The organism is Pedobacter sp., from assembly GCF_965227205.1.
In the GTDB taxonomy this organism is placed as follows: Bacteria; Bacteroidota; Bacteroidia; order Sphingobacteriales; family Sphingobacteriaceae; genus Pedobacter.
This window is the reverse complement of the sequence record NZ_OZ245727.1, coordinates 576,717-1,499,462: the sequence shown is the minus strand read 5'-3', so window position 1 is coordinate 1,499,462 and position 922,746 is coordinate 576,717. Positions and strand designations below refer to the sequence as shown.

At 36.3% G+C, this 922,746-nt stretch carries 819 protein-coding genes, 10 tRNA genes, 2 other RNA genes, 2 pseudogenes and 2 riboswitches (2 of these 835 running past the window's edge); of the genes and pseudogenes, 423 read left to right on the top strand and 410 right to left on the bottom strand.

The features are described from left to right. From istA (ACO05K_RS06440) to ACO05K_RS06430, 3 genes are all read left to right on the top strand, one after another. Positions 1-1,217 carry the 3' portion of an IS21 family transposase gene (istA, locus tag ACO05K_RS06440; RefSeq protein WP_238414701.1) on the top strand. It extends 313 nt beyond the left edge of the window, so only the last 1,217 of its 1,530 coding nucleotides appear in the window; its start codon lies beyond the left edge, outside the window; its stop codon occupies positions 1,215-1,217. Positions 1,218-1,235: 18 nt separating this feature from the next. Continuing rightward, a complete protein-coding gene (istB, locus tag ACO05K_RS06435) occupies positions 1,236-1,985 on the top strand; it encodes an IS21-like element helper ATPase IstB (RefSeq protein ID WP_238414369.1) in 750 nt (249 codons plus the stop codon). A 121-nt stretch (positions 1,986-2,106) separates the two neighbouring features. Next, entirely contained in the window at positions 2,107-2,793 is a 687-nt protein-coding gene (locus ACO05K_RS06430; RefSeq protein WP_421943627.1) for a quinone oxidoreductase family protein, read from the top strand. 232 nt (positions 2,794-3,025) lie between these two features. Here the strand turns inward: ACO05K_RS06430 and ACO05K_RS06425 are convergent, their stop codons facing one another. After that, entirely contained in the window at positions 3,026-3,367 is a 342-nt protein-coding gene (locus ACO05K_RS06425) for a hypothetical protein (RefSeq protein WP_421943626.1), read from the bottom strand. A 135-nt stretch (positions 3,368-3,502) separates the two neighbouring features. Here ACO05K_RS06425 and tnpA point away from each other — a divergent pair, with 135 nt between their 5' ends. Continuing rightward, positions 3,503-3,781: an IS66 family insertion sequence element accessory protein TnpA gene (tnpA, locus tag ACO05K_RS06420; protein ID WP_421943625.1), complete on the top strand. Its 279-nt coding sequence runs from the start codon at positions 3,503-3,505 to the stop codon at positions 3,779-3,781. A gap of 2 nt (positions 3,782-3,783) precedes the next feature. After that, a pseudogene (tnpB, locus tag ACO05K_RS06415) lies at positions 3,784-3,975 on the top strand (IS66 family insertion sequence element accessory protein TnpB); the annotation flags it as partial. A gap of 8 nt (positions 3,976-3,983) precedes the next feature. On the opposite strand, the gene ACO05K_RS06410 reads toward tnpB, so the two are convergent. The 12 genes from ACO05K_RS06410 to ACO05K_RS06355 all read right to left on the bottom strand — a co-directional run bounded on the left by ACO05K_RS06410 (position 3,984) and on the right by ACO05K_RS06355 (position 11,832). Next, a complete protein-coding gene (locus tag ACO05K_RS06410) occupies positions 3,984-4,175 on the bottom strand; it encodes a YWFCY domain-containing protein (protein WP_421943624.1) in 192 nt (63 codons plus the stop codon). A 38-nt stretch (positions 4,176-4,213) separates the two neighbouring features. Further along, positions 4,214-5,092 carry a hypothetical protein gene (locus tag ACO05K_RS06405; RefSeq protein ID WP_421943623.1) on the bottom strand — a complete coding sequence of 293 codons (879 nt, stop codon included), beginning with the start codon at positions 5,090-5,092 and terminating at the stop codon, positions 4,214-4,216. Then, positions 5,089-5,442, bottom strand: coding sequence for a relaxase/mobilization nuclease domain-containing protein (locus ACO05K_RS06400; protein ID WP_421943622.1), 354 nt, complete (start codon positions 5,440-5,442; stop codon positions 5,089-5,091). The genes ACO05K_RS06405 and ACO05K_RS06400 overlap by 4 nt, the downstream gene beginning before the upstream one ends. Next, complete coding sequence (gene mobC, locus ACO05K_RS06395; RefSeq protein ID WP_421943621.1) at positions 5,427-5,837, bottom strand: plasmid mobilization relaxosome protein MobC; 411 nt, start codon at positions 5,835-5,837, stop codon at positions 5,427-5,429. The genes ACO05K_RS06400 and mobC overlap by 16 nt, the downstream gene beginning before the upstream one ends. A gap of 235 nt (positions 5,838-6,072) precedes the next feature. Further along, positions 6,073-6,357, bottom strand: coding sequence for a helix-turn-helix domain-containing protein (locus ACO05K_RS06390; RefSeq protein ID WP_316805304.1), 285 nt, complete (start codon positions 6,355-6,357; stop codon positions 6,073-6,075). Between the two features lie 231 nt (positions 6,358-6,588). Next, the gene (locus ACO05K_RS06385) at positions 6,589-7,956 is read right to left on the bottom strand and encodes a pyridoxal phosphate-dependent decarboxylase family protein (RefSeq protein ID WP_421943620.1); all 1,368 of its coding nucleotides are present in this window, start codon (positions 7,954-7,956) and stop codon (positions 6,589-6,591) included. A gap of 28 nt (positions 7,957-7,984) precedes the next feature. Next, positions 7,985-8,395, bottom strand: coding sequence for a PaaI family thioesterase (locus ACO05K_RS06380; RefSeq protein WP_421943619.1), 411 nt, complete (start codon positions 8,393-8,395; stop codon positions 7,985-7,987). Between the two features lie 14 nt (positions 8,396-8,409). Beyond that, positions 8,410-8,739, bottom strand: a complete 330-nt coding sequence (locus ACO05K_RS06375) for a cupin domain-containing protein (protein WP_421943618.1) — start codon at positions 8,737-8,739, stop codon at positions 8,410-8,412. After that, positions 8,739-9,698, bottom strand: coding sequence for a bifunctional helix-turn-helix transcriptional regulator/GNAT family N-acetyltransferase (locus ACO05K_RS06370; protein ID WP_421943617.1), 960 nt, complete (start codon positions 9,696-9,698; stop codon positions 8,739-8,741). Before ACO05K_RS06370 ends, ACO05K_RS06375 begins: the two co-directional genes overlap by 1 nt. Position 9,699: 1 nt before the next feature. After that, the gene (locus tag ACO05K_RS06365) at positions 9,700-10,080 is read right to left on the bottom strand and encodes a hypothetical protein (protein ID WP_421943616.1); all 381 of its coding nucleotides are present in this window, start codon (positions 10,078-10,080) and stop codon (positions 9,700-9,702) included. A 46-nt stretch (positions 10,081-10,126) separates the two neighbouring features. Continuing rightward, positions 10,127-10,945 carry a 3-methyl-2-oxobutanoate hydroxymethyltransferase gene (gene panB, locus ACO05K_RS06360; RefSeq protein ID WP_421946282.1) on the bottom strand — a complete coding sequence of 273 codons (819 nt, stop codon included), beginning with the start codon at positions 10,943-10,945 and terminating at the stop codon, positions 10,127-10,129. A 188-nt stretch (positions 10,946-11,133) separates the two neighbouring features. Then, positions 11,134-11,832 (bottom strand): SDR family oxidoreductase, encoded by a 699-nt coding sequence (locus ACO05K_RS06355; protein ID WP_421943615.1) that lies wholly within the window; start codon positions 11,830-11,832, stop codon positions 11,134-11,136. Between the two features lie 99 nt (positions 11,833-11,931). On the opposite strand from ACO05K_RS06355, the gene ACO05K_RS06350 reads away from it, so the two are divergent. From ACO05K_RS06350 to ACO05K_RS06325, 6 genes are all read left to right on the top strand, one after another. After that, a complete protein-coding gene (locus tag ACO05K_RS06350; RefSeq protein ID WP_421943614.1) occupies positions 11,932-12,306 on the top strand; it encodes a winged helix-turn-helix transcriptional regulator in 375 nt (124 codons plus the stop codon). A gap of 570 nt (positions 12,307-12,876) precedes the next feature. Next, entirely contained in the window at positions 12,877-14,235 is a 1,359-nt protein-coding gene (locus ACO05K_RS06345) for an alpha/beta fold hydrolase (protein ID WP_421943613.1), read from the top strand. A gap of 181 nt (positions 14,236-14,416) precedes the next feature. Next, on the top strand, positions 14,417-15,568 hold the full coding sequence (gene nhaA, locus ACO05K_RS06340) for a Na+/H+ antiporter NhaA (RefSeq protein WP_421943612.1): 1,152 nt from the start codon (positions 14,417-14,419) through the stop codon (positions 15,566-15,568). 145 nt (positions 15,569-15,713) lie between these two features. Next, positions 15,714-16,718, top strand: a complete 1,005-nt coding sequence (locus ACO05K_RS06335) for an aldo/keto reductase (protein ID WP_421943611.1) — start codon at positions 15,714-15,716, stop codon at positions 16,716-16,718. 18 nt (positions 16,719-16,736) lie between these two features. Continuing rightward, on the top strand, positions 16,737-17,633 hold the full coding sequence (locus ACO05K_RS06330; RefSeq protein ID WP_421943610.1) for a helix-turn-helix domain-containing protein: 897 nt from the start codon (positions 16,737-16,739) through the stop codon (positions 17,631-17,633). A gap of 72 nt (positions 17,634-17,705) precedes the next feature. Next, a complete protein-coding gene (locus ACO05K_RS06325) occupies positions 17,706-18,020 on the top strand; it encodes an HPF/RaiA family ribosome-associated protein (protein WP_421943609.1) in 315 nt (104 codons plus the stop codon). A 137-nt stretch (positions 18,021-18,157) separates the two neighbouring features. On the opposite strand, the gene ACO05K_RS06320 is transcribed toward ACO05K_RS06325, so the two are convergent. The 4 genes from ACO05K_RS06320 to ACO05K_RS06305 form a co-directional block, all read right to left on the bottom strand. After that, positions 18,158-18,898, bottom strand: coding sequence for a menaquinone biosynthetic enzyme MqnA/MqnD family protein (locus tag ACO05K_RS06320; protein ID WP_421943608.1), 741 nt, complete (start codon positions 18,896-18,898; stop codon positions 18,158-18,160). A gap of 295 nt (positions 18,899-19,193) precedes the next feature. Then, positions 19,194-19,817, bottom strand: coding sequence for a histidine phosphatase family protein (locus ACO05K_RS06315; protein ID WP_421943607.1), 624 nt, complete (start codon positions 19,815-19,817; stop codon positions 19,194-19,196). Positions 19,818-19,921: 104 nt separating this feature from the next. Then, positions 19,922-21,115 carry an aminofutalosine synthase MqnE gene (gene mqnE, locus ACO05K_RS06310; RefSeq protein ID WP_421943606.1) on the bottom strand — a complete coding sequence of 398 codons (1,194 nt, stop codon included), beginning with the start codon at positions 21,113-21,115 and terminating at the stop codon, positions 19,922-19,924. A 401-nt stretch (positions 21,116-21,516) separates the two neighbouring features. After that, a complete protein-coding gene (locus ACO05K_RS06305; protein WP_421943605.1) occupies positions 21,517-22,011 on the bottom strand; it encodes a hypothetical protein in 495 nt (164 codons plus the stop codon). Positions 22,012-22,133: 122 nt separating this feature from the next. Here ACO05K_RS06305 and ACO05K_RS06300 point away from each other — a divergent pair, with 122 nt between their 5' ends. Beyond that, positions 22,134-23,249 carry a trans-sulfuration enzyme family protein gene (locus tag ACO05K_RS06300; protein WP_421943604.1) on the top strand — a complete coding sequence of 372 codons (1,116 nt, stop codon included), beginning with the start codon at positions 22,134-22,136 and terminating at the stop codon, positions 23,247-23,249. A 159-nt stretch (positions 23,250-23,408) separates the two neighbouring features. Here the strand turns inward: ACO05K_RS06300 and ACO05K_RS06295 are convergent, their stop codons facing one another. The 3 genes from ACO05K_RS06295 to gatB all read right to left on the bottom strand — a co-directional run bounded on the left by ACO05K_RS06295 (position 23,409) and on the right by gatB (position 26,772). Beyond that, positions 23,409-24,098 carry a response regulator transcription factor gene (locus ACO05K_RS06295; protein ID WP_421943603.1) on the bottom strand — a complete coding sequence of 230 codons (690 nt, stop codon included), beginning with the start codon at positions 24,096-24,098 and terminating at the stop codon, positions 23,409-23,411. Between the two features lie 104 nt (positions 24,099-24,202). After that, positions 24,203-25,315 (bottom strand): redoxin domain-containing protein, encoded by a 1,113-nt coding sequence (locus ACO05K_RS06290; RefSeq protein ID WP_421943602.1) that lies wholly within the window; start codon positions 25,313-25,315, stop codon positions 24,203-24,205. Continuing rightward, positions 25,315-26,772 (bottom strand): Asp-tRNA(Asn)/Glu-tRNA(Gln) amidotransferase subunit GatB, encoded by a 1,458-nt coding sequence (gatB, locus tag ACO05K_RS06285; RefSeq protein ID WP_421943601.1) that lies wholly within the window; start codon positions 26,770-26,772, stop codon positions 25,315-25,317. Before gatB ends, ACO05K_RS06290 begins: the two co-directional genes overlap by 1 nt. Before the next feature lie 141 nt (positions 26,773-26,913). On the opposite strand from gatB, the gene ACO05K_RS06280 reads away from it, so the two are divergent. Together ACO05K_RS06280 and ACO05K_RS06275 are read left to right on the top strand one after the other, a co-directional pair. Next, on the top strand, positions 26,914-27,507 hold the full coding sequence (locus ACO05K_RS06280; RefSeq protein WP_421943600.1) for a hypothetical protein: 594 nt from the start codon (positions 26,914-26,916) through the stop codon (positions 27,505-27,507). A 120-nt stretch (positions 27,508-27,627) separates the two neighbouring features. Beyond that, positions 27,628-28,131: a hypothetical protein gene (locus ACO05K_RS06275; protein WP_421943599.1), complete on the top strand. Its 504-nt coding sequence runs from the start codon at positions 27,628-27,630 to the stop codon at positions 28,129-28,131. 36 nt (positions 28,132-28,167) lie between these two features. Here ACO05K_RS06275 and ACO05K_RS06270 read toward each other — a convergent pair whose 3' ends face one another. Continuing rightward, positions 28,168-28,731 (bottom strand): hypothetical protein, encoded by a 564-nt coding sequence (locus tag ACO05K_RS06270; RefSeq protein ID WP_421943598.1) that lies wholly within the window; start codon positions 28,729-28,731, stop codon positions 28,168-28,170. Between the two features lie 317 nt (positions 28,732-29,048). Next, on the bottom strand, positions 29,049-31,664 hold the full coding sequence (gene alaS / locus ACO05K_RS06265; protein ID WP_421943597.1) for an alanine--tRNA ligase: 2,616 nt from the start codon (positions 31,662-31,664) through the stop codon (positions 29,049-29,051). 118 nt (positions 31,665-31,782) lie between these two features. Between alaS and ACO05K_RS06260 the strand changes: the two genes are divergently transcribed. The 8 genes from ACO05K_RS06260 (at position 31,783) to ACO05K_RS06225 (ending at position 40,966) form a co-directional block, all read left to right on the top strand. Beyond that, on the top strand, positions 31,783-32,118 hold the full coding sequence (locus tag ACO05K_RS06260) for a MerR family transcriptional regulator (RefSeq protein ID WP_121950206.1): 336 nt from the start codon (positions 31,783-31,785) through the stop codon (positions 32,116-32,118). A 209-nt stretch (positions 32,119-32,327) separates the two neighbouring features. Continuing rightward, positions 32,328-33,128 (top strand): hypothetical protein, encoded by an 801-nt coding sequence (locus tag ACO05K_RS06255; RefSeq protein WP_421943596.1) that lies wholly within the window; start codon positions 32,328-32,330, stop codon positions 33,126-33,128. Positions 33,129-33,150: 22 nt separating this feature from the next. After that, positions 33,151-33,948 (top strand): ComEA family DNA-binding protein, encoded by a 798-nt coding sequence (locus ACO05K_RS06250; RefSeq protein ID WP_421943595.1) that lies wholly within the window; start codon positions 33,151-33,153, stop codon positions 33,946-33,948. Next, positions 33,866-35,149, top strand: coding sequence for a hypothetical protein (locus ACO05K_RS06245; RefSeq protein WP_421943594.1), 1,284 nt, complete (start codon positions 33,866-33,868; stop codon positions 35,147-35,149). The genes ACO05K_RS06250 and ACO05K_RS06245 overlap by 83 nt, the downstream gene beginning before the upstream one ends. Positions 35,150-35,153: 4 nt before the next feature. Further along, positions 35,154-37,241: a ComEC/Rec2 family competence protein gene (locus ACO05K_RS06240; protein WP_421943593.1), complete on the top strand. Its 2,088-nt coding sequence runs from the start codon at positions 35,154-35,156 to the stop codon at positions 37,239-37,241. Between the two features lies 1 nt (position 37,242). After that, the gene (locus ACO05K_RS06235) at positions 37,243-38,019 is read left to right on the top strand and encodes an enoyl-CoA hydratase/isomerase family protein (protein ID WP_421943592.1); all 777 of its coding nucleotides are present in this window, start codon (positions 37,243-37,245) and stop codon (positions 38,017-38,019) included. 22 nt (positions 38,020-38,041) lie between these two features. Further along, a complete protein-coding gene (locus ACO05K_RS06230) occupies positions 38,042-38,692 on the top strand; it encodes a hypothetical protein (RefSeq protein ID WP_421943591.1) in 651 nt (216 codons plus the stop codon). Positions 38,693-38,794: 102 nt separating this feature from the next. Next, entirely contained in the window at positions 38,795-40,966 is a 2,172-nt protein-coding gene (locus ACO05K_RS06225; RefSeq protein ID WP_421943590.1) for a S9 family peptidase, read from the top strand. 269 nt (positions 40,967-41,235) lie between these two features. Here ACO05K_RS06225 and ACO05K_RS06220 read toward each other — a convergent pair whose 3' ends face one another. After that, positions 41,236-41,946: a DUF3307 domain-containing protein gene (locus ACO05K_RS06220; protein WP_421943589.1), complete on the bottom strand. Its 711-nt coding sequence runs from the start codon at positions 41,944-41,946 to the stop codon at positions 41,236-41,238. Further along, the gene (locus ACO05K_RS06215) at positions 41,946-42,557 is read right to left on the bottom strand and encodes a SatD family protein (protein WP_421943588.1); all 612 of its coding nucleotides are present in this window, start codon (positions 42,555-42,557) and stop codon (positions 41,946-41,948) included. Before ACO05K_RS06215 ends, ACO05K_RS06220 begins: the two co-directional genes overlap by 1 nt. 155 nt (positions 42,558-42,712) lie before the next feature. Here ACO05K_RS06215 and ACO05K_RS06210 point away from each other — a divergent pair, with 155 nt between their 5' ends. The 4 genes from ACO05K_RS06210 (at position 42,713) to pdeM (ending at position 49,026) form a co-directional block, all read left to right on the top strand. Then, positions 42,713-43,768, top strand: coding sequence for a ligase-associated DNA damage response exonuclease (locus ACO05K_RS06210; protein ID WP_421943587.1), 1,056 nt, complete (start codon positions 42,713-42,715; stop codon positions 43,766-43,768). Further along, positions 43,765-45,363, top strand: a complete 1,599-nt coding sequence (locus ACO05K_RS06205) for an ATP-dependent DNA ligase (protein WP_421943586.1) — start codon at positions 43,765-43,767, stop codon at positions 45,361-45,363. Before ACO05K_RS06210 ends, ACO05K_RS06205 begins: the two co-directional genes overlap by 4 nt. Before the next feature lie 445 nt (positions 45,364-45,808). Next, positions 45,809-48,286, top strand: a complete 2,478-nt coding sequence (locus ACO05K_RS06200) for a ligase-associated DNA damage response DEXH box helicase (RefSeq protein WP_421943585.1) — start codon at positions 45,809-45,811, stop codon at positions 48,284-48,286. A gap of 101 nt (positions 48,287-48,387) precedes the next feature. Then, a complete protein-coding gene (gene pdeM / locus ACO05K_RS06195; RefSeq protein WP_421943584.1) occupies positions 48,388-49,026 on the top strand; it encodes a ligase-associated DNA damage response endonuclease PdeM in 639 nt (212 codons plus the stop codon). 143 nt (positions 49,027-49,169) lie between these two features. Here pdeM and trxA read toward each other — a convergent pair whose 3' ends face one another. From trxA to ACO05K_RS06175, 4 genes are all read right to left on the bottom strand, one after another. Further along, positions 49,170-49,466 (bottom strand): thioredoxin, encoded by a 297-nt coding sequence (gene trxA, locus ACO05K_RS06190; RefSeq protein WP_421943583.1) that lies wholly within the window; start codon positions 49,464-49,466, stop codon positions 49,170-49,172. 176 nt (positions 49,467-49,642) lie between these two features. Continuing rightward, complete coding sequence (locus tag ACO05K_RS06185; RefSeq protein WP_421943582.1) at positions 49,643-50,983, bottom strand: dihydrolipoamide acetyltransferase family protein; 1,341 nt, start codon at positions 50,981-50,983, stop codon at positions 49,643-49,645. 47 nt (positions 50,984-51,030) lie between these two features. After that, positions 51,031-52,284, bottom strand: coding sequence for a competence/damage-inducible protein A (locus ACO05K_RS06180; protein ID WP_421943581.1), 1,254 nt, complete (start codon positions 52,282-52,284; stop codon positions 51,031-51,033). A 3-nt stretch (positions 52,285-52,287) separates the two neighbouring features. Beyond that, positions 52,288-54,945 (bottom strand): putative LPS assembly protein LptD, encoded by a 2,658-nt coding sequence (locus tag ACO05K_RS06175; protein ID WP_421943580.1) that lies wholly within the window; start codon positions 54,943-54,945, stop codon positions 52,288-52,290. Positions 54,946-55,019: 74 nt separating this feature from the next. On the opposite strand from ACO05K_RS06175, the gene ACO05K_RS06170 reads away from it, so the two are divergent. The 3 genes from ACO05K_RS06170 (at position 55,020) to ACO05K_RS06160 (ending at position 57,801) form a co-directional block, all read left to right on the top strand. After that, complete coding sequence (locus ACO05K_RS06170) at positions 55,020-55,883, top strand: N-acetylmuramoyl-L-alanine amidase family protein (RefSeq protein WP_421946281.1); 864 nt, start codon at positions 55,020-55,022, stop codon at positions 55,881-55,883. 9 nt (positions 55,884-55,892) lie between these two features. Next, the gene (locus tag ACO05K_RS06165) at positions 55,893-56,672 is read left to right on the top strand and encodes an N-acetylmuramoyl-L-alanine amidase family protein (RefSeq protein ID WP_421943579.1); all 780 of its coding nucleotides are present in this window, start codon (positions 55,893-55,895) and stop codon (positions 56,670-56,672) included. A 175-nt stretch (positions 56,673-56,847) separates the two neighbouring features. Then, positions 56,848-57,801, top strand: coding sequence for an MlaD family protein (locus ACO05K_RS06160; RefSeq protein ID WP_421943578.1), 954 nt, complete (start codon positions 56,848-56,850; stop codon positions 57,799-57,801). A 106-nt stretch (positions 57,802-57,907) separates the two neighbouring features. Here ACO05K_RS06160 and ACO05K_RS06155 read toward each other — a convergent pair whose 3' ends face one another. The 5 genes from ACO05K_RS06155 to ACO05K_RS06135 form a co-directional block, all read right to left on the bottom strand. Next, complete coding sequence (locus ACO05K_RS06155) at positions 57,908-58,813, bottom strand: ribonuclease Z (protein ID WP_421943577.1); 906 nt, start codon at positions 58,811-58,813, stop codon at positions 57,908-57,910. A 71-nt stretch (positions 58,814-58,884) separates the two neighbouring features. Continuing rightward, positions 58,885-59,262, bottom strand: coding sequence for an STAS domain-containing protein (locus ACO05K_RS06150; RefSeq protein WP_421943576.1), 378 nt, complete (start codon positions 59,260-59,262; stop codon positions 58,885-58,887). Between the two features lie 35 nt (positions 59,263-59,297). Continuing rightward, positions 59,298-60,242, bottom strand: a complete 945-nt coding sequence (locus tag ACO05K_RS06145; RefSeq protein ID WP_421943575.1) for a phosphoribosylaminoimidazolesuccinocarboxamide synthase — start codon at positions 60,240-60,242, stop codon at positions 59,298-59,300. 111 nt (positions 60,243-60,353) lie between these two features. After that, positions 60,354-60,632, bottom strand: a complete 279-nt coding sequence (locus tag ACO05K_RS06140) for a hypothetical protein (RefSeq protein ID WP_421943574.1) — start codon at positions 60,630-60,632, stop codon at positions 60,354-60,356. 119 nt (positions 60,633-60,751) lie between these two features. After that, on the bottom strand, positions 60,752-61,711 hold the full coding sequence (locus ACO05K_RS06135) for a PhoH family protein (RefSeq protein WP_421943573.1): 960 nt from the start codon (positions 61,709-61,711) through the stop codon (positions 60,752-60,754). Between the two features lie 103 nt (positions 61,712-61,814). On the opposite strand from ACO05K_RS06135, the gene ACO05K_RS06130 reads away from it, so the two are divergent. The 3 genes from ACO05K_RS06130 to ACO05K_RS06120 all read left to right on the top strand — a co-directional run bounded on the left by ACO05K_RS06130 (position 61,815) and on the right by ACO05K_RS06120 (position 63,462). Beyond that, a complete protein-coding gene (locus ACO05K_RS06130; RefSeq protein WP_421943572.1) occupies positions 61,815-62,594 on the top strand; it encodes an SAM hydrolase/SAM-dependent halogenase family protein in 780 nt (259 codons plus the stop codon). 126 nt (positions 62,595-62,720) lie between these two features. Continuing rightward, entirely contained in the window at positions 62,721-63,335 is a 615-nt protein-coding gene (locus tag ACO05K_RS06125; RefSeq protein WP_421943571.1) for a hypothetical protein, read from the top strand. Beyond that, complete coding sequence (locus ACO05K_RS06120; protein WP_421943570.1) at positions 63,316-63,462, top strand: hypothetical protein; 147 nt, start codon at positions 63,316-63,318, stop codon at positions 63,460-63,462. Before ACO05K_RS06125 ends, ACO05K_RS06120 begins: the two co-directional genes overlap by 20 nt. A gap of 65 nt (positions 63,463-63,527) precedes the next feature. Here the strand turns inward: ACO05K_RS06120 and ACO05K_RS06115 are convergent, their stop codons facing one another. Together ACO05K_RS06115 and serC are read right to left on the bottom strand one after the other, a co-directional pair. Beyond that, positions 63,528-64,478 carry a D-2-hydroxyacid dehydrogenase gene (locus ACO05K_RS06115; RefSeq protein ID WP_421943569.1) on the bottom strand — a complete coding sequence of 317 codons (951 nt, stop codon included), beginning with the start codon at positions 64,476-64,478 and terminating at the stop codon, positions 63,528-63,530. Positions 64,479-64,546: 68 nt separating this feature from the next. Next, positions 64,547-65,620, bottom strand: coding sequence for a 3-phosphoserine/phosphohydroxythreonine transaminase (gene serC, locus ACO05K_RS06110; RefSeq protein ID WP_421943568.1), 1,074 nt, complete (start codon positions 65,618-65,620; stop codon positions 64,547-64,549). Between the two features lie 337 nt (positions 65,621-65,957). On the opposite strand from serC, the gene ACO05K_RS06105 reads away from it, so the two are divergent. The 6 genes from ACO05K_RS06105 (at position 65,958) to ACO05K_RS06080 (ending at position 71,301) form a co-directional block, all read left to right on the top strand. Further along, the gene (locus tag ACO05K_RS06105; protein WP_421943567.1) at positions 65,958-67,103 is read left to right on the top strand and encodes a methionine aminotransferase; all 1,146 of its coding nucleotides are present in this window, start codon (positions 65,958-65,960) and stop codon (positions 67,101-67,103) included. Between the two features lie 21 nt (positions 67,104-67,124). Beyond that, positions 67,125-67,931, top strand: a complete 807-nt coding sequence (locus tag ACO05K_RS06100; RefSeq protein WP_421943566.1) for a nitrilase family protein — start codon at positions 67,125-67,127, stop codon at positions 67,929-67,931. Positions 67,932-67,985: 54 nt separating this feature from the next. Beyond that, the gene (locus tag ACO05K_RS06095) at positions 67,986-69,023 is read left to right on the top strand and encodes a N(4)-(beta-N-acetylglucosaminyl)-L-asparaginase (RefSeq protein WP_421943565.1); all 1,038 of its coding nucleotides are present in this window, start codon (positions 67,986-67,988) and stop codon (positions 69,021-69,023) included. 47 nt (positions 69,024-69,070) lie between these two features. Then, positions 69,071-69,946 (top strand): YegJ family protein, encoded by an 876-nt coding sequence (locus ACO05K_RS06090; protein ID WP_421943564.1) that lies wholly within the window; start codon positions 69,071-69,073, stop codon positions 69,944-69,946. Between the two features lie 3 nt (positions 69,947-69,949). Then, positions 69,950-70,702 (top strand): copper homeostasis protein CutC, encoded by a 753-nt coding sequence (locus ACO05K_RS06085; protein WP_421943563.1) that lies wholly within the window; start codon positions 69,950-69,952, stop codon positions 70,700-70,702. A gap of 74 nt (positions 70,703-70,776) precedes the next feature. Beyond that, the gene (locus ACO05K_RS06080; RefSeq protein WP_421943562.1) at positions 70,777-71,301 is read left to right on the top strand and encodes a hypothetical protein; all 525 of its coding nucleotides are present in this window, start codon (positions 70,777-70,779) and stop codon (positions 71,299-71,301) included. Between the two features lie 37 nt (positions 71,302-71,338). Here the strand turns inward: ACO05K_RS06080 and ACO05K_RS06075 are convergent, their stop codons facing one another. The 3 genes from ACO05K_RS06075 to ACO05K_RS06065 form a co-directional block, all read right to left on the bottom strand. Beyond that, entirely contained in the window at positions 71,339-71,740 is a 402-nt protein-coding gene (locus ACO05K_RS06075) for a DUF983 domain-containing protein (RefSeq protein ID WP_421943561.1), read from the bottom strand. Positions 71,741-71,825: 85 nt separating this feature from the next. Continuing rightward, positions 71,826-72,407 carry a Crp/Fnr family transcriptional regulator gene (locus ACO05K_RS06070; protein WP_421943560.1) on the bottom strand — a complete coding sequence of 194 codons (582 nt, stop codon included), beginning with the start codon at positions 72,405-72,407 and terminating at the stop codon, positions 71,826-71,828. Positions 72,408-72,417: 10 nt separating this feature from the next. Further along, complete coding sequence (locus ACO05K_RS06065) at positions 72,418-73,407, bottom strand: D-alanine--D-alanine ligase (protein ID WP_421943559.1); 990 nt, start codon at positions 73,405-73,407, stop codon at positions 72,418-72,420. Positions 73,408-73,607: 200 nt separating this feature from the next. Here ACO05K_RS06065 and ACO05K_RS06060 point away from each other — a divergent pair, with 200 nt between their 5' ends. From ACO05K_RS06060 to ACO05K_RS06025, 8 genes are all read left to right on the top strand, one after another. Next, positions 73,608-74,378 (top strand): PASTA domain-containing protein, encoded by a 771-nt coding sequence (locus ACO05K_RS06060; protein WP_421943558.1) that lies wholly within the window; start codon positions 73,608-73,610, stop codon positions 74,376-74,378. Between the two features lie 19 nt (positions 74,379-74,397). Beyond that, positions 74,398-75,453, top strand: coding sequence for an endolytic transglycosylase MltG (gene mltG / locus ACO05K_RS06055; RefSeq protein WP_421943557.1), 1,056 nt, complete (start codon positions 74,398-74,400; stop codon positions 75,451-75,453). Next, the gene (locus ACO05K_RS06050) at positions 75,453-75,863 is read left to right on the top strand and encodes an acyl-CoA thioesterase (protein WP_421943556.1); all 411 of its coding nucleotides are present in this window, start codon (positions 75,453-75,455) and stop codon (positions 75,861-75,863) included. Before mltG ends, ACO05K_RS06050 begins: the two co-directional genes overlap by 1 nt. 8 nt (positions 75,864-75,871) lie before the next feature. Beyond that, positions 75,872-76,861: a YihY/virulence factor BrkB family protein gene (locus ACO05K_RS06045; RefSeq protein WP_421943555.1), complete on the top strand. Its 990-nt coding sequence runs from the start codon at positions 75,872-75,874 to the stop codon at positions 76,859-76,861. A 96-nt stretch (positions 76,862-76,957) separates the two neighbouring features. Next, positions 76,958-77,042 (top strand) — tRNA-Ser (locus tag ACO05K_RS06040). A 193-nt stretch (positions 77,043-77,235) separates the two neighbouring features. Next, positions 77,236-79,326 (top strand): phosphate acetyltransferase, encoded by a 2,091-nt coding sequence (gene pta / locus ACO05K_RS06035; RefSeq protein WP_421943554.1) that lies wholly within the window; start codon positions 77,236-77,238, stop codon positions 79,324-79,326. Between the two features lie 2 nt (positions 79,327-79,328). Then, positions 79,329-80,525 carry an acetate/propionate family kinase gene (locus ACO05K_RS06030; RefSeq protein WP_421943553.1) on the top strand — a complete coding sequence of 399 codons (1,197 nt, stop codon included), beginning with the start codon at positions 79,329-79,331 and terminating at the stop codon, positions 80,523-80,525. 86 nt (positions 80,526-80,611) lie between these two features. After that, positions 80,612-80,947, top strand: a complete 336-nt coding sequence (locus ACO05K_RS06025; protein WP_421943552.1) for a hypothetical protein — start codon at positions 80,612-80,614, stop codon at positions 80,945-80,947. A gap of 55 nt (positions 80,948-81,002) precedes the next feature. Here the strand turns inward: ACO05K_RS06025 and ACO05K_RS06020 are convergent, their stop codons facing one another. Further along, positions 81,003-81,395 carry a response regulator transcription factor gene (locus ACO05K_RS06020; protein ID WP_421943551.1) on the bottom strand — a complete coding sequence of 131 codons (393 nt, stop codon included), beginning with the start codon at positions 81,393-81,395 and terminating at the stop codon, positions 81,003-81,005. Between the two features lie 39 nt (positions 81,396-81,434). After that, entirely contained in the window at positions 81,435-82,199 is a 765-nt protein-coding gene (locus ACO05K_RS06015; RefSeq protein WP_421943550.1) for a DeoR/GlpR family DNA-binding transcription regulator, read from the bottom strand. A 154-nt stretch (positions 82,200-82,353) separates the two neighbouring features. Between ACO05K_RS06015 and ACO05K_RS06010 the strand changes: the two genes are divergently transcribed. The 4 genes from ACO05K_RS06010 to ACO05K_RS05995 all read left to right on the top strand — a co-directional run bounded on the left by ACO05K_RS06010 (position 82,354) and on the right by ACO05K_RS05995 (position 86,899). Next, positions 82,354-83,943 carry a glycerol-3-phosphate dehydrogenase/oxidase gene (locus ACO05K_RS06010; protein ID WP_421943549.1) on the top strand — a complete coding sequence of 530 codons (1,590 nt, stop codon included), beginning with the start codon at positions 82,354-82,356 and terminating at the stop codon, positions 83,941-83,943. A 21-nt stretch (positions 83,944-83,964) separates the two neighbouring features. Further along, positions 83,965-85,455, top strand: a complete 1,491-nt coding sequence (gene glpK, locus ACO05K_RS06005) for a glycerol kinase GlpK (RefSeq protein ID WP_421943548.1) — start codon at positions 83,965-83,967, stop codon at positions 85,453-85,455. 34 nt (positions 85,456-85,489) lie between these two features. Further along, positions 85,490-86,227 carry an MIP/aquaporin family protein gene (locus tag ACO05K_RS06000; RefSeq protein WP_421943547.1) on the top strand — a complete coding sequence of 246 codons (738 nt, stop codon included), beginning with the start codon at positions 85,490-85,492 and terminating at the stop codon, positions 86,225-86,227. Positions 86,228-86,461: 234 nt separating this feature from the next. Continuing rightward, a complete protein-coding gene (locus ACO05K_RS05995) occupies positions 86,462-86,899 on the top strand; it encodes a DoxX family protein (protein ID WP_421943546.1) in 438 nt (145 codons plus the stop codon). 1 nt (position 86,900) lies between these two features. Here ACO05K_RS05995 and ligD read toward each other — a convergent pair whose 3' ends face one another. Next, complete coding sequence (ligD, locus tag ACO05K_RS05990; protein WP_421943545.1) at positions 86,901-89,594, bottom strand: DNA ligase D; 2,694 nt, start codon at positions 89,592-89,594, stop codon at positions 86,901-86,903. Positions 89,595-89,734: 140 nt separating this feature from the next. Here ligD and ACO05K_RS05985 point away from each other — a divergent pair, with 140 nt between their 5' ends. Beyond that, on the top strand, positions 89,735-89,986 hold the full coding sequence (locus ACO05K_RS05985) for a hypothetical protein (protein WP_421943544.1): 252 nt from the start codon (positions 89,735-89,737) through the stop codon (positions 89,984-89,986). Between the two features lie 99 nt (positions 89,987-90,085). Further along, on the top strand, positions 90,086-90,448 hold the full coding sequence (locus ACO05K_RS05980) for a response regulator transcription factor (protein ID WP_421943543.1): 363 nt from the start codon (positions 90,086-90,088) through the stop codon (positions 90,446-90,448). Positions 90,449-90,505: 57 nt separating this feature from the next. Here the strand turns inward: ACO05K_RS05980 and ACO05K_RS05975 are convergent, their stop codons facing one another. From ACO05K_RS05975 to ACO05K_RS05965, 3 genes are all read right to left on the bottom strand, one after another. Next, positions 90,506-92,347, bottom strand: coding sequence for a glycoside hydrolase family 2 protein (locus tag ACO05K_RS05975; protein ID WP_421943542.1), 1,842 nt, complete (start codon positions 92,345-92,347; stop codon positions 90,506-90,508). A 207-nt stretch (positions 92,348-92,554) separates the two neighbouring features. After that, the gene (locus ACO05K_RS05970) at positions 92,555-94,090 is read right to left on the bottom strand and encodes a SulP family inorganic anion transporter (RefSeq protein ID WP_421943541.1); all 1,536 of its coding nucleotides are present in this window, start codon (positions 94,088-94,090) and stop codon (positions 92,555-92,557) included. Between the two features lie 76 nt (positions 94,091-94,166). Continuing rightward, a complete protein-coding gene (locus tag ACO05K_RS05965) occupies positions 94,167-95,168 on the bottom strand; it encodes an LLM class flavin-dependent oxidoreductase (RefSeq protein WP_421943540.1) in 1,002 nt (333 codons plus the stop codon). A gap of 137 nt (positions 95,169-95,305) precedes the next feature. Here ACO05K_RS05965 and ACO05K_RS05960 point away from each other — a divergent pair, with 137 nt between their 5' ends. After that, a complete protein-coding gene (locus ACO05K_RS05960; RefSeq protein ID WP_421943539.1) occupies positions 95,306-95,785 on the top strand; it encodes a hypothetical protein in 480 nt (159 codons plus the stop codon). Between the two features lie 6 nt (positions 95,786-95,791). Further along, positions 95,792-96,022 (top strand): hypothetical protein, encoded by a 231-nt coding sequence (locus ACO05K_RS05955; RefSeq protein WP_421943538.1) that lies wholly within the window; start codon positions 95,792-95,794, stop codon positions 96,020-96,022. Here ACO05K_RS05955 and ACO05K_RS05950 read toward each other — a convergent pair. Further along, a complete protein-coding gene (locus ACO05K_RS05950) occupies positions 96,019-96,702 on the bottom strand; it encodes a competence protein (RefSeq protein ID WP_421943537.1) in 684 nt (227 codons plus the stop codon). The genes ACO05K_RS05955 and ACO05K_RS05950 overlap by 4 nt on opposite strands. Beyond that, positions 96,695-97,009, bottom strand: a complete 315-nt coding sequence (locus ACO05K_RS05945; protein ID WP_290243617.1) for a hypothetical protein — start codon at positions 97,007-97,009, stop codon at positions 96,695-96,697. The genes ACO05K_RS05950 and ACO05K_RS05945 overlap by 8 nt, the downstream gene beginning before the upstream one ends. 479 nt (positions 97,010-97,488) lie before the next feature. On the opposite strand from ACO05K_RS05945, the gene ACO05K_RS05940 reads away from it, so the two are divergent. Then, positions 97,489-98,619 (top strand): hypothetical protein, encoded by a 1,131-nt coding sequence (locus ACO05K_RS05940; protein WP_421943536.1) that lies wholly within the window; start codon positions 97,489-97,491, stop codon positions 98,617-98,619. Here ACO05K_RS05940 and ACO05K_RS05935 read toward each other — a convergent pair. The 4 genes from ACO05K_RS05935 to ACO05K_RS05920 all read right to left on the bottom strand — a co-directional run bounded on the left by ACO05K_RS05935 (position 98,596) and on the right by ACO05K_RS05920 (position 101,915). Continuing rightward, positions 98,596-98,952, bottom strand: a complete 357-nt coding sequence (locus ACO05K_RS05935) for a hypothetical protein (protein ID WP_421943535.1) — start codon at positions 98,950-98,952, stop codon at positions 98,596-98,598. The two genes, ACO05K_RS05940 and ACO05K_RS05935, sit on opposite strands and share 24 nt — an antisense overlap. 95 nt (positions 98,953-99,047) lie before the next feature. Next, positions 99,048-99,452, bottom strand: coding sequence for a DUF805 domain-containing protein (locus ACO05K_RS05930; RefSeq protein ID WP_421943534.1), 405 nt, complete (start codon positions 99,450-99,452; stop codon positions 99,048-99,050). 26 nt (positions 99,453-99,478) lie between these two features. Next, positions 99,479-100,321, bottom strand: a complete 843-nt coding sequence (locus tag ACO05K_RS05925; RefSeq protein WP_421943533.1) for an alpha/beta hydrolase — start codon at positions 100,319-100,321, stop codon at positions 99,479-99,481. An 82-nt stretch (positions 100,322-100,403) separates the two neighbouring features. Further along, positions 100,404-101,915 (bottom strand): glycoside hydrolase family 43 protein, encoded by a 1,512-nt coding sequence (locus ACO05K_RS05920; protein WP_421943532.1) that lies wholly within the window; start codon positions 101,913-101,915, stop codon positions 100,404-100,406. A gap of 466 nt (positions 101,916-102,381) precedes the next feature. Between ACO05K_RS05920 and ACO05K_RS05915 the strand changes: the two genes are divergently transcribed. Then, a complete protein-coding gene (locus tag ACO05K_RS05915) occupies positions 102,382-103,401 on the top strand; it encodes an IS110 family transposase (RefSeq protein WP_421943531.1) in 1,020 nt (339 codons plus the stop codon). Positions 103,402-103,512: 111 nt separating this feature from the next. On the opposite strand, the gene ACO05K_RS05910 is transcribed toward ACO05K_RS05915, so the two are convergent. Further along, positions 103,513-104,946, bottom strand: coding sequence for a SusD/RagB family nutrient-binding outer membrane lipoprotein (locus ACO05K_RS05910; RefSeq protein ID WP_421943530.1), 1,434 nt, complete (start codon positions 104,944-104,946; stop codon positions 103,513-103,515). Positions 104,947-104,953: 7 nt separating this feature from the next. After that, positions 104,954-108,127 carry a SusC/RagA family TonB-linked outer membrane protein gene (locus ACO05K_RS05905; RefSeq protein WP_421943529.1) on the bottom strand — a complete coding sequence of 1,058 codons (3,174 nt, stop codon included), beginning with the start codon at positions 108,125-108,127 and terminating at the stop codon, positions 104,954-104,956. Positions 108,128-108,479: 352 nt separating this feature from the next. Further along, positions 108,480-108,581: riboswitch (SAM riboswitch) on the bottom strand. 130 nt (positions 108,582-108,711) lie between these two features. On the opposite strand from ACO05K_RS05905, the gene ACO05K_RS05900 reads away from it, so the two are divergent. Continuing rightward, on the top strand, positions 108,712-109,950 hold the full coding sequence (locus tag ACO05K_RS05900) for a peroxiredoxin family protein (RefSeq protein WP_421943528.1): 1,239 nt from the start codon (positions 108,712-108,714) through the stop codon (positions 109,948-109,950). Positions 109,951-110,018: 68 nt separating this feature from the next. On the opposite strand, the gene ACO05K_RS05895 is transcribed toward ACO05K_RS05900, so the two are convergent. From ACO05K_RS05895 to ACO05K_RS05860, 8 genes are all read right to left on the bottom strand, one after another. Continuing rightward, positions 110,019-112,424, bottom strand: coding sequence for an outer membrane beta-barrel family protein (locus ACO05K_RS05895; protein WP_421943527.1), 2,406 nt, complete (start codon positions 112,422-112,424; stop codon positions 110,019-110,021). A 197-nt stretch (positions 112,425-112,621) separates the two neighbouring features. After that, the gene (locus ACO05K_RS05890) at positions 112,622-113,347 is read right to left on the bottom strand and encodes a hypothetical protein (RefSeq protein WP_421943526.1); all 726 of its coding nucleotides are present in this window, start codon (positions 113,345-113,347) and stop codon (positions 112,622-112,624) included. Positions 113,348-113,416: 69 nt separating this feature from the next. Next, positions 113,417-114,340, bottom strand: a complete 924-nt coding sequence (locus ACO05K_RS05885; protein ID WP_421943525.1) for a DUF4097 family beta strand repeat-containing protein — start codon at positions 114,338-114,340, stop codon at positions 113,417-113,419. Positions 114,341-114,364: 24 nt separating this feature from the next. Beyond that, complete coding sequence (locus tag ACO05K_RS05880) at positions 114,365-115,144, bottom strand: hypothetical protein (protein ID WP_421943524.1); 780 nt, start codon at positions 115,142-115,144, stop codon at positions 114,365-114,367. Next, positions 115,137-115,694 carry an RNA polymerase sigma factor gene (locus ACO05K_RS05875; RefSeq protein ID WP_421943523.1) on the bottom strand — a complete coding sequence of 186 codons (558 nt, stop codon included), beginning with the start codon at positions 115,692-115,694 and terminating at the stop codon, positions 115,137-115,139. Before ACO05K_RS05875 ends, ACO05K_RS05880 begins: the two co-directional genes overlap by 8 nt. 401 nt (positions 115,695-116,095) lie before the next feature. Continuing rightward, a complete protein-coding gene (locus ACO05K_RS05870) occupies positions 116,096-117,766 on the bottom strand; it encodes a RagB/SusD family nutrient uptake outer membrane protein (RefSeq protein WP_421943522.1) in 1,671 nt (556 codons plus the stop codon). 11 nt (positions 117,767-117,777) lie between these two features. Continuing rightward, on the bottom strand, positions 117,778-120,861 hold the full coding sequence (locus tag ACO05K_RS05865) for a SusC/RagA family TonB-linked outer membrane protein (RefSeq protein WP_421943521.1): 3,084 nt from the start codon (positions 120,859-120,861) through the stop codon (positions 117,778-117,780). A gap of 209 nt (positions 120,862-121,070) precedes the next feature. Beyond that, positions 121,071-122,099 (bottom strand): family 43 glycosylhydrolase, encoded by a 1,029-nt coding sequence (locus ACO05K_RS05860; protein ID WP_421943520.1) that lies wholly within the window; start codon positions 122,097-122,099, stop codon positions 121,071-121,073. Positions 122,100-122,425: 326 nt separating this feature from the next. On the opposite strand from ACO05K_RS05860, the gene ACO05K_RS05855 reads away from it, so the two are divergent. The 7 genes from ACO05K_RS05855 (at position 122,426) to ACO05K_RS05825 (ending at position 132,090) form a co-directional block, all read left to right on the top strand. After that, positions 122,426-125,596, top strand: coding sequence for a ligand-binding sensor domain-containing protein (locus ACO05K_RS05855; RefSeq protein ID WP_421943519.1), 3,171 nt, complete (start codon positions 122,426-122,428; stop codon positions 125,594-125,596). Then, positions 125,578-126,387, top strand: coding sequence for a response regulator transcription factor (locus ACO05K_RS05850; RefSeq protein ID WP_421943518.1), 810 nt, complete (start codon positions 125,578-125,580; stop codon positions 126,385-126,387). The genes ACO05K_RS05855 and ACO05K_RS05850 overlap by 19 nt, the downstream gene beginning before the upstream one ends. A gap of 168 nt (positions 126,388-126,555) precedes the next feature. Next, a complete protein-coding gene (locus ACO05K_RS05845) occupies positions 126,556-128,076 on the top strand; it encodes a PAS domain S-box protein (protein WP_421943517.1) in 1,521 nt (506 codons plus the stop codon). A 94-nt stretch (positions 128,077-128,170) separates the two neighbouring features. Continuing rightward, the gene (locus ACO05K_RS05840) at positions 128,171-128,794 is read left to right on the top strand and encodes a TetR/AcrR family transcriptional regulator (protein WP_421943516.1); all 624 of its coding nucleotides are present in this window, start codon (positions 128,171-128,173) and stop codon (positions 128,792-128,794) included. Between the two features lie 115 nt (positions 128,795-128,909). After that, complete coding sequence (locus tag ACO05K_RS05835) at positions 128,910-130,328, top strand: SDR family oxidoreductase (protein ID WP_421943515.1); 1,419 nt, start codon at positions 128,910-128,912, stop codon at positions 130,326-130,328. Positions 130,329-130,469: 141 nt separating this feature from the next. Then, the gene (locus tag ACO05K_RS05830; RefSeq protein WP_421943514.1) at positions 130,470-131,843 is read left to right on the top strand and encodes a phosphatase PAP2 family protein; all 1,374 of its coding nucleotides are present in this window, start codon (positions 130,470-130,472) and stop codon (positions 131,841-131,843) included. Between the two features lie 58 nt (positions 131,844-131,901). Then, positions 131,902-132,090 carry a hypothetical protein gene (locus ACO05K_RS05825; RefSeq protein WP_421943513.1) on the top strand — a complete coding sequence of 63 codons (189 nt, stop codon included), beginning with the start codon at positions 131,902-131,904 and terminating at the stop codon, positions 132,088-132,090. A gap of 9 nt (positions 132,091-132,099) precedes the next feature. Here ACO05K_RS05825 and ACO05K_RS05820 read toward each other — a convergent pair whose 3' ends face one another. Further along, complete coding sequence (locus tag ACO05K_RS05820) at positions 132,100-133,416, bottom strand: nicotinamide mononucleotide adenylyltransferase (protein ID WP_421943512.1); 1,317 nt, start codon at positions 133,414-133,416, stop codon at positions 132,100-132,102. Positions 133,417-133,599: 183 nt separating this feature from the next. Next, the gene (locus ACO05K_RS05815) at positions 133,600-134,034 is read right to left on the bottom strand and encodes an Hsp20/alpha crystallin family protein (RefSeq protein ID WP_421943511.1); all 435 of its coding nucleotides are present in this window, start codon (positions 134,032-134,034) and stop codon (positions 133,600-133,602) included. Between the two features lie 67 nt (positions 134,035-134,101). On the opposite strand from ACO05K_RS05815, the gene ACO05K_RS05810 reads away from it, so the two are divergent. Further along, positions 134,102-134,584, top strand: a complete 483-nt coding sequence (locus ACO05K_RS05810) for an acyl-CoA thioesterase (RefSeq protein WP_421943510.1) — start codon at positions 134,102-134,104, stop codon at positions 134,582-134,584. A gap of 460 nt (positions 134,585-135,044) precedes the next feature. Here ACO05K_RS05810 and ACO05K_RS05805 read toward each other — a convergent pair whose 3' ends face one another. Together ACO05K_RS05805 and folB are read right to left on the bottom strand one after the other, a co-directional pair. Beyond that, positions 135,045-136,460, bottom strand: coding sequence for an FAD-binding oxidoreductase (locus ACO05K_RS05805; protein WP_421943509.1), 1,416 nt, complete (start codon positions 136,458-136,460; stop codon positions 135,045-135,047). A gap of 2 nt (positions 136,461-136,462) precedes the next feature. Next, a complete protein-coding gene (gene folB, locus ACO05K_RS05800; protein WP_421943508.1) occupies positions 136,463-136,831 on the bottom strand; it encodes a dihydroneopterin aldolase in 369 nt (122 codons plus the stop codon). A 111-nt stretch (positions 136,832-136,942) separates the two neighbouring features. Between folB and ACO05K_RS05795 the strand changes: the two genes are divergently transcribed. The 3 genes from ACO05K_RS05795 to ACO05K_RS05785 are packed head-to-tail and all read left to right on the top strand — an operon-like array spanning position 136,943 to position 138,817. Further along, positions 136,943-138,133, top strand: a complete 1,191-nt coding sequence (locus ACO05K_RS05795) for an acyl-CoA dehydrogenase family protein (protein WP_421943507.1) — start codon at positions 136,943-136,945, stop codon at positions 138,131-138,133. 42 nt (positions 138,134-138,175) lie between these two features. Next, positions 138,176-138,556 (top strand): SRPBCC domain-containing protein, encoded by a 381-nt coding sequence (locus ACO05K_RS05790; RefSeq protein WP_421943506.1) that lies wholly within the window; start codon positions 138,176-138,178, stop codon positions 138,554-138,556. 48 nt (positions 138,557-138,604) lie between these two features. Next, the gene (locus tag ACO05K_RS05785) at positions 138,605-138,817 is read left to right on the top strand and encodes a hypothetical protein (RefSeq protein ID WP_421943505.1); all 213 of its coding nucleotides are present in this window, start codon (positions 138,605-138,607) and stop codon (positions 138,815-138,817) included. A gap of 67 nt (positions 138,818-138,884) precedes the next feature. Here ACO05K_RS05785 and lysA read toward each other — a convergent pair whose 3' ends face one another. Next, positions 138,885-140,039 (bottom strand): diaminopimelate decarboxylase, encoded by a 1,155-nt coding sequence (lysA, locus tag ACO05K_RS05780; protein WP_421943504.1) that lies wholly within the window; start codon positions 140,037-140,039, stop codon positions 138,885-138,887. A 318-nt stretch (positions 140,040-140,357) separates the two neighbouring features. After that, entirely contained in the window at positions 140,358-141,671 is a 1,314-nt protein-coding gene (locus tag ACO05K_RS05775) for an aspartate kinase (protein WP_421943503.1), read from the bottom strand. A 343-nt stretch (positions 141,672-142,014) separates the two neighbouring features. On the opposite strand from ACO05K_RS05775, the gene ACO05K_RS05770 reads away from it, so the two are divergent. From ACO05K_RS05770 to ACO05K_RS05725, 10 genes are all read left to right on the top strand, one after another. Continuing rightward, positions 142,015-143,751, top strand: coding sequence for a phospho-sugar mutase (locus ACO05K_RS05770; protein WP_421943502.1), 1,737 nt, complete (start codon positions 142,015-142,017; stop codon positions 143,749-143,751). 267 nt (positions 143,752-144,018) lie between these two features. Beyond that, positions 144,019-144,333, top strand: a complete 315-nt coding sequence (locus ACO05K_RS05765) for a hypothetical protein (protein WP_421943501.1) — start codon at positions 144,019-144,021, stop codon at positions 144,331-144,333. A gap of 338 nt (positions 144,334-144,671) precedes the next feature. Beyond that, on the top strand, positions 144,672-145,442 hold the full coding sequence (locus ACO05K_RS05760) for an MbnP family protein (RefSeq protein ID WP_421943500.1): 771 nt from the start codon (positions 144,672-144,674) through the stop codon (positions 145,440-145,442). 28 nt (positions 145,443-145,470) lie between these two features. Next, the gene (locus ACO05K_RS05755) at positions 145,471-146,481 is read left to right on the top strand and encodes a cytochrome-c peroxidase (protein ID WP_421943499.1); all 1,011 of its coding nucleotides are present in this window, start codon (positions 145,471-145,473) and stop codon (positions 146,479-146,481) included. After that, entirely contained in the window at positions 146,444-147,421 is a 978-nt protein-coding gene (locus ACO05K_RS05750) for a hypothetical protein (RefSeq protein ID WP_421943498.1), read from the top strand. The genes ACO05K_RS05755 and ACO05K_RS05750 overlap by 38 nt, the downstream gene beginning before the upstream one ends. 4 nt (positions 147,422-147,425) lie before the next feature. Then, positions 147,426-147,881 carry a hypothetical protein gene (locus ACO05K_RS05745; RefSeq protein WP_421943497.1) on the top strand — a complete coding sequence of 152 codons (456 nt, stop codon included), beginning with the start codon at positions 147,426-147,428 and terminating at the stop codon, positions 147,879-147,881. A 164-nt stretch (positions 147,882-148,045) separates the two neighbouring features. After that, entirely contained in the window at positions 148,046-148,696 is a 651-nt protein-coding gene (locus ACO05K_RS05740) for an SCO family protein (protein WP_421943496.1), read from the top strand. A gap of 114 nt (positions 148,697-148,810) precedes the next feature. Continuing rightward, entirely contained in the window at positions 148,811-149,233 is a 423-nt protein-coding gene (locus ACO05K_RS05735) for a c-type cytochrome (protein ID WP_421943495.1), read from the top strand. Between the two features lie 59 nt (positions 149,234-149,292). Further along, an RNA gene (gene rnpB / locus ACO05K_RS05730) (RNase P RNA component class A) lies at positions 149,293-149,671 on the top strand. 521 nt (positions 149,672-150,192) lie between these two features. Then, complete coding sequence (locus ACO05K_RS05725; RefSeq protein WP_421943494.1) at positions 150,193-151,599, top strand: sigma-54-dependent transcriptional regulator; 1,407 nt, start codon at positions 150,193-150,195, stop codon at positions 151,597-151,599. A 143-nt stretch (positions 151,600-151,742) separates the two neighbouring features. Here the strand turns inward: ACO05K_RS05725 and ACO05K_RS05720 are convergent, their stop codons facing one another. Next, a complete protein-coding gene (locus ACO05K_RS05720) occupies positions 151,743-153,533 on the bottom strand; it encodes a chloride channel protein (protein ID WP_421943493.1) in 1,791 nt (596 codons plus the stop codon). Between the two features lie 77 nt (positions 153,534-153,610). Beyond that, positions 153,611-154,333: an RluA family pseudouridine synthase gene (locus ACO05K_RS05715; RefSeq protein ID WP_421943492.1), complete on the bottom strand. Its 723-nt coding sequence runs from the start codon at positions 154,331-154,333 to the stop codon at positions 153,611-153,613. A gap of 249 nt (positions 154,334-154,582) precedes the next feature. Between ACO05K_RS05715 and topA the strand changes: the two genes are divergently transcribed. After that, positions 154,583-157,147, top strand: coding sequence for a type I DNA topoisomerase (gene topA / locus ACO05K_RS05710; RefSeq protein ID WP_421943491.1), 2,565 nt, complete (start codon positions 154,583-154,585; stop codon positions 157,145-157,147). Between the two features lie 245 nt (positions 157,148-157,392). After that, entirely contained in the window at positions 157,393-157,797 is a 405-nt protein-coding gene (locus ACO05K_RS05705) for a hypothetical protein (RefSeq protein ID WP_421943490.1), read from the top strand. A gap of 115 nt (positions 157,798-157,912) precedes the next feature. Here the strand turns inward: ACO05K_RS05705 and ACO05K_RS05700 are convergent, their stop codons facing one another. Beyond that, positions 157,913-158,335 (bottom strand): nuclear transport factor 2 family protein, encoded by a 423-nt coding sequence (locus ACO05K_RS05700; protein WP_421943489.1) that lies wholly within the window; start codon positions 158,333-158,335, stop codon positions 157,913-157,915. 294 nt (positions 158,336-158,629) lie between these two features. On the opposite strand from ACO05K_RS05700, the gene ACO05K_RS05695 reads away from it, so the two are divergent. Both ACO05K_RS05695 and pbpC read left to right on the top strand, forming a co-directional pair. Next, positions 158,630-164,224 carry an alpha-2-macroglobulin family protein gene (locus ACO05K_RS05695; protein WP_421943488.1) on the top strand — a complete coding sequence of 1,865 codons (5,595 nt, stop codon included), beginning with the start codon at positions 158,630-158,632 and terminating at the stop codon, positions 164,222-164,224. 218 nt (positions 164,225-164,442) lie between these two features. After that, complete coding sequence (pbpC, locus tag ACO05K_RS05690; protein ID WP_421943487.1) at positions 164,443-166,821, top strand: penicillin-binding protein 1C; 2,379 nt, start codon at positions 164,443-164,445, stop codon at positions 166,819-166,821. 575 nt (positions 166,822-167,396) lie between these two features. Here the strand turns inward: pbpC and ACO05K_RS05685 are convergent. Further along, on the bottom strand, positions 167,397-168,089 hold the full coding sequence (locus ACO05K_RS05685) for a lysoplasmalogenase (protein ID WP_421943486.1): 693 nt from the start codon (positions 168,087-168,089) through the stop codon (positions 167,397-167,399). Further along, entirely contained in the window at positions 168,079-169,296 is a 1,218-nt protein-coding gene (locus tag ACO05K_RS05680) for a sterol desaturase family protein (protein WP_421943485.1), read from the bottom strand. The genes ACO05K_RS05685 and ACO05K_RS05680 overlap by 11 nt, the downstream gene beginning before the upstream one ends. A 154-nt stretch (positions 169,297-169,450) precedes the next feature. Here ACO05K_RS05680 and ACO05K_RS05675 point away from each other — a divergent pair, with 154 nt between their 5' ends. Next, positions 169,451-169,807: a nuclear transport factor 2 family protein gene (locus ACO05K_RS05675; RefSeq protein WP_421943484.1), complete on the top strand. Its 357-nt coding sequence runs from the start codon at positions 169,451-169,453 to the stop codon at positions 169,805-169,807. A 4-nt stretch (positions 169,808-169,811) separates the two neighbouring features. On the opposite strand, the gene ACO05K_RS05670 is transcribed toward ACO05K_RS05675, so the two are convergent. Beyond that, entirely contained in the window at positions 169,812-170,438 is a 627-nt protein-coding gene (locus ACO05K_RS05670; RefSeq protein WP_421943483.1) for a DUF421 domain-containing protein, read from the bottom strand. Positions 170,439-170,629: 191 nt separating this feature from the next. Here ACO05K_RS05670 and ACO05K_RS05665 point away from each other — a divergent pair, with 191 nt between their 5' ends. From ACO05K_RS05665 to ACO05K_RS05640, 6 genes are all read left to right on the top strand, one after another. Beyond that, a complete protein-coding gene (locus ACO05K_RS05665) occupies positions 170,630-170,992 on the top strand; it encodes a response regulator transcription factor (protein WP_421943482.1) in 363 nt (120 codons plus the stop codon). Between the two features lie 5 nt (positions 170,993-170,997). Beyond that, positions 170,998-171,636 carry a hypothetical protein gene (locus ACO05K_RS05660; protein ID WP_421943481.1) on the top strand — a complete coding sequence of 213 codons (639 nt, stop codon included), beginning with the start codon at positions 170,998-171,000 and terminating at the stop codon, positions 171,634-171,636. Between the two features lie 147 nt (positions 171,637-171,783). Next, positions 171,784-173,157 (top strand): exonuclease domain-containing protein, encoded by a 1,374-nt coding sequence (locus tag ACO05K_RS05655; RefSeq protein ID WP_421943480.1) that lies wholly within the window; start codon positions 171,784-171,786, stop codon positions 173,155-173,157. 129 nt (positions 173,158-173,286) lie between these two features. Beyond that, complete coding sequence (locus ACO05K_RS05650; protein ID WP_421943479.1) at positions 173,287-173,703, top strand: VOC family protein; 417 nt, start codon at positions 173,287-173,289, stop codon at positions 173,701-173,703. Between the two features lie 76 nt (positions 173,704-173,779). Next, complete coding sequence (locus ACO05K_RS05645) at positions 173,780-173,983, top strand: SRPBCC family protein (RefSeq protein WP_421943478.1); 204 nt, start codon at positions 173,780-173,782, stop codon at positions 173,981-173,983. Beyond that, positions 173,971-174,213: an SRPBCC family protein gene (locus tag ACO05K_RS05640; protein ID WP_421946280.1), complete on the top strand. Its 243-nt coding sequence runs from the start codon at positions 173,971-173,973 to the stop codon at positions 174,211-174,213. The genes ACO05K_RS05645 and ACO05K_RS05640 overlap by 13 nt, the downstream gene beginning before the upstream one ends. Before the next feature lie 40 nt (positions 174,214-174,253). Here the strand turns inward: ACO05K_RS05640 and ACO05K_RS05635 are convergent, their stop codons facing one another. Further along, positions 174,254-174,697 carry an NUDIX domain-containing protein gene (locus ACO05K_RS05635; protein WP_421943477.1) on the bottom strand — a complete coding sequence of 148 codons (444 nt, stop codon included), beginning with the start codon at positions 174,695-174,697 and terminating at the stop codon, positions 174,254-174,256. After that, the gene (locus ACO05K_RS05630) at positions 174,684-175,670 is read right to left on the bottom strand and encodes a cation diffusion facilitator family transporter (RefSeq protein WP_421943476.1); all 987 of its coding nucleotides are present in this window, start codon (positions 175,668-175,670) and stop codon (positions 174,684-174,686) included. The genes ACO05K_RS05635 and ACO05K_RS05630 overlap by 14 nt, the downstream gene beginning before the upstream one ends. 112 nt (positions 175,671-175,782) lie before the next feature. On the opposite strand from ACO05K_RS05630, the gene ACO05K_RS05625 reads away from it, so the two are divergent. Then, positions 175,783-176,979 (top strand): pyridoxal phosphate-dependent aminotransferase, encoded by a 1,197-nt coding sequence (locus ACO05K_RS05625; protein ID WP_421943475.1) that lies wholly within the window; start codon positions 175,783-175,785, stop codon positions 176,977-176,979. Between the two features lie 154 nt (positions 176,980-177,133). On the opposite strand, the gene ACO05K_RS05620 is transcribed toward ACO05K_RS05625, so the two are convergent. Both ACO05K_RS05620 and ACO05K_RS05615 read right to left on the bottom strand, forming a co-directional pair. Beyond that, entirely contained in the window at positions 177,134-177,481 is a 348-nt protein-coding gene (locus tag ACO05K_RS05620; RefSeq protein ID WP_421943474.1) for a Dabb family protein, read from the bottom strand. Positions 177,482-177,582: 101 nt separating this feature from the next. Further along, complete coding sequence (locus ACO05K_RS05615) at positions 177,583-178,884, bottom strand: DEAD/DEAH box helicase (RefSeq protein WP_421943473.1); 1,302 nt, start codon at positions 178,882-178,884, stop codon at positions 177,583-177,585. Positions 178,885-179,208: 324 nt separating this feature from the next. Between ACO05K_RS05615 and ACO05K_RS05610 the strand changes: the two genes are divergently transcribed. From ACO05K_RS05610 to ACO05K_RS05600, 3 genes are all read left to right on the top strand, one after another. Next, positions 179,209-179,370, top strand: a complete 162-nt coding sequence (locus ACO05K_RS05610; protein ID WP_421943472.1) for a hypothetical protein — start codon at positions 179,209-179,211, stop codon at positions 179,368-179,370. Between the two features lie 8 nt (positions 179,371-179,378). Then, positions 179,379-179,450 (top strand) — tRNA-Met (locus ACO05K_RS05605). Between the two features lie 354 nt (positions 179,451-179,804). Continuing rightward, positions 179,805-180,824 carry a S66 peptidase family protein gene (locus ACO05K_RS05600; protein ID WP_421943471.1) on the top strand — a complete coding sequence of 340 codons (1,020 nt, stop codon included), beginning with the start codon at positions 179,805-179,807 and terminating at the stop codon, positions 180,822-180,824. Positions 180,825-180,826: 2 nt separating this feature from the next. Here ACO05K_RS05600 and ACO05K_RS05595 read toward each other — a convergent pair whose 3' ends face one another. The 4 genes from ACO05K_RS05595 to ACO05K_RS05580 all read right to left on the bottom strand — a co-directional run bounded on the left by ACO05K_RS05595 (position 180,827) and on the right by ACO05K_RS05580 (position 184,249). Further along, the gene (locus tag ACO05K_RS05595; protein WP_421943470.1) at positions 180,827-181,114 is read right to left on the bottom strand and encodes a hypothetical protein; all 288 of its coding nucleotides are present in this window, start codon (positions 181,112-181,114) and stop codon (positions 180,827-180,829) included. Positions 181,115-181,287: 173 nt separating this feature from the next. Beyond that, positions 181,288-182,400 carry an acyltransferase family protein gene (locus tag ACO05K_RS05590; RefSeq protein ID WP_421943469.1) on the bottom strand — a complete coding sequence of 371 codons (1,113 nt, stop codon included), beginning with the start codon at positions 182,398-182,400 and terminating at the stop codon, positions 181,288-181,290. 362 nt (positions 182,401-182,762) lie between these two features. After that, positions 182,763-183,611 (bottom strand): helix-turn-helix domain-containing protein, encoded by an 849-nt coding sequence (locus ACO05K_RS05585; RefSeq protein ID WP_421943468.1) that lies wholly within the window; start codon positions 183,609-183,611, stop codon positions 182,763-182,765. A 113-nt stretch (positions 183,612-183,724) separates the two neighbouring features. Then, complete coding sequence (locus ACO05K_RS05580) at positions 183,725-184,249, bottom strand: hypothetical protein (protein WP_421943467.1); 525 nt, start codon at positions 184,247-184,249, stop codon at positions 183,725-183,727. A 286-nt stretch (positions 184,250-184,535) separates the two neighbouring features. Here ACO05K_RS05580 and ACO05K_RS05575 point away from each other — a divergent pair, with 286 nt between their 5' ends. From ACO05K_RS05575 to ACO05K_RS05565, 3 genes are all read left to right on the top strand, one after another. Next, positions 184,536-185,897, top strand: coding sequence for a hypothetical protein (locus ACO05K_RS05575; RefSeq protein WP_421943466.1), 1,362 nt, complete (start codon positions 184,536-184,538; stop codon positions 185,895-185,897). A 92-nt stretch (positions 185,898-185,989) separates the two neighbouring features. After that, positions 185,990-186,922, top strand: a complete 933-nt coding sequence (locus ACO05K_RS05570) for a helix-turn-helix domain-containing protein (protein ID WP_421943465.1) — start codon at positions 185,990-185,992, stop codon at positions 186,920-186,922. Between the two features lie 501 nt (positions 186,923-187,423). Beyond that, positions 187,424-187,780 (top strand): hypothetical protein, encoded by a 357-nt coding sequence (locus ACO05K_RS05565; protein ID WP_421943464.1) that lies wholly within the window; start codon positions 187,424-187,426, stop codon positions 187,778-187,780. A gap of 491 nt (positions 187,781-188,271) precedes the next feature. Here the strand turns inward: ACO05K_RS05565 and mnmE are convergent, their stop codons facing one another. Further along, the gene (mnmE, locus tag ACO05K_RS05560; RefSeq protein WP_421943463.1) at positions 188,272-189,630 is read right to left on the bottom strand and encodes a tRNA uridine-5-carboxymethylaminomethyl(34) synthesis GTPase MnmE; all 1,359 of its coding nucleotides are present in this window, start codon (positions 189,628-189,630) and stop codon (positions 188,272-188,274) included. 701 nt (positions 189,631-190,331) lie between these two features. Between mnmE and ACO05K_RS05555 the strand changes: the two genes are divergently transcribed. Further along, positions 190,332-191,456 (top strand): AI-2E family transporter, encoded by a 1,125-nt coding sequence (locus ACO05K_RS05555; protein WP_421943462.1) that lies wholly within the window; start codon positions 190,332-190,334, stop codon positions 191,454-191,456. Positions 191,457-191,747: 291 nt separating this feature from the next. On the opposite strand, the gene ACO05K_RS05550 is transcribed toward ACO05K_RS05555, so the two are convergent. Genes ACO05K_RS05550 through argS form a run of 3 tightly spaced genes read right to left on the bottom strand, consistent with a single transcriptional unit; the run spans position 191,748 to position 195,002 of the window. Next, complete coding sequence (locus ACO05K_RS05550; protein ID WP_421943461.1) at positions 191,748-192,521, bottom strand: sulfite exporter TauE/SafE family protein; 774 nt, start codon at positions 192,519-192,521, stop codon at positions 191,748-191,750. A 20-nt stretch (positions 192,522-192,541) separates the two neighbouring features. Continuing rightward, the gene (locus ACO05K_RS05545; protein WP_421943460.1) at positions 192,542-193,198 is read right to left on the bottom strand and encodes a hypothetical protein; all 657 of its coding nucleotides are present in this window, start codon (positions 193,196-193,198) and stop codon (positions 192,542-192,544) included. Positions 193,199-193,229: 31 nt separating this feature from the next. Further along, on the bottom strand, positions 193,230-195,002 hold the full coding sequence (gene argS, locus ACO05K_RS05540) for an arginine--tRNA ligase (RefSeq protein ID WP_421943459.1): 1,773 nt from the start codon (positions 195,000-195,002) through the stop codon (positions 193,230-193,232). 554 nt (positions 195,003-195,556) lie between these two features. On the opposite strand from argS, the gene ACO05K_RS05535 reads away from it, so the two are divergent. The 3 genes from ACO05K_RS05535 to ACO05K_RS05525 all read left to right on the top strand — a co-directional run bounded on the left by ACO05K_RS05535 (position 195,557) and on the right by ACO05K_RS05525 (position 198,825). After that, positions 195,557-197,005 (top strand): arginine deiminase family protein, encoded by a 1,449-nt coding sequence (locus ACO05K_RS05535; protein ID WP_421943458.1) that lies wholly within the window; start codon positions 195,557-195,559, stop codon positions 197,003-197,005. Positions 197,006-197,077: 72 nt separating this feature from the next. Next, a complete protein-coding gene (ctlX, locus tag ACO05K_RS05530; protein ID WP_421943457.1) occupies positions 197,078-197,989 on the top strand; it encodes a citrulline utilization hydrolase CtlX in 912 nt (303 codons plus the stop codon). A 257-nt stretch (positions 197,990-198,246) separates the two neighbouring features. After that, on the top strand, positions 198,247-198,825 hold the full coding sequence (locus tag ACO05K_RS05525; protein ID WP_421943456.1) for a PhnA domain-containing protein: 579 nt from the start codon (positions 198,247-198,249) through the stop codon (positions 198,823-198,825). Between the two features lie 89 nt (positions 198,826-198,914). Here ACO05K_RS05525 and ACO05K_RS05520 read toward each other — a convergent pair whose 3' ends face one another. After that, a complete protein-coding gene (locus ACO05K_RS05520) occupies positions 198,915-199,148 on the bottom strand; it encodes a hypothetical protein (protein ID WP_421943455.1) in 234 nt (77 codons plus the stop codon). Positions 199,149-199,629: 481 nt separating this feature from the next. Here ACO05K_RS05520 and ACO05K_RS05515 point away from each other — a divergent pair, with 481 nt between their 5' ends. The 4 genes from ACO05K_RS05515 (at position 199,630) to ACO05K_RS05500 (ending at position 202,615) form a co-directional block, all read left to right on the top strand. Further along, positions 199,630-201,018, top strand: coding sequence for an arginine decarboxylase (locus tag ACO05K_RS05515; RefSeq protein ID WP_421943454.1), 1,389 nt, complete (start codon positions 199,630-199,632; stop codon positions 201,016-201,018). Positions 201,019-201,130: 112 nt separating this feature from the next. Further along, positions 201,131-201,367 (top strand): DUF433 domain-containing protein, encoded by a 237-nt coding sequence (locus ACO05K_RS05510; protein ID WP_421943453.1) that lies wholly within the window; start codon positions 201,131-201,133, stop codon positions 201,365-201,367. After that, positions 201,348-201,707, top strand: coding sequence for a DUF5615 family PIN-like protein (locus ACO05K_RS05505; RefSeq protein WP_421943452.1), 360 nt, complete (start codon positions 201,348-201,350; stop codon positions 201,705-201,707). Before ACO05K_RS05510 ends, ACO05K_RS05505 begins: the two co-directional genes overlap by 20 nt. 8 nt (positions 201,708-201,715) lie before the next feature. Next, entirely contained in the window at positions 201,716-202,615 is a 900-nt protein-coding gene (locus tag ACO05K_RS05500; protein WP_421943451.1) for a DUF72 domain-containing protein, read from the top strand. A gap of 78 nt (positions 202,616-202,693) precedes the next feature. Here ACO05K_RS05500 and ACO05K_RS05495 read toward each other — a convergent pair whose 3' ends face one another. Beyond that, positions 202,694-203,191, bottom strand: coding sequence for a DUF1579 domain-containing protein (locus ACO05K_RS05495; protein ID WP_421943450.1), 498 nt, complete (start codon positions 203,189-203,191; stop codon positions 202,694-202,696). A gap of 82 nt (positions 203,192-203,273) precedes the next feature. Between ACO05K_RS05495 and ACO05K_RS05490 the strand changes: the two genes are divergently transcribed. From ACO05K_RS05490 to ACO05K_RS05470, 5 genes are all read left to right on the top strand, one after another. Beyond that, positions 203,274-203,987, top strand: coding sequence for a 3'-5' exonuclease (locus ACO05K_RS05490; RefSeq protein WP_421943449.1), 714 nt, complete (start codon positions 203,274-203,276; stop codon positions 203,985-203,987). After that, positions 203,987-205,690: an ABC transporter ATP-binding protein gene (locus ACO05K_RS05485; protein WP_421943448.1), complete on the top strand. Its 1,704-nt coding sequence runs from the start codon at positions 203,987-203,989 to the stop codon at positions 205,688-205,690. Before ACO05K_RS05490 ends, ACO05K_RS05485 begins: the two co-directional genes overlap by 1 nt. Continuing rightward, the gene (locus tag ACO05K_RS05480) at positions 205,671-206,726 is read left to right on the top strand and encodes a sialidase family protein (RefSeq protein ID WP_421943447.1); all 1,056 of its coding nucleotides are present in this window, start codon (positions 205,671-205,673) and stop codon (positions 206,724-206,726) included. The genes ACO05K_RS05485 and ACO05K_RS05480 overlap by 20 nt, the downstream gene beginning before the upstream one ends. A 91-nt stretch (positions 206,727-206,817) precedes the next feature. Beyond that, positions 206,818-208,950 carry a ribonuclease R gene (gene rnr / locus ACO05K_RS05475; RefSeq protein WP_421943446.1) on the top strand — a complete coding sequence of 711 codons (2,133 nt, stop codon included), beginning with the start codon at positions 206,818-206,820 and terminating at the stop codon, positions 208,948-208,950. A gap of 50 nt (positions 208,951-209,000) precedes the next feature. Then, entirely contained in the window at positions 209,001-209,975 is a 975-nt protein-coding gene (locus tag ACO05K_RS05470; RefSeq protein ID WP_421943445.1) for a polyprenyl synthetase family protein, read from the top strand. 125 nt (positions 209,976-210,100) lie between these two features. On the opposite strand, the gene rpmA is transcribed toward ACO05K_RS05470, so the two are convergent. Next, positions 210,101-210,511: a 50S ribosomal protein L27 gene (gene rpmA, locus ACO05K_RS05465; RefSeq protein ID WP_421943444.1), complete on the bottom strand. Its 411-nt coding sequence runs from the start codon at positions 210,509-210,511 to the stop codon at positions 210,101-210,103. Between the two features lie 51 nt (positions 210,512-210,562). After that, positions 210,563-210,874 carry a 50S ribosomal protein L21 gene (rplU, locus tag ACO05K_RS05460; RefSeq protein WP_010601215.1) on the bottom strand — a complete coding sequence of 104 codons (312 nt, stop codon included), beginning with the start codon at positions 210,872-210,874 and terminating at the stop codon, positions 210,563-210,565. A gap of 629 nt (positions 210,875-211,503) precedes the next feature. Here rplU and ACO05K_RS05455 point away from each other — a divergent pair. The 3 genes from ACO05K_RS05455 to ACO05K_RS05445 all read left to right on the top strand — a co-directional run bounded on the left by ACO05K_RS05455 (position 211,504) and on the right by ACO05K_RS05445 (position 216,064). Next, positions 211,504-212,367 (top strand): GLPGLI family protein, encoded by an 864-nt coding sequence (locus tag ACO05K_RS05455; RefSeq protein ID WP_421943443.1) that lies wholly within the window; start codon positions 211,504-211,506, stop codon positions 212,365-212,367. Positions 212,368-212,442: 75 nt separating this feature from the next. Beyond that, positions 212,443-213,414: a GLPGLI family protein gene (locus ACO05K_RS05450; RefSeq protein WP_421943442.1), complete on the top strand. Its 972-nt coding sequence runs from the start codon at positions 212,443-212,445 to the stop codon at positions 213,412-213,414. Continuing rightward, positions 213,404-216,064, top strand: a complete 2,661-nt coding sequence (locus ACO05K_RS05445; RefSeq protein ID WP_421943441.1) for a carboxypeptidase regulatory-like domain-containing protein — start codon at positions 213,404-213,406, stop codon at positions 216,062-216,064. Before ACO05K_RS05450 ends, ACO05K_RS05445 begins: the two co-directional genes overlap by 11 nt. A 52-nt stretch (positions 216,065-216,116) precedes the next feature. Here ACO05K_RS05445 and ACO05K_RS05440 read toward each other — a convergent pair whose 3' ends face one another. From ACO05K_RS05440 to ACO05K_RS05425, 4 genes are all read right to left on the bottom strand, one after another. Next, positions 216,117-217,553 carry a M56 family metallopeptidase gene (locus tag ACO05K_RS05440; RefSeq protein WP_421943440.1) on the bottom strand — a complete coding sequence of 479 codons (1,437 nt, stop codon included), beginning with the start codon at positions 217,551-217,553 and terminating at the stop codon, positions 216,117-216,119. Then, a complete protein-coding gene (locus ACO05K_RS05435) occupies positions 217,534-217,896 on the bottom strand; it encodes a BlaI/MecI/CopY family transcriptional regulator (RefSeq protein ID WP_421943439.1) in 363 nt (120 codons plus the stop codon). The genes ACO05K_RS05440 and ACO05K_RS05435 overlap by 20 nt, the downstream gene beginning before the upstream one ends. A gap of 108 nt (positions 217,897-218,004) precedes the next feature. Beyond that, positions 218,005-218,454 (bottom strand): hypothetical protein, encoded by a 450-nt coding sequence (locus tag ACO05K_RS05430; RefSeq protein WP_421943438.1) that lies wholly within the window; start codon positions 218,452-218,454, stop codon positions 218,005-218,007. A 112-nt stretch (positions 218,455-218,566) separates the two neighbouring features. After that, positions 218,567-219,943 carry a dicarboxylate/amino acid:cation symporter gene (locus ACO05K_RS05425; RefSeq protein ID WP_421943437.1) on the bottom strand — a complete coding sequence of 459 codons (1,377 nt, stop codon included), beginning with the start codon at positions 219,941-219,943 and terminating at the stop codon, positions 218,567-218,569. A gap of 160 nt (positions 219,944-220,103) precedes the next feature. Here ACO05K_RS05425 and ACO05K_RS05420 point away from each other — a divergent pair, with 160 nt between their 5' ends. Genes ACO05K_RS05420 through ACO05K_RS05410 form a run of 3 tightly spaced genes read left to right on the top strand, consistent with a single transcriptional unit; the run spans position 220,104 to position 221,785 of the window. After that, complete coding sequence (locus ACO05K_RS05420) at positions 220,104-220,601, top strand: RNA polymerase sigma factor (RefSeq protein WP_138821654.1); 498 nt, start codon at positions 220,104-220,106, stop codon at positions 220,599-220,601. Beyond that, positions 220,588-221,181, top strand: coding sequence for a hypothetical protein (locus ACO05K_RS05415; protein ID WP_421943436.1), 594 nt, complete (start codon positions 220,588-220,590; stop codon positions 221,179-221,181). Before ACO05K_RS05420 ends, ACO05K_RS05415 begins: the two co-directional genes overlap by 14 nt. A gap of 37 nt (positions 221,182-221,218) precedes the next feature. After that, entirely contained in the window at positions 221,219-221,785 is a 567-nt protein-coding gene (locus tag ACO05K_RS05410; RefSeq protein ID WP_421943435.1) for a DUF922 domain-containing protein, read from the top strand. Here the strand turns inward: ACO05K_RS05410 and ACO05K_RS05405 are convergent. The 6 genes from ACO05K_RS05405 to ACO05K_RS05380 form a co-directional block, all read right to left on the bottom strand. Then, positions 221,774-222,145: a diacylglycerol kinase family protein gene (locus ACO05K_RS05405; protein WP_421943434.1), complete on the bottom strand. Its 372-nt coding sequence runs from the start codon at positions 222,143-222,145 to the stop codon at positions 221,774-221,776. The genes ACO05K_RS05410 and ACO05K_RS05405 overlap by 12 nt on opposite strands. A 2-nt stretch (positions 222,146-222,147) precedes the next feature. After that, positions 222,148-222,753, bottom strand: a complete 606-nt coding sequence (locus tag ACO05K_RS05400) for a hypothetical protein (protein ID WP_421943433.1) — start codon at positions 222,751-222,753, stop codon at positions 222,148-222,150. A gap of 63 nt (positions 222,754-222,816) precedes the next feature. After that, positions 222,817-224,727: a beta-N-acetylhexosaminidase gene (locus tag ACO05K_RS05395; protein ID WP_421943432.1), complete on the bottom strand. Its 1,911-nt coding sequence runs from the start codon at positions 224,725-224,727 to the stop codon at positions 222,817-222,819. 189 nt (positions 224,728-224,916) lie between these two features. Continuing rightward, positions 224,917-225,873 carry a thioredoxin-disulfide reductase gene (gene trxB, locus ACO05K_RS05390; protein WP_421943431.1) on the bottom strand — a complete coding sequence of 319 codons (957 nt, stop codon included), beginning with the start codon at positions 225,871-225,873 and terminating at the stop codon, positions 224,917-224,919. Between the two features lie 346 nt (positions 225,874-226,219). Continuing rightward, entirely contained in the window at positions 226,220-227,374 is a 1,155-nt protein-coding gene (locus tag ACO05K_RS05385) for a dipeptidase (protein WP_421943430.1), read from the bottom strand. Positions 227,375-227,434: 60 nt separating this feature from the next. Next, positions 227,435-229,063, bottom strand: a complete 1,629-nt coding sequence (locus ACO05K_RS05380; RefSeq protein WP_421943429.1) for an acyl-CoA carboxylase subunit beta — start codon at positions 229,061-229,063, stop codon at positions 227,435-227,437. Between the two features lie 321 nt (positions 229,064-229,384). Between ACO05K_RS05380 and ACO05K_RS05375 the strand changes: the two genes are divergently transcribed. After that, positions 229,385-229,828, top strand: coding sequence for a DUF2721 domain-containing protein (locus tag ACO05K_RS05375; RefSeq protein WP_421943428.1), 444 nt, complete (start codon positions 229,385-229,387; stop codon positions 229,826-229,828). Positions 229,829-229,873: 45 nt separating this feature from the next. Here the strand turns inward: ACO05K_RS05375 and ACO05K_RS05370 are convergent, their stop codons facing one another. From ACO05K_RS05370 to guaB, 4 genes are all read right to left on the bottom strand, one after another. Then, complete coding sequence (locus tag ACO05K_RS05370) at positions 229,874-230,338, bottom strand: MaoC family dehydratase (RefSeq protein ID WP_421943427.1); 465 nt, start codon at positions 230,336-230,338, stop codon at positions 229,874-229,876. A 55-nt stretch (positions 230,339-230,393) separates the two neighbouring features. Continuing rightward, on the bottom strand, positions 230,394-230,987 hold the full coding sequence (locus ACO05K_RS05365; protein ID WP_421943426.1) for a TIGR00730 family Rossman fold protein: 594 nt from the start codon (positions 230,985-230,987) through the stop codon (positions 230,394-230,396). A gap of 182 nt (positions 230,988-231,169) precedes the next feature. Then, positions 231,170-233,746 (bottom strand): TonB-dependent receptor, encoded by a 2,577-nt coding sequence (locus ACO05K_RS05360; protein WP_421943425.1) that lies wholly within the window; start codon positions 233,744-233,746, stop codon positions 231,170-231,172. Positions 233,747-234,656: 910 nt separating this feature from the next. After that, positions 234,657-236,126, bottom strand: coding sequence for an IMP dehydrogenase (gene guaB, locus ACO05K_RS05355; RefSeq protein WP_421943424.1), 1,470 nt, complete (start codon positions 236,124-236,126; stop codon positions 234,657-234,659). A 181-nt stretch (positions 236,127-236,307) separates the two neighbouring features. Here guaB and ACO05K_RS05350 point away from each other — a divergent pair, with 181 nt between their 5' ends. After that, complete coding sequence (locus ACO05K_RS05350) at positions 236,308-236,589, top strand: pyrimidine/purine nucleoside phosphorylase (protein ID WP_421943423.1); 282 nt, start codon at positions 236,308-236,310, stop codon at positions 236,587-236,589. A 90-nt stretch (positions 236,590-236,679) separates the two neighbouring features. Here the strand turns inward: ACO05K_RS05350 and ACO05K_RS05345 are convergent, their stop codons facing one another. Next, the gene (locus ACO05K_RS05345) at positions 236,680-237,951 is read right to left on the bottom strand and encodes a M16 family metallopeptidase (protein ID WP_421943422.1); all 1,272 of its coding nucleotides are present in this window, start codon (positions 237,949-237,951) and stop codon (positions 236,680-236,682) included. Further along, positions 237,944-239,188 (bottom strand): M16 family metallopeptidase, encoded by a 1,245-nt coding sequence (locus tag ACO05K_RS05340; RefSeq protein ID WP_421943421.1) that lies wholly within the window; start codon positions 239,186-239,188, stop codon positions 237,944-237,946. The genes ACO05K_RS05345 and ACO05K_RS05340 overlap by 8 nt, the downstream gene beginning before the upstream one ends. 187 nt (positions 239,189-239,375) lie before the next feature. Between ACO05K_RS05340 and ACO05K_RS05335 the strand changes: the two genes are divergently transcribed. Both ACO05K_RS05335 and ACO05K_RS05330 read left to right on the top strand, forming a co-directional pair. Then, a complete protein-coding gene (locus ACO05K_RS05335) occupies positions 239,376-240,500 on the top strand; it encodes a CofH family radical SAM protein (protein ID WP_421943420.1) in 1,125 nt (374 codons plus the stop codon). A 1-nt stretch (position 240,501) separates the two neighbouring features. Further along, entirely contained in the window at positions 240,502-241,005 is a 504-nt protein-coding gene (locus tag ACO05K_RS05330) for a hypothetical protein (protein ID WP_421943419.1), read from the top strand. Between the two features lie 313 nt (positions 241,006-241,318). Here ACO05K_RS05330 and ACO05K_RS05325 read toward each other — a convergent pair whose 3' ends face one another. Together ACO05K_RS05325 and ACO05K_RS05320 are read right to left on the bottom strand one after the other, a co-directional pair. Next, on the bottom strand, positions 241,319-242,176 hold the full coding sequence (locus ACO05K_RS05325; RefSeq protein ID WP_421943418.1) for a ferritin-like domain-containing protein: 858 nt from the start codon (positions 242,174-242,176) through the stop codon (positions 241,319-241,321). Between the two features lie 19 nt (positions 242,177-242,195). Then, positions 242,196-242,912, bottom strand: a complete 717-nt coding sequence (locus ACO05K_RS05320; RefSeq protein WP_421943417.1) for a ferritin-like domain-containing protein — start codon at positions 242,910-242,912, stop codon at positions 242,196-242,198. Between the two features lie 128 nt (positions 242,913-243,040). On the opposite strand from ACO05K_RS05320, the gene ACO05K_RS05315 reads away from it, so the two are divergent. The 5 genes from ACO05K_RS05315 (at position 243,041) to ACO05K_RS05295 (ending at position 249,085) form a co-directional block, all read left to right on the top strand. Then, positions 243,041-243,826 carry a LytR/AlgR family response regulator transcription factor gene (locus tag ACO05K_RS05315; RefSeq protein ID WP_421943416.1) on the top strand — a complete coding sequence of 262 codons (786 nt, stop codon included), beginning with the start codon at positions 243,041-243,043 and terminating at the stop codon, positions 243,824-243,826. Then, positions 243,813-246,794, top strand: coding sequence for a two-component regulator propeller domain-containing protein (locus ACO05K_RS05310; RefSeq protein WP_421943415.1), 2,982 nt, complete (start codon positions 243,813-243,815; stop codon positions 246,792-246,794). The genes ACO05K_RS05315 and ACO05K_RS05310 overlap by 14 nt, the downstream gene beginning before the upstream one ends. A gap of 251 nt (positions 246,795-247,045) precedes the next feature. Next, positions 247,046-247,612, top strand: a complete 567-nt coding sequence (gene scpB, locus ACO05K_RS05305) for an SMC-Scp complex subunit ScpB (RefSeq protein WP_421943414.1) — start codon at positions 247,046-247,048, stop codon at positions 247,610-247,612. 89 nt (positions 247,613-247,701) lie between these two features. Next, entirely contained in the window at positions 247,702-247,893 is a 192-nt protein-coding gene (locus tag ACO05K_RS05300) for a hypothetical protein (protein WP_316737593.1), read from the top strand. A 73-nt stretch (positions 247,894-247,966) separates the two neighbouring features. Further along, positions 247,967-249,085, top strand: coding sequence for a GNAT family N-acetyltransferase (locus ACO05K_RS05295; protein WP_421943413.1), 1,119 nt, complete (start codon positions 247,967-247,969; stop codon positions 249,083-249,085). Between the two features lie 98 nt (positions 249,086-249,183). Here the strand turns inward: ACO05K_RS05295 and ACO05K_RS05290 are convergent, their stop codons facing one another. The 11 genes from ACO05K_RS05290 to mce form a co-directional block, all read right to left on the bottom strand. Further along, positions 249,184-249,504 carry a helix-turn-helix domain-containing protein gene (locus ACO05K_RS05290; RefSeq protein ID WP_421943412.1) on the bottom strand — a complete coding sequence of 107 codons (321 nt, stop codon included), beginning with the start codon at positions 249,502-249,504 and terminating at the stop codon, positions 249,184-249,186. Continuing rightward, entirely contained in the window at positions 249,504-250,856 is a 1,353-nt protein-coding gene (locus tag ACO05K_RS05285; protein ID WP_421943411.1) for a UDP-N-acetylmuramate--L-alanine ligase, read from the bottom strand. The genes ACO05K_RS05290 and ACO05K_RS05285 overlap by 1 nt, the downstream gene beginning before the upstream one ends. A 90-nt stretch (positions 250,857-250,946) precedes the next feature. Beyond that, positions 250,947-251,786: a 50S ribosomal protein L11 methyltransferase gene (prmA, locus tag ACO05K_RS05280; RefSeq protein WP_421943410.1), complete on the bottom strand. Its 840-nt coding sequence runs from the start codon at positions 251,784-251,786 to the stop codon at positions 250,947-250,949. Then, a complete protein-coding gene (gene tpiA / locus ACO05K_RS05275; protein ID WP_421943409.1) occupies positions 251,787-252,548 on the bottom strand; it encodes a triose-phosphate isomerase in 762 nt (253 codons plus the stop codon). Between the two features lie 40 nt (positions 252,549-252,588). Then, positions 252,589-253,761, bottom strand: coding sequence for a putative sugar nucleotidyl transferase (locus tag ACO05K_RS05270; protein WP_421943408.1), 1,173 nt, complete (start codon positions 253,759-253,761; stop codon positions 252,589-252,591). A gap of 72 nt (positions 253,762-253,833) precedes the next feature. After that, positions 253,834-254,082, bottom strand: coding sequence for a type B 50S ribosomal protein L31 (locus ACO05K_RS05265; RefSeq protein WP_025142617.1), 249 nt, complete (start codon positions 254,080-254,082; stop codon positions 253,834-253,836). Between the two features lie 176 nt (positions 254,083-254,258). Further along, positions 254,259-254,960 (bottom strand): hypothetical protein, encoded by a 702-nt coding sequence (locus tag ACO05K_RS05260; protein ID WP_421943407.1) that lies wholly within the window; start codon positions 254,958-254,960, stop codon positions 254,259-254,261. 210 nt (positions 254,961-255,170) lie between these two features. Then, positions 255,171-255,818 (bottom strand): response regulator, encoded by a 648-nt coding sequence (locus ACO05K_RS05255; RefSeq protein WP_421943406.1) that lies wholly within the window; start codon positions 255,816-255,818, stop codon positions 255,171-255,173. A 53-nt stretch (positions 255,819-255,871) separates the two neighbouring features. Continuing rightward, positions 255,872-257,626 carry a tetratricopeptide repeat-containing sensor histidine kinase gene (locus tag ACO05K_RS05250; protein WP_421943405.1) on the bottom strand — a complete coding sequence of 585 codons (1,755 nt, stop codon included), beginning with the start codon at positions 257,624-257,626 and terminating at the stop codon, positions 255,872-255,874. Positions 257,627-257,664: 38 nt separating this feature from the next. Continuing rightward, a complete protein-coding gene (locus ACO05K_RS05245; protein WP_421943404.1) occupies positions 257,665-257,955 on the bottom strand; it encodes a hypothetical protein in 291 nt (96 codons plus the stop codon). A 323-nt stretch (positions 257,956-258,278) separates the two neighbouring features. Next, entirely contained in the window at positions 258,279-258,686 is a 408-nt protein-coding gene (mce, locus tag ACO05K_RS05240; protein WP_421943403.1) for a methylmalonyl-CoA epimerase, read from the bottom strand. Positions 258,687-258,805: 119 nt separating this feature from the next. On the opposite strand from mce, the gene ACO05K_RS05235 reads away from it, so the two are divergent. The 7 genes from ACO05K_RS05235 to ACO05K_RS05205 all read left to right on the top strand — a co-directional run bounded on the left by ACO05K_RS05235 (position 258,806) and on the right by ACO05K_RS05205 (position 266,262). Continuing rightward, complete coding sequence (locus tag ACO05K_RS05235; protein WP_421943402.1) at positions 258,806-260,017, top strand: IscS subfamily cysteine desulfurase; 1,212 nt, start codon at positions 258,806-258,808, stop codon at positions 260,015-260,017. A gap of 150 nt (positions 260,018-260,167) precedes the next feature. Next, positions 260,168-260,581: a Fe-S cluster assembly scaffold IscU gene (gene iscU / locus ACO05K_RS05230; RefSeq protein ID WP_421943401.1), complete on the top strand. Its 414-nt coding sequence runs from the start codon at positions 260,168-260,170 to the stop codon at positions 260,579-260,581. 86 nt (positions 260,582-260,667) lie between these two features. Next, positions 260,668-260,994, top strand: a complete 327-nt coding sequence (locus ACO05K_RS05225; RefSeq protein WP_421943400.1) for a HesB/IscA family protein — start codon at positions 260,668-260,670, stop codon at positions 260,992-260,994. A 283-nt stretch (positions 260,995-261,277) separates the two neighbouring features. Then, positions 261,278-263,194 carry an AMP-dependent synthetase/ligase gene (locus ACO05K_RS05220; RefSeq protein ID WP_421943399.1) on the top strand — a complete coding sequence of 639 codons (1,917 nt, stop codon included), beginning with the start codon at positions 261,278-261,280 and terminating at the stop codon, positions 263,192-263,194. A gap of 161 nt (positions 263,195-263,355) precedes the next feature. After that, complete coding sequence (locus ACO05K_RS05215) at positions 263,356-263,814, top strand: MaoC family dehydratase (protein WP_421943398.1); 459 nt, start codon at positions 263,356-263,358, stop codon at positions 263,812-263,814. 417 nt (positions 263,815-264,231) lie between these two features. Then, complete coding sequence (lysS, locus tag ACO05K_RS05210) at positions 264,232-265,941, top strand: lysine--tRNA ligase (RefSeq protein WP_421943397.1); 1,710 nt, start codon at positions 264,232-264,234, stop codon at positions 265,939-265,941. Between the two features lie 108 nt (positions 265,942-266,049). After that, a complete protein-coding gene (locus ACO05K_RS05205; protein ID WP_421943396.1) occupies positions 266,050-266,262 on the top strand; it encodes a hypothetical protein in 213 nt (70 codons plus the stop codon). Positions 266,263-266,307: 45 nt separating this feature from the next. On the opposite strand, the gene ACO05K_RS05200 is transcribed toward ACO05K_RS05205, so the two are convergent. Together ACO05K_RS05200 and ACO05K_RS05195 are read right to left on the bottom strand one after the other, a co-directional pair. Then, the gene (locus ACO05K_RS05200; RefSeq protein WP_421943395.1) at positions 266,308-266,862 is read right to left on the bottom strand and encodes a pyridoxamine 5'-phosphate oxidase family protein; all 555 of its coding nucleotides are present in this window, start codon (positions 266,860-266,862) and stop codon (positions 266,308-266,310) included. 623 nt (positions 266,863-267,485) lie between these two features. Beyond that, the gene (locus tag ACO05K_RS05195) at positions 267,486-268,025 is read right to left on the bottom strand and encodes a DUF2892 domain-containing protein (RefSeq protein WP_421943394.1); all 540 of its coding nucleotides are present in this window, start codon (positions 268,023-268,025) and stop codon (positions 267,486-267,488) included. A 115-nt stretch (positions 268,026-268,140) separates the two neighbouring features. On the opposite strand from ACO05K_RS05195, the gene ACO05K_RS05190 reads away from it, so the two are divergent. Genes ACO05K_RS05190 through ACO05K_RS05180 form a run of 3 tightly spaced genes read left to right on the top strand, consistent with a single transcriptional unit; the run spans position 268,141 to position 270,016 of the window. Continuing rightward, positions 268,141-268,659 (top strand): thioredoxin family protein, encoded by a 519-nt coding sequence (locus tag ACO05K_RS05190; protein ID WP_421943393.1) that lies wholly within the window; start codon positions 268,141-268,143, stop codon positions 268,657-268,659. Between the two features lie 26 nt (positions 268,660-268,685). Next, on the top strand, positions 268,686-269,366 hold the full coding sequence (gene ung / locus ACO05K_RS05185) for a uracil-DNA glycosylase (RefSeq protein ID WP_421943392.1): 681 nt from the start codon (positions 268,686-268,688) through the stop codon (positions 269,364-269,366). Then, the gene (locus ACO05K_RS05180; RefSeq protein ID WP_421943391.1) at positions 269,348-270,016 is read left to right on the top strand and encodes an alpha/beta fold hydrolase; all 669 of its coding nucleotides are present in this window, start codon (positions 269,348-269,350) and stop codon (positions 270,014-270,016) included. The genes ung and ACO05K_RS05180 overlap by 19 nt, the downstream gene beginning before the upstream one ends. 66 nt (positions 270,017-270,082) lie before the next feature. On the opposite strand, the gene ACO05K_RS05175 is transcribed toward ACO05K_RS05180, so the two are convergent. Further along, positions 270,083-270,553 (bottom strand): Lrp/AsnC family transcriptional regulator, encoded by a 471-nt coding sequence (locus ACO05K_RS05175; RefSeq protein ID WP_090883791.1) that lies wholly within the window; start codon positions 270,551-270,553, stop codon positions 270,083-270,085. A gap of 125 nt (positions 270,554-270,678) precedes the next feature. Here ACO05K_RS05175 and ACO05K_RS05170 point away from each other — a divergent pair, with 125 nt between their 5' ends. Both ACO05K_RS05170 and ACO05K_RS05165 read left to right on the top strand, forming a co-directional pair. After that, positions 270,679-271,341, top strand: a complete 663-nt coding sequence (locus tag ACO05K_RS05170) for a metal-dependent transcriptional regulator (RefSeq protein ID WP_421943390.1) — start codon at positions 270,679-270,681, stop codon at positions 271,339-271,341. Further along, a complete protein-coding gene (locus ACO05K_RS05165; protein WP_421943389.1) occupies positions 271,328-273,190 on the top strand; it encodes an Nramp family divalent metal transporter in 1,863 nt (620 codons plus the stop codon). Before ACO05K_RS05170 ends, ACO05K_RS05165 begins: the two co-directional genes overlap by 14 nt. On the opposite strand, the gene ACO05K_RS05160 is transcribed toward ACO05K_RS05165, so the two are convergent. Next, positions 273,180-273,656 (bottom strand): TlpA family protein disulfide reductase, encoded by a 477-nt coding sequence (locus ACO05K_RS05160; protein ID WP_421943388.1) that lies wholly within the window; start codon positions 273,654-273,656, stop codon positions 273,180-273,182. The genes ACO05K_RS05165 and ACO05K_RS05160 overlap by 11 nt on opposite strands. A 194-nt stretch (positions 273,657-273,850) precedes the next feature. Between ACO05K_RS05160 and smpB the strand changes: the two genes are divergently transcribed. Next, on the top strand, positions 273,851-274,300 hold the full coding sequence (smpB, locus tag ACO05K_RS05155; protein ID WP_421943387.1) for an SsrA-binding protein: 450 nt from the start codon (positions 273,851-273,853) through the stop codon (positions 274,298-274,300). A 37-nt stretch (positions 274,301-274,337) separates the two neighbouring features. On the opposite strand, the gene ACO05K_RS05150 is transcribed toward smpB, so the two are convergent. After that, positions 274,338-274,994, bottom strand: coding sequence for a protein-L-isoaspartate(D-aspartate) O-methyltransferase (locus ACO05K_RS05150; protein ID WP_421943386.1), 657 nt, complete (start codon positions 274,992-274,994; stop codon positions 274,338-274,340). Between the two features lie 213 nt (positions 274,995-275,207). On the opposite strand from ACO05K_RS05150, the gene ACO05K_RS05145 reads away from it, so the two are divergent. Continuing rightward, positions 275,208-275,888: a hypothetical protein gene (locus ACO05K_RS05145; RefSeq protein ID WP_421943385.1), complete on the top strand. Its 681-nt coding sequence runs from the start codon at positions 275,208-275,210 to the stop codon at positions 275,886-275,888. Here the strand turns inward: ACO05K_RS05145 and priA are convergent. Both priA and ACO05K_RS05135 read right to left on the bottom strand, forming a co-directional pair. Beyond that, the gene (gene priA / locus ACO05K_RS05140) at positions 275,885-278,365 is read right to left on the bottom strand and encodes a replication restart helicase PriA (RefSeq protein ID WP_421943384.1); all 2,481 of its coding nucleotides are present in this window, start codon (positions 278,363-278,365) and stop codon (positions 275,885-275,887) included. The genes ACO05K_RS05145 and priA overlap by 4 nt on opposite strands. Continuing rightward, positions 278,365-278,751, bottom strand: a complete 387-nt coding sequence (locus ACO05K_RS05135) for a DUF423 domain-containing protein (RefSeq protein ID WP_421943383.1) — start codon at positions 278,749-278,751, stop codon at positions 278,365-278,367. The genes priA and ACO05K_RS05135 overlap by 1 nt, the downstream gene beginning before the upstream one ends. A 93-nt stretch (positions 278,752-278,844) precedes the next feature. On the opposite strand from ACO05K_RS05135, the gene ACO05K_RS05130 reads away from it, so the two are divergent. Continuing rightward, a complete protein-coding gene (locus ACO05K_RS05130; protein ID WP_421943382.1) occupies positions 278,845-280,413 on the top strand; it encodes a hypothetical protein in 1,569 nt (522 codons plus the stop codon). Between the two features lie 26 nt (positions 280,414-280,439). Beyond that, positions 280,440-281,846 (top strand): DUF5723 family protein, encoded by a 1,407-nt coding sequence (locus ACO05K_RS05125; RefSeq protein ID WP_421943381.1) that lies wholly within the window; start codon positions 280,440-280,442, stop codon positions 281,844-281,846. Positions 281,847-281,851: 5 nt separating this feature from the next. Here ACO05K_RS05125 and tsaB read toward each other — a convergent pair whose 3' ends face one another. From tsaB to ACO05K_RS05090, 7 genes are all read right to left on the bottom strand, one after another. Then, positions 281,852-282,538: a tRNA (adenosine(37)-N6)-threonylcarbamoyltransferase complex dimerization subunit type 1 TsaB gene (gene tsaB / locus ACO05K_RS05120; protein WP_421943380.1), complete on the bottom strand. Its 687-nt coding sequence runs from the start codon at positions 282,536-282,538 to the stop codon at positions 281,852-281,854. Positions 282,539-282,599: 61 nt separating this feature from the next. Beyond that, on the bottom strand, positions 282,600-282,830 hold the full coding sequence (gene yidD / locus ACO05K_RS05115) for a membrane protein insertion efficiency factor YidD (protein ID WP_421943379.1): 231 nt from the start codon (positions 282,828-282,830) through the stop codon (positions 282,600-282,602). Next, positions 282,814-283,212: a ribonuclease P protein component gene (locus ACO05K_RS05110; RefSeq protein ID WP_421943378.1), complete on the bottom strand. Its 399-nt coding sequence runs from the start codon at positions 283,210-283,212 to the stop codon at positions 282,814-282,816. The genes yidD and ACO05K_RS05110 overlap by 17 nt, the downstream gene beginning before the upstream one ends. 66 nt (positions 283,213-283,278) lie before the next feature. Next, positions 283,279-283,437 (bottom strand): 50S ribosomal protein L34, encoded by a 159-nt coding sequence (gene rpmH, locus ACO05K_RS05105; RefSeq protein ID WP_010601723.1) that lies wholly within the window; start codon positions 283,435-283,437, stop codon positions 283,279-283,281. Positions 283,438-283,595: 158 nt separating this feature from the next. Beyond that, positions 283,596-284,330, bottom strand: a complete 735-nt coding sequence (locus tag ACO05K_RS05100; RefSeq protein WP_421943377.1) for a LytR/AlgR family response regulator transcription factor — start codon at positions 284,328-284,330, stop codon at positions 283,596-283,598. Then, entirely contained in the window at positions 284,308-285,369 is a 1,062-nt protein-coding gene (locus tag ACO05K_RS05095; RefSeq protein WP_421943376.1) for a sensor histidine kinase, read from the bottom strand. The genes ACO05K_RS05100 and ACO05K_RS05095 overlap by 23 nt, the downstream gene beginning before the upstream one ends. A 78-nt stretch (positions 285,370-285,447) precedes the next feature. Continuing rightward, the gene (locus ACO05K_RS05090; protein ID WP_421943375.1) at positions 285,448-286,200 is read right to left on the bottom strand and encodes a LiaF transmembrane domain-containing protein; all 753 of its coding nucleotides are present in this window, start codon (positions 286,198-286,200) and stop codon (positions 285,448-285,450) included. Between the two features lie 130 nt (positions 286,201-286,330). Between ACO05K_RS05090 and ACO05K_RS05085 the strand changes: the two genes are divergently transcribed. Then, a complete protein-coding gene (locus ACO05K_RS05085; protein WP_421943374.1) occupies positions 286,331-287,203 on the top strand; it encodes a ChaN family lipoprotein in 873 nt (290 codons plus the stop codon). A 39-nt stretch (positions 287,204-287,242) separates the two neighbouring features. Here the strand turns inward: ACO05K_RS05085 and mscL are convergent, their stop codons facing one another. Continuing rightward, on the bottom strand, positions 287,243-287,632 hold the full coding sequence (mscL, locus tag ACO05K_RS05080; RefSeq protein WP_421943373.1) for a large-conductance mechanosensitive channel protein MscL: 390 nt from the start codon (positions 287,630-287,632) through the stop codon (positions 287,243-287,245). A gap of 179 nt (positions 287,633-287,811) precedes the next feature. On the opposite strand from mscL, the gene rpoN reads away from it, so the two are divergent. After that, the gene (gene rpoN, locus ACO05K_RS05075; protein WP_421943372.1) at positions 287,812-289,284 is read left to right on the top strand and encodes an RNA polymerase factor sigma-54; all 1,473 of its coding nucleotides are present in this window, start codon (positions 287,812-287,814) and stop codon (positions 289,282-289,284) included. 110 nt (positions 289,285-289,394) lie between these two features. Here rpoN and ACO05K_RS05070 read toward each other — a convergent pair whose 3' ends face one another. Together ACO05K_RS05070 and ACO05K_RS05065 are read right to left on the bottom strand one after the other, a co-directional pair. Further along, entirely contained in the window at positions 289,395-290,408 is a 1,014-nt protein-coding gene (locus tag ACO05K_RS05070; protein WP_421943371.1) for a type IX secretion system membrane protein PorP/SprF, read from the bottom strand. 2 nt (positions 290,409-290,410) lie between these two features. Then, positions 290,411-293,932, bottom strand: coding sequence for a PKD domain-containing protein (locus ACO05K_RS05065; RefSeq protein ID WP_421943370.1), 3,522 nt, complete (start codon positions 293,930-293,932; stop codon positions 290,411-290,413). A gap of 290 nt (positions 293,933-294,222) precedes the next feature. On the opposite strand from ACO05K_RS05065, the gene ACO05K_RS05060 reads away from it, so the two are divergent. Beyond that, on the top strand, positions 294,223-294,633 hold the full coding sequence (locus ACO05K_RS05060; RefSeq protein ID WP_421943369.1) for a hypothetical protein: 411 nt from the start codon (positions 294,223-294,225) through the stop codon (positions 294,631-294,633). A 6-nt stretch (positions 294,634-294,639) separates the two neighbouring features. Here the strand turns inward: ACO05K_RS05060 and ACO05K_RS05055 are convergent, their stop codons facing one another. The 3 genes from ACO05K_RS05055 to ACO05K_RS05045 are packed head-to-tail and all read right to left on the bottom strand — an operon-like array spanning position 294,640 to position 295,906. Then, positions 294,640-294,813, bottom strand: a complete 174-nt coding sequence (locus tag ACO05K_RS05055; RefSeq protein ID WP_421943368.1) for a hypothetical protein — start codon at positions 294,811-294,813, stop codon at positions 294,640-294,642. A gap of 47 nt (positions 294,814-294,860) precedes the next feature. After that, positions 294,861-295,001: a twin-arginine translocase TatA/TatE family subunit gene (gene tatA / locus ACO05K_RS05050; RefSeq protein WP_421943367.1), complete on the bottom strand. Its 141-nt coding sequence runs from the start codon at positions 294,999-295,001 to the stop codon at positions 294,861-294,863. Between the two features lie 50 nt (positions 295,002-295,051). Continuing rightward, complete coding sequence (locus ACO05K_RS05045; protein WP_421943366.1) at positions 295,052-295,906, bottom strand: HD domain-containing protein; 855 nt, start codon at positions 295,904-295,906, stop codon at positions 295,052-295,054. Between the two features lie 205 nt (positions 295,907-296,111). Between ACO05K_RS05045 and ACO05K_RS05040 the strand changes: the two genes are divergently transcribed. Continuing rightward, positions 296,112-296,765 (top strand): TetR/AcrR family transcriptional regulator, encoded by a 654-nt coding sequence (locus ACO05K_RS05040; RefSeq protein ID WP_421943365.1) that lies wholly within the window; start codon positions 296,112-296,114, stop codon positions 296,763-296,765. A gap of 7 nt (positions 296,766-296,772) precedes the next feature. Then, on the top strand, positions 296,773-298,074 hold the full coding sequence (locus ACO05K_RS05035; RefSeq protein WP_421943364.1) for an ABC1 kinase family protein: 1,302 nt from the start codon (positions 296,773-296,775) through the stop codon (positions 298,072-298,074). Here the strand turns inward: ACO05K_RS05035 and ACO05K_RS05030 are convergent. Next, entirely contained in the window at positions 298,071-298,427 is a 357-nt protein-coding gene (locus tag ACO05K_RS05030; RefSeq protein ID WP_421943363.1) for a response regulator, read from the bottom strand. The two genes, ACO05K_RS05035 and ACO05K_RS05030, sit on opposite strands and share 4 nt — an antisense overlap. Before the next feature lie 254 nt (positions 298,428-298,681). Here ACO05K_RS05030 and ACO05K_RS05025 point away from each other — a divergent pair, with 254 nt between their 5' ends. Beyond that, positions 298,682-299,287: a GIN domain-containing protein gene (locus ACO05K_RS05025; RefSeq protein ID WP_421943362.1), complete on the top strand. Its 606-nt coding sequence runs from the start codon at positions 298,682-298,684 to the stop codon at positions 299,285-299,287. Between the two features lie 54 nt (positions 299,288-299,341). Here ACO05K_RS05025 and ACO05K_RS05020 read toward each other — a convergent pair whose 3' ends face one another. From ACO05K_RS05020 to ACO05K_RS05000, 5 genes are all read right to left on the bottom strand, one after another. Beyond that, complete coding sequence (locus ACO05K_RS05020; protein WP_421943361.1) at positions 299,342-301,735, bottom strand: GAF domain-containing protein; 2,394 nt, start codon at positions 301,733-301,735, stop codon at positions 299,342-299,344. Positions 301,736-302,300: 565 nt separating this feature from the next. Continuing rightward, positions 302,301-305,906 (bottom strand): BamA/TamA family outer membrane protein, encoded by a 3,606-nt coding sequence (locus ACO05K_RS05015; protein WP_421943360.1) that lies wholly within the window; start codon positions 305,904-305,906, stop codon positions 302,301-302,303. A gap of 72 nt (positions 305,907-305,978) precedes the next feature. Next, positions 305,979-306,872: an SdiA-regulated domain-containing protein gene (locus tag ACO05K_RS05010; protein WP_421943359.1), complete on the bottom strand. Its 894-nt coding sequence runs from the start codon at positions 306,870-306,872 to the stop codon at positions 305,979-305,981. A 10-nt stretch (positions 306,873-306,882) separates the two neighbouring features. Further along, positions 306,883-308,925 (bottom strand): polyphosphate kinase 1, encoded by a 2,043-nt coding sequence (gene ppk1, locus ACO05K_RS05005; RefSeq protein WP_421943358.1) that lies wholly within the window; start codon positions 308,923-308,925, stop codon positions 306,883-306,885. Next, entirely contained in the window at positions 308,925-310,151 is a 1,227-nt protein-coding gene (locus ACO05K_RS05000; RefSeq protein ID WP_421943357.1) for a Pycsar system effector family protein, read from the bottom strand. Before ACO05K_RS05000 ends, ppk1 begins: the two co-directional genes overlap by 1 nt. A gap of 300 nt (positions 310,152-310,451) precedes the next feature. On the opposite strand from ACO05K_RS05000, the gene ACO05K_RS04995 reads away from it, so the two are divergent. After that, positions 310,452-310,525 (top strand) — tRNA-Ile (locus ACO05K_RS04995). A gap of 215 nt (positions 310,526-310,740) precedes the next feature. Continuing rightward, on the top strand, positions 310,741-311,442 hold the full coding sequence (locus tag ACO05K_RS04990) for a phage integrase SAM-like domain-containing protein (protein ID WP_421943356.1): 702 nt from the start codon (positions 310,741-310,743) through the stop codon (positions 311,440-311,442). A gap of 92 nt (positions 311,443-311,534) precedes the next feature. On the opposite strand, the gene istB (ACO05K_RS04985) is transcribed toward ACO05K_RS04990, so the two are convergent. Continuing rightward, on the bottom strand, positions 311,535-312,284 hold the full coding sequence (istB, locus tag ACO05K_RS04985) for an IS21-like element helper ATPase IstB (protein ID WP_238414369.1): 750 nt from the start codon (positions 312,282-312,284) through the stop codon (positions 311,535-311,537). A gap of 18 nt (positions 312,285-312,302) precedes the next feature. Beyond that, a complete protein-coding gene (gene istA, locus ACO05K_RS04980; protein WP_238414701.1) occupies positions 312,303-313,832 on the bottom strand; it encodes an IS21 family transposase in 1,530 nt (509 codons plus the stop codon). A gap of 342 nt (positions 313,833-314,174) precedes the next feature. Between istA (ACO05K_RS04980) and ACO05K_RS04975 the strand changes: the two genes are divergently transcribed. Beyond that, positions 314,175-314,621: a hypothetical protein gene (locus tag ACO05K_RS04975; protein ID WP_421943355.1), complete on the top strand. Its 447-nt coding sequence runs from the start codon at positions 314,175-314,177 to the stop codon at positions 314,619-314,621. A 749-nt stretch (positions 314,622-315,370) separates the two neighbouring features. Here ACO05K_RS04975 and ACO05K_RS04970 read toward each other — a convergent pair. From ACO05K_RS04970 to ACO05K_RS04925, 10 genes are all read right to left on the bottom strand, one after another. Further along, positions 315,371-318,499 (bottom strand): hypothetical protein, encoded by a 3,129-nt coding sequence (locus tag ACO05K_RS04970; RefSeq protein ID WP_421943354.1) that lies wholly within the window; start codon positions 318,497-318,499, stop codon positions 315,371-315,373. Next, a complete protein-coding gene (locus tag ACO05K_RS04965; protein WP_421943353.1) occupies positions 318,496-319,569 on the bottom strand; it encodes an SIR2 family protein in 1,074 nt (357 codons plus the stop codon). The genes ACO05K_RS04970 and ACO05K_RS04965 overlap by 4 nt, the downstream gene beginning before the upstream one ends. A 2-nt stretch (positions 319,570-319,571) precedes the next feature. Further along, positions 319,572-320,552, bottom strand: coding sequence for a trypsin-like peptidase domain-containing protein (locus tag ACO05K_RS04960; protein ID WP_421943352.1), 981 nt, complete (start codon positions 320,550-320,552; stop codon positions 319,572-319,574). Between the two features lie 7 nt (positions 320,553-320,559). Next, positions 320,560-322,452, bottom strand: coding sequence for a DNA/RNA non-specific endonuclease (locus ACO05K_RS04955; protein WP_421943351.1), 1,893 nt, complete (start codon positions 322,450-322,452; stop codon positions 320,560-320,562). A 17-nt stretch (positions 322,453-322,469) separates the two neighbouring features. After that, on the bottom strand, positions 322,470-322,913 hold the full coding sequence (locus ACO05K_RS04950; RefSeq protein WP_421943350.1) for a hypothetical protein: 444 nt from the start codon (positions 322,911-322,913) through the stop codon (positions 322,470-322,472). 61 nt (positions 322,914-322,974) lie between these two features. Continuing rightward, complete coding sequence (locus ACO05K_RS04945) at positions 322,975-324,195, bottom strand: hypothetical protein (protein WP_421943349.1); 1,221 nt, start codon at positions 324,193-324,195, stop codon at positions 322,975-322,977. Positions 324,196-324,236: 41 nt separating this feature from the next. Further along, positions 324,237-325,106 (bottom strand): S1 family peptidase, encoded by an 870-nt coding sequence (locus ACO05K_RS04940; protein WP_421943348.1) that lies wholly within the window; start codon positions 325,104-325,106, stop codon positions 324,237-324,239. Positions 325,107-325,455: 349 nt separating this feature from the next. Then, entirely contained in the window at positions 325,456-325,647 is a 192-nt protein-coding gene (locus tag ACO05K_RS04935) for a hypothetical protein (protein WP_421943347.1), read from the bottom strand. Continuing rightward, complete coding sequence (locus ACO05K_RS04930; protein ID WP_421943346.1) at positions 325,644-326,084, bottom strand: hypothetical protein; 441 nt, start codon at positions 326,082-326,084, stop codon at positions 325,644-325,646. The genes ACO05K_RS04935 and ACO05K_RS04930 overlap by 4 nt, the downstream gene beginning before the upstream one ends. A 12-nt stretch (positions 326,085-326,096) precedes the next feature. Further along, a complete protein-coding gene (locus tag ACO05K_RS04925) occupies positions 326,097-326,501 on the bottom strand; it encodes a single-stranded DNA-binding protein (protein WP_421943345.1) in 405 nt (134 codons plus the stop codon). Positions 326,502-326,945: 444 nt separating this feature from the next. On the opposite strand from ACO05K_RS04925, the gene ACO05K_RS04920 reads away from it, so the two are divergent. Together ACO05K_RS04920 and ACO05K_RS04915 are read left to right on the top strand one after the other, a co-directional pair. Continuing rightward, positions 326,946-327,227 carry a DUF6922 domain-containing protein gene (locus ACO05K_RS04920; RefSeq protein ID WP_421943344.1) on the top strand — a complete coding sequence of 94 codons (282 nt, stop codon included), beginning with the start codon at positions 326,946-326,948 and terminating at the stop codon, positions 327,225-327,227. Continuing rightward, positions 327,227-327,988, top strand: a complete 762-nt coding sequence (locus ACO05K_RS04915; RefSeq protein ID WP_421943343.1) for a nucleotidyl transferase AbiEii/AbiGii toxin family protein — start codon at positions 327,227-327,229, stop codon at positions 327,986-327,988. The genes ACO05K_RS04920 and ACO05K_RS04915 overlap by 1 nt, the downstream gene beginning before the upstream one ends. Before the next feature lie 101 nt (positions 327,989-328,089). Here the strand turns inward: ACO05K_RS04915 and ACO05K_RS04910 are convergent, their stop codons facing one another. The 3 genes from ACO05K_RS04910 to ACO05K_RS04900 form a co-directional block, all read right to left on the bottom strand. Beyond that, positions 328,090-328,575, bottom strand: coding sequence for a hypothetical protein (locus ACO05K_RS04910; protein ID WP_421943342.1), 486 nt, complete (start codon positions 328,573-328,575; stop codon positions 328,090-328,092). 380 nt (positions 328,576-328,955) lie between these two features. Further along, the gene (locus ACO05K_RS04905; protein WP_421943341.1) at positions 328,956-329,186 is read right to left on the bottom strand and encodes a DUF1348 family protein; all 231 of its coding nucleotides are present in this window, start codon (positions 329,184-329,186) and stop codon (positions 328,956-328,958) included. A gap of 135 nt (positions 329,187-329,321) precedes the next feature. Next, the gene (locus ACO05K_RS04900) at positions 329,322-330,290 is read right to left on the bottom strand and encodes an alpha/beta fold hydrolase (RefSeq protein ID WP_421943340.1); all 969 of its coding nucleotides are present in this window, start codon (positions 330,288-330,290) and stop codon (positions 329,322-329,324) included. 80 nt (positions 330,291-330,370) lie between these two features. On the opposite strand from ACO05K_RS04900, the gene ACO05K_RS04895 reads away from it, so the two are divergent. After that, positions 330,371-331,246: a LysR family transcriptional regulator gene (locus ACO05K_RS04895; RefSeq protein WP_421943339.1), complete on the top strand. Its 876-nt coding sequence runs from the start codon at positions 330,371-330,373 to the stop codon at positions 331,244-331,246. Positions 331,247-331,468: 222 nt separating this feature from the next. Here ACO05K_RS04895 and ACO05K_RS04890 read toward each other — a convergent pair whose 3' ends face one another. Beyond that, positions 331,469-331,723, bottom strand: a complete 255-nt coding sequence (locus tag ACO05K_RS04890; protein WP_421943338.1) for a DUF3276 family protein — start codon at positions 331,721-331,723, stop codon at positions 331,469-331,471. A gap of 31 nt (positions 331,724-331,754) precedes the next feature. Further along, positions 331,755-332,030 (bottom strand): helix-turn-helix transcriptional regulator, encoded by a 276-nt coding sequence (locus ACO05K_RS04885; RefSeq protein WP_421943337.1) that lies wholly within the window; start codon positions 332,028-332,030, stop codon positions 331,755-331,757. A 268-nt stretch (positions 332,031-332,298) separates the two neighbouring features. Between ACO05K_RS04885 and ACO05K_RS04880 the strand changes: the two genes are divergently transcribed. The 4 genes from ACO05K_RS04880 (at position 332,299) to ACO05K_RS04865 (ending at position 335,477) form a co-directional block, all read left to right on the top strand. After that, positions 332,299-333,459: a hypothetical protein gene (locus ACO05K_RS04880; RefSeq protein WP_421943336.1), complete on the top strand. Its 1,161-nt coding sequence runs from the start codon at positions 332,299-332,301 to the stop codon at positions 333,457-333,459. A gap of 411 nt (positions 333,460-333,870) precedes the next feature. Next, positions 333,871-334,455 (top strand): Crp/Fnr family transcriptional regulator, encoded by a 585-nt coding sequence (locus ACO05K_RS04875; RefSeq protein WP_421943335.1) that lies wholly within the window; start codon positions 333,871-333,873, stop codon positions 334,453-334,455. Positions 334,456-334,604: 149 nt separating this feature from the next. Continuing rightward, complete coding sequence (locus ACO05K_RS04870) at positions 334,605-335,051, top strand: MauE/DoxX family redox-associated membrane protein (protein WP_421943334.1); 447 nt, start codon at positions 334,605-334,607, stop codon at positions 335,049-335,051. 108 nt (positions 335,052-335,159) lie between these two features. Then, entirely contained in the window at positions 335,160-335,477 is a 318-nt protein-coding gene (locus ACO05K_RS04865; protein ID WP_421943333.1) for a hypothetical protein, read from the top strand. 38 nt (positions 335,478-335,515) lie between these two features. Here the strand turns inward: ACO05K_RS04865 and ACO05K_RS04860 are convergent, their stop codons facing one another. From ACO05K_RS04860 to ACO05K_RS04850, 3 genes are read right to left on the bottom strand one after another with little or no spacing between them, the layout of a single operon-like run. Beyond that, a complete protein-coding gene (locus ACO05K_RS04860) occupies positions 335,516-336,874 on the bottom strand; it encodes a RagB/SusD family nutrient uptake outer membrane protein (protein WP_421943332.1) in 1,359 nt (452 codons plus the stop codon). Positions 336,875-336,876: 2 nt separating this feature from the next. Continuing rightward, entirely contained in the window at positions 336,877-340,062 is a 3,186-nt protein-coding gene (locus tag ACO05K_RS04855; protein ID WP_421943331.1) for a SusC/RagA family TonB-linked outer membrane protein, read from the bottom strand. Continuing rightward, a complete protein-coding gene (locus tag ACO05K_RS04850; RefSeq protein ID WP_421943330.1) occupies positions 340,059-341,387 on the bottom strand; it encodes a TlpA family protein disulfide reductase in 1,329 nt (442 codons plus the stop codon). The genes ACO05K_RS04855 and ACO05K_RS04850 overlap by 4 nt, the downstream gene beginning before the upstream one ends. 736 nt (positions 341,388-342,123) lie before the next feature. Between ACO05K_RS04850 and ACO05K_RS04845 the strand changes: the two genes are divergently transcribed. After that, the gene (locus ACO05K_RS04845) at positions 342,124-342,372 is read left to right on the top strand and encodes a helix-turn-helix domain-containing protein (protein WP_421943329.1); all 249 of its coding nucleotides are present in this window, start codon (positions 342,124-342,126) and stop codon (positions 342,370-342,372) included. 220 nt (positions 342,373-342,592) lie between these two features. On the opposite strand, the gene ACO05K_RS04840 is transcribed toward ACO05K_RS04845, so the two are convergent. Then, the gene (locus tag ACO05K_RS04840) at positions 342,593-343,441 is read right to left on the bottom strand and encodes a hypothetical protein (protein ID WP_421943328.1); all 849 of its coding nucleotides are present in this window, start codon (positions 343,439-343,441) and stop codon (positions 342,593-342,595) included. A gap of 112 nt (positions 343,442-343,553) precedes the next feature. Next, the gene (locus ACO05K_RS04835; protein WP_421943327.1) at positions 343,554-344,978 is read right to left on the bottom strand and encodes a hypothetical protein; all 1,425 of its coding nucleotides are present in this window, start codon (positions 344,976-344,978) and stop codon (positions 343,554-343,556) included. A 572-nt stretch (positions 344,979-345,550) separates the two neighbouring features. Between ACO05K_RS04835 and ACO05K_RS04830 the strand changes: the two genes are divergently transcribed. The 3 genes from ACO05K_RS04830 to ACO05K_RS04820 all read left to right on the top strand — a co-directional run bounded on the left by ACO05K_RS04830 (position 345,551) and on the right by ACO05K_RS04820 (position 348,905). Then, the gene (locus ACO05K_RS04830; protein ID WP_421943326.1) at positions 345,551-346,279 is read left to right on the top strand and encodes a LytR/AlgR family response regulator transcription factor; all 729 of its coding nucleotides are present in this window, start codon (positions 345,551-345,553) and stop codon (positions 346,277-346,279) included. A gap of 211 nt (positions 346,280-346,490) precedes the next feature. Continuing rightward, positions 346,491-347,609, top strand: a complete 1,119-nt coding sequence (locus tag ACO05K_RS04825; protein ID WP_421943325.1) for a sensor histidine kinase — start codon at positions 346,491-346,493, stop codon at positions 347,607-347,609. A gap of 156 nt (positions 347,610-347,765) precedes the next feature. Further along, positions 347,766-348,905, top strand: a complete 1,140-nt coding sequence (locus tag ACO05K_RS04820) for an AbiH family protein (RefSeq protein WP_421943324.1) — start codon at positions 347,766-347,768, stop codon at positions 348,903-348,905. Between the two features lie 8 nt (positions 348,906-348,913). Here ACO05K_RS04820 and ACO05K_RS04815 read toward each other — a convergent pair whose 3' ends face one another. From ACO05K_RS04815 to ACO05K_RS04770, 10 genes are all read right to left on the bottom strand, one after another. After that, the gene (locus ACO05K_RS04815) at positions 348,914-350,473 is read right to left on the bottom strand and encodes a P-loop NTPase fold protein (protein WP_421943323.1); all 1,560 of its coding nucleotides are present in this window, start codon (positions 350,471-350,473) and stop codon (positions 348,914-348,916) included. A 153-nt stretch (positions 350,474-350,626) separates the two neighbouring features. After that, complete coding sequence (locus tag ACO05K_RS04810; RefSeq protein WP_421943322.1) at positions 350,627-350,884, bottom strand: hypothetical protein; 258 nt, start codon at positions 350,882-350,884, stop codon at positions 350,627-350,629. 211 nt (positions 350,885-351,095) lie between these two features. Then, a complete protein-coding gene (locus ACO05K_RS04805; RefSeq protein WP_421943321.1) occupies positions 351,096-354,359 on the bottom strand; it encodes a P-loop NTPase fold protein in 3,264 nt (1,087 codons plus the stop codon). Positions 354,360-354,415: 56 nt separating this feature from the next. After that, the gene (locus ACO05K_RS04800; protein WP_421943320.1) at positions 354,416-355,447 is read right to left on the bottom strand and encodes a TIR domain-containing protein; all 1,032 of its coding nucleotides are present in this window, start codon (positions 355,445-355,447) and stop codon (positions 354,416-354,418) included. 12 nt (positions 355,448-355,459) lie between these two features. Then, positions 355,460-358,159, bottom strand: coding sequence for a hypothetical protein (locus tag ACO05K_RS04795; protein WP_421943319.1), 2,700 nt, complete (start codon positions 358,157-358,159; stop codon positions 355,460-355,462). Between the two features lie 58 nt (positions 358,160-358,217). Continuing rightward, the gene (locus ACO05K_RS04790; RefSeq protein WP_421943318.1) at positions 358,218-359,327 is read right to left on the bottom strand and encodes a hypothetical protein; all 1,110 of its coding nucleotides are present in this window, start codon (positions 359,325-359,327) and stop codon (positions 358,218-358,220) included. Positions 359,328-359,802: 475 nt separating this feature from the next. After that, on the bottom strand, positions 359,803-361,377 hold the full coding sequence (locus ACO05K_RS04785; protein WP_421943317.1) for a family 43 glycosylhydrolase: 1,575 nt from the start codon (positions 361,375-361,377) through the stop codon (positions 359,803-359,805). 112 nt (positions 361,378-361,489) lie between these two features. Then, positions 361,490-363,343 (bottom strand): RagB/SusD family nutrient uptake outer membrane protein, encoded by a 1,854-nt coding sequence (locus tag ACO05K_RS04780; RefSeq protein WP_421943316.1) that lies wholly within the window; start codon positions 363,341-363,343, stop codon positions 361,490-361,492. 10 nt (positions 363,344-363,353) lie between these two features. Then, positions 363,354-366,539, bottom strand: a complete 3,186-nt coding sequence (locus ACO05K_RS04775; RefSeq protein WP_421943315.1) for a SusC/RagA family TonB-linked outer membrane protein — start codon at positions 366,537-366,539, stop codon at positions 363,354-363,356. A gap of 1,013 nt (positions 366,540-367,552) precedes the next feature. Continuing rightward, a complete protein-coding gene (locus ACO05K_RS04770) occupies positions 367,553-368,461 on the bottom strand; it encodes a cation:proton antiporter (protein ID WP_421946279.1) in 909 nt (302 codons plus the stop codon). Positions 368,462-368,951: 490 nt separating this feature from the next. Here ACO05K_RS04770 and ACO05K_RS04765 point away from each other — a divergent pair, with 490 nt between their 5' ends. From ACO05K_RS04765 to ACO05K_RS04740, 6 genes are all read left to right on the top strand, one after another. Continuing rightward, entirely contained in the window at positions 368,952-369,239 is a 288-nt protein-coding gene (locus ACO05K_RS04765) for a cupin domain-containing protein (RefSeq protein ID WP_421943314.1), read from the top strand. Positions 369,240-370,257: 1,018 nt separating this feature from the next. Further along, positions 370,258-370,827, top strand: coding sequence for an RNA polymerase sigma-70 factor (locus ACO05K_RS04760; RefSeq protein ID WP_421943313.1), 570 nt, complete (start codon positions 370,258-370,260; stop codon positions 370,825-370,827). Between the two features lie 89 nt (positions 370,828-370,916). Then, a complete protein-coding gene (locus ACO05K_RS04755; protein WP_421943312.1) occupies positions 370,917-371,903 on the top strand; it encodes a FecR family protein in 987 nt (328 codons plus the stop codon). Between the two features lie 221 nt (positions 371,904-372,124). Continuing rightward, the gene (locus tag ACO05K_RS04750; RefSeq protein ID WP_421943311.1) at positions 372,125-375,559 is read left to right on the top strand and encodes a SusC/RagA family TonB-linked outer membrane protein; all 3,435 of its coding nucleotides are present in this window, start codon (positions 372,125-372,127) and stop codon (positions 375,557-375,559) included. Positions 375,560-375,581: 22 nt separating this feature from the next. Further along, on the top strand, positions 375,582-377,033 hold the full coding sequence (locus ACO05K_RS04745; protein WP_421943310.1) for a RagB/SusD family nutrient uptake outer membrane protein: 1,452 nt from the start codon (positions 375,582-375,584) through the stop codon (positions 377,031-377,033). A 29-nt stretch (positions 377,034-377,062) separates the two neighbouring features. Continuing rightward, the gene (locus ACO05K_RS04740; RefSeq protein ID WP_421943309.1) at positions 377,063-379,792 is read left to right on the top strand and encodes an MGH1-like glycoside hydrolase domain-containing protein; all 2,730 of its coding nucleotides are present in this window, start codon (positions 377,063-377,065) and stop codon (positions 379,790-379,792) included. A 765-nt stretch (positions 379,793-380,557) separates the two neighbouring features. Here ACO05K_RS04740 and ACO05K_RS04735 read toward each other — a convergent pair. Together ACO05K_RS04735 and ACO05K_RS04730 are read right to left on the bottom strand one after the other, a co-directional pair. Beyond that, on the bottom strand, positions 380,558-381,418 hold the full coding sequence (locus ACO05K_RS04735) for an AraC family transcriptional regulator (protein WP_421943308.1): 861 nt from the start codon (positions 381,416-381,418) through the stop codon (positions 380,558-380,560). 279 nt (positions 381,419-381,697) lie between these two features. Then, entirely contained in the window at positions 381,698-386,065 is a 4,368-nt protein-coding gene (locus ACO05K_RS04730) for a two-component regulator propeller domain-containing protein (RefSeq protein WP_421943307.1), read from the bottom strand. A gap of 1,357 nt (positions 386,066-387,422) precedes the next feature. Between ACO05K_RS04730 and ACO05K_RS04725 the strand changes: the two genes are divergently transcribed. From ACO05K_RS04725 to ACO05K_RS04710, 4 genes are all read left to right on the top strand, one after another. Continuing rightward, positions 387,423-390,641, top strand: a complete 3,219-nt coding sequence (locus ACO05K_RS04725) for a SusC/RagA family TonB-linked outer membrane protein (protein ID WP_421943306.1) — start codon at positions 387,423-387,425, stop codon at positions 390,639-390,641. Between the two features lie 12 nt (positions 390,642-390,653). Continuing rightward, positions 390,654-392,489, top strand: a complete 1,836-nt coding sequence (locus ACO05K_RS04720) for a RagB/SusD family nutrient uptake outer membrane protein (protein WP_421943305.1) — start codon at positions 390,654-390,656, stop codon at positions 392,487-392,489. A gap of 187 nt (positions 392,490-392,676) precedes the next feature. Continuing rightward, positions 392,677-393,348: a DUF3826 domain-containing protein gene (locus tag ACO05K_RS04715; RefSeq protein WP_421943304.1), complete on the top strand. Its 672-nt coding sequence runs from the start codon at positions 392,677-392,679 to the stop codon at positions 393,346-393,348. A gap of 111 nt (positions 393,349-393,459) precedes the next feature. Continuing rightward, positions 393,460-395,067, top strand: coding sequence for a polysaccharide lyase (locus ACO05K_RS04710; RefSeq protein ID WP_421943303.1), 1,608 nt, complete (start codon positions 393,460-393,462; stop codon positions 395,065-395,067). A 444-nt stretch (positions 395,068-395,511) separates the two neighbouring features. On the opposite strand, the gene ACO05K_RS04705 is transcribed toward ACO05K_RS04710, so the two are convergent. The 3 genes from ACO05K_RS04705 to ACO05K_RS04695 all read right to left on the bottom strand — a co-directional run bounded on the left by ACO05K_RS04705 (position 395,512) and on the right by ACO05K_RS04695 (position 400,748). Then, on the bottom strand, positions 395,512-396,465 hold the full coding sequence (locus tag ACO05K_RS04705; protein ID WP_421943302.1) for a hypothetical protein: 954 nt from the start codon (positions 396,463-396,465) through the stop codon (positions 395,512-395,514). A gap of 1,592 nt (positions 396,466-398,057) precedes the next feature. Then, positions 398,058-399,977 carry a glucosamine-6-phosphate deaminase gene (locus tag ACO05K_RS04700; RefSeq protein ID WP_421943301.1) on the bottom strand — a complete coding sequence of 640 codons (1,920 nt, stop codon included), beginning with the start codon at positions 399,975-399,977 and terminating at the stop codon, positions 398,058-398,060. A gap of 12 nt (positions 399,978-399,989) precedes the next feature. Then, a complete protein-coding gene (locus tag ACO05K_RS04695; RefSeq protein ID WP_421943300.1) occupies positions 399,990-400,748 on the bottom strand; it encodes a glucosamine-6-phosphate deaminase in 759 nt (252 codons plus the stop codon). A 191-nt stretch (positions 400,749-400,939) separates the two neighbouring features. Here ACO05K_RS04695 and ACO05K_RS04690 point away from each other — a divergent pair, with 191 nt between their 5' ends. Continuing rightward, positions 400,940-402,127 carry an acyltransferase family protein gene (locus ACO05K_RS04690; protein ID WP_421943299.1) on the top strand — a complete coding sequence of 396 codons (1,188 nt, stop codon included), beginning with the start codon at positions 400,940-400,942 and terminating at the stop codon, positions 402,125-402,127. A 43-nt stretch (positions 402,128-402,170) separates the two neighbouring features. Further along, positions 402,171-404,693, top strand: coding sequence for a family 20 glycosylhydrolase (locus tag ACO05K_RS04685; RefSeq protein ID WP_421943298.1), 2,523 nt, complete (start codon positions 402,171-402,173; stop codon positions 404,691-404,693). A 93-nt stretch (positions 404,694-404,786) separates the two neighbouring features. On the opposite strand, the gene ACO05K_RS04680 is transcribed toward ACO05K_RS04685, so the two are convergent. The 14 genes from ACO05K_RS04680 to ACO05K_RS04615 all read right to left on the bottom strand — a co-directional run bounded on the left by ACO05K_RS04680 (position 404,787) and on the right by ACO05K_RS04615 (position 422,683). Next, entirely contained in the window at positions 404,787-405,428 is a 642-nt protein-coding gene (locus ACO05K_RS04680) for a carbohydrate-binding family 9-like protein (protein ID WP_421943297.1), read from the bottom strand. Positions 405,429-405,459: 31 nt separating this feature from the next. Then, on the bottom strand, positions 405,460-406,662 hold the full coding sequence (gene nagA / locus ACO05K_RS04675; RefSeq protein ID WP_421943296.1) for an N-acetylglucosamine-6-phosphate deacetylase: 1,203 nt from the start codon (positions 406,660-406,662) through the stop codon (positions 405,460-405,462). A 4-nt stretch (positions 406,663-406,666) separates the two neighbouring features. After that, the gene (locus ACO05K_RS04670) at positions 406,667-407,995 is read right to left on the bottom strand and encodes a sugar MFS transporter (RefSeq protein ID WP_421943295.1); all 1,329 of its coding nucleotides are present in this window, start codon (positions 407,993-407,995) and stop codon (positions 406,667-406,669) included. Position 407,996: 1 nt separating this feature from the next. After that, on the bottom strand, positions 407,997-409,568 hold the full coding sequence (locus ACO05K_RS04665) for a beta-N-acetylhexosaminidase (RefSeq protein ID WP_421943294.1): 1,572 nt from the start codon (positions 409,566-409,568) through the stop codon (positions 407,997-407,999). A gap of 150 nt (positions 409,569-409,718) precedes the next feature. Next, on the bottom strand, positions 409,719-410,759 hold the full coding sequence (locus tag ACO05K_RS04660) for a glycoside hydrolase family 5 protein (protein WP_421943293.1): 1,041 nt from the start codon (positions 410,757-410,759) through the stop codon (positions 409,719-409,721). A 12-nt stretch (positions 410,760-410,771) separates the two neighbouring features. Further along, positions 410,772-411,770 (bottom strand): glycosyl hydrolase family 18 protein, encoded by a 999-nt coding sequence (locus tag ACO05K_RS04655; RefSeq protein ID WP_421943292.1) that lies wholly within the window; start codon positions 411,768-411,770, stop codon positions 410,772-410,774. 147 nt (positions 411,771-411,917) lie between these two features. Then, positions 411,918-413,303: a SusD/RagB family nutrient-binding outer membrane lipoprotein gene (locus tag ACO05K_RS04650; protein WP_421946278.1), complete on the bottom strand. Its 1,386-nt coding sequence runs from the start codon at positions 413,301-413,303 to the stop codon at positions 411,918-411,920. Positions 413,304-413,516: 213 nt separating this feature from the next. Continuing rightward, positions 413,517-416,753, bottom strand: a complete 3,237-nt coding sequence (locus tag ACO05K_RS04645) for a SusC/RagA family TonB-linked outer membrane protein (protein WP_421943291.1) — start codon at positions 416,751-416,753, stop codon at positions 413,517-413,519. Positions 416,754-417,035: 282 nt separating this feature from the next. Beyond that, the gene (locus tag ACO05K_RS04640; RefSeq protein WP_421943290.1) at positions 417,036-418,091 is read right to left on the bottom strand and encodes a LacI family DNA-binding transcriptional regulator; all 1,056 of its coding nucleotides are present in this window, start codon (positions 418,089-418,091) and stop codon (positions 417,036-417,038) included. 798 nt (positions 418,092-418,889) lie between these two features. Then, positions 418,890-419,648, bottom strand: coding sequence for a family 43 glycosylhydrolase (locus tag ACO05K_RS04635; protein WP_421943289.1), 759 nt, complete (start codon positions 419,646-419,648; stop codon positions 418,890-418,892). A gap of 21 nt (positions 419,649-419,669) precedes the next feature. Further along, a complete protein-coding gene (locus tag ACO05K_RS04630; RefSeq protein WP_421943288.1) occupies positions 419,670-420,440 on the bottom strand; it encodes a RagB/SusD family nutrient uptake outer membrane protein in 771 nt (256 codons plus the stop codon). 10 nt (positions 420,441-420,450) lie between these two features. Then, entirely contained in the window at positions 420,451-421,506 is a 1,056-nt protein-coding gene (locus tag ACO05K_RS04625; RefSeq protein ID WP_421943287.1) for a hypothetical protein, read from the bottom strand. After that, entirely contained in the window at positions 421,475-421,816 is a 342-nt protein-coding gene (locus ACO05K_RS04620; protein ID WP_421943286.1) for a hypothetical protein, read from the bottom strand. Before ACO05K_RS04620 ends, ACO05K_RS04625 begins: the two co-directional genes overlap by 32 nt. Positions 421,817-422,353: 537 nt before the next feature. Then, positions 422,354-422,683 carry an Atu4866 domain-containing protein gene (locus tag ACO05K_RS04615; RefSeq protein WP_421943285.1) on the bottom strand — a complete coding sequence of 110 codons (330 nt, stop codon included), beginning with the start codon at positions 422,681-422,683 and terminating at the stop codon, positions 422,354-422,356. A 1,034-nt stretch (positions 422,684-423,717) separates the two neighbouring features. Between ACO05K_RS04615 and ACO05K_RS04610 the strand changes: the two genes are divergently transcribed. After that, entirely contained in the window at positions 423,718-424,359 is a 642-nt protein-coding gene (locus tag ACO05K_RS04610; protein WP_421943284.1) for a Crp/Fnr family transcriptional regulator, read from the top strand. A 36-nt stretch (positions 424,360-424,395) separates the two neighbouring features. Beyond that, complete coding sequence (locus tag ACO05K_RS04605; protein ID WP_421943283.1) at positions 424,396-425,112, top strand: N-acyl homoserine lactonase family protein; 717 nt, start codon at positions 424,396-424,398, stop codon at positions 425,110-425,112. A gap of 693 nt (positions 425,113-425,805) precedes the next feature. Here the strand turns inward: ACO05K_RS04605 and ACO05K_RS04600 are convergent. After that, a complete protein-coding gene (locus ACO05K_RS04600) occupies positions 425,806-426,579 on the bottom strand; it encodes an SDR family oxidoreductase (RefSeq protein ID WP_124913784.1) in 774 nt (257 codons plus the stop codon). A 113-nt stretch (positions 426,580-426,692) separates the two neighbouring features. On the opposite strand from ACO05K_RS04600, the gene ACO05K_RS04595 reads away from it, so the two are divergent. The 3 genes from ACO05K_RS04595 (at position 426,693) to ACO05K_RS04585 (ending at position 428,946) form a co-directional block, all read left to right on the top strand. Then, complete coding sequence (locus ACO05K_RS04595) at positions 426,693-427,019, top strand: winged helix-turn-helix transcriptional regulator (protein WP_124913783.1); 327 nt, start codon at positions 426,693-426,695, stop codon at positions 427,017-427,019. 965 nt (positions 427,020-427,984) lie between these two features. Next, a complete protein-coding gene (locus ACO05K_RS04590; protein ID WP_124913782.1) occupies positions 427,985-428,353 on the top strand; it encodes a hypothetical protein in 369 nt (122 codons plus the stop codon). 17 nt (positions 428,354-428,370) lie between these two features. After that, complete coding sequence (locus ACO05K_RS04585) at positions 428,371-428,946, top strand: Crp/Fnr family transcriptional regulator (protein WP_421943282.1); 576 nt, start codon at positions 428,371-428,373, stop codon at positions 428,944-428,946. Between the two features lie 124 nt (positions 428,947-429,070). Here ACO05K_RS04585 and map read toward each other — a convergent pair whose 3' ends face one another. Next, positions 429,071-429,832 carry a type I methionyl aminopeptidase gene (gene map / locus ACO05K_RS04580; RefSeq protein WP_421943281.1) on the bottom strand — a complete coding sequence of 254 codons (762 nt, stop codon included), beginning with the start codon at positions 429,830-429,832 and terminating at the stop codon, positions 429,071-429,073. Positions 429,833-429,937: 105 nt separating this feature from the next. On the opposite strand from map, the gene ACO05K_RS04575 reads away from it, so the two are divergent. The 14 genes from ACO05K_RS04575 to ACO05K_RS04510 all read left to right on the top strand — a co-directional run bounded on the left by ACO05K_RS04575 (position 429,938) and on the right by ACO05K_RS04510 (position 448,472). Continuing rightward, complete coding sequence (locus ACO05K_RS04575; RefSeq protein ID WP_421943280.1) at positions 429,938-430,768, top strand: helix-turn-helix domain-containing protein; 831 nt, start codon at positions 429,938-429,940, stop codon at positions 430,766-430,768. A gap of 605 nt (positions 430,769-431,373) precedes the next feature. Continuing rightward, entirely contained in the window at positions 431,374-432,282 is a 909-nt protein-coding gene (locus ACO05K_RS04570; RefSeq protein ID WP_124913778.1) for an EamA family transporter, read from the top strand. 513 nt (positions 432,283-432,795) lie between these two features. Beyond that, positions 432,796-433,035, top strand: coding sequence for a hypothetical protein (locus ACO05K_RS04565; protein WP_421943279.1), 240 nt, complete (start codon positions 432,796-432,798; stop codon positions 433,033-433,035). A gap of 923 nt (positions 433,036-433,958) precedes the next feature. Next, the gene (locus ACO05K_RS04560) at positions 433,959-434,564 is read left to right on the top strand and encodes a 2Fe-2S iron-sulfur cluster-binding protein (RefSeq protein ID WP_421946277.1); all 606 of its coding nucleotides are present in this window, start codon (positions 433,959-433,961) and stop codon (positions 434,562-434,564) included. A gap of 31 nt (positions 434,565-434,595) precedes the next feature. Continuing rightward, entirely contained in the window at positions 434,596-435,612 is a 1,017-nt protein-coding gene (locus tag ACO05K_RS04555) for an FAD binding domain-containing protein (RefSeq protein WP_421943278.1), read from the top strand. A 10-nt stretch (positions 435,613-435,622) separates the two neighbouring features. Beyond that, complete coding sequence (locus ACO05K_RS04550; RefSeq protein ID WP_421943277.1) at positions 435,623-437,911, top strand: xanthine dehydrogenase family protein molybdopterin-binding subunit; 2,289 nt, start codon at positions 435,623-435,625, stop codon at positions 437,909-437,911. A 218-nt stretch (positions 437,912-438,129) separates the two neighbouring features. After that, positions 438,130-439,035, top strand: coding sequence for an AraC family transcriptional regulator (locus ACO05K_RS04545; RefSeq protein WP_421943276.1), 906 nt, complete (start codon positions 438,130-438,132; stop codon positions 439,033-439,035). Between the two features lie 173 nt (positions 439,036-439,208). After that, positions 439,209-439,640 carry a nuclear transport factor 2 family protein gene (locus ACO05K_RS04540; RefSeq protein ID WP_421943275.1) on the top strand — a complete coding sequence of 144 codons (432 nt, stop codon included), beginning with the start codon at positions 439,209-439,211 and terminating at the stop codon, positions 439,638-439,640. Between the two features lie 223 nt (positions 439,641-439,863). Further along, positions 439,864-440,949 carry an ankyrin repeat domain-containing protein gene (locus ACO05K_RS04535; protein WP_421943274.1) on the top strand — a complete coding sequence of 362 codons (1,086 nt, stop codon included), beginning with the start codon at positions 439,864-439,866 and terminating at the stop codon, positions 440,947-440,949. Positions 440,950-441,015: 66 nt separating this feature from the next. Then, positions 441,016-442,155, top strand: coding sequence for an epoxide hydrolase family protein (locus tag ACO05K_RS04530; protein ID WP_421943273.1), 1,140 nt, complete (start codon positions 441,016-441,018; stop codon positions 442,153-442,155). A 430-nt stretch (positions 442,156-442,585) separates the two neighbouring features. Further along, positions 442,586-444,460 carry a M1 family metallopeptidase gene (locus ACO05K_RS04525; protein ID WP_421943272.1) on the top strand — a complete coding sequence of 625 codons (1,875 nt, stop codon included), beginning with the start codon at positions 442,586-442,588 and terminating at the stop codon, positions 444,458-444,460. Between the two features lie 260 nt (positions 444,461-444,720). Further along, positions 444,721-445,725 (top strand): hypothetical protein, encoded by a 1,005-nt coding sequence (locus ACO05K_RS04520; protein WP_421943271.1) that lies wholly within the window; start codon positions 444,721-444,723, stop codon positions 445,723-445,725. 225 nt (positions 445,726-445,950) lie between these two features. Further along, positions 445,951-446,448 (top strand): cupin domain-containing protein, encoded by a 498-nt coding sequence (locus ACO05K_RS04515; RefSeq protein ID WP_421943270.1) that lies wholly within the window; start codon positions 445,951-445,953, stop codon positions 446,446-446,448. Positions 446,449-446,654: 206 nt separating this feature from the next. Then, the gene (locus ACO05K_RS04510) at positions 446,655-448,472 is read left to right on the top strand and encodes a glycoside hydrolase family 15 protein (RefSeq protein ID WP_421943269.1); all 1,818 of its coding nucleotides are present in this window, start codon (positions 446,655-446,657) and stop codon (positions 448,470-448,472) included. 69 nt (positions 448,473-448,541) lie between these two features. Here the strand turns inward: ACO05K_RS04510 and ACO05K_RS04505 are convergent, their stop codons facing one another. The 5 genes from ACO05K_RS04505 to ACO05K_RS04485 all read right to left on the bottom strand — a co-directional run bounded on the left by ACO05K_RS04505 (position 448,542) and on the right by ACO05K_RS04485 (position 453,661). After that, positions 448,542-449,657: an FAD-dependent monooxygenase gene (locus ACO05K_RS04505; protein WP_421943268.1), complete on the bottom strand. Its 1,116-nt coding sequence runs from the start codon at positions 449,655-449,657 to the stop codon at positions 448,542-448,544. A 79-nt stretch (positions 449,658-449,736) separates the two neighbouring features. Continuing rightward, the gene (locus ACO05K_RS04500; protein WP_421943267.1) at positions 449,737-450,564 is read right to left on the bottom strand and encodes an AraC family transcriptional regulator; all 828 of its coding nucleotides are present in this window, start codon (positions 450,562-450,564) and stop codon (positions 449,737-449,739) included. A gap of 669 nt (positions 450,565-451,233) precedes the next feature. Beyond that, positions 451,234-452,046: an SDR family oxidoreductase gene (locus ACO05K_RS04495; RefSeq protein WP_421943266.1), complete on the bottom strand. Its 813-nt coding sequence runs from the start codon at positions 452,044-452,046 to the stop codon at positions 451,234-451,236. Next, the gene (locus ACO05K_RS04490; RefSeq protein WP_421943265.1) at positions 452,043-452,624 is read right to left on the bottom strand and encodes a Crp/Fnr family transcriptional regulator; all 582 of its coding nucleotides are present in this window, start codon (positions 452,622-452,624) and stop codon (positions 452,043-452,045) included. The genes ACO05K_RS04495 and ACO05K_RS04490 overlap by 4 nt, the downstream gene beginning before the upstream one ends. Further along, entirely contained in the window at positions 452,612-453,661 is a 1,050-nt protein-coding gene (locus tag ACO05K_RS04485; RefSeq protein WP_421943264.1) for an NAD-dependent epimerase/dehydratase family protein, read from the bottom strand. The genes ACO05K_RS04490 and ACO05K_RS04485 overlap by 13 nt, the downstream gene beginning before the upstream one ends. 191 nt (positions 453,662-453,852) lie before the next feature. On the opposite strand from ACO05K_RS04485, the gene ACO05K_RS04480 reads away from it, so the two are divergent. After that, positions 453,853-454,629, top strand: coding sequence for a M16 family metallopeptidase (locus ACO05K_RS04480; RefSeq protein WP_421943263.1), 777 nt, complete (start codon positions 453,853-453,855; stop codon positions 454,627-454,629). A 444-nt stretch (positions 454,630-455,073) separates the two neighbouring features. On the opposite strand, the gene ACO05K_RS04475 is transcribed toward ACO05K_RS04480, so the two are convergent. The 5 genes from ACO05K_RS04475 to ACO05K_RS04455 all read right to left on the bottom strand — a co-directional run bounded on the left by ACO05K_RS04475 (position 455,074) and on the right by ACO05K_RS04455 (position 459,069). Then, positions 455,074-455,646, bottom strand: coding sequence for an ester cyclase (locus ACO05K_RS04475; protein WP_421943262.1), 573 nt, complete (start codon positions 455,644-455,646; stop codon positions 455,074-455,076). Between the two features lie 143 nt (positions 455,647-455,789). Further along, positions 455,790-456,542 (bottom strand): SDR family oxidoreductase, encoded by a 753-nt coding sequence (locus tag ACO05K_RS04470; protein ID WP_421943261.1) that lies wholly within the window; start codon positions 456,540-456,542, stop codon positions 455,790-455,792. A 134-nt stretch (positions 456,543-456,676) separates the two neighbouring features. Beyond that, entirely contained in the window at positions 456,677-456,934 is a 258-nt protein-coding gene (locus ACO05K_RS04465; RefSeq protein WP_421943260.1) for an Atu4866 domain-containing protein, read from the bottom strand. A gap of 921 nt (positions 456,935-457,855) precedes the next feature. Further along, positions 457,856-458,278: a nuclear transport factor 2 family protein gene (locus ACO05K_RS04460; protein ID WP_421943259.1), complete on the bottom strand. Its 423-nt coding sequence runs from the start codon at positions 458,276-458,278 to the stop codon at positions 457,856-457,858. A gap of 32 nt (positions 458,279-458,310) precedes the next feature. Next, positions 458,311-459,069, bottom strand: a complete 759-nt coding sequence (locus tag ACO05K_RS04455; protein WP_421943258.1) for an SDR family NAD(P)-dependent oxidoreductase — start codon at positions 459,067-459,069, stop codon at positions 458,311-458,313. Positions 459,070-460,037: 968 nt separating this feature from the next. On the opposite strand from ACO05K_RS04455, the gene ACO05K_RS04450 reads away from it, so the two are divergent. Beyond that, entirely contained in the window at positions 460,038-460,640 is a 603-nt protein-coding gene (locus ACO05K_RS04450; RefSeq protein WP_421943257.1) for a Crp/Fnr family transcriptional regulator, read from the top strand. 1,256 nt (positions 460,641-461,896) lie between these two features. Here the strand turns inward: ACO05K_RS04450 and ACO05K_RS04445 are convergent. The 5 genes from ACO05K_RS04445 to ACO05K_RS04425 all read right to left on the bottom strand — a co-directional run bounded on the left by ACO05K_RS04445 (position 461,897) and on the right by ACO05K_RS04425 (position 466,741). After that, positions 461,897-462,949, bottom strand: a complete 1,053-nt coding sequence (locus ACO05K_RS04445) for an aldo/keto reductase (RefSeq protein WP_124913755.1) — start codon at positions 462,947-462,949, stop codon at positions 461,897-461,899. 279 nt (positions 462,950-463,228) lie between these two features. After that, a complete protein-coding gene (locus ACO05K_RS04440; RefSeq protein ID WP_421943256.1) occupies positions 463,229-463,969 on the bottom strand; it encodes an SDR family oxidoreductase in 741 nt (246 codons plus the stop codon). Between the two features lie 205 nt (positions 463,970-464,174). After that, positions 464,175-464,966 (bottom strand): Atu4866 domain-containing protein, encoded by a 792-nt coding sequence (locus ACO05K_RS04435; protein WP_421943255.1) that lies wholly within the window; start codon positions 464,964-464,966, stop codon positions 464,175-464,177. 43 nt (positions 464,967-465,009) lie between these two features. After that, positions 465,010-465,912, bottom strand: coding sequence for an SDR family NAD(P)-dependent oxidoreductase (locus ACO05K_RS04430; RefSeq protein WP_421943254.1), 903 nt, complete (start codon positions 465,910-465,912; stop codon positions 465,010-465,012). Positions 465,913-465,991: 79 nt separating this feature from the next. Next, entirely contained in the window at positions 465,992-466,741 is a 750-nt protein-coding gene (locus ACO05K_RS04425) for an SDR family oxidoreductase (protein ID WP_421943253.1), read from the bottom strand. 507 nt (positions 466,742-467,248) lie between these two features. On the opposite strand from ACO05K_RS04425, the gene ACO05K_RS04420 reads away from it, so the two are divergent. Both ACO05K_RS04420 and ACO05K_RS04415 read left to right on the top strand, forming a co-directional pair. Continuing rightward, positions 467,249-467,995: a Crp/Fnr family transcriptional regulator gene (locus ACO05K_RS04420; protein WP_421943252.1), complete on the top strand. Its 747-nt coding sequence runs from the start codon at positions 467,249-467,251 to the stop codon at positions 467,993-467,995. A gap of 84 nt (positions 467,996-468,079) precedes the next feature. Continuing rightward, positions 468,080-468,550, top strand: coding sequence for a RidA family protein (locus ACO05K_RS04415; protein ID WP_421943251.1), 471 nt, complete (start codon positions 468,080-468,082; stop codon positions 468,548-468,550). A 367-nt stretch (positions 468,551-468,917) separates the two neighbouring features. On the opposite strand, the gene ACO05K_RS04410 is transcribed toward ACO05K_RS04415, so the two are convergent. From ACO05K_RS04410 to ACO05K_RS04395, 4 genes are all read right to left on the bottom strand, one after another. Continuing rightward, positions 468,918-469,802, bottom strand: coding sequence for a helix-turn-helix domain-containing protein (locus ACO05K_RS04410; protein WP_421943250.1), 885 nt, complete (start codon positions 469,800-469,802; stop codon positions 468,918-468,920). A gap of 73 nt (positions 469,803-469,875) precedes the next feature. Beyond that, complete coding sequence (locus ACO05K_RS04405) at positions 469,876-470,697, bottom strand: SDR family NAD(P)-dependent oxidoreductase (RefSeq protein ID WP_421943249.1); 822 nt, start codon at positions 470,695-470,697, stop codon at positions 469,876-469,878. Positions 470,698-471,354: 657 nt separating this feature from the next. Beyond that, positions 471,355-472,254: a helix-turn-helix domain-containing protein gene (locus ACO05K_RS04400; protein WP_421943248.1), complete on the bottom strand. Its 900-nt coding sequence runs from the start codon at positions 472,252-472,254 to the stop codon at positions 471,355-471,357. A gap of 11 nt (positions 472,255-472,265) precedes the next feature. Further along, positions 472,266-472,967 carry an SDR family oxidoreductase gene (locus ACO05K_RS04395; protein WP_421943247.1) on the bottom strand — a complete coding sequence of 234 codons (702 nt, stop codon included), beginning with the start codon at positions 472,965-472,967 and terminating at the stop codon, positions 472,266-472,268. A 467-nt stretch (positions 472,968-473,434) separates the two neighbouring features. Between ACO05K_RS04395 and ACO05K_RS04390 the strand changes: the two genes are divergently transcribed. The 5 genes from ACO05K_RS04390 to ACO05K_RS04370 all read left to right on the top strand — a co-directional run bounded on the left by ACO05K_RS04390 (position 473,435) and on the right by ACO05K_RS04370 (position 480,748). Then, positions 473,435-473,950 (top strand): NAD(P)H-dependent oxidoreductase, encoded by a 516-nt coding sequence (locus ACO05K_RS04390; RefSeq protein WP_421943246.1) that lies wholly within the window; start codon positions 473,435-473,437, stop codon positions 473,948-473,950. A gap of 516 nt (positions 473,951-474,466) precedes the next feature. After that, the gene (locus ACO05K_RS04385; RefSeq protein WP_421943245.1) at positions 474,467-476,851 is read left to right on the top strand and encodes a TonB-dependent receptor domain-containing protein; all 2,385 of its coding nucleotides are present in this window, start codon (positions 474,467-474,469) and stop codon (positions 476,849-476,851) included. Between the two features lie 100 nt (positions 476,852-476,951). Continuing rightward, positions 476,952-477,602, top strand: coding sequence for a Crp/Fnr family transcriptional regulator (locus ACO05K_RS04380; protein ID WP_421943244.1), 651 nt, complete (start codon positions 476,952-476,954; stop codon positions 477,600-477,602). Between the two features lie 648 nt (positions 477,603-478,250). After that, positions 478,251-479,384, top strand: coding sequence for an NADH-dependent flavin oxidoreductase (locus ACO05K_RS04375; protein WP_421943243.1), 1,134 nt, complete (start codon positions 478,251-478,253; stop codon positions 479,382-479,384). Between the two features lie 731 nt (positions 479,385-480,115). Next, positions 480,116-480,748: a DJ-1/PfpI family protein gene (locus ACO05K_RS04370; protein ID WP_421943242.1), complete on the top strand. Its 633-nt coding sequence runs from the start codon at positions 480,116-480,118 to the stop codon at positions 480,746-480,748. A gap of 10 nt (positions 480,749-480,758) precedes the next feature. On the opposite strand, the gene ACO05K_RS04365 is transcribed toward ACO05K_RS04370, so the two are convergent. Then, positions 480,759-480,992, bottom strand: a complete 234-nt coding sequence (locus ACO05K_RS04365) for a hypothetical protein (protein ID WP_421943241.1) — start codon at positions 480,990-480,992, stop codon at positions 480,759-480,761. Positions 480,993-481,017: 25 nt separating this feature from the next. Here ACO05K_RS04365 and ACO05K_RS04360 point away from each other — a divergent pair, with 25 nt between their 5' ends. Beyond that, on the top strand, positions 481,018-481,872 hold the full coding sequence (locus tag ACO05K_RS04360) for a helix-turn-helix domain-containing protein (protein WP_421943240.1): 855 nt from the start codon (positions 481,018-481,020) through the stop codon (positions 481,870-481,872). Positions 481,873-481,909: 37 nt separating this feature from the next. Then, positions 481,910-482,431, top strand: a complete 522-nt coding sequence (locus tag ACO05K_RS04355) for a DinB family protein (RefSeq protein WP_421943239.1) — start codon at positions 481,910-481,912, stop codon at positions 482,429-482,431. Between the two features lie 235 nt (positions 482,432-482,666). Here the strand turns inward: ACO05K_RS04355 and ACO05K_RS04350 are convergent, their stop codons facing one another. Then, positions 482,667-483,131: a response regulator gene (locus tag ACO05K_RS04350; RefSeq protein WP_421946276.1), complete on the bottom strand. Its 465-nt coding sequence runs from the start codon at positions 483,129-483,131 to the stop codon at positions 482,667-482,669. A gap of 327 nt (positions 483,132-483,458) precedes the next feature. On the opposite strand from ACO05K_RS04350, the gene ACO05K_RS04345 reads away from it, so the two are divergent. Then, a complete protein-coding gene (locus ACO05K_RS04345) occupies positions 483,459-484,910 on the top strand; it encodes an IS1182 family transposase (protein WP_421943238.1) in 1,452 nt (483 codons plus the stop codon). A gap of 371 nt (positions 484,911-485,281) precedes the next feature. Here the strand turns inward: ACO05K_RS04345 and ACO05K_RS04340 are convergent, their stop codons facing one another. The 7 genes from ACO05K_RS04340 to ACO05K_RS04310 form a co-directional block, all read right to left on the bottom strand. Next, a complete protein-coding gene (locus ACO05K_RS04340; RefSeq protein WP_421943237.1) occupies positions 485,282-485,737 on the bottom strand; it encodes a JAB domain-containing protein in 456 nt (151 codons plus the stop codon). 194 nt (positions 485,738-485,931) lie between these two features. After that, positions 485,932-486,411, bottom strand: coding sequence for a hypothetical protein (locus tag ACO05K_RS04335; RefSeq protein ID WP_421943236.1), 480 nt, complete (start codon positions 486,409-486,411; stop codon positions 485,932-485,934). Between the two features lie 86 nt (positions 486,412-486,497). Beyond that, on the bottom strand, positions 486,498-488,336 hold the full coding sequence (locus ACO05K_RS04330) for a glycoside hydrolase family 13 protein (RefSeq protein ID WP_421943235.1): 1,839 nt from the start codon (positions 488,334-488,336) through the stop codon (positions 486,498-486,500). 31 nt (positions 488,337-488,367) lie between these two features. Then, positions 488,368-489,723, bottom strand: coding sequence for an alpha-amylase family glycosyl hydrolase (locus ACO05K_RS04325; protein ID WP_421943234.1), 1,356 nt, complete (start codon positions 489,721-489,723; stop codon positions 488,368-488,370). A 68-nt stretch (positions 489,724-489,791) separates the two neighbouring features. Beyond that, positions 489,792-491,264, bottom strand: a complete 1,473-nt coding sequence (locus ACO05K_RS04320; protein ID WP_421943233.1) for a RagB/SusD family nutrient uptake outer membrane protein — start codon at positions 491,262-491,264, stop codon at positions 489,792-489,794. 6 nt (positions 491,265-491,270) lie between these two features. Continuing rightward, positions 491,271-494,219, bottom strand: coding sequence for a SusC/RagA family TonB-linked outer membrane protein (locus ACO05K_RS04315; RefSeq protein WP_421943232.1), 2,949 nt, complete (start codon positions 494,217-494,219; stop codon positions 491,271-491,273). A 379-nt stretch (positions 494,220-494,598) separates the two neighbouring features. Next, the gene (locus tag ACO05K_RS04310; protein WP_421943231.1) at positions 494,599-496,341 is read right to left on the bottom strand and encodes a DUF6377 domain-containing protein; all 1,743 of its coding nucleotides are present in this window, start codon (positions 496,339-496,341) and stop codon (positions 494,599-494,601) included. Positions 496,342-496,731: 390 nt separating this feature from the next. On the opposite strand from ACO05K_RS04310, the gene ACO05K_RS04305 reads away from it, so the two are divergent. Genes ACO05K_RS04305 through ACO05K_RS04285 form a run of 5 tightly spaced genes read left to right on the top strand, consistent with a single transcriptional unit; the run spans position 496,732 to position 501,747 of the window. Next, positions 496,732-497,121: a hypothetical protein gene (locus tag ACO05K_RS04305; protein WP_421943230.1), complete on the top strand. Its 390-nt coding sequence runs from the start codon at positions 496,732-496,734 to the stop codon at positions 497,119-497,121. After that, the gene (locus ACO05K_RS04300) at positions 497,118-497,987 is read left to right on the top strand and encodes a hypothetical protein (protein ID WP_421943229.1); all 870 of its coding nucleotides are present in this window, start codon (positions 497,118-497,120) and stop codon (positions 497,985-497,987) included. Before ACO05K_RS04305 ends, ACO05K_RS04300 begins: the two co-directional genes overlap by 4 nt. 17 nt (positions 497,988-498,004) lie before the next feature. Beyond that, the gene (locus tag ACO05K_RS04295) at positions 498,005-498,580 is read left to right on the top strand and encodes a hypothetical protein (protein ID WP_421943228.1); all 576 of its coding nucleotides are present in this window, start codon (positions 498,005-498,007) and stop codon (positions 498,578-498,580) included. Between the two features lie 25 nt (positions 498,581-498,605). Continuing rightward, positions 498,606-499,664, top strand: coding sequence for an endonuclease/exonuclease/phosphatase family protein (locus ACO05K_RS04290; protein ID WP_421943227.1), 1,059 nt, complete (start codon positions 498,606-498,608; stop codon positions 499,662-499,664). 22 nt (positions 499,665-499,686) lie between these two features. Continuing rightward, complete coding sequence (locus ACO05K_RS04285; RefSeq protein WP_421943226.1) at positions 499,687-501,747, top strand: hypothetical protein; 2,061 nt, start codon at positions 499,687-499,689, stop codon at positions 501,745-501,747. Positions 501,748-501,781: 34 nt separating this feature from the next. On the opposite strand, the gene ACO05K_RS04280 is transcribed toward ACO05K_RS04285, so the two are convergent. From ACO05K_RS04280 to ACO05K_RS04250, 7 genes are all read right to left on the bottom strand, one after another. Further along, positions 501,782-503,158 (bottom strand): YeiH family protein, encoded by a 1,377-nt coding sequence (locus tag ACO05K_RS04280; RefSeq protein ID WP_421943225.1) that lies wholly within the window; start codon positions 503,156-503,158, stop codon positions 501,782-501,784. A 194-nt stretch (positions 503,159-503,352) separates the two neighbouring features. Continuing rightward, entirely contained in the window at positions 503,353-504,021 is a 669-nt protein-coding gene (locus tag ACO05K_RS04275) for a hypothetical protein (RefSeq protein WP_421943224.1), read from the bottom strand. Between the two features lie 41 nt (positions 504,022-504,062). Next, complete coding sequence (locus tag ACO05K_RS04270) at positions 504,063-504,494, bottom strand: hypothetical protein (protein ID WP_421943223.1); 432 nt, start codon at positions 504,492-504,494, stop codon at positions 504,063-504,065. Positions 504,495-504,504: 10 nt separating this feature from the next. Beyond that, on the bottom strand, positions 504,505-505,953 hold the full coding sequence (locus tag ACO05K_RS04265) for a RagB/SusD family nutrient uptake outer membrane protein (RefSeq protein ID WP_421943222.1): 1,449 nt from the start codon (positions 505,951-505,953) through the stop codon (positions 504,505-504,507). 11 nt (positions 505,954-505,964) lie between these two features. Continuing rightward, complete coding sequence (locus ACO05K_RS04260; protein WP_421943221.1) at positions 505,965-508,955, bottom strand: SusC/RagA family TonB-linked outer membrane protein; 2,991 nt, start codon at positions 508,953-508,955, stop codon at positions 505,965-505,967. 395 nt (positions 508,956-509,350) lie between these two features. After that, complete coding sequence (locus tag ACO05K_RS04255) at positions 509,351-510,478, bottom strand: redoxin domain-containing protein (protein WP_421943220.1); 1,128 nt, start codon at positions 510,476-510,478, stop codon at positions 509,351-509,353. A gap of 25 nt (positions 510,479-510,503) precedes the next feature. After that, entirely contained in the window at positions 510,504-511,658 is a 1,155-nt protein-coding gene (locus ACO05K_RS04250; protein WP_421943219.1) for a cysteine desulfurase family protein, read from the bottom strand. A gap of 52 nt (positions 511,659-511,710) precedes the next feature. Continuing rightward, positions 511,711-511,810: riboswitch (SAM riboswitch) on the bottom strand. A 122-nt stretch (positions 511,811-511,932) separates the two neighbouring features. Between ACO05K_RS04250 and ACO05K_RS04245 the strand changes: the two genes are divergently transcribed. The 9 genes from ACO05K_RS04245 to ACO05K_RS04205 all read left to right on the top strand — a co-directional run bounded on the left by ACO05K_RS04245 (position 511,933) and on the right by ACO05K_RS04205 (position 518,188). Next, positions 511,933-512,003: transfer RNA gene (locus ACO05K_RS04245), tRNA-Cys, on the top strand. Between the two features lie 66 nt (positions 512,004-512,069). After that, positions 512,070-512,240, top strand: a complete 171-nt coding sequence (locus ACO05K_RS04240) for a hypothetical protein (protein WP_421943218.1) — start codon at positions 512,070-512,072, stop codon at positions 512,238-512,240. A 153-nt stretch (positions 512,241-512,393) separates the two neighbouring features. Then, on the top strand, positions 512,394-513,179 hold the full coding sequence (locus tag ACO05K_RS04235; protein ID WP_421943217.1) for an SDR family NAD(P)-dependent oxidoreductase: 786 nt from the start codon (positions 512,394-512,396) through the stop codon (positions 513,177-513,179). Between the two features lie 213 nt (positions 513,180-513,392). Next, a complete protein-coding gene (locus ACO05K_RS04230) occupies positions 513,393-514,199 on the top strand; it encodes a phytanoyl-CoA dioxygenase family protein (protein ID WP_421943216.1) in 807 nt (268 codons plus the stop codon). 168 nt (positions 514,200-514,367) lie between these two features. Next, the gene (locus ACO05K_RS04225; RefSeq protein WP_421943215.1) at positions 514,368-515,045 is read left to right on the top strand and encodes a CDP-alcohol phosphatidyltransferase family protein; all 678 of its coding nucleotides are present in this window, start codon (positions 514,368-514,370) and stop codon (positions 515,043-515,045) included. After that, positions 515,023-515,508, top strand: a complete 486-nt coding sequence (locus ACO05K_RS04220; protein WP_421943214.1) for a GtrA family protein — start codon at positions 515,023-515,025, stop codon at positions 515,506-515,508. The genes ACO05K_RS04225 and ACO05K_RS04220 overlap by 23 nt, the downstream gene beginning before the upstream one ends. Continuing rightward, positions 515,498-516,079, top strand: a complete 582-nt coding sequence (locus tag ACO05K_RS04215) for a DUF4833 domain-containing protein (protein ID WP_421943213.1) — start codon at positions 515,498-515,500, stop codon at positions 516,077-516,079. Before ACO05K_RS04220 ends, ACO05K_RS04215 begins: the two co-directional genes overlap by 11 nt. Before the next feature lie 54 nt (positions 516,080-516,133). Beyond that, a complete protein-coding gene (locus ACO05K_RS04210; RefSeq protein ID WP_421943212.1) occupies positions 516,134-516,403 on the top strand; it encodes a hypothetical protein in 270 nt (89 codons plus the stop codon). Positions 516,404-516,511: 108 nt separating this feature from the next. Next, positions 516,512-518,188, top strand: a complete 1,677-nt coding sequence (locus ACO05K_RS04205) for a carboxylesterase/lipase family protein (protein ID WP_421943211.1) — start codon at positions 516,512-516,514, stop codon at positions 518,186-518,188. Position 518,189: 1 nt separating this feature from the next. On the opposite strand, the gene ACO05K_RS04200 is transcribed toward ACO05K_RS04205, so the two are convergent. The 6 genes from ACO05K_RS04200 to ACO05K_RS04175 all read right to left on the bottom strand — a co-directional run bounded on the left by ACO05K_RS04200 (position 518,190) and on the right by ACO05K_RS04175 (position 526,462). Further along, on the bottom strand, positions 518,190-520,295 hold the full coding sequence (locus tag ACO05K_RS04200; protein ID WP_421943210.1) for an FUSC family membrane protein: 2,106 nt from the start codon (positions 520,293-520,295) through the stop codon (positions 518,190-518,192). Positions 520,296-520,911: 616 nt separating this feature from the next. Next, on the bottom strand, positions 520,912-522,150 hold the full coding sequence (locus ACO05K_RS04195; RefSeq protein ID WP_421943209.1) for a hypothetical protein: 1,239 nt from the start codon (positions 522,148-522,150) through the stop codon (positions 520,912-520,914). Between the two features lie 29 nt (positions 522,151-522,179). Beyond that, positions 522,180-522,650, bottom strand: coding sequence for a DUF4625 domain-containing protein (locus ACO05K_RS04190; RefSeq protein WP_421943208.1), 471 nt, complete (start codon positions 522,648-522,650; stop codon positions 522,180-522,182). A gap of 55 nt (positions 522,651-522,705) precedes the next feature. Further along, a complete protein-coding gene (locus ACO05K_RS04185; protein WP_421943207.1) occupies positions 522,706-523,632 on the bottom strand; it encodes a DUF4625 domain-containing protein in 927 nt (308 codons plus the stop codon). Positions 523,633-523,653: 21 nt separating this feature from the next. Then, positions 523,654-526,068 carry a TonB-dependent receptor gene (locus ACO05K_RS04180; protein ID WP_421943206.1) on the bottom strand — a complete coding sequence of 805 codons (2,415 nt, stop codon included), beginning with the start codon at positions 526,066-526,068 and terminating at the stop codon, positions 523,654-523,656. Between the two features lie 103 nt (positions 526,069-526,171). Then, the gene (locus ACO05K_RS04175) at positions 526,172-526,462 is read right to left on the bottom strand and encodes a hypothetical protein (RefSeq protein WP_421943205.1); all 291 of its coding nucleotides are present in this window, start codon (positions 526,460-526,462) and stop codon (positions 526,172-526,174) included. A 257-nt stretch (positions 526,463-526,719) separates the two neighbouring features. On the opposite strand from ACO05K_RS04175, the gene ACO05K_RS04170 reads away from it, so the two are divergent. After that, positions 526,720-526,950 carry a hypothetical protein gene (locus tag ACO05K_RS04170; protein ID WP_421943204.1) on the top strand — a complete coding sequence of 77 codons (231 nt, stop codon included), beginning with the start codon at positions 526,720-526,722 and terminating at the stop codon, positions 526,948-526,950. On the opposite strand, the gene ACO05K_RS04165 is transcribed toward ACO05K_RS04170, so the two are convergent. The 5 genes from ACO05K_RS04165 to ACO05K_RS04145 form a co-directional block, all read right to left on the bottom strand. Then, positions 526,947-527,192 (bottom strand): hypothetical protein, encoded by a 246-nt coding sequence (locus ACO05K_RS04165; protein WP_421943203.1) that lies wholly within the window; start codon positions 527,190-527,192, stop codon positions 526,947-526,949. The two genes, ACO05K_RS04170 and ACO05K_RS04165, sit on opposite strands and share 4 nt — an antisense overlap. Before the next feature lie 96 nt (positions 527,193-527,288). After that, on the bottom strand, positions 527,289-528,035 hold the full coding sequence (locus tag ACO05K_RS04160; protein WP_421943202.1) for a LytR/AlgR family response regulator transcription factor: 747 nt from the start codon (positions 528,033-528,035) through the stop codon (positions 527,289-527,291). A 10-nt stretch (positions 528,036-528,045) separates the two neighbouring features. Then, positions 528,046-529,830 (bottom strand): histidine kinase, encoded by a 1,785-nt coding sequence (locus ACO05K_RS04155; RefSeq protein WP_421943201.1) that lies wholly within the window; start codon positions 529,828-529,830, stop codon positions 528,046-528,048. A gap of 485 nt (positions 529,831-530,315) precedes the next feature. Continuing rightward, complete coding sequence (locus ACO05K_RS04150; protein WP_421943200.1) at positions 530,316-530,705, bottom strand: LytR/AlgR family response regulator transcription factor; 390 nt, start codon at positions 530,703-530,705, stop codon at positions 530,316-530,318. 96 nt (positions 530,706-530,801) lie between these two features. Continuing rightward, positions 530,802-531,569, bottom strand: a complete 768-nt coding sequence (locus ACO05K_RS04145; RefSeq protein WP_421943199.1) for an SDR family NAD(P)-dependent oxidoreductase — start codon at positions 531,567-531,569, stop codon at positions 530,802-530,804. Between the two features lie 163 nt (positions 531,570-531,732). Between ACO05K_RS04145 and ACO05K_RS04140 the strand changes: the two genes are divergently transcribed. From ACO05K_RS04140 to ACO05K_RS04080, 13 genes are all read left to right on the top strand, one after another. Next, positions 531,733-533,556, top strand: a complete 1,824-nt coding sequence (locus ACO05K_RS04140) for a hypothetical protein (protein WP_421943198.1) — start codon at positions 531,733-531,735, stop codon at positions 533,554-533,556. A gap of 25 nt (positions 533,557-533,581) precedes the next feature. Further along, positions 533,582-534,775: a PAS domain S-box protein gene (locus ACO05K_RS04135; protein WP_421943197.1), complete on the top strand. Its 1,194-nt coding sequence runs from the start codon at positions 533,582-533,584 to the stop codon at positions 534,773-534,775. A 15-nt stretch (positions 534,776-534,790) separates the two neighbouring features. Further along, positions 534,791-535,822, top strand: coding sequence for a response regulator (locus tag ACO05K_RS04130; protein ID WP_421943196.1), 1,032 nt, complete (start codon positions 534,791-534,793; stop codon positions 535,820-535,822). A 110-nt stretch (positions 535,823-535,932) separates the two neighbouring features. Beyond that, positions 535,933-536,364, top strand: coding sequence for a lactate dehydrogenase (locus ACO05K_RS04125; protein ID WP_421943195.1), 432 nt, complete (start codon positions 535,933-535,935; stop codon positions 536,362-536,364). Continuing rightward, positions 536,364-537,710 carry an oxygen-independent coproporphyrinogen III oxidase gene (hemN, locus tag ACO05K_RS04120; protein ID WP_421946275.1) on the top strand — a complete coding sequence of 449 codons (1,347 nt, stop codon included), beginning with the start codon at positions 536,364-536,366 and terminating at the stop codon, positions 537,708-537,710. Before ACO05K_RS04125 ends, hemN begins: the two co-directional genes overlap by 1 nt. A 34-nt stretch (positions 537,711-537,744) precedes the next feature. Continuing rightward, positions 537,745-540,129: a heavy metal translocating P-type ATPase gene (locus ACO05K_RS04115; protein ID WP_421943194.1), complete on the top strand. Its 2,385-nt coding sequence runs from the start codon at positions 537,745-537,747 to the stop codon at positions 540,127-540,129. Next, positions 540,126-540,308, top strand: coding sequence for a cbb3-type cytochrome oxidase assembly protein CcoS (gene ccoS, locus ACO05K_RS04110; protein WP_421943193.1), 183 nt, complete (start codon positions 540,126-540,128; stop codon positions 540,306-540,308). Before ACO05K_RS04115 ends, ccoS begins: the two co-directional genes overlap by 4 nt. Positions 540,309-540,369: 61 nt before the next feature. Beyond that, the gene (gene ccoN / locus ACO05K_RS04105) at positions 540,370-542,511 is read left to right on the top strand and encodes a cytochrome-c oxidase, cbb3-type subunit I (protein WP_421943192.1); all 2,142 of its coding nucleotides are present in this window, start codon (positions 540,370-540,372) and stop codon (positions 542,509-542,511) included. 5 nt (positions 542,512-542,516) lie between these two features. Then, positions 542,517-542,696 carry a hypothetical protein gene (locus tag ACO05K_RS04100; protein ID WP_421943191.1) on the top strand — a complete coding sequence of 60 codons (180 nt, stop codon included), beginning with the start codon at positions 542,517-542,519 and terminating at the stop codon, positions 542,694-542,696. Next, positions 542,683-543,630 carry a cbb3-type cytochrome c oxidase N-terminal domain-containing protein gene (locus tag ACO05K_RS04095; RefSeq protein WP_421943190.1) on the top strand — a complete coding sequence of 316 codons (948 nt, stop codon included), beginning with the start codon at positions 542,683-542,685 and terminating at the stop codon, positions 543,628-543,630. The genes ACO05K_RS04100 and ACO05K_RS04095 overlap by 14 nt, the downstream gene beginning before the upstream one ends. Further along, positions 543,614-544,978, top strand: a complete 1,365-nt coding sequence (gene ccoG / locus ACO05K_RS04090) for a cytochrome c oxidase accessory protein CcoG (protein ID WP_421943189.1) — start codon at positions 543,614-543,616, stop codon at positions 544,976-544,978. Before ACO05K_RS04095 ends, ccoG begins: the two co-directional genes overlap by 17 nt. A gap of 1 nt (position 544,979) precedes the next feature. Beyond that, positions 544,980-545,408, top strand: coding sequence for a FixH family protein (locus ACO05K_RS04085; RefSeq protein ID WP_421943188.1), 429 nt, complete (start codon positions 544,980-544,982; stop codon positions 545,406-545,408). A 26-nt stretch (positions 545,409-545,434) separates the two neighbouring features. Next, positions 545,435-546,106 carry a sulfite exporter TauE/SafE family protein gene (locus ACO05K_RS04080; protein ID WP_421946274.1) on the top strand — a complete coding sequence of 224 codons (672 nt, stop codon included), beginning with the start codon at positions 545,435-545,437 and terminating at the stop codon, positions 546,104-546,106. Between the two features lie 49 nt (positions 546,107-546,155). Here the strand turns inward: ACO05K_RS04080 and ACO05K_RS04075 are convergent, their stop codons facing one another. The 5 genes from ACO05K_RS04075 to ACO05K_RS04055 all read right to left on the bottom strand — a co-directional run bounded on the left by ACO05K_RS04075 (position 546,156) and on the right by ACO05K_RS04055 (position 550,880). Then, positions 546,156-546,749, bottom strand: a complete 594-nt coding sequence (locus ACO05K_RS04075; protein WP_421943187.1) for a DUF4142 domain-containing protein — start codon at positions 546,747-546,749, stop codon at positions 546,156-546,158. A gap of 82 nt (positions 546,750-546,831) precedes the next feature. Next, complete coding sequence (locus ACO05K_RS04070) at positions 546,832-549,048, bottom strand: peptidase domain-containing ABC transporter (RefSeq protein ID WP_421943186.1); 2,217 nt, start codon at positions 549,046-549,048, stop codon at positions 546,832-546,834. Further along, a complete protein-coding gene (locus tag ACO05K_RS04065) occupies positions 549,045-550,250 on the bottom strand; it encodes an HlyD family secretion protein (protein WP_421943185.1) in 1,206 nt (401 codons plus the stop codon). The genes ACO05K_RS04070 and ACO05K_RS04065 overlap by 4 nt, the downstream gene beginning before the upstream one ends. A 98-nt stretch (positions 550,251-550,348) precedes the next feature. Further along, a complete protein-coding gene (locus tag ACO05K_RS04060) occupies positions 550,349-550,555 on the bottom strand; it encodes a hypothetical protein (RefSeq protein WP_421943184.1) in 207 nt (68 codons plus the stop codon). Between the two features lie 91 nt (positions 550,556-550,646). Then, positions 550,647-550,880, bottom strand: coding sequence for a hypothetical protein (locus ACO05K_RS04055; protein WP_290244540.1), 234 nt, complete (start codon positions 550,878-550,880; stop codon positions 550,647-550,649). A 263-nt stretch (positions 550,881-551,143) separates the two neighbouring features. Between ACO05K_RS04055 and ACO05K_RS04050 the strand changes: the two genes are divergently transcribed. After that, positions 551,144-553,276 (top strand): HRDC domain-containing protein, encoded by a 2,133-nt coding sequence (locus ACO05K_RS04050; protein WP_421943183.1) that lies wholly within the window; start codon positions 551,144-551,146, stop codon positions 553,274-553,276. 359 nt (positions 553,277-553,635) lie between these two features. Here the strand turns inward: ACO05K_RS04050 and ACO05K_RS04045 are convergent, their stop codons facing one another. Together ACO05K_RS04045 and recR are read right to left on the bottom strand one after the other, a co-directional pair. Continuing rightward, entirely contained in the window at positions 553,636-554,448 is an 813-nt protein-coding gene (locus tag ACO05K_RS04045; protein WP_421943182.1) for an SDR family oxidoreductase, read from the bottom strand. 118 nt (positions 554,449-554,566) lie between these two features. Continuing rightward, positions 554,567-555,184, bottom strand: coding sequence for a recombination mediator RecR (gene recR / locus ACO05K_RS04040; RefSeq protein ID WP_421943181.1), 618 nt, complete (start codon positions 555,182-555,184; stop codon positions 554,567-554,569). A gap of 141 nt (positions 555,185-555,325) precedes the next feature. Between recR and ACO05K_RS04035 the strand changes: the two genes are divergently transcribed. The 3 genes from ACO05K_RS04035 to ACO05K_RS04025 all read left to right on the top strand — a co-directional run bounded on the left by ACO05K_RS04035 (position 555,326) and on the right by ACO05K_RS04025 (position 558,295). Then, positions 555,326-556,834: a sodium:solute symporter gene (locus ACO05K_RS04035; RefSeq protein ID WP_421943180.1), complete on the top strand. Its 1,509-nt coding sequence runs from the start codon at positions 555,326-555,328 to the stop codon at positions 556,832-556,834. Positions 556,835-556,852: 18 nt separating this feature from the next. Beyond that, the gene (locus tag ACO05K_RS04030; protein ID WP_421943179.1) at positions 556,853-557,560 is read left to right on the top strand and encodes a TIGR00730 family Rossman fold protein; all 708 of its coding nucleotides are present in this window, start codon (positions 556,853-556,855) and stop codon (positions 557,558-557,560) included. A 240-nt stretch (positions 557,561-557,800) separates the two neighbouring features. Beyond that, the gene (locus tag ACO05K_RS04025; protein WP_421943178.1) at positions 557,801-558,295 is read left to right on the top strand and encodes a hypothetical protein; all 495 of its coding nucleotides are present in this window, start codon (positions 557,801-557,803) and stop codon (positions 558,293-558,295) included. 257 nt (positions 558,296-558,552) lie between these two features. On the opposite strand, the gene arsC is transcribed toward ACO05K_RS04025, so the two are convergent. The 3 genes from arsC to ACO05K_RS04010 form a co-directional block, all read right to left on the bottom strand. Beyond that, positions 558,553-558,897 carry an arsenate reductase (glutaredoxin) gene (gene arsC / locus ACO05K_RS04020; RefSeq protein WP_421943177.1) on the bottom strand — a complete coding sequence of 115 codons (345 nt, stop codon included), beginning with the start codon at positions 558,895-558,897 and terminating at the stop codon, positions 558,553-558,555. A gap of 7 nt (positions 558,898-558,904) precedes the next feature. After that, the gene (locus ACO05K_RS04015) at positions 558,905-559,495 is read right to left on the bottom strand and encodes a DUF502 domain-containing protein (RefSeq protein WP_421943176.1); all 591 of its coding nucleotides are present in this window, start codon (positions 559,493-559,495) and stop codon (positions 558,905-558,907) included. Between the two features lie 307 nt (positions 559,496-559,802). Then, the gene (locus ACO05K_RS04010; RefSeq protein ID WP_421943175.1) at positions 559,803-562,262 is read right to left on the bottom strand and encodes a bifunctional UDP-N-acetylmuramoyl-tripeptide:D-alanyl-D-alanine ligase/alanine racemase; all 2,460 of its coding nucleotides are present in this window, start codon (positions 562,260-562,262) and stop codon (positions 559,803-559,805) included. Positions 562,263-562,323: 61 nt separating this feature from the next. Between ACO05K_RS04010 and ACO05K_RS04005 the strand changes: the two genes are divergently transcribed. From ACO05K_RS04005 to ACO05K_RS03995, 3 genes are all read left to right on the top strand, one after another. Next, the gene (locus ACO05K_RS04005; protein WP_421943174.1) at positions 562,324-562,812 is read left to right on the top strand and encodes a regulatory protein RecX; all 489 of its coding nucleotides are present in this window, start codon (positions 562,324-562,326) and stop codon (positions 562,810-562,812) included. A 93-nt stretch (positions 562,813-562,905) separates the two neighbouring features. Next, positions 562,906-562,978 (top strand) — tRNA-Gly (locus tag ACO05K_RS04000). 49 nt (positions 562,979-563,027) lie between these two features. Further along, positions 563,028-563,111: transfer RNA gene (locus ACO05K_RS03995), tRNA-Leu, on the top strand. A gap of 114 nt (positions 563,112-563,225) precedes the next feature. Here ACO05K_RS03995 and ACO05K_RS03990 read toward each other — a convergent pair. Beyond that, entirely contained in the window at positions 563,226-564,137 is a 912-nt protein-coding gene (locus tag ACO05K_RS03990; protein ID WP_421943173.1) for an alpha/beta fold hydrolase, read from the bottom strand. Positions 564,138-564,385: 248 nt separating this feature from the next. Here ACO05K_RS03990 and ACO05K_RS03985 point away from each other — a divergent pair. From ACO05K_RS03985 to ACO05K_RS03935, 11 genes are all read left to right on the top strand, one after another. Continuing rightward, positions 564,386-564,458: transfer RNA gene (locus ACO05K_RS03985), tRNA-Gly, on the top strand. 49 nt (positions 564,459-564,507) lie between these two features. Continuing rightward, positions 564,508-564,591 (top strand) — tRNA-Leu (locus ACO05K_RS03980). 171 nt (positions 564,592-564,762) lie between these two features. Then, positions 564,763-565,515: an SDR family NAD(P)-dependent oxidoreductase gene (locus ACO05K_RS03975; protein WP_421943172.1), complete on the top strand. Its 753-nt coding sequence runs from the start codon at positions 564,763-564,765 to the stop codon at positions 565,513-565,515. A 159-nt stretch (positions 565,516-565,674) separates the two neighbouring features. Then, positions 565,675-568,257, top strand: coding sequence for a PAS domain S-box protein (locus ACO05K_RS03970; protein ID WP_421943171.1), 2,583 nt, complete (start codon positions 565,675-565,677; stop codon positions 568,255-568,257). A gap of 101 nt (positions 568,258-568,358) precedes the next feature. Next, the gene (locus ACO05K_RS03965; RefSeq protein WP_421943170.1) at positions 568,359-568,769 is read left to right on the top strand and encodes an SRPBCC family protein; all 411 of its coding nucleotides are present in this window, start codon (positions 568,359-568,361) and stop codon (positions 568,767-568,769) included. A 170-nt stretch (positions 568,770-568,939) separates the two neighbouring features. After that, positions 568,940-570,325, top strand: a complete 1,386-nt coding sequence (locus tag ACO05K_RS03960; RefSeq protein WP_421943169.1) for a TolC family protein — start codon at positions 568,940-568,942, stop codon at positions 570,323-570,325. A 12-nt stretch (positions 570,326-570,337) separates the two neighbouring features. Beyond that, complete coding sequence (locus ACO05K_RS03955) at positions 570,338-573,610, top strand: efflux RND transporter permease subunit (protein ID WP_421943168.1); 3,273 nt, start codon at positions 570,338-570,340, stop codon at positions 573,608-573,610. A gap of 10 nt (positions 573,611-573,620) precedes the next feature. Next, positions 573,621-574,718 carry an efflux RND transporter periplasmic adaptor subunit gene (locus ACO05K_RS03950; protein WP_421943167.1) on the top strand — a complete coding sequence of 366 codons (1,098 nt, stop codon included), beginning with the start codon at positions 573,621-573,623 and terminating at the stop codon, positions 574,716-574,718. 57 nt (positions 574,719-574,775) lie between these two features. Continuing rightward, positions 574,776-575,780 (top strand): phosphotransferase enzyme family protein, encoded by a 1,005-nt coding sequence (locus ACO05K_RS03945; RefSeq protein ID WP_421943166.1) that lies wholly within the window; start codon positions 574,776-574,778, stop codon positions 575,778-575,780. Positions 575,781-575,854: 74 nt separating this feature from the next. Next, the gene (locus ACO05K_RS03940; RefSeq protein WP_421943165.1) at positions 575,855-576,706 is read left to right on the top strand and encodes a dienelactone hydrolase family protein; all 852 of its coding nucleotides are present in this window, start codon (positions 575,855-575,857) and stop codon (positions 576,704-576,706) included. Positions 576,707-576,717: 11 nt separating this feature from the next. Then, on the top strand, positions 576,718-578,292 hold the full coding sequence (locus tag ACO05K_RS03935) for a hypothetical protein (RefSeq protein WP_421943164.1): 1,575 nt from the start codon (positions 576,718-576,720) through the stop codon (positions 578,290-578,292). A gap of 3 nt (positions 578,293-578,295) precedes the next feature. Here ACO05K_RS03935 and ACO05K_RS03930 read toward each other — a convergent pair whose 3' ends face one another. From ACO05K_RS03930 to ACO05K_RS03910, 5 genes are all read right to left on the bottom strand, one after another. Continuing rightward, positions 578,296-579,312 carry a WD40/YVTN/BNR-like repeat-containing protein gene (locus tag ACO05K_RS03930; protein ID WP_421943163.1) on the bottom strand — a complete coding sequence of 339 codons (1,017 nt, stop codon included), beginning with the start codon at positions 579,310-579,312 and terminating at the stop codon, positions 578,296-578,298. A gap of 7 nt (positions 579,313-579,319) precedes the next feature. Beyond that, on the bottom strand, positions 579,320-579,751 hold the full coding sequence (locus tag ACO05K_RS03925; protein WP_421943162.1) for a DUF2147 domain-containing protein: 432 nt from the start codon (positions 579,749-579,751) through the stop codon (positions 579,320-579,322). A 100-nt stretch (positions 579,752-579,851) separates the two neighbouring features. After that, entirely contained in the window at positions 579,852-580,229 is a 378-nt protein-coding gene (locus ACO05K_RS03920; protein ID WP_421943161.1) for a DoxX family membrane protein, read from the bottom strand. Between the two features lie 66 nt (positions 580,230-580,295). Then, positions 580,296-580,697: a hypothetical protein gene (locus tag ACO05K_RS03915; RefSeq protein ID WP_421943160.1), complete on the bottom strand. Its 402-nt coding sequence runs from the start codon at positions 580,695-580,697 to the stop codon at positions 580,296-580,298. 65 nt (positions 580,698-580,762) lie between these two features. Beyond that, positions 580,763-581,257 carry a DinB family protein gene (locus ACO05K_RS03910; RefSeq protein WP_421943159.1) on the bottom strand — a complete coding sequence of 165 codons (495 nt, stop codon included), beginning with the start codon at positions 581,255-581,257 and terminating at the stop codon, positions 580,763-580,765. A gap of 133 nt (positions 581,258-581,390) precedes the next feature. Here ACO05K_RS03910 and ACO05K_RS03905 point away from each other — a divergent pair, with 133 nt between their 5' ends. Next, the gene (locus ACO05K_RS03905) at positions 581,391-582,353 is read left to right on the top strand and encodes a GlxA family transcriptional regulator (RefSeq protein ID WP_421943158.1); all 963 of its coding nucleotides are present in this window, start codon (positions 581,391-581,393) and stop codon (positions 582,351-582,353) included. Positions 582,354-582,680: 327 nt separating this feature from the next. On the opposite strand, the gene ACO05K_RS03900 is transcribed toward ACO05K_RS03905, so the two are convergent. From ACO05K_RS03900 to ACO05K_RS03885, 4 genes are all read right to left on the bottom strand, one after another. After that, on the bottom strand, positions 582,681-582,860 hold the full coding sequence (locus ACO05K_RS03900) for a hypothetical protein (RefSeq protein WP_421943157.1): 180 nt from the start codon (positions 582,858-582,860) through the stop codon (positions 582,681-582,683). Positions 582,861-583,125: 265 nt separating this feature from the next. After that, positions 583,126-584,556 (bottom strand): TolC family protein, encoded by a 1,431-nt coding sequence (locus tag ACO05K_RS03895; RefSeq protein ID WP_421943156.1) that lies wholly within the window; start codon positions 584,554-584,556, stop codon positions 583,126-583,128. Further along, positions 584,546-587,719 carry an efflux RND transporter permease subunit gene (locus tag ACO05K_RS03890; RefSeq protein WP_421943155.1) on the bottom strand — a complete coding sequence of 1,058 codons (3,174 nt, stop codon included), beginning with the start codon at positions 587,717-587,719 and terminating at the stop codon, positions 584,546-584,548. Before ACO05K_RS03890 ends, ACO05K_RS03895 begins: the two co-directional genes overlap by 11 nt. A gap of 20 nt (positions 587,720-587,739) precedes the next feature. Beyond that, positions 587,740-588,822, bottom strand: coding sequence for an efflux RND transporter periplasmic adaptor subunit (locus tag ACO05K_RS03885; RefSeq protein ID WP_421943154.1), 1,083 nt, complete (start codon positions 588,820-588,822; stop codon positions 587,740-587,742). 360 nt (positions 588,823-589,182) lie between these two features. On the opposite strand from ACO05K_RS03885, the gene katG reads away from it, so the two are divergent. Next, positions 589,183-591,459 carry a catalase/peroxidase HPI gene (gene katG / locus ACO05K_RS03880; RefSeq protein WP_421943153.1) on the top strand — a complete coding sequence of 759 codons (2,277 nt, stop codon included), beginning with the start codon at positions 589,183-589,185 and terminating at the stop codon, positions 591,457-591,459. Between the two features lie 63 nt (positions 591,460-591,522). On the opposite strand, the gene ACO05K_RS03875 is transcribed toward katG, so the two are convergent. Both ACO05K_RS03875 and ACO05K_RS03870 read right to left on the bottom strand, forming a co-directional pair. Then, positions 591,523-592,140, bottom strand: a complete 618-nt coding sequence (locus ACO05K_RS03875; RefSeq protein WP_421943152.1) for a response regulator — start codon at positions 592,138-592,140, stop codon at positions 591,523-591,525. Beyond that, positions 592,137-594,086: a tetratricopeptide repeat-containing sensor histidine kinase gene (locus tag ACO05K_RS03870; RefSeq protein ID WP_421943151.1), complete on the bottom strand. Its 1,950-nt coding sequence runs from the start codon at positions 594,084-594,086 to the stop codon at positions 592,137-592,139. The genes ACO05K_RS03875 and ACO05K_RS03870 overlap by 4 nt, the downstream gene beginning before the upstream one ends. Positions 594,087-594,318: 232 nt before the next feature. Here ACO05K_RS03870 and ACO05K_RS03865 point away from each other — a divergent pair, with 232 nt between their 5' ends. From ACO05K_RS03865 to ACO05K_RS03825, 9 genes are all read left to right on the top strand, one after another. Then, positions 594,319-595,392 carry a hypothetical protein gene (locus ACO05K_RS03865; RefSeq protein WP_421943150.1) on the top strand — a complete coding sequence of 358 codons (1,074 nt, stop codon included), beginning with the start codon at positions 594,319-594,321 and terminating at the stop codon, positions 595,390-595,392. Between the two features lie 333 nt (positions 595,393-595,725). Further along, entirely contained in the window at positions 595,726-596,685 is a 960-nt protein-coding gene (locus ACO05K_RS03860) for a hypothetical protein (protein WP_421943149.1), read from the top strand. A 51-nt stretch (positions 596,686-596,736) separates the two neighbouring features. Beyond that, positions 596,737-598,263 (top strand): WD40 repeat domain-containing protein, encoded by a 1,527-nt coding sequence (locus ACO05K_RS03855; protein ID WP_421943148.1) that lies wholly within the window; start codon positions 596,737-596,739, stop codon positions 598,261-598,263. A 20-nt stretch (positions 598,264-598,283) separates the two neighbouring features. Beyond that, entirely contained in the window at positions 598,284-598,829 is a 546-nt protein-coding gene (locus ACO05K_RS03850) for a hypothetical protein (RefSeq protein ID WP_421943147.1), read from the top strand. 30 nt (positions 598,830-598,859) lie between these two features. Further along, positions 598,860-600,236, top strand: a complete 1,377-nt coding sequence (locus ACO05K_RS03845; RefSeq protein ID WP_421943146.1) for a hypothetical protein — start codon at positions 598,860-598,862, stop codon at positions 600,234-600,236. A gap of 348 nt (positions 600,237-600,584) precedes the next feature. Continuing rightward, positions 600,585-601,085: a hypothetical protein gene (locus tag ACO05K_RS03840; RefSeq protein WP_421943145.1), complete on the top strand. Its 501-nt coding sequence runs from the start codon at positions 600,585-600,587 to the stop codon at positions 601,083-601,085. A gap of 26 nt (positions 601,086-601,111) precedes the next feature. Beyond that, positions 601,112-601,684, top strand: coding sequence for a hypothetical protein (locus ACO05K_RS03835; protein WP_421943144.1), 573 nt, complete (start codon positions 601,112-601,114; stop codon positions 601,682-601,684). Further along, on the top strand, positions 601,663-602,145 hold the full coding sequence (locus ACO05K_RS03830) for a hypothetical protein (protein ID WP_421943143.1): 483 nt from the start codon (positions 601,663-601,665) through the stop codon (positions 602,143-602,145). Before ACO05K_RS03835 ends, ACO05K_RS03830 begins: the two co-directional genes overlap by 22 nt. Positions 602,146-602,190: 45 nt before the next feature. After that, a complete protein-coding gene (locus tag ACO05K_RS03825) occupies positions 602,191-603,207 on the top strand; it encodes a hypothetical protein (RefSeq protein WP_421943142.1) in 1,017 nt (338 codons plus the stop codon). A gap of 55 nt (positions 603,208-603,262) precedes the next feature. Here the strand turns inward: ACO05K_RS03825 and ACO05K_RS03820 are convergent, their stop codons facing one another. The 8 genes from ACO05K_RS03820 to ACO05K_RS03785 form a co-directional block, all read right to left on the bottom strand. Then, positions 603,263-604,723: a TolC family protein gene (locus ACO05K_RS03820; RefSeq protein WP_421943141.1), complete on the bottom strand. Its 1,461-nt coding sequence runs from the start codon at positions 604,721-604,723 to the stop codon at positions 603,263-603,265. Between the two features lie 22 nt (positions 604,724-604,745). After that, on the bottom strand, positions 604,746-606,107 hold the full coding sequence (locus ACO05K_RS03815; RefSeq protein ID WP_421943140.1) for an HlyD family secretion protein: 1,362 nt from the start codon (positions 606,105-606,107) through the stop codon (positions 604,746-604,748). Continuing rightward, a complete protein-coding gene (locus ACO05K_RS03810; protein WP_421943139.1) occupies positions 606,100-607,104 on the bottom strand; it encodes an ABC transporter transmembrane domain-containing protein in 1,005 nt (334 codons plus the stop codon). The genes ACO05K_RS03815 and ACO05K_RS03810 overlap by 8 nt, the downstream gene beginning before the upstream one ends. Positions 607,105-607,295: 191 nt before the next feature. Then, complete coding sequence (locus ACO05K_RS03805) at positions 607,296-607,634, bottom strand: hypothetical protein (RefSeq protein ID WP_421943138.1); 339 nt, start codon at positions 607,632-607,634, stop codon at positions 607,296-607,298. A 186-nt stretch (positions 607,635-607,820) separates the two neighbouring features. Continuing rightward, positions 607,821-608,948 (bottom strand): efflux RND transporter periplasmic adaptor subunit, encoded by a 1,128-nt coding sequence (locus ACO05K_RS03800; protein WP_421943137.1) that lies wholly within the window; start codon positions 608,946-608,948, stop codon positions 607,821-607,823. 1 nt (position 608,949) lies between these two features. After that, complete coding sequence (locus ACO05K_RS03795) at positions 608,950-613,281, bottom strand: CusA/CzcA family heavy metal efflux RND transporter (RefSeq protein ID WP_421943136.1); 4,332 nt, start codon at positions 613,279-613,281, stop codon at positions 608,950-608,952. A 141-nt stretch (positions 613,282-613,422) separates the two neighbouring features. Then, entirely contained in the window at positions 613,423-613,821 is a 399-nt protein-coding gene (locus ACO05K_RS03790; protein ID WP_421943135.1) for a hypothetical protein, read from the bottom strand. Between the two features lie 60 nt (positions 613,822-613,881). Further along, positions 613,882-614,742, bottom strand: a complete 861-nt coding sequence (locus ACO05K_RS03785; protein ID WP_421943134.1) for a LysR family transcriptional regulator — start codon at positions 614,740-614,742, stop codon at positions 613,882-613,884. 72 nt (positions 614,743-614,814) lie between these two features. On the opposite strand from ACO05K_RS03785, the gene ACO05K_RS03780 reads away from it, so the two are divergent. Both ACO05K_RS03780 and ACO05K_RS03775 read left to right on the top strand, forming a co-directional pair. Beyond that, positions 614,815-615,360 carry a GNAT family N-acetyltransferase gene (locus tag ACO05K_RS03780; protein WP_421943133.1) on the top strand — a complete coding sequence of 182 codons (546 nt, stop codon included), beginning with the start codon at positions 614,815-614,817 and terminating at the stop codon, positions 615,358-615,360. Further along, positions 615,360-616,256 carry a DMT family transporter gene (locus ACO05K_RS03775; RefSeq protein WP_421943132.1) on the top strand — a complete coding sequence of 299 codons (897 nt, stop codon included), beginning with the start codon at positions 615,360-615,362 and terminating at the stop codon, positions 616,254-616,256. Before ACO05K_RS03780 ends, ACO05K_RS03775 begins: the two co-directional genes overlap by 1 nt. A 136-nt stretch (positions 616,257-616,392) precedes the next feature. Here ACO05K_RS03775 and ACO05K_RS03770 read toward each other — a convergent pair whose 3' ends face one another. Continuing rightward, positions 616,393-617,259 (bottom strand): PRC-barrel domain-containing protein, encoded by an 867-nt coding sequence (locus ACO05K_RS03770; protein ID WP_421943131.1) that lies wholly within the window; start codon positions 617,257-617,259, stop codon positions 616,393-616,395. A 260-nt stretch (positions 617,260-617,519) separates the two neighbouring features. Here ACO05K_RS03770 and ACO05K_RS03765 point away from each other — a divergent pair, with 260 nt between their 5' ends. Next, on the top strand, positions 617,520-618,080 hold the full coding sequence (locus ACO05K_RS03765; RefSeq protein ID WP_421943130.1) for a hypothetical protein: 561 nt from the start codon (positions 617,520-617,522) through the stop codon (positions 618,078-618,080). A 1,113-nt stretch (positions 618,081-619,193) separates the two neighbouring features. Here ACO05K_RS03765 and ACO05K_RS03760 read toward each other — a convergent pair. From ACO05K_RS03760 to ACO05K_RS03740, 5 genes are all read right to left on the bottom strand, one after another. Then, positions 619,194-619,904: a DUF2490 domain-containing protein gene (locus tag ACO05K_RS03760; protein WP_421943129.1), complete on the bottom strand. Its 711-nt coding sequence runs from the start codon at positions 619,902-619,904 to the stop codon at positions 619,194-619,196. Next, entirely contained in the window at positions 619,904-620,131 is a 228-nt protein-coding gene (locus ACO05K_RS03755) for a hypothetical protein (protein ID WP_421943128.1), read from the bottom strand. The genes ACO05K_RS03760 and ACO05K_RS03755 overlap by 1 nt, the downstream gene beginning before the upstream one ends. A 242-nt stretch (positions 620,132-620,373) precedes the next feature. Further along, positions 620,374-621,132, bottom strand: a complete 759-nt coding sequence (locus ACO05K_RS03750; RefSeq protein WP_421943127.1) for an SDR family NAD(P)-dependent oxidoreductase — start codon at positions 621,130-621,132, stop codon at positions 620,374-620,376. 55 nt (positions 621,133-621,187) lie between these two features. Then, a complete protein-coding gene (locus ACO05K_RS03745) occupies positions 621,188-621,940 on the bottom strand; it encodes an SDR family NAD(P)-dependent oxidoreductase (RefSeq protein ID WP_421943126.1) in 753 nt (250 codons plus the stop codon). 94 nt (positions 621,941-622,034) lie between these two features. Then, the gene (locus ACO05K_RS03740; protein ID WP_421943125.1) at positions 622,035-622,541 is read right to left on the bottom strand and encodes a Crp/Fnr family transcriptional regulator; all 507 of its coding nucleotides are present in this window, start codon (positions 622,539-622,541) and stop codon (positions 622,035-622,037) included. Between the two features lie 446 nt (positions 622,542-622,987). Here ACO05K_RS03740 and ACO05K_RS03735 point away from each other — a divergent pair, with 446 nt between their 5' ends. Further along, positions 622,988-623,434, top strand: coding sequence for a DUF1572 family protein (locus ACO05K_RS03735; RefSeq protein WP_421943124.1), 447 nt, complete (start codon positions 622,988-622,990; stop codon positions 623,432-623,434). Between the two features lie 391 nt (positions 623,435-623,825). Here the strand turns inward: ACO05K_RS03735 and ACO05K_RS03730 are convergent, their stop codons facing one another. After that, positions 623,826-624,809 (bottom strand): SDR family oxidoreductase, encoded by a 984-nt coding sequence (locus tag ACO05K_RS03730; RefSeq protein ID WP_421943123.1) that lies wholly within the window; start codon positions 624,807-624,809, stop codon positions 623,826-623,828. Positions 624,810-625,129: 320 nt separating this feature from the next. Here ACO05K_RS03730 and ACO05K_RS03725 point away from each other — a divergent pair, with 320 nt between their 5' ends. From ACO05K_RS03725 to ACO05K_RS03715, 3 genes are all read left to right on the top strand, one after another. Continuing rightward, positions 625,130-625,360, top strand: a complete 231-nt coding sequence (locus tag ACO05K_RS03725; protein WP_421943122.1) for a hypothetical protein — start codon at positions 625,130-625,132, stop codon at positions 625,358-625,360. 338 nt (positions 625,361-625,698) lie between these two features. Next, entirely contained in the window at positions 625,699-626,058 is a 360-nt protein-coding gene (locus ACO05K_RS03720; RefSeq protein WP_421943121.1) for a response regulator transcription factor, read from the top strand. 94 nt (positions 626,059-626,152) lie between these two features. Next, positions 626,153-626,458, top strand: a complete 306-nt coding sequence (locus tag ACO05K_RS03715) for a hypothetical protein (RefSeq protein WP_421943120.1) — start codon at positions 626,153-626,155, stop codon at positions 626,456-626,458. Positions 626,459-627,004: 546 nt separating this feature from the next. Here the strand turns inward: ACO05K_RS03715 and ACO05K_RS03710 are convergent. The 4 genes from ACO05K_RS03710 to ACO05K_RS03695 all read right to left on the bottom strand — a co-directional run bounded on the left by ACO05K_RS03710 (position 627,005) and on the right by ACO05K_RS03695 (position 630,760). Continuing rightward, positions 627,005-628,027 (bottom strand): LLM class flavin-dependent oxidoreductase, encoded by a 1,023-nt coding sequence (locus ACO05K_RS03710; RefSeq protein ID WP_421943119.1) that lies wholly within the window; start codon positions 628,025-628,027, stop codon positions 627,005-627,007. A 294-nt stretch (positions 628,028-628,321) separates the two neighbouring features. Beyond that, positions 628,322-629,509: a GAF domain-containing sensor histidine kinase gene (locus tag ACO05K_RS03705; RefSeq protein ID WP_421943118.1), complete on the bottom strand. Its 1,188-nt coding sequence runs from the start codon at positions 629,507-629,509 to the stop codon at positions 628,322-628,324. Between the two features lie 162 nt (positions 629,510-629,671). Next, positions 629,672-630,346, bottom strand: a complete 675-nt coding sequence (locus tag ACO05K_RS03700) for a hypothetical protein (protein ID WP_421943117.1) — start codon at positions 630,344-630,346, stop codon at positions 629,672-629,674. A 183-nt stretch (positions 630,347-630,529) separates the two neighbouring features. Next, entirely contained in the window at positions 630,530-630,760 is a 231-nt protein-coding gene (locus ACO05K_RS03695; protein WP_421943116.1) for a DUF3253 domain-containing protein, read from the bottom strand. 169 nt (positions 630,761-630,929) lie between these two features. Here ACO05K_RS03695 and ACO05K_RS03690 point away from each other — a divergent pair, with 169 nt between their 5' ends. The 6 genes from ACO05K_RS03690 (at position 630,930) to ACO05K_RS03665 (ending at position 634,577) form a co-directional block, all read left to right on the top strand. Next, the gene (locus ACO05K_RS03690) at positions 630,930-631,274 is read left to right on the top strand and encodes a hypothetical protein (protein ID WP_421943115.1); all 345 of its coding nucleotides are present in this window, start codon (positions 630,930-630,932) and stop codon (positions 631,272-631,274) included. Positions 631,275-631,277: 3 nt separating this feature from the next. Then, positions 631,278-631,559, top strand: a complete 282-nt coding sequence (locus ACO05K_RS03685) for a hypothetical protein (protein ID WP_421943114.1) — start codon at positions 631,278-631,280, stop codon at positions 631,557-631,559. A 105-nt stretch (positions 631,560-631,664) separates the two neighbouring features. Continuing rightward, positions 631,665-632,027 carry a hypothetical protein gene (locus ACO05K_RS03680; RefSeq protein WP_421943113.1) on the top strand — a complete coding sequence of 121 codons (363 nt, stop codon included), beginning with the start codon at positions 631,665-631,667 and terminating at the stop codon, positions 632,025-632,027. Beyond that, positions 632,018-632,818 (top strand): MlaE family ABC transporter permease, encoded by an 801-nt coding sequence (locus ACO05K_RS03675; RefSeq protein WP_421943112.1) that lies wholly within the window; start codon positions 632,018-632,020, stop codon positions 632,816-632,818. The genes ACO05K_RS03680 and ACO05K_RS03675 overlap by 10 nt, the downstream gene beginning before the upstream one ends. Before the next feature lie 5 nt (positions 632,819-632,823). After that, positions 632,824-633,597: an ABC transporter ATP-binding protein gene (locus ACO05K_RS03670; RefSeq protein WP_421943111.1), complete on the top strand. Its 774-nt coding sequence runs from the start codon at positions 632,824-632,826 to the stop codon at positions 633,595-633,597. Between the two features lie 2 nt (positions 633,598-633,599). Then, entirely contained in the window at positions 633,600-634,577 is a 978-nt protein-coding gene (locus ACO05K_RS03665; protein ID WP_421943110.1) for an MlaD family protein, read from the top strand. A gap of 121 nt (positions 634,578-634,698) precedes the next feature. On the opposite strand, the gene ACO05K_RS03660 is transcribed toward ACO05K_RS03665, so the two are convergent. Continuing rightward, positions 634,699-634,914 carry a hypothetical protein gene (locus tag ACO05K_RS03660; RefSeq protein ID WP_421943109.1) on the bottom strand — a complete coding sequence of 72 codons (216 nt, stop codon included), beginning with the start codon at positions 634,912-634,914 and terminating at the stop codon, positions 634,699-634,701. Positions 634,915-635,108: 194 nt separating this feature from the next. Between ACO05K_RS03660 and ACO05K_RS03655 the strand changes: the two genes are divergently transcribed. Next, positions 635,109-635,537, top strand: coding sequence for a hypothetical protein (locus ACO05K_RS03655; RefSeq protein WP_421943108.1), 429 nt, complete (start codon positions 635,109-635,111; stop codon positions 635,535-635,537). Positions 635,538-635,549: 12 nt separating this feature from the next. Here the strand turns inward: ACO05K_RS03655 and treY are convergent, their stop codons facing one another. Genes treY through ACO05K_RS03635 form a run of 4 tightly spaced genes read right to left on the bottom strand, consistent with a single transcriptional unit; the run spans position 635,550 to position 643,444 of the window. Continuing rightward, positions 635,550-639,581 carry a malto-oligosyltrehalose synthase gene (treY, locus tag ACO05K_RS03650; RefSeq protein WP_421943107.1) on the bottom strand — a complete coding sequence of 1,344 codons (4,032 nt, stop codon included), beginning with the start codon at positions 639,579-639,581 and terminating at the stop codon, positions 635,550-635,552. Further along, a complete protein-coding gene (treZ, locus tag ACO05K_RS03645) occupies positions 639,574-641,463 on the bottom strand; it encodes a malto-oligosyltrehalose trehalohydrolase (protein WP_421943106.1) in 1,890 nt (629 codons plus the stop codon). The genes treY and treZ overlap by 8 nt, the downstream gene beginning before the upstream one ends. Further along, on the bottom strand, positions 641,463-642,536 hold the full coding sequence (locus tag ACO05K_RS03640) for an AI-2E family transporter (protein ID WP_421943105.1): 1,074 nt from the start codon (positions 642,534-642,536) through the stop codon (positions 641,463-641,465). The genes treZ and ACO05K_RS03640 overlap by 1 nt, the downstream gene beginning before the upstream one ends. Positions 642,537-642,589: 53 nt before the next feature. Beyond that, positions 642,590-643,444, bottom strand: coding sequence for an SDR family oxidoreductase (locus ACO05K_RS03635; protein WP_421943104.1), 855 nt, complete (start codon positions 643,442-643,444; stop codon positions 642,590-642,592). A gap of 173 nt (positions 643,445-643,617) precedes the next feature. Here ACO05K_RS03635 and ACO05K_RS03630 point away from each other — a divergent pair, with 173 nt between their 5' ends. The 3 genes from ACO05K_RS03630 to ACO05K_RS03620 all read left to right on the top strand — a co-directional run bounded on the left by ACO05K_RS03630 (position 643,618) and on the right by ACO05K_RS03620 (position 645,267). Further along, the gene (locus tag ACO05K_RS03630; protein WP_421943103.1) at positions 643,618-643,818 is read left to right on the top strand and encodes a hypothetical protein; all 201 of its coding nucleotides are present in this window, start codon (positions 643,618-643,620) and stop codon (positions 643,816-643,818) included. 136 nt (positions 643,819-643,954) lie between these two features. Then, complete coding sequence (locus tag ACO05K_RS03625) at positions 643,955-644,128, top strand: hypothetical protein (RefSeq protein WP_421943102.1); 174 nt, start codon at positions 643,955-643,957, stop codon at positions 644,126-644,128. Positions 644,129-644,262: 134 nt separating this feature from the next. Further along, positions 644,263-645,267 carry an SDR family oxidoreductase gene (locus ACO05K_RS03620; RefSeq protein ID WP_421943101.1) on the top strand — a complete coding sequence of 335 codons (1,005 nt, stop codon included), beginning with the start codon at positions 644,263-644,265 and terminating at the stop codon, positions 645,265-645,267. Between the two features lie 81 nt (positions 645,268-645,348). Here the strand turns inward: ACO05K_RS03620 and ACO05K_RS03615 are convergent, their stop codons facing one another. From ACO05K_RS03615 to ACO05K_RS03600, 4 genes are all read right to left on the bottom strand, one after another. After that, a complete protein-coding gene (locus ACO05K_RS03615) occupies positions 645,349-646,119 on the bottom strand; it encodes an alpha/beta hydrolase (RefSeq protein WP_421943100.1) in 771 nt (256 codons plus the stop codon). A gap of 113 nt (positions 646,120-646,232) precedes the next feature. Continuing rightward, positions 646,233-646,751 carry a DUF421 domain-containing protein gene (locus tag ACO05K_RS03610; protein ID WP_421943099.1) on the bottom strand — a complete coding sequence of 173 codons (519 nt, stop codon included), beginning with the start codon at positions 646,749-646,751 and terminating at the stop codon, positions 646,233-646,235. A gap of 183 nt (positions 646,752-646,934) precedes the next feature. Further along, positions 646,935-647,375, bottom strand: coding sequence for a hypothetical protein (locus ACO05K_RS03605; RefSeq protein ID WP_421943098.1), 441 nt, complete (start codon positions 647,373-647,375; stop codon positions 646,935-646,937). Positions 647,376-647,526: 151 nt separating this feature from the next. Next, positions 647,527-647,760: a hypothetical protein gene (locus tag ACO05K_RS03600; protein ID WP_421943097.1), complete on the bottom strand. Its 234-nt coding sequence runs from the start codon at positions 647,758-647,760 to the stop codon at positions 647,527-647,529. A 316-nt stretch (positions 647,761-648,076) separates the two neighbouring features. On the opposite strand from ACO05K_RS03600, the gene ACO05K_RS03595 reads away from it, so the two are divergent. Continuing rightward, positions 648,077-648,658 carry a ferritin-like domain-containing protein gene (locus tag ACO05K_RS03595; protein ID WP_421943096.1) on the top strand — a complete coding sequence of 194 codons (582 nt, stop codon included), beginning with the start codon at positions 648,077-648,079 and terminating at the stop codon, positions 648,656-648,658. Positions 648,659-648,780: 122 nt separating this feature from the next. On the opposite strand, the gene ACO05K_RS03590 is transcribed toward ACO05K_RS03595, so the two are convergent. Beyond that, positions 648,781-649,938 (bottom strand): zinc-dependent alcohol dehydrogenase, encoded by a 1,158-nt coding sequence (locus tag ACO05K_RS03590; protein ID WP_421943095.1) that lies wholly within the window; start codon positions 649,936-649,938, stop codon positions 648,781-648,783. A gap of 279 nt (positions 649,939-650,217) precedes the next feature. Here ACO05K_RS03590 and ACO05K_RS03585 point away from each other — a divergent pair, with 279 nt between their 5' ends. Continuing rightward, the gene (locus tag ACO05K_RS03585) at positions 650,218-650,712 is read left to right on the top strand and encodes an ankyrin repeat domain-containing protein (protein WP_421943094.1); all 495 of its coding nucleotides are present in this window, start codon (positions 650,218-650,220) and stop codon (positions 650,710-650,712) included. Here the strand turns inward: ACO05K_RS03585 and ACO05K_RS03580 are convergent. From ACO05K_RS03580 to ACO05K_RS03570, 3 genes are read right to left on the bottom strand one after another with little or no spacing between them, the layout of a single operon-like run. Continuing rightward, a complete protein-coding gene (locus ACO05K_RS03580; protein ID WP_421943093.1) occupies positions 650,701-651,309 on the bottom strand; it encodes a hypothetical protein in 609 nt (202 codons plus the stop codon). The genes ACO05K_RS03585 and ACO05K_RS03580 overlap by 12 nt on opposite strands. Before the next feature lie 48 nt (positions 651,310-651,357). Next, complete coding sequence (locus ACO05K_RS03575) at positions 651,358-653,547, bottom strand: catalase (protein ID WP_421943092.1); 2,190 nt, start codon at positions 653,545-653,547, stop codon at positions 651,358-651,360. A 4-nt stretch (positions 653,548-653,551) separates the two neighbouring features. Next, positions 653,552-654,112 (bottom strand): ferritin-like domain-containing protein, encoded by a 561-nt coding sequence (locus ACO05K_RS03570; RefSeq protein ID WP_421943091.1) that lies wholly within the window; start codon positions 654,110-654,112, stop codon positions 653,552-653,554. 233 nt (positions 654,113-654,345) lie between these two features. Here ACO05K_RS03570 and ACO05K_RS03565 point away from each other — a divergent pair, with 233 nt between their 5' ends. The 3 genes from ACO05K_RS03565 (at position 654,346) to ACO05K_RS03555 (ending at position 656,231) form a co-directional block, all read left to right on the top strand. Further along, positions 654,346-654,579 carry a hypothetical protein gene (locus tag ACO05K_RS03565; RefSeq protein WP_421943090.1) on the top strand — a complete coding sequence of 78 codons (234 nt, stop codon included), beginning with the start codon at positions 654,346-654,348 and terminating at the stop codon, positions 654,577-654,579. Positions 654,580-654,997: 418 nt separating this feature from the next. Next, entirely contained in the window at positions 654,998-655,426 is a 429-nt protein-coding gene (locus tag ACO05K_RS03560; protein WP_421943089.1) for an EamA family transporter, read from the top strand. 298 nt (positions 655,427-655,724) lie between these two features. Then, positions 655,725-656,231 (top strand): RNA polymerase sigma factor, encoded by a 507-nt coding sequence (locus ACO05K_RS03555; RefSeq protein WP_421943088.1) that lies wholly within the window; start codon positions 655,725-655,727, stop codon positions 656,229-656,231. Positions 656,232-656,404: 173 nt separating this feature from the next. Here the strand turns inward: ACO05K_RS03555 and ACO05K_RS03550 are convergent. The 5 genes from ACO05K_RS03550 to ACO05K_RS03530 all read right to left on the bottom strand — a co-directional run bounded on the left by ACO05K_RS03550 (position 656,405) and on the right by ACO05K_RS03530 (position 661,266). Next, positions 656,405-656,488: transfer RNA gene (locus ACO05K_RS03550), tRNA-Leu, on the bottom strand. A gap of 45 nt (positions 656,489-656,533) precedes the next feature. Further along, positions 656,534-657,298: an MBL fold metallo-hydrolase gene (locus ACO05K_RS03545; RefSeq protein ID WP_421946273.1), complete on the bottom strand. Its 765-nt coding sequence runs from the start codon at positions 657,296-657,298 to the stop codon at positions 656,534-656,536. A 49-nt stretch (positions 657,299-657,347) separates the two neighbouring features. Next, positions 657,348-657,620: a hypothetical protein gene (locus tag ACO05K_RS03540; RefSeq protein ID WP_421943087.1), complete on the bottom strand. Its 273-nt coding sequence runs from the start codon at positions 657,618-657,620 to the stop codon at positions 657,348-657,350. A gap of 344 nt (positions 657,621-657,964) precedes the next feature. Beyond that, positions 657,965-658,615, bottom strand: coding sequence for a LolA family protein (locus ACO05K_RS03535; protein WP_421943086.1), 651 nt, complete (start codon positions 658,613-658,615; stop codon positions 657,965-657,967). A 59-nt stretch (positions 658,616-658,674) separates the two neighbouring features. Beyond that, positions 658,675-661,266, bottom strand: a complete 2,592-nt coding sequence (locus tag ACO05K_RS03530; RefSeq protein ID WP_421943085.1) for a DNA translocase FtsK 4TM domain-containing protein — start codon at positions 661,264-661,266, stop codon at positions 658,675-658,677. Between the two features lie 521 nt (positions 661,267-661,787). Between ACO05K_RS03530 and ACO05K_RS03525 the strand changes: the two genes are divergently transcribed. Beyond that, positions 661,788-662,441: an ankyrin repeat domain-containing protein gene (locus tag ACO05K_RS03525; protein ID WP_421943084.1), complete on the top strand. Its 654-nt coding sequence runs from the start codon at positions 661,788-661,790 to the stop codon at positions 662,439-662,441. Positions 662,442-662,507: 66 nt separating this feature from the next. Here ACO05K_RS03525 and ACO05K_RS03520 read toward each other — a convergent pair whose 3' ends face one another. From ACO05K_RS03520 to pyrF, 7 genes are all read right to left on the bottom strand, one after another. Next, positions 662,508-662,726, bottom strand: a complete 219-nt coding sequence (locus ACO05K_RS03520) for a PspC domain-containing protein (RefSeq protein ID WP_316738951.1) — start codon at positions 662,724-662,726, stop codon at positions 662,508-662,510. A 64-nt stretch (positions 662,727-662,790) separates the two neighbouring features. Continuing rightward, positions 662,791-663,006, bottom strand: coding sequence for a hypothetical protein (locus ACO05K_RS03515; RefSeq protein WP_421943083.1), 216 nt, complete (start codon positions 663,004-663,006; stop codon positions 662,791-662,793). A 48-nt stretch (positions 663,007-663,054) separates the two neighbouring features. Continuing rightward, positions 663,055-663,228 (bottom strand): hypothetical protein, encoded by a 174-nt coding sequence (locus tag ACO05K_RS03510; protein ID WP_421943082.1) that lies wholly within the window; start codon positions 663,226-663,228, stop codon positions 663,055-663,057. Between the two features lie 12 nt (positions 663,229-663,240). Beyond that, positions 663,241-664,338, bottom strand: coding sequence for a DUF2851 family protein (locus ACO05K_RS03505; protein ID WP_421943081.1), 1,098 nt, complete (start codon positions 664,336-664,338; stop codon positions 663,241-663,243). A 343-nt stretch (positions 664,339-664,681) separates the two neighbouring features. Then, complete coding sequence (locus tag ACO05K_RS03500; protein WP_421943080.1) at positions 664,682-664,936, bottom strand: hypothetical protein; 255 nt, start codon at positions 664,934-664,936, stop codon at positions 664,682-664,684. Between the two features lie 32 nt (positions 664,937-664,968). Further along, entirely contained in the window at positions 664,969-665,871 is a 903-nt protein-coding gene (locus tag ACO05K_RS03495; protein WP_421943079.1) for a DMT family transporter, read from the bottom strand. A gap of 154 nt (positions 665,872-666,025) precedes the next feature. Next, the gene (gene pyrF / locus ACO05K_RS03490) at positions 666,026-666,856 is read right to left on the bottom strand and encodes an orotidine-5'-phosphate decarboxylase (RefSeq protein ID WP_421943078.1); all 831 of its coding nucleotides are present in this window, start codon (positions 666,854-666,856) and stop codon (positions 666,026-666,028) included. A 425-nt stretch (positions 666,857-667,281) separates the two neighbouring features. On the opposite strand from pyrF, the gene rho reads away from it, so the two are divergent. Beyond that, positions 667,282-669,009: a transcription termination factor Rho gene (gene rho / locus ACO05K_RS03485; protein ID WP_421943077.1), complete on the top strand. Its 1,728-nt coding sequence runs from the start codon at positions 667,282-667,284 to the stop codon at positions 669,007-669,009. A 75-nt stretch (positions 669,010-669,084) separates the two neighbouring features. Continuing rightward, a complete protein-coding gene (gene pssA, locus ACO05K_RS03480; RefSeq protein ID WP_421943076.1) occupies positions 669,085-669,765 on the top strand; it encodes a CDP-diacylglycerol--serine O-phosphatidyltransferase in 681 nt (226 codons plus the stop codon). A 10-nt stretch (positions 669,766-669,775) separates the two neighbouring features. Here pssA and ACO05K_RS03475 read toward each other — a convergent pair whose 3' ends face one another. Together ACO05K_RS03475 and folK are read right to left on the bottom strand one after the other, a co-directional pair. Further along, positions 669,776-670,159, bottom strand: coding sequence for an Hpt domain-containing protein (locus ACO05K_RS03475; protein WP_421943075.1), 384 nt, complete (start codon positions 670,157-670,159; stop codon positions 669,776-669,778). 17 nt (positions 670,160-670,176) lie between these two features. After that, on the bottom strand, positions 670,177-670,671 hold the full coding sequence (folK, locus tag ACO05K_RS03470; protein ID WP_421943074.1) for a 2-amino-4-hydroxy-6-hydroxymethyldihydropteridine diphosphokinase: 495 nt from the start codon (positions 670,669-670,671) through the stop codon (positions 670,177-670,179). A 50-nt stretch (positions 670,672-670,721) separates the two neighbouring features. On the opposite strand from folK, the gene sppA reads away from it, so the two are divergent. From sppA to murA, 7 genes are all read left to right on the top strand, one after another. Next, positions 670,722-672,488, top strand: a complete 1,767-nt coding sequence (gene sppA / locus ACO05K_RS03465) for a signal peptide peptidase SppA (protein WP_421943073.1) — start codon at positions 670,722-670,724, stop codon at positions 672,486-672,488. A 100-nt stretch (positions 672,489-672,588) separates the two neighbouring features. Continuing rightward, on the top strand, positions 672,589-674,274 hold the full coding sequence (locus tag ACO05K_RS03460; protein ID WP_421943072.1) for a helix-hairpin-helix domain-containing protein: 1,686 nt from the start codon (positions 672,589-672,591) through the stop codon (positions 674,272-674,274). A 97-nt stretch (positions 674,275-674,371) separates the two neighbouring features. Continuing rightward, on the top strand, positions 674,372-674,974 hold the full coding sequence (locus ACO05K_RS03455) for a DUF4254 domain-containing protein (RefSeq protein WP_421943071.1): 603 nt from the start codon (positions 674,372-674,374) through the stop codon (positions 674,972-674,974). Positions 674,975-675,080: 106 nt separating this feature from the next. Next, complete coding sequence (locus ACO05K_RS03450; RefSeq protein ID WP_421943070.1) at positions 675,081-676,109, top strand: glycosyltransferase family 9 protein; 1,029 nt, start codon at positions 675,081-675,083, stop codon at positions 676,107-676,109. Further along, the gene (locus ACO05K_RS03445; RefSeq protein WP_421943069.1) at positions 676,102-676,599 is read left to right on the top strand and encodes a SixA phosphatase family protein; all 498 of its coding nucleotides are present in this window, start codon (positions 676,102-676,104) and stop codon (positions 676,597-676,599) included. Before ACO05K_RS03450 ends, ACO05K_RS03445 begins: the two co-directional genes overlap by 8 nt. Before the next feature lie 521 nt (positions 676,600-677,120). Continuing rightward, positions 677,121-677,813, top strand: coding sequence for a DUF4290 domain-containing protein (locus ACO05K_RS03440; protein ID WP_421943068.1), 693 nt, complete (start codon positions 677,121-677,123; stop codon positions 677,811-677,813). A gap of 94 nt (positions 677,814-677,907) precedes the next feature. After that, the gene (murA, locus tag ACO05K_RS03435; RefSeq protein WP_421946272.1) at positions 677,908-679,233 is read left to right on the top strand and encodes a UDP-N-acetylglucosamine 1-carboxyvinyltransferase; all 1,326 of its coding nucleotides are present in this window, start codon (positions 677,908-677,910) and stop codon (positions 679,231-679,233) included. 361 nt (positions 679,234-679,594) lie between these two features. Here murA and ACO05K_RS03430 read toward each other — a convergent pair whose 3' ends face one another. The 7 genes from ACO05K_RS03430 to ACO05K_RS03400 form a co-directional block, all read right to left on the bottom strand. Then, entirely contained in the window at positions 679,595-680,956 is a 1,362-nt protein-coding gene (locus ACO05K_RS03430) for a pyridoxal-phosphate dependent enzyme (RefSeq protein WP_421943067.1), read from the bottom strand. 281 nt (positions 680,957-681,237) lie between these two features. After that, a complete protein-coding gene (gene dprA / locus ACO05K_RS03425) occupies positions 681,238-682,332 on the bottom strand; it encodes a DNA-processing protein DprA (RefSeq protein ID WP_421943066.1) in 1,095 nt (364 codons plus the stop codon). A 56-nt stretch (positions 682,333-682,388) separates the two neighbouring features. Beyond that, positions 682,389-682,655 carry a hypothetical protein gene (locus ACO05K_RS03420; RefSeq protein ID WP_421943065.1) on the bottom strand — a complete coding sequence of 89 codons (267 nt, stop codon included), beginning with the start codon at positions 682,653-682,655 and terminating at the stop codon, positions 682,389-682,391. Positions 682,656-682,801: 146 nt separating this feature from the next. After that, entirely contained in the window at positions 682,802-684,307 is a 1,506-nt protein-coding gene (locus ACO05K_RS03415; RefSeq protein WP_421943064.1) for a S41 family peptidase, read from the bottom strand. Between the two features lie 3 nt (positions 684,308-684,310). Beyond that, positions 684,311-684,922 carry an HAD hydrolase-like protein gene (locus ACO05K_RS03410; protein ID WP_421943063.1) on the bottom strand — a complete coding sequence of 204 codons (612 nt, stop codon included), beginning with the start codon at positions 684,920-684,922 and terminating at the stop codon, positions 684,311-684,313. Next, positions 684,919-685,398, bottom strand: coding sequence for a hypothetical protein (locus tag ACO05K_RS03405; protein ID WP_421943062.1), 480 nt, complete (start codon positions 685,396-685,398; stop codon positions 684,919-684,921). Before ACO05K_RS03405 ends, ACO05K_RS03410 begins: the two co-directional genes overlap by 4 nt. A gap of 66 nt (positions 685,399-685,464) precedes the next feature. Then, entirely contained in the window at positions 685,465-686,115 is a 651-nt protein-coding gene (locus ACO05K_RS03400) for an ABC transporter ATP-binding protein (protein WP_421943061.1), read from the bottom strand. Positions 686,116-686,343: 228 nt separating this feature from the next. On the opposite strand from ACO05K_RS03400, the gene ACO05K_RS03395 reads away from it, so the two are divergent. The 6 genes from ACO05K_RS03395 (at position 686,344) to sucC (ending at position 691,450) form a co-directional block, all read left to right on the top strand. Next, entirely contained in the window at positions 686,344-686,979 is a 636-nt protein-coding gene (locus tag ACO05K_RS03395; RefSeq protein WP_421943060.1) for a hypothetical protein, read from the top strand. A gap of 1 nt (position 686,980) precedes the next feature. Continuing rightward, positions 686,981-687,277, top strand: a complete 297-nt coding sequence (locus ACO05K_RS03390; RefSeq protein ID WP_421943059.1) for a winged helix-turn-helix domain-containing protein — start codon at positions 686,981-686,983, stop codon at positions 687,275-687,277. Positions 687,278-687,332: 55 nt separating this feature from the next. Then, positions 687,333-688,916 carry a DUF4173 domain-containing protein gene (locus tag ACO05K_RS03385; protein ID WP_421943058.1) on the top strand — a complete coding sequence of 528 codons (1,584 nt, stop codon included), beginning with the start codon at positions 687,333-687,335 and terminating at the stop codon, positions 688,914-688,916. A gap of 43 nt (positions 688,917-688,959) precedes the next feature. Continuing rightward, positions 688,960-689,268 carry a hypothetical protein gene (locus ACO05K_RS03380; RefSeq protein WP_421943057.1) on the top strand — a complete coding sequence of 103 codons (309 nt, stop codon included), beginning with the start codon at positions 688,960-688,962 and terminating at the stop codon, positions 689,266-689,268. A gap of 42 nt (positions 689,269-689,310) precedes the next feature. Then, a complete protein-coding gene (locus ACO05K_RS03375) occupies positions 689,311-690,009 on the top strand; it encodes a hypothetical protein (protein WP_421943056.1) in 699 nt (232 codons plus the stop codon). A 241-nt stretch (positions 690,010-690,250) separates the two neighbouring features. Continuing rightward, positions 690,251-691,450 (top strand): ADP-forming succinate--CoA ligase subunit beta, encoded by a 1,200-nt coding sequence (gene sucC / locus ACO05K_RS03370; protein ID WP_421943055.1) that lies wholly within the window; start codon positions 690,251-690,253, stop codon positions 691,448-691,450. A gap of 273 nt (positions 691,451-691,723) precedes the next feature. Here the strand turns inward: sucC and ACO05K_RS03365 are convergent, their stop codons facing one another. From ACO05K_RS03365 to ACO05K_RS03355, 3 genes are all read right to left on the bottom strand, one after another. Further along, entirely contained in the window at positions 691,724-693,175 is a 1,452-nt protein-coding gene (locus ACO05K_RS03365) for an IS1182 family transposase (protein WP_421943054.1), read from the bottom strand. A 481-nt stretch (positions 693,176-693,656) separates the two neighbouring features. Continuing rightward, on the bottom strand, positions 693,657-693,866 hold the full coding sequence (locus tag ACO05K_RS03360) for a helix-turn-helix domain-containing protein (protein ID WP_421943053.1): 210 nt from the start codon (positions 693,864-693,866) through the stop codon (positions 693,657-693,659). A gap of 14 nt (positions 693,867-693,880) precedes the next feature. Beyond that, complete coding sequence (locus tag ACO05K_RS03355) at positions 693,881-694,687, bottom strand: DUF2975 domain-containing protein (protein ID WP_421943052.1); 807 nt, start codon at positions 694,685-694,687, stop codon at positions 693,881-693,883. Positions 694,688-695,478: 791 nt separating this feature from the next. On the opposite strand from ACO05K_RS03355, the gene ACO05K_RS03350 reads away from it, so the two are divergent. After that, a complete protein-coding gene (locus ACO05K_RS03350) occupies positions 695,479-696,339 on the top strand; it encodes a sigma-70 family RNA polymerase sigma factor (RefSeq protein WP_010601359.1) in 861 nt (286 codons plus the stop codon). A 404-nt stretch (positions 696,340-696,743) separates the two neighbouring features. Next, positions 696,744-697,403, top strand: a complete 660-nt coding sequence (locus ACO05K_RS03345; protein ID WP_421943051.1) for an ATP-binding cassette domain-containing protein — start codon at positions 696,744-696,746, stop codon at positions 697,401-697,403. An 85-nt stretch (positions 697,404-697,488) separates the two neighbouring features. Here the strand turns inward: ACO05K_RS03345 and ACO05K_RS03340 are convergent, their stop codons facing one another. The 14 genes from ACO05K_RS03340 to ACO05K_RS03275 all read right to left on the bottom strand — a co-directional run bounded on the left by ACO05K_RS03340 (position 697,489) and on the right by ACO05K_RS03275 (position 716,472). Then, positions 697,489-698,352: an AMP nucleosidase gene (locus ACO05K_RS03340; protein ID WP_421943050.1), complete on the bottom strand. Its 864-nt coding sequence runs from the start codon at positions 698,350-698,352 to the stop codon at positions 697,489-697,491. 150 nt (positions 698,353-698,502) lie between these two features. After that, the gene (gene clpX / locus ACO05K_RS03335) at positions 698,503-699,771 is read right to left on the bottom strand and encodes an ATP-dependent Clp protease ATP-binding subunit ClpX (protein WP_421943049.1); all 1,269 of its coding nucleotides are present in this window, start codon (positions 699,769-699,771) and stop codon (positions 698,503-698,505) included. Next, the gene (clpP, locus tag ACO05K_RS03330; RefSeq protein WP_421943048.1) at positions 699,725-700,432 is read right to left on the bottom strand and encodes an ATP-dependent Clp endopeptidase proteolytic subunit ClpP; all 708 of its coding nucleotides are present in this window, start codon (positions 700,430-700,432) and stop codon (positions 699,725-699,727) included. The genes clpX and clpP overlap by 47 nt, the downstream gene beginning before the upstream one ends. Positions 700,433-700,776: 344 nt before the next feature. After that, complete coding sequence (gene tig / locus ACO05K_RS03325) at positions 700,777-702,126, bottom strand: trigger factor (protein WP_421943047.1); 1,350 nt, start codon at positions 702,124-702,126, stop codon at positions 700,777-700,779. A gap of 71 nt (positions 702,127-702,197) precedes the next feature. Beyond that, positions 702,198-702,279: transfer RNA gene (locus ACO05K_RS03320), tRNA-Leu, on the bottom strand. Between the two features lie 126 nt (positions 702,280-702,405). Continuing rightward, a complete protein-coding gene (locus tag ACO05K_RS03315) occupies positions 702,406-702,708 on the bottom strand; it encodes a hypothetical protein (protein WP_421943046.1) in 303 nt (100 codons plus the stop codon). Between the two features lie 60 nt (positions 702,709-702,768). Continuing rightward, positions 702,769-703,566 carry a helical backbone metal receptor gene (locus ACO05K_RS03310; protein ID WP_421943045.1) on the bottom strand — a complete coding sequence of 266 codons (798 nt, stop codon included), beginning with the start codon at positions 703,564-703,566 and terminating at the stop codon, positions 702,769-702,771. A gap of 68 nt (positions 703,567-703,634) precedes the next feature. Continuing rightward, positions 703,635-704,318 carry an ABC transporter ATP-binding protein gene (locus ACO05K_RS03305; RefSeq protein WP_421943044.1) on the bottom strand — a complete coding sequence of 228 codons (684 nt, stop codon included), beginning with the start codon at positions 704,316-704,318 and terminating at the stop codon, positions 703,635-703,637. A gap of 74 nt (positions 704,319-704,392) precedes the next feature. Next, the gene (locus tag ACO05K_RS03300; RefSeq protein ID WP_421943043.1) at positions 704,393-706,783 is read right to left on the bottom strand and encodes an ABC transporter permease; all 2,391 of its coding nucleotides are present in this window, start codon (positions 706,781-706,783) and stop codon (positions 704,393-704,395) included. A 76-nt stretch (positions 706,784-706,859) separates the two neighbouring features. After that, positions 706,860-709,238 carry an ABC transporter permease gene (locus tag ACO05K_RS03295; protein ID WP_421943042.1) on the bottom strand — a complete coding sequence of 793 codons (2,379 nt, stop codon included), beginning with the start codon at positions 709,236-709,238 and terminating at the stop codon, positions 706,860-706,862. A gap of 78 nt (positions 709,239-709,316) precedes the next feature. Then, positions 709,317-711,707, bottom strand: a complete 2,391-nt coding sequence (locus ACO05K_RS03290) for an ABC transporter permease (protein ID WP_421943041.1) — start codon at positions 711,705-711,707, stop codon at positions 709,317-709,319. Between the two features lie 78 nt (positions 711,708-711,785). Next, positions 711,786-714,155: an ABC transporter permease gene (locus ACO05K_RS03285; protein WP_421943040.1), complete on the bottom strand. Its 2,370-nt coding sequence runs from the start codon at positions 714,153-714,155 to the stop codon at positions 711,786-711,788. A gap of 213 nt (positions 714,156-714,368) precedes the next feature. Beyond that, positions 714,369-715,067: an ABC transporter ATP-binding protein gene (locus ACO05K_RS03280; protein ID WP_421943039.1), complete on the bottom strand. Its 699-nt coding sequence runs from the start codon at positions 715,065-715,067 to the stop codon at positions 714,369-714,371. 160 nt (positions 715,068-715,227) lie between these two features. Further along, positions 715,228-716,472 carry an efflux RND transporter periplasmic adaptor subunit gene (locus ACO05K_RS03275; RefSeq protein ID WP_421943038.1) on the bottom strand — a complete coding sequence of 415 codons (1,245 nt, stop codon included), beginning with the start codon at positions 716,470-716,472 and terminating at the stop codon, positions 715,228-715,230. A 305-nt stretch (positions 716,473-716,777) separates the two neighbouring features. On the opposite strand from ACO05K_RS03275, the gene ACO05K_RS03270 reads away from it, so the two are divergent. The 3 genes from ACO05K_RS03270 to ACO05K_RS03260 all read left to right on the top strand — a co-directional run bounded on the left by ACO05K_RS03270 (position 716,778) and on the right by ACO05K_RS03260 (position 720,259). Beyond that, positions 716,778-717,155 (top strand): endonuclease domain-containing protein, encoded by a 378-nt coding sequence (locus ACO05K_RS03270; RefSeq protein WP_421943037.1) that lies wholly within the window; start codon positions 716,778-716,780, stop codon positions 717,153-717,155. 308 nt (positions 717,156-717,463) lie between these two features. Continuing rightward, on the top strand, positions 717,464-718,834 hold the full coding sequence (locus tag ACO05K_RS03265; RefSeq protein WP_421943036.1) for a sigma-54-dependent transcriptional regulator: 1,371 nt from the start codon (positions 717,464-717,466) through the stop codon (positions 718,832-718,834). 66 nt (positions 718,835-718,900) lie between these two features. Further along, complete coding sequence (locus ACO05K_RS03260; protein ID WP_421943035.1) at positions 718,901-720,259, top strand: sensor histidine kinase; 1,359 nt, start codon at positions 718,901-718,903, stop codon at positions 720,257-720,259. Between the two features lie 207 nt (positions 720,260-720,466). Here the strand turns inward: ACO05K_RS03260 and ACO05K_RS03255 are convergent, their stop codons facing one another. After that, positions 720,467-721,066: a CDP-alcohol phosphatidyltransferase family protein gene (locus ACO05K_RS03255; protein WP_421943034.1), complete on the bottom strand. Its 600-nt coding sequence runs from the start codon at positions 721,064-721,066 to the stop codon at positions 720,467-720,469. A 132-nt stretch (positions 721,067-721,198) separates the two neighbouring features. Here ACO05K_RS03255 and ACO05K_RS03250 point away from each other — a divergent pair, with 132 nt between their 5' ends. After that, positions 721,199-723,388 (top strand): bifunctional alpha,alpha-trehalose-phosphate synthase (UDP-forming)/trehalose-phosphatase, encoded by a 2,190-nt coding sequence (locus ACO05K_RS03250; RefSeq protein ID WP_421943033.1) that lies wholly within the window; start codon positions 721,199-721,201, stop codon positions 723,386-723,388. Positions 723,389-723,603: 215 nt separating this feature from the next. On the opposite strand, the gene ACO05K_RS03245 is transcribed toward ACO05K_RS03250, so the two are convergent. The 3 genes from ACO05K_RS03245 to ACO05K_RS03235 all read right to left on the bottom strand — a co-directional run bounded on the left by ACO05K_RS03245 (position 723,604) and on the right by ACO05K_RS03235 (position 729,012). Continuing rightward, positions 723,604-725,388: a glycoside hydrolase family 15 protein gene (locus ACO05K_RS03245; protein ID WP_421943032.1), complete on the bottom strand. Its 1,785-nt coding sequence runs from the start codon at positions 725,386-725,388 to the stop codon at positions 723,604-723,606. A 934-nt stretch (positions 725,389-726,322) separates the two neighbouring features. Next, positions 726,323-727,591, bottom strand: a complete 1,269-nt coding sequence (locus tag ACO05K_RS03240) for a glucose-1-phosphate adenylyltransferase (RefSeq protein ID WP_421943031.1) — start codon at positions 727,589-727,591, stop codon at positions 726,323-726,325. An 8-nt stretch (positions 727,592-727,599) separates the two neighbouring features. Continuing rightward, a complete protein-coding gene (locus ACO05K_RS03235) occupies positions 727,600-729,012 on the bottom strand; it encodes a glycogen synthase (RefSeq protein ID WP_421943030.1) in 1,413 nt (470 codons plus the stop codon). 164 nt (positions 729,013-729,176) lie between these two features. On the opposite strand from ACO05K_RS03235, the gene ACO05K_RS03230 reads away from it, so the two are divergent. Genes ACO05K_RS03230 through ACO05K_RS03195 form a run of 8 tightly spaced genes read left to right on the top strand, consistent with a single transcriptional unit; the run spans position 729,177 to position 734,734 of the window. Further along, entirely contained in the window at positions 729,177-729,899 is a 723-nt protein-coding gene (locus ACO05K_RS03230) for an SDR family oxidoreductase (protein ID WP_421943029.1), read from the top strand. Then, positions 729,899-730,465, top strand: coding sequence for a hypothetical protein (locus ACO05K_RS03225; protein ID WP_421943028.1), 567 nt, complete (start codon positions 729,899-729,901; stop codon positions 730,463-730,465). The genes ACO05K_RS03230 and ACO05K_RS03225 overlap by 1 nt, the downstream gene beginning before the upstream one ends. Beyond that, on the top strand, positions 730,458-730,718 hold the full coding sequence (locus ACO05K_RS03220; protein ID WP_421943027.1) for an acyl carrier protein: 261 nt from the start codon (positions 730,458-730,460) through the stop codon (positions 730,716-730,718). The genes ACO05K_RS03225 and ACO05K_RS03220 overlap by 8 nt, the downstream gene beginning before the upstream one ends. After that, the gene (locus tag ACO05K_RS03215) at positions 730,718-732,067 is read left to right on the top strand and encodes a beta-ketoacyl-[acyl-carrier-protein] synthase family protein (RefSeq protein WP_421943026.1); all 1,350 of its coding nucleotides are present in this window, start codon (positions 730,718-730,720) and stop codon (positions 732,065-732,067) included. Before ACO05K_RS03220 ends, ACO05K_RS03215 begins: the two co-directional genes overlap by 1 nt. Then, positions 732,068-732,880, top strand: a complete 813-nt coding sequence (locus ACO05K_RS03210; RefSeq protein ID WP_421943025.1) for an enoyl-ACP reductase FabI — start codon at positions 732,068-732,070, stop codon at positions 732,878-732,880. Beyond that, positions 732,870-733,262, top strand: a complete 393-nt coding sequence (locus tag ACO05K_RS03205; protein WP_421943024.1) for a holo-ACP synthase — start codon at positions 732,870-732,872, stop codon at positions 733,260-733,262. The genes ACO05K_RS03210 and ACO05K_RS03205 overlap by 11 nt, the downstream gene beginning before the upstream one ends. A gap of 3 nt (positions 733,263-733,265) precedes the next feature. Next, positions 733,266-734,090 carry an alpha/beta fold hydrolase gene (locus ACO05K_RS03200; RefSeq protein WP_421943023.1) on the top strand — a complete coding sequence of 275 codons (825 nt, stop codon included), beginning with the start codon at positions 733,266-733,268 and terminating at the stop codon, positions 734,088-734,090. Continuing rightward, the gene (locus ACO05K_RS03195; protein ID WP_421943022.1) at positions 734,087-734,734 is read left to right on the top strand and encodes a 1-acyl-sn-glycerol-3-phosphate acyltransferase; all 648 of its coding nucleotides are present in this window, start codon (positions 734,087-734,089) and stop codon (positions 734,732-734,734) included. Before ACO05K_RS03200 ends, ACO05K_RS03195 begins: the two co-directional genes overlap by 4 nt. 65 nt (positions 734,735-734,799) lie before the next feature. On the opposite strand, the gene cobA is transcribed toward ACO05K_RS03195, so the two are convergent. The 4 genes from cobA to ACO05K_RS03175 form a co-directional block, all read right to left on the bottom strand. After that, entirely contained in the window at positions 734,800-735,594 is a 795-nt protein-coding gene (gene cobA, locus ACO05K_RS03190; protein ID WP_421943021.1) for a uroporphyrinogen-III C-methyltransferase, read from the bottom strand. Between the two features lie 224 nt (positions 735,595-735,818). After that, positions 735,819-736,283, bottom strand: a complete 465-nt coding sequence (locus ACO05K_RS03185; RefSeq protein WP_421943020.1) for a hypothetical protein — start codon at positions 736,281-736,283, stop codon at positions 735,819-735,821. An 80-nt stretch (positions 736,284-736,363) separates the two neighbouring features. Further along, positions 736,364-737,374 (bottom strand): bestrophin family protein, encoded by a 1,011-nt coding sequence (locus ACO05K_RS03180; protein ID WP_421943019.1) that lies wholly within the window; start codon positions 737,372-737,374, stop codon positions 736,364-736,366. Positions 737,375-737,537: 163 nt separating this feature from the next. Continuing rightward, positions 737,538-737,927, bottom strand: coding sequence for a DoxX family protein (locus ACO05K_RS03175; protein WP_421943018.1), 390 nt, complete (start codon positions 737,925-737,927; stop codon positions 737,538-737,540). A gap of 112 nt (positions 737,928-738,039) precedes the next feature. On the opposite strand from ACO05K_RS03175, the gene ACO05K_RS03170 reads away from it, so the two are divergent. Next, positions 738,040-738,405, top strand: a complete 366-nt coding sequence (locus ACO05K_RS03170; protein ID WP_421943017.1) for a winged helix-turn-helix transcriptional regulator — start codon at positions 738,040-738,042, stop codon at positions 738,403-738,405. A 60-nt stretch (positions 738,406-738,465) separates the two neighbouring features. Here the strand turns inward: ACO05K_RS03170 and ssrA are convergent. From ssrA to ACO05K_RS03150, 4 genes are all read right to left on the bottom strand, one after another. Next, positions 738,466-738,834: a transfer-messenger RNA gene (gene ssrA, locus ACO05K_RS03165) on the bottom strand. A gap of 103 nt (positions 738,835-738,937) precedes the next feature. Further along, positions 738,938-739,297, bottom strand: a complete 360-nt coding sequence (locus ACO05K_RS03160; protein WP_421943016.1) for a response regulator transcription factor — start codon at positions 739,295-739,297, stop codon at positions 738,938-738,940. A 92-nt stretch (positions 739,298-739,389) separates the two neighbouring features. Beyond that, the gene (locus tag ACO05K_RS03155) at positions 739,390-740,163 is read right to left on the bottom strand and encodes an NIPSNAP family protein (RefSeq protein ID WP_421943015.1); all 774 of its coding nucleotides are present in this window, start codon (positions 740,161-740,163) and stop codon (positions 739,390-739,392) included. 23 nt (positions 740,164-740,186) lie between these two features. Next, positions 740,187-740,843, bottom strand: coding sequence for a DUF4159 domain-containing protein (locus tag ACO05K_RS03150; RefSeq protein WP_421943014.1), 657 nt, complete (start codon positions 740,841-740,843; stop codon positions 740,187-740,189). A gap of 124 nt (positions 740,844-740,967) precedes the next feature. Between ACO05K_RS03150 and ACO05K_RS03145 the strand changes: the two genes are divergently transcribed. The 8 genes from ACO05K_RS03145 to ACO05K_RS03110 all read left to right on the top strand — a co-directional run bounded on the left by ACO05K_RS03145 (position 740,968) and on the right by ACO05K_RS03110 (position 753,006). Then, the gene (locus ACO05K_RS03145; RefSeq protein ID WP_421943013.1) at positions 740,968-741,966 is read left to right on the top strand and encodes an AAA family ATPase; all 999 of its coding nucleotides are present in this window, start codon (positions 740,968-740,970) and stop codon (positions 741,964-741,966) included. After that, positions 741,966-742,853, top strand: a complete 888-nt coding sequence (locus ACO05K_RS03140) for a DUF58 domain-containing protein (RefSeq protein ID WP_421943012.1) — start codon at positions 741,966-741,968, stop codon at positions 742,851-742,853. The genes ACO05K_RS03145 and ACO05K_RS03140 overlap by 1 nt, the downstream gene beginning before the upstream one ends. Further along, positions 742,853-744,223, top strand: coding sequence for a BatA domain-containing protein (locus tag ACO05K_RS03135; RefSeq protein ID WP_421943011.1), 1,371 nt, complete (start codon positions 742,853-742,855; stop codon positions 744,221-744,223). Before ACO05K_RS03140 ends, ACO05K_RS03135 begins: the two co-directional genes overlap by 1 nt. Next, entirely contained in the window at positions 744,210-746,333 is a 2,124-nt protein-coding gene (locus tag ACO05K_RS03130) for a hypothetical protein (RefSeq protein ID WP_421943010.1), read from the top strand. Before ACO05K_RS03135 ends, ACO05K_RS03130 begins: the two co-directional genes overlap by 14 nt. A 2-nt stretch (positions 746,334-746,335) precedes the next feature. Continuing rightward, positions 746,336-748,126: a hypothetical protein gene (locus tag ACO05K_RS03125; RefSeq protein ID WP_421943009.1), complete on the top strand. Its 1,791-nt coding sequence runs from the start codon at positions 746,336-746,338 to the stop codon at positions 748,124-748,126. A gap of 88 nt (positions 748,127-748,214) precedes the next feature. Further along, positions 748,215-749,849: a TldD/PmbA family protein gene (locus ACO05K_RS03120; RefSeq protein ID WP_421943008.1), complete on the top strand. Its 1,635-nt coding sequence runs from the start codon at positions 748,215-748,217 to the stop codon at positions 749,847-749,849. A gap of 2 nt (positions 749,850-749,851) precedes the next feature. Next, a complete protein-coding gene (locus tag ACO05K_RS03115; protein WP_421943007.1) occupies positions 749,852-751,168 on the top strand; it encodes a TldD/PmbA family protein in 1,317 nt (438 codons plus the stop codon). 197 nt (positions 751,169-751,365) lie between these two features. Further along, a complete protein-coding gene (locus ACO05K_RS03110; protein WP_421943006.1) occupies positions 751,366-753,006 on the top strand; it encodes a TldD/PmbA family protein in 1,641 nt (546 codons plus the stop codon). A gap of 43 nt (positions 753,007-753,049) precedes the next feature. Here the strand turns inward: ACO05K_RS03110 and ACO05K_RS03105 are convergent, their stop codons facing one another. Further along, on the bottom strand, positions 753,050-753,946 hold the full coding sequence (locus ACO05K_RS03105) for a LysR family transcriptional regulator (RefSeq protein WP_421943005.1): 897 nt from the start codon (positions 753,944-753,946) through the stop codon (positions 753,050-753,052). A gap of 99 nt (positions 753,947-754,045) precedes the next feature. Here ACO05K_RS03105 and ACO05K_RS03100 point away from each other — a divergent pair, with 99 nt between their 5' ends. From ACO05K_RS03100 to ACO05K_RS03085, 4 genes are all read left to right on the top strand, one after another. Then, positions 754,046-754,684, top strand: a complete 639-nt coding sequence (locus ACO05K_RS03100) for an NAD(P)H-dependent oxidoreductase (protein ID WP_421943004.1) — start codon at positions 754,046-754,048, stop codon at positions 754,682-754,684. Next, on the top strand, positions 754,650-754,937 hold the full coding sequence (locus ACO05K_RS03095) for a putative quinol monooxygenase (RefSeq protein ID WP_421943003.1): 288 nt from the start codon (positions 754,650-754,652) through the stop codon (positions 754,935-754,937). Before ACO05K_RS03100 ends, ACO05K_RS03095 begins: the two co-directional genes overlap by 35 nt. Before the next feature lie 590 nt (positions 754,938-755,527). Then, positions 755,528-755,797 carry a hypothetical protein gene (locus ACO05K_RS03090; protein WP_421943002.1) on the top strand — a complete coding sequence of 90 codons (270 nt, stop codon included), beginning with the start codon at positions 755,528-755,530 and terminating at the stop codon, positions 755,795-755,797. Between the two features lie 76 nt (positions 755,798-755,873). Then, positions 755,874-757,127: a sensor histidine kinase gene (locus ACO05K_RS03085; RefSeq protein ID WP_421943001.1), complete on the top strand. Its 1,254-nt coding sequence runs from the start codon at positions 755,874-755,876 to the stop codon at positions 757,125-757,127. Between the two features lie 4 nt (positions 757,128-757,131). Here ACO05K_RS03085 and ACO05K_RS03080 read toward each other — a convergent pair whose 3' ends face one another. The 3 genes from ACO05K_RS03080 to ACO05K_RS03070 all read right to left on the bottom strand — a co-directional run bounded on the left by ACO05K_RS03080 (position 757,132) and on the right by ACO05K_RS03070 (position 761,575). After that, positions 757,132-758,022 (bottom strand): SMP-30/gluconolactonase/LRE family protein, encoded by an 891-nt coding sequence (locus ACO05K_RS03080; RefSeq protein WP_421943000.1) that lies wholly within the window; start codon positions 758,020-758,022, stop codon positions 757,132-757,134. A gap of 72 nt (positions 758,023-758,094) precedes the next feature. Then, positions 758,095-759,855 carry an ABC transporter ATP-binding protein gene (locus ACO05K_RS03075; RefSeq protein ID WP_421942999.1) on the bottom strand — a complete coding sequence of 587 codons (1,761 nt, stop codon included), beginning with the start codon at positions 759,853-759,855 and terminating at the stop codon, positions 758,095-758,097. Next, positions 759,839-761,575 (bottom strand): ABC transporter ATP-binding protein, encoded by a 1,737-nt coding sequence (locus ACO05K_RS03070; RefSeq protein ID WP_421942998.1) that lies wholly within the window; start codon positions 761,573-761,575, stop codon positions 759,839-759,841. The genes ACO05K_RS03075 and ACO05K_RS03070 overlap by 17 nt, the downstream gene beginning before the upstream one ends. A 344-nt stretch (positions 761,576-761,919) precedes the next feature. Between ACO05K_RS03070 and ACO05K_RS03065 the strand changes: the two genes are divergently transcribed. After that, a complete protein-coding gene (locus tag ACO05K_RS03065; RefSeq protein ID WP_421942997.1) occupies positions 761,920-762,807 on the top strand; it encodes a S1 RNA-binding domain-containing protein in 888 nt (295 codons plus the stop codon). Positions 762,808-762,848: 41 nt separating this feature from the next. Here the strand turns inward: ACO05K_RS03065 and ACO05K_RS03060 are convergent, their stop codons facing one another. The 4 genes from ACO05K_RS03060 to ACO05K_RS03045 all read right to left on the bottom strand — a co-directional run bounded on the left by ACO05K_RS03060 (position 762,849) and on the right by ACO05K_RS03045 (position 768,267). Then, complete coding sequence (locus ACO05K_RS03060) at positions 762,849-764,417, bottom strand: carbohydrate-binding domain-containing protein (RefSeq protein WP_421942996.1); 1,569 nt, start codon at positions 764,415-764,417, stop codon at positions 762,849-762,851. 99 nt (positions 764,418-764,516) lie between these two features. After that, positions 764,517-765,182, bottom strand: a complete 666-nt coding sequence (locus ACO05K_RS03055; RefSeq protein WP_421942995.1) for an MCP four helix bundle domain-containing protein — start codon at positions 765,180-765,182, stop codon at positions 764,517-764,519. A 240-nt stretch (positions 765,183-765,422) separates the two neighbouring features. After that, a complete protein-coding gene (locus ACO05K_RS03050) occupies positions 765,423-766,856 on the bottom strand; it encodes an ATP-dependent DNA helicase (RefSeq protein ID WP_421942994.1) in 1,434 nt (477 codons plus the stop codon). Between the two features lie 265 nt (positions 766,857-767,121). Beyond that, positions 767,122-768,267, bottom strand: coding sequence for a putative sensor domain DACNV-containing protein (locus tag ACO05K_RS03045; protein ID WP_421942993.1), 1,146 nt, complete (start codon positions 768,265-768,267; stop codon positions 767,122-767,124). Positions 768,268-768,834: 567 nt separating this feature from the next. Here ACO05K_RS03045 and ACO05K_RS03040 point away from each other — a divergent pair. The 5 genes from ACO05K_RS03040 to ACO05K_RS03020 all read left to right on the top strand — a co-directional run bounded on the left by ACO05K_RS03040 (position 768,835) and on the right by ACO05K_RS03020 (position 772,082). Next, the gene (locus ACO05K_RS03040; RefSeq protein WP_421942992.1) at positions 768,835-769,638 is read left to right on the top strand and encodes a DUF3822 family protein; all 804 of its coding nucleotides are present in this window, start codon (positions 768,835-768,837) and stop codon (positions 769,636-769,638) included. Next, positions 769,629-770,165, top strand: coding sequence for a 16S rRNA (guanine(966)-N(2))-methyltransferase RsmD (gene rsmD, locus ACO05K_RS03035; RefSeq protein ID WP_421942991.1), 537 nt, complete (start codon positions 769,629-769,631; stop codon positions 770,163-770,165). The genes ACO05K_RS03040 and rsmD overlap by 10 nt, the downstream gene beginning before the upstream one ends. Positions 770,166-770,356: 191 nt before the next feature. Further along, complete coding sequence (gene coaD, locus ACO05K_RS03030; RefSeq protein ID WP_421942990.1) at positions 770,357-770,818, top strand: pantetheine-phosphate adenylyltransferase; 462 nt, start codon at positions 770,357-770,359, stop codon at positions 770,816-770,818. Between the two features lie 162 nt (positions 770,819-770,980). After that, entirely contained in the window at positions 770,981-771,484 is a 504-nt protein-coding gene (locus ACO05K_RS03025) for an RNA polymerase sigma factor (RefSeq protein ID WP_421942989.1), read from the top strand. Next, positions 771,474-772,082, top strand: coding sequence for a hypothetical protein (locus ACO05K_RS03020; protein ID WP_421942988.1), 609 nt, complete (start codon positions 771,474-771,476; stop codon positions 772,080-772,082). Before ACO05K_RS03025 ends, ACO05K_RS03020 begins: the two co-directional genes overlap by 11 nt. 392 nt (positions 772,083-772,474) lie before the next feature. Here the strand turns inward: ACO05K_RS03020 and ACO05K_RS03015 are convergent, their stop codons facing one another. Beyond that, positions 772,475-773,086 (bottom strand): NUDIX hydrolase, encoded by a 612-nt coding sequence (locus tag ACO05K_RS03015; RefSeq protein WP_421942987.1) that lies wholly within the window; start codon positions 773,084-773,086, stop codon positions 772,475-772,477. Between ACO05K_RS03015 and pyrE the strand changes: the two genes are divergently transcribed. From pyrE to ACO05K_RS02970, 9 genes are all read left to right on the top strand, one after another. Then, on the top strand, positions 773,085-773,750 hold the full coding sequence (gene pyrE / locus ACO05K_RS03010) for an orotate phosphoribosyltransferase (protein ID WP_421942986.1): 666 nt from the start codon (positions 773,085-773,087) through the stop codon (positions 773,748-773,750). The genes ACO05K_RS03015 and pyrE overlap by 2 nt on opposite strands. A gap of 28 nt (positions 773,751-773,778) precedes the next feature. Next, on the top strand, positions 773,779-774,177 hold the full coding sequence (locus ACO05K_RS03005; protein ID WP_421942985.1) for an SRPBCC family protein: 399 nt from the start codon (positions 773,779-773,781) through the stop codon (positions 774,175-774,177). A gap of 428 nt (positions 774,178-774,605) precedes the next feature. Further along, the gene (gene clpB, locus ACO05K_RS03000; RefSeq protein WP_421942984.1) at positions 774,606-777,203 is read left to right on the top strand and encodes an ATP-dependent chaperone ClpB; all 2,598 of its coding nucleotides are present in this window, start codon (positions 774,606-774,608) and stop codon (positions 777,201-777,203) included. Between the two features lie 100 nt (positions 777,204-777,303). Further along, positions 777,304-779,838 carry a hypothetical protein gene (locus ACO05K_RS02995; RefSeq protein ID WP_421942983.1) on the top strand — a complete coding sequence of 845 codons (2,535 nt, stop codon included), beginning with the start codon at positions 777,304-777,306 and terminating at the stop codon, positions 779,836-779,838. 146 nt (positions 779,839-779,984) lie between these two features. Further along, positions 779,985-782,477, top strand: a complete 2,493-nt coding sequence (locus ACO05K_RS02990; protein WP_421942982.1) for a hypothetical protein — start codon at positions 779,985-779,987, stop codon at positions 782,475-782,477. Between the two features lie 87 nt (positions 782,478-782,564). Then, entirely contained in the window at positions 782,565-783,845 is a 1,281-nt protein-coding gene (locus tag ACO05K_RS02985) for a hypothetical protein (RefSeq protein WP_421942981.1), read from the top strand. After that, positions 783,805-785,094 (top strand): hypothetical protein, encoded by a 1,290-nt coding sequence (locus ACO05K_RS02980; RefSeq protein ID WP_421942980.1) that lies wholly within the window; start codon positions 783,805-783,807, stop codon positions 785,092-785,094. Before ACO05K_RS02985 ends, ACO05K_RS02980 begins: the two co-directional genes overlap by 41 nt. Positions 785,095-785,184: 90 nt before the next feature. After that, a complete protein-coding gene (locus ACO05K_RS02975; RefSeq protein ID WP_421942979.1) occupies positions 785,185-785,823 on the top strand; it encodes a hypothetical protein in 639 nt (212 codons plus the stop codon). Between the two features lie 157 nt (positions 785,824-785,980). Continuing rightward, positions 785,981-786,496, top strand: a complete 516-nt coding sequence (locus tag ACO05K_RS02970; RefSeq protein ID WP_421942978.1) for a DUF6646 family protein — start codon at positions 785,981-785,983, stop codon at positions 786,494-786,496. A gap of 22 nt (positions 786,497-786,518) precedes the next feature. Here ACO05K_RS02970 and ACO05K_RS02965 read toward each other — a convergent pair whose 3' ends face one another. Continuing rightward, a complete protein-coding gene (locus tag ACO05K_RS02965) occupies positions 786,519-787,721 on the bottom strand; it encodes an MFS transporter (protein WP_421942977.1) in 1,203 nt (400 codons plus the stop codon). A 91-nt stretch (positions 787,722-787,812) separates the two neighbouring features. Between ACO05K_RS02965 and ACO05K_RS02960 the strand changes: the two genes are divergently transcribed. Beyond that, positions 787,813-788,370: an NADPH-dependent FMN reductase gene (locus ACO05K_RS02960; RefSeq protein WP_421942976.1), complete on the top strand. Its 558-nt coding sequence runs from the start codon at positions 787,813-787,815 to the stop codon at positions 788,368-788,370. Between the two features lie 311 nt (positions 788,371-788,681). Further along, positions 788,682-789,284: an outer membrane beta-barrel protein gene (locus ACO05K_RS02955; protein WP_421942975.1), complete on the top strand. Its 603-nt coding sequence runs from the start codon at positions 788,682-788,684 to the stop codon at positions 789,282-789,284. Positions 789,285-789,530: 246 nt separating this feature from the next. On the opposite strand, the gene ACO05K_RS02950 is transcribed toward ACO05K_RS02955, so the two are convergent. Then, positions 789,531-791,183, bottom strand: a complete 1,653-nt coding sequence (locus tag ACO05K_RS02950; protein ID WP_421942974.1) for a M28 family metallopeptidase — start codon at positions 791,181-791,183, stop codon at positions 789,531-789,533. 453 nt (positions 791,184-791,636) lie between these two features. On the opposite strand from ACO05K_RS02950, the gene ACO05K_RS02945 reads away from it, so the two are divergent. The 3 genes and pseudogenes from ACO05K_RS02945 (at position 791,637) to ACO05K_RS02935 (ending at position 793,064) form a co-directional block, all read left to right on the top strand. After that, on the top strand, positions 791,637-791,948 hold the full coding sequence (locus tag ACO05K_RS02945) for a hypothetical protein (protein WP_421942973.1): 312 nt from the start codon (positions 791,637-791,639) through the stop codon (positions 791,946-791,948). Between the two features lie 585 nt (positions 791,949-792,533). Then, a pseudogene (locus ACO05K_RS02940) lies at positions 792,534-792,665 on the top strand (IS3 family transposase); the annotation flags it as partial. 153 nt (positions 792,666-792,818) lie between these two features. Then, positions 792,819-793,064 carry a hypothetical protein gene (locus ACO05K_RS02935; protein ID WP_421942972.1) on the top strand — a complete coding sequence of 82 codons (246 nt, stop codon included), beginning with the start codon at positions 792,819-792,821 and terminating at the stop codon, positions 793,062-793,064. A 5-nt stretch (positions 793,065-793,069) separates the two neighbouring features. Here ACO05K_RS02935 and ACO05K_RS02930 read toward each other — a convergent pair whose 3' ends face one another. Beyond that, positions 793,070-793,441, bottom strand: a complete 372-nt coding sequence (locus ACO05K_RS02930; RefSeq protein WP_421942971.1) for a winged helix-turn-helix transcriptional regulator — start codon at positions 793,439-793,441, stop codon at positions 793,070-793,072. 93 nt (positions 793,442-793,534) lie between these two features. Between ACO05K_RS02930 and ACO05K_RS02925 the strand changes: the two genes are divergently transcribed. From ACO05K_RS02925 to ACO05K_RS02775, 31 genes are all read left to right on the top strand, one after another. Then, positions 793,535-794,362 (top strand): SDR family oxidoreductase, encoded by an 828-nt coding sequence (locus ACO05K_RS02925; RefSeq protein ID WP_421942970.1) that lies wholly within the window; start codon positions 793,535-793,537, stop codon positions 794,360-794,362. Positions 794,363-794,383: 21 nt separating this feature from the next. Then, positions 794,384-794,740, top strand: coding sequence for a nuclear transport factor 2 family protein (locus ACO05K_RS02920; protein WP_421942969.1), 357 nt, complete (start codon positions 794,384-794,386; stop codon positions 794,738-794,740). 97 nt (positions 794,741-794,837) lie between these two features. Continuing rightward, on the top strand, positions 794,838-795,620 hold the full coding sequence (locus ACO05K_RS02915; RefSeq protein ID WP_421942968.1) for an SDR family oxidoreductase: 783 nt from the start codon (positions 794,838-794,840) through the stop codon (positions 795,618-795,620). 2 nt (positions 795,621-795,622) lie between these two features. Next, positions 795,623-795,901, top strand: a complete 279-nt coding sequence (locus tag ACO05K_RS02910) for a hypothetical protein (RefSeq protein WP_421942967.1) — start codon at positions 795,623-795,625, stop codon at positions 795,899-795,901. Further along, the gene (locus tag ACO05K_RS02905; RefSeq protein ID WP_421942966.1) at positions 795,898-796,065 is read left to right on the top strand and encodes a DUF2147 domain-containing protein; all 168 of its coding nucleotides are present in this window, start codon (positions 795,898-795,900) and stop codon (positions 796,063-796,065) included. The genes ACO05K_RS02910 and ACO05K_RS02905 overlap by 4 nt, the downstream gene beginning before the upstream one ends. A 29-nt stretch (positions 796,066-796,094) precedes the next feature. Beyond that, positions 796,095-796,457, top strand: coding sequence for a hypothetical protein (locus tag ACO05K_RS02900; protein WP_421942965.1), 363 nt, complete (start codon positions 796,095-796,097; stop codon positions 796,455-796,457). A 100-nt stretch (positions 796,458-796,557) separates the two neighbouring features. Continuing rightward, positions 796,558-797,271, top strand: a complete 714-nt coding sequence (locus ACO05K_RS02895; RefSeq protein WP_421942964.1) for a helix-turn-helix domain-containing protein — start codon at positions 796,558-796,560, stop codon at positions 797,269-797,271. After that, a complete protein-coding gene (locus tag ACO05K_RS02890; protein WP_421946271.1) occupies positions 797,256-797,360 on the top strand; it encodes an AraC family transcriptional regulator in 105 nt (34 codons plus the stop codon). Before ACO05K_RS02895 ends, ACO05K_RS02890 begins: the two co-directional genes overlap by 16 nt. 121 nt (positions 797,361-797,481) lie before the next feature. Beyond that, complete coding sequence (locus ACO05K_RS02885) at positions 797,482-797,853, top strand: VOC family protein (RefSeq protein ID WP_421942963.1); 372 nt, start codon at positions 797,482-797,484, stop codon at positions 797,851-797,853. A 1-nt stretch (position 797,854) separates the two neighbouring features. Next, complete coding sequence (locus tag ACO05K_RS02880; protein ID WP_421942962.1) at positions 797,855-798,295, top strand: EVE domain-containing protein; 441 nt, start codon at positions 797,855-797,857, stop codon at positions 798,293-798,295. Beyond that, positions 798,288-798,749 (top strand): MarR family winged helix-turn-helix transcriptional regulator, encoded by a 462-nt coding sequence (locus ACO05K_RS02875; protein ID WP_421942961.1) that lies wholly within the window; start codon positions 798,288-798,290, stop codon positions 798,747-798,749. The genes ACO05K_RS02880 and ACO05K_RS02875 overlap by 8 nt, the downstream gene beginning before the upstream one ends. Positions 798,750-798,833: 84 nt before the next feature. After that, the gene (locus ACO05K_RS02870; protein ID WP_421942960.1) at positions 798,834-799,262 is read left to right on the top strand and encodes a hypothetical protein; all 429 of its coding nucleotides are present in this window, start codon (positions 798,834-798,836) and stop codon (positions 799,260-799,262) included. A gap of 77 nt (positions 799,263-799,339) precedes the next feature. Then, positions 799,340-800,407: an NAD(P)H-dependent flavin oxidoreductase gene (locus ACO05K_RS02865; protein WP_421942959.1), complete on the top strand. Its 1,068-nt coding sequence runs from the start codon at positions 799,340-799,342 to the stop codon at positions 800,405-800,407. A 206-nt stretch (positions 800,408-800,613) separates the two neighbouring features. After that, positions 800,614-800,997 carry a DoxX-like family protein gene (locus ACO05K_RS02860; RefSeq protein WP_421942958.1) on the top strand — a complete coding sequence of 128 codons (384 nt, stop codon included), beginning with the start codon at positions 800,614-800,616 and terminating at the stop codon, positions 800,995-800,997. A gap of 4 nt (positions 800,998-801,001) precedes the next feature. Continuing rightward, positions 801,002-801,739 carry a DUF2071 domain-containing protein gene (locus tag ACO05K_RS02855; RefSeq protein ID WP_421942957.1) on the top strand — a complete coding sequence of 246 codons (738 nt, stop codon included), beginning with the start codon at positions 801,002-801,004 and terminating at the stop codon, positions 801,737-801,739. Next, a complete protein-coding gene (locus ACO05K_RS02850) occupies positions 801,730-802,197 on the top strand; it encodes a hypothetical protein (protein ID WP_421942956.1) in 468 nt (155 codons plus the stop codon). The genes ACO05K_RS02855 and ACO05K_RS02850 overlap by 10 nt, the downstream gene beginning before the upstream one ends. Then, entirely contained in the window at positions 802,173-802,487 is a 315-nt protein-coding gene (locus tag ACO05K_RS02845; RefSeq protein WP_421946270.1) for a class I SAM-dependent methyltransferase, read from the top strand. Before ACO05K_RS02850 ends, ACO05K_RS02845 begins: the two co-directional genes overlap by 25 nt. Before the next feature lie 565 nt (positions 802,488-803,052). Beyond that, positions 803,053-803,532, top strand: coding sequence for a DUF2975 domain-containing protein (locus tag ACO05K_RS02840; protein WP_421942955.1), 480 nt, complete (start codon positions 803,053-803,055; stop codon positions 803,530-803,532). Between the two features lie 3 nt (positions 803,533-803,535). Then, the gene (locus ACO05K_RS02835) at positions 803,536-803,745 is read left to right on the top strand and encodes a helix-turn-helix domain-containing protein (RefSeq protein ID WP_421942954.1); all 210 of its coding nucleotides are present in this window, start codon (positions 803,536-803,538) and stop codon (positions 803,743-803,745) included. Positions 803,746-804,148: 403 nt separating this feature from the next. After that, positions 804,149-804,997 carry a bifunctional helix-turn-helix domain-containing protein/methylated-DNA--[protein]-cysteine S-methyltransferase gene (locus tag ACO05K_RS02830; RefSeq protein WP_421942953.1) on the top strand — a complete coding sequence of 283 codons (849 nt, stop codon included), beginning with the start codon at positions 804,149-804,151 and terminating at the stop codon, positions 804,995-804,997. A gap of 12 nt (positions 804,998-805,009) precedes the next feature. Further along, the gene (locus ACO05K_RS02825; RefSeq protein WP_421942952.1) at positions 805,010-805,255 is read left to right on the top strand and encodes an Ada metal-binding domain-containing protein; all 246 of its coding nucleotides are present in this window, start codon (positions 805,010-805,012) and stop codon (positions 805,253-805,255) included. Continuing rightward, the gene (locus ACO05K_RS02820; RefSeq protein WP_421942951.1) at positions 805,242-805,850 is read left to right on the top strand and encodes an alpha-ketoglutarate-dependent dioxygenase AlkB family protein; all 609 of its coding nucleotides are present in this window, start codon (positions 805,242-805,244) and stop codon (positions 805,848-805,850) included. The genes ACO05K_RS02825 and ACO05K_RS02820 overlap by 14 nt, the downstream gene beginning before the upstream one ends. Before the next feature lie 87 nt (positions 805,851-805,937). Further along, positions 805,938-806,114 carry an SDR family NAD(P)-dependent oxidoreductase gene (locus ACO05K_RS02815; protein WP_421942950.1) on the top strand — a complete coding sequence of 59 codons (177 nt, stop codon included), beginning with the start codon at positions 805,938-805,940 and terminating at the stop codon, positions 806,112-806,114. Between the two features lie 7 nt (positions 806,115-806,121). Further along, a complete protein-coding gene (locus tag ACO05K_RS02810) occupies positions 806,122-806,739 on the top strand; it encodes an SDR family NAD(P)-dependent oxidoreductase (protein WP_421942949.1) in 618 nt (205 codons plus the stop codon). A 4-nt stretch (positions 806,740-806,743) separates the two neighbouring features. Then, on the top strand, positions 806,744-807,313 hold the full coding sequence (locus ACO05K_RS02805) for a Crp/Fnr family transcriptional regulator (protein WP_421942948.1): 570 nt from the start codon (positions 806,744-806,746) through the stop codon (positions 807,311-807,313). 94 nt (positions 807,314-807,407) lie between these two features. Continuing rightward, positions 807,408-808,052: an NAD-dependent epimerase/dehydratase family protein gene (locus tag ACO05K_RS02800; protein ID WP_421942947.1), complete on the top strand. Its 645-nt coding sequence runs from the start codon at positions 807,408-807,410 to the stop codon at positions 808,050-808,052. Between the two features lie 46 nt (positions 808,053-808,098). After that, entirely contained in the window at positions 808,099-808,419 is a 321-nt protein-coding gene (locus ACO05K_RS02795; RefSeq protein ID WP_421942946.1) for a MazG-like protein, read from the top strand. A 3-nt stretch (positions 808,420-808,422) separates the two neighbouring features. Then, positions 808,423-808,758: a nuclear transport factor 2 family protein gene (locus tag ACO05K_RS02790; protein ID WP_421942945.1), complete on the top strand. Its 336-nt coding sequence runs from the start codon at positions 808,423-808,425 to the stop codon at positions 808,756-808,758. Between the two features lie 19 nt (positions 808,759-808,777). After that, on the top strand, positions 808,778-809,470 hold the full coding sequence (locus tag ACO05K_RS02785) for a helix-turn-helix transcriptional regulator (protein ID WP_421942944.1): 693 nt from the start codon (positions 808,778-808,780) through the stop codon (positions 809,468-809,470). Between the two features lie 75 nt (positions 809,471-809,545). Further along, positions 809,546-809,962 carry a DUF1761 domain-containing protein gene (locus ACO05K_RS02780; RefSeq protein WP_421942943.1) on the top strand — a complete coding sequence of 139 codons (417 nt, stop codon included), beginning with the start codon at positions 809,546-809,548 and terminating at the stop codon, positions 809,960-809,962. 7 nt (positions 809,963-809,969) lie between these two features. Further along, entirely contained in the window at positions 809,970-810,548 is a 579-nt protein-coding gene (locus tag ACO05K_RS02775) for a YdeI/OmpD-associated family protein (protein WP_421942942.1), read from the top strand. 684 nt (positions 810,549-811,232) lie between these two features. Here ACO05K_RS02775 and ACO05K_RS02770 read toward each other — a convergent pair. Then, a complete protein-coding gene (locus ACO05K_RS02770) occupies positions 811,233-813,740 on the bottom strand; it encodes a DPP IV N-terminal domain-containing protein (protein ID WP_421942941.1) in 2,508 nt (835 codons plus the stop codon). A 171-nt stretch (positions 813,741-813,911) separates the two neighbouring features. Here ACO05K_RS02770 and ACO05K_RS02765 point away from each other — a divergent pair, with 171 nt between their 5' ends. Genes ACO05K_RS02765 through ACO05K_RS02750 form a run of 4 tightly spaced genes read left to right on the top strand, consistent with a single transcriptional unit; the run spans position 813,912 to position 818,301 of the window. Continuing rightward, complete coding sequence (locus tag ACO05K_RS02765; RefSeq protein ID WP_421942940.1) at positions 813,912-814,790, top strand: polysaccharide deacetylase family protein; 879 nt, start codon at positions 813,912-813,914, stop codon at positions 814,788-814,790. A gap of 46 nt (positions 814,791-814,836) precedes the next feature. Then, positions 814,837-816,198: a M1 family aminopeptidase gene (locus tag ACO05K_RS02760; protein WP_421942939.1), complete on the top strand. Its 1,362-nt coding sequence runs from the start codon at positions 814,837-814,839 to the stop codon at positions 816,196-816,198. Between the two features lie 12 nt (positions 816,199-816,210). After that, the gene (locus ACO05K_RS02755; protein ID WP_421942938.1) at positions 816,211-817,098 is read left to right on the top strand and encodes a polysaccharide deacetylase family protein; all 888 of its coding nucleotides are present in this window, start codon (positions 816,211-816,213) and stop codon (positions 817,096-817,098) included. Between the two features lie 36 nt (positions 817,099-817,134). Continuing rightward, the gene (locus ACO05K_RS02750) at positions 817,135-818,301 is read left to right on the top strand and encodes a DUF3298 domain-containing protein (protein WP_421942937.1); all 1,167 of its coding nucleotides are present in this window, start codon (positions 817,135-817,137) and stop codon (positions 818,299-818,301) included. Between the two features lie 108 nt (positions 818,302-818,409). Here the strand turns inward: ACO05K_RS02750 and ACO05K_RS02745 are convergent, their stop codons facing one another. The 5 genes from ACO05K_RS02745 to ACO05K_RS02725 form a co-directional block, all read right to left on the bottom strand. Then, positions 818,410-818,862, bottom strand: a complete 453-nt coding sequence (locus ACO05K_RS02745) for a 3-oxoacyl-ACP synthase (RefSeq protein ID WP_421942936.1) — start codon at positions 818,860-818,862, stop codon at positions 818,410-818,412. Positions 818,863-818,897: 35 nt separating this feature from the next. Continuing rightward, on the bottom strand, positions 818,898-819,242 hold the full coding sequence (locus ACO05K_RS02740) for a DUF1801 domain-containing protein (RefSeq protein WP_421942935.1): 345 nt from the start codon (positions 819,240-819,242) through the stop codon (positions 818,898-818,900). A 105-nt stretch (positions 819,243-819,347) separates the two neighbouring features. Next, a complete protein-coding gene (locus ACO05K_RS02735; protein ID WP_421942934.1) occupies positions 819,348-819,920 on the bottom strand; it encodes a nitroreductase family protein in 573 nt (190 codons plus the stop codon). Positions 819,921-820,032: 112 nt separating this feature from the next. Continuing rightward, positions 820,033-820,572 carry a hypothetical protein gene (locus tag ACO05K_RS02730; RefSeq protein ID WP_421942933.1) on the bottom strand — a complete coding sequence of 180 codons (540 nt, stop codon included), beginning with the start codon at positions 820,570-820,572 and terminating at the stop codon, positions 820,033-820,035. A gap of 97 nt (positions 820,573-820,669) precedes the next feature. Next, on the bottom strand, positions 820,670-821,359 hold the full coding sequence (locus ACO05K_RS02725) for a hypothetical protein (RefSeq protein ID WP_421942932.1): 690 nt from the start codon (positions 821,357-821,359) through the stop codon (positions 820,670-820,672). A gap of 445 nt (positions 821,360-821,804) precedes the next feature. Between ACO05K_RS02725 and ACO05K_RS02720 the strand changes: the two genes are divergently transcribed. From ACO05K_RS02720 to ACO05K_RS02695, 6 genes are all read left to right on the top strand, one after another. Then, complete coding sequence (locus ACO05K_RS02720; RefSeq protein ID WP_421942931.1) at positions 821,805-823,427, top strand: ABC-F family ATP-binding cassette domain-containing protein; 1,623 nt, start codon at positions 821,805-821,807, stop codon at positions 823,425-823,427. 78 nt (positions 823,428-823,505) lie between these two features. Next, positions 823,506-824,162, top strand: a complete 657-nt coding sequence (locus ACO05K_RS02715; RefSeq protein WP_421942930.1) for a hypothetical protein — start codon at positions 823,506-823,508, stop codon at positions 824,160-824,162. Positions 824,163-824,198: 36 nt separating this feature from the next. Next, a complete protein-coding gene (locus ACO05K_RS02710) occupies positions 824,199-824,873 on the top strand; it encodes a hypothetical protein (protein ID WP_421942929.1) in 675 nt (224 codons plus the stop codon). Between the two features lie 96 nt (positions 824,874-824,969). Further along, positions 824,970-825,674, top strand: coding sequence for a DUF4397 domain-containing protein (locus ACO05K_RS02705; protein ID WP_421942928.1), 705 nt, complete (start codon positions 824,970-824,972; stop codon positions 825,672-825,674). A 106-nt stretch (positions 825,675-825,780) separates the two neighbouring features. Next, positions 825,781-826,365: an RNA polymerase sigma factor gene (locus ACO05K_RS02700; RefSeq protein WP_421942927.1), complete on the top strand. Its 585-nt coding sequence runs from the start codon at positions 825,781-825,783 to the stop codon at positions 826,363-826,365. Next, positions 826,358-827,677, top strand: coding sequence for a hypothetical protein (locus tag ACO05K_RS02695; protein WP_421942926.1), 1,320 nt, complete (start codon positions 826,358-826,360; stop codon positions 827,675-827,677). Before ACO05K_RS02700 ends, ACO05K_RS02695 begins: the two co-directional genes overlap by 8 nt. On the opposite strand, the gene ACO05K_RS02690 is transcribed toward ACO05K_RS02695, so the two are convergent. The 4 genes from ACO05K_RS02690 to ACO05K_RS02675 all read right to left on the bottom strand — a co-directional run bounded on the left by ACO05K_RS02690 (position 827,674) and on the right by ACO05K_RS02675 (position 831,858). Next, complete coding sequence (locus ACO05K_RS02690) at positions 827,674-828,252, bottom strand: peroxiredoxin family protein (protein WP_421942925.1); 579 nt, start codon at positions 828,250-828,252, stop codon at positions 827,674-827,676. The two genes, ACO05K_RS02695 and ACO05K_RS02690, sit on opposite strands and share 4 nt — an antisense overlap. Before the next feature lie 135 nt (positions 828,253-828,387). After that, the gene (locus ACO05K_RS02685; RefSeq protein ID WP_421942924.1) at positions 828,388-828,894 is read right to left on the bottom strand and encodes an FKBP-type peptidyl-prolyl cis-trans isomerase; all 507 of its coding nucleotides are present in this window, start codon (positions 828,892-828,894) and stop codon (positions 828,388-828,390) included. A 224-nt stretch (positions 828,895-829,118) separates the two neighbouring features. Next, positions 829,119-829,748: a porin family protein gene (locus ACO05K_RS02680; RefSeq protein WP_421942923.1), complete on the bottom strand. Its 630-nt coding sequence runs from the start codon at positions 829,746-829,748 to the stop codon at positions 829,119-829,121. Between the two features lie 88 nt (positions 829,749-829,836). Beyond that, positions 829,837-831,858 carry a thioredoxin domain-containing protein gene (locus ACO05K_RS02675; RefSeq protein ID WP_421942922.1) on the bottom strand — a complete coding sequence of 674 codons (2,022 nt, stop codon included), beginning with the start codon at positions 831,856-831,858 and terminating at the stop codon, positions 829,837-829,839. A 103-nt stretch (positions 831,859-831,961) separates the two neighbouring features. Here ACO05K_RS02675 and ACO05K_RS02670 point away from each other — a divergent pair, with 103 nt between their 5' ends. Both ACO05K_RS02670 and ACO05K_RS02665 read left to right on the top strand, forming a co-directional pair. Next, positions 831,962-832,285: a DUF1016 N-terminal domain-containing protein gene (locus tag ACO05K_RS02670; protein ID WP_421942921.1), complete on the top strand. Its 324-nt coding sequence runs from the start codon at positions 831,962-831,964 to the stop codon at positions 832,283-832,285. A 253-nt stretch (positions 832,286-832,538) separates the two neighbouring features. Next, the gene (locus tag ACO05K_RS02665; RefSeq protein WP_421942920.1) at positions 832,539-833,636 is read left to right on the top strand and encodes a mandelate racemase/muconate lactonizing enzyme family protein; all 1,098 of its coding nucleotides are present in this window, start codon (positions 832,539-832,541) and stop codon (positions 833,634-833,636) included. A gap of 331 nt (positions 833,637-833,967) precedes the next feature. Here the strand turns inward: ACO05K_RS02665 and ACO05K_RS02660 are convergent, their stop codons facing one another. Next, complete coding sequence (locus tag ACO05K_RS02660; protein ID WP_421942919.1) at positions 833,968-834,834, bottom strand: glycoside hydrolase family 25 protein; 867 nt, start codon at positions 834,832-834,834, stop codon at positions 833,968-833,970. Between the two features lie 200 nt (positions 834,835-835,034). Further along, entirely contained in the window at positions 835,035-836,315 is a 1,281-nt protein-coding gene (locus ACO05K_RS02655; protein ID WP_421942918.1) for an erythromycin esterase family protein, read from the bottom strand. 1,157 nt (positions 836,316-837,472) lie between these two features. Here ACO05K_RS02655 and ACO05K_RS02650 point away from each other — a divergent pair. Further along, positions 837,473-838,699 carry an MFS transporter gene (locus ACO05K_RS02650; protein WP_421942917.1) on the top strand — a complete coding sequence of 409 codons (1,227 nt, stop codon included), beginning with the start codon at positions 837,473-837,475 and terminating at the stop codon, positions 838,697-838,699. A gap of 40 nt (positions 838,700-838,739) precedes the next feature. On the opposite strand, the gene ACO05K_RS02645 is transcribed toward ACO05K_RS02650, so the two are convergent. Then, the gene (locus ACO05K_RS02645) at positions 838,740-839,720 is read right to left on the bottom strand and encodes a glycoside hydrolase family 43 protein (RefSeq protein WP_421942916.1); all 981 of its coding nucleotides are present in this window, start codon (positions 839,718-839,720) and stop codon (positions 838,740-838,742) included. A 368-nt stretch (positions 839,721-840,088) separates the two neighbouring features. On the opposite strand from ACO05K_RS02645, the gene ACO05K_RS02640 reads away from it, so the two are divergent. Further along, positions 840,089-840,355 carry a hypothetical protein gene (locus ACO05K_RS02640; RefSeq protein WP_421942915.1) on the top strand — a complete coding sequence of 89 codons (267 nt, stop codon included), beginning with the start codon at positions 840,089-840,091 and terminating at the stop codon, positions 840,353-840,355. Positions 840,356-840,795: 440 nt separating this feature from the next. Here ACO05K_RS02640 and ACO05K_RS02635 read toward each other — a convergent pair whose 3' ends face one another. Continuing rightward, complete coding sequence (locus ACO05K_RS02635) at positions 840,796-842,166, bottom strand: dipeptidase (protein ID WP_421942914.1); 1,371 nt, start codon at positions 842,164-842,166, stop codon at positions 840,796-840,798. 284 nt (positions 842,167-842,450) lie between these two features. On the opposite strand from ACO05K_RS02635, the gene ACO05K_RS02630 reads away from it, so the two are divergent. Together ACO05K_RS02630 and ACO05K_RS02625 are read left to right on the top strand one after the other, a co-directional pair. Further along, complete coding sequence (locus ACO05K_RS02630; protein ID WP_421942913.1) at positions 842,451-842,753, top strand: hypothetical protein; 303 nt, start codon at positions 842,451-842,453, stop codon at positions 842,751-842,753. A gap of 72 nt (positions 842,754-842,825) precedes the next feature. Continuing rightward, positions 842,826-843,797: a GDSL-type esterase/lipase family protein gene (locus tag ACO05K_RS02625; protein WP_421942912.1), complete on the top strand. Its 972-nt coding sequence runs from the start codon at positions 842,826-842,828 to the stop codon at positions 843,795-843,797. 21 nt (positions 843,798-843,818) lie between these two features. Here ACO05K_RS02625 and ACO05K_RS02620 read toward each other — a convergent pair whose 3' ends face one another. Both ACO05K_RS02620 and ACO05K_RS02615 read right to left on the bottom strand, forming a co-directional pair. Continuing rightward, positions 843,819-844,142, bottom strand: a complete 324-nt coding sequence (locus ACO05K_RS02620; RefSeq protein ID WP_421942911.1) for a DUF493 domain-containing protein — start codon at positions 844,140-844,142, stop codon at positions 843,819-843,821. Positions 844,143-844,285: 143 nt separating this feature from the next. Continuing rightward, entirely contained in the window at positions 844,286-845,170 is an 885-nt protein-coding gene (locus tag ACO05K_RS02615) for an NAD(P)H-binding protein (protein ID WP_421942910.1), read from the bottom strand. 81 nt (positions 845,171-845,251) lie between these two features. On the opposite strand from ACO05K_RS02615, the gene ACO05K_RS02610 reads away from it, so the two are divergent. The 6 genes from ACO05K_RS02610 (at position 845,252) to ACO05K_RS02585 (ending at position 855,801) form a co-directional block, all read left to right on the top strand. Beyond that, positions 845,252-845,599 (top strand): winged helix-turn-helix transcriptional regulator, encoded by a 348-nt coding sequence (locus tag ACO05K_RS02610; RefSeq protein ID WP_421942909.1) that lies wholly within the window; start codon positions 845,252-845,254, stop codon positions 845,597-845,599. Positions 845,600-845,903: 304 nt separating this feature from the next. Then, positions 845,904-848,207: an ATP-dependent helicase gene (locus tag ACO05K_RS02605; protein ID WP_421942908.1), complete on the top strand. Its 2,304-nt coding sequence runs from the start codon at positions 845,904-845,906 to the stop codon at positions 848,205-848,207. 941 nt (positions 848,208-849,148) lie between these two features. Beyond that, positions 849,149-852,682: a chromosome segregation protein SMC gene (gene smc / locus ACO05K_RS02600; RefSeq protein ID WP_421942907.1), complete on the top strand. Its 3,534-nt coding sequence runs from the start codon at positions 849,149-849,151 to the stop codon at positions 852,680-852,682. 371 nt (positions 852,683-853,053) lie between these two features. Then, positions 853,054-854,028, top strand: coding sequence for a M28 family peptidase (locus ACO05K_RS02595; RefSeq protein ID WP_421942906.1), 975 nt, complete (start codon positions 853,054-853,056; stop codon positions 854,026-854,028). 178 nt (positions 854,029-854,206) lie between these two features. After that, positions 854,207-854,578: a BlaI/MecI/CopY family transcriptional regulator gene (locus tag ACO05K_RS02590; protein ID WP_421942905.1), complete on the top strand. Its 372-nt coding sequence runs from the start codon at positions 854,207-854,209 to the stop codon at positions 854,576-854,578. Beyond that, positions 854,578-855,801, top strand: a complete 1,224-nt coding sequence (locus tag ACO05K_RS02585) for a M56 family metallopeptidase (RefSeq protein ID WP_421942904.1) — start codon at positions 854,578-854,580, stop codon at positions 855,799-855,801. The genes ACO05K_RS02590 and ACO05K_RS02585 overlap by 1 nt, the downstream gene beginning before the upstream one ends. A gap of 18 nt (positions 855,802-855,819) precedes the next feature. Here ACO05K_RS02585 and rsmG read toward each other — a convergent pair whose 3' ends face one another. From rsmG to ACO05K_RS02570, 3 genes are all read right to left on the bottom strand, one after another. Continuing rightward, positions 855,820-856,455 (bottom strand): 16S rRNA (guanine(527)-N(7))-methyltransferase RsmG, encoded by a 636-nt coding sequence (gene rsmG, locus ACO05K_RS02580; RefSeq protein WP_421942903.1) that lies wholly within the window; start codon positions 856,453-856,455, stop codon positions 855,820-855,822. 21 nt (positions 856,456-856,476) lie between these two features. Next, on the bottom strand, positions 856,477-857,532 hold the full coding sequence (locus ACO05K_RS02575; protein ID WP_421942902.1) for a glycosyltransferase: 1,056 nt from the start codon (positions 857,530-857,532) through the stop codon (positions 856,477-856,479). 150 nt (positions 857,533-857,682) lie between these two features. Beyond that, a complete protein-coding gene (locus tag ACO05K_RS02570; RefSeq protein ID WP_421942901.1) occupies positions 857,683-858,369 on the bottom strand; it encodes a hypothetical protein in 687 nt (228 codons plus the stop codon). A 116-nt stretch (positions 858,370-858,485) separates the two neighbouring features. Here ACO05K_RS02570 and tgt point away from each other — a divergent pair, with 116 nt between their 5' ends. The 5 genes from tgt to ACO05K_RS02545 all read left to right on the top strand — a co-directional run bounded on the left by tgt (position 858,486) and on the right by ACO05K_RS02545 (position 865,888). Further along, positions 858,486-859,616: a tRNA guanosine(34) transglycosylase Tgt gene (gene tgt / locus ACO05K_RS02565; RefSeq protein ID WP_421942900.1), complete on the top strand. Its 1,131-nt coding sequence runs from the start codon at positions 858,486-858,488 to the stop codon at positions 859,614-859,616. Position 859,617: 1 nt separating this feature from the next. Further along, a complete protein-coding gene (locus ACO05K_RS02560; protein WP_421942899.1) occupies positions 859,618-860,715 on the top strand; it encodes an LptF/LptG family permease in 1,098 nt (365 codons plus the stop codon). Position 860,716: 1 nt separating this feature from the next. Then, entirely contained in the window at positions 860,717-861,595 is an 879-nt protein-coding gene (locus tag ACO05K_RS02555; protein ID WP_421942898.1) for a DMT family transporter, read from the top strand. 1,202 nt (positions 861,596-862,797) lie between these two features. Then, the gene (locus ACO05K_RS02550) at positions 862,798-865,602 is read left to right on the top strand and encodes a TolB family protein (RefSeq protein WP_421942897.1); all 2,805 of its coding nucleotides are present in this window, start codon (positions 862,798-862,800) and stop codon (positions 865,600-865,602) included. Positions 865,603-865,606: 4 nt separating this feature from the next. Beyond that, entirely contained in the window at positions 865,607-865,888 is a 282-nt protein-coding gene (locus ACO05K_RS02545) for a hypothetical protein (protein ID WP_421942896.1), read from the top strand. 304 nt (positions 865,889-866,192) lie between these two features. Here ACO05K_RS02545 and ACO05K_RS02540 read toward each other — a convergent pair whose 3' ends face one another. From ACO05K_RS02540 to ispE, 5 genes are all read right to left on the bottom strand, one after another. Beyond that, on the bottom strand, positions 866,193-866,489 hold the full coding sequence (locus ACO05K_RS02540; RefSeq protein ID WP_421942895.1) for a hypothetical protein: 297 nt from the start codon (positions 866,487-866,489) through the stop codon (positions 866,193-866,195). Between the two features lie 95 nt (positions 866,490-866,584). Then, a complete protein-coding gene (locus tag ACO05K_RS02535) occupies positions 866,585-867,307 on the bottom strand; it encodes a pirin family protein (protein ID WP_421942894.1) in 723 nt (240 codons plus the stop codon). A gap of 263 nt (positions 867,308-867,570) precedes the next feature. Beyond that, the gene (locus tag ACO05K_RS02530; protein ID WP_421942893.1) at positions 867,571-868,737 is read right to left on the bottom strand and encodes a trans-sulfuration enzyme family protein; all 1,167 of its coding nucleotides are present in this window, start codon (positions 868,735-868,737) and stop codon (positions 867,571-867,573) included. Between the two features lie 80 nt (positions 868,738-868,817). Then, positions 868,818-869,240: an OsmC family protein gene (locus tag ACO05K_RS02525; protein ID WP_421942892.1), complete on the bottom strand. Its 423-nt coding sequence runs from the start codon at positions 869,238-869,240 to the stop codon at positions 868,818-868,820. Positions 869,241-869,324: 84 nt separating this feature from the next. After that, the gene (gene ispE / locus ACO05K_RS02520) at positions 869,325-870,128 is read right to left on the bottom strand and encodes a 4-(cytidine 5'-diphospho)-2-C-methyl-D-erythritol kinase (protein WP_421942891.1); all 804 of its coding nucleotides are present in this window, start codon (positions 870,126-870,128) and stop codon (positions 869,325-869,327) included. A gap of 205 nt (positions 870,129-870,333) precedes the next feature. Between ispE and ACO05K_RS02515 the strand changes: the two genes are divergently transcribed. From ACO05K_RS02515 to ACO05K_RS02490, 6 genes are all read left to right on the top strand, one after another. Then, positions 870,334-871,128 (top strand): thymidylate synthase, encoded by a 795-nt coding sequence (locus ACO05K_RS02515; protein WP_421942890.1) that lies wholly within the window; start codon positions 870,334-870,336, stop codon positions 871,126-871,128. Between the two features lie 229 nt (positions 871,129-871,357). Further along, a complete protein-coding gene (locus ACO05K_RS02510) occupies positions 871,358-871,618 on the top strand; it encodes a four helix bundle protein (protein WP_421946269.1) in 261 nt (86 codons plus the stop codon). A gap of 29 nt (positions 871,619-871,647) precedes the next feature. Then, positions 871,648-872,151: a dihydrofolate reductase gene (locus ACO05K_RS02505; RefSeq protein WP_421942889.1), complete on the top strand. Its 504-nt coding sequence runs from the start codon at positions 871,648-871,650 to the stop codon at positions 872,149-872,151. A 384-nt stretch (positions 872,152-872,535) separates the two neighbouring features. Continuing rightward, positions 872,536-875,511 (top strand): protein translocase subunit SecDF, encoded by a 2,976-nt coding sequence (secDF, locus tag ACO05K_RS02500; protein WP_421942888.1) that lies wholly within the window; start codon positions 872,536-872,538, stop codon positions 875,509-875,511. A gap of 422 nt (positions 875,512-875,933) precedes the next feature. After that, entirely contained in the window at positions 875,934-877,250 is a 1,317-nt protein-coding gene (locus tag ACO05K_RS02495) for an NAD(P)/FAD-dependent oxidoreductase (protein ID WP_421942887.1), read from the top strand. A gap of 143 nt (positions 877,251-877,393) precedes the next feature. After that, positions 877,394-878,251 carry a hydroxymethylglutaryl-CoA lyase gene (locus ACO05K_RS02490; protein ID WP_421942886.1) on the top strand — a complete coding sequence of 286 codons (858 nt, stop codon included), beginning with the start codon at positions 877,394-877,396 and terminating at the stop codon, positions 878,249-878,251. A 6-nt stretch (positions 878,252-878,257) separates the two neighbouring features. On the opposite strand, the gene ACO05K_RS02485 is transcribed toward ACO05K_RS02490, so the two are convergent. From ACO05K_RS02485 to fbaA, 4 genes are all read right to left on the bottom strand, one after another. Continuing rightward, positions 878,258-878,938 carry a TonB family protein gene (locus ACO05K_RS02485; RefSeq protein ID WP_421942885.1) on the bottom strand — a complete coding sequence of 227 codons (681 nt, stop codon included), beginning with the start codon at positions 878,936-878,938 and terminating at the stop codon, positions 878,258-878,260. Positions 878,939-879,014: 76 nt separating this feature from the next. Further along, complete coding sequence (locus tag ACO05K_RS02480) at positions 879,015-879,437, bottom strand: GNAT family N-acetyltransferase (protein WP_421942884.1); 423 nt, start codon at positions 879,435-879,437, stop codon at positions 879,015-879,017. Next, the gene (locus ACO05K_RS02475; RefSeq protein ID WP_421942883.1) at positions 879,437-879,919 is read right to left on the bottom strand and encodes a low affinity iron permease family protein; all 483 of its coding nucleotides are present in this window, start codon (positions 879,917-879,919) and stop codon (positions 879,437-879,439) included. The genes ACO05K_RS02480 and ACO05K_RS02475 overlap by 1 nt, the downstream gene beginning before the upstream one ends. Before the next feature lie 145 nt (positions 879,920-880,064). After that, on the bottom strand, positions 880,065-881,144 hold the full coding sequence (gene fbaA / locus ACO05K_RS02470) for a class II fructose-bisphosphate aldolase (protein ID WP_421942882.1): 1,080 nt from the start codon (positions 881,142-881,144) through the stop codon (positions 880,065-880,067). 312 nt (positions 881,145-881,456) lie between these two features. On the opposite strand from fbaA, the gene accD reads away from it, so the two are divergent. The 5 genes from accD to ACO05K_RS02445 all read left to right on the top strand — a co-directional run bounded on the left by accD (position 881,457) and on the right by ACO05K_RS02445 (position 885,536). After that, a complete protein-coding gene (accD, locus tag ACO05K_RS02465; RefSeq protein ID WP_421942881.1) occupies positions 881,457-882,302 on the top strand; it encodes an acetyl-CoA carboxylase, carboxyltransferase subunit beta in 846 nt (281 codons plus the stop codon). Positions 882,303-882,474: 172 nt separating this feature from the next. After that, positions 882,475-882,921, top strand: a complete 447-nt coding sequence (locus ACO05K_RS02460; RefSeq protein ID WP_421942880.1) for a nuclear transport factor 2 family protein — start codon at positions 882,475-882,477, stop codon at positions 882,919-882,921. A gap of 10 nt (positions 882,922-882,931) precedes the next feature. Next, on the top strand, positions 882,932-883,387 hold the full coding sequence (locus ACO05K_RS02455) for a YciI family protein (protein WP_421942879.1): 456 nt from the start codon (positions 882,932-882,934) through the stop codon (positions 883,385-883,387). 143 nt (positions 883,388-883,530) lie between these two features. Next, positions 883,531-885,078, top strand: coding sequence for a M20/M25/M40 family metallo-hydrolase (locus ACO05K_RS02450; protein ID WP_421942878.1), 1,548 nt, complete (start codon positions 883,531-883,533; stop codon positions 885,076-885,078). 86 nt (positions 885,079-885,164) lie between these two features. Beyond that, positions 885,165-885,536, top strand: coding sequence for a hypothetical protein (locus ACO05K_RS02445; protein WP_421942877.1), 372 nt, complete (start codon positions 885,165-885,167; stop codon positions 885,534-885,536). A 568-nt stretch (positions 885,537-886,104) separates the two neighbouring features. Here ACO05K_RS02445 and ACO05K_RS02440 read toward each other — a convergent pair. The 8 genes from ACO05K_RS02440 to glmM form a co-directional block, all read right to left on the bottom strand. Further along, the gene (locus ACO05K_RS02440; RefSeq protein ID WP_421942443.1) at positions 886,105-887,124 is read right to left on the bottom strand and encodes an IS110 family transposase; all 1,020 of its coding nucleotides are present in this window, start codon (positions 887,122-887,124) and stop codon (positions 886,105-886,107) included. A gap of 245 nt (positions 887,125-887,369) precedes the next feature. After that, positions 887,370-888,374, bottom strand: coding sequence for a cytochrome d ubiquinol oxidase subunit II (locus ACO05K_RS02435; protein WP_421942876.1), 1,005 nt, complete (start codon positions 888,372-888,374; stop codon positions 887,370-887,372). Between the two features lie 28 nt (positions 888,375-888,402). Continuing rightward, complete coding sequence (locus ACO05K_RS02430) at positions 888,403-889,725, bottom strand: cytochrome ubiquinol oxidase subunit I (RefSeq protein ID WP_421942875.1); 1,323 nt, start codon at positions 889,723-889,725, stop codon at positions 888,403-888,405. 502 nt (positions 889,726-890,227) lie between these two features. Continuing rightward, the gene (locus tag ACO05K_RS02425) at positions 890,228-891,127 is read right to left on the bottom strand and encodes an MBL fold metallo-hydrolase (protein ID WP_421942874.1); all 900 of its coding nucleotides are present in this window, start codon (positions 891,125-891,127) and stop codon (positions 890,228-890,230) included. A gap of 76 nt (positions 891,128-891,203) precedes the next feature. Further along, complete coding sequence (locus ACO05K_RS02420) at positions 891,204-891,407, bottom strand: hypothetical protein (RefSeq protein ID WP_421942873.1); 204 nt, start codon at positions 891,405-891,407, stop codon at positions 891,204-891,206. A gap of 135 nt (positions 891,408-891,542) precedes the next feature. Beyond that, entirely contained in the window at positions 891,543-891,746 is a 204-nt protein-coding gene (locus ACO05K_RS02415) for a hypothetical protein (protein WP_421942872.1), read from the bottom strand. A gap of 758 nt (positions 891,747-892,504) precedes the next feature. Continuing rightward, positions 892,505-893,653 carry a cysteine desulfurase family protein gene (locus ACO05K_RS02410; RefSeq protein ID WP_421942871.1) on the bottom strand — a complete coding sequence of 383 codons (1,149 nt, stop codon included), beginning with the start codon at positions 893,651-893,653 and terminating at the stop codon, positions 892,505-892,507. 3 nt (positions 893,654-893,656) lie between these two features. Continuing rightward, positions 893,657-895,045, bottom strand: a complete 1,389-nt coding sequence (glmM, locus tag ACO05K_RS02405) for a phosphoglucosamine mutase (protein WP_421942870.1) — start codon at positions 895,043-895,045, stop codon at positions 893,657-893,659. 404 nt (positions 895,046-895,449) lie between these two features. On the opposite strand from glmM, the gene ACO05K_RS02400 reads away from it, so the two are divergent. Genes ACO05K_RS02400 through ACO05K_RS02390 form a run of 3 tightly spaced genes read left to right on the top strand, consistent with a single transcriptional unit; the run spans position 895,450 to position 897,464 of the window. Next, positions 895,450-896,181 (top strand): class I SAM-dependent methyltransferase, encoded by a 732-nt coding sequence (locus ACO05K_RS02400; RefSeq protein WP_421942869.1) that lies wholly within the window; start codon positions 895,450-895,452, stop codon positions 896,179-896,181. Next, positions 896,178-896,741, top strand: coding sequence for a phosphatase PAP2 family protein (locus ACO05K_RS02395; RefSeq protein ID WP_421942868.1), 564 nt, complete (start codon positions 896,178-896,180; stop codon positions 896,739-896,741). The genes ACO05K_RS02400 and ACO05K_RS02395 overlap by 4 nt, the downstream gene beginning before the upstream one ends. Before the next feature lie 3 nt (positions 896,742-896,744). Further along, positions 896,745-897,464 (top strand): ZIP family metal transporter, encoded by a 720-nt coding sequence (locus ACO05K_RS02390; protein ID WP_421942867.1) that lies wholly within the window; start codon positions 896,745-896,747, stop codon positions 897,462-897,464. 31 nt (positions 897,465-897,495) lie between these two features. Here ACO05K_RS02390 and ACO05K_RS02385 read toward each other — a convergent pair whose 3' ends face one another. From ACO05K_RS02385 to ACO05K_RS02350, 8 genes are all read right to left on the bottom strand, one after another. Beyond that, positions 897,496-897,639 carry a DUF5522 domain-containing protein gene (locus ACO05K_RS02385; protein ID WP_421942866.1) on the bottom strand — a complete coding sequence of 48 codons (144 nt, stop codon included), beginning with the start codon at positions 897,637-897,639 and terminating at the stop codon, positions 897,496-897,498. Positions 897,640-897,781: 142 nt separating this feature from the next. Next, positions 897,782-898,723 (bottom strand): exonuclease, encoded by a 942-nt coding sequence (locus tag ACO05K_RS02380; protein WP_421942865.1) that lies wholly within the window; start codon positions 898,721-898,723, stop codon positions 897,782-897,784. A gap of 93 nt (positions 898,724-898,816) precedes the next feature. Beyond that, entirely contained in the window at positions 898,817-899,422 is a 606-nt protein-coding gene (gene coaE, locus ACO05K_RS02375; protein WP_421942864.1) for a dephospho-CoA kinase, read from the bottom strand. Continuing rightward, positions 899,422-900,369, bottom strand: coding sequence for a YbbR-like domain-containing protein (locus ACO05K_RS02370; protein WP_421942863.1), 948 nt, complete (start codon positions 900,367-900,369; stop codon positions 899,422-899,424). Before ACO05K_RS02370 ends, coaE begins: the two co-directional genes overlap by 1 nt. 107 nt (positions 900,370-900,476) lie before the next feature. Next, positions 900,477-900,791: a preprotein translocase subunit YajC gene (gene yajC, locus ACO05K_RS02365; RefSeq protein WP_421942862.1), complete on the bottom strand. Its 315-nt coding sequence runs from the start codon at positions 900,789-900,791 to the stop codon at positions 900,477-900,479. Between the two features lie 87 nt (positions 900,792-900,878). After that, on the bottom strand, positions 900,879-901,322 hold the full coding sequence (locus tag ACO05K_RS02360) for a DUF1573 domain-containing protein (RefSeq protein WP_421942861.1): 444 nt from the start codon (positions 901,320-901,322) through the stop codon (positions 900,879-900,881). Positions 901,323-901,324: 2 nt separating this feature from the next. After that, complete coding sequence (gene nusB, locus ACO05K_RS02355) at positions 901,325-902,275, bottom strand: transcription antitermination factor NusB (protein ID WP_421942860.1); 951 nt, start codon at positions 902,273-902,275, stop codon at positions 901,325-901,327. A 45-nt stretch (positions 902,276-902,320) separates the two neighbouring features. Next, a complete protein-coding gene (locus tag ACO05K_RS02350) occupies positions 902,321-903,409 on the bottom strand; it encodes a Glu/Leu/Phe/Val family dehydrogenase (RefSeq protein WP_421942859.1) in 1,089 nt (362 codons plus the stop codon). 812 nt (positions 903,410-904,221) lie between these two features. Here ACO05K_RS02350 and ACO05K_RS02345 point away from each other — a divergent pair. Beyond that, positions 904,222-906,012, top strand: a complete 1,791-nt coding sequence (locus tag ACO05K_RS02345; RefSeq protein ID WP_421942858.1) for an ABC transporter ATP-binding protein — start codon at positions 904,222-904,224, stop codon at positions 906,010-906,012. A gap of 78 nt (positions 906,013-906,090) precedes the next feature. Further along, positions 906,091-906,414, top strand: coding sequence for a DUF3276 family protein (locus tag ACO05K_RS02340; RefSeq protein ID WP_290243437.1), 324 nt, complete (start codon positions 906,091-906,093; stop codon positions 906,412-906,414). A gap of 65 nt (positions 906,415-906,479) precedes the next feature. Here ACO05K_RS02340 and ACO05K_RS02335 read toward each other — a convergent pair whose 3' ends face one another. After that, the gene (locus ACO05K_RS02335) at positions 906,480-906,932 is read right to left on the bottom strand and encodes a DUF5362 family protein (RefSeq protein ID WP_421942857.1); all 453 of its coding nucleotides are present in this window, start codon (positions 906,930-906,932) and stop codon (positions 906,480-906,482) included. 204 nt (positions 906,933-907,136) lie between these two features. On the opposite strand from ACO05K_RS02335, the gene ychF reads away from it, so the two are divergent. Further along, positions 907,137-908,237, top strand: a complete 1,101-nt coding sequence (ychF, locus tag ACO05K_RS02330) for a redox-regulated ATPase YchF (RefSeq protein WP_421942856.1) — start codon at positions 907,137-907,139, stop codon at positions 908,235-908,237. A 131-nt stretch (positions 908,238-908,368) separates the two neighbouring features. Here ychF and ACO05K_RS02325 read toward each other — a convergent pair whose 3' ends face one another. The 4 genes from ACO05K_RS02325 to ACO05K_RS02310 form a co-directional block, all read right to left on the bottom strand. Continuing rightward, complete coding sequence (locus ACO05K_RS02325) at positions 908,369-908,983, bottom strand: HAD hydrolase-like protein (RefSeq protein WP_421942855.1); 615 nt, start codon at positions 908,981-908,983, stop codon at positions 908,369-908,371. 9 nt (positions 908,984-908,992) lie between these two features. Next, positions 908,993-910,366, bottom strand: coding sequence for a magnesium transporter (mgtE, locus tag ACO05K_RS02320; protein ID WP_421942854.1), 1,374 nt, complete (start codon positions 910,364-910,366; stop codon positions 908,993-908,995). Positions 910,367-910,527: 161 nt separating this feature from the next. Further along, positions 910,528-910,899, bottom strand: a complete 372-nt coding sequence (locus tag ACO05K_RS02315; protein ID WP_421942853.1) for a response regulator — start codon at positions 910,897-910,899, stop codon at positions 910,528-910,530. Between the two features lie 212 nt (positions 910,900-911,111). Continuing rightward, positions 911,112-912,824: a glycoside hydrolase family 32 protein gene (locus ACO05K_RS02310; protein WP_421942852.1), complete on the bottom strand. Its 1,713-nt coding sequence runs from the start codon at positions 912,822-912,824 to the stop codon at positions 911,112-911,114. 469 nt (positions 912,825-913,293) lie between these two features. On the opposite strand from ACO05K_RS02310, the gene ACO05K_RS02305 reads away from it, so the two are divergent. The 3 genes from ACO05K_RS02305 to ACO05K_RS02295 are packed head-to-tail and all read left to right on the top strand — an operon-like array spanning position 913,294 to position 919,265. Continuing rightward, on the top strand, positions 913,294-916,602 hold the full coding sequence (locus ACO05K_RS02305; protein WP_421942851.1) for a SusC/RagA family TonB-linked outer membrane protein: 3,309 nt from the start codon (positions 913,294-913,296) through the stop codon (positions 916,600-916,602). Between the two features lie 27 nt (positions 916,603-916,629). Beyond that, complete coding sequence (locus ACO05K_RS02300) at positions 916,630-918,408, top strand: RagB/SusD family nutrient uptake outer membrane protein (protein WP_421942850.1); 1,779 nt, start codon at positions 916,630-916,632, stop codon at positions 918,406-918,408. 17 nt (positions 918,409-918,425) lie between these two features. Beyond that, positions 918,426-919,265: an endonuclease/exonuclease/phosphatase family protein gene (locus tag ACO05K_RS02295; RefSeq protein ID WP_421942849.1), complete on the top strand. Its 840-nt coding sequence runs from the start codon at positions 918,426-918,428 to the stop codon at positions 919,263-919,265. A gap of 58 nt (positions 919,266-919,323) precedes the next feature. Here the strand turns inward: ACO05K_RS02295 and ACO05K_RS02290 are convergent, their stop codons facing one another. The 3 genes from ACO05K_RS02290 to ACO05K_RS02280 all read right to left on the bottom strand — a co-directional run. Then, complete coding sequence (locus ACO05K_RS02290) at positions 919,324-920,226, bottom strand: metallophosphoesterase family protein (RefSeq protein WP_421942848.1); 903 nt, start codon at positions 920,224-920,226, stop codon at positions 919,324-919,326. A 5-nt stretch (positions 920,227-920,231) separates the two neighbouring features. Further along, complete coding sequence (locus ACO05K_RS02285) at positions 920,232-922,076, bottom strand: alkaline phosphatase (RefSeq protein ID WP_421942847.1); 1,845 nt, start codon at positions 922,074-922,076, stop codon at positions 920,232-920,234. Between the two features lie 134 nt (positions 922,077-922,210). Next, on the bottom strand, positions 922,211-922,746 hold the 3' end of the coding sequence (locus ACO05K_RS02280) for an amidohydrolase (protein ID WP_421942846.1). The gene runs 790 nt beyond the window's last position; only the last 536 of its 1,326 coding nucleotides appear in the window; its start codon lies beyond the right edge, outside the window; it ends in the stop codon at positions 922,211-922,213.

Here is a 922,746-nt window from a genome sequence, read left to right as displayed (position 1 = left end):
CCAATGGCTTTCATTACACGCAGTTCTGCTTCTATTATAACCAGTGGAAGTCCCGTGTGAACCCGGTGATGCACCTTGACCACAAGGCGGGCGATAAACTCTTTGTTGATTTTGCCGGACAGAAACTCTCCATTGTTGACCAGGAAACCGGTGAGGTGATTGATGTCGAGGTGTTCGTTGCCATCCTTGGTGCCAGCCAGCTTACCTATGTGGAGGCCGTACTCACACAACAGAAAGAAGACTTTATATCTGCGTGCGAGAATACATTCCATTATATTGGTGGGGTCTCAGCGGCCATTGTTCCCGATAACCTCAAGGCAGCGGTAACCAAGAGCAACAAATACGAGCCTACCCTGAACGAGACCTTTGCGGATTTTGCCGACCATTACGGAACAACTATTCTGCCTGCACGGGCATACCGCCCAAGGGACAAGGCGCTTGTAGAAGGGGCTGTCAAGATCGCCTATAGCCGGATCTATGCGCCGTTGAGAAAACATGTCTTCCACTCCCTTACAGAATTGAACGCCGCGATACTTGTGGCGCTTGAGGTGCACAATAGCCAGCCACTTAAGGGAAGAAACTATAGCAGGCGCCTCCAGTTCGAGGAAATTGAGCGGGAGGCACTCAATCCCTTGCCAGTACTGAAATACGAGTTCAAGAAACAGCACCATGCAACGGTGATGAAGAACGGACACGTCAATCTTGGTCCCGACAAGCATTATTATAGCGTCCCTTTTCGTTTTATAGGTAAAAAGGTCAAGATACTCTACTCCCGGTCAAATGTGGAGATCTTCTATCACTATGAGCGCATAGCGATGCATAAGCGGATTAAAAGCCCCTATAGTTACACCACCGATAAGGACCATATGGCCACTACCCATAAGTTCGTGACGGACTGGACACCGGACCGTTTTCTGGAGTGGGCATCCAGCATAGATGAGGATGTCAGGCTTTATATCCTCAAGATACTCGACAGAAAACAGCATCCTGAGCAGGCTTATAAATCATGCGTGGGCATATTAAGCTTTGCGAAGAAGGCTGGGAACCAGCGGCTGATCAATGCCTGCAGACGGGCCCTTGGCTTTGGGATATACAGTTATAAAACCATACAGACCATACTTGAGCGCAACCTTGACCAGTATGAGGAAAGCCTGTTCGCCGATGAACTGCCAATGCCATCCCATGACAACATCCGTGGGGGCGATTACTACAAATAACCTTAAAACCATATAAAGATGAATACGAATACACTTGACAAAATGCGAAGGCTGAAGTTCTACGGAATGTTCCATGCCTTCAAGAGCAGTATTGAAACCGGGCAGACCACAGAGTATACCGCTGATGAGCTGTTGGCCCATCTAATAGAGGCTGAATGGGATGACAGGCAAAACCGAAAGATTGAACGCCAGATCCTTTATGCCAGGTTCCGTTACAAGGCATCTATCGAGGATCTGCATTATCATGTAGAAAGAAGTATTGACAGGAACCAGATTATGAGATTGGCGGACTGTACCTTCATCGACAGGTTTGAAAACCTGCTCATAACAGGAAGTACTGGGATAGGAAAAAGTTATCTTGCCTCAGCAATCGGTTATCAGGCATGTATGCTCGGTTACAGGGTTCTGTATGGAAGTACACCAAAGCTGTTCGCAAAGTTAAAGATGGCAAAGGCTGACGGATCTTATATCAAAGAGGTCTCACGTATTGAAAAACAACAGCTTCTGATACTGGACGATTTCGGGATACAGCCATTTGACTCACAAAGTAGGGCTGCCCTTATGGAGATCATTGAGGATAGGCATGGTAAGACATCTCTTATTATAACATCACAGCTGCCGGTAAGTAAATGGCATGAGGTAATTGGAGAAAAAACGATTGCAGATGCAATCTTGGACAGGATTGTTCACGATGCCCACAGGATAGAACTCAAGGGCGAATCGATGCGCAAGAAAAGAACCGTTGCTCCCGAAAATACCTATCTGTAAAAATTACTTTTAAATCATTACTTTTGACATCATACCTATAGCATCTGCTGCACTCGTTCGCCAGCAATTCAGGTGGTCAGTTTGCCACGGAATCACATGGTCAGTTTCTCCGAAATATACATTGTCCACGCTGGGTGGTTATGCCGAGCAGGTTGTCGTATCCGAATCTGCATTAGTGCCAGTTCCTGACAGTTTATCCAGTATCCAGGCAGTAAGCATAGGTATTAATTCCTTGGTAGCCCACTATTCCTTACAACGTGCCCGATTATCTGTCGGAGATAGAATTCTCGTGCGGGGCGCAGGTGGAGGAATCGGTTCAATGGTTGTCCAATTGGCATTAGCCGCACAGTATGATATTACTGTTACAGATACGACAGCCCATAAGCGAAAAGAATTGGAAAATATTGGGGTTCGAAATTTTATAACCTTAACTGAACCAAATGCCAATGATAAAAATTTCAATGCTGTAGTTGATCCGGTGGGTGGTCCCGACTTAGAAAAATATGTATCTCTTTTAACAGAAAACGGAGTTTATGTTCTGAATGGAGCTGCTGGCGGATTTCCCGGCAATGATTTTGGGATGAGCTGGTTAAGCAGATTTCAACGTTCTTTAACATTAGCCTGCTTCAGCCTAAATTCTATACCAGCTGCTGATATTAAATCAAGCCTGTCTCAACTGTTCCAATCGGCGATTGACGGTAAGATTATACCGTTTGTCTCTGAAGTCTTTCCGTTGGAAGATGCGGGAGAGGCTCACCGATTATTGGAAACAGGATCAGTCTTTGGAAAGATTGTTCTAGAAATATAGGGATTGAGGCAATAATTCAGCATTGCTAACAGCAGTTTCTTTGCTAATTTTCTTTTTATCAGACGGCAATAATTAAATAAAAAACGGCGATTTTCGAGTCGAAAATTGCCGTTTTTTATTTCCTTTTGATTCTTGATAGAGGGCGTTCAAAATTAAATTCTGTTTATAAATTTTGATTTTGACTTATGATACAGCCCATAGTTTCTGAGTACTAAATTCCACTGACGTTGATTTAGAATGTCAGCAATGACAAGCCAATATTGACATAAGGAGCACCTTTATTCTCGCTTCTTAGGGAGGCGTTGTTATAGTTTTCTCCGTCTTTAAAAACCTTAGATGATAAATAGCTGTTATATCCACCGCCAATACTCAGCATAATATTTTTTGCAAACAGATATTCAAACGCTGCACCGTTTTTCAGCTCAATTGTATTGTAGCTTACTTTTCCATCTAAGAAAGCATTGTGATAATCATAGAAAGTCGTGTAAGAATGCTGATTGGAACCTATTGTAATCCATGCTTTTTCTCCCAGTTTCTTTTTTAAATTTACTCCATTGGGAAGATCTACTATCAATTCAATCTGGGATGAATTAAATTTATGATAATAGTTTACAATCGGCTCAACGGGTATCGGTGAAGAAGTAAGCAGCCTATGAAGTCCATCTTTTAATTGATCTATCTGATGTTTTTCTTTGTAAAAAGATAAATTATGAAAACATCAGAAGAAAAAATGCTAGCCGTTGAGGCTTGGCGCACCAGTGGGCTTAGCCAGAATGAATATTGCAAGACTCTTGGGGTCAAACGTACCACTTTTGCCAACTGGGTATCGCGCAACAAACGAAAAAAGGCTGTTTCGAACTTTATCAGGGTTCCCGCCACACCTGTTATCATTCCAAAACTTATCGATGTTCTCTATCCAAACGGGGTAATTATTAAGGCATCTAGTGATGATCTTAAAACGCTCTCCAATCTGATAAGACTGTATTAGCTATGTTCTCTTTAAGTTCCTCCCATATCTATCACCTCTACAAGCCGGGGTGTGACATGCGCAAAAGTTTTGACGGTCTCTGCGGGCTGGTCAGCTCCAAGCTGGGCGGCTCCCCTACAAGTGGGGAAGTGTTCATTTTTCTTAATAAAAGTGGCACACGCATCAAACTTCTCCACTGGGAGCATGGAGGTTTTGTACTGTATTATAAAAGACTTGAAAGTGGTACTTTTCGCCGTCCCACAAAAGATGGTGATCTTATCTCCGCTGTCAAGCCCCATGAATCAAAAACCTCATAACAATAGCTGTAAAAATGAATGCCTAAAATTACAACGCTGATAAAGCGGGTAAAATCAACAATCTTTCTGAGTCCTTGTGCATCTTCTCCTGTGTTCATGGTCGCTCACTTTAAATTAACTAAAATCAGTATTTTCCTTAACGCGAAAAACCTCTGTACTTTTTCCTTTTCTTTTTTCTTTGCCCAACAGTTGGCACCGGATCAGTATTACTGATTTCCATCAATTGTTTCAGATAATTGGTTGAGTTAATGGGCTTGAGATAAGATTTTGTTTGCTCACTAGTTTTAAGGTACGTTTTCGGCCTATCCATATTACCGCAACGATCTAGAAAAGCTTTGGCACCGTATTCCCTGCCCAAGTCACTGCCTTTAAAAACTGATTTGCTTTTGTGATCAATAAATATTGCACCATAAACCAGCCCTTGATCGTTCTGTCTAAGTATTAAAGCAATTCCCTGATTCTTAAGCTCCGCAACCAAGGTTGATTTTGTTATGGTCTCGTATCTTGAAAACACCTGTTCAATGCGTTTTATAAGCCCTTCTTTGTAAGGCTTTCGCTTTTGAGCATTCCGCTCAAACTTTTTTTCTACGCTATCCAACGTGGGTCTGGTTGCCAAATCACTCGCCTTGAACGGAATACCAACCCTATTGCCATTTTTATCAGTGATGGAGTAAACCAGCCCACGTTTTTCGAACATCAACGTATCTTCCTTACCACGGTCTGCAACAACATTAAACTGTTTCAAAACAACATTGTATTCTGCAAAGGAAGTAAACTTATAACTTCGCATTACTTCAGCTACAACACTGTAGATTGCTTTTTTCGTCGGCACCTTTCCGTAGTTTGCGGTTTCTATCGAAACCGCTGTAATCGATATTGCCTCACTCCTATTCCTACCTTCAGCTTTGATAAGACCATGCTCAATCTCCAAGTCCTTTCTTGCCGTTTCAGACAACGTTCGTCCAAGCCCATGAATATCAATCCGTTTGCCATCTGCTTGTATATTGGTCGTCACGATGTGAATATGGGGATGACTGACACATCTTTGTGCTGATATACCAAAAACGGTTGTTCACCCAGGCCGATACGGTCCATGTAGGAAGATGCAATCTGCTGAAACAATCCAATAGTAACCTTATCGCTCCTATCAAAATTGAGCATAATGTGCAAGGCGTTGGTCTTAACTTTAATATTTCGTTTAATTAGGTGCTCAAAACGGTTAAGTTTATTATTGAAGTCTAGCCTCTCAATATCAGTTCCGAAACGGTTTGCCAGAATTAAAGTTGCTTCACCACTGTTGACCTTTCCTTCATTGTAGTTGAGCAATCCCCTTATACTTTTACCACTAATTATCCTTGCAACCATTTTTCGGTGAGTTTCGTAATAAGCACCAATAGTCTATCAACTTTTTCATCCACTTTTTTGTAGAGGTCTGCTACCTTCAGTACATAGTAGGCCCTGCTATTTTCAGAAGTCTTTTCCTGATTGAAGGTTCTGGTAATCTGGTTAATATTAATGCCAATGGCCTTCAATTCCTTTCTGATACTGACCAATTCTTCCATGGGCGCATTCATACTTACATCTGTATAGAAGCAATTGATCCTCTTGCCAGAAAGAATCCTGCGTACAATTTCAGCCACCGTTTGGCAATTGCTTTCTAACCGCAGTTTTTCAAGCTTATTAAACTGTCGTTCACTTACCCTAACAATCAAATTATGACTGAGTATGTCGTCTTCGTTTTTAAGCTTTTTCCTTGGCATGCCTATCACTTTAAAAAAGTTCCAAGATTTGCGAGTTCCGAGCAAATCCCCGACCTCAAGGGCGGCAAGATTTTTTCGCGCATGCGAAAATACATCTTGCCAAACACAAGGGTGTTTACACTTAGCCCATAGAATATTGGTTTCGGAACTTAAAAAGTTAAAATTTAATGGTTCGTTTCTATATTAATTTCCGTGAACAAGGTTCTCATTTTTAGGAAATTAATTGGTTGTAGATTCAGGGCTTTGAAATTATTTTCTTACCCTCTACCAGAGCAATGACATCGTCGTACTTATAGAACATCAATCCTCCAACCTTATTAAATTTGAGTTTACCAGTATCTCGAAGTCCTTGCAAAGTGCCAGGCGATATGCTTAATAGCTTGCGAACTTCATAGCTTTTCAGCCACTCTTTCTGTTCGCTGATTTTATGTAGCCTTTGCCCAGGGCGCCTTAGCTCAGAAAACAGTTCCTGTTTAAACTGATCAAGATCCTCTTTTGTTATAAATTCAATTGTTGCCATAACATGTGTATTAATGTATTATGACAAATTTGGGAAGGATATTTTAGAAGAGTTCGGTACTAGATGGGTAGTACCTAGAGAAAATTATAAATTTCACTCGGCTTTTTAGATTCCAAATGGCTGAGTTTTGGTAGCCTACTTTGTCAGCACACTACGGCTTACAATAAATAGTTAATTGATTTTTTATAATCAAAATTTAAGGGGAAGTCCAATATCGGACTTCCCCTTAACCTATTTCATAACTGTTTTTAATTCATCCATAAGTATTTCCAGATGAGATATTTCTGTTTTGAAACTTGATATACATACCCTTAATACACTTTGGCCGTTAAAATCAACTTTTGAAAGCCATACTTTTTTTCTGTCCAGAACAGCTTGTAAAATCTTTTCAATATTTTGCTCGTGATCGGAGTGTGTAAAACAGATTACCGGTAAAGGAGAACTTCCGACAATAGTCCAACCATTATCAACCAAAAGTTTTCTGAAATGATTGCCCATTTGCACTTGATGGGTTAACAGTTTAGATAGGTTCTCACTTCCGGACTCCGCCAGTAGCATAAATATCTTCAGACCGGTGAACCTTCTCGACCATGAAAAGCTGACCTTATAGGAATCGACACTTCCTTCTATTTCATCCGGCACATAACTTGCATTCACAGAAAATGTCTGCTTCATCACCTCTCTATGTTTTGTTAGGAAGAAGCCTGCACCCGTTGGGATAGGCAAAGTCTTGTGCGGATCCCATGTGATTGAATCAGCTTGTTCAATACCCTTAAGGTAAGACTTTGCTTCATCAGAAATAACGAATCCCCCACCCCAGGCTGCATCAACATGAAGCCAAAGATTTTCAGTTTTGTTCAATTCGATGATCTCTTCAACAGGGTCGATAATCCCATAGGAAGTTGTGCCTACAGTGGCCACAATCATAAAAGGTTCACGGCCCTGCAATTTATCTGCCTGAAGCTGCACTTTCAACTTTTGCATATCCATTTTCCGCTCGCTATCCACCGGGATACGAACAACCGCATTTCTGCCCAGTCCAGTTTGATGTGCAACCCTGATCATCGAATCATGTGCGTCTTGTGAGGCATATATTATTGGCTGTTTTTCTAGCGCATGAGCACCATTTTCACGATATTCTGGAAAACGATGTGTTAGAGCAGTTATGACCGCTGTATAGTTTGATTCCGAACCACCCGAAGTAAACGACGCAAATGTAGTATCTGGATCATACCCAAATTTCAATTTCAGAAAGCTCAGGGTATGTCTTTCAATTTCGTTGGCTGCAGGGGAAAACCACCACGTAGCCATTTGAGGATTATAAAGTGCTACCAACGCATCTGCCACTACGCCAGAACTGGTGATACTTGGCTGGAATAATCCAAAATGTAAGGGATGGTTTGTTTGAAGGTTCCACTTTCCCAATGCGAATTGCACATCGTCAATGATCTCACCTAGAGGTTTTGGTTCGTTGAAATCATATTTCACTAATTGTTTCCTTATCTCATCTACCGAGATCTCACTAATTGCATCTTCTTTTGAAAAGTCGTCAAATATCTCTTCTGAACGTTTCGCTATTGCTAACAACTCATTTTTCATTGTATTGTATTTAAATGTTTCTATAAATCTATTCTATTGAATGTTGTACGGTTATTATTGTTGCCGTCATTTTGGCAATCAGTTTCTGCTCGCTACAATCGTAAACGTAACCCTCGCAAACCGTAAGTGTCCTACCAGATTGCAGCACCTTTCCAATGACAATGAGTTTCTCCGTTTTTGCAGGTTTTATAAAATTGACTTTAAACTCAACGCTTAATACCTCGGCATTCTCGGGCATCATTGTCAAAGCCGCATAACCGCAGGCACTATCTGCAATGCTAGTGGCAACCCCTGCATGAAAAAATCCGTGTTGTTGTGTTAAGGATTCGGAAAATTCACAGCTCATTTTTACCTGTCCCTCTTCCACCTCCACCAATTGGGCTTTTAAAGTTTTCATCAATCCCTGCTTCTCAAAGCTTTGTTTTATTCTATCGTACATTTTATATTGTTGTATTATAAATAGTCCTGTCTTATCGGGCTGAAAACATCGATAACTTCGCCTGCTGTTATAATTTCAATAGAGTGTTCAACATTGGCTGGAATTGAATAGGTGTCACCCTCCGACAATAGATATTCCTCCCCACCAAACTTTAGCTTATAAGTTCCCGAGATGACGTAAGCACTCTGCTCATTGGGATGCTGATGGAAGGGCACAAAATCGCTTGCTTTATACAGCATTTTTGCCACCATTGTATCTTTACCTATGGAAAGCACCACAAAATCAACCCCTAAAAATTGTCTTGGAACTCCATTTTCTTTTTTCACTACATTTTTCATCTCCATTAGTGTTTTAGTATTAATTGCATTTGAATATTGCTTCGTTTATAAGGTGTGGGATGTCCTGTTATTTTTTCAAATCCCATTTTAGCATATAACTTGATAGCAGGTTTCAGGATCATGTTGCTTTCCAGATATATTTTCGAAGCGCCCATTTCTTTGGCGGCATTGATTACTTCCTGACCTAATAACCAGCCGACATTTTTACCCTGCGCTTTGGGTGATACTGCCATTTTTGCCATTTCAAAATCGAACTGGGAATTTTCTAATTTAATTAAGGCGCAAACCCCTATTGGTTGGTTATCATGAAGGCCTACAAATATTTTCCCGCCCTTATCCAATATGTATTCCTGGGGATTATCCAGTACTTTATAATCGTTTTCCTCCATTTCAAAATAGGTGGTAATCCATTCTTCGTTAAGCGAGCGGAAAGCAGATTGGTATTGCGGTTGGTAGTTTACAATCTGTACATCTTTACTTTCACGCAGTTTCTTTTGCTCCTGTACCCGTTTGAAGATTGATTTCTGTTCCAATAAAAACTCCCATTCCGCAATGGCTTCCCAAAGGTTATGTGTGGCTTCTGCAATTATTCCGTTAATGGCAGCATCTATATCAGCACATTGGACCTTGATCATTTTTTCGGCAACGGTTTTTCCTTTTTCAGTCAGTCCCACTACGTTCCTGCGTTTGTCGGCTGTTTTGAGATTGTCCTTGACCAAGCCCACTTTTGCCATTTCCTTAATGATTTTTGTAACCGACGGCTGTGAGTGACCTATTTCGGTAGCAATTTCGGTGATCGTCCTTTCCCCATCTTCGGAAAGGACAAAGAATACAGGAAACCACTTTGGAACAAATTCTACATTGTACAGTTCGTAAATCCTGGCAGCATCTTCGGTTACTTTTGCAGTTAACAAACGCAGTCTGCTACCTAAAGCCATTTTGCCTGTTTTTTCGAATATTTCCATTTTATTTCTTTATTTGATTAACTAAATCCCTACTAACTACCGTATCGTATATTATCTTCAATGACACAATCTTATGCTCATCGTCAAACACAATGACATCCACAACATCAAACACAACAATTTTACCGGATATTAAGGTCCATGTATATTCAAAATATAGGGCAATGCTATTCAAATTGCTATCTTCAAATATTCCTTTCAGTTTCAATGCCGAGCTAGTGGTATCATCAATGAGTTCTTTATAAAATAAGCTAGCTTTTTTCTCTCCATAGATCGGTGAGCTCACTATCGCATCAAAAGTGAAAAGACTTATGATCTCCTCAACCTTACCCGTAGAAAGAAGTGCTATGTATTTCTCGGCTATTTCTCTTTTTGTTTTCATTAGCTTATTATTTTAAGTTCGATATCATTTTCTTCAACGGGTAATATCAATAACTTTCGTCTTCATTTGGGAAACTTCCTGCCTTTACATCCGAAATATAGCTTTGTGTGGCTCCAGTCATTATGGTATGTAGATCTGCATAACGCCTCAAAAATTTTGGTGAAAAATCTTTGTTCATCCCCATCACATCCTGTATAACCAATACTTGTCCGTCTGTTGCCGAACCCGCACCGATACCAATTGTAGGAATACTAATTTTTGCCGAAATCTGCGCAGCGAGACTTGCGGGAATTTTCTCAAGCAGGATTCCAAACACACCAAGTTCTTCCATTAAAAGACAATCCTCCATTAACTTTTTGGCTTCTTCTTTGTCTTTCCCCCTCACCCCATAGGTCCCGTATTTATTAATAGACTGCGGCATTAAGCCCAAATGTGCCATTATTGGTATGCCAGCGTCAATTATCTTTTTTATGTCTTCTCTAATCTCGGCTCCGCCCTCAACTTTTATGGCATCAGCTCCTGTTTCCTGCATCATACGAATGGCAGCATCAAGTGATTTCAGGGGATTTCCACAAACGGTGCCAAATGGCATATCCGCGATAACCAAAGCTCTTTTAGTTCCGTTCACTACAGCCTTTGCATAATGTATCATCTGTTCGAGTGTGATTGACAAGGTGGTCGGATTGCCAATCATTGTGTTCGAGGCAGAATCTCCTACTATCACTACCTCTATACCCGCGCCATCGATTATCCTAGCTGTAGTATAGTCGTAAGCTGTTAGTACACATATCTTTTCTCCATTGTCCTTCATCTTTTTTAGATGGACCGTGGTAATCTTTGTTTTATCTGCTGTATGAACCGACATTCCGAGTGAATTAAAATAACCAATTACATAATCAGTTATGCAAATGTATAAATTATTTATCAACTGCCAAATTTTAGTTAAAAAACTGCGCCAATTCGGCTATTAGGCATGGTGTTGATCAAAGCGAATGCTTCTTTAAACCATCTAAATAGAAAATTACAGATTAAATGCTCGTGAATTAATCCGGCTTATTGGAGATCGCCCGATACCGGTTTTACGGTCAACTCCTCTACCAGCGCATGTTCGCTCAAATTTAATGTGGCACTAACAAGCTTTCCGATATCGGCTGGAACAATATATTTATTCTCTGGTAGGTTGATGCCGTTCCATTGATCGGTTAACGTTACCCCGGGATGGATTAGCGTGACGCCAATATTATCCTTCATTAGCTCTTGTCTTAATGTTAACGAATATCCACGCAGACTCCATTTTGACAAGCCATATAATGGATAGGATGGGTAGGCCTCATAACTTGCTGTTGAACCTATGATATAAATCCTAGCCCTGTTCGACTGTTTCAATATTGGATAATAACGTTTTACGGCGTGATAAACTTGATATACATTCAGATCCATCACTGCCTTTAGGTCTTCAAAAGAAGATTCAGTTAACGAACCAACACGTGCAGATCCGGCATCAAAAACAAGGACATCTGGCTTAAAGTCAATACTTTCAGAGTACGACAACAATTTGTCGATTTCGCTTTCCTGGCTCAGATCACACTCAAAAATTTCGGTACGTAAATTTTGATCTGGCATTTCATTTTTAGCATTTTCAAGGTTATTAAAAGTTTTTGCAACCAACAATAGGTTATGTCCAGCCCTGTTGAGTTCCAACGCAATGCCTTTTCCAATCCCTCTGCTCCCTCCTGTAATGAGTATGTTCATTTTAAATTCTGTTTAAGGTTAAAGCTGTAAAACTATCTCATTTTGTTTACTTTTGTCACCAAACTGATAGAATTCTGGGTGACAAAAAGGTAACCAAAAATGATGACAGAAATTGAAAAGGAAATCTACGACTGTAAAAGGTTTATCATGGGAATCCATGATTCAATGGATATGTTAGGTGGAAAATGGAAAGTATACATTATCGCTTCCTTATATCGGGATTCCAAAAGATATTCAGAAATCCTAAATGACCTTAAGGGAATTTCAGGAAAAATGCTTAGCAGACAATTAAAGGAAATGGAAATTGACCAGCTTATTGTAAAAAAGGCAAAGTCTGACCCACCTTCATCCATGTTTTATGAACTTACCTCATACGGACAGACCTTAAAACCTGTGATCCATGTTCTGGCAGACTGGGGAATTGATCATCGAGAAAAAATTTTTCCAGCACATGTTGAACCATGTAAAGAATAAACCGCCTCCCTGCACCATTTTACTTACCTCATTACATCTTGGTAATTAACCTTTTTACCCACATCGAAATCAAGCGGCTTTCCTTTTTCCGCCCGCACAGTGTCACTATGGTAATCATATTAGAATAGTAGACAGACGAATGTAATAATTAATTATACTTAGTTATATTATTAAAAAAAATATCGCTATATTTAGTCAACAATGAATTGTTCTTGCAAACTAGTCAAATCATATCAAAATAACTGGTGCCCAATTTGGTGCCCTCTTTGAGGTGACGACAATATATTTTTCATAACTTACTCATTTAGTACCAATTGGATTAATAAGTCATTATCCCAGCGGGATCACGAAAAGCTTCACAGAAATGTGGAGCTTTTTTTATTTAAGATGAGTTCTAATTTTTTAAGGATATTGCAAAATCTCAATTAAAAAGAAAATATTGAAATCTTCTTATCGAGAGAAAACTGCTCTAATGGTGATCATATTCTAATGATGATTTTGTTAAAGAGTGTTAATAAAAAAGGAGTCTTTTATTTTATAAGTACCTTCAATTAACACCAATCATCCTTCATGAAAAATCTTCTTATTGCCATGCTTTTTGCTTGTAGCCCTTTTTGTGGTTTCAGTCAAAGTTATTCACCTGAATTGCATAACGATACAAATAAGTTTAACCTTGATTTCGAGAAAGGTTTTTATGTATGGAAATCTCCTGACGATTGGCAAATTGGCATTACGAAAAGTGGATATAAGGTTTCAATAGATTCTAATCAAAAACATTCCGGAAAATATTCGCTTCTTATAGAGAACATCGAAAAAGATGATGATGCAATTTCTGGCATGTCTAATCTCATTATTCCAGCAAAATTTGAAGGTAAAGAGGTAGAAATAAAATTTTATCTGAAATTGCAAAATGTTAAGGGTTATGTAAATTTCACTTTTAGAATAGATGATGAGGATAATGATAAATTGCATGTCGCTAATTTATTATCAAAAAGAATTTACGGTACAAAAGATTGGCAGCAATATAGCCTCAAACTGCCTCTTCAAAAAGAAGCTGCAACTTTCAACCTGTTTCCGCTTTTAGGTGGTTCAGGCAAAATGTGGATTGATGATGTTCGCGTACTAGTTGATGGCGTAGATATTAGCCATGCAAAAATAAAGGCAGATTATAATCCTGGCAAAAACAAGCCAATTAATTATGGCAACAATATGGCTTCCTCTGGAAAAGTGAAGGTTAGAGAGGCCGAATTATATTATGAAACCTATGGAGAAGGAGAACCACTGTTGTTATTGCATGGTAACAGTCAATCTATAAATGCTTTTAAGAAACAAATTAAAGAATTTTCTAAAACCTACAAGGTAATTGCAGTGGATACACGTGGCCAAGGAAAAAGTACAGATAATGTTTCTGAATCACTCACGTATGATTTGTACGCTGAAGATATGAAAACACTTCTTGATTCTTTACATATTATCAAAGCAAATATTTTAGGTTGGAGCGATGGTGGAAATACCGGATTGATTATGGCTTCAAAATATCCTGATTATGTAAATAGGCTGGCTGTAACCGGAGCCTGTACAAATCCAAATGAAGCTGTTTCTATCAAAACGATAAAGGAAGTTGAGCTGGCGATTAAAAAGCTGAAATCCAAAACAGATGAAAAATCAATTTATCAAACTAAGCTATTTAAAATGCTTTTAACTGAACCTCATATCTCACTTGAAGATTTACAGAGAATTAAGTTACCTGTTTTAGTAATGGCAGGCGACAAGGATATGATTTTGGAGAAACACACCAAATACATTTCAGCTAATATCAGCAATTCAGAACTTTACATTTTCAAAGATGCAACACATTATGTGCCTGTTGAAAAAATCTCAGAATTTAATAAGAAGGTCTTAGATTTTTTTCACCAAACATCACAATAATCGCTGTCACCTCCATAGATGAAGCATAGATCAAGTAGGGATCAAGTATAGATAGAGTACTGTGATAGTACTAAATTGTAATTTCGGATTTGGAGCAATTAGTTTGCAATAAATTACTGGTGTCAAATTTAAAATCCTATTAGGTAAATGAACATGATTCCATTTTGTTATTTTTACAACAATGGCCAAAATCATCAACCTGAATATATTTAAACAGTTTTTCAAGTCATCACAATCTGGCGGAATTATTCTGCTGATTTGTGTGTGTGTATCTCTCCTTATTGCAAATTCATCTGCTAGAGCTGGTTTTGAAAACTTCCTGGCAACGAAAGTTGGATTTGAAATTGCGAACTACAGCATACTTACATGGATTAACGATGCTTTGATGACAATCTTCTTTTTATTGGTCGGACTGGAAATTAAACGCGAATTAGTAGAGGGAGAACTATCCTCAATAAAAAATGCAGCTTTACCAGTAATTGCAGCACTTGGTGGGATGCTTGTACCAGCGATAATCTACTTTGCTTTTAACAGCGGAACTGAAGCGGCAAAAGGTTGGGGAATCCCGATGGCTACCGACATTGCATTTGCTTTGGCAATAATTGCGATGCTTGGAAAAAATGTGCCGGCAAGTTTAAAGATATTTTTAGCCGCACTTGCCATTGTAGATGATTTAGGTGCTATAATCGTTATCGCAATCTTTTACACCAATCAAATACATTTCGAATATTTAGGATTGGCAGCCATAGTTGTGATATTACTTTCCCTGATGAACTACTTTGGCGTCAAAAATCTTGTATTTTACTTAATCCCAGGAATATTCCTTTGGTATTTTGTCCACCACTCTGGTATTCATGCAACAATTGCCGGAGTATTGCTGGCATTTACGATTCCAACAAATGCAACATTAACAGAATCTCCTCTGGAAAGATTAGAACACGCATTAACTATACCAGTGAATTATCTAATAATGCCAATTTTTGCATTGGCAAACACGAACATAACCTTTCAAAAGCAAATGTTTGGTGCTTTGGTTTCTCCATTAGGATTAGGCATTATTATAGGTTTGTTCATTGGCAAAACCATTGGCGTAACCTGCTTTAGCTTTATTGCTGTAAAATTAAAATGGGCATCTTTACCAACAAGCACAAACTGGAAACATATTTTCGGCTTAGCCATGCTAGCTGGTATCGGTTTTACCATGTCGATATTTATTGCACTGCAATCTTTTAATAACCCAATACATATCGCTGAAGCAAAATTTGCCATTTTAACTGCATCAATTCTATCAGGTGTTGTTGGCTATTTGTATTTAAAAAACCTGAAATCTTAAATATTGAAGTAGCTCAACATAATTTATTTCAATCTCCTATTATTTTGAATAATATTTAAAATCCTTGATTTACCTACAACAATCAGGGCTTTGCATACAACGCTAATATTCAATCAAAATACCTTTGAGGTATAAATATTAAATCATGGAAATACAGAAAATAAAATTAGGAAGTCAGGGTTTAGAAGTTCCTGCTATAGGCTTAGGTTGTATGGGAATGACGGGTTTTCAAGATGGAAATATGTATGGCAAGGCCGATGAAAAAGAAGCAGTTGCAACCATACATCGCTCATTAGAGTTGGGAGGTAATTTTTTAGACACAGCAGATCTTTACGGCCCTTTTAAAAATGAGCAACTAATTGCAAAGGCAATTAATGGCGACAGAGATAAATACATTATCGCTACAAAGTTTGGTTGGGAAATTGATGATAGTGATAATGTAACCTGGGCAATTAACGGTAAAAAGGAATATGTGAAAAAGTCAGTAGAACGTTCGCTAAAAAACCTGAATACCGATTATATCGATTTGTATTACATGCACAGGTTAGACAAAAACACACCTATTGAAGAAACAGTTGAAGCGATGGCTGATTTAGTTAAAGAAGGAAAAGTTGGTTACATCGGATTATCGGAAGTTTCTTCAGAAACAGTAAAAAGAGCAAATGCCATCCACCCAATTACCGCCGTACAAAGCGAGTATTCTTTATTTGAGCGAACAGTAGAAGAACGAGGCGTTTTGGATACGCTTAACCAGCTTGGAATTGGTTTTGTAGCTTATTCACCACTTGGCAGAGGTTTTTTATCTGGTGAAATTAGAAGCATAGACGATTTACCTGCCGATGATTTCCGTAGAGCAATACCTCGTTTTCAGGAACAATACTTTTATAAAAATATAGAACTGGTAAAAGCAATTGAATCACTGGCGGCAGATAAGAATGTTACATCCTCTCAATTAGCTTTGGCATGGATTATAAGCAAAGGTATTCTGCCAATCCCGGGTACCAAAAGAAGAAAATATCTTGAACAAAATATTGATGCTGTAAACATTCATTTAACTGAAAGTGAGTTAACGAAAATCGATAATATTGTTCCTTTAGGTACAGATACAGGAAATCCTTATGACGAGTTTAGCATGGGTTTAATTGATTAGAATTTTTAAATTAGTAAGATGAACGCAATAAAATCAGTTTCAGAATTTCACAGGTTGTTATCATTACCAGAACCACTGCACCCTTTAGTAAGTGTTATAAACTTAGGGGAAAGTGTTTTTCTTGAAGACGACGTGTGGAAAGGTTTTGTAAATCGATTTTATTGCGTGGCTTTAAAAAGAGAAGCAACCGGAAAGATACGCTACGGACAGCAACATTATGATTATGACAAAGGCGTATTGAGTTTTACAGCACCTAATCAGGTACAATATTTAGATTTGCAAACTATTGAATGTGGCGAAGGTTCTTTACTAATTTTCCACCCTGATTTTCTGCTCAAACATCCACTGGCTACAGCAATAAGCAACTATGGCTTTTTTGACTATGCGGTTAATGAAGCACTTCACCTTTCTGCAGATGAAGAAGATAACCTCATCAACATCTTAAATAAAATCAATAACGAATGCAGGCATATCGACCGCCATACGCAGGAAATTATTCTTTCTCAAATAGAATTGCTGCTTAACTATTCAAACCGGTTTTACGAGCGACAGTTTATCACCAGAAAAAATAACAACCACCAAATATTGGTAAAATTCGAACAGTTTGTTGATGGCTACTTCACAAATAACCAAAAGACAAATCAAGGTTTACTGACGGTGAAAATGATTGCAGAACACATGAATTTATCGCCAAATTATCTGAGTGATTTACTTCGGGTACACACCGGCCAAAACACACAGCAACATATCCATGAAAAATTGATAGAAAAGGCAAAAGAGAAACTATCAACTACAAATTTATCGGTTAGTGAAATTGCTTACGATTTAGGTTTTGAGCATGCGCAATCTTTTAGTACACTCTTTAAAAAGAAAACGGAAATGTCACCAGGTGAGTTTAGACAATCGTTCAATTAAAAACAATCAATTTCAAAACGTTTAAGGTTTTCATCTGTTGTAATAATATTATTTAACCTTAAATTTTATATTATGACTATTCAACTGAATACAGACAAGAACTTAACGATACACCAGGAGTACGAAGACAAAATACAAGCACAGATAACCGAATCTTTGAGTCGTTTTAGTGATTTAATAACCAGATTGGAAGTTCATCTTTCTGACGAAAATGGAAGCAAAGATGGCCTGGAAGATAAACGTTGTTTATTGGAAGCCAGAATTTCGGGCAAAGAACCCATTGCCGTAACAAACCTTGGCAATAATTATGATTTAGCCATTAGTGGTGCTTTAAATAAATTGAAAAGCAAATTAGAAACAATAGCAGGTAAGCTAAAGACTCATTAAAAAGAAAGAGGTTGTATCATAAATAAGTCTTCTTAAGATGTTGTCACGTTGAGCTTGTCGAAACGCCTATTGAAATTAACTTAAAGTCCTTCGACAAGCTCAGGATAACAATCAGAATCTATGATACAGCCTCTTTTTTATACACTCTCTTTTTCCAATTCCTCAATATACCCAAGAAATAATTTCATAGCCTTTTTTCTATCCTCAGTAACATCAAACTGAAGTTTATTGTACAAATAATCTTCCAAATCGAAATTATTGATTTGAGGTAATTCTCTTAAAACTTTGTTTCGATGTGATAATCCAAGCTTTAAAGCCGCATTAAATTCATCTTTAAACGCTTGCGGAATTTCTTTATTAGCTACCCATGCTGCGTACATAAACGGTAAACCTGTAAAGTTTTTCCACTCCGCTCCCATGTCGTAAGCAAATGCGTAATCATCTTTCTTGCCAAATGTTCTATCTCCGATTAAGACGATGGCATCAGTTTCCTGGTTAATATCCGTCGTAAATTCAACATCTTGTTTCCAACAAAACTTAAGTAGCACTTTAGCAAGATTATTTGAAGTTTTGGAGTGGGCATCCAATCTTAAGGTTTTAATTTCGTTAATTGGTACGCTACTGAAAATAAATACCGAATTAACAGCGCCATCGCTGCCTATGCAATAATCAGCAACGATATTTGCATTTGGCACCATCGGAATTGCAGCTACAGGCATTAAACCTATATCCACCTGTCCGCTAATTACTTTCGCTGCACATTCAGAAGGGATATCTAAACTTAAATCTATTTTATTAATAATATCAGAATGTTCTATTCCGTATATAAATGCTTTGGTGTTGGTGTAAGCAACAGCCGATATTTTTATTTTATTCAATGTTCTTATTATTACCGTCATTGCGAGGAACGAAGCAATCTCTACGAAAGTCATAATCGCTTTAAGATTGCTTCGTTCCTCGCAATGACGAATTTTTTAATTGCGATGGTTTATGTCTTCATAAACCATAATTCATAGCGTTGTTATTAATAAGTTTCGTTATGCTGAATTTATTTCAGCACCTCTCTTTAAGATTCTGAAACTGGTTCAGAATGACGTAATGTTTTGCCATGGTTTGTGTCCTCACAAACCATATCTCTTTCGTTTCGTGAAGACACGAACCGAAGCCTAGTTGCTACCCAATCACCAGTCCATCCAAATGAATGGCGTTATTAAATTCTAAAACTGTAAACTTTCCATCCTCAAAACCCATTTTATACAAAACTGTATTCTGATGAGGAAATTCTGTCATTTCGCTTAATGGTTTATCTAATAATAAGCAAAGAAAAACCCGCATCGCTCTTCCATGCATACATAGTAAAACATTTTCTTCCTCAGGTCTTGTTGATAAAACCTCCATTGGATGTTTTAAACGTTCATAAACATCTTGCACACTCTCTCCACCTTCAAAATGAGCTGTATAATCGCCATGCTCCCATGCCTGTAACATTTCACGGAAAGCATCTCTAGAATCTTCTGTATTTGCTTTACCTTCCCAAACACCCCAGGCTAACTCATCTAAACCCGAAAGTTTTTCCCAAGGAAGTTCAGAATCAATAAATTTTTGAACCGTTTGCCAGGTGCGTTTTAAATCAGAAGTATAAATTTTATCAAATGGAACATCCTTATATTTTTGATAAAAGGCTTCAGCTTGTGCCCTACCCGTATCATTTAAATCAGAATTTATACCTCTACCTTGTACTATTCCTTGTCTGTTAAGTTCTGTTTCGCCATGGCGGATGATATAAATGTGCTTCATTTCTTAAATTATTGGATGATTGAGTTTTGGATTAGAGAATTAATGAATGATTGAATGATATAAGCGTTTTGTAAGAATTCACTCAATCTATCATTCATTCAAAATTAATTAACTACAGGTAATTTATAATATTGCGGTTTCTTCTCTTCCTCAAAAACAACGTTTTCAAAATCAGTTACCACGTTATATAGAGTATCGCGTTCTATTGCTTGTCTGCCAACTTGTTTTATCAGGTTTACCAATTCTTTGGTACTCATTGCAGGCGTTTGCTCTTCAGCACCAGCCATAGAATAAATTTTTGTTGTATCGTCTAAAGTTCCATCAATATCGTCAACACCATAGTTTAAAGATAACTGAGCGGTCTCACGACTAATCATTGCCCAATAAGCTTTAATATGGTCGAAGTTATCCATGTAGATACGGGCAATAGCATAGTTTCTTAAATCTTCAATTACAGAAACCTCAGCAACATTGCTCATTTGGTTATGCTGGTTCCTGAACTTTAAAGGAATAAAGGTTTGAAAGCCTCCTGTTTTATCTTGCAAATCACGTAGTTTTTCCATGTGATCGACTCTGTGCTCGTATTTTTCGATATGACCATAAAGCATCGTAGCATTACTTCTCATACCTAGTTTATGCCATTCCTCGTGTATTGCCAACCATTGTTCGCCTGTACATTTATCTTTGGCAATTTGTTCTCTTATTTCCGGATGAAAAATTTCTGCACCACCACCCGGCATTGATTGTAAACCGGAATCTTTCATTAATTTCATTCCGGTAGCGTAGTCTACCTTCGCTTTTTTGAAAATATAATGGTATTCAACTGGTGTTAATGCTTTAACATGTAAATCAGGACGATGGGCACGAATTGCAGAAAATAATGCAGCGTAAAAAGCCATATCGTATTGTGGTAATACACCTCCAACAATATGAACTTCGGTTACAGGCTCATTATCATATTTCTTAACAATGTCTAACATTTGCTCCATTGTTAATGCCCAGCCTTCTTCTTTTTGTTTAATTAAGCGGGAGTAAGAGCAAAATTTACAATCGTAAACACAAAGGTTTGTAGGCTCTAAATGAAAATTTCTGTTAAAATATGTTTTATCTCCATGTTTAGCTTCCCTTATGAAGTTAGCCAAAACGCCTAAATAACCTAATTCTGCGTGTTCGTATAAATAAACACCTTCATCAAAAGTGATACGTTGTTTATGGAGTACTTTGTATGCTATGTTTTGTAATTCAGTTGATAATGATGTATCAGCTAATATTTTTTCAACTTGCTCAGTTGTATTCATTCCTGATTTATTTTGAACAAAAATACAATATTGAGGTGATTTGAACATCATTTTCTTGTAACAAACGGCGGGTTGGCCACAGATTAATAGATTTTTGGATTTTATTCCTAAGTGTCGAAATGCTTAAAATAAAAGTAGCCAAGAAAAATTTAGTTTCACTTAAATTAGTTAGCCACAGATTAACAGATTTTTGATTTAAACATTGAAACTTAATATAAAAGTTGCCACGGAAACACAGAAGGCACGGAAAATTTAGTTTAATTTAAATTCCGTGTAAATCCGTTCTTCCGTGGCAAAGAATCTTTTAATAATAATCTGTAAATCTGTGGCGAAAAACTCCATAACAAAAAAAGCACCTCTTTTCAGAAGTGCTTTATAATTATGTTTTTCGTAGGTAGATATTAGTTTACAGCAGGAGAAAAAGTCAATACGATATTCGCTGTTTTACCACCAAACTCGATTGGAGATTTCATTACCATGCTTCCTTTAGAAAGTTGAGTCAGAACTAAACGGTAACCTTCTGTAACGTTTTTAGCTTTATCACCTTCGTAAATTTTCTTAAACTGGAATGTTTCTTCAGATGGAGTAGCCGACCAAAAAATGGTTTGCATAACAGCACCACAAGCGCTAGAAGTAGGTAAAGTATAAGAACCATTACCGCTATTTGTTAATCTCCATGTACTACCTTGGAAACATTTATAAGATTTTTCTCCAAATAAACCTTGTACAGCCTGATCCGGTAAACCTTCTAAAGTAATATTGTTTAATACCCATGTACCTGTTATTGTGCCTCTGCCACCATTAATACCAGTTGTTGCATTTTTTGTTGATGAACAACTTTGTAACATTACTAAGGTAGAACATGCTATCGCGATAGCTATAAATAATCTTTTCATTTTGTTTAATTTAATTTCTGCCAAACTGAATACATAAATCTTGCCAAAACAATTACGAACGTTAATTTTGCTTCAAATTATTAACTTGCGTTGCGATTAATTGCTTACAAATAAAAATCATCATGAAACCCGAAACCCTTGCTATTCACGCATCTAATCTTGTCAAAAGCGCAACCGGAGATGTTACGCCTCCAATAAATTTATCGACCACTTTTTTTAGAGACGAGCATGGTGGCTATCCGGGCGGGCATATGTATAGTCGCGTGAGTAACCCAAACAGGTCTGCTTTAGAAAACACTGTAGCAAAACTGGAATTTGGAGAAGACGCTGCAGCGTTTGCTTCGGGTAATAATTGTGGGTTAAGTTTGTTTCAGGCTTTTAAACCCGGCAGCCATATTATTGCGCCTGATGACATGTATTGGGGAATAAAAAAGCAATTGCTTACCATTTTTAATGAAATTTTAGAATTCGATTTTATCGACCAGACAGATTTAGAACTGATAAAAGCTACAATAAAACCTAATACAAAACTGATTTGGATAGAAACACCTTCTAACCCATTATTAAAGATTACCGATATTGAAGAAATTTCTAAGATTGCAAAAGCTCATCAAATAACTTTAGCGTGCGATAGTACGTTTGCGTCGCCGATTTTACAGAATCCAATTTTATTGGGTGCTGATATTGTAATGCACAGCAGTACTAAATACTTAGGCGGCCATAGTGATGTTTTAGGAGGCATCTTAGTTACAGCTAAAAAGGATGAACTTTGGGAGAAAATTAAAAATATTCAGCAAACTGGTGGTGCCGTTCCATCTCCATTTGATTGCTTTTTACTATGCAGAAGCATAAAAACTTTAGCTTACCGTATGAAAGGCCATTGTGAAAATGGGAAAAAGGTTGCTCAGTATCTGGTAAATCATTCAAAAGTTGAGGCCGTTTTTTACCCAGGTTTGGCAACTCATCCTCAACACGAAATTGCAATAAAGCAAATGAGTGATTTTGGAGGAATGATGTCTTTCTTAGTAAAGGGTGATGCCGATGAAACAAACAGAGTTGTAAATAAAGTGAGGTTATTTGCTCAGGCAACAAGCCTTGGTGGTGTAGAAAGCTTAATTGAGCATCGCTATTCAGTTGAAGGTCCAGATAGTAAAACACCTAAAAATTTGCTTAGAATTTCGGTAGGATTAGAACACGTTGATGATATTATTGCAGATTTAGAACAAGCTTTAAGTTAGCTAATCCATAAAAAAGCTGCATCATAAATTGTTTGTCATTCTGAGCTTGTCGAAGAACTTTCTAAAACATCCTAGGAGGCGTTTCGACAAGCTCAACGTGACATGATTCAAAAGACTATCTAATTTATAATACAGCCTCTTTATTTTTTGACGTTTATCTTAAGAAAGCTCAAATTTATAACCAACACCTTTAACGGTTGACACATAAGTTTCGCCTAATTTTTCACGAAGTTTACGAATGTGCACATCTATTGTACGATTGGTAACTACAACAGAATCTTCCCAAATATTTTTCAGAATAGATTCACGAGTGTAAACTTTACCAGGCTTAGAAGCTAAAAGATACAATAATTCAAATTCCTTTTTAGCTAATACAACCTTATTACCATCCTGAAAAACTAAATAAGCTTCGCGGTCGATTACTAAATCCCCAATTTCTAATTTGTTCTCAGAGACTTCTTCCGTACCAGAATTTCTTCTCAAAATTGCATTAATTCGGCTAACCAAGGCTCTTGGTTTAATTGGTTTAGCAATATAGTCATCAGCACCAACGTTAAAACCTGCAATTTCAGAGTATTCTTCGCTTCTGGCAGTAAGAAATACCATGAATGTATTTTTGAATTCAGGAATTGCCCGCATTAGTCTACAAGCTTCTATCCCATCCATCTTTGGCATCATTATATCCAAAATAATTAAATCTGGATGAACCTTCTTGGCTACAGTAATTCCTTCCTGGCCATTAGATGCTGTAAAAACCTGGTAACCTTCTTTTTTAAGATTATATTCAATCAGTTCCAGGATATCTGGTTCATCATCAACAATTAGTATTTTCTGACCTACGTTGTTCATTAGTTAAATATTTGTTACGAAAGTAGTGTCTATGATGCAATTTTCAGTTAACCCTAAGTTAAGAAATTGTTAATAACTTAAATTAGTTTAACATTGAGTTTGTTTTAACGTAACGTTTTTGCTAAAAAGGCTTCAAGCTCATTACCTCGAAGGTTTTTTGCAGCAATTTTTCCATCTGGCGCAATTATATAAGAAGTTGGAATTGCCTGAACCTGATATTTCCGGACCGTTTCTCCATTGAAATCTTTCAGTTCTGATACATGAGTCCAAGTTAAACCATCTGCCTTAATTGCATTTAACCAGGCGGCTTTATCTGTATCTAATGAAATACCTAAAATATCGAAGTTTTTAGTTTTGTATTGATTATAAACTTTAACAACATTAGGATTTTCCTGACGGCAAGGTTGACACCAAGAAGCCCAAAAATCAACCAAAACATATTTTCCTTTATAATCTGATAAGCTTACAGGTTTTCCGTCAACATTATTTACTGTAAATGCCGGAGCAACTTGCCCAACCTGAACAGATTTTAATAAAGCCATTTGTTTAATGAAAGTATCTACAGTTGCATTGCCCTTAATTTCTTCTTTAATATCATCTGCAAATTTTACCAACTCAGCCTCATACTCTTGCGGACTTAAAGTATTCATGGCATAAAAACTTGCCAATGTACCTTTATTATCCTTCGCAAATTTTAAGATAGAGCCGTTTAACTGATTTGTGTAAGATTCGTACTGAGGTTTTAACTGTTCTAAAATTGTTGCTCTATTTGATGGTTGCTGAGCAACTTTCGCTTCGAAATCTTTCTGTAAGTTTTCTACCTGTTTAGCATACGCATTTCTTAAATTATTAACCTCCGAAAGTTTCTCAACCTCGTTAGCCCCAGAAATTTTGTAAGCCATCGTTTTATCAGCTAAATCAGCTTCAAGTTTTATATCATCGCCATTTTTAGCAATTAACATAAATTCGTGGTTACCTATTGAAACCCTGAAGAAATCAACAGAAGGGGTTTTACGGATAAACTTAAACTCTCCTTTTTCTGATAAGTTTGTAGAATCGATAGCCACCATCTGGCTGCTTTGCATTCCATAAAGAAAAACTTTCTTTTCCGTTCCCGGATTTTGAAAAGTTCCATCAATATTAAAACTATCTTTTGGCTTACAAGCCGTAAAAGCAATCGCAATTAATACGATTAAACTCAGGTTTTTCAATTTCATTATTTTAGTTTTTCAAGTATTAGTTCATTTAATTTCTTGGCATCGGCTTTTCCTTTTGCAAGTTTCATAACATCACCTACAAATAAACCCAAAACACCTTTTTTACCTTTTTTGTAAGCCTCAACTTGCTGAGGATATTTGCTTAAAACATCATCAATAAAGCCACCTAGTTCATCGGTATTTTCTGTAATCAATAAATTTAAAGATTGTGCTAAATCAGCAACATTTACACCTGCATTTTGTTCTACCGCTGGTAATAATTGTTGAATTGCAATTTGTTGGGTAATCTTTTTATCATCAACCAAATTGATAGCTTCTGCTAATTGCTCTGGTTTAATTTTATAAGCAGCTATCGAAATATTTTTCTCTGTCAAAACTGCTCTAATCGGACCTATCAACCAATTAATCAAGGTTTTTTTAGTCTTAACGATTGGCAAGGCCTGATTGAAGTAATTTAAAAGTTCTAAATCTTCAGCAAATAATGTTGCATCAGCTTTGCTGATTCCAAATTCTGAAATCATTTGCTTTGAAATTTCATTAGGCAAAGCAGGCATAGCTGATGTAATTTCGGCCAACCAATCATTAGAAATAAAAATCGGCTGCAAATCCGGGTCAGAAAAGTAGCGATAATCGTTCGCTTCTTCTTTAGTACGCATTGGCGATGTTGTGCCATTATCAGCATCAAAATTCAGCGTACTTTGAATAATTTTTCCTCCGTTTGAAATTACTTCCACTTGTCTGCCAAATTCAAAATCCATTGCTCTACGTACGTTACGCATAGAGTTTAGGTTTTTCACCTCGCAACGCGTTCCAAATTCAGTAGAGCCATACTCACGAATAGAGATATTTGCATCGCAACGCAAACTACCTTCTTCCATGTTGCCATCACTCACATTTAAATGGCGCACCAACTTTCTAATTTCACTCAGCAAAGCTGATGCTTCTTCAGCACTGCGGATATCAGGTTCGGTAACAATTTCAATTAATGGAACGCCTGCACGGTTTAAATCAACTAAAGAATAATTATCATCCTGATCGTGAATGCTCTTTCCAGCATCCTCTTCTAAATGGATTCTATTGATGCCGATTTTCTTTGTTGAACCATCGGATAATTCAACCTCAAGAAATCCATTAATACAAATTGGCTGATTATCCTGAGTAATTTGATATCCCTTTGGTAAATCGGCATAGAAATAATTCTTTCTATCGAAATGGTTGATTTGATTAATGGTACAATTTAAAGCAAGACCGATTCTAACGGCTTTTGCAACAACTTCTTTATTAAGTTTTGGTAACGCACCCGGCAAAGCCAGCGATACGGTAGAAATATTTTGATTAGGCGAGGCTCCAAAAGAAGCGCTATCTGCTGAGAATATTTTTGTATTGGTATTTAACTGAACATGAATTTCCAGTCCTGAAACGAGTTCGTAATTGCTTTGGTTTGTACCTAAACCCATATTAAAATTGTGCCTTTAATGTATTGCTTTGGCAAATATAGTTAAAGAATGTTAAAACGAATTGCCACAATTAAACTACTGTGTAATGGCTATGTCTATTTCAATAATTAACACACAAAAGAAACCTTAAATTAAAAAGTTATGAAAAAGTTAGTATTATTTGCTGCAGTTCTGATGGTTTCATTATTCAGCATAAACAATGCAAAAGCGCAAGTTAGTTTAAACATAAATATTGGCTCGCAGCCAGTTTGGGGCCCAACTGGTTACAATCATGTAGATTATTATTATTTCCCTGATATAGATGCTTATTATTATGTTCCATCCGGTCAATATATTTACTCAAATGGTGGTCGATGGGTTTGGGCAAGCAATCTTCCTGTACAATATAGAAACTTTGATGTTTATCGCTCTTATAAAGTAGTGGTTAACGAACCAAGACCATATTTACGAAATAGTGTTTATGTAAGCAGGTACGCTAAATTTAAAAACTACGGTGGGCGACAATCAATAATCAGAGATAGCCGAGATACTAAATATTATGTTGTAAAAGGTCATCCAAACTACAATTCTAATAAAACTGTAGTTATAAATAACAGCCGTCCTAATCGTACACAAAAAACTGTTGTTAAAGTAAATAATAACACACAAGTTAATAGAAACCGCGATAAAGAACATGGAAACAAAAATAATCGCCCAGAAAGAAATAGCAACCAAAGAGGAAATAGCAGAGGATAATAAGTATTAGTTGTGATGAGGGAGTTTTCGAAAGAAGCTCCCTTTTTTTATATCTCTGTTACAATAGAAGTTTTGGCACAGCGTTTGAAAATGTAATTGCATACACAAATAGAAACGATTATGAAAAAGTTATTAATCATCTCCGCGATTGTTGGTATCGTGGCTTTAACATCAAATCAATCTAACGCTCAAGTAAGTTTAAATGTAAACATTGGTACTCAACCAGCGTGGGTTCCTGTTGGTTACCAAAACGTTAACTACTATTATTTGCCAGAAGTACAATCTTATTATTCTGTTCCGCAAAGGCAGTTTGTTTATTTAAGCGGAAACCGATGGGTTAGAACCAGAAGTTTACCTGCAAGGTACAGAGGCTACGATTTGCACAGAGGAAGAAAAGTAGTTGTTTACGGAAATAACCCTTATAACAGTTACAGTACACACAGAGTGAGGTATGCAAATCACACAAATTATTATCGCAGTTCTTACGGAGGCGGTGGAAACCGAGTTAGATATAGCGCACCAAGAAGAACATATAAATCTGTAAAATATATTAACAGAGGTCACGATGACTTTCGTGGAAGAGGCAAAGGCCACCATGATAGAGGGCACAGAGGTAGACACTAAAATTAAAAAGAGGCTTTCGAGCCTCTTTTTTTATTATTAAAATCTTTTACCTAAAGTAATTCCAATTCTTGGATAAGCTTCTATCGAACGATTATTACCTAAGAAACGGCCAACCCCGCCATAAACCTCACCGGTAAATCCATTTCTTGTTAAAAATTTGGCTCCAACTGCTGCCCCTAAACCAAAATTCGTTTTGGCATTGTCAACAGTACTTGTTAAATAACTATTTGAAGCAGCACTGTAATACATAAAATACCTTTCTTTTACAGAACCTATCGCCGCGTTTCCTTCAATAAAAAAACCTCCTGCTCTTTTCTTTCCAAAGTATAGTCTGTAATGCGGAATTGCAAGAAATCGATATTCCGAAAAATCATCATCATCTCCTATCCCGGCAGCTAAAGAAAGTCCGACCCCCATGTTGTCTTCAAGAATACGTTCATAGCTAATTTCTGGCAAGGCAAAAATCGAAGTAAGTAAGTTTACTTTTAATTCGTTCTTTCCTGTTTCGTTGCTGTTGTTTTCTTTTTTTGTTGAATTATTCTGAGCATTAGCTAAAATGGCACCGCTCAATAAAAATGTAGTTAAGAGTATTTTCTTCATTTGGTTAAATTTCCCGAAACTAATGAATTAGTTTTTAATTCAAAATTATTTTTTATGTAAAGCAAAGACAGTAATTTTTGGGTGCTTCGATACTCAACGTTGAGTTTTACGTTTCGTCTTTGCGAAATCGATTTTTCATCGATTGAAGCAATCTCATTAGAGTTATTTAATTGAAGAGATTGCTTCGTACCTCGCAATGACGACCATTTCAGAAATATAACCTATAATTAAACTTTCTATAAAAAAAAATGGAGAAATCCATTTGCCTAAAAAACAGACAACAGATTTCTCCACTAAATTATAACCTAAATAAGATTTTATACGGCAATAAAGCTTTCAGCCTTACTTAACACATTTGGTAAGCCTGCTGAATTTTTACCCCCAGCTGTAGCGTAAAACGGCTGACCACCGCCTCCACCCTGAATTTCTTTCCCTAACTCGCGAACAATGTTTGAAGCATTCATTCCTTTCTTAATTAAATCGTCAGAAAGCATTACCGTAATTCCGGGCTTGCCATCAATTTCAGTTGTAAATACCAGAAACAAATTATCAATCATGTCTTTTAATGAAAAAGCAAGATTTTTAACCGCATCAGCACTTTGTAAATCTATATGTTTAGCAATTAAGTTTACACCATTTATGCCACGAACGTGATGAACAATTTCGTGTTTTAGGTTACTAACACGTTCTAAAGTAGATTTTTCAATCTCTTTCTTTAGTTTAGCATTTTCATCAAGCAAAGCCTGAACAGAAGCCGACAAATCTTTAGAGCCATTTAATAACGTTTTTAAATGACCTAATTCTTTTCGTTGGTCTAAGAAATATTGTTCTGCTTTGTCTGCTGTAATTGCTTCAATTCTACGAACACCAGCTGCAACCGCACTTTCAGAAATAATTTTGAAAGAACCAATTTGACCAGTTGCTTTTACGTGTGTACCACCACAAAGCTCTTTCGAGAAATGATCATCAAAAGTTATCATGCGAACAAAATCGCCGTACTTTTCTCCAAATAGCGCCGTTACACCACTTTCAATCGCATCCTGATAAGGAACATTTCTTTGTTCTTTCAACTTGATGTTTTGTCTGATTTTCTGATTTACAATTACCTCAATCTGAGCCAATTCTTCATCAGTTACTTTAGCAAAGTGAGAAAAATCGAAACGTAAATAATCAGCATTCACCAACGAACCTTTTTGGTTTACATGACTGCCTAAAACTTGTTTCATTGCGGCATGCAGCAAATGCGTAGCCGAGTGATTATCTTCTGTTAAAGTACGTTTATCTTCATCAACAACAGCCCAAAACTTACCTTCTAAATTATCAGGAAGAATATCAGCGAAATGAACAGTTAAACCATTTTCCTTTTTAGTATCCGTAATATCAACCCAAAACTGACGGCTATGGTCTTCTAAACGGCCGGTATCTCCTACCTGACCACCACTTTCAGCGTAAAAAGGTGTATGGCGTAAAACGATTTGATATTGCTCTTTTCCCTTAGCTTTAACCTTACGATATTTTAAAATTTCAGTTTCAATTTCCAAATCATCGTAGCCAACAAATTCACTTTGGTCGTCTGCATTAACAACAACCCAATCGCCTGTATCAATAGCAGTAGCAGCACGACTATCGTCTTTTTGTTTTTTAAGCGCTTGTTCATAAGCTTCTAAATCAACCGTCCAACCTTTTTCACGAGCCATTAATTCCGTTAAATCGATAGGAAAACCGAAAGTATCGGATAATTCAAAAGCAAAATTCCCTTCTACTGTATTATTTGTTGCCTGGTATTTTTCGAAACGTTGAATTCCAGTAGATAAAGTTCTCAAAAACGAAACCTCTTCTTCTAAAACCACTTTTTGAACGAAATCTTGTTGAGAAATCAACTCATCAAAAACACCTTTAAATTGCTCAGCCAATAAAGGAACGAGCTGATTTAAAAATGGCTCTTTGAAGTTTAAGAAAGTATAAGCGTAACGCACAGCACGACGTAAAATTCTACGAATTACATAACCAGCTTTATTGTTTGATGGCAATTGTCCATCGGCAATTACGAAAGAGATGGCACGAATATGGTCGGCCATAACACGCATAGCGATATCAGTTTTCTCATCAGCACCATATTTAATTCCAGATTTTTCAGCAATAAACTGAATCATTGGCTGGAAAACATCCGTATCGTAATTTGAGCTTTTCTCTTGTAAAACACGCACTAAACGCTCAAAACCCATTCCCGTATCAACGTGTTTAGCTGGTAAGCTTTGCAGCGAACCATCTTTTAAACGGTTAAATTGCATAAATACGTTATTCCAGATCTCAATAACCTGAGGATGGTCGGCGTTTACCAAAGTAGCGCCATTAACTAATGCTTTTTCTTCATCGGTACGGCAATCTACATGAATTTCAGAGCAAGGTCCACATGGTCCGGTGTCGCCCATTTCCCAGAAATTATCTTTTTTGTTTCCAGGTAAAATGTGGCTTTCATCAACATATTGTTTCCAAAGGTCGTAAGCTTCCTGGTCTTTTTCTAAACATTCTTTTTCGTCGCCTTCAAAATAAGTAACGTATAATTTTTCCTTCGGAATTTTGTAAACTTCAGTTAATAATTCCCAGCTCCATGCAATCGCATCTTTCTTGAAATAATCGCCAAAACTCCAATTACCAAGCATTTCGAACATTGTATGATGATAGGTATCGATACCAACTTCTTCCAAATCGTTATGCTTGCCAGAAACACGTAAGCAGCGCTGAGTATCTGCAACACGGGCATATTTAATCGCGGCTTCGCCTAAAAACAAATCTTTAAATTGATTCATACCAGCATTGGTAAACATCAAAGTTGGGTCGTTTTTAACTACAATTGGTGCCGATGGAACAACATGATGTTGTTTCGATTCAAAAAAACTAAGGAATGCCTGTCTAATCTCTTTTGCTGTCATTACATTTTATTAATTGGAGGAACAAAATTAAAATTTTATTGCGTTAATAAGGAAAAATCGAGCTACATTTGAATACTTTAATTAAACGATGTAAAACCCTCATAATCAAGCACGAAATATGCCATATAAAGAAAGAGACATTAATAAAATGTATTATACCATGGGCGAAGTGACTGAAATGTTTAATGTTAATGCATCTCAAATCCGTTTTTACGAAAAGGAATTCGACATACTTCAACCTAAGAAAAACAAAAAAGGCAATCGGTTATTTACACCTGAAGACATCGAAAATCTAAAAATAATTTTCAACCTGGTTGATGAAAAAGGCTTCACGCTTAAAGGTGCAAAAGAGCATTTAAAAAACAACAAAGGTGATGTAAAAGAGAATCAAAAAATTATCGATTCTTTAGAAAAACTTAAAGGCTTTTTAGTGAATTTAGCACAGGAGTTGTAGAACTTACATTAAATTTCTCGCAACATTCGCCACCCTGAATTCGTTTCAGGGTCTTATATACAAAATAGATAGTTTAAATTTTGTCATTGAATTTTTTAAGTAACCGGATTATATTTTTCCTTCTTTATTATTTCAAAATAATTTTTCTACATTAGGATAACCAAACAACAATCCTCCCTATTTTTTATTTATTGGTTTAACGCCCTCAAATGAAGATATGGAATACATTGTTAATCTCCCTTACACCTTTTTATTTATTTGCTCAAAACAATTTGGGCCCACGCTTAACAGCTATGGGCAACAATGGTGCAGCTGTAACCGATATCTGGAGTTTGCAGGCCAATCCATCTGCAATTATAAGTATTGAAAAACCTGCTGTTTCTTTAAACTACATCAAGCATCTGTTTAGTAATGAAGTTAGCACGCAAGCTTTTGTTGCGGTAGTTCCCTTTAAAAATAACTTTTTCGGCGCAAGCTTTCAACGATATGGCTTTTCAGAGTATTTTGAAAGCAAGGCTGGCTTTGCTTATGCTAAAAGATTTGGAGATAAACTTTCGATAGGTATAAATGGCAATTATCATCAAATAAGGATAAACAATTATGGTGCTTCGAATGGGTTTTCTATTGATGTTGGTGCTTTATATCAATTTAATAAGGAATTTACGGTTGGTGCATTTGTAAGTAATCCATCAAAACAAAAGTTTAGCAGTAATCAAATTTTAATAGAAATACCTACTTCTTTTAATGTTGGAGCAAGTTATTTTGCATCAGATAAGGTTTTAATCGCAACATCGATTTCCAAAAACCTCAGCCATTCGATAGATGTAAGTTTAGGCATCGATTATAAGATTATTGAATTATTGAGTTTGCGTGGAGGTTTAAGTGCAAAGCCATTTAAGCAATATGCATGCTTCGGTTTAAATTATAAAAAACTTCTGGTAGATATTGCAACAACTTATGATGCCAATCTTGGCTACGCACCTCAAATTGCAATTGGTTATGCCTTTTAGGCTTTTAACAATTGTATTTGTGATGATAGGATATATTGCAAATGCACAAACTGCCGAACAAGAAACTGCTATAAATGATATAATTGAAAGTGTTGCAGAAAACCTTCCAGACGATTATGATATGACAGAATTAATTGAGGTTTTAACCCGATTAAGAAAACATCCGATTAATTTAAATAAAAGAACCCCTGAAGAATTAAAGACTTTGATTTTTCTATCGCCACTGCAAATCAGCAACTTTTTTGCTTACCTAAAAGAAAACGGAAATTTGGCTAATGTTTTAGAGTTGCAAACGATAGATGGTTTTGATGTTAAAACTGTCCAAAATTTAATTCCCTTCGTAACTTTAAACAGTGCAACCGAATACGAGAAATTTAATTTCAAGAATCTTTTATCGCTAGGAGAAAATGATTTAGTAATGCGTTTTGCACAAACCTTGCAAAAACAAAAGGGTTTTACCGATTTGCCGGGTAATCGTTATTTAGGTTCTCCGGAAAGATTTCAAACCCGATACCGCTATCATTACGGAAATATTATTTCTGCTTCTTTAACATTAGATAAGGATGCTGGCGAAAAATTTATCGGTAAACCGTTTGATTTTTTCTCTGGAAACATCGCATTATTTAAATTGGGTCGTGTTAAAAAATTAGTTGTTGGAGATTACACTTTGCAATTTGGACAGGGTTTAACCATGTGGTCTGGTTTTGCATTTGGCAAAGGACCTGATGTAACAAGCGTTGCAAAAAAAAGATTTGGGGCTTCGTCCTTACACTTCAGCAAACGAGTATTCATTTTTAAGAGGCGCTTCAGCTACGATTAATCTTTTCAAAAATATCGACCTCACTCCTTTTGTTTCTTTTAGAAGTATAGATGCTAGTCAGGATCTAGATATTGATGGAAACCTTGTTCAATCGACAATTAACCAAACCGGTTTACACCGAACGCCAACTGAGATTGCGAACAAAAATTCCTCAAATCAGCAGGTTTATGGTGCAGTACTTCAATACACTAAAAACGAATTAGCGTTTGGAGCAATTGCCTATCAAAGCAAATACAGTAACAGTTTCATTCCGCAAACTGCAATTTACGATAGATTTAGTTTTACAGGGAAATCGCTTACCAATCTTGGAGCATACTATAACTACACTTATAAAAACATTTACTTTTTTGGTGAGGTTGGCAAGAGTTTAAATAGTGGTTCTGCACTTGTAAATGGAGCATTAATAAGTCTTTCGCCAATAGTTTCTGCGGCAATAACATACCGTAATTATGCTAATAACTATCATAATTTTTTTAACCAAGGATTAGCTGAAGCTAGTGAGGCTGTAAATGAAAAGGGTTTGTACAGTGGGTTAAACATTACACCTAATAAAAGATGGACTTTTTCTATTTATGGAGATTATTTCAAATTTCCCTGGCTGAAATTCCGTGTTGATGCTCCATCGAAAGGTTACGAAATTTTAAGTCAGGCAATTTATACACCATCAAAAACTTTTAAAATATTAGCGAGATTCAAAACAGAAAATAAACAGCAAAATACAGATTTAGAAGTTCCAATTAACTTTTTGGATGATGTTAAAAAAGAAAACTATCGTTTTGAGGTAAATTGGCAATTGAACAAAAAATGGAGTTTTCAAAATCGAGCCGAAGTTTCTCAATACAAAAAAGGTGATGCAAACCGAGAATTTGGTTATCTGATTTATCATGATGTAGATTACTCGCCAATGTTTTCTAAGATAACCGGAAACTTAAGAATCGCGTATTTTAATACCGCAAGTTACAATAGTAGAATTTATGCTTATGAAGATGATGTATTGTACAGTTTCGCATTTGGCATGTACAATGGAAAGGGTTTCAGAACCTATTTAAATCTTAAATATAACTTGGCCAAAAAATTAAACATTTGGGCACGATATGCAATGTTTCTGTATAAAGATGTTGAAACCGTTGGAACATATCTTGATGAGATACAAGGAAATAAGAAATCGGAGATGAAAATTCAGTTAAGGTATCAGTTTTAAGATCATGTTTAAAGCCGAATATATTTTTGTTAGAATCTTATTTCCAGTAATACTTGGAATTATTGTGTTTTATTTCTTTCCAACTGAAAATACAAAATCCATATTAGCAATTATTTCAGTTTTAGTATTTGTATCGATTTTCTGTATCAACATAACCTATAAAAAATTCAACGCTTATAAGTTTAAAGGTTTTACAGGTATTTTATTCTTTGTATTCTTTTTCACCTTCGGTGGATTACTTTGTCTACTTAACAATGAAAAACTCAAATCGGATTATTTTGCAAATGGAGAGTTTAGATACTTAAAAGTTTGGGTAAACGACGAGCCCGAACAAACAAATGATATCCTGAGATTTAAATCAAGAGTTATCTCAGGTTATAATGATCAAAAACAAATTAAACAGAGTGGTCAGCTACTTTTAGCTTTGAAAGTGGATAGCATCAATCCCATTCAACTAAAATATGGTGATGAACTAATTATTTCCGCAAAGCATTTGGAAGTTGAACCGCCGTATAATCCTGCAGAATTTGATTTTAAAAGATGGTTGGCAAGCCAGAATATCTATGAACAAACCTTTATCAATCAAAACCAGATATTAAAAACTAACCAAAACGTAGGAAATCCGATAATTCGGTTTGCCTTAAAGTTAAGAGCGGCACAGGTTAATAAATATCGTAAGCTTATTAAAAATGATGAAGCTTTTGCAGTAGCATCAACATTAATATTAGGTTATCGGGCAGATTTAAGTAAAGAAACGCTTGCCGCATATTCTAAAACCGGAACCATTCATGCACTTTCAGTTTCTGGTAGTCACGTTGCAATTATTTTCTTTATACTCGATTTTCTTCTGGTTTTTCTAAACAAGAAAAGGTTTCTCCGAGTGTTAAAGTTCATTATAATTTGTAGTTTAATCTGGACTTACGCTTTAATTACTGGTTTATCTCCTTCGGTTTTAAGGTCGGCAATTATGATTACAATATTCATATTTGCTAAAACCTTTGCCAAAAACAGAAATGGCTACAACACGCTAGCTTTTGCCGCTTTTTGTCAACTCATTTATAACCCATTCTTGGTTTGGGATGTCGGTTTCCAACTCTCCTATATTTCAGTTTTTGGATTAATCTACCTTCAGCCTAAAATTTATAAGTGGGTTTATGTCAAAAATAAATGGCTCAATAAAATTTGGGAACTCATTGCGCTTTCGTTGGCTGCACAGTTGGTTACCTTCCCGCTTTGCATTTATTATTTCCACCAGTTTCCTGTTTATTTTTTGTTGGGAAATCTTTTTATTTCAATTCCATTGATATTAATTATGGTTTTAGGAATTGTTGCGCTAATTCCATTTGTAGATAAAATTTCACCAGTTTTCGAATGGATTATTGTTTCTACAAACCAGGTTTTAAAATGGATTGCTGATTTACCTTTTTCTACTGTTTCATCGGTTTGGATAAATTTACCAGAGTTAATTTTATTGAGTTTAGCCATTGGAATATTCATTTATGCATTGGTAAATTATAATAAAAAGCTTCTTTATCTATCGTTGCTTATTTACATATCTTATTCTGCATTGATTTTAATTGATGATTGGAACGCCAGGAATCAAAAGAAAATTATCTTTTTTACCTTGAGGAAAAACTATGCGGCAGCTTTTATAAATGGTATAGAAACAATTTTGCTAACCGATTTAAATTCAAGTGATAAAAACTTTCAGTTTTTTGTAAAACCTGCTTTAGAGCAATCTCAAATTAATAAAATTCATTTTGTAAGCTTAAAAACCGACACGTTAATCCATCATTTCATTAAGAAAGACAAGCAAGTCATTTTCAATAATTATAAGATATTGGTTATTGATGAATCGTTAAATTATAAAAACTTAAATGCTATTGGTACTTTTTCAAGTGTTTGGTTAACAGGGAATACTAAATTCAAACTTGAAAACCTTCCTCAGGAAGTTAAATATCAAAACATCATTGTTGATGCAACAAATAAAGATTATAAAATTACCGCATTTAAAAATTTTGCTGATAATAATAAGATTCCGGCTCATATATTAAAGAAAAATCCCGCATATTTGGTTTACCTAACCCAATAATATGGAACAACTGGTTTTATATAATGTGGCTGATAGAATCGCTACCATCACCATTAACCGACCTGAAAAACGAAATGCCTTAAATCCGGAATTGATTGCTGAATTAACAGAAACATTTATTCGTGCATCAGAAGATGAGGATGTTAAAATTGTTGTTTTAAATGCGAATGGCGGAACATTTAGTGCAGGAGCCGATTTAGAATATTTGCAACAATTACAAAACAACACTTTCGAAGAAAATGTTGCCGATTCTAATAATTTAAAAAGGTTATTTACAACAATATATTACTTACCGAAAGTTGTAATCGCACAAGTTGAAGGCCATGCCATTGCGGGCGGTTGTGGTTTAGCAACCATTTGCGATATTGTTTTTGCTACACCAGAAAGTAATTTTGGATACACAGAGGTTAAAATTGGTTTCGTTCCGGCCATTGTTTCCTGCTTTTTAGTTCAAAAAGTGAACGAAACGATAGCTAAAGAAATTTTATTGACCGGAAAAACCTTTAATGCAGAACAGGCACTGGCATATAAATTGATAAACTTTGTAACAAATTCATCTGAAATTCATCTAAAGGTTAAAGAATTTGCATTAAGTTTGTGTAGAGAAAGTTCAGTGAATTCGTTAATGATTACTAAACAGCTCATTAGCCAAACCACAAATCCTTTACTCGAAAAAACTTTAGAAACCGCAGTACAAATTAACGCCCGAGTTAGAGAAAGCGAAGATTTTAAAAAAGGTATTGCATCGTTTTTAAACAAAGAAAAAATTAACTGGTAAATAACTAAACTGAAATAAAAACATGTTAAAATCAATCAAAACAAGTGTTGTAGCTTTAATTTTAGTAAGCGCAGCAATTATTGCTCATGCACAAAAGAAAATAACCGAAGGTACTATAGTTTATGGTATTAAATATAAAATTGATGCTCCTGGTGCACCAGAACAACAAAAAATTAAATTTAATGGTGATATTTCAAAGTTAGAATTATCATTTGGTCCAGCTGCAGTTGGCGTTCTTCTTGATATTAAAAGTGGCGCAGGGTTAACTTTAGTTGATATTCCTGTAGCTCAGAAGCAACTGGCAGCTAAAATGTCAAAAGCAGATATGGACGAATCAAAAAACAGCAGACCACAATATTCTGATTTTAAAGCTACTGGAGAAAAGAAAACAATTGGAGGTTATAATGCTGAAAAATATACATTTAAAGATAGCAAAGGTGGTGCAGGCGAGCTTTGGGCAACAACAGATGTTGATGTTCCTCTTAATATTGCCACTGCAGATTTTAAAGACGTTAAAGGTTTTGTTGTTTTAATTGATACACCAGAAGCAACACTCACTTTAAAATCATTAACAGAAGGTAAAGTAGGCGAATTATCGATAACTAAAATTCCATCAGGATACGATGAAATTACTTATGCAGATTTAAAAGCAATGCAAGGTGGTGGCGAATAATTAACCACTTCAAATATTCAAATACTTAAGGGCTTTTTAACCGCCGGCTTTTTATTTAAATTAGCCCAAAAGTTAAAAAGCTTTTTTTATGACTAATTTTTTATGATAAAAAACCTACTCTTTAAATTATCAATTACTTGCATTGCTATTCTTGCAATTATTGATGTTAAAGCCCAAAGTATCAATTGGGCAAAGGATGGAAATTCCTATTACCAAATCGCTGGTGGAGAAATTATTAGTGTCACATTGCCTAAAAGCGATAAAAAGACTGTCATTTCTAGAGCACTTTTAACGCCTGCCGGAAAAGGCGCACCAATTGCTGTACGTAGTTTTCAGTTATCTACTGATGGAACCAAAGCCTTAATTTACACCAATAGCAAAAAAGTTTGGCGTTACGATACCCGTGGCGATTACTGGCTGGCTGATTTAACCGCAAATAAAATCACTCAGATAGGAAAAGATAAACCTGCTTCATCGCTTATGTTCGCAAAACTATCTCCTGATGGAAGCAAAGTTGCCTATGTAAGCAAACATAATTTATATGTAGAAAACATTGATGGCTCGAATTCAAAAGCCTTAACAACCGATGGAACTGACCGAATGATTAACGGAACTTTTGATTGGGTTTATGAAGAAGAATTTGATTGCAGAGATGGTTTTAGATGGAGCCCTGATGGAAAATCGATTGCTTATTGGCAAATTGACGCTACCAAAATCAAGAACTTTTTGATGATTAATAACACCGATTCGATTTATCCTTACACCATCCCTGTTGAGTATCCAAAAGTTGGTGAAAATCCATCGGCGTGTAAAGTTGGTATTGTTGATGTTGCAACTGCAAAAACAAACTGGTTAAATGTACCTGGCGATAACATTCAGCATTACATTCCACGGATGCAATGGGTTCCAAACAGTAACGAAGTTATTTTACAACAGCTTAACCGTGAGCAAAACGAAAGCATTGTTTTTATTTGCGATGCGACAAGTGGTGCTGCAAAAGCCATCTATACTGAAAAAGCAAAGGCCTGGATAGATGCTCAGGATGAATGGAAATGGTTAAATAACAATCAGGAATTTACCATAACGTCCGATAAAGATGGCTGGAATCACTTATATAGAATCAGTCGCGACGGTAAAAAACAAACTTTGGTTACTAGAGGAAATTACGATGCGATTGACATAAAACTAATCGATGATAAAAGCAATTACGTTTACTTTACGGCATCGCCAACAAATGCAACGCAGAAATATCTGTACAAAACCAAGTTAGATGGAAAAGGCAAACTAGAACAAGTAACCCCATCTATCCTACTTCCAGGCACACACAATTATGATATCTCTCCAAATGCAGCTTTTGCCCGCCATTCTTACAACAGCTCAACCGTAAGGCCGGTTACCGAATGGATGAACTTTACAACGGGTAACCCTTTCACAATGGATGGTAGCATTACCACGCAGTTATCAAAACAAGAATCACCAAAAAATAAAGTAGAGTTTTTTAAAGTAACTACTGAAGATGGTGTTGAATTGGATGGCTGGATGAAAAAACCAGATAACTTTAATCCTGACAAAAAATATCCGGTTGTATTTTATGTGTATGGCGAGCCTGCTTCTGCAACGGCTTTAGATACCTACGGAGCAGGCAGAAATTTCCTTTATGCAGGCGATATGGCCAAAGATGGTTACATCTACATTTCAATGGATAACCGTGGCGCTCCTGTTCCAAAAGGAGCAGCTTGGCGTAAAGGCATTTATAAAAATATCGGCGTAACCAACGTTCGCGACCAGGCAATGGCAGCGAAAAAGTTATTGGCTACAAACGCTTTTATGGATAAAGACCGCGTGGCTGTTTGGGGCTGGAGTGGTGGCGGTTCATCAACCCTTAATTTGATGTTCCAATACCCTGAAATTTATAAAACAGGCATTTCCATTGCAGCAGTTGGTAATCAATTAACTTACGATAATATTTACCAAGAGCGTTATATGGGCACACCTTTCCCAAGTAAAGAGGCTTATGTAAAAGGTTCGCCGATTACCTATGCAAAAAATCTAAAAGGCAATCTGCTTTATATTCATGGCACTGGCGATGATAACGTACATTACCAAAACGCAGAAATGTTGATTAATGAATTGATTAAGAACAAGAAGGTTTTTCAATTAATGAGTTATCCAAATCGCACACACAGCATATCTGAGGGCGAAGGCACAAGCGAGCATTTATCGCTTACTTATACCAAGTTTTTGAAAGATAATTGTCCTCCGGGAGCGAGATAATTTTTTAAATATTTGAAAAGCAATTTAGCGGGGAATCGGTTTCGATAGCCCCGCTTTTCATTTCAATCTTTTAAAAACAACTTCTGTCATTCTGAGGAACGAAGAATCTCTTTCATCGGTTGCAGATGGTTCGTGCCTCACCATGACAGTATATTCAAGGTTGCTGCTATTTTAGAAGTATTTCCATTTCAATCGGGTTTAAAATGCAAGGTTCTTCGCTCCTTTTAAAGTTTGCTTAGCAAAATTCCGATTGCAAATCGCATTAAAAACTATTTAACCAGGCCTGCAACCATTAAAGAAACCACTATTGCAATCCCAAAACTCAATAGCGTTCCAATCAACACATATTCGGTTAATTTAAGGTCGTGTGCTTCTTTTAAATCGCCAAAGCGGAATATAGATTTTGCTGCCAATAAAAAACCAACCGCCTCGAAATGATTGGTGAGTATAAAAACAAAAATTAAAACCCGTTCTAAAATCCCGATGTATTTCCCTGCATTCTGTAAAGATTTCGGACTTTCATCATCGTTCTCAGGTAACCATTTTGCAATAATCACTTTCATAATTATTGATGTTGGCATGGTTAGAAACAATACACCAACAAGCAGAACCCAGGTTTTCACATCACTTAAATAACTAATATCTAAATAGCCTTTGTAAAAAACATGCCAAACCAAAACAACTGAACTAAAATGCAAAACCTGGTCGGCGAAGAACAATACTCTTGCGTTCTTTTTGGTTTGAAATAGCGATTTTAAGGCATCAATGATTAAATGTAGTGCACCAATTGATAAAGCTATTTTCCAAACATTAAGGCTTAAGAAAATAACAAATATCAAAGCCACATGAACCAAAACGTGTAAATACAGCTTCCCCGATTTAAGCTTCTTTCTTTCCTTATCCTTAACCCAAGATGTAGGTTGAAGAAAAAAATCTCCAATTAAATGTGCTAGGATGAGTTTGATTAAAATGATATCCATTATTTAGAAAGAATTTGATTCAGTTTTTTACGATATAGTTTATCCATTTCCATGATTTCGGAATAACGAGCCCGTTTTAATGCCTCACTAACAGATGATTGCGTTCTCCCTGAAATAACTGCCAATTCACTTTGAACAACATTCTCATTTTCCAAAGCCAGCTTAACCATTTCAGCAGCAACAATACCCCAACTGTCCATTGCAATTAAAGATAACTTAATTAAAACATTCATCTCTTCATCAAAATCAGGATTTTCAGTTTTAATAGCAAGGTTTACTTTAGCTTGTTTTAAACTATCAAAAGCGGCTCCAGAGTTAACAAAAGCATCTCCGCTAGATTCAGAAAGCTTCTTACGTTTAGTTTTTACTTCACCAATACCAATCCCCATTCTTACATCTGCAGGCTTATTTATTCTAATACAGGCTTTTAAATACGCAGCTGTTCTAATGGCATTTTCCGATTCCACTTCTACCTGAAAACTATCTCCACGATAAATCTCCCACTTATTATTCTGCCCTGAAACCACTTTTAAAGCACTCTTTAAGCTTAGTAACCAGCTATCTTTTATCTTCCTTGAACCAACAATATCTCCTGTTATAATGCAAATCATATCACTAATATAGGTTTTTCAATTTACGATTCAAAAATTATCGGCTAATTACCCGATATTTCAAATTATCGGCTAATTACCCGATATTTCCATTTATCGGCTAATTACCCGATATTAACTTAAAACTTATATCAACATTTATTGTTTAAAGAGTTATGGCATTAATCGAATTTACAAAAAGAGGCATTTACTGTAAGCAAGGCGATTTTTACGTAGACCCTTGGTGGCCTGTAGATTATGCCGTAACCACTCATGGGCACAGCGACCATGTACGCTTTGGCAACAAACATTACCTCTGCCATACGCTAACAAAGCCAATAATCAAACGCAGAATTAGCGAAGATTTAGATGTAGAAACCCTTAATTATGGCGAAAGTATTGTTCGAAATGGCGTAAATATTTCGTTTTTTCCTGCCGGGCATATCATTGGTTCAGCGCAAGTTAGGTTAGAATACAAAGGCGAAATCTGTGTGATTTCTGGCGATTATAAAACAGAAGATGATGGCATTAGCGATGTTTTTGAACCTGTAAAATGCCATTCATTTGTTTCAGAAAGCACTTTTGGTTTACCAGTTTACAAATGGCAAAAACAAGATATCGTATTTGATAAAATAAAAAGTTGGGTTGGCGACAATATTCCTCAACAAAAAACAAGTGTATTAATTGCATATAGTTTAGGCAAAGCACAGCGTTTGATTAAAAACCTGGCGGGCGATGTCCCGATTTACGTTCATAACAGCATTGCAAACCTAAACGAAGTGATTATAAATGCAGGTGTAAATTTACCAGAAACGATTAGGATTACACCAGAAACCACCAAAGATGAATTACAGAAAGGCATTGTAATTGTACCACCAGCAATGCGTGATAGCCGTTGGATTAAAAATTTATCACATCCGGTTACGGGCATTTGTTCGGGTTGGATGCAAGTACGGGCACATCGTCGCTGGCAAAGTGCCGATGCGGGTTTTGCACTTAGCGACCATGCCGATTGGCCAGGCTTAATGGATGCGATTACAGCGACCGGAGCTGAGAAAGTTTATGTTACGCATGGTTTTACAGCTGCATTCAGTAGGTTTTTAAATGATGAGGGAATTGAATCGGAAGAAGTAATGACCAAGTTCGGGCAGGAAGATGATGAAGAAAACAAAGTTGATTTAGCAGAAGCAGAAAATCAGAATTCTGAAACCAATAAGCAGATATCAGAATGAAAAAGTTTGCTAAATTGATACAAAAGCTCGAACAGAGCAATAAAACCAATGATAAAATCGCGGCATTGGTAGATTATTTTAATTATGCTGATGACAAAGATAAAGTTTGGGTAATTGCATTGTTTACAGGCAAAAAACCTAAACGTCCAATAAAATCTGCCCTCATTAAATATTGGGCAATTGATATTACCCAAACGCCAGAATGGCTATTTTCTGAAAGTTATTCGAACGTTGGCGATTTAAGTGAAACCATTGCCCTGCTCCTGCCGCCTGCCGAAAACACTTCTGATTTTCAATTACATAAATGGATTGAAGATTTACATGATTTAGAAGGAAAGGATGATGAAACGAAAAAGAACTTCATCTTAAATGCCTGGAATACACTCGAAACACAAGAACGTTTTATTTTCAATAAACTCATTTCCGGAAATTTCAGAATCGGGGTTTCCAATAAAATGCTGGTGAACGCATTGGCAAAACAAAGTAGTTTAGATAGTGCACAAATTATGCACAGCATTATGGGTAAATGGAACCCATACGAAATCACTTTTGCCGAATTGATTAACGGAACGCATGTAAATACCGATAATTCATGGCCTTACCCCTTTTGCCTGGCTTATGCGTTAGAACAAGAAACCGAAAAACTTGGCGATATTTCAGAATGGCAGGCCGAATGGAAATGGGACGGTATTCGCGGACAAATTGTAAAGCGTAATGGCGAATTATTTATCTGGAGCCGCGGAGAGGAATTGGTTACCGAACAGTTCCCAGAATTACATTTCTTAATTGATATTTTACCTGATGGTGTGGTTTTAGATGGCGAAATATTAGCCGTTCAGGATAAACAGGTTTTATCATTTAGTACTTTGCAGCAACGTTTAAATCGTAAAACGATAAATAAAAAACAACTTGAAGATGCACCGATTGGTTTCTTCGTTTACGATATTTTAGAGTTCGAAACCAACGATTTTCGGGAGCAACCACTTAGCGAAAGACGAAAAATATTAGAGCAACTCATTGGTAATTTAGAGGAAAGTGTCGTTATCCTTTCGCCTGTTATTCATTGCAAAACCTGGGAAGAATTGGCAGAATTAAGACAAACCTCACGCTCCATTAACAGCGAGGGTATTATGCTTAAAAAACTAAGTTCCCATTATCATAGTGGCCGTAAACGTGGCGATTGGTGGAAATGGAAAATTAATCCTTACACTGTTGATGCCGTAATGATTTATGCTCAAAAAGGTAGTGGCCGTAGGGCAAACTTCTTTACCGATTATACTTTTGCAGTTCGCGATGGTGAAAATTTAGTAACGATTGCGAAGGCGTATTCGGGATTAACAGATAAAGAAATTAAAGAAGTAAATTCATTCGTAACCAGAAATTCGATTGAAAAATTTGGCCCGGTGCGTACAGTAAAACCTGAACTGGTTTTTGAAATTGCTTTTGAAGGCATTGCTGAAAGTAAGCGACATAAAGCTGGTTTAGCATTACGGTTTCCACGTATTTTGCGTTGGCGAAAGGATAAAAAAGCCTCAGAAATTAATACTCTTGAGGATTTGAGACAGTTGCTGGCATCAACGTTTATAAATGAGTAGTTTTTTTTGCGATTAGCATTCCCCTCTTTTAGAGGGGTGCCCGCAGGGCGGGGTGTTTATTTGTCTTAGCCAGACAGGCATTTTTCTTTTGAAAATTGCATAAAATTAATATGATTGACGTTGTTTTCAGGCGGTCGTCATTGCGAGGCACGAAGCAATCTTAATGCGATAAATTAGCTAAAGTTGTAGGATTGCTTCGTGCCTCGCAATGACGTAGAACTGACTAGATTTATTTTACTTAGGTTTACTTTGCTATTTAAACCCGACAGAAGCGATATACTTTTTAAAAGCAGAAGCTGCGAATAAACTGTATCTGCAACAGATGAAACAGAAGCTTCGTTCATCAACATTACAGAAGTTGTTTAAAAAGATATAGCGAATGGCGGGACTGATTTAACAGAAGAACCACTAAAATTGCTTTTCAAATAAAGATATTAGAAATTAAATGGACCAAACCAAAACCAAAGGTTATAAAAAGATAAAAACGTGGCTTAAAGCCAATAAGCGCAAGCCTTTTCAGTTTCAGGAAGATGCCTGGCAATATTATCTTGATGGTTATAGCGGTTTGGTTAATGCGCCTACAGGCTTCGGAAAAACATTTTCTTTGTTTTTGGCAGTGGTTATTGAGGCATTGAATGCTTCGGAGGCGAGCAATAAAAAAGCCAAAGACCGATTGCAATTAATCTGGATTACTCCTTTACGCTCTTTGGCGAAAGATTTGGCCAGGGCCATGCGAGAAACGTTGCTTGAGTTGGAGTTAGACTGGCATGTGGGCGTTCGGAATGGCGATACTTCGCAGGCAGAGAAACTGCAGCAAAAGAAATCGATGCCTGAAATTTTATTGATTACACCCGAAAGTCTGCATCTTTTATTAGCTCAGAAAGGCTCATCAACTTTATTTAAAAACTTAAAATGCGTTGTTGCCGATGAGTGGCATGAACTTTTAGGCAGCAAACGAGGTGTTTTGGTAGAACTTGCCGTTTCCAGAATAAAAGGCTTACAAAAGTTAGAGAAAGAACAATTCTTACGAGTTTGGGGAATTTCGGCAACCATTGGTAATATTGAAGAAGCTTTAGATGTTTTAGAACCCAACGAAGAAGCCAAAAGAATTATTGTTAAGGCTGATTTAGAAAAGAAAATCATCATTAAATCCATCTTGCCAGATGATATCGAAACCTTGCCATGGGCTGGTCATTTGGGTTTAAAATTGGCTTACAAACTGCTGCCTATTATTGAGAAAAGCAAAACTACCTTAATTTTCATCAACACCCGTGGACAATCGGAAATGTGGTATCAGCATTTGCTGAACATTGAACCAGATTTAGCCGGGAGAATTGCCATCCATCATGGCTCTATAGATTTCGAGTTGCGAAACTGGATAGAAGATGCGCTGCACACTGGTCAGTTAAAGGCGGTTATTGCGACCTCATCGTTAGATTTAGGTGTAGATTTTAAACCTGTAGATACGGTTGTGCAAGTGGGTTCGCCAAAAGGTGTGGCCAGGTTTTTACAACGGGCGGGTCGTTCGGGGCACTCACCTCACGAGGTTTCAAAAATTTATTTCTTGCCTACTCATGCTTTGGAGTTGGTAGAGGCTGCCGCTATTAAGGAAGCCGCAAAAACGAATAACATCGAAAGCCGGGAACCTTTCATTATGGTTTTCGATTTGCTTGTTCAGTATTTGGTTACGCTTGCCATTGGCGATGGTTTTGATGATAAAATCATCTACGAAGAAATTAAAAACACCCATGCTTTTAAACTGATTTTGCCAGAAGAATGGACATGGGTGATGCAATTTATTACTTCAGGTGGCGATAGTTTAGGCGCTTATAATGAGTTTAAAAAGGTAACAAAAGATGAAGATGGACTTTGGAAAGTGAAAAGCCGGCAGTTGGCCATGCGCCACCGTTTGCATATCGGCACAATTGTAAGCGATGCCATGCTGAAAGTTAAATTTCTTTCTGGCGGTTACATTGGTATGGTTGAAGAATATTTCGTTACCCGCTTAAAAGCTGGCGATAATTTCCGTTTGGCCGGCAGGGTTTTAGAGTTTATCCATGTAAAGGATATGACGGTTATTGTGCGTGTGAGTAAACAATCAAACGCCATTTCGCCAAGTTGGAATGGTGGCCGATTGCCGCTATCATCTAATCTAGGTTCAGTTTTGCGCAAAAAATATAACGAAGCGTTGGATAAAACCCATCAGGATGAGGAGTTAGATGTGGTTTATCCATTGTTTTTATTGCAACAGCAACGCTCCCATGTTCCAAGAAACGACGAGTTATTAATTGAATTGATTAACAATAAAGAGGGTTTTCATTTATTCGCTTATCCTTTTGAGGGAAGATTGGTGCATGAGGTTTTGGCCGCTTTAGTGGCTTATCGATTGAGTAAATTGTTGCCGATTAGTTTCTCTATCGCCATGAACGATTACGGTTTTGAACTACTTAGCGATATCGAAATTCCAATGGACGAATCGATTGCTTATGAAGTTTTTTCACCCAAAAACCTAACAGAGGATATTACTTTGAGTATCAACTCTACTGAAATGGCAAGACGGAAATTCCGTGATATTGCCTGTATTTCTGGTTTGGTTTTTCAAGGTTATCCCGGAAAATATGTGGCGAATAAACACCTCCAGTCATCCGCAGGTTTATTTTTTAATGTTTTTAGCGATTACGACAAACATAATTTACTTTTGCGCCAGGCGTACGATGAAGTTTTTTATCAGCAATTGGAAGAACCAAGATTAGCCGCTGCTTTAGAGCGAATTCAAAACGGAGCGGTTGTAATTACCAATCCTAAAAGTTTTACGCCGCTATCTTTCCCAATTAAAGTTGATAGCTTGCGGGAAAATATGAGTTCGGAAGAATTGGAACAGCGAATTGCAAGAATGAAAGCGGAATCGGAGAAATTTAAATAGCAGTTTTTAACCATATAAGGCGTTTAAGAAAATATAAGATAAAGCACACAACTTAGATGTACTTATATTCCTTAGATGGTAAATTTTACAAAGAATAATTAATGACCATTACAAGCCACGGAGAAGAACTGATTTTAGATAAAGAAAGGGCTTTATACTTACCACAGCATCAACTTTTAGCCATCAGCGATTTGCATTTGGGCAAATCTGCGCACTTTCGTTCGGCTGGCGTTCAGGTGCCATCAACAATTGCACAGAACGATTTGCATCGCTTGGGGCTACTCATCAAAAAATACAATCCTAAAACTTTATTAATTAATGGCGACATGTTTCATCATGGCTTAAACACCGATATTGATGAATTTTCGGAGTGGAGAACCCGTTATGCAGAACTTCAATTTTTATTGGTTAAAGGCAATCACGATAGGTTGGCGAATGCCGATTACGCATCCATGCAGATTGATATCCACGAACCGAGTTATTGCCTCGGTCCTTTCTGTTTCATTCACGATGCGCCAAAATGCACTGAAGAAGAACTGTATCCAATTAGCGGGCACATACATCCCGGCGTTACCATTGTTGGAAAAGCTAAGCAGCGTTTAAAGTTTCCCTGCTTTTATTTCGGAAAAGAATATGCGGTTTTGCCGGCATTTAGCACGTTTACGGGCCTGTATAATATCTACCCAAAAACAAATGAACAGATATTTGCCGTTACACCAAATAGCGTTTTAGAAGTTTAATTTTATTTGAAGAGCAAGTTAGAAGCATCAATTACCGTTACTCCTGCTTTCACTTCAAGTCCGCCCGATACACAAATCCCCCACAATCGGGCTTTCCGTTCAATCAGGTCTATTTAACTTCTGTCTGATTAAATTGGTCAAAATCAAGCGAACGAATCAATAATTTGCTTTAACTGTGAAGCTTGTAAAACACCACTTTGTCGCCAAACTTGTTTGCCTTGTTTAAATATCATTAAAGTTGGAACGCTTTGTACATTATAAGCAGATGCAGCAGCCTGGTTTTTATCAATATCAACCTTGATAATCGAAACTGAATCGCCAACCTGCGATTTCAATTGCTCCAGAATGGGTTTCATCATTTTGCAAGGACCACACCATTCGGCAAAGAAATCTACCAAAACCGGTTTATCGCCATTAATTAATTCTGAAAACTTAGCCATGTCTTTAGTCTTTAGTCTTTAGTCAAAAAACAGATAACAAGCAATTTGGTTTTTGAAAAATCAAGTGCTTCTAATTTCAATAATTACCATTAAACGTTGTCACGTTGAGCTTGTCGAAACGCATTTAATCATTTTTACAAGTCCTTCTACAAGCTCAGGATGACACTATCTTAAATTTAAATCTCTCTATTAAAATCCCAATTTTCTAAATAATCAGCTACACGTCTAACAAACATTCCACCTAAAGAACCATCAACAACTCTATGGTCGTATGATAAAGAAAGAAACATCATATGGCGAATGGCAATCACATCACCATGTTCGGTTTCTAAAACAGCAGGTTTCTTTTTAATGGCACCAACAGCTAAAATAGCTACCTGAGGTTGATTGATAATTGGCGTACCCATTACGTTTCCAAAAGAACCAACGTTGGTTAATGTGAATGTTCCGCCTTGGGTTTCATCTGGTTTAAGCTTCAAATTTCTAGCTCTTCCAGCCAAATCATTTACAGCTTTAGTCAAACCTACTAGATTTAACTGGTCGGCATTTTTAATTACCGGAACAATTAAATTCCCGCTTGGCAAAGCAGCAGCCATACCGATATTAATATTACTTTTCTTAATAATTTGAGTTCCGTTAACCGAAACGTTAATCATCGGAAAATCTTTAATTGCTTTTGCAACGGCTTCAACAAAAATCGGTGTGAAAGTGATTTTCTCATTTTCACGTTTTTCGAAACTGTTTTTTACTTTGTTGCGCCATAAAACCAAATTGGTTACATCGGCTTCCACAAAAGAAGTTACATGCGGAGAAGTGCTTTTACTCATTACCATATGGTCGGCAATAAGTTTGCGCATTCTATCCATTTCAATAATTTCATCGCCACCAGAAACTGATGTTGTTGAAGTTTTGCTTACTGTTGGAGTTGGTGCCGGAGTAGAAACAGGTTTAGCCTCAACAATTGGTTCAACCCTTTCTTGTGGAGTACTAACTGGATTACCTCCTGTTTTATTCGAAATATAATTTAATAAATCATCCTTATTTAAACGGCCATCAGCTCCAGAACCTTTTATAGAATCAAGTTCGGATAATGAAATATTTTCTTGTGCAGCAATACTTTTTACCAATGGAGAATAAAAACGTTCAGAAGACGAAAAATCAGCTTGCACAACAGGTTTTTCTTCAGGAAGCTGTTCAATACCTGGAATAGTTTCAGGTTTCTCCTCTACAACGGGAGCAGAAACTGGTGTTTCCTCTTTTACAACTTCACTTCCACCTTCAGTTTCAATTATCGCAATTACATCGCCAACCTGTGCAACATCATTTTCCTGAAACAATTGTTTAATTAATTTACCAGCAACCGGAGATGGAACTTCAGAATCAACTTTATCAGTTGCAATTTCCAATATGGTATCATCTAAGTCGATTGAATCTCCTGGTTGTTTTACCCATTTAATTACCGTTGCTTCTGCAACGCTCTCTCCCATTTTTGGTAACAATAATTCGTATTGAGCCATATTAAATTACAGTATATTATATTGGTATTGCGACAAAAATACAGATTTTATTTGTTCAACTCTTCTTCCTTAAGTAGATTTAATAGCATTGTTAATGCTGATGCTGCCGAACGCTCTATGTTTTGAAGACGTTTGTTACTGAAAGTAAACACTTTAGCTACCGTTTTATTTTTTGATGAAATGGCAATCCAAACTGTTCCAACAGGTTTATCTTCAGTTCCACCATCTGGTCCGGCAATTCCACTAACTGCAATTGCATAATCTGTTTTAAAGTGATTAAGCGCACCTTCGGCCATTTCGACTATTGTTTCTTCGCTTACTGCACCAAACGTAGTTAAAGTACTTTCCTTAACACCTAAAATAGATTCTTTTAATTCATAAGCGTATGCAACTGCTCCGCCCCGATAAACCGAAGAACAACCCGGATGTTGCGTAATTAAGTGCGCTATATAACCACCTGTACAACTTTCTGCTGTAGATAAAGTTAACTTACGTTCCTTCATCATATTCAGAATTGCTTTTTCTAGCGGAATATCTTCATCAATCACAACAAACTTTTCAACCTTAACAATAATTTGTTTAGCGTAAATTTCTACCTCAGTTTTTAAAGCATTTTCATCATCGCCTTTGGCAGATAAACGCAAACGCACCTGACCAAGTTTTGGTAAATAAGCCAGTTTGATGTGTGGAGGCAAACTATCTTCAATTTCCTCAATTTCTTTAGCCAGAAATGATTCGCCAATATTTACAGTAAGGATTGTTTTATGAACAATTGATGGAAGTTTAAACCTGGATTTTATTCTTGGAAGAATTTCATCATCCATCAAATACATCATTTCATAAGGAACACCTGGCATCGATATAAAAATCCTATCGTTCTGTTCAAACCACATACAAGGCGCTGTTCCGTTTCGATTTACAATCACTTCGCAACCATCAGGTACATCAGCTTGCTGAATATTAATATCTAGTAACGGTCGATTAAATTTCTTAAAAATAGAAGCCACCATATCCAGTGCACCTTCATCTCTACGAAAACCCATTCCAAAATATTTTGCCAGTGTTTTCTTGGTGATGTCATCTTTAGTTGGGCCTAAACCGCCAGTAATCAAAATGATGTCAGCACGTTTTTCAGCATCTGCCAAAGCTGATAAAATATGTTGTTCGTCATCAGAAACTGAAGTAATTTGTTTAACAGAAACACCAATCAAATTAAGTTCCTTCGCCATCCAGGCCGAATTGGTATCCACAATCTGGCCGATTAAAATTTCATCCCCAATGGTAATAATCTCTGCTAACATAATTTATTGGTAGGTATTGTAGAAACCTGATCTTTTGCTCAGTTTTAAATCTTGAAGAATAGATGCTTTAACCCTGATATTTACAGAATAACTTTTATAAGCGCCATAAGGAACCCAAGATATATTCATATCCCAGCAATGCAAATCTCTGTAAATGGCAAGTTGCATTGGTGCTAAACCTTTGTTTTTAAAATCGTAACCAGAATTAAAGGTAAACTTCCATTTTGGTGTTAGATTAAAATCTCCATTAAAATTTAAAGTATTAGTTATTGTAGTTTGTCCAAGAATGTTTGAATAATCAAATCGATATTGAAATCCAAAATTCCATGGAATATTGAAATCGACAAATGCATTTGGATCGCGGTTAAGCGCATTTAACTGCTCCGATTGCAAAGGTGTCATCCCTTGTTTCTCAATTTGGTTTTTAGTTGCATCGTAAGCTTCATTCTTACGCTTAAATGCATCAGGATTCAAACTATAATCAAACGAAAATCCAATGTTCTCTAATCTTGGAAAATATTTACCGCCTTGCCAAAAATATCTTCTATCTTCTAATATTATCCTACTACCATCTCCACCAATCGAATCGCGAAGCAAGTATGGATTAAACCTACCATTATAAGTTATACCCAACTTATCGGTAAACTGAGAACGGCCACTAAAACTTATATCAGATAGTTTTCTGGTTGTTGCAAGAAAGTTATAAGAACCATTAAAAGTTAAACCTTGAATAATTGGTATTTTCTTCTCTCCTGAACCAGTTGTATCTTTTTTTGAACGAACCTTTAGTTCAGTAGTATTATCTAAGATAAACCCAATTGCGGCCTGCCTGCCGGAAAATGAACCCGGAAATGCGCTATTTTCAAATACAGAGTATGTTAGTCTTCTCCCAGTATTTGGGTCTGTAATAAAACTTCCGTTCTGGTTAATTGCTTCTTTGTATATACCTCTAGATGGATCTGTAAAATCTGGTGAATACGTAAAGCTAACTGAAGGTGTCATTACATGGCGTAATTGCTTCAAATTACCTAAATTTTTAAACTCTTTAGTTTTACCGTAAATTTTGGTTGTTAAACTGGTTGATAAATTATAACTCCCACCACGTTTAAATCCTGTAATTGTATCTTGCCTTGATGTGTAAGTGCCGTCTGAAAAAGTTGTATATCTTTTATTAATTGTTTGAAAGTTCCAAACCTCGTTATAAGTACCGCCTAACGTAAAATTTAAATACTTTAAGGCTGTAAAGTTCATACTAATCGGGATGTTATGACTTAAACCACTTTTTAATGCCCTTAAACCTTTTGGAGTAAATAATACACTATCATTTGTTGTGATGTTATTATTACCCTGTAAACTATAACCAACTGTAATTTTCTGATACCATTTTTGCTCTCCACTTCTATTCTTTGAATCGAACGGACTAATGGTTGACATGTTTAAGTTAAAAGTTGGCAATTGCAAAGCTATTTCACCAGAACTGAATGTTTGCTGTGCATTTAAAGCTGTACTAAAATTAAACAAACCGCCTGCCAAAACCTTTGAATATGCAATACTGCTGTTTGAACTATTATTTGCAATAGCACCCAAATCATAAGTTTGGTTTGCTGCAGTTGATTTATAATATGTACTCGAGCTTAAATTTACACTTGCACTAAAGGTACTGCCGGGACTGGCATTTGGATTCTGACTGTGTGACCAACCAATCCGGAAATCTTTACCTATGTTTTCTTGTCCCTGAATACCATTCCTGGTACTGGCATAATGCGTAGTAATGCTTCCGTTATATTTGTAGCGTTTAATGTAATTTGTATTTAAGGAAGCTTCATAGGAACCATTTGTGTAAATAGAGCCCATTATTTTGGCATCCCAATAATCACTCAAACCAATATAATAACCAGCATTTTGAAGAAAAAACCCACGGGTTGCATCTTCACCTGGCGTAGGTAACATAATGCCAGATGTACGCTTGTTTTGCTTCGGGAAAAATGCAAATGGCAACGCAAAAGGTGTTGGTACATCCTCAATTATCATATAAGTTGGCCCGGTGATGATTTGTTTTTCTGTCGCAATACCCTTACTAATCATTAATCCAAAATGTGGATGTGGGAGATTACAAGTGCTGTACATCATATTTTTGATGTGCAATTCATTATCAGGCTGCTTTTTACTTTGCCCTCCTGAGAAAAAACCATCATCTTGCTGAGAGAAAACGCCAAATACTTTTGCTTTAGTTGTTGCAGAGTTATAATAAAGCGAATCGGCAATTGCAGAACCGTCAGTACCGGATTTAAAAATTGGGCGACCTACATACCTTTTCGTTTTCGGATTCGTACTTCCTCTGGCAAAAATTAAATTATTCTTTTGGTCGTAACGGATGTAATCTGCATCCAGTTCAAAATCGCCATAAATTACTCTGGCGTTTCCGTACATATAAATAATACTTTCGTCTTTGCTAAACCTAACTGAATCGTCTGCTTTATATTCAATTTTTTGATCGAGATCGCTATTATTTTTTGTTTTTACTTTTGATGTATCACGCTTTGAAGTATCTTGTTGAACCACCTGTTGCAATGAAAAAGCGGAATATGCGTTAGCTTTATTAACGGTTAGTGTTAATAAAATGACAGAAATTAGTAAAATAGAGTTGCTAAGGAGTTTCAAATTCGTATTTGAATGTTATTTTTGCACAAATGTTTAATCAAAAACGTTCAAAATTAGTGAAAAATATACCATTGATGTATCTTAAAAACCTTTTAACATTTATTATTTGCTTAACAGTATTCAATTCGATTGATAATCAAGCATTTGCGCAAGAATATAAAATTAAAACAATTGTAATTGATGCCGGACACGGAGGCAAAGATGGAGCAACACATGGCATTTATTCTAAAGAAAAAGATGTTGCTTTAAAAACTGCTTTAAACCTGGGCAAAGCTTTGCAAGACAGTATTAAAGATATTAAAGTTATTTACACCCGAGAAACCGATGTATTCATTCCACTTTATGAGCGAATAAATATTGCTAACAATGCTAAAGCAGATTTATTTATCTCAATCCACTTAAATGATATGCCGGTACGAGTTTCCAGAGTTGTTGACTACTACAAAAAAGTTAAAGGCAGAAAAGTTCCTGTTTATCGTACAATAACTTCTAAAAGTACATCAACAAGAGGAACAGAAACTTTTGTATCTGGTACAGGTAGATTAAGTGAGCAAGATGAAGTTATAAAACGTGAGAATGCATCTATGTTTTTGGAAGATAACTATCAAAAAAACTATGAAGGTTTTATTGCGAACACTCCAGAAAACGATATAATGTTATCATTAATGAAACAAACTAACCGTGATAGGAGTTTAAAGTTTGCTTCTATGATTCAACAAGAGTATGTTGCTGCAGGTAGAATTAATCGTGGTGTACAGGAAAAAAGCCTTGCGGTTTTAGCAAGAGCAGCAATGCCTGCTGTTTTAACAGAAATTGGTTTTGTTAGTAATCCTGATGAAGAAGACTACATGAATTCGCCTGAAGGGCAGGCAGAAATTGTAAACGGAATAATAAAAGCAATTAAAAATTATAAACGTTTAGCCGAAACATCGTTTTAACAAAGTAAAATGAGGATAAAACTTCTACTATTAATCTGCTTATTTAGTTCTGTTACTCAGCTTCAAGAAGTTTTTGCTCAGGGATATAAAATAAAAACTATAGTTATCGATCCTGGTCACGGTGGCAGAAAACCTGGTGCATCTGGAAAGGTATCTAAAGAAAAAGATATTGCGTTAAAAGTTGCGTTAAAATTGGGTGCAAAACTTAAAGAGGATTTGCCTGATATTAAAGTGATTTTTACCCGAAAAACTGATATAGATGTTGATTTATATCGTAGAGCAGAAATTGCTAATGAAGCAAATGCTGATTTATTTATCTCTATACATTGTAATTCCATGCCGCCCGGCAATAAACACATTAAGGGAGTAGAAACATTAGTTGCAGGTTCACATCGATTAAAAGAACAGGATGCAGCCATTAGGGAAAATGCTGATATAAAACTTGAAAAGAATTATAAAAGCAAATACGACGGTTACGACCCGAACAATCCAGGTACATTTATCCTGATGTCTTTATTAAAAAATACCTTCCGTGATAAAAGCATTAAATTTGCAAAACTTATACAAAACAGCTACATAAGCAGAGATGAACGAGCAAGCAGAGGTGTAAAAGAACAAGGATTATTAGTTTTGCAACGTTGTGGAATGCCGGCGGTATTAACGGAAGTTGGATTTATATCTAACACAGAAGAAGAAAAATACATTAACTCTTCAAATGGACAGGATGAAATTGCAAGTTCTATTTTTGCCGCAATAAAAACATACAAGAAAAATATTGAAGTGAAATAATTGGCACAAAAAATGGTAGTTAATTATTAAATAACAAATAAAATAACATATTCCAAACAAAAACATTAGTGCAAACATTATGTATTATAAATACCTTTGCATTAAATTATAAATATAGCGCTCTGTCAAATTTTAATAATGGATATTAACTTTTGCAGCCCCTAAATAAGAACACATGAAAATTAAGAACGAAACCAAAGTAGGTATTTTAGCTGCATTTGCCATTGCTTTACTAATTATTGGATATAACTTTTTAAAAGGAAACTCAATTTTTTCTAGCGAGACTACTCTATTTGCAAGATATACCAGAGTTGATGGTTTAACAGTTTCTAAACCTGTTTTAATTAATGGTTATCAAATTGGTCGCGTCGCTAAGCTTCAGCTAGAGCAAGGTGGAACAATCTTAGCTACATTAAGCATAAATAGTAAGTATGATATTCCGGAAAACAGTATTGCTCGTTTAGAAGGTACTGATTTATTAGGTAGCAAAGCAATTGTAATGTCGTTAGGTGATTCTAAAAAAATGGCTGAAGATGGTTTTACGCTTAATGCGAATGTAGAGAAAGGCTTAATGGAACAAGTTCAGCCGGTTCAAAAAAAGGCAGAACTTATCATCGGAAAAATGGATTCAATTTTAAGCAGTGTAAATTCAATTCTAAATCCAAATTTTCAAAAGAATGTTGATAAAAGCTTTAGCAGCATCGCTGGCACATTGGCATCGTTAGAAACAACATCTAAAAAAGTTGATGGTTTAGTTGGTTCTGAAAGCGCCCGTATTGAAGCTATTTTTAAAAATGTTGAAGGTATAACAGCCAACTTAAATAACAATAACAAGAAAATCAGCGACATTCTAACCAACATCAATACGGTTACGGATAAGTTCGCAGCAGCTAATTTTAAACAAACTTTAGATAATGCAAATAATGCTATTGCTGATTTACAGAGCGTAATCTCTGGCATTAAAGATGGAAAAGGTAGCTTAGGTTTATTATTGAATGATGATAAAATGTACAACAACCTAAATAATGCATCTAAAAACTTAGATGAGTTAATGATTGATTTAAAAGCTAACCCGAAACGTTACGTACACTTCTCAGTATTTGGTGGTGGCAACAAAAAAGACAAGTAATAATTAATTTGACATATAAGAAAAGCCTTGTTATTATTAATAGCAAGGCTTTTTTATTGCCACAACTTTTTAAAAACTTGTAGCAAGATTTATATATTTTTAAAATTTACAGTTGAAAAGTTTTGCCTTCAACAGCAAGTTCAGTGTTTTCAAAAACTGATTGCGTTTCTTCTAAAAGCATTTGTAGAGTTTTGTAACGAGAAGAAAAATGACCTATAATTAGTTTTTTAGCCCCGTTAATTTTAGCAACTTCGCCAGCTTGTAAAGCCGTTGTGTGATGTGTTTCGTTTGCTCTATCTAAAAGATCGTGAGTAAAAGTTGCTTCGTGGTAAAGGGTATCGCAGTTTTTTATCGATTCAAAATACCTTTCATCGTAAAGCGTATCAGAACAATATGCATAGCAACGTGGGTCATCAGCAGCAGTTGTATAGTCTTCGCTCTTAACGATATCACCATTTGGAAGTTCAACATCAATTCCTTTTTTTAAGGCTGTGTAATAAGCCATTGGAATTTCTTCTGCTTTATCTTTAATTAATTTCCGCTGACGTTGTTTTTGCTGAAACACAAAACCTGTAGTTGGAATCCGATGATTTAAAATGATAGTTTTTACTATCAAATCACTGTTTTCGAAAATCTGTGTCGGTTGGTCAGTATCTATTGGAAAAAATTCAATTGGATATCTTAAAGTAGTATCAGAGTATTTGAACTGAATTTCTAAAATTTCTAAAAGAGGCTTAGGTCCGAATATTTGCATTGGCTTAATACGACCATTTAAATGCAAGCTAGAGAGCAAACCAATTAATCCGAAATAATGGTCGCCATGTAAATGACTGATAAATATATGGTCAATTCTAGCTGCTTTTAAATTGAATTTAATGAGCTGTTGCTGGGTTCCTTCGCCACAATCTATTAAATAAAATTTTTCGTTACAATTTAAAAGCTGTGCCGATGGATTCCTGTTAAAAACCGGTGTTGCCGAACTGCTTCCAAGAATTGTAACTTCAAATTTCATAATTTTAAGATATAAAAAACCTCGTAGGTTATAGAAACTACGAGGCCCACTTTTTTTAATAAATATGTCGCTTATTTAGCGCCTCTAAATTCTTTTTCCAACTCATCCATGAAGATGAAATCAGTTGCTTCTTCTAATGTATTAACAAACGTTACTGATTGAAATATGTTTGACAATTCGATAATTGGCGCAATTTCATCATTAATTCCTGTAACGATAAATAATCCACCAGCAGACTTGCAAAGTCTATCACCTACTAAAAGGCTACTTAAATCTTGTGCATCATTACACTCTTTGATGTAGCTTAAATCAACTATAATATTCTTAAAACCTTCTGCATTAAGCAAATACAATTCTGATTTTAATCCTGGTGCATTATCGTTTGTAAACTTAGGTTCTTTCAACTTTAAGGTTACATATTTCTCGTGTTTATCTACCGAAAATTTCATCTCTTCTAATCTTTATTGCACTAATGTATAAAAATTTAAAGGGTTTCCAAAGCCTTTAAAACATTACTTTCGATACGATTAGAAATTGCATCAGCATCAGCTTTAATAAATTTTTCGCCAACAATCTTTTCGTATAACTCTATATATCGCTCAGATATTGAATTCACAATTTCTGGTGTCATTTCTGGAATAACCTGTCCATCCTTACCTTGAAAACCGTTTTCAATTAACCACTTTCTTACAAATTCTTTCGATAGTTGCTTTTGTGGCTCATCTGCATTTTGGCGTTCTTCGTAACCTTCAGCATAAAAATAGCGTGATGAATCTGGTGTATGAATTTCATCAATCAGGTAAATTACACCGTCGGCTTTGCCAAATTCGTATTTTGTATCAACTAAAATTAAACCACTTTTGGCGGCAATTTCAGTTCCACGCTGATATAAAGCAAATGTATATTCTTCTAATTTTTCGTAATCTGTTAAAGAAACAATTCCTTTCGCTAAGATATCTTCTTTTGAAATATCCTCGTCATGCCCAACTGATGCTTTTGTTGTCGGTGTGATGATTGGTTGAGGTAATTTATCGTTTTCTTTCAAACCATCAGGCAAAGAAACGCCACAAACAGAACGTTTACCTGCACTATATTCACGCCACGCATGACCAGCCAAATAACCTCTAATTACCATTTCGACTTTAAATGGTTCGCAAATACGACCAATGGTAACCATCGGGTCTGGAACATCTAAAACCCAGTTTGGAACGATATCCTGCGTAGCAGATAAAAATTTTGCAGCAATTTGATTTAAAACCTGTCCTTTAAATGGGATAGCTTCTGGTAAAACTACATCAAACGCAGAAATACGATCTGATACAACCATTACCATTAATTTATCGGCAATTGTGTAAACATCACGTACTTTACCTTTGTAAAAATTGCTCTGGTTTGGAAAATTGAAATTGGTTTCTTTTTGTGCTTTCATGAGGGCATAAAAATAGAAAAAAAAGTCGGAAAGTCCGAAGAAGGTTGACTGATGTTGGTAGGTTAAATAGGTAAATAAAAAACCTCGCAGTTTGTATCTACGAGGTTTAAATTAATGTAATTTGTTTAAAGCCTTTTTAAAAACTTCATGTGAAACTGTTCCAATGAATTCTTTTTTAACTTGAATATCTATTTTACCATCACTTTTGAATAGTTGAAGCCTGCCTTTAAAAAGATGTTCTTTATTATCTTCAGTAAATGAAAGTAGGTTTTTGAGCGTTTCCTTACCACAAACACATTCTTCATCATTCTTTAAAATAATTACCCTAATGGTATGAGGTAATTTCTCAAAAGAGAGCTTGAAATTATTATTTAATGAAATGTGGTTCATAAAAACCGTAACTCAATAACTAACTTGTTCGTCATGCTGAATTTATTTCAGCATCTTCATAGCTACTAAGACTCTGAAATGAATTCAGGGTGACGACCGTTTTTGCTTAATTTCTCTAACTATTGTATATCGCCATACGCTTTTAAGATATCTTTAACCAATTTATGGCGAACAACATCTTCTCCACTTAAGTAAATAATATCAATGCCTTTGATGTCTTCCAAAATCCTTAAACCGTTAAATAAGCCAGACATTTGTTTTTTAGGCAAATCGATTTGAGTAACATCGCCAGTAACAATAAATTTTGCTGTTGGTCCCATCCGTGTTAAAAACATTTTCAACTGCATATCAGTGGCGTTTTGTGCTTCATCTAAAATTACGAAGCAATTATCCAAAGTACGTCCACGCATAAAAGCTAAAGGAGCAATTTCGATGGTTCTGTTTTCGATGTAAAACTTCAACTTCTCAGCCGGAATCATATCATCCAAAGCGTCATAGAGCGGACGCAAGTATGGGTCGATTTTTTCTTTTAAATCACCAGGTAGAAAACCCAGGTTCTCTCCTGCTTCAACCGCAGGACGTGTTAATATGATGCGCTTTATTTCTTTGTTCTTTAAAGCTCGAACTGCCAAAGCTACTGCGGTGTAGGTTTTTCCAGTTCCGGCAGGGCCAATGGCAAAAAGAATATCGTTTTTAGCAATACTGCTTACCATTTTTCTTTGATTAGCTGTTCTTGCCTTTACCAATAATCCATTAGTACCGAAAACAATTACTTCGCCGCCGCCGCCAGTTGGTTGTTCAACATCTTTTTTTGCAACACCTGTAGCCTTTGCACCTAAAATAGATTCAACATCATTATTGGTTAAAGAACTGTATTTTTCTAAGTGCGCAACAAGCTGACTAAACTTTGCTTCGAATGCCTTAAGTTCCTGTTCATCACCGAGAACCTTTACCTCGCTCCCTCTCGCAACTAGTTTTAACTTCGCGAAAGCACCTTTAATCATTTCGTAATTCTCGTTATTTGCTCCCCAAAAGTGAGCCGGATTTACGGTATCCAGAGTTAATTTTAATTCGTTCAAACTAGAGTATTTTAAAAAGTTATCGGGGTATATTAATTAAAATTTGAATATTTGCAGACGCTTATGTCTTTACACAAGAATAAGCAATATTAATGAATTTTTAATGGGGATAATTACTTTAACAACAGATTTAGGTTCGAAAGATTTTTACCAGAGCGCCCTTAAAGGTAGTCTGTTAAGTCTTATGCCTAATGTTAATTTAGTGGATATTACCCATGAGGTTCCATCGTTTAATATTTCGTACGCTGCATTCGTTTTAAAAAACGCATACCCATACTTTCCAAAGAACACCGTTCACTTAATCGGTATTGATTCAGTTTATAGCGAAAACACGAAATACATTGCAGTTAAACATCGCGACCATTATTTTGTTGGTGCCGATAATGGTATTTTTTCTTTGTTATTTGATGATTTACCAGAGGATGTTGTGGAATTAAACATCATGCAAGATTTAAAATATCTTCACTTTCCTTTAGTTGATATTTTTGTGAAAGCAGCAACACATTTAGCAAAAGGTGGTAGATTAAAAGACATCGGATTACCTGTAGCAGAGATTGAACAAAAGATGCTTTTACACCCTGTTATCGAGCGAGATATCATCCGTGGAAGTGTGGTTTATATTGATACTTTTTGCAATGTAATTACCAACATTACTAAAGACCTTTTTACCCGAATTCAAAAAAATCGTGACTTTACTTTATACTTTAGAAAAAGTGAAACCATTACCCAATTAAGCTGGCATTACAATGAAGTTTCTGAAGGAGAAAAACTTTGTCTCTTTGGAATTAGTAACCATTTGGAGATTGCAATTAATAAAGGGAAAGCTAGTGGTTTATTGGGTTTGCACTTGGGTGATATTGTTAGGGTTGAGTTTCATCCTTAGGTGAGCTTAAAGACTAAAGCAGAAAGTTGAAAGCATAACGCTAGAAATTAACACCGTACTTACAATCAATCTAACGAGCCATGCATAGACGGTCGTCATTGCGAGGCACGAAGCAATCTTACAATTATGGGTTTAAATAGCGAAAGCTTTAAGATTGCTTCGTGCCTCGCAATGACGGATAGTAAAACAAAACAACTTCTATCCTTTCTACGTTTATATCAAATGAAGAAATATTTATACGCTCTTTCTATACTTTTCTCAAGTTTTTATGCTTCTGCACAGCAAGACACAATGGCTTATGCAGCTCAGAGAGTTAAGGTTAACACATTACTTGCTGAACGCAGTCAAAAATTTGGTCAGTATGATGAAAGTTTAAACCAGCGCACTGGGATTTTTGGCTGGCAAACAAAAAAAGACATTAAAAATTCTAATGAAATTCTCCGTCAGGTTGTTTTAACCGATAATAATATTTTTAAAGAGTTAAAAGTTTTGATGGATTATAAAGATTTGCAAAACGAACAAAAAGTAGCAGTAGCTGATAATTCTGAAGAAAAAATACAGAATTACATGCTTTCGATAAAAAAACTTCAAGACCAGAATGAGGATTTAAAAAGTGAAATAGCAAAGAAAAATAACGGTGGTTTATCAACCTATATTATTGTGTTTTTGCTCTTGGTTATGGCAGGCGGTTTTTACTTCTTCAATAAGAAATTAAAAAATTATGAAAAAAGGATTGTTTAAGATTTTGGCGAAGATAAATAAGGTTATTCTGCCAAGTTTATATAAAAAAGACCCAAGTAAGTTAACCAATATTCAAAAAGCAATTTTGGGTTATCGTTATTGGGTAACAACTAATGCTTTGGATTGATAAAGATGTCATGTTGAGCCTGTCGAAACACAGTTGTTCTTCGACAAGCTCAGAATGACAAATTGCTATTTCTTAAAATGCTCAATAATCAAAGTCGCTAATTCTGTACCAATACGTTCTTGAGCTTCGTTAGTTGATGCACCAATATGAGGTGTTAAAGAAATTTTTGGATGCGTTAAAATTTCTGCCAAAGGTGTAGGTTCATTGTTAAAAACATCTAAACCTGCAAAAGCAACCTTACCAGAATCCAATGCTTCAATTAAAGCTGGCTCATCAATAGTTCCACCACGAGAACAGTTAACAATACCAACACCATTTTTCATCTTTGCAAATTCTTCAGCACCTAAAATAGGCTTATCAGCAAAAGGCGTATGTAAACTAAGGAAATCACTTCCAGAAATTACCTCATCTAAAGAAACTGTTTTAATTGGAATACTTACAGATTTTCCACCTTGGAATTCTAAAGTAATTTCAGATTCTGATGGATGTAAATCATAAGCTAAAACGTTCATGCCTAAACCTAATGCAACTTTAGCCGTTGCACGACCAATGCGGCCGAAACCGATAATACCAATGGTTTTACCACTTAACTCAGTTCCTTTTGCGTAAGCTTTTTTAAGGTTATTAAATTGCGTAGAACCGTCTACAGGCATTTTACGATTTGCATCTTGCAAAAATCTAATACCGGTAAATAAGTGAGAGAAAACCAGTTCTGCTACAGATAATGATGATGCAGCTGGCGTATTCACTACAGCAACACCTTGACTTCTAGCGTATTCAACATCAATATTATCCATACCAACGCCACCTCTACCAATTAATTTAATATTCGGCACAGCGTCGATCAATTCTTTTCTAACTTTTGTTGCACTACGAACAGTAATTGCATCGTAGTTTTTTAAGGCCTCTGCCAATTGGTCTTGAGGAATGGTTTCCGTATCAACCTGGAAACCTGCTTTTTCTAGTAATTCTTTTCCGATAGGGTCTATTCCATCGTTTGCTAATATTTTAATCATAATATGATTCAGGGATTAAATTGATTACACAGATTTAAATGAGAATCAATTATCTTTTAAAGTTTAAATTAGTTTGCTTTTGCCTGGTTTTCCTCGAATGATTGCATTGCATCAATTAGCGCATGTACACTTGTAATTGGTAGTGCGTTGTACATAGATGCACGGAAGCCACCAACACTTCTATGGCCTTTAATACCAACAATACCTTGGTCTTCAGCAAATTTTAAAAATGGTTTTTCCAATTCAGAATTTTCCATTACAAAACAAATATTCATTTTAGAGCGGTCTTCAACAGCGCATGTACCTTTAAATAACGGATTGCGGTCAATCTCTCTGTAAAGTGCTTCAGCTTTTTGTTTATTTTCTTTTTCAATTTCAGCAACACCGCCTTTTGATTTTAACCAACGAAGATTTAATAAAGACACATAAACTGAAAATACTGGTGGCGTATTATACATCGAACCATTATCGATATGAGATTGATAATTTAACATCGATGGAATTTTTCGGTCAATTTTTCCTAAAATTTCATCTTTAATAATCACAATCGTTAAACCTGCAGGACCCACATTTTTTTGTGCACCAGCATAAATTAAATCGAATTTTGAAACATCAATCACGCGGCTCATAATGTCTGATGACATATCGCAAACGATAGGCACACTTGTTTCAGGTACATCAAATAGTTCTGTCCCGTAAATTGTATTGTTCGAGGTATAATGAAAATATGCACTATCAGCAGGAATTTCAAAATCTTTCGGGATGAAAGTATAATTTGCATCTTTAGATGATGCAACAACATTAACATTACCTACAAATTTAGCTTCTTTTAGTGCTTTGGTTGCCCAAACACCAGAATCTAAATAACTTGCTGTTTGTCCATCGCCCAATAAATTCATCGGAACCATAGCAAATTGCAAGCTTGCACCACCTTGTAAAAATAAAACGGAATAACCCGATGGCACATTTAATAACTCTTTTACCAATTTATCAGCTTCAGCAACAACTGCCTCAAATTCGGTTGTTCTGTGCGAAATTTCTAAAATTGATAATCCATCGTTAAAATCTAAAACTGCCTGTGCAGCTTGTTTAAACACTTCTTGAGGTAAAATACAAGGGCCTGCGCCGAAATTATGCTTCATCTTATTATATAATGTTTTATGGCGGTAAATGTAAAATTTTTAAAGCAGTTATGACTATAAAATCGTATCATAAAAAATTAAATTTTGTTAAAAATTTAGCCGAAATCGATTGTTTTATTGCAGTTTTTATAATTAAAACGTTTAACTAACGATTAAAAACTTTCTTATCTTTTTTACAATAAAATTTGATGATTTTGGAATATCCATTTCAGTAACGCAAATTCACAAACTCAATTTCAAATGGCTTAAAAACAAAACTGCATCAATCTTTTCTTAAAATTTTGCATTTGCTACCATTTTTAATCTTTTGGGCTTTTTTTGCTATTTTCGCTTATACATGTTAAATATACAATCGAAACTTCCGGGTGTAAGCACTACCATCTTCTCGGTAATGTCTAAACTCGCGGCAGAAAATAATGCAATAAATTTATCTCAGGGTTTCCCTGATTATCCTTGCGACCCAAAACTTACCGAATTGGTTGAAAAAGCTATGAGAGATGGCTACAACCAATACGCACCAATGCCTGGTAATAATTTTTTAAAAGAAACCATCGCCCAAAAAGTAGAAAACTTATATAACGTAAAGTATAATCCCGATACAGAAATTACAGTTACAGCTGGTGGAACACAAGCAATTTTTACCGCCTTAACTACCATAATAAATCCCGGTGATGAAGTTATAATTTTTGAACCCGCTTATGATAGCTATGCACCAACCATTAAACTTTTAGGTGGTTTGGTAAAAACTTACGAACTCGCACCTCCTAATTATGCAATTGATTGGGATATGGTTAAAAAGCTTTTCACCTCAAGCACGAGGATGATTATTTTAAATTCTCCTCAAAACCCAACGGGTAGCATTTTGTCAGAAGATGATATGAAATCGTTAATTAAATTGGTTAGCGGAACAGATATTTTAATTCTGAGTGATGAAGTTTACGAACATTTAATTTACGATGAGCAGAAACATAAAAGTGTGATGCTTTTTCCCGAATTGAGAGAAAGAAGTTTTGTTATTGCATCATTTGGAAAGCTTTTACATGCTACTGGATGGAAACTTGGTTATTGCTTAGCACCAGAAAAATTAACTAAAGAGTTTAGAAAAGTACACCAATTTAATGTTTTCAGCGTTAATAGTCCGATGCAGCAAGCAATTGCGGAATATATTAAAGAGCCAAACAATTATAACGGTATAGCAACCTTTTTTGAAAAAAAACGCGACTATTTCAGAAAACTTTTAGCAGAAAGCCGATTTGATTTATTGCCTTGTAGAGGTTCATATTTTCAGTGTGCAAGCTACAGCAAAATAAGTGATGAAAAAGATACAGATTTCAGCATTAGGCTGATAAAAGAATTTGGAGTTGCCACCATCCCTGTTTCGGCATTCTACCAAAAAGCAACCGATTATAAAATTATCCGTTTTTGTTTTGCCAAAGAAAACTCAACATTAGCTTTGGCGGCCGAAAAATTAAAAAATGTTTAACATCCCTCAAAATAAACATACATGGAAAAACCTGTTTACACGCAAATAGAAAATCTGAAAATAACAATTTTTCAGGCCTATCTTTTTTGGGAAAACATAGAGAAAAACCTACAGAATCTTGGCCTCAGATTATCATCAGGAGTTAGAGAGAAAACCGATTTAATTATACTGCCAGAAATGTTTAATAGTGGCTTTAGCATGAATTCTAAAGGTTTGGCAGAAGAAATGGGCGGTTTCACCATGCAATGGATGCAAAAAATAGCGCACCAATACAATTGCGTAGTCACTGGTAGCTTAATTATTAAAGAGAACGGAAATTACTACAATCGTTTAATTTGGATGGACCAAAATGGAGACTACCAATATTACGATAAACGCCACTTATTTGGCATGGGTGATGAAGATAAAAACTTTAGTGCCGGTAAAGACAAGTTAATTGTAGAATTAAAAGGTTGGAAAATTAGATTAGCCATTTGCTACGATTTGCGTTTCCCGGTTTGGCTGAGAAATATTGATGAAGAATACGATATTCTACTATTAATTGCCAGTTGGCCTGATAAACGTTCGTCTCATTGGCGGGCATTAATTCCTGCTCGTGCAATCGAAAATCAAAGCTACGTTATTGGTGTAAACCGTGTTGGGCATGATGGAAATCAGGTTTATCACGGCGGCCATTCGATGGTTATCGACCCATACGGAAGTACAGTTTATTATAAGCCTGAAGATGAAGACATGTACACGGTTACCATTAACTACGAAGAACTTGTAAAAATCAGGCGTCAGTTTCCGTTTTTAAAAGATGCTGATAAATTTAACATTATTGACTAGTAATTACTTTACAATTAACCAATCATACAATTAATCGCTTAACCATTTAGGTAAATGTTCAATCGTCGTAAATTTATAAAAGCTTCTGCCCTTTCTGCGGGATTGCTTGCAATTGATAAGAAAAGTATCGCCAATGCAATTCCTCACCAAAAAAATAATGTTGTTGCAAACTTACCAATCGTAATTTCCACATGGGATTTTGGTATCGCAGCAAATGCTGATGCATGGAAAGTATTATCAAAAGGTGGTAGAGCACTAGATGCAGTTGAACAAGGTGTTTGGGTACCAGAAGCCGATGAAAAAAATCAAACTGTTGGTTATGGAGGCTTACCCGATAGAGATGGAAAAGTTACTTTAGATGCCTGCATTATGGATGAAAACGGTAACTGTGGTGCAGTTTTGGCTTTAGAGCATATTAAACATCCCATTTCTGTTGCCCGAAAAGTAATGGAGAAAACACCACACGTAATGCTTGCAGGAGATGGAGCACTACAATTTGCTTTAGAACAAGGTTTCAAGAAAGAAAATTTGCTTACTCCTGCTAGTGAAAAAGCATGGAAAGAATGGTTAATAACGGCTAAATATGAGCCTGTAATGAATATTGAGAATAAGCAATATGATAAAGCCGCTCCTCAAAAATTACCTGGAAACCAATACAACCATGATACGATTGGTATGTTGGCGATAGATGCCAAAGGGAATATTTCTGGCGCATGTACAACCAGCGGAATGGCATACAAACTTCATGGTAGAATTGGCGATAGCCCTATTATCGGCGCAGGTTTATATGTTGATAATGAAGTTGGCGGCGCAACATCAACAGGTGTTGGCGAAGAAGTTGTTCGAAACGTTGGTTCATTTTTAGTTGTCGAGCTTATGCGACAAGGTTATACGCCTGAGGCAGCTTGTAAAGAAGCTGTGATGCGTATTATTAAAAAGAAACCCGAAACGGCTAAAAATATTCAGGTTGGATTTCTTGCCATCAATAAAAAAGGCGAATACGGTGCGTATGCCATTCAACAAGGCTTTAGCTACGCGGTTTGCAACGCTGAAAAACAAGACTCATTAATCAAAGGAAAAAGTTATTACTAAATCATAAAGTCATCCCACATCAAATTATTAACCTTAAAAATTAAAAAATGGGATTATTATCTAAAATCTTCGGCAAAAAAAATGTTGAAGAGCGCAAAGGTGAACCAGACATGGTTTACGTTCCGAATGAAGATGAACTTATGAATTGGGCAATTGAGAAAGCCAAATTAACCCTTTGGTACTTCGAAGAAAGCCTTTCAAACCCTCAACCTCATCAGGTTTATTTTTCTGTTAAAGTTCACATAATTGATGGTGAAAATGGAGAACACATTTGGTTAACTGAGCCACATTTTGACGATGAAGGAAATCTTTTCGGAACAGTTGGTAACGAACCTGTAAATGTTACTACAGTAAAACTGAATCAGAAAATTGGCATCGAGAGAGATTTAATTTCTGACTGGATGACTATCGAAAATGGAAAATTAATTGGCGGATACACGATTAGAGCCATTAGAGATGGCGTTCCGGATAAAGAAAAAGCAGCATTCGACAATAGTATTGGTTTATATATTGACGAAGGCATTGACCATTTCAAAACCAATCTTAATACGCCAGAAGGTGCAATTCTTTCTCTGGAAAAAGCATATAATGAAAAAAAATTAGATGCTGCAATTGCATGTAAAGATTTTTATGAAGAGGCAAAAATGATGGTTTCTGGATTCAATACCGAATTAGATGATGAAACGATAAGAGGTACAGCCGAAGTTTTAGAACTCTCATTTATCAAAAACATCGAAGAATACGGTTTTCCCAACTTCGCAGACTTGCAAAATGCCTTCGAGAGGGAAAAAGTAACTGATAACCATTATATCATTACCGAAATCTGCTGGTTTCCAGATGGAGGAAAATCAATCCAAAAACTAAATACTTTCAAATCTGATACTGGCTGGAAAGTTTTAGGACCAATAAACGATAAAGAATAATTAATGAAAGGGATTTTAGAGGTTTGTGCAAATGGTTATGAATCTGCATTAGCTGCACAAAATGGTGGTGCAAAACGTGTTGAATTTTGCGATAACTTAGCTGAAGGCGGAACTACGCCGAGTTACGGTCAAATAGCTTTTGCAAAGAAGAATTTATCTATTGAGGTTTGGCCAATTATTCGCCCACGGGGTGGTGATTTTTTGTATTCTGATATAGAATTCGAGTTAATGAAAGAGGATATAAAAAGCTTTAAATCATTAAATTGTGAAGGAATAGTTATAGGAATACTTAAAACTGATGGAAGCGTTGACAAAGAAAGAACAGCTGAATTAATTGAGCTTGCTAAACCTATGAAAGTAGCATTTCATAGAGCTTTTGATATGAGCAATGATATGGAAAAAGCTTTAGAGGATTTGATTGATTTGGGAATTGTTCGTGTGCTTACTTCTGGTGGGGCTTCTTCGGCAATTGGCGGAGCTGAAAACTTAGGTAAACTTGTAGAACAAGCAAACGGAAGAATTGAGATTATGCCTGGTGCAGGTGTAAATAAAGATAATCTAAAAACACTTATCTCTAAAACTGGGGCGGTTAATTATCATGCCTCAGCGAAGCAATTTGTTAAAAGTAAAATGCTTTACAGAAATACAGATACAAAAATGGGAAGTATTGATGATGAATATCAATATGAATTAACATCAACTGATGTTGTTATGGAACTTGTTGGTATAATTAATAAAGAGATAAATAACATTTAGTTTTTTCATAAAAACAGCACATAACTTACTGATAATTAGTATATTTAATATATTCTTAAATTAAACTAATTCTCATGAAAAAATTATTAACTCCTTTAGCAGCTGTATTGCTGCTTGCGGCATGTCAAAATCATGACCCAAAAATTGTTAGTCCTTCATCATCAGACACAACCAAGTACCCTTTCCAAATAAAAAAAGTTCATAATTGGGAAATGAATTCTGATAGCAAGAATTTAGTTGTTGCAATGACTTTGCTCAAAACATTTGAAAATTTAGATACAGCCGGCATGCAAAAGGTTTTGGCTGATAGCGTTTGGTTTACTTTAGATGGTTATAAGTTTAAAGGAACGAAACCCGAATTTCTAAAGCAAATACAAGGTGAGTTTGCTAAAATGAGCAGTTTTAAGATTGACATTGAAGATGCAGAATCAGTTATCAATAAAGATAAAAGTGAAGAATGGGTAAGTTTATGGTACAATCAAATTTCAGTAATGAAAGATGGAAAAGCAGATACCATAAACTTATTTAATGATATTAAACTTAAAGACGGAAAGGTTTTAGGGCTTTCGGAATATGTTCAACATCCTATGAAAAAATAAATAAGAAACGCCTCAATTTTAATTGAGGCGTTTCTTATTAAGATTTATGCTCCTGTATTTCCGGAACGTAACTCAATCCAGGTGTTAGCCAGTGCAATAAAATCACTCTGGAATATCTATAGTTAATTGGTGATAGTAGAAATACACCAACCAATATTAATGCAACATAATACCATAAGTTTTCGTAAATTAATGGTAAGCCTAAAACATAAGATGCAACTCCAATCGTTATAATCTCTGCAACATTCATAGCGTAACTAACAAACATAGCAACATAAAAAAAGCCCGGTTCGCGTTCAAATTTCAGATTACAGTACGGGCAGTTTATGTTAGTTTTTTGAAGTTTAAATGCATACGCGTTGCCTGTAAAAATATCTCCTTTTCTACATCTTGGGCATTTACATTGTATTACTGCCTGAAATTTTGTTAGCTCGGCCATAGTTATTTTTTTAATACAGCAAAAGTAAATTCTATAAAATTGATAAATTATGACCTACATCATATTTTAAAGCAATCTCTCAATTTTACGTTTTATAAATCTTTCCTCGTTTAACAATAATGAGATTTTTATCAGCCATATTTTTAACTTCTCTGATAACTGTTTCTACCCTCAAACCAGTTAAATCTGCCAAATCCTGTCGGGTAACACTTAAGCTTTCTCCATTAGGATTATCGTTAAAAAGGTAATTTATAATTGTTAATAACCGATGTTCTGCTTTTTCATTCGCAAGTTCTTCAAGCATCATCGATTTATAAAACAACCGATTACTTAAAACCTTAATTAAGCTCATGCTATATTCAGCATCAGTTTTTATTAAGTTAATAAAATTCTTTTTGCTTACTGTTACAATTTCCGAAGGCTTGCTTACAATAGTAAAAGCTAAGTAAGGCTTATCTACCAATAAAGCTGGCTCGCCAAAATACTGCCCGGTTTTAAAAATACCTTGAATAAATTCCTTGCCATCATCATTTACAGTAACCATTCTAACCTCTCCTGTTTTAACAAAAAAAATATTTTTAGGTTGCGAACCAGGTTCGTAAACAATAGAATCTTTAGGATATTTCCGAACAGGACATCCCATCTCAATCAGCTTTTGGATATCCATTACGAACGAATTAACCCTTCAATGTTTCTTTCATTAAACGAGTATAAAACTCCTTTAACGAAATGCCCATCGCGGCAACTTGTTGCGGTATAAAACTAGTTGCCGTTTGGCCGGGAATGGTATTGATTTCTATAAAGTAAAAATTACTGGTTTCATGCTCAAGAAAATAATCTATGCGAACCACTCCCCTGCAATTTAATTTTTTATAAACATCAGTAACGATACGATTAACCCTGATTACTTCTTCATCACTCATTCTGCCAGGTGTAATTTCTTCAGTTGCTCCAGGCGTATATTTTGCTTCAAAATCGAAAAATTCATTGGCTGGTATCACTTCAGTTGTTGGCAATACAATTACCTTTCCTTCAGCACCGAAAACTCCGATAGAAAATTCTCTGCCACTTACAAATTCCTCAATTAAAACCTGTGTATCTTCTTTAAAAGCTTTATTAACAGCCTCATCCAAATCATCAGCATGTTTTACCTTGCTCATACCAATACTGCTTCCTCCACTATTTGGTTTTACAAAAAATGGCAATTTCAAATCCTGCTTTATTTGATTTATATTATAACTTCCATTTTTGAAAATCTGTACGGATTTTGCAACATTTAAATCATCAATACCGTTAACAATGGCTTTGGTGTATCCTTTATTCATTGTTATAGATGAAGTTAAAGCATCGCAAGTAGTATATGGAATGTTTAGCATATCGAAATAACCTTGCAATTTTCCGTCTTCACCTGGAGAACCATGAATAGCGATAAAAACACCATCAAATTTTATTTTTCTACCGTCTATATTTAACGAGAAATCATTTTTATCAACCTCTATTTTAACAGAATCTGCAGGCTCATAAAACCAACCTTTATCATTAAGCATAATTTTATATACATCATATAAATCAGCATCAATATTATGCGCAATTGTTGCCGCACTTTTTACTGAAACAACCCATTCGCCTGTGGTTCCGCCTGTTAATAAGGCTATAGTTTTTTTCATCTGGAAAATCCTTTAATAATTAGAAATTGATGTAAATATATCCTCAAAAATATAAATATCTTTGTGCAAAGTTTAATTTTGATTTATAGAATTATCGTAGTTGGTAAGCTTATTGCTTAAAGGCTTATTACTCATCAAAGCTATAATTAAAATTTGCCTACATTTGAGTTTACAGGCTTAACCACAGAATTTGATAATTGATGTCTAAATTTATAGAGTACTTAAAAACAAAATCGTTTAGAAAAACCCTCATTGCTGCTGTAATAACAGTTTTCGTTTTACTTTTAGTTGCATTTTTTAGCTTACGGTTTTACACCAAACACGGACAAGGACTAAACGTTCCGCTAGTTAAAGGTTTATCTTTTGCTGATGCCGTTGTTAAATTGGAAGAAGCGGGTTTAAAGTATGAAGTAGATTCTGTTTATATAATGGATCAACCAGCCGGTTTAGTTATAGACCAAGACCCTGATCCAAATACATTTGTTAAAGACAATCGTACAGTTTACTTAACGATAAATACTGCGAATACGCCAAATACTAAGTTCCCTGATATCGCTTTTAAAACGCTCAGAGAAGCACAAGCAATTATTGAAAGTTCTCGTTTAAAACTTGGTGACACAACTTACAAGGCAGATGTTAGTCGTGATGTAGTGTTGGAAGCAAGCTTTGGCGGACAACCCATAGAAGCGGGTCAAACTATACCAGTTGGCTCTAGAATTAATTTAGTTCTTGGTGATGGACGAGGAAGTGAAGAAGTTGATATTCCGCAATTAATAGGTTTAACAATTGATGAAGCCAAGTTTAGCTTAAAAGGTTCGGCACTAACTTTAGGAAATATAATTTACGAAGGTTTAATTACGGATAGTGCAAACGCAGTAATTACTAAACAAGATCCAACACCTGTTGATTCACTTACTAAAGTTGCTATCGGTACAAAAATTAACATCACAATATCTAATAAACAACAATAATCTTTTACGCATTACACAAATGAGCGAGATTGAAAAAAAGAGTATGACTACCGGAAAAAAAATTGCTTTAACTATAGTGGTATTGGCCGTTTTAATCGGCGGATACTTCGCATTAAATGTTTACAAACTTTATTTTGCACCAAACGTAACCGAAAACCAGAAGTTTCTTTACATTAAAACAAATTCTAGTTATGATGATTTGGTTAATACTTTAAGAACAAAAGATATTTTGAAAAGCACTTCATCTTTTGCTAGTGCTGCTGGCAAAATGAACCTTCCAACCAATGTTAAGCCTGGTCGTTATCGTTTAACAAAGGGAATGACAAACCGTACTTTAATTAACATGATTAAAGCCGGAAACCAGGAACCCGTTAAACTTAAATTCCAAAACATACGTAAAAAGGAAAATTTCGCAGCGTATTTGGCTAGTAATTTAGAGGCTGATTCTTTGAGTTTCATAAGCTTATTAGATTCTACAGCTTTCATTAGTAAATATGGTTTAAATCAGGATAATGTTTATACCATGTTTATCCCAAATACCTATGAAATGTATTGGAATGTATCGCCAGTTGATTTCTTTGAACGTATGCACAAAGAATACGATAAATTCTGGACTGCAGAACGAAAACAAAAAGCAGCAAGTTTAAATTTAACTACTGCACAGGTTTATACGCTTGCATCAATTGTAGATGCCGAAGCTTTATATGATAAAGAAATGCCAATTATTGCAGGTTTATATCTTAACCGCTTAAATAAGGGCATTTTATTACAGGCAGACCCAACTGTAATTTTTGCAAATAACGATTTTACAGTAAAGAGAGTAACTAATAAATTGTTGCAGGTTCAATCTTTATACAATACTTATAAATATGCTGGTTTGCCTCCAGGACCGATTATGATGCCAAGTATAAATGCTATTGATGCAGTTTTAAACTACAACAAGAACAATTATATTTATATGTGTGCCAAAGAAGATTTTTCAGGTTACCATAATTTTGCAGAAACTAAAGCAGAGCATGAAATTAATGCGAAGAAATATCGCGATGCTTTAAACAAAAGAAACATTTTTAAATAATGTTTGTACACGAAACAAAGGTTAAGGTTCGCTATGCAGAAACCGACCAAATGGGCGTTGTTCACCATGGAAACTATGCATTATACTATGAAATAGCCAGAACTGAATGTTTTGAAGCTTGCTCTGGTATAACTTACGAATCAATGGAAGCTGAAGGCGTTATGTTACCGCTATTAGAATTGCAATCTAAGTTTTTAAAACCTGCACTTTATAACCAGGTCTTAACAGTTAAATCGATTGTAAAGGAGTTACCAACCGTTAGGCTTAATGTTGAATATGAAATCTACAACGAAAAAGAAGAGTTAATTAATATTGGCAAAACGGTTTTGGTTTTTGTAGATAAAACAACCAGAAGACCATGTCATCCGCCTAAAAACTTTATGGCTGGCGTTACACCTCATTTTGTATAAAATAATTAATGGAATGGTTACACAGGCAATTATTAAATTTTCGGTTCTACACTAAATTTATAGAGTGGACTAAAATTTGCGTGCTGCCTGGTTTCAGCCCTTTACCCCTGTTTACAGTTGCAACTTTCTTTTTTAGAGAGATAAAGAAAGAATCGCTGGTAAACAAATCATCATCATTGGCTTACAGCTTTATGCTTGCCATATTTCCTAGTATCATCTTTTTATTTACACTAATCCCTTTTATACCAATTTCTGGCTTTCAGGATAAACTTTTAAGCCTTATTGAGCTGATTTTACCTCACAACGCTTTCGAAGCATTTGAAACCACTCTAAAAGATATTATCAAGAACCAGAACAGAGGATTACTATCATTTGGTTTTTTATCGGCCATATTTTTTGCCACCAACGGCGTTCAAAACCTGATGAAAGCATTTAATAAAGCATCATTAGTAATCGAAACCAGAGGTTGGTTAAAACAACGGATGATTGCATTAATATTAACGATGATAATTTTCATCTCGATTGTAATTTGTATTAGTGCAATGGCAATTGGAGAGTTGCTTTTAAATTATATCAAAACAGAACTTCACATTAAAGATAGTTTGGCTGTTTATGCCATACAGCTTACACGATGGACACTACTAGCAGCCCTTTATTTCATAACAATTTCTATTCTTTATCGCTATGGCCCATCGCATGCAAAAAAGTGGAAATTGTTTAGTGCGGGTTCTTGGTTGGCTACAATTTTAGCTTTTTTAACCATCTGGGGGTTTTCGTTCTACATCAACAACTTTGGTTCTTACAACAAAGTTTATGGCTCTATCGGGACTTTAATTGTTGTAATGATTTGGCTTTATCTTAATTCGCTCATTTTATTAATCGGTTTTGAGTTAAATGCGAGCGTTGACGTGAGCAAAAGAAGTGTTAAAATTATTCGTCCGAAGTTCAACTTATTCAAAAAAACTGCTCCAATTGAGGAAAATATCACTAAGAAATAATTTTTTTCTTCCTCTGTGTTAAGCAATTATCAATTTTATATAAAAAAAAGTTAATCAGAGTTTGCAGATTTAAGCAGAGTTTGTACTTTTGCCTCCGGAAAGCTGGCAGAGTGGTCGAATGCGGCAGTCTTGAAAACTGTTGACTGTCATAGGTCCGGGGGTTCGAATCCCTCGCTTTCCGCTTCGAAAAGCTAAGAAAACCTGAATTATTGATTCAGGTTTTTTTTTGTTTATATCCACCCGGAATTTATCAATTATTCTAAAGCTAATTGTTTAGAACAATTCTAAATAAAATTGCAATAAACAAATCACATTTTAAAATTTTCCAACTATCTTGCCGATAATTGGTTTATCTATAAAATTTACTCTTCGCTATGACTAAGAATATCTTCATCGCTTCTGCAGAACCGTATACCGGAAAATCGGTTATTGCTTTTGGAATGATTAACATGCTGCTTGCTAAAACACAAAAGGTAGGCTATTTCAAGCCAATTATCGCACAAGATGATGCCAATCAAAAAGATAAGCACGTAGAAGCTATGCTCGATTATTTTTCGCTACCTGTTAAGTATGAAGATGCGTTTGCTTTTACAAGGCAAGATATGTTGCACGAGCATCAAAATAGCGGTGATATCATCAATACAATTATCACCAAATACAAAAAATTAGAAGATAATTATGATTTTACAGTAATTGAAGGAAGTGATTTTCTTGGAGAAGGAATGGCTTTTGAATTTGAATCAAACGCTTTAGTTGCCAAAAATCTTGGTGCTCCTGTTCTAATAGTTGTCTCTGGCAAGAACAAAACTGCTAGTCAGCTTTTTAAATCAGCAATAAACATCTATAGAAATTTCTTGCTGAGAGATGTTCAGGTTTTAGGCGTTGTAGCAAATATGGTAAACCCTGAAGAGGCTGAACGTATTAAACAAGCTTTAACAAATCAGTTACCGTCAGAGCTGTTAATTGCTGTTATCCCGATAGAAAGTGGCCTTCAAAGCCCGACCATGAGAGAGATTACTGATACTTTAGGTGCAGAAGTGCTATTTGGAGAAGATTTAATGGAAAATCAGGTAGATAATTTTGTTACCGGAGCCATGATGTTGCCAAATTTTTTAAGGCACATTAAAGATAATTTACTCATTGTTACTCCAGGTGATAGAGGCGATATCATCATCGGCTCGCTGCAGGCAAATTTATCGGCAAACTACCCTAAAATTGCCGGCATTGTATTAACTGCCGGAAGTTTACCTGATGAGCCTATGATAAAATTAATCGAAGGACTGCAAACCATAATTCCGATAATCTCTGTACAAAAAGGCACTTTTGAAACAACAACCGCTATCGGTTCTATTCATTCAAAAATTACAATAGATAATAAAAAGAAAATTGCTGTAGCAATAGAACTTTTTGAGAAATATGTAGACATTAAAGCGCTTGACGATAAAATCATCACTTTTAGTTACGAGGGAATTACGCCACATATGTTTCAATACAATTTGGTAAAGTGGGCTAAAAGAGAAAAAAAACATATTGTGTTACCCGAAGGTAATGATGAAAGAATATTAAAAGCGGTAGAAAAATTAATCACCCAGGATATTGTAAACATCACATTATTGGGCGACCCAATTGAGATTGGAACATCAATTAAAAGACTGGGATTAAACCTAGATGTTAATGCCATAAATATACACAATCCCGCTCAATCAACTCAATACGATGATTATGTAGAAACATTGTACGAGTTACGCAAAAACAAGAATGTAAATATGGAGATGGCCAGAGATATGATGACAGATGTATCGTATTTCGGCACTATGATGGTTTACAAAGGTGATGCAGATGGAATGGTTTCTGGCGCAGTTCATACCACTCAACACACCATCAGGCCAGCTTTACAATTCGTTAAAACTAAGCCGGGTGTTTCTGTTGTTTCATCAATATTTTTCATGTGTTTGCCGGAACGTGTAGCCATTTTTGGCGATTGTGCAGTTAACCCTAATCCAACAGCACAACAATTGGCAGAAATTGCCATTTCATCAGCAGAAAGCAGTTCTAAATTTGGTATTGAGCCAAGAATTGCAATGCTCTCCTATTCATCAGGAAGCTCGGGCGAAGGCGAAGATGTGGAACGTGTACGCGAAGCAACTGCAATTGTAAAAGCCAAACATCCGGAATTGAAAATTGAAGGTCCGATACAATACGATGCGGCTGTAGACCCACTTGTTGGTCAGCAAAAATTACCAGGGTCTGAAGTTGCCGGAAGAGCCAGCGTATTAATTTTTCCTGATTTAAACACCGGAAATAACACATACAAAGCTGTTCAAAGAGAAACTGGCGCATTAGCAATCGGACCAATGTTGCAAGGATTAAACAAACCTATAAACGATTTAAGTAGGGGTTGTACTGTAGATGATATTTTTAACACAGTTGTCATCACAGCAATTCAATGTCAGGATATAATATAATTATGAATATTTTAGTTATCAATTCAGGAAGTAGTTCCATTAAATATCAATTATTTAAAATGCCTAATCCAAAACCTGTTTGTAGTGGTTTGGTAGAGCGTATCGGCATAGAAGGTTCTTTTGTAAAGCATTCTGTTTTTCCTAACGGAGAAAAAATCACTATTGAAAAAGATGGTTTTATTTCGAATCATGGAGAAGGTTTAAAGCAGGTCTTAAGCTTGCTATCAGAAGGAGAAAATGCAGTAATTGCAAGTCCTGAGGATATTGTGGCGGTTGGCCATCGTGTTGTGCATGGTGGAGAGCATTTTACAGGTGCAACAATTATTGATGATGAAGTAAAACATCAAATTAAAAAGCTATTTTCACTTGCTCCATTGCACAATCCGGTAAATTATAAATGTATTGAAGTTGCAGAGCAAACTTTTCCATCGGCAAAGCAAATAGCAGTTTTTGATACGGCATTTCATCAAACTATTCCGCAGAAAGCTTATCGCTATGCAATTCCTGAATGGTATTACAAAGAGCATGGAATTAGAGTTTATGGTTTCCATGGCACAAGCCATAAATATGTAAGTGAGCAAGCCATAAAACATCTCAACAAAGTAGATTCGAAGATTATCAGCGTTCATTTAGGTAATGGTTGTAGTATTACTGCAATCAAAAATGGAAAATCTATCGATACCAGTATGGGTTTTGGCCCTTTAAGTGGTTTAATGATGGGAACCAGATCTGGCGATATAGATCCATCTGTAATTTTTCATTTGATGGAACATTCTGGTTACACGCTTGAACAATTAAGCACTTTACTAAATAAACAATCGGGTTTAGTTGGCGTTGGTGGATCTAGCGATATGCGTGACATTAATAAATTAGTTAGTGAAGGAAATGAAGCTGCTAAACTTGCTTTAGAAATTTACGCTTATAGAATTAAAAAATTTATTGGAGCCTATGCTGCTATTTTAAACGGAGTTGATGCTTTAGTATTTACAGCTGGTGTTGGAGAAAACGATGCTGAAATGAGATGTTCAGTATGTAAAAACCTGGATTATTTAGGCATAAACATTAAAGATGACAAAAATAAGAACTATAAAGGTGAACTATTGAACATCAGTAACGAAGAAGCAAAGGTTCAGGTTTTGATAATTCCTACAAATGAAGAGTTTGAAATCGCTAATCAGTGTTTTAATCTTTTAAACTAACACCCTAAAATTCAAGTTTAAACTTATCTTTTTAAGAATAGGTTGAAAGATAGTTTTTATTATTTTTGCATCCGTTATTAAATTTTATGAAAAAATTAATTATCGGCATTATACTATTATTAACATTTAATGCTTGTAAAAAAACTGTTCCAGCTGCAGATGCCATTAAACTTAACGTTTACACCACAAGAATATTAAACGTAAATACAAACGAACCCGAAACTTTGTATTGGTATGTTAGATTTATAGAAACGGGCGGTTTATACTACTACACCTCTACACAGAAATTAACTGATTTTAGAGGGTTGAAATTTATATTTAGTGTAGAGACACCAACGGAATTGAAGACAGCAAATAAAATTAATGATATTGTTGTCCTCCTGAGTAATTTAGAAGGTGATGTTGTTAAAGACCTTAAATAAAAAATGGGATTTGCCAGAAGCAAATCCCATTTTTTATTTTCAATATATGTAAATATTAAGCTTTAGCTTCTTTACTAGCTCTTGCTTTATCAATCTGTTTATTTATACGTTCCAAAACATCATAAATATCAAATGGCTTGCTTATATAATCGTCAGCAAGTGCGTCTATGGCTTTTTGCTCACTATTGTTCTGTGCAGACATTACTATAATTGGGATGTGTTTAGTAAAAATGTCTGTTTTTAAATCTTCGCAGATTTCAGCTCCATTTCCATCAGGTAACATTACATCAAGCAAAAACAAATCAGGCATTGCATCCTTAATGTTTTTTTTAAGCTCTGAAAATGTTGATGAAAGCTGAAGTTCAAATCCCTCCTCTTTTAAAAGAATTTCAATTACATTTCTGATTTCCTGATCGTCTTCTAAAATGTGTATGCGTTTTTTTGACATGGTTCAAATTATTGTTTTGGTTTAAATATCGAAATTATTTTATACGATAGTAACAGTAACACCTAAACCTTCTAAATGTTTTACAATTTGTTCAGAAATTCCTTTATCTGTTATAATATGATCAATTTCTTCTAATCCGCAGATTTTACCGAAGCCTCTTTTGCCAAATTTTGTAGAATCGGCAAGCACAATCGTTTTCTGTGAAACATTAATCATTTTCCTATTTAAATGTGCTTCCATTGCATTGGTTGTTGTCAGTCCGAAATCTAAATCGATACCATCAACTCCTAAAAACAGCTTATTAAAATAAAAATCTCCTAAAACCTGTTCTGCATAACTACCCATAACAGATGAGGAACTTTTCCTGAGCAAGCCACCCAATTGTATAACTTCTATACTACTTTCCCTCATTAACTCTAAGGCAACATTCAATGCAGAAGTTACCACGGTTAAATTAGCTCCTGCCGGAATATTCTTCGCAAAATATAATACTGTAGTACCAGAAGCAATTACAATTGATTCATTTTCATTGAGCAGCTGTGCAGCAGCAACACCAATTTTATTTTTTTCAGATGATTGAAGTTTTTCTTTCTCGTTAACAGGTCTGTCTACCGTGTAAGGATTATTCATGGTGGCACCCCCATGTGTTCTAAATAAAAGATTTTTATCTTCGAGCAGTTTTAAATCCTTTCTTATCGTAACGGAAGATACTTTCAGTTCCTTACATAAATCAACAACGTTAATATACTGATCTCTTTGTAAACGACTTAAAATTAACTGGTGCCTTTCAGCTAAATTCATCATAATATTAAGATGTGTTTTTAAAACGCCACAAATTAGCGATTTGAAAAATCATTTATATAAATAAAATAATAATTTTTTAACCTGAATATTATATTATTTCGATTATGATTACTTATAATTGCGTATTGTTTCGTTTTATTACATTTTGTTTTTAATGAAGAGAATACACAATCCACATATTGAAGATAATACATCATGGGACATTATAATTATCGGTGGTGGCGCAACTGGTTTAGGAACAGCTTTGGATGCAACAACTCGTGGATTAAAAACACTTCTTGTTGAGCAATCTGACTTTGCGAAAGGAACATCTAGCAGAAGTACAAAACTGGTTCATGGTGGCGTACGTTATTTGGCACAAGGTGATATTAATTTAGTAAAACATGCGTTAGAAGAAAGAGGTTTACTTCAACAAAATGCAGCTCATTTAGTTAATAAAGAAGAATTTATAATTCCGTGTTACAGTTGGTTTTCAATCATTAAATACTTAAGCGGATTAACCATATACGATTGGCTATCAGGAAAATATAGTTTTGGTAAATCTAAATTTTTATCAAAGAGCGAAACTTTAAAGTTGATGCCTGAGATTAAATCGAAAGGTTTAAAAGGCGCAATACGTTATTTCGATGGAAAATTTGATGATGCAAGATTAGCAATAAACATTGCGCAGACTGCTATAAAACATGGGGCTACCCTATTAAACTATACAAAAGTAATTGCACTTAAAAAGCAAGATGAGACTGTAACTGGTATCGAAACTGAAAATGTTTTAACTGGAAAGGAAAATACTTTCACAGGAAAAGTAGTTATAAATGCTACTGGCGTTTTCGTTGATGACATTTTAAAAATGAATAATCCTGCATCAAAGAATATGGTTCGTCCAAGTCAAGGTGTTCACATTGTTTTAGATAAAAGTTTCTTGAATACGGAATCAGCATTGATGATTCCAAAAACATCAGATGGCAGGGTACTTTTTGCCGTACCATGGCACAAGCATTTATTGGTTGGTACAACAGATACGCCAATAAACGAGCATAGTTTGGAACCTAAAGCTTTGAAGGAGGAAGTTGATTTTATATTGGCGACCGCATCATCATACTTCAACAGAAAACCAACTGAAAACGACATTTTAAGTGTTTTCTCTGGATTAAGACCGCTTGCTGCTCCGACTAACAATGATGGCAATAGCACAAAAGAAATTAGCCGCGACCATAAGCTACTAATATCTGCCAAAGGATTAATTACGATTACTGGTGGAAAATGGACAACATATCGCCGCATGGCAGAAGAAACCGTTGATTTAGCCATTAATCACGCTCACCTAGTCGCAAAAGATTGTATTACGAGAACTTTAAAAATTAATGGATGCACTGATTTTAGAGATGGAAGTTACTTAGATATTTACGGTTCTGACAAAGAGAAAATTGAGGAGTTAATGCGCACCGAAGCAGATTTATGTGAGAAATTACATCCTGATTTCCCATACAATAAAGCGGAAGTTGTTTGGGCGATTAAAAATGAAATGGCCGAAACCATTGAAGATATTTTGAGCCGACGTTTAAGGGTTTTATTTATTGATGCGAAGGCCGCAATGGAAATGGCTCCGGTTGTGGCTGCAATTTTAGCAAAAGCGTTACACACAGATAAAGATTGGGAACAGCAGCAAGTAGAAATTTTTAATAATTTGGCATCGAATTATATTCACACCAATAGTAAACAAAAGCAAGCAATTCTAACCGAATAGCACCTAACCTAATATTGAATTATGAGCAAGTTTATCTTGTCTATCGACCAGGGAACCACCAGTTCGAGGGCAATTATTTTCAACCACGATGGCGGAATTGTTGCCATTGCACAAAAAGAATTTACACAGATATATCCACAAGCAGGTTGGGTAGAACATGATCCGATGGAAATATGGTCTACACAACTATCTGTTGTTGCAGAAGTTATTGTAAAAGCAGGATTATCTGTTAAGGATATAAATTCAATCGGCATTACAAATCAACGGGAAACTACGGTAGTTTGGGATAAGGAAACAGGCATTCCGGTTTATAATGCCATAGTTTGGCAAGATAGACGAACATCTGCATATTGCGATGAAATAAAAGCGAAAGGTTTATCTAAGAAAATTCAGGAAAAAACCGGGCTAATTATTGATTCATATTTCTCGGCTACTAAAGCCAAATGGATTTTAGAAAATGTTGATGGCGCAATGGAAAAAGCAAAAGCCGGGAAACTTGCATTTGGTACAATTGATACCTGGTTAATCTGGAAATTAACTACAGGAGTTACACATGTTACCGATGTTTCAAATGCATCGCGTACAATGCTATACAACATTCATACGCTAGAATGGGATAACGAATTACTTGAATTATTTGGTATTCCAAAACAGATGCTTCCTGAGGTAAAATCATCTAGCGAAGTTTATGGCGAAACTGCAGGTAAAATATTAGCAGCAAAATTACCAATTGCAGGTATTGCAGGCGATCAACAATCGGCACTGTTCGGACAAATGTGCACAGAAGTTGGAATGGTAAAAAACACGTATGGAACAGGCTGTTTTATGCTGATGAATATTGGAAAAGAAGCAAAAATTTCAGCAAATAATCTGCTTACCACAATCGCATGGAAAATTAGCAACGAAGTTCATTATGCTTTAGAAGGCAGTATTTTTATAGGTGGTGCTGTAGTTCAATGGCTTAGAGATGAAATGGGTTTAATTTCAAAATCTGCTGATGTTGAAACACTTGCCAAAAAAGTTCCTGATACGCAAGGTGTATACATCGTTCCCGCCTTTGCCGGTTTAGGTGCACCGCATTGGGATCAACATGCTCGCGGTACAATTACAGGCTTAACTCGTGGTACTAACAAATCGCACATTGCCAGAGCAGCGTTAGAAAGTATTGCTTACCAAACAATGGATGTCTTAAAAGCAATGGAAGCCGATGCAGGCGTAAATATTGCAGAATTAAGAGTTGATGGCGGTGCAACAGCAAATGATTTACTGATGCAGTTTCAAGCTGATTTATTGAACAGTACAGTTGTAAGGCCAGAGGTAACTGAAGTAACTGCTATTGGTGCGGCGTATTTAGCTGGTTTAGCAACAGGCTTTTGGGATAGTGTTGAGCAAATACGCTCTCAATGGAAAATTAACCGAACCTTCACTGCAACCGAAGGAATAGATAATACGGAAAGAATTAAGGGATGGAATCGGGCGATTAAAGCTGCCAGAGTTTGCGCAGAAGATTAAAAAAATTACTAAATTGAATTAACCAAATATAGAGATGACAGAATTTGTTGCAGAATTTATTGGCACTGCGCTAATTATTCTTCTAGGAAATGGAGTTGTTGCCAACGTTGTTTTAAAAGATACAAAAGGCAATAATAGCGGTTGGATGGTGATTACAACCGCTTGGGCACTCGCAGTATTCGTTGGTGTTGTAATCGCTGCTCCGTATAGTGGTGCGCATTTAAACCCCGCAGTAACAATTGCTTTGGCCATAACCCAGAAATTCGCTTGGATTAAAGTACCATATTACATTTTAGCTCAGCTATGCGGTGCAATGTTAGGCTCTATTTTAGTCTGGCTGATTTATAAAGACCATTTTGATGCTACTGATGATAAAGGATTGAAGGCCGCTCCATTTGCTACTGCACCCGCCATTAGAAACTTAAAATCGAATCTCCTTTCCGAAATCATTGGAACTTTCGTTTTAATATTTGTGATATTTTATTTCACAAATGCCGAAATGGGAACGGATAAAACACCAATTGGTTTGGGTTCTATCGGTGCCATTCCGGTTGCATTTTTAGTTTGGGTTATTGGTTTGGCTTTAGGCGGAACAACTGGTTACGCCATAAATCCTGCACGAGATTTAGGCCCAAGAATCATTCACAGCATCATTCCGATGAAAGGAAAAGGAAGTAGCGATTGGGCGTATGCATGGGTACCAATTGTAGGACCAATCTGTGGTGCTACATTAGCCGCTTTACTTTATTTCGCTTTAAATTTTAAGTATTAATACGATTTAGTGATAACTGTAACAAAGAATTAACAAGCTTTTTCCCATAAGAAATATCGCATTAAAATCAAATAATTAATACCTTTGTGTAATTCATTCATGTTTGAGCGCATGTTTGGGTTTAGATATAGGATAGGCCGGGTGCCTATCCTTTTTTGTTTTTTAAATTTCTTAAACCAGATTAAGTTTTTTTATTTAAATCAATTTTATCTTTGAAGATATCCAAATCTACAGATGAAAAATAATTACGCTTACGCTCAAATATTTTTAAGACTCGCATTAGGCATAGCCTTTATTTACGCCATTGTAGATAGAGTTGGCTGGCTTGGTGTGGCTGATGGTAAAAACATTGCATGGGGAAACTGGGATGCATTTTTAGATTACACTCACATTTTGCTTCCTGTTCTGAATAGAACGATATCTGATATTTTCGGTTGGATTGCAACCATTGCAGAAGTTGCATTTGGCATTTTATTGATTATTGGATACAAAACAAGATTTGCTGCCTTAGGCAGTTTTGCTTTACTTTTAGGTTTTGGCGTTTGCATGGCAATTTCTTTAGGATTAAAAGCACCATTTAACTATTCAGTATTTTCTGCAAGCGCAGGAGCTTTATTACTTTCTTGCTTATCTGATTATAAATGGAGTATTGATAATTTGCTTGATAAATAAATTAACCAAATGTATCTTTTGCCTTAGCAATTGCTTTTTTCAAATCAATTCCTTTACCTAAAACGCCTTTAAATAAATCCCCTTCGATTTTTAATCTATCTAAGGTATTATGAATATTAAAATCCGTCATTTTTAATCCAGGCTTTACCTCGGTCCAGTCTAAAGGCATAGAAACGGTTGCACCGGGTTTTGGTCGTAAAGAATATGGTCCTGCGATGGTTGCTCCCGGTCTGTTTTGTAAAAAATCTAAGTACATTTTCCCTTTTCTGGCAGAAACCATTCTTTCCAATGTGGTAAAATCCGGAATTTGTTTATTCACCAGACTCACCACAATTTTTGCAAACATCTGGCTCTGGTCATAACTGTATTTCGTACCCAATGGAATATAAATATGAATACCTGTTGAACCAGACGTTTTAGGAAAAGATGGTACATCAAGCGCATCTAAAACTTTTTTGGTTTCGTTTGCGGCCTCAATCACCTGGTCGAAGGTATGTTTATCAGGATCTAAATCAATCACACAATAATCCGGATTATCTGGTTTTTGTACTCTGCTAAACCATGGATTCACTTCAATACAACCTAAAGATGCCATCCAAAGCAAGCTATCAACTCCCGTTCCAACCAGATATTCTTTATGCTCTCCTTCCCCATTTTCATAAGGAAAAGTTTCTGCCCATTCTGGCGCTTTGCCTTTCACATCCTTTTGATAAAAACTTTTACCATTTATCCCGCCAGGAAAGCGATTTAGAGATTGAGGTCTATCTTTTAAGTAAGGCAAAATATAATCGGCAACCTGATAATAGTAATTAAACATATCTCTTTTGCTAATTTTATCTTTTGGCCAGTAAAGCTTACTCAAATGGGTAAATTTCAACTCATGGCCTTTAACTTTCCGAACCTGAGTTTCATCTTTAGGATTTAACAACGTTTTCGGTTCCTGAGATTTTGGCGGTTTTAAAGCTTTAGAATGATTATCTTCTGTTTTATCATCAACAACCTTCTCTGTCGATGTTTCTTTTTCCCGATTTACATCTTTTGCTTTTTTATCTTCTCGCATTCCTTGAAAGGAAGGATGACGAAAAACACCATCGTCCGTAACTTCAGTAAAGGAAACTTCGCAAACCAACTCAGGTTTTAACCAGGTTACTTTCGCCTTCGGCGGATTTGGCCTAAATCTCGATGGCTTATTTACATCAGGCACTTCATCGAAAGGAACTTTATCGGTAACTAATGGCTCAAAAGCCATAAGTAATTCTTTCTGTAGTTTATCAGAAAAACCTGTCCCGACCTTTCCAACATAATGAAGTTTTTTACCTTCATAAACACCCAACAAAAGCGAACTAAAGGATTTTGATGTATCATCATTTTTGGTGTATCCGACAATTACAACTTCCTGCCTTTTATTAACTTTTATTTTTAACCATTCCTTCGATCTTTTATCAGAAGTATAAGTGCTATCAGATTTTTTTGCGATGATTCCCTCTAAACCCATTCTTGTTGCAGCATCAAAAAAATCTATTCCACTGGCTTTAAAAACCTTACTCAACCTTATTCTATCATCATCAACAGGTAAAACATCAGCAAGAATTGCTTGCCGTTCTTCTAATGTTAAATCCATCAGGTTTTTGTTATTATACCAAAGCAAATCAAAAACATAAAAAATCAGTTCACCATCAGCTTCGCTTCTCCAGTTTTGCAAGGCGCCAAAATTCGAAATTCCTTTCTCATTCAGCACTAAAATTTCTCCATCAAAAACAGCGCTTATTTTTTGCTTTTCGAGTAAATTGTAAATCGGGTAAAATTTATCATTAAAAGATTTATTGTTTCTGGAAAGCAAATCAACTTTTCCTTTATTTACAAATGCCAAAGCCCGATAACCATCCCATTTCACCTCGTATTGCCAATCGTCATTATCAAATGGTTCATCAACTAAGGTTGCTAACATAGGTTTTATATGCTCAGGCATTTTACTTTTTGGTGCCTTGGCAAGTAACTTTTTAACATCGAAATCCTTTTCTACATCTTCTGGTTTTATTTTTTTTTCAAGCTTATCCTGAAGAGTTTTTTTAGGCGATTTGATTTTCTCTTCATGTCCATCTTTCCAAATCATCTCAGATGTTTTTTCCATTGTTTTAATATTCTTACCAGAAAGAACAGATTTATCGTCTTTAGTAATGTCTTTTATAGATGAATAATCATCCTTATGCTTTATCAACAGCCATCCATTCTCACCCATTCCATTTGTTTTTACTAATGCAAACTCTCCCTTTAGCTTTTTGCCATGTAGATTTATTTTTAACGAACCTTCTTTAAGCTGTTTCAGTAAATGTTTTTCCTGTGCTTGCTTACCTTTTATCTTATCGATTGGCTCATAAGTTCCTTCATCCCAAACAATTACTGTACCCCCGCCGTATTCTCCTTTTGGGATAATACCTTCAAAATTGCGGTAATCAAAGGGATGGTCTTCAACCATCATTGCTAAACGTTTATTTTTAGGATCTGTTGATGGACCTTTTGGAACTGCCCAACTTTTTAAAACACCATCCATTTCAAGTCTAAAATCATAATGTAACCGAGATGCATAATGTTTTTGAATAACAAACATCAATTTTGTTTTACTTAAGCTTTTGCCCGCTTTAGGTTCTGACGTTTTAGAAAAATCTCGCTTCGATTTATATTTAGCTAAACTCATAGTGATTGTTTTGATATAAAACCAAACAGCATAGCAAAGGTTTGATTTTTATCAATATATAAAACTCATACTTTACTGAACATCAATGTATTTATGAAACATTTACTAAACATTTCTGTTACATTCTTAAAGCATTGATTATGAGAGTAAAGGGCACCGTGGTTATAACTTTAAAAACAGGAGAAAAGGCCCTGATTTTATTAACCGAGAATAAAACAGAACAAACTAAACTTTATCATCATTTGGCTATCGATGCTTATCAGTTTAAAACTGAATTATCTGAAGAAGAGCCCAATATTAAATACATTTCTGCCGGTTTTAAAAGCGATGATGATGAAATTATCTGGGATGATGATTACATAGCTGTACCTAACTGGTACGATAAAAACTAAGCTAAAACTTGAAGTATAAGTTGATAAGTATATGATTGTGAATAACTAGCGTAAACAACAAATTTAGTTTTGAGTTATTACATCATAGAACTTAAGCTTATGAAAAAGTGTATCTATGTAGTTGAGGATAATCCTAATATCAGAGAAATTATAGAATTTCTACTCACAGAAGAACTTTACGAAGTTAAAGGCTGCAAGGATTCAAAAGCCTTTTGGCAACAAATGCAACAGCATGAACCAGATATGATAATTTTGGATATTATGCTCCCCGATGGAAATGGAATTGACATTTGTACAGCATTGAAAGGTAATATTAAAACACACAATATTCCTGTGATGATGATGTCGGCAAATAACCATTTAGCCCAGGTAAAATCAAAATGTACAGCAGAAGATTTTATTAATAAACCATTTGACTTAAATGATTTTGCTGAAAGGGTTGGAAAATATGCGCCAAACTAATAAAAAAGGGAGATTAATATTTTAATCTCCCTTTTGTTCGTTTTTACAAGTTTCAATTTATTTCACTAAAGAAGCATCATATAATCTAGTATGCAATTTTAGCAATTCTGCTGATGGCATTTTGATAACTTTTCTATCATAAGTCATGTAGCCATTTATTTCACCTTCAACATCGGTAGTTTGAGTGTAAACCGCTGCTGATAAACCTGCTGGAATTAATTCAATCATTCTATCCGTAAAGGTTTTGTATTTAGCTAACATCTCATCTGCGGTTTTAAAACTTTGGTAACCCCAATTATTTTTATTTTGCCAGGTATGTCCTGTTACTGGTAAGCCTAAACCACCAAATTCACCTAAAACCAAAATGCTGTTCTTTCCAAACAAATCTGGCCTTGGCATTGCTGGTTGCGGATAATGATGTAAATCGACAAAATGACCAGTATTGAAAAAGTTTCCTCCACTTGCGCTATTTACCAAACGTGACGGGTCTTTTTTCATCGTCCACTCGGTAATTTCTACCGTTTTAAATTGTCCCCAGGCTTCATTAAAAGGTGTCCAAACAACGATGCAAGGATAGTTATGCAAAGCATCCATAATTGCTGTCCATTCTTTACGATAATATCCTTCTGATTCTGGAGTTCTTTTCTGCTCAGTTCCTCTGCCAATAATACCTGGATTTGGTTCCCATCCATTGCCTAAATCTCCACTCGGCATATCTTGCCAAAGTAACATTCCAATCTTATCGCAATAGTTGTAATATCTTGCAGATTCTACTTTGATATGCTTTCTTATCATATTGAATCCCATTTTTTTAAGTTCATCAATATCAAATTTCATTGCGGCTTCTGTAGGTGGCGTATATAATCCATCTGGCCAAAAACCTTGGTCTAACGGGCCATATTGAAACAGAAACTTATTATTCAAAAACATTCTTTTTATGCCATTAGCATCTGTTCCTGCAGAAATTTTTCGCATTGCGAAGTAACTTTTAACCTCATCAACAACTTTACCTTGTCTTACCACACTAATCTTTAAATCGTAAAGAAAAGGACTATCAGGCGACCAAAGTTTTGGATTATTAACCGGAACTACTGCAGTAGCACCCGGCTTAATCTGATTTTGAGACAGGACTTTACCTCCTTCTAAAACTTCAATTTTAACCAAATCTGCAGCTTGTGCCGATGCAAGATTAGCTATAACCGAAATTGTTTTCGCATCAATATCTGGCGTTTGCTTCGTATTAATGATGTGAGTTTTTGCAACACCTTCTATCCAAACCGTTTGCCAGATTCCTGTAACAGGCGTGTACCAAATCCCTTCTGGTTTCTTTACCTGTTTTCCTCTTGGTTGAGGTCCATCATCGGTTGGGTCCCAAACTTTTACTTTAATTTCCTGGGTATTTCCACTTTTTAATAAGGCAGTTATGTTAAAACTAAAAGGGTCGAAACCTCCTTCATGTTTGCCTGCAAGCTTTCCGTTTACATAAACTTCAGTTTGCCAATCCACCGCACCAAAATGCAATAAAACATCTTTATTTTTTAATGATGAAGGAATGGTAATGTTATTTTTATACCACAAAACACTATCCTTTCCAACTGTTTTACCTACGCCAGAAAGTGCAGATTCAACCGCAAAAGGAACAAGAATTTTTCCATCATATTTTGAAGGCTCATTATTTGATTTCGGAATAATTGCATACTCCCACAAACCATTTAAATTTTTCCAATTGTTTTCTCTTGATAATTGTGGTCGTGGATATTCTGGCAATACCGCACTTGGATTTACCTGCGAAGCAAAATCGGTAACAATTTTATCTTTTTTAAATGTCCAATTAGTTTGTGCATGAACGCCAATGCTAATAAATAAGCTTAAGGGAATGAGTAATTTATTGAATTTCATTATATATGTGGTTAAAGAGTAAATATAGTAAAACCTTTTACCTGCATCTTTTTACAACAAATTATTTACTTAAACCGCATTTAAAAAGAAAGCCCTTGATTGCAAATGCAATAAGGGCTACTTAAAACTTAATCAATCCTCTCATTATGAACTGACTAAATTCTTACAACGATATAACAACCATAAAAGCTAATGGTTTTACGGAAGCTACTTTTTTGTAACAACTGAATAATTTGGATCATCAATAATGTTAATTTCTATAACAGCTTCTGCATTTTTCAATAGAGTTCTGCAATCGGCACTCAAAGCCTTTAAATGTAGTGTTTTACCAGCTTCTGCATAACGTTGAGTTAGCTTATGAAGTGCATCAATTCCACTCATATCTGCAATTCTACTTTCAGAAAAATCAATTACAACTTTCTCTGGGTCGTTTACTACATCAAATTTCTCGTTAAAGGCAGAAACAGAAGCGAAAAACAATGGTCCGTATATTTCATAATACTTCACACCAAGCTCGTCAATATACTTTTTAGCTCTGATTCGCTTTGCGCTTTCCCAGGCAAAAACCAAAGCTGAAATGATAACGCCAACCAAAACAGCTAAAGCCAAATTATGTAGGAGAATGGTGATTAGCGCTACGGTTATCCCAATAAAAATATCCTGCTTCGGCATTTTATTGATAATTCGGAAACTAGCCCATTCAAATGTACCAACTGCAACCATAATCATTACTCCGGTTAGTGCCGCCATCGGAACCTTTTCTATTATCGGAGCACCAAAAAGTATAATCACAAGGATAGTTAAAGATGCTATAATACCAGACAATCTTGCCCTTGAACCTGATGATAGATTCACCAAAGTCTGCGCTATCATCGGACAACCACCCATGCCAAAGAAAAATCCATTTGCAATGTTTGCTGTGCCTTGCGCTAAACATTCTCTGTTGCCATTTCCTTTTGTAGCCGTAATTTCATCAACTAAATTAAGGGTTAACAATCCTTCGGTTAAGCCAACGCAAGCCATTATCAACGCATAAGGAAAAATTATTTTTAGGGTTTCAAATTCAAAAGGAATTTTAGGAATATGAAATGGTGGAAAACCACCGCTCACCGAAGCAATATCTTTAACTGTTTTGGTATCAATATTAAAAACTAAAACTAAAGTAAACACTACAATAATTGCCAACAAGGACGGCGGAAAGGCTTTAGTTAACTTCGGTGTGATTACAACGATTGCAATGGTTAACAAAACCAAACCCGCCATTAAATACAGTGCATTACCAGAAAGCCAAACCAACTCTCCGTTTACCAATGTTTTAAATTGTTCTAACTGAGCAAGGAAGATAATTACTGCTAACCCATTAACAAAACCATACATTACCGGCTGAGGAACCAGCCTGATAAACTTTCCGAGTTTAAATAAGCCAATAAGGATTTGAATAACCCCTCCTAAAATTACTGCTGCAAATACGTATTCAATTCCGTTCGATTTCATTAAGGCGATGAGCACTATAACTGTTGCACCTGCCCCACCCGAAATCAACCCTGGTCTGCCACCTAATACAGAAGTAATCAAACCCATTATAAAGGCAGCATACAATCCAACCAGTGGCGGAAACCCTGCCAGAATTGCAAATGATAGCGACTCGGGCATCATGGTCATTGCCACAGTGAGTCCTGCTAAAATTTCATTTCTGTAATTAACTTTTTGTTTAAAGTCGAATAGGTTTAAGTACGATTTCATATTTGATTCAAAGGTAAATTAATTTAAAATCTTAAATCAGTTTTAAATTAATTTACCCTCCAAATCAAACCAAATTTTATTGAAATAACCCTGCGAATAGCTTGTTGGAATGCAATTTTGCTGATTGATCGTAAATGTGTGAGGTGCTCATGATTTCATTTACGCCATATTTAGTAACAAAGGCATCTAAATTTTTCTTGATAGAAGCAGCACTACCAATAAAAGAATAGTAAAGCATTTGTTCTACAGCATCTTTTTCCATCGCATCCCAAATGGCATTTATGTTTTGTACAGGTGGTTTTAATTTCTCTCTTTTACCTGTAATAACGCCTAAAAACATTCTTTTAACAGAGTTTGATAAAAAATCAGCTTCTTCATTTGTGTCTGCCGCTACAACATTAACACAGGCCATAACATACGGCGATTGCAAAAATTCTGATGGCTGAAATTCTTCTCTGTAAATCGCAATTGCTTGCTCGAAATACGCGGGCGCAAAATGGCTTGCAAATGCGTAAGGTAAACCTTTAGCTGCTGCTAACCTGGCGCTATCTGTACTGGAACCTAAAATCCAGATTGGAACATCTAAACCTTCACCAGGTATTGCCCTTACATTTGAATTCCGGTTATCAGCAGAAAATAATTGTTGTAATTTTTCTACATCTTTAGGAAAGCTATGCGCAGCATGAATGTTTTGACCTCTGATTGCCATCGCTGTAACCTGATCGGTTCCAGGTGCTCTGCCTAAACCTAAATCAATTCGATTTGGATATAAAGAAGCGAGTGTACCAAATTGCTCAGCAACAATTAGCGGTGAATGATTTGGTAACATAATCCCACCAGAACCTACCCTAATTGTTTTTGTTCCTCCGGCTACATAACCTATTAAAATTGCCGTAGCAGAACTTGCCACACCTGCCATATTGTGATGTTCTGCAAACCAATAGCGATTATATCCTAAATCTTCTGATTGTTGAGCCAATTCTAAACTGGTTTTAAATGTATCTGCAGCGGTGTGCCCTTCTAAAACAGTTGCAAGATCTAATACGGAATAAGGTATATTTTTTAACAGGTTATCCATTTAACGAAAGTATTTTACAGTTATAGAGACAAAAATATCTTTAAAAAATTCAAAGCTGGTGCAAGTTTTTACAAATGACCTTTATCAAACAGTTTATTTACCTGAAACATACAGTAGCCAAAATATGTTAAGGAATAATGAAAATATTGCTACTTATCGCCCTGCTTATTTCTTCCGTTTTTACTTATGCACAATTTAGCGACAGCACTAATTATCACATTGTAGCATCATCAGCAGGTTCTATTAATAAAACCAACAACGAGCGGGCTTATCTTTTAAATAACAACATTAATTTCGGGCTTAAGAAAAAAAGCATTGTATTTAACAGCACTTCGAGTTGGCTTTATGGCAAGCAAAACAATGCGCTTAGTAATAACGATTTTTCTACAACAATGAACTTTAACCTTTACAAAACCTTCCCTAATTTTTATTACTGGGGTTTAATAAACTACAATACGAGTTATTCTCTCAAACTTAAAAACCAACTTTTAGCAGGTGCAGGTATTGCTTACAGTTTTATTGATACCACAAATGCATATATAAATTTAAGTAATGGCGTGTTATTCGATCAGAGTAGTCTTGTGGAATTAGCGGATTATAATACGTTCAGAAATTAGCTTCGGTTGCAATATCATTTCCTTATAAAAAACATTATTACTATTGATGGAAGCCATTTTCTTCAAAATTCATATTCACGCAAGGGAGATTACATTATTAGGTCGAGCACAACGTTAGGCTTAAAAATTAGAAAATGGATAAGCTTTACAACTGCCTTAAACTATAATAGATTAAACGTTACACAACGTGAAAACCTGAATTTAACTTATGGTTTAAGTATCGATAAATACTTTTAATTGTTATCATCAATATTTAAAAAATCTTCGATAAACTTTTTACGACTTATCATTTCTAAATAAGGATAATCTCCTGATTGCTGTTTTCTTATTTTTAGATGATAGAGAAACAATCCACCTAAATCGACAAAAATAGGCGCTTTTGCAGCATACCAAACTGCATGTGGCTGTTTCCAACAGAAATGGTAAAAATTGGAAGTAATTTTTATGCCTTTTAACTCAGGATGATAGAAATTTAATACTTTGGGCTTAATTAACTCGGTTGATAATTCTGATTTACGAATTACAGACAGATGATCGGTATTGCAAAATTCAAAGTCTTCGAGTTTTGAATCATAGGGATTAGGCAGATTTTTTAAAACTTTAAAACCTTTGAATTTTTTGCCATTCAATACCCATATCATTTTAGGATAAAAAGCCTCGCGACTTTGCATTTCCAAAAGTGTTATTGGCGAATTCTGAAATTCGATAGCTGTACCACAATTTGTATAAACATCGGCTCTGTGTAATTCGCCACTTTCCTGACAGCAAAAAACCTTTTCTCTATACTCAATTGGGAATGCTTTTTTCCAGTTTTTATGCCATATACTTTCCCTATGGTATTTTTCGAAAGGATCGTTTGGGTAAGCTGATAAATCTCCATTAAAATATTTTAGAAGATTATCGTCAACCTTATCCATTTCCTTTAAAAACGTTTAACACGCTTGTTTTCCATTTAATATAGCCAAGATTACCGCAAACATAACCTACAAAGTTTTCTACATCTTCGGTTACATCATTTACCACTCTAAATCTTATTTTATATTTTGGATTATAGCTAATGTAAACCACTAAATCATCTTTTCTTTCGCCAACCGAAAGCAGTGGCTGTAAATGAATATCCTGAAGTTCGGCTGCTGCCTGCTTCAAGCGCTCATTCATTATTTTTCCCAGTGATGCATCGGGCACAAAATCTGTTTCTGTTATTGCAAGTACCGTAATTGTCATAAAGTATCTTCCTAATTATCTTCTTCTGCTCTATTATTTATTCGTAAATAATAATAGAATGCAGCAAATTTATACTAATATTTTTAGCAAGCAAATATTCAGCCATAATTTTTAACGGCTGTTGTATAATTAACTGTAGATAAGGAAAATAAAATTCTATGGGTAATTAGTGTAAAATTTTAAACTCGGGAAAATTAATTTGTATTATAATTCCAAATATTACAGATTGGTTTAAAAAAATTATATTTTGGTACTGTAAAATTTTCCCTCATCCCATCCCTAAATTACATCTCTAAATGGATTCGAACATTCATAACAAAGGTTATCTCAGCTTCATTGGACCTTTTCGAACTAACTTAACTATTAGTAGCCAAGAGCTTATATATAATGATTATTACAATTTTCAACAGGCGATTTGCAACAAGCTAAATAATAATGAGGAATTTGGAAACTGGCGCTTTACGTCAAATAACAATAGATTGAATAAATTAAGTTTTGATGTTGACACCTATGAGGGAGAAATACTTACTCCAAAGTATTTGTTAGAATTTGATTATTCGATAAGCAATGAGATTAAGGATGATATCAACTTGCTTGTTATAGCATTATCTACAGATATACTTCTGGAAATAGAAAATATCACATTAAAGTACATGAATTCAGGAAGTGGAACAATTAGTTTCAGGACAAGTTACAAGCTGGAAAAGCAAAAATCTGCAGAAGAAATAAAGTTATTTCATGAAAAATTAAGTTCTGATTTATCACACATCGCCAATAAGTTAATTGAATATTGTACTGGAAAATTAAAAAAGGAATTAACTAAGCCCTACATATTAAGATGTGATGAAGATAGCAAGCCTTCGCTTGCTTGGATGCATAGGATATTCTATGTTCAGATGCAAGAAGATGAATTGAGAAATATTGATAACATCGATTATTCATTTATCATTAAGCAGAATCAAATTTTACCCATTAATGCCTCGATTACAGAAAATTTGAATTTTTATCCAAGTATTGGAAATTCGCAAGTCATTTTTGTTAACCATGAACAAGCTGAGAGTAGAGAATTCAGAGCACTTGAAAACGTAATTGAATACATCAACTGCAATTGGCTGAGTATGATAGAAATGGACAAAAAATTGTTTTATCAAATTAATGAACTCGGACGGAATAATGACCAGTTAAAACTAAAAGATTTAGAAATAAAATATAATTTGATTTCAGATCTTTGCGAGGAGATAACACTTTTCAAATCGATATTATTTAATCACAAAATAAATCTTTCGCCTCAAGAACACAAAATATGGGAATGTGTTGCAGAAATTTGGCATCTGGATGAATTAATTAACTCTGTTACAACAAAATCTGAAACATTGAAGGAAATGAATAAGGGAATACTTGATAGATTGCAAAATAAACAAAATAATAAATTAAATTATCTGGTTTTTGTATTTACAACAATATCATTTCTAACAATTATCCTTCAGGCTATAGATTTCGTACAACAAAGTGTTAATGTTCCAAATATTCTTAGAACGCTAACAATGTTATTTTTAACTATTACAGTGGTTTTTTCAGTAAGAAAATTAAGAAACTGGCTTTTTGGATAACGGACCATTTTCTGCAACATTGTTCTTTTCGGAAGAAGAAATTACGAGTAAACCAACGATTGCCAAACTGATTAAAGTTGCCTGAAAAACCAGATGTTTCTTTTTCTTTTGTATGCCGGTGTAAAGATTATAAGCAGCAATTACACCTGCGGCACCAAACTCAATATTGCGTTGAATACTGTAAGGCGTTGAGCCTTTTTTGGTGAAATTTGCCCGCATCAAACTATTAATTACAGAGAAGCCCGGCTCAATGGTTTTCTTTACCGTTCGGGATTTTGCCAGTGTATTTACTAAATGATTTACGGGAGTTTTTGTAGTTGTTTTTTCTTTCATAGTTAAAAAGACAACCCCCATAAAAGAAATTAAGTTTTGAAAAATTTAAAATAACCTGCAATAAACTGATTTCCAATCATCAATTATGAGTTAAATTATTCTTCATTTATAGTCAAAGTAGTTGAAGAATTTCCTTGAATGTTATTAAAATCATTATTATTTCGATTATAATATCCAAATGGATCGTCGACAACATTACCTTCTCCTTTTGGATTATCGCCATATTCATTTGGCCCATAATCTCCGGCACCAAAAACCATAATTATGAAATAAAAAGGGATAAGCATGTACCAACCCGAATTACCCCTATCATGACAACGTTTTGCACCTTGCGAAATAAGCAGATAAACGGGCAGTAAAATAAAAACACCTACCCAATCTTGCTTTGTTGTTTCTACAATGATAGAGGTGCCCAAAAGTACCAGGATGTAGAAAATATAAGTTAATGCGTACTCTGTACGGCGTATTCTACCGTAAAAGGAAAAGATATCTTTAAACATAAGAGCGGTTTATTTTGATAATATAATTACTGGTTTTTATTTGCTTTTTCGAAATACCTGCTGAAGTAAAGCGTTTGATATACTACTGCATTACCCCAGTATTCCATGTTATGCACACCTGGCCTAATAATAAAATCGTGAGGAATATTTCTATCCACCAGCTTATCGTGCAAGGCTACGTTAACTTTGTAGAAAAAATCGCCTGTTCCACAATCGATTATAATAGCAAGTTTATTTGGCGTTAATAAATGAGTTAAATTAATAACTGTATTATTTTCCCATCTTTCTGGATATTCGCTGTATTTGCCGAGTCTTTTAGCTAAATCCCAATTCTCAGGGAATGGTCTGATGTCTACACCACCGCTCATACTTCCACAAGCACCATAAACATCCTGGTGGCGAAAACCAAGATATAACCCACCGTGTCCGCCCATACTTAATCCGGTTATCGCCCGCCCCGTTCTATCTTTTATTGTAGAATAATGGCTATCGATATAGCTAACCAATTCTGTTGCAACATAGGTTTCGTAGCGATATGTTGGGTCTTGAGGACTATCGAAATACCAGCTTGTAACACCACCATCTGGGCAAACCACAATTATTTGATGCGTATCAGATAATTTCTTAACCGTTGCCTTATCTGGCGTATTATTCACCCAATCAGAAAATTTTCCTCCTGCCCCATGTAACAGATACAAAACAGGATATTTTTTATCTTTTGAGTAGTTGTCGGGTTTTACTACCGCAGCTTTAATGTCCTTTTTCATTGCATTACTGCGAGTCAAAACGGTATCAACACTTGCCGAATATGCACTATTTGCAAAAACGATTAAAGTAAGGAAGGTGAAAAAATATTGTTTAATTTTCATAAAATTTTGGAACGAGTTGAACGTAAATATAATTTTTTGATAAGCAAATTATCAGAAATGTTTAAGATAATTTTAGCTTGATTTAGGGAGTATATTTTAAATTAAAATCCGAAAACGAAGCAACCTCTTCAGGTTTACCATTAAAATTCAACCCAATTCGTGGACTTCTATCCCATTGTGGTAAAAAATTAACATCAACTTTGGTTTCTGAGTTCAGCGCTTTCCAATCATCTTGCCCTTGTTTGTAAAATGTAGTAACTTCTAAATTAGATGCTACCTTAAATTTTAGCTGTACATTTCCTGTTCCATTAATGGTTTGTGAAGCTAAAACTGTTTTTTGCTTATTCTGAATTTTCCAAAACTGAACCTGGTTGCCCGTTACGCCAACACCAACCGCAGCACTTGCATCTCCATAATAACTGATGCCTTTTATTGCGGTGTTAGAATTAATAACAGTAGTTGTTGCTTCAAAAATCGCACTTACCGGACGAACAGTTAAAGCAATTCCGGTTAAATTTGAGGCCGCAACAGCTCCAGACAAGTTAAGCTTACCATTTCCTTGTGAAATTTTAGGCGTAGAATTTCGAAAATCCCATTGCCAGCTTTTACTTAAAGTTTTATCAGTAAAATTAAAAGACAAATCTTTTGACGTATTTGGACCAGATACTTCCTTAAACTTTGGCCATCCATTTTTTTCAGGCCATGTTAGCTCGGCTAACATACCTTGTCGCCCTGCAAAAACTGTAGTTTGCTTGTTATAAGCATGATATAGATAGTAATATTTTCCTTGCTCAGTTTTAACAAATGTACCATGACCGGAACATTTCCAAGCTTCATTTTCTGACAGTATTGGATTTTGAGCATATTTCTCATACGGTCCTCTAAAAGATTTTGAACGGGCAACCCCAACATTATAGTCACATTGTATTCCGCAGCAAGCTCCGGCAGAGTAAAACATATAATAGTAATCGCCCACCTTCATAAAACTTTGCCCTTCTAAACCTTTACCAGCATCATCTTTCATCATAGAAAACGTTTCGCCTTCTACTTTTAAGCCATCGTTAGAAAGCTTAACACCCAAAATTTCGATTGGTCTTTTATCAAGTCCATAAGCTTTGTAAGTAATATACCTTACGCCATTATCAACAAAAACGAAACCATCAATGGCTTCTTTTCCATGTTCGATTATTACACCATGATCTACAAATCCTTCATCAGGAGATTTTGATGTAGCAACACCAATACAAGAAATACCATCACTTTTACGCCTTGCTGTATAATAAATGAAGTAGGTACCATTATTATAGTCGTATTCAGGAGCCCAGAAAGAACCAGAAGTCCACTCGGGTGCTTTATCAAAAACATACCCGGTTTGTTCCCAGTTCATCAAATCTTTCGATGTGTAAACCGGGAAATGTGGTGCCCACTCAGATGATGTTCCAATTGCGTAATAAGTATCCTTCGCTTTAATAATTGATGGATCTGCATAATCACCGGAAATTACAGGTTTAACAGCATTTTGCGCAAATGCGGTATTAATGAAAAGTGTTGAAGTAATTGCAAGAACAAGCGATAGATATTTGGATAGATTCATTTAACTAAATTAATTTTAATTATGAATAATACTGAAGTATCAATCTATATTTTACAATAAAGAGTGATGTGCAGATATCTACTGGTTGGTGTCTCACCAACCACAGATTAAATTTAAGGGATTCTTATCGTGAATTATCTTGATTATTTCTGTTGGTGAGACACTAACAGATAGATTAATCACTAATTAACCACCCCTTGCCCCCAATGTCATTAACTTAAAAAAAGCCGTTGTCCTTTAGATTTGCACTAATCTAAATAATTGATTTGATTTATATTTAACAAATTACCTAAATCGGTAGCGGCTCATTAAGCGTTGTCAAGGTTAGATACCTATAGACTGATCTAATCCGCTACCGATTTTTCCCTTAGTGACCAGATAACAATTAGGGCATTACCCATTATTAAGGACTTGGATCGATGGGGTAAAACTTAGGTAATTGCTACAAATTTAAAGAATAAATAATATGATTAATACAAATTTCTTTATTGGGATTGATGTATCAAAGCCCTACTTTGATGCTTCTTTAATGACTGTTATCAGTCATGTAAAACAAGCTATCCAAAGCGCCCGGTTTGAGAATACAGCTTCTGGGATAAAGACATTTGAGAAATGGCTTAAATTTCATAAGGTCACCTTTAATCCAGACACTCTGGTGGTGATTGAAAATACAGGGATCTATCACCGTTTGATCTGGGCTTTCTGCAGTAACAAACACGTACCAATTCATATTGGTAATGCAGCCCATATTAAATGGAGTTTTGGGATAGCTAGAGGAAAGAATGATAAGATAGATAGTATCCGTTTATGCAAGTATGCCTTTAAGGAAGCTGATACATTAAAGGCCACAGAGGCCTTAGATCCACAGTTATTGCATTTAAAAGATTTCATATCTGCCAGAACAAAATTACTCAAGCAGGCTACAGGACTTAGCCTTTCAATTAAAGAGCTAGGTAATGTAAATGAAAAATCACATCAGAAACTAATTGAGAAAGCACTTAAATCTGCGATTGATGGAATAGCAAAATCGATTAAAAATATTGAAGAACAAATCCGCAAAATTATCAAAGAAAACAGCGCCTTTCAACGAAACTATAACCTGTTGACCGGTATACCAGGGATCGGACACGTCACCGCGGTTTACCTGATTGGTTGTACAGCGAATTTTGCCAGCAACCCAAGTGGAAAGCAATTGGCATGCTATGCAGGAGTCGCTCCGTTCGAGCACTCGAGCGGGATTAGTGTAAAAGGTAAAACCAGGGTACATAGGATGGCAAACAAAGACCTTAAAAAACTACTACATCTATGCGCATTATCAGTTATCCAACATAATATGGAATTCAAGAACTACTACCAAAGGAAAAAGGATGAAGGTAAGCATAGCATGAGTATACTTAATGCAGTGAGAAATAAAATAACGCTAAGAATAGCAGCTGTAATTAAAACACAACAACCTTATAAAAGCAATTATAATATAGCAGCCTAATTTGCAAAAGTCATAACAATCAGTCTGAGCTTGTCGAAGACTTTTGAACTAATAAAAAAAGCAGCTCTTTTCAGAACTGCTTTTAAGTAATATTGCTAATATTTAAAAATCCTAATTTGCGTCAAACCACAATTTAGTTGTTAGCAAATCTGCACCTTGACTTGCAACTGCGTTTCTATAGCTTTGTCCGTTTAAAGATTGCTCTGTACCCGGATAAATAAAACGAACAGGGATTTGTCCGTTAAGAACTGTATTTACAGAAGCTGTTAGTTGAGGAAAATCAAGTCTTCTTTGCTCTGCCCAGGCTTCTAACCCTTGTCCAAATAATGCAATCCATTTCTGCTCGCCAATTGATTTTTTATAATTAGTTGCATCATATTGCACAGAAGTTTGCGCCAAATATGATGCAATCGCAGCATCGCCAACAGAAAACTGTTTTAATGATGCCGTAACACCTTGTTTAAATAAATCTGCTGCATTTTCTGTCGTTAACCCCCTTGCAGCAGCTTCAGCTCTGTCAAACAATAATTCAGCATAACTAAAAATGACTGCTGGTGATTGTGGCGTAAGGAAATAAGCTCCAGGTTTTGATGTTCTGGCAAAACCAAGGTTACTAGCTTCTGAATTTGTTAATCCATTCGGTAAACCAACATATTCCTGAGGCGTAGCAGTTTGAGTTTTACTCGCATATATAGCCAAACGCGGATCGTTCAAAGCAAATAATTTATCTACAATCGTTTTACTGATGCGATAATCGTCTCTGGTATCAAATTGTGCACTTACCGGATTTTGTTGTGGCGATATTTGATAAATCAGCTGTGCGATATCTGTATTATCACTGATAAATAAATCTCCATCTGCCTTTATATCGTCTAAAACCTGTTTAGCTTTTGCAGGCTCTTTATCTGCAATCCGCAAAGCGATTCTTAACCTAAGCGAATTTGCAAATTTTTTCCACTTTGTGATGTTACCACTATAAATAATATCGCCAGCGATAGCTTTACCATTCGGATCTAATGCAGTTTTTGCTGCTTTTAAATCATCCAGTAATCCAAAATAAACATCTTTTTGTTTATCATAGACCGGAGTAATGTATTCATTTAACTTTCCCGCCTGACTGTAAGGTATATCGCCATAAGCATCCGTTAAGAGCAAAAAAGACCAGGATCTTAAGGTAAGCGCAACGCCTCTGTAGTTGGGATTACTTGTCGAATTACCAATCTCAATAATTTTATTAAACCCAGTTATACTTTGAGCATAAAGTGTTGACCAAAGAGACGTAAAACTACTGTTTGAGTAAATAAACCTATCTTCTTCAGTGTATTGAACTTTTGCCCAATGTTGTGAAAACAATAAGCTAGAATTCATATTATTTGTAGTTCCCCAATACGCATCGGTTGTATTTTTAATCGCTGCCGTTAACAGATAATCAGGTTGTGCATTTTCTGTAGCATTTGGGTTAATGTTAACCTCATCTAACTCTTTACTGCAAGATGAAAGCAAAATTGATAAGGAAATAAGGCTATATATAATATTCTTTTTCATGGTGATTTTAGAATTTGATGTTAAGATTTATACCATAGGTACGAGTGGTTGGGTTCGAAAGGCTTTCTAAACCTTGACCGTTTCCGGTGTTAAATGCAACTTCCGGGTCGATATCGGTAACATTACGATGAAGAATTGCAAGATTTCTACCTACAAGTGCAACAGAAACACCTTGTAAACTTAATGGCTTTAACCATTTTGCCGGAAGGTTGTAGCTTAACCTTACTTCACGAAGTTTTACATAAGAAGCATCGAAAATGTTTGCTTCATCTATCGTACGGAAAGATTTGTAATACTGCTGCGCAGGAAGAATTTTCTCATTCTTTTTTCCATCGGCAGTTACACCATCGAATATCATACCATCATCATAAACAGTAACACCTGCTGGAGCCGCGTTACTTGCAGTTACGATTACTGTTCCGTTTGCTTTTAAGTTACCTGGATAGTAATAAGAAATACCACCAAACTCTGCTCCACGACCTGGTAAAGTTGAAGCTAAAACACCTGTATAAGTTCCGGTTGCGTATGTTCCGTTATAAATTGAACCACCAAAACTTGCATCGATTAAAACGCCTAAGCTTACACCTTTATAGGTAAAAGTATTCGAAATTCCTCCTATCCAATCTGGAGTGTATTTACCTAAAACCCTTTTGGTTGGATCGGTTTGTGGGGCACCTGTAGCATTTACTACAATATTTCCACTACCATCTCTTAAAAAAGCGTTACCAAAAAGTGTTCCGTATGGCTGACCAACAGCTGCAATTACTTGTGCTGAATTAGTTGCAACTACATAATTTTGCAGTAAACCTGCTTTATCAAGCTCAATTACTTTACTGCGGTTAGCGGCATAGTTTACATCAACATCCCAAACAAAAGCTTTTTTAACTGGCGTGATACCTAGCTGAACTTCAATCCCTTTGTTATTGATTTTTCCAGCGTTAAGCAGTTTCGATCTGAATCCCGTACTCGGACTCACATCAACACTTAAAATTTGGTCGTAACTATTAGTATTGTATAAACTAATATCGAAACGTAAGCGTCTTTTAAAGAAAACCGCCTCGGCACCAAATTCTGATGATGTTGTGGTTTCTGGTTTTAAATCCGGATTAAGATCTGTAGTAGATGCTGTAAGTTGTGGATTGCTGCCAAATGGCGCACCGAAACCATAAGTATTAATTAAGCGATAAGGATCTGCATCTTTACCCACTTTAGACCATCCACCTCTTAGCTTAGCATAATCAAGCACATCGCTCTTAATATCAAATGCTTCGGTTAATACAAAACTTCCGTTAAATGATGGATAGAAATAAGATCTGTTTTGAGCAGGAAGCGTAGACGACCAATCGTTACGAGCAGTAATGTTAGCAAAAAGGTAATTTCTGAAACCAATTTGTGCCGACGCATAACCACTGTAAGATTTCAACTTGCTGTAATTATTTGATGATGTTAACGGGTCTCTTGAATTGCTTAGTGTGTATAAACCCGCAACCGCTAACCTTGGTGCGCTCTGGTCATTTTGCTCAATATACCGAGAACGAATGTTTGTACCTAATAATGCCTCTAAGCTAAAATCATCATTAAGTTGTTTGGTATAATTTAAGGTTGCGTCAGTATTGTTTTCGTTAACAGTGAAAGCACTTTCAGTATAAGAACCAAATGGCGTACCGTTTGTACCGTAGGCAATTCTAATTTTACGTCGGTCGTTATAATAATCAGTTCCGGTACGGAAGTTAAAATTCAGACCCTCGATAATCTTATAATTTAAGCCGATGCTACCAATTATTCGGTTTCTGTTTTGAGAAACTGTATTTTCATACGCTACCCAATATGGATTGCTGTAATAGCTATTGTTCCAGTTAAAGGTATTCCCGTTTTCATCAATATAGTTTTTCAGACGATTAATATCTACTTGTCTACCGAACCAGGTAAACTGAAGCATTGTACTGGTAGAACGAGAGCCGCCTGTTCCGGGTAAATTATCAGAACCGAGCTTGCTATAATTTGCATTAGCTGTTAAACTTAATTTTGGATTAATTCTTAAAGTTGTATTTAAAGCGAAGGAGTTTTTTCCTTGTCCGGAGTTTGGAACAACACCAACCTGTTTTAAATTATTATAAGATAATCGGTAATCAAATTTTTCGCTGGCATCTTCAATGGCTACACCATTTGTTAAAGCATAACCGGTTTCAAAAAAATCTCGAACATTATCTGGATGTGCCTCAAATGGAACAGCTACGCCTTTTGAATAAAACTGAGGTATAAGCTGTCCGTTCATTCTTGGGCCCCAACTTTCGTCTACCCCATCATTTACTCCTGCACCTTTTCCATCAACATAACTAAATTTCCCTTCAGATCCTTGTCCGAAAACGTTTTGATATTTTGGAAGTGTAAGTAAGCCTTCAATCACCGCATTAGAGTTGAAAGTTACGCCTAAGCCTTTCTTTGTTTTACCAGATTTGGTTTTAATAATGATTACACCTGCAGCAGCACGAGAACCATATAAAGCCGCAGCATTTGGTCCTTTTAAAACACTCATCGATTCAATATCGTTCGGATTGATATCTGAAATAGTATTGGCGTAATCCCTTGCCCCGGCTGAATTAAGCTGAGAGTTATCTACCGGAATACCATCGATAACAAAAAGTGGTTGGTTGTTACCAGAAATTGAAGTTTCTCCACGAATTACAATTCTTGAAGAACCCATATCGCCTTGACTATTTGTTACCCTTACACCTGCTACCTTACCTGCAAGTGCATTTACCAGGTTCGTTTCCTTAGCTTCAGCTAAATTTTCGCCCTTTAGTTCCTGCACAGCATAACCCAGTGATTTTTTCTGTCTGGATATACCTAAAGCAGTAACAACAACTTCATCAAGTGCGTTATTGGCATCACTTAAAACAACAGATAATGCTGGGGAACTTCCAGAAACTTCTACTTCTTTAGTGGTGTATCCTATATAAGAGAAAACAAGTGTAGCTTTTCCGCTTACACCGATTGTAAAAACACCTTCATTATTAGTGATTACAGCTTGTTTTGTGCCTTTAACAAATACAGAAACGCCCGGTAAAGCCTCGCCTGTAGCATCTTTAACAGTTCCGGAAATAGTAACATTTTGTGCATAAGCAAGTGTAGATAGCAAAAGCAAAAATAGTATTGCCGAATGCCTAACTTTTTTAAACATGATTAATTAATTAGTGATGATTAGTTAAATTTTTAATTTTTGGACAAAGCAATGCCACTTCGCTGCAACGGCGATTTTTTGAATGACATTAAATTTGATTTTAGATTTTGGCTTAGCGTCAGAAATTATGAACTACAACACAGCTCGTTGCACATTCGAATGGTTTTACAGCTTTTTAAAACTGCTGCAGTTTTGGATTTTTGCTCGTTAGATTTTTTCATTTATACATTATTTAACAGCATTTAAAATGCAAATCGGTTTAATACTTAGAAATACTTTTACAAAAAAAGCACTTCCGAAAAATCAGAAGTGCTCTCATATATTGACATCAATATTCTTTTAGCATCAAACTGACTTAACTACCCCCATTAAGGGTTGGAATTAGCACCATACTTAAAATAAGCTGGTTGCTAAGGTTTCAAAGGGCCATTCCCTCCACCTTTCTCGATAAGCATTTGTAAATAACTGGTGCAAATATAGTATAAAAATTTAATAGTCTATAAATTCTATAGATTTTATTGAAAATATTATTTCTTCCGGCAAACGATGCTTACCTTTGATGCCGATATAATAAATCACCCTACATGAATATTAAGTATACATTGTTAGCAATAAGCTTAGGCTTTAGCATAACAACAGCAATAGCACAAAACAAAGCATCCACAGCAAAAGTAAAAACTCCTGTTAATGCGAATGGTAATTATCGAGGTGTTTTCAAAATAAAACCAGGATTTGAAGTTCCTTTTAATTTCGAGATTGATAAAGACAAAATAACGTTCCTTAATGCTGAAGAAAGATTTGACGGAGGGAAAGTTTACCAAACAGGCGATTCTGTTAAAATAAAAATAGATCAGTTTGATAATGAACTTGCATTTAAAATTAATGGTGACTCTTTAATAGGCACACTAAGGAAACAAGATAACTCCGGAAAACCAATTGCTGTTGTGGCAAAAAAAGGCGAAAACTTCAGGTTTAAGCCATCAGGAGCAAAACCAGCTGCTGATTTTTCTGGAACGTATGATGTGGTTTTTAAAAGCCCAAGTGGAACTGACGAAAAAACAGTTGGTGTATTTCAGCAAACCGGAAGTAAATTAACAGGTACTTTTTTAAGAATAACTGGCGATTCACGTTATTTAGAAGGTGTAGTTGAAGGAAATAATTTTTACTTATCTAGCTTTATTGGCTCCACTCCTTCCTATTATAAAGGTACATTTTCGAATAATAAGGAAATTGTAGGTGAATCGGTAAACGCTCGGGGAAGCATTGCATTTAATGGTATTCAAAACCAAAATGCAGAATTACCAGATGCTTATAAACTCACCTATCTTAAAGAAGGTTACAAAACTTTAGATTTTTCATTTCCGGATGTAAACGGTAAAAAAATCTCTCTGAAAGATGAAAAGTATAAAGGTAAGCCGGTAATTTTAACCATAACTGGAACCTGGTGCCCTAACTGTGTAGATGAGGCTTCGTTTATAGCACCTTGGTACAAAGAAAATCGCAAAAGAGGTATTGAGGTTATAGCCATTCATTACGAAAGACAATTAGACTCGGCTTATGTAAAAAAAGCGTTGAACGGCTTTCGTGAAAAGTTCGGCATTGAATACGACCAGGTTGTAGCCGGAAAACCTGATAAAAAACTGGTGGCGGAATCGCTTCCTGCATTAAATAATTTCTTATCATTTCCCACAACCATTTTTATAAATAAAAAAGGTGAAGTTGCTAAAATCCATACAGGATATAGCGGTCCGGCAACAGGGAAATTCTATACCGCCTTTGTTGAAGAATTTAACAAGGAAGTGGATAGCTTGATTAATAAATAAGCTTTTAATATTATTATTTGAATTCAAGCAACAAAAGCCCTAAAAAGGGCTTTTGTTGTTATTGAGAATTAACTTCCAGATTTGCTTCCGCTAGATTTCACATCATCATTGCTTATACTACGCTGGTTTTTCTTAATCGAATCTTTTAACTTTCCAAACTTCCAGTTCAAACTCATGTTAAAAGAACGGTTGTAGTTTTCGCCGCGATAACGCTGGGTAAAATTTGGTCCTTCAGTTAAGGTTTCATAAATCCTGTATTTTATAAATGGATTATTCACACCTGCAGATATTGTAAGTTTATCTTTTATAATTTCTTTACTTCCACTAAACGACATATAGTAATACTCTCCAGAACGTCCTTGCAAAAGCACATCTGCAGAACTATAATTAAAACTAGCGTTTGCACGCCATTCCTTTTCAAATTTATAGCCCGTATTCATATAAAAATAGCCATTCAAGCCATCATTTTTAGTTATAACACCATTAATCGCACCTTCTAACCAAACGTAACCAACATTTCCGCTAAGGCTTAAATTCCATTTTTTTGTTAGAGGATAATTAATATTAATGTTCGTGTTTAAGTTTTTATTTCTACCAATGTTGGCAAAAGTTGTACGGGTAATTTTATCAGCATCATTATAAATTGAAATATTTTGAATGGTATTGTTTGCAAAACTATAGCCCAAGCCAACATTTATTGAGCCCGTTTTAAACCTGCTGTAGGTCAATTCAAAATTATTACTTAAAACCGCTTCCAAATCCGGATTACCTGTTGATTCGTAATTTGGTATAGATCTATCTACAAAAGGATTCAGATTATCAATTCCCGGACGCTCTATACGCTGTGTAAAACCAAAATTTAAATTACTTTGATTTTTAAACTTGCGGTTTACAGAGAATGATGGAATAATATTGAAATAATCGGTATTTACATTTGATGCATTACTAATAAAATCAGCCTTTACAAAAGTTTCTTCAATACGTACACCAGCTTTAAAACCCCAATTGGTTAAGTTGTAAGAGTAAGAGTTATATGCACCAATTACATCTTGGTTATTATCGAAAATATTAGTTCTTGATGGTAGAATCTGATACTCTCCTGTAGCATTATTAAACTGTCTGTATTCGAAATTACTGTTATTATCTCTTAAAATTCCTTTTAAACCACCTTCAATATTTAATTTCCCAACAGGATGAACATAATCTAATTGAATGGTTTGTTCTTTTGAACGGCTGTCGTTCTCCTGAATGTAATTTGGTTCTGTGTAATTCTGACGATTTGAAAAGGTTAAATCATTTTTCTGTGGACTTCCTCCATTATTATACTTGTATGAAAAAGTTAATAAGCGTTCTTTGTTACTTTTAAATCCAAGTTGATAGTTTAAAGTCATATCCAATCCGTTCCAATCGAATCGGTTTCGACTTAATAAATCGTACGCTGTAACCTGTGTAGGAGAACTCAATCTGAAAATCTGATTATTGGTCGATTTATTATATCCGCTGTATGGATTTATTTCGGCTGTTACTAAATTTAAAGTATCAATTTCAAAACTCAGTTCTGCACCACCGTAACGATAATTGTTATCAAATTTTCTTCTTCCGATATTAGATAATTCTGATGGACTACTTCCAGAAGTTATCCTCGTATTTACATTTTCTGTTTCTGGCGAAGAATAAAAACCAGTACCTCCGTAAGCGGTGATTCCGAATTTACCCTGCTTAACGGTTACAAAACCCCCAATACCAGGACCACCAACAGGAAATTGGTGACGAAGATTTAAACTTCCATTGTAACCATTATCTATTTTTTTGTTTGTGATGATGTTGATAATACCAGATAAACCTTCACTATCGTATTTAGCTGGTGGTGTGGTAATAACCTCTATTTTTTGGATAGATGATGCAGGCATACTGCGTAATACATCTTTCGGACTACGAGCAACCATACTCGATGGTTTTCCGTTTATCAGGATTTTGTAGTTTCCACTGCCCTTTAGCTTAATGTTATCATCAGCATCTAAAGATAATAATGGAACTTTACGCATCATATCTAAAGCAGTTAAAACTTTGCTTTCCGGGTCGGCTTGTATGTCGTAGCTAATTCTATCAACTTCCTGTTTTATAACAGGTCGCATGGCGCTTACTGAAACCTCACTTAGATTATTTACTTGTGATGGGATACTGATTTTACCAGCATCGAAAGTGTTTTTAGCTTCGTTTAATTCGAAGTTTAAAGTTTTACTGTTGTAACCGACAGCAATTGCCGTTAAAGTATATTTTCCAGCAGCAATGTTGCTGAATTCGAATAAACCTTTTTCAGATGTTACAGTGGTTTTAATTACAGTACCATCCTTTTTTATGGCTAGCGTAATAAATTCAATCGGCTTTTTGGAAGCGGAGTCAATAACTTCGCCTTTTACATTTACTGAAGTTTGACCGAAAGTTTTGTTGAAGAATAGAGAGATAAGTAACAAAAGACAGATTTGAAAACATCTCTTGTTGAGCGTTGGTAATTTAGGATTTCGCATGTAATGGTTAGGGTAGATATTAAACAATAAGGGATTAGCGCAAGTACAATTTAATAGAAGACGCTCGAATAATTAAAACGTTGCATCAACTTAAAATTTATTTCAATTGTACTAGTGCTAATCCACAAAAATAGATTAAAAACTTAAGGATTCCTTAAATAAATATTACCATAAGATGAATTCAAATCGTAGCTTGAACCTTGTCCGGGAGTAGCATTTATTGCGGTATAAAAGCGCTCTTCCCTAATTTCATTTTGTTTTAAAGTTAAATTGGTATATATTTTCCCAAAGCGATTGGTCATTTTTAGTTTGCCAATTAATTGCTGGTTTAGCTTAGCGTCAATTCCGCCATAAGTAGCTTCAACTTTTATCGGTCCTTTAAAATCCTGCAATTCTACCACTCCATAAACTGAAGTAACTTCGGTATTAATATTTGCAGGTACTTTAACATCAATAATAATTTCTATGTCTTTTGTCTGATAGTTTGATTTAACCTTGCCGTTTTGCTCTTTCATAAACAAATCCATATCGGCTTTTTTTGTAAAACGATGTTTAATCCCATCAACACTTACAAAATAGCTGTAAGGTATTTTATCCATATCGATGGTGTTTTTTATCATAAGTTTACCGTCAGATTCACTTTTTTCGATGGTAAAAACATTGTTTTCTTCAACCCCATCTATTTTTACAGATGCTTCTACCGAAACCTCGTTTTTATCCCAGGTACTAAAACGTATTGTTTTCGGATAATCGAAATGAAAAGCTACAGTTTGTCCTTTGCTAACCTGATAATTTTTATTGATTTTACTTTGAGAAAAGGCAATACAAGGCACTAAGGCTGTAAACAGCCAACATAATATTGGTTTCATAATTAAAATTGTTTAGTGGCTCAGCGTTTTGCAGAGATGCAATAAAGAGCCTTTAGAATTGAACAGAAACTATTTTACGCGTAGGTAAACATTATCGTAGCTAGATTTTAAAACCAGATTGCTTCCGCCACCGTTAATTGTTCCTTTAATATCTTCAGAACTACGGCCACCATAAGCAGCTAAACCCAAGCCAGAAATTGTTGTAGCACCAGAACTATTTTTTCCAGTTAATAAGGTAGTAACACCCTCACTTATTTTAACACCATTCACAGTGTTTCTTATACCTGTTGCAAATGCACTAGATTCTGTTTGCGCTTTTTCGATTCTTTCAGTTCTATCAATTGCAATTTTAAGTTCTTCAGCAGCATATAACTTACCATAACCCGATGAAAGTTCTACATTTGCTTTTACGCTAGTAGGTAAAAGAACATCTACGTGGCCATAAACTGAAACGATTGAAACAGGGCCTTTGATTTCATTTTGGAATGTTGCATCAATATCTCCAAATAGTGATTTAATGCTCATTGGGCCACTATTATTTTCAAGCTTGATTTTATTGTAGCTTGTAGAAATTTCGATTTCATTTTTAAGGTTTTTCAATATCAAATCGCTATGATACATGTTGCTTTGATTTGAAAATTTAACTTTAATATTTTGAGGAACTTTAATGGTTAAAATGCCCTCAAGATTTTTATCAACTGTATTTACTGCAATTTCCGAGCCTTTTTCGGCTACATCAATCCCTAAACCTGTATTATCTACAAAGCCAGAACCTGTAATTACCCTTAATCCTTTAGCTCTCTCATCTACCACTTCAGTCTTACGTGTAGGTATTGAAAAAACGATTTCATTTCCATTGTAACCTTCTATTATAGCTCCCGATACATTAATATTTAATTGGCCTGTTGATTTACTTAATTTGTATTCTTTCTGTGCTGATGCAGATAATGTTACGGCAAGCAAAGAAAAAAGAACGATAAATTGCTTTTTCATAATTTCTATTTGTTTTAATAATTTTTATAATTTGTCTTGATTTAAAAGTATTTTATTGGCTTCGTCCCTTACGGCTACAAATGTTTCCGGATTATTTGCAAGAGCGTAAAGTTTTTCATCAATATTTACATTTTTCATTTTTCCAAGCTGACTGATTAACCCAAGCTGAACAACTGGGTCGCTTTGTTTATCTAAAGATTTTACCAATAATGAAGATGCGTGACCATCAAAGCTGTATTTCTGTAAAACAGTTAAAGCAGCAAGTCTTACATTTGTATTCCCATCATGGTTTAAGGTTTGAGCAAGCATATCGAGCACTTTATTATTCATCTTGTCAGATTTTTCAATCTCCATAATGGTTAATAACCTCATACTGGCAGAAGTACTGTCTCTTAAGCCTTTATAATCATCAGCACTGTTTGATATTGCTGTTGGTTTTTGCTGTGGTGTTTTATCCAAACTAACAAAAGCAATATTTTCAGTAGGTTTTTCCTTTGGTGCTACTTCATTTTCAATTGCCTCAGGAAGTGTATTATTACTTTTCTTTTCTACTGGTTTTGTTTTTGTGTAAACAACTTCAGTTTCTTTATCCTGTTGATACACAAACCAGCTTGTAGCAACTACAACTAATACACAAGCTGCTGCCAACCATTTCGGCGACTTGTAAAATGGCAACTTTTTAATTATCGCTTCTTCCTTTTTAGGAAGTGTTTTCTTAAAACGAGCTAAATCAAAAGCCGGAGCATCAAGATGATCAAACTCCGCCCTATTTCTTTCTACAAAATCTTTTATCTCATCACTCATAATAACATTTATCTTTTAATGATAACAAAATCTTCTTTTTTGCTCTGTGGTACTGCGTTCTTACGTTAGTAGACGTTAAATCGAGCATTACGGCAATTTCCTCGTGTGTAAGCTTTTCAAAAATGTGAAGGTTAACGATAGTTTTGTATCCTTCTGGTAGCTCTTCAATACTTTTTTTAACATCTTCCACCTTCGAATCAAAAATATCTGCTTTTACATTATCTTCAACTTCATCTGGCAAATCCATTTCACCTAAATCAGAGAAAGTTATCTTTCTTCTTCTGATGTGAGAGATAGAACGATTTATAGCTAATCTCCTCACCCATGCTTCCACACTAGAAACATTTGCTAATTTGCCTACTTCGCTAAATACTGCACAAAAAGTATCTTGCAAAATATCTTCTGCCTCGCCACTATGGCTAACAATTCTGCTAATGGAGTTATACACCTGCCTTGCGTAGCGGTTGTATAAGCCAGTATAGCCTTCATCACGCCCATTGAGGCATAATTCTATTAAATACTCATCTGATATCGTTTCTAAAGGTGGCAATGCAAGAGCTTTAATGTTTCAATATTTAATATGTTTCTATACTCTAGTCGCAACTTATTAAAAAGTGTTACACTTAATTGTATCTTTTTTAAAATAAATTAATTTAATGGGATATAAGCAACTGATTTACAGACATTATTATACCGTTTTATTTTATCTGACTTTTGATAAAAGCTAATATGAGTGTAGTGAAAGAGAGCTTTCTAACGTCCAAAAAGTCGAAGCGCAAACTTTGGTGGTTTTGCTTTTAGGCCAAACTTACGAAGTCTCCTGAGCACCGTTTCATTAGACTTCGTAAGTTTAATTGGGCGATAAACAAAAACCACCTAAAACATTCAATAAAAGTTATAATCCTTTCATCAAATGCTTTAGATGGTTATAGCAATAAGGCTAGAAAACAGTTAATATCCTGGATTTTGCTCTAGCTTTACACCATTGTTGCGTTCAATTTCTGATGCGGGTATTGGCCAAACATTATAAGTTGGTAAAATGTCGGTATAGTATGGATTAAATCTTTTGACCCTATCGAATACTAAACCTAACCTCATTAATGTTATTCTTCTTTTTTCTTCTGAACCTAATTCACGCATACGCTCATCTAAAATATAATCGATGTTAACATTTGCAGGCAAAACATCTGATGCGTTTGAACGACTTCTAACTGCATTAATATCTGCCGCTGCGTTTGCCAGTTGGGAAAGACCAAGGTATGCTTCAGCTCTTAACAAGTAGGTTTCAGCTAATCTGAACATATATTGATCTGCATAAGTTGCGCCTGCACTGGCTTTTAGCAGTAAAGTTGCCTTGTTTTCGAACATACCATCCGGATGATCTCCGGGCGTAGTTACTTTCGATTGGAAAGCATAAAAATCTCTTCTTGGCACAGTAATTCCCGCTGGTGGTGTTATTGTTGAAATGGTTTGACCAAATCTTGGGTGTGCAGGATTTGTTACCTTAAACTCTCTAACAAAATTAAACGGTGCATTTCTTAAATCGTTATTGAAATCGCTTGCCCAAATTACATCAGAAAAATATTTTGTTGGAATTGCCCAGCCAATACCTCTTCCGCCTGTATAATCGCTAATTGGATATAAAAATGGTTGTACGCTGCTTCCTGCTAATCTAAAATTTAAAAACTGCGGTGCAAAATGGCGTTCGAATTGATAAGAACCACCAATACCTGTAGAAACTGTACCTCCACCCGGAACATCAGTTTCAAACTGAACTACCCAAAGACCTTCGCGATTGGTTCCGTTTTTTCTGTTTTGGTTGCCTTGTTGAAATAAATCCCAATAAACGTTTTTAGTCGCATCAGATTGTTTTACGCCAAACCTGGTTCTCATTAAACCAACATTCGGATTGCTAATAACTGAAGTTGCTGCATCTACCGCATTTTGAAACTGTCCGGCTGCTAAATATACTTCAGATAGTAAGTGAAAAGCAGCAAGATTATTTATTTGTCCATCTTGTACAGCATTAATTGCAGGTAAGTTGGTTGATGCAAATTTTAAATCCGTAATAACCTGATCAAGTACAGCAGCTTTTGTTGCTCTTGCATAATCTGTTTTTGGAGATAAAACTTCGCTCGTATTTAAAGGCACACCTCCATAAAGATATGCGAGTGTACGATAAGCCATGCCTCTAAAAAATCTAGCTCTGGCTTCCATTAAGGTTTTATCTGTTGCAGACATTGCCGAAGATGGAATTCTATCTAAAATGGTATTTGATTCTGCTATAATTTTGTAAAGAGAAGTCCAGTGAATTAGCGGAATTTCCGTGCTTAATGGCGAATAAGCGGCAACCATATTTGTATGTCTAGTTGCAGCGGGCTGTCCATCAAAAACTAAATCTGTACCAAATACATAATCAAATGGGCGTTGTTCTCCACTGCTGTAAAACTCAAGTCTAACCCTCGAATATAAATTATTAACTGCTGCATTGAAATCGCTAGTACTGGTATAAGCATTTGTCGTACTCAGGAAATCGAGTGGTTTCTCATCTAAAAAGGTTTTCTTACAAGAAAAACTGATGCTTGTTAAAACACAAACTACTGCTATAAAAATCTTTTTCATGTCGTTTTAAATTAAAATGTAACGTTAAGTCCAACTGAGTAGCCTTTAAACACAGGTCTTCCATCGTTAGTCAATCCTTGTGTTCTTCCGTCAATTGTTGTTTCAGGGTCCCATCCTTCCCAATCTGTCCAGGTTGCTAAATTTCTTCCGCTTACAAAAACATTAAGATTTTGCAATTTCATGCGTTCGATAAATTTGCCTGTAAACTTGTACGAAAGCGATACATCTTGTAATCTGATAAAACTTCTATTTTGATATAATGATGGCTGCAAAGTTGCTGCGACAATAGAACGTGGATATTTTCCATTAGGATTATCTGGCGACCAGAAATCTACCCCGCTTAAATAATTATCGCGAATGGCATTATCATCTCTAATTCTACGTGGCGTATTGCCTGCCAAATAAGATTTGCTTCCACCTTGAATTGAATTTAAAAACACGGTTAAAGTGAAGTTTTTATACTGGAAGTTATTTAACATACTTATTCTGTATGCAGGTGCAGAACTACCTAAAATGAATCGGTCGTTAGCATTAATCAAACCATCGCCATTTTGATCAAGAATTCTGTAAGTTCCAGGAGAATAACCTGCCGGAATTTGCTCGCCGACATTCCAGATACCGTTAACCTGGTAATCAAATATCACGGCAGTTGGCTGACCGATAAACAATCCACTTTGCGGAAGATCATCTTCTATACCATCGCCATTTTTATCGCCTAAAAGTTTAACAATTTTATTTGTGTTTCTAGAAAAGTTTAAAGTTGTTGTCCAAAGGAAATCATTAGAAGAAATATTTCTCGAGTTTAAAGATACCTCTATACCTTGATTATCTAACTGACCGATATTGGTTAAAATGCTACCAAAACCTGTAACTACAGGTATGTTAACAGAATATAATAAATCAGTTGTTTCAGTTTTGTAGTAATCAACTCTACCAGTTAATCTGTTTTTGAACAAACCAAAATCTAAAGCAAGGTTTAAACCACCAGTACGCTCCCATCTTAAATCAGGGTTTGAAAGTGAATTAACCTGAGAGCCAAACTGCGTTGAACCACCATCACCAAAAACGTACGCAGCACTAGAACCAACTCTTGCTAAAGATGAGTATCTCGTTGTTTGATTTCCTGCAACACCATAACCAGCGGTTAATCTTAAATTATCAACCCAATTAACTTTGAAGAATGATTCTTTTGAAATATCCCAACCAAATGAGGCAGATGGAAAAACACCATATTTATTATTTTCGGCAAAACCAGAGAAACCATCTCTTCTAATTGTTCCTGTGAAAAGGTATTTACTGTCGAAATTATAATTCAAACGAAACATTTGATAGTTCAAAGATTCATTCCAAGCGCTTGAGATAGCAAACCTGTTTGTACCCTGTTCTAAATTATTATAACCTAAGGTTCCGTTAGAAAAACCTGTAGAATAAGCCCTTGTATAACTATTTTCTCGTTCTATTGCACCATAAAGTAAGGTACCAGTGAAATTATGTTTACCAATAGTTTTGTTATAAGTAAGGATATTATCAAATGTATAGTCGTAATAAATGTTGTTCTCTTTGGATGCCTGACCAGTTAAATTAGCATCGTATCTGTTAAAGATATTTTTGAGTTCTACACGATAATTATTACCGAAATTAACTTTATAGCTTAGGCCTTTAATAGGTAATTGTACAACGGCATAAACATTAGCAAAAAAGTAGTTTTTACGGTCAAAATCATCAGCTTGGTAGCTTAAGAAAGGATTTGTTAAATTGGTATTGTAAGGATTAATTCTGTAATTTCCACTTGCGTCATAAGGTGTAATTAAAGGCGACATGGCGTTAATTTGCGCAAAATTTGGCTCAACGCCATCTTCATTAATAAAACTCCCGAACGATTGCAAACCAACAGTAAGCCAATCGGTCGCTTTAGTTTCTATGTTTGCTCTAATGCCTTTACTCTTGAATAAATCGTTATTAATAAATCCTTGATTTTTAACCAGATTACCAGAAAGTAAATAAGTAATTTTATCAGAGCCGCCAGATACGCTCAATTTGTTATCTAAAATATTTCCTGTACGTGTAGCTTCATCGTACCAGCTGAAATCATTAGGTAAAAGGTTTCCTTGCGAATCTTTCATTGATGCATCAACTTTCGAAATTAAATCGAATGCCGGGTTTGGCTGGGTGAATGTTGGCGCCAAAAATGCTTGCTCGTAGTGTAAATATTTTATATTGTTCAAATATTCTTCTCTGCCCATCGGTTTTAAATCGATATTTGGTTTTTGCGTAGCGTATTGCGAAGAAAACGAGATCTTTGTTCTTCCGGCAACACCTTTTCTACTTGTAATTAAAATTACACCATTTGCAGCCTGTGCACCATAAACTGCTGTAGCACTGGCATCTTTTAAAACATCAATAGTCGAAATATCATCTGGATTAATTGAAGTTAGAGATCCGTTATATTGTACTCCATCCAAAACAATTAATACGTTTTGGTTTCCACCTAAAGTATTTTGTCCCCTGATGCTGATTCCAGGCGTAGCACCTGCACGGTTTACCTGCCCAACATTTAAACCCGGAACAGTTCCTTGTAAAAGGTTAGCCACGTTAGTTGTTGGCGAATTTCTGAAATCGTCTAGATTTGCTCTTGCAACAGAACCAGTTACATCCGCTTTCTTCTGCGTACCGTAACCAACAACAATTACCTCATCTAAATCTGATTGTGAGGATACTAAATACATGTTTATGGTTTTCAAATCACCAACAAGTTTTTCTTGCGACTCAAATCCTACGTAAGAAAAAACAAGAACAGCCTGCTCATTTGGTACAGTTATCTTGTAATTACCATTTTCATCAGTTATTGCAGATGTTGTGCTGTTTTTAACTTTAATGGTTGCTCCTGATATCGGGTTGTTTGTTTTTTGATCGACAATTTTACCTGTTATCGTAACATCAAATTTATTTTTTGATGCTTTCGACTTTAGGTTATTTTTAAGATTTTTTCGTTCTTCAGCATTATTCGCCTTTGATACTGTGTAAAAGCCGGCAGATATAATGAACTGCAAAAATAATATCGCTATAAATTTTAGTAGTAAAGCTTTATATTTCATATTTGGTCAGTTATTGGTTTAGGTTTGATTAATTAGATAGCAAATCGATAAAAAGCTTTAGTTAAAACTTTGTACAGAGTTGCCCAGATAGTTAAAACATCCTGTTAACTACCTTCAATCTTCACTTATATCATTGGTTTTCTCATAATTTTATTTTTAATATTTGGTTAGTTCTTTTAGCTAAAAATAGTCTTCAGAATTATTTTAGATTATTTACCTGACGGAGCTTTTATGGCTACGCCTGTTTTTACAGGAATACCAAAATTTGGTGTTCCGTCTTTGTTCCAGGTAAATTTTTGTGCTCTTGGCGAACGAAATCCGCCACAACCTTGGCCTGGTTTATCATTTGCGTGGTACAAAATCCAATCTTCTTTTCCATCGGGAGATTTGAAAAAAGAATTATGTCCCGGTGCGTAAACGCTATTTTCTTCTGATTTTACAAAAAGAGGTTTTGAATGTTTAACCCATGATTTTGGATTTAGAAAATCAGTGCTCACATCAGCAGATAACATTCCAAGCGCATAAAAGTCAGTCCAGCAACCACTTGCCGAATAAATGATGTGTATTTTGTTTCCACGAACCAGAAATTGTGGTCCTTCGTTAACATCTACATGTGGTGGATTATCAGCAGAATTTAAATCGCCATGTTTTTCCCAATCGTAAGCTGGCGATGAAATTTTAACCCGTTCTGATTCTACAGTCCAAGGGTTTTTTAGCCTTGCAATGTAAATTTCCTGTTTTCCATTCGTATCGCCTTCCCAACCAGACCAAACCATGTATAGTTTGTCTTTAATGGCGATTACATCACCATCAATTGCCCATTTATTGGTTTTATCAGTAATCTGTCCTTTAAAAACCCATTCTCCAAGCATTGGGTCGGCAGATGCATTTTCCAGAACATACATTCTGTGGTTTGCATTTTTGCCATCATCAGCAGCAAAATAAGCGTACCATTTGCCTTGTAAAAACATTACTTCTGGTGCCCAAATTTCTTTTGAATAAGGTCCGGTTGCAGGTGCTTTCCAAATGGTTTTATGAGGCGCATCCTTCAATCCTTCTAAAGTTTTGCTTTTCCAAAGTTCGATTCGGTTACCAGTAGTATGAGTATAATAGAAAAATCCATCTTTATAATAGCTATAAGGATCGGCACCTGCAGGAAGCAAAGGATTTATAAAGGTTTGCGCACTTAAACTTTTTACCGTTAGAAAAAATAGTGCACAAAGTAAAAATTTACTCATAATATTTGGTTTGTTCTGATTTTAATAAATCGGGAAATTAATTCCCTTTCTATTTATCAATTTGGTTAGCACATTATTTACTGCATTTATCCAGCTTAATAATATTATCCAAATATGAAAGATTTTATAATGTTCATTATCTCATTATATTTCAATAATTACACATTTTGATTCTATTTTTTATAACCAAACCTGATAGGAATATATTAAACATGGCTTAGTTCATCAGTTTCTGAATTTAGCTCAACACATAAAGTCACAATGTAAAGCAATAGATTAACTATCATCTATCGATATTAATATATTTGAAAAAGAATTTAACCAAATTGAAAAAGTCGACCCTGATAATTCTTTTCTTATTTATTGCAATGGTTTCCGTTGCGCAACCCTATTATTTCAGGCATTATCAGGTAGAGAATGGATTATCAAACAATTCTGTTTTTTGCAGTGCACAGGATAATGAAGGTTTTATGTGGTTTGGTACAAAAGACGGTTTAAATCGTTTTGATGGATATCAATTCAAAACATACAGACATAATGCCGAACAGCCCGGAAGTTTAGGGAACGACCTTGTTTATGCTTTACATCAAGATAATGCCAATCGCCTGTGGATTGGAACCAATCGTGGCGTTTACCTGTACTTTTCTAAAACAGAAAAATTTGAATTAATTAAAGGAACGGCAAGCCTAAGAATAAACGAATTAACAACTGACGATAATGAAAATTTATGGATCATTTCCATCAGGCGAACCTACGTTTACAACATCAACCAAAAAAAATTAAATGCGCTTGAAAAGAAAGCAAATTTCGATGCTACATCTGTTTCAAAAATGGATGATGGTAGTATTTGGATTACAACTTTAAATGGTACAATAGAACAATATGATGCAAAATTAAACCGCTTCAATTCTCATTACGTAATGAGTAAAGCTAATCCGAAAGAGAATAGCTGGGTTACAAAAACCATTGATATGGGCAATGGCAACATACTTATTGGAACGGCAAATCAGGGAATTAAAAGCTTTAATCGAAAAACAGGTTTAATTAAAGAAATACTAACATTTAACTCGAATAAAACCTCCATTTATGTGAGGGATATGATTAAAGCATCAGAAAATGAATTTTGGATTGCATCAGAATCTGGTATTTACATTTACAATAATGATAAAATCGTTCAACTCACAAAGCAATATTCAAACCTATATTCTTTATCTGATAATGCAATTTATACACTTCATAAAGACAAGGAAAACGGCATTTGGTCAGGAACTTATTTCGGTGGAATAAATTATTGTTCAAGCCAGTATTCTGTTTTCACAAAGTATTTTCCTCAAAAAGGTATAAATTCTATTAGCGGTAGCGATGTTAGGGAAATCCATAAAGATGGTAATGGAAACTTTTGGATAGGAACTGAAGATGCTGGTTTAAGCATGCTAAATCCCAAAACCGGATTATTTACAAATTTCTTCCCGGATGGGAAACCATCAAGCATTTCATACTCAAACATTCATGGCTTATTGGTTGATGGAAATAAATTATGGATTGGAACTTTTGAGCATGGAATTGATGTAATGGATATCACCACAAAAAAAGTGATTAAGCATTACACGCCTGGAAAAGGAAACTCATTATTAAATGGCTTTATCCTCACCTTTTGTAAAACAAAAAGTGGCGATATTTATTTGGCAACCATTGTAGGTTTATATCGGTACAATAGAGAAAAAGATGATTTTGACTTGGTTGAAGGATTACCTCTGATTTTTTATGCAATTATTACCGAAGATAGTAATGGTAATATTTGGGCAGGATCATTCAACCATGGTATTGTTGTATTCACCCCGGACAAAAAAGGCTTTGTTCAATACGAAAACGATCCAAAAAAACCTAAAAGTGTATCTCATAATACGATTAATGGCATTTATGAAGACAGCAATAAAAACATCTGGGTTTCTACCGATGGCGGAGGATTAAATAAGTTTAACCAGAAAAATAAAAATTTCGACAGAATTACAGTTAAAGATGGTTTGCCAAGCAATTTTCTCTTTAAAATTATAGAAGATTCGGAAAAGAAATTATGGATTGGAAGCAGCAGAGGTTTAGTACATTTTAATCCTCCAAACAAAGCAATTAAAGTTTATTCGAGTTCGAATGGTTTACTTACCGACCAGTTTAATTACAATTCTGGTTTTAAAGATACCGATGGACGCATTTATTTTGGAAGCGTAAGAGGTATGATAAGCTTTAATCCCAAAGATTTAAATACAGTAAGTAAGCAGCCACCACTAAAAATTACTGGTTTTCAAATAAATAACCAGGAAATAGATGTCCTCGGCAAATCTGTCTTATCAGAGTCTATTATAAATACAGCTAAGATTGTATTGAATGATGCTCAATCCTCTTTCAGTCTTGATTTTGCTGCAATTAGCTTTCTTTCACCTGAAATGACACAATATGCTTACCGAATGAAAGGGATTAGTGATGAATGGAATTATTTAAAAACCAATAGGAAGGTATATTTCACTAAGCTATCGGCGGGCGATTATGTTTTCGAAATTAAAGCACTTGCAAATGGAAACACTACGTGGACAAAAAATAACCCACAGTTATTGATAACGGTTTTGCCGCCGTTTTACAAAAGCAACCTGGCTTATTTGTGTTACACAGTTTTATTGGGATTAATTATTTTCTATTCCTTCAGGGCATACCACATCCGCATGGAAAATAGGAATAAGCGTAGAATGGAACGTTTTGAAAACAAAAAGGAAAAGGAAATCTATCAGGCCAAAATAGAATTTTTCACCAACATAGCCCATGAAATCAGAACACCATTAACCCTTATAAAAGGTCCGATGGGAGATTTATTAAAACAGGCAGCAGAAGTGCCCTACATGGAAAAGAAGTTGAAGATAATGGAGCGCAACACCGATAGGCTTTTCAAATTAACCAACCAGCTGCTCGATTTCAGGAAAACAGAAGTAAATGGCTTCTCGCTTAATTTCGTTAAGGCTGATATTTCTGAAATTTTAACAGATATATTTAGTTTTTTTCAAACCATAACCGAACAAAAAAACCTGAGCTATAAACTTGTTCTACCTGAACAAAAATTAGAAGCCTACATTGATACAGAAGCCTTTTACAAAATATTAAGTAACCTGATTGATAACGCGATAAAATACAGCGATTCGCTTATAGAAATCAGCTTAAAAATTCCTGAGGAAGCTTCAGAACATTTTCAAATTACGGTTTTAAATGATGGAAGAACGATTCCGGAAGAATTGCATCAAAAAATATTTGAGCCTTTTTTTAGAGCCACAGAAACCCAGATTAAACAAGGAACAGGAATTGGGCTTTCTTTATCAAAATCTCTCACTGAATTGCATGGCGGGAATTTGAAGGTGATAAATGATGAAACGGGAAACAATCTTTTTGTTTTGGAACTACCAATACATCAATTAATAGAATTTAATTTAAAGGGAAAATGGAAGAAAAGATTATGATAGAAGCGATTACGCAAGAAAACCTGAAGAACAAATTTGTTATTTTATTGGTTGATGATGAAGAAGATATTTTAGAATATGTTGCCGATGTTTTAAGCGAAAAATATAATGTTTTAACAGCAAGCAATGGCTTAGAAGCACTCGAAATCTTAAATCAGGAGATTATTCAACTCGTAATTAGTGATGTAATGATGCCCGAAATGGATGGATTTCAGCTATGCGAAAAAATCAAATCGAATTTTGAGTACAGCCATATTCCTGTTATTTTACTCACCGCAAGAATCGGCTTACAGGCAACTATAGAAGGCTTAGAAGTTGGCGCAGACGCTTATGTAGAAAAACCCTTTAATACAGATTTTTTACAAGTTCAAGTTTCATCGTTACTTAAAAACAGAGATAAAATAAAAGCCTATTTTGCCAGTTCGCCTCTTATACACATTAAAAGCATGGCACACTCAAAAGGCGATGAATTGTTTCTGGAAAAACTTCAGAATTTAATAAATGATAGAATTGATGATGCCGAACTTGGTGTAGATTATCTGGCCGATAATATGAACATGAGCAGGCCAACACTCTATCGTAAAATAAAATCCATTTCAAACCTAAGTGGAAATGAGCTTATTAATATTACCAGATTAAAAAAAGCAGCAGAATTATTAAATGATGGAACGCTTAAAATTTACGAAATTTCGCAGATGGTAGGTTATAATTCTCATAAGCATTTTAGCAGAAGCTTCTCAAAACAATTTGGCATGTCTCCTACCGAATATATCCAATCAAAGCAGAGATAGTTAAGAATAAACATTTTTAAAAGCATTACTTTGCTGCAATAATATATACTACTTGATTTTAAGCAATTAAATACTTGATATTTTACTTTCTATATAATAGTTACCAAAGATTTGCTTAAATTATACCTGATATAATTATATTTCGGTATTGTTTGATAGTATTGAGTGATGAACGAAAGTAAAGAGATAATTAACAAAATAAAGGAATATCAGCAGCAAGAAATTGAACTGAGATTAAGTAATACTGAGATCAAAAGATTAAATGATGCACTTAAAAAAGCAGAAGAAAAAAGCGCTATTCTTAACTCAATTATCGATTCAACAGATGATGGAATAATAAGCAAAAATTTAGATAGCATAATAACCAGCTGGAACAATTCCGCCACTCGTATTTTTGGATATTCAGAAAAAGAAATGATTGGTGCATCGATTTTAAAACTCATACCCGAACATTTACAGAATCAGGAATCGAAATTTTTAGAGCAATTAAAAAAAGGAAATCGCATAGAGCATTTTCAAACCCAGCGTTTACGTAAAGATGGTACTTTAGTTGATGTTTCTTTAGCCATTTCTCCAGTTTATAATCAAGATGGCGCTCTTATTGGCTTATCCAAAATTGTACGAGATATTACCAAAGAAAAAGTAGCAGAATCCATCGGTCAACGTTTGGCTGCAATTGTTGAATCTTCTGATGATGCAATCATCAGCAAAGATTTTAATAGTATAATTACAAGTTGGAACGAGGCCGCAACTCGTATTTTCGGCTACACTGCCTCAGAAATGATTGGAGAATCGATTCTCAAACTCATTCCTACTGATAGACTTGAAGAAGAACCGAAAATTCTCGCTCAACTTAAGAAAGGTATTCGTGTTGAACATTTTGAAACCGAAAGGCTTCGCAAAGACGGAACTTTAATTAGTGTATCGTTAACCATTTCTCCGGTAAAAGATTTGAATGGAAATATTATCGGGCTTTCAAAAATCGCCCGTGACATTACAGAAAAAAGCCTAATAGAAAAGAAGAAAAATGAGTTTGTTAGTTTCGTAAGTCACGAACTTAAAACACCTTTAACGTCTTTAAAATCCTATCTTCAGATGGCTTTGCTAAAACCACAAGATGCTGATTTTATACTCAAAGCTTTAACAAAGGCCGAAACCCAAACCAAAAAAATGGAGCATTTAATCCGCGATTTTTTGAACGTTTCTCGTTTTGAAGAAGGCCATATAACCATAAAGCAAACACCATTTGATATTGTAAAACTTGTTTCAGATTGCATTGAAGATGCAGCAATTGCAAGTCACAAACATAAAGTTGTTTACGAAGGTACTACTTCGATAATTGTACAAGGTGATGAAGAAAAAATTACACTTGTACTAACCAACTTAATTAGCAATGCGCAAAAGTATTCGCCAGACGGAGGAGAAATTAAGGTTTCTTGTGCGTTAATTGAGCATAAAGTTGTGGTTAGCATAAAAGATAACGGAATTGGTATTTCCTTAAACGACCAGAGAAACATGTTTCAGAAATTTTTTAGGGTTGAGAATGAACAAACAAAATTTATTCCTGGCTTCGGAATTGGATTATACCTTTCTTCAACGATTTTAAAACTACACAAATCCAAATTACAGGTAGAAAGCGAGATTGGAAAGGGTTCAGTATTTTATTTTTCACTTCCATTAAACGAATAAAACTTCTAAATTATAATTTAACCCTAATAGCGATTTCAATCACAATTTTATATCCCGGTAATAATTGCGAAATTGCAAGATTAATCAACTTTAAATGGCAAAAAGAATTGTTAAGGGTCCTATTCGCAACAAAGAAAAAACTAAAGAAAAATTATTATCCGCTGTTGGCGAAATACTCAAAACTAAAGGTTACAAAGCGCTAAAGGTAAATGACATCGCTGCTGTATCTGGAGTTAATAAAAGATTAATTTACGAGTATTTTGGTGGGGTTAATGAACTTGCTGATGCCTACATCAAACAACAAGATTATTGGGAAGTATTAAAGAAACTTGAATTACCAATAAACGCAACCAGTAGTGAAGATTTGGTAAAAGATATATTAAAAGGTCAGTTTGATGAATTACACAGCAATCAGGAACTACGTAAAATAATGCTTTGGGAATTATCAGAAAAGAGAGAAATATTAACAGAGCAAGTAAACGAAAGGGAACTTAACGGAGAAAAAATTTTCCAAAGCCTACTCGACCCACATTTTGGCGAAAATGCAAATCGTTTCAGGGCGATTACAGCATTAATAATTGCCGGTACTTATTACCTAAATCTGGTACAAGAAACAAACGGAACAACATTCTGTGGTTTAGATATAAAATCTGATGAGGGTAGAAATGAAATTAAAAATGCTATTGATTTCATTGTAAAAAAGAGTTTCGAGGGTTAAAAACATCGCCGTTGTTTTTTAAGCGACTTCTTTAAAAAAGCATATCTATTAACCACTACTTCCTTATCTGCTTTTAGTTAGCCTAACAAATGCACTAAAAATTTGTTAATCAACTATGAAAATCTTGCTAACTGGTGCTACTGGATATATTGGAAAAAGGCTTTTACCTGCATTAATTGAATTAGGGCACGAAGTAGTTTGTCTCGTTCGAGACAAAGCAAGAATTGATATCAGCGCCTACAAAGATGCCAAAATAGATATTGTTGAAGCAAATCTTGTTAAAAGTGATACAATGCAATTTTTACCGAAAGATATTGATGTTGCATATTACTTGGTTCATTCTATGAGCACTCAGGGCGATTTTAGTGAAATTGAGCTCAAATCTGCCGATAATTTCACTAAATATTTAGATACAACATCAGCAAAACAACTAATCTATTTATCTGGCATTATTAACGAAAAAGAACTCAGCACGCACCTTAAAAGTAGAAAAGCAGTTGAAGAAAGGTTAAGGAAAGGAAAAGTTGCTACAACGGTGCTTCGAGCAGGAATTATTATTGGCTCAGGTAGTGCTTCCTTTGAAATTATAAGAGACTTGGTTGAAAAACTACCGATAATGGTTGCTCCAAAATGGCTTAAAACCAGATGCCAACCCATAGCCATTAGAAACGTTATCGAGTTTCTTACAGGAGTACTCGAAAAAGCAGAAACTTATAATAAGCATTTCGATATTTATGGTCCTGATTTATTGAGTTACAAACAAATGCTCGAACAATTTGCCAAGGTGAGAAAGCTTAAAAGGAAAATTATCATCGTTCCGGTTTTTACACCAAAACTATCTTCATATTGGCTTTACTTTGTAACTTCTACCTCATACGATTTAGCTAAAAACTTAGTCGATAGTATGAAAATTGATGTAATTCCTGAGGAAAATGATTTGTCTCAAAAACTCAATATTCAACTAATTCCATACGTACAGGCTATCGATATGGCATTTGAAAAAATTGAGCAAAATTTAGTCTTATCAAGCTGGAATGATTCTTCAGGAAATAGCATTTTCCGAAATGGTTTATCTAAACATATCGAAATACCAAAATTTGGCGTGCTAACGGATAAACAAGAAATGAAAACTAACAATCCCGAAGAAGCGCTTAAAAGAATATTTTCTATTGGAGGAAAAAATGGTTGGTATTATGGAGATTGGCTTTGGGGCTTTAGAGGATTTCTCGATAAACTATTTGGTGGTGTTGGGTTAAGACGAGGACGTAAAAATGCTCAGCAAACTTCACCCGGAGATGCGCTTGATTTTTGGCGTGTGATTTTATCATCAAAAGAACAAAAAAGACTTTTACTTTATGCCGAAATGAAACTTCCCGGCGAAGCATGGCTGGAGTTTTGTATCGATAAAAAAGGGATAGTTCATCAAACCGCTACATTTCGCCCGTTAGGAATTGCGGGTAGATTATATTGGATAGCCATGCTACCGTTTCACTACTTTATTTTCCGGGGCATGCTTAAGAGGATAGTTCAATAATACGGAGAAGACATTAATAGTTTAGATTTTCAAATTGCTTAAAGCTAAATTTGGAAATTCAAATGGTGAAAGTTAGATTTGGCAAACTGACCAAATTCATAACTGTTTAAAAATCTCCTAATTACCATCCCTCAAGCTTAAATGATTAAAGTTTTATCCCTGATATTATTTATCTTTTTATTCCCTGTTCGTAGTATTTGCCAAATAAGCCCAGTCGACACTGCGTCAGTTGTCCAAGAATATCCTGAATCTTCAAATCATTTTTCAAAAGTTGCAATTCCATCTTTAGTTCTTTTTTCGGCTAGTGCCGTTAGCTGGAAAAATAGAGAAGATATTAGAAAATTCAGAAACCGGTACATACCAAACTTTCGCAATCGTTTTGATGATTATCTTCAATATGTACCAGCTTTAAGCGTATACGGTTTAAATGCTGCCGGAGTAAAAGGTAAACACTCAGTACAACGAAGCACTGTTTCTTATCTGTTTTCTGCTGCAAGCATGGCTCTTGTAGTAAATACCTTAAAGCATTCTGCAAGAGTTGAACGTCCTGACGGTAGCGCATTTAATTCTTTTCCCTCCGGACATACTGCAAACTCTTTTATGAATGCCGCATTTTTAGATAAGGAATATGGTCAATATCGCCATCCATTATATGGAATTGGTGCTTATGCTATGGCAAGTGCAACAGCCGTTGGCCGACAAATGAACAATAGACATTGGGTTTCTGATGTTTTAGCTGGTGCCGGAATTGGATTGCTCTCAACAGAACTGGGCTATTTTATTACCGATAAAATTTACAAAGGAAATGGCATCAGTGAAAGTTTTGCGAAAAAATATATGCCACGAAGCGAAAAACCCAGTTTTATCGGTATAAATCTTGGAATTGCAAGAGCTGTTACACAAGATTTGAATAATCCGAATGGAAGCATTAATGCCGAACACGGTTTCGGAATGGAACTAAGTGGAGCTTGGTTTTTTAAACGAAACTTCGGTATTGGTGGAAAGTTTGCCTTTTCCAGTTTCCCCATTATAAATGATAATTACAGGTATTCTGACCCAGATATCCCTAAAATTTCTGATGACATCTACACGCAGCCTACAGGGGTGAGATACTTTCACTTTGGCCCCTATTTCTCATTTCCTTTAAAAAAGGGATTCTCATTAAATGCTAATATTTTAGGTGGGAAATCAATTGGTGCAGAAGGGAATATTATTTTAGATTTAAAGGAAGAATATCAATCTATATTTAATACGGTAGAACTACCTTACTTTAAATACAAGCCAAAATTAGCCGGAAGTTGGTCCTCGGGCTTTTCGGTTCAAAAATTATTAAACAGAAACCTTGGTGTAAAGGCTTTTGCTAACTACTTTAACTCCAAACATATATTCAAAGTAGATTATTTGAGCAGTATAGATCCTGATGGAAAATATATTTACAGCCCTAAAAATGAAGTTTCAATTCGATATAACCATATTGTTTATGGCTTAGGTGTTTCTGCACTTCTTTGGAATTAAAAAAATCAAAACAATACTCAGTTTAAATGCTTACTTAATAGAGATAAAATTTAAACTTATGAAAAAGCCACTTTTAATATTATCAGTTCTTGCTGTAGTAGCCATTGGATGTAATAGCAATAAAGCAGATGAGAAAAATGCTGACAGCATGTACAAATACACCGATACAACTAAGGTTATCGATTCATTGTCAACAGATACCACCGCAGATTCTTTAACGAATGCACCAGCAGATGCAAGTCATTAATAAATTTGCTTACACAGTTTTTACTTCATCATTTGCATAATCTTCAATATCGGTTATGTAACCATTTACTAAAAGAAAATCAAATAACGGTTTTGCTTCTGGCGTAACAGGCATATTAGCAGTTGTAATTACTTCGTTCGTTTTTTTATCTAAAAAAGGATATGCAAACAACCTAACATTGGTGTTAAACATATCGTTAACGTAGCTTAACAGCTGACCAGAGTAGTTTTCTCCTTTAAAATTTGTAGAGTTAAACACAAATTTAAGGTTATTGATATTGGTTGCTAAACCAACGCTTTTAGGTTTACAACGGGCTAAATATTTTGCCAATCGATTATGGCGGGTAAAGTTTGATACGATTACAATGTTTCCGGTATCGCACATTTCCTGGGCACGTTTTGCAACTGATTCTAAATCGATATCGTCAGGCGTTTCTTGTTCATCAGTTAAAACATTGGTTAGCAAAACCTCAATCATAACCGCAATGTTGCCATCATCAACTTTGTTGGTACGCTTAAATTGATCAGTTGCTTTATTAAATAAATTAAAGTTTGGTAATGATTTTTGACCGTACTTGGTTCTCAAAATCATGATGTCTTTTTTGTATAATAAATCTTTTGCCTGGCGAGGATGTGCATCTGCATCGAAAATTGCAGCAGCAGAGAAATCCTTCATAATCATATAAAGATTAAGTAGAATATTGTCAACATCAGGAAAAGCCGGGCCTTTAACAGAAATTAAATCGATTTCTACTGAACCAATTGTTAGGTTATCAGCCAAAGATTCAACCATTATTTTAGGTTCGTGGTGATGGTAAAATGCAGCATAAACTAAATTCACACCAATAATACCCAAAACCCTTTGTTGCATGTTTACATCCGTATCAAGCAACCGAACATGAAAAAATATTTCATTAGGTAAACCTCCTGGTTCATTCTGGAAACGGATTCCAATCCAACCATGCGGCTCGTTTGTACGTTTGTAATTTAAAGTCGTAACGGTATCTGCAAAGGCGAAAAATGTTCTGCTTTCATACTTCTCTCCAGATAATCTTTCATTCAATAAACCAAACTCATGGTCTAGCATTTGAATTAAACGATTTTGAGAAACATAGCGACCATTAGTTTCTGCTCCATAAATGGCATCACTAAAAGTCATATCGTAAGCCGACATCGTTTTGGCTACTGTTCCAGATGCTGCGCCAGCGTTAAAAAAGTTTCTCGAAACTTCCTGTCCTGCTCCTATCTCGGCAAATGTGCCATAAATTCTAGGGTCAAGGTTTATTTTTAATGCTTTACGTTTAGTATCCAGAATTTCTCTTACCATGCCGCAAAAGTACAAAAATGGTTCATTAGTTCATTTGGAAATTAGTTTAACTTTTTAACACCAATGAACCGATGACAAATGAACCGATTCACTAAAAACAAAATAAGGTTAGCACCATCCAGTGCTAACCTTATAAAACCTAAACTTAAACTATTATGAAATCCTCTCTCGAGAAACTCTTTATTAAGACACTACAATTTCTTTGTGTTGCGATTTTGTATCGTCTTTTTTATTGATGGTGATATTTAAAATACCATCTTTATATTCTGCAGTAATTTTTTCAGCATCTGCTGTATCTGGTAAATTAAACGATCTTGCAAACGAGCTGTAATCGAATTCTTTACGTGTAAAATCTTTAGCTATCTGGGCTTCGTCTTTTTTAACTTCTGCCCACACAGAAAGCGTGTCTTTTTTTAAGTTGATTTGAAAATCTTCTTTCTTTAAACCCGGTGCTGCTAACTCGATATTATAAGCAGTTTCATTTTCGTAAATATTTACGTTTGGCGATTTATCAACCATTTTATTTTTAGTTACGGCATCGCTAAACAATGAATCAAAAACATTGTTAAAGTAAGGAGCTGTGTTGCGGGTTCTGTTGTTAAAATTTACAAGTGTCATATCTCTAATTTTTATTTTTTTAATTGATACAAACCAATATTCAACTTACATACCAAACCAAAAATTTATGATTTTTAAGACATTATGGCAAAATATTTCTAAATCAAAAGACAAATTGTCAGAAAATAAGATTATTTCAGACAAATTCAACTACAAAACCAATATTCATTTAAGATTTATTGATTTTGATTTGATGGGGCACGTTAACAATTCAGTATATTTTACTTACCTGGAAATAGCCAGAGCAAAATATTGGGAAGAAATTGTAAAATGGGATTGGAAGAAAACCGGAATTGTAATTGCCCATGCAGAATTAGACTATATTTTACCTATTGTAATGAACGATAAAATTGCGGTCCATGTAAAAACATCAAGAATTGGCAACACCAGTTTTGATTTAGATTACCAAATTGTAAAAATTGTTGGCAACGAAGAAGTGGTTTGTAGCAAGGGCAAAACCGTTTGCATTGCTGTAGATTATACCACCAGCCGACCAACAGCCATTCCAGAAGCTCAAAAACAAAAAATGCTTGGTTTTGAGCAGTTGTAACTTACGAGGTCTACTGGCAAAGAAGTTTATTAGACTTCGTAAGTTTAGCCTATAGCGACCAAATAGGATATCAAAAACTCGAAAGCAAAAAAGTTTAAATTATGCTTTCGAAGAATTTGAAAAGCAAATTACTACAACTATTATTGTTAGTCGGGCTTTACGCTAAATCTTTTTGGCTTGAAAAGAAACTTACGAAGTCTACTGATACAGATGCTTAGGGAGACTTCGTAAGTTTAGCCTGAAGCAGCCAAAAAGTATATCGCTTCAATCCCGTTTAGGTGGCTCGGCAACAACAAATATTTGTAGTTGCAAAACGTTCTTGAACCTTCCGTTAATTTTAAACCCGACAGTAGCGGCAGCCCCGAGTTTTTTCAACGAGGGCTACAGCGAATGGCGGGACTACAATTGCCACGATTCACTGAGCATACATTTCCAAAACTTAATTACAAATACAAGAAATTTAAAAATATATTTTATCAGGCATAATTTTCCCAGGATTTAAAATCCCATTCGGGTCGAAAACCTGTTTTATGCCACGCATTAAATTCAAGTGAATTTCAGAATATTTAATCGGCATAAATTCCTTTTGAACCAAACCAATTCCATGCTCACCAGATAAAGTACCGCCCAAAGCAGTGGTTAATTCGAATATTTCGGCAATACCAAACTTCAGTTTATCTTTCCAATCGGCATCGCTCATTCCGGCTTTTATAATATTTACATGTAAATTTCCATCGCCTGCATGGCCATAACAAACACTTTCAAAACCATATTTTGCACCAATTTCTTTAATACCATTAACCAGTTTAGGCAAAGCGGCACGAGGCACAACGGTATCTTCTTCTTTGTAAACAGAATTAGATTTTACAGATTCGGCCATTGTTCTACGCATTCGCCAAAGTTCCTCTTTCTGCGAAGCCGTATCAGCAAACAACACTTCGGTACAATTATGTTCTTCTAAAACGATATTGGTTTTTTCGCAATTCTTAAAGATATCGTCTAAATCATCGCCGTCAAATTCTATCATTAATAAAGCGGCAACATCATCTTTCAAATCGAATTTTATATCATCGAATTTAATTACCCACTCCACTCCTTTTCGCTCCATAAATTCTAAAGCAGATGGTGTTACACCTGCCCTAAAAATTGCCGAAACTGCAGCACAAGCATCTTCATTAGTGGCAAATGACCCCATCATTAAAACTGACTGACTTGGTTTTGGCAAAAGCTTAGTTACAATTTTCGTAACCACACCTAATGTTCCCTCCGAACCAATCATTAACTGCGTTAAATTATAACCCGATGCATATTTTAAGGTATTAGCACCCGTCCAAATGATATCGCCATTTGGCAAAACGACTTCAAGATTTAAAATATACTCACGAATAGTACCATATTTTACCACTCTTGGTCCACCAGAACCATGCGCAACATTACCACCAATAAAACAAGAACCTTTGCTGCTTGGGTCAACAGGGTAAAGCAATCCTTTTTCTGAAACAGCATTAATAAACTCTTCGGTAATTACGCCAGGTTCAACCGTGGCTTGCAAATTCTCCGTATCAATATCGATAATTGATTTAAATTTCTCCATTGATAAAGAAACGCCGCCATAGATTGGCAAGGCTGCGCCGCTTAAACCCGTACCGCCGCCACGAGGCGTTACCGGAATATGATGTGCGTTGCAAATTTTCAAAAGCGCAGATACATCTTGGGTAGTTGTTGGTTTTACCACAATTTCTGGTTGGTAGCGCAAATCCTCTGTTTCATCATGACTATAACTATCCAAACTTTCGGCGTCAGTAAAAACTTTTTCAGCCCCGATAGCAGCTTTTATTTCTTCTAAAATCTCGGCGTTTATTTTGGTAAAATTCATTTTTATTTGGCTGTGGTGTAAGATAATTTAACAAAAGAATGCCCAATTTGTCCGGGCATTGGTGGGTTTAGCTTTTTTATGCTAACATTAACGGTTTCTACAAATGGATAAAGCTTAATAACTTTGGTAATGATGTTATTCAAAACGGTTTCTAAAAGCTTTTGAGTGTTTTTCATTTCTTCTAAAATGATGCTATTTAGATCTTCGTAATTTACGGTTTGATTTAATTCATCATCGAAACCAAGAGGCAAAAACTCGGTTTCCAAATCAACAATAAAATGATTACCAATTAGTTGCTCTTCAGGATAAAAGCCATGTAGTGCGAAACATTTAACATCTTTTAGCGCTACCGTTTGTTTTATGTGATTCATTAATGTTTTGTATGCATCAAAAATAATTTTTATTTACGAATATTACGCCCATTGCCGCAAATTGTTACCTTTGAAATGAACGCTTTTGATTAACCAAATTAGAATACAACAATGAGCAAATCAACAAAAAAAGACTTGTACGAAGCACCAGACTATTATTTATTGGATGAGTTATTAACTGACGAACATAAACTAATTCGCTCTACAGCAAGAGATTGGGTAAAAAAGGAAGTTAGTCCAGTTATCGAAGATTATGCTCAAAAAGCAGAATTTCCGAAACATTTAATAAAAGGTTTGGCAGATATTGGGGCTTTTGGACCAACAATTCCCGTTGAGTATGGCGGTGCTGGCTTAGATTATACTGCTTATGGAATTTTAATGCAGGAAATTGAACGTGGCGATTCTGGAATTCGTTCTACGGCATCTGTTCAAGGCTCATTAGTAATGTATCCAATTTATGCATACGGAACTGAAGAACAACGTAAAAAATATTTACCAAAATTAGCCAGCGGCGAAATGATGGGCTGTTTTGGCTTAACAGAGCCAGACCATGGTTCAAATCCTGGTGGAATGGTTACCAATATTAAAGATGCAGGTTCTCATTACATTTTAAATGGTGCTAAAATGTGGATTAGCAATGCGCCATTTGCAGATATTGCTGTTGTTTGGGCTAAAGATGAAGCCGGTAAAATACGTGGAATGGTTGTAGAACGTGGAATGGAGGGTTTTTCTACACCAAAAACACATAATAAATGGAGCTTAAGAGCATCAGCAACGGGCGAATTGGTTTTTGATAATGTTCAGATTCCAAAAGAAAATGTTTTCCCGGAAATTAGCGGATTAAAAGGACCTTTAGGTTGTTTAAACCAAGCTCGTTACGGAATTGCCTGGGGCGCTTTAGGTGCTGCAATGGATTGCTATGATACTGCACTTCGTTATTCGAAAGAAAGAGTTCAGTTCGGAAGGCCAATTGGTGGTTTCCAATTACAACAGAAGAAATTAGCCGAAATGGTTACTGAAATAACTAAAGGTCAATTATTAGTTTGGCGTTTAGGTGTTTTAAAAAGCGAAAACCGTGCAACTGCTGAACAAATATCAATGGCAAAAAGAAACAGTGTAGAAATTGCTTTAGATATTGCAAGAAATGCCCGCCAAATGTTGGGCGGAATGGGAATTACCGGAGAGTATTCAATTATGCGCCACATGATGAACCTTGAATCGGTAGTTACTTATGAAGGTACACACGACATCCATTTATTGATAACTGGAATGGATGTGACTGGTTTGAACGCATTTAAATAGTTTCAGGATTTTCAAGATTTAAGGATTTTAAGATTAATAGTGATGAGAGATTATAAAAAATACACCTACATACCTGCTACCCCAGAAGAAGTTTATTTAGCACTTACAAAAGACATTAGCATTAAGCTTTGGACTGGTGCTGAAGTAGAATTTGAAGAAAAACCAGACACAGAATTTTCTTTTTGGGATGGCGATATTGTTGGTAAAAATTTAGAGTTTGAAACCAATAAAAAAATTGTTCAACAATGGTATTTTGGTGAAGATGGAGAACCATCAATTGTAACCATTAAACTTCATGCAGAAAAATCTGGAACATCTTTAGAATTTAAACAAACCAATATTCCAGAGGAAGATTTTACTGATTTTACCGAAGGAATTGAAGAATATTTTATTGGAGGGTTGGTCGATTTCTTCGACGAATAAAACATAAAGCTAGTCTTACTGTTTTGATTCTAATCAATATATAAAATCATGAACAAAACCGTAGGACTTATATTAATTTTAGTAGGAATAGCAATGCTTGTTTGGACAGGCTTTTCTTACACCAGGAAAGAGAAAATTGTTGATGCCGGTCCGATACAAATCTCAGCAGATAAAGAAAAATCGGTTAACTGGCCACCTTATGTTGGAGGTATAGTTTTGGTTGCAGGCGTATTTGTATTTGTGGCCTCGAAAAGGAAATAGAAGGTTTGTCATTCTGAGCTTGTCGAAGAACAATAATGCATTTCGACAAGCTCAATGTGACAAGAGCCTAAATCTCCGTACTATAAACCGTTCTTATTGCATCTCTTAAATTATATTTCGAAGCCATTACTTCTCCATAAGCACCAGCACTACGGATGGCGAAAATATCTCCTCTAAAAGATTCTGGTTGCTCCACTTCTTTACCAAAGCAATCTGTGCTTTCGCAAATTGGACCAACAATATCATATTTTACGGCTGTGCCTGTTCCACGACTTAAATTTTCAATTTTATGGTAAGCTTGATATAAAGCCGGACGCATTAATTCCGTCATACCAGCATCTAGAACCACGAAGTTTTTCTTTTTACCGTTTTTAATATATAAAGCTCTGGTTATCAAAGAAGCTGATTGCCCAACTAAAGCTCTACCTAACTCAAAATGCACTTCCTGATTGGGTTTAATTTCCAGAAAATCTTTAAAAATTTTGAAGTAAGATTTAAAATCAGGCACTTGGTTGTCAGGATTGTAATAATCGATACCTAAACCTCCGCCTACGTTTAAAACTTCAATTCTAAAACCTTTATCTTCAAACCAGGCTGCAAATTCGTTTACACGTACACAAAGGTTTTTATAAACATCCAAATTTGTAATTTGAGAACCAATGTGGAAGTGAATTCCAATGAATTTCAAGTTTGCAGATGCTTTTAAAGTTTCAGCACATTCGGGCAAATCCCATGAATTTACACCAAATTTATTTTCATCCAAACCTGTTGTAATGTTGTGGTGCGTATGAGCATCAACATTTGGGTTAATGCGAATAGCCACTTGCGCAATTTTTCCTTTTGCAGCAGCCAATTCATTTAAAACTTCTAGTTCCTGAATAGATTCTACATTAAAGCAGAAAATATCCAAATCCAAAGCTTCATTTATTTCTTTATCAGATTTACCAACTCCGGCAAAAACGATTTTTTTGTGGTCAAAACCAACTTCAACTGCTCTTCTCACCTCTCCTGCGCTCACACAATCTGCACCAAAACCAATGGTTTTAACTTGCTCGAGCAAAACTGAATTAAAGTTCGCCTTTAGCGCATAATGTATGTGAAACTGATAAGGTGCTGCTGCTTCCGAACAGGCGTTCAATGTTTTCTGCAACAACTCTGTATCGTAGTAGTAAAATGGTGTTTCAATATTGTTAAACTTTGATATATCTTTATCGCCGAACATGTTCAAATTCCTTATTATAATTTTAATTTTATTCTTTGGGCTTATTTATTGGGGCAATTACCTCGATTTAAAGCATGGAAGAATTACCCAAAAACAATACAACGGTAAAATCCGATTCACAATCGTGCTACTTTTGATTGTCTTATTCCTTATTTTTATACGAAAATGAAGATAGTAGCAGCCATTTTTATCATTCTTATCATCACGTTAGGTTTATTTAATTCCTACAAAAAACATAAAAATAATTTATTACCAGCAAGCTTTTTAGCTTTTCACTTTATTATTGGCTTACTGGTAATTCTTGGCGCTTTTTATCTTCTATTCGAATAATCTGTTGTGAAGACTTCTTAAAGCTTCAGTTTTATACTCGCTTAAAATCAATAACGAAACGTTATAATTACTTCCACCGTAAGAAATCATACGAATCGGAATGTGTTTTAAACCTTCTAAAACTCTGCTTGCAAAGCCATGTTTTTCCGAACCGAAATCGCCTACAACACAAACAATACTGTGGTCGGTATCTACCTCAACCGTTCCAAAGCTTTCCAACTCCTCGATAATTTTTGGAAGATTTCCAATTTCATCAATGGTTAACGAAACTGCAACCTCTGATGTAGTAATCATATCGATTGGCGTTTTATAACGCTCAAAAACCTCAAAAACACGACGTAAAAAACCATAAGCTAATAACATTCGGCTCGATTGAATACGAATTGCAGTAATTCCATCTTTCGCAGCGATTGATTTAATCTTTCCCTTTTCGCTATCGTGAGTAATTAAAGTACCGGCAGCACTAGGCTCCATAGTATTTAACAAACGAACTGGAATTTTGTATTTCTGTGCCGGAAAAACAGATTGTGGATGCAAAATTTTTGCTCCAAAATAAGCCAACTCAGCCGCCTCATCAAAAGATAATTGAGCAATCGGCTTGGTTCCTTTAACAATACGAGGGTCGTTGTTGTGCATTCCATCAATATCTGTCCAAATTTGAACTTCTTCTGCAAGAATTGCCGCACCCAATAAAGATGCCGTGTAATCACTACCTCCACGACGTAAGTTATCAACTTCACCAAAGCTATTGCGACAAATAAAACCTTGTGTAATGAATAATTTATTGCCTTTATGTTGTTCTAATAATGGTGTTAAGTGTTTTGTTGTGAAAGGAATATCTGGCTCATTATCCTCATCCGTTTTCATAAAATCTAATGCTGGCAGTAAAACAGATTCTACACCGATTGATTTTAAATAGATATGGTATAATGTTGTAGACAATAATTCGCCTTGCGCTAAAACAACTTTCTCTTCAATTGGAGTAAAAATATCATTGGTTAAAACGGCTAAAAAGCTAAAATGGTAATCGATTACTTCATTTCCCATTTCCTGAAAATCAGCAGCGGGCAAAAGTTCAATTACAAAATCCTTATATTTTTGATATAAATTTTCAACGCACTCGCTTCCCTTCTTCTTATCTCCAGCTAAAAAATAATTAGAAATTTCCACTAAGCTATTTGTGGTACCAGACACAGCTGATAACACTACAATTTGCTCTTCATTTGGATTAATGATATCCAACAACTTCGTCATGCGCTCGGGACTACCAACTGAAGTACCCCCAAATTTTAAAATTTTCATCGAGTTATAGTTTGTTTTCACTTGTGATGAAGCCATTCGCTTTTTATCACACTACGTGATTAAAAACCAAAGTGGTTTCATCTAATTAATTATTATTTTTAGCTGTAATAAAAAGAACACAATTTTACATCGTGCTAACCAGATATAAAAAAATGTGGTTGCATCATTTTTAATACTGGATTTTCTTTATTATTGTATCGGGGCGTGAAAATAAGCAAAACAAGCTTAAAAGCAACATCCTCAACAAAATAAAATTTGGAATTGGTTAAATATTTCCTTTACAACCAAACTTCCAAGCATAAAAATTTGTTCAACACCAGATATTAAATTAAAATATAGCTCAATGCAATCAATTGACCAATCAACCCAAGCCACAATTAATCAGTGGTTAAGCGGAAATTACGACGAAAAAACCAAGTCAGAAATCCAAGCGCTTGTAGACAAAGACGCAACTACAGAACTTATAGATTCATTTTATAAAAGTTTAGAATTTGGTACTGGCGGTTTACGTGGAATTATGGGCGCTGGCTCTAATCGCATCAATAAATACACTATAGGAACTGCTACTCAAGGTTTAGCAAATTACTTAAACAACAAATATCCAGGCGAAAAAATAAGTGTAGCCATTGCTCACGATAGTAGAAATAATTCTGATTATTTTGCAAAAATAACGGCTGATGTTTTCTCGGCAAACGGCATTCACGTTTACTTTTTCGAGGCATTAAGACCAACACCTGAGTTATCTTTCGCTGTTCGTCATTTTAACTGCAAAAGTGGTGTAATGTTAACGGCATCGCACAATCCAAAAGAGTATAATGGTTATAAGGCTTATGGTGCTGATGGCGGTCAGTTTACTTCTCCAGATGATAAATTGGTTATCGATGAAGTAAATAAAATTCAAAGTATTGATGAAGTTAAATTCGATAGAATTGATGCTAATGTTGAACTGATTGGCGAAGCTGTAGATAAATTATATTTAGATGGAATTACTGCGCTTTCAATTTCTTCTGATGCAATTAAAAGACAGCACGACCTGAAAATTGTGTACTCTCCTATTCACGGTACAGGAATTACTTTAGTTCCAAAAGCGCTTGAACAATTTGGTTTCACTAATGTAACAGTTGTTGAAGAACAAAGTAAACCAGATGGTAATTTCCCGACGGTTGTTTACCCAAATCCCGAGGAAAAAGATGCTTTAACTTTAGCAATGAACAAAGCAAAGGAAATTGATGCGGATTTAGTTTTAGCAACCGACCCAGATGCTGACCGTGTTGGTATTGCAGTTAAAGATAATAATGGCGAATGGGTTTTACTAAACGGTAATCAAACGGGCAGTTTATTAATTAATTACATTGTTTCGGCTTGGGAAGAAAAAGGCAAACTTACAGGTAAGGAATATGTGGTTTCTACCATTGTTACAACCAGCTTAATTAAAGCAATTTGTGATGCTAAAAACGTGGAATACTTTAATACCTTAACTGGTTTTAAATGGATTGGACAAATTATTACCAAACTTCAAGGCGAAAAAACATTTATCGCAGGTGGTGAAGAAAGTTATGGTTATTTGGTTGGCGAATTAGTTCGCGATAAAGATGCCGTTGTTTCTGCTGCATTTATTTCTGAAATGACTGCTTACTATAAAGATAAAGGTGCAAGTTTATACAATGCACTTTTAGATATGTATGTAGATTATGGCTTGTACAAAGAAGATTTAGTTTCGCTTACTAAAAAAGGTAAAACTGGTGCGGAAGAAATTAAAGCTATGATGGAAAAATTCAGAAACAATCCGCCAGTATCATTAGGTGGTTCTAAAGTTTCTGTTTTGAAAGATTACGAATTAAGCCAGGAAACTGATTTAGCAACAGGAAAGGTGACAAAATTGGATTATCCGGCTTCTGATGTATTACAATTCATTACTGAAGATGGGAGTATTGTTTCTGCCCGTCCGAGTGGTACAGAACCAAAAATTAAGTTTTATTGCAGCGTAAATGCGCCTTTGGCAGATAGAGCTGATTTTGCAAAAGTAAACCAGGAATTGGGTGATAAGATTAGTGCGGTAATGGCAGATTTGCAGGCATAGGTTTTAGTTAGCCACAGATTTACAGATTAGATAACATGAATCCAGATGCAGTTAGCATCTGGATTTTTTGTTTAATTGCACATTCCTACACAAAAACAGTTTGTAAAACAAGGATGTTATGAAAGGTACCTTCCTAAAATATAAATCTGTGGCTATATTATTTTTCTTTGCTGCAATCAATTTCGTTTGTACATTTGCAGCTAAATACAAATGTTAAAACGAGCCCTAATATTTCTTTTAGTAATCTGCACAATCTCTAATTGCTACATGCAATTAATTGTTTATTCGGGTTATAAAGTAAATAAAGAATACATTACCTCAGTATTTTGTATCAACAAAGCGCACCCAGAATTACATTGTGATGGGCAATGTTTCTTAGCCAAAAAATTGAAAGATTTGGATGGCAAAAACAAACAAACTCAAGATAATTTAAAAAGAGTAATTGAAGCTGAACCAGAATTTAAACTGGTAAGTTTAAATCATCAAATACCTTATTTCATCATTAAATCAGAAAGTGGTTATCTAGAAAAACCAATTAAAGACCTTTCTATTTCTATTTTTCATCCACCGAAAACGGTTTAATTAAAATTTATTTTTTTAAAGTAACGGCTTTGCTGTTGATTGTTTTGGCTATTTGTCATACTGAGGGTTATTTTATTTCATAAAAATCAATATAAATAAACTTTCTAAGACGGTCGTCATTGCGAGGCACGAAGCAATCTCATAGCAAATAGATTGCTTCGTGCCTCGCAATGACGACTAGAGGTAAAAAACATCAACGGTAGTACAGCGAAGCATCATTACTAAAAACCACTATTCTGTTTTTCGCTGTAACGTTAATTTCTACTGAAGTGTTAGAGATTCTTCATTGCATTCAGAATGACAGAAGACTATAAATTCACTTATTCAATTTTCAAAAAATGAAATTATCACAATACTTATTGGCATTGTTATGCCCTATTATACTTTTATCATCTTGCAAAAAAGATGCTGATGAAATCTCAACAGACACAAAATCAAGTTTTACTTTAGAATTTGAACATCAGGTTAACGGTGCTGCTTTGGCTTTAAATACTTCAACATATAAAAATGCCAAAGGCGAAGATTACAAAATAAATGTGTTTAAATATTATGTGAGCAATATTAAACTCAGCAAAGCTGATGGAACAACCTATTTAATTCCAGAAAGTTATTTTTTAGTTGATGAATCTAAACCTGCATCCAAACTTGTGACGATTAGCGATGTTCCGACAGGAGATTATACCAAAATCGAATACACCATTGGCGTAGATTATGCCCGTAATTTCGCAGGTGCACAAACAGGGGCTTTAGACCCAGTAAATGGCATGTTCTGGACTTGGAACAGTGGCTACATATTTGTAAAACTAGAAGGAACCTCGCCACAATCAACAGCAGCTAATAATGCCTTAACTTTTCATATTGGTGGTGTTTTAGACCCGAACAATACCATCAGAACGTATTCTACAGAAATTAATGCTGCCAACCCACTAAGAATAAGAACAGATGCGAAACCCGACATGCATTTCATTGTAAATGCAGCAGCACTATTTACTGGCACAACAGATATCAGTTTTGCTTCCTTAAATTTTACAATGGGTGGCGCTAACTCGGTAATTGTGGCCAATAATTATGCTAAAGGTTTATTCCGTTTAGACCATATTCATAATTAATATGCTGCAAAAATTAACAGTCTTTGCAATGCTTTTTTTAAGCATTGCATTGATGTATGCTTGCAGTAAAAATGAAGATGGAATTACGCCTGAGGAAAAGAAAATATCTTTTCAAGTTCCGTCTAATTTCCCTGCTCCAACATACAATTTCGAAGAAAATAAATTAACCGATGCAGGTTTTGCTTTAGGAAAAAAACTCTTTTACAATGCCCGTTTATCGGCAGATAAAAGTGTTTCTTGCGGAAGCTGCCACCAGCAATTTGCAGCATTTGCAAATCTCGACCACAAGGTAAGTCACGGCGTAGATAATTGCCAGGGAAAACGCAATGCTCCACCTCTTTTTAATTTGGCTTGGCAAAAAGCTTTCTTTTGGGATGGCGGCGTAAAAAACATCGAAACCTCTCCTTTAAACGCCCTAACTGATGTTTGCGAAATGAAAACGGATATCGAAACCGTTGTTACTTTTTTGAAAGGTACAGCACCATATCCAGAAATGTTTAAACAGGCTTTTGGTTCTTCTGAAATCAATTCACAAACTGTTTTAAAGTCCATCACGCAATTTATGGGCATTTTAGTATCGGGAAACTCTAAGTACGATAAGGTCATGCGTAAGGAAAATGGAATTTCTTTCACTTCGGATGAACAGTTTGGTTATAATTTATTTAAACAAAAATGTGCTTCGTGCCATTCTGAACCCTTTTTTACTGACTTCTCTTACAGAAGCAATGGTTTAGATTTAGTAAGTGTTGACGAAGGCCGTTCTCATATTACTGGCCTGCAAAGCGATTTTGGAAAATTCCGTATTCCAAGTTTGCGCAACATCGAATATACCGGTCCCTACATGCACGATGGACGTTTTTACAATTTAGATGAAGTTTTAGAGCATTACAATTCGGGCGTTAAGGCTTCCGAAAATTTGGATTCATCACTAAAAAATGGCATCCAGTTAAGCAGCTCAGAAAGGGCACAAATCAAAGCATTTTTAAAAACACTAACCGACAATGAGTTTATCAAAAATAAATTATATAGCGAATCGTAAATTATTAATAATCGCATTTCTTTTAATCGGCAGTAACGTTTTTGCCTGCGATATTTGCGGTTGTTTTATGGGAATTACGCCTTACTATAACAGAAACAGTATCAGTTTGCTGTACCGTTATCGCTCGTTTAATGGTTACAATGGGCAATCACATTCCTTATTCCCTAACGGAGGAAAATTCTTTATCCCTGCTAATAGCCAGAATTCGCCAATAACTGGTCACGCTGGAAATCCTGATGATTATGAATTATACCGTTCCATGGAAATTAGAGGTAAATATTTCATCAATAGCAAATTAGAAATTAACGCAATTCTGCCTTATGTTTCAAATAGCGAGCGTTACAATGGTTATACTTCTACAATTGGAGGCATTGGCGATATAAACCTTTATGGTGGTTATCACCTTGTGCAAAAATTAGAAGATAATTTTAAGCAGCAACTTATCGCAGGTGCAGGAATTAAACTCCCGACAGGAAAAAATGATTTCAAAAACACGGCAGGTATTCGTTATTCGTCGTTACAACAAGCTGGAACAGGTAGTACGGATGGTTTTATTTACTTAAACTATATGGTTGGTTTGGGCAAGTTTGGCGCAAGTTTAAATACCTCCTACAAGGTAAACGGCACCAATAATCGCGATGAGGGAATTGCAAATAGCACAACCAGTTTCCTGAATATTTTCTACACACAACGCATTGGTAGAGATGTACAAGTAATGCCCTCGCTTCAGTTTTTCTATGAATATTCTGGCGGAGAAAAATATAAAGGAACGAAAACCGGGGAACATGTAATGAATAATTTAATGGGTGGTGCTGGTGCAGATATCTTCTACAAAAACATTGCACTTAATGTTGGGATGCAGAAAAATATGTGGGAGGCAAAAACAGACCATCCCATGAGTGCAGGTAAAGTTTATATTGGTTTAACCTATAATTTTTAAAGAAATGAAAAATAAAATAACAGTAATAGCTACGGCATTAATCTTAATTTTTGGCGCTTGTAAAACAGAGCCTAAAGCAAACGACATTAAAAAAGAAGTCTTAAACATCCATGATAAATTAATGATTGATGGAGAAAAAGTGATTAAAAATAGAATGGCCTTAGATTCAGTTTTGAAATCTGAACAGATAAAATCCACTCAAGATTCATTACATGTTGCTGATTTAATTATTCGTTTAAACAAAGCGGATGAAAATATGATGGATTGGATGCACTTTTTTAAAGACGATTTTAAAGGAAAAGATGAGCAGGAAGATTTAGAATATTACAAAACGCAGATGATAAAAATTCGGGCGGTTGAAGATAGTTACATCAAAGTAACTAAAGAATCAGATTCTGTTTTGAAAACTTACAACATCAAGCCAGCTGATAAAATGGAAATGACGCACCATAAACATTAGTTCACATATTTATCCCGCTGATTTCGCAGATTTCCGCAGGTTAATATTAAAAATCAGCGAAAATCTGTGTAATCTGCGTGAACCAAATTTAATCAAAATAATAATAGCACTAGAATTGCCTTCTCCAAAACAGAGGTTGTATATTTACACTTTAATAAAATACCATGAATAAAATTATTTCTTCGATAGCCATTTGCTTGCTATCCGTTTCCATACTTTCGTCTTGTCAGCAAGAAAAAAAACTACCCATTTACGGCGAACGCCATGCCGAAACCAAAAGAGATGCTGCTGGAGTTGAAAAGATTGATACTGTTTATCAAACCATTCCAAATTGGGCTTTTTTGAATCAAGACAGCATTTTAACTACAAATAAAATTACCGATGGAAAAATCTACGTTACAGATTTCTTTTTCACGTCGTGTACCACCATTTGCCCAACCATGCACCGCAATTTAATGATGGTTTACAACGATTTTAAAACCAATCCCGATGTGATGTTTGTATCGCACACCATTGATTTTAAATACGATAAGCCATCAGTGTTGAAAAAATATGCACAAAAGTTAGGCGTTGATAATGCAAAATGGCAATTTCTTTACGGCAGCAAAGACAGCGTTTATACCTTAGCAGAGAAAAATTATTTAGTAGCTGTAGGCGAAGATAGTACAGCTAAAGATGGTTATATCCATCAGGGTTATTTGGTTTTAGTAGATAAAGATAAGCGCATTCGCGGTGCTTACGATGGCACTAAAGAAGAGCAGGTAGCACAATTGAAAAAGGATATTCCGGTTTTATTGGCAGAGTACAAGAAATAAACTAATTAATATCGTCATTTCGACCGAAATGGAGAAATCTTTGAACCAACTAAAAAAATTTCTCGGCTCCATTTTATTCCGCTCGAAATGACGATACTTTAATGCAAAACATCCATGCGCAAATACATCATCAATTCTATTTTCCTGCTTTCAGTTATAGCTGTAATCATCTCTTGTCAAAACCAGGAAACTATTGATTTACAAAACTATATGTCGAACGGAAAGGACATTTACAAAGCTAAATGCCAGAATTGCCATGGCGAAAACGGCGAAGGTTTAGGTCAGCTGGCGCCACCTTTAACCGATTCTGTTTTCTTGAAAACCAATAAAAACAATTTAGCTTGCATCATTAAAAACGGAACCAGCGGTAAAATTGTAATTCACGGTAAAGAATATCAGGAAAAAATGCCTGGTTTCCCCGAATTAGCCGATATTGATGTAGCTCAGGTAATGGTTTACGTTACCAACTCGTTTGGCAATAATCAGGGTTTTGTACCTTATTCAAAGGTTTCAACTCAACTACAAAACTGCAAGTAAGCAGAAAAAATCTCCATGTTTTTGTGTCTTTGTGGTTAAAAAAATCCATATTTGCGCAAAATGCAGGTTGTTCTATCGCTGTTTCGGGTAAAACCGAGAGAGAGGAAAGTCCGGGCAACATAGGGCATCTCGCTTTCTAACGGAAAGGGATTTAGGAATGAAAACCTGAATTACGGATTAGTGCAACAGAAAATATACCGCCCAACGCAAGTTTGGTAAGGATGAAAACGTGCGGTAAGAGCGCACGAGCATTGCAGGCGACTGCCGTGTTTGTAAACCCCGAGCGTTGAAAGACCAAATAGGCTAACGCATGTAGGGCTGCCCGTCCGATGTTAGTGGGTAGGTCGTTAGAGGTAAATGGCAACATTTACAGTGGATTAATGATAGAAATTCTAAGTAATTAGAAAACAGAACCCGGCTTATAGACCTGCATTTTTATTATTTCTTGGAAAGGTAAAACAGTAATTCTTGGGTTATTTCAGCCCTGCTTTTCATTACAATCTTTTTGGGCTTCTTCATTAGCGCTCTGAGCGTCATTGCGAGGAGGAACAACGTGGCAATCTTTTTAGTTTATACAACAAAAAGTATTTTCATTTCAATCAGGTTTATTTTACAAAAACCTGTAACATCGAACTTAAAACCTACCTCAAGTTTTAATTGTCGTTTAATGTTTTGCCACGGAAACACTGAAGGCACGGAAAAGACTTATGCATTCCAAATGATGTTTCCTACACAAAATTGAGTTAAATAAACCTGATGGAAATGGCATCCCGAATTTCTCGGGATAAAATGTACAGCAGGACTGAATAATCCGATGGAAATCTATCCGTTGCTTTTCTAATTAAAAAATAAAACCTTTTTAACTATTTCCCGTTTATAGCCTAAATCATTGTATAAAAAACTATACATTAATTTAAAAATAATATATTCGCATATCAATTAGAATAAACAAATACTAAATGGCCAAACTATTAATTATTGATGATGAGCGGGCGATAAGAAGCACTTTACGCGAAATCTTAGAATACGAAAACTATGATGTAGAAGATATCGACAATGGTATCGATGGGCTTGAAATGATTAAAAAAGGTAATTTCGACCTCGTACTTTGCGATATTAAGATGAATAAAATGGATGGTTTGGAAGTGCTTGAGCAAGCACAAATTATCAAGCCTGATTTACCTTTCATTATGATTTCTGGTCACGGAACGGTTGAAACCGCAATCGAGGCCAGCAAAAAAGGAGCATTCGATTTTATCTCAAAACCACCAGATTTAAACCGCTTATTAATTACTGTTCGTAATGGTTTAGACCGTGGAACACTTGTTACTGAAACCAAGGTTTTAAAACGAAAAGTTAGCAAAACAAGAGAGATTTTAGGCGAATCGGAAAGTATTTCTAAAATAAAAGAAACCATTGAACGTGTTGCCCCTACTGAAGCTCGTGTATTAATAACTGGTGCAAATGGTAGTGGTAAAGAATTGGTAGCCCGTTGGTTACACGAAAAATCAAATCGTGCTGATAGCCCTTTAATTGAAGTAAATTGTGCTGCAATTCCGTCAGAATTAATTGAAAGTGAATTATTCGGTCACGAAAAAGGTTCATTTACTTCGGCAGTAAAGCAACGAATTGGTAAATTCGAATTGGCCAATGGCGGAACGTTATTTTTGGATGAAATTGGTGATATGAGCCTTTCTGCCCAAGCAAAGGTTTTGCGTGCTTTACAAGAGCATAAAATTTCTCGTGTAGGCGGTGAAAAAGAAATTGATGTAAACGTTCGCGTTTTAGCGGCAACAAATAAAGATTTATTAAAAGAGATTGAAGATGGTAATTTCCGTATGGATTTGTACCACCGATTAAATGTAATTAACATTCACGTTCCGCATTTAACCGAGCGTACAGATGATATTCCTGTTATTGCACAAAACTTTTTAGATAGCATTTGTAATGATTACGGAATGCCTGTTAAAAAGATTAATGATAGTGGTATGGCTGCTTTACAAGCTTTACCCTGGACAGGTAACGTTCGTGAACTGCACAACATGATTGAGCGTTTGATTATTTTAAGCGATAAAGTAATTACTGAAAATGATGTTCGTGCTTTCGCAAACCCCGGTGGTGGAACAAATATCGGGGCGGCTACAAGTGCACAAATTGCAGGCTCTGCAAATGGCTCGGGCATGTCTTCATCTTTCGATAGCTTTAGTAATTTCCAGGATTACAAAGACCACGCAGAAAAAGAATTTATCAAATTTAAACTTGAAAAAAATAACTGGAACGTTTCAAAAACTGCTGATGAAATTGACATTCAAAGAAGTCATTTATACAGCAAGATTGAGAAGTTTGGCTTGAAGAGGGCGGAGTAGCATTCTGTTAAAATAGAAAAAATGGAATATTGAGCCTACTCGATATTCCATTTTTTTTATCGAAGCCTGTCATGTTGAGCTTGTCGAAACACAATTTTTATAAAAGTTCTTCGACAAGCTCAGAATGACAATAGTAAAAAGGGTTACCCCATATAATCATTCTGCCTCATCAACAAAGCCCTGTATTTGTTAAAAATGGCTGTTTTCGATACAAAACCTTTGTAGCGATTAGCTTCATCAACCACAGGCAAAATCCACACATTATCTTCTTCCATTTTTCTTAGTACAACTTTCAAATCATCAGTTTCCATAATTGTATTTGGTGCATTATGAACCAAGTTTGTAGCCTGAAGATTTTCTTTATCAGGATTATTAACCATTTCGTTAAACAATTCTTCAATGTAAATGATGCCTTTGAAATCGCCAACTTCATCCGTTACAGCACAAATGTTCTTACGAGATTGTACTATTTCATTCATCTTTAGTGAAACCAAATCATTCATATATAGTTGAGGATAAGATTTCTCTACTAAATACTTCAATTTCATTTGACTTAAAACTGTCGAATCTTTATCCTCGTGAGATAACAATTCACCTTTATCGGCAAGAACCTTAGTGTAAATAGAGTGTTTTTGTGAACTGCGATTTATAGCGTAAGATATTGCCGTAGTAATCATCAAGGGAACCATTAAAATGTAACCACCTGTAATTTCTGCAATTAGGAAGATACCTGTTAACGGAGCATGCATAATCGAACCTAAAGCAGCGGCCATTCCTGCAACGATAAAATTAGAAACATTCAAATGTGCAATACCCGAAAGATTTACGGTATAAGCGAAAATAAATCCAATTAATCCGCCCATAATTAAACTTGGCGCAAAAGTACCACCATTACCGCCCGCACCCAAAGTAATTAGCGTAGCCAGTGATTTCATAAAAATTGTTACCACTGTAAACAATACTACCAAGGCTGGAATAGTATTATAATCTTGAAAAATACTATTGTTAATTACAGTTAAATAATCTCCTCTTAATAAATTTTTCATAGTAATATAGCCTTCTCCATACAGTGTTGGAAAGAGAAATACTAAAAAGCCAAGCATTAAACCACCAACTACAACTTTCGTGTAAGGATGCTTTATTTTATAAAACAAACCCTTAACAGCGTAATTCGCTTTGGTAAAATAGATGGAAAACAAACCTATCAAACCTGCCAAAAGCACATAATAGAATAACGCATTAATCTGCCAGCCTTCTGTTACCAGGAAAAATAATTGCTGCGTGTAAAATAATCTTGCAACAACAGCAGCAGTTGCAGCTGATAATAAAAGTGGAATAAATGCTGGAATGGTAAATTCTGGTAATAAAATTTCAATCGCAAAAACAATTCCTGCAACCGGACTATTAAAAGCACCGGCGATACCTGCAGCGGCACCACAAGCAACGAGCATCGTAATTTCACGATAAGATAAACCTAAAAACCGACCTAAATTTGAACCAATAGCTGAACCGCTTGTAACAATTGGTGCTTCTAACCCTGTGGAGCCACCAAAACCAACTGTAATGGCTGCTGTAATAATTTGAGAATAAATATTATGTGGCTCTACCCTGCTCGATTTCTTCGAAATAGCGTAAAGCAAAGGGGTTAATCCTGTTTCGAATTTACTTTTTCTGATGAAATACTTAATGTATAAAACCGTTAGAAAAATACCAATCATTGGAAAAATGAAATACAGGTAGTATTTGTATTTCCAATGCCAGTCTGATTGCAGAAATTCTTCTATGTGATGGGTTAAACTTTTTAATGCCGCTGCTGCCAAACCGGCTAAAACACCAACAATTACAGCGAGTATAATTAGAAAATTACGATTTGAGATTTTTGATTTACGGTAATGATTAATCTTGTCAAGGTAATTTACAAAACGGATATACATTCTATTGGGATTTAATAGAGAGCGAAGAATCCAAATGTAAGAAAAACTGTAAAACGAGGCAATTTTAGTACATGAAACTATACATCAAACTTATCCAGCAGTTTAATAAGTGTTGCATAATCTTTAGGATATGGTGCATCAATTACAATATCTTTATCATCTAAACCTTTAAAAACTAAGTGTCTGGCGTGCAAAGCAAAACGTTTCATAATTGGCTGTTCTTCTTCACCTTTGGTTAATTTATATCCTCTTTTAATTGATGAAAGAAAAACGGGTTTACCTTTATACATATCATCACCAACAATTGCAGCTCTTTGCGTAGCCAGGTGGATACGAATCTGGTGCATTCTTCCGGTAATCGGTTTACACTCAACTAATGTATAGTGTTTGTAGTATTTTAAAGAGTTAAAAATTGTTTCCGCTCTTTTTCCTTCAGCCCTATCAATGGTTACATTCTTGTTTCCATCATTAAGGATTGGCAAATCAACCAGTAAATCATCAAAAATTAAATGTCCATCTACTACAGCGTGATAAGTTTTATCAACTTTCCTACGCTCAAATTGCATAGATGCATGGCGATAGCCTTCCGGATTTTTGGCAATGATTAAAGCACCCGAAGTTTCCTTATCTAAACGGTGACAAACCTGTGCATCATCACTATATTGTTTAGCTAAACGCAATACATTTGTCTCACCAGAACCACCTCTTTCATCTAGCGAAGCTAAAAATGGTGGTTTATTGATTACGATAAAATCGTTGTCTTCGAAAAGAATTAGGTCTTTAAAATTTGGGTACTTCAAACTATGTTACAATTTATGAATTACAAAAATACAGATTTTATTTTCAAAGCATGGCTTAAAGTAGCTTTATCTAATCTAGGATACACTAAATCAATAGAGTAAAATATAATCCATGCAGGTTTATCGGATAGATAAAAAGTCGAAAAATCAGATTTTATTCTGTTTTTTTCAAAATTAAATTGTATAAAATTAGTGTTGAGTTTGGATTTATAGCTTAATTATAGCTTTATTTGCACAAAAACGTATTTCATGGCTAAGAATTTATTAATCGTCGAGTCTCCTGCAAAGGCTAAAACCATAGAAGGCTATTTAGGAAAAGATTTCCTTGTGAAATCTAGCTATGGCCATATTCGGGATTTAGCGAAAGGCGATATGGCTATCGACATTAAGAATAATTTTGCCCAAACTTACGAGGTGCCTGCCGATAAGAAAAGTATGGTTGCCGAATTAAAAAAACTAGCTAAGGAAGCCGAAATGGTATGGCTAGCATCCGATGAAGACCGCGAGGGAGAAGCAATTTCCTGGCATTTATTTGAAACATTAGGACTTAAAGCTGAAAAAACAAAACGTATTGTATTCCATGAAATTACAAAGCCAGCGATTTTAAAAGCCATTGAAAGTCCAAGAAATATAGATTATAATTTAGTAAATGCACAACAGGCTCGTCGTGTTTTAGATAGATTGGTTGGTTTCGAACTTTCTCCTGTTTTATGGAAAAAAGTGAAGCCATCGCTTTCTGCAGGTCGTGTACAATCGGTTGCAGTGCGTTTAATTGTTGATAGAGAAAGAGAGGTACAAAACTTTAATGCTGCTGCTGCATATAAAATTACGGCTCAGTTTTCTACTGGTAAAGGGAAGGAAATTGTAAAAGCAGAATTGCCACAACGTTTCGAAAGCGAAGCTGACGCAGAAAAATTCCTTCAGGATTGTGCTACAGCCAAATTTGACATTACGAGTTTAGAAACTAAACCTGCGAAACGTAATCCTGCTGCTCCATTTACCACATCAACTTTGCAACAAGAAGCTTCTCGAAAATTGGGTTTTTCAGTTGCCAGAACCATGCAGGTTGCACAAAGATTGTACGAAGCAGGTAAGATTACGTATATGAGAACGGATTCGGTAAACTTATCGGATACGGCTTTGGCGGCTGCAGAACAAGAAATTAAATCGGCTTATGGTAATCAGTATCATCAGCCAAGAAAATATAAAACCAAATCTGCTGGTGCGCAAGAGGCTCACGAAGCCATTCGCCCAACTTATTTCGATAGACATACGGTTGATGGTGATATTTCGGAAAAACGCTTATACGATTTAATCTGGAAACGTTCTATCGCATCACAAATGAGCGAAGCTTTGTTTGAAAAAACTACGGCTCAAATCACCGCATCAACCAGAAAAGAACATTTAGTTGCCGAAGGCGAAGTTTTAAAATTTGATGGTTTCTTAAAAGTTTATTTAGAATCCACAGATGATGAAGAAGCTGAAGAAAAAGAAGGTGGCTCAATTCTACCTCCATTAGCAAAAGGACAAGAATTATTTTTAAAAGAAATGCAAGCTACGGAACGTTATTCTCGTCCGCCGGCTAGATATACAGAAGCAAGTTTAGTTAAGAAATTAGAGGAATTAGGCATTGGCCGCCCGTCTACTTATGCGCCAACAATTTCTACGGTACAAAACCGTGGTTACGTGGTTAAGGAAGACAGAGATGGTAAGCAGCGCAAATTTACAGCTATAATTTTAGCCGATGGAAAAGTAACTAAGGACACAAAATCGGAAATTACTGGAGCTGAAAAACAGAAGCTCTTCCCTACTGATATTGGTGAAGTGGTTAATGACTTCCTGGTTGAGCATTTTAAAGGTATTGTAGATTTTAACTTTACGGCGAGTGTAGAAAAGGAATTTGATGAGATTGCACAAGGTTTACAGGAGTGGACTAAAATGCTGCATTCTTTCTATAATCCTTTCCATTTAGAGGTTGAAAACACTTTAGAAACTGCTGAACGTGCTACTGGAGAACGCTTATTAGGTTTAGACCCTGCAAGTGGCAAAAACGTTTACACCAAGGTTGGTAAATTTGGTCCGTTGGTGCAAATTGGCGAACTTGACGAAGAAGAAAAACCACGTTACGCTAGTTTAATGCGTAGCCAATCTGTGGCAACCATTACTTTAGACGATGCTTTGGAATTGTTCAAACTTCCATTCTCGCTACCAGATTTTGAAGGTAAGGAGGTTATGATTGGTGTTGGTCGTTTTGGTCCTTATTTGAAATGGGGCGAAAGCTTTATTTCATTGCCTAAAAACGAAGAACCTTTGTCAGTTACTTTTGAAAGAGCTGTAGAAATTATCAAACAGAAAATGGATGATGATGCACCAATTGCACATTACAAAGGTTTGGGCGTTACTAAAGGTAAAGGTCGTTTCGGTCCGTTTATTAAATGGAACGATTTGTTTATCAATATTCCGGCTAAAGGTTATGATTTTGATAATTTATCTCAAGAAGATATTGAAACCTTAATTGGCAAAAAAGTAGAAAAAGAAGCTAACCGCTTTATTAAAGTTTGGGAAGCAGAGAAAATCTCAATAGAAAACGGACGTTGGGGACCGTTCATCCGTTTCGGAAAGCTGATGTTGAAATTGAGAAATAATGAGGCAACCAAACAAAAATATACTGCTGAAGAATTAGCCGATGTTGATTTAGAGGTAATTAAAAAAATGATTGTTGAGCAAGTGCCAAATGCTTTCGAAACCAAGAAAAAAGCACCTGCAAAAAAGAAAGCACCAGCAGCTAAAAAGGCTGTAGCGAAGAAGAAATAGACTAGGATTAAAGGATTTTAGGATTTCTACGATAATGGGGATAAGCTTGAAATTTAATGATTTAAGGCGGTCGTCATTGCGAGGCACGAAGCAATCTCTTTTATTAATAATATAAAAGAAGGGAAATAAAAATGTCATTCTGAGCTTGTCGAAGAATTTATGTCGATAAATTATATTATAAATCGGTTAGTTGTTCTCCAAACAATTAACCGATTTATTCAGTTTAAACCATTAAACAATTTACAGTGAAAGCCGATTTACCAGAAAATACAGTTGAAGATATCGCAATGGCGGTTGTGCTCATGGGTGAAACTCCAGAGGTAAAAAACTGGACTGTTTATCTAGTTAATTTGAAAAACGAAGCCATTAGCAATGTTTTAATCAGTTCTAAAGGTTATGGTGAAAAAGATGGCAAACAAGTTAAAACTTCGGTTTTAAGACACTTCATCGGCGATATGAATGCAAATGACTTTAAAGGTGTGGAAGCAATCGACCCAGAAGTTTTCGGTTTAACAAATGAATATTGGCTAAGTTATTACATCGGCTCTACCATCTACGATAAGAAATTTATCTTCCTGCCAGAAAGTATTGTTGATTCAAATTTGATTAAAATACCACTGGTTAACAGACCTGGGGTGATGATAAAATAAGTTATACGTTGTAAGTTTTACGTAATAAGTTTTGAAAGACATACAACTTTAAAACACAGCATCCGCCCAAACTTAATACTTCTAACGTAAAACGTACTACTTAATACGTACAACTCTAAAGCACCTTAACCGATTGCCTTGCAAGTAATTTCCATCCAGCCTTCTCCTTGCTCCAAACAAGTACAATATTTAACTTAATATTACCCGGAACGTTTCTATCGTTAGTTTTTCCACTTAAAACATGACGAACAATAGCTGTTTTGTTTTGAATCACAATACTTTGTTCAGCTAAATTGATATCTAGAAAATCAGAATTTCCAGACATTAGAGAATGTATAAACTGCTGCTTTGTTTCAACTTTTCCGTTGGAATGTCCGTAGCTCAAATTCCCTAAAATTAATTTATCCAAAGCCGAGCTATCAGGATTAATCATCAATTTGGTTAAATTGGCAACAGCTTTTTCTACTTCGTTATCTTGTGCAAACGAGAAATTAGCAATCAAAATTAAACTCGCAAAAATCAATAATTTCTTAATCATATCTGGCTAAATTGGGTTGATGTTGTAAACTTATCTAAATGATTTTTAAGGAACAAATGGAAAACATTTAAAACCCAAAGAATTGCGCTAACACAGGCAAATAATAATTAGAAACCATCAAAAGATATTAAATTTCTTACGGATTTAAATTACTTCAAAATACAAGAAATAAAATTGATAGTTTTAAACTATAAATAAGTTTAGCAAAAAAAATCCCTAAAACGCTAATTTTCAACATAATTTATTTTGAACTGAATTTTAGCTAATTTCCTCCATCTAATTAAAATTTCAAAAATGGAACAACCATCTACCTACCAATCTTCCTCCAAAAAGAAATTTATTTTTATAGGCTTACTTGCAGTTTCAATTGCCGCAATCGCATTTGTTTTTTTTAATCGAAAGAAAAAAACAAATGAAGATAATCAAGCCTATGCAAAATATATCGAAGCTTACACTTCCGGAACCATATCAAAAAAGAGTTTTATTCGGCTTCATTTGGCCAACGCAGCAACAGGAATGCAGGATTTAGGCAAAGCCGATTCACGGGATTTATTCGATTTTTCGCCATCTATTTCTGGAAAAACGTATTGGATTGACCCACAAACTGTAGAATTCCGTCCAGATGAAAACCTAAAGCCAGGTAAAGAATACGAGGCTACTTTTAAGTTATCAGAAGTTTCTGCAACAGAAAAAGGATTAGAGGATTTCGATTTTGAGTTTAAGGTAATTACACCGGGTGTAATGCTCTCGCAAAACGGCTTGGTTTCTCAGAATAATACTTCATTAGATTATATGAAGTTAACTGGTGAAGTTGCTACGGCCGATGCTGAAGAAACTTCAAAAATCGAAAAAATTATTGAACTTGATTTCGACCAGAAACTGAAAGTTAAGTGGCAACATGACCCCGCCAAAAATATTTCAAAATTTACGATTGATAGCATCAAGAAAAAAGGTACAGACCAAACTTTAAAAGTTAAATGGGATGGCGATGCAATTGATGCAGACCAAAAAGGAGAAGAAGAAATTAGAATTCCAGCTTTAAATAAGTTTGAGATTTTGGATATGAAAGCCATTCAGGGCGAAGAAGATTATGCTTTAGTTCAATTTTCAGAACCTATTGGTGTTGGTCAGGATTTGACAGGTATGATAACGCTTGGCAATTTAGGCGATTTACGCTTTACGATTGATGCAAGTCAGATAAAAGTTTATGCTGCTGAAGAATTGAAAGGCGATTACACGCTAAGTGTTAATAATGGTGTAGAAAACATCAATGCTAAAACCTTATCAGGAGGCAAAACGGCCAATTTAACTTTTGAGGATAAATTACCGGCCGTTACTATAGGGGGTGCAGGAACGATTTTACCAAATTCAGGCAAGCTTGTTTTACCTTTCGAAGCCATCAATTTAAAAGCAGTTGATGTAACGGTAATTAAGATTTATGAAAATAATATCCCTCAGTTTTTCCAAACCAATAGCTATAAAGATGGAAATGAATTGCGTCGCGTAGCAAAACCGATTCTCCAGAAAACAGTTCGTTTGGATGAAGATAAAGCTTTAAACCTCCATAAAAAGAATCGTTTTACTTTAGATTTAGATAAAATGATACGTACCGAACCTGGTGCAATGTATCGGGTTACCATAGCGTTCAGACAAGAATATAATGCATACAATTGCAAGGAAAATGCTGGTTCAACAGAAGAAAACGATGGAGAAGGATATTATGATGAAGAAGGCGGTAATTATGGTGAAAAAATTGATGAAGATGATGATTTCTGGCAACGCTACAATAATTATTACCCACAAAATTACCGTTGGAACGATAAAAATAATCCTTGCACACCATCGTTTTATACTAATGAGCGTTGGGCAAGTCGCAACCTGATTGCTTCAAATATTGGTTTGGTTGCAAAACGAGGAAACGATAATAGTATGCTTATCGTTGCTACCGATTTATTGACTGCAAAGCCATTAAGCGGAGTAAGTTTAGAATTATTGGATTACCAGCGACAAACCATTTTCACCACCAAAACCGATGGTGATGGCTTTGCCAGATTTGATTTGAAACGCCAGCCATTTTTATTGATTGCCAAAAATGGTTCAGAACGTGGTTATTTAAAATTAGACTATGGAAGTTCGCTCCCGCTAAGTCGTTTTGATGTTGGCGGTGATGTTGTACAAAGCGGTTTAAAAGGCTTTATTTATGGCGAACGTGGTGTTTGGCGACCAGGAGATAGTTTGTTTGTTTCCTTTGTTTTGGAAGATAAATTGAAGAAAATTCCTGCCAATTATCCGGTTACGATGGAGTTTTATAATCCGAAAGGACAGCTTTATAAACGATTGATTAACGGAAAACCTGTAAACGGATTTTATACTTTTAAAACCGCAACCGAAAGTACTGCACCAACAGGGAACTGGATGGCAAAAGTTAAAGCAGGTGGCGCAACTTTTACCAAAACTTTGAAGATAGAAACGGTAATGCCAAACCGATTAAAAATTGATTTCAATGTTGGCAACAGAACTTATTTAACCGCAGGAACATCTGCTTCTACCCTATCTGCAAAATGGTTATTCGGTACCCCTGCTCAAAATTTGAAAGCAAAGGTTGATGTTAATTTGAATACTACTGAAACCAAATTTAAAGGTTTTGATGGCTTTAGTTTCGATAACCCAACGGTGAATTTCGAATCGCAGGTAAAAACTATTTTCGAGGGCACATTAAATGCTGCCGGAACAGCTCAGATTAATACAAATTTGAATGAAAACAATACAGCTCCTGGAGTTTTAAGGGCAAATTTCACCACTAAGGTTTTCGAACCTGGAGGCAATTTCAGCATCGATAATTTTAGTATTCCTTACCATGTTTACAGCAGTTATTTAGGCGTTCGTCCGGAAAAAGGCGATAAATTGAGTGGCATGTTGGTGACTGGAAAAGACCATAAAATTGAAATTGTAAACGTAAATACCGATGGAAAGCTTCTAAGCGGAAGCAAAACCGTACAGGTTGAACTTTACAAAACGCAATGGCGTTGGTGGTGGGAACAAGACAATCAATATACCTACGCAAATTTCACGCAAAATCAATACAACAAACTAGTAGAAACGCATCAAGTTAGCTTATCGAACGGAAAGGGAAGCTGGAATCTACGCATTGATGAGCCAGAATGGGGACGCTATTTAATCCTGGTTCGCGATTTAAATGGCGGTCACGTTACCGGAAAGTCAGTTTATGTAGATTGGCCAGGTTGGGCACAGCGTGAGCAAGGCGCAAATCCAACCGAGGCATCGATGTTATCTTTCACCGCAAATAAAGAGAAATTTACTGTCGGCGAAGATATTACGCTAACCATTCCAACAGCTAAAGATGGCAGAGCTTTAATTTCTATCGAAAACGGAAGCAGGGTTTTAAAAACTTTCTGGATTGATACCAAAGCCGGACAAACGCAATACAAATTTAAGGCTGAGAAAGAAATGGCTCCGAATGTTTTTGCCAACATTACGCTATTACAACCTCATGCACAAACGGTTAACGATTTGCCAATTAGGATGTATGGTGCCATTCCACTTTCGGTTGAAGACCCGCAAACAATTTTAAAACCAACCATTAAAATGTTGGATAAAATTAAACCAGAAACTGAAAATACCATAACAGTTGGCGAACAAAACGGCAAAGCCATGACTTATACCATCGCTTTGGTGGATGAAGGATTATTGGATTTAACGCGTTTCAAAACGCCAGATCCACATGGTGCATTTTATGCCCGGGAAGGTTTAGGTGTTAAAACCTGGGATTTATTCGATTACGTTTTAGGTGCATGGGGTGGAAATTTAGAACGAATTTTAAGCATTGGTGGTGATGGAAGTATCAACAAAAACTTAAATCCTGCAAAAGCAAACCGCTTTAAAGCTGTAGTTAAATTTATGGGTCCATTTACAGTTGGTAAGGGCGAAAGTAAAACCCACAAATTCAAATTGCCACAATACATCGGTGCTGTGAGGGCAATGGTTGTAGCTGGTCAGGATGCGGCTTACGGTTTTGCAGAAAAATCTGTTCAGGTTAAAAAGCCATTGATGGTTTTGGCAACTTTACCCCGTGTTATCGGTCCGGGTGAAACATTTACCCTACCTGTTACGGTTTTTGCAACAGAAAATAACCTGAAGAATGTTTCTGTTCAGCTTCAAGCCAATAATTTGATTGTTCAGGGAACGAATAAACAGCAGCTCTACTATGCAAAAACTGGCGAGCAAATGGCTTACTTTGAAGTGAAGGCGCCTAACACCGTTGGTATTGCAAAGGTTAAAGTAATTGCCCAAAGCGGTAAAGAAAGAACCGATTACGATGTAGAGATGGATATCAGAAATCCAAATCCTTACATTACAAATGTGGTTTCGGCTACAGTACAACCTGGTCAAAAATGGGCGGTAAATTATTTACCTATCGGGATGACGGGAACAAACTCGGGAACTTTAGAAGTTTCATCAATTCCGGCGATTAACCTGAAAAAACGTTTGAGCTATCTAATTCAATATCCTCACGGATGTATCGAGCAAACCACTTCAGGTATTTTCCCTCAATTGTATTTAGATAGATTGAGTCCGTTGAATGAACAACAAAAGGCGATGACAGAGAAAAATATCAAAGCCGGAATTACAAGACTTAAAGGTTTCCAAACCACTGATGGTGGCTTATCTTACTGGCCTGGAGAAGGAAGTTCTGATGAATGGGGAAGCAATTATGCAGGGCATTTCTTAGTTGAAGCACAGAATGCAGGTTATACCTTGCCTGTTGGCTTGCTTGATGAATTGCTCCGTTATCAAAAAACAAAAGCGGCAAACTGGGCACCAAATAGCAATAATTTTTATGGCGGCGACCTAGCTCAAGCCTATCGTTTGTATGTTTTGGCTTTAGGTAAAAAACCAGAAATGGCAGCAATGAACAGACTTAAAGCATTTGAATATTTATCGGTAGCTGCAAAATGGAGACTGGCTGCAGCCTACAAACTGGCAGGACAAAATAGTGTTGCGCAAAATATGATTAGCGGTTTAGATACATCGATTCAGCCTTACAAACAGTTGGGCGGGACTTATGGCTCTGATGTTCGCGATGAAGCCATGATTTTAGAAACGTTAACGCTTTTAGGTCAGAAAGCTAAAGCTGCGAGTTTATTACAACCATTGGCTGCAAAGCTTGGCGAAAATACGTGGTATAGTACACAAACAACGGCTTATAGTTTATTGGCAATCGCGAAGTTCTGTGGCTCAAATCAATCATCTAATAAATTGCAATATCAATATGTTTTAGATGGAAAAACTGCGCCGGTAAGTTCTAATCAATACATCAACAGCACAGCGGTAAACTTTAAAGGCAATACTGCATCTATTATCAATAAAGGAAGTAATGTATTGTTCGTTCGTTTAGTTTTAGAAGGACAACCAGTTGCTGGGCAGAATAACTTCTTGCCAAACCGACCTGATGTTTTAGATATGAACGTGGCTTACAAACGCTTGAACGGTACACCTTTGGACCCCACAACTTTAAAACAAGGAACTGATTTTTATGCAGAAGTTACGGTTAAAAACCCTGGCAGAATGGGTTATTACGAGCAAATGGCACTAACGCAAATTTTTCCTTCAGGATGGGAAATCATTAACACTAGAGTAAATGATAACCAAAGTATGTTAGCATCCTCTCCTTTCACTTATCAGGATATTAGGGACGACCGTGTTTTCACCTATTTCAATATCCGTGAAAATGAGAGTTTGGTTTATAAGGTTCTGCTGAATGCTTCCTATACTGGCAAGTATTACTTATCAGCAGTACAATGTGAAGCGATGTATAACAATGATATTTCTGCTACGCAGGATGGAAAATGGGTTCAGGTGGTGAAGTAAGATGTAAACCCTGCAAAGTTTTAAGGCAAAAGGCTGGATAGACTTCGTAAGCTTTATTTCGGCATCTGACCAGTCCTGAAATAAGCATAGATTGCTTCGTTCCTCGCAATGACGTATATGGCGGTCGTCATTGCGAGGAACGAGGCAGTCTTAAAGTGAACAGTATGAACTTTAGTTGCGAAAGCCTAGAGAAAACACAAGTTTGAGTATAAAAATCAATGAACAAAACACCTAAAGCATTCCTCCTTTCAGATATTTCTTGTGTTATTTTGCTTTTGGTATTTTTACTTTTACTCCCTGCAAAACTTTTTAAATCGCCAACTTCATTTGTAATCGAAGCGAATAATGGGAATTTACTAAGTGCCGCTATTGCAAGTGATGGCCAGTGGCGATTTCCTGTTGCAGATTCTGTTCCTATAAAATTTAAGGATTGTATTATCGCCTTTGAAGATAAAAGATTCTATAAACACTTCGGCGTTGATTTCCTGGCCATGAGTAGAGCAATGCGCCAAAATTTTAAAGCCAAAAGCGTGGTAAGTGGTGGAAGTACATTAACTATGCAAGTTATTAGGCTTTCGAGAAAGCAAGACCGAACCATCTGGCAAAAACTTTACGAAATCATCCTCGCTTTTAGACTGGAACTAAAATATTCAAAAGAAGAAATCATTGGTTTATATGCTGCCAATGCACCTTTTGGAAGTAATGTAGTTGGTTTGGAAGCAGCAAGTTGGAGATATTATGGTAGAGATGCAAAAACACTTTCGTGGGGCGAGATGGCCACTTTGGCGGTTCTACCAAATAGTCCTTCACTGGTACATCCAGGTAAAAACTCAACTCAATTAATTAAAAAACGAAACGATTTACTGGATAAACTTGCCAAGTTAAAATACATCGACCAATCTACTGCAAACCTTTCTAAACTTGAGCCAGTGCCGGGTAAGCCATTGCCCCTACCTCAAAATGCGCCACATTTATTAAATCGCTTTAAAGTAGAAAGAGCGAATCTGGAAATCAATTCAACAAGAATTACCTCAACATTGAATGAAGATATTCAACTTAAAGTAAATTCAATTTTAAAGCGTTATAATAATCGTTATCGGGCAAATGACATCAATAACATTTCGGCTTTGATATTAGATGCAAAAACTGGTAACGTGGTGAGTTATGTAGGGAATATTTATCAACCAGAAAATGCAGATTTGCAAAGTCATGTTGATATGATTAAAGCACCCCGTAGTCCTGGGAGCACACTAAAACCGCTGCTTTATGCTAGTATGCTAAACGATGGCTTTATTTTACCACATACTTTAATTCCTGATGTACCCACTCAAATTGCAGGTTATTCGCCTCAAAATTACGATTTGGGTTACGATGGTGCCATCGCTGCAGACAAAGCTTTGAGTCGTTCTTTAAACATTCCAGCTGTTAAAATGCTGCAGCAATATAAGTATGAACGCTTCTACGATAAACTTAAAAAGCTTGGAATTGGCACCTTAAATCAACCTGCCGACCATTATGGCTTATCATTAATTTTGGGTGGTAGTGAGGTTACCATGTGGGATTTAGCAAACACCTACATGGGTATGGTTAGAACACTTAATCATTTTAATACCTACAAAGGTTTATACAATCCCGATGACTATAAACAAGCCACTTATTTCAGCACTGATAAAAATGAAAACAAGGATTATGAGCGCAATTCGTTTCTAGACCATGGTGCAATTTGGGCCACTTTTAATGCCATGGAAGAAGTTATGCGACCAGGCGATGAAGGTTTATGGGAACAGTTCTCCTCATCGCAAAGAGTGGCCTGGAAAACAGGAACAAGTTTTGGTTTTCGCGATGCATGGGCTGTTGGTTTAACACCAAATTATGTGGTTTGTGTTTGGGTAGGCAATGACGATGGTGAAGGTAGGCCAGGTTTGGTAGGTATTGAAGCAGCGGCGCCGGTGCTATTTGATATTTTTAAATTATTACCCAATGGAAAATGGTTTGAAACGCCTACCACTAAACTGAAGAAAATTAAGGTTTGTAAACAAAGTGGTTATAAAGCTGGCGAATACTGCGATAATATAATTGAAGAACTGATTCCAACCGCCGGAGAGAAAACAGCGATTTGTCCGTTTCATAAATTGATTCATTTGGATAAAACAGGCAATTACCGAGTGACCGACCAATGTGAAAGCGTTACAAACATGCAACATAGAAACTGGTTTATTTTGCCTCCAGCGATGGAATATTACTACAAAATAAAAAACAGCGATTACAAAAGCTTACCCCCTTTTATGAATGGTTGTGATATTTCTGGTGGAAACACCGTAATGGAGTTGATTTATCCAAAAAACGGTGCGACAGTTTACATTCCCTTGGAGATTGATGGAACCCGAGGAAAAATTGTTTTGAATGCGGCTCATCGCAGTCAAAGCTCCAAAATTTATTGGCACCTGGATAACGAATATGTAGCTACCACAACTAATTTTCATCAGCTTGCGATTAGTCCGCCACCAGGAAAACATACCTTAACACTTGTTGATGAAACTGGTGAGCGATTGGTGCAGGTTTTCACGGTTTTGGATAAGGAGCGAAAGAAGAATTAGTGGCGTTGCTACTCTGCGATGTGTTAGTTTTTTTAAAAAAATTGACATTATGAGCTTAGTTTCTACGATTCGTATTCCCCTCTTTTAGAGGGGTGCCCACAGGGCGGGGTGTTTATTTGTCTTGGCCAGACAGGCTTTTTTCTTTTGACAACAAAAGAAACAAAATTGCCGGCTGAAAATTTTTGTATTAAAGTTACTGGTTTGGCTTTGAAAGTGCATACCCAATCCCGTACTTACGGGATTTTAAGCCGGTTTAATGTAAAAGGTAGAAATAGTGCTTAGGCTTAATTAGGCGGAAGTTCCAAATTCTATACAATGAGTCGGTTGAAACCGACGGCAATGAAATGCAAATTTTATAAACAGCAGTGTTTTATAAAAAAATAGTATCAATAATGAGTAGCCAACTCGCTATTCATTGCCGTTGACTTTAGTCAACGGTAAGCGATTTAGCTTTAAATTTCTTGCATTTCCTGAGTTAAATAAACCTGATAGAGTGAATCCCGATTCTTCATCGGGAGCAACGATAGCAGGACTATCGCAACCGATTACCACAGAACAGTGCTTTCCAAAAAAAACTAAATCTCTGTTTTTGTAACGATTAATTTCCGTTCTACCGTACCATAAACAATTAAATATTGTGCAATCATATAAGTGGCCATAATTAAAACGCCGCTTTGTGGAATTGGAAAAGCAAATTTGTTAACCGCTAATGCGCTATCTGACAAGAGGAAAAATAAAGCTCCACTTAAAATTAGTTTGTAACTGAAAATATTAACCTTTCCGTATCGATTAACTGCCATAATTGCCATGAATGTGATGATGATGGCGTAAAATAAAACGGCGAATTGCGTGGCGCCAAGAAACGGTTGCAAATAGAAAAACAAGCCAACACAGAATATTATTAGTGCGCCAACAGCCCATAAAAAGAATGGGATTTTATAGTTCGGATTTGATTTATGGTCCAGTGTGAAAGCCCTGATATAGAAGATATGGCAAAGTAAAAAGGCAATTAAACCATAGATAAAAAAGCTGGTTCTACCATCTTGAAGCATAAGTAAAACATCGCCGGCAAAGGCAAAAATTAAACCTGTAAATATGCGTTTGTGAAACTTGCCGCGAAGTTTTGTTGCACTATAAAGCCACATTAAAAGCGTAATAACAATCAGTGGTTTTGAAAAATTGCGAAGCGGAATATTTCCTGAGGTTTCAGCAAACAATTGTATAATATAAACAATTGCGAAAATAAACGAGTATAACTTAGTTTTCATCAACATTAGGGTTTGCTTTTTGCAAATTGAAGAACCAAATTACGGATATTAACTGTATGCCTGCAAATATTACCTGATATCCGATTGGAAATTTTAAAAACACCACGAGTAAAAACCCTACAGCTAATCTTAAATATTCGAATTTTACAAGCCATTGTTTTTGCTCGAGTAAAGCGCCGCAGGCAATTAAAGTACTGAGGATAAAAAGTGTACCGCAAATTAATGGTAAACTTTCCATTTTGCTATAAGAAAATAGTATTATCGAACCAGCCGCCAAGGCGATTATAAATTGAACTAAAACATAACCGGTAATCTTAGATTGATACTCGGGATTGTATTTGCGATAGTTTACTACATCAATTTCAGGGGCTTGCTGAAACCCTCCCAAATGTGCCGGAAACCAACCCGGAGGTTTTAAAAAGGTATTAATTTTATCGCTAATTTTTGGAGATTTTCTTGCCGTTTTTATCAAATCATCCCAATAATGCAGGTTGGCCCAAACCGGATTCCAACTGGCCAATGGCTTGGTAATGCCGTAATAAACTTCTTCTTCTTCCTTTTGAAAAGTACCGAAAATCCTATCCCAGATTATTAATGTACCTGCATGATTTTTATCTATGTATTTAGGATTTGAACCATGGTGAACACGGTGGTGAGAAGGTGTATTCAAGATATATTCTAAAAATCCCATCGATTTTATGGCTCTGGTATGAATCCAGAATTGGTACAAAGTATTAAAAGAGCTTAGCGTTAAAAACATAATCGGGTCGAAACCTGCAAATGCTAAAGGCAAATAAAAAACCCAGCTAAACCAACCTTGAAACCAACTCTGGCGCAAGGCCACAGTTAAATTATATTCTTCTGATTGATGATGAACAATATGAGCAGCCCAAAGCGCATTAACCTGGTGGCTCATTCTATGAAACCAATAGTAGAAAAAATCTACACCGATAAAAAGGATTATCCAAACCCAAATGGTTTTGGGCATTTCAAAAAATCGCCAGTGCTCGAAAATGTATTTGTAGCCAAAAAACAATGCCGTTTTCATGAAAATTCCGGTAAGCTGCTGCCCTATTCCCTGACTTAAATTTGAAATGCTATCGTTGAGTCGGTAATAATTGAGTTTTTTATAGAAATTGTAGCCAAGTTCAATACCTATCAGAATAAAAAATATAGGCACAGACAACGCAATGTAATCCACTTTCATAAGGAAGAAAATATATTTGGTTAGAAATATTAGTTTACAATTTATGAATTATTGATAACATTTGATAATAAGATAGCAGATATTTTACCACTGGTATTTTATAGATTCTGGTTGAAACAAAAAACTACTCATAGCAGTTTTAATAAAAAAGTGAATGATGAAAACAACAGAAGAACAGTTAACAGAGCATAATAATAAAGTTGTTGTAAACGATTTTATAAATGCTTTAAATAAAGAAGATTTCGACACAGCAAGACAACAGCTTGCGGATGATGTGACTTTTAAAGGCGTAATGGGTGAGCGAAATGGTGCCGATGTTTACATAGAAGACATGAGAAAAATGAAATTTAAATACGACGTTAAAAAATCATTTGTAAATGGACAAGATGTTTGTTTATGGTATGACATTAACATGGGCGAAAAAACAATCTTTTCTGCGGGTTGGTATAAACTGGAAGCCGATAAAATTAAAAGTTTTGAAGTTTTATTTGATCCTAGACCACTCTTGTAAAGATTTAGGTCACCCTGGTTTCATTCAAAGATTTTACCCATTTGGTTTTATCACATTCTTCGCAAATCAGCTTTCGGGTTGGTTTTGTTTTAACGGTGTTACCGCAAAAACTACAAGAGTAGTATCCCTCCTCTGCAATTTCCTCTGTTCTTTTTTCAAAATCATCTGGTAAAATTGGCAAACCATATTTCACATCTTCATCTTTAAAATAAAAAATACTTAACTCTCCAGACGTCTCGATTATAGTTAATTTTACCTGCCCTAAATGAGTAATATTCTTTTGCCTCAATTCTGAGAAAAATTCATCTTGGGCTAAAGGTTCTTTCTTGAAATTATCTATCGAAAACTTTCCTTCCCGAATTAAATAAGTTGAACTTCCCTCTACAATTTTCTCTATTTTTTTGCTTTTCCCGACTAAGTAAGCGGTTATTTTATAAGCACCAACTACAACTGCAAACACAAATATGGCAGAGCCTAAACCTACTTCTTTATAAAACATTGGATCACCCGCTGCAGAGCCTAAACTGATAATTACAACCAACTCAAATATCGAAAGTTGCTTTACCCCTCGTTTACCCAATAAACGCAAGCTGAATAAAATAATCAGATACATTAATAATGTTCTAATCATTATTTCTGGAATAAAGGTCCAATGTTCGTCACCAAACAACATTTTTTCGAAATCGGGCATAGCTTAAATCATTTTCTATATAAACCTTTAAATGGTAGTAATGTTTAAATCTTATCAAAATACAGTATTGCTAAAACATTATCATTAAAACATTGTATTAGCATTGTATTTACCTTAAATTTTTATTCCCATTGAAAAGAGTACTTGTTGTAGATGACGATCCTGATATATTAGAAGTTTTTCAGCTTGCTCTAGAGGCTGAACATTATAGCGTTTTTCCACTGTTATCGCCGCGTTACATTTTTAAAACTGTTAGAGATTTTAACCCCGATTTAATCATTTTGGATATTATGTTGAATGGAATGGATGGAAGAGCAGTTTTTAAACAATTAAAAGCAAATCCTGAAACCGAGAATATTCCGGTTATAATGGCTTCTGCAAGATATGATGAAAACTATATCGTATCGCAAAAATATCATCCTGATGATTATCTGGAGAAACCGTTTAATATGAACACCATGCTAAAAAAGGTAAATGCCTTAACTCAAAATTAAAAACTATGAAATATAAAATCCCGGGCCTGATTGCTATAGCATTATTGGCTGTTTCGATAAATGTTAAGGCACAAACTGGCCGACCAGATAAGCTTTATTCAATGAGTGGGCTTGGTTTTGCTTTCCCTATGGGAGAAACCGCCGACTATTTAAAACCAAAATTTTCAACTTCGTTAGGATTAAATCTTGGCTTAGGAGATGGTGGTTTATTTCTATACCCAAAAGTGAGTTTACATGCTTTTACATTCAACCAAATTACGCCTGATGCAGGCTTTAACTATACTTCACAAAAAGGCCGTGCCACAACATACCTTTTAAATGTTGCTTTAGGCTACCGTAAAATAGTTGATAAATGGGCATTTTATGGTTTCGCTGGTGGCGGTGGCGGTATTATTTTAACACCACAAGCCGCTGTTAATGCACAAAGTTTACAGGTTACCATGAGCAATAAATCTAACGGTATGGGAATTATAGAAGCTGGTGGTGGTGTAGAATATAATGTAGGTGGCGCAGTTTTATTTGCTGAAGCAAGTTATATGTATGGAACCGGAAAAATACAAAATCGTACTTTTAATACTGTTCCAATTGCAGTTGGTATAAAGCCAAATCTTAGTAAATTGTTAAATAAAATAAGTAAATTATAAGCCAATACATACAAAGTATTGTAGCGACTGCGTTAATACGTAGTCGCTTTTTTTATTTACCCACTTTTAAAATCACTAAAAATATTATCTGAAAAATAAATTTTATTACTAATTATTTTAGTATAAATTTGTACTCAAATCAATTCAATGTTATACGCAATAGTCGATATCGAAACAACAGGAGGTCACGCATCAGCTAATGGTATAACTGAGGTTGCAATTAACATACATGATGGAAATCAGATTGTTGAATCATTTTCTACTTTAATCAATCCAAAACAACACATTCCAGATTACATTACGGCGCTAACTGGTATTGATAATGAAATGATTGCTAATGCGCCTACTTTTGAAGATGTTGCCTTACAGATTTATCAACTGCTTAATGATAAAGTATTTGTAGCACATAACGTAAATTTCGATTATTCGTTTCTGAAACATCATTTAAATTTTGCAGGTTACGATTTACAATGTAAAAAACTTTGTACCGTTAGGCTAAGCAGAAAACTTATTCCCGGCAAACCGTCATACAGTTTAGGTAAGCTGTGTAGCAGTTTGCAAATTCCAATCGAAAACCGACATCGTGCTGCCGGAGATGCAAACGCAACCAGCATTTTATTTAACCTATTATTAGCGGCAGATGGTGAAGGTGTTATTGCAGAAATGCTCAAAAAAGCTTCTAAGGAACAGGTTTTACCACCAAATCTCGATAAAGCTTCAATTGTTAAACTACCGAACAAACCTGGTGTTTATTATTTTAAGGATAGCAAAGGAAAAATTATTTACGTTGGAAAAGCGAAAGATTTAAAGAAACGCGTTAACAGTCATTTTACAGGTAACCGTCCAAATAAACAGCGTCAGGATTTCTTAAAAAGTATTTATCACGTCGATTATGTAATCTGTGGTACCGAGCTTATGGCGCTTATTCTTGAAGCGAACGAAATTAAACGCTTGTGGCCTGAAAATAATCGGGCTATGAAACGTTACGAACACAAATACGATTTATACATTTTCGAAGACCAAAATGGTTATTTACGCCTGGCGATTGATAAGCACAAGAAAAACAATAACCCTCTGCAAAGTTTTAATAACCTGCTGGAAGGTTACAATTTCTTAAATTTTTTGGTTGAAAAATACCAGCTCTGTGCTAAACTTTGTTACTTGCAAAAAACAACAACTAAATGTGTAGCACATGAAAACGGGCAATGTTTCGGTGCATGCAGTGGAATAGAAACAGTTGCCGTTTACAACAAAAGATTAAATAAAGCGCTGGAAGAAATTCAAAATTTACAACCAACTTTTGCTTTGGTTGATGAAGGTAGAAAAGATGATGAATACAGCTGTTTAGTTGTTGAAAAAGGCAAATTCTTTGGAATGGGCTATTTTACTGAAAAAAATTATCTGGAAGATGGTTTGGCTACGCTAAAGGATAACCTTTCTGTCTATCAATCCAATAGCTATATTTTAAATCTTATTTTGAGCCATGCGGAGCTGCACCCACAAAAATTATATAAGCTTTAATTGATTAATTTTTTCTTTAAACAATTATTTCTTTTAAATATTATTGGCTCAAATGCCCTTTTATATTGCTCTTTTTCCTATTTTAATGAAATGGACTAGTACCTATTTTTATAACCAAAATAAAAAATTATGATAAAGTCAATCTGGATAAATCTTCCCGTAAAAAATGTAAACAAATCAAAGGATTTTTTTACTAAACTTGGATTTACTCAAAATCTGCAATATGGTGTACGTGAAGATTCGGCATCTTTTTTTGTTGGCGATAACAATCTCGTTTTAATGCTTTTTGAGAAATCGTTATACGAGACTTTCACCGACAGCAAGGTTTCTGAAAATCTTTCAGGTAATGAGGTTTTGTTTTCTTTTGATGCTGAAAGTCCTGAAGAAGTAGATGAACTGGCTCAAAAAGTTTTAGATGCAGGAGGCACGCTTTATGCCAAACCAGGCTATAAAGATGGTTGGATGTATGGTTGCGGCTTTGTTGATGTAGATGGACAACACTGGAATATTCTGTTTATGGATATCAGTAAAATGCCTTTGGGATAATCCCCTCTAATATTTTTTAAAACAAAATGGCTTTAAGGTTGCTTATTTTATTAAGCGAAATCAAAAATTTATTACGATGGATAAGAAACCCTTAATTGTAGAAAGAGTGTATAATGTACCCGCTGATAAAGTTTGGGCAGCATTAACCAACATTGATGAGATTAAAAAATGGTATTTTCAAATAGAAGAGTTTAATCCTAAAGTTGGATTTAAGTTCGATTTGTTGGCGGACCAGAAGAAGGCCCTCATTACCTACATCTTTGTGAAATTACGCAGGTAGAAGATGGTAAAAAATTAGCTTACACGTGGAGATACGACAACTATCCCGGAAACTCCGAAATTACCTGGGAAATATTTGATAATGGCGATAAAACCAGGGTAACATTAACACATACCGATTTAGAAAGCTTCGAAGAAAACGGAAAGGATTTCAGTAAAGATAGCTTTAAAGGCGGCTGGACTTATTTCTTGAACGATGCTTTAAAAGGATATTTAGAGCCAAATACGTAAAATAGAGCGGTGCTAATTAATTTTAGCACCGCTTTTTGTTTTATACTTTAAGCTTTTTCAAAAGCACAGCAACGGTTTTATCAGTTCTGAAAGTGATTTCTTCGATATTTAAGTCTTCAATTTTAACCCAACGGAAAGCTTGTAAAACTTCTCCCTCAGTATCAAAATCATAAATTTTGGTTTTAAATACCAGTTGTAGTGGTGCTTGCTCTTTTACTAAATAATAAATGCTAATCACCTGACTATCGTTAAACGATGATTTTTCGAAAAAATCTGTTGTGTAGAAATGAGAAATAACATCAATTTCTGCATTGCATTCCTCTACAAATTCTCGTTTCAATCCATCAATAAGTCCTTCTCCAAATTCTAATCCGCCACCCGGAAACTTACTAAAACGAAAGCCATATTCTTCTTCGTCACTAACTAAAACTTCATTATTATGGTTAATTAATAAACCATAAACCCTAACATTAAAGTAACTCATTTTCGAAGTGCTTTTTGTTTTTAATCACAATCTCGGGCGTCCACACAATTTCTTTATTAAATGCTTCTTTTCTAACCGGGCACTCACTCATGTGGCAATAATGGCAACATTCTGGCAAACATGGGTCGGCATGGATAAAAAGCTCGGCTTTTCTAAAACCGCTTTTGTTAATCAGTTCATCAATTTGAGAAATCTCTCTATGAACCTGATTTAAATCGAAATAATATGGCAAGGTAACATGGCAATCAATATGAAATTCTGGTCCGTATTGCTGTGTGCGTAAATTATGAACGTCAATCCATGGGTTGTGCCTGTTTTTTTGCAAAATCTCCACCACTTCTTCTACCAGTGTAAAATCACTTTCATCCATCAATCCGCCAACCGAACCACGGGTAAGTTTGTAGCCAGAATAAACAATGTAAAACCCAACTAAAACAGAAAGTAAGCTATCTAACCAAATTATATTTGTTATCTGAATAAGGATTAAGCCAACAACAATCGCTGCACTCGTATAAGTATCTGTAAGCAAATGCTTTCCATCAGCCTGAAGTGTTACTGAATGCTCTTCTTTACCAACATTAATTAAGTACAAACCAACTATCATATTAATTAAGCCTGTAATCCCGATAATTAATGTACCCTGCAATAACTGCCCAACAGGGTGCGGATAAATCAAATTGTAAGAAGACTTAAAAATGATAACCACCCCGGCAATCAGGATTAAAATCCCTTCAACAAAAGCAGAGAAAAATTCAACTTTTCCATGTCCGTATGGATGGTTTTCATCACGCGGTTGCGTACTCAAATATATGCTATAGAACGCAAAACTGCCCGCTATAACGTTTACAATGCTTTCTGCTGCATCAGTTAAAATTGAGTTTGAACCCGTTATAAAATATGCTACAAATTTGGCAAGCATTAATACAACACTCACTACCAGAGATAAAACTATGGCCTTCTTTTTAACCGTCACAGAGATTTTTTTTCAAAAATACGGTTAATGGAATAAATTAATTGATAAAAATTGCTGTTTTTTAGTGCAGAATAATATTTGGTTTATATATTTGCGCACAAAGTAATTATCCATGAGCATCTTATCAAATAGAATCAACAGTTTATCAGAATCTGCAACGCTTAAAATGACCAAGCTTGGTCGCGAACTTGCATCTAAGGGTGTAAATGTTATAAGTTTAAGCGTTGGCGAACCCGATTTTAATACACCAGACCACGTTAAAAATGCTGCAAAAACAGCGTTAGATGAAAATTACACACGTTATTCTCCGGTACCGGGATACCCTGATTTACGTCAGGCGATTGTGAATAAGCTCAAAACAGAAAACAATTTAGATTACGATGTTTCGCAAATTGTAGTTTCTACAGGTGCAAAGCAATCTCTGTCAAATGTTATTTTAACCTTAATTAATCCGGGCGACCAGGTAATTATTCCTACGCCTTATTGGGTATCATATTCTGAGATGGTAACCTTGGCAGAAGGCGAATCTGTTTTCATCGATACGGATATTGAAAGCAATTTCAAAATTACAGCTGAGCAACTAGAAGCGGCTATCACACCAAAAACTAAGCTTTTCATGTTTTCTTCGCCGTGTAACCCAACAGGTTCGGTGTACAACAAGGCAGAACTTGAAGCATTGGTTAAAGTTTTTGAGAAGTATCCAAATATTTTTATCCTATCGGATGAAATTTACGAACACATAAACTTTGTTGATAAACACGAATCCATCGCTCAGTTTGATAGCATTAAAGACCGTGTAATTATTGTTAATGGTTTCTCTAAGGCATTTGCAATGACGGGTTGGAGATTAGGTTACATAGCTGCAAATAAAGAAATTGCAGCAGCAAACGATAAATTACAAGGTCAAACTACCTCTGGAACTTGTTCTATTGCTCAAAGAGCAGGTATTGTTGCTTACGAGCAAGGTTTAGAAAGTGTTTTGTTGATGAAAGAAGCATTTCTTCGTCGTAGAGAATTAGTTTATAATTTATTAAACGAAATACCAGGTGTTAAAACTAATTTACCAGATGGCGCATTTTATTTCTTTCCTGAGATAAGTTCTTTCTTTGGAAAAAAAGATGCTGATGGAAATGTAATTAAAGATTCATCGGATTTAGCACTTTACTTATTAAATGTTGGTCACGTAGCTACCGTTGGTGGCGATTCTTTTGGCAATAACAATTACATTCGTTTATCTTATGCTGCATCAGATGAGAGTTTGGTAGAAGCATTAAGAAGAATTAAAGAAGCATTGGGAAAATTAAGCTAGTCAGCTTTTCTTTCTATAACAAAGGCTGTATCATAAATAATAATGTCATCCTGAGCTTGTCGAAGGACTTGTAAATTTGCTTCAAAAGCCGTTTCGACAAGCTCAACGTGACAATGTAAAAAGGATAAATTGATTATGATACAGCCATATTTCCTTACCCGTAGTTGGCAGAAACAATCGTATCATGAACCACTACTCTATACCAGTTTTTAGAAAATTTCTCAACTGCATCTAAATGAGTTCTATCATCCTGATAAGCATTATGATCTTCTATGTTATCAAAAGTAATCGTTAGAGAATACTTAAAAGAATTATCAGTTACAGGCCTGATTGGCGTATTCGCAGCTAAACCGTAGTTTAGTGTTTTAATGTACTTTATCGACTTTAAACTTTCGAAAAAGTTTGCAAAATCTAATATCTCGGCTTTTGTAAGCTGTGGCTTTAACCAAAACATTACAAAATGCTGAATCTGGCCTTTCTTAGCGTAACTGTTTTCTATCATAACTTATTAATTGATTTAAATATATTATGATTTTCCCAAATTAAAAGTAAAAAGCAGCCTGATTAGAAATTGTTGCAAATCATAAACAAACCAAAAGTCAATTAAGATAAACCTTTCTTGTTCTTATAAGTCATTTTAGCTTTAGTACCGGCGCTGTAATTATAGTTTTTTACATTACTGGCTTTCTTATCATGAAATGCAGCACCGCGTTCTGATGTATCTTCTTCCTCGTCTTTTTTCTTCTTCTTTGGCTTTGCAGTTGATGCATCTACAATTTTCAAATCTTCCGGTAAATCAATAACGTCCATTCGTTGCCCAATGGCTTGTTCAATTTTCTTTACCTCAATCAATTCAATATCTGTTGAAAAAGTTATGGCAACCACTTCATCCTCCTCATGTTTAACAATACGCTGAATTAAAGTTTCCTTTTGTTCAGGCAATTCAAAATGAAGGATAAATGGAATACCTTGAATATCTAAACCTCCAAGATTTTCATTTGCAACGATTAAAACTCTAGCTTCCGGATTTGATTTAAAATCTTCGATATCATCGAAACCATCATCATCAAAAAATAACGAACGATAAATACTGATTTCTCCTTCCTTCGGATTATTGAAATTTTTATAAACCGTTTGAGCCGTTAAGCGAGTATTTACGAAAACAACAACCTTGTCGAAAAATTCAGAATCGTTCAGTAATAAGGTTAAAAGGTTAAGTTTTGTACGGAAGTTTGGAACCTGATAAAGCAGTTGCGGATAAACCTCTGCCTGTTTTTCTCCAATCTCATCAACTTCTATTGTGGCGGTAGAATCTTTCATGAAAGGCGAAATCATATGATTCAACTTCTCATGCAAAACTTCAGTAAAAACAACGTGTTGAGATTTATAAGCGCTATTTGCAAGTTCTACAACAGGAAGCTGCAAACCTTTTTTCACAATTAATTCGGCATTATCTACAATAAACAATTGGATTTTATTTGTGTTTAATGCCAGTTTCAAATACAATGCTCTCGCTCTATCTGGAACAGCCACAATAATATCGCAACCATCAGTAATTTCATTCATTTGGGTTTCTACCACACCGCGGCTATCAATACCCAAAATTCTGAATGTGTTATTACGATTCAATAATTTGAATTGCTCTAGAACATGATCCACATGTTCTGCATCAGGAACTAAAATTAATGCTCTTGGTGCTTCTTCAAAAGCGTATTTCAGCTTCATTAAAGTTGCTAAAACATAAGTTGTTGTTTTTCCGGCCCCCTCTGGTCCTACTGCTATAACATCCTGACCACCTAAAATACGCGACATGGTTTTAATCTGGATTTCCTTTGGAGTTAAAAATCCGGCATCCGTCATAGCCGCAACAAGTGGTTTACTAAGTTTTAATTTATCTAATGACACCCTTTATCGTTTTTAATATTTAATGTGCAAATATCCTCAAAATAATTAGCTTTTTAGAAATTGAATTAAAGCTTTGAATTTGATTGAAAAAATACCATAAAAACAGCAGGCTTTTCATCATTTATCAGACCATATAATCAGTGATTTAAGCTTGTATTTTGAATTACAAAACTTAAAATAAAAAATTAATTAACTGATAATAAACAACTTAATACAAAATCATAAATAAAGACTACTAAATTGATAGATATTATATAGTAATTTATATATTTGTGGAACATTAATCAGATAACAAAGAATATTAAACAGTTAGTTTAAAAAAATATGTCAGTCTATTTTCAATACCCGGCGATTATTGATTACCCTAATTTAATAAAGGACGTAAAATATCAGGAAATTAAATTAATGAATATTGAGGATGAATATAGCGCAAAAGTTGAAGAAATGATAGAGCTGAAAGATTTTTTGAATTTAAAACCTGTTTAATAAAAAATGGCCAGTTGACCGAAGGGAAGGTCGGAGTTTCATAAACTTTAGCACAATGGTTCGAATCCATTACTAGGCCGCAAAGTGTTTCTCATATGCACTTATCCTGGTTCTGCTCAATCAGGTAAGATTTGGTTATCTTATATTTGTTTTGTTGTTAGCAAAGGCTATCCGCGATGGATAGCCTTAACTTTTTATCGGCTTTTTTTACTCTATCGCTTCATATTAAACTATCCTATTCAAATAATTTATTTTAAAATCTCAAAACATTTTAATCCAATCTTGGTTATCTATATAATTCACATTATACTAATCTTTTACAGATTAATTTGTTTGGTTTAAAAAAGGGATTTATGGATATAAATCCCTTTTCTCTTATGCAGTATTTTTAAAATCTTATATTCGCTCTTAACAAGACCTAACACAAAACTTAAATGAACCGAAAACATTTCCTTTCTTCATTTTTAGCTGCTGCAACAGTACTTCCAGCCTTTAAAGGTTTAGCAAAATCAGTTGAAAGCGAAAGTTCATCCTTTAAAATTCCTCCATATTTAAAACAAGGTGATACGATTGGCATTACAAGTCCGGCGGGTTATGTTACGCTTGATGAAATTCAGCCATCGGTTTTACAAATGCAAAGCTGGGGTTTCAACATCAAAATTGGAGATAGTATTGGAAAACGTGATTTTACCTACGGCGGAACAGACGAGGAAAGATTAAACGATTTTCAAAAAATGTTAGATGATCCAAACATCAAGGCGATAATGTGTGCCCGTGGTGGTTATGGTTTTGTCAGGATTATAGATAAACTTGATTTTTCTTCCTTCAAAAAAAATCCAAAATGGATAATTGGTTTTAGCGACATCACCGTTTTGCATTGCCATTTGGCAAAAAACTATGGCATAGCATCCATTCACTCTAAAATGTGTAATAGTTTTCCGGATGATTGGGCAAAAGCAGAACCGATTCAAATTGACACAATTTTATCGATTAGAAATGCCTTATCAGGAGCACAAACGAATTACAATGCTCCGGCTAATTTAAATAACCGAACAGGCAAAGCCGAAGGAATTTTAGTTGGTGGAAATTTAAGTATTATAGAAACCTTAGCCGGAAGTGATTCTGATTTAGATACAAAAGGCAAAATTCTTTTTATTGAAGATACAGGCGAATACCTTTATAGTATTGATAGAATGCTTTGGAACTTGAAGCGCAGTAATAAATTGAAAAATTTAAAAGGATTAATTATCGGCGGCTTTAAAGTGAAGCCTGACGATGCCGGAGAAGAATTTGGAAAAACAATTTACGATATCGTTTTAGAAAAAGTTAAGGAATACAGCTACCCTATTGCTTTTGATTTCCCGGTTGGGCATCAAAAAAATAATTTTGCTCTGAAATGTGGGGCAAACCATGTTCTAACGGTTAATGAAAGCGGTTCTACACTTCAAAGCTAAATTTACAAAAATCGCTTAACCAATGTTTCCCATTCTTCGTCTAAAGTAACATCCGGACGAGAAGATTTAGCCCGGCTGTACCAATAATCAGCATTCCAGATATCTCCTTCTTTACGATGTAAATAAGCATGAATCAAAGCCGAAGATGAATCATTCAGATGATCAACAAGTGCATGTGCTTGGTGCCAATCTCCTTTTCCATCATACCATAATGCCTTAAGCTGAACAGATATACCGTTCGGTAGCGCATTCGCTTCAATACTTTCTATAAATGTTTTTAACGTGCTCATTGGTTGTTTAGTTGTTTGGCTGGTTAGTTGTTTAGGGATTAGGGGTTAATTGGTTAACTGGTTAATTGCTTGTCATTGCTCCTTCATTTGATTATTGCTGAATTGAACATTGGTCATTGCTCCTTTATCCTTGCTCCATTCCCCATCTTCCATCCTCCCTCTTCCACTCCCCATCACCCCCATTTCTTCCTAAGCCACTTCCGAACAGGCTCATCGTACCATTTCAAACTAAAGTAAGCCAAGACAATAGAACCAAGCAAAATAGCGACAGCAACAGGCAAAGCTTCAGTAAACGTAATGCCTTTATTATTGCTAATCCAGGCTACGTAAAAATATACAATTGGGTAATGCACCAGATAAAGTGGATACGATATATCACCCAAAAACTTGCACAATTTATTTCCGGTTGCCGTTTTCAAAATACCGCTTGCGCCAATGTAAACAATCAAAGGAAAAACAAGTATGATGCTAATCGATTCATAAATTCCATTCATCCATAGGTAATCGGCACCGCCAATCCTGGGCATATAAAGTATAACAGCCAAGAGTAAACTGCACCATAAAAATGCGTTTTTAATATGGGTGGGTTTAGCTACCCGAGATAAAAGTAAACCAGCAAAAAAAGGAAATATGGTTCGGGTAATACCAATGCGTCCTTGCTCCCAGTTTAAAGTCCAGCCGCCTGCAACATCTCCATTAGCACTAGTGATTGCCAAATGCGCCAATGCGACCGCAGCAAGAAAAACAAAAACACTTAAAGCTTTATTAGAAAACTTACGGATGCCAATGGCGTAAAAAATATTAGCGATGTATTCGAAGAATAAAGACCAGCCCACACTATTTAAAGGATGCATTTCTTCCCAACCTCTAATATCTAACGACAATGGAACGGGTAAAACAGTATAGCCAATGAGCATAACCAGCAGCATTTTCCACAAAGGAATGGTATGAATTAGCGGCCAGATTGTAGAATCTGTAAAATAAAAACCGATGGCTCCAAGCGTCATACCCAGAATAACTAAGGGCTGCAACCGTATAATTCGTCGTTTTAAGAAACCACCAACCGTCATTTTATGCCACCTGTCATCGTATGCATAACCCATTACAAAACCAGAAAGTAAGAAAAAGAAATCGACAGCTAAATAACCGTGGTTAACCAGATTATCCAAATGCCCTGTAGCCAATGGTTCGGTTAAATGAAAAGTAACAACAATAATTGCAGCAACGCCACGTAAGCCATCAAGTATCGGATAATGCGGTTTCGTCGCCAGACTTTTTTCGCCCATTGTTTCGGTTTGTTAGTTGTTTAGTTTGTTGGTTGCTTAGCAGAGTGTAGTTTTCAATGACCAATTCATCAATGACCAATCATCAATTTTCAATTATCAATGACCAATTTTTCAATGACCAATTTCCAATTATCAATTAACCCCTAATCACTAAGTCACTCATCCAGTCATTCTCTAATTCAATTACTCAATCATAAACTAATCAACCAATGAACTAATGACCAATCAACCAACTTGCAAATTATCAAACATTCTTATTTCTTTTCCCAGATAAAGGCATTGTTACAAATCCCAAAAACTAAAAAGAACTTAAAACGCTAATCCTAAGCAACTTTATAAAATCAGCTATCCAATAACTTAAGTTATTTTTGCGACTGGCGATACACTGATGGGCTAATATTATATTTTTCTTTGAAGCTTTTATTGAAATTAGCAACATCATTAAAACCACACTGAAAAGCGATTTCTTTAATCCGCTGGCTGGAAACAATCAATAATTCCGCTGCCTTTTGCACCCTTTTATTTTTAATGTAATTGGCTGGCGTATCGTTATAGTTTTTAAAAAATTCTCGTTTGAAAGAAGAGATACTGAGGTTATGTTGTGCAGCTAATTCATCAATATTAAATTGCGAAAAAATATTTGCCTCGATGATTTTCTTAAAAGTGTAAGTAATTGGCGAAAACAACTGATTAAATATGGTTTGCACCGCAGGAGCGTTAGCACTTTGGGAGAGCAGCAAAATAATTTCTTTAAGCTTTAAAACCAGAATATCATCATTTACTAAAGTTGGATGTTGAAAGTAAAAGAGTAAACCATCTATGTATTTCTCGATTAAAATATCACTATTAATGTGTTCGATAGATTGATTTGAAATGGGAACATTTAAATTCTGAAGTAAAACAGGTACCTCCCTCGAATAGATTTGCTTCAAAATATCAGGATGAAAATTAATAACCATAATTTCTTTGGTTTCTCCTGGCTGCAAACTACTAATGGTTTTACTGGAATGAATGCAATTCAAAAACAAGGAATGTTTCTGCGGAAGTATTGCCTGCCTGTCGCTATACTTATATTTCATATCACCATCAATCATGTACAAAAAACAAGCATGATCTGTTATCGGAAAATCAAAACTGAAAGGAGCCTTTATTTTTAAGCGTTGTAAAATCGGCTTTCCGAAGAGTTCATAGGTCTTATGGTCGAGTATCATAATATCAGATAAAAATACAAAAAGGAATTTGTTTACAACAACAAACAAGCCTCGCACCTACTCAGAATACTGAATAAAGCCAGGCTTGTTTTGATGCTAAAATTTGCTAAATGCTATTTTACCTGAATAAGCTTTCGTTGCTTGTAAAACTGATAAACCGAGCCTGCTATAAAAAATACTAAAAGCAAACCTAAAGTTTTACCAATTACCGGGGCTGTTGGGCCCGCAGCCAGCGGGTGACCGATTGGAACTCTGGTAAAAGTTTCATTAACCGTTGGAATAAGAGAAAGAAAAAAACTAAAAGAAAGTAAAAAATTCTCCAGATACCTAAATTTATTATGCCCGGTCTTTTTGTGATTAAGCCAAAACGCTATAAGCACAATGATGAAAATAAATACAGAGAAAACATGCCCTGCATTGAAACCGCCATGCTTGGATAATCCTAAAGCAGTAAGCGCAGTAATAACGGTGGTATAGAAGTATAGTTTACCGGTTGAGTGTGAAAGCTCTATTTTGCCAAACCTGATAAATGAAGTTATTGCAGCAAAGATGGCGATAACGCCAATAATGGTGTGAAAGATGCCTAAGCCAGAAAGTCCCATAATTTTTATGTTTTTGTTTGAATCAAAGGTGGGCATCCTGGCAAATTTCGAATTGGTAGATATGTTCAATTTGTTGGCAATTTAGTTCAGTTTAGGAAAGTACAAATCCATCTGCTTATTGTACTTAGTACAAAACTTACCACAATACTAATCTCCATCAACATATTAAGTTTTTCTTATACAAAATCCTCAGGTAACTTAAAAATTCGATTATATCTAAATAATTAACTATTAAAATATTTAAAATTTGCACTTTTTCGTTTAATTATTATAATAATGTTGAATTAAAATAGAGTGACATTTGCGGGCTATAAAAAACCTTATGAAAAATATATTTATTACATTTTTTTTATTTATCCCCTGTTTTGCAATTGCACAAACTGGTATTGGAACAAAAACCCCACAGGCAACTTTAGATATTGTATCAAAACCAGCAGATTTATCGGCTGTAGATGGCGTTCTTCCGCCACGCTTAACTGGCAATGAATTAAAAAGTAAAGACAACTTATACGGAAATAACCAAAACGGAACTCTTGTATTTGCAACATCACCAGCATCTCCAACTACTGCGAAAACAATTGAGGTAGTTAAATCAGGATACTATTACTATGATGCCACAGCCGCGAAATGGCTTGCTTTTAAAAGTTCAGCAGATAGTCAAACAACCACAAACCTGATTACCAACCCAATTAATACGATAACATCAACAGTTAATGGAATCTCTTCAACTACGAACGCTGTAAATTCAGTTAGTAACACTTCTGCTGATAATAGTTTAACCACTACGGTAAATGGTGTAACTGGAGCAAGTGTAAACTTGGTAAAATCAGTAAGTAATGCTGTTTCTGAATCAAATTTTTTGACAACTACAGTCAATGGAATTAGCGGAACACCAGTTGCGATTAAAAATATTTATAATAGTGATGGCACTTTAACGAATGAACGTTCTGTAACAATGGCAGGAAACAGACTCTTTTTTAGAGGTACTACGGGATTTACAAGATTTTCTAATAGTGTAAGTGGTGCTGCAACAATGAATTCTACTGATGTAGGTACGTCTAGTTTCATGGCAAGAGCTGGCACAAGCGACGTTGAAATGTATGTAGACCCCAATGCTGCAGCACAAATAGCCGCAAGTGGAACATCAACAGCTTTGTCCATTGGAACAACTAGCACAACTATTGCCGCACCGATTACTTTTTTTACCTCTACCGGTGGAGGAGCGAGTGGGCAAGACAGAGCAGAAATTGCAGGAAATGGGAAATTTAATATCATGCAAACGCTAAGTGTTGGGTATTCTGCGCAACAAAATTTCACAGGTTCTCAAAAATTAAAAGTTAATGGAAGTATCGTAACTACCTCTAATACCTACCCAGATTATGTTTTTGAGAAATACTTTACAGGAAAGTCAGCTGTAAACCCAAAATATGATTTTAAAAAAATAGGTGAAATCAAGACATTTATACAAGAAAACCATCATCTTCCTGGTATCATTTCAATTAAAGATATACAAAAAACAAACAATGAATATGATGTTGACTTAACAAAGTTAACCATATCACAACTAGAAAAAATCGAGGAATTATATCTCCATGTTATTGAACAAGAAGATTTAATAAAAAAACAGCAAGGTCAAATCCAAAGGTTAACCATCAGATTAAAAAATATTGAGAAGAAACTTTAAAGAAATAATTCATTTTCTTTCCTTAAAATATACATAACATCTTATTTTTCAATTCATTAAAATATTTGTAAATTTATTAAAAGCTATTACTAATGGAAAATGATGTCCCCTTTTTCGAGAATTTTGAGGATTTTTTTAGGGCTCTAAACATTTCGCCATCAAAATTTGAAGGTATTTATGTCGATAAATTGGATAAATTATGGACTTATCCATCATTTGAAGTACCTCCATTTAAACATAATTTTTACGGCATTAAACTTCTTATCAAAGGAGAAGGTGTTATGAGGATTGGAAAATGGAAACAAACCTTAGTGAGTCCGGCTGTGTACACATCTCCACCCAATCAGGTTGTATCATGCCTAATGAAAGATGATAATATTTTAGAATATGCATTGGCGATTTCAGTTAAATTTGTTGAAAATCACTTAAAATTAAAAAACTTTATTTCTGTTTTTGATTATTTTCAAGCGGATAAGTCCGCACCTTTTGTTGTTGAATTAACCGAATTGCAAGACCTGATGAATGTTTTTGATTATATTTATGATGAATATAATTCGGATGACAGAACAGGTTCTGTAGAAATTATGGCTTCTGCAATTTTGATTTTGTTTATGAAGATAAAAAGATTGCATTTGAAATATGTCGTTAATAATAATATTTTAGAAGATGCCAATTCATTAAGTAAAGTTGATACACTTAGCAATCGGTTCCTTAAATTGCTGCAAGAAGATAATCAAAATGAGAGCTCGGAGACAATAGAATACAATATTGCCTATTTTGCCTCTAAACTTGCCGTACATCAAAATTATTTGAGTTCAAAATTAAAATCCGAAACAGGGAAATCGGCAAAAGAGCATTTGGATGCCAAAATAATTCACAATGCTAAAACTTTGCTACTACAAACAGATTTGCCAATTAAAAAAATTGCTTCTAACTTAAATTTTAAAGAGTCCTCCCACTTCAATAACTTTTTCAAAAAACAAACTTTACTAACACCAAAACAGTTTAGAAAAGAAGTTTACTAAACATAAACTTTATTCTTGAGCCACTACTAACAATCTCTGTATAGGGCTATGCTCACTGGTAATAATGTGCTTTAAATCCTGAATGTTTACTTTTCAAGTAAAAAATCTGTACGGATTGATAAACGGAAAATAGATATAATTTCCAATGGGCCATAATCATTATCGATCACTTAACGTAAAGTTTCTCAAGTTATTTTATAAGATAACAGACATCTAATTGCCTAGTTATACAATTGATAATTAAGCAATTGTATAACTAGGCAATTTCACCTCGCTGAAACATTTCTTCAGCGCTCGATAATTAGAAAATCTTAGTTGGGTTATACCTCCTTTAATTTGTGTCTACCTAACACCTAATACTTTTTTTGTATTTACTTACGACGGAAAATCGTGTCGAATTCATGATTTAAATTCACAATTTTTTAGTAAAAAAAAATAAACAAAATTTGTTTATTTTGTATTATTAATTAGTTATATTAGTTCAACTTTAATAACATCTATATGAAAAAACATGTATTAATTATTGAAGAATATCGCTCTAATGTAGAATTGATTGACATATTACTCGATTCAGGTTTTGAGATATCATTACTAAATAATGTATCTAAATTTTTGGTCAATGTTACTCAGCTTAAGCCCAATTTAATTATTATGAATATGGGTCCTTCAGTAGCTAACGAGCGGAATTTATTCAATATACCCTGGCCGGAACTGGCCTCGGCAAATATTCCGATTATTATCGTTTCTAATTTATCCGAATCCACTTTTATAAGCTTTCCTTATCAAATACAGGCATGTATTATTAATCCACCTGATTTTGATATCGTTAGAGATAAAGCATTAGAAATTATCAATTAAGTTAGGTGATTCCTTTCCTGGATTTTTAAGACAAATTAATAAGGAGTATACTTGTTCACATCATGCTCAAATTAACTTGTCTTCTTCGGGATTTGTTCGGGAAAGCATCGTGCCTGCTTCGGGAAGTGTTCGGGAAGCCTTCGGGAAAGGTTCTACTCTATCACGAATAAATACCGAAGCATATGGCACCCCTTTGTAATTGCTTCATCACCTCAACCTTACGCTCAACCTTAAATGAAGGCGTTAGCAGCATAGATAGAGTACTGTAATAGTACTAAATTGTAATTTCACATTTTTGAGAATGGAGGCAATCGGGAAATTGTACCTGTTTTAATTTTCTGGCATGTCCTAACGCTATCAAAAGCCACCTCCTATCCCATTGCATACCCATCCCAGTCCTAAGGCATGATGATCGCATTTTAAAGCATGTAATTAAAATCCGAAAATTTTATCCAAAAAGAAGCGCAAATACGCTTGTAGATTAGGGAATCTTATTTACCGATACAAAACTTAGTAAAAATATTCTCGAGCAAATCATCAGTAGTTACTGTACCTGTAATTTCGCCAAGATAATGCAAGGCTTGCTTAATATCCATCGCCAGGAAATCAGATGTAACCGGGTTATCAACATTATCCAGCACCCTTTGCAAAGCATTTTCGGTTTGTTTTAAGGCTTCAACATGGCGGATATTGGTCACCAAAGTTTCGCTGGTATTGATGTGATGCAAATTCACTTGCTCTAACAAGGTAGTTTTAAGGTCTTCAATGCCTTGCTTTTCCTTTGCCGAGATAAACACTACATCTAAACTTTCAAAAGCTTTACGTTGCGCTTCAGCAATTAAATCAGCTTTGTTAACCAAAACTAAGTATGGGATGCCCAGTTGCGCCAACCCTCTGATTTGCTCTTCCAGCTCTGCAACACTTTGGCTTGCATCAGCCATATAAATAATCAGCTTGGCCTGCTTCATCTTTTCCAGCGTACGCTCTACACCTAAGGCCTCAATAATATCTGCCGTATCACGAATGCCTGCCGTATCAATAAAGCGAAAAACCACACCACCTATCGTCAATTCATCTTCAATAGTATCTCTGGTGGTTCCGGCAATGTCAGAAACAATGGCTCGTTCCTCATTTAACAGGGCATTTAACAAGGTCGATTTACCTACATTTGGTTTACCTGCAATTACAATGGGTACTCCATTTTTAATCACATTCCCCATTTCAAAAGAAGAAATCAATCGGCCTAAAACCTGATTAATTTTTGTCACCAATTCACGCAGTTGTTCGCGGTTCGCAAATTCTACATCTTCTTCTGCAAAATCAAGTTCAAGCTCAATCATCGAAGCAAAGTGAATCAATCGCTCACGTAAAGCTTTTAATTCATTAGCAAAACCACCACGCATTTGCTGCATGGCAACATCATGCGAAGCTTTAGAGTTAGAAGCAATTAAATCTGCAACCGCCTCTGCCTGACTTAAATCAAAAGCGCCATTTAAAAAAGCCCTTAAGGTAAATTCGCCCGGCTTTGCTGCCCTTGCACCCTTACTAATCAGTAGATTAATAATTTGCTGAATAATGTAATTAGAACCATGGCAGGAAATCTCTACGACGTTTTCTTTTGTATAAGATTTTGGAGCAACATACAAACCTGCAACCACCTCATCAACAATACTTTCACCATCTTTAATTAAACCGAAATGTAAAGTATGACTTTCCTGTTTACCTAAATTTTTTCCGGCAAAAACAGAATCGGTTAAACTTATGGCATCCGGCCCGGATAAACGTATAACGCCAATAGCCCCCGAACCCGGTGGAGTTGATAATGCAATAATGGTATCCTGATTGTCCATGTTCTTTTAATACAAGCGGCAAAATTAATTTAATATGTGGGGAATTGTATGAGCATAAGGTAATTTTTTTGGAAGAAAAGAAGATGAGGGATGGAAGATGGATGATGGGAAATGGATAATGGGAAATAGGGAATGGCCAATGTAGCAGTTTCCTGTTATCAGTTACCAGTTGGGGATTTAACAACATGTCTCATAGTTGTTGTCCGTCTGAGCGAAGTCGAAGACAAATAAACAATTATATAATGAACAGCCAATAATCAATTAACCAAATAACAAATCGACCTCTAAACCCTAAACAACTAACCATCTAAAAAACCAAAGAACCAATTAAACAATTCCACAGTTAAGCAATTAACCAAATAAAGGAATAATGAACAAGGATAAAGGAGCAATTTAGCAGTTTTCTGTATCAGTTACCAGTTGCGGGGTTAATGATATATCTGATAGTTGTTGTCAGTCTGGAGCGGAGTCGAAGACAATTAACCAATTATATAATGAACAGCCAATAATCAATTAACCAAATAACAAATCGACCTCTAAACAACTAACCATCTAAAAAACCAAAGAACCAATTAACCAATTCCACAGTTAACCAATTAACCAGCAACCAAACAACGAAAAAACTAAAAAACCAACCAACAAATTATCACTATCTTAAAACATTTATAAACGAATCATGTTTAACTGAAAACCTAAAAACTATGACGAATAATATGCCTCTAACTGTCAAGCGTTCAATCGAATTATTGGGGCTGATTGCGTTTGTTGCGGTGATGGTAGTCGGTCGCGACATCATAATGCCAATTTTAATGGCCTTTTTCATTAGCATCATGCTTTTGCCAGTATATCGTTTTTTAAAAAAGAAAAAGTTTCCCGAAAGCCTGGCCATCATACTACCCATTTTGCTTGTTGCACTTTTTGTAGCATTAATCGTTTGGTTTTTCTCCAACCAGATTGGCATTTTAGCGAAGGATTTTCCGCAGATTAAAGCAAATGTTAACCAGCACATTCAGTCACTTAGCGATTGGATAAGCCGAATTTCAAAGTACGATACAAATCAGCAAAAGGCTTTCATTCAGGATAAGAGCGATGATTTAATGAATATGGGTACTTCCGTAGCTGGTGGGGCAGCTGTTACTTTGAGTGGCGTTTTTGTATTTATTGGTTTATTACCGATTTACATATACCTGATGCTTTTTTATAAAGATATTCTATTAAGATTTATCTTCATGTGGTTTCAAACAGAGCATCATCCAAAGGTTAAAGACGCCATTTACGAAACTGAATCAATTATTAAAAGTTACTTGATTGGTTTGCTTATACAGATTACCTACATGACGATTCTATTGGGCGGAATCCTGATGCTGATTGGCATTAAACACGCTTTACTAATTGGTGTAATCTTCGCAATATTAAACCTGATTCCTTATGTGGGTGCATTAATTGGTAATGTAATTGGCGTATTGCTTACGCTTACCTCTTCGCAGGAATTATGGCCGGTACTAACGGTTTTAGGTGTAATTGCCTTTGTTCAGTTCTTAGATAATAACATCCTGATGCCACGTATTGTAGGTTCGAAAGTTAAAATAAATGCATTGTTTGCAATCCTCGGTGTATTTATCGGTGGCAGCATTGCAGGCGTCTCCGGGATGTTCCTCGCCTTACCGATAGTCGCGGTATTGAAAATCATCTTCGACCGTACCGAAATGTTTAAACAATGGGGTGCTTTATTGGGAGATGAAAGACCAGCCAAAAGCCCGATGAGCTTCCCAACTTTCAGAAAGAAAAAACCAGTACCAGTTAAATCAGGAATTGAAAAAGATTAGGTGAGGACTTGGTTAATTGTAGAATTGAGAAATTGTTGAATCGTTGAAGGACGAACTGGAATTTATGATTGTTAAGCCTTATTGGTTAAGTGTAAAATTGATAAATTGTTGAATCGCTGAATGGCGAACTTGAATTTGTAATCGTTAAACCTTAGTGGTTAGGTGGTTAAGTGTAAAATTGATAAATTGTTAAATCGAACTGTTCAAACGAAAAACGACCAACGAATAACGTTTTATTTAGAATTACTCATTTGATTTTATTTATCGATGCTTGAACAGGTAACCGACAACTCAAAACCGATAACTCGAAAAAACATCATAAGCAAACCTCAAAATCGTACCGAAAACAACGATAAGAAAGAATATACGGATAAACTTATTCCCTTTTAACAAAGCGAGTTTAGTACCGAAATAAGCACCGCCAATATTAAAAATTGCCATTGGAATGGCGTATTGAAAAAGAATATGTCCGGTTGAACTAAAGTATAATATTGCAGCTAAATTGGTTGCAATATTTACAACCTTCGCATGTGCACTTGCGGAAACAAAATCAAAACCTAAAACAGCAATAAATACCAATATCAAAAAGGAGCCTGTTCCTGGTCCGATCAAACCATCATAGAAACCGATAACTAACCCAAAAAGCGAAGCCATTAGAACCTGCTTTTTCACAGAATGAGCTTTCTCCTGATGGATGCCAAATTGTTTATTGAAGTATGTGTAAACGGCAACCAATATCAGCACAACAAGTATCACAGGTTTAATAACTGAATTATCAATCCGGCTAACCAGAAATGCACCAGCTAAAGCTGAAAAGAAAGCAACAATAGCACAGGCTGCTAATATTTTATAATTGAATTTTATGTGTTTAGAGTATTTGAAAGCGGCCAGAGTGGTGCCTGCAATCGAAGGGATTTTAGTTGTTCCCAATAATGTTGCGACAGGGTAATGTGGTAGAATAAGTAAAGTGGCGGGCGTTTGCAATAAACCTCCGCCACCAACAATAGCATCTATAAAACCTGCTGAAAAAGCAGCCAGGCATAATAAAAGGAGCTCGTTAATCATTTAATATCTAATTAGCCAAACTATTGTCCAATAACAATATTATCTAATTCCCAACTACTCTGTATGCACTGCTGAAACCCTATTTCACTTCCAACCTGTGGCTTTACTAATAATTTGTAAACAAGTTTATTATTTATTTTAACCATCAAAACTTCATCTTGCTGAATGATTTCAAACTTATTGAAAACATTTCTCTGAATATCGAAATTAGTTAAGCTTGAATCTCTCAAATCGGTTGACCATTGAAAATATTCCCATCCTTTACCAAGCTGAAATTTACCTAAACGAACACGATTTAATCGAAAATCTAAATTATAGAGGTCAAGTTTTCTTACGCCATCAAATTGCTGCATCCTCCCCCAGCTAAAATCAAAACAGCCCAAATTAAATTCAGAACTTATACTTTTTCCATCAAAACTAATGGAAAAATTTTTATCAGCATTAAATCCGGTAATAGTTTTCCTATACCATAAACACCCATTACTAATCTCATTTTTAGTTGCTTTATTTATGTATAATTTCCCAGAATCTTGTCTAACTGTAAATTCTTTCTGGTCGACAATCAGCCAATTGTACTCATAGCTTTCAAAATCCTCTTTAAAAATTGTTTTTCTTTGAGCCAAACAGTTAGAAGAGTACAAAGATGTTATAAGAAAAATTATAACAAAAATTTTCATAATAATTGAGATTTCATTTGATTGTTAAAGATTACATCCTCTCCGGAGAAGTAATGCCCAAAATCAACATACCTTTAAAAATAATATCGGCTGTTTTCTTGCTTAGGTTAAGTCTGAATTGTTTTGTATCACCTTCTTCAGTTTTTACTATCGGTGGTATTTCGTGGTAAAACTTATTAAACAACTTAGCCAGTTCGTATAAATAATTAGCCAAACTCGCCGGACTATGTGCTTTAGCCGCAGTTTCAATCTCCGCAGGATATTTAGCCAACTGTAAAATCATTTCCAACTCTACAGGCAACAAATCTCCGGCCTTCGGACTTCCAACTTCCGCTTTATAATCAGCTTTGCTTAATAAAGATTTAATCCTTGCATGCGTATATTGAATAAAAGGCCCTGTATTACCTTGAAAATCAATGCTTTCATTCGGGTCGAAAAGCAAACGCTTTTTAGGTTCAACTTTTAGTAAGAAATATTTTAAAGCACCTAAACCAATGTTTCTGTAAAGTTCATTCTTATATTCCTCAGAAAAATCGTTGATTTTACCCAGCTCTTCAGTTTTTTCCTGAGCCGTTGCAATCATATCTGCGATTAATTCATCTGCATCAACTACTGTTCCTTCTCGGCTTTTCATCTTACCGTTGGGCAAATCGACCATACCGTAAGATAAGTGATACAATCCTTTAGCCCAATTTTTGCCTAGTTTTTCAAGGATTAGGAATAAAACCTTAAAGTGATAATCCTGCTCATTTCCAACCACATAAATCGACTCATCCATTTTGAAATCATCGTATTTCATTGCAGCTGTACCTAAATCCTGTGTAATGTAAACAGATGTTCCATCAGCACGTAAAACCAGTTTTTGGTCAAGTCCATCAGCAGTTAAATCAATCCAAACAGAACCATCTTCCTTTTTAAAGAACACGCCTTTTTCCAAACCTTCATCAACCGTATCTTTCCCTAATAAATAAGTATTGCTTTCATAGTAAAATTTATCAAAATCAACACCAAGGTTTTTATAAGTAACGTTAAAACCTGCGTAAACCCATTCGTTCATCGTTTTCCAAAGCGAAACTACAGCTTCATCGCCTTGCTCCCATTTCAAAAGCATTTGTTGCGCTTCTTTAATTAATGGTGCATTTTTCTTTGCTTCTTCCTCAGTTTGTCCTTCAGCTTTTAGCGCATCAATCTCTTTTTTATACTCTTTATCAAAAATCACATAGTATTTTCCAACCAAATGATCACCTTTTAAACCAGAGCTTTCCGGTGTTTCACCATCGCCCCATTTTTGCCAGGCAAGCATCGATTTACAAATATGAATGCCTCTATCATTTACCAGATTAACTTTTACAACATCATAACCGTAAGCTTTTAATAACTCTGAAACAGAATAACCCAATAAATTATTTCTAACATGCCCAAGGTGAAGCGGTTTATTCGTATTTGGAGAAGAATATTCTACCATTACCTTTTTTCCGTTCGGCTCAAAAGAACCAAAATCATCGGTTAAAATGTCTTCGTTAAACTGCTTAAGAAAATAACTTTCAGAAATACTAAGGTTTAAAAATCCTTTAACAACATTAAAGGCCGTTACATCGGCAACGTTTTCAACTAAATATTCGCCAATGGCTTGAGCCGTTTGCTCTGGCGATTTCTTCGAGATTTTAGTAATTGGAAAAACGACAATCGTAACCTGTCCTTCAAACTCTTTTCTGGTTTCCTGTATATTGATAACACTTTCTGCTACTTCTTCGTTATAAAGTTCTTTAATAGCATCAAGCGTTGCGGTAATAATAAAATTCATGTCGCAAAAATAGACATTAAAGCGGAAAGCTGAAAGACCAAAGCATGAAGCAAAATTAAAAAGGATCTGGAAAGGTATTGCAGTGTGTTTTCGGTTGCTGTAGTCCTCCTTTTCGCTTTAGTCCCGATTAATTTCAATGAAAAATCGAAAATCGGGAGCTGCCGCTTCAATGAGGTTTAATTAACTTTGGCGTGTGCAATAAACAAACAACATGATGCCAAGGCTCAACGAAACGGTTCGTGAAGACACGAACCATGGCACTATGTTAAGTTATTCAATCACCATATGCTTCGGTCTGTGTCTCCACAGAGACCGAAACTATTCATGAATGCAATGAAATAGTCCGTGAAGACGCGAACCATGGCAATAAATTTAGGCCTTTTAATAAGTACACAATTATTAATACTTACTCTTTCGCTATTGTTCTTTGATAATTGGTGATTGCAACTTGTCTTTGGTCATTGCTCTTTGTTCATTATTCCTTATCTCCGACTTCGGACTCCAAACATCGGACTTTTAAAAAATTCTAATAGCTTTGCAATAACTTAATATTCATGAGCGGAGCAAACCAAAACTTTAAAGTAAACGTAAAAACCGAAATCGGCAGGTTACGTAAGTTGTTAATTCATAGTCCTGATAGCGGTTTAGGTAAGGTTGTACCATCAAAGGCGCAAGATTGGCTTTTTGAAGATATTGTACACCTCGACACCATCCGTAAAGGAGAATATGATTACTATGTAAAATTGTTAATGTATTTCCTCGACCCTGAAAAAATTAAGGGAAAATTAGCGCAAATAGATTCGGAAGAAGCCAACCGAAACTTTTACAAACCTAACCATCCCGATTTTCACAGTTCAAAATCGGTTATCGAGATTCAGAATTTATTAAGCGAAATGCTTGAAAGCGAATCTATAAGAAAAAAACTAGTGGCTGCAGTTTGTGCAATTGAGGGTGTAACGTATAAGGTCCAATTAGAATTAATAGATACCGACCCAAAACAACTGGCAGAAATCTTTATTTCGGGAACATTAGGTAACGACACCATGATTTTCGCTCCCATCCCGAACTTAATCTTTACCCGTGATGTTGGAACGACCATAAACAATTACATTTTATTAAATAAGCCTGCAAAAAAAGCCCGTGTTCGCGAAACGCTTTTAATGCGCTATATATTTTTCAACCATCCGTTATTTGCAGAGTATAGAAATCACATTCTCGAAATACCAGATGTAACGATGCACTTTTTACGCCCTGGAGATGAACCGGCTTTTAGCACCACGCTTGAAGGTGGCGATGTAATGATGGTAAGTAAAAATCATGTACTGATTGGTTGCAGTGAAAGAACGTCAGAACATGGTGCAAATGAAGCCATTAAACTCCTTTTCGAAAACAATGTTGTAGAGAAAGTTACAGTTGTAAAAATTCCGAGTAAACGAGATTATATGCACTTGGATACAGTTTTCACACAAGTTAACAGAAATACCTGGGTAATTTTGAATTCAATTGCGCATTCACCAAAGTACAATCCGCACGAGCCTATTAACTTTTTAAAAGAACCAGAACAGCTGGAAGCAACAACTGCTATTCAGTTTACAAAAACTAATCCCGGCGAACCAAAAGTTTTTGAACACGTAGAAGCTTTGTTAAACGATATTAGTCAGAATGATTTGAAAAGCGATAAGCCTACAAAAATCATTTACAGCGGTAATAACACTTTCCCTTATGATTCACGAGAACAGTGGACAGATTCTTGTAATCTTCTAGCCATTAAAGAAGGCGTAGTTTTAGGTTACGACAGGAATGATAAAACCGTAGAAGCCTTTAAAGCCGCAGGGTTCAATGTTGTTGATGTTAAGGATTTAATTCAGGATTTGGAAAGCGGAAAAGTAGATACTGAAACCATTACCGATACTTTAATTTTAATGCCATCAGCAGAATTATCTCGTGCAAGAGGTGGTTTTCACTGCATGAGTTTACCAATTTTGAGAGACGAATTAAGTTAGAAGTTTTAAGTAATACGTGATACGTTTAGAACACACGACTTAAAACATATAACCTAAAACTTACAACCTAAGATGCAAACAACCAACCACATTTTAATGATTCGCCCGGTTGATTTCAAATTCAACGAACAAACGGCAGACAACAATAAATTTCAGGTAGCCTCCACAGAAAGTGATGTACAAACGCAGGCTTTAAAAGAGTTTGATGGATTTGTTTCATTACTGAGGCAGAATGATGTTGATGTTACAGTTATCGATGATACATTGGAACCTGAAACACCAGATTCTATTTTCCCAAATAACTGGGTTTCATTTCACGAGGACGGATCTGTTTTTCTATATCCAATGTTTTCTGAGAATCGCAGGTTAGAGCGTAGAAGAGAAATATTAGATGAGCTTGCAGAAAAATTTGAGTTAAATTATATTAGCGATTTAAGCTTTTACGAAACTGCAGATATTTTCCTAGAGGGTACTGGCAGCATGGTTTTGGATAGAATAAACAAAATTGCTTATGCATGTTTAAGCATCCGTACTGAAGCAGAAGCATTTAATAATTTTTGTCAGTTAGCTGGATATAAATCTGTTATATTTAATGCGGTTGATGCCAGTGGTTTTCCGATATATCATACTAATGTGATGATGTGTATTGGTGATCGTTTTGCCGTAATTTGTTTTGATTCAATCCCAAATCTGCACCAGCGTGATTTCGTAAGAAAAGTACTCTCATCAACTGGCAAAGAAATCATCACAATAAGCTTAGACCAAATGAATCATTTTGCGGGGAATATGCTTCAGATTTCTAATCGCAAAGAAGAAAGTTTACTGGTCATGTCTGAGCAAGCTTTTCTATCACTTAACGAAAAGCAAATCAATACGCTTGAAAGTTTTAGCAAAATAATTCACGCACCACTTTACACTATCGAAAAAAATGGCGGTGGTAGTGCAAGATGCATGTTAGCAGAAATTCATTTGCCAGAAAAATAATCATATTGTAAGTTATCCTACTAAATCGCTGGCCCGAACGTCATTGCGAGGTACGAAGCAATCCTAAAGCGTTCGCTAATAAACCTAATGTTTTAAGATTGCTTCGTACCTCGCAATGACGAGTTGCTTAAAAAGCCTAATTTAATATCTTACTTTTTTCTCTATCGGCTGGTGTCCCACCTGCCGAAATAAATCTGATTTACGTCACAATCCATTCCAAATAGTTTTATTACTTTCGCCGAAAATCTAATATCTAAATGTCACTATTACAACAATTACAATCACGTTCGGGCAACAAATGCGAATTATGTACCTCAGAAAATGATTTATATATCTATGAAGTACCAACAACAAGCAATGCCAATATTGACAATAGCATTTTAGTTTGCAAAACCTGCTTAGATCAAATTGAAAAGACCGAACAACTTGATGCAAACCATTGGAGAATATTAACAGAAACCATGTGGTCTGAATTTCCGGCTGTGCAAGTTGTAGCCTGGAGAATGTTGAGCAGATTAAGAAGTGAAGGTTGGGCAGCTGATAGTTTAGATATTTTGTATCTGGAAGATGAAAATTTGGAATGGGCTAAGAAAACCGGAGATCATGAATTAGATGGCACGGTAGAATTCCATCAAGATAGCAACGGAACGCGTTTATATGAAGGTGATGCTGTCGTTTTAGTTAAAACCTTGGATGTTAAAGGTTCTACTTTAAGTGCCAAATTAGGTACCGTTGTTAAAAACATTCGTTTAGTACATGATAATACTGAACAAATTGAAGGTAAAGTTGAAGGTCAAACCATTGTTATTTTAACGAAGTATTTAAGGAAAGGGTAAATACTATTTACGTCATTGCGAGGCAAGAAGCAATCTCTAGTAAAATTTATTAATAGATTGCTTCGTGCCTCGCAATGACGATCATTACCCTACCAAACCGGTGGTGCGTAAAAATTCTGCAAATTCTCGCAGTTATAACCAAACTTAGTAAGAAGGGAAACAGCATCGCCAATTTTATCAACGCTTGAATCTATTCTTAGAATTTTATCGCAATCGGCTAAATCTATACTCCATGCAGCACCCGATAATAAATTATTTAAGTGTTGTGCAATTTGTTTTAATTCAATTCCTGATTGAATATTGGTTTTAAATATCGAAATCATAATAGGGATATTTATTGATGTATTGTTAAGGTTTTTAATGAAGACGATTAACAATCAGAATTACTTTAAAAAAAATTAAAATATTTTCAAAAAACTATAGCACAGGGCATTAAAATATATACACCACGCATTTCAACTTAAATAGTTGCACTGAATTTGTAATTTAAACCTGATTGTAGTGAGCACGATTCCCGATTTTTTCTATCGGGATGAGTAAAACGGAAAGCAGGACTAACATTAATTGAAAATGAGGTTTTGCTTTCCTAATCAGCAATTTCTCCTTCAAAAAAACATTCGAAATCTTGTCAATCTACGTCAAGAAATTTTAACAACTAAAACACATTCTGCCAATTACTGTTTAGAAATGTAACGTAAGCTCAATCTGTGTAAAACTATTGCGTTTCTATACAGTAAAAATATTTTTAATAAAGATTAATTCTCGATTTAAAATTACATTTTTGCAAAAATTATTTAAAAGTAAATGCAGAGTTACTCAGAATTTCTTGATCTAAGTGTTGGCTTTCCGCAAGAGGGCTTTGATGTTATAGATGATGAATTATATTTTCAGGATTTAAACCTGATGGAAATGATTGAAACTTATGGTACTCCCCTACGTTTCACCTATTTACCTTTGGTAAGTAAGAAAATTCAGCAAGCGAAAATTCTTTTCCAGACTGCCATTTTAAAGAACAACTACCGTGGTGATTACAAGTACTGCTATTGTACTAAAAGTTCGCACTTTAAGCATATTGTAGAAGAAGCGCTGAAGAACAACATCCACCTGGAAACTTCTTCGGCTTTTGATATGCCGATGGTTGATGCTTTGGAGAAAAAAGGTCATTTAACAAAGGATACAACGATTATTTGCAACGGCTTTAAAACCTATCAATACAAGCAATATATTATTGATATGTTGCACGATGGTTATAAAAACATTATTCCGGTATTGGATAACAAAGAAGAATTTAACCTTTTTGATGATGAAGTTGATATTGATACGCCTTGTAATTTAGGTATTCGTATTGCGGCTGAGGAACAACCAGATTCGCAATTCTATACTTCTCGTTTAGGTGTGCGTATGGAAGATATTATTGAGTTTTACAACAATAAAATCGTTCATAACCCTAATTTCCGCGTTAAGTTATTGCACTTTTTTATCAACTCTGGCATTACCGATTCGCCTTATTATTGGAACGAATTAGAGAAATATGTAACGCTTTACTGTAAGTTCAAAAAGATTAACCCTGATTTAGATACTTTGGATATTGGTGGTGGTATGCCATTTAAAGATTCGTTGGTTTTCGATTTCGATTACGAGTACATGGTAAACGAAATTGTAAAAAGGATTAAAGAAATTTGTGCTATACACGATGTAATGGAACCTGATATCATTACCGAATTTGGTAAATATACGGTTGCTGAAGCTTCTGGTATTTTATACAAGGTTTTAGGCAGAAAACAACAAAACGACCGTGAGCGTTGGTTAATGTTAGATGGTTCTTTCATTACTAACTTACCTGATGTTTGGGCTTTAAACCAAAAATATATCTTATTACCGATTAACAATTGGGATGCAGAATATGAACGTGTGAACTTGGGTGGCATAACTTGCGATGGGCAAGATTATTACAATCAGGAAGCGCATATGAACAGTGTATTTATGCCAAAAACGCGTAAAGTACAGTATTTAGGTTTCTTCCATACTGGTGCGTACCAGGAGGTTTTAAGTGGTTATGGAGGTATTCACCATTGTTTATTGCCTAGTCCGAAGCATGTTTTAATTCGCAGAAACCGCGATGAAAGTTTCAACTTTGAGGTTTTCGGTGAGGAACAGAATAGTAAACAGGTTTTGAAGATTCTGGGTTATTAATTGTGTTGCCTGTTTCCAGTTATAGGTTACGGGCTCTAAATTTATAAAAGCTAAAAGCGCTGAGATGATACTTGGCGCTTTTTTTGTTTATTAATATTTGTTATATTTAGATATGAAAAGTCAGGAAAGTAAATTATTAGAAAGAATTACATTCATCCCTGGACTAATGGGCGGTAAGCCAACAATTAGAGGTAATCGTTTTACCGTAATTGATATTATGGAACTTCTGTCATCAGGAATGACACACCAACAAATTTTAGAGGAGCATCCCATCCTCGAGGCTGATGATATAAAGGCTGCTTTAGTCTTTAGCACAGAACAACTTAGGGATGAATACATTTACGAATGATTGGGAATTTTGGTTAGATGAAAATATCTCACCTATCATAGCTAAATGGCTAATGGACGAAATCAATATTAAATGTATTTCGTTTCACTTCTTAAAATTGAATAAAACATCGGATATTGAAGTTTACAATCTTGCTCGAAGCAAAGCAAATGTTATTATCATATCAAAAGATTCTGACTTCCCTGAACTTGTTGCTTGGAAAGGAACTCCACCAAAGTTAATTTTCCTGAGATTTGGTAATTGTTCAAACAAACAGTTTTTCGAAAAATTAAAAACTCAAATTTATGATGCTATGGAAGAACTTATCTATGGAGATTTGGATATATTTGAAATAAAATAAAGACTAACATGCAATTCGGTAAAGTAGACGACCCATCGATTATAGATTTCAAACTTCCTGCAGATGCTCCTCAAACGGAAGAAATTTTAAAAGCCAATAAGCCTAAACAGGTATTTGAAGCTTATGTTGGCTGCGCAAAATGGAATAAGGCAGATTTAAAGGGTTTCTATCCAAAGGGGACAAAAGATGAGTTAACGTATTATTCTACTCAATTTAATTCTATAGAACTTAATGCTACGTTTTATGGAATGCCAAGTAGCGAACAGGTAGTAACATGGACTCAGAAAACACCAGCAGATTTTAAATTCTTCCCCAAGCTAACCAATACAATTAGTCATTTTAAAAGATTGATTAATGTAAAAGAGCCAGTTGAACAGTATTGTGATGCCATCAGTAATTTTGAAGACAAATTAGGAATGGCTTTTCTGCAACTACATGATAATTTTAAACCAAAAGATTTCGACCGTTTGAAAACCGTTATCAAGGAATTTCCAAAGGTGATTCCATTAGGAGTAGAAGTTAGAAATGAAGAATGGTTTTCAAATCCAACTGTAGCAAATGAGTTTGCAGAGTTGTTTCGGAAAAATGGTATTGCAAATATAATTGTAGATACAGCCGGGAGAAGAGACATGTTACATATGCGCCTCACAACGCCAACTGCCTTTGTTCGTTATGTAGGTGCTAACCACGAAAGTGATTACAGTAGATTGGATGAATGGGTTGAACGTATTGCTGAATGGAAAGCGCAAGGATTGCAGAACCTTTATTTCTTTGTGCATCAAAACGTAGAATTGGCTTCGCCTCTATTATCGGCATATTTTATAGAAAAACTTAACAAAGCTATTGGTACGGATTTAAAAATCCCTGTTATGGGAAATGGTTTATCACCGGCACCTACTTTGTTTTAGATAATTGTTGTCTTTCTGAGCTTGTTGAAGAATCAATTATTTGTATTTCGACAAGCTCAATAGGACAAGCCTCAAAACTTAACTTCGCTTCAATATGGTTTCTGTTGCCTTTGCTTCTTCACCTTCTGGTGAAACGTTATAAGCCGTAAGTACAATTTCATCTTTGCCGAATATCTCTAATTCAGTTCTCCAACCCCATAACTTGTCTCCATATTCTGGACTACCATAAGTTCCTAAAATAGAGAAACCTTTTTCGGTTGCGTCTCCACTTGAAAGCATAATTTGCGTACCCATGTGAAAACTGTCTATCCAGCTTGCTGTAAACTTTTGGTAAGGAATGTCGAAGCCAATTATCATTTTGCCAAAGAAAGCTTTTCCATCCAGACTTCCTTCATAATCGTAAGAAATAAATCTATCTCCTAGCAATGAAGTTATTTTCCCACTTGTGAGAGATTCATCTGCAAGAACATCTTTTTCAAACCAGGTTTTAGTTTGTCCTTGCCATTCGCCTATTAAATTTTTTAAGGTGTTATGGTCGCCTTCTTCAAGCGATATTTCAAATTTACTTTTAGCCATAAATCAAACCTAAATAAATAATATTTCAGTTTTGAAAATTGATAATTGTTTTTTGATAATTATTATTTCACTATCTTGTTATATGCTAAAAACACTGGATCTCAATCAGGTAATGGTTATTGATATTGAAACCGTACCGCAATATGCTACCTTTAGTGATGTACCTCAGCATTTGCAAGACCTTTGGGAACAGAAAACGCATTACCAACGTTCGGCAGAGCAAAGTGCTGAAGATTTTTACGAAAAAGCCGGAATTATGGCAGAGTTTGGAAAGATTGTTTGTGTGAGTTTAGGCATATTTTATGCTCAGGACAAACAACCACACTTGCGGATTAAATCCATATATGGGGATGACGAGATTAACATATTAAAAGATTTTTCAGAGTTACTTTCAAAGCAACCTGCTTCACAATTATTTTGTGCACACAATGGTAAAGAGTTTGATTTCCCATACTTATGCAGAAGGTTTTTGATTAACGGAATCGAGATTCCAAAACAACTTGAACTCTCTGGCAAAAAACCTTGGGAGGTTGGCCATATTGATACGATGGAACTTTGGAAATTTGGCGATTATAAGCACTATACATCTTTAAATCTTTTGGCAGCAATTTTAAACGTACCAACCCCAAAAGATGATATTGATGGCAGTATGGTAAGGCAGGTTTATTATGAGGAACAAAATTTACCTAGGATTGTAACTTATTGCCAAAAAGATGTAATTACCACAGCTCAGGTACTTTTAAAATTAAAAGGATTAGATATAATTTCAGCAGAAAACATTACAATTGTAACCTGATGCTGAACGTAAGTAATTTAAAAATTGATTTCTATAACAGAGATGAAAAATCGTGGTTTAATGCTGTAAAAACAATAAGCTTCAATGTTAAAGAAGGAACTGTATTAGGAATTGTCGGAGAATCTGGCTCAGGCAAATCTGTCACTTCCTTTTCAATTATGCGTTTACATGATGAACGCTCTGCAAAAATATCCGGTGAAATTGATTTTGAAGACATAAGTTTACTCAATTTAAGTTCAAACGAAATCCGTCAAATCAGAGGAAATCAGATTTCGATGATATTTCAGGAACCAATGACTTCCTTAAATCCGGTTTTTACCTGTGGTGAACAGGTTGCAGAAGCCATTATTTTACATCAAAAAACAGATAAGAAAACTGCAAAAGAACGTACAATTGCACTTTTTAACGAAGTTCAATTACCACGACCTGAAAAAATATTTGACAGCTATCCTCATCAAATTTCTGGCGGACAAAAACAGCGAGTGATGATTGCAATGGCATTAAGTTGTAATCCAAAGCTTTTAATTGCCGATGAACCAACTACTGCTTTAGATGTTACGGTTCAAAAAACAATTCTTGAGCTCCTTTTAAAACTTAAGGAAGAAAGAAATATGGCGATGATATTTATTTCACATGATTTAGGTGTGATTAATGAAATTGCCGATGAAGTCGCGGTGATGTACAAGGGCAAAATTGTTGAGCAAGGTCCATCCAAAGTAATTTTCAATAATCCAACACATCCATATACTAAAGGATTACTTGCTTGCCGCCCCTCGCCTGCTTTGAAGCTTAAAAGACTTCCAGTAGTCGCTGATTTTTTAACTGGAAAAATTGAGGATGCAAATGCGCATTTAAATGATAAAAATCAGATTACAGAGCAGGAAATTACTACACGAAGAAATGGTTTATATTCTAAATCTTCATTATTAAAAGTTAGCGAGCTTTGTACTTGGTATCCCATTAAAAATGGATTTTTCTCCAAAGCAAAAGATTATGTAAAAGCTGTTGATTCTATCAGTTTTGAAGTTTTCCCGGGTGAAACTTTAGGTTTAGTGGGTGAATCTGGTTGCGGTAAAACAACCTTGGGCAGAACAATTTTACGCTTAATTCAACCTACTTCAGGCAATATTTATTTTGATGGAAATGACATTACAAATATTGACAAAACCGCACTGAGAAAACTTAGAAAAGATATTCAGATCATTTTTCAAGATCCTTATGCATCACTAAACCCAAAACTAACCATAGGCCAATCTATTTTAGAGCCGCTAATCGTACATAATCTCTTTAATAATGATGTTGAGCGGAAACAAAACGTTTTAGAATTATTGCTTAAAGTTGGTTTAAAAGAAGAACATTATAACAGGTATCCACATGAGTTTAGCGGCGGACAAAGACAGCGTGTAGTTATTGCCCGTGCTTTAGCTTTAAAACCAAAATTTATCATTTGTGATGAATCTGTATCTGCTTTAGATGTTTCTGTACAGGCACAAGTTTTAAATTTGCTAAAGGATTTACAAAGTGAGTTTGGTTTAACTTATATCTTTATTTCTCACGATTTAGCTGTTGTAAAACATATTTCAGACCGCATTTTGGTAATGAACAAAGGTAAAATTGAAGAGGAAGGTTCTCCAGAAGATATTTTTTATGCTCCAAAAGCAGCTTACACTAAAAAATTAATCGATGCTATCCCAGGTAGTTAAAAATTTAAAGTTTGTAATTATATTATTGTGTTCATTTATTTGGCTTCAATCGAGTGCACAGAAAAATGATGTTAAAATTATTGCTTCGAACTACATTTTTGAACATGCGCCATTTGAAGCCTGTCATGCATCCACAATAGTAGAGTTAGATAGAAATTCCATTATGAGCGCATGGTTTGGCGGAAAGCATGAAGGTAGCAAAGATGTTTCAATATGGACATCAATTAATCAAAACGGCAAATGGAGTTTGCCAATAGAAGTAGCGAACGGGATTCAAAACGATACTTTGCGTTTGCCATGTTGGAACCCGGTTTTATTTAAGGCTAAAAACGGAGTGCTTTATCTACATTATAAAGTCGGACCAAATCCCAGAGAATGGTGGGCTGAATATAAAACCTCAAATAACAATGGTAAAACTTGGTCGGATGCAAAAAAATTAGCCGAAGGATTTTTAGGTCCGATAAAAAACAAGCCAATTCAAATCAAAAATGGAGAAATTTTATATCCATCAAGTACAGAAAGTTTGGATGAGAAAAAGTGGATTATTCATATCGAAAAATCTGATGCTAAAGGTAAAAACTGGAGAAAAATAAATATTGATTGTGATACATTTGGTGTTATCCAACCATCAATATTAACTTATCCTAATGGTAAACTCCAACTGTTATGCAGAAGCAGACAAAATGTAATTATAGAAAGTTGGTCTGTAGATAATGGCGAAACCTGGACAAAGTTAAAACCAACTACATTACCAAATCCAAATTCTGGTAGCGATGCGGTGACTTTAAAAGATGGAAGACAACTGCTAATCTATAATCCTCTTGAAGCAGGAAAAAACTGGTGGGAAGGGCGTTCAGTTCTGAAACTAGCCATTTCAAACGATGTTAAAAATTGGAAAAACATTTACACTTTAGAAGAACATCTCAAAGGAGAATACAGTTATCCGGCAATTATTCAAACAAAAGACGGCGCTGTTCATCTTAGCTATACATCGCTTAGAAAAAAAATAAAATATGTAAAACTGAGGTTGGATTAACCATTTTCAAGCATCATCAATCTGACATTTTACATCAATAAACAGCCTTTTTTGCATCTTTTCTGTATCTTCGGTAAAATACAATTACCATATGGCAAAGAAAAAATCTGCAAATATAAAATTAGTTCTGAATCAACTGGTTAGTGATGTTTTCGAAAAAAACAGCAATCAAGCGCTTAACTACAAACAGGTTTCTGCCAAACTGAACCTTACCGATCAAGAATCAAGAGAAACCATTCTCGAAATTTTAAAAGAAGGCAAAAGTGCCGGTATTTATTTAGAGCCTGAGAAAGGTAAATTCAAGCTTAAAGAACTTCAAAGTTTTATTATCGGAACTGTTGATATGACAGCCGATGGCTCTGCATATATTGTACCCCAAGATGAATTTGAGAAAGATGTTTTCGTTGCGCCACGTAAATTAAAAAATGCGCTACATGGCGATACCGTTAAAGCTTACGTTTTTGCAAAGAAAAACGGCAGAAAAAATGAAGGTGAAGTAATAGAAATTATCAAAAGAGCAAAATCTGATTTTACCGGGGTAATAAAAGTTTCGGATAGATTTGCCTTTGTTATTGCTGATGATAAAAAAATGCTTCATGATATTTTTGTTCCGCTTAGCGATATTTTAGGTGCGAAAAATGGTCAAAGGGTTTTGGTAAGTTTAACTGATTGGCCAGAAGGCGCAAAAAATCCGATAGGAACAGTTAAGCATGTTTTAGGAGACCAAGGCGAGAATAATACGGAAATGAATGCCATTCTTGCTCAATATGGTTTTCCATTATCATTTCCACCTCAGGTAGAAAAAGAAGCTAATGCAATTCCCGAAGAAATACCTTCAGCAGAAATTTCAAAAAGAAAAGACTATAGAAATATATTAACCTTCACCATTGACCCGGCTGATGCGAAAGATTTTGATGATGCAATTTCTTATCAAAAACTCCCGAATGGAAACTATGAAATCGGCGTACACATTGCCGATGTTTCTTATTATGTTGAGCAAGGAAGCGAGCTAGATAAAGAGGCATACAGCAGAGCAACTTCGGTGTATTTGGTTGATAGAGTTATCCCAATGCTACCGGAAAGATTAAGTAACGGTGTTTGCTCTTTACGCCCGAATGAAGATAAACTTTGTTTTGCTGCAATTTTTGAGTTAGATGAACAGGCAAACATCAAATCTGAATGGTATGGCAGAACAGTAATCCACTCGGATAGAAGATTCAGTTACGAAGAAGCACAAGAAGTTATTGAAAATAAATCTGGTGATTTTGCCAATGAAATCTTAAAACTAAACGAACTGGCTTACATTTTAAGAGATAGAAAATTTAAGGAAGGTGCCATCAGTTTTGAAAGTACCGAAGTTAAATTCAAACTCGATGAAAGTGGCAAGCCAATCGGTGTTTATGTAAAAGAGCGAAAAGATGCCCATAAATTAATTGAAGATTATATGCTTCTGGCAAACCGAAAAGTAGCAGAATTTATCGCTAAAAAAGCCAAAGGTAAAAACAAACTCACGTTTGTGTATCGTGTCCACGATTCGCCAAACATGGAAACATTAAATACTTTTGCAACTTTCGCTTCAAGATTTGGATATAAAATCAACACAAAATCTGATAAGGAAATTGCTAAATCATTAAACCATTTAATGGCTGATGTTGAAGGTAAAAAAGAGCAGAATATTTTAACATCTTTAGCAATTCGCTCAATGGCAAAAGCCATTTATACCACTAAAAAAACAAGTCACTACGGTTTAGCTTTCGAATATTATACGCATTTCACTTCCCCAATCCGTAGATATCCTGATGTTATGGTGCATCGCTTATTGCAAACTTATTTAGATGAAGGAAAATCTGCAGAGGTTGAATTTTATGAAGTTGCAAGCGCACATTCATCAGCTATGGAAAAAAGAGCTGCTGAAGCAGAACGAGCTTCAATAAAATATAAGCAGGCAGAATATTTGGAAGAAAATATTGGTACTGCTTATAAAGGCATCATTTCTGGTGTTACAGAGTGGGGAATGTACGTTGAAATTGAAGAAAACAAATGCGAAGGCATGATTCGTTTACGCGATATATCTGATGATTTTTATGTGTTAGATGAAAAAAATTACTGCATAATCGGTCAGCGTAAAAAGAAAAAATATCAATTAGGAGATGAAGTAATGATTAGAGTAAAAAAAGTAGATTTATCGAAACGACAAATTGATTTCACTTTAATTCAGGATTAAAAGGTTAAGTAAAATTAGTAAACATTAAAAACTTCCGTTAGTAGAATAAAATGCGCAATACAGTAGAATTACAGCAAATTTTAGAAGATGCAATTCAAAACCTAAAATTCCCTGAAAATCCTAAACAGCTTTATGAACCAATAACTTACATTATTAATTTAGGCGGCAAAAGAATCCGTCCGTTGTTAGTTTTAATGGCGACAGAATTATTTGGAGAAGATGCGAACAAGTCCATTCATGCGGCAATGGCTGTAGAGGTTTTCCATAATTTTACGCTTGTACACGATGATATAATGGATAATGCTCCTTTACGCAGAGGCAAAGCAACAGTTCATGAAAAGTGGAGTACAAACATTGCTATTTTAAGTGGTGATGTAATGATGGTTGAAGCCAACAAAAATTTAGCAAAAGTTAACCCCATATTCCTTAAAGATGTTCTAGATACTTTTAATACGACTGCTCAAGGCGTTTGCGAAGGCCAGACTTTAGACATGGAATTTGAAAATCGTGATAATGTAACCATTGATGAATACATTAACATGATTAGATTAAAAACGGCAGTTTTACTTGGTGGGGCATTAAAACTGGGTGCAATAATCGCCAACGCATCAGAAAAAGATGCTGAGCTGATTTACAATTTCGGAGAAAACATTGGTATTGCTTTTCAATTACAAGATGATATTTTAGACGTTTATGCCGACCCGGAAAAATTTGGAAAACAAGTAGGCGGCGATATCATTGCAAATAAGAAAACGTTTTTGTTGCTAAAAGCTCTAGAATTAGCTGATGAAGAAAAGCTAAACACCCTAAAATATTGGATTGCTTCGGACGATTTTGATACCAAAGAAAAAGTGGAAGCCGTTACAAATATTTATAATTCGTTAAACATTCCTGATATAGCAAAACAAGCTATGGAAGCATATTTAAACAGAGCACTTGATTATATGAATCAAATTGATGTTGAAGAAAGTGCTAAAGAAACCATTTTAAGCTTAACCATGAATTTAATGGCAAGGCAATATTAGAATCACAATTAAGATTTTAAATCGCTGCAATAATTGTGGCGATTTTTTTGTTTCAAAAATCGCTGTAAAACAAAAAAGCTTCCGAATAATTTCGGAAGCTTTTCTATAAATATGATTTTTACTAATTATTCTGCAGTTGCAGCTTCTTCAGTAGCCTCGTCTTTTTTAGCAGCTTTTTTTGCTGGTGCTTTTTTAGCTGGTGCTTCAGCAACAACTTCAATAGCAACCGCTTCTTTCTTTACAGCTGTTTTCTTAGCAATTGCAGCGTCGATTTCAGCATCAGTAATAGGAAGAATAGATACGTAAGATTTGTTATCTTGTTTCTTTTTGAAAACTACAGTACCATCAACTAAAGCAAATAAAGTGTGGTCTTTTCCTAAACCAACATTTTTATCTGGATGGTGTTTTGTTCCGCGTTGACGTACTAAAATGTTTCCAGCGATAGCTAACTGACCACCGAAAATTTTAATACCTAAACGCTTACTATGCGATTCACGTCCGTTTTTCGAACTACCGGCTCCTTTTTTGTGTGCCATTTTCTTATATTTTGTAACTCGCTAAAAGCGAATTATTAGGTTAACAATTAATTATAGAGTGATGTCAGAAATCTGAATCTTGGTGAAGAATTGGCGGTGACCATTTTTCTTTTTGTAACCTTTTCTACGTTTCTTGTGGAAAACGATTACTTTATCACCTTTTAAATGAGATACGATAGTTGCTGAAACTTTAGCACCTTTAACTGCAGGAGCTCCTACAGTGATTGCACCACCATTATCAACCAACAATACATTATCAAATTCAATACTAGCGCCTTCATCTCCTTGCAATCTGTGTACAAAAAGGTGCTGGTCTTTAGCAACTTTAAATTGCTGTCCTGCTATATTTACTATTGCGTACATTGTTTAAATATTAGTTTTATAATTTTTATTTAACGAGGTGCAAATATAGAACAAATTCAATTAACACACAAACACATATCAAAAATATTTTTCAATTAATCTTTCGGGGGTATGATTTACAGGATTTAATGATATAAAATTGGTTTGCCTAAACTATATAAAGGTATTTGAAAAGCAGAGTACACTAATACTTCAGCTCCTTCTGCCCTGCCATCCGCTTTACTTGCCTCTTAAAAAAAATCGGCTGCGTGTTCGCTCCTGTCAGGTTTAATTTACGCAGGCTGGTATTTCTATTATTGTTAGCACCAAGCAAATTGCAATGGGTTGGTGCTGCCTTTGTTTCTAAACCCGATTGAACAAAAATACTTTTTGTAGCACAGTCATCCTGAGCTTGTCGAAGGATTAGGTTCATACTTGAAGGCGCCTCGATAAACTCAGCGTGACAATATTAATTACTAACATAGACAAAAAGATTTCAGTGAAAGCGGGACTGAATACCTCCACTAATTACTGAACATTCATTTTCAAATTAAAAATCCTTTGGCTAAAAATTATCATTAGTTAAAAAATGTTAAATCAATTTAATATTACGAATATTTCGTAGTTTTACGAAACATAAATAATAGGATATGAAAAAATACACACTTTTAATTGTCTTGGGTATAGCTTATACAAGCAGTGTATATGCTCAAAAGCCAGATAAAGTATTAGCCAGAGTGAGATATACATATACTAATGTACTCGACACAATGAATACAGGTAAAACAAGAAGAGAAAATATGCTGCTCTTTTTAGGAAAAAACACTTCGCTTTATACTAGTTACGATAAGCTAAACCATGAAATTCAAAGCGATATGAGATTTAGAGCTTCGATAGCAAATAAGGTTGGAAATGGCAGACCGCAAGCTATTGTAATGGATACTAAATCTTCTGAATGGATGACCACCTCATCTAACCTATATTTTATAAACGAAGATAAGTTTTTTGTAAAGGAGGTTATTGCGCTCCAAAGCTATTTATACGAAGAAAATACACCAAAAATTGCTTGGAAAATAATGAAAGATACGCTAACCTTTTCGGGATTAGCTTGTAAAAAAGCTACTGCAATGTATGATGGAAAAAACTGGACGGCTTGGTTTGCAACAGAAATTCCTTTTCAATCTGGTCCGTGGAAATTAATTGGTTTGCCTGGTTTAGTTGTTGAAGCCTATGATGAAAATAAACAAATACATTTTCAGTTTGCAGGATTAGAAAACGCTAAAGATGGAGAACACCAACGCATTGATGATGTAACCAAATGGCCTACTGCAAAGCCTGGAGATTACAACCCTATTGACCAATTAGTTGGAAGAGATGTTGGTCCTGCATATTTTGAAGGAATAATTCAACTCCCTCCCAATGCAGTTAAAACAGATAAAAAGAATTTCGATAAACTAAAAGCAGCTTTCAAAAAAGACCCGAAAGGCTTTGTGAAAAGTATGTACAACCATTAATAACAATTAACAAACATATAAACACGTGTTTAATTACGAAAAAATCGTAATTCTACGAAACTAAAAAACTACATTATGAAAAGAATTTGCACAACATTATTGGCATTAGCAATTGGCTTAACTGCATTTGCACAAAAACCAGACAAAGCTTTATCAAAAGTGAGCTATAATTTTATCCATGTACAGGATACAAACCAAAGAGATAAGCCTTATACCGAAAATATGATTTTGGTAATTGGTAAAAATGCATCGGCCTACACCAGTTTAGATAAGATAACCCAAGCTGCCGTAAGAAGAAAAAGAATTGAAGAAGCAGTGAAGGCACAATCAGAAAGTAGTACAAACACACTAAAATTAGACGGAAGTGGAATTAAAAAAACATCAAATATTGATTATTACAATTTCATTAGCGAATCTAAATTTTTCACAAAAGAAAGATTGGTTAATAATTATTTAGTTGAAGAGCCAACGCCAAAGTTAAACTGGAAAATAAGTAAAGATACCTTAAGCATTTCTGGCATTCATTGCCAAAAGGCCACAGCTTATTTTAAAGGCAGAAATTGGATTGCCTGGTTTGCAACAGAATTACCATTTCAAAGCGGTCCGTGGAAGTTAAATGGATTACCTGGTTTAATTGTAGAAGCTTACGATGACAAAAAAGAGGTTCAATTTCTTTTTGCCGGGATGGAAAAAATTGAGCCAATAATTGAAGTGGTGAAAACCAATGAAGACAAAGAGCCAAAAATCATCACATCTGGTGGAAATATAAGTGTTATAAATATAGTTGGTTTGGGTGAAGCAGAAAATCAAAGTCTATTAAATGGCGACATCAGTTTACCTGCGGATGCAATCAGAACCAGTAAAAAAGATTTAGATAAACTAAAAGATGCCGCAAAAAAAGATCCGATTGGTTTTATGAATGCGCAAATGGCAGGCCGAGCTTCTGGAGTTTCGTTTAAAGCTACTTCAAGTGTTTCAACACAATCAACCGCACAAAAAACTATAGTTAATAACCCTATCGAATTGCCAGAGAAAAATGAAAATTAAACTGACAATTATCTTCTGCTTTTTTGCCGGAATATTCTCTGCTTATGCTCAAAAACAAATTAAGGGCACAGTTAAAGATGCAACTGGTGCAGTTATCTCTTCGGCTAATGTTAATTTAAAAGATGCTGATGGAAACATTTTAAGTTATACCAGAACCAACGACAAAGGAGAATTTACAATTAATCATAATGCTGATGAGAGTGATGTTAGCGTAGAAGCTACATCAATTGGCTACGAAAAGCAAATGGTAAAACTTACTGAATTTCGAAAAAACCATCAAATTATTATGAAGGAAAGTAATATCAGCCTGAAAACGGTTGTGGTAAAGAATCGACCTGCATTAACTTTAAATGGCGATACGCTTGATTACAAAACTTCTGATTTTGCTGATAAGCAAGACCGCTCAATTGGTGATGTAATTAAGAAAATGCCAGGAATTACTGTTGAGGAAAATGGTAAGGTTAAGTATAATGATAAGCCGATTTCTGCCCTTTACATTGATGGAGATAACGTTTTGGACGATAAATACGCTATTGGAACTAAAAGTATTCCGCATGGTGCTGTAGATAAAGTGCAAGTTATTGAGAAAGACCAACCGATTAAAATGCTGAGAGAAAACAATATGAGTGAGGATGTGGCTCTTAATCTGGTTATTAAGGATGATGCAAAACTGAAAGTTATGGGAGATTTTAAAGTTGGTTTAGGTACTCCAGATAGATTTGATGTAAATGCCAATGCTATGATGTTTAAAAAGAAAATCAAATTTATTAATAACCTAAAAGGAAATAATATTGGTATCGACCCTGGGATAGACTTAACCTCTTTTAATTTAGAAGATTATTTGAAACGCCTTGAAAATGATAAACCTGCAGGATTTCTTTCTGCAGGGGCGGCCGGAGTTCCTACCCTACCGCAATCGAGAACTTTATTTAATAAAGCCGGATTGATTAATCTAAACAACCTTTATAAGATAAATAATGATTTACAAGCGAAAGTAAATATTGCTTATTTATACGATGTTAGAACTCAAGAGTATGATAAACTATCTGAGACTTATTTATCCGGACAAACCATTAGATATACTGAACAGCAATTAAATTCTATTAAGCCTCAAAAGCTACAATCAAAGTTTAATTTATTAGCAAATGCAGATAAATATTATTTCAACAATACTTTGATGATGAATTATAGTCCGACAAATGTGACTTCGAAAGTAATTACGAATGGAATTGAGGCACAGCAAGCATTACGCCAGGCAACTTTCGATTTATCGAATGAACTTAATTATAGAAAGAAGCTAAAATCGAAAAATACATTTAACTTTTATTCGTATTTAAATAGAACTACTCAACCAGAAAGATTAAATATTAGCCCGGGGCTGAATGAAGATATTTTAAATAATGGTAATCCTTTTGCAGGCTTAACACAATATATTAAGTTGCCAACCTGGTACACAAACAATTACACCTCATTTGGCTTGGTAAAAAATGCTCTTACTCAAACTTATAAAATTGGCATTAACATTCAGCAGCAAGAATTAAATTCAGAGTTATACCGCATTCAAAATAATAGCAATGTAGAACTTGTTTCTGAAACGATGACGAACAATTTAGATTGGTTGAAAACAAAAATTTACACCGATGCAACCTATGATTATAATGCTGGAAATTTTAAAGCAACACTTAATTTACCAATCAGTTATAACTTTATAAATTATAGTGATGATGAGAAAGCCCTAAGTAATAGTTTAAGCAAGTTTTTTGTAAATCCTGCTTTGAATATTAAATATCAAACCGGAATTGAAAATTACATTACGGCAAGCTATAGCTTTAAAAATGATTTAGGTGGAATTGATGATGTTTATCGGGGAACAATTTTAAGAAACTACCGTTCTCTCTTTTCTAACAATGCTCCAATCTCTGAACGTAGAACGCAATCTGCCAGCTTAAGTTTCAATTATAAAAAAGCAATACAAATGATATTTTTTAATGCTAGTTTAGGTTATACAAACTCTACAAGAAATACTATTTCTGCTTATACATTAACAAATAATATTCAGCAGCGTATTGTTTTACCTCTAATTAATGATGTTAAAAGCCTTAATGCAAGCATATCCGGAAGTAAGTATCTCTTTGCTTTAAGAACAACGGTTAACGCAGGCATAAGTTACAACGATAGCAAGTTTGACCAATTGCAAAACAATGAATTGTTACCTTTCACTTCTCAAAACATTTTATACAAGGGTGGTTTCGATGCGAAAGTAACAAATTATCTAAACTGGGCTTACAACGCTTCATACAATGTTAATACGAGTAAATCTGAAGCTGTAGAAGCCTTAGAAACAGAGAATAAACAACTAAGGCATCAGTCAGCGATTACCGCAACCCTTTTCAAAAGTTTGTTCATGACATTATCTGCTGAACATATTTTTACCAGACAGGTTGCACAACCAGACTTGAATTACGTTTTTGCTGATTTAAATTTGAGATATAAATTTATCAAGCTTAAAACGGATTTAGAATTTAGCTTAACAAATATTGCTAACATCAAAATATTCGAGGCCAACTTTATCTCTGTAAATTCATTTACATCGGGCACTTATTATATACCCGGAAGAGTTGCAATGGTAAAGGCAACATTTAGCTTTTAATGAAAAAGGCACTTTAGTTATTAAAGTGCCTTTTTTATTTCAAAATGAAAATTTATTTAATTCTAGGCCGACCCACAACAGTAATTGTTTTAATCGTATTTGGGTCAATCGAGTTCAATTTCTCTCTATCGACAATTTCTCCATTTATAATAAATGAGCCATCAGTACTCCTTTTAATACTATCTGCAGGAACGCCCCTAAATCGAATAATTTTGCTTTGACTTATACTCTTAAGTCCGTAACCAATTACAGTAACATCTACAGGTTTATTATACTTATCATCTTTTGAAGTATCATCCGAACTAAGAAAAATACCAGCAAAACTCCAATGGCTTTTAGCTTCATCTATTTCCTTTTGAACAATAACATCAACCTTTTTGTGGTTATCAGTAGAAACAAGCTGTATAGAATCGCCAAAAGTTGAGGGTGCACGAAGAATATTAACGACGGTTAAACTCCTATCCTTTTTTATCTTTTGTTTTTGATTAGCTGTTGCTAATTGAGCTTTTTTTAATTTTGAAACCGATGGTTCCAAAGCAACTGTATTATTTATCGTTTCATTTTCGTTTAATACATTTTTAACAGAAATAATTCTCTCTTCAATATCCTTTTTATCGATAGTAAAAGCCAAACTAACGCATAATATTACGGGCAAAACGAACATATATCTGGTTAAATTAACTTTAGAAGAACGCTTCACATTCATCATTTTAATTCGTTTTTTTAAATCAGATAGGTTGAAGTTATTAATGATTTTAACTGGATTTTGAAGTGTACCAACATCAAGCAAGCTGTATTGATATGCTTTTCTGTCTACTCCCTTTTTTAGAATCTTAGCATCTGTTATAAATTCGATATTTTCTTTGACGGCTTTTTTCATCAACCAAACACCAGGATTAAACCAGTAAAAAACCAGACTAATCTCTGCAAGAATAATATCTAATGTATGTAATTCTTCAACGTGTATTTTTTCATGCTCGATGATGTTATTCAAGTCTTGAACTTTATGCAACTCAGGGTTTACATAAATATTTTTCCAAAAAGAAAACGGACTAATTTTCTCATTCAAAATTCTAACCTTATAGTTATCTATCATTCCCGGATTAGACTTTCTATGAACTCGATTTAAGGAGATAAATTGAATAGCTAACCTTAATGCCATAAATAAAGTACCTAAATAAAAAACAACTGTTAAAATTTGCCACATCAACGAAACAGACTCTAATTGAACAAGCTGACCAACATTTTCCTTTAAGCCTGGAACAAAGGCTGGTAATCCATCGTGCTTGTAAAATATTTCTGTTAAATTGATAAATGGGTAAACCGTAGAAAAAACGATTCCAAACAGTAGAAAAATTCTATTTAGAAAGTAAAATGTTAATTTACGTAAAACGAGATAATATGTGAGTGCGAATAGTGTAAGCACTAAATTTATCTTCAATAAAGCTACAAACATTAAAGGCATAATATTATTTTCCAGGGTTTTCAATCAAGTTGATTATCTCTTTTAACTCCTCGGCACTAATCTTTTTATCTTTAGCAAAAAAGGCTACAAGTTCTTTGTAAGAACTTTTGAAATAAGAATCTACAAAACCACTCATAAACCGCTTTTTATAATCCGCTTCTTTAACTTTTGCTCTATATTGATTTGCATTAGCAAATCTTTCGCTCGCTAAAAATCCTTTACGCTCAAGATTTTTTATTGTTGATGCTAGCGTAGTATATGGTGGTTTTGGTTCTGGCAAAACATCCATAAAATCTTTTATGAACCCTTTACCCAACTGCCAAACCGCAAGCATTGCTTCTTCTTCCTGTATTGTTAATTTCTCCATTTTTATTACGAAATAATCGTAAATATACGAAATAGTATTAAACCAAAAAAGCCTAAATAAAATAACTAATTGTATTTTACTTAGGCTTTTAAATAGCATAAGAAAGGTTTATTTTCCGCTGCGTCTTTCTGCTTGATTGATGGTTTCTTCTAAAATCTTTCTCATTTGCATAGCTGCATCTAATAGTTTTGGATTACCATCAAAATCTCCATAAATTACAACGTGCTTATCTTTTTCTTTATACTTTAAAAACATGTCGTAACGCGGAACTGAAATAGATTTTGTACTCTTCTTGCCAATTGTATCCGGGAAATTCCATAATCCTAATTCGTTTGCTTTACTGTGAATGTAAAGAATATCGTCACTTTTTAATCCAACTTTTTTAACAATAATAGAATCGCGACTGTTTACGTAACGATAAGAACTGTCGGCTGAATTATACTCGTTTTCTAAAGTATCTTTTATCCCCCATTTATAATCCAAAGAAACAAAATCCTTCTTTCTGAATGGAGCATTTTTAATTATCGGTTTATAATATATGTAACAGTAAATTATCATTGGTACAATGATGGTTAACGCTAAGAATATCTTTTTTGCTCTACTTGACACTTTTATTAATTATTGAATGAATGAATTTTTGATGATTGAATTTTAATTATTAAGAGCAAAATTACGCGTCTTTTAGTTCACCCTCCCACTTGCTTACTACAGCAGTAGCGATACTGTTACCAACAACATTGGTAGCAGAACGGCCCATATCCAACAATGGATCAATACCGATTAACAATGCTAAACCAGCCTCTGGAATATTAAAACTAGCAATTGTTCCTGCAATTACCACTAATGATGCTCTTGGTACACCAGCAATACCTTTACTGGTTAACATTAAGATTAACAACATTGAAATTTGCTGTTCAAAACCTAAGTGTATGCCATAAGCCTGTGCAATAAATAGCGATGCAAACGTCATATACATCATTGAGCCATCCAGATTAAACGAATAACCTAATGGCAAAACGAAACTCACAATTTTATCTTTACAACCAAAACGCTCCAAAAGCATCATCGTTTTTGGATAAGCTGCTTCGCTACTTGCCGTACTAAATGCTAAAATCGCAGGTTCTTTCATATCATTTACAAGCTTAAACACTCGTTTTTTGAGAATCAGAAAACCTAAGAAAATCAGCATACCCCATAAAATAACTAAACCGAGATAAAACTCCCCTATAAATATTGCGTATGTGTTTAGTACAGATAATCCTTGTTTGGCTACAATAGCAGTCATGGCCCCAAAAACGGCCAATGGTGCGAAATTCATTACGTATCCAGTCATTTTTAAAATAACATGAGCAATGGCATCAAAAGCTTTAATTACTACCTGACCTAAGTCGCCTATTGCAGCAGTTGCAACGCCGAAAAATAAAGAGAATACAACAATTTGAAGGATTTCGTTAGTTGCCATTGATTCGGCAATACTTTTAGGAAACACATGAGCAATGAAATCTTTAACGCTCATTGCTGTTTTCTGAATTCCGGTGTTAACCAACTGATCTGGAAGTGTTAGTTTCATATGTTTTCCAGGTTCAAAAATGTTTACCAAAATTAAACCTAAGACAAGCGACATGAGCGACATTGCAACAAACCAACCCAATGTTTTACCTCCAATTCGGCCTACTGCTTTAATATCACCGACTTTAGCAACACCAACAACTAGTGTGGTAAATACTAGTGGCGCTACAATCATTTTTATTAATCTTAAAAAGATATCGCTCAAAAGCGTAAAATACTCTAGTTTTTTCTCTCGTATTTCTTCGTTTTCTTTTTTGATTTTAGCATTTATCTTTCTGTCGGCTTTTAATTGTGTAAAAGCAGCGGTTGTTGTATCAGTAGTTTTTTTAATACTAACTTCAATGCTTTTAACTTTAGCATCTGCGTTTAGAATATTCTGGTTGTAAACATCAATCGAGTTTACATTTAAAATATATCCTAAAGCAATACCCGCTATCAGCGCAACGAAAATAAAAATAGTGAGTTTGTTTTTCTTCATAAATAATAAAGTTGTGGCTTTGTTAATTTGGTAAAACTACGATATTTACCTCGTGTAACAAACTTTGATTTTTCAACGCTGTTGAAACCGTAGAATTTTTACATTGAGGCTGTAACAAAAAATACAATCAGCCATCTAAAAAGCAATTACATCCTACTAAATGGAACAAAAAGACAAGTTATTTAAGCAGATCTTCGATTCGAATTCCAAAAAAATATTCCATTTATGTTATGGTTACACAGGCGATACCGATGCTGCTAACGATCTCTTACAGGAAACATTTTTGAAAGTTTGGCAAAATCTAGATAAATTCAGAAACAAATCATTAATATCTACCTGGATATACAGAATTGCTGTTAATACCTGCTTAACGTATTTACGCTCAGAAAAAAGGCAGGCAAAAGACGAACTCACAGACAACATTATTGAAAATAAAATCGAAGAATTTTCTGAAAAGAACGAGCAGGTAGCACTTTTATACACTTGCATTTCGAAGCTCGAAGAAAACGATCGTTTGATTATAACTATGGTATTAGATGAATTACCATACCACGAAATAGCAGATATTTCGGGCATTAGTGAAGGCAATTTAAGAGTAAAAATTCATCGTATTAAACAGAAATTAACAGAATTATACAATCAATATGCAAGCGTTTGATCAAATACAGGAGTTGTGGCAAAAGCATGATGTAGAACTTAAAGTTTCTGCAGATGAAATGTTGCAACAGGCAAAGAAAGAAGTGAATGGATTGAAGCTAAAATCTGCTTTAAATATTTTGGGTATGCTTGCATCTTTTATTGCAATTGCAGCGCTCTGGATATTTTTCCACTTCGAATCATGGACTACACATGTTGGAATAAGCATCACAATAGTTTCAATTGGTGTTTATACTTTAATTCTTTATCGCGATTATAGATTGATTTCTAAAACAGATTTTACCGTACATCCAAATCAATATTTAAACAACTTAAAAACCTATCAATTAAATCGTTACAAGCTATACAATTCTCTTTATTGGTTTTATACTGTAGCATTATCATTGGGTATTTTATTCTACTTTATAGAAATTTTAACTTACTTAAATACCATTCAAAAAATAATCGCAATTGCATTAACAACAATGTGGATTGTCTTTTGCTCTACCATTCTAAGAAAGGCTGTAATAAAACGAGAAAAAGAAAGAATTTCATTATTGATAGAAAAATTTGAGCGAATTAGCATGCAAATTTCAGAATAGAAATAATTAGGCACGGTTTTTTCATTTAGTTTTTAATATGAAAAATCTTGCCTTATTTATTTTAATTGCCATATCCTTACCGTTAATTTCGTTTAAGCAGGATTTTGCAGAACCTGTGCAGTTGAACTTCGAAACTTACTTTAAAGGTAAGCCTGGTGAAAACTCTCCATACTTTGCACTTACTGTACTGACATGGAAATACAGCTACGAATCAACAACATATCGTAATCGAGTAGTAATAAATTTAAAAAATGAAATTTCTATTGACAAAAGCCGTTCGTGGGTTAAATGGGATAAAATAAAGAATGAAGAGATTAAAGCTAACTTATTACATCACGAACAAGGCCATGTAAACATTCATTATATCCTTCAGTTAGAATCTGATAGAGTATTAAAAAACAGAAACTACTCCGTAAAAAATTTCAAGAATCAAATTTCAGATTTAGCCAACCAAATCAGCAAATATTATGATACCATGCAACGGAATTATGATGAAGAGACTGAACATGGAAGTAATCATAAAATGCAAGCACGCTGGGATAAAATAATTGAGGATAAAATTACAGAAGCCAAAGCAGCCACTTTAGCGGATTCAAGGAAATAACCTTGGATAAAAGATAATTACACCAACTATTACAGCAAATAAAGCAGTAAGTAAAACTGCTCCTGCTGCTAAATCTTTAACAATTTTTATTTTAGGATTGATCTCTGGAGATACTACATCAGCAAGTTTTTCTATTGATGAATTAAAAATCTCAGCAATAAAAACTAAAAAAATTACACCAATAATTGCTATCCATTCTGATGGAGATATTTTCAGCCAAAATGAAAAACCTAGGGCTAAAATTGCTGCTAACAAATGTATTCTTGCGTTGTGTTCTGTGTAGAAAAACAACTTCAATCCGTTAAAAGCGTACCCAAAACTCTTAATTCTATCTTTTAATGAAAACTTTTTATCACTCAAAATTATTCAGGTTTAACTTCATCTGTAGAAAAACTATTTCCTCTTAGTTTATATTGATAAGTTTTGGTAAGTGTCTTAGTGCTATCTTCAACATCTTTAGCTGGAAATGAGCGATACAATTCTCCATTTTTTATAAAAAATTTATCGTTGCCGTTATATCCTTTTTTTTGATTTGAAGTTAACAAAGGGAAATTAATTTTATTAAAACTACCTCCAGAATATTCAAATACATTCAAATCTAAAACTGTTTTTTTACTCAGCAGCTGAATGTAAAGTTCGGGATTACCATCGTTATCTAAATCCATATTCCATGCATCATTTAAAATTCCATTTCGTTTTACTGATGTTGAACGATAAATGTTTTTTACAGAATCAGACATTAAGATTTGGTAACCACCAATTGAATCTTTACCCTTTCCCCAACTAAAAACTTCAAAATTTAATCCGGGTTTAACTTCAATATCCGTATAAAACGGGAATGGATTTTTTCTTACAACTGGAGTTTCTAGTTTAACCTCTTTTGCTTCTTCAGTTTCGGTGCATGCTAAACAAAACAGCATCCCTGCCAAAAGCAAAAGATGCTGTTTTGTTAAAGTTCTTATTTTCATTTCTTTGGGACGTTTGTTCTATCCACCAAATTAAGAAAATTAGATTTTTTATACAAGCTATTTTTATTTCTTGGCTTCAGTTTTAGTTACTGGAGCGCCATTATCTAATATCGTTTCCGTTGTTACGCTTCTTTTTCCACTTGGCGCTATTACAATCGTTTTTAAAGTTCTTTTTTCACCTTGTGGAACTTTTACAGAGATTGGTTTTGTATATAAAAATGCATTTTCCGAAGGTCGAGATTCATCAAGCGAATAATAAATTTTGCCCCCTTTTACCGGCACTTTTAAATCAATTGTAAAATCACTTCCTGTTAAAGGTTTTTCACTTTGTCCAATTGGTGTAGGCACCCATAAATTCCAGCCTTTTTTATCTAATTGCGCCAAATGTGTTGGTAAACGTTCTTCGCTAAAATTCTTTAAATCTTTACGTTCAACCGGTGACCAAGCAATTTCAGACAATGCAAGTAAGCGTGGAAACGCATGATTTTCTGCCTTCTCAGGAGTTTTAATATACTCGCTCCACATATTAGCCTGAACACCTTTTATGTATTTTCTTTGGTCTGCAGTTAATACTTTTGGAATTGGGTCATAAGCATATATTTTTTGATATGGAGCGTAACCACCAATCGTTACCGGCTCATCAGGAGAATTTGATTGTTTATGGTCGATGTATAAACCCATAGAACCAGGTGTCATAATTACATCGTGATTTTGCTGAGCCGCAGCAATTCCACCATCCTCACCTCTCCAACTCATTACAGTTGCGTTTGGAGCTAAACCACCTTCTAAAATTTCATCCCAACCAATAATAGAACGACCTTTACCATTCACGTGTTTTTCAATAGTTTGAATGAAATAACTTTGTAATTCGTGCTCATCTTTTAAACCTTTCTGTTTCATCAATTGCTGACAAAACGGAGATTCTTTCCAATAAGTTTTTGGTGCTTCATCACCTCCAATGTGGATATATTTTGAAGGAAAAATAGCGATTACTTCATCCAATACATTATTTAAGAACGTGAACGTATTTTCAGATGGAACAAAAATATCATCAAAAACGCCCCAAGTTTGTTGTACTTGTTTGCCTTTTCTGCTTCCAGACCAAGGCGTTTTATCACTAACGAAAGTATCTCTATCAGGGAAACAACTCAATTCAGGATAAGCAGCAATTGCTGCTGATGCATGTCCAGGTAATTCTATTTCTGGAATAACAGTAATGAACTTTTCTGCCGCATAACGAACAATTTCTTTAGCTTCTTCCTGAGTATAAAATCCTTTAACCTCTGTTAAATAATTTCCGTTACCAGGATAGCGACCAATTACAGATCCGTTTCTGATTGAGCCAACTGAAGTTAATTTTGGATATTTTTTAATTTCCAATCTCCAACCCTGATCATCAGTTAAATGCCAATGGAAGGTATTAATTTTATAATACGCCAACTGATCGATATATCTTTTAATAAATGATATTGGGAAATAGTGACGGCAAACATCAAGCATGGTTCCACGGTAACTGAAGCGAGGATAATCGTTAATGGTTACCGCAGGAATATTAACTGAGCCAGAAGTTTTAGCCGGCAACATTTGCATAAAAGATTGTACAGCATAGAATAGCCCTGCTCCTTTACCTACCAATTTAATTTGATTTGGTGTTACAATAATGTTATATCCCTCAGCTGGCAATTTATCTGCACCAACAGAAGTTAATAATATTGATTTTTGATTTGGCTGAGAAACTTTAACTTCTCTTAAAGCAAAACCAGCATTAGTTACAATAAACGCATTAAGTAAATCGGCTGATTTAGCACCATCAATACTTTGATTGATTAAAACTGCTGTTTTATCTAAAGTAAAATTACCACTGCTTTTTGTAATTGAAACAGGGGCAGGAATTATACCCAAGTTTGGATCTGACTGGGCCAAAACAGATGTACTGATTAACACGCCAATGAAAATCGAAAATACTTTGTTCATAATAGAGATTTGGTTTTTGTTATGTTACACCAAGATATAGATTATGTAAAGATTATAAATAACACATTTTTGTTACAATCAATATCAAACGTTTGACAAATTATTTAAAGGATGAAAATAAAAATCTGAGGTATAAAAAAAGAGAAACCATTTCTGATTTCTCCTTTATAAATTTATTATAAAATGTTGTTAAGCTTCTACAGGATGCTCTTTTGCAGCCAGATATCTTTCGGCATCTAAAGCAGCCATACAACCAGAACCCGCAGCTGTTACCGCTTGTCTGTAGTACATATCCTGCACATCGCCACAAGCAAAAACACCTTCGATATTGGTTAATGTAGAACCAGGTTTAGTGCTTAAATAACCAGTATCATCCATATCTAACTGACCTTTGAAAATATCAGTATTTGGTTTGTGTCCAATCGCCACGAAGAAACCTTCAACAGGAATTTCAGAAGTAATATTGGTTTGGTTATTAACCACTTTAACGGCTGTTACATTTTTACCATTCCCCAAAATCTCTTCAGTTTCGGTATTATAATGAACAATGATATTTGGCGTTGCTAAAACACGGCTAACCATTGCTTTAGAAGCTCTGAACTCATCTCTACGAACCAATAAATGAACTGTTTTACAAAGTTTTGCTAAATAAGTTGCTTCTTCTGCTGCAGTATCTCCTGCCCCAACAATGGCAACGTCTTGTCCTTTAAAAAAGAAACCATCGCAAACTGCACAAGCGGAAACACCAAAACCATTGTATTGTTGCTCACTTGGCAAGCCTAACCATTTTGCGGTTGCGCCAGTTGCAATAATTACGGTATCAGCGGTAATTGTTTTAATTTCATCAACAACAACTTTATGCGGTGTAGAAGAAAAATCAACAGAACTTACATAACCAAAACGAATATCAGTACCAAAACGTTCTGCTTGTTTACGGAAATCTTCCATCATTTCCGGCCCCATAATACCTTGAGGATATCCCGGGAAATTTTCTACATCAGTTGTTTGTGTTAACTGACCACCAGCCTGCATACCAGTGTACATAATTGGCTTTAAATCTGCTCTGGCTGCGTAAATTGCAGCAGTATATCCTGCCGGACCAGAACCAATAATTAAACACTGAACGTGTTCGTTTTCTTGTGACATTATATTGTGTGTTTGAAATTCAATAATTGTGATACAAATTTAATGCTTTAAATAATTGTTAACAAGTATGCATTGTCAACATAGTTTACTTATTAACAACTGATTTTCTAACTAACAGATACTACAAGCAAAAATCCTTGGTTAAAAAAAAAATCGTTTAAAATGATATCACTTTTTCTTTATTGTAATGATACTTTTGCTCTTCAATTCTGAAGCTTGCTCTCGCATTTGTTCCAAGGAAATTTTACATTTTTTAGAATTAACCTTTTTTGCGAATTTATCTAATGCCGAAAAAGATATTTTGTATTCCATCTTTGAAACTCTTTACTTTAAAGTTTTCCTAACTTCATCTATTCTCCCTTATCAACCTGATAACATTTTCACCAAGAATTTTCTTAATCTCAGCTTCTGAATACCCATTTTTTATAAGTTCAGTAGTAATCTTCGGATAATCGGCAACGCTATTCATTCCTAAAGGAAAAGATTCTGCACCATCGAAATCTGCACCTAAACCAACATGGTTAACCCCAATCAATTTTACTATATAGTTAATGTGTTTAATTAATAGCGAAATGGGTGGACGAATTTCATCGGCTTCTTTTTTATGATTTGAAATTACAGTATCAATAGCAGCGCTTCTTCCATATTTTGATGTAAGTGTTTTGAGCTCAGCATCGTATTTAGTTAAGAAGTTTCTCTGTTTTCCTCTGTAAGTAGAATCTAAAAAACCACTATAAAAATTAACACAAATTACACCGCCGTTTTTACCAACTGCTTTAATTTGATTATCACTTAAATTACGTGGAGCAGGATTTATATTGTAAACACAACTGTGCGAAACAATTACTGGTTTTGAAGTTATAGCTAAAGCATCGTAAAAAGTTTTTTCTCCAACATGAGATAAATCAACCATTACACCTAATTTGTTCAAACGTTGAACAACTTGTTTCCCAAAGTCATTTAGTCCGGCATTTTCCGGCTTTACCTTCCCAGATTTTTCTTCGGCAGCGGAGCTAGACCAGGATGTACTATTGTTCCAGGTTAGTGTAAGATAACTCATTCCGCGTTTCGCCAAACTATCGATATAATCTAGTTGATCATTTATCATGTGACCGCCTTCAACGCCAATCAATGCAGCCATTTTTTTCTCTTTAACCGTTTTCTCTAAATCGCTTGCCGTTCTTACTAATTTTATCCTATCGGGATATCTGTTAATCAAACTGTAAAGAGAATCAATTTGTCGGTTTGCGAGTTTGTAATCTCCGGTTTCATCACACCAAACAGAAAAGAACTGAACATCTAAGCCGCCTTTTTTTGCCCTCACTAAATCAAAATTCCCAGAAGATTGAAGTTTTCCAACATCAATTCCTGACGAAATCTGGTTAAATAAAATATCGCCATGCGTATCAATCACTATAGCATTTTGATGAATATTACTTGCGTTTTGAGCAAATAAATTAATTTGAAAAGATAGGAATAAAGCAACCAGAAAGATTTTCATGCATTAAAGATAGATGTTTGAAATCAGAAGCAATATTTTAAACTCATTGATATAAAATAATTAGGTTTGAATTATACCAACATTAAATCTTTTCTTAATCGGCGATTGATTGGCGGCCTCAATGCCCATCGAAATTACCTTTCTCGTTTCCATTGGGTCGATAATCCCATCTACCCAAAGTCTTGATGCTGCATAATATGGCGTAGTCTGACTATCATACTTATCGGTAATTTCTTTTAACAATTCTGCCTCTTTTTCGGGGGTGATAACCTCTCCTTTTGCTTTTAAAGATGCTTCTTGAATTTGCAGTAAAGTTTTTGCCGCCTGTGCACCACCCATTACCGCGATTTTTGCAGTTGGCCACGCATAAATTAACCGTGGATCGTAAGCTTTACCGCACATTGCATAATTGCCAGCACCATAAGAATTACCGATAACAATTGTAAATTTTGGCACTACAGAATTTGCGACCGCGTTTACCATTTTGGCTCCGTCCTTAATAATTCCGCCATGTTCTGAACGACTTCCAACCATAAAACCGGTTACATCTTGTAGAAAAACCAAGGGAATTTTCTTTTGGTTACAGTTCATAATGAAACGTGAGGCTTTATCTGCACTATCAGAATAGATAACGCCGCCAAACTGTAGCTCTCCTTTTTTAGATTTTACAACTTTCCTTTGGTTCGCCACAATTCCAACTGCCCAACCATCAATTCTACCCAAACCGCAAACAATACTTTGACCGTAACCTTTTTTATATTCTTCAAATTCCGAATCATCAACCAAATGGTTAATAATATCCATTATTTCATATTGTTTATCCCTGTTTTCAGGAATAACACCATAAAGTTCTTCTTCGTTTATCTTGGGCTTTGCTGACTTAATTCTATCGAAACCAGCATTTTCGGGGGCACCTAACTTGCTCATTATATTGCGAATACTATCCAAACAAGCTTCATCGTTTGGGTGCTTGTAATCGGTAACGCCAGAAATTTCGCAATGGGTTGTTGCACCACCTAAAGTTTCATTATCCACTTCTTCGCCTATGGCTGATTTTACCAAATAAGAACCCGCTAAAAATACAGAACCTGTTTTGTCAACAATCATTGCTTCATCGCTCATAATTGGCAAATAAGCTCCACCTGCAACACATGCACCCATTATTGCAGAAATTTGAACAATTCCTTCTGAAGACATAATTGCATTATTGCGAAACATTCTCCCGAAATGTTCTTTATCAGGAAAAATCTCATCTTGCATTGGCAAATAAACGCCTGCACTATCTACAAGATAAATTACCGGCAATCGGTTTTCCATTGCAATTTCTTGGGCCCGTAAATTTTTCTTGGCAGTCATTGGAAACCATGCTCCTGCTTTAACTGTTGCATCGTTCGCTACAATCATACATTGTCTTCCGCTTACATAGCCTATGCCGCAAACAACGCCAGCAGAAGGACAGCCACCTTGTTCTTTGTACATTCCATCGGCAGTAAATGCGCCAACTTCTAAAAACTCTGAATTTTTATCTATTAAATATTTTATGCGTTCTCTTGCAAGTAGTTTTCCTTTTTCCTTTTGTTTAGCAGCATTTTTTTCACCACCACCCTCGTAGATTTTTTTTAGTTTAACTTTTAACTCGTAAACCAATTGCTTGTTTACATCTTCGTTCTTGTTAAATTCGATATTCATGGCAGCAATTTAAATTTAATTTTATAAAAAGCGTTGCGACTGATTTGGTTTCTGGTCTACCTCGAGCTTTAACCGCAAAGTAAGCAAAGGAATAACGCGAAGTGCGCAAAGTATTTTTAACCACAGAGCACACAAAGAAAAGAGCACAAAGAGTAAGGTTTGAATCATACAACAAAGAAATAATCTTCTTCACTTTGTACTACATGAAAACTTCGTGTACTTTGTGGTAATTAAAAAACTTAAGCACCCAACTTTGTGTTCTTTGCGCTTAAAACAACTCGATATCCTTTTAAAATAATATTTTTGAATAAATCTCGCTAAATGGAGTTAACAATAAATATACCTGCACTATTATTCCCGGCAATAAGTTTAATTATGCTGGCCTACACTAATCGTTTTTTAGCATTAGCAAGTTTGGTAAGAAGTTTAAAATCGAAATATGAAAGTGAGGATAAAAATATTGCAGTACATAAGCAAATCGGAAATCTTCGTTATCGCTTAAAGCTGATAAAAAATATGCAAGCTTTTGGTGTTCTCAGCTTTGCAAGCTGCTTATTTTGTATGTTTTTTATCTATTTGAAATGGAATATCCTTGCAGAAGTGCTTTTTGCTTTGAGTTTGATATTCTTTATGATTTCGCTGGTAATTTCGCTAATTGAAATTCAGATAAGTACGAAAGCTTTAGAATTGGAACTTAGCGGATTGGAAGAGCTAGAGGAAGAATCCCTCAGCGGATTTATTAAAAAGAAATTTAATAAAGATTAGAAATTACCACACAATAATAAATGTGTGGTAATTATCTAAAAACTCTTATTCTGTAATAAAATGATATAAGAAAACAACTTCTCCAGTAAAGGCAGGCTTCTTTTGGTCTTCAATTTCCATTTCGATACCCATGTGTACTTTTGTTACGCCACGAAGATTTACAATTGATGCCAGTTTTGCTTTTAATCTGATTTTACTATCAACAATTACGGGTTGTGCGAAACGTAAGCTTTCAATACCATAATTAATTTCCATTTTTAAATTACGAATTTCAACAATTTCTTTCCATAGATAAGGGATTAAAGCAAGTGTTAAATAACCGTGTGCAATGGTTGCCTTAAACGGCCCTTCATTTTTTGCTCTTTCTTCATCGGTATGTATCCATTGATGATCTAAAGTGGCATCAGCAAAATTATTAATTTGTTGCTGTGTAATTTGATGCCATGAAGATACGCCTAACTCTTTACCTAAATGTTGTTCAAATTCTGCGTGTGATGAAATGATTTGCATTTTTATATATTTTGTGATGCTTTTAATTCAAAAAGCAAATTATAATTTACTGTATTTATATTAAGTTTCGCTCTCTAAACCAAACCTCATCTGGCGTAGCCGAGAAATTATCCATTTTATCAATTAATGATTTTGCGCTTTCTTCGTTAAACACCAAATCGCGATTTGCAGGTTTGAGAAATTTGTGCTGAACCATTACATCCATCTGTGCAAATAACGGATCGTAAAAACCGTTAACATTTAAAACACCAATTGGTTTATTGTGTAAACCTAACTGCAACCAAGTTAACACTTCAAAAAACTCTTCTAAAGTCCCAAAACCTCCTGGTAATATTACAAAACCATCGCTCAAATCGGCCATTTTTTGTTTACGTTGATGCATGTTTTCAGTCAAAATCATCTCCGTAACACCTTTATGCCCAACTTCTTTATCCATTAAAAATTGAGGAATTACACCAGTAACTTCACCGCCAAGTTCAAGAACATCATTCGCTAAAACGCCCATCACACCAACACTTCCACCACCATAAACTAATCTGATCTGCTGTTCTACTAGACTTTGAGCTAATTCCTTAATTGCAGTTCTTAACTTTTCATCGCCATTAAAATTTGAGCCACAATAAACACAAACGGCTTTTAATTTATTCATTTATCAAAAATTTACCGAAGTTAAGATTTTCTTATTGCCCAATAAATTTTAATTCTGCACAAAACTGTTACAGTTACATTTTTTATGGTTTTGAACACAATTACGATAGTTTATTCTCACTAAAACAAAAAGCGCCGATAAATCGACGCCTTTTAACCAAATATAAGAGAGAAAAAGATTTACTAAAAATTGAAGCGTAATGTTGCCCCATAAGTTCTTGGGTCACCAAGTACGCCTGCATATAAGCCAGAGTTACCTGCCGCTGCCTGTAATTGTTCGTAATAATTTTTGTTACCGATATTTCTACTCCAAACAAAAAACGAAAACTTATCAGATCTGAATCCTAAACGAGCATTAAACAGCGAATAGCCTGCAACATTTAAAACACTAGAAGGTGTTGCGTTAGATGAATAATCTGAACGGTAACTCACATCACCTGCAACAAAATATCTCCCGGCTTGAGTTGTTAAATTACCAGCCGTACTTAATTCTGCACCTCCTGAAACATTCCATTTAGAAATACCTGGTAATCTACCACCAGAAGCATCTTTAAAAGCTACTTGAGTTGAAACACCATTTATAACTTCTGTATGTCCGGTTTCTTCTAAAGGAAGTGGCGCATTTGTAAATGTTTTGTACTTGCCATCTAAGTATGATAATGCAGCATTTAACGATAAAAATCTTTCTAATTGATAAGTTCCATCAATTTCCAAACCTTTAACATTTACTTTTTCTGCATTAGCTAAATAACCTCTGTTTACACCCAATTGTGGCGATTGAACATTGGTTTGGTAATCTTTAATATCAGTATTAAAAGCTGTCACATTAAGTATTGCACCTTTAAATGGTTTTGTTTTAACACCTAATTCGTAATGCTCAACATATTCTGGTTTAACTACTGCCAAACTTAAATCTGCCTGACCATTTGCTGTAGTTGGTAATCCACCAACATTAACACCAACTGGTTTGTAAGCCGTTGAAAAAGTTCCGTAAATGTTTAATCTGGTTGTTGGGCGGTAAGAAACCGTAATATTACCAGATAAATTATTGTTCTGTGTACTGGTGTTAAATTGTTGGTTGCTGTAAACAGCTGCTTTCAATGCTAATAAAGCAGCATCTGTTGTTTGCAAACCACCATAAGTATTTCTATCGTAATCAACATCTTTCTTATCATACGTAAACCTTAAACCTGGTAAAACGTGTAAATGCTCTAAAACTTCCCAATCTACCTGACCAAAAACTGCAGCACTTAAAGATTTAATTGTAGAGTTTGTTCTGATACCAAAGCCATCCAATAAACCCGGTGTAGAATATAAAGCCTGAGCACCAGTATTTGCTGTTTGAACAAATCTCCATTGGTCTTTCCCTGTTTCTTCCGTTTGCCCTAAGCCTTGCAAGTTTTGCCCTAATGCAAATACACCAATTACACCACTTAATTTATCTGTTATGTTTCCAGCATATCTGATTTCTTGCGAGTATTGATCGTGGCGAGAATTACCCTGAGATTTTGTAAGCGCAGAAACTTCTGAGAAATCTCTATCATTTGTTGGGTCCCAGTTCCAAAATCTCCAGGCAGTTGTTGAGGTTAAAGTTCCGCCACCAATTTTGTAATCAACATTTACCGATAAACCACCTATTGATTGATTGTGTCTCCAAGGTGTATTAGTATTAATTTCTCTCGAAAAAGGATTGATTTTAGGCTGTTGATATCCTAAATCAGAAATAATTCGGGCGTATTGGCGATAAGCACTTCGCTCTGTTTGCGTTACACCAGCAATAACTAAAGGGTAACCAGCCGGATGTTGAATGCTTACATCGCCACTTAATAAAACTTGTAATTTATCTGATGGTGTGAAATATAACTGACCTTTAAAACCAAGGTTGTTTTGTCCACTATACCTGCGTTCTTCACGTGTATTCCAGATTGTACCATCGCGTTGCGTACCTGAAATTGATAATTTAGCTGAAAGATTTTTAGTCAAACCACCAGTGATAGATGCTTTGGCTTGTATGAAGTTATAATTACCGACACTTAATTCTGCCTTCGCAGATGGAGTTTGACTTGGTTTTGTGGTTGTGATGTTAAATGCACCTGCCGTTGTATTTTTACCAAACAAAGTTCCCTGTGGACCACGGATAACCTCTATCCTTTCGATATCAAGAAAATCTGTTGAAGTAGCCGCCGGACGAGCGTGGTAAACGCCATCTACATAAAAACCAACTCCAGGGTCAATACCATCATTTGTTAAGCCGAATGTAGAGCCTAAACCGCGAATATTTAATGTTGTATTACGAGCATTTGAAGCATATAATTGTACTGAAGGCACCAATTCTTTCAAGCGGTTAACATTGAATGCTCCGGCATTTTCAGCTGCTTGTCCGCCAATTACTGTAATCGGAATCGGTACATCTTGCAAAACTTCCGAACGTCTTCTTGATGTAACCACAATTTCATCTAATTGTGTGTCTTCCACCAAAACCAGTTCTACAGTATCCTGAATTTTTAAAATCTGAAAATCCTGAGGTTTGTACCCAACAGAACTTACCTGAATATAAAACGGTGGCTCTTGCCTTGCATCGATGGTAAAAATACCTTGCTCATTTGCCTTTGCCGTAAAATTTGTACCTCTTACTTTAATTGTTGCGTTTGGAATTATTGAACCGCTTGGTCCTTTTATTTTACCTGTTATTGGATTTTGAGCAAAAGAATAACTCGCATAAAGTATTATTGAAAAGAATATTAATAAACTTTTTTTCATGATTAGTTTAATGTGTTTGGGTTAGATATTTTTTGTTGATTACTGCTCCGTTCGGAATTCTTTGATATTTTTCGCAATGCAGAAACAACAACAATAAGTGTGGAGGTTTTGAAAGTTTTTCATTATTATATAAAATCTATGGATTTAGTCGACAAATATATTAAAAAAACACAATTGCCAAATTTTATTTTGTATTAAATATTATTGATTGTGGTAAACTGAATTTAATTTGCTATTGAAACGCGGAATTGATTTTGTTTTGCCACAGATTGGCAGATTTTTAACTTAGCATTTGTTGAAAACTTATTTTGCCACGGAAACACAGATTGACACGGAATTATTTTGCTTTTTGCTACAGATTTGTAGATTTAGAACTTAGCTTTTATCGATAAAAAGGAAATTAGATTTTTTCAAAATTTAGAAAAGCAATGACCAAGGTGAAATTTAAGTTAATCGGGCTTTACGCTAAATCTTTTTGGCTTGAGAAGAAACTTACGAAGTCTAATGAAACGATGGATATTAGACTTCGTAAGTTTAACCTGTACTCGCCAAAAAGGATATCGCTACAATCCCGTTTAGATGGCACGGTAATTACAACTATTTGCATTTGCAGGGCGTTCTTAAACAATCCTTTAATTTTAAACCTGACAGCAGCGGCAGCCCCGAGTTTTTCTACGAGGGCTACAGCGAATGGCAGGACTGCTCAAACCGATAATGTAGGGCGCTCATTTTCAAAAAATAAAATTTAACCGTAAAATAAAAAACGAGGCTATAGTTACCTATGCCTCGTTCTATTATTTTTAAAGCTGATTTAAAAGATTTAGCTATGCTGAGCACTTCGTAGTTCTCCACTGCAATCGAAATGACGAACTGACAGAAAGCTTTCTGCTTTAAGCTTTTACCTTAAAGCTTATCTTGTATAATTCGGTGCTTCTTTAGTAATTGTAATATCGTGTGGATGACTTTCACGCATACCTGCAGCAGTAATTTGAACGAATTGCGCTTCTTGTAAAGCTTCGATATTTCCTGCTCCGCAATACCCCATACTTGCACGTAAACCGCCAATGTATTGGTACATTACTTCGGCCAAAGTTCCTTTAAATGGTACGCGACCAACAATTCCTTCCGGAACTAATTTTTTAATATCATCTTCCACATCCTGGAAATAACGGTCTTTTGAACCTTGTTCCATTGCTTCGATTGAACCCATACCACGATAAGATTTAAACTTACGTCCTTCGTAAATAATAGTTTCACCTGGTGATTCTTCTACACCTGCAAATAACGAGCCTGCCATTACTGTACTTGCTCCAGAAGCGATTGCTTTTGCGATATCTCCGGTATGTTTAATTCCACCATCTGCAATAACTGGAACACCAGTACCTTTTAATGCCTTTGCGCACTCGTAAACAGCGTACAATTGCGGAACGCCAACACCTGCAATAATTCTGGTGGTACAAATAGAACCCGGACCAATACCAACTTTAACAGCATCAGCACCTGCATCGGCTAAAAATTTTGCTGCTGCACCGGTTGCTATATTTCCAACGATTACCTGTAAATCAGGATATTTAGCTTTAACTTCTTTTAATTTATCAACAACTCCTTTTGAATGTCCGTGAGCAGTATCAATCGTAATTACGTCCACTCCTGCATTTACTAAAGCATCAACTCTTTGAATGGTATCGGCTGTTACACCAACTGCCGCACCAACACGTAAACGGCCACGCTCATCTTTACAAGCAGCAGGATAGTTTTTAACTTTCGAAATATCTTTGAATGTGATTAAGCCACTTAAAAAACCATCTTTAGTTACTACCGGAAGTTTCTCGATTTTATGATTTTGAAGAATTTCTTCTGCCTGAACAAGATTTGTACCTTCTGGAGCAGTAATCAAATTATCCTTTGTCATTACTTCTGCAATTGGTCTTGCCATGTTTTTCTGGAAGCGCAAATCGCGGTTAGTAATAATACCAACTAATTTATTATCGCTGCTTACCACCGGTATACCACCAATTTTATGCTCTTTCATAATTTTGAAAGCATCTGCAACAACAGCGGTTTCTAATAAAGTTACCGGATCTTGAATCATTCCACTTTCCGAACGCTTAACCTTGCGAACTTCATTTGCTTGTCTTTCGATGGTCATGTTTTTATGCAACATACCTATACCACCATTTTGCGCAATTGCAATAGCCAGTTCAGCTTCTGTTACTGTATCCATGGCTGCAGAAATTAATGGAACGTTAAGCTTAATTTTTTTTGTTAAAAAAGTGGCTGTATTTACATCGCGGGGCAGAATTTCAGAATATGCGGGTACTAAAAGTACGTCGTCATAAGTTAAACCTGTAGCAATAAATTTTGTGGAATCGAGTTGCATAAAAAATAAATTAGGATTTATTATATGCGGGGCAAAGATAGGAAAAATAGGCGAAAATAAAAGTGCAAAAATTAATTTACTTAAATATTAAGCTGTGCTGACAAATGAAATTCTACAAATCAATTCGTGTTTTACGTAAAGCTTAATTATAATTGCCTTATCTAAAAACGATTAATTAATTATGATAACTGAAAATCAATATTTCGAAGGGAATGTAAAGTCTTTAGGCTTCCAAACTTCTGACGGTAAAGTAACTGTTGGTGTTATAAATCCTGGCGAATACGAATTTGGAACCGCACAAAAGGAAATAATGAATGTAATTGAAGGTGAATTATCAGCTTTGCTACCAAACGAAAATGATTGGAAAGTTTACCTAGCTGGAACTAGTTTTGAAGTTGAAGCAAATACTTCATTTAAGGTTAAAACCGATATTCAAACGGCTTATCTTTGCCAGTATAAATAAATTTATGTCATCTTGAGCTTGTCGAAAGATTTATAAAGCGTTTCGACAAGCTCAACGTGACAGATTATAAGTGATTGTTAGACCACTTCCCTACTTCTTCCCTACTACAATTTCGGTCAAGTTTTCTGTGTTTAAATATTTATTAGCCAAAGCCAACAACTCATCAGCAGTAATTGATTTAACTTTTGAAATGTAGTTTTCGTAATAACTATAATCTAAACCAGAGAAATAAATATTCTTGAATTTGTCGGCATGAGAGAAAACATTCTCTAAACTTCCAAGCATTGAGCCAAGCATATAATTTTTAACCAGGCTTAATTCTTCATCACCAATTACTTCAGTTTTTAACAACTCGATTTCTTTGTAAATTTCGTTTAGCGCATCTGAGCAAACGTCAGCGCCAACTTCTGTACCGATAAAGAAATAACCTGCATTGTGAAGTGATACAATTCCAGAGCCAATTCCATAAGTATAACCTTTATCTTCACGGATATTTGTCATTAAACGCGAACCAAAATAACCTCCTAAAACAGTATTTAAAATCTGTAATCCGGCAAAGTCTTCATGTTTTCTATTAATAGATAACTGCCCAATTCTAATTGCAGACTGTAAAGATTCAGCTTTCTCTTTGTAAACTGTTTTCTTCTCTGGAGATTGAAAGCTGAAACTATTTTTTACAGCATTTCCATTAGCCCAGTTTTGCCCAAATTCTTTATTTAAAAGTTCAAAACCTTTATCATCAAACTTTCCGGAAACAACTATTGTACAGTTATTTGGAGCATAGGCATTTTTAAAATACTCTACTAAATCTTCTTGCCTAACCGCATCGTAATGTTTTAGTTGGATATCAACGCCATAAGCTGTATCGCCAAATAATGCGTTAGAAAATTCCTTTCTTGATAACACATCATTTTTTTGAAGATTAACCTGAAGTTTTTGCTTTTGATTCTGAATGTAAATATCTAGTTCCTTTTGCGGAAACTGACTTTCAGATAAAACATCTTTAACTATTGGCAATACAGAATGAAGATGTTTATTTAAAGTGTAAAGCGTTACCGAAGATTGATCCTGATTATATTCGGTTTGAAAAAAAGCACCGTAGAAATCTATTTTTTCGGCAATTTCTTTTGCAGAAAGTTTGTTTGTTCCATTATTAAGCAATGCATTTACAGCAATGGCTTGCAAAGGTTTTTCTGGATTCCAGTTTACGTTATTGAAAAGAAATTCGATGCGAACTAAATCCTGTTCTCCAGAAAAAATGGTAAAAACAGGAACATCATTAGCTAAGACACGCTTTTCTGGATGAATAAATTCAATATGATTTACCTGTTTAAAATCAGGCGCTTGAGTACGATTAAGCATGTTCTTCTGTTAAATAATATAGTGTTGATGATTGCTCTTTGCTAAAAGTTTCGTTAGATATTCTTTTAATATCTTCTGCCTGAACTTCCAGGTATTTAGATGCTTCCTGATTTAGAATATCTGCATCGCCAAGCAATTCGTAATAAGCAAGATTCATGGCTTTATCCAGCAAGCTCATTTCTGAAAATACTAAAACCGATTCCACCTTATTTTTAACTTTTGTTAATTCATCCTTAGTAACTAATTCGGTTTTGATTTTTTCTAGCTCTGCCCAAATTGCAGCTTCTGCCCTTTCTACAGAAACGCCTTCTACAAGTTTTCCTTCAACAATGAACAAACCCGGATCTAAACTACTGGAAATGTAAGCGTTTATGTCGCTAAAAAGCTGCTGTTCTTTTAACAAACTATTGTGCAATCGAGATGATTTTCCGCCTGAAAGAATATCAGAAAGTAAATCAAAAGCATAATAATCTTTATCTAGCCTTCCAGGCATTTTAAACGCAACATAAATTGCATTTAATGGTACTGCAGCTTTAATAGTTTCTGCTCTTTCTTCTGTTTGTTTATCTTCCTGAATTAAATTGCGTTCATATTTTTCGCCAGATGCAATTGGTTCAAACCATTTTTCGGCTAATTTCTTTACATCATCGGTTTTAACATTACCACCAACAACAAGAATTGCATTTTTTGGATTGTAATGTTTGTTGAAAAATGCTTTTACATCGTCCATTTTTGCATTTTCGATATGAGCAAGTTCCTTACCAATTGTTGCCCAACGATATGAATGTTTTTTATATGCCAGCGGACGCAATTTCAACCAAACATCGCCATAAGGCTGATTTAAATAACGCTGTTTAAACTCCTCACTAACCACGTTAATTTGAGTTTCTAAACTTTTATCTGAGAAGGCTAAACTTAGCATTCTATCACTCTCCAACCAAAAAGCAGTTTCGATGTTTTCTGCTGGTAAAGTGATGTAATAGTTTGTAATATCGTTACTTGTGAAAGCGTTATTCTCGCCACCAACTCTTTGTAAAGGCTCATCGTAACTTGGGATATTAACCGAGCCACCAAACATTAAATGTTCAAATAAATGCGCAAAACCGGTTTGTTCAGGGCTTTCATCACGAGCACCCACATCATATAAAATATTTAAAACTGCCATTGGAGTTGTTGGATCTTCATGTACCAAAACTTTTAATCCGTTGGCTAGTGTAAAACGATTAAAATCTACCATTATCTAATTTTAGGATTGTAAAGATATTATTTTTGGTTGGTTAGTTTTTTCGATTATTGGTTTTTTGGGAAATTTACAAATCCTAAACAACAAGGTAACCAAATGCCTTTATCAGTAATAACCCAATTTGACATCTAAAAAACCAAAACATAAAAAAAGCAAACAACCATTTCTTTATCTTTGTAGTATGAATACAGCCGATTTACTACAGAGGGCATTACATTTTGATTTTTTAAGTCTTGAAGAAGGTGTACACTTATATCACCATGCCGATACAGCATCGTTAATGTTTGTGGCGAATGAATTGAGAAAAATTCAGGTACCGAGTGGAAAAGTGACCTGGCAAATCGACAGAAATGTAAATACTACCAATGTATGTATTGCGAACTGTAAATTCTGTAATTTTTTCCGTCGCCCGGGCCATGATGAAAGTTACATTACTGATATAGAAACCTATAAATTAAAAATTGAAGAAACTTTCCGTTTAGGTGGGGACCAGCTTTTATTACAAGGCGGACACCATCCTGATTTAGGACTGGCTTTTTATGCTGATTTATTTAAAAAATTAAAAGAATTATATCCTGATTTAAAGCTACACGCTTTAGGTCCACCGGAAATTGCGCATGTGGCAAAACTTGAAGGCATTTCGCATACCGAAGTTTTACAAGTTTTAAAAGATGCAGGAATGGATTCGCTTCCAGGTGCGGGTGCAGAAATTTTAAACGATAGAGTAAGAAGGTTAATATCAAAAGGAAAATGTGGCGGGCAAGAATGGCTTGATGTAATGCGTGCTTGCCATCAATTAGATATTACAACATCTGCAACGATGATGTTTGGACACGTAGAAACTATTGAAGAACGTTTCGAACACTTAGTCTGGATTCGTCAGGTTCAAAGTGAAAAACCAGCCGATGCAAACGGATTTTTAGCATTTATTCCATGGCCTTTCCAAGATGATGGAACTTTATTAAAACGTTTGCGTGGTATTAGCAATAATGTTACTGCTGATGAATATATCCGCATGATTGCTTTGAGCCGAATTATGTTGCCAAACATTAAAAATATCCAAGCAAGTTGGTTAACCGTTGGAAAAACTACGGCACAACTTTGTTTACATGCAGGTGCAAATGATTTTGGTTCGATTATGATTGAGGAAAATGTGGTTTCTGCTGCCGGAGCACCACATCGTTTTACTGCAAATGGAATTCAGCAATCCATTAAAGCTGCAGGTTTTGAGCCTCAGTTGCGTGGACAAAAATATAATTACCGCGATTTACCTGAACATTTAGAAGAACAGGTAATTACTTATTAAGATGCAAAAAATTGGTTTATTGTTTTTGATACTATTTGCTACATTAAAAATTAATGCACAAAGTTTCAATTACAAACTACGGTTAACTGATAATGTTGCTGTTTCTTTTCCACTTCGTCCCACTAAAGGCTCTGGAGGTTCTTATGGCTGTAAAGATAGTACTGGTGTTGTATTCGCAGTTAGTGTATCAGATATAGCTAAAGCCATAAACTTCAATAAATCGACATTTGATAGCGTTGTAGTTGAAAAAGAATTTGCTAACGACTTTCTAGATGGCTTTACACCTTCAATGCCAAGTTATAAATTCAAACCAGTTTCAGTATCAACTTTAACCGGAAGAGTTACCTACCAAATTGAAGGAAGAGATGAAGAGAATAAAAGTAATATTTACTATATAGCCATATTCATAAATGGCAAAGCTTATAATTTTATCTGCATATTACCTGATGGAAAAAGTGTAAGAGATAAAAATCTATTTTTCAAAGGAATTACGATAGGTAAATAAAAAATGAGTATTTAACATAGGCTAAATGTTTTTTGCTTTCTTGTAGATGCCTTTGTACCTAAACCTGATTGCAGTGAAAATACTTTTTTCTGTGATCCTGAGCGTAGTCGAAGGACACATAAAAAAGATTGTAGCGGAAAGCAGGACGAACATAAATTGAAAAACAGAACCCTGCTTTTCCAATTAAAAAAGAGATAAACTCTAATCTTAAAATCCTTAAATCCTGGTCAAAAAATAAAGGGAAACAGAACCCAGTTCTGCCTCCCTACCTTAAACTAAACATTACCTAATTCAATAATGTAAATTTTCTCTTTTACGATAATTTGAAACCAGTTCTGATAAATAGGTTCGCAATATTTTTAACCGCTGCTCCTGTTAAAAATTCATCGAAAGATTCTGCTGCTGCTGCTCTTGTAACACCAGTTGCAATACCTGTAATTTCAATATTTGCCTGAATTGTATTGTTTTCACCTGCGTAAACTGCATCAACTGCTGTAATACCAGTATCGTTTGAAACACCACCAGCACCTAAGCTAATCCAAGGTTTTAAAGCAACACCTAGAGAAGCAGCCGTCATTTGACGTAAGTGGGAAGCGTGACGTGCTTCAACTGCGTGAATTTGTAAAGCTGTTGTTAGAACCGGCATTCCTTTTAACACTGGCGCCTGACCTTTGTATGCTCTAACACCTGTATCTTCAAAAGCTGTAGCAACTTTTAAGAAAGTTTGATAGTTTGTAAAAACATCAGCAAAACCACCACCAGCTGTAAAATCGAAATTTGCTTCAACTAAATTAATTGGTGTTGCGTTTGCCGCTGTAATTGCACCTTTTAATAAGTTAACGTGAGCAAGCTCGTGTGTACGGATGGTTGTAATAGCTGCAGTTGGTAAACCTGCGGGAATTAAACCTGGTGATAATAGAGCACGGTTGTAAAAATTGTATTCTAAATGTTCTAAAGCAAGTGCAAAGTTTAATACTTCTACAACACTTGCCGGGTTAGATTGGCCATATGCTTTTTGAAACATTGAGCCTAAAGCTAATGGTAAAGCTGCCAGTGATATTTTTTTGCTGGCATTGAAAAAACTTTTCATTGCAGCTCTGCGAGGATTTAATCTTTCATAGATCTCTCCATCAACTTTTTCAATTTCGTCTAATATATTTAAGATATTCATGATTTCTGAGTTTTAAAGATTAAAGGTTAGTAACGTTAATTTTAGTTTTAATAAATGGACCAGCCAATGCTAAAACTTTATCTGGAGTTAATGCTCCATCTAAACCGTTTGCATCACTTGCACCAAAAGCAGTAAGTGTTCCTAAATCTGCGAAAGATCCGTAAGAAATCTGGTCTCTAACATAAGCAGCGTGACGAGCTTCTACTGAAACGATTTGTCCTGCTAAAACTAAGTACGTTGTATTTGTTAATCTAACACCAGCACCATTATATGCTGCAACGCCTAAATCCTCAAAAGTTTTTGCTGTAGCTAAAACACTTGCACCGCTATTAAAATCTACTGATGAGAAGTTTACTTCTAAACTTCCAATAGCTGCTGTACCTAATGCTTTTTTCAAAAACTCTCTGTGTGCGATTTCATGAAATTGTACATCCTGGAAATATGCTTTCTGAGTTGCAGTAAATCCTGATGGATTTGAATTGGCAACCTGAATATAAAATGCAGCTTCCAATTGCTCTAAAGCATATGCATAATTTAATACTCCAAAATCATCTTTAAAATCAAGTGTTGCGCCTTCTATAACAAAGTTGCGGTCTTTTTTGCAACCTGCTGCAACTAAAGCTATACCAGCTGCACTTGCACCAGCATATTGTAGAAAAGACCTACGGCCCACTCTACTTTGTAATAAACTTTCTTCCTGAAGTTCATCTCTTGTTTCTAGTTCATTGTTTTTCATATTCTTATGAGTTTAGGGGTTTAATATGTTCCAGTTTGGTGATACATACGTGACATTTCTATCTACGGTTTTTTGATTTTACATTTTTTTTTATTAAGCGATTTTAATACATTCACAAACCTATAAATATGACTATACTAAAAGCCATTATTGTTGATGATGAGGAGTTTGCCCGTTCATCTCTTTTTTTTCTATTGCAACAAAATTGTCCTGAAATAGAAATTACAGGGATTGCCCGTTCTGTAGCCGAAGCCAAAGAAATTCTTGCGCATCATTCTATCGATTTAATCTTTCTGGATATAGCAATGCCTGGTGGAAATGGCTTTGAGTTAATACCCGATGCTCAATTGCATAATGTGGCCGTAATCTTTACAACAGCTTACGATCAGTATGCTTTAAAAGCAATAAAGGCTAATGCACTAGATTATTTATTAAAGCCGATAGATATTGATGAACTTAAAATAGCAGTTGAGAAGGTTAGCTTATACACAAAACTTCATCAGGCTAATGAGCATAAGGATGAGCGAATTACGAATCTTGCTTCAAGCTTATCAAACCGCTCTGAAATTAGAAAGCTTACCTTACCCTACGGTCAGGGTTTTAAAATGATTGATATTGATGACATCATTTATATAGAAGCTGATAGTAATTATTCTGTTTTTCACTTAAATAATCATGATAAAATAACGGTATCGAAAGTTTTAAGAGAGTTTGAAGAATTACTTCCTTCCGATCAATTTGTGCGTATTCATAAATCTAGCATTATTAACCTTAATCATTTAAAAGAATATAACTCTAAGAATGGATTGCAGGTTCATCTTAAAAATGGAGAAAGCATAAATGTCTCTCGCCGCCGGGCAAGTGATTTTTTCGAAAAAATTAAACATTTTATAAAATCTAATGGAGAACATTAGTAAAAACATATCGGTTATATTTAGAAGAAATATTTTTCAAACAGTATTGCTCTCACTTTGTGCCATTATAATTTTGGCATCCCCGTTAAAATTATTTGCTCAAACTACTTACTTACCCCGTTATACATCCAAAAATGGTTTAGCCAGTAATAATTGCTATTACATCCATCAGGATAAAAAAGGTTTTATTTGGATTGCTACAGATGCTGGTTTAAGTAGATTTGATGGAACAAATTTTCAGAACTTTACCATTGAGGATGGATTACCAGACACACAAATATTACAGATTAAAGAAGATAGTAAAGGAAAATTATGGTTCTTGGCTTTAAATGGACAGCTTAGTTATTTAAAGGATGGAAAATTTTACAATCGAAATAATAGTACACTTTTAAATAAACTAAACTTTAATACGGTTATTGTTTCTTTTCTGGAAGATAAGAAAGGTAGAATCTGGCTTGGAACAAACTCTAACCTTATTGTTTTATGGGATGGAAAATCAATTAAAAAGTTTGTATCACCTAGTAAAAAACAACAGTTTACTAATGCATTCTTGCATGAAGATGAGGCCGGAGATATTTATTCGTACAGCGATGAAAGTACCCAAAAATTTAGCGGCAATTCTTTTTCAATAATTAATAATAATGTTAATCCGCTGTCGTACATGACAGCCTTTAATGCACCAAATCGTTCTCTTTATTATTTAAATGAATCTGGTTTAAATCAATACCAAAATGGCAAAATAAGTTCTATTATCAGAATCCCCGACAACTTGCTGAAAAATATGTCGGGTTATTTCTACTATGATGTTGCAGAAAATGAGGTTTGGTTAGCAAGCAGTAATGGTGCTTTGGTTTTAAACAAAAGCGGCAAAACAGTAATGTATTTGCAGGGCATTACGGTTAATCAATCTATAAAAGATAACAGTAATAATATGTGGTTTGCTACAAACCAGGGAATTTACATGTTACCAAATGTCAATTCAAGATTATCGATTATCGACGCAGAATCCGGTTTAAGTAGCAATGTAATTAAAAGCATTACTAAAGATTCGAAAAACAGATTGTGGCTTGGAACAGATGATGCCGTTATTGACATATTAAACATTAACAACTTCGAAATTGATGAGGTTGGAATGGATGATTACAAAAAATATAAAACCATTAAGCAAATAACTTATGACCCTAAAAATGATGCTGTATATTTCGCTTCTGATTATGGCTTAGGCGTTTTCAATAACATTTACAAAACCAAAGATGATGTAAAATACCTGAAAGAAACCAACAACTCTATGTTTGTTATTAAACATTTCAGTTTGTGCAATCAGGATAATCATTTAGCCATCGCATTATCTTCTGGAGTTGTATTTTTAGCTGATAGAATAAATCAGCTCGAGTTTAATTCACTAAAATATAAAGAGAAGGAAGATTTTTTCAAAAACCGTTCTTACCATGTTTTTTACGATAAATCTGGTAGTTTATGGTTTTCTAACATCAACGGCTTATTCGAATTTAATAAAGGAGCTTTAATCCATCATTACAAAAACAACCCACTTTTAACAAAAAGGATTAACGACATACAACAATTAGCGGATGGAACTTTGGTTTTAGCAACTGATGGTTATGGAATACTTTTCTACAGAAATAACAAAATTGTTAAGCAACTAACTATAAAAGATGGCTTAACAAATGATATATGTACAAAGCTTTTTATCAAAAACAATGAGATTTGGGCATTAACAAACAAAGGTGTAAACAAAATCTCTGATTATGAAAAATCGAGCGTTACCAATTTTGATTATGGTAAAGATTTATTAACCGAAGATGTAAATAACCTATATATTGATGATAGCACAGCATATTTTGCCACAAACAAAGGGCTGATTCTATTTAAATACAACAACCAAAATTTACCAAAAACGCTTCCTAAGGTTTACATTACATCAATTATAAAAGATAAAGAGCGTTTATCAATTGATAAAGATAATTTCATATTTGAAAGTGGTAACAACACAATACTGTTTACATTTGGAGCTGTAGATTTTACTACAAGTGATATTACTTATCGGTATCGATTAAACGAAAACTCAACCTGGGTTGAAACGCGTACCCGAAGGCTCGATTTTTCTGCACTGCAACCTGGTGAATATCATTTTGAAGTAAGTGCAAAATCACAAAATAATGCCTGGGGTCCATCGGCGAAGATATCATTTACTATAAAAGCACATTTCTGGCAAAGTTTCTGGTTTTTATCCTTAGTAATTTTACTTGTTGGCTATGTATTTTACCGATTGGCTGTATATATCACCCGCAGGCAAAAGGATAAAGAACAAGAGCAACTTTTGCTTAAAAACAGAATATTAATGCTTGAGCAGCAGGCTTTACAAGCCATGATGAATCCTCACTTTGTGTTTAATGTGATGAATTCAATCCAACACTTTATCAATACACAAAACACAACTTCAGCAAATAAAATTTTGACGGGTTTTGCAAGGCTCATTCGTAAAAACTTAGAGATTTGTACAAAAAGTTATATCACAATTGATGAAGAATTAGAATATCTCAACTTATACCTAAAACTGGAAAAAAACAGATTTGGAGATAAACTAAAGTATGTAATTAACGTTGATGATAATATTGATAAGGACGAAACGCTTATACCTTCGATGTTGTTACAACCTTATGTAGAAAATGCAATATGGCACGGAATAATGCCTAAAGATAGTGGTGGAGAAATTCAAATCAATATAAAAACGGAAAACAATAACTTGAACATCGAAATTATTGATGATGGTGTTGGTATTGAAAATTCGTTAAAAGCTAAAAAGGATAAACATATTAGCAAAGGGATGCAACTAACTAAAGAAAGATTGAATCTTTTAGGACAAATTGAAGCAAAACCTATACAACTAAACGTTTATCAAAACACAACAAGTGGTACTTCTGTATTCATTTCTATACCGTTAAAATAAAAATTTACCGTTTACTCAATTATTAATACCACTCACTAAATAAGAATAACATTAGATGTGGTTTAGCCTTAAACTTGTATTAGAAATAAACGATAGTGTTTATCAAAGACGTTCTTATAGAATTGATATAGATATTTAATAACCTAACCTAAAACTATATCTTAATTCAGGTTTCATTTGTGTGTTAAAAGCGGTCTTGTTTTTTAAAAAGCGAGACCGCTTTTTTTTGTCCAAAAATTCTATTTTTGTTTATGCCCCAAAATGATATCGCTCACCATATAGAAGCACTTATCTTTTCTTCCATTCAAAGTATAAGCATACAGGAAATAGTTTTTGCTTTAAATAGCGTATTCAATGAAGAATTTCCTGAAAAATTAATTCATCAGGAAATTAAAGCTATAGAAGAAAAGTACAACAAAAAAGATATGGTAATGGAATTGGTAAGCTTAAACAACGGCTATCAGTTTCTGACAAAAAAGCATTACCACGAAACAGTAAATCAACTTCAATTACATCGCTCCAAAAAGAAATTAAGTCAGGCGGCTATGGAAACCCTGGCTATAATTGCATATCGCCAACCTATAACCAAATTAGAAATAGAGCAAATTCGTGGCGTAAATTCCGATTATTCTGTACAACGATTATTAGAAAAAGAATTAATTAGTATAGACGGCAAAGCCGAAACACCCGGAAGGCCAATTTTGTACAGAACAAGCGGATTATTCATGGATTATTTTGGATTAAATAACCTATCTCAGTTGCCACAATTGAAAGATATTAGTAAGGAAGAAAATGCCATTGGCGAGCCTTTAGAATAAAGAATTTTTATTTTGTTTAAAAACAGCTTGTTATAAAAAAAAGTTTTTTTGTATTTTTAAACTATAAAAGCAATTTTTATTTTTGTGTTATGAAAGCGCCAAAGAAACTCCCTACTAAGCCAACTACCAAAAAACAGGTAGACGAAGATGATGATCTTGAAGATGACGATATTCAAACTACGAAAAAGAAGTCGCAGGATGAAGATGAAGACGATTTTGATATGCCACTAGATGACATTGATAATTTCGATAGTTTTGATGATGACGATGACGATTATTAATATTTAAAAAATTATATATTTGAAGGAGCATCCTACCGCTTGGTTGGATGCTTTTTATTTTTAAAACCACCTCATGCAAATAATATCCGTAAACAATTCATCGCTCGAACAAGATTTTTTAAAAGTTCCTAAAATCTTATACAAAGAAGATAAAAATTGGATTTGCCCTTTAGATACAGAAGTTGAAAATGTTTTTAACCCTAAAAAAAATAACTTCTTTAATCATGGTAAATGTACAAGGTGGATTTTAAAAGATGATTCAGGCAAGCTTATTGGCAGGATTGCTGCTTTTATTAACGATAAAAAAGCACACAATTACGAACAGCCAACCGGCGGAATAGGTTTTTTTGAATCAATTGATAATCAGGATGCGGCTTTTTTACTTTTCGATACTGCTAAAAACTGGCTTGTAGAAAATGGAATGAGTGCCATGGATGGACCAATTAATTTTGGAGAGAACGATTCTTTCTGGGGCTTGCTTGTAGAAGGTTTTACGCCCCCTTCTTTCGGCATGAATTACAATTTCCCATACTACCAGAAGTTTTTTGATAATTATGGTTTTAAAACCGAATATGAGCAATTAACCAATCACATAAATTTAACAATTCCTTTTCCAGAGCGTTTTACAAAAATTGCAAACTGGGTGCGTAATAAGCCAGGCTATACATTTGAATATTTCAGCAAAGCAAATTCAGAAAAATACATAAACGACCTGATGGAAATTTACAATGATGGATGGCAGGATTTTGAAAACTTTGTTCCGATAAAGAAGGAAACTTTACAAGAGAGTTTTAAAAGTATGGAACCAATCATGGATGAGCATTTAATTCAATTTGCTTATTTTAACGGAGAACCAGCATCGTTTGTTGTACTTATTCCTGATGCAAACCAAATGATTAAAGGTTTTGATGGAAAACTTGGATTAATCGAAAAATTGAAGTTTGCTTATCGTAGATGGGTTGGCGTAACAAGAATGAGAGCCATTGTAATGGGTACAAAACCAAAGTTCCAGAAACATGGTTTGGAATCGGTTCTTTTTATCAGACTGGGAGAATACGTTTTACCGAAAAACCAATATAAAGAATTAGAATTAAGCTGGGTTGGTGATTTTAATGATCAAATGATCGCCATACATAAAGCAACTGGTGCTACATTTGGCAAGAAACATTTAACAATGAGAAAGGTGTTTTAATGGGATAAAAGAATAAAGAGCAAAGAATAAAGATTTAAAGACCAAACAAGTTAGCTATCTATTCATTGCTCTTTTCTCCTTGTTCTTTATTTTTATCTCTACATCCCCAATTTATCATAAAGCTCAATAACCTTTTTTCGAAGTTTATTGAGCTCTTCATCTTTATCTAAAAGTTGTTGTTTTAAACCTGATAAATCTTCAGATGATTCAGTTTCAATTACAATTCCTGAAATTAATGCTGAAGGTGAAATTTTAAATAATTTAGAGATCTGGATTAATCTTGAAATATTTAAATCGGTTTGGCCAGTTTCTATTTTACAAAATGCCGGAGTGGAAATTTTAAGAAGTTTCGCTACATCAGCCTGGCTTAAACCTGCTTCTACCCTACACTTCTTAATATTATCTCCAATACTTTTCATTATTTACTTAAAGATGCTGCCAATTCTGGTAAATCAAAACCTGCATAATTGCCAGAACTCATCATTAATAAATTCGTATTCTGATAATTCAAGCTTAATAAATATGCTTTTAATTTAGATGCATCGTTAAAGAATTTTAAGTTTGGATTTGCAAATGCATCACGAACATCAGCTTCTGAAAAAGGCTCCATTCTTTTTTGTTCAAAGCTTTTCAAATCGATAAAAACTATTGCATCGTCGGCTTTATCCATAGAACCTGAATATTCTTTCAGGAAATCTTTATTTAAGCTACTAAAAGTATGTAACTCAATACAAGCAGTCAGCTTTCTATCTGTAAATTGAGATTTAACAGCATCAATTGTGGCCTTCAATTTTGAAGGAGAATGTGCGAAATCTTTATAAACATTTGTCGATTCATCAGCGGAAATAACCTCTAAACGTTTTGCCGCTCCCGTAAATGATGAAATAGCCTCATTAAATTCAGATTCGCTAATATTAAGTTCTTTACAAACTAATTTCGCGGCGTTTAAATTCATCAAATTATGATCGCCAAAAACTTTTAAGGCAGTATGCTCTGGCAATAAATAAGTAATTCCATTAACAATTTCATGCGCTGGAATTGCGTAAGGAATCTTACTTACTTTCGCTGTTGATTGCTGAACAATTTCATTTAAATCGTTGTCGGCTTCGCAATAAATTAATGAACCACCATCAACAATGGTATTTATAAACTTGTCAAATTGTGAAGTGTAATCTGCGTAAGTTGGGAAAACATTAATATGATCCCAAGCGATGCCGCTAATTACCGCAACATTTGCTTTATAAAGGTGAAATTTTGGTCTTCTATCAATTGGAGAAGAAAGGTATTCATCTCCTTCGATTATCATTACCGGAGCTTCTTCAGTTACTTTAACCATGGTTTCAAAACCAGCAAGTTGTGCACCAACTAAATAATCAAAATCACGATTGTAATGGTTTAAAACATGCAAAATCATGCTTGTAATAGTCGTTTTGCCATGACTACCACCAATAACAACTCTTAATTTATTTTTGCTCTGCTCGTAAATGTATTCAGGATATGAGTAAATCTTTACACCAAGTTCTTGCGCTTTTAATAGTTCAGGATTATCAATTCTTGCATGCATACCCAAAATAACCGCATCCAAATCTTTTGTAATTCGTTCAGCATTCCAGCCCATTTCTGCAGGCAATAAACCATATTTGTCTAGTCTGGATTTAGCTGGTTCGAAAATTACATCATCAGAACCAGTAATTTGGTAACCCTTTTTATGTAAGGCAATGGCTAAATTGTGCATGGCACTGCCGCCGATTGCAATAAAATGTATGCGCATATTTATTTTTGATGAAAGAATAATGAGTAAGGATTAAAGATTTTATCTTCGCTTACACCATTATTCGTTGTTCCTTACTCTTTAATCTTCTTATTTCTTTTCAAACTGAGCTGCAACCCAATCTCCATTCTGTTTATGATTAACGTATTTTATGCCGTATTTAGCACATTCAGCTGTAATCATACTCAAATCAGGATCTAGGTAGAAACCGCTAAAGAATATTTTGCCTTGAGGTTTCAAAACTTCGGCATATCTTCCAATCTGGTCTAAAAGAATATTCCTATTTATGTTGGCTAAAATAATATCGTAACTATCATCGGGAATAACTTCTTTACTACCACAAAGTGCAGTTAAGTTATTAACCTGATTTAAGCCGGCATTTTCAATCGTACTTAAATAACAAATATCATCGTAATCGATAGCCGTTAATTTATCAGCACCTAATTTTGCAGCCAAAATTGCAAGAATTGCAGTACCGCAGCCCATATCCAGTACATTTTTATCTTTAACATCGGTTGCTAAGATATATTGCATCATCATTGTAGTAGTTTGATGATGACCTGTACCAAATGACATTTTGGGGTCGATAATTATCTCGTAAGGATACGAAGGCTGTGGTTCGTGAAATGTTGCCCTTACATAGCAAACATCATCAATAATTAACGGACTGAAATTCTTTTCCCATTCTGCATTCCAGTTTTCATCCGCAACATCTTCTAAACTATATTCAGTTTCGAAATCTGAGTTGCAATTATCGAGCAGATGTTTTAATTCCTGCTCGATAAAATTTTCTTTAATTACAAAAGCGGTAAATCCGGCCTCACTATCTTCAAAAGTATCGAAACCTAAATCTGCCAAATCGCTGATTAGCAAATCTTGTTGATAATCTTCTATGCTTTTGAATTTAAAAATTGCTTTAATGTATTGCATCTAGCTATTTAATGCTTTAATAATATCTGTAAAATCGCGTGATTTTAGTGATGCACCACCGATTAAACCACCATCAATATCTTTTTGAGAGAATAAACTTGCAGCATTACCTGGGTTACAGCTACCACCATATAAAATTGTAGTATCATCGGCAATGTTAAAGCCATAGTTTTCTTCAATTTCTGAACGGATAAATGCATGAATATCCTGAGCTTGCTCTGGAGATGCAGTTAAACCCGTACCAATCGCCCAAACCGGCTCGTAAGCAATAACAATTTTAGAGAAATCTGCATCGCTTAAGCTAAAGACACCCTCTACTAATTGTTTCTTTAAAACTTCAAAATAACTTCCGTTGTTACGCTCATCTAATGTTTCGCCAATACAAAAAATTGGAGTTAAACCATTCGCCAATGCAACTTTAGTTTTTTCAGCAAGCAGCTCATTGCTTTCTGCAAAATATTGTCTGCGTTCTGAGTGACCTAAAATAACATATTCAGCACCAACTGATTTTACCATTTTAGCAGAAGTTTCTCCTGTAAATGCACCGCTTTCTTTATCGCTGATGTTTTGAGCACCGATTTTAACATCATTACCACCTAATTTTACCAAAGAGTTTAAATGAATAAATGGAGAACAAATAATGGCTAGCTGATTGCCTTTACGCTCATCTTTAACCATATTTACAATCTCACTAAATAACGAAACACCTTCGTTATAATCTAAATTCATTTTCCAGTTTCCTGCTACAATTTGTTTTCTCATTATATTTTAGTTTTGATTTTTTTTAAAGATCACAGTTATATTAAAAATTTCTATGAGCTGCTGTCAACTCATAAACTTTAGTTAAAATTTCTTTTTCTGTATCGCCAAAGATTACGTTTTTCCTTCCGAAAACTTTCTCCGTCGTTTCGAACATTTTATTCAGCTTATAGTTTTCGAAACCATCGGCTCCTCCCCAACTGAAATCTGCAATATGGTTTGGAGGTAATCCTCCACCAAAAATATTTGCACTTACACCAACAATTGTACCTGTGTTAAACATGGTGTTGATACCAGATTTAGCATGATCGGCCATGATTAAACCACAAAATTGCAAATTGGTATTTCGCATGCTTTTGCTTTGGTAATCATAAAGCTTCACCTCTGCATAGTTATTTTTTAAGTTGGAGTTATTAGTATCTGCACCAATATTACACCATTCGCCTAATACCGAATTACCTAAATATCCATCGTGCCCTTTGGCCGAATTGCCCCAAATTACTGAATTATTAATTTCGCCACCTGCACGACTATTTGGACCAATAGTAGTACCTGAATATATTTTAGCACCCATTTTAATAGATGAATTTTCGCAAAGCGCAAAAGAACCTCTAATTAAACTTCCTTCCCAAATCTCGGCATTTTTACCTACATAAATAGGTCCGTAGCCACTATTTAAAACACTACATTCTGCTTTGGCTCCTTCTTCAAAAAAGATATCGTTACCTAATAATTGGTTTGTACTGCTTATTTTAGCTGACGTACGTCCTTTAGTTAAAAGTTCAAAATCCTTTCTTATTTCAGCAGGATTATTTGCAAAAATTTCTTCAGGAAAAGTAATCTTAACAACTTTCGAAGTGTAACTAACAGGTTTTAACTGTTGTTTAGCTTGCTCAAAAGTTAAAAAGTTATCGCAATTAAAAGCTAAAATATGATCTCTAGCCTGAAGAAATTCTCCAGATTTAAGCCCTGAAACGGCATTAAGTAAATCGTAATCTGGACAAACTGAACCATTTATAAAAAGCGTAGCGCCATTTTTACTAGGATATTTTGTAGAAAGATAATCTTGGGTAATGAATCCGAAATCGGCTTTTAAATATTTCGCCCATTTCTCTGCTATTGTTAAAATACCGATACGCAAATCGGCAACTGGTCTTGTAAAAGTAAGAGGACGTAATGAATCCCAGCTGGAATCATCAAAAAGATTGATTATCATAAGCTACAAAAATAAAAAAAGTCCCGATGCTTTTGGCAAAGGGACTTCAAAAAATGCTTTTTAAAGCTAAAATTATTTCTTAGCGTAACGGTTTTTGAATTTATCGATACGTCCTGCTGTATCAACCAATTTCATTTTACCAGTATAAAAAGGGTGTGAAGTGTGAGAAATCTCTAATTTATAAAGAGGATATTCGTTACCATCTTCCCATTTAATAGTTTCTTTAGTATCTACGCAAGATTTTGTTAAGAAAGCATATTCGTTAGACATGTCTTTGAAAACAACTGGTCTGTAGCTAGTAGGGTGCAAATCTTTTTTCATTTGAATATTATTTTAGTTATCTGTGTGAAACCTTCAGGAACACTTTTTGCAATTTGCTGGCAAAAACGCTTATGTCAATTTCTATTACTCTTTTTTATCTCTATTTTAGAGGTTGCAAATATCCTAATTTTATTTCTGATAAACAAGAGTATGAAATAAATATTTTAATATTCATATTAATACACCAAAACTTGTTTTGTAGTTCCAGATGAGCTAAGTATTTGCTTATCTTGGGTTATTGCCAGAAATTCTTGTTGTGTAATCGTTGTTGAAAGCACATCACTCTCATAAACTACTCTACCTTGCCCCTCTTTAATAAATGTATTATCAGTAGCTGTATTCTTATTTGAGATACAGATTAAACCATATTTAAAGTTCTTAAAAGTTTTATTCTCGAGTTTAGCTGTTAATATAATTGCAAACTCTGCAACTTTACCTGCTTTATAAGATTTTACCTTACCATAAATAGTAATATCGTTACCTGTTCCAGAAATAGCAGTAACAATACTCGTATCTCTTTCTGCCAGAAAATTTTTCCCTAATAAATAAATATTAAAATCAGCATCTTGTTTTGATAGATTAAGACGAGCATCATTAAATCTATAACCAATTTTAAAATCATTAGGAATATTTGTAGCTTCTAATAATAATGGATTAATTGCATAACTACCTTCAACATTTGCTGGCGTAATTCCTGTATTTACTACAAGCCCGAGTTTCTTTAAAGAGTCCAGGTATTTATCAGGGATAATTTGCTGGATTTGTTTTTTCTGAATCTCTGTTTTGTTAATTTCATCTACTAATGCACTGTCTTTTTTACAGGCAGAAATGAATAATCCGATGCTAATAGTTAGCATATAAATAATACGTGTTTTCATGTTTAAGGTTTTTAATTTAGATTTTAGTTTATAAGAGCGTTAATTTGATTCCGATTAATTATAAACCAAAAATAGTTAGCTGCTAACAAGCTATAAATACCACATCGGGTGATATTTCAATTAAATAGAATCTTAAAAACTAACCACTTACAACAAAAAAGCATCATAACGTTTCTGTTATGATGCCTTGAAATATATTTGAGAGCCATGCTATAGTAACCCCTGCTGTCTTGCTTTAAGAATTGCTTCTGAACGACAAGCGACATGGAGTTTTTTGTAAATATGTTTTATGTGTGTGCGAACAGTCTCATAGCTGATGAAAGCTTTTTCGGCTATTTTTCTGTAGTTGTCGCCTTCTATCATTAAACTTAGTATTTCTTTTTCTCGATTACTCAGCTCAAAATCAATCTCATTTGGCTGAACTAAGATTACGTTCTGGCGAACAAAAAACTGCATAACTTTGTGCGCAATAGCCGATGACATTGATGCACCTCCGTTGTAAACTTCTTCGAGTGCCTGCATTTGTTTTAAAGGCGAATCCGTTTTTAAAATATAACCTGATGCTCCGGCACACAAGGCGTTGAAAATTTTATCATTATCGTTAAAAACGGTTTGAATAAGCACTTTTACTTCAGGAAATTTTGATTTAATAATTTTAGTTGCTTCAATTCCATTACGACCTGGCATCTCAATATCCATTAATACAACATCCGGTCTACTGAAAATAACATCGGCTTCGATTTGATTCACGTTAACAAATGTACCTGTACATACGAAACCAGCCGTCCCGTTTATAATGGTTTTTAACCCTTCACGAATTAATTTATTATCTTCAAAAATGGCAACTTTAATTTCCATATTATTTTAACTACACAAATTTGTCCATTTAATGGTTAGCAAAACATCACCCATTAGGTGATTTTACAAGTAAGCTGAATTTTTGTCCCCTCACATTTTAAACTTACGATGGATATCTTTGCACCTATTTCTTTGGCTCTGCTTTCCATATTTATCAACCCGTTACCTTTTGATGATTTATCATTCAAAAAACCCTTTCCGTTATCATAAATCAGAATGTTAATATTCTTTTGAACCACATTTACATCTATTTTAAGCAAAGTACATTCACTGTATTTTACAGTATTATTAATCGCCTCTTTACAAATTAGATAAATATTTTTTCGTTGTTCCATCGGGAGTTTTTCAGCAACAAGTAGCTCGGGTATTTCAAAAGAAACATTTATATCTTTTACTGCAGAAATTTGCAAAGCGAAATCTTTTAAACGCTCCAAAAGTTCATACAAATTATCTTGCATAGGATTAACCGCCCAAACAATATCATTCAACTTCGAAGTCATTTCGCCTGCATTTTCTTTAATTAACTCAAGCGATTTGTTAACTTCTTCATGCTGGTTATTTTTAATCTGCTCTTGCGTAATGTAGCTATACATTGCAATTCCACTTAATGTTGCGCCAACTTCATCATGCAAATCCTGACTAATTTTGGTTCGTAAATTCGCCAAACGCAAACGTTGTAAACTATAATAACGGTAAGCAATAAATGCGATTACAAAAACCAATAAAACAAGTAGCAAAATGTAAGTTCGGGTTGTGGCTAAGCTTTGTTTATTTTGAGATTCAGCTAATTCCAAATTAAAAATCAACTTCTCATTTTTTAAACCTGTTAGTAAAATGGTTTGTATCTGTGTGTTATTACGCTCGTAAGTTGCTGTTTGAATTTGAGTTTTAAGCTCGATCGTTTTAATTAATTCTGCATTATTTCCGTACTTACGATAAATTTTTAACGCTGTTTCTAAAAACATTAAACTATAAAAATCATTTAACTGTGGATATTTTCTTAATAATCTAAAGCCAACAGAAAGCTGATTAAAAGCAGTGGATTTATCTCCAATTTCTGAAGCACAATCTGCCAAACCGCTGTAGCTGTTTAATTCTACATCAAAATCGTTGCTCTTTATAGAGGTTGAATTGGTTTGCTCAAAATATTTCTTCGCACTATCAACTTGTTGTTTGCGAATAAATGCCAATCCTAAATTTAAGTTAGCCGTTGCAGTACCACGTTCAGATTGAATTTCCTGAGCCTTTTTTAAAGATGCCCTGCTATAAAAAATAGCGCTATCTAAATGGTGAATTTTTTCAAAAGCTTCGGATAGATTACCATAAATATGATGTGGCTTTGAAAGTTCAATGTATTTTGCATCGTATGGAGGCTGCTTACAATACAACAACCCTTTTTTAAAATAACGGATTGCATTAGTTGTTTTATTATTGTTCAGGTAAAACAAGCCAATAAAATTGTATGCATCAGCTAAAAGAAGGCTATCTTTTAAAACTAAAGCAATGTTTTCAGCCTTAAAGGCCTCTTGTAAGCCTAATTCGTGAAGGTTGTTGTAATAATAAACCTCTGCTTGCCTTGATGTTAGAAAATATGAAAACAACGAAGGTTTGCGATAACTTACTTTAGTGTAGATTTTGTTAAGCCATAGTTGTGCAGAATCATAATGATCAGAATTCATGTAATCATCTGCGTGATTAAAAGCCTTTAAGATAAAATCTTTATCAGGCTTGGTAATTTCAGCAATAGAATTTTCTTGTGCGAGCGCAAAGACTGGAAATAATAAAAAAAGTAACAGGCGATAATTCATTATTTAAAGATATAAATTATCCGTTCTAACTTATAAGCTTATGGTTTAGAATACTTTGCCCAAGTTTCTATTTTTGCTTTTTGCCTTGCGATGTACGCATCGGCAATAACTTCTGCTGAACTTTTTCCTTCAGTTGTTTCCAGTAACTCTTTTAGTTTATACTGGTCAACATCAGCTTTGTAGAGGATTTGAATAAGCTTAGGAAAATCATTATCAACCAAGTATGCGAATGCATCAATCATAGCTTCACGTAATTGATTTTCATTAATTTCATTTGGTATGTCGAAATCTTTGCTGATGATTTTGACTAAAGAATTTATAGTATTCACAATTAAATTTTAATACGATTTGTTGTTGAACAGAATTTTTAGGATTTAGAGATTTTAATATTATGGTTAACCACTTAGCATTACCCTATGAAACATGAACAGGATTTTTGGGATTTATAGATTTTAAGATTATGATTGACCACCTAGCATTCTTCTATGAAACACAAGAATAAGTTCTTAAACCTGATAGCAACGAGCACGGAGTGTAACGGAGTAAAGTGGATAGCAGGACTGCAGAAAGCGATGAAAAGCAAAACCCTTCATTTTCAAAAAAACTAAATAATTAGCATCTCCTCCATTTCCCATCACCCATCTTCCATCCCCTACACCCACTTAATCTCCTGACAAAGCTCTATTAATACACCATTTGTTTCTTTTGGATGTACGAAACAAACCATTTTATTATCAGCTCCTTTTTTCGGCACTTCATTTAAAAGCGTAAAACCATTGGCTTTTAGTCGTTCCATTTCTTCTAAAATATTATCGACAGCAAAAGCGATATGATGAATCCCCTCTCCTTTTTTGGCTAAAAACTTTGCGATTGCGCTTTCATCTGATGTAGCCTCCAGCAATTCGATTTTATTTTCTCCGGTTTTTAGGAAAGCAGTATTTACATGTTCTGAAGCCACAATTTCGGTTTTATAACAGGATGCATTTAATAAAAGTTCGTAAAGCGGAACGGATTTACCTAGGTTATTTACCGCTATACCAATATGCTCTATCTTGTTCATCGTTTTAAAAGGTTGGTTAAATGTAAAAATGCGGCTTTTCTTTATAACCTCATAGCTATTAATTATAATTGTTAGAAAACTTTTTTCGTATCTTTGTAATTATAATTAACAGAATAGAGATGAAACAGCCGATATATTTAGATAATAACGCAACAACACCTTTAGACCCTAGAGTGTTGGAAGCGATGCTACCTTACTTTACTGAGAAATTTGGAAATGCCGCAAGCCGTAATCACGCTTTTGGATGGGTGGCTGAAGAGGGAGTAGATTATGCTCGTGAGCAGGTAGCCAAGTTAATCGGCTGTACTGAAAAAGAAGTAATTTTTACATCAGGCGCAACTGAAGCTGATAACTTAGCGATTAAAGGTGTGTTTGAAATGTATAAAGAAAAAGGTAACCACATTATTACTGCGGTTACTGAACATAAAGCAGTTTTAGATACTTGTAAACACCTTGAAAAAAATGGTGCAAGAGTAACTTACTTAGGCGTTAAAGAAGATGGTTTAATTGATTTAGCTGAATTAGAAGCTGCAATGACTCCTGAAACGATTTTGGTTTCTATTATGTATGGAAACAACGAAATCGGTGTTATCCAACCGGTAAAAGAAATTTCGGCAATTGCACACAAACACGGCGCTTTATTTATGACTGATGCTACGCAGGCTGTTGGTAAGATTCCTGTTGATGTAAATACTGATGGAATTGACTTAATGGCTTTCTCGGCACACAAAATGTATGGCCCGAAAGGCGTTGGTGCACTTTACGTACGTAGAAAAAACCCAAGAGTTAAAGTAACTTCGCAAATGGATGGCGGTGGCCACGAGCGTGGAATGCGTTCTGGTACGTTAAACGTTCCTGGTATTGTTGGTTTAGGTAAAGCTTGCGAGCTTTGTCGTTTAGAAATGGAAAGCGAAACTATTCGTTTATCAGCTTTGCGTGATAAGTTAGAATCGACTTTAAACAAAATGGAAGAGAGTTATGTTAATGGTAATACACAACACCGTTTACCACACGTAGCGAATATCTCTTTTAAATATGTTGAGGGAGAAGGATTAATGATGGCAATGAGCGATTTAGCGGTATCTTCTGGTTCTGCTTGTACTTCAGCTTCGTTAGAACCATCTTACGTTTTAAAAAGCTTAGGTTTATCTGATGATTTAGCACACTCTTCTATTCGTTATGGTTTAGGTAGATTTACTACTGAAGAAGATATTGACCACGCTATTGCAATTACTGAAAAAGCGGTTAATCACTTAAGAGAACTTTCTCCACTTTGGGAAATGTTTAAAGAAGGAATTGACTTAAGTAAAATTGAGTGGGCAGAACATTAATTTGCAAAAGCACATTAATGTGTTGTGTGTTACGAGTTGCCTGTTAGTTGTTTAGGTGCTTAGCATAAAGCGATTAGACTGAAAACAGATAACCGACAACAGGAAACTAATAAATAAAATCACCTTCGCAGAAGGCAAAAAAATAAAATCATGGCATATTCAGAAAAAGTAATTGACCATTACAATAACCCACGTAACGTAGGTACATTAAATAAAGACAGCAAATTTGTAGGGACTGGTTTAGTTGGCGCACCTGAGTGTGGCGACGTAATGCGCTTACAAATTGAGGTTAGCGAAGATAACGTAATCACTGATGCTAAATTTAAAACATTTGGTTGTGGTTCGGCTATCGCTTCTTCTTCTTTAGCTACAGAATGGTTAAAAGGAAAAACAATTGATGAGGCTTTATCTATCGATAACATGGATATTGTGGAAGAATTGGCTTTACCTCCAGTAAAAATTCACTGCTCGGTGTTAGCAGAAGATGCAATTAAATCGGCTATTAACGATTATCGTGTTAAAAATGGCATGGAAGCAATTGTATTAGAGAAATCGCACCATTAATATTAGTAGCAATTATAAAGAATCAAGTATCGAGATTATATTTCGACTTGGTTAATCTTGATACTTGATACTCAAATCTTGATACTATGATTACAATAACAGATAAAGCAAAAGAAAAAATCGATCACCTAATGCAGGATTCTGAGATGGGTTCTGATTACTTTTTACGTGTTTCTGTAAAAGGTGGTGGTTGTTCTGGTTTATCATACAATTTAGATTTTGATAACGAAGAACAAAAAGGCGATCAGTTTTTTGAAGATAGAGGAATCAAAATTGCTCTAGACATGAAATCCTTTCTTTACCTTGCTGGTACAGAATTAGATTTTACCGATGGATTAAACGGAAAAGGATTTAACTTTATAAACCCAAATGCAAGTCGTACTTGCGGTTGTGGTGAAAGTTTTTCTGTTTAAAGTATTATATAAGTTATTTAAAAGGCTTCGAAAATTTCGAAGCCTTTTTGCATTTTAAGTTATTTTTTATTCTGGCAATAAACGCTGATCCGGCAATTCAAGTTCTTTTTACCAATACTTTTGTCGATGGAGATTGCTTCGTGCCTCGCAATGACGACGATTATTTAAATCTGCGTTTATCTTTCTAGTCTGCGGGAAATTATCAAGACAAATACATCAATTTGCAATTTTAAACCAAAAAGCATTATTATTGTTAATTATAACGAACGCCAAATAACGAGCAATGCCATTAATTAACGAATTTTCAACTGTCCCTACCCTGTTAAGAAATGTTGTAAAAAACATTCACCAACCACAAGAAACCTTTTTAATACATAAACAAGGCGCAGAATGGGTAGAAATTTCTTTTGAAGATACTTTAAAAAGAGCAGATGCGGTTTCTGCCTATTTTTTAGAAAAGGGAATTAAAAAAGGCGACCGTTTGGGTTTAATGATTGAAAATTCTCCGGAATATGTTTATTACGATCAAGGTATCCAGCAAATCGGAGCGATAAATGTATCCATTTATCCAACACTTTCAGAGCAAGAAGTATCTTATATTATAAATGATTCGGGTATAAAATCAATATTAGTTGGCAATAATTTTCTTTACAGGAAGGTTTTAAAAGTTGCAGGAAATTGTAAAGAGTTAAAATACATTATATCAACTTTCAAAGATTTTGAGAAAGTTACAATTCCTGCGGATGTAAATGTAGAAGTTATTGCATTCTCAGATATTCTTGCTTTAAAACATCAAATAACTGCAGCAGAGAAAGCAGAAATAGATCAATGTAGAAATTTGGTTTTACCAGAAGATGTTTCATCATTAATTTATACTTCTGGCACAACCGGAACGCCAAAAGGTGTAATGCTAACGCATTATAATTTTGTTAAAAATGTTGAAGTTTGTTTACAACAAATTCCAGTAATAGACCAAACTGAAACTTTCCTTTCTTTCTTGCCGCTTTCACACGTATTTGAACGTACAGCAACATATCATGTTTGCTGCACACAGGGTTGTAAAATTGCATTTGCACAAAGTTTAGAGTTGTTGGCTAAAAATATGGGCGAAGTTCGTCCGACGGTTATGAGTTGTGTACCTAGGTTGTTGGAACGAATTCATGATAAAGCTATAAAATCTGGAACTGCTGCAGGTGGAACGAAAGCAAAGATTTTTACCTGGGCTTTAGAAACCGGCAAAAATTATCGCGTGGCAAAAGAAGCTGGCAAAAACCCCAGTTTAATTTTATCAACCAAAAAAGCAATTGCTGAAAAACTGGTTTTTAGCAAAATAAAGGAAAAAACTGGTGGAAGATTAAAATTTATGATTTCTGGTGGTGCTGCATTACCCAAAAATGTTGGCGAATTTTTTGGCGATTTAGGGATTAAAATATTAGAAGGTTTTGGTTTAACAGAAACCTCTCCCGTGATGTCGGTTACAGAATACCACCGCCAGGTTTACGGAACGGTTGGTCGTGTAATTCCAGGCATTGAAGTTGGAATACAAGATGTAGACACGAAGAAAATCATCAATATTCAAACTCATGATACATTTAACGAAGAATTTGAATGTGAAGAAGGTGAAGTAATTGTTCGTGGCCACTGCGTTATGAAAGGGTACTTTAATAAACCTGCTGAAACGGCCGAAGCTATTGATAGAGAAATGTGGTTTCATACCGGAGATATTGGCCGTTTTTACAAAGGAAACCTACAAATCACTGACCGTTTGAAGAACATGATTGTTAATGCTTATGGCAAAAATGTTTATCCTACGCCAGTAGAGAACATTTACTTAAAAAGCCCGAAAATAGACCAATTGTTTTTAATTGGAGATAAGCGAGAATTTATTACGGCTATCATTATTCCGAATAGAGAAACATTGGAGGAAACATTCAAACTTAAACCATCTTTTTTCGAAGAAAGCGATCCATTTATTAAAGACCAGGAAATTATAGACTGGATTGAGCAAGACATCAAAAAAATCTCAAACGAACTGGCAAAATTCGAACGCATCAAAAACTTTAAAATTAAACGTAATCCTTTCAATATTGATGAAGGAGAAATTACACCAACGATGAAAGTTAAACGTCGGGTTGTAGAAAAGAAATATTCTGATGTGATAGATGAAATGTATGAAGAAGGTGTAGAAGCAGAAAACTAAGTTTAATTCATTCACTTAAAAGGTGATGTTCTGTAATAAGGATGTCACCTTTTTTATTGGGTAAACTTCTTAATCTTACTTAATTTATCTACCTTCCAATCTGTATCCTAAATAAGTAGGACTTGCATTAAAAACTCCCATAAAAAGGAGGTGTTATTTTTATGGTAATAATAAATAGTTTTGAAGAGTACAAATCATACCTAGGACAGCAAATTGGTGCTTCAAATTGGCATAAAATAGAGCAAGAGCAAATAAATAAATTTGCAGAGGCTACATTAGATTTTCAATGGATTCATACTGATCCAGAAAAAGCAAAAGCAGAAAGTCCATTTGGCTCAACAATAGCTCACGGTTATTTAACATTATCGCTTATCCCATATTTATGGAAACAAATAGCTGATATTCAAAATGTTAAAATGGAAGTAAACTACGGTATTGAAAAATTTAAATTCAACAAACCTGTTTTAGTTAATGATGAAGTTCAATTAAGGGCAAAATTGATAAACATTTGTGATTTAAGAGGAATTACAAAAGTAGTTATCGAAGCAAACCTCGATATTAAAGGCCAAACTAAAACAGCTTACACGGGTAATGTTGTATTTCTATATCACTTTAACTAAACGTTATAGCATTAATACTGCTGATGAACGATTCCTTAGTACAGTTTTCATATTTCTAAACTATAGCCGTAGAATTTTCATCTCTGATAAAAATATATGCTCTCAATAGGAACACCAGAAATTATAGTAATAGTTCTCGGACTATTAACCTGCTCTATCGTTATTTATTTGTACTGGGCTGTCGCAGATTATGGGAGCAATACATATTTAGGTTTTGGAGGCTCGCTTTTATTGGCAATATTTACAACTCCAATTATAGCATATTTTATATTACTGTTGTTTTTTGAACAGTACGATGAAGAAGATTAAACAAACAGATTCATCTTCTCGTTAATTTTTTAGTTTAGTCGCTCATAAAGAACAGAAACTATTATTAAACCACTTGCAAAATTCTTACTTTTGCAAAAAATACCCGAAATGAGTATAGGATTATCAGAACAAGAAATATTACGGCGTGAGTCGCTAAAACAATTACGCGAACTAGGTATTGAGCCCTACCCTGCAGAATCTTATGATATTAATGTAACTGCTGCAGATATTTTAGCAAACTACGAAAAAGATAAAACTGCATATAAGACAGTAAGTTTAGCTGGTCGTATTATGGGGCGTAACATTATGGGTGCTGCTTCTTTTGCTGAGATTCAAGATTCTACCGGCCGTATTCAGGTATATTTAAAAAGAGATGAACTTTGTCCTACAGAAGACAAAACTTTATACAATACAGTTTTTAAGAAACTTTTAGATATTGGCGATTTTATCGGTGTTAAAGGTTACGTATTTACAACCCAAACCGGAGAAATTTCAATCCATGTTACAGAATTTAAAGTTCTTTCAAAATCTTTACGTCCGTTACCAATTGTAAAACGCGATGATGAAGGAAACGTTTACGATGGCTTTACAAATCCGGAATTGCGCTACCGTATGCGTTACGTAGACTTAACGGTAAATCCCGATTACAAACAAATCTTCATCAAACGTAGTAAAGTAATTAACAGTATGCGTAATTACTTTGATAACCAAGGATGGATGGAAGTTGAAACGCCTATTCTTCAGCCAATCCATGGTGGTGCTGCTGCCCGTCCATTTGCTACACATCACAATACATTAGATATGCCACTTTATTTGCGTATTGCAAATGAGTTATATTTAAAACGCTTAATTGTTGCTGGTTTTGACGGCGTTTATGAGTTCGGTAAAATGTTCCGTAATGAAGGTATGGACAGAACACATAATCCTGAATATACCTCAATGGAGATTTATGTAGCCTATAAAGATTATATCTGGATGATGGCTATGGTTGAGGAGTGTTTAGAAAAAGTTGCCATTGCAACAAACGGTTCTGCAAAAGTTAAAGTTGGCGAAAACGAAATCAATTTCGAAGGTCCGTACGAAAAATTAACCATGTACGAATCAATCCAAAAATATACCGGCATTGATGTTTCTGCAATGAATGAAGAGCAATTGCTTCAAACTTGTAAAGATTTAGGCATCGAAACCGATTCTACAATGGGTCGTGGTAAATTAGTTGATGAAATTTTCAGCGATAAAGTTGAGGCTAATTTAATTCAGCCAACGTTTATTACCGATTATCCTATCGAAATGACGCCGCTTGCTAAAAAACATCGTTCTGCTGAAGGATTGGTTGAGCGTTTCGAAATTTTTGTTAACGGAAAAGAAATTGGTAATGCATATTCAGAACTTAACGATCCTATCGACCAAAAAGAACGTTTTGAAGACCAGTTAAAACTTGCAGATCGTGGCGATGCCGAAGCTATGGCAATGGATGATGATTTTGTTCGTGCTTTAGAATATGGTATGCCTCCAACCTCAGGTTTAGGATTTGGTATCGATAGAATTGTGATGTTAATGACCAATCAAAGCACAATTCAAGAAGTATTATTTTTCCCGCAAATGCGCCCTGAGAAAAAGAAAATTGAATTATCTCCAGAAGAAACTGAATTGTTTTCTTTAGTTAAAGAAGGTGAAAATATATTATTAGCAGATGTTAAAGCACAATTAACAGATTGGAGTAACAAAAAGTGGGATACTACTTTAAAAGCATTAACTGCTAAGAACATTCTAAAAGTTGCAAAAACTGATGATGGTTTATTTTTATCTCAAAAATAAAATCCTGAGGTTAACATAAAGATCACATAAACTTAAAAGGCTTGCTAACAATTGTTTAGCAAGCCTTTTCTATATTTACAGCAATCGATAACATAAAATCATTGCCATATGAATACTTCAAGCTTAGAGATTACCGAAAGAGAATATTGCATTAAACTTAGTAAAGATGCGTTTGATCTATCTCTTGTTCATCAATTAATTAAAAGAATCCAGGCAGAAGCATTTTTCTTTAAAAGAGCTGAAGCCGAAGAAGATGATATTTTGAGTAAAAGAAATCAAAGAGAAGAATTTGAAGGATTTGATTATTTAGGTGATAAATAATCAAACCTTCAACTTTTTACTTTAAGCTTTCAGCTTTAAACTCATTTAATCAATATCTAAAGTTCCCTCAACAGAATCGTCCATTGTTTTACCGGTAACTACAGAAGCTGCCATTTTCAAGAATGCAACTGCTGTTCCGTGTTTTGTATCCCAATAATACCCTTCTGATGGGATTACTTTAATTAACGTAATATTCGGATCATCCTTCCCACCCTGAAACCAGGTTTTTATAAACGGACTCCAAAGTTCATCAATTTTTGCTTGGTCGCGACTAATTTCCGAAATCCCGTAAATATTTACGAAACCAGAATGTGCACCAGCCTGGAATAATAAATGTGTAAACGGATCACTCGAAATTTCATCATTTTTGTGACTGTCTTTCATACTCATAAACCAAATATTACCTTCATCATCAACCTGCTGAATTGCCATCGGTCTGATAGATAAAGGTACTCCGGTTTTAATACTGGTACAAAAAAAACAGCTTTCTGCTTTCTCAGCTAAATCGCGTAATTTTTCAACAGCTTCTTTGCCGCCCAAATCTTTAATATTATTTTCTTCCTGAGTATTGTTAGTACTTCCTTCTTGTGATGTTGCCATAAGTAAATGTTTTATTATACTACATTTAGCAAATCAATAAGTTTTAGAATTTCTTAAACAGATAATTTTGAAAAGCAATTGCAGCAACCAGATTAACGTTAGCCCTGCTTTCGCTGCAATCTTTTTGTTTTAGCCTTCAGTTTGCTTAAGCAATTAGAAATAAACTCCTGAAGTACTTTACACCCTTAATTGCAAGTAAAAACAAAAAGTATTTTCGCACCAATCAGGTTTAAAGAACATTCGATGGTACTACTATGAGGGGTTTTCCTTGCACAAGCCTAAGTTAAATAGCCCTGATTAAAGCGAAAATACTTTTTGGTGCAGTAAACTCCAAATGAGCTGTCATGCTGAGGCACGAAGCATCTGCAACCGATGAAACAGATTCTTCGTACCTCAGAATGACAGAAGCTCAAAAAGATTGTAGCGATAAGCAGGACGAACAATTAATTATTACGTTGTATTTGCGCTGCAAATTATTTTAAATGGAAAGTAGTAAAAACCAGATTCGTAAGCAGTGAAAGGAATGCTTGTTTTATAAATATTGAATCCAAAAATCTCTTTTCATTACAAACAACCATAAACAAAAAAGCCGCTTCTTAAAAGAAACGGCTTCAGTATTTTTATTATCTGTATCTAACTTGTTGTTGCTTATCCATCATTCCCATTTGGTCTTTCATCTGTTTAATCTGGTCGGCAAGTAATTTATTTTTGTCAGCTTTTTTTGCATCAGCTAAATACATTGTAGCTTCACGCTTGTTACGTTTTGCCATTGCAATTCCGGCTAAGCTAAGTTTTGCTAAAGCAACGTTGTGGTCCATTTGCATACCCAAACTGAGTGCTGCTTTAAAATATTTTTCCGATTTCATCGGAGACGTTCTGCTCTCAATTAAGCCAACAAGTAAGTTGTAATAACCATGTTGAACTTTTATTAACTGGCTTTCGTAATTTGTTATACGGTTTAAAAATTGTTGAGCTTTCGGCATATTATCCTTACGTAAAAACCATTGCGCTAAAAGCATGTTCTCATTAAAGAAATAAGTTACTAAAACAATTATTCCAAGCAAGATTGCAATAATTCCCCATGGCCATAAACCAAATATGAATAAAGCAACTGCGCCTCCTAATAATGCAAACCCTGCTATCAATCTAATAAAATTTGGCATAAAATTTATTCTAAGTATTTTTTTTTTGCAAATATCGTGTTTAAATAGCAGATTTTAGATTTTAAAACAATAATTTCAATAAAATTTTACAACTACCAAAAACCAACAAATTAATATGAAAATTTTACTATCAATTACCTTAATAATCATCGCAATGAATGTTTCTGCACAAGAAGTAAATAAGAAAATACACGACCAAGCCCGTAATAAAGATATATTAATAAACACTTGCACACGCGAAGGATTAATTTCTTTTCCAGAATTCAAAGAAATGTACGATCCATTATATGCTGCTTATGTTCCTGATGCGGCTACAATGATTGAATTAAAAAAACTTATAGGCAAAGAGCGAATTAAGATTGTTTTAGGTACTTGGTGTGGAGATAGCAAAGTGAATGTACCTAACTTTTTTAAAGTGTTAGATGCGCTTCAGTTTAAAGAGAAAAATACTGAAATAATTGCCGTGGATGGAAGTAAGAAAGCTGAAAATGGAATTATTGATGGTTTAAATATCCAAAATGTTCCAACCTTTATCGTATATGATAAAAAAGGCAATGAAGTTGGAAGAATTGTGGAGCATCCAAAAACAACTTTAGAAGGAGATTTGTTAGCTATTCTTAAAGCTAAAAGGTAATTCAACTAATATAAATCTAAAAATATATGTCTGCTGCGTTAGAACCTGGTTGGTTGGCCGTTTTGAATGATGAGTTTGAGAAAGATTATATGAAAAGCCTGAAGGCTTTTTTACAGGAAGAAAAACAAAAAGGTCACAATGTTTATCCTAAAGGAGCTGACATTTTTAATGCTTTAAATACCACTCCATTTGATAAAGTTAAGATTGTAATTCTTGGGCAAGATCCTTATCATGGTATTGGTCAGGCACATGGACTTTCATTTTCTGTTCAAAAGGGAGTTGCGATTCCACCGTCTTTAAAAAACATTTATAAAGAACTGGAAACCGATATTGATGGATTTAAGACTCCTAATCATGGTCATTTAATTAACTGGGCAGAGCAAGGTGTTTTACTTTTAAATGCTACTCTTACTGTGAGAGCATCAGAAGCTGGTTCTCATCAAAACCGTGGCTGGGAAATTTTTACTGATGAAATAATAAAATCCTTGTCTGATAAGAAAGAGCACATTGTGTTTTTACTTTGGGGCAAGTACGCACAACAAAAGGCATCTATAATCGACCAAAAAAAGCATTATGTTTTAACGGCAGCGCATCCATCACCTTTTTCTGCTTACAATGGTTTTTTTGGTTCAAAGCATTTCTCAAAAGCAAATCAATTATTAGTACAGAATAATTTAACCCCAATAGATTGGAAGTTGCAAGCTTAATAAATGCATATTTCATCAGTGGATTAGGTGCAGATAGAAGAATATTTGATAAAATTAAGCTAGATAAAAGCATAAATATTATTCATGTAAACTGGATTGAGCCATTAAGTAACGAATCCTTACCTGATTATGCAAAACGCTTAAGTAAGGTTATTGATCAAACGTCACCGTTTGTATTGATTGGCGTTTCTTTTGGAGGAATGCTTTCGACTGAAATAGCTAAAATATGCTCACCAAAAGCAACAATAGTTATATCTACAACAATATTAAGTAATCAATTACCAAGATTATATCGCTTCGCAGGTAAATTGAATGTTCTAAAATTTATTCCGGCGGGTATATTAAAATCTTCAAATAAACTAACGCAAAATTATTTCTTTGGAGTAAGCAATAAAGAAGAAAAATTACTTTTAACTAAAATTGTTAATGATACTGAATCTAATTTTTTAAAATGGGCTATTGGTAGTATTATTACTTGGAAAAACAATATAAAACCAAAAAACCTCTACCATATCCATGGCACTAATGATAGAATTTTATATTCAAAAAATGCTAAACCCGATTTCTTAATTAATGCCGGAACTCACTTTATGGTTTATCAGAAAGCAAATGAAATTTCAGCGATAATAAATCAAATTATTTTGAAGTAACTGACCTTTTGGTATTAATCCCAAAAACATTTGGTTAAATTCAACTCAGGCATAAGATGTTAAAAACTAATATTCTAACGGTACAATTGGTTCCTTTTTAGTAGTAGACATAATCATCATCGTTTGGAAAGTTTTCACAACCGATATTTTACTGATTTTATCCATTATCAAACGCTCATAAGCCTTAATATCTTTTACGTAAACCTTTAACAAGAAATCTGCCTGACCAGTAACGTGATGACATTCAGTAATTTCTTTAATTTGATTTACCTCATCTAAAAAGATTTGAATGGTATTGTTTTTATGAAAATCTAACTGAATTTGGATAAAGGTTTTGATTCCCAAACCAAGTTTTTCCTCATCAACCAGTGCATGATAACTTTTAATATATCCTGCCATTTCCAGTTTACGCACTCTTTCTAAAGTTGGTGCAGGAGAAAGCCCGATTTCCTGAGATAACAAGAGATTTGTGATTCTACCGTTTTCCTGTAAAATCTTTAAAATTCTAAAATCAATTTTGTCTAATTCTGATGCCATATGTTTTAAAGGTAATGAGAACACAAACATAACCAAATTATATTCTAAATTTTAACATAATTTATCATATATATTTTAAATTATTTTTTTTAGATTTACCTAAAAATATAATTAGATAAATATAAATGCAAAGTTTTACCGAAGAAAATTATCTAAAAGTAATTTATCATTTAGCTCAAAAAACAACAAACGTTCAAACAAATGCCATTGCCGAGCAAATTCAAACAAAACCAGCATCGGTAACTGATATGCTGAAAAAACTTGCTGAAAAAGAACTTGTAGATTACGTAAAATATCAAGGCGTAACTTTAACAGAAAAGGGAAAACAGGCAGCCATAAATATTGTTAGAAAACATAGATTATGGGAAGTCTTTTTAGTTGATAAGTTAAATTTTAAGTGGGATGAAGTTCATGATGTTGCAGAAGAACTTGAGCACATTAAATCTGTCGATTTGATTGAACGTTTAGATGAGTTTTTAGGTTTTCCGAAATCAGATCCGCATGGCGACCCAATTCCTGATAAAAACGGAACATTTGCAAAAATGCAATTTATTAAATTAACAGAATTAAAAATTGGCGATTCTGGAACAATTACAGGCGTTAGTCAACATAGTTCTCCATTTTTAAAACACCTGGAAAAAATGGGTTTAACCTTAGGTAAACATTTACAAATTACCGATGTTACAGATTTTGATGGTTCAGTTGAAATATTAGTAAGAGATAAACAAATTAACATTAGCAGAGAAGTGGCAAAACATATTTTAATAAGTAATAATGGCAAAATCTGAATCGCTTAGCGAAGTACACCAAAGTGTAGATACGAGCAAACGAAAAGGTTGGCGCAGAATTTTATCTTTTATTGGTCCTGCTTATTTAATTAGCGTTGGCTACATGGACCCTGGAAACTGGGCAACAGATCTAGCTGGCGGAAGTAAATTTGGATATCAGTTAATCTGGGTTCTATTAATGTCGAACCTGATTGCTCTGCTCCTGCAATCACTCAGTGCCAGATTAGGAATTGTTAGAGGTTTAGATTTAGCGCAGGCATCGAAACATGCATATCCGAGGTGGGCAAATATTCCACTTTTTATGCTTGCTCAAACCGCTATTGTAGCTTGTGATTTGGCCGAAATTATCGGAATGGCAATTGGTTTACAATTACTTTTTGATTTACCTTTAATCTGGGGTATATCTATAACCATCTTCGATACCATACTATTATTATTCCTTCTCAATAGAGGCATGAGGGCAATGGAAGGCTTCATCGTTTCTATGGTTTTTATAGTTGGTATTTCCTTTTTGGTTGAAATGTTTATTGTAGAACCATCTTTAAAAGAAATTGCAAGGGGTTTTGAGCCTTCAGTTTTAGGTGGCGATGCACTTTATATTGCAATCGGAATTATTGGAGCGACAGTTATGCCACATAATCTTTATCTCCATTCCTCACTTGTTCAAACCAGAAAAATAGAACGAACCAACAAAGGCATTAAAGAAGCTCTAAAATTTAACCTTATTGATACCACCGTTGCTCTAAACCTTGCATTTTTTGTAAATGCAGCAATATTAATTTTAGCAGCTGCAGCTTTTTATAAAAATGGTTTGCACGAAGTTGCCGAAATTCAGGATGCACATAAATTGCTTTCAAACATCTTCGGAAATATTGCACCAACATTATTTGCAATAGCTTTAATCGCAGCCGGACAAAGTTCTACAGTAACAGGTACTCTAGCCGGTCAAATTGTGATGGAAGGCCATATAAACCTACGTATACAACCATGGTTAAGAAGATTAATTACAAGGCTTTTGGCCATAGTTCCTGCATTTTTCACCATTCTACATTATGGTGATGATGCTTTAGGCGGATTATTGGTATTGAGTCAGGTGGTATTGAGTTTACAACTAGGTTTTGCAATTATTCCTTTAATTCATTTTACATCAGATAAAAAACTGATGAAAGATTTTGCAATTAAAACCTGGGTGAAGGTTTTAGCATGGATAAGTGCAGCCGTTATTATTGCTTTAAATGTGAAACTCGTTATCGAAGAAATTAGCGGATGGACAAAAAACAACAACGAATGGTGGGTTTACGCAATCATTATTCCAGCTGTTACCTTAACTGTTTTGTTGCTTTTATACGTTTTCTTCCATCCATTATTAGATAAAAGAAATCATGAAAAACAAATGGTTCCACATGGTGAGGCTTTGGATATCGGTAAAATTGATAAAATCAGTTACCAAAGAATTGGAATTGCTGTCGATTTCTCAAAAAATGATAGAAACACAATCAGACATGCATTAATTCAAGGCGGCAAAGATGCTCAATATTACCTGATTCATGTTGTTGAGACCGCTGTAGCTCGTTATCATGGTGATAAAGCAATGGACCACGAAACTAAAAGTGATGCTGAAAACCTAGAAAAGTACAAAGTTAACCTTGCAGATTTAGGTTATGATTCTACTACGTTTATTGGGTTTGGCGGCACTGCTAAAGCAATTGCCGATATCAGCAATAAAAACGAACTAGACCTTTTAGTAATGGGTGCTCACGGGCATAAAGGATTAAAAGACTTAATTTTTGGAACAACTGTTGACGCAGTGAGACACCGCGTACATATTCCGGTCTTAATTATCCGATAGATTTTAAAATCTTTTTGATTCCGCCATCGCCATCACCAAAAACTAAGAGTTTTCCGCTGGTTGAATAAAGATACATTGCCGGATATTTTGTTGGTAAAAAGGTTGGTATGAAAGTTCTGTTTTTATCTTGCATCACCACAACATTAGGCTTTAAATTTAAACCTGGTGCGTAAGTTCCAAAAAACTTCTGAATAGAAATCGCCTCATCTAACGTAACCATGTAAATATTTACATTTTTGAATTTGCTGTAAGATTTATTTAGTTCAGTTGCTTCACGCTGACAATGCTCACAAGTGCAATCAAAAAGAATAAATAACGTTTTTTTCGATTGATTTACATTCACATTTGAAAATGGTTTACCATCGAGCTTAAAAAATTTAAACTGCGGTAAATACGCAGGTTGCTGTGCGGTTGCTCCAAAAGCAAATAAAAGAATGGCTACAAAAAAAACGTTTCTAAACTTCATATTCAATAAATAAACCCAAACATAATTTTTTATTTGCGAACAATGTAATTATAATTTGAGTTTTACATTAGCAGAACATTACAAACAGGAAGGCAAATAAATTTAAAAGAAATAATAAAGCAATTTTTAAGATATTTGCATCCCAACCATTTGAAAGCTTAGGCTTCTGATTGGTAATTTAATACTACACAATTTTGAAAAACGACATCAACATAAAAAATAAGAGAGCATATTTTGATTACAACATTATTGATAAATATGTTGCCGGAATAGCGCTTTTAGGTACTGAAATTAAAGCAATTAGACAAGGTAAAGCTAACATGACAGATGCTTTCTGTATGTTTATCGGTGGAAACCTTTACGTACGCAATCTTCATATTTCTGAATATAGCCATAGTTCTTTTTATCATCACGATATTAAAAGAGACAGAGCATTGCTATTGCAAAAAAAGGAAATTAGAAAGTTAAAAGTCAAAGGCGAAGAAAAAGGCTACACAATTGTTCCGCTAAGGATTTTTGTAAACGAAAGAGGTTTCGCTAAAATGGAACTAGCGCTTGCCCAAGGTAAAAAGGAATTTGACAAGAGAGACAGCATCAAAGAAAGAGATTCGAAAAGGGAATTGGATAGAGCGATGAAGGTTTAGATTTCTCGGTTTAATTCCTCTTCATCGCAATTATAAATTACCAAGCCTGGTCGCCAACCAGCGGAACAAATCTAAAAGTATCGAGTACTATTTTTTCATAATCCGTTTCGCTTACTCTAAGCACAGTAACCATTTTTTGCGTATGCTCATCTCCTACCGGAATAACTAAAATACCGCCAATTTTTAGTTGTTTCAATAATATTTCAGGAACTAAAGGAGCACCTGCAGTAACAATTATTTTATCGTAAGGTGCTTCTTCCGCAATACCTTTTGAACCATCTCCACAATAAAATTTCGGACGATATCCCATTCCAGGTAAAATTTGAATGGTGCGGTTATAAATATTTTCCTGACGCTCAATAGTTACAACGTTCGCACCAAGTTCTAATAAAATACATGTCTGGTAGCCAGAACCTGTACCAATTTCTAATACCTTATCGCCTTTTTTAATATGAACTAATTCGCTTTGGTAGGCTACAGTATAAGGCTGAGATATCGTTTGCCCATCTCCTATCGGAAAAGCAATATCTTTGTAAGCTTGATTCCAGAAAGTTTCATCAAAAAAGAAATGACGAGGAACTTTACCTATAGCTTTAAGTACGTTTTCATCCTCAATACCGCGAGATTTTAGTAACTCAACTAACTTTTTTCTCGCTCCTCTTTCCCGGTAGTTATCAACAAATTTATAGGCCATGAAGTTTCAAAAGTAGCGTTTTTATGTTGTGATACGTTTTAATTTTTTTGAACATTTTATAAGTAACAGAAAATCAAAAGTTAAAAATTTATTGCCTCAGCTATTGTTAAATATTTATGACAATAAAGGTTAAATAATATTATTCTCATGTTAATTAATAATTATTTCTACTTTTGAACTTACAAAACATACTAAAAAATCTATCTCTCGTAAATGAAAAAAAGACTTTTAAGCATATTTATCTTGTGCGCATCTTTTACTACTTACGCACAAACTAGTGCCGATTTCAACTATTCTCTTGCTGTAAGAGGTTATAGCTTAATGCAATTGCCTAAAATTTTAAACCAAACCAATGCTCAAGACTATACCAAAATGGCAGGTAATGGCTTGATGCTAAAGTTTAATGATAATCAAATTAGCTATAGAATTAGTGCTAATTATTTCAGAGATAAAGATGTAAGTTTTCAAAACACTTGTGAAACTTGTGAAATAGCAAGAGGAAAAGTAACGGATTATTCATTTAAAATAGGTTTTGAGAAGAATTTCAATTATTCTCGCATCCAACCATATTTTGCTTTTGATATCGGTTATCGTTCAAATCGTTTTACAGGTATGTTAAATCCTGCTAATTCAAGTGTTGCTACAAGTAATCAGTCTGCTGATGCAACTAAGAATGGCTTAGTAATGAGTCCTTCATTAGGGTTGAAGATTAACATCATTCCAAACCTATCTATTTTCGCTGAAAGCAGCTTAGACTTTAACTACTCTTACGAGAAGCAAGATATTACTCAGCCTAACTTAGCAGGCAGAACGATTAACACCTATAACAAATGGGAGTTTTTATTAAATCCTGTTTCGGCTGGAATACAATTCAATTTCAACAGTAAAAACTAATACGGATCTACATCGATTTGAGTAATAACACTCTTAAAATCTTTTGTAGCATTAAACTGGGTAAGGGTTTCTCTTAAAACGGCTTTCACTTTATTAATTGCAGTGTGTTTATCTGCTTTAATAATAATTTGCTTGATATAGAGATTTCTTACCCGGCTTACCAATGGCTGTTCAGGGCCTAAAACACGCGGACCAAATTTAGCTTTAAGTGTTTGAGCTAGCGTTAACGACGCTTTATCTAAAACCATCGAATCTTTATGTTTAACATAAAGGAAAATCATTCTGGAAAATGGTGGATATAAGAACTTTTCCCTTTCCAAAATCTCATCGTTATACATTCCTTGGTAATCATTTTCAACTACCTGTTTAATAATGCGGTTATCAGCATCGTAAGTTTGAATACAAACATTTCCCTGGTCTGCTCTCCTTCCTGCTCTTCCCGCTACTTGTGCTAATAACTGATAGCTTCTTTCGTAAGCTCTAAAATCTGGATACCCTAACAAAGTATCCGCATTAATTACTCCAATAAGGCTCAGATTATCAAAATCTAATCCTTTGGCCACCATTTGCGTACCAATTAATATATCTGTTTTTTTATCTTGAAAATCGGTTAAAATTTGCTGCAGACCATTTTTAGTTCGAGTAGTATCCATATCCAAACGAGCTATGGTTACCTCTGGATATAACAATCGTAATTCCTCTTCAATACGCTCTGTACCGAAACCTTTCTGTTCTACATGAACAGAACCACAAGCCGGACAAATATTTACGCTACTCTGCTGATAACCGCAATAATGGCAATGCAATTTGCCGCTACTTTTATGGTACGTTAAACTTACATCACAGTTTACACATTTAGGTGTATAACCGCAAGTTGCACAGATTAGAATTGTAGCATAACCTCTCCTATTTTGAAAAAGCACAATCTGTTCCTTTTTACTCAGTGCCAAATCAATATCTTTAATAAGAACACTAGAGAAGTAAGAAACCATTGTTTTACGTTTCGTTTCTTCAGAAATACTTACAATCTGTTGATTTGGGAGTTTAACACCTCCAAAGCGTTCATGCATCTCCACCAAACCATATTTCCCATTAAGCGCATTGTAATAGCTTTCTAAAGATGGTGTAGCTGAGCCTAATATTACTTTGGCTTTATGTAAATGTGCCAAATAGATTGCTGAATCTCTAGCCTGGTAACGTGGAGCAGGATCGTATTGTTTGTAAGATGGTTCATGTTCCTCATCAACTACAATGAGTTTTAAGTTTTGAAATGGTAAAAATACAGCCGAACGTGCTCCCAAAACAACTTTAAAAGCATTTTGTTTAACCTTATTCCAAATCTCTACTCTTTCGTTGTTATTAAATTTTGAGTGATAAACACCGATTGTATTACCAAAATATTGTTTAATCCGTTCTACAATTTGCGTAGTTAAAGCAATTTCTGGTAGAAGAAATAAAACCTGTTCATCACTATTATTGATGATATCTTCTATTAACTTGATGTAAACCTGTGTTTTGCCTGATGCAGTAACACCGTGTAAAAGCACAACATCCTTTTCAACAAATGATTCGTTAATTTTATTTAATGCGTTTTGCTGCCCCTCGTTTAAACTGAAGTTAACACTAAAATCATCATCAGTTGAGTTTAATCTGCTTACTGGTCTTTTTAAAATAGTAAAAATTTCTTTATCCGTCAGTGCTTTTAATGCTCCGGCACCACAATTACTTTCTTCTATTAATTGTTCTTTAGAAATTGGTAGACCAGCTTTATTTAATTTTAAATAGCCTAACAAAGCATCTAATTGTTTAGGTGCTCTTTCTAATACTGCAAAGAGTTGTTTAAGGTTTTCTTCATCATTATAAAAATCGTTAAGAATTATAAATGATTTAAGTAACGGCTTATATTTTTGAATAACTTCTTCTGCCACAAGAATAAGTTCTTTAGCTAAAAGCTGATTAATTATTGGATAAATGCTCTTTTGTCCAAGTAATTTGGAAACATCATTAACCGTTAATCGTTGTTGTTTTTTTAAGGTAGAAATTATGATTTCTTCTTTTTCAGTAACTGAAGTAGCATCATCATAATCATCGCGTAAAAGCAATATTGTTTCGCTTGCTAATTTTAAGCTTGCCGGTAAAGCTGCAGCCATTACATCACCTTCATTACACATATAATAATCGGTCATCCATTGCCAAAACTTAAGTTGCGTTGGTGTTACAACAGGTTCTGCATCAACGATATCAATTATATATTTGGCTTCGTAAACTGTTGGAGGCGTTGTTGTAATGTTACTTATTAAAGCCGTATAAATTTTATGTTTACCGAATTGAACAACAACCCGTTTTCCTATTTCAACCTGATTATTCAAATCAAAAGGAATACGGTAAGTATAATTTTTAGCCAAAGATAAAGGCAAGATTACTTCTACAAAAAGTGTTTCTCTTTCTGCAAAAATATCAGGTTCAAATACACTCATTATTTATCTTTTAAAGCGGCGAAGAATAACATTATCCAGCCTAAAACAAAAAGTAAGCCTCCTATTGGCGTAATTGGACCAATAAGATCAACAAAGGGAATGTTTAAAATGCTTCTGGTAGCCAACAAATATAACGAACCAGAAAAGAGGACAATACCGAAAGTAAAGCAAAAATATGCGATGTTAATAAGCTTGTTTCTATATCTTGCAAAAGTTGATAAATACAAAAGAGCAAACGTATGATAAAATTGGTATTCAACACCTTTCTGCCAAATTTCTAAAGAAGGAGCATCAATTGTAGCTTTTAATCCATGTGCGCCAAAAGCGCCAAGTAAAACAGCAATTGCGCCAAAAAAAGATGCAGTAAGTATAATACGTTTGTTCATATAAATTTTAGCTTAAAGCGATTGCTAAATTAATAAAATGAGTAAGAACTTAGTACAATTGGATGTAATAATTTAAATTTGTTGCACAAACACATGAAAAAAATCTTAGTTATTTTAATTGTATTAATTACAGGAGTTGGGTTTATGACTTACCTGTATTTTTCTAAATTAAGCAATGAAAATAATGCAAAAGACCTTGCGCTTCAATCGGCTACAAATAATGCTGCATTAATATTCGCTTTCCAAAACGATAAGAGTTTTTATCAAATTATCGAAGGTCAAAATTTAATTCAACAGGTTTTAGGCGATGAAAAAACAAAGCTTCTTAATAACCTGAAATCATATTTCATTCAAGATATATCACTAAATAGTTCGATTTCTAATCAGGAAATTTATTTAAGTGTACTTCCTGATGAAGAAAAAGAGCTCAATTTCCTGATTACGGTTCAGATTCAACCTAACAAAACATTTCAAAACTTTTATAATCTATTAAAAAACAAATACCCAATTAATAACGAGGGCAACAATATTTATAAAGTTAAATTGAACGATAGTTTAGCTGTATTTGTTGGCATACAAAATCAAGTTATTACAGCATCAACATCAAAAAAACTTATAATTGATGCAGCTGTTAGGCTGACAGAAAATCCGTTCACAGAATACATTAAGCTGAATAATACGCATAATAAAAACGTTTTAGGCCAAATCTATATCAACTACAATAAAGCGCCTTTACTTCTAAAAAATATTATTGCAGGAAATATTAATGGTGAGATTTCAGTTTTAGATAAGCAAAACAGTTTTGCATCATTAAGTTATAATTTCAGCAAAGAAAAAGTTCTTTTTAACGGAACTACAGAATTAAAAGATGCGAACAACTATTTAAAGCTTTTCGAACAAACACCTAATCAAACAATATACATAACGAACATATTGCCTTACAATACAGCTAACTATAATATTTACGCTTTCGATAGTTATGAAAATTGGAGTAAAAAATTAAAGACTTGGCAAACATCGGTGGAGGATATTAAAAAGTCAGAAAACGTTATTAATGTTGTTAAAAATGATTTCAGAGTTGATTTAAATTCCATTTTTAATACCTATACAAAGAATCAATTTATTTGTTTTCAATTAAGCACTACTGAAAAACTTGGTGCAATATCTTTATCTAACGGAGAAAAGGTTAAGCAGCTTTTACTGGATGTTAGTACAGATTATAATGATGAGATTAAAGCATTTAAGCAATCGGATATATTATACGCTTTTTTTGGTGCACCACTGAAAAAATTTAGCCGACCATTTTATACAATTATCGATAACAACTTAGTTTTTGCCAACAATGCAAGTACAATCGAATCTTTCTTGAAAAGTTATAAAAACAATAAGTTATTGATAAACCAGCAATCATATTTGGAAGCCTTAAATTTGGTTTCTACAAAATCGAATGTAAGTTTCTACATTAACACTGAAAATTCAAGAGATATTTTTCGCTCAAACATAAGGTTACCTTACTACAAACATTTAAGAGCAGATAGTGGCTTAAAAAATTTCGATACTTTTTATTATCAAATGAGTGCTGATGGAAATAAATTTATCACTAACCTGTTATTAAACAAATATTTAAAGCCCGAAATACCAGATACAACAAGCAACCGTTAATAAATGCATAGCTAAAAATATATTTAATGAAGAGACTTTTACTTGCCGTAGTTTTAATTACATTTTATCAAACATCTTTTAGCCAGCAATACGGATTATTTGGCACGAAAACAATGTTCGATGCTTTTGAGAATCCTTCTCAAAAATCATTCGTTTTAGATTCTTCCAGAAAATTTTCTTCGAATTTTTTCTTACCATACTTTGGTGTAAATGGTGCAAACAGAGGAAGCTCTGAAACTGCAATTAGAAGATTAGTAAATGAAGGTGTTAACGATACACGTTCTTTACCGATTAATACAGGTGAGATAAATCGTTTCTACCAAAACAGCAATATGTATCTGCTTACTTTAAGAGTATTCAAATCCTACAAATATCAAAAAGAAATGGGTTTTGCATGGCAAATACGTTCTGATGCGCAAATAAATTATACAAATGAAACTCTAGCAATTTTTGATTCTTACAGGAGATTTCCACAGCAACAAGCATTGAATGATATTTTCAATACGAATGGCTACCAGCAATCTTACCATCAATTTAGCTTTACCTATCGCGAAAATTATAATAAACGCTTAGCATTTGGTGTTAAGGCTAGTTTATTAAGTGGTATCGTTTACAATGATTTAAATATTTCTGATTCATATTTATACATTAACCCAGAAACAAATACTTTAGACATTGGCCTTGCCGGAACCTATTCTGCCAATTTTAATGACCAAAATAAAATTAGTAGTAATACCTTTATACCCACATTTAAAAACCCTGGAGTTTCAGTAGGTTTTAGCACAAATTACACCACCAAAAAAGGGCTATTTTTAATGGCAAACATTAAAGATTTGGGCTTTATATGGTGGCGTAATAACACCCATACAACTACAGTAAGTACAACCAAACAGATTAACATTGAAGAAGGACAGAGCAACACAAATCGGGAAATAAGAGAAATTTTTCAACTATCAGAACAACCAGAAAAGTTTACAGCTTTAACAAATGCTAAAGCAGATGTTTATCTTTCAAAAACTTATGGCTTCTACAAACCAGGAATTGCTATATCTAAGAATTTGTTTTATCGTGGTGGCGATATTGCTTTTATTAACACCTTTAATTACAACAATTTTTCAGGAAGCGTTATACCATTGTACAATTTAAATAATGTATTTATGGTTGGATTACAAGGCAAATATCAAACGCCAAATTTTGAGTTCTTTATGGGAACAGATAATTTGCTTTCTACTGCGAGTACAGCATCTGGATTAATTAAACGCGATGGAACAGTGGGCAGTGGCGCAAACGGAGCTTCGTTTTATATGGGCTTGGGAATAAAATTTGGAAATACTGTAAACCATCCGCAATTTAGGGATGTAATGCCTGGCATAAATGATAATGAAGGTGGCAGCTTTTTCAAAAACCTATTTTCAATTTTTAAAAGAAAATAAATTAGCTAAACCTTTTTCTTTGGTTGGGTTAAAACAAAATCTTTCAAATAAAAAGGCTCGAAGTAGGCAACATCTTCAAAATTAACTAAGTTAAATTCTTTGAAAGCCAATGCAGACATATTTCCAGCAGAATTAAAATTCTGATTGTTGAATAAAGCAGTTTCAGTATTCAAGGTTTCGGCACATTTTGCAGCTCCGTCGCCAATAAATGTTACGGTTTGTTTTGATAAGAGGTTTTCGAAACTGTTTTCTTCAATAATTTTAGCAGAAGTTTCTTCTAAAACATTCAGTTTATTATCAAAAACAGTGGTATAAACCTCCATCCTTCTGGCATCAATCATAGGGCAAATTAAACCTTCATAATCGGGATTTTGTTCAGCAAAGCCAGCTGCCATCATTTTAAGTGTTTCAATTGCAATAAGCGGCTTGTTTAAAGCATAGCACAATCCTTTAGCTGTAGATACTCCAATCCTTAAACCGGTGTAAGAACCAGGCCCCTTGCTAATCGCTATCGCGTCCAAATCACCATAAGCTAATCCAGCAGATTTTATAACCTCATCAATAAATAAAGTTAGCTTGCTTGCATGTAAATTTTGCCCAATTTCTTCTTTACTAAAAGTTGTTATTCCATCGATAGATAAAGCAACAGAGCACACAGAAGTAGCCGTTTCGAGTTGAAGTATTTTAGCCATTGCGCAAAGATATTAAAGAAATGGAAAATGTGAGATGGAAAAATTGTAAATGGATAATCATCTATGGCACCGGATCATGACCATGAGCGCCCCAAGGATGACAACGACCAATTCGTTTTAAAGCCATCCAACCGCCCTTGAATGGACCATGCTTTTTAATTGCCTCGATACCATACTGAGAACAAGTTGGTGTAAACCTGCAATTAGCACCTAACATTGGCGAAATTGCATATTGATATATTTTTATCAATCCTAAAAAAAACCAGCCAAATATTTTATTTATCAGCTTCATTTGGATTAATTAGATTTTGAAATCTTTTAAAAGTTGAAATTAGTTTTTTCTCAATAAAATAGAATTCATATTTATCCTTACCAACAAATTGAATGGAAAATAAAAGCAAGCCTTTATCTTGGGGTAATAGAGAATAAAATTTATCTAATTTATTTAAACGATAAGCTTCGCGAATGCGACGTTTTAATAGATTACGGTCTACCGCCCTTTTGTACCGCTTTTTCGGCACATTGATTACCACTTGAACAGGAACTTCAATTTTATCTTCGATGAAGATATACGAAACCCGAAATGGGTATAATAAAAAAGAAGAACCGTTTTTAAACAGCAGTTCTAAATGTTTCCTGCTGCATAACCGTTCTTCTTTTCTGAATGTATACATATTTTTTTGATTGATAATTGCAGATTTGATCTGCCTTTTCTGAAATTACAGAAAAGCAATCAAAAATTATGCTTTATGCTTACGCTCGTCTGAAACTGTTAATCTTTTTCTTCCTTTAGCACGACGTGATGCTAATACTCGTCTGCCGTTAGCTGTTGCCATTCTTTCGCGGAAGCCGTGTTTGTTTCTTCTCTTTCTTTGCGAAGGTTGGTATGTTCTTTTCATGACTGTATATTATCTTATTAATTTCAAAATTAAGAGGTGCAAATATAAAAGTATTCATTTATAAATGCAAGTCTGTTTGTATTTATTTTACGAGGAGCAAAAATAGCAATTCTAATTAGCTTTATAAAGTTTAAATGAAATCTAACAATTAAATTCCATTACAAGCCCAAAGCAGCTTTCAGTTTCACATATCCTGTTTTGCTTACCGGTAACCAAATATCCGATTTAAGTAGAACCACGTAGCTATCTTTCTCTTTCAATTCTATTTTTGTAACCTGAGCTAGATTAATAATGTAAGAACGGTGAATGCGAATAAATAATGCGGCATCGAGTGTTTTTTCGAAATATGCCATTGTTTTATTCTTGTAAAACGCACCTTCTGAAGTACTTAGTTTTACATAATCGTCATCTGCTTCGAGGTAATTAATTTCAGCAACCGGAATAATTTTAATTATACCATCTTTTTTTACCACTACCCTATTGTTTTGACCCGGACTAAGTGCTGCCGCATCTAAAACTGCATCTGTATTTTCAGTTTGATTTAACCTTGCAGGCAATTTCTTAATGGCTGCATCAAATCTTGCTTTATCAATTGGCTTCAGCAAATAATCAACAGCATTAACCTCAAAGGCTTTAATTGCGAACTCATCAAAAGCAGTAGTAAAAATTACCGCGGGCTTATCTTCTACCAGTTCTAACATTTCAAAGCCACTAATTTTTGGCATTTGAATGTCTAAGAAAATTAAATCGGGTTTGTGTTGAGTAATTGCCTTTAAACCTTCAAAACCATCGCAACATTCTGCAACTACCTCTATTTCTTTATGTTCTGAAAGGTAGAATTTTACAATATCTCTGGCTAAAGGCTCATCATCAATTAATATGGTCCTGATCATTTTTTTGAGGAATTTTTAAGGTTGTAATATATAAATTATTTGCCTCAATTTCGGTTCTTAAAAGTTCAGGATTTGCAAAGAGCAGGTACAACCTTCGTTTAATTGCAGTTAAACCAAAGCCAGTTCCACCGGTTGCTCTCATTTCCGGGTCGAAAGGATTTTGCACACGCAAATTCAGTATGTTATTGCTCACATTCACATCAATTTTTATAGTTATTGCCGATGAAGTATTGTAAAGTCCGAATTTAATAGCATTCTCAACAATAGGTTGTAAAAGTGTTCCGGGCAGGCAAAGTTGATGGGTATTTTCATCAACATTTACTTCAATATTTAAGCGATGACTGAACCTAACTTTTTCGATATCAAGATAAAGCTGAATATATTCCATTTCCTCTTCTATAGAAACCCACAACTCATCATCACGCTTTAGCGTTCCACGTAAAAAAGAAGCCAGTTTAGTAATCATTACACCTGCTTCTTTTGGATTTACCATAGTTAACGCGAAAACAGAATTTAAACTATTAAAAAGAAAATGTGGTTGCAGTTGATGTCTTAGTTTATTCAGCTCGGCTTCTTTTGCCAAATTTTGAGCTGCAAGTAACCTCGATTGTGTTTCTGATTGCTCTTCTAGCCTGTACCATAAAATATTAGCTAATGCACACCATCCCAAACACATAAAAGAAATTAATCCTCTAAAAGCAAAGGAAAAATTATAGAAATCTTTGTAATCTTTAAAATCAGTAAAAATGTAAAACAAGCCATATTTTGCCAGATAAATAATTACAAAAGTTAAGGCAAGTGTTATAATGAGCACATACAAAATTCTTTCATTTTTTGGCTGATAATAACCTAGCATATTGCTGATGCTTATACAAGCTATGGCAAGCAAAAAATTATTAATAGTACTATCGGTTATCGAAATTATCCACGAAAAATTTACAACATAATGTATCCCGATGGCACACAAAATAGTCCAGCACAGCGCAATACCCAAAGATATTTTCTGTATTTGAGGAACTGAAAGTGGTCTTGTTGTCAAAGTTATAGGTTTAGTTAGATGATTTTAGTTTAGTAATTAATACGTGGCGAAATAAATCGCCACGTATTTTGCAAAAGTTTAAAAACTCTTAATCTCAATACCACCGAACATTGCTGTTCCATCTAATACTAAGGTTTTTTGTATTTCTGTGTTTGGCATTAAACTTCCTCTTTTATCTTCTACACTACCAAAAATTGCTGTAACGTTAGATCTTACTGCCCAGTTTGGAGGCACAATAAGTTTAATCCCTCCAAAAACTGCTGTAACATCCAGCTTTACTTGTTCATTAAAATCGGCTTGTGTTAGGTTAATATCTGCACCACCAAAAACAGCAGTAACATCTCCACCTTTAAAGTTTTTTGAAAATACAGTTTGATGGCTTCCACCAAAAACTGCGGTAGCTTCAACAAAATCATTATCCATCCTTTTATTGTAAGATTTATCTGCCTGATTAAGATTTTCGCCGCCACGATTACCGAAATTAAAGTTCGATATACCATTCTTAGGTTTAAATATTAAGTAAGCGCCAACAATTACAAAACCTACGCCTAATGCATACTCAGAAGCATCAAAACCAAGATGCATATTATCAATAGTGTTGTAAGCGCCAATTAAAACCAGCACTAACCAGCCAATTCCTTTAAAATTATTTCGAAGTCCAAGAAAAACGCCTAAAAGGATTAAAAGGTTAGAACCGCTAAATATCCATCGTGGAATATCTAAATTCATTGTTCTAACCAGAAAGCCCAATCCAACTAAAATGATAATTAAACCACTAAGCATTCTGCCCGAGTAGTTGTTATTTATATTATTATTATTTGAAGTTTCCATTTGTGTAATTATTAATAACCAAATGTATTTATAAGATGTTAACCCAACTAACTGTTAACTGTAGAAAAGCAAAAAATAACGGTAAATAACCTCATTTTATCGGTGAAAAATATTTTAGTATTTTGATGGCATGAAATTTCTACTATTTATAGCCGCCTCATTGTGTTCTTTTGCCTGCTACAGCCAGCAAATCGAATCTAATTATAAAATTTATGATGTTAGAAAACAAAAAATAATTTCTGTTGACGATATTATAAGTGATATGAATGATGCTGATGTTTTATTTTTTGGCGAAGAACACAACGATTCAATCGGACATTATTTAGAAGCTACAATCTTTAAAAAGTTAAGTGAGAAATATCCAAAGAAAACAGCTTTGAGTTTAGAAATGTTTCATACAGATATACAGCCGATTGTTGATGAGTATCTTGGAGATTTAATTACCGAGAAGAATTTTATTAAAGAAGCACGAGCCTGGAATAATTACAAAGATTATAAGCCTTTGATTGAGTATGCAAAAGCAAACAAAGTTGATGTTATAGCAGGAAATGCAGCTACCAGATACAGTAACGCGGTAACTAAAGGCGGACTTGATGCTTTAAAAAATTTCCCTAAAACCTCTAACGCATTTTTGCCACCATTACCAATTGATACAGCAACAGGCAGATATAATGATAAGTTTCTGGAAACACTTGGAGGACATAATATGGGGCCAATGAAAATTTACCAAACCCAAAACCTTTGGGATGCAACAATGGCCTGGTCAATCGCTAAATATGCCAAAACACATAAAGGAAATAAAATCCTTCAATTAAATGGCCGTTTTCATAGCGATGAGAAACTTGGAACATTGGCTAAACTTAATGCCTATGCACCAAAACTTCAAATTTTAAATATTTCATCATTCTCTGATGAAAATTTTGAAAATCCAGATTGGGAGAAATACAAAAACCTTGCAGATTATGTAATTATCACAAACCCGAAAGTTAAAAGAAGTTACTAAAACAAAAGGTTCGCAATTACTTGCGAACCTTTTTAAATTTTATGCTTTTGCTTTTAAAACATCTCTAATTTCTGTTAGAAGAATTTCTTCTTTAGTTGGCACAGGGGCTGCAGCTGGAGCTTCTACCTCTTTCTTTTTAAGATTGTTAGCGCCTTTAATAATCAAAAACAAAACAAAGGCTACAATAACGAAAGCAATAACCTGCGATAGGAAATTACCATATTTAATTGCCGTTCCTGGAATAACGAGTTTGCTTAAATCCTCTAAACCTGCAGCTTTCAAAGCCGGGCCTAAAACGGCAGGCGTAATAATATCTTCAACAAGTGAGCTTACAATTTTTCCAAAAGCTGCACCAATGATTACACCGACAGCTAAATCAAGAACGTTTCCTTTAACTGCAAAATCCCTGAATTCTTTAACAATTCCCATAATTTTAGTTTTAGTTTGTTTTTTAAACGAAAGTAACAATTATATTATAAAATATAAAAAAATAGTGCCACTAGAGTTTATCAACAACGCATTTAACCAAATGCATCATAAAGTAATTGGAACTATTCTAAAGATTATCTGCTAACAATTGCTTATTTTTGCCGAATACTTAGAATAACATGCTAAAGCAACATCTACAACAGAAATTACTACAAAAGTTATCACCCCAGCAAATTCAATTTATTAAGTTGTTACAGGTGCCAACTGTTGCTTTAGATACAAGGGTTAAAGAGGAACTGGAAGAAAATCCAGCTTTAGAAGACCCAAGTTTAATGACTGCTGATGAGCCTAAAGGCGAATATGATGATTTAAATGATGGTCCTGAGGACTATGAAAGTTCATCAGAAGATAATAGCATGGATGAATTTAATGTTGATGATTATCTTCAGGACGATTCTGCAAATGACTATAGTACAAACTATAATAATGGCGATGATGATGAGGAGAAAAAAGAAACACCAATCGCTATAGAAAGTACATTTTTCGAAAGTTTACAAGAACAATTAGATTTAATTCCACTTTCAGATCAGGATTTTATTATAGGTAAGCAAATAATTGGAAGTTTAGATGATGATGGTTATTTACGTCGCCCTTTAAGCTCTATGATTGATGATCTTGCTTTCTCTCAAAACGTAATGGTTGAGGAAGAAGATGTTTTAGAAATGCTTCGTTTAATTCAAAGTTTCGATCCTCCAGGAATTGGGGCAAGAGATTTAAAAGAGTGCTTATTAATTCAACTTAAAAGAAAAGATACAAACAACCCAATTATTGTTAAAGCAATGAATGTGGTAGAAAATTATCTTGATGAATTTACAAGAAAACATTACGATAAACTCGAGAAAAGCTTAAACCTGGATAGTGAAGAATTAAAAGAAGTTGTAAACGAAATTCTTCGCCTAAATCCAAAACCGGGCGATGCGAATCAGGTTACCACAAAACAAATGCAAATTATTCCTGATTTTCACATCAGCAATAATGATGGCGTTTTAATTTTGACTTTAAATTCAAAAAATGCTCCTGAATTAAAAGTAAGTCGCTCTTACCAGGAAATGTTTGAACATTACGATAAAGCTTCTGCTAAGGATAAGAAATTAAAGGAAGCTGTTCAGTTTGTTAAACAGAAATTAGATTCGGCAAAATGGTTTATCGATGCGATTAAGCAAAGACAGCAAACGCTGTTAAAAACAATGAATGCAATTATGCATTATCAGTATGAATATTTTTTAACAGCTGATGAACGTAAAATGCGCCCGATGATTTTAAAAGATATTGCTGATAAAATCGATATGGATATTTCAACCGTCTCGAGGGTTGCAAACTCTAAATATGTTCAAACAGAATTTGGAACATTCTTACTTAAATCTTTCTTTTCTGAAGCAATTCAAACTGAAAACGGCGAAGAAGTTTCGAATAAAGAAGTTAAAAAAATTCTTGAAGATTGCATTGGTAATGAAGACAAACGTAAGCCTTTAGCTGATGAGAAACTTACCGATATTTTGAAGGAACGCGGCTATAATATTGCCCGTAGAACGGTAGCTAAATATCGCGAACAAATGAATATCCCGGTTGCAAGACTTAGAAAGGAACTTTAATTGGTGGGTTAGTTTTTTAGTTGGTTAGTTTTTTAGTTGGTTAGTTTTTTGGGTTACTCTAAAGCATATAGCTTGCTAAACAACCGACCATAGAATCGACCAAAAACCAACTACCACATTTTAATATAAGAAGGTACTTTGTAAATGTTATTTAGCATTAAGCCAAGTACAATTTCATGACTACCATTACTTACTGTATTTAAATCAGAAGTAGTAAAATCATAAGAGTAAGTAAGATTCACCATTTTACCAATATTAAATCCTGCCATTGCAGAAAAGGAATCGTTTTTTCTATAACTCCCTCCTAACCAAACCTTATCTTTAAAAGCAACTTTCATGTTCAAATCTACTGATACTGGCGCAGGCTGAACGTATTTGACCATAACTGATGGAATCGCTGCAATTTGATCATCCATAAAAAATTTATAACCAACTGTGGCAAAAAAGTGTGGCACTTCTTTCCCGGTATTATAATTTTCAGAATTTGTAAAATTTAATTTTTGCGATAAAACCTGTTGTGCAGATACACCTGCAAAAACTCTTGCGCCATACAACCACAAACCAACGCTTAAATCTGGTCTTAGCTGGCTAACAATTGTATTCGATAACGCAGGATCGCTTTGGCTATCTGGAAAAGTTAGCGAATTTATATCTAACCTAATATTTGATAAACCGGCAGCAGCACCTAACGAAAGATTAAAATCGTTATTCAATTGCAAATGGTAAGCATAAGTAACATTAGCATCAAGTCTGGAAAGTGGACCAGCTTTATCCTGAACAACTGTAAATCCCATACCGTGGTGTGCAGGCGAAGAAGTATAATTCTGCATATAGTTTCTATCCATTGGGTTTCCGGTTTGTTCTGGAAACGATGTTAATGCATTACTCCAAAGTTGATTATCGCCCAAAGCCCAGTGTGCAGAAACAAAAGAAGTTTGAGGTGCATCATTAATTCCGGCCCATTGCTTCCTAAAACCAGCTTTGAAATCTATATAATTTTCAATTCCTGATAAGGCTGGATTTAAAAGATATTGGTTAAAAATATATTGCGTGTATTGTGGTTTTTGTTGAGAAAACCCTTTAAAGCTTATAAAAACGGCAATTAGTAATATATACTTTTTCAATTTTATCTGATTATAGTGAGAGGTCCGGTTATTGTTTTGCGCCCGTTTCTTGGGTTGATAAGATAGTAATAAACTCCCACAGGTAAAGGCTGATTTTGATAATTTCCATCAAATGGTGTTTTATAACCTACACTGTAAAATACTTTATTTCCGTTTCTATTAAAAACTTCGATGGTTGAATTTGGATAAGTATCTAAATATTTCACGTCCCAAACATCATTCACTCCATCACCATTTGGTGTAAACGAATTAGGTGGAACAAGTGCCTGTAAAACTTTTATAAAAACAGAAGTAACCACTTTGCAACCCTCACTTGTGGTTGCGACAAGTTCATACTCAGTATCCTTATCCGGAGATGCTATCGGATTTAATACATCATCGCGATTTAAACCTAACGAAGGGGTCCATTTGTAGCTTAAGGCCTTACCTTCTGCAACTGCAGGAATGGTGATTTGACCACCAGCTAATATAAAAAGTGTAGAGCCAGCATCAGCAGTTGGAGATTGGTAAACATTAATTTCCCTTTTGCTGACACTTGTACAACCATTAGCAGCGATAAATGTATAAGTAATTACATGCACACCTGGCTGTACCCTTTTTGGATTAAAATTTCCTTCAGCATCAATTCCATCGCCAGAATAACTGCCATTTCCGGCAATACCAGACGTTTCTCTTGCTTGATTTATAATTACAGAACCATCATTTTGACAAGCCGAAGGAATATCTGTAAATTCTAAAATTGGCGCTGGTTTTAATGTGATTTGCTTTATTACTTCCTCGTAACAGTCTGTACCCGAAAAGGCCTTCAATTTTATCCTGAAATCTTTATTGCTATTACCACCAAATGCAGTGTATACCAAATTTATGTCTTCATTTGTAGGGTAATTATAAGTTACAAATTCTTCAGGTGCTCCATCCAAATCTTTGTAGATATCTATTTTAGTAATTTTACCGAAAAATGCCTTTGACAAATTGTTAATTACAACTGCATTATTGCTACACAGGTTATTTGAATTCTGAACCGAAAAATCTGCTTTTTCTACAGCACCGTTTACGGTAAAACTTTTTGATTGAGAACTAACACAACCATTTACATTGGTAATTTTAAGTGTAACGGTGTAAATGCCAAAGCTTGAATATGTATGCCTGCCATCTTTTTCTGTAGATGTATTTGGATTTAATAAAGTAGATGATGCATCTCCAAAATTCCATTCGTATTTTATCAAGCCAGTTACTCCATCGGCATCTACAGTTTTATTTACAAATAGCGCAAAAGCATCCTTCAAACAAACATCAGGCATGGTAAAATCCGCAACAGGCAAATTAGTTACAATAACATCTTTAGTGAATACATCGCTAACACATCCATTTAAGGATGTTGTAGTAAGTGTTATTTTATAAGTTCCAACTGCTGTGTATCTATGCGCAAATGGATTATTATCTGTCTTGTCAATTATCGTATTATCACCAAAATCCCAACGCCATTTAATAATTTTATTTACGGTTTTAGCAGAACTAATTGTCGATTCATCTGTAACTAAATAATCGGTATTTATACAAGTATTTAATGTTGATGAAAACTTAGAAACAGGTAATGGATAAACCGTAACTGTTTTGCTGTAAACATCAGAATAACAACCTGAGCCAGCTTTTACAGATAATGTTACAGTATAATTTCCTTCTGCAGCGTACTGATGTTTTGGATTTTTTTCTTCTGATTTTGTTCCATCCCCAAAATCCCATAACCAATTCGTTACCTGAAATTCGGTAGAATTTGATATGCTTTTATCAGTAAAAGAAATATCTGTTTTAGCACAACCAGAAACTTCGGCTTCGAAATTAGAAGTTGGTAAATCGTATATAGAAAACACATAATTTGTTTCTAAATCTCCACTTTGGCAGTTTGTGGCATTATTTGGTACATGGGCAACAACATTAAGTTTATGTTCTGCAGCAACAGTATAATTTTTCTTAACCGGGTAGCTGTAAATATAAAATGTTTGTCCGTTTATATTTTTAACCTCAGGTTCGTTAGTAGTAATTATTGGAGTTTCGGTATCAAGAGTCCAAGTAATTTTATCTGGTTTATACGGCAAATTTATTTTGAAACTCATTTCCGTATTCACACAACCATTCTGATATTCCTCCTGCTTTGCATTATTAACTACAGTAAGGTAATTATTCGAAGCTAGGTTTGTACCAGCAGAATAAGCGTAAGATTCCGTATCGCCATAACCATATGCAATAACATTAAATCCATCGTCTGCTGTAAGTGTTAGGCTTCTGTCAGTTACCGGAATTTGAGCAAAAGATAAGTTCGCAGCAAGTGTTGTCCAAGAGATGTTTGGAACAATTCCATTTATTTTAAATGAGGCTGTTTTATTCGATTTAATCAAAACATTTAAATAACGTAATCTGATATCTTGTTCAGTAGCCGAAAATACCGTAATGTTATTTACACTAAATTCTACAGGGTTTAATATTACCATATCCGGATCGCCCAAGCCGGCAGAAGTGCCATTAGGACTTGCACAACCAACAGAATACATATACTGGCTTAAGAGAAAGTTTTTATCACCTGTTACATAATTAGGCGTTGATAATCTCGGAGAACTATAAAAATTACCTTTATTTAAGGTAGCGACTAAAGATCCATTCTCATAAATTTTTGTATTATCATCAACAGCTATAGCACGATAAATATAGGATTGATTAATAAATGGAATAATACCATATGTTTTACCTAAGCTCGAAACCGGATAGATTTGCTGATAAAGCGGATCTGCACTGGAACAGTTTCCAATTACAATGTTAGAAGTTCCGGAAAATGCTGCAAATCGTTTACATGAAGATGTACTTGGATCTGTTTCAACAGACACACCAGTTAAATCATCAAGACCAGAGGTATATTCATAAACATCTCCGACGTTAGGTAGCGTAATTGTTCTGCTTGTATTACTTTTATCCTTTAACAATAAAACTGTATTATCTTCTACCGCTATAATTGTTAAATAATTATAACCTTGCTGAGAACTATTATTGGTATTGCCATTATTATTATTCGCTGCAACGTTTTGAGTATAATTAACTGAAAAATATTTCTGGCCTAGCGTTTCAAATGGTAATATTAGTGATGCTGCAGACCGATGTCCGGCGAAAACGTGTGCATAGGCTGCAACTTTAGGTTTGCCCGGGGTAACTACAATATGAATTCCACGGTTTGTTAAAACCCTATTTGCATCGTTTAAATCAATATAAGAATCGTTTCGGTTAACCTGAATACCAACTGAAGTATTTGCTGGTATTGCAGTAAGTCCAGATGAATAAGCACCACAAGTGACCGTAACCTCAGTATCGTATTTTGAGGTTACGAAAACAACCAAACTCGCTAAAGCCCCACCACTAGGCACATGCGTAGGAAATACAGTCCAAAAATCAGTTCCTTCATTGGAAATATTTTGACTGTACCCCTTATTACACAATAAAATAGCGACACAAAAAACTAATAAGAATGCTCGTTTCATTATTATTAGTTTGATAAAGAAATAGTTTGCATTGGTTTGTTTATAGAATGCAATATACTATTATTGAATATACAAGAAAAAAAATTAACATATTTTAAATACTCAAATTTCTATTTCGTGTAAAAAACTAAAGGGTTTGTGTAAAAAAAGAATAAAAACAAATATCATTTTAGCATATTGAACCCAATATTTCTCTATTCTTATCAATTACAAAATCGCTGATTTTTAATTGAAAAACATCATCCCATAAAGTAATTTTATTATTTATGACTTAACCGAAAGGGATGATTATGAATGCGTATTTAAAATTAATTGAGCAAATATATCCAGCCAGAAACGGCGAAAGAACAGATATTCAGATTTACAATACTATGGAAGTTGCATATGCAAAAATGCAATTGGAAAAAAATATTACTGAAACCATACTATATAATCATAGAATTTCATTCTATTTCTTAAAGAAACATATATACAACGCGGTAAATGATGGAATGAGAAAAATCCATTATGATTTAAATGACTTAGATAGACAGTGCTTGATGTATTTTCTAAATAAACTAAACTCACCACTTTATGATAAAATAGAGTTAGATGTTATTATTGATAACATCAATACATTATTATCATGTTATGATTTAAGCAAAAATTATCTTGAAACAACTAGTAAAGAAGAAGAAATAAAACTTAGAGTTTCTGCTTAAAGAAAATTATTCATCTTTTTCAGGCTTATTTTCGAACTGCTCTGAATATTCTTTTGCTTTTTCATCTGCAACTGTATCATTGCGGTTCGATTGCTCTAAATTTTTATCTAATCGGTTATTCCAATTATCTAAACCATCATTTGGTTTATTTTTTTCAGAATCATTTTTAGGATTTATCATGTTTTAAGTTTTATAATCAAAACACGATTTATCAAAATAAGTTTACACTATTTTACAGGTGGTTCATCTTTTGCGTTTTTAAATTCTTTTACACTCCTGCCTATTCCACGCATAAGTTCAGGAATTTTTTTACCACCAAAAATTAAAAGAATAATAACTCCAATTAGGATAATTTCAATTGCCGACATATCAAATTTTTAATGAATATACACTAAAATAAGCGAAGGGTTAGAAACAATTAAACAAGCAAAGCATTCAATGTTCTGGTTTTAACTTTTGGAACAGCTCCATGCCTTATAAATTCTGAAAATCCTTTTAACTGCTTTATTGATTTAATGGCTTCGTAACCCAAATAATTGCTTCTAATTTTATTAAGCAACAGCGTATCCGTTTTAAACAAATCCTTTTCAATTAAAATGCCTTTTGCTAAAAAATCCTTAATTAGTTGTGCCATTTTTCCATTCGCAAATAAATAAAGCGGAAGATTAAAAACCTCGTCGTTAAGCCTTTTAAATACATCATTTATCCATAGAACTTCCTCTTCAGCATTGATTGCAATTTTCCCATCATTTAATGTTACAGCGTTTAAAAACGTTAAAATTCTTTGTCTGGAAATTAACCCTGCATAAAAGCTATCTCTTAATGTATAATCTAGTCTATCCGCACAGAGCGCTGGCAATGGCTGTTCTAAAATGTTAAATTCACCATAAATAATTTGACTGGCATTATAACCATGTTTCAATAAAACATCAGGAATTTCTGAATTATATAAAATTTCAGCAAAAACTTTTTCATGGTAATCCTCATCAGTATTATCAAAAACATAATCGCCAACATGTGAAAAAGCCGTGTGCGAGATATCGTGTAATAGTCCGGCGATTTGCTCCAATTCAGAACCACCTAACTTTTTGATTAAAATCATCACACCTATTGCATGTTCAAGCCTTGAGTGACAGATATCTGGATTAACAAGGTAAATAGCACCGCTTTGATGCACTCCCGCCAATCGTTTTAAAACTTCAGTATTCAATAAATCTTCAAAAACCTCTGGTAAATCTACCTTACCATACAAAAAATCATTTACCTGAATCATATCTCTAAAGCTTAAATAACACAACACAATTATACTATTTATTTTAGTTTTACAGAAAATTAATTTTCAACAACAACTAAATATTTTAGCTAAAAACAAACTTTCAAAATAAATGAAAGCATTTATTACAAAAACATGATTTTTAAATACGACCACACTGAAACATGATTAAACTTTAAACGTTATATTTAAAAAAAACAGTTATATGGCAACTGCTGAGCAAATCCGAAAAGCATATTTAGATTACGTTTTAAGCAACAATGAAAAACCTAAATCGGTTTATATTTTTGCAAAAAAGTTAAAAATTACTGAAGCTGATTTTTATCAGTTTTACTCCTCTTTCGAAAGTATTGAGAAAAATATTTGGTTTGAATTAACCTTTGAAACGATAAGTAAAATTAAGGAACAGGAAGTCTGGTCTCAATATTCTTCCAGAGAAAAAATGCTCTCATTTTTTTACAGCTACGTGGAGCAACTAAAAAATGAGAGAAGCTTTATTATCTACAGCTTAAAAAATTACGGCTTAAAGTTGAGCACACCTACTGTTTTGGCTGGTGTTAGACCTATTTTTGAAAATTTCGCCGAAGATATTATAAATGAAGGACTGGAAAACGGAGAACTTGCAGAACGTAAATTCTTTAGCAAAAGATATAAAGATGCACTTTGGGTTCAGTTTGCATTTATTTTAAATTTTTGGATTAATGATGATAGTGAAGGTTTTGAAAAAACCGATGAAGCTATTGAAAAAGGCATAAATGTAACATTCGATCTTTTCCAGCACTCTCCTATTGATAATTTATTTGAATATGGAAAGTTTTTGAGCAGAAATGGAAAGTTTAAAGAACGTATGGGATTTTAATTTATAAATGAAAGAGCAAAAGAGTATTCCGGTTACTAAGGTAGAGCGTTCTGCAAAATTTGTTAAAACAGGTTTTCAAATTGGTGGAAATTATATTAAACATTATTCAAAAAAGCTTTTTAATCCAGAAATGGATAGAGAGCAGCTTAATGAAGATAACGCAACAGACATTTATAAATCTTTAAGCGAACTAAAAGGAAGTGCTTTAAAGATTGCGCAAATGTTAAGCATGGATAAAAACATACTGCCAAAATCTTATGTAGATAAATTCACACAATCTCAATATAATGCACCTCCACTTTCAGGACCGCTGATTGTTAGAACATTTACCAAAAACTTTGGCAAAACACCAGAAAACATTTACGATAGTTTTAATTTAACTTCTACCAACGCGGCTTCAATTGGCCAGGTTCATCAAGCTAAATTAAACGGGCAAAAGCTTGCGGTTAAAATTCAATATCCAGGTGTTGGCGATAGCATTTCATCAGATTTAAAATTGGTTAAGCCTTTTGCCTTTAGGCTTTTGGGCATGTCTGAAAAGGAATTAAACATTTATATAAAAGAAGTTGAAGAACGATTATTGGAAGAAACCGACTACGAATTAGAAGTTAAACGTTCAATTGAATTTTCTGAAGCCTGCAAAAATTTAGATAATGTAGTTTTCCCTAAATATTACCCTGAACTATCTGGAAAACGTATTATTTCTATGGATTGGATTGATGGTTTGCACTTAAAAGAGTTTTTGAAAACAAATCCATCTCAAGAGTTAAAAAATAAAATCGGACAGGCTTTGTGGGATTTTTATAACTTCCAGCAACATGAATTAAAAGCCGTTCACGCTGATCCTCATCCAGGAAATTTTTTAATAACACCTGATGAAAAACTTGGCGTAATTGATTTTGGATGCATTAAGGAGATGCCGTTGGATTTTTACATTCCGTTTTTCTCGCTTATCTCTACAGATGTAATTCGCGATAAAGCAAAAACGATAGATGCTTTTAGAAAGCTCGATATGATTCATACTGATGATACAGAAGCGCAAATTGAATTTTATTACAAATCGTACAAGGAAATGATTGAGCTTTTTGCTAAGCCTTATATTAATACCTCGTTTGATTTCAGCAAAAACGAATTCTTCGAGAAACTATATGAGTATGGTGAAAAGATTTCGAAAATGCCCGAATTTAAGCAAGCCCGTGGTGTAAAACATTTTATTTATGTTAACCGAACAAATTTTGGCTTATATACCATATTACATGAATTAAAGGCCACAGTTAAAACAGATACCTTTAAGCCAAGACTTAATTAGGCATTCTTTTTAATAACCTCAATCATTTCATCAATTTCAAAAGGCTTTTGAATATAATCATCAGCTTTGCTTTCCTTTGCAATTTCAGGTAGCTTTTCTGATGTTGAAGTTAATACGGCTGAAATATCCTCAGTTTCAGGATCGGATTTTAACTCCTTAATTATTTTAGACCCTTTTTTAGTTCCCTTGATGTGATCATCAATTACTACCACATCAGGGTTTATTTCTTCTATATTCTCGATTGGTTCAGTTGTTAATGAAGCGGTTACATCAAATCCCTCTTCATCTAAAACCTGATCCATAATGTCCAGAATATCTTTATTATCCTGAACCAGAACAACCTTTTTCTTCATAAATCGTTTGGAATAATTTCGACTTAAATATAAATAAAAAAGAATAATTCCTACAGCAAATCTTTGTTGATTTTGAATTCAACTAATCCGTTAGTCGTTCGTCTGTTTTTTTTACCCGTTGGTCGATTACTTACTCGTGCTTGTATAAAAATGCAACATTCGCTGCAACGTTTTTCAAGTACAGGCGTCTTATCTACAAAACCATTAAAAAATCATAAATAACTAAATAATAATCATTTATAAATAACAGCATTATGAAAACCTCAATCAAAACCCTAATCGCAGTTTCATTATCGGCTATCACTTTAACAACTGCAGCATTTTCTACAAGCGTATCAGCAACAGAAAAAAAACCAACAACCGTATCTGCTCCAAGCAACTTTAAAAGAATTTCTATTAAAGGAAATGTAGAAGTTAAAATTGTACAAAGACAAAGTGAATCTGTAGCTTACGCTGAAGATAATTTAGGCAAAGCAAAAATTACACAAGAAGGTGATCTTTTAAGAATTACATCTCTGGATAAAGACGTTAGCAAAATCACAATTTATGTGTCAGACATTTACAGAATCGAAGCTGCAGATAATGCAGTTGTAAAAACAGATGGAAAATTAAAAGTTAAATTTTTACAGGTTTTCTTAAAAGGAAGTGCACATGCAGAAATTAACTCGAACACCGAAGGATTATATACTGTAATTAAAGACAACGCAGATTTAAAACTTAGCGGTGCAACTGATAACCACACAGTTGTTATGGGCGATACTCAAAGATTAACAATGGATAGATTTGCAGCATTAAAAACAAATATCAGTTCTGCTGAAGAAACACACGCAATTACTGAAACAGTAGCAGTAATTAAATAATAAAAACACACAACAAAAAAAATGGCGAAGAGATTAACCTCTTCGCCATTTTTTTTAATTTAAATTTAAGCTTAAATCTTTAGCTTTCGAATCTTCAGCTTCTTTTCGCTTGGTTTTACTAACGTATTTAACGCCAACTCTTAAAGCTTTCAAACCAGATACACCTTGTAATTCTTCTAAATCAAGTTTCTCTAAATCATCATTTAAATAACCTTGATCTTGCAAATACTTAATATATTCAACGTATTCTTTAGCTTCATCGGCATTAAAGTAAACCATTGCAATTTTATTAGGCTGCGTTAAACGTTCAGAAGTTCCTTTAATCAGAACTTTATCAATACGTTTTTTAACAACTTCATATCTAATATTGTAAGCACCTTCAACATCAAACCTACGCTCATCATTTCTAAAACTAATGTCGATTGCGTTTGAATGGATAAACAACAATTGTGTCGTTTCTAAAGGTCTTGGCATATCACCTATTAAACTTTTCGATAAACGTGCAATTTCTACCATAGAAGTTAATTGCCACAAACGAATGTTCTTTAGATAAAGTAAATCGAACGGTTTATTTGGTGCAATTTCCTGACCAATGTAAATATCATATTCAACACCATCGGTACGGAATTTTGCAAAATAACACGGATAAGATGCCTGTAAGTTTTGCTGTGCAGTTTCTAAATACTGGCTAACTTCCATATTTATACGCTGCATCGAAATTTCTAATTTCCTTCTGTTTTCAAATGCTAAACCAGTTTCTGGAAGAATTTCTGCAAAATAATCATCAACAATTTCAGCAGCTTCCGGATGGTTTAATTTTATAACAGAGAAGAAAGGATAAACCTCAACAGCTAAAAACTCGTTTAACAGCATTTCTTCGTTGCTCGATGCAACATTGCTAATTCTTACAATCCAATCGTTACAATTAAAAATAAGTTTATCAATCAGCTCTAAGAAAACAAATTTGCGCAGGCTTTTCAATGTTTTAATGATGTTCAATAAATGAACATGCATATCTTCTTTTAAAGCTTCGTTACGTTCGTTTGTCGAGTTACGAATATCAATAGCACCGAATAACGGATACATACCTTTAAAGGTAACGGTATCCATTTGTTTAAGCTTTTTATTCTCCTTGCTTTGTTTTAGAAAATCCCAAACCGCCTCATTAAATTTCCACTGTACAGAAGGTTGTAACGCCGTAAATTTATCCATTAAAACGGCATCCATCTTGGCATTAAATTCTTCAATACTGTATTGAAAAAGCTGTCCAATCAATGGCATTGCAGGGCGCAATCTCGACAACAATTTATCATCAACCGCAACCTCTTTGCTAGAATAAACCTCTAAAACACCAGCTAATTGTGTATTATAATAAACCGGCAAAACCGAATAAGAACAAACACCAGCTTCATTTAAAACACGTAAAAACGGGTCTTTTTCCATCTGTTTCTCATTAATCGAGCTTACAAAAATTGGGCGTGGGTCTTCTTTATATTTATCTACCAGCGAGTAAAAAACTTCTTCTTCTAGATTTGATGCTTTTGCAGAGTTAATAAGCATACTTTGCGAAAACTCCTGATCATCAAAAACCAGCTTATTGTTTACCGTTAAAAATGGCATCAAGCCAAATTCTAAATCTCCGTTACCGCTAAGCGTTTTTAATGCTTGTATTACGTGGTTATAAGATTCAGTTTGGTAATTATGATTTACTAAAGCATCTCTAATACCATCAATTGCATGTTGTAAGGTAACATCAGTTATTGAAATTACACTAAAACCCTCAAAGGTAAATTTCTTTAAAGGAAGCGCATCAATCAGATATTCCATCTCTGTACCTTCCTGAAAATGCTGTGCCAATTCTTCGAAATTTAGTTCTGGCAATTCGCCTTTAAACTGTATATCGATAAATTGAGTATCGTTTTGAATGTTATAGTAAGAAGTTAAATTATTCTCAGGATTTACATGAGCATAAATAATCTCGTTCTTTAAAACTGATGAAAAATTATAAAACCTGTTTAAAATTAAATTGTAAACAAATTTCAAATGCTTTTTCTCTGTTGATTCAGAATCTTTACTAACCTTTTTTGCAGGATCGTGGTCTTTAAAAAACTGATAAAAGGCATTTGTACTGAAAAATATTTCATCCGGAACGGGTGTACTTAATGCCCAAAACATCTCGTTTTCATTCGCCATTAACGGTGTTAAAATGGTGAAAATTAATTCGAGTGTTTCTTTATGTTTCGATAATTCCTGAGCGCTGATATTGTTCAGTAAAGCATTTTCTTTTTCAATTTTTTCGAGCAAAAACCTATAAAATTCCGACTTAACGGTTTTTTCTGTTTTAAGTCTGTTTTTCAAATAGGTTACCAATGGCCTAAACGACAGGTTAGATTTAACCTGGCAATTAATGCACTCGTTTTTATGTATTTTAATTACATTGGTATTCATGGGTATATGTTTGTTATAGACGTAAATTTAAAGTGGTGTAAATAGTTTATTATCTCTTACAAAGATACAAATAGCCTGAGCCACAAATAGTCTGCAAAACGTAATACTATTTTTACATCCGATATATTAATATACGAATAAAATTAAAGTTTAGTTTAAATTCTGATTTATTTGGAGCGCATGTTCAGTAATGCTTAGCTTCTGGCAGTCCCGCCAATACTGCAATCTTTTGGCAAAACTTACGAAGTCTTTACCAAAAAAATGCTCATTAGACTTCGTAAGTTTTAAAAAGCCAAAAGTATTTCCGTTTATGTCGGGGCTATTAAACACAGGTTTTGACCCTTGGCAAAAAATGCAAAGTTTAAAACACAATGTTAGAGCTTGGCAAGGTAAAACCTAAATAGTAGTATCGGCTTATCATTCCTAGACCTGACTGTACGAAAATACTTTTTGCAGCAGTAGCCTGAATAACTCAGAAACCACGAACAAAAAGATTGTAGGAAAGGCAGGACTAACTTAAATTTTCAGCAGGAATTAGCTTTTCAAAAAAACCTCTTAAACTAAATTAATATCTAAAATTAATCGATACGTACGGATACCAACCATCAACAGAATGCCCCATTATGAAACGTAAAACCGTTAGCGATGCCGGTGCAAAATACGCACCACCACCCACGCCATGGTGCCAGGTTTGAGAAGCTTCATTTCTTTTCCAAACTCTACCTACATCGTAAAAACCAATTAAACCAACCTGACCAGGCAATACGTAACTAACCAAATCGCCAAGTTTTGCCCTTAATTCTAAATTGTTGTAAAAACTGTGTTCGCCGGCAAATCTAAACTGGCGGAAACCCAGTAAATTTCCTTGTCCGCCAAGAAACTGCGATTGATAAAACGCAGGCTTACCGATTGTAATACCTCCACCAAATCTATCGGCAAGAATAAATGCTTTTCTACCATCTAAGTTTTTATATAAAGCTATGCTTGCTGTAAACTGCCCGAATGAGTTAGAATATTTATTAATGCCTTTATACCCGGTTAATTTAAAATCTACAAAGCTACCCAGGGTTGGCAATAAATCATTATCTCTGGTATTATTTGTAAAGTTTACAATTGCACCTGCAAACATCTTCTCGTTTCTAACAGTTAAACTATCTGAAGAATGCAACTGCGACACATTTTCGATAAAACGACCAGCGTTATCTTCCTGATTTAACTTGTAATATTGGAAAGATGGACCTACGCTAAAAGTAGATTTTGGTCTGCGCCACCTGATTGATGGATCGACCTGGTAAAGATTAAACCTTGCACGATAATACCTGATATCATCTCCATGTTCATCGAAATGTGTATCGTTACCCAAACCAAAAAAGTTTTGAGTATTGTTTGGTGCATAAGCATCGGCTTTAATTATAAAATCGCCCTTACCTAAAGCTTTTAGCCATTCTCCTCTATAGTTAAATCTAAATGCATTTGTAGAAAACGAATGCAAAAACGAAAGTGTTTGCGAATTACCATAAGGCTGTTTTCTGAAACCCGGATTGGTTTGCTTATAAATTAAACCAAGTAAAATGCCATCATCGTTATTGTAACCAGCATTTAAGTTAATCGAATTTCTACGGTACATATCTTTTGGTATGTAACTAAAATTAGAAGTATCGTTAGAAATTATCTTTCTGATTTTACCATCATCTTCACCCTCGTAAGTAGCTTTTGTAGTTCTTCCGTATAATTTGGTTGAACCATTGCTGTTGGCAAAATTGTAGTATTTATCGCCTTTACCACCAATAATTCTAAGTTTTATATTTGATGATTTATTATTCAGAATTAAGCTATCGCTACCATTGTGCATGTAAATGCGAAGCTCCTTAGTAACTTTCGGATCAAATTTTCTATCGTAAAGTTCGCCCTTTACATTTCCCTCTTTAGATATTTTATTGATTTTTACCCTTAAGCCTTTTTCGCCAGAATCGCTTATCTGTATCAGTTCATTTTTGTTGGTTAATTCTATATCAACAATGCGGTTAAAGAAATGGTAATAATCATTCATCAGTTTCGGTAAAGCTTTTACTCTTGCTCTTAACTGTCTTAAAAATGCATCGTGATGTAGCGAATAACTTGGTTCCGGAAGTTTTCTCAGTGCTTTTTCGAAAACCTCATCGTTATAATTAGCGCAGAAATCGGCTACGATTTTATCCCATTCTTTTTCATCAATGTTTGCGGTCCACCTGCTGCTGATTTCTCTTCCCTCCCATAAAAACCAGTTAATATCTTTGATTTCACGTTCATAGCCTTGCATCATTGGCAATAATGATGAGCTTTGAGTAAATCGCTGTAAAAATCCATCAGACATGAAGAAAACCTGATCTCTGTCTCTTGGTACAGGCGTATAATAAGAGTCGCCGTCTTTTTTGCTTTCTTTCCAACGCCATTGGTCTTCGTGTCGGTCCCAATCTCCCAAAAGTATATCGAGCGAACGTGCTTTTACCCATGCAGGTCCGTTTAATTTATTGTCGTTATCATCGGTTAATTTTTTATCCATTTTTGGCGAACTGTCTGATTCGCCAACGGGTTCACGTTCTTCTAAAAGGCAAAGTGTATTTGCAAAAACAGATTCATACTCTCCTAAATTATCATCCGGAGAAACCCATCCAATAATTGGATTTGAATGATAAACGCCTCCTGCTTTGGCTAATTCTGGTACAACTAAAGCCGAAAATGGATGTTGAGCAGACATATTATCTTTAATAATATCTTTTGCAAACGTTTCTCTCAAACCGGCTGGAAGTAAAACTTCAGGGTATTTTTCTACACTTCTTAAAACATACTCTTTGCCGTTTTTATCTTCTAAACGTAATGAGCGACTTTGATTACCACCGCCTCTTTGAGTTGCCTTTAAACCACCAGCAATTTGAGAAATACGCAATACCGGAACCTTAGTTTTAGCAGCGTATTCTTTACGGAAATTTTCTCCAAAAAGCCAGCGATGAAAGCGACCAACACTGTCATATTCTGGTTTAACGCGAACAATTATACTATCTGCAGTGATGGGTTTCAGCCTGTTTCTTTCTTTTGCTGTAAGCGTTTCGTATTTTTTGGTGTAACTGTAAACGCGTTTTACACCTGTATCTGCATAAACGTAATATTCGTAACGCATATCATTATTCGTAAGCTGATCAGCTACAACATAACCCTGCTGCATTTCATGGAATAATGAATTTTTGCCTTGCTTATTTGGCGAAACTTTTGAGCCAGAACCGCTAACAATCTGCAATTGCTTGCTTTTGATTAATTGCAAACCGTGCTCATGACCAGCAACATAAGTTACGTTTTTATAATCTCCGAAAACGCCCGTTACCGATTTTATCAAGTCTTTATAAGCCGGATGGTTTAAATCTTCTGGACTTAACAAAGTTGAACGCAAAAACGGATATACGGAACCCAAAACAGGCATTGGGATGTATAGATTTTTATTTAATGAGGTTAGTGGAAAAAGATGATTTCTTAAATTAAAATATCCACCATGTGGACCATAACTTTGAAAAGGATGGTGAGAAGCTACAATAATAACCTTGTCTTTATTGCGCTCTAACAATTCTTCCATTTTAACAATAACCTCATCTTTTGTTCGGCACTCACATTCGCCATTCGGATTTGATTTGTTGTAAGGAAAAAGCCACCATTCGCTATCATAAGCAATAATTGTAAGTTTATCCGTCAAGTTTATAGCAACCGGATCAGGACATCCGTTTTGCGGAACAAGTTTTAATAATGGGTCGTTTTGTGCTTTTAAAAAATCATCTTGTGCTTTAATTTTAGCTAAACCTTTCGGGCCTGATTTATCCCAATCGTGGTTACCAGGAATAAAATAAACTGCTGCGCCTTTCTCCCGCATCGGCATAAACTGCGATTGAAGAATTTTCTTCGTGTCTTCTTCTTCCAAGCTTCCCGGCAAACCCATACCTGTTGGGTAAATGTTATCGCCAAGGTATAAAACAGTTGTTTTTTTAGGAATTATCTGTTTTGCTGCATTTTTTAAATCCTGGGTTTGCGCAGGATTCATTTCTCCGGCATCGCCGAATAATATGATGCGGTGTTTTACATCACTTTGTGCAAATGAAGTAAAACCTATAGATAAGAATAATATCGTTAACGTAAAGTTTTTGATCATAAAGTTTGTTTGTTATAAAGCTATAACATTGAAAAACCAGGCTGCTTTGTAGTTAGGAAAGCAGCCAAACGGTTATTTCTTTAATTTAAATTCAAGGATATTTCCGGCAGATAAAGTTCCACCCTCATTAGAAATATATAAAGTATTATCCGTGTCAAACGCAATTCCTTCTGGTTGATTAAAATTACCACCTTTTAACGAAATAAAGTTCTTTATTTTAAAACTTGCATCGGTAATAAGAATCATTTTATTTATGGATGATAAAATATACCATTCGTTAGTATTTTTATTTTTAGCCAATGCCGAAGGTTTAAAATTTCCTTTTTTAGCGCCAGATAATGCTGCAATATCTTTGTAAGGCAAAGCAAATTCTCCATCAGCTTTTAAAGAACCATCATCACTCATTGTAAATGCGTAAACGCTGGTTGCTTTATTTTTATCATCAGTTTTGCTATTTTTAGTTAAAACATAAAGTTTATCTCCATCGGCAGCAATACCTTCATATTCTGCTTTAGGTAGTAAATCTTTAACCTTTTTCACATTAGCAACCTCCGGCTTGCTGATTTCAGATAATGGAAAGATATGCAGTTCACCATTGCTTTTTAAAACGATGAACTGATTTTTAAGTATGGCTAAATCTTCGTAATCTCCTTTACCGCCAAATTTTGTAAACTTCGCTTCTTTATCATCCAGGCCCAAATAAAACAAATCTCCATCTTCATCCTGAATGGCATAAACTTGTTTAGGGTCGCCATTATTAAACACAATGCCCGAAATTTCGAACAAGCTTTGTGGCATATTATGTTTTATCGGGTTAGCTAAATCGTACGGAAAATCAGTTTTTGGCTGTTCGGTTTCTGATGCAGTTTCAGCATCGTTATGTTTTTCGTTTACGCATGAAATACAAAAAAAAGCAACTGAAAATGCAGCAAAAAATGATAGTAAGGTATATTTATAATTTCTCATTGGATAAAAATTAAGATTGATTTTTTAAAAACTTATAGATTTCAGATTGAGACGCAATAAGTGTTCCATCCTTTTTAACCGGGATATTATTCATCTCTTCATCGATAATTACAGCCTGTAAATTATCTTGTTTTTGAATGTTGATGATTTGAAGAATTTCTGCTTTTATGGCCTCATCATAAATTGGAAAACAAACTTCAATTCTCCTGTAGATATTTCTGTTCATCCAGTCGGCCGAACCTAAATAAACATCTTGTTTGCCTAAATTATTAAAGATGAATACACGTCCATGCTCCAGATATCTATCTACAATTCTGGTAATCGTAATGTTTTCACTCATGCCTTCAACACCGGCAATCAACCTGCAAATACTTCTAACAAACATTGTAATTTTTACTCCGGCTTGCGATGCTTCGTACAATTTGTTAATCAAAGTCTTTTCTTCCAGATTATTGAGTTTTATGGTTATAGATGCATCTTTACCTGCCTTTGCATATTCAATTTCTCTATCGATTAGGCTTAAGAATTTTTGCTGAAGATTAAATTGCGCAACCAGAATGTGCTCAAAATTTATCGGCTCGGTTTTTTCAGGCTTAACCCTTTTTGCCAAAAATATAAACAAGAGCTCTATCTCCCGTAAAATATCTTTATTGGCGGTCATTAAAATATGATCAGTATAAAATGCAGCCGTACTTTCATTAAAATTGCCTGTGGCAAGCAAACCGGTATAATGCATTCTATCGCCAACTTGTTTTTTTACCAGAGCAATTTTTGCATGAACTTTCAAAGCGGTAACACTATAAACAATTTCTACGCCCTGGGCTTTCATTTTTTTAGCCCATTTGATATTATTCGCTTCATCGAAACGGGCCTTTAACTCAACCAAAACAAAAACCTTTTTGCCGTTTTTAGCAGCGCTGATTAAGGCATTTATAATTTTCGAATCCGTTGCAACACGATAAATGGTCAGGTATATTTCTTTAACATCCTTATCAATTGCAGCTTCGTTGAAAAACCGGAGTACCGTATCATAACTTTGATAGGGCGTATGGATGATAATGTCTTTTTGATTTATGGCATCTATAAGGGAACCTTCAACCAAATCAGAATTGCAGATTTTTGGCCAGGATTTATTGGATAATTCTGCATTTTTAACCGGAAAAGACATTAAATCCTTCAGATTATGATATTGTCCGCCCTCTACCAGATTAGCTTTTTTTAGGTTGAAAAGTTTTTTGAGTAAAGCAATTACGTGTTTTGGAATGCCTGGCTGATGAAGAAAACGTGTGGCCAAGCCATTATCGCGTTTAGACAGCTGAACTTCCAGTTGCTCTGATAAACTTCCCGAATATTCATCCTTTAAATCAATCTCCGCATCTCTGGTAATTTTAAAGCTAAAACAGCCGGTGACTTCCACATCTTTAAAAACAACATCAAGATGAAAACGAACAATATCATCTAAAAAAACAATAAATGTTTTATCTTTTTTATCGATTTTGTAAAAACGTGGCAATTCATCAGAAGGTATATTTAATATATATGCTTTATGTACACCATCCTCTTTCGTTGTAACTAAAAAATATAATTCGTTATTTGATGGAAAAAAATTAGTTTCCTCATGCACAGAAACAGGCTGTAAAAACGCTAAAACCTGACTTAAAAAATACCTACGGATTTCATTTTCAATCTCTGCAGAAAAATGATGCCCATAAACCAGTTCTATCTTATTTTCCTGAAGTTTTGGAATAATATCCAACTGAAGTGTCTTACCGTACCTTTGCTGCTGTTCTGAAATTAGTTTATTGGCGGTTTTAACTAAATCGGCATTGATGTGAATATCACTATCTTCTTTATTACTTAATTTTTCCAAAGCCAGCAAAACAGGCATTCTTACCCGGTAAAATTCATCAAGGTTTGAAGAAAATATGGATAGAAACTTAATTCTTTCTAAAAGCGGAACGCTTTCACGCTCTGCCTCCATTAAAATGCGTTCGTTAAATTTAAGCCAGCTTAAATCTCTGTTGAACAATTCGCTTTTAACTGTTGTTTCCATTAAAGTTTACCGTATGCAGCGTAAGCAACTACAAAAGCCAGAACCGCAGCAATTAAGCCAAACATAAAAATATTGTAAGCCAGGCGAATCAGCTTATACTTTCTCCCTAAAACTACCCCTTGCGAATATACATCTGTTATTAAGGTTCCATACAGAAAATCCTTATCATTCATTACTTTAACCATTCCATCTGTATAATCTGGTAACGACATTTTATAGAAATTACCAAAAAAGAGCAGGTTTACTTTTTTCTGTTCCATTTCTTCTGGTGTAAAAACACCCGGAGGAATAGATGGACGCGTTGATAATATAGAAACTACTACACAGGTTAAACTTACAATTAGCAAAATAAAGGTTGGAATAATTAAGTTTCCATGGTCTTCCAGTCTTCTTAAAAGCAAACTTACAATTAAAGAAAGCATAATGGAATTAACCGTAATCAGGATATGTGCTTTATTATCTGCCATATCACTTAATCTTTGATTATTCGCAGAAGTAATCCTGAACATGGTTTCAATACCTTTATCAGGTCTATCATCTTTTTTGCCTTTCTTTTTATCTTTTGGCTGGTCTATTTCTTGTGATAAATTTGTGTGCAAAGTTGGCTCTACAAAATTTATCTGAGTAGATTGCTCGGATAGCTTATTTTTAATTTTATCGATGTTACGCTGTTTCTGATCATTCAGAAGCAACTTTGCATAATCGGTATGGTATTGATGAGATTCTAAAAACCTAATGTCGTCAATTCGCCAATCTTTTTTGCTGATATCCTTATTATAAATCAGTTCGGCTTCCTTATGCATCAGTTTTCCTTTTTGCCTAAAATCTTCAGAGCCTAAGTGAAACAAATCCGCATCGCATAAAATATTCTCTATTAAATTTGTTGGTTTTTGAGGGATTTTTGTACTTAGAATTGCACTCGATACCTTTTGGCGCAATTCTTCGTTCACACCTTCAGTTTCCAGAAAATTATTGGCAAGTTCTGCTCCTTTAACTTCATGATGTAAGTTATCTTCAAAATAACCAGTATCATGAAACCAGGCCGCAGCTGTAACGATGAAAAAATCTTCATCATTTAACTGATAATGATTTGCGATTTGCTGTGCTGCTTTTACAACACTGTGCGTATGTTGAAGGTTGTGGTAAACCAGCCTGTCATCATGATGGGTATTAAAATAATCGTTAATATGCTTTTCTACATCAATTTGTAGTTGCTTATAATCCATGAGGTGATGCTAAAAATTAAATCTGTAATGTAAAGCTAAACGCTGTATTTGAGTTAAACTTATTAGTATAAAATTAAGCTAATTTTCACAATAATTAGTTTTACAATAAATAAGTATATAAAATGTACATTTATTTTACATTATGCATAATCATTCTTTAGGCTTTATTGTTTTTTAAAAACAGCAATTAGCTGAAAATGAATTAAAAAAATTATTTAGCAAAAAATTAGTAAAAAACTTTTTCGAAAATTGAATGCAAATTTGTAACATTGCACTCGCAAAAAACAACACGTTTTTTCAGGGCCTATAGCTCAGTTGGTTAGAGTAGAAGACTCATAATCTTTTGGTCGCTGGTTCGAGCCCAGCTGGGCCCACAAACAAAAATCGCCTCTTGAAACCCACTCAAGGGGCTTTTTTATGCCTTAAACACGCATTCAATGCACATTTATTCGTGATATCATTTAGATATGCTAGTTAGGTTCAACACTTTTTTTTGCTTAACTTAGTATGAACCGCTTAAGAAATACTTAAGAAAAACACCAATAAATCTTGCTCGCTTAAGAAATACTTAAGAAAAATAAGACCTGTTATGATCACAATTTCATCTACAATTATCACATCTGATAAAAAAAAAGACGGCACTTGGAATGTCAAGATAAGAATATGGTTTAATGGAAAACCAGCTTATATTGAAACAGTGCATTACGTTACAGAAAAACAGCTCTCAAAAAAGAAGGATAGTAAAACTTTAGTTTTGAAGGATACTTTCATCATTGACCGCATAGCTCCTCAACTAAAAAAATATAGGGATTGGGTTAGCGATAATTTTGACAAACTCGCTCACTTAGAGTCAAAACAGATTAAGGAAAAACTTTTACAATTAGATGCACCTGTTGAGAACAGCGTTATTGATTTCCTAAAATTCTGCAATGAGTTTATTGAACAAAAACTAAATTCACCAAAAGCGAGCAGTGCCAAAACCTTGGCTACAGTCAGAAACAGCTTACTAGATTATTTTAGATCCGAAAAAATTCCAATAACTGAAATAAATTATAACTTTCTGATTAAGTACGAGGACTATCTGCGAAGTGATAGAATTTTAACGAGAAATAACAATGGTGCAGAATTAAGAACGTATTCACAGAAAGGACTCTCCGATTCGGGTCTTCATAATCATATGAGGGATTTACGCTTGTTATTCAATGAAGCACGAAACCTATATAATGATGAAGATTTAGGAATTATGAAAATCATGCACTATCTGTATATTTCGGAGAAACTGACCATGTGATTCCGTGGCAAACTGACCACCTGAATTGCTGGCGAACGAGTGCAGCAGATGCTATAGGTATGATGTCAAAAGTAATGATTTAAAAGTAATTTTTACAGATAGGTATTTTCGGGAGCAACGGTTCTTTTCTTGCGCATCGATTCGCCCTTGAGTTCTATCCTGTGGGCATCGTGAACAATCCTGTCCAAGATTGCATCTGCAATCGTTTTTTCTCCAATTACCTCATGCCATTTACTTACCGGCAGCTGTGATGTTATAATAAGAGATGTCTTACCATGCCTATCCTCAATGATCTCCATAAGGGCAGCCCTACTTTGTGAGTCAAATGGCTGTATCCCGAAATCGTCCAGTATCAGAAGCTGTTGTTTTTCAATACGTGAGACCTCTTTGATATAAGATCCGTCAGCCTTTGCCATCTTTAACTTTGCGAACAGCTTTGGTGTACTTCCATACAGAACCCTGTAACCGAGCATACATGCCTGATAACCGATTGCTGAGGCAAGATAACTTTTTCCTATCCCAGTACTTCCTGTTATGAGCAGGTTTTCAAACCTGTCGATGAAGGTACAGTCCGCCAATCTCATAATCTGGTTCCTGTCAATACTTCTTTCTACATGATAATGCAGATCCTCGATAGATGCCTTGTAACGGAACCTGGCATAAAGGATCTGGCGTTCAATCTTTCGGTTTTGCCTGTCATCCCATTCAGCCTCTATTAGATGGGCCAACAGCTCATCAGCGGTATACTCTGTGGTCTGCCCGGTTTCAATACTGCTCTTGAAGGCATGGAACATTCCGTAGAACTTCAGCCTTCGCATTTTGTCAAGTGTATTCGTATTCATCTTTATATGGTTTTAAGGTTATTTGTAGTAATCGCCCCCACGGATGTTGTCATGGGATGGCATTGGCAGTTCATCGGCGAACAGGCTTTCCTCATACTGGTCAAGGTTGCGCTCAAGTATGGTCTGTATGGTTTTATAACTGTATATCCCAAAGCCAAGGGCCCGTCTGCAGGCATTGATCAGCCGCTGGTTCCCAGCCTTCTTCGCAAAGCTTAATATGCCCACGCATGATTTATAAGCCTGCTCAGGATGCTGTTTTCTGTCGAGTATCTTGAGGATATAAAGCCTGACATCCTCATCTATGCTGGATGCCCACTCCAGAAAACGGTCCGGTGTCCAGTCCGTCACGAACTTATGGGTAGTGGCCATATGGTCCTTATCGGTGGTGTAACTATAGGGGCTTTTAATCCGCTTATGCATCGCTATGCGCTCATAGTGATAGAAGATCTCCACATTTGACCGGGAGTAGAGTATCTTGACCTTTTTACCTATAAAACGAAAAGGGACGCTATAATAATGCTTGTCGGGACCAAGATTGACGTGTCCGTTCTTCATCACCGTTGCATGGTGCTGTTTCTTGAACTCGTATTTCAGTACTGGCAAGGGATTGAGTGCCTCCCGCTCAATTTCCTCGAACTGGAGGCGCCTGCTATAGTTTCTTCCCTTAAGTGGCTGGCTATTGTGCACCTCAAGCGCCACAAGTATCGCGGCGTTCAATTCTGTAAGGGAGTGGAAGACATGTTTTCTCAACGGCGCATAGATCCGGCTATAGGCGATCTTGACAGCCCCTTCTACAAGCGCCTTGTCCCTTGGGCGGTATGCCCGTGCAGGCAGAATAGTTGTTCCGTAATGGTCGGCAAAATCCGCAAAGGTCTCGTTCAGGGTAGGCTCGTATTTGTTGCTCTTGGTTACCGCTGCCTTGAGGTTATCGGGAACAATGGCCGCTGAGACCCCACCAATATAATGGAATGTATTCTCGCACGCAGATATAAAGTCTTCTTTCTGTTGTGTGAGTACGGCCTCCACATAGGTAAGCTGGCTGGCACCAAGGATGGCAACGAACACCTCGACATCAATCACCTCACCGGTTTCCTGGTCAACAATGGAGAGTTTCTGTCCGGCAAAATCAACAAAGAGTTTATCGCCCGCCTTGTGGTCAAGGTGCATCACCGGGTTCACACGGGACTTCCACTGGTTATAATAGAAGCAGAACTGCGTGTAATGAAAGCCATTGGGAAATTCCTTTAGATAAGCTTCCCAGAGCATCACACGGGTTACCCCAGTGCGTTTAAGTTCTTTGTCAATACCAGGAAAACAACGTTGTAAAGTTAAAAGACGGCTATCGGGTGCCCGTTCCCGGCTCTTTCCAAAAAAATCCTCAAGCTCCTTGTCATTAAGTGCATTTATCTGTTCAAATGTACACCCACCGGAATCAAACGCACTGAAGTATCTTTTTGCTGTATTGCGGGAAACACCGACCTGGGTCGCTATGGAAAGCTTGCTTCGCCCCTGGCTGTACATTCTGAGAATCTGTCTTATCTTGCTCATGCTAATAGTGGTATTTGCCATCTTCGGGAATTATGTATATCCCAAAAATAGACTTGTATCTATAGCATTTGCCGATCGTTCGGACTGGTCAATTTGGTCCGAAATCCGGTGGTCAGTTTCCCGCGGAACAGGTGGTCAGTTTAAACCGAAACGGGGTGGTCAATTTCAGCGAAATCTCCACACTATCCATTTAAAAAGTATAAAGTTGGCACCCCTCCTATAACTGCACATCGAGATAGACCTATCGAAGAAATCCGCAAGATAAGAGACTGCATCACACTACCAGAATCAAGGGCGGAACTGGCACGTGACCTCTGCATGCTATCTTTTTATTTACTAGGAATGAATGCAGCCGACCTTTATGAGTTACCTAATCCAGAAGCTCTAGGCAAAAGAATAAACTACAATAGAGCAAAAACGCGAGGAAAGAGGAAGGACAAGGCATATTTTAGTGTTAAAGTTATAAAGGAAGCAAGCCCACTACTCGAAAAATATGCAGGTAAGCTTCAACTAAGATATTCTAATGCACAGGGATTAAATGCAGCATTAGATCAGGGCCTCAAGGAAGTCAGTAAAATTACAGGAATTCCTGGAATAGATTTTTATGATATCCGTCATTGCGTTGGTACTTGGGCACGTAGAAAATGTGGTTATTCAAAAGATGACGTTGCTGAGGCTTTAAATCAAACAGATAGAACGGTTACTGATACATATATTGCCCAGGACTGGAGTCTGATAGATAAAATTCAAGCTGATGTTGTTGAATTACTAAATCAAACCTCAAAGTAATTCCCTATTTCAAGAATTATGGTTCTTAATATCGATTTGGGTTCGATCAATTATAGATGGTATCTGGCAAAATCAATTTTTATTTATAACGCCTATAATACAGTTCTTTATTATCTGACTCATACTGTCACAAAACATCTCTTTTAGTTGAAATGATATTCTTTCGATTGAACCTCTATATACTTAGATTAGTATGATAACATGAAGTCGAATCGTTAATTTAAATTGAAATTTGGCAGCCAAAAAGGCAGATTTTTTCAAAGTTGACCACATAGTAATTCACGCAGGACCTGATATCCCCATAATCTCCTGTCGAGAATGTGGCCCCTATCGAATTTTGCTAACATCTCTTTGAGAGTTCTTTACGGAACCTCGGTTCAGCGGATTTCTCACCTTGTAAATCCTAAATTTTTCCCTTACAGTATAAAAGGCCATAATTGTCTTTATTTTCGAACATTCAAGATAGAGTTAAATCATCAACTTAACAATTTTATTAAATATCCATTTGTTGCATATATCATGCAATAATTTAACCTATTGCACATTTAATACAATAACCCGCGTTGTTGCATAGAACATTCGCCCGTTCCGGTATAGTCTTCATCGGGGGATCGAAAAAAGCTTCGTAAAATGTGAAGCTTTTTCCGTTTATGTTATTTCTATCTTTCAGCCATCTTTAAATCAGCTACACCTTCCATGTCCAGTTCATCTGCTTTATCAATTTAAAGCTCTGTATTCCCCTATACTAATCAAAAAAACTGAAATAAATCAATACCAAGCTTCTTTTTCTGCTTGGCAGTAAGTTCAGGGAATAAGTTACGGTAATAACCCACACTTCTTTTCTTATCGTTCAGAAATATTAAACCTCCACTGGAATTATAATCATTAACTGTCTGAATAAACTTCTTATCAAAGTTATCCCCCAGTTTTTTTGTACTCCTGTTCACCAGCCGGGTTTTTCCGGTTTTGAAGTTATAAATTATCAGTTCGGTCTGCGTATCAAAAAAACCTTTCAGGTAAGCGAGCTCTGTACCATCGGCATTAAATTTGAGTACCTCATCTAAATTGTAAGCGGTCAAAAGCACTTTGGTGCTTTTGCCTTTGGCAATACTATCAGCCATTAATCTGACAGAGTCCACAATTTTATTTCTGATAATATCTTTAAAGAGTAGCCATCCCGCTTTATTGATATAGGCAGCCTTTTGTCCGTTTTCTGAGATAACATAACGGTAGCCGTCAGCAGTTGTGAGCTTGTTGCAATTCAGATTTTCATCACAAACGACCATTGGCTGGCTTCTAAGCAAATCCTGCAGGATAATCCTGCCATGTCTTGCCCTGAAGCTAAAACGGTTTCCGTTGTCTGTCCATTTGATGATGTTCTTGATTTCAGCATTTTTAGGTAAACGTTCGAGTAAATCACTACTGTTAATTTTATCATTAACACTTTTGGTGTTAAGATTATAGACGACCAGTTTGTTTGCCATAGTCAGCACCAGCACTTTAGTTCCGTCAGGAGATACACTCATTGCCCTCAATTTTTTAAAGATAACTTTTGGCTGATGCCGGGCATCAGAAAGGATGGGATCCAGAACGAGGCTGTTATCGTCTGAAAGGTAAACCAGGGTATCCTGCAGTGAGGAAGCAAATAGCCTTCGCAGCGTACTTATGTAGCGGATTTGCTTAGGTGATTCATTGGTCAGCCATTGGTAGAGATGAAGTCCCCCGCCCTGCTCAAGCACCGAAAAAAAACGCCCTCCAGGAGAAAAAGTTATGTTTTGAAGGATATATTTCTCCCTATCGAGCATATCTACCCGGGTTTTGGTCTTGTTTTTATAATTATACAAGTAAGTATAGCCTTTTGCATTCTGATAGGAAATCAGCTCAGTCTGTTTTAAAAAGCCCATTTTATAATCGACCGGCACCTGATCTGAAGAAGCTAAACGCTGAGCATTTCTTTTGATGGAAAAAACCTCTACCCTGGAATCCGGGATAGTATCAAGCAAATCCGATTCAAGATCATAAATCATGACACTCCCATTTAGTGAATTACGGAAAGCCAGGTAATCACCACGCTCGCTTATCATCATATTTAATGCATTTTCAAGCGGCCTGGTTATCAGTTTGCTACCCTCATCAATAAGCGTCCAGACATTAATGCTGTTGTCTTTTTGGTGTACCGCAAAGCGCGCGCTGTCCAGCAAGTTTAGTTTATCTCCTCCTGCAATATCATAAAAAAGAACATTTTTCATCAGGGAAAAAATAGTATCCTTTTTATCGTTATAAAGGGTCTGGTGTGAATAATGATCCCAGAGACGGAAGGCAACCGCGTGGTTATTCTGACCGAAATATTCACTTGCCGAACTCTCAATATTATCATTGATAGCCCTATGAACCCGGTTATAAAGTAATGCAGCAACAATAATAAACAAGATACATCCTATCAGGGCAATCTTCAGATAATAACTGGTCCTGACCGCCTTAATTCTGGCCTGGGTAGCCTCATGTCGAAGTCTTCTCTCCTTTTCCAGGTCTCTCTGTTGTTTTATTTGTTCTTCCTGCAGTTCCCGCTGTTCCCTCACAAACTTCATGCGTTCCAAACGAAGCTCTTTAGACTTCTGGATGGAAGGAACGAGTTTATCATGGCTAAGTTCGAAAGTGTCCCTTCCCGGCAGGTGTTCCCTTCTTAGCAACCTGGAATTCACCAGCACATCTATCAATTCCTCATTGCTGAGCAATTTGGAGAGTTGCTTTTTAGTCAGTATGATCCGCTCCCCATCATTTACAAAATGATCCTCGAGTACAACTCTTAGTCTGTTGACCTGTTTCTCTGACCCGAGTTTTGAGGTTTGGATTTCATAAAAGGCATCCATGATGTTATCCATGTTAATACCCTTATCAAACAAATCCTGATTAAAAACAAAATTTTCATTCAGGCTCAACTTATGAAGAGATACTTCCTGCCGGACTTTCGCTTCTATAAAAAAACAGACAATTTGCAAAAGTGAACAGTCGACTTCCGACGTACTGGCGCTGATTAGTCCTTCAATAATTTTATTCAAAACATCCCCGCTTATAAGTATGGGAGGAGAAGCATATATATAATCGTCATTAGCTAACCTGCAAGGGCCTGTTATGGCCTCAAAAGCATTTTCTCTATTAAAAAACTTTAGTTCAAGCTGGTTATCAAAAATACTCGGAATAAACTTTGAAAGACTTTTAAGTAAAAAATAACGATCCGAGCGAATGGAAAATATCAGACTTGTTTTGGGCTGACTGAGCAATGTGTTTCCAGCCTCCTGCCGTTCAGCTGCACTGAGTTCACTGGCTCTTCGAAGGATTCGGACGGGCAACTGGCTATGGCAGACTTCTGCAAGCTGCCGCATAAACTCATTTTGTTCAAGAGGAAAATGACTGAAAAATTCTTCAAACTGATCGAAAATCAAAACCAGGGTCCTGCCTGGGTTAATACCCTCGAAATATGTATCTGCCAGCTTTAAATATTCCCACAAACGTGGAGGCGGATTCTGTGCTGAGATAACAGGTGGAATAAAATTTATGCCCTGTGATAAAAAGAACTTTTTTAAAGCAGATTCAATAATCTGAAGATGAACCAGTTTACCAGCCTCCCTGTTCCCTTCCAGATGCTGATTGGTAAAACGAATCCTAAGTGGCTCTCTGCTTATCAACCGCTTGCACTTCGTAAAAGCGGTATTTAAAAGTGAGCTTTTTCCTACACCTGAGGGACCGAGTAATATGATATGTCTGTTTGCCAGCACCAGAGATTCGAGCTGCTGCATTTCGGATTCCCTGCCAAAAAATATTTCTGCATCATTAGCCTCAAAGGAGCGTAGCCCCGGAAACCTGTCTTTTTGATTCATTTTAAAGAAGTTAATAGATCCCCAATGTCATTGGTTAGAAAACGCATATTGTATTCTCTTTGATAGTATGCTTTGTGCCTTTCCTCTACAAGAGTATTGTATTCAGTAATAGAATAATTACCCGGCTTATGCTTTAAATCCAGCACATCGAAGAGGATTTTGAAATGCCAGTCCAGAAAATCAAAACCGACAAAAAGACCGAAACTTGACTCCACCATTTCCCTTATCGCTTTTGGGATTCCGGGCTGTTTCTGATAAGCCCGTCTTGTAAACTCAACGGCCTGTTTTTCAGTGAACATTATAGAGGCTGGATTGGCGAAGGACCCAAATATATTGTAGACTATGGTTTTCTTGTTTCCCGAAGGAATGGAAAATATCGAGTCCGGATTATTGGTCTGATCATAATGCCCCTGAATACACCGGTCCTTAAAAAAATCCGGAATAATGGTATCAGGGTTTGTATTAATAATCAGCGGGAAATCCATCTCAAAAAGCTCATGATAAAAGCTGTTCATGATTCGGCCATCGGTATAAATTTTTTCAGCAGTGTAACCGGTCATCGAATTGAAAAATCCAGGACTCTGTTCGTAACAGTTGATGATATAACTTAAATTCTCCTCCTCATTGGTTTCAAAATAAATGTCATCCTCCATGAGACTCTGCGCCAGTTTTTTTGAAAGGTATTTATTGAAAGGAATATAAGCCCTTGAAATACTGTCCCTGCAGGTTAAAAACTCTGGCCCCAGAAACAAAACACAATCCCTGCCGGCAATCATTGACTTTATATGTGCTATCTGTTTTTCTAAAGAGTTTGCATCAATACTATCCTTAAAATCTTTCAGCTCAGATTCGTTAAATTTAGTAAGTAATGCAGCGATAAAAGCTTGTTCTTTATTTTGCGCGGATACCTGTTCGACTACGCTCTCCCAGAAGACTTTTGGCGAACCGTTCAGGTTAATGTTTTTTGTTTTTATCCCCGCAGGTTCTAAAAAGGCATTTAGCAGACTTTTATCCTGAATCAGTTTTATACCAAGCTCTACGAGTCTGTGCCGGTCCTGTTTATCTAGCATAGTTAATCCTGAATCGCATTTATAATTTTTCCAATCGCAATACCCTGGTTTCGCAGCATGGTTCCATCAGTTCCAGGTTCAGTAAGCAGCCCACCACTTTGATGAATCGCTACCACTTCCCAGTTGCTGTCAAACACGGGCGCTCCTGATGAACCCGGCTCTGTATCGGTCAGGTACTGAACAATACTTTCATCCGCATAAGTGACTATATTGTGGTAAAGTGCAATCTGTTTGTGACGACCTGCGGGATGCTGAACTATGTTGACATAATTTCCTTTCTCTGTTTTTGTATTTTTCAACTTTAAAGCGCCATATTGTGCATTAGCTTCCTCATCAATGGCCACCACTGTCCAGTCTTCATTTAGCGAGGTTCTGAAATAGAGCTCAGGCATCAGTTTGAAAACCCTGGGTGCCAGAACCGAACCATCTTCTTGCTCTTCATAATCGAAATCGATAGTAGCGTTTTTTGCCATTATTTCATTAGCGATAACATGATTATTGGTGATGAAAAGATTTCCTTTTATTAAAAAACCTGAGCCAAGGTGTGAACCCTTATCCGTTTCCACCCTTACCCTGGCTACCGCCTTGGCCGCCTTGATACCTGTAGTAAGAAAACGAATGGGTAGCAGGGTGTTCACATTTTTCATGATTTTTTCCCTTTCAGCGGGATTAAGCTGGGCCTTCCAGTTTAAAGCTTTTATATCCGGTCCCGGATTATAGTCCTGAACACTCTCCTCTCTGAAAGTTAACAAATGAGGATTATTAGGAAAGTGCTCAAGTAGGCTGTCAACAAGTTTATTCACCTCCCGGTTGACCATTGCATAGTGGAGAATATTCGTCCACATGGTTAACGAGCCGCCTTCGAAATCTATTACCGAAGTATTTATCCCTGCTGAGCGAACCATATTGAACGCTGCATTCTGAAAAGGTAGAATCAGGGATAAGGCATCCCTGAGTTGAGTAAGTTTTTTATCCCACATCATTAATTGATTATATAAATTTTATGTTATCCAGAGACTTCAATTCGCTGACCAGAGATTCATGTCCCACAAATGGGTCTATTTTTGTTAATCCGTCAAATTTGAGGCTGGTTTTTGTCTCAATTGAGGTTATACTGGTTTGATAGGTTTTAAAGGCACCATATACAAATTCCTGACCCATCAAAAAATCTTTTTGTGACATAATGTATCCTGTTGCACAAAGTTTACCAGTTTTTTCATGAATGAAGACAATAATTTTCCAGCATTCTATCGGAATCTGAATCCCAAAATGAACAGGATCGGTTTCTTCAAGAACGGGACCTGTAAAAACGCTTATTTTCATGTCGTCACCCTTCGCGTTCTGTAGCGCATAGTTCTCCAGTTCCAGCCAGATTCCTGCATTGAAAGTCTGCATCTGGGGGATAGCATTGGTGACATGCATAGAGTCTGCATTTCCCAGATGGGCTGCCTGGGCAGTTTCTCCCCAGGCCGGATCTTCCCTACGTGTCATGTGTCCACGGGAAAATTTTGGTGAATTTCCGTAACACTCCTCTCTAATCTGTAATGTTTCATCTATCCTTGGATCATACGCCCATCCCGGTCTTTTGGTTTTGCGGCACAAAGCGCCAAAAATATTGACCGCGCTGTAAAAACAAAGCCTCCTTTCCTGGTTCATTTCTACTGAAAAATGCTCATATCTGAGGACAGAATCTTTTTTCCCTTTGTTTTGATAATAGACTTTTTTTCCAGCTTCAGAAGTAATAAAGGGTAGTTTGACAACATTCTTATCACCAAGAAAAGTCTCTACGTACCCTTTTCTATTCTGATAGTCTTCCGGTTTTCCCTCTGCTGCAAATTCTTCTATGACAGTTTTATCCACCTCGGCAACTTTAGACTCCCCGTCTTTGTTAATGCTTATCTGCAATTTCTTTTTGGATACATAATCCAGAAGCGTTGATGCCTGAATGGCATAGTTTTCTTTATGGAATACCCCCCCGAAATGCAAGCCCGCCACGCTTCCACTCTCTACGCAGAGCACTAGAGAACCTGAATTCCCGCCCAGTGAGGTGCAATCATGGGTAAAAATGTTTTTGTCATAGTCTGCAACCATTACATTTCCCGGAGCGAGTCTTTTCACATCATATATATTGCCAAAAATCCGTTCTGCATCTACTGCGCTCAAAGGGTTGCGGAAGCCATCAAAGGCAGGGTAACCGACTGTTGAGATAACCTGACCGTTTGTTAGCTTTTTTGCCAGAATAGGTACAGGTTCCAGGCCACTGTTCTTTTTTAACCTTAAAAATGCGACATCAGGGTTTCCCGGAATTTCCATGAACAAGACTTCTGCCACTTCAAATTCTCGGCTGTTATGCTCATCCTGGTTCTTGCGGTATTCTTCCTTGAAATCAATTCTGGCCTCAATTTGTTTACCCAAATCATTTTTGACAAACACGAATTTTTTACCCTTCTCCATAGCAAACTCTGCAGCTACGTGCCTGTTGGTCAGGATAATATTTTCTTCAATCAGAAAGCCGGTTCCACCCCAGGACAGCCGCGGATGGAACTTAAACTCAATTCTTCCAACAGATGGAATACGCTGTTCGATATTCGACCTGTATGGTTCCAGCCGCTTCTTCCACTCATCCGCCTCGGCAATGGAAAAACTATTGTTTAAAATAAGCAGGCTTGGACGGTAAAAGTCTTTGATTACAGCCTCTAAAAACGGATTTACAGGTGCGGCGGATTCGAGTGTAGCTGAACTTCCTTCGATTACGGCCATGACAGTCTTATTGTCTATTCCGAATTTACCAGCTTTCTTTAGTTGATAACCTCCGCCAAGCCGTTCCCTTAATTCGGTAAAAAGCGCTGTATCATTCTGTTTTATAGTCTCAAAAATATTCATAGCTATAGTTAAAAAGATTATTTATCAAGGGTAACAAACCCACTTACAATGCTAAAGGCAATGAGCAATATGGATGCAATTCCGGTATGGTAAGCTATATCAGTTACCGTTCCCTGCAAAACTTCCCCTGAAGTGATATAAACCCAGAATAGATAAGCAAAGGTGGATACAATAATGTGCTTGATTTTAGGCTTTCCCGCCTCAGCCATTTTATTGAGATAAAATGGGGTAGCTATAAATCCGAAAAGGAAAATCCCCCAGATAACAAAAGGATATTGTTGATCGGTTTTGAATGTTTCTGCGAAGCCCATCATCGCCAGATATCCTCCAATGATTTCACTGGGTACAAGTGCTGCAACTTTGCTTAAATATTCAGATGCTGGTTTATCTCCTCCCTGTTTATTTTCCAGATATTTGTCTAGGCCTTTAGGTTTTGGGGTTTCGTAATAAAGTCTGCTCATAATCGTTTTTTACTTAATAATTAAAAGGTGCTTACTGATTTAGTTAAAAAATAGTTCTCAGTTATTTTCTGGTGCTGGCGATATTATAACTCAACCCAAAAAACCAGCTGTTATGAAGTTTATCGTAAGTGGGCACTGCTGTGGCAGAAGCCGGCAGATATCGGCCGTTTGCATCTGATTGCACCTGAGAGGAAAGTTGCTTAACTTTTGTCCAGGCTTTTCCAAAAGTTATTCCAACCATTTTCTCTCTGCCCAAAAGTATCCCACCACCAGCCAGGTAACGTGTCTTCCCGTCAAATGGAGAAATGGACAGGCCAATTCCGGGGCCTATCCTCAGCCAGGTGTCCGCTCTGTAGAAAAGGTGTCCGAATCCGCCAATTGATAAATCATTTTTCATAGACTCATCCCCCTTTACCGCTTTCTGCCCGTCAGGACGCGCTTCAAGATAGTAAGGCACATCAGAAAGGAAACGGGTATGAAAAAATCCGGTTGAGAAACTCAAGCCAAAATCTCCTTTATGAAAAGCAGTCTGGGTATTGTTGTACAAAGTGTCTTTGGTGTATTTATCAACCAGGATTAATTTCAGTTCGGTGATGTCTTTATTTGCGGTGAAGGTTTTGGATTTTCTGAATTTCACAGCTTTAAGTGAGGCAATAATATAATCTGCAAATCCAGGATAATTATTTTTTTTCAGCTCTTCCGCTCTTGAATTTGCCACTGCATAAGAGGAAACCAGGTCTGCATTATACTTCTTTAAATTCGGAATGAGGCTTTTTAATGCTTCAGCAGTAGCATTTAATACCGCAACATCCCCGCCAACGGCTTCACGTAAAGCCTCATCATTCGGCGCCTGATATTCAGCTACAGCAGCGGCGTATATTTTTTTCGCTAAGACGACATTTGGGGAATCTATTGATTTTTTATGGAGTTCGTCGCTTAATTCTTTAATCTTGTAAAGTCGCAACATGCGTGTATTTAAATCATTAATCAGTTTTGGGTCTAAAGCATTAAAGGATACACTACTGGAAATGCCTGGCGCAATAGGCTTTAAAACCTCGGGGAGAGCTGTGGAAATTTCAAAAAATTTGGTTTCCAACTTAAAAACGTGATGTGCACTATTTATATCTTTTAGTTCAACCAGGTAAGTTTTTCCCTTTACCAGAGAAAGTTTTTTAGGGCTAAACTCAATACTGCCGTTTTTATAGACAGCCTTAAGCGTATCTTGTGCCATAAGGCTGCAGGAAACCATGATCGCAGTAAATGCAATAAAAATTCTTTTCATTGGAGTTCGTTATTACGGTATTATAAGTTTTAAAGTTTGATTTAGGCTATAAAATCCTGGTATTTATCCAGCCTGATATATATTGCCCCACTCGTACAGTTGGACTGTCCCGATGCAGAACGTGAAGTGATACCTGCTACTTTCAGTTCTCCACCTACTTCGATATACGCCGGACCACCACTATCTCCCCAGCAGGATCCAAATCCTTGACCACCAGCAACAAATTCGGTTTTGGGGTTAAATGCAAATTTGTAGCTGTCTTGCTGGAGTGAAGTGCCGTCTTCCCTATCCAGACTCATTATTGGTACAATGACTTCTCTTTTTATGCCAAAACCTAAACTCCCTGAGTTACTATGACTTCCAAAACCAACCACCTGAATCCTCTTTGAAGCACGAATTTCATTGGTTGTAGCGATATTGACGGGCGCAGTTTTCGAAGGTCTGGATAGCCTTAGTAGACAGATGTCATTTGAATAACTACTATGGTTATAGTTTGGGTGAAGGATTGCGTCGCTAACGGTTACTCGTTCCGACTCATCGATGCTTCTAAGTGAAGTTACATCCAGAGCAACTTCAAATTCTCCGAAAGGTAGAAAACAGTGACCTGCTGTTATTACCAATTCTCTGCTTATCAGCACCCCGCTACATTTCCAGATCATGCCTTTATCAGAGCGGACGCCGACTAAACAGCAACTTGGAAAAGTGCCGGGCAAAACTTCTTCCCCACCAATTATCCATTGTAATTTTTCAAGCACTGAAAAATCAGGAACATCAGCAATGCTTTCCAGCTGTGGACTTGCCAATTCTTTGATAAGTCCCGCAAGGGCATCAACTTTATTGTTAAGCTGTGAAAAGGCTTCATGCAGATCAACTTCAGGATCTGAACAGTTGCAGGATTTTTTATGATTCACTTTAGAGCGTTAAAATTTGAAATAAAAAAATCTTTGGCATTTATGAAATTGGTAAATTCATAAATAAGTTTTAGTCCTTAGTAGTATATAGGTCATCTATGCACCACAAAATTTAATGTTTTTCTTGACGTTTGGTTAGAGTTAAAGCTCAGAATAAATGAGCTTTATATCAATACTTACTTTTAAGTATTTTTTAATCTGTTTCTAATATTGGACGTCCTACCAAATCTTATTTTATTGCCCCATTTTTGATGATTGAGGATCAAAAAAATCTGTTTAGAAAATAGATATTGCTAACAGTAAGATAGCACGTGCAAGAGACTTAGAGCTATGCGAAGATATTGATGCTTCACATTATCGTATCGTTAAACGAGAAGAAGAGACTAACATCGTAAAGCAAAGTCTTAACTGTTTCATTGCCCGTATTATTTGACAGCAACAATGAAAATACCATCAATCCATCAGGGGCAATGTTAATATTTATTGTGCAAGCCCCTGCACTTTGCAGGGCTTGCATTTCCGAAAAGAAATTAGTTTTCATTTTTCTTGAATTTTGGTTAAGTCAATACCGATTTCGAGTAGCCAATACCTGGTACAATCAGAAAAATCGTCTAAGCTGTCTTTAAACAGCATCAAAGTGTCGGTCAGATTTTCCGCATCGTCAACGTTGGATTCATAATATGAAGCCATAAAATTTCCGTAGACTGAGAAATCCGCATCGTTACAGATGTCAAAATGGGTAAGGCTATCGATTTCATTTCGGGCATGCTTTAAAATTGAATCCATGACCGCAAAGCAAGGGTCAATATCAATGTATTTAATCCCGCAATCCTCGCACAGTTCATCGATTGTTTTGAATGCCCATTCCCCATCGAAACCTGCCGATATGGCTTCCCGAACAGCAAAGTCGACATCCAAATAACCATAAGGACAGAATGCTTCTTTAAAAGCATCAATCTCTGTTTGTAAATTATCCATAAAAACAGCAGATTAAAACGGTAAATCGTCATCTTCTCCTTTAGCTGTCACAGTTGGGTTAACATCACCAACTCTATCAGTAGTAGCAGAAACCACATTGCTATTAGCAGTTCTACTGCCACCAAGCAGCTTAATTTCAGAGGTATTAAAGGTTAAATTTGCCCGAACCTCATTATCTGAACCTATATATGCATTTACACCTACCCTTCCGTAAAGCTGAACCATTCCCCCTTTTTTAAGGTATTCGGCAATGCCTGTATTTAGCCAATAAGCGCATTCAAAAAAGGTAGTGATTTTTTTGGTTTCACCTTTCGAGCGGTAAGAATCATTAATGGCGATAGAAAAGCTTACTACTTTTTTATCCTCTGCTACTACCCTAACCACAGCATCTGCGGTCAATCTTCCTGTAATTTCCATGATTTGAAATTTTTTAGTTTTACATAATTTTCTTACTCTCCTTCCTTTCCAAAAAATCTCTTCAAAAGAAAAAACGGAAAAAAAGAAAGTCCCGAAACATGTGTGCTCAAAAGGGAGACGCAGAGCTATAAGTCCCGAAGGGTGGTGAAGAGAAACGGAACCATTATGCGCTCGCAGTCGAGCGGGCACACGATATTCGCGGCCTTTTTATCCGTTTCGAATGAAAAGTATGTTTAGATTTAATTTTCAAAAATCTTTAAGAAAAAATAAGATGCTTTTGATTATTAGGATTAATTTATCTTCCTGGTTGAAATTAAGTTCTTGAGAAAATATAATACATAAAAGATAATTGGCAGGCAATTTGTTTGAGTATCAGTATAAATAGAGATCTTATTAGAATTGATTTACTATAAATATTAAATACTATTCCATATATTTGTACAAATGAAATCGGCAACTCACATATCAGAAGTTCTTCCACATCATCTTTTCTGGGATGTTAATCTATCTGATTTGGATGCAAACGAAGATAAGGATTTAATTATCCCAAGGGCACTCTTTGCCACGACCGAAAAAACATTTGATGAGGATATCAGCCGCTTAGAAAAATTCTATAATCATACCGAGATTGTAAAAGAGCTGAGGGCAACTAAAGAGCGGATTAGCAACTCGGTGTGTACGTTAGTCGCCCGCCGGTATCACGTAAAACATTTTTCGAGGTATTAATGGCAGCGGTCTCCGCGGAGTTGCTTGAAACCATTATCGAACTTCAATCGCTTACAAGCCTTAAGGAAGCTTATCTGGGCGGAGGCACCAACCTGGCGATTCGTTACAACCATCGTGAATCTGTAGATATAGACCTGTTTTTTTCGGGTATCATTGGAAGAGGTGGATATAAGGCAATAGAAGAAGAAGTTCAGGAGCACTTCGGTGAACGGATTTCAAATCTACACTACCCATGCGATAGGGACGACCAATATATTTTCCTGCGGTTTTGGATCAAAACAGGTAAGTTGACAATAAAGGTAGAAATTCTTCAAAACACTAATTTTCTGGACACAGTAGAAGAAGTTAATGGCGCACGGCTGGCCACAGTACGCGACATAGGACTTCTTAAACTGATGACTGCAGCCAACAGGGCTAGTTTCAAAGATATCTATGACCTTGATTATTTAACCCAGGAGATTGCTTTGGAAACATTATTAGATGATCTGAAAGTAAAACAGGAAACTTACAATAAAGAAGAACACAAAACCATCTTTGATCAAGATGACGAAAAAAGCCCTGTGAATGATCCCTTGCTACTTCTAAAATTTGAGGAGCATGCTATTGCTAAGAAAGACAGACCTGCCCATAGTGACCCCCGGATCATAGTTGAGACCGGCAGCAAAAATTTAATGAGCGCTAAATCAAGCTACCGTAGAAAAGTGCGGGTACTATGTAAAAAATTAGGAATAGCGTTTCCAGAAATACAGCCTTTAAATTAACCATTAACCCGTTCGGTAGAGTTCAATGCAGCAATGTTTGATAACCGTATTCTGAATCAAACTACACAGTTCCCATCGGTCATGTGTTTGTTTCTCAAAGGTCATAATCCAAGCCAAATGTTTTCACATAAGAGATTTTCTTTGTACACACAAAAATACAGGTCTGGGTTTACTTGTTCCTTATAATGTTTGATATAGCTACTGAGAAAATCGTGCTTACTATCATTTACAAATGGGTTAAAGAGACTAGACCAGTCGCCGGTAAAGACTACATCGTCTTCAATGCACCAATAGTAGTCAAATTCTGCATTATCTACATAAAATTGAAGAATCGGAAAATGGTTACTACCAGGAACGAGTGTTGATCTGATCGACGTGTAGCCAAAGTCAGTAAGTATAGCATCTGTAAATTCATAAACTTGATAACCTTTGAGCTTTGGTTCAGGAAGCCCAGATCTATTATGGTATACGATAAATGTCGATCCATAGGATGATGTTGCTGCATTGATCTGATGATATAGACGAAGTAGTGCTTCACTTACATAATCAGATAATATTAGAAATACGTGATTTTTAGAATTTGCCATAATTATATAATAATTTCGATCGACCCCAGAATTGGTTGGGAACCGACAATAATTAATTATCACGCAAATCAAAAAGTACTACTTTCCGATAAGAGACGTTTATTTGGTTAGTATTAAATCAGGGATTTTGTTTCTCTCTGATTATTAATCAAATATTATAAATTCACATAATGTTAGTCACTCTTTTAAGTTCAAAAGTTACTCGTTTTGTATCATTTTGTTATTAGATAAACATGATGGAGATTTCGGTAGCTATGACCACCCAATTCCGAAGCGAGCTGACCAACTGCAAAAAGTTTTTGAATATTTGAAACATATTTATTATCAATGGTTTGACATGGTCATTTTTTACTGAAACCACCTAGCACGACTTTCCGAAATTATATGGTTTCACAGCCCGAAATCTCCACTTTATCCCACTTCTCAGAGAGAAATTCAACGATAGCCGTTCTGCCTTTGAGGAAAATATCTCTGTTTCTCCACTCACTCTCCACTGTGTAAGCTTTGGCTACCTTTTCCGGGTCCTTGCTATTCCAGGCATTTTCAGCCATTTGAATTTTTTCTTTAGCCGTTTCAAATGTGAAAGGTGGTAATGGATATCTCTTTTCCATAATTTTAAATCAATAAAATAGGTATTGTATAGTTTCAACTTTTAAAAAGCGTCTTGAAAGCTGACAACGAATTGCAGCCCATGCGCATTTAAAAAGTAAGTTGATCAAAGGCCAACCCTTAGTCGTTTTTAGTTTCTACCTGGGTAAAGTTTTCAAAAAGATTAAAATTTCTTTTGCTATTTCTCTCAAGTGCGTTTCTAATGCAAAGTGACCGGTATCGTAGAATTTTACTTTCGCATCCGGAATATCTTTTTTATACGCTTCTGCTCCTGCCGGCAAAAAGAATGGGTCTTTATTGCCCCATACTGCTAAAAGTTTTGGTTTGGAATTCCTAAAGTATTCCTGGAATTTTGGATAAAGTACTACGTTCGATTTGTAATCCAGCAACAAATCAAGTTGTTTTTCTTTTGAGTCAGGACGATCAAGAAAATACTGGTCCAACGTATATGTTTCAGGAGCAATCAGGGACGGGTCGGATACACCGTCATAGTACTGGAATTTAGTTGCTTCAAAGCTTACAAAATTTGCTCTCATCGCATCCCGGTTTTGCTTTGTATTATTCTCCCAATATTTCTGAATTGGATTCCATCCTGCGCTAAGTCCCTCCAGATAGGCATTTCCGTTTTGGGAAATGATTCCCGTTATTTTCTCCGGATTAGCCAAAGCTAATCTATAGCCCGTAGGTGCACCGTAATCGAAGACATAAATTGCAAAACGCTTTAATCCTAAAACATCAATAAATCCCTGCATGACTTTTCCCAAATTATCAAATGTATAATCAAACTTATCTCTATCTGGTGCATCACTGTATCCAAAACCTGGAAGATCCGGAGCAATGACGTGATAGTTAGTGCTGAGTAAAGGAATCAGATTTCTAAACATATGGGAAGAGGTGGGGTAACCATGTAAAAGCAATATGACTGGAAAATCTTTTTCACCTGCCTCGCGGTAAAAGATATTTTGACCAAGGACTTGAATTTGACGATAATGCGTAACGGGACACGATTCTCCATGCTCAGTTTTGATTTTTGATTGTGATTTCGACATCATTGAATTTGTTAACATAAAGATCGCAAAAGCGGTCAGGAATTTAATATTTCTCATTTCTTTTTGACAAAAATAAGCCATACATTTGTTCTTCAAAAACGATTTAAAATGATTTAATAAATCACAAAAAATGATTAATGAATTTAAATGATCTAAAAATATTCGAAGCTGTAGCACATCATGGAAGTTTCACAAAAGCTGCAGAGGCTATGTTTACTGTCCAGTCTAATGTAACAGCCCGTATCAAGAATTTAGAGGAAGAGTTCGAAGCTGCACTATTTTCACGTTCACCCAGAAAAGTAGAACTAACCCAAGCTGGTGAAACACTTATGCTTTACAGTAAAAAATTAAATCATTTAGTAGAAGAGGCAAAGCAGTCTATAGGTAAAAATGATGTAATAAAAGGACAAATTAAAATTGGTGCGCTCGAAACCATGATAGCCTTAAATGGTCCGAAACTGGTTAATTCCCTTGCGAATCGGTTTCCCTGTGTAAATATGGATTTCAAATCAGATTCTAAAGACAATCTGATAAGCGATGTCTTAAACTTCAGGGTTGATGCAGCTTTCATTCCGGCACCTCTAGATATTCCACAGCTTGAGCAATATACAATCAAATCTGAAGAAATCATTGCCGTTGTTCCCTCGAGCTGCAAATCTTTGCAGGATTTATTGAAACAGATACCCCTAAAAGCCATCGTATTTGATCAGGGTTGCATTTTCAGATCCAGGCTGGATTCCTGGCTGGTAAGCAAAGGAGTTTCAAAATATCATAAGACTGAGATGAATTCGATTGAGGGTGTAATTAATTTCATCGAATCGGGTATTGGATTTAGTTTCTTGCCAAAGGAAATAATCTCTACATTCTATGGTCGCCGAAATATCAAAACATTCAGTCTTCCCAAAGAATTAAGTTTGATGACTACCATTTTGGTCTACAGAAAGGATATACCGATTTCACCTGCATTGAATGCATTCTTGGGCATTTGTGATCTTCAAGAACAATTAACATGATTTAAAAATAAAACTGGATAAACCAGAATAGATTGACCCCTCTCACCAGAAATAAATTCATTTTAAAATACTGATTATTAATCTTTTGTTAATTAGGCGAACAGGGGTCAAGTGGACAGGTTTGTTCACTCATCAACCCTTTTTAATAAATTGCCATAATACCAGGCCACGATTCCTTAAGACATTACATTGGCCATTTTACATCGGATTAGGTATATGCAATTACTGAGATTTAAATGTAGTGTCGTCCAGGATGGAAAACCTGCCATGATGCAGAAGCGAAGCGAGCGCCTGAATGAATGGTTCAAAATCCTCCTCAAAAATTACAACCGACGCCCGTTTATATCTCTTGCTCTTTGATTCATCACTCCTTGTAATGCGTATATAGCAGGTATTGTTGACAGCCTTCTTGAGGTCAACAAAGTAATATTTATCTCCAGAGGAAAACATTTCTGATGCTATGGTCTTGTTTTTCATTTTATCAATCTTAAGTATTCAAAAATCCTGACTACACCCTGCCCCTGCGTTTACTTTCCTGAAGCTCATCTACAAGCTGATGCTTATAAAACCTGTCACCACCAGGCAGCTTCATTGGTTTGAGCGCCCCCTCTCTGACTTTCCTTTTATAAGTGCTCTCGCTTATCCCCAAATAATCCTTGACTTCCTGACGGGTCAATGCCTGCTCCGGTAAGACAGTCATATATTGCTCCCTGTTATCATAATAGTACTGTAGGATATTATAGATTTTCAAAAGCAGGTTGATTAGTTCGTCGATCTTCTTCATAGGCAGCAACGTTAATAGTCATTTAGGAAAGGCCGGCCACATTTAGCTTTGGGACAGGCGGAATAAGCAACAAAAAAAAGTTTTATTTCACTAGATGTCAAGTGGCTAAGGGTTTCTATGCAGCCGCAACCCACTGTTTGAATTGAGATCGAAAAGAACCTGACACCTTACACCAAATACCTTTGCATCAACAACTTAACCATTCACATAAGTAAATTAATCAATTAAACATTATTGTAGCATTAATGGCTAAAAGTCTACATTTTACGTGAAAGACCTGACCATGAATTACCATCTGGGCGCAATAAATGACATACAAAAAGATCTCAGCAAAGACCTGAGGGGAGGCAAAGCCATTCAGCAAGAGCAATTGAAACATTTGACAATATGCTGCGAACAACTGATGCTCGCCTTCTTACACGGCCAGAGTGATGGACCGGTAAAAAAGGTCAGGACGGTCTTCCGCCAGCAGCAGCATGAACTGCTTTTAATGTGCGATATGGCCGAAGGCCTGAAGGAATCCGAAATCCAGAACAGAGCAGTCGGTGAACTTAGTTATCCTGAGCAGTTTCAGGAAATCATTCTGGGCTTGCTTGATGAAATGCAGATACGCCTTCCGTACCTCTGGTCCTATTCATTCATGGTACCCAGGGTCCTGCTTAAACGATTCGTGAACGAGAACAGGATTTTACTGAAAGGAGTGCTCAAGGACATGACAGATAAGGGTTACCCGAATAAGCTTGTTGATTTTATATATCATTTATATTTTTCACTGGCAGAAGGCTGCGCAACCATAAGCTTTTATCAGTTGAACTATCTTAAAGAACTGATTAATGTACTTTCTGATGAATTGAAGGGTCGAGTAACTGAAAACCAAAGGTATTGTTATAACCTTTTGATCCTGTGCAATCTAAATAGTCCGGAATTCTACGGGCTTTGCCGCGATTCACTTTTCGCTCAGGGAGATATAAACCATCCTGTTCAGGAAAGGATTGTATTTTTAATTGCGGAGCGGAAAAGCGTCCGTCAGATGTCCCTGATGATGAAAAAGCCATACATTAGTAGTTCGCCCTCATTGGATAAAATGCTTCTAAGCTTTATAGATGAGGAGATTGTTTACCTCAGGGAACTTCAGCATATTGGGACTGATTTGACAGGTTCAGCTTTAAACGATAATAGCTTTAAGGTATCTTTCAGTGTAAAGCAGCTTGCCTTCTTTATCCATCTTCAGGTGGAATCCGGAATTATACTGGAGCAAAGGCCAAAGCAAATCCATCTCCACAGCGTTAACCATTACAGCACTGAAGACCGTTTACAGATTTCAGAAAAAAGCTTCAAAAATGCCTATTATTCACATGCTGACGAAGACATTAAAAGGGTGAGCGCAAAGCTGTCTGAAATGCTCGCCATTGCCCAGGAAATCGTTTAGGAACGCAGCTAATACAAAAATCCCTCCAGACCTTTTCAATTTCAACCCGCCTGGCTCTAAGATTCCTTCATCGAATCTCCAGCCTTCAATATAAAATGGAAATCGAGGCCTTTGTGCATTAAAATAAATAATTCAGTTCCCCCGGCCGGATGAGCCACATCCGAGTTCCAATGATCCTCATGCCAAGGAGCCCCCTTGGCAAAGTTTGGCTTGTTGCACCTTTGCGCCAATCCAAATTGACCGCTTTTAATCGCAGCTTATCTTTCTAGCTACCCTGGTGAAATCTATCAGATGAGACGCTTGCTGAACATAAATTTGACGTTATTTTTTAATGTGGTTACGGGTTGCGGCTTTTTGCCACTTGACAAAACCGTAAAAGCGCATTTCTTTATCCAGATAAATAAAACTATCATGAAACAAGATGACTACCTCAACGCGTTCAGCCTGTTGAATACCATATCTTCAGGGCTGGATGCCTACCTTAGGTATACTGTAAAGTCAAATGGTTTTAACACAGGTGAAAAAGAAAACCTCCTGAATTCTGTTTTACTCCAGCTGCCACTACTCGTCAGGGGTACAGCCAGGATTTACCTGTATCATCCCGATGAGCAAAACGAACATACCCTTATTTTCTGGGAAAAAGGGTCATTTATGCCTCCTGTAAATATCTTTTTAAATATTGAGGGACGAATACCGATGATCGAATATTTAGAGGATAGCCTGATACTTGCCATTGAGGCTAAGCACCTCAGGAATCTATACCAGCACTTTGCAGAGTTTGCGCCGATGGTGACAAAGATATCAGAACAGCATTTCTCACAGCTCATGGTTATCAGACGCCGGCTTAGTGAAATGAGCGTTGAGGAACGCTACCTGAGCTTCGAAGATGAGAAACGATACTTGTTTAACATCTGTGAAAGCCAGCACATTGCAAGTTTTCTGGGCATGCATCCCAAAACGCTCAGCATGCTTAAGGGCAGAAACCTAAAAAGGTAATTCTAATGACCACAATACTGCTTGCATAGAAGCTTTTGGTATTATCCATCTATCAGCCTAAGCATAAAGGCAGGCTAACTTTAAACAAGCAATCCAGTAGTAAAATACTGAATACCGATACACACCGGATTTATCGAAAGTTAAAACCTATGAACCATCCCAGCAAAAAACTCCGAATCTATAACACTGCGGTCTGCATGTTACTTATCCTGCTTTGGATTTACGCTGCACTGCAAAAGCTAAGCGACTTTGAGGAGTTCAGGCGCTCAATGTATAATCAGGTTTTTCCTTCCTGGTTTGTTTTTGCGCTACTATTCATGTTGCCTGCATCAGAATTAGTGGCAGCAGGATTGTTATTTTTTGAGCGGACCAGGCAATCGGGCATATTATTATCCGCGGGCCTGCTGTCTGCCTTTACGGTATACATTGCCCTTATCCTGCTTCATTATTTTCCAAGGGTGCCCTGCAGCTGTGGCGGGGTGCTTAGCATACTGGGATGGCGCGAGCACCTGGCATTTAACCTTGCTTTTCTTGCGTTAAGTGTTTCTGCGATGCTCATCCAGTTCAGATTCAAAATAAAAAAGAATATAAACTAAAGGAGGCAAAGCGGCCGGCTTCCCAGAGAACCTAAAATAAAAACGATCGGCGCCGCAGGAGATCAATTTAACCCGGGCCTTACTTTGACCCATAACTTAAATTAAAACATGAAAAAGTTTTTTTCAAATTTCAAAGCAGGGGCAGCAGCTGTCCTTGTTGCCATTTTGCTTGTTGCTACCCAAAGTGCCTTCAAAGCCGGCAGTACAACAACAGCCTATGGCAAGCACGTTAATGGTTCGAATGTTTATTGGATCCCGCTTGATGACTTGAGTCAGCAGCCACCCAATGCACCACTGGGTGAATCCGAGTATCGCTGTGATGCATCTGATATTCAGAATTGTACCGCGTTATTCGATTCTCAACCCGCGGTGAACACCCCTGACCCCAACAACGGAAGTGTTGGTCAGTTTGTTTACAACCCTTAAAGTAAAAACAGCCGCAAATGCGGCTGTTTTTATTCAACTTATCTTGGATTTTGTTCCAACGAATTAAGCAATAGCTCGTTATCAGGGATCGGAAAGGTATAGCGGTTTGAAGTGGGTTCAAGCCTTGCAACTTCGCTCCCGTTATAAATTCGGATGATTCTTTTTAAAAACCGTGAATCACCATTCAACCTTCTTAAATCAGACCATCTCAGTCCCCTGGCAACAAGTTCCTTGCGCCGCTCATTTAGAACCAGTCCTAAAGCAGATGAGGCATCTGTGGCCACAAGCGGAACAAACTTTCCAGCCGGAAATCTGTTCACAAGCAGGCTATTGAGTATATCTACACTTGCCTTGGAATCATTCGCCCTAGCCAGGCATTCCGCCTTAATCAACAAGACCTCATCGGTGCCAATACCATCATAAGTTTTTAGGTTTATCAGGCCATTTCCCAAATCGCGAAAGAATATTTTCAGCCTCAGATCGCTTGGGTCGTATAAGGCAAGGAGCTCCGGCTCTACCTTTAAAGAGCCTGTATTCAAAATGGTATAACTTACCCTGGAACCAAAAAATATCAGCTCAGCGTTGTTATTGGGCAAGGCATTGCCAAAAGGAGCATTACTGGTCAGACTCAGTGTATTATAGTTAATCAATGCACTGCCAATGGAGAGGGCCCGGTTTGCCTCAACAAGCGCCTTTTCATAATCGCCCATAATAAGGTAAACCCTGGCCAGCATCGCATGGGCAGCCTGCCTGCCAGGCCTGCTTTTCACTTCTCCCCTTTCGGGCAATAAACTCACCGCTTGCGAAAGATCCGCGATTATTTGCGCGAATAATGCAGAGAGGCTGCCCCGTCCCGGCCTTTTGTTAACATCACTGGAAAGCGGTATAGGCAGTCCGGGTAGATCCTTGGCTGTACTGGATACATATGGGGCAGCAAAAAGCTGGGACAAATTAAAAAGCGCCATAGAGCGGAAAAAAAATGCGCAGCCTTTTACATCCCGTTCCAAAGCGGTTGGGTTTTGATTGCCCAGTCTATCCAACCCCTCCAGCACCACATTACTGTAAAAGATCTGCTGGTACGGATTAGTCCATTCCTGAGGCGTGGCGCCCTGAAAGGCGTCATCCTTCCAAAAATAGCTGCCGCTCTCAATGGGACTTGTCAGCCTGGTCAGGAAATTATCCCCCAATACGAACTCATCCGCTGAGATGATGTTCAACGAGGGTAGTAGATTCAGGATGCTGATATTATCCAGCAAGGCACGCAGGTCAGCTAAGGATTCCGGAACCAGCAGGGATTTATCGGGTTTGGCATCCAGAAATCCCTTATCACAATTGCTTAAAGAAAGCATGGCAGAAAGTGCGGTAATGACCAGCAACAACTTTTTTATCTTTTTCATAACTATTTGATTTTAAATTTGACGCCTAGGGCTGTGGTAAACACAGGTGGAAAGCCATACACATAATCAGGATCCAGGCCTGAGCTGCTTGCCGTGTAAAGTAGCCCCAGATTACTCAGGTAGAGGTAGATGTTTACAGAAGAAAACACGCCTGCTTTAAACTGAGGTGAATAAGACAGATTAATATCCTGAAGACGAATGTTGTCTCCCCGTTCAAGCAGTATGCTTGAACCCGAGTAAAAACTATCCCGTCGTTCATTGCCTATCATGGGAACCGAAGGAACATTGGTCATGCGTTCATCACCAGGCTTCTGCCACCGGAAAGCATAATCACCGCTCATATTTGCCAGGCCATAATCATTTCCATAGAGTATAGTCGGTCTGCGGAAATAATAGCCTGCCCTGAAGGCAAGTGATGCAGAAAGACTAAATTTTCCATAGCTGAAGGTATTTCGAAGAGTACCATTTAGAACCGGCCTCAAAGACCCGACCATGAGCAGCGACTGCGGCGTATATGCGGCGATGATTGCTGTATAATCTTTGGAAGGCTCCCCCCTCAATTGCCCTACCGGGTCACCGGTTGCGCCATCCAGTCCCAACCACTCATAGGCATAAACACCATAAAGGGGATTGCCCAGAAGGGGCGTAGCGGGCCCGACAAGATAGGTCTGCACCGTTTCGGTTTTATCATACTTGGTAACCCTGTTAGTGGCATAGGATAGAAATAGATCACTTATCCAGCTGAACCTACCTGGCAGATTAACACTCCTTAGGTTCAAATCAATCCCTTTGGTCATTGTGGATGCATAATTCCCCTTAAAAGCGCTGATCCCGCTTGAAGGTGGAAACGAGGTCTGACCTATCAGGTCAAGGCCAGCCTTAGCGTAGCCCTCCAAAGTGCCCGAGAGCCTGTTCCCCTTAGTTCCAAAATCAAGCCCCAGATTGATTGTCCTCACCCGTTCCCATTTTAATTCAGGATTGGGCGGATTGATAATCCTTGCAAAAGGCAAACGCGCCAGATTGTTGAAAAAGTTCTGGCTCTGCGCGAGGTATGTTGCCGTAGTAAAGGAAGACAGCGTTTTGTCCACGTTTCCGCTGTAACCGAATGTAGCCCTCAACTTCAGATACAACAATGATTTTGTAGGAAAGAAAGGTTCCTGAGAAATGACCCAGGAAAGCCCGGTACTGTAAAGTGGCACCCCTTTCTGGTTACTGTTCACCCCAAAGAGATTGCTCTGATCCTTACGCATGCTGAGCGAGGCCACATAACGCGAGAGAAAAGTATAGTCCGCATTAGCAAAATAAGAAATGTACCGGTCCGTCAGCGCCCGCAGCCTTTCCTGAAAAGGGATTTTCTGCAGAGAGGCCGGAGACTGATAAAGCGGGTAAGACGGGTTATAATCCACGCTCTGTGCAGTATAATGTTCCTCATCAAACCCGTATGTCCGCAAAGCATTGGATTTGCTCTCACTGCGCCGAAGCTCATAACCAGCAAGTGCATTCAGACTATGCCGCATCCCATCAAAATTCTTATTGTAGTTTAGCTGCGCACGTAAGGTCTGGGTGATGCCCTGAGTGTATTCCCTGTCAACAATACCGCCCAGGGGTATAGGCCGGGTTATGCTTCCATCAGCGGCAAGCTGAGTATAACTGTTAATCAGGTTCCTTGCCGTAAAGCTTTCAAGGGAATGACTGCGCGTTCCCCCGGTGGTGGTGCCAGAATACTGGTACAATGCCTGAACATTAAGGGCTGGGCTGAATTTATAGGTCAGTCTAGAATTAACCCTGTATTCAAACTGCTTAGAACTATTGTCTGCAAAACGGGTTTCCGACACCGGATTATAAGTCCAGTTCAACAGCCCCTTACTTTGCACCGCATCCGCAAAACGCTCGCGAAGGGTATAAAGGGGCAAGAGGTTGCCCACCTCATCCTGCAAACGCAGGTAAGGCGAGGCAGGATTATAATTCTGGACATTGTTATCTGCATTGCTATAGCCAAAGTTCGCCCCATTCTGAAATTCCAGTCTTCCCTTTAAAAGACTTACCGTCTGGCTTAAATTGAGCGTATTTCTGTTCGATTCCCCTCCAAGTTGATTAGACTGGCTAACATCCCTTCCCAAAGACAGGTAATACCGCTGGGCATCATTGCCCCCGGAAAAACCAAGCGCGTACTGCTGAATGAGCGAAGGACGGTATAGCAGTTCACTGATATCCTTCCAGACATCGTTTTGCTTTAAGCCTTCAATTAGATCCCTGGCCTGGCCTGCCGAAATCAGGCCATCCCGCTCCCGGATTTTAATTTCCACCACTTGAGGGATATAAGGATGGGAAGTACCCTGCAAATCGCTGGTTTCCAGGTTACGGTAAAAATTCTCGCTGAAAAGGCGCTCCTGGATGGCGATAAAATCCGGGGACGACATCTGCCGCTGATAAAAAAGGTCAGGTCGTGAAGCGGTAATGATTCCGGCACTGAAGCTGATTTCACTACCTTGCTTTCCCTTCTTCAGGTTAATTACAATGACGCCGTTTCCAGCCCTGGCACCCCAGATCGAACTTGCCGCAGCATCTTTGAGCACTGTGATGCTTTCCACATCATTCGGGTTAATCGAATTGATGTCCCCGTCATAAGGCACGTTGTCCACTATTACCAGCGGATCGGTGTTGCCACTAATGGTTGCCTGTCCCCGAATGCTGATGTTGAGCCTGGTCGGAGAGGCTGCTGCCTTATCAAAAACAAGTCCAGGAACCAAACCGTCCAGCCTGTCCAGAATATTCATGCCCGCTGTCCTGTTCAGCAATGCATTATCCACCTGCACGAAAGAGCCCGTAGCGCGGGCCTTGGAAAACTCCCTGTAACCTGTATTCACCATGACCTCCCCCAGATCGCGACCTATCGGGACCAGTTTAATCTGCAGGGTATCACGAAAGGGTAAGGTAAGCTCCCTTACCAGGGGCAGATAGTTCAGGTGGCTGACCCTCAGGCTCCATTGACCATCTGTAACATTCATTTTAAAATCCCCTAAAGAATCCGTAAGGGCCACACTACCATTTCCCATGCGCAATACCACTCCCGAAATCCCGCGTCCACCTTCGCCTGTCACCCGGCCCTTAAGCTCGGACTGCGCGAAAGCCCCGGCGCAGACAACCATCCAGGTTGTCAGCACCAGAAAAACTCTTAATGACCTCATTTGGAGACAAAACTTAAATTATCCGAAATAATGAGCACCTCTATCGCAACATCCTTTTCCTTAAGCACCAGGTTATATTTTTTAAGCGCGGCATTCAACTCAGTTACACTGCCCATTTTGCACTTTAAATCCAAATCAACCAGGCCATCATAGCCCGTGTCATCTACAACCGGATAATGATAGTACTGCAGGTAAAAATTCTCCAGCGGACTGACAAGGTGTTTAAGCATGATGTTTCTTCCCCTGAATCCCATTGCATTTGCCTCCCGAAAAGTTTTCACTTGGGGATTTGAATGATCCATCTTTTGAATCTGCTTACCATTCAAGGCGCTAAGCGCAAGGCAACGCATTTTCCGCTTTTCAACCCTTACCGCATACTGCGGAAAGAGCAGTGCAAGTTCTTGCTGCATTTGCGTAAAAAAACCGTCCACCGAGACTTTGCCCGCCGGCATAATTTTCTGATAACACCAGGCATTCAATGCCATCCACTCACTCAGCGCAGTTCCGGAAAGTTTACTCATAATCATCGCACTATCCCGGGATTCAACAAAGTTCCTCTTTCTGAGAAACGAGCCCTTATTTACATACACAGAACAAAACAAACGCCTGAGCGAAATATTCAGATAAGTGGCCGAGTGCGGTTTGGTGCTATCCCCATAAAAGACCATCGTCTGCGCCGGAAAACCCTCTACATTCTTAGTCAAAGTCGAAGAGATCAAACTTTCCACCTTTCTGCCTTCTATCTGCTGGATGATTAACTTCTTATCATCATAACGCATAGCCTTATCCTTCTTCTCCCGGAGCGGTACAGGGCTGCCCTGCCCGAGGACTGCATTAATCTTTGTAAAATTAACTTCCTCTGAGCCGGTAATGGCCATTATGCGCCCGTTCTTTATCCAGACGTAGTGTGGCAGCAAGGTATGGGGGAATTGCTTAACCAGTGTTTTATCCTCGAGTATTTCCGCAAAGGCAAAGTGCTTACCCTTGAACTTATCCTTCAGGAAAGCGCTGGTCACAGCAGCCTTCTCATAGGCCACCGATACAATTTCTACCTTTCCCCTAAAGGCCTTCTGGAGACTATCCATTTTGGGCATCATGGCAATGCATGGTGAGCACCAGGTTGCCCAGAAATCCAGGATAATAAGCTTATCCTTAAAAGGTCCTAGGTTGTCCTGCAGAGGAACCCCATCCCGCAAAAAAGTATGCGTGGTTTTCCAGAATGCATCACCGAGCTCATCACCTATATTCATCCCTACAGGGGGCGCCTGCGCAAAAACTGCCATTGCCGTTACAATGGGCAGGAAAAATAAAATAATTCTTTTCATCAGTTTGGTTTGGTTAAATACCGAAAAGTAAACCCAGAGGACATAGCAGTCCCCTACCGCCAAAAGGCCGTTATTTTTCAGTAAGCTGTTAGTTGAAAAATGTGAAGTGACTACGTGTCCGGATGCACTTGCCGAAGCAGGCACAAACAAAAACTGCAGCATCACACGAAAAGCAAGAAGGAATTTAAAAAAGAAAAAACCAGGGCAGGCTCATTATAAAAGAACCATCATTTAACCATACCTGCCCAGGTCTTATATCCTACTCCGGGGAACAGATGACCAGACTGATGAGGATCTTAAACCCCAGTCCTGAAACAAAGATAACCTGAACAGCAAGTAGTATAAAGAAACAGGCTACCAACCACCAATAAATGGCCGTCAGCACCGTATCCAACAATACATACAAAACCTGTTTGCTCACACTCGTATATATTTACGAATCAATGGCACATAGAAACTTTAGCTAGGCTCTATAGACCATCTTGACAGGCTTCTCACGGCCGGGAGCATGGGATTACAATAGAGCCCATAGCGCTAAAGCGTGTACGAAAATACACAAAATATCGCTACAGGCATCAATCTATTGTCTCTGCTCAAAAGTTGTGAGAATTTGTCAAGAGAGATTCTTTATTAACACCTTAAATATTAACCAAATATAACAAATACTCTTAATTAAGAGTAAATAATTTTATTATTTTTTTTCAGCTTAGTCGTTGTGATAAAACTATTAACTACTATGTCTAAGTCCGATAAGATACCAAATGAATTAAAAAAAATTGGTGCTCGATTAAGACAAATTAGAAAAGGTTTAGGATTTACTAACTCAGACATATTTGCCAATCATTATGGGATAGATAGAGCTCAATATGGCAAATACGAGACAGGCTCTCAAGACCTTCGAATTTCATCGCTTGTCAAGGTTTTGGACAAAATTAAATTTTCACTTTCTGATTTTTTTAATGAAGACTATGATGCTTTGAAATAAGATTTTTAACTTTTTTCAGTTTTTCTGACAAACAGATCTGCTAAATCAGGAAAGATATTCCAGAAATAATCATATAATATTTAGATAGCTTTTAGGAATATTTTTTTTGCATAGTCACAATTTATTTAATGAAGACTGGAAATTTTCGGCAAACTGAAAAACCATAAGCCCTAGTTAATACCTAGGGTGGATATAAGTTGTTTGTACGTTTCGTTATTTTTTACTTATGCGTGAGTATCAGGGACTGGCTGACGTTCATATTGGAATGCATACTGATTTGACGTCTTTGCTTTCCGTCGGTAAGTATCAATTGTGCCGTATTTGCGCCCATACTTCCCTGATTGTGTGCAAACATGATCAGCTCATTATTTTGACCTGGGAGCACAGTGATGGTGACCTCAATGGGGTTATGCGACAGCTGTTGTCGTGTAATGATTGCTTTTCCGTTATAATAAACTGTTATGGTATCGCCATCGACCTGTTGGTCATCAAGAAAGGCCAACGATACTTCCCTGGAACTTGTATTGACGACTTCCTTTACGGAGGTCCTCCGGGATGGCATTGGTTCAGCTGACTTTTGCTTTTCCTTAACAACTTCGTTTGACTGCGGGCTATAGAGCGACATCTTGATATCTCCCGGAGGACAATTAAAATTACCAACCTCCTTTGCATTGAAAAAACCGATTTTTCCGTCATTTTTCCATCTTCCAAAGACCAAAAGACTATCACTACTGCGCACTATCCTGCATGTATAAATTTTCTTACACCAGTACCAATTATCAGGCTGGCTGAGGTGATCAGTAACAGACACATCCCTTAGCTCCATGTATTCATTATTTAGTGTTCCTGAGATAATGTATTTAACGAACCGGCCGCTACTATCTCCGGACGTAAATTTTGCCGTTCCTGAAATCCTGTTACCTGATTGCCTTAGATCCATGGACAGTTTAAAATCCCATGTCTTGTCATTTTGTCCAAGGAATCCGTTCCAGTTTCCGGAAATATTTATCTGGGCAGAGGTATTGAGAAAGAAAACAATGAGTATCAGGGTCGGGTATAATTTATTCATCTTTTGTTTTATAGAAAAATCATGGTAAATATTCGCTCGTATGACGAGTATGTCAATGAAGATGGAAAATCAACTATGTTTCAGTAATTAAACCATCATCTGTTTTGTCCGGTTATTTATTGTATTTCCTAAAACTTAGCGGGAATCCACCTGCCCCGGAATGAAACCAGATACCATCCCTATCGTAGTTATAGTCGATAAGTACTTTAATCTTTATATCCTTTCCATCGACCCAGCCTTCAAGACGGTCTAACTTTTGATTATAGGAAAATTTTTGTGATTTTTTAGACTTAGACTGTGTCTTTGGCTTTAAGATATAGAAATTCCCTTCCCTGGTAATGGTTACCGAGTTATCATAATTGGCAAATTCCCTGAAGATACCTAGAAATTTAGCAGGTTTTCCCTGAAGCAATGCCTTTTTTCGATTTACGACATCCTTGGCTTCCTGTATGAGCTGGTTGTCTTTGTTTAACTGTTCGGCTTTTAGTTTTGCGATGCGTTGAGAAACACCGGCGCTTCCACTCAGGCGATAAGTTTCAGCCAGTTCAGCGACATTCACAAAAGCTTTGGTTTTCACATCAGCATCTCCGATGGGCACTAGTAATGTCCAGAATCTGAAAAAATAGAATTGAGTATAGGAAAAACCGGGTCCTGGTATAAAGAAGGTGGGCTGGTCATCCAATACATTGGGTAGCATACCTTCCTGGTCAAAGACCATTGTATATTCATTATTTCTACTACGGACCTTACCTGGATTTGCAAAAAACATAACACTTGAGCCCGCTCTGCCGGAAACTGCTGCATTCCCGTAGAGCAAGAAAACCTCCTCCTTACCATCATTATTCAAATCCAATATGTACATATGGACCTGGAAGGGTTCATCAGGTAATGCGCTTATAGTGAAGGAATTTTTATCCTTGGCGACTGCAAATTCGCTGTCTTTGAATATTTTATTTTTTTGAGCCACTGAAATAGCGCTATTGGTTCCTTTAAACAAAAGGGCTGCCCCTTCGGATAGTTTGTCCTCTTCAACAAGGGTTTGCGTATTCTGGGTTGGCTTGTTGTCCTTAATCTTTTCGACTACATTAGTTACAGCGGAACTATCCGCGGGTGTGACAAACTCTAATGTTCCCTGAAAATCCCTTGTATCATCAGGGGTGAAATATCCTGAAAGCGCATCACGTCCGGATTGCGAATATTTAGCAACAAAAACAGTACCTTTTACCTTCTTTTTGTTACTTAACACCAGTTCGTCAAATGAAAACCTGAACGCATCATATCCAGAGTAGCGGGTATATGTTCCTGATAATTGTCTTCTGATTTCAGGCCTGGAATTTGGGAGGTCAAAAATCAATAGTTCGAAATTGATTTTTCGTTCCTCAACGGAAGATACCCTTATAACAAATTTGGCAGTAAAATCTCCGTCAAATCCAGTTTCCTGCAGGATTCCGGAATAGCTGCCTATCAAGTCTTTTGGGTCTTTGGCGTTAGATTTTTGGACACAAATTAAAAATACCAGGAAAAAGAAATATTTCATATTTAGATTTTTAGAGCGGTTTAGAGGGGCAAATCAGAAAAATTTCAATGATTTTATTGACTAGAAAGCAACTGAGTAAAATTCACCTATATTCCTGGCTAGGTTAATATTTTGTGCAATTCGATCTGGTGTGTGGCTGAATTCGAGATTTTGGCTTGGCATGGCGTTATTGTTTGATGGATAAATAGGGATAAGATATCATCTGCAGATTATCTTTCGAATATACAAAACAATTAATAATTTATTACAGCCAGGAAAAAAAATATCATTGAAAATCAGGTAGTTTGGGGGTCAATTTTGCATCCTCACTAAACCTGTTAAAAATTTATGATCAGCGGCTGGCGACAATTATTCCTTAAAAAACACATCATTCTTAACGTGTCATAAACCAGAAACCCCGAAGCTAGTTGCCTCAGAAAAATCATTTTAAAAGCCCGGTATCTCCAACGTGATAACATAAAATTGGGTGTTGCGCGAGACGATAAGGTAATTACACCTTTTTTTTAAGGGTAAATCACCCCAAACAAATTAGGAATATAAAAGCTAGCTTGTTAAACCTTATCTGTTCCCCTATGAAAAATGTAATTACCTGCGTCATCGTTGATGACGATTCCTTTGCCATCAAGGTAATCTGTGACCATATCGAAAAGCTTCCACGCCTGAAAGTACTAAAGACCTACCAAAGTTCCCTGGATGCGCTGGCGGGCATTAACGCACTGGGTGCGGATCTCGTTTTCCTGGACATTGATATGCCGGGCTTGTCTGGTCTAAGTTTGGCCTCGGCCATCAGGCACTCCACCCCTAACATCATATTCACGACTGCCTTTACAGAATATGCGTTGAAGGCGTTTGACCTCCGGGCGAAGCACTACCTGCTTAAGCCAATTGAATTTGTCCGTTTTGCGCAAGAGGTGAACACCGTAATTAAGGAATGTTTTGATAACCCGCTGGATGAGGACAATCAGGCATTTTATGTAAGGAATGGGGAGCGCGGAAACCGCGTAAAGGTATTAAAGGGAGATATTATCTATTTTCAGGGTGCCGGAAATTACCTGCACATCTTTACCCCAACGGAGCACTATACGATTTACTATGCACTAAAGGACATGGAAAGAAAGCTCTCGCAAAACCTTAACTTTTACCGGGTGCATAAATCCTATATCATCAATACTGATTTTATCAAATCTATCCAGGGGAACACCATACACCTGCAGAAGTATGATGTGCTGATGACTGCCCCATTTAAGGAGGATTTCATCAGGTACCTGGAGGACAACACTTTACTGTTCAGAAAAGATTAATTCCTGTTGCCCTTGCCACCGGATGTATAGGTTACGGTGGTAATTACTATTGTCATTGTAGCTTCGGTAGGATCTGTGCTGAGACCGAGCTGTTTGTTTACCGAACGGAAAACAAATACGGTTTTCCTGTTCAATTTTGGGGGAGTTAATTGCTTCATAAAAGGAAGCTACCCTACCCGGATTGCGATAAAAATTAGTTTATTCAAGACATATGTTGACTTATTCAAAGAGCGTTTTCACCTCAGAGTCTGGACAGGAAAGATGGAAGAAAGTATACAGCTGGCAGATAGCCATCTGGGTCTTTCTGATTTGCTATGAGCTGGCAACGATTGCAATTGCACTGGGGACGCTCGGCAGTTACCATCACCTTATCGGGCATTACCTGATTAACATCGGCTTTTTCTATGCTATATGTCTCGTGGTTTTACCCAATAGCCTTGAACAGGGCTGGCACGGGCTTTGGAGGGTTCCGCTTTTTTTTATTATGGCCTTTAGCTCGCTAATCTTGCTTAAATATGGACTGGATGTACTACTAGAGATATTACTCATGGAATCAAAAAGACCAGTACAACTAAATAGGAGGTATATTTCGGGGACAGCGTGGAGGGGCTTGTATTTTGTCATTCTGGCCTTTATGTTTTACTTTTTCAGGGTTTACGTCAGGGAACGCAACAGCAGGGAAGATTTTGAGAAAAAAGCATTAACGAAAAAAATCATGCTTCAGGAAACCACGCTGGAGCTGAGCAAGGCGAAGCATGCCTACCTGAAGGCCCAAATCAACCCGCACTTCCTTTTCAACACTCTGAATTACGTTTTCAGCCTTACCCAATCTACCCAGCCGGATGTTGCCAGGGCCGTCGTCCATTTATCCAACATTATGCGCTTTGCCATGGAGGCAGAATACAGTGAGCGAAGCCCTGAGCTCCGGGAGGAAGTCGAACATGCAGAAAATTACATCTCGCTCTGGCAGATCCCAAAGTCTGGAACCCTGCAGATACGTTTTGAGGTTGAGCCTGAAGTGCTTGGCTTGCGGTTCATTCCACTGATAATACTGAGTTTATTGGAAAATATTTTCAAACATGGAAACCTCTCTGTTCCAGGCGACCCCGCTGTGCTAAGCATTTATAAAGAAGAAGGCAGGCTTATCATTACCTCTAGAAACCTGGTTAACACAGGCCTAAATGATTCTGGCATGAACCTTGGAATAGAAAATATCAAAAGCAGAATTTCCGCAGCATATGGTGAGCGGAGTGAATGTGAATTCAAAAGAACCAAAGACGGCCATTTTATTTCAAGAATCAGTGTGGAGATGAGCTTCCTGAAGAACTGATCTTAAATAAAAAACCTACCGCCTCAGGGTAAAGTTTCATAGACAAGATAAGAGTGGTACAGGCTATCTGTAGCCTGCTAAAAAGAAAACCAGGCTTATTATTGGAACTTAATTTCACAAAACCACTATATTCATCCTCAAATTCCAGAGAAACCAATGAATGCATATACCATGAACAGGCTCATCATTCTGGGCAACGGCTTTGACCTTGCCCATGGGATGAGTACAGGCTATAATGACTTTATCGTCTGGTTGCTCAAAAGAGCGCTTGAGGGAGCTAACTATGTCGAAGGATACAGCGATGAGGCGATGATTGTTCACCACCTCAATTTCGCCTATACTGTTGCCGGCTTTAAAACCGCTTCCCACTTAGTTGACTTCGCTTACAGCAAGCAAAACCTGTCCTTTTTTTTCACCAGGGGCGGAAGGCTGAGCCTATCAGATATCCAATATCTGGAAAACCCCTATATCATAGTCGCCAAAAATGAATTTGTCTGCAATTTGATCAAGAAATACTCAAACTGCAACTGGGTTGACATTGAAAACCAGTATTACAGGGAGCTGAAGGCGATAACGAAAGATCCCTATAACCAGGATCAGCGCATCGAGAACCTCAATGCCGGCTTATCTTACCTGATTACCGCCCTTGAAAAATATTTGTCAAAACAGGAATACAAGAAAGGAAATGAAGCCTACTCAGCGATATTGAGGGCGCCTATAAAGAATGACGAGCTTCTAGAGCAAGAGGGCTTTTCAGAGCAAAAGGAAATCAAGCCTGAGCGTTCACTGATATTAAACTTCAACTATACCTCCACCGTCGAGCAATACCTAAAATCAGAAGAACCAACGGCAGATCCTCACTTTGAGGTGAGTTATATACACGGAAAACTCCAGGATACCGAGAATCCCATCATTTTCGGATTCGGAGATGAGCTGGATAACGACTATGCCCATCTGGAGCAAAATGAATCCAAGGGCCTGCTGGACTATATAAAATCCTTCTGGTACTTTAAAACTTCGAATTATCACGACCTCGTCCGCTTCATTGACTCCAGTGACTACCAGGTATTCATATTGGGGCACTCCTGCGGACTTTCGGACAGGACGATGTTGAACATGATTTTTGAGCATCCTAGATGCAAGTCGATAAAACTCTTTTACCACCAGGGTGAAAAGGGCAATAACTTTCGTACACTGACCCAGGAAGTTTCAAGGCACTTCAAGGATAAGGGTTCGATGCGTAAAAAAATCGTGCCCTTTGACAAATCTTCTGCCATGCCGCAGGCAAGTAAATAGAGCAGTTCTCAAATTATGCCTTTTTTTCTAAGCTTTTTGTAGGTGAGGTACAAAAACCAAAACGGGTTAGGCCGCTGAAGGGTCTTGGGATTACCATCGGTCCCGTCAGCCCGGAGCATTGAGGCGATGCCCATAAATTCAGGCACAACATAATCAAAATGAAAGTTTTCACCAAGCTTGTAATGAAGGTAGATGTTTTTACCTTGTTCATTATTGATTGCGGCGATGTATTCGGTATTCCTTTCAAAACCACCGCTAAAACTTTTCTCTTCCTCTATCAGAAAAGGTATGCAGTGTTTGATTGTAGAGGTCGCCTGGTAATCATCCTCATAGACCGGATGTTTATCCCCCGGTTCATAATTTGATGGGTAATTACTGTAAAGCACCTCGAGGCTATCTTCGAGATCTTGCGGCCTGGCGAAGAATTTTTCGAGATTGTGCAGCAACACCAATATTGGAAAATAAGCAAATGCCCAGTCCCTCCTTCCCAGGCTGAACTTGCGGTTAGGTATTGCAAAACCCTGAAAGCGCTGAAAATTACGCATGCGCACTTGGTCAAAATCTATCATGTTTTCCATTATATAGGAAATCTGGGTCAAAAAGCCGCCATTGCCCTTAACCTGATATTTCTCGATAAAATCCCCACTCAAATCTCCCTCACTAAAATGGCGGTGCAAATCTGCCCGTTGCTGAATAATGTCCTTCAAGGATTCTTTCAGGTAATTCCTGATGTTAAAATGAAAAACCTCGCTGGAGTAAAACTTATCGATATAGCCATTGAACTCGACACTTAAACCGTATCTGTGGCGGAACATTTGCTGGATATTATTTACATCGCAAACGAATATGACCTTATCAAAGCCAAACTTGTTTTCAGATTTATCCTCGTCATAATGTGAGGAAAAGATATTAAACAGGCGAAAGACATGCTCTGGATCCAGCCTGTCGAGGTCATCTATGAGCAGTACCGTTTTGGTTTCCTCCGGCATTGAAACCTTCACCCTTGAAAGCAAGGATGTGACCAGTTCACTCACCTGGTCATTTTGGTAATCCTGTTGAGCAGGTTTTTTGAAGCTGTCGATATATTTTCTCAGATGTTCGTAAGGCTTCGATCCGATTGTTGACCCCTTATCTACCATTAAACTGATCCGTTCCGCAAACTCATCGACCAGACCGATACCCAAGGCGGGCATTGCCTTCATCATCAACTTAACCGGCTGTTCTATGTTGATATTTTGCATACGCAGAACCTGACTGGTTACTACTGCGTTGTATTCATCCTGTGTCAACCCGGCACTTTGGGGAAATCCGTCCAGCAGTCCATACAAAATTTCAAGCTTAATAAGCTCAAAAATGTCCTGGTTTGCAGATAGCGAGTAATAAACAGGAAAAAGCTTCAGCACCAACAAGTCCTTTTGGCCAAGAAAATATTCCTTGAGGAAGGTGGTCTTCCCTGCCCCAAATGGCCCGGAGAAAAGGATTCTGTCGTTAAAATCGTCCCTTAAGTGTGCATTAAAGCTTTCAACCTGGTCGGGTGTGTTGATGTGTGGTATCTTATCTTTGCTCATTAAGTTAAAAGTCAGGGGTTAAAACAGGCTCGCTGCCGTGTCATAACCGAGCCAGTTAAGATAGTTAATTTTCTCAATGTCCCACCCTTTCAGGTATGATTTTTCAGGCACAAACCCTGGCCCTGGTACTACACACTAACATCCTTTATACCGCTAAGAAAAATGTGGGGGGATCAACCGGCCGTTTCCAGCGTAGAGAATATCTCTGGGCGGGTCCTTAAACCAGGTAATGCTCGGCCATGGGTTTCCCGGGGAAATGCCCTTTTTATCCGTTTTAAAGTGTTCCTGGTCAGATTGCTCGAAGGTTGATACCTTTTCAGAAAGTATTGCGATGGCATCATCGATATTTGCCACCAGAGAGTTCAGAACGGTAATGCTTTCCAGCTGGTGATCAGGCTTGGTATATACCATAATGTTTATTGAACCTTATATTTCGACATCTATCATGCCTATAGGATTATCCCTAACTTTGAGTCCATGGGTTTGAACATAGAATGATTTTGCTTTTGCGATATCGTTTACTGCAAATGTAAGGAAACCCATAAGAGCGCTCCACGAGCAGATTGAATGGTAAACCGGAAAGGGCATCCATCAATCCGCGTGGACCGTCTTCTAGTCAAAATCAACTCACTCCATTCAAATCAAAATATGTCCTGAAGGAAAAACGGGAGATTAGATCGAGATTCTCAGCGAGCATATCCGTTGTGAGCGTCTGTATTACCTCATGAGAGAGATTTGTGAATGCGGATTTTATTGCAGGATCGCTGATTAACTTCATAAAATCTTCCATTCCCTTCGCGCGATTCTGGTCAACTTCATTGATAAATTGTTTAGCCGCAGCGGGAAAACCGATTACGACACTTAATAGCAGCATGGATGGCAGATAATCGTATCGCGATTGAACCATATTAATGGGATAGCTCTGGTGTGCCTTGACTATGCGATATATATTAACAAATCTTTTTATTGTTCTAGGGGTATGGCCGAAGAGGAAAGCCATGTTTTGCATTTCAGAAATTTCTTCCAGGCTTAAGGTAATCCGTTCCTCTATCACGACATCAAGTTCATCAGAAACGGCTTGTAAACTTTCCATTTGTTCATCTTCCATTGATGCTGGTTCATTTACAGAATACTCTATGTTATCCTGTAATAATCTATTTTCGTGTCCAGGGTCAGAATCAATGGTAACTTTAGGACTGTTATCGATTATCTCTGCAAGATCATCCTTGGTCAGGTGGGCAATTAGCTTGCGCTTGTGAACATCTGCCATCGGTTTTAGAGAAAATGGAATTTGGAATATTTTTTCCAGGTAATCGAAGGATGTAATCTGATTTGTTTTTAACTGAGGGTCTTTGGAAGAAAAGAACTTACTATATTTTTCTGTCAGCGCGCTATCCAACCACCTTGAATCCACACCAACAACGACCACGAATAGTTCAAATGCAAGCAAAAGATGAATTGCCTCTAAAGTTTTCATGACAACATCGGTCGAACATCGGTCCAGATCATCAATATAAAGCACAATTCTGTCGATTTGAAAACGTTCACCCTTGCCGTATACTTTCGGCAGAACATCCTTTTGAGCTTTAAAGAGGTTGTTCAACTGCGTAAAATCCCTTCTAATTTTCGAGATTATTCCCAGCTGGCTATTATAACCCTGTTCCAATGATTTATCCTCAATAAAATTAGCAATGAGCTTCCCTTTTCCAATGTCATCCAGATCATGCTCCAATTTCACCTTTTCCGCCCTTTTTTTATTAAGCTCGTTCTGAATACTTTTCTGATTAGATGACAAAGTATCCAGATCAATTTCAAGCTTTTTTATATCATCAGTCTCTGAATACTTTAACTCTTCCACCTTATCCTCAATTGAGGTTTTAAGATGCTTTAGGCTATTGAAGATTTTATTTATTTTCCTCATGTAAGGTTTTAACCAAACAAGATTGGCTAAAATAAGCAGGATTTCAGCGATAATTGAAATCGCAATCTGGTATGATTTTTTCAAGCCTTCCTGGAATGGCTCAAAGAAGAATAGCGCTCCTACTCCAATAAACAGGATAACTGATAGCCAGACCTTCCACCAATCCCCTTTCTGAAATAATATCCGATATGCTTCAATCATTCGCTTAAAAAAGGAATCCATTTGGGAGAGTTTATCATTAATCTCCTGAACATCGCTGATTAAGGCTGCACCTGGCTCAGATTGTTGAATCTGCCTTAAGCGGAGCTGAACAAAAGGCTCCTGAAATATTACTTTGATAATGTCACCAGCCTTTAGCAGAGACAGTTTTTTCTTTTTGTCAACAATGGCTTGTTCGAGACTGGCTTTATGCTTTTCAACTTCGAGCAGTTCAGAATCCACATTCTTAAGCAAATCCTCCTGCTTAATAATTTCTATAGTTGTAAGGTTTAGCTTAGCATAGATATCTCTTACTGAATTTCCATTAAATTTGCCTTTAAGCGCGTAATTATTAAGTTCTTCAAAAATATGTGTAATTAAGCTCGCCCATAGGTTACTATCCGAATAATGCCAGGCATTGAACTTCACATGAACAATATTTTTAACATACCGTTCCCCATTTCTTTCACTAAGCACCTTAATTCTATCACTTAGCTTATCCATAAAAAAACTTTTACCAGATCCCCAATTTCCAAATATGCCTATCGCTAAGGGAGGAGTTAATTTTTTTAATGCGATCAAGGATGCGAAAGAATCAATGTCGCTTTGAAAATCAAGTTGATCGGAAGTTTCTTTAAAGTTCAGGTCATTGGCAAAGTGTGCATCCCTATCGTGCTGTACCCGTTGCCGTTCAGGTAAAGATTTGGAGGTTAATATTTGCTGAAAAACAGATTCTGATATTTTAAAGAGCCTTTCAGGATCATCCACGCCTAACTTATTGGTGAATGAAATATTGGCTGAAAAATTCACTAGAGGAATAAGTGGCTTGATTTCTTCGGATACCTTTATGGTTATGCCCTCACCGTGCTGTTGATCTACGTTTACGGTTTGAACCACTTCGAAAACGCACAAAACGCCCTGATAGTCGGGAAAAACATAGCCGATGAGTTTAGCGCCAACTTTTAAATTCACGAAAAGGTCATAGTCTACCCGAACATCACCCTGTAAGTTATGGGTATGAAACCTAAAAAGACGTCCGCTAACAAGTTCGGAAATAATCCAGGTTGCTGAATTAATTTTTAAAAAGTAAAAATCTTCCGCCTCAATCTCAGGATCTTTATCTTTAGGAAATGGTGTACCTGGAGTATTTATATGTTTATAAATCTCAAAAGCAGTTTCATTTTCCAAAATGTTATGATGCGTGCGGATATAGGAATTGAATTCCTGAATGCTTTTATATGTCTTCTCATTCAAAACCATGGAATTGTCTGCGATAACACGCTTGAGTTCATCGAGTAATACATTAAGTTTTTCCGAACTAAAGGAATCATCAATCTGCTCCGATTCGGTTTTCAGGGTTTCAGGGATTTCCTGAGCAAGTAATCTACCAGCCATATCAGCGACATCTGAGAGGGAGCGATATGTTTCCATTCTCGAAACAGGCGCAACAGAAAGGTAATCTGGAATTTCAGTCTTTCCAATAACCAGCGTAATCAGAAATTCACTATTATAGTTTCTGCGAGTGAAGGCGGCCTGAAATGCTTTGCGTAAATCCGGGTTATCGAAAGCTGACTGGCTGAGTAAAAATAAATATCCAGCAACTTTGCGTTCGGATTTTATAATCACTTCCGCAGTGTCATCAAAGCCAAAGGTATCATCCCACTCGTTAGAGATGAAAGATATTTCAGGAAAGTTTTTTTCCACCCTTTTAAAAAGCTTTCGGTCAAATGGGTGATATACAACAAAAACAGGAAATTGAGCGTTCATAGAGGCATTAATAATATAAGAGATACTAAGCTAGCAATAATTTTAAGACATTATCTTTATCCAGGAAATCCCCCTAAATGGCTTTCTATTTCTTCGATTGGCACAAAGTAAGCTATCGCCTTCCTCTCTTCGAGTATACCCTTTAACGACCTGCTGAAATTAACAATCTCCCTGCTTTTGAGCGCTGTTGAGAACCGCTTATCCTTACGGTGCACTTTTGCTGAATCCTTCGCCCTCCAGAAAGTTTCTATGCTGTCTACGATTTCCCCTGCTGTAAAAAGTATTGTGGGGATATCCAGTATGTGTAATGGCTCGTCTTGATTTTTCCTCGGCAGGACATACACCGAGAGGTTGCGTCCCGCGAATGTTTCTATGTTTATGTTCTCCACCCTGTCCAGGCCTTTAAAGAAATCGGACACCTGTCCCCTTTCCATAATTCCCGAGGGCTGAATGATGCTTAGCACTACGCCGTTTTCTTTCTTCCATGCATGGCTTTCCCCACCGATTTTGAACACCTGCGGGATGTCCATTCTTAATGCAGCTGCAAGAAAATTCTGCACGTAGGCATGTGCCAGTCCCTGGGCAGGAAGTTCTGAATGGAAACTCTCCAAAACCGCTTTGTCCAGGACTTGCCCTATCTGTGCCGCAGCCTGTTTAGTCACGCTCCTTAAATCCGCTGAGTCCATAGATTTAGGTTTCTGGTAGAAAAACTTAATTGGCTTTACGTCCTGGTCAAAATAACCTGGGAGCCTGATATCTAAATAATCAGGAACCAGCAATAATGTCTTCTGTGGTCCCAGCCTTGCCATGGTCGCCCCAAGTTCAAAGATAACATTATCCCTTGGCACCCAGATTTGTTTACCCGGGTTTTGAGCATCCAGCATAATGTTGTCATCTGAAAGGATGAGTATCGCATAGTCATAGTTAAATAACTTTTTAAAAAATGTCCAGAGGGGGGTGGTTTTATTTTTCCCGAAAAAATCCCCTTTCCACAAATGTACGGTATGGTGCTTTTTCAGGTTTCTGTGCAATCCCTTTGCGATGTGCAGGGATGAGGATGAGGAAAATATAACGGTCTGCGGTTCCATGGCTTGATTAGTTTATTTTATTCGTTCTCTGCTTTGAAGGTTTAAGATAAAGGGTATCCCGGTAATTAGCTGATTGTCTTTAATGCTTTCATCTTTCTCTAATGACTTGTAAGGCACAAGGTTCAGGTGCAGCCTGAGAGACTGGTACATCTTCTTCAGCGCCTCTTCGCTTAACCATTCCACTTTAGCCTGATGGTAATTATCAAGGTCACATAACGGGGCAAAGCCCTCAATTATTTTTTGTGCACACCAGCGGGAATGTTCCATTTCAGCCAGTTGATTTTCAATTTCATATAACTTTTCTGATATGGTGAGTAGCCCGTCAGTGGGTTTGACCCCCGCCCTCCTGAGTTTCACGAAAATATGATCTGCTGCCGCCCGGTTGGCATCCTTCAGGTTTTCCTGCATATTTGCCCAATACGCTGCTGCCTCTATATCGATACTCGCCATTCCACGCATGATCCACATTTTCTTGGTATCGTCCATGGATATTTTGTCTTCTGAGGTATGGTGGAACCAAAGGGCATGGCGCCTGGTAAACCTATCCAGGTGGTTTTGATGAATGGCCTGGTAACTGCAGGCTTTGATGTAATTGCCAAAGCAATACACCGCTATGCTGTCGGCCTGCGTATTGAGTTTTTCCTCTATCATGTCAATCTCCTGCAAATCAGGTAAGTTACAGAAGCAAAAAACTTCCAGGCTAAACTGGTTTTGTTTTTTCAGGTAGTTCAGCATTGGCAGGATGTTATGAGTGAATGAAGCGCCCTTCACCGCGTTTTCCATGCAGTTGTATATGGTAACTATGCTTCCCTTTTTCAACTGGCTGTATAGTGAAAAGCCATCATGAAGCACTGAATATTCTCCTTTTGGCAGCACTTCAAAATTTATCAGGGATTTACCATCTGGCAGAAAAACTTCACGCTGTATGGCCCTGGCGAAAGTATTGGTATCATACCCGGCACCGTTTTCATAAAAGCAAGTGAAACGTGCTTTAAAATCCCTCACTCTTTCAAATTCCTCTTCCTCATGGTATATGGTTATGGAAAGTGGCAGACTCTTATGGAAATGACTGTTTCCCGCGATATGCAGGCACATTTTTTCTGCCAGCGGACTAAAACCTAGGATAATCGCCTTAATATCCTTCGCCGTTGACCCGGTCCTTTTGTAATGGGTATCTGCATCCCGGTCAATGGGATATTCCCTTAGCAGCTTCCTTGAAATGTTTTCATTCACCTGAAAGGTTTCCATAGTTATACTAGTCGTATTTTGCAGGAAGTGACGTTCGCTTACCCCGCTGACATGTACAAATAATCTGGGTTTACGCTTTTTCCCTTTCCTTAGCAGATACCTGTCTACATGCTGGAGGTTCCTCGCATTCTTGGTGTCTTCATCGCTAAACACATAAATACTGTCTGAATCTTTTACCTTTGCCTTTTCAAAGACCCGGTCCAGGGTGGGTTTACTGCCGAAGATTATCGCCCCTGCCTGCTGGCATGTTGTTTTGTGAACAGCAGAACCTTCTTCATCAATAATGATGACCTTACGATGGTTTTTGATCAGGTCGAGCGCAAGGTAATGTGACTGCTCGCTCAGGCCAATGATGGTATCAAAAGCACCCTTCTTTTTCATCTCCATACTGAATAAAATATGGCGTAATTTATATGAGGCAAACTTAACCCTCCAGACCAATATCCAGAACCTGTTGAGGTTCGACCCGGTCAGTTTCAGGAAAGCAAGCATGAAAGCATAGGTAAAGAGCATCGCCCCACTTATTCTTGCGAGGTTTAAAGCCCTGTTACTGCACTCAACATATTCTCCCAGTACCGAGGTACCCATCGAACTTAAATTCACGGCCTTAAAGAAATAATCCATTGCATCCAGCAGCGCTTTTTTATCATCTTTACCAATCACACAGGCCTGATAGTCCTTAAACCCGTTGTAACCTGCTATTATTGTCAGAAGCAGTAAAAAGGCAGGAAGGATTGCCTGAAGAAACAGGCTTTCATATTTATTGAGTTTAGCCACCAGGTTCCAGCTGAACTTTGCCGAGAACCACTCCTGGATGTTAAGGGGCTTTTTAAAAGGCTCGGCACTTTCCACCCAGCTAAGCTCCGCATTTCCCACAATGACTTTGTTTCTTCCCATCCCCGCCGCTCTCGAGGCGAAAGGACTGCTTTCCCTTGGCGTCATAAGCTGATGAAGGCAGGTCTGTTTATCTGCTTTATTGTGGTAATGAACCTGTTTAAAAATATAGGAAGGTCCTCCCAGTAAATTATTCTGTATCCCATCCCAGGCAAGCAGGATATGCCTCGAATGACGGATTATCAGGTCAGCCTGATTAGCGAAGAGCTGATCTTTTTCCCCTTTCACCTGGTAGGCATTCATTGATGTACCATACAGGTTTTCAAGTTCTTTTTTATTTTCCTGCTCATCCTTACCAAGTAATATCGCCACTTCAATACCCAGTTCCAGGGCTGCCCTTACTGCCAGTTTATCTGCGCCTTCGGCAAGCCCGGTGAGCAGTAGGCAGGGCCTTTGACTGTTATCCCTTATCTGCTTTAATTTAAAGCTTATACTTTCCTGAATTTTTTTTTGCTGGTCCTCAAAAACATTCCGGTGGCCGGAGTGCCCTATAACCAAATGCGTTCTGAGTTGTGGTATGGACAGGCTGGCTTCTCCTCTTTTAAATCTTGAAAATATCTTATGTTTCATCTCTAGCCGGCTTATAGGTAATATTTTTTTCGCTTATTTACCAGTCAATTTTAAAAGACTATTCTTCCAGTTTTGCCACAAGGGCTTTAGCTACATCTTTCCAGTCTCCCACAGTTGCTTCTTTGCCCGAACACAGGTTCAGTAAATCCAGTAGTTTCACCCTTGATAACTTACCTTCTTTTATTTGCTGCTGCAGGTTTTCAAAATGCGCCTCAATAATCCTTACTATCCTTTTCGGCGTACCCACGTCATCAGCCGGAAAAAAATTCGGAAATAACCTGACGGCCATCATTATGTCCAACTCACTCATCGAACGGAGGCACCTTCTTATCAGCCCCACTTCCCCGTCAAGCACAACGGCAGCTACAATTTCTTCGAAAATATCTCCGAGTTTGATCTTTTCGGTGTCAGCCAGTTGCCCTATCCTGCTTACGGTCTTTCTTGCAATGCCTTGCTCTGAATCCATGCACAGGTTTATAAGTTCTTCCTGGCTGAGTGTCTTTCTATGCACGAAAAATTCCATTGCCCTTTTGCGCAGCTCTTTATGCTCGTAAGGATCAAAGAGTATGCTTTTGCAGATCAGTTCATTTTTTTCAGTGAGATCATTTTCATGGTAATGCCTGTAATTGGCGCTATGCAGGTGGACATTGATAAAGGCATCCCGCTTATTGAGCGTTTCCTTACTCTGCAGGGCGGTTCGAAACAAGTGAGAAATCTGTTCGGTCAGGTTTTTTTCAAGCGTGTTCTCCTCGAATGCAACAATGCTGAAGCGGCTCAGGCGGTTCTGGTTTTCCAGGTAATAGATTTTGCTGAGCATTTTACTTTCCTGCAATTCAGCGGGTGAAGACATTTTATACTTTCCATAGGTCTTTTGAAGACACAGGATGATGAAGTTTTTACCTTGTTCGACCGCATGCTCAAACTCTACCTCCCAGGTGATTTCGCCGAAATTTTCCCTAATGACGAAAACGATAATGTCTGACTCATCAATGGTCCTCACGGAGTTCTTTTCATAAGCTTTTTTGCCACCAAACTGTTCGAACGAAAAGTTTCCATCTATGAAATTGGCTGGTTTGCCCAGGTTGAGTGCCGAGCATACTTTAAAATAAGAATCAATATATCCCCTGGTGTCCGCTGCGCCGCAGAACATCGCTGAAGGTAAGTGCATAATTTAGATGATTTGTAAACGAATATAGACTAAAAAGCAAAGTATTTTCCAAGAAAAATATCAACAAAATGTTAATTAAATTATTAAAACATAATGCATTAGCAGAAACAGAAAAGAGCTGATTGTCTGATAGCATAAAACTGAAGACAAGACAAAACATGCCCATCTTCAGTTAGTAGTCGATGATAAAAAACCTGTCTTAACAATAAATTATTTATGCCTTATCCCAGTTTTCGCAGTTGATCTCAAATAAACCCGTTAATTGTTTCTTTTAAAAGGTTTCAACAGAATTAAATAATCTTTTGTAACCAATTGGCAAATCTGTTTCTCATTATTTTTTATTACCTCGCTTCCCGATAGAAACCTGTTTACATTATCCGCCACTTTCCCAGGATATCATAACCCATACTCAAAAATCATTATTGGTGTGTTAGTTACTTTGAAAAAGTGCCCCAATTATGGGGCCATGGATCGATTATTCACCTACCGGAACGGGAATCAGGGAAGCAAAAGAAGCAGCAACACCGAAGTCCGGAGAACCATCAGCATTCCAATTAAGTTTTTGCATTCGCGGTGTCCTAGTTCCATTAGCAGTTGCTGCCACGCTTCGGGCGTGATAGACAAACCAATTTTCTGTTCGCAAAACCCCATTCGGGTCAGTATAACTGCTGGTAAAAAAACCGTTGTGACCAGGTCCATAAACCGCATTGGCATCACTTTTTACGAATACCTGCTTCTTATTTATCCAATTAGTAGCTACAAGCGGATCTGCTCCAGGTATGAGCTGAAGCTGAGCAAGGCAGTAATTATCACTACTGAAACGACTTGCTGAATAAATCATAAATATTGGAGAGGCAGCATCTTTTTGCAAAACGATAGGCCCCTCATTCACGCCGGCGCCAAGGGAACCGCTGGGTTCATATTTTTCCCAGTTATTGGTTGGTGATGATATTTTTACTCTTGCTCCACTAATTGTCCATGGATTGGACATAGGCGCAATATAGAGGTACTGCTTAAATTTTGTTGCAACATTTTCCCAGCCTGACCAGACGAAATAGTTATTGTTTCCTATAGTAAGTATTGACCCATCGATTGCCCATTGATCACTGGGATCGGAAATTTTGCCCTTAAATGTCCAGGTACCGGTCATGGGATCGGCATTTGGGTTTTCAAGTACAAACATGCGATGACTCTCACCCCCTCCATCATTGGCAGCAAAATATAAGTACCACTTCCCTGAAAGATAGTGAAGCTCAGGGGCCCATAAGTTGGACGAATATGGCATACCGGCGGGAGGCGTCCAGACTACGGATTCCGGCGCATTAGCGAGCAGAGACATCGATCTGGTTTTTCTTAAGCCAATATTATTTCCCCTGGTGTACATAAAATAATACCAGCCATCTTTTTGGGCAACGTACGGGTCAGCGCGGCTGGCGTTAATAAGTGGGTTCTGAAAGTTGAGGTTATGGAAATCAAACAGATCCTGAGTTGCGGTAGCTATACTTTTTTGCCTGATTTTTGTGCCAGGCGTATTGTTTTCAGGGTCGACCACCATTTTCATCCCCGTGGCCTTGTTGGTTAGGGCATAGCTACTATTTGCGGAAGAGAAAACGATTGACCACCTTTGCGCATCGCTTCCATCATCGGTAGCTTGAAGCAGCGCATCTCCAGAAGTTGAGGATGGGGATTTCAGGCATTTGTTACTTGTAAGGTTGACTAGTTTGTAGTATGTTGCATCCACTTTGATCAGCTTCCATTTTTGTCCATTATTTGGAAACCACGACCATTGTTGTATTAATGCATTTTCCGAAGTTGAATTTCCGGTAACTTCCATGACTGGTCCGGACGGCATAGCGGAGATTCCGCGGATTCGGTAAATGGCACCATCAATCAGCGTACCTGGAAGGGGCGCGGCATTGGTCACTACAGGAGCTGACTCGGGACCACTAATCGGGTTATCCTGGAGCAGCTCCGAAGGATATTGCTTTTGACAAGCTGTGCCTGTGAGCGTTAAGAATGCCAGGAAATAAAATAACTGTTTTGTTTTCATAAAAAATAATTTAGGTTGCTTGAGCATTCATAAACTACCAGGCAAGGCAGTAAAATATAATTGTTTTAAAAGCCCGTCCATTTACTACATAGACGGGCTGGATGTGCAATTATCACCAACCAAAGTTCTGCACCAGATTTGGATCTTTATCCATTTCATTTTGCGGGATGGGCATTAAATAATGTTTATCCGTAAAAATTCGGTTTTGTATCACAACGGGTTTGTAAAACACAGCAAGACCTGCCGCCTCAGTGGTAATGTTCAAACCTGTTGCGGTAAGCTCCGCGGCCGAAGGCCTGGCATTGAGTACATTGACAGCAGTATTATCAACCCTTTTGGCGATCATCCACCTGCGGACATCCCAGAATCTGCTGCCCTCGAAAGCAAGTTCAATCCTGCGTTCATTTTGAATTCGGTTTCGCATCCCAGTTTTAGAATTATCGGCGCCTATAACTGGTAGTACCGGCATTGAGACCCGCTGGCGAACCCTATTAACATAATCATAAACACTTGCATCGGGTTGATCAAGATATTCATTCATTGCCTCAGCATAGTTAAGGTATATTTCGGCTAATCTAAATATTGGAAAATTCCTGCGGGCGGTTCCTGTTCCTGCGTTCCGGTCATATTCCGGACTTAGGAATTTTCGAACATTATATCCCCAGGGACTCGTACCAGCCTTGCCTGTTGCCCAGCCATCTGTTTGACCATTTCCTCCGCCCCACCAAGCCAATTTCACCCCTCTTTTATTAGCATCAAACCGCCAGAGTGAGTACTGAAAGAAAACCGTTGCATAGAACCTTGGGTCCCTGTTTTTGTACATGTTGGAAAGACCTGTAGCGGATGAAAATTTAAGTCCGTCCCATAATTGTCCATTCCATGTGCCATTGATCTGATAACCTGAGCCTGCCTCATTGATTGGAAATCCATTGCTCATCTCGAAAGCATCGACAAATTCTTGTAAAGGGGTAAGTTTTGCGCTTCCCTTAAAAGGCGGCCCGTTTGGCAAATGATTTCCGTCATAGGTTGTGGAATTGGCCATGATGCGGGGGAGAATGGTTTCTGTATAATCACGGGTGTAGAACTGAGCGGCATAGTTCTGAACCGGATTGGCTGGAAAGGGGTTATATAAGGAATAAATGCCCAGATCAATTACTTGTCTAGCGGCATCAGCTGCGCGCTTCCATTTCTCCTTATTATAAGTTGAACTAAACAGAAGCTTACCGTCGGAATTCCTAATTCCTGCATAAAGTGCGTTACCATTGAAAAGAGGACTTGCAGCATAGAGTAGAGTTCTTGATTTTAAGGCAAGTGCTGCACCCTTGGTGATACGACCAATCTGTGCACTCTCATGGGTTAAAGGTAGCTCATTTGCAATCGCATCGCATTCCGAAACAATGAAAGAGACCACCTCATCTACTGAATTTCGGAATAACATTGTATTTTCAATATTCGCAGGGTCAACAACAGTTTTTTCGGTGACTAACGGAACTGCCCCATATCTTTTGAACAGTTCAAAGTAGAACTGCGCCCTTAGAAATCTCGCTTCCGCCTTGTACCTTGGCTTCCAGATTCCATAATAATCCGCCCGGTTAAGTGGCACCGGCACCGCATCGATGTTCGCAATGAATATATTGGCTCTTCTAATATCCTGATACTTACCTGCCCAGTTTCCGATAGGGTTATCAGTATTGCTCCAGCTGCCCAAGTTATATTTGTAAGCATCTATACCACCTGAATTATCGAACCACTGGTGGTAAGTTTCATCCGTATAAGCGGAGATATCTGAACCCAAATCATTTGGAAGTGCGTTGTAGAGTCTTGCAAGCGCTTGTTCACTTAGATTGATATTTGCAAATACATCTTCTTCAGTAGCGAATTCGGCGGGCACCACGTCCAGATATTTTTTACAGGAAATACTTGTCAGTGATATAACCAACAGCAGTATTAAGTTAATTTTTTTCATATTAATAGATTTACATAGACACGTTAAGACCAAAGTTAATTACCCGCTGCTGGGGATAATTTCCAAAGCTATCGGATGTTTCAGGGTCAAATATTTTTAGTTTGTCCCAGGTATATAGATTGAGTCCGTTGGCGAAAACCCTAACATTGGTTAAACGCACTTTTTTCAATAAATTCTTCGAGAATGAATAGCCTACCTCAACGTTCTTAAGCCTCAGATAGTCCGAAGAACGCAGCCAGAAGGTAGATCGGCGATTATTGTTAACATTATTCGATGAAGAGAGTCTTGGATAACTGGCATTTGGATTTTGGTTTTCCAAAGACCACCTCTTTTCTTTGTAGTCGGCAAGCACAGAACTGTTGGAAGAAAACGCCCAGGCAGAAGTTCCCTCTAGCCAACGTGTTCCTCCATATGCGCCTTGTAAGAGAATATTGAGGTCAAACTGAGCGATGTTGATGGAAGCTGTCAAGCCCACATATGATTTAGGTCGTGCAATCTGACCCAGGTACCCTTCATCTTGGGTATTGATAACGCCATCGCTATTTCTATCCAAATATTTTATATCGCCAGGGCGTACCGCGCCAAATTGTTGAACAGGGCTGCTATTGATCTCCTCCTGATCTTTAAAAAGACCAAGTGCTGTAAGTCCCTGAACTTCGAAAATCTGGGTGCCCTTCAAGCCACGATAAGGAAGTGAATAGTCTGGTTCTGCAGCATATTCCACCCTATTGGTCGCATAGGCATATGAACCCCTGAGTAAAAATGAATTTTTACCGAATGTCTTTCTCCAGGTAAGCTCAGTTTCGATACCTTTATTGGTTACAATACCTGCATTTATGGCCGGTAGATTCTGGATTCCGGTCACATCGGGAATGACCTGAGCAACAGTCAGTATCTGGGTTCTTCTTTCATCGAAGACATCGGTGGTAAATACAATGCTTTGGTTGAGCATCTCGATGTCCAAACCGATGTTAGATTTTCTGGCTCGTTCCCATGTCAAAAATGCGTTGCCCGAGGAGCTTTCCTGCGCACTTTTAAACTCGTCCCCGTCGGCTTCTCTTCCAAAACGATAACCACTTCCCCCGCCTGTGGACCAAGTGCTCAAATAGGCGAACCGGCCAACACTGTTATCTACACCAACAGTTCCAATAGAGCCTCTAATCTTAAGCAGGCTAATGAATTTTGAGTTTTTTAAGAAAGACTCGTTAGATGCTACCCATGCTGCCGAGAAGGCCGGAAAGAAGCCCATTCTCCGGCCGCTTTGAAAGTTTTCTGAACCATTATAGCCTGCATCGAAACCAATAACATATCGGCGGTCAAAGCTATAATTTACTCTCCCGACCACTCCAAGTTGCTTGAAGGGTAACGATTCCACCGGATCAGTAGCAGTAATAAAATTCTGTATTTGGCTGTACCTGACCATACCGGTGAGCATATGCTTATTTGCAAAAGTCCTGTCATAGTTTAGATAGGCCTCATAAGTAGACTTTCGCCTCATGTTGGATGAAAGGGCAAAAGTTAACAGACCGTCTCCGGTGCTCATTTCTTCGTAAAGCCCTTTGCTTAGATCGGGTTGATTCTCATCAATGGTAAACCGGTAAGTGGAATAATTGCGTTGGCGGGTGATGTCCCTGAAGCTGAGTGCATCAAAAGCAAACCTTGTTCTGAAGCTGAGGCCTTCTGTTACAAAGGGCATATCCAGCTTAAAGCCACCAATTGCAGAGAGACTATTTTCGAACTGTCTTCTGTAGCCGTATTGCGTCAGCCGTCCGTAAGGACTCGGAGGCATGCTTCTTTGCGCCGGGATGGATCCATCGGGATTGACCAGCGGATACAGGTATGATGGGGTATTTCTGAGCTGTGCCCAGAATGCATTGGTATCCTCATTTGGATAGTTTCTTTCCCTGACCACATCTGCCAGGTTGATTTCCATACTTAGGTGTTTGGTGATGTTTACATCAATATTGCTTCTGAAATTATACTTATTCATATAAGCATTTATGTTATAATCGTTCAGATCATCATATTTATAAAGTCCATCCTGCCCTAAATAAGAAAGGGACACAAAGTATCTGGCCGTTGCTGAACCACCACTGACGTTGAGGTTAGTCTGGTTCATAACCGAACTTGGTTTCAGCAATTCTTCATGCCAATCTACATTTGGATAAAGGTATTGATAGGTTGGATTGGTCCGGTTCCTGAATTTGGCTAGGTACTCATCAGTATAAAGGTTAGCATTAAGGTTATCATTGTTTAGCGCCTCTCTAAATAGCGTTAGGGCATCAAATGAATCAAGATATTCTGGCAAACGCACAGGGGATTGAATGGCGAGCTGTGTGGTAAGAGATACAACTGGTTTACCGGCCTTACCACGTTTGGTGGTAATCAACACCACCCCATTGGCACCCTTCATACCAAAAACTGCTGTGGCAGCAGCATCTTTAAGGATACTAACATTTTCCACTTCATTAGCATCTATTTTGTCTATCGTGTTTTCAATACCGTCGACAAGTATCAGCGGGCTTTTACCTTGGTAGGTTGCAAAACCGCGGATGTTGAGTTCAGAACCGTCATTTCCAGGGGCACCACTGTTTTGGACTGTACCCAGTCCGGGAAGTCTACCTGCAAGGCTATTGGTCAACGAGGCCGTTGGCGTTCTGAGCAGGTCAGCTGTACCCACTGAAACCAAAGAGCCGGTGACATTTGCTTTTTTCTGGGTACCATAAGCTACAACTACGACCTCACTTAGGTCTTCTTTTATATCTTTCAATATCACGTTAACATTGGTCCGGGAACCGATTAAAACTTCCTGCGACTGAAAGCCGACAAAGCTAAAAACCAGGGTTTTGGCGTCATCAGGCACGCTGAGCAGATATTTACCATTTACATCAGTCACAGCACCAACGTTGGATCTGCCTTTGACTATAACTGATACACCCGGCAAGGGAGACCCTGCTGAGTCAATGACCATGCCCTGAATTACTTTGTTGAAAACCATGTGGGTGGTAAAACTCTTTTCAGTATCGACCGAGATTCCCGGTAGCATGGATATTGGTTTAGGTGGACTTTCTGCGTGGCTCCAATTGCCCATTACCTTCAATGAGGCGGCGCTCAGTACCATGAGCAGGAGCATTACATATTTAAACGAAAAAAAAGGAACATGGATTTTTCCAGGTTTTGGTAAGGGTGATAGCATAACTAATTTGATTTGGTTAGAATGAGCCACTTTTAATCTTATGGCATATTTGAATATCAGCTCGGGCTGATGCGGGTTTAAGGGCCTGACCTAAAACCTAATAATTCGGTCTAAAATTTCATGTCTGTATTCCGGGTTTATGTTAATAGTTTATTTATTATAGTGAGAATTATCTCAGATAAATTTTTGTAGTTCGTACCAAGCAAATTGTTTCCGGCACCCTACATCCTTGTAATTCAAACAATTAAAGACTTGTTATTGAAAACAATCCGTTGATGAACGGTAAAAAATATTTGTAAGCTAAATAATATTGAAAATCATTTGTTGTTCTCTTTTGCTATAAATTGACGGTCTACTGCGCATGGTAATATTGAACTGTTTAAATGATTAGTGTACTGCACTCTAATTTCACTTTTAGCTTTTTCTAATCATCCGGTTCAGCTGCAAAAAATACTAGCCGTTGTATATTCAGAGTTCATTAGAACTAATATTTTTTTTTTTTGCAAGTTTATTTGGTGAAAGTCTCTAATGCAGCATTTGAAAGTGGTAAGCTATTCATACACTGATACATCATACATAAATTTGGTTAGTGATTTAGCTAAAAGACGTTCGCTATTTCAAATATCAGAAATGTAATGATTCCCAATAACCCTTAATCTCTCAATATTTACTCATTTTGATTCTTTGTTTCCAAAGAACTTACCAATTGCGTCTGCACAGACTTTTAAAATAAGAAGATAATTTCAGGATGACCAATAATTTGGTCAATGCCGCCTTGCGCTATATTAAGAAGCTAATAGCCTTTTGGTATGATTGAGTAGAGGAATTTAAATAGTGCGTTGAGTTCTGATTTGTAGCTGATTTTTGTTTAAGGGGGTAATAGAGCGAGATTTCCATGATATTTTGGATTTATTCATGTTATCCCGAATTAAAACCAGACTGATTGCACGGGCGATCCCCAGCTTCACCGATATGAATCGTGCCTTGACCGGTTACGCAAGAGTGCCATATATTTATATGATCTTCAACCGTTCTTCCTCTAAATCTATCTGATAGAGTTGTTGACGGATAATCTCTTCATCGAAATCGGGATCCTTATTTAGTTCAGTAAGGTATATCCGTTGGCGTTCGAGTATTTCTGCAAAAATTATCTTCGATTCAGCATTCACCAGTCTGTCATCTACGGCTTGCATGCGATCTTTCCATTGCTTTAGCATTTTTTCTAAAAAGGACCGATGATCCACATCATGTTCATATTTATCTTTAATGAAGTCATAAATATATTGATTCAAACCCTGTTTCATCTTCTTTCTTGCTGCATCCTGCTGACCTTCCTCAAGAAGCTCATCAAACAGATGAGTTCTTTTTATGATAAATGGCAAGGTTAATCCTTGAACTACGAGCGTGAATAATATGGCTATAAAAGTGATGAACAATATTAAATCCCTATGTTTAAATACTGCTCCATTATCCAAGGTCACGGGAATAGAAAGCGCTGCTGCCAGGGAAACTACTCCACGCATCCCTGTCCAACCTAAGAGTGCAGGCATAAGCCATCTTCTCCTTGGCGAGGAGGCATGCGGAGCTACACCGGGTCTAAAAATCATAGTTGCCAATAAAGCAACATAACTGCTCAGCATTCTTGCTGCGATTAGAATAAAAGTAACCAAAATACCATAAACGATAGCGGTGTGCAAGGCAATTCCCTTTGATTGTATACCGTCAATGATTTGGGGAAGTTCGAGGCCAATTATCATGAATACTATGCCGTTAAGAATGAACACAAAACTTTCCCAAACGCTGTTGCCCTTAATTCGACTTGCGCTGTTTAAAAATGCGAGCCGTTGTGACGACATGTATAAACCAGCAGCAACCACCCCCATCACACCTGAGGCATGCAGTTGCTCAGTTATCCAGTAAATTATATAAGTTCAATTTAGGTGAGTCTTTTTCAATTTGAATCGCTGTATTCTAATGAATTGACTTCTAAAATTATCTTCCATTGCATTTTAAAAAGTCCCTCTGGTGAACAGCCCAGAGGAACACAAATTCTCCTTCAACTACGCTCATTAATTTGACTTACAACAACTTATGCGCTATCTTTACTTAAAGATGCTAGTCATTAGAAGAAAAAGTTTTTTTAAGCGAATAGGCCTGCTTTCGGCGATATCAATTGCCGCGTTGAAAGGTTGGTCTAATGTTTTCCATTTTGATACTACTACAAGAGGATTTCTGGTAAGATCTGGGCAGGATCGCTTCAACAAGCCGATCACACTTCTGGAGGGAGACACCTTTTTTACGAAGGTTTCCTCAAGAGATACCAATGGATCGCTGTACATCTTTGAGTCCACGCGAGTGAAAAAAGGAGGTCCATCCCGTCATTTTCATTATGACCAAGATGAAATATAGTTTGTGAATGATGGCACTTTTTTATTCAAGATCGGCGAAGCAATCCTCACGGCCACTTCAGGAGATACAATTTTCGGCCCAAAAGGGGTACCGCACTCTTTTTCTAAGACCAGTGAGGGAATCGCCAAATTGACTATCACCTTTCAGCCTGCTGGCAGAATGGAGGAATTCTTTATCGCTGTATCTCAGGGTAAATTGAAAAACACCACCGATAGCGAGCAACAAGCGTTCAGAAAGGCACATGGATTTGAGTCAGTGAGCGCCGGTGTAGGTATCCAAAAAAAGTTTTAATACGCATGTCGTTGGTTGAGAAAAAACCTGAAGGTTACTCTGTAAGTGTGTCGTCAATACGTTTGTCATAATCCGACCAATGGAATTATTTCGGGAAAAGACGAGCCATTGGATAAAGCAAAAATTAATAGTTAATGGTTAGTAATTTCCAGATTTCTAGGACCTATGTAAATTAATTCTATAGAATACTTTCGTGAATTACCATTGATTAGCCCAAAAAACGCTTATCTGCCTCAAAATTCAAAATTTAATGGTGACAAAGCAATTAAATTGTCCAAAATCGTTATAAATTAATTCCAAAAGGAAATGGATTAAATGTTTTTAAACGAATCAATTTTGTAGTCAACAAGCCTAATAATCCATATATCCGGAAATGCTTTAGCGCTGCAAGAATTAATATCAAGTTATGGTTAGCTGGGAAAATGCTCGCCATTTCATAAGGTTGTTCAAAATATGTTCAGCAAAAAGGTAGCACGGATTTTAAGTAAAGGGTATATGCATCCCGGCCAGTAACATGCCTCGGTTTTAAGCCAACTTTCAAAAGTAAGAGAGAACAGAAAACCTTAATTCGTCTACTTTCAAATCAGCCTTCTGTAAGAATATGCCGAATAAACTCCTCCATAGTCCTTGAATCAGCTCACTAATAGGCCTCCTGCAACAAAAAGAGATAAATTTCAACCAACCTGGGATGGAAATTATTCTGTCGCTTCATCTTGTTAACACCCCTATTTTATTCAAATTTTCATTATTTTGACTCAAATTTTGAGCAAATAACTTGTTTAAATGATCCAAATCTCCATTAGAGTTGTTGTAAATCCGAAGTTGCTGTGGAAATTGGCGAAGAGGATTTATTTAGGCGTGCCGGTGAGATAAATAAGTTCGCGCTTATTGATATATTTGATATTCTCGGTAGCTAACCAATTATCCCTGTTCCTATGGTAGACACGAGCTTAAGGAAAAGGTATCCGTTAGCGTTTATCCGGTAAGGAAATCAATTTTCCAAATTAACTAACCAGATATGAGCGAGCTCGCAACCTTTTCAGATGAAGTCTTGCTGGGTCAGTTGTCTGACCCCGAACGGGCAGCTCATGCTTTCGATGAACTTTATAATAGGCATTGGTCCAGACTTTATTTAATTGCTTATAACAGGCTTCGATCCAGGGAAATTTGCGAGGAAATCGTTCAGGATTTTTTCACCAACCTATGGATGAAAAGATTTGAAATAAAGATTAATGGCTCTTTTGTTTTTTACATGAATAAAGCGGTCCAGTATAACATCATTAATCATTGGCAGAAGGAAAATGTGCGCCAACGATATTTAGAGGCAAATATCACAAAAATAGGTACTGATGAGAGCACGTTGGAGACAATAGAATTAAATGAACTTAAAACGCTTCTGAATAGCGAAGTATCTCTACTGCCTGAACGTTGCAGACAGGTTTACAAAATGAGCCGTGATGAATATAAGTCTAACAAAGAAATCGCAACCCAGCTAGGCATTTCTGAAAAAACGGTGGAAAACCAAATCACCAAAGCGCTTAAAAAGCTAAGAACAATGATTCAGCATACCATTCTATTTTTTATTTAAATAACCCAAATTATTTTCTGGATTTGCGTAGGGGTTCAGCTCAGGCTAGCTGACTATACAGTAATTACCCTAACCAGATAAATGACTTAATGAACAACCACCATAGCTCGCAACTTATAGATAAATATCTTGAAGGCAAATGTACCGAGGAGGAATTGCAGGATGTCATTAAATGGTATAACAGTTTTCCTGATAAAAAAATACCTGAAGAACTCCTGAATGACAAATCCAGACTACTGCTAAAAAACAGGATGCGATCTAAAATAAGAGTCGTTCATGCTGCTAAAAAATCAGCATCAATTAATGTAGAAGCGATTTTGAAAGCATCTATCACTATGGCAGCTGCTATAATTATTGCATTACTTATCATCTTGCCAAATGGAAACCAGCAAAAGCATAAGGATGGTATTGCCCTGCTAAAAGATTCTAAGCTTCATTCCTTGCAAAACACCACCCTAACACTGATGAAAAAGGTTTTCTCTGATGGGAGCGAAATCTGGCTCAGTCCAGGTACAAAAATTGAATTCCCTAAAGTATTTACCGCTAAACAAAGAGATGTTAATCTTTACGGAGAAGCTTTTTTTCAGGTTACACCAGATAAAAACCGTCCTTTTATCATCCATAGTGGGGAAATTGAGACACGGGTCTGGGGTACAAGTTTTCGCATTAGAAACTATCCAGGGCTTCCTGCACAAGTCAATGTAATTGCCGGCCGGGTTTCAGTCAAGCTGGCAAAACAAAAGGATAATGGAATCATGCTTATTGCAGACGAATCTGCTGTACTCGGACTTAAATCATCCGGCCTGCAAAAATCGAAGAAAAAAACTGACAACGCTATGGAAATCTGGCACAAAGTATCTTTATCATTTTCAGACAGCCCAGTAACGGATGTGATTTCACAATTGAATAATCATTTTGACTGCGACATTATTATCTCAGACAAGGTTATTGAATCTTACGCATTGACTGCAGACTTTAATGAGCAGAACCTGGCAGATATTTTAGACATGCTGCGAAAATCGTTGAACATCGATTACGTTATGGACGGCACCAAAATTAAATTAATTTCCAAATAACCAAATAAATAAATTATGAAAATCAAAAATCGAAACAGCACCTAAGTGTTAGAAATCCAATAAAAAAAATAACAATCAGGAGTGATTGAGGCACCCCCGATTGTCTGTCCCACCTAATGCCCTTGGAGGGTAGATGGGATTATTATGTCTTTTATATTAACAAAAAAACATACGAATTTATGCAATTAAGCTTACAAAACGACAATACTTGGCGTAAAATTATGAAGATTAGTATCGGTCAACTCGCGTTCATTTTGCTTTTAGCAGCGGTCTCCTATGCGAGACCGTCACGCGGTCAGGAATTACTTGAAAAGTCTATTAACATTAACATAGAAAACAAAACACTTGGGGAGGTGCTGAAACAAATTGAGATGGCAGCGGGGGTAAAATTTGTCTATAGCCGCAATTTTATTAAAAGCGGAACATTGATGAATTTCCAAAGCCGGAACGAAAAGCTAAAATTCCTTTTACCTCGATTATTCAATCCAAACAAGATAGTTTTTGAGGTGGTTAGCGAGCAGTTAGTTTTAAGGAATTTAACTGAGCAGCCTAATGCTGAGCAGCCATCTAGCAATGAGCAGACGACAACTGTTAGTGGAAAAGTAACCGATGAGAAAGGCACACCCATTCCCGGGGTTAGCGTACGGATAAAAAACTCAAACACCGGCACCTCAACAGATGTGAATGGAAATTACCGCATTACCCTATCCCAGCAGAAAGATATTCTGGTGTTCAGCTACGTAGGCTACCTTCCACAGGAAAGAGTGGCTTCCACAGGCTCATTAGACATTAAACTTATTGAAGAAACGGGTAACTTAAATGAAGTTGTCGTGGTGGGTTATGGCAGCCAAAAGCGGGCCACTGTTACTGCCGCGATTTCCTCGGTACCGATGCAGGAGCTCAGGGATATGCCTGTGAGCAATGTTGCATCCGCCATCCAAGGGAAAATCGCAGGTGTAATTGTTCAGCAAACCGGGGGAGCTCCCGGCAGTACCCCTGCAATTAAAGTGAGGGGGTTGGGTTCGATAAGTGCTAATAATGCTCCACTCATCGTACTTGATGGAAATATTGTTGACAGCTACGTATTTAGCTTATTAAGTACTGAGGAAATAGAACGTATTGATGTACTTAAGGATGCTTCTTCGGCGGCAATATATGGTTCCAAAGGCGCTAACGGCGTTTTACTGGTCACCACAAAAAAAGGAAAGTCAGGCAAAACGGTAATCAACGCAGACGTTTATGCTGGCGTTCAGCAGGTAGGGAAAAAACTGGATTTACTAAATAGCCAGCAGTTTGCAGAATTTGTTAAAGATGCATCAAATACCGCATATCTGGATAATGTTCCCGGCGCAAACATAAATGATCCAAATTCAGCAAGACCAACTTCAAACCTTCGCTACAGATATCCACGAGGAGATTTGTTCGACTGGTTCAATTTTGATGATCCTGCAAGGGTTGCCGCCTTGCCTTATAATGATTATCAAGACCTTATTTTCAGAGATGCAGCAATGGCAAATTACCAGCTTACCGCATCAGGTGGAAATGATAAAGTAAGTTTTGTTGCAACCGGAAATTATTTAAAGCAGGATGGAATTATCAACGGTTCTTCTTTGGATAGATATTCTGTGCGTGCCAATATAGATGTGAATGCTACAGAGCGGTTAAAACTGGGCATAAGCATCAATCCCTCATACAAGGTACTCGATGAGGTGCGTGCCAATGGACATTGGGCCGATAATGGCATCATTAACAGTGCCCTTACAGCCGCACCCTTAGCGCCAATTTACGATGCAGATGGGAACTATTCTTCACAAACTGCCCTCGCCGCCCCTTATAACTGGCCTGGCGTAACAAATCCTGTGGCCAACATTACGGAATACCACAGTAAACTTATAACCACTAATTTACTTGCAAATGCGTATGCATCATATGCCTTTTTACCTGAATTAAAGTACCGCATTTCAGGCAATGCAAACATTAACAGCAACCGCAGGAATTCATTCCGTACCTCAAAAATTCCGTTGAACCAGTTACTCCCCCCAAATGTGGCCACGGGTTCGGCATTTTCTGACCAAAACCTTTCGCTGCTTTTTAACCAGACACTTACTTACGACAAATCATTTACCGGAGGCCATGACTTAAATATACTTGGCGGAATGGAGGCAACAAGATTTGCCATTGACAACAGCGAGTCAACGGGGAGCTCTTATGCAAATGATTTAATTGAAACCTTAAATGGAAGTGTAAACGGAACCACAACCACAGCAACTTCCTCAAGGGCCATAAACACCTCTGTCTCCTATTTCACCAGGGTTGGCTATACTTTTAAAAACCGCTACCTATTAAATGTTTCCATCCGTTATGATGGATCTTCAATTTTTGCCCCGGAAAAACGTTGGGGAGCATTTCCGGCTGGGTCAGTTGGCTGGCGCATTTCCGAGGAATCTTACATGAAAAAAATACCTATGGTTTCAGAAGCTAAAATTCGTGCAAGTTATGGACTGTCAGGAAATAACTCATTCCCTAATAATAACTTCTACCCTTACCTGGCTACGCTGCGTTCGGAAAACTATTCGTTCAATAATGTGCTCTCTAATGGCCTTGCTCCGGCATCGCTTGCAAATTCACTACTTGGCTGGGAAAAAAGCAGACAGTTTGACCTTGGTCTGGATTTAGGGTTGTTTAACGACAGGATTTTTCTGGTTGCAGATTATTATTCGCGAATTACTACAGACTTACTCCTAAATGTCAATGTTCCTAGTCTTACCGGATTTAATACCGCCTGGAAGAATACGGGAAGGATGCAGAATAAAGGATTTGAGTTTGGATTGAATACAAAAAATTTAGTAGGGAATTTTAAATGGAATACCTCGATGAACATTTCAACCAATAAAAATAAGGTCCTTGCACTTGGACCAACCGGAGACAATATTCTAAGCGGCACCGGCGTTGGTGAAACAAACATCACTATGATTGGTGAGCCGATCGGAAGCTTTTACGGTTACAGGCAAATCGGAATCTTTCGTGACCTGAATGATGTGAACAGTTACCCTCACGATGCCACCTCCAGACCTGGAGATGCGAAATTCGAAGATGTTAATGGAGACGGGCGCATTACAGCGCAAGACAGAACAATAATCGGAAATAACCAGCCGGATTTTATCTACAGCATCACCAATAGCATTAGCTTTAAAAACTTCGATTTCAGTATCGCTTTCCAGGGCACTCAAGGTGGAGAAATTCTCAACCTAAGCCGCCGTTTTTTTGAGAATTTAGAGGGTGGGGGTAATCAGTACACCACCGTTCTTAACAGATGGAGATCCCCTTCTGAGCCCGGAGATGGTGTTACTCCGAGAGCCAATGCCAGAACTTCGGGTAATAACAATGCGGTTTCATCCCGATGGGTTGAAGATGGTTCTTATCTTCGCATCCAGAACATCAGTCTTGGCTACCGGTTTCCAAAAAGATTATTGGATAAAATAAAAATACCCAATGCAAGAATTTATGCATCTGGTCAAAACCTGGTTACCTGGTCAGATTATATGAATTATAATCCTGAGGTAAGCAATTATGAATCGGCGCTTACCGGCGGCGTTGATTATGGCGGTTATCCGCTTTCGAGAACTTTCATCATCGGACTGAACATTGGCTTTTAATTGGATATCAAAAATTAAAATTATGAAACTTAAAATATCAATCCTTATAGTATTGAGTTGCGTTTTTCTTGCAGGCTGCCGCAAATCATTCCTGCAACAAGACCCTATCTCCACAATCGCAACCACAAATGCCTATAAAACAGTGGGCGACTTCACTTTGGCCTTGAGTGGTGCCTATTCCTCACTACAAGGTGGTGGCATTACAACAAATAGCTATGTCTTCAGAGAAATTACTTCAGATAATTCGCTACCTGTAGCATCGGGTTCGGTAACAGACCAGGATGAATTTGACCGTTTTTATATCCGCACGACAAATCCATTTATCCTCTCGGCCTGGAATGATGGTTATAATGCAATAAACCGTGTGAATACTATTTTAGGCAGAATTGATCCGGTCTCGATGGATCAGGCTTTAAAAGCACGCTTTATTGCAGAATCTAAATTTATCCGCGCGGTGGTGTATTTCAATTTAGTACGCACTTTTGGTGATGTACCTTTAGTACTCAATGAAATTCCGGACCCTGATGAAGGATACAATTTCGGAAGAAATGCTGTAGTGGAGGTTTATGCGCAGATTGAAAAAGACCTGACCGAAGCAGAGGCTGTCCTTCCGGTAAGCTATACCGGAGCAAATATTGGGCGGGCGAGTAAAGGTGCGGCAAAATCGCTTTTAGGAAGAGTACTGCTCACTCAAAAAAAATACCCTCAAGCTTCAATTAAATTGAAAGAGGTCATTGATTTTGGTATCTATTCTCTGATGGATAATTATGCAGATTATTTCCGCGTTGCAAATAAAAATAACAGGGAAAGCGTTTTTGAGATACAATTTAAGTCTGGAGGCGCTGGAGAAGGAAACCCATGGCCAAATGCTTTTGCGCCTCAGAATTCGGGAAATGTGGTTATCGCTTTTGGTGGAGATGGAAATAATCAGCCAACTAACGACTTGGTACAGGCCTATGAGGCAAATGATGATCGAAAAGGTGTTACCTTGGCGACGAGTTATGTAAATGCCGCCGGGGCAACAATTCAGGGTAATTTTGTAAAAAAATATTTTGATGTACCAGTTGCTAAAAATGATAACGGCAATAATATACCTTTGATTCGCTATGCCGACGTATTGCTAATGTATGCAGAGTGCTTGAATGAACAGGGCTATCAGCCTAGTGGCGATGCATTTCGTTATCTAAACCTCATTCGCATGAGGGCTAAACTTCCTGCAAAGACAGCTGTGCAGCTGCCTGATCAGGCGTCCTTCAGACTAGCGATGGAAGAGGAAAGAAGGGTTGAATTCGCATTCGAAGGCTTGCGTTGGTATGATTTGGTTAGAACAGACAGGGCAATACCGGTCATGAATTCCAAAAGAGCACTCTTTGGCATTGTTAATCCTTTGACGGTGAATAACCTGATTTTTCCGGTACCGCAAAGCCAAATTGACATTAACAGTTCAAAAATAAAACAAAACCCCGGTTACTAAAGCCCGGGTTTAAGGATTAAGGTTTATATATGAAAGCAAAAGTTTTAGTTTTACTTGCAGGAATCTTTTTACAAAATCATCCAACCAGGGGACAACAGGCTGTAAGTTACCCGATGCTGGAGTCTCTTAGCCGTTCCCATGATATAGGTCTTGGAGACTGGGGGCCCTATTCAAAAAAATATGCGGGCATCTCCCACATTCCGGATATGGCATCAGGAATGCGGTTTGATTTCTTTGTTGCGCCTGGCTATTACCGCAACAAGGTCCTGATCCCGAATGTGAACTTCGAATCCGGATACTTTCCCTGGCATGCGGATTCAAGGCAGGGATCCTATAGCTACCGTTATGAACTGGAATGGAAAGACCGGGTATATGTAGATGTCAACTATCAGCTGATAGGTAAAGATAAGGTCCTGGCTACCATAAAATGTGTAAATAAAACCCTGCTTCCACAAAGCATTGCCCTTAACTTAATGGGCAACATGAATTATCCTGATCTCTGGCCCAAACAAAAACTTGAAAAATCTCAGGATTGTATTTGGATAAATGCAGTTGATTATAAAAACATATCCTTTGCAAATGCGCAACCTAAGGACAATTTAGTTACAGACGGATTGATGAACGGTGAGGTGAGAGGCGAGGATTTCCTCGATGGCTCAGCACTAGGAAAGAGATTTGTTCAGACTAAAGGAAATCAGGTAAGTTATCAGATCCCAGCTCAAATAAAAAAAGGATTTGTGAGATTGTTTTTCATTGGGCCGGCCGGTACGAGCAGCAGCATAGATGCTCAGGGAATGATAAATCAGGAACTCCTGCTAAAGGGAACAGGTAAAATTAATTCGGTTGAGGTGCCTTTTGATGCTAAATCAGGCGCTGAACTTGTGCTTAAGTCCCTTAAAGGTGATGGAATAGAAATTAACGGCCTGTTATTTAGCGAGCTAAAGGGAGCTGATTTTTCACTGGTGGATAACCAAAAGGCATTCACTCCCGAAATTAAGGCAAAACCTGAAAAGCGTCAACTTGTATTAAGATACAGAGATGCTGCAGGATATTATGGCATAGCCTGGGAGGATGCTTTATTTAAAATCCGTGAAATTCGCAACGATGAGCTGGATGTATATTTTCGGAAGGTTGTGCATAATCATGTGGACAGCATACTACGGGGAAATTATCAAGGGCATTATGAGAATGTTTTCATTAGACCGATTGTGTTAGCACCTGGCAGTGAGAAAACACTACGCTGCCTGATTACTTCAGGTACTAACCTATCAAAAGTAAATTCCAGCCTTGACAGCCTTAGCTTAATAAAATTTAAGCCAGGTGTATTAACCTCGGTCCCTTCCTATCTCCCATCGGGAAAGAAGTACGCCTTTAGCCAGAAAATGATTCAGGCGGCACTACAGGAAAACATTGTTTATCCCATCTATACACAAAGAAACTATATTCGCCATTACACACCAGGAAAGTGGTGGAACAGCCTTTACACGTGGGATTCTGGCTTCATAGCCCTGGGATTGAATGAGTCAGATATCAATAGCGCAATACAATGCATCAATGCCTACACCACTGAGGTTGGAAGCCAGTCTGCTTTCATTCATCATGGCTCTCCCGTACCCGTGCAGGTGTACGCCTTTTTAGATTTGTTGAACAAAACCCAGTCTAAAGAGCTCAGGGATTATTTTTATCCGAGGCTAAAGCAATATTATTCTTTCCTTTCTGGCAAACTTGGCAGCTCATCCACCCGTAAATTAAAATCGGGACTATTGAGTACTTGGGACTATTTTTATAACTCTGGAGGATGGGACGATTACCCGGCGCAGGTGGGTGTCCATGCACAAAAACTTGAGCACTCAGTATCGCCCGTTATTACAACCTCTCAATGCATTCGCTTTGCGAAAATACTGCGGATGATAGCAAAAAAGAATGGTCATGATGCTGATATTCCCCTCTATGATGAGGACATTAAAGCATTTTCGCAGAGCCTTCAAAAATACAGCTGGAATGAAGCCAGCGGCTATTTTAGCTATACCCGACATGATTCATCGGGAATGCCAATAGGCCCATTTAAATACAAGGACGGCACCGATTTTAATATGGGCATGGATGGCGCCTACCCTATTCTTGCAGGAATATGCAGTCCTAAGCAACAATCGGTTCTGCTTGAAAAACTTTTTTCTTCAAATCATATGTGGACACCCTATGGAATGGGTGTAGTCGACAGGTCAGCTCCATATTATCTTAAAGATGGCTATTGGAATGGAGCGGTCTGGATGCCCCATCAGTGGTTTATCTGGAAAACGATGCTTGATTTAGGAAAACCCGAGCTGGCCATGCAAATTTCTAAGACAGGACTGGAGGTATTCAGAAACGAAACGGAAAACTCCTACTATACTTTCGAACACTATTTATCTCAAAGCGGCCGTGGCGCAGGCTGGCACCAGTTTTCGGGGCTATCCACACCAGTGATGAGCTGGTACAACGCAAATTATAAATTAGGAACTGTAACCACCGGCTTTGAAATCCTACTTGAAAAAAGTATTTTTAACAAATCGTTTTCAACCTACCAGGCGCAACTTAGTTTTGATGAATCTACGCCAGCGCACGTAAGGAGCCTCCTGGTATGCTTAAACCCATCTTATTCATATCGGGCACTTTTTAACGGCAAGCCTATAAAATTAATCCAGCCTTACCCTGGTCTTTTGCAGCTTAACCTTCCCGCAACTAATCAGGCAGGGAGTTTGGTAATCCAACGCATGTAAATTCCATTTAATTATGCTGTGCTAGAAAACGAAATTATTGCTTTAAAGCTACAACTTTAGTAAATGCCAAAAAAAAACGCTAGGAAAATAAATTCAGAATTCTTCTGCTATCAGGTGAGTATTTTACTTGGCATTTATCATATGAAGAATTGACAATTTGTTAAAAAATTCTATGGCTATCATGATTAAGTTAAATTATCAGGTTATTAATATTCCAGTTAATTCAGGCTTTAATCTGAGGTTTCATACTATAAACTATTATCAAAAAGGTATCCACCTCAGAATGACCCTTGATGTTTATTTCTGCATTTAGAGTTTGTTTCAAGTGCTGGCTTAAAGCCTTCAAAGCGATTTATATCGGATCTCAAGCTTTTGTCTCCATATAAATATTTATCTTCCGCTGCAAGACAACTTATTGAATGTCGGAACGAATGGAATGCGCTTTAGAGATTTGAATAACCAAGTCCTCATGAGGAAAAAAGCTCATTTATACTAACATCTTTTTTACTTTTAAAAGTAAAAAGCAGCCCATATAAATATATAATACACATTAACTAACCAAATTTTTCAAGAACTACAAATAGTCGCTTAGTTTTCATGGGGATACGTTAAATTTTCAAGGCATGTTAAAAATTAAAATAGAACGGAATAAACCATCCGATTTATCCCGCTACAAACCAAATAATAAACCCATTATCAATGATCAGATACTGGTTTAGTTCTCAATATTAGGGTAGATTCCCGTTTAAGCCCTTTTGGGGGAATCTAGTTAATGAAAATGTTGTTATATTCCTTAGGTGTCATTCCAGTAATACTTTTAAAGTGTCGATAAAAGTTCGAAACATTTTTGAAACCACACTCAAAACATATTACCCCTATTGGATATTTATTTTCTATAATCATTCTACAAGCGTGACCTATTCTCACCTCCTGCAAAAATTCGTTAAAGGTTTTATTTGTTAATATTTTGAAATATCTACAAAATGAGGTGATACTCATATTGCTTATTGCTGCAGCATGTTCGAGTCCAATATCTTTTTGGTAATTCTTGATAATGAAATCAGTGATTCTGGAATGTCTGGAATCGTGTAAATCAACATCAGGTGTGAAACTGGACTTTGTAGAAATTTCGTGATAATCCTCGGTTTCGGATAAAACAGAAAGGATAGAGAGCAATATCACAATTCGATCCATTCTGGTGGAGTTTACTGAAGACTTCATTAACATCGCTAATTTGTTATTGGTAGCGCCATAAAACATCATTCCGCTTTTCGCCCTATCCATCAGCCGGCTTAATAAATGAGCTTCAGGTAAGGCCAAAAAAAATGAACCCAAACAATTCGCTCCAAAATGCAGCACAATTGATTCGTTAGTATTGGAATTACTTTCAAAATCATGCTCATCAAATTGCCATTTGTGCGGCACCTGCTCACCAATAAGAATGATCTCTCCTGCTGAAAATGATCCAATGTCATGACCAATAAATCGTTTACCACTTCCCTTAATAATATAATGGAGTTCGAGCTCGTCGTGATAGTGCCACTTCGATAAGTTGAGTGCATTATCGTTTTTCACACTATATGTATTCCTTAATGGTAAATGAATCTTTTGAAATTGTGCCCTCATAATTCAAGTTGATTTTTTAGCGGTGTACAATAGGTTGATATTGAACACTTAAAATTCAGGTTAGAAATTTTGTAAACTGCATTTAATCCTTAACAATCACAAAAATGAGATCGTATAATAGACAATTAACATACAAAGTTATCTATGTTAGAAAACTGGGAGGGTAAAAAATTGTTCGAATAGGTGTTATTATTGATATTTTCAACTTAAAAAGCCACCCTAAAGGCATTTTGAACTAGAAATCAATTCTCTGGCTGGCGATTAGAAATAAAATGGCAATTAGGATTCTAACTTTTTCTTAAGGTATGCCGAAGGGGACATGCCGAATTTATCCTTGAAGCATCTGCTAAAATATTTTCCATCATTAAAGCCAACAGCATAAGCGATGCCGGAAATGTTGTTTTCCCCGGCATCCAGATATTCCTTCGCTCTTTTTATTCGCATGTCTTTTACAAATTCAACTGGCGCGACATCGGTTAGGGCTTTAAATTTTTTAAAAAAAGCCGACCTGCTTATTCCAATTGTTTCTGCAACTAAATCGATATTGAAATTCTCGTCTGCCATCTTTTCACTCACTATTGCGACGACCTTTTTCAAAAACAATTCATCATGGGTTGTGATCACCACTTCTGTTGGATAATGAAGTAAATTTTTCTTTCCCGATACGATATTTTCGAAAGCTTTCGCCCGCCTTCTTATCAAGCCCCTGATTGAGGCCATCAATAAATCATTATTAAATGGCTTTGCGATATACAGGTCAGCCCCAAATTCCAAGCCCGCAATTTGGCTTTCTATGGATTGTTTTGCAGAAAGCAAAATGACGGGAACGTGACTGGTGATAGCATTAGATTTCAAACTAATCAACATATCCAAACCATTCATCACCGGCATCATCACATCGCTCAGAATCAATTCGGGTTGAATTTCAATAGCACTCTTTAACCCTTCTTCACCATTTTGGGCGACCCGGACCTGGTAGTGTTCGCTCAGCTGAATCTTCATAAAATTCCGAAGATCATCGTTATCTTCAACTAATAATATCAGCGGCTTATTTTCATCCAGAATTTGAACGGTTTTATGATTATCACAATCTGGATACTGGAAATTTTGTATGACCGCCTTTTTTACTTTTTGATCTGCAACCTCACTTATAATGTGAGCATTACCACATAGCAGTTGAATAGTGATTGTTAAGCCCTTATCCAGGTTATTGGTTGCCCATATTTTACCTCCATGTAATTCTATAAGTGCCTTCGAAAATGCCAATCCAATTCCTGTACCGGAAGGAAGCTGACTTTGCAGATTAGTTTGATAGTATAACTGGAAAATTCGGTCAAGCTCTGTTTCAGCAACGCCTTCTCCCTGGTCAGCAACTGTAATGGTGAAATAATTATTTTCAGGTTGAAAATCGATTGTGATGTATAAATTACTGTTATCAGGACTAAACTTAAAAGCATTTGACAAAAGGTTATTCAAAACCATATCTATCTTATCGATATCAATCCAGGCATAAAGAGTATCTACGGTTGAAGAGATATTAATTGAAATATTCTTTCTCATTGCCTCACCAGAGAAAAAGCCAGTTGCCTGTTTTACAAAAGAAACAATTTCAACTTTAGATATGCTAAGTTCCAGCCTGTTGTTTTCTACTTTTCTCAAATCCAGAAATTGGTTGACGAATTTCAGCATTCGCTCTGAATTTTTTCGTGCGAGCAATAAAAATTCACGCCCCTGATTAGATAATGTCTCTTTCTTTAAAATTTCTTCTACGGGATTCAGTATCAATGTTAGTGGGGTGCGTAGTTCATGTGAGATATTTGTAAAAAATTCCTGCCTTAAATCCGCTACTTGTTGCTCTATTACTATCTTATTGCGTAGCCTAAGCATTGTGAGGGCTGTACTTCGAATTATGTGGAACAACATTCCAGCTACGATTAGGTAAAATAAGTAAGCCCACCATGTTTTCCAAAAAGGTGGTAAAATTTCAATCTCTACATACCTGTAAGGCAAATTCGAATAGAGATCTGGATTTGGCGATTTCACTTCAAAAACATACTTACCCGGCGCTAAATTGGTGTAACTTACCTGCCTGAGGTAATGATTATCTTTCCAATCAGCCTCGAACCCTTTTAAACGGTAATAATATTGCAGTTTCTTTTCAGTTTTAAAATCAAGCGTGGTAAAACTGATACTGAAGATGTTCTGATCATATTTAAGTGTAATGGGAGTTGCATAAATTATGTGTTGATTAGACATTTCCCGCTTATTAAAATACGAAACATCTTTATTATTGATCTGCAGTTTGGTGAATACCAATTTTCCTTTTGTTGGAAGAGTACGAACCATCCCAGGATTAAATTGAACAATACCATCGACAGCGCCAAAAATAATTTCTCCACTGGGAAGTTTGGCCGTTGATCCCTCAGAGAACTGTTGAACGCTTAAACCATCTTCCCCATCAAAGTTTCTTAAACTGTATTTGTCCGGATTGATATTGGTAATACCATTCTGAGTGGTTAACCACAATCCAGTCTTTGTATCACCGTTTATACTCAAAATATAGTTGCTTGCAATACCATCACTAACTGTAAATCTTTTAAATTTAAGGTTGTGCACTGATTTTGACTGGTATGCAAGATTCAAACCCCCACCAAGTGTAGCTAACCACATTCTGCCCGCCGAGTCTCTATAAATATCCTGAAGATCATTATTTCCTAAACTCGCAGGATTACTTTCGCCGTATCGATAGGTGCTTACTTTATAAAGGTTAGGATTATCTCCCGGGGCATTCAGAATAAGTAAACCATCTGATGTCGCCGCCCAGATATTTCCATCTTTATCTTGCTCAAGATTTCTTATAAAGAAAAATAATTTTTTAGGATAATTTTTAAAACTGTTAAACCGGTTTAGGAAGACGGTATTTTGATTTTGTGTAGCAATCATATTAATTCCATTTGAGCCGGTTGCAACCCAAATCCTTCCACGATTGTCCTCCAAAATATCATAAATAACGTTGCTACTAAGACTAAAAGGATTACGCTCATCATGCACATAATGCGTTAATGTATAAGCAGTTCCCCTATCATCTTTCGGTTCGGCTTTAAATAGGCCGTCCTCTCGCGTTCCAAACCATAAATTTCCTTTTGAATCTTCCAAGATGCAATAGATTCTGCCTAAGTCATTTTTAGGATAATTATCGAAAGGTAGAACCAACTTTTTATTATCCTGATAACAATACAACTTCCGGGATTTTGTTGCCACCCAAAGTCTTCCAAGCTTATCGCTTAATATTGCTCGGGTTTCATTTTCTGCCTTTGAATGACCATCTAAAACAATTTTTTTTAATGGGAAATCATTTCTTTGAAAAGTAATTTTATGTAAACCCTTGGCTTCCTCACCTAACCATAGGACTCCATTGCTATCATAAAAAACTCCATTGATGGTATTCATAAAATCGCTGTCATCTTCCTTCGAATCAAAGGTGAATGGCATCATTTCATTTGACGTGTTATCATAGTATGCCAAACCACCGCCTTTCATACATGCCCAGACGAATCCATTTTGATCTTCAAAAACCTTAAAATAATCTTTGGAATTGTTAACAGATTCATTTCTTTTCCGACTGAATACTCGAAAAGTTTTATCAAGTTTATGAAATCTGACAACCCCCTCTTTGTCCGGCTCAAGCCACAAATTGCCCCATTTATCTTCATAAATTGATAACAAAGGTCGATTCGAAGATATTGTATGCTTACTAATCACATTCATTGATTTATCCAGTATAAGAATTAAACCTTCTGATGTGGTTGCATAAAGTTCTTTTCTGTTGCTCGAGGCGAGTAAACCATTAATCGAATATTCCGAAAGTGTCTTATATAGAAACTTCCCAGTTCTTTTTTGATATTTGATGAGCCTACCATCTTCGGTTCCGAACCAAATAAAGGCTGAATCCTGGGTAGTGCTTTTAATACCGCGACCGGAAAACAAATGGGATGCTAAATAAGGTTTATTAGAGTTTCCGGTTTTGGCAAGAACGGTGAGCCCTTTATTTGTCCCAATCCAAACCTTTGAATTAGCATCCTCCTGAAAGAAATTCACTATGTTAGATTGAATGCTTGCATCTTTTTTTGACTCAGCCCTATAGTTGTGATAGACTAACTTTGAACTGGTGTTTTCTGCAATATAAGTTACACCATGATCTTTGGTGAAGAGCCAAACCCCACTCACTCTTGAAGGAACAATATTTAAATATTCTACCCGTTCTCCATTGCTCATGTTTTTGGCGACAGGCAGGAAGTGCGCAGTCTGTTTATCAAAGCGGTAAACAGTCCTATCCTTTGCTTTAAGCCATAAATAATCCTGCTTATCTCCTACAATTTTATCAATTCGGTTTATTTTAGAGGATGATTGGTCATCTACTTTCGCTCTGTAGGTCACAAAATCATGTCCGTCATAACGGCAAATCCCATCCCATGTTCCAAACCACATGAAGCCCTGCTTATCTTTTTTAAGACTTAAAACAGAGTTATGGGGCAGCCCATCTTTGGTGGTATAGTGGGTAATTCTGGGTTTTAGCTGGGCAAGTACTGTTCCGGCAGGAAAACACATTAGGTAAACACACATGACGCACTTCAGTATGCTGTTCATATCGAAATTAAATCTGAATATTATGGGAGGATTTTTGCCCCATGTTTTTGATTATTTGATTAGTGTTTCTAAGTTAGTCAATTGAACAACATTGCAAAACAGATTGGGTGTTTTTTTCACTAAAAGCTAGTTTGTTCTCCTAATCACTTTAAATTTTAGAACAATAATAACCATAAGCGCCGATTGCTTAATAAATATCACTGACTACACTCCAGCATTTTCTTTTGGGGAAACAGGAAAAAACATAACTATCCATGATTCCAAAAAACACCTGAAGTTAGTGCATGCGCTATTTTGGGCCTGAGCGTGTTTCCAATATAGCTGGCCTTTGAGGCTAATTTTGAAATAAGCATCACTAATCAGTAGAGCCTTAAAATTAATCGCTCCTAAGGAATTGTTATTGGTGGCTTTATTGTATGGACCTCATTCAAAATAACTCGCTGTGTGAACTACTCACCCGGTGGTGTTTAGTCTTAAGTTAAATGACACTACTTTTTATCAAATTCTGCTGTGGGGAAATACCAAAACTACAGCGTGAGAGAATTGATTGGTTTAAAATCATCAAATGATAGTGCTCAAATGAAAAGCACAAAAGATACATACCTAATAACCGAGCTTAGTCTAATTTACGATCACTGGTGCACATCTTTCAATGATTTGCCAAATTGGTCAATTTGTACAAAAACATGGTAAGAATGCATACACAAAGCGACACTTCTTTCTTCAATTTTATGAAATTAACAGCAATATTATTTTTCTTATATAAATACTCTTTTTACTAACAAAAAAACAGGCAACATTTGGACATACCTCGTCAGTGTTTTGTGGCACCAAATATTGTCCGATAAAGGCGATTTGAAAAGGAGGAATTTACAATTTACTTTAAGAAGAAGATATGACGAGATTGACATCTTTTATAATCATTGTTGCCCGTCTTATATTATATGAGACACTTGAAATAAAATGTTAATCTATGAAAGGCTGGTGGTAATACGCGCAAAAACTTAAATAACCAAATATGAAATTTTTACAATTCCTTCAATGGGCATCATCTGATGGCCCTCCCTGTCCGCCTTTTAGTTTTGGCAAGTTTGGAAAAATTATTCCTGCGTTGCTATTGTTCAGGCTTTCCTCAAAACCACATATCCAAGCACGCAGTGTTTCTCAATCCATGCTTCTGCAAATATCAAGGATGCTATACAGCTGTCCCCAATTTCACGTATCATGGCAGCATCTATCTTCTCGTTGAACATTAGAAAGCTTAATACAATAGCGAACTTCTAATTTTAAGTACTAATCAAATTTCTAATTCTATTCCTTAGGAATCAATTTATAACAATTATAATTCAAATATGAAATGAAAAAACTTTTACTATGCTTATTACTGTCCGTTTTTACGGGGTTTGTATTTGGCCAATCCCGAAGCATCACCGGAACAGTAAAAAGTGCTGAAGATAATGAACCACTTGCCGGGGTGAGCGTACAAATAAAAGGCAGCAACATTAGTACACAGACTGATGCGAACGGCCAGTTTTCTGTCAATGCCGGTAGCATTCAAAATGTGGTACTAACCCTAAAGTATGTCGGTTACCTCTACCAGGAGCGCGCCTTTCGGGCGAATGAAAATAGCTGGGAGGCAAAACTGGTGCAATCTAGTGAAACCAATTTAAATGAGGTGGTTGTAGTGGGTTATGGAACCCAGAAAAAGATACATCTTACCGGGGCGGTATCCCAAGTTAATCTAAAGGCCGTTGAGGATATCCCCACCACTAATCTGGCATCTGCGATACGTGGTACATTGCCTAATGTTAGTGTATCAGGTGGTGACGCAAGGCCTGGTGCAAACGCCTCCATCACTATTCGTAACCCTCAATTTGGAACGGTAAGAAATACCACTGACCCCCTATATATCATTGATGATGCCTTTCGTACCTTACAGGATTTTAATTTACTTGATCAGAGTGAAGTTGAAAGTCTTACCATACTTAAAGATGCTTCTGCAGCAATATATGGCATACAAGGTGCAAATGGAGTAGTCATTGTTAAAACCAAAAGAGGCAAGACCGGTGCGCCAAAAGTAAATTACTCCGGCTCATTGGGTTTAAGCGATGCTACACAACTACCTACTATGATGAGTGGTATAGAACTGGCCACTTTTGTAAACGACTATTACCAGGCTGCTAATAATTATACTTTAAATGATTTAGGTGTTTCACCAAGCGGCACAAGAGTCCCTGGTTACTATACGCCTGATGAACTTGCTTATTTTGCTGATCCTGCCAACAATACAAACTGGTTATCCCAGGCATTTAAAACTGCAGTTTTGCAGCGCCATGCGGTGGACATTAGTGGAGGGACCGATAAGGCTACCTACTTTGCGGGGGTAACCTATGTGAATCAGGGATCTAATTTCGAGGGGGTTAAATCCGACAGATGGACTTACCGGGCGAGTGCTGATGCTAGGGTGGCAAACGGTCTGAGTGTAGGTCTATCATTAAGCGGCGCGATTAATGAGAACACTAAGTATTTATTTAAGCAGGCTTCTACAAGTGATAATGATGATTTTCTCTCCCTATTGAGGGTTGCTCCTTGGCAAAAATATTACATCGACGGGAATCCTGTATTATTAAGTCAGGGTTCAGGTGCGGTGAAGGAGAATATTAATTTCTTCGCCATTCAAGCTTCTGATAATTATGCGCTGAGCAGGACATACCTTCTAAATATTAATGCCAATATAAAATATGATGTTCCCTTTATTAAGGGATTAAGCTTAACGGGAACCTATAATAAGAATTACAATATTGCCTTCGGAAAAGAGTTTGGCACCTATACAGATTTTTACCAATATAGCGGCATGGGCACAAACAGACATATTCCCGGAGGCACAGTTATTAACACTCCAAGAATAACCAATAGTGACAGAATCCGTATCAACCCCACCTTCGCTAACAATTATCAACTCAACGGCATTGTTAATTATGCCCGTAAGTTTGGCAAGCATGACCTATCATTTATGGCTTTGTATGAACAGGCTGAGCGGTACTCCGAAGGCGTTGTAGCCCAACAAGACGGCATATACCCTAACGGGCTGGATAACTTTAACTTTGCTTACGGAGAGAAAGAAGCTCATCAAGTGGGTTTATTACGAGAGTATGGCCGATTGGCTTATGCCTTCCGAGCTAACTATAACTATGCAGATAAATATCTGTTAGAAGTAGCCTGGCGTGCAGATGCAAACACAAATTTTGCTCCTGGTAAAGAATGGGGCTATTTTCCTTCGGGCTCGGTGGGCTGGGTAATATCAGAGGAATCTTTCTTTAAAAAAGGCTTGAAATTTATAGATTATTTGAAAGTAAGGGCATCTGTGGGACTTTTGGGTAATGACAATAGTAACGCCTTCCAGTACCTTCGCAACTACCAGTTTGCGATTGGTCATGCTGCGGTATTTGGTCAGCCGACTGGTCCTCGTGGATCAACTGTTGAGCCTAGCATCTTACTAGCCAATGCGGATGCTAAGTGGGATGACAACCTAAAAACAAACCTTGGTATCGATGCACAGTTTTTACGTAACCGGTTATCATTTACCTTGGACGGATACTTTGAGCGTCGCACCAACCTTTTAACCCAATTGTCTGCAGCTGTCCCGTTTGTGGTGGGTGCAAGGCTTCCGGTAGAAAACTATCTGGACATCGACAATTACGGATTTGAAATTTCAGTTGGCTGGAAAGATAAAATAGGAAAAGACTTCTCTTACAACTTCACACCATTTTTTTCATGGTTTGATGCGAAGAACGTTAAGATCGATCAGCAAGCCGGGCTAAACGGCACATACCTTGACAGGAATGGAAGATCAACAGATCTGGGTGCACTTTGGTATGACTATGCCGGAATGATCCGTACGCCAGCGGATGCAGATCGCGTGAAAAATGAAATGGCTGCAGCAGCTGGCATTAACCCTGCTGATGTGCGTATTTTAGGCTTGGTACCTCAGCCGGGCATGTTGTATTATAAGGATAAAAGAGGTCCTATCGATGCAAATGGCCAATATACTGCCCCTGATGGAAAGATTAATACTGAAGACCAGGATTACGTTAAGCGTTCAGGTAATAATTATAATTTGGGCTTAAACTTAGGTATTTCATATAAATGGTTCAGCCTAAGCGCGATTACAAGTTTACAATGGGGTGGCAGCACTTTTGTTGAAGGCGATGCATTTGGTTATGCCATTAGTAGCTCAACAAATATAACCAACCGCCCGGAGTTCTGGAACGACCATTGGACCCCTGCCAATCCCAATGCAGCTTACCCATCCCCTTATTTCAGGGAGTCATATAATGTAACATCTCAGTTTTGGGAAAGAAGTTCAACAATAATGAGACTAACTAACTTAAATTTTTCATATGCCGTACCGAACTCGATTGCAAAAAAACTGGGAGTTGCCAGTATAAGAGCATATTTCAATGGACAAAACCTGATTAATTTTTATAATCCGTTTAGTTACAGAGATAACGGAGCGCCTTATACGGTCTATCCTGTATTGAAAAATTACTCATTTGGATTAAATGTCGGATTTTAAATATTAGCAACAATGAAAACTATATATACTATAATAATTATAGCTTTAGGAGTATTTTTTTTACTTCCAAGCTGCAAGAAAGCCTTAGACAAACAGGATCTGAATAAGGTATCTCCGGAATTTGTTTTCAGTGACTCAATCTTGGTAAAGCAACAACTAGACTTCATTTATGACCAAAACCTTCCTACCTGGTTTGGAAACGTAACGGGAAGTTTAGGTGCCAGCAATGACAAGTCCGATGAAGGTTGGGCGGAGAATGCCTTTGTACAGGGTACGTTGACCATTAATAGTGTATCTGATATGGGCAGTAGCAATACAGCAGGTAACTACTTTAAGATACGTATCATTAACCAGTTCATCCAAGACCTGAGAAACAGCCCGCTGGCACCTGGTCTTAAAAAACGCTTCGAAGCACAGGCGCTCTTTTTCCGGGCATTCCGTTATCACAACCTGGTACGTCTATATGGTGGGGTTCCACTTGTGCTTTTACCGCTGGATGCCGTTGGCGATGATGCCAAAGAAGCTGCCCGCGTACCGAGAAGCAAAACCTCGGATTGTTTCAAGCAAATAACAGCAGACCTGGACACGGCAGCAAAGTATTTACCTAAAAAATGGTTGACTGCAGATTATGGCCGGATAACTGCGGGCGGTGCGCTTGCCTACAAAGGTAGGGTTTTGCTAGAATACGCAAGTCCACAATATTTAAATGGTGATCAAACAGCGACTGAACTTACCAGGTGGGAAGCGGCTTATGTCGCTAATAAGGCTGCTTATGACCTTCTGATTGCCAGCGGTTATGGTTTACATCCATCTTATGATAACATGTGGTTTACAGAAGGTAATGGTAACCCCGAGGCGGTTATGGTTACTTGTTTTAATAACTCTCCTGGTGACCAGACCAGTAAGCCTAATGGCTATGAATCCTCAACCCGCCCTGCCTACTTAAGTACGGGAACCGCAGCTACTTCTAACCAGCCTACCTGGAATCTGGTACAAGCCTATCCAATGAAAGATGGCAAGATGCCAGATGCGAACCCAGTTACAAATAAATCTGCATATTTATATAACCAGAATACATTTTATAAAAACCGCGATCCGCGTTTTGATAAAACAATTGCTTTCAATGGTTCAACCTGGGCAATCAACAGTAACACAAACTACAGACTATGGACTTATTTTGCGCCCTTAGCGAATGGCACATTGAGGTCTGTTGAGCCATCTGGCACGACCACAACGGGCTTCTACCTTCGCAAAGCAATCGACCCTAATCTTGGCCTTAATAGTGTGCCGTTCGCAGGTACAGATTGGATGGAGATTCGCTTTGCGGAAGTGGTTCTAAATCTGGCAGAAGCTGCTGCCGAAACCGGAAGAATGGATGAAGCTTTTGAAGGTATCAGATCGATAAGAAGAAGAGCGGGCATTGAGCCTGGTGCGGATGGCAACTTTGGACTGGATATTGCAATCAAAGCCGACCGCATGCGCATGATAAATATGTTAATGCTGGAACGCCAGATTGAGTTTGCTTTCGAAGGAAAACGCTTTTTCGATCTGCGCCGAAGAAAAATGCTGCTCTCGCTTAACGGTAGCCGACGAACGGGCATTAGAATAGTTACAACTTCTACCGCACCGGCAAGTCTTACTGCCTCACCTTATGTAGGCCGTGACGGTTTGGCACAAGACCAAGCCTATACATTTTTTACCGTTTCGATAGTCAATTTAGATACCCGGTTCACCATAACCTATCAGCCAGGGTCATACTTCTATGCAATACCAACTGCCTCGATAAACAGTAATCCAGCCATCCTTCAGAATAATAACTGGGGCGGAAGTTTCGACCCGTTGCAGTAAAATATAAAACTGTAGTTCACAAAAAAAATGAATAGCCGGTATGCTGAAACTATACTTATCGGGAAGAAATAATGAAAAATAACTTTTGGTTCAAAATTCACGACCTGGCGGCGTACGCAAATTTAAATAGGAGCGCTATGAAAACAAAGCACATTATAACAATAATCTATCACAAACAATAATTACTATGAAAACCAAAAATTCCATCAGCCTGCTTTTTGCAGTTTTGCTTTCATTTTCTTTAAAAGCCCAGCTCAGTACTACCCAAAAACCTACACCACATCAAATATCGAGTGAAGTTGCTGCAATAGGCAAAAATGCCCAAGAGTGGACCAACTCACTAAAACTCAAAGATGCTCAGAAAGCTAAACGGGTAAAGGCAATCATTAGCACACACCTGAAAGCTGTTCACGATTGGCACTATTCACATGGTTACCAAACCGTTCCTGCCGGTATAAATCCTGCAACAGGAAGGGTGCTAGGGCCATTGGATCGGCAGTTGCTTGCATCATCAGCAATACCTAAAAGTGTTCACGAAAATCTCATGAGCGGTCTGCGCAATGAACTCACCGAACAACAGGTAGAATTTGTATTGGACAAGTACACCAATGACAGATTAACATCCACACTTAACAAATACAAAACCATCGTGGGCGACCTAACGCCCGAAGAAGAAAGTGTTATCATCAGTAATTTGAAGCAAGCGCGAGAGCAGGCTATCGATTATAAAACTACAAAATTAGCGATTGAAATATTCGAGATATATCGGACTAAAAATGAGGAGTATTTAATCTCCAGAGGCCGTAACTGGGCAGAATTATATAAAAAATATATTGCGATTGTAGAGCCGCCAAAATAGTGCTGATGTGAAGAAAGTTCGCCTTTTATATCGCCATACCTTGGTCCACAATTCATTTGGAATTGACATGTATGAATACTGTTTCCCTTGCATCAAATAATCATTTATAATATGAAAACAACCCTTTTTATTTCTCTAATTGCGATTTCCTGCATTTCGCAAAACGCAGTTGCGCAGTATCCGCTGTTAACATCAACCCAAACGCCATCCGATGACCACGTTTTAAAGGACACAAAAGCAGCATCAGACAAAGCCTGGAAAGAGGCACTCCCCATCATTGACCGCGATAGACGTAACGGTAAGCCATATATCACCTGGGCATCATCACCAAACGACCTTCCTCAGGCTGATATTCCGGCTTTCCCCGGTGCACAAGGCGGTGGGGCTTATACCTTTGGAGGCCGTGGAGGACGCGTTTTTGTTGTGACTAGCCTGGAGGATGCTGGACCCGGCACACTGAGAGAGGCTTGCGAAAAAGGTGGCGCACGCATAATTGTATTTAATGTAGCAGGTATCATTAAATTAAAAAGTCCGCTAATTGTCAGAGCTCCCTACATTACCATTGCCGGCAATACCGCCCCTGGTGACGGAGTTTGCATCGCAGGAGAATCTATTTGGATGAACACTCACGATGTGGTGGTACGTCATATGCGCTTCCGTCGTGGGGAGACTAATCACGACCGCCGTGATGATGCAATTGGTGGTAACCCGATAGGAAATATCATGGTTGATCATGTTTCGGCCAGTTGGGGCTTGGATGAAAATATGTCGTGGTACCGCCATATGTATGAGTCCAATAAGGTAGGGATTGCGCCCGAAAAAATGCCAACAGTTAACATCAGCATACAAAATAGCATATTTTCTGAAGCGCTCAACAATTACAATCACGCATTTGGGAGCACCATAGGTGGATTAAATAGTACTTTTATGCGAAATCTCTGGGCAAATAATATTGCCCGTAATCCCTCTATAGGAATGTATGGAGATTTTACCCTGGTCAACAATGTTATTTACAATTGGAGAGTGCGTTCCGCCGATGGTGGAGATCACCGATCTATGTTCAATATAATTAACAACTATTATAAACCGGGGCCAACAACAATTAAAGATAAGCCTTCTGGATTCCGGATACTAAAACCCGAAGGTGATCGTGCACGTCTTGACACCCTGATAATAGGCAGGGCTTATGTGAACGGCAATATTATGGAAGGAAACGAGCGTGTGACTAAAGATAACTGGGATGGCGGTGTGCAGGTCGCTGACATGCCTGATGCAGGTAAATACAGAGATTATATTAAAGTCAACAAGCCATTTACGCACAAGGAGTTTGCTATAATGAGCGCTAAAAATGCATACAATTATGTGCTGAAAAATGTTGGTGCGGTCTTGCCCAGAAGAGACGCTGTAGACATACGCGTAATTGAAGAAGCGCGAACCGGAAAACCTACATACAAAGATGGAATTATAACAGATATTAAACAGGTTGGAGGTTACCCAGAATATAAAGGTAAGCCGTATAAAGACAGTGATAATGACGGTATGCCAGATGATTGGGAGAAGAAGGCTGGATTAAATCCGAATGATCCAGCTGATGCTATCCATGATCTCAATGGCGATGGATATACAAATATTGAAAAATTCATTTATGGTTTAGACATTACTAAGAAAATCAACTGGAAAGATCCAAAAAATAATATCGATCCTTTAGCGCTGAAATAACTATCGTATAGCTAATCTACAGGTAAAAATAGGCTGCATCATCCTGATAAGTTGAGGCAGCCTATTTATGGTTCACTTATAGTTAGCATATGTTGCCATTAACAAACAGACCCTGTTAAACTAAAAGAGAAATGATTTTTTCAGTTAGCAGTATTGACCGCAGGTACATTTTCCCCTAGTAACACTGGCAGGACAGGTTACTGCACTAAACGCCGCCCTTAAAATTAGATGATACATTTTTGCCCTCTATATTCCCAGTCCATTACGAAATCCTGACCCTCCCCTCGCCCGTCAGTCTCAATACCTTTGCCATCCGTTTCATTTTTTCCTTGGAAGTTATTAAATCTTAACCAGATAAAAACATTTTCCATCGTCGCAAGATTCAATGGCTCTGATAATCAAAGTATATCTAGAGCATTCACAAGAATTTAGAGATGAAGGTTATTAATATTCCATCACGTAAATTTTCCTTTTGTCGTAGTCCCAGACAGTTTTGTATTCAGAGAAGAAACGGTAGCCAATATCGATGAGATTCGGCTCGGTGATACCCAAAGCCTTTCTTATAATCTTTGTGTCCCCATAATCTGAAAATTCAACGCCTTTCAAGCTGACCTTTAATTTCTTATCGATATAAATATTCTTTACCGTTAACAACAGATTCCCTCCTCTATCCATTCCTGATCCGAGCACCAAACCCTTGCGTTTTAAAACGTCAGCGGAGGGGGTATCCAGTTGCAAAGAGCCATACTGTCCGGTGTCAAATGCTGCCAACACATCAATTCCTCCTATTTTCATTGTTGCAAGTGGATGATTTACCAGCTTTCTGATTTCGAAATTAATTGTAGTTAAAACTTTTTCCCCATTTAGAAAATCATTGGAGAGATTCCGCTCCGCAGTAATCTTATAGAAAGTAAGCTTTCTACCTAAATAATCCAGTTTAAAAATATATCCTTTAAAAAAATCGTGGCCAATGTAGCCAAGGCAATCTGGGGTAATACGATTCTGTAAAAAATCATAATTTGCACTAACGATATGTTCTAAGTTTCGAAAAGTAATACCGTTTGTGAATTTTACTTCCTGAAGGGTATCATTAATATTTTTTTTGAAAGCCTGACCGCTGGCTACAATACCATCACCTCTATTCTTTTTATTGGCTAGTTTTATGTAATTATCGTTTATATCGATCGCTGCGCGGTTTCCCGTGTCGAACATGAATTTTCCAGGAATACCGTTCACGGTGGCCGAGATAAAGGGGAATGCATTAATGAGTGTGATAGGAAAGACGATGCTGTCACCGTGAAGCACAGCTGTCTTCTCAAAAACCTGAGCTTTCACCTGAGTTAAAGCATGACAAAGTGATAAGTTAATCACCCAAAAAAGTAAATTGAAACGCGACATATATATTTAAATTAATTTTTTATTTTTTTATTTTTAGTAACCTTTTGCTCAAAATTTGCCGAGGTAACCTAATCATGAAAAACCCTCTGAAAAAAATCGCTTGAGGCTATTTCGCTGCGAGTCTTGTTATTTAATATTGACTGAGATTGAATGTTCGTTTTCGAATATTGATTTAATAACATTTCGAAGCAAAGCAGATGCTGTAGGATTTAGGCGTCATTTATGAGTTTGTTCTGCAATTTGCTATAAAGACGATTGTCATTCAGAATGATTCTGTCAATTTTCACCCCATCTTCCCTCACGTGGTACTCTGCTGTGGTGTTATGTGTCCCGATTGATAAGGCGAAAACCGGTTAGCATCGAAACTTTACACCACCTAACGCCTCTGTAAAAACGTACTGAAAAATATTCCATTAAAATTATAACTAAAAAATAAAAATCTTTTATTTGCTAAATGCAATTCTTGGTGCTAGTAATCCAACACTATGCCATAAATTATATCCTCCACAGGGGTTCAAGGAGGCAATTTCACAAATTAAAGAGGAAATTAGCTGTTCATTATCAGACAAAAAATGTCCGTATCCGTACATTTGAGTCAGGATGTATAAAACACTAAAATAGGTTCATAAACTCGAGGTTCCCGCAGAACATATGTTTGGTCAATTTAGTTGTATCTATCTACCCAGGTTATATCGAAATAGGTTTTTTTATTTAAAAGTATTTCATTGCAAGTATAAACATAGCGCTTCAAGAACTTTTTTTTTGATAAGAGCTTAATTCAGAATATTGTCCGGTTAGCCTAAGAGACCCTGAACAGTCTAATGAATTTACCTTTAAATTAAGCTTCAACTGGGAATGCTATCTCTACAAGTGTTCCTTGTAGGTAGACATTCAATTGGCATATGCAACTCCTGGTCCGATTCATATAGCTTCAGTTGCGGAAAATGCCGAAAAATTCTTACAGTTAATAGGAAGAATCCGAGGTTGGCAATTTGTTTTTGTTTAGGGCATTCGATACTGAAAATCAGATTAGCTACTGTCGAGGTGCAAATTGCAACTTTAAGTGTGGGTAACTTCGTAAAAGAGGTGTGATAGGATAGATATTACGAACTGGCTATTTCAGTGCAACATTTGCTATGATTTGCTAGCATCACCAAAAGTGAGATTTCCGTTTACCATCATCTGACCCGAGGACTTTGGACTAAAAAAGGCAATATTGAGGTGTGTCTAAATATGGAGATCATTGTTATCAATTACATTTTGTACATTTTTCCAGCTTGGAACGTAACCTACTACAATCTTGCTAGCTGAAAGAGTATTGGCCCCTGACTGAACGCTTGATTTCAACGTCTTGGACAGCGCTTCCTCAGACTGATAGGTTTCTTCACTTCTACTGCAGGAACCCAGGGTAAAGAGCATCAAAATGATGCATAAATTCATTAGTTTTTTGATTTTGATTAGGTAAATAATAATACTGATCAAATGATAAGACATGTGATTCCTTAGCCGAAATACCGATGAGAGGATGTAGATATTTCAGATGATGGACCGCCCAGGTGGTTAGTTGGTTTTGCAAAGCAAGCCTCATTTGGTTAAAACTTCCATCTTACGAAAGCTTCGATCGCTTCATATTCAGCGAGCCCAAGTTCATTATACGCTTTTGCTGTTTCTCGGTTTCGGTCTTCAGCACGTTGCCAGAACTCCCTGGCATCATCACCTGGAAAAACAGCCCTGTCTTTTTGGCTCTGGTGTTTGAAAATTGCGTTTCTTTTTCGCTCAAGCTCCTGAGGAGAAATGGGCACTGCCATCTCAATCTCGTGGGTTTCAAACTCATGCCATGCACCGCGGTACATCCACAGCCAGCAGTCTTTTGCCCAGACTTCAGTTTTGCGCAGGCGTGTTAATGCCTCCAAAATGATGTTAAAACAAACAATGTGTGTTCCGTGCGGATCTTCAAAATCGCCAGCGGCGAAAACCTGTTGGGGTTTTATGTTTTGCAAAAGTTCAATGGTAAGTTCAATATCCTCATTGGTTACTGGATTTTTCTGATTTTTTCCACTTTCGTAAAAAGGTAGGGCCTGAAAATGAATATGGTCATCATCTAATCCGCAGTAACGAGCCCCAGCAGTTGCTTCTCCTTTTCTGATCAAAGCCTTTATGGTCTGAATCTCCGGCGTATCTACCTGATTTGGTTTCTTCTGCTCAATGAAGGTTCGCATATTACTATAAAGCTCCATCAAATCTGAATTATCCACTCCCATCTTTTCGGTGAAATCAACGTTGAACTCCACAAAGCGAAGGGCATCATCATCCCAAACAGCTGTGTTTCCTGAGGTTTGATAGGCAACATGTACATCATGTTTCTGATCCACTAAGCGTATAAAAGTACCACCCATCGAAATAACATCATCATCAGGATGGGGAGAAAAAATGACCACTCGCTTTTTCGCAGGTTCAGCTCTTTCCGGACGCTGAGAATCATCAGCATTTGGTTTTCCACCTGGCCAGCCGGTGATGGTGTGTTGAAGTTTACTGAAGATATAAATATTTATGTTGTAAACTGGTCCTTTCTCGGTGGCCAGTTGCGCCATGCCGTTGTTATTGTAATCGTCCTCGGTTAACTTTAAGATTGGTTTATTCAGGGTGTTGGCCAGCCAAATAACCGCTTTACGTACCAATTCATCGGTCCAGACACAATCTTTAACGAGCCAAGGCGTGTAAAAACGGGTAAGCTCTGCAGCTGCAGGGGTGTCCAAAATAAACTCAACATGCTCTGAAAGCTGCAGGTAAGTTGCAGGAACGTCGGCTGAGATTTCGCCTTCAACAGCTTTTTTGATGATTGAGGCTTTTTTACGGCTCCAGGCCATCAAAATAATCTCCCGTGCTTTGAAAATCGTGCCGATGCCCATGGTGATGGCTTTGGTCGGCACAAAGGTTTTCCCTCCGAAATCACGGGCCGCGTCACGACGCGTCAAATCATCAAGGGTAACCAACCGTGTTCCGGAATTTGGAGCCGAACCCGGTTCATTGAAACCAATGTGACCGGTACGGCCGATGCCCAGAATCTGAATGTCAAGCCCACCGAGATCGCCGATTTTTTTCTCATATTCCAAACAGAAAGCCGGAATGTCCTCCAAGGAAAGCGTTCCATCGGGGATGTGAACGTTGTTTTTATCAATGTCAATATGTTCGAAAAGATTCTCGTTCATAAAAGCAACATAACTCTGCGCCGCCGTCGGCTGCATTGGATAATATTCATCCAAATTGAAAGTGATTACGTTTTTGAAACTTAGCCCCTCTTCTTTATGTAGTCTAACCAGTTCGGCATAGACTGCAATTGGGGTAACGCCCGTTGCCAGGCCAAGTACTGCAAACTCGCCCAAGGCATACTTTAGTTTAATAAGGCTGGCTATTCGATGCGCCACATTAATAGAAGCAATTTTTGGATTATCGAAAACACTCACGGGTAGTTTCTCGAAACGGGTCTCTTCAAGTAGATTTAATCTGGCCATTTTTTTTTGTTATTACTTTAATAATTGACTACTCTCAAAATCCAGAAACAGTTCAACATTTGTATGATTCCTGAGTATGGTGGAGGGATAGCTAGTACTGATTTCTTTTTCCAGCGTGTTTGCTACTGCCTGTGCCTTGGTATTGCCGGGAACAACTGAACTGATAAATCCTGCCCCGAGCAAAGTGGGAATAGTCAAAGTGAGCGCCGATACCGGTACCTCATACAGGTGGCTAAAACAGCCATCATTTACCTGCTGGTTTCTGCATGCAAGGTCCAGCTCTACAACTTTGACCATCATTGGATCTTCAAAGTCCGCTACCGGTGGATCGTTAAAGGCCAGATGCCCGTTCTCCCCTATACCCATACAGACAATATCTATGGGGTATTGTGAAATCAGGTCTGAATAACGGCGACATTCGTCTTCCAGATTTACGGCATTACCATTTAAATAATGTACGGATTTGAAATTGAAGCGGGCAAAAAGGCGGTCCTTAAGAAAATTACCGAATCCCTGGGGCGCATCGGCAGGAAGGCCAATATACTCATCCATATGAAATGCATTAATGCGGCTCCAAGGCAGGTTGTGGTCGGATAAATACTCCAAAAACTCATTTTGAGATGGAGCAGCAGCAAAGACGACATTGATTTCCTGCTTTTCCAGCAAAAGTCTATCGATTTCCCTGGCAAAGCGCTCTGCAGCTGCACAGCCCATATCTTTTCTGGAACCATATATTTTAACTTCGATGTTGTTTTCTTTTTTAGTTGACATTGGTTCTGTTTTCGTATTTCACCTGTTCATGGACTTTAGTCCATCGACCATCGGGAGCTGCTGCTGTACGATAAAAATCCTCTTGCAGAAATTCCTGCGACTAAAGTAATAATATTTTCGTGTACGTTAACGAAAATCTCAAAAAAAATTATATATTCGATAATTAGTTGCCTTGCCGGCAAGGAATACCAATGAGGCAACAAGCTGATCAACAGCTGACAACAATAAAAAAAAACAAAAAATATATGACCAAAACAGTACTAACCAATGAAAGAAACTTACCCCTGGACGTGTTAAGGGGGTTGACTGTAGCCTTAATGATTACGGTAAATAATCCGGGAAGTTGGAGTGCTATTTACGCACCCCTCGCCCACTCGGAATGGCATGGATTTACGCTAACAGATCTTGTTTTTCCAACCTTTTTATTTGTTGTGGGGAACGCCATTAGTTTTACCCTGCCCAAAGCGGCGAAGGATGGTCCCCTGGTATTTTTTAAAAAAATTGTTAAACGCACCTTTCTGATTTTTGCCATTGGCTTTCTACTCAATTATTTTCCTTTTTACCAAATTGAAAATGGGAGCTTTGCGCTTACCAATATATTTGAAGTCAGATTATGGGGCGTGTTGCAACGCATCGCGGTTTGTTATTTTTTTGCCAACCTAATCTTATATTACGCCAATGTGTTCTGGTCCATCGTGACCGGGATTGTATTGTTGCTTGCATATTGGGGGATTTCCTATTATTTCGGAGATCCAGCATCCCCTTATAGCCTGGAAGGAAATGCGTCCGGGAAACTTGATCTGATATTATTCAATGCTAAAAATCTCTATCAAGGATTTGGTATCCCTTTTGAGCCTGAGGGGCTTTTAAGCACATTGCCTGCTATAGTGAATGTCCTTGCGGGATACCTAACGGGCTATTATATCAAGAAAATGGGTAGTGGATTAGATACTACCTTGCGCATATTTCTGTTGGCAATGGGTCTATTGATTGTATCCAACCTTTGGGACATTGACTTTCCGATCAACAAACCGATATGGAGCAGCTCATATGTATTGCTGACCGTTGGTTGGGATCTGGTAGTCCTGGCTATACTGATTCTAATTATCGATGTATGGCGTTTTAAAAAATGGAGCTACTTTTTTGTCGTGTTTGGTAAAAACCCTCTTTTCATCTACATCATGTCTTGGATAATCAGTGATGTGCTTTCACTGATTCCTATTGGAGAAAAGTCTCTGCGTTCGACCTTGTATCAAACAGGGTATCTGAGCTGGATGGGTGAAAAAAATGCATCATTTGCCTTTGCGATCAGCTTTATGCTTTTAATGTGGCTTATCGGACTAGTCATGGACAGGAAGAAAATTTACGTCCGAGTTTAGCAATAAATCCCAAGAATTGACCACCAGATAACCTCAAAAACACATGAAAATTAATTTATTGCTGTTTGTTATTACTTTGATAACTGCTTTCCATCAGCTGCAAGCGCAGCAAGAGGGCGCCGTTTTCAGCAAGGATTACTCCATCAGCTGGAAAATCCTTCAACATAATTTTAATTCCCAGGGCGAAACGCTGTCAGAACTTACCCTTTCTCTTCTTGGGAAGCGTAGCCTGGAGAGGGCAGGCTGGGCGATATACTTCAACGGCCCTGATCCTCATGAATTAAAAGATATTAAATCCCCTATTGAACTAAGTCATGTGAATGGCGATTTTTACAGGTTAAGGCCGACAAAATATTTTAAGGGACTTGCAGGGGCAAGGAAAATCAGTATTAAGATATTGAGCCGTCATCTTAAAAACAGGACAGATTATGGTAAAGGATTTTATATGGTATTCGATGACCGGACTGCCGCGCAAAACCTAAGTCTGAAAGTCCTGCCAGCAAGCCTCGATGATCAAGAAAAAAAACAGTCCAGAGAGACTTTTGTGCAGAATCAGTCCATCAAATTTATCAATCCAAACGAAATACCGCCAGTATTTCCTTCACCATTAAATTACATTAAAAAAGAGGGTAGTTTTCGGTTATCCGCTTCCGTGAAGATTACAGCTGACCAGCTTTTTTCGAAAGAGGCAGACTATCTTCAAACAGCGCTTGGCGAGGTGCTATCGAGTCAACCTCATACCGCCGCTCAGACTAATCTGCCCACAATTTCGCTTAAAAAAATAGCAATGGAATCAAAAGAAGGTTATGAGCTGGATGTAGAAAGTTCGGGAATCACCATTTCTGCTTCGGATAGAGCAGGAATATTCTATGGAATTCAATCCTTAAGGATGATATTCTCGCCTAGCTTCTGGAAAGAGAAAACGGTATTCATTGACCTTCCTGCCTTAAAAATCATGGATGCGCCACGCTTTGGACACCGGGCGTTTATGATGGATATTGCCAGGAATTTCCAGCCGAAATCGCAGATTATCAAAGTTCTGGATCTGTTATCTTTGTATAAGATCAATGTATTCCATCTGCATTTCAATGATGATGAAGGGTGGCGCATTGAAATCAAAGATCTTCCTGAACTAACCGAAGTTGGATCCAAAAGAGCCCATACAGTCGGCGAGGAGCAATGGATGATTCCCGCCTACGGCTCCGGGCCGACTGTAAACCATAGCAGCGGCTACCTTTCCAGGGCGGATTTCGTCGAGATACTAAAATATGCCACGCTTAGGCACATCCGTGTGATCCCTGAATATGAGACGCCGGGTCATGCAAGGGCGGCCATAAAATCGATGGATGCGCGTTACCGGAAATTTATGCTGGCGGGAAAGACTGATTCGGCTGAGGCTTACCTGCTGCGTGATCTGAAAGATAACTCCGTGTATAGCAGTGTTCAGGGCTTTAACGACAATGTGATCAATCCTGCATTGCCATCTACCTACCGATTCATGGAAAAAATCATTGATGAGACCATTAGCATGTACAGAGATGCAGGGGCTCCGCTAAACACCATCCATTTTGGAGGTGATGAGGTGCCAAATGGCGTATGGGAAAAATCACCTGCTGCGCTAAAAATGATCAGTGATGATTTAAAGATCAAAACAATAGATGAACTTTGGTATTATTACTTTCAAAAGGTCAGTCAATTGCTGGCATCCCGAAATCTTTATCTTTCCGGTTGGGAGGAGATTGGGCTGCGAAAAATCAGAAATGAAGCGGGATCAAAAATGGAACTTGATGAGCGAGGGGTAGCACAGAATTACCATGCCGATGTTTGGAACAATTTGAGCGGAAACGAGGATTTAGCCTATAAGTTGGCGAATGCAGGTTACAAGGTTGTACTAACGAACGTAACCAATTTGTATCTGGATTTGGCCTACAACAAAAGCCATCACGAGCCCGGACAATATTGGGGAGGGTATGTGGATGTGAACAAACCCTTCAGCTTTATCCCCTTGGATTATTATAAAAACCAAAACGAGGATGAAAGTGGAAAACCTTTGCCTGCAAATCATTATCAGGCAAAGATCCGGCTCAGCGAGCAGGGGAAAAAAAATATTATTGGTCTGCAGGCGCCGCTCTGGAGTGAAGTAATCACAACGGCAGCACAACTGGAATACTTGCTGTTGCCGAAAATACTGGGTTTGGCCGAGAGAAGCTGGGCGGCGGATCCCGCTTGGGCGCAGGAGCAAAACAGCGAGAAGAGTGCCGAGCTTTATAAAAAAGCGTGGTCCGTTTTCATCAACCGGCTTGGAACAAAAGAACTGCCGCGACTGGATCATTATGGCGGAGGTTTTCAATACCGGATACCCGCTCCCGGTTATGCAGTTAGAAAAGGAAAAGTGGAGGCTAACGTCTTATATCCCGGACTCCGCATTCTCTATACTACAGACGGAACAATACCAACAGCAAAAAGCAAACGATACACAGTGCCAATAGATTACAGCAAATCAATCCGCCTGAGGGTTTTCAATTCGGAGAATCGCGGAGGATCTGCGGTAAAGGTGTTCCCCTAGTGCAGTGAAGGGCACAGAGGCTGTTTTCTAAATAAATCATCTTCTGTGCTCAAGATTTCTTCCTTGAAAACTACTTTTTTTTCAACTTTATCCCTATTTAAATACCAGCTCGCCAAAACTTTCTGTCTGGTGAAAGTCGGGATGTGCCGAGCTAATCATGTTCCAGCTTAGGAAATGCGGCTGTGGCAAACCGTCTCCACATTTATAGAAATTACCCCTGGCTTTGATTTCACCAAAAGAAGTGATCTGGTGATAAATAAATGTGTGCTTTGGAATGATTAATAAAATCTCCCATTCAAAGCCATCATTATCATCGGTGCAGTTTGAGCTGATCCTGGAATGCGAGCGTATTTTCTTGACATCTTCCAGCGGTAATAAAACCCGGTCGGAACGATCCGTTCCATAGCCTATTTTCGAAAAGCCCAGGCAATTAAATTCCAGATTGTAGTAACCCTGATCACTCTCAAAAGCCACAAAGAATTCTACACAGCTATCATTGTGAATATTGCCGTTATACCCTTCGTTGGCAATCAAATATTTTTCCTGGACGTGGTACTTCAAAAAAATCAGGTCTGCATTATGAGCAATACTGAAGCTGGCTTTCGTATCACTAACATATTCAGGCCATGGATTACATTTAATAGGAAAGCTGTTAAAGCGTTCCAGGGTTTGAGTCATTTGTTCAGCAGTTTCCATGGCAAGGGCGCCTACGTATGGGATTTCGAGCTTCTTCAAGGGCGTTATAAAATAATTAATATTTGGGTTTTCAAGACAAAGCTTGCACTTCATTTGCATTAAAGACAATCTGTCCCATGACAATAGTGGTATCGATATTGATTTTTTGGTCAAAGATGACCAAATCGGCATCCATTCCTTTTTTGATGACGCCTTTTCGGCTGTTGATGTTCAATATTCTGGCCGGGGTTTTAGTAATCATCTCAACGGCATCAACCAGCGGTACCTCAGCGAGTTCCATCATATTTCTGACGAGTTGATCTGCGGTCGCAACGCTACCCGCGAAAGCGCTGCGGTCCGGAAGTTTAGCAACCCCATCCTCAATAATCACCTCCAGCCCTGTAGTTAAACTACCTAAAATACTTTTTCCTTCAGGCATGCCAGCTCCTCTCATTGCATCAGTAATCAGCGCGGTATTTTTCATGCCTTTGATCTTGTAGACTAGCTTTAATAGCGCAGGAGGCAAATGCACTCCGTCGGCGATAATTTCCACGGTCATATCATCCAAGAGGTAGGCGGCCTCGATTACGCCGGCATAGCGGTAGGCATTTCTTCTGGATACCCCCGACATGCAGGAGTAGAAGTGTGTGGCGTGGGTAAATCCTTCCTCAAAGGCTACCAGTACATCTTCATAAATGGCGTCCGTGTGGGCAATGGAGGCAAGAATGTTGTTAGCACTTAGCTTTCTTGCAAATGCAAGTGATCCTGGGAGCTCGGGAGCCGCACTCCACCTTTTGATGACAGCTGTTGCTGCTAAAATTTCATTGTATTCATCCGCATCAGGATTCCGGATATACCTGGGATCCTGCGCCCCTTTCTGGTTCATTGAGAAATAAGGACCTTCTATATGCAGACCAACAAATTGTGCTCCGGTTGAGTTGATGGGATCAGCGGCTTCATAGGTTTTGATGGTATCCAGCAGATCAGTTTTTTCACAACTTAGCGTGGTGGGCATAAGTGATGTGGTACCGTAGCGGGCATGGGTACTGGCTATGCTCAGGAAAGCATCAATTGTATTATCCATAAAATCGTGTCCACCCCCCCCATGTACGTGCAGATCAATAAATCCGGGTGAGATAATTTTACCACCCGCATTTATTTCAAACGCGGAGGGAACGTCCACATTTCCGGCTGATACCTCGGCAATTTTATCATTTTCAATAACTAATGTTCCGCCTTTAAGTATTCCTTCGGGGGTAATAATATTCGCGTTGTATATTTTGATGTATTTCATAGGGTCACTTTTGAAATCTCCATTTTTTTAATGCATGCCCATAAAAAGCATAAAAAATGAGGTATAAATAGCATGGAATCAATACCCAATAGGCTTCACGAAGACCATGATTGTCAGCCCAGTAACCATATAATAATGGCATAATGGCATTCCCACAAAGGGCCATAATGAGCAGCGAGGCACCAGTTTTGATAAATCTCCCTAAATTGTCCAGGGCTAATGGCCAGACACCCGCCCATATCATAGAATTGGCAAAGCCAAGCAGCACCACAAACCAAACCGAAATATCGACATCCTTGCCAAACCATTGAACCTTCCCTGAAACCAATAAAATACAGCAGCTCAGGCACAGACCAAGCACGGTACATATTTTCAATGCCGCCAGCTGGGATAAAAGTTTTGGAATAAAGGAGATGCCCAATATGTATCCGATGATTGTGGCGGACAGCGTATAAGATGGAAAACTTTTAGCAGCCATAAATTCCATACCATTAGCCGAAGCATAATTGACAATGCTATCCACAGCAATTACCTGGGAACCAACGTGAAAGAATATAGCAATTGCACCAAGTACCAGATAGGGGAAGTCCAGGATACTTTTTTTGTCCGAATTGCTGGCCGCCAATGCTTCGGATTCACTTTCCGTATCAATTTCAGGCAATGGCGAGAAACGCACAAAAAAGCCTAGAAAAAGCAGTATTAGCGCTACTATCGCATATGGCATTACAACGCGCTCGATAAGCTCATCAAGAATGAGCGATTTCTGCGCCCCCTTGATTGTTTCAATTTGCCTGAATAGAGCACTGTCATCCGGTCTTAAAACAACTGCAGAAAATAGTAAGGGGGCTAAAATACCGGCCATCTTATTGCAGATGCCCATAACACTAAATCTTTGGGCTGCCCGATCCTTTGGCCCCAGTATAGTAATGTAGGGATTTGCAGCAGTCTGCAGAATGGCCAAGCCAATACCTAGGGTGAAAAGCCCGGTTAGGAATACCCAGTAGGTTCTGGTTAATCCTGCGGGAACAAATAACAGTGCACCGATGCCCATAACCCAAAAGCCCAGCATCATTCCTTTTTTAAATCCAAATTTTTTAAGCAGGTACCCGGCAGGCAATGACATAAAAAGATAAGCAATATAAAACGCAAAAGCCACCAGGTAGGATTCCAGATAATTGAGTTCGCAGGCTATTTTAAAGAATGGTATCAGTATGGCATTTATCCAGGTAACAAAGCCAAAAATAAAAAACAGTAATCCAATCAGTGCGATTGAAATCAGTGTATCCGTTTTACTGAGCGAAGACACCTGAACGGTAGGATTGTTTTTCAGCATTTTATAAGAGAGCATTATTCATTTTCTGTAGTCTGGAAATTAAGTCTGCATATCTGAAATTCCGTAATCTTGCTTCTTCTGCAATTTCTCTATCATCTAAAAGATGAGCATTAAGCTTTGCAAAATCTGCATCGACAACATCTGTGTTCAATGCTTTTAACTTTTTAAGGAGCTCAGGTGACTGTTTACGATTAAAACCCTGTTTATTGAGTTCACTTTCAACTTCGATGCATATCAGATAGTTATAGCGGATGTTTGCCATCAGTATATAATGCGCATATTCTGTTTGTGCTTTGACAACTTTCATTTCCTTCAAGGTTTTTAAAGAAAACAAAGCACTATCACAAAGCTGGCCGACCGTAAATCCCTCTTTACTTACTTTCCCCTGCCTCACTTCATATGGCGCGAGTTTCAGCGCATTCCAAAACGATTTGGCATCAGCATCCGATAAGCCATAAGTCCTTTTGGCATAGTCCACTACAAAATCTGAAGGAACCAGTCCCTTTTTACTATAAAGTCCCTTAAAAAAAGCATCTATGAGCAGGTTAAATCCAGAGATCGGGTACACCCTCCTAATCGCATGGAGATCCATGATGTCGCTGTGCGTCTCAAATATCTGGGAGTAAATTCCGGAAGTAGACCAGGAAGTCATGATCATCCCCTTATAACCCAGCGTTCTTGCCTGAGGAATGAAAACCCGGATATTATCCAGGTGTTTGTTCCAATCTGTAGAAAAATAACTGTCCGGACCACTTCTCAATGCAGGAGAACCCCAGATCTGGAAGCCACTTTTCATCAATTTTTCATGATCACCAAACCTGTCAAGTTCCCAACCATAATTCCAGTCAATAAAAATAGTCTCTTTAGGCAGTGACTTCAGTGCATCCGGATATTTGAGCGCAATATCTGCCCAGACCAGTGGGATTTTGCCCATACTGACTACCGTTTCGCACAGCATTTTAATATAATCACCATACAATCTTCCCATTCCCAATGAATCAGCCTTACGTTTGGATTCAACAGACCTGCCTAACAGGTAAGTTTCATCTCCACCGATGTGAATGTATTTTGACCGGTGGGTACTGATTAGATCTTCAAACAAGTCAGTAAACAGACTTTTACAAAGCTCCTCCTTTATAGGGTTAACCTGGGAATAATCCTTCTGGTCTTCTCTTAATTCTTGGTATCGATAATTTTTTAGTATGTACTCCACATGCCCAAAACTTTGCTGCAGTGGAATGACATCAATTTTCAGCGAATCGCAATAGGAAATAAACGATTTTACCTCATTTCTACTGTATGCATATTTATTGGATATTACGACATGCTTTTCAAACGGATAAGTACCTTCCCATTCCATTACAAGGGTATTGATCCCATTTTTACTCAATTGTAGGGCGAAAGCTTTCAAAGCTGGCATTTTCATAACCTGTATCCTCAAATCCAGATGAAAACCCCTTACCGGGAAATCTTTCGCATCTGCAGCAGCTTGCGCCTGCGCAATACTCCCATCAAAATTCCAAAACAGGACCAGCAGAAAGGTATAGACCAATATTTTTATTAATTTTTTCACGCGTTTTTTTTTAAGATAAATTATGCAGCATGCTGCCCAGATATTGCCTACATCTAATTCTTAAGTTATACTGGTAGAGCAAGTTACCTTTTAAGCCTCAATTTGCATATGCAAACTTAATTTTCAGTCATATAAAACCGATTGACTTCTTTATTTTCCCCAGCTATCTGCCGGGCTGCTCAACTGAGTTATTATCCATTTCCCTGACTCCTTAAGATTGGCATCCGTCCAGGGGCCGTTTGGACAAGTACCTTCTTTCCAGGAAGCTCCGCTGCGTGGGCTATCTGAAAAGTTCCAGTTTACCCATGATACCTTCTTTTCTGCCAAAAACTTCAACCATTTCTCAGAAGCGACAAAATCGTTATCACCATCTCCCCATCCATCCTGGGTTCCGAACTCTGTTACAAAAACCGGAATGCCGTTATTCAGGGCTGTCTGAACAAACTCCATTCGGGTATCCTGGTTGGGTTTATTTTTATCAGCGGCATAGAAATGCATGGTATACATGATATTCTTTGCGGCAATTGTATTACCTATCACCTGATCAGGACGTGATGCAAACTCCGGCGTACCAACAATTATAATAGATTCCGGATCATTTTTTCTTATCAACGGCACCAACTGATCTGCATAGTTTTTGATAATAGACCAGCTGACAATCCGTTTATCGTTATTTGGTTCGTTACAGATTTCATAAAGTACGTTTCCTTTATTAGCATGCTTTTTTGATACGTGTTCAAAAAAAGTCTTGGCCATTACAGTATTCTCATTGGGATCACCAGGATGCAACATATGCCAGTCAATAAGTGCATATATCCCCCTTTGAAAACATTTTTCAACCAGCTCATCCACAAAGGCAGTGAAGTATTCTGGTTTGGTTTCGTACCCTCCTTCCTGAATGTACATCGAAATGCGCAATATATCTGCTCCCCAGCCATTGACTAATAAATCAAGGGACTCATCACTATAACAATTTCCCCGATATTGCAGCCCATGGGTACTCATGCCACGTAGCTGTATGGCATGACCACTCTTGTTGACGATACTGGTACCCACTACTTTCAATCTCCCGTTAACCGCAAACGGCTTAGCGCCGCTCTGGCTGGGTACTTGGGGATCTAAGGAAATATTCCGCGCCCCTTTACAGGAGAAAAACGCAATCAGCAAAAGAGATGCTATTTTATACTTCATGTTTTTAACGAATTATGGTTTATTTTCTAAATTTTTATGGGTATTATCAACAAGAGATAACAAGGAGTGTTCATCTTGAGTATCGTAAAGCAGTTGCCAAATCATTACCCCTCCGGCCGATTTGCTCGCAAGCTGAGTTTTGTCCACAATGGTTTGTCTACCATTATAATATATTGTTCCACCATTATCAGGCAGAATAATTTCATCAAAATTCATCCGTTCAGGATACTTTTTCACCACATCCGTCCACGAAATTTGCCTGAATGAGCGATCTTTAACCGGCAGCTCACCAAATCCATATCCATAAAAAGGCAGCCCTATATTCATGGCCTCCTTTTTGAGGCCTCTTTCTTTCTGCCAATAGTTTAAATGTTCTTCGGCATAACTGTATGGAGCATGTTGACCACCCAGATCAGGCTTCCAGGGCCCCGTCTTATCATAAGCCATAATATTTATGAAGTCGAATTGAGCAAGCGCACGATCACTAATCCGATCCCTGGTCCACCAGGCGAGGGCCGAAGTGAGCAGTTTATTTCTCTTAGTCAAAGGCTTTCGGAGGTCGGCTACAAAGCCTTCATAATTTCCATCGATGTCCTCGCCTTCCAAATCGACATCAATACCATCCAAATCATATTTATCCAGGACAGCAATAAAGTTTTTGACGAGTGTTTTCCTATGTTTTCTGGTCAATAATTCAGCGTAATAGCTCTGACGACTTCCCCCACCACAGGACATCAGCACTTTAACATTCTTCCGGTGGGCAATTTCAATTACACTGTCCAAACCGGGCACAGCTTTAAAATTCCCTGAAGTGTCCGGATTAATAAATGCGATATTTAAGTGGGTAATCTTCTCCAGATCAACCTTTTTAATATCTTTAACCATATCTGACCTGGACCAGATATAGCCGACTACTTTGAACTGTGCCTTTGAGGGCACTATGACCAATGTACTCAGTAGCATCATCAATCCCCACTTCAAGCTCCATTTTTTTTTCTTTTCAAAGTCCATTTTAATATTTTTATCAAAATTAAATGCGGTGATTTCTAACGATCCGGACTGATTACCTGACAGGCCCGATTGGGCACTGTCTAGTCTATCGGAGGGTATATATTTTAAACCACTTATACCATTAGTATGACCTAAGCTAATACCCGCCTACAAGTCCCACCATACCCGTTTGGTCCAATCATCCCCTCCAAGGATGGTTATGGCTGCGTTTACGTTCTCAGTATTTTGCTGTTTCTCCACCAATGGATATTCAAATCTTCTTGGTATTGTCTGCGAAGTTGAGCCACTTGTGGGAGATGGAACCAGTGCCGGGAATCCACTTCTTCGCCAGTTGGCATAGGTCTCATTGCCATTAAGCAGCAGGGTAATGTATAATTGTACATTGATTTGCTCCAACTCCCGTCCAGCCGTCAAAGGATTTGCAGTTCTCCAGGTGCTAATTTCAGCAGCGCTCACTACAGGGCCAGATGGATAAAGGCTCAGGTGCTGCATTGCAGCTTCCACGCCTCTGTGGTAATGTTCCTGGGCAGTTCCACCCAGATTGAGTCCAAAACGTTGGGTAGCATCTGCCAACAACAATTCCACTTCTGAGTATGTTATGTGCAAAAAGGGAGCATCATTTCTGAGCAGGTTATGGTTAAGCTGAGGCTTCATATCGATACTTCTGGTCGTGTAAGAAGTTCCATTAGCAAGTGTGATTGTAGTTACAGGAATAGGGTCTTCAGAATTTGTACGCCCTGGAAGTCCGGGAACCAAAGGCCCCTTAGCCCTAATCTGGGCTGTTATATCTTCTCTTTCCAGATATCTTGTGGGTGCTACAGGGTTAAATTCCCGGTAACATCTTATCAGATAAGTTTGACGTGGGTCATTGTTTAACGCATTATAGAAAGTATTGACCACGCGGCCCATTTCATTTTTGCTGTTCCAGGCAGCAGAAATACCATTGGCTCTAAATTCAGGAGCGTAATTATTTACCACATTTTCATGTGTAGTTTTACAGATATCTGCATTGCTTGTAAATACACCTGCCAGATAAGCGGCCTGGATTTCTGCCTTTGCCTTTTCAGGATCCCTTTTACAAAGACGCATGGCCAGTCGCAATCGCAGTGAATTAGCGAATTTCTTCCACGCTGGAATATTACCTTTATAAAAGTATTCATTTGGCACCCGGTCTTTTGCAGGGTCAAGTTGGGCTGATGCTTCTGCCAGTTCCTTGAAAAAATCATTGTAAATCGCTTGCTGCGTATCATACTTCGGCCTGTAAATACCCGCAGTATATCCTTTCCCCGCCTGAGAATAGGGAATATCACCATACAAATCAGTCAGGCGCGCAAATGTATACACCTTCATAATACGCGCCATCGCATTTAAATTAGATTTGCTTGCCACACCATTGGTACGTTCTACCGCATCCACAATATTTAAGATATCATTCGGGTAGCTGAATTCAAATGACCTGGTCATGAAAGAAAGCGTTTTGCGGTATATTGCGCCGTTATCCGCCATGTTGAAAGCCCCCGCAAACTGTTGCATCATCGGGATGAGCATAAAATAATTTGTACGCTCCTGTATACCTAGATCCCCGGAAAAGAAGACCTGGGCATATAATAACTGACTTGCAGGATCCAGGTCCGCCGACCGCGTTGGATCCACGTTGATGTCTCCAAATTTTTCACATCCCATTGAGCATAAACCCAACAGAAGCAACAATGTATATCTGAAAATCTTTTTCATAATTTATGAGTCTTATAATTTAACATTTAGATTAAAGCCGAAGCCTCTGCGGGTAGGCAGTGAGCCATATTCTAGTCCCTGCCCGTTGCTATTGTTATAATTTGAGTCCGGATCAACATTTGGCACATCTTTATAGATGATGAAAGGATTTCTTGCGACAAAACTTATAGAAACCCCTTTTAATCCCAATTGCTTACTCCAGGCTTCTTGCAGGGTGTAGGTAAAAGTAAGCTCTCTAACTTTTACATAGGTTGCTTTATATACAAACGGGGAGGCAATATTATTTCCGTCAGTACCAAAAGTGGACCAATATTGTGTGGGATCGATACCCCTGGTATTGGCTGTATATACTGGCGCAGCTGTTGTTCCGGTATTAATTACTCCCACAGGAACCAATCCCCGCTGTCTGCCGTCTGCCAACCACTGGGCTGAGGTTCTGCCTGCAGCGACACGCTCCTGCTCCGACTGAATCCATTCATCCCTGCCTTCTAAGGTTGCATTGGCCAATCCCCTGACATGTAGGAAAAGATTAGTCATCGAGAACATATCTGCACCGTACTTAACATCAAAAGCCGCGTTTAAACTAAAATTTTTGTAAGATATACGGCTCATCATACCACCAGTCCAATCGAAGACACTCTTGCCCAACACCTTTTGAACGGGGTCTATTATTGGCAGAGCGGTGGCAGCAGACAAAATTGGATTGCCGTTAGGATCCCTCAGGTAATCAAAACCCATCATCGCTCCATACTGCTCTCCGGGTTTTGCCACAACCCGAAATCCTGCCCATCGCGCCTCAGATAACGTTAAATCACTACCTACCCGCTCAGATAAGGATTCTATCTTACTTATATTCCTGGCGAAGTTGACACTCAGATCCAGCTTTATCTTACTGTTATTAGACAGTGGGCTCCCGGAGATCAACAATTCGATACCACGGTTTGATATCGAACCAGCATTTAAAGACTGCTGGGTAAATCCTGAGGATTGCGCAGCCGGTACAGTATTAATCTGGTCCCTTGACCTCGAAGCGTAATAGGTGGCATCCAGGTTTATTTTATTTTTGAAAAACTTCAGGTTCGTTCCCACCTCAAATGACCTGGTTCTGGTTGGTTTTAACTCAAAATTAGGGATGATTGTCGAAGAGATTCGCCCATTCAACACCCCATTAAAAGGAAACTGATTTAGCCCATAGTACAGGTTGAGTAAAAACGGATCCGCATCGCTTCCGACCTCGGCTACCGAGGCCCTCAACTTGCCGAATGACAAAATATTATCCTTCAGCTTAAAAGCATCAGTAAATACAAAACTGGTCGATAAAGAAGGGTAAGTATAGGTATTGTTATTTTCCGGTAGCGTTGAAGATTCATCGCGTCTGACGGTAGCATCCAAGTATAACCATTTTTTGTATCCAATCGTTAGCAGGCCATAAACCGAATTTAGCACACGCGGAACTGTAATCTCGTTAATCACTTTATCCTGGTAACTGGCAGGCGTGATGGCGTCTAAAAGCAACATATTTGAAAACGACGAACTAGTGCCGGTGCGGTTTCGATTATTTATACTTGCACCAACCCGGGCTGCAATGTTAAAATCATCCCCGAGTTGTTTGGTATAACTTGCAATTGCTTCTACCTGACTGGTGAGGTAACGTTGATTGGTCTGGTCAAGTTGTCCAGCCAATGCACCAGGAGTCGTTCTAGGACGAAAATTTTCATATTGTAAATACGTAATATCTGTTGCAGCTTTTACATTCAGGTTAAAGTCCTTTGTAAACTGATAAGTGGCGTTTACTGAGCCGGTAAGCCTGTCCTTATCGGTTCTATTATACATCTCGTTAATTACCCAATAAGGATTGATGCGAAACTGGCCACCACCCCAATCGATGTAATCGCCGGCAGAAGTTTTGTAATAGGTCCTGAACAAAGACTCATCAATATTATTGGCCAAACCATTGAATGCCCAGCCGACATTTGAAGGCGAATCACCAAGTCCGGCCCTATTGTTAACCTTCTCATCCATATAGCTAGCCCTTACCTCGAGCGATAACTTTTCACCGAACCGTGTACGGCCGCTGAGGGTAAAAGTGTTTCTTCTTATGTCACTGGTTGGCACAATATCCTTATATCTTAAATCCGCTACGGAGAACCTGAAACTCGATTTCTCAGTCGAACTGGATAAAGCTAGGGTATTGTTGAAAGATGAACCTGTTCGAAAAAAACCCTGAATGTTGTCTTTCGCCAGGGCGTACGGCCTGGTTACACCATCAAAATTCACAAAACTAATATTGGGGTCCAACCTTGGACCGAAACTGGTGAATAAACTGTTGAATGCAGCGGCTTGGTCTACTGGTAGCAGCCCACTTCTGCCTTGCCCATACATCGACTGCACCTCATCATATTGCGTTAATTGGTTTTCTATAGTATTGGTACTATTGAAGTCAATGCCTAAATCTCTGTTAGAAGTACCTTTTTTAGTGGTAATCAGAATAACGCCATTACCAGCCAAACTTCCGTATAGTGCCGTTGCTGCAGGACCTTTAAGCACGCTGATGGTTTCGATGTCATCAGGATTGATTGCCGAAATGGCATCACCCATATCCACGCCCCCACCAAACCTGTCGCTACCGACCTGGCCATAATTAGAGTTATCCATTGGAATACCATCGATAACGTATAAAGGCTGATTATTACCAGTAATACTTGTTGCGCCTCTCAATACAACTCTTGAAGAGCCTGCCGGGCCTCCTGCGGTACCGGTTATTACCAGCCCTGCCACTTTGCCTGCAAGGGAATTCATTACGTTAGTTTCTTTTGCCTTATTTATATCATCCCCACTCACCTGTGTAACGGCATATCCCAATTCTCTTTCCCCTCTTTTTATGCCTAATGCTGTAGTCACCTCTACCGCTTTAAGCGTCGTCACGTCATCTTTCAAGATGACATCTCTTCGCTTTCTGTTTTCACTCGCGATAAAGAAATAGGTGATTGAGCCAATTGAGCTCACCTGGATAGTATCACCATTGCTGGCCCTGATGGAATAGCCACCCTCCACGTTTGAACTGACAGCTAGTTTTGTTTTTTTGTTGGTGACCGTCGCACCTTGAACTTTCTGGCTATTTTCATCGGAAATAATCCCAGTTACGTTATATGTGCCGGTCTGCCCAAATATAAGTTTCGGGAGGAACACAAATAACAAGAGGGAAACTAAACCGGGAATAACCTTGGTCATTAGTAAGTTTTGTTTCATTTTAATAGTTTGTTGTTTAAGTTGGTTGATTGTTTTGTTTGTTGCTTTGCTTGTGGAAATGTCACTGTTGAAGTCGAAAAATTTACCTGGTTAGAATAAATTTAACAAAAATGACATCACCGTTAACGTACACGAAAAAAGGTCAAAAAAATTGAAGTAGCTGATTACTTCAATGACGTACATTAAAAATATTTAACTTATTTCGTTAACGTACACGAATATATCTATATAATTTTAATAAACAAATTTTTTGTCAAATAAAATTTCATAAATGGGGCTAGCCTAGTTTTTATAGTATATATAATTTTCTTTCGTGATGATATCTATAGGCATGTATTCGGTATCATCGACCGGTGAATTGCCTAATAAAAATTGGTAAATGGACATTAGCCCCTTGTATCCCTGCTCCTGAGGCTTCTGGCAAATTAGAAAATCAATGATTCCATTTTTTAAATAACCGATATTTTCTTCCAGAAAATCATATCCAATAAGTTTGATATCATTGATATGGTGTTCTTCCAAAAAGCGCGCAACCGAAGACACTCTTGAATTGGTAACAAACACAACATCAGGTTGGTTAGTAAGCAGAGCAGATTTGAGTATTTTCTGTAGTGAATCGTAATCTGTTTTCCGGATGTCAACTTTCTCAACAGCAATACTCGATCCTTGGTCACTGAGGTACGCCCTGAACCCCTCTTCTTTCTTTAATAAATGGTGATGCAGATCTATTTCCCTGGAGATATTTACGATGAGAACCTTTTGGTCTTCCCTGATAAGGTATTTTGTCAAATGGGCTGCAAGGTAACCGCTTTGAAACAAATCAGGCCCGATGTAGGCCACTCTTGATTCATTTTCAAGATCTGAATTGATCAGCACGAAGGGTATTTTTTTTTCACGGCACCTGGCAAGGAAATTTATGGCTTCATTTTCGAACATCGGCGCAAGTAAGATGCCATCATAACCTTCAGCTAGCACCGCAGCAGCCTGCTCTGTGAAAGTGTCTTTAGAATTCTGGTCAAAAAAATAATGGGAAACAGAAACACCAAAGTCCCTTATTTCTGCAGCCGCAACATTAATCCCTTTCAATGGCGCATTCCAGTAGCCGGTTTCACTGGAAACTGCTGGAATGAGGGCTGCTATCCTAATCACTCTCTTCGAGGCCAGCATCCTGGCCATAATGTTGGGCTGATAATCCAGTTCGGCTATGATTTCCAGAATCTTTTCTTTCGTTTTTTTAGATACGCCGACGCGGTTATTGATTACCCGGTCAACTGTACCTATTGACACATTGGCCCGTCGTGCGATTTCTTTTATCCCTGAAGTATTTTCATTTTTCATGCCTCAGCAAATGTATAGATAATTAGGAATAGTATCCCTTTTTCTTTATTAATAGTGCAGATCCGGAAAGGATGTAAACTAGCTTAGCTTTCTGTGCTTGGATTTCTTTAATGTGGTTAAAGAAATTATCTTCATCAAAAACGTTAAGATCATGTGCAAATACTTAACGCAGACATCTCTTAAATCATTTAAGATAAAATCTATTTGCTCCACCTCTTTAAGCCAACTCGTTGTGGTGATAGTTCTTTCTCAGGAACTATCACCACAACGAGAAACCTTTTCTAAAAAGCCCAAACCTAAGCTTCAAATTTATTATACCAGCTGTGATCAGGTAAATAGATGACATGAGGATCGAAAATAGTAATACTGATTGCCTCAATTTGATAGAACCATTAATAATTCGTCAAGAATTTCAGTGATTAACCCATTATAAATGGTCTCATTTTTATTTTGGCAAACTTTTGAGCAAAGATTCAAATTCATTTTTTCGCAAGTCAATCTTTTCAGTCACAATAAACTATGCTCACTTCGTATTTTTGACCATACGATATATAGCCCTTATATTGGCTATGTTATAATGCTGGGTTAGATCAAATAACAATCTGAAATGGTCCCCTTCAAATCGAAATGGCCTATTTGAAGAAACTATTTTTCATTATGCTGCATTACCTCGCTCCCGGCAGAAATTGTTCACATTTAATCGCAGCTCTTACCCATATTCACAACACATATTCAAAAACAATCAGCATGGCAATTAATTTTGTAAAAGTGCCCCAAATGATGGGGCTGAGGGCCGTTTTATTCCCCAATTGGCACAGGAATTATGGAAGCAAAAGCAGACGCCACACCAAAGTCCGGAGAACCGTCAGCATTCCAATTGAGCTTTTGCATCCTTGGTGTCCGGGTTCCATTAGAGGTTGCTGCCACGCTTCGGGCATGATAGACCAACCAATTTTCTGTTAGCAAAATTCCATTGGCATCAGTATACCCGCTGGTAAAAAAACCGTTGTGGCCAGGTCCATAAACCGCATTGGCATCACTTTTTACAAATACCTGTTTCTTATTTATCCAGTTGGTAGCTACCAGTGGGTCTGCTCCGGATATCAGCTGAAGCTGAGCAAGGCAATAATTATCACTACTGAAACGACTTGCGGAGTAAATCATGAATATCGGAGATGCAGCATCTTTCTGCAAAATGATAGGTCCTTCATTTACTCCGGCGCCAAGGGAGCCACTGGGCTCGTATTTTTCCCAGTTGTTGGTTGGCGAAGATATTTTTACTCTCGCTCCACTAACGGTCCATGGATTTGACATTGGAGCAATGTAAAGATACTGCTTAAACTTGGTTGCAACATTTTCCCAGCCTGACCAGACGAAATAGTTATTATTTCCTATAGTCAGTATTGACCCATCGATTGCCCATTGATCACTGGGATCGGAGATCTTCCCTTTAAATGTCCAGGTACCAGTCATGGGATCGGAATTGGAATTCTCAAGTACGTACATACGATGACTCTCACCCCCTCCATCATTGGCAGCAAAGTATATAAGTACCATTTCCCTGAAAGATAGTGAAGCTCAGGCGCCCATAAGTTGGACGAATATGGCGTCGGAATTCCTAATTCCTGCATAAAGTGCGTTACCATTGAAAAGAGGACTTGCAGCATAGAGTAGAGTTCTTGATTTTAAGGCAAGTGCTGCACCCTTGGTGATACGACCAATCTGTGCACTCTCATGGGTTAAAGGCAGCTCATTTGCAATCGCATCGCATTCCGAAACAATGAAAGAGACCACCTCATCTACTGAATTTCGGAATAACATCGTATTTTCAATATTCGCAGGGTCAACAACAGTTTTTTCGGTGACTAACGGAACTGCCCCATATCTTTTGAACAGTTCAAAGTAGAACTGCGCCCTTAGAAATCTCGCTTCCGCCTTGTACCTTGGCTTCCAGATTCCATAATAATCCGCCCGGTTAAGTGGCACCGGCACCGCATCGATGTTCGCAATGAATATATTGGCTCTTCTAATATCCTGATACTTACCTGCCCAGTTTCCGATAGGGTTATCAGTATTGCTCCAGCTGCCCAAGTTATATTTGTAAGCATCTATACCGCCTGAATTATCGAACCACTGGTGGTAAGTTTCATCCGTATAAGCGGAGATATCTGAACCCAAATCATTTGGAAGTGCGTTGTAGAGTCTTGCAAGCGCTTGTTCACTTAGATTGATATTTGCAAATACATCTTCTTCAGTAGCGAATTCGGCGGGCACCACGTCCAGATATTTTTTACAGGAAATACTTGTCAGTGATATAACCAACAGCAGTATTAAGTTAATTTTTTTCATATTAATAGATTTACATAGACACGTTAAGACCAAAGTTAATTACCCGCTGCTGGGGATAATTTCCAAAGCTATCGGATGTTTCAGGGTCAAATATTTTTAGTTTGTCCCAGGTATATAGATTGAGTCCGTTGGCGAAAACCCTAACATTGGTTAAACGCACTTTTTTCAATAAATTCTTCGAGAATGAATAGCCTACCTCAACGTTCTTAAGCCTCAGATAGTCCGAAGAACGCAGCCAGAAGGTAGATCGGCGATTATTGTTAACATTATTCGATGAAGAGAGTCTTGGATAACTGGCATTTGGATTTTGGTTTTCCAAAGACCACCTCTTTTCTTTGTAGTCGGCAAGCACAGAACTGTTGGAAGAAAACGCCCAGGCAGAAGTTCCCTCTAGCCAACGTGTTCCTCCATATGCGCCTTGTAAGAGAATATTGAGGTCAAACTGAGCGATGTTGATGGAAGCTGTCAAGCCCACATATGATTTAGGTCGTGCAATCTGACCCAGGTACCCTTCATCTTGGGTATTGATAACGCCATCGCTATTTCTATCCAAATATTTTATATCGCCAGGGCGTACCGCGCCAAATTGTTGAACAGGGCTGCTATTGATCTCCTCCTGATCTTTAAAAAGACCAAGTGCTGTAAGTCCCTGAACTTCGAAAATCTGGGTGCCCTTCAAGCCACGATAAGGAAGTGAATAGTCTGGTTCTGCAGCATATTCCACCCTATTGGTCGCATAGGCATATGAACCCCTGAGTAAAAATGAATTTTTACCGAATGTCTTTCTCCAGGTAAGCTCAGTTTCGATACCTTTATTGGTTACAATACCTGCATTTATGGCCGGTAGATTCTGGATTCCGGTCACATCGGGAATGACCTGAGCAACAGTCAGTATCTGGGTTCTTCTTTCATCGAAGACATCGGTGGTAAATACAATGCTTTGGTTGAGCATTTCGATATCCAAACCGATGTTAGATTTTCTGGCTCGTTCCCATGTCAAAAATGCGTTGCCCGAGGAGCTTTCCTGCGCACTTTTAAACTCGTCCCCCGTCGGCTTCTCTTCCAAAACGATAACCACTTCCCCCGCCTGTAGACCAGGTGCTCAAATAGGCGAACCGGCCCACACTGTTATCTACACCAACAGTTCCAATAGAGCCTCTAATCTTAAGCAGGCTAATGAATTTTGAGTTTTTTAAGAAAGACTCGTTAGATGCTACCCATGCTGCCGAGAAGGCCGGAAAGAAGCCCATTCTCCGGCCGCTTTGAAAGTTTTCTGAACCATTATAGCCTGCATCGAAACCAATAACATATCGGCGGTCAAAGCTATAATTTACTCTCCCGACCACTCCAAGTTGCTCGAAAGGTAAAGATTCCACCGGATCGGTAGCAGTGATAAAATTCTATATTTGGCTGTACCTGACCATACCGGTCAGCATATGCTTATTTGCGAAAGTCCTGTCATAGCTTAGATAGGCCTCATAGGTGGCATACTTGAAAATACTCAAACTTTCTAATTTATCAAGTTCTATGTTGAGCTCTCGGGTAAATCGGCTGTGGAGTGGCTTTAGTACTTTGAAGAAAATAAGCATCTAATCAAAAATTAGTTACACGTATTAATTGATGTCAGGTAATTATATAATTGAGTCGAGTTAAAGGCCATCAAATTACAATTAGATTAAATAATGTAATTTAAGGAAGCAACTTCTATCATGCAAACTAGACACTTTTTGAATCTATACAAGCATTTGGTAAATCAATATGACAAGTTTTTGTTGTCTGGATAGACCTTTAACTAAGCGTCCTTTTCCATCGCTGTAATCCAAGTTGGAAATTGGTTGTACACGGCATACACCTTAAAATTGCTTCATCTCAAATGTCTAACAACCCGCAAACCATTGTCACTTAATTGCAGATCACTCATATATTTGATTCAATATTGTACGAAACCTATTTCTCATAGACAATTCCCATTCCCGATTATTCACGCCGCTAAATTTCTTGAAAAGTGCAGTTCCACCATGAAAAAGTATGCCGTCCCGAAAGTCTCCTTCTGCACTAAAGCCGCTGTCATCCTCATAATCAATATGGTCACCCACTACGTTATAGCTGCCTTGATAACCATCTTTAAGTGCTCCGCCAGCACCTCTGTAACGCATATTCGGAAGTAATTCATGGCGGTTTTGACCATCAGCAGATATCCAGATACCAAGGTATTCTTTTGTTTCTTCGATTGTTTTTTTCATTTTGTTTCGTTTTTTATATTCCTGTATAACCTTATGCTATAACCCTAATAAAAGGTCTGGTAGCCATTTATCAAGGGAATGCTAAATCCGTTGATTCATTTTTTGTGCTGACTAACTTTAACTAACCTGTCATTACCAGTTATCACTATGTTAATTACTCAAAATTAGCGACTAAACGCAGGCCATCAGGTGTAAATAAAAAACCAATAACTATAAAAATCAAGCACTTAGTGATGAAAAGTATAGCTTTCATATATGATTTGAAAAGTTTAATCCAACGGCCATAACTGCGTTAGATCAAAATGCAATAAACAATTTGCAAACCTTGAAGCAGATTCACTTCGATTCCAATATCTCCACTTATTTAAGGGCTGACGATCACAAATATGATCTACAACGCCTGATATAAGCGGCTTAAGATCATCGCTCTGAATAGTCTTGCAGTGAAATAATTACACGCTGAGCTACGTTAATATTGCGGTTCATACCATCTATCTACAAAAATTTCCAGGATCATATAAATAATTACGATTAAAGAATAAAAATCAATAAGCTGTCCTCTTATTCACTCTGCTTCCACCTGGAGGCTGGTTCGTCAATTTTCGTTGAACAAGTTTAGTATCGGCTTGTGCGTCCGTCAAGTTCTGGCTACCTTTTAAGGCGCAAATGTGTTTTAGATAAAATTTATTAAAAACGTCTAGAAAAAACAGGATTTATTGATTTTACACAACCAAAAGATCCTGTTTATCAATTCTATAAACTCCTTTTCATTTAGTCTTTGACAAGGTAATTGTCATAGTCCATTCGAAATAACGTATGCCCAAGGAACGGTCCGGTGCAATTCTACGGCGGAACATTTTGAAAGCCAGTTGAAAGATATATGGCAGATGCTTTCATACAGATTTTAAGTTAATTTCGTTTCTCTGTTTTCATCATGTAAATAAGAATAATTTCTTAATTTCAACTGTGAAAAGGTTTATCATTAGCAAATATAATCTGGGTAATACCAATCAGCTTTCAAATGCCCAATACAAATGCAAGAAGAAATAATGGACAAAATTATACAAGCCTACTGTAACTCAATAAAGCAGCATTGCCCTAAAATAACCGATGAAGCATTTGACTTTTGGAAAAAAGAATTAGATATAACCCAACTAAAACCTAAAGAAGTTTATATTGAGGCAGATGCTTTTCAAAAAAAAATTGGATATGTCCATTCCGGTCTACTTCGGGCATTTTACAGGGATGGTCAGTGTAACGACATTACCGTTAATTTTATAGCTGAAAAAAACTATGCCACCTATTGCACCTCGCTAGATCAACCAAAGCCAAGCAAATATTGGTTCCAATGCATAGAGCCAACCATTATCATCAATGTTTCATACAGCCATATTCACGATTGTAGTGACAAATTTCCCGAGATGGAACACTATTTCCGCATTGTGATTGAGACTGTCCATCGTAATATTTTAAGTCGGATGGAGGGCTTTTTGTTCGATAATGCCGAAACCCGGTATATGAATTTCTTAAATACCTACCGAAATTTATATAATCGCATATCTTTATCGGATCTCAGCAGTTATTTAGGGATTGAACGACAATCGCTCACACGAATACGAAAAAAACTAGCCAACCAACCATTTGACACATATGTGTCAGGAAAAGCAAGAAAATAAAATGGAATTTTGTGCCATAATTTTAGAAAAGAAAAAATGGGTACAATTCGAATACACGTTCTGCATTGCGGCAATTTAAACTTTGACGAAGCAGCGGCATTTCATGAGAACACACTACATCCAATGCCTTATAGCGGCATTTTGCGAAGTAAAAGACATCAAATAAATGTTCCCGCATCTGCCTATCTTATCGAACACCCTAAAGGTCTGATACTTATTGATACGGGCTGGCATACAGACATCAGAATCGACCAAAAAAAATACCTTGGTTGGCTGTATAGCCTATCGAGCAAAGCTTACCTACCTTCAGGGCAAGCGATCCACGAACAGCTTCACAAACTGGGCTACCGGACAAGCGATATAGACTATTTGTTCATAAGCCATTTACATCCCGACCACGTCAGCGGGTTAAAATTAGTAAAAGATGCTAAAAAAGTATTGACAAGCAGCATAGAACTCCGTGACACCAAAAAGCATCCTCTTCTCTACCTGCCTTTCATGTGGAGGGACGTTAATTTGGAAACTTTTGACTTTGAGAATGCTGAATATGATTTGTTTGGCGACCGATCGGTGGTTTTCGTAAATACACCTGGGCATACCAATGGAATGGCATCTACGCTTGTTCAAAATAATGGTAAATTTGTATTACTATGCGCAGATACTGGGTATTCCAAAAAATCATGGGAGGAAATGATTTTGCCAGGAATGTTGACCAACAAGAAAAAAAGCAATGGAATCACTGAAATGGGTTAAACAAATGAGCGAAAAGCCAAATTGTATAGAAGTAATTGCTAATCACGACCCAAATGTAGAACCCCATATCATAGAATTCTGATAGCGTGAGAATAATGCCCTGTGGTAAATGTAATCCTAAGAAATCCAGCAAACTACTATCTGCGAAGTGAATACTATTATCAGAATAGATTCCAGTTTTCATTTCTTAGAAAATGGATCAATTCATGGTTTTGACGTTGGCAAATGTCAATTTGAGAGCTCTCTTGATACTAACCCGGATGTCCATAATAGAATTTCACACAGAACTTTCGCTCTTACACCCTGGAAATTTTGGTAATGGTGGGACATAATAGTGCATAATGAGAAATATTGTCTTCGTTATTTACCGATCTGATTACGTTTCCAAGCGTTGTAAGCAAGTTCCAACGAAACTTCGTTATTGAAGACAAAAAAAAATGAAATCTATATTACATGATCTACCGTTTTTTGTGAATCCTCTCTCTACAGGCATACTTAGCACACCAGAATTTATTGCTCGTCTAAAAAACATATCTTTTGAGCGTTCGTCATTTTAATATGAAGAAACTTATAATTTGGGGATAGCCTGCACTCTATCATATATAAGGTGAAGCCATAAGACTCCACCTGAAATTATTCATTAATGCTCTTCCTATCTTATGCTAGAACTCGATGCAAAATAAGTCTCTTGTTTTATATTGTTGGTAAGGCACCTCCATCTACTGAGTAGTTACTGCCGGTAATATATTTGGCTTCTGGAGAAACCAAAAATGCTACAAGATCAGCAATTTCTTTGGGTTCTGCCATCCTGCCTACTGGAACCCCAACTTTGTCCATTACAGCTTTGAATGCCTCGTTAACAGTGATGTTTGAAGACTTTGCAATGTTTTCTATAAAATCCATCATGAGCTGTGTTTTTACTACGCCTGGTGAAACTACATTTACGCGAATTCCTTTTGATCCCAACTCATTTGCCAATGCCTTGCTATATGCATTCAACGCTGCTTTTGCAGAAGAATATGACATGGTCATTTCCCAAATTGGCATTTTTGCAGCACCCGTGGAAATATTAATTACCACACCGCTCTGTTGGCTGATCATTGTAGGTAACAGCAATTTGTTAATCCTAACTACCGCCATGAAGTTTAATTCCCAGTCATTAAACCAATGTTCATCCGAAAGCACATCAAAGCCGCCACTTGGACTCAGATTGGCACCCGCATTGTTCACAATTATGTCTATTCTGCCGTATTTTATAAGAATCTCCTTAGCGATTACTTCTGCTGCTTCGGGTTGAGCGAGGTCAGCTGATATAAAGTGATGGCTATTGGTGACATCCTGAGGAGTACTTCTTGCAGTCACCACCACTTGAGCACCTCTGATACTTAATGCGTCAGCAATAGCTTTACCAATACCTTTCGTTCCGCCTGTTACCAATGCAACCTGGCCATTTAATGTTGTCTCCATACTATTATTTTTAAAGAAGTTGCAAAATTAAATACTATACTTTACTTTTGAAAGTAGTGACACTTATGTATAGTAATAACATAAAGTAAAGCTAAACACTATATCAGGTACTTATGATAGAAAATAAAAATAAAAAAAATGATGAACGCTGTGCACTCCAAGAAATTTTAGGTGTGATAGGTGGAAAATGGGCAATGTCAATCATCTATGCTTTATTTCAAGGCAAGAAACGGTTCAGTGAATTAGAGCGAATGATACCAAAGATTAATACCCGAATGTTAGTGAAAGAGTTGAAAAATATGGAAGCAAACGGAATTGTCACCAGGCACATTTTTGCAACTGTGCCACCTACAGTAGAATATACCCTAACTTTAAAAGGCGAAAAATTAAAGACATCCATTAATGAATTATATAAATGGGGGCTTGAATACGTAAATTAATAAGTTTCAAATAAACTATGTTCAAGAATCAATACTATGAATGGTAAATAGCATCAAGCTGTGCAAGAAATATAAGTTCAAGAGTTAAAAGAAAATTCCTTAGAAGTATTGAAATTGCATTTAGCTTGGTTAGCTTTAATTGCCAGCCAAATAAATTTGAAAAGGCCAAAAAGCCTTAAGTTAAAATAATTCTTACCAAGCAATCAATGCTGAAGATTTATTATAACAACGGCATAATTCAGGCTTAGCTTTAACGAATTTAAACTTCGATTGATTCTCAACGACTACCTTGCTGCTTCTGGCTCTGTTAGTCATTATTCTTGAGGGATTAAGAATACTTCCAACCGAACGTTTCTGAAGGACTCAACCTTTAGGAAAATTATTAGAAAAAATTTTCACTAAACCAGTTTGTCAACTTTCGCGGAATCTTGACTATTTTGATGTGCCATGATTCTAAAAAATTAAATGTTGAGACACATTTGTGATCTTCGATATCCAGAATGTCCAGATCTCCACTTTCGGGCTGACTTTCAGTGTCTGCCTGGCTACGGTCTGCTTTTGCGTTTAGGCTGTCAGAAAATTTAATCTCAAAAACGGGGAAGGTAATCTGCGCTCTGATTAGAAAGGCATCCCTTCACCCTCAGCCTCGGTAGAGCTGACCAGTATTCCTTCTTTTTTAAATCAGCCCCTGTATTTGGCCGAAAGGCGCGCTCTACGAACAACGTCTACTTCAATACTTTTATCCTCGCTGAGGTAAGTGTCATTAATGGCCAGGGTAAAATCCACCACATTTTTTTCTACGCTCACGGCCTGAACCACTGTGTCAGGAGTCAGTCTTCCTGTAATTTCCATCATCTAATATTTTAATTAAAAATTTATTGCACTTAATACGAGTAGCCTGAATCTATTTTAAAATCTTCAACCAGTTGAACTTTTTTCTCACTGAGCCGGACGATCTTTGATTTATGGAAAATAAAAAAGAGAAAATCGTCACCCTTCCCGAAACAGTGCCTGGCACAGGACCTGTCCTGATGTTGAACATGCTTAAATTCAGCGACCGGCGCCTGTATATTGAAGAATACCTTCCTGCATTTAAACGTGTAATGGAAATATTAAATTTGGATGCTAAAATAAACCTTATTAGTGACGTTCTTGCTAGCGTAGTGGCCGATGAAGGTGAAAACTGGGATGCACTTCTTATGGTGGAGTATTCAAGCTTCGAGGCATTCTTAACTGTTGCCAAAAGTGATACCTACCGAGAAATTGCCGAACCCCTGCGGATGGCCGCACTATCAGAACTTAAATTGTATATGACACGCCCGTTTGCCCTCTAAGTACTATCTTCGCAAACATGCATCAGCTTATCCTAAACAATTTTGCCTTACATATAGCGCTTGCCCCCGAGGAACAGGAGCAGGCGCTTGCATGCTTCCAACTTCAAGAAATAAAAAAGCGCATCTGGCTCCTACGCGCAGGAGAAACCGATCGCTACATTTATTTTGTTAAACGCGGCTGCCTTCGTATGTATTACACGGATAAGAGTGGTGGAGACCACATTATTGGTTTCTATCCGGAAAACTGGTGGTGTTGCGATATCGCCAGTTTTTTTAACAGTAGCCCCTCGGTAAACGCCATTCAAACACTGGAAGACAGCGAAATATATAGTATATCCTTACCACGACTTGAAGAACTTTTTCTGTTGATTCCAAAGTTCGAACGCTTTTTTCGGATCCTTAATCAAAATGGGTTTGATCTTTATCAGCATCGCATGACCTCTCAACTTTATAAAACAGCTGAAGAGCGCTACCTTGAATTCCGTAAACGACACCCCGGACTGGAGCAGCGGATAGCCCAAAAACATATCGCCAGTTACATCGGCATCACGCCTGCATTCCTGAGCATGATGCGAAAAGAAAATGGCATCTGATTTAGTGAGAAATACTCATTGAGCCATCTCTCCTATGAAATATTGCTATGGATTACACCGGAGCTGATTTCTTGAGTTAATTGCTACTTGGTCTTAGCATCTACTCTTATTCATCAAAGTCATTCTATATTTCGTTCGCTGATGTTAGGATTACCGGTCTGCCTCCGGTAACCAGTAAAGTGTGTTCATGCTGTGCTACAAATCCACCTTTACTGCCTGTAAATGTCCAACCGTCCGATTCGGTCCTAATATTTGTAGATTTTGTTGAAATAAAGGTTTCAATGGCAACAACGGAATTTTTTCTGAAACGTCTGTGTAAATCAGACCGGTCGTAATAATTCATGATCGCATCAGGCTCCTCATGTAAACTTCTTCCTACTCCATGCCCCCCTAAATCCCGGATAACGGTATAGCCTGCCTTTTTTGCTTTGGTTTCTATCAACTTACCAATGTCCGCAATTCTCACTCCCCCACTTATTTTTGAAATGGCCTCCAATAATATCTCACGCGACGAATCCACCAAGATTTGAAGTCCCTTAATATCATCACCCAGAATAAAAGAACACCCGTTGTCCGACCAAAATCCATTTAACTCAGCGGAGACATCAATATTAACAATGTCACCATTTCTGAGGATGACACTATCCGACGGAACTCCATGAGCAAACGCCTCATTGACACTAATGCAACAATAACCGGGAAAATTATATGTTTCATGAGGCGCAGATTTGGCGCCTAACTGTTCCAGTAATTTTTTGCCGTATTGATCGAGTTCTTTAGTGGTTATCCCAATCTGCGCATATTTTTTCATCTCGCGCAAAGTAATAGCTACTGCCTCACTTACTCTTTTAATGCCATTAAGTTCTTCCTCTGTTTTTATGATCATTCTATTACGCTTATATTTGACAAAACTATTGTTATACTAGATCAGTCTATAGTAAATTTTAGACACTTGTCATGCAGGATTACATAGAATTACTTAAATTGCGGCATGCCGATTGACTATCTCAAAAAAATCCATTTACGTGAATTCGATTACGATAGTTACAGGTTCGATCCTTCATCTGAAAATGCATCCATTATTGAGGGGTTTTATGTCTTTCACAAAGACCCAAAAGAAAATTCACATTTGATTTTCAATGATGGATTTCCAGTGCTTGTCTTCCTGCAGAACCTGAATGATTCAGTAGTGGTGAAGGATGGCAGTGCAGCCTTTAATATAAAAAGTGCCTGGGCAAGTGCCGGACCGGTTAAGAACGTGCACGTTAAATATCACGGTAATATGGAGCAACTGTTGGTCGTGAGATTTTTTCCTGGAGCTTTTTCCAAGTCGTTTAATCTAGATCACCATTACTTCAAAAATTTCCCGGTTGCTCCATTTTATTCGATTTGCAGAGGTAGTTTTTTTAGTATCGATGATTTTTATGCTTTGCCTTCAGTTTGCCAGAGGATCAGCTATCTAAATGGCTATGTAGCCAAATCTTTTAAAGCTCAAAGTGGGTATGAAAAGTTTGATTCCTTGCTGGGTTATATTCAAAAGATTAAGGGAAATTGTAGCGTTCAAAATCTGGCAGCCTTATTAGGGGTAAACTACAAATGGATGGAAAGAAGTTTTATACAAAATACTGGTATTCTACCTAAAGATTACATAAAACTCCAGCGTTTTTTTAATGCTTATGTTAAGCTGACCGCAACTGACAATGATTTGATGGAAATTGCTCTGTCAAATGGTTATTATGATGCGAACCATTTTTTGAAGGATTTCAAAGCGTTTACAGGAAGGTCGCCATCACAGTATTTCAAGCCCTCCATTATGGCATAACACTTGTGTCAGAAACGTTGGTTTACAACATTTACTTTAACCCAACATTTGAAAAAAAGTTTCAGCTGCTATACAACATTGTGCCGGTAAGGTAGACAGGCTTTGTTGTTTAAAGGTGATATTAAACAACAACTTGAATGGCGATCCGATGGCCGGGAAGACAAGGTCCCAATCTTTGTTTTTTTAATATCCTGAGATGAGAATAAAGTACTTTCCCGCTATTCATGCTAGGTGGCGCTCTGAAAGGAGCGTGAATGATTCCGGATTTAAAAATTTCCTTTTTCAGCCCGTAATACTTCAAAATTAGGACATTTTATTTCATTTTTTGAAGTTAAAACTCAGGGCTTATCTTTTAATATTTCTCTGAGGAAATTGCAATCCGTTTATGTGGCGGCATCGTGTCGGGAAGGTAATCTACTGTCTTCCAGCAGACTTGTACATACGACACTCCATCCAATATTTCATCTTGCAACAAACAATTCCCCTGCTGTGCCAACCCAAATAAACAAACCTAATACTTTAATAACCTGATCATTATCATTAACATTGCGTGGTGACATTACAATGTCAGCGCAGCCAACAGATCTTAAATAGGAAAATTTAATATGAAAAATACTGGTACGATAAAATACTACCTGGCAGCAATTGTGGCGTTTTCGATATGGGGAACTTTCAGTTTGGTTTTAAGACCGCTAACAGCTTACTCTTCACTCGACATTTTGTTTTACAGGGTTTTTAGTTGCGCGGTAATCATGACTGTGATATCTGTTTTATTCAGAAGGCAGGAGCTAAACAAAAGTTTTGTCTTACTAAAATCTCTGTCTGGAGTATTGCAAAGAAAAATCATCGTTCTAAATATTGGAGCGGCCATTTTTCTGACAATAAACTGGTTCTCGTTTATATATGTGATGAATCATATCAACGTACGCGCTACATCGGTTGCATACCTCATCTGTCCTGTGATAACGACAATACTGGCATTTTTTCTTCTCCGTGAAAGATTGAATTCAGCGCAGTGGTTAGCGGTACTTTTGAGTTTCGCGGGATGCATATTGTTATCATACTCGAACATAACAAATATGTTCTATAGTGGGATAATCGGATTTAGCTATGCTTGTTATCTGATAAGTCAGAATAAAAACGCCGGATTTGATAAGTTTACAACGCTAAACGTTCATATCCTGTTATCAGCGATCTTTTTATTGCCCTTTTATCCATTCCACTCCGGACCCATTCCAACGCAGGCACACTTTTACGTATTCGTGGAAATGATAGCCATCGTCTACACTATTCTGGCGCTATATTTAAATCTTTACGCACTGGAAGGGATCAGTTCATCAAAAGTTGGAATGCTACTAAACATTAATCCTGTTATCGCCTTCATTCTGTCGATTTGGGTATATCATGAGTCTTTGGCAGCAATACCAATTTTAGCATATAGCATGATCTTTTTGGCAGTGATTGTTTTCAATAGTGAAGGGCTGCTTGCGATCATCAGAAATAAATTTCTGTAAGCAATCACGTTTTTTTCTTTTTCCAACAATTTCGGGGATTACTCTTCCACGCATCAATGCGCCCGCGACATTAGCTGGGCAGCTAAAACGAAACGTACGCACTCATCTTCCGCAGCATATTTAAACTCTGGGAAATTCTGAAATATCCTGTAATGGCATCACAGGCGCAAAAACGTTCCTTCGACCTCATTTAAGGATCAGCTTGCAGCAGTGCAACTGTTAATATTTGTATAATTCTAAAATCAGTCTCCGCGGCTTGCTAAATAATTCAGAGGCTACAACCGGAAAAAGCAACGTACTTCAAGCGGAGTGACTACTGTTCATCACCTAATAAAAAGTATGCGGATATTGAAATACCCTTTTTATATAAAACACGAGTGCCAGCACACATAGCAGCCGCAGATAAATGAACTTAAACTTTGAAAGTATGCAATTTTGCCATATGGTAAGAAAACACATCGGACAAAACCGAACGCAATCAGCTTCCGTAAGTGCCCTTTTTATATCAAACAAGTGAGAAAAGGAAAAATTATAAATATAACCCTCTCAGAGGGACGGGGAATTATATTGGATGAAAACGATCAGGAAATTGCCTTCTGTCTGAAAACACTAGACAAAAGCTTAGGTTTAGGGGATGGCGTACAGTTCGAAATTCAGAAGACAGATCATGGACTGACTGCTGTAAACATCACTGCTTTTTGCCAGCCTGAAAGAACAGCTAACCCGTCAGCACCCTATCAACGAACCTTTTAAGTGATATTAGACACCTATCAATGCTTTACACGACTTGCCGGTTTTGCATCTTTAAGGATGATCTCCAGCCAATCTGTTATTTAAAAATTACAATATCATTTAAGGAGTAAAATGCATTTAAATAGATGTGAAAGGATGGTTTTTTGAAAAAACCATGCCGCTCAACAGTAAAATTTTCACGGTGAATTCTCTTAGCCACAATTTAGTGGTCGGCAAGTGCGCTCCAGGATGTAAAAACAAGCTCTTGCCAAGTAGATTCCCCTTAATCCAATTTAGGGATATTGTTTTCAGCTAACCCATTCCATCTTAGAGAGTGTGTCATTATCTGAAGACTATTGGAGCACACCCCTAACTCTACAGATCATCGCCCCTGCGCAGCTATATTCAAAGACCCGCTCTAGATGATAAGCGGAATTCCGTCTTGTCATATGGCAAGAAAAGATATCCATTAAAACAGAAAACGTTTACAGGACGTTTATATTTTTTTTTACAGCATAGAAATGAGAGCAGTAAAACCTATCAATAAAAACTTTTCTGAAGACCGCCAATTCTTTGATGAGCGCAGCAATTCAAAGATTGCACCTAGCCCGGAACACTCGATCGAAGTTTAAACATTAGAAATAGTTCATCATTCAAAATTTAAACCAGAATATATTTTGACAGCATTAAAAACCAAACCCTAATCCCCTGGAATATTCATAATTAAAAATAACCGCAATCTTTTATACTCTATCTATATCATGGAAGAACCAGCAAAATCACCCGACCTTTCTGACGCAGAGCGAAAAGCACTGGAAGAGCTTATGCCCGATGAAATCAATGAAATCATCAGTTCAGGCATTAAACGCCGTCATTTTTTAAAACTTTTTGCTGTCACGGGCGCCAGCGTAATTGCGACGCATTTACTGGGTATAGAACAGTTGATGGCACGAAGTGCTCCGATAGAGGATCTGAAGCCTTTTTCTATTGAAAATGGGAGAAATATATCTTTTTCCGTTAATGGCACCAAGCAGAAACTTATGGTTGATTCCCGAATGACATTACTTGATATGTTGCGTGAACGCCTGAATCTCACGGGATCAAAGAAAGGCTGCGATCACGGTCAGTGTGGGGCCTGTACGCTGATCATAGATGGTAAGCGGGTTCTTTCCTGCCTCACACTGGCTGCAGCCTGCGAGGATAAAAAAGTAACTACCATAGAGGGATTGTCCACTGGAAATGAGCTACACCCTATGCAGGTCTCCTTTATCAAGCATGATGGGTTCCAGTGCGGTTATTGTACTCCGGGGCAAATCTGCTCTGCAGTTGCGCTAATGGATGAAGCTGAAAATGGCGATGCCAGCTACGTCACCGTTAACATTCGTAAAAAAAGCAAATCGGTAAAGTTGAACGATCAGGAGATTAGGGAACGCATGTCAGGCAACCTTTGCCGTTGCGGTGCCTATCCGAATATTGTGGATGCGATCCGTGAAGTTCACGGAGATGAGGCAGTATCACAGGTCTGGCAATTTGCAGATGGAACAGACTAAAAAACTCTTTATCATTTAATGAACTGACATTATGAGACCATTCAAATTTAATAATGCATTAAATTCTGTAGGAGCAATCAGCGTTGTGTCTGCGGATTTGACTGCAAGATATCTAGGGGGCGGAACGAATCTCATCGATCTGATGAAAGAGGATGTGATGCAACCCAGTGAGTTGGTAGACATTACCAGATTAACAAACTTTTCAGAGATCAAAAAATTGGGTAAAGGAATGTCCATTGGCGCTATGGCCACGAATGCTGATACCGCCAATGATGAACGTATCCGTGAAAATTACCCATTGCTGTCCATGGCGATACTTGCCGGTGCAAGTGCGCAGATTAGAAATATGGCGACCAATGGTGGAAATTTGCTCCAGCGTACGCGTTGCAGTTATTTTTATGACGTAAGCACGCCATGTAACAAACGAAAGCCGGGTAGCGGTTGCAGCGCTTTCCAAGGGATGAATAAAGGTCACGCCATTTTCGGATGGTCAGAAAAATGTGTGGCAACTCATCCCTCGGATATGGCAATAGCATTGGCCGCACTTGATGCCGTCGTACAGGTTGTAGGTCCAGGCAACGCACAACGAAATATACCATTTGCAGACTTTCATCGCCTGCCCGGCGAACAGCCTGAAATTGATAATAATTTAAAGCACGGCGAGCTGATCACATCAATTCACCTACCGGCAGACCAACTTGCCGAAAAATCGTACTATTTGAAGATTCGAGAACGTTCCTCCTATGCTTTCGCGCTTGTTTCTGTCGCAGCGGCACTGGAGACCAATGGCGACAGCATCACAGATGTGAGGATCGCTTTAGGAGGAGTTGCACACAAGCCCTGGCGCGCAAGAACGGCAGAACAATGGCTCATCGGGAAACGTCCAACTGAAGCTAATTTTATAGCCGCAGCAACAGCTGAGCTTAAGAACGCAAAACCTTTACAACACAATCAATACAAGATCGGCCTGGCCGGCAAAGCTATTTCCAGAGCCCTGGAAGGCGCAATGCAGGGCGGGTCTTATGGAACCATGGAGGCCAACAAATAAAACCAAGATTATGAGTGAAACGGGTAAACCGATAAGCCGCATCGACGGCCGGATGAAAGTGAGCGGAAAAGCAACCTATTCAGCTGAATTCAATCAGCCAAACATGGCCTATGCCTATCCCATTCGTTCAACAATTGCAAAGGGTAAAATTTTATCAATTGACGACACTGCTGCAAGAAAAGAACCGGGTGTTCTGGAAGTGATCAGCCATACAAATGCAATGAGGTTAATGCCAATTGATAAGCAGGCACTGGAGAAAGCAAATGCGGGAATGGTTTGCGAGTTCCTTCCTCCATTTCAGAGCAATATTGTCCATTACTGGGGCCAGTTCATAGCGGTCATTATCGCTGAAACTTATGAACAGGCCCGAACGGCAGCCAATAGGCTGAAAGTGGTTTATGCCACTGAAAAGGGTGCAATTGATCTTAAAACGGAGCTTCCAAATGCTAAAAAACCCAAAATGCTCAATAAACATGATGTCCAGATCAATGTGGGAATGGCCGAGGGACCGCTAAACTCATCCCCTCAAAGAATTGATCAGGTTTACACGACCCCCGCTGAGCATCATCACCCTATGGAGCCCCACGCAACTATTGCCATATGGGAGGGATCAGATAAGCTGACGCTATATGATGCCACCCAGGGCGTTGAAGTGACCAGGGACATTACTGTTTATTTTCTTGGACTTAAAAGGGAAAACGTTCGTGTCATTTCGCATTTTGTCGGGGGAGCGTTTGGGAGCAAGGGATTGTGGCTTTATCCAATAATTGCAGCCATGGCAGCAAAAGCCCTGAGTCGCCCTGTCAAGCTGGTGCTTACCCGTCAAATGATGCAGACCAATGTTGGCCACCGTGGGGAAACCATCCAGCGCCTGGCGCTCGGATCAGATTCGGTCGGGAATTTAAATGTGATCCGCCATCATACCGATACATATGGGAATCTTTCTGATTTCTTTGAACCCAGTGGAAAACAGTCCCTGATTCTGTATAAAGCCCCGGTTCGTGAGACAACATACAATGTGGCCATACTGAACCGCGGAACTCCTTTTTCGATGCGCGCTCCTGGAGAGACCCCAGGTACTTTCGCCCTGGAAAGTGCTATGGATGAGCTTGCATATCAACTGAAAATTGACCCTGTGGAATTCCGTATCAAAAACCATGTTTCCAAAGACCCGATGAAAGGGATCGGGTTCTCCAGCAACTATCTCTTGGAGTGTTATCGCATTGGCGCCGAACGGTTCGGGTGGTCATCCCGTAGCATGGAGCCCAGGCAGCGGCGCCAGGGAAAATATCTTGTCGGTTATGGGATGGCCACGGCAACTTATCCCGCCGGCCGTAATGCGGCTTCAGCGAAAGTCCTGATGAATTCAGCCGGAAAGGTGACGGTTATGACTGCTTCCATTGATATAGGGACCGGAACTTATACTGTATTGGCACAGACGGTTGCTGATGGCCTTGGAATACCTGTGAAAAGTATTGAAGTCAAAATTGGGGATTCCAGCCTGCCGGCGTCACCTTTTGCAGGCGGTTCACAGTCAACTGCGAGTATCCATCCCGCTGTGTTCGACGCTTGCGTGATGTTGAGAAAAGAACTCGCTTCAATGGCAATTAACGACCCCTTATCTAAATTGAACGGATACAGGCCAGAAGATATTGATTACGCTGACGGCAAATTATTTGTGAGGGGAAACGCACAGAAAAGCGATACCTATCTGGATATATTGAAGCGGGCAAATCGAACTGAGATAGAGAGCTGTGCAACCTCCCTACCCGTCTCTGGCAATGGCTTTACGGTACCATCACCCTGGTGCGTGACCAGCAATACTCCTCGCGAGGAAAACAGTGACGTTCAAGAACATTCCTTTCATTCCTTTGGCGCCCAGTTTGCTGAAGTCTGGGTTGATGAAGATTTCGGAACCATCAGGGTCAAACGTTTTACCAGCGTTCAGGATGTGGGGCGTGTGATGAACGAAAAAACAGCACGTTCCCAAATTATAGGGGGCGTGATTTTCGGAATCGGCGCAGCACTGATGGAAGCAACCGAATATGATAAACACCTGGGAAGTGCGGTAACGCGAACATTAGCTGACTATCATATTCCGGTGCATCTTGATGTACCGCCGATAGATGTTTATTTCATTGGCAAACCTGACCCACATATCTCACCCATTGGTGCTCGGGGTGCTGGTGAGATCGGGATAACCGGAGTTGCGGCGGCCATTGCGAATGCAGTCTTTAACGCTACAGGCAAAAGACTGCGAGATCTCCCGTTAACCCCTGAGAAATTTTTTGGTGCATAGTCGGATAATTGGGGCTGTAGCCCCTCTGAATTGCCTGCTACAAAAAAAACAGAATTATTTTCATCTTGTCCAGAATACCTTCAGGCTAACCGGGCATCCACTTTTGTTTCATTGATGAATTTTGGTTTTTTTTCATAAAGTCTCCGGTAATCCAAGCATCTATTGTTGATGTTGGATGGATCGGAACACGACAGAACTTATTTTAGATATTAAATGATATGGCAAAATCTACAGAATCATTGGCGGAATTTTACAGGCATAAATTTGACAAGGACAGCGAAAGCATGAATGACCACAATGGCAGCTTCGATGTTTTCCGCATTGAAGAGATTTTTCAGAAAAAAGATTCCCGGCCTAACTATATACGCAGGGATTTTTATAAAATCATGTTGTATCAGGGAGAAAATACTTTTCACTATGGCAACAAAAGTATCCCGATCACCGGCAATACCCTGGTGTTTTTCAATCCCAATGTACCTTATGCATCAGATCCTCTGGGCGGAGATGACAAGGGCTATTTCTGCATATTCAGGGATGAATTTTTTAAAATAAACCTCCGACTCCGTTTAAATGAATTGCCGCTCTTCAGCTCAGCAGCACAGCCTGTTTTTTCTTTAAGCGATCAAGAGTTTCTGGAGGCTAAAACAACATTCGAAAAAATCATAACAGAGAACAATTCCCTGTATAACTACAGGTATGAACTGATCAGAAATTACGTAAGCGAACTGATATACAACGCGATGAAACTTCAGCCTTCAAAAGATGTCCTTAAACATTCCGATGCCTGCTCACGGATCACTAATGTATTTTCAGACTTGCTTGAGCGTCAGTTTCCAATAGAATCGATTTCTCAGCGCTTTGAGCTCCGTTCGCCAAAAGCCATAGCAGAAAAACTTTGCATCCACGTCAATCACTTGAACCGTTCAATCAAAAAAACCACCGGAAGGACAACATCCAGTCAGATTACCGAGCGGCTGATCGGTGAGGCAAAAGGCTTATTAATCCATACTGACTGGAACATCGCTGAGATAAGCTATGTGCTCGGTTTTGAAGACCAAGCACATTTTAATAGATTTTTTAAAAAAAACACTTCCGAAAGTCCTACATCCTTCCGTCAGGTTTGATTTTCGCAAATATTGGTTTGAAAATCACAAGTCTGAATTCTGGTTAAGCCATAGTTTTGTATCAATGATCCCCCAGGTCACATTGGACTGGCAAAAAAAAGAGCGCTCTTGTCCGGAGGTGATAGGCTAACAAAATAAATTTCAAGAATATTAAATCACTAGTGAAACATACCATGAGAAGAAACATTGAACAGGAAGAATCAAACAAGAGAAAAGTCGAGCAGGTATTAGCTGACTCGGCTCACGACTTCACTTTATTTTTCGAAACGCTTTTTTCGCACGACGTTGAATGGACCATTGCAGGCCACGGCCCTGTTGCGGGAACCTACCGAGGAATGGAAGATTTGTTTAAAAATGCAGAGTCTGCATTATACCAGCGGCTTGCCCAGCCCTTGGAGGTAAAAACCATTGGTGTCTGGGCAGACGGGGATGAGGTTTTTGCACGGATTGAAAGCAAAAGCGTGGCAATAGACGGAAAGGATTACAAAAATGCCTATATGTATATTATGACCATAAAGGATGAGAAAGTGGTGTCAGGAATTGAATGGCTTGATCTGGATGCCTATTATGATATTGTCGGTCGGATAAACCTTAAAGTTACCTAACATCGCTTTTTAGAGACACAATGCCGATAATCCGTAACCCATCTGGGGTTAAGCCCAAAAGCTGAGGAACGCTTTATTGATCTCTTCCCGAGTCGGTAAAATCTTGAATTTAGTACAGGACTGATCGTTTGATTAATAAAATCAATTAATGGAGATGGGAAAATATCGTATTCCGATTTTCTGTCCGAAACCAAATCTATGATGCATATAAAAGAATTAATCCATGACTGACAGTTCTGTTTTTTCATCTGAAAAATTCCAAGGCATGAATAAATTGAAATCCCAAAATGATCTTGCACTGCACTCGGCTATTCGTGAACGTGACCTGCAAACTTTGCTTGTTTTGCTTCGCTCAGGTATAGAGGTTGATCGCGCTGATCCCGAGGGCCTGACACCACTGATGGTGTCTTCTGGACTGGGCGAATTCCATCTCACACAGCTGCTTCTTACCGCAGGTGCAAACGTACATGCCATTGAGCCCCGAATGGGTGCAACCGCATTACACAAGGCTGTACAATCCGGAAATTCAGACCTTACCGGTCTGCTTCTTGATCATGGAGCCTTCATTGATCAGCAGACACCGATTCTGGGCAACACCCCGTTGATCGATGCCGTATTGTATAAGCATTCCGCGGTGGTCAGGCTTCTCCTGCAACGTGGTGCGCGCCCGACTATCGCCAATCACTGGGGGCAAACTCCAATTGACATTGCCCAGATGGATGGGCTTGCTGAGATCTCAGGTTATCTGGAAGAGAAACGATCAGAAAATGAAAACAAACTTGAAAGTCTCAAACTCGTCGCTGCGGTCAGGTCAGGAGATACCGGAGAGGTTGAGCGCCTCATTTCAGCAGGCTACCCCCTTGACGAACAGGTGCCGATTATCGGTAGCATAGACGATCATTATACCCCCCTCGGGATTGCGGCCAGGGAGGGACATGCTAAGATCGCATCGTCACTGCTTAAAGCGGGTGCAGATCCCCGGCGCATTATTGGACTGATGGGCGGCATGGCAATTCATGATGCAACATATTTTGGCCATACGGCAATTGTTGAGATGCTGACAGAGAAAGATGAAGGGGCAGCGGAACCGGCCGGTATAAATTTGCAGGGTGCATACAACGGATATACTGCGCTCCACGATGCGGTCTGGCACGGGCATTTTGATATTGCACGGGCTTTGATGGAGGCAGGCGCCAAATTAACTGTCAGAGCACATAACGGGCAGACCCCATATGATTTGGCAGTGACTTATGGCTACGATGAGCTTGCATGGTTGCTATTTGAAAAAAACCACCAATCTAAAGTATAAAATGAAATAAATTCTAACGGGCACCTGTCCTCTTATTCCTTGCCGGCGTGACCTAACGATATTCTTATGAACAATTCAGAAAACGAATCTATTTTTCCTCATCCCTTTACCTTCCCTGAATCGGCACTGAACGATTTGGGTGAGCGGCTAAGACAAACGCGTTGGCCTGATCCTGAAACGGTAGGAGACTGGAGCCAGGGCGTACCGCTTTCCGGAATGCAGTCACTGTGTGATTACTGGCTCAACGATTACGACTGGCGAAGATGCGAAGCAAGACTGAACGGATATGACCCCTCAATGACCAGGATCGATGGGGTGAACATTCACTTTCTTCACCTGCGTTCTCCAGAACCCGATGCCGTGCCATTGATACTGACCCATGGCTGGCCCGGCTCGGTGATAGAGTTTCTTAAGGTCGCACCAATGCTGGCCGATCCCAGGGCTCACGGCGGAGATCCGAAAGATGCATTTCACGTTGTGCTTCCTACCATGCCCAACTTTGGTCTGTCCGATAAGCTGACCACCCCAGACTGGTCGCCCGAGCGTGTAGCAAACGCCTGGGTCGAACTGATGCGCAGGCTTGGCTATAAGGGCTTTTTTGCGCAAGGTGGCGATTGGGGCTATGCGATCACTAATGTGTTAGGAGGTATTGGCAGACCTGCGGTTCGTGCAGTTCACTTTAATATGTTTCCGATATTCCCGGACATGGAAGCACGGAATGAGCAGGAGCAGCGGGCGTTGGATCGATTGAAAACCTTTGCCAGTAACGAGAACGGCTATATGACAGAACAGATCCAAAGTCCGCAAACACTAAGTTATGGACTTACGGATTCCCCTGTAGGCCAGGCTGCATGGATTTATGAACTGGTGGTAAAATACACCGACGGCGATGTAGAAGAATTGATCGGTAAGGATGAGATTCTTGACAACATCACGCTTTATTGGCTTACTGCAACGGCGGCCTCGTCTGCCCGTATCTATTGGCAGAGCATGTTAAGCTTTAAAGAGCACAAAATACAGGTTCCGGTCGGTTACAGTCAGTTCCCAAAGGACATCCATCAAAGCAGCAAACGCTGGGTAGAGGAACGATATCCGACACTCGTGCATTACAACGAATTGCAAATGGGCGGGCATTTTGCCGCCTGGGAGCGGCCGGAATTGTTTGTTAAAGAGGTTCGCGACAGTTTCCGCCATTCGAGGAAGTAGTTTTTTAAATCGGTGGGCGACAAACTTCAGGTCCCTCGAGTGATTTGATAATGGGGCAATTAAATTTGTCCCTAGCCCAAAGAAGCCACCATTCACTGTTAAAAGTCTGCAGATTGGTAACCGAAATTATGAGATTGAGAGCGATAAGCCAATATCGTCTGAGGAGAAGGGGCTTTACTTCTACAAATCTGTAATTCGTAAACGAATGACAACTGCGGAGATACCGATATCTCCATATTGGCAACTTCCTGATATTGGCAGATAAAAACTAAATCAAAAGGTAAGCGGAGCAATGTGATTACGGTTACGTTTTTTATAAAAAATAGCTATGTTTGCCATCTAAAGAATATCATTTAAAACTAAAAATCAATCCCACCCCTACGCTAATTAAAGAAGTTTAATGCTTTTATGAAATCACCCTAAATCAATAATGTCAAATCATAAATTTTACAGTTTTTTTTCAACGATATACCTAATTTTCATTTTTGCAACCGAATTATCTGCACAAACCCTTCTTCCTTTGGCAACTAATTTCAAGCCGGCATACAGTAAACAGACAAGAAGCAATGAAGGTCTGCCAGGCAAAAACTACTGGCAGAATTCCGGGGATTATGATATCCTGGTTAAATTTGACCCGACACACCGTATTGTTGAGGGAAAAGTGAACATTAAATACTTCAATAACAGTCCTGATACTTTAAAACAGATCGTATTTAAACTTTATCCAAATCTGTATCAGGCACAGTCCATGCGAAATGTCCATATCTCCCCTGAGGATCTAACGGCAGGTGTTGAAATAAAAAAGATGGAGCTGAATGCCAGTTTGCTGGACAAAAAAAAGTATGCCATCAGGGGAACCAACATGTTTGTCAAATCTCTTCAAGTTTTGCCTGGAGATAGTACCTGTTTTGACATTGAATATCAGTACACCCTGAACAAAGGTTCTTTTATGCGCACGGGACAGGTGGATTCGGGAGCATTCATGATCGCCTATTTTTTCCCTCGTATTGCCGTCTATGATGATATTGATGGCTGGAACGAATACCCATACATCGGGAAGGAAGAATTTTACAATGATTACGGTAATTTCAAAGTTGATATCGAGGTGCCAGAAGCGTATTCTGTATGGGCCACAGGAACATTATTGAATGCTCCGGAGATTTTTCAAAAACCGGTCTTGGAACGCCTTAAGGCAGCGGAAAATAACAGTGAGGTTATTGAGGTCATCTCGAGGGCCGATCTAGACAACAACCTGATTTTTAAGGAGCGCAGATCGCGTATCTGGCATTTCGAAGCTAAAGAAGTGGTTGATTTTGCATTTTCCGTTAGTAACCATTACATCTGGAAGGCAAAGAGTATCATGACTGATCCAAAAACGAGAAAGCGTACAAGAGTTGATGCAGTGTACAATCCGGATCACACCAATTTTGACCCGGTGGTCGGGTATGCCGCAAAGACAGTTGATTTGATCAGTTCCTATCTGCCGGCACTACCATTTCCTTACCCACACATCACCATATTCGAGGGCCTTGATGCCATGGAATACCCCATGATGGTCAACGACCTACCTTTTGAAGGCGATGAGGCGGTGGAACTCACCGCACATGAGGTCTTCCATACCATGTTTCCATTTTATGTGGGAAGCAATGAGACCAAGTATTCTTTCATCGATGAAGGGCTTGCTACATTCAGCGAGTTCACTTTTGGTCCGCTGATCAAAACGGATATGGCTGACCATTATGACCTGAGTGCGATCAACGGTTCCGCAGGCACGGATCATGATGTGCCCGTCATGACCCCTACTCAACAGTTGTATGGAAACGCCAGATTTTCGAATAAAGACCTCAAGCCAGCCCTGGGACTGAGATATGTGCGTGAAATGCTGGGAGAGGAAAAATTCAATGTTGCGCTCCGGTATTACATCTCCCGATGGGCAGGTAAGCATCCCTCACCGTATGATTTTTTCAACTGCATGAATCAAGGATCCGGAGTGAACCTGAACTGGTTCTGGAAAAACTGGTTCTTTGAAAAGAACACACCGGATCTGTCGATATCCAGGATCAATAAAAAAATGATTACAGTGCAGCGTACGGGCGCTGGAATGGTTCCTGTCCATCTGAAAATAACATATGCAGACGGGACGGTTCGGAACATAACCAAAAACATTGGATGCTGGAAATCAGGAATGAGAAATATAGATATTCCCCTGCCGTCGAAACCCGGAATGATAAAGGTGGTACTGGGTGATGGCTTTGATGCCGATACGGATGCATCAAACAACACATGGACAGAAAAGATCAAGTAGCCCTCATTCATTTTCCATCCCTATGAATGTTCAAATACCTTGTAGACTCACAAATCTGTAGACGACAGCGCTTGTGGTTAATATACCACAATAGTTGCCCACTCAGCGTTTTACTGCTTCACAACCCGTTGATACATCAAAGGTCGAAGCTGTAAAAGCCTTTTTAATTTGTCTTTATAACAATAATTTTCAAATGGCGTTTTATCATTTAGGTGATCGGTAAGTACATCGTTTCGCTCGACATTAATTACAATCTTAACATGGAACAAAAGAAAAGACGTATCTTAATTGTTGGTGGCTACGGGCTTGTGGGAAGTAACATTGCCCGGCTGATCAGAGCGCATTATCCATTCATCGAACTGATCCTGGCCGGCAGAAATCCCGAAAACGGGGAGCAGTTGGCTGAAGAGTTGAACAATGCCAAAACTGCCCTGCTTGATCTGGATAAAGGCTTCAATTTGAGCAATTACGCACCTGTTAATCTGATCATCACCGCAATGGAGGATCACAGCAACATTTTGAGGGAAACTGCAATTTCCCATGGCATAGCATGTATCACAGTGAGTGAGGTTGCTGATCAGATTGCTCCAACAGCATTTTTGAGTTTACATCAAAAAATTACAGCTCCTGTTGTTTTTGCAGGGCATTGGCAGGCAGGAATATTAACACTGGTCACAAAACAACTTGCAGCGAGATTTAAAGATATTGCCCGGGTAACAACTGCAGGAATCTACGATGAGCGGGATCCCATCGGACCACTACTGGAAAGCCAGGTAGATAATTTTGTGGACAAAGCACTGATGCGGCAAGCTGACAATTGGATGTTTGTGAAGGCAAAAGATAACGGAAGAGCAATAGAACTTTTTGATCGAACACTTGTAACAGGTTATCCCATGAGTACGCTCGATGTCCCAAGCATTGCTGCATTTACGAACGCCCCGAATATTCGTTTTGATTTTGCCACAGGCAAATCGGTCGGAACCGCGAAAGGCATGGAAGCCTCACATGATCTGTACATTGAAATAGAAGGCGTTTTATTGTCAGGAGAAGATAAAAAACTCCGTACACTGGTGTCCGGTCCAAAAGGAAACGCCCATCTCACAGGCGTTGGTGTATTTTTAATCGCAGAGGCAATACTGGGTGCTGGAGGTCAATCAGCACCGTTAAACGGCGGGCTGTACCTGCCCGAGACCATTATAAAAACTGAGAACATCATCAAACGCTTAACTGAATTTGGAATCCATATCAATGAAGATATCGGTTAGCCTTATTGTAAAAGAAGAACATTCAGCGCTGATACCGGCAGAACTTGATCGCTTTTATATTTTTACCACCACTTGCTAAATGTTTTTGAAAAAGGCAAACAGTCATCGGTGGATCATAAACAGAAGGAACTGATCAGATGATTTGTTCGGTATCCTTTTTTAATTTTAGCTTATTCAACCATATTTTAAAATGCGATAACCAAATCGCGAATTGCCAGCCAAATTATGTCAGACTATATAAATCAGAATGCAGACTATTGGATCAAGAAGTTGGACCTTCAGCCCCACCCTGAGGGGGGATACTATAAGGAGATATTCAGATCCGGAAACGAAATTTATCGGGAAAGTGAGAGCAGAAAGGCTTGCACCTCAATTTATTATCTGATTTCGGACAATGATTTTTCTGCTTTTCATCGTCTGAAGTCAGATGAATTATGGTATTTCCATAAAGGCGAGCCCATTTTTATACATGTGATCAACCCCAAGGGTATTTATCAGTGCATTGAGCTCAGTGACTCAGATAGCGGAAGCTTGCAGGCCATTATACCACCTGATAGCTGGTTTGCTGCTGAAATTCCGGGGGGAGCCGGATTTGCGCTGACCAGCTGCGCTGTAGCCCCTGGCTTTGAGTTTTCGGAATTTGAAATGGGAGATAAGCAGTTACTGATCAATGAGTTCCCTGAACACCGGGAACTGCTCATGAAACTATGCAGATCGTTGTAATCAGGGAGCTTGCAATAAATTTTAGGTTACCAATTCAAACCCCATATCCATCATGATCAAAGGTATAGGATGAAGCTTGAATAAGCACGCCTTCAACGCTGCAGCTGCCGGTGCTTCCTCATAAAAACTTGCCCTTAGGATAAGTTTTTAGAAGTATGGCCTTTTGAAACAAACAAAACGACCAGGGAAATGATTTATCTAGTACCTTGGAAGAAGACGACATGAGCCATTCAAAAAGACCTCAACAGCCCATTGAAAACTACGGTATTATTGGTAACCTGCAGACGACTGCTCTGGTATCAAAAGAAGGTTCGATCGATTTTATGTGCGCTCCGGACTTTGATTCGCCAACGCTGTTTGCATCATTGCTGGATTCAGAAAATGGCGGCTATTTCGCTGTCATACCTGAGCTGGAGGACTATCAGACCAAACAGCTCTATTTACCGGGAACGGCAATACTATTGACCAGATACTTTGCAGAATCGGGAATTGCCGAACTCACGGATTATATGCCGATATCAACAGTGGCTACCGACGGCGCTGTTGTCCGAAAAATTAAAACCATCCGAGGGACAATCCGCTTTGCTGTGACTTGCGAACCACGATTCGGTTACATGAAGGAACAGCACAGCTCAAGCAAAACAGATAACGAAATCAGCTTTATCTGCAGCAGTCTTTCCCAAAACCTTAAACTGATTGCGGATGTGCCGCTTCGGATCAAGGATCTTGCCGGATGTGCAGACTTTACGCTTGACGAGGGTCAATCTGCAACAATCGTTCTCAAACTATCGGATCATGAACCGAGTTGTGATCTCGAATGGTACAAGGCGAACGCATACCATCAAACGACATCCTACTGGAGGAATTGGGTAAACACGACCACATACGATGGACGTTACGGGGAACTGATTACCCGCTCTGCGATCACCCTGAAATTGTTAACCTCCATAAAATATGGCTCGGTGGTTGCTGCAGCGACTTTTGGGTTACCAGAAACCTTGGGCGGGGACCGAAACTGGGATTACCGGTTTACCTGGATCAGGGATGCTGCCTTCACGATGTATGCTTTCTTGACACTAGGCTATACGCAGGAGGCTGAGAACTTCATGGGTTGGCTACACGGTCTGTGTAAAGAAATAGATCTTCAGCTCGTGTACCGTATAGACGGCAGTCCTGAGGTTAAAGAAGAAGTGGCACCACAATTCGAAGGCTATCAGCAGTCTAAACCCGTAAGAATAGGAAATGCTGCGGCGGAACAGTTTCAGCTTGACATCTATGGTGAACTGATTGATACGATATACATTTATAACAAGTCCTGTCGGCCAATTACTTTTGAATTTTGGACTTTAATAGAAAAGCAGGTTCTGACTGTTATAAGTAACTGGGACAGACCCGACCATGGGATTTGGGAAATCCGCAATGAGAAAAGATCTTTTTTGCACAGCAGATTGATGTGCTGGGTTGCGATGGACAGGGCAATCAAAATAGCCGAACATCGTTCATTCCCCTTTCCCAAGGCGGAATGGCATCAGGTCAGGAGTGATATTTACCAGGATATCTATCACAATTTCTGGAACGAAGATCTGAAGGCCTGGGTACAATATAAAGGCGGAGCACAGATCGATGCCAGTGTTTTGCTTATGCCACTCACCCATTTTATTGCTCCACTGGAACCACGATGGTTAAGTACCATGGAGGCCGTCAAAAAAAATCTTTTGCAGGATGTACTTGTTTACCGATATCGTAACACCGAGCATAAGTTTGACGGACTGGAGGGCGAAGAAGGTACATTCAACATGTGTTCGTTCTGGTATATCGAAGCATTGGCAAAAAGCGGCGAAGTTGAACTCGCAAACGAGCATTTTGAGAAAATGATCGGCTATGCCAATCACCTTACTTTATTTTCGGAGGAGCTGGGTAAGCGGGGCGAACACCTGGGCAATTTTCCCCAGGCATTTACCCATCTTGCCCTGATCAGTGCGGCTGTTGAGCTCAATAAGCAAATAGGCAGACAAAAACGGTAAGTGGTGATGCTTGGTTTTCAAAGATGGATGTTTTTTAATAAAAACTAAGTTGATAGAATTGAATAACATTTAGAAAGAAATCCCATTTACCCACATTTCCTTCACCTCCTGTTCATCCTTTGGTAATAATTTATCTAACGTCTGCACAGCCTCTGCCTGTATTTTTTCGATAAGCGGCCGCAAACCTGTGTTATATGAATGAAACGCTGAATGATAATCCTCTTGAAACATGATAAACGCATCAGCTAAAGCAGTCGCTCCAATAATCGCCAACGATCCGCCCATTCCTGCTGCTGGAGAGGCACAATAACCTGCGTCGCCAACTAAAGCGACTCTGCCTTTTGTCCAGGATTGCATTTTTATCTGACAGAATTTATCAAAATAAAATGATGCAGAATTCAACAATTCATTTCGAAGCTCGGCAGTTCGCCAGCCCATGCCTTTCATTTGAAGGGATACAATTTCTTTTGATTGATCTTGCTTACGAAAATCATAGCTAATTTCGTTTTTGGTCCTGAAAGTAAAAATTACATCCGTCTTGTTGTTATGGGCATAAAGAGCTGCCCCTTTATCAGGCTCCGAGTACATTTGATAGGTGCCGTTATCAACCAGCAGTTTATCCACAACAGCTATCGAAAAATATTGCCCCATGAAATGAGCAAATTCAGATTCCTGTCCAAACCAGATTTTCCGAACTGATGAATGTATTCCATCGCATCCAAAAACAAAAGCGTAATCATCCTTAGTACCGTCCTTAAAAAACACTTCAATATAATCCTGAGTTTCATTGAGTGCAATAATGCTTGTATTAAACTTCAGTGCTGCATTGGTTTTTATCTGCGCATAGATCATATTGAGCAAAGAATCTCTTTCTATTTCAAATTCATCATCGGACAATTCTTCCCCTGGCTGCCTTAATACTAAGCTGAAGCCTGTTTGATCATTTGAATTTTTAAACTCCCATTTTTCTGGCCCGATCCTCATTTTTTTGATCTCTTCGAAAAGGCCCATTCGTTTTACGATCTCCACTGTCATGCCTTTGATATCAACCGGTGTGCCTCCTTTTTTAAGTTCAGGGCCAATCTCCACGACTGTAACGTGGTAACCTATTTTATTCATCCAATAGGCCATGGTAAGACCAGCAAAACTCGCTCCTGATATCAGCACTTTTTTATTTGATTCCATTTTTTTTTGATTAACGATGAGGAGCAAAGTTCATTTTCTTCAGACTTTGAAAAAATGACAAATCAACGCAAGTATTGGATTAATCGTGGTTTCTGTTCCTGAACGTTATCGCAGAAATCCCGGTTACCTTGGAGAACAGTCTCGAAAAATAAGGATAATCAGCATATCCAAGGGCAAAGGCAATTTCCTTTACCGACTTATCGGTATGGTAAAGTAATCTTTTGGCTTCTAAAATAATTCTCTCTTGAATCAGGTAAGAAACGGAATAACCTGTACTACTCTTTATGCAGTCGTTTAGATATGGTGTAGAAATATGCAGTAGCGAGGCATATTGATTAGGCCGTTTTAGGTTGATGTAATTTCTTTCTAGCAGCTTTCTGAAAGCTTTGGTCACTTTTTCAAATCGTGAAAAAGTCTCATCGGGCCTGGCTACATTTAGAAACTGCGACAGTAGGTAAGCAATCAAGGTATTACAGCTGTCCCGTAATAATGGGTAAAATAGTTTATTGTTTCTTTCCCTGTAGAAATTCAAACAAAGAGCAAAGCTGCTCGAAATAACCGAGAAAGCTTGTTTTTCCAATATAAATGGAACTGTAGTATTGAGTTCCTCAAGTATATTGAGGTATTCCGTATTTAGGTTTTCACTATTTATGGACAAAGAGCTGACAATGATATCATCAATATGCAATACTCTATGTACCTGATCCGGATGAAGATACACAACTGCCGGAGCTGAAACCTTATAGGTTTTGAAATCAATTTCAATTACAACTTTACCTTTTTCCAAGATATGGAAAGTATAGCCCTCATCCCGATGCGCCTGGGAGGCATCTTGAGCTTGTTGTATAGTTGCAAAATAAGACTCTTTAATATTGTTTCTATCAATGGAAATACCAAGATTAAGCATATCCCCCATTGTATTGACTGGTATCTTATTTTTGTTTTTCCGCATATGATATCATAACACAAGTCTAGTACAAAAGTACTTTAAAATCGCTACCGAGCAAACCTGAGGTTTAAAGCACTTTTTCAAAAGGTCTTACTTACCGGACCAATTGGCAAATAAAAATTGATGGTAAAAGCTTTTGAAACTACTACGAACCCTACTCCAACACAACAGACTCAAGGTATCAAGATGTTTGCAATCCTTTGACTGATTAATAGTTACAGAAGGTCAAAATTCAGCCTTCTATTGGGTAAACCAATTTGGTAAGCTCCTTTCCGCCAAATCACTAATAAACTGACAATTAATGCTTTTAAACAAAGTTTGTTTCTGATGGAGGGGGATCAGTACATACTGGTTTATGCAGGTTGCCGTATGGGTGTAGCGGTAAATAAAAGTGTCACGTAACTTCCTTTTTGCTTTTTCAATATAGTCACAGTACTGGGGGCACCAGTCATTGAAAGATAAAGTTGCAATGTGCAACTTTATCAATTAAGTCTATTTATTTTGGCAAACCGATGGAAAAGGTCAACTATGGTTTGGGTATGTTGAGATCCAGGACCGTATGTAATAGTTTTGAGCTAATTTCCCTCACTTGAAAACCTGCGGATATTTTGAATATTCTGTTAACTACTACTCAAAATTCTTTTTTACCAGGCGCATGAAGAGACTTTCGGGAATGACCCTTCTAATTTTGGAGAAAAGGGAAATGTCCTTTCCGGCCATATAACGAAGACGTTTTTTACCATCGGTAGCCGCTCTGAAAATAATCGAAGCGACCATGGCCGGGTCGGCCCCCGTGGTTTCGTTTGACCTTCTCACATTTTCCAGCACCTTGTTCTGATATGCTGTGTAGTCGGGATATGCGGATATATCGGCTGTGATCAATGACTTAAAAAAATCACTTTTAACCGCACCCGGGAGAACAATTTTTACTGAAATGCCCAAGGTGGCCAGTTCATAGGAAAGCGATTCGGAAAAACCTTCGATCGTGAATTTTGTAGCATCATAAAGACTTTGCATCGGGATGGGTATAATACCTACACCCGAAGAAATATTAATAATCGTTCCATCCCTTTTTGACCTGAAATGTGGCAGAATAGCTTTGATGGTATGCATCACACCATAGACGTTGGTGTCAAACTGAGCCAGGATGAGTTTATCTTCGGTGGCCTCAAAAGCGCCGAGCACACCTATTCCCGCATTGTTTACCAAAACATCGATGCTGCCGAATGCTTTTATTCCATACGCAATGGCGGCGCGAACGGATGAGCTATCGGTAACGTCCATTTGATGGACATGGATATTTGGCAATGCCGCAAGGTCATTGCCCTTGTCCGGATTTCTCATGGTGGCAATAACATTAAAATTACGCTCGGCGAAGTGAATGGCCGTAGCCTTGCCGATACCGGCTGAAGATCCTGTGATCAGTACTGTTTTTTTCATGATTTTTTTTTTGTTGCCTCTTTTCTGATCCTGCTCAGAGACTGTGGGGTTATCTTTAGATATGATGCGATATACTGTTGTGGAACCTGTTGCGCCAATGAGGGGTAACGCCTTAGAAACTCCTCATATTTTATTCTTGCATTGCCAAAATTCAAAAAATCATTATCCTTGATTTTGTTCAGTAGGGTTGCTTCGGTGATGGTTTTCTGGAAGATGTACAGGTTGGGAATCCTGGCATATTGTTGTTCAAAAACCCGAAAGGATATGGTGTACAACTGTGTAGTTACGACCGCCTGGATGGCATCTGTCGCGGGTTGTGTCGCATAATAACTTTCCAGATTTGCAAAAAACTGATTTTCCCCGATAAAATATTTGGTTACCTTGTTGCCGTTCAGGTCAGAACCGAACAAATGCAGCACGCCGCTTTCCACAAAGGCAATCTCTTTGGCGACTTTATCAAAGGGCTGAAAATAGTCCTCAGCCTGCAGTTCTTTGTAGGTAAATAACGGGGCGATGAGGTCAATGTCATGCTGCGAAAGGATTCCTCCGAACGCCAGCGCGGATCTTAATTTTTCCATGATGCGATAAGTTTATGTTTAATTGCACTCTCGGCACAAGATATCACTGCATGCGCTGCAGAAATGGGCATCCACTGTAATTCCCGTTTTGCTTTGTTCAAATCAACACGTCGCTGTACAGTTTCAAGCAGCACGGGTTTCAGCAAGGGCTGAAAGAGAGATAGCAGTCTGGTAAACATTCCAGGCATCTCATAACGCGGAATTTTTATTTCGGGATAGGTCTGTTTAAGAATTATTGCAATGTCTTTAAAGCTCATGCGCGCCGAAGCTGCAATATACCTGTTTCCTGCTGCTTTAGGCATCTCCATGACCCTTATCAACAGGTCCGCTACCGACCGAACGTCAACAACATCAAAACGGATCTTTGGCAACGCCGGCAGGCTTCCGTTGAGCAAAGAAATGACGATATTAGCAGATGTGCCGAAATCATTCTCCAATATGGGACCGAGGATAGCTCCGGGACAAACGGTCGAGAGTTCGAGACCTGTATCATTGTTCTTTAAATAATCCCATGCGGCCTTTTCGGCTATGGTTTTGCTTCGGTAGTAGGCAGTGGTATCTTTTAAATTGTTTTCATCCGTCCAGCTGTTTTCATCCAATGTCTGTTTCAATTCCTGAGAGGATTTTCCATAGGCGATTGCACCGATGGAGGAAGTGACCACTATCCGTTTAACCCCGTTCAGGGTGGCTGCCTCCATAATGTCCAATGTTCCTGATCTGGCCGGAAGCAGAAGATCACTTTCACTTTTTGGTAAACCTGCTGGAAAGGGAGAAGCGATATGTTGTACAAAGTCCATATTTTTTGTCAGTTCTCTCCAGATATTTCTGTCCAGAAGATCGGCTTCAGCAAAAGTTAAATTATCAATGTTCGTGGTGTACTTGCCAATGGTATTTCTGATCGAATCAGCTCTATCCATGTCCCTTAGCGTACCCAAGACGTGATATCCCTTCTGTAAAAGCTGAATGGCCGTATGCGATCCCACAAATCCTGTCACGCCTGTAAGTAATACCCTTTTATGTTCAGGTGTTGAATTCATGATGTAAAGTTCATCAACCAAAAACCTATTGCAGTTAACATTTGGTAAAAAAAACCTGTATCAATTTTATTTATAGATTGCTTCCTGAAATCCAGAGGCAATGGACCGAATTTAAACAGAAAATGTTATAATTATGATATTTTGACGAAAACCAATGCACAATTGATTCCATAATGAGCATTTGACCGTCCATGGAAAAGTTGCAACAGATTGACCTTAAAAAAGCTTACACAATTTATAAGGAGCGTTTTGCTGATGCCAACGGTTTTACCTTCGTCTTTGTGGGAAGTTTTTCCGTAGACAGTATAAAGCCATTGTTGGAAAAATATCTGGGTGCGCTGCCATCCGGTGGAAAAGCAACACAGGCTAAAAACCTTAAAATCCGTATCCCTGGCGGTCAAATCAGCAGAACTGTCTTCAAGGGAAGTGAGGTTAAGGCCAGTGTTCAGCTGGTTTTTTCGGGAACTTACGAACATAGCCAGAAAAATAACCTGGACTTGAAAGCATTGAAAGAAGTTTTAGAAATCCGATTGCTGGAACGATTACGGGAGGAGGAAGGCGGTGTTTATACACCCTCAGCCAGAGTTTCCGGCGTAAAATATCCAGAGTCTGTTTATACCCTGGGAATTTCCTTCGGCTGTTCCCCGCAAAATGTGGACCGCCTTATTGCATCGGCACTGGATGAGGTGGAGAAATTAAAAAGTGACGGACCCTCACAGGTCAATGTGGACAAGTTCATTGCTGAAGACCGCTTGCAGCGTGAAACCGCGGTAAGCACCAATGGCTATTGGTTAACCTACCTGTCCAACTGTTTACAGAACGGAGAAGAATTCAACATGATGAACTCCTACCCTAAACTTCTGGAGGCAGTAAATGCTGAAACGGTCAGAAAATCAGCCATAAAATACCTTAGCGGGGCTAATCTGCTTAGGTTCGTATTGCTTCCTGAGGTTGCTATCAAAAAATAAATTCGGCAGGATCCAAAACATACAAGTTCTTCGTTAGTTAATTTGTGCGCAGCGAGTGGTGGATGCCCTCGCTGTTTTTTATGACATTCTATGCGAAAAGATCCTTTCATTATCCGAGAGGATCTCTCTTCATATTGGGTTGCGCAGGTGCTGAAAGCTAGATCTGTGGCTAAGCTTCCACTGATTTTTAAGTTAACCGAACCATTTATATGAATTTTAGATCGCCTTGTCCCAGTAAAGTTAAAAAAATCGAGTGCATGGCAAATGGTATGATGAAAAAGGCTTATGAAATAAATAATCATAAGCCTTAATTTTAATATCTCTCATCCTGCAATCAAACGGTTATAAATAAGCTTATCCGGGAATTTCCTCCATGTTGAATAGGGCAATATTTTACAAGGATAGTTCAGCAGATCAAGAAAGTATGGAATCAAGTTTTTAAAGTTATTTCGATTTTGCCTGTAAATCCTTCAAAAAGTTTCGATAATCAACTTGTACCCATTCCTCTACCAAACGGCCTTGGTCGTCAAATCTAAAAATATTGATCAGAGAGTATGCAGCCGTTCTGCCATTTGGGGATAGTTTTCCAATAGGAGAACTAGCAAATTCCCTCACAAAATCTCCCTGAATTGTGGTTTGGCAGGAAATATAATTACCTTCTTTGATGATTATACCTCTTTTGATCGATCGCTTGTCAAAAGCAGCACGATATGATTCGAAGTACTGCATGAGTTGGCTGTAATTATATTCATTACCGTCCGAACTGTGAAACCGAAACTCTTCAGTGTCGAAATAGGTAGCAAGCTCCCCAGGATTTTCCCCAGAAATCATCAGCTCCCCTGCCCTGACCATGCGCTTTGCCAGGGTGTCAGGTTGAGTACTTTTCTTAGCTCTTCCTACGGTACTTGATGTATCCAATGCTCCGGGTAGCTCCGACCCTAATTTTTTATTGGTGTTTTTGCAGCCCAGAGATGCGTAGAGTAAAATTGCGACCAGTAAATGATGGTGTGTTTTCATGATTTCTTTGATTAATTAAAAATAAGACCTGTTCGCAATGAAGGCGGAGCAGGGTAGTGAATTTGAGAGCGTTCATTTGTTGTTTCAATTGAGCGGCCTTTTGACCAGCTTTATCTAGATGTGTAAACAGGAACTTCAAGTGACTAGTTTATCGCTCCACCATTTACCAGAAGATGCTGTCCATTAACAAAAGAGGAAAGATCACTCGCAAAAAATTCAGCAACGTTGGCTACATCCTCCACACTGGCAAGCCTGCCCATGGGGCAACTTTGAATCAGCTGCTCCCTTAAATCAGGATAGCTGTCCCCATCTGAGAAGATTCCGGAATGATCCACAGCAAATGGAATGATCGAATTTACGGTAATTCCCCTATGTCCAATCTCCTTGGACAATACATCCACAAGATATCTCGGCGTCGACTTACTTCCCCCATAAACCGCCATTCCAGGTACGGGGAATGAGGTGGTTGAAGAGGCAATATAGATTATCCTACCATTTTCCTGTAAGTGTTTGGCAGCTAATTGCATGGTAAAATAGGAACCTTTTGTATTGATTGCAAATACCCGATCAAATTGCTCCTCCGTGAACTCGGACACTGGTACCTCTACCAATTCAACTCCCGCATTCGCCACTACAATGTCTATTTTTCCGAACGCTTTAATGGTTTCTTCAAAAAGTTTCCTGATATCCTCCACCCGACTTACATCTGCCTGAACTGATATTGCGCGGGCACCCATCGCATGTATCCGTGTCAAAACCTGATCTGCCGATTGCTTGTCCCTGGAATAATTGATCACAATATCTGCACCAAGGGCGGCGTAACGTTCTGCGATGGCACTTCCAAGCCCCCTTGCTGATCCGGTGATGAGTGCTATTTTATTTTTAAGATGATTCATGATATTAGCTTTAAAGTTTATAAGTTGATACTACGTCAGTTCCTGATCTAACAGGCTAACCTGTACTTGGAGAGTTTCATTAAACACGTCCGACAAAACAGCCATGTAAAAGGCTCCCACCCGTACCAGACCAGCTACAAATGATCCTTGTTTTTCTGCTTGTAGAAAATCATGCCGCCATGAAAAAGTATTCCCTCCCTGAATTCGCCATCGGCAATGAAACCGGTATCATCCTGATAATCTATATGATTCCCGGTAACCTTGTAACTTCCCTGATAAGCACTTACTCGGGATCCCCGTGCTTCATCATAACGGTTTCCCGAGAGAAGCTCCTGACGAATCTGACCGTCACTTGTAATCCACATGCCCAGATATTCTTTTGTTTCTTCCATTGTTTTCATTGTCATCATTATTAAGTTATAAAATTGGAAATGGTTGATTGACCTGATCGTATTTGACAACCCTTCACATTAGCTTCTTTTTACGTTCTATTTCTAAGTATATTCCCGATGTCTGATGCGATATAGAACAAATTTACTCAGGATAGCGCAAAGGATAGTTGCGAAAAAAAAACCAATAACCACTAAAATCAAACACCTTCAGGATACCCTCGCCCCGTTATTATGCAGCTTTCGCATGATCTCATGCTGTTTATTCACGGCAAAGATCGATATCAATCCTTTCCAGTTTAAATAAATGGCGTTCAGCCAAATATTATTGCGAAGTTTTTGATGATACTATCACATTCTTGATCATCAATCATCCAGGGATCGTAAACCTGCCTCCATGGGACTACCTCGCTTTCAAAGTTTTACTGGAGCGTCAGTTTTCCATCGAATTGCTTAGGCACCAGATCCGGTTCAGACATCCAACAGAATTTGCAAAAAGCCTATCGGTGCCTTTCATCCACTTAAATTGCTTTTTGTAATATTAATGCAAATACCACTTCCCAGTTCATCTCAAAAAGGTTAATGCATGAAGCAAGGAGTTTACTGGAACATATCAACCGGAATATTTCAAAATTCCTAGTGCCAGGACCTTAAGAAGCTGCGGCACTTTATTAATTTCTTCAACAATGCATAAGCTTCAGCACCCAATTTCAGAAATAGCCAATCAAGGGCATTAGATCCAGCGCAAATATTCCCTCCGGAAAGGCTTCACCAATTTGATAATACCTGAGGAAGATAAGCAATGCTGAAAGCATGGCAGCTGCATGCTTTCAGCATAGACAACCTGACACTAACCTTATAACAGTTCGCCCGAATCAATTGCATTAATGATGTGTTGAGCTGATCCGCCAATATCATTAATTTTTAAAGTAGCTGATTCGACTGGAAAGATTCCCAAAGACCATAAGAGTCTTCCAGAAATTTATAAGAGCATATTTTACCTTCCCTTATCCTGCATACTGCTGCAAAATCGCTAGCGAATATTCTGTCCGTGCTCAGGATCTGATGTTTGACATGTCCGGTTATGACGCATTCATCATCTTGGTCAAAAAAGCGTTCAATCTTGAACTCCAGAGGTTTAAAATTGACTGGAAAAAGCTCAAGCCAGGCACGCACTTCGTCCTTACCTTTTCTTGTTCCGATTGTGGGGACCTTAGCTGCTCCCTGAACCTGCCAAACGACATCATCTGTCAGGCAATCCAGTGTTTTCTCTATGTCCTTGCTGAAAAAAGTGTCAAGATAATTTTTGACAACCTGTGAAGGTTTTAAAATGTGATTGTTATCCATAGTAATATATCTGAGTAGTTCTGTTATATTTGCTATCTGTGGCCCCCGGATAAAATAATCGTCTCTCCGGTCATCCATGCTGATTCTTCAGATGCAAGATAAACTACTGCGGGAGAGATGTCACTGACTAGACCCAGCCTGCCAAGTGGTGTGGCTGCTGTGGTTTCCTTACCGAAATCACTATCTAAAAACCCTCCTTCAACCACACCTTCGGTCGCGACCACTCCGGGCTTTATTGCATTCACCCTAATCTTACGTTGTGCCAGCTCATTTGAAAGAGCCCTGGTCAATCCGTCAATAGCACCTTTTGTAGCGGTGTAGGTAGATGCATTAACAGGACCAAAAATGGTCACTGTTGAACTCATATTGATGATACTGCCGCCTTCTTTCTTGAAATATTTCAATGAAGTCTTGATCGCAAGAAGGTAGCCATAAACATTAAGTTCAAAATGTTTACGAAAACTCTCCAACGAAAGCTGTTCGATCGGTAGAAAATCATAAACGCCTGCGTTATTGACTAAGATGTCCAGTGAGCCAAAAGCATCGTATGCTTGGGCAAATAATGCACTTACATCTTCAGGATTCCCCATATTCGCCTGAATGGCTTTGGCCTTTCCGCCGAAATTTTCGATATGAGAAACCACCGCCTCAGCGCCAGCTTTGCTTGAAGAATAATTTACGATCACTGATGCACCCTCACGTGCAAATTGTTTCGCAATCTCCGCACCAAGACCCTTGGATGATCCGGTTACTATGGCTACTTTGCCACTAAGTCTGTTTGAATTAATCATATTTATGATATCGTTATAGTTTAAATTTAGATCTGTATGAAATGCACTTTCTTATAATATCAAAACCAGTTATCTTGCATCAAATCCTTGATACTTGCTTATGATGGATAAAGAAGTTTGTTAGCAAGGTTAGTGCTGTGAGTCAGTTTTTCTGGTTATAGAACATCATGCCAAGATGAAAGGTATACCCTCCTTAAATGCACCATCGCGATTAATCCACTATCATCCTGTACTCAATATGATTCTCCGTCACTTTAGATTTCCTTAAGGTACTCTCCATATTCCGCTGACCTCATCCGGACGATTACCGGCCAGGAGCTCTAACGGAGCTAACCATCACCTGACACCTACTTAACTAAATATTTTTTTGTTTCTTCTATCGGCTTGTCCATTTTTTTTTATTTCTTGAAAATGATATTGATAAGATATCATATTTTAATTTATTTATTCTGCAACCCTTCGTTTGATAAACTAAAAAAACACTGCACCAATTTTAGATTGTAAACCAGCTTACCGCTGATAGATGTTACCCGTTTAACAATAAGTTCAATAAGGTTGAGTTCATACCCTCCTTAACACATCAGTCAATAGACCAAAGACCTATGGTATATATTATATCCTTACTTGCATTTTGTTGGGTTATTCTAAACAAAATAATCAGTTGTTCACGGAATGATTAAAAACAAATTTTATCCAATCAATCCATTACCTCTGCTCATACTTTCTCAAAAAAACATGTTAACGTACACGAAAAACGATCCAAAATGGAAAATTCCAACACTTCGGTTTACACTATCGTTCATCTCTAAAAGCATGATCATGTCTTCAAATTTTTAATAAAAATATGCTTATCATTAGATAATCAGGTATTTAAATAAAAAAAATGCATACAAAAATACTTCATTGCAATTATAATTTTCTTGCCAAATGACAAGAAATGAGAATTGTTTTTATTCGTATATTGTGTCATGGAATCTTTGATTAATTATCTCTTGCAATTCGGGAAGCTGGATGCAGAACAGATCGAATTTTTAAAATCACAAGCGGTCATCAGACTCTACAAAAAAGATGACCGTTCCAACCAACTCGAACAGGCTTCTGAAGAGGTCGCATTCCTGATTAAAGGAATATTAAGAATTTATTATATCAATGATCAAAACGAAGAAATCACTAAATTTTTTTTTGCAGAAAACAGTTTTTTGGTAGACATCCATAGTTATATTCACAATCAGCCCGCAGTTCCCTGCGCCCACGTGATTTCGGATTGTGAATTCATTATATTTTCGCCTAAAGCGATGAGTGATATTTCAGCGCATATTCCCGGATGGGAATTGCTATTTAGCAAAATTGTTGCCTCCGAGCTTGCAAAAAAGGTAAATGCACTAAGTGCAATGCTATGCGAAGACGCCAAGAGCAGATACCTGAGTTTTCTTAGGGATCATCCAATGCTGGCAAACCGTATACCATTGCATTACCTTGCCTCCTATCTAGGGGTAACGGCAACTTCGCTCAGCAGGATACGCAGAAAGATCATCGACAGATCCAGAGTGGTTTTGCAGGAATCTGCTTAGTTCAGCGCCTCCAGCTTTGAGGTGGATTATTATCAAATCGAACAGATACCACAGGTCCCTGGGTCTTCTGGATTGCAACTTAAATTACTGCGATCGAAACGTCCCCATAAAATTTCTAACTTTATGGGGGCATTGCAAGTTATATGGCTCAGAATGTGTTCCACAAAAATCAGGGTAGCTATGCATTTATAATTAATTGGCTTAAATGAATATTGTTCCAGCGAAAGCATATCACTACCATGGAAAATGATCCGATTGCGGATCATATTCCTCAATTATAAAAGCGCATGCTTCTCTCTTTTCATCCATCGGGGCGCTGACGACTTTGGCTGGCACATCTTCAACCGAACCAAGTCCTAGTTATGGTTAAAATCACCCTTGGTATAACCTGGATCATCCATTAAAGGAGTTGGTAAGCCAGGGTAATGGAATACATGTTTGATGCAGCTTTGGAAGCCGAATAAACGCTTAACAGCTCTGCTTATTTTTAATATTGCCAGTCAGAATATCCATAAAGGTCGAGAGAGCCTATGCTTGACTCACATTTATAATATGTGGATGTAAGCTTTTCTCAGCAACTCCAAAAATGCTTGTAAAGCTCTTACCGCCCCAGACAGGATTGTTTCAAAATCGTTCGAAATTTTACTATCGTACATTTCAGAGCCGTTTGTAGTAGGCTGCCCGCGATCTCTGCATTATTGATCAGCACATCAAGTCGGCTTACTTTCCTGCCGATCTCGACCCACGCCTTCTAAAGGTTTCTCATGGGTAAAATCAATTCGTCTAGGCTCTACATTGGTATAACATTCGGATATGAATCTCTCAACTGCTCATTTCCCATTATCAAGATCTCTACAGCCTAGATGGACAAAAACCTAACTTTCATATTAAGTTATATCATGCAATCAACTTAAGAGAATCTTTAATATCAGACTGCGATCAACGCTCTGGTTACAGGACAGATATTACTTCAACTTAACTTTGAAGGTATTGTTGATGAATGAAAAATAAACATTTCGTAATCTTCAGTGGGTTTAACGGTGTTCCATCTGGACTCAGATTGAACTGGCGTGCAGTTTTTCAAAAGCACCGGCTAAAACAATATTGCCATTTATCCAGATGGGCTGAATATTCGTTTAATTCCGCGATTGATATTCAAACGCGTCCCTGAATGGAACCTGCGTGCCAAAATTCAATCCTTTGTTCAACTACCAGGTAAAACAAAAGCAGAGCGTAAGCCCTGCTTTTGTTCTTTTTTAAGATGAACGTCCTTTCCACAGATCCACCTCTCCAAGACGATCAGCACCCTGAGTTTCAATCATCCAGTTGGGATATTCAGGAGGCAGAAGACTTACTTCATCCAATTGTTCCAGCTCTTGAGCAGACAAGTGAAGTTCTGTCGCTTTTAAATTATCCTCCAATTGATCGACACGCTTCGCTCCTACGATAATGGATGTAACCACTTCTTTCGACAGAAGCCATGCCAGAGCAATGCGCGCTGCGCTTACTGCATGTTTTTCAGCGATCGGTGCAATGACATCTAAGATATTCCAGGCCCTTTCCTTATCTACGATAGGGAAATCAAACCCCGATCTTCTGGAATTCTCGGGATTTTGGTTTTCTCTGCTAAATTTACCCGATAACAATCCACCCGCGAGTGGGCTCCAAACCATAAGACCTAGTTTCTCATCCTCTAGCATAGGCACGATTTCTCGTTCAAGATCTCTTCCTGCAATGGAATAATAAGCCTGCAAAGAGTCAAAACGCGCCAGGTTTTTGGTTGCGGATATTCCCAAAGCTTTTGCGATTTTCCAGGACTGCCAGTTCGAGCAGCCAATATAGCGAACCTTGCCTGATCTTATTAGGTCATCAAGAGCACGTAGAATCTCCTCGGTGGGAGTGAGGATATCATTGGCGTGAATCTGGTAGAGATCAATATGGTCAGTCTGAAGATTTTTCAGACTTGCCTCCACTCCGTCCATAATGTGCTTTCTAGAAGCACCTACATCATTGCGTCCCGGGCCTGTCCTAGAATAAACTTTGGTTGAGATTACCACATCCTTTCTGTTGATATTTAGGTTTTTAAACGCCTGTCCTAGTGTCCGTTCACTCTCTCCCCCTGAATATACATCAGCGGTATCGAAGAAGTTGATGCCAGCATCAAATGAGTGTTTTACAAGCTCATCCGCATCCGTTTGACCGACGCTCCCGATATGTTCATAAATGCCCGTTCCCGACCCCATTGTCATCGTTCCAAGACAAAGCCGCGATACAAGCAGGCCTGTGTTTCCTAAAGTTTTGTATTCCATTTTTCTGTGATTATGTTAAACAAATTTGTTGATTTTAGTGTTGATTATGCATTTAAATTTTGTAGTGCTTTGGCGCTCTCCCTGAACATTACTTCCAACAGGATGAAAGAGTTTTTTTCCTTTATCTAACCACCGAAAGCAACAATCATGAGTATTGTATAATCATGGCATAAAGTAAAAATGCAGCGACCGAAGCATTTACTTTCATGAAACCGATAGTGATTCTCCTTGATCAATTGGTAAACGAGCACTGTGTTTTTCTCTTAAAGAGATACCCGGTCATGACATGCCCCCGTTGATACCAATATTCTGGGCGGATATCCATTTAGCGTCTTCACCAACCAAAAAGACCACTACTTTTGCAATATCGATTGGTTCTCCAATCTTATTGAAAGCCGACAGCGCTGCTATATGAGATAGCGCCTGATCATCCTTACCTTTCATGAAAAGTTCTGTATTGGTCGGTCCCGGAGAAACGGAGTTGACATTGATGCCCCTGGATCCTATTTCTTTGGCAAAAACTCGGGTAAGCTGTTCCACCGCGGATTTGGATGCCGCATATGCACCATAGGTGGGCATTATCAGTCTGTTGACCGATGTGGAAAAATTAACGATGCTGCCATTTTCTTCAAGTCTTTCCGCGGCTTCCCGCAGTGTATTGAAAACCCCTCTGATATTGACCTCTAGAATTTTGTTCAGATCTTCGTCGGTGGTGTCTTTGATGAGTTTATAAAGAATTACTCCGGCGTTGTTGATCAGAATGTCGATCCTCCCGAACTTTGCTATGGACTCATCGAAAAGCCGTTTGACATCCGATGATTTACTGACATCCGCCTGGACCGAGATGGCATTTGTACCATATGAGCGGATTTCTTCAACAACCTGTTCCGCAGCTTCCTGACTACCGGAATAATTGACGATCACATTTGCGCCGGCATGTGCAAGTTCCTTAGCGATCTCTGCTCCTATACCCCTGGAAGCCCCCGTAACGAGGGCAACTTTACCAATTAATTTTTTCATGATGATCTATTTTAAGTTAAAATTTTCAGGAATCCCACAAGCTTTGATCAACATCGGTCCCATGTGATCGATGATGATCGAATTATTGTTAGCTGAAGACTCGCCCCTGTTAATCTGTATCATTTGGAGTTTGTGTTTTGCGGTTCAGGATTTTCTCGCCTGGTTCAAACTGACCTGGAAGGCCGATTTATTACCATTTGATGATCTATTTTTTTTCTTTATGAAACACCATGCCACCATGGTATAGTATTCCGTTCCTGAATTCCCCATCCGCGCTGAACCCGGTATCATCCTTATAATAAATATGATTGCCTTTGACGCGGTAATTTCCCTGGTAGGCGCTTTTTTGGTTACCGCGTGCCTCGTCATACCGGTTACCGGTCAGTAGTTCCTGACGGACCCTGCCGTCTCGCGTCACCCACATCCCCAGATAATCCTTGGTTTCTTCTATCGTTTTTTCCATTGTAGTTTCCTTATTTTCAGGTTTCATCAGTTTATCCAATTCATAGGTATCCAGGAAGGCGACCGCATCAATCACTTTCTGATTACGGAGTTTCATTTTCCATAAATAGGTGTTTTCATAGATACCATTGTCCTTAGTCGCAGCCGTACCTTTGAAATGCAGCCACACGAAGGCCGAGTCGGAGGTTAGGCTAATGAGCTCGGGTTTTAATGGGGTTTTGAATTTACGGGTAATGGGATTGAGCGAGTTTTCCATAAAATCTTTTTTCCCTTTGTATATTCCGGAAACGGGCGATTTACCGCTAACTGTCCAGACGACCTGCTCATCAACAATATCGAAAAAGTTGCCTTCTCCCTTTTGCCATTTCTGAAACTGCCTTGCAACGGTCAGTTCTGACTGCTTCATTACTGAAGATTCAGACTTTACATCCTGGCCGATGCAGCTTGCAGAACCGAGAGCGGTTAGGAGTAAAATGAAATGGACGCAGTAAATTCTTTGCATTACCGCGCTTTTAAGCTTTGATTTACTTACCATATAATTTGTTTTAAGAACCCGGGGCTTTCATCCCGGGCCGTGATTAATACTTTACACGCAGCAAATGACTGTACCCCATGATCCGAAAGGCTCTTTCGGTCAGTGCTTCCCTCACGCCGTTGCCGGGCTCGGCAACCCAGTCGGAAAAGTCCACAGTATCACGCAAAGGGCGCTGACCGGCTGGAAGAGCAAGAATTTCGGCAATCTTATCTGCCACACTCTGTATGGGCGCATCCCCAAAACGGAACAGATTTCTCAGGCCCGGCTCATAATTATCATAATCTTTTTCCAGGCGGGTATATTCCTTGAGTACCTTTTCATCATGCGGGAATTCCGCTGCCGCAAAGTGCAGGGTATCATCCATGTAAACTCCGGGCATCAGGATCGTGGTTTCCACCCCGAACTGACTGATTTCGTAGGCTGTGTTTTCTGCAAGCGCGTCAAGGGCTGCCTTTCCTACCACATAAGGGGCCATAAATGGCGCGGTTACATTGGTTATACCACTGCCTACGTACAGAATCAGCCCTTTTCCTTCTTTTCTCATGTGTGGCAGTACTGCCCTGTTCAGTCTGTGGGCACCGATAAGATTGGTGTTCAAGGAACTGGCAAGCTGCTCGGGTTCAAAGGCTTCAGAGAACCCAATGTAAAGGTGAGCCGCATTGTGAATGACCACATCGATACTCTCATGTTGTGCGACAATCTGATCGGCAGCATTCCGGCAGGAATTGTCCTGAAGAATATCGAGGTCAACAATTTCTATGTTTTTCTCTGCCCCGTTGAGCTCTTTCAAAAGATTCTGCGACTTCTCGGTGTTTCTTCCGTTTGGATCCCTGACCCCTGCATACACCATGTATCCGGCTGTGGCGAGTGTTCTTGCGGTATGCAAGCCCATACCTGAGCCTGCTCCCGTAATCAATACGGTTGTTTTTTTATCGTTTTTCATCATTGTTTTTTTTAAAGGTTATGGTTCAGGCCAATCTCCCGGCCAGGCCGGGAGGAATGGTCAAACCCTATCATTTGATGTGTTAAAAACTTTTCTGAGCAGTTGGACGTACCACTATTTCATTCACGTCCACATCCGAAGGTTGCTCTACGGCAAAAGCTACCGATCTGGCTATCGCCGCGGCGGGCAATAGACTCTCCCTAAACCTTTCCATGGCATCTTTTTTAAGTTCCGGATCAGAGATGGTCGAGAGCAGGTCTGATTCGGTGGCGCCCGGGGCGACAATCGTTACTCGGATATTGTTGCTGACCTCTTGCCTTAACCCATCCGATATTGCCCTTACTGCATGCTTGGTTGCGCTGTAGATCACAGATGTCGGACCAACCCAGCGGTCCCCCACCGAAGTAATATTGATAAACTGACCACTGTCCTTCTGCTCGAAAATCGGCAGGGCAGCCGCGATGCCATGCAAAACCCCCTTGATATTTACGTCAACCATCTGATGCCATTCACTGATCTTGTAGGCATTGATCATAGACAGAGGCATCACCCCGGCATTGTTGACAAAAACATCCAGCGTTCCGAACTGCTCTACGGCAAAGGCGGCGAATGCCGCCACGTCTTCAGCGCTGGTAACATCCAGACCTTTAAAAACCGCTTCGCCGCCAGCTTCTTTTATTGACCCTGCGATCTCTTCCAGTTTGTCCAGACGTCTTGCGCCCAGAACAACCCTTGCGCCCCGCGAGGCTAGATGCCTGGCGATTGCCTCACCAATACCGCTGCTTGCGCCGGTAATGGCCACTACTTTTCCTTCGATTTTGATTTGTTCCATATTTGATGATTTTAAGTACTCAAAATTACTGTTCCATATGCTCAGCGGCTTGCATATAGCAAACCAATAGTTACAAAAATCAAACATCCACAAGCCCTCCTTGACCTAACAGGCGAATCACGATGTGATCACGCCCGATTAGTTCTGATGTTTGCTCCGACACCTGTCATAAGACAATGTCTCTTTATTCCAAAAAAATTGTTTGGTTTAATAATAATGGCGGAAGCCTGAATCTGCGAAAAGGCCGATCTTCCAATGAGGGGACGACCTTCACATGCTTCCAATGATCTCGCTACACTGATGACAACATTATATCCCTTGTACACAAAAGACCTGTTTCCGGTTTTTGGATCAATTCAGTGAAATATTTCAATATCACCTGATGTCTTTCCGGATTGAGGCAATATTCAAATGAGATTTTTGAATAAATTGCTACGTGCCTTTATCTTTACTGCTTCAACAAAATTAATACATAAGACAATAATTTATATTGCCAAATGGCAAGAAATGAAAAACGTTTTACTGCTATATTGCATGCGGAAACGGGACTGTCCCTGTGATGGATTTTGTTACAACCCGAGAACAGAGATCAGGGACAACCATACGGACTGCTGTATTCTGAGCGGCGCAACATTTCATGTGAAGAACTTTGCTGACAATAAAATGAATCACATTAATTTAAATGAACCCATGCAAGAACAACTTAAGGCTCATATTTCACGGACAATAGAACTTACAAATGAAGAATATGAATTTATAGGTTCACATTTCAACAAAAGGAAATTTAAAAAACATCAGTACCTCATTCAGCCTGGCGAACCTGTACGACATCACTATTTTGTGCTCTCTGGCTTATTAAAACTGGTTTACACGGCAGATACAGGAAAAGAGCATATTATTTCTTTTGCGGCAGAAGACTGGTGGGAAAGTGATTTTCAGGCATTTTTCATGCAATCAAGTGCGACAATGTCCCTGGAATGCATTGAGGACACCGAAGTGCTCTGTCTGACGCTGAAAGATTATCAGATCTTGTGTGAAAAATCCCACAAGATGGCGCTATTCTTTCTTCAGAAGGCTAATTCTGGTTTTATCGCCGCTCAGCAGCGGATCATTTCCACGATGACCTCCGAAGCCAGAGCACGTTTTGAACAGGTGCAGAAGCGATACCCCTTCCTTGTTCAGCGTGTACCAAAGCGGCTTCTGGCCGCATACATTGGCGTATCACGGGAAACTTTGAGCAGGTTGCATCCTTAAGTGAGGTAGATCACTAAAAAATAGTGACACACGTCAACTTCTGCTTTCATTCGGCCCGCTATTTTTGTATAAACATTTACAACAATGCATAAAGGACTAAAGATTTTGGGATGGGCGCTCATCCTTTCTGCGCCAGCGATGGCACAGACAATTAAAAACAATCATATGGAAAAGAAAATAACCAACCCATGGAAATGGCAGGATTCGAGAAGCTACGTACAGGCGGTAGAAGTAAAGAATGTTCAAAGCACCCTTTATGTATCGGGGCAGACTGCGATCAATGATGAAGGCATCTCGAGTGATGAGAACATGGAGACACAGTTAAAAAAAGCGATACAAAACCTGGAGAAGGTGATTACAAAGGCAGGGTTTGAATGCAATGGCATTGTCCGTCTGAATGTCTACACCACAGCTACGTCAGAACTCTGGCCTCATTTCGGTATTTTGCAGGATTGGATAAAAAAGCACAACATCCAGCAGGCACTGACCATGCTTGAAGTAAAAAGCTTATTTGAAACGCTAAAGATTGAACTTGAGGCCACAGTTGTCAAATAGCATCAGAAAGACATGCTCATGGATTTTCCCATTCTGAATGATAATTGGCTGGTTCATATATTTCCCGTCTGCGCGAAGACGAGACTAAGTCCACATGATTCGGGCCACAAATGCCCGAATCGTGCGGAACAGTTAGATTGGAGTTTCAGCAGTGTTCAAGGCATTGTCCCATGTCGCCTGACTTCGGCAAAATAGCAGACAGTGGTGCCCATATTTTAAACAAAGCGGTTTTCAGGAGGTAAACGACCCTGGTAAAACAGGTCTTTCTCATCCACTTTAAATTGATGGGATTCAAGTTCAAAGCAGAAAATAAGTGGCGCGGAGGGGTCTTTTACAATCATGAATACTCCTCATATGGCTACCGCATTCAGTTTTGACTTTGAAACTTCTTAGGGCTCAATCCGGTTTCTCTCTTGAAAAGTCTTGAAAAATAAGGCAGGTTTTCGAAACCCAACATCGCGGCCGTCTCGGTTATATTTCTGCCCGAACCCTTTAGGATGTTCTTTGCTTCAGCTATGAGATAAATATGAATAAGATCAAGTGCGGTCTTCCCTGTTTCCTGCTTCAGCAAATCGGTAAGATAATGCGGCGAGATATTAAGCTGGTTGGCCATGAATGTAACAGAGGGCAAGCCAAGCTGTTGCAAAGAGCCATCTTCCGAATAAGTGGTGAGGACCTGATGAAATCTGGAGGTGGTATTTCCGGACAATTCTCTGCGATTAATAAACTGCCGCTTATAATAGCGTTGAGCATACTTAAGCATCGATTCGATATGTCCGATCATAATCTCCCTGCTATACTCATCCTGATTGTTAAGATACTCCATCTGGATTTTATCGTGCAGATCCCACATGACCTGTTCTTCTTTTGGAGAAAGGTGAAGCGCTTCATTGACCTCGTAATTAAAATAATTGTATTTCTTGATGTCATGAAAAAGAGGATGACCGTTGAGAAAGTCCTCATGAAAAAATATCAGAAAGTCATTTTCTTCAAAAATCAAATCCTTGAAGGCAATCACCTGTCTGGGTTTCACGAAAGACATTGAGCCTAGCTGATGATCATATTTTGTCTTGCCGTAGCTAAATATACCTGATTTAAGCTTTTTAAATCCGACCATGAAAAAGTCGGTGGTAAACTCGAATTGCCCGGATGAACAAACCCCTCCACATTTTACCAGACTGATCAACGGATTCTCCGGAGATGCAAACCCATTGTGGCGATGTAATTCACTTATGCTCTTAAAGTGTTTCATGTCAAAATTTTGAATAAATCTACGCCAAATCAGGCGCAGATTTTGTCAGCGTAATCCAATTTTAAAACTTGGACTATACTGTACCTTGTGCGGCAGCGGAAATCTCTTTCCAATCCTCCCAAGCAGCGAGTCTATTCTCATAAACATATCTGATCCATGGATAAGCCATATTACCCAAAAACAATCTCAATGGCGGATTCTCGCTGTCAATGAGTTTGAGTATGGCCGGCGCTGTTGCCAATGGCTCCCCATAATCGGTCGGTTTTGCATTTTCCTGAACATCACTTCTGACAAGTTCATACTCTTTCATTGGCTTGCTCTGAATCGATGATGCCCCGGCCCAGTCCGTAGCGAAACCATTTGGCTCCAGTAAGGTCACTTTGATTCCAAAGCCCGATACCTCAGCACTCAGTGCCTCGCTAAGCCCCTCCACAGCAAATTTTGAGGCACTGTATATTCCCAGGGTTGGAAGAGCGGTAAGACCCAGGGCACTTGATAACTGAACAATATGGCCATACCCCTGGTCCCTCATTATGGGCAGAATGGCCTGTGTAACCCATAGCAGGCCAAATACATTGGTTTCAAACTGCTGGCGTACTTCTCCTTCTGAAGCCTCCTCGATTGCGCCAAAAAGGCCAAAGCCCGCGTTATTAATTAAAACATCAATGGTGCCCAGGGAAGAACCGGCGTACTTCACGGCCTTGAAGGTTGCGGTCCTGTCATTTACATCGAGCTGTATCGGGGTGAACAATTCTCCAAATTCCTCGACCAGGTCGTCCAGATCCGAGAGCTTCCTCGCTGTTGCAGCTACCCTGTCCCCACGCTTTAAAAACGTCCTGGCCCAAAGTTTTCCGAAGCCCCTAGAGGCTCCCGTTATTAAAATTGTCTTTTCCATTTCTTTTAAATTGATACTGCAAAGCTATGTTCAGACATCAGTAAATATTTATACAAAAAGTTGTATTTGTGATACAGAAACAGGATAGTGAAGATTTATTCGCCTTTTCATCTTATAGATCGAAAACTAAGGTTGATTCCGTCCTTCGCTTGCCCTCTATGCGCCTACATGTATCCAAGCAAATTGTTGGTTCATGTCAGAAGATGACTGATATAAAATGACATGCCGTTGCATTAAATAGTTGCAGCACTTCTAGCACTGAGCACGAACGGTTTATTCCAGGCACCCGACAATGAGCCCTGTACCTGGTGCGAGACAGTATAAAACCATCATATGCAGCCCGCTCAAAAAATAGCAATTATAATTGGAATGTTGGATGTAGTGTACCATCTGGCAAATAGGAGTATCAAAACGTGATTGCAGATCACCTGCAATGAATCATTTGATCAAGCAGAACCGGCATAACTCAATCGGTTCCCAGAAAATCTTCTTAAAAAAGCTGATGACGATGTGCTGGATAATGTCGTAAAAAAGACAAATACACAGGGCGTCATCAACCCGCTCATCATCCTGGTGCGATGAAAGGACCGGAGAAAGAATCTTAATTCCGGCACCTGTTTCCTGATCTTTCCAAGCACGGAGAACTAGGGTGCTGCATCAGGAATGGTGGTTACGGAAATGCTTAGGGGTCAGCACCTCGTTTTTTTTGAAAAAATTAATGAAGTGAGACAATTCCTCAAATCCAAGGGATCTGCCGATTTCGGAAATATTCCAGTTTGTATGCTGTAACAAGATCCTGGCCTCCTGCATTATTCTTGAAGCGATAAGCTGAGAGGTTGTCTGACCTGTCACTTTTTTAAGGGACCTGTTCAGGTGATTGATATGAATGGAAAGATAATCTGCATATTCTGCGGGAAAGCGTAACTTCATTGATTGATTAGGAGATTCAATGGGAAACTGGCGCTCGAGAAGTTCACTAAAAAGGGTTGCGATCCGAATCGGGCCATTGGAATCCGCATAAGGGATGCTGGTTGCGGGCTTCATCTTCAGTGCCATATAGATCAGCTCGAGGGCAAGATTTCGCAGCACGTCATATTTATATTCAAAATCACTATCTATTTCTTCCAGCATTCTTTGAAAAACAGCGGACACCTCAGGTACCTGGGAAGCAGAAAGTTCAAAGAGCGGATTATTTCCGGGTTTAAAAACGGGGTATTCCCGGATCTGCTGACGTTCATCAAAAAAACCCTCCGTGAATATACAATAATACCCTGTCTGCCCCTCTCCGATATCCTCCCATGAGTAAGGGATATTGGGGTTGGAAAAAAGCAGCGCGCTGTCTTTGAATTCCATATTCTTATCTGCATAATAAAGCCGGGTGTGTCCGGTAAGCAGACTGATTTTATAAAAACCTTTCCTGTTATAAGGCTGACAGTTCACAAAATTTCCTGGCGTGTTCATGATCGGAAAAATATTGAATTGTCCCATCTCCCTTTGCAGATGATCAGGCATCCAGATGTGTTGATGCAGTTTTTGTACTTGAATTAAATCTCCCATACCGACATTATTTACCATGGATTAGTTGCCCAAACAGATGCGTCAGGAATAAAAGCGATATCATCAAGGCTAAGCATGCCGACAACGACCTTTGCAATATGCTCAGCCTTTAATTTGTGTTCCTCATTTGCTGCCGACATCCCTGCCTTAGTTATAAAATCTGTTATGACCTCGCTTGGATTGATTTGCATCACCCTTACATTATGCGGGCGAAGCTCTGCGCGCCAGCATTCTGTCAGTCCGGAAACTGCAAATTTACTGGAGACATAACCCGAGCCATTAGCATATCCCCTGAGTGATGCGGTTGAACCTATATTGATAATGTTACCATTGTTTTGATTTAGGAAGATCTTTGCCGCCTGTTTTCCAGCCAGGAAATAACCTCTCACGTTTACCTCCCACATCTTCTGAAAATCTTCCAGGGAGGTATCAACCAGTCGAGAAAAAGTTCCCACTCCTGCATTGTTGATCAATACATTCACTGAGGTCATCTTTTGCAGGGCAAATTTAAAAAGCTCTTCAACATCCTGCTCTAAGCAAACGTCAGCCTTAATTCCATAGGCGCCGATTTCATCTGCACATTTGATCACCTTATCACCATCCCTGCCACTGATCACGACCTCAGCGCCCAGCGCTCTTAAAGTCCTTGCAATCTCTAATCCGATTCCACCTGTTGCTCCGGTAATCACGACTTTCACATCCTTTATTTCCATTGTCTTATTTTTAAGTATCGTAAATTTGATGATTTTTTACTAAACAAAAGTAACAGGTTTTAGTGTGACCCTGAATGCGCAAATCAAACTAAAAGTTGCACTATTCAAACATTTGCAATGGAATTCCCATGTCCGGAGTCTTTTCAAAGTTGCTTTCATGAACTGCAAGCAATGCCCGCCAAAAGATACTTCCTCCCAAACCAAATTCTGGACCTCGAGATCCAGCCGCCAGGACACCTGGCAAATTCTTACAATAATAACATTTGTGTTCAAGATATTAATGATAAACAATACGACTTAAGTCTGGCTTTCTTTACGGGAATCAGTACATTTTTTTTGAATCCAATTGCCCCTATCATTGTGGTTTTGAGGTCAGCGCCTCGTTCACAACCAATAAACATTTAAAAGTTGATTTTGGTTTAGCGGTTTTGGAATCAAAAACGCTGGTAATTTTAATCCATTCTGACGTGGCCAATTCAATCGTCCACCGACGCTGGCTTTTCGAACTTGCTAAAGTTCCGGAGAAATACGTCATCCATGAGTTACATCGAGCATATCCGGATGGCAAAATTGATGTCATCAGGGAGCAGGCTGTGTTGGAAAGCTTTGATACGATTATTTTTCAGTATCCAATATTCTGGTTCAATTATCCTCCCCTGTTGAAACAATGGCCGGATGAGGTCCTGGTTCAAGGGTGGGCCTTCGGCACGGACAATGAATATAAACTCAAAGGAAAAAAGATAAAGGTTGCGGTCAGTGCGGGAATAGTCCGTGATCAACATCAGCCGGATGGCGAATGTCAATATACAATGGACCAGTTTCTGGCTCCATTTGAGTTTACTTACAAATATGTAAAAGCAGACTACCGGCCACATTTAGTTTTATGCGACTGGAATTCAATGGGACAACTGAACGTCTGGAAAATAGTGCCATTGACTATATTGATCAAATTAATTCCATTCAGACCGGGGGCTAATGCTTAAAAGAGTGGAAAAAGCACCTGGCAGATCCTGAAATGTTAGCGGATTTACGAATGATGAAATCCATGGCCAATTGGATATTGGGTTTCCCTGCCGTCAGGCATTTATTGGCAGAACATGAATTTAAACATTGCCTCCCTGATGAGTGGCTATTAATTTCCAATCTGATAAGTCTGCGGGTTTTCAGCCTGAAATCACTCTTATAAACTTACGCTGAATACCGGGCGAAGCTACCAACTGCCCACAAACGTCATCCAAAATCTTTTACAGGCATTATCTGACCTCATAGCGCCAGTCATGACAAAAACACACTCCCGAATGTGCATCTGGCGGGGGGCACTCCGAGATGCTATGCAAACAATCTGCGATAGTGATGCGCACTGCTTGCAGGACTGACAAGTAAACCGGGCGACTGATATACGGCCAGGATCAAGCAGATAATCTGAATTTGTTATCTATTGTTAACGTTTTGACGTGAGCTTCCCCAGCATCTTTGTGCCAAACTTAATCAATAACAAAATGAAAACACTTTTCTTGATGCTTCTATGTTTAACAACAGGCATCGCTTTCGCTCAGACCGGAACAATCAAAGGCAGGGTATTGGACAAACAATCAGAAAAACCAATTTCGGGTGCGACAGTGAGCCTGGTCGATGACAACAACTTAAAAACCACAACTGATCAGGACGGCAATTTCCGGTTGCCCAATATTCCGCTTGGAAGACAAAATATACAGATCAGTTTTTTGGGTTATGAGAATGCGACCGTTTCTGAAATCGAGATCACTACAGGTAAAGAAAGCATTCTCTCCATCGCTTTGAGTGAAAAGTTCAATAACCTAGAAGGGGTTCGAATCGTGGGTACAGGAAGAGGTAAATCCAGGGCCATCAATCAAATGGCAGCAGTTTCCGCGAGACAATTCTCCGCTGAAGAGGCCAGCAGGTATTCCGGAGGCAGAAGTGATGTTGCGCGTCTTGCCTCTAACTTTGCCGGGGTTGCCACAGCCGACGACAGCAGAAATGACATTGTGATCAGGGGAAATTCACCATCAGGACTTTTATGGAGAATAGAAGGCATCCCTGTTCCCAGTCCCAACCACTTTTCGACTCTGGGCACAACAGGTAGCCCGGTATCTGCACTGAATCCAAACATGCTTGCCAACTCAGACTTCATCACTTCTGCATTCCCTGCAGAATACGGCAACGCGATTGGCGGGATCTTTGATCTTGGATTCAGGAAGGGAAATACAGATACCTATGAATTTACCCTCGGTGCAGCAGCATTCCCAGGGGCAGAAGCGATGGCTGAGGGACCTCTGTTCAGAAAGGCAGGCGGATCATTTTTAGTTGCAGCCCGTTACGGCATCGTTGGTCCTTTGGGACTGGCGGGAACCGCAGCCCAGCCCAATTACAATGACCTTTCATTCAATCTTGATTTTGGAAATTCCAAAGCAGGAAACTTCTCGGTTTTTGGGATACTTGGTAATTCCGACATAGATTTCATAGGCAATGAAATCACTGACGACAAGGATTTGTTCGCAAAAAAAGATGAGGATTCGTATGCGAAATCGAATTTTACCGCATTTGGGCTCAAACACACAATTAACCTTGGCGCGAAGTCCTATCTAAAAACAGTCCTGGGAACTTCATCAGCAAAATCGACCTATGAGGCCTTTCGCTTTCTGAATTATCAGACGGCGTCTGAAAACCGGATCGAATATACAAACTCGGACAATACAGAGCGTAGGATGACATTTTCCACTTTTATTAATTCAAAAATGTCGAATAAAATCACTCTAAGAGCAGGATTGCTTTACGAAAACTTTAATCTCAAAGCCAATATCTCGGACAGGGACCGCCAGCCGGATCGCGACGGAGACGGGATAGCCGACCTATCCAGCCTGATCAATACCGACGGCAGGTATCAGATCGTCCAACCCTTTGCCCAGGCCCAGTTCAGGCTGACCGAAAAACTAACGCTAAATACTGGCGTACACGGTCAGTATTTCTCGGTCAATGAACAATTTGTGGTGGAACCCAGGGCATCGCTTAGCTATTCGGTAAGCCCAAAAAGCACTATAAACGTCGGGTACGGTATGCACCATCAGAACGTTCCAGCCCCTATCCTGTTTCTTAACGAAAATGTTGGTGGGTCACTCGTGCAGACCAATAAGAATCTGAAGTTTGTAGCCAGTCAGCACTATGTGGTCGGTTATGATCTAAGGTTTGCCGATAACTGGCGCGCAAAACTTGAGCTGTATCATCAGGTGATCAATAACGCCGCTGTGGAACGGGCACGTTCTGGATATTCTTCACTAACCGAGGGAGCAAGCTTTACCTACTCAATCGATAAAACCTCGCTTGTCAATGACGGAAAAGGGAGCAATTCGGGGGTAGAATTTACCCTGGAAAAGTTTTTCAGCAAAGGATATAATCTGTTATTGACATCATCGTTCTTCGAGAGCAAATACAAGGGAAGTGATGGAGTGGAACGAAACTCACCTTTCAACAACGGATATGTGGTCAATTTTCTGGCAGGCAAAGAGTTTAAAATAGGGAAAAACGGACGGAATGTATTTTCGATTAATACCAAGTTCAGTACTGCGGGTGGAAGATATTACACCCCGACAGACCTTGCGGCCTCAAGAGCGGCAGGATTCGATGTTAAGGACGACACAAACCCATTTAGCGAGCAATATGACGATTACCTTCGTCTGGACCTTAAGTTTGGGATCAAACTGAACAGTAAAACCAAAAAACTGTCTCACCAATTCTATGTGGATTTCCAGAATCTTACGGACAGGAAAAATGTTTTTATCAGAGAATACAACAGGCAGAGCGGGATGATCGATCAGAAGAATCAAATTGGATTTCAGCCTGATTTCGGATACAGGTTTAATTTTTAAAATATCCGGCTTTAGGCTGAGCGATCTGACCCGTACAAGGTCAGATCGTTTGTTTATCAAAAAAAGTTTATCATCTTTGAGAAGCTTTAACCCGATAAACATGGAGAAGAAATCTTCCGCCAAATTTTCAGTCATTGACAAACAAATGAAACAGAACCAGAGCGACTTGAACTATTTCAGGGAATGCCTCACCGGATTCCAAACCTTCAGCGATGAGGAGTGGTTATTGTTCAGCTCAGCTTTATCTTTTCAGGAATTCAAAAAAAATGAACTCATATTTGACATCAATGAAGTTTATCAGAAAATGATATTCATCACCAATGGTGCGGTCCGTTATTTTGTGGATAAAAACGGTGAAATCATTACTTCCTATTTCAGTTTTAGAGGTGATGTCGGATCGGCTTACAGCAGTTTCATCTCAGCGGCACCCAGTTCATCCGGCCTTCAGGCTATTCAGGCTACAAGACTGATCGTCCTCACCAAAAAGAAACTCGAAGTGCTGAGTGACAATCCCCTTATTGCGCTTAAGATCGAGCAAATGAGGAGAAGGATTGCAGAATTTTACATTCTTTGCTATGATCAGAGAACCCGTACATTTTTAATGCAGAGTCCTGAAAAGAGATATCTTGAGCTTCTGAATTCCGGAGGGGAAATTTTTCAACAAATCCCACAACACTACATCGCAAACTACCTGGGCATTACACCGGTATCCCTGTCCAGGATCAGGAGCCGGTCTATGGCAAAAAGTTAACGTTCATGACTGACTGTGCCCAATAAACTTACCCAAGCCTTCATGAGATGATGATCAGGGACAGCAAATAACCTTCCAGTGCGACTGAGTCCAACATCCTGATAAAAGCATGTCACTTCTGCTAATCAGATGTTTGTCGCATGGATTTTAGTTTCATAACAGCTGACCGCAATTACAGCTGATAAATTTCTGCAACCAACCATTACGGAGACTCCTCTGATCTAACTGCATTTCATTTGCCGACACTGCGGTCTTGACCGGGTAAGCGATTACACCAACATTTCCTCCTCTTTTCAGCTCGAAACCGATGAAAAATCAAACATTCCCGGTTTTAGATAAGAATCAATAAAAACCAGTCTATTGCTTCTTTTGCATTATCGTGATCGACCCACTTCGCCTTAAAAGCAAGCATACCTGATCTGAATGTTTGAATTTCGCAGTTAATGGTTTCTAATTCGCATTCCCGTGCCCCAAATGCATGTTAATTTTGTGGTGTAGATTATTTAGGTAATGAAGGACAATCTTACCAATCGTCCCATTCCTATGGAAAGAAATACCGATCGATTGGCAACATGCATGAAACTGCTGATTCATGCAGGCTTGAGCTTATCGGGGAGACCATATTTTTGAGAATTTAAAAACAATATAATGAAAAAGAACAGCAAATTACTAAAACCATTAACTTTTGGCCGTAAGGGGATCGAAGTAAAAAACAGAATAGTGATGGCACCAATGACCACTTGGGCATCAAACGAGGATTTCACAGTTTCTCAGGAAGAGATAGCGTGGTACAGTAACCGGGTGAAGGGTGTCGGTCTTGTTATTACAGGTTGTACGCATGTAACACCTGAAGGCATTGGTTTTACCGATGAATTCGCGGCTTATGATGACCGCTTTATCCCAGGGCTGAAAGACCTGGCGGATGTGGCCAAAAGTGATGGAGCACCGGCCATCCTCCAGATCTTTCATGCAGGCAACAAAGCTTATGCTGAATTCAGTCCTTACGCGACTGTGGTAAGCGCAAGCTCCATTATGTCGGAGGTAACGCCATTTTCCCCGCCAAAACTTCAGATTCCCAGAGCGCTGGAGGAAAATGAAATCTGGGAGATTGTGAAAGCATTTGGCCAGACAACCCGAAGAGCGATTGTTGCAGGTTTTGACGGGGTTGAGATTCACGGTGCCCATGGTTTTCTGATCCAGAATTTCCTCTCTCCCATGTTCAACGAGCGGAAAGATCAGTGGGGCGGAAATATTGAAAATAGAATGCGGCTTGCAATAGAAATTGTCCGGGAGATAAAGCGTACAATAGCGGAATTTTCAGAAAGGCCATTTCTGTTGGGATTCAGAATTTCCCCAGAGGAATTGCCTGAGACGGGACTAAGGTTGAAAGACAGCTTGGCACTGATAGACGCCCTTATCCTAGAGGATGTTGACTATTTGCATTTCTCTCTTTTTCAGGCGCTTACCCAAAAGCCTCTTTACAGTGCAACCAGCAGAACTACCATGCAAGTACTTTCCTCATACATCAATGGCCGTGTACCCATGATCGCTGCGGGAGAACTTACCACGCCGGAGCAGGCAGAAGCAGCCATCGGTCTTGGACTAGACTTGGCGGCCATCGGAAGAGGGATGGTTATCAATCCTGACTGGGCGCTACAGGCCTATCAAAAAGCGCCGCAGCTTACCATGGTGCTGGATCTGGATCAAATATCGGAAAAGAAGATTCCAAAAAAACTGATCCCCATCATCCATGGTGCAAAGGGATGGATCAAAACAGCTTAACATATATTTCAACGAAGATATCTTAGGGATGTCTTCGTTGATATTATAAGATGTAAAGATGAATTAATCTTCAGTCCTGCGCGTGACAAACATTTTTGTATCCTCGACTGCCGCTGCTCTCAGCGGTTCTGCTATTGTCTGATTACTGTCGCTCATCGCCATCGTTTTGAATGAAGTAAAACTCGGATATTCAACTAGCACCACCGAATCCCATTTTTCCCTCTCGGATGCGACAATGGTTGCCAGAACATCGCCGGACAGGAAAATTTTCGCGTTTTGTATTCCAAGGTCTTTTAAAACGCGATAAAATCTTTAAAATAAAGCCTGCGGTCTTTAAACTTTATCATATTGGGTATCAAGACGGGACCAGTGCCCATCAAAATCCGGAAATGTGATCATTTTATTTTTATTTAACGTTTATGATTTAATGAAGTTTGATAAATTACTTACGCTACAATTATTTCTTATTCGCTGTTCAATAACATTCGACTAGTTGAAGGTTTTCAATTGATTTTCTTTTTTTGAAAAACCGTCACCTAAATCGCCGGTTTCTTTTACCTATGGTAATGCGCTATGAATCCAGTGGGTTAAATCCTGTTGTAATGTCGCCGGATTGAGATCCAGAAACCGCTTGCCCTGGAAGTCCGAAGATCCTGAATAGATGAAAACTTCTCCGTCACACTTTTTACTGAGAATGGTTTTCCTTATTTTTATGCGTAAAAACAATATAAATGGACGGATCAGAATCTTCCAAACCAAAAAAAATGTTGCTGGGCATGGTGCTATTCGATGGTTTTCAGCTACTGGATGTTTTCGGACCTCTTGATGTCTTTGGCTTTCTGGATGATAGGGTTGAAATTATTCTTATCGGCGAAAAAGGCAGTGAGGCTAAAAGTAGCGCTGGACCTGTTGTGAAACTGGATTACAGTTTTTCGAATGTTCCTGACCTGGATATACTCATGATCCCGGGGGGGGCCGGAACCCGGAGAGAAGTATTCAACCAATTATTGCTGAACAGGTTAAAATCTCTTGCTGAGGTCACTGCTCATGTGGCAACCATATGTACCGGCTCTGCCATGCTTGCAAAAACAGGGATCCTTGATGGAAGAAAGGCTACGACAAATAAGCGCGCATATCAATGGGCAACATCTCAAAGTGACCGGGTAATGTGGATCCCAGAAGCAAGGTGGGTGGAGGATGGAAAATTCTTCAGTTCCTCTGGAGTGTCTGCGGGAATCGATATGGCCTATGCACTGGTTTCAAAACTGTTCGGGAACGATCTTGCCGCAAGCATAGCGCTCCGGGCAGAATATGAATGGAAGAATGAGCCAGACAATGATCCTTTTTCAAAGCCCAGGATTTGATGACCGGGATTTAAATTAATTTTATAAAATAAGCGGAGATACCTGTAAAAACTCCTGTTTTAAAACACAAAAAGGCATACCCGATCAGTACTTTAAGTAAAGAAAGTGGTATACATCTCTTAGAGGCGCTTTCTCCTACGGCTGCCATCAGAATTCCTGCAGAATGATCTGATTTGCCTTCTATAGCTCCTATCTTTGCTTCAATTTCGGCAGAAAACCGTAAATTAGCAGAGAATAAATTCATCACAATCCCGAGATCAGATATCAAGATGAAAGAAGTATCCATCATTCGATACCACACTGATGCTTCCAGTGTCAACAGCAGAATCAATCTCGAGCAGCATCTTTTCACTTTTCTTTTGGAAGGTGGCAAACGGGTCTCCTATGCAGGCAAGCAAGAGACCATAAGTCCGGAACAATTCATGTTGCTCTCTACTGGAAACTGCCTGATGAGCGAGAAAACTGCTTCCAGCGGCGGTCAATACAGAAGCATTCTTCTTTTTTTTGATAAAGAGTTGTTAACGGATTTTCTTGGCCGCCACTCCGCGGCGCTCAAAATCGCTTCGAATAAACATGACCATCCTTTCGTGGTCTTTGAAAAGGATGCCTTTTTGGTCAACTTTATTGAATCGCTTGCTTTGATGCTTGATGCCGGCAGGTCTCCCTCTGCTGAGATGAACCATTTAAAGCTCGAAGAACTGCTTTTACATCTTTATTCACATTATCCTCAAGTAATCAATCAATTCAGAAATTCCAAGGTAATGGTAGATCATGAACGGCTTATCCACCAAGCCGTCAATTCCGTCACTGACCGTACTGCAAGTGTAGAGGACCTGGCTTTCTTGTGCCACATGAGCGTTTCAACATTTAAGAGGCGTTTTCATGAGATTTATGCCTCCACACCAAAAAAGTGGTTATTGGAGAAAAGAATGGAAAAAGCACTTTACCTGCTGGGATACAGTGGCAAAAAAGCCAGCGAGATATATGGTGAACTGGGATACCAGAATCTGTCAAGCTTCATACAGGCGTTTAAAGCGATCCACGGCACCACACCAAAAAAATACCAGGAGAAAATTGAACGTTCAGCAACACTTTTTGACCATCAATCCATGTCGCTTCCATAAATTCCGTTTTACCTTTGATGATATAAAAATCAAGAAGATGAACAAAAAATATTTTATGGAAATGGCAGACTACCTTTGCTGGGCAGATAACAAGGCCATTGATTGGGTTACAGAAATCAATGACCAGCAGTGGAATCAGGAAATATCCAACAGCTTCAATAGCATCAGGAACACAGCATTACATATTGTCAGCGCGGAAAAAATCTGGCTTGACTTCTGGACGGGTGCGCCTTCCCCTGTCTACCTGAGCGCAGGATTTGAGGGATCGAAAAAAGACCTCATCCATATCTGGCGGATGACATCCGCCAATCTTCAGGAATTTATTGAAAAATATCCGGAAAAAAACTACCAGGATTTGGTCAGTATTTCAAAGCCAAACGGCGAAATTGCGCAAATGTCGTTTTGGAGGACTTTTCCACATATGGTCAACCATTCCAGCTATCATCGTGGTCAAATGGTTACCATGTTAAGGCAAGCGGGTTTTACACTTTTATCGAACACGGATCTATTCACCTTTTATCACCTTCATCATAACGAAGGGAAGGCAGAACCTGTCTGATGGTTTTGAACAGGTTATCATCCCACCCGGTTCATTCAGAACCGGTTATATTGATCAATGACTGCATGTAATCAAGCACGTGCAGTCATAATATTTCTGAATTTGCAGCGAAATAGAATAAAAATTAAAAACATCAGTCTTTGCCGTCCAGTTTTTACCAGTCTGATTGCTTGATCCATAAAGCGAAAGAAAAGAAAGGTTTGAATACTGCTTATGGCGCATACTTAAAACCAGTTTATTTACTGGAATATGCATCAAGAGACTGGCAAATAGATGTGTCGCAAACATTATCGACCAAACTTAAGCGCACAGACTCTACTTGATTGATTGTTGACAGACCCTCGTTTGAGCAGGAAACCAGGTCTGATATGGTTCGCATTAAATTGAATTCATTCAATGGCTTTCCAATGATAGCATCAGCCGCACATGGGATTTCGACGATCTCCTGGTAGGTCATCGTGGTGAGCAATATAATGGGGATATGGGCGGTCTGCGCGGCATTCTTCAAATCATTACAGACCGAACGCCCGTCAAGATGGCCGAGACTTATCTCCATGATAATTAAATCCGGGCGAAATAAGCCAACTGCTGTATACAGCGCTGTGGCACTCTCCACTTTCTCCACAATGATCCAGTGTTGGTTCAGTAACCATTCCACCCTCAGCAAAACCTGGGGATCCTGATCAGGTTCATCAAAAATAGATTAGACATATACAAGTGATGAAAACTTACTCCTAAAAGTCAAACTGTAATTATTAAGTAAATTTTTGACAACGCATCGCTTAATAAATACTTAATAAAACCACAAAAACACCCAATAAAATACTGAATAACAGTACATTAAGAACACAAGCAATAAGAATCATAATCTTTTGGTCGCTGGTTCGAGCCCAGCTGGGCCCACAACCCTTCAGTGAAAACGAGGGCACTGAAAAAGTCCCCTAATTGAAAAGGACAAAAGGAGTAGAAAACTAGTTTTTCTGCTCCTTTTTTTGTATTTTAAAGGTATATTATTACTGCTTTTAAGATGCTTCTTCAACAACAAAAAATCCAGTTTAGCGAGTTTTCCAGGCTTTATGACCTGATTGTTCCCAAAGAGAACTTACTGCGCAAGATTAATGAGCTTATAGATTTTGGTTTTATATATGATGAGCTTCTGGATAAATACTGCCCGGACAACGGGCGTAATGCTGAGAGTCCGGTACGCATGTTTAAATACTTATTGCTGAAAACAATTTATACGGTTTCAGATGTTGATGTGGTAGAACGTTCCCGCTATGATATGTCCTTCAAATATTTCCTGGAGATGTCCCCGGAGGAGGATGTGATCAATTCAAGCTCATTGACCAAGTTCCGAAAGCTCCGCCTCAAGGACATGGATCTTTTAAACCTTCTAATTGGTAAAACTGTTTCCCTTGCATTGGAAAAAGGCATTATTAAATCCAGGTCCATCATTGTCGATGCGACACATTCACTTTCCAGATCCAATCCATATTCACCTATTGAAGTACTCAGGCAACGCTCAAAACTGCTTCGAAAAGCAGTGTACCTAATGGATGATGACTTCAAGGGTCAGATGCCTGAGAAAAATGATTCAAATGATATTCTTAAAGAAATAGAATACTGCAAGGAGTTACAAAAACTTATCGAGTCTGATGAAGCATTAAGTGAAATTCCTGCAGTGAAAGAGAAGCTAAACCTCTTAAAAGAAACAGTAGAAGATACCCAGGATAACTACACCTTATCCAAAGATATGGATGCCAGAGTCGGACACAAAACCGCTGATAGTAGCTTTTTTGGTTACAAAACTCATTTGGCAATGACAGAGGAGCGTATCATAACAGCAGCTGTTGTTACCTCCGGAGAGAAAGGAGATGGTCCTGAGCTACCAAAATTATTGGGTCAGACACAGTCAAACGGAATGGAGGTGGATACTATTATAGGTGATGCAGCCTATGCTGGCAAGAACAACCTTAAGCTTAAGGGTTTGAACGGAAATAAGGTTAAGATAGTTGCCAGGATGAACCCTGCTATTACTCATGGTACCAGAAAAGAGGAAGAAAAGTTTGATTACAATAAAGATGCAGATATGTTCGTATGCCCCGCAGGGCACCTGGCTATGTATAAACGGGTGCAGGGCAAAAAGGTAGATAAGAGCAATCAGTCAATGACCTATTATTTCGATACCGAAAAATGCAAAGTATGCCCGCTAAGAGATGGCTGCTACAAACCCGAAGCCAAAAGCAGGACGTATTCGGTCGCCATAAAACCAGATGAGCATAAAGAACAGGAAATATTCCAACAAAGCGAGTACTTTAGGGAGAAATCAAAACATAGATATAAAATTGAGGCGAAAAATAGTGAATTGAAAAATATTCATGGATATGACAGAGCGAACTCTTATGGCCTGGAAAGCATGAAAATGCAAGGTGCACTTGCGATATTCGTAGTTAATCTTAAAAGAATCCTCAAATTCTAAAGCGGGATCATCATTGCCACAAAATATCCTAAAAACAACCATAAAATACCAGAATTCGGCGAGAAATCTCAATAGATTGGGCCCCGTAAAAATATAAAAATACTCAAAAAACAAAAAGCGGATGGAGATCTTATAACCTACCCATCCGCTAATCTTTTTATAGACCATTTTTAAGTCTACTTTTTCAGTGCCCTCGTGAAAACTGGAGGTTTTTTTTATGCGCTGAAACCAAGCTATAACCTATTTAAAGGCGGTTTTCATGGCAGTAGACTACTGCTACTCTTTCAAAGATAGCTATTAACTTTCTCAAGTCGACAGACCGTGTTTACTAAATTTTTACTTTTTATTTGGCGCGTTTTGGCGCGCGCCAATCACATCATGCCTTCATCAGCAAAGCTATAGTATCTGTCGCATGTAATAATTATGTGATCGCAAACCTCAATCTCCAACAGCTTACCACCTTCTTTCAACTTCTGTGTTATCTTCAAATCAGCGTTGCTTGGATTAAGGTTACCACTTGGATGATTATGTGCTAGTATAATCTTGCTGCTGTTAGTTTTCAATGCTACTGCAAAGATTATTCTTGGGTCAACTAACGTTCCACTAACTCCACCAACCGAGATATCTACAATCCCTAAAACCCTATTGTTAGTATTCATTAGGATCACTTTAAACTCCTCCAACAACTCAATACTACCTAACTTCCAATGCTGTAAAAGGATGCAGTAGGCATCGTTAGAGCTGTTAATTTGAGGTCGTTCCTGAGCCTTGTAATCTGCTTTGTAGCTTACTTGAACTTCAGCTACTTTAAATTGTTCTTGTACCATAGTTGTATCTATTTAAATATGGCACTTGTATCAAGCTTTCAAACCAATTAAGCAAAGGAGGAACGGAATAAATGGGCTGTACGAGGGCTACATGAGCGTTTATGCCGTAGTTCCTTTAAGCGTATTGGGTGGACAAGCTTAAATTTGTGGATATTTGGATAGATATACTTTCACATACCTCATTCATTTTTAGTCTATTTCCATACCCAATCCTTCATAGCTACACCTGCAACGATGATTTCATTATCAATGTGAAATGTTCTTTTCTTAGAACCATTGGAATAATACAAGTTAACTGTCAACGGGTGTAGCAACAATGAGATGTTATTTGAATTTAAGCTAATAACGACTTTGGCTAAAGAGGTAGTTTCACCTTGAAATAGCGGGCTAGTATTGGCAAAGCTAAATATCGTGAATGCCCCCTCATCCCTCATTCGGCTTTTATATTGTGTATTCGCACGAAGTACCTTACTATGTATGTGGACCTCTAACTTGTACAGTTCTTCGATTCGGTTGCCAGCATTTGATACTTGAAATGTTAAATCAATATCAACCCCTCTAAGAGCTCCAGCTATTGAAGAACTTTGTCTAACACTATGAATTATATAATTTAATTGGAAGCAAAAATTAGCATAAACAACAAGGGTCAGCCATCCGGCAGACCCATTGCTCATAACCAAATTTAAGGGCGGCTTCGATTCGCCACTTAATATTCTGTCAACTTAAAATCTGTTTTACCTGAAGCCTTTCACATCAAAAATTATTTACTCAACTCTAAAATATACTGACCTTTAGCTGGAACTGAAATTGCCTGATTAAGCGTAAACTCTTTTGAGGAGATGACGTCTTTTCCAGAAGAAAATCCGTTGATAACATCGCTAAATCTATCTAACTTCAATAACTGGTCTTTTAAACCGCTGTTGAGAATAACCAATACTTTTTTGTTGTCTTTTATACGACCAAACACATACAAACCATCCTTTGGTGAATAATGAATCATTTTACCACCCGTTACTGCGGCACTAGTTTTCCGCCACTGAAGTAGTTTCTGTAAATAATCCCAAGCTTCATTTTGCAATTCGCTTCTTCCAGTTTTTGTAAATTCATCTTTTTTATCATCAGGCCATCCTCCAGGGAAATCAACACGTAAGCGTCCGTCACCATCTTCTTTTGTACCCACCATCAATACTTCTGTACCATAATATATCTGAGGAATACCACGCATGGTTAATAGAAATGCCAACCCTTGCTTATACCTTTTTAAGTCTTTATCTTCTTTCCTGCTAAAACGACCGAGATCATGATTATCTAGAAAAGTAAGAACATTGTATGGGTCTGCGTATACAAAATCCTGTGCAACATCTTCAAAGAGATCGCCCAAATAACCATTATCGGCTTCTCCATCAAATGCCTTCTGCATGGCGAAGGTGAGTGAAAAATCCATCGGGGTTTTTAAATGGGGATCTTTTTTACTCAATATAGAATTTGCCTGCCACCAGGCTGGTGAAGTTTTTTTGTTGTACCAGGTTTCTCCAACGATGTTAAAATTAGGATATTCATCATACACCTCTTTGTTCCATCTTGCCAGAAAATCAAAGTCCATGTAAGAGTAAGTATCCTGTCTGATGCCGTCAATACGGGCATACTCTATCCACCAGATGCTATTTTGAATGAGGTAAGTTGCCAAATGCGGATTTTTTTGGTTCAAATCCGGCATACCACGGGTAAACCATCCATTCAGAAATGTATTACGTTCGGTTTCTGAAGCATGAACATCCATCACAGAAACCGTTGCATGATTGGTTTGAAGGAAAACACCGTTATTATTTATCCAGTCTTTAGATGGTAAATCCTTCATCCACCAATGCGAACTTCCGCAGTGGTTCAGCACCATATCCATTACCATTTTCATGCCTTTATCGTGGGTAACTTTGGTTAGGGCTTTAAACTCTTCATTGCTTCCAAAACGAGGATCAGATTGGTAAAAATCAGTAATTGCATATCCATGATATGAACCACCACGCATTTTATTCTCCTGGATAGGGTTTAGCCATACGGTTGTGATTCCAAGATCTTTCATGTAATCAAGCTTCTGCTTAACCCCTTCATAATCGCCACCATGACGGGCGTTTGGACTCTTTCTGTTAACCAAAACACTGTCCCAGTTATCATTTTGTGTATTTCCATTAACGAACCTGTCTGGCGTTATCAGATACAATACATCTGAAGCATCAAATCCTAAAGCGCCACTGTTATCCGTACGGCTTTTAAGCGGATAATTATATACAAATTTTTCAGCACCATCAGAAAAAGTAATGGGTACGGTGCCAGCTTTAGCATTTTTAGCAACATTAACATAAAGGAAAACATAATTTGGGTTTTCTACTTTCACAGCCTGTTTTAATGTAACCCCTGAATAATTAAGGCTTACTTTGGAATTACCGATTCCGGGACCATAAACCAGAATCTGAAATTCAGTTTTTTTCATACCTGTCCACCAGTTTGCTGGCTCTACCCTGCTAATTGATATTTTAGCTAAGGCTTGTGTTGCGTTGAGAAAAATTGCCAACAGCAATACTTGTATTATCTTCTTATACATAATAATTAAGATTATTTTTTACTATTCAGCACTATTTTTGCAACACCATATATTGGTATGGTTTGAGATTTACCACCTCATTAAGCGTAGTTTTTGAGCCGTTGAAGACATCCTTCCAATTCCCCACTAGTGATGCTGGCAGACTGTAATCAAGTGACTTATTTCTTAAATTAGATACAATAAGTACCTGTTGTCCATCAAGAGTTTTAGTAAATACGCAAACATCATCACTATTGTAAGAAATCATTGCACCTCTTCTTACTGCTTTGCTCTTATTCCAGAAAGACACAATTTTCTTATAGTCTGCAAGCACATCCTTGTTAGTCTCTTCCAACGACCAGTCGATACTCCTGCTGGTAAAAGGAAAAGTAAGCCGAAATGGTGTACCAATTTCTTGTCCATTGTAAATCATTGGGATGCCTTTCATATAGGCGGTAACCACAAAAGCTGCCATTGAACCACTTTTTCCACCAAATAGATCGAGCGGGGTACCATCAGATCCGTTAACATCGTGATTGGTTAGGTAACGCACTACGGCCTGCCCTTCCGCAGCACCTTTATAATCACGCTCGTTCAAGGCATCGATTGACTTCACTGATTTATTCTTGCTGAAGATGCTTTTAAGATTTCCAAAGTAATTAAAGCCGAAAAAGTAATCGAAGCCGACGCCAAGGTATTTAGGGCTACTGCCTTCGGCCAACATCAAAAGCTTATGCGTTTTAATGGTTTTCAAGCTATCATTTACCTGCTTCCAAAAATCTAACGGAGGACCATCTGCATAGTCACAGCGGAAGCCATCAATATTGGCCTTGTAAACCCATGATTTCATGGAATGAATCAGAGATTGTCGAAGTTCCTGGTTGCGGAAATCCAATTGTGCTACATCCCGCCAGGTTTCCGGATATTTAATATTTCCGATGCTATCGCGAAGATAATATCCGGGTTTTTCTATCCATGGATGATCCCAAGAGGTGTGATTGGCAACAATATCTAGCATAACCGCGATATTTCTGTTGTGTGCTCCATCAACCAATTTTCTCAAGTCTTGGAGTGTACCAAACTCGTGTCCAACTGAATCATAATTCATTGTTGCATAAGGCGAATTTGCACCTTTAAGCTTTCCAACGGGAAATATTGGCATTATATATATCACGTTAACACCTAATGCCTTAATTGCATCTAAACGAGCAGTTACGCCAGCAAAATCACCTGTTTTACTAAAAGCACGAGTATTTACCTGATACAACATAACATCACGCCTATCAGGAACACCTTTAAAGGGTTTACCATATTGAGGCGGATAGGCTTTATCCTGAGCAAGGCTTAAAAATGGTAAAATCAGACAGCTAAATACTGCAAGAAATTGTATGGAAAAGTTTTTTTTCATCTGTTAATTTTTGGCTTATGAATAAACAGGTTAAGCTTTTCGCTCTCCCTGTTTATTTTCATAAAAGATTAGTATCCGGGGTTTTGCTTTAAGTTAGGATTGGCATTCATAGCTGCCGTCGGAATTGGAAATAATTGCCAATGTGAATCTACAGCAGGCACTAATCCATGTCCTAGCATAAAAGTTCCAAATCGAATCATATCTTGTCTGCGGTGCCCTTCCCAGTTAAGTTCAAAACCACGCTCATCATAAATATTTTCGAGCGAAGGATTTGCAGCCAATGCTCCGACCCCTGCTCTTATTCTCACCTGGTCGATGAATGGTTTTGCCGATGCTGCATTGCCCAAACGAACATGACATTCAGCTATCATAAGCAGCACATCTGCATACCTGTATATCGGAAAATCATTTGAGCTGCCACTACCATCATTTGGTGCAACCGGATAAAATTTAACCCCTCTTACGCCTTCAGTTATGCCCGCACCAGGATTAATTAATGAGGTAACTTTTGGGGTGTAAGTTACACCTCCAGGCTGAGGGCCAATCAAGAATTGTTTGATTCTGACATCGTTTGAAGCATATTTATTATAAGTTTCCTCAGGTACGATTGTACCGTTCCATCCGGCAAAACCAAACATGGCAACACCATTCGGCCCATTTACACTCCTTAAAGCTAACACGTTATTACCAATTACGTTTCTTTTTAACCAAATTGCCAGAATAGTTTCATCATCCGGGCAGGTATCTCCAAAAAGCTCAAAATATCTATTACCTAATGGACTTGAAGCATTTGCCGTTCCGGGGTGAAGAGTATAGCCACCTGAAGCCACTTTTGTACAGGCCGCCAGACATTCTGCCCATTTTGTTGTTCCGGTATAAACCCCTGCATTAAGGTACATTTTTGCAAGAAATGTATATGCTGCCCATTTATTAAATCTACCATAGAAAACACCGCCTTTAGTTTCAGGCAAAATATCCGCATTAGCAGTTATCTCACCAACAATCCAGTTAAAAATCTGTGTCCTGGTTTGTGTTTTTAACTGAGCCGTAGTAATGTTATTATCTGTATAGAAAGGCACATCTCCAAAATCGTCTATCAATAAGTAATAAAACCATGCCCGTAATATTTTTACTTCGGCAAGTTTAGCCGCTGGTGCATTTCCTTTTTCTAACTGCTCAACAGCAAGATTAGCCAGATAAATTGAATTATAGCAGGCATTCCAGGTTGTATTGATTTGGCCTAATGCAGGCGTCCAGGCTCTTGTGTATAACCAAGCGTTCTCCGGGCCCCAGTCTCCACTAACCCTGTGCGGAACAACCTGCTCATCTGTACACATATTATTGGTATCATAATAACCATTATCTCCTCCACCAAACTGAGGCATTCGGGCATATACACTGGCTAATGCAATATCGGGACCTTTTGGGTCTGCGAAGAACTGGCCAGCGGTGTATTTATCGTAAACATTTTCATCAACTTTGGTGCAGCTATTTGCCATCAATCCTGTGGCAATTATGGTTGTAATTATTAATTTTTTCATGATTTTCTATTTTAAGATGATGTTCAGACCTAAAGCAATATTTCTTACCCTTGGATAAATACCGTTGTCACCGCCGGTTTCCTCCGGATCGATGCCTGAGTATTTGGTAATTAACAGCAGGTTTTGCCCCGTAAGAGAGAAACGTATTGCACTGATGTGCTTTGATTTTGCAGTAGGAATCCTGTAACCTAGGTTTACATTTTCTAAGCGGATGAATTTCCCATCCTCCAACCAATAATCTGAAGCTAATGGATAAGCAGAGGTAAAGATGTTATCGTCAATTGCAGATTTTAACAGATTAGATTTCCCCAAATTCTCTAAAAAACTTAAGTTTGAACGCAGGGCATTAAATAATTTATTTCCTCCCGAGCCGCGAACAAGTATGGATGCATCGAAGTTTTTGTAGCTGAAACTCGGTGTAAAAGCGAAAGTATATTTTGGCTGAGTTTGACCTGCAAAAATTCTATCAGGACTTGTTGCACCTGCATCTATTCTGCCATTTTTATCCTGATCCACAATTACCTGCGTACCGTTAGCTGTAGTGCCTTGATGCTGTAAGATATAGATTGAGCCGATGGCTTGTCCTACCACTAGATAAGCGTTCTGTCCGCCATAAGGAACATTATTTGTAATTAGTGGAACACCATTTAAAGAGCCACTCAGATTAAGCACTTTAGAATCCATTAACGTTACGTTACCGCCCAGGGTTAACCTTGTTGAAGCATTGCTAATAACATCATAGTTAAGTGCCATTTCTACACCTCTGCCTTGAATGCTACCTACATTTGCTTGAATTGAACCTGTTGGAAATGGTGGTTGAGGAACAGTGTATCCGTATAATAATTTATCGGTAACGTTTTTATAAATGTCAAAACTTCCATTCAAACGTCCCTTAAGTAAAGCGAAATCAAGCCCAATATTGGTTGATTTTTTCTGCTCCCATTCCAAATCCTCATTGGCATTCTGCGTAACTCTAAAGTTTGTCTGCACATTTCCGGCATAATATACTGTTCCAGATCCTTGTACAATTTGCAGCGACTGCAACACGTTTAAAGGTTGCTGATTCCCGGTAATCCCGAAACCACCTCTCAATTTCAATACGGTAAAGATGTTCTGGTTTTTCATGAAAGGCTCTTGATCTATTTTCCATGCTACTGAAGCTGAAGGAAAATTACCCCATTTATGGTTTGCACCAAATACAGTTGCTCCATCTCTTCTAAAATTAGCTGTCAAAAGATATCTGTCTTTGTAAGAATAATTAACACGTCCCAGAACCGAAACTGTTCTGCGTTGATTACGGTATGATGAATAATCACCGGCTTGAACTTTAGAAAAGTCTCCCAAGCCTAGATTATTATAGGTTGCCAAGTCGTTTACAAAACCCCTTGCTGCACTTCCGCTACCCGAATCCATTTGTGCCTGCCATTCGTAAACCGCAGCTGCGTCAAAATGGTGGTCGCCAAAATCTTTACTGTAATTCAGCTGAAAATCCATCAGCTTATAATCTGAATTATTATTGCCTACACTTGCATAACCTTTTTGATCTATTGCTGCCGCAACAGTAGAAATTGCAGGCGTATAGTTACCAGAAGTTCCGTTTGTTTTCTGCCAGCTACCAAATACTTCAGCAGAAAGGCCGCTGATAATTTTATAATTGATCCGCATAGAACCAAGTAAGCGGTTAGTTTCCGACTCGCTGATGATACTATTTGCTGCAGCCAGCACATTTAGTGGCTGAAATAAATTCGGATCGGTAAAATAACTTCCGTCTGCTTTATAAACCGGATCTGTTGGTCTTGATATATAAGCATTAGAAATTAGATTAGAGGTAAAAGCTGCCCTTCCAATAGAACCTGGACTTCCATTATTTTGTGCATTGGTGCCATTCAAAGTCATAGTAATAGAAAGTTTATTGTCTAATGCTTTTTGAGTGGCTTCAATCCGACCAATAAATCTTTGATTATCTGAATTAATCACAATACCATTTTGTAATACCATACCAAGCGAAGCACGGTAAGAGAAGTTATCGCTACTTCCGCCCAGCGTAAGCGTATGATTTTGAGTTGTACCATTACGTGTAAGCAGGCCAAACCAGTCTGTGTCTGCCCCGAAATTCGATGAAGCAGGAATACCACGAGCAGCCGCTTCCCGAGACCATTCTGCCGCTGAAAGCATCTCAAGCTGCCTGGTTACAACATCAACTGATGAATTGGCATTGTACTCAATAGAAGTACCGCTTCTGCTTTTTTTCATCGTAACAATTAATACGCCTGATGCACCACGCGAACCATAAATTGCTGTTGCAGAAGCATCTTTAAGCACTTCAATACTTTGGATTTCTGTTGGTGGAATTTGATTTAAAAAACCAACATCTCCCTGTACCCCATCAATTACAACAAGTGGATTGTTGTTACCCTGAATGGATGTAATACCCCTAATTTTGATATTGGGTGCACTACCTGGCTCACTTCCGGTCTGCGTAATAACCACTCCCGCTGCCTTTCCGGCAATTTGCTGTAGTGGACTGGTAATTGCTCCCTGATTGAAATCTTTACTGTTAATACTTGCTACGGCACCAGTAACATCCGACTTTTTGGCTGTACCGTATCCAACCACCACAACATCAGATAATGATTTGGCATCTGGCCTGAGTTGGATAACGACAGGTTTGCCAGCAATAAGAGTGCGTTCAGCAGCATCATAGCCCATGTAATTTACTATTATGGTTAGAGCATTTTGGCTATTGCTTAATTGAAAGCCTCCCTTAGCATCAGTTGTGGTTCTTTGGCTGGTTCCTTTAATCTGAATAGTTGCTCCAGCTAAAGCTTCATTATTTTCATCTACAACCCTTCCGTCGAAAGCAGATTGTTGTGAAAATCCGATGCTGAAGATAAATAGGAGAAGTACGGTCAGTCCATACTTAAAAAAGTAAAAAAAGTAATTTTTTCTCATCATAATTTTGGTTAATATTTGGTTATTGCGATGCTGAAATGGCTCTCAGCGAATGCAAATCAAAGTAAGATGAGTTTTGAAAAAATAGCAATAGAGCAGATTTCAAATATTAAAAATAAAAATTAAAAAAACTATTCAATAATCTGATTATAAGATACTTAAAACAAAATTAATTCAGCTAATATATAGATACATCAAGCATAATTGTGCTTTGTAAACCTTTGAATAGCCATAAAAAAGAAGGAATGTAACCATACTCGAAGGCATTTCAGTAGCCTTACTACCTGGATTACCTTAAAACCATTTTTAGAAAGTTGAGCTTTGTTAAAGCTCAAGTAAAATAGATGGGTTAGGTATTTATTTTGAAGATTTAATTTGAATGTTAAAGCTGCGATTGATAATTCATCGGCAGTTCATTTTTCACCGTTTTTATGCTCATGATTTTTTCCTTGAAAACATCATTTGCAACCAGAGAGCGATTTTTAACTTTGGTTTTGTAAGTATAGATAGTATTAACAGAGTAATTCAAAATTTTTGCAATGGTTTCATTTTCATCAATACCGAGACGAATAAGTGCAAAAATCCGCAACTCATTATTCAACAGCTGCCCTGCAGCTGGTTGGGTTTTATCTCCTTCAGCAAACAGTGCATTAAATTCTTGAATAAAATCTGGAAAAAGATTTAAGAATACCTCATCAAATCTTTGAAAAAAACCTTCTCTTTCGATATTGGTGTTAAGCCGTTTAACAACAAGCTGCAATTCGTTGTATTGCTTAAGGTGTATAATTTTTTCAAGGCTTCGTTTTAGCCTATCAAGCTTTTCTATGTAATCTGAATGGATATTGAAAAAATGACCAATGTACTCTTCTTTAATTAAATTGACTTCATCAAGTTTTCTATTTGTTCTTGTTAACGATTGATTGGCAACATCTAGTGAGCTATTAATTTTGTGCAGCTCTGCATTTGCCAGGTTTAAGTCATGGTTTTTCTCGAGGATAAGCTTATCTGCAATCCTAATCTTTTTCAATTGCTTAAAGGTTTTTGAAGCAAAATAAATCGTTAGTATAATTAGAAGTGTAATGATTGATGCATATATTATTAAGGAACGTTTTTGCTTTTCGATATCATTAATTTTATCCTTTTCAATAATGGGTAGGATATTACTGATTTCAACCTTTCGCTGCTTTGCACCATAAAAATTGTTATCCTCAATGGCACTATGAATATACGTAAAGGCTTCTTTGGTATTTCCTTGCTGATAAAGATACTTAGCCAGATTTACTAGTGCGAGCGATTCTTTTGTTGAGTGAGTATTATCTATAATGGAAGATTTTAGCAGATAACGTAGCCCCAATTCTGGTTTATTTACACTAAAGTAAAGATAACTCAAACAACTATAATTAATTGCGCTATCAGAATAAGTAGATTTAAGTTTAAGCAGTGCTTCATAAGAAAGAATTGCTTGTTTATATTGTTTTGCACGAAGTTGTTTTAAGCCAATTCCTGAAAGATATCCGTAAGATCCTTTTATATATTTAGAGATAATTGTATCGCAATATTTCAAGCCCTTAGCTCGATATAACTCACTAAAATCATGAATCTTATTATAATCGGTTAAATCGAAATTCGCCCTCGCCATCAGAAAATAATATTCAAATTGCTGGTCAGGATTTAATACTTTAGGATTTACACGCATTAGCGTATCAAGCCCTTCTTTAAACATTCCTGAAGAAACCAAAACAAACCCTAGATTAACTTTGGAGTAACTTATTTTTTCGGCATCATTTAAAAGATAGGCACAGGCGGCCATTTTTTTGCTGTAAACATAGGCCGAATCATGAATGAAGGATTTATAAGCGTTAAATAAATCTAGATATGCATGGTACCTTGATAATGGAGAAACATAATTTAATTTTAGTTTTTTTTGAAGAAGACCAATACTCGCCCATTTACTTTGATCCAGTTTATTTTTATCCAGCAAAACCTTTCCTAACACTTTTTTTAAGCTATCAATATTCTCCTGTGCGTTTGCATTATTTCTAGTGAAAAGAAGACACAAAATAAGTACTAAGACGATACAGAAATAGCGACTAATTTTAAAAATGTATGTTTTGGTATGTTTCAAGAAGCGCTGATGTTTGATAAGGCTTTACAGACTTTAAAAATAAAATCCGGGGATAGCCAATTATATTCGGTTACTCAAATATAACAAAACAGCACAATAAATTTCTTATACGCCAGGGATGTTACAAACGATGTGCATTCCGGCAATAGCGACAACTTTTTCCGCATTTATACTGTGTTTCGTCCTGCTATAGCTCACATAAAAAAAATTAGTACTTACTTAATTTTAAGTATTGTTTTATTTCATAAAACATTTTAAATTAGAGTTATAAACCGAACAAGCGCCTCAAATCCTCTTAGCCGTCCCTAAATCTTGCCGCAAATATTTGCAGCAAATCCCTTACATCATTGCCGTTTTAATTCAAGATAATAAAAATTAAACGCCTCTAAAATGAAAAAAATAGTAATGGAGCTCAGTGATGCAGACATTAATGTTCTGGAGCAATTTATTAGTACATCAGGAACCAACACACTAAAATCTGCTTTTAAAAAAGCGCAGGCTGCAATTGATAATGAAGTTATTATCCATCAGCGGGTTTGCTCAGCGGTTGATAATCTCAGCGTACTCAACCTGGATGAGGTAATAGCAAAATCAAATAACCCGAAAACACAAAACCTCCGACTTCACTATTTTTTAAGTACGGAAGATAAGAGAAGCCTTACTCCTTACTTTAATCAAATCCTAAAAATGTTAGGTTCAGGAAACATTGTTACACCAACTGAATGTGAGGGACTAAAAATGTTTGAAGACTGCTGTAAACTCATCTTGAAACGTTTATGAAAAAATTATATACATTATTGTTATGTAGTTTTTTGTTACAAGGCTACAGCTACGCTCAAAAAGGTTTTTTTGATAAATTCAGCTTACGAAAATCCTTTCAAAGTAAATCCAGTAAAACCGAAGCCGCTTCATTTACTTTCAACAAGCCAAAGGATGCAACAGGCTCTTGGGCTGCGAATCTGGCACTTGGTTTCCAACTGCTTGATAGCACAACTGTAGATTTATTTCTCTTTTCTGAACTGCATAAAAACACGCTTGTTAATAAAAAACAAGATAGCAGAGATATTGGATTGGCCTTTCGTAAAGACTTTTTCCCACTAGCCTCACTTACACCTTTTTTGCTTGCAAATGCTAAATATAACGTAGATCGTGAGAAAGGTAACGAATCATTCAGGGCTAGCCTAAGCTTATCACTTAAAGCAAAAGATTTAAACTTGGGTGCATTAAACTTTATTACACCAAATAAAATTGTTCCAGTGGGTAATCTCTTCACTTTAGAGTATACACCATTTATTGGTCTGGAAAACGAAAACCGAACCAAGACAACAAACGCAAGTGAAAAAGGTCACATCTACAGATGGTACTTCCAAATCATTCCAGTAATCACATTATTTCCCAATACAACAATTGCAGACCGGTTTGAACTACGTGCAGATTACCAGTACAGGAATGATTTCAGTAAGTCTGTTCAAGATGGCTCTTACAGGGAACATGAATTTTTTACGGCCTCTTTTAATTATAATATACTGAGCAGCGAAAGCGAGCAAAAATTTCAGGTAGGCTTAGATTATGTGAAAGGAGAAAATCCGGTAGAGAACTTTCTTTCTCAGCGTTATTATGCAATAAGCTTAAAAGTAAAATTATAAACCAAAGCCAATTTAAAATGTCAGACCCAAACACTAAAGAACAAGAGGTCATAGAAGACCTTTTACACCGACCATTAGACATCTGCCTGATAGCCTTTACAATTATTTATAATTTCATCATCCTGGTTGTTGCCACTTTATGGATTTTCACCAATAAGTTTGAAGAATCGAAAAAAGGATTAACAACACTTACCAATTTGAAGATAGACGAAGGCGTTACCTATGCTTTATTTTTTTCAGGAATGCTTGGAGGAAGCTTCTATTGCTTAAGAGCAATTTACCTCAGACTTTCGGCTGCCTACCCGGAGCAAAAAGACCCAGAAAAAGCGCCTCTAAAAGTATTTAATATTAGAGTGTGGTTATTTTGGTATTTATTCCGTCCATGGCAAGGCGGAATTCTGGCTTTGGTTATTATGTGCCTGATAAATGGCGATTTTTTAACCGCAAAATCACTTGAAGCCGGAAACTTAAAATCTTTCTACATACTGATAGCAATAGGATTTTTTGCAGGTCTTGGTACACAGGAAGTCATCCAGAAAATACAGGAAATTATAGCCGTTATATTTTCCCGTTCTAAGGCCGCAGAACACTAAATCAAAACCAACAACCACTAAGACCATGAATTATTTTTATCTTAATTCCAAAAAAGAGCAACCATTGCTCATCCAGAATATTGATCATCGAAATCAGGTTATCGCTAACTTAAGCAAACTAAGAAAAGCTCTTGCAGATAAAACTGAAGGTATTCCAGAAAAAAAACTTTCAGGCAACTTGATTCTGGGCACCTGGAACATTCGCGAACTTGGCAACACCAAGTATAATGGCCGGATGACAGAATCTTTGTATTATCTCGCAGAAATTATCTCCCGGTTTGATTTGATTGCTATACAGGAAGTTCGTGACAACTTAACAGAATTCAACAACATTTGCAGAATACTAGGCAATGACTGGGGAATTTTTATCAGCTTGGTAACAGATGGTATATCAGGAAATAATGAGCGTATGGCTTTTCTGTATGATAAAAGAACTGTAAGCTTTAAGAATATTGCCGGGCAGATAATCCTTCCTGGTAAAAAATATGCAAATGCTTTTGCAAGGGCACCTTACATGATAAGGTTTCAGTCTGGCTGGTTAAATTTCGATATCTGTACCGTACATATCTATTACGGTAAGGCATCTGTATCTTCTCCAGAATATAAACGCAGAGTTGAAGAAATCTCCAATCTCACTGGTTTCTTAAAAGATAATTATGTTGAAAAACAGCGTAGCAATAACCTTTTTGTGTTAGGCGATTTTAACATTGAAAATGACCAAAGCGAAACCTACAAAGCAGCAACATCTTCTTCTTTTTCTATACCTGATGCTATTTTAAAGAATAAGCTACCCGGTAGCAATGTAAGTCAGAACAAAATTTATGACCAGATACTTTACTATAACAAGTTTAAAGACATCACATTTAAGAATGCGGGAATATTTAACTTTTATAAAACAGTTTTTGACAAGTTAGATGGTTATGAAGAGCGCATCAAAAAACACACAGGGGCAACTAGCTTAACTGATAAAGAATTTGACGAAATCAAAACCTACCAGATGAGCGACCACCTTCCTTTGTGGGTTGAAATGAATACCGACCACACCGAGAGTTATTTAGATATGATAAGTAAAAAAACTTCTTAAACTAAGTTTAAAGCGTGCAACAATGGCAAAAACAGAAATCCAGAAGAAACATTTAGCAATACCTGAAAACGAATTTAAATTATCTCTTACAATGGCGGGTGCAGTATCTGCAGGTTGTTATACCGCTGGAGTGATGGATTATTTGTTTGAAATGCTTCAAGCCTGGGAACTTGCAAAAGGTAAAACAACAGATCAGTTTGCGAATAAATCTAAGGATGAGATTGAAGCTTCAAAGACTATACTTTTGAAACCGTATCAGGATGATGGCGATGTTGTAATCCCATTGAATGAGCTTGAAAAATACATACCAACTCATCAAGTAACAATAGAGGCCATGGGTGGTGCTTCTGCAGGGGGAATGACAACTTCTATGGCTGCAATTTATGCTTTAAACGGAACCTTTAAACCAGTGAGAAAACCGTTAGGCTCTGGAGTTTTAAGTGGAAATATGCTCTACGACCATTGGGTGATGATGGAAGATGAGCAAAAAAGTAACAGTACGGAAAATGAAAAACAAATAAGAGAAAGGACAAAAAAGAACACTTTTGCCAAGCTTTGGGATATTTCTGATCTTGCATCAGGAAAGGTTCGCTCCTTTTTAAATTCTAACTTTGTTGATAATATCGCAAAAAAAGCCTTTTCTGGTTCTGGAAATATAGCTGAGAGAGCCAAAGCACTTCCCTCCTATGTTTCTAAAAACCTTCAGCTAGTTTTTTCACATTGCTTACTTAGGGGTATTCCTTTAGAAGTTAATTTCGAAACCCCAATAAGTAAAAGCGGTCGGAAAACCATTATTCCTAACCATACTACTTATGAACATTATATGGTTACCCATTATCATTTGAATAATGGACAGCCCCTAACCGCCGATAATAAATATCTGTTTTTAAACCCGTACGATAAGCCTTACAAGGATACCTTAAAATTAGCTACCATGGCAACAGGTGCATTTCCTATAGGTCTTAACTTCCGAACATTTGACCAAAAGCAGCTCAATGATGAGTATTTAAAAAATGTTTTACAGCGTATTGTAAATGGTTCCTTCGGACAGAATACCCTTCAAGAGATTAATCTGAAGAACTTCCCGAAAAATTTTAGTACTGTAACGGTTGATGGAGGAGCCATAAATAATGAGCCATACAGAGAAGTGCTTAGCATTTTAAGCGAAACATATGGACTTAGTGATGCCGAATATCCATCTTATGGAGTAGTGATGGTAGATCCATTTCCTGACATGGTTGATAAGGATGCGCAATATCAAATGCCTGAAGATTTATTTGATGTTATTCCTGAGGTTATCTCTACTTTAACAGACCAATCAAGAGTGAAGAGACGTGAAATGCTGGAAAATGATCCCAAAGGTTTTTTCCGAAGTATTATTTTTCCAAGAAAATGGAATAAAGAATCAGGTGGTCTTAAACCAGATAAACTTCCGTTAGCTTGCGCCTCAATTGGCGCCTTTGGAGGTTTTATTGATCACAGTTTCCGGGAACACGACTTTTTTCTGGGCAGAACAAATGCCAGAAATTTCTTCAGGTACTTTTTTACTATGCCCTATTCTAACCCGAATAACTGCCATCCGATTCATAAAAGTTGGACATCAGATATGATTGAGAAATTCAAAATTATCAGAGAGGTAAAGGATGAAAATAATAAAATAGTAAAAAAGGTTTTTCTACCCATAATACCTGATTTAAGTCTGCTATTTGAGAGCGATGAGCTTCGTTTAAAAAAACGCTACCAATATCCGGTAGATAAACCAACGATTGCTCCCGTTCAGGTTTATCGCCAAAGAAAAATGATGAAAAAGCGGCTATTGGAAATTTTCAACCTAATTGCAAAAAGAAAATATGCACCAGACAAACTTAAAGTAAAGAAAAAAGATAATGCTCAGGAATGGATTAAACATTATTTTCACAGAAATCTAATACAAAGATTTTTTGATGTAATAAGCGGATTTTTCGCCGGGATTTTTTTAAAAATCGCTAAAAGAAGTGCTGCAAATAAGCTGACTGATTACATGATTAAAACCGTAATTATTGAATTAGAGAAAAACAAACTGTTATCTAAGTACGATAAATAACTCATAATCTACGGAAAATCATTTCTCTCGAAATCTATTTAAAATCAGGAATAGGAAACAGATAACCGCCAAATAAAATGTAAGACCATAAAAGTGTCCAGATGATGTTAAAAATTTGGGCAGTAACAAACGTTAGCGCAGGTTTTCCGCCTTGCAACTTTACTAAGGAGGAAAATTTAGCTTCCATACCAATTGCAATAAATGCAAGTGCAAACCAAATTGTACGGATTCCATTTAAAGTTGGTGCAACGCTTTTCGCAGTTTCTACAGAAAGGAGAAATGAAAATACAAGAGACGCCCCAATAAATCCTAAAACAAATTTTGGGAAGCGTTCCCAAACTATTTTCAAGCCAGGGCTTTCAATCTTAACATTTTCAACCTCAGTACCATCAGTTTTTGGCTTCTTGTAAGCCCACCAAATCGCAATAAAAAAAGCAGCCACACCTATAAATACATTTTGAGAGAATTTAGCAATTACTCCTGCTTTAACAGCTACAGGTCCAATCAAGTCTCCTGCAGCAGTTACAGTTGCTGTGGTATCTAGCGTACCGCCCAACCATGCACCACCAATTACTTCAGGTATTTCGAAATACTTAACCACCCATGGCAATATTATCATCATAGGGATAGCCATTATTAATACAAGAGTAGTAACGTATGATAGTTTTCTTTTATCTCCGTTAATTGCTCCTGCTGCAACAATGGCTGCCGAAACACCGCAAATAGATACTGCAGAAGCTAATATGATTCCGAATTCATCATCAACTTTTAACTTTCTGCTTAACCATAAAGAAAAAAACCAGACTGCACTTACAACAATAACAGCCTGAATAATTCCGTGTAAACCTGCTTTTATTAAATCTGCCGAAAGTATAGTGGTTCCTAATATTACAAGTCCGGTTTTAATGTAAAATTCTGAGCGAACAGCTTCTTTTAACCATGGTGGCAACTTAATTAGATTGCCTAAAAGTATTCCGATTAATAATGCAAATACAACGTATTCTAAACCATAATAAGCTACATTTTTATTTCCGCCGATGATGAAAGAAAGCGTAGCCAAAAAGTAGATGAATAAAAAGCCTGGTGCAAATCGACGGATGTTTCCCCCAGATAAAGAAATTGAAATTCCCGCTAAGACTAAAAAAGCAATTCCAGTTTTTATAATCAGCAGCAGATTACCTACTGAAAGAATTTTTTCAAATAAATCTGCCCTACTACTCCATTTATAAACAGGTAAACTAAAACTTGAAGCATTAACATTTAGCAACAATACAACCCCAATAATAACAGCACCTAAAATTAATGCCCACCAATCTTCAGTAATAGATTGTAAAAATGTCTTTTTATTTGGAGTAATACCAGAATCTGTTAAGGCGCTACTGTTTGCTAAGTTTTGGTTTTCTGTAGACATTTTGATTTAAAGCTTGTTATGCGGATGATTTTGATTCAATTTTATTTGATAAGAAATATCCGCTAAAATGGAGTGGACTTGTTTCAACCAAAAAAATAAAAATACTTTTAATACAACTAATAATCTCGTTTGATTAAACTTTGTTACACAATGGAATTGCTAAACTCAATATTTCAAAACAAGATCAATGCTATTTACAAAGATTCAATCTTAGATAAAAGAACAACAATATCTTCCTCATTACTAAGGTTTAGCTTATTCTTTTTAATAAAATCTTTTATTAAACTTTCCTTCTCTGGGAACAAACCAATAATAGACTTTTGATTTTTAGAAACCTGAGTTAATTTCCCTTCAATCTCAATAAAATAAAATGATTTCTCTCTAATTTCTTCACTCTTTGTACCTGCGTTGTAGCCAGATGTTTCAATGATGTATTTGTTAATCTTTTTCAAGAATTTATATTTTCCATTATATAAAACTTCGTAAAATGTTTTTTCATCGAAGTTTAAAACTTTTCCGAAACCTGATTCGAAGCTTTTCGAACTGTATTTTCCATTTTTTATTTCGTAAACAATGAATGATTTGATAGGCTCAGAAACCTCCTGTATTACCGCCGAAGAATTTTTAAATAGTAAAATGTTATCAAGTGCATCAAAGTTAAGTTGCAATCCTTTTATATCTTTTCCATTTTTAAATGTAACATCGCCTTTTAAAAATTCTTGAAATAAAAGCGTGTTTCCAGAAACCTCACTTAAACTTTTTGCTTTATATACTTTTCCATTTACATCCTGTACACTTTGAGCAGAACTGATGGTTACGAACAAATACATCATTGCTGTAATTAATTTTATTGTCTTTTTCATAAGATAAAAAAAGGCAGCCTTTCGGCTGCCTGAATAATGAACTATTGGAGCGTTATTGTAGATGTTTTATAATTCGGACTAACAGGTAATGCACCATCTTTAAGTGTTAAAATAAGCCTTTTAGATGTTGCCAGATTTGCCGGAATTGCGGTTAATACAATTTGTGCACTACTACTATTTGCGGGAATTGTAACCTTACCTGCTGTTCCGGTAATGGTATAATGTGTACCATCTAATGCTGTACTTGCCGGGTCAATTGTATATTCTACATCTAAATTGCTATCGCGATGCGGACCAACAAGCTGAATTAAAATTGTAGCTGTACCTGGGGCAGCGGCTGTTCCTTTTGCAAGTGTTACGGTAATGGGTTTAAATTCAACCTGCGATGGCTGATCATATTCAACCTTATATTTTTTACAGCCGAATAATAAAATTACTGCTAAAAAAGTGGCTGGAATTAGTATTCTTTTCATAATCTATAATTTAATAACCTGGGTTTTTAACTAAATTCGGATTTACACTTAGGTCGCCAACAGGTATTGGCGCAAGAATTCTATAATCTGAATTATAAGCAATTGGTGCAATAGCGCCCAAAGCACTCGATTTTGGCACATCTAATCCCAATCTTACTAAATCAAACCATCTGTCGCCTTCAAAAGCAAGTTCTATTCTTCTTTCTTTTAAAATAGCAGCAACTGATACGGGCACACTTGGCAAACCAGCTCTTAATCTTATTTTATCAAGATCTGTTTGAGCACTTGCACCTGTGGCTGTTCCGGCTCTAAAGTTAGCTTCAGCTCTGATTAAGTAAAGCTCAGAAACCCTTAAAAGTGGGATGTTTTGCCAGAAATTTACCCCGTTAGTTGGTACCCATTTGCGGGCATAATTTACAACGACATTACTTTTTCTACCGGTAGTTATCGTTCCTCTTCTAACATCTCCAGCTTCATAAAGTGCCAATAATTCTGGCGTTGGTGTAAAATCGCCATAACCAACTTTAGTTTCAGCATTATTATCAAAGGCAGCCTGATCCTGACGCTTTCCATAATCTGCCGGAAATTGAGCATAATAAGATTGCAGAGATTCATTGATGTTTGATTGCTCTGAAGTAAAGGTGATATTTAAAATCGCTTCAGGGTTATTATCTGCATAAAAGCTTGAAGTGTATGCAGCTCCTGTAACAAAGGTAGAACCTGCCGCAGCGATGGCTCTATCTGCATAGGTTGCAGCTTGTGCATATTTCCCCCAGTATAAATAAACTTTAGATAATATGGCTTGTGCCGAGGTTTTAGTTATGTATCTGTTTCCAGCTGTATTATCTAAAAGGTTCTCTGATGCTAAAAGATCAATTTCAATTTGTTTGTAAACTTCTTCAACAGTATTTCTTGCCGGAAATTCGACCGCAGCTAATGTAGGCGTTGGTTTTAAAACTAAGGGAACGCCCTTGTCAAATCCATTAACGATAAACTGAGGATTATAACCATATAGTTTAACCAAATCCCAGTAAAACAAAGCACGTAAGCCATAAGCCTGTCCTAAAATTTTATTCTTTTCAGCCTGACTTCCTGAAACATTTCCAGTTGCTTCAATTACCAAATTAACCTGGTTAATACCTGATGTGTACAAGCCCCATAAACTCATGTGTGTACCCGGCGAATTAACCGAATTTGTAATTAATCTATTGGAATTTAAACCTGGTATCGGATAAATATTATCAGCCATAATATCAGGATTGATTTTAAACGACTGACCGTAATAACCCGTACCACGTAAATTGCTGTAAACAGTATTTAATAAACTGCTCACACCTGTAATGCTCGTCAAAGCTTCAGATGCTGCAATGGAATCTCTAGGAGCGGTTTCAAGTGTTTTTTTACAAGCACTTAATCCAAGTAAGCCAATAATTGTAATTGTATATAATTGTTTTTTCATTTTAGTTTGTTTTATAATCCAATTTGAAATCCAACGGTGTAGGTTCTGGCCTGTGGTACGCCACCATTATCAGAAAGCACAGTTTCAGGGTCAATACCGGTGTATTTTGTCCACGTTAAAAGATTAGTTCCTGTTGCGTAAAACAGCACATTATTAAGCTTCGCTTTTGAAATGAAGTTTTTAGGAAGTTTGTAAGATAGCCTTAACTCTTTCAAACGTAAATAATCGCCAGGTTTGTACCATTGAGTTGATGCAGTGCTGTATGCAGTAGAAGCAATTCCTCCAGTTACGTAATTTCCACCGGCATAAGCTAACGGAACATCTGTAATTTGACCGGGCGTTGTCCATCTTCTAAAAACATCTGTACTTCTGTTTGATGCATTAGCATAACTATCTAAGAAGTTTTTGTTTTGGTCGAATAACAAGAAACCTGTAGCATACTGGAAGAAAATATCAAGTCCAATTCCTTCATAAGAGAAATTATTTGTAAGTCCTCCGAAGTATTTCTGTTGTGTATCTCCAATATTCTGTCTATCGTTTACTGTAATATTATAAGTTAAATTATTGTTGGCATCTAACCATAACGGGCGACCATCGGCCGGATTCACACCAACGTATTGGTATGATAAAATTCGGGTAACAGAATTACCAACCAACTGAAAACGAGGGTTAATATCATCAGTAATTAATTCTAAAACTTTGTTTTTGTTATACGATATGTTGAAAGATGAACTCCACTTGAATCGGCCAACTAAATTTTCGGAGTTTATTTGAAATTCAAAACCTCGGTTGCGCATTTTACCTGCATTATCGCTTACACCACCGTAACCGCTTGTGCTTGGAAGCGTACGGGTTAGAAGTAAATTCTTGTTAAGTTTGTTATAATATTCTGCAGTAAAACTCAACCTATTGTTAAATAAAGATACATCGGTACCTAAGTTAAGCGTATAAATATCTTCCCACGTTAGTTCTACATTTGGAAGTCCTCCTGGTGAAATTCCGCCTACGCCGTTATAACCTGAGTTAGAACCAAAGGTTGATAACGAAGCAAAATTGCCTATACCAGAGTTACCAACTTTACCATAACTGGTTCTGATTTTCCAATCGCTAAGCCATTTTACATCTTTTAAGAAGTTCTCTCTCGAAACCCTCCAGGTTAATGAACCTGAGCCAAACAATCCGAATTTTTGATTTTCACCAAATCTAGAATTACCATCATAGCGGATTGTTCCATTAATAATATATTTATCATCAAAACCATATTCTGCCCTTGCAAAGTAACCCAAGTTTTTAAATTCAGTAAAAGATGAACTTGTTGAAGCCAACACAGTTCCTCCGTTTAAGGTTCTAAATAAGTAATTAGGAAAACCTGTTTTTTGAGTGGTTACATTATTGTTAACCTGATGGCGATATTCAAATCCGGCCAAAGCGCTTACTTTGTGTTTTGAGCCAAAAAGATGATTATAATTTAGAGTAGCGTTAGTTTGATAATTTTTGAACTCTGTGCTTAAAAACGTATATCTTCCGTTTGGTGCAGCTCCATCTCGGGTTCTTGGATCTTGAAAACGATCTTCTTTTATATCACCATAATCTATTGAACCTGTTGCCCTGAATTTTAAATCATCAATAATTTTATAATTCAATGCAAATATTCCCTGCAATTGGTTGGTTGTACCTTTGTTTATATCATAGTTTGCAGATTTTATTGGATTTGTTGGTACAGCCCCCAATAATGGCTCGTTGTAATCGCCGCTTGGTGTGTAAATTGCTTGAGTTGGTATTAAGAAATTAGAGCCAAAAGAAGGGTTTGCAAAAGTAGAACCACTAAGCGTACCATTTTGCGTAAAAGAGCTTAAACTTATATTTGCTTCTAACGATAATTTATTATTTACATTATGTTCTAAATTACTTTTAAAAGTTCCACGCTTAAAATCCTGTACAATTTGTTGGCCTTTTTGGTTAAACAAACCTGCTGAGATGAAAAATTTTGTTTTTGCATCTCCACCACGGGCTGTTAACTGGTAGTTTTGAGTTTGTCCTTTTCGGTAAGCAGCATCGTACCAACTGTAACTTGGCGCCAAAGCTGGGTCGGCACCAAATACTGTTTTTATACCCGATGTACCTACAACTTGAGCGCTATTTGCACCATACCGATTTATATATTCTTCAGTATAAACAGAAAGCCACTCCGGGCCGTTAAGAACATCTAATCTATCAACTTCTTCGGCGTAGCCAAAATAACTGCTAAAATCAAATTCGGTTTTGCCGGCTTTACCACGTTTTGTTGTAATGATAATTACTCCATTTGCAGCTTGAGAACCGTAAATTGAAGCAGATGATGCATCTTTTAAAACATCAATGGTTTCAATATCATCTGGATTTAAGTTGCTTAAAACGTTAGATGTAGATAAACTTCTGGATAAATCTCCGGAATTAACCTGGATTCCATCTACAATATAAAGCGGTGCTGTACTGGCATTAAACGAGCCTGTTCCACGAATAAGCACACTTACGGCTGAACCTGGTGTTCCTGAGTTTGTGTTAACGCGAACGCCCGGTAATCTGCCTTGCATAGCTCTATCAAAACTTACAAGCGGAACTTTCTCAATCTCTTTTGATGAAATGCTTGATACTGCTCCGGTAATGTCTCTTTTCTTTACAGTTTGGCCGAATCCTGTTACAACAACTTCTTCCAAGCCGGTTGCATCAACCTTCAGGCTAACATTTACAACACGATTGTTTTCTATATTTTCTCTAACGGTTAAATAACCTAAGTAGCTAAATTCAAGTGTTTTTGATGTAGAAGGAACTTGAAGAGAAAATCTGCCTTCTGCATCGGTTTGTGCGGCAGATTTTGTTCCAGGAGCTCTTACAGATACTGATGGAATTGGAAGTCCATCTTCTGCAGCGATTACCCTTCCTGTAATTATTTTATTTTGTGCCAATGCAGGTAACGCCGCAACAAGGCATAGTATAATAAGCGAAAGTATTTTTCGTTTCATTTATATAGTTTTAGTTAATGATTGATATGCCGGATTTGAAAAAAATCGGCAGTATGATTTAATTAATCTGCAATACCTCTCCTTTCAGACTATAGAAAAACCTGTTCAGGATAAACGGTAAAAGAAAAATTAGAAGTGGTATTATTTTACATTGTAATAAAATAATATCAATAGTAGTTGGTCAACTAAACTTTTAGGATATTTTCATTATATTTGATTTAGGTGGTTAAACATTAATTCAGCATTACTGGTCACATACCGTGATAAATCACTTTATTCAGGGGCGGCCTCAATCGCCCCTGTTTTTTTATCTGGTAAACTTTTATGCACTATGCACAAAAGTGATTTGCTCTTTTATTATTCTTACTTATTTGATATTAAAATATTTAGGTTAATTATTTAGTTTTTCCATCTAAAAGCGAAGCTAATTTTTCTTTCAAAGCTTCACCTCTAAGTCCTTTTGCAATAATTTTTCCATCCGGGTCGATTAAAAAGTTTGCAGGAATAGAACGGATACCATATTGTTTGGCAACTGCGTTATCCCAAAATTTTAAATCAGAAACATGTGTCCAGGTTAATTTATCATCTTCAATCGCTTTAAGCCATGCATCTTTCTTACCAGGCTGATCCAAAGAAACACCAAGTATTGTAAAGCCTTTATCTTTAAATTGATTGTAAGCCGCTACCACATTTGGGTTTTCCTGTCTGCATGGTCCACACCACGAAGCCCAAAAATCTACCAGAACATATTTTCCTTTAAAATCAGAAAGTTTTACAGGCTTATCATTTACATCATTTTGTGTAAAATCTAAAGCTTGCAAACCGATTTTTGTTTTCTTAACGGCACTAAAATAAACTCCAATATCTTTTCCGGTTTTAGTTTCTTTAATTACTGGAGAAAGTGAATTATAAGCTTGCTCAGCTTCAGTTTGTGCAGTTTCGCTAGTAGCAAGTTGAGAAAGTGTAGTTAAGCTTATGTAAGATGCGGGATTTTTACGGGCAAAATCAAGATAAATTGGCTCCAATTCTTTGTTAGTTTCCTGATAGCGTTTGTAAATCGCCTCATTTGTTGCCTTATCTTTCTTTTGTTCGGCAGTAAGCTTAGCAAATTCAGCGTTTATTGCATTAAGTTTATCTTGTACAGGTTTACTTAAAGTTTTAAGGCGTTCGTTATCTGTATTTGTTACAGAACCAGTAATTGCTGCATTTTTTAAAGAATCTGATGCAGATAACTTAATATTTGCAGGCTCAATGTAAAGAGAAAGGAAATCACGCTTCGCATTTTTATCAGCTGGTTTACGATAAAGTGAAGCTCTGCCAGTATCTTTTATATTTCCATTAAAAGTAAAGCTTCCGTTTTTAAGTTCTGTAGAATCTGAAATAGATTTTCCATCCTGAGAGTAACTTAAGTAAAGCTTTTCTCCTGCTGGAGCATTTTTTAAATTTCCAGAAATGGTAAATGGCTTTTGTGCCAACGCTGCAAACGGCAAGGCGCTCAAGGCAATGAGTAGTGTTTTTTTCATTTTTAATTAAGATTATTTAGGTTGATTATGCGGATTGTAAGTTTGATTGATTATACAGAGGTTGAAAGTAATTTTTTACCACCGTTATAACTTTTTCAATTTCGGATATTGTATTGTATTTGCTGAAAGAAAAGCGGATAGTATTTTTATTGCTTAAAGCCGATAAGCTAGAAATTACGTGAGATGAACTATTGCCCGAACAGGCACTACCTCCAGAAGCGTAAATTCCGGCAGCATCTAAGGTTTCGAGCAAATTAAATTCTGTTAAAGATTGTGGGAATGAAACGCTTAACACAGTTGATAGGCTTTCATTTATATTAGCCGATTCTCCATTAAAAGTAATCTCCGGAAGCGCACTTAATCCGTTTATAAGAGCTAATTTTAAAGATTTCAGATAAGATTCGTGTTCAGCTTGGTTTTGATAAATATCTTGAATAGCTGCTGCCGCACCAACTATTCCACTAACATTTTCAGTTCCGGCTCTTTTACCTCTTTCTTGCGAACCTCCATTAATGATTGATTTTAAACTTTCGGGTTGTTTTGCATAAAGAAATCCAACACCTTTCGGACCATGAAATTTATGTGCTGAACCTACTAAATAATCCGGGCAGAGTAAACGTGTATCATAATGGTAATGCCCTATACTTTGAACAGTATCAGAATGGAAAATAGCACCATAATGTTCTGCTAAATCTGCTATTTCTTCTAAAGGATTTAAGTTAGCGATTTCATTATTTGCATGCATTAGCGAAATAAGAACTTGATCTGTTCCATCTAGCAAACTGTTTAATTGAGTAAGTGATATTCTACCTTGAGCATCATTATCAAGATATTTAATAAGAATCAAGCCATCATTTTCTGCTTTTCTTAAAGTATTTAGTACAGCATGATGCTCTAACCTACTTGTAATAACTACCTTAATTTTATTAGCATGAATTGCGGATAAAATCGCCATGTTATCGCCTTCGGTACCTCCTGAAGTAAAAAATATATGATCTGCTGTAGTATTTAAATTTTCAGCAATTATTTTTCTCGATAGCTCTACGGCATATCGGGCATTACGCCCGGCAGTGTGTGTAGACGAAGGATTGGCAAAAGAATTAAATAAAAAAGGTTCCATCTTCGTAAACACTTCAGAAGATAGTGGCGTAGTTGCGGCATTGTCTAAATAAATACTCATAGGGTGCAAATCTTTTAAGTTTCTTGGCTTATACAGAATTCCGAGGAAATCTTTCTTATCTCTCCCATTAAAGAGAAGGATTTAGCACCTTATTTGGCAACAGGTTGCTAAGACATCATCGGGCCCATTCCCTCAGTCTTTCTGGATAAGTTTTATGAGGAAATTTCCTCATGGCACAAACATAAAAAATTAAATCTATAAATCCTATAGACTTAATATATTTTTATTATGTTTGCAACCATCAACACTGAAAATTAAGTAAAGTTGATACTATAGTCATGTGGCCGAGTGGTTAGGTAAAGGTCTGCAAAACCTATAACGGCGGTTCGATTCCGTCCATGACGTCGAAAAAAAAAGTATTGCTTAAATGCTTTTTAGAATTTACTGAATTAAAATTCAAATCTGACAGAAATGGTAAATGATGATTTTGATTATCCAACTATTAGGGATTTTTTTGAAGAACGTGAAAATTGTGTTTGTAATTTATTAGATGATGGAGACAGTTCGACAGAGATTCAAAAGAAGAATAAAAAACTAGCAGAAATTAAAGTTGAATTGGATGATTTAAAGAAGAAAGTATAGTCTTAGTTTTCTATCAGATAAAAGAAAATTTCATAGCCTAACTTCGGTTAGCATGATTAGTTTTGTTGTTAGCGAGGGTAACCTGGATGGGTTGCTCTTTCTTATTTTTAATAGATTTGCTAACAACAGTTATAAAATTATAAGGAACAGATTGTGGAAATAAAACAAACATACGCTTTGATAACCGGCGCAAGTAAAGGTTTGGGCAAGGCACTTGCAACGGCTCTTGCTCAAAAGGGCTACAATCTTTTGCTTGTGGCACGCTCTAAAAATGAACTTGCTGAATTGAGTGAAAACCTGATAAAATTGCATGGCATTAAAGCTAGTTTTTTAGCTATAGATCTTTCGTTATCATCCACTCCTGCTCAGGTTTTATCATGGGCAGAAACAAATAATTTTCAGGTATCAATTCTAATTAATAATGCTGGTTATGGTAGTTGGGGTGAATTTTATTCTTTACCTCTATCCAATCATTTAGAAATGTGCCGATTGAATATGGAAACAGCGGTTAGCCTTTGCTATTTGTTTAAGCCATTGTTATTGCAATCAACACAATCTTATATTCTTAATGTTTCTAGTACAGCTGCTTACCAAGCTGTACCAACATTTGCATTGTACGCGGCAAGCAAATCTTTCATTCTTTCTTTTAGTAGAGCAATTCGGTTTGAACTTAAGAAAACAAATATATCTGTAAGCTGCATTAGTCCAGGACCTATTGATACTGGTTTTGCAGCACGTGCCGGACTAGACCCTTTTAGTAAAATGGCCGAAAAGTTTAACATGAAACCAGATGAAGTTGCAAATATTGCGCTTAAGGGAATGTTTACAAAGAAAGCCGAAATTATTCCCGGCTTCGCAAATATCATCAGCGCTTATGCAACCAAATGGCTACCAAAGGCTTTTATAGAAAAAACAGCAGCCGGAATTTACAAGACCTAAAAATATTTTTAAAAAAAGTTGAAGAATGTTCTTTGGAATATTAAAAATATGTTACGTTTGTATTAAATACTACTAAATCTATAGATTATGTATATAAATAATGAGGCTCTTCATTTTTTTACAGCACAGAACCACTCGCGAATGCGAATGTGCTGTTGTTATGCATAATATCTTCAAATCAATTCTCAATTTTCTTAATTAAACTATTAACCCATGGCATCATTGTATCCAACCTTCACCCTATCCGAAAAACTCTCAGAAGAACAAATTAATTTTTTCAATCAACACGGATTTATCCATTTTAAAAATTTCATCAATAAAGATACTGTTTCATCAATAGTTCACGCATCAAAAGAAGTTGAAAGAGCCTGGATTAATGCTGATGTTAAAAAGATAAATGGTGTGCCTATTAAATATGGTAAAGATTTAGATGGAAGAACAATTGTACAGCGTTTTGCTTTCATAAATCAGCACCATAAAGCACTTAGTGGTTTACTACTCGACCCAAGATTATCGGCGCTTTTACCCCTTGCTGGAGAAGGCTCAAGATTAGGTACTGAAGAAAAAGACGGAATGGTTTTTAACCATTACATCAACGGCCCCGAAAGTAGTTTTACCAAAATGGGATGGCATACAGATGGTTTGAGAGATATATTTTACGGTGGTAAACTAAATCCGATGCTAAATGTTGGCATTCATCTTACTTCTCAAAAGAAAGAAAATGGTGGATTAAGAATTATTCCCGGAACACATAAGCAGAATATCTATCAAATGCTTTTCAGAAAAAAATATTTCCTTGATAACAATGCCGACCGAAATGAAGTATCTATTTTACCAGAAGCCGGAGATTTAACCATACATGATGGAAGACTTTGGCATCGTGTTGCAGAATCATCTATACGTGGAGAAGAAAGTCGTAGAAGAGTGATTTACATTCCGATAATTGCCGGAAAATATGCTCCGAAGAATGAAAATAGTCCAACCGTTTTTTACCAGCGATTTGCCGGAATTGTAAAGTAATTATTATGGTTTTTATATTAATTTTCAGCTATTTAGCAAGAACAGGTAAACTGAAACGGTTTGGTAATCTTCGTGAATTTCCAAAAAGAACTTTTATTAAAGTATTTCGCCCAACAACCATTACTTTACCCTGTTTGTTTATATGCTTAAGCGGAGCTAACTAACTGAATGGAAAAAGAAAAATCAGACCGGGAAAAAATATTTGGCGATCGAAAAAGAACCAATATCTTAAAAGCTTTAGAACAACCTGCAATTCAATTTTTGTTGAAAATTGTGCCCAAGTTTGTAACACCAAACCTAATGACTGCTGTAGGAATGTTTGGTTCTGTAGTTGTATTGGCAGCGTTTATCCTTGCTAAAAAACAAGAACCACTTTTTTTATTGCTTGGAATTTTAGGCTTGTTCATTAATTGGATTGGCGATTCTTTAGATGGAAGGTTGGCTTATTATCGGAACATTGCCAGAAAATGGTATGGTTTTGCTTTGGACATTATTATGGACTGGTTAAGTATCATTTTAATCGGTTTGGGATATTATTTTTATGCATCAGAACCCTACAAAATACTTGCTTTTCTATTCGTTGTATTTTATGGCTGGTCTATAATTATTGCGCTGCTTCGCTACAAAATAACTGGAAGTTATCAAATAGACTCTGGCTTGGTTGGGCCGACAGAACTTCGTGTAATTATCGCTTTGATTTTAATCTTGGAAATCATTTTTAATGGTTCTATAAATTATTCAGCGATTGCAATTACAATCACGTTGCTTCTTGTAAATGTTGTAGATACCTGGAAATTACTCGAAACAGGAAATAAACGAGACAATGAGGAGCGTAAGAAAGATTAACCGCAAGGAAGTTAAAACTTTCCTAAAAGCTCAGGTTTCTGCTTTTTCTGGTGGAATTACCGATTATGGAATCATGATTTTTCTTACTGAAATCGTTCATATTCATTTCACAATTTCCATCTTAATTTCGGGTACAATTGGTGGTATTGTTAATTTTTATATTAACAGGTTATGGGCTTTTAAAAATCAGGTTGGTTATGTTGTTTCGCCACCAAACCAGTTCATTAGGTTTTTTAGCGTGGTAATTATTAGCATAACTTTAAAATCTTCCGGAACGTATATTTTACATCGCCTGGTTAATATCGATTACAGAATCGGTCGCGTAATTATTGATCTTTTAGTTTCCTATGGATTTAACTATCCAATGATGAGGTATTGGGTTTTCAAAAATCTTTCATCTTCAAACGAAAAAAAAGAAAAAATTGAATTAAATCAGCTTAAATACCAGATGGATGAAGAATAAAAAGACATCATCAAAATATAAATTCCTTGTTCTATTTGCATTTTTACTATTGTTAATTGTAAGCGAGAAGCTTTCGGCTCAGATTGCTGATCCTTCTCCATTAACCTTTCCAAACCCGGGCAAAATAGAAAATATGCTATTCTATTTGCAAAGAGATCCTAATATCAACACTTTAATATATGCTGTAAACACTAACAAAACTGGAGATATTAATAAGGAAAAACCAATTTCAATCTATTGGATTCGGTATACTGAAAAAGGAGAAAAAAAGGAATTAGGCTACATTCAGCGGAAGTTTGCTTATGGATTAACTACAAAAGAATTAAGCAAAAACAAGTTTGAAATTCGCTTTGTATCTTATAAATCTTTACCATTATATCTCAGTCAAACCAACTCTGAGAAGAAATATCAGGTTACAGTAACAGTAAATGGGAAAACAATATCGATTAATAGACTTTTTGTTCGAATTGAAGGCGGCTCGTTTTGGTTGCCAAATGTGAAATATGCTTTGGTTGAAGGTATTGAGTTGGCTACAGGCAAAAATGTAACCGAAAAAATTTCCATAAAGTAAATAATTGCAACCTTTTTTAAAAACTGTTGTTAATTGAGTTACGTATAAAAAATTATGGCAAGCAAAGAGTATATCTATATCCCATTTAACAAATCAGTTAATAACTACCTACACGAAATGGAACTAATTTCTACAGATTTATTTCATGTTAGAACAGTTTTCAGTGCTGATAAGAAAACTTTAAATATTGAAACGGAAAACGAAAACTTGGTTTCGATAATCATCAATCCTGTTTATGCAATAATTACCAAACTTGCAGAAACTGATATTGCAAAAGAGATTTACGATGTGATAACCAAAAACACAAAAAGGGTTTGTAATTAGGCTGCAAATAATTTGTATCATATTTAAAATTAGGGTTTTGTAAAATTTAGACCATAATTTAAGCTTCTTAATATTAAGATATTAGATTGCTTATATTTGAAATATAATATGAAATTCCTCCAAAAAATTATGTTTCGTACTGCGGTTAAAATTCTCTTTCTTACACTTCTTGTTTCTTTTTCTGAAGCATCCAACGCTCAATCATCTAAAAATAAAATACACGGAGTTTTAGTAGCCACGGCAAATGGAAAGCTAGAAGGTAGAACTTTAAAAAGTGGCGTTCATACTTTTAAAGGAGTTCCGTACGCTGCCCCACCTGTCGGGAATTTAAGATGGAAAGCTCCACAAGTTTTGGCTAATTGGACTGGTGTTAAAGAGGCCATTAACTTTGGTCCCCGTCCGGTTCAAAAATCGGGTATTTTGTACGAGTTTAGGTCTGAAAAAATGAGCGAAGATTGTTTGTACCTCAATATTTGGACGTCGGCAAATTCATCAGAAGAAAAAAGACCCGTTTATGTTTTTATACATGGTGGTTCTTTCATCCACGGAGATGGTTCGCAACCTGCATACGATGGAGAAAGCATGGCTAAACAAGGTGTGGTTTACATCTCAATTAATTATAGATTAGGTGTTTTTGGATTTTTAGCACATCCTGATTTAAGTAAGGAATCTGCAAATGGAGCATCTGGAAACTATGGGCTTTTAGACCAGGTTGCTGCACTAAAATGGATTAAAGAAAATATCTCAGCTTTTGGAGGCGACCCAAATAATATAACCATTGGCGGAGAATCTGTTGGTGCGCAATCCATCAGTGCACACATGACATCGCCATTATCAAGAGGACTTTTTTCGGCTGCAATTGCACAAAGCAGTTCACTACTCGATTCAAGAGGTTTAATTAAATCAAAAGCATCAGCAGAAAAATTAGGGATAGAATTTTCTGAACTGACTAAAACTTCATCAATTGATGAAATGAGGTTAATTGACGAAAAGAAACTCTTGAAAATCGCATCAAAAAACGACCCGAGGAGATTTAAACCTACGGTTGATGGATATTTCCTTAAGGAATTTCCCCTAAAAACTTTCGAAGAAGGCAAACAAGCTAATGTACCCTTATTGGTTGGCTGGAATGCAGATGAAGTACCATCTTTAGCTTTTTATAGATTAAAACGTGCTACACCCGAAAATTTCGAGAAGAGGGTAAGAAAAATTTACGGAGACAAAGCAGATATGCTTTTGAATTATTATCCGGTAAATACAAAAGCCGAGGCTAAAATTGCCGGCTCAAAATTAGGCAGCGATTGGCTTATAAATTATGGTTCATGGCAACTTGCCGAATTACATGCAAAGAAAAAAACAGCTCCGGTGTACCGATATCTTTTTGCACAACCTCATCCTGGTTTAACATCGCAAGCGATGAATGATGGTAGTTTTTTTCAGAAAATATTAAAAAGATTAATAAATAAAGCCATTACTGGTTCTGCATTTCATGCGGCAGAAATAGAATATGCTTTGGGTAATTTAGAAGTGCAGGATAATTATGCCTGGAAACCCGAGGATCGTATTGTTTCAAACCAAATGCAAGGTTATTTTGTAAATTTTATAAAATATGCTAATCCTAATGGTAAAACACAAAGTGGATTATCTTTAGAAAAATGGCCGGAAATTCAGTCTGGAAATACCACAAAATTTATGAAAATAGGTGTGCAAAGTAAGGTTGAGGCAGAAATTGACACCGCTAGAGCTAGATTTTTACTCCTTCAAAAAATTGGCGTAGCCGATTAATTTATAATTCTGAAGTTAATGATTGCCCCATCAAACCTTTATAGCTTAGTTTAAATTTTTCTGATAATAATAAGATGTGTTCGAGCTTTTTCTCTGGTAAATTCTTTTGTTGATTAAACTCATAAACCTCGTCATTAACAACTTTTTGTTGCAAATCATTATCAACTATTTTTAGGTTTTCTAATATTCTTGAAATCATTTCCTGCTCGTAAATTGATACACCTTTATCAAAAATACTTAATGATGTAATTAGGGCATTAATCTGATAAATAATTAATTGGATACTATAAAAAGAATTTAGGTCTCCCCTTTTTCTAAATGGCTCCTGGCTTGCAGAATCTATACCTTCAGAAAGCGCTGATAAACTCATATTAGCATCTTTTCTTGCCACCCTTAACAATGTTTCTTTATCGTTATTTTTAGATATATCAGCTGTGCTTACTAAATATGTTTTAGTGAAATTAATTGCCTGGTAAATTTTATCGCGAAGTTGTTTGCTATCCCATATCGGGAATAAAACTGATGCTAAAACAGCGATTAAACAACCCAAAATTGTAAATAAAATCCGCTCCTGAATAATATGATCGAAATGCCCGTGATAGCTTCCTAACGTTAAAATAACAGCTGGTGTAATAAACAAAACACTTATGGTATAATTTATCCTGTTAAAAGAAAAGAAACCTAGTAAGAAAAACACGGATAAGGATAACAAAATCGCAGGATTTTTTATAAAATAAATTAAGGCTAAACCTACAATAATGCCACCCAAACTACCCGATAAACGCTGCAAATTTCTGCGCCAGGTAACCGTAAATTTCGGCCGTGCAACGATTACTAAAGTTAAAAACAACCAATAACTGTATTTACTTAATGATAGTTGACTGATTAACAAAAACCCAAAAAGAAAGCATAATGCAAGCCTTACAGAAAACCTAAAAAACGGCGATTTAAAAGACAAATGATGTTTTAGTGTAGATTTATCTACTGTTACAAAGGCTGGGTAATTAAGCACAGAACCTAAATTTTCTGCCTGTAAATTTCTTGCAGTAGTATGTTGTCTTATTAATTTTAGAATATGAACCACTGCATCAGTGTTGGCTACAAATTGCGATAGAATATTTTTTTGATTTGAAGTAGCATTTTCTTCTTCTCCTTTTATTAATTCGATTAAATTGTTGTAATTATGATTTGAATAATCATCAGAATAAGGTTTAATTGTCTTTACATTTCTTGCCAAATCTTCTAGCTCAAACGCCAGTAAATTCAAAAGCTTCGTCATTAAATCTAGCGAAGATTCTTTCAAAACCTCTCGTACGCGTCCATAATCATAATGCACTGCATTTAATTGTTCGTACAAATCAATTAATAGCAAAGCTCTTCCCAATAAAATCTGCCCGTTTTTATTATCGGGAGACATAGCTTGTTTATCCGTTAACAGCAAATTCCGAATAAGCTCATGTTTCTGATTTACTTTAATGTGGAGTTTAATAATTTCTTTTTGTGATGCATCGAAAGGTACGTTAACGTTGTAATTGCTCGCTTTTGCTTTTAAAAATACCGCACTGCTCATTATGCATTCAAAAATGGCATGGTTTAAAGAGCGATAAGGAAAAATTAAAATTTGTAAAAGGCTTATTATGTAATACCAAACGCCACCAATAAGCATGTAAAAGCTAAAATGAAAAGGATTTTTTGGATGAAGCCCCATCACAAAACAGCAAACTACAAGTGCCATTGTACCAATTATGCTAATCCGATTGCCATATACTGCAAACAACGAAAAACCAAATGAAGCCAGCGTCATAACTGTTGCGAGTAATAAATTAGAAGATAAAGAGAGCGAAACAATTATTGTTGTGAGGAAAAATACAACAATACCATAAAGCGCTGTTCTAAATTTATTGAATTTATTATCTGGAAAATCTGTTAAGCTAACCAATAAAGCACCCACTCCTATTCCCGATGCAAGTTCGGGTTGCTTAAGCCAATAAAATATTATTATCGGCAAAACGATTGTAACTGTATTTCTCAATGCATCAGAAAAATACTCGCCTAAAAAGAAATAAATAATATTGAGACCGAAAGATTTTTGTTGGTTAGAATCCAAAAAGATTGATTTTATGGCACAAAAGTAATACTTAAGTGTCATTAAATATTAACTTGATTATTTTTTTACTCCTTAATTATTTTTTGAAGTGAATGATTTTTATTACAAACCGAGCTTATATTTTGCTTAATTATTTTAATTTCGCCACCCAAAACCAAACATTAGAATAAGATTAGAATTAACAATGCTCAAAAGAATCCTTTGCAAACACCTACAATTAAAAGAAACAACAGATCCAACCATTTATCGCGGACAATCTAAACATGGAGCATTAGTATTAAAAACCTATGAATGCCTAAAATGTGGTAAAAAAGTAAAGAAAAGTTAATTAGTAATGGTTGTGATTTTTCTTTTTAATATGCTTACTGCGCCAACCAAAAAGAATAACTATCTGGTCCGAATAGATAAGTTAAGGTTATTAATAAAATGATTAAGCTTAGCGGCCAAATAAAGGATAATTTATCCTTCGGTCTTTCGATAGTTAGCTTTTGAAATTGTGAGTTACGCCTTGACATATTTAGAGAATTTATATCTCATAACCACAATTACATAAAAAAGTTTTAAAAAAGCCACTGAAAATTATTTCAGTGGCTTTTCAAGATGATTTAATTTATGATTAATCGTTGTGGCCAGCGCTGGTTTCAAAGCCGAAAAGAGCTAATTTAACCGGACGAGCTGAAACTTTGTGTTTTGTTACCGCACTAAAATCAGTTAGGCTTATCTGTGCAACTTCTCCACTTGCGGGCAAAGCGATGTAAGCAAATTTAGAGGTTGCTTCTAAAACAGGCTTATAAGTATCTGTAGCAGTTACTGCAGAAATTACTGTTCCTTCTTTCACAAGTCTGCCTGTTGCTAATTCATAAACTCTCAGCTTACCATCTAATGTTAAAATTAATAGGTTTTTACCTGCATAATCTACCTTACATTGAAACGCATCTGCTCCTGCGTAAATCGGCGTAATTTTATTATTAACGATATCAATCGCATAAGCACCTTTAGTTGCAACATAACCAATAAATTTATCAGCTGCATCAGCATACAAAATAGTTGCTAAACGAAATGCACCAAAACCATCAGGGTTTGCAATTACCTTTTGACTACCAGAAGAATTTACAACCAAAACGCCACCAGCAGTTGCTGCTGAACTTGTAAACCCACCAAAAACTGCATTAATTCCATCACTTGCATTACCATGAATAGCTCCAAAATCAACTTTCGATTGGTGGATTGTTCTTCCTTCTTTATCAATAATTATTGCTTTAGTCGGTGACGCACCAGCTGTAGCAGTAGTTGTAACCGCGATTGTTCCATTATCAAAATTAGCCATAGCACCATGATGTGCTAACAATCCTGCATTTATGGTTTTAAACTTTGCACCTGAAGTATTAAAATCAGCTTCCTTTCCTAAACTTAAAGTTCCGTCAGCATCATTAAAAATTAAAGACTCATCTTTTACACTTTTAAAGTGCGTTGGTTTTAATCCTGTTGAAGTAATTGAAGCCCATTTTGGTAAACCAGCAATGTCTACATGGTCAGTGTGGCTCGCCAATCCGCTATCAAAAACCTCAACAAGGTTTTGGCTTTGATATAAAACTGTGGCATATCTTCCACCTGCAGTTCCGTAAAGGTTTGCTAAAGGAAATTTAGCATCAAACGAAGTAACCGCAGCCTTGAATGGGTCAATTTGAGTTAATTTGCTTGATAATTCATCAGCCACGAGAACGCGGACAAATTTAAATTCTTTGGCTGCATCTGTTTTTTCAGGTTCTGGTTCATTATTGTCTTTTTTACAAGCCGCAAAAGATGCCGCAATAACAAAAAGTAATGTCGCTTTTTTAAAATAGTTGTTTAACATGATTTGATTTTTATGATGTGAATGATTAATTATTGAATTTTTATGCTGATGCCTTTAATACTTTGCCATCCCGCTTTATCTGTTAAGCGAATTAGAAAGTGGTAATCGCCTGGGTCGATATCTGCCGGAACAATTATTTCTTCATTGATGTTAAAGCTTCTCTGTCCTGATGGAATATTGAATGTTTTGATAAGTAAAAATGGTTTAACCGGACTTTTAACCAGCTCCATGTTACATTCATTAACTTCGGTACTGTGCGAATGGTGGTCGAAATTATGGTGAATATCGATGCTTGATGAACCTAATTCTACGTTATCACTAAAGGCTGCTCTGAATACAAATTTCTCCCCCCTTTTTATTACGCTACACTGTTTAGGAAATGCCGTTGCAGCGTTTACATCGATTACAGGATAAGTCGTGTCAATTTCTTCAGTTTCCTTTTTACAGGAAGAAATGAGCAAGGCACAGCCAAGGCAAAAAATTGCGATTTGTTTTTTCATAAATAAATGATTTGATAAATGATTTAAAGTCAGCGCTTAGCCAACCGGTTTTGAATTAATTAATTTCTATAGGTATTTCGATGTATTGATAAAAACTGATGTTATAAGTAGAGTTTTTATAAACGACGCCAAAATAATAAGTACCAGTTTCCCAGTTTTTTGTGCCGCTAACTGCATTTGGTGTCGGCAAATTATTATCCTGAGTACTGCCAATAGTCATATTTGGCCAGTTTCGTGTAGTTGTATTCGTAACCAAATCGAAAGTTGAGTTTGAGAAAAAATCGGTTTTTGTCCAACCTTTATGCTCTACAACATCATAAACAATAGCTTTTGTAAAATCTATTTTATCTATTGATTCAGGGCGATGATTAAACTTCTTGTTTATAAAGAGCAAGTACATTTTACCATCACCTTGCACACTTGAAATTGTAACCTGAGCATTTATTAAATCGCCTTTTTTAAGTTTTGAACCATTGATAATGAAGTTACCATTGCGATAAAAGCGAGCATTATTTGCAAATACATTAAAAATACTTGCTGTTGGATTAACAGGCGCATTTGCTTCGCTATAAATGGTAATTGATTTTTTTACTTCCAGTTTTCTACCATCTTGTTCGTTAACAATAATTACAAAATCGTACTTACCTTCTGCTGCATCATTTGGTATAGAAAAATGCTTGTGCACGTTGGCGTTTTTCGCTCCTTTGTATTGGTCCCAAACTATTTCAAAATTCCAAGGCTTTAAATAGGTTTCACCGCTTTTGGGTAAAATTTTAACCTCAATGGTTTCAAGTTTATCACCAGCCAAAACATCAGCATTAAAATGAAAATCTTTACCAATAATGCCGATTTCATTATTATTTAATCCTATTTCCAGATTTTCAATTGTAGCAGATTTAGGTTTCGAATTATCATCTTTTTTACAAGCACTTATAATACTTATGAGTAATAAAATTGCCAATAGCGTTTTTTTTGTTTTCATACGATTATTCTATAGGGTAAATTAATTTGAGTTGTTTTTATTGATAGAAAATGGAATGTTTACGGATAGAATCAGGTTACGTCCAGCCTCAGGTAATTCAATTAACCTGTAAAAACTTGTGTGGTTAAGGTATTTTTTATCAAGAAGATTTTGGGCTTGAAGGTTTATCGAGATTGCCCTTCCACCGACATCGATTTTTGTACCGGCTTGCATATTAATAATGCCGTATCCATCAGTCTTTTTCTCTGGCGGAACAATATTATTTTGCCGCGATGTTAAGCGATAATCGATTGATATATAGCTTTCTTTAAACGTTGAACCAAAATCTTTACTGTAAGATAAATTGAACAGAACAGATGGTGGTGGAGAAAACGGCAATACATAACCTTTCTTATCTCCAGAAAGTTGTTTGGCAAAAAGATATTCTGCCAAAGCTTCTACAGATAGATTTTTAACAAGCTTTGCCTTGATTTGAAACTCTGCACCATAGCGCATCACTTCGCTTTGCGAATATTCGAAAACCTGATTTCCGGCACCATAATCATAATCGTGAAAGGCTGTTGGATTTAAGTAGATGTAATTCGGAAAATAGTTGTAAAAAGGACTAAAACCGATTGATAAATGCTCAGTTTTATAGCTTAAGCCTAAATCGGCTTGATAAGAAACTTCTGGAGATAAATTTTGATTCCCCTTTTCGTAGCTGAAATAGTGATAGTTTACACCATTTGCGCCCAATTCTTTGGCGATTGGCATTCTAAAACTCTTACCCAAATTCCATTTAATCGAGAATTTTTCTCTGTTGAAATTCATTCCGAGTGAGTAAACAAGGCTATTGAAATTCCTTGTTAAATCGTTCGCTCTGGTTAAATATTGATTGGTTTCCATACTATTGACCGCAACTGGAGATAAAAACCAATCATCGTATCTATCCATAGAAATGTTTCCAAAATCATACCTTATGGCTCCATGTAATAAAATTTCATCGCTGATTTTGAATTTATCGTAAATAAAAGCGCCTTGTGTAAACTGCCTAAAAGCCGGAACTAAAAAACTCCAACCGCTAATTTTATTGTCCTGATATTCTGTATTCAGGCCGAAATTTAATTCGTGTTTTCCAAAGCTTATTAAATCTTTAAAGTTTGCTGCGTAAACACGTTTATCAAATTCTCTTTCCAAATTAGATGGCACATTACGGTTCGATGGGTAAATCGGTGGCATGTAACCATGGTTTACGTATGGACTAAATTCCTGGCGGAAATTGTGTTGAAAACCTAAATCAATTTTAAACTGATGTATTCCAGCCTGAAAATCAGTTCGGTTAATAATTTTAAAATGGTTAACCTGTTGGCTCGGCATCAAAATATCTCTAGAAGAAGCATCATGCAAAGCTGCATCTACCCTTCTTGGTTCTAAACCGTGGGCATTTGCAAAAAATCCACTTTTATTATTGATGTTGCTGAAGTAAAAAACCGAGCGAAATTTTTCATTTACGTATCCTGTACTCAAATGCAAATCAGTTTCTCTGCCGGCAGTATTTCTTAGAAAGCCATCTTTTAACGCAACCGCATAATCGTAAACATATACCGAATCTGTAGGCACATTATAATCTCCATAATTTTGATAAGTTAGCCTCGAATCAAAAAACCAATGCTTATTTCTTCCATATAGATTTACCGAAGTACCATAAAATGCGTTGTTGGTTTTACCGGTTAAATCAACACTTCCGCCAAAAGAGTTAGCTGAAGGAAGTAATGGCGGCTTTGTATCAATAATGCCTGCAATAGCATCAGAACCATAAACAAAAGATGCTGCTCCTTTTATAATTTCAACTTCGCGAGTAGCATATTGGTCGATTTCTAAACCATGATCTGCACCCCATTGTTGCCCTTCGTGCTTCATGCCTTTATCTACTACTACAACCCTATTAAAACCCATTCCTCTTATTAATGGTTTAGATTGCCCGCTGCCAATACCTATCGTTTTAACACCAGGAAGTCTTTCTAAAGATTTCATCAGGCTTCCGCCTAAATTTTTCAGAATAAAATCACGTTTTACAGTTTCAACATTCATCGATTCTTCTTGCTCTCTTTTTTCGGCAAAGTTTTCTCTTATCTCTACTTCTGCCAATTGCATAATTTTTGGTTTAAGTACCAATGTAAATGATGTAGAATCTTGAGAAACTGAAATCATTTTATGCATTTTTTGATAGCCGGTATGAGTTATTACAAATTCATATTTCCCTTTTGGGATGTTCGTAAAAGCAAAAATTCCGTTATTATCAGATTGAATTGTTCTTCCAGTTTCGACAACGGTTATGGATGCATTAGAAATCGATTTTCCAAGAGCATCAACCGTTTTTCCGGATAAATAAAAGCTTTGAGCAAAAAGTGCAGAATAGCCTAACAAACTGATAAACAGCAGGCAGATTTTCTTCATTGTAAAAAATTGACCGACAAGAGGTAACGAAATTCAATAGATTTTGCTACCGAACGGATAGTAAATGATTGTTAAAAAACCCTGATTTAGGGCAAAAGAATTGTTACGCCTTTACTGGCGGCCCTTTATTGGTAAAGGAATGAACAATGGCTGAGTAATTGCCAAGTAAATGTAAGCCACCTTTTACAGGTTGAAGAACATTTACCTTTAGCTCTGAAAAGATAAAATCTTGCATTAAAGCCGGACTTTTGTGGTGAACAAAATGATCGCAGACTTTACAATGTTCTGATTTGCTTAATGTGGTTTTATAACGAGAATCGTTACCATGAGTAGTATTTTGGTGATGATGAAAACTTTGAATGGCAATCATCGAGAAAAAAACTACCACAAGCATTAGTGAAAGTATTTTTCCTACAAAAATTGATATAGATGTTTCCTTAGTTTTCAAATCGCAACAAAATTGCATTTAAAAATCTCATCATCCAAAAAAAATATTATTTATTTGATAATTGGATTTATAAAACACATCAAAATGTTGCGTTATGATGCACTGTGCAGACTTTTTGTAACAAAAATATTAAGAACATATTTTAGATAGTGCTGTTATTCGATTCAACACAACAAATAAAAAATTTAAGACTGACTAAATATATGTTTAGCGATAAAAGCACAGAAACCAGAATTTTGATTTTAGGCGATCAAACAATAGTAATTAACAGGGAAAAAGAAAATCCAATGAAGTTTCGAATATTGGTAGACAGTGCTTTTCGCGGATACCTTGAACATATATCAGGCGTTTGGCAACTATCAGAAGAACACTCAATTAATGAGGAGTTGCTCTACAGAATAACCGAAACTCTTGGAACTGCTAAAAGTGCTTAACCCCAATTTACAGCAGTACTTTTGCCTGTTTTAAAAACCTCGTATATTTTTTCGATGAAAACGGCTTTAATGTTGCTGCCTAAAATTGGAACAATTTCGTTTTCTTGCTTTTCTAAATGACCACTAAAAACCCCATCAATTCTAACCGCATAGCGTTTTGAGTTTGCTTTTTCTCCAGTTAAAACAATAATTGTTCCATCGAAATTAATTATTCTTGTTTCGGTTTTTGTTAAATCTTTCATAGGCTTCGTGTAAGTTTTACACTTATTAAAACGCAGCTATGTAATTATGGTTTACAAAAAAAGTACAACAACCCGGTGTGCTTTTTTTTTACCTGATTAGGCAATATTTTCTAAATACCTTAAAACTTCATCTTTCTTTCTGCTCGATACCAAAATATTTTCTTTGTTTTCCATTTGCAAATACCCTTCTCTGTAGTACTTCTTAACATATTTAAAATTAACCAGAAAAGATTGGTGGCACCTTAAAAATCCGAAGGGCGTTAATAAACTTTCGTATTCCTTTAATCCTTTTGAAACTAAAATTTCTCGTCCATTGCTTAAATAAAATGTGGTATATCCTTTATCACTTTTGCAAAACATAATATCCTCAATAGCAACCACTTCTATATATTCAACACTTTTTAAAGCGATGCGTTTAGCTGCTCCTAAACCTTGAGCCAGATAATGATCTCTAGAAACGGCTAACTGTTGTTGCTCAAATTTTTCGTGCTCTCTATGGTGAAAACATTTATTTAATAATGCGGTAAGCGATACTTCATCAATAGGTTTTAATAAATATCCAAACGCACCTAAGTTAAGTGCTTGTATTGCATATTGATCGTATGCAGTTAAAAAAATAACCTGAAAATCGTTAATACCAATCTCATGGAAGAGATGAAAACTATCCCCATCTTTTAATCGAATATCAGCTAAAATAATATCAGGTTTTAAAGCTGGTATTTCTTTAGCAGCAACGGCAATTTCGGCAGCGGAACCAACAACTTCAAGGTAATCGATTCTATTTACTATCTGCAAAATGTGTTGCAAAATTCGAATTTCATCTTCTAGAATATACAGTTTCATAGCTTTCATATTAATTGTTTATTACAGGCATAATAATTTCAACAAGTACACCTTTTGCATCAACTCCTATTTTATCAGCAACTTTAAAGTGTGCTTTTTGTCCTTGAGAGGTAAATAATAAATCGAATCGTTCTTTTAAAATAATTTGCGCAAGCGATTGTTTTTTCTGTTTATCATCGGCCTTTTTTGTTAAACCGCTACCGTTATCATCAATATTAATCACCAAAGATTCACCATCAACTTTAAAAGAAATTTTTAACAAACCTTTGTAGGTAATGTTTCTAAATCCATGTTCTATTGTATTTTCTACAAAAGGCTGAATTAACATCGGAGGAATAAGAATCTCATCAATATCTAATTCATTATCAACAGTAATTTCATAATTAAAAACCCCTGCATAACGCATTTGCTGTAGTTGTATGTAGTTATTTAAAGATGTTATCTCCTCTTGAATTTCTATAAAATCTTTTCGGTTTTGCTCTAAAATGCCACGCAATAAACCCGAAAAAGATTGCAGATAACGAACAGATTCCGTTGTATCGCCAGATGCAACTAAACTCTGCAAATTAGAAATGGCATTAAAAATAAAATGTGGGTTTAATTGAACCTGAAGCAGTTTTTGCTCCATGTTTAATCTTTGGTTTTCAGATTTTAATAAGGTATTTCGCTCCCGTAAACGCTGTTGCCTGTAAACAATGTAAAATAAAGCCACTGCTGCTATGAAAATAATCACAATCAAAAACATCGACCAACGTTGTTGTTTAATTATGGTCTCATTTAGTTGATTTCTGCTTTTTAGCTGTAGTATATTTTGGTCTTTCTTCTCTGTTTCATATTTTTCGTGCATCTCGGCAACTTTTACGGCCTCAATCGCTTTATTATTACGTAATTCGATACTGTGAGCTGAATCTAAAGCTGCAAATGCTTTAACAAAATCGCCTTTCACTTTGTAAGCATCTACCAAACCTAAATAGTATATTTTTTTCTGTTTACCAGATAAATCTTTGTGTTCTAACGCAATACCTGCTTTGTAATAAAATATGGCAGAATCTGGTTGATTATTTAAATTAAAAGCTGTTGCTAAGTTGTTGTAAGCAATATCATTTAAGTTATTGGTTTTCTTTAAGTAGTTAAAATATATCTTGCTAGATGCCAACGCCTTATTATGCTGCATTTGTGCACTATAAATTTGCGATTCATTGTCATAAGTACGGGCAATTGCCAAACTATCATTTAATTTTTTGGCTAAAGTGCGGGCTTGATGATTATAATTTGCCATTTTTTTAAAATCGCCCAAGCGAGAGGCCAATAGAAAAGAAATATCGAAATACCTTTGCTTAACAATTGGGTGCGAATTAAAAGGATGGTTTTTGAAATAGAGTGCGGCGTACAATAAAGATTTTTCTTCGTTATGATTTTGATAGTAAGCCCTCGCCAATAAATCGTAAAAGCGATAAGTTAGCTTACTTTTCGTACGTTCACCATCTTCAATTAAAGAAAAGATGCGTTTAACCAAAACAGATTCTACCATAGAACCATTCCCAAGCGCTAAATCTAATTGATGATATTTTTTAAGTAGCTCAACATCATCGGCTACTTTTTCGCCTTTCATCTTATCAAATTCAATTAGAGCGCTGTCGCGTTTCTTTTCTAGATTATATCTTCTTCCTTTGAAATAATGATAAAATGGGTTTTCTTCCCGATTAGCTTGCAGATTTAGTAAGCTATCTTCGAGATAAACCATTTTTTTTACAGTAGCAGAAGCAAGTGTATCAAAAGAAATGATCAGCTTCAAGTAGTCTTTCTGCTTTGAAACTATTGCTTTATTATTATCGCTTGTTTTAGAATTATTCTTTTTGTTATTACAGGATATTATGAATAACGTAAATAAACTAATATAAAAAGTAACAGCTGTTTTTATTGCCTTATTCCGCATTAACGAGATTGAATTATCAATTTATCAAATATCTTCTAAATATAGAAACTGGAAACCTCAATTAATATGGCTATCGAATATTCGTTAGGCTTCAATCCATATTCGCATCTTAAAAGTCCTTATTTGAAAGATAGACTTCTAAAATATTTTATTCACGAAAAAGAAGAAGGGTAAACTAATAAGAATTTTGCATAAGTATTACCTCTTGATAAGGAACCGAAAGGCAATACCGAAATTGTAACACAAGATTTAGGGTTAATCGAACGATTTTTTACCGGATTAGAAAACTAGCCGGCTACCAATCAAATAAAATCCATTATATTATTACATATATTTCTGTTAATTTATTCAATCATAGCAGCATTATTTCTCTTTAAAACCTGGTTGATGGTTTCTAAAAATTTTGGAAAGAAAACCGGCTTAACTAAATATTGGTCGCCCCCAACATTAAATGCATTAAGTGCAAATTCATCGTAAGCAGTAACGAAAATTATAAATTTAACCTTGTCTCTTAAAACCTTCGCGGCATCTATCCCAGAAATGTCCATCCTGATATCTAAAAAAAGAAAGTCAATTTCATCATTTACATCAATTTCATTGATGGCCGCTAAAGCAGATTGATAACTTCTTAAAATATTAAGTTTCGGAACTTTAGATATATAACCAGTAAGGATATCAATAGAGATCCGATCATCGTCCACAAGAACGCAGCGATATAATTTAGAGTTTTTCATTGAAGATTGAAACACTCTAAAACAGAAATTGTTCAGAAATAATTAAAAAAGTATAATAAATAATACAACCAGAACGTCTAAAACAATTCTTGTATCCTATTCTTCGTATTGCCAGGTTAAGCCACCATCTACAAAATAGCTCGATCCTGTTACGTAAGCGGCATCATCAGAAGCTAAAAATGATACAATTCCGGCAACATCTTCAGGTTTACCCAAACGTTTTAAGGGAATATTATTCAGCACCTTGTTTAGTTTTTTCTTATCCTCCAGTAGAGATTTATTTATTGGCGTTTCAATTGCTCCCGGAGCAACATTATTAATTCTGATGTTAAACTCGGCAAGTTCAACAGCCAGATTCCTGCACAGCATTTTAACTGCACCTTTACTCGCACAATAGGCAGCATAACCTGGAAAGGGAATTTCTTCATGTACAGAACTAACATTTACAATTACACCTGATATTTTTTGTTTAATGCAATGGTTTGTAAACGCCTGGATTCCAAAAAACAAGCCTTTAAAATTCGTATTCATTACATCATCGTATTCTTCTTCTGTAATTTTCCAAAATGGATTTTTAATTTCCATACCTGCGTTGTTAACTAAAACATCGAGGCTACCAAATGCTTTTACAGCTTCGGCAATTAATTTCTCCACTCCTTTTTTACTGCTGATATCTGCTTCAATAAAAACAGCCTTTCTACCCATTTCTTTTACTTCTGCTATGAGTTTTTCGCCACGCTCATCAAACTTATGCCCGTTAAATATTACGTTAGCACCTTCTCGTGCAAACCTTAACGCACAGGCTGCTCCTATTCCCTGACTGCTTCCTGTTACTAAAACTGTTTTATTTTCAAATCGATTCATATGTTTTTATTGCTTTAAAAGATTAAGGTTTACAAAGCTTTTTTGTTTTAAATGAAATCGACTGATAAGCAAAACATCAATTAATAATCTACATCAATTCAAAAAATGACTTTGATCACAATCTTAAAAACCAAAATGAATTTCCTTTGCAACAAAACTAATAATGGCACATACTTTTCATATTCCGGTACTTGGCTTGGCTTACTCTATTGATACGCCTTTTAAAGTCGCAAAATTTGGCATTTCATCTGTCGTATCAATTGTTGATGATGAACTTTGTGAAAGAATGAGGCAATATCATGCTGACCAGAACAATGAGATTTTTATAGCCATTTCCAAAACCGACAACGATTATCGTGCTAAAAGAATAACAGCTTACCTCAATCTGATTAAAAAATTAGTTGATGAGCAAATAGAAGTTATCAGGAAGCAAAAATTTGAGCCAGAAACAGATATTACCAGGTATTTTGAGTTACAACCTCAAACATCGCAAGTTAAAATATTTTATGATATGATGTTAGCCGAAACATCTGCGGACAAGAAAAATTCTTTCCAGAACCAACTTAGAAACGAAGTTAAAACGGGCAGAATTGATGTTAACATTATGGCAAAAGTTGATAAAATCAATTTCGTAAATGGTATTAATTCGGGTCCTGAAAATAGTGATGCGTTGGCTGCTTTAAGGGGTTTTGCAAATAGCAATCTAAATTCTTCTGTGGTGATTTCTGCCGGATTAAACCCTAAGTTATACAGCTATTTAGAAACTTTTAATGATTTCTATCCAACTGAAAACGGAACATTTAGTAAAGAGATCATTTTAAAAGTAAGCGATTTCAGGTCTACAAACGTTCAGGCAAAAATGCTCGCAAAAAAAGGTTTATGGGTTACCGAATTTAGAATTGAATCGGGTTTAAACTGTGGCGGCCATGCTTTTGCAACAGAAGGTTTATTATTCGGACCAATTTTGCAGGAATTTAAAAATTCCAGAGCAACACTTTATAATGAGCTTATTCTAATTTATCGAAGTGCTTTAAATTTAAAAGGAATAAATAATGATTTTTTGCCTGAACAGAGAATAACAGCGCAAGGTGGAATTGGAACTGCCGCCGAACAAAATTATTTAATTGAAACTTATGGTTTAGATGCAACAGGTTGGGGAAGCCCATTTTTATTGGTTGACGAAGCAACAACCGTTGATAACGACACATTGAATCAACTTGTTGTTGCAACTGAAAGCGATTTTTACCTTAGCAATTCTTCTCCGCTTGGCGTACCATTTAATAATTTCAGAAAAAGTACAGCAGAAATAGAAAGGCAGGAACGAATTGCTAGAAACCGTCCGGGTAGTCCGTGTACCAAAAAGTATTTGTGCAGCAATACAGAATTTACCACCGAACCAATTTGTACTGCATCCAGAAAATATCAAAACCTAAAGATCAAATCGCTCAAATCTTTAAACTTAACCGCAATTGATTTAACTAAACAAATTGAAGCCGTAACGGAAAAAATCTGCCTTTGCGAAGGTTTGTGTAGCTCTACCTACATCAAATACAATTTACTAAAACCAAAAGAGAGTAAAGCGGTAAGTATTTGTCCGGGGCCAAATCTTGCTTATTTTTCAAAGAAATATACGCTAAAAGAAATGATTGATAACATCTATGGCAGAATTAATTTGCTTGATGGTATTAACAGGCCAAATTTATTTACCAAAGAATTAAAATTATACATCGAATACTTAAATAAAGAATTTGAAAATTTTGGCAATGGTATTTTAAACATGGTTCAAACCAATAAAAAGATAGATTATTTGAAAAAATTCTACAATCAGCTTCAGCAAGGAATAGAATATTATCGTGGCAGCATAGAAAAAGCCGATGCCGATTTAAAAATATGGAGCAAGGAACAGGTTTTTCTATTTGAAAAAGCAGTTATTCAAATGAGTAATTTAACACCTCAATTATTAAATTTGTGCAGCAAGGCTGGATAAAAATTTTAGCCAAAACAAAATTTATATGGATAGAGCCAGGTTATTAAGTGCGATTATAGAAAATGCAATTGATGGTATTATTACTATTGATGATAAGGGAATTATCGAACATGTAAATCCCGCAGCGCTTAAGCTTTTTGGCTTTAGGAACGATGAGTTAATTGGCAAAAATGTGTCGGTTTTAATGCCAACTCCGGATAAAGAAAAACACGATTCTTACATAAAACATTACAATGATACCGGACAAAAACGCATTATTGGCATTGGTAGAGAAGTAACCGGGCAAAGAAAAGATGGTTCTACCTTTCCTTTTCGTTTAGGTGTTAGTGAGGTTAAATTTAGCGACCGAAAAATTTATACCGGCTTTATTCACGATTTAAGTAAGCTTAAAGAAAACGAAGCCCGTATTTTAAGTTACACAGAAGAACTGGAAGATAAAATTAGAGAACGTACTCAAGATTTAGTTAAACTAGTTTCTGAACTTCAATCGGCAAAGGAACACGTTAATGCTTTGTTTGAGAAGGAAAAAGAACTGAACCAGCTAAAAACCCGGTTTGTTTCAATGGCTTCTCACGAATTTAGAACGCCTTTGAGTTCTATACAATTATCGGCAACCTTAATTGATAAATACATTCCAAAACTCGATACCGAAAACATAGAAAAACATACCGGAAAAATTAAAAATGCGGTGGGCAACCTTACCACAATTTTAAATGATTTTCTATCTCTAGAAAAATTAGAAGCCGGAAGAGTTGAGGTAAATCCAACCTGGTTTAATGTTGTTCGCTTTGCTGAAGAAATTGTGGAGGAAATGCAGCTGATTAGCAAGCAAGACCAACACATTATTTACGAACATAAAGGCACATCGGCAGAGGTAAATTTAGATAGCAATCTTTTAAAAAACTGCATTATCAATTTAATTTCCAATGCTGTAAAATATTCTGGAGAAAATACGATGATTCAGTTTAATAGCATTTTAATGGATAACGAATTACTTATCGAAATAAAAGATAATGGTATCGGCATTCCTGATGTAGACCAGCAAAACCTTTTCGAGCCGTTTTTTAGAGCACATAATACCGGAAGTATTCCGGGAACCGGACTTGGTTTAAACATTGTTAAACGTTACGTTTCTTTAATGCAAGGCGAGGTTTCTTTAGAAAGCGCACAAAATATTGGCACAACAATCCGCCTGAAAATTCCTTTTACAAACCAATAATTTTTACAGTTTACCATGAGTAAAAAAGTTTTAATAATTGAAGATAACGATGATATTCGCGAAAGCACAGCAGAAATTTTGGAGCTTGCCGGATATAAAACTTTTACTGCCATTAACGGAAAAATCGGTGTTGAATTAGCCATAAAAAACCATCCTGATATTATTTTGTGTGATATTATGATGCCGGAATTGGACGGTTATGGTGTGCTTTATCTATTGCATAAAAATCCACAAACGGCTTCTATCCCATTTATTTTTATCACAGCTAAAAGCGAAAGAGCAGACATGCGCAAAGGCATGGAAATGGGTGCTGATGATTATTTAACCAAACCATTTGATGATATAGAATTGCTTAATGCAATTGAGGGCAGGTTAAAAAAATCGACTACCAGTGGTAATTTTAATCAACCTAACAGCGATACACAAACACTATTTGCCGATTTAATTAAAAAAGGAAAAACCAGAATTTTAGCTAATAAGCAAATTATTTACATAGAAGAAGACCAACCTACGCATGTTTACTTCGTAAAAAAAGGACAGGTAAAAACGTATAAAAGGTTTAAAGATGGACGCGAATTATCTTCTGCGCTTTATCAGCCTGGAGATTTTTTTGGCTACGAAAGTTTGTTTACAGAAACCGCTTACGAGGATAATGCCGCAACACTTGCAGATAGTGAAATTATCCTGATACCGAAAACAGAATTTACCGATTATTTGTACCAACACCAACCCATGTCGGCTGCGTTTATTCGTCTTCTTTCTGGCAACATTCGCGATAAAGAAAACCAGATGTTGCAGTTAGCTTATTTTTCTGTTCGTAAACGCGTTGCTGATGCATTAATTCAGGTTGCTGAAAAATTTGATTCAATAGCAGATGACAAATCCACTATTAAAATCTCAAGAGATGATTTAGCTGCAATTGTGGGGACCGCCAGCGAAACCGTTAGTAGAATGCTTGCCGATTTTAAGGAAGAAAAACTGATTGAAAAGAGTGGTAATGCCATTAAAATCTGCTCGATAAACAGGTTAAAAAACATTAAACATTAATTTCTTGCCAAAAGGATATTCCATTCCTGATTAATATCACTTTTTTAGCTGACTGACCTCACGGCTGCTGCAATGAACAAACGATAGTTTTGAGAACTAAAAATTTGTTTATGAAAGCAATCGCTTACAACATTAAGCCCGATGAAAAAGAATGTTTGGTACTTGCCAATCATAAAAAACACGATATTACGATAATTGCAAATAGTCTTTCTTTTGATACCATTTCATTCGCCGAAGGAAAAGAAACGCTTTTGGTTTTTAACAATGATATTGTTGATGAGCAAATTGTAAATAGGTTAAAAGAACTGGGTGTAAAATATATCGCAACATCATCCTTCGAAACCAATCATCTTGATTTAAAATCGGCGGCAAAAGCCGGATTAAAAATAGCCAACGTACCATTAAAAGACGGACAAAATTCGTTAGATAGAATGAATCGGGTTATCAAAAATCTTGATAATTGGGCAGCCGGAAAATGTGTTGGAAGTGCTTGTTGTTGCCAGAATAATTGTGGTGTGGCTAAATCATTAAATCAAGGATGATGGACACATTAGCATTACTAAAAAAGTACAATGTTGCTGCACCTCGCTACACCAGTTACCCAACAGTTCCTTTATGGGATGTAGATAAGTTCGATACCAAGCAATGGCTTTTTTCTGTTAAAAATTGTTTCGATAACAGTAAGAACGATGGAATAAGTCTCTACATCCATCTTCCCTTTTGCGAAAGTTTGTGTACCTATTGTGGCTGCAATACCAGGATAACTAAAAATCATAAAGTAGAAAATCCATACATCGAAGCTTTGCTCAAAGAATGGCAAATGTATGTTAATGTTTTGGGCGAAAAACCTAAAATAAAAGAACTTCATTTAGGTGGCGGAACACCAACGTTCTTCAGCGCAGAAAATTTATCCAAATTAATAGAAGGCATTTTAGAAAACAGCGAACCTACTGTCGACTCAGAGTTTTCTTTTGAGGCACATCCAGATAATACCAGCGAAGCACATTTACAAACACTTTACAACCTTGGTTTTCGCCGTTTAAGTTTGGGCATTCAGGATTTTGATGAAAAGGTTCAACGGATGATTAACCGTTACCAAACACCTTTACAGGTTGAACTTATAACTAAACTTGCCCGAAAAATCGGATATCAGTCTGTAAACTTTGATTTAATCTATGGCCTTCCATTTCAAACCTTAAATGGTCTGGAAAAAACATTAAATCATGTGATGAGAATAAATCCCGACAGGATAGCATTTTATAGTTATGCACATGTGCCATGGCTAAAACCCGGACAAAGGCGATATACAGAACAAGATTTACCCAACAGTGAAATGAAGTTTGAGCTGTACAATCTGGGTAAAAGCAAATTACTAGAAGCCGGGTTCGAAGAAATCGGGATGGACCATTTTGCAAAAAAAACCGACAGTTTATTTATCGCTTTAGAGCAGAATAACCTACACCGAAACTTTATGGGTTACACAAATCAATATACTGCTTTGCTCATTGGTTTGGGTGTTTCATCAATAAGCGATAGCCAAAATGCTTTTGCACAAAATGCTAAAACTGTAGAATCTTATCTCGAAAAGATTAACAACAACAGCTTCGCAATAGAGAAAGGGCATATTTTAACTGATAGAGATTTAAAAATTCGCAAGCAGATTACAGAAATTATGTGCAATGGTAAGGGCAATTTTATCGATGAGATTTCGAAACCCGTTCATCATAAACTGGTGCCCTTAATAAACGATGGATTGATTGGGTTAAGCGAAAACAAACTCATAGTTAACAATGCTGGCAAGCCCTTTTTAAGAAATATCTGTATGGCTTTTGATGAGCGTTTGTGGGAGAAAACTCCGGCAACGCAAATGTTTAGCAACGCTATTTAGTAGTCAATTAAGCTTTCAAAAAAAATAGCCAAACATGGAAAATCCAAACGAAATTGCTACCAATGAGCTTTGTTATCACTGCGGCGAATTGCTTGATAATTTAAGATATGGCCTTGATAACCACGATTTTTGCTGTGCAGGTTGTAAAGGAGTTTATAAAATTTTATCAGAAAATAACCTTTGCAATTACTACAGCTATAACGATACGCCAGGTAAGAGAATTCAAAATAACAGTCATTTCGAATATTTAGAAGAACCTTCTATCATTACGCAGTTACTGGACTATCAGCATGAAAAGGCAAGCATTGTTACTTTTTATATTCCTGCAATTCATTGTAGTTCTTGCATTTGGCTTTTAGAACATCTTTATAAAATCAACAATGCATTTTTTTCATCACGAATCGATTTTTTAAAACGTCAGGTTACCATCAGCTTTAAACATGAAGAAATTTCGCTTAGAAAGCTTGTTGAAACCTTGGCAGATATCGGTTACGAACCACTTATTAGTTTGCAGGATGTTGTAAAAGAGAATAGCAAAACAATAAACAAAACCCTTGTTCAAAAAATTGCCGTTGCTGGTTTTTTAATGGGCAATGTTATGCTTTTCAGTTTCCCGGAATATTTTGGATTAAATGGAATTGAAGCACAATTTCAAAAGCTTTTTGGCTGGCTGAATCTGGCATTTTGTATCCCTGCTGCGTTTTATTGTGGTAAGGATTATTTTACATCAGCCATTACAAGTTTAAAACACAAACAAATTAACCTCGATACGCCGCTGGCACTAATTATTGCTGTGCTGTTTCTGCGTACTGCTTTTGATATAATTTTTGCTGCCGGACCTGGCTTTGCCGATACCCTAACTGGATTAGTTTTTTTGCTTTTGATGGGAAAATGGGTTAAGCAACGTACCTATCATCACATTTCTTTCGATAGAGATTATCGTTCATATTTCCCGATTGCAGTAACCAAATTGCAAAACGGCAAAGAAACGCCCATTGCGATAGAAAATGTAGCCATTGGCGATAGATTATGGATACGAAACGGAGAAATTGTTCCCGCTGATGCGATTTTAATGAAAGGCGATGCCTGGATGGATATGAGTTTTGTTACGGGCGAATCAGAACCAATCCATAAAGTTTTGGGCGAAATAATTTACGCTGGCGGCCGACAAACCGCCGAAGCAATTGAAGTTGAAGTAATTAAACCTGTTTCTCAAAGTTATTTAACTGGTTTATGGAATAACGAAAACTACCAGGCTAATTCAAAAAAGCAAAATTTTAATGATAGTGTTGCAAAGTATTTCAGCCTCGGCGTTTTTATAATTGCTTTTTCGGCAACAACTTATTGGCTTTTACAAAGTGATACACAAAAAGCCTGGGCAGCATTTACCGCAGTTATCATTGTGGCTTGTCCCTGTGTGTTATCTTTAAGCACACCATTTACGCTCTCTGCAATTTTATCAATTTTTGATAAAAAAGGATTTTATGTAAAAAACACCGATGCGATTGAAGCGTTTGCCGCTTGCAATACCATAATTTTCGATAAAACAGGGACTTTAACTTCAACAGATAATTCAGAATTATTATTTACTGGTTTTCTTGATTATCACGAACAAATGCTGGTTGCATCTTTGGTTAGAAATTCAGCTCATCCGCTTAGTCAACAAATTTTAAAAAACCTTTCTTGCGCTAATTACTTGCCAGTTTCAAATTATATAGAAATACCAGGAAAAGGCATCAGCGGTGTTATTCATAACAGAAAATTATATTTAGGAAATGCTTCTATCCTACCCAAAACGCTTAAAAATATTCATAACAATGGCGTTCATATTGTTATAGATGAGCATTATAAAGGCTGTTTTCAAATAAGGCAACAATGGCGAGAAGGCTTACCTGAGTTGTTAAATAAACTTGCGAAAAACTTTAAGCTTCATGTCTTATCTGGTGATACAGACCGGGAATATGTTACCCTTAAAACCTTATTTCCACGTAATTCGAAGATAAATTTTAAAAGAAATCCGCACCAAAAACTAGAGTATGTTTTACTGGAACAGCAGAAAAACAATAAGGTCATTATGCTTGGCGATGGCTTAAATGATGCAGGTGCTTTAAAACAAAGTGATTTTGGAATTGCCATTACTGATAACATAAACAATTTTACACCCGGTTGCGATGCAATTTTAACAGGAAAGAATATCGGTTTGCTGCCAAATTTTGCTGCGTTAAGTCGTGATGGTTTAAAGGTGGTAAAAATAAGTTTTGCAATTGCCATTCTCTATAACTGCGTCGGTATTTATTATGCCGTTCAGGGAACTTTGTATCCATTAATTGCAGCCGTTTTAATGCCAATAAGCACCATTACTATTATATCTTTTACATCAATAGCCACGCATTTTTTCGCCCGTAAAAACAAATTATGAACATATTATATTTTTTAGTTGGCTGCAGTGTACTCATGGCTGTAATATTTTTGGCGGCATTTTTCTGGGCATCAAAAACAGGTCAGCACGATGATGTTTACACTCCAGCCGTAAGAATTCTTTTCGACGATGAAGATAAAAGTGACGAACATCACATTTCTAAGCAATCAACATCATAATTAGGAGGCACCAACTCCAATACATTTGCTATACAAACAAAACAAACCTTTCTTATCTATTATGCAGTTAGAGAAATTTACTTACGACAATAAGATTGTCCGCGATTTTGGTATTGCAACAATTGCATGGGGCGTTATCGGTATGACGGTCGGTCTTATCGTTGCAATTCAGCTTTTTATGCCAAGTATGAATCTCGGTAATCAGTACACTACTTTTGGGAGAATCAGGCCTTTACACACAAATGCAGTAATTTTTGCCTTTGTTGGTAATGCTATTTTTATGGGCGTTTATTATTCGCTTCAACGCTTGCTTAAAGCCCGCATGTTTAGCGATGCTTTGAGTAAAATTCATTTCTGGGGATGGCAACTTGTTATCCTATCTGCAGTAATTACGCTCCCGTTAGGTTTTACAACATCACACGAATATGCCGAATTGGAATGGCCAATCGACATTGCCATCACTTTAATTTGGGTGGTGTTCGGGATTAATATGTTTGGTACAATTTTTAAAAGAAGAGAACGCCATTTGTACGTTGCCATTTGGTTCTACATTGCCACTTTCGTGACTATTGCGGTATTACATATTGTAAACTCTTTTGAGTTACCAATCTCTTTTATGAAAAGCTATTATGTGTACGCAGGCGTTCAGGATGCGCTTGTACAATGGTGGTACGGACATAATGCGGTAGCTTTTTTCTTAACAACGCCGTATTTAGGAATGATGTATTATTTCCTTCCTAAAATGGCAAATCGTCCGGTATACTCTTACAAATTGAGTATCCTCCACTTTTGGTCGTTAATATTTATTTACATCTGGGCTGGCCCACACCATTTATTATATTCTTCCCTACCGGGATGGGCGCAATCTTTAGGGGTTGTATTTTCAATCATGCTGATAGCACCAAGCTGGGGCGGTATGATTAACGGTTTGCTTACTTTAAGAGGCGCATGGGATAAAGTAAGGGAGGATGTTACCCTAAAATTTATGGTGGTTGCGCTAACCTGTTACGGGATGGCAACTTTCGAAGGACCATTATTATCTATTAAACAAATTAATGGTGTTGCACACTTTACCGATTGGATTGTTGCACACGTACACGTTGGCGCATTAGGCTGGAACGGATTTTTAACCTTCGGTGTTTTGTATTGGTTAATCCCTCGTATTTATAAAACAGAGTTATACTCTAAAAAAATGGCTGGTTTCCATTTCTGGATAGGCACTTTGGGTATTCTTTTTTATGCAGTGCCGATGTATTGGGCTGGTTTTACGCAAGGTTTGATGTGGAAAGAGTTTACTTCCGAAGGTTTATTAAAGTATCCGAACTTTTTGGCCGTAACCTTACAAATTATCCCAATGCATGTTTTCAGAGCTGTTGGAGGTGCATTTTATTTAACGGGTGCAACTGTTATGGCTTACAACTTAGCCAAAACCATGTTAAAAGGTAAGTTGGTTGCAAACGAAAATGCGGAGGCTATGGCACTGGAAACGGTTGTGGTAGATACCAATCCAATGGATAAAACCTGGCACCGCGTTTTAGAGCGTAAACCAATGAAATTTATGGTGCTTTCTTTAATCATTATTTTAATTGGCGGTATGGTAGAAATGATGCCAACCTTTACCATCCAATCGAATGTACCAACTATAAAAAGTGTAAAACCTTATACCGCTTTAGAATTACAAGGAAGAGATTTGTATATCCGTGAGGGTTGTGTAAACTGCCACTCTCAAATGGTTAGACCTTTCCGTTCTGAAACTGAACGTTACGGAGAATACAGCAAGGCCGGAGAATTTGTTTACGACCATCCATTTTTATGGGGAAGTAAACGTACCGGACCTGATTTACATCGTTTAGGTGGCAAATACTCTGATGCGTGGCATTTCAACCACTTGGTTGACCCAACATCCATGTCGCCCGGAAGTATTATGCCACCTTACCCTTGGTTAGTTGACCAGAAATTAGACATTACAACTACTCCGGCAAAAATCAGGGCAATGCAAACACTTGGTGTTCCATACCCGGATGGTTTCGACCGTTTGGCTAACGATGAGCTTAAACAGCAATCAGAAAAAATATCTGCTGAATTAAAACAGAATAATATCAAAGTAAACAGCGATAGAGAAATTATTGCCATGATTGCTTATCTGCAACGCTTAGGAACTGACATCAAAACTAACAAAGAAAGTATTCCATCTAATCAATAAATCTCATGTTCGAACAATTAAAAAACCTTGCAGGTAGAGAGTATTATCTAATCAGTTCATTAATAATATTCCTTGTGTTTTTTATTCTGGTAAGCATTTACCTAATCAAATTGAATAAAAATCATATACAGATGATGAGTAAGTTACCATTAACCGATAACGATACAGAACATGAAGAAGATTAATTTAACCTTGCTTTTAAGCTTAGTATCTGTAATTGTATTGGCTGCTGATGAAGCTCCGGTTGCAGAATTGCCAAAATCAGACCCAAAATTATTGGGTTTAAGTCAACCTGATTTATTGATTTTATTACTGTTGATTTTTGCAGCTGTATTGCTTTTTGTATCCATTACCTTATTAAATGCCTTTAAGGTGATGTACAAGGAGCAATTAAATCCAACACCATATAAGTCGCTCGTTAAGGATGAGGCTTTGGATTACGATAGCTGGCTAAAAACCAGGAAAAGAAAGCCATCCATCTGGAACAAAGTTTTAGGTTTAAAACCTATTGAAGAAGAAAAAAACCTGGTTATAGAACATGCTTATGATGGTATCCATGAACTGAATAATCCTGTTCCCGGTTGGTTTAACTTTCTTTTTTACGGAACCATCTTATTTGGCATAGGCTACTTATTCTACTATTACATTGGTGGTTACGGTTTAAATCAAGACCAATTGTACGAAGCTGAAATGGCAAAATCTATCGAAGAAAAAGCCATTTATCTTGAAAAATCTGCAAACACAGTTGATGAAAATTCTGTAAAATTTGATAATTCGGTTGCAGTTTTAGAATCAGGGAAAAACATTTTTAGTGGCAATTGTGCGGTTTGCCATGCGCCAACGGGTGGTGGTATTATTGGCCCTAATCTTACGGATGATTTTTGGTTGCATGGTGGTGGTGTAAACAATGTATTTAAGACCATTAAGTACGGCGTACCAGAAAAAGGAATGGTGAGTTGGGAAAAACAACTTTCGCCAAAGCAAATCAGCGATGTAACCAATTACATTTTATCATTGCATGGTACAAATCCGGCTGGAGCAAAGGCACCGCAAGGCGAAAAATATGAAGAAAAAAGCCCAGCAGACAATGAAATGAAAGAAGATGATTCAAAAAAATAAGGCCGAGCAAAAAAAAGGCAGAGACTTTCTATACCCTAAAAAACCTTCGGGTAAACTTTACAACTATCGTAAATGGGTAAGTTATGCTTTACTGCTTTGCTTGTTCAGTTTTCCTTTTTTGAAATTTAAAGGTGAGCAATTGGTTTTATTAAATTTTCTGGAAAGGAAATTTGTATTCTTTGGATTGATTTTCACGCCGCAAGACTTTTACCTCTTTGCTTTTGCAATGCTCATTTTTATCCTCTTTGTAATTTGCTTTACCGTTGTTTTGGGTAGGTTATGGTGTGGTTGGGCTTGCCCTCAAACCATTTTTATGGAAATGGTTTTTCGGCGAATAGAATATTGGATTGAAGGCGATTCCATCCGCCAGAAAAAATTAGATAAACAGCTCTGGAATAGCGAAAAGATTTTAAAGAAAGGAAGCAAACACTTCATCTACATCATTATATCTTTTGCCATTGCAAACACTTTTTTGGCTTATTTAATCGGTTCTGATGTTCTATATAAAATCATTACCGAACCAGTAGAATTACATATTTCAGGTTTTATTTCGATATGTTTTTTTACAGCGATATTTTATGGCGTTTTTGCTTACGTACGTGAAGTTGTTTGTACAGTAATTTGTCCGTACGGAAGATTGCAAGGCGTTTTGTTAGACAACCAAAGTTTAATAGTTGCTTATGATGAACAACGTGGTGAACCAAGAGGAAAACTATCAAAAAACCTTTTGGATGTTAAAGGCGATTGTGTTGATTGTGGTTTATGTGTGCAGGTTTGCCCTACCGGAATTGATATTAGAAAAGGAACTCAATTAGAATGCATTAATTGTACAGCTTGCATAGATGCCTGCGATGAGGTGATGCTAAAAATCAATAAACCAAAACGCTTAATTGGTTTTTACAATAACGATTACATCAAACTTAGAAAAACATTTAAAGCAGGTTTAAAAGCTTACGGTTATGCTGCCGTTTTAACTATAACTGTTTTGCTCTTTTCATCATTAATTTATAAACGAGAAAACGTACAAACAACTGTTTTACGAGCAAGCGGAACGCTTTTTCAAGAGCGACCAGATGGAAAGATAAGCAATTTATACAATGCAGAATTAATCAATAAAACCAATAAAGATATTCCTTTCACTTTCAAATCGTTAGAAGAAGCCGATAGCATAATTTTTATTCAAACAGAAAAGTTTTTACGAAAAGAAGGAACGGTTCATTTAACTTTTTTTCTGATTAAAAAACCTACTACAATTAAAAGTTATAAAAGCGAAGTTAAGTTTAAGGTTTTAACCAATAATTCAATTATAAGCACAGCGAAGACAAGTTTCTTTGCAAATCCAAATTAATATGAACTGGGGAGGAAAACTGATTTTAACGATGCTGATTTTTATTGCATTTATTTTAGCAATGGGCGCTTTTATGTTAAGTAAGCAAAGTAACGATGCACTTGTAGAAGGTAATTACTACGAAAAAGGCTTAACCTACAATGAGGAATATCAATCGAAACAAAACACTATTGACGATGGCCAAACACCTATTATTAACATCAACGAAAAACAGATTGTTATACAAATGAAAGATAGTGTTGATTACGCTTTACGCTTAATCCGTCCATCTGATATTAAAGCTGATAAAAATTTGAACGGACATACCATCGGCGATAATAATTTGATATTGATACCAAAAAAACCGCAAGACAAAGGTTTGTGGTTTCTAGACATGGAATGGAAAATCAACAGTAAAAATTATCGTTTTAAACAAAATATTACACTTTGATAAACTTTTTTCCACTGGCTTTTTTAATGGGTTTATTTGGCTCCTTGCATTGCGCTGTAATGTGCGGACCACTCATGCTATCATTGCCCATGCAAAAAAGAAACTTGATTAACGATGGTTTAAGGTTGCTTTTGTATCAATCTGGAAGAATTTTAACCTACACAATTTTAGGTTTTATTGCAGGCTGGATTGGGCAAACCTTTAGTGTAATTGCAAATCAAAAAATACTGAGTATTAGCTTGGGGATTATACTTGTTGTAATTACCATTATTCAGTTGAGTACAAAATACGCGAAAGCATTAAGTAAAGTACAATTTGCATTGGTTAATCCGATAAGTAAACTTACCTCAAAAGTTTTTAAATTGCCCTTTTGGGAGTTTTTTGCAGGAATTTTAAATGGAATAATTCCCTGCGGGATGGTTTACCTTGCAATTGCTACGGCTATAAATTCTTCTAATGCTATAGAAGGTGCACAATTTATGTTTTTGTTCGGGATAGGTACGCTGCCGCTATTAATGATGATTTCTTTAGGAGGCATTTATTTAAAAAGATACATCCGTTTTAATACCAATAAATTGATTCCTTGGTTCATGTTATTTGTTGGTGTACTTTTAATTTTAAGAGCTTCAGAATTAGGAATACCTTTTATTTCCCCACGTACAAACACCCACTTTGGTAACAGCGCTGTTTGCAAATAAAAAAGCACATCTGCTGTTTAACAGATGCGCTCAAATATGTAGTGTAAATTTATTTTACTTTCTTCTGTAGCACTTCAATATCAGCAAGGTGCTTTTTTAGAGTTGGTAAAGTTCGGTCGACAAATGCTTTTAATTCGTTATCCTTTAATTTCTTACTGCCATCTTCAAAAAGTTTAATATCGTTCTTATGGTCTTTAACCATTGCGTCAACATAAGCTTTATCGAAATCTTTCGCCGCTTTTCGGGTTAATTCATCCTTTATTTTAAGTTCATCTTTTCCTACTGAAGAAGGTAAGGTAATATTCTTTTTTGCCGCTAAAGCTTTCAGTTCTTCATTAGCAAGCGTATGGTCGGCAATCATCATTGCAGCAAATTCGTTAACATCACCATTTGTGGTTTTTTGCTGTGCAATTATGGCTAAATCAACTTCAGCAATACCACCGTTTGCAGCTTTAACAACAAATTCAGCATCGCTTTTATCTACAGCAATAACCACAGTATCCGGATTATTTTTAGTTGTATCAATCTTCGCGTTGTTTGCGCTATCTGCAACTTTTGTGCTTTCCGGTTTAGAACTATTACCGCAAGACTGAATTAAAAACAGTGAAACTGCTAAATATGAAATACCTAATAACTTTCTCATAATTCGATTTTATTTAAGGATGTACTTTATTATCAATGGATTGATCTTCAGTATAACATCTATATTAAAAAGAATGTTTTTATTAAACTTGCTCCATTACCGGAAACTGCTTACTCCACATTTCTTTATAAACGCCATTTTGTTTTAAAAGAGATTTGTGAGTTCCTTCCTCAATCATTTCTCCTTTATTTAAAACTACAATTTTATCGGTGTTAATAACCGTACTTAATCGGTGTGCAATTAATATAATGGTTTTACCTTTTTCTCTTAAAATCGAAACTGCATTGTGAATGTATTCTTCAGATGTTGAATCGAGTGAGGAAGTAGCCTCATCAAGAATTAAAATTTCTGGTTCGCGATATAACGCCCTCGCAATTGCAAGTCTTTGTCTTTGCCCGCCAGAAAGTGTGGTTGCATTTTCGCCCAAATAGGTTTGAAAACCTTGTGGCAAATTTTCAATAAAATCTAAAATATTAAGCTGACCACAGATTCTAACAATCCGTTTCATATCAGGCTCCATCTCACCTACAGCGATATTATCAATCACATTTCCTGCAAATAAATGAACATCTTGCGGCACAACACCAACCAGTTTCCTTAAGCTTTCGTTGGTTAAATAATTGATGTCAAATTCTCCAATCATTATATTTCCAGATTGCAGCGGGTAAATATTTTGAAGCAGAGAAAGTAATGTTGTTTTCCCAGAACCGCTTTCGCCAACAATGGCTGTAATTTTTCCTTTTTCAATTTTGATGTTGAAATCTTCAAAAACCGTTACCCGAGTTCCGTACCTAAAGTTTACATGTTTAAATTCAATGTCGCCAATCATGTCTGGCGTTAATTCGGTTCGGTTTTCAGTTTTCTCCCGTTCCAAATCCATAATTTCGAAAAGCCTGTCGGCTGCAATTCTCGCATCTTGGAAAACTTTATTCATGCCAATTAATCCAATAACCGGACCTGTAAAATATCCAATAATGGCATAAAATGATAAAAGCTCGCCCGGTGTAATTAAATTTTGAAGTACAAAACTTGCACCCGCCCACAATAAAATCACCGAGAAAATACTCGATACAAAACTACTGGCATTGCCAATTAATAATGAATTAGTTCCAGATGTGTAAACGGTTTTAAGCAACTCTACAAATCGGATTTCTGTTTTAAGATTCGAGAAATTTTCCAGCCCAAACCGCTTAATTGTACTTACCGAGTTAACAGATTCTACCAATTGATTTTCCAAATCGGCACTTTTTTCCATTAACTTACGTTGCGTACTTCTGTTTAATTTGTTAGAGAAATAATAAATTATAGCGTACAACGGAATTACAATCAGCATTATAAGCGCCAGTTTCCAGTAATAGGTAAACATAAGCGCAAAAGAGAATATCAAAATAAATATGTTTACAGCAAAGCCGATTAAAACATCGTTTATAAAGGCCCTGATTTTTACAGCATCATTCATCCTCGAAATAATTTCTCCAACACGCATGGTATCAAAAAATTGCTGAGGAAGTTTTAACAAGTGTTTATAATAGCCTAAAATTAACCTGGCATCAATCTGCTGACCAGTTTTTATGGTTAGTAAAGTTTTAGCGTAGTTGATAAAAATCTGCAACAGAATGATGATTATCATTACCGTGCCCATCAAATTCAGCAGATTTGTATTTCCCTCGGGCAGTACATTATCTACAATTTTTTGCAGAAAGATGGACGATGATAATCCCAGAATGGTATAAAAAACTGCACCAATTAAAACCTGAATTAATATAGATTTGTGAGGTAATAGCAAATACAAAAATCTTTTTTCAAGCGAAATTCTTTCCGTTCCAGCGGTAAAATCATCACCAGGAAGAAGCATCAGCAAAACACCTGTCCATTTTTGTCTAAACTCGTTATGGGTTAGCTTTTGCATTTCGCCATAAGCTGGGTCCATAACTTCTATGTAATCAGAATGGATGGAATACAAAACCACATAGTGAGGTAAATTATTTTGTATAACATGGGCAATTACCGGAAGTGGAATGCTAAAAAGGTTATCGTAATCGGCTTTAACGCCTTTGGCCGAAAAGCCCAATCGCGTTGCAGCCTCAATTAAACCAAGCACATTTGTACCTTTTTTATCTGTTGATGCATATTGCCTGATTCTTGCAATCGGCATATCCAAACCATAATGGATAGCGATAGATGCAAGACAAGCTGCACCACAATCGGTAACATCATGCTGTTTTATAATGGTTCTTTTGGCAGGCGATCCGGAAGAAAACTTCGCCTTGAGCGAGCTAAAAAAATTATTTAGTTTCATAAGCTGGTCGTCTTTGTTTCTTTAGCTTCGGGAATTACATTTGGGTTTAACCAGTCATCGGCCTTATCGTAAAGGAGTTGAAAAAGTGTTCTTCTGGTTACAAAAAAGCGTGCTTGCAAAGTCATACCTTTTTTTATTTTACCAACGTAACCATTTTTTAAATTGAGGGTATTTTTATCGAGCAAACAGCGAACTTTAAAGAAAGGCTGTGCGCCATTTTGCATAAATATATCATTTGAAATGGAGATGATTTTCCCGGTTGCCATCCCCCATTCGTTATAGTTATAAGCATCAATCTGAAACCTTGCTTTGGTGCCAATTTTTAATAAACCGATATCCTTTGGTTGTACGTAAGTTTCGGCTATTAAACCAGAATCGGGAGAAATTTCTCCAAGAATTTCATTTGCAGATATAGAACTTCCAGGTTGAATTCCTTTTAGTTCCTGTACAGTTCCGGTTAACGGTGCTTTAATAGTATAAAATTCCTTTTCCTCGGTATATTGTTTATCTCTTGTACCAAGCTGCTGATTTTGAATTTTTAATTGATTTAATTCAGTTTGCCATTTACTTCCTTGCTCTTCTCCGATTAAAGATAATTCGTTAAAAACGTTATCCTTTTTAAGTTTAACTTCATCGTACTCAACTGCCGAAACGGCTTTCTTCTTATATAAAAAAGCAAAACGTTCGTGGTTTTTAAGCGCAAGCTGATATCTAGCTTTTGCCTCGGTAACTCTTTGCATAAAGTAACTATACTGCTGACCATAAACACCTGATTTTAAAGGCAGTTTTTTCGACCAATCATTTCGCCGATAGGCATTTATTAGCAAACCTAAATCATAGAGCTGGTCTTCTACATCAGTTTGTTGAAATTGATTTAACGCATCCTGACTTTCGATATTTTCTTTACGGATGGTTAGCAAAACCTGACCAGCCTTAACATGCATATTTTCTTTTATGAAAAGAGAATCTACCCGACCTGCAACCAAGGGTTTAATCTCGTTACGTTCGGCGGTTGGCCTAAATAACCCGGTGCTTTTTACGTTTACATCAACCTTAATTAAAAAGATAGAGATGAACGCAACAATGAGTGCCACCAATAAAACCTGATAAATTATTTTAGTTCTCGAGTTATGCGAATGAAAGTGATATTCGGCGGTGTTTTCGATAACTTCTTTCGGAAATATATATTTTTCACTATCCATATCTAGAAATTATATACGAAAATGAGCGCATTTAGTTTTATTATAAACTAAAAAGAACCGAAATAACGGCTCCTTTTCATCTTTAAACATATATGTTTTTATTGTTTTCCAATTCCAAGAACAGAAAAATCGAGGTTGATATTATTACCGACTGATGTTTCTGTAACGCTGTGATGTTCGCCGTACGAATGCTCAAACCTTAAGGTAAGTAAGCTTTCTGTAGAACTATTTACTGATATTCCTGAGTTGGAATAATTGCCTCCACCATTAATTTCCAGTAATTCTGTATTTGATAAATTTTTCATAATTATTGATTTTAAATTTATGCTCTTTTAATCCAAAAAAAGGTCCTGAAATAAATCAGGACCTTTTTTATAATTGAGGTTTTAATTCAAATTAGCTGGTTAGGCTTTGGAATAATCCTTGTAAGCTTCCACCAATGTTATTCCCTAAAGAGAACGAGGTTTTACTCGATTCATCTCCGTCTTGGGTTTCGTTAGAGAATGATAATAAATTACCAATTCCGATTGAACCTAATAATCCACCTGAATTTGCTGAATCATTGCCACCTAATAAACCACCACCGTTGATTTCTTTCATTTCGTTTAAATTTAACTCTTGAAGTTTCATAACGTTTTCTAATTTTAATAATGCCTACTCTATTTGAGGTTTTCGGCTAACCCTGCATCACTTGCGCAATGTTTATATAGAAACGACATAATCATCGTTTAGGTTTTCGCAAAAGGCTGATTAGCAACAACTCATCAGAATACATTAAACGACTCAGTTGTTCCTTAATTTACAATATTTAACATTTTAGACCGTTTTCGCGGGCGTGGGTACCTTTAATAGATACTAACATTATTAGCATAAACCACCAAAACGTTGTATTTTTGGCTTTGTACGCATGTTTCCTGCGTAAATTTAATCTACAGAAAACATTGGCACACCAACATCAGCTTATTTTAGATTTCCTTAAAAGTACAAACCAACCTGTTTTTTTAACGGGTAGAGCCGGAACCGGAAAAACCACTTTACTTAAATACATTAGAGAAACTACTGAAAAAAATTACGCAATAGTTGCTCCTACAGCAGTTGCGGCTATAAATGCTGGTGGTGTAACACTGCATTCCTTTTTCCAAATTCCTTTCGGTCCTATTATTCCGGATATGGAAACCAGCGATGATGTGCGATATTCTGTAGAGAAAATGAAGTTGCTTAAATGCCTTGAACTATTAATTATCGATGAAATTAGTATGGTTCGGGCAGATGTGCTCGATTATATTGACATCGCTTTGCGCAAAACAAAAGCCATAAACCGACCTTTTGGTGGCGTGCAGGTTTTAATGATTGGCGACCTTTATCAGCTCTCTCCCATTGCTCACGATGCATGGCATATCCTTAAAAATTATTATGCTAGTCCGTATTTTTTTGATAGCAGAGCGATACTTGCTAACCAGCTTATTACCTTTCAACTGGATAAGGTTTACCGCCAATCAGACCCAACGTTTCTTGATATTTTAAATGGAATTAGGGAAAATACATTAAGCGGTGAGTTGTTGGCTAATCTTAACGAACGATACGATGAAAACCTATCGAACATCCGAAGAGAAGAATACATAACACTTACCACACACAACAATCAGGTTACTCAAATTAATCAAGAATATCTTGAAAAACTTGAGGGCAAAACCTTTCAGTTTACAGCAAAAGTAACAGGCGATTTCCCAAAAGATGCTTATCCGATTGATGAAGTTTTAGAACTGAAAATCGGTGCAAGGGTAATGTTTATCAAGAATGATTCATCTGGCAAAAAACTATTTTATAACGGAAAAGCTGCAGTTGTTAAAGCGATAGATGGAGATACAATTAAGGTTGCCTTTGATAACGATACTGCCGAGCTTGAAATTGATAGAGAAGAATGGCAAAACGTTAAATACAATCTTGATGGCGAGAATAAAATAAATGAGGTAAATACAGGTTCTTTCACTCAATTTCCCTTCAAATTGGCTTGGGCAATTACAGTTCATAAAAGTCAGGGATTAACTTTTGATAAGGCAATTGTTGATGTTAGCTCTTCTTTTACACACGGACAAGCTTATGTAGCTTTAAGTCGTTGCAGAAGTTTGGAAGGGCTGATTTTAAAATCTCCGGTAAAACCAGAAAATATTATTACCGATGATAAGGTTATCAGTTTTACTAATAACGCAATCTTAACTAAACCCAGTGCAGAAACTTTAGCGCAATCAGCAATAAATTATGAGTGGAATCTGATACATGATTTACTCGATTTTAGTGCCTTGGCTAAAAACTGGCTTTTGTTAAAAAAATCTAATTTCCCGAATAACCATGAAAATGTTGCCTTTCATGAGATTATTAATGAGATAGCTAAACCTTTAGAAAGCGAAATTATAGCAATTGGAGACAGATTTATCAAAAAAGAATTAGCTGAACAGTCCAAAATAACACCAGTAAATCACAATTCTATTCTGATTGAAAGATTATCAAAAGCTTCGGTTTATTTCATCCCAAAATTAAAATCGATAATCGATTATGCAGATAAGTTTAACGACATGAACGTTTACAGGGATGAAAAGGCGGAGAAAATAATAGCTAGAATAAGTGACCTCACAAACGATTTAATGGTAAAATCAGCGCTTTTTAAAATCAATTTTAAAAATTTTTCTGCTGATGAATTTGCCAAAATTTATCACAAAGCAGGCAGTAATTATGAGCCTATTCAAACCGGAAGAGTTAAAAAAGTGGTAGAACAATCCAAGGAAATTGTTAACATAAAACTCTATAACGAACTTGTTGACCTAAGGAGAAAGATAAGCGAAAGAAGAAATGTACCTGAACACAATGTACTTTCCGAGCAAACTTTGCAAACCGTTGCCGCCAAATTACCCAAAACTACTGAACAACTTGCTGCAATTAAAGGTATTGGAGTTGGGAATGCGGTAGAAATTGGTAAAGATATTTTGAAACTGGTAAACGGTTATTTAGGAACTTCGGAGTTGTTTTAAAGCTAATTAGACTAATTTTGCTTATACAACTCGTCATTGCGAGGCAAGAAGCAATCTCTATAATCAGATTGCTTCGTGCCTCGCAATGACGGAAATATTAACACAATTCTTCCATTTTTTAGAAGCACAAAACCTGTGCTCATGGGTTACGATACTCCCGCCACCGCTCCAAGTCCTCATTTCGCTGCGCTACCATTCCGGGCTTTACGCTTATGTCGGGGCTATTTAATTTAGGTTCGTGTAAGAAAGTTAAACCAGCTCAAACAGATACAAAGGCCTAACTCGGTCGTCATTGCGAGGCACGAAGCAATCTCTATAATCAGATTGCTTCGTACCTTGCAATGACGGAAAGAGCATATCTATGCTTTAATCAGCGGATTCTTTTCCTTAGCGAATAAATCAAATACCTTTTTATCTACAAAAGAAGGAAACAGCTTATTCATCCACACAGCTAATTTACCTTGGCCAGTAATTATTAAAGTACGCTTGCGCTGCTCAATTCCATCGGCAATAATGCTTGCAACTTCTTCAGATGTCATCATTTTACCTTCATCCATACTGGTTTCACCATGTGCAATGCCATCTTTAGCCAACGCCGTTACCCGAATATTAGAAGCCGTAAAACCCGGACAAGCAACCAAGACGTTTACACCAGTTTTTAAAAGCTCGGTACGTAACGATTCCATAAAACCATTCATTGCAAATTTAGAAGCCGAGTAACCCGTTCTTCCAGGCAAACCGCGATAACCGGCAATTGATGAAATTCCGACAACCGTACCTTTAGTTTTTAAAATCTCTGCTAAGGCATATTTTGTGCAATAAACCGTTCCCCAAAAGTTTACATCCATTAGGTTTTTTAGCACTGATAAATCTAAATCGTTAAATAAAGCACGCATAGATAAACCCGCGTTATTAACCAAAATATCAATTTTTTGAAACGAAACCAGCGTTTGTTTAATTATCAATTCGCAATCTGCTTCTTTACTTACATCAGCCTGAACCGCTACCGCTCTAATTCCGTATCTTTTTTCTAAATCAGCAGTTATTTCGCACAGCGTAACATATTGACGGGCAGCCAACACAAGGTTTGCGCCACGTTTAGCAAATTCTTCAGCACAAGCTTTTCCAATTCCGCTAGATGCGCCTGTAATGATGACAACTTTATCTTTCATTGGTTTGTTCGTTGTTTGGGTTTTTAGTTTTTTGGGTTATTGGATTTTTGGTTTTTAGTTGTTCAGTTTTTTTGGCATGTCCTAATCAACAAAACAACCAACCAACGAAACAACTAAATTATTTCATCATCGCAGTTTCGTAAGGTACCCGAGTAATAATCGAGCGTCCGAGGGTAATTTCATCGGTATATTCCAGTTCACCACCAAAGGCAATTCCTCTGGCAATTGTAGTTACCGGAACATTAAATTCTTTTAACCGTTTGTAAAGATAAAAAAGCGTGGTGTCGCCTTCCATATTCGGACTAAGCGCTAAAATTATTTCTTTTATATCGCCAGCCGAAACCCTTTGAACCAGACTATCTATGTATAAATCTGCCGGACCAATGCCATCCATCGGAGAAATTAGTCCCCCTAAAACATGGTAAACCCCAAAATACTGACCTGTATTTTCGATAGCCATTACATCCCGCGTATCTTCTACTACACAAATCGTTTCTTTATCACGCTTGTGCGAAGTACAAATTTCGCAAACCGTATGGTCTGAAATATTATAACAGATGCTGCAGTTTTTAATTTGCTGTTTTAGTTTGATTAATGTATTTCCAAACTGATTTACCTCTTCCTGTTCCTTATTTAAAAGATGCAAAACCAATCTCAAAGCTGTTTTCTGCCCCACACCAGGTAATTTCGAAAATTCGTTTACCGCATCTTCAAGCAGTTTGGATGAAAAATTCATGGTACAAAAATATGAAATAGTTGTTTGGTTTTTTAGTGCTTTGGTTTTTTAGTTATTTTGTGTGGGAACGAAAAAACTAACAATCTAACCAACCAAACAACTAATATTAATTTCTTACATTTATCAGCTTAAAACCAAATTATGTCACCAACTATTCTATTATGTTTTCTAATCGGCTATTTTTTACTGCTGATTATAATTTCATTCGTTACCTCAAAAGATTCATCCGATAACAATTCATTTTTCGTTGCCAATAGAAATTCAAAATGGTATTTAGTAGCCTTTGGAATGATTGGAACAGCGCTTTCTGGTGTAACTTTTATTTCCGTTCCGGGAGAAGTTGGCGCACCCGCAGGTAATCAATTTCAATATTTTCAGTTCGTTTTAGGTAATGCTGTTGGCTTCATTATTATTTGTACGGTGTTGCTACCGCTGTATTATCGAATGAATCTAACGTCAATTTACAGTTACATAGAACAGCGTTTAGGGCATTACAGTTATAAAACCGCAGCCTCGATATTTTTATTGAGCCGTACACTAGGTTCTGCTACCAGATTGTATCTGGTTGTAATTGTTTTACAGCGTTTTATCTTTGATAATTATGGAATACCTTTTTGGCTTACGGTGTTAATTTCGCTGGCGCTGATTTGGTCTTACACGTTTAAAGGTGGGTTAAAAACCATCATCATTACTGATACTTTACAAACGTTTTTCCTTGTTTTATCAGTTTTTTTAACGATTTATTTCATTTGTAACAGCTTAAATTTCAGCATTCCCCAAGCTTTTGAAACCATAAAAAGTAGCAGTTATTCGAAAATTTTCTTTTTGGATGATTTCTTAACCAACAAATGGTACTTCAGCAAACAGTTTATCGGAGGGATTTTCGTAACCATTGCAATGACGGGTTTAGACCAGGATTTAATGCAGAAAAACCTGAGTATGAGCACAATTAAAGAAGCTCAGAAAAACATGTTCACCTTTACCGGGGTATTCGTAATTCTGAATGTGTTTTTCTTGAGTGTTGGTGCTTTATTATACATTTATGCTGCAAAAAATGGAATTGAAATTCCTTTAGACCATTTAACCGGAAAACCAAGAACCGATTTGTTATTCCCAGAAATTGCACTAAATAGCCTTGGTGCAGTACCTGCAATTATATTTATGTTAGGTTTAACGGCTGCAACATTTGCCACTACAGATTCGGCACTTACGGCTTTAACTACATCATTTTGCGTAGATTTTTTAGGCATGGCAAAGAAGGAAAATATCGATGCTAAAGACGCGGTAAAAAAACGCCATACCGTTCACATTGCTTTTTCTATTTTGATGTTTTTAGTGATAATTGTAATTAATGCCCTAAATAGTTCATCGGTTGTAAGTTTGATTTTTACCATCGCATCTTACACCTACGGACCGCTTTTAGGGCTTTATAGTTTTGGATTGTTTGTAAAAAAACGAGGTTTACATGATAAATTAGTACCGATAGTTTGCATTTTATCGCCTTTTTTATGTTACTTGCTTTCGAGCTACTCCAAAGAAATTTTAGGAGGATATGTTTTTAGCGTTGAGCTTATTTTAATTAATGGCTTAATTACATTTATAGGTTTGCTTTTTATCAGCAAAAAAACTGATGCACAAACCAGATTTTAATATTAGAATACAGTATATATGACGAGTGAAGAAAAAATTAGAAGTGCTTTTGAAAATAAAGATTGGCAGGAAATTAAAGTAACAGATTCCTGGCAGATATTTAAAATAATGGCTGAGTTTGTAGATGGTTTCGAAAAACTTGCAAAAATCGGTCCTTGCGTTACAATTTACGGTTCTGCCCGTACTGCAGAAACAAACAAATATTACAAATTAGCAGAACAGTGCGGTAAACTTTTAACCGATCGTGGTTATGGAGTAATTACAGGTGGTGGTCCCGGAATTATGGAAGCTGGTAATAAAGGTGCGCATACAAACGGTGGTAAATCAGTTGGTTTAAATATCGAACTACCATTTGAGCAGTTTCATAATAAATACATAGACCATAATAAATTATTAGAGTTCGATTATTTCTTTGTACGCAAGGTAATGTTTATGAAATATAGCCAGGGTTTTATTGTATTGCCTGGTGGTTTCGGAACAATGGATGAGCTTTTTGAGGCATTAACTTTAATACAAACCGGTAAAATTGCCCGCTTCCCAATCGTGTTAATTGGCACTGATTATTGGGGTGGCTTAATTGATTGGTTAAAAAATACAATGTTGCAAAAAGAGCACAACATCCACGAAGAAGATTTAAACCTTTTCCGTTTGGTAGATACCGCAGAAGAAGCTGCAGAACATATTTTCAGGTTCTATGATAAGTATGTGTTAAAACCTAATTTTTAGCAGGATTGAGAGGATTTGCAGGATTTTCAAGATTTAAGGATTATTTTGATTTCAAGAATGGCAAGACTGTGATAAAAATTCTATAATTCAGTCATTCAAAATTTAATCATTTCAAGTTAATCCTTCAAAATTCAATCATAAAGTAAAAAAGTGCTTGTTACCGCAAGCACTTTTTTTATTTGCAAACATTATCTGTAACGATTGGTTTATTCGGGAGTCATAAGGGAAAATCTGTTTTAAATGGAGAAAATATTAAATTGGAGAAAAGGATTATTTGATAGTAATTATCAGGTATATGAGCATGCGCTTTTAAAATTTTCGCTAAATTTTAGTTCATTAAAAAATTCGGCTATTGCAACTACACAAAGTGGAATTTATTTATTAAAAAGTGAGGGATATTCAGTTCCGGAAACTAAAATATTAAACAATAAAAACGAAGTTTTAGCTGTGATACGTTATGATTGGATGGCTTTTAAGGCTAAAATATCAATATCTACAGGAGAACAATTTGACTGGAGTTTTCAAAATAGTTGGTTAAGCAGATGGAGCATTAATAACCATGTTGATAAGCAGGTAATTTTTAATTCGACAACAAATAGTGGTTTAATTCACAGCAACGTTGATGATGATTTATTGATTTTTACTGGATTATTTATTCGAGAATATTACTCAAGGCTAATTTATGCCTTAATTCTTTTCGTAATTTTTATGTCGAGTGTAAGAAGTATTTTTTAGTAGAACTATATTCGTTTTGAATAACCAAAATTGTTATTTACAACTTTAAAGGCAATATATGATGATCGTTTAAGGCCAAAGTACTATTTTATCGTTCTACGTTAAACCGGCCTAACATCCCGTACGTACGGGATTGGGGATAAACCGTCCAAGCCAATCCACAAACTTAAATACAAAAATTTTCAGCTGGCAATTTTGTTTCTTTTGTTGTCAAAAGAAAAAAGCCCGTCTGGCCAAGACACAAATTATTAAAAATCCTAAAACAAAATCTCTTTAATTCGTTCAGTCGGTCTGGCAATTACAGCCTTATTACCAGAAACAACAATTGGTCTTTCAATCAATATTGGATTTTCCACCATAACATCAATCCATTCTGAATCAGTTAAGCTTTTGCCTTTATAATTTTCAAGATAAACTCTCTCTCCTTTTCTAATTAAATCAAATGGTTTAATATTCAGCTTTGCTAATAATTCTTCAAGCTGTGCTTTATTTGGATGAGTTTCTAAATAATAAATAACTTCAAACGGCTTTCCGCTATTTTCCAGTTCCTGAAAAGCCTGACGACTTTTTGTGCATCTGTTATTGTGATAAATCTGAATCATTTCTTAACTATAAACCACTTACACCGCCACTAACTACTAATTTCATAGCATCAGCAGCAGTCATATTTAAATCTTTAACTTTATCTCTTTTTACAATACAAAGCTGACCTGCAAATGAATAGGAAAGCGGAAAATAAACTGCAACTTCCTCCGGCAAATCAAGTTTATGCAAATCATTTTGTGTTAAAAAACCGATTTTTTTTAAGCCTCCTTCAACTTCAACCAACACCGGGTGATTAAATTTCTTTTCATCGCCAACAAAAGCTTCAGTTAAATCTTTAATAGAAGAATAGATGAAATTGAGCAAAGGTAAACGCTGCATCATCCGTTGAAACCAATTGTACATTGGTTCTGTAACCAAATTGGTAACGAAAATCCCGGCAAGTAAAATTATGGTTAAAACGGTAAGCAAACCCAATCCCGGAATATTTCTGCTTTCGCCTGTACGAGGATTTACGCCAAGAATATTATTAACATTTAACCAGCTATCAACCGTTGTTACTGCCCAAATTACGATGAAAATACTCACAGCAATAGGTACAACAATTAATAAACCTTTAATTAAATAGTTTATAATGGCTTTCCCGACTTTATTCATGCTGCAAACTTATGAAAAAAAGGGTTAATTGATTGAATTGTTAAATTGGTTAGCAGATTGGTTAAAAAGTTCATTGGTTCATTTGTCATTGGTTAGCATGATTTATAACCTGCAACCTGCCCCAAATGAACTAATTGACCAGTGAACGAATTATCAATAAACAATTTATCAATTCAGCAATTAAACAATTTGCCAATTACTTTAGAATCTGCACCTTGCCCGATAAACTAATGAACCATTGACTAATTAACAGTCAGCATCCTGCCCAATGAACTAATGAACCAATGACAAATGAACTATCGACCAATTATTCGTAAAAATAAACCCGTTTTACTCTTTGAGAAATGTTGGTTAAAATCTCGTAAGGTATTGTGTTAATTTGTTTGGCAAGTTCCATAATGCTGTGTTCCTGATTAAAAACGATTGCTTCATCTCCAGGTTTTACATCTATTCCAGTAACATCGAGCATTGTCATATCCATACAGATTGAGCCTATTGTTGGCACCAAATAACCGTTAATCAGCATTTTTCCAGTGCCATTTCCAAAAGCACGATTGTAACCATCTGCATAACCGATTTTAACGGTAGCGATTTTTCCTCCGGCAGGTAAAATACCTTTTCTACTGTATCCAACGGTTTCACCTGCATCTAAAATTTTAACCTGTGTTACAGTTGTTTTTAAAACCATTGTAGTTTGCAAACCTCTATTATTAACCAACGCCGCATCAAAACCATACAAACCAATTCCTAAACGAACCATATCCATTTGAGCATTTGGCCAGCGACTAATACCTGAAGTATTTACAATATGAAACAATGGTTTGTAACCTAAAACTTCAACCAAATTATTTGCAATTTCATTAAATTTATCAATTTGCTGTTGAGTAAAACCATCATGCTCTGCCTCTCCGCTTGCCACCAAATGAGAAAATATACTCTGAACTTTAATGCGTTGCGAATTTTTAAGTATTTCGGATAATTTCTCAATTTCAGAATTATCAAAACCCAAGCGATGCATCCCACTATCAATTTTAATATGAACCGGATAGTTAAAATCGTAATCTGAAAGTGCATTCAGAAAGCTATTTAAGATTTCTAAACTGTAAATTTCTGGCTCGAGATTGTGTTTAATAATTGCTTCAAAAGCAGATATTTCCGGACTCATTACCATTATTGGCAAAGTTATCCCTGCTTTACGCAAAGCGATCCCTTCATCGGCATAAGCTACGGCCAAATAATCCACTTTGTGAAACTGAAGTAAATTCGCGATTTCAAAACTTCCGCTACCGTAAGAAAAAGCCTTTACCATTGCCATGATTTTAACTCCTGAACTGATTTTAGAACGATAGAATTGCAAATTGCCAACCATCGCATTTAAATCAATTTCTAAAACCGTATCGTGGATTTTTTGTGTAAGCAGTTTACTAATTCTGCCAAATTCAAATCGCCTTGCGCCCTTAACTAATATCGTTTCGTGATTAAACTGCAAGCCAGGAAATGCCTCAACAAAAGCATTGGTATCTTCAAAAAACTGGGTTTCGAGGTTAAACAGGCTTGCATATTTACTAATGTGCGTTCCGATTCCGATTAAACGGCTAACCTTTTTCTGCACAAGCAAATCTGCAATTTCTGTATATAAATCTAAATCATCTTTACCGGTTTCAAATAATTCTGATAGGATTACTGTTTTCTTTGGATGTTGATTTTGCTGATTCAAAAAATCCAAGGCAATTGCCAAGGACGAAATATCGGCACTGTAAGAATCATCAATAATAGAACATTGATTAATGCCGTTTTTCAGCTCCAAACGCATGCTAACATGACTTAGTTTCTCCAATCTGGAATCTGCCTGTTCTGCGGAATATCCCAAGGCAAGCAAAGTTGCCCAACATACAATACCGTTTTCTATTGAAGCCTTATCTCTAAAGGGCAACATACATTCAATTTCGCGATCTTGATAGATAGCTCTTAAATAACAATTATTTTCTATTGGCTCAACTGCAATAATTCGCAAATCTGCACCTTGGTTACTGCTCCAGGTAAAGTGTTTTTTACCCGGCAAATCTTTAAAATTAACCTCAGTTACATAATCTGGAGAATAAATTAATAATTCAGAATCTTTAAAAAGCTTTAATTTTTCGTTTAACTTCTCCCTTTTAGAACTAAAACCTTCTGCATGAGCTTCGCCGATATTGGTCAAAATCCCAATTTGGGGCTTAATAATTTCGGCAATAGCTTCCATTTCATTTTCGGCAGAAATACCTGCTTCGAAAATTCCTAAGGTATTATCGGCTTCAATTTGCCAAATAGAAAGCGGAACACCAATTTGAGAATTATAACTTTTAGGACTGCGAACGATATTATAATCGACCGCTAAAAGCTGATATAACCATTCTTTAACGATTGTTTTACCGTTACTTCCGGTGATACCGATTGTTTTTAAATCAAAATGATTTCGATGTGTAGCTACTAATTTTTGCAAGGACGCCAGAACATCAGCAACTAATAAAAAATTACATTCTGTATATTGGTTGATGTATTTTTCTTCGCTGATTACAAAATTCCGAACACCTTTACTGTATGCATCACTAACAAATTCATGTCCGTTTCTATGAGATTTCAGCGCAAAAAACAGTGAATTTTCTGGCATTAAAACCGAACGACTATCTACAATCAAATACTGAATAATAGCTTGTTCATCAGATAATTTTGCATCAGCATGTAAAATTTGGGCAATGTTAGAAATGGTATATATCGGATTCTGCATGGTGTTAAATTCAGAAAAATGTGATAATCGTTTTTATTTTTACGAATTTCAGTAAATAATTATGAAAAGCGGTAAACAAGAGGGAGCAATATTAGATAAAAAACAGGCATTAGCCAAAGCTGAAAATTTTTGTGTGTACCAGGAACGTTCACAAAAGGAAGTTCGGTATAAATTGGTAGAATGGGGAATTAGAGGAGATGAACTTGAGGAAATTTTATCGGAGTTGATTACGAACAACTTCCTTAACGAGGAACGCTTTGCAAAACAGTACGCATCAGGAAAATTTAACATCAAAAAATGGGGAAGAATTAAAATTAAACAGGGTTTAAAATTAAAAGGTGTTCCGGATAGAATTTTACAAAAAGCGTTATACAGTTTGGATGATGATGATTATATGCAGACTTTAGAAAATTTAGCCCTTAAAAAGGCAGGAACAATTGCAGAATCTAATCCGCTGAAAAGAAAAATCAAGCTTATGAACTATCTTCAGGGAAGAGGATTTGAAAATGATTTAATTTTACTTGCGCTGAAAGCCAGCAATTTAAACTAAATATTAAATTTTTAATAAAAAATCTCTTGACAGAAATATAAATCTGTCTATATTTGCATCACCAAAACGAAACAGCATATCGGTTTTGTTAATGCGAAAGTAGCTCAGTTGGTAGAGCACGACCTTGCCAAGGTCGGGGTCGCGAGTTCGAATCTCGTCTTTCGCTCTAAATGCCTTCTTACCAGGAGGCATTTATTTTAAAAGGTTAATCGCCTGCTCGGGTGGTGGAACTGGTAGACACGCAGGACTTAAAATCCTGTGCTTTCAAAGGCGTGCGGGTTCGATTCCCGCCCCGAGTACTTCAAAAAAAAATCGAAGCTAAAGCCATCAGAAATGATGGCTTTTTTTGTTAGCATATTCTTCTAATCTGGTTTTGTTTTGTTTTGTTTAATTTTCAGAGAGCAAGAAATAACTTATTTTTCAATCCTATCATATAAGATTTTTATATTATCAACTAAAGTTCTTTCATCGTCAAAATGAATGTAGTGACCTGCCGAAGAAAGATAAAATAGGCCACCTGCTTTTCCAGAGGAATGAACTAATCTCCTCCATCTTTCCATATTGGAAGAATTTTTAATATGAAAAAAAAGTTCATGGTCATAATCTTTACTCCTTTGCGCAACTGGCACTTCAAATTTTCCACCCACAAAAAAAAGTAATGGTACAGAGGGTAATGGCAAACTGGTAATCTCTGCAAAATCTGTTTTACGTAATTCATTCAAAACCCTCCGCTCACTCCATGGACCAAAGTTCAAAGAATCAACTTTCTGAACAGGTTGATAGAGCCTGTTATGTAGCATGACTTCGATTTTATTTTCCGGGATACCCATTTTTCTAAAAATGTCATTCCAATCCTTTTTTGTTTCAGTAAAATCTGCAGGGTCTATAAATACCATTCCTGAAATTTCCTTTGGGTATAAACCAGCGAATGCTCTAATGTAGACACCACCTAATGAATGTCCGACTAATAAATATGGAGGCTCAATCTTTAGATTATTTAAAATTTCATGCAAACTTTCTGCAACAAAACTAATAGTGGGCATTTTGAAAATCTTATTTGTTTTGCCTATTCCAGCACGATCATAAGCAAAAACTGGGGCAAACGATGATATTTGGTTTATCATCCCCTTCCAATTCCCAAGATCAACTCCCATCCCACTTTCAAAAACAATGACTGGAGCATTTGCTTTTCGCTTTTCTATCCCAGAAACAAATACATTATATTTATGTCCATTGACTTCAACTAATTTTTCTTGCGAAAACAATTCCGTTGAAAATATAATAATACACCAAGAGAATAGCATCCTTATCATATGATTTTTCATTATTTATAAATTTAAAATTAGAAAAACTTCAACTCATTTCTTTACTGAAGCATACTATCAAATTTACATGCAAATGATTGCTTAAATATTTAATCATTAATTTTCAGCAGGTATTCGTTGATAGAAGATAATTTATGAATTTAAAGTAACTGATGGACAATTAAAATTATTTTTAAATTTTATTTTAAAACAAAATTTATATTTCTATATTTGCAACCCCAAAGGAATACGACATACTGTATTATTTTGCGAAAGTAGCTCAGTTGGTAGAGCACGACCTTGCCAAGGTCGGGGTCGCGAGTTCGAATCTCGTCTTTCGCTCTAAATGTTTTCCTACCAGAAAGCATTTATTTTAAAAGGTTAATCGCCTGCTCGGGTGGTGGAACTGGTAGACACGCAGGACTTAAAATCCTGTGCTTTCAAAGGCGTGCGGGTTCGATTCCCGCCCCGAGTACTTCAAAAAAAATCGAAACTAAAGCCATCAGAAATGATGGCTTTTTTATGTTCTAAAATCCCTAAACATAACTTAATTATTACCTGGGTTAAATGTTTGTTAAAACACTTTTCGCTGACAAACATTCTCCTTCTATCTCCGTTATTTATTCAATTATTAAAATAAAATATCATGTCTATAATAGAAAATAAGGTAGCCGTTGTTTCGGGAGCAGGCTCAGGTATTGGAAGAGCAATTGCCATTAACTATGCAAAAGAAGGTGCAAAAGTTGTTGTTGCAGATATTAACGATGAGCATGGCGAAGAAACTGTTAGTTTAATTAAAAATAGCGGTGGTGAAGCCATCTTTGTTAAAGCAGATTCATCAAAAGCTGATGAAAATAAAAAACTAGTTGATGCTGTAGTTGAAAAATACGGTCGCTTAGATATTGCCTGCAATAATGCTGGTATGGGCGGACCAGCAAAACCGACAGGTAAATACGAACCAGAAGAATGGGATAAGGTAATTGCTTTAAACCTAAATGGTGTATTCTATGCCTGTAAGTATCAGTTAGAACAAATGGAGAAAAATGGCGGTGGTTCAATTATAAACATTGCCTCTATACATAGCCAAGTTGCAGCGCCAAATAGTCCGGCTTACACGGCTTCAAAACATGCCGTGGTTGGTTTAACTAAAAATATTGCTGCAGAATATGCAACAAAAAATATAAGATGCAATGCAGTTGGGCCAGGTTATATTGAAACTCCACTCCTTTCGGCAAACTTAGACAAAGCTGCCCAAGATGCAATAGCATCAAAAAGTCCAATTAACAGATTGGGTAAACCTGAAGAAATTGCCGATTTGGTTACATTTTTAAGTTCTGATAAATCATCATTTACTACAGGAAGTTACATCATAGCCGACGGAGGTTATACAGCCATTTAGTGTTATATTAATTATTCAGCTCTGGATTTAAATCCAGAGCTTTTTTTGTACTAACTAATTTGTAAAATGGATTTTATAAATTTAAACGCAAAAAACATAAACAAATAAACTTGTAACCTGTTATATTCGTGCAAATAAGAAGAAGAATCATCCCCATTAATGAATCAATTAAATTCTCCACTTTTTAGAGCAATTTTTAATAATAAGGCTCCAAGAATTATACTTGCCGCTGATGCTCCCGATTTTCATATCCTGGATTATAATGAAGAGTTTAAAAAAGCTACTTATATAACAACCAGAGATATAAAAGGATTAAAAATAATTGAGGCATTTCCAATTGATGATGATAATCAAGATAGTAGAGTTTTAATTGATGGATTAATTTCAGCGATTGAAACGAAACAAATCGTTAATCTTCCCTCTTTTCAATACAATATACCTGATAATGATTTAAAATCTACGAAAACAAGTTGGTGGCAATCTGAAATTGTTCCGGTAATAGATAATAAACAAGTAGAATATTTACTGGTTACAACCAATAATATTACCGATGAAATTTTAGGTAAAAATGCACTTAACGAGTCGTTAGAGCGAGAGCATAAGCTCAATAGAGCACTTGCAGATACTCATGAAGAATTAGCTGCATCTAATGAAGAACTACAGGCCAATTTAGAAGATCTGCTGAGTACAAATGAAGAGCTAACTTTATCTCGAAGAGCACTGCAAACGTTAAATGACGAATTAGAGCTCAGAATAGAAAAACGAACTGTAGACCTGGAATCGAGCAGGTTGTTAATGCAAAACATCATTCAAACCACGAATGTTGCAATGACTTTGCTCAAAGGCCGAGATTTAATTATCGAACATCCTAATCCTCCGATGATTAAAATCTGGCAAAGAAAACTAGAAAATGTTCTTGGTAAAAAGATAACTGATGTATTCCCAGAATTGCAACAGCAAAGATTTCCAAAATTATTAGCTGAGGTTTTTGAAACAGGTAAGAGAATTGCAATGCCAGAAGTACCGGTTGATATATCTTACGAAAATGGTGAAATGGATTTAATTTATGTCGATTTCTCTTATGACCCGATTTTCGATAAAAACGGTGAAGTAGAATACATCCTAGCTACTGTAAATGATATCACTGATAAGGTTAAAAACCGAAAACAGCTAGAACAAAGTGAAGTTGAATTACAAGCAACAACTGAAGAACTTGCAGCATCAAACGAAGAACTCTCTGCAACGAACGAAGAATTAGCAACTACCAACGAGGAATTACAAGAAGCACAGGAAAGTCTTTTTCTTAAAAATGAAGAATTATCTGAAACTGAAGAAAGTTTAAGATTGGCTCTAGCTTCGGGTAATTTAGGTATTTACAGTATTGAACCTGAAACAGGTAAATTCGATATTTCTGCAAAGGCCAGAGAGTTTTATGGCTTGCCAGAAAAGGGAAAAATTACTTGGGCAGATGTCATCAACACTGTTGTTCCTCAATATTTGCCTGTTATAGAAAAAGCCCGTGATAACGCTCTATTAACTAAACAGCCATTTGATGTGCAGTACCCAATATTACAAAGCACCACAAATAAAATAAAATGGGTACGCGTAGTTGGTAAAAGTATTCCAAAATCAAATAACAGAGTTGCTCGCTTTCTTGGCGTTATTTTAGACATTACGCCTGAGATAGAATATCGCCATACACTTGAAGAAAGCGAATCCAGGTTTAGAAATATGGCCGAAGCAACTGATGTTTTTATTGCCGTGGGCGATGAAACCAGCAATGCCACTTACTTTAATACGTCATGGACTACACTTACCGGGCGTAGTATGGAAGATTTATTAAAGTATGGCTGGGCAGATTTGATTCATCCAGAAGATAGAGACAGATATATAGAAATTTATCTGGAAGCATTTAAAAATACATCGCCGTTTACGGGTGAGTTTAGGATTTTAGATAAAGAGGGAAATTACAGCTGGCTTTTAGCAAAAGGTAGTCCGAGGTTTAATAAAAATGGAGAATTTGCCGGCTATATAAGCTCAAGTGTAGATATTTCAGAATTAAAGAAAGATGAAATCAGAAAAAATGATTTCATTGGTATGGTTAGCCACGAACTTAAAACACCTTTAACCGCAATAAGTGGTTTTGTACAGGTTTTGCACTCGAGAGCGAAAAAAAATGATGATTCTTACGCATTAACAGCACTAAACAGAACTTACAACCAGGTAAAGAAAATGACCGTAATGATAAACGGCTTTTTAAATGTCTCTCGTTTAGAATCTGGTAAATTATTAATAGAAAAGAGTGATTTTCAACTTGATGAGCTAATTAAAGAACTTGTTGAAGAAAGCGATTTGGTTCAGTTTTCCCATAAAATTAATCTATCTGTTTCACAACCCATTATGGTTAATGCCGATAGAGATAAAATTGGAAGTGTGGTATCTAATTTACTAAGTAACGCCGTAAAATATTCACCTTCTGGTACTGACATCGATGTTAGATGTGAAATTTTAGATGGCTACGCTTTAGTAAGTATTACTGATGATGGAATTGGCATTGATAAAGAAGACGTTGATAAGCTTTTTAACAGATATTACAGGGTTGGTAAACACCACACTATATCTGGTTTTGGTATTGGCCTTTACCTCAGCTCAGAAATTATTGAGCGACATAACGGAAAAATCGGCGTAGAGAGTGAAATTGGAAAAGGCTCTACTTTCTATTTTGAAATTCCATTAGCTTAAAAATAAGCATTTTCTAAAAGTACCCCTAAAATCGGCTGGTTTAACCTTTTTCAATTACGAAATCTTAGTATAACTTTATACTATAAATTTTATTAATCTATATGGAAAAGATAACAGTTGAATCGGTAATTAATGCTCCGGTTGATAAAGTATGGACTTTATGGAGCGAACCTGATCACATTAAAAAATGGACATTTGCTGCTAGCGATTGGCATGCACCTTATGCTGAAAATGATTTAAAAACCGACGGAAAATTTAAAACAACAATGGCTGCTAAAGATGGCAGTGTGAGTTTTGATTTCGAAGGAATTTACATAAATGTAGAAACGCATAAAAGAATAGAGTACGCATTGGCTGATGGAAGAACAGTACAAATTGTTTTTGAAGCTGATGGCGATACGACTAAAATTACAGAAACATTCGACCCTGAAAATCAAAATCCAATTGAAATGCAACGTGGAGGATGGCAATCTATTTTAGATAATTTCAAGAAATACACTGAAGAAAATTAATCAAATTCTAACTAAAAGATTCTTTTTGAAGCATTAAGAATCTTTTAGTTGAAAAACCTCCCCCATTTTAAGTAACAATATGATTATTATTTGATTTTAATAACAATTGGTTTGACTTAAATAGTAGGATATTGCTTTCATAATTTACATTTGTGTGTAAATTATACACTATGCCACGTATATCCTTTTTATATCTCATCTCATTTTTATTTTTTACCGGATTATTAGAAGCAAAAGGTCAAATCTTAACCCTTAAAGATGCTGTAAATACTGCATTATCAAATTATGGAACCATTAAAGCAAAAAATAATTATGCTGAAGCTTCCAAGTCTATCATCCAACAAGCCAAAAGAGAATATCTTCCAAATCTAACCTTAATTGCTCAACAAGATTATGGAACCGTTAACGGACAAAATGGTCCTTTGTATGGTTTGGGATTGGGTACAGCATCATCTGGTCCGGCTTTGGAACGTCAAAACTGGAATGCAGCTTTCGGCTCACTTTATCTGGCTAATATAAACTGGGATTTTTTCACCTTTGGTAGAATAAAACAGCGAATTGCAGTTGCTGATGCGGTTTATAAAAGAGATAATAATGATTTAGAACAAGAGAAATTTCAGCACGAAATCAGAGTTACCGCAGCATACCTAAACCTACTGGCAGCCCAGCGTTTAACAAAATCTCAGGAAAAGAATTTATCAAGAGCCTTGACTTTTAAAAACACGGCAGTTGTAAGGGCTAAAAATGGTTTAATTGCAGGCGTAGATTCTTCATTTGCAAGTGCAGAAGTTTCAAATGCAAAAATTGCTTTAACAAAAGCAAAAGATGTTGAGCAAGAACAAGCCAATCGCCTGGGTGTTTTATTGGGTGTTACAGCAACAAGTTTCATTTTAGATACCGCAGCAATAACCAGAATCCCTTCTGATATGCTTGCAGACACTTTAAAAAGTTCACATCCAATATTAAAGTTTTATCAAAATAGAATTGATGTTAGCCAGCAACAAGTTAATTACTTCAAAAGGTTATACTATCCTACATTTTCATTCTTTGGAGTTACACAAGGCAGAGGCTCTGGCTTTAGCTCTAACTATCTTTTAGATCAAACGGCATTTTCAAGAAGTTACGTTGATGGTATTAATCCAACAAGGGTAAATTATTTACTTGGCGTTGGAATGACCTGGAACATCAGCACTTTATTAAAAAACCGACCACAAGTTAAGGCACAACAATTTACCACACAAGGATTACAAAATGAGTATGAACTTGTTGACCAGCAATTACATGCACAACTTGCATTGGCAGAGGCGAAGCTAAAAAACGCATTAAATAATTATAATGAAGCACCAATACAGGTCAAAGCTGCATCCGACGCCTATCTGCAAAGAAGCGTGCTTTATAAAAATGGTTTAACCACAATTGTTGATTTAACGCAGGCACTTTTCACCCTAAACAGAGCTGAAACGGATAGAGATATTGCATACACAAATGTTTGGCAAGCTTTACTGCTTAAATCTGCAGCACTAGGTAATTACGAGTTATTTCTGAATGAATTTTAAGAACAAAAATAAATGAATCTAATCCGTTTCGCATTAAGAAAACCCATTTCCATACTCGTTTTAGTAGCAGGTTTATTCTTTTTTGGTATAGGTGCAATCAATCAGATTAAGGTTGATATTTTACCGCAAATGAACTTGCCAGTAATTTATATTGCGCACCCTTTTGGTGGTTATACGCCAAACCAAATGGAAGCCTATTTTGGCAAGCAATATGTTAACATTTTGCTGTTCGCAAATGGTATTAAAAGCATAGAAACCAAAAACACGCAGGGTTTAATGCTGATGAAATTAACCTATTACGAAGGCACAAATATGGCGCAAGCCGCCGCCGAATTAAGTGCGTTATCTACGAGGGCACAAGCAATATTTCCTCCAGGCTCACAACCACCATTTGTAATTAGGTTCGATGCTTCCTCTCTTCCGGTTGGGCAACTCGTTTTAAGTAGCCCTAAACGTTCAAATAACGAATTGCAGGATTTAGCAAATACGTTTGTACGCCCAAGTTTTTCGGCCATTCCCGGTTTACTTTCTCCGGCTCCGTTTGGTGGTAGTCCGCGAACAATTGAGATAAATGTTAACCCTTCCCTACTTAGATCGCATAATTTAACGGTAGATCAGATTGTAGAAGCGATCAGATTAAACAACCAAACCGCACCATCGGGTAACATTCGGATTGGCGACAAAAACTACATCACCCCTACAAACTACACGATTAAAAAAGTTAAAGACTTTGAAAGCATTCCACTGTTTAAAGGTGGTGTTCAAAATTTACAGCTTAGAGATGTTGCGACAATTAAAGATGGAGCCGATTTAGTTGCTGGTTATGCCTTAATTAATGGTAAACGTTCAGTTTATTTAAGCATTGCAAAATCTGGCGATGCTTCTACCTGGGATGTTGTTAAAAATTTGAAGAAAAATCTGCCTAATATTCAAAGTACATTACCAGAAGATGTTCAGCTTTCTTACGAATTTGACCAATCCGTTTATGTAATTAATGCCGTAAAAAGTTTAATTAGCGAAGGTGCAATCGGTGCCATTTTAACCGGCTTAATGGTTTTACTTTTTCTCGGAGATAAACGAGCTGCGTTGATTGTAATTTTGACTATTCCGACATCGATAATTGCCGGGGTTTTATTTTTGAAGTTATTTGGTCAAACCATAAACATCATGACTTTAAGTGGTTTGGCTTTGGCAATCGGTATTTTGGTTGATGAATCTACCGTAACCATCGAAAATATCCATCAGCATTTTGATATGGGTAAACCGAAGGCACTTGCCATTTGGGATGCCTGTAAGGAAATCGCTTTTCCAAAATTACTCATCCTGTTTTGTATTTTAGCAGTTTTTGCACCAGCTTTTACCATGACAGGAATACCTGGTGCACTCTTTTTGCCTTTGGCTTTAGCGATAGGTTTTTCTATGGTGGTGTCGTTTCTTTTATCGCAAACTTTTGTGCCAATAATGGCAAATTGGTTGATGGTTGCGCATCCGAAAAAAGGGTCAACAAATCATCCCGGAATTACGCAGGATGAAGCTGATTTTATTGAAAGCGGAATCCCGATTGAATCTGAAAAGAATACATTAAATCAAAAGAAATTATCAACAGATAAATCAGATGGTAAAATTGGCTTTTTTGATAGGTTCAGAAATCGGTTTATGCGTTTTCTCGACAGAATATTACCTTACAGGAAATCTGTAGTATTAATTTATTTGGTATTAATTATTGGTGCCGCTGCCCTATTATTGGCAAATATTGGTAGAGATGTTCTGCCAAGAGTAAATTCAAGTCAATTTCAATTGCGGCTTCGTGCGCCCGATGGAACACGTTTAGAACGTACCGAGGAAAAAGCAAATGTAGTTTTGGCAGAACTGAAGAAAATGGTTGGAGAAGAGCACGTAGGTATTTCCTCAGTTTATGTTGGGCAACACCCTGCACAGTTCTCGGTAAATCCAATCTATTTATTCATGACCGGACCGCATGAGGCTGTTTTTCAGGTTAACCTAAAAGATTTCGAAGGTGATATGGACGATTTCAAAGATGAATTTCGAGGTAAAATTAAAACAGTTTTACCAGATGTTAAGCTTTCTTTTGAACCAATCGAACTTACAGATAAAGTTTTAAGTCAGGGTTCGCCAACACCAATAGAAGTTAGAATCACTGGAAAGAACAAAAAATTAAACGAGAAGTACGCAAATAAAATATTGGCTGAATTAAAGGAAATCCCTTACATGAGGGACGTTCAGATTGCTCAACCAATAAAATATCCATCGTTAAATATTGATATTGATAGAACCAGAGCTGCTCAAATTGGTGTAGACATGGCAGATATTTCAAGGTCGTTGATTGCATCCACTTCTTCATCCCGTTATACGGATAAAAACATTTGGCTGGATGAAAAAGCATCGCTTCCATACAGTGTACAAGTTCAGGTTCCATTGAATCAAATGACTGATAAAGATGATATTGGAGAAATTCCACTATTAAAAAATGCAGCCAGACCAGTTTTAAGTGATGTTGCTAAAATTACTCCGGATACAACTTATGGCGAGAACGATAATGTTGGTGCGATGCCTTTCTTATCGGTAACCGCTAATCTTTATCAAACCGATTTGGGTACAGCATCAAAAGATGTAAAATTAGCCATTAAAGATTTAGGCGAATTACCAAGAGGCTTAAATGTGGCAACAATTGGATTAAGTAAGGTACTAACAGAAACTTTAGATAGTTTACAATCGGGTTTATTGGTTGCAATCGTAGTGATTTTTTTAATGCTCGCAGCGAACTTTCAATCATTTAAAGTTCCATTGGTAATTTTAGCAACCGTACCCGCTGTAATTCTGGGTTCGCTCTTATTGCTAACCATAACCGGGTCAACACTCAATCTTCAATCTTACATGGGCATAATTATGTCTGTTGGGGTTTCAATCGCAAATGCGGTTTTACTCATTACCAATGCAGAGCAATTACGAAAAGTTAACGGAAATGCTTTAGAATCTGCCAGAGAAGCGGCTGCGTTAAGATTACGCCCAATTATTATGACCAGTATTGCGATGATTGCCGGAATGTTACCAATGGCTATTGGGCATGGAGAAGGTGGTGGAGCGGTTTCTCCTTTAGGCAGAGCTGTAATTGGAGGATTATTAGCATCAACATTTGCGGTGTTAATTGTGTTACCGCTGGTTTTTGCATGGGTTCAGGGCAAAGAAACAACAGATTCTATTTCGCTAGATCCGGAAGATGAAGAAAGTACACATTACATTAAAGGTTTAAAAGAAAACGCTTAACAAACGATAAATGAAAACATATATATATTCGAAATTACTTTTTGGTTCGGCAATGGTTTTGTTATCCGGCTTAACTGCCTGCAACAATTCAGAAAAAAAGGCGGAGAAAAAACAACCTGAGGCTAAGATTGCCACATTCAACTTAAAAAAAGAAAAACTTTCTACTCAGATTACTTTACCCGGCGAACTCATTGCATTGCAACAAGTGGATTTATATGCCAAAATAAGCAGTTTCGTTAGAACCTTAAAAGCCGATATTGGTTCTGAAGTTACTAAAGGACAACTTTTAATGACTTTAGAAGCTCCTGAAATGAATGCTCAGCTTTCTGCCGCTAGATCAAGATTAAAAGCGCAAGAAGCTGTTTATACTGCAAGTAAAGCAAATTACAACCGTTTATACGAAACCAGTAAAACGCCGGGAACCATTTCTACAAATGATTTAGACCAGGCTTTAGCAAGACGAAACGCCGATTTAGCACAGCTTGAAGCCGCAAAAGCAGCTTTCAAAGAAGTTGGCACCATACAAAATTACCTTGAGATTAGAGCGCCATTTAGCGGAATTATATCAGCCAGAAATGTGAATTTAGGCGCATATGTTGGTCCATCGGGCAAAGGTTCAGAGTTGCCATTGTTTACTTTACAAGATCAGAAAAACCTGCGTTTGGCTGTTTCCATTCCAGAAGTATATACAGGTTATTTAAAGCAAGGCGATGAAGTAAACTTTACCGTTAAATCTATCCCCAGTAAAACTTTTACTGCAAAAGTTAAACGACTATCAGGTGCGTTGGATTTAAGATTACGTGCTGAAAGAGTTGAAATGGATGTTCCGAATACATCTAAAACTCTACTTCCAGGTATGGTTGCAGAAATCAATATTCCTTTACCTGCTAATTCCAGCACCTTTATCATTTCAAAAAAATCTCTGTTAGATACCAGCGAAGGATTGTACATATTAAAAGTTGAAAACAGCAAAGCCGTTAGAGTAGCAATTAAAAAAGGTAGAGAAACAGATGATAAGGTAGAAATATTCGGGGATTTGAAAGAAGGCGATCTTTTAGTAAAAGAACCAACTGAAGAAATGCATGATGGTTCAGTAATAAAACTTTAATTGCTTACCCATAGCTAAAATTTATTATTATATTTTTGGAAGAACATCTATTTCAAAATGAAAGATTTTTTTCCAGCACAATATTCTACTTTATCTGCAAGTGCACTTAACAAACACATTGCGAATAGCTATAATTTAACTGGTTTCAATTGTAGATTATTGATTAGAAATGTAAGTGATACATACATTTTAGAAAACGGAACTGAGAAATTTATCTTCAAAATCTATCGCGATTCGCATAGAAAATTAAACGAAATTGAAGATGAGGTAAGGCTCTTGAACATTTTAAAAAATGAAGGGCATTCTATTTCATTTCCAATTGAAGATACTTCTGGTCATTTCATTCAGCAGTTTAATGCAATTGAAGGAACTAGAAACGGTGTATTATTTAGTTATGCTGAAGGTAAGGTAATTCACGATTTGAATCAGGAGCAGTTAAAAAACATTGGAGTTTCCATCGCAAAAATCCACCAAACAACGAGCCAAATAAATTTAAAGAACAGACACGAATTTAATTTCCAAACTACACTTTTTGAACCTTTGGAATCGCTTAAGCCACACTTAATCGATATGCCTGAAGAATTTTCATATCTGCAAGAAATAGCAGCCAAAGTAGTAAATAAGTTTAAAGCGTTTGACACTGAAAATTTCAGCATCGGAATTTGCCATTACGATTTCTTCCCTAAAAACTTTCACTTTGAAGAGGCTGGAAAAATCACATTTTTTGATTTTGATTTCGCTGGAAAAGGTTATCTCATTAATGATTTAATGACTTTTCTAAATCATTTTTTCTTCCATACCTTAAATAATTTAACTACGATTGAGCAAGCAGAAAAAGATTTTAATTTATTTTTAGATGCATATCAAAGTGTAAAAAAATTAAGTGATGATGAGATCAAAGCTATCCCCTATTTAGGCATTACTTTTCATATTTTCTTCTTGAAGTTTTTTTATGATAATTATGATGATTGGTCGAATGCCTTCTTAACACCTCGATACACCAAACGTCGAATAGATTTAATAAAAAAATGGGTAGAAATGTACTGTGATTTTTCATCTTAACATAAACCCTGCCTTAAGCTTTATAATTCAATATCAGAATGTTATATTAGCTTCATATCTAAAACTATCACATCATGGATCAGAAAATCATCACCCTGTACGATAAATATACCCATAGCCAACTTAGCAGAAAAGAGTTTATGAAAAAGCTGGCCATTATAACTGGAAGCACGGCTTTGGCATTAACTGTTTTACCTCTTTTAGAGAACAATTATGTTTCGGCAGCAGGTTTTGAAAGTGACGACATTACCTCCGAAGAAATTACTTTTCCTGGAGTTGATGGTGACATGAAAGGCATATTGGCCAAACCAAAAGGAAAGAAAAAATTAGGTTCTGTGCTTGTTATTCACGAAAACAGAGGTTTAAATCCACATATAATTGATGTTACCAAACGCGTTGCCGCAGAAGGTTATATTGCCTTGGGTGTTGATGCACTATCGCCTTTCGGCGGAACGCCAACCGATGAAGATAAAGGCCGAGAATTAATCGGTAAACTCGACCCGGCTAAAAACCTTCAGAATTATTTAAATGGATTAGAGTATTTAAGAAGCAATAAAGACGGTAACGGGAAAGTTGGCTGTATGGGATTTTGCTGGGGTGGTGGAATGTCGAACAAACTAGCTGTTAACGACCCAAAACTGCAGGCTGCTGTGGCTTACTATGGAGCACAACCAAATACAGCCGATGTTTCTAAAATAAAAGCAAGTGTAATGATGCACTATGGTGGTTTAGATGAACGTATAAACGCAGGTATTCCTGCTTATGAAGCTGCTTTGAAGGAAGGTAAAATCGATTATAAAATCTTCATTTATGATGGCGTAAATCATGCGTTTAACAATAATACCTCACCAACAAGGTATAACGAAGCTGCTGCAAAACTAGCTTGGCAAAGAACTATGGATTTATTTAAAAGTAAATTATCATAATAACAGCTTTCATGAGGCATCTTCTCTGTGCTATAATAAGTATTTTATTTATTTGTTCTTGTCAGGAAAATTATGTTCCAGATAGAGTTCAAATTTCAAATGCTTCCAAAAATCCATCTACTATTCCCTTTAAAAAATATTTAGGTGTTAATGTTTTTGAATGGGATTTTGTTGATGAAAAAGTTTCATCGAGTGTAATTGATGAGAAACGGATGGCATTGATAAAATCATTTGGTGGAGTAAGGCATTATTTGGATTGGGCCAGAATGGAGAATAAACCTGGAAAATATACTTTTAATCCAACACATAATGGTGGTGCATATTATGATGTTATTTACAAAAGATTAAAAGATGAAAACATTGAAGTACTCGTTTGTATAAAGAATGTTTCTAAGTGGTTTGTTTCTAGTTACCCTAAGGCAGAACAAGGTGATGATAATACACCAGTTCCATATGGTTATGATAAAAGTAAACCTCAATCTTATATAATTCAGGCAAAAATGGCTTTTCAGTTTGCTGCAAGATATGGGGCAAATCAAATTATTAACAAATCTTTAATTTCGGTTGATACAACGCTACGCTGGAATGGCGATGATGCTAATACTCAGTTAGTTGGTTTAAATTTAATAAAATATGTAGAATGTAATAACGAACCGGATAAATGGTGGGGAGGAAAAAAGGCGCAACAAACACCCGAAGAATATGCAGCAAATATGTCTGCATTTTATGATGGGCACAAAGGGACTTTGGGAAAAAATGTTGGAGTGAAAAATGCAGACCCAAATATGCAGGTTGTTATGGGCGGCTTAGGTGTCGCCGAACCTGAATTTGTAGAAAAAATGATTGAATGGTGCAGAAAGAATAGAGGTTTAAAAGCTAATGGAACGGTTAACCTATGTTTTGATGTCATTAATTATCATCTGTACTCTAACAATAGTTTTTTAACAGGCAAAGAAGCTACAGTTGGTGTTGCTCCAGAACTTTCTGATATAGGAAAGGTGGCCGATAAGTTTATAAAAATGGCTAAAGAACGTGCTCCAGGTATAGAAGTTTGGGTTACTGAAACAGGATATGATATTGGTAAAACCCCTCAAGGTGCTTTACCAATTAAATCAAAATCATCAAAAATTACTCAGGCAGATTGGAACTTACGAACATCACTCCTGTACGCTCGCCATGGAATTTCACGTTGTATGTTTTATATGCTTGATGATGCCGGAGATATTGAAAGCACCGGACAATACAGTTCATCTGGCTTTCATGATGATTTCAAACCCCGACCATCAGCAGATTACATGCTGCAAACAAAAAAACTTATCGGTGATTTTTTTTACACTGCAACATTAAGCAACGAGCCAATTGTAGATTTATATAAAAAGGGAATAAAACAAATTTACGTATTAACAATTCCAGACCAAACAGGAAGAACAGCTAATTATCAGCTTAATTTAGGCAACTCGAAGCAAGCCATTATCCATAGTTTGCAAGTTGGCAAAAGTGAAATGTTACACCAAACAGTCAGTACTAAAAATGGTAAACTAATAGTTAAGGTAACCGAAACACCAATTTTTGTTGAGAAACTATAAAGCTTATCTTACCTCTAATCGATAGATAAATCCCTTATTACCGGCTAAAACAACAACATTTCCATTTTTAGCTTTTTGCACAGAATTGAAACTTACATCAGAAATGTGAGTCCAACTTTCTCCACCATCTTGAGAAACATCTGTACCAGAAGTTCCTGTAGCTATTAAGGCTTGAGCATTAATATAAGTTACTGCAGAACGATATCCATAAACAGGAACTTTAGGTTTCCTCCATGTTTTGCCTCCATCATTCGTTAAAACGATATTATTGCTATTATCTTTATCCTTAACGTAGTTTCCGCCAACAGCTACACCTGTTTTTGAATCATAAAAATCTATAGAAAATGGTCCTGTTGAAGCTTCTCCCTGCCAAATTGGGCATTTAAATACTTCCCAATCTGAACCATAATTTTTGGAGTGATAAATGTGAGAAACCGATCCTCCGGTTGCAATCCAAACCTTTCCATCAGGAAGTGTTTTAATGGTTGTGCCACTTGCTGCAAAGCCTGCCTCGCCTACAACCAACGATGGATTCATTTTTGAAGAAATATTCTTCCAGGACTTTCCTCCATTTACAGATTTTAACAACTGCATTTTATTGTGGATTGGATCTCCAAATATGATTGCTTTCTTCTTATCCCAAACAGCCAAACCATCTAAAAAAATTGCGGTGTCGGTATTTTTGTAGGTTTCAAGCCAGCTTTTACCACCATCAACAGTTTTTAAAATATAAGCCGGACTGCCTGCATTTACAATTATCGCTTCTGACTCATTAAAGGCTTCAATATCTCTAAAATCAAGTTTTTCATAACCTTTTGGAACAATCCATTCCCAAGTAGAACCACCATCTAAACTTTTGCCAACTCTTCCATTACTTCCGCTTACCCAAATAATTTTATCATCAACTACACTTAAGCCACGGATGCTGGTTTTAGTATTTTCGTTCAGTGGTTTAAGATTGTAATTCTGCGCAGCGCAAAAAAAAGGTGCCAATATTAGGCACCATATTAATTTCTTCATTTCTTTATTATTTCACTCGTTTAAAACTTTCCGAACGTCCCAATAATGAGATTCCGATATAACCTCTAACCGTCATTACATCGGCACCTTTAAGCGAAATATTACAGCTGTAAGTTTTTCCGCTTTTAGGGTCGTAAATTGTACCATCGGTCCATTTACCATCATCGTAAACAAAATCTTTTAAAATTTCTAAGTTTAACAATGGTCGGGTTTGCAAACTTGCAGTTGGGTTTTTTGCATCAACCTTTGGTTTACCATTTAAATTAGGCTCTTTTAACCAAGCTAATTTACCATAGTATTTATCGCCTTTTTTGTAAATTTCAATTTGTCCTTCGCCAGATGGATTTAACCATTTACCCACAATGGCATCTTTATTTTGTGCAAACGTAGTTGTTGCTAGTGCCACAAAAAGTAGCATTAAAATAGGGAATTTTCTCATATCGATTTCTATTTAGTGTTTTTAAAGATAATAATTTGACCTTTTGATCCAAACAAATAATAAAGCAAAAAAGTATGAGAAAGTTTTTATTTGAATAAAATTACTTTGAAACGATAGGTAAATATTTTTGGCGATAAGCAAAAAACAGGAACAAGTTGAATAAAAGCATTACGGCTGCCATCGGCAATTCTTTAGGGCCTAAATATGCGTGGTAAAGGAATATGTTTAAGGTAACCGGGAAAACAATTATTGCTGCAAGTGGCGCAGTTCTACTAAAAATAAGCAGTATGCCACCAACAAGCTCTGTAACTTTAATTAATGGCATTAAATACCCAGTAACCATTACTCCAGCCATAAAAGTAGTTTGGTCTGCCGACATTTGTGGTGCTTCTGGCATCAATTTTAAAAAATAACTTACCGACGCGAAAAGATACATAGCACCTAAAAGCACTCTAATAATAATAACCGCAATTTTCATATAGTTTTTAGTTTAGTTTATTAAAAATAATAAAATTTTATTTTATTGATTGTATCCAGTACATACTCAAACTTCTTTTTCAAGCCTGATATCCATTAAATATTCCCAATCTTTATCAGAAGGTTTTTCCCATTTCCCTTCAATTATTTTACCCATTGCTTTAAACTCACCTTTAAAACGCTCTCTTTCTGATACGATAGTGATTTGGTTATTTTTAAAGTACATGATAGAAATATTCGTACTTCCATTATTATCAAAAGCATAACTGGTAAACTCATTTTTATGTTCGCCCTGCCCTATTATTTCCATTGATTTTACACGTTCATTTCCAATTAAAACATCTACAGTATGAATCACAAATTTTGAACCATCCATCCATTCGTAAATATCGGTTCCATTAATTTTTTTGCCATCAATAGTTTTGCCTGATGTTTTCCATCTACCAATAAAAGGGCTTAGCTCATTCATAATTCATCTTTAAAGGAAAAAGTATAAAAAACATTTTTTTGCTTCAAAAGATTTAAAAATCTTAATTACATATAATTCATTCTTTTATAACCTAACAACCTTCTCCACAACGCAATTTGTCCAATACAATTCGCTTCGCGATAAATTGTAAACGAAATCATATCAAACAAAGTCATTTTCATTCCTGGCATTTCTATTGGCTCGTTCAATTTTTCATCGGTAGCATTTACTAAAGCTTCTTCCAATTTAGCTGAAACATTATCCCAATCTTCAAGAAACTCATTTATGCTCGGATATTTTGCATCATCAATTATGCTGTGATTATCTTTAAAAAGTTCTAATGTTGAAGATTCTAAATCTAAACCGAAAGATTTTGCCAAGTAGTAACGTCCATCAACAACGCTTCCAGTTATCCACGCAATGTGATTTGCCTTCGTATCCAAACGCTTTTGAACATCGCTTTCTGCAATTCCATCCAATGCTCGTTTTAAAAAATCGGTATGCATTTCATACAAAACAATTAGTCCATATAATTTTTCAGTAATCGGTTTCGTTTTCATAATGATGTAATTTGGTTAAACAATAATTAAAGTTACGAGTATATTAATCACTAAGAAATAGCTATTAAAGTCAACATTGAGGTGTGTTTAAGACAAAATTTATATATTTACTTAAGTACAAAAACTAACCAAAATGAATAAAATAGGCGTTTTAATTCCAGAACAATACAAACTATTAAGCGTTGCAGCAATTTTAGAAGTTTTAGAAACTGCCAATAAATTTCAAATTGATGAAGCCTCTAAAAAGTTATTTGATATTACTTTGATAACTTTGGATAAAGACGTTGATGGCTTTTTTAAAACCTACAATAGCGAAACTATTTCTAGCGAAATTAAATACGATTTGATTTTAATTCCTTCTTTTACCACCGATAACATTAGAAATACAATTTTCTTAAATAAGCCATTTATTCCCTGGCTAATAAAACAGTACAATGCGAAAACTGAAATTGCTACTTTTTGTACCGGAGCATTTTTACTTGCCGCGACAGGTTTACTTGATGGAAAAGCTGCAACAACCCATGTTGATGCTTGTGCTGCATTTTCTGCTGCCTTTCCGCAAGTAAGGCTTAAACCAGATAAAACAGTTACGCAAGATGGGCAACTGTTTACAAGTGGTGGAGCAACCTCTACTTTTCACCTGCTTTTATATTTGCTTCAAATACATTGTGGCAAAGAACTGGCGATAAAAACGGCAAAGATTTTTGCTATTGATATGGACAGATCTAACCAGTCTTATTTTAGTTCCTTTCAACCATCCAGACACCATAATGATGATATTGTGGCTTCAGCCCAAGATAAAATCGAAAGCAATTATCAGGATGTTTCAACAATCGAAGAAATGATTAAGGATATTCCATCGAGTAGAAGAAATATTGTTAGGCGGTTTAAACAAGTTATAGGCATTACACCAATTGAATATCTACAACAAACCCGTATCGAAGCCGCAAAAAAGTTACTGGAACAAACTGCGCAGCAAATGACGGAGGTTATTTATAACTCAGGTTATAATGATCCGAAGGCGTTTAGAAAAATATTTAGAAAAACAGTTGGAATGACCCCATCTCAATACAGAGATAAATTTCAGGTTAGGTAATTTTTGATGATATAAATCATCAAAATGTGTTAATTATTGTAAACTATAGAATACAATTAAAAATAAATCTAAATAATAAAATAATTGTTGTTAACTTAACGTTATAGTTATTTAACCAAATAATTATCCCTAATTATGAGCACATTTCTTTTAATTATTTGTTCCTTCTACATTATTTCACTTTTCTCAACGGTTTGCTGCTATTACTCTGCCGAACCAATGCCAAAAGATTACGAAATGTTGTAGTTTTAGTTTCAACCGAAAATGAAACTAAGGATACTTACGCTTAAAGCGCAGGGTGAAATTTGTATTTATCAGATTTAGAAATTATTTGATAACCAATACTACGCCATCATTTTTAATTTTATAATAATATTCGTTCTGCGTATTATGCTTTAATACCTGTATGGCAATTACTTCTCCGGTTTTTTTATCGTAGCTAATAATATCACCCTTCTTTACACGATCTAATACAGATGCTTTGGTATGCTTCGAAATATTTATCATTATAATCCCCTCTTTATCTATCTAAGCAACAATAAACTACAAACAATGTTTCGGTAAATGACAACTAAATATCTGGTTAACAGTTGTGACTTTAATATAACTTATTTTATTGCTGACTCAGAGTTATAAAAACGAAAAAAAGAATAATAAATTATCTTCAATTAGAATATAAAAATCAGCAAGCACTCTATTGATTTCTTAAAAAAGCAAAAGGCTTCCAATAAGGAAGCCTCTTAACCATTATGTGTGTTGTTGTTTTTTAAATTTAATTCCAACCACCGCCTAAAGCATGGTAAACATTTACCACAGCGTTTAACTGTTGTTTTTTAGTTTCAATTAGTTCAAGTTTTGATTGTAAAGCATCTCTTTGAGTCATTAAAACCTCAAAATAATCCGCTCTTGCTGCTCTAAATAAATCATTCGAAATTTCTATCGATTGAGTTAATGCCTGAACTTGCTTGGCTTTTAAATCGTAGCTTTTTTGAAGATTCCAAATATTTGATAATTGGTTCGCAACATCGATATATCCATTTAAAATGGTTTTTTCATAGTTGAATACTGCCTGTAATTGTTTAGCATTTGCAGTTAAATATTCTGCTTTAATTGCATTTCTATTAATTAAAGGTCCCGCTAAATCGCCTGCTAAAGAATATATTAATGATTCTGGAGTTCTCAATAAATAAGAAGGATTAAATGCCTGATAACCAAGCGTTGCAGATATACCTAAAGATGGATAAAACTGTGCTTTTGCTACTTTAACATCAAGCTTTGCAGCAGCTAAATCGTATTCGGCTTGTTTTATATCCGGACGATTGGCTAATAACTGTGCTGGTAAACCAGCCTGAATGTTAGCTGGTACAAGCGTTGTAAAACTACCTTTATCGCGAATAATTGGCTGTGGGAACCTTCCTAATAAAAAGTTGATTTTATTTTCTGATTCAGTAATCTGTTGCTGAATTTCAAACTCCAGACTTTTTGAGCTCAAAACTTCTGCCTCAAATTTACGTACAGCCAATTCAGTAACTCTGGTTGCCTGTTTTTGAATTTTCATCAATTCGAGTGCATTGCTTTGAAGTGCAATGTTCTGTTTTACAATTTCCAATTGATTATCTTGAGCAAGCAGTTCGTAATAAGTGTTTGCAATTTCAGATACAAGATTAGTTACCACAAAGTTTTTGCCTTCAACCGTTGATAAATATCTTGTTAATGCTGCTTTTTTCGCATTGCGAAGTTTATGCCAAATATCAGCTTCCCAATTGGCTTGTAAACCAAAGGCATAATCTGGCAAAATATCTGGCACACCTTTACCCGGAGTAATATCTGTTGATGCATCTCCTGCACCAGCACTGGTGTAACGACCCACTTTATCAAATCCTGCACCTACCCGATAACCAACAGTTGGTAACAACTCTCCGTTTTTAGCCTTGATTTCGTTTCTGGCGATTTCTATTTCCTGAAGTGTGATATTAAGCTCCTGATTATTTTTTAAAGCAGTATCAATCAGGCTTACCAAATTTGGGTCGGTAAAAAACTGACGCCATTGCAATTTTCCACTGCTTAAAGTATCCTGACTAAGCCCAAAGCTTGTCGGAACATTTTTATTTTCATCGCGTTGAGCAAATTCAGGCACTTTACATGCGCTGTAAACAGCGCACATAAAAGCCAACCCAACCATTTTATATCTATTATTCAACATTGTTTTCTAAATCTTCGGTTAAAGGATGTTCTTCTTCAATTTTGATAAGTTTACGTTTATCGGCTATGGTACCAAACACATAGTACAATCCCGGAATTACAATAACCCCGAATACAGTTCCGAATAACATACCTCCGGCAGCAGCGGTTCCAATGGTACGGTTACCAATTGCACCTGGTCCGGTAGCAAAAACCAAAGGAATTAAACCAGCAATAAAGGCAAAGGATGTCATCAAAATAGGGCGGAACCTCACAACCGCACCTTCCATTGCCGAGGCCAGAATTGATTTTCCTTCAGCATGTTTTAATGCGGCAAACTCCACAATCAACACCGCATTTTTACCCAGCAAACCGATTAGCATTACCATCGATACCTGAGCATAAATGTTATTCTCCAAACCAAAAAGCTGCAAGAATAAAAATGCTCCGAAAATACCTGCTGGTAAGGATACGATAACAGCCAACGGTAAAATGAAACTTTCATACTGTGCGGAAAGAACCAAGTACACAAAGCCTAAACAAATCAGGAAGATGTAAATTGCTTCGTTTCCTCTGGTTGCCTGGTCTTTAGAAATACCTGCCCAATCAATACCGTAACCTCTAGGTAAAGTTTTTTTCGCGACTTCTTCAACGGCTTTTAATGCTTCGCCAGAGCTGTAACCTATTGCCTGAGAACCATTTATCTCAGCTGAGTTATACATGTTGTGCCGGGTAATTTCCGAAAGTCCGTAAACTTTGTCCATCGTCATAAATGATGAGAAAGGAACCATCTGGTCTTTATCGTTTTTCACGTATAACTTCATTACATCTTGCGGCAAAGCACGATATTGTGGCAAAGCCTGAACAATAACTTTATATTGCCTACCAAATTTGATAAAGTTGGTTTCGTAGTTACTACCAATTAAATCAGATAGCGTTTCTAAAGCTTTCTCTGGTGTAACGCCTTTTTGCTGCGCTTTATCATTATCAATATTTACCATATACTGCGGGAAACTTGCACTATAAAATGTAAATACAGATTGTAATTCAGGACGTTTATTTAGTTCTTTCACAAAATCCTTACTCACTTTTTCCATCTGAACATAATTGTTGTTACCAGCTTTATCTATTAAACGAAGTTCGAAACCACCAGCGGCACCATAACCCGGAATTGCCGGAGGTTGGAAAAACTCAACAGTTGCACCCGGTAAATTCTTGGATTTTTCTTCTAATTCTTTGATTACATCCTGAGCTGAGTTTTTACGTTCATTCCAATCTTTAAGGTTAATTAAACACGTTCCTGAGTTTGAACCAGTTCCTTCGGTTAACACTTCGTAACCTGCCAAAGCTGAAACTGATTTTACACCTTCAATTTCCTCACAAATTTTCTCTAGCTTTTCCGAAACCTCATTTGTTCTTTCCAATGTTGAACCCGGAGGCGTTTGAATAATGGCATAAATCATTCCCTGATCTTCGTTCGGGATGAACCCTGATGGCACACTATTACTTAAAAAGTATGTACCCACACAGAAGGCACCCAAAATTCCAAACAACAGCAGTCTGCGGGTAACCACTTTATCCATTACTTTTTGGTAACGACCAGTCAATCTAAAAAACCAGGCATTAAAAGCATCCAATGCTTTATCAATAAGCGCTTTTTTCTTCGGATGACCACTATGTTTTTTAAGCATAATTGCACATAAGGCCGGAGTTAAGGTTAAAGCAATAACACCTGATAAGATAATTGCAGTAGCCATGGTAATCGAGAATTGACGATAGAATACACCAACCGGGCCCGACATAAATGCTACCGGAATAAATACCGATGCCATTAAAAAGGTTATGGCCACAATCGCTCCCCCAATTTCGCTTAAAGCCAATTGTGTTGCTTTTAATACCGAGAGTCGCCTGTCGGCTTCCATCTTGGCGTGTACCGCTTCAATTACCACGATGGCATCATCTACCACAATACCAATTGCCAACACCAAAGCAAATAGGGTAATTAAATTTAAGGTGATGCCAAAAAACTGCATGAAGATGAACGATCCAATTAATGAAACCGGAACTGCAATCGCAGGGATTAAGGTTGATCTCCAATCTCCTAAGAAAATGAAAACCACTAAACCCACTAAAATAAATGCTTCTACAAGTGTATGTACTACTTTCTCGATAGATGCATCCAGGAATTTAGAAACATCATAACTGATCTCGTAATCCATCCCTTTGGGAAATGATGAAGCTTTAATTTCCTCCATCCTTGCCTTAACATTTTTGATTACGTCTTGGGCATTACTGCCGTAAGATTGCTTTAACACAATTGCTGCAGAAGGTTTGCCATTAATGTGCGAATACAAATCGTACATCGAACTTCCAAATTCTACATCGGCAACGTCTTTTAATCGTAACAACTCCCCATTTGGGCTAGCTCTTAAAATAATATTCTTGTAACCATCTTCAGTTGTAAAACGACCAGAGTATTTTAGTACGTACTCGAAAGATTCTGAACGTTTACCAGAACTTTCACCGGTTTTACCAGGCGAAGCTTCTAAACTTTGGTTATTTAATGCCTCTAAAACTTCTTCGGATGAAATTTTATACGACAGCATTTTATCAGGCTTTAACCAAATACGCATCGCATATTCGCGGTTACCCAAAATATCTGCAAAACCAACACCATCTACTCTTTTCAATTCCGGAAGCAAATTAATGTCCGAGTAATTGTAAAGGAAATTTTCATTCATGTGCGGGTCTTTACTAAATACGTTAATGTACATTAACATATTCGGTTGCTGGCGACTGATTTTAATCCCCTCACGAATAACTAGAGGAGGTAATTTATTGGTAACTGCAGCCACACGGTTTTGAACATTAATCGTAGCCTGATCTGGATCTGTACCCAAATTAAATACAAGCTGCACAGATGCCTCACCATCGTTACCTGCGTCAGAAGTCATATACTTCATTCCAGGGATACCGTTTAAAGCTCTCTCTAATGGAATAACAACGGCTTTAATTAATAACTCGTTATTTGCTCCGGGATATTCTGCCGTAATGTTTACCATTGGCGGAGAAATATTCGGAAGTTGTGTTACGGGCAGGCCAACAAGGGCCAAAACTCCGATAAATACTATTACAAGTGAAATAACAATTGACAGTACGGGTCTTTTTATGAATTTACTAAACATGATGATCTTGTTATGGGAAATTATTCAGCCTTTAATTGCAATTGTTGTAATGCTTCTTTTGGAGCTACGAAAGTGAATTTAATCTTATCGTCGTCTTTAACTTTCTGAACGCCTTCTAATAAAATTTTATCTCCGGCAGAAAGACCTTTAGATACGATATATATATCCGGCAATTCGCCGCCAATACCAATTTCCCTTGATCTTACAATGTTTTTACTATCGATTACAAATACAAATCGTTTATCCTGTAATTCGTAAGTTGCTTTTTGAGGAATAATTAAGGCGTTTTTTAAAGGCACAACCATTTGAATTTTACCGGTTTCGCCATTTCTTAATAATTGATTTGGATTTGGAAATTTAGCTCTAAAAGCAATGTTTCCAGTTTCTGAATCGAACTCACTTTCAATTACCTCAACCTTACCTTTTGAACTTAAGAGTTGATTATTAGCTAATAATAAGCTCACTTCTTGTGGTTCTTTTGATTTTGCTGTGCTTTGATAATTCAGATATTCAGGCTCTGATACGTTGAAATAAGCAAAAACCTGACTATTATCTGAAAGGCTTGTAAGCAATGCACCTTCATCTACCAAACTTCCTAATTTTAAAGGAATACGGTCAATCGTACCATCGAATGGAGCCCGAATTTCTGTATTAGATAAATGGAATTTAGCAACCGAAGTTTGCGCATTTGCTTGTTGCAATTTTGCTTTTGCCATAGCCAATTCATTTTTAGCTACCACATTTTTATCAGAAAGTAATTTGGTATTTTCTAACTCGATTTCAGCAGCTTTGGTTTCTGCCTGTGCCTTTAATAATTCAGCTTGCGCCATTCTCGGCATAATCCTGAACAATAATTGTCCGGCTTTTACATGCTGACCTTCATCAACATATATATTTTGCAAATAACCCTTTTCCTGTGCACGAATTTCTATGTTTCTAACGGATTTAATTTGCGATACATATTCCTTTGTAAAGGATGTATCCATGGTAACAGGCGAAGTAGCAGTATAAGTTACTTCCTCTTCCTTTTCTTCTTTTTTTGATGTACAACCTGTAACGTAAAGCAAGGCACAAAGGCCTAAACACATAACACTTCTTCTCATCTTTTTTGTCGAATAGTTTATCTGATTTAATTTTTTTTATGATTAAATTCAAGAGCATTCAATTTGCAAGACAATTTCTGTTACAGAAATAAATTAGACCTTTTAAATTAACGTACCCTTGTGATTTAATACTGGTACGAAATAAAGACAGATTTATGAAGTTATAATGAAGTTGATACAATGACGGCAACTAAGGCTGATTACTAATAACATATTTTAATTAAGCAATAAACAATTAATAGCTTTTAACTATTAATATATAGAATTAATTGATTGTGATTACTGGTTTCAATACCCTAATTTTATATCAGCCGAAAATTTTAGCCTTGGCTTATTTAAACAAAACATAAATATTATAATATGGAAAAAGATCCTAACGACATCAGCAAATGCCCATTTCATAATGGCACCATGAAACATAATGTAGGTGGTGGCGGTACCCGTAACCACAATTGGTGGCCTAATCAACTTAAACTTAATATCCTTCGTCAGCAATCTTCTTTATCAAACCCAATGGATAAAGATTTTAGCTACGTTGAGGCTTTTAATAGTTTGGATTTAGAAGCGGTAAAAAATGATTTACATGCTTTAATGACAGATTCTCAAGATTGGTGGCCGGCTGATTTTGGGCATTACGGTGGTCTTTTTATCCGTATGGCTTGGCATAGTGCAGGTACATACCGTGTTGGCGATGGCCGTGGTGGTGCAGGTGCGGGTTTACAGCGTTTTGCGCCATTAAACAGCTGGCCTGATAATGTTAGTTTAGATAAAGCACGTAGATTACTTTGGCCAATTAAACAAAAATATGGTCAAAAAATATCTTGGGCAGATTTGATGATTTTAGCTGGAAACATTGCTTTAGAATCTATGGGTTTTAAAACCTTTGGTTTTGCCGGAGGCAGAGAAGATGTTTGGGAAGCTGATGAATCTGTCTATTGGGGTTCGGAAACTACCTGGTTAGGTGGCGATGTTCGTTATGCTCATGGTTCTGACGGTGCGCCAAAAAATCATGGAGTAGTTGTTACGGATGATGATGCAGATGGCGATGTACATTCCCGCAATTTGGAAAAACCCCTTGCAGCGGTACAAATGGGTTTAATTTATGTAAATCCTGAAGGACCAGATGGTAACCCTGACCCAATTTTGGCTGCAAAAGATATCCGAGATACTTTTGCCCGTATGGCGATGGATGATGAAGAAACAGTGGCTTTAATTGCCGGCGGACATACATTCGGTAAAACGCATGGTGCGGCATCTGCAGATAATGTAGGCAAAGAACCAGAAGCCTCAGATATTGAATCGCAAGGATTTGGCTGGAATAATAAATATGGCTCTGGTAAAGGCGCTGATGCAATAACCAGTGGTTTAGAAGTAATCTGGACAATCACACCAACGCAATGGAGTAATAACTTTTTCGAAAATCTTTTTGGTTTTGAATGGGAATTAACTAAAAGTCCGGCTGGTGCGCACCAATGGGTAGCAAAAGATGCAGATTCTATTATCCCTGATGCATTTGATAGCAACAAAAAACATAAGCCAACTATGCTTACTACAGATCTTTCATTGAGATTTGACTCTGCTTATGAAAAAATATCAAGACGCTTTTTAGAAAATCCTGATGCTTTTGCTGATGCTTTTTCGAGAGCATGGTTTAAGTTAACACATCGCGATATGGGTCCGAAAGCTCGTTATCAAGGTGCAGATGTGCCACAAGAAGATTTATTATGGCAAGATGTAATTCCTGCAGTTAATCATCCATTGGTTGATGAAAATGATATTTCAGCATTAAAAAATAAAATCGCTGAGTCGGGATTAAGTGTTAGTCAGTTGGTTTCTACCGCATGGGCTTCAGCTTCTACATTCCGTGGTTCTGATAAGCGTGGCGGTGCAAATGGCGCAAGAATTCGCCTATTGCCACAAAAAGATTGGAAAGTTAATAATCCAGAGCAATTACAAACAGTATTGGCTAAGCTAGAAAGCGTCCAACAAAACTTTAACAACAGTGCTATTGATGGCAAGAAAGTTTCACTTGCAGATTTAATTGTATTAGCAGGAACAGTTGGTGTTGAGCAGGCTGCAAACAAGGCAGGTCATTCTGTAAATATTCCGTTTTCAGCCGGTCGTATGGATGCTTCGCAAGAGCAAACTGATATCGAATCATTTGGCTATTTAGAGCCGGTTGCTGATGGATTCAGAAATTATAGAAAAATTAAGTTTCAGGTTTCAACAGAAGAATTATTGGTTGATAAAGCTCAACTTTTAACGCTAACTGCACCAGAATTGACGGTACTTTTAGGCGGCTTAAGAGTGTTGGATATTAATGCAGATGGTTCAAAAAACGGCGTTTTCACCGAAAATCCAGGTCAACTTACAAATGATTTCTTCATCAACTTACTTGATATGAATACCCAATGGAAATCAACATCTGATGATAAGGAACTTTATATCGGAACAAACCGTAAAACTGGACAACCAAAATGGACTGCAACTCGTGCTGATTTAGTATTCGGTTCGAATTCTGAACTTAGGGCAATTGCAGAAGTTTACGGAAGTACAGATTCAAAAGAGAAATTTGTTAACGATTTCGTTAAAGTTTGGAATAAAGTAATGAATTTAGATAGGTTTGATTTGAGTTAATCAGACATTATTAATTCAAAATATAAAGGTGTTGTATTATTTACAGCACCTTTTTTTGTTTTATCAAATCAAATTCTGCCTGATGGCAGTTTTAACTAAAGAAGCAATGTTTTTCGCCTGAAATTTAGCAAGTAGATTTTTTCGATGCGTATCTATTGTGGTTACGCTAACAAAAAGCTTCGTTGCAATTTCGTTATTCGTTAAGCCGTCGGCAATGAGTTCTAAAATTTCTTTTTCTCTTCTGGTAAGTAAAATGTTTGAATCATCACTTTTTCTTAAAACCTGAGATGCTTCTGCACTTAAATAAGTTTTTCCGGCCATAACCGTAAAAATTGCATCGGTGAGTTCTTTTCTGGTAGCATTTTTCAGCAGATAGCCTGATGCACCTTTATCAATAATTTTTTGAATAAAACTTTGCTGATTAAAAGTGCTTAATCCTAAAACTTTAATATTTGGATAAGTTTTACGAACAATTTCACACAATTCTATCCCGCTTTCTTCGCCTAAATTAATATCCATTAAAATAACATCAGGTTCGTGGAGTTTTAAAAAAGCAAGGCAAGATTCAGATGAGCTTGCATGTCCAACCCATGATATATTTGCTTCATTTTGAAGTAACGATTTTACGCCTTCAATAACCATATAGTGGTCATCAACCATAAAAACCTTTATCACTATCATACATTAAATTCTATATGTACAGATGTTCCACTGTCCTTTTCAGATTTAACATCCAATTTCCCTTTTAAGAAATCAACTCTATTTTTAATATTATTCCAGCCAATTCCCTCAACTTTATTTAGAATATTCAAATCGAAACCATCACCATCATCTTCTACAGTTATGCTAACGTTATTTCCGGTTTTGGCAAGCTGAACAACAGCTGTACGAGCGGCAGCGTGTTTCATGGTATTATTAAGTAATTCTTGTACAATTCTAAATATGGTAATAGAAGTTGTATTGTCTAAAGTTACATTTTCCATACCAATAGCTTGATAACTAACCTGTAAAGCACCACTAGTGTTAACATCGGCACAAAAATCTTTTAGCGCTGTATCTAAACTAAATTTCACCAATGCTTCCGGCATCATGTTGTGTGCTACCCTACGCATCTCTTTTATCGAACTATCAAGCATTTCCATGCTTCGTTCAAATGCCTGTGCGTTGTCAGGCGTCATAATAAGATTCCCCTTCATATGCTGAAATGAATATTTAATACCGCTAAGCATGCCACCTAAACCATCGTGTAAATCTTTTGCCAAGCGAGTTCTTTCTTGCTCTTCTCCTTTTAAAACGGCTTCTGTAGCGGTTAACTGTTTCTCCGTTTCTAACTCGTTAATCAGTTGTTGTTGAAGCTTTTGTTTATTTCTATAATTTCTATAACCTAAAAATCCAATTATTAATAAAGCAACTGCCCCGCTAATTAGAATGTAATTAAGTGTATTTTTCTCGCGAATGGTCGCGTCTTGCAATTTTATTTGGTTATCTTTCTTCTCCGTTTCGTATTTTTTTTCTAAAGAAGCGATGTAGTTTTTATTATCTAGTGAAATTATTGAATCGCCCAATTCTGTGTTTTTTATATTGTACTCCAACGCTTCCTTATACTTGCCCCATTCCATATATAATCTGGCGTAGTTTTCAAGTAAAATCAATTTTTGATTAATTTCATTTGTTTTATTCACTTCAACTTCACTTGATTTTAGAATACGTTCAGCCTCAGAAAATTTTTTCTGCAACGCCAACACCCTCGAAAGCTGCATTTTAGATTGAACAATACTAAAATTCATTTGATTTTCCTCAGCAATGCGCAAGCTGCTGTTAAAATCGTTATTGGCTTCACCCAGCTCGCTTAAATTCATGTTCAGTACGCCAGAAATAAGGTGATAGGCTATTAGCTTAGTTGGTTGATAGGTAGTTCTATAATTTATTAATGCGTTGTTTCTGGTTATTTTAGCATTTTTAATATCCTGCAAAAAAATATACGACTGCAGTAGCGCAACATTTGCGATAAACAAAGCTTCTTTGTTATTTGCAAGTTTTGCATACTCCATTGCCTTTTTACTACTTTCCAACTCATTTTTATAGTCGTTAATATCTTTATAAAACAAGCTCAAATTATAATAAGAGTTTACTAAAGACTGATAGTTTTTTAGTCTCTCAAATACTTTAATAGCACTCATTTGATAGTCAACAGATTTTTTAAAATCGCCTAAATACCTGTAGTTAGTCGAAATCGTTAAGTTAATCTTCGCCAATAAATCATCTTTATTAGTGTTATTTGTTCTTTTTACAGCTTGCAATGCCGAATCTAAAATTTTTAATGCGCCTTTATAATCAGATGCTGCCGTAAGCATGAATGATTTATTCTGGTAGACCACTGCTTTTTCATAACCAAGGTTATTACGATTTGCTAGGTTCAATGCTTCTGTATAATACTTAACGGCTACTTTCTTGTCCTTGTTTTCGTGAAGTTTTGCCAAATCTTTTAAAGCAATAATCTGATCTGCCGGGTTGGTACTTACTTGCAACAAACGTTTAATGCTATCAATTTTTATTTGTTGGGCATTTACAGAAACAGAAATAAAAAACACAAAAGGAAACACCAGTTTTTTAAGAGATATTTTCATATTATTTAGGTACAAATAAAACCAATTATAATGTACATGAACTCCCCTTTTTCTATGATTTTTTTTCGAGTTGAGGAGCATAAACCTAGTATCATTGGTGTACTAAATATAAAAATTGTATTTGATGATTTACTCATTTTTAAGCAGTTAGATTAAAATCATACTTTTCGGGGATAAACTTCCTCAGATTTTGAACTCAACTTTATATCATAAAATTAAACAGTAAACTCTTATGAAAAAGTTAAGCACATTACTGGCAATAATTATCTGTCTTGTTGCCTGCAAAAAAGAAGTCATTACAAATATTCCTGATGACGAAGGCGTAAATGTGGTTTATGCCGCAGGTTCGGTTATAGATGTTACAGGAATGAGTAAGGCTTGTTACTGGAAAAACGGCAATCTCGTTTTACTTCCAATGCCCGAAACCGCTTTCGGAAGCACAAGCACCATCATCCAAAAAGATAAAGATATTTATGTATGCGGCAGCTACAATAGTAATGGAACTTTTATAGGCTGTGTTTGGAAAAATAGCACAAAGCAAGATTTACAAATGATAACCGGTTTCCCTCGCGTATCGCCACAAAAAATGTTTATAGTGGGTAATGATGTATATGTTTCAGGGTCTGTTGATAATGGCTTTAGCGCCAAAATCTGTTATTGGAAGAATGGAGTACCAACGGTTATTACTGATGTGCATGACAATTCTGCCATTAACAACGCAAACGCCATTTATGTATCAGGAAATGATATTTACATTACCGGGCAAAGTACAAAGTATCCAGGTATAGAGGTGGCGAGTTATTGGAAAAATGGAACCAGAAGCGATTTAACGTTTACCCATACCACTCAATGGAGCATGGGAAAAGACATCAAATTTGTTAATAACACCTTATATGCAGGCGGTTACGCTTACGATGCTGCTAATCTTGTAAGCCAGGCTATGATTTGGAAAAACGGAATGGGCCAAAGCCTACCTACAATTGGCGATGCAAGTGTAGAAGATTTAGCCATTATTGAGAATGATGTTTATGCCTCTGGATGGTTTAAACGAAACAGAGGCGCTATTAAGGAAGCCTGTTATTGGAAAAATAATGCCATAAATATTCTTCAAACACCAGAAGGTAGCGAATCTGAAACGAGCAGTATAGCTCTAAATAATGCAGAGATTTTCATTGGCGGAACGATACGCAATCTTGAAACTGGAAAAAGTAGTGCCGTTTACTGGAAAAATGGCACAAAGGTAAATCTGGCTAATGGCAGCCAAAACGATGCAAGAGTTGCAGATATTTTTATTGGCAAAGAATAGATAATTATTAAACCCATTAATTTTTTGAAAAGCAAGGTTCGGCATTTTATAGGTACCGAAAGCCCCGCCATCCGCTGTATCCCGAGAAATTCGGGATGCTCGCTCCTGTCGGGTTTAGCTTACTTAGGTTAACCTAAATATTATAGCCCTGACAAAGCGAAAAGCCCACAATGGAGCGCAGCGAAATGAGGACTTGCAGCGATGGCGGGACTAACGAAAATAAATGGCAATGAATTTGCGCTTCAAAAAAAATCATGCTTTTGGGGGATATAAATTCATCGTTTACGAGCCTAACTTTAAATAGTTTAACCAATCCCATTAATAAAACTAAACATGAAAAAGCACTTAACTTTTGGAATAATAAGTCTTATGTTCCTAACCGTTTCCTGGAAAGTTGCAAGCGAAATTTTGGAAAACATTGGTTTACAGGAAAAAACCGCGAAAGATTATATTTTGCAAAATGTAGTTGGTGATTTTACCAATAAGCCTGTTGATGCCGAACAAGAAGATTTTGGTGGTGCCGAAAATACGCTCGATCAACAATTGAAATCGTTTAAAGTTCCTCGATTAAGTATGTTGCCACAAATTATCGCAGGCGATAAGGCAGGCATTACCAAAGATGTTTGTGCATACATAAAGCAATATATAGAAAGTAAAGATTTTGCTGTTGCATATGCTAATAAAAGAGAAGCGGCCAAACCAACTACAGAACCGTACAGAATGGATGCTTCGGCAATTGCATCGCTAAAAGCTAATTTAAAAGATGCTGAAGCTGGTTTGGGAAAAATGAAAAGCGCAAAAATGCCTACATCAACTTTACAGCAAATGGAAGCCGGAATTGCAAGTTTAAAAAAGACAATAGCCGAGCAAGGCGATCCAACACCAAATAAAACCAAGTGGAATAAAATGTATCCTGTTAATCCGGCTGATGCCGTTAAAGCAAGGCTGCAAGAATACATAACATTGGCAAACACTGTTGATTTTAATGCCGCAACAACACCATCCGGAAGAAGGAAAAAATTTGACAACGCTGCATTTGAAAAGAAAAGTTTAAAATGGAAAGCAATTTACAGAGCTGGTAAAGAAGTAAATGGTGTTGCTACAAGTTTTTGCAAAGATTGGTTAAATCAAGGCGTAAAAATTGGGCAATACGCTATGGATAATGAGCTTACCGAGAAAAATATTAATGCTCCGGCTGCAAAATCAAATGATAACGAGAGCCCCAAAAAAGAAGCACCAACGGTAAAAAAAGGCCTGCTTAATAAGCTAAAATCTATTACCAAAATTCCTTAATTAAAATTCAATAAGATATCCGCAACTGATTATAGTTCTCAAAACATTATCATGAAAAAGTTTAAAATTAGCATCCTATTTCTGCTCTTTTCTATGTTATTTATTTCGAGCAGTTTTGCCCAGCAACAAGGTATATTAGGATTAAAAGTAATTGGTGTAACGCAGGGCGAAAAGTTTGAATTTAAGTACCTCAATGAAATCGCAACTATTACCCGTAGTATCACTTTTCCTTCTCGGCGTATAAATTTTGGAACAGCCTACAAAATTGAACAAATTAGTGGTCCACGTAAATGCATTATTCAATATCCAACAGGCACCATAACAACAACAAGAACTAATGTTGATGTTGACTGTACACCGACTTTAAAAAATGTAGAGCTGGTTAGCCGAAGTAAAGATTCAAAAACATTTGCCACTTTTTACGGCAGTGTTGCTCCGGCAGTTGGAGGTGTAATTGCAACTGGTGTAAACGAAGGGCAATATATAACCTACATGACCTCCTGGAATGTTGACCCAAAACATGGAGGTAAAAACAGGCAGATTATTTGGTTTAATCGAGGCAATGGCCAAACAGCACTTGTTAGCAGAGGCTTAGATGGTTTTGGGGCCAATAAAGATAGTTACGAGCCAGTAATAAATAGTAGAGGTTATGAGGTAGCTTTTGAAAGTAGTGCAACTAACCTTGTACCAAAAGATGTCAACAATGCAAGTGATGTTTTTATGTGGTCGTTAATGACAGACCAAATGCATTGCATTACCTGTGAAGGGAATTCACATTCCTCCGCAGCATCAATTTCAGGTAACGCAGGTTTTATAGCTTTTCAATCAAATGCAAGCAACCTAACTCCAGGTGTTGAAGGTAATTCTACCACCAATGTTTATGTAAAAAACACCGTCACAGGAGAAACAATTTTAATTAGTAAAGACCCTAAAACGGGAAAAGGTGTTGGTGGTATGTATCCATCAATTTCTGAAGATGGTAGTCGTATTGCATTTTATTCTAACTCAGATAAATTGGTAGATGGTGATACCAATCGCCTTTGGGATATTTTTATTTGGGAAAGTGGTAATCCTAACCTAAAACGCATTTCATTAACCGCCTCAGGTGCCGAACGCAATCAGGGTAACGAAAGTACAAGCCGAGTGGTAAAGCCAACTATTTCTGGCAATGGTAAATTTGTAACCTTTGCAACCACAGCCACTAATATGATTGGCGACGAAACAACCCCTATCCAACAGGTTTATGTAGCAGACATTGAAACTGGGGCAATAGTAAGAGCAAGCCAAACCGAAGGCGGCATTATTGCAGATAAGGATAGTCCCATTGCGCAGGGTGATAGAATAGCCATTTCTTACAATGGAAAATGGATTGCCTTCCCTACTGCTGCAACAAATTTAGGCGGCAACGTTATTTTAAAAAATTTAGAAACAGGTAAAATTTTGGCTGTTGGTACACCTACAAATGGAAGTGTTGGCACAGTTTCTATTTCCAGAGATGGTAATACAATTGCCTTTCCATCGGGCGAAAAGTTAGATAAAAAACACAACAGCACCGGAATTTTTACGGTATCAAATTAATTCATTAAAACCATAACATTATGAAAAATTACATTTTAGCTGCGTTAATTACATTTATCTGCGGCAATTTACAAGCACAATCTAAATTTGGCATTTTAACTTTTACTCCGCCTTCAAACTGGTCGGTTGGAAAGCAAAAAGACGCAATAGTTTTAGAAAGCAACAACAAAGAGAGTGTTTGCAGAATCAGCATTTTTGCTTCCGAACCAGTTGTTATAAACAGCGAAATCCAGTTTCTAAAGATACTGCGTTCAAAAACTGGCAGCACTGCCAATTTTGATAACAATCCAACATCGGTGAAACGTTCTGTTTTAAACAATAATATTTGCTTCGGTATAAAGGGTAGTAATGGTAATGCAACAGTTTACTTTTACTCATACACAAATAGCAATCAAACCTTTTTTATACAGCTAAATACCAATAATAAAGAGTGCTTATTAGAATTTAACAATTTCTGGAAATCTTTCTTAATTGAAAGCGGAGAAGAAGAAAATAGCCAGCCTACACTAACCAGAAGAAAAAAAGCTTCAGCAGCCGCTCCTGCCGCACCAGCACCGGCAATGTAATTTCTCAAAAATTTTAAAAACTAAAAAGCGATGAAAGTTTTAAGTTTACTGATTAGCAGCCTTTTCTTTTATGCCTGTAGTTTTGCGCAAAAAGAAACTTTTGATATTGTAAGCTACATGCCTCCAAATGGCTGGGTAAAAAGCCAAAAAGCCGGAACCATTACCTTTACAAAAGAGAATAATAAAGGTGAATTTTGTTTAATAACCATTTATAAATCTACAGCTGCTACAGCCAATGCACAAGAAAACTTTAACCTGGCTTGGGAGAGTTTAGTAAAAGAAAACTTGGGCATTACTACAGCAGCCGTAATGCGGCCCGGCAGTACAGATAACGGATGGGAAACTAAAATGGGCTCTGCGCCATTTGAGAAAGATGGCATTAAAGGTGCAGCTATTTTAGTAGGCAGCAGTCAGTTAGGTAAAATGGTAAATTTGCTTACAATAACCAATAGCAATGTTTTCCAAGCCGAACTAGAAACTTTTTTAGAATCTGTAAGTTTAAAAAAACCAGAAAGCGGTAAAAGGCAAGAAACACAAACCCAAGCCAAAAAAACTGTAACCAACAATTCGTCATATGCGTTTACAACCAGTAATTTTGACGATGGTTGGGTAAGCATAGAAAAAACAGATTGGGTTGAGGTTTCGAAAAATGATTTGAAAGTTTTAATCCATTACCCAAAAGAAGGCACAAGATTTCCGGCAGACCCAGATGTGTTAACCAACGCGGCATGGAACATTTTGGTTGCACCAAGGTATAACAACCTTAAAAATTATAAAACGGCATACATTTCTGATTACAACAGGCCATACTTAGCCATGGCAACTGTTACCGATAAAGAAACCGGACAGGAAAAATACGTTGTGCTATTTAATCAGGGCGAAACAGGTTGGATAGAATTTATAACAGCCAACAAAAGCAACTTCATAAATGCGTTCCAATTCGATCCTGAAACTATAAATCATAACAGTGAAGTAGACCTTTTACGCCCACTTTCAAAAATGGGGAACTATAACAGATTTGCTGTTGCAACTTCTGATTTGAGTGGAAAATGGGCCACAAATTTCTCTAACAATACCCATTATGTAAATATTTATACCGGCAATAGCGCAGGTATGAGCACTTACACCTCATCGCAAGAGTTTGAGTTTTTTGTAGCGCAAAAGTATAAATGGCATTTAGTTGCAGCAAATTCCTTTGCGGGCAGTACAAAAGTTGCTCAGGGTAAAGGCGACGGAAACTTTAAACTGCTAAATAACTGGCAAATTCAGTTTACTAACATGGAGGGAAAAACCAAAACTTTCGATGCATACTTTAGTTGTACCAAAGGTGGAAGAATTTTGTGGGTAAACGATGCTAATGCACCCGGTTCTGGTATTTTTACAGGTTTTGCACGCTCAAAAAACTAATCTCTCAACTAATATTTTATTATTCTTTTGAAAAGCAAGGTTCTGTTTTCATCGGTTTCGCAAGTCCTGCCATCCGCTTTACTTCGTTGCACTTCGTGTTCGCTCCTGTCAGGTTTAAATTACTTAGGCAAACCTAAGTAACCTAGCCCCGACATAGCGAAAAGCCCACAATGAAGCGCAGCGAAATGAGGACTTGCAGCGTTGGCGGGACTTTCGCCTCCGATGAGCAATGATTTTGCGCTTCTAAAAAGATATAATCTCAGATTTAAATATCCCATTTTCGCAGGATACATTATTAATAAACAGCAGGTTAACTTTAGTTCATTATTTAATTTAAACAATTATTTTATGAAAATCTTTTTAACAATTTTACTGTTTTTGCCACTTACAATTTTTGCACAACGTGGTACAGAAAACTTTGGCAAATTTACCAATACAGATGGTGCAATAATTAAAGGCGATGCACTTACCAGAGGTTACGAAAGACAACTGGAGATAAGTAATTTGGTTGCAAACAGTGCAAATAATAACAACACAATAAGTTTTGCTATTCCAATTAGTACTGCAAGTGGTGTTTTTAGAAACGCATTAAATGGGGCACAAAAACTTCGCTCGGCAGAGATTACGGTAACCACAATTAATGCCGAAAAACGAACCGTAACCTATAAAATTAACCTGGAAGATATTGCTGTTAACCAATGTGCTGACAGAAATGGCTTCACAAATCTGCAATTAACGGCCACCAGAATTGGATGGACATATTTTGCCACAGATAGAATGGGCAGAACTACTGTAAGCAGTAAAAATGGTTGGGATGCTGAGAATAAAAAGGCCTGGGTAGGATTTTAAATAACATTCTAATTCTGTTTAAAAAAATGAGAACATTAATTTTATTTGTGCTATTTGCCACAAATGTTTTGGAAACTTTCGCCCGGCAAAACACCTTTGATATTGTTACTTATAATCCGCCTAAAAACTGGTCAGTTAAGCAGAACAATAGCAGTATAGCTTATGTTCGGGTAGATGGAAAAAATTGGGCACAAATTGGAATTTACAAGCATCAGAATAGCAAAGGAGATGTAAAAAGTGATTTTGATAAGGATTGGGAAGAATTGGTTTCTACAGGAAGAAACATTTCATCTGCACAAAAAACAGAACCTAAATTTGAACATGGCTGGTTTGTAATGAGTGGCAGCGGGAACTGGCAATACGATGGAGTTAATGTTGCATCAATACTTACGGTTTATAGTAATGAGAAAATTAGTGTTGCAATATTATGTAATGCCACTGCTTTGCCTTATTTCAAAGAGTATCAAACGTTAATTAACACATTAAATATTACTGATGGTTCAAATATATCTGCTTCAAAAAAAACCTCTGAAAATGCTGATTTAGATGTTAAAGAAAATGAAAACTCCATTATTGTTTGTGGACAGATTACAGCTTAGAATCAGCAGGAAGTTATATTAATGGTACTCCAAAATACACAGCAGGATATCTGAGAAAGGAATATGTATTTAATAAAGACAATACTTATATTTTTAGAAACAAGCAATGGATTACAAAAACTAAGGATATCCTCTACATTAACGAAACTGGAACTTACACTATTAATGGCAACCAAATAACCATCAATCCAAAAAATGGAAAGGGAGAATTTTGGGAAAAAACAGCAAGTTCTAAAGATTGGGGGAAATACATTAAGGCTTTTGATTATAAATTAGAGAACGTAACCTATACTTTCAAAATAATTTACGACCCAAACTACAGTAATTCTATAGTTCTAAGTTCTGCTAAACCTACACAAAGAGATGGAGGAAAATTTAACGCTCCGAATGAGCCGCTTGCATTTCATTACAGCTTTAGAAAATTAGATTCGCTAATTGATTATCCTCCTAGGCAGAAATAATTTTAAAAGCCGATTATTTAGCTAAAATATAAATCATTAAAAAAAATGAAGACCTCGATTATATTTACTTTGCTCACATTAATCTGCTTTATTTCTTTTGCGCAAAGCGAAACCTATGATATCGTATATTATCAGCCACCGAAAAATTGGAAAAAGGAAAATACAACTGCTCCTATATCTTATTCGAAAATTGACGGGAATAATTGGGGACAGATTGCAATTTATAATAGTACAACAAGCAAAGGTGATATTGATAGCGACAGTAATGCAGAATGGGAAGCTTTAGTTTTAGCACTACGTATTGTTGAAGATGATGAAACATCGAGTCAGGATTCTATAAATGGATGGGCAATAAAAAATCGCTCTGGGAATTGGATGTTCAACGGAAATAAGGTATTGACAGTGCTTACAACGTTTAGTAATGGAAAAACTTGCTTAAGTATTATGTGCAATATGTCGGCAAAAGATTACCTGGAAGATTTTAAGAATTTAATTGCAAGTATTAAATTAAATTCAGAAATAATGCTTTCCTCTCAAACTGCAAGCGAAAGCAAATCATCTTCACAAATTATCGGAGTTTGGAGCATTTACATTAATGAAACATCTGGTTTTATAAATGGTATGCCACAAACCACCGGAGGTTATTTTAGAAAAGAATATAAATTTAACAATGATGGAACCTACACTTTCTACGAAAAAAACTTCCCGGCGTACCATAAAAATATTGGCTTTAAACGTGAAAACGGAACCTGGCTTGTTAAGAATAATACCCTAACCATAACACCTGCTGAAGGTAAAACTGAAACATGGACAAAAAGTGCAACCGGAAGGAACGATGAATGGGGAAAACTAATAAGTACTTCAAATTCTATATTAGAAAAAACGGCTTACACGTTTGACTTTAAGTATTTATCCGGAATGGAAAAAACGTATTTAATATTGAATTATAATAAAGCAACAGAAAGAGATGGAAAGCAAAATAATAACGCTAATCAACAACATAGTTGGCAATATCCCTTAATTAAACCCGCCGAAGCATTAATTAATTTCCCTCCAAAATAAAAATACACCTTCACTATATTTAAATGAAGGTGTATTTACTATTTAATCTTAAACTCTAATTCTGAAAAACAAATTGTCTGGTTCCGGCTTTGTAGTATAATTCGGCAAGGGTTTTCTGATAACTTGCTACCATACTTTCTTGCTTTATTTTCATATCAATTAGCTTAGTTTCGCGGCTGTTAATTAAAAATAAAGTACTCTCACCAAGGTTAAATTTCTGGTTTTCGCCATTAACCAAAATCTGTTGGTTTTTAATACTTTGAACCTGAACATTCAGCTGTGAAGAATACGCTGATAAATCATTGTACGAAGCCATAATATTATTTCGAATTTCTCGCCCAGATTGCTGTAAATCGTAATTATTTTCTTGCTGCTTTATCTTCACCTCACGAAGTTTTCCACGTTCAGAGCGTAGAAACAAAGGAAAAGCAAACTCTATACCTATCTTATAATTGCTCCAGTTAAAATCATAATATCCCGGAACGGTATTGCTAAAATCTGTTCGGCTCGAAATTAAATTTCCAATTACATTTAATTTAGGCTTCAATAATTCTTGCCTGTAGCTTTTTTCAATTTCAAGTTGAGCGCTTTTACTTCTCAGTTTTACAAGTTCTGGATGCTGATTTGCAGCCTGCCCGATAAGTGTATCTAAAATCAAAGGATTTGGACGAGGAATTGCCTCTGATACAAATTGTGGTAATGCATCCATTGGTACTTCTAACGGATTTCCATCTTCATTCCACAAATGGTTCGATAAAACCAGCCTGGCATTTTGCAATTCTATCGCTGTTTTTTCCTTTTGGATGATACGTTCTTGCACCGTAATATAAGCCTCTACCGAATCGATTGCCGGCTTATCTCCTATTACCGTTTGCGCACTCAAAGCCTGAAACCTGCGTTGAGCTAAATCGACACCTTCGTTAACCAATTGATATTGTTTATAGGCATAATACCAGCTCCAATAATCTTTAACAATGTTGTACCAAACGCTGTTAATTTGCTTTAACTGCTCCGCTTCGGCGTATTGCACCATTACTTTCGATTGCCTTAATGTACTACGACGAGCATCAATAATTAAACCCTGACCTAAAGGAATGCTTAAACCAATTGCAGATAAACCATCGCCATTGGTTCGGCTCTCTGGATTTACATATGTCCCAACATTACGATCGTAACCTACTTTTAAATCAGCACCTGCTAACCAAAGTGGGATTTTTAATTCACTATTCCACTTATTGTAATATTCAGTATCACCGAAAAGCTTTCTACCAAAACCTGCTTTTAATGCCGGATCGAAATAACCCAATGATTGCAAAACATTTGCCCTTGCAGATTCGCTCAAAAGTGCTGCCTGCTTAATTATTGGATGATACCTAAAAACTAAAAGTTGCAAATCATCTAAAGCAAAAATTTTGGCTGTATCTACCGGCTGAGCTGCATTTGTTTGTGCAAAGTTTATGTTAGCAAATACCAACATAAAAATTGCAGTAAGCGTTAAAAATTTCTTTAAAGACATCTTCATTGTATAACCTCCGTCCCTATTTCTTATCCTTACTTTCGGTTGGTTCCTTTTCTAAACTTGGCGGAAAACCGTTTAGCTGTCGCCAGATTTCATACCAAAGCGGAACCGATCTTAAAATTATGCGTCCGTAAACACCAGAACCTTGTCTTAACTGCGGTGGCCATGGGTCATCATTAGTTGGAACCGGATTAGTTTGACTGATTAACAAGCGATAATTACCACCAGCACTACTCACTTTATCAATAGAAAATACTTTTCCTGCAAATGTACCAACCGCAACAGATGGCCAGCCAGAAAACTGAACTGAAGGCCAACCTTCAAACTGTAAACGTACATCTCCTGTATCCAGAATTAGTGGAACATCCATAGCGCTTACGTATAATTCAGCAGCTACCATAGGTGATTTTGGTTGTAGAGTAGCAACCGATTCGCCTTCTTTAATATTTTCGCCGATACCTGCTTTAAGCGTTTTTACAACATATCCATCTTGTGGAGCTCTAACTACATACAAACCTCTTCTTATGCTGATGTTTGAAATATCGTTTCTCAATTTTGCAATATCACCTTGTGCACTTGCTTTGCTCGAAATGGCAGAACTCATATCTGATTGTGCTTTAGACATAGACTCCTGATACTTTGCTCTTATGTTATCAAGCTCGATAGAAGCATTTAAAAGATTTTGCGCAGAGTTGCTAAGCTTGTTCTGTTGACTGATTACTTTAGCATTATCTTCCTGCAATTTCAGTCTGCGGGTTTCAATATCTGTTAGCGAAAACAGTCCGTTTTTGTAACCGGTTTCATAACGTTCTAATCGAACCTTTGTAGTTTCATAGAATTTTCTAACGGCCAAAAGGTCTGCACTATCAATGCTTACGTAGTTTCTTGCCTGAAGAACTTTATTTTCGGCAGCTTTCATCTGAAAACGAAGTCCGCTGGTCATGGCCGTCATTTGTGCTTTTGTGGCATCAATTTTTTGAACCGCAGCAGTTTCACTTCCACGTTTGGCATCAAGTTGTTCGTTTAAACGCGTTGGCAATTCCGGGTCGAAATAAGATTGACTGGTTTCAGAAATCACAAGTATAGTATCTCCTTTTTTAACTTCCTGTCCTTCTCTTACCGCCCAATGTTCTATTCGTCCACCAATTTGGTTTTGAACAGTTTGCGGTCTGTCTTCAGGACGTAATGCCGTAACCGTTCCTCTACCCGGAATGGTTTGACGGTATGGTAAAAACAAAAGGATGAAGAAAAAAGCAAAGATAAAAAGCATTATTCTACCTAACCTTTTTGGGCCTTTAGCATCAATAATTCTGCTATTAGCATGTACTGAAAGTTCTTCCCAATTCTTAAGCTGAGCTAAGTTGTTACTAATCTCACCCATGGTTTGAATCTCCTTCCTCTAATTCAAGATCGGTTACAACAGCAAGTTTTTCACTACCTGTTACCATATCAAACACGGTATTTAAATTTGTCATCAATTTTTCAATAGCATAGCTAATCTGAACTATAATTACCTCTGCAGCAACGAATTGACCGAAAGTCATTTGACGTTCGAAAACAAAGTAAGAACCTAAGAGCAATAACGCCCCCATTAATACAGTTCTCATTGCAACAGCAGTAACAAAGAATCTTTTTAAAACTCCAAAATGCTGATTACGAGCCTGGATATAGTTGGCCGTTATTTCATCAGTACGATTAATAATTTCTTTTCTTTTTTGGCTGCTTTGGCGATAAGTATCTAAATCGCTGGCAATCTCTTCCAGATACCCTACAACTTCATATTTATAGCTAGATTCTTCGATACTGGTTTGCACACCCTGACGGTAGTATAGAAACAAAATCAAGATGATAACAGCAAGAACAAACATGCCAAATACCATAAACACAGGGTGATAAAAGGAAAGTAAAATAACACTAAAAAATATTTGAACCGCAGCGGCAACAATGTCTACCAATAGTTTAGTTAACCCTTTTTGGATGGTTAAAATATCGAAAAACCGATTAATAAGCTCTGAAGGATTTTCACCTTCTAAAGCTTTTTTCTTAATCCGCGGTAAGCGGAAAGCAAACTCTAAAGCTGCTTTGGTAAATATTTTTTGCTCTAAAAACTCTACTAAAGTTAATTGCCCTATGAGCAAAGTACCACCCACAACAATCCCGGTTAAGATAACCGCAATAAGTATATAGGTTGAGCTGTACATGGCTCCATTTGATAAAAGGTTAAATACGGCATTTGTACCTAATGGTAACGACAAGCCGATTAAACCAATTAACATGGCATATATTAAAATGTAATTGATGGTTTTACGCTCCAGATGAAGCATTCGCACCAATCTTTGCCAAGGTGTTGGCGCACCGGCAACCTGATGATTTTTCATTTAAACAGTATTGATAAACAATTTCCCTGATTTTCGACCTTTTTACTAAAGATTGAAGTTAAAATTTACGAGACTTAACAACAGAATATGATTCAATGTTTTACCCGATTTAAAAAGATTTTCAGCGATTGAGATGTACCCAAACAAAGAAAATTTAAATAATGATAGGCTAAATTAGCAACTAGTGATAATTAGCAAAAGTAGTTAGGAGGCGGTGTTGGTACCGTTTTTGGCGGTTCAACACTAATTATGATTCTGAAAGAATCAATTTTGATTGGTAAAAAATTAGTAAGCACAAGAGATTGTGGTACAAGACTTGAAAATTCGTAGAGAACTAATTTTTTCTTGTTCTTTTCGCAAGCTTCTTCTTCTTTATCTTTATTTTCTTCCGTAGATTTTTCGATTGCAAGGGCATTTCCATTCGGAGAAAAACAAGAAATTGAAAACGCTAAAACCTTAAGTGTTAATATGCCTAAAAGCATAAAACCAAAAGTGCTCTTCAAAAATCTATTTCTTAACCGTTGCATCATTAGAGAATACAAATATAGTGCTAATACGCTTTACCAAAGCATAACATCACATAATTGTTATCAAAAACAAGGGTTTATCATTTGAATATCAGAAATATAAAATGTATAAAAACTTATAATTTAGGTAACCTACCTTTTATATCCTTTAAAAGAAAATCAAAGAAAGGTTACCATCATTTTAATAAGCTATTCTTCGTCGCTCGTATTTTTAAGTTTCATTAATAAAGAATAAGCACCTTTTGTTACTATCTTTTTTCCGCTTAAATCATTATGAATTGCAATTTTGTTATTAGCTATTTCTCCTGAAGTAATTGCAGTCATTTTGTACTTATTCTTTGCCAGTTGCTCAAAAACGAAATCTTTATTTTCAAAGCTGACTACGGCTTCCTCTGGTAATAACTGCACTTTTTGATTTTTAAACTTCAGTTCAGCGTTCATGTACATGCCCGGAACAAGGCTTTTATCATATTTTTCAAAATGACAATGAACTTCGCTGCTTCCGCCATCCGCTACATTATGTCCAATTAGTATCACTTCTGCTTCGTATTTCACATCAGGTTTTATATTGTTATAAGTTATCACCTGCTGCCCCATATTTATTTTATTAAGATCTTTTTCAAAAACCGTAAGGTTTAAATGGATATCGCTAGGATTAATCAGTTCGAACAACACATCAGATGGAGTAACGTACTTACCAATATTAACATTTACTTTGCTTACATAACCATCAATTGGCGAATATAAATTAATAGCTTTCGATATTTTGCCATTCTTTAAACTCCCGGCATTAACATTAATCAACTTAAGTTTTTCTAACAGTGCAGTATGATCCACACGAAGATTTTTATACTCAATTTCTGCCGATTGCAACGTTTTATCACTATTAGCTTTATTAATATTAAGTTCTTTCTGGCGATTTAACTCTAATTCTGCATAGTGAAGTTTATTAGCGATGCTTAAAAAATCTTGCTGCAATTGAATGTATTGCGGATCTTCCATGATGGCGATAACCTGTCCTTTTTTAACATGAGTTCCAGGCAACATACTCGTGTGTTTTAAGTAACCACCCAATGGAACACTAATCGAAATCAGATTTTGAGGCGGTACATCTATTTTCCCCTGCAATTTCAAGACTTCACTTGTTTCGCCCCATTCGGGTTCTGCTACCTGAAGACCAATATTAGCAAATTGAGCATCAGTTAAACTCACTTCATTTTCTTTTGGCAATTCTTTAACCTCTTCATCTTTAACCTTATTTGTACAAGCATACGTAGTACAAATTGCCAGCATTAACAGATATTTTTGATATTTCATTTTATTGGCCTAACAGATAATTTAATTCGATAATTGTTGTGTTTAGCTTTTTGATGGCATCGAAATATTTATCCCTGATGCTAATCGTTTCATTGTTTAACAAGGTATATTCCAGGTAATTAATTGCACCGTTTTTTAGCTGACTGCTTAAAGTAGTATTAATATCAACCACTGTTTTTAATCCCTTGGTTTCTAGCTCATCTACAATTACTAGCTGTTGCAAATATTGCTGATACGTGGCTTTTAGTAAGCTTGATAATTGTTTTGTTTTTAAGTTGGTTTCAGCTTTGATAAAATCTTCATAAACCTTCGCCGATTTCACTTTATTGCGCTGCGAACCACCAAGCAATGGAATATTTAAACCAAGTTGCACCGATTGAAATCGATTATCTGTACCATATTTCACACCATCTCTTAATGTAGTAGAGTTGTAACCCAAATTTATTTCTGGTAAAAGTTTCGATTTTTCTACTTTGGTGCTTGCCAATGCGGTTTGCTCCTCTTGCTGTCTCAGCTTAATTTCAGGGTGGTTTTTAAGCGCAAGTGTATCGATAAACTGCAATTTCGATTTTAAATCATCCGCCTTTGGCGAAAAAATAGTAGTGGAATTTAACAGAAATGAAAACTGTTGCTGCAATAAAGATTCTTCGACTTCTAATTGCCTAAGTTTAGTAGAAACCTGCAACAGCTGATTATCTGCATTTGCCTTCTCCAGTAAATTACTTTCTCCGGCTTTAAGTCTTAAACTTGCCAATCGTTGTAATTTGCTATAGTTACTATCGGCTTGCAGGTAAGTTTTTTGAAGTTCTTTCACAATTACTAAATCGTAAAACAGCTGTGAGCAAAGTCGGGTTAACTCAATTTTATTCAAATCTTGTTGTATAACAGTGCTTTTCCATTCTGCTAAAAGCTTGTCCTTTTGCCTTGCATAAACAGCAGGTAAGTTAAAACCTTGAATTACACTTAATTTATTATCAGTTAAGTCGCTGTTGTACTTACCATATTCGCCATTAATGCTTAAAGGCGCAATTGTGGTTGCCGTTTTACTTAAAGCCTGACTGTGATTTGCCCTTAGCTGACTGCTTTTTAAACTCAGATTGTTTTTATACAAACTATCCAAAGCCTGAGGCAGCGTAATTGGTTTTTGAGCATTCGACTGGATTGAGCAAAGACAAATCAAAACAATTGTAGAAGCTGTAATTACACTTTTCTTCAATTTTATGCCTTTCTCGAAGGTTACATATAAAATGGGAAGTACAAAAAGTGTTAATAAAGTAGCAATAATTAAACCGCCAATTACAACGGTTGCCAATGGTCTTTGCACCGCTGCTCCAGCTCCGTTACTTAATGCCATTGGCAAAAAGCCTAACGAAGCTACAAAGGCAGTCATTAATACTGGTCTTAAACGGGTTTTTGTTCCCTTCATCACTACCTTTTTCATATCCTTTTCTCCTGATTTTTTAATGTTATTAAATTCTGCAACCAATACAATTCCGTTCAATACGGCAACACCAAATAAGGCGATAAAGCCAACACCAGCACTAATACTAAAAGGTAGACCTCTTAACGCAAGCAGGAAAATTCCACCTATTGCAGATAATGGTATTGCGGTGTAAATTAATAAGCCATATTTTATCGAACCGAAAGCAAAGTATAGCAACAGAAAAATTAGAATAAGCGATACTGGTACCGCAATCATTAACCTCGATTTTGCTTCATTAAGATTTTGAAATGAACCGCCATAGTTAACCGTGTATCCTGTAGGCAGTTTTATTTCAGCTTTTACTTTCTCTTGTAATTCATTTACAATACTTTCTACATCCCGACCGCTAACGTTAAAGCCAACCAGAATGCGGCGTTTTGTATCTTCTCTCTGTATCTGGCTCGGACTATTCACTAAAGAAACCTGAGCCAGTTGACTCAATGGAATTTGGTTACCATTCGGAGCTGGGATTAGCAGTCGCTGCACATCAAGAATGCTTCTACGTTGGTCGTTCTGTAGTTTTACAACCAAATCGAAACGCTTTTCTCCTTCAAAAACCAAACCTGTACTTTGCCCGGCAAAAGCAGTATTTACATTTCTATTGATATCAGAAATATTTAAGCCGTATTGCACAATTACAGCTCTGTTGTATTGAACAACAATTTGTGGTGTACCCGAAATCTGTTCTACATAAATATCTGTAGTTCCATCAATTTTGCGCAGTAGATTACCAACCTGTTTTGCATAAATCGCCAAAGTATCAAAATCTTCCCCAAAGATTTTACAAACCACATCCTGTCTTGCACCCGTCATTAACTCATTAAACCTCATCTGCACCGGAAACTGAAAACTGGTTGTAACACCCGGAATCTCGCTTGCCACTTTCTCCATCTTTGAAGTTAAATCCTTAAAATTATCAGCCGATGTCCATTCCTTTTTAGGTTTGAGGTTGATAATCATATCACCCATATCCATTGGTAATGGTTCTGTTGGCACTTCGCTGCTTCCTATTTTAGTCACTATATTTTTAACCTCCGGAAAACGATATTTCAATATCCCTGCAACTTTCTGAATGTTTTCTATTGATGTATTCAGGTTACTACCAGAAAGCACACGGGTTTCAACCGCATAATCTCCTTCTTCAATTGATGGTATAAATTCTCCCCCTAAATTAGTTAGGATAAAAACTGCAATGGTAAAAAGTACAACTACGATTGTAATTACCGTTTTCGGGAAACCGAGAATTTTATTTAACCAGATACCATATCTGTTTTCTATTTTCTCCATCCCTTTATCGGCAATATTTGCTTTAGTTTTAATTTTTTTACTAAGAAGCAAACTGCTTATCATCGGGATATAAGTTAACGATAAGATAAAAGCACCTAACAAGGCAAAAGCTACCGTTTGAGCCATTGGCTTAAACATTTTACCTTCTATGCCCTGCAAACTAAAAATTGGCAGGTAAACGATAAGGATAATAATCTGACCAAAAACAGCACTATTCATCATTTTAGATGAAGCACTTTTCACTTCAGAATCCATCTCATTTTGTTTTAAAATGGAGATGCCCGCAAACTTTTTACTATGTGCGAGTTGGTGCATTACAGCCTCTACAATAATAACGGCGCCATCAACGATTAAACCGAAATCCAATGCGCCTAAACTCATCAGGTTTCCGCTTACGCCGAATATGTTCATCATAATGATGGCAAAAAGCATAGAAAGTGGAATAACTGAGGCAACAATTAAACCAGCTCTAAAATTACCAAGGAAGATAACCAGTACGAAAACTACAATTAAAGCTCCTTCTAAAAGATTGGTTTCAACCGTGCTGATTGCATTGTTAACCATGCTGGTTCTATCTAAAAAGGGTACAATTTCAACACCCTCGGGTAAGGTTTCGCTAATTTGCTTAATCTTCGCTTTAATATCCTTAACCACAACATTACTGTTTGCACCTTTAAGCATCATTACAATTGCGCCAGAAACTTCTCCCTCATTATTAAAGGTAAGTGCGCCATATCTCGTTGCAAAACCTGTTTCTACATTTGCAACATCTCTAATAAGTAATGGTGTACCTTCGGGATTACTTTTTACAACAATATTTTCAATATCATCTTTGTTGCCAATTAATCCTTCCGTACGGATGTATTGTACAGTTGCCTGCTTTTCAATATAAGCTCCGCCAGTATTTTGGTTATTACTTTCTAGTGCATTAAAAATATCACTTATGGTAACTTTATGGGCAAGAAGTTTATTAGGGTTTACCGTTACCTGGTATTGTTTTAACTTACCGCCGAAGCTACTTACTTCAGCCACACCTTTAACGCCTAAAAGTTGCCTTCTAACAATCCAATCTTGTATGGTTCTAAGCTCGGTGATATCATACTTGCGTTCGTAGCCCTTTTTCGGCTTCACAGCATACTGATAAATCTCACCTAAACCTGTAGAAATTGGTCCCATTTCTGGTTTTCCAATACCTTGCGGAATTTGCTCCTGCACAACAAGTAATCTTTCGGCTACTTGCTGTCTTGCCCAGTAAACGTCAACATCATCATTAAAAACCAACGTTACTAAAGAAAGTCCGAAGCGGCTGTAGCTACGAATTTCTTTTATTCCGGCAATGTTACTATTCGCCTGCTCAACAGGGAAAGTTACTAAACGTTCTATATCAGTTGCGCCATAAGATGGCGCTGTGGTAATAATCTGAACCTGATTATTGGTAATATCGGGTACAGCATCAATTGGTAATTTGAATAATTCAAAACTACCATAAATAATAAGGCTAAGCGTAAATAGCCCAATAATGAGTTTATTCCTAACGGAAAACTCAATAATTCGATTTAACATGGAAAAATTAGGGATTAATCGTTTCTAATCTGGAATTTGCCAGTTGATAAGATTTGAAAACTATTGAAGTAAAATTTCTCGACAACGGTCGAAAAAATGAACAATAGAAATCTAAAAACTAATCAACTAAAAAGCTAAAAATTAAGAAAGGATTAAAGACTTTGGCGGTTGCCAGATTTTTCCGGCATAGGCCGAATGAATAACACAATCGTTATTTAAAATTATTTTTTGTTCGGGAATAAACTGATATGCCTTTTTAAGCGTTAAGCCAAAAGATGGTGGCAATGCTGGACTTAAAATATTTGCAGCGCAAAAACTATGGGTTTTAAAAGGTAACTGGTTATCTCTGTCTTCATCGTTATCTGTATGTGGAATGCTTCCATAATGATGTTCGAGATAAGCTACAAAGGTCATATTCTTATCAATGCCCTTATGCTCAAAGAAATGTTGAAATAATACAGGTAATCTCGCTAACTCCTGCAATTCTGTAGTAGAAAACAGGTAAAAACTTATCAGCAATATGTGTATTAATCTTTTCAACGCCCCAAAATTAGTGAATTGAGCTTCAAAAGCAAGAAATCTTGGTAATTGTTACTTAAATTAAAAAATAAGATTCAGAATATTTGATAGAACAGGATTATGATCATCAGCCCGCCAATTAATGTAAATATCAGTTTTAAAAGGTAAAGGAATAAATCTTATTCCCGGACTTTGATGATGTAAGTATGAATCAGGCAAGATGGCAATACCCAAACCCTGCCTTACCAAAGCTATAATTGTTGAACCAAATTCTGAATGCAAAAATACATCCGGAACAAAATCATAATGTTTAAATAAAGCCTGAATTATTTCGCTGTAGCTGCTCCCCTCATCTTTAGTTGGCAAAATAAATTTTTGTTGTTTTAGGCTTTCAGCCGATAAATCTTCAAGAATGTTGAAAGGATGGTCTATCGGAACCACCAAAGCTAAATTATCGCTATATAATTTTTTAGATTTTATTCCAGCGGAACTGTTAATATCTCTGGTAATGGCTAAATCTATTTTGTAATTTTTTAAAAATTCTAATTGATTCTCGTATAAAACCTGTACCAGCTTTATCTGCAATTGAGGGAATAATCGGGTAATTTTTTCTAAAATCTCAGGCATAATTGATGCAGAAATTGAATCAGGATGCGCAATTGTAATGGTTCCGCGTTCGCCTAAATGTATCTGCTTTGCAAACTGATGAATGTACTCCAGTTCGCTCAACTCAAGCGTCCACTTTTCTTTTAAAAAATTGCCTGCCGGAGTAAGTTTAACATTTCTCTTATTGCGCTCAAATAGTTGTAAACCTAATTCATTTTCTAGCGCTTGAATCTGCCTGCTCAAAGCCGATTGCGTAATGCTAACTTTTTCGGCTGTTTTCCAATAGTGAAGCTGCTCAGAAAGCGCCAAAAAATATTTAATCTTTTGCAAATCCATTAATGCAATTTATGCATTAATAAATGAAAATATAGCATTTTAAAACATTTAAAGTTCTGTTACATTCGCACCATGGAAAGTATAGTTATTGAACGAGCCAAACCTGGTGATGTTAAGAAGCTTCAAGAAATTGGTCGTTTTACCTTTAGTGAATCTTTTGCACATCTAAATAGCGAAGAAGATATGCAAAATTACCTGGAGCAAAGTTTTGCTGAAGAAAAGCTTAATATCGAGCTTACCAATAAGGATTCGCAGATTTACTTTGCCTTATCAGATGAAAGAATTGTTGGTTATTTAAAAATTAATGTTCGCTCGGCACAAACAGAAAATATTGACATTAATGCTTTTGAAATCGAGCGCATTTATGTAATGAAAGAATTTCATGGCAAAAAGGTTGGGCAAATGTTCTATCAAAAAGCGATTGATATTGCCCAAAACATGAATGCAGCATTTGTATGGCTTGGCGTTTGGGTACACAATGATAGAGCGCAAAGTTTCTACAAAAAAAATGGATTTGTAGTGTTTGATAAGCACATTTTTAAACTGGGAAATGATATCCAAACCGATTTGATGATGAAAAAAATGTTAACTGGGAACGAGAATACTGCAAAAATTTAATGGAAAAAAAGAATTTTTATTTATTGTTATTGATATTAGGCACAGCTTTCTGGGGCATTTCATTTTCTGTGACTAAACTCGCAATCGGTCCAAATCAATCGGCTTTGTTTCTGTTTTATCGATTTCTACTGGCAACTTTAGTGTTAACCTTAGTATTCTGGAAACACGTTAAAAACATCGGGGCAAAATCAATAAAAACAGGTGCCGTTTTAGCAGTTCCACTGGTGGCGGGTATTTATTTGCAAACATTAGGCATTACAAATACCTCGGCATCGCAATGTTCGTTCGTTGCAGGTATAACTGTTGTAATTATTCCCGTTTTTAAACTGGTATTTTACCGAAATGCAGCACCCTTAAAAATATGGATTGCCGCTTTTGTAGCGTTAATTGGCTTGTTTGTAATCTCAGTAACTGACAATTTAAGCATCGGTATTGGCGATGTATATACAATAATTGGTGCTTTTTGCTTTGCTGTATATCTTATTCAGGTCGAAAAAGCATCGAAAAAAGGAAATATCATCCCTACCATTGTGCCGATGTTTGCAAGTTGCTCTTTATTTACTTTTTTACTGATTTTTAGCAGTCAGCAAAACATTGTGTGGATACCTGAACAAAACAATTTCTGGATTGGAATCGTTTTCTGTGCTTTATTTTCTACCGCTTATATGTACAGCGTATCAAACATTGCTCAGAAATACATCAGTGCAGAACGGGTTTCTATCATTTACTTATTCGAACCTGTGTTTGGAGCAATCGCAGCTTATTTCATCCTTGGAGAAAATATAACTTCGCGATTGTTAATTGGTGGAGCATTAATTTTTACAGCAACCTTAATTTCAGAGCTTAAGTTAAAGTGGAGAAAAACAGGAAAGCTTTGTGTTGAGGAAATAATTTAATTCAATCCGATAAAGATGAAATAACTATACCTAACAGTTCATCGGATGAAAATAGAAATACATTATAAATAAAAGGCTGGTCGTTTTAAAAAAACCGACCAGCCTTGAAAAATTATTAACCATAAACTGGTTTAATTTATACTCCACTTACTGCGTTATGATGAGAAGTGATTGCTTCTCCAATCATCGTGGTAAAACGACTACCAATCTCATCCATACTTTTCCATTGCGTACCTTGTTCACCAGCCTCTGGATAAATTACACCAATTTTTCTTTCACCATCCATAATTCTGTAGGTTCCATTCTCATGAGGTTCGATATCGTAACTACCCTCTGGTGTATTAATTTTGAAGGATTCAGTCGATTTAGTTTCACTTGTTGTAACATGCTCTGTAAATTCTTTCGTTTGATGTGCAGTTTCAAGGTTTGAATCTGTGACCATATGATGAATTTTCAAAGCTTCTTCCTCCCTATCGTTACCACTTGATGTGGAATTGTTCTCTTCAACCGATACTTCATCCGTTTTGGATGGACGTCTACCCCTGTCAAAATGGTGATGTTGATAGAATTGCTCCGTATGTTCATCAAGTTCTACAATCTCCTCTTCAATTCTCAAGGCAGCTGGGCTCCCAATGGCAGTTCTAATCTTATTTTCTGTTTCCCTACTCACTTCGCCAATAATATATTGCGGCATTTCTTCGAGCTGGTGCTGATGCAAAACTGGAATAACTACTTCTTTTTTGTCTTTAGCTAAATCTGCAAAGCCAATCGGAATCAGTATTGCTTTCTCGCCATCAGGCGCTACTTCCGGATTAAGATCAACTACAATATAGCGGATTGCATTTTGTTCTGGATCAAATAACAAATCACGAACCTGACCTATTTGATTTTCGCTTTCATCTTTTACAGGCCACCCGGTAATGTCTGCTTCACCACTAATGATTTTATAATCTGCCTTTGATAATTCTTCTAAATTTATATATTCAATTGTTCCTGAATTCATAGCTTTTTATTTAAGGGCATTTAAATTCACCCTTGTTTCTAACAAGCTATTTTGAGAAATGGTTTTTATTTTATTAATTTAATCAATTCCAAATACGTCTGAAGTTGAGGTAAGAAGTTATAACGGGCACTTTCAATCAACAATTTTGGCTATCAACTATTATTTAATAAGTATTTACAAAATTTACATTTTTATTTACAATTCAAATCAATCGGTTTGTAGAATATCAAACTAGATTTGCTCAATCAATTCGAAAGATTATGAAAAATTTAAAGAAAATCACCTATCTATTAATCTTACCGCTGGTTGTGGTAAGCGGACTAGTTTTTGCCAATCGCGAAACTAAAGATGAAAACAAGCCGTCAACTAAGTCGCTATCCCCGGCTGAAATGAAAGCCCGAGCAGTAGAAGACCGAAAAAAATGGGAAGCTACCCCAGATGGTTTGAATTACATAAAATGGGAGGCCTCTCCTGCAGGTAAAAAAGTAAGTGCCAGTCATGACAAGATAAGAAAGTACATTAAGGACTTCAGCAATATGGAAGCCGTGGTTACATCTGTTACTTTTAAGCGCCCAAATGCGAATTCATCATCTCCGAAATGGCTTATTGTTAAGATTGATGGCGAAGAGTACATGATGCAATTTAATGCAAAAGATTTTCAGAAGCTAAGTGGCCTTAAAGTAAACGACAAAATTATAGTAAAAAGCCACAGCGCAGGATATTCACCAAATCATCCATACCTGATTGTATCTGGTGATATTATAGAGCAGAAAAACAAAGTGCTTCTTAAACGAGAATTTAATAAAAATGATGGGTGTTAAGATTATCCTGAATCTTAATTTTATAAAATCAGCAAAATCAAAAAAGCCGTAGAAAAATCTAAGGCTTTTGTACCCGAAATGATGATTACTTTGAACACTTAAGTGAGTTTTTACAAGTGCTACAGCCTATTGTTGATGACTTAAAAGGCAAAGGGTTTATTTAGAATATTTAAGAAACCAAACAATAGACCCGTTTGGTTGAAAATTTAGAACACAAATATTTGGCATGTTATGAAAATATTTTGTAACGCTTAATTTCAGCATCACACTAAAAAATCTTCTTTTAAGGGGACAGGACGAGAGAACAGGCAGATGGAATAGTATTTCCAGCGGCCAGAAATTTTAAATAAGTTATTCGATTTACCTTTCAGAAGCGGTAGAAAAACTAAACCTAAAATCTTCATTTTATAAAAACCAATAATATTCTCACATCGTATATTATCTTGAGAGCGTTAATTTAGATGAAAGCAGGTTACACGAGTTGTGCCTGCTTTTTTTGTGTCAAAACTTTACCAGGGCAGCATAACTAGCCGCTGATTTGAAGACTTAAAACTTTAGAACTAATATTTGAGACTACCTTCTGAATAAAAGTGATGATTTCTGCATATAACTACAACTGCAAGTTATAGACCTTAGATTTCTAAAACTTTTAATCTTCTATAATGTTATTCCAGCATAATTATTCATTAGATCTGGATAGAAAATTCAATAATTGTTTGTTAAAAAGCCACCTGAATAAAATTCTAGTGGCTTTTTGTTTTACCATGCATTGTAATTAATAACAAATTATCTCAATAGTAAATTGCTCTATGAACCTAAAAAAATTTCTTAAGGACAATCCTATGATTTGTCAAACTGATCTGGCTCATGCCATGTACCCTGACAAGCCTAAGTCTGCCAAATCAAAATTTAATAATAAGCTCAATTAAGTCTCACAGAAAAATAGTAAACAGCGCATTACGCCCAAAGACGAACAATTAGCTTTAGAGGTTCTAAAAAAACTTGGTGATAATATTAGCCAACTCCAAATATAAGCGCAAAACTCCTGCTATTTTAGCCCATTAATCCATGTAATCTTTTGACCTCAAAAACATATTCAGCTATGAGCTCGTATTAGAAATCGCTGGTTAAAGATATCCGGAAAACGGAACTAACTTCTTTCTGGTTGTAGTCCTGACTTGTCATCAGGCCATAATCGAAAGCGGTTTCTATTTTTTTACTAAATCGATAGCCAAGTGAAATGTATGGCCTGTTTTGGTCGAAGATGTGATCGTTTACATTCTGCTTGTTCAGCACATTTAAAAATAATTCGTTCTGAATACCAGTAAATAAGCCTGATGAAAAATCTTCGTTAGCCAGAACTGGAATCTGTAAGGAAACAAATCCCCTGGCTCTTAAAGCAAAATTAGTCGCAACCTCAGTTAAAAACCGTTGTTCTAACCTTCCCCTTATCTGTACCTCAACTTTTTTTATTTTAAAATCCCTCAGATATTGCTGGAATATCCGGTGCTCGTATTCGGTACGCTTGTTATCTTCGAAATCGCTTTTATAAGCATAACCCAATGCAAAACTGCTTTTATTTTTAAAGTTGTAGGCAATTGCACCACGTAGTAAAAGTGTATTCAGTTGTTTTAAAGATTGTTGTGAACGGGTTTGCGCATCTAACAATAAGCCAAACCGCTCATTAATCTTTTGAGTATGTGTCCAGAAAAGCCAGTATTCATTAGCATGTGATTGTCCAAGTGCAATTTCTTGCTGTAAACAGAATATAGCAATAAAAACATAAATCCATTTTATGTTGAAATGACATCTTGAAGAAAACATTATAATTTTACCACTTCAAACCCACCGTATGTTGTCATTTCTGCATTATGCCTAACATCAAGTTGCAATTTTAATTTTTGGATGAGCTCTTTCGCCAGGGTATTACTTCTGTGAATATCGCTAATGCCCCTTATTTCAATGCCAGACTTTAGAATTTTAAATTTATTTGGATCGAAAGCTTTAATAAATTGTTGTAAATCGTCTTCACTTTTTTTCGTACTGCTCATGATGTATAATTTCCAGTAACAATCCACATCAGCGCCAAATTGTTTTATTTATTATCTTTTAATTTTGATGCAGTGACTTAATTTGAGCAACTCCCCAAGCTATTTGCACATCTCAAATGTTTTATTTTTATACGGATTTATAATCGGACATCTTGGTTAATAGGAAGAAAAATCTCGATAATAAACAATTCGAGATGCCTTGCATAACATCTCGAATAGTGAAATTATTTAACGGATTAGCACTAAAAACCGTACATACCACCAGACACGCCAATCTGTTCTCCCGTAATCCATCCTGCATCATCAGAGGCAAGAAACACAGCAGCTTTGGCAATATCTTCCGGTAGTCCTCTGCGGCCAAGCGGCGTTTTAGAAACAAACATTTTTTCATATTCACTACCAGGTGTTACACCAGCACTATTAGCGCCTTCAGTATCAGTAGCCCCGGGTAAAATGGAATTGATGCGAATGTTTTTAGCACCCAGTTCTTTCGACAATGCAATTGTCATTGCATCTAATGCCGCCTTTGTAGAAGAGTATAATGAAGCACCTGGAAGAGGAGATTTACTTGCTCCTGAACTGATATTGATTATATTTCCTCCCTTATCACCAAAGGCTTTTAAAGATGATTGGATAGTTAATATCGGACCTAAAACGTTTACATTAAAATGGTTATGAAAAGCCTCTTCAGATATTTGATCGATAGGTAAATATCCTTGATAGACAGCGTTGTTAACCAAAATATCCAATTGACCGAAAGTGGCATTTGCCTCTTCAAATAGTCTGATGACATCAGCTTGGTTTGATACATCTGCCTGCACTGCGATGGCCTGGCCTCCGTTTTCAATTATCTCGTTGACTACGAGTTCTGCACCCTGTTTACTTGAAGCATAATTCACTACAACTTTTGCACCTGCCGCGGCAAAATGCTTTGCGATAGATGCACCAATTCCTTTTGATGCACCAGTAACAATGGCTACTTTATTTATTAATCTGTTCATTCTGAATAATTTGATATTTAATTGATTTTGATACCCCGAAAGGAAAGTGGAGATGTTATTTAGATAGGTAGGTCATGCCACCATCAACAAGGAGTTCGGCACCTAGTAAAAAAGAAGAATCTTCGGAGGCCAAAAAAACAGCTGTCTTCCCTATATCAGAAGGTTTGCCTATCCGACCAATTGGCATAACACTGGCAAATTGTGTTTTTACTGCTTGTATTTGTTCTGCAGGAACAAATTTTTCAAAGGCTGGTGTATCTGTTGTACCCGGAGTAATTACATTTACCCTGATATTTCTATGTAACAGGTCATTCGAAAAGCCTTTCGCAAGATATATGACTGCTGCTTTTGCAGCACCGTAAAGTCCGAATGAAGGGTATGCACGATGTGCAGCGTTGGATCCAATCAGAATAATTGAAGCACCATCATTCATATAAGGCAGTGCTCTCTGAACAGTGAAATAAACACTTTTCAAGTTCAGATTCATGGTTTTATCGTAATCTGCTTCAGAAGTTTCTTCAACCGTTCCGGTAGTCCCCGCACCAGCATTGGCGACTAAGATGTCTATCTTACCAAATTTTTCAGCGGTCTCTTCAAAAATTTGCGTCAGGCTTTCGGTGTTGGTCACATCTGCATTGATGGCTATAAAATTATTGCCAAGATTTGCCACTGCTTTATATAAGGTTTCAGCGTTTCTGCCAACAATTGCTCCAACTGCATCTTCATTTTTAAATGCTTCTGCAATACCGAATCCAATACCGCTATTACCACCTGTAATAACTGCAACTTTATTTTTTAACTTGTTCATGATTATCGTGATTTAATTAACACAGACAAAGATGCAGCCCTTTAGCAGACTGATTCTTGACTCAAGTCATTAAATACACTTGATAAAAATCAAGTTATTTTAAAGAAGCTTTTCTTATTCTGCTTAAAGTTTCAGGTGATAATCCAAGATAGGAAGCTATCATGTTTAGCGGGAATCGTTGTAAAAAATGAGGATATTCACTAACGAGTTCATTAAAGCGTTCTTCGGCCGAATGGCTAATGGCAGAACGCATCCTTTTCTGTGCGGCAATGCTGTAATTTTGGCTGATTACGTTCTGCATCGCTGTAAAAGCGGGGATTGGTTTTATAAATTCCTCAACAAGTGCATTTGTGATTTGCAGAATCTCCATATCTTCCAGCGCCTGTATATTAAACTGACTAGGCACTAAATGATAATAACTTTCGAAATCTGTTAGCCACCAGTTTTCGATACTCAACTTCAGGGTATGCTCATGGCCCTTTTCATCCACATTAAATGTTCGTGCTGAGCCTTTTACGATAAATCCTGTATACTTACAAACATCGCCCTCTTGTAAAAAATATTGCCGTTTTCTTAGTCTTCTGGGTTTAAAATGTGTCATTAACAAATGTTTGTCACTATCGGACAACATTTTACCTGAAACTTCCTGGATGTAACTGAAAAGGGCTTCAAAACTGGACATGTTAACATTCTAATATTAGCCGCAATTTAATCAAGCTGTCTGATAATAAAAACATAATGGTTGATTTTATAACCGAAATAAAAGCCGTATTGCTATGTAGGTTCTGTAAAAAAGAAATGCAGGGTAAAACGCCCTGCATTAGAACCAAATATATTATTTCACTGATAGATGTGCAATTATAACACACTGGTATTAATTATTGTTTAAAGAATTATAAAATAAAAAAGCGCCGCACAGCAACACATCAGTTAAGGTAATGGCTAAATATCGCAAGGTTAAACCACAATTGCTTTTAATTATGAATTTATGGAATTGAAGATAGCATGCTTATATTAGGCTTATAAAATTCAAAAAAAAAACACTTCATGATTATATCGTCTTTGAAAGCCATTTTTAACCGCGACTTGAAACGGCTCGCTGATGAAATCAACACTTATAAAAGTGAGCATGTTTTATGGGTAACGGAAAAAGGAATTTCAAATTCTGCCGGTAATCTATGCCTGCACCTTATTGGCAATCTTAAAACCTACATTGGGTTGGTGTTAGGGAAAGTAGATTATGAGCGAAACCGCGAACTTGAGTTTTCCTTGAAGGATATTCCAAGATTTGAGTTATTACGACAGCTTGATGAAACCATTAAAACAGTGAACACTTCACTTGATGGACTAGACGATGAGGATTTATTAGATGACTATCCGTTAATAGTATTTGAGGATAAAATGTCAACTGGCTATTTCCTGATACATTTAACTACGCATTTGAGTTATCATTTAGGACAGATTAATTACCACAGACGCATGTTAGATATTTGAACGGATGATAGAAAATGATAAGACACTGAACAAAAAAACTCATGTTAAGACAATTCATTTGACCAATCATCCTAAACACAAACTGATTGCCTGGCCTGCTGTTGATTCCATGCCCGAAAACATAAGCGCAAATTATGAGGATTATGCAACACAAATTCGTATTGCTTTTTTGTTTAACTATTGATAAGGTAACAGCTTTGTTATATTTTAGAATTACAAACTAAACTAAAATATGGCAGAGACATTTAATTTAATCGGAGGTGCAATTGCATTAATTATGAGCATTGGAATTTTAGCACTTTTGTGCCGTCCTAATAGCCGGATGTAATGTATTGCTGTTAACCGGCATAGAGTTTTATGCCGGTTAGCACTAAAAAGCAAATCTTAATGTTTAGCTTTTTCTTCCTGATAACAAAATGAGTCCAAAGCCCAAAACAAGTCCTATACCCATTGCCATTTTAGTTTTTTTCGAAGGTACCGGAAGGACCGTTTCCCCGTAAATCTGATGTGGAGAAGCCGACGGAATTAATACGTTTCCACTCGTTGGTTCTCCATCTTTAATTTGCATTAAAAGACGCATACCTGAAGAGGCGGTGTTGACGAGTATTTTTGGAAAGATACCGTGCATGGTTTTTAATGCCCACGATGAAAAGTCAGGGAATTTATCTTTTTTCGGATGTATCACTAGTTTCAACAATTGCGCTGCTGTATCTCTTGGATCTGCGGCAAATGGAGGAATCTTAAAGTCTAGCCCGGAATACTTGGCTGAATGCATATTACCTGTGGAGCGCTGAATCTGTGGATAAAGGTTACAGATGTGGATGTTTGGCTCGCCGGAAAGTTCGCCCTGTAAACATTCCATCATGCCCTTAATACCAAATTTGGTTGCGGAATAAACAGCGCTGTACGGAGCAGGCATGAATCCGCCGATGGAAACATTATTGACGAGAACCCCATGCCCCTGCTGTTTAAATATTGGAAGAATAGTATGAGCACTGTTAAGATAACCCAGTAAGTTGGTTTTTACGACCTGATGACTTACTTCAATGGGAATTTCCTCGAATTTACCACTCGCCATCACTCCTGCATTATTCACCCAGAAATCAATCTGACCGCTTATTTTAAGCGCCTCCTCAACGAGCGCTTTTACTTGCATAATTTCCGAAACATCGGTGGGCACACCAATCGCGTTAGCTCCAAGGCTTTTACAATAATCCACCGCCTGGTTCAAAGCATCCTGGCCTCTGGAAGCCAAAACAACATTACTTCCGGCCTTTGCGAAGGCTTCGGCGGTAGCCAGCCCTACCCCACTGGAAGCTCCGGTGATGACTACAGTTTTGCCGCTTAAGTTTGGTACTGATGTATTGTTTTCCATGGCTTGATTTGCGCTATTGATATTATCTGCAACACCTGAATTTGGACAAATGTTTGAACTTTTAGATACCGTCTAAAAAAGAAAAACTGGAATGAGGTTTAATATTGTCTGGAAAAAAATAATAAAAAAGGAACTTTCCGTGAGTTACCTTGAAATCATTTGGCATCTAACTCATGATCAGACGAAATTTAGGTTTGTGTGGAGTACGTGTACTGGATGATTTGATGATGCCGGCCCCTCAATAGTTTAATGAGGACTAAGATTCTAAACCATTTCTTTAATTTATATGTTGTAAAGATTAAACTATTAATATATAAGAAATGAAAAAGCAAAATCAGAACACAGAAACAGACCAAGAGAAACTAAGCCAGAAGGCATTAGGTAATACAGCAGTTGAGTTGAATGCTTCAAGCAGTGACAACGAACTGAAAAGCACACCAAAGACTACAGGCACGGGAGGGAATCCGGCATCGTCCACACCTAATTCTTTAATTGTTCATGAAGATGAAAAAGGTGAACATCGGTACGAGGATGGTGATGAGACAAAATAAAAATTCATTCAGATATTATCTGCAACAATTCTCGCAGTATTTCTAGGCGCATCTTAATGTACTGGACTTTGTTTTACCCTGGGATATTTGTTTTATCGGCGAATATTTTAAGATTACACATTTACAATAAAAAGCAATAAGATAGCTCTCAATGAGCACAGCAATATTCTTGCATGTGCCTCGAGATTGGTGTCTTGCTTGAAAATCCTGCTATCAAGGCTTCTTCAGAACCATAGATTTTACTTTCTTGACAACAAAATATTGCTCATCGAAAAAACACCAGCGAACAAAAACAGCGTTGAGGATGTTATAGTGCTTACAAAAAATATCGTGTAAGCATGAAAAGCAAAATTTACATCCTGGAAGACAATGAGGATATTCTTGAAATAATGAGTGAAAGCTTAGAAATAGCAGGTTACGAAGTGAATGGGTATACAAATGTGGCAGACTTTAAAAAGGCGATGAACATTGCTACACCTGATTTATTTTTAATAGATGTGATTTTACCGGATGGGCATGGAATAAACCTTTGCGAGGATTTGAAGCTGAACCGTTCGACCAGACACCTGCCAGTGATTTTACTAACCGCACATAGCGAAATCCAGAAAATGAAAATCAGAAGCCGGGCAGACGACTTTATTGCCAAACCCTTCCAAATGGAAGACTTAATCAAACGAATCTCCAATCAATTGAGTTAAGTTTTTTTCTGGCAACTGTTTGTACCGATAAAAAAACGGAAACTTTTATTCAGGCAAAGGGGTTACACTAATAGTATAATTCAAAAAATATATTATGGAAAATAGAGATAAAATACAACAGCAAGAAGATATTGTTAATCCAGAACAATTTCAGGTTGGTCGTTCCTCTGAAGAAGAAAAAGACATTGAAAAAAGTGAAACTACCCAAACAGAGGATTCAGGTTACACTGCTCAGGAAACGGAATTCGCAGATGGAAAAGATACTGAACTTAATGAGGCGTTAGGCAATGAATCCAAAACCGATGACAGCAATGAAACCAACCAAGAAGCAGATGGCACCTTCGAAAATAAGGATTCAGGAAAAGACAAAGGTCAGCAGCCTGAAGTCAATGACATTTAATCCCACTAGCGATTGTAACTATAGACATGAGAATTATGAAAAGCCAGCAGTGAAATTACAGCTGGCTTTTTTTCATGCCCTGCTTTCCATTTTTGTGCTTATTTATATCCTCGAGAAAATCATTTGATATGCCAAGTTTTTTAAGGGGAAAATTAAGTATCATGGCTGAGGGCAACATTATCCATAAATGCTCCGTCGAGATATAGCCTGAAAGACTTAGAATTGGGACTGGTCTGGCTTACAACAACTGTTTTACCCTGGAGAAAAAAAATCCTGGTGACAGTACCGTTATTAAAAATCATTGTGAGAGGAGCTTATTTAATTTATTTTTTCGTCTGCATAAACAATTAATAAATTAAATTGTTTAGAAGAGATGCGCTTTTTCATTTGGCGAACCTTTTTTGCCAAAGCGAGATATACTGCTTTTAACCACTAAAGCACTTTAGCTAAAATCTTAAAAATGTAAACCCTGCTTGTATTAAAGTATAACATTAGTTAATTAATATCATACTTTAATACTGAGAAGATTTTAACGTGTTATTATACTTACCGCCAGCCTAAAGCTGGTGCAACATGTTCCAGAATAGAGGAAAGCACATGAAAATTATAGTCCACACCAAGCGTATTTGGAATGGTTAAGAGTATAGTATCAGCTTCCTGTATCGCTTCATCTTTTGACAGTTCCTCAATAAGCTTATCAGGTTCGGCGGCGTAGCTTTTACCAAAAACCGCACGCGTTTCCGGCTCGATATATCCAAAACTATCTGAGTCGCGACCCTGATTCCCAAAATAATATCTGTCTTGCTCATTAATTAGGGCAAAAATGGATCGGCTAACAGAAACCCTGGGCTCACGCTGGTGTCCTGCTTTTTTCCAGGCTTCTTTGTAAAGCCTTATTTGCTCTGCTTGCTGAATGTGAAATGGTTTGCCGTTTTCATCAAACTTCAGCGTAGAGCTTTGCAGAAACATACCATTTTCGGCGGCCCAGATAGCTGTAGCATTCGATGCTGCACCCCACCATATTCTTTCTCTCAAACCTGGTGAATGTGGTTCAAGGGGCAATAATCCTTCAGGATTAGGAAACATGGGATTTGGATTTGGTTCCGCAAATCCCTTGTGAGATAATTTCTCCAGGAAGGTAAGCGCTTTTTTCCTGCCCATCTCGGCATCACTTTCTCCCTCTTCTAGTGAGTAGCCGAAGTGACGCCAGCCATCAATAACCTGCTCGGGAGAACCACGGCTAATTCCAAGTTGCAAACGTCCTCCGGAGATGAGGTCGGCAGCACTTGCATCTTCCACCATATACAATGGGTTTTCGTAACGCATATCGATAACTCCTGTTCCAATTTCAATTTTACTGGTTTTTGCTCCGATAGCAGCAAGAAGTGGAAATGGTGACGCCAATTGACGGGCAAAATGATGAACCCTGAAATAAGCGCCATCTAATCCGATTTCTTCTCCGGCTACTGCCAAATCAATTGATTGAAGTAAGGTGTCGGCAGCTGTTCTAGTTCGATATGAAGGATGGTCGGACCAGTGCCCGAATGATAGAAATCCTATTTGCTTCATGAATAATTTTAATATTTCTAAAAATAAGCAAATCAGCGGCTATGTAAAGTCACATTCCAGTAATAAATAAGGTTAGTTTATGGAACGATAAAATTATCGAAAAAAGTGATAATTCAAATATAAATCTCACTAGAATCAGTAGAAATTGCAGATTTGAGATCCAGAGGTAGGCTACAGCCAGACAATTCTATTGTAGCGATTAACATTAATTACAGAGGTTATTTTTTCGCGAACGTTTGTTTGGATTTGTATGCCTTAATCTCTAAACCCGAACTGACACTTAACCGGATTATCCTAATATGCGGGCAATTTTACACTAAAACAAATTCGATTATTAGAAGATTCAACATTGATATTACCACCGTGTGCTTTTGCAATCTCACTCGCAATAAAGAGTCCAAGGCCTAAACCTTCCTGTCCGTGCTTAACCTTACCTCTTGAAAACGGTTTAAATAAATGTGCCTTAGTGTTTTCATCAATAGCTTTACCAAAATTCGTAATGCAAAGTTCCAGTCCTTTCGTTCCACTTTTAACCAAGACTTCTATCGGCTTTCCTTTCTCTCCATGAGATATGGCATTACCCAGCAGGTTAGAGAAAAGTTGCGCAAGTCGTTTATTGTCTGCTTTAACTGGTGTTATCAGGTCCATTTCTAATTCTATAGCAGTTTCAGAATGAGCAATTGTGAATTCTGTAATCACCTCTTTCAACGTGGTTTCCAAATCCTTCGGATTTTTAAAATTAAGCTTAATACCTCCACCGAGCCTTCCACTGGCAAAATCGAGGATATTATCAACTAAACCCCTGGTACGCATTGTTGCATCCTGAATTATCTTTGCCAAACGCAGATTGCGATCATCAAGCTCACTTCTAAGTTGAAGTTGCACAGCATTAGATATTGCGTTTACCGGATTGCGAAGGTCATGCCCTAACATCGCTATGAACTGCTCTCTGATTTCAGCTTCTTCTTCATGCCTATTATTTTTCTGTTCTGCTGAGGTGAGCTTTTCTAAAGCGCTCAAGTGAAAGGAAATCAGGTCGGCAAAAAGATTGAATGTATCTAACGTATGTTTATTATTAACCTTGGCAGGGTTTGTGTCTATGGCGCATAATGTGCCGAAAAAGCTGCCATCTTTAAGAATTATCGGAACCGAAATGTAACTCTGCAGACCATATATTCGTGGCGTATGATGATTTTTCCATTCCTCATCTTCACTTACATGATCTATTGCTACACTCCTCTGATGTTGCCTTATCTCATGACAAATCGTAGTTTTAAGTTCAAGCTCTCCGCCTGGTTTTAGTCCGAATCCGATTTTATCATTTGTAGCACAGGCAATCCATTTATCTTCAGTAACTCTTGCTATCGCAGAAAATCCCATGCCTGTAATCTGGCAAATAACCTCTAGTATATTAGATATTATTGGAATTTTTGACACCGCATCGATGTCATTATTAATAGAGGTAACTTTAGACAATGGCATTTGAAGGAAAATTAAGATTCGGGATAATTATTCAATATCAAATGTAAATAAAACTTTATTTAAACTACGTTATGAATGGCTATTATGAATCATTACTTCTGCCAGTTTCCGCAAGATGAGACCTTTAAAAACCATAAAGCAAATGTTGCAAAGTTAGAATGCTTAAAGTTTAATGTTCCCGAGTTTTTTTAATTGCTGCTTTGCCTGAGGTAAATACTTTTTTGAAAACACTTTAATTTCCGAATCTGTGGAGTTGCCTGCTTCTTCAAGCAGCGCAATCAGCTGGTTTTGATTGGTCGTGGCACTCTGCTGATAAGCCTTGTCGATTGATTTCTCATCTAGATTCTTAAGTCTGTTAACTTCTGTACTAACGCTAACCTCATCAATTATGTTTGCTTGCGGTTTTTTACCTGATTGTACTACAGCCTCACCGCCTGCGTTTTGAATACGCGAGGTATCCCTCAGGTTTTCTGGTGCAGAGTCTATTCTGCCATCAGGCCTTAGTCCGCCTTCGGGCGTACTCATTGGTAAATCGATACCTTTTGCTTTTGAGAGGGCACGTAAATCCTCGTTCAGTGCAATTTGTCTTTCAACTATTTCTTCGGTCAAGACCTTTAAACGGCTATTTTTTGATTTATAGGTTGCTAATTTTGAGCTTAGCAGCGCCTGGGTACTGTTGATGTATAGTTGTTTGATCACCCTTGCATCTGATAAGCTATCTAACGAATGCTTTTTTTTGGCATATTTCAAATGAGGAATTTTACCAACCACCGGGATGGCAGATATAAATGTTAACGAAATAAGGGCATAAAATGCTAAGTTTAAAAGCTTTTTCATAGTTTTATCTTTTTCTTACACTAATTTAAACCACATTGGTTATCAGAAAGTTTGGTTAAATTCCAAAATAATAAGGTGTTTTCTAATTAGCGATTCTCGAACAAATAATGCACCGCTAATTAATTCCAATGGAAAAGATAAGCTATCAGCTCAACTGGCAAGAACTGAGTCACCTTCTGTCTATTAGACTATCTTTATCCTGACAGGTCCTTTGATGTGTTGAACATCAATAACTTTTCCCTTTTGCATGATTACTACCTCTCGCTTATTATGTAATTTTATAGCCTCATCCCTCACCTGTTTCATGTACTTTCTCCAGTTATCTGGAAACAGCGCCCTGGCAATTTCAGAAGGACAGGTTGTTTTGTCTTTACCCCGTTGCCGGGCAAATGCTAAAATCGTTTCCGAAATCATGGCCTTAATAGTTTCATTTCTGCTTATCGGGCAACAACTGACAGTCGCTATTGTTTACAAAAACCGGTTCTTTCAAGTTATGACCCGTTTCCGGAAATGAATTTTATTAATAAGCGTGCGTTGAGAAAGATGAGTTAAAACATTTTGTGATTGCAATGGTTAAATAAAAATGAACAAGACAATGCAGGAGTTATTTGATGAGTATGAGTTAAAATCACTCGTAGTCGAAGATGCCAAAAAAGCCTATGACGAAAGCGAATTACCCGATTTATCAAAAGAAAAATACATTAGCGCATCAGAGGCTGACCAGCATATTATTGCATGTATAGAGCGGGAGCGCCGGGAAAAAGAACTGGAAGACAGAAGCAGGGAATGGGGATTGATTCAGGATACGCTAGCTGATGCGCTTTGCCGTGTAAATACAAAAGTACTTGTAAAAGATAAAAGGGATAATACTGAACTGCTGATCCATTGCGAAGCGGGAAGTATTATTATGGAAGAAAAAAAAGATTAATAAATGAGTCAGTTTACAATACAGGAACAGTTTAATAATTACCTAAGCCTGTTAAACAAAATTCACAATATTGATCAGGATATTGATGCACTAATTAATGAGGTCGAAATCGCTGACTTACAGGATAAAAGAGCGCTTAGCAAAAAACGCTTAAAACGAGTTAGCGATGAACTGATAAGCTCACTTACAGATATGGGCAACAAGTATCCGATTCATAATTATCTGGCGGGTCAGACGACCTACTTGTTTGTACTAGATGGAAAATTGAGTTTTGAGTACCATTAGCTTAAGATATGCCATTGCTCAAGGCTTTCCAACACTTACCCTCCGTTTTTTCATTTAATATCAGGGTTTTACAAAACAAATCAAGATGCAACTTGTATTGTTAACATGAGGATAAAACAATTGCTTCCAGTATTGCTTTTGGCGGCAGGCTGTCATAACACCAATCCTGAAAAAGGTTCTGGGGGAAACAAAGTTGACGAGCGAACTGTACTTTCAAGTTATTCCATAGTGGATTCGGCAAAATCAATATTAAATCAGTCACTTCAGTTACGAAAAAGTTTGGTGGCAGGCAAGATAAACAGAGCCGATTTTCAACGACAAGACTCAGCACTAATGTACACCTTTCAAAAAATATATGGAAGCTTGTCTCCTAAAGACACCTCGATTATCCATCAATTCAGAGTGGAAAAAGAAGAAGAGCTTTTATCAAACCCTAAAAAGAATAACGATACTAGGAAATGGGAATAGAAAAAGAAGCTGAAAGGCCTGTTCCGAAGCCCACCGGAAAATTTGCAGCCTGGTTTATTGCACTGTATGACGTTTTCAGATTTATAGGGCGATTTTTTAAAGAGGCATTCCTCCCACCTTATGAATTCAAAGAACTTATGCGCCAATGCTATGAAATTGGATACCGCTCGGCGCTGTTGATTTCTACAACCGGTTTTATCACTGGCCTGGTTTTTACAAAACAGTCCAGACCATCACTTTCAGAATTTGGTGCAACATCATGGCTTCCTTCACTTGTTGGGATAGCGCTGCTCCGTACCCTTGCGCCATTGCTAACCGGATTAATTGCAGCCGGAAAGGTTGGTTCAAGCATCGGCGCAGAATTAGGATCAATGAAAGTGAGCGAGCAGATTGATGCCATGGAAGTGAGTGCGACAAATCCCTTTAAGTTTTTGGTGGCAACCCGGGTTCTGGCTGCCACCATCACCATGCCAATTCTCACTTTTTATACTGCAATGGTTGGTATGCTGGGCGCCTTGCTTAATGTTTCTGTTAACGAAGGCACAAGCGCAACCACATTTTTTCAAAGTGCACTTGAAAGCATCACTTATCTTGACATTATCGCCTCTACCATTAAAGCAATTTTATTTGGTTTTACAATTGCAATAGTTGGTTGTTACCAGGGTTACAATTCCTCAAAGGGAACAGAAGGCGTGGGAAAGGCAGCAAATTCAGCAGTGGTTACTGCGATGTTTTTAATATTTATTGAAGAAATAATATGTGTGCAAATATTTAGTTTATTTAATTCTTAGTTGGTATGATGGCAAAGATAAAAACGGATGTGCGCACCGATAAGGTAATTGAGATAAAAAATCTTTATAAAGCTTTTGGCGATTACAAAGTATTGCAGGATGCAACGCTGGATTTATACAAGGGCGAAAATCTCGTCGTTCTTGGGAAAAGCGGCACCGGTAAGTCAGTATTGATCAAGATAATTGTTGGCTTGCTTAGTCCAGATGAAGGACTTGTGAATGTGTTAGGCCATCAAATTGATTCGATATCTTACAAGGAACTTCTGGATCTACGCTTAAGAATTGGCTTTTCATTCCAAAACAGTGCATTATATGATAGTATGACCGTACGGGAAAACCTTGAGTTTCCATTGGTGAGGAACCGTCGTGATATGGACAGAAAAGAAGTGGATGAGCTGGTTGAGGAAATGCTGGATGCTGTTGGTCTTTCGCAAACGATAAACCAGATGCCATCAGAGCTTTCAGGCGGACAGCGTAAGCGCATAGGGATTGCAAGAACGCTGATTTTAAAACCTGAAATCATGCTCTATGATGAGCCCACTGCAGGTCTTGATCCAATTACATCAAAAGATATTAATAAATTGATAAATGATGTGCAGGAACGCTACCATACCAGTGCAATAATAATTACACATGATTTAACCTGCGCAAAGGAAGTTGGTAACCGCGTTGCTATGCTTGTTGATAAGCGTTTTGATAGACAGGGTAGTTTTGAAGAAATTTTTAATGTGGAAGACAAACAGGCCCAGCCATTTTATGATTATAATTTTATACAATAACGATGAACGATAATAGGAAGAAAGTTACAGTAGGCATATTTATAGCCATTGGAATACTGATATTTGTGGTAGCCATCTTTACCCTTGGCAGTCAGAAGAAAACATTCGTGAAAAGTTTTAACCTGAGCGTTATTTTTAACGATATCCAGGGCTTAAAGAAAGGCAATAACGTGTGGTTTTCTGGTGTAAAAATCGGAACGATCAAAAAAATAGATTTTTATGGTTCTTCACAAGTTAGGGTACTATTAAGTATTGAAGAAGACGTGCATAAATATATCCATAAGGATGCCGGAGCAAGTATTGGTGCTGATGGCTTAATCGGGAATAAGATTGTAGTGTTGACAGGTGGTACACCTAAATTCCCGTTTGTAGAAGATGGTGATGTACTTAAGGTAAACAGCTCACTCTCAACAGACGACATCATGAAAACTCTGCAGGTTAACAATAAAAACCTTGTAGATGTGACATCTGATTTCAAAATTCTATCCCGTAACTTAATTGATGGAAAAGGTGCAGCGGGCGCATTATTAAGTGATGAGGAACTTGCAAGGAATTTTAAATCAATGGTTTCAAACTTAAATCAGACCTCTCTGGTAACTTCAAAAGTTGCCTTAGAATTACGGGAATTCAGCAAAACGATTAATACTAAAAACGGCCTTATGGATAAAATGTTAACCGACACCGCTGTTTTTGCGAAACTCGAACGGTCTGCCGAAAGCCTGCAAAACACAACCAGATCTGCAAGCAAAATGGCAGAAAATCTTGAAGCGGCATCGGCCAAACTTAAAACAAAAGATAATGCAGCTGGCCTTTTATTAAACGATGAAGTCACGGCTAACCAGGTTAGAACAATTATGATCAATCTAGAAAAAAGCAGTAAAAAATTAGATGAGGATTTGGAAGCCTTACAAAGTAATTTTCTACTACGGGGTTTCTTCAAAAAGCGGGCTAAAGACTCATTAAAAACGAAGAACAATTAAACAAAAACCCTCTCAGTTCACTCGAAAAATGTAAATCATTCAGTTCATTGCTTAACTAAGCGTTCTGCTGATAGTTAAGCAATGGCATTTTATTTTTGAAGCGCGGTTATCCCTTAACGTGTTAGAATCTGGCGCCATCCTTATTGAAATAATTAATTTTAATTCCTTTGATTTTCACCTCACTATCATCATGCATAAGCGCTGCAATTTTACGAATAGCCTGAGCGTCAGCATTAGTTTCAACAACAATATCAATTTCTCTATCACCAGACTGAACAATATCTGTTATATTATAGCTGGATAGCTGTTGTTTTAGGATGTCTATAAGTTTTTCCATGTTAAGCTGACTTAAAACTAATTTTCGACTCCCATTGTTTTCAATTGTGAAAGAAAAATTGACGCAGAATATTCATGAGGAAACACGCTATAAATCGAAATCACACTCTAAGCCTCTGACTTTTATTTTATGAACCTAGAAACAAAAGAAAATGACTTAAATACCTTACTCATGGTCTATAATACATTTATCGAATGAAAGAAAAACGGAGTACATTGGAAATTCAAAACTTTCGGGATGCGTTGGCGCATGAAAAAACTGATTCCAAAGAAATGGCTATTCAAAACTATGAAGCAATATTAAAGAAGAACCCATTACACATAGATGCGGCAGCAAGGTTATTAATACTATATCGAAAATCCAAACAGACAACTATCGAAGTAAAGTTTTTGAAAAAAATTATCAATAGTCATGAAGCGCACATTGAGTCCGCTCAAAGGGAATGGATAAAGTCTCACCAAAAGCTGGCGAATGATTCAAAGCCATTAGCTAAAATGCTCGGATTGCTAAATGCTAAAGAACTTCCTTTCTATGAGCATGAAGTACTGCAAAAGTGGAAAAAGAGACTCGAATTGCTCGAGCATAAACTCCCTTCAGCCTTGGGAAAGAATTCTAAAAATTAATTTTCCAAATCACTAATACAACCTCCCGTAAAGCCTGACTTTCGAAGCTATTTTTTTCTCGAGCTTTTTAGTAATTTGTTCATGTTTCAACCTCCAGGTCCAGTTGCCCTTTGATGTACCGGGAATATTCATTCTCGCATCACTATCCAGTTCTAAAAGGTCCTGAAATGGCAATACCGCCAGTTTTGCGCTGGAAGCATATGCCATCCTAAATATGAAATCGTTAATGTTTTCCTTTTTCATTTTTTTGCCGTAGAATTGCTCCAGTCGTTTCTTCTCTTTCGGTGAGATATCTTCCAAAAACCAGCCAAGGACGGTATTATTATCATGAGTACCGGAGTAAACAACACTGTTTGAATGGATGTTAAAGGGGACGTGGACTGAGCCATTCAAATCTTCTCCAAAGCCAAATTGCAAAACCGACATTCCCGGTAATCTAAACTTTAATTTTAACGCATCCGAATCGCTGGAAAGCTCACCAAGATCCTCTGCAATGAAAGGAAGCTTGCCCAGTTCCTGTTGCAACTTTTCAAAGAAAGTCGCTCCGGGTCCTTTTTGCCAAACGCCCGATGTTGCATCAGTAGATCCAGCGTCCACTTGCCAGTAAGCAGAAAAGGCTAAAAAGTGATCCAATCTGACTATATCAAAACATCTAAGATTCCACTTTAAACGTTCAATCCACCATTTAAATCCGTCTGCTTTTAATGTTGCCCAGTTAAATACCGGCATTCCCCATAGCTGCCCTTTTTCATTGAAGTAATCTGGCGGAACACCTGCAACTTTGTCCAGGCTTAAATCTTCATTCAATTTAAAATATTGTGGCTGGCTCCAAACTTCAACCGAATCGTAATCCAGATAGAAAGGCAAATCGCCAATGATTTTGATGTGCTTCTGGTTTGCATAAGATTTCAGGCTTTCCCACTGCCTGTAAAAAATAAACTGCTGCCATTTTATTTCCAGAAGTTCCTTTTCATTTTCTTTTTGAAATTTTTCCAGCGTTTTCTTATCTCTGAACTTAAATTGCCGTGGCCAATGGTACCATTCCGCATGCTGATGATGAGCTTTGATGACGGTATAAAGCGCAAAATTGTTCAGCCAGCTTTGCTCTTTAACAATAAAAGTCTCAAAATCCTTTCTTAATGGTAATTCATTAAGGGCAATAAATTTAAAGTAGGCTTGTTTTATGGCGCTTTTCTTCACCCGACTAACCTGACTAAAATCAACCCTTCCATCATTAGGAATAACGCAATTCTTCAATTCAGTATCGTTTAGTAGACCTAAATCTGCAAGAAACTCCAAACTGATGAGCAGTGGGTTTCCGGCATGTGCTGAATTACTGGAATATGGTGAGTGTCCATTCTCCGCTTTGGTTGGGTTTAAGGGCAGGATTTGCCAATATTGTTGCTTTGATTTTGATAGAAAATCTACAAACGTAAAGGCCTCTTTTCCTAAATCCCCGATTCCAAATGAAGAAGGAAGTGAACTGATGTGCATGAGCAGACCAGCGGAACGTTCGCCGGGATTTTTTACGGCTTCTAGCACTGCAATATTCAGCTCCGTAAAAATCTGGCTGATTAAAATCCCTTCAGTCAGCACATCCGGATAAACAGGCTTTTCCAATATCAAATCGACCATACCCGAAGGAGCATGTTTTGGCAAATGTATCCGTGTATCGTTCCATTCTACTTTTGAATCTGAATTCTTCACAGCCTTAAAGCCAAGGGGCAACGCAACAATTATCCACTTATCCTCTAAATTTCTGGCATAGGCAATGATATTATCAGCATATTTTCCTGAAACTTTCAATGGAATATAACTACCCCGCTCAAAAAGTATTGCATGCGATTTGCGAAGTTTGAAGAGTATGGAGCTTAGGTACAATTTTATTTTACCATTATATCTTTCTGCCCAAAGTGAAGTGATATCCGCTTGCTTAGCAATATTATTTAACCATTTATTCCTGAGTTTATAATCCACTGGTCGTCTGTTATCGGGGTCAACCAAACTCAAATCCCACAACTCTGTACCCTGGTAAACATCTGGAATACCAGGAGTAGTAAACTTTAAAACAAGTTGAGAAAGGCTATTTAGAATTGCGGCATCTGCAATGCTATTTACCCACTTTCGGATTTTGCGGCCAAGGCGATTGTTTTCATCAAGACAAACTTTGATAAAGTCTTTCAGCAGTTGTTCATAATCGGCATTTGGAGCAGCCCATTCAGAACGTTTTTTAGCCTCTCTAAGTGCTTTCTCTATAAATGCATTTAACCTGAACTCTAAATCTTCAGCATCTTCTTTCGCAAAAGTAAGAACACCGATAATATGCTGAAGAATAAAATATAAGTCGTTTTGATGTATTCCACTAAAATCCGCTATCACTTCTTTCTGAACAATATTGGTGATTTTCCTTATCACCTTCGCCCATTTAGTAGGAATATCAGTTAAAACGTTCAGCCTGGCTCTTACGTCCTCTCCCTTCTTGGTATCATGGGTTGCACTTGCATTCATCGCAAACGGACTATTTTCTTGCCTTACTGCCATTTTAAGATGGAAATCCTTAATAGATAACCCGAATGCCTCTGGCGCATCTCCAACTTCATTATGCCCGGTAAAACGGTTAAAAGTAAACATCAGGGTATCTTCCACACCTTTGGCCATCAAAGGTCCTGTAAATTGCATACATCGCTGATAAAAAAGGCTCACCTTTTTATTGTATTCCTCATCGCCTTCCAACGTAAACTTCGCAAATATATCTTCAAGCAGTTTTCCCTCTATGGATAAATGATTTCCATTTAATGGCAGCTCAAATAAAGCTTTTATATCTGCAATCACATTTTCATCAGCAGGAAAATCATAGTTATAGTATCTGTAAACCGACATTGAAATAAGCATTTCTGCAATTGCGTTCTTCATTGCCCCGTCTTCAAATTCTTCGCCCTGTGCTAAATCAAGTTTTAAAAAATAATTAAAGAGATTATCCAGTTCTCCTTGCATATAAGCCTGTAAAATATGGCTTTTCTTTTCAGTTATAAGCGTTTTGGGATTGTGTTGTTTGCCTGTTATGCTTCCATATAATTTATCAAAAGGTTTTTTCGCGGCGGTATTTGTAAAAAGGTTATTTGACATTGCTAAAAAATCATAACCTGTGGTGCCTGCACAATTCCAGTCTTTTTCCAGTTTTTCATTTCTGGCAAGAATCTTTTCTACCACAACATAAACTTCATTACCAAGTTCCGCACTTAACTGATCCAGATATTTTTTAGGATCGTATAAACCATCAATATGGTCAATCCGTAGCCCATTAAAAATCCCCTTTCGAACCAATTCAAAAATATAGCGGTGATAAACATCAAAAACTTCCTTATGCTGAATGTTTAAACATATCAAAGCGTTAACGGTAAAAAAGCGGCGGTAATTTATTTTACTATTGGTTTCCTGCCAGTCGCAGAGTCGGTAATGTTGCTTATCGATAATTTTGCGGATTAAGTCTTTATCATTATTGATTTCCGTTAGTTTCCTGCCCGATATCAGGGATATGCTTTGCTCATTAATGGGCCATTCTGCTGCACCATCATTCAGAAAATAACCGACTTCAGTTTTTGTAATTGTTATTTTATTATCGCTTATTGCATCTTCCAGCGAACCATCCAGAAATGGAACCATAAGTTTCCCATGCTCTAAATCCAAATCAAAATAGGAAACATAACGTGATTTTTTACCGTTTTTGAGCACATCCATCAACCATTCATTATTCGGGTGGAAAGCCATGTGATTGGGCACAATGTCTTGCAACCATCCGATTGACGCTTCTTTTAGTATATTGGAAATTTCCAGCAGTTCTTCCTCCGTACCAATCTCTGGATTAATCATCAGCGGATTAACTGTATCATATCCATGTGTGCTTCCGGGTATGGCCGCAAAAATTGGAGAAGCATAAATGGTATCCACCCCCAGGTTTTTCAAATATGGAATAATGCCCCGAAATTTTTTAAAATTAAAATCTTTATTAAACTGAATTCTGTAGGTTGAAGCAGGTTTATACATGGCTTTCTGAAAAGATAAGAAGGGTTTCGGGTGAAATGATAATTGTTTTTAATGAGTTAGTTAACGCTTCAAACTGTTCATCTATCTTTTCTTCGGAACTGAAGATGAGTGATGCATTACGCGGAATAAATTCACTGATACTTTGGCATTGATCAGAAAAATTCAGAATGCAAAAAAGGGTTTCTTCCGCATTCCATCGCTTTAACATAATGGTTTGCTGGGTTGTCAGCGCTTCAGCATGAATACAATCCCTATCCAAATTCTTAAGCACTTTGGAATGCTTTCTTAGAGCAATTAATCTTTTATAATACGCAAACATGGATTTGTGTTCCTCCAACTTTAATTGCTCCCAGTTAAGTTTAGAGGACTCAAAAGTTTTACTACTTTGTGGGTCAGGCGCTTCACCTTGCTGATGGAATGCAGAAAATTCTGCCTTGCGTCCTTTTCTTACTGCCTCAATGAGTTCGTGATCCTTATGACTGACAAAAAATAAAAACGGATTTTCTTCTGCATACTCCTCTCCCATAAAAATTAGTGGAATAAAAGGGCTGATGAATACAGCGCCTGCCATGAGTCTTAACATGGAATGGGTTACTAAAACAGAACTTCTTTCGCCTAACATGCGGTTACCAACCTGGTCATGGTTTTGAGAGAACACCACAAACTGCTTTCCGGTATTTCCAGTAGCTTTTCTGCCAAATGTTTTCTGGCGATGGTTAGAATATTGACCATCGTAAACGTAAGCATCTCTGTAAGATTTGGCTAAATGTTCTACACCGTTAAAATCTTCATAGTAACCCGTTTTAGGCTGTCCGGATGCAACCCTGAGTGCATGGTGAAATTCATCAATCCATTGTGCATCCATTCCGTAACCACCAACCTCAAAAGGATTGATATACCTATTGTCATTTAAATCAGATTCAACAATCAGGTAGCATTTTCTGTCCGTTAACAGGGATAATTTATCTGTAGCTAATTTTACTTCTTCCAAAAAATGACGGGCACTGAAATCTTTAATCGCGTGAACCGCATCCAGCCGGAGCGCATCAATGTGAAAATCCCTGAACCACATCAATACATTTTCCAGGTAAAACTTTCTTACTTCATCACTTTGTGCGTCGTCGAAATTGATCGCTTTTCCCCAGGGCGTTTGATATTTATCAGTAAAATAAGGACCAAAATCTTCATAATGGTTACCCTCAGGCCCTACGTGATTATAAACCACATCTAAAATTACAGCCAAGCCCTTGTTATGACAAGCATTGATGAGATGCTGCAAGGCATTAGGTCCGCCATAACTGTTTTGAACGGCAAAGGGATATACGCCATCATAGCCCCAGTTTCTCGAACCGGAAAATTGAGAAACAGGCATGATTTCAATGGCCGTAATGCCTAAGTCTTTCAGATAATCAAGTTTTTCTTTAATTCCTGAAAAATCTCCATCCGGAGTAAATGTACCACAGTGTAGTTCGTAAATAATGAAAGCTTCTAGTTCCGGAACCCGCCATGAATTATCTGTCCAGCGAAATGCTGTTAGATCGTATGCGATTGAGCGATCTTCTTCCACACATTTCCAAAGCATGGCCGGATCCAGGTATTGGGTATTCTGATGAACGCTTTCCCTGGCCTCGCCAGCAGTTTCTATAATTAAATGATATTTATCACCAGGTTTGATTTCAAAGTCTTCTAATAGCCAATAGCCTTTAGCTTTAGCAGAAAAATTAAGCTGAGTTTCGTTAGATTCTATTTGTAATGCAACCTGCTTTAAATGAGGTGCCCATAGCCAAAATGCAGCCTGACCATTATCAAAGTTTAAACCAATTGTTCGCTTGCCGTAGTTGAGTTTCATTCCTGTATTAATGCTTAAATCCACTAAAATCATTAATCTTTCGATTTAATTAGTTTTGAAAACCAGTTATCAGACTTGACTTTCGGATTTTCGGGGCCGATTAAAAATCCATACGGTTTTAAAGCCGGTATTCGGTCGCAGATGATTTTGAAAATGCCCAAAACAGGTATGGCTAAAATCATACCTGCCACGCCCCAGATAAACTCACCCAAAACAATTGATAAGATTGTAAAAAGCGGGTTGATGTTAACCTGTTCACCTACAATCAGTGGTTCGAGTATATAAGTTTGAAGAAACTGAACCAAGCCATATACCACCAATACGCCAATCAGCATTTTGGAATCGCCTCCTTGCGCAACCACAGCCAGAAGTGTCAGGCAGGTCCCGGTCAGGTTACCTACGAAAGGAATAATTTCGAGCAGGCCGCACAGTACTGCAAAGAATATTGCACTTTCTACCCCAACGATGCTAAAACCTATGCCGTACAATACCCATAAAACACCAATCATGGCTGCCAGTCCGCTTAGGTAATGCTGGGCAACCTTCCCTGATTCGTGTACAATAACAGAAGCCTTGCGTTCTGCGTTATCAGGAACAAGTTTGAGTATAAATTTTTTAATGTGCGATCGGTAAAAAAGAGATAAATACATATAAACCAGAACCAACACTGTATTTACGGCAATGCCAAGTAAACCACCTGCAAAGCTGGCCAGAAGATTTCCTGTACCGCCGCTTCCGGATTTGATGATATCGCTCTGCTGCTTGCTGCTGATGTCAAGTTTTTGGTTAACCCAGTTTCTTAAATCAGAAAGCATAGTGCTCAGTCGGGATTTCATGGTATCAAGGTTGTCGGTAAGGCTACCAAGCTGCCAGTACAGCAAAGAGATGATAAGGGCAACCGCAAGGATAAATAAGAGCACACAAATCAGACTGGCCCAGCCTCTATTAATTCCCTTTTGCTCAAGCCAGTTGCACAGCCTGATAAACACCATCGAAAATATAGCCGCTAGTGTTATCGGAATGAGAAAAGGCGCCGCGAAATACAGCCCTGAAAAAATTAAGGTGATGAATAATAAAAAATACACGCTTTGTTGAAGTTTCGCCATACCGCATTAACAACAATTGCTGCAAATGGTTCTTTGAATAATGATTTTCTTTTCTATCCATTAACTACTTCACCGCCGTTTACATGGATGACCTGCCCAGTAATAAAGGAAGCATCATCGGAAGCCAGAAACACATAAGCAGGGCCAAGTTCCGAAGGTTGTCCCGCTCTTTCCATAGCAGTTTCAGAGCCAAATGACTTAATCTTTTCTGCATCGAAAGTTGAAACAATTAGGGGCGTCCAAACTGGTCCGGGTGCTACAGCATTCACCCTAATACCTGTTTTTGCCAGATTAGTGGCAAGTGACCTGGTAAAAGAAGTAATGGCACCTTTGGTGGAGGAATAATCTATCAGATGTGGTGACGAACGGTATGCAGTTACTGAAGTTGTATTGATAATTGAATCACCCGACTTTAAATGTTTGAGTGCTTCATGGGCAAAATAAAAATAGGCAAAGATGTTTGTTCTAAAAGTATCTTCAACCTGTTTGTTGTCGATATTCTCCGGATCTTTCTGGGGCACCTGCATTCCGGCATTATTGACCAAAATGTTCAGCTTGCCAAATCTTTTGAGCACATCATCGATAGTCTTCTTGCAAAAAGATGCTTTTTTCACATCTCCTCTTATCAACAAACAATTCATCCCTTCTGCCTCTACGAGTGCTTTGGTTTCTTTGGCATCAACATCCTCATTTAAATAAACAATGGCAACATTCGCTCCTTCTCTTGCATAATGTACCGCAACAGAACGCCCAATTCCACTATCTCCTCCGGTAATTAATGCTACCTTACCTCCAAGCTTACCTGATGAACGGTATCCCTTTTTAATCACTTCCGGACGAGGGTTCATTTTTGCTTCAATGCCTGGTGTATTGTTTTGCTTAGCTGGTGTTTTCTTATCCATAATCATAAAATTGGGTTTACGAATTTAATAACATGATGAAAAATGATAAGGTTTGATTTAATTTTTCGAAATACAACTCTCCTGTAGTATCAAGCTAATTATATTTTTATTTATAAAACCTTGTTATACAGAAGTTTGTTAAGCTAAATACTATTTCAACAAAACAAAAAATCATCACTATGAAAAAACTAATGTTAATGATGCTGGCCTTAACTATAGGCTTTGGCAGCATCGCACAAACCCGTCCGGATTCGGTTAAAAAGAAAATGGAAAAAGAGAAAATGATGAAGAAAGACAAAAAGGATTGGAAGAAAAAAGATTCGATGAAACGGGATTCGATGAAAATGGATTCAACTAAAAAAACGATGCCACCAAGGTAGTTAGAAAGCCCGGAACATCCGGGCTTTTTTGTGTATTCTGTTATTCTAATTTGACTTATCCACAAGTGTTAAAAAAATCCAGACAACAAAATTTTACGGATATGGTATTATTGATAACTGACTAGCAAATTTAAATATGAATACCATTTTGACAGAGCAGGAGTATAAGCTCGTTATTGCCGAAATTAGAAATCTGGAGAATAATTCAGTAAAGGATATTTCTGAGATCAAAAGTCTATCGGCAGCAGCAATGGCATACGAGCAAGTAAAATACGACTTTACAGGTGCTGTATTGCATCAGGCATCCTAACATACACAATCTGTTAATTGCCAAAATATTTCCGGTTATCCTATCGATTTTTAGAGCAGATTGATTTAAGATTGTAAAAACTATAGGGAACAAGCACAGTTATAAAAGAGTACATCTTTTAAAAAATTATGCTTATGAACGATAATAAAATGAGTCGCCGTAAGGCACTCGGTGGACTAACGCTTGCAATGGCCGCAGTTGCGGCAACACCGATTTTAGCTCATACCTCTCAACCTCTGGATTTTAATTTGCAACCCGTAGACCTTCAAGATCCAACTACAAAATATCCACGCCCACCATTTACCCATCAAAATCAACCCTGGCCTGCATTGGCAAGTAAAATGGAGCCACGACCAGATCATGGCGAAACCACTTACAAAGGTTCCGGGCGTTTAGCGGGGAGAAAAGCTTTAATTACCGGAGGAGATTCGGGAATGGGCAGAGCAGCCGCAATTGCATATGCCCGCGAAGGTGCTGACGTAGCTATTAATTACCTTCCACAGGAAGAACCAGACGCAAAAGAAGTGGTTGAGCTGATAAAAAAAGCTGGCCGAAAAGCCGTTGCCATTCCTGGAGATTTACGTGATGAAAGCTTTTGCAAAAAACTGGTTGATGAGGCGGCAAAGCAACTTGGCGGTCTCGACATTTTAATTAGCAACGCTGCACGTCAGCAATCTAACCCTTCGGTGTTAGACATTACTTCAGAACAGTTTGACTGGACAATAAAAACCAATATTTACTCACCATTTTGGATCATTAAAGCAGCATTACCTTATTTAAAGCCAGGTTCTTCAATTATTGGAACTACTTCTGTACAAGCTACAGACCCTTCACCCGATTTGTTCGATTATGCCTTAACAAAGGCAGCTACGACTAACTTAGTTAAATCATTAGCAAAACAGTTAGGCCCTAAAGGAATAAGGGTAAACGGAGTGGCACCTGGACCAATCTGGACACCGCTTCAAATGGGTGGCGGTTCCACCCCAGAAAAATTGAAAGAATTTGGAAAAGATACGCCACTCGGTCGTCCGGGTCAGCCGGCAGAACTGGCTTCTATCTATGTGCAGCTAGCCGCAAACGATGCAAGTTTTTCAACCGGACAGATTTATGGTGCAGCAGGCGGTAACGGGCAACCATAATCTGAGCTGAAATTTTTTAAATCTGTTAAACCTCAAAAAACAAAGGGATTCAAATTATTGAATCCCTTTGTTTTATTAAAGCTATTGTTGCTCATCAACTTGATCGAGCCAGTTAAAAACATATTCTGCAACTTCTTCCCAACCGGGTTCGCCGCAGATATAGTGGCTTCTGCCTGCGAACTCTTTAAAGCTTATTACACTCGTTTCATCAGTATAAGCCTCGAAATTTTTCAACGTTAAGCTATTCGGAATAATTTCATCTTTTTCGCCTGCAATTAATAACAGTGGCGCATGTGGCACTTCAACATCCAATTTTCCATCATCGCCCATACAATCCCTTAAAACATTTCTGCTATCGTGTGTGGCAAATTCATTGAACGCCTGATTTGACGAAGCCTCATCCAGTGTATTTGCGAATGAGCTATGAAAAGCTTTCTCGTCCATAAAAAATGGCTCGTTACCTTTAAATGGGTTTGCAATTAAGGCACTGTTTTTAAAAAAGCCCCAGTCAAAATCTAGCATAGCATTGGGCGCTACAGAATCGATAGCCACACCTGCACTTGCTAAACCTTGGTTTATTAACAACTGAACAATTAACCCACCAACTGAATGACCGATTACAATTGGGTTTTCGCTTTGAGCAATAACACTTTTAATTTCGGTAAGGATATCTTGCAATTGTAAATCTCCAAGACCTTCAGGCGGATTCGCCCTTAGCTCAGCTGGTTCTCCATCATGTAAAGGCCAAGCCGGAGCAATACAGTTATATCCTTTTAAGGAAAAGTAATCTTCCCATTTCTTCCAGCTTTTAGGATTCTGGAACATTCCATGTATAAAAATGATGTTTTTCATTGTATTTGATTTTATGTATTTCTACAACACGACTTTTACAAGCTAAGTTTTCGAACAATTTACTTTATTCGTATATGAAGTGATATTTCAATTTGCTAGTAAAAACTTATAAATTATACATCTGTATCAATGTCTTCTAAAGAAGTATGGCTCCCACCGGGCGCTTTTTTTACGACTGTAAATGTTCCGTTCAGTTCCATCACAACTGCCTGCACATCATCCATTCGGTGCAGTCTGTACTTTCTAATCTCGGCGTAAATCTCTTCTTTCGTTATTACTTCTTTATCCAAGGCATCCTCAATAAAAGCGCCATTATAAAATAACAGTGTTGGCACTGAATTTATAATGGCTTCTGCTTTATGAGATCTTTTGGCTGTCCAGGCGAGTGCATATTGTAGTAAGATGATGATAATCAATGCAACCAATCCTTCAGAAAGGGTTACTTTAGCTAAAATCATTGACGATAAGGTAGAGCCCAAGATAACGGTTACCACGAAATCAAAGGCATTCAATTTCGCTAATGTTCTTTTTCCGGAAATCCGGATAAAAATAAAGAGTGTAAGGTAGGCGATAACTGCGCAAAAGGCCACACTAGCCAGGCTTTTCCAGTCTTTAAAAATGAGTGTTTCCATAAAATGATTTGATAAGTAAATGGCTCAGCTGGTGTATCTCGTTAAGAAAAAAACAGGCAGCTTGCTTAGTGACTGCCTGTTCAAAAATGAATCTGCATTGCGGACGCTTAACTCCATGCCTATGAATAACCTTGTGCATGTGGTTTAGTTTTCCTTAACCTACAACCTAGCTGGTTATAAAACTTATTTTTTATTTAGCGTTTTCAATACCACTGCCGTAACCAGGGCACCAGAAAGATAATAAGCTACAGTAAGTATTTTTGTTTTCGACGTTTTGGTTACCGGCTCATCATCGAGCCCCATTTTATCGGGTAAATTAACTGCACCAAGCCCGGCCGACAATCCTGAAACAACGGCTCTACCAATTATAAATTTGCTGCTGCCTGCGCCAATTAAACTATAATATAATGCATTGGAGAGTACATCTGATGCTAATGTAGCCTGATATAGTTTTTTATCATCGCTAATTGCCGCTCCGAAACTGTCAAGCACTTTATTTAGGGCCTCCTCTCCCACTAAATCAATCCTGGGCATATCAGGGCGGGTATTTTTCAAGCCCTCATGCAGCAAATTCAAAGCTACAGCACCAGCAAAGCCCGCGAGCAAATTCTTTAGAATATTCATGTTTTTCGATATTTAAAATGTTTAAATCACTTTATTATAGGTATAGTTTAATATACTACCCCGAGTGCTATGAAAAGGTTTTCGATTTTTTGCCAAACAAAAAAGCGCATCCATAAATGAATGCGCTTTGATAATAATCCTTTTTTAAGAATTATGATCTTAGACTATCAAAGATACCAGCAATGCTGCCACCAATGTTATTGCCTAATGAGAACGAGGTACTGCTGGACTCATCTCCATCTTGTGTAGAATTAGAGAATGATAACAGATTGCCGATATTCAGCGCACCGCCCAAACCACCAGAATTTGCGGAATCATTGTTACCAAAGATACCACCACCGTTAATTTCTTGCATTTCGTTTAAATTCAATTCTTGCATTTTCATAATATTCAAGTTTTGTTTTTGCCTACTCTGTTATAGATTTTCAGCTCATTCTGTTTCCGGTTTTAACCGTCGTTTGATATATAAACGTAAGTGCTCAAAGTTGGGATGGCAAAATATCATCCTAAATCACCTTAATTAAGAATAAGTTAAAGCCTGATGTTGTGAACTTTTTAAAACCCTTGAATAAATCCTCTACTAAAAATTATTTTTATTAGAATATATACGTACAAGCCATTTAAAATCGGGTATAAATACACCCAAACCTTATGTAAATCAAAAGGTTGTGTATAAACATTTACCTAATTAAAAACACAACATGGCAACAAGTAAAACAGCTGAAAAAGCAGCAAAAAGCACAACTGCAAAACCAAGTGGCAAAATAGCTACAAAAAAAGGAAAATTAGACAATTCAGAATTTCACGAATTCTTTGTAGATGAATTAAAAGACATCTATTGGGCGGAAAAACACCTTGCAAAAGCGCTACCTAAACTTCAAAAAGCAGCAACCAGTCCCGAATTAGCGGCTGCCTTTGAAAAGCACACCGGCGAAACAAACCAGCACATTGCAACTCTTGAGCAAGTCTTCGAACTTCTGGAAGAAAAAGCTACCGCAAAAAAATGCGATGCAATGGCTGGCCTGCTTGAAGAAGCAGACGGAATTATTTCAGATACAGATAAAGGAACAATGATCCGCGATGCCGGACTTATCCTAGCGGCACAAAAAGTAGAGCATTATGAAATTGCTACTTATGGAACGCTGAGGGTATTTGCACAGAATATGGGCAGAGCTGATATCGCAGATTTATTAAGCGAAACCCTCGAAAATGAAAAAGCAACCGACGTTGCATTAACCGAAATTGCTGAAGGTGCCATTAACGACGCTGCCGCTTCAGAATAAAAAACAGAATGGCTACCAAAATGTAGCCATTCTGTTTTTATTATAATTTAAAGTTAGATTTAAAAAAAATTGCAGGACAATATCTCTACTGCCTGCAATTCTTAACTTTATTTCAATATCATTTATGGTTTTAAAACCACTTTTACACAATCTTCCTGCTTCTCATCGAATATTTTATAGCCGTATGCAGCGTCTTCTAAAGGTAATGAATGGGTAATAATATCATCCAGAATAACCTTTTCTTCATTTACTAAACCAATAAGTTTATCTATATAGTTTAGTACCGGGGCCTGCCCTTGTTTAATTGTGATACCCTTATCGAAAATTCTGAATAGTGGAAAGTTATCATACGGAGAACCATAAACACCTACAATTGAAACGGTTCCCATTCTTCTCACTGCTTCAAAACACATTTCTAGTACCTTTATTGAGCCTTTTTCAAAGTTAAAAGTTGCTTTAACCTTATCCATTAACGTTCTTTCTGGTTCAAAACCAACCGCATCCACACAAACATCAGCTCCTCTGCCTCCGGTCATTTCTCTTATAGCCTCGACAACGTCTACTTTATGAGGATTTAATGCATCTACTTTATTAACTGCTTTGGCTTTTTCTAGTCGGTAATCTAAAGGGTCAATCGCGATAACACGACTTGCACCGTTTAACCAGGCTGCTTTTTGAGCCATTAAACCAACCGGGCCACATCCAAAAATAGCAACAACCTCCCCGCCTTTTAATTGTGCCCAATCTATAGCACTCCAGCCCGTTGGAAAAATATCTGTTAAAAACAATGCTTGTTCATCACTTAAATTTTCAGGTACAACCCTCGGACTGATATCAGCGTAAGGCACCCTAACATATTGAGCCTGCCCGCCAGAATATCCGCCATATAAATCGGTATAACCAAATAATGCACCGCCCTTTTGACTTGCCAAGTCGCCATTCGGTCCGTAATTCTTATAATTTGAGTTTTCGCAAGCTGGGCTAGCCTCGTGGGTGCAGAAAAAACACGAACCACAAGAAATTGGGAAAGGCACAATAACCCTATCGCCTTTTTTTAGATTGGTAATTTGCGAACCGACTTCTTCTACAATACCCATAAACTCATGCCCCATCACCATTGGTTCTTTTTGTGGAACTGCTCCGGATAGAATGTGAAGGTCTGAGCCACAGATGGCAGTGGAAGTAACTTTTAGAATAACATCTCTGGGTTCCAATATCTGCGGATCTGGAACATTGTCTACCCGGATATCACCAGGCTTGTGGAAAACTGCTGCTTTCATAGTTTTGTAATTTATGTTTAGATACACTGACAATAGATTCTCTTTCTTGAATTCCTTTCAACAATAAGAATGCTAAGCATCAGTTATCAAATAACATCATCAAAATCGTTATGGCCGAGAAAAAACCAAATACCGTATTAATGCACATATTAATTGAATCAATGTATTTATACGTCCAACGCAAACAAGCTTTTCTTTCTGTAATTAAATTCATTTTTGGCCATACATAGATATAGTGTCCGCAGTAAAACTTTTAGTTAATAAAAAAGTTATATAAACATGGAAAATATTAATCTGCTGGCAATTCCCGCCGCCCGAAAAGGAGAAATAGAAGTTTTAAAGGAGCTTATCCGTAGGAAGGCAGATTTAAACTATAAAGATGAAAAAGGCTACAACGCATTGATTATTGCCTGCTATAGTAACCAGTTTGAAGCTGCAAAGATTTTACTTGAAAACGGCGCTGAGGTTGACTCGGTAGATTTGGGTGGTAATACTGCATTAATGGGCGCTGCATTTAAAGGGTATATAGCGTTGGTAGAATTACTCCTTGAGCATGGTGCTAATTTGAATCTTCAGCATGGCAATGGTGGCACTGCAGTGATGTTTGCTGCCATGTTTGGAAGGAATGAAGTATTGTCCTTGCTTATCAATAAAGGTGCTGACCTGACGCTTAAGGATAACAGAGGACAGACCGCTTTAGACCTAGCGTTAATGCAGGGAAACCAAGAAGGCACAAATCTGCTAGCTAATGCTCATGAGAAATCACTTTTCTAAAATACCTTTCACAAGTGCGTTCCACTGGGGATAAGATAGTCCAAGTTTTGCCGCCAATCCAACAGCAAAATTTCTCGCCGTGTCAGATAGATTTCTCTGTTTGGTATTAATCAGCTCGTTGCGGCCATGTTCTTCGACAAAAATCTCTAGCCCTTTACGCTTCACAAGAAATGTTGAAGTAGCACTGCAACCCAGAAAATGCGCTGGGATATTATCTTTGCTAGCAGGATGAGCTGAAGGTCTGACGGTCATAACCAGAATTTCTTCATCGGGGCTTTCATCAAATCTGATTTCCTCAATTCTTACCCAGTCATATCCTTTTCCTGCTTTAGTACCAGGACCGGGAATATCAATCCTGATGTAATCCTTTTCACATGCAGTTCTGAAAATTCTTTCTCCTGAGGTGTCCGTCAGCTGAAATTCGGACAAATTAGCAAACGATCCCCAACTATTGACATCAAGCAGCCTTTCAGATGCTTTACGAAACCACGCACTGGCTTGAGTTGCATTGGTCGTTACGATTTTCTCACTGACATCTATTTTGCTACCCAGATATTGGGTAGGAATCAGGTTATCTGCTTTTTTATTTTCTTTCATTTTAAAAATAAAAATAGGGGTACTTTTCTGTACCCCCGATTTAAGTGATTATGCCGGAATTTTCCTTGGATTTTCACGTTCCCAGAAACGATGTTGGGCAATCATTTCCGTAAAAACAGACGCCAGCTTAGTTGCGTCGTCTGAAAGAAAAACCCCTTCTAACAAAGCCGTTCCCGCTGAATATTCAGCAGGAAGCTTTTTATGAAAATAGGTCGATTCCAATACCTGCAAAGCTTGTACATCTGCAGCAATCGCTTTGCAATGTTTAAATGCTTCGTTTAAGAAATGAACGGCATTCGCCTCAGCCTCCAGACTTGCAACTGAATTCGTTCCGCCTGGCACATAGACCGCATCGTAAAGTACAGAAGCCGCCGTTAAAAAGCTTTCGTCAGGCGTAATTTTCTGATCACCTGCCGAAATTATATCTGCTAGTCTAGGCGCAATAATGTGTACCACTGCACCTGAGGCGATGAGCGCATCTTTTACTGTACTTAATGATTTTTCATCTACACCATCTGCGGCAAGAATCGCAATTTTTCGGGTTTTGATAGAATCCTTTATCGTGCCCGCCATGCTCAAAGCCTCAGATTTCGCCAGACTACCTTCCGGGTTCAGTGAAGCGTAATCTTCGATTTTTCCATCTGCCGGTATGCTGTTATTCAGTTCTGCTAATGGAATTTCAGGAATATGAAGCCCTAAAGCAAATGCAACACCAGCAGCAAGACCTTTATCTATCTGGGCTATTATCGCTAGCATTCGCTCTCTGATTTCAATGGCTTTTACCTTACCCAATTCAAAACTCAAAGCATCAACAATATGGTTTTGTTCAGGCGCACTCTGGGAGTTAAAAAATAAACGTGCCTGAGAAAAATGGTCGAAAAAGCTTTTGCTCCGGGCCCTGATTTTTCTGGCATCAATACGTTCATTGTAACTGGTAAACCCGCCATCCGCAGCTTTAACCTGTTTAGGATCGTTGCCTGCGATAGCATTTGGTCCGTAACTTGTTTTCCCTCGATTTATCGTTTGACGCATATAACCGTCACGCTGGTTATTATGAACCGGCACCACTGGTCTGTTAATGGGAATCTCATGAAAATTAGGCCCTCCCAGACGAATTAGTTGGGTATCGGTATAAGAAAACAATCTGCCCTGTAATAGAGGGTCATTGGTGAAGTCAATCCCGGGAACAACATGCCCAACGTGGAAGGCAACTTGTTCAGTTTCCGCAAAGAAATTATCCGGATTGCGGTTTAAGGTCATTTTTCCAATTCGCTGAACTGGTACCAATTCTTCAGGAATAAGTTTAGTTGGGTCGAGAATATCAAATTCAAACTTGAATTCATCCGCTTCGGGGATAATCTGTACACCAAGTTCCCATTCTGGGAATGCGCCTGATTCGATGGCATCCCACAAATCCCTGCGATGAAAATCGGGGTCTTTACCTGAAATATTCTGAGCTTCATCCCACGCCACCGAATGAACACCTAGCAGGGGTTTCCAGTGAAACTTGACAAAGTTTGATACACCATCTGCATTAACGAATCTGAAAGTATGCACGCCGAACCCCTCCATCATACGGTAACTTCGTGGTAGTGCCCTGTCGCTCATTGCCCACATAATCATATGTGCCGACTCTGGCAACTGGGAGATGAAATCCCAGAAAGTATCGTGTGCCGAAGCTGCCTGGGGCATTTCATTATCCGGTTCAGGCTTTACTGCATGAATTAAATCCGGAAATTTAACCGCATCCTGAATAAAGAAAACCGGGACGTTGTTTCCCACCAAATCAAAATTACCTTCCTGGGTATAAAACTTTACCGCGAAGCCCCTTACATCCCTTGCAAGATCTGTTGAACCCCTTGAACCCGCCACGGTCGAGAACCGCACAAAAACAGGTGTTTCAATACCCGGATCGCAAAGAAATGCAGCCCTGGTTAATTCACTCATATCTTCGTAAACCTTAAAAACTCCATGTGCAGCCGAGCCTCTTGCATGGACGATACGTTCAGGAATACGCTCATGGTCAAAATGAGTAATTTTCTCGCGGAGGATAAAATCCTCTAAAAGTGTTGCGCCACGTTCACCCGCTTTGAGCGAATTTTGATCATCATTGATTTTGACCCCATGATTAGTGGTCAGCACCTGACCTGATGAATCGGCCACAAAATTTTCCAGTTTTGTGGTTTTATTATTTTCCTGTGCAACAGGTATATTTGTCTGAGCAGTTTTCTTTGCCATAACTTTATTTTTTCACCTCTTTTACTGCTTTATAATTAAGTCCATTTTCCGCAATTTCGCTCAGTTTACTATCTGCCTGCCCCTCTTCATTTAATGTCTGAGTAAGTATATCTGCAATTTGCTGTAGTCCCAGCGTAATTGCCAGACGGTTTAACCCGGTGTAGCTTGCTATCTCATAATGTTCAACCTTTTGCGAAGCAAGAATAATCCCCAGATCCCTGGTGACCGTACCTGCCTGGGTTTCTTCAACAATTCCTTCAGCTTCTTTAGTTAAACCTTCCATTGCGTCACATTTCTTTGCAATCGCCTTTTCTCCAAGCAATCCGAAAATTTCCTCAAGCCTTGCAACGTGCGTTTTGGTTTCTTCTAGATGTGTTTCAATAGCTTTTTTTAATGCTGGGGAACTTGCTGCACTTATCATCTTTGGAAGGGACTTAACTAAATGGTTTTCTGCCCAGTAGAGATCAGCAATAGAATCCTTAAAGAATTCCTGTAATTCAGAAAACTCCTTTTGAGTTGTTGCGGAAGCAAACTTTGGTTCGTTAGCGCTTTCTTTTTTTGCCATGGTATGTTTTGTTAGGTATTAAAAACACAACTCTAAATCTGTACGATAAGTTTTATATTTTTTGCTAGAATGCAAGAACTCAGCTTTTAATAAAGAATCCAATTTCGGCGGGTCATTGATTCAGCGGAAAACTTGTTCTCCCCTGGTTACCCTCATCAGGCTTATTCCATCCATGAGTACCATTTTGAAAACTATAAATTTTAAAAAAGGTTAAAAAATAAACGAACAATAAGATGAAAGAGCTAATTGACGGATTAAAATCGGTTTTGAGGGCAGATGTGAAAGACCTCTATCAGTATCAGGTCACCGAAATTAATATAATGTTATTTGATACCCTGGACCTGGATTTTGTCTATGAGAAAACGGAACGATATGTACTTAAGTTAACGGGGCCTTACACCCTCGCCAAGATCAATTTTATCGATGGTGATGAGCAAGTGCTGAAGTCTATTACTCTAGTTCAATAATATTCAGAACGAAATTTGAATCTATAGTGACGCCTAGTTTCATTAGGTAGAAAGCAGGCTTTTTTGTGGTTGACTTTTAACGCCAACGATTGGCAACTTATTTTTTACAAAACTTTTAATCAGTTAAGCAGTTAAATTGACATGGAGCCTTTAGATTCATTCGAAAAATTCGTTTTTATTTTGTTATCCACTGTTTTTACCTTGGGCATACTGATAGGTCTCATGGTCCTATTTCTGGTCTATTAAAGGTCTTAACTCCGAATATCAATTAAAAATAACATGCTAATTGATAAAGGATTTGCCTTCTGTTTCTCGCTAAATTCAGTGTCAACATAGAAGACATTAAAGTGCCGGGTAAATTGCCTTTGATGGCCTTATAAAATAATAAAGAGCTTGGTTGAACGCTTAAAAAAAATATATGTGGATAATTTGGGCATTACTGGCAGCGATATCAGCAGCATTGGTTGTCGTTTTGACGAAAGCAGGTTTAAAAAATGTGGACTCTAGTTTGGCATTTGCGATACAATCCGTTTTAATTTTAGCGATAACCTGGATGGTTGTCATCTTTCAGGGGAATTTCAGTGAGCTGAAATCTATTGAAAAAAATGCCTGGATATTTTTAACCGCTGCTGGTGTCTTCACAACACTATCTACATTATTTTCGTATAAAGCACTCTCATCAGGTCCAGCATCTTACGTGGTATCTATAGAAAGGTTATCACTAATCGTTGCGATTGTGTTATCGGTAATATTTTTAAAAGAGAAGATTACCTGGCAACTCGTGGTTGGCGGAGCAGTTATGGTTGGTGGAGCGGTTTTAATTGCTCTATCTGATAGCGGCGAATAGATACTGCAGAAAGACATCAATGTGAACAAATTGAGTCAGCATTGCAAAAAATCAATAAATACCTGACCCTTAGTGAAATGATAAGCAAAACGGAGATTTACATTAATTTTGCTAGATCTAATCTTCACAAGCATTTCGTTATTAAGCTTGATTCATCCATTCTTTAAGACTATGCATCCAGAATTATCGTATTAATACTCCTATTTGTTGTTAAATACGTGTTTTCAGACCTAAGCCGTAGAGCTGTAGAAACAATAGCGGTATTCATTTGTATAAACTAAATCTTTAAAACTTACTTATGGATCAAAAAGAATTTGCAATTGCGGCAGAACGTGAAAGTGGTAAACTTTACTCCCATGCATTAAAATTCACACGCGACCCCGATGATGCGAGGGATTTAGTTCAGGACACCCTAGTAAAAGCGATACGATTTAGTGATAAGTTTGAAACCAATACCAACTTAAAGAGCTGGTTGTACGTTATTATGCGAAACACATTTGTAAATAGTTACAATATGCAGAAACGCAAACAAGAGCTAATAACAACTGAAGAAGAAATTTCATACAGCAATCTTGTCATAAGCGCAAGTCAAAACGCTTCGATATCTAGTTTTGCATTAGGTGATATTGGAAAAGCGCTGGAGTTGTTATCAGAAGTACACAGAGTTCCATTTGTAAAGTACTTCGAAGGTTATAAGTATGAAGAAATTGCTAATGAACTCAATATTCCATTAGGAACCGTAAAAACCAGAATTCATGTTGCCCGGGAGCAATTGAAGAAACATCTTAAGGTTCATCGAAAATAGATTTTGGTAGCTAACTAGTCTTGAGACAGACTGGAAGTACGTAGTGCTAAAAGAGTAGAGTGGGTTAAATAACTTGCAAAAAATGGAAATAGGACATTTTATTAAAATTTTCGAAACAGTAACAATTAAATTTGAAAAACTTCGGTAATTGTCCGTACTACCGAAGTTTTCTGTACTCAAGAGGAGATTCGAACTCCCACACCCGTACGGGCGCCAGCCCCTCAAGCTGGTGCGTCTACCAATTTCGCCACCTGAGTTTGTGTTGCAAATATAATTTAATTTTAGATTCCAGAAACCGTTAATTACAATTCGATTGTTAAACCATCGTAAGCCAGCTTGATATTAGAGGGCAAATCCTTTTCAACAACATCATGTAGGCCAAGATTATGACTGATATGGGTTAAATAAGTAGTTTCTGCACCAACTTTTTGTGCGAAAGCAATGGCTTCATTTAAGGTAAAATGAGAGATATGTGGCTCTTTTTGCAACGCATTTAGCACCAGGACTTTTGTTCCTACAATCTTCTCAAAACTTTCGGCTGAAATGGTTTTAGCATCAGTTATGTAAGTGAAATCGCCAATCCGGTAACCGGTTATTGGCAATAAATGATGCATCACTTCGAAAGGAATTATGGTATTTTTTCCGATTTGAAACGTCTCTCCGTTATTTACCTTATGAAGATTAATCTGTGGCAAACCATGGTATTTGGTTTCAGCAAAAATGTAGTAAAATTCTCTTTTTAAGGCAGTCTGAACTCTTGCTGTAGCATAAACATCTATTATCTTATGCAATAAATAATTAAACGGACGGATATCATCTAAACCTGCAATATGGTCTTTGTGCTCATGCGTAAAAAGAACAGCATCTAAATCCTTTACTTTTTCTCGTAAAAGTTGGTAACGAAAATCCGGACCGCTATCTACAACGATAGTTTTATCTCCGGTATCTATTAAAATAGATGTTCTTAATCTATTATTTCGCTTATCGATTGAGGTACAAACTTCGCAATTACATGCAATTACCGGGACGCCTTGCGATGTACCTGTACCTAAAAAAGTAACTTTCATCATAAAAAATCTTCCTTTCTAAACACGTAAAATTCTGTTTGTATCTGCATTAAAATAATTCTGTTTGTTGTAAAGAATGGAAAAACTGGCGTTGTTTATCGTCTAACAAATTTTCATCAGGATTGGTTTGCTTAACCAAAGTAACCAGAGCAGTAATTTTACCTTCAAGATTAGAGAATTTATTCACCACAATAATTTTATTATGTTCGAGAAGGCAAGAACCTGTTTTAAAGTTTCCTTTTTCATAACGAACCTTAAAACCCATTGCAAATAGCAATTGCTCTAATTTCTCTAAAGTATGATTTGTTAGTGGCAACGACATTAGAACAAACTTAGAGAAATCTAATCAGCATTCAAATAATCTTTTTACCACAAAAGGAATTTTAAAGTAAGAAAAGTTCACCAATAATGAACTATATCCGTCATCTCAACTGAAGCGCAGCGCAATGGAGAGAACTTTTAAAACTGCTGAACTACATGCAAACTTCAAAGATTTAGCTTCGCTGAGCACTTTGTGGTCCTTGGCTTCGCTCGAAATGACAATAACATACCTCCCTTGAGTTCCGTGTTTCCGTGGCAAAAACCCTTAAAGCCCAAAACAAAAAAGGTTCAGCTTTTTCCAACTGAACCTTTCAAAATCCTATCCCGCAAAGCGGAAAAAGATAATTATCTTAAATCTACAACTTCAACACCTGGATATTTCTTAGCATCGAAAGCAAAAGTAGTTTCAGGTACATTTACATTAGGTGAAAAAGTTTTCACGTTATAAGTATATTTATTTCCGTTTTTATCAAATAATACAACATTTGCAATTTGCTTAGCTGCTTTATCAATACTTAAACGCACTTTAAAAATTGATTTCTTTGCATCAACAGGAGTTAAATCTATCATCTGATAAGTTTTAGCACCAGATTTTTCTTCGCCCGTGTAAACATATTTAAAGCCTTTTTCGTAAACTGTAAAAATCTTAGCCGGATTTATTGCATCACCGCTATTATCTACATTACTCACCTGTACTTCTTTATCCTTTTTTAAGTAAGTCCACTGGCTTTTACCATCACTAAATAACTCTTGGTTTGTCATGGCAACTTTGTATTTATTTGAGTTAGCCTTAACATATAAAGTACCTTGTTGTGTTTCTTTAACTTTTGCTTTCGGATTATCTAACGTGAAAGAAAAATCAGTTTTTACAATATTGTACGATTTATATTTCTTACTTACCTCTGCTAAAATTGCTTTAGCCTTTGCATCCGTTTGAGCATAAGTTGAAGTTGTAAAGGCAACAACAACCATTAATGCTGAAATTATTTTTTTCATCTTGTGTTTTTAAATTTTCTTTTGAAACCTTTGAGTAGATTTTTCCTCATTGGTTTAATCTAATCCTTGTCATTAATACTATTCAAGAATTGTTCCAAAGAATATTCATCAGGATATAAAACTTCACGGGCCTTACTTCCTTCAAACGGACCAACAATACCCGCAGCCTCTAATTGGTCAATGATTCTACCTGCACGATTGTAACCTAATTTCAGTTTTCTCTGAATTAACGATGTTGAGCCTTGCTGATGCAATACAATTAGTCTTGCAGCATCTTCAAAAAACTTATCACGCTCATTCGGGTCGAAATCTGCTTTACTGCCCTCTCCTGCTTCATCAATATATTCTGGTAGTTGATAAGCATCAGAATAACCACGTTGGTTACCGATATATTCAGAAATTCTATCCACCTCTGGTGTATCAACAAAAGCACACTGTAGCCTGATTAAGTCGCTTCCTGTAGATAAAAGCATATCTCCACGACCAATCAACTGGTCTGCACCACCACTATCTAAGATTGTACGCGAATCGATTTTCGATAAAACCCTAAAAGCTAGCCTAGCTGGGAAATTGGCTTTAATTGTACCTGTAATTATGTTAACCGATGGGCGTTGAGTAGCCAAAACCAAGTGAATACCGATTGCACGAGCTAACTGAGCCAAACGAGCGATTGGTGCCTCAACTTCCTTACCGGCAGTCATCATTAAATCGGCAAATTCATCTACAACTAACACAATAAAAGGTAAAAATCTGTGCCCGTTGTTAGGGTTTAGCTTACGCTTAATAAACTTATCGTTATACTCTTTTAAATTTCTTACCTGTGCATCTTTCAACAAATCATAACGTTGATCCATCTCAATACAAAGCGAATTTAAAGTGTTTACTACTTTTTTAGTATCGGTAATAATTGCATCTGCTTCTCCTGGAAGTTTAGCCAAGAAGTGCCTTTCAATTCTGTTAAACAAAGTTAACTCAACCTTTTTCGGGTCGACCAATACAAATTTTAACTGTGCCGGATGTTTCTTAAATAATAGCGAAACTAAAATTGCATTAATACCAACCGATTTACCCTGACCAGTTGCACCAGCAACCAATAAGTGCGGCATTTTAGCTAAATCAGCAATAAACACTTCATTGCTAATGGTTTTACCCAATGCAATTGGCAAATCCATCGTATTAGAAGTCCATTTTTCGGTATTTAAAATGCTGCGCATCGGTACCATTTCAGGGTGTTGATTTGGAACCTCGATACCAATTGTACCCTTACCTGGCATCGGCGCAATAATACGAATACCCAAAGCCGCTAATGAAAGCGCAATATCATCTTCAAGATTCTTAATTTTCGAAATCCTTACACCAGGTGCTGGAATAATTTCATATAGCGTCACCGTTGGACCAATTGTAGCCTTAATCTTATCAATTTCAATATTGTAATGATTAAGCGTTTCTACAATTTTATTTTTATTAGCCTCAAGTTCTTCTGCATTTACCGAAATTTTATTGGTGCCATAATTCTCCAATAAATCTACTGTTGGGTATTTATAGCCAGATAAATCAAGTTTTTCATCGTAATTGCCAAATTGCTCAACCAAATCATCAGATTTTTTTTCCTCTTCAGTTTTTTCTATCGTAAAAGCAGGTTCTTTTTCTTCTTCAATTGTTGGCTCAACAGTTAAAGGCATTGCCGTCGCAGTAGCTAATGGCAAATTTACAGCCGTAGGCGATAAAACCACAGGCTTAACAACTTCATCTTCCTCATCTTTCTGCTCAAATCTATTCGGTTGTAAAACAACGTTCTGTTGTCTGCGCTCGTTAAATGTTGGTTTTTCGCGTACCGGGAATTCTATTGGCTCAGACGTGTCTTCTACTTCCCTATTACTTGGCGAAAACTTTTCTCTAACCTCATTAACATAATCAGGCGTTTCATTATCCAAGTAAACTTCCTTTTGCTTACGTTCTGGTAATTTAAAATCGATGTTATAAGCGATAATTAAAATGGTTAAACCTGCAAAAGCAATTAAACCGGCCACTCCAGCGGCTCCAATCTGCGCTGCAAGTAATTTATTGCTCCAATAACCAAACTCGCCCTCTACAAAATGCGGCGATGTTGACCAAAAACTATGTGCAAAACCTAAGGTTAAAGAAATAAATAGCAAGAAGAAAAAGCTATAACCTAATGTTTTAGAGATTGATAAAATTTTAACCTTAAATAGTAAACGGTAACCGATTATAAAAAAGGCCAATACAAATAAAAAGGATGCAATACCAAACCATTCGTAAATAAACTGGTGTGATAATAAAGCACCAAATTTACCCAACCAGTTTTGAACAACCGGAATATTAACACCAGCTTCTTTTAATTCCTCTGAGGTTTTAAATAAATTTCCCCAACCTCCATTTGCATCAATTACATAACTCTGGTCATCTTGCCAGGTAAATAAATAAGATGTAAAGGCAATTAAAAAATATAATGAAAGTATAACGAAAAACAAGCCCACAATTTTTATGGCACGCCCGTCCTGCAAATCGAAATTTGGCAAATATTCTCTTTTTTCTTTTGGCTGCCGTCCAGATGACGACCTGCCTGATGCATTATCTGCACCTTTATCTCTGAATGTGTTGGTTTTAAATTGGTTTCCCCTTACCGCCATTTTCTATCGTAATAATTATAAAGAACAAATATAAAATATCTGTTACGAGTTTTACATGCTCCATCAAATTAAATAAAATTATTCAACTCACATTAAACCTTAAACAGAAAAATCTGTCTATTATTTTACAACACACAAGTTGCACGTTTTGTCAAATGAAACGGATTTTGTTTTAGGTTTTATCCCGTTTTGCCCGGATAGGTTAAACGGGATTTTTTTATTTAGAAAATCACGGTTTTGCTTTTCATAGGTACCGTAGTCCTGCTATCCATTACAATCTTTTTGTTTCTGTCAGTCTGAGCTTGTCGAAGACCTGCACAAAAAAGTATTTCCATTGCTATCAGGTTTACTGAACTTAAGTCTTTGCAACAAACAAAACCTGCTTTCATGGTAATTGACAAATCTGTACTTGTTGTATGCCCAATAACATCATCGACTCAACCAAATCCCTTATTTCAGTAAAAATTTCTACACTTTATTAATTTTTTGTTAATTTAAATCAACTTTAAACAAAAATCTATATGAGTATAGGGCTACTTGAAGAAAATATTGAAGCTGGAAATTTACAGGCGGTTAAAGAATTACTGATACAAAATCCATCTTTAGCTAATACCAATACTTCTCATAATATATCTCCATTATTATTAGCTTGCTATTATAAAAAGCAGGAAATTGCCAACCTTATCGCTGAATTTATAGATAACCTAACATTGTTCGAGGCCTGCGCAGTTGGTAAATACGATGCCGCATCGATGCTTATTTTTCAAAATCCAGATAGCATTAATCAATTCTCTGAAGATGGCTTTACACCTTTAGGCTTAGCTTGCTACTTCGGGCATGAGGAATTGGCAAAATTCTTAATTCTAAAAGGCGCTGATGTTAATCTGGCCTCAAAAAATGGATTTAATGTTTTCCCAATACATTCGGCTGTTGCAGCAAATAATATTAACATTACCAAAATGCTTTTAGATGCGGGTGCTTATCCAAATGTTTGTCAGAAAGCCGGTTTAGCACCATTACACACAGCCGCACAACTGGGAAATATAGAATTGATTATCTTATTACTGGAACACGGTGCAGAAGTAGGCTTACGTATGGAAGGTGGAAAATTACCTGCAGACTTAGCAGCTGAAAAAGGCTTTAACGAAATTGCAGAGATTTTGAGGGAAGATTAGTTGTAGGTTTTAAGTGATAAGTTTTAAGTAACCTAAAACGTAGAACTTAAAACATATAACTTCAAATTACTCCCAAATCCTTAACCTCATTTTCTTCATATATGTTCTAATATCCAAAACTACAGCAGCCAAAAGATAAAAAAGTATAGGAAAACCTACGGCAAGAAAGGATGAATAAATAAAAAACAGCCTTACTTTGGCTGTACTCATATTTAACTTATTCGCTAAATAGGTAGAAACACCAAAACTTTGCTGCTCAAAATAAGTAATAATCCTTTGGAACATTATAAGTTTATTTAAACTCTAATTTAACAATAATATTTGGTTAAAGTACAAACAGAAAATTGAGCTAGTCCAAAATCAATTTCTCAAAATCTTGCTTGTCTTCGTGTTTTATAAATAAAATCTGCTTTTCCTCTAAACCAGAATACTTTTTCTTAAGTTCATTTTTGAACTTCTCTATATCAACATCAGCTTGTAAAATCACAGTTAAAGCATCGGCATTGCCTCTTACTTCGATAATCTTATCCGGGTAAAGTTCTTTAAGTTCGTGTGGGAATTCCATAGTGCTAAAACGATTGAAAGAGGAGATTGTTTTAAACTTAGCAAAGCATTATGCCTGTTTTAAAATCTTTATCCCAATACCACAAGATAAGCATTTTTTCTGGTCGCAATACTGCTTTTTTAACTGCAAAATACCTTGTGAGGCAAAGGCATTATCAATCACAACACCTGCCTCATTAAATTTATCGGTTATCGCATTCTGTTCTGCAGCTAAACTTTCCAACAATTTTATCGCTCAGCTTGTGTAAAATTGTGTTCCTGTGTGTTTACCGTAGGCAAATAAAAAAAGTGCGATTGTATTCAATAGAACATTATCGATTGATGATTTTCCAATTTGCGTATTTACCCCTACCGCTTCCTTTCTGAAATGGTAATGCGTTTTCCAATATTGATTTACAGGTAACTCTTCAAATAATTTACGCAACTCCGCTACTTCTTTAATTTCTATTATTTTCGAAAATAAATGGTTCGCTTTAACAATTAATGCGGCAAATTGCGCCAATCGTATGGTTGGAAAATTTTGTGGTCGCATCCGCATAAATTTCCATAGAGGAACTTCAATAGATTTTATAGCATACTTTCTCTGCAAAAACTGATATTCCTGTTTCAACTTTGCGGGATATTCTTCTTTAAAATCATCATTTAAAAAGCCCGCAGCACCAAAAACCAGTGCTTCAATTTGCATCGCATTATCTTTATGCTTACCATAAATTTGCTGTGGAATCGCTTTAGCAAATAATTCAAATGGCAATGCATTTACCTTAAATCCAAAGTTTTTGGCTATGAAACGATAAAAGGTTTCATCCCAATTTCCATTTAATTCGTTTAAAGTTCTAATTACTGATTGTGTTTTTTCTTCGAATCTTTCTATCAATGTTCTCGATAAAAAAGAATCAATTATCAGTTTATCTACATTTCGTATTTGTGCTATACAGGGAAAATCGGTCAGCGTTAAAAACAGATGTTCATATTTTTGAATTAAAGTATCAGAAATACGGCTTTTGAGTTCCAGGACTGGTAAAACCGAACCATCAATTCTTTTAATCTCAACATCATTTTCATAAACTACATGAAGAATTACGTTTTCGTAGCTGGCATCAGTTTGATGATTGTGTTTTAGCCAATCAGAAGATTTAATGTGAATTTCAACGTTACCTGCCCAAACCGTTTCTCCAATTTGAATTTTAGCGTTACTAAAATCAGGACCAGAATTTTTATTCAGAAAGCCTTGATGAATAATTTTTAAATTTTCTCCAGAATCAATTATCAAGTCGTTATAATCAAACGACCTAAACTGCCATACGTAATGAAGAAAATCTTCTCGAAAATTCATTTTTGAAGATAAAAAATATTCCTAAAAGTTTTAAATCAAAAAATTAGCTTCTTTTGAGTAGTTATTAAAAATATAATTAATTAGGTATCGATTATCAACTTTGTCAAAAACAAAATACCAGTTAGTTTTAGGATTGATACTAAAGCTGACGAAATAATCTCCAAAATTAGAAAGTGATGCAGGAATTTTATGGTGTTTCTTTTTTTAATTTGCCTTTCAACTAATTCGATAAGTTTGGTAACGTATTCAATTGCACTTTCTCTGTATAAAAAATAATTTTCATAGAAGAGTGTATCAATTAATTCACTAAAATATTTTAAAACTGAGGGATGGAAATTTATAACTACTTCCAAGGTAAACTATCAATATGCTGAATAATGCTGCTTTTAAATTCCTCTGCCGAAAGACTTTCTTGCCATTTATTTTCAAAATCAATATTTTGTTTTGAAACTTTTGAATAAACAAAAGCTTGTTCATTTGCAACAGGCAACTGACTTTCCAGTAAAACATTTAACAATTTGTTCTTCTCAGAATCTGTCAACTGCTTCACCGAAGCAACCAGCGATTCAAAATCCTCATTAAATAATTCATTGTTCATGGTAAGATATTAATAAATTAAATATAAGAATTTTATGCTACCTCTGCTTTCTTCTTATAATTAGTGATAAAAACTCCTGCAATAATTAATACAGTTGCAACTATCAAATCTATATCAACTTGTTCATTAAGGATTAACCACCCTAAAAATATCGCTATAACCGTATTGAAGTATGTTAGAATAGAAACTTCTGATGCTGAAACCTTTTTCAAGGCATAGTGATAACAGAAATATCCGAGAACAGAGCCAAATATCGCCAGGTAAACTGATGCAAAAATACTTTCAGTTTTCCATGAACTAACATCGGCTTTGCCTGAAAAAATTAATGCTAAACCAAATTGAACAATTGCGGAGAATACAAACTGGTAAAATAGATTTAAGAAAATGTATTGAGGTTTCCCGCTATGTTTTTTAGAATAAATGGTACCTACAGTCCATCCTGAAACAGCAATAACCAATGATAATATTCCATTACGGTAACCGGGTTCCAGTAAATCGCTGATTCCATCTCTGAAAATAAAAACTATCCCCAAAAAGCCAATAAAAACGCCAATAAATCCTTTCAAGCTTGGTTTTTGAATCCCAAGAAAAACACAACCCAAAAACACCAATAATGGCGAAGTTGCATTTATTAAAGATGTTAAACCACTCGGAATTGTTTTTTCAGCAACGGTTGTCATGCCGTTTGCAATAATCACCATTAATATAGAAAGCAAAATCTGGCGTTTAAAACCCGACCAGCCAATCCATTTTAATTCCTTTTGTTTAATTAAAATTATCAGAATAATTAAGGATGCAATGGTTTGACGAATGGCAGTTACATACCAAGCCGGAATACTTTCTACAGCAACACGAATACCTAAATAGGTTGTACCCCATATTAAAGCAACTCCAGATAAAGCAAGTATAAGTTTTAAATCTATTTTGGATTTCATAAATGTATTGAGATTAACCGCAAAGAACGCCAAGCTTTACGGAAAGAAAAAGAGAGTTTTGCCACGAAAACACAGATTAACACGGAATTTTAATTTTATTTTTCCGTGTCTTCAATGCTTCCGTAGCAAAAAATAAAATCTGCAAATCTGTGGCTTAAACCAAATTCGCCCCAACTAAAATCTGCTCCATTTCTTGTTGCAGCTTTAAAGCCTCTTCCCTAGCCTTTTCAGCAAAATCCTCTCCCTTGCTAGCGTAAATAATTCCTCTGGAAGAATTAATTAATAATCCGCATTGCGAATTCAAACCATATTTACATACTTCTTGCAAATCGCCACCTTGTGCACCAACACCAGGCACCAAAAGAAAATGATTTGTAGCCAACTTACGCACATCTGCAAATGCGCTTCCACGAGTTGCGCCAACTACATACATCATTTGTTCGTCAGTTGCCCAATTTTGAGAAGTTTTTAATACCTTTTCAAAAAGTCTATCCGATCCTATTTCTTGCAATTGAAAATCAGCATGCCCAGAATTTGAGGTTAATGCCAACAGAATTACCCATTTATTCTCGAAAGTTAAAAATGGCGTTACTGAGTCGCTGCCCATATACGGTGCAACCGTAACAGAATCAAAACTCATTTCAGATGATTTTTCGTTGAAAAAAGTTTCCGCATACATGGCAGATGTGTTTCCAATATCGCCACGTTTAGCATCAGCAATAGAAAAAATATCTTTTGGAATGTACTGCCACGTTTCGATTAATGTTTCCCAACCCTTTTTGCCATAACACTCGTAAAAAGCAGTATTTGGTTTGTAAGCAACACACAAATCTTTAGTGGCATCAATAATCTGCTTATTAAATTCCAAAATTGGATTTTCGTATTTTAATAAGTGTTGAGGAATTTTATCTAACGAAGAATCCAATCCAACGCATAAAAATGAACGCTTTTTTTGTATTTGCTCAAAAAGTTGCTGCTTAGTCATATAAGGGCTTATTTGCTGCAAATATGAGGTTTTTTAAGTTTTTATAAAGAGGAAATAATCTTCACATTAATTATTTTTATAAACATTTTAAACTTTTTCTTGCGGATTACGTTTCAAATACATACAATTGCAACATAATTTCTCAACCGTTTATCTGAATATCCCAGAAAAATTTTATCAAGACTTGTTTTTTGTTACCATTTTCTAAAGACGAAACGCCGTTTTTATTCAGCACGTAAACAATTATGAAACCATTTTGAGTATCCAAAAACCACTCATTTTAGGTTTTGTAATCATAAGATTTTATACACAATGAAACCGCCAGGGCTTTAACACTAACACAAATATTTTAGCCTGAGCAGATTTATAACCGGAAACATCCGTTATAAACAAATGAAAAATTTCTTGAAACATATAAATTTAGAATGTTTAGCAAAACAGAATTAAATGAGAAGCTTACTCCAGAGTTACGTGAGTTAGCTAAATCTTATGGCATCGAAGGTGCCGAATCCCTAAGAAAAATTGACCTTGTTGAAGTACTTTTACACCAGCAAGAAATTATAAACGCAGCTAAAGCAGGTGCAGATCCATATAGCGAATCTGAACCGGTTGCTGTAACCTCAACTACAAAAGCAAAGGCTGCAAAAACCGAAAAAGCACCAAAAGTAGCAGCCGCTACTGCTGAAGCAGAAAATCCAATTGTAGAAAAACCTGTTAAAAAGAGAGCAAGACTAAGTAAAGATGAATCTGCAGCTCCTGCAGAAAGAAGAAGAGAATCTGTTACTTTATTTGATGAACCTCAACATCAACAAAAAGCAGAAACGCAACCAGATAGAATTGTTGAATCTGAAGATGGTGGCAGTAAACCAATTTCTGCTTTAATCGAAGAAAGTGCAGAAGTAATTCCCGCAGCTCCAAGACAAAGAAATGAGCCGAGAGAAAAGCAGGAAAAACCTCAACGCGAAGATAATCGCCAGCAAAAGCAACCAGGTGGCGGCAATCATCATAAAAACGAAAACAGTTATTCTAATTTAGATTTCGATAACGTTATTACAAATGAGGGTGTTTTAGAAATTATGCCTGATGGATATGGTTTCTTACGTTCTGCAGATTACAACTATTTAACTTCTCCTGATGATATTTATGTATCTCAGTCCCAAATCAAACTTTTCGGTTTAAAAACCGGCGATACTGTAAAAGGTAGCATTCGTCCACCGAAAGAAGGCGAAAAATATTTCCCATTGGTTCGTGTAGAAACGATTAACGGCAGAATCCCTGCTGAAGTTCGGGACCGTGTTCCTTTTGATTATTTAACACCACTTTTCCCAACTGAAAAATTAAATTTATTTACGGATAACAGTAACTATTCTACCCGTATTATGGATTTATTTACTCCAATTGGTAAAGGACAACGTGGTTTAATTGTAGCACAACCAAAAACGGGTAAAACCAATTTATTAAAAGAAGTTGCAAACGCGATTGCTAAAAACCACCCTGAAGTTTATTTGATTATTCTTTTAATTGATGAGCGTCCGGAAGAGGTTACCGATATGGCTCGTAGTGTAAGAGCTGAAGTTATTGCTTCTACTTTTGATGAACCGGCAGAACGCCACGTAAAAATTGCCAACATCGTTTTAGAAAAATCGAAACGTTTGGTAGAAAGCGGACACGATGTCGTAATTCTTTTAGATTCAATTACCCGTTTAGCTAGAGCTTACAATACAACTGCACCTGCATCTGGTAAAATTTTATCGGGTGGTGTTGATGCAAACGCTTTACACAAACCTAAACGTTTCTTTGGTGCAGCCCGTAACATCGAAAACGGTGGCTCTTTAACGATTTTAGCAACTGCATTAACCGATACAGGTTCAAAAATGGATGAGGTTATTTTCGAAGAATTTAAAGGTACAGGTAACATGGAGTTACAATTAGACCGTAAATTATCGAACAAACGTATTTTCCCTGCTATCGATATTACTGCATCGAGTACACGTAGAGATGATTTATTATTAGATAGAGATATTTTACAACGTGTTTGGATTTTACGTAACCATTTGGCAGATATGAACAGCCAGGAAGCGATGGAATTTGTACAAGCGCAAATAAAAGGCACAAAAAGCAACGAAGAGTTTTTAATTTCGATGAATAGCTAAATAGGTAATAAGTTTTAAGTGGTAAGTTTTAAGTAACGTTCCACTTAAAACTTATAACGTATAACTTAGAACTTAATGAAAAGGCATATCCCTAATGCGATTACCTGTGCAAACCTATTTTCTGGTTGTATTGGAATCGTTTTTGCATTTAAAGGCGATTTACAAACCGCAGCGTATTTCGTAATCCTATCTGGTATTTTTGATTTTTTTGATGGAATGGTTGCCCGTTTATTGAATGTAAAATCGGCAATTGGTAAAGATTTAGATTCCCTTGCGGATATGGTAAGTTTTGGTTTCTTACCAGGAATCATCATGTTTCAGTTATTGAAAGTAAGTGATTATTCTTCAGAATACCTGCCTTATTTAGGTTTTTTTATAACTGTATTTTCTGCTTTACGTTTAGCTAAGTTTAATAATGATAAGCGACAAACAGAAGATTTTATTGGCTTAAATACGCCAATGAATACACTTTTTATTTGCTCATTACCATTTATTGCCACCGATTACCCTCAAGTAATTGGTTCCACAATACTACTTGTTGCCATTACTGCAATTACCAGTTTCTTGTTGATAAGTGAGATTAAAATATTCTCTTTAAAATTTAGTGATTTAAGCTGGGCAAAAAATAAAATTAAATTTATCTTTCTAATCCTGTCTGCAATTTTAATTGCAGTTTTACAATTTGCTGCAATACCTTTAGTATTGGTGCTTTACATTGGCTTATCATTTTTACATTTCAAAGGAGAAGTAAAATAATCCAATAAAACTAAAGCATATTGTATTTTTTTCTCACATCTATCTTGGAATGCTCTATCTGAATATAAATTTTTTCTAATAGAGCGTGTAACTCTTTAACCAGATCAGGTAATTTATCCAATTCTACAAGTTCGCGTGCACTACGTTCAATAGTATGCACAAATTCTCTCACATCGGTCCTACCAACATAGGTAAATGTCGGCTTAATTTTATGAGCACAGTCTGCCACCTTCTTCCAGTTTTGCTGGTGAACTGCGTCTTCAAGCTCCGCTAAGTAAAAGGGCGTTTGCTCACTAAAAGTCTCAAAAATCTCAATCATGAATTCTGGGTCATGACCAACCATTTCGATAAGATATGATAAATCTAAGGGATGATTATCATAGTTCTTTTCCATGAGGTAAATCTATAAAATTAGATTCTTTTTACCTCCAAATTATCCGAAATTTTTACGGCTATTTGCAAAATAGTTTTATGCAAAACCGGATGCATAACATCGCCTGCGATTTCACTTAAAGGCAACATAACAAATTTCCTGTTAATCATCTGAGGATGTGGTATTTGTAATCTATTCTCAATATCTATAACCTCATCACCAAACAAAATCAGGTCAATATCAATCAGCCTTTCTCCCCATTTGTCTTTTCTTACTCTACCTAATTTTTGTTCAATAGCTAATGCTTTTTCTAAAACCTCTAATGCAGTTAGGCTTGTAGATATACTAATCGCCTGATTTAAAAAAGCAGGTTGGTCTGTTTTGCCCCAAGCAGCAGTTTCATAAATAGAAGATTCGCTTAAAATTTCGCCAACCTCTTTGCCTAAATGCTTAATTGCATTTTCCAGATTTTTTTTTCTATCACCTAAATTTCCACCTAGTAACAAATAAGCAGTTGTTTGCTCTAATGCCATATATGCGCTGTGTATTTTATATCTTTACATCACAAAATTAAAACATTTAAATGAGAGAATTTTTCAAGTTTCTATTTGCTTCAATGTTAGGCTTTTTCCTATCTATTGCGATCGTATTTGTTATTTGCTTTGTTGTTATAGTTGCCGCAATTTCATCAATAGATGATGATAAGACCGTTGCAGTTGGTAGCAATTCTGTTTTATATCTAAACCTTGACCAAGCCATTACAGAACGTACTCCAAAAAATCCATTTGGTAATATTCCAATTGTTGGCGGCGATGAAAAAGATGGAATCGGATTACAAGATCTTTTAAAATCTATTAAAAAAGCTAAAACAGACGATAACATTAAATGTATTTACCTAAATGTAAGCAGCCCGAATGCTGGTTTTGCAACCATGCGAGAGGTAAGAAATGCTTTGATTGACTTTAAAAAATCTCATAAAAAAATTATTTCTTATAGTGAAGTTTACACCCAAGGCGCATATTATATTGCATCTGCTGCAGATAAAATTTATTTAAACCCTGAAGGCGCTTTAGAATTTAAGGGATTTAGCTCTGAGCTTACGTTTTTCAAAGGAACTTTAGAAAAAGTAGGTGTAGAAATGCAGGTTATTCGTGTTGGAAATTACAAGAGTGCTGTTGAGCCATTCATTTTAGATAAAATGAGTGACTATAATCGCAAACAAGTTACCGCCTATGTTGGGGGTTTATACAATACTTTTTTAACTGATATTGCTCAAACCCGTAGCATACAAAAAGATAGTTTATACAGCATAGCTGATAATTACAAAATCCGCGAACCGAAAGATGCTTTGAATTATAAAATGGTTGATGCGCTGAAATATAAAGATGAGATTTTGGAAGAGCTGAAATCTATCTCGGGCAAAACCAAAAAACAAAATATCACATCCGTTTCTATAAACGATTATGCAAAAAACAACAGTTCTTCTGGCAGTAGTAAAAATAAAATTGCAATTGTTTATGCAAACGGTGAAATCATTGGTGGAGAAGGTTCTGATTCACAAATTGGTTCTGAAAGAATCTCAAGAGCGATTAGAAAAGCTCGCTTAGATGATGATGTTAAAGCCATCGTAATTCGTGTAAATTCTCCGGGTGGTAGTGCTTTGGCATCTGATGTGATTTGGAGAGAAATTGTGCTTACTAAGAAAGAAAAGCCTGTAATTGCTTCTTTCGGTGATGTTGCTGCATCTGGCGGTTATTACATTGGCTGTGCTGCCGATAGTATTTTTGTTCAGCCAAATACAATTACTGGTTCTATTGGTGTTTTTGGATTGATACCAAATTTCCAAAACCTAATGACTAACAAGTTGGGAATTACTTTTGATGGCGTTAAAACAGGTAAATATGCTGATATCATGGCGACTAATCGCCCAATGACTGAAGGCGAAAGGTTTATCATCCAAAATGAATTAAATAGAATTTACAGCGGTTTTGTTAGTCGCGTTGCTGACGGAAGAAAGAAAAGCAAAGCTTACATTGATAGCATTGGCGGCGGCCATGTCTGGATTGGAACTGATGCTGTTCAAATTGGTTTAGCTGATAAAATTGGAAGTTTTAACGACGCAATTAATGCAGCTGCTAAAAAAGCTAAAGTAAAAGATTTTAAAGTTGTAGAATATCCTGACGTAATTGATCCATTAAAATCTTTCCTAGACCAAGGTACAGATAGGATAAAAACATATTATGCTAAGCAAGAATTAGGAGAAAATTATTTGCTTTACAATCAGGTTAAAAAAGTTATGGCAAGCTCTGGAATACAGGCAAGAATGCCTTTCGAAGCTGTTATTAAATAAATTTTAACTTCAAAATAGTGCGAAGAATGTAAGGTTTAAACCTAATGTTCTTCGCATTTTTGTTTGCCACCGTCTCATTATTTCCTAATTTTACTTCCTTATGGAAAACAAAACCATCGCCCGTACATTACGCCTATTATCGCAGTTAATGGAACTGCATGAGGAAAATCCTTTTAAAATTAAATCGATTGCCAATGCTTATTTTAAGGTAGACAAACTACCATTTGCCTTAAAAGATAAACCTGTTGATGAAATTGATAAAATCGAAGGAATTGGTAAAGGTTTGGCAGCTAAAATTATTGAGCTACTCGAAACCGGCGAGCTTAAAGAGTTAAATGATATTATTCAACAAACGCCGGAAGGAGTTGTTGAAATGCTAGGTATTAAAGGAATCGGACCAAAAAAAATTCTGATTATTTGGAGGGATTTAAACATTGAAAGTATTGGCGAACTTTATTACGCCTGTAACGAAAACCGCTTAATTGAAGCGAAAGGTTTTGGTTTGAAAACCCAAGAGGAAATTAAAAAAGCGATTGAATTTAAACTCGCTGCAAATGGCAGGTTTTTATACGCTCAGGTAGAAGGTTTTGCCAATTCCATTCTTGATGAAATTTCGAGGTGGCTAATTTCGGTAGACCACCACTCAGCACTAGCTTTTGCGGGGCAATACCGTAGAGCTTGTGAAATTATTGATGAACTTGAAATAGTTATCGGTGCAGAAAAATTGGAAGAGGTTATTTTTGAACTGCCAAATTTCGAAAAACTATCGTTAATAGCTGGAGAAGAGGCTTTTATTACTACAACTGAAGCTGGTTTAAGAATCAAAATTTATGTTGTAGAGAAAGCTGATTTCTATTTAGAGTGGTTTAAGCTAACGGGTAATGCTGAACATGTCCAAAAAGTTTTGGCTTTAGCTGGCAATGGTTCTTTTGTAAATGAACAAGAAATTTACAGCAAAGCTGGATTAGCTTTCATCGAACCTGAACTACGTGAAGACTTTGATGAAATTGAATTGGCGAAAGAGAACAAACTTCCTACACTAATTACTTATGATGATTTAAAAGGAAGCTTGCACAACCACTCTACCTGGAGTGATGGCGTTCATACGCTTGAGCAAATGGCCCTTTATTGTAAAGACACTTTAAACCTGCAATATTTAGGGATTTGCGACCACTCTAAAACTGCTGTTTATGCGAAAGGGTTAAATGAGCAACGTGTTTTTGGTCAGCACCAGGAAATTGATGAGTTGAATAAAAAACTTGCTCCATTTAAAATTTTTAAAGGAATTGAAAGCGATATTTTAAGCGATGGCTCTTTAGATTATAGTGATGATGTGCTTAAAACTTTCGATTTTGTTGTCGCTTCGGTTCACAGTAATTTGAGAATGGATGAGGCAAAAGCAACTGCCCGTTTGTTAAAAGCCATTGAAAATCCTTACACCACAATTTTAGGGCACCCTACCGGCCGATTATTGTTAAGCCGAGCAGGTTACCCAATTGATTATAAAAAAATTATTGATGCCTGTGCTACAAATAATGTGGTAATCGAAATCAATGCAAATCCGCTACGTTTAGATTTAGACTGGCACTGGCATCGCTATGCTTTGGAAAAAGGTGTTTTACTTTCTGTAAATCCAGATGCACATAGAACTGAAGGTTTTCACGATATGAAATATGGTATTTTGGTTGCCCGAAAAGGTGGTTTAAGTGCTGATAAATGCTTAAATGCGTTTTCTTTAGCGGAAATAACGGAGTATTTTGATAATAAAAAAATTAACCACAGATAAAAAGGATGAACACAGATAACATTTAATAGATTTTTTCTATAATCCAAATCTGTGTTCATCTGTGAAAATCTGTGGTAAAAAAAACTAACTTTGCCCAATGATCAGTGAAATTGCCAACCGCATATTTAATCAAGTAATTACAGATTACCATAAATTCGATGATATCGACCATCCGGTTGAGAACCCATACGATGCTGAAAGATTAGAGCATCTTTTCTACATTAAAAACTGGATTGACACTGCCCAATGGCACATGGAAGATGTGGTTCGAAATCCACAAATTGACCCGGTTGAGGGATTAAGCTGGAAAAGACGCATTGACGCTCAAAACCAGGTTCGTACCGATATGGTTGAGTTTATTGATGGTTACTTTTTAAATCTTTATCAAGGAATTTCGGCTTTGCCAGAGGCTAAAATTAATACAGAGAGTCCGGCTTGGGCAATAGACAGGCTTTCTATTTTGGCTTTGAAAATTTACCATATGCAGGAAGAAGCTGAACGTGAAAGTGCATCAGCTGAACACCGTGAATTGTGCCAGACTAAGCTTAATGTACTTTTATCGCAACGCGAAGATTTATCTAACAGTATTGATGAATTATTAGCAGACATTGAAGATGGCAAGAAATACATGAAAGTTTATAAGCAGATGAAAATGTATAACGACCCGAGTTTAAACCCGGTTTTGTATAATAAAGCATAATTAAAATTCGTCATGCGAGGCACGAAGCAATCTTACAACGTTCACTATTTTATTATAGCTTTAAGATTGCTTCGTGCCTCGCAATGACGGGCGACCTTCAAAAACAATGGCTACAACCCAAAAAATTATCGTTTTACGTTTTTCAGCTATGGGCGATGTGGCGATGGTTGCTTCAGTTTTAAAAGAATTTTCTCAACAGAATCCATCAGTAGAAATCATCATGGTTAGTCGTGAGGCTTTTAAACCATTTTTTGATGGAATTGAAAATCTTAGATTTCATGCGATTCAGCCGAAAACAATTCATAAAGGAATTTCAGGTTTGTATAAGTTATTCCAGGAACTTAATGTTTACAAACCAACTGCAATAGCCGATATACATGATAACTTACGGAGCAGGGCACTTTCTACTTTTTTCAGATTATCAGGAATCAAAATAAAACGAATTGATAAAGGCAGAGCAGAGAAAAAAGCCCTAACTCGTTCTGACAATAAAATATTCAAACCTTTACGCCAAACCGTAGAACGTTATGCTGATGTATTTCGGGAATTAGGTTTTGATATTAAACTAAGTCATAAGCTCAATAAAGCTCCACAAGCAATACCGGTAAAAGCGGAAAGTTTATTTGGGAACAGCAGAAAAAAAATAGGCATCTCCCCTTTTGCGCAGCACATTTATAAAGTTTATCCATTAGAAAAAATGGAGGAAGTAATTTATTCTTTAAGCGAATTGGGTTACCAACTTTTTATTTTTGGTGGTGGAAAAATGGAACAAGCGATTGCCGAAAATTGGGTTAAAGCGTATCCAAACACAAATAATTTAATCGGAAATTTTAATTTAACCGAAGAACTTGCCATAATATCCAATCTTGATTTAATGCTGAGCATGGATTCTTCTGGTATGCACATGGCTTCGTTAGTTGGTGTTCCGGTGGTTTCCGTTTGGGGACCAACCCATCCTTATGCTGGTTTTTTAGGTTACGGACAATTGGAGAACAATTGTATTCAAATTGACCATCCTGCCCGACCAAATTCTATTTATGGAAACAAACCATGCTTGTGTGGTGTTGAAAGTTGTATGGATTTGATTAATCCTGAAACAATTGTAAACAAGATAAAAGAAAAACTAAATGGCTAAGCAATTACTATTGGTTCGTCACGGAAAATCGGACTGGGGAAATTTAGATTTAAAAGATTTCGACCGACCGTTAAATAAACGTGGAAAAGAAAATGCACCAGAAATGGCAGAACGTTTGGTAAAAAGAGGTTTTAAGTTCGATTTGATTGTGAGTAGTCCGGCGAAGCGGGCAAAATCTACTGCAAAATTCTTTGCTGAAGCTTATAATGTAGATGAAATTAAATTCGTGGAGGAGATTTATGAAGCGAATAGTAGAACACTTTTAAAGGTGGTGAATGATTTTGATGATTCTGCTGATACGGTGATTATGTTTGGGCATAATCCTGGTTTTACAGATTTGGCGAATGAGTTGAGTGATGCAGACATTTACAATATCCCAACTGCAGGAATGGTTTTGATGTCTTTTCCTTTTGATTCGTGGAAGATGCTGAGTAAAGGTACTGGTGATTTGGTTTTCTTCGATTATCCGAAGAATAGTGATGAGGTCTAGAATGTCCTAGCCGGATGGCTTTTTTCTTTTTGACAACAAAAAGAAACAAAAATTGCCGGCTGAAAATTTTTGTATTAAAGTTAGTGGTTTGGCTTTGACTGTATATGCCCAATCTCGTACGTACGGGATGTTAGGCCGGATTTAAGTAGAACGAGGAAACATTGCGAAGGCTTAGCCAAATGCAAATAACGATGTTTGTAATATGGTTATCACACAGAAGCTCGTGATAATGCCAAGAACCACAGTCTATGTTAAATAAACCTGATAAAACGAAAAGCCCGGAGTGAGGAACGAGCGAGGACTTGAAGCGATAGCAGGGCTGAAAATTCAAAAGAACTACTGAACGTTCATTTCCAAAAAAAATATAAAATCGTAACCCTTAAATCGTAAATTTAATTATCTTTGAACATATAAAAAACGAAAGTCCGGCAATAGACATTTCGGTGAATTCTAAACCTTATTTCTCTTGGTTATTTCATAATTCGTATCGCCGGAAGATTTATCCATTAAATTGTCTGTACATGAATTTTGATTATAATACTACGCGTAGCCATTTGATTTTATCGGAATATGGCCGCAACGTTCAGAATATGGTGAAGTATATTTGCGAATTGCCAACTATTGAAGAACGTAATAAATATGCCCAGGCGGTTATAGACCTGATGGGATTTTTGCAACCACATTTGCGTGATGTTGCTGATTTTAAGCATAAACTTTGGGATCATTTGCACATTATTTCTGGCTACCAGATTGATGTTGAGAGTCCATATCCAAAACCTTTACCTGAGAATGCCTTTAAAAAACCAGAGCCTCTTCCCTATCCTCAACAAAGAATTACCTACAAACATTACGGTAAAACGGTTGAGAATTTGATTGAAAAAGCGATGCGTGAGGAAAATCCGGAGCATAAAAAAGCGATGGTTCAAGGCATTGCAAACTTTATGAAAATGGCTTATGTTACCTGGAATAAGGATAATGTGAGCGATGATACGATTATTAAAGATTTGAAATATCTATCGGGCGGATTGTTATCGCTTGATGAAGGTGTAAACCTTGCGAAAGTTGAGTTTAGGGCACAAAATCCTCGTCAGAATAATAATAACAACAACAATAGAGGGCGCAATAACAATAATAACAACAACGGCAAAAACCGTCAGAATAATAATAACAACAATAATCGCGGACGCAACAATAATAACAAACCTAAATATTAATAACCACAACGCCATTCTGAGCTTGATTCAGAATCTCGAAAATAGATGCTGAAATAAATTCAGCATGACGAACGGGTTAGCAAAAGAAAGATATATGAACGCATTTGAAATAACAGGCGGAATTAAATTAAAAGGCGAAATTACTCCACAGGGCGCCAAAAACGAGGCTTTACAGATTTTATCGGCTGTATTACTTACCGAACAGAAAGTAACCATCAGCAACATTCCTGATATTAAGGATGTAAATAAGCTGATTGAATTATTAGGCGATTTGGGCGTAATTGTAGAACGTATTGATAAAGATACTTACACTTTCGAGGCGAGAAATATCGATTTGAATTTCTTTGAATCGGAAACTTTTAAAGCTAAAGGTGGTGGTTTACGTGGCTCGATTATGATAGTTGGTCCGTTGTTGGCTCGTTTCGGCAAAGCAGCAATTCCTAAACCAGGTGGTGATAAAATTGGCCGTAGAAGATTGGACACTCACTTTATCGGTTTCGAAAAGTTAGGTGCTAAATTTGTTTACGATAGCAAAAAAGCTTTCTTTAATGTTGATGCGACCGATTTAAAAGGTGCTTACATTCTGTTGGATGAGGCTTCGGTAACAGGAACGGCAAATATTGTAATGGCTGCCGTTTTAGCGAAAGGAACAACTACGATTTATAACGCAGCTTGTGAGCCTTATTTACAACAACTTTGCAAAATGCTAAACCGCATGGGGGCAAAAATTTCGGGCATTGGTTCGAATTTATTAACCATTGAAGGTGTTAAGGTTTTAGGCGGAACGGAACACAGAATGTTGCCAGATATGATTGAGATTGGCTCTTTCATTGGTTTAGCAGCAATGACTGAATCGGAAATTACCATCAAAAATGTTTCTTACGATGAATTGGGTGTAATTCCTGAAGTTTTTAAAAAACTAGGTATTAAATTAGAACGCAGAGGCGATGATATTTATGTGCCATCGCAAAAGCATTACGAAATTGATACTTTTATTGATGGTTCGATTTTAACGATTGCCGATTCTCCGTGGCCAGGTTTTACGCCTGATTTATTGAGCATTGTTTTGGTTGTGGCGACACAGGCGAAAGGAAATGTTTTAATCCATCAGAAAATGTTCGAGAGTCGTTTGTTCTTTGTGGATAAATTAATCGATATGGGTGCTCAAATCATTCTTTGCGACCCGCACCGTGCTACTGTTAACGGAATTGATAAAAAATACAAACTGCGTGGTATCAGCATGACTTCTCCAGATATTAGAGCTGGTGTTTCGTTGTTAATCGCAGCTTTATCTGCTGAAGGTAAATCGACCATTTATAACATCGAACAGATTGAGCGTGGTTACCAGGATATCGATACGCGTTTACGTGCTTTGGGTGCGCAAATTAAGCGTGTAAACGCTGATGCGCCGAGCCATTAGGAAGTTTGGAGTTGAAAGGCTAAAGCCTAAAGCAGAAAGCTTAAGACTAAAGCTTAAAGAGCATAATGCAAAAACGCCCGAGTAATTTGTTACTCGGGCGTTTTTTTTTTCAATGGTTTTTTGGAAATTCGTCATGCTGAATTTATTTCAGCATCTTTCTTACATTAAGACCCTGAAATAAATTCAGGGTGACGACCGTCGTAGGATTGCTTCGTGCCTCGCAATGACGAGCGCTCTAGGGATGATGCGAATTAGGCAACTATTCCTTGTCATCTATTTCCTATTCCCTATTTTCCATTCCCCATTCTCTATTTCCTATTCCCCAACCTCCATTTCACATCTTCCCTCTTCCATCTTAATCCTATCCCGATATCGCGTTTATAATATCGTACTGTGTAATAATTTCAATTTTACCAGATTCATCCTCCACCAAAACAGCAGAGTTTTCTTTATTAATTAACGAAGAAATTTTATCAATCGAAGTATTCAAATCAACAAATGGGAAAGTTGCTGTCATGATTTCTGAAATTGGTGCAGATTTCAATCCTGGGTTTTCAAGTAATGCTGTAAGGATATCACTTTCGGCAATTTTACCCACAATCATGCCTTGCTGTGTAACCGGAATCTGAGAAATATTCATCGATTTGATGGTATTGATGGCTTCCAAAACAGATTTAGTAGCATCAAGTGTTACAATTTCGGTAGACTCTTTTTTAGCTAAAATCGATTTTGCCGTTAATTTTTCATCTTGCAAAAATCCACGTTCACGCAACCAATCTTCGTTATACATTTTACCCATGTAACGGCTTCCGTGGTCGTGGAAAATAACTACAACAACATCTTCAGGCTTTAATTTATCTTTCAACTGAATTAAACCACCAATAGCAGCACCGGCTGAGTTACCCACAAAAATTCCTTCTTTACGGGCAATATCACGGGTCATTAAGGCTGCATCTTTATCAGTTACTTTTTCAAATAAATCGATTACATCAAAATTTACGTTTGCTGGCAAGAAATCTTCGCCGATACCTTCTGTGATGTAAGGATAAATTTCATCCTTATCAAAAATGCCAGTTTCCTTATATTTTTTGAAAACCGAACCATATGTATCTATTCCCCAAATCTGAATATTTGGATTTTTCTCCTTCAAATATTTACCAGTTCCAGAAATTGTACCTCCTGTACCTACACCAACAACCAAATGCGTAATTTTTCCTTCTGTTTGCTCCCAAATTTCAGGACCAGTTTGCTCATAATGCGCCTGTGAGTTGGCTAAATTATCGTACTGATTTGGTTTCCAAGAATTAGGAACTTCACGCTCTAAACGTGATGAAACTGAGTAATAAGAACGTGGGTCTTCAGGTTCAACATTTGTAGGGCAAACAATCACTTCAGCGCCAAAAGCACGTAAAGCATCAACCTTTTCTTTCGATTGCTTATCAGTTGTGGTAAAAATACATTTGTATCCTTTAATAATTGCAGCCATCGCCAAGCCCATACCAGTATTACCTGATGTTCCTTCTATAATGGTACCTCCCGGTTTTAATTTACCGCTCTTCTCAGCATCCTCAATCATTTTTACCGCCATACGGTCTTTAATTGAGTTACCTGGATTCGTTGTTTCTATCTTGGCAAGGATTGTACCCGGAACATTTTTTGTAATTGTATTAAGTTTTACTAATGGTGTATTGCCAATAGTTTCGAGAATATTATTATACCACATGCAGCAAAATTAAGCAAAGGCATTAAGTATTTTATAAACTATATTTTATTTGAAACATAATTTCGAATATTAAAATTTAATAGAATTTAATTTCATAATCTATAAATAACATAGGTATTATAGATTGATTATTGGGTGATATGCAACATTGTTTTTTGTCTGCCAAAGATTTACAGATTTTGTAAGGTCGTCATCCAATGGCAAAGTAGAGTATGATTTTTTTAATCATCTCGATATCTTATCAGTTATCATTTTTAATAATCTGTAAATCTGTGGCAACCTTAAGCCAATTTATAAACCTTACCCGGCATGGAGATAATTATACCTTGCATTTCTAGCGTGAGTAAAATGATGGCAAGTTTACTCTGCTGTATATTAACTGCAATTGCTAACTCATCAATAGAAAGCTGACCACTTTGCAATGCATCAACAACCTTTTGCTCATTAGCAGTTAAATTAAGCTGCAGAGTGGTTTGGGTTTTTGCTTTCTTGTTTTTTACCTCATCATCCCAACCGAGATAATAAATTAAATCATTTGCATTGTTGATGAGTCCGGCCCTATTAGTTTTAATCAAAAAGTTGCAACCTTCAGAAAAAATATCATTTGTTCGCCCAGGGAAAGCGTAAACATCTTTATTGTAAGAATTAGCAATCTCAGCAGTTATTAAGGCACCACCTTTAATCGATGCTTCGATTACAATTGTTGCATCGGCGATTCCGGCAATAATTCGGTTTCGTTGAGGAAAATTTTGTCGGTCAGGATTGGTTTTGGTCGGAAACTCTGAAATCAAACCACCATTTAGTACCATTTTCTGCGCTACTGGTTTATGAATTTGCGGGTACAGTCTATCCAAACCATGACCTAGAACTCCAACTGTTGCAATGTTATTTAACAAACATTCTTTGTGCGTTGTAACATCAATTCCATAAGCCAAACCACTTACTATTAAAACATCATAAGCGGCTAAAACCTCACAAAGTTGTTTACAAAGCATCCTGCCATATTCAGTTGCATTTCTGGTACCTACAATGCTAATTATCCGTTTATGATTTAAATCTACGCTTCCTTTAAAATATAGCAATATTGGCGCATCGAAGCAATTTTTTAAACGTTTGGGGTAGTTTTCATCAGAAAAAAACAGAACCTCAATACCGTGTTTCTCTATAAAATCTAACTCTTCTTTTGCCCTTTCAAGTGCATCGGTTTTTAAAATTGCTTCAACTGTTTTTTCTCCAATTCCAGGAATTTGAAGCAATTGTTTTCTGGTTGCAGAAAAAACAGCTTCGGCGCTGCCACAGTAAGCCAATAAATTTTTGGCATTTACCGGACCAATAGATTTAATAAAAGTTAAGGCAATTTTATGGAGCGTACTCATCAAATAAGGTTAAGGGTTATAAATGCGGGATGATTTATTTCCTTAATCCTTAAAGATTAAAAATCGATATCGATAAGGCTTTTAAGCGGAATGTGTATGTTATTTTTTAATTGAATATATTTTTCTGTAACCGCCCAAACCGTTGTATCAACTCTTTTAGGGCCAATTGTTGTATTAAATGTAATTACCGCTTTTGATTTAAATTCATTTCCCAAGCGTTGTGCTTCATCCAGTTTTTTTTGCAAACTCCCTGAATTATCTTCTTTGGCATTTATAATGTTTAAGTATCCTATTTGTTCCTTCTCAACAGTTTCTATTGGCATAATATCTCTTTAACGATTAATCTTAAACAAGCATATTAAAATTTTGGAACAAAAACAAGGTTTAAAATGCTTTTAATGTAATAAATAAGATAAAAAAAGCCGATATTTTAAAAATACCGGCTTCAAATAGTTGTTTGTTTTAATATCTAGAATTTAAATTTTCGTGTTTCTATCATACCTTTAAACTCATGATCCATTTTACCTGTTAAATCAATCATTTGAGAATTGCTAAATGGAGTAGTACCGCTTATTGTATTTTCTTTTAAGAATGATGTAAACGAACCGGTTGCAGAATAATTTAAAGCCTGAGCTAAAAGTTTTTCTGTTGGGTCGCCAAATTCCTTAGTTACATCATCAGCTAGAGATTTATCTACAGCCATACCATCAAAGTAATCGCCTTGGTTCAACTGATTTTTAGTCTGGAATTGAGGTAAATACAAATCACTTTTATCAATTTTAATGGCAAAAAATCCTACCGGTTTACCATATGTTTTAGAGCCAATTAATTTAACATCCATTACTGGTTTTAAGTTGTTAATTAGCAATTCACTTGCCGAAGCGGTAGAACCTGTCACAATGAAATAAACTCTAGTCAGGTTATTTACCGAACCTCTTTTTGCAAAAACTTCTTGATTTCCTGCTGCAGCTGTTGGCACCCATGGATAATCAAACATAGAATATAAACGGGTTACACCATCATTTCCTTTGGCGTAAAATTTTTGATTTTGAAGAATAGTTGCTTTACCATCTTGCATGGTTTGAGTCCAGTACGTAGTGTACATAACCTTACCATTTTGCGATGATGGAGCAATTAAATTAGTGAAAGCTTCTGATGTAGCAACAGAACCACCACCATTATAGCGTAAATCAACAACTAGTTCAGTAATCCCATCAGTTGCAAATTTTGCAAAAGCAGCATCCAATAATGCAGCAGAGTTTGTAGTAAAGCTATTGTAATTTATGTAGCCAACTTTTTTAGTTCCGGCTGTAAAAGTACTGGTTGCTAAAATTGGGTTAATATTATAAGTTGCACGAGTTACAACAACATCCTTGCTTGTTCCGTCTGGTTTTTGAACAGTTAACGAAACCGTAGCATTTGAGCCGAAAATCGCATCAACAACAGCATTTATACTGGCATCGCTTGTATTAATATTTGTGCTGCCATTAATTTTGGTAATTTGATAGCCTCTTTTTAAACCTTGCGCATCAGCAGGCGAAGTTGCATATACATACTTGATTCTTAAATCGTTAGCAGTATTAAAGAATACAGAAAAACCGAAATCTCCGCTTACACCACCTAACTGACCAGCAACAGTTCCATTATCCATAAAAGAATATTTATCCTTTCCTCCCGTGCTAGGTAATGCTTTAATTGCAGCAATTACAGCATCGTTCGATGCATATTTACGTGGATTAAAGTTATCATAGCTTGGCATTCCAACATTCCACAAATACGTTTGTTTAGCGTAAAGGAAAATAGAATCCTTAGTTAAAAAATCGCGGTTGGTTGTAGAAGTTTGCAATGCATTCGTTTCAGTCGAAGGCTCTTCAGTTGCAGGAGCATTAGAATTTTTCTTGCATGAAGTTGCAAATACCACAACTGACATTAAAGTGCACAGAAATAATTTTTGTGCAGAAAAGTTTTTAATCATAGTTTATTTGTAAATTTCTAGTGACACAATATACGGCAAATTTATTGATTTAGATTGCGCTTCATCAAAATTATTTGCACCAACAACTAACGCTTCTTTTGCTGATAAATTATTGCTGTTAAGTATGTTATTAAAAATTTCTGATTTCGGCTGATTAAGCTCATCGGCAAAGAAAACAGTAAGATATTTTTCTAAACCATTCCACTCAGTTTGCTTTATTTTATTTAACTGCTGCAACGGATTTCCAGAGGTTACAATATTAATGCTTATCCTATTTACAACAAGTTCCTGTAAAAAATCGAGCATATTTTTATAAAGTAAAAGCTTTAATGGCAATCGGGCATTTTCGTGCAGTAAATCGAAGTTATGCTTATATGTTTGTGCAAGTTCAAATTTTGAAGCTGTTTTTTCGAAAAGATTTTCTGCACCAACATATTCGTATTCGGCACGCATAAAATCTAAAATTTGCTGTGAGGTTTTCTGTTCTGAATATTCAATAAACTGGGCAAACAGATAATAAACCTGCAACAAATAATCTTTGGCAGGAAACAACACATCATCCAACTCAAAAATTACCAGTTTTTTATCTTTAATTAACTGATTGATATCCATCATGCTGTAAAAAGTTTTAAATCATCATCAGGCGAATTATAGCCGAAAACTCCACTAAAACTATCATCTTTTTTAATAAAAATTTCTTGCCCGCTGGCAAAAATGCATTCACCCTTTATAAAAACCGCAAAGTTTTGGCTGAAATTTTTATCATCGCTCAAATAAGTATTTATAGAATCTGCATCGGGCGTTAAAACCTCAATACCGTATTCATTAAATAATACCGCTGATTTAGCCAAAGGCTCTACTTCAAAAGTATTTAAAGGAATAATTGCATCTATTGATTCTGTAATGCAGAAATTAAGCAGAATGTGCGCAATACTATCCTTATTAAGTATTCCAAGGGTTTTAAATGCATAATACTCGGTACTCATGCCCGGAACATCTCCGTAATCGGCTAAAAGAACAAAATGTTTTGGAAATGCCTTCAGAAGCTTTAAAGCTTTCGCATTATTTCCTCCGGTAATTAATATTTTCAAGTTTTAATAGTTGAATTTTGAATGAATAACTGATTGAATTGTAACCAAAGAATTTAAAATTAAAAACTACACTATTAAACCATCTTTCATGGTCACTATCCTATCGCTGGTTTTAGCTAAATCTTCGTTGTGCGTTACAATTACAAATGTTTGTTGAAAGTTATCTCTTAAACTAACAAAAAGTTGATGCAAAGCTTTGGCATTTTCCGAATCTAAGTTTCCCGAAGGCTCATCAGCTAAAATAATCGATGGCTCGTTTATTAATGCTCTTGCTATGGCAACACGTTGTTGTTCACCGCCCGATAATTGATTAGGCTTATGATGAGCTCTATCTTTTAAACCGAACATATCTAATAATTCAAGTGCTCTGGCTTCTGCTTCTTTCTTATTTTTCTTTGCGATGAAGGCAGGAATGCAAATATTTTCTATCGCACTAAATTCTGGCAACAAATGATGAAATTGAAAAACGAAACCAATATTTTGATTACGAAAAGCACTGAGTAATTCTCCACTAAGTTTACTTATTTCAGTCCCTTTAAGTTCCACGGTTCCGGCATCAGGTTTATCTAAAGTACCTAGAATGTGTAATAGAGTACTTTTACCCGCTCCAGATGGACCAATAATACTTACAATTTCTCCCTTTTGTACCTCGAAATTTACACCTTTTAATATTTGTAAATTTCCGTACGATTTTCTAACCCCATTGGCTTTTAACATGCCGTAAAAATAGTTAAAAGTTTTAAGTTGTATGTTGCACGTTATAAGTTTTAAGTTCTAGGTTATAAGTTGTAAATCATGATGTAAAAACATGTTTATATAAAAAATCTTTGCAATCACTAAATCTGTGCAATCAACCCGAAGGGAAGATCAAAAAAATCATTTTTTAAAATAAAATTTGCAGTTATCAATTTCTTATTTAACTTTGAAAAACAAAGCACTTTTAAAATGAGCACTCAAGAGGAACAGTTAGACGCATTAAAAGACATCAGGCAAATGATGGATAGATCATCAAGGTTTATCTCGCTAAGCGGATTATCTGGTGTATTTGCTGGTATAATTGCATTAATCGGTTCTTATTTCGCTTATAACGAAATCGAAAAATTTTTCGATTATAGAGGTTATGCCCCGGGTTTGCAAGGCGAAATCGATTTGAAATACAATTTAATAAAGCTTGCAATTATTATTTTGTTTGTGGCATTGGCTGGTGGTATTTTGTTCACTTACAGAAAAAGTCAAAGAAATAATTTACCAATTTGGGATAAAACATCTAAATCTTTATTGTTTAATCTTTTTGTGCCCTTAATTGCCGGTGGATTATTCATTATAGCGTTATTATTAAATCACCCAAATACTTATAGTATTATAGCACCAACCTGTTTAATTTTTTATGGTTTAGCCTTAATTAACGCTAGTAAATATACTTACAGCGATATTAGATATTTAGGTTTTTGCGAAATTATTTTAGGTACAATTTGCATGTTTTATATTGGCTATGGTTTAATTTTCTGGGCATTTGGCTTCGGTGTGTTACACATTGTTTATGGACTTTTAATGTATTTTAAATACGAGAAAGGCAAATAAAATGAAAAACCCCATAGCAGATTTAAATAAGATTTTCGACAGCCGGATTAGATTGGGTGTAATGTCTGTTCTTGTAGTTAATGATGAAATTAGTTTTAACGATTTAAAACAAATGCTTGAGTTAACTGATGGGAATTTAGCATCGCATTTAAATACTTTGGAGCAAGCCGAATTTATTAAAGTACATAAAGGTTTTATTGGGCGAAAAACAAGCACCACCTACTCTATCACTCCATTAGGAAAACAATCATTCAAAGCACATTTAGATGCGCTTGAAAAAATGATACGAAAGATATAATCAATTTTTTTTAACTATTTACTTTGAAATACAAAGCACTTTTAACAACTAAAAAATGAAAAATAAATCCAACCTCTTACTATTATCAGCTCTTTTGGGCGGCCTGTCATTTAGTTTCCTCTTTTGGGAAGAAAGATTAGCCATTAACCTACTTATCTATAGTACTTATGTATTAACAATTACTTATTTAAATCCAGAAGTAATTAAGGGCGCCAAACTAAATCTATATGCAATTGCACATTTTGCTGCATCGATTTTAGTAGTTGTAAACAATTCAGATTTAACCTTAGTAAGTTATTATTTCAGCTTAATATTTTTTATTGGTTTCGCTCATAACCAGCAAATCAGAACTGTTTTCATGGCTTTTTTCTCTACAGTTTTGCAAATGTTTACCGTTCCATTTAATGTAATTAGAAATTTAAGTGAGGTATCTATTGGTAATTTTAACCTGAAACCTGTCTTCAAAATCATTAAATACATTTTTATACCATTAATAGTTGCTATAATTTTTACCTCATTATACTCTGCTGCGAATAGCGTATTTGCTCATTACACTGAATCCATATTAAATAATATTGGCGATTTCTTCGAAAACATATTTGGCTTTATATTCGAAGATTTAAGCTTTGCCCGCTTTATGCACTTTTGTTTCGGGTTAGTTGTTACAGGAGGTTTAATACTAACCTTTTCTGATAAAACCTTTCAAAAAATTGAGCTTAATTTCACAGAACAAATGGTTAGAATAAGAAGAGGTTTGAATCAAAAGACATTGTTTGATGAATTAACAAGCACGTTTTTTGGTAGCCTATTCATTAAAAAACTTGCACTAAAAACTGAGTTTATTATTGGATTAATTTCTTTTAGCGCTCTAAATATATTACTGCTTTTTTTAAACGGAATTGATATTTGGTGGCTATGGCTTGGGCATGGTAAAGATTTTGCCGAAACCAACTATTCAGCAGAGTTACACGACGGTACAAATACTTTGATTTTCAGCATTGTATTGGCAATGGCAATTATTGTTTACTTCTTCCGTGGAAACTTAAATTTTTACTCAAAGAACAAAACCTTAAAAGTATTAGCCATTGCCTGGATGGTTCAAAACTGCATTTTAATAATTTCTGTTTTTGTGAGAGATGCACATTACATTGAGTTTTACGGTTTAACACATAAACGTATTGGCGTTTTAGTTTTTGCGATTCTTTGTATCATTGGTTTAGCAACAGTTTATTTAAAAGTTGCAAAGCAAAAAACACTTTTCTATTTACTTAAAGTTAACGGAAACATCTGGTTTATACTTCTACTTGCTTTCAGTGCCATAAACTGGGATATTTTAATTGCTAAATACAATTTGGCACAAAGTGATAAAATATATTTAGATGCCAATTATTTGCTTGGTTTATCAGATAAAACCTTAGCTGTTTTAGATGAAAACCGTTCAAAGTTGCATTATACTGAATCAAAAGATGAATATGGAACTACGATAGCCACACCAGAAAGTATAGAAGCGTACCAAAATAGATTAGACACCCGAATTAATATTTTTAAAGAGCGTTACCGAAAAGCAAGCTGGCTATCATGGAATTTGCCAGATTGGCAAAATGCCGATTATTTCAACTCAAAAGATAAAATCAAATAAAGAACAATCACATATTAAACAACAAACATTAATTTAATACATCATGAAAAATCAAGAAATTTCAAACTCATCAAAATTAAGAATCTACATTATTCTAGTAGTTACAGCAGTAATTTTAAGCATTCCACTAATTGCAATGCAATTTACTAATGAAGTAAAATGGGGCTTATTCGACTTCGTGGTAGCCGGCACTTTGCTTTTGACTACCGGCTTAGCCATAGAGCTTGTAATTAGAAATGTAAAAACAAGCACGGCAAGAGCAGTTTTATTCTTTATAATTCTTTTAGTTCTATTCCTAGTTTGGGCAGAATTAGCTGTTGGTATTTTCGGTTCGCCAATTGCCGGAAGTTAGAAACAAATTCAAATTTCATTTCAAACATCTTAATTAACAAATATGAAAAAGACAGTCTCAGGAATTGCATTGGCAATTACCTTGTTAACATTAGCTTGCTCAAATGGGAATAAAACCATTTCTACTGTAGAATCCATTAGAAATGAAGACACAGTCGAAATCAAAATGCCTCATAGTTCTTCGATAATTATCAGCAGCACTGATATAATTATTTATCCTTTAAGTTTAAATAAAGGAAATCATAAGGATTACAGCAGAAGTACGGAAGGTAATTATTGGAATATTATTTTCAATAATGTTGTTACTGGTAAAAGTGATTTATTAACACGTAAAAAAATATTGATTAATGATTTTAAAATCGGAAATTATGAAAACCGACCACTCAACGTTAATACATTATCAGATCAATTTATTTATTATGAAATATCCGATTCAGATTCTGATGGAGACAAAAAACTAACTTCAAAAGATTTAAATAAACTATTTATTTCAAATTTAGAAGGAAAGGCCTTTACTCAAATTTCGCCAGAAAACTATTCGGTTCACAGCTGGAAAATAGATAGTGATCATAACCTAGTTTTGCTGGATTTGATAAAGGACACAAATGGAGACAAAGAATTTAATGATAAAGATGATATAGAATATTTCGTTTACAATTTAAAAACGGGAGCTTCAGCAAAGCCAGTTTTTGCAGATGCATTTAAAAAAGAAGTTAAAGCATTAGCAAAAAAGATTTTATAAGAATATCGCTATATCAAATTTGCCAAGAACTACAATCGTTGTTAAATAAACCAGATTGAGTGAAAATACTTTTTGGTAAGCAGGTTTTAGTTAAGCTTATACTAACATTAACAAAAAGATTGCAACGAAAGCGGGACTGAAATTACCGATTAACATAAAACGTTCATTTTCTAGAAAAAATCGGCAAATACTATTTGTTTAAAGCCTTTAGAATTGTAGCTTTGGGCAAATTTTGTAGCAAATGAATATTCACGAATACCAGGGTAAACAAATATTAAAAAGTTTCGGTGTTAACGTTCAAGAAGGAATCGTTGCCGATACGCCTGAGCAAGCTGTTGAGGCTGCTAAGCAATTAAAAATCGATTATAACTCTGATTGGGTTGTAATTAAAGCGCAAATCCACGCTGGTGGTCGCGGTAAAGGTGGTGGCGTTAAATTAGCCAAAAACCTTGATGAAGTGAAACAACGTGCTACCGATATTATTGGTATGCAATTGGTTACGCCTCAAACTGGTCCGGAAGGTAAAAAAGTGAACAAAATTTTAGTAGCTCAGGATGTTTATTATCCAGGTGCTTCTGAAACTAAAGAATACTACATTTCTGTATTGTTAGATCGTGCAAAAGGTCGTAACATTATTATGTACAGTACCGAAGGTGGTATGGATATCGAAGAAGTTGCTGAACATACGCCACACTTAATCTTCAAAGAAGAAATCGACCCGAAAGTTGGTTTACAAGGTTTCCAGGCTCGTAAAGTTGCGTTTAACTTAGGTTTAAGCGGCGCTGCTTTTAAAGAGATGGTTAAATTTGTAACTGCTTTATACAAAGCTTACGACACTACGGATTCTTCGATGTTCGAAATTAACCCGGTATTAAAAACTTCTGATGATAAAGTTATCGCGGTTGATGCTAAGGTTGATATCGACGAGAACGCTTTATATCGTCATGCTGATTATGCAGCAATGCGTGATACTGCTGAAGAAGACCCAATGGAAGTTGAAGCAAGCGCAAGTAACTTAAACTTCGTTAACCTTGATGGTAACGTAGGTTGCATGGTTAATGGTGCTGGTTTAGCAATGGCCACTATGGATATTATTAAATTAGCTGGTGGCGAGCCTGCTAACTTCTTAGACGTTGGTGGAACTGCAAACGCTCAAACGGTTAAAGCGGCTTTCAACATTATCTTGAAAGACCCTAACGTTAAGGCGATTTTAATTAACATTTTTGGTGGAATTGTTCGTTGCGACCGTGTTGCACAAGGTGTTATCGATGCTTACCAGGAAATCGGAAATATTCCTGTGCCAATTATCTGCCGTTTACAAGGTACAAACGCAGAAGAGGCTAAGAAATTAATCGATGAGTCTGGACTTAAAGTTTACTCAGCAATTGCTTTAAAAGAAGCTGCTGATTTAGTAACTAAAGTATTGGCTGAACAGGCTTAATTAGCTTTGTTAGCTTAAAGCAGAAAGATTAAAGCTTAAAGCGCAGTCTTAAAAATATAAAAACCTTTCAGTGCAAACGAGGGCACTGAAAAAGTAGACTTAAAAATGGTCTATAAAAAGATTAGCGGATGGGTAGGTTATAAGATCTCCATCCGCTTTTTGTTTTTTGAGTATTTTTATATTTTTACGGGGCCCAATCTATTGAGATTTCTCGCCGAATTCTGGTATTTTATGGTTGTTTTTAGGATATTTTGTGGCAATGATGATCCCGCTTTAGAATTTGAGGATTCTTTTAAGATTTACTACGAATATCGCAAGTGCACCTTGCATTTTCATGCTTTCAAGGCCATAGGAATTTGCTCTGTCATATCCATGAACATTTTTCAATTCACTATTTTTCGCCTCAATTTTATATCTGTGTTTTGACTTTTCCCTGAAGTACTCGATTTGTTGGAATATTTCCTGCTCTTTGTGCTCATCTGGTTTTATGGCGACCGAGTAAGTCCTGCTTTTGGCTTCCGATTTATAGCAGCCATCTCTTAGCGGGCATACTTTGCATTTTTCGATATCGAAATAATAGGTCATCATCTGGTTTTTCCTGTCTACCTTTTTGCCCTGCACCCGTTTATACATAGCCAGGTGCCCTGCGGGGCATACGAACATATCTGCATCTTTATTGTAATCAAACTTTTCTTCCTCTTTTCTGGTACCATGAGTAATAGCAGGGTTCATCCTGGCAACTATCTTAACCTTATTTCCGTTCAAACCCTTAAGCTTAAGGTTGTTCTTGCCAGCATAGGCTGCATCACCTATAATAGTATCCACCTCCATTCCGTTTGACTGTGTCTGACCCAATAATTTTGGTAGCTCAGGACCATCTCCTTTCTCTCCGGAGGTAACAACAGCTGCTGTTATGATACGCTCCTCTGTCATTGCCAAATGAGTTTTGTAACCAAAAAAGCTACTATCAGCGGTTTTGTGTCCGACTCTGGCATCCATATCTTTGGATAAGGTGTAGTTATCCTGGGTATCTTCTACTGTTTCTTTTAAGAGGTTTAGCTTCTCTTTCACTGCAGGAATTTCACTTAATGCTTCATCAGACTCGATAACTTTTTGTAATTCCTTGCAGTATTCTATTTCTTTAAGAATATCATTTGAATCATTTTTCTCAGGCATCTGACCCTTGAAGTCATCATCCATTAGATACACTGCTTTTCGAAGCAGTTTTGAGCGTTGCCTGAGTACTTCAATAGGTGAATATGGATTGGATCTGGAAAGTGAATGTGTCGCATCGACAATGATGGACCTGGATTTAATAATGCCTTTTTCCAATGCAAGGGAAACAGTTTTACCAATTAGAAGGTTTAAAAGATCCATGTCCTTGAGGCGGAGCTTTCGGAACTTGGTCAATGAACTTGAATTGATCACATCCTCCTCCGGGGACATCTCCAGGAAATATTTGAAGGACATATCATAGCGGGAACGTTCTACCACATCAACATCTGAAACCGTATAAATTGTTTTCAGCAATAAGTATTTAAACATGCGTACCGGACTCTCAGCATTACGCCCGTTGTCCGGGCAGTATTTATCCAGAAGCTCATCATATATAAAACCAAAATCTATAAGCTCATTAATCTTGCGCAGTAAGTTCTCTTTGGGAACAATCAGGTCATAAAGCCTGGAAAACTCGCTAAACTGGATTTTTTGTTGTTGAAGAAGCATCTTAAAAGCAGTAATAATATACCTTTAAAATACAAAAAAAGGAGCAGAAAAACTAGTTTTCTACTCCTTTTGTCCTTTTCAATTAGGGGACTTTTTCAGTGCCCTCGTGCAAACTGGAAGGTTTTTTTTTATGCACAATACCATCATTGCGAGGCAACAGCCTATCCCGACTTTTCGGGAAAGCAATCTTACAACACTTTATTATTGACGCTTTAGGATTGCTTCGTGCCTCGCAATGACGTGATGGTTAGCTTAAGCCAAAAGAAATGCACTAAAATCATATAAATTTGAAAATCAGGTTTCTCCGTGCTTCGGTTCCGAAAGTCCCGCTATCACTCCAATCTTTTTGGAACATCATGTCATGCGGAAGCACGAGGCATCTGTTTCAAAGATTGAGCATGACAGTAAATTAAAGCTTGTGTAAACCAAAAAGTATTTTAGTTCTATCGGGTTTATTTTAGTTAAGTAAATTGCTCTTCGGTTAAACTTCCGGGCGAAACTCCAAAATATCACCAGGCTGACAATCTAAAACATCACAAATAGATTCTAATGTTTCTAACCGAATTGCTTTAGCCTTGCCAGTTTTCAAAATTGATAAATTAGACATTGTAATCCCTACCCTTTCACTCAATTCCGTAAGCGACATTTTACGACGAGCAAGCATTACATCTAAATTTATAATTATTGGCATTTTAGAGGATGAATTTATATTGTTAAATCGTTTTCTTGTTTAATAACTATAGCATCTTTAATAACCTTTGAAAGGATTAACACCATTATTCCGATGCCAATGTTACTGTAACCGATAGATTTTCCAAAATTTAAATTAAACTGTATAGCGCTATCTATAAATTCTCTATTCAAACCTGCTGTTTCCAGATAAATAGCCGGAATTATTTTAGCATTAATGAAAACAAAAAAACATTCGAATACTTCTGCAAGGATTAAGAAGATTCCGATGAATGAAATCATTTTAAAGCTCTTCTTATTTAAAAAAGTTCCTTTCAAATAAGCATTTATAAGCCCAATAATACATAGGAATATAGAAATTAGAAATACTTTTTTAAGTACATAGCTTAGAGTCCAAAAAACTCTATAAGTTTTATTTTTAGTATCAACACTAACTCGAACAGCGTTATCTATATTAATGTTATTTGATACAGAAATTGGTGAGTTTACATCACCCACTTTCAATTTCTGTATTATGGCGTTTTTTATATCGGCAGATTTAAAATTAACTGATTCTTTTATCGAATGATCATCGTACCGTTTAACAATCCCATTTGACTTTGCATTTTCAAAGGTTATTATTGTATCAGGCATATAAATCTGCATTCCCATTTGCATAGGAAATCCAGATGTTTTTTCTCCTATTATCAAATCACCAAATTGCCAATATTTTTTCGTGTTAAATATTTCTCCAAGTATGTTTTGTAAAACAGAAATCGAAATAATTAAAACTCCAAAAAACAAACATATTCGAATAAAGTGTGCTAATAATTTATACTTCATAATTATATAGTTAAATCGTTTTCTTCTTTAAGCTTTTTATTTGTATTCAAAATTGTTGATGCAAAAAATATAAGTATTGTTATTATAATGAAACTCAGGTTTGGAGTAATTATCAATGGGGATATCTTCGTCCATAGAAAAGCGGGCGTTTTATAGTCTATCTTATTTAAATCAACTTCATGAATCAATAATGAAGAATAAACCAAATACATAGTGAGTAATAAAGGAAACCATTTAAGAAGGTTAAGCGGACGAACTATTTTTTCTGACAGCGAAAAAGAAGCTGAAACTTTGATAATACTATCCAAAAAAACGAAAAATGATATATAGAAAATTGAGCTGATAATGATATAGTAATCCCGCTGTTCATTCAACACCGATTTTGACAAAAAATTTAATAGGTAGATAAAGTTGAAAATACCCAGTAATCTAACAAAAACTTTTAGAACTAATAACAGCCAAGTGTTCTTATTAATATTTTTTAGTTTCCAGATAAGAAATTTAATGATGGTCATACTTATTTAATTATTTACAAAGCAAACATAAAAATTTTATTATTAAAATTCAAAATATATTTATTGTTTTACAATAAACAATAGCCGAGTAACAGATAATTGATAAGCAATCAGACAAATATTCATTAAAACTAAATTGGAATGATTTTTGTTGTAAGTAAAACTGTAAAATACTTGTGCAAACACCAACATTTTCAGCATTTTATCCTTTCGGATTGGCTTACAATTTCGTAACTTTGCACACTTCAATAATTAAAGAGCACACAAAACGTATAAATGAGACAACTCAAGATAACGCAATCCATTACCAACCGTGAAAGTCAGTCGTTAGATAAATACTTACACGAAATTGGTAAAGTAGATTTAATAACAGCAGAGGAAGAGGTAATTTTAGCAAGAAAGATTCGTGAAGGCGATCAAGCTGCATTAGAGCGATTAACTAAAACCAACTTACGTTTCGTTGTATCTGTTGCAAAGCAATACCAAAATCAAGGTTTAACTTTAGGGGATTTAATTAATGAAGGAAATTTAGGATTAATTAAAGCGGCAAAACGTTTTGATGAAACTAAAGGTTTCAAATTTATCTCTTACGCAGTATGGTGGATTCGTCAATCAATTTTGCAAGCTATTGCTGAGCAAAGTCGTATTGTACGTTTACCATTAAACCAGGTAGGTTCATTAAGTAAAATCAGTAAAGCTTTCTCTAAATTAGAGCAGGAATATGAGCGTGAGCCATCTCCAGAAGAATTAGCAGACATTTTAGAAACTACGGTTGATAAAATATCTGATACTTTAAGTAATTCTGGTCGTCACGTATCAATGGATGCACCATTTGTTCAAGGTGAAGAAAATACATTATTAGATGTGTTAGAAAACCACGAACCAAATACAGATAGTTCATTAATCAACGAATCACTTTCAGAAGAGATTAAACGTTCTTTATCTACTTTAACAGAAAGAGAAAGAGAAATTATTGTTTTATTCTTTGGCTTAGGTTCTAACCACCCACTTTCTTTAGAGGAAATTGGCGAGAAGTTTAACTTAACTCGTGAACGTGTTCGTCAGATTAAAGATAAAGCGTTACAACGTTTACGTCATACTTCAAGAAGTAAGATTTTAAAATCTTATTTGGGATAAAATGTTCCAGAATAAAGGAATTAATGGAATTTTAAAGACCGACAAATTTGTCGGTCTTTTTTGTTTAGTAAGCTTCTAAGTTTTTCTATATCTTTAAACATGTCTGTAGCACTACTTAAAAAATCCATGCTGGTTTATAACCCGATTGTGCTTTGGAACATTTTAATTAGCCTTCTCATTGGTTTGTTCTTCGTAATAGATGGCTATAAAAACCCCGGGCCTTACGTTATAATAATAATTATGAAACCAATCGGATGGATATTCTCAATTGTGATTGAAAGATTTTTCTTAACCAAACATTCGTATTTCTATAAAAACCAAGGACTAGGCTTTCGCAGAATTTTGAGCAACATCATTATCTATGATATCGCATTATTGTTTTCCATTATCATAACATTTCTTTTATGCAGGAACTTTTTATTGACAGTGTTGCCCACAGCTATAATCAACAAGCAATATTAAATGGCGTTTTTATAAACTGTAAAATTGGAGAAACTGTTGGCTTATTGGGGCGAAATGGCAGTGGTAAATCAACATTACTTAAAATAATGTTTGGTAGCCTGAAAGCCGATTTCAAATTCCTTAAAATTAATGAGAAGATAATCGACAAAGGCTATCTTTCTCAAAACCTCTCCTATCTTCCTCAAGATAATTTTATTCCTGCAACACTTACAGTTAGAAAAGCGATTGAAATATTTTGCAATAAGTATAAAAATGAATTACTGAAAACTGAACTGATTGCAAATAATCTAAATTATAAATTTTTAGAGCTTTCTGGCGGAAACTGTAGATTAATCGAAGCTTTGACAATTATTTACAGCGATGCCGAGTTTGTTCTTTTGGACGAACCGTTTTCTCAATTAGCACCACTTTTGGTTGAGGAATTAAAGCATCACATCAACTACATAAAAAAGCACAAAGGCTTAATCGTAACCGACCATTATTACAATTCGATAATTGATATATCTGATAGAATTGTGCTACTTCACAACGGCTGTAATTATCATATCAAAGATTCAAAGGATTTAATCCTTCATGGTTATCTGCCAGAAATAAAAGATTGAAATTTCAGGCAAAAAAAAGACCAGCTTTTGCTGATCCGAAAATATTAAATTTTAGCATTGAGATTAATTATCCTCAAAACAAAAATTAAAATAACAAGTGCTTAACCGTTAATCCGTTATTTATTAATTGCTTTAAAGAATCGATACCAATTCTTAAATGCGTTTCTACATATTTCTCTGTAACACTGCTATCGCTTTCTGCCGTTTTAACACCTTCAGGTATCATTGGTTGATCTGAAACTAGTAACAATGCACCAGTAGGAATTTTATTAGCAAAACCTGTAGTAAAAATTGTCGCTGTTTCCATATCTACCGCCATCGCTCTTAAAGTTTTCAAGTATTTTTTGAAATCTTTATCATGCTCCCAAACACGTCTGTTTGTGGTGTAACAAGTTCCTGTCCAGTAATCTCTACCATGATCACGAATCGTAGTAGAAATTGCCTTTTGTAATGCGAACGCGGGTAATGCAGGCACTTCTGCCGGAAGATAATCATTTGATGTACCTTCGCCTCTAATTGCGGCAATTGGCAGAATTAAATCACCTAATTGGTTCTTCTTTTTTAAACCGCCGCATTTACCCAAAAACAATACTGATTTTGGTTTTATCGCAGTTAGCAAATCCATCATTGTAGCAGCAAGCGGGCTACCCATACCAAAATTGATGATGGTAATTCCATTTGCAGTTACACTTTGCATAGGTTTATCTAAACCCATAATTGGTGCGTTATCATTCCATTCAGAAAACATGGTTACATATTTACTGAAGTTTGTAAGCAGTATATAATCACCAAACTGATCCAACGGTCTGCCAGTATAACGAGGCAACCAGTTTTTTACAATTTCATCTTTTGATTTTAAACCTGCCTTTACAGGAGATTCTACTTCTTTAACTTTTTTAGATTTCTCTACAATCTTTTCATCTTTCTTTACGTCTTTTTCTTCGTTCATATATTTTTATTCTTTAAATAATATAAGAAATTTCTGTCAAACTAACAAATTCAATTTTAGCTAGATGTTAATCCAGTGTGAAAATAGTCAGTTGAGGAAAATCTTATTGTTAAAAAAAATCCTTCCCGATGCTCGGGAAGGATTTGAATTTTATGCAGCTTGCAACTTTTTAAAGTCGGCTTTTTCAAATTTCTCTATCGCATAATCGAGATTGATGTGCAGCTCCTTTACATCTTTCTGTGTTGGTGTATCAAACATCGCATCGAGCATAATCGCCTCACAGATTGACCTTAATCCACGGGCACCAAGCTTATATTCCATCGCTTTATCAACAATAAAATCTAAAACTTCATCATCAAAAACCAACTTCACATCTTCGTAATCGAAAAGCTTCTCATATTGCTTCGTTAATGCATTTTTAGGTGCTGTAAGAATATTTCTAAGCGTTTCCTTATCTAACGGATTTAAATGTGAAAGAACAGGAATACGTCCGATTAGCTCAGGAATTAAACCAAAAGATTTTAAATCCTGCGGTGTAATGTATTTATAAAGGTTCTTAAGATCCAAAACAGTATCATCTTTCTTCGTTTTGAAACCTACTGCCTGCGTACGTAAACGATTTGCAATTTTACGTTCAATACCATCAAAAGCACCACCACAAATAAACAAGATATTGTTCGTGTTTACAGGAATCATTTTTTGGTCAGGATGTTTACGACCGCCTTGAGGTGGTACATTAACAATTGTTCCTTCTAAAATTTTTAACAACGCCTGTTGTACACCTTCACCTGAAACATCACGTGTAATCGATGGGTTATCGCTTTTACGAGCAACTTTATCTACCTCATCAATATATACAATACCACGTTCTGCAGCAGCAACATCATAATCTGCAGCTTGCAGCAATCGAGTCAAAATACTTTCTACATCTTCACCAACATATCCGGCTTCAGTTAATACTGTTGCATCGCAGATACAAAATGGCACATGCAAAATTTTTGCGATGGTTTTAGCTAATAAAGTTTTTCCTGTTCCGGTTTCGCCAACAAGCATAATGTTCGATTTTTCAATCTCAATTTCGTCTTTATCAATTTTTTGATTCAAACGTTTATAGTGATTGTAAACCGCAACCGATAAAACTTTCTTAGCATCATCCTGACCAATAACATACTGATCAAGATGTTCTTTAATTTCTAACGGCTTTAATAAAGTTAACGCCGATTGAATGCCTTTGCTGCTTTTTGTACCCAATTCTTGCGCAAGCAATTGATTGGCTTGAGTAACACATTTATCGCAGATAAATGCATCCATGCCTTCAATTAACATTAAAGTTTCATGCTTGCCAGAGTGGCAGAATGAGCAACGGGATTCTTTATTTTGTTTCGCCATTTTTTCTTGCGTTTCTCGATAATACTTCATCAATCATACCAAATCCTTTTGCTTCTTCAGCACTCATCCAGTAATCACGATCTGAAGCTTTCTCTACCCAGTCGTAAGTTTGACCAGAGTGCTCTGAAATAATATCGTATAATTCTTTTTTCAATTTTAACATTTCTCTTAAGTTAATCTCCATATCAGAAGCTACACCTTGTGCGCCACCTGATGGTTGGTGAATCATTACTCTTGAGTGTGGTAAAGCTGAACGTTTACCTTCTGCACCTGCAACTAACAATACGGCGCCCATTGATGCTGCCATACCTGTACAGATTGTTGCAACATCTGGTTGGATGTATTGCATGGTATCATAAATACCTAAACCTGCATATACAGAACCACCTGGAGAATTAATGTAAATCTGAATGTCTCTTTCTGCATCTGTTGATTGTAAAAACAACAACTGAGCCTGAATAATATTTGCATTCTGATCGTAAATCGCATCACCTAAAAAGATAATACGGTCCATCATTAATCTAGAAAAGACATCCATTTGAGCTACGTTCAATTGGCGTTCTTCTATAATATAAGGCGTCATCGACTGTGGCGATAAGTTAGCCTGTGCAATAAATTTATCTACGTGTAAACCGCCAATTCCCTGATGTTTAACGGCAAATTTTCTGAATTCTTGTGAATCTATGTTCATAATCTTTGATTAGGGTTAAGCGTACGGCTATAAAAAATTATTTCTTAGTAACCAACGGCTGTAATTTTAACAAATATTTTATATAGTTGGTTAATTTCCGTGCCAATTTATTTAATTATCTGCTCAAGGAAAATTATTCTGTTCAACAAATGACAATATATTTTTATAACTAAATAAAATCATATCAAGCATTCGCATTTTTAACCACATAATAACCAAATAATGAACAAATTAGCAACTAAAAACTTTAAAAACAACTAATTAGCTGGCTTATATAAAAAGAGCAGCTCAATGAGCTGCTCTTTTTATATAATATTATTTAGCTGACAATTGGTCAGTTTGATTTACTTTTTACTAAGCTCAGTAAACTTATTGTATTCAATGTCTTTATCATTGATTGTAGCAACCGTTTTGATATAATCAAAAGTTTTTAAAGCTTTCACTTCTTCAAATGTACGGTTTGCGTTTTCTTTATCTTGTAAAAACTGAACAGCATATTGTGCTAACTGATCTTCTGGAAGCGGACTTGGGCTGTACATTCTGAATTGAGCATCTAATTTCGCTTTAGCCGCAGCAACAACATCTTCATATTTAATTTCGATGCTGTTATCTTTAATAATTTTGTTCTCGATTAAAGTCCATTTAAGGTTTTTAGCGAAATCATCATATCCTTCTGCCAATTCTTCATCTGTTAATTTTTCGTTCGTAGCTTTTAACCAACGACGTAAAAATTCATCAGGTAATTCGAAAGTATGTTTCTTTAATAAATCTTCGTAAATATCGTTTGATAATTGACGCTCAGCATCTTGTTTAAACATCCCTTCTACTTCTTCAGTAATTTTAGCTCTGAAACCAGCTTCGTCAGTTACAGTACCTTCACCGAATAATTTATCAAAAAACTCCTGATTTAAATCTGATTCTTCTAAACGGTTAACATTTTTAACAGTTAACTGAAAATTAGATTTTAATTCTGCAGCATCTTCTTCAGAGATATTTAATGCCTTAGCAATAGCAGCAGCATCACCAAGCGCTTTTTGAATATCGATAGTTACTACATCATCCTTTTTTAAGCCAACTAATGTTTTAAGGATTTTTTTATCCGCAATCTGATCTAAACGTAATGTTGCAGTATTTGTAATTCCACCTTCAAAAACAGAACCATCATTACCTAACTGAACTAAATCAGCATATAAAACATCTTCTTCGGCAGAAACCTCAGGGTTAGTCATTTTACCGTAGCTACGTCGAATATTTTTAACACGGCTTTCTAACGTTTCGTTATCAGCTTTAACATTATAAAGGGTGTATTTATCTTTAGATGAAATTTCTACATCAAAAGCAGGTGCTAAACCTAACTCGTAATCAAATTCAAATTCGTCTGTGTTATCCCATTTGAATTCTTTTTCATCGTTAAGTGCAGGTAATGGCTGACCTAAGATTTCTAATTTTTGCTCAGCGATGTAATTAGAAAGCGTATCGTTTAATAAGTTGTTAACTTCTTCAACCAATATACTTTTGCCGTACATTCTTTTAATGTGAGCAGCAGGAACCATTCCTTTACGGAAACCTGGTAATTGTGCTTTTTTAGCCTGGTCTTTAATTGCTTTATCTACTTTTCCGGTATAATCTGCAGGTGCAATTTTGATTTTTACAACAGCATTTAAGTTGCCGGTTTTTTCCTGTGTAATATTCATTTCTTTTGAATCAGTGTTTTAAAAAACAAAACCGTTCCGATGTTTAAATCGAAACGGCCTTTATCTTATTGTGCGGAAGAAGGGACTCGAACCCCCACGCCGTGAAGCGCCAGATCCTAAGTCTGGTGCGGCTACCAATTACGCCACTTCCGCAGTTAGGATTTATTAAGGACTGCAAAGATAGAAATCAGAATCAATTTTCAAAAAATAATTGAAACATTTTCTAAATTATTTTATTCAATCGAAGCTAAGTCGCTAATCCTAAGCAAGAATAATTTTTTACAATTTTACCAAGGTAACATCAACAAGTTCTGGTCCGCCCTCTAAAGGATAGCCAGAAACCTTTTTTCCTTTTATAGTAACTGTTTTATCTAAATAAGGATCTAAGCTAAAAGTACTTTTTAATGCATAGGTTTTATCAGCCGTTTTTAAGATATGTGTACCATACTGAAAGGTTGACATGCCAAGTTTTTGAATTGTTCCGGTTGCTGTAACACGAGTTGCGGTATTTGAATCTTTCATTGATGTACAGCCAGAAAGCACGACAATTGCTAAGGATAATATTAATACTAATTTTTTCATGGTAATTTAAGGTTTGATTTATTCTTAGTGAACAAATTTAGAAGAAATAACAGTAAATGATTAATAAAGTTGTTTTTGAAATTCAAAAAAATACTGAACAGCTTTTACTAATCGGCTGCCGTACCAACTAAACATTTCACCATCTACCAACATAATTTTAGCTTTGGGCAAAGCTTCCTGAATTTCTTCGATATGTTTTTCTTTGAAAGGAAAAGGTTCTGATGATAGTAATACAAGTTGTGGGTCTTGTTCTACAAGTTGTGTTAGGGTAACTTCAGGATAACGCTCCTGCTGTATTACATTTGTCATACCATTTGCAAGCAGGATATCATCAATGAACGTATTTTTACCTGCAACCATATATGGTTTACGCCAGATTAAGTAAGCTACTTTTTTATCAATTCGATGCTGTAAAGCCAATGATTTTAAATCTTTAAATCCGGCAGAAATTAAATGATTCAAATAAGATGCTTCCGGAGTTCTGTCAACCAGTGTTCCTATTTCGCTAATGGTTCGCATTGCATCTTCCAGCGTAAAAATATCACTCATCCAAACGGGAAAATGCTCTGCTAATTCTTCAACATCGCTTTGCGTATTTTCTTCTTTATTACCAATGATTAAATCGGGTTTTAAATCTTTAATTAAATCGATATTGAGTTTTTTAGTTCCGCCGACTTTTGTACGCTCTGCAAACTTTTCTATCGGATGAATACAGAACTTCGTTAAGCCGATAATTTCACTATCCAAACCCAAATCAAAAAGAAGTTCTGTTTGTGAAGGCACAATAGATACAATCCGTTTTGGCGGGAAATTAATGGTTACCTCCCGCCCCATTCCATCTGTAAAAGATTTTTGCATCCTCAAAGTTAATTAACCACAGATGAAAAGGATAAACACAGATAAGATTTATTTAAATCAATATTCTTTTATGCCATTACTTTTATATCATCTTTAACAACCCCATCAGCGATATGTAAGATTCTGCTACCATATTCGGCATTTTTTTCTGAATGCGTAACTTGGATAATTGTTATGTCTTCTTCGCGGTTTAATTTTTGAAAAAGCTGCATAATTTCTTCTGCCTGTGCAGATTGTAAATTACCGGTTGGTTCATCAGCAAGAATTATAGATGGTTGTGCGGCCAAAGCTCTGGCAATACCAACAAGCTGCTGCTGACCGCCAGAAAGCTGATTAGGAAATAAATCTTTCTTAGCCACGATGTTAAATTTATCGAGCAAATCGGCAATTCTACTTGCCCGTTCAGAACTACCAATCCTTTTGTAAAGCAGCGGAGCTTCTATATTTTCGTACACAGTCATCTCATCAATTAAATGATAAGCCTGAAATACAAACCCAATGTGATTGCGATACAACTCTATTCGCTTACGTTCATTTAAACTTGTAACATCCTCACCCATAAACTCATAATTACCATAAGTTGGTTCTTCTAACATCCCAAGAATATTTAAAAGAGTCGATTTTCCGGCACCAGACGGCCCCATTATAGAAACAAACTCCCCTTGTTTTATAGATGTTGTTACATGGCGTAAAACATAGTGTTTAATGCCTTTGCTCGAATAGTATTTTTCTATGTTTTTTAATTCTATCATTTTTTGAGTTTTACGTGTTAAGTTTTAAGTTATACGAATTAAAAACGTACAACTTAAAACGTATAACTTATTACTTATTCATATTTAAGCGCATCAATTGTATTTGCAACTGCAGCTTTGTAAGACCGTATAGAAACGGTAATTAATGTAATTGCCATTGAAATAATCATAGCTAAAAGAAATGGCCAAAAACTAATATCTATTCGGTAAGCAAAACCAGAAAGCCATTTCGAAACAAATAAATAAGCCAGCGGCCAAGCAACAAGGTTCGCAATAAAAACCATTATCAAAAACGAACCGTTAAGCATTTTAACCAACTCTAACGTAGATGCACCTAAAACCTTCCTGATGGCAACTTCTTTTGTTCTTTGTGTAGCAACGAAAGAGATCAAGCCAAATAATCCGATAAAAGAAATAAAAATGATTACACCTGCGAAGACTTTGAATAACGTACCCATAATCCGCTCTCCTTCATAATAATTTTTAATTTGGTCATCTAAAAAAGCTTCATGGTACACAGATTCTGGAAAGGTATGCTGCCATATTTTCGATACAACTTTCATCGTGCCCATCATCTCCTTAGAATTTAATTTAACAGCAGCATAATAGTGCCTTGCTCTTAGTGAGCCAACTAAAATCGGATCGATATTTTCATGCAAACTTTTGTTTTTAAAATCCTGAATTACTCCAACTATCGGTGCTTTCATCCCGCCCATAGAAATTGTTTTACCAATAGCTTCATTCGGATTCCGGATATTAAGTTTTCTAAGCAATGTTTCGTTTACCAGATATTCATTTATTGTATCAGATTTAACGAGATTTCTACCAGCTACAAGTTTTAAATCAAATGTTTTTAAATAATCTTCATCGGCATTCTTAGTATTTACCTGAAAATCTACATCCTTACCGCCATTGTATGAAAAAGTATTTCCATTATTATTTTGTGAAGAAGGGGCTGTACGACAGAAACTAACTCCCTCAACACCGGGAATTTGCTTTAACTGAGCCTTGAATGTAGCAAAGCGAGACACAGTAGCACTATCATTTGGTAAGTCTATCATTGCAATTGCCGATGGATTAAATCCTAGCGGCTGCTCCCGAACATATTTCATTTGTTGCAGAATTACCAATGTGCCAATGATTAATGTTACGGTTAAAGTAAATTGGACAACAACCAGAATTTTTCTCAATCCTAAGCCACCCGTATTGGCAATAACTTTGTTTTTAATGGCCAAAGCAGGATTAAAACCAGACATTATCATAGCCGGATAAAAGCCAGCAAGCAAACTCACAAACACAACCAGCAATATCATAAACAAGAAAATTATCGGATGTTGAAATATGCTGAATGATATCTTTGAATCAAATAGATTTTGCATTCCCGGCAAGGCGATTTCTGTTAGCACGCTTCCGATTAACAGGGAAATGAATACGATTGTTAAGGTTTCTGTTAAGAACTGAGCGATTAGCTGACTTCTTTGGCTACCCATTACTTTCCTAACCCCAACTTCTTTAGAACGACTTACCGCCTGTGCAGTTGCCAGATTAATAAAATTGATGGAAGCTGTAATCATCAGAAAAAAGCCAATTATCACTAATCCATACAATTGTTTTTTCGGCATAATACGACCAGAGAAATTTCCAAATTTTTCATTATAATGAATATCTGCCAATGGCTGAAATAAATGCCCTTCTTTACCCGGTGCTTTTTCTACATAATATTTTTTAATAAAGGATGATAACGGTCCGTTAAGTGCTTCTATACTAACATTTGGTTTTAACTTAAAATAACTTTCAGAACTAGAACTTACCGATCCCCAATTTGTTAATCTATTGCTATTGAAAGATTTGTAAGCAAGCATAATTTTTAATGGTACGGAATTATTTTCTGCAACATCATCAATTACACCACTAACCGTATAATTCACCTTATCATCAAGACTGAAGCTTTTGCCTAAAGCATTTTTCCAATCTCCGAAAAACTTATTTGCCATTTCTTTAGAAAGTACAACATGATTTGGATCTGCAAGTGAACTGAAATTCCCTGATAGCCAGTTATAATTAAATACTTCAAAAAACTCAGGTTCAACGTAAAAAACATTTTCAATGGTTTTTAACCTTTCTTTTCCATTAGCATCTTTAATTTTTATCATCCCTGCACTATTTTCGATAGCAGCGACCTTTTCAATGTATGGAGAAAAATCGTTTCTAATGGCAGCAGTAAGTGGTAATGGCACACCTTGCGAATAGAACTGATTACCATCGGCATAATCCCAAGTTGAAACAATTCTATAGATTTTATCTTCGTTCTTAAACCCCTCATCAAAACTCATTTGATAACGGATAAAAATGAAAATCAAAATACAACTCGCCATCCCGATTGATAAACCAAGAATATTGATAAGCGTATAACCCTTGTTTTTCCAAAGATTTCGCCATGCGATTTTTAAGTTTAATTTGAACATATTTCTGTTGCGAGTTATAAGTTACCTGTTACGAGCCCAGACTTTCAACTGGTAACCCGTAACTAGCAACTCGTTGTTATTCATATTTCAAAGCATCAACTGGATTAGATTTTGCTGTTTTGTAAGCCTGAAAACTTACTGTAATTACAGCCATTAATAAAGTTCCAATAGCGGCTATAGCCATAATCCACCAGTTGATATTAGTATGAAACTCAAAATTATTTAGCCATTTAGTCATTGCGTAATAACTAATCGGTATTGCGATTACTATAGCCACAGCAATCATTTTAATGAAAGAAAGGGATAATAATTGCATTAAATTAACCACTGATGCGCCAAGCACTTTCCGTACGCCAAATTCTTTAGTACGTTGTTCGGCACTGTAAGCAACCAAACCAAATAAGCCTAAGCACGACACGAAAATTGCTAATCCGCCGAAGAGATTAGAAAGAATACCAAGTGTTTTTTCGGTTTTATATTTCTCCTGATATAAAAAGTTTACAAAAGTTATTTCTATAGGATATGCCGGATTAAAAGTTTTCGCGATTCTACCAATGGTTTCGATATTACTTTGTAGGCTATTTGTATTATTAAGGCGCATTGTAATGGTGCCGGTTTGTTTTAAATTGATGAAAACAACTTGCGGATTGTTGGATTTATAAGGCGAATCCCAAACGTAATCATCGAATACACCAACGATATGTGTGTTAGAACCAAAAAGCGTTACTCTTTTGCCAATCGGGTCTTTATATCCAAATACTTTAATAGCCGATGCGCTAACCATAATTCCACTGGTATCTGAAGCAAAATTCTTCGAAAAATCTCGTCCTTGTAATAATTTAATGCCGTTAGTTTTGATAAAATCATAAGATGTGGCCACTTGATTAAACATTACGGTATTTTCGGGCTTAGTCATTCCATCCCACTTTATATCCATAAAATTTCGACCACGATGAGAAAGACTAACGGATGATTGATACATCGAAGTAACCGCTCCAGACTTTAACATTTCAGCTTTAAATAAATCGAATTTGGTTTTCAATTCTCCCTCTTGAGGAATTTCGACCAAAGTATTTACATCAAAACCAACAGGCTTATTTTTTATATATTGAATTTGCCGATAGATAACCAACGTTGATATAATGAGGATGATGGCGAAACAAAATTGCCCAACAACCAAGACTTGCCTCAAACTCACATTTAAAAATCCTTTTGAAGTAATTTTTCTTTTTAAAGTTTGAATTGGATTAAAGGCTGATAAGTAAAAAGCCGGGTAACTGCCTGCAATTAAACCTGTGGCTAAAACGATGCCTATTATACCAACCCAGCTTGCCGTATTGAAGTATGAAATACCCAAATTGATATTTAAAAGCCTATTGAATGCTGGCAACAAAAGTTCCAATAAAGCAATGGCAAGTACAACAGCAATTAAGGTAAGCACCATCGATTCAGTTAAAAACTGGAGAATTAGCGAAATTCGATTTGCACCAATTGTTTTTTTTATGCCAACTTCCTTTGCTCTTTTTTCTGATTTGGCTGTAGCCATATTCATAAAGTTGATGCAGGCAATTAGTAAAATCCCAAATGCCAAGCCTACAAAAAGGTAAATTTGCTCAATATCGCCACCCGCAGGTTTGCCGTTTTCAAATTTACCGAATAAGTGTAGTTTACTGGCTTGATATAAAAAATGCGGCTGTGATTGTGAATTTTGTGGTGCATTTGCTTTAACCAAAGCTTCAAGTTTGCGGTTTACCAAATCGATATTTACATCTGGATTTAAGGTTACCATAGTTACGAAACTGTAATTATTCCAGTTTAAATCTTTAGCACTGCCATCAACAATTTCGTAAAACGACCAAGGCATTAAAAAATCAAAACGGTTAGAGCTATTTTCTGGTAAATCTTTAATTACACCCGTTATGGTTAGGTTTTCCTTATCTTGATAACGAACAGATTTGTTCAAAACATCAGCTGTTCCGAATAAAGTTTTTGCTGTACTTTCGGTTAAAATAACAGAAAGTGGATTTATAAGCGCTGTTTTTGCATCGCCTGAGATAAACTGATAATCGTACATTTTAAGAATATAAGGCTCTGCAAATTTCGAATCTTTTTTATAGCTGTTTTGTCCATTGGCGATTAAGCTTTTTTTGCCATAATCCATACGTGCAACATATTTTACCTCCGGTAAATTCTGTTTTAAAAGTGGTGCTAAAGCAGTCGTTGTACCATTAAAAGTTGCAGCAATTTTATTTCCTTCGCCAGGTACGTTAGTCATAGCTACAAAAACATTTTCTGAATTTTTGGCTTGTTTATCGAAATTCCATTCGTAAGAAACATACAACAGCAGCATCAAACACGCTGCAAGACCAATTGCCAAACCAATTACATTAATGAAAGAAGAAGTTTTGTTCTTCCACAGGTTTCGCAAAGCGATTTTTAAGTTTAATTTGAACATTCTTAGAGTTTTACGTGGTAAGTTTTAAGTTGTACGTGCTGAAACCTACAACTTAAAACGTATTACTTATTACAATTTTTATTCGTATTTCAAAGCATCAACCGGATTAGCTTTTACAGCTTTCTTAGCTTGAAAACTTACCGTGATTACAGTTAATAAAATGGTGATTGATGCGCTGCTGACAAATGGTAGCAATGGCAAATCGATTCTGTAGGCAAATGTTTCGAGCCATTTTTTTGTTAAAACATATGCGATGGGCCATGATATTAAATTAGCCACAAGCACCATCATAAAAAATGAAGTGTTAATCAGTTTAAAAATTTGAATATCACTTGCACCCAAAATTTTGCGAACCGCTATTTCCTTAATTCTGCCGTTGGTGATGTATTTTGCAAAAGCAAACAGACCTAAAATGGCGATAAAGATGGTTAGCAATGCCGCAGCAAAAAACACAGATTGTAGCTGTTCTTGTTTTTTGAATAACCTGCCATAAAGTTCATCCAAAAATTCGTATCTAAAATCTTCCCCATCTTTTGGATTAATTTGAGACCATTGAGATTTTAATGTTGCTAATGCTTCTGCCATTTTGTTTTCCTCAATTTTTAGCATGATTTGAGTTTTATAGTTACCGCAAGGATTTTTAATGGCATAAATTGTAGGCTGAACAGCACTTTCAAATCCTTGAGCCTTAAAATCTTTAGCTACACCAACAATTTTATAATCAATATTGCAACCTCTAATTGTTTGCCCTACCGGATTTTTTAATCCATATTTTGCAACTGCACTTTCATTAATAATTACAGAATTTGCGGTATCAGTTTTAAAAGCATTTGAGAAAAAACGCCCATCTTTAAGTTTAATATCCAACGTTTCGAAATAATCAAATTCAACATCAACAAAATCTATGTTGGCCTGAATGCCGTTTGTTGTGTAACTATTACTGCCATTTTCGGCTCCATTAGGAATATCACTTGCTACAGTTGCAGATTTAATCCCAGGAATTTTCAAAACCTTCTCTCTAACGGACTCAAAATTTAGCGAACCAAATTTCGATGGATTATTAAACAGCGTTAGATTTTTAATATTTACAACTTGGTTAGCTGTAAAACCTAAATCCTGTGTACGCATATACTTCAATTGCGAATTGATAATCAATAAGCCGATAATAAAAATAACGGCTATGCTAAACTGAAAAACCAATAAACCGTTGCGCAACCACGAACTTTGGCGGCTGGTAGAAAAATTTCCCTTTAGAACCAATGCAGGCTTGAAACCCGATAAAACCATTGCCGGATAAATGCCTGCAATAAGTGTAATAAAACACAATACAAGGGGCAATTGCCAAAACAAATCGTTATTTAAATGCCAGATAGAAAGCTTAATTTGAAATAGATTATTAAAGGTTGGTAATAATAACTCAGCTGTAATTAATGCAAAAATCGTAGCAGCAAAACATTGGATAAAAATCTCGACAAGAAATTGAGTAGTGAGTTGTGCACGAAAAGCTCCCATCACCTTTTTAACACCAACTTCTTTGGCCCTTTTAGCAGCTTGAGCTATATTCAAATTAGTAAAATTGATACAGGCAATAACTAAAATCAAAATACCAAGAACAGAGAGTGCAACCAGGATTTTATATGGAGCATCGTTTCCGGCTTTTGGCCTTAGATGTAGATTTGATAAAGGATCTAAGAATGTAGAAATCGACTTAATTTCTTCAATAGTTTTTAAATCCGTTTCTCCTTTTAACAATTCAGCCCGGTATAAATTGGTTATTTTTTGCTCAAGATTGTTAACATCAGTTCCTGATTTTACTTTTATGTATGTTATATATTTATTGTATCCATAATCTTCTCCAATTCCAATTTCATTACCAATCGAAATTCCATCGAAAGTTATATTAGAATGGGGGTTGTTTATAATTGCTCCATCGAACTTACTTTGAATACCTGAGTTACTCGCACCCATACCAACCATTTCAGGCTTCGAGTCTTTTTTATTTGGAAACAAGGTTTTCATACTTTCCTCGCTTAAATAAGAAAGTCGCTCTGTATCACCATTTGGTTTTTGCAAACCACCCACTGGTTTTAAATCAAGAATTTTAGCAGCATTGTAATCGGCTTGCATAAAATTTTTGGTAAATACAGTGTTTTTACCATTCTTCAAAGTCAGTTCAAAAAAACTGCCCATCGTAATTCCGGCGTTTTCTACTTCTGGAAAATTCTGTTTTATCGCTTTAGAAAGAGGTGGCGAGGTATAATTTGTTTTAAACTCAGGATAAATTCGCCCTACCACATAAATATTTTTATAATTAGGGTTTGATTTATCGTAGCTGGTTTCATACGTAAAATACATCATTACCAAAATGAAAGAAGCCAAAGCAATCGCTAAACCGCCAACATTAATTAATGTAATCCCTTTGTTTTTCCAAAGGTTCCGCAAAGCGATTTTTAAGTTTAATTTGAACATTTCTGAAGTTTTACGTGGTAAGTTTTAAGTTGTAAGCACCAAAACGTACAACTTAAAACGTATTACTTATTACTATTATCATTCATATTTCAAAGCATCAACCGGGTTTGCCTTCGCAACTTTTATAGATTGAATACTAACGGTTAAAATGGCGATTAAAACAGATAATAAAACTGCAATTATAAAAGGTAAAGCAGATATTGATATCCTATATTCAAAAGCAGATAACCATTTATTAATGATGATGTATGCTATCGGGAAAGCGATTAGGTTTGCAATAGCAACCAGCTTAATAAAATCTTTATTCAGCAGTGTTAAAATGCTTGTAGTATTTGCGCCTAAAACCTTGCGGATGCTGATTTCTTTTTTCCTTTGTTCTGCCATGAAAAGCGCCAAACCTAATAAGCCAAGGCAAGAAATAAAGATTGCAAAACCACCAAACCAATTTGAAAGCGTACCTAAAAGCTTTTCGTTTTGGAATTTAATTTCAAAGCCCTCATCTACAAATTTTCTATTTACAGGATAATCTGGCTCTATTTGTTTTACCAGTTCATCAATTTTTGAGATAGAGGTACTAATATTCTGATTTGGATTTAACCGAACGATAATAACCTGTATATCATCCATATAACTCGGATAAAATACCATTGGTGCAACTTTCTGATAAGCGCTTTCTACAACAAAATCTTTTACAACAGCTACATTTGTTTTCTCTGTTCCCCAATATCTAATTTTAGCTCCTATTGGATTTTTAAGTCCCATCATTTTAACAGCAGCCTCATTAATCATAATGTTGTTGCTATCGCTCTTAGATGTAGAAGAAATCTCCCTTCCGGCAACTAATTCTGTACCTATTGTTTTAATAAAATCATCACCAACACCTCTGTTATTAAATAAAATCGATTCCCCTTCTGTTTTACCCTCCCAATTAACATCAGTTGTATTGTTACCACTTTCGGTTATGTCTTTACTAAATGTAGTTACGCTGCTTGCTGCTCCAGATTTTAAAAGCTGTGTTTTAAGTAGTTCACGCTTGCTTTTTTCGCCAACCTTGCCACTAACCGCTATTTGAACCAGATTAGATTTATCATATCCGATTGGTTTGTTTTTTACATAATTAAGTTGCTGATAAATAACTGATGTACAAACAATTAAACATGCTGCAAAAACGAATTGAATAACCACCAAAACTTTCCTTATGGATACAGATGAATCTGACTTGATTTTTAAACCCTTTAATACTTTTATTGGTTCAAACGATGATAAGTAAAGCGCAGGATAACTTCCTGCCATGAAGCCGGTAAATATCATTAAGCCTAAAAGCGTAGACCAAAAAGTGACACTTTTATAATCAATCTGTAATTCGATATTTAGCAAATTATTAAAGTAAGGCAAACTCACTTCAACCAAAATGAAAGCCATAACACCCGAAATTATGGTTACAAATACCGACTCGAGTAAGAACTGCCCCACCAAAGATTTACGCGTAGAACCAATCGCTTTGCGAATACCCACTTCCTTAGCCCTCCGCTCAGAACGAGCCGTAGATAAATTCATGAAGTTTACACAGGCAATAAGTAAAATACAGAAAGCCAACAACAGAAAAATTTTGAGTTGCTCTATTTTACCACCAACTGATTTTCCATTTTGAAAGTCATCGTATAAATGCCATTTTGTATATGGATGCAATAATGCTTTAGCTGTGTTACCTTGCTGGTTTCGTTTATAAATATCTTTAATGCTTGCATTAGCAGTATCAAAAAACTTATTATCCTTTAACTGAGCTACCGTTAAGCACATATTATTACCCCAGTTTTTGTCTTTCGCCCATGGCTCTCTTTTAATAAAAAGTTCCCAAGGCATTAAACATTCAAAAATTATAGAGTTGTTTGCAGGGATATCTTCAATTACCGCTTCAACTTTTAAAACGTCTTGATTATCAAGTTTAACCGTTTTATTTATCGGATCATCATTACCAAATAATTTTTTAGCAAAAGATTCTGTAAGAATGATAGAATTAACGCCTCTTAAAGCTTGTTCCGGATTTCCTTTGATAAACTTATAATCGAATATTTTAAGGAAAGATGGGTCAGCAAAATTTACTCTCGAGTTGATTCTTTTATCGCCAATTGAAATTAATTTTGTAGATGGATAAGTACTGTGTGATGCATATTTAACACCTGGAATTTTAGTGGCAACTTCTTCTGCCATTGCATTTGGTGTCCACGCCCAGCTAAAAATTTTGCCATTTGCAGGAGCGTTTTGATAAATAACATAAGTTTTATCGCTGTTGGTAAATTCCTTATCAAAACTCCATTCGTAGGCTACATAAAGCAGCAATATCATACAGCTTGCTAATCCAATGGCCAATCCTCCGATATTTATCAGAGAAAATCCTTTATTTTTCCAAAGGTTTCGCAATGCGATTTTTAAATTTAATTTGAACATTTTTTTGAAGTATTACGTGGTAAGTTGTAAGTACAGCACGTAAAACTTATAACGTACTACTTTTAAACTTTTAGCGCCTTATCCGAATCTTCCCATCCAGGAAGATTTCGGTTGGCCTATCATTAAACTAAAACTATTTTTAAGGTTGAAAAATTTGTTCTGTAATTTAAAGCGCCCAGCCTTGTAACAGATAACTCGCAACCTTTAACTCAATTAAATCAATTCCTCGTTTCTGCTTTTGTTAACTTTCTCAGAAATCACATGACCATCTTTCAGGTTGATAATTCTGTTAGAGAAACTTGCATCATGACTGGAGTGCGTTACCATCACGATAGTTGTTCCGGTTTCGTTTAGTTCGCAAAGCAATTCCATAACTTCATTACCGTGAGAACTATCCAAATTACCAGTCGGCTCATCGGCTAAAACTAATTTCGGTTTAGTAACCAAAGCTCTTGCAACGGCAACACGCTGCTGCTGACCGCCAGAAAGCTGTTGCGGAAAGTGACCGCTTCGGTTAACGATGTTCATCCTTTCGATGATTTCGTTAACCAGTTTTTTACGTTCCCCGGCAGGAATTTTATTATAAATCAGCGGTAACTCTATGTTTTCGAAAACGGTTAACTCATCAATCAGGTTAAAATTCTGGAAAACAAAACCCATATTTCGCTTACGAAAATTAGAGCGTTCTCTATCATTTAAGGTTAAAAGTTCGGTATCAATAAATTTGTAGCTACCGCTTTCTGGCTTATCTAACAAGCCCATTACGTTTAACAAGGTAGATTTACCACAACCAGAAGGCCCCATAATTGAAACAAATTCGCCTTCTTTTACATGAAGATTGATTCCGTTTAACGCCGTAGTTTCTACTTCTTCAGTTTTATAAACTTTTTCCAGATTTTCTATTTTAATCATAGCTTTTTAGTATCGAGTATTTAGTATCAAGTATCAAGACCTGATTATATTTTTGCTAACTTGAATTCCTATTTTTTGAAACCTTTCACCTTTCACCTTTCACCTTTCACCTTTCACCTTTCACCTTTCACCTTTCACCTTTCACCTTTCACCTTTCACCTTATTTATTTATCTCTACTTGGTCGTACTGGCTAAATTGGTCGTAAGAAGATGTAATTACTTCATCACCTTTGCTCAAACCTTCTAATATTTCGTAATACAGGTAATTTTTTCTGCCGATTTTAACATTTTTCTTAATTGCTTTACCATTGTTTACCACAAATACCCACGAACCGCCTGTACTTTGGAAAAACTGACCTTGAGCGAGCAATAGTGATTTGCTGTTATCAGATAAAGTTAATTTTGTTTGTAACGATAAACCGCGGCGTAATCCCTCTGGCGCAGCACCTTTAAAAATCATCTCAACTTGGAATTGCCCTGCAGTAACTTCAGGAATAACTTTGCTTGCTGTTAAGTTGTATGTTTTGCCGTTAAATTCGCAGGTTGCAGTTTGCCCTTCTTTAACACGGTTAATATAGTATTCATCAACACCAGCCTGGAGTTTATAACCTTGTAAAACATCAATTTTTCCAATCATTTCGTTTGAGTTATAAGATTTTCCGATAACCGGGTCATAAGATGATAATTTACCAGAAACAGGGGCTTTAATCGTCATATTTTCAATATTCCGGCGAATCATTTCCAAGCTTTCATTCATTTGAGCCATTGATTGGTCGATTTGAGAAAGCTGCATTTTGCGGCTTTGGTTTTCTTGTTTAATCGCCTGACGGACAATTTTAAGCTTGCCTTGATAATATTCGTAATCCTGACTCGATTTATTAAATTCTTGCTGTGTGATAACTTTTTTTGTAAACAAAGCACTGTCTATTCTGTATTGACGCGTTGCAGTACGAAGATTATTTTCTACATCTAAAACATCCTGATTCAATATTCTTTGATTTTGCTCTAAATCTAATCTAGATTTACGCAACTGGTTAATTTGCTCGGTAGCTGCTGTTTGTTGAGAGGTGTAACCCATCATTGCGTTAGAATTTTCAATTCTCAAAAGCGGTGTTCCTTTTACAACAGATGCGCCATTTTCGGTAAAAATTTGAGCAACCGTACCTCCTTCTGAAGAACTTACAATTACAGATGTTAACGGAACAACACTCGCATTTAACAAAACAACATCTTCAAAATCGCCGTACTCAACCTTGCTAATCGTTAGTTTATCGGCATCGGCACTATAAGTCTTTTTTAAAGATAAAGTATATCCATAGATTACAACTGCCACAAAAGCAATCGCCCCACCTAATATTAAAAGGGTTTTGGTGCTAAATCTTTTCTTCTCTATTTTTTTATCCATTGTTTGGTAATACTGTTCGGTTTGCTTAATAACCAAGCTTGTGCCAAACACACCAAACACATTTAAAACACTAATAATCAATTAATTATAATTTTTATTAATTTTATGATGTTCATTATCGAACAGTTTATGTGCGAGAGCGGACAGTTTGGTTATTTTTGGGCGTAAGAAGGTATCTCCCCTTCATCCCCTCTCCGCGAAAAGAGGGGTCTGGGTGTATAGATATCATGGTTTATAATTTTTTAAGTAAAAGACTTTAGAAAAAAATTAATCTAGATTTAATAAGGATTTTTTTTAATTAAGATATGGAAAAGTATGGCGATGAACTTTTTAAAGGTGCTAACCACAAACTTTTTGAGTTTTCAAAAGTGTTAAGAAAAGTAGGGACAGATGCAGAAGATATTTTATGGCAAGCCTTAAGGAGAAAGCGACTTAGTAGTTTTAAGTTTAGAAGACAACATCCTTTAGATAAATATATTGCTGATTTTTATTGCCATGAAGCTAAACTAGTTATTGAAGTCGATGGCGGAATCCATAATAACCCTGATAATAAAGAATATGATAATAATCGAGGTTATGAATTAGAACAGTTGGGGATAAAAGTTTTGAGATTTACTAATGAAGAGGTAAGTAATAATTTGGAAATGGTTTTGAACGAGATTAAAGGGCATTTGGAAAAATAAAAAAACCTCTCCCCTTCATCCCCTCTCCTTGAAGAGAGAGGGTATAAAATATAAATAGCATTGTGAGTAAAAATTTTATAAAATTAGTTCAAACCACCCTACCAACATTTCCCTCTCTTCAAGGAGAGGGACAGCATAAAAATAACAGCAACCACTAACTTTAATAGGGAGAGGTTTTATTTGAAATACATAAACAAAATTGGGTTCAAACCACATTACCAATACCTCCCTCTCTTCAAGGAGAGGGACAGCAGAAAAATAACAGCAACTACTAACTTTAATAGGGAGAGGTTTTAAAATAATATACCATGCTAAACACCACAGTTTTAATTATTGATGATGACGAGGACATCCTCTTAAGTGCTCGTTTGTTCTTAAAACAACAAGTTAAACAGGTAATTACCTGCAAATCGCCAAAAGAAATTAATGTTTTGCTAAGTAAAAACGAAGTTGACATTATTCTTTTGGATATGAACTACCAAAAAGGTGCAAGCGATGGACGGGAAGGATTGTATTGGTTGGAACATATTTTATCGATAGATAAAGATTACATTGTTATTTTAATGACTGCATTTGGAAATGTAGAACTTGCAGTTAAAGCAATTAAAAAAGGTGCAACCGATTTTATCCTTAAACCCTGGGAAAACGAAAAGCTTTTTGCTACGATATCTGCGGCATCAAAACTGAGAGAATCTAACAGAAAAGTTAAAAAATTAGAAAAAATTCATACATCCCTACAAAAGGATATGACTAGAGGTTTCGAATATATTGTTGGCGAAGCTGATGTTATCAAAAACTTACAAAATACCTTAATAAAAGTTGCGCCGACTGATGCAAATGTTTTAATACTAGGAGAAAACGGAACGGGAAAACAAGTTTTTGCTTACGAAATTCATGGAAGTTCGCAGCGCAAAAATCAGGTTTTTATGCATGTAGATTTAGGTTCATTAAACGAAAATCTTTTTGAAAGTGAGCTTTTTGGTTATGCGAAAGGTGCTTTTACCGATGCAAAAGAAGACAAACCCGGCCGATTTGAATTAGCAGATGGTGGAACAATCTTCTTAGATGAAATTGGAAATTTAACGCTCCCGCTACAAGCCAAGCTTTTAAGTGTTTTACAAAACCGAACAGTTACACGATTGGGCGAAAGTAAAGAACGCAAAGTAAATGTTAGGTTAATAACGGCAACCAATATGCCTTTGAATGAAATGGTTGCTAAAAATACTTTCCGCCAGGATTTACTTTTTAGAATTAACACCGTTGAATTATTATTACCGCCTTTACGCAAACGTGGAAATGACATTTTGCTTTTGGCAAATCATTTTATGCAGGTTTTCAGTTCCAAATACCACAAAGAATTGCGAAGTTTAAACACCCAAGCAAAAGATGTATTGTTAAACTATAACTTTCCAGGAAATGTTAGGGAATTGCAACATGTATTAGAACGGGCAGTGATTATGAGCGATGGAAATGAAATTACGGAGCAAGATTTACAACTTAGTCCGCAGCGATTTGCTCAAAATAATGCTATACCTGATGAAATGGCATTAGGCGATATGGAAAAGATGATGGTGCAAAAAGCCATAGATAAACACAAAGGAAATATATCAAAAGCAGCTGCAGAATTGGGCTTAACACGAGCAGCTTTGTATAGAAGAATTGAGAAATTTGGGATATAAGTTCAAAACTGAAAGACTAAAGCAGAAAGCTTTGGACTTTTCGCTTTAAGCCTTAAGCTAAAAAACATGTTTTACAAACGTTTTACTTTTCGTTTAATATTCAGATTGATAATTATTAATCTGTTAAGTTTCTTGCTTTTTTACTTAATCCAGAATACACAGTTATGGTTTACCATTATTGGTGTTAGTTTAATTCTGTTAGGTTCAATAATTTCGCTTTACTTTTACATCAATGAAATCCGTTCAGACATTAAACGCTTTATTCTGGCTGTAAAAACCCGCGACCATACACTAAATTTCAAAAACAAAGCTACAAAAGGAAGTTTTCCAGAATTATACGAATCCTTTGGAGAAATTCTTCAGGTACATAAACAAATTCGTTTGGAGCAGGAAGCAATGTTTCAACTCATTAAAACCATTTTAGAGCAAGTTCCTGTTGGTGTTATTGTAGTTAATCATACCAAAACGGAGCAAGACAATGAAGAAATTGCGTTCTTTAATCAGGCGGCATCCAATTTATTAGGTGTTCCTGCTTATAAATATTGGCATCGATTAAAACAACATCTGCCAAATTTTGCAACCGAAGTCGAACAAATTTCAGCTGGTGGAAAACGCTTCCTTGAACTTAAAATTCAGGAAAAATTAATTCAGTTATCAACAGAAGTTATCCCATTAAATCTTTACGGAAAAAACTACACAATTATCAGCTTTCAAAATATTAAAGATGAAATTGAACAGAAAGAAACCGAAGCATGGAACAGGTTAATCGGGGTTATTTCTCATGAAATATTAAACTCCATTACTCCGATAAGTTCATTATCTGATACGATAAACAGCATGGTTACCGATAAGGAAAATCTTAATCAGGATGAAATGGAAGATTTAAAAATGGCTTTGCAAACCATTAAACGTCGCTCATCAGGATTGTTAGATTTTGTGAAAGATTATCGCCTGATAGCCGAACTACCAACTCCAAATTTAGAATCGCATACAATTGGTGAAATTTTGAAACACATTAAAGTGCTTATGCAGCCTTTTGCAAAAGTTAAAAATGTTGTTTTAGATGTCGAGCAAACTTCGTCGAAAATTACGGTTAAGCTGGATTTAAAATTAATCGAGCAAGTGCTTATCAACCTAATAACGAATAGCATTTATTCGGTTGAGGATAATGAAAATCCTTATATTTCTGTTAAATATCGATTAGAAAACACAAAACTTTATATCGATGTGAGTGATAATGGAAAAGGTATAGAAATTGACGATTTGGAGAAAATTTTTGTTCCGTTTTACACAACCAGAAAAAATGGCTCTGGTATTGGATTAACAATTAGCAGAAACATTATGAAAATGCACCGCGGAAGCATTGAAGTTGTCTCGACACCAAACGAACAAACTACTTTCTCTCTTTTGTTTAATTATGTTTAGCATATTTTCACATCTTATACTCAACTTGATTGTGCATCGTTTGCTCTAAATTACCTAGCCAACATACATATAACAGTTTTTTTTGAAAGTTTACAGGCAGAAGCACTTAGTTAAAACCTGCCCCGCTTTACACTTTACTCTCTACGTTCGTGTCCGTTTCAATCGGGCTTATTAACTAAGTTCCGCTCCTGCAAAAAACAAAACAGACTAACTGTTTAAATACTTACTCTTGTTAAACGCAATACCTTTTCTAATTAAAATGGCATGATAAAAACTTGGCACATCATGCATCCATTTTGGCAAAATGAGTATAATTAGAATTACATCGAGCTGAGAAATTATTCCAATTACGATACAGCTTGCCAAAATCCATCCGCCAAAGGCGAAACCTAACAGCGAAGTAAAAGTTGCCAGTAAAGTTAAGCCCCAAATTTTCGATAAAAATGCATGTGTACAAGTCTCTTTCCCAAATTTGATTAAACTAACCGAATAACAAAGTCCTTCCATAACTAACAATGCAATTACACCCAACTTTTTTGTTGCAATTAAATGTGGGTAAATTAAATAGCAACTTAGCGCTACGCTTAACCAAAAAACTAAATCAGTTTGACTGTCCAATCTCCTCATTTTTTCAGTAGAAACCTGTTGCTTTCTCGCAATAATCCCATCAAAAATATCAGACAATAAACCCAAGAACATTAACACAAGTATAATCTTAGTTGCATCCTCACCCATTGTCCAAGCCATTAAAAGAATACTTGGCGCCAAAAGGAATCTAAATAGAATTAACAAATACGGAATACTCATAGTCTGATTTTAATGCTTAAAATAATAAAAATCTTTATTGAAGTCTTCATCATTTGAATGTACGGAAATATAAAAATTCAAACAAAATGTGTTTAAATGGCTTTTATTTATGTGGATACATCAAATACAAGCATGAAAACAGTTATAATATCGAATAGACTACCCGTTAAAATCATCGAAGAAAACAACGAGTACACGTTTATTCCAAGCGAAGGCGGACTTGCCACCGGACTTGGTGACGTGTACAAAACCGGCAACTCCATTTGGGTTGGCTGGCCTGGAATTGAAGTTCCGGAAGACCGACAAGAAGAAGTAATTCAAAAATTAGGCGAGCTAAACCTCTACCCTGTTTTCCTTACCCAAGAAGAAATAAATTTATACTACGAAGGCTTTTCAAACGAAGTTTTATGGCCTGTTTTTCATTACCTCGTTACTTACGCTCATTACGAACAAAACTATTGGGATTCCTATCAGTCGGTAAATGAAAAATTTGCTAAAAGTGCCATGCAGGTACTTAATAGAACCGATAAAATCTGGATTCAAGATTACCAACTCCTTTTATTGCCTGGAATTTTAAGAGAAAAACTACCTAACTCTACCATTGGTTTTTTCCAACATATTCCATTTCCATCTTATGAAATTTTCAGGTTAATTCCCTGGCGTGAAGAATTACTTAACGGTTTAATTGGAGCCGATTTAATCGGTTTTCATACCTATGATGATGTGCGCCACTTCATCAGTACGGCTACGCGTTTGTTGCCTGTAAATTCATCATCAAACGTATTAAATAGCAACGAAAGGCAAATTGTAATCGAAGCATTTCCAATGGGGATTGATTACGATAAATTCTCATCTTTAACCTCAACTGAAGCTGTAAAGAAAGAAATAGATTTCTTTAAACAAGGCAAAGAAGATGTAAAAATTATACTTTCTATTGATAGATTGGATTATAGCAAAGGAATATTAGAGCGATTAAAAGCGCTTGAACTTCTTTTACAGATGCATCCAGAATATATCGGCAAAATCGAATTGTTTATGATTGTGGTTCCATCGAGAGATAACGTTCCACAATACAGCGAACTTCGCGACCAGATTGACCAATTCGTTGGAAATTTGAATGCCCGTTACCGCTCTATGGATTGGATTCCGGTAAATTATTTTTACCGTTCTTTTCCAATCGAAGTACTTTCTGCGCTTTATTCATCAGCCGATATTTGCTTGGTTACGCCAATGCGTGATGGTATGAATTTAGTGAGTAAAGAATATGTAGCAAGCAGAAACAACGAAGATGGTGTATTGATTTTAAGCGAAATGGCAGGCGCTTCAAAAGAATTAACCGATGCATTATTAGTAAATCCGAACAACCTTGGCGACATTATGGAAGCCATTGTGACTGCTCTAAAAATGCCTGTTGATGAGCAGCAACATCGCATGAAAGCCATGCGAGCAATCGTAGAAAAATTCAATGTAAAACATTGGGTAAACAATTTTATTTTAAGATTAAACGAAGTGAAAGATTCTCAAAAATCCTTACAAACAAAACATGCCGTAAATTCTGTTAACGAAATTATAGCCTCTAAATATGCAAAAACAAATAATCGGGTTTTATTTCTCGATTATGATGGAACGCTGGTAGATTTTACAGGAAATATTGATGATGCATCGCCTGACGAAGAATTATATGATTTGATTGAAAACCTCACGCTTGATAAAGCAAATACTGTTGTGATTATTAGCGGAAGAAGAAATGAGACACTTGAAAAATGGTTTGGCCATTTAAAAGTTGATTTAATTGCTGAACATGGCGCATGGCAAAAAACCTATGGCGATAAATGGAATTGCCTTCCATTACTTACCGACCAATGGAAAAGCGAAATAAAAACACTTTTAGAAACTTACACAGATAGAACACCAGGTTCTTTTATCGAAGAAAAAAGTTACTCGCTAGTTTGGCATTACCGCAAAGCGGAAGAAGGTTTAGGCGATTTAAGGGCTAATGAAATTGTGAGTCACATGAAAATTTTAGCTGCTGATAAAGGTTTGCAACTAATGCCTGGAAACAAAGTAATCGAGTTTAAAAATATTGAAGTAAATAAAGGAAAAGCTGCTTTAAACTGGCTATATGATAAACATCCCGACTTTATAATGGCGCTTGGCGATGACCATACCGATGAAGATATTTTTAAAGCTTTACCGGAAGATGCTATAACTGTTAAAGTCGGCAATAATTTATCTGAAGCGAAGTATTATCTAAACGATTTTAAAGAGGTTAGAAAACTTCTTTGGAGTTTGGTTAAGGAAGAACTTGTAGAAAGGGATTAGTCTGATTGTCATTCTGAGCTTGTCGAAGAACATCTTAAAGCATTTCGACAAGCTCAATGTGACAACTTTTATTAAATTATATGTAAAAACATATGCAAAGGTCTGTGTCTTCACAGACCTTTTTTCATTAAAAAATCCCGCAGATTTAAGAAGATTTACGCTGACTGTTCTGCGCTTATCTTCTTAAATCTGCGGGAAATAATAGTTAAATAAACTTACAAAAACACAGGTCGATCTAATTTAATCGCAATGCGATAAGCGGCATTCATCAAACCAACATGGCTATATGCCTGCGGGAAATTACCCCATTGGCTACCAGTCTTCGCATCCACATCTTCGCTAAAAAGTAAAAGATGGTTGCAATATTTAATGATGTTTTCAAACTCTTTAATTGCTTCATCAACCCTACCCACACAAGCCAAAGCCTCAACATACCAAAAGGCACAAATTAAAAATGTAGTTTTCGGTTTACCAAAATCATCGGCGTGCAGGTAACGGTAGAACAACCCATCTTCTGTTCTAAGTTCCTTTTCTAAAGCAATTAAATGGTCTTTTGCTCTGTCTGATGCAGGGTCTAAATAACCCATCATAATTAACTGCAAAGTACTCGCATCTAAATGTGTGCTTCCTACTGCATTGGTGTAAACTTTTCTTTCAGGGTCGTAACAAGCTTCTATATGTGCCGCAGCTTTATCAATTAAAACCTGTGCTCTATTTTCAAAATCCTGACTTCCAATAGTTTTAGCCATTTTTAAAGCGGCGTGTGCACCAGCCCATTGAAACAAGTTACTGTAACAATGCATATTTGCGATATTTCTAAACTCCCAAATTCCAGCATCTTTTTCATCAATGGTTCTTTCAATTTTTGATAATACGCTTTCAATCCATTTTACCGAATCGCTGCGCTCTGAAAAAACAAAGCGATGGTCGGTATAAAGTGGCAACATTGAAGTTAAAACCTGACCGTAAATATCATTCTGAATATGTTCGTAAGCCTGGTTTCCAATTCGGATTGGTTGTTCACCTCTGTATCCTTCTAAATGGTCTAATGTGGTTTCTACGATTTCTCTTTCACCAGCAATGCCATATAAAGGTTGATAACGTTCATCTTCTGCATGAGAAATATCAGATAGATAACTGAAATATTTCTCCATTTCTTCAAAATGCCCGATGTGGTTTAAAGATGTGAGCACGTAATGTGAATCTCGTAACCAGCAATAACGATAATCCCAGTTTCTTGTACTGCCCGGTGATTCAGGCAAACTGGTTGTACTTGCAGCAATAAATGCGCCTGTATCTTCATATTGATGTATTTTCAAAACCAAAGCAGAGCGAATTACCAAAGGTTGATAAAATCCTGCTATTGAAGAATGCTTAATCCACTTTCTCCAGTAAGCAACCGTATCTCGAAGAAAATTTTCTGCTGTGGTAACCACTGGTGCCTCTAAATTTTGACCATAAGTCATGATGAGATATTTGGCTTCATTCAGTACAAATGCCTTTTCATCAATTATATAACTTAAAGAAACGTTAGTACTTAATCTGATGTTTTCATCGCAACCTGCATAATCGATATGGTTACTGCCGCGACTTCTTACCATTTTATCCTTACCATAATTGCAAACAGGTTCACATTTTACGGTAATCCGTGGATTTCCTTCTAACGGTTCGATTTTACGGATGAACATGAGGGGTTTAAAGTAGCGTTCGTAAAGAAAAAATCTTGGTGCGAAATCCGTAATGCGATATTTACCGTCATTAGCAGTAATCTCGGTTCTTAAAACATTGGTGTTTTCTATATAATATTGATTTGATGAATATTCTCCTTCTGGTAAGATGGAAAACTCACCGCCTTTTTTCTTATCTAATAAACTTCCAAAGATGAAAGAGCTATCGAAGCGAGGCCAGCAAAGCCAAGATATATCGGTGTTTTTATTTACATGCGCCATAAAAGCACAGTTTCCTATTATTCCGGTTTGATACAGATGTTGTTCAGCCATAAGCAATTTTTTGTGTGTTTATAAACTAACAGGCTTAGAGGTAAATTGTTGGTATTAATGTGAAAAAGCTTATTTAATGAGGAAGATTTGACAGTTTTGGTGGAAACAAACTTTGTTAAATAAGCCTGATTGAAGTTAGTTAATATAGTGTTTTAAGGTCTTAGGCTTCTGCAGTTTGCATTCCCCTCTTTTAGAGTAGCGCCCGCATGGTGGGGTGTTTATTTGTCTTGGCCAGACGGGCCTTTTTCTTTTGACAACAAAAGAAACAAAATTGCCAGCTGAAAATTTTTCTATTAAAGTTTGTGGTTTGGCTTTGACAAGCTATCCCGAAAAATTTGTTAGGCTGGTTCGAAGTAGAACGAAGATTTAGTAATTAGGCTTAACTGGATGGAAATCCTAGTCATTAAAGGTTTATATGCATCTTGCTTGGAACAAACTTTGTTAAATAAGCCTGATTGAAGTGGAAATATTTTTTATTTGCAGCAACCTTGAATTTCCTGTCTTGCTGAGGCACGAAGCATCTGCAACCGATGAAACAGATTCCTCGTTCCTCGGAATGACAGAAGTTAAAAAAATTGAAACGAAAAGCAGGGCCGAAATCGGCAATGAAACACTGAACGTTCACTTTCAAAAAAACCTCTCCCTATTAAAGGAAGTAATTTGGCTAATGACTACTATCCCTCTCCTTTAAGAGAGGGAACCAAAATTTGTGCTTTTAACCAGGATTTAAATTACTGAATTTTAAATAGCGATAACAAAATTCTGTTCCCTTAACCTTAAACCAAGGGTTCAATTTACTAAACCTTAAATCCCTCTCTTTAAGGAGAGGAACAGCACAGAAGAATTTAATACAATAACCTTCGATAGGGAGAGGTTGAAACAAAAAAGCCAGTCCCGAAAATTCAAGACTGGCCTTTTAATGATAATGATTATCTTAAATTACCGTTCCGCTTGGCAAAACAGCACCTTTTTTAATTACTACAATGCCATCTTTAACAGCATAAAGCTCATGGTCACCATCTTCTAAATGCGGACCACCATTAATCTTTACATCGTTACCGATACGGCAGTTTTTATCTATAATAGCGTTGTTAATGTAACATCTATCGCCAATACCAATAAGTGCATTTCCTTTGCCTGTTTCCAATTGAATTTCTTCTAAAGTTTGATAACGGTCGCTACCCATAATGTATGCATTAGTTACCACCGTGTGCTTACCAATGCGAGCACGAATACCTAAAACAGCATGTTCTACGCGACTTGCCTGTACAATACAACCTTCGGCAATAATTGCTTTTTCTAAAGTTGTACCCGAAATTTTCGACGGAGGCAACATCCTAGCTCTGGTGAAAATAGTATGATTACTATCAAACATGTTGAACTTCGGAATCTCATCTGTTAAGCCTAAGTTGGCTTCGAAAAATGATGAAATGTTACCAATATCTGTCCAATAACCTTCGTACTGATAACTTAAAACACGACTTTGTTCAATTGCTCTAGGCAAAATTTCTTTACCAAAATCTTTTTCCTCTTCGTTTTCATTTAAAATATTGATTAAATATTCACGATTGAAAACATAAATACCCATTGAAGCTAAGAAATTACGTCCTTCGCCTTGCATTTCTTCTCCGGTATCAGAAACCCAATCCTCTAAACCTGTTTTAGGTTTTTCGATGAAAGAAGTAATCATATTCTCTTCATCAGCTTTCAAAATACCAAAATCAGTCGCATCTTTAGCCGTAACCGGGATAGTTGCAATGGTAATTTCTGCGTTTGCCTCGATATGTTTTTCAATCATGTCTTTAAAATCCATCTGGTACAATTGGTCGCCAGAAAGAATTAAGATGTAATCGAACTCATGCGAAACAATGTGGTGCATACATTGGCGCACCGCATCTGCAGTTCCTTGAAACCAACCTGCGTTTTGAACGGTTTGTTCTGCCGCAAGAATATCAACAAAAGCCGTACTGAAATGGCTAAAGTGATAGGTGTTTTTAATGTGTTTATTTAGGGATGCTGAATTAAACTGTGTCAGCACAAACATACGGTGGATGCCGGAATTAAGGCAATTAGAAATTGGGATGTCTACCAACCGATACTTACCTGCAATTGGAACTGCCGGTTTTGAACGTGTTTGTGTGAGTGGCGATAATCTAGAGCCTTGGCCACCGCCAAGGATAACGCCTAAAACTTTGTCAGTCATGTTTAAGCTTATTTTAATATTTGGTATAATTCTATATAATTTGTTGCTGCCTTATCCCACGAATGGTCAATTTTCATCATCGTTTTACGTACAGCTTTAAAAGCCTTTTTATCGTTAAATAATTCTACAGCACGATTTATGGCATGGGTAACATCCCAAATGCTGGTTTGGTCGTGGCACAAACCAAAGCCACCATCACCAATATCAATTACGGTATCTTTCAATCCCCCAACTCTGCGAACGATTGGAACTGTTCCATATCGCAATGCATATAGTTGATTTAAACCACAAGGTTCAACTCTCGATGGCATTAAAAGGAAATCTGCACCTGCGTAAATCTCGTGAGAGACTTGCTCATTGTAACCAATGTACGCATTGTATTTCCCTCCGTAAATATCTTTAAGCTGATTTAATCTGCCTTCAACCCAATTATCTCCAGAACCTAACACAAGAACATTGATATTATCGCCGTGTCGTTGTAAAGCTGTGTAAAAAATATCAGGAAGCAAATCAGCGCCTTTTTCATCAACCAATCTGCCTATAAAAGTAAAAAGTGGTTTAGAAGAATCTAGTTGAAAAACATCGCAAAGCGCTTTTTTGTTTGCTGCTTTTCCAGCTTCTACTGTTTTTAAATTGTAACTTTTACCAAGCATTGGGTCTGTTTCCGGATTCCAAACCTCGCTGTCAATTCCATTTAAAATTCCTGACGATTTCCAACGTTCCTGTCTTAGTAAACTTTCTAAGCCACGGGCATTATTCATCATTTCATCTAAATAACTTGGCGATACAGTTGTAACTCGCCACGCACATTTAATGGCAGCAGCTAAAGGATTAATTGCATCTTCCCATCCCAGCAAACCACCTTTCCATAAATCGAAAGCAGGCAGGTAATATAATTTATCCCAACCAAACTGACCTTGATATTGCGCATTATGAATGGTTAAAACTGTAGGAACTTTGCTGATATTTTGATATTTGAGACAATTAGCAACCATAAATGGCACTAAACCTGTGTGGTGATCGTGGCAATGGATAACATCTGGGCGATGCTCCCACTGTGCAATCCAATCTAAAGTAGCAATTTGAAAAGCTACGAATCTTTCTGTATCATCGGCATAGCCATAAACATTTGGTCTATCTGTTAAGCCTTGAATATGAACTAAATATAAATCGAACCCTAATTTATTTGTTTTTTCTCTAAGTACTCTATATTGAAAATGGTGATTACCATAGTTAGACCACGCATCGTAAGCAACTTCAAACTCGCTTTCGCGGATAAATTTTGTATCGTACGCAGGCACAACCACTTTGGCAATGTGGCCTATTTTATTCTGGTATTTCGGTAAAGCCCCAACCACATCGGCTAATCCGCCAACTTTTGCAGCAGGGTAACACTCGGCGCTTATGTGTATTATTTCCATTAAATATTTGGTGTAGATAACTCTGTTAAGTTAGTAATTGTTTTCTAAATTGAAAATAAAGAAAGTTTTTTAATACGAAATTTATTAATTAATCATACAGAGCTAAAAGTATGATTTAATGATTCATCTATTTTTTCTATTTTCGAACGGAAAAGGTATAATTTATGGAAAAACGTAAGGTTTTAATAACCGGGGCAAGTAGAGGAATTGGTTTAGCAATAGCGAAAAAATTACATAGCAAATATGAATTAATTTTACACGCCACAACCGAGCAAAGTTTTACCGAAACCACACCAAATAGCAGCCTGCTTTGTGCCGATTTTTCAAAACCCGAAGAGGTAAGCACTTTTTGCAAGAGTTTAAAGAAACTCCATGGCAAAGATTTGTATGCTGTTATTAATAATGCCGGAATTACTTTTGATAAATCGTTAATTTTTCAGCCTGAAGAAGAAATTGATAAAATGTTACAGGTTAACCTAAAAACGCCAATTCTGATTTGCAAAACTGCAATGAAAATTTTCAGTTTAAATAAAAATGGGGTAATCATTAACATTAGTTCTTGCGTTGGCGAAAGTGGAAATGCCTTTCAATCTATTTATGCTGCAACAAAAGCAGGTTTAATTGCTTTTTCAAAATCAATCGCTAAAGAAATTGGTGTACTCAATCAAGATCATAGCATACGAGTGATTAGTTTATCGCCAGGTTTTATAGAGTCGGATATGACAGATAAAATTCCTGAAAGTGAAAAAGCAAACTATTTAAAAATGGTACCATCTGGGCGTTTTGGCAAAGCCGATGAAATTGCTTCTGCGGTTTCATTTTTAATATCTGATGAAGCTTCTTACATAAATGGATCTAATATTCAAATTAACGGCGGGATTTTATAATGGATAATTTAATTGGTGTCTCGCCAGAAAATGTGCTCCTTCACGGACCAAGCAAACAATTATTACACAAATACCATTGGCACGAACCAACAGTTGGTATTGTGGCTAGTTATACCCCAAATCAGCACGATGTCAAAGATCATTTTGGTTTGTTTAGAGGTGTAGATCAAATTGAAGCTTTTGCACAGGCATCAATTGTTTCTTGCGCTGGTTTTTTAGAATACAAAAAGCAGAACAATAGCTTCGAGGATGTTAAAAACAAATTCTTACCGGTTTTTATTAGCATTGGTAACGTTAATTTTCATCATTACATAGAAGAAGGTGAAACGTTTATCAGCTTAGGCATAATTAAGTTTAATAAATTCAGGCAAATGGTTTGCGATGGCAGGATTTACAAACTCACCACAAAAAACCTAAATTTGGATGAATATTTTGCTGATTTTACCTCAGATAAATTATTAAAATACGAACTTAGCGATGATTTTAAACTTGTTGCAGAGTTGTTTGATGTAACCGGTAGAGCAATAAAAAGAGAAAAAATTAATCAAGAAATTAAAAATGGATAGACAAGAAATAATTGCCGATATAGTTGAAATATTAAAAACGGTTAGAACGATAGATCCGGAAAAGTTAAATAACATCACTGAAGAAACTGATTTTATTGCAGATTTAAACACGCCTTCTACAGAAATGATAAACATTGCTGCGAAGGTTGAGCAAAAGTTTGACATTGAATTTGAAGATGATGACATCGACGATTTAGGTTCGAAAGTTAAAGATATTGTTGATTTAATTATTGCAACTAAGGAAAAAGCATAATGCAAAATGCGCTCAAAAAAGTTGCGGTAGTTGGTATGGCTGGAGTATTTCCAACTTGTACCGATTTAAACGATTTCAGAGATAAACTTTTTGCCAATAAAAGTTTAATCAGAGAATGGGATAAAGCCACTATTCATGGCAAAAATATTCGCTCTACAGTTGCAGGTTTTGTTACTGAAGATGAAATGGATCTCGAGATTGTTCCATCATCTATTTTGGAAAACTATCCTGAAACTTATATTGATAAACTTAACAGAATATCGGCCAATAATTTAGCAACTGCCGATGTTGGTAGTATTTGGGCGATGCTATCTTCGCTCGATGCAATAAAAATGGCAGGCTGGACAGATAAAGAAACTCAATCGGAAGAAACGGGTGTAGTTATTGGTTCGGGCGGTGCCGGACATGAAATATTAAGGGCGGCATGGCACAACTTTTTTGAACTTAAAAAGAAATCCCGATTAGCGGGTTCGCACAATGTAGATAGAGCAATGGTTTATCGCGATGCGGCAAATGTTTCCTGCCTGATTAAGAATAGAGGTGTTTGCGAATCAATTGGTTCTGCTTGCGCAACTGGTTTGGGCAATATTGGTTACGCCTACCGATTAATAAAATTTGGCTTGCAAGATAGAGTTATTGCAGGCGGCGTAGAAGGCACATCTTTCGAAACTTTTTTAGGTTTTGATTCGATGCAGGTTTTAAGCAAAGGTTTTAGTCCTGATAAAAGCTCCAGACCATTTGATGTTAACCGAAATGGTTTTGTTTGTGCGTTTGGTGGTGGCGTTGTGGCTTTAGAAGATTACGATTTGGCAAAAGCTCGTGGCGCAAAAATTCTGGCTGTGGTTGATGAATATTTCAATAATTCTGATGGCGATGGCGATATGTTTGCCCCATCATTTTCAGGTCAGCAGCGGTTATGGAAAGGTTTACTAAAAAATACATCGAAAAAACCTGATGTTGTAAAAGTGCATGGAACCTCTACTCCTGCCGGAGATGCCATTGAACTTTTGAGTGTTGTTGATGCTTTAGGAGATAAAGGCTATCATATTTCCGCACCAAAATCTCAATTTGGGCATATGCTTGGGGCTGCCGGTGCAGTAGAATTTATCGCGTCAGTTTTAATGTTAGAAAATCAAACGGTATTGCCTTGCTTAAATTCTGATGAGTTAAATCAAAATCCTGAAGGTTTTCAGCAAAATGAAAATTGGACCGGACCGAATACGCCACTTGCATCCTTCAGAGATTTAATTCCGCAGCAAAGTTTTAAAAAGGAAATAAATACGGTTACTTGTCTTAACTATGGTTTTGGCGGTACAAATAGTGCCATCATGATTTCAAAAGACAATTAAATGCTTAATAATCAAAATAAAGTTGCCCTTATTTATGGCGTTCGTAACGAAAGTTCAATTGCCTGGAGCATTGCTTTAAAATTGCACCAATCGGGTTGTAAAGTTGCATTAAGTTTTGTTGATGATACAAAAGACGAAGTGCTTTATCTGATGGAACAAGCCGGAATGGATAATTCATTAGCGATGAATGTTGATGTTCGTGATGAAGTTCAAGTATCAAACTTTACAAAAAGTGTAGCCGAAAAATTTGGCGAAATTCATTATATATTACATGGTGTAGCTTATGGAAGTCAGCAAGTTATGTGTTACAGTTTACCAAATAGTAACGAGCCTGCACCAAGTTATTTAGATATTCCATTTGATGAATTAATGGATGCATTTAATATAAGTGCTTACTCCTTACTTAGAATTTGTCGGGTAGCTGAACCTTTTCTGGCGAAGAATGCATCAATATTAACACTTACCTATAATGCATCGCAACGCGTATTTCCGGGTTACGCAGGTATGGGTTTAAATAAAGCTGCGCTTGAAAATATAATGATTTATCTGGCTAATGTTTTAAGGGCTAAACAAATCAGGGTTAATGCAATTTCAGCTGGTTTGGTTATGACAACTTCTGCCGGTGGCATAAACGGTGTTAGAAAACTACGCAAAATGGGCAAAATAACCGCACCACTTGGTAACATTACATCAAATGATGTTGGCGATACTGCGCTTTATTATTTCTCTGATTTATCGAAAAAAGTAACCGGAAATATCCACTATGTGGATGGAGGCTTTAATATTATGGGTGTTTCTGTTGATGAAGAATAAACCAGGCAATATTGATATTGAAACCAACCAACAATTTTACGTTGGCAACGATATTGTTTATTTGCCTGATTTTGAAAAATCATTTTCAGATTTATTTAAGAAAAAGGTTTATACTGAAAATGAAATAAATTATTGCGACCAATTTGATAAGCCATTATTAAGGTATGCTTCTACTTGGGCAGCGAAAGAAGCGGTTTATAAAGCTACAAAGCAACATAATTCTGCTCCATTATCCTTTAATAATATTGAAATCACAAGAGATAAAATTGCTGGCAAACCAAATGTTAACCTATTAAAGTTGAATCATCAACCAAAAATTAGTTTAAGTATTAGCCACGATGGAGATTACGTTTGGGCAGTTGCAATTCTCAATATTGATTAAAAAATGATTACTCAGCACCATTTCGACCATGAATTGGCTTACCTAAATTATTACAAATTTGGTAGCGGTGCTAAAATTATGCTTTGTTTTCATGGTTATGGGATGCATGGCAAGCAGTTCAAAATGCTCGAGGAAAAGCTGGGAAATGAATATACTTTTTACGGTTTCGATTTATTTTTTCACAAGGGAACAAAACTAAAAGATATAAACCTAGCCACAATTAAAAAAGGGATAACCAAGGTAGAACTCTCTAAATTTATCTCCGATTTTTGTGAAAACCAGCAAATAGATAAATTCTCTGTTATTGGTTATTCAATGGGAACACATTATGCAGTTGCCCTTACAGAAATCCTTTACAATAGGATTGAAAATTTTATCATAATTGCTCCTGCCGCACTTAAACCAGGCAAAATGGTTAAGTTTTTCTCCAAAAATAAAATTGGCAATAAAGCTTTAGAGAAACTTGTACTTTCAGAAAAGGCATTAATCAATCTTTTAAAATTTTGTAAACGTTTTAATTTTGTTGATGATATTGGCTATAATATCTTATTAAAGGAAATTAATACGGCTGATTTAAGATTAAGCCTATACGCATGTTTTACCTACTTACGATTATTAGATACCGATAAAAATAAGCTTCATCAAATTTTAAAAGAAGAGCCAATTAAGGCATTTTTCATTTCCGGTAACAGAGATAAAATGTATCCGCCTGCAATTGCAGAACTATTTTGTAAAAACTTACCAAATGCGCACACAATTGTGCTAAATGAAAACCACGAAATGCTAAATCAGCCATTTGTTGATGAATTAACCAAAGTGCTATTATGATAAAAGATAAACCGCTTCCTGATTACCTTTTGAGATTTGGCGGCAAAGTGCTTTCCTGGTTTATTAGAAGAAAATTTAAGAAAATAGTTCTTGATGGCATCGAAATAAAACCCAATCACTCCTATCTTTTAATGTGTAACCATTTCAGTTTTTGGGATGGATTATTAGCCTGCTTCATTGTTGTTAATGCCATTGATAGGAAACAGCGATTGAAAGGCATGAAAATAATGGTGTTAGAAAAACAGATGGAAATGAACAAATGGCTAAAGTATATCGGCTGCTTTTCCATCGCACCAAAAAGCATCAGAGCAAAAGAAAGTTTAGATTACGCAGTTAATATTTTAAATGAACCTGGAAATGTTCTGATAATTTTTCCTCAGGGAAATTTAGAATCAATGTTTATCAGGTACATTAAGTTTAAAGACGGAATAACGTCAATCATTCCAAGAGTTAAAACAAATTGCCAGCTTATCTGGAGCTCAAATTTTATTGAATTTTTTGAAGGTTTAAAACCAAGAGTTTATTTCAACTTATTAGATGCAGGCACAAATAATAATTTCGAATTTAAGAAACTTACAGATGATGTAAATACACATCATGTTAAATCAATGAAAAAGAATTTTAGGTTTACCGAAGAGCCTTAAAAATAAAAAACCGCAAGGAAAAACTTGCGGTTTTAACAACAAAACAAATATGTGATTTAATTTGATTAATATTCTTCAGCAATGATTTCGTAGAAATCTCTAATCGGCTGGAATTGTGGATGCAATGAAACAACATCTCCGAAAACCAATAATGCTGGTGCAGTTATTTTTTTATCTTCTACAACCTCAGCAATCGTATCAACAATGCCAATCGCAATTTTTTCTTGTGGAGTAGATCCATTTTGAATTACCGCAACAGGTAAAAGGTTTTTGTGCTCAGCCTGAAAAATAGCTGCAATTTCCTTAACCTTTTCAATTCCATTTAATACAACGATTGTTGCTTTGGTTTTTGCGGCAATGTATAAATCTTCAGAAATTTCTCCTTTAGAATTTGTACCTGTAACTGCCCAAAAACTCTCACTTAAGTCTTTATAAATCATTGGGATTTTTTGCAAACTTGGCGCACCAGTTGCACTTGAAATACCCGGAATAATTTCAGTTGGGATACTGTAAGATTCAGCAGCATCAATTTCTTCGTAACCTTTCGCAAAGAAAAACGGGTCGCCGCTTTTTAAACGTACAACATGACCGAAGTTTAAAGCATAATCTATAATTAGCTTGTTAACTGCATCTTGCGAAAAGTCTTCATCATCGCTACGTTTACCTACATAAACCTTCGGAATACCTTCTGGAGCATAACACAGTAAAGCTTCGTTCACATTTGCATCGTACAAAACAACATCGGCTGTTTTTAATGCTTTAACACCTTTTAAACTAAATAAATCCGGGTCACCAGGACCAGCACCTATTAATGTAATTTTTGGTTCAATGTTCGCTTTTTCTACTTTACTTAAAATCATGACAGAAAATATTAGCTCGTGATTACTTTTATTAATTATACAAATATATAAAGTCTATAGAAATTGTAGTAATTTATTTTAAAATAAATTATTTGTAATAAAAAATGGTCTGTGAGGACACAGACCATAGGTTAATTGTTATAGAATCGTCATAGCTAAGTACAAATATGCCTTAAGATTGCTTCGTACTTCGCAATGACGAACTGAATAGATAAAATTATGAACTACTTACAAGGCGCTTCCTCAAAAGTAAACTTCCCTCTTTCGTAATTAATTGGTTTGCCTTTTACAAAATAAGAGCGACCTAAAGTTGTTTCAATCTGCCCTACTCCCATAACTAGTTTTCCATCCTTTTTAAGAAAAGCTAATGGATTGGTAAATGTTTTTGTAGAATCTTTTCCTGTATTAAAACGATAATCAACTAAAAGTGTATCGCCATTAAACTTACCATCAAGCTGGCCATTATTTTGTGGTTTTTCAGCGTATTTAACTAACAACGCACCCATAATTTTTCCAGATGACATCGTTTTTATAATCATCGATGCACTATCTTTTTCAAATGCGGCAGCATAACAGGTTTCACTAATTACAGAATCTGCTTTGGCTGCATCAACTTTTTTTTCTGATTGATTACATGCAAATACAAATGGAATTGCAGCGAAAGCCAAATAAAGGATGTTTTTTTTCATTGTCTTGATTTTAACGATTAACAATCTTATTATAAAGATAACTACAGGATGAAATGTTTGTTTAAATTCCACAATTTATTTTACATCAGAATATTGTTTTCTGGTGTGATAGCAGGTGGTAAATCAGTTTCATCAAGCATATCACGCATATCAATTTCTATCGTTCTCGAAATATTTGTAATCGGCACATCATTCGCACTACCCTCAAATGGATTTGTAGAGCTATCTCCCACCACATCTAACGAATTAAAAACCCAGGTTAATAAAATCGCAAATGGAATGTTTAACCAAATGGAATAACCCTCTAATAAAGTTCCAACTCCTAGCTTATTAAAATCATTCAGCAAGCCATAAGGAACAAGAAAAACAAAAAGATTTAACATAATGCTGGCAATTGAAGAGAAATGACGCGGATATGGAAAGTTTTTTATCCGCTCTGCTTTACCTTGATTATCATAAAAATTTGTAATTCCGGCCTGTAAAGATTGAAGTTGCAAATCAGATAAGTTTTGCTCAGCAGCTAATTTATTAATATGGCTTGATTGTAAGGCCATCAACTGTGTTGCTTTATTTTTCTTTGTTAAAACATAAGTCAATTCATCAGCAGATAAATATTTTTTTAAAACCTCTTCAAGTTTATCTGTTTTTTCTGCTGTGTGATAGTTTTTTGCATACTCAATATTTCTCGGGTCGTCCATGTTTTCCCAAACGCGTGGCTCTCTAAGTTGAAAACGCAATGCTGTTAACCAGGCAAAGTGGCGGTAAAAAATAATCTGCACATCTTGTTTTTTATCTTTTGAGGATAAGAAATCCCGAATCATAACCCCGAAAGACCTGCTTGCATTGATAATTCCACCATAAATTTGACGAGCCTCCCACAAGCGGGCATAGCTTGCGTTGTTTTTAAAGCTTATAATAAAGGAAACTGCAGTACCCAACAACGCCACCGGAACCCAGGAAATTGATAAAAATGTAAAACCACAAAAATGGTAAAGAAAAGTTGGGATAATTGCCAGGATGCTCAGTCTGAGGATATCACGACGAGTCCATAAAATAAATTCAAAAAGGGTGTACTTTTTTCCAGCATGCATAATAGTAAAGTTTTATTTGTTGGGATGCTTTTGTGGGACACTGCGAAGATAGATTTTTTCGTAAAATGTTTAGATAATAAATCAATTATCAGTAGAAGCTAAAAAACAAAAACCCTCATAACTTAATACGAAGGCTTGATTCTATGAAATAAGAAACTACTATTTAGCTGATTTTAGTTTCTCCAATCTGTTGCTTGATTAGCTTTTCTCTTGTTATGTATGATGTTACTAAAATTAGCAGTAATACAAACGGTGCGATTTGATTACCTAATGCGTCTCCAACAAAATAATGTGCTAAAATTGCGGAGAAAAAGTTTACAAAAAAACAGGCATAAGCCCATTCCTTTACTCTGGCGGGCACTGCCGGGATAGCCAAAGCTAGTGCGCCTAAGAGTTTTGCAATCCCAAGTTCTACACGAAACCAATCTGGAAAGCCAATATGCTGATAGCCCTGTACCATAATAGGATTAAACAGGTAATTGAAAAAAGAAGCGACCATACCTAAAACCACTAGGCCGGTTGAAATGAGGTAAATTATTTTAGTTGTTTTCATAAAAAATTAATTAGAGCCCAAAAGTATTACTCTAATAGTTTACTTTTGTAAGTAGTTTACATAAAGAAACTACTTTCCTTAAAGAAACCATTGAAAGGAATATGCTAGAAATATGGAAGAATTAAATACTGAACAACGCCACGATGCAGCATCTTGTAAAACTCATCATAGGGCAATTGCAGATACAATGGATGTTTTAAGTGGCAAATGGAAAATAAGAATCATCGGCGAACTGACTTTCGGTAAAAGACGTTTTGGTGAACTGAATACAAGTATTATTGGTATTGCCGCTAAAATGCTTTCGAAAGAACTTCAGGATTTGGAAGCTAATCACCTGGTAAAACGAACCGTTTTAAATACCAAACCGGTTACAGTAGAATATGAATTAACTGAATACGGACATACCGTTACCCCAATTATTAATACAATGGCAATTTGGGGAAAAACGCACCGCGAAACGATTAGAGAAAAGGAATAAGTTTTTTCATTAAAAAAAAATCCGCGAGATTATTAAAATTTCGCGGATTCTTTTTAAGATTTGTGGAGCCGAAGGGAGTCGAACCCTTGTCCAGTTGTGAGATAACTTATACCTTCTACATGCTTATTTTTCAATTAATTTTCGAGAAATAAACGGGCTGAAAACCGACCTTGTTTAAATCCTTAGATACTTTATCTCACCTTAAGCCATACCTTCTTAAGGCCAGCGCTGTTATTTCGATGCTCCAAATTCTAACCTAACAATGCAGCAGTTAGAGGAACAAAAGCTATGCTAATTCTAAATTAGGCAGCTAAGGCGTAGTTATTTTCGCCAACTATTGTTTTGAACGTTCTCTTTAAAGTGCTCTCCGTACAACGCACTGCATGCTAACATAACCTTCGCCACCCTGTCAAATCCAAGAACGGCCCCTTTTTTTGTTTGCATATAACAAAGCAAAACAGGACAACAAAGATACAAAAAATATTGCTTTTTAATAAGCCTCGCAGTGATTTTTAAATGCTTCAATTACAGACTAATGTATTTGAGCATCCAACCGACTTACAAAATCATTGATATCAAATGGTTTATTAATAAAATCCTCTGCGCTGCATTTATTTTTCATTTCTGCTGATGAAAAATTAGCAGACATCATTACAATCGGCATGTTTTGAGTTCTTTTATCCGATTTAAGCTCGCAACATAAATCCAGTCCATTTCCATCTGGCAACATTACATCCAACAGAAATAAATTTGCATGAAAATCGTTTGCTCCATTTTTAAAATCAGCAATATTTGAGAAATATTTAACTTCGTAATCCTCTTCCTCAAGTATAAATCCGATGATATCCCTGATATCCTCGTTATCTTCTAGCACGCATATCCGCTTTCCCATGTTAATCAATATTTAGATTATTAACTAATCAATTGGGATAATGTTTTGAAAACTAATGAATTAAAACTTAAAAGAGTAAATGTTTGCTGATTTTAAAAATCTGAGTAATCTGTAGGATATAAAAATAGGGTTACATTTTTAGATACATTATGCTGATACTGAGGTAATCCACTAATCTTTTTATATTCCGGACCGAAATCTACCCAATGTTTGTCTCTATCTGCTTTGTTATTAAATGTTGTTAAATACATCAAGTTTGGCATTTTGCTGCCAGAAATAACCTGTCCGTAAAACACAGCATTGAAATTCAATTTTGTAAAAATATCAACTTCATAATCGTTAAACATTTCGATTTTGTTAAGCGAAAGGTTCTCAGTTGCAGCTTCATAACTTCTCAGTTCGTAAACCCTTTCATTTTTAGGAGTAGTTAATTTTGGCAGTGCGTATTCCGGCATGGCCGAAAAAGCTTTTAGAATTATAGATTCTACCCTTGTAAATGGAGCTTCATTGTAAGCCGCATTTAAATATGCTTTACCAGCCTCTGGCAATTGCTTATCCTTACTAATGGCTAAATCAATTCTATCTAAATCTGTTAGCTTTTTAAATGGAATGAAAACGTAAACAAGCTTTTCTGCCGTATCCTGAACAATTGGCTTAAAAACACCAATGTCTTTTACACCTGCTCTGTGTAAAGCTGGCAAATACGCATCTCTTAAATAAGCATCTATGGTATTTTCCTGAGCATTAGTTTTTAAATGGTAGACCTTAATTTGATAATAATAAGATGATTTAGCAGCAAAAACATTGGCCGATAGCGCAATTAAAATAACTGCTGAAAGAAAAAATTTGGTTAGGAAAGATTTCACGATATATTTGATTTTAGTTTATGCTAACTATTTACGCCCATTGCGTATAAAATAATGTTTACTCCAAATTTAGTATTATCCTCGGCTAAAAAACGCTTATTCCGAAAATCGTAATCCCATTCGCAGCCATAATCTTTATTGCTGTATAGAACACCAATTCTATTGTTGATGGTGATGGCTTTCAAATAATCGTGAACTAAATCATCGCCCCAACCATTTAACTCAAAAGATGTAGTTGGCGGACCTTTTTCAAATTTAAAAAATGAGCTGTAAAGCGGATGATTATTAGGAATTTTTTTCAAGGCTGATGCGCCAAACAGATTACTCATTTGCGTTTCAAAAGAACGAGCAAATAAACCATCAATATCATGGTTGCAGTCATCAACAAAAACAAATCCGCCATTTTTTACATAAGCTTTAAAATTTGCGGCTTCTTGCTGATTAAACTGAACGAGTTTATGTCCGCTCATGTAGCAAAACGGGTATTTAAACAAATCCATACTGCCTAATTCGACAATTTTCTCTTCTTCCTCTAAAGGTATGGTGGTATATTCGAGTAGAGAATTTAATATATTAGATGGCATACGCTGGTCTGTATCCCAATCGCCTGAATTATATTTTAACCTCGCAAAAGTGAATTTAGTTCTTTGCATCGCCCTAAAATTAACTTCAATTTTCATTAATTCGGGTTTTTAAAAAGATAATCTTGTAAATTTTTTGATATTCTTTAAAGAGTGATAGAAAATATGTGCCTTAATGCGCTATATTGACACCAATATTCATACAAACTTAAAAAGAAACCTTTTGGATCGTTCAGAAACTAACTTAAAATTATTGATAGGCAAAATCTCTCAATTAAAAAGCGAAATACAAAAAATAATTGTTGGTCAGGATGTAATTATTGAAGAAATGCTCATCGCTTTAATGGCTGGTGGTCATTGTCTTTTAGAAGGTGTACCCGGCTTAGCGAAAACCTTGATGGTTAAAACCATGTCACAAGCATTGGATTTATCTTTTAGAAGAATACAGTTTACTCCAGATTTAATGCCAACAGATATTGTTGGAACTGAAATTTTAGAAGAAGACCACGTAACCGGAAAACGCTTTTTTAAGTTTAACAAAGGGCCTTTATTTGCAAATATTGTTTTAGCAGATGAAGTTAACAGAACACCACCAAAAACGCAATCGGCACTTTTAGAGGCCATGCAGGAATTTGAAGTTACTTATGGCGGACAAACCTACCCTCTAGACAGGCCATTTTTTATCCTTGCGACGCAAAACCCGATAGAACAAGCCGGAACATATCCCCTGCCGGAAGCTCAATTAGATAGATTTTTACTTTATATAAAGATTGGTTATCCAACAGCTGCTGAAGAATCTAAAATTTTGAGCAGCACAACAGGTGCTAAAAAGGTTACGATTAACCCAATTATTGGAGCTAAAGAAATTAAGGAATTACAGGCCATTACTCGCGAAGTAAGCATTAGCGATGATTTAATTACTTATGTGAGCGAGCTTATTCGTGCAACCAGACCAGATACTACAACCGTTTCTTTTGTAAAAGAATGGGTGCGTTGGGGCGCCGGACCACGAGCCGGACAAGCCTTAATATTAACCGCAAAAGCGAGAGCATTATTTTACGGTCGCTATGCGGTAATTACCGAAGATTTACAAACAATGGCTTACCCTGTTTTACGCCATCGTGTTTTAATGAATTTTAAAGCGGAAGCCGAAAATGTTTCATCAGATAGCGTAACCGATGAATTAATTAAAGCCATTTCAAAACCGAAAGGGAATATTTAATGAGCAGACTTTTAAATCCTAAAGTGTTAATGGCCATAAAAGACCTGAATTTGTCGGCAAAAATGACGATTGATGGTTTTATGAGTGGCATTAATAAAAGTACCGTTAAAGGTGCAGGATTGGAGTTTAGCCAATACAGAAGTTACCAGCCTGGCGATGATTTACGCTCATTAGACTGGAAAATGTTTGCCCGTTCGGATAGATATTACATTCGCGAATCGGAAGTTGAAACCAATATCTCTGTGCGCATTTTAATTGATGCTAGTGCATCTATGAACCACAGTGATGGCGATTTTACAAAAATTGAATATGCCCGTTATCTTGGTGCTTCGTTAGCATATCTGGCAAATTTACAAGGTGATGCAATTGGCCTATACGTTTTTAAAGATTCAGGCATTTTTTCGATGACGCCGAAGCAGGATTATCAACATCTTGCCAGGTTATTTTATCAGCTCGAAAATATAAATCCGGCAGGAACATTTACAAGACAAATTCATTATAAAGAGCTTTTTTCTGGAACACAGAAGCGTGAATTGTTAATTTTTGTTACAGATTTATATCAAACGGATGATGAAATTTTAAATCTGCTGGAAACGCTGAATACACTTAGGCACGAAATTGTGGTTTTCCATCTTTTAGCTAAAAACGAAATTGATTTAGATTTTAAAGGCTACACTACTTTTGAAGATTTGGAAACCGGAGAAACCATACAAATAGACCAAACAAAAGCGAGAGCAGAATATAAAACTAAGCTTAATGCGCATTTAGAAGATATTAGAATTAAAATGCTCGACAGAAGAATTTCTTACCGAACAATTTCTACTGAAGAGCCATTAGATGGGGCATTAAGAGATTTTTTAAAACAAAGAAGTAAATTGAAGATTTAGTGCAGTTTTTTTATCCCATCGGTTTACTGGCGCTTGCAGGCATAATTATCCCGCTTATTATCCATTTATGGAACATAAAGCAGGGCAAAACTTTAAAAATAGGCAGTATTGCGCTGCTCGGAGAAAGTTCTCGTGCAAGTTCGAGGAGTTTTAAGTTAACGGATATACTACTATTTATACTTCGCTGCTTGTTGATTATTTTGATTGGTTTTTGCATTGCGCAATCTTACATCACTAAAAAACTTAATGCAAAAGAAAAAGGCGGTTGGATTTTGGTAGATAAAGCACGCTTAAAAACGGTTTATCAAACCAATAAAAAAACAATAGATTCTTTACTCGAAATTCATTACGAAATTCACGATTTTAATGTTGGTTTTACGCCATTGCAACTTAAAGACACATCGAATATTGAAAAACTAGATAAAGAAACAAACTTAAATTATACGAGTTTATTTAATCAACTCAACCACATTATACCCGCAGGCACAAGTGTTTTTGCTTATCAGGATTTAAAACTGGTTAACTTTGGCAATACGCTTTCAAAAACTAAGTTTAATGTACATTGGAAATTTTTAAATGATGCAGATTCGGTAAAAAACTGGTTTGCCGACTTTGCAGGGAAAAAATTAAAAGCCACTTCTACACCGAAACAAACTATTTATGAGGTTATAGGCAATCAAAATCCTGCTCCAATTTCTGTATCTATTTACAATGATGGTAATAATGATAGCAAATATTTAGTTGCTGCCTTAAATGCAATCGCAGGATTTAGTGGTAGAAAAATACTGATTAACTCATCGGCAAAGCATAATCAAGTTGGCTTTTGGCTTTCAGAAAAACCTGTTTCTGAAGAATTTAAAACTTCGATAGTTGATAACGGAACACTATTTAAATATGCTGATGAAAAAGTAATTTCTACACCTTCTTTTATTAATGTTGATGGTAAAAAAATCCCGATTTCTAAACGTATCGTTTCAGGAAATCACTTAGATAATATATTAACGGATGGATTTGGTAATTCCATTCTATCGAAAGAAAAAGCAGCCAATATTAATGTGCTAAACTTTTACAGCAGGTTTAATCCACAGTGGAACGAATTGGTTTGGAACGAAGAATTTGTTAAGGTTTTAATGCCAATTGTTTTGAAAATTGATAAACCTGAAAGTTTTGGCTTTGAAGATAATTTGAACGACCAAAGAAAATTACAAGCGAATCAAATCGATAAAACGGAAAATAATATCAGGGAAAACAATAGCACACTTTCAACTAATCAACCGCTCTTAAACTTATTTTGGCTTGCCGCTTTAATCGTTTTTGTGGCAGAGCGAATTTTATCATTCAGAAATAAAACAGATTATGCAAAAAGCTGAAGGATTTAATTGGATTAGCAAATTAAGAAGGAAGTGGATTACGCTTGGCTTGTTAAAAGTTGCGATAATTTCCTTAGCCATTGCATGTCTTCTTTCTGCAATAGCTGTAAATATATTGCATTTTCAAATCTGGATTGCGGTATTATTATTCGTAGTGACACTGCTTTTAGTTTTAATTCTAAATCCGGTATGGAAAACAAGTTATTCTGATATATCGAGATTTGTAAATAACAATTATTTCGAGGTTGAAGAAAGTGCTGACTTGCTATTAAAAAAAACCGAAGAGTTATCGATGCTTCAACAGCTACAAAAAAGTAAAATTGAAGCTGTTTTACCATCATTAGTACAACCTAAAGAACCATTAACTAAGCTTTACAAAGCGATTGGTTTGTTGGCGATTGCATTAATTATCAGCTTTGGAATTACGAAAATCCCATCAGCTAGAACTACCAACGTAAATCTACAGGAAACGGAAAACTCATCTCCTTTGGTAAAAGAAAATATTTTACCCGAAATTTCTGATTTTGAAGTGAGTATTACGCCTCCGATTTATACGGGTAAAAGAACAAGAAGCCAAAAAGTATTTACCATAAAGGCCGAAGATGGTGCAAAAATAAACTGGAAAATTGAAACAAATATTGCTGTAAAACAATTGAAACTAATATTTAATGATAAAGAAACCATCAGTTTAAAACCTAATGATGCTGAAAATAAAGTTTGGAATTTTTCAAAAGTGATTAACAAATCCGGATTCTATCAGGTTGTTGTGGATGGAAAAAAATCTGATTTGTATCAGATAGAAATAATTGCCGATTTACCGGTTTCGATAAAAATTATACAGCCAAAACAACACACAACTATAGATATTGGCGAACCTCAAAAATTTACCTTGAAAGCTAATTTAAATGATGATTACGGCATCAGCGATGCTTTTATATCTGCAACAATGGCAAGCGGAAAAGGCGAAGGTGTAAGTTTTACAGAAAAGAAGTTACCTTTTGATGTAAACTTTGGCAATCAAAAAAATATATCGCTAAATAAACAAATCGATTTAAAAAACTTAGGAATGAAGCCAGGCGATGAGCTTTATTTTTTCATAAAAGCAACGGATAATCATGGTCAATCTAGCCGTTCGGATGTTTATTTTGTTTCGATAGTGGATACAACCGAATTAATGAGCCTTGCCGGAATGACGAATGGTGTAAATCTGGTTCCTGAATATTTTAGAAGTCAGCGGCAAATTATTATTGACACGGAAAAACTGTTGAAAGAACAAAGCACTATTCCAGCAGAAACTTTTAAAACAAGAGCGAACAATTTAGGGATTGACCAAAAATTACTGCGTTTGCGTTACGGGCAGTTTTTGGGCGAAGAAAATGAAACTGAAATTGGTGGAGACCACGACGACCACGATGAACACAAAGGCGAAGAAGAAAAGTTTGGCGATGTTACCGCAATAATGGATAAGTATGCGCACAAGCACGACATTGCAGAAGATGCAACTTTTTTTGAACCTGAAATGAAAGCGCAACTTAAAGCCGTGTTAACCGAAATGTGGAATTCTGAATTAAAGCTTCGTACCTACAAACCGCAAGAAGCTTTACCATTTGAGTATAAAGCATTAAGATTACTGAAAGATTTGCAGCAAAAATCAAGAGCTTATGTGGCAAAAACTACTGTAAAAACAGCAACGCTAAAACCCGAAAAAAGACTCAGTGGTGAATTGGATAAGATTTTACAGCCTGTTCAAAAAATGACTTTTGAGCAAAAAGCACAACGAAATAATCATTTAAAAAACACGCTTTCAATTTTAGAAACAAGAAGAAGCGGAAAAACATTCACTGGCGATGAAAAATATCTGTTAAGTGAAACTGAAAAATATATGATTGGTGCCGCAGCTGATAATCCTGCTTCATTTTTAAGTGCATTAACCAGTTTAAGAAGATTATCGGCAGCGAAAAAGCCAGTTACCAAAGACATTGATGTTGTACAAATCGCGATTCAAAAAATGGTTAAAGCCGAACCAGCAAAACCTCAAAACAAAACGACTTTACCAGCATCAGCATTATATCAAAACTATTTCAATAACCTTAATAAATCAGGCCGATAGATATGGATATTAAGATTATTGCGATTGTAATTTGCTCAATATTTCTGGTTTTTCTTTTGTTTAAAGAAATCACGAGGAGAGATAAATCTAAATTAACCTGGAGAATTTTAGCAAGTGTACTTTCTGTTGTTTCTTTTCTTTTTCTGATTATACCACTCAAATATAAAACAGTTGTAAAACAAAGTTTAAACGAGATAAATTTAATAACAGCAGGAGCTGAAGCAGACTCAATTTCGAAAATAAAAGATATAAAATATACGTTTACTGATGAAAATTATCCTCAGCTAAAAGGAATTAAAACTACTCAAATTCCTGATTTGGTATATTTTTTAAAAACTCACCCAGAGATAAATAAAATAAACATTTACGGATACGGATTGGATGAAGGTGAACTTGAAAACTTAAAGTCTTACCAAATAAATTTTCATCCAACCAATAAAATTAGTGGAATTATTTCGGCTAATTGGCCATCAAAACTAAAATCTCCAGAGCAGCTTTTGGTTCAGGGCATTTATAAAAACTCAACAGAAAATAATATAAAACTTCTACTAAAAGGTTTCGGCAATTCGGTAGATTCTATTACAATTAAGCCAAATTCATCAGCTAATTTCTCTTTTAAAAACCAACCAAAGCAAATTGGTAAAGCTGTTTTTAGTTTAATAGCGTTTAGTGGGAAAGATACGCTTTCAAAAGAACACGTTCCATTTATTGTGAATGAACAACCAGAAATGAAGGTTTTAATTTTAGGCTCATTTCCAGATTTTGAATACAAATTTTTGAAAAAATGGCTGGTTGATAATCACTATCCATTGGCTTACCGAAGCAAAATCAGCAAAGATAAATACACCACCGATTTTTTAAATATAAGCAACATATCACTTAGCAGTATTAGTGCCACAACTTTAAAAGCATTTGATGTTTTAATAATTGATGAAGATGAATTATCATCCATTTCAGCAAGCGAAAAAATAGCCATTCAAACGGCTCTGAATAATGGATTGGGTGTAATTGTTAGAATTTCAAATCCAAAATCATCAGGGGTTTTTAGCGATAAATTCAGTCGTTTTGAATCACCAATACAAAAAGATAAAGGATTAATCTCGAGTTATGAAGATGTTAAACTCAGCAAATTGCCTGTAGATCAGTCTGTTTTTCTTACCTCATCAGATAACAACCAGATTATTATTACAGAAACTAGCGGAAAAATATTAGCCGCAAGTAAATTGAATGGTCTTGGAAAATTAACTGCCACTACCCTTTCTACAACATATAATTGGATGCTTGCTGGCAAAGAAGCTGATTATGCAACATATTGGTCTTCATTACTTTCTAAAACTGCCCGAAAAAAATCAGAAAATTTATCAGTTAAGGTTTTTCCGCAGTTTCCTGTTGTTAACGAAAAAACAAATTTTACGGTCGATTTAGCTGAAAACAACAAACTTCCTACGATTAAAATAAATAATCTTCCGCTTAGTCCACGGCAAAACATGGAACTCCCTTTTCAATGGGATGTTACTGACTGGCCAAAAGTAGAAGGTTGGAATACGTTAACAGTTAACCAAACCCCAACACCAGTTTTTATATACTCAAAAGAAAGTTGGCAAACCTTAAAAAACTATTCGAAGATTAACCAAACTGAAAATTTCATAAGAAATAACAAAAGTCAAATCACCAAAAATGCTATTTCCGAACAAATCACCACTAATGAGGTATCAAAATGGTGGGTTTTGGCCCTTTTTATCATAGCTACTGGTTTTTTATGGTTTGAATCAAGAATTTTAAAAAAGAATTAAGTATTTGAAACTAAAATGTTATACACAAAATAGCTAATCAAGCACAGAAATAGCTATCTTGGAGTCGTAATCACCTAAACTGAACCAATTGAAAAGAAAAGATTTCCTCTATTTATCCGGAATGGGTATGGGCGCATTATTGCTACCCAATCTTTCCGCATTTGGAACACCAATCGATCCATTACAGGCACTCGATGGTGTTGATGTAAAGATTAAAAAAGAACTGGCTGATATTGCACTTAATGCTGCAAAATCAAAAGGTGCAACCTATGCTGATATCCGCATTGGGCGTTATTTAAACCAATTTGTTGCTACTCGCGAAAAACGTGTTCAGGGCGTTGCAAATACTGAATCTTATGGAGTTGGTATTCGCGTACTCGCTAACGGATGCTGGGGTTTTGCCGCAACAAACAATGTAACCAAAGATGCAATCGCAAAAGCAGCAGAACAAGCAGTTGCAGTAGCTAAAGCAAATTCGAAAATTCAAGGAGAACCTGTACAACTAGCTCCGCAGAAAGGTTTCGGAGAAGTAAGTTGGAAAACGCCAATCGAAATTAATGCCTTTGAAGTACCCGTTAAAGAAAAAGTAGATTTACTTTTAAACGTTAACGATGTAGCGATGCAGAATGGTGCAAACTTTGTAAATTCTGTAATTTTCGCAGTTAATGAGCAAAAATATTTCGCATCTACTGATGGCTCTTACATCGACCAGGATGTGCATAGAATTTACCCGAATTTTAACGTAACCAGAATTGATAGAGCATCAGGACAATTTAAAACCCGTAATTCTTTAAGTTCTCCAATGGGGAAAGGTTACGAATATATGCATGCCCGTCCGGAAGATAAAGTTGCCGGTATTGTAACCCGATACAAAGGGCGTTACGACATGCTTGAAGATGTTAAAGAAGCGGCTCGTGTTGCTTCCGAAAAAATCAAGGCAAAATCGGTAGAACCAGGAAAATACGATTTAGTATTAGATCCATCTCACCTATGGTTAACCATTCACGAATCTGTTGGTCACCCGACGGAATTGGACAGAGTTTTAGGTTACGAAGCAAATTATGCAGGTACAAGTTTCTTAACACTAGATAAATGGGAATCGAAAAAATTCAAATTTGGAAGCGATAAAGTAAACATTGTGGCCGATAAAACTCAGGTTGGTTCTTTAGGTGCAGTTGGTTATGATGATGAAGGTGTAAAATGCAAAAAATGGGATTTGATAAAGGATGGTACATTGGTAAGTTATCAAGCCATTCGTGATCAGGCGCATATTATCGGTTTAACTGAATCTAACGGTTGCTGCTATTCTCAAGGTTGGGATGATGTTCAATTCCAGCGTATGCCAAACGTTTCACTTCAGCCTGGTAAAGAAAAACTTTCGGTTGATGATATGATTAAAAATGTTGAAAAAGGCATTTACATTATTGGTGATGGCAGTTTCTCAATCGACCAACAACGTTATAACTTCCAGTTTGGTGGACAAATTTTCTACGAAATTATGGATGGAAAAATTGTTGGCATGTTAAACGATGTTTCTTATCAGGCAAATACACAAGAGTTTTGGAATTCTTGTAACGCAATTTGTGATGAGAGCGATTATCGCTTAGGAGGTTCATTTAATGATGGAAAAGGCCAACCAAGCCAAAGTAGTGCAGTTTCTCACGGAAGTTCGACTACAAGATTTAACGGAGTTAATGTTATTAATACAGCAAGAAAAATATAATTATGGCCATATTAAGTAAAGAAGAAGCCCAGGCAATATTAAAAAAGGTAGTTGCTTTCTCGAAAGCCGATTTCTGCGAAGTAAGTTTAAGAGGTTCTGATGGTGGAAACATTCGTTATGCCCGTAATGCAGTTTCAACCGCCGGACAAATTAGTACAATGAGTTTAGGTGTAAGCTCAACTTTTGGAAAGAAAACAGGTTCGGCATCTATTAATGAATTTGACGATGCATCATTAGAGAAAGTAGTAAGAAGAGCCGAAGAATTGGCAGCACTTGCACCAGAAAACCCTGAGTTTATGCCACTTTTAGGCGCACAAACATTTGCAGAATCTAAAACTTTCAATGCTAATACCGCAGCAATGACGCCTGATACCAGAGCAGAAATGGTCGGTAAAAGTTTAAGTGTTTCAAAAGCAGCTGGCTTAGATGCAGCAGGTTTTTTAGAAAACTCCACAAGCTTTAACGCTGTAATGAACTCTAAAGGTTTATTTGCATACAATAAAGGTACAAATGTTTCTTTCTCGGTTACAGTTAGAAATAAACAAGGAACTGGCTCTGGCTATGTAGAGCAAGATTTTAATGACCTTTCTAAAATGGATACGCTTGCTTTAAGTAAAATTGCTGCAAGTAAAGCCAATGGTTCTGCTGGTGCAAAAGCAATAGAACCAGGAAAATATACTGTAATTCTTGAACCACTTGCCGCAAGCGATATGCTTGGCAATATGTTTAGAGGATTTGATGCCCGAAGTGCTGATGAAGGCAGAAGCTTTATGAGTAAAAAAGGTGGTGGTACACGTTTAGGCGAGCAACTATTTTCAGAAAATGTAAATATTTACTCTGATCCGTTAAATCCTGAAATTCCATCTTCTACATGGAGTGGCGATGGTTTACCATTAAAAAGAACACAATGGGTAGAAAAAGGTGTAGTTAAGAATCTTTCATATTCAAGATATTGGGCAGCTCAAAAAAATGTACAACCTGTACCATTTAGCCGTAGCATTGTAATGGAAGGTGGAACACAATCGCTGCAAGATTTAATTAAAAGTACCGAAAAAGGAATTTTAGTAACCAGATTTTGGTATATCCGTTCTGTAGATCCTCAAACCTTATTACTTACAGGCTTAACACGTGATGGTACTTTCTATATCGAAAATGGTGAAATAAAATTCCCGATTAAAAACTTCAGGTTTAATGAAAGTCCGGTAATTATGCTAAATAATGTTGAGGCTTTAGGAAAACCAGTTAGAACAGGAAGTGGTTTAATTCCACCAATGAAAATTCGCGATTTTACTTTCACATCTTTATCAGATGCGATTTAATTTTATTTTTAAATTCGCCATTGCGGGTTACAAATAAAACAACCTTAGTCTCGGTCTGTGTCTTCACAGACCGAAGTTTAACTAGTAATGGTCGGTGAGGACACAGACCATGGAAAAAATTATTAAAGATGTCATGTTGAGCTTTTCGAAACACTAAAATATTTTAGAGGCAGCAAAATGACAACAACCATTAAAAATTGAGAAGAAGAGATTTTTTATACATGACAGGTGTTGGCGTTGGCACAACCATGCTTCCAAACCTATCTGCCTTTGGCAAAATCATTTCTGTAGAGGAAGCATTAACACCTGTTGATGTTGCCTTGAAAAAGAAAATGGCCGATGTTGCATTAAATGCTGCCAAAAGCAAAGGTGCAACTTATGCTGATGTTCGTATTGGAAGATATTTAAACCAGGTAGTTGCAACACGCGAAACCAGAGTAGAAAACATCTCTAATTCAGAATCTTACGGCTTAGGTGTTCGTGTTATTGCAAATGGAAGTTGGGGTTTTGCCGCAACAAACAACCTCGATAATGCAAGTATTGCAAAAGCGGCAGAAGCTGCAGTTGCCATTGCTAAAGGGAATTCTAAATTGATGGAAGAACCTGTTCAACTGGCTATCCAAAAAGGATTTGGGGAAGTAAGTTGGAAAACTCCTATTGAAATTAATGCTTTTGAAGTGCCAATCAAAGACAAAGTCGATTTACTTTTAAATGTAAACAGCGAAGCATTGAAAGGTGGTGCTAAATACATCAACTCAAATCTGTTCATGATAAATGAGCAAAAGTATTTCGCTTCAACAGATGGATCTTATATCGACCAGGATATTCACCGCATTTGGCCAACTTTTACATTAACCAAAACGGATGCAGCAAGCGGCAAATTCGAAACCAGAAATGCACTAAGCGCACCAATGGGAATGGGTTTTGAATACCTAAAGCCAAAAGATTCAGAAAAGATAAAAGGTGGTCCGGTAACGATGTATAAAAAACGTTATGATATTCTTGAAGATGTTCGAGAAGCTGCCGTTCATGTTGATGAAAAACTAAAAGCTAAGCCAATTCCACCTGGAAAGTATGACTTAGTTTTAGATCCTTCTCACCTATTCTTAACCATTCACGAATCTGTTGGTCACCCAACTGAATTAGACAGAGTTTTAGGTTACGAGGCAAATTATGCAGGTACAAGCTTTTTAACACTTGATAAATGGGAATCTAAAAAATTCAATTTCGGCAGTAAAGAAGTTAATATTCTTGCTGATAAAACAGAAACAGGTTCTTTAGGTGCAGTTGGCTATGATGATGAGGGCGTTAAATGTGGTAACTGGGATATCATTAAAGATGGAATTTTGGTTAACTACCAAACCATTCGCGATCAGGCGCACATTCTGGGTTTAAAGGAATCGCAAGGTTGCTGTTATGCAGATAGTTGGGATAGCATTCAATTTCAAAGAATGCCAAATGTTTCACTGGCCCCAGGTAATACGCCGTTAAGTGCTGCAGATATGGTTAAAAATGTAGAAAAAGGCATTTATATGTTTGGTAGAAATTCGTATTCTATCGACCAGCAACGTTACAATTTCCAGTTCAGTGCTCAATTAGCTTATGAAATTAAAGATGGTAAAATCGTTGGAATGTTTAAAGATGCTGCCTATCAAGCAAACACACAAGAATTTTGGAATTCATGCGTTCAGCGTTGCGATAAAAATGATTATCGTTTAGGTGGGACTTTTTCAGATGGAAAAGGTCAGCCCGGACAAGCGAGCGCTGTATCTCATGGCAGTCCAACTACACGTTTTAACGGTGTTAACGTAATTAATACCGGCAGAAGATTGGGTTAAAAAACTATTATTCAGCCGCAGAAAAACTGCGGCTGAATATTTATTATACCATTTCCTTCTCAAATATTCCCTGCACAATTTTTATCTGTTCTTCGTAAATCGATTTCTTCCGCGTTCCAAAATATAATGTATTTTCAATTTGGTTATAACCATCCCAAAGGACTTTAACCCGACCAGATTCTAGTTCGTTCTTTGAAAGAAAATCAGGAACTACAGCAACTCCTTTTCCAACACTTAAACAACGTAAAATTGAGCATATATTAGGCACAATATAATTTGGTTTAAAATCTGGTCTTGCACCGAAATTAACATGCCAGAACCTCCTTAAATGCTCCATATCACCTGTTGTGCCATACCATATTTGCTTTTTTAGCCAGTTTTGTATCTCCGGAAGATTATTATTTTGAAATAAATCATCAACCTCACTCGTATCTGTTTCCGTTCCGGCTACTACAACAAGCTTCTCTTTAAAAAAAGGTTTGTATAGTAGATTTTTGTAATCTCCTTTTTGAGGCGTAATAATTAAATCAAGTATACCACTATCCAAATCGGCCAGCATTTGCGGATAATCTCCAAATTTGATAATAACGTTAAAGGGCAAACTTGGCAAATAAGACTCCAATGTAAATTGAAAAGTTTCGAAACACATTCCAATACTTATAGTTGGTATATCTTTTTCCGTTGATTTATGAAAATGTTTTTCTGCTTCTTCTAACTTGCAAAGTGCCTCTTGAACGTAATTATACATCACTTTACCTCTTTCTGTAGATACCATTTTTCTTGATGCTCTATCAAAAAGTTTGTAGCCAACATAACTCTCTAGCGAACTCAAATGCAAGCTTACTCCAGGTTGTGATATAAATAAATTTTCGGCAGCAGCGGTTAAAGAACCCGTTTCATAAATCGCCTTAAATGTTCTGAACCATTCTAAATTTATCATAATTCTATCATAATTATGATACAAATATATAATTTATATTATTTTATTAATACAATACCTCACCGTAATTTTGTCACAACAAAAGAAAATATAAAAAAGATGAAAAATATATTTGTAATAAACGGAGGACAAGTTTTCGGTCATTCTGGTGGTCAATTCAATAAATCTTTATTAGGAGCAACATTATCATTTTTTGAAAATCAGCCTGATTTCCAAATTAAATCAACAGATATAAATCAACCTTACAATTTAAAAGAAGAGGTTGAGAAATATAAATGGGCCGATGTTGTAATTTACCACACCCCGGTTTGGTGGTTTCAGTTACCACACGGCTTTAAAGAATATATTGATACCGTTTTTACTGAAGGACACAAAACCGGGATTTACAATAGTGATGGTCGTACATCTGCAAACCCGGCTATTAATTACGGAACTGGTGGTACACTTCATGGAAAGCATTATATGTTAACTACTTCGTGGAATGCTCCAAAAGAAGCTTTTACTTTGCCGGGAGAATTTTTCAATCAACATAGTGTTGATGAAGGCGTAATGTTTGGTTTCCATAGAATGAATGCCTTTACCGGAATGAAACCTTTGGAAAGTATTCATTTTCATGATGTAATGAAAAATGAATATATTCAACAGGATTTAGAAAATTACAACAAACATTTAGTTAAAGTATTTATAGATAATAAAATTGAACATGAAAGTTTACTTAACAGCCATAGTACATGCTAATAACGGAGTATCAGAAACCTTGAAATCGGTTTTGCAGGATATGGTTATCCATTCTCAGAAAGAAGAAGCTTGTTTACAGTATGATTTATTTCAATCTACAGAAAACAGTGAAACTTTTATCTTCAACGAAATTTGGGTTAACCAAACCGGACTCGATCTTCATAACGAAATGCCGTACATCAAGGATTTTAACGAAAAATATGGCAATTTAGTTAACAGCATCAAGATATTTAAAACTTCTAAAATCAGTTAAAAACTTTAGAGATTTAAAAGATTACAAGCCATCTGAATTAAAATTTCAGATGGCTTTTTTTATTCTATATAGGAATATGCATATTGCTAAATCAGATTTTAAGAATTATATTTATACTAAGTCCCGGTAACAAATGGTATACCTATCGAAAAACATATGGCTATTGTTCGTAATCTGTATGATACTTACATCATGCAATTTATTCGTTGAGAATACCCCGGATCATACCTTTCAAATAGGTAAAATAATCGAATCTTCAAGAAAACTTATTGAAAAAAAGAGTTTGATCGTGGAATTCATTTCTTAGACTCATCATTAAACAAAATCACTAATCTAAGTATTAACGATAAGTTAAGGATATATGATTTTAAGCAAAGGTACTATTTCTGGGCAGGAAGAGATACTGTTATTACAAAGCATTTAAATAAGTCACTTATTTATTCAGATAGTATAATAAATCTGATAAAAGACAATGAAAAAGAAGAAAAATACAAATCTGATTTGGGCAGAGCATTCTTCAATAAAGGAGACTTTTTTTAGTGCTTGAAAAATATGACGAATGTTTTAGAAATTACCATCTAGGTAAACTAATGATTAGTGAGGAGGGAATTTCATGTGAAAATGCAAGATTTGATACTCGTTTTGCTAAATTAAATTACATACAGGGATATTATAGGCAAGCTGCATCCTTGTATATGAGAGTATATAAAGATAATTCTGAATGTGCGCTTGATAACAGAATATATGGAGACATTCCCGGTTCATTAAACAATGCTGGCTCAGCCTATTTACAAATAAATATGTTAGATAGTGCTATGTTATGCTTTAAAGAAGCTTTAAATTTTATAGAAAAAAAATGAAAACTCTTTTCCGGAGAGAAGAAAGTTTTCTCACGAAGCAAAGGGAGTAATCTATCAGTATATTGGCGATATTCACTTGCTCAACTATAATTATGAACAAGCATCCTTTTTCTTCAATAAAAGTATCGACTTTAATCGAAACTATGACGTACGTAACGCACAATCTGCAGCACTAAAATTATCAAGAGTTTATTTGTCTGTTCAAGATTATGCTCAGGCTAAAAAGACCATTGAGTTCTTGAATCAATCACTTGATTCTGGTTCAAATGCAGAAATTCAGCTTGATTATAAAAAGCTTCAAATCGATTATTTACATCAAATTGGGCGACATACTGATGCAAATAAACTTTTACCAGAATACTTAACTAAAAGAGATAAGCTTTATGCCAGTAAAACAAAGTTAAAGAAGATTGATGCCCCAACGGCTCTATATAACCTTCAAAAGGACTATGATTTAAATTTATTAAAGAATGAGAATAAATTAAGAACCTTATATCTTCTAATCTCCCTGGGTTTCGTGTCCATGTTATTTTTAATCCTATATCAAATATGGAAAAATTGGATAAACTCGAAAAAAAATAATCGTACTTTAATTGAGTTGAATAAACAAGTTACGGAACAAAACCTAAACTTACAGGATGCTTTAATGGCATTAGAGCAAAGTGAGGAAGAAAATAAAAAAATAATGAGAATTATAGCTCATGATTTAAGAAGTCCGATTGGTGCGATAGTAAGTTTAGTTGGATTAATGGAAGAAGATTCTCTGTTAAATCATAGCGAGAAGCACTCGCTCGATTTAATTAAATTATCTGCCGTTGACTCTCTCAAATTTATAAACGAATTGTTAAACAGAGAAAGTGCGGATAAGCATTTAGCAAAAGAGCCTGTTGAATTAGATACACTTCTAAAATATTGCATAAACCAATTGAAATATAAAGCTGAAGAAAAAAAACAAGTTATTGAACTAGAAAGCAGACCGATTATTATTAATATAAACCGCGAAAAAATTTGGAGAGTTATTAGCAATTTAGTTACAAACGCTATCAAATTTAGCAAGCCGAATGAAAAAATTAAGGTTTGGATTAAAAGCAGTGCTGAAAGAGTATTAATATCAGTTAAAGATCATGGTATTGGTATGCCCGATGAAATCAAAGCTAAAATATTTAACCCGAGTGCCGATGTAAAACGAACGGGCACGAATGGCGAAAAATCTTACGGAATTGGATTATTAATTTCAAAACAAATTATAGAAGCGCATGGTGGATTAATTTGGTTCGAAAGCACTCCGGAAATTGGAACTACATTTTTTGTAGAACTTCCAATTAATTAACTAACTACTCCACTCCTATTGCAGTTGTTACTATCGAATAAAGAGATTTTGACGCTGTTATAAATAAAATATTTCTGTTCTTACCACCAAAACAAATGTTGCCACACCAATTTTCAGGTACGTTTATATGCCCTATTTTTTCTCCGGTAGGCTTGTAAATATCTACACCTTTTCCGGTTATATAAATATTTCCATCACTATCTAAAGTCATCCCGTCAGAACCTTGTTTTAGTATTAATTCACGATTGCTTAATGTTCCATTGCTGTTAATCTGGTATTTGTAAGTAACATCAGCTACTCTATCAGCAACGTATAAGAACTTTCCATCAGGCGTTCCAACAATACCATTTGGTCGCACTAAACCATCAGCAGCAACAATTGCTTTTTTACTTCCTTTCGGTATAAAATAAATCCTTTCTCCGTTTATTTCTGATGCTTTTCTTGTCCAGTAATTGCGTTGATAGTATGGATCTGTAAAGTAAATTCCGCCTTTTGCATCTATCCATAAATCATTTGGGCCGTTAACTTTTCTACCTTCAAAATCACTAAAAAGCACTTTTACTTTTTTGTTTTTATCGATAGACCAGATTTGGTTATTCTCATCAGCACAAACAATCAGGTTTCCATTCTGGTCAAAATATGTTCCGTTTGCACGACCAGATTTTTCCATGTAAAGACTTAGTTTTCCCTCAACATCATACTTCCATATTTTATCGTTCGGTTGGTCGGTAAAAACAATATTTCCTTCCTTATCAACAGAAGCACCTTCAGTAAATTCAAATTGCGATGAAATAAGCTTTAAACTATCCTGAACAAAAATTTGATTGTTCGATTGTGCGAAAGATGAAATTGCATAAAAGCATGCTACAAAAGAAAGCAAAAGATACTTTTTCATGGGGATAATATTTGGTTAGGCAAGGTGTAGATTAATCTTTTGGATTGCAAGTAAAATTGTTGAGAGGGGCTTTTAACTTGTTCTTTTACCGTTCAAAAGCATATCTAAAGCATCAGTTAAAGTTCCCGCTTTTTGCACTTCACCTTCATTAACAAAATAGATTTCATCTGCATTTTCAATCGTATTTAGTCGATGTGCAATAATAACAAGCGTGGTTTCCTTCGATAATTTGTTCAGAATATTACCTAAAAGCTGTTCAGTTATGGTATCGATGTTGGCTGTAGCTTCATCCAGAATTAGTATTTCAGGGTTGCGTAATACAGCTCTCATAAAAGCAATTAACTGTTTTTGACCTAAACTAATGCCATCAGATGCTGATGTTATAATTGTGTTTAAACCTTCATCAAAAACTGCTAAAATCTCATTTAAACTGGCATCTTTTATAATTTGTTCAAGTTCAGTATCACTTAAATTTTTAAGCTTATCATTTCCGTAAAGAATATTTTCCTTTACTGTTCCGCTAAATAAAAACGGCTCCTGAAGGATAAAACCTATCTTTTTTGTACGTTCTTCAGGAGAAAACGTTCTGATATCTTTTCCATTAAGCAAAACAGTTCCTTTTGTAGCATCGTATAAACGAGCGATTAAGGATGCTGTTGTAGTTTTTCCACCACCTGTTGGACCAATTAAAGCGTAAGTTTTGCCTTTCTCAAAACGTAAGTTAATATTATGAAGAATTTCCTTGCCTTCATCGTAAGAAAAGTGAACATTTTTAAATTCAAGCAGTGCATCAGATTTTATGCCATCCGAAACTTCAATCTGTTTCAAATCGCTTTCCATTAACAAAATCTGCGAAATTCTATCCCAACTTGCCGTCGCAACCTGAAAACTTGTCCAAAGTGCTGCTAATTGGCGAAGCGGATTGTAAAAACTTGTGGTGTAAGCGATGTAACTTACAAGCAAACCCAGTGTAAAACTGCCTTTTGAGATTAGATAAATTCCGAAAAGTAAAACGATAAGTTGCGCTGCGCTGGAGAAAAGCCCGTAAACCGGGACGAAAATATTATTTGCCAAGCCTGCTCCGATTGCAGTTTTATAGTTTTGTTTATTTGCATCGTCAAATTTTTTCCTGAAATAATCTCTGCGGTTAAAGGCGATGATGACTTTAAAATTGTTTAGGCTTTCCTGTATTTCGGCACTCAAAGCACCAACGCTTTTAAGGTTGGTTGCATTTCTTCTTTTTACCCAGGGAGAAAAAATTATGGTAAACGCTACAATTAAAACTGCGGGTAACAATGCTGCTGCACCCAGTTCTAAATGAATGGAAAGTAAAAAAACACCTGCACCAAGCATAGTTACAATACTCCCGATAAACTGCACCAACGATTGAGAAAAAAACTGATTGATTTTATCGGTATCGTTATTTACTCTTGAGATTAAATCGCCTGCTTTATTTTGATTGAAAAAAGAAACCGGTAACTCTTGCAATTTGTTAAAAATGGCATTTCGCAAAGTGTAGAGCATTCTTTGCGCCACGCTACCCATTAATTTTGTTTGTAGATAACCTGTTACCATCGCAACCAAGTATATCCCCAAAAGTATTGCACCAAATATTAAAACACCGTGAAATTGTTTCGTGCGGATGTAAGTATCAATGGTATGACCAATTAATAACGGACCAAGCAATAGCAAGCCGGAGTTAATTAAAATTGCAATTAAAGCCAACCAAAGGTTTTTCCATTCAGCAGATATTAAATTTAGCAACCTTTTTAAAGCTTTGTAAGTCGATTGCTTTTCTTGCTGCTGACTAAGCTGGTTAAGATTGTATTTCATAATTGCTGGTACTCTGTTGTGAATTGAAAATTTGTACGTATTCCGGACTTGTTTTCAGCAAATCCTGATGTTTTCCTTCGGCGATAATTTCGCCTTGCATTAATAAGATTACTTTATCGTAATGGGTTACGGAGGCAATTTTCTGCGTTACAGAAATTAAAGTAAGCCCCGGATAATTTTTCTGGATTTTCTCTAAAATACGAGCCTCAGTATTGGTATCAACTCTGGCAGTAAAATCATCGAGCAACAAAATTTGTGGGTTAATTGCTAATGCTCTTGCAAGCATTATTCGTTGTTTTTGTCCGCCAGATAAGCTGCTGCCACGTTCAGAAACAATTGTATTAAGTTTTTCCGGCAAAGCATTAACGAAATCTTTTAGTTCGGCTGTTTCAATCGCTTTGGTTAAAGATTCATCGGTTACGGTATCACTAAAGGCAATATTTTCTCGAATGCTCATGTTAAAAATGATGCTATCTTGAAAAACAAAACCTACTTGCTTGTAAAAATATTCCTGATTATAGCTGTTGATGGTTTCGTTATCATAAAAAGCATCGCCACTGGTTGGTGCAATTAATCCGGTTAAAATATGTAGTAACTGAGATTTACCTGCTGCAGTTGGTCCGATGATGGCAACTTTTGAACCTGGCTCTACTTTAAAAGATATGTTCTTTAAGATTGGTTTTTGCCCTATGGTTAATGAGATATCCTTAGCTTCAACCTCGCCATGTAATTTTTGAGTTATTGTGCCTAAATGTTCAACCTCTGGGGCGTTTAGAACGCTTTCTATCCTTTGGTAAGATGCTGTTGCTTGTGCAATTACATTACTCATAAATCCAATTACTAGAATCGGGAAGATTATCATGGTTAAGTAGCTACTAAAAGCTGCAAATTCTCCTAGAGTCATAGAATCGGTGATTACAAAATGACCTCCAAGCACCAAAATACTTAAACCAGATAAGTTAGCTGTAAATACGATAATAGGAATTAAACCGGCAAACAGGCGTAAAATTGACAGACCCAAATCACGGGCTTTTGCGTTTGCATCTAAAAATTTATTGTACTCGAGTTGCTGCGAATTAATTACCCGAATAAGTGCTGAACCTAAAATACTTTCGCTTATTACTTTATTTAGCCAGTCGATTACCTCGCGACTTTTTATAAATAAAACTTTAACCTTACTTAAAACGAAAAAGAAAGCGCCACCAATTATTGGTACAATAACGATTACGCATAATGCAAGTTTCCAGTTTATGATTAAAAGCAAAATACTGGCGCCAACTATAAGAAATAACGATGAAGCAATGGAAACAATTGCTTGTGACACAAACATCTTAATAGAATCTGCATCTGCAGTAAGGTTGGTTAATAACCTTGCCGGGCTTGCCTGCAACACGTAAGCATGGTTTTGCCTCGAAATTTGGTCTGAGAGTTTAGTTCTTAAATCTCTTGCTACTCGCTCTGAAGCATAAGTTTGTACAATACTTTGCAAATAAGTGAAGATGAAAACCAATATAATTGCCAATGCAAATTGGGTTAATATGGTTTCTACCTTAAAGCTTTTATTTGAATAAGAATCGATTCCATTTGCAATAATTTTAGGTATTAAAAGGTTAATACCATTACTTAATAGTGCAAATAAAATCAATAAAAAAATCAGTCCTTTATAATCAGCCAGAAGACTAAAAACACTCGGTTTTTTAGCTTTTTTGGGGTTGTTCATACATTTGAATATAGCCCCAAATTTAAGCCATTTATTGGAAATGATTGTATGTTTAAGTCAATTCTCTAATTGTTTTTTAATAAACGATTTCTTTAAGCGCATTTAACTTAATGCATTGGATTATTTGCGACTACCTTTGTTTTTAAACGGGATGGAAGCGGTATACTTTTTGGATTTCGGGCAGAACTTACGAAGCCTAATTAACAAAAGGCATTGGACTTCGTAAGTTTATCAGAACCAAAAGCAAAAAGATTTAGCGAACAGCCCGACTGCCGTAACCGATTAAACACTACAGCACCTTTTCTAAATCATTAAAACTATTTGCAAGCAAAACATTGTTACCTTTGCATAAAACCATTGGAGAAAATGGTGTAACCCAAAAAAGAATGATTGAAATAGGTAAATACAACGAATTAAGAATTTTAAGTAAAACGGAAGCCGGATTAAATTTAACGGATGGCGATAAATTAGTTTTACTTCCATACCAATATGTTCCAAGCAACGCCGAAATTGGCGAAAATTTAAATGTTTTTGTTTTTATACAGAAAGATGGCCGCTTAACCGGAACAACTCAAAAAGCTTATGCTGAAGTTGGAGATTTTGCTTTCTTAAAAGTAGTTTCGGATGGTGATGATGGTGTTTTTATGGATTTAGGCATTGATAAAGATGTTTACGTACCACAGCGAGAGCAAAAAAGACCCATGCAAAAAGGATATAAATATGTAGTTTATATTTATTTAGATGAAAACAACGACCGTTTACTGGCTTCATCTAAATTGTATGATTTTGTTGAGGAAGAGGATTTTGATTTTGAAGAGGGAGATGAAGTAAGTTTATTAATTACTGAAGAAACAGATTTAGGTTTCAATGCAATTATAAATAATACAAATATTGGTTTATTGTACCACAACGAAGTTTTTGATAATATTCAAATTGGCGAGCAACGTAAAGGCTGGATTAAAAAGATACGTGTTGAAGGTAAAATTGATTTAACCTTGCAACCTAGCGGTTACGGCCATATTTTAGATTCGAAAGAAATGATTCTGAGCGAACTGAAAAAAAGCGACGGTGTTATTGAACTGGGCGATAAAAGTACACCAGAAGAAATTTATCATCGTTTTCAGATTAGCAAAAGTGCCTTTAAAAAAACCATTGGTTCGCTTTATAAAGAACGTTTAATTGTACTTTCTGATGATTCTATTAGGTTAATAACCGACGAGGAAGCAGAATAAAAAAAGGCTCAGACTTTAAAAAATCTGAGCCTTTTTCTTAATTAATTCCTGCTAATGCTTCCACCAATTTGTGTTAATATATTTGTGGTGGTAAAGGTTGTACCTTTTGTACCTCTGTTGTAAGTTCCGGTTAAATACAAACCATTAAAGGTTGTGCCATCGGTAACGCTTCCACCTGTATAAACAGTATATGCTGTTGTAGCTTTTAATTTCGAGCTTGCGTAAATTAGTGTACTGTATGCTTTTGGGGCAAGAAAAGTAAGTGCCTCAGTTCCATCAGCTGCCTCAATATGAACTATTGTATTCGCAGCACCGCTACCCATAACTACAGAGCGGATTGTAGAGACACTAGCAGTTGGTCCGCTAGTTGCGCCAGCAATACCGATAACTAAACCACCGGTTATTTTTAAGGTTCTGGCATCGCAATCAATACTTGCCTCTGGCGCATTTGCACCAATTGCAACGGTTGTACCCCCGGTTATGGTTAAAGTTCCGTTAGAATCTATTGCATCGTTATTTGTAGCGTAAGCGTAAACAGAGCCGCCGTTAATATAAATAGCTGTTTTTGCATTAATGGCATCATCGTATGTATTAAGCGATATTGTTCCTTTATTGATAGTTAAAACACCCTTACTTTCTATACCCTCTCCTTTTGATGAAATCACTGTTATTGTTCCTCCGTTAATATTTAAATATGGAATAATTGTAGTATCTGTACCTTCATAAGATGCAGAAATTCCTTTATCAACAGTGTTTAGGGTTAACGTTCCATCATTTACAATTACATAACCTTCATCTGCTTGAATTCCGTCTCCAGCCGCAGTAATTTTAAGCGTACCGCCATCAATAATTATCGCATCGTTAGTATGAATTCCATCAGAAACTGCACTTGCTACCGTGATGTTGCCTGAAATTACACGAACATAATCATCGCTAACAATTGCATGTTTGTAATTTGCTTTAAGGTTTAAAGCTCCTGTACCGCTAAAAATAAGCTGACCTTCACTAAAAAATGTACCTTTCATATCTTCAGTAGAAGTGGCATAACTTGCAGCATCGGTTAAATTATTAGTTGTGTTATCTGCCACTACAATAAATGCTCTTTTACTCGATTGTATGTTAATTGCAGGTCCATCGTTATTAGTAATGGATACACCATTTAATGTCATTTTAAATTTCTTATCGCTGTAAACCTTAACCGAACCATTTGTAGTTGTACCTGATAATTGATACTCTACACCAGTTGCAGTGGCGGTTATGGTTACATCTCCGTTATTTTGAGTTATGGTAACTCCAGCGGCAGAAAGTGGATTTGTTATGGTAATTGTTGAGCCAAAATTGATGGACACAATGCTTGAAAAAGTAGAGTTTGCGAGTAAATCATCTGCATTGGCTCCAATTTCAGTCGACCCTTCTGCAGTTCCTGAAATTATTCCGGTATTTAAAATTGTCGATGTACCTCCAGTAGTAGAAGTTGTGCCAGTATTTGTTGTTGTACTTGTTGAGGTTGCTGTAGAATCTGTTTTTTTACAAGCTGAAAAAACTAAAACAATAAAAAAACAAAAAATACCAAACCACTTTTTATTAGAATTACTTGTGTATGTTTTCATAAGTTTAAGAATATCTGATTTGATTTCAAACTTATTCACAAAGTGCTACAAGCCTTTCAGTGTATCGATATAAGGTTTGCTTCTATCGATAAATCGGAGTTAATTCAAGTTAAATTTATCTTGCTGAACCTTAACTGCATTTGAGGCTGAAACTATGCCGACAATTAGCGCACCTATTGCAATAGCTAGGATAATTTGAAATGTAGAGTAAACTTTGGTGCCCGATACAAATATTTTTGAATCGTTAATCAATTCATCGCCAACGGCCGATTGAATTTTAATCAAAGAAGATAGCTTATTTAAAGTTTGGTTAGCTGCAACCCTGCCGATGGAATCGTAAATCTTCAAACTTTCTGTTTCAGCAGCAATTAATATTTTATTTTCAATATTGTTTTGATGCGATAAAGCTTTTTTCAACTCTGATAAAAAGCTTTTCTCTTGCTTAACCAACACAGTTAATTCATATTTATTTATTACCGAATCGATTTTAGAATTATGCATTTTAACCAAAGATAAACCCGAATTTGATGAAATATCTTTGTTAAGCACATTCTGGATAACCGAATTTTTATGGTATAAATTTTCGGCAATAAAATATAAATCTGTAGCCGGAACCAAACGGTCTTTATACATTGAAATAAAAGAATCGTTTATTTTTTTCACACTTTTATCTTCCAGAAAACGGATAAGTAAAGTGCAGCACATAATGCAGAATAATAAAAAAGCTATTTTTATCTTGTTCTTAAGCGAAAAAGCAAATTTCATAACATCATTTGGTTAAAATATCAAGGTAAGAATTTAAGCTGTTTTAGCTGCTGATTGTGGAATGTTTTTTACAGTTAGCCACAGATTAAAGTTGGCTATTTTTTCACCACCTAAATAACCTAAGCTAAAAGTTTTAAAATACAACCCAAAAATCTGTTAATCTGTGACTAAATAATCTATCTCACAATTTAAGTAATATAACCTAAGATGAACTTAGGTGTCTTAGATGGTGAAGTCCTTTTAAAAATAATCCTCCTGTGCAGTCTTAGCGAAAAGCTGTGGCGCAAAATTAACCAAATACAATTCCTTTTTTGCTCTGGTAACGGCCGTGTAAAGCCAGCGAAGAAAATCTAAATCAATCATTTCTTCCGTTAAATAGCCTTGGTCGGCGAAGACAGCTTCCCATTGTCCGCCTTGCGCTTTATGGCAAGTTACCGCATATGCAAATTTAATTTGTAATGCATTGTAAAATGGGTCTTGTTTTATTGCAAGCATCCTTTGCCTTTTGTTTGCAATATATCCGTAATCCTCATTTAAACCATCAAATAACTTTTTATTTTGCTCGTAAGGCAAATTTGCAGTTTCCAGATTCAAGGTATCAAGCATCACCTTACAACTCACCTGTCCCGCAGCCGGAAAATCCATAAATTCAAGCGTAGCATCAGCAAAACGAAAACCATATCGCTCCTCTTCGCCCCTAACTCTAATTACTTTTGCCATATCGCCATTCGCAATAAATGCAGTTTCATCATTATCTGGCAACCAAAAATAATTATTCCGAACCACCATAATTTGGTCGCCACCGGTAAGTTCCTCTTCCCTGTAAAGCAATCTCGCCCTTATTTGCTGATTATAAATATTTGCAGATTTATTCGACCTACAAACAACAAGCGTATTTTCCATACCAAATTTGCGATAGGCATATTCCAGCCCCTCAACTAATCTGGCGCCTGCCATATTGAAGATATCTTTATAGTTTTTAGTCAGAAATTTTGGCAAAGGGTTATCAGGATTTTTCGAAATCTGGTTTCTAAGCATGGTTGCATTAGCCAAAATACCAGATTTTTTTTCCTGCCTAACAACTTCTTTTAACTCCACCGAAGAAATAGTTAAAGCAAATTTATCTTTCAAATATTGTTCGTTCAATGCCGGACTATCCAAACTGCCAACCGGCGGTAATTGAGCCGTATCACCAACAAAAAGCAGGAAACAATTTTTAGTATTATACACAAATTCGAGCAAATCCCTTAAAATTGAAGAACCTGTTTCATTAAACTCATCCGCAATCATCGATGCTTCATCAATAATAAAAAGCGTATTTTCTGATAAATTTGGCGCAAGCTGAAATTGCATTTCTGGCGATGCAGCAGAACGTTTCCTGTAAATTCTTTTATGAATCGTTAAAGCCTTTCGATAAGAATACTGACTCATCACTTTTGCTGCCCTACCCGTTGGAGCTAAAAGTTCGCTACGCAAATTAAACTTTGCCAAAACCTTAACCAAAGCTGCAACCGACGTAGTTTTACCCGTACCAGCGTAACCCTTTAAAACAAAGCATTTATATTCATCATCATCTTGCAAAAAAACCGACATCCGTTCGCAAAAGAGAAGCTGTTCCTTTGTTGGTGCATGTTCGTAAGCTTGAGCAATTAACTGACTTTTATCGATGTACATTCTTTTTGTTTAATTGTTGTAACTGGCTAATTGTGTAATTGTCCACAGAAAATATTTTTTTTGAAAAGCAATTGCAGTACTAATCGGTTCCGATAGTCCGTCTTTCCGCTGTATCCCCGATGTAAAATCGGGGGATGCCGCTGCAATACGGTTTAGGCTGCAAAGATAGAATCCGTTTTTAATGTTAGCTCCTGCAAAGTGCCTAAAGATTATGAAATGACGGCATAATACTCAATTTAACAATTAAGCAATTAAACAATTCACCTTATAACAACAACGTCTCAATACGATGCGCCATTACAACATTTTGCTTTTTACTCCAGCTAAAAATAGTAAAATGACCATCCTGAGAAGCAACTAAACCAATAGATTGTGGCTGATCGTTTACAAACTGTGCAACAGAAAAATGCCTTGTCCCACCTAACTGACCAGGAAAAAGTATTTTATCTTCACCACCGATAATCGGTTCAGAGAAAGCAATTTGCTCAACCGTTGGTTTACCTTTCGCTCTACCTATTTTCGCACCGAAAGCAATTAAATCAAATTCTTCATTTATAATCGTAGCTCCATCAACTGCTGTTAAACCGGCTAAATGTTCAACTTCTCGTCTTAATGCGCCTTGAGAGAATATTTCAGTTTGATTTCCGCTTTGCTTTGCAAGATTTGATAAACCAGAAAATGGCGGTTCAATTAAATATTGTATTGGATGAATAATAGATTCTTCCCATTTCGCATCATCTTTCGGCACAATTAACAATGCACCTCCGCGACCATGAGCACGCATTGAAACCGCAAACTGAATTAGAATATTTATCGGGTCGTTCCAGCTTGCTAAAACAGTTAAATCAAGCAGTGCTTTTAAAATCGGCGGACAATCTTTATTAGAATTTGAGCAACTTGTATCATCAACTATCCTTATTTGTTCGCCCTTTAAAACCGCTACGTTTGTAAACTTACCTATACCATAAATTCTACGGTGTTTTATAACGATTAAACCCGGTTCAGAAACATCTACAACAAAGCAAAAATTAGGAATGTTTAACGTTGTACCCCAAATATAAAGCTCACCATCTTCCATCCAAACGCCTAAATGTATGCCAGAACGTTCTATGCCGGGTGCAATTTTAGTAAGCGTATTTGCATTTAAGGGGAGCTTTTTAGCAAACAATAAAGGTTTTGAAGTTTGGTCTGGTGGTAAAAAAGCAATCGAAATTCTCGGCGAATGCCCTTCTTCCTTTCTTAAACTACTCCAAAAAGCTACATCAATTAAAGCTTCAATTGTAAATTTATCTGGTTGAGTTGCCAAATCTACCTCGCCCTGTGCAATTGCATTTTGATGCAGCCTTATAAAATGTTGCTCAATTGTAGCTGCAATTGTGTTTGCTGCTTTGTAGGTTGGTTGGTAGCTCATGTTTCGAATTTAAGTCGAATTTTTAAATTATTCATCAAGCCAAAAGTTTGTATTTGGTAAAAAGATTTGGTCAAGTTTTAGCCACAGATGTGCACAGATAAACACAGATTTTTCCAAAGGATTATAAATACTTCTCTAAACAATTGCCACGGAAACACAGAAATCACGGAAAATAAAACACCAGCTTCCGTGTCAATCCATGATTCCGTGACAAAATCCCGCTTCACGTCATTCCAGTGTATATGGGAATCTTAAAGCCTTACTCACATAAAAAACAATTTTAGCCACAGATGTACACAGATAACACAGATTTTTTCCAAAGAATTATAAATACTTCTCTAAACAATTTGCCATTGAAACACAGAAATCACGGAATATAAAACACCAACTTCCGTGTCAATCCGTGATTCCGTGGCAAAATCCCGCTTCACGTCATTCCCGTGTATACGGGAATCTTAAAGCGTTTTTATATTAAATTAACAATTAAGACCACTCAACTTCATTTCCTTTGCGAAAAAACTTTGCGTGCTTTGCGGTTAATCTACAAAAAACTCTATTTTTGTTTCAATGAGCGAAAACAGTCTTTTATTGGTCGACCCTAATTTTAAAACTGAGGCATCTGTAAACTGTAATTTATTGTTAAAAATAACAAACGACAGTTTTTCTTATGCTCTGGTAGATAAAAACTCTGGAATAATTTACGCAATATTTGATAAACAGGGCTGTGATTCGATAGAAAATGAAGTAAAAAGTGCATTTGCTAACGACGCTCATTTGAGTTTAAATTATGCCGCTGTTAAGGCTTCAATCCATAGCTCAAATTTTATTTTTATTCCTGATGAATGGTTTGATGGTGAAAACTTAGCGGTATATGCTAAATATTTAGGATCAGACAATCAGGTTTATGCTAAGCAAAATGCTTTAGGTTTTAACACAATATATTGCCTTAACGAAGATGTTAAACTTGTATTGCCCGAACAATCTTTAGTTTTCCCTCAATCAGAGCCATTAATTGCTTTGTTTAAGCATTTGGCCGATGAATCTTTATTAATAGATTTCACGGCACTTTCCTTTAACGTTTTATACGTTAAAGATAAAAAGGTTGTTTTTCAAAATCATTATCAATCAGAAACTGCAGAAGAATTTAATTACTTTTTGTTATTGATAATTGAGCAGCTCAACTTAAACGATAATGTTCCGGTTTATCTACAAGGGATTATTAACGAAGATGATGAGCACTACAACTGCTTACTGAAATATTTTAACAATCTATATTTCTTTCTACCTGCTGCAAAAGATAATAACGAATTGCTTGCCGATATGCCACAACATTATTTCAGCGGTTTACTTGCTTTAGATTTATGCGAATAATTGGAGGTAAATTAAAAGGCATTCGTTTGCAACCACCAGCAAATTTACCTGTTCGCCCTACAACAGATATGGCAAAAGAAGCCTTATTTAACATTTTAAATAATAAATTCGACTTTGAAACCTGTACTGTTTTAGATTTATTTTGTGGCACCGGAAATTTAACTTTCGAATTTGCTTCTCGAGATGCTGAAAGTATTTTAGCTGTTGACATGGATTATGGTTGTGTAAATTGGGTTAAAACAACCGCCAAGAAATACGATTTTAATCAAATTGATGTGCGTAAAGGCGATGTTTTCAAGCTCCTAAAACAAATGACGGGTTCTTACGATTTGATTTTTGCTGACCCTCCTTATAATATGCCAAACATTCCTCAAATTCCGGTTATGGTTAAGGAACAGCAATTGTTAAAGCCAGATGGATTACTAATTGTTGAGCACCAAAGCAATATGAAATTGCATAATCAACCTGGCTATACTGAAACCCGCAAATACGGAAATTCTTCTTTTAGCTTTTTTGAGTTTAGTTAACCGCAAAAAAAGCTAACTGCACAAATCCTTAACTCTTTACATAAACAGTCGTCATTGCGAGGCACGAAGCAATCCTACAACTTTGGGTTTACTACAAATGCATTAAGATTGCTTCGTACCTTGCAATGACGAGGTGCGAAGCATAGAACTTTAATCTTTCTCCTTTCCGCTTAAAAATCTATATTTGAATTATGAAGATAGCGCTTTTTCCAGGTTCATTCGACCCAATAACAATTGCACACGTTAACATTTTACAACGTGCTACTCCCCTTTTTGATAAGATTGTTATAGGTATCGGATTAAATAGTTCAAAGCAAAATTTTCTAACAGCCGAACAACGTTTACAAATTTTAGAAACTGTTTTTACAGGTTATAAAAACATCGAAATTAAAACATACGAGGGTTTAACTGTCGATTTTTGTAGAAAGATAAACGCAACATACATGGTTCGTGGTATCCGTTCCGCATCAGATTTTGAATACGAAAGAGCCATAGCTCAAATTAACCAAACCATGATGCCTGAAGTAGAAACCATACTACTTTTAAGCAAGCCAGAATACTCAGCAATAAGCTCAACAATAGTTCGCGATATTTTAAGAAACCATGGTGATGTAAGTCCGTTTGTACCAAAAGAAGCCTTAAGTTTTCTTTAATAAATATTTTCCTCGCTAAAATGTAACGTTTTCAAAAATCGATTACATATAGAGTATATAAAATGAATTTATGAATACTCGAATCTTAACAATTTTTAGCGTAGCGAGTCTTTTTCCTATCAAGATTAGTTTAATTCTTTAAGCCAAATAAAAACGCCTTAAATGAAAGAAACTGAAACGATATTCCTTTCTCTGATTAATCAGCACAAAGCGATTATACATAAGATTTCTAAAATGTATATGAATGGTGCAGAAGACCAGCGAGATCTTTTTCAGGAAATCGTAATGCAGCTTTGGAAAGCTTACCCATCTTTTAAAGGCAATAGTAAATTCTCAACGTGGATGTATCGGGTAGCGCTAAATACTGCTCTAGTTTATTTTAAAAAAGATAACAGGAAAGTAGATAAAACTCCACTCAATGAAAATATCGACGTAGTCGATGTTAACGAAAACGAAGGAAAGGAAGAGAAACTTGCTTATTTATATACGGCTGTTCAAGAATTAAATGCTGTAGAAAAAGCTTTGATATTTCTTTTTCTCGAAAATCAATCGCACAGAGAAATTGCCGAAAATTTGGGCATAAGCGAAGTAAATGCTCGGGTAAAACTGAACAGAACAAAAGAAAAATTACAATTCATCATAAAGAAAAATGGTTATGAATTTTGACGATATAAAAAACGAATGGAATGCTGAAAATGTAGAAGAAACCAACATTTCAGAGAATATGCTTAAGATAAAAAAAGCTCGCACGCCAATTGATATCATCAGGAAAAAGATGAAACATGAGTTTAACTATCAGATTGCGGCATTGATTTTCCTTGCTGTTATTCCGTATTTTTTTAGTTTCTCAGCCAACATGAACTTAACATATTACACTTTCTATGCAATAATATGCGGTTTTACAGCTTATTACTTTTTCAAATTTTACAAATTTTACAAAAACTCTTACGATATGAGTATGGACAGCAGAAAAAGTATTCTATGGTTTTTCTATGAAATGAAACTGAATATTGAGCTTTATAAAGCACTTACTTATATTATTGGATTTATTTGCCTTGCTTTTTTTGCAGTTTATCTATTTGTAGAGAAGGCTTCAGTTTTTGCAAGAATTTTAAGTAAGCTATCGCCAGTTTATCTCATTCTAAATTGCTTTATTTCAATTTTAATAATTGGTGCAATTACCGAATTATGGGCATGGTATTATTACGGTAAATATTTAAAAAGAGTTAAGAAAGTGGTTGATGAGTTAGATTTTGAGAATTGAAATTTTAATATCATTTCAACTAGATCAGAATCCCGAACTTTCAGGAGAGATTTCTGTTAAAGTATATTCAAAGATTTAGCTTCGCAGAGCACTTCGTGATTCTCCACTACGTCGAAATGACGATATAATACTATTTATGTTCGCATAGAAAGGCCAAAGCATTGTTTCCCCGTTTTACTTAAATCGGCCTAACAAATTTTTCGGGATAAAATATCAAATCCTTCGCAAGGACTTTAATAGAAAAATTTTAAGCCGACACTTTTGTTTCTTTTGGTGTCAAAAGAAAAGAGCCTGTCTGGCTAAGACATAATGTAAATATCAGCGTTAAAATGTTGAAATAAAAGATTTCTCCACTACAGTCGAAATGACGACCGACTTGGTTAATTGCAAACCTACAATACCCCTCCTGCTCTTAAAACATCCATAATTGATGGAAAAGTATTTTTAACCACTGGCGAAATATGATTTCTATCTAACCAAACTGCTTCATCAATACCTTCTTCCTTTTGAGGTACTAATTTTGGCTCGCCTTTTACCTTCATCTTATACCAATTAGTTTTTTTGATAACCATTTTTGAGCCATTTGGATAAACATGATAGGTTCTGCACAATTTTTCTTCGCGTTTAAAAACCTTAATTCCGCATTCTTCTTCAACCTCTCTAACAGCAGTTTCTTTCATATTTTCGCCGTCTTCAAGCTTACCTTTAGGCAAATCCCACTTCTTATTTCTAAAAATAAATAGAAAATTACCATTACTGCTTTCTACCAAACCGCCTGCTGCTTTAATAATTTCGCAGTTCTTTTTAAGCCTTTTAAAGGTTTCTTTTGGGTTTTTGGTTAAGAAAATGTAGCTTTTTTTAGACCCGTTTTTTAATTTTTTGTAAAATATTTGTAAATCAAAATCCTGAATTTCAAGCTGTTGAATTTTTTCCTTTTGTTCAGGCAAAACATCTGATATAAACAAAGTGTTATCGTTGATATAAATTCTGTAATTTTGGGCCATGTATAATAAAAGTGATATTGAATTAAAGGTAGCGGAATTTTTATTACAAATAAAGGCAATTAAATTACAACCTAATAATCCTTTTACTTGGGCATCTGGTTGGAAATCGCCAATTTATTGCGATAACAGAATTACCCTCTCTCATCCACAGGTTAGAACTTACATTCGTCAAAAGTTAGCGCAAGCCATTCAGGAAGAGTTTGGTTCGGTTGATGTTATTGCCGGCGTTGCAACTGCAGGAATTCCACAAGGTGTTTTGGTGGCTCAAGAACTAGGTTTGCCATTTATTTACGTACGTGCAAAAGCTAAAGAACATGGTACCGGAAGCTTAATTGAAGGTGAAGTTGTAGAAGGCCAGCGTGTGGTGGTTATTGAAGATTTAATTTCTACAGGAAAAAGCAGTTTACAAGCTGTTGAAGCTTTAAGAAGTGCAGGCCTATCTGTTGCAGGTTTGGCAGCAATTTTTACTTATGGCTTTGCTCAGGCAGATGAAAATTTTGCTGCAGCTAAATGTCGTTACTTAACATTATCAAATTACGGAGCATTAATTGAATATGCTGCAGAACATAGCATAATTGCAAAAAGCGATATGGAGTTGTTAGGAAAGTGGCGTCTAAACCCTTCTGAATGGGGCAAGGATGAAATTCTAAATTCAGAATCGTAAAGAACAACTTAAAACCAAATATTTACTAATGACAATTATTGAAAGCGCTGTAGAAATTAATAAGCCTGTAAACGAGGTTTATGCCTTTCTCTCAAATATGAACAACCACCAGGGTTTAATGCCTGATAATATTTACAATTGGGAATCGAGCGAGGATGAAGCTAAATTTACAATTCAAAATATGGCAAAATTAGCCATCAAGATTTCTAGTCGAATCGAAAATCAAGAACTTGTTGCTATTCCTACTGAAAAACCACCATTTGATATAGAATTAAAATGGACAGTAACCGATAATAGTAATGATTCTACAACAGCAAAGCTTATTATCTCTGCTGATTTGAACATGATGATGAAAATGTTGGCATCTGGTCCGCTGCAAAAATTAACTGACCACCAGACAGAAAAACTAAAAGAGATTTTAGGATAGAGTATTGTTGAATTGTTAGGATTGTTTAATTGCTAAATTGGTTAATTGATGAATTGTTAAATCGGTTAATTTTTTAAATCCAAACAGGCAACAGAAAACTGAAAACAGACAACTGAAAAAAAGCATCTGCAAATAAAACGTTGATGCTTTTTTTATGCGTTATGGTTTTTCTTAAATAGAATCAGAAGCCTCGCCATCTAAACCCGATTGGAGCGGCATCCCGAATTTCTCGGGATACAGCAAAAAGCGGGACTGCAGAATCGAAAAAGTTACTACAATTGCTTTTCAAACCTAAAAAACAAGACAAAATTTCACTATAAATAACTAATTATCAGTAATTTAGTCATTAAATATAAAATTGTACCGACAAAATTTCCGATTTAAAAAAGCAAAAATGCAATGGCATTTGTTTTGACTAAAACGGTTATATGAACTTCAACAATTTTACAATAAAAGCCCAGGAAGCAATTCAACAGGCTTCTGAAATAGCTCAAGGCAATCAGCAGCAGGCTATTGAAACGGCACATCTTTTAAAAGGTTTGCTTACTGTTGATGAAAATGTGGTTTCTTACGTTTTGAAGAAGCTAAATGTTAACCTTAGTGTTTTAAATCAAAATTTAGATGCAGAGATTTCAAAGTTTCCGAAAGTTAGCGGAAGCAATGTCTATCTGTCATCAAATTCAAATAATGTTTTACAAAAAGCACAATCGTTTTTAAAAGAATTTAAAGATGAGTTTGTTTCTGTAGAACACCTTTTACTTGGAATTTTAGCCGTAAACGATAACACTTCGAAATTATTGAAAGAGCTAGGCGTTAATGAAAAGGACCTTAAAAAAGCAATTACTGAACTGCGTGGAGATAATCGTGTAACTGACCAAAATGCAGAAGCTACTTATCAAGCTTTAGGAAAATATGCCCGTAATTTAAACGAATACGCCGAAAGTGGCAAGTTAGATCCGGTTATTGGTCGCGATGAGGAAATACGCCGTGTTATCCAGATTTTATCTCGTAGAACGAAGAATAACCCTATTTTAATTGGTGAACCAGGTGTTGGTAAAACCGCTATTGCAGAAGGTATTGCCTTTAGAATTATCAAAGGCGATGTACCTGAAAACCTGAAAAGCAAAACAGTTTACTCGTTAGATATGGGTGCTTTAATTGCAGGTGCGAAATACAAAGGCGAATTTGAAGAGCGTTTAAAAGCAGTTGTTAAAGAGGTAACGCAAAGCGATGGCGACATCATTCTTTTCATTGATGAGATACACACTTTAGTTGGTGCAGGTGGCGGAGAAGGCGCAATGGATGCTGCAAATATTTTAAAACCAGCTTTGGCTCGTGGTGAGTTACGTGCAATTGGTGCGACAACCTTAGATGAATATCAGAAATATCTAGAAAAAGATAAGGCTTTAGAGCGTCGTTTTCAAAAGGTTATGGTTGAAGAACCAGATACGCAAGATGCGATTTCGATTTTGCGTGGTTTAAAAGAACGTTATGAAACGCACCACAAAGTGAGGATTAAAGATGAAGCCATTATTGCAGCTGTAGAAATGAGTCAGCGTTATATTGCCGACCGTTTTTTACCAGATAAAGCAATTGATTTAATGGACGAAGCGGCATCTAAACTTCGCTTGGAAATGGATAGCGTACCTGAAAACGTAGATGCTTTAGATCGCGAAATTATGCGAATGGAGATAGAGCGTGAGGCTATCAAACGTGAAAAAGACGATAAAAAGGTTAAGGAACTTACAGAAGATATTGCAAATCTTTCTGCCGAAAGAGATGAATTGAAAGCAAAATGGCAAGGTGAAAAAAATCTGGTAGATAATATTAACAATCAGGTTGAACTGATTGAACAATATAAATTAGAAGCCGAACAAGCCGAACGTGCCGGAGATTATGGGAAAGTTGCTGAAATTCGTTACGGTAAAATAAAAGAGGCGCAAGATACTTTTGAGAAGCTTAAGGCAGATTTAGAAAGCCAGCAAAGCGATAGCAGAATGCTCAAAGAAGAAGTTACAGCTGATGACATTGCAGGTGTAGTTGGCCGCTGGACAGGCATTCCGGTTACGAAATTAATTGCTAGTGAACGCGAAAAATTATTAAACCTTGAAGCTGAATTACATCAACGCGTTGCTGGTCAGGATGAAGCAATTGAAGCCATTTCTGATGCCATTCGTCGCTCTCGTGCAGGTTTGCAGGATAAACGCAAGCCAATCGGTTCTTTCATTTTCTTAGGTACAACTGGTGTAGGTAAAACGGAATTGGCTAAAGCATTGGCAGAGTTTTTATTTAACGATGAAAATGCTTTAACCCGAATTGATATGAGTGAATATCAGGAACGCCATGCAGTTTCAAGATTAATTGGTGCGCCTCCGGGATATGTTGGATACGATGAAGGTGGGCAATTAACTGAAGCAGTTAGGCGTAAACCTTATTCAGTTGTATTATTGGATGAAATTGAAAAAGCGCATCCTGACGTATTTAACATTCTATTGCAGGTTTTAGATGATGGACGTTTAACTGATAATAAAGGCAGAACTGTAAATTTCAAAAATACCATCATTATCATGACTTCAAACATCGGAGCACATTTAATTCAGGATAATTTTAAAAACCTGGATGATGAAAATCGTGATGAAGTAATTGCGAAAACCAAAAACGAGTTGTTCGAGGTTTTAAAACAAACGATTCGCCCTGAGTTTTTGAATAGAATTGATGAACTAATTATGTTTACGCCTTTAAATCGCAGCGAAATCAGAGATATTGTTTCGTTACAATTTAAACATGTACAACAAACTTTGGCAGAAATGGGGATAGAAATGGATGCATCACCAGAAGCTTTAGATTGGTTGGCTCAACTTGGTTACGACCCTCAATTTGGTGCAAGACCTTTGAAACGTGTAATACAAAAGCGAATTTTAAATGAGCTATCAAAAGAAATATTAGCTGGTAAAGTTGATAAGGATAGTAAAATTAAACTCGATATGTTCGATAATAATTTTGTGTTCATAAATCAGACGGTATAATTAAAAATAAATTAGAATTGTAAAGAGGCTGTTAATCAACAGCCTCTTTTTTTTTTAACTAAAAAATAAGTTGTATTTTGGAATTACATCCAAATATCTTATGAAACCTCTCAAATCCCTATTAATCTCACTATCCATAATTCTATTATCAAAGAGTTTAGTTGCGCAACAGCAAGCATTCAGTACAAAGTTTATTAAAGAATATGATAGTATAAGCAGCGTTGCACCAAGAGAAAAATTATACTTACAATTAGATAGAACTGTATTTACACCTCAAGACACACTATGGTTTAAAGCATATCTGGTAGATGGCAAAACTCACGCATTTTCAAAAATAAGCGGACTAATTTATTTTGAAATGTTGGATGTGAAAGGAAATCCAATTCAAACAATTTGTTTGCCAACCGCCATGGGAATAACATGGGGAGGGTTTGCACTAAAACCAGAATTATATAAAGACAATCAATACACCTTTAGGGCTTACACCAATTGGGCTAAAAATTTTGGCGATAATTATATATTCAAGCAAAACATCCAAATTGTAGATTATATTGAACCAGAACCTTTGCCAGATGAAATAAATGTAACCAAGACTAAAACAAAAACATTTAATTCTAAAAATCAAAACCCAAAAGAAATAGATGTTCAGTTTTTACCAGAGGGCGGTAAATTAATAGCAGAAATTCATCAAAAAATCGCTTTTAAGGCAGTTAATTATAACGGATTAGGCATAAAAGTTAAAGGAAATATAATTGATTCTAAAGGAAATACGATAACTCCATTCGAATCAAATGATAAAGGAATGGGTTATTTTTCCATGTTTGCAGAACCAAACGAAAGTTATTCTGCAAAATTTGATAGCCCTGAACCTGTAAAGAACATTAATCTGCCCTCCTCAAAAAGTTCAGGCACATCGATTCAATTAAACAATTCTTATCATTTAGATTCTCTTGCTGTACATATCAATTTAAAAGTTCAGCCTCAAGAAGTTTATTTAATTGGACAAAGCAGAGGAAACATTTGTTTTATTGCCAGATTAAATGCTGGTGTAAAATCTAAAACTATAAAAATAGCTAAGTCGCTTTTTCCAACTGGTGTAGCGCAAATTCTTCTTGTAGATATCAACAAGAAACCACTAAATGAAAGAAGCTTTTTTATCTACAGAAATAACGAATTACAAATACAGCCAGTTTCTTCATCAAACATTTATACATTTAGAGATAGTGTTAGCATAAATTTAAACGTTCAAAATAAAGATAAAAAACCTGTTGAAGGTAGCTTTTCAATTGCTGTAACTGATGATAATCAGATAAAAAAGGACAGCGAAAATTGGAATAACATTATTTCTCACATGCTGTTGAACTCAGATTTGAAAGGAGAAATCGAATCACCAGGCTACTATATTCAAAACTTCAACGAACAGAAGCATAATGATTTAGAAGCATTGATGTTAACTCAGGCATGGGTAAATTATAATTGGGATTTAACTAAAAAACCAATTTTTGAACCTGAAAAAGATTTTACCATTAGCGGGAAAGTTACGAATATCACAAATAAGGCAATCGATAAAGCTCAGATTTTACTTCTGAGTACCAGAAAACCACTCTCTATTGCAAGCACTACTACAAATGCTAATGGAGAATTTTTGTTTAAAGATTTTGCTCCCATGGATAGTGCATCTTACGTTATCCAAGCTAAAAACTCGAAAGGTAAAGTTGGCACATTAAATATTGAGGTTAACGATTTTAAAAGGGCTCCATTTTTGCCCACTCCTGCGAAAAAAAATCACCTGGATAATCCAAGTAGTGAGGTTGCTATTGACAGTCTAATTGCTACGAAAAAACAGGAAAATGACATCGCTTTTAAAAGCGGAATTAGTTTAAGAGAGGTTAAAATAACCGGAAAAAAAATTGTTAAAGATTCTAAAAATCTTAATGGAGCAGGAAATGCTGACGTTGTTTTAAATGAGGAAGATTTAGAACGAGTATCAAAAAAAACGCTGTATGATTTGATTAAAGAAAACGTTAAGGGTTTTAGGGAAGCCACTAAAGGTTTCAAAACTCCAAGAATCCACTATTTTGCAATAAACGAGGAGTCGTTAAACTTAATTATTGATGGGATAAATGTTGATTTTTTCTTTAATCCAATTGATCCTGGAAATGGTAGAGAACATCTTAATTTCTTGAAGAGCTATATGGATTTATATAAAGCTGAGGACATTAAGGGAATTGAAGTAATGATTTCAAATAAGAATACCAATAACTATATTAATGAATACACAGATCCGTTTACAGCTTCAAATTCTGCTTTTGTAGAAGTTACCACAAAAGCAGGCTATGGTCCGCACTTTAAAACTGCAGATAATATGTTTAAGTATAAACCTCCAACCTATGGAGACAACAAAATATTTTACAGTCCGAAATACAACATCAATAATAAAAGCAACCCTAAGCCAGATTTTAGAACCACAATTTATTGGAATCCAAATTTAATGACTGATGCGAACGGTGAAGGAAATATTTCATTCTTCTCCGCTGATAAAAAGGGTACATATACTGTTTCGATTGAAGGGACTGATTTTAATGGGAATTTCGGGTTTAAAACAATGACATTAAACATTGGTGAGAAAAAATAACTCCTTAAAAGAGATTGCTAAGCAACAGCTTATTTTTTCAACTAAAATATAAGTTGTATTTTTTAAATACATTTCACTATTATAAAATGCACAAAAGACTTTCCTTTAAGCTTATCTTAATTTGTATAATTTTATTTAGCCAATCGTTGTTAGCTCAAGAAAATTTATCTCAAAAAGTAATTGCTCAATTAGAAAAAACAAGAACCACGCTACCAAGAGAAAAACTCTATGCACATTTTAACCAAAAGATGTATGCTGTACAAGATACCATGTGGTTTAAATGCTATCTAGTTGATGCTGGTTTAAATTATTATTCTAAAATAAGTGCATTAATTTATGTTGATATGGTTAATTCGGATGGAAAAATTATGCAAACGATAAGCCTTCCCAGTACATTGGGATTAACTTGGGCCGCCATCCCGTTAAAAGAAAACACATATAAACCAGGAAAATATACTTTTAGGGCTTATACGAATTGGATGCAAAATTTTGGAAATGTTAATATTTTTCAAAAAGAAATCGAAGTTATCAGTTCCTCTGAGGGAAGAAAAGCAGCCGAAAAAGCAACAAATATTAAACAAAAAATTGGAACAAATATAGATTTAAATACTACAGGTAAATTATTGCAATATGATATTCAATTTTTAGCAGAAGGTGGTACATGGATAATTGACAGGCAGCAGAAAATAGGTTTTAAAGCAATCAATTCGTCTGGTAAAGGAATTAAGATTTCAGGGGAAATTCTTGATTCAAAACAAAAAAAAGTTACTGAATTTCATTCTAATGAAAAAGGAATGGGGACTTTTACAATGACTCCACATGCCGAAGAAACTTATATATCATTAATATCAGGTTTGAATGATAGTCAAAAAATTATTTTGCCTAAACCTGCATTATCTGGAATAACATTAAAAATAGATAACAAATTTAAATCAGATTCTTTAAAAATCTCCATCTTATCAGACACACCTTTGCCCGAAATAACAGTTTTAGGGCAAAGCCGTGGGGTTCCTTGTTTTGCAACATCTGTTAGAGCAGGCACCACAAAAAAATTATTATCTATTGCAAAGAACGTTTTTCCAACTGGTGTGGGGCAAATTATTTTAATAGATGGTAACGGAAAAATTTTAAATCAAAGAAATTTGTTTTTAAATCATCAAGATGAATTAAAAATAGACTTAACTACCAATAAAAGTGATTTCTTCAAAAGGGACAGCATTGCAATAAAATTAAAAGTATTAGATAACAACAAACAACCTATTGAAGGTTCGTTTTCTATGGCTGTAACTGACGATACACAGGTATTAAAAGACAGCTTAAATGATGAAAACATTTTAACCTATTTGCTAATGTCGTCAGATTTAAAGGGAGACATTGAGAGTCCAAATTATTACTTTCATAAAATTGATTCTATAAAACATGAAGCGCTTGAAGCACTTATGCTTACACAAGGTTGGGTTAGTTATACCGATTTGGCAATAACTAGCCCAAAGTTTAAAGCAGAAAAAGATTACACGATTAATGGGAAAATCACAAACCTCTTTAACAAACCAGCTAGTAATGCTATAGTAACGCTTTTAGGAAGAAGTAAAAATGTTATAATTAAAGATACCATAACCAATGCGCAAGGAAATTTCACATTTAAAAATTTTCCTGTTATAGATAGTACCACATTTGTTATTCAGGTTAAAAACAGTAAAGGCAAAAATGGCACACTTGGTATTGAAATAGATGAGTTTACCAGACCAATATTTGTACCTCGTGTAACACCAATTAATAATGATATAGATGTGCTACAAGATAGTATGGCAATACAAATGGTTGAAACCAAAAAGCAAGAATTTAAACTACCTGCTAATTCGGGCATTGGTTTAAAAGAAGTGAATATTGTCGGCAAGAAAATCATAAAGGGTTCAAAGAATTTAAATGGCCCCGGTAATGCAAGTCAAACCATTACTCCAGAAGATTTATATGAAATTCCAAAAAAAACATTGTATCAGGTACTTAGAGAAAAAGTAGAAGGATTTAGAATTACGTTAGATCATAAAACCAGAATTAGAGATTTTGCCGTATTTGGTGATCCGGTAAAATTAGTTATAGACGGATTTAATCTAGATGATCTTTATGTGAAAGATTCTGATATTGTGGCTAATGCTTATAATGACCGACATGTACAATTTCTTCAGCAATATTTAGATTCTTACAATGCAGAGGATATTGAAGGGATAGAAATAATGACATATGGCTACACAATGGCTTACGCAAGTACATTTTTACCACCATTAACAACGGCTGCGCAAAGAAGCTTCCATACATTTATAGAAATTACAACAAAAACAAATTCAGGCCCTTTCTTAAAAAAATCAAGTAATATATATCTATTAAAACCCGTTGCATATGGCAGCAAAATAGATTACTATCGACCTAAATATACTACCTCATCATCTGATAGCAAGGCTGATTTTAGGTCTACAATCCATTGGGAGCCGAATATTTTAACCAATAAAAATGGAGAGGCAGAAATTTCTTTTTTCTCTGCCGATAAGCCTGGAACTTATACCGTATGGATTGAAGGAACAGATTTGCTAGGTGGTTTTGGCTTTAAAACCATGAAGCTGGAGGTAAAAGATAAAAAATAATTTATTTGTAAAGAGACTGTTAATCAACGGTCTCTTTTATTTTTTAGCTAAAAAATATTTGTATTTTCGGTTACATCCTTAATGCTCATGATTAAACTACTATACATTTTTTTCTGCGCAATAATATTCCAGTTTGCAAGCTATCAACTTTCTTTTTCTCAAGCTGTAACTCAACACGACAAGAAAATCGCCAACCGATACGATAGTTTATTAAAAATTGCACCCAGAGAAAAAATTTATGTTCATTTAGATAGAAACACGTTTGTTCCGCAAGATACTTTATGGTTTAAGGCATACCTCATAAACGCAAACTCGAATAGTTTTTCTCAAATAAGCGGTTTAGTTTATTTTGAAATACTTGATGCTAATGCTGCCATTATTCAAACTATGAGTATGCCAACGGCCATGGGTTTAACTTGGGCAGGATTTGCCTTAAAGCCCGAAATCTACAAAAAAGGCAATTACACATTCAGAGCATATACCAACTGGATGCAAAATTTTGGACAAACCTATATTTTTGCGAAACCGTTTAAAATTCTCGATTTTTTAAAGGAAGAGCAGATTTCAGAGGCAGAAACTAAAAAGAAAAACAAAACCATAAAAGCTGTAACCCCTATTCCTGATAATCAGCAGCAAATAGATTTGCAATTCTTACCCGAGTCTGGCGCCTGGTTAGCAGATAAAAATCAAAAAATGGCCTTTAAGGCAATAAACATAAATGGCAAGGGCATAAAAATAAGTGGAGAAATTTTCGATTCAAAACAACAGCTCGTTACAAGTTTCAGTTCTAATGATTTGGGAATGGGTTACTTCGAAATGATTCCTCTAGCTAATGAGTCTTACATCGTAAAAATCAAGGAATATCAAAACCTAAAAAAATTAAATTTCCCCAAAGCCGCCAACACAGGTTCTTATTTTAAATTGTTTAATAACTTCAATACAGATTCTATCGGCATTCAGGTTTACTCCGATTTGCCCGAGCAAGAACTCACAATCGTTGGTCAATCAAGAGGAAGCATCTGCTTTCAGGCACAAATTAAATCGCAGAAACAATATCGCCCTTTTAAAATTGCCAAATCATTTTTCCCGACAGGCGTTTGTCAAATTCTATTACAAAATGCTAAAGGACAAATTTTAAATGAAAGAAGCTTCTTTATAAATCACAACGATGAATTAAAAATTGAGGCGCTTCCAAATGCAATTGCTTATAATGTTCGTGATAGTGTTTCAATAACTTTAAATGCATCAGACAAAAACAGAAAGCCCATTTCAGGTGCATTTTCTATTTCTGTTACTGATGATAATCAAATTAAAAAAGATAGTTTAAATGATGAAAAATATTCTTTCGTACTTTTTATTAAGTTCTGATTTAAAAGGAGAAGTTGAAAAACCCGGTTATTACTTCCAAAACTATAATGAAGAAAAGCATAACCAATTAGAGGCGCTCATGCTTACTCAAGCTTGGGTAAGTTATAATTGGGATGAAAATAAAAAACCAATGTTTAAAGCAGAGAAAGATTTTAACATCAGCGGTAAAGTAACCAACATTGCAAACAAACCTATTAATAACGCAAAGATTATTTTAATGGGGCTGAAAAAGCACACTACAGTAATTGATACCATAACAAATGAAAAGGGAGAATTTGTTTTCGACAATTTCCCGGCTTTAGATAGTGCGTCTTATGTAATTCAAGCTAAAAATTCAAAGGGTAAATCTGGAACCTTAGGCATTGAATTGAACGAATTTAAAAATGCTCCGTTTTCAGTTATAACAAAAAAGCAAGTAGATGAAAATTTTGAGGTTATAGATAGCCTAAGTCAACAATTTATTGATATTAAAAATGAAGAATATAAGGTTGCCTTTAAGAGTGGAATTAACTTAAGGGAAGTTAAAATTGTTGGAAAGAAAATTATCAAAAACTCTAAAAATTTAAATGGAGCTGGAAATGCAGATCAGGTTTTAAATGAGGAAGATTTGGATAAAGTAGCAAAAAGAACCTTACTTAATGTTTTGCAAGATAATGTAAAAGGTTTCAGACAAGGATTTAATAAGGCAGGAAGAGGTGGATATTATATAAACTTCAGCATTTTTAGGCTAATTATTGATGGTATAGATGTAGACTTTTTTTACCAACCTTCAGGCGTTCTCGGAAATGAATATATAGATTACATCAACACCTACCTTCAGTACTATGCAGCTGAAGACATAAAAGGTTTAGAAGTTATGAGATATCCAAAATATAGCAATAGCTACCGTTCCAGATTTCAACATCCATTGGATGAGAGAGATTTCGCATATGTTGAAGTAACAACCAGAACCGGAGAAGGTCCGTTTGTGCGTAAATCTGCAAACATGTATAAATTCAAGCCTCAGTTTAGCTACGGAGATAATAAAACATTCTATAGCCCAAAATATACTTCCACAAATAAAAGTGATAAAAAACCAGATTTCCGCTCAACAATATTCTGGGTACCCAATCTTGTTACCAATGATAATGGTACCGCTAATTTTTCTTTCTTTTCTGCCGATAAAAAGGGTAGTTACACCGTTTGGATAGAAGGCGCTGACATGACTGGAAACTTTGGTTTTAAGGCAATTACCTTGAAAATAAATTAACTTATAACCAAATAGTTACATAAATATAAACTAAGCCGTTAGTTGTTTTATGTTTTTTAATTTAATATTGGCTACACACAAAAAACACAAATGAAAAAACAACTATTAATTACAGCTATGGCTGTGCTATGCTTTTCTATAACTGGATTTGCACAAACAAAAGGAACCAATGCATTAAGTTTTGGCGTAAATGTAAATTCAATAAAAAATACATTTAATAATGTGGAGCAAAGCGAAAGCAAAAACAATCTTTTTACACTTGGCTACGGATATTTTTTTAAGGATAACAGTAAAATTGGTTTAGAACTGGTTTATGGTGAAAATAAGCTTTCTGGGAATGGGATGGAAATAAGTAGTTACAGAAATAATGGCGGAAACTTATCTTATCAGAAATATTTTCCACTTGTAAAAACATTATACGCATATGCCGGTGGCAGAGTAAGCTACATACATGGCTCACAATCAGATACACAACAAACACAGAATACTACATCTACAGATTATAAAAGTAATACCTATTCGTTAGGTGCGTATGGAGGTGTTACCTGGTTTTTATCTAAAAGATTTGCACTTGAAACCAGCTTATTATCGGCTGATTTTGCTTACAACTCTACTGAAGCTACTCAGACTGCATTTTTCTCAAACACTAAATCAAAACAAACCTCATTTAATTTAAGCAGCCAAGGCTTTATAAATAATTTAGGTTTTAAAGTTTATATTCTATTCTAAACACAACCCTTTCACATTTACCTATAAAATCCTGTCAATAATTTTTGGCAGGATTTTTTGTTTTAAGTACTCAACAATTTCAGCATACAACCTACACAACCATAAGTTGTAAGAATTGATTAGCTTTGCGCTTTTAAATTATTTATTCAACAAGGAAATGAAAAAGATTATTACAAGCTTATTCTTATTAGCAATAGGCTTTACGCAAGCAAACGCACAAATTGATGCTTACAAGGGCAAAGACGATTTGAGATATCAAATTGGTGCAAGTTTTCAAAAATGGGGAACTGGAATTGTTACTTCATTAGATTATGGCGTTGGACCAAGTTTTTCTATTGGTGCACAAGCTGGATATATTTTGGGCGTTAAAAAATTTACAGGTGTAGACAAACCAGGCTTTGGCGATAGATTTGACCTTAAAGCAAAATTTAATGCAAATTTAGGAAGCGTAATTGGTTTACCATCAAATATTGATGTTTACCCAGGCTTAAACCTTGGTTTAAAAAACTTTGGCGGACACGTTGGCGGCAGAGTATTTTTTGCAAAAGGTTTTGGTCTTTTTGCTGAAGCTCAATTTCCAATTGCAAGATACAATGCTGATGCTATTGGTTATGAAAGACTAAACAATCAATTTACAGTAAATGCAGGTGTTGCCTTCGATTTAAGTAAGTAAATTTCCAAAAATCATCCCTACCCTATTTTTTCTTCGTTTCTATATTAGGAAGAAAACCTGTTAGCAAGCCAATCAACGGCAAAAAGGCACAAATATTAAAAACATATTCAATGCTCGTGGTATCTGCAAGCTTACCTAATAATGCCGAACCAATACCGCCCATCCCGAAGGCAAAACCAAAAAACAAGCCAGCAACTAATCCAACTTTTCCTGGAATTAACTCTTGTGCATAAACCAAAATAGCAGAAAACGCTGATGCTAAAATCATCCCGATAGGAACAATTAAAACGCCTATCCAAAATAAATTAGCATGAGGAAGTAAAAGTGCAAATGGTGCCGTTCCTAATATCGATGCCCAGATTACATACTTCCGCCCTATCTTATCACCAATTGGCCCACCCAATAAAGTTCCGGCTGCAACAGAAAACAAGAAAACGAAAAGATATATCTGCGAAGTTTGTACCGAAACATGAAATTTATCTATCAGGTAAAAAGTAAAATAGTTAGTTAAACTAGCCATGTAAAAGTATTTTGAGAAGATTAAAAGCAACAAAATACACACAGAGAAAATAATTTTGTTGCGAGAAAATTGATTCACAACAGTCTGAATATTAGCTTTTTTACTTCTGGATAAAACGAAACCTTTGTACCAATTACCAACGTAACTTAAGATTACAATTGCTAAAAGAGCGATGGCTGAAAACCAGATAACGCTAATTTGTCCGTAGGGAACAATTATCCAAGCCGCCAATAATGGGCCCAAAGAACTTCCGGCATTACCACCCAATTGAAATACCGATTGTGCCAAACCTCTTTTCCCGCCAGATGCGGCATGCGCCATTCTCGAAGCTTCTGGATGGAAAATTGAAGACCCCACACCTATCAAAGCCACCGAAATTAACATGGTGTAAAAATGAGTAGATTGAGATAAGGTGACTAAGCCAATCAATGTAAATCCCATGCCGGTAGCCAAAGAATATGGTTGTGGTTTTTTATCTGTATATAAACCAACAAAAGGCTGTAATAGCGATGCTGCAAGTTGAAATGTAAGTGTGATTAAGCCAATTTGAGAAAAACTTAAATGGTAGCTTGTTTTTATTATCGGATAAATTGCGGGTATTAAAGATTGTATAGTATCGTTTAATAAATGCGAAAAACTTAAAGCGAAAAGAATTGGAAATACTGTTTTTTCGACTATTGATTTTGAGGAGGATGATTCTATCATAAAATAAGTACTTATTGCAAATGTAAACAATTACGCTTTTTGGTTTGTAGATTGCATTAAAACTTTTAAATAGATTACAGGTTTAAAAAAAATGGAAAACAATAAAAAAATAGTTGGTTTATGTGGAAGCCTGAGAAAAGGCTCTTATAATGCAAAACTTTTAAAAATTGCAGGTAGCTTATTACCCGAAGGAATAGAATTTAAAATTGTATCGTTTGATGATGTTCCGGTTTATAATGCAGATAATGACATGCCTGAAGTAAGCGAGCGACCAGAATCTGTTAATAATTTTAGAGAAGCGCTTGCAGCCGCAGATGCTTTTATAATTTCATCTCCAGAATATAACTATTCTATTCCTGGCGGATTAAAGAATGCTATTGATTGGGCTAGTCGTGGAAAAGATTCCCCTTTAATGCACAAGCCTGTGGCATTAATTGGAGCAACTCAAGGCATGTGGGGAACTGTTAGAATGCAAACTGCTTTTCTGCCTGTCTTTACATTTCTTAACATGAATCCTGTTTTACAGCCAGAAGTTTTAATTGCCCAGGCTCAAAATAAATTTGATGAAAATGGAGAATTAACTGACGATAAAACCCTGAGCCTGATAAAGAGAAAGGTTGATAACCTGATTACTGCCTGCCACGTTTAATATTGTTTTTGGCAGTTAAAACTGCCAAAAATGCCTTCTAAAAAACTGACATTTATACAAAAAAAGTCAGATTGTCAATTCCTGACAGTAACTAAAGTTAATCAATCGATTAACTTTTAGTCACACTAAAATAATATTGATTTAACATCAAAATTATATCTGTTTACTAATAAACAAGTTAGCTATAATCTGATTTTTTAATGACTTTATTAATGTTTTTTGGCACAAGTGTTGACTTTTATCCAAATATAGTCAGAAGTTAAAAAAGTAAAAATCGACTATATTTTTAAACAAAATAAATAATAAAAAAGATGAAAAAACTATTATTATCATTAGTAGCAGTTGCAGGTTTAGTGTACAGTGCTAATGCACAAACAGAAAAAGGAAAAGTAATTTTAGGCGGTAGTGTTGGTTTCAATTCAACTAAGGTAGAAGGTGCTGCAAAATCAGATGTTAGCTTTAACATTATTCCAAGTGCTGGCTATTTTGTAGCTAACAATTTTGCAATTGGTACAGGTGTAGGTTACAGCTCTAATAAAGAAGTAAGCCGTTTAACTCAAAACGAAGCATTTGTAGTTGCACCTTTCGGTCGTTACTATGTTGGTTTATCAGATCAGTTCAAATTCTTTGGTCAGTTATCAGTACCTATGGCTTTCGGTTCAAATAAAGTTGTTGCTCCAAATGGCGATACAGGTGCTAAAGTTGCATCTACTACATCAATTGGTGTTAATGTTGCTCCAGGTTTTGCATTTTTCCCAACTAAAAGAATCGGTATCGAAGTTTCAGTTAATGGTTTAGGTTACCAAAACTTCCAGGTTAAAAACGAAGCAAATGGTGCTAAAGTAACTTCAAACTCTTTCGGTTTAGAAGCTGATACATTTGCTCCAAAATTAGGCGTGATGTTTCACTTTTAATCAATAAGAAATAAATTCAACAAAGAAGCCACAGATTTTCAGGTGATATAAACATCTGCGAATCTGTGGCTTTCTTTTTAAGTTGTGTTATTTATCAAAAATAGTTAGCCACAGATTAACAGATTTTTTTTTTACAAAATGCCGCATATGCTTGAAATAGTAGCCACAGATTGACAGATTTTTTGGGTTTTTAAATTTCTTTAATCGCCTGCAATCTGTTAATCTGTGGCTAAACCAAAATTGGAGCTATTTCTTTTCTCTTATTGCTTTAAACTCCGAGCCTTCTTTCCATTTTGGATAATGACTTTCATTGCTCAGTTTATATCCTAAATCAAATACCAACCTTACATCTTCTACAATTCCTGATAAATCCCAGGTTTTAGCATCAAAATTATCTTGTGGAGAATGGTAACGGTTTTTGGTAAAATCGGCAACTTGTTTTAAGCCCCACTCCCTTCCATTTTTAATATTATCAACCCCAGAACCTGTAAATAACGATGGTACACCAACTTTTGCAAGGTTAAAATGGTCAGAACGGTAATACAAACCCGATGACGGAACAGGATCAGGTACAATTACACGGTTTTGTTTTTTGGCAGATGCAGCTGCATAATCTTCCAGTTCAGATTGTCCGAAACCATAAACCACAATATCTTTTGTTTTTCCGGCAAGTCCCATCATATCCATATTAATATTGGCAACTGTTTTCTTCAATGGGAAAACGGGATGCTTTGCATAATATTCAGAACCTAATAAACCTTGCTCTTCTGCTGTGTAGGAAATAAACACAATACTTCTCTCCGGATTTTTAGGCAGTTTCTTAAATGCAGATGCAAGTTCAAATAACGAAGCCACTCCTGTTGCGTTATCAACCGCACCGTTATAAATAGAATCGCCAAGTACCTTTTCTCCAATACCTAAATGGTCCCAGTGTGCCGAATAAATAATGGCTTCATCTTTACGTTTATCGCCAGGGATTGTGGCAATAACATTGTAAGTAACAGATTTTTTGATTTTATTTTTAACAGTAAGTGAAGTTGTCGACTTTAAATCAACGGCTTTAAAATCTTTTTTACGAGCACTTGCTACCAATGTTTCGAAAGATTGACCACCCAATGTAAATAATTTTTTGGCTACATCTAAACCAATCCACCCCTCAACAACAGTTCTGTTCATGCCGTTATCTGGCGCTTGCAACTGAAGTTTCGATTTGGACCAGCCACTTCTAACCACTGTCCACGGATAAGCTGCCGGTTCGGTATCGTGTATAATTAAAACGCCAGCGGCACCCTGTCTCGATGCTTCCTCAAATTTATAAGTCCACCTGCCGTAGTAAGTCATGTTTTTGCCTTTGAACAAAGTAGAATCTGCAAATCCCGGGTCGTTAATCATAACAACGACTGTTTTGCCTTTCACATCAAGGTTTTTATAATCGTTCCAGCCGTATTCTGGGGCAACAATTCCATAACCTGCAAATACCAAAGGCGAATTTTTAATACTAACTTCTTCCTGCACACGGCGAGAACCGGCCACAAATTCTGTTAAGTAGTTTAAAGAAAGTTCCTTTCCACTCCCCTTGAATACCATTTTATCCTCAGGAACCGATTTTATCTCAACCATTGGCACTTCCTGAAAATAACTATCACCATTGCCAGGTTTTAAACCAAGCTTTTCAAATTCAGCTTTTAAATAATTTATGGTTTTGGTTTCGCCGATGGTAAAGGGTTTTCTGCCCTCCAGGCTATCGGCTGCAATAACCGATAAATATTTAGTTAAGCTAGAATCGTTAATTGCTCTTACAGCTAAAGAATCTGGTGCATCAGCAGTCGTTTCAGCAGTTTGTTTACATGCCGAAAAACTAATTACAAGTGCTGAAAGATAAAACAGGGTTTTCTTCATAAAATTTAATTTAAAGGGTAATTTATAAAATTTCATTCATTTTTAAAGGTAAAAAACATTAGAAGCGCAATTTCAGAAGCCTCAATTAATGTTAGTCCCGCTATCCATTGCAAGTCCTCGTTACACTCCGGGCTTTTCATTACTATCGGGGCTATTAAACAAAAGTTTGGCTAAGTTAGGGTAGGAAAACTGAATAACGCCGAAGTATCAAATTGCGCAACACAATTATTAGAAATGTTAATAATTTAAAGCATATACTGAGTTACTTAGGCATATTAAAGCAGGATTACAGATATATTTGTAATTGTTAAGAATGTAAAAACCTTAAAAGTCCATTTGATGAACTATGAATAAAAACTATATGAAGCCTACAACTTTTTAGACTTTTTATGTAGTTTTATTACACATATATATTAGTTAGCGGCTATAATACAACGACACACTACATTAGAAATGGATTGGAGATTTAATACAATATGGTTTGAGCAATTAGAACAAGATAAAATCTTTGAGAAGGATTTTAAGGAAAATAATATTGCCACTGAAAATAAGAATATTGAAAATGCCGAATATGCAATCATTTGGCATCTGAAAGAAAAGCTTAAATCGTTTGACAATCTACCTGAAAATGAAAACCTATCTTACCTTGAATTAAATTGGGGAAACATCAAAAACTTTAATGGAATAGAAAAGTTCAAGAATTTAAAAAGATTGGAATTACATTATTGTGTGAAACTCGAAAGCGATTTTGGATTGTCAGCTTAAAGACAGTCTTGAATTTTTACATATAAACACATCGAAGAAATTTAAGTTTACGGACGAATTACTTCAACTTAAAAAGTTGAGAGTTCTATGTTTAAATGCTTGCGGACCAGTTGACAACCTTGACTTTTTAAAAAACTTCCCAAATCTCATAGACTTTCGTTTTGTAAACACAAATATTGTGGACGGAAATCTAAAACCAATATTGGAACACTCTATAATTAGGACAGTTGGCTTCTTAAATAAGAAACACTACAACTATAAAGACTAAAAATTAAAGTTAGAACTCGGTAAAAAGTTTGACAACGAATATAAAACCATAGTTTATAAAGGACAATATTTGACATACAGATATGACTATGAATAAAATTACAGCCGCTAACAAGGGTTTTGCAATAGTGGGGCGAAACTGCAAAATTCAACGGTAGTTCTTCTATTGAACTTTTGCGCAAAATTGAAGATTTGTGCTTCGATTGCCCCACCATTGCAAAGCCCAAAACGTTTGCAGAAATGCTAAGACAGACTACTCAATGAAGAAAATAGCCGACATCAATCAGGGAGACTTATTGACATTTAAAGCAACAAAAAGAGCAGGCGTACCTGGCAATATTTGAATACATAGAGGTTTGGTACAACAGGAAAAGAATCCATTCCTCATTAGGTTATTTGACTCCCTTAGAGGTTGAAAAAACGATAATGAACAGAAAAAGAGCCGCATAATTTGCATCCAGAAGGAATCTAAATTAAGGCATCTCAAAAAAATATCTGACGAAAAAAAATCCCTAGTATACTATTGCAATTCCAGGGGTTGTTTTTGGTAACATAAAACTGTATGACATTTCATCGGGATATGAATTTTTCAAATCATATTGTATGACAAATGGAATTGAGATTATTAACGATTATCCCGAGGACAAACTTATTGCAACATCTGACATTCCAACACTGAAAGTCATCACCTCAGACGGAGTTGAAATTAAAGGGCAAGGAACAAGTATTGAAGGTATGGATAGTGACGTTTTTGAAATTACAATTTTAGGCATTCCGTATCCATTTTATGAAGAAGAATTCCCTCATCATGTGAAAGCATATGAAGACCAATTCAAGAACAACAATTAAAAAACCTACCCTTCCTGCAAATTCTGCGATTTCTGTAAAATCACATTCCTCAAACGTTCCTCATGTTTATCGCCCCAATTTCCTAAAGCTGAAATAACCGGGATAAGTGTTTTGCCAAAATCAGTCAAACTGTACTCAACCTTTGGTGGCACTTGCGGATAAATGATTTTTGAGACCAATTCATGTTCTTCCAATTCTTTCAACTGGATATTCAAAACTCTTCTTGATGCATCAGGAATTTTCCGTTGCAATTCACTCGGACGCTGAAAACCCTGGTCAATAAACCACAACAAACGAATTTTCCATTTACCATACAACACCTCACCAATCAGGTCAAGTCCGCAATTTAAATTCAACGGAATTTTTCTTTCATACATAAAACAAAAATAACTCAATGTTCCAAATTGCACAATAGGGGAAAAATTTATCCCTATGCAATTCGGTTTTCCGTACTTGTGTGAACTGTTTGTATGAACGAATTTTGTCCTAAAGCAATCAGAAAAATGGAACAACAATTTAATTTCAACAACGAAATATCAGGCAAAATAGCCTTAGTAACTGGTGGTACTAAAGGTACCGGAAAAGCAATTGCCGAAAGATTATTACAAGCTGGAGCAACAGTTATTATTACGGCAAGAAATCAGCCGGAATACCCAAACGAGCATTTGCATTTTATTTCTGCCGATTTAAGTCAACCTGCAGGAACTCAGAAAGCAATAACTGAAGTTTTAGAGAAATATGGAAGACTAGACATCCTTGTCAATAATTTGGGTAGCTCAGAAACAAAAGGTGGAGGTTTTGCTGCACTAAGCGATGAAGATTGGGAAACCACCATCCAGGCAAATTTATTTGCACCGGTTCGTTTAGACAGAGGTTTTTTACCACAAATGTTAGAGCGTAAAAGCGGTACAATTATTCACATTGCATCTATCCAAGGGAAATTGCCTTTGTACGATAGCACTTTACCTTATGCAGCTGCAAAAGCAGGGCTGATTAATTACAGTAAAAGTTTATCTAACGAGGTTTCACCAAAAGGCATCCGTGTTTTAACGGTTTCGCCGGGATGGATTATGACCACCTCTTCTACCAGAATGCTGGAACGAATTGCAGAAAGTTCGGGAGGTACATTGGAACAAGCAGCAAAAAGTGTAATGGATGGTTTAGGTGGTATTCCGTTTGGCAGACCTGCACAACCCGAAGAAGTGGCAGAATTGGTTGGTTTTCTGGTATCGCCAAGAGCTGGTTATTTAACTGGAACTGAATTTATAATCGACGGAGGGACGATTCCAACAATTTAATAATATAAAAAAAACAATAACATGAAAACAGACATCAATCAAAACAAAAAAGAAATCATCAATGATTTACCACAGGTAATCGCAGATCTAGTTAAAGCTCAAAACAATTTCGACAGCTCAGCTTATGCCGATTGTTTTAGCGAAACTGCTGTAGTTTTTGATGAGGGCAAAACACATAACGGAAAAATGGAAATTAAAAACTGGATAGCAAAAGCAAATCAAGATTATCAGGCAACAATGAATCCCATCGAATATGATGAAACCTCGCAGATTTTAAAAGCAGGAACTTCTGGTAATTTCCCGGGAAGCCCTATCGTTTTACAATATCACATGGAAATCAATAACGGATACATTCAATCATTAAAGATAATAGGTTAATCATACCAATCATCCGTTTTCACTACAATAATCCGACTTTTGACTACATCCGTTTTTTGGTTTCTGTTAAACTTTGCTTCAACAAGAAATCAAAAAAATGGATTTAAAAAACAGTACAATACTAATTACAGGCGGAACAAGTGGATTGGGGTTAGAATTTGTAAAACAACTAACAGAAATTGGAGCAAAGGTTATTGTAACCGGTCGTAAAATCGATGCTTTAATCGAAACAAAAAAACAGTTTCCGAATATCGAAATCTTTCAAAGCGATGTAAGCAACCCAAAAGACATCGAAAAACTCTTTGCAGAGGTTTCAACGCAACACCCGAATTTGAATATCATCATCAATAACGCAGGATTAATGCGGTTGATAGATTTGCAAGATGATTCTTTGGATTTGGAAAATATCAACCAAGAAATCACCACCAATCTTTCTGGAACCATCCAGATGGTTCACCAGTTTTTACTACACTTATTAAAACAAAAATCTGCAGGAATTGTGAATGTTTCTTCGGGCATTGCCTTAATGTCTTATTCCTCAGCACCTATTTACAGCGCTACGAAAGCTGGCGTACGCGCTTACACTCAAGCCCTGCGTTTGCAATTGGAAAACACCAATGTAAAGGTTTTTGAAATGATTCCTCCCGGCGTAAAAACCAATCTTCAAAATGATTGGGAAAAACAACCCAATGAAAGCATGATGATGACTGCCGAAAAAATGGTAAATATAGCCATCAACGGACTTTTGAAAGACAAAAAAGAACTCAAACCATTCTTAATTAGCATTATAAAATTGGCAAGCAGAATTGCGCCTAACCTACTTTTAAGATTTGGCCACAGAGAATTTAAAGAAATTAAAAAACTAAAAAACAAGAAATAGATATGAAGAAAATAATTTTTGCGACTTTGCTATTGTTGGTTTCCGTAACAAGTTTCGCACAACAAGCTGCCGATAAAATAATTGGGAATTGGGAAAGTATTGATGGCGAAGTAAAATTAAAATTCGAGATTTTTAAAGCTGATGGTTTGTATTTTGGAAAACTATTATGGGCTTCAAACATGTATGAAGCTGATGGAAAAACGCCGAAAAAAGATTTTAAAAACCCAATAAATCTTTGCAAAACCGCCCCAGAAAAGACATTGTTAACATTACCAATTTGAAATATACCGATGGTGAATATACTGGCGGCAAACTCTACAACCCTAGTGATGGTGATACGTACAGTTTGAATGCTAAATTGAAAAATGCAAACGAACTACATTTCCGCGGTTATTTAGGTATTTCACTTTTAGGCAAAACAATGAAGTTCAAAAGATTTGAATAAATTGGTATTTTAATTTAAAAAAAAATAAAATGGTAAAAAGTATAATTTCTCTGGTATTGCTTTTAGCATCGGTTTTCTTAGCCTTCAAACACGGTTGGGATACTTTAAATTACAAAAAACATCCTGAATCTTTAAAAATGATGAACGAACTGGGGATTACCGAAACCATGATTCCTTTTTTTGGCGGGATGACACTTTTAATCGGTGTGCTGCTACTCATTCCAAAAACATTTTTTCTTGGCAATATGCTTAATGCGATTTCCATTGTTATCATTATGGCACTGGCAATGAAAGCTGGGAATTTTAAAATGGTGTTGATGGAAATACCATTTTTAATAATGCCTTTGGTTATGATTTGGTTGAGATATCCTTTCATAAAAACCATTAACTGATATGAAACCTTACCGTATAAAATCGATTACCGAAGCCCACCGAATAGGCAATCACCCACCGCCTCAACATCCATTAATCAGCGTGATTAATTTGTCTAACATGGAAAACCATTCGGATGCAAATTCATTTATGTTTGATTTTTATATGATATCGCTTAAAAGAGGCTGCGATAAATTATTGTATGGCCAGCAGAAATACGATTTTGATGAAGGTTTGATGGCATTTATGTCGCCTGGGCAGATTTTGAGAGGAGAAGATGGTGGCGTACCCGAAAAATTAAGTGGTTGGATGCTCCTCATCCATCCAGATTTTTTATGGAATACATCGCTTGCTAAAAAAAAAAAGAAATATGAGTACTTTGGCTATTCTACTAACGAGGCCCTATTTCTTTCTGAAAAAGAGGAAATGCTCATTAACGGTATTGTCGAAAACATTAAAAACGAATACAATGCAAACATCGATAAATTTAGCCAGGACGTAATTATTGCCCAACTCGAAGTATTGCTTACATATGCTCAACGTTTTTACGAACGCCAATTCATTACCCGAAAAATCACAAACAATCAGATTTTAAATCGTATAGAAGAAATCTTAAATAATTATTTCAATAACGAAGATTTATTATCGAAAGGTTTGCCAACTGTACAATTTGTATCCGAAAATTTAAATATTTCAAGTAAATATTTAGGCTCACTGTTAAAACAATTATCCGGGCTATCTACTCAACAACACATTCACGAAAAGTTGATTGAAAAGCTAAAGAAAAACTTTCTACAACAGACTTATCAGTTTCTGAAATTGCTTATAAATTAGGATTCGAGCACTCACAAAGTTTTAGCAAATTGTTTAAAAGCAAGACAAATGTTTCTCCCCTGGAATTTCGATCCAGTTTTAACCATTAATAATTCCATCTAATAACTAGCTGTCCAATCTTATAGTTAAACTATAAAATGTATAAAAAGTAAAATCATTTGCTTATTGTTGTCGCATATACTATATTTGCGACAACAAATGATTTATACAATGAGAAAATTAGATTTTGCATCTCTTCAGGTTAGAGATTTAGAAGTTTCCAAAGCATTTTACACAGAAAAATTAGGGTTTGAGCCATCTGAAATGTCAAATCAGTACGCCTGTGTTTTTAAATACAATAAAGGTGAAGCAAGTTTCGCTATCAGAACGCCCATAAACAATATAGATGGTAAAGAACTTGGCGTTGGTACATCCCTTTGGTTTGCTGTTGATGAAAAGATTGAAGATTTACAGAAGCATCTAACAGAAAAAGATGTTGCTATTTTAGGTACAATAAACAATACCCCTTTTGGCAAAACTTTAATGGTAAAAGACCCAGATGGTTACGTGGTTACTTTCCTTGAACCCATTTCAGCGAGCTAAAATGAATATTGCAGCACCAAAATATTGGATAATCGTAGCATCAAAAGACCATGCAAAATCAGGAATGGCTGCCGGTATTGCACAGGCTTGCCACGGAAAATCTTCACCTTTAAAAAGAATGAAAAAAGGTGATATGGTTATCTTTTACTCTGGCAAACAAACAATGACAAAACCGGAGAAATGCCAGCAATTTACAGCCTTGGGCAAGGTTTTGGATGAGGAAACTTATCACTTTCAGGTTTCTGCAGATTTCTGCCCATCAAGACGTAATATTGCATTTGAACAAATTAAACACATATCCATCCTTCCTTTAATTGATGATTTGCAATTCATAAAAAACAAAAAAAGTTGGGGTTATCCATTTCGATTTGGTTTCTTTGAAATTAACAAGCACGATTTCGATTTAATTTCATCTCAAATGCTTCAAAATCATTATGCCTAAAGAAATTGAATTCCATTTTAAAAGCACACAAGATAGCCCCGGTTATTTGCTCGGACAGCTAACAATGCTTTGGCAGCGAAAACTAAAAAAGGTTTTAGACCCATTAGATTTAACTCAAACACAATTTGTATTGCTGGCAGCATTGGGTTGGCTCTCAAAAAAGAATGATGCCGTTACACAGGTCGATATAGCCAATCAAAGCAATGCAGATAGAATGATGGTATCGAAAGTGCTGAGAACTTTAGAAGATAAGAAATTTATCAGCAGGCAAGAACACCAGACTGATACAAGAGCCAAAGTAATTAAATTGACAAGCGAAGGCGCTAAAGTTTTACAAAATGCATTAACAGCAGTTGAAAATGCCGACTTAGACTTCTTTTCTGGTTTAGGCAATAACTTATCTTTGTTTAATCAAAACATGGTAAGCTTAATTGAGCAAAATAAAGATGAGTAAGAATAACTAACATCAGCTTAGGTTATTCGACAACCAATCTTCTATTCTAAAGCATTTATGTACTATTTAAATTTTATCTAAAGAATGAAAACTGTAGCACAAAAGATGGGCATCAAGGAGAATGTCAAAACGTATTTTATGAATGCGCCGGAGTCAGCTATTGAAGCAATAGATTTACCAAAAATTGACTTAAAGGAGGAACTAAATGGCGAATTTGATTACATTCATTTATTTGTGAAACAACCAAATGAGCAACAGGCTATTTTTCCCAAGTTAAAAAAACATCTAAAGTTAGAGGGAATGCTTTGGGTTTCGTGGCCAAAAGGCGGAAAGTTAAATTCTGAGCTTTCTTTACCAAAGGTTATAAAAATTGGTTATGAATTTGGGCTTGTAGAAAGTACATGTTTAAGTATAAATGAAACCTGGTCTGCGCTAAAATTTACACATCCAAAAAAAGGCAAAGAATATAATAACAGCCACGCTAAATTGAAATCAAGAACTACAAACCGTTAACGAAAGCTTAATCCTAATTTACACGGCTAATCTTATTAATATCAAACATTATACCTTGGGATAACAAAAACAGAAACATGAATTGGACCAACGATATTAGTAGATTATTAAATATTAAATACCCAATAATACAAGCACCAATGTTCGGGGTTACCAGTCCAGAAATGGTAGCCGCAACATTAAATGCTGATTGCCTTGGTTCTTTGGCATTGGCAGATCTTAGTGCTGATAAATGCATTGAGGCCATACGTGCGGCCAAAAAACTTAGCGACAAGCACTTTGCAGCAAATATCTTCGCACATAAAATCCCTGAAATTACCGAAGATTTGAGAGCGCAATATGCCAAAACAAAAGCTTTTATAAAGCAACTGGCATCTCAATATAATTTGGAAGTTGAGGTACCAAATATTGAGGAAATTAAGCTCAACAGTTATCATGAACAAATAGATGCAATTATTGAAGAAGATTGTAAAATAGTAAGTTTTACTTTCGGTAATCTCGACCAGCAGAGCATTGATAAATTAAAAGGCAAAGGCATTATTTTAATCGGAACCTGCACATCGGTTCAGGAAGCAATTATTTTAGAAAAATCAGGCATTGATGTGGTTTGCGTGCAAGGATTGGAAGCCGGCGGGCATCGTGGTAGTTTCTCTTCTGAGGATATTCCCCAGATTAGCGGTTTATCATTACTTGCCCAAGTAAGAGATGCTATTAATGTACCCATTATTTATGCCGGGGGAATTTATGATGCCAAAACCTTGCGAGCCTCGCAGATATTAGGAGCCAGTGGTTTTCAGATTGGCAGTTTATTATTGGCGTCATCAGAAAGCATGCTGAAAGATTTTGAAAAGGAAAGGCTTAGAAAGGTAAAGGAATCTGAAATTATATTAACCAAAAGCTTTTCGGGTAGATTTGCCAGAGGGATAAAAAACATTTTCATACAAGCAACCGAAAACAGCGATTATATCCTGCCCTATCCATATCAAAATAAAATTACAAGCGGCTTGCGTAGTGTTGCAAGAAGCAGTAAAAATCCCGATTTTGTAAACATATGGGTTGGCCAATCGATAAACAATTACAGTGGAGCATCAACTACAGAAATTATAAAGAAACTGATTATTGATACAGAATCTTCTCACAATTAAAATATTGCAAATTTACCTGGCTGAGCAGATTTAAAAATCAGAGTTCTAAGCAAAAAAGAAGCAAAGTAGAGTTTTAATAAAAAAATAATAAATCTCTCCTCGATTAAAAATAAAAAAACCTCACTAACTATAATTTGGTAAGATGGTATTAAATAGTTTAGAGTACCTCTATGAAAATACCCAAACTTTAGAAGTAACTGTTATTAATGACAAGAACAAGGATTAATAAAATATTGAACTATTGTATTGCAACAGTCTGGATTGCAAATGGGCTTTTTTGCAAAGTTTTAAATCTTGTTCCACGGCATGAAGAAATTGTTGCAAGAATATTAAGCGAAAACTATTCCCGGCCATTAACAGTTACAATCGGAATTTCGGAAATTGTTATGGCTGTATGGATTTTAAGCCGCTTTAAAACAAAGTTAAATACAATTGCACAAATCGTAGTGATTGCAACAATGAATGCCCTGGAATATCTCATAGTTCCAGATTTATTACTTTGGGGCAAACTCAATTCATTATTCGCATTTATACTTATTTTAGTTGTTTACTTTAACGAATTTTACCTAAACAATAAGCAATTAAAATAACCTAATGCTTTCACTTTTAAAAAACCATCCTTTTGCTGTTGAAGCGTATTTTGAAAGTTCGCTGGTTTTAACATTTGCAGTGCCGAAAGAGCAATTACAAAATCTTATTCCAGAATGTTTAAAACTCGATACATTTCAAGATAAATGGGCTTTTGTTGCGGTTGCCATGGTTCAGACCAAAAATTTGCGACCAAAAGGTTTCCCAAAATTTATGGGTAACGATTTTTTTCTGATAGGCTATCGTGTGTTTGTTCGTTATACAAATAAATCTGGTAAAAATTTGCGTGGCTTATATATTCTAAAATCAGAAACAGACAAAAAGAAAATGGAGTTTTTTGGAAATATATTTATCCATTATAACTACACCACAACAGACATTACCCAACTTGAAAAACAAAATACAACAGAAATATCATCAATCAAATCAAAGTTCAAAATCAGCATAGATAAATTTGCAGAACAAGTTTCTTTACCAACTGATTCACCATTTTTAGACTGGAAAGAAGCACGAAGATTTGCTGGCCCTTTGCCTTTTACTTTTACATACAATGAAGAAACTAAGGAAGTGCTCATTATCGAAGGTGTGAGACAAAACTGGACTCCTAACCTGGTAAAAGTGATTAATTTTAATTTCGATTTTTTGAATATTTTGAAACTCAAAAATCCAATATTAGCAAATGCTTTTATCATTAAAAACATCCCGTATTATTGGAAAAAGGGCAAAATAGAAACATGGAAATAAAGAGACGAAATTTTCAAGGCGTATTAAATATACTAAGTTTTAACAGGCACTTTTATGTGATTGGGTTTATCATTTTATCCTTTATTATTGGCAGCAGATTTATTTTCAGTTGGAATAACAGTCTATATTGGCTAGTTATTGTGGCGTTTATTTATGGCTTAACCATGCCTTTAATTGTTTCGGCCTATGTTTACGATTTTTCTGGTTTTTACAATTTCGATTGGTTAAAGAAAATGAACATTAAGGATTCAAAAGATAAATTTAACTTAAATATCAATGCTGGCTTTGACGAAACAAGCTATATTATAGAAAGTATTTTGCCACAATCTAAATTGCAAGTTTATGATTTTTACAATGCTAAACAGCATACAGAACCTGCAATAATTCGTGCACGAAAGGTAAGTTTAGTTTATCCAATCCAAACACACAACAAATTAATTCAAATTCAATTCCGTTAAACGACAATTCTGTCGATAATATTTTCTTATTATCAGCAATCCATGAAATCCGTAAGCATGATGAAAAAGTCCAGTTTTTGAAAGAATGCCAAAGAGTTTGTAAACCAAATGGCAACGTAATTATGGTAGAACATCTGAGAGATTTTCCAAACTTTGCAGCCTTTACAATTGGTTTTACTCACTTTTTCTCAAAAAACACTTGGAAAAAAGGATTTAGAGAAGCTGGTTTTAAGTCGTTTAAAGAAATAAAATTTACACCATTTATGTCGATATTTAAGTGCAACCAATAATGGAAATACATTTTAAAATAATAGGTATTTTATTAATTGCTTTGGCATTGGTCCATATTGTATTTCCAAAATATTTTAACTGGGACAAAGAACTTAAATCGTTAAGTTTAATTAATCGACAAATGATTAATGTTCATACATTTTTTATTGCGTTTACTATATTCCTTATGGGTTTACTCTGTTTTACATCTTCTAGCGAATTAATTGGAACTAATCTTGGGAAAAAAATCTCCCTTGGGTTAGGTGTATTTTGGACTTTAAGATTATTTGTTCAATTTTTTGGCTACTCTACAAAACTTTGGAAAGGAAAAAAATTTGAAACTTTTGTACACATAATATTCTCGTTTCTTTGGGCATATTTAAGTATCATATTTTTGGTATCATATTTCAGATAATTATTATTAAAAAGTCGATAGAGAAGAAAGACAATCAAATCAATCTCCAACAGTTAAATAATTTAAGTAAAATTAAACTCAAACACTTAAAATTAAAAAACAATATATTTTTATTGTTTATCAATAATTATTTATTAATTTTGAATGAACATTTTAAATTATTAATAATTATGAAAAGAATTTCAATTGTATTTCTTCAGGCGGTTATTGTATTAATTGGCATTATCGCACTTTTCATTTTAATTCGTTTTCCACAAACTGAAGGGCGAGCTAAAGACCTCGATTTAATCAGCATTTACGCCGATCCACTTATAATTTATGCATACATAATGTCTATTGCCTTTTTTATTGCACTTTACAAGGCATTTAGGTTAATCGGATACATCGGGCAAAATAAAATTTTCACACCCGATGCGGTAAACACTTTAAAAAGCATAAAATATTGCGCTATCGCAATTAGTGTTTTTATTGTGATTGCCGGAATATACATCAATATAACACACCATAAAGATGACGATCCTGCAGGTTTTCTTGCTATGTGTATGTTAACTACCTTTGCTTCTATTGTGGTAGCAACTACCGCCGCGATATTTGAAAAACTTCTGCAAAATGCGGTAGATCTGAAATCTGAAAACGAGTTAACAATTTAAAATATGGCAATTACAGTAAATTTAGATGTGATGATGGCAAAGCGTAAAATGTCTCTTAATGAACTGTCTGGCAAGGTCGATTTAACATTATCTAATCTTTCCATCTTAAAAACAGGAAAAGCCAAAGCAATTCGTTTTAGCACTTTAGAGGCCATCTGCAAAGCTTTAGATTGTCAGCCGGGAGATATTTTAGAATATGTAGAAGATAAATAAAGAAAACACATTGTTTGATTCACATTAACTAAAATTGCCTTCGATTAATTTTTGGAAATGAATGCCAGGTTTTAATGGCGGCTCTCAGTCCCGCTAATCGCTTTACTTGCCCGAAATAGGGCTGCGTGTTCGCTTTTATCGGGTTTAGAAACTTCTGCTTGTATCTCCATTCAAAAAAGACAAGAAATAACTTTAAATAGCCCCGACATAACGAATTCCGATTTTTCATCGGAAGCAGTATTGGCGGGACTGAAGTAACCTATTTATACTGCATTTGCGCTCCAAATCCTTTATTTTTTGCAACTTTCATATTAACAATCTCAAAGGTTTAATTAACTTCAGCAAGTTTCGGATTTTCTAACTGAAACATAGTTTCGACATTTGTTATATAAATTAAGGAGCAATGGAAACGCAACAAGAAATAAATTACAGCCGAATTGCCGAAGCAATAGAATACATAAAAAACAACTTTAAGCAGCAACCCAACCTCGATGAAGTTGCAGAGCAAGTACATTTAAGCCCAACACATTTTCAGCGATTATTTACGGAATGGGCAGGTACAAGTCCTAAAAAATTCTTGCAATACATTAGTGTAGAACACGCCAAAAAAATATTAAAAGACGAACAGGCTACCCTCTTCCAAACTACGTTTGATACTGGTTTTTCGAGCACAAGCCGCCTGCACGATTTATTTGTAAATATAGAAGGTATGTCGCCCGCTGAATATAAAAACGGCGGCAAAAATCTTTCCATCAACTTTAGTTTTGCAGAAACGCCCTTCGGCAACATCATAGTTGCTTCTACCGCAAAAGGTATTTGTTACATGGCTTTCGAAGAAGATGAAGCAACAGCAATTTCAAATCTTAAGTTAAAATTCCCCAACGCAACCTATGCGCAAAAATTGGATTTGATACAACAAGATGCACTCTTTATTTTTCAGCACGATTGGAGTAAATTATCGGATATTAAACTCCACCTAAAAGGCACTGATTTTCAATTGAAAGTTTGGGAAACGCTATTAAAAATCCCAATGGGAAAGCTTTCTACCTACGGTAATATTGCGCAATTAATCGGCAATGCAAATGCTTCCAGAGCAGTTGGAACAGCCATCGGCAGTAATCCGGTTGCATTCTTAATTCCCTGTCATAGGGTAATACAATCATCTGGAAATATTGGAGAATATATGTGGGGAAGTACCAGAAAAACAGCCATTATTGGTTGGGAAGGTGCCAAAACAAACGCAGAGCGATAAATCTACTCAATAATGATAAGCCACTCAGAATTATCAGATAAAGATTTAAGAAGTAAGATTAAACAACAAGAAATCTGCTTTGCGGGAAACCGAAAATTAAAAATTTACGGAACTTTAGCCTGCAAATCGGGCAAGAAAATGAAACGAGAAAACCGGGTTTTCTTTCACGCAAAAGATGAAGCTTTAGCAAAAAACTTCCGTCCATGCGGACATTGCATGAAAGTAAATTACAAAAAATGGAAAGATGGATTTATTTAACCAAACCATAGATAAACATAGAAATTTGCTACCCGATGGTGGTATTGTAAATTATTACGGTAGATTATTTCCAGCTACAGAAGCAAATTTATATCTGGATAAATTATTGAACAACATTGAGTGGAGAAATGATGAAGCCATTATTTTCGGGAGGAAGATAATTACAAAACGAAAGGTAGCTTGGTATGGCGAAAAACCTTTTGAATACACTTACTCAAACACCACAAAACATGCCTTACCGTGGACTACCGAGTTGTTAGAACTTAAGAAGATTATAGAAAAAGAAACAGGCGAAACCTTTAATTCTTGCCTGCTTAATTTATACCACAATGGCGATGAAGGAATGGCGTGGCATAGTGATGGAGAACTGGATTTGAAGAAAAATGGAGCAATTGGCTCTTTAAGCTTCGGAGCAGAAAGAAAGTTTGCCTTTAAACATAAACAAACCAAAGAAAAAGTAGAGATAGTTTTAGAGCACGGCAGCTTATTGGTAATGAAAGATACCACACAAACAAACTGGTTGCATAGGCTCCCTCCAACAAAAAAAATTACCAGAGCAAGGGTAAACCTAACATTTAGAACAATTGTTGATTAAAAAGAAGACCTAGATTCTTTTTGCCAAATGGCAAATGTTTTCATTTAATGCTAAAATATCTTTGTTAAGAAATTTAAAATGAACGAAATGAAAACAGTTTTAGTAACAGGTGCTTCATCTGGTATAGGTAAAGCCACAGCCACTTATTTGGCACAAAATGGTTATAACGTTTATGGCGCAGCCCGAAGGGTAGATAAAATGGAAGAACTAAAGTTATTCGGCATAAAACCAGTTGCTTTAGATATCTCAAAAACCGAATATTGATAATGTTGTGGGCCAAATACTAAAAGAAACAGGTAGCATTGATATTTTGATTAATAACGCTGGCTCTGGTTTCTATGGTTCTTTAGAAGATGTGCCCATGGCCAATGCAAGAAGTTTAATGGAAGTTAACCTATTTGGAGTTGCCCGCTTAACACAGCTTGTACTACCGAATATGCGCCAAAACAAATACGGAAAAATCGTTAACATCTCATCAGTTGGGGGTAAGATAGGATTACCTTTGGGCGTTTGGTATCATGCAAGTAAATTTGCAATTGAAGGTTTAAGCGATGCGCTTCGCAATGAAGTTAGGCAATTTGGCATTGATGTTATTGTAATCGAACCAGGTGGTACAAAATCTGAAATGACCGGAATTGGAACTGAATATGTATTGCAGGTTTCAGAAGGAACGGTTTATAAAAAACAGGCAGAAAGCATTGTGAAAATGTATAGTGCAATGAAAGGTTCAGAACCAATAGTAATTGCAAAACTTATTAAAAAAGGTATCGAAGCCAGGAATCCAAAAACCAGATATATTGGTGGAGAAATGGCAAAACCAATGTTATTTATGCGCAAAGTATTATCTGATAAATGGTTTGATAAACTGCTAATGAGCCAAATGAAATAAAAATATGGAAACACTCATCAATTACTTATTGCAATTTGGCCATTTGAACCAACAACAAATTGAGCTGATTAGAAGCAAGGTTGTTTTTAAAGAGATAAAGAAAGAGGAATACTATCAGGAGGCTGGAAAAATACCCCGCGAAGTTATCTTTATGATTACAGGAATTATGAGGGTATGCTATTACAACAATAAAGGCGAAGAGATTACAAAGTATTTTATTGATGAAAACAATTTTCTGGCTGATATAAACAGTTATAACCAGGAAATCCCATCAACTGAATATATACAGGCAGTTACAGATTGCGGGTATTTTTCGTTTTCTAAACAAGTAATGAAAGAGCTATCTATGACCATTATAGAATGGGATAATATTGTAGCTAAAATCACTACAAAAGCTCTTGCCGATAAGGTGAATAAGATAAGTCCGATGATGGCTGAAGATGCCACAGAACGCTATCTTTCCTTTCTCGAAAAATTCTCTAACCTGGCAAACCGCATTCCTCTATCCTATTTAGCTTCCTATTTGGGCATTACTCAATCATCTTTAAGTAGAATTAGAAAAAACATCCATTAAAACATCATTTGAAAGGGATATGAGTACCTAATGGCTTTACCTTAAATGATTATTCAATTTTAATGCTGTACTTTGTTTTATCAAAAATTGAAAAATGAAAGTAATTATAACTGGCGCCACAGGAATGGTTGGCGAAGGCGTTTTATTTGAATGTTTAGATAATTCAGCAGTAACTGAAGTGCTGATAATTGGCCGAAAACATTATGATTTAAGCCATCAAAAACTAAAAGAATTAGTGCTTAAAGATTTTTCTGAAATCAAAAACCATTCGGAAGTATTGAAAGATTATGATGGCTGCTTTTTTTGTGCCGGCATAAGTTCAGTTGGAGAAAACGAGGAAAGTTTCACGAAGAAAACATACGATTTCGTAGTGCCTTTTGCCGAAAATCTTTCCGAAATTAAGCCAGACATGACTTTTATATATGTATCAGGAAGCAGAACTGATAGTACAGAAAAAGGAAAAGTAATGTGGGCAAGAGTAAAAGGCAGAACAGAAAATGCTTTAATGAAATTGAATTTTAAAGGTCAATACAATTTTTGTCCGGCGATTATGACAGGCACGAAAGGACAAAAAAACGTAAAAACAATTTATAAAATATTGGGTCCGTTAGTTGCGTCTTTTATATCTGCAAAAACATTAAAACTTTCTGAAGTTGGCAAAGCAATGATAAATTCCGTATCAAAAGGCTATCCAAAACAAATTTTGGAGGTTGATGACATTATAGAATTGGCTAAATAGAATCGTGCATAATTACTCACAAAATAGTTTGTAAATAAAACATAAAATGGAAGAATCTGATTTCAGTTCGATAATTGAGCGGTCTAAAAAATTACGGGAAGCTTATCATAAGCTGGAAAGGCAGCATCACGGAAGTGAATGGACTGTAGAAGAAGATGCTCTTGCTTTTTTAACAGATGCAGGTCTTGTTGGGCGCCACACCATGTCGCAACAGGAACGTTGGCCAGCAAACAACACGGAAAACGAACTCGAACACAAATTAGGTGAATGCATTTGGTGGCTTGTTATATTGGCCGATAGAATGAACATCGACATTAAAGAAGCAACTGAAAAGTTTCTAACTAAAACCGAAAAACTAATTAAATAATAGATGGATATAGAGGCTTTTATAAAAGATTGGCTTGAAAAAAGCAATGCTTATAACACTGAAAAATATTTAGAAAAATGGCATGAAAACGCAATTTTAGATGATCCATCTGTTGGGCAAGTATTCAAAAATCATTCAGGCATAAGGAAATATTTTGAAAGCTATTTTATTGGCTACAAAACTCAAACTAAGTTGGAAAAACTTGAAGTCACTTCTGAAAACGAAGCAAATATCGAAGTAGAATTTACAGGCGAATTTCCTGAAGGAAAAATTGGAGGAACCTTTCATTTTATTTTTAAAAATGGAAAGATTGATAAGGCAATAGCAAATTTGCTATAACATCATCCTAAATTGTAAAATGAATACCAACGATACCAAAAGACTTTCTAGGCTTACTGCAATTTTAACACAGCTGCAAACCAAACGACTTATAACCGCAACAACCCTGGCTGATAAGTTTAATGTTAGTGTTAGAACAATTTACAGAGACATTAGGGCGTTGGAACAAGCTGGTGTTCCCATTTTAACAGAAGATGGAAAAGGTTATACCTTAATGGATGGCTATAAAATTCCACCTGTAATGTTTTCTGAGAGCCAGGCAAATGCATTAATACTTGCAGAACAGTTGGTTTTAAAAAATAGAGATTCTTCCTTCATTAAAGATTATACAGATGCCGTTGATAAGGTAAAAGCAGTGCTAAAGCAGGCAGATAAAGACAAAGCCAATTTACTTGCCGACAGAACCAGGTTTGAGCAAAACATCAACAGGGAAAGAAACAGCGATAATATTTCACAACTGCAGCAAGCTTTAACCAACTTTTACCTAACTAAAATTGATTATACTAACGAGCAGGGAAAAATCTCAAACAGAATTATCGAGCCTTTTGCATTAATTAGTACTACAGAAAATTGGTTACTCGTTGCATGGTGTCGGTCTCGAAAAGAATTTCGTTTTTTCAGGCTGGATAGAATTGCAAATCTTCAGGTGCTTGCAGAAAGCTTTACCCCGCACAAAATGACTTTGCAAGAATATTTTGATAAATACCATTAATTTGTTTTAACCCCTGACACAGGGCTGTCACACACCCACTTTATTTTTGTGGCTCATCATTTAAAATTATAAAATATGATTAGTCAATTATCAAATCTAAATTGGATTAGCATTTTAGTCGCATTCTTAGCGTATTGTATTCTCGGAGGCTTATGGTTTACGCTACTTTTCAAAAAGCAATACGCCATTTCATTAGGTAAAGAAAATACATTACCAGAAAAACCTTCGCCTATCTTTATTATTGGTCCGGCTGTTTGTTCTTTAATAATTACGATTGCTGCGGCAATATTAATGTATGCTTTAGACATAAATTCTTATGCTCAAACAATAGAATTTGCGCTGCTTGTTGGCATTGGCTTTTTAGTTGCAAACACCATTAACATTGCAATAAATCCAAATATGCCAAATCCTATTCATTACGGAATCATAAGTGGTGCTTATCATATTGTAGGAATTTTAATCGTATCAATTATTATTTTTGCTATGAAATAGTGAAATAATGGCTGAAGATATTATCGAAACATTTTACCCAACAAGCAGAGCTGCATGGAGAGCATGGTTACAAGAAAATCATAATTCATCGCGGGCGGTTTGGCTAATTTGCTATAAAAAGAAAGCGAACAAACCAACAATCACCTGGGAAGAATCTGTTGAAGAAGCTTTATGTTTTGGTTGGATAGACAGCATCAGAAAAACAATTGATGATGAAAAGTTTATCCAGTTTTACAGTAAAAGAAAACCGAACGGAACCTGGTCTAAAATAAATAAGGATAAAATAATTCAGCTGATTGAAAAAAAATTAATGGCTGAAGCAGGTTTTACAAGCATAGAAAAAGCAAAACAAAACGGCTCTTGGATAATTTTAGATGAAGTTGAAGCTCTAGTTATCCCTGCTGATTTAGATGAAGCCCTTGCACAAAATCCTAATTCAAAAGAGTTTTATTTGAGTTTAAGTAAATCGACTAGAAAGGCGATTTTACAATGGATAGTTTTAGCTAAACAGCCTGAAACCCGACTAAAAAGAATTAATGAAATTGCCGAACGGGCAAGTCAGAATCTTAAACCTAAGCATTTGTAGTTTATTTAAACCCTCGGTCTGTGTACTCACAGACCGAAACAATTATTAAATGGTCTGTGAGGACACAGACCATGGGCGTAAGCTTTTCGAAGGAGCTTCTAAAACTAAACTTTTATTTGTTTGCTACATTAAGATAAGTAATATTTATATAGAGATGCTGAAACAAGTTCAGCAAGACGAGCGGACAAAATTTTTATCTCTCGGTCTGTGTCTCCACAGACCGAAATAATTATTAATGTCCTGTGTGGAATACGCACCATGCTATCCGGCATAGCAAATGATGGCAGGTTAGGCGGTTGAAACTTTTGTAGAAATTTTAACCAAGCACTGAATCAGGCAGCGCCTCCTCCCGATTTTTCATCGGGCTTGCGCTGCTGTTATAAAAGTTTCGGCCAGCATAAACGACATCATGTGCAAGCCTTGATTTTTGGTTACCTTTTTATCAAGAAAAAGGTAAAAACCTGTCCGGTTAGGACAAAAACATTACAACCACCCCCAACCCCTCCTTGAAAATAAGGAGGGGAGTTTCCCCTCAAAGTTTCTATAATTCTCGATCTGCAAAGATACATACCATGGTACAAGATGCTGAAACAAGTTCAGCATGACGAACGAGGCGGGTTTTAAACCCAACAAAAAAGGCTTGTGTAAAAAACACAAGCCTTTTCGCTATTACAAGCTAATCATTTACTTCCCAGTTTTTTCAATATCCCTATCCATTTCTGTCAAATCAACATCTTCAGGATTTGAAAAATCACCGATAAGGTATTTATTAAAATGGTCTGCCAATTTCCAGAAAGCGTATTCTGTCATATCGCCAAAACCATGGCGCTGACCAGGAATAATTAAAAAATCAAAGCGTTTTCCAGCCTTCATTAAAGCATTTGCAACACGTATCGTATTTGCCGGATGAACGTTATTATCAACATCACCATGCATCAATAATAAATGACCTTTTAAGTTTTTAGCCAAATCTGGGTTTTTATCAATGCTATATTTAAATGATGTATCGCCCTTTAAAGAAACAATTTCTTTTACACCATGATGTTTTTCACTCCACCAACGATTGTAAATACTATTATCGTGGTTACCTGCGTTTGAAACCGCAGCTTTAAAAAACTCAGGGTAAACCAACATTGCCGCGGTCGACATAAAACCACCACCAGAGTGACCAGTTATACCAACTTTTGTTTCATCGATGTATGAATATTTTGAAGCCAATTGCTCAATTGCAGTCTTTTTATCAGCCAATCCATAATCGCGAAGATTGCCATAACCATAAGTATGATACCATTTAGAACGTGATGGATTACCGCCACGGTTACCAACCGTAATTACGATGTAACCAAACTGTGCCAAACGCTCGGTACGGTCCATGCTTTTGCTAAAAGCTTTGTTTACAGCTTCCGTTTGTGGACCAGGATAAACATACTCTATAATCGGGTATTTTTTATTCGGGTCGAAATCAAATGGCTTGTACATTACGCCATATAAATCTGTAATACCATCATCAGCCTTAACTTTAAATGGTTCTGGAAATTTATAACCAGAAGCCATTAGTAATGATAAATCAGTTGTCTCTAAATCCATTACTTTTCTACCGGTTTTATCGTAAACGCTGGATTTTGGAGCTGTATTTACTCTTGAATAATTATCAACAAAGAAAGTATTGTTATCATTCATACTTGATGAATGATCAAAATCTCCTGCGTTCAGCAATTTAAGGTTTGAACCATCAAAATTAATGCTGTATAAGTGAAGGTAATATGGATCTTCTTTTGCCTCTCTCCCATTTGCAGTGAAATACAACATGCGGTTTTTCTCATCAATATTTACAATGCTTTCACAGTGAAAAGCGCCTTTAGTAATTTGATTTTTAAGCTTTCCGTTTCCATCAAAAAGATAAAAATGTGCCCAACCATCACGTTCGCTCCAATGAATTAATTCTTTACCATCGTTTACCAAACCCGGACGATTTACCTCAACATAAGTATTAAAACGCTCATCAATTAATGGCGTAACTTTACCTGTAGCAATTTCTACTGTACCAATATCAATTCTCTTTAAATCGCGGCTGGTACGAGAAAAATATAGCTTACTATCGTTACCCAACCATACCGAAGGACGGAATTCGTTATCGCGATCTTTTGCCAAACTTGGTTTACCCCAAACCCCAATCGTTTGATCTTTAAATGCAGAAAGGTTTAACTTTTTAGAAGTTTTAGCAGCAAAATCAAACAATAAAGTTTCATCTTTTGGTGCTTCAGCTTCGCCTGGCATTTGATATTTGTAGGTTTCTAAAGTTGGGCGTCCAGGCGTTACACTATTGATAACCCATAAATCTTTAACTTTACGAGAATCTGTTCTATCTAAAACAAAATATTTTGAATTTGGCGACCAAAGTACATAAGCGCCACGGCGCTTTTTATTATTCTTTTCGTTTTCAACGTTGTTTTCTCCATCTCCATCACTTCCGTAAGAATAAAATTTAACACCATCTTTGGTAAGCTGATGTTCTACAATTGTGCTGTCATCTTCGTTTTTAACAGCTTTTTTGTAGTTTTCTTTATCCATCCAATACAAATTATAATTGCGTGAAAAGATAATTGCTGATGAATCTGGCGCAACAGAACCCCATCTTGGTTTCGGTTTTGGCTTACTGTAATTAGGTATTTCTGTAAGTTTAGTAGTTGCCAAGTCGTATCTGAAAGAAAAGATTTTCTTCTGCATTGAATCTGCGGCTTTTTTATCTTTCCTATCTTGCTTCAACTCATCAATTGTACTTTTAATTTCGAAAGTAATGCTTTTCTCATCTGATGCAAATTTTAACTCATCCAATGGTAAATGCTCTGCATCAAAAGGATCGCGAACGATTAAAGTAATATCAGCAGCAAGCTTTGCATTATCAAACATTAGTTTTTTACTTTTCGTAGCAGGATCTACCAGATACCAGAATTTTCCCTTCGGACTTTCGAAATTGTACCAGAAACGGTTGGTAAGTTTTAGCCAATGCGGATCTACAGAAGTAGAATAAACCATTTTCCTTAGTTTATTCGGCGAGAATCGCGATGCTAACTGATAATTTGCCTTAGGTTGTGGGGCAGTATTTTCAGAAATAGTGAATGTTTTAGTTTGTGCAGCAACCGATAACGATATTATCTGAGCAAAAAAAACAAGTTTGTAAAGTTTATTCATTAATAAGTTGATTTTTAGTCGCCAAAAATATTTATTAATACGATAAAAGAGGGTTTTGATGTGTAATAAATGCGTTAGCTAGCATAGTAGATTTCAAATATTTATCAACACTATATGTTTTGACTTTAAATAGTTTACAGTTTTTTTAGTTTTGTGCTAAATATCTAAAACATGAAATTCAAAATTCTAACCATTATAACGGCTTGCGCTATTTTAATGAGCAGCTGCCAATCTAAACCTCAAATCGAAGCAGGTAAAACAACAGATTCTACAGACGTAAATACACCAGTTGAAGGCAATAAAACTGCAGCAATTGATGTTTCCAAAATAAAAGTTGCCGACGCAAAAACGATTTTAGACAGAAAACAAGTTCCTATTTTATGTTATCACCAGGTAAGAAACTGGAAAGCAACAGACGGAAAAGTTGGTAAAGATTATATTGTAGAAATACAAAACTTTAAAGACCAGATAAAAATGTTGGCCGACAGCGGTTACCATACCATATTACCCGATCAACTTTATGCTTATTTAAATACTGGTGCAGCTTTACCGAGCAAACCAATTATGTTAACTTTTGATGATACAGATCTGGATCAGTTTACAATCGTAAATCCAACATTAAAGAAACATGGTTATAAAGCAGTTTATTTCATTATGACGGTTTCCATCGGTAAAAAAGGAAAATTTGTTGATTATATGAGCAGCGACCAGATTAAAGAACTTTCTGATGAGGGCAATGTAATCGGTTCGCATACTTACGACCACAAAAACTTTAAGAAATATGCAGGCAAGGATTGGGAAGAGCAATTAGATAAGCCTACAAAAAGATTGGAAGAAATCACCGGCAAAAAAATGACCGAGTTTGCCTATCCTTTCGGTTTATGGAATGCTGAAGGTATTCCTGAATTAAAGAAACGTGGTTTCAGAATGGCTTACCAACTCTCAACAAAACGCGATGAGAAAGACCCATTATTTACCATTCGCAGGATTATAGCAAGCGGCTATTGGAGCCCAAAAACGCTTAGCAATAGTATTAAAAATAGTTTTTAACCTCTAAACCCTGGCAAATGCCGGGGTTTGTTATTTAAACCTCAATATGAAAAAAATTCTCTCACTTTTAATTACATTTTGCTGTATAGCTTCCTTGAAAGCACAGATCCCACACCTAAGTGGTCAGGTAGAAATTTCGATGTCTACTGGCCAGATAAGTTGTAATTTTAAGATATCGAACATTCCGGATTTAGGTAAAGAATACCAGATTTTGTTAAACAAAGGCTTCAACATTAAATACATAAAAGATTCTGTTGATAAAACTTTAAGCTACTCTGGCTATTACAATGGAAAAATGCGTGGCGAAGGTTTAACCTACATACCTCTGGCCGGAAATGACGTATTAATAAATCCTAAAACTTTGCACATTAATTATGTTGGTTCTTTCCCGATTTATACAGATACATTAAATTTTACAGATTTTAAAGGTTTAATCGCCTTTAATGGAAAAACCATGCGTGCAACCGACCAATCTAAATGGTATCCAATAATTTACGATGTAAAAAACGACAGGCAAATTGAGCAGCTAACTTTCGATATTGAGGTAACCAGCAAGGATGCTAAAACCATTTTTGTTAACGGAGATTTACCGAAGGCGGCACCAAAAGCAAGATTTACATCTAAAGTACCACTATCGCCCATGTTATTTGTCGGCAATTATGATGTTCAAAACACTAAAAATGCAATGTTTTTAAATACTGCAATGAATGCTAAACAACTTAAAGTTTTTGAAGAAAATATTGCAGAAATTAAAGCATATTATTCTAAAAATCTAGGCATACCATATGAAACAAAAAACGTTTTTATTGAGCACGAGCCTATTGAAAAATTTAATAAAGGAAGAAGTTGGGGATTTGTATCCTTTCCTGTTATAGCATTTGCGGGTATTAAACTTGGTGATATGGTTAACGAAGAAAAGTCATCCTTGAAAGATTCGACCGATTACCCTTTTATTGCACACGAAATAGGCCACTATTACTTCGGTGATGTTTTGCAACCAAACTCAACATTATTTTGGTTCTTCTTGGAATCAACAGCAGAATATTTATCTGTAAAAGCGGCAGAAGCAAAATTTGGAAAGGAATTTACTGCAAAATATTTCAGAGAACGTGGAAAAGAACTCAAAAACTTTAAAGCAGTACCATTAAACAAAATTACCGATATGAACCAGGTTTCTGGAACATACAGATATTATTACGGTCCGTTTTTGTTAAGAGGCTTAGAGCAAATCATTGGCGAAAAAAGAATGTTTAAATACCTGACTACGGTTTTAAAAGCGAAAAAAACATTCACCAATTATGATTTTTTAAAAGAAAATGCAATCAAATCAGGGATTACTGAAAAAGAATGGTCAACCTTTGAAAAAGAATTTATTCTTTCCGAAAACGCTGTATCTTTGATAAAATAATATAATAAGAAGTTGAAAATATACTTAAAAACAACCACTCAATCCCTTTTAACTGCAATATTCTTTGCTTCAATTTTTATTTCATGCGCCAATAATCAGGCAAAAGAAAACGCTGAAAAACCAAATATTTCTGAGGAAACTAAGGTTGATACAACAAAACAACAACCTGCTGATGCGAAAACTATTTTAGCTCGGAAGGAAGTTCCTATTCTGTGTTATCATCAAATAAGAAATGCTTTGGCTAGCGATAGTAAAAGAGCCAATGATGATATTATTGCCCCTGATAAATTTAGGGAACATATGAAAATGTTAGCCGATAGCGGTTATCATTCTATTCTGCCTGATCAGCTTTATGATTATCTGGTTTATGGGAAACAACTTCCAGAGAAACCAATTATGATAACTTTTGATGATACAGATGAAGACCAGTTTACGGTTGGCAACTCTACATTAAAAAAACATGGCTTTAAGGGTGTTTATTTCATCATGACGGTTTCTATTGGTAGAAAAGGCCGAATTAACTACATGACCAAGGAGCAGATTAAGCAACTGGCTGATGAAGGAAATACGATTGCCAGTCATACCTATGATCATAAAAATTTTGCTCACTTTACTGATGAGGACTGGAAAACCCAGATAGACGAGCCAACAAAAAAACTGGAACAAATTACTGGTAAAAAGGTAGAATATTTTGCATATCCGTATGGAGTTTATAAGGCTGCAAACCTGCCAAAATTAAAAGAACACGGCTTTAAAGCCGCATTTATTTTATCAACAGAGAGAAATGAAGATTATCCTTTATACACTATTCGAAGAATTGTTGATCCGGGTAGATATTCTGCAAAAAACCTTTACAACAGCATAAATAAGAGTTTTAATAAAACAAAACCTAAATCGTAACTGTAGATAAATAAGAATCGAAATCATCTTTCAATAATGAAAAAATTAATCTACTTAAGTTTACTTAGCCTTTTAGCCATTTCTGCTTGTAATAACACCAGCAATAATAACAATTCAGAAAACACAGATAGTGTTAAGAAAAATAACGAAAAACTAGGCGCTACATTTTATAAAAGGTTAGAGGGAACAATTGCCGGCAAACCTGTAGTAATGCATTTGCAGAAAGTAGATGATGATTATAGCGGTGTGTATTCTTATAATGAAGCCTGGTTAAATTTATCAACCGATACCTTAATCGGAAAAGATAGTGTTGTCCTTTTCGAAAATGGTTTCTACGATTATTATTTTGATAAAGACGCGAAGCAAAAAAGAATCAGTTTAAAATGGAATGGGCAGGGATTTACAGGCACATGGAAAAACGATAAGGACAATAAGACCTATCCTGTTTCACTTATAGAAAAGTATCCCGAAGGAAGTTATCAGTTTACTGCAGCAGTTTATCAGGATTCTGTAAAGGCGATGCTTAATGATGAAAAGTCTCCAGCGGCACAAATCAGTTTCGAATATCTAAGTGCAAAAACCGATAACGATGATGGAAAATGGCTAGATAAGCAGTTAAAGCAAATTTTTGATATCAAGATGGTTGATGTCGATAGAAATCTTGGATTTAAAAAAATTGCTGATGCCTATTTCAAAGATTATAAAAACCAAATTAAAGATCAGCAAAAGAATAGTCCTGACCGAGGTTTCTTGCAATGGATGAACTACACCAATAATACCCAACAATCTATAGCATATAATGATAATAATTATGTTGTGGTAGATTTTCTGGCCGATGCTTATACTGGGGGTGCACATGGAAATTACGGAAGCACTATGTTTTGTTTTGATGTTAAAAATAAAAAGCAAATGGTGTTAAGTGATATAGTAAAAATCGACTCTAATACTTTGCAGAAAATCCTTGAAAAAAATCTAAGGAAAGATTACAATATAAAGCCAAATGAACAATTAAGCAGCGTTTTGTTTGATAATTTCATAAAGCCAAACAAGAACTTTTATTTCAATGCAAATGGATTAGCTTTTATGTATAATCCTTACGAAGTAGCAAGTTATGCGCAAGGACAAATCGTGGTTTTTATTCCTTACTCGGATTTAAAAGGCTACTTAGTTCCGGCATTTGTAGAGCGAATGAAAATTCATTAGCATAGTATTTCGGTCTGTGGAGACACAGACCGAAGCCAAGTCTGAATTCATTTCAACATCTTTTCTAATACGCCATGGTCTGTGTCTCCACAGACCATCTAACTGATTTTAAAGAATCTCTTTAATCAGGTACTTTTTCCCGTTAAAAGTTAACTCCACTCCTACTTTCTTACCTATAAAAAGTTTGCCAATTGGTGCGGCCTGAGAAACAGCAAAGAAAGTTTGTCCATCGGCTTTTAATTCTCCTGCACTTATGCTGATGTAAAAATTACCTTCATCGGTCAAGACCAAACTGCCGTTTTTAACTTCTTTAGCAGCGTCTACATTTTCTATTTGTTGTAATGCTATTTTCTGCTGACCAGCCTCGTAAAGTAACTTGCTGTTTCTATCCATCTCCTGCTGCATCATTTCCCGTGTAGTTTCGTACTTATCTCCAGCACTACTTTTTGTATCATCGTTTGATGCTTGCCTAGCCTGAAGCATTGAATATTCAATATTTTCTATTCGATTTTGAATAAATGTTAAGCACAGCTGATACAATTGAGATTTTAAAGCAGACATATTTTTATGATGGAAAAGGGTAAATGGATGATGGATTAACTGCGTAAGGCCAGGGCTTGTTTGAGAATAGATTTTATCTTTTCCTCTGGTATATCTTCGAGATGATTGATTAGTAAAATCTTCATTCTTGCTCTTTTTTCCTGCAACAAATCTTCGTGGTCTATTTTATTCCCATCAACCAAACCAATGTAAGGCTGATGGAATTTTTTATGAATCCAAAGATAACAGAACATTTTTCCTTTATAGTAATAAAAAGGCAATCCATATTTCCAATGTTCAGTAATATCTTCATAACCGTTAAGGAGCAACCTTAAATATTGAAGGCAACTTTTCATTGGTTCATCTTTTTGCTCAAAGAAATTATCTAATGGGTTAAGCATATTTTAAAGATTAGATTTATTGTTTTATCGCTAAATTGTTGGGCATTTTTTCCGAACCAATGAACCAATGAACCAATGAACCAATGAACCAATGAACCAATGAACCTATTCCTCTATCCAATTAACCTTTTCTTCAATCGAAGTACGATTAGGTGCCCAAGGTTTTTCGTTATGATAGCCCATGTAGAACAAACCGATGCATTTTTCATTCTCTTTTAAGCCTAAGAAACTACCTAAGTCGTGAATTAATGGTGGCGAACTCCAATAAGCACCAACTTTTAAGCTCTCGGCCGTAAGCGCCATATTTTGAACGGCACAAGAAACAGCAGCCAATTCTTCCCATTCAGGAATTTTACCAGTAACTGCCATATTTATGGCAATTATACAATCTGCCTGACTAGTTTTTTCAGCGAAACTATCATATTTCTTTTGGAGGAAATTTTGATGAGAAACCAATTCCTTATAGAGTTTTCCCAGTTCAGCGCCTAGTTTTGCCAAACCTGCTTTCCTGATTACGGTAAAACGCCATGGCTGCGTTAGCTTATGTGTAGGTGCGTAATTAGCAGTTTCTAAAATCTGATTAATAACCTCAACAGGAATCTCCTTTTTTATATAACTAGCCGGAAAAATACTGCGACGTTCTTTTATTACCTGTGAAACGATGTCGTAATTGCTCATTGTGTAAAAATAGCTAAAAGGTGAAAGATTAAGGCTGAAAGCCCAAGGCAAATTAAACATTTGACGTTTTAATGTCTTCACACTTTTTACTTTCTACTTTAAGCTTTGGTCTTTAAGCTTTCAACTGTTCCCTAATCTGTTTAACCTTAGCAAAAAATGCAATGCTTTCCTTGTCAACTAAAAATTCCATCGTAACAATTAGTTCTTCTTTAATCCATTGATGTTTTGGAATAAAATTAGCCAGAATATTTAAGCAATGAGATTTTACTGCAACAGGAATATTTTCATCAATTAACCAGGCAAAAACTACTTCTACAATTTTGTCAGTTTCATAACCTGAAATGATGGCTTTAATTTCAGATGATGCCTTTTTACCAGTCATAAAAGCCAGAATTTTAACATAATGGCGTAGAGCAGAATTATTATTTTGTTGGGGAAGTTTGCCTAAGAAATAATCAACCTGTGGTAAAAACCTCTCTTGGTGATTGGAATAAATCCTTTCTAAAATCCATGCAGCTCTGAAACCGACCTGCTCATCTTGATGAAAACTTAAATCAATTAAATCTTTTGCCACACAAGCTTTGTTTGAAGCAAGATTTTCTACTTCGATTTTACCGATAGGTTTCTGTATGATATCTATTAAAAATTGCATTGTTAACCGCAGTATATTAATAGCATAAAATTAAAAATAATTGCCTTCTGTTAAAGCAAAAGGCAATTAAATTCAAAGTGTAGAAATAATGATTTAATTAATTTTCTGGAACAAAAACTTTATTACCAAAAATATCAGTTTTGTAGCTACCAATTTTTTTACCATTTCGGTCTTCTACAATAGTGTTACCGAAAATATCTACTTTTTGTTTGGAGATAAGATTACCTCTATCATCTTCAATAATGGTATTACCAAACGAATCGGTTTTCTGCTTTCCGATGGTTCGGCCATTTCCATCTTCGATTATCGTATTTCCAGAAATATCTTTTTTGTAAATACCAACAGTTTTGCCACTATCATCTTCAACTATGATGTTGCCAAAAACATCTGTTTTTTGTTTCATAGCAACTTCCTTCTTGCCATTTCCCGGCACTATTCCGCCAAAATGGTTATCTCTATCCTTTTCTAAACTTTGTCCGTTTTCAGTTTTGATTATGGTACTACCTGAAAAGTCTTGAGTACGTTTTCCAATAATTTTGCCAGATTCGTTTTCTAAGACAACGTTATCAAAAAAATCTGTTTTCTGAGTACCGATAGTTTTACCATCCTTATCTACAATAATGGTTTTGCCGAAGAAATCTTTCTTCTGTTTGCCAATGGTATTATCCTTTTCATCGACAAGAATGGTATCACCAAAAAAATCTACTTTGTATTTATAAGTAGTGGTTTGACCGTGAGCCAATGGCCCGATAATAGACATGAAGATGCCTAACATTAATTTTTTCATAATTGTTTCAATTTGTGTGTGTGGAAACAAAATACGAAAATGAAAGCAAGAAATAGCATTTCTATAATAATTAAATACCGTCAGCTGAAGCTGACGGCAATGATATAGAAAAACGATAAGCATGAGATTATTTTCATTGCCGTTGGTTTCAATCAACAGATAAAAAACAATTACATGTGGGCTTCAGCCAAAATAATACTTTGGGTTTTATTTAGCCAAAAGCATGATACTTTGTTAAATAAACCAGATTGAACAGAAATACTTTTTGTTGCAGGTCTTCGACAAGCTCAGACTGACAATAACAAAAAGATTGAAGTGAAAGCGGGACTACAATTGCCACATAAACAGAACCAATCATTTTCAAATTATTAATCCTACACCTTTTGCCTTCTACCTTTCTACCCTCAACCTTTTTCCCTATCTTTGCGGCTTATTTCTATTTAATATGATTTCAGTTTCTAATTTATCGTTAAGATACGGCAAACGCACATTATTTGAAGACGTTAACATTAAGTTTACCCAAGGCAATTGCTATGGTGTAATTGGTGCTAACGGAGCAGGTAAATCTACTTTCCTGAAAATTTTATCGGGCGAAGTAAGCCAGACTTCGGGTAGCGTAGCCTTCACTCCAGGAGAAAGAATGGCGGTTTTAAAGCAAAACCACTACGAATTTGATGAGTTTTCGGTATTAGAAACCGTAATGATTGGTCATAAAGAACTTTATGCCATCATGAAAGAGAAAGATGCCATTTACATGAAAGAAGATTTTACCGAAAAAGATGGCGAACGTGCCGGAGAATTGGAAAACATCTTCGCTGAAATGGATGGCTGGAACATGGAAAGCAATGCAGCAACCATGCTAAGTAACTTAGGCATAACTGAAGATAACCATACTAAATTGTTAAAAGAGCTAGATAATACACAAAAAGTACGTGTGTTACTGGCCCAAGCGCTTTTTGGTAATCCTGATATTTTATTACTGGATGAGCCAACCAACGATTTGGACATTGAAACGATTGCCTGGTTAGAGAATTTCCTGGCTGATTACCAGAACATTGTATTGGTAGTTTCTCACGATAGGCACTTTTTAGATGCCGTTTGTACGCACATTGTGGACATTGATTTCGCAAAAATGAGTACTTACACGGGTAACTATACTTTCTGGTATGAGTCTAGTCAGCTGGCGTTAAAACAACGTAGCGACCAGAACAAGAAAATGGAAGATAAGGTGAAAGAGCTACAGGAATTTATCCGCAGGTTTAGTGCGAATGCATCGAAATCAAAGCAAGCTACTTCTCGTAAAAAGGCATTAGATAAAATTGATATAACTGAGATTAAAGCATCGAGCCGTAAATATCCAGCTATTATTTTTAACAATACAGGTAGAGAAGCGGGTGACCAGATTTTACAGGTTGACGCTTTGGGCAAATCAGGTAATGATGGCGTATTGTTCGACAAAGTTACTTTTATGGTAAACAAGGGCGATAAAATTGCAATCTTATCTCAAAACAGTTTGGCTACCGCAGCATTTTACGATGTTTTAACGGGCAGAACGCCTGCTGATAAGGGCGAATTCAAATGGGGCGTTACCATTAGCACAGCTGATATTCCGAATGATAACTCTGAATATTTTGCTGGTAAGGATGAAAACCTGGTTGATTGGTTACGCGAATATTCTGGAACGGATGCCGATGAGCAATTTGTACGTAGCTTTTTAGGTCGTATGTTATTCTCTGGTGAGGAAGTTTTGAAAAATGTAAAAGTACTTTCAGGAGGTGAGAAAATGCGTTGTATGTTCTCGAGAATGATGTTACAACAAGCCAATTTGTTGATGTTTGATGAGCCAACCAATCACTTGGACTTAGAATCAATTGAAGCGTTAAACAACGGTATGAAAGATTTTAAAGGTGCTGTTTTATTTACCTCACGAGATCACCAGTTAACGGAAACGGTTGCAAACCGTATTATCGAAATTACACCAAAAGGTACTATTGATAAGTTAATGACTTACGATGAATACATTAACAGTGCTGAAGTTGCTAAACTTCGCGAGGAAATGTATTCTTAGTATTTAAGTTTAAATATTTTTTAAAAGAGTTTTGATATCACATCAAAACTCTTTTTCTTTATAAGACTAATCCATCTTATGAAAACGCTCGCCTCACTCCTTTTATCTTTACTTTGCTTTTCGGCATTTGCCCAGAAAAGCGATTCGACACGTATTAGAAAAAGCGCAATTGGTTATGATTTGATAGAAGAAAGCACCGAATTAAAATCAAAGCCTCACATTAAAAATGGTTCAGCTGAAGTTTTTTTCCACAAGAAACTTGTTGCGACAGGTTTATATAAAGACAATGAAAGAGTTGGTAGATGGCGTTTTTTCAATAGAGATAGCCTTTCTCAAGTTTATAATTACAACTCAAAAAAAGTTGAATATAATGTTCCTGACACAACAATCAATTATAATATAGATTCATTAAATCAAGGCGATAAAGTATTATACCCGGTAAAAATTGGTACAATGAATAATTTGTACTGGTATCTAACTTCAACGGCAAGAGTACCTGAAGAACTGTTTCAAAAGAATACCGACTATAAAGTAACCTTCTTTTTAAACATCAATAAGCTGGGAAAAATAACCAAGCTTGTAGTAGACTATAAATCGGAAAACAAGAGCAAAACTTATGAGATTGTAGACCAGGCCCATCGATATAAAGATTTCGAATTTTCTCCCGCAATTGTAAATGGTAATGCTGTGGATAGTCAAATGATTTTAAAAGTTATGGCAAGAATCGGTTATTGAATATCTGACTAATCTTTTATATAATATTTTCAAATTATGAAAACGCTCACGCTCCTCCTATTACCAATTATTGGCTTTTCCGCATTTGCCCAAAAAAGTGATTCTACACATACACATTATAAAATTATTCGTGGTGGAATGATTGAACATTCTACAGAACTAAAATCTAAACGTTATATTAAAAATGGCGAATCTGAGATAAAATCAGGAAGAATTTTAGTTGCAACAGGCTATTACAAAGATGGAGAACGTTATGGAAGATGGAGATTTTTTAATCGTAAAGATACGCTAGAGCAGATTTACAATTACACAACTAAAAAGTTAGAGTACAATTTAGAAAATGAAAGAATCACGATTTCCTTTGACTCACTAGAAATAGGTGATAAAGTTGTTAAACCAGCAAAAATAGGCGGAGTCACATATGCGATGAATTTTTTATTTGGGATGTTTAATCGCCCATACGAATTTAGAAATGCAACTGGTAAAGCAAAAATAGATTATATTTTCAGCCTTGATGAAAACGGTACACTTCTCAAATACGAAATAAAAGTAGAGTCTGCAATGTATAATAATACAGAAACTATAAAGCTCAGTAGATTGCGTCCAGAAGATTTTCTATTTACACCAGCCAAACGTAATGGTAAATATGTTAAAAGTAAATTGATTTACAGTTGCGAGGTTAATTTTGATAACAGACAAATAAATTTTTAAGTCGCTGTAGCGTTTCTTTAACTCACTTCGTTTTATCAGAAAAAGTGTTAATGGCCATTAACCAATTTTATTAAAAAATTGATTTAGAACATTAAAATGAAAACTACTCTGAAAAACTTTAGCACAACTACAAAAATTATACTCTCTCTTCTTGCCGTTACTTTATTTTTTTCAGCCTGTAAAAAAGATTGGGAAAATTCTGATTCGATTACTGTATCGGGTATTGGCTTCGTGCATGCATCACCGGGAACTGGTGCCTTAGATTTTATTGTTGGAGGCCAAAGAGCTAACAATGTTGATTTTACTTTTGGAAAAGATTTAGGCTATTATGGCGCTTACCCTGGAACTCGTTTATTTGGAATTGCAAAGAAAGACACTTTAAAATATCTTTCTACACTTGATGTAACCTTAAAACCAGGTGTATTTTACTCTGCATTTGTTGTAGATGTTTTACCGGCACCGAAAATTTTGGTTTTTGAAGATGACTTAAAAGCACCGGAAGCAGACAAGGCGAAAGTTCGTTTTATAAATTTAAGTCCGGATGCGCCAGCTTTAGATTTAGCCATTCAAGGTAAAGATGCTGCCTTATTTACGGCAAAAGCTTACAAAGAATCAACCGCTTTTATATCAATAGACCCATCAGATAATTATACTTTCCAAATTAAAGAAGGTGCAAATGTAACTGCAACACTACCTGCAACTAAAATTGAAAAAGGAAAAATATATACGCTTTGGGCAAAAGGTTTAAAAAGCAAAACCGATAGCACTAAATTTAATTTGGCAATATTAAGTAACAAATAACACCTACATATGAAAGGAAAATTAACATCATCCATAATTTTGGGTGATGTTATTTTCTTTAAATTAGCAGTTACAATTAAAACTAATCTATTAAGTTCTTAAAAGGTTGATAAAAAAAATACTCGACGTTGAGGAAATTATAAAAGGCTGCAAAAAGGACGACAATGCCTGTAAAGAAATGATGTATAAATCATTTTATGGCTACTTAATGGGTATTATTTTACGTTATGTTAAAAATAGTTACGATGGCGAAGAGCTTGTAAATGATTGCTTTATAAAAGTTTTCAAGAACATTAATAGCTTTCAAGCCCCAAATAATAAAGCCGAACTTCAGAAATCTTTTAAAGGTTGGCTGGCCAGAATAGCATCAAGAACTGCGATAGATAAACTCAGAACGGCAAAGAATCAAAGTTACATTGATGATTTAACAGAAGATGAACACCCTTCAAATCAGGTTTCTGTTACTTCTGATTTACATGTGCAGGATATATTAAAATTATTGAATGAATTACCCGATACACACAGACTTGTTTTCAATTTATACGAAATTGAAGGCTTTGCACATGATGAGATTTCGAAAATGATGAGTATTCCTGAAAGTTCGAGCAGGGTTTACTTAACAAGGGCAAAAAACAAGCTGCGTGTGTTATATAAAAACACATTGGTTAATTCGTATGAGAGAAATGGATAAGGAATTAATTGAACATATAAAAGATAGCCTTACTGCACACGAAGAGGCATACACTCCCGGATCTTGGGAGCGTTTCTCTGCGCAGCAAGAAAAAAAACGCAGAGGTTTTGTTCTATGGCCGCTATGGTCGGCTGCCGCTGTAATCTTAATTTTTGGAGGGCTATTCTTCTTAAATAATAACTCTAAAATTGTAAATCAATTAGCTAATAAAAAACCGACACCTAAAAAGGAATCGGTTATTGATACAGTTACGCCATCACATACAAATCCTAATACTCAAAAAGATTTAGCAGTTAATGCTCCAAAACCTAAAAAGACATCAGAAACTGTTGAAAATTTAAACAAAAATGTGGTAACTCAACCTGCTGTCAGAGATGTAAAAACTGAAGTTTACAGCCAAAACAATGTGATTGCTAATCAGGAAAATAACGCTCAGACAGATTTAGCAACAATTGTTAAGCAAAATGAAAATCTGCTTTTAAAGCCTGGAACTAAAAATTTCAGCATTGCGAATTACAACAACAAAAAAGCAGAACTGATAATTGAAAAGAAAAAACCTGCTCAAACCAAGCTAACCTTTGAAGATATTCTTGCTCGCGATAGTTATGCAAGTAATCAGCAAAAAACCGATAAAGCAAAGGGTAATAGCAAATGGGAACCAGGAGTTTATGTTGCGCCAGCAATGGGAAATGATAATAAAGTGAATATGAATTATGGTTTCTCACTTTCGTACAATGTGGCCGATAAAATTTCCATCAGTTCGGGCATTGCTTATACCGCATTAAGCAGCACAAGTAACCCATCATCTGGTAATAATAACATGAGCTTAGATGCTGATGCAAGTCCGGTTATGAGTGGCAAAGGAACAGCAACTGTAAATACGTCTAAAAGTCTCGAATCTGTTAATGCTAATGTTCGTGGTATAAATATCCCGATAGAATTAAAATATAGCATTAGTAAAAAGTTTTATACTGGCGTTGGTGTTTCTGCACTTGCTGTTTTAAACAATCATCAAGATAATAACTATTTGGTAAGTAGTGCTCAGAATAGAACAGTAGCTAATTCAGCTAACGGATATGCAGAGCAGCAAATGTTATTGGTTACCGAGCGTGTTTCAGAACCACAGGCAGAAGCTACAACCGCAGCCGATAAATACATTGGTTTTTACAATTTCTCGTTAGGCTATAAACAAAAAATCTACGGTAAAAAGAATTTCGCTGTCGAACCATTTTTACGTGTACCAATGAAAACTTTCTCGAAAGATAATCTGAACCTTACTAACGGTGGTTTAAGGTTAAAATTAGATTTTTAAAGAGTAGCCGCCAATTCTTTTACAGATGCTCTTTTTTTATAATCCTTATCGAATTGAACGAATTTTATTTTACCGTTTTTGCCAATTACATAAGTTGCCGGAACTGGTAAAACAGCATCTAGTGCTCCATTATTTTTGGCTACGTCAATACCATAACCTTTATACTTTGATACAAGGCTTTCTTCCATTACAAAATCAACCTTATAGGCTTTCATAATTTTATAACCTTTATCAGATATTAGCGAAAAGGAAGCCTTCGTTTTTCCTTTTGTTTTGGCAATTGATTCATCGCTTTCTGGTGTAACACCAAGAACATAAGCGCCTTTACTGCTTAGGCTGGTTAGCGAATCTTGTAAATCTTTAATGTGTTTATTACAATATGGACACCATTGCCCACGATAGAAAAACAATAAAACACTTTTATTTTCCTTTAACAACTGCTTGAGGTTAACTTCTTTACCTTCGCTATTTTTAGCAATAAATTCTGGTGCTTTATCACCTACTTTTAAACCCGTTTGTGCTTGCAAACTGTAAGAAAATACAAAAGCAAAAAGTGAAAAGAGTATAGTTTTCATATCGATTAATTTAACATTTAGTTAGAGATTTAATTGTTGATAACAACAATACCCTAAAGTTACATTTTAAAGTTTACACAAAAAAAGGCTTCAGGTTAAAACCCGAAGCCTGTATTATTTTAATTTATATTTTTCTTAGTGACCTGAATGACCATCAGCACCGTGAGCATGACCATGAGCCAACTCATCTTGCGTAGCTTCGCGAACGCTTAAAATAGTACCTGCAAACATTAAGTTTTTACCAGCCATTGGGTGGTTTAAATCTACCGCAACAGTTTCTTCGTGAACAGCAGTTACACCAGCTCTGAATTGGTTGCCATTGTTATCTTGTAAAGGAATTACATCACCAACATTTGGCACTTCGCCACCAGCTTCAGTAAACATTGCTTTTGGTAAATCAGCAAAAGCACCCGGATCTAATTCTCCGTAACCATCAGCTGCAGATAATTCAAAGCTATATTCATCGCCAGTTTTTAAACCAGTTAAATGCTCTTCAAACTTTGGCAACATCATGCCAACGCCATATAAAAATACTAAAGGGTTTTGTTCGTCAGCTTTTTCTACAAAAACTTGTTGTCCTTCTTCGTTAGTAGTATGCAATTCGTAAGTTAACGACACTACTGAGTTTGGTGAAATATTCATTCAATTTTTTTTAATGTAAATACGCTAATGCTTCCTCAACAGTTTTAACCGGCAACTGGCATAATTATTTAGGCAATATCTATTTTTCTTTTATCGCTTTTAAATATTGCGAGGCAAAGATAAGTTAATTATTAAGCTAACAAAAAAGTAAGCTTATTTGTTCAGAGAGAATGTAAATAAATGAATCCGGTGTTTCGTAATGAGTTGAAATAAGGCTAAACTTATTAAAATCTGTAACCTAAACCAGCTGATAAAACGTTATTTCTGTCGGTAATATAATCAGAAGCTAAGACCCTGATATTCATTAAACCTACACCATACCCAACATTAAGTGTTAAGTGTTTTGCAAACTCTACTCCAGTAACGAAATTTAGTCCAAAATCGGCACGTTTATAGTCGTTACCGAATCTCATATCTACATTATATTCCTGCTCGGTGCTGGTGGTTAATTTTGTACTTCCATCAAAAGCGACTGCGAAATATGGTCCTGCGCCTAATAATATTTTATGAGCACCTACAGGGAATTTGTGCAGGAAATTTACCGGAACCTCAACATAAAAAGTCTTGATTTTGCTTTTATTTCCGTAGAATTCATTCTGACCGCCTTTACCGATAACCATTGCTCCGGTTTGTAAGTAAAAGGCTTTAGAAAGGGGGAAATCAACCGTTCCGCCAACATAGAAAGAGGTAGACATGTTGTAATCTACTGCACCAGGCCCATCTTGTAAATCTTGAAATTGGCTACTTGAAATTGAAGGAAAAGTAACTCCTGCTTTAATTGTTGGATTAATCTGGCTTTTTACAGCGCAAAAAGGTAGCAAGGCAATAACCATTGCAATAAAATGTTTTTTCATAAGGCATTAATTAAATAGATAGTTGCAATTTAAAATAGTCAGGTTAAAAAACTATAAAGTTTAAGTAAATTATAGCTTTTGTTCAAGCTTATTTTATATTCAACAATGCCTCTTCAACCGTTTTAACAGGCAACTGACAAACCTTATTTCTGCAAACGTAAATTTTGGTATCGTTACTTTCTTTGCCTTTAAGTAATGGCAAATTACTTCCTACCCCACCCAACACAATTTTATTTGGAATATAGTGATTACTCAATTCCAATTTAACAGCTTCCGCTTCAACACCTGTTATTGCAATTTCATTTATGCCATAAACTTCGTTTAAAAGTTGAATGGCCCAGTTTGAATAAGCAGAACCATAACTTTTAATTTTCGGCTGTACGCCTGCAAGCATTTCGTTAGCCTTTTCGGTGTATGTTTCATTATCGAAAAGCAATCCTAACTTTTTCAAATTCTGGCTCATTGCAGAGTTCGAAGCCGGAATTACGTTATCCATAACTTCATGCTTACGTGCAATTAAATATTCAGCCTCTGCCGATGTATAAAAGAACATTGGTGTTTCGGCATCGGTAAAATTAGCAATTACATAATCGGTTAAATGCTTTGCTTCGTTTAACCACTGCTCATTAAAATCATACTCATAAAGTGCAATTAAGGCTTCAATAAAAAATGCATAATCATCTAAAAACGCAGTGATGGATGCTTTTCCGTTTTTATAATTACGGAACAAGCCTCCGTTTTCGGGCTTAAGGTTAGAGAGTATAAAATTAGCTGTAACAGCAGCTTTTTTGAAATATAAATCGTGATTGAAAATTTGTGCAGCATCGGCAAGCGATTTAATCATCATACCGTTCCAGGCGGTTAAACATTTATCATCTAAACCAGGTCTAATCCGTTGATTTCTGACATTCAGTAATTTCACCTTTGCCGATTCTACTTTAGCATAAAGCGTTTCTGCATCAATATTGAATTTCGTCAGAATATCATCATCGCTTACAGTTTTTCTTAAAATATTGGTTTGTTCTTCTTCCCAATTTCCCTCTGAAGTAACGTTGTAATATTCACCAATTAATAGAGCATCATCACCGAGCAGATTATCAAATTCTGTTTTATCCCATACATAAAATTTACCCTCAATGCCTTCGCTATCGGCATCTAAAGCCGAATAAAATAAACCTTCGGGAGATGTCATTTCATTAAAAACCCAGTTTATACTTTCAACGCCAGTTTTTTTAAAAGATTCGAATTTTGTGCATTGATAAGCCTCGGCATATAAACTGATTAGTTGTGCGTTATCGTAAAGCATCTTCTCGAAATGTGGCACATGCCACTTATCATCAACAGAGTATCGGGCAAAACCACCACCAATCTGGTCGTAAATACCACCCCTGCTCATTTCTTCTAAAGTATGGCAAACCGCTGTAAAAACAGATTCATCATCTTTTAAAAAGCCATATCTTAAAATGAAAGCCCAGTTATTTGGCAAAGGAAATTTTGGCGCACGATTGTAACCTCCGAATGCAATATCAAAATGTCTTTTCCATGGCTCGATGATTTCTGTTAAATGTTCATCTGTATAACTTCCATCTAAAACTACCGGAATTATTTTCTCGCTATCGCGGATGCCGGAAGTTAATCGCTCTGCATATTGATTGGCTTTATCAGGATCATTCGCCCATAAACCTGCAACATTTTCCAAGATATTTATCCAGTCGTTTTTTCTGAAATAAGTTCCACCGTAAATTGGACGTTGGTCTGGCAGGCAAATACAATTTAAAGGCCAGCCGCCACTACCCGTCATTAATTGTATGGCATACATATAAATCTGGTCGATATCCGGGCGCTCCTCTCTATCCACCTTTATGCAGATAAAATGCTGATTCATCACCTCTGCAACCTCATGGTTCTCAAAACTTTCGCGTTCCATTACATGGCACCAATGGCAAGCCGAATAGCCAATACTCACCAAAATCAGTTTATTTTCAGCTTTTGCTTTCTCTAATGCTTCGTTACCCCATTCGTACCAATGTACAGGATTATAAGCATGTTGCAATAGATATGGCGATGAAGCGTTGATTAAATTATTTGGCTCGGAATGTATGTTCGACATGGATTGTGAGATATAAGATTGAAAACGTAAAGCTATTAAATATCTACAAAGCTGTTTTGTTTTAGTTTTTGTTTTTATACTTTAGTTGGAAATCTATTGATTAATGGAAGTATCCAATAACGACTTATTCAATGCCATTAAAGAGATTATCAATCAATCTCGTTTAAAAGTATTTCGTGCTGCAAATTCAGCATTATTGGAATCATATTGGCAAATTGGAAAACTCATTATTGAAGATGAGCAAAAAGGAAAGTTAAGAGCAGACTATGGAAAAGCTACTCTAAAAAATCTATCAACGCAATTAACTTTGGAGTTTGGAAAGGGTTTTGATGATAGAAATCTGAATAACATGAGGGCCTTTTACTCCGCATTTCCAATTTGGTACGCAATGCGTACCGAATTGAGTTGGACACATTATCGTATCTAGCTGGAAATCTGCATCCTTTTTGTAAAGATTAAATTTCCACCCAACTAAGCCAAAGTAGTGAATCCCCGTTAGTATTTAATCCGGCCTAACAAATTTTTGGGGATGCATTGTCAATGCCAAATTACTACCTTTAAAACAAAAATTTTCAGCCGGCAATTTTTGTTACTTTTTGTTGCCAAAAAGTAAGAAGCCTGTCCGGCTAGGACTAAAAAAACTTTAAATAACCTAAAGGTTAAATTAGAAAAACAACACTATGAAAATCACACATACCGAAATATATCGTTTTAGCATCCCGATGGAACCATTTGTAATTGCAACCGGAACCATGCACTTTGCCCAGAATGTTTTGATTAGAATTTACACGGACAGCGGAATTCATGGTATTGGAGAATGCTCTGCCTTCCCGATGATTGTTGGCGAAACGCAGGAAACCTGTATTGCAATGGCGAAGGATTTTGCAGCGATATTGAAAGATAAAAATCCGCTGGAAATACCAGAGAGGATGAACGATTTATTGGGTTATGCCGACCACAACAGTACCATTAAAAGTGCTTTTGATATGGCATTGTTCGATATAGCTGCCAAACATGCTAATCTACCTTTATATAAATTTCTAGGCGGAACCAAACGTACAATAGAAACCGATATGACTATTGGTATTGACACACCAGAAGGAATGGCAAAAACTGCTGTTAAGTACAAAGAACAGGGCTGTACCATTTTAAAAATCAAGCTAGGAAAGAAAGTTAACGATGATATAGAACGTGTTAAACAGATTCGGGAAGCGGTTGGAGAAGATATTACTTTGCGTTTGGATGCAAACCAAGGTTGGACTTTCGATGAAGCTTTATTTGCCTTAGGCGAACTTGCTCAATACAACATCGAATTTTGCGAACAACCTATGAGAACCTGGTATGATGATAAATTACCTGAACTCAACATAAACTCTCCTGTAAAATTAATGGCTGATGAAAGTTGTTATAATTATCACGATGCGAGAAAACTCATCAACAGCCAATCTACAAGCTATTTAAACATCAAGTTTTCGAAATCGGGAGGAATATTAGGTGCTCAAAAAATACACGAAGAAGCCTTGCAAACCGGAGTTAAATGTATGATTGGCAGTATGCTCGAAAGCCGTATTGCTTTAAGTGCAAATCTTCATTTCGCTTTGGCTAGTCCGAATGTGGTGTTTTTTGACTTAGATACCGCCTTACTAGGCCATTTAGTTGACCCTGCTGTCGGTGGCTTAACCTACAATGGCTACTTCTTAGATGTACCCGAAACACCTGGAATTGGGGCAGAAGCTGACGAATTTTTCTTAGAGAAATGCGAGAGTTGGACGATTTAGTTGATTGGTTCATTGGTTAATTAGTTCATTGGTTGATTAGTTATCAATCGTGCCCCGCTACACCGCCATGCTATCCGGCATAGGAGATGATGGAAAGAGAAAAGGCTAAAGTTTTTGCAAAAACTTTCATAAAACCACAGCTCAAGGCATCGCACACTCTGCGATTTTTCATCGCAGCTTGTGATGCCGAAAAGAAACTTTATCCCTTTTATCCGACATCAGATCCAAGCCTTGATTTTTGTTAAACTTTTTATCAAGAAAAAGTTTAGAGCCACTCGACGGCGGTGAGTCGAGGCAAGCTAGCGAAGTGGAAAAAACACGTGGCATACATTTACTTCACTACCATCTGGGCCAACGCTGTACTATCTCCATTAAAAGCATTAAAATCAACAACATGACCAATACCATTGATTTTAGCTTTATCAGAATGTTGCCAGAATTTCCAGCGGTTTTTATCTAATCTCAATTTGGGCTGATAATAGTGTGCAATCCAAAGCGGGTATTCATCAAACTTTTCAATCAAATAATCTTCATAAAACTTTAAACCCGTATAAATAATTGGCCTGACTTTAGTTTTCATTTCCACATAGTTGAGAAAATCAGAAAGTTCCGCTCTCATTTTAAGTGGAGAAACACCATCTAAAGTTTCAATATCGACTACCGGAGGCAAATCTCCTTTTTCTATTTTAACCACCTGAAGAAAAAATTTAGCTTGCGTTTTGCCATCACGTTTGGGGCGGAAAAAATGATAAGCACCGCAAAGTATCCCCGCCTTTGGCGCTTCACGCCAGTTCCTTTGAAAATAAGGGTCTACTAATAAAATACCTTCTGTAGCTTTTATAAAAGCAAAGCTGACATTCACTTCATCTTCCTTCATCTTCTTAACCTTTTCCCAATCAATTTTTCCCTGATAATAAGAAACATCTATCCCGTGTATGGAATATTTTTTCGGTATTTTAATGTCAAAGCTTTTGTAAGTTCTATAGTTCGGGTCTTCGCCAATATCCGTTATCCATCGCCAGGTTGAAACAAAAGCACTTACCACATAACCATAATAAAAAGGAGATAATAATATCAAAAGCAAACCTGCAATAGCCACCTTCCATTGTGTTGGAAACGGTTTAGATTTCTTTTTGCGATTTACAGGCTTTCGGGTTGAAGGTTTTCTGATAGTCGGTATTCTTTTTTCTGGCGGCATAATTATTTGATACCGCTAAGTTGAGGAAAAATGCGGGGAAATTAAAAAAATCAACCAACGCTTATCGTTCATGTCAAATCAATAAATAATATTTAGACACGGAAACACGAAATCCATGGAATTTTGAATTTGTTGTTAGCACAACAATAACTCCTAAAAATCAAAATTTATAAAAACTGTAGAACCATTAAGGTATAAGCTTATTTTATCGCAACCGTCCCAAAGGTTTCATTAAAATAGATTACTGCGTCATAATTTTTTGTTAAAGAATCCCATAAAAAATACTTCTTTGGATTTTCAGGATCATACAACCACCCTGCATAGAGATTAAACTTTGATTTTTCGAAGAGTTGTTTATAGATTAAATTTTTATTGCAAGACTTAAAGTCAATATAAAATGAACCAAAACTTGTGGGTTTCAACTCATGTCCGAGTGAATACCTTTGCAAATCTTTACTTTGGTTTAGTTTGAGGTCATATATGGAGTTTTGCTTATTAAAAACGAAGGCTCTAAAAGTAGCTTCACCTGCAAAAATTCCGATAGTATAAAAACCAGCGCCAAAAATCTTTTTTAAGAAAAAGCCCATCGTTGCCTTATCGATTTTCCTTATGTGAGCATTATGTCCGCCCACGAAAATCTTCGCATTATTGTTGGTAGCTGATATGAAGTGAACATTTTCTGCCATGCAACTATCGCGGTAGGCAATTGGTAATTTGTTACCCAATATCTTAGCCTGTATGGTTTGTTCAAGTGTTTTGCAAAGGTAAATAGCATAGAAAAAATAAGCAGCTGATACCTTTTTCACTATCAAACTTTTTTGCAAATTAATACTATCAGCAAGGGATTTTAATTCGTTTTTGTAAACCGTTAATTCTTCTACCGAAGCATTTTTATTATTAAAAGTTTTAGAATCAGCACTGACTATTCTGCTTATTAAACTTTTGGATATAATGCCATTAGCAACCAAAGAATCAGATAAAAAATGCTCATTGATTTTCTGCAATGCATAATCGATTCCATAAAATCTAATTCTTTCATTTGCCTTTCTCAGCAGGTTGTAGTTTCTAATCCAAAGCATTAGTTTTTCGGTTTCCGCGGTATCATACATCCACATATCCAGTGCTTTGCATGCTGCCTTAGCAGTTCCTTTGCCATTAAGTAGAAATTCATTAACGGCTTCGCAATTTGATACCGCTTCGAGTGCTAAAAACTTAACATTGCAATTTTGCACCAAAAATTCGAGGAGTTTATGTCTGCTGATTTGTGCCTCAGATGTACCATGAGTGGGTTCGCCCAAAGCAATTATCGTTTTCTGATTAAAAAATTCTTTATTAAGCTGAAAACCCAGGGTATCAGCGGAATTGATTTTTGTCGTATTATCTGTTAGCCAAGCTTGCAGTTCGCTTAAGGCTTGTCCACAACAAAAAAACGGAGAAAGAAGTATAAGTAAAACGGAAAGATTCTTCGAAAGAGCGTTCATGTCTGAATTTAAAGATATCACTAGCCATTACAAACAATTTAACTTCATTTAACAAATTTTGCTGTTTGGAAGGTTAGCAATCAGCATTTCGTATTTTACAATAAATACGGATTTGCAATCCCTTAGCAGCCATTATTGAACTTAAAGTAATTTCTCAGGGTTTCCGAAAAGCTCCATCATTCCTTTACTTATTGCTGTAAAATTTGTATTTTAGTTTATTCAATAGGGATGATAAATTCTATAGCGTTTTCCCAAAAATAAGTTTTACAACTCTACCTCCGGTCTACCTCAAGACCGCCTTTAGTCTACCTTAAGTCTACCCCTGTTTGCCTATTCCTTTGCACTTTATAGGATTCTTCATTGGTCCTTATTCGAAAACAAGAACCTTTTTTCGAAGGAATATGCAAGATGGTAAGAACATGAATCCTGGAATGTGGTAGGGAGATTCTGAAACAAGTTCAGAATGACGGAGAGTGGCGATGTAATGTGAGTGATAAAATTTACCATATAAGGCATTTAATACCATTTAAGAAAAGATTGTGCTTCGACGGGCTCAGCATGACAGCCCATTAAAACCGTTCAAACTTACTTGTAATTTATATTTCGAAAATCTCTCCGCTAGGATTGAGATGACAACTCGCTATGGCCACCATGCTATCCGGCATAGCAGATTTTCGAAGAGTTCGGCATTGAATATGCAGCCAATGGGGATTTGTGAAATGGAAGGCCTCATATCATCGCTATTAAAATTTCGATAGCTGAAATAAAGAAAAGATGCAAGCCTTGGGTTTATGTCCTTTTTTTCATTTGTTTTTACAGGTGGTCATGCTTTCGCTGCGCTCAGGTTTGTTTCTTTTGGGCTAAGCCAAAAGAAAGAGCCATCCGGCGACGGTGAGCTGAGAAAAGACCGTGAGCAGGGTATGTTACGGATAGCTAAGGAGATTGCCACGGCTGATGAAAAATCAGCCTCTCAATGACGGAATTGTAGAACGTGATTCGGAAAGTGCTTCGACAGGCTCAGCATGACAACCCATTAAAACCGTTCAAACTTACTTGTAATTTATATTTCGAAAAACTCTCCGAATTTCCCTCACTATTTAATTTCTCTCATCACTTATCACAACCCATTTCACTACTTTTGCACTCGAAAACGCACCATGTTCAAACTCATTTTAAATACATACAAATCATCATTCAGCGGACTAAGTAAAGAAACCTGGCTGCTAAGCATTGTAATGATGTTTAATAGATGCGGTAGTATGGCTGTTCCATTTATGGGTTTGTACGTAACACAGAGTTTGCACCGTTCAGAAATTGATGCTGGTTTAATTATTACGCTCTTTGGAGTTGGTTCTATTTTGGGTTCCGCAACTGGTGGTAAACTAACCGATATTATTGGTTTCAGACCTGTTCAAATACTTTCATCAATTATCGGCGGATTGTTATTCATACTATTTTCGACCATAACCCATTTTTCTACACTCTGTATTTTAGCAGTCGTAATCAGTTTTTTCTCCGAGGCTTTTCGTCCGGCGAATTTTACTGCGGTTGCGCATTATGCAAAAGAAGGCACAATAACGCGTTCATATTCGTTAAACCGACTTGCAGTTAACATTGGCTGGTCTGCAGGGATAAGCATGGCAGGGATAATTGCTTCGATAAATTACAAGCTATTGTTTATTGTAGAAGGTGGTGTGAGTATTTTAGTAGGTTTAGCCATTTTATTTCTATTGCCTCAGGTTAAAGATTTTATAAAAAAAGCGAAAGAAAACCGCAGCAACATGGTTATTTTAAAACCCTGGCAAGATGCCTTTTATGTTCGTTTTATCCTGTTAACCACACTTTTTATTACATGTGCTTTCCTGATGTTTAGGGTTGTTCCGGTATTTTTTAAGGAGCAGTGGCACATCGACGAATTTGCCATCGGAATAATCATTGGTATAAACGGGTCGATAATAGCCCTGTTCGAAATGATTATGATTAATAAAATCGAAAAGAAAAAGTCGCCAATGTTTTTTATAATTATCGGTTCCGTTTTCTTTGCCGTTTCCTATTTACTTCTTAGTGCGCCGATTACTTTTCATGTATTTACAGCTATACTAACCATCGTAACTTTTACCATTGGCGAAATGTTTGTGCTACCTTTTATTAATACGGTGGTTATTAGCAGAAGTAATGAGCATAACAGAGGCTTATATGCTGCAGGTTATACATTGAGCTGGAGTTGTGCCCAGGTAGTTGGTCCAATGGCTGGATTTTTTATTGCAAAGCACTTAGGTTATAATTGGCTTTGGTTCGGCTTGGCGTGTATCCTTTTGATTTGTGCATACGGCTTTAGCTTGTTAGATAAAAAACAGGCAAATAGTTTAGCTGAAAGCAATTAAAGTCAGTTTCTAAACAAGCTAAAAACTGACTTTAAAATATTTATTTAACCTTTTGAGCTTTTACACCTTCATTGGTAATTTTTACAGGAAGGATATTTCCATCTGCATCAAATTTCATTTCATCAATACAGGTAACACGATGGTTTCCATTAGTTTCCGTTAGCGGGCGACGGTGATAAACGATGTGATAAGAATTCTTTTTCTCATTAATGATTACAGAATGATGCCCTGCTCCTCTTGCAATTGCAGCATCTTGCTCTAAAATTTTACCAACTCTTTTAAAAGGGCCAAATGGCGAATCGCTAACTGCATAAGCTACACAATAATCCGGACCGGTCCAGCCGCCTTCGCTCCACATAAAGTAGTATTTACCATTTCTGATAAACATATATGGTCCTTCAACGTATTTGTCTGGCGTTATTTCTTTAAAAATTGTTCCATCATCAAATGGCAAAAAGCCAGTGAAATCTTTATTTAGTTTTGCAATGTTACAATGTTTCCATCCCCCGTAAATCAGGTAATACTGTCCGTCTTTATCTTTAAAAACAAATTGGTCAATTGGTTGCGCCCCGTTGTGAAATTTATCAACCAATGGCTTGCCTAAATGGTCTTTATATGGTCCTTCAGGTTTATCGGCCACAGCTACACCAATTCCACCAACCTCATTATCACTTTGAATGTCGTTAGCACCAAAGAATAAATAATACTTCTTATCTTTCTCTACAATTGCTGGCGCCCACATGGCTTTATTTGCCCATTTAACCGCAGCTGTATCTAAAACTTTAGGATGTTTTTTCCATGTTACCAAATCTGTTGATGAAAAAGCATCCAGAAAAACCTGTTCTTTATACTTTGCAGAATAAGTTGGATAAACCCAATACTTATTATTAAAAATAGCCGCCTCAGGATCTGCATACCAACCTTCAAAAATTGGGTTTCCCGATTGCTTAATCGATTTAGTACTTTGCGCAAAAGAAGTGCTTGCTACAAAAAGTAAAAGAGATGGGATTATGTATTTCATGAGCACAATTTAAAAAAAAATTAGCCAAAAGTGATTTTTCTTTTTTTGAAAAGCAATTGCAGTGCTAATCGCTCAATTCAGTCCCGCCCCCATTTCAAATCTTTCCCGATTGAAAAAATCGGTAAAGGATTTTACATTCAGGTCGGGTTTAAGTGGCTGGGTTTGTTTAGCTATGGATGTTTTAACCACCCCCACCCCTCCTAAATTAGGAGGGGTGTTTCCCTCAAAGTTTAAAAATCCTCCCCTGCCCCCTCCAAAGAGGACAAGCGTGATTATAAAATCTATCGACCAAAGTCGTGATGACGACTCGCTATGACCACCCTGCAATCCGGCCTAGGAAGTGTTGGAAGGAGAAAAAGCTAAAACATTTGAACAATTTTTCATCTACCACAGCACAAGGCAGCGCACACTCTGCGATTCTTCATCGCAGCTTGTGTTGCCGCTTTAAATGTTTTAACGAATTTATCCAACAACACTTCCAAGCCTTGGGTTTTTGTTTCTTTTGGGCTAAGCCAAAAGAAAATAGTCATTTGGCGGCGAGCCGAAACAAACCAATAATGGGAAAAAGAACAAAAATTAATAAAACCACCCCCACCCCTCCTAAATTAGGAGGGGAGTTTCCCCTCAAAGTTTAAAAATCCTAGCCGTGCCTCCCGAAGTCTCGGGACAGGCTCCTCCAATGGGGGATAGCAGGGTGCATTACACACCGTGCTTTCATTCTCCTTCAGATTGCTTTAGTACCGATTTATCTTCGATATTGGTGCCTTAGGCGGATTGGTGGCTCCTTTTACTATGAAAATTTTACCGCAAATTATAAACCTGATAGCAATAGAAATACTTTTTGTTGCAGGTCTTCGACAAGCTCAAACTGACAGTAACAAAAAGATTGAAATGTATAGCAGGACTGCAGCGCCAATGAAAAACTGAACATTCATTTCCAAAAAAAATCCCTGTCTATTAAAAAATAAACAGGGATTAACTGGCTATCGACGACTTGTCATAAAAAGAAACGTAGGGTTCTGCATCCTGCAACCCTTCCCTTTTCAGGGGGAAGGTGCCGATAGGCGGATGGGGGTTACTTACTTAATTCAGCAAAATATTTGTGGAACAATGGCAAAGTTTCAATGCCTTTATAATAATTGTAGATATCGTATTTTTCGTTTGGCGAGTGCAGTGCATCGCTATCTAAACCAAAACCAAAAAGCACAGATTTAATACCTAAAACATCTTCGAATAAGGCAACAATTGGAATAGAACCACCACCACGAGTTGGAATTGCAGTTTTACCAAAGCTGTCTTCAATTGCTTTTTCTGCAGCGCGATAGGCTATGCTATCTGTTGGCGTTACAACCGGCTCGCCACCGTGATGAGGGGTAACTTTTACCTTTACATTTTTAGGCGCAATGCTTTCAAAATGCTTAGCAAAAATCTCCGAAATTTCTTCTGAACTTTGATTTGGAACCAAACGCATAGAAATTTTCGCATTTGCTTTGCTCGGCAATACGGTTTTAGCACCTTCGCCAATGTAACCACTCCAGATTCCGTTTACTTCTAAAGTTGGACGAGTACCTGTGCGCTCTAAAGTAGAATAACCTTTTTCTCCCCAAACTTCCTCTATGTTAAGGTCTTTTTTATATTCTTCCTCATCGTAAGGAGCAGAATTTAAAGCTTTTTTCTCTTCATCGGTTAATTCAATAACTTTATCGTAGAAAGCAGGAATAGTGATGTGGTTATTTTCATCGTGTAACGAAGCAATCATTTTGCAAAGAATTGTTGCAGGGTTTGCTACCGCACCACCATAAACACCAGAGTGTAAATCGCGGTTTGGCCCAACAACTTCAACTTCCATATATGCTAAACCACGTAAGCCGGTTTCGATAGATGGATGTTCCATGCTAATCATCGAAGTATCGGAAATTAAAACAACATCTGCCTTTAAACGCTCTGCATTTGCTTTAACAAAAATGCCAAGATTTGCCGAACCTACCTCTTCTTCACCTTCTATCATAAACTTAACGTTACAAGCCAAAGTGTTGGTTTGCATCATTAACTCAAACGCTTTTACATGCATGTAAAACTGGCCTTTATCATCGCAAGCACCACGGGCATAAATTTTTCCATCGCGAACCGTTGGCTCAAAAGGTGGTGTATGCCATAATTCTAATGGGTCTGCAGGTTGAACATCATAATGACCATAAACCAATACCGTTGGTAAAGAAGGATCGATTAGTTTCTCTCCGTAAACGATTGGATAGCCGGCTGTTTCACAAATCTCTACATTATCTGCACCTGCATCCTTTAATTTTTGAGCTACATAATCGGCCGTTTTTAACACATCACCTTTGTATTTTGGGTCGGCACTAACTGATGGAAAACGTAGTAATTCAAACAACTCGTCTAGAAAACGTTGCTTGTTTGCTTCTACATAATTTTTAATTTCTTGCATAACAAAATGAATTTCGACAAATATAGGATTTATGCAACATAAGTAATAGTAGCTTGTTTCAATTCAAAATTTGACAAATATCAAAAGGTTTGTAAACTAAAAGATACAAAATATTCCACATTTTGCTTGATTAAATTACTTTTGTAACCAATTGTGGTTACCCTATGGCTGCAATTATTTGTAACAATTTTAGTAGTACAAAACATCGTCCCGAAAAACATTTTATTAACCAATTAAAATTAAACTGCTTAATAAAATAAGCCTGGATTTGATATTTTTTTGCTATGAAAAAGATTTTCTTATTTTTCTCAATTTTATTTATTTCGAAGTTAGCTTCCGCACAAATAACCTATCAATCAGGAAGTTACGGAAAGCAAAAACAAAAAGAATACACTGTAATCAGTGGCAATTTACTTGATAAGTTTAGTAAAAATGGTTTCAACTGGTTTCTTGTTCAAAACAAAGGAAAGGTATACACCGTTAATGTTGTAGACACAATTTCTTACAAAAATCAGGAACGACAAAAGTGGGTTGTGCTAAATAATTGCTTCCCAATTGAAACCGAAAAGTCAAATATGAAATACTAATAGAATATTTCTTAGCTTTTTGGTAGATTGCGCCTCATAAAATTTTATTAAAATCTCCACAGAATATTATCAATGAAATTAGGCGCAATTATAACTTATGCTTTGCTTCTATTTTCTTTTTTTACCCCCGTTTGTGTTTCTGCACAAACTAATGTTGGTGTAAGTTGCCCGGAGGCAGCCCAATACTATTCTAAAGACAGTATTAATATCGTAACCTTTGGAGCCAGTACCGTTGAAGGCGTTAGAGGTTTAGGATTTCAATCTTTACTCGAATCTAACTTTGCTAATTGTTATACAGGAAAAACGATAAACATTACCAACCATGGTATTGGCGGGCAAACCACCAGGCAAGGTTTATTGAGGATTGATAATGCCATTGCAAACAGAACAGGCTTTATCGTACTAAACATGGGCATAAATGATGCAATTGCAATGACTCGTGGTGTTGGTAGTGTTGCAGAAACCACAGAAAATATGCGATTGCTGATAACAACCAGCCTAAAGCAAAGACTAGTACCAATTATCTGTACGCTGCAATTTGTTGATGACCGCACCACAAGAGAATATATACCAATTAATACAAATATTAGAAATATTAATGCTGCTTACAGAAGACTTGCGGCAGAGTACAAAATATACCTTGCGGATGTTAATGCTGCGATGAGAAGAGATTTTTCGCTTTACCAGGATCCTTTTCACCCAAATGCAAGAGGCTACAGATTAATAAGCTTTGTAATTTTTGATGCAATTAACAAAGCTATTTTTGATAGGTTTTTAAAGTTTGTAGTTACGCAGAACTACCCAAACCCTGCTTCTACCCAAACTTTTATTGATATTGTTTTACCAGAACCTGATAAGATAAATGTGCAGATTTATGATATCATGGGCAGATTAGCAAAAACGGTAGTTAATGAATACTTTAATACAGGCAAACATACATTAGAAATAAATACCACAACCTTTACGCCTGGCATTTATTTCTTTAAAATTTCATCAGATTCAGGGCAATATAATTCTGTTAAAAAATTCATTGTTTCGAGGTAGAAATATTGATTTTTTAAACTATTATAGTGTCATTATTCCTTTTATTTCTGCGGTCTGTTTATAAATTGCAATCACCTCATCAGCGTTTTCCACCTTTTTATTGATTGTTATGGATACATATTTGCCAGTTTTAGAAGCTTGTTCTATAAACTCCTCATCTGGCAAAATCTTGCGTAAATCATCTACTTTATCTAAACCACCTGTGAGGATGAATTTAAAACAATATACACCAGGAAACTGCTGAACGCTTTCTAATTTCTCTTTTAAATTAGCGTAAATATCTGTACTTGTGCCTTCTGGAATATCGGTAAATTCTATGTTTTTATTTATTTTTTTATCTTCCATAGCAGTAATATATCAAAATCTATTCCCAAATAGATGTCCTGTTATTTTGGCATAAAAGCGAACCAATTACTGTAGAATTTTCATTAAAATACACCAACAAGCTGTTTTGAATGGTTAAGCCATACAAAACAGCTTTCAATTACTTAGTTATTATATGCTAACGCAAAATCTTTTGCAAAATCTACCAATTTAACATTACCTAAAACTGATGGTTTATTCTTGAAATAATCTTCGAAAATTTTTCCGCTTCTCATGGCCGTTCCCATTTCAACATAATTTTTCGCAATTTCTTCAGGCAAACCTGCATCTATCATTCCCTGCAACGCTTGTTCATCTGTAAATTCTATCCATGGTAAGCTTGGGTTATTTATGGCTTCGCCGATGTATTTGGCTACATCACCAGCAACCTGATTATCGCTACTGGCTACATACCTAACAGATTTACCAGAAAAATCACTTTCCAGTTCATCAGCAGCTGCAGCAGCAATATCTATAGGATGAACTAAAACCATTTTCGTTTCTGCACTAAAGTTTGAACCTAAAATACCAACATGCTTTATCATATCAATATTCGCTAAAAAGTTGATGTAAAAATATGCCGCCCTTAAGTGTTTTACATCAGCATCAAGCTGTTCAAAAGTATGCTCAACATCGTATAAACCTGCTATAGGTCCGGTTCCGTTACGTAAATCGGCACCAATGCTACTTAAGTTTACAACTTTTTTAACCTGAGATTTTTTAATTGCTTCGGCAATACTTTTACCTGTTGATGCAATGTATGATCTAAAATTTGATGCTGAAAAATCTGGCGGAACCATTGTGTAAACTGCATCAGCACCTGTAAATGCTGAAGTTAAAAATTCGGTATCCTCCAATTTCCCTATCGCTGGTTTTGCGCCAAGTGCTTTTATCTCCTCTTCCCTTGCATTATTACTACTTATTACTGTAATCTGATGTCCTTTTTCAATCAAGATTTTTGCTAAAGGTTTTGTAATGTTCCCTAAAGAACCTATAAGTGTTATTTTCATAATTTTTATTCTTTTTTATATAGATACAAAGTTATATTTGTACTTACTTTTATACAAGTACTTATCCTAAAGTATGTATCTATGACGGCCGTTAAAGAAAGTTCTACACGTAATTATAATAAAGGAGTAGCTTTAAGTGGCTGCCCTGTAACTTTTGTTATGAGTAAGATTGGTGGATATTGGAAACCAATAATTATTTACCACTTAATGAGCGGACCAAAACGCTACAGTGAACTTAAAAGAGCGATTCCGGAGATTACAGAAAAAATGTTAATACAGCATTTAAAGCAAATGCAGGAAGATAATTTGGTAATAAGAGAGGCAAAACCTGTTGTACCTCCGGTGGTTACATATATTTTAAGCACATCTGGAAAAGAACTTTCACAAGTGCTTGACTCGATGGTTGAGTGGGGATTAAAGAATAGATAAATAAGGCGATGAATTTCTTTTAATTAAGAATCTGTCATTATTATTGATTTATCAGTTATCGTTAAAAGTTATAACACACTGGCTTTTAAACCATAAATAGTTGTACAAGCTTAATTTATTAAACCTTGGCGAAGCGGATACCGGCCTGAGCTTAAGGCCTGAAGGCGTATGAGCAAAGCAAAGGGCTAACCTTGTTTGATACGTAGGTTTTGCTTTTCAAAAAATTTTGGCTGCTATTTCTCAACATTTTGTTTAAAGCGCATTGGATTTATTATTTTTGAAGCTTGTAAAAACAGGAGCCAATTTGGATTATTTAGAAGGATTAAACCCACAGCAAAGAGCAGCAGTAGAGAACACGAAAGGACCGGTAATGATTGTTGCAGGTGCGGGTTCAGGAAAAACGAGAGTAATTACCTATCGGGTTGCACACCTTATACAAAGTGGAACAGATGCGTTTAATATTTTGGTTTTAACCTTTACCAACAAAGCCAGTAAAGATATGCGTGAGCGTATTAGTAAGGTTGTTGGTGCAGAGGCTAAAAACATTTGGATGGGCACTTTCCACTCTGTTTTTGCAAAGATTTTACGCGTTGAAGCTGAAAAAATTGGTTATCCAAGTAATTTTACGATTTACGATACGGATGATAGCAAAAGTGTAATTCGCAGTATTTTAAAAGAAATGCAGCTTGATGATAAGCTTTATGCAGCTAATTTTGTTTTCAATAGAATTTCTTCTGCAAAGAATAATTTAATTTCTCCGGCAGAATATAATTCAAACGAGCAGATACAGGCAGAAGATAACCAGAACAAAAGACCATTAATTGGGCAGATTTATGAAACTTATGCAAAGCGTTGTTTCAGAGCCGGCGCTATGGACTTTGATGATTTGCTTTTCAAAACCAATATTTTGCTAAAAGAACATCCAGATGTTTTAAATAAATATCAGCAAAAGTTTAGGTATTTAATGGTTGATGAGTACCAGGATACTAACTTTTCTCAATATACTATTGTTAAAAAGCTTGCCGCAGCTTACCAAAATATTTGCGTTGTAGGTGATGATGCGCAAAGTATTTATGCGTTTCGCGGTGCAAATATTCAGAACATTTTAAATTTTGAACGCGATTACCCTGATTTAAAGGTTTACAAACTTGAACAGAATTATCGCTCAACCCAAAATATTGTTGATGCTGCAAGTAGTATTATTGCGAATAATAAAAACCAGTTAGAAAAAAATGTTTTCTCTGATAATGAAGCTGGCGACAGAATTAAGGTTTCGAGAGCTTTTACTGATAATGAGGAAGGGAAACTGGTTGCAGAATCTATTGTACAGGAACGCAGTTTAAAAGGTTACGATTACCAGGATTTCGCCATTTTGTACCGCACCAATGCGCAGAGTAGAGCAATGGAGGAATCTTTAAGAAAGCTGAATGTTCCTTATAAAATTTATGGTGGCTTGTCTTTCTATCAACGGAAAGAGATTAAGGATTTAATTGCGTATTTCAGATTAACCTTTAATCCAAATGATGAGGAAGCGGTAAAAAGGGTTATCAATTATCCTAAACGTGGCATTGGTGATACCTCGATTGATAAAATAATCGTAGCTGCAGACCAACATGATAAAACCATGTGGGATGTAATTTCGAACGCTCATATGTATGTTGATGGACGTTTAGCCAACCAGTTGAACGATTTTTCGATGATGATTCAGAGTTTCGCCGCTGAGGCTAAAAAACTCGATGCTTACGAAACTGCTTTATTTATTGCGCAACACGCCGGAATTTTAAAGGAATTATATAGTGATGATAGTGTTGAAGGCAGAAGCAGATATGAAAACATTCAGGAGTTATTAAATGGTATAAAAGAGTTTGCAGAGCGTGAAGATATTGAGGAAAGAGGTCTGGATATTTTTATGCAAGACGTTGCACTTTTAACCAATGATGATAAAGACGGCGATAAAAACAAGGATACGGTTTCTTTAATGACGATACACTCTGCCAAAGGCTTGGAGTTTAAAAATGTTTTTATTGTTGGTTTAGAAGAGAATCTTTTCCCTTCACAAATGTCGGTTAATTCTCGTTCTGATTTGGAAGAAGAGCGCAGGTTATTTTATGTTGCTATAACAAGGGCTGAAAAAAAACTAACCATAACTTATTCTACTTCTCGCTACCGTTGGGGAACTTTAACCAATTGCGAACCAAGCCGTTTTATTAACGAAATTAATCCTAAATTTTTAGAATTAGATGTTAAACCGGCGGCGAAAAGTGGTTTCTTAGATGGTAATTTTGATGATGAGCGTAAAAGTTGGACATCACAACCGAGAGATTTTTTCAGTAAACCAAAACCCGCAAGCGCAACAACATCTGCTCCACCAGTTCGTCCGAAAACAACTTCATTATTGGCAAAAGCACACGTTCCAACACCAGGTTTTGCACCATCACAACCACACGAATTTCAAAACGGAATGGAAGTAGAACACGAAAAATTTGGATTCGGAAAAATTATAAGCTTGGAAGGAACTTTGCCTGATGTAAAAGCAACGGTATTTTTTCAGGGATTGGGTAATAAGCAGTTGTTGCTGAAGTTTGCAAAGCTGATGATTGTTAAATAGTTGGTTGTTTTAGCCACAGATTTACAGATTTTATTTAAGTTATTTTTTTGCCATGGAAGCACGGAATTTTAAATCCTCTCCCTTTTAAAGTTTCTACTCCTCGTTCTTAACTGCAATCCCTCTCCTTGAAGAGAGGGAAAACAAAGGTTTGTGGTTTACGGCGGAATGCTAGGATTTTACCACCTCCCTTAAAACCCTCTCTTCAAGGAGAGGGCAACTACAAAACTTGCCTAACTTCTTACGTTCATTGGGTGAGGTTTTTTATTTAGCATGCAACCCATTAACCTTTTTTTGCCACGGAAACACGGATTTTTTAAAACCTCTCCCTGTTAAAGTTTCTACGCCTAGTTCTTAACTGCAATTCCTCTCTTTGAAGAGAGGGAAATAAAAGTTTGTGGCAAATGCTAGGTTTTACCGCTTCCGTAAAACCCTCTCTTCAAGGAGAGGGCAGCTACAAAACTTGCCTAACTTCTTACGTTCACTGGATGAGGTTTTCTTTAACATGCAGCTCATTAACCTTTTTTGCCACGGATTTACACGGAGCTTTTAAAACCTCTCCCTGTTAAAGGTTCTGCTCGTCGTTCTTCACTACAATCCCTCTCCTGGAAGAGAGGGAAACAATGGTTGGTGGTTTACGGCGGAATGCTAGGATTTTACCCCCCTCCCTTAAAACCCTCTCTTCAAGGAGAGGGCCGCTAAAAAAGTAGCCTAACTTCTTACATCACAGGGTGAGGTTTTTCCTCATTATACATAAACACTTCCATGCCTTCAGTGTTTCCGTGGCTATTCTTTTACACACTTAGCTTTATGTTCTCTGTAAGAATCTCTGAGCGCTCTCTGGCAAAACACCTTTGCGTTCTTTGTGGTTAAACAATCAACTTACGTTTGAAAAACCCCGAAATTATCCTTAATATTGAAATCCGCTTCCCCGGATTCAAACCATGCAACTTACTAAGTTAGAAATTAAAGGTTTTAAAAGCTTCGGCGATAAAGTAACCATCAATTTTAATGAAGGCGTAACTGCTATTGTTGGTCCGAATGGTTGCGGAAAATCTAATGTTATCGATGCCATGCGATGGGTTTTGGGCGAGCAAAGTACACGAGCCCTTCGTTCTGAAAAAATGGAAAACATCATTTTTAACGGAACAAAAAACAGAAAACAGGCACAACTCGCTGAGGTTTCGCTCAGTTTTGATAACACCAAAAATGTACTTCCAACTGCTTATTCATCCGTTACCATAACCAGGAAATTGTACCGCAATGGCGATAGTGAATATCGCTTGAATGATGTGCAATGCCGATTAAAAGACATTACCGATTTATTTCTGGATACAGGTATTGGTTCTGACAGTTATTCGATTATTGAACTGAAAATGGTTGATGAAATTATCTCTAATAAAGAAAATTCACGCCGTTCATTATTCGAAGAAGCTTCGGGGATTTCTAAATACAAACTCAGAAAAAAACAAACCTTTAATAAACTAAAGGATACTGAGGCCGATTTAGAACGTGTTGAAGATTTACTTTTCGAGATTGAGAAAAACCTTAAAACGCTTGAAAATCAAGCTAAAAAAGCAGAGCGATATTATAAATTAAAGGAGCAATATCGCGAATTAAGTGTGCAACTTGCTTCACATAGAATTTCCTTTTTCCGTACCGATTTAATTGCGCTGGAAACTCAGGAGCAAAACCAACAGGTTAACCGAACGGAATTAAGCACCCAAATAGATTTAGGTGAAGCTGGCTTGCAGAAGCTTAAGCTGGAAAGCATTAATCAGGAAAAAAACCTATCTGTACAGCAAAAAGCTACAAACGAACTGGTCTCAAAAATTCGTGCTTACGAGAGCGAAAAGAAAGTTAAAAACGAGCAAATGCGTTTTTTACAGGAAAAGGAAACTCGTTTATCTACCGAATTTGAAAAAGATAAAAACCAAGTTAATCATATAAAATACAACATTAAGCGACTTAATGAAGAAGTTTTAACTGAAACTGAAGTTTTTAACAGAGTTGAAGCAGATTTGAAAACTTTAAAAACTTCGCTTGATACACTCAGAGAACAGCAACAGACTGAGAAAAACAGGTCGGATAATTTGGTGAAATCTGTTAACGAATTGCAAAACCAGGTTTATGCAGCTCAAAAAGAAATCGACATTTTAAACATTCAGAAAGATGCTTTGGTACAAGAAACCAACAGAAATGTTGATGATACTGAAACCAAAAGCATGGAACTAAAAGCCTTTGACCATGCATTGGCGGAACTTGATATTCAGGTTAGAGAAAAGCAGTCAACCATAAAAAACCTTACAGAAGCGGAAGAAATTTTAAAGGAAAAATTAGCAAATTCTGAAGCCAATTTAAGTGCAAATAAAGAAAAGCTAAACGCCGAAAATCGCAAAAAAGACGCGAAACAAAACGAATATAACCTTACCAAATCGCTTGTAGATAGCTTAGAGGGCTTTCCGGAGTCTATCCGATTTTTGAAAAAGAACAATTCGTTTTCAAAAAATGCCCTGCTCCTATCTGATATTTTATTTTGTAATGAAGATTATCGCATTGCGATTGAAAATTACCTTGAACCGGTGATGAACCATTACGTGGTTGAGCAATATGCAGATGCTGTACAAGCGATAAATTTACTTACCGATGCAAGCAGAGGTCGTGCAAACTTTTTTATACTCGAGAATATTGCGGATAAAAATGCTACCATAGCAAACCATGAGGGATTAATATCTGCATTGGAGGTAATAGAAGTAGATAAGAAGTATAAAAACCTGTGTAATCTTTTGCTTCAAAATGTTTACATCGCGATAGCTGAACAAGAAAATCTTTTTAAGCAGGCGGCTAGTGAAGGCATAACAATTCTGGCTAAAAATGGAAAATATGCTCAAACCAAATTTACCTTATCAGGCGGTTCGGTTGGTTTATTTGAAGGTAAAAGAATTGGAAGAGCAAAAAACTTAGAAAATTTAGCTAAAGAAATCAAGTCTTCAGAAACACTTATTAATCAATACAACGCAACCATTTCTGCTGAATCTGATAATATTTTCAGTTTAAAGGAAGCTTCGAAGGTTAACCAACTTGCGGTTTTACAACAGGAAATGAACCGGTTGAATAATGAACACATTTCTGTTCAAACCCGTAGAGACCAATACCAGGAGTTTATTACTACGAGCGAAAACAGGAAAACAGACATTGCTCAAAAAATTGTTTCAATTGAAAAGTCGCTTTCCGAAAAATTGCCTGAGCTTGTTGAATTGCAAAAAAATCAACAGCAAGCACATTTAAATTTACAAGAACAACAAACTAACTATCAGGAAATTGCTGATTTAGTGAATGAATCGGCAACAAAATTTAACCAAGACAATATCCGCTTTCATCAGCAACAAAATAAACTTTCGGGATTAGAAAAAGATTTAGATTATCGCTTTGTTCAGGAAGAAGCTTTAAATAAGCGTATTGCAAAAAACGATAAAGAATTACAGGAAACCTTAACAGAAATCACCAATACACTGCAGCATACCGATTTGAGTGATGATACGCTTTTGGATATGTATCAGCAACGCGAAGAAATGGAAAAAGGGTTGGCAGAAGCTGAAAAAGACTATTTTGAAAGCAAGGGAAACATCAACGAAGTTGAAACAAACTTAACTACTTTACGCAAAAATCGTGAGGAAACTGATTTCATTTTAACGGAATTAAAGGATAAGAAAAACTCTTTAAAAATTGATCTAAACTCTTTAAAAGAGCGTTTGGCTGTAGAATTTAATATTGATATAAACGACCTTTTAGAAACTGAAACTGAAATAACAGAATCGGAATTTGAGCTTCGCCAGAAGGTAGAAAAAATGAAACGCCAGTTAGACGAGTTTGGTGCAATAAACTCTATGGCGATGGAAGCTTACAAGGAAATGGATGAACGTTATACTTTTATTCAAAACCAGAAAAAGGACTTAAATGCAGCCAAAACCGACCTTTTGCAAACCATAAAGGAAATTGATGATACTGCAAAAGAGAAGTTTATGCAGGCGTTTACGCAAGCACGGGAACATTTCATTGTTGTATTTCGTTCGTTATTTAACGATGAAGATAGTTGCGACTTAATTTTATCGGATACTGCAAATCCGCTGGAAGCTGATATCGATATTATTGCCCGACCAAAAGGAAAGCGCCCTTTGTCCATTAATCAGTTATCAGGTGGTGAAAAAACGCTCACCGCTACTGCTCTGCTTTTCTCACTTTATTTGCTAAAACCTGCCCCATTCTGTATTTTCGATGAGGTTGATGCGCCTTTAGACGATACTAACATCGATAAATTCAATAACATTATTCGCAAATTTTCTGATCAATCGCAATTTATTATTGTATCGCATAACAAGAGAACCATTGCCAGTACCGATATTATTTACGGCGTTACAATGGTTGAGCAAGGCGTTTCGAGAGTGGTTGCAGTAGATTTACGCGAAGTTGCAGCTTAAGGAAGTAGAAAGTTGAAAGTGAAAAGTTGAAAGTTTAAGGCAAAGAGCTTAAATTTTCATTGATGTTTAAAATTTAGAAAAACTAAGCCATCCATTATGGCGTTCTTCAGTCCTGCTGTACATTGCAATCTTTTTTAGGCACTGTCATGCTAAGGCACGAAGCATCTGTTTCATCGGTTGCAGATGCTTCGTGCCTCAACATGACAGTTTATTCAAGGTAGCTGCTAAAAAAAGTATTTCCATTTCCATCAGGTTTATAAACGCAATACAGTACAAAAAACAACGTTTTCCTTTCAATAACCCAATAATTAATATCTTTAAGCAAAAAACAAATAAACGCCATCATTTAAAAATGGCGAAACGAAAAAAATATGAAATTCCTTTACCTAATTCCGTTAGCGATTACGCTAAGCTGCTGCTCATCAGTAAAAAACCAAAGTTCAACTGATTCATCTAAGTTAGATACGCAATTGCTAAAAGATGTAGAAACCTTATCATCTGATGCATATCAAGGCAGAAAAACCGGAACAAAGGGCGCTGAAATGGCAAGAGCTTACATTATTGATAGATTTAAAAAATTAGGTTTAAAATCTTATCCTCAAAATGTAAACTACGCACAGGAGTTTGCTTTTAATTCAAGAGGTGGTGCAAAGGTAAATGGAACCAATGTTATCGGCTATATTCCAGGTAAAACTTCGAACGTAATTGTTGTTTCGGCACATTACGACCATTTAGGCGTAGTTAAAGATCAGATTTTTAACGGAGCAGATGATAATGCTTCAGGAACGGCAGGATTACTGAAAATTGCAGCTTATTTTGCTAAGAACAAACCAACAAATACCATCATCTTTGCTTCATTCGATGCCGAAGAAATGGGTTTACAAGGTGCAAAGGCATTTGTTGCTAACCCTCCGGTGCCAATTGCAACTATTGCTGTTAATTTAAATATGGATATGATTAGTCACAGCGATAAAGGAGAATTGTATGTTTCCGGAACGTTTAAATATCCTTTTTTGAAAAAACATATCGATACAAATAGAAAAGATATTAAGGTTACTTTAGGTCACGACGACCCTAAACTTGGTAGAGATGACTGGACAAACCAAAGTGATCAAGGTGCATTTAATGCTAAAAACATTCCATTCCTTTATTTTGGTGTAGAAGATCATAAAGATTACCACAAAGCAACCGATAAATATGAAACAATTACAAAGCAGTTTTTCAGCAATGCTGCAAATGTTGTTTTAGATGTTGTAAAAAGTATCGATAACCAATCTGGTTTACAGCAAATTTTAAAAGATAAAATGATTATGATGGACAATCCTCGAAAACAGGAAAAGTTTTAATAGCCACTAAATAATTTACAACCTGCCCCATCAAGGCAGGTTTTTTTATGCTTTAGAAAATATAAAATCATTAATAGAACACTAAAAATCAATAATTTAATAAAAAACTATAAAAATAGTTTGTAAACTATAAAAATAGTAGTAACTTTAATCTAAGCAAACTATAAAAATAGTTACTATGATAAAAGAACTTACAAAAGCAGAAGAACAAATCATGCTAATCCTTTGGGAAATGGGCGAATCATTGGTTAAAGATGTAATAGAAAAGATGGACGAGCCAAAGCCGGCCTACAATACGGTTTCTACGGTTATCAGAGTTTTGGAAGGGAAAGGTTTTGTAGATCATAAAGCGATCGGGAACACACACATCTACTTCCCTATTATTGCCGAACCAGATTATAAGCGTTTCGCTTTAAATAAAGTGATGAATAACTACTTCGAAAACTCTTACGAAAGTTTGGTTTCTTTTTTAGTTAAGGATAAAAAAATGGGTGCTGAAGAATTAAATGAGATAATTAAACTCGCTGAAAAGCTTAAAGAACATAAATAATGAACTGGATATATTATTTACTCGAAGCCAATCTGTATTTAACCATATTCTATGCTTTTTACAGGTTGTTACTGCATAAACAAACCTTTTACGCAGCAAACCGTTTTTATTTGCTTTGCTCGGCTGTTTTAGCTTTTGTTTTACCCTTCTTACAAATTGGTTTTTTCTCAAAGGAAATCATTCAGGAGCAACAGTTTTATTATGAACAAGGTGAAGTTCAAACATCGTTTCTAACCGTAGAAAACATAGTAATAATTATCTATGGATTGGTTGTAATGTTTTTATTTGTTAAACTATTATTTGGGTTTAAGCGACTCATTACGCTTCTTCTTAAATCTAATGTAAAACAAGAGAATGGTATCAGAGTAATTGAACTATCTGGCTCTAAAACGGCTTTTTCATTTTTTGCGCTATTATTTATAGATCCGTCGTTACCTCAAAAAAGTACGGTTATAAAGCATGAAATGGTGCACATCAACCAAAAGCATAGTATTGATGTACTATTTTTTGAGCTTTTACAAATCTTAAACTGGTTTAATCCTTTGGTATTCTTCTTAAAAAAAGATGTAAAACTTATACATGAATATTTAGCAGATGAATCAACTACTAATCAAGATGTTGCGAAGTATGATTATGCAATGTTTTTAATTCAGAACACATACGATAGCCAGAATTTATCACTCACTAACCAAATATTTAATTCATCAATTTTAAAACAGAGAATCAGTATGTTAAATCAAAAGAAATCAGCAAAATGGGCAAGGCTCAGATTGTTAATTACGCTACCGTTAGCAGGTGCTATGGTTTGCGCATCAACAATGGCCTTTACAAAAGATTATGGAGTTTTAGACTTATATCCTAAAACCAGCAGCAATAAATTTGGTCCTAATCAAACAACACCTAAAAAGACAAAGGCTAAAGAAATTGTAATTGCCGATCCAGGAAAAAAAGTTCCTCCACCGCCACCAATAGGACCTCCAATTGTTAAACCAGACGCACCGAAAAAAGGTGCTGTACCTCCTAAACCGCCAAAAGCTCCTGCTAAAAAAACGTTAGACATAAAAATAGCGCCACCACCGCCGCCTGTTGAACCAAAACCTGCTAAAGGTGATGTTAAAGAAATAATTCTGGCTCCACCTCCACCAATTGAGCCGGCACCAGCAAAGAAAAAACAAAATAAAGATGATGTTATTTACGGCGACCCGATACCGGGAACTAAATAAGTAAGTTAATTTAGAAGATTATTGCGGAACATAAACCACATACTTCGTATCAAAGAAATCTTCCTCAAAATAGGCTGAAAGCGGATATAATTCTGCTTTCAGTTTTGATTCTTTTATCTCTTCAGCTAAATCTCCTCCTTTTAAATAAAGAATACCATTCGGAATAGCATTTATTGATTCTTTCTTAAACTTGCCTTGTATCCACGGATAAAACTCTCCCAGACGAGTAACAGCTCTCGAAACCACAAAGTTGAATTTATCTTTGATTTGTTCTGCCCTTAAATGCTCAGCTTTTAAGTTTTCTAAACCTAATGCAGAAGCTACTTCGTTCACAACCTTAATTTTTTTCCCGATAGAATCTACCAGATAAAATTCAGTTTCTGGAAATAAGATGGCCAAAGGAATACCCGGAAAACCTCCCCCTGTTCCAACATCAAGCACACTTTCTCCTTTTTTAAAAGTACAAACTCTGGCTATACCTAATGAATGCAATACATGGCGTTCATAAAGTTCTTCTATATCTTTTCTCGAAATTACATTGATTTGAGCATTCCAATGGTTATACAAATCGAATAACTGAGAAAATTGAGAAATCTGCTTTTCTGATAAATCAGGAAAATATTTTAGGATGATATCAGGCTTTATTTCAGACATAAAATTCTATTCAATATTTAATTATTTCCAGTTTACTTTTTTCTTCCCAAAGATAGATAGAAAGCCGTTTAAGATTAAAAAGAAGAACAAAAGTATATCTAATATTGGGAACCACCAACGTAAATCTCTATAATTTAAACGGTTTAAAAGTTTTGGATAAATCAGGCTCTTAACAATTATACTCAAAAGTAAAATACCACCAGCAACATATTTAGCCTCTAAACTAAAAAACATACAAGCAGCAAATACTGCATAGAACAAAAACTGAAAAATAATTTGTAGTGTTAGTATAAATTTATGCTTTGGCTTGTAGAATTTTCCTGCCCCAAAATGACGCTTTTTTTGACGCAGATAACCAGCCCAACTTGTATTTGGTTCGCTCCAAACCTGGCTTTCTTTATTAATTCTGATTTCTGTATTGTTTCTATTTGCATGAGCATTTACAAATAAATCATCATCGCCAGAAGGTATGTGCATATGTGCTGCAAAACCTTTATTTTTAAAAAATAGCGATTTTTTGTAAGCCATATTTCTGCCTACGCCCATGTAAGGCATTCCTTTTAAAGCAAAAGAAAGGTAGTTAACGGCAGTAAAAAAAGTTTCAAAGCGAATTAGTGCATTTAATAAGCTACGTTTTTTTAAGTAAGGCGAATAACCAAGCACAATTTCTGTTTCTTCGTAAACAGGTTGTTGCATACACATTAGCCAATTATCACTTTCAGGAACACAATCGGCATCTGTGAAAACTAACCAATCATGCTTTGCGGCCTTGATTCCCATTGTAACAGCAAATTTCTTACCTGCAATAAATTTATCGTTATCTAAAATCTTAACAACTTTAAGGTTAGTATATTGCTTTTCTAATTTTTCGAGCAGTTCTTCTGTTCCATCCCAAGATCTGTCGTTTACAACAACAACTTCAAACTCAGGGTAATTTTGATTGAAAATAGAAGGTAAATATTTTTCTAGATTATTTATCTCGTTACGAGCACAAATAACTACGCTAATTGGCGCTTTAACTACATCAGGCACTTCTTCAACGGTTACATTTGCAAGCTTTAAATGAACAAAAAGCACATAATATAATTGGATGATTAAGCAAAAAGCAAAAAATGAAATCAAACAGATTTCGACTAGGGTTAGTATCACAACGTTAAAATAAACAGGCGCAAATTTCTCATTTTAAATCTGCAATATTACCTTTTTTGAAAAAAAACATCAATAATGTTATTTAAGTGATACAGATGCAATGTTTGGAACTCCAGCCTGCTGTGCTGTTGTAAGCAATTGTTGTTTTTGTGTAGCCGATAATTTACCTGATTGTTTAATAGTTTGTGCCAACATACTGTTGTTGTACATAAAACTTAAAATCCAATTACGCTTATCTTCTGCGGATAACTTGGATATCTGGGTTTTAATCCCATCTTTTGCCATATTATTTCTTATCGCATTGCGAAGATTAATGACTCTCTGCTTGCTGGCTTTACTTTCGTGATACATTTCCCAATTCCAGGCAATTCCAGTTGCAATAATATCTGATATGTATGTATCCTTCAAACCTAAATCTCTGGAGCGTATCATAAAATGATACATTGTGCGTGTACTGGATAGAAAACTCCTGATTTTTCCTTTATCAGAATTTTTATTGTTCGCTAAAAGTGAATTTAAAATCTTATCCTCAAAACCCCTATAATCACTAAAACCTAAATAAATATAATCAGCATTGGTCGATTTAGCTGGTGTTTTGGTATTGCTATTATTAAAAGCATTGCTCATTACACTCTGACTTAAAGCTGTGTAGCCATGTCCCATCCCCAAACTTAAGGTTGCTGATGCATCGTATTGAGCGAAACCGTTTAAATGACTTAAAATGATAAAAAGTACAAGAAAACTAAATTTATTATAATTTTTCATAGCTTATTTAAGTGGTTACGCTTTTATAACATAGTAGATATTCGATTGTTTTTAAACCATTAAACTGATTTACCATATATATAAGGTGTTGTAAATTTGTTACTTTTGCATCCTATATGAAATTTACTTTAAAGGCTAACGATCCGTTATCTAAAGCCAGAGCCGGAACTGTTACAACAGCGCATGGCGAAATACAAACGCCAATTTTTATGCCTGTTGGTACCGCAGGTACGGTTAAAGCTGTACATCAGCGTGAACTTGAAAACGACATAAATGCTCAGATAATTTTAGGTAATACCTATCATTTATACTTACGTCCGGGATTAGATATTCTTGAATCGGCTGGTGGATTACATAAATTTATTGGCTGGGATCGCCCGATTTTAACAGATAGTGGTGGTTATCAGGTTTATTCCCTAAGTAAAGTAAGGAAGATTAAAGAGGAAGGTGTTACTTTCCATTCGCACATTGATGGTTCGAAGCATCTTTTTACACCAGAATACGCTATGGATATTCAGCGAACAATTGGAGCCGATATTATTATGGCTTTTGATGAATGTACACCGTATCCTTGCGATTATACTTATGCAGCTGAATCCGTGAAAATGACGCATCGTTGGCTAAAACGCTGTTGTACGCACTTTGATAACACGGAGCCAAAATATGGTTTCGACCAAACTTTATTCCCTATCGTTCAAGGTTCTGTTTATAAAGATTTAAGAATAAAATCGGCAGAATTTATTGCAAGCATGGGTCGCGAAGGTAACGCAATCGGCGGTTTATCAGTTGGAGAACCGGCTGATGAAATGTACGCGATGACCGAAGTTGTTTGTGACATATTACCTGCCGATAAACCACGTTATTTAATGGGGGTTGGTACACCAATTAATATATTGGAAAATATCGCTTTAGGCGTTGATATGTTCGATTGCGTTATGCCAACAAGAAACGCCAGAAATGGTATGCTTTTCACCAAAAACGGCATAATAAACATCAGAAACAAGAAGTGGGAAAATGATTTTTCGCCTATTGAAACTGATAGCGATTTACATGTAGATTTGGTTACAAGTAAAGCATATTTACGCCATTTGGTACACAGCAATGAAATGCTTGGTGCGCAAATTGCAACTTTACATAACCTTCATTTCTATTTATGGCTAGTTAAAACAGCCAGAGAAAAAATTATTAGCGGCGAGTTTTACGACTGGAAAAACCAGATGGTTAAGGTATTGGGCAACAAACTATAAAATGAAATTAATAAACTTAAAAATTATCGACCGTTTTATAATCGGGAAATATCTGGGAACATTTATCTATACCCTTGCAATTTTCGTGATTATAATTGTTGTTTTCGATTTATCGGAAAAACTAGATGATTTTTTAAAAAGTGGATTGAGCTTTTGGGGTGTTTTAACTAAATACTATGCAGGCTCGATTCCATTTTATATTAATATGCTTTCGCCATTGATTAACTTTATTGCGGTTATTTTCTTTACCGCAAAAATGGCTGACCAAACTGAAATTGTACCAATTTTAAGTGGAGGTGTTAGTTTCAACAGGTTTCTATGGCCGTATTTTATCTCGGCAAGCATCATATTTTCGGCAAATTTACTGTCGAATTTATACGTGCTTCCTTACACGAATACGCTTAAAAACAGCTTTGAAAATACATATGTAAAACGGAACGATCCGTCTACAAAGTCAAATATCCACATGAAACTTGATGATAAGACTTACATCTACATTCAAAGTTTTGATAACAAAACAAATTACGGTTATCGCTTCTCTTTGGATAATTTTGATGGTGATGTGCTTACCAAAAAGATAATAGCAGAAAACATTAAGTGGGATTCTACAAAGCGTAAATGGCAGTTAAGTAACTATACAATACGTAATGTAAAAGGCTTAAAAGAAACCATGGTTTACGGAAATGGAAAGCTTAAAGACACAATTTTAGATATGCGTCCGGATGATTTTTCTGCTTATGATAACGTGGTTCAAAACCTTTCTACAAATGAACTTGCGGAGAAGATAAGGAAAGAAAAAATTCGTGGTACCGGTATTATGAACGACTTACAATTTGAACAATATAAGCGTTATCTTCACCCGCTTTCAGCATTTGTTTTAACGTTAATTGGCGTTGCACTTTCCTCTCGAAAAGTTCGTGGTGGTGTAGGTGTTTCGCTAGGTATTGGCATCTTTCTAAGCTTTGCTTACATTGTATTTAATCAGTTCACGCAAATGTTTTCTACCAAAGGAGGACTACCACCTTTTATTGCCGTTTTACTACCAACAATTGCATTTGGCTTATTAGGATTTTACCTCTTAAAGCGTGCACCAAAATAGCATGGAAGCCAACAAAAAAAATCTCCTTATTCTTCATGCAACTGTATTTATCTGGGGCTTCACCGGAGTACTCGGAAAGGTAATTTCAATTGATGCTGTACCGATGGTTTGGTATCGCGTTTTGATTGCGACATCGACACTTTTTGCTTGGTTTTTAATTACAAAAAAGAGCATAAAAATCACAAAAAAACAATTTATCCAGTTCTTTTTAACTGGCGGAATTGTAGCCATTCATTGGATATTTTTCTTCCATGCAATTAAAGTTTCCACCGTTTCTGTAACCTTAGTTTGCCTTTCATCGTTTACATTATTTACTGCAATATTAGAACCGCTTATAAAAAAACAGCCAATTTATGGTGGCGATATTTTAGTTGGTTTATTAATAATTGCCGGGATTTATATGATATTTAAGTTCGAAAGTCAGTACACATTAGGCATTATTTTCGGACTTCTTGCAGCTGTAGCATCTAGTTTATTTTCTACAATTAACTCAACATTTGTTCAAAAAAGCGAGCCTTCTATTATAGGATTTTACGAATTAGTAGGCGGATTATTCTGGATAACTTTATATCGTTTATACGATGGTTCGTTGCTTAATATGCCATTTAATCTGAGCTCAAAAGATTGGTTTTATCTTGCCATTTTAGGAACATTTTGCACCTCTGTTGCTTACGTTGCAGGTGTATCTGTAATGCGGACTTTATCCGCATTTCGTGTAGCATTAGTAACCAATTTAGAACCTGTTTACGGAATAATTTTAGCTTATATTTTCTTTCAGAATAAAGAACAAATGAGCACTGGATTTTACTTCGGAGCAGTAATAATTTTAGCTTCAGTATTCTTATATCCTATCTATAAAAACAGGAAAAATCATCTTTAGAATCCCAGCAGTTTCTTTGAGTTTTACCTTACAAATCCGCATATAATATCCGCTCCCTTTTACTGGATTCCTCGACTATCAAAACATATCAATCTTAGCAAAAAAGAGGAGCAAAACCGAACAATACGACTTTAAAATCTCCAAACAAAACAACAGATTTTCTCACTTTTCATTCAATCATTTTGGATAAAAATCAATTGTAAAGCATGGTTTTCTTAGACGGAAAAGTCGTTATATAATTCAATATTATTGCCTAATTAGGTCTCGCTTAATGCAGCAAACCATTAATTACCGTCTTTTAGAGAAAAGAGCAAATACCAAATCAACACACAGATAATCAGCATATTATATGCAAAAATTTAAAACCTATTAAAATTCAAATTTCAATAGTTTGCAGGCAAATACGCTCTAGAAATTGTATTATAATGGTGGATTTTGGCGAAAAAGTGACCTAAAAATTTGTAAAAATCATACAATCGCATCCGAAATATCTATAGAAATTTGAAGAATTTGCTACAATATTTCTGCTTTTTGCATAGCAAAAAATTACTCTTACCAGAAAATTTTTAATTAATTCTCGACTCAATTTTTGAGTGATTTCAAGAATAAATCTGATTTTGAAAGCAATTGCATCAATACAAAAAAAGCTTTAAAAAAATGCCAATTAGTCAGCACATAAATTTTAAGGAGCAACAATTTCGTAAAGAAAAAATAATTATTTAAAACTTATTATATCCTAAATAGCTCAGAATTTAACAATTATCTCAATAGATTTTTAATCGAATTCCGCAATGACTTTTACATTCTCTCGAGTATAATTTCAGCTGAAAAAACCTTCAAATTTTCTCATAAAAATATCAGATTTTCACTTAAAAACTTTCCTTATTTCTCGAAATATTACTGAGGTTTCAACCACAATTTTGTAAGTAAAATTCAAAATTGGAGTGAAAATTTTCAGAGAAAATCAATTAATAAGTGTAAATTAAAAGCGTTAAAAGCTTCTGAAAAATTCTAGTCTATTTTTCAAAAAATCGACATAAAAAACAATATCTGACCTGAGTTAAAGTGAGTTTATTTTAAATTACATAAATAACATATAAATATAATAATCAAATAGTTAAATAAACTTAAGTAAATTAAAAATTAACAATATAACAAATCACAAAAACTGATAAAACTAAATATTTTAGCATATATACTTAATGAACACACATAAACTATTTAAATATAAAAATATCAAGTACTTAACCACATTTATATTAAGTTTTATATCACTATCAGTTTTTGGGCAAATTTTCAGCACTGCACAAAACCCACTTAGTGTAAAATGGAACTACATTCAAGCGAACCGCTTTAAAATCATCTATCCGAAAGAATTGGAAAATGAGGCGCAAAGAATGGCAAAAACTCTACCCTATATTTACCCTAAAGTTGGCTTGGGTTTAAGGCAGAAAAACACCTCCATCCCTCTACTACTACAGAACCGCGGAACCATAGCAAATGGCTTCGTTCAGCTTGGTCCGAAGAAGTCTGAATTCTATGCAACACCGCCTCAATATTTCGATAGTCAGGATTGGCTAAACAACCTCGCCGTACACGAACTTAGGCATGTTGCACAGTTTGACAAATTGACAGGAACGCAAGAACATCCTTTTCCGGAGTTGGTTTATTTTGCCTATTTCGGTGCGGGACTGCCGACTTGGTTTTTTGAAGGTGATGCCGTTGTTAACGAAACCGCTTTGACCGAATCTGGTAGAGGTCGGCAACCAAAATGGACGATGCCTTTTCGAACCTCACTTTTAGAAGGCAAGAAATTCTCTTACAGCAAAGCGTATTTCGGCTCGAATAAAGACGTAACTCCAGGCTACTACCAAACAGGATATTTAATGGTTGCCGACATGAAAGAAAAATATGGACAATTTATTTCCGACAGTATTTTATCAGATATTAAAAGAAGACCTTTAAGGCTTTATCCTTTTTCGCAAAGCCTGAAAAAAATCACTGGCAAAAACACAAAAACCTATTACTTATCGACTCAAGAAAAACTCGAGGAAAAATGGAAGATTCAAAGTGAAAAAATCACAACAGAAAGCTACAACAGCTTGAATGAAAAAACATCGTTAGCGACCAATTATTTTTTACCTGTTCGCATAAACAAAAATCAGATTTTAGCCCTTAAAGAAAGTAAGCAAGAGGCACGTCATTTTGTGCTCATAAACGAAGACAAAACCGAACAAAAACTTTTCGGAATTGGATACCAGGAACAAGCATGGTTTAGTTACAAAAACGATGTTTTGGTTTGGGATGAAATTCGTTACGACCCACGCTACAAACAGAGAAGCTACAGCGTAATTTGTTCGTATAATTTCAAGACAAAGAAATTGAAAAAGCTGAGCAGCCAAAGTCGGTTATTCTCTCCTACTCTATCCGAAGATGGCAAGAAAATTATTGCGGCAAAAGTAGAACTCAACAATCAATTCAATCTTGTAGAAATTAATTCATCAACAGGCGATATTCTTAAAACTTATCCAAATCCCGAAAACGAAATTTTGCAAACCCCGGCATTTGATAAAACAGGAAATCGGATCGCTTTTATCAGCGTTAGCGAAAAAGGAAAAAATTTGTGGCTAATGGAAGGCGGCAAAAAAACACTTATAATTTCTAACAGCAGGCAGCAATTAAGCCGCCCAATTTTCCTGAACGATAAGATTGCTTTTAACGCACACTTTAATGGCATCGATAACATTTACACTGTCGATACAAAATCAAAAAAAATTAGTGCATTGAGCAACTCAAAATACGGCGCTTTTAATCCGACAGAAACCAAAGATGGCAAAATCATTTTTAACGATTACAAAATTAACGGCTATGAGATTGCCGAGAAATCAATTACAGAAAAACCGGTAGGTAGAGATATTTTTATTGATTTTTCTGCAGCGGCTGAGCAGCAAGAAAATGTCGGCAATGTATTCAAAAATATTCCCGACAGCACCTACCAATCAACCCGCTTTCGTCAGGGTTTAAATTTGTTTAGTTTTCACAGCATCATTCCCGTTATCGATAACGAATATGTTTTTGGCTTGGAGCTTCAATCGAACAACTTGCTCAACACAATGGATTTTTATACTGGTGCAAAATACCATCGCGATTTAAAACGTTTTGAGTACACTGCAGACATTAGCTATAAAGCGCTTTATCCTGTTTTTAGCTTGCTGTATCGCAACCGACCGAGAAGAACGTTCTACCGAGCCAGAAATGCAATTCAGCAAGGAGATTGGCGGGAGAACTATTTTAAATTGAATGCATCGGTTCCAATTTCATTTAATGCAAGAAACCACAACTATGCTTTTACCTTTAATACGGCAACATCTTTTACTAAACGTTACCTCACAGAGAATATGCCAACAACTTTCATCAACGAAGTTAAATTTCCGATGGAGTACAATTTCACCTTTAACCACAGCGTAAGAACTACCGAACGAGACATTGCTCCGAAATGGGCGCAAATTTTAAGGGCGACTTACAATCATCAACCATTTGACAAAAATCTTGGAGGCGAAATTTTAGCATTGGAGAGTTTTTTATATTTCCCTGGCTTTGCTAAAAATCACTCTTTTCTGACAAGTTTTAATTACCAAAAAGCGAGTGGCGTAAATCAATATGCTACAGAAATTGCAACAGTGTATGGTTACAATAATATTTTAGCCAGAAGCAAACTCCAAAACAGTATGTTGTTTAATTACCGTTTTCCATTTGCTTTCCCCGATTGGGAATTGAGCTCGTTGGCGTATGTAAGAAATCTTAGAGCCGGCCTGTTCTGCCATTATGAAAACATTGGTATCAACACAAAAATTACAGAACCAAAAACTTATGGCGTAGAAATTAACAGTAAACTAAACCTTTTGAGGTATCAACCTGTTGTAGATGTTGGAGCAAGGTTAGTTTTCGTTAACAAAATTTACAACCAAAACCCGATATTAGAGTTTTCATTTAATTATAGCTTTTAAAAACATGAGCGGAAAAACCATTTTTATCATCATCCTTACGGCATTACTTACTGCATTTCTATTTTTAAATAGCGATGAAGTTCCATTTAATTTTATTGTTGTAAATGATGTTCTAGTATCAAAACTTTTGGTAATTGGAGTTTGCGTAGTAATCGGTTTTATTATCGGTTTCATAGTTGCCCGACCGAAGAAAACGGTAAGCAGCTACGATGATGAAATTGAAAAAAATCAATCTACTTCAAGTAAAAAAGAGTTAAGCGACGAGGATAGAGATTATATTAGTTAAGGGCGGGATTTATAAGATTTAAGGAACTTCGACTTAAGAAAACTTCCGAAGTCTAAAGCTATGGTACCTACGAGACTTCGGAAGTTTAACCAAGCAGCCAATTTTTTGAAAAGCAAAGTCTGAAGCTTCGATTATTGTTAGTCGGGCTTTCCGCTAAATCTTTTTGGCCTTTAAGAAAACTTACGAAGTGTAATGAATTGGTGCTTGCGAGACTTCGTAAGTTTAATCGAGCAGCCAAAAAGGATATCGCTTCAATCCCGTTTAGGAGGCTAGGAAATTACAACTATTGAAGTGTGAACAGCGATTAGCCTAATGCCGTCATAATCTCACCATAAAGCAAACCACTTCCACCACCATAATGCTGAATAATTTTTATTTCAGGTTTTAGCGCATTTATATTCGCTCTCAGCGCCTTTTCACATTCAGCATCGATACCATTACCCAAAAGCACTAAATCAACGCTCTGCGTTTCTAAAATCAATATTGCTTCTTCATCTGTACAAACACAAATCCCTTTCCATTCTGGTCGGGCGTTGAGCAACCGGTTCATCACGATGGTAATTTCTGTATCTCTGCCGATATAAAGTATGGTTGTTTGCATTTATATTTCAATTAATTTAAAATAAAATTGTCACATTGAGCTTGTCGAAATGCATTATACTTCGACAAGCTCAGTATGACAAATAAATTATTAATTTAACTCAATTCCATCGGAACGTCCATTAACAAAACTTCCGCATCGGCAGTGTTTGCTTTAAAACTAATGCTATCTGCATCCCAAACACCTAAACCATCTCTTTTGCTTAAAGTTTGTCCATTGATGGTAACTTCACCATTAATCACAAAAGCATAAACACCATTGCCAGCTTTTTTGATTTTGTAATCGGTTTCAAAGCCTTCATCAAATTTACCTAAAGAAAACCAGGCATCCTGATGAATCCAAACACCGGCATCATCTTGATTTGGCGATAAAATTTGCTGAAAGTTGTTGTGACGAGCTTCAACATCTAAAGCCAATTGGTCGTAACGTGGTGTAACATTTTTCTTGTTAGGGAACAACCAAATTTGCAATAAACTTAGTTTTTCATCAGGCAAAGCATTAAATTCGCTATGGCTAACGCCTGTTCCGGCACTCATAACCTGAATTTCTCCAGCTTTAATTACTGCCGAATTTCCCATGCTATCTTTGTGCGCAATAGCTCCGGATAATGGAATCGTTATGATTTCCATATTATCGTGTGGATGCGCTCCGAAACCCATTCCACCGTCAATCAAGTCATCATTTAAAACCCGCAAAACTCCAAAGTGCATTCTTTCAGGATTGTAATAGTTAGCAAAACTGAATGAGTGGTGAGCATTTAACCAACCATGATTTGCATGGCCTCTGGTGTTTTCTTTGTGCAAAATAAACTGTGACATAAATTTCCTTTCTTGTTTATGATACAAATTTACTACAGGTTATAAACCTGTGCATTGATGTAGGGTAAGTAATATCAGGATTTCTAAGGATTGAAGGATTTCAGGATAATGTCGCTTAATGTTATAGTTTAGATTTTCTAACCTAATTCTGAATACACTTTCATTGATAGCTTGAAACAAAAAGCGGGGCTATCGTAACCGATGCCCCACTGTATTTGCTTTTCTAATTAAGATTCTGAAATAAATTCAGAATGACGGCCAACTTACGAAAGTGCTTGCTCAATGTCAGCTAAAATATCATTGATATGCTCCAAACCAATTGATAAGCGAACTGAACCTTGTTCAATACCAACAATATTGCGTTCTTCTTCAGTTAATTTATTGTGTGTACTCGTTGCCGGATGCGTTGCAATGCTACGTGTATCGGCCAAGTTTGCTGAAATAGAGAACATTTTCAGTCCATTCATAAATTTGCGAGCGCCTTCGATACCTCCGTTAACTACTATAGTTACAATACCACCACCTTGTTTCATTTGCTTTTTGGCAATTTCATATTGTGGGTGCGATGGCAAAAATGGATACTTCACTAATTTAATTTTTGGATGTTTTTCTAAGTATTCGGCAACTTTTAAAGCGTTTTCGCAATGGCGGTCCATACGAACAGCCAATGTTTCTAAACTTTTTGATAAAATCCATGCGTTGAAAGGCGATAAAGCCGGACCGCTGTGGCGGGCAAAACCGATAACTTCGGCTATAAGTTCTTTCGTACCCAAAATAATTCCACCTAAAACACGTCCTTGTCCGTCGATGTATTTTGTAGCCGAATGAATCGAAATATGCGCACCTAATTTAATCGGTTGTTGTAAATACGGTGTGGCGAAACAGTTATCAACCACTAAAAGTTGATTGTGTTTCTTCGCCAAATCGCCTAAAAATTCCAAATCAATAATATCGATACCAGGGTTTGAAGGCGTTTCTACAAAAATCATTTTGGTATTCGGTTTAATCAAACCCTCCCAATCTTCAGGTTTATCTAAATCTGCATAATCGAAAGTTACGCCCCATTTACCAAAAACATTGGTTAATAATTGGTGTGTTGAACCAAAAACAGAACGACTGGAAACGATGTGGTCGCCCGCTTTTAAAAATGCACCAAAGGTTGTAAAAATGGCTGCCATTCCTGTTGAGGTGGCAAAACCATCTTCAGCGCCTTCAAGCAAACACATTTTTTCGATAAACTCTGAGGTATTTGGATTTGAATAACGGCTGTAAACATTCCCTTCCTTTTCGTTCGCAAATAAAGCACGCATTTCTTCTGCATCATCAAACTTGTAACTTGATGTTAAGTAAATTGGTGCAGAGTGTTCTTTATGCGAGCTACGTTCGGTTTGAGTTCGTATCGCTATGGTTTCAAAATTTTCGGATTTCATTTTTTAGTATCAAGATTTGAGTATCAAGTATCAAGATTTGGTGCCGAGTGTCAAGAACTTGTCTTGCTACTCGATACTTGCTACTTACTACTATTTATATTATATGTAAAGTTAATTTTTGCAGAGCGCCCTAAAATATTAGACACGGAGCAGTATTTATCAAAGGTCATGGCTAAAGCACGTTCTACTTTTGCAACACTTAAATCGCCGGTTAAATCGAAGTGAATATCGATTACATCGAAAATCGGAGGCATTTCTTCATCCTTACGTGTAGCATTAATGGCAATCTTGATATCATCTAAAGGTTCTTTTTGTTTTGTCAAAACGTTTACCATATCGATGCCGCTGCAACCACCTAAACCAATAAGAAGCATTTCCATTGGCCTAAAACCTTTTCCCTCGCCACCAATTGCAGCCTTTGCATCCAACTCAACAGTAAAACCGCCTTCATTTTCTGCCTCGAAATTAAACTTCCCGCTTTTGCGGATGAGATTTATATTCATGTTGTTAGTATTCTAGTATCGAGTAGTTAGTATAAAGTACAAGACAAATTGCTTTAGTCTTTCCGCCTTTACCTTTCAGCTCTTTTAAATATTATAATAAACTAAATTGTCTTTTTCCAGTTCGGGCAGTTTAACGGGTTCGTTAAAAATTGCAAAAACCGACGAACCGCTACCACTCATTAAAGCGAATGTTGCGCCTGCATCGTATAAACTGGTTTTTATTTGATGAATTTGGGGATACTTTGCGAATACCGATTGCTCGAAATCGTTGGTAACCTTATATTTCCATGTTGTTGGCGACAAATGTATGATTTCTTTTAACGATTGCAAAGGTTTTTGAGGTTTTACCAACGCATAAGCATCGGCCGTACCCACATGTACAGGCGGTTTTACCAAAACTTTAAACCACGCTGACAAATCAACTTCGCATTTTTCAAATTCATCACCTTTATTAAAAGCATAAACAGGTTTATTTCCAATGAAGAAAGCACAATCTGCTCCCAATTTTCTGGCGTAATCTTCCATTTGCGTTACGGATAAATCCAAGGCAAACTTTTCATTAATTAATTTAATTACAAAAGCACAATCTGCAGAACCTCCGCCCAAGCCTGCTCCAACTGGTATATTTTTCAACAAATTAATCTGCTGCGCTGGAATATCAAAATCGGCTTTTATTAATTGGTAAGCCTTAAAACAGAGGTTATCATTCGCATCGCCAGGAATATCAATGCCATGAATTTTGCAAGCTGTTTCTTCAGCATTAACAATCTCAACTGCATCTTTAATATTAATCGGGTAAAAAACAGTTTCGAGGTTATGGTAACCATCTGCCCGTTTTTCGGTAATGTTTAAGCCTAAATTTATTTTTGCGTTTGGAAAGGATAACATTCGGATTTGAGATTTGAGATTTGAGATTTGAGATTTTCCCCTCAAAGTCAAATATAGTGCTGATGCAAACATACAAAAGTCAGGCTTGTTTAAAAATCGGATAATGTAGAAAACTAAAAGATTTCAGGATTAAGATTTTTTACATATTTGTACTTAATTAATTACTTAAGATTTTGGAAGTCCGATTAATCGGGAATAGGGATATATGAAACAATATTTAGATTTAATGCAGCATGTGCTGGATAACGGTGCACAAAAACACGACCGTACAGGCACAGGAACCATCAGTGTTTTTGGCTATCAAATGCGTTTTAACTTGCAAGAAGGTTTCCCTATGGTTACCACCAAGAAATTGCACTTAAAATCTATTATTCATGAATTAATCTGGTTTTTAACTGGCGATACCAACATCAAATACCTTAAAGATAATGGCGTTCGTATTTGGGATGAATGGGCAGATGAAAACGGAAACCTTGGCCCAGTTTACGGTTCGCAATGGAGAAGCTGGCCTACGCCAGATGGGCAACACATCGACCAGATTACGAACATCATCAACACCATTAAAAACAATCCAGATTCGAGAAGAATTATTGTTTCTGCGTGGAATGTTGCCGAAATAGAAAATATGGCTTTGCCGCCTTGCCACGCCTTCTTTCAGTTTTATGTAGCAGACGGAAAATTAAGTTGCCAGTTATATCAACGCAGTGCTGATATTTTCTTGGGTGTACCTTTTAATATTGCATCTTACGCTTTATTAACCATGATGGTGGCACAAGTTTGTGGTTTAGAAGCTGGCGATTTCGTACATACTTTAGGCGATGCGCATTTGTATAACAACCACATTGAGCAAGCGAACTTACAGTTAAGCCGCGAGCCAAAACCATTGCCTACAATGAAAATCAATCCTGATGTGAAAAGTATTTTCGATTTTAAATTTGAAGATTTCACTTTGGAAAATTACGAAGCGCATCCGCATATTAAGGGTGTAGTGGCGGTTTAGTTAATTAGTTTAATTTGTTCAATAGTTCATTGGTATCATTAGGCTAAACATTTATTATAAATCTCTATTCAATTTCATCCCTTATAATTAGTGTGTAAACAAAATAATTATGAGTTATAATCGAATTGAAGATTTAGAAGTTTATATGCTTGCTGAAGATTTATCAAATGAAATTTGGGATATTACAACGAAATGGGACTTTTTTGCTAAAGATACCGTAGGGTAGCAAATTTGCAGAGCAGCAGATTCAATTAGTGCAAACATAGCTGAAGGCTATGGACGTTTTCATTTCAAGGAAAATAAAAACTTCTGTTATTACAGCAGAGGTTCTATTTTGGAAACTAAATCCTTTTTGAGAAAAATGAAACACAGGGGTTTGGTTAGCGAAGAAATTTATAACCAACTTTTTAATAAGCTTGAAATAATACACATTAAGCTTAATGCTTATTTAAAATATATTGGCAAGAAATCTTCTGGCACTAAACCATGAACGGATGAACCCAATGAACTAATGAACTAATGACAAGTGAACCAAAAACCCTTTCCATAGCCGTTGCCGTAGGCGAAAACTTCGCTATTGGCAAAAACAACCAACTCTTGTGGCACATGCCTGCCGATTTAAAGTTTTTCAAGCAAACTACTTCGGGGCATACCATTATTATGGGTCGTAAGACTTTTGATTCTGTTGGCAGACCTTTACCAAACCGTAGAAATATTGTGATTACTCGAGATTCATCTTTAAAAATTGATGGCGTTGAAGTGGTTAATAGTTTGGATGAAGCATTAGCGATTACACAGCATGAAGAAAAACCTGTTTTTATTGTGGGTGGGGCAGAAATTTACCGTCAGGCTTTACCAAAAACAGATACTCTTTATTTAACTACTATACACCATACTTTTGATGCTGATACTTTTTTCCCGGAGATTGATAGAAACGAATGGGAAACAGTAAGCTCTGAACCTCATAAAGCTGATGAAAAGAATAAGTACGATTATACTTTTGAGGTTTTAAAAAAGAAGTAATACGACAACCGTCATTGCAAGACACAGCTTCCCCGAATAGTCGGGGCAAGCTGTGCCTCGCAATGACGATGAGCTTAAGCCATTAGCCGAAAATAGATACTCTATCATTGCCATCTAAACCCGATATTCGCGAATGCCATTTTTCATGGCAGCAGCATTAGCGGGACCGAACCAAAGCCAAATGCTTCTTCAATTGCTTTCCAAATAAATAACAATCAAATTCAATGGCAAAAACATGTTCAACGTAACGAATGCATTGCTATTATTCTATATTGAAAATTAATCTTAATAAATTATCAATTAAGGGGTTCTATAATTTAAAAATTTAATTAGATTTGCCGACTTGTTAAAAAACAGCGAAAGACAAATTATTTTAAACAAACAATGCAAGGAAAAGGTTTTATTAAGTTTATAGCGATAGTTTTAGCTATCGTTTGTGCGTATGCCCTTTCATTTACACTGGTAGCATCTAGTGTAGAGAAAGACGCCAAAAACTATGCGAAAGGTGATGTAGCCAAAGAGAAGGCTTATTTAGATTCGATGAGTACTGAAAAGGTTTACCCATTATTGGGCTTTACTTATCAGGATGTAAAATCGAAAGAGATCAATTTAGGTCTGGATTTAAAAGGTGGTATGAACGTAACGATGGAAATATCGTTAGCGGAATTAGTTAAATCATTAGCAGATAACACAACTGATGCTAATTTTAACCAAGCCTTAAAAAATGCACAAACTCAATTAAACGCAGGCGGTAAAGATTACATCAAACTTTTTGTTAACGAGTTTGAGAAATTAAGTCCTGGTGTTAAACTTGCAGATTATTTCTCAAATCAGGATAATGCTTCTCAGTTAAAACCAAATGCATCAAATGCAGAAGTTCAATCTTTCTTATCGAAAGAAGCTGAAAGTGCAATTGACCGTTCATTCACGATTTTACGTTCTCGTATTGATGGTTTCGGCGTTGTTAGTCCGAACATGCAAAAACAACCTGGTACAAACCGTATCTTAATCGAAATGCCGGGTATTCAGGATAAAGAACGTGTTTATAAATTATTACAAGGTTCTGCTGAATTACAGTTTTGGCAAGTTTATCAAGTTCAGGAAGTTGTTTCTTTGCTTGAAAACATCAACAAAACTTTAGCTTCTACTTTAAAAGAAACTGCTCCTGTAGCAAACGATACTACTGCTGCTCCTGCAACTGGAAGTAAATTAGCTGGCTTAGAAAAAGCTGGTGATACTGCAAAAGGTGGCAAATTAGCTGGTTTAGCTAAAAAAGATTCTACAGCTGCTAAAGCAGAACTTGCAAAATCAAACCCATTATTTTCAGTTTTAAGTATCCCAACTTATCAGGCAGAAAATGGTCAGCCTTCTTTGCGTCCGGGACCAATTGTTGGTTGGGTTCTTCAAAAAGATACTGCAAAGGTTAATTCATATTTCAGATTACCAGAAGTTGCTTCTTCTATTCCTTCTTCGATGAAGTTTATGTGGAGCGTTAAACCAATGGAAGGTTCTAAAGTATTCGAACTTTATGCAATTAAAGTTACAAGTGCTGATGGTAAACCAGATTTAGGTGGCGAAGCGGTAAGCGATTCTCGTAACGATTTTGACCAAAAAGGTAAGCCTGAAGTAACGATGTACATGACCAGCGAAGGTGCTGCGAAATGGAAAAAAATTACTGCTGAGGCTTCTGCTGATGCTCAAAATAAAAAATCTATTGCAATTGTATTAGATAACCAAGTTTATTCTGCTCCAACTGTTCAAAACGAAATTCCAAATGGTGTTTCATCAATCTCTGGAAACTTTACACAAGAAGATACTAAAGATTTATCTAACATCTTAAAAGCTGGTAAACTTCCTGCTCCTGCTCGTATTGCAGGTAGCTTTATTGTTGGTCCAACTTTAGGTGCACAGGCAATTCACGATGGTTTAATCTCTTTCGTAATTGCGTTTATCGTAATCTTAATCTTCATGGCGTTATATTATCACCGTGCTGGTTGGGTTGCTAACTTTGCGTTATTAATCAACTTATTCTTCATCATTGGTATCTTAGTTTCATTAGGTGCGGTGCTAACCTTACCTGGTATCGCCGGTATTGTGTTAACCATCGGTTTATCAGTTGATGCGAACATTCTAATTTTCGAACGTGTACGTGAAGAACTTGCTTTAGGTAAAAACATTCCTACTGCAATTAAAGAAGGTTTTAAACATGCAATGCCATCTATCTTAGATGCAAACATTACTGTATTTATTTTAGGTGCAATTCTTTATGCTTTTGGTAGCGGCCCGGTTCAAGGTTTCGCAACTACATTGTGTATTGGTATCCTTTCTTCGTTATTTGCTGCTGTTGCAATTTCAAGAGTTGTTTTCGAAGCGATGTTAGATCGTAAAATGGAAATCACTTTTGATAACAACTTTACACGTAATGCATTTAAAAACTTAGCATTCAACTTTGTTGGTCGCCGTAAAATTTACTATATCATCTCAACAATTATTATTGTTGCAGGTATTGGTATGTACTTCAAAAATGGTGGTTTAAACTTAGGTGTTGATTTTAAAGGTGGTAGAACTTACTTAGTTCATTTCGATAAAACAGTTAATACTGAAGATTTAAAAAGCACTTTATCTCCTGTTTTCGGTAACGAAACGCCAGAGGTTAAAACTGCAGGCGAAGATAGCCAGGTTAAAATTACAACTACATTCCACATCGAAGATCAAGATCCTAAAACGGATAAAGTTGTAGAAGATGCTTTAAACAAAGGTTTAGCTGGTTCAAAATATGAAATTGTAAGCTCGCAAAAAGTTACGCCAATTATCGCAAGCGATATTGTGAACGGTGCTTTCTACGCAGTATTAATTTCATGTGTATTCATGTTTATCTACATCGTTGTACGTTTCAAAAAATGGCAATATGGTTTAGGTGCGGTACTTGCATTAGCGCATGACGTTTTAATGGTACTTTCTTTCTACACAATTTTAGATGGTGTATTACCATTCTCATTAGAAATTGGTCAGGACTTTATTGCAGCAATTTTAACCGTAATGGGTTACACCATGACAGAAACTGTTGTTGTGTTTGACCGTATTCGTGAGCGCTTAAAAGAAGCTGGTAAAGAAGATTTACATGGCGAAGAACGTAATCAGTTAATTAACTTCGCGTTAAACAGCACGTTAAGTCGTACAATTTTAACATCGTTAACAGTGTTCTTCGTGTTATTGGTAATCTTCATTTTCGGTGGCGATAGCATCCGCGGATTTATCTTCGCATTGTTAATCGGACGTGTAATTGGTACATATTCATCATTATGCATCTCTACTCCTATCGTAATCGATTTAGGTAGCTCTGCTGAGAAAAGAAAATAAGACATCAAAATCTTAATATATCAAACGCTCCGATTTATCGGGGCGTTTTTTTTGCTTTAGGAAACTGAATTAATATTTAGTTAAAATTTTTGAAAAGCAGTTTCAGTATTTCATAGGTTACTCCAGTCCTGCTGTACATTCCAATCTTTTTAATTTAGGCACTGTTATGCTGAGGAACGAAGCATCTGCAACCGATGAAACAGATTCCTCGTTCCTCGGAATGACAAGATATTCAGCGTTGCTGCAAATTAAAAAGGATTTCCATTCCCATCAGGTTTAATAAACTCAGTTTTTTGCTCAAAACTTCCAAAAACCAAACGTCATACTAAAGTTATATTATTTTCAATAATCACTGAAACTTCAACTTTTAAACCTTTTGGCTATCTTTTTGTTACGTTTGCATAGATAAAAACGCAGATAAAATGGATTTACAACTTCCTAAAAGTGAGTACCCGAGAGTAGTAATTGTTGGCGGTGGTTTCGGTGGAATTGAATTAGCAAAAAGATTAAAAAACAAACCCTTTCAAGTAGTAATGTTGGATAAACATAACTACCATACTTTTCAACCATTACTTTATCAGGTTGCTACAGGTGGTTTAGAAGCCGATTCGATAGCTTTTCCGCTTCGTAAAATCTTTAAAGGACAGAAAAATCTGATTTTTAGGGTTACAAAAGTTACGGAAGTAAATGCAGCTGAAAATTGTCTAAAAACCGATATTGGCAACATCAAATACGATTATTTGGTTATTGCAACAGGCTCAACAAGCAACTTTTTTGGAAATAATGAAATTGAGCAAAATTCAATGCCGATGAAATCTATTCCTGAAGCTTTGGATCTACGTAGTTTAATTTTACAGAATTTCGAAAAATCTTTAATAGAAACGGATGCTGATAAAAAAAGTGCATTGCTGAATTTTGTAGTTGTAGGTGGTGGTCCAACTGGAGTGGAGACTTCTGGAGCCATTGCTGAGCTTAAAAAACATGTTATTCCAAACGATTATCCTGAAATGGATTTGAGCAAGGTAAACATCTATCTAGTGGAAAATTCTCCAGAACTTTTAGGCCCAATGTCACCACAGGCACAACAAAAATCAAAAGAATTTTTAATAAAAATGGGCGTTCAGGTTATGAATGAAACTCGTGTTTTAGGATACGACGGACATACACTCACCTTACAAGACAAAGCCCCTATTTTAAGTTCTACAGTAATTTGGAGCGCAGGTGTTAAAGGACAGGTGATTCCAGGTTTAGATAAAGCAGAAATTGTTCGCGGCGGACGATTGAAAACAGATACTCAAAGTTTAATTGTTGGTTATCAAAATATTTATGCAATTGGCGATGTTGCTGCAATTATAGATGAGGAAACACCAAACGGGCATCCTGGTGTTGCTCCAGCAGCGATTCAACAAGGACACCATTTGGCTAAAAACTTAATCAACATTAAAGAAAACAGACCTTTAGAAAAGTTTAAGTATTTTGATAAAGGCTCTATGGCAACCGTTGGAAGAAATAAAGCTGTAGTTGATATCGGCAAAATACGCTTTCAAGGTGTATTTGCTTGGTTTACCTGGATGTTTGTTCACCTAATGACTTTAGTAGGCTTTAGAAATAAAATAATCGTATTCGTAAACTGGGTTTGGAGTTATTTCAGTTACGACAGAGGTACAAGGTTAATTATCAGAACCTTTTCAAAAGATAGAAGCGTTGATTACCGAAAGGAAGTGAAGGAGGTTCATTAGTCATTGGTCATTAGTCATTGGTCATTGGTCATTGGTCATTGGTCATTGGTCATTAATGAAAACTCAGTTTTTGGATTACTGTTTCTTGAAACTTCTTTTCTTTGCGAAAAACTTTGCGCACTTTGCGGTTAAACCAAAATAATATGAGCCAAAATAAATTCAAATTAGTCGAATGTCCCCGTGATGCAATGCAGGGATTACATGATTTCGTTCCAACCAAACTAAAATCTGAATATTTGAATTTGTTGCTTCAAGTTGGTTTTGATACGCTTGATTTTGGAAGTTTTGTTTCACCAAAAGCGATACCACAAATGGCTGATACGGCTGAAGTTTTAGCAAATCTGGATTTAAGCAATACCTCAACTAAACTTTTAGCCATTGTAGCCAATTTAAGAGGCGTTGAAGAGGCTATTAAGCATGCACAGATAAGTTATCTAGGCTTTCCGTTTTCCATTTCTGAAACCTTTCAACAACGAAATACAAATTCCAGCATTAATCAGTCTTTAACAACTGTTGAGGAAATGTTATCACTTTGCGATAAAAGCAATAAAAAAGCTGTAATTTATTTGTCGATGGGTTTTGGAAATCCTTATGGCGATGAATGGAATTACGAAATTGTAGAAAAATGGGCTGATGTTTTAGTTGGCAAAGGCGTTGAAATTATTTCATTAGCCGATACCGTCGGGATTTCTACTCCTGAAAAGATAAAAGCCATTTTACCTAAGCTGATTTCAAAGTTTAGCAATACAGAAATTGGAATTCATTTACACTCTACACCTACAGAAAGATTTGAAAAAATAGAAGCAGCCTATGATTGCGGTGTTAAAAGAATCGATTCTGCACTAAAAGGTTTCGGTGGTTGCCCAATGGCAGCTGACGATTTAACCGGAAATATTGCAACTGAAGAGGTAATCAGCTTTTTAAACTCCAAGGGAGAAGGTTTAAACCTAAATATGGATAAATGGAATGAAGCGATGATTTTATCCTCCAAGATATTTTAACAAAATCTAAAAATAGAAAATTTGAGTCGCCCGCTTTTGAACATTGACTCCGTTTTTACAACCAGGAAACCAATTTGGCATTATTTTTAAAACTCTCACAGCTTCGTCATCAAGAATGGAATTTAATGATTTCTCGATTTTTATGCTATTAATTTTTCCTTTTGCTGAAATCTTAAAATTTAATACAACTGTACCACTAATCTTTTGATCTGTTAGAATTTTAGAATCCTTTTGATTGGCTTTAATAAACTTTTTTAGCTCAATTTCTCCACCCGGAAATTGTGGTTCCATATCAGGTTTAGTATAAGTTCCTTCAATATACACATCTGCCAGAAAAGGATATTTTATACTTAAACCATTGGCATTCCATGCATTTGTTCTTTTTAGAGAGTCATCCTGATAAAAGGATTTTTGTCTAATACCACCATTTGGATAATACCACGTAAACTTACCATGCTTAATCTCTGGTTCAACAGACTTATAAAAACCCATCATCTGAATATTTCCATCCTTGTAATAATCTTTAAGTACATAGAGGTTATTCTCGAATTCTGTTAACCGATAATAAGTAAAATCTTTTTTATCGGCAGATTTCCATTTGGAGTCATAATAAAGAGTATCTAATTTCTGAGCTTGGCATGTTACTATCATGCCATAAAACAGTATTGAGAGCAATAATTCTTTCATTGATGGCAATTAAAAATCCATTTAAATAAAATCGCTTTTTTTAAGAAGGTTTTTATAATAAATTGATACTTATAACCTAAACCTTCTTTACCATTTTAAAATGCTGAATACCTGCTTCTTCAAACTGCTCTCCTTCCGCAATAAAACCAAATTTGGCGTATAAGCTCATTGCATCCAATTGTGAGTTTAAGTATATATAATTTGCACTTTCTGGCAAATCAGATAAAGCTTCAGCAATTAAAGCTCGTCCTACGCCCATTCCTCTAAAAGCTTTGAGAACAGCAAAGCGTTCCAATTTATAACCTGCATCAGTTTTACGCCAACGACATGCTCCACAAGGCTGCCCATTGTGTGACGCTAAGAAATGAATCGATTCGTCTTCATGTTCCCATTCCAATTCTGGCGGACAATTTTGCTCGTCTACAAATACAACTTTGCGTATGGCAAATACTTTATCTAAATCTTCGGGATGAATAACTTTTTGAACTAGTAGACTCATTATTTATCGGTTTTAAAGTGTTTATTCGTTTTAAGTTTTAACTCATTTAGCTCTTTTGCTGCATCAATTGAGTGCGAGCAATGAATATCGGCCTCTTTTTTTGCAAGTGCAGCAATCGTAACGTAAAATTTATGTAACTGGTCTAATTCCTTTTCGCTCAAATCTTCAATATCAACCATTCTATTACTTGCACCTTGCTGTGCAGCAATTAATTCATTTAATTTCAGCTGGATTGCTTTACCATCCTTGTTTTGTGCTTTCTGAATTAAAAAGACCATTAGGAAAGTAATTATCGTCGTTCCTGTATTTATAACCAGTTGCCTGGTTTCAGAATAATTAAACAATGGTCCTGTAACTGCCCACAAAATTACAATTGCTGTAGCAGCAATAAATGCAACAGAACTCCCTGTAAATTTAGTTGCTGCATTAGCAAATTTCTCAAAAAAATTATTGTTTTTGGATTTATTCTTAGATTTCGTCATTACATTTCATTTGCTTAAATATAATGAAAAACAAACAAAAACGCCATCGGTTTTTAACCAATGGCGTTTTTGTTGTTAGTTGGAATGTTAAAAGGTTAGAAAGTTGCAATGTTACAATATTCCAACATTAAAACATTTTAACGAATTAAAGCTTATCGTTTGCGTTGATGCAATTTAAATCTTCGAAAGCTAAAGTTAAACGTTTAACAAAAGTTTCTTCTGCTTTGCGTAACCAAACACGTGGATCGTAATATTTCTTGTTTGGTTTATCATCGCCATCAGGATTACCAATCTGGCCTTGAAGATAAGCTTCATTCTTTTTGTAATATTCTAAAATACCTTCCCAAAATGCCCACTGCATATCAGTATCGATATTCATTTTGATAGCACCGTAAGAAATTGCTTCTCTGATTTCTTCTTGTGAAGAACCAGAACCACCGTGAAAAACAAAATTGATTGGTTTCTCAGCAGTTAAGCTATACTTTTCTTTAATAAAATCCTGAGAATTTTTTAAGATAACCGGTTGTAATTTAACATTACCTGGTTTGTAAACACCGTGAACGTTACCAAAAGCTGCAGCCACTGTAAAACGTGGAGAAATTTTGCTTAACTCATCATAAGCATAAGCAACTTCGCTTGGTTGAGTGTATAATTTAGAACTATCGACATCACTATTATCTACACCATCTTCTTCACCACCTGTAACACCTAATTCAATTTCGATAGTCATGTTCATTTTTGCCATACGAGCAAAATATTTTGAAGAAATTTCCATGTTTTCTTCGATAGATTCCTCAGAAAGATCTAACATGTGTGATGAAAATAAAGGTTTGCCAGTTTCAGCAAAGAATTTTTCACCGTGGTCTAAAAGGCCATCAATCCAAGGCAATAATTTTTTAGCGGCGTGGTCTGTATGTAAAACCACGGCAACACCATAATGCTCTGCCAATAAATGTACATGTTTAGCTGCCGATACAGCACCTAAAATACATGCTTGCAATTTCTCATTATCTAAAGATTTACCAGCATAAAACTGTGCACCACCATTAGATAATTGAATCATAACTGGCGAATTTACTGCCTTAGCAGTTTCCAATACCGCATTAACCGTATTTGTACCGGTTACGTTAACTGCTGGTAAAGCAAACTGGTGTTTTTTAGCCTGCTCAAATAATTCTTGAACGGCATCTCCGTAAATTACGCCTTTGTAGCCTTTTAAACTCATCTCTTGTTAATTTTTATTTGTTCGAAGTTATAAAAAAAATTAACATTCCAAGCTTTTGTAACAACAGAATTATTTGCCTCACAACCAAATAGAGGGCATTTAGTGTATAAAACACATTATCCATAGTGTAAAAACTACACACATGTAAGAATTATCAAATTTCAATCATTAATTTTCAAACTGCAATAACCACCATACAGACTTGGTAATTGTTTTTTGATTATTATTCGTTCTTCGCAATTTGGTTATTGGTAATTCTTTATCTTAATTATATTTTTCGTTTCTTTGCAATCCAATTCTTTAAAAAATTATATGGCTTGGTTTAAGAGAGAAAATAAAGGTATCATTACCACAACCGAAGAGAAGAAAGAGGCACCTGATGGAGTGTGGAATAAATGTCCAAATTGCAAAAAACCGCTACATCAGGCAGAATTACAGGAAAACAAATACGTTTGCCACTACTGTGATTACCACTTGAGAGTAGGTTCAAAAGAATATTTCGAAGTTTTATTTGATAATAACGAATTCAAAGAACTTTTTGCCAACCTAACCTCTGGCGACCCGCTAAACTTTAACGACAATAAGCCTTATACCGAAAGAATCAAAGAAAGCCAGGCTAAAACTGGTTTAAAAGATGCTATTCGTGCAGGTGTTGGTAAAATTGAAGGTCAAGATTTAGTTATTGCCTGTATGGATTTTGCTTTTATCGGTGGTTCTATGGGTTCTGTAGTTGGGGAAAAAATAGCACGTTCTATAGATTATTCTATAAAACATAAAATTCCTTTCCTAATGATTTCAAAATCTGGTGGAGCACGTATGATGGAAGCTGCATTTTCATTAATGCAAATGGCTAAAACATCGGCAAAACTGGCGTTGTTAAGTCAGGCGAAAATACCTTACATTTCTTTACTTACCGACCCAACAACTGGTGGTGTAACGGCTTCTTACGCAATGCTTGGCGATATTAACATTGCAGAACCAGGTGCTTTAATCGGCTTTGCGGGTCCGCGTGTAATTAAAGAAACCATTAAAAAAGATTTACCAAAAGGCTTCCAAACCTCAGAATTTGTTTTAGAACATGGATTTTTGGATTTTATTGTAGATAGAAGAGCGATGAAAGCAAAACTTGGTTCTTTTATCAAGATGATGAATAATTAGCTTATGGGTTAATTTGTTTAACTGGTTAATTGATATTTTAAAAGCAGGACTTAGATAACTTCGGTTATTTTATTCCTGCTTTTTTGCTTTAATGAAATTATGACTGTTAAATGCCCACAACTAAAAGCTCTATAAATTTTATATCTTTAGGTAACAAAAAACTAACCAACCAATGAAGCACTTCTTTATTTCTGTCCTTCTACTTATCATTAGTAAAGTTTCATTTTCGCAAACTAAACAAGATACGTTATCAATTAAACAAGCCGCATTAGATTATATCGAATCGCAACATCAACCAAATCCATCCAGAATGGAACGTGCTTTACACCCAAGAATGGTTAAACGAACTTTTTGGAAAGATAAAGCAACAAATAAAGATTATGTTAGAGAAACATCTACCGAATCGATGATTTTACTTGCTGAAAGCTATAATGTAAAAGGAGATAAATTTCCAGCTAATCCTAGAAAAGAAATCAAACTATTAGATATTTCTGAGCGAACTGCATCTATTAAACTAATTGCCGACGAATGGATTGGTTATATGCACCTTGTAAAACTGAATGGCGCATGGAAAATTATCAATGTATTGTGGCAATATAATGATGTTAAACAACATTAAAACCAATCAAATGAAAAGATTAATATTATTAACCCTGCTTTTAGGCTTTGTTTTTTCTTCGCAAGGACAGGAAAAATCAAAGTATGATGAAACGCTAGCAAAGAAACTCGGCGCTGATGATTACGGCATGAAAATGTATGTTTTAGTTATGCTAATAACGGGTTCAAATATATCAGAGACTAAAGCAAAAACCGATAGTTTATTTGCCGGACACATGACAAACATGGGTAAAATGGTAGAAATGAAAAAATTAATAGTTGCTGGTCCGATGGGTAAAAACGATAAAAATTATAGAGGAATTTTTATTTTAAATACAAAATCCATCGATGAGGCTAAACAACTTCTCGAAAGCGACCCTGCAATAAAAGCCAAAGTTCTGGATGCTGAATTGTTTAACTGGTACGGTTCTGCTGCGTTATCAGAATATTTGCCATTTCATGATAAGGTGCAAAAGAAAAGTTTTTAGGTTTTAGTGTTATCCAAAGAAACTTACTGAAATATATCTGCTGATTATGCCTTAATAACATTCTAACTGCAACATTTCCATTAACATCATATCGCAAAGCATTATTTAATTAATTTAGCTTATCAATTCAGCTAAACTTAATTATGAATAAAAAATTACTATTCCCTACCCTACTTCTTTTTACTTCATCTTTTGCTATTGCACAAGACAAGAAAGTTATTGATAACATTGTTAAAGAAGTAAATGAGAACTCACAGTTAGAAAAACTGGCGCATGAGCTTTTAGATGTTGTTGGACCACGTTTAGTTGGTTCGCCACAAATGAAACAAGCAAACGATTGGGCTGTAAAAAAATATGGTGAATGGGGAATTTCTGCCAAAAACGAAAAATGGGGCGAATGGCGTGGTTGGGAAAGAGGCGTTACACATATCGATTTAGTTAGCCCTCGTTTAAGAACCTTAGAAGGTACACAATTAGCTTGGAGTCCATCAACCAATGGCAAGGCAATAAATGCAGAAGCAATTGTTTTACCTGCAATTACAGATTCAGTTTCGTTTCAACAATGGTTGCCAAATGTTAAAGGCAAATTGGTTTTAATTTCAATGAATCAAATCTCTGGCCGACCAGAAAAAAACTGGGAAGAATTTGCAACTAAAGATTTATTCGAAAAGTATAAAAAAGAAAAAGCTGATGCTTTAAAAGCATGGAATGCCAGTATTGCAAAAACAGGTTTAACGGCTAAAAATTTAGCTTTAGCTATCGAAAATAACGGAGCAGCAGGCATAATCATTAATAACTGGTCGCAAGGTTTTGGTGTAGATAAAATTTTTGGTGCGAATACAACCAAAATTCCAACGGTAGATTTATCGGTTGAGGATTACGGCTTGGTTTATCGCTTGGTAAAAAGTGGTAACAAACCAACTTTAAAAATAGAATCTGAATCAAAAGAACATGGTGTTGTGCCAACTTTTAATACGCTTGCCGAAATTAAAGGCAAACAGAAACCTAAAGAATATGTAATGCTTTCGGCTCACTTTGATTCTTGGGATGGCGCAAGTGGTGCGACAGATAATGGCTCTGGAACGATTATGATGATGGAAGCTATGCGCATTTTAAAGAAATTTTACCCTAACCCAAAACGTACTATTTTAGTTGGACATTGGGGAAGTGAAGAACAAGGTTTAAATGGTTCGAGGGCTTTTGTTGAAGACCATCCAGAGGTTGTAAACAACTTACAGGCTTTATTTAATCAAGATAATGGAACAGGCCGTGTGGTTAATATCGGCGGACAAGGTTTTGCGAAATCTAAAGATTACATCACTCGTTGGTTGGCTGCTGTTCCAGATACAATCAAAAATCAAATTAAAACCAGTTTCCCTGGAACTCCAGGTGCAGGTGGTTCTGATTTTGCATCTTTTGTGGCTGCTGGCGCATTAGGCTACTCTTTAAGCTCTACCAGCTGGGATTATGGCACTTACACATGGCACACCAACCGCGATAGTTACGATAAATTAGTTTTTGATGAAATAAGAAGCAACGTTATATTAGCGGTAATTATGGTTTACATGGCTTGCGAAGACCCTGAAAAAACTTCTACAGAAAAATCGACTGATTTGCCTGTAAATGAAAGAACAGGAAAGCAAGCAACCTGGCCTGTTCAAAGTAAAGCGAACAGAAAAGGTGGTTTGTAAATAAAATTTAAGGATATTTAGAAAGAGCATTTGGAAACAGATGCTCTTTTTTAATTTTAAATATCTAAACAGAAGATGATTTAAAAATGAATAGTAATAATGACATATTAATTAGCCTAATAATTGGACTAGCTTCAATTACGTTTATTGATAGTGTTGGTGCAATGTTGTCAAGGAAAATGCAATTCAAATACACTTATTTAAGCATAATATCATTCATGGTCTATATTGCGATTGGCTATGTGGTTTCAATTAACCATCCATTGATTTTCGCAATGGTTATAAATGCTTTTTTAGGCTTTTATGATGCTACAATTGGAATGAAACTATCACTTATATTTAAAGCTAACATACTTGAGCCAAAAATAGATATGCAGGTATGGAAAGTTACATTAAGTATGGTTGTTACAGCAATTTTCTTAGCGTTAATCGGGCATTTAATACGCAATTGGTTTTAACAGTTTTACAATCACTAAACCCGATAAAGTTGAAATCCCTTTTAATGCATCAACCTTGGATAATTTGTCATGCTAAGACACAGAATGTCCCGAACATTCAGGAAAGCATCTGCAACCGATGAAACAGATTTACTTCGTAGCTGCTTTGCGGTCTTCGTTCCTCAGAATAACAGCATCTTAAAAAATTTAATTTTGAAGCGCAAAACCTCTGGTTCTTGGCTTAGGTTCTGTCCCGCCAATACTACTTCCGATGAAAAATCGGAATTCGTTATGTCGGGGCTATTTAACTTCATGTATCACCATTTTGAGTGGTTTCCATGCACCGCCAATTCTTCATAAACCCGATAAAGTGGAAATACTTTTTTATTACACTGAATTTAATAAATTGCCACATTTTTCCTCCTTGCAATGACTATTAAAAAAAGCACAACAGAAGTTAAAAAAGATTGGAACGATAGTGGGACTTTCGAAACCGAAGAACTCCTGTATTTGCTTTTCAAATAATTAAAGAAACTGTTTTGAAACTGGTCTTCGACAAGCTCAGACTGATTGTTATGACTTTTGCAAATTAGGCTGCTATATTATAATTGCTTTTATAAGGTTGTTGTGTTTTAATTACAGCTGCTATTCTTAGCGTTATTTTATTTCTCACTGCATTAAGTATACTCATGCTATGCTTACCTTCATCCTTTTTCCTTTGGTAGTAGTTCTTGAATTCCATATTATGTTGGATAACTGATAATGCGCATAGATGTAGTAGTTTTTTAAGGTCTTTGTTTGCCATCCTATGTACCCTGGTTTTACCTTTTACACTAATCCCGCTCGAGTGCTCGAACGGAGCGACTCCTGCATAGCATGCCAATTGCTTTCCACTTGGGTTGCTGGCAAAATTCGCTGTACAACCAATCAGGTAAACCGCGGTGACATGTCCGATCCCTGGTATACCGGTCAACAGGTTATAGTTTCGTTGAAAGGCGCTGTTTTCTTTAATAATTTTGCGGATTTGTTCTTCAATATTTTTAATCGATTTTGCTATTCCATCAATAGCAGATTTAAGTGCTTTCTCAATTAGTTTCTGATGTGATTTTTCATTTACATTACCTAGCTCTTTAATTGAAACGCTAAGTCCTGTAGCCTGCTTGAGTAATTTTGTTCTGGCAGATATGAAATCTTTTAAATGCAATAACTGTGGATCTAAGGCTTCTGTGGCCTTTAATGTATCAGATTCCTTAAAGGCATACTTGCATAAACGGACACTATCTATCTTATCATTCTTTCCTCTAGCTATCCCAAAACTCCATTTAATATGGGCTGCATTACCAATATGAATTGGTACGTGTTTGTTACTGCAGAATGACCAGATTAGCCGGTGATAGATCCCTGTATTTTCAATCACCACCAGAGTGTCTGGATTAAAGGTGACCTTATGAAATTTAAGCCATTTCTCAAATGTCTTTATCCCAGAAGCTGTATTCTCAAACCGGGCGCTTTGGATAGCTTGTTTTACATGACTGATAACAGTCATTAAAGAAGCATCAAAGTAGGGCTTTGATACATCAATCCCAATAAAGAAATTTGTATTAATCATATTATTTATTCTTTAAATTTGTAGCAATTACCTAAGTTTTACCCCATCGATCCAAGTCCTTAATAATGGGTAATGCCCTAATTGTTATCTGGTCACTAAGGGAAAATCGGTAGCGGATTATATCAGTCTATAGGTATCTAACCTTGACAACGCTTAATGAGCCGCTACCGATTTAGGTAACTTGTTAAATATAAATCAATTCAATCATTTTAGACCATTGCAAATCTAAAGGACAGATTTGTAAGCTACTCCTCTTTTTTCTGGAATTTGTAAAACAAATAACCGAGGAACGGCAAAATTAAAATACTTCCTAATAACAGCGCCAAACCAAGGCTGTAAATTGTTTTTTCTGGTCCGACGGTTTCGAAAAGTGAAATTGCATTGCCATCTTTTAAGCGGATAAAATTAGGAAAATGAGCATAGCTAATTGCAACTAAAATCATGGTTACCTGAAAGCCGGCTAAAATTCTTAACACTTTAGTTTTTCCTTTTAGCAATAAATACCAAAGTAAAATCAATGATAAGCTTGCCAAAATAATTGCAGTTAAGCCGACTGTATTTTTGAAAACCCAATCGATTAATGGAATATTATCTAAATGAGCGGCTATAAAAACCATTGCACCAAATACAACTGCACCGATATTCATGTATTCGGCCTTTTTAATAAATCTTTGTTTATCATGTGTGTCTTCAGTTTCGCCAATAAGATAAGTGGCTGCTAAAAAACCGCAAAGCGCAACGGTAAAAAAACCAACAGATATCGAAAACCAATTTAGCCATCCAAAAACATAAGCGGAAAGGAAATCATTTGCATCTGTATCGATATGTCCGGAAATTAGACTTCCTGCGATAATGCCCAGAAAAAGCGCTGTAATAAAACTTGAGTATCGAAAAATTCTGTTGTATAACCACTGCATATCATCTTTTACAGCATCATAATGACGAAAAACAAACGCTGTACCACGAGCAATAATACCAATGAGCATAATAAGCAAAGGAATATGAAGATAAACCGACATCGTTGTGTAAATACGCGGAAAACCAACAAACAATATCACTATTGCAATGATAAGCCACATGTGGTTTGCTTCCCAAACTGGACCAATAGCATGATAAAGGGTTTTACGGGTCCTGCTTCTGTTTTTGGTTGAGGTAAAGAGTTCGATAATTCCTGCACCAAAATCGGCACCGCCCAAAAGGAAGTAAAGCAAAATGCCCAAACATAAAAAGGTTATTACAACGTATTCCATAATTTATTTATTGCCACAGTTAGCTGATTTATACTTCCGATTTTTTGTTATTATAAAGCACAGGCACCATTTTAATTTGACGGTATAGCAAAAAGGTAACGATAACACTTAGCGATATATAAATTGCCGAAAATATATAAAATGAATATGCAATTCCGGGCATTGGCGTAACTGCATCTTTAGTGCGCATAATGCCATAAATTATCCAGGGTTGCCTGCCAACTTCTGTAACTACCCAACCAGCTTCAAGAGCGATATAACCTAATGGAATGGCAAAAACAAATAGTTTTAGCAACCAAGGTTTATTTAGCAAGTCTTTTTTTCGAAGCAAAACAAAGAAATAAATCAGCGAGATAAGCATTAACAATGTTCCTATACCTACCATTATTTGAAATGCATAATGTGTAATGGCAACCGGAGGTTGCTCGTTTTGTGGTATTTTATCTAACCCTTTTACTTCTGCTTTAAAATCGCCATGGGCAAGAAAACTCAACGCTCCCGGGATTTTTATTGCGCCTTTAACTGTTCTGTCTTTTTCATTTACGATACCACCGATTAATAACGGAGCCGGTTTTTCAGTTGTGTAAAGCGCTTCCATAGCGGCAAGTTTTGCTGGCTGCCTTTTGGCCACGTCTTTTGCAGAAATATCGCCACTTATTGGCTGAAGCAGTGCACCAATGCAGGCAAAAACCGCAGCAATTTTAAAGGCTTTTAAATGAAATTCTTTGTTTTGATTTCTTAAAATCATTAATGCATGAACGCCCGCAACTGCAAAACCTGTAGCTGTAAACGCAGCTAAACACATATGTAATGCTTGCGAGAACCAGGCTTTATTAAACATGGCTTGTATTGGGTCGATATTCAGATATTTTCCATTTACAAAATCAAATCCTGCCGGACTATTCATCCATGCGTTAGCAGCAACTACTAATATTCCTGATGCTAATCCACTTACACCAACAACCATTCCTGTAAACCAATGAAACCATTTATTTAATTTATTCCAGCCATAAAGAAAGAAACCTAAGGCAATTGCTTCGATGAAAAACGCTGTTCCTTCTAAAGAAAATGGCATTCCGAAAATTGGTCCGGCGTGTTCCATAAACTTTGGCCACAATAAACCCAACTCGAAAGATAACATTGTACCAGATACGGCTCCTGTTGCGAAAAAAATAGCCACACCTTTGCTCCAGGCTTTGGTTAGGTTTTTATAAACTTCATCGTTAGTTTTTAGCCATTTGTAATGCGATACAGCCATAAAAAATGGCATAACCATACCAATACAAGAAAAAATAATGTGAAAGCCTAATGATAAGGCCATTTGGGAGCGAGCTGCTAAAAAATCATCCATATCTGATAGTGGATTTTGTGTAACACAAATATAGCAGATAAGGCTTTAGTAATATTGATTTTGAAGCTGCTGTTTAGAATTATTTTAAATATAGAATGTTTATAAATTGAAAATAGATTTGATAGTTATTTTTTGTCTTAGCCAGACAGGCTGTCCACTTTTTCTTGATTAAAAGTGGAGCAAAAATCAAGGCTTTCGAACCTTTGTTGCAAATACTTAATAAATTTTATCCGAAATCCTAAGCTGTGTGAATGGTTGTGATGTATTTTAAGATTCTACTACACTCGTAGGATTTCTTGCTTCGATCGGTTATGCAGTGGTAATGCAACAAAATTTAATTAGTCTTTGCTGCCAAATCTTCTAATGCCGGATGCGCTAATCGGAAAGTTTGTAATGTTATGAAAATTTGTTCCTGTATAAGATTAAAAAGTTAATGACGAATTGTATTTAGAGCGCCCGTCATTCCCAATAAAATTGGGAATGATGAGAACATGAATAACTATTAAGCCCCTTTCAATTCATCATAAGCAGCAGTTAAGCTTCTTTGAATGCCTTCTCCTTGCCATTCTGAGGCATTTGGTATTGAAGTAATTTTTAAAATATCATCTTTTGATTTCCCGGCTTTAATTTCGCTCGACACTGTAGCTAATAAATTCTGTAAGTAGTTTTGAAAAGCTTTTACATCAGTCTTATTGCCCGTAATTTTTTCAGGTTCTCGGCTGTGGCCGAAAATGAAAAGCGTGTCGTTATCAAATTGATTGTGAATTTTATCTAATGCAGTAATCCAGTTACCAATGTGTGCGCCATTTTCTCTGTCTATATACGGAAACTTTCGGTTTGAAACTAAATCACCAACATGCACAATATTGGCATTTTCGAAATGGTAAATTGCATCGCCATTTGTATGGGCAGAACCATAGTAATAAGCACTTATTTTTTCGCCACCAACTGGTGCTTTCCAACCCGTACCGAAAGTTGTATCCGGAAGCAATTGTTTATCCAAATTATTTGCTTTTTCAGCTCCCCTTTTTTGGTTGACTAATGAGTTTTGATGCGCCACTACTTTTTCGGCAAGTCCTTTAAAAGCAATATTACCTGCAGTATGATCACCATGGTGGTGTGTGTTGATTAAATATTTAAAGGGTTTATCGCCAAGTTTTTTAAGTTCCTCGATAACATGAGGTGCAGAAGCCGGGAATTGGGCATCGACAACAACAAATCCATTTGGTGAGTTTAACCAACCAATGGTTCCACCCTGCTCTGTAAACACTCCAACATTATTTCTTAAGGCTTTAAAGTTATAAGCTCGAAGCATTTCCTTTTGAGCAAAAACATCAGTTTTATAAATAGAGAGCATAGCCATTGCTAATGCAGAATTCTTGATAAAATTTCTTCTTTCCATTTTTGGGATAAATTAAAAAACCACAACTTACAGCTGTGGTTTAAATTTAATAATTTTTTATTAGGAATCTTATCTATTAAATTCCAGAACCCGGTGTTGTACCCGGCTCGTGACCTGGGCCGAATGCATTATTTTTTCGACCTTTCTCTTTTTCGAATAGATTGGTTGCAACTTTTGATGATTTGTTATCATCAAGGTTTCTATTTTCTTTTACGTCTTCAGCTGTTTTATTAAGCAATTCGTTCTCAACGACTTTACCTTTTTCTTTATCTGTTCCCATAGTATTTTCAATTTGATGTATTAATGGAACACTTAAAGAATAACATTGTTTTCAATAGTAGTTTTTGGAATAGTTTTTAAACACAACAATTCCCTCTCTTAAAAACGATGAACTAAAGTTTAATTAGAAAAACAGCTACAACATTGCTCCAGGTAACTTTCTTAATTCGTGGATGCAGCCAAATGAATTAAATTTTCTCTTGTGAATTTTATTAAAATGGTGTGAAGATTCGAATGAAAACGGTGCCAAAATAAATTTGTAGATGTGTTTTCTTTCTGTTTTTTCTAACTTTTCAGACTGAGGATTCTCTTGTTCTGATTTTGATTGATAATTTTCCATAACGATAAGATTTATAGAAAGCAGGTACTTTCTGGGTTTATAAATTTCAAATTCGTTAAACCTTATACTGATGGGATTTTAATAAGGTTTCGTTAAGGAACTATATGTTCTTGGTAACAGGATTACCATTATCTCTATTAAATTTAAGCTTTTGTTTTGAGATTTGCAAGAGGAGATTTTTTCCTCACCGTCGGAATGACTCTTTCTTTTTTCTTGATAAAAAAGAAACAAAAAATCAAGGCTTGCACCTGATTTTGGAAAAAATCGTCAAACCGTTATTGAAATAATTTGAGGTCATTGCTTTTGCGCTCTTCATCCATCACACAGACTGCAAATTCTTTTGTTAAGTGGGTTATAAAAGAATTTGCACACGGTTATCAACGCTTTTTCCTAAAATCATTTGCTATGCCCATTCATGCTTGGTAAAATTTATGATGTTTTAAAAGTTTGCCTTTCACCTCATAGCTTCTAAGGGAACTAGCCAACTCCCATCCTCATTTTCGAGAATAGAGCGTGAGTGGTTTTTCTGTTCCTAGTAACCACAAAACTTTGTAATCTAAACCTGATTGCCGTGGAAACCAAAAGCTTTTTCTGCTTTTGTTGGAACAGAAAGCAGGACGAACATTAAAAGAGGTGATGAAATTGCTTTTCAAAAAAAATAAATTTCTAAAACCTCACAAAAAGACAAAATATAATTTAGAAAGCACAAAAAAAGTCCCGAATTTCTCCGAGACTGTTCCTATTTGGTTAATGATATTTTAGGCTAAAGCGTTTTGCTTAACCACCATTTTTACTTTTTCGATTACATAATCCAAATCTTCTTTGGTTGTATATTTACTGAAAGAGAAACGAACTGAAGGACGATTCGGATCTGCTTTGATGCCATTTAAAACATGCGAACCAATATTTGAGCCTGATGAACAAGCACTACCACCAGATGCGCAAATGCCGTTAATATCCAAATTGAAAAGCAACATATCTGCCATATCCATCTCCGGGAAGGAAACGTTTAAGACAGTGTAAAGGCTTTTATCTGAATCAGTTTCTCCGTTGAAACCTATTCCTGGAATTTCGGCAATTAATTGTTCTTTTAAATAATCTTTTAAGCCCTGGATATGATTTTGATGTTCTTGCATTTCTGCATAAGCAATTTCTAAAGCTTTTGCCAAGCCAACAATACCATAAACATTTTCGGTTCCGCCACGCATATTACGCTCTTGTGAGCCACCGTAAATCATTGGTGGAATTTTAATGTTGCTGTTTACATATAAAAACCCAACGCCTTTTGGTCCGTGTAATTTATGCGCTGCACAAACAATAAAATGAGCTTTAAGTTCACGTACATTGTGAACATAATGGCCCATAGTTTGAACAGTATCTGCGTGATAAATTGCATTGTATTTCTCGCAGATATCGCCAACTTTAATCATATCGGTTAATGTACCCAATTCGTTATTGGCATGCATTAACGACACAAATGTGCGTTCGTTATTTTGTAGTAACTCTTCTAAATGATTATAATCTACATTGCCTTTTTCATCGATGTTTACAAAGCTTAGTTTATCAATTTCACCATTTTTAAGCATCATGTTTAAGGTATGCTCTACTGCATGGTGCTCGATTTTTGAAGTTATCGCGTGCTTGATTCCATAAGCTGAAATGCCACAACGAATGGCTGTATTATCGGCTTCTGTACCACCCGAAGTGAAAAATATTTCTGATGGAGAAGCACCTAAAAGATTAGCCACAGTTTTACGAGCCTTTTCTACCAAGGTTCTAACTTCCCTGCCCAATGCATGAATTGCTGATGGATTACCAAAGTAATTTTCCATCACGTTAGTCATTTCTGCAATTACATCTTTATCTAAAGGCGTAGTTGCGGCATTATCTAGATAAACTCTTTTCATGTACTAATTTAATTTAAGGATTTCCTTTATATCAGATATGATTTTATTCGCCAGGTTTTCTGCAACGGTTTCATTTTCTGCTTCGCTATAAATACGGATAATTGGCTCAGTATTAGAACGACGTAAATGTACCCATGTTTTATCGAACTCGATTTTTAAACCATCGATAGTGCTGTAAGGCTGGTTTTTATATTTCTCTTCAACCTGTTTCAATAAATTATCGATATCCATTTCTGGCGTAAGGGTAATTTTATTTTTAGAGATGTGGTATTGAGGATAACTACTTCTTAACAATGAAATAGATTTACCAAATTTTGCCAAATGCGTTAAAAATAAAGCAATACCTACTAAAGCATCTCTACCGTAGTGAGATTCCGGATAGATGATACCACCATTACCTTCGCCGCCGATAACAGCATTGGTTTCTTTCATTTTATTTACAACGTTTACCTCTCCTACCGCCGAAGCGTTATATGTTGAGCCTGCTTTTTCAGTAACATCGCGTAATGCACGTGTTGATGAAAGATTTGAAACCGTATTACCCGGTGTGTTTTTAAGTACATAATCTGCAACGGCTACCAAAGTATATTCTTCGCCAAACATACTTCCATCTTCGTTTACAAAACACAAACGATCAACATCCGGGTCTACAACGATACCTAAATCTGCATTTTGCTTTTGTACTTCTTTAGAAATTTCAGTTAAGTTTTCTGGAAGTGGTTCTGGATTGTGCGGAAAATGGCCATCTGGAGTACAATATAATTCAGTAATCTTAGTAACGCCCAAAGCTTTTAATAAAGCAGGAATAAAAATACCACCGGTTGAATTAACACAATCGATAACAACTTTAAAATCAGCTTTTTTAATGGCTTCAACATCTACCAAAGGCAATGCTAAAACTTTATCTATGTGTTTTTGTAAGTAAGTATCATTTTTAATTACTTTGCCAAGCTTATCAACATCAGCAAAATCAAAAGCTGCACTTTCTGCTAAATCTAAAACTTCTTTACCATCTAAATCACTAATAAATTCGCCATTTGCGTTTAATAATTTTAAAGCGTTCCACTGTTTTGGGTTATGGCTTGCAGTTAAAATAATTCCGCCACCTGCTTGTTCATCAGGTACTGCAACTTCTACGGTTGGTGTGGTTGATAGACCTAAATCGATCACTTCTATACCTAAACCTTGAAGTGTACCGATAACCAAATTGTTAACCATTTCGCCAGAAATGCGGGCATCTCTACCTAAAACAATTCTTTTATTACCTGTTTTTTGTACTACCCAGCTACCAAAAGCTGCTGTAAATTTTACTACATCTATAGGTGTTAAGCCGTTTCCAGCTTGTCCGCCAATGGTTCCTCGTATTCCCGAAATCGATTTTATTAAAGTCACTTTTTGTATTTTATTTTAGAGGTTCAAAAATAGCAAAAAAAATAAGATAGCAGTTATTTTACGCAGGTTCAAAGCTTTAATTTACATTCTGTTTATATCTATTATGCTATGTATTTAGTGGAATTTGTGTTAGCGCACTTAATCAAACGTATGAGTATCTTTAATCTTTATGGAAGATTTTAAGAGATTATTTTGCATTAATTATCATCCAACTTTCTGAATATGCAATAATGTTGCATAAATTAACTTCAAAACTTTATTGGGAGTTGTAAAAGCTTATATTTGCGCATTATTAAATTTTAGCGACTGCGCAAAAGAAAATAGGATTTCGGTTAGAATTATATTCAGCGTTTAATTCTATTTTATCTAATTTTGCGGCTTTCCAAAATAAAAAAGCTTTTTATATGCAGCGCAAGTGGTTTCAGTATTGGTTTAATTCGCCGTATTATCATATCCTTTATCAACAGAGAAATGATGCTGAAGCTGAATTTTTTATAGATAACTTAACTAATTACCTAAAACCCGAAGCAGATTCAAAAATGTTGGATATTGCTTGCGGTAAAGGCAGGCATTCTATTTACCTGAACAAAAAAGGTTTCGATGTTACAGGCATAGATTTATCAGAACAGAGCATTAAATACGCCAGACAGTTTGAAAATAACAAGCTGCATTTTTTAGTTCACGATATGCGCAGATTGTTTTACATCAATTACTTTGATGTTGCAATGAATCTGTTTACGAGTTTTGGATATTTCGATACTGAAAAAGACCATGTAAATGCTTTAAAAACCTTTAGAAAGTCTTTAAAAGCTGATGGAATGTTAGTTATCGATTACTTCAATACCGCCAAAATCATCAGAAACTTAAATTCTTGCGAAGCGAAATCACTTGATGGAATTACCTTTAACATCACTAAAAATGTTGTGGATGGGAAAATCATTAAAAAGATAAATTTCGAAGATAAAGGTAAAGTATTCAATTTTGAAGAGCGTGTTCAAGCATTTAGTTTAGAAGATTTTGAGCGTATGCTTACTAAAGCAGGTATAGTTATCGATAAAATTTTCGGCAATTATGCGCTGGAGCATTATGATGAATGTACATCAGACAGATTAATTTTAATTTGTAAAAAAGCATGATAGAAAACATACAGCAATTTGATGTTGAGTTGTTTTTGAAAATCCACCGTGGTTTATCAAATGGCTTTTTCGATTGGTTAATGCCTTTAATGCGCAACCGTTTTTTTTGGTCGCCACTTTACTTATTCATTGTTATTTTTTGTATAAAACAATATAAAAAGCAAGGCTATTACATTATTGCAATGTTGCTTTTTACATTCGCCATGGGCGATCTAATAGCTTCAAGATTAATTAAACCATTTATTGCGAGAGTAAGGCCATGCAACGATTTTAGTCTTTCAAATGAAATTATTCATCGTGTACCTTGTGGAAGTGGATTGAGTTTTCCTTCGGCACACGCTACAAATCATTTTGCGATAGCCGTTTTCTTAATCTGTATTTTTTACAGCCGATGGAAACCAATATTACCAATCGGCATATTTTGGGCGGCAATTATTAGTTTTGCTCAGGTTTATGTTGGCGTACATTATCCAGTTGATGTTATCAGCGGGGCAATATTAGGAACAATAATCGGTTTTATGTGTTCAAGAATTTTTAAGAAATTACAACCTGATTTTTAAGCTATGGAAATCTGGAAATTCGCTGTACTTTTTTTCTGCGCCTTATTAGGAGGTTCATCTATATTCTTGGTTAAAAGCGATAAATCTAAATTACTGAAACTGATTTTATCATTTAGTGGCGCCTATCTTTTTGGTATTACAGTTTTACATTTAATTCCTGATGCTTACAGCGGACCAGATAAATGGCAAATCGGTATTTTTATATTGATAGGATTTTTACTTCAGATATTTTTGGAACAATTTTCTGAAGGCGTTGAACATGGTCATATTCACAAACATCACGATGGTCATGTTTTTCCTTTTGGAATAATGATAAGCTTATGTTTACACGCCTTTTTGGAAGGAATGCCGCTTGCGAAAGACCAACATAACGAATTGATATTCGGAATATCATTACACCACATTCCCGCTGCGTTTGCATTAGCGAGTATTTTGATGCAAAATCACTTCAAAAAAGGCAGTATTGTGCTCTATTTAATTATTTTTGCAATAATGGCACCACTAGGCTTTTATGTAAGTGTTGGTTTGAGCAATGGAACAATTGGTGGTATAGATGCGTATTTCAATAAAATTATGGGTATTGTGATTGGTATTTTCTTACACATTTCTACTACAATTTTATTCGAATCAAGCGCCGACCATAAAATTAATACCCGCAAAATGATAGCGGTTTTAATGGGAATTGGGGTTTCACTGATTGGTTTTTTTGCCGGAGGGCATTAAATATTGAATTTTAAAGCAGGATTGAAACTAATCACTTCTTCCCCTTCTTTTTACCAAAACCCCACGGACAGTGTTTACATTTATTCTTGCAACAATAGCCACGCTTTAAATGATAGGCTACTGTAAAAACCATCAATCCATCTTCATTAAAATAAAAGTCTTCGCCTTCTTTCATATTTAATTATTGATTGAGTGAATTTTGAATGATTGAATATGAAAACATTAGGTATTGAATTATTGGGTTAACAAATTTATTTGTGTCAGCATTATTTTATCATTCTATCATTCATTAATTCTATTTTTCACTCATTCTATCTTTAATTCATTATCTTGATTTCCAACCTACCCTTAAAATATTCTTTCAGCTGTTTGCCATCGCCATGCAAGGTCCAAACTTGTTTAGGTTTTACTTTCTCGATGGTTTCTAATATGGCATTCCAATCTGCATGATCGGAAATGTATAAAGCTATTCCATTTTGCTGTTGTAAATTTTTCCATCCCGATGCAAATGCCCGTACAACGTTTATTGCTTTATGGTAACTATGAAAAACCATTGGTGGTACAATGTAAACCTGATGTTCTTGATTGTTCTTCATCACTTTTCTATCGTACATTTTGTAATCTCCCAACTTAACACCATAATTTTCGTAAATCTTTACAAATGGCATAATGCTGTGATGCACCATAATGTTTTTGGTAGGACAATTTTGATTCAGTAATTGAATAATACGTTGGCTTTTACCTAAAGTATAAGCGCCAAGCATAATATTTGAGTTGGTTTCGTTCAATTTGCTTATTTCATCAATTGGAGATGGATGTTTGGTTTCAGGATTTGCGAAAGTACTCTCCGTAATTAAAACATCGGCTTCGATAAATTCATAAGGTTCACAAGTATCATCTGCTTCAATTTTATAATCTCCAGTATAAAGGTATTTTACGCCTTGATATTCCATTAAAATCTGCGCTGAACCTAAGATATGTCCGGCTGAATAAAACGTTATTGCAACATCGTTAATTTTAAAAGTTTCATGATATGCTTTTACATGAAAATCAACCGCTGCAAATTTGCGATACCGATGTTCCATAAAAGTTTTAGTTGGAGCTGTACAATATACATTTTGACTTCCTCCTATCGCATGATCGCCATGTGCGTGAGAAACTACCGCATTTTGAACGGGTTGTTGCGGATCTAAATAAAAATCACCGTAAATACAGTACAATCCAGTTGGGGTAATTGTAATAAAATCTTCTAAAATCATGAATAGGATTTAATGATAAGGCAGGATTTAAAATGAATGTGAGCTTCAGATTTACAGATTAAAGTTTGAAATTTATTTATATTATTTCAAGAATCACTTATGATTTGAAGCGATATCTAAAAACTTTTTGTGTAAAACTAATACCTGTTCGATAATTGAATTCTCTTCGTCGTTTACAATAAAATGGTTTGCCAGTTCAGACTTCTCTTCATCGCTCAGTTGTTTATCCATTCGGGCTTTTACTTGTTCTGCAGTTGCGCCATCGCGTTGCATTACTCTTTTAAGCTTAATATCCAAAGGAGCAGTTACCAAGATTGTTGTATCAGCCATTTTGTAAGAACCACTTTCAAACAATAAAGCAGCTTCCTTTAGCGAATATGGAACATTAGAATCAATCTCTGCTTCCCAGATATCAAAAGCTCTAAATACGGCTGGATGAACCAAGGCATTTAGTTTTGCCAATTCAAATTCATTGTTAAAAACGATGCCTGCAATATGCTTGTTATTGAGTTTTCCATCTTCAAAATAGCTTTCATTACCGAAGGTATTTTTTACACCATCAATAAGTAAAGTATCAGTAACCATTATTTCTTTTGCAACTGTATCGGCATAAAAAACCGGAATGCCTAAAACTTCAAACACCTTACAAACAGTAGTTTTACCACTTCCAATTCCGCCTGTTATACCAACTTTATACATTATTTTTCTACAACGAAATCAATTTTTGAAGGAACAATACGAACCAACTTGCAATAATTTGGAAACTGAGATATTTTAACTGAAAATTGATGGTGATTAAGTTTCTGCCATTCATCTGCATCAACGGTGGCTGTAATAAAATTTTCATCAACCTGCTCATAATTACTTAACGCAACCAAAAATGTAACTTTTACTTTCTTAGGATAAAGCTTTATGCTATTGTAATTCCAGTTATTGGTAATCTTTAATGGAACTTCAATTGTTTTCTCAGTAAACTCATCAACCGGGAGTTTTACCTCCACAATAGATGGGAAAATATTTACATTTTTTAATGTGCTATGCTGTAATGCAACCCTAACAGTAGCATTGTTTTGAACTTTAACCAATTTCAGGGTGTCAGTATTCCAGCTTTCAATTTTTTGTAGCTCTTCAATTGGTCCGGTTACAGTCACTTCCTGAGGGGTAAGTTTTATATCATTTGAAATGCCATATTGCTTTACAAAATCTATTTTCTGCACTAATCTAATGTTAACCTTCTTTGTGGATCTTTTTGTAAAATCGAAGTACAATGTATCTGGCTTTACCGAAATTATTTTTTGCGAACTTTCTAATTGTTTGTTTATTCCGTAAAGCTGGTCTGAAAGCACTACATAATCTCTCCTATTTAACTGATTTAAACTAACAGATATTGATTGTGGATTTACCCTTAACCTTGCAAAAAGCAATTGCCAACCTGTACCTTCAACTTTTAAATCAACCGTATCAGATTGAGATGGATGAAATGCTCTTTTTTGAGGGAAGTTTTTATAAATAAGTACCGTTTTTGCTGTATACTCATACTTATTGTTTAATGCCATAAAAAGCCAGGCAGCAATTGCTAAGAGCAGACAAGCAAGTAAGCTTATTACACGTCTTTTTTCTATCTGAGTTAACTTGATAAACGGCATATAAATTATAAATATGAACTTTAAGAAAAGCTACATATCCAAATGTAGTAAAACAAAAACAGTCTCGAAAGTTTTCGAGACTGCTATAAAAATCAAATCAATTTTGATTATGCTTTTGGAGTTGCTGCAGCTTTAGTTGCGTCTAGCGAAACTGCCGATTTATCGAAACGTAATTTAGCTCCGAATTCAGATTCGATTACAAAAGTAGTTTCGTTCATGTCGATAATTTTTCCATGAATACCTGCTGTTGTAATTACTTTATCGCCTTTACCTAATTCTGCTACTAATTTTTTATGATCTTTTGCTTTTTTAACCTGTGGACGAATCATGAAAAAGTAGAAAACTACCATGATTAATACCATTGGTACAACCGTACCCAACATACCACCACCTGCTGCTTGTAAAATTACTGTCGAAGTCATTTCTTTTTTTATTTGTGTTGTTAAAAACCTTTAACTGATTAAACTATCTAAATTGATTATTTTGATATTATCTATCGATATAAACAATTATTTCTTTGCAAGCACCTCGCCTACTAAATGTACTGTACTAATATTTGGATTTGCATTTGATACCACCGTAACAACTTTATCCTGCATGCCAACTTTACCTTCGCTGTTAAACACAACTTTAATAACACCTTCTTTGCCTGGTAATATTGGTTCTTTTGGTGTTTCTGGAATTGTGCAGCCGCAAGTTGCAGTAGCGTTCGAAATAATTAATGGACTTTTACCAGTGTTTTTGAACTTAAATTCGTGTTCAGCTTTTTCGCCTTCATTAATTTTTTCAAAATCGTAAATTTCACGTTCAAATGTAATTACCGGAGCATCTGCAGGAGCAATTTTTGATGTTGCTGAACTATCGCTAGAAGTTACTTCCGCTGTCGAGTTATTTGCATTACGACAAGCTGTAAATGATAAAGCTACAATTACTAGGATGAATACTTTTTTCATATTTATTCTTCAATTAATCCGCGACCGATTTTCTTAATCGTATTGTTCTTTTTAAGGTCGCCTAAAATTTTATCTAAAATACCGTTAATAAACGAATTACTTTTCGGTGTACTGTAATCTTTTGATAACTCTAAGTATTCGTTGATTGTAACCTTAACAGGGATAGATGGGAAATTAAGCAATTCGCAAATTGCCATTTTCATTAAAATTGTATCCATTAAAGCAATACGTTCCGATTCCCAGTTTTTAGTTCTATCGGCAATCATATCCTGGTATTTTGCATCATTCTGTAAAGTATGCACAAATAAATCTTGTACAAATTTGCTATCCTCAATCCAATCTGCGCTAATTTCAGTCAGTTTGTTTTTGAAAGGATCATCAAACGTAAAGTTTTTCAAGGTCTTAGCAACCATCCCTTTCATTACCTCATGATCTACCTGCCAGTTGATAAATTTCTCTTCAAAAACCTGAATAATTCCTTGATTTTTTAAGATTATTTTTCTGAAAATGTATTTGATAATATCTTTTGATGATTCTAAACTTTCGTTCGGATCTGCAAGATATTCGGCATATTCTTTTGATGCTTTTAAAGAGTTGTAAACTGTTTTACGAATTTCCGGATCGAAGCCCCAATCTACTTTATATTTTTTAATTGCCGAGATGTATTCAGGGTTTTGCTGCATTAAAACACTGAATTTGTTATGAAGCAATTTCAGGTTAGGATTAATATCCTCAGCTGTTTTGATGTATTTGTTGGCACGTTCAGCAGCATCGTTGGCTGTAAACTCAGTAACCTCTACCATTAAAGATAGCATCCAGATATACATTTCGTATACGCTATCAATACTTTGCATTAAGATTTTTAAATCACCTTTAATGTCTTTTTTATCCGCCATGTGCCAAGCAAAAATGTTTTGCAAAGCTTTGATTCTTAAGTGCCTTCTATTTAACATGAATGTAAGAACGAGTGTGGTTTGTTAAACCGGTTAATAAATTATTTAATATGTTGATTTTATTTTTTTTATATCCGCAATTCTTTTTTCAGCTATGCGGTTTGCTGCAATATTTGTTGGTATTTGTTCGGTTTTGCTAAGCTTAATTACGTTTCTGGTTGCCTCGTAAATGTTTTCTGTAAGTTGTACAGTACGTTTTTTGCCAAAGCCGGTTAATTCAGAGTAACAAGCAATTAAGCCGCCTGCATTAATTAAATAATCCGGAGCAAAAAGAATACCTTTTTTCAAAAGCAATTCGCTATCCAAAACCTCATCTTTTAACTGGTTATTTGCCGAACCTGCAATAATTGCAAACTTCATGCGCTCAATGGTTTTGTTATTAACCGTTGCACCCATAGCGCAAGGTGCATAAACATCAGCATCTATTCCAAAAATTTTGTCGGCTTCAATAGGTTTAGCTTTATATTTTCTGGCAACGTAAGTAAGCTGTTCCTGATTAATATCGCTGATTAAAACTTCGGCATTTTCTTTTCTAAGCAAAGCAACTAAATGCTCGCCAACGTTACCAATTCCTTGTACAACAACTGTTCTGCCTGCAAGCATATCGGTACCAAAAACTTCTTTAACACTTGCTTTAATGCCCAAATAAACGCCTTGGGCAGTAAATGGAGCCGGATTACCTGCACCACCTAAAGATTCTGGCACACCCGTAACGTGATTGGTTTCCATACGAATGTATTCCATATCACGCGTATTGGTTCCCATTTCTTCGGCCGTAATAAATTCGCCATTCAGGTTTTTAATAAACCTGCCATAGCTACGCATTAAAGTTTCTGATTTGTCTTTTCTGGAATCGCCAATAATTACACCTTTACCGCCACCTAAATTTAAGCCGGTAATGGCTGATTTGTAAGTCATTCCTCTCGATAAACGAAGGGCATCTTCTAAAGCTTCGGCTTCTGTCGTGTAGCTCCACATGCGTGTTCCACCCAAAGCCGGACCTAAAGTTGTATCGTGAATTGCAATAATTGCTTTTAAGCCAGTGTCGGGATCATTACAAAAAACCAACTTCTTGTGCCCGTAAGCACTTAATTGCTCTAAAATTGATGAATCTGACGAAGAATTTACTGGCATAATGAACGTTAGGCTAACCTGCTGCAAAATTAAAATAAAAAACCATTATTACACGTATTTAACTAAACTATAACAAAATTAATTCAGCGTGGCTACTGCAGACATCATTTATTAGGCTCAAAGTTTTACTTATCTCTATTTTATTTTCTTGAAAATCAGTTAAAGTAATGCTTCGGCAATTGCAGTCCCGCCATTTGCTACAATCTTTTTGTTGGCTTTTGCCGATTGAAAGTTTTTGTATACAAAAAGTATTTCTGCTGCTGTCGGGTTTAAATAACTTCTTTAGGAATTGTTGGGAAGGTTTAACCACCCCTTGCCTCCCGAAGGGACGGGACAAGCTCTCCTAAATTAGGAGGGGAGTTGTTTCTGCTGTTATAAAATGTGATGGGTATTTTGAAGTTTGATGCATTTGACCCAATGCAAACTTTTGTCTTAAAGTATTTAGCTAAAGCCACATTATGCAAAATAACAGGCAGCTAAAGCAGCCTGAAATGAACTTGTACATTCTTTATAAAATAATGCGTTTAAGAAATTTGCTGTTCATTGCCGTTGGTTTCAACCATCTGATAATAGAAAATCAGATAGGAAATTTGAATTCAAGGCTTCAGTTTTAAGTTAATTAAACCCGACAGCAGCGAACACGCAGCCGAATTTTTATGAGGCAAGTAAAGCAAATGGCGGGACCAACCTTAACCGATAAAAAACTGAAACCTGCTTTTCAAAACCTTAAAAATGTCATTAGTTTTTAAAGCTTAAATACTTAACCACAAATATGCGGTGTAGAATAACAAATTTATCTAAGTTTGTATAGTATGAAACACCTGAGTCGCTTAAATAAATATTTTCTGAAATATAAATGGTGGATTATTCCGGGAAGTATTTTCGTTGTAATTTCTAATATTTTTGGTGTTGTACCTGCTCAGGTAATTGGTTACGCTTTCGATTTAATTACTGAAAACATTCAGATTTACAATCTTTTTGATGGTTTTAACCGACAAGAACTTGTTTATAATATTTTCAGTAATAGCCTTTTATATTTCGGCTTTTTAGTTATTGCACTTTACGTTTTAAGAGGTCTGTTTTTATTTTTTATGCGACAAACCATTATTTTAATGTCGCGGCATATCGAATTTGATATGAAGAATGATATTTACCAGCATTACCAAAAACTTAGTTTAGGTTTTTATAGAAGAAACAACACGGGCGATTTAATGAATCGTGCTACTGAAGATGTAAACAGGGTGAGAATGTACGTTGGTCCGGCGATAATGTATACCATAAATACGTTTGTTTTATCGGTTCTTATTATTTGGTCTATGTTTGATGTAAATTCAAAATTGGCCATTTATTGTTTGTTACCGCTGCCTTTTCTTGTTGTTATTATATATTATGTAAATACACTGATTTTTAAAAAAAGCGGTAAAATACAAGAAAGACTTTCGAGTTTATCAACCTTTGTTCAAGAGCGATTATCGGGCATTAGAATTATAAAATCTTACGTACGCGAAGATTATACGCGTAATATGTTCGAGATTCAAAGCAACGACTATAAAAAAGACTCGATGAGTTTGGTAAAAGTTTCGGCGCTTTTTTACCCAACAATGCTGTTATTAATTGGCTTAAGTACAATTTTAACCATTTACATTGGTGGTGTACAAGTAATGAATGGTAGTATTACTGCTGGTAATATTGCTGAATTTATCATTTACATCAATCAGTTAACCTTCCCGGTAACGATGTTGGGCTGGGTTACATCACTAATACAAAGAGCTGCTGCATCGCAAAAAAGAGTTAATGAGTTTTTGGATATTCCTTCTGATATTCAATCTAATAATGATGAAAGTAGAGTAGTTAATGGTAATATTTCATTCAAAAATGTAAGTTTCACTTATCCAGATACTGGCATTAAGGCTTTAAAAGATGTAAGTTTTGAAATAAAAAGCGGAGAATTTGTTGCCATAATTGGCAAAACTGGTTCAGGAAAATCGACTTTGGCAAACCTGATAATGCGAATGTATGATGTTGATAGCGGGGCAATTAATATTGATGGAGAGAATTTGAAAGGTTTAAATCTAAAAGATTACAGAACTCAAATTGGCTTTGTACCACAGGAAGTTTTTCTTTTTTCGGATACAATTAAAAATAATATTGCCTTTGGTTTAGACAAAGTAACGGATGATGAAGTTTATGATGCAGCTAAAAATGCATCGGTTTATAACAACATATTAGACTTTGAAGAACGTTTTGAAACCATGCTTGGTGAACGTGGCATAACCCTTTCTGGCGGACAAAAGCAGCGTGTTTCTATTGCAAGAGCTTTAATTAAATCGCCAAGGATTTTAATATTTGATGATTGTCTTTCTGCGGTTGATACCAAAACTGAAGAAGAAATTCTTCAAAATTTGGGAAAAATAATGCTTAATAAAACCAGCATTTTAATTGCTCATAGAATTTCGACTATAAAAAATGCTGATAAAATTTTGGTTTTAGATGACGGAAAGATAATAGAACAAGGCACACATAATGAATTGATTAGCTTGAATGGCAGTTATACAGAGCTTTACAACAACCAGCTATTAGAAGAAGAGAGCCGTACTGCTTAATTTGTGTTAAATACTATTTTGAACTTTAAATATTTGCTTTATATTTACCGAAACCAAAAACCAACATCAATACCAACCATGGGAGAATTCGACAATAAAGAGAGAGAAGAAGTTTTTTCAAAGAAAGTAAGAGCAGGTAAGAGAACTTATTTTTTCGATGTGAAGGCCACTCGTTCTGGTGATTATTACTTAACAGTAACGGAAAGCAAGAAGAGATTAGAAGACGGAGTATTTGTAAAACACAAAATCTTTTTATACAAAGAAGACTTCGAAAAATTTGCAGAAGGTTTAAATGAAACTGTAGATTACATTAAAACTCATCAGGACGTTGTAGAAAAACGCTACGAATATTCGGAAAATGGTGAGCATAGTGCAAAAACAACCGACGATTTTTCGTTTTAAATAAGAAAAAGCCTTTGTTAAATTAACAAAGGCTTTTTTATTGGCTACTATTTCAGGCTTAATTTTTAAGCGCCTACTAAAAATCTTGAGAAGAAAAGGAAAGCTATAATTAAAATCGTAACAATTCCCCAAAATTTGAATAACGATTTCAAAGTGGCAAATGATTGATTTAGACTTTCCTGATCGCCAAATAAAACACCCTGTTTAGCTTTTTTCGAAATTTTATTGAGTAAAATACTTGGATAAAATAATAGCAAACCTAAAACTAAATAAAGCACAGTAATAACGGTTGAACCATTTGAACCTAATTGGTTTAATTGAGCTGCCACACCAGGATTACTATTCATTAAAGCTGAAATACTAAAGGCAGCCATAATTAGAAATATAGAAATTACGAAACCAACAATTGAAATAAATCTTGCCCACTTCGTAATATCGTAGATATAACTCCGCATGTCTTCAGTCACCACTAATTTCACCTCATCTGGCTTATTATCTTCAAATTGTTCTGTCATCATTTTTAATTTTCGTTAAACTTAGATAAAATATCGATTAGCCACAAATTACTGCCTTTAATTAAAGGTTTTAAAAGCTTATCTTTGCCGCCTGAAAAAGGTGGTGAAAGGTGAAAGGTGAAAGGTGAAAGGTGAAAGGTGAAAGGTGAAAGGTGAAAGGTGAAAGGTGAAAGGTGAAATTGTAAATCGTAAATCAAGATAATATAAATGGCATTACAGTGTGGTATAGTTGGCTTACCAAATGTGGGTAAATCGACACTTTTTAATTGTTTATCAAATGCAAAAGCGCAAGCAGCAAACTTTCCTTTTTGCACAATTGAGCCAAATGTTGGCGTTATTACCGTTCCGGATGATAGATTAACTAAACTTGCAGAACTGGTTAAACCAAATAAAGTACAACCCAATACGATTGAGATTGTTGACATTGCAGGTTTGGTTAAAGGTGCATCGAAGGGTGAAGGACTAGGTAACCAATTCTTAGGAAACATTCGTGCTACAAACGCTATTATTCACGTTTTACGTTGTTTTGATGATGGTAATGTAATTCACGTTGATGGTTCTGTTGATCCAATTCGTGATAGAGAAATTATTGATACTGAACTTCAGCTTAAGGATTTGGATACCGTTGAAAAACGTATTCAAAAAGTTGAAAAAATGGCTAAAACCGGTGGAGATAAAGATGCAAAGCGTACTTATGAAATTTTAACTGTTGTTAAATCTCATTTAGAAAGCGGAAAATCTATCCGTACTGCTGCTTTGGCACAAGAAGATTTCGATTTCATTGAAGATTTAGGCTTACTTACCCAAAAACCGGTAATGTATGTTTGTAATGTTGATGAAGCATCAGTAGTTACCGGAAACAAATATGTGGATTTAGTTAAAGCAAACGTTGCTGATGAAAACGCTGAGGTTTTGGTTATTTCTGCAAAAATTGAGTCAGAAATTGCAGAATTAGAAAGCTACGAAGAACGTCAGGAATTTTTAGCTGATTTAGGTTTAGACGAATCTGGCGTAAATAAATTAATTCGTGCTGCTTATAAATTGTTAAATCTTTACACGTACTTCACTGCAGGTGTGCAAGAAGTTAGAGCCTGGACAATTACGAAAGGTTTTACAGCGCCACAAGCTGCTGGTGTTATCCACACAGATTTTGAAAAAGGATTTATCCGTGCTGAAGTTATAAAATATAATGATTTTGTAACCTTAGGTTCTGAAAATGCTTGTAAAGATGCCGGTAAACTTGGTGTGGAAGGTAAAACTTACGTAGTAGAAGATGGTGACATTATGCACTTCAGATTTAATGTGTAACGACTTATAAGTTCGATTAAAATATAAAGCCATTCGAAAGAGTGGCTTTTTTGTTTTTGCCACGGAAACACAGAATACACGGAAATTAGCAATATTCATGTCATTGCAAGGCCCGAAGCAATCTATATGGCTTAAACCTCTAAACCATAAGCAGCTAATTGCGCTTTGGTATCTTCGTAATCTGTATGATGAATTCCTTTTAAACCTAAAACTTCAGCAACCTGAACAAAAAGCATTCTGTCATCTATATATAAACTTGTTTCAACATCACTTTGCGAAATATCTATTGCCACTTTGAAAATATCTGCATCGGGTTTACGGAAATGCACAAAGCTTGAGGAAACAAAAAAATCTACAAATTCGTTAAGCTTAAAAGTATTGATTCGATACTGATTTAATTCCCTTCCTTCGTTGCTGATTACTGCAACTTTAAGGTTGTATTTCTTTTTTAAATCGCAAATCAGCTGAATCATTTCGGGGTAAGGCAACGATTTCTGAAACATAAATGTTTTAAAATCATCATAACTAAAAGAACGTTCTTCGAAGAAAACAATTCTTTCCAGGTATTCATCCAAAGTAAGTTTACCAACTTCGTAGGTATCGAAAGTTAAATGATGGCGTTCTTCTAAATCAACCGAATCGAGGTTAAAAAGTACCGCAGCCTCGCCTCTTGCCTTTCTATCCCAGCCATTCGTTAATAAAACGCCACCTATATCGGTAAAAAGCGTAGTGATTTTGTTTTGCATAGCTTACGATTAAAGTAAAATCCCACTTAAAAACAATATTGCAAAAGAGAAATAGATTATTAAACCTGTAACATCAACCAAAGTTGCTACAAACGGTGTTGATGAAACAGCAGGATCGGCCCCAACTTTTTTAAGCAAAAGTGGCAACATAGACCCCATTAATGTTCCCCATAATACCACTCCAATTAAAGAACAACCAACTACTAAACCGATTCTGATATAATGATCGGTAAAACCCGGCATAAAAAGATTCCAACTGGCTATTACCGCAAAACTTAATAAACATAAAGTTGTGCCGAGCAACATACCTGAGAAAATTTCCCTGCGCATTACATTCCACCAATCTCTAACCGTAACCTCTCCTAGCGCCATTGCCTGTATAATTAACGTTGCTGCCTGCGAACCACTATTGCCTCCACTAGAAATAATAAGCGGAATAAAAGTTGCCAAGATAACAACCTTTGCAATCTGGCTTTCGAAATTAGACATGGCTGCAATAGTTAATAACTCACCAAAAAACAATACGATAAGCCAAACCACTCGTTTTTTGTACAGCTCGAAAACCGGTACATCGAGATATGGTTCATCTAAAGCCTGCGAACCTCCAATTTTATGAATATCTTCGGTATATTCTTCATTAGCAATCCATAAAATATCATCAACAGTAACAATACCTAAAAGAATATTATTTTCATCAACAACAGGTAAAGCTACGCGGTTATTCATCCTGAAAATGTTAATCGCATCTTCTTGTGGGTCGTTTGCTTTTAAAGCAATAAAACGTTTATCAGTCAGTTCGCCGATAATTGCTTCAGGATCTGCTAGTAAAACCTCTCTAATTCTAATATCATCCAGTAAAACACCTTCTTTATCGATTACATAAACAACATCAATCGTTTCAGAATTTTTACCATAGCGTCTGATGTGCGCCAAAACCCTGGTAATAGACCATTCTGGTTTAACAGCAATATAGTCGGGCGTCATTAATCGACCAATACTATATTCGTTATAGCCTAAAAGTGCAAGCGATTCTTTACGTTCTTCTGGAGGTAAAAGGGTAATCATTTTTTTTACCACATCGCCCTTAAGTTCGCTGAAAAGTGCGGTACGATCATCAGGTGGTAAATCTTTAATAATTTGATTTAACTTATTGCCTGATAGCCTTTTTATTATTCTTTCCTGAGTACGAAAATCAAGAATACGGAAAACGTTAACTGCTCTGTTTAAAGAAATGGTTTCGATGAATTTGGCTGCATGTTGTGGAAGTTCGTCAATCAGTTCTTCAACATCCGAGATATTCAGTTCATCAAGATATCGCTTTAATGCTTTATCATTTTCTTTTTCAAGTAGTTCCTGAATCTCCTCTACAACCAATTCTTCCATAAGCAAATTATTATTTTGTTACATGCTAAAAACCTCCGTTAACGGTTCGCAAAGGTGCGGTTTTATTTTCTAAAAAGCCAATTTTACGATTAAGAGTGCGTTATTTTAATGTTGCCTTTTGAATTTTAGCCCTAAATAGATACCATTAATTTTGTTTGTTCCTACAACAAATCATTTATGGTTCTGAGCAGATCTGCAATACTAAACGGTTTTCCGAGAATAGCATCGGCTGTACAGTCTATTTCGCTAATCTCATTATAACTTAAGCCGGTTATCAGGATAATGGGAATATGTTCGGTTACGGATTTTGCTTTCAGATCATTGCATATTAACCGACCATCTTTATCATCTAATTTTATGTCTAGAAGGATGAGATCTGGTTTAAAGCTCTCGATGTATTCATTAATTAGTTTGTGCTGCGCTAGGGAACGGACAGCAAATCCTTTTGTTTCCAAAGTTTCTTGTAGAAATTTTAGAAAATTATGATCATCATCAATGATCAAAACCTTAGTTACTTTAGCCGAAAGTTCCATTTTCGTAATTATTCAATACTGTCTCAGGCTGGTTTATTTCAATTAATAATATTAGTAAATTTTTAGTTGATAAATGTCAACTTTTTAAAACATTTCTTTTACGAAATTTATATGCAGAGTAATCCTTTTCTATAAGCATAAAAAAAGCCGCATTTTATAAATGCAGCTTTCGCTTCAACACAATAATTTATGCTAATAAATTAGACTTAATTCTATTTCCAAATCGATTTTACAGAGAAAACTTCTAACTCTTTAACTTCTATATTATTTCCGAAAAAACTAAAGCCATCTTTATTTTTAGGATCTTGCTTTCTTTCCATTGAATATGAATAAGCGCCACCATCAATAAATACTTCCACAGAAGTCTTATCAATAAATATATCTGCCGAAATCTCCATACTTGTCATATCTTCAGGAGAATAAAATACCCCGTTAACAAGATTGAAATTCATATCGTAATCAAAAATTCTTTGTCCGTTTAGGCTTAAACCTGCGCTTGTAGCGTGAGATAATTTAATTTTAGTTTTAATGCGTAAAATATTGTTATTGTTAATTGCCTTTAGATGTTCTGTTGCATCTTTAGCCTTAATATTTGTCCATTTATTTTCGCTTGTAAACAATTGTTCATTCTCTTTTACAGGCGTACTGAATAACCTTATACCATCTTTTGTGGTTTTCAACTTCAATTCTGTTGGCATCAGCATCATTCCGTTAAAAGGCATTCCGCGATGGCTTATTCTGCTCCATCCTATCTGTATTCTTCTACCATCAGATTCCGGAATATTTGTAAATGTTTGGGCTGCGTAGATGCTGCCTGTAGTGTAATAATGTTTTCCGGTTTCTGGGGTAAATTTTTGCCCATCAAATGAGCCAATCATGTAAGTATTGGATGCACCATACATTACCCATTTTGTTTTATTTTTATCTCCATCAACAGGTAATTCTAATAAATCAGGACATTCCCAAAAACCAGTTGTGTGACTTTCAAAAGTCCAGTCTTTTAAATTCTTAGAATTATAAATGGAATGACCATCGCGTTCGTTCAAAACCATAACCCAATGTTTTCCGGGCTTGTACCAAAATAATCTAGGGTCACGAGTATCAACACTGTTCCATTTAGCTTTAGAATCGATAATAGGATTTTTAGTATATTTTGTCCACGTTCTTCCTTTATCCAAACTATAAGCAATACATTGCGTTTGTTTATCGGCGGTATTTGCAGTATATGCTGCTACCATTGCAGGAGTATTACCTTTATTAAATCCGGCAGTATTATCGTAATCAATAACGGTAGAACCAGAAAACATTGTTCCATGCTCATCAGGCAGTAAAGCGGTTGGCAATTCTTGCCAATGCACCATATCTTTACTTACTGCATGACCCCAAGACATGTTTTCCCACTCTCTTTCGTAAGGATTATGCTGATAAAAGAGATGATACTCGCCTTCGTAAAAAATCATACCATTCGGATCGTTTATCCAGCCGCGTTTTGTGGTGAAGTGAAACTGTGGTCTGTTTTCTTCTTTATAAATTGAATCTTGCCCGTTAATTTCATCTGCCTGGTATATTTTCTTTAAACCAGAAGCATCGCCTTCATAGTTTATTTTTAAAGTTTTACCTTTTAATGCAGTAACATCGCAAAAAACCCAATATTCGGATTCTGCATTTGCCAGCCTAATTACAAATGATCTTTCAGGTTTACCATCAACCTCAAATGTCATCTTTTTTCGGTCTACCTTTTGCGAAATCGGCAAGTTCAAAAATCGCTTATTTATTTTGATTGAAATATTCTGAGCACTGGCAAGGCTAAAAAAGCTTATGAACATTATTGATAATAGTACTGCTTTACTTCGGTTATCGGCTTTTAACATAATTGTTTTCATTTTAACTAAATTATCTGTTTTTTTCTTTTTAAAAAACTCCATGCCTTAATTTGAGGATGTTTAAGGCAACGGGCTTAGCGACCCCATTAAATTTCGTTGCCTGGTAAATCTCATCATTTTGTATTTGGTTACAGATTTTTCAATTCTGTTGTATGATAAAGATAGTTTAATCAATTACTTATTAAAAGTGCTTAGAGTTAACAGATGGTTTTATGCCTAATTATACTCTGTAAACTTGAAACCTTTCAGTAACTAAACTGTAAACCCAACCCCAAAAACAACACAAACAATTGCTTAACAGATAGTTAACAAACAACCAGTAATGATAAAATTTTTATCATTTTATAATTGCTTACCACAAATAACTGCAATAACAATAACTCGAAATAAAGTTTAGAAGTTAACTTATTTTAACACAAGGTTCATATAGTGCAGGTAGTTTTGCCACGTCCTAATCCAAAGGATGAGATAAACTAAAACCTTTTAGTAAACTAAACTAATTAATTAACTAATGAAAAAACCTTTACTGCACGTAAAGAGGATTGTGCTATATTCTTCTTTAGCATGTTTTCTTACAAATGCAATTTCGGCCCCCGCTAAGGCAGCTGCAAGTTCGAGCAATTCAGTCTTTAAGAATATAAAGCAAGAATCTGGAACGATTAGCGGAAAAGTTGTTGATGAAAAAGGCGAACCGCTTCCAGGCGCCAGCATTTTAATCAAAGAAATAAACAAAGTTGTTCAAAGTAATCCAGATGGAACATTTAACGTAATTGTACCTGCTGGCACTTACAATATAACGGTTACATTTATATCTTACGCAACGGTAACATTAAATAAAATTGTTGTAAAAGCTACTGAAAACACACCTTTAAATGTAACAATGAAAGGCGAGGCCGGAACTTTAAACGAGGTTCTTGTGGTTGGTTACGGTACGCAAAAAAGAGAAAACGCAACAGGTGCGGTAGATCAGATTACATCGAAAAATATTGAAAACAGACCGATTACCAATTTAACCCAAGGTTTACAAGGTTTACTACCAAACTTAAATATAAGAATGGCGGATGGTAAGCCTACACAATCTCCAAATTACAATATTCGTGGTACAACTTCAATCGGTCAGGGTGGTAGTGCATTAATTTTAATTGATGGCTTTGAGGGCGACCCAAGCTTGTTAAATCCAAATGATATTGAAACCGTTTCTATACTAAAAGATGCCGCTTCTGCTGCAATTTATGGAGCAAGGGGTGCTTTTGGTGTAATTTTAATAACAACAAAAAAAGCTGAGAAAGGACGCACAAATGTATCTTACTCAACAAACTACGCCATTAAAAATCCGTTACAGGTTCCTGATTTTGTAACAGATGGTTATACCTGGGCTAAAATGTTCGCAGAAGCCTTTGTTAATGGCGATGGTGCATTTCCACAAAATGCAAATAAAACGCAAAAATTCTCTCAGGCTTACCTAGATGAATTTAAAAGAAGAGTAGAATCAGGACAGCCATACAATCAAATTGAGGTAAACCCGACAACTGGGGAATATACTTATTATGGCAGTACCGATTATTATGCTGAATTGTACAAGAAAAATACCGCAGCAACTGAAAATAACCTTTCTGTAAGTGGTGGAAGCGATAAAGCTTCGTACCTGGTTTCTGGTCGTTTTTTAAATCAAGATGGGTTGTTCAGATACAATAGCGACGATTATGATATGAAAAATATCAGGGCCAGAGGTTCTGTTCAGGTATTTCCATGGTTAAGTATAGAAAACAATGCCGATTACTCAATTATGAATTATCATAACCCAATAAACGTTGGTGAAGGTGGTGGTATCTGGAGAAATATAGCAGATGAGGGTAAACCAACTATGCCTATTTTTAATCCTGATGGTTCTTTAACATTCGCAGCGGCTTACACGGTTGGAGATTTTATTTATGGTAAAAACGGAATCGATACACGTCGCCAGGTTTTTAGAAATATTACTGGTTTACGCAGTAACTTTTTCAACAACAAGTTTCGCGTTAATGCTGATTTTACATTTAGAAACACAAATAATAACAGAGAGCAAAAAAGGGTACAAGTACCATATAGCAATTCTCGTGGTGTAACGTCATTTATCGGCACAACTACTAACGATTTATCTTTCGACTTAAGAGAAACAAACTATCTGGCTACCAATATTTTCGCAGAATTTGAAGAAAGATTTGGTTCTGACCATTATTTAAAAGCAATGGTTGGTTACAATTATGAACAGTCTACTTACAACAGAGTAGCAGTTCAACGTAACGGTATTATTTTCGAAGATGCAACAGACTTAAACCTTGCATTAGGACAATCAATTACAACAGGTGGTGGATACGAGCAATGGGCAATTTTAGGTGGTTTTTCAAGGTTAAACTATAGTTTTAAAGACCGTTATCTTTTAGAAGTTAATGCCCGTTATGATGGCTCATCGAAATTTCCATCAAACCAACGATATGGTTTTTTCCCATCAGTTTCTGCTGGTTGGAGAGTTAATAAGGAAGGTTTCTGGAAAGTTTCTGACAAATTAATTTCAGACTTAAAAATTAGAGCATCTTATGGTTCTCTTGGTAATGGTAACATCGCATCTTATGCGTTTCAAGAGATATTTAACGTTAGCCAATCAGGTGTAATTTTAAATGGTTCTCGCCCTCAAACAACTCGTATTCCGGCTGTACTGCCAGATGGTTTAACCTGGGAAACATCTACAACAACAAACTTAGGTCTTGATTTAACCATGTTATCTGGCCGTTTAAGTTTTACTGGTGATGCCTACATCCGCAAAACGACTGATATGTTTACTTTCGGACTTACACCTCCTGCTGTATTTGGTGCCGATGTACCTAAAGGAAATTATGCTAACTTAACCACTCGTGGTTGGGAAGCATCAGTGAGCTGGAACGATAAAATTGGCCGTGGCGATAAACCATTGAGGTATAATGTTAGGTTAACACTTGCTGATAATAAAACTAAGATTGATAAATACAATAATCCTGATAAGTTATTAAGTGATTATTATGAAGGCCAAACGCTGGGTGAAATTTGGGGTTATGAAACAGAAGGTTTCTTTATAGATGAGGCTGATATTGCTTCTCACGCAAGACAAGATCCACAAATGAGAGCCTCTCCTACTGGAAGATGGTTCCCGGGTGATATCAAATTAAGAGATTTAAATGGCGATGGTTTAATCAACGTAGGTGAAAATAAAGTTGGAAAATCCGGAGATAGAAGAATTATTGGCAACTCTGCTCCAAGATATACTTACGGCATTAATTTAGGTGCAGATTGGCACAACATTTCTTTTGCAGTTTTCTTTCAAGGTGTTGGTAAACAACAATGGTATCCGAGTACAGAAACTGAAATGTTTTGGGGTCAATATAACAGACCATATAACAACATTCCAACTTTCCACTTAGGCAATATGTGGACACCACAAAACACAGATGCATATTTTCCACGAACAATGTCGAGAGCTGCATCAAGCAATACAAATCGTACACTTGGCGTAGCACAAACCCGTTACTTGCAAAATGTTGCTTATCTAAGGATGAAAAATATTCAGGTTGGATATACTTTACCAAGCAAATGGATTAATCGCATTGGCGGAAGAACGGCAAAAGTATTCTTCTCTGGAGAAAATTTATTTACCTATTCTCCGATGTACAAAATTGTGAAAAACACCATTGATGTAGAAAACGCAGTACCATCAGATCAGGATTTGAACGCAGGCAGTACGAACGGTGATGGTTATAACTATCCATTAATGAAAAGTTTCTCACTTGGTTTAAACATTGGTTTTTAACGCTGATAATATCATAATAAGATAAAAATGAAAAAACATTATATATTTATTTTGCTAGGCTGCCTTGGTTTTGCAGCTTGTAAAAAGTTAGATCAGCAACCACAATCTACAGCTTCAAAGCAAGCTATTTTTGGTACTGAAAACGGACTTAGGTTATATACAAATTCATTTTATGGAATGGATTTTTTACCAAAAAACTCTACCAGTCAAGATGCCATGTCTGATTATTTGGCGGTACGTTCTGTACAGGATTTTATAAGAGATGGTGCTTTCGGCGCAAACAATAGTTCTGGCTGGACATGGAGAGATTTAAGAAACATAAATTATTTCATTGTAAATTGTAATGACCCGGCTGTTCCGGCAGCAACAAGAAATAATTACTTAGGCATTGCACGTTATTTCAGAGCGTATTTTTACATGGAAAAAATAAAACGTTTTGGAGATGTGCCTTGGATAGGAAAACCGCTTGATATTGATGATCCGGCTTTGGTTGCAGGTCGTGATAAGAGAGAGCTGGTAATGGATTCGGTATTAGCAGATATTAATTTTGCTTGTGCAAATATTCAAACTGCTACAGACCCAAGTCGGACAACAATTACTAAATGGGTTGCTTATGCTTTTAAATCAAGATTATGCCTCTTTGAAGGAACATTTAGAAAATACCATACAAACCTAAATTTAACAGGCACAGCAAACAGATGGTTGCAAGAATCTGCATCAGCATCAGAAGAAATCATTAAAAATGGTGGCTTTTCGCTTAACACAGCAGGTGGACCTGGAGTTTCTTATCGCCAGGTATTTACAAGTAACACTCCTGTAGCTAACGAAGTTTTACAAGCGGCAGTATCTGATGTAAATTTAGGCGTGTTGAATGAGGCTAACTGGTGGTGGACAAGCGGTACATACGGCGCAAAAGCAAGTTTTACCAGAACTTTCATTAACACTTATTTAAAATTAGATGGTACTCCGTATACAAACGACCCAGCTTACAGAACGATGGTATTTAAGGATGAAGTTAAAAACCGTGATTTAAGACTAAAACAAACCATTCGTTTGGGCGATTATAAACGAATCAGCAATGGGCAGCAAGTTCCAGCGCCGCCTGTTTTTTCTTACACTTTTACAGGATATCAACCTATAAAATGGACTTTAGATGATACATATTTTGATGCTGGTGCATTAAATACAAATGCTGTTGCGTTGTATCGATATGCTGAAGTTTTATTAAATTTTGCAGAAGCAAAGGCAGAATTAGGAACACTAACAGATAGCGATTGGGCATTAACGATTGGCACATTAAGAGCAAGAGCGGGAATTACGGGCGGTTTAAGTGTTAAGCCTACAATTGCAGACCCTTATCTAGTGGCTAATTATTTCCCAGGAATTTCTGATGCAACTCTATTAGAAATCAGAAGAGAAAGAGGGATAGAGTTAAGTCTTGAAGGTTTGCGTTTTGCAGATATTTTAAGATGGAAAAGAGGAACTCTGATGGAGCAAGAATGGAATGGTTTTTATGTTCCATCGTTAGTAACACCAATGGATTTAAATGAAGACGGAATATTGGACGTTGCATTTTACCAGGGAACAAGACCTACGCCAGCAGTTAGTGGGGTAACTTATGTTGATGTTTCTGCAAATGTTGGTACGGCGGTAAATTCACAACTCTTAAGAAATGGAAGTTCAGGAGAATTAACATGGATGAAGGAAATTCCTAGAAAGTGGAATGAGCGTAACTATTACTACCCTATTCCTTTAAACGATCTTCAGCGTAATCCAAACCTAAAACAAAATCCAGGTTGGGAATAAACACAACAACAATAGCAATGAAAATAAAACTATTAATAGCTACAGCTTTGATTTCCTTAACCTCTTTTGGGGTTAAGGCTCAACAAATAACAATCGGAACATTTAATATCCGTTTCGATAATTCCCGCGATAGCGGAAATTTATGGGTAGATAGAGCACCTGTTGTTTCTAACTTAATCCGTTTTCACACATTTGATATTTTGGGTGTTCAAGAAGCTTTAAAAAACCAGCTTAATGATATGAGCACTGCTTTACCTGAGTATGAAAGATATGGAAAAGGACGTGACGATGGTAACGAAGGTGGCGAACATTCAGCTATCTTCTACAAGAAAGACCGTTTTAAATTATTAAAAAGCGGCGATTTTTGGTTGTCAGAGACTCCAGATAAACCAGGTAAAGGCTGGGATGTAACTTGCTGTAATAGAATTTGCTCATGGGTATATCTGCAAGATCTAAAAACTAAAAAGCAATTCTATGCCTTTAACGTTCATTACGATCATCAAGGAAAAATTGCCCGTCAGGAAAGCAGTAAGTTAATTCTTAAAAAAATTGAAGAAATTGCAGGTTCAAATCCCGTTTTACTTACCGGAGATTTTAACGGAGGCAGAGATAGCGAATGGTACCAGCGTTTGGCAAACTCAGGAAATGTTTTTGATGTTTATTCAAAAGTTAAATTTCCTTATGCTAACAATTCATCTGCCAATGGTTTTAAAACACCTAAAGGACAAACCGTTATCGACCATATTTTCATGACTAAACAATTTACAGCCAGCAGGTGGGGAATTTTAACAGATACTTATTTTGGTAAATTTCCTTCAGATCATTTTCCAGTTTTAGCAGAAGTTGAATTGAAATAACAATCTCATTCGGTTATAAAAAAAGGATGCTAGTTAATTTTAGCATCCTTTTTTTGTGTTAGTAATTTACATACCGCTCTTCAAAACTTCCATCGGCATATAAATCTATTAAACCATAACCGGGTGCAGTTTCTCGCCTATTTCCATTCCACCAAGCTCCTGATACCGCTCCGTTGCATAAATAGGTTACATTATTGTAAACCACTTTATCTCTCATGTGTAAATGTCCGCTTAAAGCCAATTTCACATTTGGGTGCTTGTAAAACAGATTAATAATTTTAGCCGTGTCGGTGTGCATATCGCCACCAAGCATGGTCCATTTATTTACAATATTATCTTCAATCATCAACAAAGCTGTAAGGATTGGAATATGTGTCATCACTAAAACCGGAGTTTTAGGATTGGTTGATTTCAGTTCCTGTTCTAACCAAGCAAATTGTGCTTCCCCCAATTTACCGATGTACCACGTATTGTCGATATCTAAATGCGTACTATCTAACACAATAAATTTCCAACCGTTTTTGGTGAAACTATAATATGGCTTGCTAAGTTCTAACTGATTTAAAGCATATTTTTTCCCATAAAAAACATCGCCTTTACTATCTTCATTCCACCAGATATCATGGTTACCCAAAGCGTAATGAACAGGCAGCGAGCACTCGTTTTTCATTATGTTGTGCTGTAATTTCCATTGCGAATCGATATCTGATAGTTTCTCTTTGTTCATATCAAACACAACATCGCCACCATTTAAAAGAAAATCTACTTTTGGAGATTGCTCCTGAATATGATGAAGGCATTTGGCAAATTTTGTTGGCGCACCTAAATCGTTCTTTAAATGCACATCGGTAATGTGTGCAAAACGTAAGACGGGTTTTTCTTTATCAGCGGTAAAGCCAAGATTTATTGCCGGTAGCAACATTAAGCCGCCTAAACTTTTTAAAACAGATCTTCTTTCCATAAGATTTATTGTGCCCTTTTAAGTGCTAAAACGTTAAGTATTTTTTTGAAGATTTCGTTATTCGGATAAATGCCTTTAAACTGCTCAGACTGCGGACCATAAGCAAAAACCGGAACCATGATATTAGTGTGATCATCAGTACTGAAATGACCTGTAAGCTTTCCTGCTGATTCATCCGCATCCAATAAGGTAAGTCCACCAGTTTCATGGTCGGCAGTAATAATTACCAACGTTTCTCCATCCTTATCGGCAAATCTCAAAGCGGCTTCAATGGTTTTGTCAAAATCATGCATTTCGGTAACCACAATTGGCAAATTATTCGAATGACCGCCATGATCTATCTGCGCTCCTTCAGCCATGATAAAAAAGCCGTTCTTATTTTTTGATAGCAGTTCAGTAGTTTTTGAAAGCGATTGTTTCAAAATATCGCCTCTTCCTTTTAAAACAGGTTTAACATCATCAGCAGTTAATAAAACTAATTGTTTGCCAGAAGTTTGTTTTGAAAAAGCAGTAAAATCTGTACTTAAATTAAAACCATTTGCTTTTAGTTTACTAATTAATTGCGAATCTTTATTGGCATTAAAAACAGCTTGATTTGAGCCGATAAGAATCTCGGCTTTTGAGGTTAATAAATCAACTGCAATTTCATTGTTCATACTGCGCTCAATTTGGTGCGCATAAAATGATGCAGGCGTTGCATCGGTAATATCGCCAACACTAATAATTCCGCTTTTAATACCGAAAGCAGCTAAAGTATCAACTAAATTTGTCTTTTTTTTGCCATCCGTTCCAACACCAATATATCGGTTATTGGTTTTTTCGCCCGTGGCCATAGCTGTGGCGCCTGCTGCAGAATCTGTATTTCCAGAATTTGCAGCCGCAGTTTGCGAAAATCCAATATTTTTAATGCGGCTGATGTTTAAATATCCATGGTTTGCAATTAAGCCAGCATGAATTTGCGCCAATCCCATTCCATCACCAATTAAAAGAATTACATTTTTAACCCTTTTATTTTGCCCATCAACTTTGTATTCCGGCGTGTAAACTGGGTAAGGTTTTTCTAATGTGTAAGTCAGTTTATCCTGATGAAGATAAAAATCTGCCAACGCTGTAGGTTTATCGGTATTTATCCAGTCGGCTCCCAAACGCTCTAAAACTATCCAGGTATTCTGAGTATCAACTGTAGCCCAAAATCTAAATGGCTTCCCTAATTTATGCGCATCATCAATTACCTTTTTAAGTTTTGCGTAATCAGTTGGTGTTGGTACACCTTTTCCATTCCAAACGGTGTACTTCTTAATATCCTGACTAATCATGCCAACTTGTTTAAGCTGGTCTGCAGTATAATTTATTTCTGGTCTACCATCAAAAAAAATATAATCTGGCCAATCCTTAAAATTTGCAGGTTGCGGCATATTACCACTTATTACAATTTTAATGGCATCAGGATTTTTCGCTACGTTAAACACATCGCCAAATTCCTTTAATTCTGAAATAAGCTTTTTCAAAACATTAGGATGGTCTTCTTTAATATCAACAACCAGTTGCAGTTTTTTTAAGCTATCCTTAAATGCATAATTTTTATTTGCTGCAAATAAATCAGCCAAAGGCGATAAATAAAGGTTTTTAAGCGTTCTGCCGGCTTTGATTTCTTTAGCTTCGTGAGCAACATAAAGTTCTCCATCTTTCAAAAAAACGTCGGCTTCTATTGAGTTCATTCCGGCATAATACGCAGCCTGTAAAGGTATATTTTGATGGTAATCGTTGTGGCTGTGCCCTTGGCTTTTTGAATTTTGGGCAAAAATTGATGTCGATATTAACATCAAAATATTAAAAAGAATTATTCTCATGGATGATTTGATAATTTCTCCAAAACTAAGCATGCAATGTTTTATTAATATTAACGATTTAACTTTTATTTGAATAAAACATAAAAGCCACCTCTCATCGAAAGGTGGCTTCAAATAAACGTTTAACGCTTTAGTTAAAAAACCAGATTCCCATTATGAACTAAAGATTTTACCGGAGATATTCTGGAAACTGCTTCAGCCGAACAACTTGCATCAATTAATACAAAATCTGCTTTATCGCCTTGCTTAGGCCATGCTTGTTTACCTTTATCATCTAATGGAAGAATATTTCCAGTTGCAATTTTTAAAATTCTCGATAAATCAAACTCAGTTCTGTAGCCATAAATTTGAGCCGCTACATTCGCCTTTTGCAAAATGCTTCCGGTTCCAAAAGTGCTCCAATGATCTACAATGCAATCATTTCCGGCAACAACTTCTACTCCGTATTTATATAATGTTGGAATTGGCATCGGCGTACCAGAAAGCGGAATAGTCGAGGCAATACCAATTTTTGCTGCACCTAATTTCTCTGCCATTTCTTCGGTTTTATTTTTATCCAGATAACGAAGCGCAAATGCATGGCTAACATAAGTTTTACCTTTTAATACCGGATTTTCGTTAACCTTATCAACAAGATATTCAATTGTTTTCACTCCAGATTCTCCCGACT

Bases quoted from the DNA above. Each gene is read 5' to 3' on its own strand.
- ACO05K_RS04065 (WP_421943185.1), bottom strand. From the start codon at position 550,250: ATGGATAGTGAAAAATATATATTTCCGAAAGAAGTTATCGAAAACACC.
- ACO05K_RS02970 (WP_421942978.1), top strand. From the start codon at position 785,981: ATGAAAAAGATTATTACAAGCTTATTCTTATTAGCAATAGGCTTTACG.
- ACO05K_RS04285 (WP_421943226.1), top strand. From the start codon at position 499,687: ATGGCAAAAACAGAAATCCAGAAGAAACATTTAGCAATACCTGAAAAC.
- ACO05K_RS02820 (WP_421942951.1), top strand. From the start codon at position 805,242: ATGGATTTATTTAACCAAACCATAGATAAACATAGAAATTTGCTACCC.
- scpB (WP_421943414.1), top strand. From the start codon at position 247,046: ATGCCCCAAAATGATATCGCTCACCATATAGAAGCACTTATCTTTTCT.
- ACO05K_RS02710 (WP_421942929.1), top strand. From the start codon at position 824,199: ATGAAAACGCTCACGCTCCTCCTATTACCAATTATTGGCTTTTCCGCA.
- ACO05K_RS04375 (WP_421943243.1), top strand. From the start codon at position 478,251: ATGAAAAAGAACAGCAAATTACTAAAACCATTAACTTTTGGCCGTAAG.
- ACO05K_RS04960 (WP_421943352.1), bottom strand. From the start codon at position 320,552: ATGATGTGGGATAAAAAACTTACTCAACTCAGGGATGCCTTATCCCTG.
- ACO05K_RS04900 (WP_421943340.1), bottom strand. From the start codon at position 330,290: ATGAGAAATATTAAATTCCTGACCGCTTTTGCGATCTTTATGTTAACA.
- ACO05K_RS04555 (WP_421943278.1), top strand. From the start codon at position 434,596: ATGAGACCATTCAAATTTAATAATGCATTAAATTCTGTAGGAGCAATC.
- ACO05K_RS02860 (WP_421942958.1), top strand. From the start codon at position 800,614: ATGACAAGAACAAGGATTAATAAAATATTGAACTATTGTATTGCAACA.
- pyrE (WP_421942986.1), top strand. From the start codon at position 773,085: ATGTATAATAAAAGTGATATTGAATTAAAGGTAGCGGAATTTTTATTA.
- ACO05K_RS05825 (WP_421943513.1), top strand. From the start codon at position 131,902: ATGAAAAAGCCACTTTTAATATTATCAGTTCTTGCTGTAGTAGCCATT.
- folB (WP_421943508.1), bottom strand. From the start codon at position 136,831: ATGAATCACATAAAACAAACGGTAGCGCTAAAAGATGTTAAATGTTTC.
- ACO05K_RS06105 (WP_421943567.1), top strand. From the start codon at position 65,958: ATGTTAAATATACAATCGAAACTTCCGGGTGTAAGCACTACCATCTTC.
- ACO05K_RS06225 (WP_421943590.1), top strand. From the start codon at position 38,795: ATGATAAAAAACCTACTCTTTAAATTATCAATTACTTGCATTGCTATT.
- ACO05K_RS03090 (WP_421943002.1), top strand. From the start codon at position 755,528: ATGATTAGTGAGGAGGGAATTTCATGTGAAAATGCAAGATTTGATACT.
- ACO05K_RS05675 (WP_421943484.1), top strand. From the start codon at position 169,451: ATGATGAAAACAACAGAAGAACAGTTAACAGAGCATAATAATAAAGTT.
- ACO05K_RS06270 (WP_421943598.1), bottom strand. From the start codon at position 28,731: ATGAAGAAAATACTCTTAACTACATTTTTATTGAGCGGTGCCATTTTA.
- ACO05K_RS03250 (WP_421943033.1), top strand. From the start codon at position 721,199: ATGAAAACAGTTATAATATCGAATAGACTACCCGTTAAAATCATCGAA.
- treY (WP_421943107.1), bottom strand. From the start codon at position 639,581: ATGTATAAACCTGCTTCAACCTACAGAATTCAGTTTAATAAAGATTTT.
- ACO05K_RS05045 (WP_421943366.1), bottom strand. From the start codon at position 295,906: ATGATTCAGGTAAATGATTTTTTGTATGGTAAGGTAGATTTACCAGAG.
- ACO05K_RS03910 (WP_421943159.1), bottom strand. From the start codon at position 581,257: ATGAAAACGAAACCGATTACTGAAAAATTATATGGACTAATTGTTTTG.
- ACO05K_RS04055 (WP_290244540.1), bottom strand. From the start codon at position 550,880: ATGAAACTTCAAGAGTTAAATTTAAACGAAATGAAAGAAATCAACGGT.
- ACO05K_RS03810 (WP_421943139.1), bottom strand. From the start codon at position 607,104: ATGAAAAATCATCAGGTTGCCGGTGCGCCAACACCTTGGCAAAGATTG.
- ACO05K_RS02850 (WP_421942956.1), top strand. From the start codon at position 801,730: ATGGAAATAAAGAGACGAAATTTTCAAGGCGTATTAAATATACTAAGT.
- ACO05K_RS04300 (WP_421943229.1), top strand. From the start codon at position 497,118: ATGAAAAAATTATATACATTATTGTTATGTAGTTTTTTGTTACAAGGC.
- ACO05K_RS02815 (WP_421942950.1), top strand. From the start codon at position 805,938: ATGAAAACAGTTTTAGTAACAGGTGCTTCATCTGGTATAGGTAAAGCC.
- ACO05K_RS04445 (WP_124913755.1), bottom strand. From the start codon at position 462,949: ATGGAATACAAAACTTTAGGAAACACAGGCCTGCTTGTATCGCGGCTT.
- ACO05K_RS04345 (WP_421943238.1), top strand. From the start codon at position 483,459: ATGCTTCTTCAACAACAAAAAATCCAGTTTAGCGAGTTTTCCAGGCTT.
- ACO05K_RS03570 (WP_421943091.1), bottom strand. From the start codon at position 654,112: ATGGCAAAAAAAGAAAGCGCTAACGAACCAAAGTTTGCTTCCGCAACA.
- tsaB (WP_421943380.1), bottom strand. From the start codon at position 282,538: ATGGCTAAAATACTTCAACTCGAAACGGCTACTTCTGTGTGCTCTGTT.
- ACO05K_RS05890 (WP_421943526.1), bottom strand. From the start codon at position 113,347: ATGAAACCAATATTATGTTGGCTGTTTACAGCCTTAGTGCCTTGTATT.
- ACO05K_RS02645 (WP_421942916.1), bottom strand. From the start codon at position 839,720: ATGAAATACATAATCCCATCTCTTTTACTTTTTGTAGCAAGCACTTCT.
- ACO05K_RS05820 (WP_421943512.1), bottom strand. From the start codon at position 133,416: ATGGTAAGAGAAATTCTGGATACTAAACGTAAAGCATTAAAAATAAAC.
- ACO05K_RS05850 (WP_421943518.1), top strand. From the start codon at position 125,578: ATGGAAGAAAAGATTATGATAGAAGCGATTACGCAAGAAAACCTGAAG.
- ACO05K_RS04605 (WP_421943283.1), top strand. From the start codon at position 424,396: ATGGGTACAATTCGAATACACGTTCTGCATTGCGGCAATTTAAACTTT.
- ACO05K_RS02325 (WP_421942855.1), bottom strand. From the start codon at position 908,983: ATGCAAAACAAAATCACTACGCTTTTTACCGATATAGGTGGCGTTTTA.
- ACO05K_RS04550 (WP_421943277.1), top strand. From the start codon at position 435,623: ATGAGTGAAACGGGTAAACCGATAAGCCGCATCGACGGCCGGATGAAA.
- trxB (WP_421943431.1), bottom strand. From the start codon at position 225,873: ATGTCACAAGAAAACGAACACGTTCAGTGTTTAATTATTGGTTCTGGT.
- ACO05K_RS04440 (WP_421943256.1), bottom strand. From the start codon at position 463,969: ATGAAAAAATTAATTGGTAAAGTTGCCCTCGTTACGGGGGCTTCCAGG.
- ACO05K_RS03180 (WP_421943019.1), bottom strand. From the start codon at position 737,374: ATGCATGCTGGAAAAAAGTACACCCTTTTTGAATTTATTTTATGGACT.
- ACO05K_RS05300 (WP_316737593.1), top strand. From the start codon at position 247,702: ATGAAAGCGCCAAAGAAACTCCCTACTAAGCCAACTACCAAAAAACAG.
- ACO05K_RS06070 (WP_421943560.1), bottom strand. From the start codon at position 72,407: ATGGATATCCAAAAGCTGATTGAGATGGGATGTCCTGTTCGGAAATAT.
- ACO05K_RS04485 (WP_421943264.1), bottom strand. From the start codon at position 453,661: ATGAATTCAACACCTGAACATAAAAGGGTATTACTTACAGGCGTGACA.
- ACO05K_RS02865 (WP_421942959.1), top strand. From the start codon at position 799,340: ATGAATTGGACCAACGATATTAGTAGATTATTAAATATTAAATACCCA.
- ACO05K_RS02975 (WP_421942979.1), top strand. From the start codon at position 785,185: ATGAAAAAACAACTATTAATTACAGCTATGGCTGTGCTATGCTTTTCT.
- ACO05K_RS04075 (WP_421943187.1), bottom strand. From the start codon at position 546,749: ATGAGAAAGTTATTAGGTATTTCATATTTAGCAGTTTCACTGTTTTTA.
- ACO05K_RS03565 (WP_421943090.1), top strand. From the start codon at position 654,346: ATGAAAGAGCTAATTGACGGATTAAAATCGGTTTTGAGGGCAGATGTG.
- ACO05K_RS02985 (WP_421942981.1), top strand. From the start codon at position 782,565: ATGATTAAACTACTATACATTTTTTTCTGCGCAATAATATTCCAGTTT.
- ACO05K_RS03020 (WP_421942988.1), top strand. From the start codon at position 771,474: ATGAATTTTGACGATATAAAAAACGAATGGAATGCTGAAAATGTAGAA.
- ACO05K_RS05100 (WP_421943377.1), bottom strand. From the start codon at position 284,330: ATGATCAGGACCATATTAATTGATGATGAGCCTTTAGCCAGAGATATT.
- ACO05K_RS03140 (WP_421943012.1), top strand. From the start codon at position 741,966: ATGAGCAGACTTTTAAATCCTAAAGTGTTAATGGCCATAAAAGACCTG.
- coaE (WP_421942864.1), bottom strand. From the start codon at position 899,422: ATGTATAAAGTTGGTATAACAGGCGGAATTGGAAGTGGTAAAACTACT.
- ACO05K_RS04850 (WP_421943330.1), bottom strand. From the start codon at position 341,387: ATGAAAAGAATTATTTTATTTTTCCTGCCCATTGTAACGGCAATGGCA.
- ACO05K_RS04240 (WP_421943218.1), top strand. From the start codon at position 512,070: ATGGTAAATGATGATTTTGATTATCCAACTATTAGGGATTTTTTTGAA.
- tgt (WP_421942900.1), top strand. From the start codon at position 858,486: ATGAAATTTACTTTAAAGGCTAACGATCCGTTATCTAAAGCCAGAGCC.
- rpoN (WP_421943372.1), top strand. From the start codon at position 287,812: ATGCTAAAGCAACATCTACAACAGAAATTACTACAAAAGTTATCACCC.
- ACO05K_RS05600 (WP_421943471.1), top strand. From the start codon at position 179,805: ATGAACCGAAAACATTTCCTTTCTTCATTTTTAGCTGCTGCAACAGTA.
- ACO05K_RS04615 (WP_421943285.1), bottom strand. From the start codon at position 422,683: ATGAAAAAAACAATCGAAGAAACAAAAGAATACCTTGGTATCTGGATA.
- ACO05K_RS02745 (WP_421942936.1), bottom strand. From the start codon at position 818,862: ATGTCTGCTTTAAAATCTCAATTGTATCAGCTGTGCTTAACATTTATT.
- ACO05K_RS04700 (WP_421943301.1), bottom strand. From the start codon at position 399,977: ATGGCCAGATTAAATCTACTTGAAGAGACCCGTTTCGAGAAACTACCC.
- ACO05K_RS05365 (WP_421943426.1), bottom strand. From the start codon at position 230,987: ATGAATAAATTAAAAGCCGTTTGTGTTTATTGTGGCTCAAATTTTAAT.
- ACO05K_RS05175 (WP_090883791.1), bottom strand. From the start codon at position 270,553: ATGGCATCAGAATTAGACAAAATTGATTTTAGAATTTTAAAGATTTTA.
- ACO05K_RS02725 (WP_421942932.1), bottom strand. From the start codon at position 821,359: ATGAAAAAATTAATGTTAGGCATCTTCATGTCTATTATCGGGCCATTG.
- ACO05K_RS03990 (WP_421943173.1), bottom strand. From the start codon at position 564,137: ATGAAAAATCATATGATAAGGATGCTATTCTCTTGGTGTATTATTATA.
- ACO05K_RS04405 (WP_421943249.1), bottom strand. From the start codon at position 470,697: ATGGAAAAGACAATTTTAATAACGGGAGCCTCTAGGGGCTTCGGAAAA.
- ACO05K_RS05740 (WP_421943496.1), top strand. From the start codon at position 148,046: ATGAATAAAATTATTTCTTCGATAGCCATTTGCTTGCTATCCGTTTCC.
- ACO05K_RS04450 (WP_421943257.1), top strand. From the start codon at position 460,038: ATGGAATCTTTGATTAATTATCTCTTGCAATTCGGGAAGCTGGATGCA.
- ACO05K_RS02550 (WP_421942897.1), top strand. From the start codon at position 862,798: ATGAACACACATAAACTATTTAAATATAAAAATATCAAGTACTTAACC.
- ACO05K_RS03375 (WP_421943056.1), top strand. From the start codon at position 689,311: ATGAAAAAGACAGTCTCAGGAATTGCATTGGCAATTACCTTGTTAACA.
- ACO05K_RS02595 (WP_421942906.1), top strand. From the start codon at position 853,054: ATGAAATTCCTTTACCTAATTCCGTTAGCGATTACGCTAAGCTGCTGC.
- ACO05K_RS02485 (WP_421942885.1), bottom strand. From the start codon at position 878,938: ATGAAAGAATTATTGCTCTCAATACTGTTTTATGGCATGATAGTAACA.
- ACO05K_RS05415 (WP_421943436.1), top strand. From the start codon at position 220,588: ATGCAAGCGTTTGATCAAATACAGGAGTTGTGGCAAAAGCATGATGTA.
- ACO05K_RS04135 (WP_421943197.1), top strand. From the start codon at position 533,582: ATGGATAGAGCCAGGTTATTAAGTGCGATTATAGAAAATGCAATTGAT.
- ACO05K_RS05880 (WP_421943524.1), bottom strand. From the start codon at position 115,144: ATGAGTGATGAGATAAAAGATTTTGTAGAAAGAAATAGGGCGGAGTTT.
- ACO05K_RS02950 (WP_421942974.1), bottom strand. From the start codon at position 791,183: ATGAAGAAAACCCTGTTTTATCTTTCAGCACTTGTAATTAGTTTTTCG.
- ACO05K_RS02680 (WP_421942923.1), bottom strand. From the start codon at position 829,748: ATGAAAAAACATTTTATTGCAATGGTTATTGCCTTGCTACCTTTTTGC.
- ACO05K_RS03720 (WP_421943121.1), top strand. From the start codon at position 625,699: ATGAAAAGCAAAATTTACATCCTGGAAGACAATGAGGATATTCTTGAA.
- ACO05K_RS06370 (WP_421943617.1), bottom strand. From the start codon at position 9,698: ATGGAAATATTCGAAAAAACAGGCAAAATGGCTTTAGGTAGCAGACTG.
- ACO05K_RS02705 (WP_421942928.1), top strand. From the start codon at position 824,970: ATGAAAACTACTCTGAAAAACTTTAGCACAACTACAAAAATTATACTC.
- ACO05K_RS06180 (WP_421943581.1), bottom strand. From the start codon at position 52,284: ATGTTAGCAGAGATTATTACCATTGGGGATGAAATTTTAATCGGCCAG.
- ACO05K_RS03915 (WP_421943160.1), bottom strand. From the start codon at position 580,697: ATGAATGAGCTAAGCCCTTTTATTGGTAGATGGAAAACATCAGGCAAA.
- ACO05K_RS05945 (WP_290243617.1), bottom strand. From the start codon at position 97,009: ATGACAATTACGGTACTTGCAATAACAGAAACAGATTTTGTGCCCGAT.
- ACO05K_RS04640 (WP_421943290.1), bottom strand. From the start codon at position 418,091: ATGAAAAATGAAAATACTTCAGGGATAAAAGAAATCGCACGACGGGCC.
- ACO05K_RS05345 (WP_421943422.1), bottom strand. From the start codon at position 237,951: ATGCTTAATCGTACTCAAGCGCCTGATTTTAAACAGGTAAATCATATT.
- ACO05K_RS03785 (WP_421943134.1), bottom strand. From the start codon at position 614,742: ATGGATTTGCAAAAGATTAAATATTTTTTGGCGCTTTCTGAGCAGCTT.
- ACO05K_RS02615 (WP_421942910.1), bottom strand. From the start codon at position 845,170: ATGAAAATAACACTTATAGGTTCTTTAGGGAACATTACAAAACCTTTA.
- ACO05K_RS02590 (WP_421942905.1), top strand. From the start codon at position 854,207: ATGATAAAAGAACTTACAAAAGCAGAAGAACAAATCATGCTAATCCTT.
- ACO05K_RS03210 (WP_421943025.1), top strand. From the start codon at position 732,068: ATGCTTAATAATCAAAATAAAGTTGCCCTTATTTATGGCGTTCGTAAC.
- ACO05K_RS03920 (WP_421943161.1), bottom strand. From the start codon at position 580,229: ATGAAAATTGCGGTTATTATTATTAGAGTGCTTTTAGGTGCTATGTAT.
- ACO05K_RS03635 (WP_421943104.1), bottom strand. From the start codon at position 643,444: ATGATTATGGATAAGAAAACACCAGCTAAGCAAAACAATACACCAGGC.
- sucC (WP_421943055.1), top strand. From the start codon at position 690,251: ATGAATATTCACGAATACCAGGGTAAACAAATATTAAAAAGTTTCGGT.
- ACO05K_RS03700 (WP_421943117.1), bottom strand. From the start codon at position 630,346: ATGAAAAAGCTTTTAAACTTAGCATTTTATGCCCTTATTTCGTTAACA.
- ACO05K_RS05525 (WP_421943456.1), top strand. From the start codon at position 198,247: ATGTCACTATTACAACAATTACAATCACGTTCGGGCAACAAATGCGAA.
- ACO05K_RS03815 (WP_421943140.1), bottom strand. From the start codon at position 606,107: ATGGGTGAGATTAGTAACAACTTAGCTCAGCTTAAGAATTGGGAAGAA.
- ACO05K_RS05785 (WP_421943505.1), top strand. From the start codon at position 138,605: ATGAACAAAACCGTAGGACTTATATTAATTTTAGTAGGAATAGCAATG.
- ACO05K_RS04715 (WP_421943304.1), top strand. From the start codon at position 392,677: ATGAAAACCAAAAATTCCATCAGCCTGCTTTTTGCAGTTTTGCTTTCA.
- ACO05K_RS05270 (WP_421943408.1), bottom strand. From the start codon at position 253,761: ATGATAATCAATCTTTTTGATGATTCCAGCTGGGATTCATTACGTCCT.
- ACO05K_RS04855 (WP_421943331.1), bottom strand. From the start codon at position 340,062: ATGAGGTCATTAAGAGTTTTTCTGGTGCTGACAACCTGGATGGTTGTC.
- ACO05K_RS03585 (WP_421943094.1), top strand. From the start codon at position 650,218: ATGGAAAATATTAATCTGCTGGCAATTCCCGCCGCCCGAAAAGGAGAA.
- clpP (WP_421943048.1), bottom strand. From the start codon at position 700,432: ATGAACATAGATTCACAAGAATTCAGAAAATTTGCCGTTAAACATCAG.
- ACO05K_RS02380 (WP_421942865.1), bottom strand. From the start codon at position 898,723: ATGATTTTAGAAGATTTTATTACAATTACCCCAACTGGATTGTACTGT.
- ACO05K_RS05810 (WP_421943510.1), top strand. From the start codon at position 134,102: ATGATTTTTAAGACATTATGGCAAAATATTTCTAAATCAAAAGACAAA.
- istB (WP_238414369.1), bottom strand. From the start codon at position 312,284: ATGAATACGAATACACTTGACAAAATGCGAAGGCTGAAGTTCTACGGA.
- ACO05K_RS03215 (WP_421943026.1), top strand. From the start codon at position 730,718: ATGCAAAATGCGCTCAAAAAAGTTGCGGTAGTTGGTATGGCTGGAGTA.
- ACO05K_RS02430 (WP_421942875.1), bottom strand. From the start codon at position 889,725: ATGGATGATTTTTTAGCAGCTCGCTCCCAAATGGCCTTATCATTAGGC.
- ACO05K_RS05760 (WP_421943500.1), top strand. From the start codon at position 144,672: ATGAAATTATCACAATACTTATTGGCATTGTTATGCCCTATTATACTT.
- ACO05K_RS06290 (WP_421943602.1), bottom strand. From the start codon at position 25,315: ATGAAATTGAAAAACCTGAGTTTAATCGTATTAATTGCGATTGCTTTT.
- ACO05K_RS04140 (WP_421943198.1), top strand. From the start codon at position 531,733: ATGGCACATACTTTTCATATTCCGGTACTTGGCTTGGCTTACTCTATT.
- ACO05K_RS04525 (WP_421943272.1), top strand. From the start codon at position 442,586: ATGTCAAATCATAAATTTTACAGTTTTTTTTCAACGATATACCTAATT.
- ACO05K_RS04080 (WP_421946274.1), top strand. From the start codon at position 545,435: ATGGGTTTATTTGGCTCCTTGCATTGCGCTGTAATGTGCGGACCACTC.
- ACO05K_RS05695 (WP_421943488.1), top strand. From the start codon at position 158,630: ATGGAACAACCATCTACCTACCAATCTTCCTCCAAAAAGAAATTTATT.
- ACO05K_RS05450 (WP_421943442.1), top strand. From the start codon at position 212,443: ATGAAAAGAATTTGCACAACATTATTGGCATTAGCAATTGGCTTAACT.
- ACO05K_RS03500 (WP_421943080.1), bottom strand. From the start codon at position 664,936: ATGAACAATGAATTATTTAATGAGGATTTTGAATCGCTGGTTGCTTCG.
- ACO05K_RS04195 (WP_421943209.1), bottom strand. From the start codon at position 522,150: ATGTTAAACAACTATTTTAAAAAAGCGACATTACTTTTTGTTATTGCG.
- ACO05K_RS03745 (WP_421943126.1), bottom strand. From the start codon at position 621,940: ATGAACAAGTTAAAAAATAAAGTTGCAGTTATTACAGGTGGTAATAGC.
- ACO05K_RS02490 (WP_421942886.1), top strand. From the start codon at position 877,394: ATGAGCCAAAATAAATTCAAATTAGTCGAATGTCCCCGTGATGCAATG.
- ACO05K_RS06145 (WP_421943575.1), bottom strand. From the start codon at position 60,242: ATGAAAGCACAAAAAGAAACCAATTTCAATTTTCCAAACCAGAGCAAT.
- ACO05K_RS03535 (WP_421943086.1), bottom strand. From the start codon at position 658,615: ATGAAAAAAATAATTTCAGCATTAATGGTTGTTGTTGCCTTTACAACT.
- ACO05K_RS04030 (WP_421943179.1), top strand. From the start codon at position 556,853: ATGACGAGTGAAGAAAAAATTAGAAGTGCTTTTGAAAATAAAGATTGG.
- ACO05K_RS02370 (WP_421942863.1), bottom strand. From the start codon at position 900,369: ATGCCGTTTATCAAGTTAACTCAGATAGAAAAAAGACGTGTAATAAGC.
- ACO05K_RS04810 (WP_421943322.1), bottom strand. From the start codon at position 350,884: ATGGTATATACCAAGCCTGATCACCAGCTGGAAAGCATTACCGTTCTG.
- ACO05K_RS04970 (WP_421943354.1), bottom strand. From the start codon at position 318,499: ATGAATCAAAAAGACAGGTTTCCGGGGCTACGCTCCTTTGAGGCTAAT.
- ACO05K_RS05795 (WP_421943507.1), top strand. From the start codon at position 136,943: ATGAGCAAATCAACAAAAAAAGACTTGTACGAAGCACCAGACTATTAT.
- ACO05K_RS03455 (WP_421943071.1), top strand. From the start codon at position 674,372: ATGATCAGTGAAATTGCCAACCGCATATTTAATCAAGTAATTACAGAT.
- ACO05K_RS02715 (WP_421942930.1), top strand. From the start codon at position 823,506: ATGAAAACGCTCGCCTCACTCCTTTTATCTTTACTTTGCTTTTCGGCA.
- ACO05K_RS03280 (WP_421943039.1), bottom strand. From the start codon at position 715,067: ATGATTAAAATAGAAAATCTGGAAAAAGTTTATAAAACTGAAGAAGTA.
- ACO05K_RS04370 (WP_421943242.1), top strand. From the start codon at position 480,116: ATGGACGGATCAGAATCTTCCAAACCAAAAAAAATGTTGCTGGGCATG.
- ACO05K_RS03725 (WP_421943122.1), top strand. From the start codon at position 625,130: ATGAAAAAGCAAAATCAGAACACAGAAACAGACCAAGAGAAACTAAGC.
- ACO05K_RS03235 (WP_421943030.1), bottom strand. From the start codon at position 729,012: ATGGAAATAATACACATAAGCGCCGAGTGTTACCCTGCTGCAAAAGTT.
- ACO05K_RS02650 (WP_421942917.1), top strand. From the start codon at position 837,473: ATGTTCAAACTCATTTTAAATACATACAAATCATCATTCAGCGGACTA.
- ppk1 (WP_421943358.1), bottom strand. From the start codon at position 308,925: ATGGAAACAACAGTTAAAAGCGAATTGTTCAACAGAGATTTAAGCTGG.
- ACO05K_RS06095 (WP_421943565.1), top strand. From the start codon at position 67,986: ATGTTCAATCGTCGTAAATTTATAAAAGCTTCTGCCCTTTCTGCGGGA.
- ACO05K_RS03475 (WP_421943075.1), bottom strand. From the start codon at position 670,159: ATGGAAAAGAACTATGATAATCATCCCTTAGATTTATCATATCTTATC.
- mscL (WP_421943373.1), bottom strand. From the start codon at position 287,632: ATGGGAATTGTTAAAGAATTCAGGGATTTTGCAGTTAAAGGAAACGTT.
- ACO05K_RS06315 (WP_421943607.1), bottom strand. From the start codon at position 19,817: ATGAAGCACATTTATATCATCCGCCATGGCGAAACAGAACTTAACAGA.
- ACO05K_RS02445 (WP_421942877.1), top strand. From the start codon at position 885,165: ATGAATAGTAATAATGACATATTAATTAGCCTAATAATTGGACTAGCT.
- ACO05K_RS04530 (WP_421943273.1), top strand. From the start codon at position 441,016: ATGAACAATTCAGAAAACGAATCTATTTTTCCTCATCCCTTTACCTTC.
- lysA (WP_421943504.1), bottom strand. From the start codon at position 140,039: ATGTTCGGCGATAAAGATATATCAAAGTTTAACAATATTGAAACACCA.
- ACO05K_RS04315 (WP_421943232.1), bottom strand. From the start codon at position 494,219: ATGATGAGAAAAAATTACTTTTTTTACTTTTTTAAGTATGGACTGACC.
- ACO05K_RS06255 (WP_421943596.1), top strand. From the start codon at position 32,328: ATGAAGATATGGAATACATTGTTAATCTCCCTTACACCTTTTTATTTA.
- ACO05K_RS02740 (WP_421942935.1), bottom strand. From the start codon at position 819,242: ATGCTTAACCCATTAGATAATTTCTTTGAGCAAAAAGATGAACCAATG.
- ACO05K_RS05645 (WP_421943478.1), top strand. From the start codon at position 173,780: ATGGATAAGAAACCCTTAATTGTAGAAAGAGTGTATAATGTACCCGCT.
- ACO05K_RS04560 (WP_421946277.1), top strand. From the start codon at position 433,959: ATGGCACGAAGTGCTCCGATAGAGGATCTGAAGCCTTTTTCTATTGAA.
- ACO05K_RS03665 (WP_421943110.1), top strand. From the start codon at position 633,600: ATGAACGATAATAGGAAGAAAGTTACAGTAGGCATATTTATAGCCATT.
- ACO05K_RS03705 (WP_421943118.1), bottom strand. From the start codon at position 629,509: ATGCCATTGTCTAAAGTTACCTCTATTAATAATGACATCGATGCGGTG.
- ACO05K_RS06365 (WP_421943616.1), bottom strand. From the start codon at position 10,080: ATGAAAACAAAAAGAGAAATAGCCGAGAAATACATAGCACTTCTTTCT.
- ACO05K_RS04725 (WP_421943306.1), top strand. From the start codon at position 387,423: ATGAAAAAACTTTTACTATGCTTATTACTGTCCGTTTTTACGGGGTTT.
- ACO05K_RS03850 (WP_421943147.1), top strand. From the start codon at position 598,284: ATGAAAAATTACATTTTAGCTGCGTTAATTACATTTATCTGCGGCAAT.
- ACO05K_RS03260 (WP_421943035.1), top strand. From the start codon at position 718,901: ATGTTTTACAAACGTTTTACTTTTCGTTTAATATTCAGATTGATAATT.
- ACO05K_RS03150 (WP_421943014.1), bottom strand. From the start codon at position 740,843: ATGAAAATTGAAGTTAATTTTAGGGCGATGCAAAGAACTAAATTCACT.
- ACO05K_RS04720 (WP_421943305.1), top strand. From the start codon at position 390,654: ATGAAAACTATATATACTATAATAATTATAGCTTTAGGAGTATTTTTT.
- ACO05K_RS04635 (WP_421943289.1), bottom strand. From the start codon at position 419,648: ATGGTACTTATATACTTTGCTGCCAATGATGGAGGGGGTGAGAGTCAT.
- ACO05K_RS04885 (WP_421943337.1), bottom strand. From the start codon at position 332,030: ATGAAGAAGATCGACGAACTAATCAACCTGCTTTTGAAAATCTATAAT.
- ACO05K_RS03840 (WP_421943145.1), top strand. From the start codon at position 600,585: ATGAAAATCTTTTTAACAATTTTACTGTTTTTGCCACTTACAATTTTT.
- ACO05K_RS03715 (WP_421943120.1), top strand. From the start codon at position 626,153: ATGGAAAATAGAGATAAAATACAACAGCAAGAAGATATTGTTAATCCA.
- ACO05K_RS04520 (WP_421943271.1), top strand. From the start codon at position 444,721: ATGGAACAAAAGAAAAGACGTATCTTAATTGTTGGTGGCTACGGGCTT.
- ACO05K_RS02425 (WP_421942874.1), bottom strand. From the start codon at position 891,127: ATGGAAAGAAGAAATTTTATCAAGAATTCTGCATTAGCAATGGCTATG.
- ACO05K_RS03415 (WP_421943064.1), bottom strand. From the start codon at position 684,307: ATGATTAAAAACTTTTCTGCACAAAAATTATTTCTGTGCACTTTAATG.
- ACO05K_RS04775 (WP_421943315.1), bottom strand. From the start codon at position 366,539: ATGCTATCACCCTTACCAAAACCTGGAAAAATCCATGTTCCTTTTTTT.
- ACO05K_RS05950 (WP_421943537.1), bottom strand. From the start codon at position 96,702: ATGGATAAGGTTGACGATAATCTTCTAAAATATTTTAATGGAGATTTA.
- ACO05K_RS02760 (WP_421942939.1), top strand. From the start codon at position 814,837: ATGAAAAAAATTCTCTCACTTTTAATTACATTTTGCTGTATAGCTTCC.
- ACO05K_RS05860 (WP_421943520.1), bottom strand. From the start codon at position 122,099: ATGAGTAAATTTTTACTTTGTGCACTATTTTTTCTAACGGTAAAAAGT.
- ACO05K_RS02825 (WP_421942952.1), top strand. From the start codon at position 805,010: ATGATAAGCCACTCAGAATTATCAGATAAAGATTTAAGAAGTAAGATT.
- hemN (WP_421946275.1), top strand. From the start codon at position 536,364: ATGGACACATTAGCATTACTAAAAAAGTACAATGTTGCTGCACCTCGC.
- ACO05K_RS03800 (WP_421943137.1), bottom strand. From the start codon at position 608,948: ATGAAATATCAAAAATATCTGTTAATGCTGGCAATTTGTACTACGTAT.
- ACO05K_RS06050 (WP_421943556.1), top strand. From the start codon at position 75,453: ATGTTTGTACACGAAACAAAGGTTAAGGTTCGCTATGCAGAAACCGAC.
- ACO05K_RS06060 (WP_421943558.1), top strand. From the start codon at position 73,608: ATGTCTAAATTTATAGAGTACTTAAAAACAAAATCGTTTAGAAAAACC.
- topA (WP_421943491.1), top strand. From the start codon at position 154,583: ATGGCTAAGAATTTATTAATCGTCGAGTCTCCTGCAAAGGCTAAAACC.
- rnr (WP_421943446.1), top strand. From the start codon at position 206,818: ATGGCAAAGAAAAAATCTGCAAATATAAAATTAGTTCTGAATCAACTG.
- ACO05K_RS04655 (WP_421943292.1), bottom strand. From the start codon at position 411,770: ATGGACTTTGAAAAGAAAAAAAAATGGAGCTTGAAGTGGGGATTGATG.
- ACO05K_RS05130 (WP_421943382.1), top strand. From the start codon at position 278,845: ATGAAAAAAATCTTAGTTATTTTAATTGTATTAATTACAGGAGTTGGG.
- ACO05K_RS03350 (WP_010601359.1), top strand. From the start codon at position 695,479: ATGAGACAACTCAAGATAACGCAATCCATTACCAACCGTGAAAGTCAG.
- ACO05K_RS04175 (WP_421943205.1), bottom strand. From the start codon at position 526,462: ATGCTTGTGGTAGTTTTTTTCTCGATGATTGCCATTCAAAGTTTTCAT.
- ACO05K_RS05370 (WP_421943427.1), bottom strand. From the start codon at position 230,338: ATGCAAATCATTTCATCACACGCAGAATTTGAACAACATTTAGGTAAA.
- ACO05K_RS03710 (WP_421943119.1), bottom strand. From the start codon at position 628,027: ATGAAGCAAATAGGATTTCTATCATTCGGGCACTGGTCCGACCATCCT.
- sppA (WP_421943073.1), top strand. From the start codon at position 670,722: ATGAGAGAATTTTTCAAGTTTCTATTTGCTTCAATGTTAGGCTTTTTC.
- ACO05K_RS02625 (WP_421942912.1), top strand. From the start codon at position 842,826: ATGAAATTAGGCGCAATTATAACTTATGCTTTGCTTCTATTTTCTTTT.
- ACO05K_RS02295 (WP_421942849.1), top strand. From the start codon at position 918,426: ATGAAAATAAAACTATTAATAGCTACAGCTTTGATTTCCTTAACCTCT.
- ACO05K_RS05470 (WP_421943445.1), top strand. From the start codon at position 209,001: ATGCGCAATACAGTAGAATTACAGCAAATTTTAGAAGATGCAATTCAA.
- ACO05K_RS04860 (WP_421943332.1), bottom strand. From the start codon at position 336,874: ATGAAAAAGATAAAAAAGTTGTTGCTGGTCATTACCGCACTTTCTGCC.
- ACO05K_RS05660 (WP_421943481.1), top strand. From the start codon at position 170,998: ATGAAATATAAAATCCCGGGCCTGATTGCTATAGCATTATTGGCTGTT.
- ACO05K_RS02930 (WP_421942971.1), bottom strand. From the start codon at position 793,441: ATGTATGAAAGAAAAATTCCGTTGAATTTAAATTGCGGACTTGACCTG.
- ACO05K_RS04645 (WP_421943291.1), bottom strand. From the start codon at position 416,753: ATGAAACAAAACTTACTAATGACCAAGGTTATTCCCGGTTTAGTTTCC.
- ACO05K_RS03820 (WP_421943141.1), bottom strand. From the start codon at position 604,723: ATGTCTTTAAAGAAATTTTTAACGCTTACTGCAATTTTTATGTTGGTA.
- ACO05K_RS02655 (WP_421942918.1), bottom strand. From the start codon at position 836,315: ATGAACGCTCTTTCGAAGAATCTTTCCGTTTTACTTATACTTCTTTCT.
- ACO05K_RS03185 (WP_421943020.1), bottom strand. From the start codon at position 736,283: ATGAAAAAAAACATCCTTTATTTGGCTTTCGCTGCAATTCCATTTGTA.
- ACO05K_RS05550 (WP_421943461.1), bottom strand. From the start codon at position 192,521: ATGATTAACGAGCTCCTTTTATTATGCCTGGCTGCTTTTTCAGCAGGT.
- ACO05K_RS05750 (WP_421943498.1), top strand. From the start codon at position 146,444: ATGAGTTTATCAAAAATAAATTATATAGCGAATCGTAAATTATTAATA.
- ACO05K_RS02620 (WP_421942911.1), bottom strand. From the start codon at position 844,142: ATGGAAGATAAAAAAATAAATAAAAACATAGAATTTACCGATATTCCA.
- ACO05K_RS06230 (WP_421943591.1), top strand. From the start codon at position 38,042: ATGTTAAAATCAATCAAAACAAGTGTTGTAGCTTTAATTTTAGTAAGC.
- ACO05K_RS05215 (WP_421943398.1), top strand. From the start codon at position 263,356: ATGGTAATAATAAATAGTTTTGAAGAGTACAAATCATACCTAGGACAG.
- pbpC (WP_421943487.1), top strand. From the start codon at position 164,443: ATGAACAAAACACCTAAAGCATTCCTCCTTTCAGATATTTCTTGTGTT.
- ACO05K_RS06350 (WP_421943614.1), top strand. From the start codon at position 11,932: ATGATGACAGAAATTGAAAAGGAAATCTACGACTGTAAAAGGTTTATC.
- ACO05K_RS04010 (WP_421943175.1), bottom strand. From the start codon at position 562,262: ATGCAGAATCCGATATATACCATTTCTAACATTGCCCAAATTTTACAT.
- ACO05K_RS06380 (WP_421943619.1), bottom strand. From the start codon at position 8,395: ATGTACGATAGAATAAAACAAAGCTTTGAGAAGCAGGGATTGATGAAA.
- ACO05K_RS03115 (WP_421943007.1), top strand. From the start codon at position 749,852: ATGGCCATATTAAGTAAAGAAGAAGCCCAGGCAATATTAAAAAAGGTA.
- ACO05K_RS03795 (WP_421943136.1), bottom strand. From the start codon at position 613,281: ATGTTAAATCGAATTATTGAGTTTTCCGTTAGGAATAAACTCATTATT.
- ACO05K_RS02385 (WP_421942866.1), bottom strand. From the start codon at position 897,639: ATGAAAGAAGGCGAAGACTTTTATTTTAATGAAGATGGATTGATGGTT.
- ACO05K_RS04540 (WP_421943275.1), top strand. From the start codon at position 439,209: ATGAGAAGAAACATTGAACAGGAAGAATCAAACAAGAGAAAAGTCGAG.
- ACO05K_RS05260 (WP_421943407.1), bottom strand. From the start codon at position 254,960: ATGAAAACACGTATTATTTATATGCTAACTATTAGCATCGGATTATTC.
- ACO05K_RS03285 (WP_421943040.1), bottom strand. From the start codon at position 714,155: ATGTTCAAATTAAATTTAAAAATCGCATTGCGAAACCTTTGGAAAAAT.
- ACO05K_RS04430 (WP_421943254.1), bottom strand. From the start codon at position 465,912: ATGATGAAAAACGATAAAAAAACAACCGTATTGATTACGGGAGCAGGC.
- ACO05K_RS02925 (WP_421942970.1), top strand. From the start codon at position 793,535: ATGAACGAATTTTGTCCTAAAGCAATCAGAAAAATGGAACAACAATTT.
- ACO05K_RS03080 (WP_421943000.1), bottom strand. From the start codon at position 758,022: ATGAAAAAGTATCTTTTGCTTTCTTTTGTAGCATGCTTTTATGCAATT.
- ACO05K_RS03265 (WP_421943036.1), top strand. From the start codon at position 717,464: ATGCTAAACACCACAGTTTTAATTATTGATGATGACGAGGACATCCTC.
- ACO05K_RS02540 (WP_421942895.1), bottom strand. From the start codon at position 866,489: ATGCAAACAACCATACTTTATATCGGCAGAGATACAGAAATTACCATC.
- ACO05K_RS05340 (WP_421943421.1), bottom strand. From the start codon at position 239,188: ATGGTAGATTTTAATCGTTTTACACTAGCCAACGGATTAAAAGTTTTG.
- ACO05K_RS02285 (WP_421942847.1), bottom strand. From the start codon at position 922,076: ATGAGAATAATTCTTTTTAATATTTTGATGTTAATATCGACATCAATT.
- ACO05K_RS03305 (WP_421943044.1), bottom strand. From the start codon at position 704,318: ATGATAGAATTAAAAAACATAGAAAAATACTATTCGAGCAAAGGCATT.
- ACO05K_RS04840 (WP_421943328.1), bottom strand. From the start codon at position 343,441: ATGAATAAATTATACCCGACCCTGATACTCATTGTTTTCTTTCTCAAT.
- ACO05K_RS03730 (WP_421943123.1), bottom strand. From the start codon at position 624,809: ATGGAAAACAATACATCAGTACCAAACTTAAGCGGCAAAACTGTAGTC.
- ACO05K_RS03740 (WP_421943125.1), bottom strand. From the start codon at position 622,541: ATGACACATTTTAAACCCAGAAGACTAAGAAAACGGCAATATTTTTTA.
- ACO05K_RS03230 (WP_421943029.1), top strand. From the start codon at position 729,177: ATGGAAAAACGTAAGGTTTTAATAACCGGGGCAAGTAGAGGAATTGGT.
- ACO05K_RS04290 (WP_421943227.1), top strand. From the start codon at position 498,606: ATGAATTATTTTTATCTTAATTCCAAAAAAGAGCAACCATTGCTCATC.
- ACO05K_RS02525 (WP_421942892.1), bottom strand. From the start codon at position 869,240: ATGAATATAAATCTCATCCGCAAAAGCGGGAAGTTTAATTTCGAGGCA.
- ACO05K_RS05770 (WP_421943502.1), top strand. From the start codon at position 142,015: ATGCAATCAATTGACCAATCAACCCAAGCCACAATTAATCAGTGGTTA.
- ACO05K_RS03130 (WP_421943010.1), top strand. From the start codon at position 744,210: ATGCAAAAAGCTGAAGGATTTAATTGGATTAGCAAATTAAGAAGGAAG.
- ACO05K_RS03295 (WP_421943042.1), bottom strand. From the start codon at position 709,238: ATGTTCAAATTAAACTTAAAAATCGCTTTGCGAAACCTGTGGAAGAAC.
- ACO05K_RS05830 (WP_421943514.1), top strand. From the start codon at position 130,470: ATGATTAAAGTTTTATCCCTGATATTATTTATCTTTTTATTCCCTGTT.
- pdeM (WP_421943584.1), top strand. From the start codon at position 48,388: ATGACCATTACAAGCCACGGAGAAGAACTGATTTTAGATAAAGAAAGG.
- mgtE (WP_421942854.1), bottom strand. From the start codon at position 910,366: ATGGAAGAATTGGTTGTAGAGGAGATTCAGGAACTACTTGAAAAAGAA.
- ACO05K_RS02660 (WP_421942919.1), bottom strand. From the start codon at position 834,834: ATGCCGCCAGAAAAAAGAATACCGACTATCAGAAAACCTTCAACCCGA.
- katG (WP_421943153.1), top strand. From the start codon at position 589,183: ATGGAAAAAGATCCTAACGACATCAGCAAATGCCCATTTCATAATGGC.
- ACO05K_RS05380 (WP_421943429.1), bottom strand. From the start codon at position 229,063: ATGAATATCGAATTTAACAAGAACGAAGATGTAAACAAGCAATTGGTT.
- ACO05K_RS04280 (WP_421943225.1), bottom strand. From the start codon at position 503,158: ATGTCTACAGAAAACCAAAACTTAGCAAACAGTAGCGCCTTAACAGAT.
- ACO05K_RS04535 (WP_421943274.1), top strand. From the start codon at position 439,864: ATGACTGACAGTTCTGTTTTTTCATCTGAAAAATTCCAAGGCATGAAT.
- priA (WP_421943384.1), bottom strand. From the start codon at position 278,365: ATGAGTGTATTTGAACCTGATATTTTTGCAGAAAGAGAAACACTTTTT.
- ACO05K_RS04500 (WP_421943267.1), bottom strand. From the start codon at position 450,564: ATGCTTAATCTTGGTATTTCCATTGATAGAAACAATATTAAAGAGTCT.
- ACO05K_RS04950 (WP_421943350.1), bottom strand. From the start codon at position 322,913: ATGAGCAGACTTTATTACGAAACCCCAAAACCTAAAGGCCTAGACAAA.
- ACO05K_RS02790 (WP_421942945.1), top strand. From the start codon at position 808,423: ATGGATATAGAGGCTTTTATAAAAGATTGGCTTGAAAAAAGCAATGCT.
- ACO05K_RS02995 (WP_421942983.1), top strand. From the start codon at position 777,304: ATGAAACCTCTCAAATCCCTATTAATCTCACTATCCATAATTCTATTA.
- ACO05K_RS06345 (WP_421943613.1), top strand. From the start codon at position 12,877: ATGAAAAATCTTCTTATTGCCATGCTTTTTGCTTGTAGCCCTTTTTGT.
- ACO05K_RS05510 (WP_421943453.1), top strand. From the start codon at position 201,131: ATGAAAAGTCAGGAAAGTAAATTATTAGAAAGAATTACATTCATCCCT.
- ACO05K_RS05290 (WP_421943412.1), bottom strand. From the start codon at position 249,504: ATGAAAAGTATTGGAGATAATATTAAGAAGTGTAGGGTAGAAGCAGGT.
- ACO05K_RS03515 (WP_421943083.1), bottom strand. From the start codon at position 663,006: ATGGAATTCCCACACGAACTTAAAGAACTTTACCCGGATAAGATTATC.
- ACO05K_RS04035 (WP_421943180.1), top strand. From the start codon at position 555,326: ATGTCACCAACTATTCTATTATGTTTTCTAATCGGCTATTTTTTACTG.
- ACO05K_RS03625 (WP_421943102.1), top strand. From the start codon at position 643,955: ATGAATACCATTTTGACAGAGCAGGAGTATAAGCTCGTTATTGCCGAA.
- mobC (WP_421943621.1), bottom strand. From the start codon at position 5,837: ATGCCAAGGAAAAAGCTTAAAAACGAAGACGACATACTCAGTCATAAT.
- ACO05K_RS05610 (WP_421943472.1), top strand. From the start codon at position 179,209: ATGTCAGTCTATTTTCAATACCCGGCGATTATTGATTACCCTAATTTA.
- ACO05K_RS06210 (WP_421943587.1), top strand. From the start codon at position 42,713: ATGGCATTAATCGAATTTACAAAAAGAGGCATTTACTGTAAGCAAGGC.
- ACO05K_RS05025 (WP_421943362.1), top strand. From the start codon at position 298,682: ATGAAAACCTCAATCAAAACCCTAATCGCAGTTTCATTATCGGCTATC.
- ispE (WP_421942891.1), bottom strand. From the start codon at position 870,128: ATGTTATCCTTTCCAAACGCAAAAATAAATTTAGGCTTAAACATTACC.
- ACO05K_RS03245 (WP_421943032.1), bottom strand. From the start codon at position 725,388: ATGGCTGAACAACATCTGTATCAAACCGGAATAATAGGAAACTGTGCT.
- ACO05K_RS05815 (WP_421943511.1), bottom strand. From the start codon at position 134,034: ATGACACTTGTAAATTTTAACAACAGAACCCGCAACACAGCTCCTTAC.
- ACO05K_RS04955 (WP_421943351.1), bottom strand. From the start codon at position 322,452: ATGAATATTTTTGAGACTATAAAACAGAATGATACAGCGCTTTTTACC.
- ACO05K_RS06275 (WP_421943599.1), top strand. From the start codon at position 27,628: ATGAAAAAGTTATTAATCATCTCCGCGATTGTTGGTATCGTGGCTTTA.
- ACO05K_RS06130 (WP_421943572.1), top strand. From the start codon at position 61,815: ATGGGGATAATTACTTTAACAACAGATTTAGGTTCGAAAGATTTTTAC.
- ACO05K_RS03735 (WP_421943124.1), top strand. From the start codon at position 622,988: ATGATTATATCGTCTTTGAAAGCCATTTTTAACCGCGACTTGAAACGG.
- ACO05K_RS04130 (WP_421943196.1), top strand. From the start codon at position 534,791: ATGAGTAAAAAAGTTTTAATAATTGAAGATAACGATGATATTCGCGAA.
- alaS (WP_421943597.1), bottom strand. From the start codon at position 31,664: ATGACAGCAAAAGAGATTAGACAGGCATTCCTTAGTTTTTTTGAATCG.
- ACO05K_RS04790 (WP_421943318.1), bottom strand. From the start codon at position 359,327: ATGCACTTACCTTCAGCGATGTTCTGCGGCGCAGCGGACACCAGGGGA.
- ACO05K_RS03015 (WP_421942987.1), bottom strand. From the start codon at position 773,086: ATGGCCCAAAATTACAGAATTTATATCAACGATAACACTTTGTTTATA.
- ACO05K_RS04150 (WP_421943200.1), bottom strand. From the start codon at position 530,705: ATGAAAAACTCTAAATTATATCGCTGCGTTCTTGTGGACGATGATCGG.
- ACO05K_RS03855 (WP_421943148.1), top strand. From the start codon at position 596,737: ATGAAAAAGTTTAAAATTAGCATCCTATTTCTGCTCTTTTCTATGTTA.
- panB (WP_421946282.1), bottom strand. From the start codon at position 10,945: ATGTCGGTTCATACAGCAGATAAAACAAAGATTACCACGGTCCATCTA.
- ACO05K_RS03420 (WP_421943065.1), bottom strand. From the start codon at position 682,655: ATGCCAATAGAAACTGTTGAGAAGGAACAAATAGGATACTTAAACATT.
- ACO05K_RS03845 (WP_421943146.1), top strand. From the start codon at position 598,860: ATGAAAGTTTTAAGTTTACTGATTAGCAGCCTTTTCTTTTATGCCTGT.
- ACO05K_RS06400 (WP_421943622.1), bottom strand. From the start codon at position 5,442: ATGGTTGCAAGGATAATTAGTGGTAAAAGTATAAGGGGATTGCTCAAC.
- ACO05K_RS03410 (WP_421943063.1), bottom strand. From the start codon at position 684,922: ATGATGGATATCAATCAGTTAATTAAAGATAAAAAACTGGTAATTTTT.
- ACO05K_RS04875 (WP_421943335.1), top strand. From the start codon at position 333,871: ATGAAACAAGATGACTACCTCAACGCGTTCAGCCTGTTGAATACCATA.
- ACO05K_RS02935 (WP_421942972.1), top strand. From the start codon at position 792,819: ATGACAAATGGAATTGAGATTATTAACGATTATCCCGAGGACAAACTT.
- ACO05K_RS02570 (WP_421942901.1), bottom strand. From the start codon at position 858,369: ATGAAAAATTATAATAAATTTAGTTTTCTTGTACTTTTTATCATTTTA.
- ACO05K_RS06025 (WP_421943552.1), top strand. From the start codon at position 80,612: ATGAAAAAATTAATTATCGGCATTATACTATTATTAACATTTAATGCT.
- ACO05K_RS04220 (WP_421943214.1), top strand. From the start codon at position 515,023: ATGAGGAGCGTAAGAAAGATTAACCGCAAGGAAGTTAAAACTTTCCTA.
- ACO05K_RS03365 (WP_421943054.1), bottom strand. From the start codon at position 693,175: ATGCTTCTTCAACAACAAAAAATCCAGTTTAGCGAGTTTTCCAGGCTT.
- tpiA (WP_421943409.1), bottom strand. From the start codon at position 252,548: ATGAGAAAACAAATTGTAGCAGGAAACTGGAAAATGAATTTAGATTAT.
- ACO05K_RS02685 (WP_421942924.1), bottom strand. From the start codon at position 828,894: ATGAATATTTCACCAAACTCAGTAGTGTCGTTAACTTACGAATTGCAT.
- ACO05K_RS04325 (WP_421943234.1), bottom strand. From the start codon at position 489,723: ATGAAAAAAAACTTTTCCATACAATTTCTTGCAGTATTTAGCTGTCTG.
- recR (WP_421943181.1), bottom strand. From the start codon at position 555,184: ATGAATTTTTCATCCAAACTGCTTGAAGATGCGGTAAACGAATTTTCG.
- ACO05K_RS02855 (WP_421942957.1), top strand. From the start codon at position 801,002: ATGCTTTCACTTTTAAAAAACCATCCTTTTGCTGTTGAAGCGTATTTT.
- ACO05K_RS06235 (WP_421943592.1), top strand. From the start codon at position 37,243: ATGGAACAACTGGTTTTATATAATGTGGCTGATAGAATCGCTACCATC.
- ACO05K_RS05125 (WP_421943381.1), top strand. From the start codon at position 280,440: ATGAAGAGACTTTTACTTGCCGTAGTTTTAATTACATTTTATCAAACA.
- ACO05K_RS03685 (WP_421943114.1), top strand. From the start codon at position 631,278: ATGAGTCAGTTTACAATACAGGAACAGTTTAATAATTACCTAAGCCTG.
- ACO05K_RS03900 (WP_421943157.1), bottom strand. From the start codon at position 582,860: ATGATAAATATTTCGAAGCATACCAAAGCATCTGTATTAGATCGTGTA.
- ACO05K_RS06325 (WP_421943609.1), top strand. From the start codon at position 17,706: ATGACTATTCAACTGAATACAGACAAGAACTTAACGATACACCAGGAG.
- ACO05K_RS02880 (WP_421942962.1), top strand. From the start codon at position 797,855: ATGAATATTGCAGCACCAAAATATTGGATAATCGTAGCATCAAAAGAC.
- ACO05K_RS05060 (WP_421943369.1), top strand. From the start codon at position 294,223: ATGAATGCGTATTTAAAATTAATTGAGCAAATATATCCAGCCAGAAAC.
- ACO05K_RS03950 (WP_421943167.1), top strand. From the start codon at position 573,621: ATGAAAACATATATATATTCGAAATTACTTTTTGGTTCGGCAATGGTT.
- ACO05K_RS02675 (WP_421942922.1), bottom strand. From the start codon at position 831,858: ATGTCGAACATACATTCCGAGCCAAATAATTTAATCAACGCTTCATCG.
- ACO05K_RS04865 (WP_421943333.1), top strand. From the start codon at position 335,160: ATGAAAAAGTTTTTTTCAAATTTCAAAGCAGGGGCAGCAGCTGTCCTT.
- ACO05K_RS02830 (WP_421942953.1), top strand. From the start codon at position 804,149: ATGGAAACGCAACAAGAAATAAATTACAGCCGAATTGCCGAAGCAATA.
- ACO05K_RS06160 (WP_421943578.1), top strand. From the start codon at position 56,848: ATGAAAATTAAGAACGAAACCAAAGTAGGTATTTTAGCTGCATTTGCC.
- ACO05K_RS05995 (WP_421943546.1), top strand. From the start codon at position 86,462: ATGAAAAATAATTACGCTTACGCTCAAATATTTTTAAGACTCGCATTA.
- ACO05K_RS06410 (WP_421943624.1), bottom strand. From the start codon at position 4,175: ATGAACACAGGAGAAGATGCACAAGGACTCAGAAAGATTGTTGATTTT.
- ACO05K_RS05430 (WP_421943438.1), bottom strand. From the start codon at position 218,454: ATGATAATTTACTGTTACATATATTATAAACCGATAATTAAAAATGCT.
- ACO05K_RS04965 (WP_421943353.1), bottom strand. From the start codon at position 319,569: ATGCTAGATAAACAGGACCGGCACAGACTCGTAGAGCTTGGTATAAAA.
- treZ (WP_421943106.1), bottom strand. From the start codon at position 641,463: ATGATTTTAGTGGATTTAAGCATTAATACAGGAATGAAACTCAACTAC.
- istB (WP_238414369.1), top strand. From the start codon at position 1,236: ATGAATACGAATACACTTGACAAAATGCGAAGGCTGAAGTTCTACGGA.
- ACO05K_RS04740 (WP_421943309.1), top strand. From the start codon at position 377,063: ATGAAAGCAAAAGTTTTAGTTTTACTTGCAGGAATCTTTTTACAAAAT.
- ACO05K_RS03590 (WP_421943095.1), bottom strand. From the start codon at position 649,938: ATGAAAGCAGCAGTTTTCCACAAGCCTGGTGATATCCGGGTAGACAAT.
- ligD (WP_421943545.1), bottom strand. From the start codon at position 89,594: ATGAGTTTAGCTAAATATAAATCGAAGCGAGATTTTTCTAAAACGTCA.
- ACO05K_RS05195 (WP_421943394.1), bottom strand. From the start codon at position 268,025: ATGCCAAATTTTATTAGATTGATAGCAGGGTTTGCATTATTAGGAGGC.
- ACO05K_RS03240 (WP_421943031.1), bottom strand. From the start codon at position 727,591: ATGACTGACAAAGTTTTAGGCGTTATCCTTGGCGGTGGCCAAGGCTCT.
- ACO05K_RS05655 (WP_421943480.1), top strand. From the start codon at position 171,784: ATGTTATACGCAATAGTCGATATCGAAACAACAGGAGGTCACGCATCA.
- ACO05K_RS03765 (WP_421943130.1), top strand. From the start codon at position 617,520: ATGAAAAATTTAAAGAAAATCACCTATCTATTAATCTTACCGCTGGTT.
- ACO05K_RS05315 (WP_421943416.1), top strand. From the start codon at position 243,041: ATGACTATACTAAAAGCCATTATTGTTGATGATGAGGAGTTTGCCCGT.
- ACO05K_RS05205 (WP_421943396.1), top strand. From the start codon at position 266,050: ATGAATACTTCAAGCTTAGAGATTACCGAAAGAGAATATTGCATTAAA.
- ACO05K_RS02410 (WP_421942871.1), bottom strand. From the start codon at position 893,653: ATGAAAAGAGTTTATCTAGATAATGCCGCAACTACGCCTTTAGATAAA.
- ACO05K_RS04085 (WP_421943188.1), top strand. From the start codon at position 544,980: ATGAACTGGGGAGGAAAACTGATTTTAACGATGCTGATTTTTATTGCA.
- ACO05K_RS05595 (WP_421943470.1), bottom strand. From the start codon at position 181,114: ATGAGCACGTTAAAAACATTTATAGAAAGTATTGAAGCGAATGCGCTA.
- ACO05K_RS03675 (WP_421943112.1), top strand. From the start codon at position 632,018: ATGGGAATAGAAAAAGAAGCTGAAAGGCCTGTTCCGAAGCCCACCGGA.
- ACO05K_RS04495 (WP_421943266.1), bottom strand. From the start codon at position 452,046: ATGAAAAAAACAGTACTGATCACAGGATCTTCAGCCGGTATCGGCAAG.
- ACO05K_RS05545 (WP_421943460.1), bottom strand. From the start codon at position 193,198: ATGAAAATTTTTGTTATAATTTTTCTTATAACATCTTTGTACTCTTCT.
- ACO05K_RS03630 (WP_421943103.1), top strand. From the start codon at position 643,618: ATGAAAAAACTAATGTTAATGATGCTGGCCTTAACTATAGGCTTTGGC.
- ACO05K_RS05805 (WP_421943509.1), bottom strand. From the start codon at position 136,460: ATGAATTTTACCAAAATAAACGCCGAGATTTTAGAAGAAATAAAAGCT.
- ACO05K_RS04825 (WP_421943325.1), top strand. From the start codon at position 346,491: ATGTTGACTTATTCAAAGAGCGTTTTCACCTCAGAGTCTGGACAGGAA.
- ACO05K_RS04355 (WP_421943239.1), top strand. From the start codon at position 481,910: ATGAACAAAAAATATTTTATGGAAATGGCAGACTACCTTTGCTGGGCA.
- ACO05K_RS02915 (WP_421942968.1), top strand. From the start codon at position 794,838: ATGGATTTAAAAAACAGTACAATACTAATTACAGGCGGAACAAGTGGA.
- ACO05K_RS03050 (WP_421942994.1), bottom strand. From the start codon at position 766,856: ATGTACATCGATAAAAGTCAGTTAATTGCTCAAGCTTACGAACATGCA.
- ACO05K_RS02610 (WP_421942909.1), top strand. From the start codon at position 845,252: ATGACGGCCGTTAAAGAAAGTTCTACACGTAATTATAATAAAGGAGTA.
- ACO05K_RS05030 (WP_421943363.1), bottom strand. From the start codon at position 298,427: ATGAAGAAAAAGGTTGTTCTGGTTCAGGATAATAAAGATATTCTGGAC.
- ychF (WP_421942856.1), top strand. From the start codon at position 907,137: ATGGCATTACAGTGTGGTATAGTTGGCTTACCAAATGTGGGTAAATCG.
- ACO05K_RS04815 (WP_421943323.1), bottom strand. From the start codon at position 350,473: ATGAGCAAAGATAAGATACCACACATCAACACACCCGACCAGGTTGAA.
- ACO05K_RS06185 (WP_421943582.1), bottom strand. From the start codon at position 50,983: ATGGCTCAATACGAATTATTGTTACCAAAAATGGGAGAGAGCGTTGCA.
- ACO05K_RS05435 (WP_421943439.1), bottom strand. From the start codon at position 217,896: ATGGAGAAATTAACAATACAGGAAGAAGAAGCAATGCTTGCGGTTTGG.
- ACO05K_RS04575 (WP_421943280.1), top strand. From the start codon at position 429,938: ATGCCGATTGACTATCTCAAAAAAATCCATTTACGTGAATTCGATTAC.
- ACO05K_RS03775 (WP_421943132.1), top strand. From the start codon at position 615,360: ATGGAAAAAAAGAATTTTTATTTATTGTTATTGATATTAGGCACAGCT.
- ACO05K_RS02720 (WP_421942931.1), top strand. From the start codon at position 821,805: ATGATTTCAGTTTCTAATTTATCGTTAAGATACGGCAAACGCACATTA.
- ACO05K_RS02460 (WP_421942880.1), top strand. From the start codon at position 882,475: ATGAAGCACTTCTTTATTTCTGTCCTTCTACTTATCATTAGTAAAGTT.
- ACO05K_RS05635 (WP_421943477.1), bottom strand. From the start codon at position 174,697: ATGAGTTACTTTAATGTTAGGGTTTATGGTTTATTAATTAACCATAAT.
- ACO05K_RS03275 (WP_421943038.1), bottom strand. From the start codon at position 716,472: ATGGATAAAAAAATAGAGAAGAAAAGATTTAGCACCAAAACCCTTTTA.
- ACO05K_RS05160 (WP_421943388.1), bottom strand. From the start codon at position 273,656: ATGAAGTTTAGAAACGTTTTTTTTGTAGCCATTCTTTTATTTGCTTTT.
- ACO05K_RS04100 (WP_421943191.1), top strand. From the start codon at position 542,517: ATGTTCGAACAATTAAAAAACCTTGCAGGTAGAGAGTATTATCTAATC.
- ACO05K_RS02335 (WP_421942857.1), bottom strand. From the start codon at position 906,932: ATGATGACAGAACAATTTGAAGATAATAAGCCAGATGAGGTGAAATTA.
- map (WP_421943281.1), bottom strand. From the start codon at position 429,832: ATGATCATAAAAACAGAGGAAGAACTTAATGGCATTAAAAGAGTAAGT.
- ACO05K_RS03605 (WP_421943098.1), bottom strand. From the start codon at position 647,375: ATGAATATTCTAAAGAATTTGCTCGCGGGCTTTGCTGGTGCTGTAGCT.
- rho (WP_421943077.1), top strand. From the start codon at position 667,282: ATGTTTAGCAAAACAGAATTAAATGAGAAGCTTACTCCAGAGTTACGT.
- ACO05K_RS03200 (WP_421943023.1), top strand. From the start codon at position 733,266: ATGATTACTCAGCACCATTTCGACCATGAATTGGCTTACCTAAATTAT.
- ACO05K_RS02420 (WP_421942873.1), bottom strand. From the start codon at position 891,407: ATGGGAACAGATAAAGAAAAAGGTAAAGTCGTTGAGAACGAATTGCTT.
- ACO05K_RS05170 (WP_421943390.1), top strand. From the start codon at position 270,679: ATGCAAAGTTTTACCGAAGAAAATTATCTAAAAGTAATTTATCATTTA.
- ACO05K_RS02350 (WP_421942859.1), bottom strand. From the start codon at position 903,409: ATGCCAGTAAATTCTTCGTCAGATTCATCAATTTTAGAGCAATTAAGT.
- ACO05K_RS04170 (WP_421943204.1), top strand. From the start codon at position 526,720: ATGTTTAGCGATAAAAGCACAGAAACCAGAATTTTGATTTTAGGCGAT.
- ACO05K_RS03540 (WP_421943087.1), bottom strand. From the start codon at position 657,620: ATGTCGTTGCCACTAACAAATCATACTTTAGAGAAATTAGAGCAATTG.
- ACO05K_RS06045 (WP_421943555.1), top strand. From the start codon at position 75,872: ATGGAATGGTTACACAGGCAATTATTAAATTTTCGGTTCTACACTAAA.
- ACO05K_RS02310 (WP_421942852.1), bottom strand. From the start codon at position 912,824: ATGGAGTTTTTTAAAAAGAAAAAAACAGATAATTTAGTTAAAATGAAA.
- ACO05K_RS04735 (WP_421943308.1), bottom strand. From the start codon at position 381,418: ATGAGGGCACAATTTCAAAAGATTCATTTACCATTAAGGAATACATAT.
- ACO05K_RS02480 (WP_421942884.1), bottom strand. From the start codon at position 879,437: ATGAGTCTACTAGTTCAAAAAGTTATTCATCCCGAAGATTTAGATAAA.
- ACO05K_RS04070 (WP_421943186.1), bottom strand. From the start codon at position 549,048: ATGAAACTAAATAATTTTTTTAGCTCGCTCAAGGCGAAGTTTTCTTCC.
- ACO05K_RS03865 (WP_421943150.1), top strand. From the start codon at position 594,319: ATGAAAAAGTTAAGCACATTACTGGCAATAATTATCTGTCTTGTTGCC.
- ACO05K_RS04145 (WP_421943199.1), bottom strand. From the start codon at position 531,569: ATGAATCGATTTGAAAATAAAACAGTTTTAGTAACAGGAAGCAGTCAG.
- ACO05K_RS03670 (WP_421943111.1), top strand. From the start codon at position 632,824: ATGATGGCAAAGATAAAAACGGATGTGCGCACCGATAAGGTAATTGAG.
- ACO05K_RS03555 (WP_421943088.1), top strand. From the start codon at position 655,725: ATGGATCAAAAAGAATTTGCAATTGCGGCAGAACGTGAAAGTGGTAAA.
- ACO05K_RS05520 (WP_421943455.1), bottom strand. From the start codon at position 199,148: ATGATTTCGATATTTAAAACCAATATTCAATCAGGAATTGAATTAAAA.
- ACO05K_RS05375 (WP_421943428.1), top strand. From the start codon at position 229,385: ATGGAGTTAACAATAAATATACCTGCACTATTATTCCCGGCAATAAGT.
- pssA (WP_421943076.1), top strand. From the start codon at position 669,085: ATGAAAAGGCATATCCCTAATGCGATTACCTGTGCAAACCTATTTTCT.
- ACO05K_RS03270 (WP_421943037.1), top strand. From the start codon at position 716,778: ATGGAAAAGTATGGCGATGAACTTTTTAAAGGTGCTAACCACAAACTT.
- ACO05K_RS05865 (WP_421943521.1), bottom strand. From the start codon at position 120,861: ATGAAATATAAAGCTTTACTACTAAAATTTATAGCGATATTATTTTTG.
- ACO05K_RS02980 (WP_421942980.1), top strand. From the start codon at position 783,805: ATGATGAAAAATATTCTTTCGTACTTTTTATTAAGTTCTGATTTAAAA.
- ACO05K_RS05145 (WP_421943385.1), top strand. From the start codon at position 275,208: ATGAAAAAAAGACTTTTAAGCATATTTATCTTGTGCGCATCTTTTACT.
- ACO05K_RS03680 (WP_421943113.1), top strand. From the start codon at position 631,665: ATGAGGATAAAACAATTGCTTCCAGTATTGCTTTTGGCGGCAGGCTGT.
- ACO05K_RS05725 (WP_421943494.1), top strand. From the start codon at position 150,193: ATGGCCAAACTATTAATTATTGATGATGAGCGGGCGATAAGAAGCACT.
- ACO05K_RS05385 (WP_421943430.1), bottom strand. From the start codon at position 227,374: ATGAAAATCTTTCTGGTTGCTTTATTCCTATCTTTTCAAATTAATTTA.
- ACO05K_RS05580 (WP_421943467.1), bottom strand. From the start codon at position 184,249: ATGCCCACCTTTGATTCAAACAAAAACATAAAAATTATGGGACTTTCT.
- ung (WP_421943392.1), top strand. From the start codon at position 268,686: ATGTCTGCTGCGTTAGAACCTGGTTGGTTGGCCGTTTTGAATGATGAG.
- ACO05K_RS02955 (WP_421942975.1), top strand. From the start codon at position 788,682: ATGAAAAAACTATTATTATCATTAGTAGCAGTTGCAGGTTTAGTGTAC.
- ACO05K_RS03005 (WP_421942985.1), top strand. From the start codon at position 773,779: ATGACAATTATTGAAAGCGCTGTAGAAATTAATAAGCCTGTAAACGAG.
- dprA (WP_421943066.1), bottom strand. From the start codon at position 682,332: ATGAGTACGCTCCATAAAATTGCCTTAACTTTTATTAAATCTATTGGT.
- ACO05K_RS03895 (WP_421943156.1), bottom strand. From the start codon at position 584,556: ATGTTGAATAATAGATATAAAATGGTTGGGTTGGCTTTTATGTGCGCT.
- ACO05K_RS04230 (WP_421943216.1), top strand. From the start codon at position 513,393: ATGGCATCATTGTATCCAACCTTCACCCTATCCGAAAAACTCTCAGAA.
- ACO05K_RS04690 (WP_421943299.1), top strand. From the start codon at position 400,940: ATGAGGCAACAAGCTGATCAACAGCTGACAACAATAAAAAAAAACAAA.
- ACO05K_RS03885 (WP_421943154.1), bottom strand. From the start codon at position 588,822: ATGAGAAGAAGTGTTATGTGTTTAGGCCTTTGTGCCTTGCTTTACGTT.
- nhaA (WP_421943612.1), top strand. From the start codon at position 14,417: ATGGCCAAAATCATCAACCTGAATATATTTAAACAGTTTTTCAAGTCA.
- ACO05K_RS02920 (WP_421942969.1), top strand. From the start codon at position 794,384: ATGAAAACAGACATCAATCAAAACAAAAAAGAAATCATCAATGATTTA.
- ACO05K_RS05015 (WP_421943360.1), bottom strand. From the start codon at position 305,906: ATGATCAAAAACTTTACGTTAACGATATTATTCTTATCTATAGGTTTT.
- ACO05K_RS05570 (WP_421943465.1), top strand. From the start codon at position 185,990: ATGGAAAATGATGTCCCCTTTTTCGAGAATTTTGAGGATTTTTTTAGG.
- ACO05K_RS03440 (WP_421943068.1), top strand. From the start codon at position 677,121: ATGAATTTTGATTATAATACTACGCGTAGCCATTTGATTTTATCGGAA.
- ACO05K_RS02515 (WP_421942890.1), top strand. From the start codon at position 870,334: ATGAAACAATATTTAGATTTAATGCAGCATGTGCTGGATAACGGTGCA.
- ACO05K_RS03095 (WP_421943003.1), top strand. From the start codon at position 754,650: ATGAAAGTTTACTTAACAGCCATAGTACATGCTAATAACGGAGTATCA.
- ACO05K_RS03780 (WP_421943133.1), top strand. From the start codon at position 614,815: ATGGAAAGTATAGTTATTGAACGAGCCAAACCTGGTGATGTTAAGAAG.
- ACO05K_RS03445 (WP_421943069.1), top strand. From the start codon at position 676,102: ATGGCTAAGCAATTACTATTGGTTCGTCACGGAAAATCGGACTGGGGA.
- ACO05K_RS04435 (WP_421943255.1), bottom strand. From the start codon at position 464,966: ATGGTAAGTAAATCAAAGCTTAAAAGCGCGGTAATGCAAAGAATTTAC.
- rplU (WP_010601215.1), bottom strand. From the start codon at position 210,874: ATGTACGCAATAGTAAATATAGCAGGACAGCAATTTAAAGTTGCTAAA.
- ACO05K_RS05700 (WP_421943489.1), bottom strand. From the start codon at position 158,335: ATGATTAAGAAATTATTGATTTTTGCGAGTTTAATTTTGATTGCTAAT.
- ACO05K_RS06000 (WP_421943547.1), top strand. From the start codon at position 85,490: ATGACAGAATTTGTTGCAGAATTTATTGGCACTGCGCTAATTATTCTT.
- ACO05K_RS02450 (WP_421942878.1), top strand. From the start codon at position 883,531: ATGAATAAAAAATTACTATTCCCTACCCTACTTCTTTTTACTTCATCT.
- ACO05K_RS06015 (WP_421943550.1), bottom strand. From the start codon at position 82,199: ATGATGAATTTAGCTGAAAGGCACCAGTTAATTTTAAGTCGTTTACAA.
- ACO05K_RS04670 (WP_421943295.1), bottom strand. From the start codon at position 407,995: ATGCTGAAAAACAATCCTACCGTTCAGGTGTCTTCGCTCAGTAAAACG.
- ACO05K_RS06295 (WP_421943603.1), bottom strand. From the start codon at position 24,098: ATGAACAACGTAGGTCAGAAAATACTAATTGTTGATGATGAACCAGAT.
- ACO05K_RS05035 (WP_421943364.1), top strand. From the start codon at position 296,773: ATGAAAGAGCAAAAGAGTATTCCGGTTACTAAGGTAGAGCGTTCTGCA.
- ACO05K_RS02505 (WP_421942889.1), top strand. From the start codon at position 871,648: ATGACAAGTGAACCAAAAACCCTTTCCATAGCCGTTGCCGTAGGCGAA.
- ACO05K_RS03530 (WP_421943085.1), bottom strand. From the start codon at position 661,266: ATGGCGGTAAGGGGAAACCAATTTAAAACCAACACATTCAGAGATAAA.
- lysS (WP_421943397.1), top strand. From the start codon at position 264,232: ATGAGTATAGGATTATCAGAACAAGAAATATTACGGCGTGAGTCGCTA.
- ACO05K_RS06300 (WP_421943604.1), top strand. From the start codon at position 22,134: ATGAAACCCGAAACCCTTGCTATTCACGCATCTAATCTTGTCAAAAGC.
- ACO05K_RS03070 (WP_421942998.1), bottom strand. From the start codon at position 761,575: ATGAACAACCCCAAAAAAGCTAAAAAACCGAGTGTTTTTAGTCTTCTG.
- ACO05K_RS02795 (WP_421942946.1), top strand. From the start codon at position 808,099: ATGGAAGAATCTGATTTCAGTTCGATAATTGAGCGGTCTAAAAAATTA.
- ACO05K_RS02300 (WP_421942850.1), top strand. From the start codon at position 916,630: ATGAAAAAACATTATATATTTATTTTGCTAGGCTGCCTTGGTTTTGCA.
- coaD (WP_421942990.1), top strand. From the start codon at position 770,357: ATGAAGATAGCGCTTTTTCCAGGTTCATTCGACCCAATAACAATTGCA.
- ACO05K_RS06075 (WP_421943561.1), bottom strand. From the start codon at position 71,740: ATGGCCGAGCTAACAAAATTTCAGGCAGTAATACAATGTAAATGCCCA.
- ACO05K_RS03170 (WP_421943017.1), top strand. From the start codon at position 738,040: ATGGAAGAATTAAATACTGAACAACGCCACGATGCAGCATCTTGTAAA.
- ACO05K_RS02965 (WP_421942977.1), bottom strand. From the start codon at position 787,721: ATGATAGAATCATCCTCCTCAAAATCAATAGTCGAAAAAACAGTATTT.
- ACO05K_RS03430 (WP_421943067.1), bottom strand. From the start codon at position 680,956: ATGTGGTATAATAATATTCTCGAAACTATTGGCAATACACCATTAGTA.
- ACO05K_RS03315 (WP_421943046.1), bottom strand. From the start codon at position 702,708: ATGAAAAAATTAGTATTAATATTATCCTTAGCAATTGTCGTGCTTTCT.
- ACO05K_RS03640 (WP_421943105.1), bottom strand. From the start codon at position 642,536: ATGGCGAAACTTCAACAAAGCGTGTATTTTTTATTATTCATCACCTTA.
- ACO05K_RS02560 (WP_421942899.1), top strand. From the start codon at position 859,618: ATGAAATTAATAAACTTAAAAATTATCGACCGTTTTATAATCGGGAAA.
- ACO05K_RS05980 (WP_421943543.1), top strand. From the start codon at position 90,086: ATGAAAAAGTGTATCTATGTAGTTGAGGATAATCCTAATATCAGAGAA.
- nagA (WP_421943296.1), bottom strand. From the start codon at position 406,662: ATGAAATACATCAAAATATACAACGCGAATATTATTACCCCCGAAGGA.
- ACO05K_RS04745 (WP_421943310.1), top strand. From the start codon at position 375,582: ATGAAACTTAAAATATCAATCCTTATAGTATTGAGTTGCGTTTTTCTT.
- ACO05K_RS03460 (WP_421943072.1), top strand. From the start codon at position 672,589: ATGGAAAACAAAACCATCGCCCGTACATTACGCCTATTATCGCAGTTA.
- ACO05K_RS03695 (WP_421943116.1), bottom strand. From the start codon at position 630,760: ATGATTTCGGAAACGATTTTAGCATTTGCCCGGCAACGGGGTAAAGAC.
- ACO05K_RS04730 (WP_421943307.1), bottom strand. From the start codon at position 386,065: ATGAACAGCATACTGAAGTGCGTCATGTGTGTTTACCTAATGTGTTTT.
- ACO05K_RS02670 (WP_421942921.1), top strand. From the start codon at position 831,962: ATGGAAGTATCCAATAACGACTTATTCAATGCCATTAAAGAGATTATC.
- ACO05K_RS04835 (WP_421943327.1), bottom strand. From the start codon at position 344,978: ATGAAATATTTCTTTTTCCTGGTATTTTTAATTTGTGTCCAAAAATCT.
- ACO05K_RS05420 (WP_138821654.1), top strand. From the start codon at position 220,104: ATGGAACAAAAAGACAAGTTATTTAAGCAGATCTTCGATTCGAATTCC.
- ACO05K_RS03105 (WP_421943005.1), bottom strand. From the start codon at position 753,946: ATGATAAATTTAGAATGGTTCAGAACATTTAAGGCGATTTATGAAACG.
- ACO05K_RS04260 (WP_421943221.1), bottom strand. From the start codon at position 508,955: ATGAAACGAAAAATACTTTCGCTTATTATACTATGCCTTGTTGCGGCG.
- ACO05K_RS05870 (WP_421943522.1), bottom strand. From the start codon at position 117,766: ATGAAAAAGATTTTTATAGCAGTAGTTTGTGTTTTAACAAGCATCAGT.
- rsmG (WP_421942903.1), bottom strand. From the start codon at position 856,455: ATGTCTGAAATAAAGCCTGATATCATCCTAAAATATTTTCCTGATTTA.
- ACO05K_RS02900 (WP_421942965.1), top strand. From the start codon at position 796,095: ATGGTAAAAAGTATAATTTCTCTGGTATTGCTTTTAGCATCGGTTTTC.
- ACO05K_RS03395 (WP_421943060.1), top strand. From the start codon at position 686,344: ATGAGCACTCAAGAGGAACAGTTAGACGCATTAAAAGACATCAGGCAA.
- ACO05K_RS03450 (WP_421943070.1), top strand. From the start codon at position 675,081: ATGGCTACAACCCAAAAAATTATCGTTTTACGTTTTTCAGCTATGGGC.
- ACO05K_RS03495 (WP_421943079.1), bottom strand. From the start codon at position 665,871: ATGAAATCCAAAATAGATTTAAAACTTATACTTGCTTTATCTGGAGTT.
- ACO05K_RS03400 (WP_421943061.1), bottom strand. From the start codon at position 686,115: ATGTTAAAAGCCAATGGGGTTAGAAAATCGTACGGAAATTTACAAATA.
- ACO05K_RS05915 (WP_421943531.1), top strand. From the start codon at position 102,382: ATGATTAATACAAATTTCTTTATTGGGATTGATGTATCAAAGCCCTAC.
- ACO05K_RS04595 (WP_124913783.1), top strand. From the start codon at position 426,693: ATGATAGAAAATAAAAATAAAAAAAATGATGAACGCTGTGCACTCCAA.
- ACO05K_RS02840 (WP_421942955.1), top strand. From the start codon at position 803,053: ATGAAAAGAATTTCAATTGTATTTCTTCAGGCGGTTATTGTATTAATT.
- ACO05K_RS05285 (WP_421943411.1), bottom strand. From the start codon at position 250,856: ATGCGCATACATTTTATTGCAATCGGCGGCAGTGCCATGCACAATTTA.
- ACO05K_RS04455 (WP_421943258.1), bottom strand. From the start codon at position 459,069: ATGATTAATTCAAACAGACTTAGTGGCAAAGTAGCCATAGTAACCGGA.
- ACO05K_RS04785 (WP_421943317.1), bottom strand. From the start codon at position 361,377: ATGAAAACAAAACAGTTATTTTATTTCCTGGCATTCTTAACGCTCACA.
- ACO05K_RS03545 (WP_421946273.1), bottom strand. From the start codon at position 657,298: ATGAAAGTTACTTTTTTAGGTACAGGTACATCGCAAGGCGTCCCGGTA.
- ACO05K_RS06205 (WP_421943586.1), top strand. From the start codon at position 43,765: ATGAAAAAGTTTGCTAAATTGATACAAAAGCTCGAACAGAGCAATAAA.
- ACO05K_RS04025 (WP_421943178.1), top strand. From the start codon at position 557,801: ATGGAGAAAATATTAAATTGGAGAAAAGGATTATTTGATAGTAATTAT.
- ACO05K_RS02885 (WP_421942963.1), top strand. From the start codon at position 797,482: ATGAGAAAATTAGATTTTGCATCTCTTCAGGTTAGAGATTTAGAAGTT.
- ACO05K_RS04270 (WP_421943223.1), bottom strand. From the start codon at position 504,494: ATGAAAAGAATACTAATTCCAGCCACTTTTTTAGCAGTAATTTTATTA.
- ACO05K_RS02345 (WP_421942858.1), top strand. From the start codon at position 904,222: ATGAAACACCTGAGTCGCTTAAATAAATATTTTCTGAAATATAAATGG.
- ACO05K_RS06330 (WP_421943610.1), top strand. From the start codon at position 16,737: ATGAACGCAATAAAATCAGTTTCAGAATTTCACAGGTTGTTATCATTA.
- ACO05K_RS05480 (WP_421943447.1), top strand. From the start codon at position 205,671: ATGCTATCCCAGGTAGTTAAAAATTTAAAGTTTGTAATTATATTATTG.
- ACO05K_RS04465 (WP_421943260.1), bottom strand. From the start codon at position 456,934: ATGGAAGAAACAAAAGAATATCTGGGCATGTGGATTACAAGTGACGGT.
- ACO05K_RS03960 (WP_421943169.1), top strand. From the start codon at position 568,940: ATGCCACGTATATCCTTTTTATATCTCATCTCATTTTTATTTTTTACC.
- ACO05K_RS03505 (WP_421943081.1), bottom strand. From the start codon at position 664,338: ATGAATTTTCGAGAAGATTTTCTTCATTACGTATGGCAGTTTAGGTCG.
- ACO05K_RS06200 (WP_421943585.1), top strand. From the start codon at position 45,809: ATGGACCAAACCAAAACCAAAGGTTATAAAAAGATAAAAACGTGGCTT.
- ACO05K_RS06115 (WP_421943569.1), bottom strand. From the start codon at position 64,478: ATGATTAAAATATTAGCAAACGATGGAATAGACCCTATCGGAAAAGAA.
- ACO05K_RS03655 (WP_421943108.1), top strand. From the start codon at position 635,109: ATGAAAGAAAAACGGAGTACATTGGAAATTCAAAACTTTCGGGATGCG.
- ACO05K_RS05220 (WP_421943399.1), top strand. From the start codon at position 261,278: ATGCCATTAATTAACGAATTTTCAACTGTCCCTACCCTGTTAAGAAAT.
- ACO05K_RS04305 (WP_421943230.1), top strand. From the start codon at position 496,732: ATGAAAAAAATAGTAATGGAGCTCAGTGATGCAGACATTAATGTTCTG.
- ACO05K_RS05515 (WP_421943454.1), top strand. From the start codon at position 199,630: ATGCAGAGTTACTCAGAATTTCTTGATCTAAGTGTTGGCTTTCCGCAA.
- ACO05K_RS04630 (WP_421943288.1), bottom strand. From the start codon at position 420,440: ATGAAAAAAATTAACTTAATACTGCTGTTGGTTATATCACTGACAAGT.
- ACO05K_RS02665 (WP_421942920.1), top strand. From the start codon at position 832,539: ATGAAAATCACACATACCGAAATATATCGTTTTAGCATCCCGATGGAA.
- ACO05K_RS06335 (WP_421943611.1), top strand. From the start codon at position 15,714: ATGGAAATACAGAAAATAAAATTAGGAAGTCAGGGTTTAGAAGTTCCT.
- ACO05K_RS06355 (WP_421943615.1), bottom strand. From the start codon at position 11,832: ATGAACATACTCATTACAGGAGGGAGCAGAGGGATTGGAAAAGGCATT.
- ACO05K_RS06385 (WP_421943620.1), bottom strand. From the start codon at position 7,956: ATGAAAAATGAGTTGTTAGCAATAGCGAAACGTTCAGAAGAGATATTT.
- ACO05K_RS04920 (WP_421943344.1), top strand. From the start codon at position 326,946: ATGAAATCGGCAACTCACATATCAGAAGTTCTTCCACATCATCTTTTC.
- ACO05K_RS04830 (WP_421943326.1), top strand. From the start codon at position 345,551: ATGAAAAATGTAATTACCTGCGTCATCGTTGATGACGATTCCTTTGCC.
- ACO05K_RS04330 (WP_421943235.1), bottom strand. From the start codon at position 488,336: ATGTATAAGAAGATAATACAAGTATTGCTGTTGGCAATTTTTCTCAAC.
- ACO05K_RS02495 (WP_421942887.1), top strand. From the start codon at position 875,934: ATGGATTTACAACTTCCTAAAAGTGAGTACCCGAGAGTAGTAATTGTT.
- ACO05K_RS05225 (WP_421943400.1), top strand. From the start codon at position 260,668: ATGATTACAATAACAGATAAAGCAAAAGAAAAAATCGATCACCTAATG.
- ACO05K_RS05320 (WP_421943417.1), bottom strand. From the start codon at position 242,912: ATGAAAAACAATGAACTAGAAACAAGAGATGAACTTCAGGAAGAAAGT.
- ACO05K_RS02415 (WP_421942872.1), bottom strand. From the start codon at position 891,746: ATGGAAAATTATCAATCAAAATCAGAACAAGAGAATCCTCAGTCTGAA.
- ACO05K_RS02895 (WP_421942964.1), top strand. From the start codon at position 796,558: ATGGAAAACCATTCGGATGCAAATTCATTTATGTTTGATTTTTATATG.
- ACO05K_RS02630 (WP_421942913.1), top strand. From the start codon at position 842,451: ATGAAAAAGATTTTCTTATTTTTCTCAATTTTATTTATTTCGAAGTTA.
- fbaA (WP_421942882.1), bottom strand. From the start codon at position 881,144: ATGAGTTTAAAAGGCTACAAAGGCGTAATTTACGGAGATGCCGTTCAA.
- ACO05K_RS06020 (WP_421943551.1), bottom strand. From the start codon at position 81,395: ATGTCAAAAAAACGCATACACATTTTAGAAGACGATCAGGAAATCAGA.
- ACO05K_RS04660 (WP_421943293.1), bottom strand. From the start codon at position 410,759: ATGAAGTATAAAATAGCATCTCTTTTGCTGATTGCGTTTTTCTCCTGT.
- ACO05K_RS03300 (WP_421943043.1), bottom strand. From the start codon at position 706,783: ATGTTCAAATTAAACTTAAAAATCGCATGGCGAAATCTTTGGAAAAAC.
- ACO05K_RS03195 (WP_421943022.1), top strand. From the start codon at position 734,087: ATGATAAAAGATAAACCGCTTCCTGATTACCTTTTGAGATTTGGCGGC.
- ACO05K_RS06250 (WP_421943595.1), top strand. From the start codon at position 33,151: ATGATAGGATATATTGCAAATGCACAAACTGCCGAACAAGAAACTGCT.
- ACO05K_RS02535 (WP_421942894.1), bottom strand. From the start codon at position 867,307: ATGTCACAGTTTATTTTGCACAAAGAAAACACCAGAGGCCATGCAAAT.
- argS (WP_421943459.1), bottom strand. From the start codon at position 195,002: ATGAATTTTATTATTACCGCAACGCTTGATGCTATTAAAGAACTTTAT.
- ACO05K_RS03940 (WP_421943165.1), top strand. From the start codon at position 575,855: ATGGATCAGAAAATCATCACCCTGTACGATAAATATACCCATAGCCAA.
- ACO05K_RS04685 (WP_421943298.1), top strand. From the start codon at position 402,171: ATGAAAATTAATTTATTGCTGTTTGTTATTACTTTGATAACTGCTTTC.
- ACO05K_RS03160 (WP_421943016.1), bottom strand. From the start codon at position 739,297: ATGGGAAAGCGGATATGCGTGCTAGAAGATAACGAGGATATCAGGGAT.
- ACO05K_RS04060 (WP_421943184.1), bottom strand. From the start codon at position 550,555: ATGAAAAATTTATCAAATACAGAATTACTGGAAATTAATGGTGGAGGC.
- ACO05K_RS03875 (WP_421943152.1), bottom strand. From the start codon at position 592,140: ATGATAGTGATAAAGGTTTTTATGGTTGATGACCACTATATGGTTATT.
- ACO05K_RS04890 (WP_421943338.1), bottom strand. From the start codon at position 331,723: ATGAAAAACAAGACCATAGCATCAGAAATGTTTTCCTCTGGAGATAAA.
- ACO05K_RS06375 (WP_421943618.1), bottom strand. From the start codon at position 8,739: ATGGAGATGAAAAATGTAGTGAAAAAAGAAAATGGAGTTCCAAGACAA.
- ACO05K_RS05295 (WP_421943413.1), top strand. From the start codon at position 247,967: ATGCAAATAATATCCGTAAACAATTCATCGCTCGAACAAGATTTTTTA.
- ACO05K_RS05360 (WP_421943425.1), bottom strand. From the start codon at position 233,746: ATGAAAAAAAGTTTATTAATATTCTTTTCAATAATACTTTATGCGAGT.
- ACO05K_RS03835 (WP_421943144.1), top strand. From the start codon at position 601,112: ATGAGAACATTAATTTTATTTGTGCTATTTGCCACAAATGTTTTGGAA.
- ACO05K_RS03220 (WP_421943027.1), top strand. From the start codon at position 730,458: ATGGATAGACAAGAAATAATTGCCGATATAGTTGAAATATTAAAAACG.
- ACO05K_RS05680 (WP_421943485.1), bottom strand. From the start codon at position 169,296: ATGAAAGTGGATTACATTGCGTTGTCTGTGCCTATATTTTTTATTCTG.
- ACO05K_RS04590 (WP_124913782.1), top strand. From the start codon at position 427,985: ATGGAAAATAAAAAAGAGAAAATCGTCACCCTTCCCGAAACAGTGCCT.
- ACO05K_RS03870 (WP_421943151.1), bottom strand. From the start codon at position 594,086: ATGAAAATATCTCTTAAAAAACTGGTGTTTCCTTTTGTGTTTTTTATT.
- ACO05K_RS05485 (WP_421943448.1), top strand. From the start codon at position 203,987: ATGCTGAACGTAAGTAATTTAAAAATTGATTTCTATAACAGAGATGAA.
- ACO05K_RS05425 (WP_421943437.1), bottom strand. From the start codon at position 219,943: ATGAAGAAAAACAAACTCACTATTTTTATTTTCGTTGCGCTGATAGCG.
- ACO05K_RS05000 (WP_421943357.1), bottom strand. From the start codon at position 310,151: ATGGATTATAAGCAACTACAAATTGATGTAGAAAAGCATATTAACGAT.
- ACO05K_RS03805 (WP_421943138.1), bottom strand. From the start codon at position 607,634: ATGATGCAACGGTTAAGAAATAGATTTTTGAAGAGCACTTTTGGTTTT.
- ACO05K_RS03390 (WP_421943059.1), top strand. From the start codon at position 686,981: ATGAAAAACCCCATAGCAGATTTAAATAAGATTTTCGACAGCCGGATT.
- ACO05K_RS05495 (WP_421943450.1), bottom strand. From the start codon at position 203,191: ATGGCTAAAAGTAAATTTGAAATATCGCTTGAAGAAGGCGACCATAAC.
- yajC (WP_421942862.1), bottom strand. From the start codon at position 900,791: ATGACTTCGACAGTAATTTTACAAGCAGCAGGTGGTGGTATGTTGGGT.
- ACO05K_RS04335 (WP_421943236.1), bottom strand. From the start codon at position 486,411: ATGAGCAATGGGTCTGCCGGATGGCTGACCCTTGTTGTTTATGCTAAT.
- ACO05K_RS04895 (WP_421943339.1), top strand. From the start codon at position 330,371: ATGAATTTAAATGATCTAAAAATATTCGAAGCTGTAGCACATCATGGA.
- ACO05K_RS04210 (WP_421943212.1), top strand. From the start codon at position 516,134: ATGGCAAGCAAAGAGTATATCTATATCCCATTTAACAAATCAGTTAAT.
- accD (WP_421942881.1), top strand. From the start codon at position 881,457: ATGGCTTGGTTTAAGAGAGAAAATAAAGGTATCATTACCACAACCGAA.
- ACO05K_RS04425 (WP_421943253.1), bottom strand. From the start codon at position 466,741: ATGGAACAAATCAAAATCGAAGGAAAAGTAGTGGCCATTACCGGCGCA.
- ACO05K_RS02775 (WP_421942942.1), top strand. From the start codon at position 809,970: ATGGCTGAAGATATTATCGAAACATTTTACCCAACAAGCAGAGCTGCA.
- ACO05K_RS04505 (WP_421943268.1), bottom strand. From the start codon at position 449,657: ATGGAATCAAATAAAAAAGTGCTGATATCAGGAGCGAGTTTTGCTGGT.
- ACO05K_RS03045 (WP_421942993.1), bottom strand. From the start codon at position 768,267: ATGAGCTACCAACCAACCTACAAAGCAGCAAACACAATTGCAGCTACA.
- ACO05K_RS04795 (WP_421943319.1), bottom strand. From the start codon at position 358,159: ATGAAACATAAGATATTTTCAAGATTTAAAAGAGGAGAAGCCAGCCTG.
- ACO05K_RS04340 (WP_421943237.1), bottom strand. From the start codon at position 485,737: ATGGTACAAGAACAATTTAAAGTAGCTGAAGTTCAAGTAAGCTACAAA.
- mnmE (WP_421943463.1), bottom strand. From the start codon at position 189,630: ATGGACAATCAGGATACCATTATTGCATTATCAACTCCACCGGGTTCG.
- ACO05K_RS05395 (WP_421943432.1), bottom strand. From the start codon at position 224,727: ATGAACAAAGTATTTTCGATTTTCATTGGCGTGTTAATCAGTACATCT.
- ACO05K_RS06100 (WP_421943566.1), top strand. From the start codon at position 67,125: ATGGAAAAACCTGTTTACACGCAAATAGAAAATCTGAAAATAACAATT.
- ACO05K_RS05960 (WP_421943539.1), top strand. From the start codon at position 95,306: ATGAAAATATTGCTACTTATCGCCCTGCTTATTTCTTCCGTTTTTACT.
- ACO05K_RS06030 (WP_421943553.1), top strand. From the start codon at position 79,329: ATGAATATTTTAGTTATCAATTCAGGAAGTAGTTCCATTAAATATCAA.
- ACO05K_RS03860 (WP_421943149.1), top strand. From the start codon at position 595,726: ATGAAAAAGCACTTAACTTTTGGAATAATAAGTCTTATGTTCCTAACC.
- ACO05K_RS04045 (WP_421943182.1), bottom strand. From the start codon at position 554,448: ATGAAAGATAAAGTTGTCATCATTACAGGCGCATCTAGCGGAATTGGA.
- ACO05K_RS06065 (WP_421943559.1), bottom strand. From the start codon at position 73,407: ATGAAAAAAACTATAGCCTTATTAACAGGCGGAACCACAGGCGAATGG.
- ACO05K_RS02455 (WP_421942879.1), top strand. From the start codon at position 882,932: ATGAAAAGATTAATATTATTAACCCTGCTTTTAGGCTTTGTTTTTTCT.
- cobA (WP_421943021.1), bottom strand. From the start codon at position 735,594: ATGATTTTAAGTAAAGTAGAAAAAGCGAACATTGAACCAAAAATTACA.
- ACO05K_RS04600 (WP_124913784.1), bottom strand. From the start codon at position 426,579: ATGGAGACAACATTAAATGGCCAGGTTGCATTGGTAACAGGCGGAACG.
- clpB (WP_421942984.1), top strand. From the start codon at position 774,606: ATGAACTTCAACAATTTTACAATAAAAGCCCAGGAAGCAATTCAACAG.
- gatB (WP_421943601.1), bottom strand. From the start codon at position 26,772: ATGGGTTTAGGTACAAACCAAAGCAATTACGAACTCGTTTCAGGACTG.
- clpX (WP_421943049.1), bottom strand. From the start codon at position 699,771: ATGAAGTATTATCGAGAAACGCAAGAAAAAATGGCGAAACAAAATAAA.
- ACO05K_RS05350 (WP_421943423.1), top strand. From the start codon at position 236,308: ATGATAACTGAAAATCAATATTTCGAAGGGAATGTAAAGTCTTTAGGC.
- pta (WP_421943554.1), top strand. From the start codon at position 77,236: ATGACTAAGAATATCTTCATCGCTTCTGCAGAACCGTATACCGGAAAA.
- ACO05K_RS04780 (WP_421943316.1), bottom strand. From the start codon at position 363,343: ATGAAAAAAATTAACTTAATACTGCTGTTGGTTATATCACTGACAAGT.
- ACO05K_RS05235 (WP_421943402.1), top strand. From the start codon at position 258,806: ATGAAACAGCCGATATATTTAGATAATAACGCAACAACACCTTTAGAC.
- ACO05K_RS04570 (WP_124913778.1), top strand. From the start codon at position 431,374: ATGAAAAATACTGGTACGATAAAATACTACCTGGCAGCAATTGTGGCG.
- prmA (WP_421943410.1), bottom strand. From the start codon at position 251,786: ATGCAATACATTAAAGCAATTTTTAAATTCAAAAGCATAGAAGATTAT.
- ACO05K_RS03760 (WP_421943129.1), bottom strand. From the start codon at position 619,904: ATGTTTTCTTCAAGATGTCATTTCAACATAAAATGGATTTATGTTTTT.
- ACO05K_RS04760 (WP_421943313.1), top strand. From the start codon at position 370,258: ATGAGCGAGCTCGCAACCTTTTCAGATGAAGTCTTGCTGGGTCAGTTG.
- ACO05K_RS03040 (WP_421942992.1), top strand. From the start codon at position 768,835: ATGAGCGAAAACAGTCTTTTATTGGTCGACCCTAATTTTAAAACTGAG.
- ACO05K_RS05910 (WP_421943530.1), bottom strand. From the start codon at position 104,946: ATGAAAAAGAATATTATATATAGCCTTATTTCCTTATCAATTTTGCTT.
- ACO05K_RS03360 (WP_421943053.1), bottom strand. From the start codon at position 693,866: ATGCCAATAATTATAAATTTAGATGTAATGCTTGCTCGTCGTAAAATG.
- ACO05K_RS05310 (WP_421943415.1), top strand. From the start codon at position 243,813: ATGGAGAACATTAGTAAAAACATATCGGTTATATTTAGAAGAAATATT.
- ACO05K_RS05505 (WP_421943452.1), top strand. From the start codon at position 201,348: ATGAATACATTTACGAATGATTGGGAATTTTGGTTAGATGAAAATATC.
- ACO05K_RS03290 (WP_421943041.1), bottom strand. From the start codon at position 711,707: ATGTTCAAATTAAACTTAAAAATCGCTTTGCGGAACCTTTGGAAAAAC.
- ACO05K_RS04925 (WP_421943345.1), bottom strand. From the start codon at position 326,501: ATGGAAATTACAGGAAGATTGACCGCAGATGCTGTGGTTAGGGTAGTA.
- ACO05K_RS05970 (WP_421943541.1), bottom strand. From the start codon at position 94,090: ATGAAATCGTACTTAAACCTATTCGACTTTAAACAAAAAGTTAATTAC.
- ACO05K_RS06305 (WP_421943605.1), bottom strand. From the start codon at position 22,011: ATGAAAAGATTATTTATAGCTATCGCGATAGCATGTTCTACCTTAGTA.
- ACO05K_RS03955 (WP_421943168.1), top strand. From the start codon at position 570,338: ATGAATCTAATCCGTTTCGCATTAAGAAAACCCATTTCCATACTCGTT.
- ACO05K_RS03355 (WP_421943052.1), bottom strand. From the start codon at position 694,687: ATGAAGTATAAATTATTAGCACACTTTATTCGAATATGTTTGTTTTTT.
- ACO05K_RS05090 (WP_421943375.1), bottom strand. From the start codon at position 286,200: ATGGAAACTTCAAATAATAATAATATAAATAACAACTACTCGGGCAGA.
- ACO05K_RS05190 (WP_421943393.1), top strand. From the start codon at position 268,141: ATGAAAATTTTACTATCAATTACCTTAATAATCATCGCAATGAATGTT.
- ACO05K_RS02695 (WP_421942926.1), top strand. From the start codon at position 826,358: ATGGATAAGGAATTAATTGAACATATAAAAGATAGCCTTACTGCACAC.
- ACO05K_RS05755 (WP_421943499.1), top strand. From the start codon at position 145,471: ATGCTTTTTTTAAGCATTGCATTGATGTATGCTTGCAGTAAAAATGAA.
- ACO05K_RS02440 (WP_421942443.1), bottom strand. From the start codon at position 887,124: ATGATTAATACAAATTTCTTTATTGGGATTGATGTATCAAAGCCCTAC.
- ACO05K_RS03975 (WP_421943172.1), top strand. From the start codon at position 564,763: ATGTCTATAATAGAAAATAAGGTAGCCGTTGTTTCGGGAGCAGGCTCA.
- smc (WP_421942907.1), top strand. From the start codon at position 849,149: ATGCAACTTACTAAGTTAGAAATTAAAGGTTTTAAAAGCTTCGGCGAT.
- rpmH (WP_010601723.1), bottom strand. From the start codon at position 283,437: ATGAAAAGAACATACCAACCTTCGCAAAGAAAGAGAAGAAACAAACAC.
- ACO05K_RS03580 (WP_421943093.1), bottom strand. From the start codon at position 651,309: ATGAAAGAAAATAAAAAAGCAGATAACCTGATTCCTACCCAATATCTG.
- ACO05K_RS02475 (WP_421942883.1), bottom strand. From the start codon at position 879,919: ATGACGAAATCTAAGAATAAATCCAAAAACAATAATTTTTTTGAGAAA.
- ACO05K_RS05135 (WP_421943383.1), bottom strand. From the start codon at position 278,751: ATGAACAAACGTATTATACTTACTGCATCTTTTTTTGGCGCAATTGCT.
- ACO05K_RS03600 (WP_421943097.1), bottom strand. From the start codon at position 647,760: ATGAAAATGCAAGAATTGAATTTAAACGAAATGCAAGAAATTAACGGT.
- ccoG (WP_421943189.1), top strand. From the start codon at position 543,614: ATGATTCAAAAAAATAAGGCCGAGCAAAAAAAAGGCAGAGACTTTCTA.
- ACO05K_RS02545 (WP_421942896.1), top strand. From the start codon at position 865,607: ATGAGCGGAAAAACCATTTTTATCATCATCCTTACGGCATTACTTACT.
- ACO05K_RS04295 (WP_421943228.1), top strand. From the start codon at position 498,005: ATGTCAGACCCAAACACTAAAGAACAAGAGGTCATAGAAGACCTTTTA.
- ACO05K_RS05745 (WP_421943497.1), top strand. From the start codon at position 147,426: ATGAAAAATAAAATAACAGTAATAGCTACGGCATTAATCTTAATTTTT.
- ACO05K_RS03965 (WP_421943170.1), top strand. From the start codon at position 568,359: ATGGAAAAGATAACAGTTGAATCGGTAATTAATGCTCCGGTTGATAAA.
- ACO05K_RS04360 (WP_421943240.1), top strand. From the start codon at position 481,018: ATGAAAGAAGTATCCATCATTCGATACCACACTGATGCTTCCAGTGTC.
- ACO05K_RS02870 (WP_421942960.1), top strand. From the start codon at position 798,834: ATGAAAACTGTAGCACAAAAGATGGGCATCAAGGAGAATGTCAAAACG.
- ACO05K_RS02735 (WP_421942934.1), bottom strand. From the start codon at position 819,920: ATGAGCAATTACGACATCGTTTCACAGGTAATAAAAGAACGTCGCAGT.
- ACO05K_RS04125 (WP_421943195.1), top strand. From the start codon at position 535,933: ATGAAAGCAATCGCTTACAACATTAAGCCCGATGAAAAAGAATGTTTG.
- ACO05K_RS04705 (WP_421943302.1), bottom strand. From the start codon at position 396,465: ATGTCGCGTTTCAATTTACTTTTTTGGGTGATTAACTTATCACTTTGT.
- ACO05K_RS02315 (WP_421942853.1), bottom strand. From the start codon at position 910,899: ATGGAACTTTCGGCTAAAGTAACTAAGGTTTTGATCATTGATGATGAT.
- ACO05K_RS05055 (WP_421943368.1), bottom strand. From the start codon at position 294,813: ATGATAAATCCTAAAAATGATTCTGAAAAAAATAAACCAAATGATGGT.
- ACO05K_RS03660 (WP_421943109.1), bottom strand. From the start codon at position 634,914: ATGGAAAAACTTATAGACATCCTAAAACAACAGCTATCCAGCTATAAT.
- ACO05K_RS05330 (WP_421943419.1), top strand. From the start codon at position 240,502: ATGCAAAAAATTGGTTTATTGTTTTTGATACTATTTGCTACATTAAAA.
- arsC (WP_421943177.1), bottom strand. From the start codon at position 558,897: ATGATTCAGATTTATCACAATAACAGATGCACAAAAAGTCGTCAGGCT.
- ACO05K_RS04250 (WP_421943219.1), bottom strand. From the start codon at position 511,658: ATGAGTATTTATTTAGACAATGCCGCAACTACGCCACTATCTTCTGAA.
- rpmA (WP_421943444.1), bottom strand. From the start codon at position 210,511: ATGGCACACAAAAAAGGAGCCGGTAGTTCGAAAAACGGACGTGAATCG.
- ACO05K_RS04380 (WP_421943244.1), top strand. From the start codon at position 476,952: ATGGAGAAGAAATCTTCCGCCAAATTTTCAGTCATTGACAAACAAATG.
- ACO05K_RS05625 (WP_421943475.1), top strand. From the start codon at position 175,783: ATGAGCATCTTATCAAATAGAATCAACAGTTTATCAGAATCTGCAACG.
- ACO05K_RS04910 (WP_421943342.1), bottom strand. From the start codon at position 328,575: ATGGCAAATTCTAAAAATCACGTATTTCTAATATTATCTGATTATGTA.
- ACO05K_RS05900 (WP_421943528.1), top strand. From the start codon at position 108,712: ATGAATATTAAGTATACATTGTTAGCAATAAGCTTAGGCTTTAGCATA.
- ACO05K_RS03380 (WP_421943057.1), top strand. From the start codon at position 688,960: ATGAAAAATCAAGAAATTTCAAACTCATCAAAATTAAGAATCTACATT.
- ACO05K_RS05840 (WP_421943516.1), top strand. From the start codon at position 128,171: ATGGCAAAAAGAATTGTTAAGGGTCCTATTCGCAACAAAGAAAAAACT.
- ACO05K_RS02960 (WP_421942976.1), top strand. From the start codon at position 787,813: ATGGAAAACAATAAAAAAATAGTTGGTTTATGTGGAAGCCTGAGAAAA.
- ACO05K_RS04115 (WP_421943194.1), top strand. From the start codon at position 537,745: ATGGAAAATCCAAACGAAATTGCTACCAATGAGCTTTGTTATCACTGC.
- folK (WP_421943074.1), bottom strand. From the start codon at position 670,671: ATGGCATTAGAGCAAACAACTGCTTATTTGTTACTAGGTGGAAATTTA.
- ACO05K_RS05845 (WP_421943517.1), top strand. From the start codon at position 126,556: ATGAACGAAAGTAAAGAGATAATTAACAAAATAAAGGAATATCAGCAG.
- ACO05K_RS05590 (WP_421943469.1), bottom strand. From the start codon at position 182,400: ATGGGCGAAAAAAGTCTGGCGACGAAACCGCATTATCCGATACTTGAT.
- ACO05K_RS03385 (WP_421943058.1), top strand. From the start codon at position 687,333: ATGAAAAATAAATCCAACCTCTTACTATTATCAGCTCTTTTGGGCGGC.
- ACO05K_RS06390 (WP_316805304.1), bottom strand. From the start codon at position 6,357: ATGGCAACAATTGAATTTATAACAAAAGAGGATCTTGATCAGTTTAAA.
- tnpA (WP_421943625.1), top strand. From the start codon at position 3,503: ATGAAAACATCAGAAGAAAAAATGCTAGCCGTTGAGGCTTGGCGCACC.
- ACO05K_RS05490 (WP_421943449.1), top strand. From the start codon at position 203,274: ATGCTAAAAACACTGGATCTCAATCAGGTAATGGTTATTGATATTGAA.
- ACO05K_RS03755 (WP_421943128.1), bottom strand. From the start codon at position 620,131: ATGAGCAGTACGAAAAAAAGTGAAGACGATTTACAACAATTTATTAAA.
- ACO05K_RS02800 (WP_421942947.1), top strand. From the start codon at position 807,408: ATGAAAGTAATTATAACTGGCGCCACAGGAATGGTTGGCGAAGGCGTT.
- ACO05K_RS04180 (WP_421943206.1), bottom strand. From the start codon at position 526,068: ATGAAGAAAATCTGCCTGCTGTTTATCAGTTTGTTAGGCTATTCTGCA.
- ACO05K_RS03575 (WP_421943092.1), bottom strand. From the start codon at position 653,547: ATGGCAAAGAAAACTGCTCAGACAAATATACCTGTTGCACAGGAAAAT.
- secDF (WP_421942888.1), top strand. From the start codon at position 872,536: ATGCAAGGAAAAGGTTTTATTAAGTTTATAGCGATAGTTTTAGCTATC.
- ACO05K_RS05565 (WP_421943464.1), top strand. From the start codon at position 187,424: ATGAAAAAACATGTATTAATTATTGAAGAATATCGCTCTAATGTAGAA.
- ACO05K_RS05110 (WP_421943378.1), bottom strand. From the start codon at position 283,212: ATGTATACATTCAGAAAAGAAGAACGGTTATGCAGCAGGAAACATTTA.
- ACO05K_RS03060 (WP_421942996.1), bottom strand. From the start codon at position 764,417: ATGAAAACATACACAAGTAATTCTAATAAAAAGTGGTTTGGTATTTTT.
- ACO05K_RS03595 (WP_421943096.1), top strand. From the start codon at position 648,077: ATGGCAACAAGTAAAACAGCTGAAAAAGCAGCAAAAAGCACAACTGCA.
- ACO05K_RS03610 (WP_421943099.1), bottom strand. From the start codon at position 646,751: ATGGAAACACTCATTTTTAAAGACTGGAAAAGCCTGGCTAGTGTGGCC.
- mqnE (WP_421943606.1), bottom strand. From the start codon at position 21,115: ATGAATACAACTGAGCAAGTTGAAAAAATATTAGCTGATACATCATTA.
- ACO05K_RS03100 (WP_421943004.1), top strand. From the start codon at position 754,046: ATGAAAAATATATTTGTAATAAACGGAGGACAAGTTTTCGGTCATTCT.
- ACO05K_RS06150 (WP_421943576.1), bottom strand. From the start codon at position 59,262: ATGAAATTTTCGGTAGATAAACACGAGAAATATGTAACCTTAAAGTTG.
- tig (WP_421943047.1), bottom strand. From the start codon at position 702,126: ATGAATATTACACAGGAAAAAACCGGCAACTTAAATGCTGTTGTAAAA.
- ACO05K_RS04990 (WP_421943356.1), top strand. From the start codon at position 310,741: ATGATCACAATTTCATCTACAATTATCACATCTGATAAAAAAAAAGAC.
- ACO05K_RS05500 (WP_421943451.1), top strand. From the start codon at position 201,716: ATGCAATTCGGTAAAGTAGACGACCCATCGATTATAGATTTCAAACTT.
- ACO05K_RS05720 (WP_421943493.1), bottom strand. From the start codon at position 153,533: ATGTATATCCGTTTTGTAAATTACCTTGACAAGATTAATCATTACCGT.
- mce (WP_421943403.1), bottom strand. From the start codon at position 258,686: ATGAACAAGATAGAGCATATTGGTATAGCGGTAAATAACCTAGGTAAA.
- ACO05K_RS04395 (WP_421943247.1), bottom strand. From the start codon at position 472,967: ATGGAAATAAAGGATGTGAAAGTCGTGATTACCGGAGCAACAGGTGGA.
- pyrF (WP_421943078.1), bottom strand. From the start codon at position 666,856: ATGACTAAGCAGCAACTTTTTGAGCAAATACAAAAAAAGCGTTCATTT.
- ACO05K_RS02770 (WP_421942941.1), bottom strand. From the start codon at position 813,740: ATGAATAAACTTTACAAACTTGTTTTTTTTGCTCAGATAATATCGTTA.
- ACO05K_RS02290 (WP_421942848.1), bottom strand. From the start codon at position 920,226: ATGGAAAGAAGATCTGTTTTAAAAAGTTTAGGCGGCTTAATGTTGCTA.
- ACO05K_RS05335 (WP_421943420.1), top strand. From the start codon at position 239,376: ATGAATACAGCCGATTTACTACAGAGGGCATTACATTTTGATTTTTTA.
- ACO05K_RS05410 (WP_421943435.1), top strand. From the start codon at position 221,219: ATGAAAAATCTTGCCTTATTTATTTTAATTGCCATATCCTTACCGTTA.
- ACO05K_RS04915 (WP_421943343.1), top strand. From the start codon at position 327,227: ATGGCAGCGGTCTCCGCGGAGTTGCTTGAAACCATTATCGAACTTCAA.
- ACO05K_RS03520 (WP_316738951.1), bottom strand. From the start codon at position 662,726: ATGTTCCAAAGGATTATTACTTATTTTGAGCAGCAAAGTTTTGGTGTT.
- ACO05K_RS04475 (WP_421943262.1), bottom strand. From the start codon at position 455,646: ATGAAAACACACCATCATTTACTGGTCGCAATTTTACTCTACGCATCT.
- ACO05K_RS06010 (WP_421943549.1), top strand. From the start codon at position 82,354: ATGAAGAGAATACACAATCCACATATTGAAGATAATACATCATGGGAC.
- ACO05K_RS02780 (WP_421942943.1), top strand. From the start codon at position 809,546: ATGATTAGTCAATTATCAAATCTAAATTGGATTAGCATTTTAGTCGCA.
- ACO05K_RS02730 (WP_421942933.1), bottom strand. From the start codon at position 820,572: ATGCAATTTTTAATAGATATCATACAGAAACCTATCGGTAAAATCGAA.
- ACO05K_RS04975 (WP_421943355.1), top strand. From the start codon at position 314,175: ATGAATGCAGCCGACCTTTATGAGTTACCTAATCCAGAAGCTCTAGGC.
- ACO05K_RS05085 (WP_421943374.1), top strand. From the start codon at position 286,331: ATGAAATTTCTACTATTTATAGCCGCCTCATTGTGTTCTTTTGCCTGC.
- ACO05K_RS03930 (WP_421943163.1), bottom strand. From the start codon at position 579,312: ATGAAGAAATTAATATGGTGCCTAATATTGGCACCTTTTTTTTGCGCT.
- ACO05K_RS02530 (WP_421942893.1), bottom strand. From the start codon at position 868,737: ATGAAATCCGAAAATTTTGAAACCATAGCGATACGAACTCAAACCGAA.
- ACO05K_RS06260 (WP_121950206.1), top strand. From the start codon at position 31,783: ATGCCATATAAAGAAAGAGACATTAATAAAATGTATTATACCATGGGC.
- ACO05K_RS02945 (WP_421942973.1), top strand. From the start codon at position 791,637: ATGGATTGGAGATTTAATACAATATGGTTTGAGCAATTAGAACAAGAT.
- ACO05K_RS03225 (WP_421943028.1), top strand. From the start codon at position 729,899: ATGGATAATTTAATTGGTGTCTCGCCAGAAAATGTGCTCCTTCACGGA.
- ACO05K_RS06125 (WP_421943571.1), top strand. From the start codon at position 62,721: ATGGGTTTAAATAGCGAAAGCTTTAAGATTGCTTCGTGCCTCGCAATG.
- ACO05K_RS05585 (WP_421943468.1), bottom strand. From the start codon at position 183,611: ATGATACTCGACCATAAGACCTATGAACTCTTCGGAAAGCCGATTTTA.
- ACO05K_RS03345 (WP_421943051.1), top strand. From the start codon at position 696,744: ATGCAGGAACTTTTTATTGACAGTGTTGCCCACAGCTATAATCAACAA.
- ACO05K_RS05975 (WP_421943542.1), bottom strand. From the start codon at position 92,347: ATGAAATTCAATAAATTACTCATTCCCTTAAGCTTATTTATTAGCATT.
- ACO05K_RS05250 (WP_421943405.1), bottom strand. From the start codon at position 257,626: ATGAATTATCGCCTGTTACTTTTTTTATTATTTCCAGTCTTTGCGCTC.
- ACO05K_RS05165 (WP_421943389.1), top strand. From the start codon at position 271,328: ATGGCAAAATCTGAATCGCTTAGCGAAGTACACCAAAGTGTAGATACG.
- ACO05K_RS04945 (WP_421943349.1), bottom strand. From the start codon at position 324,195: ATGAAAAGAATTTTTATTGCATTTACTGCGATCATGGTTTCCTGCAGC.
- ACO05K_RS05455 (WP_421943443.1), top strand. From the start codon at position 211,504: ATGAAAAAATACACACTTTTAATTGTCTTGGGTATAGCTTATACAAGC.
- nusB (WP_421942860.1), bottom strand. From the start codon at position 902,275: ATGTTAAATAGAAGGCACTTAAGAATCAAAGCTTTGCAAAACATTTTT.
- ACO05K_RS05985 (WP_421943544.1), top strand. From the start codon at position 89,735: ATGAGAGTAAAGGGCACCGTGGTTATAACTTTAAAAACAGGAGAAAAG.
- ACO05K_RS05925 (WP_421943533.1), bottom strand. From the start codon at position 100,321: ATGAAAATTAAACAATATTTTTTCACCTTCCTTACTTTAATCGTTTTT.
- ACO05K_RS04610 (WP_421943284.1), top strand. From the start codon at position 423,718: ATGCAAGAAGAAATAATGGACAAAATTATACAAGCCTACTGTAACTCA.
- ACO05K_RS02805 (WP_421942948.1), top strand. From the start codon at position 806,744: ATGGAAACACTCATCAATTACTTATTGCAATTTGGCCATTTGAACCAA.
- ACO05K_RS04015 (WP_421943176.1), bottom strand. From the start codon at position 559,495: ATGAATAAAGTCGGGAAAGCCATTATAAACTATTTAATTAAAGGTTTA.
- ACO05K_RS05575 (WP_421943466.1), top strand. From the start codon at position 184,536: ATGAAAAATATATTTATTACATTTTTTTTATTTATCCCCTGTTTTGCA.
- ACO05K_RS05905 (WP_421943529.1), bottom strand. From the start codon at position 108,127: ATGTTTAAAAAAGTTAGGCATTCGGCAATACTATTTTTGCTTTTGCTA.
- ACO05K_RS03055 (WP_421942995.1), bottom strand. From the start codon at position 765,182: ATGAAATTTGCTTTTTCGCTTAAGAACAAGATAAAAATAGCTTTTTTA.
- ACO05K_RS05445 (WP_421943441.1), top strand. From the start codon at position 213,404: ATGAAAATTAAACTGACAATTATCTTCTGCTTTTTTGCCGGAATATTC.
- ACO05K_RS02340 (WP_290243437.1), top strand. From the start codon at position 906,091: ATGGGAGAATTCGACAATAAAGAGAGAGAAGAAGTTTTTTCAAAGAAA.
- ACO05K_RS04400 (WP_421943248.1), bottom strand. From the start codon at position 472,254: ATGGGAGATTTAATTCAAGTACAAAAACTGCATCAACACATCTGGATG.
- istA (WP_238414701.1), bottom strand. From the start codon at position 313,832: ATGAGCAAGATAAGACAGATTCTCAGAATGTACAGCCAGGGGCGAAGC.
- ACO05K_RS05765 (WP_421943501.1), top strand. From the start codon at position 144,019: ATGCAATTAATTGTTTATTCGGGTTATAAAGTAAATAAAGAATACATT.
- ACO05K_RS03970 (WP_421943171.1), top strand. From the start codon at position 565,675: ATGAATCAATTAAATTCTCCACTTTTTAGAGCAATTTTTAATAATAAG.
- ACO05K_RS04185 (WP_421943207.1), bottom strand. From the start codon at position 523,632: ATGAAAACAAAAAAAACGCTATTGGCAATTTTATTACTCATAAGTATT.
- ACO05K_RS06080 (WP_421943562.1), top strand. From the start codon at position 70,777: ATGAAAAAATTATTAACTCCTTTAGCAGCTGTATTGCTGCTTGCGGCA.
- ACO05K_RS02690 (WP_421942925.1), bottom strand. From the start codon at position 828,252: ATGAAAACTATACTCTTTTCACTTTTTGCTTTTGTATTTTCTTACAGT.
- ACO05K_RS02435 (WP_421942876.1), bottom strand. From the start codon at position 888,374: ATGGAATACGTTGTAATAACCTTTTTATGTTTGGGCATTTTGCTTTAC.
- ACO05K_RS04650 (WP_421946278.1), bottom strand. From the start codon at position 413,303: ATGCAACAGTTTGCGGGGGCTTTCAACATGGCGGATAACGGCGCAATA.
- ACO05K_RS03255 (WP_421943034.1), bottom strand. From the start codon at position 721,066: ATGAGTATTCCGTATTTGTTAATTCTATTTAGATTCCTTTTGGCGCCA.
- ACO05K_RS04820 (WP_421943324.1), top strand. From the start codon at position 347,766: ATGAATGCATATACCATGAACAGGCTCATCATTCTGGGCAACGGCTTT.
- ACO05K_RS04755 (WP_421943312.1), top strand. From the start codon at position 370,917: ATGAACAACCACCATAGCTCGCAACTTATAGATAAATATCTTGAAGGC.
- ACO05K_RS03935 (WP_421943164.1), top strand. From the start codon at position 576,718: ATGAGGCATCTTCTCTGTGCTATAATAAGTATTTTATTTATTTGTTCT.
- ACO05K_RS03890 (WP_421943155.1), bottom strand. From the start codon at position 587,719: ATGTTTAGTAAATTCATAAAAAGACCCGTACTGTCAATTGTTATTTCA.
- ACO05K_RS03075 (WP_421942999.1), bottom strand. From the start codon at position 759,855: ATGAAATACAATCTTAACCAGCTTAGTCAGCAGCAAGAAAAGCAATCG.
- ACO05K_RS06280 (WP_421943600.1), top strand. From the start codon at position 26,914: ATGAAAAAGTTAGTATTATTTGCTGCAGTTCTGATGGTTTCATTATTC.
- ACO05K_RS05685 (WP_421943486.1), bottom strand. From the start codon at position 168,089: ATGAAAACTAAGTTATACTCGTTTATTTTCGCAATTGTTTATATTATA.
- ACO05K_RS04320 (WP_421943233.1), bottom strand. From the start codon at position 491,264: ATGAAAAAATTAATAATTACAACCATAATTGCCACAGGATTGATGGCA.
- ccoN (WP_421943192.1), top strand. From the start codon at position 540,370: ATGCAGTTAGAGAAATTTACTTACGACAATAAGATTGTCCGCGATTTT.
- ACO05K_RS04385 (WP_421943245.1), top strand. From the start codon at position 474,467: ATGAAAACACTTTTCTTGATGCTTCTATGTTTAACAACAGGCATCGCT.
- trxA (WP_421943583.1), bottom strand. From the start codon at position 49,466: ATGGCTAAGTTTTCAGAATTAATTAATGGCGATAAACCGGTTTTGGTA.
- ACO05K_RS05265 (WP_025142617.1), bottom strand. From the start codon at position 254,082: ATGAAAAAAGATTTGCACCCTACTAGCTACAGACCAGTTGTTTTCAAA.
- ACO05K_RS05670 (WP_421943483.1), bottom strand. From the start codon at position 170,438: ATGATTAGAACATTATTAATGTATCTGATTATTTTATTCAGCTTGCGT.
- ACO05K_RS04490 (WP_421943265.1), bottom strand. From the start codon at position 452,624: ATGGAAAAATTAAGATCCGCGCTGGCGTTCGGAGGAATCCTTTCGCAG.
- ACO05K_RS06240 (WP_421943593.1), top strand. From the start codon at position 35,154: ATGTTTAAAGCCGAATATATTTTTGTTAGAATCTTATTTCCAGTAATA.
- ACO05K_RS06215 (WP_421943588.1), bottom strand. From the start codon at position 42,557: ATGATTTGCATTATAACAGGAGATATTGTTGGTTCAAGGAAGATAAAA.
- ACO05K_RS03945 (WP_421943166.1), top strand. From the start codon at position 574,776: ATGAAAGATTTTTTTCCAGCACAATATTCTACTTTATCTGCAAGTGCA.
- ACO05K_RS05835 (WP_421943515.1), top strand. From the start codon at position 128,910: ATGAAAATCTTGCTAACTGGTGCTACTGGATATATTGGAAAAAGGCTT.
- ACO05K_RS02835 (WP_421942954.1), top strand. From the start codon at position 803,536: ATGGCAATTACAGTAAATTTAGATGTGATGATGGCAAAGCGTAAAATG.
- ACO05K_RS03025 (WP_421942989.1), top strand. From the start codon at position 770,981: ATGAAAGAAACTGAAACGATATTCCTTTCTCTGATTAATCAGCACAAA.
- tatA (WP_421943367.1), bottom strand. From the start codon at position 295,001: ATGTCGGCAATTGAAATTATCCTAATTGGAGTTATTATTCTTTTAATT.
- ACO05K_RS04415 (WP_421943251.1), top strand. From the start codon at position 468,080: ATGCATAAAGGACTAAAGATTTTGGGATGGGCGCTCATCCTTTCTGCG.
- ACO05K_RS05555 (WP_421943462.1), top strand. From the start codon at position 190,332: ATGACGAATAATATGCCTCTAACTGTCAAGCGTTCAATCGAATTATTG.
- ACO05K_RS02875 (WP_421942961.1), top strand. From the start codon at position 798,288: ATGCCTAAAGAAATTGAATTCCATTTTAAAAGCACACAAGATAGCCCC.
- ACO05K_RS04265 (WP_421943222.1), bottom strand. From the start codon at position 505,953: ATGAAAAAACAATTATATACAATTACAATTATTGGCTTACTTGGATTA.
- ACO05K_RS06155 (WP_421943577.1), bottom strand. From the start codon at position 58,813: ATGAAATTTGAAGTTACAATTCTTGGAAGCAGTTCGGCAACACCGGTT.
- ACO05K_RS03310 (WP_421943045.1), bottom strand. From the start codon at position 703,566: ATGCAAAAATCTTTTACAGATGGAATGGGGCGGGAGGTAACCATTAAT.
- ACO05K_RS02395 (WP_421942868.1), top strand. From the start codon at position 896,178: ATGATAGAAAACATACAGCAATTTGATGTTGAGTTGTTTTTGAAAATC.
- ACO05K_RS04190 (WP_421943208.1), bottom strand. From the start codon at position 522,650: ATGAAAAAACAAATCGCAATTTTTTGCCTTGGCTGTGCCTTGCTCATT.
- ACO05K_RS04470 (WP_421943261.1), bottom strand. From the start codon at position 456,542: ATGAATCATCTTAAAAATAAAATAGCACTCATCACCGGATCAGCAAGG.
- ACO05K_RS05400 (WP_421943433.1), bottom strand. From the start codon at position 222,753: ATGAAAATAAGAACTTTAACAAAACAGCATCTTTTGCTTTTGGCAGGG.
- ctlX (WP_421943457.1), top strand. From the start codon at position 197,078: ATGCAAACAACCAACCACATTTTAATGATTCGCCCGGTTGATTTCAAA.
- ACO05K_RS05535 (WP_421943458.1), top strand. From the start codon at position 195,557: ATGAGCGGAGCAAACCAAAACTTTAAAGTAAACGTAAAAACCGAAATC.
- ACO05K_RS03690 (WP_421943115.1), top strand. From the start codon at position 630,930: ATGAACAAGACAATGCAGGAGTTATTTGATGAGTATGAGTTAAAATCA.
- ACO05K_RS04515 (WP_421943270.1), top strand. From the start codon at position 445,951: ATGTCAGACTATATAAATCAGAATGCAGACTATTGGATCAAGAAGTTG.
- ACO05K_RS04845 (WP_421943329.1), top strand. From the start codon at position 342,124: ATGTCTAAGTCCGATAAGATACCAAATGAATTAAAAAAAATTGGTGCT.
- ACO05K_RS02390 (WP_421942867.1), top strand. From the start codon at position 896,745: ATGGAAATCTGGAAATTCGCTGTACTTTTTTTCTGCGCCTTATTAGGA.
- ACO05K_RS02305 (WP_421942851.1), top strand. From the start codon at position 913,294: ATGAAAAAACCTTTACTGCACGTAAAGAGGATTGTGCTATATTCTTCT.
- ccoS (WP_421943193.1), top strand. From the start codon at position 540,126: ATGAACATATTATATTTTTTAGTTGGCTGCAGTGTACTCATGGCTGTA.
- ACO05K_RS03615 (WP_421943100.1), bottom strand. From the start codon at position 646,119: ATGAAAAACATCATTTTTATACATGGAATGTTCCAGAATCCTAAAAGC.
- ACO05K_RS06090 (WP_421943564.1), top strand. From the start codon at position 69,071: ATGGGATTATTATCTAAAATCTTCGGCAAAAAAAATGTTGAAGAGCGC.
- ACO05K_RS05150 (WP_421943386.1), bottom strand. From the start codon at position 274,994: ATGGCCTATAAATTTGTTGATAACTACCGGGAAAGAGGAGCGAGAAAA.
- ACO05K_RS04480 (WP_421943263.1), top strand. From the start codon at position 453,853: ATGGAAAAGTTGCAACAGATTGACCTTAAAAAAGCTTACACAATTTAT.
- mltG (WP_421943557.1), top strand. From the start codon at position 74,398: ATGAGCGAGATTGAAAAAAAGAGTATGACTACCGGAAAAAAAATTGCT.
- ACO05K_RS04005 (WP_421943174.1), top strand. From the start codon at position 562,324: ATGAAAAGCGGTAAACAAGAGGGAGCAATATTAGATAAAAAACAGGCA.
- ACO05K_RS05620 (WP_421943474.1), bottom strand. From the start codon at position 177,481: ATGATAGAAAACAGTTACGCTAAGAAAGGCCAGATTCAGCATTTTGTA.
- ACO05K_RS03905 (WP_421943158.1), top strand. From the start codon at position 581,391: ATGAATAAAATAGGCGTTTTAATTCCAGAACAATACAAACTATTAAGC.
- ACO05K_RS05255 (WP_421943406.1), bottom strand. From the start codon at position 255,818: ATGGAAATTAAAGTTGCCATTTTTGAAGATAATAAATTAATTCGTGAA.
- ACO05K_RS06170 (WP_421946281.1), top strand. From the start codon at position 55,020: ATGTATCTTAAAAACCTTTTAACATTTATTATTTGCTTAACAGTATTC.
- ACO05K_RS05735 (WP_421943495.1), top strand. From the start codon at position 148,811: ATGCGCAAATACATCATCAATTCTATTTTCCTGCTTTCAGTTATAGCT.
- yidD (WP_421943379.1), bottom strand. From the start codon at position 282,830: ATGAAGCTGATAAATAAAATATTTGGCTGGTTTTTTTTAGGATTGATA.
- ACO05K_RS02765 (WP_421942940.1), top strand. From the start codon at position 813,912: ATGAAATTCAAAATTCTAACCATTATAACGGCTTGCGCTATTTTAATG.
- ACO05K_RS04165 (WP_421943203.1), bottom strand. From the start codon at position 527,192: ATGAAAGATTTAACAAAAACCGAAACAAGAATAATTAATTTCGATGGA.
- ACO05K_RS05010 (WP_421943359.1), bottom strand. From the start codon at position 306,872: ATGAGAAATTATAAATATACCTTACTATCATTTTTTGCTGCATTTTCA.
- ACO05K_RS04420 (WP_421943252.1), top strand. From the start codon at position 467,249: ATGAAAAACGTTTTACTGCTATATTGCATGCGGAAACGGGACTGTCCC.
- ACO05K_RS04225 (WP_421943215.1), top strand. From the start codon at position 514,368: ATGGAAAAAGAAAAATCAGACCGGGAAAAAATATTTGGCGATCGAAAA.
- ACO05K_RS04750 (WP_421943311.1), top strand. From the start codon at position 372,125: ATGAAGATTAGTATCGGTCAACTCGCGTTCATTTTGCTTTTAGCAGCG.
- ACO05K_RS02360 (WP_421942861.1), bottom strand. From the start codon at position 901,322: ATGAAAAAAGTATTCATCCTAGTAATTGTAGCTTTATCATTTACAGCT.
- ACO05K_RS06220 (WP_421943589.1), bottom strand. From the start codon at position 41,946: ATGGATATCATTTTAATCAAACTCATCCTAGCACATTTAATTGGAGAT.
- ACO05K_RS03525 (WP_421943084.1), top strand. From the start codon at position 661,788: ATGAGTATAGGGCTACTTGAAGAAAATATTGAAGCTGGAAATTTACAG.
- serC (WP_421943568.1), bottom strand. From the start codon at position 65,620: ATGAAGCATAATTTCGGCGCAGGCCCTTGTATTTTACCTCAAGAAGTG.
- iscU (WP_421943401.1), top strand. From the start codon at position 260,168: ATGGCATATTCAGAAAAAGTAATTGACCATTACAATAACCCACGTAAC.
- ACO05K_RS06085 (WP_421943563.1), top strand. From the start codon at position 69,950: ATGAAAGGGATTTTAGAGGTTTGTGCAAATGGTTATGAATCTGCATTA.
- ACO05K_RS03750 (WP_421943127.1), bottom strand. From the start codon at position 621,132: ATGAACAGATTAATAAATAAAGTAGCCATTGTTACTGGTGCATCAAAA.
- ACO05K_RS06165 (WP_421943579.1), top strand. From the start codon at position 55,893: ATGAGGATAAAACTTCTACTATTAATCTGCTTATTTAGTTCTGTTACT.
- ACO05K_RS05790 (WP_421943506.1), top strand. From the start codon at position 138,176: ATGAGAGATTATAAAAAATACACCTACATACCTGCTACCCCAGAAGAA.
- ACO05K_RS06140 (WP_421943574.1), bottom strand. From the start codon at position 60,632: ATGAACCACATTTCATTAAATAATAATTTCAAGCTCTCTTTTGAGAAA.
- ACO05K_RS04870 (WP_421943334.1), top strand. From the start codon at position 334,605: ATGAACCATCCCAGCAAAAAACTCCGAATCTATAACACTGCGGTCTGC.
- guaB (WP_421943424.1), bottom strand. From the start codon at position 236,126: ATGCAACTCGATTCCACAAAATTTATTGCTACAGGTTTAACTTATGAC.
- ACO05K_RS04545 (WP_421943276.1), top strand. From the start codon at position 438,130: ATGGCAAAATCTACAGAATCATTGGCGGAATTTTACAGGCATAAATTT.
- ACO05K_RS04905 (WP_421943341.1), bottom strand. From the start codon at position 329,186: ATGGAAAAGAGATATCCATTACCACCTTTCACATTTGAAACGGCTAAA.
- ACO05K_RS05935 (WP_421943535.1), bottom strand. From the start codon at position 98,952: ATGAAAGAAAAAACAACTACAAAAACTCCCGTAAATCATTTAGTAAAT.
- ACO05K_RS03925 (WP_421943162.1), bottom strand. From the start codon at position 579,751: ATGAGAAAATTCCCTATTTTAATGCTACTTTTTGTGGCACTAGCAACA.
- glpK (WP_421943548.1), top strand. From the start codon at position 83,965: ATGAGCAAGTTTATCTTGTCTATCGACCAGGGAACCACCAGTTCGAGG.
- ACO05K_RS03770 (WP_421943131.1), bottom strand. From the start codon at position 617,259: ATGAATTCAGGAACAATTGAATATATAAATTTAGAAGAATTATCAAAG.
- ACO05K_RS04365 (WP_421943241.1), bottom strand. From the start codon at position 480,992: ATGAATTTATTCTCTGCTAATTTACGGTTTTCTGCCGAAATTGAAGCA.
- ACO05K_RS04255 (WP_421943220.1), bottom strand. From the start codon at position 510,478: ATGAAAAAAACACTACTCATTGCCTTGAGCGCCTTGCCGTTTGCAGCG.
- ACO05K_RS04095 (WP_421943190.1), top strand. From the start codon at position 542,683: ATGAAGAAGATTAATTTAACCTTGCTTTTAAGCTTAGTATCTGTAATT.
- ACO05K_RS02400 (WP_421942869.1), top strand. From the start codon at position 895,450: ATGCAGCGCAAGTGGTTTCAGTATTGGTTTAATTCGCCGTATTATCAT.
- ACO05K_RS03125 (WP_421943009.1), top strand. From the start codon at position 746,336: ATGGATATTAAGATTATTGCGATTGTAATTTGCTCAATATTTCTGGTT.
- ACO05K_RS04930 (WP_421943346.1), bottom strand. From the start codon at position 326,084: ATGGATAATTTACAAACAGAGATTGATGCTTTTAAAGAAGCATTCTGT.
- ACO05K_RS03560 (WP_421943089.1), top strand. From the start codon at position 654,998: ATGTGGATAATTTGGGCATTACTGGCAGCGATATCAGCAGCATTGGTT.
- ACO05K_RS04935 (WP_421943347.1), bottom strand. From the start codon at position 325,647: ATGAAAACTAATTTCTTTTCGGAAATGCAAGCCCTGCAAAGTGCAGGG.
- ACO05K_RS03340 (WP_421943050.1), bottom strand. From the start codon at position 698,352: ATGAACGAAGAAAAAGACGTAAAGAAAGATGAAAAGATTGTAGAGAAA.
- ACO05K_RS03175 (WP_421943018.1), bottom strand. From the start codon at position 737,927: ATGAAAACAACTAAAATAATTTACCTCATTTCAACCGGCCTAGTGGTT.
- ACO05K_RS05885 (WP_421943525.1), bottom strand. From the start codon at position 114,340: ATGAAAAAGCAATTTATCGTTCTTTTTTCTTTGCTTGCCGTAACATTA.
- ACO05K_RS05965 (WP_421943540.1), bottom strand. From the start codon at position 95,168: ATGGATAACCTGTTAAAAAATATACCTTATTCCGTATTAGATCTTGCA.
- ACO05K_RS02910 (WP_421942967.1), top strand. From the start codon at position 795,623: ATGAAGAAAATAATTTTTGCGACTTTGCTATTGTTGGTTTCCGTAACA.
- ACO05K_RS04160 (WP_421943202.1), bottom strand. From the start codon at position 528,035: ATGAAACTGTATATTCTAGAAGATGAAATTCGAATTTTGCAACACATT.
- ACO05K_RS03825 (WP_421943142.1), top strand. From the start codon at position 602,191: ATGAAGACCTCGATTATATTTACTTTGCTCACATTAATCTGCTTTATT.
- ACO05K_RS02585 (WP_421942904.1), top strand. From the start codon at position 854,578: ATGAACTGGATATATTATTTACTCGAAGCCAATCTGTATTTAACCATA.
- ACO05K_RS05020 (WP_421943361.1), bottom strand. From the start codon at position 301,735: ATGAATACCAATGTAATTAAAATACATAAAAACGAGTGCATTAATTGC.
- ACO05K_RS05200 (WP_421943395.1), bottom strand. From the start codon at position 266,862: ATGGCAACATCACAAGAAGGAAGTACTAACAATACTCAGGAAGAAAAT.
- ACO05K_RS04205 (WP_421943211.1), top strand. From the start codon at position 516,512: ATGAAATTCCTCCAAAAAATTATGTTTCGTACTGCGGTTAAAATTCTC.
- ACO05K_RS02635 (WP_421942914.1), bottom strand. From the start codon at position 842,166: ATGCAAGAAATTAAAAATTATGTAGAAGCAAACAAGCAACGTTTTCTA.
- ACO05K_RS04215 (WP_421943213.1), top strand. From the start codon at position 515,498: ATGAAGAATAAAAAGACATCATCAAAATATAAATTCCTTGTTCTATTT.
- rsmD (WP_421942991.1), top strand. From the start codon at position 769,629: ATGCGAATAATTGGAGGTAAATTAAAAGGCATTCGTTTGCAACCACCA.
- ACO05K_RS04275 (WP_421943224.1), bottom strand. From the start codon at position 504,021: ATGAAAAAGACAATAAAATTAATTACAGCAATGATGTATTTGTTCGTA.
- ACO05K_RS05930 (WP_421943534.1), bottom strand. From the start codon at position 99,452: ATGTTTAAAGATATCTTTTCCTTTTACGGTAGAATACGCCGTACAGAG.
- ACO05K_RS03620 (WP_421943101.1), top strand. From the start codon at position 644,263: ATGAACGATAATAAAATGAGTCGCCGTAAGGCACTCGGTGGACTAACG.
- ACO05K_RS05775 (WP_421943503.1), bottom strand. From the start codon at position 141,671: ATGAAAATTTTAAAATTTGGGGGTACTTCAGTTGGTAGTCCCGAGCGC.
- ACO05K_RS06120 (WP_421943570.1), top strand. From the start codon at position 63,316: ATGAAAAAAGGATTGTTTAAGATTTTGGCGAAGATAAATAAGGTTATT.
- ACO05K_RS05650 (WP_421943479.1), top strand. From the start codon at position 173,287: ATGATAAAGTCAATCTGGATAAATCTTCCCGTAAAAAATGTAAACAAA.
- ACO05K_RS05040 (WP_421943365.1), top strand. From the start codon at position 296,112: ATGGCAACTGCTGAGCAAATCCGAAAAGCATATTTAGATTACGTTTTA.
- ACO05K_RS04800 (WP_421943320.1), bottom strand. From the start codon at position 355,447: ATGGAACCGCAGACCGTTATATTTTCCTCATCCTCATCCCTGCACATC.
- ACO05K_RS05325 (WP_421943418.1), bottom strand. From the start codon at position 242,176: ATGAATATCTTAAATATATTAGACGAAATTGAAAAAGTTGATGGAGAG.
- ACO05K_RS02785 (WP_421942944.1), top strand. From the start codon at position 808,778: ATGAATACCAACGATACCAAAAGACTTTCTAGGCTTACTGCAATTTTA.
- ACO05K_RS05065 (WP_421943370.1), bottom strand. From the start codon at position 293,932: ATGAAACGAGCATTCTTATTAGTTTTTTGTGTCGCTATTTTATTGTGT.
- ACO05K_RS04460 (WP_421943259.1), bottom strand. From the start codon at position 458,278: ATGGATAACAATCACATTTTAAAACCTTCACAGGTTGTCAAAAATTAT.
- ACO05K_RS02555 (WP_421942898.1), top strand. From the start codon at position 860,717: ATGGAAGCCAACAAAAAAAATCTCCTTATTCTTCATGCAACTGTATTT.
- ACO05K_RS04805 (WP_421943321.1), bottom strand. From the start codon at position 354,359: ATGAACGCTCAATTTCCTGTTTTTGTTGTATATCACCCATTTGACCGA.
- ACO05K_RS04710 (WP_421943303.1), top strand. From the start codon at position 393,460: ATGAAAACAACCCTTTTTATTTCTCTAATTGCGATTTCCTGCATTTCG.
- ACO05K_RS02750 (WP_421942937.1), top strand. From the start codon at position 817,135: ATGAAAAAATTAATCTACTTAAGTTTACTTAGCCTTTTAGCCATTTCT.
- ACO05K_RS04695 (WP_421943300.1), bottom strand. From the start codon at position 400,748: ATGTCAACTAAAAAAGAAAACAACATCGAAGTTAAAATATATGGTTCC.
- ACO05K_RS03205 (WP_421943024.1), top strand. From the start codon at position 732,870: ATGAAGAATAAACCAGGCAATATTGATATTGAAACCAACCAACAATTT.
- murA (WP_421946272.1), top strand. From the start codon at position 677,908: ATGAACGCATTTGAAATAACAGGCGGAATTAAATTAAAAGGCGAAATT.
- ACO05K_RS04585 (WP_421943282.1), top strand. From the start codon at position 428,371: ATGCATCAGCTTATCCTAAACAATTTTGCCTTACATATAGCGCTTGCC.
- ACO05K_RS04410 (WP_421943250.1), bottom strand. From the start codon at position 469,802: ATGAAACACTTTAAGAGCATAAGTGAATTACATCGCCACAATGGGTTT.
- ACO05K_RS05920 (WP_421943532.1), bottom strand. From the start codon at position 101,915: ATGAATCTATCCAAATATCTATCGCTTGTTCTTGCAATTACTTCAACA.